Here is a 922746-nt window from a genome sequence, read left to right as displayed (position 1 = left end):
AGCTGGCTCGCGCGCCGTCCAGGTCGGACGCCCACACCCCATTGGCCACCTCCCGGGGCTCGATCCGCGGGCTGCGACTCGCCACGTGCCGGACCGTCGGACGGCCGTCTAGCGTCGCGGCCAGCGCGTGCAGGTCGGCGAGGTCCCACCGTTTGTCCGCGTAGCCGGGCACCCGGCCGTGGACGACGGACGTCCACCGCATCGGGATGCCGGCGATGCCGAACACCGCCCCGGCCAGCCCGCCAGCAACAGCGGCCACCGTGTCGGTGTCCCCGCCGAGGTCGATGACCCGGCGCAGCACCCCGGCGAAGTCGTCGGCGTAGCGCAGCGCCCACACCGCCTGCCCGAGCGTCGGCCACACCGCGCCGTTGCCCTCGGTCGCCTGCTCCGGCGTCCAGTTCGGCGCCAGGACGGTCGCCCAACGGTCCCGGTGCTCGGGCGCCACCAGATCCAACGTTGCCGGGATCGCCGCCAGTGGGTCGCCGCCGTCCAGCGCCACACGCACCAGCTCGTGGAAGACCGCGCAGCCCTCGCCGGCGGACGGGTCGCCGTGGGTCAGCGCGGAGATCCGCAGCGCGGCGTCCATCGTCGCCGCGGTGCCGGACGGGGCGAACCAGATCGCCGCCGGCGTCGTCCGCATCAGCGAGCCGTTGCCGGCCGCGTGACCGGACCAAGCGAAGTGCTCGGCCGCGGCGACGTCCCAAGGCCGGCCCGAGCTGAGGACGGCGCGGGTCTGGTTGCCGATGTCCGGTGGGTCGGCACGCGCCCAGGTGCGGAAGCGGTCGAACAGGTCGGCCTCGTCCAGCCCGCCGCGCTCTGCCAGTGACGCCGCCACCAGCAGCGCCATCTGGGTGTCGTCGGTGAACTCGCCCGGCTCCCAGCCCAGGGACCCGCCGCCGCACATCTCGGTCGACGTGCCGCGGGCGTGGGTGGGGAAGCGCGCGGAGAACTGCCCGGCCGGGCCGAACTCGAACGGCGCACCGAGCGCGTCGCCGACGGCGGAGCCGATCAGCGCGCCGGCGACGCGGTGGTCGCGGGGCATGGGCTGGGACATCAGGCCTCCTGCAGGGAGTGGGAGAGGTCGAACGCGGACAGGTGTGCGGTGCGGTCGTGCCAGCGGACGCCGTCCACCCGAATCCGGCCGCCGCCCTGCCACCGGGCGCCGACACCTGCGCTCCGAGTGCGGGTGAGTGGGGTCGACTCGACCCGCTCGGCGAAGGCGCGGGCCAAGGCTGCCGGCGTGCGGACCGCCGGCCGGCCCAACGCGTCGAGGGTCGCGGCGTCCAACAGGCCCGTCCAGTGCGCGGTGAGCGCGCGGGTCGACCCGAACAGCTCCAGCCAGGCCGGTTGACCGGCGATCCCGACCAGCAGGCCCCGCTGGCCGGACAGCGGCCGCAGGCCTGAGGTGAGCGTGGCGGTGGCGTCCAGCCGGTCCAGCAGCGACTCGGTCGCGGACGGGCCGGCCACCGCACCGAACCGGCTGACCCGCCGCCAGACCTCATGCTGGCCGTCGGCCCGCTCGAGATGGGGGAGGAGCGACAGCGGCGCCCGCCGGCCGCGGCGACGGTGCGCCTCGCCGCCGTGCCAGCGCCCCTGCTCGACGCAGACGACCCGCAGCACCGTCGGGGTGCCCGGCGCGAGCAGCGTCGTCGCGGTGAGTGCGCGGTGCTGCATGCCGCCCTCGAGCAGCTCGCCGGCGAGCAGCAGCACCGGCCGGTCGCCGCGGTTTGTGACGACGAGCTGGTCGACCGCGGGGGAGGCGGACCGCTCGGCGACGTCGACCGGCGCGTCGGAGCCGGTCAGGTGGGCCGAGCCCAGCGACGGTGCGTCGGTCCCGACCGGGAAGACCGTCAGCGGACCGCGGGTGGTGCCCTGGCCGACGTGCAGCCGGGTGGGTGAGAGCGTCATGTCGTCACTCCTACTTCGCAGCGTTTCTGCGACTAACTAGACAATGACGCAAACATGCAGCACTGTCAACCGGGTGACGACGCCGCATCGCGACAGGTCCGACCGCACCCTCGCGGACTACCCCCGCCCGTCGGTGGCGGTGGACACCGCCGTCCTGGTGGTCGACGTCCGCGGCGGGGCGCTCGGTGTGCTCCAGCACCAGCGTGAGGACGGCGGAGCGCAGGGCGGGCGGTGGGCCCTCCCGGGCACCTTTCTGCACGAAGGCGAGACGCTGGCGGACGCCGTCCTGCGCTCGCTCGCGGAAAAGGTCGGCCTCCGCGGGACGCGCCCCCAGCAGCTGCACGTCTTCGACGACCCCGGCCGTGACGACCGCGGCTGGGTGCTGTCGGTCGCCCACGTCGTCCTGCTGCTGGCCGACGACGTCGCGCCGGTCCTGTCCCGCCGCGCGGACCTGCGGGTCGTGCCGGCCGAGGAGGTCGCCGGGCTGCCCTTCGACCACGACGAGATCGTCCGCCGGGCCGTCGACCGGACCCGGCAGGACTACGCCCTGCAGCCGGACCCGGCCGGCCTGCTCGGCGAGACCTTCACCCTGCGCGGCCTGCAGGCGCTGCACGACGCGGTCGCGCCGCAGCCCGGGCCGGGGGAGACGAGGCCGTCCATGGACACCTTCCGGCGCTACATGGTCGGCAAGGCCCTCATCCACCCCACCGGTGAGCTCGCCCGCAAAGAGCCGGGCTCGAGCGTCATGGGCAAGCCCGCCGAGCTCTACCGCCGCTCCGCCGACAGCCGGGACCTCACCGAGGTCCTCGGCGTCCGCCCGGTGCGCCGGGACCGCAACCGGGCCGAACGCCCCGCGACCGACGCCGGCCCGGCGCGGTCGTTCGGAGAGCTGACCGGGTCCAAGGTCGACCCGCGCATCCAGGACCTGGTGGACGTCGTCGGCGGTCAGGTCCCGCTGACGCTAACGGTGATGCCGCACTACGTCGCCGTCCGCGCGGCGGGGGAGGAGCGGGTCGCCGCCTACGCCAAACCGCTGACCCTCGCCGTCCGCCTCGACCCGGACGACGCCGTGGCCCTCACCGCCGACCACCCGGACTACCGGCTGGAGCGCACGTCCGCGGCGACGCACCACGTGCACGTGCCCGCGTCCGCGCTGACCGGACCGGGCCGGCAGGTCGCCCGCGCCGCGTTGGAGCGGGCCCTCGCCCGGAACACCGTCGCGCCTTGAGCGTCCGCGGGGAGTGGGTCAGCGGTTCCTGGGGCACTGTTCTCGGAAGGCGCGGCCAGCACCGGCCGCCGGACACGAGGAGAACACCATGGCAGGCACGATCCGCAAGCTCCTGATCTCGACCGTCGCGACCAAGCTCATCCAGGAGGCTCGCAAGCCGCAGAACCAGGCGAAGGCCAAGAAGTTGTTCGCCGACTTCCAGGCCAAGCGCAGCGGCAAGCGCCCGGGTGGCACGAACCGCTACTGACCGCCGCTCGGCGGAGCGGGGGGACGTGGAGCAGGAGCATTCGGGACGAGCCTCGGTGCGCCGCATCGCCGAGGTGCTCGAGGTGCCGGACGACGACGTGCTCCGCGCGCTGGGCGGAGGGTGGCGGCCGGTCGAGCTGGGCTCAACCGAGCGCCCGCACTCCGGCGGTTGGTTCGTGACCGGGGAACCGGTGCAGGTGCTGCTGGGCATCGGTGGCTCCACGCTGACCCTGGCGCGGGTCGCCCTGCGCTGAGACGGCCCGGGCACGCTGACGACGTCCGCCACGGACGAGCGTGAGTTCGCCCGCGAGGACGTCCTCTACCAGCCGGAGCTGCTGGCCGAGACTGTCGAGGAGATGGCCCGCAAGAGCCGGAAGGCCTTCCGCTGGTGCCGCACGTGCCGGACGGTGAACCGGCCTGAGCTCATGGAACGGTTCGACTGCATGGCCTGCGCGTCCGAGTGCCGCGGCGCCGTCTACTGAGGCGCACCCACCGAAAGCGCGCTTTCGGTGGGTGTTCGGCGTGGCTCAGCCGCGGCGCCTCGAGCCTGCCGGGCTCTGCCGGCGGGGGAGCGGGGACATCCGGCGCTGCCGGCCGTAGACCTCCACGGCGGCCCGGTGGACGGCTTCGGCGTCGACCCGGTGGCAGAGGGCGAGGTAGGCGGTCACCAGTCCCAGGTCCCAGACGCCGTCCTGCTTGAAGCGTTCGAACACCGCCCGCGGGTCGGCCGGCACCGCCTCGAGGCGGGCCTCCCACCGGTCCCGCGCGTGCAGCGCGTGCCGGTCGAGGACCTGCGCCGCGGTGCGCGTTGACCAGCCCCAGGAACGACCATTGGTAGTAGGTCATGTCCACGCCGAGGGCGAGGATCTTCACGTCCCGGCGGCCGACCTGGATGCCGAGCTCCTCCTCGCAGCCGCGCACGGCAGCGGAGACGACGTCGAGCGCGTCGGCCGAGCTCCGGTCGTGCTCGGTGTGCATGCCCTCGACGACGCTGACGTCCCGCTCGCCGGGGCGGGCCCGCGCCGTCGTCCGGCGCCGGGCCAGGATGACCTTGTCGTCGTCGGTGAAGACCAGCAGGGCCACGCCGAGGCCGTTGGCCAACTCCGGGACGGGCCGGTCGATGGCCTCTGCGGTGACGGCCTCGTCGTACAGGTACTGCTGCCGCACGCTCGTCGTGGTCAGCGCTCCGTCGGGGCCGGTGACCTCGATGTCGTCGTCCAGGCCGGTGACGGTCGCCGTAAAGGTGGCGTAGTCGGTGGGGCAGGCGGAGAGCAGCAGCTGGGAGTCCTCGCGGGCGCCGGTGCGCGTGATCCGGTAGCCGAGCAGCGACACCAGCGTCTCGCTGTTCCAGGCCGCCTCGACGCCGGCGTCCGCGGTGGGCGCGGCCATCGCGTCGAGCACCCGAGCCCGGGCGTCCCGGACGAAGGCGGACAGCTCGACGGGCTGCTGTTCCAGCCGGATCTGCACGTTGGCGGGCTCGAGCAGCAGCCGCCCGTCGCCCTCGACGATGTGCACCCGGGTCTCCAGGCCGGCGACGGAGACGCCACGGCCGACCCCCGACTGCTGCTGCTGGGTGATGCGCTTGGCGTACCGCAGCCGTCGCCGACGCTCGGACGCCCGCTGCAGCGGCTCCTGGTAGCGAGCCCCGGCGAAGACGCCGACCGCGGCGCCGGCCACGAGGGAGAAGGCCTGACCACCCACGGTGGTGAGGACGTCAGGCAACGCCAGGGCGGTGAGGCTCACGCCCGGTGTCTACCTCGTGGGATGTGCGGTTCCAACGAGCCTGGCCGCAACTACCGGAACCAGAACGGCGTGATGCCGATGAGGTGGGTGGGGCAGCCGGAAATAGCCGTGGAGCGCGGTCGGCATCTGCGCCGCCCACTGAGCTCATAACTCCTGGCAGTGACCGATGGGGTGACGTCCGCGTTCGGTGAGTGCTCAACGGTCGGTGCTGAGTGCGATGCTGCGCGTCACAACGGGGGATCACGGGGAGTGGCATGTCCGGAGACATGAAGGTCGGAGAGCGGCGGTGACCGCGCGCCGGTTCCCGGAGACGCCGGTGTTCGCCTCGCCAGCCGAGCGGCTGTTCGTCGAGGCGCTGCAGGACCACCTGCCGGACGACGTCGTCCTCATCTGTGGTCAGCGCTTCAGCGACCGCAACGAGGACCGCGAGGCCGACGTCATCGTCGCCTGGCCCGGCGTCGGCGTCGCGGTCATCGAGGTCAAGGGCGGCAGCGTCCACCTGCGGGACGGCGAGTGGCGGCAGGTCGGCGGCGGCATCGACAAGGTCATCCACCCGGTCGACCAGGCCCGCACCTGCAAGTACCTGCTGCGCGGCTACCTGGACAAGCATCACCGTTGGTCCGCAGGCAACCCGCGGCTCGGCCACATGGTCGCCCTGCCGACGACCACGGTGCCCGACGACTTCCGAGCGTCGGACCTACCGCGGTGGATGCTCATCGACAAGGCCGACCTGCCCTACGCAGCCAGCCGCATCGGGACCGCCCTGCGCAAGCTCGTCGACGTCCCTGAGCCGCCCACCGCCGCCGACGTCGAGGCGCTGGTCGACTGCCTCACCGGAGCGACCATCCCGCAGCAGGACCTCGTCGCCGACCTCGCCGAGCGTGAAGCCGCCTGCGACCTGCTCACCCGCGACCAGGCCCGCGTGCTCGACTTCCTCGCCCTGCAGAACCGGGTCGAGATCCGCGGCGGCGCCGGGTCGGGCAAGACCTGGTTGGCCATCGAGAAGGCGCGACGGCTGGCGAACGAGGGCAAACGGGTGGCGCTCATGTGCTACTCGCGCGGGTTGGCCGAGTTCCTGACCCGCCGGGTCGGCACGCTGCGGCACCGGGAGCGGCCGGCCTACGTCGGCACCTTCCACAACCTCGGCATCGGCTGGGGTGTGCCGGCTGGCTCGGACGACGACAGCCGGTACTGGGAGGAGCTCCTGCCCGCCGAGATGGTGGCCCTCGCCGGGCAGCTGCCGGTGGACCAGCGGTTCGACGCCATCGTGATCGACGAGGCGCAGGACTTCGCCGAGAGCTGGTGGTCCGCCGTCCTCGCCGCGCTGAAGGACCCCGACGAGGGGCTGCTGTACGTCTTCGCCGACGAGGGGCAGCGCGTCTTCGCCCGGCAGGGCCGGCCGACGGTCGACCTGATCCCCATCCCGCTTACCGAGAACCTGCGCAACACCAAGCAGATCGCCGGCACGTTCTCCAGCCTCGCGCCGGCGCAGATGAAGATGCGCGGTGGCGCGGGCGTACCGGTCCGGTTCATCCAGTGCGCATCCCAGGACGCCGTCAACGCCGCCGACGACGCCGCCGAGGGGCTGCTGGAGGAGGGCTGGCCGACGGAGTCGCTGGCGCTGCTCACCACCTACAGCCGACACCCGGTGCAGGTGGAGCGCCAGGCTGAGGGCCAGGACGCCTACTGGGCGTCCTACTGGGAGAACGAGGACCTGTTCTACGGCCACGTGCTCGGCTTCAAGGGCCTCGAGCGGCCGGCGATCGTGCTGGCGGTCAACGGCTTCCGGCACGAGGAGCGGGCCCGGGAGATGTTGTACGTCGGTCTCTCTCGGGCCCGCGACCTGCTCGTCGTCTGCGGCGACCTCGAGCTCATCCGCCGCGTCGGCGGCGAAGCGGTGGCTCAGCGACTGGTGGGGAGACGGTGACGCGAGCCAGAAAGCATTCGCAGAAGGACGAAGCGACCCAGGCAGCATTGGAGCGAGGCCGCCAAATGCGGTCTCAGTTGGCGGCCGCCAGAGAGGCCGAGCGGCACCGGAGGGTGGAATCTGCACGAACGGCCGGTGATAGATGGCGGTCTAACTCCGGCCCAGCAGGCACAACTTCTCGAGCGACAGCACCAACGCGTCACCTCTGTGGCCGATGTGCAGTACGTGCGGTGCACGGTGACTTGCGGTACTGCCGTCCGTGCGCTGAGTCCCAGGGCTTCGTCCACTGTTCGAGGTGTCGAGTGCTTACCGAGCCTCGGGCAGCGCAGCGGCAGTCGGGCCGCTGCGCCAGATGCGTTGGAAAGCCGATGTGTGGCGACTGTGGGCGGAAACCACCCATCAAATATCCCGCCCCGGGTCTGATGGAGGCTCTCAATCCACGTGAGGATGAGAGTCATGGCGGCACCGAGGAAGTACCCCGACGAGCTGCGTGAGCGGGCGACCCGGCTGGCGGTCGAGGCGCGGCGTGACCCGGCGACCCGGACCGGGGCGTTGAAGCGGATCGGCGCGCAGTTGGGCATCAACGCCGAGACGCTGCGCAACTGGGTGATCCAGGCCGAGATCGACGAGGGCCACCGACCGGGCACCACGACCGATGACGCCACCCGGCTGGCCGAGCTCGAGCGTGAGGTCCGCGAGCTTCGTCGAGCGAATGCGATCTTGAAGAGCGCGTCGGCTTTCTTCGCGGCGGAGCTCGACCGCCCCTCCCGCTGATCGTCGCCTACATCGATCAGCACAAGCTCGAACACGGGGTCGAGCCGATCTGCGCGGTCCTCACCGAGGCCGGCGCGAAGATCGCCCCGAGCACCTACTACGCACACCGCACCCGCCCGCCGTCGGCGCGATCGGTCACCGACGCAGCAACCACCGAGGTCATCGAGCAGGTGCATGCCGACAACTACGGGGTCTATGGCGCCCGCAAGGTGCATGCCGAAGTGCGCCGGCAGGGCCACCCGGTGGCCCGCTGCACCGTCGAACGGCTGATGCGCGCCGCCGGCCTGCGCGGCATCACGCGGGCGAAAGGCCCGCGCACCACCGTGCCCGGCGCGGCCCCGGACACCCGCCCGGACCTGGTGGAACGGGCGTTCACCGCGACCGGCCCGGACCAGCTGTGGGTCGCCGACATCACCTACTGCCGGACCTTCTCCGGCTGGGTCTACGCCGCCTTCGTCATCGACGTGTTCTCCCGCCGGGTGGTCGGCTGGCAGCTGTCCCGCTCGCTGCGCACCGACCTCGCCCTGGACGCCCTGGAGATGGGCATCTGGACCCGCCGGCGCGCCGGCCACGACGTGACCGGGCTGGTCCACCACTCGGACAAGGGCGTCCAGTACGTCGCCGTGCGCTACACCCAGCGCCTCGCCGAGGCCGGCGCGGTCGCCTCCGTCGGCTCCACCGGCGACTCCTACGACAACGCCCTGGCCGAGGCGTTCAACTCCCTCTTCAAGGCCGAGCTGGTCCGCAACCGCGGGCCCTGGAAGGGCATCGACGACCTCGAGATCGCCGTCGCCGAGTACATCGACTGGTTCAACCACCGACGGCTGCACGGTGAGATCGGGCTGGTCCCGCCGGCCGAGCACGAAGACGACTTCTACCGGCACAACACCGCGGCGACTACCGTCGCCGCGTCAGTTCCGAGCCTCCACTGAACCCGGGGCGGGACAAAACGGTCACGCATGGTGCCATGCTTGCGCCCTGGCGCATGGCTGGAGAACCTGCACCGGTTGCAGTAAACCGTTCGCCCCGAGCGACGATCATCCCCGGCGACGACGGTGTGAAAAGTGCTTCGATAAGGCGCAATACGCAGGCAGGCGGGGGGAGGGTAATAGCGTGCGGACTGTTTCCGGCGGGCATCCCGGTTCGGGGAAGCGCCGCTAGCCCTGGTGCCGGGCAGCCTCTGTCGCCCCGCTTTGGCCCCCGGCACGGGGCCACCGTCGGTTCATTGGCGTCGCCTCAGGAGGTGAGCCGGCCCCGCTGACAGTCACTTATCCTTCACTCGAGCACTTCTCGTTCACGAGAGCTGTCGGTGCGTCTGCGCACCCGGGCTCAGACGGTCACGCCTGGTTCACCCTTTCTAGGTGTGACTGCTCCGTGAGTCGGGCGAATGGCTCGGAATTGGCCGACCCTTACGGCACAGTTCGGTTCGTGACGACGGACATCACCGAGGACGCCAGCGCGCTTTCCCCGCAGGCGTCCCCGCACAGGACACCCGGTACCTGGCACGACTCTGACCCGACGAGGAGGGTCGCGTGGGATGTCGCAGTAGCTGCTTGGGTGCAGGCCGCCGAAGCCATTCTCGAGGAGGTCGCCGCGACCTACGGCGGCTCGGTCACGTACGACGAGCTCGCACAGCAGCTCTTCGACAGGACCGGCTACCGGACCCGGATGATGTTGGGCCACTGGATCGGGCAGGTGCTCGGACCGTTGCAGGCGGCCACGCTCTCTGACGGCAAGCCGCCACTGTCAGCGCTGGTCGTGCGGGCGGGGACCGGCGGCGTGGGCGACGGATACGTCAACCACGAGCACCCCGGGGGCTTCGCCTCGTTCGCCGAGCGGCAGCATGCCGCCGCCGCCGACCGCCTCACGTGCTACCGCACCTACTGCCACGACGTCCCAGAGGACGCAGCACCGCGCATGACGTCGCTGTTCATCGCCAAGCGGACCTCGCTCGACAGCCTCGACCGGACGCCCCGGCAGAAGCCTGCCCCACCTGTTCCCAAGACCTGCCCCATCCACCACATGGTGCTTCCCGCCAGCGGACACTGCGACTACTGCGCCTGACCGCTTCAGGGCTGACGTTGCCCGACGCGGCATCACGCGCGGACATCGGGCGCTTGCTGGGAGCTGAGCGTCGCCGCAGCAAACCAGGCGTCAGACCGTCAGCGTCAACTGCGACACGATCGGGATGCCGTTGTGGGTCAACGCTTAGTTGAGCACGGCGCCGGACGTGAGGTCGACGGTGACCTGTGCTCCGGCTACTGGGGTGTCGGGCAGGTCGAGGTCAGCAGCGTTCCCCGTGAGGTGCGTCTACCTAGGTAGCAGAGGCGGGCTGGGGACGCTTGGTGGCGGGTGGGTCGCGTGGGACGGAGGCGGACGGTCCTGGCCCGGATCTGCGCTGACCTGGTCCGTAGCTGTGGCACCGTGCCGCTCGGTCACAGCGAGCGCTGGGCCCGGCAGCAGTGCTGACCGACCGTCCGGCACCGTCCCAGGGAGTCCCATGAGCATCGCCGTCGTCGACCTCGAGACCACCGGTGTGCTGCCCAGCGTCGATCGGGTCGTGGAGGTCGGGGTCGTCCTGCTGGACGACGCCGGGACGGTGGAGCACGAGTTCGCGACGCTGGTCGACCCAGGTCGCGACATCGGTCCGACCTCGGTCCACGGCATCCACGCATCGGACGTCATCGGCGCGCCGACCTTCGCCGAGGTCGCTCCCTACCTGGCCTCCCTGCTGTCCGGCCGGGTGGTGGTGGCCCACAACGCTCTGTTCGACCTGCGCTTCCTCGGACGTGAGTTCAGCCGGGCCGGCCTCTCCGTCGAGCTCACCCCGGCGCTGTGCACGATGCGACTCGCGGGCACGTTCGACCGATCGCTCCGGTCGCTGGCCTCCGTGTGCGAGACCTTGTCGATCGCCAACAACCAGGCGCACACCGCGCTGGCCGATGCCCGGGCGACCGCGGCGGCGCTGGTGCGGATGCGGGAGACGCTCGGCGAGCTCGCCCTGCTCGATGCCGCGCTGGCCGTGGACTTCGACCACGACGGCAGCTACCTCGGCTCTCGGTCCGTGGCTGCGCGTGACTGGCGAGCGCTCGTCACCGACGTCACGCTGAGCCGACGCCCGTTCATCGACCCGTGTCGCAGCGTCACTCGTTCTGCAGCCCAGGCGAACGTCCGGGAGCGCAACGGGTACCTGGCTGCTCTCGTGTCCGCGCTGCCTGAGATCACCGGAGCGCCGGCCACGATGGCCCCCTACCTGGCCGTGCTCGACCAGGTCCTCGAGGACCGCCTCGTCAGCGTCAGTGAAGCGGACCAGCTGATGACCCTCGCCGGCGAGCTCGGCTGCGGGCCGACGCACGTGTCGGCGGCCCACCGCCTCTACCTCGACGCGCTGGCCACGGTGGCCCTGGCTGACGATGTCGTCACCGATACGGAGCGCGCAGACCTGGATCGGGTCGCCGTCCTGCTGGGGTTGACCTCGGGGGACGTCGACATCGCGCTGACCATGGTCCGGTCCGGTGCCCGTGTGTCGGTTCCGCACCGCCCCAGCGGCCTGTCGAACGGCGACCGCATCGTGTTCACCGGCGAGATGTCGCGCTCGAGGTCCGACCTCGAGGAGGCCGCTCGGGCTGCCGGGCTGGAGCCGGTGGCCTCGGTGTCGAAGAAGACCAATGTGCTGGTCTGCGCCGACCCCGATTCCCAGTCAGGCAAGGCGCGGAAAGCGCGGGCCCTCGGTGTCCGGGTGATCAGCGAGCCCGTGTTCTGGGAGTCCCTGGCGCTGGTCGGCTGAGGGAGCGGGTTCATGGGACAGCTGAGCACACGGTCCGACATCCGTCGGGCCCTCGAACGCGTCGGTGCCACGGACATCGTGACCGCACCCGACTACGAGAACTCGATCCCGTCCGACGTCGTCCGGTGCGTGTGGCGCGGTCAGCGGACGGTGGCCGTCGGCGCTGATCCGGCACAACAACTCGCCGGCGTGATCGCCCTGGTCGACCTGCACGCTCGTCTCGGTGGGCAATCAGGTGACCGGTCGGTCTCGGCGGATGACGTGACGGTGTTGGTGGCCGAGATGCCACGACGCCCGGAGACGATCGACGCGGTGGCCACCCTGGCAGCCACCGCGACGGCTCACGGGGGACCGCGGGTGCACGTCGCCGGCCTGGACGGCGACGGACGTCCGACCGAGGTGCCGGCGGTCGCTGTTGACTTCGCCGACGCGGCCGCCTACGGGTACGCCCCGTGGGCGGAGATGCTGATGGCCACCCGCCGTGGCCCCTCACGATGGGTCGATGAGTTCCTCGCCGCTGTCGAGCGCGAGGACGTGCGGGCCTATCCGATGCTGTCGTCGCGAGGTGCCCGGTGGTCGCTGCGACTCGAGGGTCTCCAGTTCGCCGTCGCCGATGCAGCCGGCGCCGTGCTCGATGTGGGAGCGGACGGCAAGAACGACGCACGCAGCGAGCAGCGCAGGCAGTGGGTCGCAGCCGCGGGGACCGAGCAGATCACGATCGCGGCCGACGGGCCGTGGGACCGGGCGATCATGGCGGTCCGCCGCCTCGCCGACACCTGGCTTCCCTCGGTCGACGTCGACGCAGCAACCGCTCCGCAGAACGAGCACGTGCTCGAGTCCCGCATCCTGCGCGGTGCCTGTCCGGTCGTGGTCGACGGCCGCCCACTGGACCTGATCGACATCGCACCTGGGCGACCGGTGAGCTGGGGCAGCCAGTTCCCGACCCGGTGGGGGCGACGCCCGCCCGCCGGCAACGGACGCGCACCGAGCAGCGCCCGTTACCTGGACGCCTTGCTCCGGGACGGCACGACTCCCTGGGCGGTGGAGATGAAGGTGCAGGGCACCGGCGGTGTCGGGCAGTACTACCGGAACGCCGTGGCGCAGGCGGTGCTCTACCAGCGGTTCATCGCGACCGCCGAGTCGCTGGACGAGTGGTTCCGCGCTGCCGGGCTGGATCGCACCGCGGTCCGCAGCGCGGTCGTCGTCCCGCGACCGCCGGAGAAGCAGCAGAAGTGGATCGAGCGGCTCGAGCAGGTGTGCGGGTTGTTCGGCGTCGCCCCAGTTGTCGTCGACCCCTCGTTCGCCGAGAGGACGACGGGACGTCCGCTCGCCAGCTGACAGGCTGATCGACTGAGGAAGGCACCATGCGGATCGGCACCTGGAACGTCGAGGGCTACCCCCTTGCCACGTCGGAGAAGGGCCTGGAGATCGTCGACTTCTTCGACGGCGTCAAGGCGGACATCTGGCTGCTGACGGAGGTCAACGCAGGTTGGCAGTCGCGGCATGGGCGACTCGTCGTCTCGCCACCACGCTCCTACGGCCGCGAGCAGGACCGATGGGCCGGGATCCAGACCCACCTGCCCATCACGCGCCTGCCTGACCCCAACGGCGGACCCGCCAATGCCGAAGAGGCGCTGTGCCTGACCCGGGTCGAGCTGCCGCCGTCGGCGAGCGCTCCATCCGTCCTCGTGGCCTGTTCGGTGCTGCCGTGGAGAGGCGCGAGCCAGTACTGGCCAGGTCTTCCCGCGGAGTCCTTCGACGCTCAGGCCTCCTACGTCCTCGACCACCACATCCGCCGCATCCACGCCGAGCGCAGGGACGGCGAGCCGGTCATCTGGGGTGGCGACTTCAACCAGGAGCTGCGGCCCGTGACGGCGAGCCGGGCGGCGGATGGCTTTCGCATGGCGGGCACGAAGAACGGCATCGGACGCCTCCAGGACGCCTTTGGGAAGTTCGGGCTCCAGCCGCTGACCGAAGATGCCGGGCACCGGATCGAGGGGGCGTGGTCGATCGACCATCTGGCCGTGAGCGCTTCGATGGTGGAACAGCAGCAGGTGGACCTGCATCGGTTGACCCGACGGAACGGGAAGCGGCTGAGCGACCATGCCGTCTACGTGGCAGACGTGGCGCTGTGACCAGACGAACCCGCTCAGGACACGCTCGCGTCCGACACTGACCGCATCCGATGGCGGACGTTCCCGCGGGAACGTCGGGGGCACCTTCCCGCTTGTCCAGGGACGAGCCCGCGCCGGCCGCGATGAGGGGGCATCGCGACTCCAGATGAAGATGCGCGGCGGTGCGGGCGTACCGGTCCGGTTCATCCAGTGCGCATCCGAGGACGCCGTCGCTGCTGCCGACGACGCCGCCGAGGGGCTGCTGGAGGAGGGCTGGCCGACGGAGTCGCTGGCGCTGCTGACCACCTACAGCCGACACCCGGTGCAGGTGGAACGCCAGGCCGAGGGCCAGGACGCCTACTGGTCGTCCTACTGGGAGGACGAGGACCTCTTCTACGGCCACGTGCTCGGCTTCAAGGGCCTTGAGCGGCCGGCGATCGTGCTGGCGGTCAACGGCTTCCGGCACGAGGAGCGGGCCGAGAGATGTGTACGTCGTCTCTCCCGAGCCCGCGACCTGCTCGTCGTCTGCGGCGACCTCGACCTGATCCGTCGCGTCGGCGGCGAGGCGGTGGTCCATCGATTGAGCGCCGGGAGCAGTCGATGAGCCGCTCCGTCGGGCCGTGATAGCTCATCAACCGGCTCACTGACGCGTCGTCCTGGCGGTATCAAGTTGGTATCATCCCGCCCGTGGCCATGACCTTGCGCATCGACGACGAGTTGGAGAGGGCGCTCGCGGCCCTGGCGGAGGCAGAGGGGACGTCCCGGCAGGAGATCGTCCGGCGTGCCGTGCTCGAACGGCACGCGCGCAGTGGCCACCTCACCCGGGTGCAAGAGAGCTCCGCGCGTCTCCTTGAGCAATGGGGCGATGTCCTGCATCGCCTCGGCACGGCGTGACCGAGGTCGAGTACCTCGACCTCGAAGACCTGCTGGGGCTGACGCGCGCATTGGGGGCGGGCCCCGTCAGGGACATCGGCCTCCTCGACTCGGCTGCGGCTCGCCCTCGTGCGCAGGCGTTCGGCCAGGACGCCTACGGCACGCTCCCGCTGAAGGCTGCGGCGTTGCTGCACTCGGTGGTGGGAAATCACGCGTTGGTCGATGGCAACAAGCGGCTCGGCTGGCTGGCGACGGTCGTGTTCCTGGACCTGAACGGCTACGTCACTGATCTCGACGACGACTCGGCGTTCACCGTGGTGATGGACGTGGCTGCCGGCACCATGGAGGTCGAGGCGATCGCCTCCGGCCTCCGCGTCGTTGCCCGCTGACGACCTTCACGCTCCAGGTGCCGAGGATCGAGCCACGACGACCAGGATGGTCAGCATGCGAAGCGACGTGGCCGAGGTCCTCGAACGTCTCCGTGACGTCCGGGATCTCGACCTGCTCCGGGTGCTCGACCAGGCGCTGTCGTCCGGTGAGGCCGGGTCGTCTGATCCGGACGTCGTCGAGCCCTACCGCTGGTTCGTGGCGCGCCTCGGCGCCGGGGTCACGCTCACGGCCGCCGGCTACCTGCCACCCGCGCTGGTCAGCGAGACCATGCAGCGGTTCGGCTGGGACGCCGACTGGATCGGCGCCGGTAACCGGGAAGACCTGACCGGCCCGGTGCGTGACCTGCGCAGCTCAGCCCGGCAGCTGGGACTGGTCCGGGTGTACCGCGGTCGACTGCTTCCTACGGCAGCCGGGCGCCGGCTCACCGAGAACTCGGCCGGCCTTCTCGAGCACATCACCCGGCGGCTACCGCTGGGCACCAGCGAGGCCGAGCAGCAGGCCGGCGTCCTGTGGCTGCTCGCGGTCGCGGCCGGACGGTCGGACGCGCTCCAGGTCGTCGGCCGGGGCCTGGCGGCCCTCGGCTGGGTGGATCGCGTGACCCGGCGGTCCGTCGATTCCACGGACGTGACCCTCCTCGTGCACCCCACGCGGATGGTGTTCGAGCGGCTGGGACTGACGCGGCGCCGCCGGTCCGAGTCGTCGGAGCGAGCATCCGCGCTGGCCCGGGCCGCGCTGTTCGGTGACGAGCCGGCGGACTCCCCGGCTCCTCCGGTCCAGACCTCCGCCCGCGAGCTCACCGTCACGCTGATCGACGTGGATCCGCCGGTCTGGCGGCGCATCGTCGTCCCGGAGTCGTTGACGTTGCGGGCGTTGCACGGCGTGCTGCAGACCGCGATGGGCTGGCGGGACGCGCACCTGCACCTGTTCCGCGTCGGGCAGGTGGTCTACGGCGATGTCGAGGACTTCCCGGGTGAGCTGGGCGACGAGGAGGTGACCACGCTCGGCGACCTCGCTGCGCGGACCGGTGAGTTCACCTACGAGTACGACTTCGGCGACGGCTGGGAGCACCGGGTCCAGGTCGGCGGTCGGACGTCGGCCTCGGGCACGCCGCACTGCCTGGATGGCGCCCGCGCCTGCCCGCCTGAGGACTGTGGCGGTGCCCCCGGCTACGAGCGGCTGCTCGCGGCACTGGCCGACCCGGCCGACCCCGAGCACGCCGAGCTGACCGAGTGGATCGGCGGCGGGTTCGATCCCGAGGCGTTCGACGTCGGTGCTGTCAACGAGGTGTTGGCGACCCTCCACCGGCGCCCGCGACAGCGCCGGCGGCGATGACGCTGCTGCACCACGTCAGTCACCCCACCGGGGGCGCCTGCGACGGGCCGGCTGTCGAGACCGCGACGGCCACCGCCCTGGAGGGTGGCCTGTGGACCGGGTGAGACCGCTGGGACGGGTGAGGTGCTGAACGCACGCGCAGACCCCACCGTGGCCTGTCGCGGCGATCGGGGCAGGCGATCGAGCCGATGCTGAGCCGGTTCGCTGTTCGACCAACGGGGGTTCGGTCATGTCATCGCCACGTCCATCTGCCGTCGAGGAGCTGCTGGCCCGCTGGCTGCAGCGCAACCCGACGAGTCCCGTCGAGGCGGTGGTACGACGGGCCGTCGACCTCGGCTTCGCCGTCGTCCTTCCCGAGTCCAAGGGCACGCCGACCTACCTGCGGCTCGTCCTCGACCCACCGGCCGGCAAGCCGGTCACCCTCTACGTCAACGCGCTCCGGCTGACCGCAGGCGGCGCTGCCGTGCGCGAGGTCGCCGCCGCGCTGCCCGGCGCCGTCGCCGGCTCCCGTGACGTTCAGCTGCCCTTCGACGCGGTCGACCCGTTCGCCGCCCTCGACACCGTGCGCCGCGCGTTCGTCGGCGAGCCCCGGACCGCGCCACTGCCGGTCCAGCAGCACACCGCCCACATCCCCGTCCCGCCGCCGGTCGCACCGCAGCCCGCCTTGTCGTTCACTCCTCCGGTCGCGGTGCCGGCCAGCAAGCGCGGTCGCATCGCGCTGGGCGTCGTCGGCGCGGTCGTCCTGCTGCTCGTCGTCGCCAGTGCCGCGGCCGGCGGCTTCCCCGGCGCGCTGGTCGTGCTCGGCCTCTCCGCCCTCCTCATCGGGCTCGCCGCGGTGGTCGCCGGCCGCGCCCGGTGGGCGTTCATCGCCTCCCGCGGCGTCGGCGGGATGGTCGCGGCCGCCGGCGTCGCCGCGCTCACCCTCGGCGGCGCCACGCTGCCGCCGTCGGAGACCGTCGCCGCGGCGGTCGCCGCGCCGACGACGTCAGCGCAGCCGACCGTCGACCAGGCGGCCGCGGACGAGGCCGCGACCCAGGCCGCGGAGGCAGCGCTCCTCCAGGCCGAGACGAACGAGGCCACGGCGACCACGTCCTCCCTCGACCCGGCGACCGGGCTCCTCAGCGACGCGGCCACCGACTCGGCCGTCCAGTCGGCGGGGTCGACGACCGCGCTCGCCGCGCTGGCCGCCGTCCCGGTCCAGGGCCGCGCGCCGAAGACCGGCTACGACCGCGACCTGTTCGGCCAGGCGTGGAGCGACGTCGACCGCAACGGCTGCGACACCCGCAACGACGTCCTGGCCCGCGACATGACCGCCGAGACGTTCAAGCCCGGCACCCGCAACTGCGTCGTGCTGACCGGCTCGCTCGCCGACCCGTACTCCGGCCGCACGATCGCCTTCCAGCGCGGGCAGGGCACCAGCGAGGCCGTGCAGATCGACCACGTCGTCGCGCTGTCCAACAGCTGGCAGACCGGAGCGCAGGGCTGGGACGCCACCAAGCGCACCTCCTTCGCCAACGACCCGCTGAACCTGCTCGCCGTCGACGGCCCGCTCAACATGCAGAAGGGCGACGGTGACGCCGCCACCTGGCTGCCGCCGAACAAGGGCTACCGCTGCGCCTACGTCGCCCGCCAGGTCGCGGTGAAGGTGAGCTACGGACTCTGGATGACCCAGGCCGAGCGCAACGCCGTGGCCACCGTGCTCAGCACCTGCCCGAACGAGCCGCTGCCCGGCGGCATCGTCGCCAACGTCCCCGTCCGGACGACGGCCGCGGCGACCACCGCAGCGCCCGCTCCGCGGACCACGGCGACGCCCAAGCCTGCGCCGGTCGTCGTCCCGGCTCCGGTCCCGGTTCCCGTGCCCGTCCCGGCACCGGCCGGCTCCCGCGCCGGTCGTCCAGGCGCCGGCGCCCGCACCGGCTCCCGTGGAGGAGCCGGCCAGCGCCTACTACGCGAACTGCGACGCCGTCCGGGCTGCCGGTGCTGCGCCGATCTACGCCGGCCAGCCCGGCTACAGCGGCAAGCTCGACCGCGACGGTGACGGGGTCGCCTGCGAGAAGTGAAGGACGAGCCCGCGCCGGCCGCGATGAGGGGGGCATCGCGACCGGCGCGGAGCTGAGGGGTCAGGCGTCGACCGTCGACCGCCACGGGCGGGTGGCGAACCGGTCGGTGCCGGCCCGGGCGGCCAGCCCTCTGGCCGCCGCAATAGACCTCGCCCGGATGTCCTCCTCCGGCACCGTCACCAGCGAGCCGTCGGCGACGACGAGCTGGCCGTCGACGTACACCTGCCGCACCTCGTCCCCGCGCTGGCTGTAGACCAGCGACGACACAGCCGCGTGCACCGGCGTCACGCACAGGTTCGACAGGTCCAGCACCACCACGTCGGCGCGCTTGCCGACCTCCAGCGACCCGATCACGTCGGCCATCCCCAGCGCCCGCGCGCCGTCGATGGTCGCCATCTCCAGCGCCTTCTCCGCGGTCATGATCTCCGGGTCGCGGTGCACGCCCTTGTGCAGCAGCGCGGCGAACTTCATCGCCTGCAGCATCGAGTGGTTCGACGAGCTCGCCGGCCCGTCCGACGCCAGCCCGACGGTGATCCCGCGCCGCTGCATCTCCGGCACCGGCGCGAACCCCGACCCCAGGTACAGGTTCGAGCAGGGGTTGTGCGACACCTTGGTGTCGCTGGCGGCCAGCAGGTCCAGGTCGGTCGCGTCGACCTGCACGCAGTGCGCGGCCAGCAGGTCCGGACCGAGCAGCCCGGTCTGCGCGGCGAACGGCACGTCGCGCACCCCGAACCGGCGCACCGACTCGTCGACGTCGAACGGCGACTCCGACAGGTGCATCGTCACCAGCGCGCCGGTCGCATCGGCCAGCGCCCGCGTCTCGGTCAGCGTCGCGGCGTCCACCGACCAGCTCATGCACGGCGCCAGCCCGACCGTCACCCGCGATCGGGGCCGGTTCCAGGTCGAGATCAGCCTCGCGGCGTCCGACAGTGCGGCGTCCACCGGCTGCACCAGCTGCGGCGGCACCCCGACGTCCTCACCCGCCGTCATGTAGCCGCGGGCCAGCACCCCGCGGATGCCGACGTCGGCCATCGCCTCGACCACCGCGTCGCCCAGCCCCGGCCGGGGGTGGACGTACATGAAGTCAAGCAGCGTCGTCGTCCCGGTGGTGAGTGCCTCCGCGCAGCCGTGCAGCGCACCGGCGTACACGTCCTCCGGGGTCAGCTCCACCGCCGACGGGCCGGTCATCGACAGGAACCAGTCCGACAGCACCCGGTCGTCGCCCAGCCCCTTGAGCAGCGTCTGGAACAGGTGGGTGTGGGTGTTCACGAAGCCCGGCAGCACCAGCTGCCCGCCGCAGTCCACGACATCGGCGTCCGGGTAGGCCGCGCGCACCTCGGCCGTCGGGCCGACCGCGCGGATGCCGTCCTCGTCGAAGGCGACCGCCCCGTCGTCCAGCACCCGGCGCGCGGCGTCCATGGTCACCACGGTCGCGCCGGCCAGCACGGTGACGGTCACTCGGACTCCTCCGCGAAGGGCACGAGGGCGAGCACCTTGTCCGGCGTCCACGGACCGTCGGAGGTCAGGTTGACCCCGAACACCGCCAGCGCGTCCTGCAGCGCGTTCACCAGCGCACCCGGCGCCCCGGTCGCCCCGCCCTCCCCGGCGCCCTTCATGCCGTAGGGGTTCAGCGGCGTCGGGCTCTCCATGTGGTCGGTGCGGATCCACGGCATGTCGCCGACCGTCGGCATGATGTAGTCCTGCAGCGTCACCGGCAGCGGCTGGCCGTCGGCCGAGTAGGCCAGCTCCTCCATGAAGGTGCCGCCCAGCCCCTGCGCGACGCCGCCGTGCACCTGGCCGTCGACGATCGTCGGGTTGATCACCGTGCCGCAGTCGTGCACGACCACGTAGTCGAGCACCTCGACCTCGCCGGTCTCCACGTCGACGGCGACCTTGGCCGCGTGCGTGGCGTCGGAGAACGCGATCCCGCCGGCCTGGTGCTGGTAGGTCGCCTCCAGGTTGAACTCCATGCCGCCGGGCAGGGGCGCGTTCCACGCGGTCGCCGCCGAAGCGAGCTCACCCAGCGACATCGACTTCGCCGGCACGCCGCGCACGTAGGCGGCGCCGTTGCGCCACTCCAGGTCGGCCACGTCGATCTCCAGGACGTGCGCCGCCACCGCCAGCGCCTTGTCCTTCACCACGCCGGCCGCCTTGCGCGCCGCCGCGCCGCCGATCGCCGCCGACCGGGAGGCGAACGTGCCCACCCCGTCGGCGACCACGTCGGTGTCGCCGTAGAGGATCGTGATGTCCTCCAGGTCGACCTCCAGCTCGTCGGCCACCAGCTGGCTGAACGTGGTCACGTGCCCCTGCCCGTGCGGCGAGGAGCCGGTCAGCACGGTCACCTTGCCGGCGCCGTCCACCCGGACGACGGCCGACTCGTACGGCCCGATCGAGGTCTCCTCCACCAGCGAGGCGACGCCGATGCCGACGTACTTCCCGTCAGCTCGAAGAGCCGCCTGCTCCGCGGGCCAGTCCGGGGTCAGGCCGATCATCTCCGCGGCGCGGGTGAGGCAGGCGCCGTAGTCGCCGGTGTCGTAGACGACCTGGCCGGCCAGCACGATCGCCGTCCCGCGGTCCGAGGGCAGCTCCGCCGGGGTGATCATGTTCTGCAGCCGCAGCTCCACCCGGTCGCGGCCGAGGTCGGCGGCGATGGTGTCCATCATCCGTTCCATCACCAGCACCGCCTGCGGGTGCCCGGCGCCCCGGTACACCGCCAGCGGCGTCTTGTTGGTGACGACGCAGTGCGCCCGCGCCCGGTAGTGCGGGATCCGGTACGGCCCGCGGAGCATCGCGCTGGAGATCGACGCCGGGGTGGTCGCCAGCGTGCAGTAGGCCGCGCCGTTCGACGTCCACGACTGCGCGTCGACCGCCGTCACCGTGCCGTCGTCCTGCACCGCCACCCGCACTGTGTGCTTCTGCTCGCGGGCGTGCGAGGAGGCGACCATCGAGACCCGGCGGTCCTCGATCCACTTCACCGGCCGGCGCAGCTGCAGCGCGAACAGCGGCGCGAGCACCTCCTCGCAGTAGAACTCGCACTTGGCGCCGAACCCGCCGCCCACGTCGGGGGCGACCACCCGGATCCGGCTCTCCGGCATGCCCAGCACCCCGGACAGGAAGCCGCGGACCAGGTGCGGGAACTGGGTGGAGGTGGTCAGCGTCAGCCGCTCGGTGATCGGGTCGACCTCGGCCACCACACCGCGGGTCTCCATCGGCATCGGCACGTACCGGTGGATGGTGAACGTCTCCTCGTACACCCGGTCGGCGGCGGCGAACGCGGCCTCGACGTCCCCGACGTCCTGGCTGATCGTGGTCATCACGTTGGTGCCGTGCTCGGGGTAGAGCAGCGTCGCCCCGGCGGTCGCCTCGTCCAGGTCGACGACGGCGGGCAGCGGCTCGTACTCGACGTCGACCAGCGACAGCGCGTCCTCCGCGGCGTACTCGGTGGTGGCGACCAGCGCGACCACCGGCTCCCCGACGTACCGGACGACGGAGTCGGCCAGCGCGGTCTGCAGCACCGGCAGCGAGTCGGTGTACCGGTCGATGCACGGCAGCGGGCCGGCGGCGTCCTTGATGTCCTCCCAGGTGAGGACGGCGAGCACCCGCGGGTCGGCGAGCGCGCGGGAGGTGTCGACGGAGACGATCCGGGCGTGCGCGTGCGGCGAGCGGACGACGCCCATGAACACGGTGCCGGCCCGGTTGATGTCGGCGACGTAGCGGCCGCGGCCGAGCAGCAGCCGCGGGTCCTCCCGGCGCTTGACCGAGCCGCCGACGTACTTGGGCCGGGCGAGCTGCTCGGTCACTGGTCGCCCTCCACGGGTCGCCCGGCGGCCTGGCGGGCCGCCTTGAGGATGTTCTGTAGCCGGTGCACCGGCACAGGTGGCCGTTGAGGGTGTCGACGATCGTCTCCTCACTGGGGGCCGGGTCCTTGGCCAGCAGCCCGGTGAGCGAGCAGACGAAGCCGGGCGTGCAGTAGCCGCACTGCATGCCGTGGTTGTCCTGGAACGCCTGCTGCACCGGGGTCAGCTGCCCGTCGGGCGAGACGCCCTCGACGGTGGTGAGGACGCACCCGTCGACCTGGACGGCGAACTGCAGGCAGGAGCGCACCGCCTCGCCGTCGACCAGGATCGTGCACGAGCCGCAGGTGCCGTGCCCGCAGCCGACGTGGGTGCCGGTGAGGCCGAGCTGCTCGCGGAGGAAGTCGGCCAGCAGCAGCCGGCCCGGGACGGCGGCCTCCACGGGCAGCCCGTTCACGGTGAGGCTGATCGGGATCAGCGTGGGGCGGGCGGGTGCCTGGGTCACGGGGCGACCTCCAGGTCGGCGGCGGCGGACTTGAGGGCGCGGGCGACGACGACGGGCAGCACCCGGCGTCGGTACGCGGCGGGGGAGCGGGTGTTGACCTCGGCGAGCACCTCGCCGCCGGCCAGCCGGGCGGCGTCCCGGATCGCCTCGGCGGTGGGCGGGCTGCCGACCAGCGCGGACTCGACCGCTGCCATCCGGACCGGGCCGTGGGTCAGCCCGGTGACCGCGACCCGCGCGTCGGTGACCGCGCCGTCGGCGACGGTCAGCTGCGCGGCGGCGGCGATCAGCGCGAAGTCCTTGGCCTTGCGGGTGACCTCGTAGAAGCCGGCGCCGGTGCCTGGCGCGGCGACCGGGAACGCGACGCCGGTGACCAGGCCGCCGGCCGGGACGGCGACGGCGAAGGAGCCGAGGAAGAAGTCGGCGGCGGCGACGTCGCGGCGCTGCCGTCGGGGGCGACGACGGTGAACTCGGCGTCGAGTGCGACGGCCACCGCGGGCATCTCCGACGCCGGGTCGTGGTGGCACAGGTTGCCGACCACGGTGCCGCGGGCCCGCACCTGCGGGTGGGCGACCCGGGCCAGCGCCGCGGCGACCAGCGGCAGCCGGCTGCGGACCAGCTCGGAGGCGAGGACGGCGGACTGCCGGGCGGTCGCACCGATGTGCACCCGCCCCTCGCGCTCGACGACGGCGTCCAGGCCCTCGACCCGGTTGATGTCCACGACGACCGGCGGGGTGGCCAGCCGGAGGTTGAGCAGCGGCACCAGGCTCTGGCCGCCGGCCAGCACCCGGGCGCCCTCGGCGGCGGCGAGGTCGGCCAGGGCGCCGGCGACGGTGGCCGGGCGCCGGTACTCGAACGGTGCGGGCTTCATCGCGCTCCTGGGTCGAGCGGGTCCCGGGCGGGCTGCCGGGGCGAGGTCATCGTGCGCGCCGTCGGTGACCGGCCACCACGGACCATCTGGTGCGTTCTGGCTCGCCCGACTGGACGTTCTGTCCGCCGGCTGCTGTGCTGCCGGCCATGCCGCTGAGCCTCGCCGACGTGCTGGCCGTCGACGCGCTGGCCCGCGCCCGGCCGGAAGTCGTGGTGGGGGCCGACCTGCTGGACCGGCCGGTGCGCTGGGTGCACACCAGCGAGCTGGCCGAGGCGGCGTACCTGCTCCGCGGCGGTGAGCTGCTGCTGACCACCGGGCTCGGGCTGGGCGGGCGCGGCGCGGTGGGGGAGGCGGCCTACGTCGCGGCGCTCGCCGACCGCGGGGTGGCCGCGCTGGCGCTGGAGCTCGGCTGGACGTTCACCGAGCCGCCGGACGGGCTGGTGGAGGCCTGCCGGCAGCACGGGCTGCCGCTGGTCGTGCTGCGCGAGATCGTGCCGTTCGTCGAGATCACCGAGCAGGTGCAGACCGCGCTGCTCGAGGACGCCCAGGCCGGCACCCGGCGGGACCGCGACGTGCGCCAGCTGCTCAGCGACGCGCTGCTGGACGGCGCCGGGCCCGCCGAGCTGACCACGCTGATGGCCGAGCTCGCCGGGGCGCCGGTGACGGTGACCACGGCCGACGGTGCGCTGGTCGCCTCGGCCGGGCTGGACGGCGCGGGCTCGCGGCGCCGCGGCCGGCCGGTGGTCCGCCGGGACGTCGTCCTGCTGGAGCGGCACTGGGGGCAGGTCGCCGTGCTCTCCCCGGCCCGGGCCGACGACCCGACGGCCGGCAGCGTGTGCAGCTTCGGGGCCGAGGCACTCGGGTTGGCGCTGCTGCGCTCGGCGGCCGGCGGTGACCTGGTGCACCGGCGGCACCAGCTGCTCACCGACCTGACCGAGCGCCGGTGGCGGACCCCGGGGGAGCTGGTGTCCCGCGCGCGGGTGCTCGGCCTGCCGTTCACCGCCGAGGGTCGCTACGTCGTGCTGGTGGTCACCGAGCTCGGGCCGGTGGACACCGACGGCGTCGTCCGCGCGGTCACCGGCGCGCTGGCGCCGGGTTCGGCGCTGGCCGCGGACGTCGACGGCGAGGTGGTGGCCGTCGTCCGGACGTCGGCGGCGACGACCGCGGCGCGCGCGGTGCTGGCCGCGGTGGACCGGCTGGCGACGGGTGTTCCGGCATCGGCCCGGGTGGTGGCGGGGCCGGTCGTCGGCCGGCTGGACGAGGCCGACCGGTCGCTGGCGGCGGCCCGGCGGGCGCTGGAGCTCAGCCCCGAGCGGCTGGTCTCCGCCGGGACGATGACCGCGCAGCTCCTGCTCAGCGGGCTGCGCACCGAGCCGCTGGCCGAGCAGGTGGTGCGCGAGGAGATCGGCCGGCTGGTCGAGCACGACGCCGCGCACGGCAGCGACCTGGTGCGCACGCTCGCCGTCTACCTGGCCCACTCCTCGTCGAAGGTGCGGACGTCGGAGGCGCTGCGGCTGCGCCGGCAGACGGTGCACGGCCGGCTGCAGAAGATCGAGGAGCTGATCGGCGACGTGCACGCGGCCTCGCGGCACACCGCGCTGGTCGTCGCCCTCGCCCTGCGCGACCTGCCGGGCTGAGCAGCCAGCGACGGACGGGACCAGGTCAGGAGCAGAGCAGGTCGAGCGCTGCCTGTCCGTTCCGGCGAGCGGCCTCGGGCAGCACCAGCCACGCCGAGACCGTCGGATCCACCAGGTGTCGTTGGAGGTGCAGCAGCCGCGAACGGTCGCTGCCCGACGAGCTGCGTTCCTCGAAGGGGTCGACGCAGGCCAGCAGGACGGCTGCGTCGGCGAGGTGGCGATCGCGGTCGCGGGTGTCGGCCCGGTGCGCGGCGGCCTTGAGGACCAGCGCCCCGAAGGCGTCCGGCACGCTGAGCGTCGTCGGCACCGACCCGCTGATCTGCAGCTCGGCCAGGACGGTCCGCCGCAGCGCCTGGGTCCCTCCCTCGACCTGGACGAGGTCGTAGCCGCGGAACCGTTCCAAGGTGCGTGGTGGGGCGTGGTCGGCGGCGACCACGTCGACGACCGAGGGACCGGCCTCGGACGTCACCAGGTCCACGACGGCGCCCTCCCGGACGAACCGGTGTGCGGTCCCCGTACGGGCATCGAGACTCGGCCGCAGTTCGTAGTGCAGCTCTTCCAGGGCCCGAGCCACCTGCGCTGCGCGTCCCCGGCCGGTCTCGACGTGCAGCAGGACGTCGACGTCGTTCGTCGGGCGCACCACGGGCAGCCCCGCCAGGGCGCCGTGCAGCTGCACCATCAGCCCGCCGATCAGTGTCCAGGCGTCAGCCGGGACGACCGCGGCCAGCTCGGCGACGTCCGGCCACGGTCGTGCCCAGCCGCCGGGCGGCGTCGGCGGTCGGAGGACCTCAGCCACGCAGGCTCTCGACCGCGCGCTGCAGGAGGCGGTGACCGGCCGAACGCTCGCGCGCGTCGGTGGACCCGGCGAGGTCGAGCCCGGCGAGCACGAGGTTGCGGCCGCCCGCCAGGTCACTCACCACGGCGGTCGGCATGCCCGTCGCGCGCAACGTCGTGTTGCCCCCCGGGTCGGTCTCCAGTCGGTACCGGTCGACGAGGCGCTGCAGAGCACCGTCGTCGACGTAGCCGTCGAGCCGGTCTGCCGCCGCGGTGAGCCCGCCGATGCCCTCGGTCGAGCCGGATGCGACGACCACCCGGGCGAGACGGTCGAGCGCCCGGGGATGGGCGTGGAAACGGTGCACGGTGGCCCTGTTGCGGGTGCGAGCCGCCAGCTCGGTGCCACTCAGCTCGGCGAGGGCGGACCGGAGCCGCGACCGTGGTGACTGGCCGAGCCACGGGGCCGGCCGGCCCTCGAGCAGCGCGACCGCAGCCCAGGCGGTCGGCTGCTCCCACGCCCGCAGCCGGCTGCCCTGGCGTTGCGCCAGCCACTGGGCCACCGACTCGGCGTCGACCCGGTCCGGGCCGATCGCCACCAGATCGCCGCCGGACACCAGCCGTTGCACGTGCCGGACCGAGACCCCGATCCGTTCCGCCGCCTGCTGGGACGTCATCAGAGGCATGCGGACAGTGTCGTTGCAGCGACACTGTCGGTCAAGGCGCCGCGCGTGTTCGTCGGACGGGGTCGACCGGCGGTCGTCGCCCGATGGGGTGAAGCCGGGCTACTGACAGTCACCTCCCAGCCGGTCGGCGTCTCATGATCGACAGGACGTCCCGATCCGGGGCGTCCGGGGCGATCAGGAGGCGACCAGGCAGTGGTGACGTCCGCTGCGCCGTCGCACCAGCAGACCGCCCGCCGGCCGCGCCGGCTTCGCACGTTCCTGCGCCGGGTCCGGCGGGTGCTGGCTGCCGTCGTGCTCCTGTTCGCCGTCCTGCTCGGCATCGGCTGGGTCGTCACGCCGTCCGTCGACGACGCCCAGCAGCTCGTCTCCGCCGAGCTCGCCGCCATCGGCGGCACGCCGCTGCAGGGCGACGTCCCCGACAACCTCGCCCAGGCGCTCATCGCCACCGAGGACAGCCGTTTCGAGCACCACGTCGGCATCGACGCGATCGGCGCCGTCCGGGCGGGCTGGGGTGCGCTCACCGGCAACGACGAGGGTGGTTCGACCCTCGACCAGCAGCTGGCCAAGAACCTCTACGCCGGCGGTGGCCAGAGCTTTCCCGACCGGGTGCAGTCTGTCGTCCTCGCGCTGAAGCTGGACTCCACCTGGAGCAAGGACCAGCTGCTCCAGATGTACCTCGACGACGGCTACTACGGCCACGGGTTCTACGGCCTGACCGCCGCCACCGAGGGCTACTTCGGCGTCGAGCCGGCCGACCTGAGCTGGCCGCAGGCCACGCTACTCGCCGGGCTGTTCCAGGCGCCGTCGGCCTGCGACCCGTTCGTGCACCCCGATCTGGCCGCGGCCCGGCAGGCGCACGTGCTCGACCGGCTCGTCGCCGTCGGGGACCTGTCCCGCACCGAGGCCGACGACATCGCCGCCGCGAGCTGGGACCTGGTCCCCGCCACCTGACCCCTCCGGGCGACGAGGGGTCGTCCGCAGGCCCGCGCTCCGCTACCAAGAGAAGCGGAACGCAATCGGCCAGTCGGTGGGGGAGAACGTGCGACGCCAGTACGACCAGGAGCGCACGCTGCCCTCCTCGCCCACGGGCCGGGTCCCGCAGTGGGTGCTCGACGAGGCGACCGGGCGGGCTGCCCCGCCGGAGCCGTGGCGCAGCTGGGCTCCCACCGAGCCGCGGCGGGCCCGCAGGCGGCGGAACTGGACCGGCGTCGGTGGCGCCGTGCTCGTGGTGGCCATCGTCGTGCTCGGCGCCGCGGGGACCCGGTTCGGGCTGTTCGCCGACCCCGCTGCGATTGCCGGGGTCTCCGCCGCGCCGGACATGCCCACGCCCGGCGCGGACTCCTCCGACGACCCGCTCGGCACGCCGCTGTCTCCGCCTGCGGCGGGCGGCTCGTACGACTTCCTGCAGCAGCAGGACGACGGCGTCACGCCCGTCGGCTACGACCCGTGCCGGCCGGTGCACTACGTCGTCCGCCCGGACAACGCGCCGGTCGGCGGCGAGGCGCTGATCGAGAGCGCCGTCGCGCGGGTCTCCGAGGTGACCGGGCTGCAGTTCGTCTACGACGGCGCGACCGACGAGGACCTCGTCGACCAGCGCGCGCCCTTCCAGCCCGACCGGTACGGCGATCGCTGGGCGCCGGTGCTCATCACCTGGGAGACCGTCGCCGAGCAACCCGACTTCGCCGCGGACGTGGCCGGTCTGGGCGGGAGCCTGGGGACGTCGGCGGGCGACGGCCCCGCGGTCTTCGTGACCGGCACCGTGCAGTTGGACGCGGCCGAGTTCGCCGACCTCGCGACCTGGCCGAACGGGGCCGCGGTGGCACGGGCGATCGTGCTGCACGAGCTCGGCCACGTCGTCGGGCTGGACCACGTGGACGACCCGTCGCAGCTGATGTACCCGACGACGTCCGCCGTCCTCGACTTCGCCCCCGGCGACCTCACCGGGCTGGCGCAGCTCGGCGCGGGCGCCTGCGAGCCGCGGCTGTGACCGCTCGCCCGTACGCGCCCGCGCCGCAGGGGTGGGGCCGGGTCCGGATCGCCAACATCGGGCTGGTCGCCGTCCTGGCCCTGCTCCTCGCGTTGAGCGTCCTCGTCGAGCGATCGCTGGACGGTGAGGCGATGCCGGCCGACAGCTGGTCGCTCACCACGTCGACCGACGAGTTCGACGAGGGCCCGCTACCGGGCCTGGAGGAAGCTGCTGCGCCGCTGGGCACGCCACTCGCCGCGCCGCAGGGCGGAGGACCGCACGCGTTCCTCCGGGTCCAGGACGACGGCGTCACCCCGGTGACCTACGACCCCTGCCGGCCGATCCACTACGTCGTCCGGCCGGACCACGAGCCGGCCGGCGGCCGGGCGCTGCTGCACGCCAGCATCGCCCAGATCAGCGCGGTCACCGGGCTGCGGTTCGTCTACGACGGCGAGACCACCGAGGCGCCGTCCCACGACCGGTCGAGTTACCAACCCGACCGGTACGGCGATCGCTGGGCGCCGGTGCTGGTCAGCTGGGCCACCGGCGCCGAGGTGCCCGACTTCGCCGGCGACGTCGTCGGCCTGGCCAGCAGCCGTGACCTGTACACGGCGACGGGCACGGGCGTCTACGTGACCGGAGCCGTGGAGTTGGACGCGGACTGGTTCGCCACCGCCCTCGCCGACACCGATGCGCGCGGGGTGGCCCGCGGGATCGTCCTGCACGAGCTCGGGCACCTGGTCGGGCTGGACCACGTCGACGACCCGGCCGAGGTGATGGCCCCGGGCGGTGCGCAGACCGACCTCGCCGAGGGCGACCTCACCGGACTGGCGCAGCTGGGCGCCGGGGAGTGCGCCCCCGACCTCTGACCGCGCACCCGCCAGGGCGCTGACGCCTCTCCACCGGGAGCGCGCCTTCGGTGGAAGGGGACGCCGGGCGGGGGGCACAGGCGGTTGTGGCACCGTGGCGGACGGCCGGCGAGCTGCATGACGCCCCGGCCACCCCCGGACCCCGCACCCAGAAGAGGCATGCCCCGATGAGCACCGACGGCACCACCCCGACCGACCCGCAGACGCCGTCCGCCCAGCCCGCCGGCGCCACGACCTTCGAGCCGGGCGCCGCGGCGCCGTCGGTCAGCGAGGGCACGCTCGGCAACGTCCCGGAGACCGACACCGAGCCCGGCTGGGTCGCCCGGCACACCGCCACGCTGATCACGCTGATGGTCGCCGTGGTCGTCGCGGCCGTCGCGATCGCCGGCGTGATGCTCTACAAGGACCGGATCGACGACCGGAACTCCGATACCGAGGCAGCCGTCGCTAAGAACGTCGCGTCGCAGGGCGCCTCCGTGGAAACCGTGGAGTGCGACGGCGACACCTGTGCCGCGGTCATCAACGGGCAGGCGTACACCGTGCTCGTGCAGGAGGACGCGCAGGGCGAGCGGCACTTCGGCGTCTCGGCCTACGCCGGCAACTGAGCTCAAGTGGATAGGTCTATCCGGTAGGCGTACGGTCGCTGGAGACGAAGCGGACGACCCGATCCGCTTCGTCTCCAACGAGGAGAACCCGATGACCACCGTCCTGCTCGCCGGCGCCAGCGGCGACCTGGGTGCGCGCACCGCGCGCGCCCTCGTCGCCCGGGGCGCCGACGTCCGTGCCCTCACCCGTTCCGGCGCCGGTCCGGAGAAGCAGCAGAGGTTGCTCGACCTCGGCGCCACAGTGGCGGTGGCCGACTACGACGACGCGGCGGCGCTCCGGCAGGCCTCCGAGGGTGCCGACGTCGTCGTCTCGACCATCAGCGGGGTCTGGTCGGTGATCGTCGACGCGCAGACCCAACTGCTGGACGCCGCCGTCGCCGCCGGCGTCCCGCGGTTCATCCCCTCGGACTACGCCGCCGACTACCGCCGCGTCGCACCGGGCTCGAACCGGAACTTCGAGATGCGCCGCGACTTCGCCCGGGTGCTCGACCGCGCCCCGATCCGGGCGACGTCGGTGCTCAACGGCGCCTTCGCCGACATGCTCACCGGCCAGGCGCCGCTGGTGCTGTTCGACCGCGACCGGGTCCTCTACTGGCACGACGCCGACCAGCTGCTCGACTTCACCACCAAGGACGACACCGCGGCCTTCACCGCCGACGCCGCGCTCGACCCGGACGCGCCGCGCTACCTCGAGATCGCCGGCAGCGAGGTCTCCGCGCGCGACCTGGCGCGGACGATGACCGAGCTCACCGGGCGCACCTTCCGCCCGACCTACGCCGGCCCGCTGGGTCTGCTCGGCGGCGCGGCCAAGGTCGGTCGCGCGGTGTCCCGGGACGAGGAGGCGCCGTTCCCCGCCTGGCAGGGGATGCAGTACCTGCACAGCATGTTCAGCGGCATCGGGAAGCTCGGCCCGCTGGACAACGACCGCTACGGCCCGCGGGAGTGGACGCCGGTCCGCGAGGTTCTCGCCGCCCGCGGAGCGGCCCCGGAGGCAGTTCCGGAGGCGGCGTGACGAGCCCGGTGACGCCGGAGGGGGCGGGGCGGTTGCGGCGGGACGCCGAGCGCAACCGCGACCGCATCCTCGCCGCGGCCCGCCGGCTGTTCGCCGAGACCGGTCAGGCGGTGACCCAAAACGAGGTGGCCCGCGCCGCCGACGTGGGCGTCGGCACCGTGTACCGCCGCTTCCCCGAACGCGCCGACCTGATGCTGGCGCTGTTCGTGGACCAGCTGGAGCAGGTCGGCGCGCTCGCCGACGCAGCGCTGGCCGAGGCGGATCCGTGGTCGGCGCTGCGGGGCTTCTTCGAGCGGGTGGTCGACCTGCAGGCCGCCGACCGCGGGCTGCGCGAGTTCATGCTCGGGCCCGACGGCCGGGCCCGGGCGGGGGAGGCGACCGAGCGGATCGCACCGGTGGTCGGGGAGCTGCTGCGGCGCGCCCAGGAGCGGGGGCAGGTCCGCCCCGAGGTCACCACCACCGACCTCGCGCTGATCCCGGTGATGGTCGCCGCGGTGACCGAGCGGGCGCGGGACGTCGTGCCCGGGGTGTGGCGCCGGGTGCTCGGCCTGGCCCTGGACGGCCTCCGCCCGACCGGCGAGCCGCTGCCCGGCCGACCGCTCGCGCCGGCCGAGTTCGACCGGGTGATCAGCGCGCCACGCCGTCCCGGCTGACAGGCGGCGAAGCGGGCAAGGCGCACCTTTCTGGCAGGACGCGGCTCGTGTCTCGCGGAACGCGAGAGAGGTCGTCGGCCGCCGAATCACACGCCGGTCATCCGAGGGGGTGATGAGCGGGCGTCGCGCACACAGCGGAACCGAAACGCCCTTTACGTTGGTCGAGTTCTGCCCGCACGGTGCAGACTTACGGGGGGACGTCGATCGTGAACGGGCTGCTGGCCATTGCTGGTGCACACAAGGCTGCGACAGCAGTGTTGGCCGCGACGGTCATCGTTGGTGGTGGTGTCATCCACGCCGCAACGGACGACGCCACCACTGCCACGGTGACCAAGGTCGTCGACGGGGACACGATCGACGTCCAGTACGACGGTGAGACGCATCGAGTCCGTTTGCTCAACGTGAATGCCCCGGAATCGGTAGACCCCAACAAGCCGGTCGAGTGCATGGGTCCGGAGGCGTCGGAGTTCCTCGCCGGCCGACTTCCTGTGGGCACGGACGTACGACTCGAGTGGGACCAGGAGAAGTCGGACAAGTACGGACGCGAGCTCGCTGCGGTCTTCCTCGGTGACGAGTTCATCGACGCGGAGATCGCTCGAGCCGGTTACGGCGTCGCCATGTCCGTAGGGGCGAACACCAAGTACCTGAGCCCGGTGCAGACTGCGCAACGAGAAGCCGAGATCGCTGGCCGCGGTCTTCACTCGGGGTCCCTGGAGTGCACCGTCCCCGCTCAGGTGAGCGCGGTCGAGGACGCGGCCGCGACCGTCGTCAGCCAGGCCCCGACGAGCAGCGCCCCACTGTCTGAGTACGACACTCACGCCGGTGATGTCGCTGCGGTGATCGTGACCGCGAAGGCTCTCTCGGGCGTTCTGTCCGGTCCGACCGACGTCTTCCCGATGGCCGCGCACAGCGCGGGGGCGACCGCGATCCTCCGAGGCCGGGTGACAGCCGCCCTGTCGCGCCTCGCCCAGGCGCAGTCGGCCAACAGCAGTGCCCGCGCCGCGGAGCAGCAGCGGTTGGACGCCGCCGCGGCAAAGGCGGCCCGCGAAGCGGCGGAGAAGGCGGCCCGCGAGGCGGCGGAGGAGGCTGCCAGGCGGGCCGCCGCTGAGGCCGCTCAGAGGCAGGCGGACGAAGCGGCCGCCGAGGCGGCGAGGCATGCAGCCGACCAAGCCGCATCGCGCCAGACCGCCACTCCCGCGCGCCCGTCGTCCAGTGCGCCCCGGACAGCAGCCCCGACCTCGTCGAACGACGACTCCCGCTCGGGCTCGTCGGGTGGAGCCAGCGGCTACACCGGCTGCCGCAGTTACGCGCCGGGCGGCAAGACCTGGACACCGATCGACTGCTAGATCGAGCAGTCGCTGATCGGACGCCCGGTCCCAGGTCCACGGAAAACGGACGGAAGCGTGTCACCGTTTGGAAGCGGGCCACCTACCTCGGTCCTCCATCACGAACCAGGAGCACACGTGAGTCACCCCTCGCGCCCGATGAACCAGAAGCCGAGCGCGCCTCTCCAGGCATTCAATGCGCTCGTGGAGGCTGAGAGGAAGAGCCCGGGACTCTGGTACTTCTTCGTCACCGTCTTCACCGCGGGGTTCCTGGCCGCCGTCCCGTTCTGGCATGCCTACAGCCGACTGCGGCGACCCGCGTTGCGGACCATGGCGATCGCCTACACAGCCGTGGACCTCTTCCTCGTCCTGTTGCTGGCGATCACACCATCATCGGGCTCGCCAGAGGCCGAGGACTCCTCCCTCAGTGCGGTCGCTGGCTTCACCGTCGTCGCGGTCACCATCGCGGCCTGCGTCCAGCTGCGAGGCATTCGGCGCGACGTCTATGCGACCCCGCCCGCCGTTCCGGCGCACGCCGACCCAGCTGTCGCACGGGCGCTCGCTGGGCGTCAGCGACGCGATGAGGCACGGAAGATGTGGAACTCCGACCCGTCGCTGGCGCGCGAGCTGGGGGTGGGGCGACCCGACCTGCGTCGTGGGTTCGACGACGGCGGGCTGATCGACCTCAACAGCGCGCCGGCCGCGGTCATCGCTCAGGTCTGCGGCATCGAGGTTCAGCACGCCGAGTCCATCGTCGAAGCTCGGCAGGCGCGCGGAGGGACCTACTTCAACGTGGGCGAGTTGTTCGTCGACGTCTCGCTGCCCTCGTACGTCCAACAGCAGCTCGTCGACCGGGCGATCGTCTAGGGCTTGTCCTGGTGCTCGTGAGGGCCCAGGGAAGTCAGCGACTGGCGAGGTCACAGGGTTCGGCGACATGTCGGAAATGGCGATTAGGACGGACCCGTGCCGCTTAGCGTTCGCGGACGCCGTCGGACGAGCCGACGCCGATGAACGGGGAACCATGTCCACTCTCGACCAGCCGACCGGTCAGCCTGCCACTCCGCCGGTGCCGCCGATGCCGACCAACTACGCGCCCAGCCAGTACGCGCCGCAGCCCTTCGACCAGTACGGGCAGCAGCCGACCAGCGGATACCTGCAGCCGATGGCATGCAGGCGGCTCCGGGCCCCCTACGGCCGGCCGCTGGGCCCGATCGGCAAGGTGCGCAGCACCTGGGCGGTCATCGGCCTGAGCATCATCACCTTCGGGATCTACTCGCTGTACTACTACTACGCCACGCACGAGGAGATGAAGCAGCACTCCGGCGAGGGCTTCGGCGGTGTCGTCGGTCTGCTGTTCGGCATCTTCACCGGGGGCCTGGTCAACGCCTTCGCGCTGCCGAACGAGATCGGCAACCTGTACGCCCGGCAGGGCCGGCCCCGTCCGGTCAGCGCGACGACCGGCCTGTGGGCGATCCTCGGAGCGATCATCGTCATCGGCCCGCTGGTCTGGCTGATCAAGACGAACGGCGCACTCAACGCCTACTGGCGGGGCGTCGGCGCCCGCTGACCTCGCTCGGCCCGGTGCCCCGTCCTCCGAACGGAGGGCGGGGCATCGGCGTCTCTGCTCCGGGATCGATCCCAAGTTGTGACGAGGTCGCCGGTCAGATGTGACGAGGTCTGTCCACCGGCGTAACGAGTTCGTCGTCCGCGCCGTGGCACTGTGGAAGTCGTGTCTTCTGCCGTGCCCGGTGCCTCCGGCGCCACTCCACCGCCCGGTCCTCAGGACACCACCGCACCCCGCAGCGCCGAGCACGCGCGGCTGGCCGAGTCCGGCGACATGGGCGCGCCGTGGCGCACGTGGGGCCCGTACCTGGCCGGTCGGCAGTGGGGGACCGTCCGCGAGGACTACTCCGCCGACGGTGACGCCTGGGCGTCCTTCCCCTTCGACCACGCCGTCGCCCGCACCTACCGCTGGGGCGAGGACGGCCTGGGCGGCATCTGCGACCGCTACGGCTTCCTCAACATCGGCGTCGCGCTGTGGAACGGCAAGGACCCGGTCCTCAAGGAGCGGCTGTTCGGCCTGACCAACGGCGAGGGCAACCACGGCGAGGACGCCAAGGAGCACTGGTGGGCCATCGACGGCACCCCCACGCACTCCTGGATGCAGTGGCTCTACCGCTACCCGCAGGCCGAGTACCCCTACGCGCAGCTGCGCGAGGAGAACGCCAAGCGCAGCCGGCTCGAGCGCGAGTACGAGCTCAGCGACACCGGCGTGCTCGACGAGGACCGGTTCTTCGACGTCCAGCTGACCTACGCCAAGGCGTCGCCGGACGACGTCTGCATCACCGTCACCGCCACCAACCACGGGCCCGAGGCGGCGCCGCTGCACCTGCTGCCGCAGGTCTGGTTCCGCAACACCTGGTCCTGGGGCCTCGACGACCGCAAGCCCACGCTGACCTTCACCCCGGACGCCGACGTCCCCACCGTCGTCGCCGAGCACGGCTACCTCGGCCGCTGGGTGCTCGCCGCCGACGGCGAGCCGGAGGTCCTGGCTTGCGACAACGAGACCAACGCCGTCGCCCTGTTCGGCGCCGAGCGGAACAGCACCGAGTACCCCAAGGACGGCATCAACCGCCGCGTCGTCGGCGAGGACAAGTCCGCGGTCAACCCCGACGTCACCGGCACCAAGGCCGCGTTCTGGTACCAGTGGGACTCCGTCGAGCCCGGCCAGACCGTCACCGTCAAGCTGCGGCTGCGCCAGCAGGAGTCCGACGCCCGGATGTTCGGCGCGGAGTTCGACGAGGTCCTCGGCCAGCGGAAGACCGAGGCCGACGACTTTTACGCCAGCGTCATCCACCCCGGGCTCTCCGACGACGACCGGCACGTGGCCCGCCGCGCCTACGCCGGTCTGCTGTGGACCAAGCAGCTGTACCGCTTCGACGTCGCCCGCTGGCTGGACGGCGACCCCGACGCCCCGGCACCGGAGGGACGGCGCCAGCGCGGAAGGCGCAACACCGGCTGGCGGCACCTCGCGCTCGCCGACGTCATCTCGATGCCCGACGAGTGGGAGTACCCGTGGTTCGCCGCGTGGGACACCGCCTTCCACACCATCCCGCTGGCGCACGTCGACTCGGACTTCGCCAAGGAACAACTCGTGCTCATGTGCCGCGAGTGGGCGATGCACCCCAACGGTCAGCTGCCCGCCTACGAGTGGGCGTTCGGCGACGTCAACCCGCCGGTGCACGCCTGGGCCGCGTGGCACGTCTACCGGATCGACGGCTACCGCGACCAGCAGTTCCTCATCCGGGTGTTCACCAAGCTGCTGATGAACTTCTCCTGGTGGGTCAACCGCAAGGACGCCGACGGCTCGAACGTCTTCGAGGGCGGCTTCCTCGGGATGGACAACATCGCGCTGTTCGACCGGTCTGCGCCGCTGCCCCCGGGCTACCGGCTGGAGCAGTCCGACGCGACCAGCTGGATGGCGTTCTACTGCCAGCAGATGCTGAAGATCGCCCTCGAGCTGTCCCAGTTCGACAAGGCGTGGGACGGCACGGTCACCAAGTTCTTCGAGCACTTCCTGTCCATCGCCGAGGCGATGAACGCCTTCGGCTCGCACGAGGTGTCGCTCTGGGACGACGACGACGGCTTCTTCTACGACGTCCTGGTCGCCCCGGACGGCTCGCCGGAGCCGCTGCGGGTGCGCTCGATGGTCGGCCTGCTGCCCATCCTCGGTGCCACCGAGATCCCGGCGTGGGTGAGCGAGCGGCTGCCCGACGTCGCCGACCGGGTGCGCTGGCTGCAGAAGCGGCGTCCGGAGCTGATGGGCCCGCTGACCAGCCGTCGGGCGCCCGAGGGCCGCAAGATGCTGCTCTCGCTGGTGGACCGCACCCGGCTGGAGCGGATCGTGCAGCGGATGTTCGACGAGGCGGAGTTCCTGTCGCCGTTCGGCATCCGCTCGCTGTCGAAGTCGACCGGGCAGGTGTTCGCGAACGTCGGCGGGCGCGACGTGTCGATCGAGTACGAGCCGGGGGAGTCGCGCACCGGGCTGTTCGGCGGCAACTCCAATTGGCGTGGGCCGGTGTGGTTTCCGGTCAACGTGCTGCTGGCAGACAAGCTGCGCACGCTGGGCCGGCACTACGGCGACTCGTTCACCATCGAGCTGCCCACCGGGTCGGGGAACCGCTGCACGCTGGTCGACGCCGCAGACCTGATCGACAACTCGCTGACGGCGCTGTTCCGTTCGGTCGACGGCAAGCGGCCGGCCGACGGCGACCGGATCGAGGCCAGCGACTCACCGCTGTGGCGGGAGCACCCGACGTTCAGCGAGTTCTTCGACGGCGACACCGGCGAGGGCCTGGGCGCCACCCACCAGACCGGCTGGACGGCGCTCGTCGCCCACCTGCTCAACCCCCGGCTCCCACCCGACCCCCGCTGGATGTGAGCTCTTGTGGAGTGCCAGCGCATCGTTTTCCGCGCGCTGGCACTCCACTACAGCCATGCCTCGACGGCGTCGAGCTGCTCGTGGGTCAGGCCGGTGAACAGGTCGGGTGCGATGACGAGGACGTGCGGGTTCGCGGCGAGCCACTCGCCGGTCTCCGCGGCCTGCTCGGCCAGGTCGTCGTCGATCCAGACGATCCGCCGGCCGGGGTCCTCCTCGGCCACCTCCTGCGCGGCGGTGAGCTTCCACCAGCCGGACTGCCCGCCCAGCCGACCCACGAAGCCGGTGGGCTTGGCGCGTCCGCCGGAGCGCTCGCGCAGTCCGCGCGGCAGGCCCAGCGGCTCGGCGAGCAGCAGGTCGGCGTTCTCCGCCCAGGTGGTCAGCCACTGGATCTCCACCCGGCCGGACTCGTGCAGCGCGCGCAGCCGGGCGATGACCGTAGGGTCCCAGGACAGCACGTAGCCGTTGAAGGTGCCCTGCTGCCAACCCGGCGGCAGCTCCCAGCGCATCGCGTTGAGCACCCCGTCGACGTCCAGCAGGAGGAGCGGCGGGCGGATCGATGACATGTCGCTCCTCGGGACGGCGATCGCTCCACCTTGCCGCATGGGCGGTCCCGGCTGCGGACGGTGAGGGACATGCGTGCTCGCGGCTCGGCGACCGGCGACTCGTGGCCACGTCGCTTGTGAGCCGTAGCGGCCGGGCGAAGCGTGTTCGCACCCGATCGCTGGTGAGGTGAGATGGCGATGAAGTACCTCGTGACCTGGCGGGAGCGGCCGACCGGCTCGGCCGCCGAGTACGAAGCCGCGCAGAAGCGGATCCTGTCCGTCTTCGCGGTCTGGGACATGCCCGAGAGCCTGACGTTCCACCAGTTCCTCGTCCGCGTCGGCGAGTTCGGCGGCTACGCCGTCATCGAGACCGACAGCGCCGAGGACCTGCAGTTCCTCTGCACCGTGTTCGCGGCCTTCTCCTTCACCGTCGAACCGGTGATGGACGTGATGGACGCCGTCGCCGCGGAGAGCCGCGGGATCGAGTGGCGGGACGCGCTGCCGACGACCTGAGGAGTCCGCCGGGGCGCCCACTGCGACTCGTGTGGCGTTCGGGACGGGTGATGTCACGACTTCGCGACGTTGATCAGTCGGGCGCGTTTCCTCTGCCACGTTGCACCCACACGCCGGAACGGACCGGTCGCTCAGTGCCAGGAGAACGAGATGCGCGGAGTCGTCGTCATCGACCAGCCGGTCGAGGACCGGGTCGTGGGTTGGCACGTGAACGTCGGCGAGGGCCTGGAGTCGACGATGGCCGGCGCCTGGGTGCTGCCGTCCGACGACGACCGGATCGCCCGGCTGCTGGTGGGCCGGGTGCTCGTCACCACCGAGAAGGCCGCGCTCCGCTTCGGCCGCGGTGCCGACGTGGGCGCCCTGGCGATGGCCATCGTCGCTGAGACCAGCGCGCTGGACACCGCCTTCGCCGCGCACGTCGCGTCTCTGCCGTCGTCCAAGCGCAGCCTGGTGACCCCGCGCTGGCCGCGGATCCCCACCCGGCCTCGCGCCGAGGTCGCCGGCGACCCGCTGGCCAGCGACGCGCTGACCCTGGCGCGCTGGGTGTCGCAGCTGCTGGCCGTCTGGGACCGGATCGAGAAGGAGCGCCTCACCCGCCCGTTCCTCGCCGTCCGCGGCGGCGAGCTCGCCCGCGCACTGCCGCCCGGCTGGGCCACGACCGACGCCCTGCCCCTCGCCGCCTGAGCCTTTCGTCGGCCGTCCGCCAAGAGCGCGCCTTTGGCGGAGAACGACCGTCAGACGTCGGCGACGTCGTCCTTGATGTCGGCGATCAGCGGGACGTGGTCGCTGCGCCGTGATGCCACCCAGGTGCCGAAGTCGCCGACCTGGACGGTGAGGGCGTCGCTCCAGGCGGACGGCACCATCAGGTGGTCGATGTGGAAGGGCCGGTCCTGCCGCCAGTGGTGGAAGTAGGTCGGGTCAACGGGTGACTCGTCGGCATCCAGACTTCGGGTCGCGCGGTAGGCGTCCACTAGGCCGAGGTCCTCGAGCCGGCTGACGACCGTGCGGTACTGGCTCTGGCTCGAGCTGATCGGTGCGTTGAAGTCGCCGGCCAGCACGACCGGCTCGGACGTGTCCAGCTGCTCGATCCAGTCGGCCGCCCGGTCGAGCTGGTCGACGTAGCTCGGCTGACCGGGAGAGACCACCGTCCACACGCCGACGAGGACGAAGGGCACCGGTCCGTCGACCCGCACCGGCAGCGTCCACGCGGGCGCCGAGTCGGCCCGCTCGTGGCGGCTGACCGACCACGGTGCGCAGGCGAGGACGGCCAGCTCCTTCGGGCTCTCCGGCGTCACACGGTGGCTCAGGTGCGTCACTGCTCGATCGCCGGCGCCGGTCGGCCACTCGGGCAGCGACGAGGCCTCGCAGACGACGGCCACGTCGACACCCTCGCCGAGGAGGTGGGGGAGGTTCGTGCCGAACTTCCCGCAGCAGTTCCAGGTCGCCAGCTTCACCGGCTCATCAGAACAGCGGGCAGCCGCGCCGTGATCGGCTCGAGCGTCGACGTCACCCCGGCGGGTGGTCAGCCCGCGAGCGGCGTCCCCTGGAAGACCTGACGGCGGTGCCAGCTGACGTGGGAGGCGGCGGGAGGCTGGGTGCCCGGACGGGGGTCGAGTGGGCGGCCATGCAGTGCGTAGACCGCCCGCCCGGACGGCGTCCGCGCCGAGAACCGCTGCGACACGATGACCGTGAGCCCGTCGTCCAGTCCGAGGGCGCCGCGGTCGAACAGCTTGTGGTGGAGCGAGCAGAGAGCCAGCCCGTTGTCCAGATCGTCTGGACCGTCCAGCGCGAACCACCGCACGTGCGCCGCCTCGACGCCGATGGCCATCCCGCCGGATCGACCGTCGAACCCGCAGAAGGCGCACTGCTCGTCCCAGGCCTGCAGCACGGCAGTCCGCCAGGCCTGACTCCGCTTCCGCACCGTCGTGGAGGGCAGCTCGGTCGGCGGCACCTCTGCATCCAGGCCCACGGCCACCAGGACGTCGCCAGCCACGGTCGGTGGGAAGTGGGAGTCCACGAGTGTCCGCGCAACGGTCTCGAGCAGCGCCGGATCGTCCCAGAGCCGCCGCTCCAGGGACGCCTCGAACCGGCCGGTGACGCCCGCGCGCAGCGGCGACACCTTGTCGTCTCCGACGTCCGCATCCAACGTCCAGATGCCGTCCGCCCGGAGCCGGGTGAACGGATAGGCAGCGCTCTGCGCTCGCCCGGTGTTGGACGCCGGCCCGAACTCGGCGATGAGGTCGGCCAGCTCCTGCTCGGCCACCGACCACGGCACGTCGCTCGAGCCGGTGGCGGCCAGCCGTCCCAGGGCCAAGAGCGCGAGCAACGGCTTGTGCGGGGAGCGCTGGCCGTTGCGCTGGTGCTGTCGCAGCGAAGAGAAGGCCGCCAGTACGTCGTCCGTGACCGCGGTGCTCGTCATGCGGTCAGCCTCGCTGACGTCGCGAGGTCCTCGTCGGAGCCGCTCTGCGCGCGTCCCCTCGTGCTGACGCCGATGGTCCCGTCGGTGCACTCGGGAAGCAGCCGTCCCGTGGGACACCCGCACGAGGGACGCGCCGAGAGCCCAGCTGGCGGTCCACTGTTGCCATGGAGCGGGGGGACCTCGATCGCGGGACGCCAGGTGGGTCGTTGTTACGCGAGTACGAGCAACGGCGAACCAGGCGGGAGCGGGAGGTGCGGAGCCGTCACCCGCGCCTGGGTGGTCTGATCCTCGCCCTCGGTGATGAGCCGGCGACCACGGCGAACTTCCGACGCGGTGCGACCGCCGAGGTCCAGGTCGCCGAGCAGTTGATGCGGCGTTGCGGCGACGAGGTCGAGTTCCTCTTCAACCGGCGGCTGAGCCCGCGGGGGCGGGACGGCGACATCGACGTCCTGGCTGTTGCTCCGAACGGCGTGCACATCGTGGACGTCAAGCGCTACCGAGGAGCCGCGGTCCGCATCAAGCGGCGTGGTGGTCTGCTGTCCCGGCCGGAGCAGCAGCTGCTGATCCGTGGGCACGACCAGACGCGCCTCCTCGACTCGGTCCAGCGCCAACACCAGGTCGTTCGCCGCGTCCTCGACCAGCTACCTGACGGCACGTCGGTAACCGTCCACCTCGCACTCTGCTTCGTGGACGCTGACCTGCCACTCGTCGACAACCAGCTCGACGGCATCGCGCTGCTGGGTCCCAGAGGTGTGGTCCGCCGGCTGCTCAAGCAGGGGCCGTTGAGTCCCGCCACCCGCGGCGCGCTCGTGCGGCATCTCGCCGGTCACCTGCCCGCCGCCTGAGCCTTCCCGGCTTCCCGCCACCAAGAGCGCGCTCTTGGTGAGACGACGGCGGACGGGGTCAGGACATGGGGTGGGCGGCGAGGAAGTCGGCGACCAGAGGGACGAACTCCTCGGCGCGCTCCATGCCGAGCGCGTGGCTGGAGCCCGGGCCGGTGAACATCTCCAGCCGCGCGCCGGGGATCGCCTCGGCGACCTGCTTGCCGTGCCACGGCGGGGTCAGCAGGTCCTGCTCGCCGGCGACCACCAGCGTCGGCGCGGCGATCAGGCCCAGCCGGTCGAGCGTGTCGTGGCCCATGTCGGCGTCCCACTGCTCGGCGCAGGTCTGGACCTGCTCCGGCGTCGACGGGAACAGCGGCAGCAGCTCGGTGATCAGCTTCCCGAACTCCGGGCTGTCCAGCAGCTGCGGGGAGAACGCCACACCGAGCGCGCCCAGCCCTGCCTCGACGTCGCCGATCCGCCAGGGGTGCGCGAGTCCGGTCATCATCGCCCGCTGGAAGCCGTCCGACCGGGCCCACGTGCAGTACAGGACGAGTGAGGCGACCCGGTCCGGTGCGGCCAGCGCCACCTCCTGCGCGATCGCACTGCCCAGCGAATAGCCGAGCACGTGGGTGCGCTCGATCTCCAGCGCGTCGAGCAGGCCGAGCGCGTCATCGGCCAGCGACCGCACGCTGAACGGGTCCGCGCCGCGGGTCGAGCCGCCCATCCCGCGCAGGTCGTAGGTGACCACCCGGTGCCGGCCGGCCCACGCCTGCGCCAGCTCCACCCAGAAGCCCAGCGACTGGCTCGTGCCGTTGATGATCAGCAACGGCTCGCCCTCGCCGTACTCCTGGACGGCGACGGTGATGTCCCCGACGTCGACGGTGCGCGGCTCGTGGATGGTCGGTGTGCTCAACGGGACTCCCGTGCTCGGCCGAGGAACGTCGTCCCGGCCGAGTGTGGTCCACATCACATGATCAACGCCAATGGGGGTAGAACCACGGGGTGCACTGGCGCACGGACCGAGGGGGACGAGCATGACGATGACGCAGCCGGCCGGGACGACCACCGACCAGCGGGTCGAGCACGTCGACGTGCTGATCGTGGGCGCGGGCATCTCCGGGATCGGGGCCGCCTACCACCTCAAGGAACGGTTCCCCGGCAAGTCGCTCGTCGTCCTCGACGCCCTGGAGAGCCACGGGGGCACGTGGAAGACCCACCAGTACCCCGGCGTCCGGTCCGACAGCGACCTGTTCACCTTCGGCTACCGGTTCAAGCCCTGGCGCGGGCCGTCCATCGCGTCGTCCGAGGAGATCCTCCGCTACCTCGACGAGGTCATCCGGGAGAACGGCCTGGACGACCACATCCGCCACGAGCAGCGGGTCACCGCCGCCACCTGGTCGTCCGACGACCGCCGCTGGACCGTCGAGGTCACCCGCGGCGACACCGGTGAGGAGCTGGTGTTCACCACCGACTTCCTCTGGATGTGCCAGGGCTACTACAAGCACGACCAGGGCTACACGCCCGAGTGGCCGGGCACCGACCGGTTCCGCGGCACGGTCGTCCACCCGCAGCAGTGGCCCGCGGACCTGGACCTCACCGGCAAGCAGGTGGTCGTCATCGGCTCCGGCGCGACCGCCGCGACGCTCATCCCGGCCATCGCCGAGACCGCCGCGCACGTGACCATGCTGCAGCGCTCGCCCACCTTCTTCTTCGCCCGTCCCAAGACCCACGAGCTGGCGACGACGCTGCGCGCGCTCGACGTCCCGGAGGAGTGGACGCACGAGATCCTCCGCCGCGCCTACATCGCCGAGCTCAACGAGCTGACCCGGATCTCGGCCGAGTCCCCGGACCTGGCCCGGGAGTTCCTCATCGAGTCGATGCGCCCGCAGCTGCCGCCGGACGTCGACATCGACAAGCACTTCAACCCCTCCTACCGGCCGTGGCAGCAGCGCATCGCCGTCCTCCCCGACGGGGACCTGTTCACCGCGATCCGCGAGGGGAAGGCCTCCGTCGTCACCGATACGATCGAGACGTTCACCGAGACCGGCATCCGGACGTCGTCCGGGGAGGAGCTCGAGGCCGACGTCATCGTCACCGCCACCGGCTTCGACCTCAGCGTCTTCGGCGACATCGCCTTCACCGTCGACGGTCGGCCGGTGGACTTCGCCGAGACCGTCACCTACCGCGGGCTGATGTTCACCGGGCTGCCGAACCTCGCCTACGTGTTCGGCTACTTCCGGCACAGCTGGACCCTGCGCGCCGACCTGATCAGCGACTTCGTCTGCCGGCTGCTCGCGCACATGGACGAGAAGGGGGCGTCGATGGTCGTCCCGGAGCTGCGCCCCGAGGACGCCGACATGCCGCTCGGGCCGTGGGTCGACCCGGCCAACTTCAACCCCGGCTACCTCGCCCGCTCGCTGCACCTGATGCCCAAGCAGGGCGACCGGGAGCCGTGGACCCACCTGCACGAGTACGTCGAGGAGCGGGAGATCCTCCCCGCCGCCGACCTCGACGACGGGACCCTCGTCTACCGCTGACCCGAATCGCGCACTCGACCTCGGCACCGGCGGTCGGCACACTGCTCCCCGTGTTCGGAGAGCGCGCAGTGGAGGTCGGCCGATGAGGCTCGTCGTCGCCGGTGGGACCGGGGTGGTGGGTCGGCACGTCGTCGCGCAGGCGCGGGCGGCGGGGCACGACGTCGTCCCGCTGTCGCGGAGCACTGGTCAGGACGTCGTCAGCGGCGACGGCCTGGCCGCCGCGCTGGCCGGGGCGGACGCCGTCATCGACGTCACCAGCGTGGCCAGCACCTCCACCCGGACGGCGGTCGGCTTCTTCCGCCGGGCCACCACCCACCTGCTCGCCGCCGGGCAGGCGGCGTTGGTGCCGCACCACGTGGCGCTGTCGATCGTCGGCATCGACGACGAGACGAGCGGCTACTACGCGGGCAAGGTCGAGCAGGAGCGCCTGGTGGCGGCCGGTCCGCTGCCGTGGACGCTGCTGCGGGCGACCCAGTTCCACGAGTTCGTCCCGCAGCTGGTGCAGCGCACCTCGGTCGGGCCGTTCGTCGTCGTCCCGGCGATGCGCACCGCCACGGTGGCCGCCGCCGAGGTCGCCGGCGCCCTGGTCGCGCTGGCCGCCGGCCCCCCGCGCGGCCGGGCGACCGACCTGGGTGGCCCCGAGGAGGCCGAGCTCGCCGACCAGGTGCGCCGCTTCCTCACCGCCACCGGGGAGCGGCGACGCGCCCTGCGGGTGCCGCTCCCCGGCCCCTTAAGGCGGCGGCTGCGCGCGGGCGTCCTCGTGCCCGGCCCGGGCGCCGACCGGGGCCGGCAGACCTTCGCCGAGTGGCTGAGCCAGGCGCCGAAGCTCAGCTGAGCGCGACCGCCCGCCGGACGAAGCCGACGAACTCCTCGGGGCGCTCCCACGCGGCGAAGTGCCCGCCCGCGGCGCCGTCCTCGAACACCCGCAGGTCGAACAGCCGCTCCGCCACCGAGCGCGGCGACCGGATGATCTCGTGCGGGAACTGGCTGACCACGGTCGGCACGTCGATCCGCTCGACCGGCGGGCTCTGCTTCATGTACGGCGCGAACGACGTCCCGATCGCGCCGGTCACCCAGTAGGCGGTGACCCAGGTCAGCAGCTCCTCGCGCGGGAACACCCGCTCGACGTCCCCGCCGCAGTCGCTCCAGCTGCGCAGCTTCTCCACGATCCAGGCGGCGAGCCCGGCGGGGGAGTCGCCCAGCGCGACCGCCAGCGTGTGCGGCTTGGTCGACTGCTCGTGCATGTACGCGCCCTCGGCCGACCGCCAGGCGGTGATCCGCTCGCGCAGGTCGCGTGCGTCGTCGGTCTGCGCTGCCGGGTCACCGCTGAACGCGGCGGCGAGCGGGACGTCGGTGACGTGCAGCGCGGCCACCCGGTCGGCGTGGTTCTCGGCCAGCGCCGTCGCGACACCGCGGCCGATGTCGCCGCCGGATACGACGTAGCGGTCGTACCCCAGCTCGGCCATCGCCTCCGCGATCACCTCGGCCATGTCCGCCGACGAGAGGTCCCGGTCGGGCAGCGGAGCGGCGAACGGGTAGCCGGGCAGCGCCGGGACGACGACGTGCACGTCGGTCAGCAGCGGCAGCACCCGCTGGTAGCGCAGCACCGAGTCCGGCCAGCCGTGCAGCAGCACGACGGCGGTCGCGCCCGGGTCGGCGGCGCGCTGGTGCACCGCCCGCAGCCGGCTCGTCCGCGCCCACGGCAGCGACCGGATCCGCTGCTCGTGCACCCGCCAGTCGTAGTCGTCGGCCCAGCTCCGCAGCAGCTCGGCGAGGTAGCCGTGCTCGGTGCCGCGGTCCCAGCCGGGCGTGCCGGTGCCCTCGACGGGGCGGTAGGCGTGCAGCCGCCGGCGCAGGTCCGCGAGCACCGCCTCCTCGACCAGCGGCGGAGCGGCGTCGTCCAGGTCAGGTCCGTCGGCAGTCACCCCGCCACCCTGCCAGCCCGCGTCCTCCGCCAAAAGCACGCCTTCGGCGGAAGGAGAGGTCACCGAAAGCGCGCCTTTGGTGGAGGGAGCTCAGTGGGTGCGCTGGTAGTCGCGTGGGGTCATGCCGTAGGCGGCCGCGAACCGGCGGCTGAAGTGGCTGGCGTCGGTGAAGCCGTGCGCGTGCGCGACGGCCGCGATCGTCCGCCGCCGTCCGGCCGGTGAGGCCAGGTGGGCGTGTGCCGCCGCCAGCCGCCGCTCGATGAGCCACTGCTCCAGGCTGATCCCGGCCGCGGCGAACACCTTGTACAGCTGCCGCACGGACACGGCGTGCGCCGCGGCGATCGACTCCGGCGTCAGGCCCGGGTCGGTCAACCGCTGGTCCGCGTAGACCCGCACCCGGGTCAGCAGCGTCTGCTCGCGCACCTGCGCGCGGCCGGGCACGTCACCCGCGGCCGAGACCACCAGCGCACGCACCAGCTCGACGGTCGCCGCACCGACGGCCGCGGCACCGGGCTGCGCCGCGATGTCGTCGACCGTGGCGCACAGCCGCTGCAGGTGCGCGAGGACCAGGCCGTGCAGCGGGCTGGCCCGCAGCCGCGGCGTCGCGCGCCGGACGACGTCCGGTGCCAGCTCCAGCGACTCGTACGGCAGCTGGAACGACCGCGCCTCCCCGCCGACCGCGCAGCCGAAGGAGTACGGCGCGCTCATGTCCACCACCATCAGCTGGCTGCCGTGCACCAGCTGCTCGTGCCCGAGCTGGGCGTACTCGCCGCGGCCCTGCGCCTGGAACGACACGGCGAGCGCCCAGTGCCCGCCGAGCCGGACGTGCCGGGGTGTGCGCACCAGCCGGAACGGTGACGCCCGCGTCGTGAACACCGCCCCCGGCCCGAGCGACCACAGGTGCATCTCCGCGTGCAGCTCGTCCGGCGCGGTCCGCTGCTCCACGCGGCAGGGCACCGAGGCCTGGTGCATCGCCGCGTCGAAGGCCTCGACGCGGTCGGCCAGGGGGACGGCGGCGGTGTCGAGGATCAGCATGGTGCCCCTTGCCGGCAGGTGGTGGGCCGAGCCTGGCAGGGCGCGGGCGGGCGGGGAAGGCACCCAGGCACCACAGCCGTGCAGGCACAGCCGATCCGACGCCGGGGGCCGCTGCCAGGGTCGGCGGAAAGCCCCCCACGCAAGGAGATCGACATGGCCCCCGACACCATCGTGCTCGTCCACGGCTTCTGGGTGACCCCGCGCAGCTGGGAGAACTGGAAGGCGCACTACGAGGCCCGCGGCTTCCGCGTGCTCACCCCGACCTACCCCGGCTTCGAGGTCGAGGTCGAGGCGCTCAACGCCGACCCGACGCCGATCGCGGAGGTGACGCTGCCGCAGATCGTCGACTCCATGGCGCAGGTGGTCGGCGCGCTGGAGACCCCGCCGGTCCTGATCGGCCACTCCGCCGGCGGGACGATCACCCAGCTGCTGCTGGACCGCGGGTACGGGGCCGTCGGCGTCGTCCTCAACTCCGCGCCGACCGAGGGCGTGAAGGTGACGCCGCTGTCCCAGGTCCGCTCGACGTGGGAGGTGCTGAAGAACCCGGCGAACCGGCACCGGGCGGTCGGGTTCAGCTGGGAGCAGTGGCACTACGCGTTCACGAACACCTTCAGCGAGGAGGAGTCGCGGGCGTTGTACGAGCGGTACGCCATCCCCGCGTCCGGCGGCATCCTGTGGAACTCGGTGCTGGCCAACCTGATGCCCGGGCCGCAGGACGCGCACGTCGACTACCGCAACGCCGCCCGTCCGCCGCTGCTGTTCGTCTCCGGCAGCGAGGACCACATCATGCCGCCGGCGGTGCAGCGGTCGAACGCGAAGCACTACTCGGACGACACGGTCACCGAGGTGCGCGAGTACGCCGGCTACCCGCACCTGCTGCCGGCCGCGCCGGGCTGGGAGCAGATCGCCGACGACGTCCTGGACTGGGCGCTGGCGCACGCGACCGGCGCGGCGTCCCGGGTGCCGTGAGGCTGACCCACGTCGGCGGACCGACGCTGCTCGTCGAGGTCGCCGGCTGGCGCCTGCTCACCGACCCCACGTTCGACCGGCCGGGCCGGCGGTACGCCTTCGGCTGGGGGACCAGCTCGCGCAAGGTGACCGGGCCGGCGCTCGAACCCGCCGACCTGCCGCCGCTGGACGCCGTGCTGCTCACCCACGACCACCACGCCGACAACCTGGACGACGCCGGTCGTGCGCTGCTGCCGTCGGCCCCGGTGGTGGTGACGACGGCGTCCGGGGCGGCCCGGCTCGGCGGCACCGCCCGCGGGCTCCGGCCCTGGCAGACGACGGTGCTCGAGGCCCCCGGGCGCCCGAGCCTGGAGGTGACGGCGACCCCGGCCCGGCACGGTCCGCCGCTGAGCCGCCCGATCGCCGGGGACGTCGTGGGCTTCGCGCTGCGCTGGGAGGGGCAGCGGGACGGCGTGCTGTGGATCTCCGGTGACACGGTGCTGTTCGGCGGGCTGCGCGAGGTGGCCGAGCGGCTGCGGGTCGACACCGCGGTGCTGCACCTGGGCGGCGTCCGGTTCCCGGTCACCGGCCCGCTGCGGTACTCCATGACCGGCCGGCACTTGGTGGAGCTGTGCGAGCTCCTCGCCCCCCGCACCGTCGTCCCGGTGCACTACGAGGGGTGGAGCCACTTCGCCGAGGGCCGTGCCCAGGTGGAGCGGGAGCTGGCCCGCGCGCCCGAGGTGCAGCGCACGGTCCGGTGGCTGCCGCGGGGTGAGGCCGTCGAGCTGGCACCGGTCTGACCTGTGCCGGGCTCCGGCGTCCGGGGAGGACGTCGGGGCCCGGCGGCAGGACGTCAGGCCAGGCGGCGGGCGGTGTTGTAGCTCGGCATCGAGTTGATGTTCGTGATCTTGACGACCGACCCGGCGGTCGGCGCGTTGACCATCTGGCCGTTGCCGATGTAGATGCCCACGTGGCTGACCGGGCTGTAGAAGAAGACCAGGTCACCGGGCTTCAGGTCGGACTTGGCGACGTACGTGCCCATGGTCGACTGGGTCTTCGAGGAGTGCGGCAGCGAGATCCCGGCGGCCTTGTAGGCGTACTGGGTCAGGCCGGAGCAGTCGAAGGAGTTCGGGCCCGCTGCGGCCCAGACATAGGGGTCACCCAGCTGGGCGAGCGCCGTGTCGACGGCGATCTGGGCCTTGGCGGTCGAGGCGGCAGCCGGGGCGGCGGCCACGGCTGCGGTGTCGGGCGCTGCCGCCTGGGCGGCCAGCGGGGTGAGGACGAGGCCGGCACCGGTGAGCAGGGCGACGAGGGCGCCACGGGCGGTACGGCGTGCGGGGGCAGTGCGCATGGTCGTCACGGACGACGTTTCTCCTGGTTCTCCACGACCGCCTACCGAGTTAGCTGACGGGTTCGGGCGGGGAACTCGCCCGGCGCACCGGCTGGATGCCCGGTCGCGCTTCACCCCAGGACTGCACTGGGTCCTCGGCCCGGTTCGCTCAGCGACGCTGCTGAGGTCGCCCGGCTCGGCGGTGCCCGGCGGGTGTCACCCGGAAGGTGACGACTGGACCCGGCGGGCGCGACGAACGTAAGGGCGGGACGGGAGGGACGCTCGTGGACGCTGCGTGATCGACCAGTGACCAAGACAAGATGTTGACAAGGCGACGCGCGCCGACTCGCCGAGCGTGACCAGCACCGGGACCGCGGGGCCGCTCTTTGACGTCTCAACAGTTCCGCGGTCGTAGTTGGTCAAGCCATCTTGGTCGGCTGCGCGCGCCTGAACGTGCGGTGACCAAGTGGCCACGGAGACGTCGCAGATCGGGGCCCGCGACACGCCGTGATCGCCGCTCATCCGGGTGCCAGGCGGAAGACCGGCCAGCCGATCTCGGTCCGCCAGGCCGTCGGGTCGGGGTCGTCGCGCGGGCCGACCAGATAGGTCTCGCGCACCGGGCCGGCCACCGCGAGGGTGTGCTCGACCACCCAGCTGCCGAGCTCGCCGTAGGTGACGTCGATGGTGTCGTGGTCGCCGACGTGCGTGGTCACCGCCAGCTCGACCGCGGGGAGCGTCACCGGGTGCACGCGCCCGGTGCGCGGGGGAGCGGTGACCGGGCGGTGCACCAGCACGCGCCCCCGGCCGGTGGTGAACAGCTCGTTGTCGTACAGCCCGCCGGGCGGGCCGGGGGTCCCGACGAGCGCGTCCAGCTCGGCCATCGCGCCGGAGTACCAGGCCAGGACGTCGTCCAGCTCGACCGTCGCCTCGACCGCGGCGACGGTCGTGGCCGGGACCGCCCGCAGCTCGACGTCCAGGGTGGCCGGCTCCGGGCGGAGCAGTCGCTGCAGCGAGGTCACCGCCGCCCGGGTGCGCTCGAGCTGGTCCTCGAGCCGCTGCAGGTGGTCGGCGACGAGCCCGGCCCGCGTGCCCGGGTCGGGGGTCTGCAGGATCCGCTGGACGTCGGGGAGCGGGACGTCGAGCTCGCGCAGTCGGTGGATCACCTGGGCCGCCGGGATCTGCTCGGCGCTGTAGTAGCGGTAGCCGCTGGCCTGGTCGACGCGGGCCGGCTCCAGCAGGCCGGCGTCGTGGTAGCGCCGCAGGGTGCGCACGCTGAGGTGGGTGAGCTGGGCGAACTCGCCGATGGTCAGCACGCGGCGACTCTGCACCCTCTCCCCGCGGGAGGGTCCAGCGCTTGACCCGCCTGCTGCGGGAGGCAGCACGGTCGGTGCATGACCACATCGACCACCCCCACCGAGCTCCCCGCCGTGATCCGCGGCTACCTGACCGCCGAGGACCCCGACGCCGCCCTGCACACCTTCACCGACGACGCCGTGGTCGTCGACGAGGGCGCGACCCACCGCGGCACCGACGCCGTGCTCGGCTGGCTGCACCGCGCGGCGTCGGAGTACACGTACACGGCTGAGCTGACCGGGGCCGAGCGCATCGACCCCGACCACTGGCTCGCCGTCCAGCACTTGGTCGGGGACTTCCCGGGTGGCGTGGTCGACCTGCGCTACCACTTCACCCTGCGCGATGACCGCATCGCCGGGCTGACCATCGCCCCCTGAGCGCTCGGGGTCACCGACGCCACGAGCGCTCACTCCTGGCGTCGGTGACCCCTCCTGCCGGGCGACCGCCCGAAGCGTGCTCTTGGTGACCGCCGAGAGCGCGCTTTCGGTCACCGACCGAGGTGCGCTCCCGATGGCCGCCAAGGCGGGCTCTGGTGGCCGGCAGGGGCGCGCTTCTGGTGACCGCCGAAGGCGCGCCCTTGGTGCGCGTCGGAGGCACACGTGCGGCGTTTCGACCTCACCTCCGGCAAGCTGTCAAGAGCCTCTCCGAAGGTGTGGACAGGCGTCTGACCTGGGGATTCAGGTCGCCAGGGGGCATCTCCTCCGCTAGACTTCGTACAGGTGTTCGAAGACGTGGCGGGAGGTGTCCAGTGGGCGAGTTGCAGTCCGCGCTGGACGCGCTGGCCGCTGAGGACCTCTTCGTCTTCGCGCCGGGTGCGGTGCTGGACCGGGCGACGCTGCTGCTGCGGGTGATCAATTCCGCTACCGCGGAGCTGACCCGCACCATGCGGCATGTTGACGCCACCGGCGCGGCCGAGCACGACGGCAAGAAGACCGCGCAGTCCTGGCTGCGCGGGCACGGCCACCTCACCCCGGCTGAGGCCGGCCGCATGGTGCGTTCGGGCCGGGCGCTGGAGCATCTGCCAGCGACCGCCGCGGCCTTCGCCGACGGCACGCTGACTGCCGGGCAGGTGGCGGTGATCGCGCCGATCGCGGACGACGAGGCGCGGGCCGCCGCCGATGAGCAGGGCGTGGACCTGGGCGTGATCGACCAGGCGATCGTGACGGTTGCGCGCGGCGAGTCGCATGCGCGGTTGCCGCAGGTGGTGCACCACTACCGGGAGGCCCTCGACCCCGACGGGGAGGAGCCCGACCCCACCGAAGGACGGCGGTTCACCGTCACCCGGCACGCCGATGGCAGCGGCACCGGCCGCTTCGACCTGGACGCGGTCGGGATCGAGAAGGTGCTGGCCGCGATCGAGTCGATCGTGCAGGCCTCCCGCCCGAAGGGTGATGAGCGGACCCGGGCTCAGCAGCAGGCCGACGCGCTGGTGCAGCTGGTGGACAACCAGTTGGCCGCCGGGAACCTGCCCACGCTGCGCACGGTGAAGCCGCACGTCGTACTCGGCCTCGACATGGACGACTTCGTCGACCCCGCCACCGGGCCCGGCGCGGCTCGCACCGGCTTCGGGTCGCAGATCTCGGCCGCGCGGGCCCGCTGGCTGGCCTGCGATGCCAGCATCTCTCGCATCGTGATGGGCCCCGACGGCGTCCCGCTGGACCTGGGCCGGGACCACCGGGTGGTCACCCCCGGGCTCCGCAAGGCCGTGGAGCAGCGGGACGGGCACTGCGTGTTCGCCGGGTGCGATGCACCCACGCACTGGTGCGATGTCCATCATCTGATCCACTGGATCAACGGTGGGGAGACCAGCCTGGAGAACTCCGGGCTGCTGTGCGAGCGGCACCACACCAAGGTCCACCACGGGTTCCGGGTCGAGCGAGATCCCGGCGGGCGATGGCACACCTGGCGACCCGACGGCACCGAGATCCTCATCGGACCACCGCTCCTCGTGTGACCGTCAGGCCGGCAGCAGGCTGACCCCCGGGCCCGAGTGCGCCAGGGGGCGAGCAGCCACGTCGTCGAGCGACCAGGCCTTGCCGCCGACTGCGTGCAGCGATCAGGATCGCGCGGTGCCCACCGTCGAGGACGCGACCCCGCAGCGCTGGGACGACCTGCTCGCCGTCTTCGGCAACCGGGGCGACCCGGCGCACTGTTGGTGCCAGTGGTTCCGGCAGCAGCGTCCTGGCTACGCGGCACGGAGCAGCGAGCAGCGGCGCGCCGACCTCCAGTCGCAGGTCGCCGGGCCCCTCCCGCCCGGTGTGCTGGCCTACGACGACGCCGGGACGCCCTCCGGCTGGTGCGCGGTCGCCCCGCGCGCCGACTACCCACGGCTGGTCAGCTACCCGGCCGCTGCGGTCACCACGGACGAGGACGGGCTCTGGGCGGTCACCTGCTTCGTCGTCCGGGTCGGCAGCCGCCGGCAGGGGTTCGCCGAGGTGCTGCTCGAGGGCGCCGTCGACCTCGCCCGCCGGCACGGGGCCCGCACGGTCGAGGCGTACCCGCTGGACACCACGGTGCGCACGGCGTCGGCCGCCGAGCTCTTCCACGGGCCGCTGTCGGTCTTCCTCCGGCTCGGTTTCACCGAGGTCGGCTCCCGCACCAGCAAGGCCCGGCCGGTGGTCCGCCTCGCGCTGTAGCCCCACCGCCGGGGAGAGTGTCGTGGTGAGCCTGCAGATGACGCTCCTCGAGCCGTTCTTCCGACTGGCCTTCAAGCCGCGGATGGCCACCGTCGAGCGGGCGCGGCAGCGGATCGCCGCCCCCAAGGGCAGCACCCGACCACCGGCCCGGCTGCAGCGGCGGCACGACGTCCGCACCCGCCTGGTCGACGGCTTCCCGTGCACCACGGTCACGCCGCGCGGCCGGACCCCGGAGCGCGCCGTCGTCTACCTGCACGGCGGTGCCTACATCAGCGAGATCGCGCCCCAGCACTGGGCGCTCGTCTCGAAGATGGCCGACGCCGGCGTCCGGGTGGAGGTCCCGCACTACGGCGTCGCGCCGCAGCACACGTACCGCGAGGCGTATCCCTTCGTCACCGCCGTCCACCGTGAGCTGCTGCAGGAGTTCGACGCGTCGGCGGTCACCCTCGCCGGCGACTCCGCGGGTGGTGGCCTCGCGCTCGGCCTCGCGCAGACGCTGGCTGGTGCGGAACAGCCGCGCCGGCTGGTGCTGCTCTCCCCGTGGCTGGACCTCACCATCAGCAACCCGGACGTCCCCGCCGTCGAGGAGCGCGACCCCTGGCTGGCCAGCGTGGGCCTCCGCCTGGCGGGGGAGGCGTGGGCCGGCGGTGACGATCCCACCCAGCCGCGGCTCAGCCCGCTGAACGGCCCGCTGGCCGGGCTGCCGCCACTGCACGTGTTCGTCGGCACCCACGAGATCTGCCTGCCCGACGTCCTCGAGCTCGGCGAGAAGGCCCGCGCGGCCGGCGTCGACACCGACGTCGTCGTCTGCCCGGGCGCGGTGCACGTCTACCCGCTGGTGCCCGCACCCGAGGGGCGGGCCGCGGCGCGCCGCATCGTGCAGCTGGTCGCGTCGGCCTAGAGGTAGCCGCCGAGCTCCGGGAGGTGGTCGGTCGGGTCCTCGCGCTGCTCCCGGAACGCGTACAGCTCGGCCAGGGTGGCCGGCTCCGGCGGGGCGGCGACGCCGGGACCTAGCCAGGTCTGCGCCTCCGCCCTTGACAGCCGGCCGAACTCCACCCGGCTCAGGCAGCGGCCCGGGCGGGTGATCGCCGGGTGCAGGCTCCCGACGTCCTCGTTGGTGGTGAGCAGCACGAGCACCTGCAGCCCGTGGCCCAGGATCCCGTCGCACAGGTTGAGCAACCGGCCCAGCGAGGCACCGGCGCGCAGCTTCGCGTCGGTGCGCAGGTACTCGTCGCAGTCCTCGGCGATGACCAGCCGCCAGGGCCGCTTCTCCGCCGCGCCGTCGTCCTCCTCGGCGTCGACCCCGGCCACCTCCAGCAGGTACTGCGGATCGGCGAAGAGCCGCTCGGGGTCAGTGACGTAGTGCGGCTCGCACCAGGCCGACCACTCCCGGCTCAGCGCGCGCACCGCGGTCGTCTTGCCGGTGCCGGGCTCGCCGTGCCAGAGGACCAGCCGCCCGGCGCGGCCGGACATGTCGGTCGCCGCGACCAGCGGGGCCAGCGCCGCGGCGGTGCGCCCGGCGTAGTTGGCCTGGACCTCGGCCCAGGCCGGCGCCGCCACCGCGCGGCTGGACATCGACGCGTCGTCGTCCCGGCTGGACCAGAAGCGCATCCGGACGACGCCCTCGGCCACCGCGGCCGCCGACTCGGCGGCGCTGGTCATCGAGGCCAGGCAGGACTCGACCGCGGTCAGCACCGCGCCGATCACGACGAGCCGCGTGACGTTGTGCCGCGCCTCCAGCTCGACGACCAGCCCGGGCAGCTCGGCGGTGACGGTGCGGTGCCGCGGCCAGCGCTGGTCGAACCGCAGCCGTGCGCCCTCGGGCAGCAGCGCCGCCAGGTCCTCGACCGTGCCGGGGACGGAACCGGCGCGCAGGTAGGGCATGGCACCGGACCACTGGGCCTGCAGCATCAGCTTCGCGCTGACGTCCTCCAGGTAGTCCAGGCCGAGCTGCGGGGTGCTGCCTGCGGCAGGCGGGGTCACGGGGTCCCTCCGGGTCGAGTGGGTGAGCGGGCAGGACCGTACGGGCACCCACCGACAAGGACCACCGGATTCCAGGTGGCGGGAGGGGCGCACGGGGCGTCGCCGGTGCTGGGATGGCCCCCGGCAGCCGATGACGACCGATGACCGACCTCCGGTCACGCGGGCGCCCGTCGGGTGGTCGCTGCAGCACCGACGCAGGAGCACGCCCGTGGCACTCGCCCCTCCCCGCCGGACCCTCGGCGCCGCCCTGCTCGCCGGGCTGACGCTGAGCAGCCTGGTCGCCTGCGGTGGCGACGAGGAGACCCCGCAGGCCGCGACGACGCCGGCCACCACCTCGTCGACCCGGCGCCGCCGCCCCCGCCACCGCCGCCGGTGCTCTGGCCGCTCACCGGCCTGGAGAGCGGCGCCGTCCCGGCCCGCCCGGCGCTCGCGGTGAAGATCGAGAACTCGCTCGACGCGCGCCCGCAGACCGGGCTCAACGCCGCCGACATGGTGTGGGAGGAGGTCGTCGAGGGCGGCATCACCCGCTACGTCGCCGTCTACCACTCGGTGCTGCCGCCCGAGGTCGGGCCGGTCCGCTCGGTCCGGCCGATGGACCCGGCGATCGCCGCCCCGCTGCACGGCCTCTTCGGCTTCTCCGGCGGGCAGCCGGCCTACGTCGGCGCCGTCGCCGACGCCGGCCTGCAGGTGCTCAGCTTCGACAACGGCGACTCCGGCTTCTACCGGATCGGCAGCCGGTCGGCGCCGCACAACGTCTACGCCGACCCGACGGCCCTGGTCGCCCAGGCCGACCCGCAGCACCTGGCTGCGCCCGGCCCGCAGTTCGAGACGGCGGCCACCGCGGCCGAGGCGACCCCGCTGACCGCCGGCACGCCCGCCGGCGCCCTGGCGCTCACCCTGTCGCCGTCCAGCCACCCGAACTGGACCTGGAGCCCGCCGGACGGCAGGTGGGTCCGCGACGAGAACGGCACCCCGGCCGTCGAGGCCGACGGCACGCCGATGCGCGCCACGAACGTCGTCGTCCTCCGGGTCGACGTGGTGGTCACCGACGGCCGCGACCCGGCCGGCAACCCGGTGCCGGAGACGGTGCTGCAGGGCCGGGGCGAGGCGCTGCTCGCCACCGGCGGCCGCACCATGCCGGTCACCTGGGTCAAGAACGGCGTCGCCGACCGGCTGGTGCTGCTCGGCCCCGACGGCAACCCGGTGCGGCTCGCCCCGGGCAGCACCTGGGTCGAGCTGGTGCCGAACGGGAGCGGCGCCGTCACCGTGCGGTGACCGGCGCCGCGCCCGGCGTCAGGAGCGGGAGAGGACCGGCTGGCCCTTCGCCCACTGCAGGAAGCGTGCCGCCTGCTGCAGGTCCGGGACGTCGTTGCCGATGAGCGAGCGCAGCAGGTCGTTGCTCCACACCGCGAGCCGCCCGATGGTCCAGGCGCTCTTCTCCACCGGCGGCAGGTCGAGCTCGAACACGACCTTCGCCAGCTCCTTCTTGCCCGACGCCGCCGCGGTGTACCTGACCACCGGCAGGAAGCGCTCGGGCTCGACCACGCACAGCACCTTGGTGAGCAGCGACTCCTTGAACGAGGGGAAGCCCAGCCCCTTCTTGCTGCCGTCGACCAGGTGCGTCATCCGGTCCTCGAGCTTCAGGCTCTCCGGGCCGTAGAGCAGGTACTCGATGCTGTCCCGCACCATCGCGGCGGCCTTGTCCGGGCCGGCGGTCTTCCACGCCCGGTTGAAGCCGGACATGTTGCCAGGGTCGGCGACGGTGGTGGAGTTCGCGAAGTAGAGCAGCTGGTCCGGGGTGGCGGTGCGCAGGCCGTCGCGGGTGAACAGCTCGGCGTAGCGCACCCGGTAGGCCTCGACCGACGGGTCGGGCTCCGGGCGCTCCATCAGGAACTCCGAGGTCAGCAGCATCACCCGCTCGCGCACGTCCGGGCGGACGTCGGCGGGGGAGGGGAAGGTCGCCTGCAGGGACTCCGCGGTCTGCACCGCCGGCCGGGCCGGGTCGCGCCGGGCCTCGCCGCGCAGCCACTCGTGGCCGCAGGCGTTGCAGTGGATCAGCAGCCGGCTGTCCGGCTGCGGGGTGCCGTCGATGTCCTCGCTGCTGCAGGTGGGACAGGTGATCAGTGCCAAAGGGTGTCCCGTTCGTCGGCGACGAGTCGGCGAGCGCGTCGTCGTCGGTCAGTACCAGGGTCCCATGCCGGGCCAGGAAACCCCGCACGTCTCCGGACGGCGTCGTCCGGAGACGTGCGGCGTGGGCTCAGAACGAGGAGTGCGGCGCGCCCTGGCCCGGGTCGATCCGGGTCGGTCCGGCCGCGGACGGGATGACGTCGACGTCGAAGATCCCGGTCGGGATGTAGACGGTCGCGCACGAGTTGGGGATGTCGACGACCCCGGACAGCCGGCCCTCGATCGGCGCCGACCCGAGCAGCAGGTACGCCTGCTCCCGGCTCCAGCCGAACCTGCTCAAGTAGTCGATCGCGTGCAGGCAGGCCCGCTGGTAGGCCAGGTCGGAGTCCAGGTACCGCTGCTCGCCGTCCAGCGTCACCGACGTGCCGGAGAAGGCAAGCCACCGCTCGTACCGCGGTTCGACGTTGCCGGGCACGAAGACGGCGTTCTCCGCCACCCCGTAGGTCTCCATCCCGCCCTTGATCAGGTCGACGTGCAGGTCGAGGAAGCCGCCCATCTCGATGGCGCCGCAGAAGGTGATCTCGCCGTCGCCCTGGGAGAAGTGCAGATCGCCCATCGACAGGTTCGCCCCGGGCACGAACACCGGGTAGAAGACGCGGGTCCCGCGGCTGAAGTTCTTGATGTCCTGGTTGCCGCCGTTCTCCCGGGGCGGCGCGGTGCGGGCCGCCTCGGCCGCCACCCGGTCGAACTCCGCGCCGGACAGCGAGCCGAGGACGGCGTCCTGCGGCAGCGGCGGCAGCGCCAGCGGCGGCACCCGGTCCGGGTCGGTGGCGATCAGCGCGCCCTCGCGCCGGTTCCACCGGGCGAGCAGGTCCGCCGAGGGCGCGGTCCCCATCAGCCCGGGGTGCACGATCCCGGTGTAGGAGACGCCGGGGACGTGCCGCGAGGTCGCCGTCTGACCGCGGAAGTCCCAGATCGCCTTGTAGGCGTCGGGGAACTGGTCGGTCAGGAAGCCGCCGCCGTTCTGCTTCGGGAAGATGCCGGTGTAGCCCCAGCCCTGGCCGGCGAGCGGCCCGGAGTCCTCCTGCGGGATCGGCCCGACGTCGACGATGTCGACCAGCAGCAGGTCGCCGGGCTCGGCGCCCTCGACGGCGATCGGGCCGCTGAGCACGTGCACGGTGGACAGCGGTGCGTCCCGGACGTCGTCGGCCGAGTCGTCGTTGTGGATCGCGCCGTCGAACCACTCCCGGCAGTGCACCCGGAAGACGTCGCCTGGCCGGACGGTCACCGCCGCGGGGATGTCGGGGTGCCAGCGGTTGTGCCCCACGATGTCCTGCTCGGTGAACCGCTTGCTGGAGTCGAGCGGGAAGACGAGCTCGGGCATGGCGGCCTCCGGTCAGGGGCGGGGGAGTCGTGCCAGCGCGGGGTTGCGCGGCGCGGCCGGCGCGCGGCCCGGCGACGGCGGCCGGGTCACGACGTCGGGGGAGTCCGCGCTGCGCTCGGTGCGGTCCAGCAGCGCGCGGGCCGGGGCCGAGCCGAGGGACAGCCGCGGGGCGGTGAACACCCGGGTCGCGGTGCCGGCGCAGCGCGGGCAGGACGCCGTCGCCGGTGCGGTGCCGATCGGCGCGACCACGTCGAGCACGCCGTGCTCGGCGCACCGGTAGACGTACACCGCCATGGCGCCGCTCCTCTCCGGCTCGGTGAGGTCCCGCCGAGGATGGTGCTCCCGGTCCCCGGAGGAGCACCAGCCCTTCCGGTGCGCCCGGTCCGGGCGGCGGCTGGGATCATGACCGGCGATGGCACGCACCCCCGACGGCGCCGAGCAGCTGGCGCTGCCGTTCCCGCAGACCCGCGCCGCCCGCGCCCGCCGGGTGGCCTCCCGCGCCGGCGGCCTGCTCAGCCGGGTGCTGCAGGTCGCGTTGCGCTGGCTGTTCCGGCTGGCCCTGCCGCTGCTCTGCGCGGCCGCGCTGCTGCAGGCCTTCCCGTACCACGCGACCGTGCAGGGCGTGCCCTTCGAGGTGCAGGGCACGCTGTTCACCCGGCCCGGGCTCTCCGCCGACACCACCCTCGGCAGCTGGGAGTTCCCGCAGGTCAGCGGGGTGCCGTTCGGCGTGCACATCAGCCCCGAGGACGTCGACGTCCTGGAGCTCACCCGGCTGGCGGGCGGTGACCTGCCCGGCTTCGTCGAGCGGTTGCAGGCCGACGTCACCGCCCAGCTGCCCCGGATCGCCACCTGGCTGGTGGGTGAGCTGCTGCTCGGGCTGGCCATCGGGCTGGCGGTGGCCGCGGCGCTGGGCATGGCGGTCCGCTACCTGCGCGGCCGGCCGCGGGAGCCGCACGAGCTGCGCCGCCGGGCGCTCGGGGCCGGGGCGGCGGTGCTGGTCACCCTCGCCGTCGCCGGCTACGGGGTGCTGACCTACAACCCGGACTGGGTGCGGGACTCCCGGCTCACCGGCACCCTGGCCGCCGCGCAGCTGTTCCCCGACCAGCTGTCGCAGTACTACTCGCAGCAGTCCAAGGCGCTGGACGTGCTGGGCTCGGTGGTCGGCATCCAGGCCGCGCTGCAGGCCCAGATCGACGACCGGACGCCGGAGACCGCCCTGCAGCTCATGGTCATCTCCGACATGCACCTGGCCGCCAACTACCCGCTGGTCGCGCAGTACGCCGCGAACTACGACGTCGACCTGGTGCTCAACCTCGGCGACGAGAGCGAGTTCGGCACCCGCGAGGAGCTCACCCCGGCCTACCTCGACGGCATCCGGGCGGTCACCGCGACCACGCCGATGCTGTGGATCGCCGGCAACCACGACTCCCCGGCGACCGTGGAGATCATGCGGAGCGTCCCCGGCGTCACCGTGCTCGGCACCAAGACCGCCACCGACGACGGCTACGAGGTCACCGCGGGGGTGGTGCGCGCCTACGGGCTGCGGATCGCCGGGCTCAGCGACCCCCGGGTGTACGGCGCGTCCGGCGCGTACGGCTCCGACGACACCTCGGTCACCGACCCGCTGGAGGCCGACGCGGTCGCCGCCGCGGTCGGCGACGGGGAGGAGGCAGCCGACGGGACGACGACCTCCGCGGCGCCGGCCGACGGCGAGGCCACTGCGGCGGTCGAGCCGGTCGACGTCTTCGCCCTGCACGAGCCGGTCGCCGCCGAGGCGGTGCGCGACGAGCTGCCCGGGGTGGTCCGGCAGACGGTGTCCGGGCACGTGCACGCGCAGAACGACAGCGACGACGTGCAGGACGGCGACGGCGCGATCGACCTGGTCGAGGGGTCCACCGGCGCCGGCGGGCTGGACAACATCGTGCGCGGCACGGAGCGCCCGCCGACCGAGTTCAGCATCGAGTCGGTGGGGGCGGACTGCCAGTTCACCCGGGTCGTCCGCTTCTCGATCGCCCCCTCGGCCGACCCCGCGGTGGCCACCGGGGGCACCGCCACCGGGTCGACCCCGCAGGCCTTCGGCGACGACGTCACCGCCTCGACCATCTACTTCCGCCCGCAGTCGGTGGCCGACGACCGCAGCTGCAGCACCCAGCTCGGCATCTCCGCCGAGGAGCCCTGGCCCGGCTCGGACTGACCGGGCTCAGCCGCGGAAGCGCTGCTCCAGCTGCTGCACCTCGGGCAGCCCGACCAGGTCGGTGAACTCGTCGAAGGCGGGCAGCCCGGCCAGCGGCGGGACGCCGTCGGCCTTCAGCGTGGCCAGCAGCGCGCGCATCCCGGCGGTGGCCGCCAGCAGCGTGCCGATCGGGTAGATCACCAGCGAGAAGCCGAGCTCGGCGATCCGGCTCAGCGGCAGCGGCGGGGTGCGCCCGCCCTCGGCCCAGTTGAACACCAGCGGGGCGACCCCGGCCAGCTCGCCGGCGACCCGCGCGATGTCGTCCTCCGACGTCGGCGCCTCGACGAACAGCACGTCCGCCCCGGCCTCGGCGTAGGCGCGGCCGCGGGCGACGGCGTCCTCGATCCCGGACACCGCGACGGCGTCGGTGCGGGCGATGACCACCAGGTCCGGGTCACGCCGGGCGGCGACGGCGGCCTCCAGCTTGCCCACCATCTCGGCGGTGCTGATCACCGCCTTGCCGCTCATGTGCCCGCACTTCTTCGGCGCCACCTGGTCCTCGAGCTGGAGCCCGGCCACGCCGGCCTGCTCGAACAGCTGCACGGTGCGCAGCACGTTGATCGCGTTGCCGTAGCCGGTGTCGGCGTCGGCGATCACCGGGACGTCGACGGCGGAGACGATCCGCCGGGCGTTGTCGACCATCTCCGACCCGGTCAGCAGCCCCACGTCGGGGCGGCCGATGAGCGAGGCCGTCGTCCCGAAGCCGGTCATGTAGACGGCGTCGAAGCCGGCCTGCTCGACCAGCCGGGCGGAGAGGCCGTCGTAGGCCCCCGGCGCGAGCAGCGGTTCCGGCCCGGCCAGCAGGGCGCGCAGCGCAGCCCCCGGCGACGGACGGCGGTGTCCCAGCAGGTCTCCCACGAGTGCCCCCTCTTGTATGCAGTCACGCCGAATTTACGCACCAGGGCTTGTCCAGGGAAGCCGGCCAGCCCTATGTTGCATGCAATCCGCTAGGGAGTGTGAACTGTGACACGGTCGCTGACGTCCGCCGAACGGGCGCTGGACACGCTGCGCGAGGACATCCTGCGCGGCGCGCTCCCGGCCGGGGCGCGGCTCGGTGAGGTGGAGCTCGCCGAGCGGCTGGGGGTCAGCCGGACGCCGGTCCGCGAGGCCCTGAGCCGGCTCGCCGCCGAGGGCCTGGTCGAGCTCGTCCCCAACCGCGGCGCCCGGGTGGCCAGCTGGACCGTCGACGAGCTGGAGGGGGTCTTCGCGCTGCGCTCGCTGCTGGAGCCGCAGCTGACCGCCCTCGCCGTCCCGCACGCCACCGCGGCCGACCTCGACGCCCTCGACGACCTGGCCGCGCGGATGGTCGACCTCGGCGACCGGGACCCCGACGCGCTGGTGCCGCTCAACCGCGCCTTCCACGGCCGGCTGGTCGAGCTGGCCGCCGCCCCGGCGCTGGCCACCGCGCTGGCCGGGGCCGTGCACTCGCCGCTGGTCGCCCGGAACTTCCACGCCTACGACGCGGCCTCCCTGCAGCGCAGCCTGGCCCACCACACCGAGATCGTCGCCGCGCTGCGGGCCGGCGACCCGGAGTGGGCCCGGGCGGTGATGACCGCGCACATCCACAACGCGCGGGCCGTCATGGTCCGCGCCGCCGCCCGGCCCCGCTGAACCCCCGCACCACCGACCGCACCCGAGGAGAGGAGACCCCATGAGCTACCGGCTCGGAGTCGACGTCGGCGGCACCTTCACCGACGTCCTGCTGGTCGAGGAGGGCAGCGGCCGCACCTGGCGGGCCAAGACCGCCTCCACCCCGGCCGACCAGTCGGTCGGCGTGCTGACCGGCATCGGCAAGGCGTGCGCGGAGGCGGGCATCGAGCTGTCCGAGGTCGCCTCGGTGCTGCACGGCACCACCGTGGCCACCAACGCGATCCTCGAGGGCAAGGGCGCCACCGTCGGCCTGGTCACCACCCGGGGCTTCCGGCAGGTGCTGCAGATCGCCCGCTCCTTCGTGCCCGGCGGGCTGGCCGGCTGGATCATCTGGCCCAAGCCCGAGCCGCTCGCCGCGCTGGAGAACACCGTGGAGGTCGACGAGCGGATCGCCAGCGACGGCTCCGTCGTCCGCGAGCTCGACGAGGACGACGTCCGGGCGCAGCTGACCCGGCTGCAGGGCCGCGGCGTGCAGGCGCTCGCGGTCAGCCTGATCAACTCCTTCGCCGACCCCGCGCACGAGCGGCGGATCGGCGAGCTCGCCGCCGAGCTGCTGCCCGGCGTGCCGGTGTCGCTGTCGTCGGACGTGCTGCCCGAGCTGCGCGAGTACGAGCGCACGCTGACCACGGTCGCCAACGGCTACGTGCAGCCGCAGGTGAAGCGGTACGTGACCACGCTGGCCGAGCAGCTGCGCGCCGGCGGGGTGGCCGGCGAGCTGGCCATCCTGCGCAGCGACGGCGGCCTGCAGTCCGCCGACGCGGCGATCGGCGCCCCGGTCACCATGCTGCTGTCCGGCCCGGCCGGCGGGGTGACCGGCGCGGTCTGGGTCGCCGAGCAGGCCGGCCACCGCGACCTGATCACCTTCGACATGGGCGGCACCTCCACCGACGTCGGCCTGGTGCAGGACCTGCACCCGCGGATCGGCCGGGTGACCCAGGTCGGTGACCTGTCGGTGCGCGCCTCCAGCGTCGACGTGTGCACGGTGGGCGCCGGCGGCGGGTCGATCGCGCACGTGCCGGAGCTGACCCGGGCGCTGCGGGTCGGGCCGCAGTCCGCCGGCGCCGACCCGGGCCCGGCCGCCTACGGCAAGGGCGGGGTCGAGCCCACCGTCACCGACGCGAACGTCGTCCTTGGGTACCTGCCGACCACCCTGGCCGGCGGCGAGATCACCCTGGACGTCGAGGCCTCCCGGGCGGCGGTCTCCAAGGTCGCCGAGGCGATGGGGCTGGAGTCGGTGGAGGCGCCGCCGCCGGGATCATCGACATCGTCAACGAGAACATGCTCGGCGGGCTCCGGCTGGTCTCGGTGCAGCAGGGCTTCGACCCCCGCGACTTCGCGCTGGTCGCCTTCGGCGGCGCCGGCCCGCTGCACGCGAACGCGCTGGGCCGGCTCACCGGCGCCTGGCCGGTGATCGTGCCGCCCGGGCCGGGGCTGCTGTGCGCGCTCGGCGACGCCACCACCAACCGCCGCGACGAGTCGGCGCGCACCGTGCTGCGCCGGTTCGCCGACCTCACCGGGGGCGACCTCGCCGGCGTGCTGCAGGAGCTGGCCGAGGACGCCGGGCAGCGGCTCGCCGCCCAGGGCGTGCCGCGCGGGGAGCAGACCACCGGCTACCAGGTCGACGTCCGGTACCACGGGCAGGGCTTCGAGATCCCGGTCGACGTCGACCCCGCCTGGCTCGCCGACGCCGACGCCGCGCTGACCCGGCTGGGGGAGGCGTTCGACGCCGAGCACGACCGGCTCTTCTCCTTCCTGCTGGGCGTCGACCACGAGCTGGTCAACGCCCGGGCGACGGTCACCGGGCGGCACGACGTCGCGCCGGTCGCGCTGCCGGCCGGCGACGGGGACCCGGCCGCGGCGAGGGTCGCCGACCACACCGTCTACGTCGGCGGCGAGCACGTGCCGGCGGTGGTCTACGACCGCGCCCGGCTGCGCGCCGGCGACGTCGTCCGCGGTCCGGCGATCGTCACCGAGATGGACTCCACCACGCTGGTGCTGCCCGGGCACGTGGCCACCGTGCACGTCGCCGGCAGCTTGCTGATCACCCCGACGGAGGGCTGACCCATGGCACGGATCATCGAGACCGCGACCGGCAGCGTCGAGCGGGCCGAGGTCGACCCGGTGACCCTCGACCTCATCGAGAACGGGCTGCGCAACGCCCGGCACGAGATGGACGAGGTGCTGTTCCGCACCGCGCTGAGCCCGGGCATCCGCGAGCAGCACGACGAGGTCCCGCTCATCGCCGACCCCGACGGCAAGATGGTCGTGGGCCAGTTCGGGCTGTCCATCCCCGACTTCCTCGACGGCTTCGACGGCACGATCGAGGAGGGCGACGTGCTGCTGACCAGCGACCCGTACGCCTGCGGTGCCGCGATCAGCCACGCCAACGACTGGCTGGTCGTCGTCCCGGTCTTCCACGAGGGGCGGGTCGTGGGCTGGTCGGCGATGTTCGGGCACATGTCCGACGTCGGGGGCAAGACGCCGTCGTCGATGCCGACCGACGCCCGCACCATCTACGAGGAGGGCGTGGTCATCCCGCCCTTCAAGCTCTACGCCAAGGGCGTGCCCAACGAGGACGCGCTGCGGATCATCCTCAACCAGGTCCGGATGCCGGACTGGAACCGCGCCGACCTCAACGGCCTGGTGGCCGCCTGCCGCACCGCGTCCCGGCGGGTGGTGGAGATGTGCGAGCGGTTCGGGACGGCGACCTACCTCTCGGCGCTGGACTCCCTGCTGCAGCGCAACTTCGACGCCATGAAGGTGCTGCTGGCCATGGTGTTCGAGGAGGGCCGCACGCTCAGCTTCACCGACTACATCTGCGACGACGGCGTGGGCAACGGGCCCTACGAGCTGAAGCTGTCGCTGACCCGCACCGGGGAGAAGGTGCACCTGGACTTCACCGGCTCCTCGCCCCAGGCGGCCGGGCCGATCAACTACTACATCAACGAGAACCTGACCCGGATGTTCTTCGGGATCTACATGATCACCGTGGCCGACCCGCAGATCCTTTGGAACGACGGGTTCTACCCGCTGGTCGACGTCACCATCCCGGACGGCTCGTACTGGAAGCCGGCGCACCCGGCCTCGCTCAACGGCCGCAACCACGGCATCGGCCGGGTCTTCGACCTGTTCGGCGGGCTGCTCGGGCAGACCAACCCGGCGCTGCTCAACGCCGCGGGCTTCTCCTCCTCGCCGCACTTCATGTACTCCGGCCACTACTCCGGCGGGGAGCGGAAGGGCGAGTGGTTCCAGCTGTACTCGATCGGCTTCGGCGGGATCCCGGGCCGGCCGCTGGGCGACGGGCCGGACGGGCACTCGCTGTGGCCGAGCTTCACCAACATCCCGTGCGAGTACCTGGAGTCCTACTACCCGCTGCGGATCGAGAAGTGGGAGACGATCGCCGACACCGGCGGCCCCGGCCTGCACCGCGGCGGCAACGGCGTCGACGTCGCCTACGTCTTCGAGGAGCCGGGCACGATCGCCATCCACGACGACCGCTGGCTCACCTACCCGTGGGGCGTCAACGGCGGGCACCCCGGCACCCGGGGCACCAAGTGGATCGACCACCCCGACGGCACCCGCCGGGTGCTGCCCAGCAAGTGCCACGACGTGCCGGTCGCGCCCGGCGACGTGCTGCACTTCGTCACCTGGGGCGGCGGCGGCTGGGGCGACCCGCTGGAGCGCGACCCGGCGCTGGTCGCGCTCGAGGTCGACCGCGGTCTGGTCACCGCCGAGGGGGCGCGGCGCTACGGCGTGGTGCTGAGCGGCGACGGCGACCGGCCCACCGTGGACGCCGCGGCGACGGCGACCCTGCGCGACCGGATGCGGGCCGACCGGCCGGCCGAGCTGCCGGTGTTCGACATGGGGCCGCCGATCGAGGAGCTGCTGGCCCGCTGCGAGGAGGAGACCGGGTTGCCGGCGCCCAAGCGCCCGGTCTGGACCTGATGGCCGGGCCGCACGGGGAGGCGTTCTCCGGCCGGGTCGGCTGGGGCAGCCGGCCGGCGGTGCTCGTCGTCGACCTGGTGCGGGCCTACACCGCCGACGGCGGCCCGTTCGCGCTGCCGGACCCGGGACCGGCCCTCGCCGCGACCGCCGAGCTGGTCGCGGCGGCGCGCGCCGGCGGGCACCCGGTGGTGTGGACCGTCGTCCGGTACGCGGCCGGCCTGGCCGACGGTGGGTTGTTCGTCCGCAAGGTGCCCGCGCTGGCCGCGTTCGCCGAGGACGCGCCCGGCGGGTGGGGGGAGCTCACGCTGTCGCCGCAGCCGGGTGAGCCGGTGCTGGTCAAGCAGTACGCCTCGGCGTTCTTCGGCACCTCGCTCGCCGCGACGCTGCACACCGCCGGCGTCGACACCCTGGTGGTCACCGGGGTGTCGACGTCGGGGTGCGTGCGGGCGTCGGCGATGGACGCGCTCAACAGCGGCTTCCGCCCGCAGGTGGTGCGCCAGGCCTGCGCCGACCGGTCGGTCCCCCTGCACGAGGCGAACCTGGCCGACCTCGACGCCAAGTACGCCGACGTGGTCGACCTGCCCGAGGCCCTCGCCCACCTCTGAGCCCACCCCGGGGCCATGTTGGCCAACATGGCCCCGGGGTGTCACCGCGTCCGCGGCAGCGCCGCGGAGCTCCCCGAGGCCCTACCGTCGTCCGCACGGGGGCGAGCAGACGTCCGCGATCGGGAGGCGGCCATGGCCGACGACGAACCCACGACCCCGCCGGTCTCGCCGAGCGAGACCCAGGCGTACGGCACGCAGCCCCTGCCGGGCCCGCGGTCCGACGGCCCGGGTACGCCGGAGCGGAACCCGCGGGCGTCCAGCCCATGCCCCCGCCGCCGGTCTGGCACGCCGGTCCGCCGACGGGGCCGGTGGGCAAGGTCCGGGGCACCGGCACGGTCATCCTGCTGAGCGTCGTCACGCTCGGCATCTACGTGCTCGTCTACTACTACTCGACGCACGAGGAGCTCAAGCGGCACAGCGGTGACGGCCTCGGCGGGCCGCTCGCCCTGGTGCTCGCCCTCTTCGTCGGTGTCGTCTCGCCGTTCCTGCTGAGCAAGGAGGTGGGCGACGTCTACGAGCGGCAGGGCAGGCAGCCGCCGGTGACCGCCCTGACCGGGCTGTGGGTGATCCCCGGCTTCCTGATCCTGATCGGCCCCTTCGTGTGGCTGGTCAAGACCAACGGCGCGCTCAACGACTACTGGCGCGGCTTCGGCGTCCAGTGAGCCTCTGGGCCGCCGTCAGTCGCCCTTGACGTTGACGACCTGGCGCAGGGTGTGCCGGATCTCGACCAGGTCGGCCGCGTCCCGCATGACGACGTCGATCGCCTTGTAGGCGTCGGGGTGCTCGTCGAGGAACGCGTCCGAGTGCCCCCAGGCGATGCCGGTCATCCGCTGGTCGAGGTCCGCGCGGGTGAACAGCCGCCGGGCCGCGTTGCGGGAGTGGTTCCGCCCGGCGCCGTGCGGCGAGGAGGTCAGCGAGTCGGCGTTGCCCCGGCCGGCGACGACGTAGGACGCCGTCCCCATCGACCCGGGGATCAGCCCGAGCTGCCCCTCCCGTGCGGAGATCGCACCCTTCCGGGACAGCCACACGTCCCGGCCGAAGTGGTGCTCGCGCTCGGTGTAGTTGTGGTGGCACTGCACCTGCTCGAGCCGCTCGACGTCCGCCTTCAGGAACCGGCCGACCTGCTCGGCGACCCGGTCCATCATCTCCTCGCGGTTGAGCGCGGCGAACCGCTGCGCCCAGCGCAGGGCCTCGATGTAGGCGTCGAACTCCGGCGTCCCCTCCTCGAGGTAGGCCAGGTCCCGGTCGGCGAGCTCGATGCCCTGCGCCCGGCACCACTCCTGCGCCCGCCGGATGTGCACCGAGGCCAGCTTGTTGCCCACCCCGCGTGAGCCGGAGTGCAGGAACAGCCACACCCGGTCCTGCTCGTCGAGGGAGACCTCGATGAAGTGGTTGCCCGAGCCGAGGGAGCCCAGCTGCAGCGGCCAGTTGCCGGCGACGCCGTCCGCCTGGTCGACGCCGGGCATCGCCCGCAGCTCCGCGACCCGCGGCTCCGCGGTCGGGCGCACCTTCTTGTTGTACCGGCCGGCCGACAGCGGCACCGACCGGGAGATCTGGCCGTGCAGCACGTCCAGCGGACCGGTGAGGTCCGCGGCGGAGAACTGGGTGCGGACGGCCATCATCCCGCAGCCGATGTCGACCCCGACCGCAGCCGGGATGATCGCGCCGTCGGTGGGGATGACCGACCCGACCGTGGCGCCCTTGCCGAGGTGCGCGTCGGGCATCAGCGCCAGGTGCGGGTGGATGAACGGCATCGCTGCGGTGCGCTCGGCCTGCTCACGGGTGGTGGGCTCGAGGATGGACGCCCAGTTCAGCAGGCGTCCATTGATCTTCTCCATGGTCCTCCCGATTCGTCGAGGGGGTGTGGTGCCGCGCGGCCGGTGCAGTCAACGCGGCCGGCGCCGTCCGCGCACCCGCTTTACCCCGCGAGGGCCCGTGGGAAGCTGCGGGCGTGCCCGCCACCCGCAGCGCCGGTGTCCTGCTCCACCGCACCCGGGACGGCGTGGTCGAGGTGCTGATCGGGCACATGGGCGGCCCGTTCTGGGCGCGCAAGGACGCCGCCGGGTGGTCGATCCCCAAGGGCGAGGCGGGCCCGGGGGAGGAGCCGTTCGCCGTCGCGCTGCGCGAGTTCGCCGAGGAGCTGGGCTCGCCGGTGCCGGCCGAGGTGTTCCGCGACCTCGGCGAGCTGCGGGTCAGCAGCGGCAAGCTGCTCACCGTGTGGGCGGCGGAGGGCGACCTGGACGCCGGGACGTGCGTGAGCAACACCTTCACCATGGAGTGGCCGCCGCGGTCGGGCCGGCAGCAGGAGTTCCCGGAGATCGACCGGGCGGCCTGGTTCCCGGTCGACGTCGCCCGGGAGAAGCTGGTGAAGGGCCAGGTGCCGTTCCTCGACCGGCTGTTGGCGGCGCTCGCCGCCGGCGGCTGAGCCGTTTCCGCGCCGAGCCGCCCGGGCACGGCGGGGAGCACGAGCCCGGACGACGGAAGGCACTCCCCATGCAGGTCGGCTACAAGATCGCCACCGAGGCGCTGAGCCCCACCCAGGTCGTCGAGCAGACGGTCGCGGCCGAGGAGGCCGGTTTCGACTTCGTCGAGCTCAGCGACCACTACCACCCGTGGCTGGAGGAGCAGGGCCACTCCGGCTTCACCTGGTCGATGCTCGGCGCGATGGCGGCGAAGACCGAGCGCATCGGCCTGGCCACCGGCGTGACCTGCCCGATGATCCGGTACCACCCGGCGGTGATCGCCCAGGCGGCGGCGACCGTGCAGCTGCTGTCCGGCAACCGGTTCACCCTCGGCATCGGCGCCGGTGAGCGGCTCAACGAGCACGTCGTCGGCGGGGGCTGGCCGGCCGTCCGGATCCGGCACCACATGCTGCGCGAGGCGCTGGAGATCATCAACCTGCTGTGGCAGGGCGGCTACCAGTCCTACGAGGGGGAGTACCTGACCCTGGAGGACGCCCGGGTGTGGGACCTGCCCGAGCAGCTGCCGGTGATCGCGGTGGCCAGCGGCGGGCCGGGTGCCTCCAAGCTCGCCGCCGAGTACGGCAGCGGGCTGTTCGCGACCGAGCCCAAGAGCGAGCTGGTCCAGGCCTACGCCGAGCACGGCGGCAGCGGCCCGAAGTACGCCGAGGTGCCGATGTCCTGGGCGCCGACCGAGGACGCCGCGGTCGAGGCGGCGCTGCAGACCAGCCGCTGGGCGCTCACCGGCTGGCCGGTGATGAGCGAGCTGCCCAACCCGGTCAACTTCGACGCGGCCAGCAGCACGGTGGACGCCGACGACATCCGCGGCCAGTTCTCCGTCGGCCCGGACCTGGACGTGCACGTGCAGCAGGCGCAGCCCTACGTCGACGCCGGGTTCGACCACATCGTGCTGCAGAACACCGGCCCGGACCCCGACGGCTTCCTCGCCGTCTGCAAGGACGAGCTCATCGCGCGGGTGCGGTCGCTGACCCCGTCGTCCTGACGGTCCCCGGGGGTGGGAGCCGGCGCTCCCGCCCCCGGCTCAGGCGCTGAACTGCCGACCGATCACCGCGAGCAGCTGCAGCTTCTCCGCGCTCTCGCTGTCCGGCACGGGCGTGAGCACCATGAGCAGCTGGGCCTGGTTCTCGGTGAACAGCACCTGGCAGTCGACGTCGATGGCGCCCACCTCCGGGTGCAGCAGCGTCTTGGCCTCGGCGAACCGCTTGCCCACCTGGTGCTCCTGCCAGAGGGCGGCGAACTCCGCGCTGCGGTCCAGCAGCTGCCGGACGATGTCCTGGGCGCGGGCGTCGGTCCGGTCGGCGGTCAGCGCCGCCCGCAGACCGGCGGCGTACATCCGGCTCTGGTGGGCGTGGGAGGCCTCCGGGTAGGGACGCCGCTCGGCCGGGTCGGTGAACCAGCGGAAGTAGGCGCTGCGGGCCGGCCCGGTGTGCCCGGTCTGGTCGCCGAGCAGCGCGGTGGCGAGCGGGTTCTGCACCAGCGTGTCGGCCAGGTCGCTCAGGATCAGCGCCGGGGTGTCGCCGAGCCGGTCGAACACCCGCAGCAGCGCCGGGCTCACGTGCTCGGAGCGGTGCATCCGCAGCGGCGCGGAGTGCCCGGCCAGCCGGAACAGGTGGTCCCGCTCGTCCAGGCTCAGCCGCAGCGACCGGGCCAGCGCGGTCAGCAGCTGCTCCGAGGGCTGCGGCCCGCGCCGCTGCTCCAGCCGGCTGTAGTAGTCCGCCGACATGCCGGTGAGCGCCGCGACCTCCTCCCGGCGCAGCCCGGCGGTCCGCCGTCGCGCCCCCGGGGGCAGGCCGACGTCGGCCGGCTGCAGCGCCGCCCGCCGCCGCCGCAGGAAGTCCGCCAGTCCGCTCCGGTCCACGTGCCCATCCTCGGCCTCCGCGGCGGCCGCAACCAGGGACCGCCGGTCCCTGGACAGCTGCTCCTCTCCCGCTCGGCCGCCGCGGGCCGCACGGTCGGGTCGACCACCCCGATCGACAGGAGCACCACGTGAAGAGCACCGGCAACACCGTCCTCGTGTCCGGCGGCACGTCCGGCATCGGCCTCGGCCTGGCGCTGCGCTGGCACGCCGCGGGCAACACCGTGGTCGTCGCCGGACGGCGGCAGGACCTGCTGGAGCGGATCGCCGCCGAGCACCCGGGCATCGCCACGCTGCAGCTGGACGTCACCGACCCCGCGTCGATCGCCGCGGCCGCGGCGACGGTGGCCGAGCGCCACCCGCAGCTCGACGTGCTGGTCGCGATGTCCGGGATCATGCTGCCCGAGGACCTGCGCGACCCGGCGCACCTGGCGGTGGCCGAGGCGACCGTGCAGACCAACCTGCTGGGCACCATCCGGCTGACGTCGGCTTTCCTGCCGCAGCTGCTCCGGCAGCCGGCGGCCACCGTGATGACGGTGTCCTCGGGCCTGGCGTTCGTGCCGCTTCCGGTGACCCCGACCTACAACGCGACCAAGGCGGCGGTGCACTCCTGGACCGAGAGCCTGCGGGTACAGCTGGCCGACACCGGGGTCCAGGTCGTGGAGCTGGTGCCGCCCGCCGTCCGGACCGCGCTGATGGGGCAGCAGGAGTCGGCCGCGGCGATGCCGCTGGAGGAGTTCCTCGACGAGGTGACGGCGATCCTCGCGGCAGACCCCGACCCGCGGGAGGTGCTGGTCGAGCGGGTGCGACCGCTGCGGACGGCGGAGGCCGCGGGGCACTACGACGAGCTGCTCGGCGCGCTGTCCCGCTGGTCGGCCTGACCGATCGGGTCATCGACCGCTGCGTTCCTGCCAACGCGGGCGCGGGGCGGGACACCGGGCACGGGCGGCGGCCAGACTGCCGCCCGTGCCCCTCGACGACCTGGTGCCCCGCTCCGCCGCTGCCGCCCTCGCGCTGGAGGTGGCCGAGCGCTTCCACTCACCCGCGCTGCTCAACCACTGCCGCCGCTCGCACCTGTGGGCGGCGGAGTACGCCCGGGCGCGGGGGATCGCGGTGGACGCCGAGCTGCTCTACGTCGCCGCGATGCTGCACGACATCGGCCTGGTGCCCGCCTTCGACAGCGCGACGCTGCCGTTCGAGGAGGCCGGCGGCGCCGTCGCGTGGGTGTTCGCCGCCGGCGCCGGCTGGGACGCCGACCGCCGCCGCCGCGCCGGCGAGGTGATCGTCGCGCACATGGCCGAGGCGGTGGACGTCGCCGTCGACCCCGAGGGGCACCTGCTGGAGCTGGCGACCGGGCTGGACGTGTCCGGTCGCCGTCCCGACGACTGGCCGGCGGACTTCCGGGCCGAGGTGCTCGACCGCTTCCCGCGGCTGGACCTGGCCGAGGAGTTCCTCGGCTGCTTCACCGAGCAGGCCCGCCGCAAGCCGTCGTCCATCGCGGGACGGTTGGTCGCCGGCGGGTTCGCCGGCCGGGTGCGGGCCAACCCGCTGGACGCCGGCTGACCCCCCGGACGAGTCGAGCTCTGCCCCCAGGTGGGGGCAGAGCTCGACTCGTCGAGAGCCAGGTGGTCAGGCGGTGAGGCGGCCGTCGGGCTGGACGGTCAGCCGGCCGCGGGCCACGGTCGCGGCCAGCGCGGTCTGCAGCAGCGGCGCCACCGCGGGGGTGCGCCGGCGGTGGCCGAAGACCTCCGCCGTCCGCAGGACGAGCTCGTCCTCGGTCAGGCCACCGGCGGCGCGGGCCAGCGCGACCATCGCGTTGCCGATCTCCACCGGGGAGACGTGCTCCAGCGGCCGCTGGGCGCTGCTCGCCTGGCGGCGGAACCAGGTCCAGGTCTCCCGGTCGATCCCGGCCGGCCAGACGAACTCGCCGTCCACGACGGCCGTCCGCGGCAGCAGGCCGAGCAGCGCGTCCCGGCGGGCCTCGGCGACCCGGGTCAGCCCGAAGGCCCCCGCGGCGAGCCGGGTGAGCCGGTCGCGGTGCACCGGGCCCTCGGCCTTGAGCCCGGCGGCCAGCACCCGGCGGACCACCTTGGCGACGGCAGGGTCGGCCAGCTGGTCCAGCTGCTTCTTCTCCCCGGCCGGCCGCGGGTTCCAGGGGAGGAAGGGCTGCTCCTCGTCCAGCGGCCCGAGGACGGAGGGCACCGCCGCCCGCCGCACCGCCGGCGCCGCCGTCACCAGCGGCACGCTCCGCGTGCCGGACGACTCCACCGGAAGCGCGCTCTCGGTGGCTTCCGGCTCCACCACAGGCGCGCTCTCGGTGGGCAGCGGCTCCGCCGAAGGCGCGCTCGGGACGGCGGCGGTGGGGAGGGGGCGGAGGGGGATGACCTCGGCGAGCGGGCCGTCGTAGGCGGGCTCGGGCTCCGGCTCGGGTGCCGGCTCCTCGGCGACCGGGACCGGGACGGCGTCCACGGCGGCGACCAGCCGGTCGAGGACCTCGTCGCGGTCGGTCAGCCAGGCCGGCAGCCAGACCCGCTCGACCGCGGGCCAGCCCAGCCGCTCGCCGAGCACCTCGGTGGGCAGCCCGTCGCGGTCCCCGACGGTGCGCCGCCGCGCCCAGGCCGGGCCGTCGAGCAGCACCGCGAGCAGCGGGACGTCGGGTGCGTCGGCGCGGGCCACGGTGAGGTCGATCCGGGAGCCGGACAGCCCGACGTCGGTGCGCACCACCAGGCCGCGCTCCCGCAGCGCGGCGGCGACCTGGTCGCGGTGCCGGTCGGGGGCACCGGCGGACCGGGGGAGCGCGTCGGTGCCGTGCGCGGCGACCTCCAGGTAACCGCGGAGGTGGGCCAGGCCCGGCGCGGTGCCCTCATCGACCGGCAGCTGCGCCGCGCCGAACGAGCTGACGACGACGACCTGCTGCCGGGCCCGGGTGACCGCCACGTTCAGCCACCGCTCGCCCCCGTCGCGGGCCAGCGGGCCGAGGTCCGCGGTCCACGGCCCGGCGGTGGGGGCGGCCCCCAGGGAGAGCAGCACGACGTCGCGCTCGTCGCCCTGCACGTCGGCCAGCTGCTTGACGAGCAGGCCCTCGCCGTCGAGCCGGTCCAGCGCCTCGGTGACCCGCTCGTCGCCGGCCTCGCGCAGCAGCGTCTCGACCAGGTCGCGCTGGCCGGCGTGCAGGGTGACCACGCCGAGGGAGGCCGCGCCGGCCGAGGAGCGGCGCAGCACCTCGGCGACGACCGCCCGCGCCTCGACCGGGTTGGTGCCGTCCGCGCGCAGGAAGGCGCCGCCGACCTGCACCAGCGAGACCGGGGACGGCCGGTGCCCGGGCGCCGGGAAGGTGGCCAGCCCGCCGTCGTAGCACCGGGTGTTGCTGAAGGCGATGAGGCGCTCGTCCTGGCTGCGGTAGTGCCAGGACAGCGACCGGCGGGGCAGGCCGGCCCGCACGCAGGCGGCCAGCAGGCCCTCCTGGCCGTCGGCGGGCGGCAGCTGCCGGCTGTCGCCGACCACGACCGCGGCCCGCGCCCGGCCCAGCGCGCCGACGGCGTCGGCGACCCGGAGCCGGGAGGCCTCGTCGAACACCACCAGGTCGAACAGCCCGGCGGTGGCCGGCAGCAGCCGGGCCACCGAGTCCGGCGTGGCCAGCACGCAGGGGAGCACGGTGGTGAGCAGGTCGACGTCGGTGGCCAGCAGGTCGGCGACCCCGGGGCCGCGGCGGTGCGCGGCGAGCTCGCGCTGCAGGGCGGCGACCCGCTGCTCGCCCTCGGCGCCGACCGGGCGGGCGGCCAGGACGGCGGCCGGCACGGCGGAGGTCAGGTGCGAGCGGACGGCGCGGGAGGCGGTGGTGAAGCGGCTGAGCACGCTCTCGTGCAGCCCGGCGTCGAAGGCGTCCAGCCCGGTGGTGGCCAGCCGCTCGGCGACCGAGGCCTCGGCCAGCCCGCGGTCGAAGGCGCGCACCGCGTCGTCGGCGCGCACCACGCCGTGCCGCAGCTGGGCGCGCGCCTCGGTGAGGCCGGCCAGCCGCAGCGGCTCCAGGGTGTCCAGCAGGCTCACCCAGCGGCGCAGCGACATCGGGTGCACGTACTCGACGCCGCGCTCGGGGCGGGTCATCGTCCAGCGCAGCACGAGCCCGTCGGTGCCGCTCCACGCGGCCAGCTGCGCGGAGTTGCTGGAGCAGGCGGCGAGCAGGGTGACCACGGCGTCCCGGAGCCGGGCGACGGTGCGTGCCGACGCGGCGTCCGCGACCGGTCCGCCGGTGAGGAAGCGGCGCAGTGCCGCGGCCGGCACGGTGGAGCCGTCGACGGCGGCGGCGGCCCGGCGCAGCCAGCGCACCTCGGCGTCCAGCACGAAGCGACCGGCGTCCACGAACGGGTTCCACCCGGCCGGCACCTGCAGGCCGGGGATGGTGACGGCACGGGCCGCGAGGCCGTGCACCGCGGCCTGGAGCCGGCCGAGGGACTCCAGCAGCGCCGGCACGTCCTTGGTCCGCAGGGTCGCACCGGGCGCCAGGACCGGCGCCAGCTGCTCGCGGAGGTCGGCGAGCGTGCCGCGCCGGCCCCACCAGCCGGTGGCGGCGACGGCCCGCGCCCGGTCGACCAGGTCGGCCAGCGGCAGCGCGAGCGCGTCGGGGGTGACCGTCTCGAACGCGGGGTGCACGGCGCCGGTCAGCGCGGCGACCTCGCCGGTGACGTCGGCGGTGGCCGCGGCCCAGCGCGGCGAGCGCACCTCGTCGAGCACGTCCAGCGTCACCCGCGGGCCGGTGAGCAGGTGCAGCAGGGTGTCCAGGTCCTCGACCGACCGGACCGCGCGCACGGCACCGGCCAGCCCGCCCTCGCCGGGCAGCTCGCGGACGGCGGCGTCGACGGCGGCGGCGGCCTGCTGGACCGCGGTGATGTCCAGGTCGATGCTGTCGATGAAGCCCCAGGCGTGCCCGGCCGAGGGGCGGGCCAGGCCGGCGATGTCGGGCAGCAGGGCGAGCGCGCGGCGCACCGCGGTCACCACGTCGGCGTCGGCCCGGGCGGCGAAGGCCGGCGTCACCGGCAGCGCCGGGGTGCCGGCGTCGGTGGCCAGCAGCGCGTCGTGCGCCGAGGCGAACGACAGCCCGCCGGCGTTCTCGGCGTGCAGCCGCTCGGCGTACCGGGCCAGCGTGCGGGTGGCCGAGGCGAGGTCCTCGGCGTCGGTGGTCAGGCCCGGCTCGTCGACGTCGACCGCGTGGGCCAGGGCGGTGCGGACCTGCGCGCGGACGACGGCCGGCCGGCTGCCCCGGGCGTGCAGGTCGAGGGTGATGGGGCCCAGGCCCACCGCGTCGAGCCGGCGGGCGAGGACGTCGAGCGCGACCCGCTTGCCCGCGACGATGAGCACCCGCCGGCCCTCCGCGACGGCGTGGGTGACCAGGTTGGCGATGGTCTGGGTCTTGCCGGTGCCGGGCGGGCCCTCGAGCACGAAGGTGCGCCCGGCGGTGCCCTCGGCGACCGCCTGCAGCTGGTCGGCGTCGGCGGGCAGCGGGCAGCGGGCGGCGAGCTCGTCGAGGTCCACGTCGGCCGCCGGCGCCGGGTCGGTGGCGGCTGCGTCCGGGGCACCGGTCAGGGCGGCCACCAGGGGGTGCGCCTCGAGGTCGGCCGCGTGCCGGTCGAGGTCCTGCCACAGCCGGACGTCGGCGAGCGGGAGCACGGCCAGCTCCGCGGTCGGCTCCACCCGCCACGGCAACGAGCGCTCGGCCACGGCGGCGCGCACCGCCTGCAGCGCGGCGGTCAGGTCGGTGCCTGCGCCGTCGGCGGAGGGCGTGTCCAGCCCGGGCACGGTCAGCCCGCACTGTCGGCGCAGCAGCTCCCGCAGGCACTCGTTGGGGGTGGCGGCGCCGGACTCGTCGGCGGTCAGCCGGGCGCCCCGGCCGTCGACGGTGAAGACGACGGGCACCAGCACCAGCGGCGAGCGGACCGGGGCGCCGTCGAGCTCCCACACCAGGGTGCCCAGGGCGAGGTGCAGGTCGTTGGCGCCGGTCTCCTCGAGCACGGTGCGCGCGTCGTGCGCGAGGGCCCGCAGCCGCGGCAGGTGCTCGGCCTCCGGGAGGGCTCCGTGCACCGAGCGGTGCTCGGACAGCAACTGCTCCGCGGACGGCTCGCCGGCCGGGCGCGGCGCAGGCTCCGGGTGCGGACCGGCGGCCCGGTCGGTCGCCAGCAGGGTGAGCGTCGCGCCGGCGCCGACCAGGTCCTCCAGCACCGGGAGCGCGGTCGGCGGCACGGCCAGCGGCAGGCCGGCGCCCGTCGGGAGGTCGACCAGCGGGTTGCCCCGGCCCAGGTCGAGCAGGGTGTCCGCGCAGCGCTGCAGCGGGGTCCGGGGCTGCGTTGCCGGCTCGGCCGCCGGCGCCTCCGCGGCGTCGTCCGCCGGGTCGTCGTCCGGAGGGGCGTCGACGGTGCGGGGCGGCAGCGGCCGGATGCCCTCGGAGCGGGCGCGGTGCACGTCGGTGACCCCGAGGACGCCGGCGAGGTCCCCGGTCAGCCAGGCGGAGCGGGCCGGGCCGTCCAGGTCGGCGCTGGTGTTGCCGCGGTCGGTGAGCAGCCGGGTCTCGACCAGCCCGATCCGGCCCTGCTCGACGAGGTCGACCAGGGCGCTGACGTCGGTGGTCGCCGCGGCCCCGGCGCTCCGCTCCTCGCGCCAGTAGCCGAGGAAGGCGTGGCCCGGGACGAGCCACAGCAACGGGCGCAGGCCGGCCTGCTCGAACGCGGCGGCCAGGGTGAGCACGAGGTCCAGCGCCGTGCCGGTGCGGCCGTCGAGCAGCTCGCCGGGGGAGCGCAGCGGCCGGTCGGCCGGATCGCCGTCGACGGGGATCTCCTGCCAGCGGACCTCGCGGCGGCGGACGGCCCAGGTCAGCGCCTCGACCACCTCGTCGACCCGCTCGGCGTCGTCGGCCCAGCCGGCCATGCTGCCGCTGCCGGTGCCCGCCTCGAGGAGCTCGGCCGCCTCGGCGAGCAGCGCCCCGACGGCGGGGTCCTCGGGCCGGACGTGGGCGGCGAGCTGCGCCAGCGCCGCGGCCGGCGGCTCCGGGACGTCGGCCGAGACGGCCGGGGAGGCCGGTGCGACCGGCTCCTCGGGAGCCCACTGGAGGTCCGCGACGTTGGCCATGGGCCCGTGTCTACCGGAGCGGACGGACCGTTCCCGTCAGGCCGGGCGGCGCCGTGGGACTGCTGTGACTGCGGTGTCGAGTGGTTCGGGAGTGCCCTGGTCAGCGGCCCGGGCGGACGGCGGTCAGAGCCGGGCGAGCTCGCTGCAGTCGGAGCAGAGCGCGTCGCACACCTCGGGTCGGGGCGGCCAGGCGACGTCCTCGTCGCGGGCGACGTAGGCGCCGCAGAGGGCCTTGCGGCCGCGCGCGCCGGACAGCCCGAGGGTGGCGTGCGCGGGTCCGATCAGCCGGGGCTGCTGGCCGGCGGGGTCGCTGAGCGACCCGACCATCAGGACGGCACGAGCCGTGCGGTACGGGAACCCCATGGCCCCACCATGGGACCCGCCGCGCGGTCCCCGGGCCGACACGCCCGCCGCACCGGCCCCGGCGCCCCACCCGCCCCTCCTGTTGCGGCCGAGGGGGAGGCCCCGGACGCAGCTGTACCGCCGTCGACGGCCTTCCCCCAGGCAGACGACGGCGGTACAGGTCCTGCGGACGATCAGGCGGCGGCGAACCCGGCCCGGTCGACCTTGCGGTGGAAGCGCTCGCCGAGCTTGCCGCCCAGGACGGCGCCGATGAGGGTCACGACCAGGACCGCGACCAGGGCGATGATCCCGGCGGTCGTGGCGGTGCCCTCGTCGACCGGGATGCGCGGCAGGTTCAGCTGCGACAGCACGTTGTACTCGGCGCCGGCCACGGCGCCGACGACCGCGAGGACGACGACGACCAGCAGGCCGATCAGCCACACGGCGACGCCCTGCCGGGCACCGTCGAAGCGGGACATCCGCCCGGCGACGTAGCCGCCGGCCAGGTAGGCGAGGAAGAGCACGACCAGCAGGGCGATCCCGCCACCGAGGCCGATGCCGCCGGCGTTCGCGGTGGCCTCGTCGGCCGAGGGGACGCCCTGGGTCAGCCCGATGGCGACGCCCGCGGCGGAGACCAGGGCGATCAGCAGCACGGCCAGGCCGTTCGCCGACAACCAGCCGAAGAAGGCCGCGCCCCACTTGATGCCGCCGAAGCGCTGGTGCTGGGCGTCGACGGCGTCCCGGGCGGCGCCCTTGCTGGCGCGGGCACCGCTGGTGGTGTTGTTGCGGAACTCGGTCTCCCGCGCGCTGGTCGCGCTCGAGGACTCCGGGGTCGAACTGGTGGCCATGGGGTCTCCAGGTGGATGGCGTGCTGTGCGGGGTGGGCCGCCGCGGCCGGTGGGCGAGCAGCCGCTCACCGGCCGCGACGAGTTCAGGGCATGCGGGATCAGCCGGCCCCCGTCAGGACGGCGGCCGGCTGGTCCCGCGGCTGAGGGCCGGGTTGCCCGGCCCTCAGCGGAGATCAGCGGTTGAGGTCGCGGTCGCGGGTGACGTCCGTGACGCCGTCGCGGTTGCGGTTGATGTCCGTGACGCCGTCCGTGTCGGTGTCGATCTGCTCCTTGCGCACCGTGTCGGTGACCGTCTCCTGCTCGGTGACGGTGTCGACGTCCAGCCGGACGCGCTCGACCGGGACGGCCTCCTTGGCCACCACGGGGCGCTCGGCGTGCAGGACGACCTCGTGCTCCTCCTCGGAGATGGCCGGGCCGTCGAGGGCGTTGCCGACGTTGGCGTCGGTGATCGGCTCACGCTCGATCCGGACCTCCTCGTGGGAGACCGGGACCGTGGTCGTCACGTTCTCGGTGACGACGTACTTGCGCAGGCGGGCGCGGCCGGCCTCGACGTTCTGCGTGCCGACGCGGAGCTGCTCCTCGGAGCGGGTCATCGCGTTGTCGGTGGTCGGGCCGGAGGTGTCGTGGCCGACGGTGCCGTGGCGGTTCGTGTCCGTGTCGGTGTACCCGGCGGTGCGCGTGGTGTCCGTGTCGGTGTACCCGGCGGTGCGCGTGGTGTCGGTGTCGGTGTGGCCGGCGGTGCCGGTGCCCACGCCGTAGTAGCGGTAGAGCTCCTCCTCCTCGGCGGGGGAGAGATGGCCCTGGTCGGCGTCGACGCGGGGGGCGTCCTTGACCTTGGCCTTGTCGTAGGGCACGCGCAGCGTGCCGTTGGCGACGGAGGCGTCCGACAGCGGGACGAAGGTCTCCTTGGTGCCGAACAGGCCGGTGCTGACGGTGGCCCACTCGGGGCTGCCGGTCTGGTCGTCGAGGTAGACCTGGCCGACCTTGCCGAGCTTGTCCCCGTCGCTGTCCACGGCGTTGCTGCCGATGATGGCGGTGATGTCCTGCTGGGTGATCACGGGCGTTTCCTCCAGGGGGGTCTGGGTGGTCTCGGGGTCTCCGCCGTGCTGCGCGGTGACCGCCGGGGCCTCTTGTGCCCGTGCGTTTACTGCGTAAACAACCCTGGTCGTGAATTGCGGACGTCGCTCCGCCAAACCCCGTGCGCGTGGTTTTCTGCGCCGGGTCAGGCGAGGTCGGCGACCTCCCCGTCGGAGGTCTGCGCCTCGTGCAGCACCCGCTCCAGCCGGTCGAGCAGGTTCTCCAGCGCGTCCTCGAACTCCGCGGCCGACTTGTCCAGCGACAGCAGCTGCTCGGTCCGCAGCAGGTTCGGGAACACGCTCAGGTCGGTCTTCCGCTGCGCCTCGGGGTCGCCCTCGGGCTGGTCGAGCAGGCTCACCTGGGCGCCGAGCTGGGTGACCTCGAGCAGCAGGTGGCCGAGCAGGAAGCTGGAGTAGGCCCGGTAGGCGGCCACCGCCGCCTGGTCGGAGAAGCCGCCCTCGGTCAGCGTGCCCAGGAAGGACTCGACCAGGCGCAGGCTGCGCAGCGGCGGCCGCACCCACGGGGCGGCCGGCGGGCGGCTGGCGACCAGCGGGAAGACCGAGGGGTGCGCCAGGGCGATCCGGCGGATGCCGTGGCCCAGCCGCATCAGGTAGTCCTGCCAGCCGTGGTGCTCCTCGATGTAGAGGTCGTCGCCGTCGTCCTTCACGAACAGCGTCTCCACGACCATGTCGACGACGCCGTCCAGCAGGTCCTCGCGGCCCGGGACGTAGCGGTAGAGCGCCATCGCCTCCACGCCGAGGGAGGCGCCGAGCCGGCGCATGGTCAGCGCGGCGAGACCGTGCGCGTCGATGAAGTCGACCGCCCCGCGGAGGATCCGCTCGCGGTCCAGGCCGCCCGGTCGGGTCAGCTCGCCGGCGACGTCCACGCCCTCGTTCACCGCCACCAGGTCCGGGTCCCGGTCGTCGTCGCTCGTTGCCGTCGGCACAGTCGCTCTCCTCGCGTCGGCTCCACTGTCCTCGCTCCCGGGGACCGGAGGCCCAGCTGCCCTGTCCGGTACCCCGTCCGGGGCGGGCACGCACGGACCTGTGTGACGACCGACACTGCTAGCAATCTGCTTGCAAGAGTTAGCGCCTGCGTGTCGGGGGGCATGGGGGAACCGTCAGGTCACCACCGAACCTCGGGAGCCCCGCATGACCGACACCACCCCCCTCGTCAACCAGCTCCGCGCCCTGCTGCTGCTCACGCAGACCGAGGAGCAGGTCGCCCGCACCCGGGTCGCGCAGGCGCGCACCGACGCGGTCCGCCGCGAGCTGGAGCAGAACGCCGACCACGCCGCCGAGCGCGCCCGGGCCATCACCGAGCAGCTCCGCGCCCTCGGCGGCGTCCCGGACGTCGTGACCCCCGCCCTGGGCCGGCTCGGCGCCCTGCTGAAGGCGATGCTGGAGCAGGCCGGGCCGATCGAGGAGGCCCTGCTGACCGACCTCAGCCTCGAGCACCAGCTGCTCGACCGGGCCACCTACCTCAAGGTGCTGGCCCAGACGGCGGAGCAGCACGCGGTCCAGCGGCTGGCCGAGCGCCTCATCACCGCGCACGAGGCCACCGTCGAGTGGCTCACCGTCGTCCTCGCCGAGGAGGCCCTCGGCGGCCCGGCCGCGCTGCGGGCCACCCCGCTGCAGCGGGTCGCCGGCGGCGCCACCCGGCTGGTCAACCTGCCGGTGCGCTTCGCCGCCAACACCGTCAACCGCGCCGTCGACTCGGTGCAGCAGGTCGGCGACGAGGCCGAGGACCGGCTCACCGGGGTGGCCGGCAAGGCCGCGCAGTTCTCCGGCGCCGTCCGGGAGACCCTGGTCGTCGGCCGCAGCGCCTCGCTGCGCCGCGCCGAGCGGATCGCCCGCCGCGAGGGCAACCGCCTCGCGGCCGACACTGCCAAGGCCGCCCGGGAGGAGCTCGGCGACGTCTCCGCCGACGAGCTGCCGATCAAGGGCTACGACTCGCTGTCGACCGCCGACGCGGCGAAGGCCGTCAAGGGCCTGACCAGCGCTCACGACGTCCGCGTGATCATCCGGTACGAGGAGACGCGCAAGAAGCGGTCCAGCGTGATCAGCGCCGCGCAGACCACCGTGGCGGGTCTGGCGAAGGAAGCCGTCGGCATCGCCGACTGACGGTCCCGGCAGCCGAGGGGCCGGTGTCCGCAACGCGGGCGCCGGCCCCTTGCACGTCGTCCCGCACCGGCCACGCTGCGCTGTCGAGGACCGGCTCGGCGGCGAGAGAGATGTCACGATGCGTTACATCGGTGACACATCCGGAGATACTGGCCCTCATGAGCACTCTGCCCGAGGTGGCCACCACTCCCGAGGTGCTGGAGCGTGAGTTCTCCCTCCTCACGGCGGTGACCAGGCTGGACTTCCTCAGCCGACGCGACAACGTGGTGATCGACGAGCCGAACGACGCAGCCGACGACGACGACCACTGGATGCGGATCAAGGACGTCACCACCACGCTGGACGTGGAGGAGGCGCTGGAACTGCTGACTCTGGGTGAGGTCGTCGCCCGCAAGGCGCACGAGCACCGGCAGCTGGGCATCCGCGCCGCGCTCCGCGGTGGTGCCGACTGGGAGCAGATCGGTCGCGCGCTGGGCGTCTCGCCGCGGTCCGCCTGGGAGCGGCACGTCAGCTGGCTCGACGAGCAGGTGCGGGCCCGCGCCGCCGGCGACCCCGACGCGCTGGACGCCGAGTCGCTCACCGCAGCGCGCACTCTCGCCGGCCGCCGCCCGTAGGCCCCGTCCGGGCCGCTCAGGTGTGCAGGACCGCGAAGGTCGCGACGGCGTGCACCAGGGTGCGGCCCTCCTGCTCGACGTCGGCCTCGCACACCGTGAGGTGCTCGCCCTGCTTGCTGACCCGGCCGACTGCCGCGAGCCGGCCCGGCTTCCCCGCCCGCAGGTAGGTCACGGTGAGCTGGCTGGTCGCGGGGACGTCGTCCTCGCCGGTGAGGCTGCGCACGGCCTGGCCCATGGCGGTGTCGACCAGGGTGGCCAGCACCCCGCCGTGCACCGTGCCGGCCTCGTTGAGGTGCTGCTCGGTCGCGTCGAGCTGCAGGTGCGCCGTCCCGTCGTCCGCCGTCCGGCCGTGCACGCCGAGGGTGTCCACGAAGCTCTCCGTCATGCCCGGCGGCTACCCGGGCCGGTCGCTCGGCACGCCTGACCGGTCCCCGGGTGGTCTGATGGGGTCCTCGACGACGAGGGGGACACCGTGCAGCAGGTGGAGCTGGCCTACGGACGGACGGGCCTGACGATCGAGGTCCCCGACGGTGCCGCGGTGATCACGCCCGTGCAGCACGCCGCCGCCCCGGACGTGCCGGCCGAGCTGCGCCGGGCGCTGCGCGAGCCGGTCTCCGGTCCGCCGCTGCGGGAGCGGGTGCGCCCCGGTCAGACGGTGGCCATCTCGGCGTGCGACGGGACCCGGGCCCAGCCGCGGGAGCTGATGGTCCCGGCGGTGCTCGAGGAGCTCGACGGGATCGTGCGGCTCGAGGACGTCGTGGTGCTGGTGGCCACCGGCACCCACCGCGCGAACACCGAGGCCGAGCTGCGGGCCATGTTCGGCGACGAGCTCGTCGACTCGGTGCGGATCGTCAACCACGACTCCCGCACCGGCGACACCCACCGCTGGGTGGGCACCTTCGGCGACGGCGTGCCGGTCTGGCTGAACGAGCAGTGGGTGGACGCCGACGTCCGGATCACCACCGGCTTCGTCGAGCCGCACTTCTTCGCCGGCTTCTCCGGCGGCCCCAAGATGGTCGCCCCCGGGCTCGCCGCGCTGGACACCGTGCTGGTGCTGCACGACGCCCGGCGGATCGGCGACGAGCGCGCGACCTGGGGCGTCACCCAGGGCAACCCGGTGCACGACGACGTCCGGGCGATCGCCGCGGCCACCGACGTCACGTACTCCTTCGACGTCGTGCTGAACACCCGGCAGGAGGTCATCGCGGCGTTCGGCGGGGACGTGCTGGAGATGCACGCGACGGCGATCGAGCGGGCCCGGGAGGTGGCGATGGCACCGGTCGAGGCCCCCTTCGACGTCGTCGTCACCACCGGCTCGGGGTTCCCGCTGGACCAGAACCTCTACCAGTCGGTGAAGGGGATGTCCGCCGCCGCGCAGGTGACCCGGCCGGACGGGCTGATCGTCTGCGCCGCGGCGTGCGAGGACGGCTTCCCCGACCACGGCTCCTACCGCGAGGTGCTGACCTCCGCCGCCTCGCCGGAGGCGCTGCTGGAGCTGATCGGCGCCCGCGAGCAGACCGTGCCCGACCAGTGGCAGGTGCAGATCCAGGCCCGGATCCAGTCCGCGCACCGGGTGGTCATGCACACCGACCACCTCACCGACGCCCAGCTCGCCGAGGCCCACCTCGAGCAGACCGCGGACATCGCGGCCACCGTCGCCGAGGCCGTCGCGAAGGTCGGCCCCGACGCCCGCGTCTGCGTCCTCCCCGAGGGCCCCCAGACCATCCCCTATGTGCGCAGCTGACGGGCTTTCCGTACCGAAAGTCCGGGGCTTTCCGCACCGAAAGCCCGGTTTCGGCGCCGAAACCTCTGCGGGTTTCGGCGCCGAAAGCGGTCAGGGGGCGGGGAGGAGGAGGGCCTGGTCGGGGTGGCACCAGGCCCAGTGCTCGCCGGGCTCGGCGGAGGCGAGCACCGGGTGGCCGGTCGCCGCGGCGTGCGCGGTGGCGTGCCGGTGCGGCGAGGAGTCGCAGCAGCCGACGTGGTCGCAGGTCAGGCAGCGGCGCAGGTGCAGCCACTGCCCGCCGATCCGCAGGCAGTCCGGGCAGGCCTGCGCCGGGCCGGGGGACGGCGGGCGTCGGCGGCGTGCGGGCAGGTCGCGCCGTCCTGCACCTGCCAGGAGCTCACCCCCGCTGCCGGTGCAGCGGCAGCCGCACGCAGAAGGTCGTCCCCTCCGGCCCGGTCGAGTAGCTGAGCGAGCCGCCGTGCCGCCGCTCGACGATCCGCCGGGCGTTCTCCAGGCCCAACCCGCTGCCCTCGCCGGTCGCCTTGGTGGTGACGAACGCGTCGAACAGCGTCGCCCGCACCTCCTCGGGCACGCCCGGGCCGTCGTCGGTGATCTCGACGAACACCGCGTCGGCGTCGGCGCGGGTGCGCAGGGTCAGCACCCCGCTGCCGCCCATCGCGTCGGCGGCGTTGTCGATCAGGTTGGTCCACACCTGGTTCAGCTCCGCCGGGTAGCCGGGGACGGCGGGCAGCGCGGCGGCGTAGTCGCGGTGCACCTCGATGCCGGAGAGCTTGCGGGCCAGCATCACCAGCGTGCTCTCGATGCCGGGCTTGACGTCGAGGTCCTGGTGCTGGGCCTGGTCCATGTGCGAGTACTGCTTCACCGCGCCGACCAGCGAGGAGATGCGGGTGGCCGCCTCCTCGATCTCGGTCATCAGCGTCTCGGTCTCCAGCGTGTAGCGCAGCCAGCCGAAGGCGGCGCTCCACTCCAGGCCGGAGTCGACCTGCTCGACGACGTCGTCGACCCAGTGCGCGTCCATCCCGGCGGTGGCGAACACCGGGGCCAGGTCGTAGGCGTTCTCGACGCCGACCTCCTCCAGGCGCTCGGCGATCGCGTCCTCCAGGTCGCTCTCCTCCAGTGCGGTGAGGTCCGGCCGCGGCTTGGCCGCCCGCTCGACGGCGACCTCCTGGGTCTTCATCAGCCGGGAGACCAGGTCGGGGGACAGGCCGCCGTCGGCGAGCAGGCCCAGCTTGTGCCGCATCGCGCTCATCCGGCCGCGCAGCTGCTCGGTGGCCCGGACCGCGGCGGCCGCCGGGTTGTTCAGCTCGTGCGCGAGGTTGGCCGACAGGTGCCCGAGCTGCACCAGGTGCTCGCGCTGGCGCATTGCCGACTCGGTGGCCCGCACGCCCTCGTACAGCCCGTCGAGCAGGTGCACCGCCATCGGGCACTGCTGGGTGACCAGCTGGGCGAAGTGCTCGGCGGACAGCCGCAGGAACCGGCTGGGCCGGGTGGTGGCCAGCGTGGTCTGGTAGTCCTCGGGATGGCCGGAGGCGTAGGCCCGCACGGCGCCGGAGTACGCGCCGCGGTGGGTGGTCTCGTTGATCGCGACGTCCTCGCCGTCGGCGTGCTTGGTCAGCCGCAGCCCGCCGTCCAGCAGCACGTACAGCCCCTCGGCCGGCTCGCCCTGGGCGAAGACGACGGCGTCGCCGTCGAACACCCGGACCTCCGCGCGGTCGGCGATCCACTGCAGGTCCTCGTCGCGGAGCGACTCGAACAGGAAGAGGGTGCGCAGCTCGTCGAGGCCGATCTGCGGGGTGGTCGCGGTCATCCGATGGCCTCCAGGTAGCGGTGCACGAGCGTGACGGCCATGGCGCCCTCGCCGACGGCCGAGGCGACGCGCTTGACCGACTCGGCCCGCACGTCGCCGGCGACGAAGACCCCCGGCACCGAGCACTCCAGGTGGTACGGCGCCCGGGACAGCGGCCAGTCCGCCGGCGGCCGGCCGGCCTCGTCCAGCAGCGCCGGGCCGGTCTGCAGGAAGCCGCGCGAGTCGCGGGCGAAGGCGTCGCCCAGCCACTCGGTCGGGGGCTGGGCGCCGATGAAGACGAACAGCCGGGACGCCGGCACGGTCTGGGTCTGCCCGGTCGCGCCGTTGGCCAGCACCAGCCGCTCGACGTGGTCGGTGCCCTCGACGGCCACGACCTGCGTGCAGGTGAGCACGTCGATGGCGGAGTTGGCCTCGATCCGGGCGACCAGGTAGTCGGACATGCTGTTCCGGATGTCGGTGCCGCGGCACAGCATGACCACCCGGCTGGCGAACTTGGCGAAGTGCAGCGCGGCCTGGCCGGCGGAGTTGGCCGCACCGATGACGTAGACCTCCTGGCCCCGGCAGTCGGCCGCCTCGTGGGCGGCCGCGCCGTAGTAGACCCCGCGGCCGGCGAAGGTGTCCGCGCCCTCGGCGGGCAGCCGGGTCCAGGAGACACCGGTGGCCAGGACGACGGCGTGCGCGGTGACCTGGCTGCCGTCGGCGAAGCTGAGCGCCCGGCCGTCGCCGTTGGGCGTGATCGCGGTGACCTCGCTGGCGGTGAGCACCTCGACGCCGAAGCGCACCGCCTGGTCACGGGCCCGCTGCGCCAGCTCGGCGCCGGAGACGCCGTTGGGGAAGCCCAGGTAGTTCTCGATCCGGCTGCTCTGCCCGGCCTGCCCGCCGGTGGCGGTGCGCTCGACGAGCAGCGTGCGCAGCCCCTCGCTGGCCGCGTAGACCGCCGACCCGAGCCCGGCCGGCCCCGCGCCGACGACCACGACGTCGTAGAAGGGGCTGCCGGCGGTGGTGGCCAGCCCGCACTTCTGCGCGACCGCCTGCAGCGACGGCCGGCTGAGCACCGTGCCGTCGGGGAACACGGTGGCCGGCAGCAGGGCGTCATCGGTGAGCTCGGCGGCCGTGCGGATGGCGGCGCCGTCCTCGCCCTGCAGGTGCCGGTAGGGGACCTGGTTGCGGGCCAGGAACTCCTTGAGCTCCTGGGTCTCCGGCGACCACTGGTGCCCGAGCAGGGTGAGCCCGTCGAACGGGGCCCGGGCGGTCCGCGTCCAGGCCTCGAGCAGCTCGTCGAGCACCGGGTAGAGCAGCTCCTCCGGCGGGTCCCAGGGCTTGAGCAGGTAGTGGTCGAGGTCGACGTCGTTGATCGCGCGGATCGCGGCGTCGGTGTCGGCGTAGGCGGTGAGCAGCACCCGCTTGGCGGTGGGCGTGAGGTCCATCGCCTGCTCGAGGAACTCCACCCCGGTCATCCCGGGCATCCGGTGGTCGGCGAGCAGCAGGGCGGTGGTCTCGCCGCGGGCGGTCAGCTCGCGCAGCGCGGCGAGCGCGTCGGCGCCGCTCTCGGCACGCACCACCCGGTAGCGGTCGCCGTAGCGGCGGCGGAGGTCACGGGCGACCGCGCGGCTGACCGCGCGGTCGTCGTCGACGGTGAGCAGGACGGGTCGAGCGGGCACAGCACCTCCGGATCGGGGCCGTCGAGGTGTGCCGCCCCCGCGGGCGGCCCCCGTCGGCACCTCCCATCCAACCCGCTGCGGCGGGGCAGCGGTAGCCCCCGCCCTGTGCCCAGGGTGAACACCGCGTGCTCAGGCCAGCGGGTCGACCCGGCGCAGGAAGGAGCGGACCGCGAGGTGGTGCGCGAGCTGCTCGCGGTGCTCGTCGCACGCCGTCCAGACCTTCTCCCGGTCCGGGGTGTGCAGCTTCGGGTTGTTCCAGACCAGCGCCCAGCGCGCGGGTGCGCGGCAGCCCTTCGCCGAGCAGAGGACGGCGTCGGTCCCGCGGTCACCGCTCATGCGCCGAGTCTGGTCCCCGGCGCCCAGGGAACTGTCAGGGGGGAGTGCCACGCTCGGCGCTGCCCCACCCCCTGACCCCGGGTGCGGCATCCGACCGCCCGGGGGTCAGCGGTCGTCCCGCACGACCCGCCCCCGGGAGACGACGAGCGCCAGCGCCTGCTCCGGGTCGGCGAGCACCCGGACGTCCGCGCCGGGGTCCGCGCGGCCCAACACCAGGTCGGCGGCCGCCCCGGGGGCGAGCACGCCGAGCCGGCCGGCCTCGCCGAGCAGCTCGGCGCCGGTGAGCGTCGCGCTCTCCAGCACCTCCCAGCTGGTCTGCACCGCCGCGCGCAGCGCGAACTCCCGGTTCTGCTGGTCGGCCATCGGCCCGAGCAGGTCGGTGCCCAGCGCGATCCGGACGCCGGCCGCCTCGGCCGCGCGCACCGCGTCGGCACCGCGGTCCACGACCTCGGCCAGCTTGCCCAGCCGGTCGGCGGGCAGGCCGTACTCCTCGCCCCGCTCGGCGAGCACCGCGTAGGCGCTCAGCGTCGGCACCAGGAAGGCGCCCGCGGCGGCCATCCGCTCCGCGTCGGCCGGGCCGATCAGGTTGCCGTGCTCGATCGTGCGGACGCCGAGCGCGACCGCCCGGGACACCGCGGCGCCGGTGTAGGCGTGCCCGGCGCAGTAGACGCCGAGCCGGTCGGCCTCCTCCACCGCGGCGGTGACCTCCGCGTCGGAGAACTGCACGCCGTCGAGCCGGTCGGTCGGGCTGGTGATCCCGCCGGAGAGCATCAGTTTGACGAACGTCGCCCCCCGCCGGACCTGCTCGCGCACCGCCAGCCGGACGGCGTCGGGGCCGTCGACGACCCGGCCGATCCCGGGGACGTCGGGGTGCGGGTCCCACAGCTCGCGGCCGCGCGGGCGCAGGTCGGCGTGCCCGCTGGTCTGCGACAGCGCCTTGCCGCAGGTGTGCAGCCGCGGGCCGGTGAGCACCCCCTCGTCCAGCGCCCGGGTGAGCCCGGCGTCCGCGCCGCCGGCGTCCCGCACGGTGGTGAAGCCGCGGCGCACGGTCGCGCCGAGGGCGCGCACCGCGTGCGCGGCCACGTAGCTGGCCCGGTGCCCGGAGTCGGCCCACTCGTCGGCCGACAGGGAGGTCACGTGCACGTGGCAGTCGATCAGCCCGGGGAGGGCGAACAGCCCGCGGCCGTCGACGTCCCCGGCGGCCGGCGGGGTCCCGTCGTCCGGGCCGACGGAGGTGATCCGGTCGCCGTCCCACTCGACCACCTGGTCGCCGACGGTGGCGCGGCGGGCGACGTCGACGACCGACACCGAGCGGATGCGCACGGCGGTCAGCTCCGGGCCAGGCCGAGCAGCAGCCCGTCGGCGAGCACGGCGGGGCTGGTGGTGAGGAACAGCGGGCAGCCGTCGGTCGGTGCCGTCACCCGGTGCAGCTCGTCGCCCCACGGGCCGAGCACCACGCCCAGCTGGTCGCCGGTGCGCACCTGGTCGCCGACGCCCACCAAGGCCTGCCAGAAGCCCTGCACCGGGGTGCGCAGCCAGGCCCAGCCGTCGTGCTCGACCGGGGGAGCGGCCGGCACCGCGACGTCGGCGGGCAGCATGCCGAGGCAGGCGAGCACGTTGCGCACGCCCTGCAGGTGGCCGGCCACCGACGCCTCGTCGCAGATGCCGTTCGCGCCGATCTCGGCGGTGATCGCCGGCACCCCGATGTCGGCGGCGGCCGCGCTGGTGCTGCCGCCGACGGTGCGGGCCGCCCGGCTCTGCCGGACCACGTGGCCGGTGCCGTAGACCAGCGCCAGCTCCCGCGCGCGGTCCTCGACCGGCGACTCCTCGTAGAGGCAGAACGGCTCGAGGGCCTCCGGCAGGTCCCCGGCGTGCAGGTCCAGCAGCACGTCGGCGGGGCGGATGAACGCCTCGAACAGCTCGTGCGCGAGCACGTCGGTGTAGGAGCCGGCCGGGTCGCCGGGGAAGCAGCGGTTGAGGTTCTTGCCGTCGGCGGGCACCACGAACGCCGACCGGCTCCAGAAGGCCGGCTGGTTGAGCACCGGCACCACGGTCAGGCTGCCGCGCAGCCGGGCGGCGTCCGGCCCGTGGTCCAGGGCCTGCACCAGCCGGAGCAGCGCGGCCATGCCGGTGTACTCCCCGCCGTGCACGCCGGCGACGACGGTCACCCGCGGGCCCTCGCCGCCCCCGCCGGTGACGGTGGCGTAGGGGACCTCGACCGGGGCTCCGGGCAGCGTGTCCAGGGTCAGCGTCCTGTGCTCCATGGCCAGATCGTGACACGGAGATGTCTCGTTTCAAACGTAACAACGACGAAATCCTGGCCTGCCAATGTAATGAACGCTACGGTCGCCCCACCCGGACGGACGAAGGCCTCCGGGCCCCCGGTCCCGGCCGATCGGGCCGGCCAGATCACTCCCCACCCTCCCGCCGCGGCGGGCAGAACGATGAGGCAGTCGATGACACGTGCAACACGGATCAGGTCGGTCGGGGTCGCGGCGGTCGCCGCGCTCGCGCTCACCGCGTGCGGGGGCGGGAGCTCCAGCGACTCCGGCGCCGCCGGCGGCGGCGCACCGACCGAGGGCGGCGACCTGACCATCGCCCGCCAGGCCGACATCCTCTCCATGGACAAGACCACCACGTTCGACAACAGCTCGATCTACGTGATGGAACAGATCATGGAGCCGCTGTTCATGGTCAGCCAGGACGGCACCGAGGTGGAGCCGTGGCTCGCGTCGGACTACACGATGAGCGACGACGAGCTGACCTACACGATCAAGCTCCGCGAGGGCGTGACGTTCTCCAACGGCGACCCGATGACGGCCGCAGACGTCAAGTTCTCCATCGACGAGGACACCAAGACCGGCGCCGACGGCTGGGGCTTCATCAACGCCGCGATCGACACGGTCGAGGCCACCGACGACAGCACGGTCACCATCAAGCTGAAGTACGCCTGGGCGCCGCTGCTGGCCGACCTGTCGCTGTTCAGCAACGCGATCATCCCCGAGAACTACGGCGGCAAGACGGCCGAGGAGTTCTACACCGCGCCGGTCGGCACCGGCCCGTTCGTGTGGAACGAGTGGAAGCAGGGCCAGTACGTCAAGGTCGACAAGAACCCCGACTACTGGGGTGACGGCCCGTACCTGGACAGCGTCACCTGGACCGTCGTGCCGGACGCCAACACCCGCAAGCTGCAGCTGCAGGGCGGCCAGATCGACATCGACGAGTTCCCGGACTGGTCCGGCTTCGGCTCGCTGAAGGACGCCCCCGGCATCACCGCCACGGCGTTCCCGTCGACCCGGATCGACTACGTCGCCTTCAACCAGCTGCGCGGGCCGTTCGAGGACGTGCACGTGCGCCGGGCGATCGCCTACGCCCTGGACCGCGAGGCCATGGTCAAGACCGTGCTCTTCGGCAACGGCGAGGCCGCGGACTCGCTGCTCTCCCCGGGGACGCCGTACTACGCCAAGAACCCCGACGCCCCGTCGTTCGACCTGGACAAGGCCAAGGAGGAGCTCGCCCAGTCCTCGCAGCCCAACGGGTTCTCCACCAGCATCCTGATCAACGCCGGTGACCCGAACCAGGTGTCGGTCGCGCAGATCATGCAGTCCCAGCTCAAGGAGCTCGGGATCGACCTGAAGATCAACTCGCTGGACGCGACCGCGGTGCGCGCCGCTCGCAACGCCCAGGACTTCGACATGATCATCCTCGGCTGGACGATGGACATCCCGGACCCCGACGAGTGGACGTCGTTCGCGGTGGACCCCGAGGGCGGCTCGAACTCGGCCTACACGAACTACAACAACCCCGAGGTCATCGCGCTGAACAAGCAGGCGCAGGCGGAGACCGACGAGGCCAAGCGGGCCGACCTGTACGAGCAGCTGCAGGCCAAGGTCGCCGACGACGCGTTCGCGGCCTACCTCTACTACTCGCCCTACGCCTACGCGATGAGCGACAAGGTGTCCGGCTTCGAGGTCACGCCGCTCGGCAACTACCACCTGGAGGACGTCTCCAAGTCCGAGTGACCGACGGCCCGGTGGTGGGCGGCGCAGACCGCGGCGCCCACCACCCGGGTCCACCCGACGCTCCAACCGACGAGGAGATGGGCGCGTGCTCGACCGTTTCCGGTTCATCCCGATCCGGCTGCTGCAGTCGATCCCGGTGGTCATCGGGGTCACGATCGTGGTGTTCTTCATGGTCCACCTGCTGCCGGGCAACCCGGCGCTGACCATCCTGGGCCAGACCGCGACCCCCGAGCGGGTGGCGGCGCTGAACGCCCAGCTGGGGCTGGACAAGCCCCTGTGGGACCAGTACTTCATCTTCCTGGGCCGCCTGCTGCACGGTGACCTGGGGGACAGCCTCACCTACCAGCGGCCGGTGTTCGACCTGGTCGCCCAGGCGGTGCCGATCACGCTGTCGCTGCTGGCGTTCGCGCTGGTGCTCTCGCTCGTGATCAGCATCCCGCTCGCCGCGCTCGCCGCGACGGCGCCGGGCCGGGTGCGCGACGTGCTGGTGCGGGTGTTCACCCTCATCGGCCAGGGCATGCCGCAGTTCTGGGTCGGCATCATGCTCATCCTGCTGCTCGCGGTGAAGGCCGGCGCCTTCCCGGTCGGCGGCTACGGCCAGACCCCCGCCGAGCACCCCTACTACCTGTTCCTGCCCGCGCTGACCCTGGCCATCGCCATGTCGCCGACGACGATCCGCAGCCTGCGGGCCTCGACGATCAACGTGCTGGGTGCCGACTACGTCGGGACGGCACGGTCCAAGGGCGCCGCCGGCGTCTCGCTGTTCCGCGGGCACGTGCTGCGCAACGCCGCCATCCCGACGGTCTCGATCATCGGCGTCAACCTCGGCTACCTGGTCGGTGGCTCGCTGGTGATCGAGAAGGTGTTCGCCGTCCCCGGCCTGGGCTCGCTGATGATCAACGCGATCTTCTCCCGCGACTTCCCGACCATCCAGGCCGTGGCGCTGTTCGTGGCGCTGTTCGTGATCGTCGTCGGGATCCTCACCGACGTCGTCTACACCCTCATCGACCCGCGGGTCGACCTGTCCAGCAAGGAGCGCGCATGACCACGGCGGCGGTGGCGACGGCCACCCGCGCGATGCGCCGGCCGGCCCGGTCGCGCTCGCTGAAGGCCTGGTACCGCAACGGCACCCTGGTGGCCGGCCTGGTCATCGTCGGGCTGCTGGTGCTGGCCGCGGTGCTCGCACCGCTGCTGACCCCCTACGACCCGATCGAGCAGGACCTGCAGAACGCGCTGCTCTCACCCAGCGCCGACCACTGGCTGGGCACCGACAAGTACGGCCGCGACGTGCTCACCCGGCTGCTCTACGGCGCCCGGGTCGACCTGCGGATCGGCTTCCTCGCCGTGCTCATCCCGTTCGTGGTCGGCTCGGTGCTCGGCGCGCTGGCCGGCTACTTCGGCGGCTGGTTCGACGCGATCGTCATGCGCGTCGTCGACGTCTTCTTCGCCTTCCCGTTCTACGTGCTGGTCATCGTGCTGGTGTTCGTGTTCGGCAGCGGCGAGAAGAGCATCTACCTGGCGATCGCCGCGGTCTCCTGGGTCGCCTACGCCAAGATCATGCGCGGCGAGCTGCTGGTCGCGAAGAAGCAGGACTACGTCGTCGCCGCCCGTCTCGGCGGCATGTCGCACAGCCGGATCCTGGTCCGGCACATCGCGCCGAACGTGATGTCCCAGGCGCTGATCTACGCGATGAGCGACATCGTCATGGACATCCTGGCGATCGTCACCCTGGGCTACCTCGGGCTGGGCATCGCGCCGCCGACCGCCGAGTGGGGCTCGATGATCCTCGACGGCCAGGAGTTCATCACCACCCAGTGGCTGCAGGCCACCATCCCCGGGCTGGCCGTCGTGGTCACCAGCCTCGGGCTCTCCCTGCTGGGGGACGGCCTGTCCGACCAGCTCTCCCCGGAGCGGAGGAAGTGACCGTGTCAGGTGCCACCGCCCAGACCGTCGCCCGGCGGGGCGCGCACGCGCCGATCCAGCCGGGCGTCCCGCTGCTGCGCGTGGAGGACCTCAGCATCGGCGTCCGGCCCTCCCGCGACCGGACCGTGTCGATCGTCGAGGGCGTCTCCTTCGACGTCGACCCGGGCCAGCGGATGGGCATCGTCGGCGAGTCCGGGTCGGGCAAGTCGCTGACCCTGCGGGCGATCGCCGGGCTGCTGCCGAAGCCGGTCGAGGTGCTCAGCGGACGGGTCGAGTACAACGGCGTCGACCTGCTGGCCATGCCGGCCAAGAAGCGCCGGATGCTGATGGGCCCGGAGATCGCGATGATCTTCCAGGAGCCGATGACGGCGCTGAACCCGGTGGTGCGGGTCGGTGACCAGATCGCCGAGGGCCCGCGCCGGCACCTCGGGCTGTCGGCCAAGGAGGCCGGCGAGCTCGCCGTGCAGATGATGGCCCGCACCGGCATCCCCGACCCGGTCCGCCGGGCCCGGGCCTACCCGCACGAGCTCTCCGGTGGGCTGCGCCAGCGGATCATGATCGCGATGGCCGTCTCGTGCGGTCCGCGGCTGCTGCTGTGCGACGAGCCGACCACCGCCCTGGACGTCACCGTCCAGCTGCAGGTGCTCCGGCTGCTGGAGAAGTTGTGCGACGACACCGGCACGTCGCTGGTCTTCGTCACCCACGACCTGGCCGTGGTGAACCAGACCTGCTCGGAGCTGGCGGTCATGTACGCCGGGCACATCGTGGAGTCCGGCCGGGTGAAGGACACCTTCCGCCAGCCGCGGCACCCGTACACCCGGGGGCTGCTGGAGTCCGCGCCGGACTTCGACCGGCCCGACCGGCTGCTGATCCCGATCCCGGGCTTCCCGCCCAACGTCTCCGACCGGCCCGAGGGCTGCCCCTTCGCGCCGCGCTGCGGCTACGTGCGCCCGCACTGCACCGAGGCGATGCCCCCGCTGGCCGAGGTGGTCCCCGGCCGGATGGCCGCCTGCTTCGAGAGCGACCGGCTGGACGACGAGGTGCTGGCATGACCGGGACGACGACCGGCAACGTGGAAGCGTCGGTGCTCCGGGTCAGCGCGCTGACCAAGGCGTACGGGCCCGGGACGTCGTTGCTCTCCCGGTTCGCCACCGGCCGGGCCGGCACCCTCAAGGCCCTGGACGGCGTCGACCTGCACGTCCGGCCCGGCGAGATCCTGGCCCTGGTCGGCGAGTCCGGCTCGGGCAAGTCGACGCTGGCCAAGATCCTGGTCGGCAGCACCAGCCCCACCAGCGGCGACGTCTCCATCGCCGGGGAGCCGGCGCCGGCCTCCCGGACCAAGGAGTCCTCGCGCCGGGTGCAGATGGTGTTCCAGGACCCGTACTCCTCGCTCAACCCGCGGATCCCGGTCGGCCGGATGCTGTCCGAGCTGCTGCTGCTGCACCGGATCGTGCCCCGCGCGGAGGTGCGGGCCGAGAGCGTGCGGCTGCTGAACCTGGTGGGCCTGGAGGAGGACGTCCTCACCGCCTACCCCAGCCAGTTCTCGGGCGGGCAGCGGCAGCGGCTGGCGATCGCCCGGGCGCTGGCCGTCCGGCCCGAGGTGCTCATCGCCGACGAGCCGGTGTCCGCCCTGGACGTCTCGGTGCAGGCGACCATCCTCGAGCTGTTCGCCACGCTGCGCACCGAGCTCGGGCTGTCGATCCTGTTCATCGCGCACAACCTGGCGGTCGTGCAGCACCTGGCCGACCGGGTCGCGGTGATGTACCTGGGCCGGATCGTCGAGGTGGCACCGACCGCGCAGCTGTTCACCGAGCCCCGGCACCCCTACACCCGGGCGCTGATCGACTCCATCCCGCGGATGACCGAGACCAGCGTCAACGACGGGTTCGAGGTCGACGGCGAGCCGCCGAGCCCCTACGACGTCCCGGCCGGTTGCCGGTTCCACCCGCGCTGCCCGCTGGCCAGCGAGGTCTGCCGTGAGAACGACCCCCCGCTGCTCGCCGTCGGCCCCGCGCACGAGAGCGCGTGCCTCAAGGCCGACGAGCTGGCGCTGATCCCCGTCCCCAACGTCCCGCTGGAGCAGCGATGAAGATCTGGATCTCGTTCGACATGGAGGGCGTCGCCGGCATCGTCGACTGGGACCAGTGCCGGCCCAGCGGCGGCGCCCGGTACGACGTCGGCTGCCAGCTGATGCTCGCCGAGGTCAACGCGGCCATCGAGGGCGCGATCGCCGGCGGTGCGACCGAGGTCGTGCTCAACGACTCGCACGGCACCATGGCCAACCTCGACCCGCGCGCGGTGGCCGGCGGCGCCCGCTCCATCACCGGCCGGCACAAGCCGCTGTACATGATGCAGGGCCTCGACGAGTCCTTCGACGCCGTCTACCTCGTCGGCTACCACGGTTCGATCTCCGGCCGGCCCTCCACGCTGTCGCACACCTACAACCCGGAGGTCTTCGCCGGGGCGCGGGTCAACGGCACCGAGGTGGGGGAGAGCGGCATCAACGCCCTCGTCGCCGAGCACTTCGGCGTCCCGATCGCCTTCGTCTCCGGCGACGCGGTGACCTGGGCCGAGACCGAGCCGTTCGCGCCGGGCGCCGAGCACGTGGTCACCAAGGAGTCGATCACCCGGTTCAGCGCGGACAACCTGCACCCCACCGAGTCCTGCCGGCTGATCCGCGAGGGCGCCGAGCGGGCGGCCCGCGCGGTGGCGGCGGGGAGCGTCGGGACGCCGGGCATCAGCCGCCCGGCGACGCTGGAGCTGGACGTGCAGACCGGCGACATGGCCGAGGTGGCCACCTGGGCCCGCGGGGTCGAGCGCACCGGCGAGCGCACCCTGGCGATCACCGGGGACGACCTGCTGGCCGTCTTCCGGTCCTTCGTCGCGGTCACCTACATCACCCGTCAGGCCGGCGGCCGGTGACCCGGCCGGCCGACCTCCCCACCCGCCGCCACGAGCCAGGAGAACCGCGCCCGATGCACCTGTTCCACGTCCCCCCGTCGGCCAGCGGCTGGGCCCTGGTCCTGCACGGCGGGGCCGGCGGCCGCGTCGAGGAGCTCTCCTTGGAGGAGTCCGGCAGCTACGCCGAGGGCCTGACCGCGGCCTACCTGGCCGGCGCCGCGGTGCTCGCCGCCGGCGGGTCGGCGCTGGACGCGGTCTGCGCGACCGTGGAGCGGCTGGAGGACGACCCGCTGTTCAACGCCGGCCGCGGTGCCGCGCTCACCGCCGAGGGCACCGCGGAGCTGGACGCCTGCGTGATGACCGGTGACGGCCGGGCCGGGGCGATCGCGGCCTGCCGGCACGCCCGCAACCCGGTGCACGCCGCCCGCAAGGTCATGGAGGAGACCCCGGCGGTGCTGCTGATCGCCCCGTCCGAGGAGCGGCTCACCGGCTGGGACCTCGCCACCGTGAAGCCCGCCTACTTCCTCACCCCGGCCCGCCAGCAGCAGCTGCGCAACGTGCAGGACCGGGTGCTCGAGGGCTCCCGGCACGGCACCGTCGGCGCGGTCGCGATCGACGTGCAGGGCCGGCTCGCGGCGGCCACCTCCACCGGCGGGATGGTCAACCAGAGCGAGGGCCGGGTCGGCGACACCCCGATCGTCGGGGCCGGCACCTACGCCCGGGACGGCGTGGGCGCCATCTCCTGCACCGGCGAGGGCGAGGCGTTCCTGCAGGGCGTGGTCGCCGCCGACGTCGCCGCCCGGGTGCGCTACCTGGGCGTGCCGATGGACGCCGCCATCGAGGCGACCGTCGCCGCCGAGCTCGAGCCCCGGTCGGCCATGGGCGGGCTGATCGCGGTCGGTGCGGACTCCTCGATCGTGGTGGGCCACAACTCCCCGGCGATGTTCGCGGCCTACCACGACGGCGACCGCCTGGTCACCCACACCTGAGCCGGACCGACGACAGGGGGAGGGCAGGGATGACGCTGATCAGGGACGACGTGTTCGCCCGGATGGACGAGCTCTCACCGGCGGAGAAGAAGGTGGCCCGCTCGCTGCTGGCCAACTACCCGAGCGCGGGGCTGGCCAGCGCGGCCACCCTCGCCCGGGCTGCCGGGACGAGCACGCCGACGGTGCTGCGGCTGGTCGCCCGGCTGGGCATCGGCAGCTACCCGGAGTTCCAGCAGCTGCTGCACGAGGAGATCTCCCAGCAGCTGAACGCGCCGGTCCGCCGGGCCGCGGACCGGCTCACCGGCGAGGGCGACGGGACGCTGTTCCAGCGGTCGATCGCCCAGCGGCTGGGCCTGGTGGAACGGCTGACCGCCACCGTGCCGCCCAGCGAGTTCGACGCCGCGGTGGCGCTGCTGGCCGGCGGGGCCCGCAGCATCGTGGTCAGCGGCGGCTACTTCTCCCGCTACCTCGGCCAGATCCTGGTGCTGCAGCTGGACCAGCTCGTGCCCGGCGTGGTGCTGGCCACCGAGCCGCTGGGCCGGGACATCGGCAGCTACCTGTCGATGGGCCGGGACTCGGTCGCGGTGATCTTCGACCTGCGCCGGCACGAGCTGCCGGCCAAGCGGCTGGCGGCGCTGGCCAAGCGGCAGGGCGCCGCGGTCCTGGTCATCACCGACGAGGAGCTCTCCCCGGCCGCCGACGACGCCGACGTGGTGCTGCCGATCGCCGTCGACGGGGTGCCGTTCGACTCCTTCGCCGGCCTGGTGGTGCTGGTCGAGGCGCTGGTCGAGGGCGTCTTCCAGCGGGTCGGCACCGCCGGGCTGGACCGGATGCGGCAGTGGGAGGAGTCGGTGCTCATCCACCGCGCCTTCCGCGCCGGGCCGGTCCCGCCGGACGACGAGAGCGACGAACCCGACGACACCGAGACCGAGGACTGAGACGTGGGACAGCTGGACGGGATGACCGCCGTCGTCACCGGGACGGCGCAGGGCATCGGGCAGGAGATCGCCCGCACCCTGCACGACGCCGGGGCCACCGTGCACGAGGTCGACAAGGACACCGTCGACCTGTCGGTGTCGGCCGCGGTCGAGGAGTTCTTCGCCTCGGTCGGGGACGTCGACGTGCTGGTCAACAACGCCGGCGGGGTGACCGGGCAGACGCACGTGCCGATCGACGAGCTCACCGACGCCGCCTGGGACGCCGTCGTGGACGCCAACCTGCGGACGACGCTGAACTGCACCCGCGCGGCGGCCCGCGGCATGAAGCGCCGCCGGTACGGGCGGGTCGTCACCATCTCCTCGGGCGCCGGCCGCAGCGTGAGCCTCACCGGCATCCAGGCCTACGCCTCGGCGAAGGCGGCGCAGATCGGGTTCACCCGGCAGCTGGCGCACGAGCTGGGTCCGTTCGGCATCACCGTCAACTGCATCGCGCCGGGCTTCGTGCTGTCCAACCCGACGACCCAGGCGCAGTGGGACGGCTACGGCCCCGACGGGCAGCGGGCGCTGCTCGAGCGGATCCCGGTCCGGGCCACCGGCACGCCGGCCGACATCGCCCGCGGGGTGCTGTTCTTCGCCGTCCCGGCGGCCGGCTGGGTCAGCGGCCAGACGCTGTCCATCGACGGCGGCCACTCCCTCTTCTGACCTCTCCTGAGACAGGTACCGATGACCGACCCCGCAACGACGCTCGCCGAGCTCGGCGAGCGGTACTTCCGCACCCAGCACACCTACGACCCCTACAACGCCACGCTGCTCGGCATCACCGACTTCGACGGCCTGGCCGGCGACCCCAGCCGGGCGGCCAGCGAGGCCGCGGCAGCGGCGTTCGCCGCCCTCGACGCGGAGATCGCGGCGATCGACCCCGACGCGCTCGACGACGCCGGCCGCGTCGACCTCGGTGTGCTGACCGTGCTCTCCCGGGGCGCCGGCCGGGACGCGCACCACGCGCTGTGGGCGGCCAACGCCTCGGCCAAGGGCTACGTCAGCCGGCAGGGCCTGGTCTTCCAGGCGGTGCCGGCCATGACGATCACCGACGCCGGCTCCGCCGCCCGCTACGAGTCGCGGCTGGCCGGGCTGGGGGCCTTCTTCACCGCACTCGCGCAGCGGTACGCCGAGGAGGCCGCGGCCGGCCGGGTCTCCACCCAGCTGGGCATCCAGCACGCGATCGGCCAGCTCACCGGCCACCTCGAGCGCGACCTGGACGACGACGCGCTGCTCGCCCCGACGGCCGGTGCCGACCCGGCGCTGCGCGAGCGCGCCCGGGAGACCGTCCGTGCCGAGGTGCGGCCGGCGATGGCGGCGCTGGCCGACCAGCTGCGCGCGCTGCTGCCCGGTGCCCGCCCCGACGACCGGGTGGGCATCAGCAACGTCCCCGGCGGTGCGGAGGCCTACGTCGACGCGGTCGCCCGGCACACCACCACCGACCTGACCCCGGCGCAGGTGCACCAGATCGGCCTGGACACCCTGGCAGAGCTGCGCCCGCGCTGGCTCGAGATCGGCGCCCGGGCGCTGGGCGTGCACACCTTCCCCGAGATCGCCGAGCGGCTGCGCACCGACCCCGCGCTCCGGTTCGAGACCAGCGGGCAGATCGTCGAGGTCGCCGAGCAGGCGCTGCAGCGCGCCCAGGCCGCGCAGGACGACTGGTTCCCGCACGTCGACATCCCGGCGTGCGTGATCGAGCAGATCGACCCGGTCGACGCCGCGGGCGCGGCGATGGCCTACTACCGGCCGCCCGCCGTCGACGGCAGCCGGCCCGGCGCGCACGTGCTGCAGACCACGCACCCCACCGAGCGCTTCCGGTTCGAGTACGAGGCGCTGGCCTTCCACGAGTCGGTGCCCGGCCACCACCTGCAGCTGGCCACCGCCCAGGTCCTGGACCTGCCCCGCTACCGCCAGCACCTGGACGTCGAGGCGTGCAGCTTCAACGAGGGCTGGGGGCTGTACGCCGAGTCCCTGGCCGAGGAGATGGGGCTCTACAGCGACGACGTCGCGCTGCTGGGCATGCTGTCCTTCGCCTCGCTGCGCGCCTGCCGGCTGGTCATCGACACCGGCGTGCACGCGCTGGGCTGGTCCCGCCAGCAGGCGGTGGAGTTCATGTGGGACAACACCGCCACCACCCGCGAGAACGCCGCCAGCGAGGTCGACCGCTACATCTGCTGGCCCGGCCAGGCGCTGGCCTACCAGATCGGCAAGCGCGAGATCGTCCGGCTCCGCGAGCGGGCCACCGCCGCCCTGGGCGACCGGTTCGACCTCGTCGGCTTCCACGGCGCCGTGCTGGGCAGCGGTGCGCTGCCGCTGCCGGTGCTGGACCAGAACATCGCCCGCTGGACCGCCGGTCTGGCCACCGCAGAGGAGCGCTCATGGACCTGACCATCAACGGCTGCCGGCTCACCGTCGAGGTGCTCGGCCCCGAGGACGGGCCGGTGCTCATCGCCCACCACGGCGGCGGCGGCATCGGCTCGCTCGCCGAGCCGAAGGCGACCTTCGGCCCGCTGGCCGACCGGTTCCGCGTGGTCGTGTTCGACGCGCGCGGCTGCGGCACGAGCGAGGGCGTCCCGCCCTACTCCCACGAGCAGTGGGCCGCCGACGTCGAGGGCCTGCGCGAGTGGACGGGCGCGGAGCAGATCGTGGTGGCCGGCGGCTCCTACGGCGGCTTCATCGCCCTGGAGTACGCCGTCCGGTACCCCGGCCGGGTGCAGGCCATGGTGCTGCGGGACACCTCCGCCGACGGCAGCAACCTGGAGCTGGCGTTCGAGAACGCCCGCAACCAGGACCGGGTGGAGATCGACTGGGAGCGGTTCAACCGCTACTGGCACGGCGAGACCCGCGACGACGCCGACCTCAAGCAGCTGTGGAGCGAGCTCATCCCGCTCTACGACAAGCACTACGACGCCGAGCGGTCCGCCGCCGCGGTGGAGGCCGGGTACTACCGGCACGAGGCGCACAACTGGTGCTTCCAGCACAACTGGGGCAGCTACGACCTCACGGCCGACCTGCCCGCGGTGACCGCCCCGACGCTGGTCACCGTCGGCCGCTACGACTGGGTCACCCCGGTCAGCTCCTCGGAGACCATCGCCTCGCTGCTGCCGAACGCCGAGCTGGTGGTGTTCGAGGAGTCCGGGCACTCGCCGCAGAACGAGGAGCGCGAGCTCTTCCAGGCCACGATGCGCGGCTTCCTCGACCGGGTCGTGCCCGCGCCGGTGACCGCGTGAGCGCACCCCTGGTCGTCGTCGGCGCCGGCGCGATCGGCGGCACGCTGGGCGCGCACGTGGCCCGCGCCGGGCACGACGTGCTGCTGTGCGACGTCGACGCCGAGCACGTGGCGGCGATCAACGCCCGCGGGCTGTCCATCGAGGGCCCGGTGGAGGAGTTCACCGTCGGCGTCCCGGCGGTCACCCCCGACGGGCTGCCCGACCGGATCGAGCGGGCGATCGTGGCGGTGAAGAGCCACCACACCCCGGCCGCCGCCGAGCTGCTGCGCGACCGGCTCGCCCCTGACGGCTTCGTGCTCACCGTGCAGAACGGGCTCACCGCCGACGTGCTGGTCGAGGCCCTGGGCGCCGACCGGGTGGTCTCCAGCTTCATCAACGTCGGCGCCGACTACCTGGGGCCCGGCCGGATCATCCAGGGCAACGTCGCCGCCTTCCACGTCGGCGAGCTGGCCGGCGGCGAGATCACCCCGCGGGTGCGCGAGCTCGCCGAGCTGCTGCCCTACGCCCAGCCCACCGGCAACGTGCTGGGCTACCTGTGGGGCAAGGAGGCCTACGGCGCGATGCTCTGGGCCGGCGCGGTCTCCGACCTGACCATCGCCGAGAGCCTGGAGCGCCCGGAGTACCGGCCGCTGATGGTCGCCCTGGCCCGCGAGGTGCTGGCCCAGGCCCCGGTGCCGGTGGAGGGCTTCGACGGCTTCGACCCCGCCGACCTCGAGGGCTCGCTGGACCGGCTGGCGGCCTTCAACCGGCGCAGCGCCAAGCAGTACAGCGGCATCTACCGCGACCTCGTCGTCCGGAAGCGGAAGACCGAGATCGACAGCATGCTGCGCGACCTGGACGGACCGATCTTCGCCAAGATCGGCGAGCTCGTCCACGACATCGAGCAGGGCCGCCGCGTCAACGAGGTGGCCAACCTCGACGAGCTGGCCGCCTACGCCGCTTCCCTGTGACCCCCCACCGCTGAGAGGAACACCCATGCGCGCTGCCGTCCACCAGGCCGCCGGCACCATCACCGTCGAGGACGTGCCCGACGCCGCCCTCGTCGAGCCCACCGACGCCGTCGTCCGGGTCCTGCGCTCCTGCATCTGCGGGTCGGACCTGTGGTCCTACCGCGGGATCATCGACCGGGCCGCCGGCTCGCGGACCGGCCACGAGTTCATCGGCGTGGTCACCGACGTCGGCGCCGCGGTCGGCACGGTGCGCCCCGGCGACCTCGTCGTCGCCCCGTTCGCCTGGTCGGACAACACCTGCCCGGCCTGCCAGGACGGCGTGCACACCCGCTGCGACAACGGCGGCGGCTTCGGCGCCCCCGGGTCCGACGGCGGGCAGGGCGAGGCGGTCCGGGTGCCGCAGGCCGACGGCACGCTGGTCGCCGTCCCGGGCGGCCCGGACGGCGTCGACGACGCACTGCTGCCGGCGCTGCTGACGCTGTCGGACGTGATGGCCACCGGGCTGCACGGCGCGGTGCTCGCCGGGGTCGAGGAGGGGTCGACCGTCGCGGTGATCGGCGACGGCGCGGTCGGGCTGTGCGCGGTGCTCGGCGCCCGCGCGGTGCTGGGCGCCGAGCGGGTCGTGCTGATGAGCCGGCACGAGGACAGGGCGGCGCTGGGCCGGACCTTCGGCGCCACCGACGTCGTCGCCGAGCGCGGCGAGGAGGGGATCGCCGCCGTCCGCGAGCTGACCGGTGGCCGCGGTGTCCGGCACGTGGTCGAGGCGGTGGGCACCCCGCAGTCGTGGGAGATGGCGCTGGGCATGGCCCGCGTGGGCGGCCGGGTCGGCGCGGTCGGGGTGCCGCACACCTCGCCGGAGATCCCGCTGTTCCCGATCGTGCGCAACCACCTGACGGTCAGCGCCGGGATCGCCCCGGTGCGCAAGTACCTGCCCGACCTCATCGAGCGGGTCATGGACGGCCGGCTGGACCCGGGTGCGGTGTTCGACCTCACCCTGCCGCTGGCGCAGGTCGCCGACGGCTACGCCGCGATGGACGAGCGGCGCTCGATCAAGACGATGCTGGCCGGCTGAGGTGGCCCCGCCGCGGATCGCCGAGGTGCTCGCCGTCGGCGTCCGCGGCGGCTTCTTCACCGACGACCAGGCGGCGATCCGGGCCGGGGCGGTGCGCGACGGCTTCGGCTACGCCGGCCCGCCGGTGACCCCCGGGTTCACCGCGGTCCGGCAGCCGGCCGAGGCGCTGTCGGTGCTGCTGGTGCTCGACGACGGCTCGGTCGAGTTCGGCGACTGCGCCGCCGTGCAGTACGCCGGTGCCGGCGGGCGCGACCCGGTGTTCTCCGCCTCGCGCGCCCGGGAGGCCGTGCTCGACCACGTCGCCCCCCGGCTGGTCGGCCGGGAGGTCACTGGCTTCCGGGCGCTGGCCGAGGAGCTGGACCGGGTGGAGACCGACGGCGGCCGGCTGCACACCGCCGTCCGCTACGGCGTCAGCCAGGCCGTGCTGGCCGCCGCCGCCCGCGCGGCCCGGGTGACGATGGCCGAGGTCGTCCGCGACGAGTACCGCACCGGCGCCCCGCTGCGACCGGTGCCGCTGTACGCCCAGTCCGGCGACGACCGGTACGGCAACGCCGAGAAGATGGTGCTGCGCGGCGTCGACGTCCTGCCGCACGGGCTGTTCGCCTCCCCGGCGGACCTCGGCCCGGCGGGGGAGGGGCTGGCGGACTACCTGCGCTGGCTGGTCGCCCGGATCGGCCAGCTGCGCCCGGACGGCGGGTACCACCCGCGGCTGCACGTGGACACCTACGGCACGCCGGGGCTGGCGTTCGGCGGCGACGTCCGCGCCGTGGCCGGCTACCTGGCCTGGCTCGGCGAGCTGTGCGCCCCCTACGACCTGGCCGTCGAGCACCCGGTCGACGCCGGCAGCCGGGAGGGCCAGCTCGAGGCCTGCGCGCAGCTGCGCGCCGAGCTCGCCGCGCTGGGCAGCGGGGTGCGGGTCGTCGTCGACGAGTGGTGCAACACCCTGGACGACGTCCGGGCCTTCGTCGCCGCCGGGGCCGCCGACGTGGTGCACGTGAAGACCCCGGACCTCGGCTCGCTCACCGACAGCATCGAGGCGCTGCTGCTGGTCCGCGACGCCGGGCTGGAGGCCTTCTGCGGCGGCACCTGCACCGAGACCGACCGGTCGGCGCAGGTGACCGCGCACGTGGCCATGGCGTGCGAGGCCGGCCAGGTGTTGGCCAAGCCCGGCATGGGCGTGGACGAGGGCCTCATGGTCGTCGGCAACGAGATGGCCCGGACCGCGGCGCTCGCCGCGGCCCGCCGCACCCGGGAGGACACCTGATGACCGCTGCGACCGACTCCCTGCCACCGGGCTTCCTGGCCGACCTCGCCGAGTACGTGGCGATCCCCAGCGACAGCCGCAGCGCGCCGATGGCGACGATGCGGGCGGCCGCGGAGTGGCTGGCCGCCCGGCTCGACTGGGCCGGCGGCCGGGTCGAGGAGACCGACGGCTTCCCGGTGGTGCGCGCCGACTGGCTCGGTGCCCCCGGCGCCCCGACGGTCCTGGTCTACGGCCACTACGACGTGCAGCCCACCGGCGACCTCACCGAGTGGCACACCGCGCCGTTCGAGCTGGTCGTCGACGGGGACGTGCTGCGCGGCCGCGGGGTGACCGACGACAAGGGCCCGGTCCTGCTGGTGCTGGAGATGGCCCGCACGATGCTGGCCGAGCGCGGCGCGCTGCCGCTCAACGTCCGGTTCCTGCTGGAGGGGGAGGAGGAGATCGGCAGCCCGCACCTGCCGGCCTACGTGCGCGCGCACGCCGCCGAGCTCGCCGCCGACCTGGTCATCTCCGCCGACGGCGCGATGTGGCGGCCCACCGAGCCGTCGATCTCCATCGCGTCCAAGGGGCTGGTCGCCCTCGACGTCGTGGTCACCGGCGCCGCCGAGGACCTGCACTCGGGCCGGTACGGCGGCACCGTCGCCAACCCGGTGCACGCCCTGGCCACCGTCCTGGCCTCGCTGCACACCGCCGACGGCGCCGTGGCGGTGGCCGGTTTCACCGACGGGGTCGACAAGCTGCCCCCGCAGCGCCGGGCCGAGATCGACGCGGTCGACTTCGACGACGAGGAGTACCGGGCCGCCGTCGGCGCACCGGAGCTGTTCGGCGAGGCCGGCTACTCCACCCTGGCGCGGCTGTGGGAGCGGCCGACGCTGGAGGTCAACGGCATCACCGCCGGCGGGAAGTACACCGTCATCCCGCACCGCGCCGTCGGGCACGTGTCCTGCCGGCTGGTCGGCCGGCAGGACCCCGACCGGGTGGTCGAGGCGATCAGCGCGCACGTCGCCGCGCTGGACCTCCCCGGGGTGCGGGTCGAGGTGCGCGCTGACCCCGGCCGGGTGCCGGCCTACCGGATCGAGCCCGACCACCCGGCGGTGCGGGCCGCCCGGGAGGCGCTGGCGGAGGTCTACCCGGGCCAGGAGGTGCTGCTGGCGGTGATCGCCGGGACGCTGCCGGCGACCACCCTGTTCGAGTCGGCGCTGGGCGCCAAGACGCTGTTCTTCTCCTTCGCTACCGCCGACGAGAAGCACCACGCACCCAACGAGTTCTTGCGCATCGCCCGGATCGGCGAGGGCATGCGCGCCTGGGCCGCCCTCTGGGACCGGCTCGCCACAGGAGGCACCCGATGACCTACCAGTCCTACGACTACCTGCAGGGCGACCTGGCCCTGCCGGTGGTCCCGCTCGCGCCCGAGTCCGGCCGCGTCGCGCCCTACGACGGCGGGTTCACCCCCGAGGAGCGGGCCCGGGCGCAGCGGCTGCTCCACGAGAACGTGACGATCAGCCTGCACGACCACCCGGTGCTCTTCCCGGCCGACATGGCCGACACCCCGCGGTACAACCGCACCGGCCGGCAGCACACCGCCTTCGCCGGGCTGCGGGACTCCGGGCTCACCGTGGTCTTCGACAACATGATGGACGGCACGGCCTGCGTCACCGGCAACGCCCCGTGGCAGTGGGACGACGTCGTCCTCGACCTCGGCATGCGGCTGGCCGACCTGGCCCACCAGGACGGCGTGGGGGTCATCCGCACCGTCGCCGACATCGAGGCCACCCACGCGGCCGGCGGCGTCGGGCTGGTGTTCGGCCTGGAGGCGGCCACCCCGATCGGCAACGACCTGGACAAGCTCGACGTCCTCTTCGGCCTCGGCATCCGGCAGATCGGCATCGCCTACTCCGACTCCAACGCCCTCGGGTCGGGCCTGAACGAGGTGGTGGACGGCGGTCTCACCGCGCTGGGCCGGCGGGCGGTGCGGCGGATGAACCAGCTCGGGCTGGCCGTCGACGTCTCGCACTCCTCCGACCGGACCGGCATCGACACCTGCGCCGCGTCGGACCGGCCGGTGTTCATCACCCACGCCGGCGCCCGCGCCGTCTGGGACATCCCGCGGCTCAAGGGCGACGACGTGCTGCGGGCCGTCGCCGACACCGGCGGGGTGATCGGCATGTCGGCCGCGCCGCACACCACGGTCTCGCACGCCCACCCCCGGCACAGCATCGCCTCGGTGATGGACCACTTCCGGTACTGCCTGGACCTGGTCGGCATCGACGCCGTCGGCTTCGGCCCGGACACCCTCTACGGCGACCACGTCGGGCTGCACACCACGTTCGCCGGGCTGCTGGGCACCGAGCCGCGCCCCGGTGCCCCGGTGCCCGACCGGGTGCCCTACGTCGACGGCCTGGAGAACCCGACGGAGAACTTCGCCAACATCGCCGCCTGGCTGGTGCGCGACGGCTTCACCGACGCCGAGATCGGCAAGGTGCTGGGCGGGAACGTGCTGCGGGCGCTGCGGGCGATCTGGGTCTGAGGGTGTTCGGCCGGCCCACCAGCGGGTATCCGGCCGGCCATGACCCAGAACGTCACCGAGCCCCAGACCAGGCCCCTCGCACTCGTCACCGGTGCTTCCAGCGGCATCGGCCTCGAGCTGGCCAAGCAGTTCGCCCAGCACGGCTACGACCTGGTGGTCACCGCCGAGGACGCCGGCATCGATAAGGCCGCGATGCTCCTGCAGGCCGCCGGCGCGCACGTCGTGCCGGTGCAGGCCGACCTCCGCACCGAGCAGGGCGTGGCCCAGCTGTGGTCCCGCGTGCAGGAGCTCGGTCGGCCGCTGGAGGCCGCGGCGCTCAACGCCGGGGTCGGCGAGAGCGGCGCCTTCGTCGACACCGACTGGGCCGACGACCTGGCCATCATGCAGCTCAACGTGGTCTCCACCGCCGCGCTGCTCAAGCTCGCCCTCGTCGAGATGACCGCCCGCAACTCGGGCCGGGTGCTGGTGACCTCCTCGATCGCCTCCACGATGCCCGGCGCCTACCAGCCGGTGTACAACGCGTCGAAGTCCTTCGTGCAGTCGCTGACCGAGGCGGTGCAGGCCGAGCTGAAGGACAAGGACTCCGCGGTCACCGTCACCTCGCTGATGCCCGGCCCCGTCGACACGAACTTCTTCGACCGGGCGGGGCTGGAGGACACCGCGATGGGCCAGGGCCCCAAGGACCAGCCCGACGAGGTCGCCGCGCAGGGCTTCGAGGCGATGATGGCCGGCGAGCGGAAGGTCGTCGCGGCGTCGCTGGCGACCAAGGCCCAGGCGGCGGCGAACAAGGTGCTCCCCGACGCGGTGAAGGCGGCCGCGCACAAGGTGATGGCCAAGCCGCAGGACTGACCACGGCCGGTGAGCGTCCGTCCCCCGACGGGGGGACGTGACGCGCCGACCGTGCGCCGGCGGTGCGGCCGCTGGGCGGGGATGGGTGAGGATCTGCTGGTCAGACCGCCCGAGACCAGGAGATCGATGTGAGCACCCCCGGTGCCGGTGGCCCGCAGCCGCCGGAGCAGGACCCCAACCAGGCGGGTCGGTCCGCGGGCTGGGGGCAGCAGCCGCCCGCGGAGGTCCCGGCCGGCTGGGGCCAGCAGCCGCCGGCCGCCCCGCCCGTGCCCGGCCAGCAGCCGTGGGGCCCGCCACCGCAGCCCGGCCAGCAGCCCGGCCAGCAGTTCGGTGAGCCGCAGCAGCCGTGGGGCCCTCCGCCCGGTCAGCCGCAGCAGTTCGGTCAGCCGCAGCAGTTCGGCGGGCCCGGCGGCGCCCAGGCGTACGGCCAGCCGCCGAAGAAGTCCCGGCTGCTGCCGATCCTCGGCGGCGCCGCCGCGCTGGTCGTCGCCCTCGGCCTGCTGTTCAGCTTCCTGGGCGCCGGCGACCCGGAGATCGGCGACTGCGTCAAGCCGGACGGCACCAGCTTCGAGACGGTCGGCTGCGACGACGACGAGGCGCAGGCGAAGATCGTCGGCACCGACGACGACATGACCGGCGACGCCTTCGACGCCGCCGACGTCAACGACCTGTGCACCGAGGTGCCCAGCGCCACGGCCGTGCTCTGGTGGGGGACCTCGAACGACGAGGACGGCACGGTCTACTGCGCCGAGCCGCTCTGACCACGCTGCAGCACCGCTGAAGACGCCCCTCCCGGTCGACCGGGAGGGGCGTCGTCGTCCGTCCGGCCGGTCCTCCCGCCCAGCGGTGGGCGGGCTGCGCCGCCGACCGGGAGCGGTGGCAGAGTTGGGCCATGGACGACGTCGTCATCTGCTCACCGCTCCGCACCCCCGTCGGCCGCTTCGGCGGGGTGTTCGCCGGCCTGTCGGCCAACGAGCTCGCCGCCACCGCGCTGCGCGGGCTGGCCGAGCGCACCGGCCTGGGTGAGGGGGAGGTCGACGACGTCATCCTCGGCAACTGCAGCCCGAGCGGGGAGAACCCGGCGATCGGCCGGATCGCCGCGCTCGACGCCGGGCTGGGCGTGCAGGTGCCCGGGCTGCAGATCGACCGGCGCTGCGGGTCGGGGCTGCAGGCCGTCGTCTACGCCGCGATGCAGGTCGCCGCGGGCGCCGGCAAGGTCGTCGTCGCCGGGGGCGTGGAGTCGATGAGCAACGTCGAGCACTACGCGCTCGGCCTGCGCACCGGCGCGAAGGGCGACGGCGTCATGCTGCACGACCGGCTGGCCCGCGCCCGGGAGACCGCCGGGGGGCTGCACCACCCCGTCCCCGGCGGGATGCTGGAGACGGCGGAGAACGTCCGCCGCGAGTACGGCATCGACCGGCTGGAGCAGGACGCCTGGGCGCTCCGCTCGCAGCAGGCCGCCGGCGCCGCGATCCGCGAGGGCCGGTTCGCCGAGGAGATCATCGGCGTCGAGGTGCCGGCCACCCGGAAGACGCCGGCCCGGGTGGTCACCGAGGACGAGCACCCCCGCCCGGAGACCACGATGGAGGACCTCGCGAAGCTCCGCCCGGTGATGGGCCGGGTCGACCCCGAGGCCACGGTGACCGCCGGCAACGCCTCCGGGCAGAACGACGGTGCCGCCGTCTGCCTGGTGACCACCCGCGCCGAGGCCGAGCGGCGCGGCTGGGAGCCGATGGTGCGGCTGGTCGGCTGGTCGGTCGCCGGCGTGCCGCCGGAGACGATGGGCATCGGGCCGGTGCCGGCCACCGCCGCCGTCCTGGAGCGGACCGGCCTGAAGCTGTCCGACATGGACCTCATCGAGCTCAACGAGGCCTTCGCCAGCCAGGTGCTGGCCTGTCTGGGCGAGTGGGGGCTGGGCGCCGACGACCGCGAGCGGGTCAACGTCAACGGGTCCGGCATCTCCCTCGGCCACCCCGTCGGCGCGACCGGTGCCCGCATCCTGGCCACGCTGGCGCACGAGATGCGCCGCCGCGAGTCCCGCTACGGGCTGGAGACGATGTGCATCGGCGGCGGCCAGGGGCTGGCCGCGGTGTTCGAGCGCGTCGTCTGAGCCCGGGGTGAGCGCCGCCGCCCGCGCCGCCGCCGGGAGGGCGGCCGGGCTCGCGCTCGCCTCGGCCGCGGTCACCGCCTACTGGACGGCGGGCGGCACGGCGCTGCTGGCCACCGTCGGCGGCGCCTTCCAGACGCTGGCCGAGGACCGCTCGGCGCCGGCCGTGCTGCTCGGCGTCGCGGTCGTCGCGGCCAAGCTGGCGGCGGCCGGTCGCCGACGAGCGGGCGTTGCGCTGGCACGTGCTGTGCTGGGACGCCTGGTTCCTGGTCTGGGGCGTCGCCCTGCTGGTCGCCGTCCGGCTGACCTCCCGGCGGTCCGGTCAGCGCGGGGGTGCGGTGGTGCCGCGCTCTCGCAGCACCGGCTGAACCAGCTCGGACCGGCGCCCGGGGTGGTCGCCGCCCTCGCCGGTGAGCTGGGCCAGCAGCATCGCCGCCGCGCGCTGGGCCTGGAGCTCGGCGCGGTTGTCCACCGCGGTCAGCGGCGGGTTCCACCAGCTGTAGAAGGGCTCGTCCTCGGTGCAGACGACCGAGAGCTGGTCGGGCACGTGCCGGCTGCCGGTGCCCAGCACGGGCAGCGCCCCGAAGGCTGCCTCGTGGTTGCTGAGCAGCAGCGCGGTCGGCGGCTGGGGGAGGTCGAGCAGGCTCCTCGCGGCGGCGCGGCCGAACTCGGGGGTGAACGGACCGCGGTGCACCAGGTGGTCGACGACCGGCAGGCCGGCGTCGGCCATCGCCGCCCGGAAACCGGCGTGGTGCAGCCGGCCGGAGGTGACGTCCGGCGGGCCGCCGATCGTCGCGATGCAGGTGTGCCCCAGCCCGACCAGGTGCTCGGTGGCCAGCCGGGCCGCCTGCTCGTAGTCCGCCCGCACCGAGGGGGCCAGCGAGCCGGGCACCTCGCGGTTCATGGTGACCACGGCCCGGCCGTCCCGGACCAGGGCGTTCACCAGCTCGCCGTTCGCGCCCGACCCGGCGACGACCACGCCGTCGAAGTGGTGGGCCCGGGCGGTCTCCAGGAACGCGGCCTCCCGCTCGGGGCAGCCGTTCGTGGTGGACACCAGCACCTGGTAGCGGTGCCGGGCGGCCCAGTCCTGCAGCGTCTCGGCGATGGTGTGGAACGTCGCCGTCCGCAGGTTGGTGACGACCAGGCCGACCAGACCGGTGCGGCGGGTGCGCAGCGCGCTGGCCATCCGGTTGGGCTGGTAGCTGAGCGCGCTCGCCGCGGCCTCCACCCGGGCCCGGGTGGAGGGGAGCACGCTGGGATGGCCGGAGAGGGCGCGGCTGGCGGTGCTGGTGCTGACCCCGGCGGCCGCCGCAACCGAGTTGAGCGTCGCGGTCACAGCCTGATGTCTACCGGGGTGCACAGCCGCCGCTGAGCACGCCCCCGTCGTGCCGCCGGGGTCGTAGGTGTGCTGCCGGACACGGCGCACGCTGCGATGTGTCTTTCGGTGTAGTGGCCGATGTGCCTTCCGGCTCGGCCCGGTGCGTGCGGTGCCGGGCCTGCTGACGACGCACCCCGTCCGGTTGCCGCCGCCCCCGCTGTGGTTGTGTGATGGCGTTCACACGCCGTCGCCCGGCTGTGGGGACGCGACGCCCACTGTGTCGACACGAGGAGGCACTCATGTGCGAGACAGACCCCGATCGCCGTCCGGCCCGGCCCGTTCCTGAGGCCCGGGCATGAGCGCCGCTCCGCAGTCGCGCGAGCCCGCCGCGAAGGCCGTCCCCGCGCCGTCGTCGGCCACCGGCGGCAACCCGGACAGCGAGCCGGAGCGGGTCGCCGAGGCGGCCACCGGGCTGGACATGATCCTCACCGACGCCGCCCTCGGGCCGCTGCGCCGGCTGCTGCCGCCGCTGTCGACCAGCCTGCGGTTCACCGCCGCCCTGGCGCGGCATCCCCGCACGGTGGCGGGCCACACCGGTCACCTGGTCGGGGAGTGGGGCCGCATCGGGCTCGGTCGCTCCGAGGTGGCGCCCGGACCCAAGGACAAGCGCTACGCCGACCCCGCGTGGTCGGGCAACGGACTGCTGAAGCGGGCGATGCAGGCGCACCTCGTGGCGGCCGAGACGGCGACGAAGCTGGTGGACGACGCGCAGCTGCCGTGGGCCCACGACGAGCGGGTCCGCTTCTCGGTGACCAACATCGTCGAGGCGCTGGCCCCGAGCAACAACCCGGTGCTCAACCCCTCGGCGCTGAAGGCGGTCATCGACACCGGCGGGAAGAGCGCGGTCTCCGGCACCCGCCGGCTGGTGCGTGACCTCTCCTCGGCGCCCCGGATCCCCTCGATGGTCGAGCCGGACGCGTTCGAGGTGGGCAAGGACCTCGCCCGCACCCCGGGCGTGGTCGTGCTGCGCACCCCGGTGTTCGAGCTGATCCAGTACCAGCCGACCACCCCGACGGTGCACGCCGTCCCGCTGGTGATGGTGCCGCCGACGATCAACAAGTTCTACATCGCCGACCTCGCCGAGGGGCGCAGCATCGTCGAGCACGTGGTCGCCGGCGGTCAGCAGGTCTTCATGATGTCCTGGCGCAACCCCGACGCCCGGCACGCCGACTGGGGTCTGGACACCTACGGCCAGGCCGTCCTGGACGCGATGGCCGCCGCCGAGCGGATCACCGGCGCGGAGCAGATCAATCTGATGTCCTTCTGCTCCGGCGGGATCATCACGGCGATGGTGCTGGGCCACCTCGCCGCGATCGGCGAGGCGAACCGGGTCTCCTCCGTCTGCTACGCCGTGACCGTGCTCGACCAGGCCCGCGGCGGGACAGCCGGGGCCTTCCTGGACGAGAAGAGCGCCCAGGCCGCCACCCGGGCGTCGGCGAAGAAGGGCTACCTCGACGGCGCGACGCTGGCGGAGGTCTTCGCCTGGTTGCGCCCGAACGACCTGATCTGGAACTACTGGGTCAACAACTACCTGCAGGGGAAGCCGCCGCCTGCGTTCGACATCCTCTACTGGAACGCCGACACCACCCGGATGACCGCCGCGCTGCACCGCGGGTTCCTGGACATGTCGGTGAACAACTCCCTCACCAAGCCGGGCACGGCCACGATGCTCGGGACGCCGGTGGACCTGTCCGCGGTCACCCTCGACTCCTACGTCGTCGCCGGGATCGCCGACCACATCTGCCCGTGGCAGTCCTGCTACGCGACCACCCAGCTGCTCGGCGGGGACACCCGGTTCGTCCTGTCCACCAGCGGGCACATCGCCTCGCTGGTGAACCCGCCGACCAATCCGAAGTCGACGTGGCGGACGGCGCCGACCGACATCGCCGACGCCGACGAGTGGCTCGCCTCCGCGCACACCGAGAAGGGGTCGTGGTGGACCGACTACGCCCGCTGGGTGGGCGAGCGCTCCGGCGACGAGGTCGACGCCCCGACCGAGCTCGGTGGCGGTGAGCCGACCCTGGGTCCGGCCCCCGGCACGTACGTGTTCGACAAGTGAGGCCGCAACGTAGGTCGCGTCCGGCCCGCGACCCGCAGCTGCGGACGGTCACCGTCGGCGGCAGGACGCTGCGGGTCTCGGTCCGCCCCGGTGACGGCACGCTCACGCCGCTGCTGCTGATGAACGGCATCGGCGCGAGCCTGGAGGTGCTGCAGCCCTTCGTCGACGCGCTGGACCCGCGCCGCGAGGTCATCCGCTTCGACGTCCCCGGGGTGGGCGGCTCGCCGCGGCCGGTGCTGCCGTACACGATGGTGACCTTCGCGCCGGTGGTCGCCGGCCTGCTCAACCAGCTGGGCCACCGGGAGGCGGTGGACGTGCTCGGTTTCTCCTGGGGCGGGGGCCTGGCCCAGCAGTTCGCGGTGCAGCATCGGCGGCGCTGCCGGCGGCTGGTGCTGGCCGCGACCGGGACGGGCTCGCTGATGGTGCCGGCGCACCCCCGGGTGCTGTCGAGGATGATGACCCCGCGGCGGCACCGCGACCCCGGGTACGCCCGCGCGATCGCCGGGGAGATCTACGGCGGGACGATGCGCCAGCACCCCGAGCGCGCCGCGCAGGTGCTGCACGCCCACACCCGGCTCGGCCCGCGGCGCGGCTACTACTACCAGCTGGCGGCCGGCACCGGCTGGTCCAGCCTGCCGTTGCTGCGGATGATCCGGCAGCCGACGCTGGTCCTGGCCGGCGACGACGACCCGATCATCCCCGCGGTGAACCCGCGGATGATGGCCCGGATGATCCCCGGCGCGGAGCTGCACCTGTACCGCGGCGGGCACCTCGCCCTGGTGACCGAGGCCGACGAGCTGGCCCCGGTGGTCGACCGCTTCCTCAGCTGACGGCGGGCCGCGGGAACTGTCGGAGCCGGGTCGTACGGTCGGCGGACCGGACCACGAGGGCCCGGTGCGGGGGGAGTGGCCGTGTACGTGTCCGACACCGGGCTGGTCGTCAGCGCCGGCGACCTCACCGGGTTCCTGGAGTGCGAGCACCTGACCCGGCTGTCGCTGGAGGTGGCCCGCGGCGAGCGGCCGAGGCCCACCGCCACCGACCCGATGACCGAGCTGGTCGCCCGGCACGGCATCGACCACGAGGCGCGGCACGTGCAGCGGCTGCGCGACCGGGGGCTGTCGGTCGTGGAGATCGTCGGCCCGCGCGGCAAGGACGCCGCCGCGCTGCGCCAGGCCCAGGCCGACACGCTCGCCGCCATGCGCGCGGGGGTCGACGTCGTCTACCAGGCCACCTTCTTCGACGGCACCTGGCGCGGGCACGCCGACTTCCTGCTCCGCACCGAGCGCCCCAGCGACCTCGGGCCGTGGGCCTACGACGTCGCCGACACCAAGCTCGCCCGCCGGATCAAGGTCCCGGCCCTGCTGCAGATGGCGCTCTACGGCGACCTGCTCGCCGGGCTGCAGGGCGTGCCGCCGGAGCTGCTCACCGTGGTCACCGGCGACCAGCAGGAGCTGGTGTTCCGCTACGCCGACGCCGAGGCCTACACCCGCACCGCCCGGGCCCGGTTCCTCGAGCGGCTGGCCGACGGCGAGCTGGCCGCGCCCTACCCCAACGCGCACTGCGGCGTCTGCCCGTGGCGGGAGACCTGCACCGCCCGCTGGCGGGAGGAGGACTCGCTGTCGCTGGTGGCCTCGATGCGGCGGGACCACGCCACGGCGCTGGTCGAGGCCGGCATCCCGACGGTGGCCGCGCTGGGCACCCGGCGGCCCGAGGAGCTGCCCGACGCGATCGGCCGGAGCTCGCGCGAGCGCCTGACCCAGCAGGCCCGGCTGCAGCTGGCCGAGCGGGCCAGCGGGGTGCCGTCCTACGAGTTCCTGGCCCGCGAGCACGGCCGGGGGTTCGAGCTGCTGCCCCCGCCCAGCGCCGGCGACCTCTTCTTCGACATCGAGGGCGACCCGTTCGCCGGCGACGCGGGGCTCGAGTACCTGTGGGGCGTGCTGGACACCGCAGGGGAGTTCACCGCCTTCTGGGGCTGCGACCCGGCGGCGCAGGACCAGTCTGCCGCCGAGCGCGCCGCCTTCGAGCAGCTCGTCGACCACCTCTGCGCTGCCCACGCCGCCGACCCGACGATGCACGTCTTCCACTACGCGCCCTACGAGCCGACCCGGCTGAAGACCCTGTCCGCGCGGCTGCGCACCCGGGAGGCCGAGGTCGACCGGCTGCTCCGCGCCGACGTGCTCGTCGACCTGTACGCCGTGGTCCGCCAGGGCCTGCGGCTGAGCAAGGAGTCGTACTCGATCAAGCAGGTCGAGGACTACTACCGCGGGCACGTCCGGGCCCACGGCGCGGAGGTCTCCGACGCCGGGGAGAGCATCGTCGCCTTCGAGCGCTGGCTGGCCACCCGCGACCAGACGCTGCTGGACCAGATCGAGGCCTACAACCGCGACGACTGCGTCTCCACCCGCGAGCTGCGCGACTGGCTGGAGGCCCGCCGCACCGAGCTGCTGGCCTCCGGTGCGCTGCTGCGCCGCCCGGAGGACGGCGACCCGGAGGGGTCGGCGGAGAACGCCGCGGCCCAGCAGCTGCGCGAGGGGCTCGAGGAGCGGCTCACCGCCGACCTCCCCGACACCGGCCGCACCGCGGAGCAGCAGGCGACCTGGCTGCTGGCCCAGCAGCTGGGGTGGCACGCCCGCGAGGCCCGGTCGGCCTGGTGGGAGTACTTCCGGCTCCGCGACCTCCCGGCCGACGAGCTCGAGCGGGAGACCGCCGCCCTCGGCCCGCTGGAGGCGCCGGAGCTGGTCGGTGCGGACCGCGGCTCCCAGCACTGGCGCTACCGCTTCCCGCCGCAGGAGACCAAGGCGTCGGCCGGCAACCGGCTGGAGCACCTGCTGCCCACCGCCGACGGCCGCCGGCTCACCAGCTCCGTCGTCGACGTCGACCCCACCGCGGGCTGGGTGGTGCTGGCCCGCCGGAGCGCGGCGGGCCTCGAGCACCCGACCGGGCTGCTGCCCACGTCCCCGCCCAGCGACAAGGTCTTCCGCGCGGTGCTGCACGACCTCGGCGAGCAGGTGGCCGCCGGCGGCATCGACGGCCCGGGGCCGCTGCGGGCGGCCCGCGACCTGCTGCTCCGCCGCCCCCCGCGAAAGCCGGCCGGCGTGCCGGTGCGGGAGGCGGGGGAGGGTGCGGCGGACGCCGTCCGCCGGCTCGCCGGGCTGCTGGACGGCGGCGTGCTCGCGGTGCAGGGCCCGCCCGGCGCCGGCAAGACCCACACCGGGGCGCGCGCGGTCGTGGACCTGGTGCGCGCCGGGAAGCGGGTCGGGGTCACCGCCTCCAGCCACAAGGTGATCGGCAACCTGCTCGACGCGGTGATGGCGGCCGCCCGCGAGGCCGGCGTGCCGGTCCGCGCCCTGCAGAAGGCCGACGACCTGCAGCGCTGCAGCGACGCGGACGTGCAGTGCGTGGGCAGCAACGGCCAGGTCGTCGACGCGCTCGACGCCGGTGACGTCGACCTGGTCGCCGGCACCTCCTGGCTGTTCGCCCGGCCCGAGCTGGCCGGCCGGCTCGACGTGCTGGTCGTCGACGAGGCCGGCCAGCTCTCGCTGGCCAACGCCTTGGCGGTGAGCCGGGCCGCGACCAACCTGGTGCTCCTCGGTGACCCGCAGCAGCTGCGCCAGCCCGGCAAGGGCATCCACCCCGACGGCGCCGACGTCTCCGCGCTGCAGCACGTGCTAGGCGACGACGAGGTGCTCCCGGCCGACCGCGGCGTCTTCCTCGACCGCAGCTGGCGGATGGCACCGGCGCTCTGCCGGGTCGTCTCCGCGCTCTCCTACCGGGGCGAGCTGCAGCCTTCACCGGTCACGGCCGGCAACCGGCTGGACGCACCGGCGCGCTGGGCGGCGCCGGCGGGCATCGGCTGGGTGCCGGTGGAGCACGAGGGCAACGGCGCGGCCTCCGCCGAGGAGGCGGCCGTGGTCGCCGCGCTGGTGGGCGACCTGATGGGCTGCTCCTGGCACGGCGGCGGGGTCGACCGGGTCATGGGCCCGGCCGACGTGCTGGTGGTGACGCCGTACAACGCGCAGGTCAACCAGGTGCGCGGCGCGCTGGCCGCGGTCGGGCTCGGTGCGGTCGAGGTGGGCACGGTGGACAAGTTCCAGGGCCGGGAGGCTGCGGTCGCGGTCTTCTCGCTGGCCGCCTCCAGCGGTGCGCACGTGCCGCGCCGGCTGGACTTCCTGCTCGACCGGCACCGGCTCAACGTCGCGCTGTCCCGCGCCAAGACCGTCGCCTACCTGGTCGGCAGCCCCGCACTGCTCACCTCCCCGGTGCAGACGCCGGAGCAGCTCCGCCTGGTCAACGGCCTGTGCCGGCTGGTCGAGACGGCCACCGCGCCCGCGTTGGAGACCGTCGGCGGATGAGCGGGGAGGCCGCCGTCGACCTGCGGCTGGCCCCCGCCCCGTCATCCGCGACGGTGCGGGCCCGCTTCCGCCGGCAGGGGCGCCGCGACACCGTGCCGGAGCTGGCGGTCCGCCGGCGGCTGCACGCCCGCGGCGTCCGCTACCGCGTTGACGTCCGCCCCTGCCGGGAGACCCGCGCCCGCGGCGACATCGTCTGGAAGCGACGCAAGCTGGTCGTCTTCATCGACGGACGAAGGACCCCTCTGCCCCCCACCGCTCGCAGGCTCGCGGCGGGCCCCTGCAGAGGGGCCGAGGGCAGCCAAGCTGGCCGCCAACGTCGCGCGTGACCGGCGCACCGACGGCGTGCTCACCGGCCTCGGCTGGCGGGTGCTGCGGTTCTGGGAGCACGAGGACCCCGACGCGGTGGCCGACGCGATCTGCGCGGAGCTCGCCCGCTGAGCAGCCCGTCCGGGGGCGGCCATTCCCTTCGGCGTGCTGGTTAGGCTAGCCTCACCAACGTCCGGTCGCGCCCGTGCCGGTCACGCTGAACCCCGGGAGACCCGCGATGACGACGGCCACCACCGCACGGCCCGCGCCCCCGCTGGTCGAGCCCGCTGCGCCGTCGTACCGCTTCTTCTCCGCCCGGGTCACCCGGGTCCAGCGGCTGAGCCCCAGCTTCCTGCGGCTGACCGTCGCCGGTCCGGAGCTCACCGGCTTCGGCGTCGGGGGCGCCGACCAGCGGATCAAGCTGGTGCTCTCCCGCGACGGCGGGCCGGTCCGGCAGCTGCTCTCCGACGGCCCGGGCTGGTACCAGGAGTACTGCGCGCTGCCCGACTCCGTGCGCCCGTTCCTGCGCACCTACACCGTGCGCGCGGCCCGGCCGCAGCTCGGCGAGCTCGACGTCGACCTGGTGCTGCACGGCGTCGAGGACGGCCGCCCCGGCCCCGCCGCCAGCTGGGCGGCCGCCGCCGTCGCCGGCGACCCGGTCGTGCTCCTCGGGCCCGACCGGCCCGGCACCGGTCGCGCGTGGGGAGTCGAGTGGGCGCCGCCCGCCGAGGGCACCCTGTTCCTCGCCGGCGACGAGACCGCCGTCCCGGCGATCAGCGCCATCGTCGAGGCGCTGCCCGCGGGTCGCCGGGCGGTCGCCGTCCTCGAGGTCCCCGAGGCCGGGGACGTGCTCTCCCTCGCCGTCCCGCCCGGCGTCGAGGTCCGCTGGCTGATCCGCGGCTCCCGGGCCCGCGGCGAGGCCCTCGGTCCCGCGGTGCACGCCGCCCTGTGCGAGCTGGGCGTCGCGGCAGCGGCCGCCGGCGTCGAGCCGGAGGACGTCGACCTCACCGGCGGCATCCTGTGGGAGGTGCCGGAGACCGGTGCCGACGGCTGCTACGCCTGGCTGGCCGGCGAGGCCGGGATGGTCAAGGCGCTGCGCCGCCGGCTCGTCCGGGACCTCGGCGTCCCGCGCTCGTCCGTGGCGTTCATGGGCTACTGGCGGGCGGGCGCGGCCGAGGGCAGCTGAGCGGCGCCCGCAGGGCCTACGGTCGGCTCGTGCGTCCCTTCCTGCTCCTCGTCCTGGTGCTGTTCGCGGTCTGGATCGCGATGACCGTCATCGGCTTCGTCCTCAAGGGCCTGTTCTGGCTGGCCGTGGTGGGCCTGCTGTTCGCCGCGGGCGCGGCTGCGATCGGCACCTCCCGCCGCCGGTGACGGTCCTGCTCGTCGACGTCGCCAACACCGTCGGCGCGCGCCCCGACGGTTGGTGGCGCGACCGGGCCGGCGCCACCGCCCGGCTGCTCGACCGGCTCGCGGCGCTGCCCGGCACGGCGCCGCCCGGACCGGACGGCGCACCGGTGCCGGTGACCGCGCTCGTCGCGGTCGTCGAGGGCCGGGCCCGGGACGTCGCGGCGCCGGCCGGGGTGCGGGTGGTGCGGGCCGAGGGCAGCGGTGACGACGCGCTGGCCGCCGCCGCCGCCGAGCTGGCCGACGGGGACGACGACCTGCTGGTGGTCACCGCCGACCGCGGGCTGCGCGACCGGCTCCCCGGTGCCGCGCGGGTCACCGGCCCGGGCTGGCTGCTGGCCACCGCCGACGCAGCCGCGCAGCGCTGACCCGGCGCCTGTCGGGGAAGTACAAGACCCGGGACGGCGCCGGGTGCACGCTGGTGGCATGACCGAGACCCTGTCGCCGACCACCGCCGTGCGGGCCGCCTCCGATCTGGCCGCCGGGCCGCTCCGCGCGGTCACCGCCGACCAGCTCACCGCGGCCACCCCGTGCGGCGACTACGACGTGCGCGCCCTGGTCGACCACCTGGCCTGGGCCGCGGTGCTGTCCCAGCGGGCGGCCACCCGCATGCCGCTCGAGCACGACTGGAGCAGCCTCACCCCGGCGCCCTTCCTCGACGGCGTACCGGTGGAGCGGTGGGCGGCCGCGGTCCCGGCCGAGCTCGACACCGCCGCCGACGCCTGGGCCGACCCGGCGGCGTGGGAGGGCGAGACGCTGATGGGCACCACCCCGATGCCCGCCGAGGTGGTCGGCCCGCTGATGCTCGCCGAGTTCGTGCTGCACGGCTGGGACCTCGCCCGGGCGGTCGGTGCGCCCTATGAGGTCCCCGCCGAGCTGGGCGCGGCCACCCTCGCCGCGGTGCAGCCGGTCGCCCAGATGGGCCGGGACGGCGGCTGGTACGGACCCGAGGTGCCCGTGCCCACCGACGCCCCCGCCTTCGACCGGGCCCTCGGCCTCACCGGCCGGGACCCGGCCTGGCAGGGCTGAGCGGCTGAGCCTCAGGCCGGCGTCGACACCAGGGTCAGCCGGGTGGAGCGACGCCGGCCGGGCAGGCAGGCGGCCAGCGCGAGCAGCACCGCAGCGCCGTCCTCGACGAGCGCGGCCTGCAGCGCCGGCATCCGCTTCCCGGCCCACGTCCGCCAGGCCAGCCCGCCGAAGGACCCCGCGGCGGAGCCGGCGATCCCGGCCAGCACCGGCAGCGCGGCGTTGGCGCCCTGCCGCTTGGCGAGCAGCCCGGCGCCCGCCGCGCCGCTGGCCAGCCGGGCGGGCAGCACGCCCGCATCGGTGCGGGCCGGTGTGCCCGGCTGCTTGTCGGCGTACAGCTCGCCGGCGACCGCGGCGAGACCGGACAGCTTCTTCAGCGCGCCGTTGTCGGCCCCGGTCAGCGCCGGCGCGGCCAGGCCCAGCGAGCTGCGGCCGCCGGTGGCCACGCCCAGCAGCAGCGACCGGCCGACCAGCCCGGCCGACGCGGACCGGCGGGGGAGCACCTGCTCCTGCCGCGTCGGCAGCCCGGCCACCACCGCCTGCGCGACCGCGCCGTAGGCCAGGTGCGGCACGGCGTCGGCGATCCAGTCCTCGCGCGACCACGTCCGCGGGTCGCTGACGCCGAGGGCGGCGACCGGGACGTCGGTGGCGGCCAGCGCGGCGGCGCCCTTCACCACGGCGCCGACCGGGAACGGCATCCGCACCCCGGCCGAGCGGACCAGGCTGAACACCACCCCGAGCCCCACGCCGTTGGCGATGCCGGCCAGCTCGCCCAGCCCTCGGCGCCGGGCGTCCCGGGTGGCCCCGCGGCCGGGCACCTCGGTGCCGGCCGCGTCGGCGATCGCGTCCACCAGCTGCTGCGGGACGGTGCTGGCCGGGCGGCCGCGGACGGCCATGTCGAGGTACGTGGCGGCGTGCAGCGCGACGGTGCCGGCAGCGCCGGCGATCAGTCCGCGCGAGAAGGTCCCGGTCATCCCCTGACCCTCACGGCAGCGGCCGGTGGCGGCAACCGGAGGCGGGACTGTGACCAGCGGGACAGCGACGTGGGGACACTCACGCCTGCTGGACACGGCATTGACACACGCCGCTCACGTGTGCATGGCACCGTGGAGTCAGCGCCCGAGGTCGTGTGCTCTCCGACCCCCGCCCGTCGCACTGCGGTGCCGCGCGTACACCCCCTGAAGGTCTTCCATGCTCCGTGCTGTCCTCGTCCGTCCTTCCGTCCCCGACCCCTCGCCGTCCCGGCTGCGGGCGGCCGTCGCCGTCCTCTTCGCCCTCGACGGCTTCGTCTTCGGCAGCTGGGCCGCCCGCGTCCCCGACGTCAGCGCCGCCACCGGCGCCGGTCACACCGCGCTCGGCGTGGCCCTGCTCTGCCTGTCCCTGGGCGCCCTCGCCTGCATGCAGCTGACCGGCGCGCTGTGCGCCCGGTTCGGCACCGGCCTCACCGCCGCGGTGGCCGGCATCGCCGCCAGCGCCTGCGCCGTGCTGCCCGGCTTCGCCACCGGCGTCCCCTCGCTCTGCGCCGGGCTGCTGGTGTTCGGCGCCGCCACCGGCGCGGTGAACGTCGCCGCCAACAGCGTCGGCGTGCAGGTCGAGGCCCGCGCCGGCCGGCCGCTGCTGTCCGGGCTGCACGCCGCCTTCAGCGCCGGCGGGCTGCTCGGCGCGCTGCTCGGCGGCCTCGCGTCCGCGCTGGTCGGCGTGCTGCCGCACCTGCTCGCCGTCGCCGTCCTGGGCCTGGCCGTCATGGCCTGGGCCGGACCGGTGCTGGCCGGCGCCGACGCCGGCACCCGCGGCGCCGCGCAGGTCGCCCCCGGCGCCGGCGCAGACGCCGGCCCGCGGCCGACCGCCGTCCTGGTGGTGCTGGGCGCGGTCGCCGGCGCCACCGCCTACGGCGAGGGCGCGCTGTCGGACTGGGGCGCGCTGCACCTGCGCGAGCAGCTGCACGCCGCCCCCGCGCTCGCCGCGGCCGGGTACGCCGCCTTCTCCTCGGCGATGGCGGTCGGCCGGCTGGCCGGTGGCCGGCTGGTGGGGGCCCTCGGCGAGCGCCGGCTGCTGGTCGGCGGGGCGCTGGTCGCCGCCGCCGGCGCGCTGACCGCGGTGCTGACCCCGTCGCTGCCGGTGGCGCTCGGTGGCTTCGTGCTCGTCGGGCTGGGCCTGGCCAACGTCTTCCCGCTCGCCATCGCCCGCGCCGGCGCGCTCGGCGGGCCCTCCGGCGTCGCGCTGGCCACGACCGTCGGCTACACCGGCCTGCTCGGCGGCCCGCCGGTCATCGGGTTCCTCGCCGAGCACGCCGGGCTGCCCACCGCGCTCGGCACGGTCGCGCTGATGGCCGTGCTCGCCGCCGTGCTGGTGCTCGGCATCGAGGGCTCCGCGCTGCGCCGGCCCTCGCTGCCGCGGGCCGGCTGGGCGCAGCCGGTGCTCTTCGGTCGTCGTCCGGTGGCGGTGGTCCTGCGCCCCGTGGGCGACGCGCTGCAGCCGGCGGCGACAAAGGTGCGCCGCGGCACCGGCAGATACGTCCGCGACCTGCGGGTGCTCGAGGTCAGCTGACCGACCAGCGCGGCGAGGTCCGGGCCGGTCAGGTCGAAGCCGCTGCCGTCGCCGCCCGTCCCGCGGTCCAGGTAGGCCGTCCGCAGGCCCTCCCCGGCGGCGGCCCGGAGGTCCCAGGGGTGGGCGGCGACGAGCACGACCTGCTCGGCCGGCAGCCCCAGCACCTCCAGGGCCTGCCGGTACATCCGCGGGTCGGGCTTGTAGGCGGCCACCGACTCGGCCGAGACGACGGCGGTCCACTCCCACCCGACGTTGGCGAACATGGCGCCCGCCTGGCCCAGCCCGGCGTTGGTCAGCGCGACGACGGGCAGCTCGGCGCGGAGTGCGGCCAGCGCCTCCGTCGTCCCCGGGAACGGCTCGATGCGGTACCCGAAGCGGGCCAGCTCGGCCGTCTCCCGCCCGGGCAGCTGCAGCCCGTGGGCGTCGAGGACCTCGGTGAGGGCCGCCTGCTCCACGTCGTCGGCCATTTGGAACGGCAGCTCCCCGGCCGCGATGGCCGCCCGGACCCGGCCGCCGCGCTCGTCCCACTCGGCGGCGAGCCCGGCGGCGCCGTCGGCGAGCTGCGGGAGGGCCCGCCGCACCGCGTCGGCCCGCGCCCGGTCCTCGTCCAGCAACGTGCCGAGGACGTCGAAGACGACGGCGGTGACCGGCGCGTCCAGTGCCATGCCCGCAGTCTGGCCCACACCTCCGTGCGGCACACCCCTGCGGGTGGGGGAGGCTGGCCGGGTGACGACCGCTCCCGTGCGCCTGTCCCCGTGGCCGACCCCGCTGGACCCCGCGCCCCGGCTGGCGGCGGCCCTGGGCCTGCAGCCGGACGACCTGTGGGTCAAGCGGGACGACCTCACCTCCTTCGCCGGCGGCAACAAGGTCCGCAAGCTCGAGCACCTGGTCGGCGAGGCCGAGGCCGGCGGCGCCACCGTGCTGGTCACCAGCGGCGGGGTGCAGAGCAACCACGCCCGGATGACCGCGGCGGCCGCGGCGGTGCGGGGCCTGCGCGCCGTCCTCGTGCTCTTCGGCGAGGCGGACGCCGCCCGGGCCGGCAACCTCGCGCTGGAGGAGCTGTTCGGCGCCCGGGTGGTGGTCGTCGGACCGGGCGAGGACGTCGACGCGCGGGTCGCCGCGGTGGCCGAGGAGCTGCGCGGCGACGGCGAGGTGCCCGCGGTGCTGCCGCTGGGCGGCTCGACGCCGACCGGTGCGCGCGGCTACCTGGCCTGCGCCGCCGAGCTGGCCGAGCAGCTGCCCGGCCTGGACACCGTGGTCGTGGCGGTCGGCTCGGGCGGGACGATGGCCGGCCTGGTCGCCGGGCTCGGCGCCGAACGGGTGCTCGGGGTGGACACCGGCGCGGTCGACGACCCCGACGTCCGGGTCACCGCCCTGGCCACCGCGCTCGGCGCGACCGTCGGCGATCTCCGGCTGCGCCGGGACCAGGTGGGGGCGGGCTACGGGCAGCTCACCGACGCCGCGGCCGCCGCGATGACCACCGCCGCCCGCACCCAGGGCCTGGTGCTCGACCCGGTCTACACCGGCAAGGCGCTGGCCGGGCTGGCCGCCGCGGTCGCCGACGGCTCGGTGCGGCCCGGCCGGCGCACGGTCTTCCTGCACACCGGCGGCCTGCCGGGCCTGTTCGGCCACCCGTACGCCGCGCAGCTGGCCGGGGAGCTGCTCGGGCGGGCGTGAACAACGTGTTCCGATGCGCCGCACCCCGTTGACCGGGGGGAGCGGGCGGAACAGGCTGGCCCGGCCCGCTCCGAGAGGCCCCGAGCCGAAGGACACCCGATGACCGCCGAGCCCGCTGCCCGATCAGCCCACGCACCCGGGCGGGGGGTGGAGACCGAGGCGGTGGACGCCGGGTACCTGCAGAAGCGCGAACTGCGCTCGGGGACGGCCGGGTGGCTGCTGCTCGCCGGGCTGGGGGTCTCCGCCGTCATCTCCGGCGACTACGCCGGCTGGAACTTCGGGCTGGCCGAGGGCGGCTTCGGCGGGCTGCTCATCGCCGTCGTGCTGATGGCGGTCATGTACACGGCGATGGTCTTCGGGCTGGCCGAGCTGGGGTCGGCGCTGCCGACCGCCGGCGGCGGGTACACCTTCGCCCGCCGGGCGCTGGGGCCCTGGGGCGGCTACGCGACCGGCATCGCCGTGCTCATCGAGTACGCCATCGCGCCGGCCGCCATCGCCACCTTCATCGGTGCCTACGTCGAGTCCCTCGGCCTGTTCGGCATCACCGACGGCTGGTGGGTCTACCTGGCCGTCTACGCGCTCTTCATCGGCATCCACCTGCTGGGCGTCGGCGAGGCGCTCAAGGCGATGTTCGCCGTCACCGTCGTCGCCCTGCTCGGCCTGGTGGTCTTCCTCGTCGGCGCCGTGCCGCAGTTCGACTTGGCGAACCTGCTCGACATCGCCCCCACGGACGCGGCCGGCGCCTCGGACTTCCTGCCCTACGGCGTGCTCGGCATCTGGGCGGCCTTCCCCTTCGCGATCTGGTTCTTCCTCGCGGTGGAGAGCGTGCCGCTGGCCGCGGAGGAGGCCCGCGACCCCGCCCGGGCCATGCCCCGCGGGATCGTGGCGGCGATGGGCGTGCTCGTGGTGCTCGCCGTGCTCATGCTCGTGTTCACCCCCGGCGCCGGCGGCTCGGCCGCGATGGCGGAGTCCGGCAACCCGCCGGTCGACGCGCTCGCCGCGGCCGGGGCCTCGGACGGGCTGACCCGGGTGGTCAACTACGCGGGCCTGTTCGGCCTGGTCGCCAGCTTCTTCTCGATCATCTACGCCTACTCGCGGCAGACCTTCGCGCTGTCCCGGGCCGGCTACCTGCCCCGCGCGCTGTCGGTCACCAACGGGCGCAAGGCACCGGTGCTGGCGCTGCTGGTGCCCGGGGCGATCGGCTTCGTGCTGTCGCTGACCGGGCAGGGCGCGATGCTGCTCAACATGGCCGTCTTCGGCGCGACGGTCTCCTACGTGCTGATGATGGTCAGCCACATCGTGCTCCGGCGTCGCGAGCCGGACCTGCCGCGGCCCTACCGCACCCCGGGTGGGGTGGCGACGACCGGCGTGGCCCTCGTGCTGGCCGCGGCGGCCGTGGTCGCCACCTTCCTGGTCGACGTCACCGCCGCGCTCTGGACGCTCGCCGCGTACGCGCTGTTCCTGGCGTACTTCGCGCTCTACAGCCGGCACCACCTGGTGGCGTCCGCGCCCGAGGAGGAGTTCGCCGCGCTCGCCGCAGCCGACGAGGAGGTCCGGTGACGATCCGGAGGCAGACCCTCGGCGGGCACACCTTCGAGTTCGCCTCGCTGTCGGACCTGCTGGCCAAGGCCACCCCCGCCCGCTCCGGCGACGTGCTGGCTGGCGTGGCCGCGGAGTCCCAGGCGCAGCGGGTGGCCGCCCAGTACGCCCTCGCCGACGTCCCGCTGGCCACCTTCCTCACCGAGCAGGTGGTCGGCTACGACGAGGACGACGTCACCCGGCTGATCCTGGACACCCACGACCCGGCCGCCTTCGCGCCGGTGGCGTCGCTGACCGTGGGCGGGTTCCGCGAGTGGCTGCTGGCCCGGGCCGCGGAGCGGGACGAGGCGGCGATCTCCGGGCTGGCCCGCGGGCTGACCCCGGAGATGGTCGCGGCGGTCTCCAAGCTGATGCGCAACGCCGACCTGGTGGCCGTCGCCCGCCGGACCCGGGTGGTCACCGGGCTGCGCAGCACGATCGGGCTGCCCGGGCGGCTGGCCTCCCGGCTGCAGCCCAACCACCCGACCGACGACCCGGTGGGCGTGACCGCCTCCGTCCTCGACGGCCTGCTGCACGGCAGCGGGGACGCCGTCATCGGCATCAACCCGGCCACCGACTCCCCGGCGCAGACCGTCGCCCTGCTGGAGCTGCTCGACGCGGTCATCAGCCGCTACGAGATCCCCACCCAGTCCTGCGTCCTCGCGCACGTGACCACCACGCTGCGGGCGCTGGAGGCCGGCGCCCCGGTCGACCTGGTCTTCCAGTCCGTCTCCGGCACCCAGGCCGGCAACAAGGGCTTCGGCGTCACCCTGGACCTGCTGGCCGAGGCGCAGGCCGGCGCGCTGGAGCTGGGCCGCGGCACCGTCGGGCGCAACGTCACCTATTTCGAGACCGGGCAGGGCTCGGCGCTGTCGGCCGACGCCCACCACGGCGTCGACGGCCGGGCGGTGGACCAGCAGACGCTGGAGTGCCGCGCCTACGGGGTGGCCCGACACTTCGACCCGCTGCTGGTCAACACCGTCGTCGGCTTCATCGGCCCGGAGTACCTCTACGACGGCAAGCAGGTGGTCCGCGCCGGGCTGGAGGACCACTTCTGCGGCAAGCTGCTCGGCCTGCCGATGGGCGTGGACGTCTGCTACACCAACCACACCGACGTCGACGGCGACGACACCGACACCCTGACCCTGCTGCTCGGGGCGGCGGGCTGCTCGTTCGTCATCGCCGTCCCGGGGTCGGACGACGTGATGCTGCACTACCAGTCGCTGTCGTTCCAGGACGTGCTGGCCGCCCGCTCGGTGCTGGACCTGCGGCCGGCGCCGGAGTTCGAGGCGTGGCTGGCCCGGATGGACCTCCTCGGGGACGACGGCCGGGTGCGCGAGCTCGCCGCCGACGCCCCCGCGGTCCGCGCGCTCCTGGCGGCCGCCCGGTGAGCGCGGTCGACAACGACCCCTGGTCGCTGCTGCGCGGCGCCACCCGCGCCCGGGTGGCGCTCGGCCGGGCCGGGGACGGTCTGCCCACGGGGCGCGAGCTGGAGTTCCGGGCCGCGCACGCCGTCGCCCGGGACGCCGTGCACACCCCGCTGGACGCCGACCGGGTGCGCGCCGCGCTCGCCGACGCCGGCGTCGGCCTGCCGCTGCTCGAGGTGCGCAGCCAGGCGCCGGACCGCACGACCTACCTGCAGCGACCGGACCTCGGCCGCCGGCTCGCGGACGGCACGGAGCTGCCCGCCGGTGACCACGACCTGGCGCTGGTGCTCGCCGACGGGCTGAGCCCGCGCGCGGTGCACGAGCACGCCGCCGGCACGGTGGCGGCGGTGCTGGACCGGCTCCCCGGCTGGTCGGTGGCCCCGCTGGTGCTGGCGCACCAGGCGCGGGTGGCCCTTGGCGACCCGGTCGGGGAAGCGCTGGGCGCGCGGATCGTCGTCGTGCTGGTGGGGGAGCGGCCGGGCTTGAGTTCCGCGGACAGCCTGGGGCTCTACCTGACCCACGACCCGCGGCCGGGCCGGGCGGACTCCGAGCGCAACTGCATCTCCAACGTCCGCCCGCCACACGGGCTGTCCTACCCGCAGGCCGCGGACACTCTCGCCGCGCTGCTGCAGGCCGCCCGGCAGCTGGGCGCGTCCGGCGTCGTCCTCAAGGACGAGGGGGCGGCTCTGCCGCCCGGCGCCGGCTGAGCCTCAGCCGAGGACGGCGTCCAGGGCGTACTGGTCGCCGGCGGTCGCCCAGAACTCCGCGATCCGGCCGCCCCGCATCCGGCACACGTGCACGTCGGTGACCGCGCAGGACCGCTCCCCGCTGCGCGCCGTGACGTCGACCAGGGCGAGGACGTGCTCGTCGTCGGCGAGGACGGTGCGGACCTCGATCCGGAAGGACCCCTCGGTCGCCGCCATCAGCCGGCCGAACATCTCGTAGACCGCCGGCGGGCCCGCGTAGGTGCCGGAGAACTGGTTGCGGCCGGGCAGGTGCCACCGGACGTCCTCGGCGAGGACCTCGTCGAGGGCCGTGAGGTCGCCCTTGGCGAAGGCGTCGTAGGCCGTGCGGACGACCGTGACGTGGGGGTGCTCGGACATCGGCTCGAACACGGCGTGCCCCTCCCGGAGTTGTCCCCCCGCGCCAGGCAGTGTGCTCTCCCGGACCGGCCGGCAGAACAGTTCCGCGCACGCTCGTGCTCTGCTGCCCGGGAGGCAGCAGAGCACGAGCGCCGGCGGACCGGTGGTCAGGCGGCGGCGTACGAGCCGGAGCTGAGGTCCTCGAGCAGCGACGGGCCGGTTTGCTTCCAGCCGAGCTCGGCGCGGGCCCGGGCGCCGGTGGCCTGCTGGTCGAGGTCGAACGCGCCGGCCAGCGGGCCGAGCCGGTCCTCGGTCTCGGCGTCGGTGGACGGCACGGTGCGGAGCTCCTGCCCGGCGCCGCGCAGCGCGGCCTCCCCGATCTCGCGAACCGCCGGGTTCTGCCCGCTCACGCCCAGGTGGTAGGAACCGGGCGCGGCGCCGGTCAGCGCGGCGACGTAGAGCCGGGCCAGGTCGTCGGTGTGCACCGTCGTCCAGTGCTGCTCCCCGCTGCCGGGCAGCACCAGCGCGCCGTCGTCGGTGCGCGGACCGTCCTTGACCAGGTTCGGCAGGCCCAGGCCGCGGCCGTGCACGATGCCGGGGGCGATGAGGACCGAGCGGATGCCGTCGGCGGCCGCGGCGCGCACCCGGGCGTCCAGCGGCAGCCGCCACGCGGTCAGCTGCGGGCAGAGGCGGGGAGCATTCCCCTCAGAAGCGGCGCAGCGGCCCGATCCGCATCACCGCGCTGAGCAGCACCTCCATCGGGTGCCGCTGCGGGCGCTGCACCTCGGCCGGCCAGTCCGGCACCATGTCCGGGTCGGCCGGCGCGGTGGCGGCCTCGACGACCCGGCCCTGCAGCCGCGCCCGCACCTCCTCGGCGCTGTAGGCCCGGCGGTGGCGTTCATGGCGGACGAGGACCGCACCGGTCGCCGCTACGCCGACGATCCCGGCGACTCCGAACAGCTTGGACAGGCGCATGAGCCGTTATGTTAGTGATGTGGCTCACTCACGTGTCGTGTCGCGTACGTCCTCGGCCTCGTTGTCGCTCCCCGAGGCGGTCGAGCTGACCCGCACCGGGGACATCTGGGTCTTCCGCGGCGGGTCCGTCGCCGACCGTGCCATCCAGGCGGTCACCAACGCCCCGGTCAACCACGTCGGCGTCGCCGTCGTGCTCGACGACCTCCCGCCGCTGCTCTGGCACGCCGAGCTCGGGCACTCGCTGGCCGACGTGTGGTCCGGCCGGCACCAGCGCGGCGTCCAGCTGCACGACCTCTCCGACGCCGTCTGCGTGTGGAAGAAGCGGTACGGCCAGCAGGCCTGGCTGCGGCAGCTGGTCGGCCCGGCCGAGGACGGCGGCGTGACCCGGGAGATGGAGGACGCCGTCCTGCGCACCATCGCCCGGCTGGACGGCAAGCCGTTCCCCACCACCCGGCACCTCGCCCGCGGCTGGCTGACCGGCAAGGTGCGCCGGCACCTGACCAACGACACCATCTTCTGCGCGGAGCTGGCGGCGACCACCTACACCGCGATGGGCCTGCTGGCGGCGGACCGGCCGATGAACGCCTACGACCCGGGCAGCTTCTGGTCCGGCGACGACCTCCCGCTGGTCGACGCCGAGCTGGGCCGGGAGATCCGGGTCGACGTCCCGGCCGGCCCGGTGTGCGGGTAGCGCCGGCTCAGACCGCGACCCAGCGGTTGACCAGCGCGACGATCGCCTGCTGCTGAGCCGCGACCTCCGCCGGGTCGCCGAGGGTCAGCACGGCCCGGTCGGGCGCCACCCAGCGCAGCAGCCCGGCGTCGTCGCCGAACTCGAAGCCCTCGGTGTCCTGCGGCGTGACGCCGCGGTGGAACACCAGCTGCAGGTGGTCGGTGGGGAAGAGCCGGAAGGTGACCCGGTCGACGCCGCGGGAGCAGAAGCTCGGCGCCTTCCACTTCACGTGCTCGGTGAGCTCAGCGTTGCCGGCCATGATCGCGGCGCGGATCCGGCGGACGTCGTCGGCACGGGGGTGCTGCAGGTCGGCGAGGAACTCCTCGACCGTGGGCTGGGCCATGCCGCCCAGCGTGCCGCACACCGGCGACGGTTCAGCCCTCGCCGGGCCGGCCCAGCACGTCGGCGGGTCGCAGCCGGCCGCTGACCAGGTCCGCCGCGACGGAGTCCACCGACCGGCCGGCGGAGTAGGAGTAGCCGCGGAGCAGCGCGAGGGCCTCCGGGGGGTCGACCTCGAGGGCGCCGCTGGTCCGGTCCACCGCCGTCCACACCACCGCCCGGCGCCGGGCGGGCGGGCTGTGCAGCCACTCCGGGCCGCTCTCCGCCGTCCAGGAGGACCAGACGAGGGCGTCGGTGAGCGCCGAGGTGACCAGGTCGGCGACGGTCAGCGCCGCGAAGACGTCCAGCCGGGGCACCTCGGCGGCGTCGACGAAGAAGAGGTTCATCGCGCCGACCCGGGTCAGCGGCGAGCGCAGCGGCAGCGAGGCGATGCCGCGGAACGGCGTCTCGTCGACCAGCAGGTCGGCGTAGACCGGCCAGCGCCGGCGGAGGTCCTCCTCGACGACGAACACCGGCTGGCCGGTCTCGTGGGCGAACAGGCACGGGCCGGTGCCGACGGTGAACTCCAGCCGCTCGGCCCGGGCGGCCTCTGCCGAGCTCGCGCCCAGCGGCGACCGGCCGGTCTCGGTGGCCAGCAGGCTCAGCCCCGCGCCGTCGACGCCCAGCGCCTCGGCGGCGGCCCGGGCCAGCCGGCCGGGCAGCAGGTGCCCGTCGTCCCCGGCCCCCGCCTGGGCGGCGAGGGTCGCGGTGAAGCGAGCGACGAGGTCCACCCCTCCACGTTCCTCCACCGGCGGGGTCGCCGCACGCCGGGGGGGGGGCGGTTCAGCGGTGCGCCGGTGCCGGTGCGGAGGGTGCGAGTGCCAGCACGGTGTCCTGCTCGCCGGCGACCGCCGGGTCGTGGGTGGCGCAGACGACCAGCCGCCCGGCCAGCGCCCGGCGCAGGTCCGCGACGAGGGCCGCGGCGGTCGGCGGGTCCAGGTGCGCGGTGGGTTCGTCGAGCAGGACGACGTCGCGGTCGGCCAGCAGCGCGCGGGCGACGGCCAGCCGGCGCCGCTCGCCGCCGGACAGCGAGGTGCCGCCGGCGCCGACCGGGGTGTCCAGCCCCGCGGGCAGGTCGGCCAGCAGCGGGCCCAGCCCGGCGGCGGTGAGCGCGCTCCGCATGGCCTGCTCGCCGTCCGGGCCGGCCAGCTCGCCCCGCGGGCGGGCCAGCGCCAGGTTGGCGCGCACCGGTGCGTCGAAGACGTGCGCGTCCTGCGGGCACCAGGCGATGGCGGCCTGCACGTCGGCGCGGGTCAGCCGGTCGGTGGGCACGGGTCGGCGGCCGTCGCCGAGCACGTACTCGCCGGAGGTCGACCGGAGCGCGGCCATCAGCACCGACAGCAGCGTCGACTTGCCCGAGCCGGACGGCCCGGTGACGACCAGCCAGCCGGAGCCGGCGGTGGCCACCAGGTCCAGGTCGGTGAGGACGGCCGGGCGGCCGGGCCAGCCGGCGGTGAGCTGCTCGGTGGCGAGCTCGCGCACCGGCGCCGGGGCGGCGACCCGGTCCGCGGGTGCCGGGTCGGCCGCGACCGGCTCGGCGAGCACGGCTTCCACCCGGGACCGGGCGTCGCGCCAGGCCGTCCGGGAGCGCCGGGCCGCCCCGATCGCGGTGAGCGGCTCGAGCAGCGCCAGCGGGGCGAGGGCGAGGACGGCGGCGACCGGGGCGTCCAGCCGGCCGGCCTGCACCGCGGCGGAGCCGGCGGCCAGCGCGAGCACGGCGGCCGCCCCGGTGGCGAGCACCGCGACGGCGTCGCCGAGCGCGGCCGCCGCGGCACCGGCGCGGGCGGCCCGGCCCTGCCGGCGGCCCAGCGCGTCGAGTCGGTCGGCCGCACCCGCCGCCAGCCCGTGGGCGCGCAGGTCGCCGGCCGCCTCGAGGGTGGCGGTGGTCTCCCGCAGCGTCACCGTCTGCAGCTCGGCTGCGGACCGGGCGACGCCGCGGTCCGCCCAGCGGTGCACGCCGACCGTGGCCAGCACCGCGGCGGCGAGCACGGCGGCGACCAGCAGGCCGGCGCGCGGGTCGAGCACGGTGAGCACCGCGGTCGTCCCGGTGAGCACCACGCCCGCCACCCACTGCGGGGCGACCACCCGCACCGAGAGGTCCTGCAGCAGCCCGACGTCCCCGACCAGCCGGGCCAGCGCGCGACCGGGCGTCCGGTCGGCCGCCGGGCCCTGCGCGACCAGCGCGCGCCACAGCCGCAGCCGGGTGGTCGAGGCGAGCCGGAAGGCGGCGTCGTGGGTGGCCAGCCGCTCGAGCCAGCGCAGCACCGCCCGGCCGAGCCCGGAGGCCCGCACGGCGACGATCGCCACCATCAGGGTGAGGATCGGCGGCTGCTCGGCGGCGCGCACGATCAGCCAGCCGGAGACCGCGGTGAGCGCGATCCCGAATGCGCTGGAGGCAGCGCCCGCGGTGACCGCCCGCACCACCGCCGGCCGCGGCCACGACAGCCCGCCGTCCGCCGGACCCGCGTTCACGGCCCCGGTTTCGGCGCCGAACCCCGCGCCGGTTTCGGCGCCGAAACCGGCACCGGTCGGGATGGCAGCGGTCTCGGGGGCGGGGGTGGTGAGCGGGGCGGGGTGAGGCGGGGGGAGGGCCGGGCGGCCGGGGAGGGTGACGGTGCGGTCGGCCAGGGCGGCGAGCGCCGGCTCGTGGGTGACCAGCACGGTGCACAGCGACCCGCGCAGCCGGAGCAGCAGCTCGGCCACCGCGGCGGTGGAGTCCGCGTCCAGCGAGGCGGTCGGCTCGTCCAGCAGCAGCACCCGGGCGCCGCGCTGCACCCGGACCAGCGCCCGGGCCAGGGCGACCCGCTGCAGCTCGCCGGGGGAGAGGGTGCGGCAGGCCCGCTCGCGCAGGTGACTGCCCTGCACCCAGTCCAGCGCGGTGTCGGCCAGGTCGGTGGCCCGCGCGGGGTCGACGTCCCCGGCGTGCCGGCGGAGCTCGTCGACGACGGTGTCGGCGACCGTGGTCGGGGACTGCGGGACGACGGCGACGTCGGCCGGCCGCAGCACCGTGCCGCCGACCCGGGCCGCCGCCCCGTCGAGCAGCTGCCCGGCGAGGACGGCGAGGACGGTCGACTTGCCCGAACCGCTCGGCCCGCGCAGCGCGACCAGCTCCCCGGGGTCCACGGTGAACGAGGCGCCGGCCACCGCGGGGCCGCCGCGGCCGGGGAAGGTGACGGTCAGGTCCTCGACGGTGAGGCCGCGCGGCCGGCCGGCCGGGAGCTCGCCGACGACCGGTCGCGGCGCCGGGGTGGCGAGCGCCGCGCGGGCGGCGGCCGCGGCCTCGGCGGCGTCCTCGGAGGCGTGGTGCGCCGAGCCGAGCGCGCGCAGCGGGGCGAACGCCTCCGGGGCCAGCAGCAGCGCGAGCAGGGCGACGTCCAGCTCCATCGTGCCGTGGGTGAGCCGGACGCCGACGGTCACCGCGACCAGCGCGACCGACAGCGTGGCCAGCACCTCGAGCACCAGCGCGGAGAGGAACGCGATCCGCAGCGTGGCCAGGGTGCGTCGGCGGTGCGCCTCGCCGAGCTCGGCCAGCGCGGCGAGCTGGTCGGCGGCGCGGCCGAGCCCGACCAGCACCGGCAGCCCGCGGACGAGCTCGGCGACGTGCCCGGCGATCCGGTCCAGCGCGCGGGCGGCCGCGGCCGTCTCGTCCCGGGTGTGCAGCCCGACCAGGGCCATGAACAGCGGCACCAGCGGCAGGGTGACCGCGACCAGCAGCGCGGAGAGCCAGTCGGTGACGCCGAGGACCACCAGCAGCACCGGCGGGACGACGGCGGTCTGGGCCAGCGTGGGCAGGTAGGTGGCCAGCGCCGGGCCGAGGTCGTGCAGCCGGGTGGTGGCCAGCACGGCGGCCGGTCCGGTGCCGCCCGCCGCGGCCGCCGCCTCGCCCTCGCCGTCGAGCAGCCGGGTGAGCAGCCGGCGGCGCAGGGTGTCCTCGGCCCGCCGGGCGTCCCGGGCGGCCAGCACCTGGCCCAGCCCGGAGCCGGCCGCCCGGACCGCCGCCCCGCCGAGCGCGACCAGCAGCGCGGTGCCGGGCGTCGTCCCGGCGGCGACGTCGGCCACCGCCCGGGCCAGCCCGGCGGCCAGCAGCACCACGCCGGCGGTCTGGACCAGCGCCAGCACCGCGGCCCGCGCCAGCGCGCCGATCAGCCCCGGCACCCCGGCGAGCGCGCCCAGCGGCCCGCGCCCGGGAGAGCTCATGCCGGGACCTGCTCCGCGTGCGGCGTCTCCGGCTCGGCGGTCAGCCGCTTCCGGAACACCCAGTAGGTCCAGGCCTGGTAGCCGAGCACGACCGGCAGCCCGACGCCGGCCGCCCAGGTCATCACGGTCAGCGTGTAGTCGCTGACCGAGGCGGTGGCGATGGTGACGTCGAAGGCGGGGTCGATCGTCGAGGGGACGACGACCGGGTAGGCCGCACCGAACACGGTGGCCGCCGACCCGAGCAGCACCACCGCCCAGGCGGCGAAGGCCTGGCCCTCCCGATCGACCCGGATCCGCGCCCATGCGACCAGCACCGCGAGCGCGGCGACCAGCAGCAGCACCGCGGTGGCCACCGTGCCCGACCGCAGCTGCACCAGCAGCGCCCACAGCAGCAGCGGCAGCGCGGCCACCGGCGCCCAGCGCCGGGCGAAGGCGCGGGCGGCCAGCCGCACCGGGCCGTCGGTCTTCAGCGCCAGGAACACCGCGCCGTGGACCAGGGAGAACCCGAGGACGGCGACCGCGCCCAGCAGCGCCGACCAGCCGAGCCCGGCGAACGCGCCGCCGACCCGGGTGCCGTCGGCGTCGATCGGCAGCCCCAGCGTGGTGGCCCCGAGCGCGGCGCCGATGCCGAGCGAGGCGATCAGCGAGCCGGCGGTGATGACGTGGGTCCAGGTGGTGTCCCACTGCGCGGTGTGGTGGGAGTGCCGCCACTCGAAGGCGACCGCCCGGACGATCAGCCCGACCAGCACCAGCACGAACGGCAGGTACAGGGCGGGCAGCCAGGTGGCGTACCAGCCGGGGAAGGCGGCGAAGACCGCGCCGGCGGCGGTGATCAGCCACACCTCGTTGCCGTCCCACAGCGGGCCGATCGAGCGCAGCATCAGGTGCCGGTCGGCGGGGCGGCGGCCGAGCACCGGCAGCAGCGCGGCGACGCCGAAGTCGAAGCCCTCGAGCAGCAGGAAGCCGGTCCAGAGCACCGCGACGGCGACGAACCAGACGGTCTGCAGGTCCATGGTCAGCTCTCCCTAGTACGCGAAGGACAGGACGTCGTCGTCGGTCTGGTCCCGGCCGCCGGGCAGGTCGTCGTCCGGCGTCCCCTCGGGGGTGTGCCCCGGCGTCGGGGCGCCGTCGCCGGTGGTGATGCCGCGGCGGACGAACCGGACCAGCAGCCACGCCTCGACGACGGCGAGCGCGCCGTAGAGCACGGTCAGCGTGCTCAGCGAGGTCAGCACCTCCCCGGCGCTGACGCCGGGGGAGACGGCCTGGGCGGTGAAGAAGTACACCTGGTCGGCGCGCGGGACGTCGGGGTTCGGGTAGACGACGAAGGGCTGGCGGCCCATCTCGGTGAAGACCCAGCCGGCGGCGTTGGCCACGAACGGGGCGGCGACGGCGGCCAGCGAGCCGTAGACGGCGAGCGGGTTGGTCGGCACCCGGCCGCGGCGGGTGGCCCACAGCGCGTAGGCCCCGACGCCCGCCGACAGCATGCCCATGCCGATCATCAGCCGGAAGTTCCAGTAGGTGACGGCCAGCACCGGGGTGTAGTCGATGGGCTCGCCGGCCTTGTCGCCGAAGCTCGGGTCGTCGGGGTAGGTGGCGCCGTAGGCCGCGGCGTACTCCTGCTGCAGCTCGTTGACACCGGGGACGGCGGTGGAGAAGTCGCCGTGCGCCAGGTAGGAGAGCAGGTAGGGCACGGTCCAGGAGTGGACGTCGTCGCACTCGTTGGAGCCGAGCTTGCCGAAGGCGAAGATCGAGAACGGGGCGGGCGCCTCGGTGGTGCACAGCGCCTCGGCCGAGCTCATCTTCAGCGGCTGCTGCTCGTACATGAGCTTGCCCTGCACGTCGCCGGTGACCGCGGTCAGCATGAAGGCGGCGATGGAGACCCAGCCGCCCAGCCGCACCGAGCGGCGCCACACGCTGTGGTCGACGTCGGTGGTGGGGGCGCCGGCGAGCTTCCGCTTGCGAAGGTGCCACAGGCCCACGCCGACCAGCGCGGCGCCGGCGACCATCAGCGCGGCGACGATGGTGTGGCTGAACGCGGCGAGGGCGGTGTTGTTGGTCAGCACCGCGAGGAAGTCGACCTGCTGCGGCCGGCCGGTCGCGTCGTCGGTGACCACCCCGACCGGGTGCTGCATCCAGCTGTTGGCCGCGATGATGAAGTACGCGCTGACGATCGAGCCGATGACCGCGGCCCACAGCGTGGCCAGGTGGACCTTCTTCGGGATCCGGCCCCAGCCGAAGATCCACAGGCCCAGGAAGGTCGACTCGAGGAAGAAGGCGAGCAGCGCCTCCAGCGCCAGCAGGGAGCCGAAGACGTCGCCGACGAAGCGGCTGTACTCGCTCCAGGCCAGCCCGAACTGGAACTCCTGCACGAGGCCGGTGGCCACGCCGAGCACGAAGTTGATCAGGTAGATGCGGCCCCAGAAGCGGGTCATCCGCAGCCACTCGGGCTTGTCGGTGCGCACCCACATGGTGTGCATGACCGCCACGAGGATCCCCAGGCCGATGGTCAGCGGGACCATCAGGAAGTGGTAGACGGTGGTGATCCCGAACTGCCAGCGGGCGATGTCCAGCACGTCCACCGCTACCTCCTCGGTTGCTGTCGTACGATCGACACGTTCCTTTCTACGCCGAGTAGAAGAGCAGTTCTACGCTTTGTAGAAGACGCGCCGTGTGAGCTGGCCGACAGGAGATCGATGAACACCCTGGGGGACCTGGAGCGCTCCGTGCTGGAGCACCTGTGGGCCGTCGGCGGCCCGCGCACGGCGACCCAGCTCAAGGAGGACCTGGCCGACCGCGGCCTGGCGCTGACCACCGTGCACACGGTGCTGACCCGGCTGGAGCAGAAGGGCTTCGTCGCCCACGACGACGCCCGGCCGCGCCAGTTCCGCGCCGTGGGCACCCGCGAGGAGCACGTGGCCGAGCTGATGCACGAGGTGCTCGGCCAGGCCGGTGACCGGCAGGCTGCCCTGGCCCGCTTCGTCGGCAGCGTCGGCGCCGACGAGGTGCGGATGCTGCGCGCGCTGCTGGCCGGCGCCGGGGACGACGCCGCGGCGCGTTGACCGCCCGACCGGCGACCCGCTGACCGTGCTGCCCGCGACCGCGCTGGCGCTGGGCCTGCTGGCCGCGCTGCTGGCCTGGCCGGTGCCGGCCGCGCTCGCCCGCGCCGGCTGGCCGCAGCGCGACCCGCTGGCCGCGCTGGTCTGCTGGCAGGCGATCGGGCTGGCCGGCGGGCTGTCGATCATCGGCGCGCTGCTGACGCACGGCCTGGCCCCGTGGGGGCACTCGCTGCCCGAGGCGTGGTGGCACTGGGTCACCCACTGGTCCACCGGGGCGCCGCCCGAGGAGCCGGTGCGCGGCGACCACTGGGTCGCCCAGACCCTGGCCGCGGTCCTCGCCCTGGAGCTGCTCGGCGTGCTGCTGCTCTCGCTGCTGCGCACCGCCCGCACCCGGCGGCGGCACCGCGCGCTGCTGGAGCTGGTCGTCCAGCCCGCCGCAGCGGGGGAGGACACCCGGCTGCTGGACCACCCGGCGCCGGTGGCCTTCTGCATCCCCGGCGCCCGGCCGCTGCTGGTGCTCTCCTCCGGGATGGTCGCCGAGCTCGACGGCGCCCAGGTCGACGCGGTGGTCGCGCACGAGCGCGCGCACCTGGCCGAGCACCACCACCTGCTGCTCCTGCCGTTCGTCGCCTGGCGTGCGGCGCTGCCGGTGCTGCCGGCCGCCGACCGGGCGCACGACGCCGTCCGCGACCTGGTCGAGATGCGGGCCGACGACGTCGCCCTGGGCTCGCTGGCCGGCCCGGACCGGCGGCGGACGCTGGCCGCGGCGATCGTCGCGGTCGCCGCCGGCGCCGGTGGTCCGCTGCCGGACGGGGCGCTCGCGGTCAGCGGCGGCGCGGTCGCCGTCCGGGTGCGGCGGCTGCTGGCGCCGGCCGCCCCGCTGCCGGCCGCGGCCCGCACGGCCGCGCTGGCCTGCGCGCTGGCCCTGCTGCTGGTCCCGACCGTCCTGCTGGTGCTGCCCGCCCTCAGCTGAGGTCGTCCGCCGGAGGTGCACCCTCGGCGGACTGTTGCACCGCCAGAGGCGCGCTCTCGGTGGAGACGGCGGTCAGGCGCTGCGGGAGTCGTGGTCGCGGAGCTCCTGCCGGGCGGCGTCGGCGTCGGCGACCGCGTCGGCGAGGTCGTCCTGCAGCTGGACGATGACCTGCGCGGAGGAGAGCGGGTGGCCGTCGTCGAGCAGGACGCGCACCCGGGCGGCGATCCGCAGCTGGGCGCGGGAGTAGCGCCGGTGCCCACCGGGGGAGCGGTGCGGGGAGAGGACGCCGCCGGAGTCGAGGCTGCGGAGGAACGCCGCCTGGACGCCGAGCAGCTCGGCCGCCTGGCTCATGGTGAGCACCGGGTGGTCGGGGTCGTCCAGCGGGTGTAGCGGGTCGGTGCTCATCGCCCCTCCATGGAACGTGTCCCCTCCGGAGACGAGGAGGGGCGGGACCTCGCGGCCCCGCCCCTCCCTCGTGGTGTCGATCAGCCCTCGACGGCCTGGTGCTGCTCGCCCTCGATGGTGCGGCCCTCCACCTGGGCGGGGGTGTCCGCCCGGGACACGGTGATCTTGCGGGCCTTGGCCTTCTCGGCCACCGGGATGCTCACGGTCAGCACCCCGTCGTGGTAGCTGGCCTCGAGCCGCTCGGTGTCCAGGCTGCGGCCCAGCACCAGCTGGCGGGTGTAGCTGCCGAACGGGCGCTCGGCCACCTGCCACTGGGCGTTCTCGATCTGCGGGACCGAGCGCTCCGCGCTGATGGTCAGCGTGGTGCCCTCGACCTGCAGGTCGATCGAGCCGGGGTCGACGCCGGGCAGGTCGAAGTGGGCGACGAAGTTGTCGCCGACCCGGTAGGCGTCCATCGGCATGCCGGCGAGCGGGCGGGCGGTCGTGGTGCCGCCGCGGCCGGTGAGCTGGTCCAGCGCGCGGAGCGCGGCGGACGTGGCGGCGAACGGGTCGTTGGAAGTCAGCATCATGGCTGCGTACCTCCGGAGATGATGCGGTCGAACGGTCCAGGGATGCGCTGCCCGAGGAGAACCTCTAGCGGCAACTGAAGATTACCTCGGCCGCGCACCGGAGTAAACACCTCCGCTTGAGAGATCTTCCGGCCGCCACTGCAGATGTCTCCCGGTCGATCATCGGCGAGTGGCTGCCCGACCTGCCGGGCCGGGCAGCCACCTGCCGATGATCACGGGCCGGGCGCCGTCAGTGCCGCCAGCGGACCGCTGTCGCGACGTCCTCGGCGGAGACGCCGTCGAACAGGGCGATCTCGCCGCGGCGGACCTCGGCGATCGTCGTCGCCAGCTCGACGCCGAAGGCGCTGGTCAGCACCTCGTCGGTCTCGAACGCCCGCACCGCCTCCGCCAGGGACGCGGGCAGCGGGGTGATGCCGGCCTCCCGCTGCTCGTCCTCGCTGAGCGTGCCGGGGTCGATCCCGACCGGGTCGGGCAGCGTCGCGCCGGCCCGCAGCCCGGCCTGCCCGGCGGCCAGCAACCCGGCCATCAGCAGGTAGGGGTTGGCCGCGGCGTCGAAGCTCTTGACCTCGACGTTGGCCGCGGACGCCCGCGCGCCGCTGGGGCCGGTGACGAACCGGACGGCGGCCTCGCGGTTCTCCAGGCCCCAGGCGGCGAACGCCCCGGCCCAGTGCGAGGGGACCAGCCTCAGGTAGGAGGCGACGCTGGGCGCCCCGACGGCGAGCAGCCCGGGCAGGTGCTCGAGCAGCCCGGCGGTGAACGCCTCGCCGTCCCGGGTCAGGCCGAAGGTGCCCGGGCCGCCGCTCATCAGGTTCTCGTCGCCGCGCCACAGCGACAGGTGCACGTGCCCGCCGTTGCCCACGCCGTCTGCCGTGACCTTCGGCGAGAAGGAGACCCGCAGGCCGTGCTCCAGGCTCACCGCGCGGATGGTGCTGCGCACCAGCAGGGCGGTGTCGGCCGCGGCGACCGGGTCCTCGGCGCCGACCGAGACCTCCAGCTGCCCGGCGGCGTACTCGGGGTGGAACTGGTCGACGGCCACGCCCTCGTCGGCCAGCGCCTGCAGCAGGTCGCGCGCGTAGTCGGACACCTCGATGTGCCGGGTCATGCCGTACGCCGGGCCGGACAGCGCCGGCACGAAGGCGTCCGGGTCGGCGTCCCCGGGCAGCACCGCCTCGCCGACCACCCACTCGATCTCGTAGGCGGCCTTGAGGGTGAGCCCCTCGGCGGCGTAGCCGTCGACCAGCCGGCGCAGCAGCGACCGGGAGCACTGCACGTGCGGCACGCCGTCCTGGGTGTAGCGGTCCACCGGCGCCCACGCCCAGCCGGGCTGACCGGCGAGCACGGTGAGCCGGTCGAGGTCCGGGTGCAGCCGCAGGTCGCCGATCGCGCTGCCGGCGTAGCTGCCGGCGACGATGGAGTCGTCGACCAGGAAGCCGTCGAAGACCGGACTCATCCCGACGCCCCACTGCGCGGCGGCGGGCAGCCGGGCCAGCGGCACCGACTTCACCCGGGTGATGCCGCTGGTGTCGACCCAGGGCAGGACGACGCCGACCACCCCGGCCTCGGCGAGGTCACCGAGGCGGGCCTCCGCCGCAGCCCGTCGCTCGTCCCGCTCGTGCAGCTCCATGCGTGCCTCCGGATCCGTCGCCCCCGCTGACCTGCCGCATGCTGCACCACGGGGATGACGCGCAGGTCACGCGGGTGGTCGGTCGCGCAGGTAACGGTCTCGTCGATTCCGTGTGACGCCATTCCCAACGGCGCACCCCGTCGCGCACACTCTCGCCAGCACACCCGTTGCCGGGTGCAACTGCGATCCCGAGGAGTGCGCCCGATGGCTGTCTCGACCCCTCGTCCCGACGGGGCCACCACGCCCGACCGGCCCGGGACCGGCGGTCTCACCCGGTCGCTGTCGGTCTGGCAGGCCGTCGGGTTGTCGGTCGCGCTGATGGCGCCGTCGATGGCGGCGAACATCAACCCGCAGGGGACCGCCGGCACCGTCGGCCGGGCGGTGCCGCTGGCGTTCCTGCTGGCCGCCGTCGGCGTGCTGCTGGTCGCCTACGGCTTCGTCCGGCTCTGCCAGTACTTCCACCACGCCGGCTCCGTCTACGCCTTCGTCGGCGCCACGCTCGGCCCGCGCGCCGGGCTCGTCTCCGGCTTCGGCCTGCTGGGCACCTACTGCTTCTACGGCGTGGTCACCTCCAGCGCGACCGGGATCTTCGGCACCGCGTTCCTGGAGGCCGTCGGGATCTGGCCGAACCCGCCGTCCTGGGCGCCGTTCCTGCTGGTCGCGGTCGCCCTGCTGGGGGCGCTGGTGCTCACGATCGTGCCGGCCAGGCGCGGGACGTCGGTGCTGCTGACCGTCGAGGGCGTCACGGTGGCGCTGATCCTGGTGATCAGCGCGATCGTGCTGGTCCGGCTGGTGTCCGGGAACGTGCCGGCCGACGCACCCTCACCGGACGCCGGGTTCACCCTCGACGTGTTCACCGTCGCGCCCGGCACCGACCTGTCCGCGGTCTTCCTCGGGGTGGTGTTCGGCTTCCTGTCCTTCGCCGGGTTCGAGGCCGCGGCGACCCTGGGGGAGGAGGCGCGGAATCCGCGCAAGGACATCCCCCGGGCGATCCTGGGGACGGCCGTGTTCGGCGGCGTCTACTTCGTCGTGGTCACCGCGATCGAGATGATGGCCTTCGGCACCGACGAGGCGGGGGTGGCCGCCTTCGCCTCCTCGCCGTCGCTGCTCGGCGACCTGGGCAGCAGCTACATCGCCGGCTGGGTCGGTGACCTGATCACGCTGGGCGCGGCGATCAGCGCGTTCGGTTGCTGCCTGGCGTGCGTGGTCGGCGCCTCACGGCTCACCTACGCGTTCGCCCGCGACACCCGGCGCGACACCACCCGGGCCGGCGGGCTGGCCTCGACCACCGCGGCCGGCACCCCGGCGGTCGCGGCGATCGTCGTCACCGCCGTCATGGCCCTGGTGCAGCTGGTCTGCGCGGTGTTCTTCGACGCCGAGGCCTTCGACACCTTCCTGTGGTCGGGCACGATCGGCACGCTGATCCTGCTGGTCGCCTACCTGCTGACCACGGTCGGCGCGATCCGGCTGGTGTTCGTCCAGCGCCGGATGCCGGCGGTGCCGATGTGGCAGGTCGTCGTCCCGCTGGCGGCCCTGGTCGTGCTGGGCTACACCGTCTACCGCAACGTCGCCCCGTACCCGGCCTACGCCGACGGTCCGGCGTTCTGGTTCCCGATCGTGGCCGGGGCCTGGCTGCTGGTCGGGCTGGTGGCGGTGGTCGTCGCCCCGGCGATGGCGCAGCGGGCCGGCGCCGCCCTCACCGCGGCGGAGCTGGGTGCACGTCAGGAGGAGCAGGTGGCGGAGGGGCGCTGACGGCGTCCGGCGGCCCGTCGCCGGCCGGCGGGTCGAAGGTGACGTGCACCGTCTCGAACCCCTTCTGGCGCTGGGCCTTGGCCAGCCCGGTGTAGCTGCGCCGGTCGCCGGCGGTGAGGTCGACGTCGTCGGTGAACGGCGTGAGCAGCGCGCGGGGGTGCAGCTTGTCCACCCGCACGACGTTGATCTCCACGCACAGGACGCCCACCACGGAGGCCAGGTAGAGGAAGGCGAGCAGGCCCAGGACGAGGGCGAAGACGCCGTTGACGGCGCTCGCCCTGCTGACGACGTGGCTGACGTAGGTGACGCCGAAGGTCTGCAGCAGCTGCCACAGCACGGCGGCGATCACGGCGCCGGGCGCGACCTGGCGGATGGTCAGGTGCCGGGCGGTGGCCAGCCGGAAGGCGAAGACGAACACGATGCCGTTGACCGCGATCGAGGCGAGCATCGCGAGGAGCTGCCGGGCCGTGCCGAACGACCCGGCGTTGCCCGAGCCGAGGGTCGACAGCGCCGTCGTCCCGATGACCGCCAGGCCGGCGGTGCCCAGCAGGAGCAGGCTGCGGCCGCGGGCCAGGAAGGGGTTGGGCCGGCTGTTGCGCGGCACCGACCAGGCGGTGTTCATCATGTACTGCACGGCCTGGGCCACGCCGAGCCCGCCGTACAGCGAGCCGAGCACGCCGACCACGACGCCGACGACGCCGCCGCTGAGCTCCTGCGGGGTGCCGAGCTGCTCGCCCACGACAGGGAACTGGCTGAGCGCGGAGTCGATCAGCCGCTGCTGCAGCTCGGGGTCCCCCGCCAGCACGTGCGCCAGGATCGTGGAGAACAGCAGCAGCAGCGGGAAGAGCGAGACGAAGGCGTAGTAGGTGATCAGCGCGGCGAGGTACGGGCCGAGGTCGTCGACGTACTTGTAGATGACGGCGATCGGGAAACCGGCTGCCTTGTGCCGGCGCTGGAGGCGGTCGAGACGGTCGGCGACGGACACGGGACCCACTGCACCACGCTGATCGGTCGCGCACCACGGGAACGTGTCCCGGCCGTGATCTCAGCCGGTGCGGGTGGCGAGCCAGTCCGCGGCCAGCCGCCGGGCCCGGCCGATCGGGTCGTCGACGGGCAGGCCGGGTGTGGTCGCGGCCCGGGCGTACCCGCTCAGCGCGCCGTCGTAGCAGAGCAGCAGCGTGCTGGCGACGGCCTCGGGATCCGGCAGTCCGGCGGCGACCGCCAGGTCGTGCAGCCGCCCGGTGAGCAACCGGGAGTCGGCCGCCAGCCAGCGCTGGCCCGGGTGCCCCGACGGCAGCTCGGTCGCCGCGGCCAGGAAGGCGCAGCCGCGCCGGGTGCCCTGCTGCTGCCGGAAGCGGGCGACCGCGTCGAACACCGACAGCAGCCGGTCGACCGGGTCGCGGTGCTCGGCCAGCACGGCGTCCCACGTCTGCCGCCAGGTGGTGTGCCGCTCCTCCAGGTAGGCGGCGACCAGCCCGTCCTTCCCGGCGAAGTGGGCGTACATCGTGGCGGGGGAGACGCCGGCCCGGGCGAGGACCGCGTCGACCCCCGTCGCCGCGATGCCGGACTCGTAGAACAGCTCACCGGCAGCGGTGAGGAGCCGCTCGCGCGCCGGTCGGGTCGCGGAGGAGGCGGTCATGCCCCTATCGTAACGGTCGTTATGCTGAAACGATCGTTACGCACGCCGACCGGGATCGTGCCCGCAGGTCTGGCGGTCGTCGCCGTCACCTACGGACTGGCCCGCTATGGCTTCGGCCTCTACCTCCCGCAGCTGCGGGAGGAGTTCGGCATCACCTCCGGTACCGCCGGGAGCATCGCCGCCGGCAGCTACCTCGCGTACTGCCTGACCGCGCTGCTGGCCCGGCGCTGGGTCGGCCGGGACCGGGCCCGCGCGGCGCTGTGGCTGGCCGGGGGCACCGCCGCTGCCGGCTCCGCGGTGGTCGCGACCGCCTCCTCGGCCGCCGTCCTCGCGGCCGGGGTGCTCGTCGCCGGCAGCGGCGCGGGGGCCGCGACGCCGGCGCTGGTCACCGCGGTGACCGCGACCGTGCGACCCGCCGCCGAGTCCCGCGCCCAGGCGGTCGTCAACAGCGGCACCGGTGCCGGGGTGGTCGCCGGCGGCCTGCTGATGCTGTCGGTGCCCGGGCACTGGCGCTGGGCCTGGGCCGGGTTCGCCGTGCTGGCGCTGGCCGCGACCCGGGCGGCCGACCGCCGCAGCACCTGGCCGTCCGCCGTCCGGAGGGGGGACGCCGCCCGGGCCCCGCTGCGCAGCCTGACCCGGCCGCTGGTCGCCGCGGTCCTGGGCGGGGCGGGCTGCGCCGGTGTGTGGACGTTCGGCCGGGAGCTGCTCACCGGCGACGGCGGGCTGTCCGACGTCGTCACCGGCGTGCTGTGGTGCGTGCTCGGAGCGGCCGGGCTCGCCGGCGGGCTCAGCGGTGACCTCGTCGCGCGGGCCGGGCTGCGCCGGGCATGGGCCGGCGCCGCCACCGTCGCGGCCGCCGCCGTGCTGCTGCTGGCCGTCGCCCCCGGCAGCCCGGTTGGGGCGGGCCTCGCGCTGGCCGGCTTCGGCGGCGCCTTCGTGGTGCTCAGCGGGGTGCTGCTCGCCTGGGGAGCGCAGCGGGTCCCGGCGGCGGCACCGCAGGCCGCCGCCGTCCTCTTCGTCGGGCTCACCGTCGGTCAGGCGGCCGGCGCCCTCGTGCTGGGCGCGGTCGCCGACGCGGCCGGCACGCCCGCCTCGTTCTTCGGTTCGGCCGCGCTGCTCGTCGCCGCCGCCACGGCGGCCGAACCCCGTCGAGCGGTGCGGCCGGCTACCCCCGCAGCGACGCCGGGAGGTCGACGCCGGTGAGCGCGGCCGACGCCGTCCACAGCTGCCGGGCCAGCGCCGGGTCGGAGGCCGCCGGGCTGCGGCCGGCCAGCGTGGGCGTGCCGCGCATCAGCGGCCCGGAGGGTCCGGCGTAGCTGCCGCCGGGGACGTCGGCGACCGCGGCGAAGAGGGTCGGCAGCGCGCCCTGCTCGCTGCTGACCGCGGCCACCCGGTTGCCCAGCGCCATCGCGGCGTCCTTCAGCCGGCTGCCCGACCCGCTCTGCAGGTTCGTCGCCGCCCAGCCCGGGTGGGCCGCCATGGCCCGCACCGGCGAGCCGGCCGCGGTCAGCCGCCGCTGCAGTTCGAGGGTGGAGAGCAGGTTGGCCAGCTTGGACTGGGCGTAGGCGCCGGTCGCCGAGTACGTCCGGCGCTCCCAGTTCAGGTCGTCCAGCACGATCCGCCCCGACGCGTGCAACCCGGAGGAGACGGTGACCACCCGGTCGGTGACGTGCGGCAGCAGCAGGTTGGTCAGCGCGAAGTGGCCCAGGTGGTTGGTGCCGAACTGCAGCTCGAAGCCGTCGGCGGTGCGGGCCTCCGGGACGGCCATGATCCCGGCGTTGGCCACCAGCACGTCGAGGTCGCCGGTCCAGGCCTGGGCGAAGGCGCGCACCGAGGCGAGGTCGGCCAGGTCCAGCCGGCGCACCTCCACCTGCCCCGGCAGCCCGGCCGCCGCCTGCTCGCCGCGGGTGGGATCCCGCACCGCCAGGACGACGCGCGCCCCGGCCGCGGCCAGGGCGCGGGCCGTGGCCAGCCCCAGCCCGCTGTTGCCCCCGGTCACCACGACGGTGCGCCCGGTCTGCGGGGGGATGTCGGCCGTCGTCCACGAGGTCATGCGCCGAACGTACGTCCGCCGCCGCCGGGACGCCGCCGGTCGCGCCGGGGCAGGATGACCCGGTGAGCGAACTGGACCCCACCCTCGCCGACCTCCCGCTGGTCGACCACCACTGCCACGGCCTGGTGCGCCGCGACCTCGACCGCGCCGAGTTCGAGGCGATGCTGACCGAGGCGGAGGGGCCCGGCCCGCTGGGCGGCTCGCTGCTGGACTCCCAGATCGGCTTCGCCGTCCGGCGCTGGTGCGCGCCCGTCCTGGACCTCCCGGCGCACGCCCCGGCCGAGGAGTACCTCGCCCGCCGCGCCGAGCTCGGCGCGGACGAGGTCAACCGCCGGCTGCTGGCCGCGACCGGCACGCAGACGTTCCTGGTCGACACCGGCTACCTGCCCGAGCCGATCACCAGCCCCGCCGAGCTCGCCGCGCTCACCGGCGGCCGGGCCCGCGAGGTGGTCCGGCTCGAGGCCCTCGCCGAGGAGGTGCTCGCCGGCGGCGTCGCGGCCGGGGACTTCGCCGAGGCATTCCGCAGCCGGCTGGCCGACCGCAGCGCGGACGCCGCCGGGGTGAAGTCGGTCGCCGCCTACCGGGTGGGCCTGGCCCTCGAGGGCGCCCGCCCCACCGACGCCGAGGTGACCGCGGCAGCCGACCGGTTGCTGCGCCGGGGCGGGAAGCCGCGGATCGCCGACCCGGTGCTGCACCGGTTCCTGGTCTGGAGCGGCATCGACCGGCAGCTGCCGGTGCAGTTCCACGTCGGCTACGGCGACGCCGACGTCGACCTGCACCGCTGCGACCCGCTGCTGCTCACCGACCTGCTGCGGGCCACCGAGCCGGCCGGGGTGCCGGTGATGCTGCTGCACAACTACCCGTTCCACCGCAACGCCGGCTTCCTGGCCCAGGTGTTCGGGCACGTGTTCGTCGACGTCGGCCTGGCCACCCACAACCTCGGCCACCGCTCCGACGCGCTGCTCCGCGAGCTGCTCGAGCTGGCCCCCTTCGGCAAGGTCCTGTTCTCCTCCGACGCGTTCGGCCTGGCCGAGCTCTACCTGCTCGGCACCGTGCTGTTCCGCCGCGGCCTGGGCCGCTACCTGGCCGAGGGGGTCGCCGAGGACGCCTGGACGGCGGCCGACGCGGCCCGGGTCGCCGCGCTGATCGGCGCCGGCAACGCCGAGCGGGCCTACCGGCTGGGCAGCTGACATCCGCCCGCAACGCGGGTCCGGGAGGATCGCCGGGTGAGCGCACCCGACCCGACCGTCGTCCCGCCCGTCCCGGCCGGCGAGCCCGACCCCGCCCTGGCGGCCTGGTACGAGCGGCTGCAGGCCGCGGTGGCCGAGGAGCTGCCGGCCGCGGTCGAGTTGCGCCACCAGCTGCACGCCGACCCCCGGATCTCCGGGGAGGAGCAGGACACCGCGGACGCCGTGGTGGCCGCGCTCGGCCTGGGGGAGGGCCGCCGGGTCGCCGACACCGGGCGGCTGGTCCGGGTCGTCGACGGCCCCGGCCGGGCGGTCGCGCTGCGCGCCGAGCTCGACGGGCTCGGCGTCGAGGAGCGGACCGGCGTGCCGTGGACCTCCACCGCCGGGGTCATGCACGCCTGCGGCCACGACGCCCACCTCGCCGGGCTGGTAGCGCTCGGCCGCGCCGTCGCCCGGGTCGGCGGCCCGGCGCCGCTGGTCCTGCTGCTGCAGCCGCGCGAGGAGCGGGCACCCTCCGGCGCCGCCGACGTGGTGGCCGCCGGCGTCCTGGTCGAGGAGCGGGTCGACTCGGTCGTCGCCGCCCACGTGCAGCCGCAGCTGGCCGCCGGCGTCGTCAACGCCACCCCCGGGCCGGTCAACGCCGCCACCGACGAGTTCACCATCACCGTCACCGGGCACGGCGGCCACGGCGGGTACCCGCACACCACACTGGACCCGGTGCTCGCGCTCAGCGCCGTCGTGGTCAACCTGCAGCAGCTGGTCAGCCGCCGGGTCGACCCCACCGTCGGCGCCGTGCTGGCCGTCACCCAGCTCGACGCCGGGTCGTCGTTCAACGTCGTCCCGGACACCGCCCGCGCCCGGGGCGGGCTGCGGGTCATGCGCGAGGAGGACCGCGCGCTGCTGCGGCAGGCGCTCACCGACGTCGCCGAGCACACCGCCACCGCCTACGGCTGCACCGCCACGGTGGAGATCGAGGACAACGAGCCGGTGCTGGCCAACGACCCCGAGCTGGCCCGCGCGACCGTGCCGTGGCTGACCCGCAGCGGGGTCCCGGTCGACGACGCCTGGCGGTCCTTCGGCGCCGACGACTTCTCGCACTTCTGCGCCGGCCACCGCGGGCTGATGCTCTTCCTCGGCGTCGACGGCGGCCCGCCGTCCGACGACGGGCGGCGCCCCGGCCTGCACTCGCCGCGCTTCCTGCCCGGCGACGACGTGGTCGGCCAGGTCGCCGCCGCCCTGCTCGCCGGCTACCTGGCCGGCGCCGAGCTGCTCGGACCGGTGGCGCCGCCGGACTGAGGTGGGCGACACCACGCCCGGCGCTCCGGGGCCGGCCGGCCCGCCACCTAGCCTGACCGGGTGCCGGCCCACTCCCACACCTCCGCACCCGAGGGCGAGGCCCCGCCGCCGGACCCGGCGGTCGTCGCCGGGCGCCGCCGCGCCGTCCGGCTGATGCTCTACGTGCTGGTGCCCATCGGCCTGGCCACCCTGGCCGGGCTGGTGCTGCTCTGGCCCGACGGGGAGCAGACGGCCGCGCAGCAGGCGGCGGAGTCCTTCCTGCCGCCGGGCACCACCTACCCGGAGGCGACCATCGCCTCGCTGGAGCCCTACCAGTGCGCCGAGGCCACCGGCAGCGCGCCGGCGCAGACCTGCGCCACCGCGGTGATGGTCATCGGCGAGGGGGTCGGCGCCGGGGACTACGTGCAGGTCGACCTGCCCGCCGAGGTCGTCGCCGAGGGCGTGGAGGTCGGTGACGAGCTGGTGCTCAACCGCGACCCGGGCACCGACGGCGGGGACGCCGCCTACGGGTTCTACGACTTCCCGCGGGGCACGCCGATCGTCGTCCTGGCGCTGTTCTTCACCCTGGTCGTCGGCGCGGTGGCCCGGCTGCGCGGCCTGCTGGCGCTGGTGGGCCTCGGGTTCGCCTTCGTCGTGCTGCTGCAGTTCATGCTGCCGGCGCTGCTGGACGGGGGGTCGCCGATCTGGGTCAGCCTGGTCGGCTCCTCGGCGATCATGTTCGTCGTCCTGTACCTCGCGCACGGCTTCTCCGCCCGGACGACGACCGCGCTGCTGGGCACGCTGTTCGGCCTGGGGCTGAGCGCGGTGCTGGGCGCGGTGGCGGTCGCCGCGGCGCACCTCACCGGGTCCAACGACGAGAACACCATCCAGCTGCTGCAGTTCGACCCGACGCTCGACTTCTCCGGCCTGGTGCTGGCCGCCACCGTCGTCGCCGGGCTCGGCATCCTCAACGACGTCACCATCACCCAGGCCTCGGCGGTCTGGCAGCTGCACGAGGCCGCACCCACGGCCGGCTGGCGCGAGCTGTTCCGCCGCGGGATGTCGATCGGCCGGGACCACATCGCCTCGACGATCTACACCATCGTGTTCGCCTACGCCGGGGCGGCGCTGCCGCTGCTGCTGATCTTCGAGCTCTACCAGCGGCCGTTCTGGATCGTGCTCACCGGGACCGAGGTGGGCGAGCAGGTCGTCCGCACGCTGGTCGGCGGGATCGCGCTGGTGCTGGCCGTCCCGGTGACCACGCTCATCGGCGCCCTGGTCGCCACCGCCGCCACGATGCGCACCCAGCCCCCGGCGCCCGAGCCCACCGAGGAGGAGCGCGAGGCGCAGCGGCGCCGGGAGCGGCTGCGCGCGCTGCGCGAGCAGGCGGCCGCGGCCGGTCCGGGCGGCGAGCCGCCGCAGCGGCGGGACCCGCGGTGACCGCGCCGGGAGCCGACCGGGATGCTGCCCGGGTGACCGCCGACCTGCTCGCCGCCGCGGCTGCCGCGCCGGGCTTCATGCCACCGGACGAGGGCCGCGCGCTGTACGAGGCGGCGCGCGCGGTCGCCGTCCCCGGGCCGTTGCTGGAGATCGGCAGCTGGATGGGCAAGTCGGCGCTCTACCTGGCCGCCGCCGCCCGGGAGACCGGCCGGCAGGTGGTGACCGTCGACCACCACCGCGGTTCCGAGGAGCACCAGCCCGGCTGGGAGTACCACGACCCGGCGCTGGTCGACCCGCTCGTCGGCCGGGTCGACACCCTGCCGGCGTTCCGCCGGACCATCGCCGCGGCCGGCGCCGAGGACGTGGTCGTCGCCGTGGTCACCCGGTCGGAGCTGCTTGCGCCGCTGTGGTCGACGCCGCTGGCGCTGCTGTTCCTCGACGGCAGCCACACCGAGGAGTCCGCCCGCCGGGACCAGGACGCCTGGGTCGGCAAGCTCGCCGTCGGCGGCACCCTGGCCGTCCACGACGTGTTCCCCGACCCGGCCGACGGCGGCCAGGCGCCCTTCGGCGTCTACTCGCGGGTGCTGGCATCGGGGGAGTTCACCGAGCTGCCGGGCACCGGCTCGCTCCGGCTGCTGCGCCGCACCGGCTGACCGGCGTGGGGGACGATGGCGCCGTGCCCGTCCGCATCTGCCTGCTCGGCCCGGTCGCCGTGGTCGACGGCGACGGGCGGCCGGTCGACGTCGGCGGCCCGCGGGCCCGGGCGCTGCTGGCCCGGCTGGCCGTCGCGCCCGGCCGGGTCGTCGGCCTGGACACGCTGATCGAGGCGGTCTGGGACGCCGACCCGCCCGCCGCACCCGGCAACGCCGTGCAGGCGCTGGTCTCCCGGCTCCGGCGGACGCTGCCGGGAGCGCCGCTGCGGGCGCAGGCGCACGGCTACCTGCTGGACGTGCCGGCCGACGCCGTCGACGTGCACCGGTTCGAGGCGCTGGTCGCCCGGGCCCGCGGCGAGCGCGCCCCCGAGCGGGTGGGAGCGCTGCTCGGCGAGGCCGAGGCGCTCTGGCGCGGTCCGGCGCTGGCCGACCTGCGCACGCTGGCGTTCGGCGCGCCGCTGGCCACCCGCTGGGACGACCTGCGGCTCACCGCCGCCGAGCTCCGGCTGGCCGCCGGGCTCGAGCTAGGCCAGGCGGGGGCGGTGCTGGCCGAGCTCGAGGAGCTGGTCGCCGCGCACCCGCTGCGCGAGCCGTTCTGCCTGCTGCTGGTGCGGGCGCTGGCCCGGCTGGGCCGCACCGCGGAGGCGCTGGCCGCCTACGAGCGCTGCCGGGCCGAGCTGGCCGACTCCCTCGGCCTGGACCCGTCCCCGGCGCTGCAGGCCGAGCACCTCGCGGTGCTGCGCGGCGAGGGCGCCGCCCCGGCCGCGTCCCGCGACGGCAGCCCGCTGCGCACGCCGCTGACCAGCTTCCGCGGCCGGGAGGACGAGCTGACCGCGGTGGCCGCGCTGCTCGACGGCGGCCGGCTGGTCACCCTGCTCGGTCCGGGCGGGGCCGGGAAGACCCGGCTGGCCCTGGAGGCGGCGCACCGCCGGCGGGACGCGGTCGCCGACCACGTCTGGTGGGTCGAGCTGGCGCCGGTCGCCGACGCCGGGCTGCTGCCGGCGGCCGTGCTCGCCGCGGTCGGCCAGCGCGAGGGCACCTCGCTGGAGCGGGTCCCCACGCTGGTCGAGGCGAGCGCCCGGCTGCAGGAGACCTTCACCGGGCGGCGCGCGCTGCTCGTGCTGGACAACTGCGAGCACCTGGTCGGGGCGGTCGCCCAGCTCGCCGACGACCTGCTCGCGCACTGCCCCGGCCTCCAGGTGCTCGCCACCAGCCGGGAGCCGCTGGGTGTGCCGGGGGAGGCGGTGGTCCTGGTCGGGCCGCTGGCGGTGCCCGCGGACGACGACGAGGCGGCCGCCACGGCCCCGGTGGTCCGGCTGTTCGCCGACCGGGCCGCCGCGGTGCGGCCGGACTTCGCGGTCACCGCCGCCACGCTCCCCGCCGTCCTGGAGGTGTGCCGCCGGCTGGACGGCATGCCGCTGGCGCTGGAGCTGGCCGCGGCCCGGCTGCGCTCGCTGGGCATCGCCCAGATCGCCGCCCGGCTCGACGACCGGTTCTCGCTGCTCACCGGCGGCAGCCGGGTGGCCCTGCCCCGGCACCAGACGCTGCGCGCCGTCGTGGAGTGGAGCTGGGAGGCCCTCGACGACCGCGAGCAGGCCGTCGCCCGGCGGCTGTCGGTGTTCGCCGGCGGCGCCACCCTGGACGCGGTCGAGCAGGTCTGCGCCGACCGCGGCTGGGGCCCCGGCGAGGTGCTGGACGCGGTGACCGGGCTGGTCGAGAAGTCGATGCTGCTGGCGGTGGAGGACGCCGACGGCGTGCGGTACCGGATGCTGGAGACGATCCGGGCGTACGGCGCCGAGCAGCTCACCGCCGCGGGGGAGCGGGCCGAGGTCGAGGCCGCGCAGGCCGCCTGGTGCCTCGCCCTGGTCGACGAGCTGGACCCCCAGCTGCGCGGCGCGGGCCAGCTGGTCGCGCTGCGGCGCATGCACGCCGAGCACGACGGCCTGCTCGCCGTCCTGCAGCGGGCGATCGCGGCGGAGGACGGCGAGGTGGCCGTGCACCTCGGCGCCCGGCTGGCCTGGTACTGGCTGCTCACCGGCCGCCAGCTGGCCGCCGGGCGCTGGCTGCGGGAGGCGGTCGCCGTGCCCGGCGGCGCACCGGCGATGCGGGCGATGTGCTCGGCCTTCAGCGCCATGGGCCGGGCCGAGGGCGAGGACTGGCAGGCCACGCTGCCGGCGCTGCGGCGGGTCGGCGACCTCCCGCCCGAGGACACCTACCTCTCCGACGAGCCGCTCGGGGCGCTGGCCTGGGCGATCGCCATGGTCTTCGTGGGCGGCTTCCGCTCGGTGGCGGGGCTGGCGCTGCTGGAGGACCACCCGGACCCCTGGGTGGTGGCCGCCGCGCACGGCATCCGCGCGCAGGTGGCGGAGAACATCGGCGAGCTCGACGGGCTGGAGGTGGACCTGCGGCAGGCGCACGCCGAGTTCGAGCAGCTCGGCGACCGGTGGGGCCGGTCCTTCACCGCGGCCGCGCTGAGCCAGCTGAGCTCCGCCGACGGCGACGGCGAGGCCGCGATCGCCTGGCTGACCGAGGCGATCGAGCTCTCCGAGCAGCTGGGCACCACCGACGACACCCCGATGCTGCGGATCCGGCTGGCGCTGGCGCACGCGCTGGCCGGGGACCTCCCGCGCGCGGAGGCGGAGGCGTCCGCGGTGCTCGCCGAGCTGGGCCCCGAGGGCGGCGGCCTGCACGTGGCGATGGCCGAGGCCGCGGCCGGCGGTTTCGCCCTGCTCGCCGGCCGGCTGGACGACGCCGAGCGGTGGCACCGCCAGGCGCTGGACCACGTCCGGGCCGCCAGCGGTGGCCCGCCGCAGATCGCCGCGGTGGTCCGGGCCGGGGCCGCGGCGGTGCTGGCCGCCCGGGCCGAGGCCGAGCCGGACGCCGCGCCGGAGCTGCTCGACCGGGCCCGCCGGTGGCTGGACACGGCGCTGCAGCAGGCCGCGGAGGACGCCGGCGACATGCCGGTCACGGCCACCGTCGTCCAGGCGATGGCCGCGGTCGCCCTCGTGGAGGGCGACCCGCAGCGGGCCGCCGACCTGCTGGGCAGGTCGGCGGCGGTCCGCGGCCGGCGTGACCGGGGTGACCTGGGTGCCGCGGCCACCGAGTGGCGGCTGCGGGTCGAGCTGGGCGAGGCGGAGTACGAGCGGCTGCGGGCCGCCGGCGAGGCCGTCCCGCGCGCGGAGGTGCTCGGCCGGCTGGGGGTCGACGCCAGCCGGGGCTGGGCGGCGACCCCGATGCCGGCCGGCGGGGGTCAGACCCGGCGGCGGTAGGCCCGCATCGCCAGCGGCACGAAGACCACCAGCAGCAGCGCCGCCCAGCCCGCCGTCCAGGCCAGCGGCTCGGCCACCGGACCGCCGAGCAGCAGCCCGCGGACGGTGTCGATCAGGTGGGTGACCGGGTTGTTCCGGGTGAAGGCCTGCAGCCAGCCGGGCAGCGTGTCGGCCTGCACCAGGGCCGTGCTGCCGAAGGTCAGCGGGAAGGTCGCCAGGAACCCGACGCCCTGCACGGCCCCGGCCGAGCGGACCGTGAGCCCGATCCAGACGAACACCCAGGACAGGCACATGGCGAAGCCGATGCCCACGAGCACGGCCAGGGCGGCCTTCGGCAGCCCCTGCGTGGTCCGGAAGCCCAGCGCCGAGGCGAAGGCCAGCAGCACCACGATCGAGGTGAGGTACCGGACGACGTCGGCGAACACCGCGCCGACGAGCGGCGCGGACCGGGCGATCGGCAGGCTGCGGAACCGGTCGAAGACGCCCTTGGTGATGTCGTTGTTCAGCGCCACGCCGATGCCGCCGGTGGCGAACATCAGCGTCTGCACCAGGATGCCGGGCACCAGGTAGGTGAGGTAGTCGTGCCAGTCGCCGGCGATCGCGCCGCCGAAGACGAACACGAACAGCACCGTGAAGATGATCGGCTGCAGGCTGACGTCCATCAGCGCCTCGGGCTGGTGGCGGATCTTCACCACGTTGCGCCAGGCCAGCGTGAGCGACTGCTGCAGCGCCGAGGACCGGGCAGCCCGGTCGGCCGGGTGGGGGGCGGTGCTGGGGGGTGCGGCGGTGGCGGTGGTCATGCCAGGGCCTCCTGTCGGGTGTCGGTGGGGGTGGGGTCCTCGGTGCCGTGGCCGGTGAGGGCGAAGAAGACGTCGTCCAGGCTGGGCAGCCGGACGGCGAGCTCGGAGACGCCGATGCCCTGGCCGGTGAGCCGGTCGAGGACCGCGCTGAGCAGCGCCTCGCTGGGCACCGGCACCGAGGAGGTGCCGCGGGCGTCGGTGCTCGGGACCGCGCCGGTGACCTGCTCCAGCACGGCGAGGACGCGGGGCAGGTCGGCCCGGTCGCGGGGGCGGACGGTCAGCGTCTGCGCGCCGGTGCGCTGCTTGAGCTCGTCGCTGGTGCCGCGGGCGACGACGGTGCCCTCGTCGAAGACCACGATGTCGTCGGCCAGCTCGTCGGCCTCCTCCAGGTACTGGGTGGTCAGCAGCACGGTGGTGCCGTCGTCGACCAGGCCGCGGACGGTGTCCCAGACCTCGTTGCGGCTGCGCGGGTCCAGCCCGGTGGTCGGCTCGTCGAGGAAGAGCACCCGCGGCCGGTTGACCAGGCTCGCGGCCAGGTCCAGCCGGCGGCGCATGCCGCCGGAGTAGGTCTTCGCCGACCGGCCGCCGGCGTCGGTGAGGCTGAACCGGGCCAGCAGCTCGGTGGCCCGGGCGTGCGCCTCGGGGCGGGAGAGCCCCAGCAGCCGGCCGATCATGACCAGGTTCTGCCGGCCGGTGAGGTCCTCGTCGACCGAGGCGTACTGACCGGTCAGGCCGATCAGCTCGCGCACCCGGTCCGGTTCGGTGGCGACGTCGTGGCCGCAGATCCGGGCCGTGCCCGAGTCGGCGCGCAGCAGGGTGGCCAGCACCCGCACCGCGGTGGTCTTGCCGGCGCCGTTCGGGCCGAGGACGCCGAGCACCGTGCCGGCCGACGCGGACAGGTCGACCCCGGCCAGCGCCCGGGTCGCGCCGTAGCTGAGCTCGAGGCCGGTGGCCTCGATCGTGTTCTCCATCGGTCCTCCTGGACGTGGGGTGGTTGCCAGGAGAGAGGTTCGGCGGTCGCGCTGACATCGCGGCGACGGACGGCTGACACCGGCTGACGGCCGCTGACGGGCACGATGGGGGCGTGACCGCAGTCGACGACCTGGCCCGCACCCGGGCGGGCACCCTCGCCCAGATCGCGGCGCTCACCGCGGAGTTCGACGAGGTGGTGGCGGCGTCGGCGTCCTCCAACGCCGACGACGAGCACGACCCCGAGGGCGCGACGATCGCCTTCGAGCGGCAGCAGCTGGCCGCCCTGCTCGAGCAGGCCCGGCAGCGGCTGGCCGACGTCGACGCGGCGCTGGCCCGCGCCGCGGCCGGGGACTACGGCCGCTGCGCCGACTGCGGGCTGCCCATCGCCGCGGAGCGGCTCGCCGCCCGGCCGCACACGCGCACCTGCATCGACTGCGCCCGCTGATGTACCCGCCGATCGATCCGTACGAGACCGGTCGGCTCGACGTGGGCGACGGGCACTCCCTCTACTGGGAGGTGTGCGGCAACCCGGCGGGGAAACCCGCGGTGGTGCTGCACGGCGGCCCGGGGTCGGGCTGCACCCCGGACAGCCGTCGGTCCTTCGACCCGGCGCGCTACCGGATCGTGCTGTTCGACCAGCGGAACGCCGGCCGTAGCACGCCGTGGGCCGGGGAACCCGAGGTGGACCTGTCGGCCAACACCACGCCGCACCTGCTGCGCGACCTGGAGCGGCTGCGCGAGCACCTGGGCATCGACCGGTGGCTGGTCTCTGGCGGGTCGTGGGGGGTGACCCTCGGGCTGGCCTACGCCGAGGCGTTCCCGGCACGGGTCAGCGAACTGGTGCTGCTCGCCATCACCAGCCCTGACCGGTGGCTGCTGGACTGGATCACCCGGGACATGGGCCGGGTCTTCCCTCGGGAGTGGGACCGGTTCCGGGCCGGCGTCCCCGAGCAGGACCGGGACGGTGACCTCGCCGCGGCCTACAGCCGGCTGCTGCACGACCCCGATCCAGCGGTGCGGGCGAAGGCAGCCCAGGACTGGTGCGACTGGGAGGACACCCATGTCTCGCTGGCCCCGGGCGCCGCGCCGAGGATGTCGGTGATGCCGCCGGCCCGCCAGCTGGCGATCGCCCGGCTGGTGACGCACTACTGGGGCAACGGCTGCTTCCTCGACGACGGCCAGCTGCTCCGCGACGTCGACCGGCTGGCCGGCATCCCCGGCGTGATGGTGCACGGCCGGTACGACGTCAGCGGCCCGTTGGACGTGGCCTGGCGCCTGCACCAGGCGTGGCCGGGCAGCGAGCTGGTGGTGGTGGGCGATGCGGGGCACGGCGGCGGCAGCATGTCCGCCGCCGTGGTCGCGGCGACCGACCGGTTCGCTGATCAGCTGACGTAGCGGCGGGCGGTGGAGCTGCGCTGGGCGTGCTCGAGGGCGGCGAACCGGGCCTCGGCGTGCGGCGGGAGGACGGTGCGCTCGCGGAGGACCCAGGGCAGCCCGCCGACCGCGGCGAGCAGCCCGCGGGCGGTCACCCGGTCGCGCGGGACGGTGCGGAGCAGGTGCACGGTGCGGCGCAGGGCGGGCCGGAACGGGCGGCGCAGCCACGTCGTCCACAGCGTGTTGCGGATGCCGTCGGCCCGCCGCTTGTGCGGGTCCCGCGCGGTGCTGGCCTGGTGGTGCACGGTGAGAGCGGGCAGGTAGCACAGCTCCCAGCCGGCCGCGGCGAGGTCGCCGGCCATCAGCTCCTCCTCGCCACCCAGCCACAGCCGCTCGCTGAAGCCGCCGACCTCGTCGAAGGCCTCCCGGCGGAGCACGCTGGCGCCGGCGAGGAAGCTGCCCAGCGCCGGGCCGGGCAGCCAGTCGGCGCCGACGACGGGGGAGTCGCGCAGCTCGGCGACGATCGGGTCCTCGGTGCTCCCGGGCTCGACCAGGATCCGCGCGGTGAGCACGGCCAGCCGCGGGTGCGCGTCGAACGTGTCGGCCGCGGTGCGCAGCGACCCCGGCTCCCACCAGGTGTCGTCGTCGCAGAAGGCGACGTAGGGGGTGTCCAGCCGGGCGACGCCCAGGTTCCTGCCGACCGCGCCGAGGTTGGTGGGGCTGGCGATCAGCTCCACCCAGGGGTGCTCGGCGCGGACGGCGTCGGCGGTGCCGTCGGTGGAGCCGTTGTCCACGACGACGACGTGCGGCTGCTCGGGCAGCCCGCGCAGCCGGGTGAGGGCCAGCAGCAGCTCCTCGCGCCGCTGGTGGGTGATCACCACGACCGCGACCCGCGGGTCCACCCCTGTGCCGGTGGTGAGCGGGGCGGCGAGCTCGCTGGTCATCGGGCCAGCACCCGGACGCCGTCCATCACGTGCCGGGGCAGCACCCGGCGGCGGCGCAGCGCCGCGGGGACCCGGGGGAGCGCCCCGGCCAGCCCGCGCCAGCCGGGCACGCCGGCCCGCGCGGCCCGGACCAGCTGACCGGCCAGGTCGCGCAGCGGGTAGCGCATCAGGGCGGTGAGCACCCGGCTGCGCCAGATGCCCGCCTGCCGGGTGGTCGGTGCGTCGCGGGAGGTCGACGGGTGGTGGTGCACGGTGACCCGGTCGACGTAGGACAGCCCCCAGCCGGCCGCGGCGAGGTCCAGCGCGAGCCGCTCCTCCTCGCCGGGGAAGCGGACCACCGGGTCAAAGCCGCCGACGGCGGTGAACGCCTCGGTGCGCACCAGCGCGGCGCAGGCCACGAAGCCCAGCAGCGAGGGCCCGGGCAGGTCCGGCTCGGTGCCCAGCGGGCTGTCCGCCATCTCGGTGCAGACCGGGTCGAGCTGCTCCTCGCGGTCGACCAGGATCCGGGCCGACAGCAGGGCCAGCCGCGGGTGGGCCTCCATGATCTCCACGGCGCGGGCCAGGTCACCGGGCGCCCACCAGGAGTCGTCGTCGGTGAAGGCGACGTACGGGGTGCCGGCGCGGGCGGTGCCCAGCGTGCGGGCGACGGCACCGGCGTTGCGGTCCAGCGGGACGACCGTGACGGCGGGGTGGGCGGCGCGCACCGCCTCGACCGTGCCGTCGGTGGAGGCGTTGTCGACGAGGACCACGTGCGCCTCGTGCCGCGGGAGGCTGGCGAGCAGGTCGGCGCGGCGGTTGCGGCTGGCCACCACGCAGGTCACCGCGGACAGCGGTGGGTGGGGGCGTGTGATCACGTCAGGACCCTGCCCGGTCTGCCCGCGGGTCAACCCCGCACCACCGGTCCGCCGGGGGTGGCGTCGGGCACTCCGCGCAGCGCCGGCCAGGCCAGCGCGGCCGGTTCGGCGAACAGCGCGGCGGCCGGGCCGGTGCCGGCGATCGCGTCGGCGGCGAGCACCACGGCGGCGGCGGTCCAGGTGGTGCGCTCGACCGGCCAGCGGGCGTCGTCGGCGTAGACCAGGCCGGTCCAGTACGAGCCGTCGTCCGCGCGCAGGTGCTGCATCGCGGCGAGCTGCTCGGTGGCGTCGTCCACCCGGTCGGCGGCGGCCAGCGCGAGCGCCAGCTCGCAGGTCTCCGCGCCGGTCACCCACGGCCGGTCGGCGACGCAGCGGACGCCGAGCCCGGGGACGACGAAGGTGTCCCAGCCCGCGGCGAGCCGGGCCTCGGCCGGTGCGCCGGTGACCGCGCCGGCGAGCACCGGGTAGTACCAGTCCATCGAGTACCGCGACCGGTCGGCGAAGGCCTCGGGCCGCTCGCCCAGCGCCCGGCCGAGGTCGGCGGCGGCGAGGTCCCAGTCCGGCTGCTCCTCGCCGACCAGACCGGCCAGCGCGATGCCGGCGCGCAGCGCCTGGTGCAGGCTGGCGTTGCCGGTGAGCAGCGCGGTGCCGTCGGGGGTGCCGTCGGGTCGCAGCGCCCAGCTGACCGCGCCGGTGGGCAGCTGCATGGCGGTCACCAGGTCCAGGGCGCGGCGGACGGTGGGCCACAGCCGGTCGACCCGGGACTCGTCGCCGGTGCAGAGCCAGGAGTGCCACACGCCGACGGCCAGGTAGCCGGCGTGGTTGCTCTCGATCGCCGGGGCGGTGACGGCGCCGTCCCGGTACTCGGCGGCCCAGGAGCCGTCCGGGCGCTGCCGGCGGGCGAGCCAGTCGTAGGCGGCGGCGGCGCGGTCGTGCCGGCCACCGACGTCCAGCGCCATCGCCGACTCGACCGCGTCCCAGGCGTCGAGCTGGCCACCGCGGAACCAGGGCAGCGCGCCGTCTGAGGACTGCTCGGCGGCGATGGCGGTCACGGTCTGCCGGACCTGGTCGGCGGTGAGCACCCCGGGCACCTCGGGGAGCGCGTCCGGGGAGTCAGGCACGCGCGAGGTCCCCGGCCGGCTCGGTGGCGGCGTCGTCGACCCGGACCGCCGGTTTGTCGGCGTAGATCACGAAGCTCTTCCCCAGCACCGGGTCCAGCAGCCGCTCGGCGGTGCGGGTGAGCCACGGCCGGCGGACCAGGTCCCACACCAGCAGCCGGTGGTAGGCCCGCACGGCGGGGGTGTCCCGGTCCACGCCCACCGCGCACTTCAGCCACCAGAACGGCGCGTGCAGGGCGTGCGCGTGGTGGGTGTCGGTCGGCTGCAGCCCGGCGCCGACGAGCCGCTCCCACAGCTGGTCGCCCCGGTAGATGCGGATGTGGCCGCCCTCGTTGGCGTGGTAGTCGTCCGACAGCGCCCAGCAGATCCGCTCGGGCCCGTAGCGGGGGACGCTGATCGCCACCCGGCCGCCCGGCCGGAGCACCCGGGCGATCTCGGCCAGCGCCGTCCGGTCGTCGGGGATGTGCTCCAGCACCTCGGAGGCGATCACCCGGTCGACGCTGGCGTCGGGCACCGGGAGCGCCCGCAGGTCGCCGCGGGCCGTTCCCGCCGACGCGCCGGCCGGGGCCTCACCGGCGGCCGCGATGGCGCCCAGCCACTCGGCGGTGGTGGCCACCTCCTGCCGGCCCCAGTCGACGGCGAGCACCGAGGCCCCGCGCCGGTAGGCCTCGAACGCGTGCCGGCCCTCCCCGCAGCCCAGGTCCAGCAGCCGCATGCCCGGCCGGAGGTCGAGCAGGTCGTAGTCGACCGTCAGCACGCGGCGCTCCCTGTCGTCGTGGTGCCCGTGGTCGTGGCGCGGTCCAGCACCTCGGCGTACCAGTCCGCGGTGCGCTCCGCGGTGCGCCGCCAGGTGTAGGCGCCCAGCACGCGGGTGCGGCCGGCCCGGCCCAGCTGCTCCTGCAGCGACGGGTGGTCGAGCACCAGCTCCAGCGCCGCGGCGAGCCGGTCGACGTCGCCGGCCGGGACCTGCACCCCGGCGTGCGAGCCGACCACCTCCGGCAGCGCCCCGGCGTCGGTGGTGACCAGCGGGGTCCCGCAGGCCATCGCCTCGACCGCGGGCAGCGAGAACCCCTCGTACAGCGACGGGACGGCGGCGACCGTGGCCGTCTGCAGCAGCCGCACCAGCTCCTCGGTCGGCACCGGCCCGGTGAACCGGACCGCGTCGCCGAGGTCCAACCGGTCCAGCGCCGCGTGCGCGGGCCCACCGGGGCGGGCGGTGCCGACCACCGTCAGCCGGACGTCGCGCTCGGTGCGCAGCTTGGCGACCGCGTCGAGAAGGTGCACCAGCCCCTTGAGCGGCACGTCGGCGCTGGTCGTCACCACGATGCTGGCCGGCTCCCGGCGGCCCGGCTCGGCCGGCGGCCGGAAGACGTCGGGGTCGATCCCGACCGGGATCACCTCGACGTCGGCCGCGGGCACGCCCATGTGCCGGGTGATGTCGCGGCGGGAGCTCTCGGACACCGTGGTCACGCCGTCCAGCCGCTGCGCGACCCGGGCCTGCATCGCGGTGAAGGCGTACCAGCGCCGCAGCGTGAGCCGCCGGCGCAGGCCGACGGCCCCGGCCAGCTCGAGGTCCCGGTCGATGGCGATGGGGTGGTGGACCGTCGCCACGGTGGGCAGGCCGCGGCGGCGCAGCTGCAGCAGCCCGTAGCCGAGGGACTGGTTGTCGTGCACCAGGTCGAACTCGCCGGTGCGGCGGCCGAGCAGCCGGGCCGCCCGCAGGGTGAAGGTGAGCGGCTCGGGGAAGCCGGCGGTGCACATGGTGGCCCACTCGGCCACGTCGACGAGGCTGCGGAACTCGCCGGGCCGCGGCGTCCGGAACGGGTCCGGTTCCCGGTAGAGGTCCAGGCTGGGCACCCGGGTCAGCGGCACGCCGTCGTCGAGCTCCGGGTAGGGCTGACCGCTCAGCACCTCGACCCGGTGCCCCAGCTCGCGCAGCTCCCGGGACAGCGCGCGGACGTAGACGCCCTGGCCACCGCCGTGCGGCTTGCTGCGGTAGGACAGCAGTGCCACCCGCAGCGACCGTCCCATGCCCGGACTCTAACGAGCCGGTCCGCCCGCCCCCGGAGCCGGACCGGGCGCCGTGGCAGCTGCTCGGCCCGCCTGGCAGGGTGCGGGCATGCTGCGTCACGTCGTGCTCTTCACCTGGACCGAGGACACCGACCCCGCGACCCGGGCCGCCACGATCGCGGCCCTCCGCCGGTTGCCGGAGGAGGTGGGCGGGATGACGTCCTTCGCGATCGGCCCGGACCTCGGCCTGCGGGAGGGCAACGCGCACACCGCCCTGGTGGCCGACTTCCCCGATGAGGAGGCCTACCGCGGCTACGCCACCGACGAGCGGCACCTGGCCGTCATCGCCGAGCACGTGACGCCCCACCTGGCCGCGCGGTCCGCGGTGCAGTACGAGGTGCCGACGCCGTGAGCACGGCGCGTTCCCGCCGGGCGGGGTCGCTCACCGCCGGGCTGCTCGCCGCCGCCGCGCTGGCCGGCTGCGGCTCCGACGAGGTGGCGGGGCAGGGGCCGGCGGCTCCGGCCCCCACCTCCTCGGCCGGTGCCGCCACCTCGTCCGGCGGGAGCACCGGCGCGCCGGACGACGTCGCGGACCTCTCGGCCGGGCTGCTGCCCGCGGAGGCGTTCGGTGCCGGTGCCCAGGCGACGCCGGTCACCGCCGACCAGCTGCAGCAGCAGTCCTCGCTCGGCGGGCTGGGCGGGCTGCAGGACGTGACCGTCACCCCGGAGGCGTGCGCGCCGGCGGTGAAGTCGATGCAGCCCGGCCTCGACGACCTCACCGGCCTCGGCGCCCAGACCGTCACCGCCGGCTCCTCGGGCACCGCCGAGGTGCTCGCCGAGGGCCCCGGCGTCACCGACGGCCTGGACCAGCTCGCCTCGACCGCGCAGACCTGCCCGGAGGCGACGATCACCGCGCCGACGATCGGGACGGCGACCGCGACCTTCGCCGCGCTGGACGTGCCCGACCTCGGCGACGGGTCGGCCGGGATGACGATGACGATCTCGCTGACCGGCCCGGACGGGCAGCTGGTGACCGTGCCGCTGCTGCTGGGCATGGTCGCGGACGGCGACCGGCTGGTCAGCCTGACCACCACCGACCCGACCGGCGCGACCGATCCGGCTGCCTTCGGGGCCCTCCTGCAGCAGGCGTACGAGCACCAGGCAGACGCCCTGGACTGACGGGCGGGCCGGCACGGGGACGAGGTGCGCATGCCCGGACCGTGCACCCGGGAGCCGACGGCCCGCTGCCGGCCGTCCACAACCGCGGGCTCCGTCCACAACCGCGTCCGGCGGGTTCCACGGCGGGGCGGCCGGCAGCAGGGTCGCCGCCATGCCCGATGCCGACCCGCCGTTCACCGTCCACCTCTCCGACCCCGGCGAGGTGGCCGCCGCCCTGCCGCACCTCCTCGGCTACGCGCCGCGTGAGTCGCTCGTCGCGGTGAGCCTGCACGGCCCGGGCGGCCGCCGGTTCGGCCTCACCGCCCGGATCGACCTGCCGCCGGCCGCGCACGCCCGCCCGGTGCTGCGGGGGCTGGCCCGCTCGATGCTCACCGACCGGCCCGCGGCCGTGCTGCTCCTGATGGTCAGCGAGCAGGACGACGAGCACGGCGGTCCGGGACCGGGGGAGCTGCCGCACCGGTCGCTGCTCGGGGAGGCCGTGCTGGCCTTCACCGCGGCCGAGGTGCCCGTGCGCCAGGTCCTCCTGGTCCGCGGCGGCCGCTGGTGGTCCTACGACTGCGGCGGGGCCTGCTGCCTGCCCGGGGCGGGCACGCCGCTGCCCGGGGGCACCAGCCCGCTGGCTGTGGCCTCGGTCGTCAGCGGGCAGGTGGTCGAGGCGGACCGGGCCGAGCTGGCCCGGCGGGTCGCCCCGGTCGGCTTCCTGGCGGCGGCGGGGATGGCCCGGGCCTGCGACGAGGTGGGGGACCAGCTGGCCCGCCGGACGGCCGAGCTGGGCTGGGACGCCGTCGCCGAGGAGAGCTGGGCAGCAGTGCTGGCGGCCGTGGCCGGCGCCGCACCCGGGGTGGGCGCGGGGCTGTCGGACCGGGACGTGGCCCGGCTCGCCTGGGCTCTGCGGGACGTCGACGTGCGCGACCGCGCGTTGACCCTGGCGCTCGGGCGCTCGGCGGACGCCGCGGAGGCGGTGTGGGCCGACCTGACCCGGCGGGCACCGGGGTCGCTGGCCGCAGCACCGGCGACCCTCCTGGCGGTCACCGCCTGGGTGCGGGGCAACGGCTCGCTGGCCAACGTCGCGCTCGAGCGCGCGCTGGCCAGCGAGCCGACCTACACCTTCGCCGTGCTGCTGCGCGCGGCGCTGGACGCCTGCCTGCCGCCGGCCGAGGTGCGCCGGCTGATCCGCGACGCGTGCGGACCCAGCCGTGCCCGCCGGTGACCGGTCAGAGCAGCTCGGGCCGGCGCCACTCCTCGCCGAGCACGTGCTCGGCGAGGAACGCGAGCACCGTCTCGTACCAGACCGCGGCGTTGCCCGGGGTGAGCACCCAGTGGTTCTCGTCGGGGAAGTAGAGGAACCGCGAGGGCACCCCGCGCTTCTGCAGGTCGTACCAGAGCCGCAGGCCCTCACCGATCGGCACGCGGTAGTCCTTGTCGCCGTGGATGACCAGCATCGGCGTCCGGATCGCGTCCGCGTAGCGGTGCGGGGAGTTCTGGTCGTACCGCTTGGGCTCGGTCAGGGGGTCGCCGAACTCCCGCTCCCAGTAGTACGCCGAGTCGGTCGTGCCACCGAAGCTGTCCAGGTGCCAGAGGCTGGCGTGGGTGACGATCGCGGCGAACCGGTCGGTCTGGGTGGCGACCCAGTTGGCCATGTAGCCGCCGAACGAGCCGCCCATCGCCGCGGTCCGCGTCCCGTCGACCTCGGGCAGCGCCACGGCGGCGTCCACCGCGCTCATCAGGTCGGTGTAGGGCTCGGCCCCCCACGCGCCCCAGCCGCGGCGCACGAAGTCCTGCCCGAAGCCCTGCGAGAGGCCGGGGTTGGGCAGCAGCACCGCGTAGCCACGGGCGGCCAGCACCCACGGCGTCCAGCGCCAGGACCAGGAGTTCCAGCTCATCAGCGGGCCGCCGTGGATCCACAGCACCAGCGGGGCCGGGGAGCCGGCGTCGGCGCCCTCGGGCAGCACCAGCCAGGACTGCACCCGGCTGCCGTCGGCAGCGGTGGCGTCCAGCTCGCGGAGGGTGCCGGGAAAGCTGGTGATGGTGCCCGGGTTGGGCAGCGGGGCCGGGTCCTGCCCGGTCGCCTGCGGGTCCAGCCGGACGGGCACCGGCGGGGTGTCGTACCCCGACCGCAGGGCGTAGAGGGCGCTGCCGTCGCGGGCCACCTGCACGTCGCTGTAGGCGCCCTGGTCGGTGAGCCGCACCGGCGGGCCACCGGCCAGCCCCACCCGGAAGACGGCGTGCCGGCCGTCGTCGTCGGCGAGGAAGAACACGGACTCCCCGTCGGCGGAGAACTGCGGGGCGCTCGGCCAGCGGTCGAAGCCGGCGGTGAGCTCCCGGGACCCCGCCGTGGCCACGTCGACGACCAGCAGCGTGTAGTCCGGGGGCTCGGCGAAGGTCGACTGGGTCTCCGAGACGCAGACCACCTGCGTCGAGTCGGGGGAGAACGACGGCGCGTACACGTCGGCCAGCGGGTCGTCGCGGAGCACCCGGGTCTCCCCGGACGCCACCTCGGTGAGCACCAGCCGGGACCTCCGGCCCGCCGGCCCGTCCGGCACGTCCTCGCCGCGGGCCAGGAAGCGGCCGTCGGGGGAGAGGGCCACGTCGTCACCGGAGCCCAGCGGCGGGCCGGCGTCCGGGGTGAGGTCGCGCCAGGTCGGCGTCTCCGACTCACTGCCGGGGGCGGCCTCGGCCGGCAGCTGACCGAGCCAGAACACGTGCGGGACGGCCGGACCCAGGTCGTGGTCCCAGAACCGCACCGGGTAGCTCTCGTGCAGCACGGCGCTGACCCCGGCGTCCTTGCGGGCCGTCCGGCGCTGCTCGTCCGCCTCGGCGTCGGCCGCACCGGGCATCGTCGGCACGACGACCGCGACGTCGCCGGTGTCCCGGGCGACGACCACCCCCGAGATGCCGCTGGCGCGCCGCAGGACCAGCCGCGCCTCACCGCCGTCGGCCGGCAGGCTCCACAGCGAGCCCGTCGGCTCCCCGTCCGCCTTGGCCGCCGGGTCGGGACGGGCGGAGGTGAACAGCAGGTCGCCGGCCGGGGTGAACACCGGTGCGGACTCACCGGCGGCACCCCGGGTCAGCCGGCGGGCGTCCCGCTGCCCCGTGGGGTCGACCTCCCAGAGCGCGGACTGCCACTTCTTCCCCTCGGCGTCCAGGGTGGCCACCGAGGTGACCAGCCGGCTGCCATCCGGGGACAGCGCCAGGCCGCCCAGCCGGGGCAGCGCGACGAAGTCCGAGAGCCGGTGGAACGGGCTGGGCGGAGGGGTCTGCTCGGGGGTCGCGGGGTCGCTCACCGGTGCCTTCTCTCTGCGCGTCCGGGCGGGGTGGTCCCCGAGCCTAGTGACCAGGTCGTGAGCAGGGCGAACGACCCGGGGCGGGTCCCGGAGGGCGCAGCGGCCGCAGGTGGCTCCTCAGCCCACGCCGACGGCGGACTCGGCGGCCTCGGCCGGCGTGAGCTCCTCGTCGACGGCGCTGACGAAGACGTGCTGGGCCACACCGGGCTGCACGGCGACGCCGTCGACCAGCACGGTGCCGTTGACCAGCGTGGCGGTGACCGTCGAGCCGGGGCGGACACCCTGGTCGGACAGCGAGCGCAGCAGCGGCGCGTCCTCCTGCAGCTGCTCGCTGATCCGCCGGATGACGACCTGCCGGCCCTCCGGGGTCGCCGTCACCGACAGCAGGGTCAGCGCGTCCAGCACGGCCGAGGTGTCACCGCCGAGCGCGTCCAGCCCCGGGATCGGGTTGCCGAACGGGGAGACCGTCGGGTTGCCCAGCAGGCTGAGCAGCTTCCGCTCGACGGCCTCGCTCATCACGTGCTCCCAGCGGCAGGCCTCCTCGTGGACGTCGGCGTACTCCAGGCCGATGACGTCGACGAGCAGGCACTCGGCCAGCCGGTGCTTGCGCATGACCGCGGTGGCCAGCGCCCGGCCCTCGTCGGACAGCTGCAGGTGCCGGTCGCCCTGCACGGTCAGCAGTCCGTCGCGCTCCATCCGGGCGACGGTCTGGCTCACCGTCGGGCCGCTCTGGTGCAGGCGCTCGGCGATCCGCGCGCGCAGCGGGACGATGCCCTCTTCCTCGAGCTCGAAGATGGTCCGGAGGTACATCTCCGTGGTGTCGATGAGGTCGTTCACGTCCACTCCTCCGTCAGGTACCCCGATCCTACGAGGCGAGGTCCACCCTCCGGGGGGATCAGGACCGACGCGTTCCACCGGCGCGGGGCCGGTGCACCACCGGTAGCGTCGCGACGGTGACCCAGCTGGCCCGCTCGACGACGAGCACCGCAGCACCGGTGGCCCGCCCGGCCGACGCCGGGAGGTGCCCGTGAGCGACTCCGTGGCCGTCGTCTGGGACGACTCGCTCCTGGGCTACACCATGGGCGGTGACCACCCGATGCACCCGGTCCGGCTGGACCTCACCATCCGGTTGGCCGACTCGCTGGGGGTGCTGGCCCGGCCCCGGCTGGAGGTCGTGACACCCACCCCCGCCGGCCCGGAGCTCCTCACCCTGGTGCACGACCCGGGCTACCTGGAGGCGGTCCGCCGGGCACCGGAGGACCCGCACGGCGTCGGGCACGGCCTCGGGACGCCGGACAACCCGGTCTTCCCGGGCATGTACGACGCCGCCGCGCTGATCACCGGCGGCAGCGTGCGCGCCGCCGAGCTGGTGTCCACCGGCCGGGCCCAGCACGCGGTCAACATCGCCGGCGGTCTGCACCACGCCATGCGCAACGCGGCGTCGGGGTTCTGCGTGTTCAACGACGCGGCGGTCGCCATCGCCTGGCTGCTCGGCCAGGGCTGGGAGCGCATCGCCTACGTCGACCTGGACGTGCACCACGGCGACGGCGTCCAGGCTGCCTTCTACGACGACCCGCGGGTGCTGACCGTCAGCGTCCACCAGACCCCGCTGACGTTGTTCCCCGGCACCGGCTTCCCGGAGGAGACCGGTCACCCGGAGAAGGCGCTGGGCAGCGCGGTCAACCTGGCGCTGCCCAACGGCACCGACGACTCCGGCTGGCTGCGCGCGTTCACCGCGGTGGTGCCCAGCGTGGTGCGCGCCTTCCAGCCGGAGATCCTGGTCACCCAGTGCGGCTGCGACGCCCACCACGAGGACCCGCTGGCCGACCTCGGGCTCACCGTCGACGGCCAACGCGCGTCCTACCGGGCGGTGCACGACCTCGCGCACGAGGTCTGCGACGGCCGCTGGATCGCGCTGGGCGGTGGCGGGTACGGCCTGGTCCGCTGCGTGCCGCGGGCCTGGACCCACCTGATCGCCGAGGCCAGCGGCGACCGGCTGGCGCCGGCCACGGAGATCCCGCAGAGCTGGCAGGACGACGTCCGCAGCCGCGGGCTGCGGACACCACCACCGACCACCATGACCGAGGGCGGGTACGTCGGCTTCCACCGCTGGGACCCCTTCACCGAGAACCGGGTCGACCGCGCGATCACCCGGACCCGCACCGCCTCCTTCCCGTACTTCGGACTGGACCCGGACGACCCTCGTGACTGACGACGGACCCCGGACCGAGGACGCACCCGTTAGCCTCGCCGCACCGCCGCACTGGGAGGCCGACGTCGTCGCCGCCGACGGCGGGACGGTGCACCTGCGGCCGATCACCCCCGAGGACGCCGACGGCATCGTCGGGCTGATGGAGCGCAGCTCCGACCAGACCCGCTACTACCGCTTCTTCGGGCCGATGCGGCGGCTCTCGGACAAGGACCTGCACCGGTTCACCCACGTCGACCACGACGCCCGGGTCGCCTTCGTCGTCCTGCTCGGCGACCGGCTGATCGGGGTCGGCCGGTACGACCGCTACCCCGGCACCGACGACGCCGAGGTCGCCTTCCTCATCGAGGACGCCCACCAGCGGCGCGGGCTCGGGTCGGTGCTGCTCGAGCACCTGGCCGCCGCCGCCCGGGAGCGCGGGATCAGCCGGTTCGTCGCCGAGGTGCTCAGCCAGAACAGCCAGATGGTGCGGGTCTTCCTCGACGCCGGGTACTCGGCCAAGCGGTCCTACGAGGACGGCGTGGTCCACCTGACCTTCCCGATCGCGCCCACCGAGCAGTCGCTGGCCGTCGCGCACGAGCGGGAGCAGCGCAGCGAGTCCCGCTCCATCGGCCGGCTGCTCAACCCCGGGTCGGTGGCCGTGGTCGGTGCCAGCAACGACCCGGCGAAGGTCGGCCACGCGGTGCTCGGCAACCTGCTCGAGTACGGCTTCGACGGCCCGATCTACCCGGTCAACCCCACGGTGCGGCACGTCCGCGGCGTCCCGGCCTACGCCGACATCGAGTCGATCCCCGACGACGTCGACCTGGCGGTGCTGGCCGTGCCGGCCGACGAGGTGCCCGCCGTGGTGGAGGCCTGCCGGCGCAAGAACGTGCACGGCCTGGTGGTCATCTCCGGCGGGTTCGGCGAGACCGGGCCGGAGGGCCTCGCCGCCGAGCGGGCGCTGGTCGCCTCCGCGCGGGCGTCGGGCATGCGGGTGGTCGGCCCCAACTGCCTGGGCATCGTGAACACCGACCCGGCGGTGCGGCTGAACGCCAGCCTGGCGCCCGACGTCCCGGGCCGCGGGCGGGTGGGCTTCTTCGCCCAGTCCGGTGCGCTGGGGGTGGCGCTGCTCGAGCGGGCCCGCGGCCGGGGCATCGGGCTGTCGAGCTTCGTCTCCGCCGGCAACCGGGCCGACGTCAGCGGCAACGACCTGCTGCAGTACTGGGCCAGCGACCCGGGCACCGAGGTGGTGCTGCTGCACCTGGAGAGCTTCGGCAACCCGCGCAAGTTCGCCCGGCTGGCCCGCGGTGTCGGCCGCACCAAGCCGGTCGTGGCGGTCAAGAGCGGCCGGCACGTGAGCATGACCGCGGGGCTGGCCGGCACCAGCGTCGCCGTCCCCGAGCAGTCCGTGGCGGCGCTGTTCGCCTCGGCCGGGGTGATCCGGGTCGACACCCTGGCGCAGCTGTTCGACGTCGGCACCCTGCTGGCTCACCAGCCGCTGCCGGGCGGCGACCGGGTGGCCGTCGTCGGCAACTCGACCGCCATGGGGGTGCTGGTCGCCGACGCCGTGCTGGAGCAGGGGCTGCAGCTGGCCCACGAGCGGCCGGTCGACATCGGCACCCAGGCCCGCCCGGAGGACTTCCGGTTGGCGCTGCAGGCCGCCCTGGACGACGACGGCGTGGACTCGGTCGTCGCCGTCTTCCTGCCGCCGCTGCTGCGCGGTGAGCAGCCCTTCGGCCGGGTGCTGCGGGAGGTCTCCGCCGGGGCGTCCAAGCCGCTGGTCGCCAACTTCCTGTCCACCGACGGCATCCCCGACGAGCTGGTCGTGCGGGACGCCGACGGCATGCCGGGCCGCGGGTCGGTGCCCTCGTTCTCCACGCCGGAACGAGCGGTGATCGCGCTCGCGAAGATGAGCGAGTACGCCCGGTGGCGGCGGCGGCCGCTGGGCGTCGTCCCGGAGCTGGACGGCATCGCCGAGGACGACGCCCGGACGCTGGTCACCGGCACGCTCGCCGGGGCGCCGGAGGGCCGCCAGCTCACCGACGACGAGACGATGGCGCTGCTGGGCGCCTACGGGCTGCCGATGCTCGGCACCCGGCGGGTCGAGGACGTCGAGCAGGCCGTCGCGGCCGCCGAGGAGATCGGCTACCCGGTGGTGCTGAAGTCGACCGCCCCCTGGTTGCGGGACCGCCGGGACCTGGGCGGCATGCGGTTCGACCTCACCGACGCCGACGACGTCCGCGCCGCCTACGCCGCGATCCCGGCCGGTGACCCGGTCATCGTCCAGGAGCAGGCCGCACCCGGGGTGAGCACCGTCGTGGAGATCGTGGACGACCCGTCCTTCGGCGCGCTGGTCAGCTTCGGGGTGGGCGGGGTGGCCACCGACCTGCTCGGCGACCGCGCCTACCGCACCCTGCCGCTGACCGACCTGGACGCGCACGAGCTGGTGCGCGAGCCGCGGGCCTGGCCCCTGCTGGACGGGTACCGCGGCAGCGCGCCGGTGGACTCCGCCGCCCTGGAGGACCTGCTGCTGCGGGTCGCCCGGCTCGCCGACGACCTGCCGGAGGTCCTCTCGCTGAGCCTCGAGCCGGTCATCGTGGGGCCGGCGGACGCCTGGCACGGCGGCCGGTCCCTGGTCATCGCCGGCGCCGGGGTCCGCGTCGGCCCGCCCACGGCCCGCATCGACGCCGGCCCCCGCCGGATGTTCCGGCCCGGGACATGAGCAGGGCCCGCCACCTCGAGAGGTGGCGGGCCCTGTGCCCCGGGGGAGGCCGGGTGTCAGCCCAGGTAGTCCCGCAGCGCGTCGGCGCGCTGGGGGTCGCGCAGCTTGGTCATCGTCTCGCGCTCGATCTGCCGGACCCGCTCGCGGGAGAGGCCGAAGCGCTTGCCGATCTGCTCCAGGGTCCGCGGCTGCTCGCCGTCGAGACCGAAGCGCATGATCACCACGTCGCGCTCGCGGTCCTCCAGCGTCTCCAGGACGTTGCGGACGTCGCCCTTCATCATCTGGAAGGCGACGGCGTCCTCGGCGACCGCGGCGTCGGCGTCCTCGATGAAGTCACCGAGGCGGGACTCCTCGTCGGCGCCGACGGTCTGGTCGAGGGAGACCAGGTCGCGGGAGTACTCGAGCAGCTCGGTGATCCGCTCGGGCGTCAGGTCCAGCTCGAGCCCGAGCTCCTCGGCGGTGGGCTCCCGCTCCAGCTCCTGGTGGACCCGGCGCCGGGTGCGGACCACCTTGTTGACCTGCTCGGCCAGGTGGACGGGCAGCCGGATGGTGCGGCCGGAGTCCGCCATGGCGCGGGTGATGGCCTGCCGGATCCACCACGTCGCGTAGGTGGAGAACTTGAAGCCCTTGGTGTAGTCGAACTTCTCCACGGCGCGGATCAGGCCGACGTTGCCCTCCTGGATGAGGTCCAGGAACGTCATGCCGTGGCCGGTGTAGCGCTTGGCCACCGAGACGACCAGGCGCAGGTTGGCCTCGAGCAGGTGGGCCTTGGCCGCCTTGCCGTCCGCGGCGAGGAGCTTGTAGTCGCGCTGGAGCGCCGGGGTCAGCTGCTTCTCGTTGAGCAGCCGGTCGGCGTAGAGGCCGGCCTCGATCCGCTTCGCCAGCTCGACCTCCTGCTCGGCGGTCAGCAGCGCGGTCTTGCCGATGGTGTTGAGGTAGACGCGCACCAGGTCCGTCGACACCAGGCCACTGGTGTCCGGGGCGCGGCGCGGGGAGCGCACTCCGAGGGTGTCGGTGGGGGAGGACTGCAGCACGGTCACGGTGAGTCTTCGTCCTTGCTTCGGGTTCCGGATGCGTCGGCGCCGTCGTCGGCGGCCGGCCCGTCCGGATGGAGGCGGTCAGAGCGTCGTCCCGGGATCGATCCTGGGTGGCTCTCCAGCCGTTCTGTCCTGTGTGGTACGTCGTGTGCAACGGACCGCACGCGCGGCGTGTTCCAGGGCGGCGCAACTCACAGCCAACGTCCAGGCGTGGCGGTCAGTGGTCGAATGACAACGGTGTGGTACCCGCCCGGAACGGTGACTAGACCTCCAGCAGCAAGGTCATCGGACCCTCGTTGACCGAGGCGACCGACATCTTCGCGCCGAACCGTCCGGTCGCCACCTCGGTGCCCCGCCGGCGCAGCTCGGCGACGACCTCCTCGACCAGCGGCTCGGCCTGCTCGCCGGGAGCGGCGTCGGCCCACGACGGGCGGCGGCCCTTGCGGGTGTCGGCGTAGAGGGTGAACTGGCTGACGACCAGCACGGCCAGCCCCAGGTCACCGACCGAGCGGGCGCCCTCGTCGCTGGGGAACACCCGCAGCTCGTGCACCTTCCGCGCCAGCGTCCCGGCCCGGACGGCGTCGTCGTCCCGGCCGGCGCCGACCAGCGCGAGCAGGCCGGCGCCGATGGCCCCCACCACCTCGCCGTCGACCGTCACCGACGCCTGGCTCACCCGGGTCACCACTGCGCGCACGGACCAGATCCTGGCCGACCCCGGACGGCGGTCAGCCCGTGGGGCGGTGGTCCGGGGTCTGCTCGATGTCCGGCAGCCGCCACGTGTGGTCGTAGAGCGACGGGGTCGGCCCGTAGAAGCGGAAGAGGGCCTCGAAGTGGCCGCCGGGATCGGTGGGCACCCAGTTGGACCCGGGACCGGCCGGGGCGGTCGGGCCGAAGTGGACGTCGGTGGAGCCGTCGTCGTTGACGGTGAGGTCCTCGGCCTGGGACGAGCAGCCCGCTCGGTGGACGTCGCGGATCAGGGTGTGGGTGGCGCGGTCGTAGACGGTCACCGACCAGTACTGGGTGACCGGTGCGTCGGCGGGCACGGTGAGCCGGTAGGTGCTCGCGCCGTCGAGGGCCTTCCCGTCCGCGTCGGCGATGGTCATCAGGTAGAACTGCCCCTTGCCGAGGTGCTTGGAGCTGAAGAAGGCGAAGCTGTAGGCGACCCCGCGGGCGTCGACGGGGTAGGCGTCGGGCTCCTCGAAGCCGGCCTCGGTGGCGGTGATCAGCTCGGGCAGGGCCGGCAGCGCCCACCGGGCCGTGGGCGTGAAGGGTCGGAAGACCTCCTCGTACGCGGCGTCGATCCAGGTGTGCGCGTCCGCGGCGGCCGCGGTGAGGGTCTCCGCCAGCTCCGGCCCCGGCGCGAACGGGGTGCCCCGGCGGATCCCTATGCTGCGGAGCTGGTCGATCATCACCCGGTCGCGGTGCAGGAACGGTTCGGCCTGCACGGTCCGGTCCAGGGCCTGGAAGAACCGCAGGTCGTAGGGGATGGCCGCGTCGAACGCGGAACCGGATGCGTCGACCCAGGCCGTCTCCGGTGGGTCGTCGGCCTCGGCGAGGGGGTACAGCCTGATCTGCCTGGCGTAGGCGACGGCCTGGTCGATGTCCGCCGCGCTGCCGCTCCTCAGGACCGAGCGGATCAGCCCGTAGCCCTGGTAGGTGTCCGAGCGGAGCGGCATGTACCCCGCGGGCACCTCGCCGTCGAAGCCGGGCGGGAGTATCAGACACCGTCCGCCGCGGCCCCCGTCGACGCCGGCCGGCCCGACGTCCTCGAGGGCGACCTGCCAGTAGTCCATGATGCTGCCGTTGAGAGAGCCCTCGGCACCGGCCGGCGGCACCTCCAGCACGACCGGACCGACCTCCCGGGTGGTGAAGAACGGCATCACGTAGATGACGTCGGGGTTGGGCGTGAGGGTCTGGTTGTGCCAGTCCAGCAGGCCCGGCCAGAAGACGATCTGGTTGTCCCCGGGCCCGCCGGCCCGCGCGGACGCCTCGTACATCATCTGGTAGTTGACGGCCGGCATCCCCCACCGCACCGCCTCGACCGCCCGCCGGTGGACAGCGGCGCGTGCCGCTGGTCCCGGGTCTGCTGGCGACATGGCGTCTCCTCCTGGATGGTGGCCGACCACGAGCGTCACTGCTCCGCCCGCCGAGCGGCCTCACCCACCCTGGGTGAGCCCGCCGGCGGAGCGTGGTCACCCGCCGCGTCGTCCGGCTGACCCCGGAGCGCCGCGACCGCCGCGTCGACGTCGGGGTGGCTGTCGAGCGTGACGCCGGTGCTCGCCGCCGCCCGGCGGAGGACGTCGCGGGTCTGGCCGATCGGGTGCGCGATCGCCAGGGTGACGTGCCGGCGGGCGAGGTCCTGGGCGAGCTGGGTGAGCACGTCCGTGGCGGTCACGTCGATGAACGAGGCGGTCTGGGCGTCCAGCACGACGGCACGCGTCGACGGCGTGCACAGCCCCCGGACGGTGGCGCGGACGTGGTCGGCGTTGGCGAAGAACAGCCCGGACTCGACCCGGACGACCAGGACGGAGGGGTCGGGGGTGAGGTCGGGATGGCGGTCGGTGTCGAGCCAGGCGCCGGGGTCGGTGCCGCGTGCCAGCCGGGCGATGTGCGGCCGGGACGCCCGGTGGAGCAGCAGGACGAGGGAGACCGCGATGCCGATGAACAGCCCGGGCAGGGTGTCGAAGACGAGGACGCCGAGCAGCGCGGCGAGCGCGGCGAGGAAGTCCGCGCGTGCCGCCCAGCCGTAGATGCCGCCCAGCTGCGGCGTCCAGACCCGGTAGAGCCGACGCAGCGCCGGCACGTCGACCAGCTCGACGACCGCGGCGATCACGACGGCGGCGAGCGTGGCCTCGGGCAGCTGCTCGAACAACCCGGTCAGGAAGAGCAGCGTGACCACGGTCAGCGCGGCGACCGTCAGGCCCGAGAGCTGGCTCCTCGCACCGGCCCCGCCGTTGACCGCGGTCTTGGACAGGCTGCCGTTGACCACCATCCCCGAGGCCAGCCCGGAGCCGAGGTTGGCCGCACCGAGGCCGAGGAGCTCGCGGTTCGGGTCGACGTCGTAGCCGGCCCGCGCCGCGTACGTCTTGGCCGCGCCCAGGCCCTCGGCGTAGCCGATGAGCAGCACGCCCACCGAGGCGCCGACCAGGGTGAGGTGGTCGCCCGCATCGGCGTGCGGGAGGCCGAGCCGGGGGAGACCCGCGGCGATCGGGCCGACGATCGCCACGCCGTCGTCCTCCAGGTCGAGCAGGGCCACCGCGACGATGCCCAGCAGCACCGCCACCAGCGCCCCCGGGACCAGCGGGAGCCACCGGCGCAGCAGCAGGACCAGCAGCAGGCTGGCCGCACCCACGACCAGCGTCGGGACGACGGTGTCGTCGAGCCGGCCGATCAGCGAGCCGAGCTGCCGGAAGGCGTCGCCGTCGCCCTTCGGGACGCCGAAGAGCGCAGGCAGCTGCCCCACGATGATCGTCAGCGCGAGCCCGACGATGAAGCCCTTCAGGACGGGCTCGGAGATGAACGACGCGAGGAAGCCCATCCGGGCCAGCCCCGCAGCGATGCCGACGAGACCGACGACGACCGCCAGCGCGGTGGTCAGCGCGACGTAGCGGTCGCTGCCTCCCTCGGCCAGGTCACCGACGATCCCCGCCGACAGCGCCGCCGTGGCCGACATCGACGCCACGACCAGGTGCCGGGAGGACCCGAGCAGGGCGTACAGCAGCAGCGCCGGTACCGCGGCGTACAGCCCGACCACCGGCGGGACCCCGGCGATGGTCGCGTAGGCCAGCGACTCGGGCACCAGGACCGCCCAGACCGTCACCCCGGCCACCAGGTCGGCCCGCAACCAGCCGATCCGGTAGCCGCGCAGCGATCCGAGCAGCAATGGGCTGCCCGGACGCCTGCTCACAGCAGCCCGCCCAGCCCCTTGCCGATCAGGACGACGCCGATGACCAGCAGCAGGGTGGCCATGACCGCCCCGTTGTGCGCGGTCAGCCAGGTGTGCAGCGACTCCAGCGGTCCGGCCATGCGCTTGCGGCCGATGGCGTAGCCGACCACCGGGACCGCGACCGTGCTGGCCGCCAGCACGGTGAAGACGACGACCGAGCCGACGGTCTGCCCGGCGGGGAGGCTGCCGCCGGCGATCGTCGTCCCCGCGGCCACGCACATCAGCAGGTTCTTCGGGTTCACCGCCGCGAGCAGCACCCCCAGGCCGGCGGCCCGGCCGGCGGTGAACCGGTCGATCGCGGTCATCCACTTGGGCAGCGTCGGTTGCTCACCGGGCTGCGGCCGGGAGCGCCACTGGCCGGCGGCCAGCAGGAGGAGCAGCGCACCCAGGCCGAGCTTGATCCACGATGCGGTGGCGGACGGCGCCGCGCTGCTGTCCAGGTCCAGGAACCCGGCCAGCAGCAGGAACAGGGTCGTCGCACCTGCGATCCCCACCAGCCAGCCGACCAGGAACCCGGCGCTCGTGCCCCCTGCCCTCGGGGCGAGCAGCATCAGGATGACCGCGATGATCGGGATCGGGGAGATCGCCACCCCGACCGCCAGGGGCAGCAGGTCGCCGATGACGGCTCCCATGACCCCACCTCCGCTGCTCGGTCGTGGCTGCGTCCGCCTGGGACGTGACGGGACGGGCGGCCGTCCGGCCGGAGAGGGCGACGCTGCCCGACCACGCGGGGGAGTGGCTCACCCTGCCTGGGTGAGCGGCCGGAGGAGGCGGCTCCTGCGACGGGTGCCCCGGTCGCGAGCACCGTGCAGCGGGCACGCGGTGGCGTCCCGGCCGGCGGCCCGCGTGCAAGACTCGCTGATGGCGCCGAGAACGCGGTACGCCCGGACCGGGGACCTGGCCATCGCCTACCAGGTGGTCGGGGACGGCCCCGACGACCTGGTGATCGCACCCGGCTTCATCTCGCACCTGGACTGGAGCTGGCAGGAGCCCTCGCTGCGCCGGTTCCTGGAGCGCCTCGCCGGCTTCAGCCGGCTCATCCTCTTCGACAAGCGGGGCACAGGGCTGTCCGACCCGGTGCCCGGTCCGGCGAGCCTGGAGGAGCGGGTCGAGGACCTCGCCGCGGTCATGGACGCGGCCGGCTCGGATCGCGCGGCCGTCTTCGGGGTCTCCGAGGGCGGGGCGATGGCGATGCTCTTCGCCGCCCAGCACCCGGAGCGCACCCGGGCGCTCGTGCTCTACGGCGCGTACCCGCGGGTCACCCGTTCGGCGGACTTCCCCTGCGGGGTGGAGGAGCCGGTCATGACGGCGATGCTGTCCGGGCTGGTCGACCGCTGGGGCGAGGGAGCCGGACTCGGCGCGTGGGGCCCGACCCGCCGCGGCGACACCGCGCTGCGCGCCTGGTGGGGGACGCTCCAGCGGCTGGGCGCCAGCCCCGGCATGGCCCGCCGCATGTTCGAGCTCTACCCGCACATCGACCTGCGCGACGTGCTCCCGGCGATCCGCGTGCCGACGCTGGTCATGCACCGCCGCGGCGACCGGATGATCCCCTTCGGCATCGGGCAGTACCTGGCCGAGCACATCCCCGGCGCGCGGCTGGTCGAGCTCCAGGGCGAGGACCACCTGTTCTTCCTCGGGGACACCGAGACCCTGCTGGCCGAGACCGAGGAGTTCCTCACCGGCGCCCGGCCGGCGACGAGCCTCGGCACGACCGTGCTGGCGACCGTGCTGTTCGTCGACCTGGTCGGTTCCACGGAGCTGGCCGCGCGCGTCGGGGACGCCGCGTGGGCGTCCATCCGCGACCAGTTCCTCGCCCTGGCGCGCGACGAGCTGGCGCGCTACGGCGGCCACGAGGTCGACGTCGCCGGCGACGGGCTGTTCGCGACGTTCGAGGGACCCGCCCGGGCCATCCGGTGCGCCGTCGCCGTCCGCGGGGCCGCCGCGACGGCCGGGCTGGCGATCCGCGCCGGGGTGCACGCCGGAGAGGTGGAGCGGGCCGACGGTGGCGGGGTCAGCGGTCTGGCCGTGCACATCGGTGCCCGGGTGATGGCCGAGGCGGTGCCGGGGGAGGTGCTGGTCTCCGGCACGGTGAAGGACCTCGTCGTCGGCTCGGGGCTGGGGTTCCGCGACCGCGGGGTCCGCAGCCTGCGCGGCGTGCCCGGCAGCTGGCCGCTGTTCGCCGTCGCCGGTTGAACCGGGTCGTGTCGAGGAACCCGGTGCGGCTCCGTCCCGGGAGCACAGGACGACGACCGGGAGGAGCCGGAGATGCGCAAGGTGATCGCGGACGAGTGGATGTCCCTGGACGGCGTGGTGCAGTCCCCCAGCTACCCGGAGGAGGACACCTCCGGCGGTTTCCGCCACGGTGGCTGGCACGCCCGCTACCTCGACGAGGAGTCCCTGGCCTGGGTGGTGGAGAACGTGCGCAGCGCCGGCGGCTACCTGCTCGGGCGGGGGACCTACGAGGTGTTCGCCGCCCACTGGCCGGGCGCGCCGGCGGACCAGCAGGTGCTCGCCGAACCGCTGAACACGCGACCGAAGCACGTCGCGTCGCGCACGCTCGCCGAGCCGCTCGGCTGGGAGAACGCCCGGCTGCTGGGGAACGACACCGGTGCGGCCGTGCGCGCGTTGACCGCCGAGGACGGCGGGGACCTCCACCTGATCGGCAGCCCCGGTCTCTTCTGGTCGCTCCTGGTCCTGGGCCTGGTGGACGAGCTCCGGGTGATGATCGACCCGCTCGTGCTGGGCAGCGGCAAGCGGCTGTTCGGGGACGCGGCCACGCCTCGGCCGCTCCGGCTCGTCGAGAGCCGGACGACCGGCACCGGCGCCGTCCTGGCCACCTACGTGCCCGGTGGTGGCTGAACCCCGCGACGCACGGCCGTGCCGCGACCTCGTCCGGAGGAGCTGAGCCGTGCGGCGGGATCTCCGGCGCGCCGGTCAGGTCAAGGTCTCCAAGCCGTAGAGGGCGATGAAGCCCACGAAGAACATCGTCGTGAGCAGCGGGGTCTCCGTGCCCTCGTGCGCCTCCACCAGCAGCTCCTCGACGACCAGCCACAGGAGTGCGGCGGCCGCGAACGCCAGGACCAACGCCTGCGTCCGGTCGGACGCCCCGTCGAGCAGCACGGCGCCGGTCACCGCTCCTACCGCCACACCCAGCGAGAGGGCCGACGTGGTCGCTGCAGCCCGGACGGGACGCACGCCGGCCTGGATGAGCTGTGTCGTGACAGCCAGCCCGAGGAACAGGACCTCGAGAGTGAGGGCGACGGTGAGGACCAGTCCGGCCCCTTCGCCGAGGGTCACGCCGACGCCGACGAGCAGACCGTCCACGAGCAGGTCGACACCGACGACGAGGACCAGACCGACCGGGAATGCCCGGCGGTCGGATCGGTCGCCGGGCTGCGGCTCGGCCGCGGGCTCGAAGCGCTGCATGAGCAGGAGCAGGCCGACCCCCGCGGCGAAGCCGATGGCCGTGATGCCGTATCCGCCGCGCTCGCGCAGGTCGGGGAGCACCTCGCCGGCGACGGCAGCCAGCACCACGCCGGCGGCGAAGTGCTGGATGGCACTGGTCGCGCGCGGACCGGGCGGGCGCAGACCCGCCGCAGCGGCGCCGGCGACCGTGGCCACCACGGGGAAGAGCACCAGGAGGCCGGCTTCCTGCAGTGCACCACTGTTCACGCCCGGACCATGCCCCAACGCGGGCCGGGACGCTCGGCGGACGGAGGCGAGAGTCCGCCGCGGGACCCGCGGACGGACCGGCGAGGAAGTCCGCCTGGAGGCGGGGCGTTCCTGCGCGCGGCTCCCGCTGGAGCCGGAGGAGCACATCGAAGAGCCGGCGGGCTCCTGAGCCGTCACGTCGACGGCTCCGGCCGGTGGTCGTCGGCCGGACGACGACCCGTGGGCCCGCAGTCGAGCACCGTGCCGGCTCACCCTGCAGCGCGGGCCGTGGTGCTGCGTCGGGACCGGCCCGTCTCCACGTCGAGCGGCAGCAGGTCGGCCATCTCGCCGGGATGGCGGGCCCACGACGAACCGGATGGACGCCGCGGCTGGATCGGGGAGTCGTCCCCCGAGGCCGGGCGGCACGCTGCCTGGGAGCTGCAGTTCCACTCGCGCAGGACGCCGCCGACGATGACGTTCTCGGCCGGGACTCGCTCGGGCTGCTTCTGGGGACGGGGCTGGACCAGCACGTGCGTCGACGAATCAGTTCGACGGCTGTGGACGGGACGACCACCCCCTGGGGAGGCGGCCGGTCGGTGGCAGGGGCCGGCTACGCCCGGGACGAGCGGCCGGTACCGACGACACCGTGGAGGTGTGCGCTCATCGCCCGCACCGACCGGCGGCTGTCCTCCGCGGTAGGCGGCAGCCGGCTCGACGGGCGGACACGGACACTCAGGTGCGTCCTGTCGGAGACGTCCCGGTACCTGTCGGCCCGTCCCTGCGCGGAGCGGAGATCGGGGCGAAGTCGCGGGCGGCCAGGTGGCGCCACCGACGCTGGCGCCATCGGTACAGCATGTGCGCGAACGCCCAGGCGACCACGGTGAACCGGCCGGCTTCCACGTCGATCCGGTCGGTGTACCGGGTCCGGCCCGGCCGGCTGCCCGGCTCGATGGTGATCAGGTGATCCCAGCGACGCAGCAGCTGCCCCGAACCGTTGTCGCGGAGGAGCAATCGGTCCGGGGTAGTGGTCGGGAAGGAGATGGAGATCGTCTGCCTGCCGAGCGGCACGAGGCCCAGCAGCCGCATCGTCACCAGGTAGTCCTCCACCCGCCAGGTCACCGGTAGCTCCGGCGGGTCGACCGGCCTGAACACGAGCAACGGCCAGTACACGTGCACCAGCAAGCGGGAGGACCGCACCACGTCGCCTGCCAGCTCGACGGTGCACGGCAGCTCCGTGGTGACCGTCACGAGCATGTCGACCGTCCCTCTCCAGGCACCGCCCTCCACCGTCGTCGGGCCAGTCACTGAAGGGGTGGGCAGCCGCAGATCCTAATGGCCGGCCGGTGCGGCACCCAGCCTTCGGGCCCCGCCTCGACCGTCCGGCCCGGGCGGTGCGACCCGTTCATGGGACCCCTCATCCGGGACCGCCTCCGCTCGAGGCGATGCCGCCTCAGGGAGAGCGATGCCACCGAAGGACGATTGACCGAGGCTCACCCTGGGGCACTGTCTCCGATGTGCCGACCCTCCACCTCGCCCAGGACGACGCCGCCGACGAGCTGCTCGGCCGCGACCCGCTGGCCCTGCTGCTCGGCATGCTGCTGGACCAGCAGTTCCCGATGGAGCGGGCGTTCGCCGCCCCCCGCCTGCTCGCCGACCGGCTCGGTGTCGACACGCTGTCGGCCGCCGAGCTCGCCGGCTGCGATCCGGAGGTGCTGCAGCGGCACTTCCAGGGCCCGCCGGCGCTGCACCGCTACCCGGGGTCGATGGCCGCCCGCGCGCAGGACCTGGCCCGGCTGCTGGTGGAGCGCTACGACGGCCGCGCCGACGCGCTGTGGAGCGACGTCCCCGACGGCGCGACCCTGCTGCGCCGGCTGGGCGAGCTGCCCGGCTTCGGCGCGCAGAAGTCGAAGATCTTCCTGGCCCTGCTCGGCAAGCAGTACGGCGTCACGCCACCCGGCTGGCGCGCGGCGGCGGGGGACTACGGCGCCGAGGGCTCGCGCCGCTCGGTCGCCGACATCACCGGCCCGGCGTCGCTGGCCGAGGTGCGGGCCACGAAGCAGCAGCTCAAGCAGGCCGCCAAGGAGGCGAAGGCAGCCGCGCAGGGGTGAGCGCGGCACGTGTCGGCGGGCACGTCAGAACGGAGCGCCGAGCACCTGCATGGCGCACGATCGAGTGGCACGATGGGCCCAGGAGCCGGGGGCTCCGGGGCCGGTCGCACCACCCACCGCCGACCACCGCCGCCCATCCCCCGGCCAGTCCAGGGAAGGGCGACCGTGGCATCCAGCCAGTCCTCGAGCCGGCACGACCGACGCGAGCCCCTGCTCATCACCGAGGCGGAGCCGAGCCAGGCCGACCAGCACGCGGCCCGCAAGCGGCGCTACTCGATCACCATGGCGATCCGTGGCACGAGCCTGGTCATCGCCGCCCTGACCGCGCAGTACTCGCTGTGGCTGATGGCGGTCTTCGCCGTCCTCGGCACGGTGCTGCCGTGGATCGCGGTGGTCATGGCCAACGACCGGCCGCCGAAGAAGCACCTCGACCCCAACCGCTACCGGCCGCCGGCGCCCGACCGGATCCTGGAGTCGGGCAGCAGCAGCAAGGCCCGCGTCATCGACATGTGACGCTCAGCGGGCCCCCGCGCGTCCCACGACGGCGGCGGCCCGCTGCAGCCCGGCCTCCAGTGCCGCGACGGGGTCCGGCCGGCCCCCGGCGGCGGACCACAGCGAGAGCACGCCGGCGGTGAAGGCGTCGCCCGCCCCGGTCGTGTCCACCACGTCGGCGGGGTGCGCCGGCCGGTGCACCAGCACGTCCCCGGCGGCCCACAGCGCGCCGTCGGCCCCCAGGCTGACCACGACGACGGGGTGCCGGTCGGCCAGCGCCCGGGCCGCCTCGGCGGGGTCGGTGCAGCCGGTGAGCAGCCGTGCCTCGTCCGCGTTGGGCAGCAGCAGGGTGGCCGCAGCGGTGTCGGCGAGCCACCGGTCGACGCCGTAGCCGGCCAGCGGCCCGGTCGACGCCGGGTCGACCGACACCGTGCACCCCGCCGCCCGCGCCGCGGCCAGCGCCGCCAGACCGGCCGCCCGGGGGCCGTCGTCCAGCAGCGTGTACCCGGACAGGTGCAGGTGGCCGCCCGCCGGGGGCACGGGGACGTCGCCGGGCCGCAGCGCCAGGTTGGCGCCCCGGTCGGCGAGCATGCTCCGCTCTCCGCCGGGCTCGACCAGGCTGATGATCGTGCCGGTCGGGACGCCGGGCAGGGTGCGCACCGCCAGAGTCACCCCGGCCTCGGCCAGGTCCCGGCACAGCGCCTGACCGGGGAGGTCGTCGCCGACGCAGCCGGCCAGCGTCACCGGCGTCCCGAGCGCCGCCAGGTGCGCGGCCACGTTCGCGCCGGCCCCGCCGCCGCGGGTGGCGATCGCGGCGGGCCGGTCCGAGCCCGGCGCCGGCTCCCCGGCGAGCAGGGCGACCACGTCGGTGCAGACGTCGCCGACGACGACGACCCGCGGTGCGGTCACGGTCGGCCGGTCAGCGGGGGAGCGCCGCGAGCTCGGCCGCGATCTGCCCGGCGAGCTCGGCGTTGCGCAGCACCAGCCGCACGTTGACCTCCAGGCTGGCCCCGCCGCTGGCCTCGTGCAGGTGGCCCAGGATGAACGGGGTGACGTCCTTGCCGCGGGCCCCGGCGGCGTCCGCGGCGGCGAGCGCGTCGGCGATCACCCGGTCGTGCAGCTCGGCGTCCAGCTGCTGGTCCACCGGCAGCGGGTTGGCCACCACGACCGCGCCGGGGGCCAGCCCGCGGCGGGCGGCGAAGACCCGGGCCGCCTCGGCCGGCGTCTGGACCGACCAGTCGACCGAGGACCCGGAGTCGGCGACGTAGAAGCCGGGGAACTGCGTCGTCCGGTAGCCGACGACCGTCACCGACAGCGACTCCAGCCGCTCCAGGGTGGCCGGGACGTCGAGGATCGACTTCACGCCGGCGCACACCACGACCAGCGAGGTGCGGGACAGCGCGGTCAGGTCGGCGGACTCGTCGAAGGTGTCGCTGGCGTGCCGGTGCACGCCGCCCAGGCCGCCGGTGGCGAACACGCCGATCCCGGTCCGCTCGGCCAGCAGCGCGGTGCTGGACACGGTGGTGGCCCCGCTGCGGCCCAGCGCGGCGGCGATCGGCAGGTCCCGGATGCCCAGCTTGGCCAGCTCGGGGTCGGCGCAGACCCGGTCGACCTGCTCCGCGGTCAGGCCGACGTGCGGGACGCCGTCCAGGACGGCGATGGTCGCCGGCACCGCGCCGCCGGCCCGGACGGCGTCCTCGACCTGGTCCGCGGCCTTGCGGTTCTCCGGGCGGGGGAGGCCGTGGGCCAGCAGCGTGCTCTCCAGCGCCACGACCGGTCGGCCGGTGGCGAGCGCGTCGGCCACCTCGGGGGAGAGGACGGGGGCGGTCGGCACGGCCGGGGAGGTGGGAACCGTCGCGGGCTGGGAGGAGTTCTGCACCCTGTCATCATGGTGGGCGGTCCGCGGGCGACCGGTCACCGGTCCCGCACCCCGAGCCAGGGAGCAGACGTGAGCAGCAGCGACATCCTCGAGCGGCCGGACGTCCGCGACGCCGACACCGGCAGCGCCAACGAGGTCTTCCACTACGTGAAGAAGAACAAGATCGCCGAGAGCGCGGTCATGGGCACCATGGTCGAGGCGCTCTGCGGCGAGGTCTTCCCGGTCACCAAGACCCCCAAGCCCGGCAGCCCGGTCTGCCCGGCCTGCAAGGAGGTCTACAACCAGCTCCGCAAGGAGTAGCCGGTCAGTCCCGCAGGCCCAGCTTGTGGGCCTCGAGCTCGATCTTGGCGGCCCGGCGGGCCTGGCGGCGGGCGTCGTGCCGGCGGCGCTTCGCCGGCCACCGGGCCTCGATCGTGGCGTTCAGCTCCCCGCCGAGCAGCAGCGCCATGCCGAGCAGGAAGCAGAACAGCAGGGCCGCGATCGGGGCGGCGAGCGCGCCGTAGGGCAGTGCCGTGGTGAGGATGTCGGCGACGTAGCCCCGCAGCACGGTGGCAGCGACCACGAAGAAGACGACGGCGAAGATGGCCCCCGGCAGGTGCCGGTGCCAGGGGATCCGCCGGGGCAGCATCACGTGGTAGAAGCTGGTCAGCACCAGGACCAGGCCGACCACGACCAGCGGCCAGTACACCGCGTTGACCAGGATGCGCCCGGTGCCCTGCCAGTCGGTGGGCAGCAGGTCGATCAGCGTCTCCCGGCCCAGCACCAGCAGGGGCAGGGTCAGCACGGCGGCCACCAGACCGCAGATGAACAGCCACAGCGCCATCAGCCGGGTGGCGATGGGGCCGCGCACGTCCCGCTGCCCGTAGGCGATGACGCCGGTGTTGATGAAGGTCGCGGTCGCCGAGGACCCGGCCCACAGCGACACCAGGAAGCCCAGGCTGACCACGTCGAGCCGGCCTGAGTTGAGGATGTCGTCCAGCGTCGGCTGCACCAGGTCGGCGACCACGCCGGGGGTGAGCGCCTCGGCCGAGGCGGTGACCAGCTGGTTCTCGATCTCCGCGACCTTGTCCGCGCCGATCCAGTCACCCAGGTAGCCCAGCGAGCCCAGCAGCCCGATCAGCAGCGGCGGGACCGAGAGGACCTGCCAGAAGGCCGCCTCCGCGGACAGCCCCAGGATCCGGTCCGACCAGGCCTTCGCCAGGCTGGCCCCGAGGACCTCCAGCGGCACCCGGACCGGGGCCGGCAACCACCGCAGCCGACCGCGGCGGGCAGGCTGCGGACGCGGCTCCGCCGGTCCGTCCTCGGCGCGCGGCTCAGCGCCGGGGTCCCCGGTGTGCTCACCGGCGGACGCCGTGGAGCTGCGTGGGACGGCGGAGGCCACAGCTCCAGTGTGCACGGCGGCTCCGGCGGAGGGGCGCTGCTGACCTGCGGACACCCACCCGGAGGGGGGTGAGGGGCTCAGCGGCGTCGACGACGGGCGCGGGCGCGGACGTCGTCAGCAGGCCGGGCACCGGGACGGCGTCCGGCCGGGGTCGCCGGTGCCGGGGTGCCGGTGGTGGCCGGCTGTCCCGCCGCGGGGTCGGCCGGCGGGACGCAGCGGATCACCGCTTCCGCGGCGTAGTGGGTGTCGAAGTCCTCACGGCGCAGCTCGGTCCCGGTGGCCGGGTCCTTGAACACCCGGGTCACGGTGATGTCGAACCCGGTCGAGCCCGACTGCGGGGTGCAGTTGCCGTCGTCGACCTTGTCCTGGACGGCCGGCTCCCGCAGGTTGCGGCGCGGCCCGCTGACCGACTCGACCTCGTAGTGCTTGGTGCCCCAGAAGGTCACCGTCAGCGCCCCGGGGACCCACTCGGTCTGCACGTAGATGCCGGTGTCGGTGTCGTTGCGCCACTGCAGGTCGATCGCGCCCTCGTAGACCGTCGCCTCGCGGCCGGCCGGGTAGCGGCTGATGTAGAAGCTGTGCGGCTTGTGGTAGACGTCCTCGAGGCCGGCGAAGAAGACGGCGTTGAACATCGTCGTGGCGAACTGGCTGATCCCGCCGCCGACGGCCTGGGAGAGCTCGCCGCCGCTGATGACCGCGGCCGGCACGTACCCCTGGGCGGTGCCGCGCGGGCCGGTGTAGTCGTTGAGGCTGAAGGTCTCACCCGGCTTCACCACCGCGCCGTCCACCTCCTCGGCCACCACCCGGATGTTGGTGCCGCTGGCGGAGCTGGTGAAGTTGGTGGTGAAGGTGCTGACCTGCTCGGTGATGCCCAGCGCCTGCGCCTGCTCGGTGGTGAACGCGGCGGGCACCGGCCCGAGGGTCGGGGTCACCGAGCGGGGCGCCGGGTCGTCGAGCACCGGCAGCAGCTGCTCGGCCAGCTGGGCGGGGTCGATCCCCTGACCGTCGACCGAGGGCACGACGGAGATCGCGTCGCCGGACACCTCGAAGCGGGCGTCCTGCGCGGGGGAGCCGAAGGTGGCGAACTCCTCGCCCATCGCGGTCTGCAGCGCCGTCGGGTCGACAGCCACCGCAAGAGTGCCGTCGTCCTGGGGGGTGAAGGTCAGCGAGGCGGCGATCGCGCTCTCCGGGACGTCGACGGCGTCCGCGCCGTCTGCCCCCGCGACGGTGACCGGGGCGGCCAGTGCCGGCGTGACCGTCTCGTCCAGCACGCGCTGGGCCTCGGCCCGCTCGACCCGCACGGGCGCGACGTCGACGGGCAGGTCGACCGGCGAGGCCGGGTCGGCGGCGGAGGCGACCGCCGCGGTGATCGCGTCGGCGGCGCCGTCGCGGTCCAGGGTGCGGCCGTCGACGGGCTCGACGAGCGAGGGCGTGGTGCCGTCGAGGGTGATCGTGGCATCGACCGGGGCGCGGTCCACCGTGGTGGCGAGCTGCTCGACCTGGGCGTCCAGCGAGGTCCGGTCGACGGCCAGCACCGGGTCGACGGTGCGGTCGGCGAACAGCGAGGTGAGCCGGGTCCACGGGTTGAGCGGCTGGTCGTCGACGGTGTCGACGGTGCGCGGCACGTCCAGCGCGATGCCGGCGTCCGGGGGGTGCAGCAGCCCCTCCACGTCGTCGGCGGCCAGCGGCCGGTCGGCGACCACCCGGGGCGCGAGGTCGCTCTCCAGCCGGTCGGACGCCGCCGCGGGGGAGAGCCCGCCCAGCTCGACGCCGGCCACCACCGTGCCGCGTGGGACGTGGTCGCCGGCGGCGACCAGGTCGACGCCGTAGGCGACCCCGAGCGCGAGGACCGCGGCGGCGGGGACGAGCAGCGCGCGCCGGCGCCACCACGGACCACCGGCCTCCGCCTCGGCCGGCGGCTGTCCAGGGGGCCCCGCCGAGTCGCCGGGCGGGTCGGTGTCGTGCGCGGGACCGATCACCTGGGTGTCCGAGCCCTCGCGTGCGGCGGTGTCCGGCGCGGTGGCCACCGGCGGGTCCTCGTCCGGGACGGGCGGGATCAGCTGGGTGTCCGACGGCTCGGCCGCCGGCTCCTCGACCGCGGGCTGCTCGGCCGTCGGTGCGGGCCCGGGCGCGGCAGGACCGGACGGCTGGGGCACCGGCGGCGCGCTGCGGCTCCGGCCGATGGTGCCGTCCGGCTGCAGGCGCACCGTGTCGGCGGCGTCCCGGGGAGGGTCCTGCGGCATCGATCCGTCTCTGGCTGGGGGGAGACCGGTGGCCGGTCCCGGGGACGACGAAGCCGCCGACTCCCCGGTCCCGCGGTGCGGGTCCGGGAGGTCAGCGGCTTCGTCGGGTGAGGGCTTCATCGCTCGCGCGACGATAGTTGCCCCACTCAGCTGGAGACGCGCGCCTCGCCGTCTGTGTCGATGATGTCGACGGCGATGTCACGGAGCTTGCTGTCGTACTCACGGGCGTGGTGCCCGCAGAAGACGAGGTCGCTGCCACTGGGGAGGACCACTCGCACCTTGGCCAGAGCACCGCAGCGGTCGCAGTGGAAGGGAACGACGAGATCTTCGGTGGGCGGGGTCGTCGTCAGCGTCTGGGTCATCTGGCTCATCACTCGCTCTCTACCGCACGGACCCGCGACTGCGGCTCGGCCTCCTGCACAGCGCCAGGATGGCCCCTCGTGTTCCCGTTCCGGCTGCTGATGTGCCCCGACTCGCAGAAAGAGATGCGGTCGTGACACGGACAACGGCGGTGGAACGGTCCAGCAGGGGACGTCACTGGTTCGGAACTGGGTCCGGATGGTGCACGTGCTCTCTTGCGTGATCACCGGCCGGGCCGGCTGTGGGTCCGCTGCTGTTCTGACCTCGCCCACGCTACGCCGTCTACCCGGCACGTGCCGTCGTACACAGCCGGGTCACCCGATGGGACCGGATCGTCATCTGCCGTTCACACGCCGACGGCCGGCCACCCCGCAGGAGTGACCGGCCGCCGATCCATCGCAGGGCTCTGCCCGGCCCCCTCCAGAGGCTCGTCCCGAGCGTGCGAGGGATGAGGAGGAGGGGGTGTTTCGACTAGTCCAGGTAGTCGCGCAGGACCTGCGAGCGGCTGGGGTGGCGCAGCTTGGACATCGTCTTGGACTCGATCTGCCGGATCCGCTCCCGGGTGACCCCGTAGACCTGGCCGATCTCGTCCAGCGTGCGCGGCTGGCCGTCGGTGAGGCCGAAGCGCAGCCGGACCACGCCCGCCTCCCGCTCGGACAGCGTCTGCAGCACGCTGGTCAGCTGGTCCTGCATCAGGGTGAAGCTGACCGCGTCGACGGCGACGACGGCCTCGGAGTCCTCGATGAAGTCACCGAGCTGGCTGTCGCCCTCGTCGCCGATGGTCTGGTCGAGGCTGATCGGCTCCCGGGCGTACTGCTGGATCTCCAGCACCTTGTCCGGGGTGATGTCCATCTCCTTGGCCAGCTCCTCCGGGGTGGGCTCGCGGCCCAGGTCCTGGAGCAGCTCGCGCTGGATGCGGCCGAGCTTGTTGATGACCTCGACCATGTGCACCGGGATGCGGATGGTGCGGGCCTGGTCGGCCATGGCGCGGGTGATGGCCTGCCGGATCCACCAGGTGGCGTAGGTGGAGAACTTGTAGCCCTTGGTGTAGTCGAACTTCTCGACCGCGCGGATGAGCCCGAGGTTGCCCTCCTGGATCAGGTCCAGGAACGCCATGCCGCGGCCGGTGTAGCGCTTGGCCAGCGAGACCACCAGGCGGAGGTTGGCCTCCAGCAGGTGGTTCTTGGCGCGCTCGCCGTCACGGACGATCCAGTTCAGGTCGCGGCGCATCTGCGGGGAGAGCTTCTGGCCCTCCTCCTCGACCTGGCGCAGCCGCTCGGCGCCGTAGAGACCGGCCTCGATCCGCTTGGCGAGGTCGACCTCCTCCTCGGCGGTGAGCAGCGCGACCTTGCCGATCTGCTTGAGGTAGGCGCGGACGGAGTCGGCGGAGGCGGTGAGCTCGGCGTCCTTGCGCGCCTGGCGCAGCGCCTCGGACTCCTCCTCGTCGTCCCACTCGAAGTCGCCGCTCTTCTCGTCGCCCTCGTCGGTCTCGGCGACGGCGACGCCGTCCTTGCCGGTGACGACGGTCTCGTCGAGCTTGAGCCCCTCGGGGCCCTCGACGACGGCGACGGCGGTCCCGTCACCGGCGACGGCGGTCAGCACGGTGCCCTCGCCGGCGCCCGGGGAGGGGGCGATCGTCGGCTTGCGGGCGGCGGCCTTCTTCGCCGGGGCCTTCTTGGCCGGGGCCTTCTTGGCTGCGGCGGTCACCGAGGCGGTGGACTGCGTCGAAGCGCTGGCACGGGCGGCGACCGTCCGGCTGCGACTCGGACTGCTCACCGTGGTCTCCGGCTGGTCGGACGGCTGGTCGGCGGGCACTCAGGGTTCCTTCCCGTGCAACTGCGGTGCGTTCCTCGAGGGCCGTGTGGCCCGCGGGCAGCGGCCCCGGACCGCACCCAGCACCGTGGCCCACCGCCAGGCCCTGCGAGGTGACACACCGCGAGGTGTTTCACCGGGCTGGGAGAGGGGGATGACCTGCTGGCTGGGGGGTTGACGCGGTGGGGCTCCTCCATTGTAACGACGCGCACGCGGCGGTCCACCGGTTCTGCGCCAGGAGCGGCCGGAGGACCCGCGCGTCACCCCTACCGGGGGAGGACGCCGGGCGTCCCACGCCGGCGTGCGGGGGCCTCACTGGCCGATGTGCTGCTCCGCGGCGAGTGCGGCCCCGACGATGCCGGCGTCGTTGAGCAGCTCGGCGGGGACCACCCGGGTGCGGGTGGACAGCAGCGGCACCCACTTGTCGGCCTTCTTGCTGACCCCGCCCCCGACGATGATCAGGTCGGGCCAGATGCTGCGCTCGAGGGTGTCCAGGTAGCGGTCGACGTGCTTGGCCCACTGCGGGTAGCTGAGCCCCTCGCGCTCGCGGGCGGACGCCGAGGCGTGCTTCTCGCCGTCGTGACCGCCGACCTCGATGTGCCCGAACTCGGTGTTGGGCACGAGCGTGCCGTCGATGAACAGGGCGCTGCCGATGCCGGTGCCGAAGGTGAGCATGAGCACCAGGCCGCGCTCGCCCTTGCCGGCGCCGTAGGCCATCTCGGCGATCCCGGCCGCGTCGGCGTCGTTCAGCGTCTGCACCGTGCCCGGGATCACCGCCTCCAGCCCCTTGGCCATGTCGGTGCCGATCCAGGAGGAGTCCATGTTGGCGGCGGTGAACGTCACGCCGTGCTTCATCACCCCCGGGTAGGTGACGCCGATGCGCCCCTCCCAGCCGAACTGCCCGACGATGTCCGCCACCACCCCGTACACGGGGTCGGGCAGCGCCGGTTGCGGCGTCGGGATGCGCACCCGCTCACCGACCAGCTCGCCCTTGTCCAGGTCGACCACGCAACCCTTGATGCCGCTGCCACCGATGTCCACTCCGAAGCCCTGCACGGGAGGCAGGCTAGCGACAGTTCCGACCTCCGGCGCGCAGGTCGGGCAGGATCCCTCTCCGTGATGACCTCCGGCAGCACCGCACCCGACCTGCGCACCGAGCTGCTGGAGCTCGCCCGGGCCACCGCCGAGGAGGCCGCGGCGCTCGTCGGCGCAGGTCGCAGCACGGCCGCGGACCAGGTGGACACCAAGTCCAGCCCGGTCGACGTCGTCACCGCGGTGGACACCGCGAGCGAGGCGCTGATCGTGCGCCGGCTGACCGACGCCCGGCCTGACGACGGGGTGCTGGGCGAGGAGGGGGCCGCCCGGGAGGGCACCAGCGGCGTCCGCTGGGTGGTCGACCCGATCGACGGCACGGTCAACTTCCTCTACGGCTTCCCCGCCTACGCCGTGTCCATCGCCGCCGAGGTCGACGGGCGGACCGAGGTCGGCGTGGTGCTCAACGTGGCCACCGGGGAGCTGTTCACCGCGGCGCGCGGCCGGGGCGCCTGGCTGACCGCGCCCGGCGCCGCCACGATGCAGCTGCACGGCAGCGGGCCGGTGTCCCTGGAGCAGACGCTGGTGGCCACCGGGTTCGGGTACCGCGTCGAGCAGCGCCGGGCGCAGGGGGCGGTGGTGGCGCAGCTGGTGACCGAGGTGCGCGACATCCGCCGGAACGGCTGCGCCTCGCTGGACCTCTGCTCGGCCGCCGCCGGCCGGGTGGACGCCTACTACGAGCTGGACCTCAAGCCCTGGGACCACGCCGCCGGCGCGCTGGTGGCGGCCGAGGCCGGCCTGGTGGTCACCGGCACCGAGGGTCGGCCCTTCGCCGAGCCGATGGCGGTGGTCGCCGCCGCCACGATCGCCGAGCCGCTGGTGGCGCTGCTGGAGCGCCTTCACTGAGCCCGTCGCGATCCTGCGGATCGCGACAAGGGGAGCTCAGCAGGCGTTCTCGGCGCTGGCGATCGGGGCGAGGGCGGCGTCCACCTGCTCCTCGGTCGCCAGCCCGGCGAAGTCCGGGCCGATCACCAGGTCGACGACGGCGGTGGCGCGGGTGTCGGGGCGCAGCGTCGAGCCCGGCAGGTACAGCTGCAGGTACTCGGCGGTGCTCTTGCCGCGCGGGCCGAAGCGCAGCTCGCCGACCCCGGTCACCTCGTTGCCGCTGTTGTCGTTGGCGATCTCCTCGACCACGAACGCCCGGCTCTGCAGGGTGGTCGCCACCTCGCCGGCCTTGCCGGCCACCTCGCTGGCGTTCAGCACCCGCAGCGTGACGGTGGCCGGGTCGAGCGACTGGGGTGCCGCGCTGGCGCTGCTGCAGGCGGCGGCCTGCGCCTCGTTGCGGGTCTCCTCGTCGGTCAGCACGTTCCACCACACGACCAGGGCGGCCAGCGCCAGGACGAGCAGGAAGGCCAGGGCGGGGATCGGCCGACGACGCCGGGCGCCGGCGGGGCGCCGCTCGGTCGGCTCGCTCACAGTTCGTCCACGCCGGCGGGATCGCACACGCGGCAGACCCTAGCTGCGGCCGGGGCGGCTACAGCGCACCGTCGTCGAGCGCGGCGCGTCCCAGCTCGACGCAGGGGTCGATGCGGTCGGCGTAGCCGCTGGTGTCCTTCCCGGCCATCGCGCCGGCGGCCGACCGGGCGACGATCCCGGCGATGATCGCGGCGAACTTGAAGTAGGCGAAGCCCACGTACCAGTTCAGGTCCGACAGGTCCGCCCCGCTGCGGCCGGCGTACCGCTCGGCCAGCTCCAGCCGGGTCGGGAAGCCGGGCAGCGCCGACACCGAGTTCACCGACACCGCGCGGTCCTCACCGGGCTGCGGCCAGTAGACGAACAGCATGCCCAGGTCGGTGAGCGGGTCGCCGAGGGTGGACATCTCCCAGTCCAGCACCGCGCGGATCCGGCCGGGGGTCTCCGGGTCGAGCAGGCAGTTGTCCAGCCGGTAGTCCCCGTGGGTGATGCCGGACCGCCGTGAGGTGGGCACCGTCTGCGCCAGCCGGGCGGCGAGCGCGTCCAGCGCCGGCCGCTCGGTGTCGCGGGTCGCGTCCCACTGCTTGGTCCACCGGCGCACCTGGCGCTCCAGGAAGCCCTCCGGCCGGCCGAAGTCCGCCAGGCCCACGGCGGCGGGGTCGACGGCGTGCAGGTCGGCGAGGACGTCCATCAGCCCGTCGGCGACGGCGCGGCGCTCGGCCGGCTCGTCGGCGTAGCCGGGGGGCAGCTCGGACACGACGTGCACCCCGACCACCCGCTCCATCACGTAGAACGGGGCGCCCAGCACCGAGGTGTCGGTGGCCAGGTGCAGCGTGCGCGGGACCGGGACGGCGGTGTCGACGAGCGCCGAGATGACCCGGTGCTCCCGGACCATGTCGTGCGCGGTGGCCAGCACGGCGCCGGTCGGGGGGCGCCGGAGGATGACCGCGTCGTCCGGGGAGCCCCCCTGCGGGGTCACCACGTAGGTGAGGTTGGACATGCCCGCGGCGATCAGCTCGACGTCGACCGATCGCCACTTCTCGTCGCCGAGCGCCGTCGCGAGGTAGGGCCCGACGACCCCCGGATCAGCACCCACAGTGGTCGCCACGGCGGCAGGGTAGCCTCTGGCGCTCCGCCCCTCAGCCGCCGTCGCCGGGGACCCGGATGTGTCGCTCTCGGGGGGGTGGGCACAAACCGGGCTCCAGCGGCGTTGGGCGGCTGGCCGGAGCGTGCACGGAGCGCGCGCAGGGCTGTTCCGGAGGGACGACCGACGGAGCCGCGCTGGATGCGTCCGGGCACGACAGAAGGACACCGGCCGGTGGCTCAGCAACGGGGCAGCGGCCGGCGACAGACCACCGGCCGCTGCGGCGGCCGGGGCCACCGGCCGGGGCGCTGCGGCGCCCCGGCGAACGAGCGGGCCGCGTGCCCGCGCTGAAGAGAAGAGAAGGGGCACACCATGGCCACCGACTACGACGCCCCCCGACGCAACGAGTCCGACGAGCTGGGTGAGGACTCCCTCGAGGAGCTCAAGGCCCGCCGCGCCGAGGCTCAGTCCTCCTCGGTCGACGTCGACGAGACCGACTTCAACGAGGCCCTCGAGCTGCCCGGGGCGGACCTGTCCAATGAGGAGCTCACCGTCCGCGTGCTGCCCAAGCAGGAGGACGAGTTCACCTGCTCGCGCTGCTTCCTGGTGCACCACCGGAGCCGGCTGGCGACGACCCGCAACGGGCAGCCCGTCTGCCGCGACTGCGCAGCCTGAACAAGGACCCCCTCGCCCCCCACCGCTCGCAAGCTCGCGGCGGGACCCTGCGAGGGGGCCGTTCCAGCACGTCACCCGGCCGGCCGGCTGGCGGGTTGGCGGCGGGGGAGCAGGGGAACCGTCCACCGGACGGCGCCACGGACGGAAGGAAGTCGATGACCGAGCAGTCGCGCAGGTCCGCACAGCCCCGGGACGTGCCGCCGCCCCGCCCCGTGGAGCCGGTCGAGGGCGAGGTCGTCGGCGGTGAGACCGGGCTCGGTCCGGCTGCCCGCGCGCTGGCCGACGCCGTCGCCGGGCTGCTCGGCCGGGACCCCGCCGCCGACCAGCCGAGGGGTGCCTCCCGCACGTCCGCCGGTGCCCGGGCGGCGACGGGCGTGCTCAGCGACGTCATCTCCGCGGTGGCTGCGGCCGCCCGTTCCGCCGCCGACCCCGGCGGTGCCGAGCGGGACCGGACGTCCACCGGCACGAAGGGCTCGCGGGCGCCCAGCGGGGTGCTGACCGACCTGCTCGACGCCGCCGCGCCCCGGCTGCCGATCCGCGACCGCGACCGGCTGCGCCAGGCGTACCCGGGTGCCTCGGACGCCGAGATCGCCGACGCCCTGGTCGCCCGGGCCACCAAGCTGACCGCCGGCATCGGTGCGGCGGTCGGCGGGCTCACCGCCGCTCAGTGGTTCGCCCCGCCCTCGCTGATCGCCGTCCCGCTGGAGCTCGGCGCGCAGACGGTGCTGGTCGCGGCCGTGGAGGTCGTCCTGGTCGGGGAGCTGCACGAGCTGGCCGACCGGCGCGCCGCCGGCGACGCCGCGGGGCGGGCGCGGGCCTACCTGACCAGCTGGACGACCCAGCGCCCCGTGGGCCGGACCGGCTCAGGCGGGCTGTTCGGCGTGATCAGCACGGCCACCGCCTCGGCGATGCGCCGCCAGGTCACCCGACGGCTGGCCCGCAGCACGACGTCCATGGCGCCGCTGCTCGTGGGGGCCACGCTGGCCGCCCGGGCCAACCGGAAGGCGACCGGCGCCCTCGCCGACGAGCTGCGCGGCGAGCTCGGCCTGCCGCCGTCGTCCGCGCCGCGCTGACCGGGCTCCGGCCGCCCTCCACGGGCCCGGGTGGCGCGGCTAGCCTCGCCGCCGTGCCCGTTCCCTCCTCCGACCCCCCGGCCCCGGTCGCCGCGGTGGTCGACGTCCCGGTGCTGCTGAGCGGACCGGACACCGAGCCCCCCGCCTACGCGCTCCCAGGCGACGCCGGTGCCGACCTGTGCGTGGCCGAGGACGTCGAGCTCGCACCCCACCAGCGGGCGCTGGTCGGCACCGGGGTCGCGGTCGCCATCCCCGAGGGCTTCGCCGGGTTCGTGCACCCGCGCTCGGGCCTGGCGCACCGGCTGGGGCTCAGCCTGGTCAACGCGCCGGGCACCATCGACGCCGGCTACCGCGGCGAGATCAAGGTCAACCTGGTCAACCTGGACCCGGCGACCACCATCCGGCTGCGCCGCGGCGACCGGGTCGCGCAGCTCGTCGTCCAGCCGGTGGTCCGGGCCCGATTCGTGCCGGTCGGCGAGCTGCCGGGCAGCGAGCGCGGCAGCGGCGGGCACGGTTCCACGGGCGGTGCGGCGGTGCTCGCCGCCCCCTCTCCCTCAGCACTGGAAGGACGGGTCTGACATGCCGTTCGGACGCCGGCGCAACCGCATCGACCGGAGCCTGCGCGAGCGCGGGGTCCCGCCGGAGCCGCAGGTGCGGCAGCGTGAGGAGACCGAGACCACCGGCCCCTGGGACGCCGCGGACGCCCCGGAGGACGGGCTGGCCCGGATCGACCTCGGCGCGCTGCGGCTGCCCGCGCTGAGCGGGATGGAGCTGCGGGTCGACGTCAACCCGCAGCAGCAGGTGGTCGGGGCGAGCCTGCGGTCGGGGGAGTCGCTGCTGCAGCTGTCGGTCTTCGCCGCCCCCCGCGCCGGTGGCCTCTGGGACGACGTCCGCGCCGAGCTGGCGAAGAGCGCCAGCGGGCAGGGGGCTTCGCTCACCGAGGTCGAGGGCCCGTTCGGCACCGAGCTCGCCGGCACCGTGCTGCTGCCCGGCCCGGCCGAACCCGGTGCGACCACCCCGCCCCGGCCGGTGCGCCGGCCGGCCCGCTTCCTCGGCGTCGACGGCCCCCGCTGGTTCCTGCGCGGCATGCTCACCGGACCAGCGGCCGCCGACCCGGCGCAGGCGGCCGCCCTGGAGGAGGCGTTCCGGGCCGTCGTCGTCGTCCGCGGCACCGCGGCCATGCCGGTGCGCGACCAGCTGCCGCTGACCCTGCCGCCGCAGGCCGCCGCCCAGGTCGCCCGGCAGCAGGCCGCCGGCCGCCCCGGCGGCCCGGTGACCCCGCCGAGCGGCGGTGCCGGGTGACCGGCCCGGTCGTCACCGCCTACGGCCCCGGCCCGGACCAGTTCCTGGAGGTCTCGCTGCCGGCCGGTGAGGGCCCGGCGCCGGTCGTCGTCGTCCTGCACGGCGGGTTCTGGCGCGCCCGCTACGGCGTGGAGCTGGCCCGGCCGCTCGCCGCCGACCTGGCCGCCCGTTGCTGGGCGGCGGTCGCCGTGGAGTACCGCCGGGTCGGCGCCGGTGGCGGCTGGCCCACCACCCTCACCGACGTCGCCGCCGCCATCGACGCGCTCGCGGACCCCGCCGTGGTGGGAGAGGAGGTCGCCGCCCGGCTCGACCTCACCGACGTGACCGCGGTCGGCCACTCCGCGGGCGGGCACCTCGCGGCCTGGGCGGCCGGCCGCGGCCGGCTGCCCGCCGGTGCACCGGGGGCAGCGCCCCGGGTGCCGGTCACCGCCGCGGTGTGCCAGGCCGGCGTGCTGGACCTGGGGGCCGCGGCGGCCGACGACCTGGGCAGCGGGGCGACCGTGGAGTTCCTGGGCGGGACGCCGGAGGAGCTGCCCGACCGCTACGCGGCCGCCGACCCGGTGCGGCTGCTGCCCACCGGCGTGCCGGTGCTGTGCGTGCACGGGGAGGCGGACACGACCGTCCCGCTGGACCAGAGCGAGCGCTACGCGGCGGCCGCCGCGGCCGCCGGGGACCGGGTCGAGGTGACCGTCGTGCCCGGGGACCACATGGTGGTGATCGACGTCGCCGGGGAGGCCTGGCGACGCACCCGCGAGTGGCTGAGCGCACGCCGCCCGGTCGCGGCGGACGGCACTACCCTGGGGTCGTGACCACCACCAGGACCGACTCCGCAGCAGGGCACGGCGCGCAGCCCGGCGCCCGCGGCTGGCTGTCCCGCAAGCTGCAGAAGCTGACCGCCGACGACCAGACCGTCGACGCCGAGGAGCTGCAGTCCGACGTCGTCTCGGCCGGCTGCGCGCCGGTGAGCGCCTGTCGCAAGGGCGAGGTCGTCACCGTGACCGGCCGGCTGAAGTCGGTCGTCTACACCCCGCGCGAGACGGTGCCGACCCTGGAGGCCGAGCTCTTCGACGGCTCCGGCTCGGTCACCCTGGTCTGGCTCGGTCGCCGCCGGATCCCCGGCATCGAGCCCGGGCGCCGGCTCACCGCCCGCGGCCGGTTCGCGGCCTTCGACGGCCGTCGGGTCATCTACAACCCCTGGTACGAGCTGAGCGCCGGGTGACCTCGGGCGCACCGGGGCGGCACGGGGGGAGCCGGCGGTGAGCGGGACGTCACCGGGCGGGGGCGTGACGTTCGACCGCCACCTGGTGCTGGACCAGCTGGGCGGCTGGCGCGGGATGGTCGACGCCTCGCTGCCCACCATCGCCTTCATCGTCGCCAACGGCATCGGCGACCTCACCGTCGGCATCTGGGCGGCCGTCGTCGCCGCGGTGCTGGTCTTCCTGCTGCGACTGGTCCGCCGGGAGAGCATCCAGCAGGCGATCAGCGGCCTGTTCGCCGTCGCCGTGGCCGTGGTGATCGCCGCCCGCACCGGCGAGGCGCGGGACTTCTTCGTGCTCGGCATCATCCGCAACGCCGCCATCGGCGTCGTCCTGCTGGGCTCGCTGCTGGTGCGCCGGCCGCTGGTGGGCGTGGTCGCCGAGTGGCTCGCGCCCAGCCACCTCGGCGCCATGTCCGGCCACCGGCTGCCCTCGCTGCGCGGCCGACCGCGCAGCGGCGGTGCCCCGGTGCAGCCGGACGCCCCCGAGGCCGCCGTCGAGGGAGCCGAGCCGGGGCGCCCGCAGGACCCCGAGCCGGACGTGCACTGGCGCGACGACCCGCGGATGGTGCGCGCCTACGGCTGGCTGACCGTGCTGTGGGGCGGGGTCTTCCTGCTCCGGGCGGCCGTGCAGGGCGTCTTCTACTCCCTCGACGAGGTCGGCTGGCTGGGCACCTCGTCAGTGGTGCTGGGCCTGCCGGTGACCGCCGTCCAGCTCGTGATCACCCTGTGGGTGGTCGCCCGCCTGCACCGCCACCGCGCGGAGGAGCCGGCCGTGACGGGGAGCGACGAGGAGCGTCCCGCCGCTTAGCAGCTGCCGTCGGGGCACATGACCCGCTGCAGCTGCTCCTCGATGTCGCCGTGGGTGACGAACAGCAGCTCGTCCCCGGCCTCCAGCGGCTCGTCCGGGTCCGGGGCGATGACCCGCTCCCCGCGCAGGATCGTGGTGAGCACCGTCTCCCGCGGCAGCGGCACGTCGCGCACCGGCCGGCCCACCCAGGGGGTGTCCTCGGCCAGGGTGATCTCGACCAGGTTCGCCGCGCCCTTGCGGAAGCTCATCAGCCGGACGACGTCGCCGACGGTCACCGCCTCCTCCACCAGCGCGGCGAGCACCCGCGGGGTGGAGACGGCGACGTCGACGCCCCACGCCTCGGTGTAGAGCCACTCGTTGCGGGGGTCCTTGACCCGGGCGACCACCCGGTTGACCGCGAACTCGGTCTTGGCCAGCAGCGAGACGACCAGGTTGGACTTGTCGTCACCGGTGGCGGCGATGACGACGTCGCAGGTGGCCAGCTGGGCCTCCTCCAGGGAGGTCACCTCGCAGGCGTCGGCCTGCACCCACTCCGCGCCGGGCACCGCCTTGGGCTTGACCCGGGAGCCGTTCTTCTCGATGAGCATGACGGCGTGGCCGTTGCCCAGCAGTTCCGAGGCGATGGACCGGCCGACCGCACCGGCGCCCACGATGGCCACGCGCATCAGTGCTGCCCTCCCGAGGGTCCCTGCTCGACGGCCAGGTGCACCCGGTCGGTGTGCTCGTCGGTGGTGGCCACGACCAGGTGGTCGCCGGTCTGCAGCACGGTGCTGGTGGTGGGCAGCTGGGCCTCACCGAACCGGACCAGCCACGCCACGCGGGCGCCGGAGGCGGACTCCAGCTCGGTGAGCGGGCGGCCCACCCAGCCGTCGGTCACGGTGAGCCGCATGAGCAGGACCTTGCCGGTCGGCTCGCGCCAGATCTCGGACACCTTGACCGACAGCAGCTCGCGCAGCAGCCGGCTGACCGTCCACGGCACGGTGGCGACGCTGGGGATGCCCATCCGCTCGTAGACCTCGGCCCGCTTCGAGTCGTAGATGCGGGCGACGACGTGCTCGACGCCGAAGGTCTCCCGGGCGACCCGGGCGCTGATGATGTTGGAGTTGTCGCCGCTGCTGACCGCGGCGAAGGCGCCGGCGGAGTCGATCCCGGCGTCCAGCAGGGTCTGCCGGTCGAAGCCCAGGCCGGTCACCTGGCGGCCGCCGAACTCCGGGCCGAGCCGGCGGAAGGCCTCCGGGTCCTGGTCGATGACCGCGACGCTGTGGCCGATCGCCTCCAGCCGCCGGGCGATCTGCGAGCCGACGCGGCCGCAGCCCATCACGACCACGTGCACCTGTTCCACCCTGTCTGTCGCCGGTCCGAGGAGCGGGACCGCGCCGCTCCCGGCGGGGCCCACCGCGCGCGAACGTACACCTGGCAGGGGACCGGGAACCGGCTGCCGGGCGCACCGGGCACCCGTCCGGGTGCTGCTGTGAGGGAGGTCGCCCCGTGTCGGCACACCGGGGGCTCCGACGTCCGTACCATCGCCGCCGTGCCGACCCTGTCCGACCTCGGACAACTCCCGAAACGTCTCGTCCTCGGCCGCCCCGTCCGCAGTGACAAGGCGGGTGAGTCGCTGCTGCCCAAGCACCTCGCCCTGCCGATCTTCGCCAGCGACCCGCTGTCCTCCGTCGCCTACGCGACGCAGGAGATCCTGCTGATCCTCACGCTGGCCGGGACGACGTTCCTGTTCCTCGCCCCGTGGCTCGCCGCGGCCGTCGTCCTGCTGCTCACCGTGGTGGTGCTCTCCTACCGGCAGGTGGTGCACGCCTACCCCTCGGGCGGCGGCGACTACGAGGTCGCGATGAAGAACCACGGGCAGTTCGCCGGCCTGGTGGTGGCCAGCGCGCTGCTGACCGACTACGTGCTCACCGTGGCCGTGTCGGTCAGCTCCGGCACCGACAACATCATCTCGGCCTTCCCCGGGCTGGACGAGCACCGGCTGGCCATCGCCGTCACCCTGGTCGTGCTGCTGGTGGCCGCGAACCTCCGCGGGGTGCGGGAGTCGGGGAAGACCTTCGCCGTCCCGACGTACCTGTTCATCGGCGGCATCGTGGTCATGATCGTCACCGGGCTGGTCCGCGACTTCGTGCTGGACAACCGGGTGGTCGCCGAGAGCGCCGGCTACGGCATCGAGCCGGAGGCCGGGTACGCGCAGGTGACCGGGCTGGCGCTCATCTTCTTCGCGCTCCGCGCGTTCGCCTCCGGGTGCACGGCGCTGACCGGGGTGGAGGCGATCGCCAACGGCGTCCCGGCCTTCCGGCCGCCGAAGAGCAAGAACGCCGCCACCACGCTGGCGCTGATGGGTGGCATCGCCGCGCTGATGTTCGCCGGGGTGACCGCGCTGGCCCTGCTCTCCGACGTCAAGTACGTCGAGAACACCTGCGACCTGATCGGGTTCGCGAACTGCACCACCGAACCGCAGCGCACGGTCGTCGCCCAGGTCGCCGCGGCGACGTTCGGCGGCCCCGACTCGATCGGCTTCTACTACATCCAGGCAGCGACCGCGCTGGTCCTCATCCTGGCCGCCAACACCGCCTTCAACGGCTTCCCGCTGCTCGGCTCGGTGCTGGCGCAGGACCGGTTCATGCCCCGCCAGCTGCACACCCGCGGGGACAAGCTGGTCTACAGCAACGGCATCCTGCTGCTGGCCGGGTTCGCCGTCCTGCTGCTGGTGGTCTTCGACGCCGACTCCACGAAGTTGATCCAGATGTACATCGTGGGCGTCTTCACCAGCTTCTCGATCGGCCAGTGGGGCATGGTCCGGCACTGGAACCGGGAGCTGCGCGGCCTGGAGGACCCGGTGGTGCGGCGGCGGATGCAGCGCTCCCGGGTGATCAACACGATCGGCGGGTCGCTGACCACCGTCGTCCTGGTGATCGTGGTGGTGACCAAGTTCGCCGGCGGTGCGTGGATCGTCATCGCCGCGATGCCGCTGATCTTCCTGCTGATGCGGTCGATCAACCGGCACTACTCGCACGTCGCCAGCCAGCTGGTGCCCGACAGCGACGTGCGGATGAAGCCGAGCAAGGTGCACGCCGTCGTGCTGGTGTCCAAGGTGCACAAGCCGACGCTGCGGGCGCTGGCCTTCGCCCGGGCCACCCGGCCCGACGTGCTCACCGCGCTCACCGTCAACGTCGACGACGCCGACACCCGGGCGCTGCAGGCGGACTGGGAGCGCTACGACATCCCGGTGCCGCTGACCGTCATCGACTCCCCGTACCGGGAGATCACCCGGCCGGTGCTCGACTTCGTCCGGGACATCCGCCGGTCCAGCCCGCGCGAGCTGGTCGTCGTCTTCGTGCCGCAGTACGTGGTCGGGCACTGGTGGGAGAACCTGCTGCACAACCAGAGCGCGCTGCGGCTGCGCACCCGGCTGCAGTTCCAGCCCGGCGTGATGATCACCAGCGTGCCCTGGCAGCTGGAGAGCTCGCTGGACCGGGGCAACAAGCTCGACGGCAACGGCCCCGCGCCGGGCGACCTGCGCCGCGGCCTGACCGACGAGGTCGAGCAGACCCCCTATGGCTGACGAAGGACCACCCTTCCCCCCACGCCTCGCAAGCTCGCCGCGGGGCCCTGAGGGGCGGCCGGACAAGCCCTCGAAGGGCCTGGGTTGGGAAGGTCGCCGTTTTGAGGTGACCGTCGGGCCGGTGGCGCACGGCGGGCACTGCGTGGCCCGGCACGAGGGCCGGGTGGTCTTCGTGCGGCACACGCTGCCCGGCGAGCGGGTCGTCGTCGCGGTGACCGAGGACCGGCACGCCGGGTTCTGCCGGGCCGACGCCGTCGATGTGCTCGAGGCCGCGCCGGACCGGGTCGAGCGCCCCTGCCCGCACAGCGGACCCGGGAAGTGCGGCGGCTGCGACTGGCAGCACGTCAGCCACGAGGGCCAGCTGGGGCTCAAGGCCGCCGTCGTGCGGGAGCAGCTGTCCCGGCTGGCGGGGCTGGACCTGCCCGTCACCGTGGAGGCGCTGCCCGGCGGGCCGCTGCGCTGGCGGTCGCGGGCGCGGTTCGCCGTCGACCGGACCGGTGCGCCCGGCCTGCGCCGGCACCGCTCGCACGACGTCGTGCTGCTCGACGACTGCCCGATCACCGTCGAGCCCGCGGCGGCGGCCGTGCTCGGCCGGCGCTGGCCGGGGGCGGGCGCGGTGGACGTCGCCGTCGACTCGGCCGGGGTGGTGACGACGACCCGGCTGGACCGGCGCGGGCAGGCCACCTCCACCCGGGTGCTGCGGCCCGGCGCCGACGTCCCGGAGGAGCCGGCGGGGCGGGCGCAGCGCTCGGCGGGTGGCCGGGACTGGGAGGTCGAGGGCACCGGCTTCTGGCAGGTGCATCCCGGCGCGGCCGACGCCCTGGTCGGTGCGGTGTCGGCCTTCGCCGGCGTGCGGCCGGGGGAGACGGTGCTCGACCTGTACGCCGGCGCGGGCCTGTTCGGCGGTGCGCTGGCCCCCGGGGTCGGCGCCGGGGGACGCGTGGTCTGCGTGGAGTCCGACGCCGCGGCGTGCGCGGCGGCCGACGCGAACCTCGCCGACCTGCCGCAGGCCGAGGTGTGGCAGGGCGACGTCGACGCGCCGGGCCTCACCGAGCTGCTGGCCGAGCTGGGCCGCCCGGACGTCGTCGTCCTGGACCCGCCGCGGGCCGGCGCCGGCCGCGAGGTGAGCCGGGTCATCGCCGGTGCCGCTCCCCGGGCGGTGGTCTACGTGGCGTGCGACCCCGCGGCGCTGGCCCGGGACGTCGCCGTCCTCGCCGAGGGCGGCTACCGGCTGGCGGCCCTGCGCGCGTTCGACTGCTTCCCGATGACCGCCCACGTGGAGTGCGTCGCGCTGCTCGTCCCTGCCTGATCCCGGTCACGGGGCCGCGCGGACAGGGTCACGGATCGAACACGTGTGCGATCCGGTGTCGAGGAGCTGCCGGTGGGGGCCCACACTGGCCGGGTGGACGGATCGCTGCCGCCGGGCTGGCCCGACGAGGTCGCACCGCCCGGCGCCCCGGACTGGGAGCGCACGGCGGTCGCGTGGCTGTACGACCTCGTGCCGCATGACTACCGCGCGCACGAGGTGCTGCGGCGGTACCCGGTGCTGCTCGCCCGGTTCGCGGCCGACCACGTCGCCGCCGGGCTGGAGGCGGCCCGGGCCGGCTGGCGCACGGTGCGGGTCGAGCTGGCCGACCAGCTCCCGCCGGACGCGATGGAGGCGGCGATCCGCGCCTACGAGCGGGAGGGTGCCCGACTGAGCCAGGCGGCCCGCGGTGTGGAGGTGGTCGCGGGAGCGCTGCGCGGCGAACGGTGGGTGCCCCGGCTCTGAGCGCCTCCGCTCACCAGGGCAGGTCTCCGGTTCGCAGTTACAGTGGATGTCCCCACCGGTTGCGCCCTTCCCGTCGCCGCCGACGTCGAGAGGACCCTGCTCCGTCGTGTCGTTGCTCCGCTCGTTGACCGGGCCCGCAGACCTCCGCGCCCTGGCGCCCGACCAGCTCCCCGCGCTCGCCGCGGAGATCCGGGACGCCCTGGTCACCAGCGTCGCCAGGACCGGCGGCCACCTCGGCCCCAACCTCGGCACGGTCGAGCTGACCATCGCGCTGCACCGGGTCTTCGAGTCCCCGCGCGAGCCGATCGTGTTCGACACCGGCCACCAGGCCTACGTGCACAAGCTGCTCACCGGCCGGCTGGACGGCTTCGCCCAGCTCCGCCAGCGCGGCGGGCTGTCCGGGTACCCCAGCCGCACCGAGAGCGAGCACGACTGGGTCGAGAACAGCCACGCGTCCACCTCGCTGTCCTACGCCGACGGGCTGGCCAAGGCCTTCGCCGTCCGCCGTGACCCGCGCCCGGTGGTCGCGGTCATCGGCGACGGCGCGCTCACCGGCGGCATGGCCTGGGAGGCGCTGAACAACATCGCCGCTGGTGACCGGCCGGTCGTCATCGTCGTCAACGACAACGGCCGCTCGTACTCCCCGACCATCGGCGGTGTCGCCGACGCCCTGGCCACGCTGCGGCTGCGCCCCGGGTACGAGGACGCGCTGGCCGCCGTCCGGCAGGCGCTGCACAAGGCGCCGGTCGTGGGCACGACCCTCTACGACGCGCTGCACGCCATCAAGAAGGGCCTCAAGGACGTCCTCAGCCCGCAGGGCATGTTCGAGGACCTCGGCATGAAGTACGTCGGCCCGGTCGACGGCCACGACGTCGCGATGATGGAGTCGGCGCTGCGGCGGGCCCGGTCCTTCGGCGGGCCGGTCATCGTGCACGCCGTCACCACCAAGGGGTTCGGCTACCCGCCGGCGGAGACCGACACCGTCGACGCGTGGCACTCCACCGGGGTGTTCGAGCCCGACAGCGGGCTCTCCTCGGCGGCGGTCGGACCGGAGTGGACCGACGTCTTCTCCGACGAGCTGGTCCGGATCGGCAGCGAGCGCTCCGACATCGTGGCCATCACCGCCGCGATGCTGCACCCGACCGGCCTGGCGTCCTTCGCCGAGCGGTTCCCGGAGCGCACCTTCGACGTCGGGATCGCCGAGCAGCACGCGCTCACCTCGGCCGCCGGGCTGGGCATGGCGGGGCTGCACCCCGTCGTCGCCATCTACTCGACGTTCCTCAACCGCGCGTTCGACCAGCTGCTGATGGACGTCGCCCTGCACGGCCAGCCGGTCACCGTCGTGCTCGACCGCGCCGGTGTCACCGGCTCCGACGGCGCCTCGCACAACGGCATGTGGGACATGTCGATCTGCTCGATCGTGCCCGGGCTGCAGCTGGCCGCCCCGCGCGACGAGCCCACCCTGCGCGAGGCGCTGCGGGAGGCCGTGCAGGTCACCGACGGCCCGACGGTCATCCGGTTCCCCAAGGGCGCGCTGCCGGTGGAGGTGCCGGCGCTGGAGCGCCGCGGCCGGGTCGACGTGCTCCGCCGGGGGGCCACCCCCGAGGTGCTGCTGGTCGCGGTCGGCTCGCTGGTGCCGATCTGCCTGGCCGCCGCCGAGCGGGCCGCCGACCACGGCATCGAGGTCACCGTCGTCGACCCGCGCTGGGTGCTCCCGGTGTCCGACGACCTCGTGGAGCTCGCCGCCGCCCACCGGCTGGTGGTCACCGTCGAGGACGGCGGCCGCTCCGGCGGGGTGGGGTCGACGCTGTCCCAGGTCCTGCAGGACGCCGACCACGACGTGCCGGTGCGCACGCTGGGCCTGCCGCAGCAGTTCTTCGACCACGGCAGCCGCGGGCAGGTGCTGGCCGACGCCGGCCTCACCGAGCAGGACGTCGCCCGCCGGATCGTGGAGTGGGCCGCCCGGGTCGCCGACCGCGCGGCGGCGACGAACGAGTCGGCGCGGGTCGAGGGCCAGCAGCAGTAGCAGGACCCCCGTGCCCCCACCGCTCGCACGCTCGCGGTGGGCCCCTGCACGCGGGCCGGAAGAGCCACAGGAGGTCCTACGTCATGGTGATCGCCGAGATCCAGGTGGCGCCCTCACCGCCGGGAACCCCTGACGACCCGCACGCCTACGTCGAGGCCGCCATCGGGGTCATCCAGGGCTCCGGTCTCCGCTGCGAGGTCGGCGCGCTGGGCACGACCCTCGAGGGGGACGCGGACGCCGTCTGGGCGACCCTGCGCGCCGCGCACGAGGCGATGATGGCCGCGGGCGCGACCGGCGGCATCTCGCACCTGAAGGTCGCCACCGTTGCCCGCACGATGGACAGCCTCACCGCCAAGTTCCGCTGAGCGATCCCGTCGTCCTCCCGCACCAGAGGCCGTCCTCCCACACCGACGCCGGTGCGGGAGGACGGCCGTCGATCAGGTCACCTGATCCACGCCCGGGGGCTCACGCGGGGAGCGAGGCCACCCCGCGGGGGAGGAACCGCCGGCCGGTGACCGTCTCGGACACCCCGGTCCGGTCCAGGTAGGCGGAGATGCCGCCGAGCCAGAACGGCCAGCCGGCCCCCAGCAGCATGGCCAGGTCGATGTCCTGCACCGCCTGCACGACCCCCTCGTCGAGCATCAGCCCGATCTCCTCGGCCAGCGCCCGCTCGGCCCGGGCCCTCAGCTTCTCGGCGGTGAGCGGCGCGTCGCCGCTGTCGAGGCCGGCCAGGTCGGGGTCGATCACACCCGGCTCGGCGAACACCGAGACCTTGCCGAGCTCGACCATCCGCCGCAGGCCCTCACCGACGCCGAAGCGGTCGGGGAACGCCTCGTGCATCCGCTCGGCCACGTGCAGCGCGACCGGCGGGCCGACCAGCGACAGCAGCTCGAACGGCGTCATCGGCAGGCCGAGCGGGTCCAGCGCCGTCTCCGCGACGGCGACCGGGGTGCCCGCGTCGACCGCGGCGGTGACCTCGCCGAGGAAGCGGGTGAGCAGTCGGTTGACCACGAACGCCGGGGCGTCGGCCACCAGCACGCACGACTTGCCCAGCTGCCTGCCGACCGCGAAGGCCGTGGCCAGCGTCGCGTCGTCGGTCTGCCCGGCGCGCACCACCTCCAGCAGCGGCAGCACGGCCACCGGGTTGAAGAAGTGCAGCCCGACCACCCGCTCGGGGTGCTGCAGCTTCGAGGCCATCTCGGCCACCGACAGCGCCGAGGTGTTGGTGGCCAGCACGCACTCGGCGGAGACCACCGCCTCGACCTCGGCGAACACCTGCTGCTTGACCGACAGCTCCTCGAACACCGCCTCGATCACGAGGTCGGCGTCGGCGAAGGCGTCCTTGGACAGCGAGCCGCTGACCAGGCCGGTGAGCCGGTTGAGCGCGTCGGGGGAGAGCCGCCCGCGGCCGGCCAGCTTCTGCAGCTCGCCGTGCACGTAGCCGACGCCCTTGTCCACCCGCGCCTGGTCGACGTCGGTGAGCACGACGGGCACCTCGAGCCGGCGCACGAGCAGCAGGGCCAGCTGGGAGGCCATCAGCCCGGCGCCGACGACGCCGACCTTGGTGACCTTCCGGGCCAGGCTCTTGTCCGGGGCGCCGGCCGGGCGCTTGGCCCGTCGGTTCACCAGGTCGAAGGCGTAGAGCCCGGCCCGCAGCTCGTCGCTCATCAGCAGCTCGGTCAGCGCGTCGTCCTCGGCGGCGGTCCCCGCGGTGAACCCGGCGTCGCCGGCGCGGGCCAGGTCGAGCAGCTCGACCGCACGCAGCGCGCCGGGGGAGGCGTTGCGGGTGCGGGCGGCGACGATCCCGCGGGCCCGCGCGATCGCGTCGTCCCAGCCGGACCGGTCGAGCTCCGGACGGCGGACGGCGACCTCGCCGCTCAGCACGCCCACGGCCCACTCCAGCGACCGCTCCAGGAAGTCGGCCGGCTCGAACACCGCGTCGGCGATGCCGAGCTGCCCCGCCCTCGGCCCCGGGGTGACCTTGTTCTGGGCCAGCGCGTTCTCCACGATGACGCCGACCGCGGCGTCGATGCCGATCAGCTCCGGCAGCAGCTGGGTGCCGCCCCAGCCGGGCACCAGGCCGAGGAAGACCTCGGGGAACGCCACGACCGCGGTCGACGCGATCGTCCGGTACCGGCAGTGCAGCGCCAGCTCCAGGCCGCCGCCCATGGCCGCGCCGTTGACGAAGGCGAAGGTCGGGACGGGGGAGTCCTTGAGCCGGCGGAACACCCGGTGCCCGGTCTCGGCGATCTCGCGGGCGTCCTCGGCCGAGGTGATCGCCGGGACGCCGGACAGGTCCGCGCCGACGGCGAAGACGAACGGCTTGCCGGTCACCGCGATCGCCGCGGGCGCCGGGGTGCGGGCCTCGACCTCGTCCAGCGCGGCGTCCAGCGAGGCGAGCCCGGCGGGGCCGAACGTCGACGGCCGGGTGTGGTCGTGCCCGTTGTCGATGGTGACCAGCGCCAGCTCACCGGTCAGCCCGGGCACCCGCAGGTACCGGACCCTCGCGGTGGTGACGACCTCGTCGGCGAACACGGCGGTCATGCCGCAGCCCCTTCCCAGTTCGGGTTCTCCCAGATCACGGTGCCGCCCATGCCGATGCCGATGCACATGGCGGTCAGCCCGTAGCGGACGTCGGGCCGCTCGGCGAACTGCCGGGACAGCTGGGTCATCAGCCGGATGCCCGAGGAGGCCAGCGGGTGCCCGACGGCGATGGCGCCGCCCCACGGGTTGACCCGCTCGTCGTCGTCGGCGATGCCGTAGTGGTCCAGGAAGGCCAGCACCTGGACGGCGAAGGCCTCGTTGAGCTCGAACAGCCCGATGTCGTCGATGGACAGGCCGGTGCTGGCCAGCGCCTTCTCCGTCGAGGGGATCGGGCCGACGCCCATGACCTCGGGCTCGACGCCGGCGAAGCCGTAGCCGACCAGCCGCATGCCGACGTCCAGGCCGAGCTCGCGGGCCACGTCCTCGGCGGCCACCAGGCAGCCGGTCGCGCCGTCGTTGAGCCCCGCGGCGTTGCCGGCGGTGACGTGCCCGTGCGGGCGGAACGGCGTCTTGAGGGTGGCCAGGCCCTCCAGGGTGGTGCCCGGTCGCGGCGGCTCGTCGACGGTGGCCAGGCCCCAGCCGTGCTCGGCCGAGCGGGTGGCGACCGGGACGAGCTCCGGGCCGATCTGCCCGTTGGCGACCGCCTTCGCGTACCGCTGCTGGCTGGCGACGGCGAACGCGTCGGCCCGCTCCTTGGTCAGGTGCGGGAACCGGTCGTGCAGGTTCTCCGCGGTCGAGCCCATGACCAGCGCGGAGCCGTCGACGATCTTCTCGCTGACGAAGCGCGGGTTGGGGTCGACGCCCTCGCCCATCGGGTGGTGGCCCATGTGCTCCACGCCGCCGGCGATCGCCACGTCGTAGGCACCGAAGGCGATGCCGCTGGCGGTGGTGGTCACCGCGGTCATGGCGCCGGCGCACATCCGGTCGATGGCGTACCCCGGCACCGACTTCGGCAGCCCGGCCAGCAGCGCGGCGGTGCGGCCGATGGTCAGCCCCTGGTCGCCGATCTGGGTGGTGGCGGCGATGGCCACCTCGTCGACCCGCTCGGGCGGCAGCGCCGGGTTGCGGCGCATCAGCTCGCGGATGCAGCGGACGACGAGGTCGTCGGCGCGCGTCTCGGCGTAGATGCCCGTGGGGCCGGCCTTGCCGAAGGGGGTGCGGACGCCGTCGACGAAGACGACCTCGCGCAGCTGGCGTGGCCGCCGCTCTGCAGATGACACAGGACCTCCGCGATGGGTTTCGGACACCGGGGGACGACCGGCACCGGACAAGTTACCCGCTGGTAACCGCCAGGCCCACGGCACTCCCCGACAGGATGAGGTGGTCCGGGGCGACTGTCCCCGCTCCGAGGGGGAGACGTGACCCGGTACGCGGTGCTGCTGCGCGGCATCAACGTCGGCCGGGCCCACCGGGTCCCGATGGCCGAGCTGCGCGAGCTGCTGACCGCCGAGGGCCACACCGGGGTGGCCACCCTGCTGCAGAGCGGCAACGTGGTGCTCGACTCCGACCGGCCGGCCGGCGAGCTCGCGTCCTCGCTGGAGCAGGCGCTGGAGCAGCGGTTCGGGTTCGCCGTCCCGGTGGTGCTGCGGACCCGGGAGGAGCTGCTCGCGGTCCTCGCGGCCGACCCGCTGGGGGCGGTCGCCACCGACCCCAGCCGCTACGTCGTGTCCTTCTCCACCGTGCCGGTGCCGGCGGCGGTCCGGGAGCGGCTCGCGGCCGTCGACCCCGGCGACGACGTGTTCACCGTCGACGGCCGGGAGCTCTACCTCTGGTGCCCGCACGGGCAGATGCAGAGCCCGCTGTCCGCGGCGCTGGCGAAGCTGAAGGGACCGGTCGGCACCGCGCGGAACTGGGCCACCGTGCGCAAGCTCGGCGACCTGGTCGAGGCCTGAAGGTCAGCCGGCGGCGATCGCCTCGGTCAGCAGGTCGCGGGTGAGCCCGATCTGCCACTCGCGAGCCCCACCGGCGCGCAGCGCCGCGGCCAGCGCGTCGGCGTCGGCCGGCGTCGGCGGCGTCCACATCAGCCGGCGGACCAGGTCGGGGGAGAGCAGGTTCTCCACCGGCACCGACCACCGCTCGGACACCTCGGCCAGCGAGGCCCGGGCGGCCTTGAGCCGGGCGGCCGCCGCGGGGTCGCGGTCGGCCCAGCGGTTCACCGGGGGCGGGCCCTCACCGGGCTTGCTGTGCAGCGGCAGCTCGGCCTCCGCCAGCTCCCGACCGCGCACCAGGGCGCCGAACCAGGTGCCGACGAGCCGGCGGTTGGCCCGGCCGCGGAACACCGGCAGGTCCAGCAGCGCCGCCTCGGTCGTCGGGTCGGCCTGCACCGCCGAGACCATGGCGGTGTCCGGCAGCACCCGGCCGGGGGCGATGTCCCGGCGGCGGGCCAGCTCGTCGCGGGCCTGCCAGAGCGCCCGCAGCATGCCCAGCTGCCGCCGGCTGCGCAGCCCGTGCATGCCCGACGTCTTCCGCCACGGGTCGACCTTGGGCGCCGGGGGGCCCGCGGCCAGGATCGCCTCGAACTCCTGCCGCGCCCACTCGGTCTTGCCCTGCTCGTCGAGGATGGCCGCCAGCGCGTCCCGCAGCTCGACCAGCACCTCGACGTCCAGCGCCGCGTAGACCAGCCAGTCCTCCGGCAGCGGCCGAGTGCTCCAGTCCGCGGCCGAGTGGCCCTTCTGCAGCGACAGTCCCAGCAGGGACTCCACGACCGCGCCCAGCCCGACCCGCGGCAGCCCGGCCAGCCGGGCGGCCAGCTCGGTGTCGAACAGCCGGGTCGGGACCAGGCCCAGCTCGGCCAGGCAGGGCAGGTCCTGGTTCGCCGCGTGCAGCACCCACTCGGCGTCGCCGATCGCGGCCTGCACGACCGACAGGTCCGGCAGCGGCACCGGGTCGATCATCCCGGTGCCCGCGCCGGCGCGGCGGAGCTGCACCAGGTAGGCGCTCTGGCCGTACCGGTACCCGGAGGCGCGCTCGGCGTCGACGGCGACCGGGCCGCTGCCGGCGGCCAGCGCGTCGGCGTAGGCGACCAGCGCGGTGGAGGTCTCGATGACCGGGAGCAGCCCGTCCCGGGGCGCGAGCAGCGGGACGGCGGCCGGTGCCTCGTCGACCGGCGCCTGCTCGACCGACGGTTCCCCGACGACGGGGACCTCGGGGGCGGTGGTCGCGGGGACGGTGCGCTCGGGGACGGTGGGCTCGGTGAACTCCAGCTGCGGGACGGCCGGAGTCTGGTCGGCGCTCAGTGGATGACCCCCGAACGCATGCCCAGCGCCACCATGTGCGCCCGGTCGCCGGTGCCCAGCTTGCGCGCGATCCGCGCCAGGTGGCTCTTCACGGTCAGTGCCGACAGGTCGACCATCTCGCCTATCTCCTTGTTGGTGTGCCCGTCGGCGACGAGCCGCAGGATGTCCCGCTCGCGCGCGGACAGCTCGCCGACAGCTTCCTCCACCCCGGACCGGGTCAGCCCCTGGGCCAGGCTGCTGGCGATGCCCGGGTCGGCGAAGACCTCGCCGGACAGCGCCGCCCGCAGGCCCTCGGCGAGCGTGGCCAGCGGGCTGGTCTTGAGCACGTACCCCTGCACGCCGGCCAGGAAGGCGGACCGGACGACGGCGGGGTCGGTCACGGAGGTCAGGACGACGGTGACCGGCCAGCCCTCGGTGCGCAGCGTCGGCAGCAGCTCCAGGCCGCGGCCGAGGTCCCCGCCCCGGCTGCCGGCGTCCGGCCCCGCCTCGGGCAGGTCGGCCTCGAGCACGCACAGCGCGCGCGGCCCGGAGACGTGCGCCCGCACCCGGGCCTCCTCCAGCGAGGCGGCCTCCTCGACGTCCCGGGCACCCAGTCCGCGCAACCGGCCGGCGAGCGCCTCGCGGACCAGCGGGGAGGGGTCGACCACCAGTGCACCGGCGTGCGGGCCGAACAGGACGCCGTCGGACCACGGTCGTCCCAGGGTCACGCAGCCTCCCGTCGTCGGGCCGGTCGGGCGACGGTACGGCCAGCAGCTGACCACCCGGCACCCGCTCCGGCGTGTCCGCGCACTCGGCCCATCACTGGTTACGCCGAGTGGAGCACACCGACGAGTCTAGGCACCGCTGTCGGCGGTCTGCCCGTCCGAGGTCAGCAGGTGGATGCCCGGCGGCGGGAGGCCGGCGGCGTTGCCGAGCACGGCGAGGAAGGCGGTGAGGTGCTTGTCCAGGTCGGTGCCCTCCGCCGTCCAGGACGCTCGGATCTCCACGTCGACCGAGTGCTCGGGTGCGGCGATCGAGCCGAACCGGGTGGAGGCCGTGCGGGTCACCGTCCCGCCGATGGCGTGGTGGCCGGCGCCGTGCTCCGCGAGCGCGTCGGTCAGCCAACTCCAGGCGACCTCGGAGAACATGCTGTCGTCGACCATCTCGGAGTCGGTGCTGGCGGAGAGGTAGCCGACGCAGCGGGTGGTGCCCTCCCAGGCCTCGTGGCCCGCCGGGTCGAACAGCACGATGAAGCGGCCGGTGGCCAGCTCCTCCTCCTCGTCGGCCGGGTCGCCGACGTGCACGCCGATCGCGGCGGAGAACGGGGCCAGCCGCTGCGGCGCCGGGATGTGCTCCAGGACGATCCCCGGGCGCGGGTGTACGGTCGCCAGCGCTTCCAGGGCGGCCAGGAACTCCGCTGGCTTCTGCGCCGCGGGCGGCTCGGCGCCGTCGGCCGGACGCTTGCGCTGCTGGGCCACGGCCGCAGGGTAGGTCGATGTGGGACGGATGTGGCGTCCCGACGCGCCGCTGTGGCCGGGCTGTGACCCCGCTGCGGTGCCGCTCCCGCGCGGCAACCGACGGGCCGCGCCGCCGTCCGGTGCGTCTGGGAGGATCGGCGGTCGTGGGAACAGCAGCAGGTCCGGCCGCCGACTCCGCCCTGGTCCGGGCGGCCCGCGGCCTCCCGGTCGACCGCACGCCCGTCTGGTTCATGCGCCAGGCCGGCCGGTCGCTCCCGGAGTACCGGGCGCTCCGCGCGGGGACGGCGATGCTGCAGGCCTGCCAGGACCCCGACCTGGTCACCGAGATCACCCTGCAGCCGGTCCGCCGGCACGGCGTCGACGCGGCGATCCTCTTCTCCGACATCGTGCTGCCGCTGGTCGTGGCCGGGATGGACATCGAGATCAAGCCCGGTGTCGGTCCGGTCGTCGCCTCCCCGGTCCGGTCGGTCGCCGACGTCGACGCGCTGCCCCCGCTGGAGCCCGACCGGCTGGAGTTCCTGGCCACCTCGGTGCGCCGGCTGGTCGCCGAGCTGGGCAGCACGCCGCTGATCGGCTTCGCCGGGGCGCCGTTCACCCTGGCCACCTACCTGATCGAGGGCGGCCCGTCCAAGGAGCACGCCCGGACCAAGGCGTTCATGTACGCCGAGCCCGAGGCGTGGCGGCGGTTGCTGGAGCGGCTGGCGGTCAGCGCGGCGACCTTCCTGCAGGTGCAGGTCGACGCCGGGGCCAGCGCCGTGCAGCTGTTCGACTCCTGGGCCGGGGTGCTGTCCGCGACCGACTACGCCTCCCGGGTGCTGCCGCACTCCCGCGCCGTCTTCGACGCCCTGGGTGACCGGGACGTGCCGAAGGTCCACTTCGGCGTCGGCACCGGCGAGCTGCTGCCGCTGATCGGGGACGCCGGCGCCGACGTCGTCGGCGTCGACTGGCGGGTGCCGCTGGACGAGGCCGCCCGCCGGGTGGGGCCCGGCTACTCGCTGCAGGGCAACCTCGACCCCGCGGTGCTGCTGGCCGACCGGGAGACCGTCGACCGCGAGGTGCGCCGGGTGGTCGAGCAGGGCCGGGCCGCCCGCGGGCACGTGTTCAACCTCGGCCACGGCGTGCTGCCCGACACCGACCCCGGCGTCCTCACCCACGTCGTCGAGCTGGTGCACGAGCTCAGCGCGCGATGAGGCTGGTCGTCGTCGGCGCCGGGATCACCGGGCTGACCGCCGCCTGGGAGTGGCGCCGCAGCCACCCCGACGACGAGGTCGTGGTGCTCGAGGCCGGGCCGCGGATCGGCGGCAAGCTCGACCGGGTCGAGCTGGCCGGCCGCTGGTACGACACCGGGCCGGAGGCGGTGCTCGCCCGGGTGCCCGAGGCGGTCGAGCTGATCGAGGCCCTGGGCCTGGCCGACCAGCTGGTGCCGGCGCAGACCACGCAGGCCTCCATCGTCCTGCCCGACGGCCGCCACCGGCTGCCGGCCGGCACGCTGCAGGGCGTTCCGACCACCGCCGACGGCCTGGACGGCGTGCTCACCCCGGCGGGCGTCGCCCGGGTCCGCGCCGAGGCCGAGCTGCCCCCGCTGCGGCTGGACGGCGACGTCTCGGTGGGCCGGCTGCTCCGCGACCGGCTCGGAGACGAGGTGGTCGACCGGCTGGTCGAGCCGCTGCTCGGCGGGGTCTACGCCGGCCGCCCCGACGACCTCTCGCTCGCCGCCACCATGCCCGCCCTGGCCGCCCAGCTGCCCACGTCGACCTCCGTGCTGGGAGCGGCGATCGCCGCCCGGGACGCCGGCGCCCGCAGCCGCGGCGACGTCGACGGGCCGGTGTTCGTGACCGTGCGCGACGGCATCGGCTCGCTGCCCGCCGCGCTGGCCACCGCCGCCCGCGCCGACGTCCGGCTGGGCGCCGCGGTCAGCGCGCTGCGCCGGGTCGCCGGCGGCTTCGAGCTCGACGTCGACGGCGGGCCGACGCTGACCGCGGACGTCGTCGTGCTGGCCACCCCGGCCGCGCCGACCGCCCGGCTGCTCGCCGACGTGGCCCCGGACGCGGTCGAGCCGCTGCAGGGGATCCCGTACGCGTCGATGGCCGTGGTCGCGATGGCGTTCCCCGAGCAGCCGGTGCAGGCCGGGTCGGGGCTGCTGGTGCCCCCGGTGACCGGGCGGCTGGTCAAGGGAGTGACCGTCTCCTCGTCGAAGTGGCCGCACCTGGGCGGCGCGCTGCGGGTGCGCTCGTCGGTCGGCCGGTTCGGTGACGACGCCGCACTCGGCCGGGACGACGCCGACCTCACCGCGGCGGTGGTCGCCGACGTCGCCGGGCTGCTGGACCTCGAGCGCCCCGAGCCGCTGCAGACCCACCTCGTCCGGTGGGTCGACGGGCTGCCGCAGTACCTGGTCGGGCACCCCCAGCGGGTCGCCGCGGTCCGCGCGGCGGTCGGCGCCGTGCCCGGGCTGGCCGTCGCCGGCGCGGCGTACGGCGGCGTCGGCGTCCCGGCCTGCATCCGGGACGCCCGCCGGGCGGTCGTCGCGCTCCGGTGACCGCGCCGACCCGGGTGCGCAGCGCTGCCCTCTCCGCCGCACCGCTGGTGTTCGTGCTGCTGTGGAGCACCGGCTTCGTCGGGGCGAAGTACGGCCTGCCGTACGCCGAGCCGTTCACCTTCCTGGCGCTGCGGCTGGCGCTGGCCGGCGCGCTGCTGGCCGCGCTCGCCGGCGGCCTGCGGTCCGCCTGGCCCTCCGGCCGGGCGCAGGTCGGCCGGGCCGGCGTCGCGGGCCTGCTGCTGCACGCCGGCTACCTGGGCAGCGTCTTCTTCGCGATCCACTCCGGCTTGCCGGCCAGCGTCGCGGCCGTCGTGACCAGCCTGCAGCCGGTGCTCACCGCGGCGCTGGCCAGCCGGCTGCTCGGGGAGCGGCTCGTCGCCGTGCAGTGGCTGGGGCTGGCGCTGGGCGTCGGCGGCGTCGTGCTGGTGCTCGCGCCCGGGCTGGCGGCGGCCGCGGGGGAGGAGGGCGCGCTCCCGCCGGTCGGGGTGGCGGCCTGCCTGGTGGCGCTGCTGAGCGGGACGGCGGGCACGCTGTGGCAGAAGCAGCACGGGGACGACATCCCGCTGCTGTCGGGCACGGTGGTCCAGTACGCCGCCGCGGCCCTCGTGCTGGTCGCGGTCGCCGGCCTCACCGAGGACATGGCGATCGAGTGGACGGCCGAGTTCGTCCTCGCGCTGGTGTGGCTGGTCGTGCCGCTCTCGCTCGGCGCGGTGCTGCTGCTGCTCCTCCTGCTGCGCCGCGGCAGCGCCTCGGGCGTGTCCAGCCTGCTGTTCCTGGTGCCGCCGGCGACCGCGGTGGAGGCCCACCTGCTGTTCGGGGAGAGCCTGCCGCTGCTGTCGCTGGCGGGGGTCGTCGTCACCACGGTCGGCGTCGCCCTGGTGCTGCGCCCCCCGGGACGGCGCACAGCGCGGCGCGCGACAATGGGCGCATGAGCGAGCAGACCGGAGAGCGCAGCATCGGCAAGCGGGCGAACGAGCTGAACGCCCAGATCCGCTACACGATGTGGTCGGTCTTCAAGGCACGGCCGCTCGCCGACGACCAGCGCGGCCCCGCCGCCGACGAGGTCACCGCCCTCTTCGAGGAGCTGGCCGGCAAGGACGTCGTCGTCCGCGGGGTGTACGACGTGGCGGGCCTGCGCGCCGACGCCGACCTGATGATCTGGTGGCACGCCGAGACCCCCGAGGCGCTGCAGGAGGCCTACAGCCGCTTCCGCCGCACCGCACTGGGCCGGCACCTCGAGCCGGTGTGGTCGCAGATGGCGCTGCACCGCCCGGCGGAGTTCAACCGCAGCCACATCCCGGCCTTCCTCGCCGAGGAGGAGCCGCGCCGCTTCGTCTGCGTCTACCCGTTCGTGCGCTCCTACGAGTGGTACCTGCTGCCCGACGAGGAGCGGCGCGACATGCTCAAGGAGCACGGCATGCAGGCCCGCCCCTACCCCGACGTGCGGGCGAACACCGTGGCCAGCTTCGGCCTCGGCGACTACGAGTGGATGCTCGCCTTCGAGGCCGACGAGCTGCACCGCATCGTCGACCTGATGCGCGACCTGCGGGCCAGCCGCGCCCGCCGGCACGTCCGCGAGGAGGTGCCGTTCTACACCGGCACCCGCAAGGACGTCTCGGAGCTCGTCGCCGACCTGCCCTGAGGCAGTGAACGCCGACGGCCCGGAACTCGAGGAGTTCCGGGCCGTCGGCGTTCAGAGGTGCGTCAGCTCTCGCTGGGGTGCAGCGCGATGCTCACGGAGTTGATGCAGTAGCGGTCGCCGGTGGGCGTCTGGGGGGCGTCGGCGAAGACGTGGCCCAGGTGGCTGTGGCAGCTGCCGCAGAGCACCTCGGTCCGGACCATCCCGTGGGCGGTGTCCTCACGGAGGACGACGTTGTCCTGGGCCGAGGGCTCGTAGAACGAGGGCCAGCCGCAGTGCGAGTCGAACTTGGTCTCGGAGCGGAACAGCTCGGCGCCGCACGCCCGGCAGGAGTAGGTGCCGACGGTCTTCGTGTCGACGTACTCACCGGTCCACGGCCGCTCGGTGCCCGCCTGGCGCAGGACGGCGTACTCCTGCGGCGACAGCTGGGCGCGCCACTCCTCGTCGCTCTTGACGACCTGGGGCTGGGAGGCGGATGTGGTCATGCACCCACGGTACGGCGGCCCCACCACCCCGCGGCGGGCTCACCCGGCGTCGTCAGCCGGCGTCGCCCGTCCGCTCCGGCCACCACCGGAGCAGCCGGTCCAGCACGTCCGCCAGCAGCGGGCGCAGCGCGAAACCGGTGCTCGCCCGCTCCCCGGAGGTGCCGGTGAGCAGCACCTCCTGGTCCCCGTCGGTCAGGGTCGTCGGCACGTCCACCGGGATGGACACCCGGCCGTCCTCGTCGGCGACCGCGCTGCCGAGCTGGCCCTGGTTGCGCGAGGGCAGCGAGGCGGTGACCTTCTCGTCGGCGGAGAACCCGGTGCCGGTCACCGTCACCCGGTCACCGCGCGACGGCGCCGGGTCGCTGATCGCTGCGGTGGCGTCCCCGCGGACGGCGGCCGAGCGCCCGGCCGTCGCGCTGGGCGTGCCGGCGTCGCTCGACACCACCGCGGGAGGGGCGGCTGCTGCGGGGGCCGCCGTGGTCAGGGCGCCGGTCGTCAGCGCCCCGGCGGTCACGGCGAGGACGACGGGGCGGAGAGCGCGGGAGAGGGACACGGGACTCCTCGAGGCGCGGTGGGACCCCTCGATCCTCCCAGTGCGCTGAGCAACGAGCGGTCAACCTCCGGTAACGAAGTGGGCACGGCTGAGCGCAGGGCGGGAGCCGGTCCGGACGTCGCCGCACCGACCGCCGGTGCGGTGCTCGTACCGTGGGCGCGGCGCCGCACCCGGTGGCGCCGCCGTCCGCCGAGAGGACCCATGAGCACCCCGCAGCCCCTGGCCGACACCTGGTTCACCCGTGACCTCCCCGTGCTCCGCGCGATCGCGCGGCTGATCGACGAGCCGCCGCACGGCAGCGCGCCCTACCTCGGGGCGGTCGTCCCGGCCAGCGGCCTGCCGAAGCCGCAGGTGGTCTCCGCGGCCAACGCCCTGGTCACCGCCGGGTACGCGCAGGCGCTGACCAACCACGCCGGGGAGATCGTCCGGTTCACCGCCATCTCCGCCGAGGCCCGCCGGCTCGCCGGGCTGTGGCCGACACCGCAGGGGGAGTGGGAGCGGCTGCTCGAGCAGCTCGAGGCACGCGCCACCGGGGCGATGACCGAGGTCGAGCGCGGCCGCTGGCGCGCGATGGCCGACGCCGCGACCGCACTGGGCCCGGACGACGGGGCGCTGCTGATGTCCGCGCTGATCGGCGGGTACGTGCCCCGGCAGCGCTGACCGGGAGACCGAACGCGACAGTGCCCCCGTCCGGTCTCCCGGGCGGGGGCACTGTCGGTGGTTCGAGAGGGCTGCGTTCAGCTCCTCGGTCTGAGGGTCAGACCGGGTTGACGTTCGCCGCCTGCGGGCCCTTCTGGCCCTGCTCGATGTCGAACGAGATGCGCTGGCCCTCATCGAGCGAGCGGTACCCGCTGGTCTGGATGGCCGAGTAGTGGACGAAGACGTCCGGGCCGCCGCCGTCCGGGGTGGCGAAGCCAAACCCCTTCTCTGCGTTGAACCACTTCACTGTTCCTTCGGGCATTGCTCGCTCCTAGCTGAGGTCGTGCGTCGGGGTCCTGCCAGAGCGCAGGGCCTTCCCGACGAAGAGAACACTAGCGGCTCCGGGCCGTCCATGGGGACCCGGTGCAGGAAGTTCCTCACGCGAGCCGCGCGGGAGCCGGTCGGAGAGGCTCAGAGCAGCCGGCCGGAGGCGTCCGCGGCAGCCTGGTCCGGCCACGCCCGGCGGGAGTAGGCGTTCGGCGCGTAGGCCGTCCGGGCAGGGCCGGTCGGGGCGGGGGGAGGGGCAGCGGGCAGGGCCAGCGGCTCGGGGCGCCACGCCTGCACGGTGAGCGGCTCGGGGTCGGTCCACGCCTGCGCGGCCAGCCGGGCCCGCTCCGCCGCCAGCGCCCGGCGGTGCCGGCGCCAGCGGTGACCGAGCACGTCGGCCGCGACCAGGACGGCGACCAGCACGGCGACGGTCAGGAAGGCGTTGGTCACCGCGGTGGCGACGTCGAGGGCGGTGATCTCCGGCCAGCTGACCCGCTCCAGCTGGTACCCGACGACCTCGACGACGACGTACAGCAGGCCGTACACCGCGAACGCGACCTTCACCGCCCTGCCTCCCCGCTCGTCCGGACCGACCGGATGGGCCGCTCGGTCCCTCAACGGCAGCCGCTACCCGGTCCGCGAGCCTGCGCCCCGTCTGCGGGCGGCCGCGTCACCCGGAGGGGTGACGGACCGGCTCAGGCGCCGGGCCAGTTCCCGGTGCGGGCGGCGGCCTCGTGCGTGGAGGTCAGGAACTCCAGCAGGTGCGCGTCGGGGTCGGAGGCCTGCCGGACGTCGGCGTAGGGCAGCACGAACTCGCCGAGCGCCTCGTCGAAGGTCGCCGTCCCGGGGGAGACCGGGCTGGTCCGGTACCCGGCCGGTTCGGGGTAGGCGTAGGCGTAGAAGGCACCCTCCGCGGCGCCACCGGGCCAGTAGCCGCAGCTGGACACCTCGTCGCTGTAGGCCTCGACCATGACCCGGTCGGGGCAGTGCGGCACCCCGCCGGGGTGCCGCGGCGCCGGCCGGCCGGAGAAGCGGGTGACCGCGAGGTCGAAGGCGCCCCAGAAGAAGTGCACCGGGCTGGCCTTGCCGCGGAACTCGCCGCGGAACCGGCTCAGCACCCGCTGGGCGCTCACCAGCGACGTCCAGAAGCGGTGGACGGCGTCCGGGTCGTAGCTGGCGTGCTCGGTGTCCTCGTCGAACGGGATCGCCTCGGCGACCTCGACCGGCACCGGGTGGATCGGCACGTCGACGTCGAGCTCCCGCAGGTGGCTGCGGAACTCGGCGGTGAAGTCGGCGACGCTGCGGGGCTCCAGGCTCATCCGCCGCCGCTCGCCGAGGGTGGTGAGCAGCTGCAGCTCGTGCGAGGTCAGGTCGAACACGACCTCCAGGCCGCGGCCCCGGTAGGGCATCAGCGAGGTGGTCAGGCCGCGCGCGTCGACGTAGAGCGGGACGTGCCACCAGTGGTTGGCGGCGGGCGCGAGCGCCAGCCGGACCTTGCCGACCACCTGGGTCCACAGGTGCAGGGTGTCCCGGGTGTCCTGCCACTGGTCCAGCGGAAGGGCCGGCCACGGCTCGAACGGCGGTGCGGCGGGGGTCGTCATGCGGCGATGCTCGCAGGTCACCCCGGGTGTAGGACCTCGTTCCACGGGCGCACCGAGTGGCTGGCGACCACGCCGCCCAGCACGAAGGGGTCGCCGGCGATGAACTCCTCCGCCGCCTCGCGGGTGGTGAAGACGCCCATCGCGTCGCCGTTCATCGGCTCGTCGAAGGTGCCCACCATGAGCAGAAGGCCCCGGTCGCGGAACTCGTGCAGCCGGGCCACGTGCGCCGGGCCGTGCTGCAGGGCCAGCGGCATGAAGTCCTCGACCGCGCGGTAGCTCATCACGTACTTCATGCCCCGGCATCCTGGCCCGCGCGCTGCGCAGCCGGAACCCTCCTGCAGTCGGGGCACGCGGGGGACGACACGCCGAGCGCGCCGGGGAGAACGGGACCGCGCGGGTCCGACCGCCCCACGGGCCGCCCGCCGCCGCTAGCGTCGCCCGCCAACGGGGCTGCACCGAACGACCAGACCCGCTCGCGGCTGCCCAGGGAGCAAATTCGTGGAGTCCCTCGCCCGGTTCGTCCTGCGCCACCGCATGGTCGTCGTCCTCGGCTGGCTGGTGACCATGGTCGCCGGCGGCGCGGTCGCCGGCACCGTCACCGACCGGCTGTCCTTCGACTTCTCGCTGCCCGGCCAGCCCGGCTACGAGGCCGAGGAGCAGTTGATCGCGACGTTCGGCGCGAGCACGGCGGACACCCTCGTGCCGGTGCTGACCGTGCCCGAGGGCAGCACCGTGGCGGACCGGGAGGCCGACATCGCCGGGGTGTTCGACGCGGTGCGGGCCGCCGTCCCGACGGCCCGGGTCGTCGACCAGGCCAGCACCGGGGACGACCGCTTCGTCACCGACGACGGGCAGAGCGCCTTCGCGCTGGTCCAGGGGCCGATGCCCGAGGGCTTCGGGCCGGGCATCGAGGCCCAGGTGCAGCCCGCCTTCGAGCAGGCGGCCGCGGCGGCCGGGCTGGACACCGGGCTGACGTCGTACGTGCTGCTGTCGGCCGGCGGGGAGACCGAGGGCCCCAGCGTGCTGGTGGAGACCCTGTTCGGCGCCGTCGGTGCCCTCGCCGTCCTGCTGTTCGTCTTCGCGTCGTTCCTGGCGTTCGTCCCGCTGCTGATCGCCGCCGTGTCGATCCTGACGACGTTCCTGCTGGTCCTCGGCCTGACCTACCTGACCGACGTGAGCTTCGTCGTGCAGTTCCTCATCGCGCTGGTGGGGCTGGGCGTGGCCATCGACTACTCGCTGCTGCTGGTCTCCCGCTGGCGCGAGGAACGGGCGCACGGCCGCAGCAACGACGAGGCCGTGGTCGTCGCGGTGAAGACCGCAGGCCATGCGGTGCTGGCCTCCGGCGTGACGGTCGCGATCAGCCTGCTCGCCCTCATCCTCGTGCCGGTGCCCTTCCTGCGGAGCATGGGGCTGGGCGGCATGCTCATCCCGCTGGTCAGCGTGGCCGTGGTGCTCACCCTGCTGCCGGCCCTGCTGTCCAAGGTCGGGCCGCGGGTCGACTGGCCGCGGATCCGGCACGACGCGGTCGCCGCGCGCGGCTGGACCGCCTGGGCGCGGCTCATCGTGCGCCGGCGGTGGATCGCCACCGGGGTCGCCGTGCTGCTGCTCGCGCTGGTCATCGTGCCGGTGTTCGGGCTCAAGATCGGCCAGGCGAACAGCGAGTCGCTGGCCAGCAGCGGGCCGCCCTACGACGCGCTGCAGACGCTGGAGGACGGTGGTGTCGGGGACGGCGTCCTGACCCCCATCGAGGTGCTCGTGCCCGACGACCAGGCCGCTGCGGCGGTCGCCGCGGCCGGCGACGTCGACGACGTGCGGATGGCCGTCCTCGGCGGCAGCCAGGGCGGCACCACGGTGATCGACGTCGTCCCGGTGAGCGAGACGGTCGACGGCGACAGCATCGAGGTGGTCAACGACGTGCGCTCGGCCGTCGAGGGCGCCACCGACGGCAGCGTCGGCATCGCGGGCACCGGCGCGATCGTGCAGGACTACTTCTCCGCGGTGTACGAGAACTTCCCCTACGTGCTGGCCCTCATCGCGGTGATCACCTTCGTGCTGCTGGTGCGCACCTTCCGGTCGCTGCTGCTGCCGATCAAGGCGGTCGTGCTCAACCTGGTCTCGCTGGCCGCGGTGTTCGGTGCGGTGACCTGGTTCTGGCAGGAGGGCCACGGCTCCGAGGCGCTGTTCGGCATCCCGGCGACCGGTGCGATCACCTTCTGGCTGCCGGTGATCATCTTCGCGTTCCTGTTCGGCCTGTCGATGGACTACGAGGTGTTCATCCTGGCCCGGATGCGGGAGGAGTACGACGACACCGGCAACACCCCGGACGCGGTGGTCACCGGGATCGGGCGCACCGGCCGGCTGGTCACGTCCGCGGCGCTCATCCTGTTCTTCTCCTTCGCCGCGCTGGCGTCCTCGCCGGGCACCGACATCAAGGTCCTCGGGACGGCGCTGGGCGTGGGCATCCTGATCGACGCCACCCTGGTGCGGGCCCTGCTGGTGCCGGCGCTGGTGAGCCTGCTCGGCAAGTGGAACTGGTGGCTGCCCGCCGGCCTGGCGAAGGTGCTCCGCGTCGAGCCCTCCCCCTTGAAGGACGAGCGCCCGCTGCCACCGGCGGCCGAGCGCGAGCTGGTGCCCACCGCGTCGGCCGCGGAGGCGCACGTGACCCCGCCGGCCCCGCGCGGGCCGGCCGACGAGGAGCGCGACCCGCTCGGCGGCCGGCGGGGCTGACGGCCGGCCGCCCGGTGCTCAGCCCGGCGCCCCGCCGGTGGGGGCGTCCCAGTCGACGTGGTGGTCGCGGACCCAGGCGCGCGGGTCGCGGTGCCGGAGCACCACGGGCATGACCAGGTCGCGGACGACGCGCCCCACCGCCGGCGGCGACTTCGCGCTGCTGGTGCGGAAGCCCTGGGCGACGACCCGCTGGGTCCGGTCCCGCCGGGCGCGCTCGTAGGCCGCCAGCGCCTCGGGGAGCGGCAGGTCGCGCAGGCAGCGGGCGAGGACGACGGCGTCCTCCACGGCCAGCGAGGACCCCTGGCCCGCGGCCGGCGAGGTGGCGTGCGCGGCGTCCCCGACGAGCACCACGCGCTGCCCGTCGTGCCAGCGGCGCACGAACGGGACGTCGTGGGTCGTCCACCCCCGCAGCTCGTGCGGGGTCGCGTCGACGAGGGCGAGCGCCGGTGACCGGTCTGCTGCGTGCAGGTCGCGCAGCAGCGCGCGCCACTCACCGTCCGACCGCGTGGCGACCGCGCCGTCCGCAGGCTCCTGCCGCGCGGGCGGGTTGGCGAACCACCAGGTCCGGCCGTCCGGTGCCGGGAGCCAGCCGAAGAACGACCGCCGGCCCATGACCATCGTCAGCCGGCCGACCTCGGCGCCGGGGGGCGTGTGCGCCGAGTAGCCGGCGGTGTTGAGCACCGGGACGTAGCGCGGCGGCGCCGCCCCGGGGTCGAGCAGCGCGCGCACCGAGGAGCGGACGCCGTCGGCCCCGATCAGCAGGTCGGCCGAGGCGGTGCTGCCGTCGGCGAAGGTGGCGGTCACGCCGTCGGGGGTGCTCCGGACGTCGACCAGCCGGGAGCCGTAGCGCACCTCGATGCCCCGGCGCAGCGCCTCGGCGTGCAGCGCCCGGTACAGCTCGGAGCGCTGCACCGACACCCCGACGTCGCCCGCGCGTCCGGTCGGGAGCTCGCCCAGCCGTCTGCCGGTGCCGCTGCGGAACGCGATCACCGGCGTCGGGAAGCCGACCTCGCGGACCACCCGGTCGGCGCCGATCGCCCGCAGCGCGTCCAGGCCGTTGACCTGGACCCCCAGCCACGCCCCGACGTCGCCGGCGGGCGCCGGGTGCGCCTCGTGGACGGTGGCGCCGATGCCCGCCTGCTGCAGGGCCATGGCGGCGACCGGTCCGGCGACCCCACCACCGACGACGAGTGCTCTCACCGCGTCCCCCCGCGTCGCGTCCGCCTCCCGAGGGAGCCGGGTGCATCCACGCACACCCGGGCCCCTGCTGCCCACCCCCTGCTGCGCGCCGTGCGGGTGACACGCGGCCGGGGCTCTGCCAGCATCGCTGCACTCCGCGGCGCGAGCAGGCACAGGGAGGCGGGACCATGACCGATCCCCACGGTCCGCGGCTGGAGGACATCGAGCTGACCAGCGGGGCCGGCGGGACGCCGCGGCTGCGCGGCGTGCTCGGCGTCCCGGCCGGACCGGGACCCTGGCCGGGCGTGGTGCTGGTGCACGAGCTGTTCGGCATCGACGACGTCATGCGCCGGCAGGTGCAGCGGACGGCCGCCGCGGGCTACCTCTCCCTGATGCCGGACCTCTTCACCGCCGGCGGGGCGCGCCGCTGCCTGGTGCCGACGATGCGCGCCGTCGCCGCCGGGTCCGGGCGGCCGTTCGTCGACGTCGAGGCCGCCCGCACCCACCTGATGTCGCGGCCGGACTGCACCGGGCGGATCGGCGTCCTCGGGTTCTGCATGGGCGGCGGCTTCGCGCTGCTGACCGCACCGCGCTTCGACGTCTCCTCGGCCAACTACGCCCGGCTGCCCGAGGACCCGGACACCGCCCTGGCCGGCGCCTGCCCGGTCGTGGCGAGCTACGGCGCCCGCGACCCGGCGCTGCGCGGGACCGCGGCAGAGCTGGAGGGGGTGCTGACCCGGCTGGGCGTGCGGCACGACGTCAAGGAGTACCCGACGGCCGGGCACGGCTTCCTCGACGACGCCGACCCCGGGCCCCGGGTGCTGCGCCCGCTGCTGCGCCGGGTGCTCAAGTTCCAGCCCGACCCGGTGGCCGCGGCCGACGCCTGGGCGCGGATCGAGGCGTTCTTCGCCGAGCACCTCAGCGGCGACGCGACCCGGCGTCCCGAGGAGACCGCGCCGGGCACGTGAGCGCCGCGCAGCGGGCCCTGGTGGGGCCCGTCCGGCCGGAGGACCATCCCCGGTAGCCGGGAACCCAGGAGGTGGCGTGGTGCACGACGAGGAGGAGTCGCTGTACGTGGACGTGCCCGCGGCCGGACCCGAGGCCTCGCGCGGGCCCCGGGTGGTGGTGGCGGTCGACGGCTCGGCCGGCTCGAAGGCCGCGCTGCGGTTCGGGCTCGAGGACGCCGCCCGGCGCGGGGTGCCGGTGGTGGCGGTGATCGCCTACCGGCTGCCGGACTGGCAGGGGGAGTACGTCGGGCTCGGCCCGGTCGAGGGCAGGCGGTTCCAGGAGAGCCTGGGCAAGCAGTACCGGGACAAGGCCCAGGCGGTGGTCGACGAGGTCGTGCGCGAGCAGGCCGGCGCGCTGCCCGACGTGCAGGTCCGCGCGGAGGTCGGCGCGCCGGCGGACGTGCTGGTCCGCGAGTCGCACGGCGCGGACCTGCTGGTCGTGGGCAGCCGCGGGCACGGCGGCTTCCACACCATGCTGCTCGGCTCGACGAGCATCCAGTGCGCGACGCACGCCACCTGCCCGGTCACCGTCGTCCACTCGCCGGAGGCCCGCCGCCACCGGCTGCGGCTGCACCGGCAGCGCCAGGAGGCCACCCAGGTGGCCGCAGCGAGCCGCTGACGTCGGTCAGGTCGGCAGGCCCAGCAGCAGGTCGGCGACGGCCTGCGGCTGGGAGAGGAACGGGTGGTGCCCCGCGTCGAGCTCGACGACCGCGCCCGCGCGCCGGGCGAAGCCGCGCTGCGCCGCCGCCGGCGTCCCCCTGTCCTGCGCGCAGACCAGGTAGGTCGAGGGCACGTGCCGCCACGCCGCGGTCGCCACCGGCTGGCCGAGGACCGACAGGCTCTGCCGGGCCAGCCGGCTGCCGGCGTCGCCGGCCACGTCGGGGCAGTCCTGCAGGAAGGTGTCGGCGAGGAGCTCCGGACGGACGCCGAACGTCCCGGCCGGCAGGTCGACGTCGAGGAAGGGCGCCGGCTCCGCGGGCCCGAAGGAGGACAGGCTCTCGCCGACCTCGGGCAGGTAGCTGGAGACCAGCAGCAGGTGCCGCACCGCGTCGACCCCGGCCGCGGCCTCCGCGGTCACGATCCCGCCGTAGCTGTGCGCCACGACGACGGTCGGCTCGTCGCTGCCGCGCAGGACGGCAGCGACGGAGTCGACGTCCTCGCCGAGCCCTGGGCCGTCGTGACCCGGGGTCGAGCCGGTCTCCCCGCAGCTGGGCAGGCCGGGCGCCACGCTGGCGACCCCGCGCTGCGCCAGGAGCTCGGCGGTGCGGTGCCACCACCACGCGCCGTCGCGGACACACGCTCCGTGCACGAACACCACTCGCATCGGGACCTCCTCGGGACGGGCGACCGGTCCTCCCGAACGCTAGACGTACCGCGCGTTACGCGAAAAGATCCCGTAGTGGGACGCAACCGCCAGCCGGAGATCGCCGAGCGTCTGCTGGACGCGTGCACCGACCACGCGCTGGCCAGCGGCCTGCCCGACCGGCTCGAGTCGTTCGCCGTCGCCTCCGGCACCTCGACCCGGATGCTGCTGTACCACTTCGGCACCAAGGAGGCGCTGCTCCGCGAGGTGCTGCGGCGGGCGCGGGCCCGTCAGCGCGAGTACTTCGAGGAGCTGCTCCGGGTGCGGCAGGGCGAGGACTACCTGGCGACGCTGGGCCGCGCCTGGGCCGGCATGACCGGGCCGCAGGGGCGGGGGTACCTCGACCTGTTCGGGCGGTTGCGCGAGGACGCGGAGGAGCGGCTGTGGCCCGGGTTCCGGCGGGAGGCGACGACGGACTGGCTCGCGCCGCTCGAGGACGGGCTCCGCACGCTCGGGCGTCCGGAGCTCGCGACGCTCGTCCTCGCCGTCGTCCGCGGGCTGATCATGGACCTCGACGCCACCGGTGACACCGACCGCGTCGACCGGGCGTTCGCCCACCTGCTGGCGTCCCTGCGCGGGTCGGCGGCGGTGCCCGGAGGCGTTGCATGATCACCCGACACGCCGTCCGGACGCGCCGAGGAGGCTCGGCTCACAGGTTCCCGGGTCTGCGGGCGGACCAGCGGAAACGCCGTTGAAAGTTCAAATGTGACGCGCATCACGACGACAATCGACAAGTCGACTCATAACTTCTTGTCGCGCTCACCCAACACGTGAGCGTGGCGCCGGACCGCCGAGCTCTGCCCACCGGCTGCCTCATCAGAACCCAGGGCAGGGGTGGGGGACCCACGAACTCGGCGCACATGCCTCCGGCAGTGCGCCTCGGGGTGAAGCCGCGGACCGCGGCCGGGCACCGATCGCCCGAACCCGACAGCTGACCCCGCAGGCGGTGATCGGAGATCAGATCACCATGGCCAAGCACCGCGCACCCCGCTATGTCCGCACCAAGCACGCGCTCGCCGGCGTTCCCGTCGCCGCAGGGGCGACCGTCGTCGGACTCAGCGTCCTGAGCACCCCGGCGGCCTCGGCCGCCACCACCCACGACTGGACCGGCGTCGCCCAGTGCGAGTCCGGCGGCGACTGGGACATCAACACCGGCAACGGCTACTACGGCGGCCTGCAGTTCAGCCAGTCGACGTGGGCCGGGTACGGGGGCACCAGCCTCGCGCCCCGCGCCGACCTGGCCACCCCGGCCGAGCAGGTCCAGATCGCCGAGAAGGTCCTCGCCGGCCAGGGCATCGGCGCCTGGCCGACCTGCGGCAAGCGGCTGACCGACGGCACGACGGCCGCGGCCGCCACCGCGGCGCCGGCTCCCGCTGCCGCGCCCGTCCAGGCGGCTGCGCCGGTCGCGGCACCGGCCGCGGCGGGCAGCTACACCGTCGTCCGTGGCGACACCCTGGCGAAGATCGCCGCCGCCCACGGTGAGCCGTGGCGGGCGCTGTACGAGCGCAACGTCGGCGTCATCGGCGGCAACCCGAACGTGCTCGTCCCGGGTCAGGTGCTGGCGACCTCCGGATCCGCGCCGGCCGCCGCCGCGCCGGCTACCGCGGCGCCGGCTGCCGTGACGACGTACACGATCGCGTCCAGCACCACGCAGGCGAAGATCACCAACAGTGCCGGCCCTGTCAAGCCGCAGGCGCAGGCCGGCGCCGATGCGGTCGTCAGCAACGTGCCCGGCGCCGATGGCATCACCCTCGGCGGCACCCGTGCCAGCGCGGTGGACCCGGCTGGCCACCCGTCGGGGCTGGCGGTGGACTACATCGTGGCCAGCGACGCCGCCCTCGGCGATGCGATCGTCGCCTACAACCTCGCCAACTGGGACGAGCTGGGTCTGGAGTACATCATCTGGGAGCAGAAGATCCTCACCTCGCCGACCGGCTCCTGGAAGCAGATGGAGGACCGGGGCGGTAAGACGGCGAACCACATGGACAACGTGCACGTGAACTACCAGGGCTGAGCCTCTCAGCTCCGGCACCGACAGCGACCCCCACCCGTCCGCGGGTGGGGGTCGCTGTCGGTCGGAGCCCGGTCGCCGCCCGTGACCGTGCGTAACCGCCGGTGCGCGGGGCGATGCGGGGGTCTGTCACCCGATCGGCGCGACGTGACGCTCCGTGGTGGGAAAGCGGCCACACGAGCGGGTGGAACACCTGATCGGGGGGCGTCGAGCTGCCTACCGTCCGTCCCGCGACCGTCGCCGACGTGGGCGAGCGGCCAGGACGAAGGAGAAGCGTTGCGCGCATCGATCCGCCGTACGAGCGCCCGACTCAGCGCCGCCGCCCGGGCGCGGGCCGACGACCTCGAGCGCGGCGACGTCTCGGGCTGGGCTGCGCTCGGCGGCCTGGCCACCGTGAGCACCGTGGCGATGGTCGCGAAGTACCAGGAGCTCCTGGTCAACGCCATGGCCAGGGCGGTGGACGTCACCTTCGGCGGCCCGCCCGGCGTCTGACGCCCTGCCCGGAGCGGGCCGCTCAGGGAGGTGGCCGCCGGATCGTGTGGCGGCCCAGGTCACCGTCCTACGTCGTCGAGGTGCTCGTCCGGAGCAGCCGGCCGTAGCCGGTGACGTCCCACCCCGCGCTCGTCGCCGTCAGGACTGCCCACAGCAGCGCCTGGTTGGCCTCGATGACGAGCCGACCCGTGCGCAGCTCCAGTTCTCCCACCGCTCCCGCGGCGCGGAACCCGTTGCCAGCGAGGTAGATGGCCTCGCCCTGGATCTCGACGTGGTGCTCGACCCAGTCGATGACGTGCTGAGGTCTCACGCGGGCCGGGTCATCGGGAAGACCCACCGCTCTGGTCACCACGGCGTCGAAGCCCTGGCTGCGGAAGTACGCGTCGCCGAGCGCGTCGAACTCGTCGTCGAACCAGGGCGGGTGCACCAGCTGCACCCGCCCGATCCCGTGCGTCCGCAGCGCCGCCACGGCTGCCGCGCAGCTGGCAACGGCGGGGACCCCGAAGCGTCGCGAGAGGCGTGCGACAGCGGCGGCCTCGTCCCGGTGACCGAGGACGTAGCCGGAGGTCGTCGACGCGTGGACGACCGCGTCGAGCGTCCTGCCCCTCAGGGTGGCAGCGGCGCGGTCGATCGCGGCGACCTCGGTCGAGGCGCGCAACTCGGCGTGAGCGGCTGGCACGTCCCTCGACGGCGCCGGCGACGCCGCCGGTGGCGGGTTCGTCCGGGACACCACCGCGACGACACGACCGGCTGTCATGGCGGGCAGCTCGATCTCGGGTCCCGCTGCCGCGTGCGGCGTCACGACACCAACGGTGAGCCGGTCCGCGATCACGACGGCCGGAGTTGCTCGACCAGACCCATGTCGTCGCGACAGGCCCAGTGCTCGACGAGCATCCCGTCGACGACCCGCCAGATGTGGATGAACGTCCACACAGCCGGTCGACCGGAGACCGGCACGTCGGCGAGCAGCGGCATGGTGGACGCCCGGTGGGTGCCGTGCAGCGTCACGTGCTGGACGACGAGGTCACCCTCGCCGATGAGGTGGTGCTGCTCGAGTCCGGTCGGCCCGAGGTCCACCTCGATGGTGCGCAGGATCGTCCGCAGACCCTCGCGGCCCTGGGGGCCAGCGGCGTGGTTGATCATGTCGGGAGCCACGAGGTCGTCGAGGACCGTGTCGTCGCCTGCCTTCTGCCGTCGGAACAACTCCGCGACCACGTCCTTGGCGCTGCGCGGCTGGGACGTGGTCATCGGTCCTGCCCGGGATCCGCCAGGTCGGAGATGGTCATGCCGTCGGGGTGCCCGTCGGGGCCACTGGACGAACTCGATGCGGTGACCGTCCGGGTCGGTGACCCATGCCGTCCAGGAGTCCGCGGAACCGTCGGGTGATGCGGGCTCCTCCGTCGGGATCCCCCGTGCAGCCACACGCGCGACCGTCGCGTGCACGTCCTCGACGTGGATCACCAGATGGCTGAGGCCCCCGGGCCCGACCCGCCCGTTGTCCGGGTCGTGGACGAGTTCGAGGGACACGAACTCGTCGCCGGGGAGCTTCAGCATCGCCAAGGTGCCGAGCTCGGTGGCAGGGACCTGGCCGAGCACCTCGTAGCCGAGGGAGGTGTAGAACGCGATCGAGCTGTCCAGGTCGGCGACCCGCAGGCCCACGTGCAGGGTCCTCATGACGGGTCCCCTGGCTGGAGCACCTCGACGAACGCGGCCCGGGTCACCGGCCAGGTGACCTCGGCGTCGCTCAGCGTCCTCGAGGACACCACGTCGGGGACGTCGTTCATCGGCGCGGCGTGCTGATCCTGCGACTGCGGCCACTACGACGACATCGCCTGGTAGCTGACGCGACCCATGGGGTGCGCACCGGCTGAGCCGACCCGCTCCAGCTCCAGCTCCAACTCATCGCCCACGGGGATCGCGACCCCGCGCTCACGGTCGCTGCCGACGAGACCGTCCAAGGACATCGACAGGTGCAGGACGACGTTCCGCATGACCACCTCTTCCGTGTCGGCCTCAGGTCGGCAGAGACACCCGCCCCGGGCGCGGCCGAGGTAGGTGAGGACGCGCCACCCTGGTGGAAGTCATCGCCGCGGCGGAGCCGCACTCCAGGCCGGCTTCTTGGCGCGGCGGTCCGGTGTGACGAAACCAGATGTCCAGCACGGTGCCCTGGCGCGGGTGACTGCACGCTCTCACGACGGACCGCCATGGACTCCGTGGAAGGATCCGCGCCGGTGACGAAGGCCCCCCGTCCGGTGGAGTGGTCCATGTTCTCGGACTCCTCACTGCTGGTGATGCGGGCGGACGGCCGGGTCGTGTCCGCCCCCGTGCCGAACTCCGGTCGGCGCTGGACGCCCGACCTCCGGCGGTCAGCCGGCCGGGTCAGGCCCCCGGGAGTCGGCGCCGGGGACGGTCAGCACCCGCACGAGGTCGCCGGGTCGCCGGAGCCGGACCAGCGCATCAGGCGTCTCCTGCAGTCCGACGCGCTCGCTGATCAGATCCGCAACCGGTAGGCGCCCGCTGGTCACGTGGGCGACCGCCGCAGTGAAGTCGATCGGGCGGAACGCGCAGCTGCCGACGAGGCCCAGGCCCTCGCCGACGAGTGGGCCCAGCGGGACCTTCGCGGCCGCGCTGGTCAGCGCCACGACCACGCACGTGCCGCCGGGCGCCAGCACGTCCATCGACTCCTCGACCGCGCCCTCGGCCGCCGAGCACTCCAAGACTGCGTCGAACCGCCGGCCGGTGCGGGCGACGTGCTCGCGGACACTGACCGCGCGGGTGTCCAGGACGATGTCGGCACCGGCTGCCGCAGCGGCGTGGCGACGTCCGGGGGAGCGTCCCGCACCGACCACGGACTCGACCCCCGCCGCCCGCAAGGCGAAGATCGCGTTCAGGCCGATTGCGCCCACCCCGTACACCAGCACGCTGTCGGCAGGGCCCACAGCGGCCAGCGCGACGGCGCGCAACGCCACGGCGAGCGGCTCGGCGTGGGCGCCCCACTCCACGGGGGCTCCGTCGGGCATGGCGACGAGTTGGTCGGCGGGCACGGCCACGTACTCGGCGTATCCGCCGGGCGCGGTGATGCCGAGGTTGGGTGCGGCGGTGCAGCGGAAGGGCAACTCCTTGCGGCACGCGCGGCACCGGCCGCACGCTCCCAGGGGGTTGACGGCCACGGCTTGCCCCACTCGCCATCCGCGCGCTTCCGGACCCACCTCGACCACGTGGCCACCGAACTCGTGACCCAGGATCTGACCCTCGACCGTCCGGCCGTGTTCGATCGCGTGCACGTCGCTGCCGCACAGGCCGCAGGCGTTGACCTCGACCACCACCTCGCCGGGCTCCGGCGCGGGGTCGGGGACGTCGGTGACCGCGGTGCCCTCGGGGGCATCCGGGGCGCAGACGACCGCCTTCATCGACGGCTCGCGAGGCTTCGGTCCCGCATGGATCAGCTCCGCCCTCAGTGGCTGGCCGCACCGCCGGACACGGGCTCGAAGCTAGCCACGCCTGCTGCAGGGTGTCAACGATCCTTTCGGCAGCCGTCCGGCCCGAACGGTCCGGGCGCGCGGGGGCTTCCGTGGGCTGCGCATCCGACATGGACCACCGGATCCGGGCTCGTCTCGGGGCGCCTGAGGCCGCGCACTCCGGGCCTGAGGTGGGTTGCCGCACGCGGCCGCTCACCGGTCGCCCCGTCCCGGTGAGCACACGACGCAGTCGTGGCCGGGCAGGCAACCACCGATGTCACGGCGATCAGGCGTCCTCGCCGGCCGGCTTCTTGGCGCGGCTGGGCTGCACCCGCATCGGCTCGCCGGGCATCTTCGGGGAGCAGACCCGCTGAACGGTGTGCACAGCGGTGAACGTGCAGGTCATGCCGGAGCGGAACCGGGGGAGTTATCCGGCGAGCACGACCGCGGCCGGTTGGTCCTCCTTGCCGTGACGAAATCAAGGCGCCTGCACCGGGGTCGAGGGCAAGGAACTCAGCCTCGCCCTCGCCGGCGAACAGAAGTGGACAGACCCACGCGGCAGGGCGACGTTCGTCGCCGCGACCGGGTGGCGGCTCAACCGTCGATGGCTGATCGGCCCACCCAAGATCTTCGCCGCAAGAAGGGTGGGAGCACGACGCGACGCCGACACTCGTCCGAGTGAGGCTCGGATGCGCACCACGTTGGACGCCGTTGAGGCTGTCCCTGAGGGCGGCTTCAGAGACGGCGGAGCGTCCGGTTCGGCTACTGGCCCACCGCCCCTCGGCTGACCTGATCGCGCCCTCGACGCTGGCGACGACGGCCGATCACCCCGGCTGCAAGGAGCGTGAGCCAGCAGGCGAGGGCGGCAGCCCTCAGCACGATGTCGAGGGCGGATCGGTCGTTGGCGAGGAGTTCACGAACTAGCAGCCCGGCGGTGAGGACGACGAGCACGGCTAGAAGCAGTTGGTAGCCCACGTTGGTGGTCACGTCGTTGATCAAGCCCCGCCTTGGCATGTCGCAGAACCTAGATGTGATGGCGGGGAGTTGCTCGCCCGAGTCTTGCGTGGGTGTCCCTAGGTGGGCCGCTCAGGGCGACCCGCCGCGGCGTCCCACAGGGCGGCATCAGGGACACCGCGCGGCGAGCTCACCGATCTGTCAGCCGGCGACGCGCCGATCAGCCGCCATCGCGGTTCCCTCTGCGGTAGGCCCGCAAGGTAACTTGACGTGCTCGTCGTGCAAGGTAACTTGTACCGCATGGAGCCGGCGATCCTCGGCAGCGCCCGCAGGCACGGGGTCGCCGACGAGGACATGTTGCACGCGCTGCGCAACACCATGGACAGCTTCCCCAACCAGGGCGACTGGAATTTGACCGTCGCCGTCGGCCCCGCCCGCAACGGCGTCACGATGCTGGAGATCGGGTTCGACCTCGACGAGACCGGTCGCCAAATCGTCGTCCACGCCATGAACGCCCGACGCAAGTACCTCCGAGGAGGGGTGATCTGAGATGCCACGCAGCTACGACCAGATCGTTCGACTGTCCGAGGCGATGGCCGACCAACTCGAGAACGACACCACCGAACCGGCCATCTCTGCCGAGGAGAGCGCCTTGCGCGCCGCTGCCCTACGCCGCTCTATCGCTGAGAGCGAAGTCGGCCAGTCGGTCGTCGCAGCCCGCGCGGCCGGCATGTCCTGGGCCGCTGTGGGCTCGGCGGTCGGCACCAGTGGCGAGGCGGCGCGCCAGCGTTACGGCAAGCTGACCGGGGAGCCGGTGGCATCCGGTCGAAAGAAGTCCGCTGAGGTGAAAACTCACAAAGGGGGTGGCAAGTCGGTGATCAAGACCGGTGGCCGTTCTGCCTTGACTGGCCGCTTCGTGGCGAGCGCCGCGGCGAAGAAGGTTGTCGGCAAGGTGAAGGGGCCCCGCTGAAGGCCGTGTTCAGCGGAACCGGCTCACCGTTGGCCCGCGAGGGACTGCCCATCGCCCGGTTGACTCCTCGCCGGCGAAGCTGCGGCGTTGGTCTCGGCCTCTGTCAAAGGACCACGGCGCCGTCAACCACCTGAGTCCGCCCGGTGATTGACGGCGCCGTCGGCCAGGGGTCGAGCTGGGCGTCCATGGCCCGTTGGCGTACCAGCGAAAGGTCACCGATCTGCCGCCAGCGCCCCGGCGCAGCTCTCAGCGTGGATGGCGCCTTACGCCCCGGCAACCGCCGATGAGTGACGAAATGCGGTGATCGGCCGCCTCCGGCTGCTCGGCCGGGCCGGTGATGTCCGGTGAATGAGCGGTGTGCACCCGCCTTCGGCGCTCGCGGGTGCCGCCGACAAGCAAGCGATCAGGAATCTTCGCTGGTAGGACGCTTGGCGCGGCTCGGCTGGACCCGCATCGGTTCTCCCGGCATCTTCGGGGAGCAGACCCGCTGAACGATGTGCATGGCCGCGAACGCGCAGGTCACTCCGGAGCGAAACCGGGGGAGTTATCCGGCGAACGCGACCGAGCCCTGCAGGGTCCGCCGGGTGTGACGAAATTCAGGACTGGAAACGGGTCTCGCTTTGAACCGCCAGCGAGCCTCGAGCGCGCCGAGCCGCCGTGCAACTCCACCTGATGGGTCAACTGAACTCTGGGCAGCCTGGCGACGATGGGAGCGACCACCACGCGCAACATCGAACGCTTGGCTGGCAACTTGTTGCGGGTCGCCCGCGCCAAGGCCGGCGTCAGCCAGGCTCAGCTCGCCGAGCTCGCCGAGCTCGCCGAGCTCGCCGGCGCTCCCCGCTCCACCGTCGAGCGGATCGGAGCCTGTACCCGGCAGCCCTCCCTGCTGACCCCTAGTAAGCTCCTCGCAGAGGTGGGTGTGCGGGTCGACGAGTACGACCACCACGACGACGTCCTCGACGTCCTCGACGCCCGCTACGCCGCGATGACTCCCGCGGCGCGCGAGGCTACCGACCGTCCGCACAACGCCATGATTGCCCTCGTCGACGCCGGACGATCGCAGTCGGCATGATCCGGGCCTGCCGCCCGACCTTCGGTCGGAAATACACCCTTGTGCACATGGGCGAGTCCGCGCCGGCGGGTGACTCGATGCACCGAGACTGCGGACATGACCACCGCCCTGATGTGCCGCGCTGAGGATTGTGACCAGGAGTCGCGCACTGCCTGGATCAACACGATGAACTTGACCGCCCGAGGTCACGAACAGCTCCCGGTTTGCCGTGACCACCTGGAGGTGCTCGCCGACCGGGGGGAGGTCCGCTTCACCCCGGCCGTTCCCGCCACCGCGGAGGCTCCGCTCGTGGGAGCCGCCGTGCTGGCTGCCCTGAGTGCAGTGGTGCTGGCGGGCAGCCTCCTGGTGCTGCGTTGGTGACCTCTCTGACCGCAGGTGACGTCAGGAGGGCTCGGCGGGCAGGACAGCTGCGGCGATCTTCTCGGCGATGACCTCCACGCAGTCCCGGCTGGTCTCGAAGCCGGCTAGGTCGGGCAGGATGCCGCTGTACTCAGCGACCTCCTCGAAGGTCACGTTGTGCAGTACCGGGATCAGCGTGGCCTTGTGCAGAAGAGCGCCGAGCTCGCGTTCGGTCCAGAAGCGTCCGGTGAGATAGGCCTGCGTCAGCAGGGTGATCCCGCACCGGGCGGTTCGCAGGCCCCGGTCCATCTGCAGGGACTGGCTGCGCCCGGGAACGATGGCGATCTCGTCGAACCACACGGCGACACCAAGGGCCTCCAAGGCATCCCGTAGCGCGACGCCGACCTCGGAGCCGTCGCTGCGGGCGTAGCTCAGGAAAGCGTCCAGGTCCCGGTCGGGGTGCAGGACCACCTGCGCCTGGATGCGGTCGGCCAGCGTCTGCTCGGCCGGGGTGTAGCTGGGCCCAGACGATGAGACCGAGCGCAGCTGCCGGTTGAGGTTGGCGACAGCCGTCCGGTTCTGCTCGTTGGCTCGCTGGTTTCGCTGGTTGACCTGCCGGTTGTGCGCGTTGACCCGTTCGATCTCACGGTTATGGGCGTCCAGCTGTCGTTGCGCGGCTTGCCGGTTGCGCGCGTTGACACGGCTGGCTTCGCGGTTGTAGGCCTCGACGCGGCGCTTGTTCTCCCGGTTGACCCGGTCGATCTCAGCCTGCTGTTTGCGCGCGGCTGCCCTGATCGCTGCCTCGAACTGCGACTTGTTGAATCCCGTGGCCACAACGTCTCCGCTCGTCGAGCTGGGGGGCAGGTGATCCGATGCTGGGACCGGCTACCGACACAATCCGGTGCCGGAACGCCACTGTCCTTGGCTGAGGCGGAGCGGGTCCGTTCTGGGCTTCTGCCCGCGAGAACCGGGTCACTCGTCGGCGAGGGCTGCGGCGACGGCGTAGGTGGCGTTGCGGGAGAGGTTGCCGCGGGTGCGGTCATGGAGCCGGGTGGTCGGGGGTCGCGCTGGCGCATGAAGTCTTGGACGTCGCGGAGCGCGACGCCGGCGTTAAGCGCGGTTGTGGCGTAGGTGTGCCGGGCGGAGTGCGGGCTGATCCGGTCGGGGGAGGCGATGCCGGCGTTGGTGGCCAGCCGGCGGAGGAGTCGCCAGGCGGCGGTGCGGTCCAGGGGCTTGCCGCTGGTGGTGGTGAAGATCGGGCCGGTGGTGCGCTCGCCGATGAGCTGGTCGAGGACGTGCTGGACGTCGAGGGTGAGCGGTGTCTTAGCTCGGCGGCCACCCTTGCGGTGGATGCGCAGCACCCGGTGGCCACGGTCGTGGTCCACGTCCTCGACCCGGGCGGCGAGAGCTTCGCTGATCCGCAGCCCGTTGAGCACCAGCAGTCGGATGAGGCCGTCGGAGCGGGGGAGTGGGCGCGGGCGGCGGCGAATAGGGCGTGGACCTCGTCGCGGGTAAGTCCCGAGGTCATGGACTCATCGTCGGCGGCGGGGCGTTCGACTGCGGTGAACGGGGAGCCGGTGACCGCTTGGCGTCGGGGGCGTAGCGATAGAAGCCGTGCAGGGCAAAGGTTCGGCGGGCGATGGAGGCGGCGGCGAGAGTGCGGCCGGTGCGGGGGTCGCCGTGCTCGGCCAGGACGCGGAGGTAGGCGTCGGCGTGGGTGGATGCCGGCGGCCAGGACGTCGACTCCCAGTGGCGCACCAGGTGAGCGAGCCGGTGAGGTCGGCGGCGTATGCCTCCCGAGTACGGGGGGATCGCTTGGACAGCAGGGACCCGCGGACCAGGTCCTCCAGCGTGCTCACCTGCTCGGGCCAGACGGCGGGGGAGAGGTCCTAGACCGGCGCCATCGCCGGTACCAGAACGGCGGCGTGCGCCGCTGGCTCCGCATCGGAGAACGTCGCAACCAGCGCAGGCAGTCGCTCGGTTACCGCGTACTTCTCACCGGTCGTGCTCAAGCTTTTCAGCCGGCTGGCCAGTGCGTCACCAAGGTGCTTTTCAGACAGGCCACCGACAGAACGGCCCCGCCACGAGGCGTCCTTTCGAAGCCACCGGGAGCTGCGGTGCGGTCACGGGACGGCGTCGGTCGGGCCGTGACGCTCGGCGGAAAGGCGCGCGGTGGCTAGCTTGCCGCCATGAGCCAGGGGCGGGCGGCTGTGATCGGGATGGTCCTCGCTGTCCTGGCGGTGGTCGGGGTCATCGTCGGCCCGGCCATCGAGTGGCCCTGGGAATCGCCCCGCGACGACGGTGATCTCCCGTCCTGCGGCACGGTCGACCTCGGCCCTGGCACTGCTACCTCGGAGGTTCCCGCCGACCGCGCGGCGTGCCTGTTCGATGCAGCAGCCGAACGGGTCGGGGCTGAGCTGGAGGTCGTCAGCTACACCACCGAGGGCGACCCCATCCCCGTCTACTACCGGCACCACCCCGGCGTCAGCGGCCTCGAGGTGATGGAGGACCAGACCGCCGACTCCTACGGCTCCGGCGACTGGGTGGTAACGCAGTGCCCTGAGGCCACGAGCCCCCATGCACTCGGCGTCTGCACCCCGCGCGGTAGCTGATCGCCAAGGTGGCGAAGTGCTATTCGTCGAGCTCCATGCCGATAGCTTCGGCGATCTTGTGGGCGACCTCAGAGGCAAGCCCTCCCAAGGGCTCGCTGGCGTAGACAGCTCCCAGCTCGGCCAGTAGCTCCGCGGCTACGGAGAGCTCGGCTTCTGTGAGCGCCGCCGGCCGCGGGCGGGGGAGTGCGTTCACCACCTCTGGGCGCGCTCCCGCGGGGATGGAGAAGGTGCCGTCGGCGTCGGTGTGTACGACGGCCATGTAGGAGCCGTCGGGCTGGTCGAGGCGGTGTTCCCAGATGCCCTCAGCCAGGAAGTCGCCGCTGAGGCGATCGAAGACGCGGACGCGCTCCCCGTGTTGAGGATCGTTGTGGTGGAACTGCCAGCTCAGGATCCCGGCGAAGGCGTCCCTGGGCATGTGCGGGTTGTTCGGCATCTGCCGGGCAGTGACCCGGGAGGGGGCGGGTGTGTCCATCGGCCCAACCTAGAAGGACGGCCGTTGGCTGGACTCTTTCGCGGACCTTCGGGACTTAGGGCAGCCCCTGTGGTGACCGAGGCGACCTAAGAACGGGCGTTTCGGTTAACACTGCTGGCGCTGTTCAATCCGCGGTGGCGTCTTAAGAGTCGAATTGTCACACGCTTGGTGTGACACTCCTGTTGTGAGGCAGCTTCCGGAACACCGGCGATCCGAGACGTCGCTCCCGCCGGACTCGTTGTCGGACGGCGGCTCACTTTCAAGGCAATGAGACGGCCTTCGACATTTCCTTTGCGCCCATCAGTCCACCGCACCATCGACCGTCACTGTAAGCCACTCGAGATGAACGCGCTTATGCGGCTACGTCAAAGGGAGCGATAAGGCTCGTATCTGGCAAGTCGCCCCTGTCCTCGAGCTTCTAGGTCGGCAATGTCGCGCCACTCTAGTATCGATACCAGTGCTGATTGAAGCTGCGCGATATCGATATCCCTGTCCGTAGTTACCTCAAATACAAACTCCCCCTCTGCTCCTGCGTCGACGATGACGTAATCGTCCAATAAATCTAGGCGAAAGCGGCAGGCCTTATTGCCACCGCTGACGTCGATGTAGTCCGTAGTCTGGCCAACTACGCACTCGTACCGGGCAAGGAGGTTGAAAACCGTCCTTCGAAAATCGGTGGTGCGGCTCATGGCATCCCTTCAGAAACGATGCGTTCCAAACTTTGTGTTGGTTCTCGCCAGTTCAACACCCCGGTGCGATCCCTTGGTGCCAATCCGGAAATTGTAGAAGTGCTTCGTTCCCTTGCTCCATCCCATCCGCAGTGCACCTCCGCGATTGCTGTTCAGTATGCCTCCAGGACGGAAAAGCTTTGACTTCGCCCCGATCCCTGGAAGGCGTGCGCTGAGGGTGCCTAGTGAGCGGCTGAACTTGGTGGCACGAGCAAGTCGGCCGACCAGTTGCCCCCCGGGCAAGAGTCCTACTGCCGCACCAGCCGCCTTGCCCCACTGGCCAGTTGCAGCGTATGCACCTGCAGCGACACCTGCCGCCGCCATGCCCAAAGGACCAGGGATGAAGGAGGCGACGGATGCTGCGCCGCCGACTACGTTAGCTGCCTTCCTCAACCATCCAGGCATCCGACCGTCCAGATCAAACTGGTTAGTGGGATCACCATTTGCGTACTCGTAATCATTGGCGCTGCCACCTGCTACTGGATCGACTGTAAGAAAGCGGCCCAGCGGAGCTGAGTACAGGCGCACGCCCATCAATGTCAGGCCACCAGGCGTGCTGGCGTCGCGTTGGTGGCTGCCGAGCCAGCCGTAGCGAGCCATCGTTGTGTTAGCGGCGGGTGCAGTGCGGGGAACGCCGTACTCGGTGTTTTCAACAAGTGTCATGTCGGCTGGTGCCACTGAATCCTTTGGCACAGTGGCTGCGATGTCGCCGTGCAGGTTGGCCAGTTGCAGCATCACGGTGGCGCCGGCGGTTCCGCTGCGAGTAACGGTGGCGGCCAGGCCGCCGAAGGAGATGATGTTGCGGGTGTATTCGTTGCTTGCTTCTTTGACGACATCGGGATTGTCGTCATCGCCGGTGTAGTAGCTGACCTCGGTCCGCGAGACACCAGGCGTGGCGTTGTCGGTATCCGTGCGAACGCTCCGGCGGGCTGTCGCGTCGAGCGTGATGGTGGTGCTGCGGTCGGATTGGCTCATGCTTGCGACCAGGTCGTCGACGTAGTAGTCGAGCATGACGTCGCCGCCCTGACCGATGGTGTCCGTGGATGGCAAGGTCCGGGTCCGACCGAATGCGTCGTAGCGCAGGGAGGCTCGGGCCGCGGCCGGCTGGAGTCGGTCGGCGGTGTCGTAGGTGTAGGTGTCGGTGGCCGGGATGGTGGCTGGACAGGTGCCTTGCGGTGCCCCGGCATTCGCGGCCTGCGTGAGGGTAGTGCGGTTGGAATTGACGTCGAAGCCGTAGGAGCGGGTGCAGGACGGTCCCGTGGGCATGCCGTTGCTGGTCACGGCGGTGGTGTCGGTCGCGGTCGTCAACCGACCAAGACCGTCGTAGCCATAGCGGCTGGCCCGAGCGGTGCCGGTGGCTGACACAGTGCGGTAGGTGTCGACCTGATCGAAGCCGTTGAGAGTTGCGGTGGAGCGCAACCAGTCGCTAACCGTGCCGTCGGTTGCGGTCTTGCGGTAGGTGAGGCTGGTCGCGTCCCCGCCGGCGTCGCGGATGGTGGTGGCGGTGAGGCCGCCGGGCAGGTTCTCGCGAATGAGGGTGCCATCGGCGCCGTAGCGGGCGGTGAAAGTGCCGACGCCAGAGATGTCGATGCTGGTGGGGAGACTGCCTCGTTCGCCGTCGCCGTCATAGCTGACGATGCGGCTGCCGTGAGTGTTGGTCACGGTGGAGAGTCGCCCGACGCTGTCGTAGGTGTAGGTCGTTACTAGCCCGCTGCTGTCTGTGTAGCTGGTCAGGCGGCTGTAGGCGTCATAGACGCGAGCCACCGCGCCGGTGCCGGCGCCGGTGCTGCCAGTGGCGCTGCCGTCGGGGTTGATGGTGCGGCTCTGGGCGCTGAGACCTGCGGCGGTGTAGGTGGTCTCCGCGGTCGGGCGGAGCTGCCCAGGTTCGATGCCGTTGCCGGTGGTAGTCGTGCGCCGCACCCGGCTCGCGCTGTCGTAGCTGATGTCGGCTGTGCGGGTGACACCGGCGCCAGTCTCGACCGTGCGGGTGGGGTCGCCGTAGACGTCATAGCCGGTCACGTGGCTGGTCGGTACGGGAGCTCCGGCGGACGGGACGCCGCCGGGCAGGGTCTTGCACAGCCAGCCGGCCCACTCGGCTTTGGCGCACCCAGGATCGGCGTTGTTGACGGCTGAGTAGTAGGTCGTGGTGGTGGTGGCTGCGGTGGTGGTGCTGGTGCCGCCGGAGGGCAGGGTGGAGGTGGTCGTGCGGCCCTGGTTGTCGATGGTTTGGCGGGTAATGACCTCGGCTGCGCCCCCGCCAGGGCTGACCCGGGTGGCGGTGGGAATAGCGAAGGTCCAGGCGTTGAATGTGCCGTACTCGAGGGTGGTGATGCGGCGCAGTCCGTCCCCGTCGAGTGTTGGCAGGCCTGCTTCGGTACCAGTGGAGCCGGTGGGCAAGGCGCTGATGATCTCAACGGCATCAGTGATTGTCTGCACAGGGATGTGCAGGTACTGGCCGGGGAAGTCAGAGTGGTTGGCGGGGGTGTCGTAGGTGGTGGTGGTGCGGGTGCGGGCGTTGGCCATCCGGTCACCAGCGGCGACGGTCACCCAGCGGGCGGGGCCGTAGGCGCGCAGCAAATCCATGCCGTCGCCGGAGTAGACGTTGACCGAGTCAAGGAGTTTGGCCTGGGTGGCTTCGGCGTCAGGGTCGGCGCCTGCTGCCAGAGCGCGGTCGCGGTTGCCGGCAGTGAGGGAGCGGATGACGTTGCCCCGGCCGTCGGGGTCGTACTCGGTGGTGGTGATGCGCCACGCCGGGTCTTGGTTGGCGCCGGTGTCCTGGTCGGCGGTGCCGCCGTAGTTGGCGGTGTTGACGGTGCGGCCGTTGACGTCCAAGGCGTACAGGGTTGCCTCGCGCCACTGGACGGCGGTCGGGGTGGTGTCGGGGATGGTGGCTGGGTCGAAGACGGCGGTCAGGTCGGTCGGGACGACCGCCTGTCCCCAGCGGGCGACCTCGCCGGCGGCGAAGGAGGGCAGCCCGGTAGTGGAGCCGTCCAGGCCGAGGCCGTAGCGGACCGAGGTGGTCTGGTCGGGCAATCCGCTGCCGGTGGCGTCGGACAGGGTTGCCGAGGTCAGCCGGGGCTGCACCCGGTTGTCATAGCCCAGTGTCCAGGTGGCGGTGCCCCCAACCGGGGTGATGGTGTTGAGCCGGCCGCCGATGAGGTAGCTGTAGGTGACCTTCTGGCCGGTGCGCGGGTCGGTGACCTGGGTCAGCCGACCGTCGGCGTTGTAGGTGTAGCTGGCCAGGGTGATCTGCTGGGCTTGGACGGGGGTGTCGCCGGTGACCAGGCCGGTGCCGGTGGCCGCGGCGCCGGTCGCCCACAGTTTGATCGAGTCCAGCCGCTCGCCGGCGCCAGTGCCGGTGTAGACGAACTCCAGCGCCCGGCAGCCGGCCGCCAGGGTCGGGGCCGGGGCGGTGCACGGGGTGCCGGCGTCGGTGGGTGCGAGCAGCCACTTGGGGTTCCCAGGCGTGGTGTACTCAATTTTGGTCACCGCGGGGGGCTGGTCGGTGCCAGCCGCGGTCTTGCCCCGTAGGGCCTCGACCTTCTCCACCCGGAACGGTGTTGTGGGCGCGGCGGTGGACGTGGGGTGGCCGGGGCCGGCGTCGGCGCGGCGGAAGGTGACCTTGTCCCCGTCGATGTCCTTGAGCACGTAGCTGGCCGCGGTCGTGCCAGCGCCGGGGTCGAAGGTCAGCGTCCAGCCCTCGGTGCCGGCCTCGCCCTCGGCGACGTAGTCATTCGGCGTGGCCGAGGACTTCCGCAGGAAAGGCATCTGCGTGCCGTCGCCGCGGGTGATCAGCACCGAGTCGGTGCGGTCGATGAGGCTCTGGTAGTCCGCGCCGGCCTCATCCACCGCCAATGACAGCGACCAGCCAGAGCCAAAGGGCCCGGCGCGGTTGGGGGCGTTGCTGGCGAAGGAGCGGGTGGCGGCCAGCCCACCGGAGGGAGCGGTGACGTCGGCGTCGCGGCCGGTCACGGAGTAGGCGCCGGTCAGCAGACCAACGGTGCCGGGGCCGGCGTCGGCGGTGGCGTTGGCGCCGGTGAGCCCGGCTCGGTCGACGGTGATTTGGGTGACCCCGGTACAGCGTGTGCCGTCGGGGTCGGTCGCGGCCTTGCCCGCCACCCGCAGGCAGGCGCGCACCTGCTTGAGCCCGTCGTCGGGGATGGTGGAGGTGGCATTCCAGGTGTAGACGTCGACGGAGGCCTTGCCGCCGTCTTCGTCCTTGACCGGCAACCAGGTGGTGGTGCCGGTCAGGGGGGTGACGGTGCCGCCGGTGGACGTTTGCAGGTCCTGGGTGGGGTTGATGTCGGCCCAGCCACCGTCGAGGGTCAGGTCGTAGTTGCGCCACTGGAACTTGACTTGGTCGTAGCTGACCCCGCCGGGGCGGACCTTGGCGGTGGCCTTGAGCTGGGTGCGGGCCTGGGTGACCCGCTGGAACTGGGTCGGGTTCTTGAGCACGCCGGCGCCGATGGTGACGGTGCCGGTCCCGTCGTTGAGGACGAGGTTGCCGCCCTGGAATTCCTGCCGGGTGCCGCCGCCGATCCGGAGCGGGTCGCTTGTGGGGTACCCGAGCCAGCTCTTCTCGTAGTCCAGCGATGCCCACGTGTTGAAGATCGGGCCGGCGGCGATGTCATGGGCGCCGGTCCCACCGGTCCAATAGATCATCCCGTTGCTGAACTGGTTGTACTTGCCGTAGCCGTCCGGGGCGGTCAGCTCGTCGGTCTTGGGATACCCCAGGTAGCTGTTTTCCCATCCGATGGCCGCCCACCGGTCACGGATGGAGCCGCCGATCGCGTGCGCTCCGGTGCCGGGGGACCAGTAGATCGACCCGCCGGTGAAGTGGTTGTAGCGGCCGGATCCGTTGGGCACGCTCAGCTCGTCGGTGATCGGGTAGCCCAGCGTGCTGGTCTCCCAGCCCAGCGCGCCCCACTTGGTGCGGATCTCGCCGCCGATGATGTGCGGACCGGTGCCCGGGGACCAGTAGATCGATCCGCCCTGGAAGTGGGTGTAGTAGCCACTACCGTTGGGGACGCGGGTGTCTCCGGTGGTCGGCAGGCCGAGCAGCCCGTCGGGTCCATTCACGGAGTAGTTATCCCGCCCCGGGTCTGATGGAGGCTCTCAATCCACGTGAGGATGAGAGTCATGGCGGCACCGAGGAAGTACCCCGACGAGCTGCGTGAGCGGGCGACCCGGCTGGCGGTCGAGGCGCGGCGTGACCCGGCGACCCGGACCGGGGCGTTGAAGCGGATCGGCGCGCAGTTGGGCATCAACGCCGAGACGCTGCGCAACTGGGTGATCCAGGCCGAGATCGACGAGGGCCACCGACCGGGCACCACGACCGATGACGCCACCCGGCTGGCCGAGCTCGAGCGTGAGGTCCGCGAGCTTCGTCGAGCGAATGCGATCTTGAAGAGCGCGTCGGCTTTCTTCGCGGCGGAGCTCGACCGCCCCTCCCGCTGATCGTCGCCTACATCGATCAGCACAAGCTCGAACACGGGGTCGAGCCGATCTGCGCGGTCCTCACCGAGGCCGGCGCGAAGATCGCCCCGAGCACCTACTACGCACACCGCACCCGCCCGCCGTCGGCGCGATCGGTCACCGACGCAGCAACCACCGAGGTCATCGAGCAGGTGCATGCCGACAACTACGGGGTCTATGGCGCCCGCAAGGTGCATGCCGAAGTGCGCCGGCAGGGCCACCCGGTGGCCCGCTGCACCGTCGAACGGCTGATGCGCGCCGCCGGCCTGCGCGGCATCACGCGGGCGAAAGGCCCGCGCACCACCGTGCCCGGCGCGGCCCCGGACACCCGCCCGGACCTGGTGGAACGGGCGTTCACCGCGACCGGCCCGGACCAGCTGTGGGTCGCCGACATCACCTACTGCCGGACCTTCTCCGGCTGGGTCTACGCCGCCTTCGTCATCGACGTGTTCTCCCGCCGGGTGGTCGGCTGGCAGCTGTCCCGCTCGCTGCGCACCGACCTCGCCCTGGACGCCCTGGAGATGGGCATCTGGACCCGCCGGCGCGCCGGCCACGACGTGACCGGGCTGGTCCACCACTCGGACAAGGGCGTCCAGTACGTCGCCGTGCGCTACACCCAGCGCCTCGCCGAGGCCGGCGCGGTCGCCTCCGTCGGCTCCACCGGCGACTCCTACGACAACGCCCTGGCCGAGGCGTTCAACTCCCTCTTCAAGGCCGAGCTGGTCCGCAACCGCGGGCCCTGGAAGGGCATCGACGACCTCGAGATCGCCGTCGCCGAGTACATCGACTGGTTCAACCACCGACGGCTGCACGGTGAGATCGGGCTGGTCCCGCCGGCCGAGCACGAAGACGACTTCTACCGGCACAACACCGCGGCGACTACCGTCGCCGCGTCAGTTCCGAGCCTCCACTGAACCCGGGGCGGGACAGTACTTGGCCCGGATGTCGCCGCAGACGGCGAGACCGTTCCACTGGTCGCAGTTGCCGTCGTAGGAGAACGTCAGGGTGGGCACGTTGCCGCCGGCGTTGCCGGAGTTGAACTTCTTCCAGGCCAGGCTGTCGGTCTCGCTTCCGGCCATCACGGCGAGGGACATCTGCGGGCCGTAGTAGGCGGTGCGCTCATCGGCGTACTGGCCCAGCCAGTTGGTCATGTTGAAGTTGACCCAGTTCGCGGGGCAGCCGGCGCTGTAGCCGAGGGCGACGTTGGCGTTGGCGACGATGCCGCCGATCCCTGGCTGGTTGTTCCAGGTGACGGTGTTCGGGTCGAACCAGTCGGCGTCCCGGATGTCCACCCAGCGGGCGGTGCAGGAGTAGGAGTAGTTCTCAAACAGTGACAGCTGCGCTGACTGCACGAACTTGTTCATCGCAGGGGCCACGTCGAACAGCAGCAGTGAGCGGTCCACCTGGCCGCCGCCGTTGGGGGAGCCGACGCGGAGCTCCGTGCTGCCGCCCTGCGGGGTGTTGGCGATGTTGTTCTGCACGAATGTGTCCCCGAGCAGGCCAAGGGTCTGCGTCGGGTCGATGGTGACCGGGTAGACGGTGGCCGGGTCGGTCAGAAAGGCCTGCGGCGGGGTGAGCACCACTGTCGCCTCGGTGTCGGCGGCTGTGGGGGGCGCGAGGTCTAGGCCGACCGGTGCGGTGACCGCGGGGTCGCCGGTGTGCGGGTCGGTCCGCGCGTCCCACATCAAGGGTGCGTTGGCTGTCCCGACCACGTCGGTGCCTTCGCGGACCTCCAGGTGCCCTCCGGGGGCTTCGCTGACCGTGGCCCCGTCGCTGCTCAGCGGGAACTCCAGCGTGCTCAGCGCAGCCAGGGTGGCGGCGTCGGGCAGCTGGTTGACCACCAGGTGCTGGGTGAACCCTTGCCGGGTCGCGGTCAGCACCAGGTCGACGGCCGGCAGCACGTTGCGGTAGGTCGCGGTGTCTTCCTCGAGCACCGGCCGGGGCAGGTCGCCGTCCCAGCCCAGCTGGACCGAGATCTCCTCACCGTCTCCGAGCGCCGCCATCGGAGCGCCTGCATCACCGTCGGAGAAGGTGATGTCTCCGGTGATCGCCTTGGGCTGCACCCCGTCGGCGGTGAACTCCAGGGTGGTGTCGACCGGCACCCAGTCGCCGTCCACCTCGGTGCGCACCGGCCCCGCCGACGTCTCGACCGTGACCGTGCCATCGGGCTGGGCGTGGCTGATCGACGTCTCTGTCGTCGACGCGGTGATCTCCACCGCCTTGCCGGTCTCCTCCGCTTCGTCCAGGGCGGCTGACTTTGCTCGGTAGTCATCGAACGCCTGTTGCTGCTCGGGTGTCCGGGTGACCTCAACGTCCGACGGGATGACCGGGTCCGTCGACGGCGTCGTGTCCGGCACCGGACCTGACGGCACCGGGACCGGGTCATCGGAGACCCGCTCCACCGGCGACGACGGCAGCGAGGTGTCCGACGGGGCCGCCTGCGCCGGCGTCGCCTGCAGCACACCGCTGACCAGCACACCGGCCAGCAGGACACCCAACGGGCCTCGCGTCCGCCATGAACGAACCTGATCAGCACCGGACCAACGCTTCGACACAGACATCCCCCGCAGGCAGTCGAACACGACAGGCGGCCGAGAGGATCAAGTCCGGGCCGGATGAGCGCTCACACAGTGGCAGCGGTTGATGACTGAGAGCAATACACAGCCCGGCCACAAGTTGGTTACAGAGCGCAACATCAGTAACGCGACTCAGTCGCCGGACGCCTGGCCACTTGCAGCCGTCCGGGCCGCTGTTGGTCTACTCGGCATGGTTGTGCGCAGCCACTGCAGGTACGAGCCACGACTGATCCGCCGCGCCGCGGGGACGCCCGTCAGTTCGGCTACTTCCGCGGAAATCTGCCGTGCGATCCCGTGACGAAACTCAGGAGCTTGCGAGTTCCGATTGACCAGTTCCAAGGCGGAGTCGAGGGGGATGTGCGGTGTGCATCCCTCGCCCAGGCCCTAGCGCCGCCTGGTGTGCTGGCCCGGTCAGGCATCCTCGCTGGTCGAGCGCTTAGCGCGGCTCGGTTGCACCCGCATAGGTTCTCCCGGCATCTTCGGGGAGCAGACCCGCTGAACGGTGTGCATGGCCGTGAACGTGCAGGTCATGCCGGAGCGGAACCGGGGGAGTTATCCGGCGAGCGCGACTGCGGCCGGTTGGTCCTCCTTGCCGTGACGAAATCAAGGCTCCTGTACCGGGGTCGAGGGTAAGGAGCTCAGCCTCGCCCTCGTCGGCGAACAGGAGTGGACAGACCCACGCGGCAGGGCGACGTTCGTCGCCGCGACCGGGTGGCGGCTCAACCGTCGATGGCTGATCGGGCCACCCAAGATCTTCGCCGCAAGGAGGGTGGGAGCACGACGCGACGCCGACACTCGTCCGCGCGAGGCTCGGATGCGCACCACGTTGGACGCCGTTGAGGCTGTCCCTGAGGGCGGCTTCAGGGACACCTCTGGTTCCGCATCAAAACTCCTCGCGCTCGCTACCGTGCCCACGTGGAGGAGGAGTACGGGCCGGAGGAGTTCGAGCAGCGCTGGCTGCGCTTCGAGTTGTGGGGCGGCCTTGGCGTGCACAACGGGCTCTTCCACCACATCCACTCCGAGGCCCACAGGATCGAGCCGCTGTTCAACCGCGGCGCCGAGTGGCGGGCGTGGTGGTCGACCACGAGCAAGGCACCTGCGTTGGACCTGGGCCTGGCGATCGTCTGGCCGGACCGGACTCCGCCGGATGACTTCTTCCTCCCGCAACGGGTCGCGCGGGGCCGCAAGCAGCACTTCGTGCGGCTCCACATCGACGCAGGCCAGGTCGAAGCGGTCCCGAAGGAGAACCGGCGCAACCTGACGGTGCCCGCCGTCCTGGAGGCGCTGCGTTGGCTCACCAGCGAGCTGAAGCTCGACCCTCCGCCGGAGCGCCTGCCAGAGGGCGTACTACCGGACCAGTAAGCCCCAGGTAGCGCACGGACCGGTGTCCCATAGTGGGCGGCGCATTCAGGCGGTCGTCGCAACACCCCTGTGAGCGCGAGGTGTTGTGGTGGTTTCGGAATGGCGGCGGGTTCGGGATGAGCGGCAGCAGCGGTTCTGGGAGCTGGTGACTTCGGGGGCTGCCTTCTCGCAGGCCTGTGAGGCTGTCGGCGTGGATCGGCGGCAGGGATATCGGTGGCGGCGTGCCTCGGGCGGTCGACCGCCGGCGGCGCCACGGGTGGTGTCGGCGAGGTATCTGTCGCTGGAGGAGCGGCTGCAGATCGCCGACCTGGATCTGGCCGGGGCGTCGGTGCGCTCGATCGCCGCTCAGCTCGGTCGCGCGCCGTCGACGATCAGTCGCGAGCTGCGCCGCAACAGGCCCACGCCGGCGGCCGGGCGGGCAAAGCGGGCGAAGTACGCCCCGTACGCAGCGCACAGACGCGCCGGGCTGCGGGCGCGGCGGCCCAAGCCGTTCAAGCTGGAGGACGCACGGCTGGCGCTGGCGGTGCAGGACAAGCTGTGCCTGAAGTGGAGCCCGGCCCAGATCAGCGCGCACCTGGCCGGCGAGCATGGCGACGAGGCGGCGATGCGGGTGAGTCACGAGACCATCTATCAGGCGCTGTTCGTGCAGGGCCGCGGCCAGCTGCGCACCGAGTTGCACCGGCATCTGCGCACCGGTCGGGCCTGGCGCCGGCCGCAGGGGTTCTCCGGCCCGACCAGGGCGAAGATCTCCGGGATGGTCTCGATCAGCGAACGGCCGGCCGAAGCCGCCGACCGGGCGGTGCCCGGGCACTGGGAAGGCGACCTGATCATGGGCACCGGCTGCAGGTCGGCGATCGGCACCCTGGTCGAACGCCAGACCCGCTTCTGCCTGCTCATCCACCTGCCCGACGGGCACGGCGCCGAGACCGTCCGCGACCGGCTGGTCGCCGCGATCACGACCCTGCCCGAGCAGCTGCGCCGCTCGCTGACCTGGGACCAGGGCACGGAACTGGCCCAGCACCAGGCCATCACCCTCGCCACCGACATGGCGATCTACTTCTGCGATCCACATTCACCCTGGCAGCGCGGCAGCAACGAGAACACCAACGGCCTACTGCGCCAGTACTTCCCCAAGAGCACCGACCTCTCAGTACACAACGCTGAACACCTCGAGGCCGTCGCTGCTGAACTCAACGGCAGACCCCGCCAGACCCTCGGATTCATCACCCCCGCCCAAGCAATGCAGCGGCTACTGTCCGACCCCGAAAAGCCAGTCGTTGCGACGACCGCTTGAAACCGCCGGCCGCTCAAGGACGGGACTGCTGTCGGTTGGGTTGACACCGCTTCTGTGGGACGAGGTCCCGCGGGGAGGATGTCGCTGTGCCGAAGAAGTTCCCACCTGAGTTCGAGCGTGACATGGTCCGGGTCGCCCGCCGGGGCGGGGTGACCCACGCTGAGGTCGCCCACAACTCGGACATCTCGGTGGAGTCGGTGCGCCGCTGGGCTCGCCAGGTCGACGTCGATGACGGCGTCATCAAGGGGCAGACGAGCACCGAACAGTCCGAGCCGGTCCAGTTTGCGCCGCCAGATGCGCAGGTTGGAGATGGAGAACGCGATCCTGCGCCGCGCGGCGGCCTACTTCGCCCAGAGCTCACTCCCCAAATGAGCTACCCGCTGGTCCGTGACCTGGCCGCCGAGGGCATCCCGGTGCGGCTGACCTGCGGGGTGCTGGGCCACTCGCCCCCGGCCTACTACGCCTGGACTGCCGCCCCGATCACCCGGCGCGATCTCGCCGACGCCTACCTCGCCAACGCCCTCGGCGACGCCCACGGCGATGACCCGGAGTTCGGCTACCGGTTCCTCGCCGACGAGCTCAAGCATGCCGACCATCTGGCTGGTGAGCGGCGCATCTGGCGGCTGTGCTCGGAGTAGAAACTTTGGTCGACCACGGTCCGCAAGAGGCGGCGAGGCGCGGGCAAGAGCCCTGGACCGGCGGTCCACGACGACCACGGGCGGCGGAGGTTCACCGCGCTGGCCCCCCCGACCGGGTGTGGCTGACCGACATCACCGAGCACCCCACCAGTGAGGGCAGGCTCTACTGCTGCGCGATCAAGGACCTGTTGAGCAACCGCATCGTCGGCTATGCCATCGATGAACGGATGACCGCGCACCTGGCCGTCACAGCCCTGCGCACCGCCGTGGCCCGACGCCGGCCCGCTGGCGTGGTGGTGGTTCACAGCGACCGCGGGTCGCAATTCCGAGCACGATCATTTCGCGCCGTTCTGACCGCCGCCGGGTTGCAGGGCTCGATGGGATGGGTCGCCTCCCCAGGCGACAACGCCGCGATGGAGTCCTGGCATGCACTGTTGTATAAGGACGTCCTGGACCGCCGGCGCTGGCGCACCCGCGACAAACTGCACCAGGCGATCGTGTTCTGGACCGAGCACACCTACAACCGCCGCCGCCGGCAACGCGCCCTCGGCAAGCCCACCCCCGTCGAGTTCGAACTTGCCTTCACCGCTCAAGCCGGGATCGCTGCATGAGCAGTCCCAACCGCCGTCAACCGAAGCTGCAGCAGTCCCGGTGGGCAGTTCGGTGGATGGGTTGCCACGAGGACCCGGGCTAGGACCGGACGTCGACTACGGTGACGTTGACCTCGGTGGTCCGCAGACCGGTGTGCACCCGCAGGTGATCGGCGATCCGGTCGCGGACCTGCTGTGCCACCCGCGGGATCGACACGCCTAGGTCGACGGCGATCTGGACGTCGATGACGACGCGGTCGCCGGCCAGGCCGACGTCCGTGGCGTCCTCGGAGCCAGCGACCGCCGCCGGATCGCTCTCCTCACCGGAGCCGGTGGCGACGCGGCCACCGCCGAGGGCGAGGGTCACGTGCGGTACGGATTCCGCGGCCAGGCGGGCGACCGCGCCGACGACCCGGGCGGCGATCCGGGTCTGCCCTGCGTCGTCGCGCAGGACAGCCGACCACCCGGAACGGGCGAGCTCCCGGATCTCGGACATCACGGCCTGCAGCAGTCCGGCGGGGGCGCGCACGTCCTCGTGGGCCAGGTCGAGCACCGGTGCCCACAGCTCGCTGAGGTGGGTGAGTGTCGCTCGGCAGTGCGGGCAGGAGGCCTGGTGCACCGGGTCGCGGGGCGGGGTGCCGTCGATGACCTGCTGCAGGAGGTCATCGGCCCGCACCCCGCAGGGGAGGCGATCGCCGTGCCGGTCGTCGTGGTCGGTCATGCCGGTCACCTCCACTCCTGTAGGGTCGTGGCCAGGGCCCGCCGAGCCCGGTGGGCGCGGACCTTGGCCGCACTCTCACCGATGCCGAGGATGCGCCCTGTCTCGGCGAAGGTGTATCCCGCGAAGGTCGTGAGCACCAGCGGCGCGCGCTGGTCAAGCGGCAGAGCCAGCAGCGCACGGCGGACGGCGTCCCGGCTCTGGGCGGTGACGGCGAGGGTGTCCGCGGCGGGGGAGTGCGGCATGCCCGGAGCGGGCTGGTCCCCCTCCGGCAGCGGGCCGACCGGACGGCGGGCGCGGTGCAGGTTGCGGCACCGGTTGATCAGGATGCGGGTCACCCACGTGGAGAACCCCGACTCGCCGCGGAAGGCCGGCAGGTGCTCCCAGGCCTGCAGCAACGTCTCCTGGACCACGTCCTGGGCATCGGAGGGGCTGCCGGTCATGCGCAGCGCGACCCGGTAGAGCTGGTCCTGGTGGCTGCGGACGAGTGCGGCGAAGGCGTCCTCGTCACCACGTCTGGCCAGCTCCACCCGGTGGACCTCCAGCGGGTCGGGACCTCCTGCTGGAGGCGTCACGCTACGTGACCCCTGAGGGACCGAAAGTTCTTACGCACTTCCGGTAACTCCTCGTCTCCGGTGGTGTCCAACAAGAGTGAGCCGCGGGTGGGAGGGCACTCCTGTCCCCGGCCCGAGACGGTAACCGAACCCCGAACAGAAGAAGGTCCTCCCATGACCCAGTCCTCCGGCACCTCGTCCTCCAGCGCCGTCGCCACGGCCTCCCCCTCGACGCTGCAGAGCACCCAGGGCACCACCACGATCGCCCAGGACGTCGTCCAGAAGATCGCCGGCCTCGCCGCGCGCGAGGTGTCCGGTGTGTACGCCCTCGGTGGCGGCGCTGCCCGCACCCTGGGCGCCCTGCGCGAGCGCATCCCGGGTGCCCAGCAGTCCATCGGCCAGGGCGTCTCGGTCGAGGTCGGCGAGAAGCAGGCTGCCGTCGACCTGGACATCGTCACCGAGTACGGCGCGCCGATCGCCGACGTGGCCCGCTCGGTGCGGCGCAACGTGATCTCCTCGGTCGAGGGGATGACCGGCCTGCAGGTCACCGAGGTCAACATCTCGGTCAACGACATCCACCTGCCCACCGACGACGAGGGCCAGCAGGAGCCTGCGCGCGTCCGATGAGCACCCCCGCCGACCCGTCGACGGCGGAGGCCGCCGCGGCCGACGCGGTGGCCACCGCCGTGCTCGGCTGCCCGGCCGTGGCCGGCCTGCACCCCGGTGGGCTGGTCCACCGAACGGTGACGTACCTGCCCGGACGCCGGGTCGAGGGTGTGCACCTCGACGACGACCGGATCGCGGTGTCCGTCGTCGGCGCGCACGGGATCCCGATCACCCTGCTGGCCGACCAGGTGCGTACCGCGGTCGCACCACTGGCCGGCGGGCGGCGCGTCGACGTCCACGTCGCCGACCTGCAGCTGCTCACCGAGCAGCCGCCGGCCCTGCCGGCGGCGTCCCCGGCCTGAGCCGGCGGCGCACCCGATGTCCCCTGCCCCCGGACCGGAGGAACGCCGCCGGCGTCGCCGGCTGCTCAAGGCCCACCACCCCGACCTCGGTGGTGACCCCGATCAGTTCATCCAGGCGCTGACCTCCTTCGAGGAGGGGGGACGTCGCCCCGCGGCGGCGTCCACCCCCCTCGGGGAGGAGGTCCGGTTCGCCCGGCGGCCCCGCGGCCTCGCCCGGGTGACCGCCTGGTACCGGCGGCGGCGCCGTCCACCACGCGTGCAGTGACCCATCCCCGTCCCACCTCGGTCCTGGAGGACCTCATGCCCCCGTCCGTCATCGGCCTGCTCACCGGCCTACTGCTCGGCCTCGCCTGGGTCATCGGAGGCTTCGACGCCTTCCTCGGCACCGCCCTGCTGGGCGCCGTCGGCTTCATCGTCGGCAAGGTCGCCGCTGGCCAGCTCGACCTCACCCGCTACCTCGGCGGCGGCTCCCGGTGAGCACCGCACTGACCGAGCAGCCCGGGTCTGCTCCGGTGGGCTCGCAGACCCCGGCCGATGTCGGCAGTGCCTTCCCCGAGCTGGGTGACCCCGCCGACCGTGGCAGCCTGAGCGTCGCCGACAAGGTGGTCGAGCGTGTCGCCGGCTACGCGGTCACCCTGGTCGACGGCGCCAGCGCTGCGCCCCGCCGGGTGCTCGGCATCGCCGTCGGCGGCGCACGGGAGGACCGTGAGGCGTCGGTCGACGCCCGGGTGGACGGGCACACCGCCACGGTCGAGGCGTCGGTGGCCATCGGCTGGCCGGCATCGGTGCGCACGGTCGCTGCCCGGTTGCGCCAGCAGGTCCGCGAGGACGTCGAACGCATCACTGGGGTCCAGGTGGCGCACGTCGACATCGACGTGGTCAGCCTCACCGCCCCCGCGTCCACCCGGCGGCGCGTCCAGTGACCGCCCCCACCCTGTCCCCGGAGGAACCCACGTGCACGTGCTGAACCGGGTACTGGCCACCCTGCTGGCCCTGGGTCTGTTCCTGGGTGGGCTGCTCGCGGTCGTCGAGATCGTCCTGGCCGTCCTGGACCGCCCGTCCTGGTTGATCCCGCACCAGCAGTGGGCGCAGTCGCTGACCGGTGAGAGCTTCGGCGGCGGCGTCGTCCGCGCCGTCCTCATCGGCCTGGTGGTCCTCGGCCTGCTGCTGCTGCTCGTCGGTCTGGGCCGTGGCAAGCCCGGGTCCATCCCGCTGCCGGCCCGCACCGACGGTGTGCAGGTCACCGCCTCCCGCCGCGGCCTCGAGCGTTCCCTCGTCACCTCCGCTCGGCGCGCCGATGGCGTGCGCAGCGCGCGGGCGAAGGTCGGCCGGAGGAAGGTGACGGTGAAGGCGAGCACCGCCGTCCGGTCCGGGGACCTGCAGCAACCAGTCACCGCCGCGGTCACCGAGCGCCTGGCTGAACTGAGCCTCACCGGTGTCCTGCGTCCCCGCGTCACCGTCTCCCAGGAGAAGTCCCGATGAGCTCCCGCGTCAACGGCGTCAACCGCACTCTGCTCACCTCGCTCGGCGTGCTCCTGCTCGTCTCCGGCGGGCTGGGGCTGGCCTACAGCTTCGGCGCGTTCGGCGACGGGCAGCACCCGCTGGTGCCCCAGGGCATGCGCGACCTCGCCGCTGACCAGCCGTGGTTTTGGTGGGCCGTCGCTGCGGTGTGCCTGCTCATCGCCCTGCTCGCCCTCAGCTGGCTGCTGGCTCAGCTGCGCACCGACCGGGTCGGCGAGGTGGACCTGACCACCGACGACCGCGACGGGCTCACCACCCTGCACGGGGGTGCCCTCACCGAGGCGGTGGAGACCGAGACCGAGCAGCTCCGTGGAGTCGTCGGCGCATCAGCGCATCTGCGCGACCGGCGCGGACAGCGGCTTGCGCTGAGCGTCGACCTCGCCGAGTACGCCGACATAGCCGAGGTGCGCGCTGCTGTGGAGGACCGGGTGGTCGCCCACGCCCGCCGAGCAGTCGACGACCCGGACCTGCCTGTGGACGTGGAGCTGCGCCCCAGCGCCAGCCGATCAGCTGGACGTGGCCTTCGCTGATGCTGGAGCCGCTGCCCGGCCGGCGCTCCACCCGGGCCGCACCGCGGATGTCGCTGACAGCTCGTCGAACGCCGACCGAAGCGCCACCGGCCAACGGGTGAGCATCAGCGGCCATCCGGGTGGCCAAGATTCAGGCGGCGGTCGCAAGATCGACAAGCGGTAGTAACAGCAGCTCAAGGCTGAGCGCGAAGCGGCGGCGCAACGAAGGGCCGGTCCAGGTCTGGCGCATCGTCGACGCCCATGCTGCTCCATCGCGCGACCGGCCGCCGCTTCTTTCGCGCGTACGTGTCCGTGGTCGGCGATCATGATCACTGGAGACGGACGTCGGGATCTTCCTCGCGGGGGAGACCTCGAAGTGGCTCGGCCGGTGGACCGTGGCAACTGACTGGTGTTGGCCTTGACCAGCGCGGTGACCAGCAGTGCGGTCGGTCGCCGCGCGGCTTGATGTCCAAGTCGAAGGGTTGTCGACCAGGCTCGCGTTGAGCTGAGCGCTCCATTTCTTGGCCCGGCGAACAGTAGTGCTCCTACATCTCCGACGGCTTCACCGGGCGGCCAGAACTTGCTCGCGCAGGATGTCGGCGTGGCCGCAGTGGTGCACGAGGTCGTGCAGCAACCGGAGATAGACGCTCACCACCGACTGCTCGTCCCGACCGTGGACCGTGCCCCCGAAGGCCAGGTCGGCTGCGGCATCCCGGGAGTGCCGACAGGCAGTGGTGTGGGCCTGCCGGACCGAGGCGATGGTGTCCTCCTGCGTCAGCACGAATGACCGATCCGGCGTCGATGCCACCCCGAGCTCGCTGAGCGGCTGTCCGGTGACGCGATGCTGCAAGTAGAACGTCTCTACATAGGTGACGTGCTTGACCAGACCCAGCAAGGTGGTCCTCGATGGCACGAGCGACCTCCGCGCCTCCTCCTCGCTCAATCCGTCCAGACAGTCGTGGAGTATCGCTCGGTAGTGGTCCAGGGCCGCGTCCAGCTGAGCGCGGACGTCCACGACGACGGCGGTATCGGAGCGCACCGCGGGGTGGGTCATCCATTGCCTCCAGGGACTCGAAGAGAGTGAGCAGCTCATCGATGACGAGATCTGCGGGGACTGCCGGACCTCAGTTGAGCTGGTGCGGTAGAGGCGGTGAGGACGCGTGAGCGGCCTGGTTCAGTGTCTCGCACCTGACGGGCGTCATGCGGCTGAGCGCGTCTTGGCGCCGGGGCCAGTGGCGCGTCTTCTCGATGAGGATGACCGGGAGGCAGAGGTGTTCGCGAGTCATTCGGCGTCGGCGATCGAGAACGTTCATCCGCAGGAGGCTGGATGTGGACTCATCGCGGCCTTGGCGGCGCGGGCCTCACCTCGCCGCGTCGAGTTCCGTTGTTGCGCATCTCGGAGAGCCGAACGCAGGTGCGGGAGCGGCAGTCACTGCCGAGCGCGCAGTCGACACCTGAGAACCAACGCTGGCAGCTCCGGCCAGCGAGTCTCCTCTTCACTGCGAGTCGGGTCCTGTCAGCTGTGCTGGCGCTGGACTCAACATCGCTAGTGCTCGACCGACGCTGTCAACAGTGGTCGGGAACTTCAATTGCGTGAAGCGCGGCGGATCCTCGCCGTCACGCTCAGTTTGGAAGGCGGCGGAGGGCACGTCATGAGTTTCTCTTCGTCGGGCAACGCGGCGCAGGCCTTTGCCGAGTCCGTCACACCTCCGGTGTCGCCCGACGAGCGGCCGACCAGCCCCTGTGAGAGGAGGGAATCTGACCTGCTTCGTGCGATGACGGCGTCAAGCGCTTCCCACTCGTCTCCAGTCGAGAAGCCGGCCGGGGCTCAACGTCTACCAAGTCACGAGCGGCCCAGCTGGCGTCGGCCAGGGAGCACTACGTCGGCTTCCGCCAGCCGCCCAGACGATCCATCCCGACGAAGAGGCCGACCCCGGGACAGCTCGAAGGACGAGGCCATCAAGTCTGCCGTCATCCAGGTGCTCATCGACGACGGTTACGCAGGCGTGACCGTCGATGGCGTGGCGGCCACGGCGGGCGTCGGTAGGGCCACGATCTATCGCCGATGGAGCACCATGCCGGATCTGGTCGCTGAGGCTCTGCGGGATCTGGGCTCGTCGTCGATCGAGACTCCCGACACCGGATCACTCGAGGAAGATGCCCTTGTGCTGCTGCGCTGGCTCATCGGAGCGGTGAACGGGCCACTGGGCACGGTGACGTTGTCGCTTCCGCGTGACTTCGGCGCGCTGTCGGCGTTCTCCACGGGACCTCTCGAAGCGTGGAAGTCGGCGTTCGCCCGAACCTGGGATCGGTGGACACCCTGCAACGGAGACCGGGACACGTTCATCAGGGGCAGCGCGGTCGCGGACGCAGCCAGCGACCCCGTGGTCCACCAGTGGCTCTTCTCGGACCAGATTGTTCCGACGGCGTTGGCCGATGAGGTGCTGAAGTGCGTGATCTCACCGCTGACTTCTCCCACACCGCAATTGGCTACCTGGATCAATCGACGAGAACAGCTGCACCGAACCTGCTAGCTGTGATGCCCGGCAGCGTTGATGAGACTGGTGCTGTTGATCGGTGGATTGCCGGCAGAGTGCGGTGTGGCTGCGGTGATGGTTCTAGGCGTGCGACCAGCCGGGCAAGGCGGTGGCGCGGGTCGGCTGCCGGCCACAGCCGACCTCATGATGGCCCTACAGGCGGCGGTGGGCGTGTTGGCCTGTCATCTCAATCTGTGGAGTCGCGGAGGGAAGCGGCGAAGGACGCGGCAGGGACGGGGCGTCCGTAGAGCCAACCTTGACCTTCACCGGCGCCGCTGAGCGTCACAACATCAGCCTGGTCATGGTTCTCGATGCCTTCTGTAACCGTGCGCAGCCCCAGGCGATGGGCCAAGGCGAATAGGGCATCGAGCATGGCCTGCGCGCGCAGGTCGTGCCCAGCGTCGACGACGAACGCGCGGTCGATCTTCAAGACGTCCACCGGAAGCGCAGCCAGGCGTGTGAGGTTCGACCATCCCGTTCCGAAGTCATCGATCGCTACTTGGACGCCGGCTGCACGCAGCCGCCGCAAAGCCTCATGGGCGCCTGGGTCATCCCCGGCAAGGGTGCTCTCGGTGACTTCCAGTACCAGCTGGTGCGCGGGGAGGTGAGCCGCGCGCAGGTGTGCGAGCACGCGGTCTGGAAAGTCATCGCGGCGAAGCTGATCACCGGAGACGTTGACGCTGATCTTCAGGGTCTTGTGCTGGGGCCATGAGGCAGCATCACGACATGCCTGACGCAGGATCGTGTCGCCGAGGTCATCGATCAGCCCAGACTGTTCCGCAAGGCCGATGAAGTCCGAGGGCAGCAGCAGCCCGCGATCGGGATGTGCCCAGCGGGCGAGCGCTTCGGCGCCGCGGACACGTCCGGTCGCGACGTCGACGATCGGCTGGTAGTGAGGGAGGAGTTGCCCGGCAGCCAAGGCCGCGCGCAGTTCCGCAACCTGTGTGCCAACGAGCCCGGCTCGGGTGACCTGGTCACCACCAGCGCAGATGCTGTAGTCGCCAGCGGCGAGCGCTTGGGCTTGCAACTGCAGCGCGGTGGCGCCAGGTTGCCAGTCAACGACGCCAATGGCGGCGGGAAATTCGGGGCGAGCCAGATCGAGCACGGTGTGCAGGTACTCGTCCAAGCCAGTGGGCGCCGTCCACAGGAGGGTGAAGTCGGCGGCGCCGACGCGCCCCCACACGGCGCCGGTGGGTGCAGCCTCCTGCCATCGGCGGGCAAGAAGGCGTACGTGGCTCTCTACGTCAGTTCGACTGACCGGTCGTGGCCCGAGGCCGTCGCTCGCGGTGTCGAGATAGACGTTGGCCAGCGAGAAACCGAACCCTGTCCGGTCCGCATCTTCAGCCTGAGCCGCAACAGCACTGGCGAACGCCCTCCCTCGAAGCATTCCCGTACCCGGGTCCTGTTCGGCGGCGGCAGCTGCGCGCACGAGCCATCCGATGCCGACAGACACCACACAGCCGACCGACATTCCTGCGACCCACTGCGCGGGACTTGCCGCGCCTCCCGCAAAGACCGCAATGGCGCTGCAGACGGCCGTCCAACCCAACATGGGCAGGGCCCACCGCCACGCGAAGAACAGGAACGCGTCCACGGGTACGAAAGCGAACAGCCAGAGCAATGCCCCACTGCCGGTGCCTGGCCCTGCCAACACGGCGACGACTGAGATGATCGTGCTGCCACCGATGTTCATCAATCGCCGGCCTGCAGGCGACAGGTGCACGACCTCAGTGAGGACCAAGGCGCCGAGGGCAGCCACGACCGTGCCGAGGGCAGTGATGATCGGCCGGTGGGCGATCTCGCTCGCCCACGCGACGAGACCCGCGGCGATGATCGCGCCGGCCAGGTAGAACGCTCCGCCCATGCGTGCCAGTGCACGGTCGGTCGCCACCGGGGGAGTGGTGTCCAGCAGTCGACTCACCTGTGACTGCCGGGCCAGCGCTGCAACGGCCGCTCCCAGCATCGACCCGGGTCCCCGGTCAGCGGCTGTCGCTCGTGATCCGGATGGCGCATGCGCGGGGACGGCGACGAAGGCACCAGAGGCAGACACTCACGTCTCTTCGGCGTTGGAGGTACCGAGGTGTAAAGGAAGATCACTCACCTACCTCCGGTGAGTGAGCCACCGAGCACTACGGCGGTGGCTGCTGGGCCTCGACATGGTCTTGTACGGCGCCGACATCGCGCCGGTAGCAAACTCCAGGGAACAAGGTCGTGGTGGCCGGGCGGTGAGCTGAGAAGCGATTCGATGCTGCCGGTCGAGGTCGGCCGAGACGGTGTCGTAGGCGTCGTGTGACGCAGGTCATAGCTGCGTGAGAACCGGGAGAGACGTGCCGTCGTCTTGCTGGGGGTGAGACGGAGCCTGGACGCGGTTGACGAGGAAGGCCTCGTGCGCCTCACCGCTGCCGGTGACCGGCAGGCGTTCGATGAGCTGTACCGGCGCACGTCGCCGTGGCTGGTGGTGCGGCTGCGCCGCCGGTGCGCCGACGACGACGTGGTCGCCGACGTGCTGCAGGAGACGTACCTCGCGGTGTGGCGGGCGGCTGGCGGCTTCGCCGGGTCGGCCGCCTCCGGCAGCGCCGTGGGCTGGTTGTGGACCATCGCCGCCAACCGTCTCGTCGACGCGTTCCGGCGGCGCGCCCGGCAGGCGCAGGTGCCGCAGGTGTCGCTCGTCGACATCACCGCACCCGCGGCCGAGGACGAGGTGATGGCCCGGCACGTCGGTCAGGAGCTCGAGCAGGCGCTGCTCCAGCTGCCGCCGGAATTGCGGCAGGTGCTGCGGGCGATGGTCCTCGACGGGCTCACCGTCCGGGAGACCTCGCTGCTGCTCAGCGTGCCGGAAGGCACGGTCAAGACCCGCGCGCGGCGGGCCCGGATCGCTTTGCGGGAGGCACTGTCATGACCGTTCACCTCGACCCCGCCGTGATCGGCCGGTACGCCGGCGGTGGCAGCGGTCTCGACGACGCCACCGTCTGGTCGATCGAGATGCACCTCGAGACCTGCGCGAGCTGCCGGGGCCACTTGGTCGGCAGCACCCCCGAGCCCACTCGTGCCCTACTGGAGCGGGTCGCGGCTGCCCTGGACCGCGGCATCGCCACCGGCCCTGCCCCCCTTCCGCAGCAGCGCTCCTGGTCGGCTGTGCGACGCCGCTGGCTGGTCTGGACGCTGCTGCCGTGGCTCACCATGACGGTGGCGGTGCTGGGGTGCGCGGTCGTGCTCGAAGCACTGCGGCCGGACCTGCCGTCGTTGGTGCCCCTGCTCGCGCCGGTGGCACCGCTGCCCGGGGTGGCGGTCGCCTGGAGCCGGCGCGCCGACCCGGCTTGGGAGTTGATCGCCGGTACACCCGTCGCCGGCATGACGATGCTGCTGCGGCGGACCCTGGCGGTGCTGGCGGTCGTCGTCCCGGCTCTCGCCCTGGCCGGTGCCCGTACCGGGACGTCGCTGGCGTTGGCTCTGCTGCCGTGCCTGGCGTTCACCGCCGCCACGATCGCCGTAGGTGCCCTCGTCGGCGTGCGGCGCGCCGCGGTCGGGCTCGCCGTGATCTGGGCGCTTGTCGTGGTGCTGCCCAGCCTGGCCACCACTCGCCTGCCCGTGGTGCTGCAGCCGGGCAGCGCTGTGGTGTGGGCGCTGGTCACCGTGGCGCTGGCCGGCTTCGCCGCCACCCGCGCCGACAGCTTCCGGCGGCTGGCCAGCCGCAACTGACCCTGCCCGGACGACGCGGGCTCGACTGCTCCTGGCACGGGACCGTCTCCTGCCACCCACGACTCGGAGGACTGATCATGCGCACGGTGAGCGCGGCCGAGACGGCCCCCACCACCTATCCCTGGCCCATCCAGGCTGAGGGGCTGCGGGTACGCGCCGGACGGCATCTCGCCGTCGACGGGCTCGATCTGGCCCTCGGCACTGGCGTGCACGGCCTGCTCGGCCCGAACGGGGCCGGCAAGACCACGCTGATGCGGGCACTGGCCACCGTCGTGCGACCGGCCGGCGGGCGGCTGACCCTGCTCGGGCAGGACGCCGACAGTCACGCAGACCTGCGCCCGGTCCGCCGGCGCTTGGGCTACCTCCCCCAGCAGTTCGGGTTCTATCCGCGGTTCACGGTGCGCGAGTTCGTCGAGTACATGGCGTGGCTCAAGGAGATGCCCACGACCTCGGTGCCCGAAGCCGTGCAACGGGCGATCGACCGGGTCGGACTCACGGCCAAGGCCGACGCGCGGATGAAGACCCTTTCCGGCGGCATGCTCCGCCGCGCCGGGATCGCGCAGGCCATCGTGAACGACCCGGAGGTCCTGTTGCTCGACGAACCCACCGTCGGGCTGGACCCCGAACAGCGCCTCGACTTCCGCAACCTGCTGCGCACGCTCGGCGTGGACAGCTGCCTGCTGGTGTCCACCCATCTGGTGGAGGACGTGGTGGCCGCCTGTACCGACGTCGTCCTGGTCAACGAGGGGCGGTTGGTCTTCCAGGGCGTACCTGATGCCCTGATCGCCCAAGGCGGTCCGGGCGACGCTGGTGACAGCCCGGCCGAGCGGGGTTACTCGGCGGCGTTGCGACGCCACCGCGGCGAGGTGTCCCGATGAGTCGCGTCCTGCGTATCGAGTTCCGCCGATCCGCCGTCGGCGCGGCGCTGATCCTCCTGCTGGTCGGCGCCGTACTGCTCCATGCGGCGCCGAAACGGTGGGCGGTCGGCTGGTTGGACCTGGCCATGACGCAGCGGGAGTACCTCCTGCTCCTGTGGCCGTTGGCGCTGGCCGCCGGGGCCTGGCAGTCGCGCCGTGAGCACCGGGCCAACGTGGCGGAGCTGTTCGCGAGCACCGCTCGGCCGCTCGCCGAGCGGGCAGTGCCGAGACTTGGTGCTTTGGGCATCGCGGTGGTCTGCGCCTACGTGACCATGGCCGCGGTCGCTGCGCCGTCGATCATGGACACGGCAAGCTACTTGCCGCTGGCGAGTTTCGCAGTCGTGGCCGTCGGCGCGCTGGCGCTCGTCGCCGCGACCTGGCTCGGCCTGGGCATCGGACGCGTGATCCCGTCCCCGCTGACCGCTCCCGTGCTCGCGGTGGCGGGCATCGGACTGTTGTTGGTCCTGCCCTTCGCCGTCGGCAGCAGCGAGTGGCTGGCCATGCTGCTCTCGCCGGTGGACGGCATGAGTCAGTTCACTGACTTCCAGACGGTTCCCGGGCGGGTGAGCGCCGCCCAAGGCATCTGGCTCACCGCGCTCGCCGGAAGTGGTGTGGTGCTGCTCGCTGCCAGAAGCCGGCGCACGCAAGCGGCAGCGCTGCTGCCCGCCGTGCTCGGCGCGCTCCTGGGTGCCCTGGTCATCCCGCGTGGCGCTGACTTCGTCCCCATTCCGATCGACCCGGTGGCCCAGGAGATGGTGTGCGCCGACGGCACCCCGAGGGTGTGCATCAGCCGGACTCACGGCGGTCTGCTTGCCGAGGTGACTCCGATCGCCCGGCGGGCCCTGGCTGTGTTGGCGACCCTGCCTGAGGCGCCGACCACCGCACAGGAGGACACCTGGTTCAGCGCTGAGAAGGAGCCGCCGCCGCCGAGCGTCGACACGGTGCTGTTCCCCGTCCAGGTCGACGTCCACGGTCACCTCGCGCACCCGGGCAACGCATTGCCGCAGATGCTGGACGCCGCCGGCGTGGACATGTCCTCTTGCACCGACAGCTACGACATCCGGGCGGCGCGGGCAGCCGCGTACTGGCTGATGGGGCGCCAACCGGTCGCGGAACCCGGCGAACCGGCCGAGCTAAACGCCGAGGCCGTCACGCTGTGGAGAGGCCTGCAGGTACTCCCGGAAGCGGAGGCCAGGGCCCGGGTGGCAGCGGTCCGCGAGGCCGCCCTCGCGTGCGAAGACATCCAGGGCCTGCTGAGCCGGAGCTCGGAGTGAGGGGGCTGACGCTCTACCTGCGCTCACGACGTGTACCGATGGCCCTGGCCGCGGCCGGTGGTTCGCTGTCGGTGAGCTGGTCGCTGTGGACGGCGTTCTCCACCAGCCACGACGTGGCCCCACGGATCGCCGTGCTGACCATCCTGCTGCTGGTTGCGGCGGTCACCGTCACCCTCGGCGGCCCTGACGACGATCTGGACCGCACCGGCGCGCTGCCCTGGCCACCCCGACGGGCCGCGCACCTGTTGGCCGCGCTGATCATCATGGTCCTCCCGCTGCTGGCCACCCTGCTCACCGGTGCCCGCTTCGGTCCAGTCGGCTTGGTGGTCCGCGACGCCGCCGGCCTGCTCGGGTTGGCCGCCTTGAGCGCGGCGACGATCGGTCCAGCTCGATCATGGTTCCTGCCACTGGGCTGGACGCTGGCCGCGATCGTGTTCCCGCTGTCGGGGCAGGCCTGGCAAGAAGCCCTGACATGGCAGTCGCAGCCGCCCGGGAGCGCAGCAGCCACGGCCACAGCGTCGCTGCTCGCAGTCGGCGGCCTGGTGGGCTATGTGGTGGCGGGACCGCCTCGTTGCTCTCCCGCCGAGGCCGCCCTGTGATCGTCGGAATCCGATCGGACCTGAGGCCCGAGGCCGACGGTCTCGTGCCCGAGCCGTGCGCCCCCGGGCGACGGGTCATGCCCCGGAGTACGACGAGCTCACCTGCTGCTCCGGCGCGACGGAAGACTGTGGAATGGTCGCTGGGGGCTGGTTCGACAGCCCACGCCCGGTGGCTCACGTGCCCGCGTCTGCACTGACGGACATCGGTCCGCTCAGTCCCAGATCAGTGGCTGCCGCGGCCGTCGGGCTCACCTGCGCGACCGCCACGGTCGGTGCTCTCGGGACGTGGGCGTCCCCTGAGCGGATCACGACCGGGTGGCAGATCGCCGACGTCCCCCCGTCCCTGCTGGGTCTGACACTGGCCACGGCGGTGATCTGTCTGGCTCTGGCGGCCCTCATGGTGCGTCCCCGAGCGCTGCCGGGACGTGTCTTGCCGGCGATCTGGTGGGCCGCCGTCGTCACGGCTGCGGGGGCCCTGGTGTGGAACGACCTGTTCCTGGCGGCGCTCGGCACAACCGGAGACGCCGCCATCCCGGTCCTCGACTGGCTGTTCACCCTCCTGCCGGCCGCGGTTGTCGGGCTGGCGACCCGCGGTGCTGACGTCCGCACGCAGCTACGTGCTCTCCTCGGCACTGCCGTCGTCACGCTGCCCCTCTACGCCCTCGGCTGGGGCCTGTTCTCCTCCGCGGAGGACTGGCCGGCGGCGATCAACGCCGTTCGCGTCACCGCGTTGCTCGGTGGGATCCCGCTGCTGATCACCCTCGTCACGACCCGCAGATGGCGCTCGCTCCGCTGAGAGGACGGTGCGCAGCTGGCTCATCAGCGCCCGTGTCGTGAGGCCAACTGCCGCGCCGACACGTCACCTCGTCTCGGAGAGATCGTGCGGCGACAGGCGCTGCTGCATGCTGACCCCAGTCGATGCGGAGACATGATCGAGAAGAGCCCGCTCGTGGCGGTGGACTGGCCGGTGAGCTCGACCGGTTGCTCGCCACCCCCGACACGCTGCAGCTGATGTTCCAGCCGATCATCGACGTCGTCCGCGGCCAGACCGCCGGTTACGAGGCCCTGGCACGCTTCACCGCCGCCGACGGCTCCCCTACCTCAAGGGGTACCCGCCACAACGACGTCCAGGCAGGCGCCGGTCGTGACTCGCTGACGCCCTGCAGGACCAGCGTCCTCAGTACGGGTCAGTCAGGGGATCTCGGTTCCGCGCTCGATGAGTGCCACGCGGCGGAGCAGGTAATGACGCTCGGGCGTACTGAGGGTGCCACGTGCCGCGAGCCGGAACTCTTCGACGGCCTCGCTCGTCCGTCCCAGGGCCTGCAGCAGGTGGGCGCGGACGGCGTGAACGCGATGGTGACCCGCCAGGCGGGGATCGGCGGCGGCTTGCTCGAGCAGGTCCAGGCCGGCTCTGGGTCCCTCGACCTCGGCGAGCGCGACGGCGCGGTTCAAGGTCACGACCGGATCGGCGGAGAGCCGGTCGAGAACGCCGTACAGGGCCAGGATCTGCGGCCAGTCCGTGTCGTCGTAGGTCGCAGCCTCAGCGTGGACGGCGTTGATAGCCGCCTGCAGCTGGTAGGGCCCTGGGCGGTGTCGGCTCAGCGCGCCGGTGACCAGCGTGACGCCTTCGGCGATGGCAGCCTTGTCCCAGCGGGCACGGTCCTGCTCGGCCAACGGCACGAGCTCGTTGTCAGGTCCCGTGCGAGCGGCGCGCCGCGCATCCGTCAGCAGCATCTGCGCAAGCAGTCCGGCGACCTCAGGCTCATCGGGCAGCAGGCGCCGCAGCAACCTGCCGAGTCGTATCGCTTCGGTGCACAGCTCGCCGCGCACCAGCACGTCTCCGGCGCTGGCGGTGTGGCCCTCGGTGAACATGAGGTAGACGACGTGCAGGACGACGTCGAGCCGCCGGGTCCACTCTGCCGGGTCGGGCAGCGCGAACCGGCCGCCGGCGTCGACGACGCTCTGCTTGGCGCGGGTGATCCGCCGCGTCACCGTCGCCTCGGGCAGCAGCAGTGCACGGGCGATCTCCGCCGTCGTCAGCCCACCGACGGCTCTGAGGACGAGAGCCACCTGGGCCGGTGGCGTGAGCGCCGGGTGGCAGCAGAGGAGCAACAGCACCAGCGAGTCGTCCTCGTCACCCGACGGCCGGCTCACCTCGGGGCTCGACGACGCGAGCGGGAGGGCGCGGAGGGTCTCGGTCACTTCCCTCCGCCGCCTGGCCTGCTCGCTGCGCAGCAGGTCAGTCAGCCGACGGGTGGCGACCGTCCTCAGCCAGCCGGCCGGGTTCTCAGGGAGCCCACCGGCCGACCAGGCGCTTGCAGCTGCCAGCAGGGCCTCCTGCACCGCATCCTCGGCGAGGTCGAAGTGGCCGTACCGCCGGGTCAACGCGGCGAGGGTCTGCGGCGCGAGCTCGCGCAGCAGACCCTCGACGCGGGGCTCGAGTTCCATGCCGGTGCCCCCTTGTCGCCTAGAGGTCGTCACCGCCGCCGGTCATGACGGGCCGCATCTCCACGCGCGTCTGGACGATGGCGGCGAACCGGGCGGCCAGCTCCACCGCCCGGTCGCGCGAGGCGACGTCGATGATGCCGAATCCGGCGAGCACCTCCTTCGCCTCGGCGTACGGTCCGTCCGAGGTCACCGGACGACCGTCGCGCAGCTCGACGGTGACGGTCTGCGAGGGGTCGCCCAGCCCGAAGCCGGTGACCATCTCCCCGGACGCAGCCAGGTCGGCGTAGAACTCACCCATCGCCCGGAAGTGCTCGGCCACCTCCTCCGTCGACCAGGTCGATCCGCTGCTGCCCAGCCCGAGGTCGTCCCAGGCGGTCCGGTCGCCGAAGGTCATGATCATGTACTTCATTGCTTCGCCTCTCGCTCGATCCGGGTCATGTTGGACTCGTACCCGCCCCCGGGCCACTGCCAAGCTCCGATGACCCGGTCACCCGCGGCTTCGAAGGTGCCGACGTACTTGGCGGCAGAGTCGGTCCCGCCGAACCAGATGGTCAGCGTTTCGCCGGTGAGGTCGTAGGTGTACTCCAAGATCTCGCCCGAGCTGGCAAAGAAGTGGGAGCGGAGCGTCGCCGTCTCAGGGTTCCAGCCGATGTACTCCACCCCACGGGTGGTCTCACCCGAGCTGACCATGTCGATGGTCTGCACCAGGAACGCGTCACCCTCGTACCAGTCGTAGGAGATGCTCCCGCTCGATCCTGTGCCATCGAGGACCCATGTACCGACCAGCCGGTCGAGGCTGTGGATGGCCTCGCGGCGAGCCGCTGCCGCATCCGCATCCGCGGCGCTCATCGTGCAGTCCCCGTCCAGTTGCTCGCAGCCACGACGGCCGCCAGGAGGCCGAACACCAGGGGGAGGACCGGGTTGGTCCCCAGGATCGCGACGTTCGTGACGACGGCGCCGACCATAAGCACGACCAGGCCCGCTGCCGCCGGCCGCATCAGCCGTGGAATCAGCAGGCCGACCGCACCGGCCACCTCGCAGGCCCCGACGAACAGTCGCAGACCCGCGCCGCCCCCCAAGTCCTCGAACATCGTCACCATCGACGCCTCACCGGTCACCTTCAGCGCGCCACCGGTGAAGAACTGGGCAGACAACAGGATGCGGACGGCCCAGCTGCCGATGCGGGCTGCGCGGGACCGGGCGGTGCCCACCGGCGCAACGACAGGTGCAGTGGTCGTTGTGTTCATGCTTCCTCCTCTAGAGGCCTGTGTTGCTGACACCCCTGTGTCGGAGCCGTCCAGCCGAACCGGACACGCCGCGAAGGAGATCTCAAGGAGTGCACCCGCCGACGTCCCGCGAGGAGAAGGGCTCCCGCCGCACCGCGGGCCGCCTGGGTCGGCCAGCCCGGCCCTGTCGGCAGAGACGTCTTGCGGGCGTCGATGTTGTTCCCGCCGCGTGTGCAGCCTGAGCCGGGGATCCGAGCTCAACGCGGGTCATGCGACCAAGGCTGTCTCGACGCCGCCCGCGGTGGTAGGCCTCTGAACCCTTGGACAGGCGACGGCACCCGGAGGCCCTGAGCAGCACCAGACTGACCGAGGGGGGACATTGAGCCGGTTCTTATTGCAGCCACTCCTCTCCTCAGCAACAGAGTTCGGGGTTGGGGGGCTCTTGCCCATGACGATGGATCGGTGTCGGTCTGGCCAGTCGGCCCCGTCGGTCCGTCACCTGTGCGGCTGACTACCGCGCCTACCGGTCACTTCTTCTGGGTGATGTCGTCCACCGGCCAGGTCACCTGTCGGCAGGCCCGAGCCGATGCGGGGACATGACCATGATGAGGCCCCCCGTGGCGGTGGACTGGGCCGGTGAGCTGGACCGGTTGCTGTGCCGCCCGAACACGCTGAACCTGGTGTTCCAGCCGATCATCGACGTCGCTCGCGGCCGGACGGCCGGCTACGAAGCCCTGGCACGCTTCACCGCCGCCGACGGCACTCCCAGCCAGCACACGCCAGACCTCTGGTTCGCGGCCGCGGACACAGCTGGCATGGGCGCACGGGTGGAAGCGATGGTGCTCGAGCGCTGCCTGCAGCTGCGCACCGATCTGCCCCCGAACTGTTTCCTGACCGTCAACGTGAGCCCGCACCTGCTCACCGAGCCCGAGCTGGCTGACCCACTGCTCAACGCCGGCGATCTCGCGCCGCTTGTCCTGGAACTCACCGAGCACCAGGACGTCGCTGACCTGCGTCCGTTGCTGGACCTGCGGGACCGGCTGCGCGACAGGGGGGCCCTGGTGGCCCTCGACGATGCGGGGTCGGGTTACTCCGGGCTCCAACAGCCCACCGCTGTCAAGCCGCAGATCATCAAGTTGGACCGAGCGCTGGTCGCCGACGCCGACACCGACGACGTGAAGCTCGCCCTGGCCCAACTCCTCGGGGAGTTCGGCGGCCGCATCGACGCCTGGCTGCTGGCCGAGGGCGTGGAGACCTGGGGCGAGATGGATGCCTTCGTCAGGCTCGGTGTCCCGCTGGCGCAGGGCTACCTACTCGGCCGCCCCAGCCCGCCGTGGGCGACGCTCGACCCCGAGGTCGGCGCCCGGCTGCGACAGAGTGTGCATGCCGCGCAGCTGGTGGAGAACGTCGCCAGCCTCGTTGAGCCGGCCGAACTCGTCTCCGACGGTCAGCAGCCCACGAGCCGGGGCACTGCGGTGCGCGTCGACGAGTTCGGACATCCGATCGGCCTGCTCGTCGCCCTTCGCCGGGACGGCGACCTGGCCGGCCACCGTGCCGCACCCGTGAGCCTGCGTGTCCCGGCCTCGGCTGCGGTCGCTGAGGTCGCGCAGCGGGTGGTCACCCGGCCGGAGGCCTGCCGCTTCGATCCGATCGTCGTCGTCGACGACGTCGGCGCGGCCACTGGGGTGCTCCGCGTCGAGTCGTTGTTGACCCGGCTGGCCAGTACACGGTCGCACTCGGCCAACCGCTGAGCCCACAGACACCCGCGCGGAGACGCCGCGACGGGCCACTGGAAACACCCCACCACGGAGGTATCCCATGAAGGTCTTCGCCTGTGGCGACGTCGTTCCCGGTTGCGGCCGCACCTTCTCAGCCGCTGACGAGGACGGCATCCTCACCCAGGTCGCCGCCCACGCCGCCGCGGACCACGGCCTCGCCGATGTTCCGCCGGCACTGGTCGAGCAGGTGCGATCTCGCATCTTGGCTGGTTGAGCTCATCAGGCCTTGAGCGGTCGGCAGCCCTCTGTTCCAGTACAGAGGGCTGCCAACTCCCGTTGGGTTCACCTGACCTGCGCGACTGTGACTGGCGCTTCGCCGAGCGCCTACGGCATCAACCCGCTGCGATCCCGCCGATGTCTGAGGCATCGCGTGACAGTGACCAAGGACGGTCGGCGGTCGACCCTCAGGGCGCCGGCAGCACCACGAGGAAGTGGTGGCGACAGCGGGATGACTGTTGCTGATCGGCTGTGGCTCAGTCCTCGCCTGGTCCGAGCACGGCATGTGAAGGCACAACGTCGCAGCGCAGACCTGCCGATGGGGGAGCTCGGCGCATTGCCATCGGGCCAAGTCATCTTCTCAAGAGCCAGCCGTCGCGCAGGACTGCCGCCGAGCAGACTGCTCACCGTGAACTAGCTGCTGAGAATTCTGGGTGGAAGGCGTCCTCGCGACTCGGTTGTGCGCTACCTTTTTGGTGGTCGTGAGCCGGGCGGCTGTCGGGTCACCGCTCTGCTCCATCGCAGGGACGGTCGCAACGCTCGTGTCGCGGGGGTTCTCACGATTCAGGACAGTGGCATGGGTTCGCCCTACGGTGACTCACGATCTCGTGAGCCCGACGACGGACCGAAGGGCCGCCTCCTGAAGGACGCGGCTCGAGCGCCCGGAGTGAGCGCCACCCGACCCATTCTCCGGCCGCGTGCGACTCGGCTCCCACAGCCGCTTGTGCGCGTGCTGTTGTGCGAGGACCACGAGATCTTCCGCCTCGGTCTGCGCGTGGTGTTCGAGGCGCAGCCGGACATGGCGGTGGTCGCTGAGGCTCGCACTCTCGCTGGAACGCTCACGGCGGCCGGCGGGCCGGGGGCTCGGGTGGTCGTCGTCCGACAGGGGCTCGTTGGCCCAACGAACCTGCTTCTGCTCCGGGACGTGTGTGAGGGCGGAACCAGCGTGCTGATGCTCGCAGAGAGCATGGGGCAGCCCGACTCTGAGTTGATCGGCGTGTTGCAGGCGGGCGTTCGAGGTCTTCTGCCACGTCAGTCGGCTGCACAGCAATTGGTGGATGCCGTCCGAGCGCTCGCCCGGCGGGAGACTGCGTTCGACCCGCTCGTGGCCCGCCAGCTCGTGCACTACGTCACCGGTGTTCCAGCCCGGAAGGACGCTGAGCGGTGTGCCGCGGACCAGCTCACCGAGCGGCAACGTGACGTGGCGTTGCTGGTGGCCGAGGGCTTGAGCAACCGCGAGATCGCCAGTCGGTTGTTCCTGAGCCCAGCGACCGTCAAGAGTCACATCACCGCAGCCCTGCGCCGATTCGACATCCGCACCCGTACCCAGTTGGCCATCTTGCTCAACGGCGAGCGCTTGCCGGCCGCCTGAGACGATCGGGATGGGACGAGACCTGGACAGCAAGGACTCCTGGTCCGGCAACGGTCGTCCATGCCGCGTTGCAAGCAGCATCAAAGTGACGCTCCGAGCTCAGCGCGCTGCTGGACATCAGCCCCGATGAACGGCGGCGCGTCGTCAGGCGAGGGGTTTACGTCGTAAAGCCGCGGATAGGTGTGTGTGGATGGGGTTCTCGGAACGCGTTTGGACACAGTGTCGTGAGGTGGCCGTCGTGCCGTCGGACATCTTGCGAGGCCTCGATGCCATGGGCGCTGACTGGCCCGCGGATGACGTCTGGATCTGCGACTTCGACGCAGGCCATCCAGGGGAGCACTGGACCATAGCGGCCTACGGTGACGCAGGAGCTGGCAGCAATGACCTCTGGCTGCGTTGGTTGCGCGCTCATCCCGCAGAGCTCATCCCTCGGCCCAGTTGTGACGCCGTGGCGCCTTCCCGGGGAGCAAGTGGTCCAGTGTGTCTGTGGGTCGAGGGGCATCCCGGACGGCATTTCACCGACACTGAACGCTGGTGAGCCGACGTGGCCATCAAGCTCCGCATGCGCAGTGATCGAGCAGCTCTGCGAACCCGAGTGAGCTACAGGCCACGTCCAGCGGGCGACGAAGTGAGCTCGGCGTCGACTGGTCGCTAGCCCCAGTGAGCCGCTGAGCTCTTGTTCGCGTACATCGCCTTGTCGGCCTGGGCCATGATCGCGACAACAGCCACGTCAGGATCGTTCCCGGGCTCGCTGACGCCGACACCGACCGAGACTCGCACCATCAGCTCCGCATCTCCGACCAGCAGCGGTGCAGCCATGGCTCGTCGCAGTCGGCGCACGAGGACGGCTGCTTCTTGAGTCGTGGTGTCACCACACACGATGCCGAACTCGTCCCCGCCCAAGCGGACGACCTCGTCACTGTGCCTGGCGGTGCTCGTCAGTCTCTCTGCCACGGCGACCAGGACGAGATCGCCCACCTGATGCCCGTAGCGGTCATTGATCATCTTGAACGCATTCACGTCGACCACGACGAGGCAGGTGGGGGTCAGCTCCTGCTGGCCGTGACGTAGGGCATGCATGAGACGTTCGCTGAACTTGCGTCGGTTGCCCACGCCAGTGAGCGGGTCGTGCAGACTGCGCCGCCTCAACTCGGTCTCTCGTGCGCTCCGCTCGCTGATGTCTTCTACGAGCATGACCAGGTGCGGGTCGGCGGTGCCGCTGTCGACCCAGGAACTGGTCACCTGGACAGGGACTGCGTGTCCGTCCCGATGGACCAGCCGACATTCGTGCAACCACCGCCGGCTTCGGCTCCTCGCGAGACCCCGGCAGGCGTCCCGAGCGCCAGGCACGTCATCGGGATGCGTCATCGCGAGCAGTGGGCGGCCACGCATGTGCCCGGCCGCATGACCCAAGAGCTCCGTGAGAGCGGCGTTCACCTCGGTCAGCACGCCGTCCACAGTGGCCAAGGCGACCCCGATCGGGGCGTGGCGGAATGCCGACGTCAAGTCCGCCGTCATGGCTCCTCCAGCTGCACGAACGACACATCACGGAGGCCGCGCCTTCGGGTCACGGCGGGCTGTCCCACCTGTGCCCTGGCCCGAGCTGAGCCAACCGGTGTCACGACGAGGGACTCGCCCGAGACGGTCGGACGAGGAGTCCCGTACCACCATCCATCTGACAGAGGACGCCTCCACAGGTCCATCTGGAGCGCGAGCTGCCGATGAGGACGGAAAGTGCTCGCGGGCGTACTCCACTCGCGGGTGCATCCCGCGTCATGCCCTCCGACCCGAGAGTTGCCATGTTGAGCATCGTCGACCGCTGGTCCGTACCCGTCAGGCTCCTCGCCGGTTTCGGGCTCTGCGCCCTCGCACTGCTCGTGGTGGCCACGGTGAGCGTCGTTCGTTTGAGCGAGGTGAGCGACTCCGGCAGGCGCAGCGACGACACTCGAGCGCTGGCCGCGGTGGCTGCCGAGGCCAAGTACGCCGCGGCCGACTGGAACGGTTGGCAGACCGCGTACTCCCTCGATGCCAATCTGAATCCCGCCACCCTCGACGCCTCAGGTGGGTCGCGTGAGGCATTCCAGGCGTCGACCGAGGTGCTGTCAGACCTGCTCGACCGTCTCGCGGCCGCCGACGGGCTGGCAGGGTCCGAACGGGACGACGTGCTCGCCGCGCAGACCGCCTTTGCCGACTTCATGAACGTCGACTCGAACATCTACGACGCCTACCGCAGTGGCGATCCTGCGCGGGTCAGCCAGGCCAACGCCCTCGTCCTCGTCGACGAGATCGCGAACTACCAGCGGGTGGCCGGCGCGATGAGCGACGTGAGTGGCAGGCTTGCTGATCGCAGCGCCGAGGCCGCGGCCGGCACGGTCACTTCGGCCAACACAGGCAGGACGATCGCCGTCCTTGCTGCAGCCGTTGCCTTGGTGGGTCTCGTCGGCGCCGCAGTGATCATCTCGTGGAGCATCACCAAGCCCCTGGGCCGCGTCGTGCGTGCTCTCAAGGACCTGGCCGACGGCAACCTGACCGCCAGTGTCGACGAGCGATCGGGCGGCGAGCTGGGCGCCCTGGAGACGTCGCTCAACGGGTCGGTCGCCTCGCTGCGGACCGTCGTCTCCACCGTCGCGGCCAGCGCGGACGCTGTCGCCGCGGCCTCCGAGCAGCTGTCGGCCTCGTCGGCGCAGATCTCCGCCTCAGCGGAGGAGACCGCTGCCCAGGCCGGGGTGGTCGGCGCTGCCGCCCAGGAGGTGTCCCGGAGCGTGGCGACCGTGGCGGCGGGTGCGGACGAGATGTCCGGGGCGATCAGGGAGATCTCGGAGAGCGCCAACGAGGGCGCGCGGGTGGCTGCTGAGGCAGTCATGGAGGCGCAGTCGACGACGACGACGGTGATCCGGCTCGGGAACTCGTCGCAGGAGATCGGGGCGGTGGTCAAGACCATCACCTCGATCGCGGAGCAGACGAACCTGCTGGCGTTGAACGCGACGATCGAGGCGGCGCGGGCCGGTGAGGCGGGCAAGGGGTTCGCGGTGGTGGCGAACGAGGTGAAGGAGCTGGCGCAGGAGACGGCGCGGGCGACGGAGGACATCGCGCGGCGGGTGGAGGCGATCCAGGGTGACACCTCGGGTGCGGTGTCGGCGATCGGGCGGATCTCGGAGATCATCGGGTCGATCAACGACTACCAGTTGACCATCGCGAGTGCGGTGGAGGAGCAGACGGCGACGACGAACGAGATGTCGCGGTCGGTGCAGGAGGCCGCGGATGGCACGACGGAGATCGCGTCGAACATCACCGGGGTCTCGACGGCGGCAGATGCGACCACCGAGGCACTGTCGCAGACCCGCCTGGCGGTCGATGAGCTCTCCCGGATGGCCAGTGACCTGCGTGCCACCGTCGGCGAGTTCAGCTACTGAGCAAAACGGCCGAGCGAGCCGTGACTGCGCGGCGGGCCGACGCCCACGTTCTGCTGTGTTCGCGGACACGACGGCGACTGGCTCACTGTCAGCCGGACACGTTGATGACAACGTCCACGCAAGGTCCGAGGCAAGTCGACGCTGAAGGACTGCGGTCGTTCGTCGCGGTGGTCCGGGACTGACTTGGTCACTTCAGCGGGCGACTCATGTCCCGGTGAGTGCGACGCTCGCCGCTGAAGGGCAGGATCTGGTACCACCTTCGACTCTTCGGCAGCTGGTGAACCCGACCGGCGGTTGACGGGCCCCATGGAGCCGGCCTGGCGCCCGTCGTGTTCGGCGTCGACCTCCCGCGTTCGCACAAGATCCAGCGCAGTGCTGATCGCCGCTCATCTGCGCGTGGTGCGACTTGAAGTTGAGGCAGCCAGGCACCTGCCACGCCATCACGCGCTCGATTGGTGGCTCTGTCGCCGACCTCGGCAGGTGCACAGACCCACCGTCGCCGACGGCGGGCTGTCCGCCGACGTCTAGGTCGGCGCCGCGTCGACCGCCCAGAGTCACAGTCATCTCGACCACCGCGGTCACGTCGGTCAAGCACATGCCCAGCCCGGTCCATGACCACTGAGTTGCTCCGCCTCGTCATGGTCATTACCGACCTGGTCGGCCGGGAGCTGCTCGGACGGGACCTGGACCTGACGGCGTAGCAACCGGGCCCGGGCACGGCCCCGTCCTCAGCTCGAGGGCGACCAACGACTGGCTCGCGGGCGCGGCTGCGCGGGGATGTGATGAAGGCACCATGATGGCTGGTCATGACGGCGTGGGAGTACAAGATCCTCGAGCCCAACATGAAGATCCGTGACCGCATCGAGGTCATGGAGCGGGAATGCAACGACGTGGGTGGGGCGGGGTGGGAGCTTTGCAGCGATCATGCGGGTACCTACACCTTCAAGCGGGAGAAGAACGGCAATTCCGGTGAGATGACCACCGAGAGGTGAGCGTGGGGCCGTCCGCGACACTCGGTCGGATGTCTGTGCGCTCGAGGACTCGACGTTGCAGCGATGTCAACGGCGAGGGTCTGTCGCGAACGTCCTCGGCGGGCCGTGAACTGGGCGCGATCGGCGCAGGACTGGGAGGCCGCTCCTGGACGTGCGACGGCAGGCCGGCGGATGACCGAGGCAGTGTCGTGCGGATGGCGACGGTCCGTGACGAACTGGTGCAGAGGCTCCCGTCAACGGCCTCAGCCGGTCAAGGCGCGGTTCAGACGACGAGCGCCGCTTCGGGGGCGGTGAGGACGTCAGCAGTCGAGATGAAGCGCCGCGCCACGGCTCGGAGGTCCAACTCCGGCAGTAGTCGGCTGTCCTCGCCCACCCGCACCAGAGGCGCCGAGCGCAGCGTGCTGCCCCTGTCGTCGGCCGTGCCCCTCGAGGCCTGTTCGGCGTCGGTCCAGGTGAGCGGGGCGATGCTGCGCAGAGCGTCGACCGCAAAGGCGACCGGGCGGTCGTCGACCTCCGCCAGCAGCAAGCAGGTCGACGGCCCGACCTCCCGCTGCTCGCGGCCGAGCAGAGTCGACAGGCACAACACCGGGACGACGGCCCGACGATGCGTGACCAGACCCAGCAGGCCCGGCACTGACGTCCGGGTCAGCGCGTCCGGAAACGGCAGGATCTCGCTGATCTGCTCGAGGCGTGTCGCGAGGTCCACACCGATCGAGTAGGTCAGGTACGGCGGTGCGCCTCCGGCCGTGGCGGCCGCTGCGATCACTGCGGTGTCGTCACCGCTGCGCGCGCTCTCCACGGCCGTGTTCACAGCGGCAAAGCCGCTCAACTGCGGGTCGGTCATCAAGTTCGCACCGTCCAGCACCAGGCAGTCGCCGATGCCGCCGACCTCGACCATCCCGGCGAGCAGGTCCGCTCTGGGGAGGCCGAAGGAAGGAACAGGCAGGACGTCGTCCGGGTCGACGTACGCGAGTTCCAGCAGCTCGCTGAGCGCCAGCACGACGTACCCGGATTCGAGGTCCAGCACGAGGCCGGCGCCGGTGTCCGCGGCCGGTAGCTCACCGAGGCCGAGGAGCACCAGCGGATCGATGACCGGCACCTCTCGGTCGTCGTACACGACGGACCCCGGGCACAGTCGGCTGGTCAGGACCGACGGGCGCAGCTGCGGGGTCGGGACGGTGGTGTGCACGTGTGCGGCGTCGATCGCCAGCCGGTACGCGCCGCAGCGCAGCACGGTGAGTGTCCGCCGGCTGATCGCGCCGACTCCATCGCCGCGTGCGGTGTCCACGGTCCGGGATCGGTCGGTGACCGTGGGCACGCCCGGGAGGTCGAGCACCGCGCCGGCGTCCAGCACGCTGTGCGCCCGGCCGGTCTCCGGGTGGCGGAAGGTGTGGGAGAACAACAACCCACCGCCGGTGGCCTGCGCGGCGACGAGGACGTCGGCCGGCACCCGACAGATGCCCTGCACCTCGTCGGCGAGCAAGCCCAGCACCCGTCCCTCGTCGGCGAGCACGACGACGACCTGGTCGACGCGCCGGTCCTCGGGCCGGCCGAGGGCTGCGTGGAGGTCGAGCACCGGGAGGACGAGGCGGCGCAACTCGATCGCACCCAGGAGGCCCGGTACGGCCGCTGGCAGCCTGGTCAGCTCGGCCGGGCAGGGGACGACTTCCCGCAGTGCCGACAGCGGCAGGGCGACGTCCATGCCGGCCAGGCGCAGAAGGCCGTAGACGACGTCAGCGTCGGCGCTCCGAGCTTCCACACCCTCACGCGTGATGGCCATGGTCGTCAGTCCGCCGACGCCAGCTGGGCGATCAACTCGTCCACCTCGCGCGAAGCCGCCTGCTGCAACTGCGTGGACGCCGAGATGCTGTGGATCGTCTCGTTGGTGCGGGTGACGCTGGAGACGATCTGCTCGAAGGCGCTCTCCGCTCGCTTCGAGACGTGCGACCCCTGGGCCACCCGCTCGGCGGACTCCTCGATGAGCTTGCCGATCTGCTGGGACGCCTCGAACGAGCGCTCCGCCAACTTGCGGACCTCGCCGGCGACGATGGAGAACCCGACGCCGTGCTCGCCGGCGCGGGCGGCCTCGATCGAGGCGTTGAACGCCAGCAGGTTGGTCTGGTTCGCGATCTCGCCCATCACCCGGACGATCTCGGTGATCGAGTTGGACGACTTCTGGATCAGGGCGATCGCCTCCAGGGACGCGCGGAGCGCCTCGACACCCTGGCGCGCGTTGTCTTGTGTCTCGGTAGCCAGCCCAGTCGCCGTCTGCGAGCTCCGGGCGATGTCCTCGATGGACGCCGACAGGTTGCGCACCGACGTCGTCATCTCCTTGGTGCCGCTCGCGATCCGCATCTCCCGCTCCACCTCCGCCGTGACGTCGTAGGCGAACTTGACCACCTTGAACGGTCGGCCGCTCAAGTCGAGGATCGGGTTGTAGGTCGCCTGGATGTGCACGTCGCGGCCGTACTTTCCCTTGCGGTGGAACCGGCCGGCGAGCACCTCGCCCTTGCCCAGCCGCAGCCAGAAGTCGCGGTACTCCGGCGATCGGATGTAGTCGTCGGCGCAGAACTCGCTGTGGTGGTGCCCGAGGATCTCCCGCTGCGAGTAGCCCATCGTGCGCAGGAAGTTCTCGTTGGCCGAGAGGACGTTGCCGTCGAGGTCGAACTCGATGACCGCCTGGGCGCGGTCGACGGCGTTGACCCGCGCTTCGATCTCGGCGTTGCGGAGCTTCGTCTGGGTCACGTCGGACGCGAACTTGACCACCTTGAACGGCCGGCCGGTGTCATCGAGTATCGGGTTGTAGCTGGCCTGGATCCAGACGTCCTGGCCGTTCTTGTGGAGCCGCCGGTACTCCCCGGTGTGGAAGTCGCCGCTGCTCAGCTTCTCCCAGAAGTCGCGGTACTCCTCGGTCGTGGTGTAGGCCGGGTCGCAGAAGATCCGGTGGTGCTTGCCCTGGACCTCGGCGAGCGTGTAGCCGAGTGCGGCCAGGAAGTTCGCGTTCGCGGTGAGGACCGTGCCGTCGAGGTCGAACTCGATGACCGCCTGGGCGCGGTCCATCGCCGTGACCTTGCCGTTGTACTCGGCGGTCTGCCGCTTCGTGCGGGTGATGTCGGTGGCGAACTTGACGATCTTCACGACGCGGCCTGAGTCGTCGATGATGGGGTTGTAGGTGGCTTGCAGCCAGACGTCGTGCCCGTCCTTGTCACGGCGCTTGTACTCCCCGGCCTCGTAGTGGCCCTGTCCCAGCCGCTCCCAGAAGTCGGCGTACTCATCACTGGCGGTGTGGGTCGGGTCGCAGAAGATGCGGTGGTGCTTGCCGCGGATCTCCGCGAGCGGGTAGCCCATGGTGTCCGTGAACTTCTGGTTCGCCGTCAGCACCCGACCGGTCAGGTCGAACTCCACGACCGCCTGTGCGCGCTCGATTGCTGCCACCTTGCCGCGCGCCTCGGCCCCGGCGAACTTCACCTCGGTGATGTCGCTGGCGAACTTGACGATCTTCACGGGCTTGCCGAAGTCGTCCAGGATCGGGTTGTACGTGGCCTGCAACCACACCTCGCGCCCGTCCTTGGCCAGCCGTTTGAACTCGCCTGACTCATACCCGCCGCTGCCCAGCCGCGTCCAGAACTCCTCGTACTCCGGGCTGCTCGCGAGGGCGGGCTCGCAGAAGATGCTGTGGTGCTTGCCCTGCACCTCGGGCAGCGCATAGCCCATGGTCTGCAAGAAGTTAGTGTTCGCGCTCAGCACGGTCCCATCGAGGTCGAACTCGATCACCGCTTGTGCCCGGTCGATGGCCGCGACCTTGCCGCGGGACTCGGCGTCCGCCCGCCGAGCGACAGTGATGTCGCTGGCGAACTTCACGATCTTCATCGGCATGCCGTCCTCGTCGAGGACCGGGTTGTACGTGGCCTGCAGCCACACCTCGCGACCACCCTTGGCCAGCCGCTTGTACACCCCGCCCTCGAACTGGCCCGAGCCGAGTCGCTTCCAGAAGTCGGTGTACTCCCGACTCGTGGCCAGCGACGGCTCCACGAACATCCGGTGGTGCTTACCGCGCACCTCGGAGAGCGTGTAACCCATTGCGTCGAGGAAGTTGCTGTTCGCGCTCAGCACCACGCCGTCGACCGTGAACTCGATCATCGCCTGCGAACGGTCGATCGCCACTGCCTGGCTCTCTCGCTCCAGCGCAGCCACTTTCCCCTCGGTGATGTCGATGGCCACCACGATCACCTTGACCGGCCGGCCGTCCTCGTCCGGCACCGGGATGTACGACGAACGGAGCCACACCTCGCGACCGCCCTTTGCCAGCCGCTTGACCACCGTGCCTGATTCGAGTGCCCCGTCGACCAGCTGCCTCCAGAAGAGGGAGTACTGCTCCGAGGCCGCGTAGGCGGGGTCGACGAACATGCTGTGGGGCTTGCCCAGCACCTCATCGAGCCCGTATCCCATGGTGTCGAGGAAGTTCTGGTTGGCTGTCAGCACCGTGCCGTCGAGACCGAACTCGACGACGGCAGACGTACGACGGATCGCCTCGACAACGCCGCGCAACTCGAGCAGGTTCTCAACAGCGGTAGGGCGAGTGGGCATTCAGTGCACCTCGATCGACTGGCAGACAATCCGGCGGGGTCGTGCTCTTCTCGGCTGCTCAGACGGGAGGTTGACCGGAACGGCTGACGAAGGCATGACGTCCACCTCACCTGCCACAGGCGGCGCGCGCGTGCACCCGACTCCACCGCCGAGTTGGCCTCCGACCTCTGTACAGCGCCGACAGGTGGGACGCGTGCTCAGTGCCAGCTCGGGTCTCGGTAGGCCCGCGTCGTCCCGGGTCTCTCCGCTCGGATGGCATCTCGGCCCCAGGTGTCGCGTTCGGCTACGGGCCCATCGCCCGCCCGGGTGAGGCGGGCAATGCGAGCGGTCGAGGTCCGAAGCGCCGAGGACGATCTGCTGCACATGGCAGACGTCGGGGGCGCCGAGACCGCGGCCACCAGACACCCTGCTGACGCCGAGCTGGTCGAAGTCGAACGAGCGGGGGAGCAGAGGTGTGCCCTCGGCTGGACCGGAGGGGTTGGTCCTGCAGGTGCTTGAGGCCATCGACCGACCGCGCCGACTCCCTCACCGGTGGCGTCGAGCGCGCCCGAGGGTCTGAAGGTGCGCACGGCAATGAGACGAAGTGCACGGATGCGTGGCCGTACAAGCAGAACCACAAGGGGCAAAACTGCCTTGCGGACAACTCAACTCCCGAGCCGTCCTGCCGAACAAGCTGACATCGGCTGGTATCAGAGTGCAGCCGCCCGCTCAGGGGGGATGCATGTCCTGGTCTTGGTGGTCCAACCGCCCACTCGGCATAAAGTTGTCAGTACTGGTCGCCGCGGGAGCGTTGGCGCTCGGCGTCTCCGGCATCATCTCCGTGAGCGCGCTCGAGGTGGCCGGGGAACGAACCGACCGGCTGTTGCTCACCACGACCGCCACCGGGGCAGCCTCGGAGGCGGACATGATGCACGACGCCGTGCGGGCAGATGTGCTGCAAGCGCTGCTCAGTGGCAGCGGTGACCAGTACGAGACCGCAGTCCGCGACCTGAACGACCACGCGGCGGCGCTGCAGGCAGCGCTCGTTTCCGTACGCGACAGCGGTCTTGGCGGCGGCGTGGTCTCGGCAGTGGACTCTGTCGAGGCAGACGTGAACACCTACTTGTCCGCGGGACAGCAGATCGCCGCGCTCGCCGGTCGCGACCGCGAAGCCGCTCTGGCCGCATATCCGGGATTCGCAGCAGCCTTCGGCGGTCTCGAGGAAGCGCTTCCGGTCGTCGGTGATGCGGTCGCAGCAGAAGCTTCCGATGCGGCCGGTTCCAGCGCAGATCAACGTCGCACCGCGGTCATGGCGGCTGTCATGGTGGGGATCGGCGGCATCTTGCTGCTGGGAGTGCTCGGGTGGGCCGTCACCCGGTCGGTGGTGCGTCCACTGCGACGGGTCCGGGCCATCGTCCTCGGTCTGGCCGACGGCGACCTGCGAGGGACAACGGGATTGACGAGCACGGACGAAGTCGGGTCGATCGCGACGGCGCTAGAGACCTCGATGGCAACGATGAGGGATCTCCTGGAGAGGATCGGAGACAGCTCCGCCACGCTGGCGTCAGCCACGGAAGAGCTCTCCGCGACCGCGCAGGACATGACGCGGCTCGCGGGTGAGTCCGCAGCCGAGACCAGCACGGTCGCCCAGACCGCCGGTCAGGTCCTCGGCAACGTGCAGACGGTGGCGGCAGGCACTGACCAGATGGGCAGCTCGATCCGGGAGATCGCTCAGAACGCCACTGACGTCGCCCGCATCGCCGGCCGGGCGGTTGTTCGCGCGGAGGCCGCGACAGCCACTGTTGACAAGTTGGGGGAGTCCTCCACTCGGATCGCGGCCGTGATCAAGACGATCACGGCGATCGCGGAACAGACCAATCTGCTGGCCCTCAACGCCACCATCGAGGCCGCCCGTGCCGGTGAAGCAGGCAAGGGCTTCGCTGTGGTGGCAAACGAGGTCAAGGACTTGGCCCAGGAGACCGCCAGAGCCACTCAGGACATCACCGCACGGGTGGAGGCCATCCAAGCCGATACAACCGGCGCGTTTGGGGCGATCGGCGACATCACCGCGATCATCGCGCAGATCAGCGACGCTCAGACCACCATCGCTGCAGCGGTGGAGGAACAGACTGCCACAGCCGCGGAGATGAGCCGCAGCATCACCGGGGCCGCTGCTGGTGTCGAGCAGATCACCGAACGTGTCAACTCAGTGGCCGAAGCGACCGGCGCCACCACACAGGCCGTGACGGACGCCCGAGTGGCGATAGACGAGGCCGCGCGACTGGCTGCCGAGCTCAACAGCGCGGTCGGCGGCTTCCGCTTCTAGGTCACTGGCCGAGGTGGAGCCGTTGTGGCGCAGGGGACCGCCCGGGTTGGTCGACTTTTCGTTCCTGAGCCTACGGACTCGCGCCGGTGGCAAGACGGAGCCAGCGTTACCCGACTGCGTCGGCCCAAGGAAGCGACGCGGTTGGTCAGGACGGTCGAGCTGGTCTCCGCCTTGGGCGCACTCAGCTGTCAGTGGTCGGTAGGAAGACCGACCTCGCCATGGGTGTCGGACTTCTTGTCGTCTTCGTCGCTGTCGTCGCTGGCCTGAGAGGCTCGCCATCGCCTCAGACGGGCGGCGTCCTCGGCATCCCGGCGCCTGCCAGCCGCGGAGCGGCAAGTGCTGCCGCAGTACATCTTCGTGCGTCCGCGCGGCTTGGTGTCCAGCCATGTGTTGCATTCACGACAACGGCCCTCCGACGGCATGGGTCACCTAACGGCGACTGTGCGTGCCGGGCGAAGAGATTGGTGTCTTGTACCCGCATGCTGACCGCGCGGAGCTCATTGGCGTGGGAAGGCAGGGTTCACAGGCTGGGAGGGCTCGCGGCCCTGCCGCCGTGCTGGACTCTCATAGGGCTCCTGCCCAGGTGGCTGTCAAGCCGTGGCAGCCACGACGAAGCCCGCCGCCAACGCGGGACCCATGGGGAACCTCGTCCGACGGTTGCCGCCCACCGCGAAGGTCGTGACGACTTGGGCGGCGGTGATGAGGACGATCACCGTGAGGGCCATGACCAAGCTGCTGGCACTGGTGTGCCCGAGGCCGAGGCCGCCGAGCACGGCCAGCCGAGCATCGCCGTAGCCGGCATCGGCGAAGCGCCAACAGAGCAGTGCGACGCCGCCGGCCGCTGCGGCAGCCACCACGCTCACCAGCACTGATTCCCAGTCGCCGCTGAGGCTGAGTGCGCAGGTGAGCAGCACGCCGGTCACGACGATGGCCTGACGAACCAGGGCTGTGGGGATCCGTTGCGTGACGGCATCGCAGCAGCTGGCGGCGACGACAGAGACGCCCCAGGCGACGAGGGGCACGGCTAAGAGGAGGTTGCCGACGCGTAAGGCAGCGAGCGTTGTCGCTGCGCCGACCAGTACCCCGACGACTGCCCCGACGATCCGCAACACGTGCGTGCTCGATTCCGACTGCCCCAGCTGTCGCAAGCCTCGGTCGGTCAGTGAAGGAACAGTGAACCCGCTGCATGAGGCGCCGGCCAGGACTGCGACGGACCACTGCCAGCTCACGAGCCCACAAGGGCAACACGGCTGTTGGGCGAGGGGCATCGGTCGCCCTGTTGCCGAGAGCTGACCGTTCGCCCGGCACATCGAGTCTGTGGAAAACCGTGAAGTGGCACAGGAGTGCGATACACCAGACCGGGTGAGAAGCAAGGCGCTGCGGGTGCTTGTAGCCCGATCGGGTGACTCTCGGGCTGATCTGTTCACGTTACGTATCAAAACAGGCAGTCTCGCTATCCCACCAGGCACCCAGGGGAGGCGAACACACATGACGGCGGCGCGAGCAAGGACGGCAGCCTTGGCTGGCGTCCTCCTGTCGGGCGTCGCTGCCTGCTCGAGCTCCTCGAATGAGCCTGCCGCACCTTTCATCACTGCGCCGTCGAGCGCGCTGACGTCGACTGCTCCGTCGAGCAGCGCGGATCCGACTGATGCCGCAGAAGCGCAGGCGGTTGCGCTGGTGCCCACCTACTTGCAGGTGATCGACGACTTGTACCTAGACGCGTCTCGCTCGCTCGACGACCTCTACAGCGTGGCGGTGGCTGCGGAGGCGACCAGCGAAGCTACGGCCATCGGGACCTTCCGTGCGCAAGGCTATCGGCAGGTCGGACGGTCGGAGCTGGTCACGACGTCGGTCAGCAGCATCGACCTCACCAATGACCCGGCCGCGTCGCCGTCCCCGGTCCTGCCCACCGTCGTCGTGACGGCGTGCGTTGACGTGAGCCAGGTGCAGGCGATGGATGCGGCTGGCGTGTCCGTCGTGCCGGCTGACCGCCCGGACTATCTCGTCGCGCAGCTGACGGTCGTCAACATCGACTACCCGGACGCCTCCTCGTGGCGCGTGAGTGCAGCGCCCAACAGCCAGGCTCGTTCGTGCGACGAGTAGCCGTCACTCTCTCCGGCTTGGTGATCATCAGCTTCTCGCTCACGGTCACCCTGACGAGCGCCACCGCAGCCCCTGTTTCCTGTCAGCAGTAGGGACTGCCCAGGGTTCGGTTGACTCCTTGCCTGTGAGACCTCGGGTCTCGCTGGAAGGATCAGCATCGTGCCCAAGCCGTTCCCCAAGGAGTTCCGGCGGGACGTGATCGCGGTGGCCCGGCAGGGCGACCAGTCGATCGCGCAGGTCGCCAAGAGCTTTGGGATCTCTGAGTCCTGCCTGCAACGCTGGCTGAAGATCGCCGACCGCGACGACGGCCTCACCACCGGGACGTCCTCGATGTCCACCTCGAGCGCCGGCCTCGACCTGGAGGCCGAGAACCGCGAGCTGCGCAAGCGAGCCAAGCAGCTGGAGCAGGAGAACGAGATCCTGCGCCGGGCGACCGCGTACTTCGCCCGCGACGTGCTCCCAAAATGATGTACCCGCTGGTCCAAGACCTCGCCGCCGAGAAGATCCCTGTCGCGGTGACCTGCCGGGTGCTCGGCTTCTCCAAGCAGGCGTTCTACAAGTGGCAGGCCAATCCGGTGAGCCAGCGCGATTGGGACGACGCGCACCTGATCAATGCCGCGATCGACATCCACCACGACGACCCAGAGTTCGGCTACCGGTTCATCGCCGACGAGCTCGCCGGCCAGGGTCTGCGGGCCTCGCGCAACCGGGTCAACCGGCTCTGCTCGTCGCAGCGGCTGTGGTCGGTGCACTCGCGCAAGCGCGGGCTCAATCGCAAGCCTGGACCGCCGGTGCACGACGATCTCGTGCTGCGCGACTTCACCGCCGAAGCGCCCAACGAGCTGTGGCTCACCGACATCACCGAGCACCCCACCGCCGAGGGCAAGCTCTACCTCTGCGCGGTCAAAGACGCCTGCTCCAAGCGGATCGTCGGCTACTCCATCGACGCCCGGATGACATCCGAGCTGGCGGTCAACGCGCTGGCCAACGCCCTAGCGCTGCGCAGTGGCGTCGGCACGATCGTGCATTCCGACCGCGGCAGCCAATTCCGCTCCCACGCCTACGTCAGAGCCCTGCGCGACGCCCAGTTGCGCGGCTCGATGGGCCGGGTCGGTGCCTGCGCGGACAACGCCGCCATGGAGTCGTTCTTCAGCCTGCTGCAGAAGAACGTGCTGAACCGCCAGCGCTGGGCCACCCGCGAGGAGCTACGCCTGGCGATCGTCGTCTGGATCGAGAAGACCTACCACCGCCGCCGGCGCCAAGACACCCTCGGCCGCATGACCCCCATCGAGTTCGAGACACTGACCCAAGCCGCTCACGCGGCCTGATCGCCCCTACCAATCAGAGTCAACTGAAGTGTGGGCAGTCCCGTACGACTCGCATGGCCTCTGCGTGGTGCAGGTCGAGAGCGGGGGAGCGGTAGCTGCGCCGCATCCCTCAGCGGTGGACAGCTCGAACTCCAACACCTCGTACAGCCAGCCCAGGTGCACGTTCACCGCTTCGGGAGCTGAGGTGCCCTGCCAGGACGGCGACGCGTGGTGGGCGCAGAGCATGCAGTGCTACGTGGAGGCGCTTGCAGACCAACCGCCCATGGGCACAGCCGTCTGGGGTGGCCACACCGACGGCGCCATCTACCTGTGCACGTTCCTTTCGACCGGCGCGAGCGTCCCTGGCACGAACGGGTTCGCCTTCTGGTCGGCAACTGCTCCGGCAGGCCCGCCGGTCGTCGACCCGGTCGCCCTCGCGCGACAGGCGCTACGGAGCCTGACCATCCCCGCTCCGACGCCCGGCCGGTACCCGGCCGGCTCGCTGGACACCGGACAGCCGTACACGGTCGTCAACGCCTACACCTGGTTCTGGACCGACGCGGCGTCCTTCGAGGTGCTCACCGCCCGTGCCGACGCCGGCGGAGTGTCGGCCGAGGTGACGGTGACTCCGACCGCGCTGAGCTTCATGCCCGGCGACGGTGGCGCAACGGTCTCCTGCCCCGGACCGGGTGTGGCCTGGCAGCCGACAGACGGCGTCTGGGCGCCGTCACCCGCCGGATGCGACTACCGCTACCCGCACTCATCCATCCACGAGCCCGACCAGGAGGTCACAGCCGTGTACGGCATCCAGTGGTCTGTCGCGTGGCGGTCGTCGACGGGGGCCAGCGGCACCCTGCCGGCGCTCACGACCACAACCAGCGCGGCGTTCGCCGTCGCCGAGGTCCAGTCGTTGGTGACCGGGTGACGGCCTGGGTCGACGAGGCCGTGAACGGAGTTGAACGCACGGCTGCGCCCGCTGTCGGTACGGCTGGGCCGGCACCTGCCCCGCCCGTGAGGACCGCCGCGGCCAGACGGCGCGTCAGTCGGCGCTCGCTTGTCCTCAGCGTGCTCATCGTCCTGCTGGGTGGGCTCCTGGCCTTCACCGCCGGTCAGATGCTGACCGCCCACGACGAGGTGCTGGCTGTGGCCCGCGACGTCGCAGTGGGCTCGACCATCTCGGCGGATGACCTGACTACCGCCAGCGTTCCCGCCGACCCCAGCCTGCGGCCCATTGCGGCTGAACAGCTGTCCCAGATCGTCGGGCTGGTCGCGCAGGTCCCGTTGTCCCGGGGCGGACTGCTCACCCGGGCGCAGGTCGGCGCGGGGACCGGGCTCGGAACGGGGGAGCTGCTCGTCGCCCTGCCCTTGCAGGACGGTCAGTTCCCAGCTCGGGGGCTCGCGCCAGGACAGCCGATCCTGATCGTGCCGACGCCCGGCCAGACAGCCCTCACGACCGATAACGGATCAGAGGCGCCCACGGCGCGGTCGATCGATGCCATCGTCGCTGAGGTGGGGCAGACGAACCCGACCACCCAGGTGACCGTGGTCGACGTCCGCCTCCCTGCTGCTGACGGGCCGACGGTCGCGCGCCTGGCTTCCACCGGGAACCTGGCAGTCGTCCTGCTGCCGGAGGGGCGCTGACGCCATGCTCACCGTGCTCACCTCCGGCAAGGCTGCGCCTGGCGTGACCACATCGACCTGGGCCCTGGCGCTCAACTGGACCCGGCCTGTGCTGGTCGCCGACTGCGACCCGGCCGGCGGGGACATGGCGCCCGGGCTGCTGGCGGGCCGGGTCACCACCGACCGCGGGCTGCTGTCCTGGTCGACCGCCGCCCGCCGGGACCTGAAGGCCGATGCGGCCGCCGCGCTGCTTCTCGACCACGCCGTCCAACTCCCCGAGCAAGCCGACGTGTCGTTGGTCCCCGGCTTTGCCACCACTGCACAGGGCGCCTCGTTCACCACGGGCACGTGGGAGCGCCTTGCCCTGGCGCTGGCTTCGAGCGCAGCAACGATCGAGCGAGACGTGCTGGTGGATGCAGGACGTCTGGTGCACGACCGCGGCGGCTGGCCAGTCCTGCGAGCAGCCGACCGCGTCCTGCTGGTCGTACGTCCGAGCGTGCGGTCGGTGCACGCGGCACAAGACGCTGCCCAGCGGCTGCGTCAGCAGCTCGGTGACCTGTTCAGAGTGTCGACCCTCGTGGTCGGACGCGGCCCGTACTCCGCGAAGGAGGTCGCCGACGCACTGCATCTGCCTCTGGCCGGCGTGCTGCCCGACGACCCGACCACCGCATCGTTCCTGTCCGACGGGACCTCAGCAGGCGCGCGAACCCAGCGTCGGTCCGCACTGCTGCGAGAGGCGGCGACGCTCGCCGCACAGTTAGCCGCCACCGCGGAGTCCGCCGGCGAGCCTGCGGCGGTGGCCGGGTGACGATCGAACAGACGCGGCCCGTGATGCCGCGGCCATCGAGCTCGACACCGAGCGACCGGGAGGCGCTCACTGAGATCGAGTACCGCGTGGTCGCCGAACTGCGCGACCGGGTGTCGACCCGGCTGACCGTGGAGGACCGGAACTACGCAGCTGGTGCCCGCCGGGAGCTGACGAAGAGCCTGATCCGCGACGAGTACGACCAGTGGCTGCTGCACGAGGCCCACCGCGGGCGGACGGCGCCGGCCGTGAGCACCGAGGACCGCATCTTCGCCGCCGTCCTGGCCGAACTCGACGGACTCGGCCGGCTTGCACCCCTGCTCGCCCGCCCCGACGTGGAGGACATCCACTTCGAAGGCTGCGACCCGACCATGCTGCGCAGGGTCGACGGGCAACTGGTCGCTGGGCCACCCATCGCGTCCAGCGACGAGGAACTCGAGCAGTTGCTGCGGTCCATCGCCTCGAGGTCGGACGGCGGGCAGACCAGCCGGGAGTTCTCTTCCGCAAGCCCGATCCTGAACGTGCGGCTGCAAGGCGTCACCGAACTGGGCGCGCGCCTGCAGGCGGCCATGGACGTCCTGCCCCGGCCGGCCGGCGTCATCCGGGTGCACCGCTTCAGCGACCCGAGCCTCGACGACCTCCACCGACTCGGCATGGTCGACTCCCCGGTGCGAGCGTTCCTTCGGGCGGCCATCGAGGCGGGGGTCTCACCGCTTGTGACCGGGGCGCCCGGTGTCGGGAAGACGACCCTGCTGCGGGCCCTGGGCAACGCGATCCCCTGGAACAACGTCGTCGTCACCGTGGAAGACGAGCGCGAGCTCGGCCTGCACCTGCCACGGTGGGACGCCGACCGTCGGGAACTGGTCCGACGGCATGCCGTGTGCCGGCCGTTCGAGTCGCGCTTGCCCAACGCAGAAGGTCGCGGCGGCTTCGACATGGGCGACGCGCTCCACCTGGCTCTACGGGCCTCGCCGACCTGGGTGCTGGTCGGCGAGGTCCGCGGTGCCTACGTCACCTCGCTGCTGGAGGCCGCCACGAGCGGCATCGCCTCGGTGATGTGCACCATCCACTCGCCGTCGGCGGACGGCGTCTTCGACAAGGTGCTCATCAACGCGCTCAAGGCGCACCCCACACCATCCACCGAGTTGGTCCTGCGCTCCTTGGCTGCGCTCGGCCTGGTGGTGCACGTGCACCGCGACCGCAACTACTCCCGCTTCGTCTCCGGCATCTACGAGCTCGGTGCCGTCGGCGACTCCGGCCGACCGGACCTCAAGCCGGTCTTCGCCCCACGGCCTGGGGACGGTCGCGCGAGGGCCTGCGGCGCGGGAATGCTCAGCGATGCACTGGCCGAGCGGTTGATCGCGGTCGGTTTCGACATGAACTGGCTGCATCCTGAAGCTTCCGACTGGCCGACCGGCCCTCATGAAGACGGACGTGCCTCGTGACGGCGGGGACGCTCCTGCTGACACTGTCTGGGCTCGTCCTCAGCACAGGACTGGTGGGGATCGTGGTCGCCGCCCGCGGTGGCCACCTCCTCCCGTCGCCACGACCAACGGCACGGTGGCGGTACACCCGGCTGCACCTCGGTGCGTGCGCTGCTGGCGTGCTGGTCCTGCTGGTCAGTGGCTGGCCCGTCGCGGCGCTGGCCGCGGTCGGCGCCACGGTCTTCCTGCCCCAGCTGTTCGGCGGGGCGAAGGCGTCCCGGCGAGCAATTGCCACCGCCGACGCACTGTCGGACTGGACCCGACGGCTCGCCGACCTGATCAGCTCTGGTGCTGCTGGCTCGACGCGCGAAGCCATCCGCCGCTCGCTCGATTCGGCGCCCGCGGCGATCCATCCAGCCGTCACTGATCTGGTGACGCGGATGGTGCCCCAGGGCGTTGAGCCGGCGCTGCGTCAGTTCGCGCGCGACGTCGACGACCCGGCCGCCGACAAGATCGCCATGGTGCTCATCCTCCGCGAGCGCAACGGCGGCCCAGGCCTGGCGGAGGTGCTCACCGCGTTGGCCGTTGACCTGGATGAACGCTCTCGCATGCTGCGTGAGGTGGAGGCCGAGCGAGCCAAGCCGCGGTCGAACATGCGGACCATCGTGATCACCACCTTGATCCTCGTCGCCGGGATGGTGCTCTTCGCCCGGACCTTCCTGTCGGGCTATTCGACGGCCGTCGGGCAGGTGGCGCTGCTGGCTGACTTCGCCCTCTTCGGGACAGCCCTGCGGTGGATGCGTCGCCTGTCCGATCCGCCGACGGCACCGCGCGTCCTCATGGACGCTGCGCCGGCGGGCGGTGTTCGGTGACGGGGCTGCAGTTGGCCACCCTGAGCGGCATGCTCATGGCGCTCGGGCTGGTTCTCGGCGTCCGGGCTGCGCGACCGGCGCCCCCGGCGCTCGCTGCCGCACTCGAGCAGCTCTCGGGAGAACCGAGTGCACGGCCGGCGACCGTGGCACCCGGCACCGCAGCCAGTGCGTCGGGCGGATGGAATCGACTGCCGACGACGGTCGTGCGCTTCCTCGAGCAGCACGTCGGCGTCCCCGCTGCAGACCTCGCCATCATCGGCCGAACTCCGTCCGACCTCGCCGCGCGCAAGCTGACCCTGGCCCTCACCGGGCTCGTCGCCCCAGCGTCGATCGGACTGGGCCTGGCGGTGGTCGGCGTCCCGTTCCCCTTCGCCATCCCCAGCGTCGTGGGTGTTGCCCTCGCTGCTGTGGGATGGCTGCTTCCCTCGGCCGAGGCACGGGAGGCGGCTCGGGAGGCCCGGGTCGAGTTCCGCAGCAACCTCGAGTCCTTCCTGACACTGGTCGCGGGGGAGCGGCGTGCGCGAGGCTCGGTGGAGCAGGCCCTCGAGGAGGCGGCGGAGGTCTCCGGGAGCCCGCCCTTCGTGCGCATCCACCTGGCCGTCCGGCGCGCCTCACTGGCCGGCCGTAAGCCTTGGGTGGACCTCCGGGCGCTCGGTGACGAGTTGGACGTGGCAGAGCTCCGCAACCTGGCTGACATCGCGGCAGTCGCCGCCGACGGGGCGTCCGTCTACAACACCTTGCTGGCCAGCGCCCGAACGCTGCGGCATGCCGAGCTGTCCGACGCCCGGCGGCAAGCCAACGAGGTCAGCGAGCGCATGTCTCGCCCGCTGGCCTTGCTGGTCACCGGTCTGACCCTGTTCGTGCTCGTCCCCTTCCTGCTCCGCATGTTCGCCGTCACCCCCTGAGCCCACCGTTGATCGAGAGGTCCTCCATGTCCACGTCGTCCCTGCTCGACCGCGGCGCACGAGTCGTCGCGACGATGTCCGCTGCCGTCGCCGCGACGACGATCCTTCTGCTGAGCTGGCTGCGGGCTGAGCACGTCACCGATGACCGAGGCTCGGACTCGTCCGAGAAGGCGTTCATGGTCATCCTCGCCATCGCGCTCGGCGGCGCAGTGTCGGCAGCTGCTGTTGCCTTCGTGGCCAGCAAGACGGCCCTGTTCCAGTAAGACGTCGGCAACCAGGTGCCTGGCTCAGACATGTCCGATTCGCCGCGTGCGGCCGGTCTCAGCCGCGCGTTGCGGCTGAGACGAGTTCTGGCCGGCAGCACAGGAGAGCGCGGGTCGTCGAGCGTGGAGTGGGCGGTCCTCTTCCCCGTCATCGTGATGCTGCTCTTCGCCGGTCCGCAGCTGGCGTTGTGGTACTTCGCCCGGGAGGCTGCCGACGCCGCGGCGCACGCGGGCGCGCGTGCCGCGAGCACGCTGGCGGCTACTGACGGCGTCGGGCAGCGCACGGCCGAGGACTACCTGGCTCAACTGGGCACCGGGTCCATCACCAGCTACTCGGTCAACGAGGCGAGGACGGCCACCAGCGTGTCGGTGCAGGTGACGGCGGAGGTGCCCAACGTCATCCCGCTACCCGGCTTCGATCCGTCCGTGGACGTCACCGTGGAACGCGCTACGGAGCGCTTCACCACGGCGGACTCGCCGTGACCAACAGGGTGCTTCGGCGCTCGGAGCTCAGGCAGTGGTGGCGGAGCGACCGCGGCTCCGAGTCCGTGGAGCTGGCGATCCTGTTGCCGGTCGCCATCCTCGTCATCGCGATGCTGGTGATAGGCGCCCGCATCGCGCTGGCCGGCAGCAGCATCAGCGGCGTCGCGGGGATCGCAGCTCGCGACGCGTCGCTCGCCCGATCGAGCGCCTCGGCAAAGCAGGTGGCGACCGTGTCCGCGACCGACGCGCTGGCGAGTCGGCACTTGCATTGCGCCGACATCCAGGTCGCAGTGGACGTCTCGGGGTTCGTCAGTGCGCCGGGCGCCCCTGCGTCGGTCACCGTGGACGTGACGTGCACCGTCGACCTGTCGGACGTGGGCGTGCCCGGGTTGCCGGGCTCGCGGACGCTCCACGACAGCGCGGTCAGTCCCCTCGACCCGGCACGGGACGCGTCATGAAGGGACCCATGAGGACTCACGCGTTCTGCGACGACGAGCGCGGATCCGTGGCCGTGCTCTTCTGCTTCATCGTGCTCATCGCCGGCCTGTTGGTCACGGCGCTGGTGGACGCGGGAACGGCCATCCAGGCGGGCAACCGCGCCGACACGTTCTCGGCCGAAGCGGCGCGCGCCGCCAGCATCGCCGTCGGCCCGGTGCCCTCCGGGGGAGCCGGGGACGTGCAACTGGCGACTGCTGCAGCCCGGTCCTACCTGGCTGAGGCCGGAGCGGCGGGCGAGGTCAGCGTTTTGGGGCCCGGCGTCGTCCAGGTGCGCGTCACGGTCAGCGCCTCCACCCCGCTGCTGGGAGTTCCTGTCCGCCAGACGAGAACGCACACCGCCCAGCTGCAGGTCGGCGTCACGCACGGGGAAGGCGTCTCGTGATGCGGTCAGCGCAGCTGATCAAGGGCTTAGCGGCGCTGATGCTGCTCGTCCTGGTCATCGTCGGTGTACCGGTACTGCTGAGCCTCCTGCACCTGGTGCCACACGGCCTGCCAGCCCTCGACGAGGTCATCGACCTTCTCCGAAGCCGCGACGACGGTCAGCTGATCCAGGTCGTCCTGGCAGCAGGCGCCTGGGTGTGCTGGTTGCTCTTCACAGCCTCCACGGCAGCAGAGATCTACTCGCTCGCCCGCGCACGACCTGCGCTTGCCCTTCCAGGCCTGCGGCTGTTCCAGCAGCCCGCGGCGGCGCTGCTGGCAGCAGTGGCGGTCGGCTTGACAGTTTCCCCCATTGCCCCGGGGACATCGGAGGCTGGGCCCGCGTCCAGCCGGCCGCCGCTGCCGGTTGCGATCTCGTCCGGGCTCCTGCCGCCGCCGCCGGGCACGCAAGTGACGGCTGTGCTCCAAACGGCGTCTGCGCCTTCCACGCCGGACGAGCCAGCTCCGGCGCCGATCGTCTACGAGGTCGGGCGCCGGGACACCCTGTGGGCGCTTGCCCAGCGATTCCTCGGTGACCCGCTCCGCTATTCGGAGATCGTGAAGCTCAACCCGACCGCCGTCGGCCCGGACAACGAGATCGTCCCCGGCACCGCATTGGTCCTGCCGCCGGACGCAACCGGGTTGCCGTCTTACGGAGGCACCGGCTCACCAGGCCCGGCTGCGGTCGCGATGGTCACCGTTCAGCCGGGGGACACGCTCTGGAGCATTGCCGAGGAGACGAGCGGCGACGGAGAGAACTGGCAGGAGGTATGGGAAGCGAACAAGGGACGGGGCGAGCCGGATGGGGCGGTCTTCACGGACCCCGCGCTCATCCGGCCGGGCTGGGAGCTGAGCATCCCGGGGGCGAGTGGACCCGTGCCGCCTCCTGAGCAGGCAAGTGACCCCCTGCCGGACAAGCAGGCAGACGACCCGCCGGCGGGTCCGGCGCTTCCGCCACCGGACAGCGTGCCTTCGGAGACTTTGCCAGCTCCAGTCCCGACGTCGACGTCAACCGGGGGAGTCGGCGCCGAGCCGTCGACTGACGTGCACAGCGAGACGGAACAGGCGCCGGACTCCGCGCTCGGTTTCTACGTCGGTGGCACCCTGCTGGCCGGCGTGTCTCTGGCAGCCCTGACTCGCTATCGACGACGACAGTTCCGACACCGGCGCCCGGGTCGCTTGATCGCGAGCACTCCGCCTGAGCTGGTGCGGGCCGAGCGGGTCCTGCAGTCGGCCGGCAGCGCTGACGTCACCTGGCTGGACCAGGCCCTACGGAGCCTGGTGCACGCACTGTCCACGACAGGAGGCGCTCGGCTGCCCGACGTGATCGCGGTTTGCATGACCGACGACGTCTTGACGCTCGTGCTGACGAGCCCGATGTCGCCGGCGCCGGCACCGTGGACGGTCGACGAGGCGGGTAGCCGGTGGTCAGTGCGGCGGGGTGATCCGCTGCCGTACGACGACGTCGACCGGTCCCGCTTCTTCGCGCCATTCCCAGCGCTGACCTCGGTCGGCTCCACAGCCGCGGGGGAGCACTGGCTGCTGGACCTTGAACGCATCGGGGCGATGTCCATCGTCGGCTCCGCTCACCGTGGTCTTGACCTGGTCCGCTTCTTGGCCGCCGAGCTGGCGCACAACACCTGGTCCGAGATGCTCAACGTGACGATGATCGGTTTCGGCGCAGAGCTGGCGGGGCTGAATCCCGATCGGTTGATCTCCACCGAGGACGTCGGCACGGCCATCGCGGCACTGAGCAAGAAGCTCGAGGCAGTGACCCAGGCACTGGAGTTCGCCGACACCGACGTGCTCGATGGACGTCTTCGCGACGTCGATGCCGACTCATGGGCACCGCACGTCTTGCTCGTCGCGCCAGGTGGTGCCGAGGACGGCGACCAGCTCCAGCAGCTGCTCACCGCGCTCAAGAAGGAGTCGTCTCGCAGCGCAGCAGCGGTGATCACGGTCCGCGAACTCGACCCGCACACCGACGCCGAGGACGACGGCTGTTGGCAGCTGCCCATTGACGGTGGGGGAGTGCTTCTCATCCCGGCCCTAGGACTGAAGCTCCGCGCTCACCAATTGCCGGCTGCGGAAGCGGGGGACCTGGCCCAGATGCTGGCCCTGGCCGCCCGCACCGAAGACCGGCCGACTCCGCCCGCACACGGAGCGGAACGCTGGGACGAACATGCCGACGCCTGCGGCGCTCTGCGTACTGATCTTCCTGATCACTCGACCGATCGACTGACCGAGCGCGACGCCGTGGGAGACCAGCCGATGCCTCAGCTGGTCGAGGACTACCCCCGAGGCAGCGATTCGGTCCTGCCGCTACCCAACCAGTCGTACCTCGACCGCGCCGCAACGACGGAGATCGACCTCCGCACGCTCGCGCCCGGCACCGACGAAGCGGTCCGACGTCGGGTCGAGGACGCCGACCCCGACCTGGATCGCGACCTCGCTGACTGGGCGGACCCGTCTTCACCACGACCGAAGCTGACCGTGCTCGGGCCGGTCGAGGTCAGGGCGCAGGGCTCACTGCCAGAGCGCAATCCTCGTCGGCAGTTCTACACCGAGATCGTCGCGTACCTGGCGACTCAACCGGGCGGGGCGACCAGCGAGCGCTACGCCACGGCGATCTGGCCGGACGAACCAGATGTCGTCGGGAAGACGAAGGTGCGTCAGGCCATTTCCGTCGTCCGCGCGTGGCTCGGCACTGACCCGGTGACCGGGGTCGACTATCTGCCCTCCGGGCTGACCGCCGCGGCCGCGGGCCGCTACCGGATCAACGGGATCCTCATCGACGCGGAGCTGTTCAGGCGGCTGCGAGTGCGTGGCCAAGCCCGGGGGGCAGATGGCCTCGCTGATCTCAGCGCTGCGCTGGACCTGGTCAGCGGCCGTCCGTTCGACGTACCGCCGCCTCGCCGAGGGGCGGCTGGGGGCTATGCCTGGCTCGTGGACGCAGGATCCCGGCTCGACCACGAGTACGCCGCCATGATCGTCGACGTTGCGCACACCGTTGCCACCCAGCACCTGGGTGGCGGTCAGCCTGGGTTGGCCGCGGCGGCAGCTCACGTGGCATTGAAGTCGGGCAGCTATGAGGACGTGCCACTGCTCGACCTCGTCGCGGCATGCGATGCGCAGGGCAATGAGGCGGAGGCCGATGCCTACGTCAGTCGGATCTTGGCCAACCACGATGCCGACGTCGAGGAAGACCTTCCGCCCAGGACCGCGAAGATCCTGTTCCGGCGGCAGTGGCCACGCGGAGACGATTGATCAAGAGGCAGCCTCATGAGCGGTCTCTTGGAGCTCCGCGGTGTCCAACGAAGCCGAGGGAAGAGGAAGAGCCACAGCGGCAGTCTCGCTCATCGGCGCAACGGCGCTTGCATCGAAGGGGTGACCGAGTGTGTCGAACACAGGCTGGGCGGTTGCGTTGGAGGCCTAGGCGCTCTATCGGGTCAGCCGGGGGTCGCGGCGGGCTCTTCGGCGTCCCGGACCCTCTTCGCGTCGTAGTACAGGCACTCGCCGGTCTCGGGGAAGTGGATGCCCAGGCAGTAGATCGACTGAGGCATACCAAAGTTCATCCCTGGGTTGACGACGATCCCAACATCGTCGCGGTTGGGAACGCGCACCCGGCGAGGCTCAGGCGTTCCGCCGTAGGTCTTGGTGGTCACAGAGAAGTCCATGCGATCAGCCTGGCGATCGGGTCTGACATTTCGGAGTTGGTTGAGGTCGCCCGACCGCTCTGCATACGAGTAAGGAACGGGCCTGTGGCTCGGAAAACGACGATCGTGCTCGAAGATGACCTGTCCGGTGAGGTGCTGGAGGAAGGTCGCGGTAAAACCGTGTCCTTCGCACTGGATGGCCAGAGCTATGAGATCGACTTGTCCGGGGACAACGCCTCGCAGCTGCGGGCTGACCTGCGCCGCTACGTCGACGCGGGCCGGAAGACCAGTGCCCCGCGGGGTAGCGCATCGGGGCGCCGCACGGCTGCGAGTGACCCCTCGGCCTCCGGTCGCAAGGACACCGGTGAGATCCGCAGCTGGGCTCGGAAGAGCGGCCACGAGGTGTCTGATCGCGGCCGCATCCCTTCCTCGGTCGTCGAGGCGTACGACGCCGTGCACTGAGCCTCAGCGAGCCTGAGCAGCTGTCGGGTTGGGCCGAGTCTGGCCATGGGCAGGGATAGAGGCCCACACTCACATCGGGCGATGCGGCGGTCACCTGTCCGCTCGGGGTGTCGGAACCACTTCGGTACCGATCTAGCGCGTCTCTGTGATGAGGTGAGCCGGCATCGGCGTTCGACGGGGGGAGTCTCACCATGAGCGGCGGCTTCGACCCGTTCGAGAGTCCCGGAGGGAACGAGAACATTGCGGTGACCTCGGCCCAGGGCCGGATCGCCGACCGGACCTACGCAACAGCGTCGTTTTCTGTGAACCACCCTCAGTCCCGTGACTTCGGCGAACCGGCGCGCTTCGTCTACAAGGTCTTCGACACCGATGGAGCCTCAGAGCTCACGAGTGAAGGTGACCAGTGGACAGTTTCGGAAACGACGGGTGGCCGTGTTCAGATCAAGCTCTTAGTGGCCCGCGAGGCCGGTGCGGTCAAAGAGTTGTGGGTCCAGAAGGTTCCCGCCAACGGGTCAACGGCTGGGCTTAAGACTCTACTCAACCTCAAGCGCGAGGCAGCAGGAGTTCTCGTCGACTTGCTGAAGAACCTGGAGCTCATCCCGGTCGAAGGTGAAACGTCGGTTCGAGTCGACGATTCACTGGTTCGTGACCTCTTCGCCAACCCCGCCTCCCTGGTCGAGGTCTACAAGCGGGATCCCGACCGATTCCGGCAGTTGATCACTGACGACGAGACGGCTAGGGACGTCATTGCCATCTCCCACCGGCGGCAGCAGGTCGAACGCTTTCGAAAGCTGCTCAACGAGCCCGGCTACTTCCGGTCTGAGAAGGCTGCACTGCCGGGTCGAGGTACCGAGCACGTTTGGCAGAACTTCTTTGAGCAGAACCCGTGGATTCTTGGAGTGACCCTCGCCGGGCAGCTCTTCACGTCCTGGGACAGCGAGCGCCTGCGCCAGGCTGTTACGGGCCGATCCATCGGCGGCGTCGGTAAGGAAGCCGACGCGCTACTCCGCACTGCGGGACGAGTTCGTGCGATGGTCTTCGCTGAGTTCAAAAATCACGATGCATCGCTACTTGATAAAGAGTATCGAAGTGGATGCTGGTCTCCGTCGCAGGACCTGGCCGGTGGGGTGGCCCAGGCCCAAGGAACCGTTCATCGAGCGGTTCAAGAAATCGGTGACCGACTTGCCGATTCGGCCGAGGACGGGAGCGACGTGCCGGGGCGCTTCACTTACCTTGTTCGCCCGCGGTCCTACCTGATCATTGGACGGCTAGACGAGCTGCTCGGCGTGTCGGGCGGTGACCATCAAGACAAGATCCGTTCTTTCGAGCTGTATCGCCGGCACCTTCACGAGCCAGAAGTCATCACTTACGACGAGTTGCTGGCCCGAGCCGAGTGGTTTGTTGACAACACCGCAGTCGATGGCTCGGCTCAACCAGTGGACTTTTGATCCGCTGGGTGCAGGCTTGCGCGCTCAAGCTGACTGACCGTGACCGTACGACTTGACCGGGAGTAGCGCCGGAGCTGTGGTCAGTGCTCGGCCTGTCGACCCAGAGGAGACGTCCTTTGTCTAACGGTGCGTCGGTCGTGCGGTGTGGTGGCGACGGCCAACGGGCAGAGAGCTGGAACAGCCCCGGTAGCTTCGACGGTTGCACCGCGAGACGGTCAGCACCGAGATGGGGGACGAGTTGGGCCTGCAGCACGCCACAGGCGCCCATACCGTGACGGACGCCTCCCCCGGCTTCCGCCACGACGCCCTGCTGTACGACTCACCCGCCGACCTGGTCGCCGTGGCCGTACCGTTCCTCCTCGAGGGGCTGGCAGCCGGCGACGGCGCAGTCATCGCCGCGGGACCCGAGGCCACCGACGCCCTCCGTGACGCGGTAGGGGACCACCCACTGGTGCTGGTCCTGGAGCGGCATGCGTTGTACCGCGCACGGACGCCGACGGCGATCAAGACCTTCCGTGGACTCGGTGAGCAGGCCAGCCTCGGCCGGCGGGTGCGGGTCGTCGGCGAGGTCGACTTCGGGACGACTACCGCTGACCGGCACGAGTGGCAGCGCTATGAGGCCGTCATCAACTCCGCTTTCGCCTCGGCACCACTGTGGGGGCTGTGCGTGTTCAACACCTCCCAGCCGGAGCCCGTGCTGGCCACCGCCCGCGCGACCCACCCGCAGTTGGTCACCGCCGCCGGCCGCGCCACCAACGACGGCTACGTCGACCCCGCGGCCTACCTGGCCGGTCTGAGCACCCCTGTTGAGCCGCTGGAGCGCACACCGCCGACCTTCAGCGCCGACGACGTCACTCACTTCGCCGCGCTGCGGCGCATCGTCACCGGTCACCTCACCGAGGTGGCCGCTCCCGAGGACCTCGCGGAGGACTTCCTGCTGGCGGTGGACGAGATGACGTCCAACGCCGTCCGGCACGGCCAGCCGCCGGCCAGCCTGCGCCTGTGGGCCACGCCCGGGACCCTGATGTGCACGATCGCGGACTCCGGTCCCGGGCCAGTCGACCCGTTCGCCGGGTATGGCCCGGCGCACGGTGAGGACCTGTCCGCCGGCGGGATGGGCCTGTGGCTGGCCCATCAGCTGTGTGACCACGTCGCGCTCAGCCGCGACGAGCACGGCAGCAGCGTCCGGCTCACCACCCACTGGAGCTGACGGCGCGCAGCACGACCGTCGGGCGGTCAGTCGGCGGGGACGTCGGGCGGGACCCGGTTCGGACCGGGCGTGGCCGGCCGTGGCCGGTCTTGACGGTGCAGCCGGACGGCGATCAGCGCGACGTCGTCATCCGGCCGTGTCGGCAGCGTCCGCGCACGGGCCTCGTCGCCCAGCACATCGAGGTCTGTACCGGCGAGGTCGGACAGGGTGGCCTGCAGGGTCAGTCGGGTCTCGGGGGCATCCGGGATGGGTGCGTCGGCCCGCCAGGAGGCGAAAGCCTCGGCGTACTGCGCGGGTCCGGGTGAGCTCACTCATCAGGCGGCTTCCTCGATCAACCCTGGCAGCCGGACGTGCGCCGGGTCTGTCACTGGGCGGGATGGCGCGGTGCGGGGAGACCGGCAGGGATGTTCTGCGGCCCGGCTTCGGCTGGTCGTGGCCTGTCCTGGCGGTGGAGCCGGACTGCGACCAGTGCGACGTCATCGGTGGGGTGCCCGTCGACCAGGCGGGCGATGATGCCGTCGCACAACTCGTCGAGGGATACGCCGGTGAGCTCGGTGGCGGCGTCGGTGAGCCGGGCCAGACCGGCGTCGATGTCTACGTCGGAGCGTTCGATGAGTCCGTCGGTGTAGAGCAGCACGGTGGCGCCGCGGTCCAGCTCGGTGACCCCCTCGCTGCGGCGGGTGGTGGGGTCCACTCCGAGGAGGAGATCGCCCTTGCCGGATCCGAGCAGGGTGTGGCTGCCGTCGGAGTGCACGATCAGCGGTGGGGGATGCCCGGCGCTGGCCCACAGCATGCGGGTGACTCCGCGCTCGACCTCGTCGGGTGTCTGCTCGAACCGGGCGACGGCCGCGGTGGCCAGGGTGTGGATCTGCAGGAGCTGCATGGCGGCGTCCAGCCCGCGCAGTACCTCGGCCGGTCTGGCATCGCTGTAGGCCGCGATGCCGCGCAGCAGGCCGCGGATCTGGCCCATCGCCGCTGCGGCGGCCGTGTCGTGACCGACGACGTCGCCGATCACGATCGTGGTGCAGCCGCTGGGCTGGATGAAGGCGTCATACCAGTCCCCGCCCACCCGCGCGGCCTCGCTGGCCGGGAGGTAACGGACCACGATCTGGCCATGGTCGGGCTCGGGTGGCTCGGTGAGCAGGCTGCGCTGGACGTCTTCCGCCAGCTGGGTGCGCACCTGGCTCACCCGGCTGGACTCCAGCGCGGTGCCCAGCCGATCGGCGATCTCCTGGGCGGTCGTCTCCTCATCGGGGTCGATGGGTCGGGCCGGTGAGCTGAGCAGGGTGAGGGCCCCGATCACCTGGTCGCGGGCGCGCAGCGGGTGCACGGACCCGCGTGGCGGTCCCAACGCATCCAGGTGGACCCGGGCGGCGGAGTTGACCGGCACCTTCGCGATCGTCTCAGCGGTCAGCAGCTCGGTGACACCGGTGCGCAGGGCACGGGCGAAGGGCGCGTGCGGCGGCAGGTCGACCAGGCGGACGCGGGCGTAGTCGTCCAGTGCTGGCCGCAGCCGTTCCTCGACGTGCCAGGAGCTGATGTCCCGGGCCCGCCCGTCCGGGCCGACCTCGGTGACGATGCAGCTGTCGGCCAGCTCTGGTACGACCAGCCGGGGCAGGCGCTGCAGCACATGGTGCGTGTCACCGGCGGTCAGAGCCTGGGAGACCCGTGCCACCAGGGCCAGCCGAGCTGCCGTGCGTGCCTCGCGCCGGGCAGCCTCCACCCGTGCGGTGATGTCGGAGAAGTACAGCGACAACCCGTCAGGGCTGGGCCAGCACATGACTTCGAACCACTTGTCCAGCGGTGCCGGGTACCAGGCCTCCAGGGTCTGGGGGAGCCCCGTCTCCACGGCTCGCCGGTAGGTCTCTTCGAACTCGTTGCCAACGACGTCGGGGAACGCATCCCAGATGGTGCGCCCGAGCAGCTCCGCACGGAGGTGCCCCAGCAGCCGCTCGGCCGCGGCGTTGAGCACCGTGAACCGCCAGGTGGTGTCCATCGACAGGAACCCCGAGGGCATGGCCTCCAGGACCCGGGAAGTGCGCTGGTGAGCCTCACCGGCTGCCTGCAGCGCGACCGATCGGGCATAGAGCTGAGCCTGCAGCCCATCGAAGCTCGCCAGCGCAGCCTCCGACGCCGAGGAGGTTGCCCTGGCGAGCTCCTGGGCCTGCACGTAGTCGGTGACCTCGTCCACGCGCTGGATCAGCATCTCCACCTGCCCGGCGGGGTCCAGCACCGGGGTGACGGTGTGGGACCACCACCGCTCGCGGGACTCCCCGATAGAGGGATCGACCACGTCGTAGCGCTGCACGAACGCCGAGGTCGGCTGTGCCGTGATCAGCGTCTCGTGGAAGGCGAGACCGAGCAGTGGCCGCCCTGCCTCATCGAGGGCGTCGGGGGGGGGCGGGAAGACCTCGAAGACGTCCCGGCCCACCACCTCGTCGTGCTGGAGACCGGCCAGAGCCAGGTGGGCGGCATTCGCCGTCACGATCTTCAGGTCGCGGGTGACCACGAGGTGTGGAGTGGGCAGGGCATCGAACAACCGCTGGTAGTCGACACCGGACACGCCGCCATCCTCTCGTGCTGTCGGGATCAGCCCGACATCGGGCGTATCTGAGCCAGGCCGGGACTCAAGGTCAGTGCCGCCCACATGCGGTTACGGGGAGTCCTCAAGCGCTGACCCGCCGGCTCAAGACGCCGGAAGACCGTCCAGTAGCACGCTGACCTGCTCATCGGCGAGACAGCCACAGGGCTGGGAGAGGACGACGACCACCCGTTCGGGCTGGCCGCGGATGCGGGCGTACTGCTCCCCGATGCCGGTGGTCGGCAGCGTGCATGACGGGCAGGACGGTGAGTAGCCGGCCGGCCAGACCAGCTCCTCAAGTTTCTGCACCGCGGCGCGTTGACCTTCCCGGCAGCTGCATCCCCACATCCGGTACAGAGGTCGGGGGCGCCACCGGGGTCGGCTCGAGCTCCTGCGCCGGTGGGAGCACCTGTTCCGGCAGTGCAATGGCGGGCTGCTCAAGGGCGTTGGAGACGGTGACGCTGTCGGGCTCTGCGGAAGCCTGGGCCAGCCCGCGGACCAGGGAGCTGCGGCCGATACCGAGCGTGGCCGCGATCTGGATCAGCGTCATGCCCTGGGCGCGCATCGCCTGGGCGGCGATGAGCCGTTCGGGCGTCATCACAGTGGGGCGTCGGCCGGCGCGGCCTCGGGCGCGGGCGGCGGCCAGGCCGGCGCGGGTGCGTTCGCTGATGAGGCGTCGTTCCATCTGGGCGACGGCGGCGAAGATGTGGAAGACGAGCTCCCCGCCGACCGTGGTGGTGTCGATCGCCTCGGTGAGAGACGGGAACTGGATACCGCGGGCCCCGAGGTCGTTGACGATCGTGGTCAGGTCGGCGACCGAGCGGCCCAGCCGGTCGATCCGCCACACCGCGAGGGTGTCCCCGGGGCGAAGGAAGTCAAGGCAGGCGATGAGCTGCGGGCGGGCGGCGGTGGCCCCGGAGGCGTAGTCGGTGAACACCCGCACCGCGCCGGCAGCGGTCAGCGCGTCGTGTTGCAGAGCTGGGTCCTGCTCGAAGGTGGACACCCGGGCGTAGCCGACCATGTTCACGCGCGCAGGCTAGCGGGAGCGGCCCAGAAACGTCAGGTGCCGCAAAGTTCGGGCAGTTGATTTCGGGCACGGGTTCTGGGCCGGTTGACCCGACCGCCGACCTGCGCGAACGCCCGACGAGTCAAAGGGTGTGCGGAGAGGCCCAGAAGCGGGCAATTATGGGCTGCAGTTTCGGCACCCCTTTTCGATCACGCACAGCAACACGGCCGATTTCCGCGGGTCGCGTAGCCAACGGTGTGGCTAGAACATCGCCTGCCGGAGGAAGCCGTGCGGCTGGCCGTCCACCTCAACGAGCAAGACGCCTGGGCCCTCGCCATCGGGAAGGCCGGCGGCTGCGAATCGCAGCCCGAAGCGGGGATCCACCTTGCTCAACTCGAGCTCGATGCGTGTCCCACGGTCCGTTACGGCCACCAAGCGGCTGACTACAGGAGCGCTACGGGCCATCACGAAGTACGGAAGGTCGTCGGCGCGACCCCACCACTCGTTGACCTTCTCGTTCGAATAGAGAGCGGGTCCACCGAAGCCTGACGCGTCCACGAGCTGACCGCCGAGAAGAATTTTGAGCATGGTCATCAGGTCGGTGGCCGTGCCGCCAGCCCAGACCTGCCAGTGCAGGGCGCCGTACCGTCCCGCGAGCACTTCAACCTCGTCAGGTAATGACTCTGGCACCACGATCTCCTGTTCGGCGGGTCAGGCTGACGGGCGACGGCGGGAGTGAACGAAGTACAGCAGGGACGCGAGACCGATTAGGAGTAGGGCGCAGCCCACAACGGTCACGTCGGTGCGCAGGCTCAACGAGCCGGGACAGGGCCACTCCCGTGGCGAGCGAGAGTCGCTGACGTGACCCATACACCCGTCCGGCCTTCGTCTCTCGCACAGCAGGACCGTAGCCACCGGGGCAAGTCCGACTCGCTCCGCGAGCCAGGCGCCACGGCAAAGTGGTCATCGGCGGTATCCGTGCCCGCTGCACTCCGGCCCGAAAATGGTCAGGTATCGGTCCGTCCGTTAACGGGTGGTTGTGGGCTTCCCTTTCGGAACCACTTTCTGGTCACACAGAGCGACACGGCCGACTTCCGCTAGTCGCTCTTCGTTCACTCGGCCCTAAGACGGTCGGCTAGTTGTCGACCCCAAGCCTGAAGTCGTCGAAGGTCAACGCCAGAGTGCTGGTGTACGCGGGGAATCAATACCGGGGGACCATCGCCGTCGTGACGTCATCGGCAAGGTATCGCTGATTGTGTGACCGCCGCAGCCGCTTCGGCACTATCGATTTACGCGACGTTCAACGCTCGCCGTAGCAGTCAGAGGCTGGCGGTTAAAAGCAGCTGCCCGCGCAGGCCTGCGGTGGAGATCGCCGAACAGATGGGCGTAGCCCAACCCCAACCCCAACCCCAGCCCCATCACCAAGCGGCTGGCGCAGATCCGGCGGCAGGCGGCTGTCTTCTTCGACCTCGACGGTCAGTGGCTTCCGCAGCAAGCGGCAATCTGGGCTGGGAGGGCGTCTGCCGCACGCTAGCTTGTGCTCAGGTCGAGGCGGTTGGAGCTCACACGCCGCCGGTGATGAGGAGCTGCTCAAGAACATCTGGGACCGACACCAGCAGAAGGCCGACGAAAGCCGCGGGGACGGTGCAGCCAGCCACCAGTGCCAGCTGGCGCCACGAGCGGACTGTCACGGCGAGGACCGCAACGACGGCAAGGACCGCGAAGGTCACGACCACAGGCGCATCAGCCGGGTAGTTGGTCGACCGCCGGTAGGCGTCGGCGACGAGCAGACCGATCACCGCGGCCGTCCTGACCGCACCAACGCGACCGGAGCGTCCCGCGCAGGCGAAGCCCCACCCGAGGACCGCACCGGCGACGACCGCCAGGACCAGCCACTCCATCAGCTCGGAGACGTTGATGGCGTACGGCATCCCGGGGTAGTCGACGCCGTACATGGCCTTCTTGCCGACGAAGAAGGCGATCACCGCGGCAGTAAGGGCCAAGCAGGCCTGCACGATGGCTCGTCCAGGCCGCTGACCGGCGCTGAGCAGCGCCAGCATCGCAATCCACAGTCCGAAGGTGTGCGCGAGCGGACGGAGGTGGTCGTCGTAGTAGGCCCATGCCGCGAAGCCGCCCGTCAGCAGTCCTGCGGTGACCGCCACCACGGCACGGGACCTGCTCAAGAAGGCTTGACCGCTCGCCGCTGCTTCCGGGACTCGGGTCGCCAACACACTGCCCTTCGGTGGGACGAGGTCATCGCTACACGCGCGCAGCGTTGCAGATCGCGGCCGGCCAGAACAGCTGCCGGTGTCTGGGCCTGGACGGTTGCGTCTACCGGCGGGATTTTCCAGCCGGCGCTGGACCACCTCGGCCCAGAATCGTTTGGTAGTGGTCAGTCCGCTAACGGGCGTTTTCCGCAATTTCTTGCCAGGCCGCCGGCACATAGCACCCCCTTAATGCCAGGTGGCAAGCGTTGGGCATCCGGTCGCCGCTGGCTCACTTCAAGGGCGTCATGGCAGTCGGGCAGTCGGTGTCCCGGAAGGCGGCTTCAGGGACACCCGATGCGCCGGGATGGGCGGCTAGGTGCGCGGTGTTGGGGCGTCGGTGTGCTCGAAGGCGTCGGAGACGCCGTCGGCGTCGGTGTCAACCTCTTCGGCTTCGCGCACGAGCCGGTAGTGGCGGTTGCGGGCGCGCAAGATGAGGGCGGCGAGCAGCGCGGCCAGCAGGGTGCCGGCCAGCACGCCGACCTTGACGTCCTCGTCCTGCTCGGAGCCCACCCCGAAGGCGAGTTCACCGATGAGCAGCGAGACGGTGAACCCGATGCCGGCCAGCAGCGACAGCCCGATGACGTCGGGCCAGGCGACGTCCTCGGCCAACCGGGCACGGCTGAACTTGGTCATCAGCCAGGTGGCGCCGGTTATCCCGACGGCCTTGCCGACCACCAGGCCGGCGATGATGCCGACCGCGATGCTGTCGGTCAGTGAGGCGCCCAGCCCGGACAGGCCCCGACGGTGACCCCGGCGGACAGGAACGCGAACACCGGAACGGCGAACCCGGCCGAGATCGGCCGGAAGCGGTGCTCGAAGTGCTCGGCCAGCCCGGGGCCGGCGTCCGGTCCGCCGGCGGCCTGGCTGCGCACCACCGGCACGGTGAAGGCGAGCAGGACCCCGGCGCCGGTGGCGTGGATACCGGACTCGTGCACCAGCACCCAGGTCAAGGCCGCCAGTGGCAGCAACAGCCACCAGGAGCGGATCCGCTTCTGCACCAGGAACCCGAAGACGGCCAGCGGGATCAGCGCCAGCAGCAGCGGGACCAGTGCCAGGTCGCTGGTGAAGAAGAACGCGATGATCGCGATGGCGAGCAGGTCGTCGACCACGGCAAGGGTGAGCAGGAAGGTGCGCAGCGCACTGGGCAGGTGGGTGCTGATCACCGCCAGCACGGCGAGGGCGAAGGCGATGTCGGTGGCGGCCGGCACCGCCCAGCCGCGCAGGGCGCCGTCGTCGGCGTTGAGGTTGATCAGCACGTAGATGAGGACCGGGACGACCATGCCGCCGATGGCCGCGGCGACCGGCAGCGCGGCGCGGCGGGGATCGCGCAGGTCGCCGGCGACGAACTCGCGCTTGAGTTCCAGTCCGGCGACGAAAAAAAGATCGCCAGCAGGCCGTCGGCGGCCCAGGTGGCCAGGGTCAGGTCCAGGGGCAGCGCGGCCGGGCCGATCCGCACATCGCGTAGGGCGTCGTAGGAGTCCGCCCACGGGCTGTTGGCCCAAACCAGGGCGATGATGGTGGCGGCCAGTAGCAGTGCGCCGCCGACGGTCTCCTTGTGCAGGATCTCGGTGATCCGGCGGACCTCGGCCCAGGAGCCACGGGCGAACAGTCTCATCGGGCTGGTCATCGGGCCGCTCCGCGTCTCGTGCGCTCGGGTCGCTGCCGCCCACCTCGACTCGATGGACCGCCTCGGACGCTACGTCAGCCCGCCGCACCTCGCCCCCAGACCACCGTGCCGCCGGGTTGGGCCGGCGAGTCGGCGGGCATCCCACCGGAGGCACGCTGAGCAGCGGCGTGAGGTCACCCGCGGCAGGACGGAGACCGGTGTGGTCGAGATCAGCGGACTGACCTGGGCGCTCACCATCGCCTTCGTGCTGGCCCTACTGGCGGTGGACCTCGTGCTGGCCGCGGTCCGCCCGCACCGCGTCGGCTTCCGCGAGGCCACCGCGTGGTCGGTGTTCTACATCGCGGTGGCCGTCGGGTTCGGCGTGTGGTTCACCCTCGCCTACGGCGGCGGACCCGGCACCGAGTACTTCGCCGGCTACGTGGTGGAGAAGAGCCTGTCGGTCGACAACCTGTTCGTCTTCGTCATCATCATGACGACGTTCACGGTTCCCGAAGAGCACCAGCACAAGGTGCTCACCTTCGGCATCGTCCTCGCCCTGATCATGCGGGCGATCTTCATCGCACTCGGGGCGACGCTGCTGTCGCTGTTCTCCTTCATGTTCCTGCTCTTCGGCCTGCTGCTCATCTACACCGCCGTGCAGTTGTTCCGACACCGCGACGAGGACCCCGACATCGAGGACAACGCGATGGTCAAGGCCGCCCGCCGCCTGCTGCCGGTCACCCCCGACTACGTCGGCGGCCGGCTCACCACCCGCGTCGAGGGCCGGCGGATGGTGACGCCGCTGTTCATCGTGCTCATCGCCATCGGCAGCATCGACCTGCTGTTCGCCCTCGACTCCATCCCCGCCGTCTTCGGGGTGACCGAGGAGCCCTACATCGTCTTCACCGCCAACGCCTTCGCGCTGCTGGGCCTGCGGGCGCTGTTCTTCCTCGTCAAGGGCCTGCTCGACCGGCTCGTCTACCTGTCGGCCGGGCTGGCGTTCATCCTGGCGTTCATCGGCGTCAAGCTGATCCTGCACTGGGCCCACGTCGACATCGACCCACGCGTGCCGGAGATCCCCACCCCGCTCAGCCTGGGCGTCATCGTCGTCGTGCTCGTCGTCGTCACCGTCGCCAGCCTGGTCAAGACCCGGCACGACCCCACCGCGAAGGCCCACCCCGGATCGCTGCGCGCGACCGGTTCCCGGCATCACGAGAACGAGCCGCAGGCGTAGTCGCCGCCTCCGCGCCCAATCGCGCGTCCGGCTCATCGGCTGTCCCACAGTGGGCCGCTCAGGGATAGGGCGGGCGCGACGGAGCGCCCCCCGCGTGCCAGCGATGTGACCGTCGAAGCTGGCGTACATGGCTGCCGATAACGCCACGTTCTGTCAGTAACGTCGCCTCACGCCGGCCCCTGAGGCGAGGTCAGACGTCCAAGCAGTCGCTGTCGCTGGGGGCGCTGCCATCGGGGAGGTCCTTGGTGTCGAGGGTCTCCATGAGGTGGATCTCGGCGTACTCGGGTGAGGTGGGGCGACCGAGTTCGTCGAACAGCGGCACGATCCTCCGCAGCCGGCGTCCAGGGCGTGCCGCGTAGTCGAAGGTGATGTGCAAGGCGGTGTCCGGCCAAGCGCCGACCACGTCGACGCGGCTACCGCTGAGCCCGTCGGTGAGCGGGGTTACGCGGCCATCGGCGTGAATCCAGTAGTGGTCGAGGTTCGCGAACCGGCGCTTCCAGAACGCGGTGTAGTCGGCTGCGTCAACCGGCGGGGCGGGCAGCGACCAGCAGTGCTCGGACACGTCAACACTGTTGGCAGGCAACACGGCTTTCACGGCGCCGTCGTCGGCGCGTACGCGGATGAGCGCTATCGGGGCGGGAGTGCTGTAGGTGGCGTGAGGGCGTGGTTGCTCGAGGGCGAGCCACAGCCACCCGGGAGTGGCGGTCACGGCGCGGGCGGTTCCTCGACCAAGGTCGAGACGAAAGCGCTCGGTGCTTGTGTCGCTGTCGATGGCCACCACGGCCACGGTGCGGTTCCGCCCACGTCCGACCCAGCCGGCGTACCAGTTGATGCCTCCGTTGGGCTCCGGTTCGGTGGCCCAGGGGTCGGGGGGGTCTTGGCCGTGGCTGAGTTGGGGCAGCCACAGTGATCCGGTGCGCCGGCCGCTGCCGTCGTCCGGGCGGTGGTGGGCGGTTCGCGGGGGCTCGGATCGGTGGGTGGACAGGCTGAGGCGGTCGGGCAGTGGGTCCGCGGCCGGAAGGCGCAGCCAGGCGGTGTCTGGGATGAGGTCCCAGCTGTCCAGTGTGCCGAGGTTGCGGCGGGTCCACCGCCCGGTCTCGACCTGGAGGTACATGTCGCCGTCCTGGGAGCGGGCCGCGTGAACTGGGGCGTCGACGAGCACGGTGGCGGTGGTCCGCTGCGGGTGTACGACGAACAGCTGGTGCAGGCCGTCGCGGCCTCGAGGTGGCGCGTCCTCAGTGGCGGCGATGTCCTGTGCCGGGCGATCGGGCAGGCACCACGCGCCGTGCGCGGAGACGGCGCCGAGCGTCCGCCCGTTGCTGAGGTGACCGCTGTGTACCCCGGTTTCGTCGACCAGCAGTAGTGGCCCGCCAGAGCGATGGACCCACAGGCCTTCGATAGCGGGACGCACCTGCCAGCCGCTCGGCCAGCTCTCCTGCGCCGGTGGCGGGAGCTCCGGCCAGGCGACCGTCGTGAGCGCGACACCGGTCTCCACGTCAAGGACGACGGCGACCGGCTGCTCCTCGTCGACGACCCACAGCCGTTCATGGATCAGCGAGAACAGTCCTGGCCGGAGATAGCGGCGGGGACGCTCAGCCACGGGTCGCAGGCGTTGCCTTCTGTCGGATCCTCATGGCGTCACTGTCCCAGACCGATCACGTCTGTGGCAGGCCCCGCGCTCGGCCTCCGGTGAGCCGGCGGACGTCGCTCCCAGCAGACCAGGTGCCCAAGGCGGAATAACGGTCTGTCGCTGGTCCGACGGTGGTCTGACCGCGTCCGGCAGCCCGAGAACCAGCTCCTCGATCGGCCCAAAAACGGTCGGGTAGCGGGCCGCCCAGTAACGGGCGGTTCTGGGCCGCGATCGGTGGCCTGGTCGGGCAGCCTGACGTGCTAGGTGTACTGCTCGGTGACGTTGATGCACCGGCTGATGGGTGGGAGGTTGCCCAGGGCGGTGTGGGGCCGGTGATGGTTGTAGTGGTGCAGCCAGCCTGACAGGGCCGCCCGGCGGGCTCTCTCGGAGGTGAAGAGTCGGCGGTAGGCCCACTCCTCCATCAGGGTGCGGTTCAGCCGCTCGACTTTCCCGTTGGTCTGTGGGCGGCGGGGCCGGGTGCGGGAGTGCTTGATGCCCAGGGCGGTGTGTTCATCGCGCCAGGCGTGGCTGATGTAGGCAGCCCCGTTGTCGGTGAGCACGCGTTCGACGGTGATGCCGTGGCTGGCGAAGAACGCTCGCGCCCGCGCCCAGAAGGCCAGCGCGGTGGCAGCGGTCTCGTCATCGAGGGGCTCTGAGTAGGCCAGCCGGCTGTAGGCATCGACCGCGGAGTGCACGTAGCAGTAGCCCAGGTTCGGGCGGCCGTGCACTTTCCGCGGCCGGGTTGGGTCGCGGTGAGCCTGCCGGTTGCGGCCGCCCTGCTCGGGGCCGTGCGCTCGCCAGCCGCCCCCGTCGGGGATGTTGCCCAGCTTCTTGACGTCTACGTGCACCAGCTCGCCGGGGCGGGTCATCTCATAGCGGCGGACCGGCTCACCGGTGACCCGGTCGACGTGCCAGAGCCGGTTGATCCCGCAGCTGGTCAGCACCCCATGCACGGTCCAGGGCGCCACGCCAACCCGGCCGGCGATCGCGACCGGGCCCAGCCGCTGCTTCCACCGCAGGTGCACGATCTTGCGGACCACTGGCTGCGGCGTGCGCCGCGGTGACCGGGCCGGCCGGCTGGACCGGTCAGCCATCCCCGCCGGCCCCGCCTCGCGATAGCGCTGCGCCCACCGGGTCGCCGTCGGCCGAGACACCTGGAACCGCTCAGCTGCTCGCGCGATCGGCCAGCCGTCATCGACGATGCAGCGGGCCAGCCGAAGCCGACCCTTCTCGGTCAGGGGCGCATTACCGTGGACCACGAGGGACCTCTTGGGTCGGCGCGGGTGCTTGGCGGCTCCCACACCAAACCCGGAGGTCCCTCCTCACATCAAGATCAGCCGCTCACGCGGCGGTGCACCAACCTGTTCGGGCAGTACAGCTAGGTGCCCTCGTTCGACCTCGCTGCATGGCTTCATCTGGCGCGGCCTCTGTCTGTGCGGTCGGCTGCTCCGTCACTGTTGCGCGGACGTGGGCGGAGCGGCTCGCGGTCACCGGCTGGATCGGCGGGCCCCTGCTGTGAAGGCAGAATCTCCAGGCCGCCGTGGCGCCACATCCACACGTGGGCGTACCGGTCGATCAACGGTGTCCGGTGCCACGCTCGCACCCACAGCGGCACGCGGCCGAGGTCTGGTCGCACACCGTGATCTGGAGGGAGCCAGTTCCACCCCGGCAGGACTCCGGGCGGTGGCACCCAGCCACCCGGGCTGGACTGCGTCATTGGACATTCTCCTCGCCACGGTGCCATCAGCGGTGTCGATCGCTATGCGAACAAGAGCACCCAGGAGCCTCCCGGAACTTCAGGGCTGTTCACGACGCTCCAGCCTTCGTCGCCCCGGCCATTCACGCACCACCGCGTGCACCGCCACAAGCCCGAATCTTGCTGACCAGGCGCACGGCTCCGATCAACCCACGTAACGATCCGGCCTCGTCGCGGCTGATGTGAATCCGAACTGGGTCGACCGGACACTTCCTGGCATGACGAGCGTCCCGGTCACCGACGAGGCCTTGTGGTCGCGCAGCGTGGCCGGCGATGGAGAGGCCTTCGGATTGCTTGTTGACCGGCATCGTGACCGGGTCTATGGCCACGCCTGCCGGTTGCTGGAGCACCGGCACGACGCCGAGGACGTCACCGCCGCGGCGTTCCTGGAGCTGTGGCGCCGCCGGGACGCCGTCCGGCTGGTCGAGGGATCGGTGCTGCCCTGGCTGCTGGTCACCACCGCGAACCTGTCTCGCAACAGCCGACGGGGCGCCCGCCGATGGCGGGACTTCCGCAACCGGCTCCCGCGCGCCGACACCAGCCCCGATCCGGCTGACCAGGCCTTCGCCACCCAGCCACTGCACGACCTGGACCCTCGGGTGGCGGCCGAACTACGACGGCTCAAGCCGCAGGACCTTCGGCTGGTGAGCCTGGTCGTCTTTTACGACGTGCCGCTGGCTGAGGCCGCGGCCTTGCTCTCTCTGAGCGAGGCGGCGGCAAAGTCGCGGCTCCAGCGAGCCCGCCAACGCCTGCGGGACGCACTGGCCGACCACGGGCCCGCGCATCATCCCATCAAGCCGGCAGGAGCCAAGTCGTGACTATGAAGGCAGGGACCGGACGGGAGTTGGATCCGGCGTTCGCAACGGGCCTTCGTACTGCTCTGGTTCAGCACGTCACGGCGGCGGTACCGCAGCGGCTGCGACGACGCCGGCGGATGCTGGCCGGTGGGGCGGTGCTGTCGCTCGGCCCGGCTGGGGGAGGGGTCGCCGTGCCGCAGGAGTGGTTCGGGCTGCCCGGAGCCGACGTAGACACGGCGTTGGCGCCTCCCGCAGCGTCAGGGCGCCGGGCCGGCCCGGCGCCGTGGCCGCCTCACGTGCCGGGACGGAACACGGCACGCACGCACCCGTCCTCCTTCTCCTTGAACATCCGGTAGCCCTTGGGCCCGTCGTCGAGCGGCATGACGTGGGTGGCGAGGTGCTCGGTGCGCACCTCGTCCCGGCTCATCAGGTCGAGGATCTCCGGGATGTAGCGGTGCCCGTGCTGCTGGGCGCCGCGCAGGGTCAGCGCCTTGTTCATCACCGCCCCCATCGGGAACTTGTCGATCAGGCCGCCGAACACGCCGAGGGCGAACACCGTGCCGCCCTTGCGGCAGGCGTAGATGGCCTCCCGGAGGGCGGTCGGCCGGTCCGACTGCAGCCGCAGCTGCTGCTTGACCTGGTCGTAGAGGTACTGCGGGCCGGTGCTGTGCGCCTCCATTCCCACCGCCTCGATGCACACGTCCGGTCCGCGCCCGCCGGACATCTCCCGCAGCTCGGCGGGGACGTCGACGTCGGAGTAGTCCAGGGTCTCCGCCCCGATGTGCTGCCGTACCTGCTGCAGCCGGTTGTCGAGCCGGTCGATGACGACGACCCGCTCGGCGCCCATGAGCATCGCCTTGCGCGCGGCCATCTGCCCGACGCCGCCGGCGCCCCACACCGCGACGACGTCGCCCGGCTTCACCTCGGCCTGGTGCGCCCCGGTCCAGCCGGTCGGCGCCGCGTCGGAGGCGAACAGCGCCCGCTCGTCGGAGACGCCGTCGGGGATCGTGAAGGCACCCTGGTCGGCGTAGGGCACCCGCATGTAGGGGGCGTGGCTGCCCGCGTAGCCGCCCAGCGCGTGGGAGTACCCGTAGCAGCCGCCGATCCCCTGGCCCCACAGCGCCTCGGTGATCCCCGGGTTGGGGTTGCCGTTGTCGCACAGGGACCACAGGTCGTTCTTGCAGTACCAGCACTGCCCGCAGCTGGTGAACGAGACCACCACGACCCGGTCGCCGACCTTGTGCTTGGTGACGTTCCTGCCGACCTCGGCCACGGTGCCCATGAACTCGTGGCCGAGCACGTCACCGGCGCGCATCGCGGGGATGTAGCCGCCGAGCAGGTGCAGGTCCGAGCCGCAGGTCACCGACAGGCCGACCTCGAGGATGATGTCGTGGTCGTTGAGGATCTTCGGCTCCGGGACGTCCTCCACCCCGACCTCGTTGACGCCCCGCCAGGTCACCGCCTTCACAGCACTCCCCCCTCGGGCGCCCGCTTCGTGGCCCCCTCCAGCGCCGCGCCGGCCGGCGTGGCGTTCCGCTTGCCGTGCGGGGTGGGGTCGACCGCCAGCACCTCGCCCACCTCGATCAGCTGCTTGGCCTTGCGCAGCGCGGACCGCAGATCGGCCTGCGGATCGCCGCCGGTCAGCCGCGCCGGAGCGGAGGCGCTCCCCGAGGAGCGCTGGACCAACCGGGCGGCCAGCTCGGTGCCCTTGCCGCCCGGTGCCGGGCGGACCCGCGTCTCGATTCGGTCGCCGTACGCGGCCAGCGGCGCCGGCAGCGAGGTGGCGTCGATCTCCGTCGGCTCGCGGTAGACGCTCACCACCAGCCACCCGGACGCCGGGGCCTTCGCCGGGCCTGCGCCGTTGCCGTGCTCGAAGACCGAGCGGACCTGGCGGACGACGGTGCCGCCCGCCCGGGCGGCCAGCGACGCCACGCTCCCCAGTGCGCTGGTCACGAGGCACCGCCCACACCGGCGGTCTGCGGGGCGCGGGCGAACTCCTGCACGATCCGCGCGCAGAAGGCCGGCAGGTCGTCCGGCGACCGGCTGGTGGTGATGTTGCCGTCGGTGACGACCTCCTCGTCGACCACCTCCGCCCCGGCGTTGCGCAGGTCCGTCCTGATGCTCGGGAACGACGTCAGCCGCCGCCCTCGCGCGACGTCGGCCTCGACGAAGTTCCACGGGCCGTGGCAGATCGAGGCGACCGGCTTGCCCGACTGCACGAAGTCCCGCACGAACGCTACCGCGGTCGGTTCCATCCGCAGCTTGTCCGGGTTCACCGTCCCTCCCGGCAGCAGCAGTGCGTCGTATTCGCCGACCGAGGCGGCACCGACCAGCCTTTCCACCCCGAACGTGCCGGCGTCCTCGAGGTCGTTGTTCCGTGCCGCGATCTCGCCGTCGTGGATCGACAGCACGTCGGTGCGCGCACCCGCGTCTTCCAGCGCCTGGCGCGGCTGTTCCAGCTCCACCCGCTCCACGCCGTCGGCCGCGAGGATGGCGACCCGCCGTCCGTTGAGCTCCCCGGCCATGTCAGCTCCCCGCCATCGCCGGGTGCAGGACGACCTTGGTCCAGCCCTCGTCCCGCTTGTCGAAGTGCTCGTAGGCCTCCGGCGCCTGGTCCAGCGGCAGCTCGTGGCTCACGATGAACGACGGCTCGGCCTTGCCCGCCGCGATGAGGTCCCGCAGTTGGCGGTTGTACTTCTTGACCGGCGCCTGGCCGCTGCCGATGTGCTGGCCCTTGAACCAGAACATGCCGTAGTCGAACGCGAGCTTGCCCTGCTTCGCCAACTCGTCGGCGCCGCCGGGATCCTGGGGCACGAAGACCCCGACGTTGCCGATCTTCCCGGTGAAGCGCACCGAGGCGACCAGCCGGTTCATCGTCAGGTTGGCCTGCTCCTGCCCGTCGGGCTCGTGCGCCTGGTAGCCGACGCACTCACACCCGTTGTCCGCACCCAGCCCCATCGTCTGATCGAGGACAGCCTGCACCGGATCCACCTTCGAGTCGTCAATGGCGATCGCGCCGATCGACTCGGCCAGCCGCAGCCGGTCGGGGTGCCGGTCGACGACCATCACCTTGCCCGCCCCCCGGATGGTCGCCGACAGGGCGGCCATCAGCCCGACCGGGCCGGCGCCGTAGATGACCGTCTGGTCACCCGGCTTGACCCCGGCCATCTCGGTGGCGTGGTAGCCGGTCGGGAAGATGTCGGCGAGCATCACGTAGTCGGCCTGCTTCTCCTCGGCGTCCTCGCCCAGCCGCAGGCAGTTGAAATCACCCCAGGGCACGCGCAGCAGCTCGGCCTGCCCGCCGGCCCACGGGCCCATGTCGGCGAAGCCGTAGGCGGCACCGGCGAAGTTGGGTACCGGCTGGGCGGTGAGGCAGTAGTTGGTGAGCTGGCGCTCGCAGTTCTTACAGAAGCCGCAGGCGATGTTGAACGGCAGGACGACGTACTCTCCCACCTGCACCTTGTCCACGCCGTCGCCGACCTCGATGACCTGGCCCATGTTCTCGTGCCCGAACCAGCGGCCGGGCTCGAAGTCGGTGCGGCCCTCGTACATGTGCAGGTCCGAGCCGCAGATGTTGGTCGAGGTGATCCGCACCAGCACGTCGGTCGGTCGCTCGATCCGTGCGTCCGGCACGTCCTTGACGCTGATCTGTCGCGGTCCCTCGTACACGACTGCCTTCATGAGTGCCCCCTCGTTCGTCTCGGTCAACAAGGCGCGCCCTGGAAGGTCCGCAGTCGCGGTGCCAGGCGCTCGCTCATCCGAACCCGGTCGGACACGAAGCGATATCGGCAGACACACCGATATCGGCTCGGCGGTGCTGTGGATCGGTCGCATTGCCGATGTCGAACTCCGGCACGCGGCTCACCCTGGAGCTGCATGACGATGCGGACCGCGCGGAGCGTGCGGCCAGCTACGTACGGAGGAAGGTCGCCGCGATGAGCGCAAGGGAACTGGGGCTCTCGAGACTGCGGGTGGCGGCCGCGGGCACCACTGCGCCGGCTGCGCCCGTCCGGACTGGCGCCGCCACGATCCTTCTGCACCCCGGACGGATCATGGCGTCAATGCCGACTGCTTCGCCGTGCGCGACCTCGAGCGGCACAGTCGCCTTCCGCTGGCCGCCACGGGCGGGGTCGCGCCCCAGCTCAACTACATCGGCGGGCCGAATCCTGCCGAGGAGGTGGACCGGCCGCCTCTACTGGCCAGCCAGACCCCGGTTCACTTGTCCGGAGTCCGCGCGTGGGCCGACCATCTGCTGCAGGCGTGTTCCCGCCGGGGCGTCGCGGCCTCGCTGTACATGGCGGAAGGGCGGCCTATCGGCTCCCTCGGCATGCTTTGCGCATGTCCCTCACGGCCGCGCCCGGTTGACCGGAGGGTCATCGCAACGGTGATCGCCGACGACTCCTGCCGCACCAAAGACATCGCAGAAGCCGCCAGGATCGTCGGGCGGGCCGAGGTGGGCGTGCTGCTCACCCGGAGAGGAGCGGTTCTGCCGCTGTTGGGTGTGCCCGACGACCGCCTGTGTGCGCCAGGTTCTCTGATCCTCGCGGTCGCCCTGGACGAGTTGGCCCGTAGCGGGGCATACACCACGTTCCGCGCGCCCACGCCCGACGTCGGCGGCGAGCAGTTGATCCGGGTCACCGCGCTCGACGTCGCCCAAGCAGACTGCGACCAGCTCTCCGCCGCGGTGCTCCTGGCTCCACCGGGCAACCTGCACGGCCTCACCGTTCTCGACCTCCGCGTCCTGGGCCTCCTCGTCGAAGGGGTCGCCGACATTCAGAGCCTCGGGCAGGCACTCCACCTGGGCGCGGCGATCGTGGCGGACTCCCTCGGACGGAGTCTGGTCGCGCTGCAGACGAGCGACCTCACGGCCGCCGCGGTGCGTGCCCTGCGCAGCGGGATGCGCATCCCGCCGCGGCTGATGAAAGAGGGCTGAGTCGATCCGACGACGGCACGGCGGTGAATGACTCGGACGCCGGTCGCCCCGTCCGAAGCCTGCTCAGCGTTCGGTTCGACTCCTGGTTCCCGGGGATCCGGTCGTCCTGTCGTTGGAGTCCGCTTCGCTGCTGCAAGAGGGACGGGACGGCGATCGGCAGCCGGGGCGCCGCGCAACTCAAAGCGTCCTTCCTCGCCGCCGCGGAGCGGTGAGCTGCCGTGACTTCGTGGACCGGGCTGTTGTCCGTCCGCGCATGCGCGCCGTGGTCCGGGGGGGGGGGGGGGTAGACCACGGTGACTGCTCGGCCTCTGAGCCGGGACTACCCAGTCCGCTTCGGGTAGTTTCCGTTCTGAATGGGTCCAGCGCGGCGATGTCGAAAAGAGACATCGCGTCTTGCCGACGCTGCCATCGGGAGCAATCGATGAAGATTACGGCGAGCGTTGCACTAGCCGAGGTCGCCAACTCGACTGATCCCCTTTCCGAACGCGCGCAGGAAATGCTGGAGGGACTCCGCCTCCTCGCCCCCTTCGACGCCGCGTGGCTGGCCCTCGCCGATCCCATGAGCAGCGGCTACACCTCGCTGGCCAGCGTCGACCTCGACGAGGACATCGTGCGCTACCTCAGTGGCCCCGTGAATGCCCGCGACATCGAGGTGACCCAGACCAACCGTTCCCGCCCTCCGCTGAGCCCCTCCGACCTGCCCTATCCGGTCGCGGACCTGCCGACCTGGGCCGAGTGCCTCATCCCCGCCGGCTTCCACGAGGCCTTGGCGGTCGCCCTGTTCGATCGCGGGACTCGCCACGTCGGCTTCCTCGCGCTGCTATCGCGCAGCGCGGAGCCACCGCCGTTGGTGGTGCGGCGCCGGCTGTATCGAGTCACACCGGTTCTCGCACGCGGGATCGACCCGTTGCGCTCGCTGGCCGCCGCAGCCCGGATGGTGCGGGAGGCGACCGCGGGCAAGGTGCTGCGCGGCGATGGGACCACGCAACCTCTGCCCGGGCTCAATGGCGACGCGTTGCTCGCCGATGGATCGGCCCTGGTGGATCTGGCTTGCTCCCGTCTTCGCGACAATCAGGTCTTCACGTCGTTTGTGTGGCCGCGCGGAGGACCTCACGCCCCGGACGGGCACGTCCGCGTGACGGTCCTGGCCAGCGCCGAGGAACCGTCCATAGATTTGCTGGGCACGGTCGTCCTCTCCCCCGCGACCGACCTCCGGGGGCTGACCCCGCGCGAGCTGGAGGTGCTCGGGTTGTTGGTGGATGGGTGGTCCAATCAGCAGATCGCCCACGAGCTGTTCGTGTCACCGCGCACCGTCGCAACGCACGTGGAGCACATCCTGATCAAGCTCGGTGCGCCAACGAGGACGCTGGCCGCGGTGCGGGCCGAGCGGCAACGTCTCTACATGCCTCACTTTCTCTGTCCTGCGGGGCGAGCCTAGGTCGTTCGGCGGATGGGCATGCCCTGCCGGCATTGTGTTCGCGGAATGATCGGACGCTCGGAGCGGGTCGCCGCGTCGGGTCCCATCGCGCGGCACATCAGGCGCCTACGGACGGATGTCTGGTCGGGCACGAGTCGCTCGTCGAGACGGCGGAGCCCCGGGGCTCCAGCCCGTCGCCCCGTGCCACGCCCCGCTGCCTTCCGATCTGGAGGCGCGGCGCAGCGGGTCGTTGTGGCGGGCGGTCAGCGCGGCGGTGATGATCGCACGCCCGATCGGCGTGGCAACGGTGTCACCGGGTGGCGCGCACAGCAGCTCGACGACGTCAGCGTCCAGGTTCCCGGTGTCCGGAACGGCGACGGATGTCTCGGCGAAACGGACCCGTGCGTCGCGGAGCAGGTCGTCGCGGTCGGGCCACTCCGGTACACGGTGGCCGGCAGACATCTGAGGGCTTTGCCATAGCGTCGAACAAGGCGGCGGCGACTCCGCCGCGCACGATCACCTCAACGGCGGCATCAAGAAGCTGTGCGGTGACTTGTGCTGTGCGGCCGCCGAGGCGGCTTCGACGAGCGTTCCTTGGCTACGTTGTCATCGCACGAAGTGGTCGCGCACTACGCCGGCAACGCCGGCCTTGCCGAGCAGGCCGTGCCGGGCCGGCGGGTAGCCGGCGTCCTTGAGAAGCCGGGCCAGCTACCGCGGGCCGCTGCTACCGGCGGGCCGGTGGCTGTCGACGCGTTCTATCCCGACTGGCTCAACATCTGGGTCGAGGTCCGCGCTGTTCCCAGCCAGGGCGGTGTTGCCGGGGTCCAGGCGCCGGGGGAGCGGCGCGTGGGCGAGGATCGGCTGGTGAGCGCTCTGCCGGTCCGGTGGGATCATCCGCCGGTCATCGTCATGTCCCCCCAAGGCCGGAGGCTCTTGACCAGTCTTCCGCGGGGCAATCACGACGGACACCCGCTGGTCTGCGGCTCGTGCAGCGTCGTGTTGGCCCGAGACCGCTGCCCGATGGACCCGCCGGCGCCGGTACTGCGCTGCACCTCGTGTCAGGCGCTCAACGACCCGACGCGCCCGGCTCCGCGACGTGGTCGAGTTCGGTGAGCTGCGCGAGGCGACGGCTCTGTACCACCGCGATGCCGATCCTTCTCCCCAAGGATCGACCGGCTCTCCGGGCGCGTACCTAGAGGACAACGACATAGCCGTCCTCGATGACCGGGGGCGCGCGCTGACCTCTGGCAGCGTCCCTGCCGACGCGAACTCGGCCCTGCTCAACGCCGATGATGCCCGCCGGTTGTGGGAGGTGAGTGAAGCGCTGCTGTCCAAGGGCAAGCCGTCCGCGGCCGTCGACAACGGCTGGTTCCTATGCCGTTCCTTTCACGGGTAGGGAGATGCGGGTGCCGACCCCGCCGTAGGAGCAGATGCGCTCAGCCCACGCCGAAGGCGACGTAGCTCATCACGGCGTACGGCTGGACGTCCCACTCGCCGGTGTCCTCGAGGAAGGACAGCTCGATCGACAGCACGGTGCCGGTGCCGGGATCAAGGACCACGGTTCGCCGTGTTGCGATCGAGTTCTCGTCCAGGCGGGAGTCGAGCGTGTAGGCAACACCGGGCCGCCCGAGGCGGTCATCGACGGCGCCGAGGACGGCCCACCCAGGTTGCTGCGCGAGCCAGCCGGCGATTGCTGCGTTCTCGGCGGGCCCCGGCGACCAGCGCAGCAGCACCCGTTCCAGGGCGTCCACCAGGTGGGCGGGGTCCGCCGGGGCGGGAGCCGCGACGGCGGCCAGGTGGTCGGCCAACGCGGTCGGGTCCGCGGGGGGAGGTAGCTGGTCTTCGGGGTAGGACGCCAGTTCGGCGGCGCTGACGGTCCTCACCTCGGCGTCGGTCGGCGCCGGCCCGTCGGGGCTGAGCCGGACTTCGGCGGGCCGGTCGGGGTCGGCCGCCACGCGGGTGACCGTCATACCCCCGTCGGCACGGGCTTCGGAGAGCCGCTCCTCCGGCAGGACGACCGCTGGAAAGCCCTCGCCTTCGGCTCCAAAGCCTAGGTACCACGCGCGAACGTGGCTACCCCGGCCCGCCGACGGCGGACTGTTGGCGCCCCGGGCGGCTGCGGTCGCGGCAAGCTCAGCGAGCGAAGGCACCGGCGTGTCCTGGGTGACGGCGAGCGGTGCGGGTGCCGCGACAGGCTGCACAGTCGTGGGCGACGTCGGCCCGGGGGCGCTGGATCCGCCGGGGAAGACGCCGATCAGCACAGCAGCGACACCAGCGGCGGTGGCACTCCACAACGCACGATGGAGCACGGCACGGGCAGGCGGGCGCACGCCGGCGGTGAGGTTCTGCAGGCGACGCTCAGCATCCTCGTCGAGCGGGCCATCGGGCCACCTGGTGGCGGGCGCGGGGTCCGCGGCGGTGAGCAGTCGCAGGTCATCGGTCATGGGACGCTCTCCGGAGTGGGTGCGTGGTGGCGGGCCAGGGAGTCTGGCGGCGGGTCAAAGTCAGCCATGGCTTCGCGCAGCCGCACACGGGCCCGGTGCAAGCGCATGGACGCCGCCGACCGGGAGCAGCGGAGCACCACGGCGATGTCCGCGGGTCCCAGTTCTTCCCATGCCGCCAGGGCGAGCACCTCCTGGTCGGAGGGAGAGAGTTGGTCGAGCGCCTCGAGCACGGCTGGTCTGTCGATGACCACACCGGGGGTTGCTTGCTCGGGTGCGTCGGCGAGCAGTCGGTCGGCCAGCCGTTGGCGCCGCTGCGCCCCGCGCCGCTCATTGGCCAAGACTCGGCGGGCCACCCCATAGAGCCATGGCAGCGGTTCCGGCGGGACGACGGTGCGGCGACGCCAGGCGGTGGTGAACACCTCGGCGGCCACATCGCGCACCTCATGCTCCTGTGCCGGGTTCAGCCGCCGTGCGACGTACCGGCAGACGGCCGCGTGGTGCGCTCGATACATGGCGGCGAACTCGTCGTCGGTGCTCATCAACCTGTCTGTGTCCAGCAACCCCGCGGCTGCCACACCCGTCGTGCACCAGGCTGGACTCTTCGGCCTCGGGGCGGGCGAGATCGAGCATCTCGTGTTCGCCTCAGGTGAGCCGTCTCACACATCGGATGTGAGGAAAGAAGACGGGTGGTACTGGCCGACCCATGGACCTCAACTGGTCGGGTGTCATTTCGTTGCCCCGTGCCACCGTATTGTTCCGGCGCGGGGCGCGCATCCGGATGACGGGATGGGCAGTGAGGTGACTGAGCTGTCGCCTGCTCAGCGTGCAAGCCGTGGTCACCAGTTGGCATGTGCCTTTCTGTTGGCTTACACCCGCGGGGATCAGGACACGCTCATTCCCGTGCTCGAGGATGCGCAGAGTGAGATCGTCGACTTCTGCGTGAGTCTGGCGCACGCCGGCACAAGGCTCGCCCGGGAGGCCATCGGTGAAGAGGCGCCCAGGGACTGCAGCCCGAGGACCCCGGTGCTCGTGGCCACGACACCTCCGATGGTCACCACGCTCAAGACCTTGGTCTTCACCGACCTGTTCCCCCACCACGTGAGAACCGGCCGGTGGGCCGCCGGGGCGGCCGTCGAGGCGATGGAGGAGGTCATCGGGTTCTCCAAGAACTCATGTCATGCCGTATCGGCGCTCTCCGGCCGCAAGAGGAAAAGTACGTAGAACAGGATCTGCAATCTTGTTGGGGGCGCCCGTGTCGCACGGGAAGCAGAGAACCTTCGGTGACCGCCTCGAATGAGTCGACATGGCGTTGAATTTCGCCCTAGCTCAGCCATATCGTGAATTCGGTTCGCCGGCGGCACGACTTGGCGGTCCCGGTATGCGCCTTAAGGCGCTGCGCTCTGCGTAGGCGCTGGCCGTCCCGCCCGCCGCGCCCCCGCCTGTATCGGCGCCGCGGCCACCTTCGACGCCGTCCCGACCTTCACCCCGCGCGCCCTGTTGGCGCGGTGTCGTCAGCTGCCGGCGGTGAGCTGCAGCTGGGTGTCGGGCTGCCTGAAGCGCTCGAGAGCAGTGGTCAGCGGTCCGGGTCGGCCGAAGAGGTAGCCCTGCACGGCCGGGCAGCCCATGGCGCGGAGGACGTCAGCCTGGCTGGGCCTCTCCACACCCTCGGCGACGACCCGCAGTCCCAGTGTCTCGGCCAGACGCAGCACGCCGCCGGTGAGCCGGACCGCGTCGGGGTCGGTGTCCAGACCGGCGATGAAGGACATGTCCAGTTTCAGGGTCTGGATCGGGAAACGCTGGAGGTAGGCCAGGGAGGAGTAGCCGGTGCCGAAGTCGTCGATGGCCAGGCCCACGCCCAGCCCGACCAGCGCACGCAGCCGCTGCAGACTGGCTTCGGGATCGGTCATCGCGGTGGTCTCGGTGATCTCCAAGGTCAGCTGCCCGGCGGGCAGTCCACTGATCCGCAGCGCCTCCTGGACGTGGTCGACCAGCTCTTCGTGCTGCAGCTGCCGGGCGGAGATGTTGACGTTGAGCATCAGCGGCAGAGCATCGGGATGGGCTCGCAGCCAGCTGGCCATCTCGGTGCAGGCACGGATGAGGACCTGCTGGCCCAGGGCGACGATGAGGTCGGACTCCTCGGCCAGCGGGATGAACTCATCGGGTGGCACCACGCCTCGACGGGGATGGAACCAGCGGACCAGGGCCTCAACCCCGACGGTGCGGCCGGTGATCAGGTCGATGACCGGCTGGTAGACCGGGCGGAGCTCGCCGTGGCTTAGCGCCTGGCGCAGTTCCACCTCCAGTTCCAGCCGTGCCAGCGCCCGGCGGTGCAGATCGGGGGAGAACAGGCGGGAACGCCCGCCCCCGGCGCGTTTGCCGGCGTACATGGCCAGATCCGCGTCACGCAGCAGCTCTTCCGGGTCACCGCCGGCGGCGCCGAGGTCAGCGACCACGCCGATGCTGGCGCTCAGCACGACGTCGCGGCCGGCCACCCTCACCGGCCTCTCGATCAGCTGCTGGCACTGCTCGGCGCCAGCGACCGCGCCATCCGGGCCGTCGGCGTGGGCCACCAGCACCGCGAACTCGTCCCCGCCGAGGCGCGCGACCAGCCCGGGCTCCGGTACTGCCTGCTGCAGGCGGTGCGCGATGACGGTCAGGATCTGGTCACCGGCCGAGTGACCCAGCGAGTCGTTGGCGTCCTTGAACTTGTCCAGGTCGATCAACAGCAGCGCCCAGACATCCTGTGACGCCAGGCCGGATGCAGGTCCGGATGCCGGGCTCGCCTGCCGGAGGCGTTCGTGCAGCATCCTGCGGTTGGGCAGCCCGGTCAACAGGTCATGGGTGGCGCTGTGCGCGAGCTGGTCTTGGCTGATCTGCAGCCGCTGCGCCATGCCGTCGAACGCGCGGGCCACGTCCCCGAGCTCATCGGCTCGCCCGGACGCTATCCGGTGTGCCAGGTTCCCGCGGCCCAGCTGGTCAGCGGCCTGCTTGATCGCCAGCAACGGACCCAGTACCGAGTGCGCCAGCCGGCGCCCGACAAGGGCGGCCAGCACGACACCGCCCAGGCACACGCCGAAGACCGCCAGCAGCGCTTCGTGGCGGACCGCGGACACGGCAGCCAGCTCCTCCAGCCATGTCGCCGGAGCCTCACCGGCCAGCTGTTGCGCACTGTCGGCCATCTGGCTGACCGAGAACCAGGCCGCGGCCGCGAGATTGACCAGCGGCAGCAGCATCAGCCCAACACTGAGCAGAAACCGACGGCGCAGCGACGAGCCGATCCACATCCGGCGGAGCCGCTGCGTCTCTGCTTTCCCCATGAGCCGACCGGCGGCCGCTTTTTCGGTGCGCACTTGTTCGTGGTCGGCCACCGCGAGTGAGCACTGAAGATTGCTATGAGAATCTCCCTCGCGAGGAGGGCTCAGGTAGCCGGAGAACTCGGCTGCGGGAGCTCACCCAGCTGACCGGTGATGGCGTTGACCGGCTCCGAGTCGAGTGCTCGGATCAGCCGGTCGCCGCCCGGCTCGATGGCCGGGCGCAGACCGTGTCGACCGGGGCCGCCTTGGGCAGTCCCCAGGTTCCCAGTCGAGTCTGCAACGACCACCCGATCGTGGTCGGTCCCGTCGCTCACAGCTGGCCGATGCGCACATAGACGCGCCAGATGATCCGCACCGCCGTCAGCGTCGGCTCACTGGACAGCTGCGCATCGCTCAACCTGGACAGCATGGCCATGGCCTCGCGGACGGCCGCCCGTGGGTTGGCGGCGTGCACGGCGGCGGCCACCGGTAGGGCTGCCGCCTGCCGGAGCAGGTCTGCCGCCCGACGGCAGTCCTCCGCGACGGAGGCAGGTACCCGGTCCCGATCGGAGCCGACCGCTTCCAGCAGCGCGGCAGCCTGCCCGAGAAGTCGACCGGTCTCGCATACGTCGTCACCGGTCATGGGAACGCCCCCGTGTCGAGTGGATGACCCCGCGGCCGGAAGCAGGGACCGGATGCACGGATACGTTGTAAACTCCGTCATGACCACGAATGTTCCAGGATGTAGCGCGCGGGGCAGAGCAAAAATTCGCTCGGGCCGGGACGGGTGCGCTGTCCGATCAGACGAAGTGGAAGCACATTTCGAGGTGGCGCGGCGGTCTGGCTGAGCGATCACTTTCGGCAATAGATGTACATCCGCGAGTATGTGCTCTAGGGGTCCCGTCGGGTGCGGGCGGAACTGGCGATCGGCATGGACGTCGGAGTCAGCGAGTGGCCCGTCGCAGTCCTGATGGGCGGCGCCGGCCTCCACGGGTTTCCTGGCCCGGCACGGAGGGAAGCGTGCGCGGCCGTTCCTGCAGACCGATCGCAGCATTGGCGCCGTCCCCACCGCCTGCCTCACCATGGTGACGGCGGCGTCGCGGTTTCGTTCCCCCCCGGGCAGACCGCGACGCCGCGCACGGATTCCGCTCTGGTCGTTGTTGGAGGGACTTCTGCGGGCCGGTGATCAGCTCAAACCTTCGCAGCGACTTCGCTGAAGTGGCGTGGTGAGGAGGATGCCGTCCCTCGTTCTCGAGCGCGCCCCAGCTCGCCCGAGTTCCGGTCTGCAGCTGCCTGGCCCCGGTGTACAGCCATTCCGCACGCCGGCTGAGGGCCTCGGAGGAGGCGCGGGACGATGTACAGGGAGCCGTGCCGGGTGGTGGGTTGTGCGGCCGGAGCTGCGGCGTTGTGGACCGACACCCGCTTTGAGCCGAACCTGCTGCTTCCGGTCTGCTCAGCCCATCGCCTGGAGCTCGTTGCGGGGGTCAGGTACCAGCTGACGGAGGAGCATCGGCTTGACCGTCCTGCCCCCGAATAGGGCGCCGAGGTCCATCCGGGTGGCCCGGTCGTGACCCACCGGCGACCCCGACCCCCGGGCGCCTGCTGCGAGGCTCGTGTGGCCGACCTGGCTGCCGGTCAGCCGGCGGCGTCGATGGCCGCCGCCATGCTGGCCTGTTCCTCCAGCACCTGGTTCATTCGGGCCTGGACGGCGTCGAGCTGGCCGATGATCTCCCCGGTGGTGTGGATGCCGGAGGCCACCGCCTTGCTGCTGGCCTGGATGCCGGCGATCTGGTCCGACACCCGCTGGGTGGCCTTGGCCGTCTCCCGGGCCAGGTCCTTGACCTCGCTGGCGACCACCGCGAAGCCCTTGCCCAGCTCGCCGGCGCGGGCGGCCTCGATGGTGGCGTTGAGGGCCAGCAGGTTGGTCTGGTCGGCGATGCCGGAGATGATCCGGATGACCTCCCCGACCGCCGCCGACGCCTCGTCCAGTGCCTCGACCTCGCCGGTCATCGTGGAGGCCTGCACGACCGCGGACTCCGCGACCCGGCCGGCGTCCCCGGCGGCCTCCCGCAGCCGGGACACGGTGTCCAGCAGCTCCCGGGCGTTGGCCGCGGACTCCTCGGTGCGGCGCAGCACGTCCAGCCGCTGGGACACCAGCTGCTGCACGTTGCGCAGCGCCGAGGCCCGGGACTCCGACAGCTCGATGGTCTCGGTGACGAAGAAGTCCATCGTGCCGATCACCCTGCCGCCGACGACGAGCGGGAAGCAGACGCCGGACTTGACTCCGGCGCGCTGGGCGGCGGGGGCGCGCACGCAGTCGGTCATCTCGCCGATGTCCGAGACGAAGAACAGGTCGCGGGCCCGCCACGCCCGCCCGGACAGGCCCACGCCCTCGGCGAAGCTGGCGGCCAGGGTGACCGTGCGGAACTCCTCACCGGCCGAGCCGGACTCCTGCTGGAAGCGGAGCACGTTGGCCTGCGGGTCCAGCGCCCAGTAGGAGCCGTACGCCCAGCCGAACGCCTCCCGCACCGTGTCCAGGGCGATCCGCAGCGCCTGCTGCTGATCTGAGGCCGCGCCGATCTCGGCCACCACGGTGGTCACCGCCACCCGGTCGTCCAGCGTCTCCTGCAGCTGGGTGCGCTGCACCGCGGCTCGGCGCGCGTTGTTCAGCAGCCGTTCCAGCGAGTGCCACTTCTCCCGCCGCTGCCCGAAGAAGGGCAGCACACCAGTGGTGTAGAACTCCTTGACCGCCACCACCACGCCCGCGTCGATGACCGGCAGGAACGCGCCGGCCCGCGCGCCGCCCCCGGCGGCCGCCGCCCAGCGCGCACACTGCCGATGGTCGGTCGACCCGTCGATGACCACCGGCTCCCGGGTACGCAACGCCTCATCGCCCGCACCGGCTCCCAGGGTCAGACGGCCGGCACCCGCGGCACCCATGACCGGGACCAGAGCGCCCCACTCTCCGGCGAGCTGAAACGAACCGTCCCCGGCCGGCAACCACACCGCCCCGTACTCCAGCCCAAGCTCCAACACCAGCGTGCCAGTCATCACCCGGTGCGCCTCGACGTCGCCGGCAACCCCGCGGTCGAGCGCAACGATCACCGCCTCAACGGCCTCGACATCCCGCGGCATCTCCACAGGCGGCAGGACGGAGGAAGCGCGGTCACGACGACGAGGCAAGGTCTTCTCCACAGGACGAGCAGCGGTTGATGCGGCCACAACCCTCTTCGGCAGACAGGCCGGTGAGTTGAGGCGAATCAAGCGGCGGCTTGCGGGTGGCATCGACGTTGAAAACCGGTAAGTCCGGATTCGTGTTAAAAGTCCACGAGGTCCTCTTGCGTCGACCTGTCGCGGAACAACATGCTCGTCCACAGACAACCGGATGGTCGGGTCAGCGCAAGTGCACGAGGTCCGGTGTTGGGTGCGAGTAGACCGTTGCTCTGGGACGGTGGCCGAAGGTCCAGAAGGGTGGGCAACTCGGGGGAGTAGCCGGCCGGCCGAAAGCCGATCGTTGCTCCGACATTGAGGGTGGTGTTGACGCGGCCAGTCGAACCCGGTGATTCGGCACGTGCATGACCGTCTGTTCCGGAGCTGCTCCGACATACGTAGGGCTGTCAGCACTCTGGCGAGCTCAGCCGGCGCGCGCCTCGTAAGCGCGGCGCGGCGCGACGGTGGCGGTGGCGGCGCTTCAGAGGAGATGCGGGCGCTGGTGGGTGTGCTGCGCGAGGGGACCGACGCTGATCTCGCCCCCCGCCGGGGCCTGGCGGACATCGAGCGGCTCGCTCGCCCTGGAGGCGAGGTGCTGGGCGTCCGCGTGCAGGTCTCCGGTGACGTCGATGCCGTTGACCCAGCAGTCAGCACCGCCCTCTACCTGGTCGCCGCCGAGGCGGTCACCAACGCGACGCGGCATGCCTCAGGCGCCACGCACATCACTGTCGACGTCACCGCATTCCGCCGTCAGGTGCGCTTGCGAGTGCGCGATGACGGCGAGGCGAGTACGGCCAGCCCTGCGCCCGCCGGCTACGGGCTGCGCGGCATGGCCGAGCGGGTGAGCCTGCTCGGCGGCACTCTGCGGGCGGGACCCGACCCGGACAGGGCTGGAGCGTCGACGCCTCGCTGCCTCTGGCGGTGCGCGCGTCATGACCGTCCGCGTCCTCGTCGCCGACGACCAGGACATCGTCAGGGCTGGGCTGTGCATGATCCTCAACGCGCAACCGGGGATCACCGTCGTCGGCGAGGCCGCCGACGGCCGTCGGGCCATCTCGCTGGCACGTTCGCTGCGCCCCGATGTGTGCCTGCTGGACATCCGCATGCCCGAGGTCGACGGGATGGAAGCCACCCGGCAGCTCGCCGGGGCCGACATCGCCGATCCGCTGGCTGTCGTCGTCATCAACACCTTCGACCTCGACGAGTACGTTTACGGCACGCTGAAGGCAGGCGCCCGCGGGTTCCTGCTCGACGCCGGCGCTGAACTGCTCACCCAGGCTGTGCATGCCGCCGCCCGCGGCGACGCCCTGATCGCACCGAACATCACCGCGAGGCTTCTGTGCTCCTTCGCTGACAGCCGCTCGCGCCCAGTGCCACCCGAGCCCGTTGAGCCGCTGACCGCTCGCGAAATCAGGTCCTGCTCGCAGCCGCTCGAGGGAGGACCAACGGCGAGATCGGCGATGAGCTGTCGATCAACCTCAGCGCCGTCAATACACACATCGCCGCCCTGATCCGCAAGATCAGTGCCCGAAACCGCGTTGAGATCGTCCTGTGGGCCTACGAGACGCGCCGCGTCGACATTTGATCGGCTCACAAGTCCCGAGGCCACAGCGGTGACGCCTCAGCCGAAGATGCGAGGCGCCGGTCGTCCCCGCGTCCAGGGCAGCACGCGCCCACAAAGCGATCCGGTCGTCACGAGGCCCGCCGTCGTGAGGCCATGCTGATCCGGTCGATCAGCGTTGGTGACGGCGGCCAACCGCTCCACACGAGCCCTGGTGCCGTCTACCTGCTCGTCGTGGTCATTGTGGTCGTTGTGGTCGTCCAGGTCGGCGTGCACTCATACATCAACGTCCCCGGAACTGCGAACCTCAGCCCTCAGGCTTCAGCATCGGCTCGACGCCGTAGCTGTCACCCGCGACGCCGACGTGTTGATGGCGTGTCCCTCCTGCTCGTCGGAGTCACGCTGTACCTGCTGTTCCACCTCAGCGAGCGGGGGTGGAGCTGCTCCGCCGTCGCTGGGCGGTGCGCATTCCGTGGGATTGTGTACGACGTGAACCGTGGTACGCAATGCTCTGTCAGCGGAGCCATACGCAGTCAGGGTCCCTGACTGCGGCAGGCCGGTAGTGAACGCCCGGTCGTTTGGTCATGTAGGTCGAAGTCGCCCGTGCAGCTCGCGTGCGGAGGTCGCAAGGTAGCCGGCGGCAGGGAGCGGTGGCATCCGGGACGGCTCGGACATGGAGGGAGGCGGCAACCCGGCAGGACGCACGACCTCCGCCGTCAGTACGACTGCACGTCTTGATCGTTGCTGATGCGGCAGGTCGATCGATCACAGCTACTGGTCACGTGGCCGGAGCCGGTCGCCGTTGATCCATCCCAGTTGCCCTTGACCGAAGTGCGAGGACCACGAGCAGTACGCGCGCCAGCCTGTGGGCCATCGTTGCCATGCGAGGAGCAGTCCAGGCACCCACACCTGATCGTGCAGGACCTCGATCGGGAATGGCTCGTCCGGCAGGATGCGTTCAGGTTCTTGCGGGTTCGTGGTCACGGCATTCCTTTGACAAGACGGTGTATGGACGACGTCTGGCAAGGAAGCAGTGTCGCTTCGTCGAGGTCGTGGGCAGCCCGTGAGTGTCGTCGGCGCCCATGAGGCAGAGGCCGAAGCGGCGCTGTGTTGCCCGGGAGCCACCAGCGCATGACGTTGCTTGGTCACTAGACGGTCATCCGGTCAGTCGGCGGAGAGGCGGGTCAGCCAGCTGGTGAGGTCCTCTGCCGGAAGGCCGGGTGACCAGTGGTAACCCTGAGCTAGGTCGCAGCCCAGCTTGAGCAGTGCGGTGCGCTGGGTTGAGGTCTCGACTCCTTCGGCGACGGCATGCAGGCCGATGGCGTGGGCGAGGTTGATGCAGCTCGCTACGATTGCTGAGTCGCTGGTGTCTGTGCCCAGGCCGGCGACGAAGGAACGGTCGATCTTGAGTTCGTCGACCGGGAAGCGCTTGAGGTAGGTGAAACTGGAGTAGCCGGTGCCGAAGTCGTCGACGGCCAGGCTGACACCCAGTGCCTTCAGAGCGCGCAGCGTGTCGAGGACGGTGTCGGGGTCGTGCATCAGTGCGGTCTCGGTGATCTCCAGAACCAGCAGTTGCGGGGGAAGGCCGTGGCGGCCCAGGACGGCGGCTACTCGATCGATCAGGCGGGGGTCGCCGAGTTGGCGGGCTGAGAGGTTGACGGCCATTGTCACCGGGGCCCCGGTGTGGCCGGCGGTGAGCCACTGCACGGCTTGAGCGATGGCCTCGTTCAGCACCCAGTCGCCGAGTTCGCGGACCAGCCCGGAGTCCTCGGCGACGTCGATGAAGGCCGCCGGTGGCAGCAGTCCGGCGGTGGGATGCTGCCAGCGTACGAGTGCCTCGACACCTTCGATCTGGTTGCTGCTCAGGTTGATGCGGGGCTGGTAGTGCAGGCGCAGTTGACCGGCTTCGATGCCGTGGCGTAGTTCGCCGAGCAGCCGCAACCGCCCGGCCGACGGATCTCCGGTGGTCGGGTCGTGGACCGCCCAGCCGTTGCGGCCGGCGGCCTTGGCCCGGTACATGGCGATGTCGGCGTGGCGGACCAGCCGTTCGGGAGTGTCCTGGTCGCTGCAGGCGACAGCGGCGCCGATGCTGGCTGACACCACGACCTCCAGCCCCTCCAAGACCAGGGGCGCGTTGAGGGCCTCCAGCAATCGTTCCGCCAGGGCGGCGGCCTGAGCAGCGTTGGCCAGGGCGTCGATGACGACGAACTCATCTCCGGACAGCCGGGCCACGGTCGCCTCGGCGCGGACACCGGCCTGCAGCCGGGCGGCCACCACGGTGAGCAGTTGGTCACCGGCGGCGTGTCCGAGGCTGTCGTTGACGGCCTTGAAGTGGTCTAGGTCAATGAACAGCACGCCCAGCGGCCCGTTGGCCGTCGGATGGGCGGCGGTGCCGGGCGATGGAACGGGCGGACAGGCATCAGCAACTCCGCGGACGGCGGCCGGGCGGTGCTCGCCCAGGCTGTCCAGATGTGCGGTCAGGCCCGCGCGGTTGAGCAGTCCGGTGAGGGTGTCGTGCCAGGCCAGGTGATGGAGGTCGGCTTCGGCGCTGGCACGCCGGGCCTCAGATTCCTCGGCCCGGCGGCGGGCGGCGATCAACTCGCGTTCGTAGCGGCGTCGTTCATGGGCGCTGAATATGATGACCCGGACCTGGGCGGGGTGCCCGTCGGTGGCTGGGGTGCGGGCGGCAGACAGCAAGGCAGCACGGCGCTGCCCGTCGGCGACGATCACCTCGATGGCGATCTCGGCCACCGCCCCGCCGATGGACAGGGCCGGCATGCAGTGGGTGGTGTAGAGGATCCGGTCACCGATCGGCATCAGCGCATGCAGCTGGGTGCCCAGCAAGTGATGCCGCTGGTGCCCGGTCCACGCCAAGAATGTGTCGTTGACCGAGGTGATCGTGCCGTCGTCGTCGGTCAACAGGTAGCCGCACGGAGCCTGCTGGAACAGTTGAGAGAAGTCCGGCGTCGGGGCGGAGGCGTCTGGGTCGCCGCAGAGCGGGTCGGCGAGGGCAAGACCTGAGCGGACCGCGGTGATACCGCTGCCGGTGTCAGCGCGCGGCGGAGAGGTAGTCACGGATCGCTGCTGACGTTTCAGCCGGTGCGCTGACCTGGGGGCAATGACCGGTCGCGGCCAGCTGGACCAGGGTGCTGCCGGCCAGGTTGCGGTGCACGTAGTCCCCGACCTGAGTGGAGGCGAGCATGTCCTGCGAGCACTGCAGCACCAACGCCGGAGTGGTGACTTGAGGCAGCAGGTGCCGTGTGTCGGACAGGAAGGTGACGCGGGCGAACTCCCCGGCGATGTCGGGGTCGGTCGCGCAGAACCGGCCCGCGAGCTCGTCCCCGAGCTCGGGGGCGTCGGGGTTACCCATCACCATCGGAGCCATGGCCGCAGCCCAGGCGAAGTAGTTGGTCTCCAGCGACTCCAGCAGACCTTCTATGTCTTCGGCGCTGAAGCCGCCGATGTAACCGTCAGCGGGATCATCGATGTATCGCGGGGAGGGGGCCACCAGAACCAGTCGGGAGAACCGGGCAGGCTCGGCGACGGCGGCCACTACGGCCATCATCGCGCTGACACTGTGGGCGATGAGAATGACATCGCGCAGGTCCAGCTCATCGCAGATCTGCAGGAGGTCGGCGGCGTAGCCATCCAACGTGGAGTACTTGGTCCGGTCGTAGGCGCTCAGATCGGACCGGCCGGCCCCGACGTGGTCGAACAGCACGATTCGATGGTCCTCGGCGAAAACCGGGACCACCCGCTGCCACATGTCCTGGTCGCATCCGAACCCGTGTGCAAAGAGCAGCACCGGTCCGTCGGGCCGCCCGGTGACAGTCACGTTGTTGCGGGTGGCTGCGCCGGCGTTGTGACCGGTGGCGTCGATGGTCAGCATGGGAACTCCTCTGTACAGCAGCGACTCAGTGTTGTCGGTTTGTCTGCTCCCACTACACATCGGCAGGGCCGCAGCGACCTTGAAGCACGCCCGCTGTCGCGCCACGGCACCGCCCCAAACGGGGGAGACGGTGTCTGGCGCGCCACTCGCTGATCAGTGAGCAGGCCACCGGGGCGGTAATGGCTGACCGCCTGAGAGTTCTGTGAGCGGGTGATCAGCTCACGTTTCAGAAACGACCCGCTTAGGTGGCGTGCTGAGACGCTACCGTCTCTCACCATTGCACGCGCTCGAGCTCGCCCCGAGTTCCAGCCTGCAGCCGTCTGGCCCCAGTGTGCAGCCATCCCGCGCGCGGCCCGTGGATGCGAGGGGTGCGGGACCATGAACGGAGAGCCGTGCCGGGTGGTCGGCTGTTTGGCGGTAGTTGCGGCGTTGTGGACAGATGACCGTCTCAAGCCGCAGATTCATCTTCCGGTCTGTGCCGCCCATCACACGGAACTCGTGGCCGGGGTCAGGCACTAGTTGACGGAGGAACATCGACTTTACCGTTCCTACACTGAGCAAGGCGCCGACGACCGTCCGGGCTCTACGGCCTTGACCCACCCGCAACCCCAACGTTCGCGCCCCTAATCCCTGGCAGGGACAACAGTCGCGACGTTGACGCTCGGTGAGGGGTCCGGCGGCTGAGAGCAGCAGGTCGCGGGGAGTTGCGGAGCGGAGCGCTTTCGGCGAGTGGCTGGCCAACAGCAGGCGCATGGCGCCGGTGGTCGCCAGCCGTCCCGATGTTGGGCGGGGACACTGGCCGGGGTGACGGAGGAACTGACATGCACGTAGGACTGCAGCTGCAGGAAGCCGGCCGCTTACGGAGTGAGCGTGGGTGGTGCTCGGTGCGTGCCGGCATGCTTCGAGCACGCCATGTTCAGCGCCGTTCCGCTGGCCGCGGTGCAGACCGTCGAGCTGGCCCCGACCGATTGGGCGTTCGGCGATGACGCCTCTCCCGGCTGAGTCCTGGCCCGTCCGTGCAGACCATTCCCGGCCCTCTCCCGGAAAGAAGACGTCAGCGGGCGGATGAGTTCGTAGAGGTCGAGGTGAAGCGCCCGGAGGCAGCGAGGACGTACGACCTCGACCGGAGCGGACAGGCCCGCAGACTCGCCCTGTCGGGAAGGATCGAAAGTCTCCTCAGCGCAGGCGTGGCCGGCTCAACCGTGCCTAGCGCGCCGGTGCTCACCGGAGGTCAGTGCTCCCGAGGCAGACTCGAGGTCAGGCTGCGTCCCGCTGTCCGGTGCTGGTCGCGGCGACATCGCCGGCGTCGGTGCCGGTGCTTGCGCGCACCGCGCAGGCGGCCAGACAGCCTCCGCTCCGGGGCGTCGATCCTGATCTAGCGGTGTGACTCGGTTGCCACCCCCAGGGCCTGTGCCGGGAGGGATGAGGGTCCGCGGAGGCCTTGTGCTCACAGTGGTCGCGGTTCCACGGTCGTCAGTGCTGGTGCGCCGTCACGTTCCCGGATGGGCGTCGGTCTGGTCGATGCCGGGTCGGGGCGGTTCAGCTGTGTCCGGGGCGCCGCAGTGGTGGGGGGATCTTGTTGGGCCCTGCGACGGCGGGGCGCGGTTCGTCTTGGCGGTAGAGCCGGGCGGCTACCAGGGCGACGTCGTCATCGGGGTGTCCGTCGACCATTCGGGCCACCAGTTCGTCGCACAGCTCTTCCAGTGGGAGGTCGATGAGTTCGGCGACCGCGTCCTGCAGGCGCTGCTGGCCTTGGTCGAGGTCGGAGCTGCGTCGTTCCACCAGGCCGTCGGTGTAGAGCAGCACGGTGGCACCTCGGTCGAGTTCGATTGTCTGCTCGGTCCGGACCGCGGTGGGGTTGACGCCCAGCAGCAGCTCGGCACGTCCGCCACGGAGGAAGTCCAGGTGTCCGTCGGCGTGGATGACGAGGAGGGCGGGGTGCCCGGCGTTGGCCCACACCAGCCGGGTGACGCCGCGGTCGAATTCCTCGGCTGTCTGCTCCAGTCGGGCGATGACGGCGGTGGCCATCGGCTGGACCTGTAGCAGTTCCATCGCCTGGTCCAGTCCGGTGAGCACCTGTGCAGGGCCGGCGTCGGTGGCCGTGGCGATGCCGCGCAGCAGTCCGTGCAGTTGCCCCATCGCGGCTGCGGCTTGCACGTCGTGGCCGGCTACGTCACCGATGACGAGCATGGTCGCCCCGCTGGGCTGCATGAAGGCGTCGTACCAGTCTCCACCGACCCGCGCGGACTCCGTCGCCGGGATGTAGCGGACCACGATGTGGGCATGGTCGGGTTCGGGAGGCGCGGTGAGCAGGCTGCGCTGTAGTTCCTCGGCGAGCTGGGCGTATTGCCGGCTGACCCGGTCGGCGTCAAGGGCGAGTCCGGCGCGGGCGGCCATGTCCCGGGCGGTGGTGATGTCATCAGGGTCCAGTGGGCGGCCGGCGGCGGTGAACAGCGAGAGCGCGCCCAGTACGCGGTCCTTGCCGCGGATGGGCAGGATGATGGCGTGGGAGGCGTCCAGTTCCTGCAGCACGGTGCGGGTGGTGCCGGCGGGCAGCAGGGCGCTGACCTCGGTGGTGGTGCTGAGCACCTCGCCGGCGCCGGCGAGGACCCGGGCCACGGGTGACCCCAGCGGCATGGTGCGCAGCCGCTTTTTGACGTAGCGGTTGAGGGCGTCGCGCTGCTGAGGGTCGGCGTGCCAATGGCCCACGTCCTCTGGTCGTCCGTCGGGCTGCAGCAGGGTGATCATGCAGCCGTCGGCGAGGACCGGCACCAACACACGGGCCAGCCCGGCCACTGCGGCGGGGACGTCGGGTGCGCTGAGGAGGTCGTTGTTGGCACCAGAGAGCAGCCGCAGTCGGGCCGTGGCCCGTGCTGCCTGCTCGGCGGCCAGCTTGCGGTCGGTGACGTCGGAGAAGTACAGCGACAGGCCCTCCGCGGTGGGCCAGCACAGCACCTCGTACCAGCTGTTGAGCGGTTCGGGGTAGTAGGCCTCCAACGTCTGGGGTTCACCGGTGTCCACGGCCCGCCGATAGCCGGCCTCGAAGTCGTTGCCGACGACGTCAGGGAAGGCTGTCCAGATCGTGCGGCCGATCAACTGCTTCCGGGAGTGCCCCAGCAGCCGCTCGGCGGCGGCGTTGAGGTAGCTGAACCGCCAGTCGCGGTCCATCGACACGAACCCCGCGGGCATCGCCCCCACCACGGAGGTCACCAGCGACGAGATGGCGGGAGAGGACAAAACGTCGCCCGCGCCCTCCAGCGACACAGCGTCGGCGTCGTCCGCCATCGAGTCGTCCATGACCGTGAGCATGACTCATCACGAACACCAGCCCTATGACTCGCGGGGAGACCGCGGTCACCGGCTAATCGGTATGTCCTGCAGGCGCCATCGCGGCATGGGACTGCTGTTCGCCGAAGCCACCGACACTGGCTGCCCGAAGGCGCGCGGGTGAGGTCAGCTGGGCTTTGTCAGGCGGACCCAGCCGCTCTTACGGTCGTGGTCGCGGTGGACCCCGTGGGTAGCGGTGAGGTCGGCGACGTAGTGGCCGTATCCGCCTCCTCCGGCGGGCCGTCCCGCGCTGTGGGGGAGGCGGTGCAGCCGGTGGGAGGCGCTGTCGGTGACGGTGACGATCCAGCGCTCCTCCTCATCCCCGCTGTGCAGGCTGGCGGGTGGCGCGCCGTGCCGCACGGGGTGAGCAAGCTCGTCGATGATGAGGAGCGCCCGCGCCACGGCGTCCTCGACGGCGGGGGACACGTCCTAGTCCCGGCCGGCGCTCAGTGAGGAGAGCAGAAGTCCCACACCTGCCAGCGCGCCCCGCTCGTGCTCCGTAGCGCCGCCGGCTGGGGCGCCAGCCGGGTGTCGGCGGCCGAAGGTGGGCGGGGGGCGGTGTGCCAGGAGGTCAAAGCGTCGTCGTCGACCGGTGTGTCAGTAGGATCGCTCACTGGGGTGAACCCTCCGCCCTTCGTGGGCCTCGTCATGCGCCGTATGGCGTGGCTACGAGATCACCTGTGCACCGGAGCAGGTGAGCAGCCTTGGGACCAAGGCTGGCTCGGCACGGGCACCGCGGGCCAGGTCGGGGTGAGGACGCTTGCGTGAGCGTGATAAAGCCGATGTGGCAGTGTCGTGGCCGGTGGGTCAGGCGACCGGAGCCAGGCTCACGTGACCCCAGACGTGCTTGCGGCCCGAGCTGGTCGACCAGCCGTAGGCCCTGCAGAGGCGGGCGATGAGGTGCAGGCCCAGGCCGCCGAGGGCAGGGTCCCGGTCGACGGCGGGTGTGGGCGCACGGTCCACCGACGCGTCGGTGACGTCGATCAGCCAGCCGTCACCGCCTGCAGTCACCATTGCCCGGACCGGCGGCTGGCCGTGCCGGAAGGCATTGGAGGCCAGTTCCTCGTAGGCAAGCAACAGGCGCTCGACGTCGTCGGCGATGTCACCGGGTGGCGTCCCCGCACCCAGGACCCTGGCTCGCAGATCGTTGCGCGACCTGGTCAGGTCAGCGACCTGCTGCAGGGGCCAATCCCAGGTGGGCAATTGGTCGTGCGATGGCGGCGGTAACGGGCGTTCCCGCCACAGCGGTGCATCCATGCGCTCGCTACCCGTCTCACTTTGCTCAGGAACACCTTGTCGGGGCGCTCGACCCACAGCCATGTCGCATCAGCCAATGAGCGCATCCTTGGACCGAAGCTGAGTGGTCGCTCACCGTCGCTGGCCGTAACCGTACGTGCGCTCCGGCGATCCGGCATGGTGGACGCGCTCAGCCATCAACTAAGCGTGGGGCTCGCCGGTAGTCCGTAAGAACAGTCCCGGGAAATCGGCGCAGTGGTTCGGTAGGACGCGACGCAGCTCATCGTGCGCGTCGCTGGCAGGAGGCGAGTAACCTCCATTGCGCTTTTGGTTTCGCGGGCTTGGTTGTGCCGTTCCTGTGTCAGCTATTCGAGCAACTGATGAGAGGGTGTAAACCATGAACCCAGACCTACACCTCACCGTTCCTGCCGGGTTTGATGACGCCGATGCCGATGCGCAGGTCCATCCGATCGCCAGGTTGCTGTTCACTGCGCGGACTAATGCAGAAGCGTTCGGCAAGGCCCAGAAGTGGGTGAGTGTTCACGACGTATTTCTGGTAGATGTGTCATGGGATTTCGTGAATGATGAATCCGAGCCGTTTACACTGAGCATCTACTTTGTATTCGAGGAAGAGCCCTAAGCATGACATGTCGTAGGACACCGTGGTTGCTGTCGAAGATCCGCGTGCAGGCCGACGCGGTGCCGAGGGTGCGAGTAAACGCGTTCGGCCCTTAATTGGGCTGAGGGCGGCAGGAGTCGGTGAACCGTCGCTGCGTAGCGATTTCGGCGATCGCCTGGCGACAATGATTGCGCTCTTGTAAGGCCATCGAGTTGTCGGTCAAGACCCGGTTGGTCAGTCGACGCCGACGGTGGCGAACCAGGCTGCGGCCGCGGGAGTAAGTCCGCCAGGTGGCGGCGGTCTCGGCGGGATAAGTTTCGACGTACGTTAGCCAGGTTTGGTCAAGGACCGCGCAGAGATAGAATTTGCCCTCGGCGGCGGGGTGTTCGGTGATGTCGGTCAGCCAGACCTTGTTGGGCGCGGTGGCGGTGAACTGGCGGTCGACGAGGTCGTCGTGCACCGGCGGGCCGGCCTTGCGGTTGAGACCGCGCTTTCGGGCGTTGACCGACAGATCCGCTGCTGGGAGCAGTGGCGCCCCTTAAGCCAATCGAGCGGAACCCGTAGCTTCCCCCAGGTGAGGTCTCCAGGTCATCCGGTGAGACGGTCGGTTGCTGCCCTGGCCTTGGGTGCCTTACTCGCTGGTTGTACAGCCGGTCGACCCGACGAGGAGGGGACGACGTCGGCCAGCAGCATCGTCGGCGAGCTGGCCGCAGACCTTCAACATTGCCCTGAGCAAGCCGACGAGGCGGCCGCTGATCGTGGCCTACCGACGTCTTCGACTGCTTCGGCGGCGGGACGCTCGATCTGAGCCGTGCCCCGGGCTTGCCCACCGTCATCAACCTGTGGGCGAGTTGGTGTGGCCCTTGCCGGGACGGGTTGCCGCATGTACAGCAGCTCGCCGACGCTGGCGGGGACCGGCTGCGAGTGCTCGGGGTGGTGAGCCTGGACACCTTGGAGCGCGGCGCCTCCTACGCGGAGGACGCCGGGGTGACCTTCCCCAGCGCTTTCGACGGCGATGGTGAGGTGCTGTCGTCCTTGGGTTTGAACAACCTTCCCTACTCCCTGTTGATTGGCTGCTGATGGCTCACTTGCCTACGTGCAGAGGCAGCCGGTCACCTCCTTGCAGGAGTTCGAACAGCTGGTCCGCGACCACCTCGGCGTCGCGCTCTGACGCTCCCGATACTGCGTCGGCGAGAGCGACGCCGGGCTGTTCGCAATAACTACGCCAAGGATGAGGTCGACGGCATCCGTGCGGAGCTAGCCGGGGAAGCCGCCGTTAGAGGCGGGGAGTACGCCTGGCGAACGCCTCCGATATACCTCAGTTGGACTGTGGCCGTGGTCGTAGCTGTCGATGTCTCCGGTGCTGCTGATCGTCGCGAAGACGGCCGGTGGTGCGCGCGTGGCTGCTGCTGGGTGAGGCAGGAGCAGTCGCCGGCAGCAATCGTCCATCGGAGGACGAGCGCGTGGCCGCTCACTGCTCCCTCGGACTTGAGGGTGGTGTCGGCTCGGAAGCCATACCGGTCGAGTCGGTGAGGTGCGTCGCTCATCCGGGCTCCCGTGGCTCTGCAGAGCTACGGGAGGTGTCCACCGTGAGGTGACGACTCAAGGCGTCGGCGTTTCTAGCGTTCCTCCCATGCCCGGGGCGATCGCCCCGGGCCTGTCAGAGGAGATTCTCGTGACCGCGGACAGCGCAGGTGCACGGTCGCTCGCGACCACGGAGACGTCGATGGGGTCCTGGCCGGTGGCCGACCCGCCGCGTGGGTCGGGTCGACCTGAGTTCACCTGCTCGTCTTGCTGTCCCTGTTCTCCGGGGTGTCCACCTGGGTTGGCGCGGCGGTCGTTGCGGTCAGCGGCTCTCCGGTCGGTGCGCTGGCGGTCGGCATCGCTGGCGGCGCCGCGGCGCTGGGGCTGTATGTCGCCGCGGTGCGGCTACTGGAGCGGCGCCAGGTCACCGAGCTGGCGCGGGAGGATGCGCTGAGGAACCTGAGCAAGGGCGTCTGCGGTGGGCTGGTGTTGTTCACGCTGACCATCGGTCTCATCGCCGTTCTGGGCGGCTATCGGATCACCGGCTGGGGATCGGGCGGGGCCGCCATCGCGGCCTTCGGCGTGATGTTCGGCGTCGCTGTTTCCGAGGAGCTGCTCTTTCGCGGTGTCCTGTTCCGCATCGTCGAAGAGCGGGCTGGCACTTGGGGGTCGTTGGTCGTCTCCGCGCTGTTGTTCGGGGGCCTGCATCTGGCCAACCCCAATGCCACTGTGTGGGGCGCGGTGGCCATCGCGGTCGAGGCCGGTGCCCTGCTCGCCGCCGCCTACGTGGCCACCCGCACCCTGTGGCTACCGATCGGACTCCACTTGGGCTGGAACTGGGCGGAGGCAGGCCTCTTCGGCACAGCAGTCTCCGGGTCTGGCAAGACCGGCCCGGGCCTCCTCGACAGCGTGCTCAGCGGTCCCACTGCCCTGACCGGCGGTGCCTTCGGGCCGGAGGGCAGCGTCCTCGCCGTCCTGATCTGCGGGCTTGCCGCCGCCGGGTTCATGGTCCTCGCCCGCCGCCGCGGACTGGTCCGGCCCCGCCGCACCGCCCGGTCATGACCCCCCGGTTCGCGCTGCCCCCGGGCCTCCCACCACTGGCTGGCCTGGGCGTGTGTCGTGCGCGGGTGGCGCAGTTCGCCCAGTCCCGGCTCTACCCTCGGGCGGTGCCGAGGACGGGATGGGCGGGCTGCCATGCCCAGGACGGCGCCCTGGCCGCGCTGCTCGTTGCCCTTGCCTTCGTGCCCGGGTCTGACGCCATCGGGGTCCAGCTCGGTGAGCTTTCCGCGCGCGGGCTGGACGCCGTCGGCGTGCTGCTGGTCCTCGCTCAGTGCCTGCCGCTCGTGGTTCGCCGTAGCTCCCCGGCCAGTTGCCTGGCAGTGGTCGTCGCAGCCTTCTCTCTCCATCAGCTGGCCGGCTACCCCGCGACGCCCGCCGGGCTGGGCCTGTACGTGGCCCTCTACAGCGCCGGGGCACACCTGCGCTCCCACCGGTGGACGGCGGCTGCGGCGGCGACCGCGGCCTACGCGCTGCTCGCCTGCGCGCTGCAGATCAGCGGTTCGCCGGAGAGCCTGCTGAGCCTCACCACCTTCTACCCGGTCCTGGTCGTGGCATGGGGTGCCGGGGCGTGGATGCGATCCCGCGTGCAGCAGGAGGCCGCCCGCCGACGGTCGGAAGCGCAGCAGGCCGTGATCGCGGAGCGGGTCCGGATCGCCCACGAGCTGCACGACGTCGTCACCCACCACGTCACCGCCATGGTCGTCCAAGCCGACGCAGCGCAGTACCTGCTCGACGTCGAGCCGACCCGGACCGCGACGTCGCTCGCCACCATCAGCGAGACCGGGCGCGCGGCGATGACCGACCTCCGGCACCTGCTCGGCGTCCTGAACTCATCCCCGGACACCGGAGCACCGGTTCCCGACGCGGACCGCTCACCTGCCGTGCACACCGTGTCCGAGCTCGTGGACCGAGCCCGGGCAGCGGGCCAGCAGGTCGAGCTGGTCGAGAACGGCGCGCCGCAACAGCTGGCCGCCGGGGTCCGGCTCGCCACCTACCGCGTGGTGCAGGAAGGCCTCACCAACGCGCTCAAGCACGCCGCCGGCGCTCCCGTCCTCGTCCGGGTCGACCATCGGCCCGACGCTGTCGACGTGCAGGTCAGCACCGGGACTCCGGACGCCGCAGAACGAGACGTCCCGCTCCAGGAAGACCTGTGGCCCAGCTCCGGGCGGGGGCTGACCGGGCTGCGGGAGCGCGTCGGCGTCCTCGGCGGTCAGCTGGCGGCCGGCCCAGGACCCGGTGGCGGCTTCACCGTCCGCGCGCACATCCCCGCGGGCGAGGCCCGGTGACCTCCCACGACGGACCGGTGCGGGTGCTGGTCTGCGATGACCAGGCCCTGGTGCGCGGTGGCTACGTCACCATCCTGGGCGCCGACCCCTGCCTCGAGGTGGTCGGCGAGGCCGCCGACGGCGGCGCGGCGGTCACTCTGGCCCAGGAGCTGCGCCCCGACGTCGTGGTGATGGACATCCGCATGCCGGTCCTCGACGGCATCGAGGCGACCCGCCGGCTCGCCGGGCCCGGCGTCGCCGAGCCGGTGAAGGTCCTGGTGGTGACCACATTCCACCTCGACGAATACGTCTACGAGGCGCTTCGGGCCGGCGCCAGCGGTTTCCTGCTCAAAGACGCCCGCCCGGCCGAACTGGTCGCGGCCGTGCGCACGGTCGCGGCCGGGGAAGCGCTGCTGGCCCCGGCGGTCACCCGCGGCCTGGTCGGCCACTTTGGCGACCGGGTGCGTGCTCCAGCGCCGGCGGAGGAAGTCCTGCCGGCAGCTATCGCCGCGCTGACCCCGCGAGAGGTGGAGGTGCTGCGGCTGGTGGCCGCCGGGCTGTCCAACGCGGAGATCGCCACCGAACTGGTGCTGAGCCCGGAGACGGTCAAGACCTTCGTGTCGCGCATCCTGACCAAGCTGTCCCTGCGGGACCGCGTGCAGGCCGTCGTCCTTGCGCACCGGATTGGCCTGGTCCCCGTCGAAGGCTGACACCCGTACCGCAGTCCACGCTGGTTCAATCGCGGCGGCGGACAGGTGAGACGTCCCACTTGATGTCGCGTTGCGGCTTGTTCTCGGATGTGACTTGAGCCGGATGGCGCCAGTGGGTGACTCCGCGCAGGAACCAGCTACTGATGGACCGCCGTGCGGCCGATGACGTTGTCATGGTGCCTGACGTCTGGCCGGCAGCCCCCTGCGGTTGCGCCGAATACTACCGGAATCGCTTCCCGGATCTCGCAGAAGCTGAGGCCACGACTTCACACCGTGTCGACTGCCCGCTTCAGCCGGCCGGCCCGCGTCCTTCAGTGCGAGGTCGTCTGCCGGGGACCAGCCCGTTCCTGTCGCTCAACGAGCCTCTACCGCAATACTGCGCGAGCCAATCCGGCGAACCCGGAAGTGTTGCTCTGTTGCTGACCACCGAGCCAGCGCGACATGCACCTGCGTAACGGCGGGCTCGCTCTGTCCCCTTGTGGCCGAGGCGGCGGGGAGGTGACCGAGGACAAGATCCCGGTCGCGGTGCGCTGACCGGTCACGGTTGAGGGCGGAAACGCGGGGTCCCGGGTCGCCGCGTTGGCCGATGCGCTCAGCCAAGAAACCTTGGTCGATCATCTGCGCAGGCGCGGGACGATCTTGAGGTCAGTGGAGACCGACGTTGAGGTCCGGGCCGGGGGGCAGGTCGGTATCGACCGTGATCTGCTCCTTGCGCAGCGAATCGCTGACCGTCTGTGCTTCGGTGACCGTCACGGTGTTCAGCCGCACGCGCTCCACCGGAACGATCTCGGTCGTCACCACGGGTCGCTGGGCGTACAAGACGAACTCGCGCTGCTCGCTGTGCGGGGCGGACGGACCTGATGTCTCCATAGGAGATTCCCCGGTGACCGGTTCGCGTTCGACGCGGATCTCCTCATGCGAGACCGGCACGGTCACGGTCACGTCTTCGGTGACGATCACCTTCCGCACGCGAACGCGCTCGGTCTGAACCCACTGAGTGCTGACCTGCAGTTGTTCCTCTGACCGGGTCATCGTCGCGTGACCAGCGGGGTGGCCGGTGCCGTCCGGACCGATGGAATCGGCCGTGGTGCTGGGACCGGTCCCGGTCCCACGGCTGCTCTCAGCGGCCAGTCCGTCACGGATCCCGTAGTAGGCGTGCAAGCCGGTTTCGTCCTCGGGCGTCAGTTGGCCGTGGTCCATGTCGACTCGCGGAGCGTCATCGATGGTGGCCTTGTCGTAGGGGACGCGGAGGCTGCTGCCCATCAACTCGGCTTGAGTCAGCGGAACGATGGCGGCCTGAGTACCGAACGGTCCGGCGAGGACCGCCGCCCACTCGGGACGGCCAGTCCGGTCGTCGAGGTACACCTGCGCCACCTGCCCCAGACGCCGGCCGTCAGGATCAACAGCGTCGATGCCGAGAATTCGGCCAGCGGCAGCAGGATCGATCATGTCGGGTTCCTCCAGGGGTGCCTCAGGGCTCTTCGACCGTCGAGTGGAACAGTCGACGCGACGATGGACAGTCCGGAAGATGCCCTGGTGTTTACGGCGTAAACGACGGCGGGTGGCGAGACGGCGTGACGCTACTGGACGGCAGATCGACCCTGACGCGGCCAACAGTTCGCGCCCCTCGCTGAGTTGCTCACCAGAAGGTCCTCACTCAATGGTGGGCGACCTTCTGTCAGACGTCGGCATGTGTCAAGGTTCCTGACGTGGAGCTGCAGCTGGAGGGTTGGCTGCTCCTGGCCGCGCTGGCCCGATCGCCAAGGCCGAGGAGCTCGCAAAGCCTCTTGGACGAGGTGTGTCCAAGGCCGAACGCCAAGCGGCCACACCGGCGATGGGTGATACGGCGTGTGCACCTGGCCGCAGAGTTCCGCAGCCTGCAGTCCCTGTTGCTCATTGAGTCGGCGGTGCGTGTGCGTCGAAGGCGCGGTGAGGTTTTCGAGGTCACCGACGCCGGCCGGCAGGTCCTGGCTGACGCCGCCGACATGCGTCCACGTCCCTGATGTCAGGGGGACGGTCGTATCAGCCTCGCCAGGCGTTGAGTCTCCTCACGGACAGGTCACGCCGTGACCGACGTCCACGGGCGACGGAGGCGGCTGTCGCACTCCGCATCGACGAGCCCTTGAGTCACCTGTTGGAGGCGCGACCGCCTTGCACCTCCGCGGGGTCGTTGACTGTGTTGCACCTGTTGCACTGCAGGAGCGGTGCCGGCGGTTCCATGGGGCACTGATCCCACACCAGAATCGAGGAGCATCGACCACAGATCAGGTGGTGACCGGGGTGCGCACCTCTCGGGAGGGCAGTGAGCAGCCGTCTATCTCCAAGGGGCACGCCACACTGCAGCACATGCTCGAAGGGCTGGCTGCCGAACGACGCCATACCTGAGGCTTTCCATAGCTGATGCGTTCCTGCCGATGTCAGGTCATCACCCACATGGGACTGCCCACACTTCAGTTGACTCTGATTGGTAGGGGCGATCAGGCCGCGTGAGCGGCTTGGGTCAGTGTCTCGAACTCGATGGGGGTCATGCGGCCGAGGGTGTCTTGGCGCCGGCGGCGGTGGTAGGTCTTCTCGATCCAGACGACGACGATCGCCAGGCGTAGCTCCTCGCGGGTGGCCCAGCGCTGGCGGTTCAGCACGTTCTTCTGCAGCAGGCTGAAGAACGACTCCATGGCGGCGTTGTCCGCGCAGGCACCGACCCGGCCCATCGAGCCGCGCAACTGGGCGTCGCGCAGGGCTCTGACGTAGGCGTGGGAGCGGAATTGGCTGCCGCGGTCGGAATGCACGATCGTGCCGACGCCACTGCGCAGCGCGTAGGGCGTTGGCCAGCGCGTTGACCGCCAGCTCGGATGTCATCCGGGCGTCGATGGAGTAGCCGACGATCCGCTTGGAGCAGGCGTCTTTGACCGCGCAGAGGTAGAGCTTGCCCTCGGCGGTGGGGTGCTCGGTGATGTCGGTGAGCCACAGCTCGTTGGGCGCTTCGGCGGTGAAGTCGCGCAGCACGAGATCGTCGTGCACCGGCGGTCCAGGCTTGCGATTGAGCCCGCGCTTGCGCGAGTGCACCGACCACAGCCGCTGCGACGAGCAGAGCCGGTTGACCCGGTTGCGCGAGGCCCGCAGACCCTGGCCGGCGAGCTCGTCGGCGATGAACCGGTAGCCGAACTCTGGGTCGTCGTGGTGGATGTCGATCGCGGCATTGATCAGGTGCGCGTCGTCCCAATCGCGCTGGCTCACCGGATTGGCCTGCCACTTGTAGAACGCCTGCTTGGAGAAGCCGAGCACCCGGCAGGTCACCGCGACAGGGATCTTCTCGGCGGCGAGGTCTTGGACCAGCGGGTACATCATTTTGGGAGCACGTCGCGGGCGAAGTACGCGGTCGCCCGGCGCAGGATCTCGTTCTCCTGCTCCAGCTGCTTGGCTCGCTTGCGCAGCTCGCGGTTCTCGGCCTCCAGGTCGAGGCCGGCGCTCGAGGTGGACATCGAGGACGTCCCGGTGGTGAGGCCGTCGTCGCGGTCGGCGATCTTCAGCCAGCGTTGCAGGCAGGACTCAGAGATCCCAAAGCTCTTGGCGACCTGCGCGATCGACTGGTCGCCCTGCCGGGCCACCGCGATCACGTCCCGCCGGAACTCCTTGGGGAACGGCTTGGGCACGATGCTGATCCTTCCAGCGAGACCCGAGGTCTCACAGGCAAGGAGTCAACCGAACCCTGGGCAGTCCCCATGGACCGCCAGGGACGCTCAGGCGAGACGGTGAGCAACGTGGACAGGCTAGGACGAACTGGTAGGTGAGGGCGTCGATGGCGGGGTCTTGAAGAGGACGTAGACGACGTAGCCGTCTTGCAGACCTACACGGTCCCTGCCGTAGGCCATCGATGGTGGGGCGGCGTAGAGCGCCACGGCCTTCGGCGCCAGCCAGATGGAGCGCAGCGGCCGGGCACGTACGGCCAGTATCGTCACGATGACGGTGCGCAGGACCCACCAGACGGTGCCGTAGACGGTCTTCCTTGGGTCCACTCTGTCGGCCGCGGAACCAGCGACCTGGTCGATCGTGACGCTCGCCACAGCCTCACCGCCGCGAGTGCGTTGCGACCGGTCGATGTAGCGGGTCGGCATGGCTGACGTTGACCGGAGAAGCGTCATGGGTCCTTGAGTCGGTGGGGCCGATGGCCAGGATGCCGGCGATGCCGTTGACGCCCGCCATGTCCTGCAGCACGAGGCTGCCGGGGCGTCGTTGAGGACGTCCACGAGGCTCGGTTTCGTTGGGACAGTGGGTGTTGACGAGTGGGTCGTCGGCGCGCGCGGGGGCTGGCGCTGACGGCGGGCTGCACTCGGGTAGCCCCGCCTGCTGCGAACCCAGCGGCTGCAGTGGCTGGACAAGTCGGCCGTGGACTTCGAAAACGCTCTGCAGACAGTGACTGGACCAGCTGGGCGGCTGTTGAGTCGCCGACCTCGGCCGGGGCTGTCGATGACCTCGCCCGAGGGACTATCGCCCGGTGGCGAAGCGGAATCGCACAGGCTGTCAGCTCTCGAACAACCTCCGTTTACGTCGTAAACAAGCGGGCACAAGCAATCCGGCGGTCAACGCGCAGCACGGCGAGACCTTCAGCCACCTAACGCAGATCATCAACACGCAGGAGGAGACGCCCATGATCACCCAGCAGGACATCAGCGCCATCATCGGCAGCAACGCCGTGGACAGCGACGGCGACAAGCTCGGCAAGGTCGGCCAGGTCTACCTGGACGACCAGACCGGCAGCCCCGAGTGGGCCACCGTCAGCACCGGCCTGTTCGGCAACAAGGAGACCTTCGTCCCGCTGGCCGACGCCACCGTCGCCGACGGCACGCTACGCGTCCCCTACGACAAGGCCAAGGTCAAGGACGCCCCCCGCATCGACGCCGACTCCGGCCACCTCTCCCCCGCCGAGGAGGAGGAGCTCTACCGCTACTACGGCGTGGGCACCGGCACCGCCGGCTACACCGACACCGACACCACGCGCACCGCCGGGTACACCGACACGGACACCACGCGGACCGACACCGACACCAACCGCCACGGCACCGTCGGCCACGACACCTCCGGCCCGACCACCGACAACGCGATGACCCGCTCCGAGGAGCAGCTCCGCGTCGGCACGCAGACCGTCGAGGCCGGCCGCGCCCGCCTGCGCAAGTACGTCGTCACCGAGAACGTGACGACCACGGTCCCGGTCTCCCACGAGGAGGTCCGGATCGAGCGCGAGCCGATCACCGACGCCAACGTCGGCAACGCCCTCGACGGCCCGGCCATCTCCGAGGAGGAGCACGAGGTGATCCTGCACGCCGAGCGCCCCGTGGTGGCCAAGGAGGCCGTCCCGGTCGAGCGCGTCCGGCTGGACGTCGACACCGTCACCGAGCAGGAGACGGTCACCGACACGGTCCGCAAGGAGCAGATCGAGGCCGACACGGACGGCGTCACGGACATCAACCGCAAGCGCTGAATCAGACGGAGGGGCCGGGCGACCGGCCCCTCCGTCCCGTCCATCCAGCTGATCGCGATCACCGGCGACCGGCTGGGCAAGCACGCCCCGCGATCGGCAGACCGTCCGGTTAGCTCGCCACCGGCGCTGCCCCAGTTCCCCTCTTTGGAGGCACCATGGCCACCAGGCCACCGGATTCTGCGAGTACGACCGGCGCTCAGAGGGCAACGTCGCACGCCATGACCGGCAAGGGTGCCCGCGCCAGCAAGGGCGCCGCCCGGGACGCCGTCGCCGCGCAGCACGAGCGCTTCGGTGGCATCAAGTGGGGCGCGGCCTTCTTCGGCTGGCTGTCGGCGAACGGCCTGGCCGTGCTGCTGATCGCGCTGGTCTCCGCCGCGGGCGTCGCCATCGGGCTGACCCAGGGTGTCCCCTCGGCCGATGAGGCCACCGCCAACGCCGGCGGCATCGGCCTGGGTGGCGGGATCGCCCTGCTGGTCGTGCTGTTCCTCGCCTACCTGGCCGGTGGCTACGTCGCCGGGCGGATGTCCCGCTTCGACGGTGCCCGGCAGGGTCTGGCCGTGTGGCTGATCGGCCTGCTGGTCGTCGTCGTCCTCGCGGTCGTCGGCGCCGTGGCCGGTTCGAAGTACAACGTGCTTTCCCAGCTGAACCTGCCGCGCATCCCGGTCGACGAGGGCACCGCCACGACCGCCGGGATCATCGCCCTGGCCGCGGTCCTGGTCGTCACCCTGATCGGCGCCGTCCTGGGCGGCAAGCTCGGCGAGCGCTTCCACCGCAAGGTCGACCGGGCCGGGTTCACTGCCGCCTGATCGACCGCAGGACCTGTACCGCCGTCGTCGGCCTGGGGGTAGGCAGTCGACGGCGGTGCAGCTGCGTCCGGACGCGGCGTATGCCCTGAGAGCAATCCGTCAACATGCTGGTGGCTGTGGGTCAGTGGTGCATCAAGCAGTGGACTCGTTGCTCCGGGCGCAGCTGCGTCGACTTGGGGACACCTTCAACAGGGCTACGACGGGCCACGTCAGTCAACGAGGCCTGGCCGAGTACTAGACGTCCGAGGCCAGCGTGCGCAGCGCGGTCAGGGTGTCGGTGACGATGTCGGCGAGGGCACGGTCGTCGTTCCGGGCGAGCCAGCGGGTCAGTGAGGTGTGCATGACGGTGACAGCGAGCTCGGCGGTGAGGGTCGAGGTCAGCGGGTCGACGCCGCGGGCCTGGAACGCGGCGCGGATCTGGTCGGACAGCGCCGCGCGCTTGTGCAGGTCGCGCTCGCGGAGGCCGTCGTCCTGCGCAACGACCCTGTGCCGGTTCTGCAACTGGTCACGCCGGCCGTCGAAGAGCCTCGTCGCCATCACCGGTAGGCCGCGGGCGATGAGCTGCATCGGTGTCTCGTCCGCGGGGGCCTGCGCCAGGTAGCCCGCGACCAGCTGCGGGACGTCGTCCTCGCCGGCGAAGAGGACCTCGCGCTTGTCGGCGAAGTGCCGGAAGAAGGTGCGGGTGGTGAGCCCGGCGCGCGCGGCGATCTGCGGGACCGTCGTGTCGGCGAACCCCTGCTCGCCGAACAGCTCCAGCGCCGCCTGCTCCAGCCGCTCCCGCGCGCCCGGTTCCCATCGCGCCATGCGGCTCAGCCTACGGCGATGACATGCCGTGTCATCATTCGCTAGGGTGATGACACGGCATGTCGTCACTGGGACGGCGGCCGGAGGGGAGCTGTCATGGTGAGCGACATCTGGGTCCTGGGCGCGACCGGCCGCACCGGCCGGGCGGTGGTCGCCCGCCTGGCGGCCGCCGGGGCGCCGGTGGTGCCGGTGGGCCGCGACCACACGCGACTGACCGCTCTCGGGCACGCCCGGGTGGTCGCCGGCTCGCTGGACGAGGTGCTGGCCCGGCTGGCTCAGGAGGCCCCGGCGGTGGTGGTCAACACGGTCGGCCCGTTCGACGAGACCGCGGTGCGGGTGGCCCGCGCCTGCCCACCGGGCACGCACTACGTCGACGTGGCCAACGAGCTGGCCGCGGTGCAGGCGGTGCTCGACCTGGACGCCGAGGCGGCGGCGACCGGCCGGGTGTTCGTCACGGCGGCCGGCTTCGGCGCGCTGGCCACCGAGAGCGCGCTGCTGCACGTCTGCGCCGGGCAGCCGGTGCCGGCGCTGGTGCGGGTCGACGCGGTGCCCTCGGTCGCGATGGAGGCGGGCACGGTGGGGACGGCGCTGGCCGGGAGCATCCTCGGCGGGTTGCCCGCCGGCGGGTTCCGGGTCGCGCGCGGGCGGCTGACGCGGGACCGGGTGGGGTCGGCGGCCGACCGGTTCAGCACGCCGGACGGCGACGAGGTGACCACCGGCAGCCTGCCCAGCGGCGAGTTGCTGACGGCGTGGCGGGGGAGCGGCGCGACGTCGGTGGTGGCGGCCTCGGCGATGGCGCCGACCGGCCCGGTCACCCGGCTGATCCCGGCGCTGGGGCTGGTGCTCCGGGTGCCCGGGCTGACCCGGCTGACGGTCCGCGGGCTCGCCCGTGTACCGGTCCGGGCGGCGGTCCGCCCGCGGGTGCACTCGTGGGCGCGAGCCCGGGTGTCGTGGCGGGACGGGGCGGAGCGGGTCGGCTGGCTGCGGGCGGAGGACGCGCTGGACTTCACCGCTGCAGCGACTGCCGAGGTGGCGCTGCGGCTGGCGCGCGGAGAGGGGCGCCCGGGGGCGCACTCGCCAGGCGAACTCTTCGGGCCAGACGTGGCGGTGGCGGCGGGCGGGGAGTTCGTCGCGCTGTCGGCATGACTGAGGTACAGGCGCCCGGACAGCCACCCACGTGTTGACCGGGTGGCAACCAGGCTCGTCTTCATCGTCGCGGTCCCAGCCATACCGGCGGCCCGTCAGCGTCGGCCGCACACGAGGTCGTCATCGCGAATCGCAGCTCCGCGACCCCGACATGGCAGCTGCGCGAGCCTGACATGGCGGCGAGGCGTACCAGTCAGGCCGATGGCAGCCCCTGACATCGCTGCGTACGTCTGGCGCCTGCGGTAGCGCTGATTGACATGGCGCGAGCGAGCGCCGTCGACGTCGGCAGCCATGGGCCGGCGCATCGACATCGCCTGCAAAGGTGGTGGCGAAGGGGCGCCGCCAGAGTTGGCCCTGGTTCCTCCAACGGTCATCGCAGCAGGTGATCCGCGTCCGGCACCTGGCGGACCGCGTCAGACGCTCCGCGCTCCAGCACCGCAGAAATACTGGTCAGCGTGCCCACGGGTCCCAGCGTGGTGTTCCTCGTCAGGTAACTGCGGGCCCCCAGGTAGCTGAAGGTCGTGTCATCGAAGATGTACTCGTACCGCCGGCCAATCGCCGTGTCCTCGTAGCCAACGGCGACGCCGTGCCGTCCAGCAGCGTCAACGGCGTCCGGCACGACGACGACCCCAGGGATGAGTGCCGCCGCCCGGTAGCGCGCGGCCACCACGGTCGGTGGGGCGATCGACTCGCCGACAAGATCACCGCCGATGCGTTGGAAGACCTCCCGATCGGATCCATCGCCCCCGTGTGCAACGACATCGGAGCGGACCTGCTCCAACAGCTCTGCGGGGTCGGTCGGCATGGCAGCGAGAGCGGCGTAGGTGTTGGGTGGCAGGCTCCCCGAATAGTCGATCGGCACGGCGTCGGGATCACCTTCGGCGCCGAGTTCATCGATCCAGCCGTCTACGCCGGTCCTCTGGGGCAACGACGGCTCCCATGAGCACTCGGCGCCCCGGACGCCGACGCAGTGACGTGGCTGACTCACAGGTCGCCCGCACGGGCGGCTCATCGGTCACGAGCTCGGCGCGAGCCGCCAGCGCGTCGGCCAGTCGTTCTTCGATGTGGTTCACCGGTCGTCCCTCCTCTGCTCCAGTGCCTTCTCCACCGCTCTCAGCGCTCGGCTGGTGGTGGACTTCACCGTGCCCCGCGAGATGCCGAGCACCTCGGCGGTCTCGGCTTCGCCGAGGTGCGACCAGTAGCGCAGGACGACCACCTCCCGTTGCCTGGGAGGCAGCGCCTGCCCGGCGGCCAGTACCTCCCGGCGTTGCTCTCCGAGCAGCGCCTCTTCCTCGGCCGAGGCCGTCGGCACGGCGTGTGGTGCGCGCCAAGACCTGGCGGTACGTCGTCGACGCAACGCCGAGCGACAGCCGTTGACCACGGCCGTCGGAGGTAGGCGCCCGCTCGCTCGGGCCCTGCGAGGCTGTCCCAGTGCCGGTACAGACCGGTGAAGGCGTCCTGAACGACGTCTTCCGCGGTGGCCCGGTCGTCCACGAGGAGCGCGGCGAGCGCAGCCTGCCGAGCCACTCTGCCGCGAACACACCGTCGATGGACGCTGGCCTCCCGGCGCCTGTGGGCACCGCTGTCCTCATACCGATCCCTCCGCCGACAACCAGCCCCACAGACGTGTCCGGGCTCATGAGGTTGCCCGCCTGCGGTCTCGATCTGTCGGACGGCGTGACGCTGGTCGCCTCGCTCCGTGGCCCCTGCACGATGCGGCGGCCAGACCTGCGGTGACTGCATGACGCGCAGACGTGTGCGGCACGCATTCCGTCTCCCGGGCGGGCAGTGCGACGTCAGATGGTTGCGCTCTTGGCTCACGACTGTTCGCACGAGCGCCGCCGGTCGACGTGGGGAGCCCTGCTGCGAACACGAGAGACAGGGCTGCCCCGATCGAGAGACAAATGCGCCTCGATCGACCAGCCGCACCATCCCCGGGGCTGACTGTCACCCCGACAGACCGGTGCCTTGGGTGACGCCCACCGGAACGTCTCTGGACTGAGGGAGTGACAACACCGTGAACGTCTCTCCGGAGTGTCGACGGCATCGCACTGACGCCGGAGGACCTGAAGATGTTCAACGACCCCACCATCGCCGGAAGCTGGCCGGCGCTCGTCGCACGCCTGGACGGCGACGTCCTGACCCGCTGGGCGGAGACCGAGCCATCCCTCGCAGGGGTGGCCACTGCGGACGACGTCCTGGTCGCTTGCTCCGAGCGGGCAGGGCACGAGCGCAGTGACGCAGTACTCGCTGCGCTCGTGCGGCTGGCCGCTGTCGACGGCGGCTACGACGACGACGCACTCGCGCTCCTGCTGCACCTGCTCAGCAGCCTGGTCTGGTCGATGGCCGGCCAGCTCCGTGACCTGAGCCCGGACATCGTCGCCGTCGTCGTCGGTGAGCTCGCCTGCCAGATCCGGCGCTACCCCTGGCGTCGTCGGACACGAGCAGTGGCCGCGAACCTGCGCGCCGAGACGCGACGCGCGGTGCTCGCTGAGCTGCGCCCGAGGAGCCGCTACCACCCGGAACGAGGCGAGTTCCTCACCGCCGACGGAGACGTCACCCGCCTCGCCGCGGCCAGCGCAGGCGAAGCAGCGGAGGACCTCGACCTCATCGACCTGCTGCAGTGGGCGGTGCGATCCGGGGTGAGCCCCGCTGACGTCGCACTGCTCGTGGAGACCGAGCACATGCGCGACGGCGGTCGGCGCGGCGGCGACTCGATCGTCGCCACCAAGCACGGCATCTCGACGCGCACGCTCTACCGCCGGCGCACCCGCACGCTGGCCGCCCTGCGCGGGATCGCCGCCGAGTACCTGGCAGCCGTGGCGTGAGCGCTCCGACGTCCGGGCAGACGGACGCACCAAAAGCCGACCTCAGGCACGCAGGTCCCGGGACCAGTCCCCGCCTGCTCTCTGTCGCCGAGGTGCAGCAGGCGCTCCGCGACCTCCGAGCGCAGCCACAACCGCCGACCCCACCGGAGCCGAACCCGCGGTCGACCTCGACCGTCCCGTCCACCACTCCACGGCATCGCGCCGCCCCGTCGCCGAAGCGGCGCCCGGAGAGAGCGCGCCGGGCACGGTCGCGCAGTGGGGGAGACACCGCGTCTGCAGTGGCCACAGCTCGGGGTGACGGCACCCGAGAATCGGAGCGCGCCCGGGGTGACAAGAGCCGGACGCTGACCGGCTGGGTCACTGTCGCAGCCGCGCACGCCGGGGCGGGCGCCTCCACCGTGGCCCTGGCGATCGCGGATGCGGCAGCCGACACGGGTCGCGGTGTGCACCTGATCGAGGCAGCGCCGCCCTACTGCTCCGGCATGGTCGCCGCCGCCTCGGCAGAGCTGGGCTGCAACGCCGATGACTCATGGCGGCGCGGGCAGCGGGGTGACGTCGTCATCGACCGCCGGGCGACCGACGCGGACATCGAGCGATGGCCGGCGCCCCCTCGTTCTTGTCACGGGGCCACCGTCGTCGACCTCGGGCTCCTCGACGGGCGCTGGAACGAGCTCCCCGACGACCTCCGCTGCACCGTCGTCGTCTGTCGGCCGACCGTGCCAGGAATCCGGCTGACCGAGCACCTGCTCGGACTGCTGGCCGAGCAACCCCTGGCGGTCGCCGCAATCGGTTCTTCCCGCTGGCCGGGTGAGGTGACCGCCGGACTCGGACCTCGGCTCCGTGCCCTGCGGGACGCCGGCCGCGTCGTCGCCGTCCCTCTGGACCGGCACCTCGGCCTCACCGGCCTCACCGCCGACCCGCTGCCCAAGGCGGTCCGCGCGGCCGGTGGCGTGCTCGTCGAGTTGACCGCCACCGGCACGACACAGCCCACCGCCGCCATGCCCTCACGAGGAGCTCACCGATGACCGCACGCTTCGCGGACACCCTGGCGGCGGCCGCTGTCTGCCCCGCTGCTCCACCAGGGGTCCAGGTCTACGCCGACCAGATCCAGTCCTGGGTCAAGTGGGGCGTGCTCGCCATCCTGGGCATCTGCTTCTTCGCCAGCGTCGGGATGCTCATCTGGGGCCGGGTCACCCACCATCCCCGCGGCGCCCGCCTGGGCATGGACGGGATCCTGATCTGCCTGGTCGGCGCGATCCTCTACGTCGTCGGGTACGTCATCGTGCTGTCGATCGTCGGGACCGGCTGCTGATGCGCCGCCGTCGAGCAAACCGCATCCCCGCTGACGCACGGTGGTCGTTGCCCAGGTTGGTGGCGCTCCTCGTCGCGGCGGCCGGCACGGTCCTCCTGCTGATCGCTGGTCTGGTCATTGCCGTCACCCATGCGTTGCACCCCTCCGAAGGCCGCGCGGCCAGCAGGCCGACAACCGATCCGGCGGTGACCACGGCCGCGCCTGACCCGGTGGGCACGACCTCCGCCCGCGAGGCAGAGGAATTGCTGGCCGCCCGACCGATGCCGGCGGTGCCCCTGTCGGCGTCCCGGCCGGGGCACGTCTCGGAGCGCGACCCCGGTCCGCCCATCGTCCTGCCGCCGGCCACCGAGGTCGGTCCCGCTGGGGTGCCCACCGGGTTCCCGCACACGCCGGAAGGGGCCATGGCTCAGTTGGCCGCCATCGACCAGACCGCCATGCAGTCCGGATCGATGAACGGCGCCCGTGCCGTGATCAGCGCCTGGGCAGTGCCCGGTGGACCGTCGACCACCAGCTGGTCCGGGGTCCAGGCGATGCGCACGGTGCTGAGTGCCGCCGGGCTGTCCGGCGGGGGCTCACCGGAGCTGGCGATCGTCTTCACCCCCCTCATGGGACAGATCAAGGGAGTGGTCGGACCCGACTTCGTCGTCCCCTGCGTCGACTTCGAGCTCGACCTGACGCTCAACCAGACCGCTCGGGGAGGGATCGCCGACTGCCAGCGCATGGTCTGGCGGACCGACCGTTGGCTCATCGGGGCCGGCGCTGAACCTGCCGTGCCGCCGTCCGTGTGGCCGGGCACCGACTTGGCCATCGAGGTCGGCTACCGGGACCTCCGTCATGGGTGAGGACGTCGTGGCCGTCGACCTCAACCCGATGAACTGGCTCGGCGACGCCGCGTCGGCGGCGGCCGCCGACGTCTGGAAGTCGGCGATGATCAGCATCTGGTCGGCAGGGCTCTGGCTGCTGACGCTGTCCTTCAAGGTGATCGACGCCTTCACCACACCGGACGTCTCCGCAGAAGGCCCGATGGGGGCGGTACTGCCGACGACGCTGTGGTTCGGTGCGTCGGTCGCCGGGACGATGATGTTCGTCCAGCTGACCGCGGCGCTGATCCGTCGCGATGGGCGGTCACTGGGCCGCGTGGTCATCGGGGTCGCCCAGTTCGGGCTGGTCTGGGTGGGCTACCTCGGTGTGGCCGGCGGCCTGGTGGCTGCCGCGGCGGGGCTCTCCCGCGGCGTCCTGAACGCGATGCTGAACGTGGACAGCCTGTCGGACGTCGACTTGAGCAGCACCTGGCCCCGTGAGGTCGTCGACACCACGGCAGCCACCGTCCTCGGCTTCTCGTCGCTGCTCCTCGTCGTGCCCGCCGCCTTCCTCTACGTCATCGTCATGCTGGTCCGCGAGGCGGCGCTGATCGTCCTCATCGCCACCGCGCCGATCGCCGCCGCCGGGCTGGTCAGCGACAGCACCAAGTCGTGGTTCTGGAAGAGCCTGCGGTGGTTCTTCTCCTGCCTGCTCATCGCCCCCATGGCGGCACTCGTGCTCGGCATCGGGGTGCAGCTGTCGGCCGGGGTGGTCGCCGGCAACGGCGACTCCACCGCCCAGGCGGCGGGCACGGCCGTCATCGGCGCGGTCCTGGTCGCCATCGGTGCGGTGTGCCCGCTGGTGGTCTTCCGGCTCCTCGCCTTCGTGGACCCGGGTAGCTCCTCGGGAGCTGCGTTGCGCCACTCCTGGGGACAGGCGGGTGGCTTGTCCGGCGTCCTGGCCGGCGGTCGGCACCCAGTCGGCAGCGGGGCCGCGTCGCAGAGCAGCGGGGACGGCCGCTCGCACGGGGAGGCCACCGCCGAGAGCCAGTCCGCGGGCCGGCTCGCCTCCGTCCTCGGGACGGTCGGCTCAGTGGCCGCTGCCGGGGTCGGCGCCACGGCTGCCACGGCCCATCGGGCGGTCGACGTCGCCTCGGACGTGCTGGCATCCACCGGGGTCGGGCATCCCGGCTACCGGACGCCGCCGGCCAGCCAGGGCGGACGTCGACCGAGCGGCGGTGGGAACGCCGTCCGCGCAGGCATCGCCGGCACCATGCCACCGCGCGGTGGCGGGCCGGCGTTAGACGGGGGAACCGGGACACCGGCCCTGCCGGTCCCGCCGCTGCCCCCGGGCGGGGGGCTGACGGCCTGGGCGCGGGACGGCGCGGCGTCCGCCGGCCCCGAGGCCGCCGCTGCGGCGGTGGCACTGTGACCCAGCAGGCGGGACCGATCCGCTACGGATCATGGTCGACGGACAGGCCCGCTTGGTTCGGCGGCCTCAGTGGCACGACGTGGGTCGCGATCGGCCTGACCGGGCTGCCACTGCTGCTGGCCGCGGGATCCCACCGCTGGATGACCGCGCTGGGGTGGACCCCGGTCTGGGCGGTGCTCGTCGTCCTGGTGGCCGTGCCCGTCCGCGGCCGCTCTGCCCTCCGCTGGTGCCTCGACTGGGCGCACCACGCGTTCGGGTCCGCCTTGGGGTGGACCGACTGGCAGGCGCACGCGGCAGCGGGCACGGCGGCGGAACTCGAGGAGGCCGACCTGCCGGGAGTGCTGTCCGGGATACGCACCCACGACGGGCCGCCGTTCGGACCGCTCATGGTCCGTCCGGTCGTCGTCTCCGACACCAGGGAGCAGACCTGGGCCGTGGTCGCGCAGATCGCCCATCCCGGCATCGGGCTGTCCGAGGCGCCCGCCCGGGCGAGGATGGGCGCTGGGCTGGCGGAGCTGCTCGAGGCCGCGGCGACCACGGATCTCGTGTCGGTCCTCGCTCTGCAGGTCCGCACGCTGCCCGATGACGGCGCGGAACTCATTGCCTGGCAGCGGGCGCACCTGCGGCCCGACGCCCCGCCGCTGGCCATGGCCGTCACTGCCGAGCTCGCCCAGACGATGAGCCAGGCAGGCGTCCGCCACGAGGCGTTCGTGACGGTCGTCGTCCGGGAGCGTCGGATCAGCCGTCAGGCCAAGGAAGCCGGTGGCGGTGTCGACGGCCGGGCTCGCGTCCTGCACGGGGTGATGGGCGAGATCGAAGCGCGCCTGACCGGACCTGTCGGGTGCACGAGCGTCACCTGGCTCGACGCCGCAGGCCTGGCGGCCGCGATCCGCACCGGCTTCGCCCCGGGCGACCGGGCCGGGCTCACGGCCGCGGAACTGGCCGGGAGCGTCGATCCGCGGGTCGCGGCCGCACTACCGATGGCGGCTGCCGGCCCCAGCGCCGCACCGCCACCCGAGCGCCGTCACTACGTGCACGACGCGTGGCACTCGGCCACGTGCACCGTCCTGCTGCCGGACAAGGGGGCTGTCATGGGCGCACTGGCGCCAGCGCTCGCGCCGACGAACGCGGGGGAGCGGCGGTGCGCCACGGTGTTCTTCGAACCGATCAGCGCGACCAAGGCCGACCGCTTGATCGGCAACGAGTCGATGAGCTCCGAGCTGGCGACGGAGATGCGGCTCCGGGGCGGGTTCCGGGTGCGGGCGGCGCACCGTCGCGACTCGGCGCGGGTCGAAGGACAGGACGCCCGGCTGTCCGAGGGGAGCGCCCTCGTCCGCGTCGCCCTCGCCGTCTCGGTCACGGTCCCGGGCACATGGTCGATCACCGACTACGGGCGTCGTCTGGAGGCGAGCATCACCGGGAGCGGGTTCACGCCGCTCCGACTGGACCTGGCACAGGACTCAGCGTTCGCTGCCGCCTGCATCCCGCTCGGCATCGGGTTGCCTCGTCGTCGGGGTGCACGGTGAGCGGACGGCGCAGCGCCGCGGGCAGGGGAGTGGCCCAGCTGGTGCACGACTTCGGGCACCAGCTGCCTGCGGCGCCCGTGACAGCGCTCCGCTCGATGCAAGTCCTGCCCTTCAGCTCGTCGGTCGGCCGGCGGGGCCGGACCGGGCGGGCAGCGGGCTGGGCGGCCGTTCCCGCACCGCTCGCAGTCTACCGGATGACGTCCGAGCAGGTCGGTGGCGTGTGGCCGCTGATCGCCGGCGGCGGATTGCCGCCCGCCGGCGCGCTCCTGGGCATCGACCACCTCTCCGGCGGCGCCTTTTCGGCTGATCCGATCGGCTGGACGCTGAACGGCGTCGCCGGTGTCACCAACCCGAACATGATCTTCTTTGGCGCACCCGGTCGCGGGAAGTCCGGCACGGTCAAGATGTTCGCGCTGCGGCAGATGGCCTACGGCTACCGGACGTTGGTCCTCGGCGACGTCAAGGACGAGTACGAGCCGCTGTGCCAGGCGCTGCAGGTCGAGCCGCACGCGGTGGGTCACGGCCTCCCCGCTCGCATCAACCCGTTGGACTTCGGCCCACTCGGCAACGACTGGACGCGGTTGCCCGGCGCAGAGGCGCGTCGGCGGGCGGCGATGGTGTTCGCGCGGTGGCTGCTGCTCATCCGCGGTCTGGTCGGGTCGCAGCACGTGCCGTTCGGTCCGACCGCCGAGACGGCGGTCGGGCAGGTGATCCGTGACCTGACCGGCTACGCCGACGGCGCCGACCGGATGCGTGAGATCACCATCCCGCTGCTGTGGCAGGCGCTGCGGGTACCGAGCGACGAACTCGTCGACGCCTGCCGATACGCCAGCACACAGCAGTTCCTCGACGAGACTCGCCCGCTGCGGGACGCCCTGGGGGCACTGGTCACCGGGCACCTGGCTGGGCTGTTCGATGCGCCGACCACCATCGCGGTCGACTGGCAGGCGCCGATCCAGTCGTTGTCCCTGTCACGTCTGGACCCGCTCGGCGACGAGGCCGTGGGAGTGGCGCTGACGTGCCTCAACTCCTGGGGCCGGGCGATGACCCAGCTGGCCGAGCCCGGCGACCTGCGCATCATCATCCGCGACGAGTGCTGGAAGCAGATGCGGCTCGGCGCGGAGGCGGTCAAGTCACTGGACGCCGACCTGCGCCTGTCCCGCAACGACGGGTGCATCCAGGTCGTCGTCGCACACAAGCCCTCAGACATGCTCACCATCGGGGACGCCGGCAGCCAGGCAGTCGCGATCGCCAAGGACCTGCTGCACCTCTGCGCCACCAAGGTGCTGCTCGGCCAGGACGACCAGGTCGGAGACGAGCTCTCCCAACTGCTCGGCCTGAGCCCGATGGCCGAGCGGATCGTCACCGACTGGGCCGCCGCAGCCAGGGGCCGGGCCCTCTGGTTGGTCGGCAACCACGTCGCGAAGGTGCAGACCGTCCGCACGTCGATCGACCTCTCGCTGACCGACACCAACGAAGCGATCACCACGCCGACCAGCGCCGCCCCCGGCGGCAACCAGCGGGGGCAGTGGTGAAGGTCCTGATCGCCGCGATCGCGGTGCCCATGGTGGTCCTGTCCACGGTCCTCCTCCTGCTCGCAGCCGGGACGGCTGACCAGCCACCCGCCATGGATGGCTGCGGGGGAGGAGGCACCGCGCAGACCGTCGGCTCCGTCCGCCTTGACGCCGACCAGATGGGCCATGCCCGGACCATCGTGTCCGTCGTGGCCGGCCGTCAGCTGCCGGTACGAGCGGCGGTCATCGCCGTGGCCACCGCCTACACCGAGTCGAAGCTGCGCAACTCCGCCGTCCAGACCGACCATGACTCCGAAGGACTGTTTCAGCAGCGCATCTCCATCTACACCGAACCGGTGGCCATCGACCCGATTCGGTCCACCAACGCCTTCCTCGACCGGCTGGTCGCGGTACCCGGTTGGTCGGAGCTCCCGCTCGGCGACGCCTCGCACGCCGTCCAGCGCTCGCGCTACCCAGAGCGCGTACAACGCAACGTCAGGCTGGCCCAACAGCTCGTCGGCCAGTTCTGGCCGGCAGCGGCAGCTCCGGCGGTGCTCGCCGCCGCCGACTCGATCTCCGCCCTGGATGCCGGGCCGGCCATCTGTCCCGGCGCCGGGGGCGAGGTTCCCGCTGGCGCCATCGTCGGACCCCGCGGCAACAACGTCGCCGGGACCACCACCATCCCCGCTGGCCTGGTCATCAGCGGGTCGGCCCAGGGCGCGGCCGCCGTCCAGCACGCCCTCGCCCAGCTGGGCAAGCCGTACGTCTGGGCGGCCGCCGGGCCAGATGCCTACGACTGCTCCGGTCTCACCATGGCCGCCTGGGCGGCGGCCGGTGTGGCCTTGCCGCACCAGGCTGCGGCGCAGACCCGTGTCGGCGTACCGGGTCCGCTCGACCTGTCGCAGGCAGTGGCCGGAGACCTGGTGATGATCCCCGGGGCGGACGGCACAGCGGCAGCACCCGGTCACGTCGGCATGGTCGCCGGCTACGTCGACGAGCCCGACGGCCGCCACCTGTACCTCGTTCAGGCCCCGATGACCGGCGTGCCCGTCGAGCTCACCGAGGCCATCCGGTGGAGCGGCCAGGTCGTCGCCGTCCGGCACATCGCGTGAAGGCCGGCGACCGCCATCGACCCGCGCGGAAGAGAGGCATGACTCGTGACCGGACCTGCGCTGCGCCGCCGGGAACCGCAGCCGCTCGGCCGGGGCTGGGAGCTCGGCGTCGTGGTGATCGGCGGGCTCGTCATCGCCATCGCAGCGGCGGCACTCGCCGGACGCGGACTCGCGTCGGCGGTTTGGGGCGGGGGATGGCTGTGGCCGGCCAGCGTCCAGGAGAGCCTGCAGGTGCTGGGCGGACTCCTGCACGGTGCCCCCGGCAGCGGCCTGTCCCCAGAACTCGCCCGCCGAACGGCCGCACCGGGGGTCACCTACGTCTGCATGGCCCTGGCCGAGTCGGCCCTGCTCACGGTCGTCGTCGCGACAGGTGCCCTCATCAGCCGCTACCGGCGACCGGGTGATGCCCGGAGCGGGATGGCCAGCCGCCACGAGGCCGAGCGAGCGCTGGGTCTACGTCAGCTCCGGGACGCCCGAGCCGTCATCCGCCCCGACCGCTACGGGCCGGAAGGCACTCGCCGCCGTGCCGGCGGATGAGCGGGCTGTCAACCGCCCGTCCCCGTCACACCGCGGTCGTCCACAGAAGAGGTCGGCGACCCGGAGCGCCACTCCGGGCCCTAGGAGCGTCGGCGTAGTTCGACCAGGCATCGCATCACGTCATCCCAAGGAGACCCGTCATGTCAGCTGACAACCCCGCCAGCCACGGCCACGAGGCCACCGACGCGCGTGCCGAGGCTGCAGCACTGTTCGCCGCCGTCGCCCGCCACGAGCAGGCACCGACGACCATGCAGCTGCACTGCCTCGCCGCTGCAACGGCCCTCCGCGCACCCACCCGACCCGTGGCGCCGACCATCCGCGGCAGTGAGCCCGACCGCCTCGTCACCCAGGCGCTCCGCATTCTCGGGCAGCTGGACGTGGACGACTTCGCGCGCCCGGACGTACTGGCCGCGGCCCGGCACGGGCGCCGAGCACTGCGTGAGGCGCACTGATGGCCGTGTCGCTGGGGCGACTGCTCGACGACCTCGCTGAGGCAGCGAGCCGCACGCACTCCACCGCGGCCGTCCGTGCCGACGCCGGTACCGCCATCGGACAGCTGGGCCGGGCCCTGGCCGAGCTGGGCCGTGATGGGATCTCCTCGGTTGCCGGCGACCGCCGCGAACAGCAGGTGGCCGGGCTGTCCGCCGCGTGCACCCAGCTCGCCGTCCGTGCGCCGGCCACCGAGTCGGGGCTGGCTCGCGTGGCTGCCGCGGCCGCGGACACCGTCGGGGTCCTCGCCCCGCTCAGCACGGTCGGGGGGCGTTGGGCCACGTCCGTCGCCGTGGCCGAGACCCTCACCCCGCTCACCGCGGTCGTCGAACCGAGCCTGCCGGCCGGCCCGGCGGCGCAGTGGCTCGAGGCGGTGCAGCGCCACTCGGTGCTGGTCCAGCAGACCGCGGCCCTGCAGCCACCCACCAGCACCGACGCCGCGCTGCTCGACCGCCCGGTGGCCGGGCTGCCCGTGAGCTCGTCGTCCGATCCGGCCCTCGTGGTGCCGGACGCTGTCGCCGTCCTGCTGCACAGCACCGCACGCGCGACGCAGCCGCCGTCCGTCGCCGAGGTCCTCGCGTACACGATCTCCGCGGAGACCCTCAGCGACGCGGCGCAACGACTCAGCGATCAGAGGCAGTCACTGGGCGATGAGGCGACCGCTGCGACTGCCTGGCGTGCCGTCCGGACCGCACTCCGTCCGTACGACGACGGAACCCGCCGTCAGCAGGACCACGTCCCCTCAGGAGTGGCCGCCGCAGGTCGCCTCCACAGCGCCCTCAGGAACGTCGACCTGCACGCCGGGCCAGACGGAGAGCGGCTGCGTTCGGCGGTTGCGGCCGGCGCGCAGCACCTACCTACCCTGGCCAGCCAGTTGCTCTACCGCTCCGTGCGGGCATGGGCGGATTCCGGCGCGCTGATCGCCTACGCGCGTGACCTGCCGCCGAGGGACGAGCGGGTGGCCGCCTACCTCCGGGGCTACCGACCCGGCGGCCTCATCCGAGCGGACGCCGTCGACCTGCAGCCGGTCGCCGGGGCCCTGCACAACGCCCGCCTACTGTCCGTCGCCGTCGCAGCGCAGGTCGCTGATGGCTCGCGCCCGACCATCGACTTCCCGCGCCGGGCCTGGGCAGCCAACCGCGAGTTGCTCGAGCGGCCGGAGACCGCCGCTGCACTCGGCGCGGCCACACGGGAGGTCCAGCGTCATCATCAGCTGTCGCGCGATCAGCCGCCGGGACGCGGGCGGGCGCGGTGATCCGACCAGGCAGCGCCCGGCGCTTCGAGCCCACGGATGTCGGCTGGCGGCTCGGCCGCTCGACGACCCCGCGCGGTGTCGAGCTGTGGTGCCGCTACGACCGCACCACCGGCGTCTACGGCGAACAGGGGTCCGGCAAGACGCTCGACCTGCTGGCCCCGGCCCTGCTCGCCCATCGAGGCGCGGCACTGGCGACGCTCACCAAGGTCGATGACCTGCTGCTCACGGCCGGACGGCGTCAGCTGCCCGACCACCCGGGCGGTGCCTCCCGCCCGATCGCGGTGCTGGATCCGTTCGGAGCTGCGCCCGGTATGCCGGAGCTGCGGTGGGATCCGATCGCCGGCTGCGTCGACCCGCAGATCGCCGAGCGGCGGGCCAAGGCGTTCTCGGCCGGCACGGTGAGCGGCGCGGTGACCGGTGGCCGGCAGGACAACGCGGCTCGGTTCTACGCCGCGGAGACGGCGAAGGTGCTGCAGGGCTTCCTGCACGCAGCGGCGCTGACCGGCCGCACCCTTGACCACGTGCTCGAGTGGGTCGCCAACCCGGTGGCAGCTGAGCAGCCGGCCGAGATCCTCCAGCAACACCCGCATGCGGCCCGCTTCTGGGACGGGCTGCTGGCCGGTGCCCTGCACGGCAGCGCGGACACGGTCGGCAACACCGTCACGACGGTGCAGCAGGCGATGGCGCTGTTCTTCCAGCCGGACATTCGTGCCCGCTGCGTGCCGTCGCCCCAACGGCCTGCGACCGACCTGGTCGACCTGATCAACCGACAGGGAACCGTCTACCTGCTCGGCCGCGACGATCCCTACGCCTCGGCGGCGCCGCTGATGACCGCCGTCGCCGAGCACGTCCTCGATACGGCGCTCAGCGTCGCAACGACGTCGGCGCACGGCCGGATGACGCCGTGCTTTCTTGCCTGCCTGGACGAGCTGCCGTCGACGACGCCGCTGCCCACCCTGCGAGTGCGCATGGCCAACGAGCGGGCTCTCGGTCTGTCGTTCATCTACGCCACGCAGACCTGGAAGCAGATGGTCGTCTCGTACGGAGAGGACGAGGCCCGCTCGCTGTTCGGGCTCACCAACACGCTGGTCGTCTTCGGCGGGGGCAAGGACGTCCACTTCTACCGGGAGCTGTCCGAGCTCCTGGACGACGTGCGGATCAGCCGGCAGACCGTCACCGACGGCCCTGGCGGCGTCGGCACGTCACGGTCCGGGGAGGACGTGCGGGTGCTGCGTCCCGGGGACATCCGTCGGGTGCCCGAGCGGCACGCCCTGGTGGTGGCCGGCACCGCGCCACCCATCGTCGCCCGGCTGCGACGCTGCCTGGACGGCAAGGACGGCGCGCGGCTCAAAGCAGAGATGGATGCCGCCCGGGCCGACGTCGCGGCCGCCCGCATCGAACAGGTCGACCTGTCCGTGCGAACAGCGGCAGCGGTGGCCTACGCGCGTGACCACCGGCTGGACCCCGGACGGGACGACCCGGCGGCATGGGGGTCCTGGTGATCCTGCTGCCCTTTCCCACCCCACCGCTGATCGTGCTCGGAGCGCTCGAACTGCTGGCAGAGGACCGCCGCCGGGAGCCGGGGCGCTCAGCGAGGTCAGGAGTTGCGGCAGACATCGAGCGGCCGTGGGAACCGGCCGGGTGCAGCAGCGAGCTGGGCGCTGCGATGTGGGACTGGTGCGGTGACGTCGCTGCTTGGATCAACCACGAGTACGCCTGGCGACCCGCGGCCATGGTCCCGGCCTGCTGGCGCAGCCACCCGCACATCGCCCGCGAGCTGCCCGTGCTGACGGTGCTGCGTTGGCAGGCGGAGCTCGCGACTGGACCTGAGCTGGTCGAGGAGTGGAACCGCTACGCCTTCCCGATGTTCTGCGACCGCATGGTCGGGCGTCTCGGGGAGAGCACCTGCCGGACCGGCCGGCACCAAGCCTGGCCTGCGGAGAGCCGGTACGTTGCCTTCCTCGGCACCGCTGGCTCCTGACCCCTTCCCGAAGGTCCTTCCGGGCTGAGGCTGACGGGACCCCGCCGTCGCCCGACACCGCTGAGCTACCGCTGCAGTGGTGCTCCCATGGGAGCCAGGATCCGTGGGCCAGCCGCGGCAAGTGCCTCGCGGTCGCTGACCGCCAGCGCCCTGTTCGCAGTCGACCTCGGCAGCCAACCCGCAGGTGCGGTGGCGGCGCCGGTGCTGGCCGTTCCGTCGTCCGGGCTGGCGAGGTCATTACGCGAGGCCGCGTCCATGACCTCGGCGGCGGCGATGTCGGGGGCGATGCCTGTGCGCACGATGACGTCCACCAGGTGAGCTGGCCAGCTGGACGGCGGCAGTGCGGCGATGACCGCGGCCGCCTGGCGGGTGGCCAAGACCTGCCCCTCGACTGTGTCCAAGCGATCCGCGAAGTCGTCGACGCGTGCTCGGACGATGGACGCAGCGAGTGATGCCGATGAGTCAAGTGCGCGACGCAACGCCTCGGGCCCGGCCATCTCCAGGACCTCAGCGGGGTCCTTGCCGGCGGGGCTGACCAGCTGACCGGGATCGTCACCGCGAGCGGTGAGTCGCCAGAAGGCTCCTTCAGCAGCTAGCCGACCAGCGCGGTCCGCGTCGGTGGCGACGATGACGCCGCGTCGTCCCGGCTGGATGTGAGGACGTAGGAGGTCGGCCTGCGCGTCGGTGAATGACGTGCCCAACGGCGCGATGCCGACGTAGGCGCCTCGGCCTGCCAGTGTCACGGCGAGCACGTCGAGTGGGCCCTCGACCAGAACCGGCGTGGCGCCGGCGGCCAAGGCTGGCATCGCCTCGGTGAGGCCGTACATCTCGTTGCCCTTGGTGAAGAGCTCCGTCTGCGCGGTGTTGAGGTATTTGGGAGATCCGTGTCCTCGGTCGTCGTCGCGGGCGGGGTTGCGGCGGCCGATCCAGCCGCGGATCCCGTCGCCGCCGCGGATCGCGAAGACGAGGCGGTCCCGGAACCGGTCGATCACCCGACCGGTCGACGCGTAGCTGCCCAGCCCGGCCGCGACGATCTCGGCGTCAGTGGCACCTAGCTGTCGCAGATGGTCGGTCAACGCCGTCCAGTTGGCCGGCGCATAGCCGATGGTGAACCCCTCGAGAGCGTCCACGTTTCCGGTCTTATCCATGCCGAGACGTCGAGCCAGATAGCCCGGGGCCCAGGCGTCGCGGAAGTGGGAGGTGAAGAAGACGGCGGCCTGCTCATTGAGTTCGAGCAATCGAACGCGGCCAGGCTGTGCTTCGCCGTCGTCGTCGGCAAGGCTCCGCAGGGGATCGAGCGTCGGCTCAGGCGCTGGCTCGGTCTCGTCTGGTTCGGTCAGGCCGATCGACCAGTCCGGGACGTCGTCCGTCGTCGACTGCTCCTTACTGATGCGGCGGTCTGACTCGAGGAGCTGGCCGATGCGCCACGCGATGGCAATGGCCAGCTCTTCAGGGCGCAGCTCCTCGTCGTCGGGTTGACCGCTCCGCAACAGGTCGAATGCTGTGGACAACAGGTCGGCTGGCTGCCAGCCGGCGTCGCGGCCTCGTTCGACGGCGGCGATGAGGCCGGGCCACGCAGGATCGGCGGCCACCCGGTTGGCGGCTGTTGCCCCGAGGACGTCGATCAGGTCCGAAGTCCAGCTCGGTCGCAGCGACCGCGCGGATGGCTGCGTGGCGGTCGCAGCAGCGGGGGAGAGGTGGGCGGACACGCGCCACCAAAGCGCGGCTGCCGGCTGCTCGTCGGGTAGCCGTTGGCCGCCGGCGGCGCGGAGGACTGCGGCGACGTCGACACCGGCGCGTTCGGCGATGCTCAACCGGTCGGCGAGCAACGGCCAGTACGGGTCGGATGCAACCCGCGGGTCAAGGCCGTCGACCAGAGGTCGCCACCGTGCGGTGGCCGAACCCGCCTCACCGACCAATTGCGCGGCGCGGGCATCGAGCGTGCGCTGCACCCGGGCGTCGACCGCTGCACGTTGCGCCGGGCCGGTGGGCCGCAGATCCCCGTGGTCGACACCGTGGGCGGCCCGCCAGACAGCGAGGTCCGCGACCAGTGCAACGTCCCGATCGAGGAACGGCCGGGCCCAGGTCGGTGCACTCACCGGCGTCCAGGAGCGCGCCTGCTCCGACACCTCGTCGGCCAGCGCCGCGACCTCGCGCTGGCGCTCGTCGAGGTAGGGACCCCATTCACTGTTGGCCGCCAGCGTCTGTGGCACACCGGGCAGCCACGGCAGCGGTGCAACCTCGGTCGAGCTGAGGCTCCCAGGGTCGATGCGCCAGTCCAGGACCGCGGCGACGTCCCGCGCGTCCTCCAGCCCTCGCGGCGACCTCAGTGCCCCATGAAGTAGTGCGGCGGGGTCGTGGCCGGCGAGGGCGCACAGCGCCAGACGCCCGCGCAGCGCGGGGTAGGCGTCGTGCAGGGTCAGGCCGCTGACCGCCGCCTCGCTGGCCGAGTCGATGGCTTCGACCGCGGCTCGACCGAGTTGCTGCTCCGCCGCGGTGGTGAGGGCGTGGTGGTAGCAGTCGCTGCTCTTGCCGAGTCGGGCGGCTGGGTCGGCGAGCGTCCGAGCCCAGCTTCCTGCGGAGATCGACGCGTCGTCACGGTCGAGGACACGGCCGAGCAGCTCGACGGCGGTGGGCGGGAGCAGCGCATCGCGGGTGATGGCGCTGTGCGGGTCGCCGTCCCCTGCCACGGCCAGGAAGACGTGGTTCTCGTGTCGACCGCGGGTCATTGCTACGTACAGCTGCTGGCGCGACTCCACGCCGGTGGCGAGGACGTAGGACCTGTCCGCGGTAACGCCTTGCGCGGCGTGCACGGTCGTCGCGTAGCCGAGGGCGACGTGTCTGTGCACGTAGTCGGCCGGCAGGGTGACCTGCCTCCCGGTGCGCTCGTCGACGACGTCGATGGCGCCGGATGGATCGACGGCGGCGACGGTCCAGCGGTCGCCGTTCTTCACCCAGTCGGTCGCGGACGTCTGCAGCCTGCGCCTGTTCCGGCGCGTGAAGATCACGTCGCCGACCGAGGCGCGCGAGCCGTCGACCAGCGTGACCTCTGGTCCGCTGGGTTGTCCCTCCCTGGCCAGACGGTCGTGGCGCGCGCGGGTGTTCAGCTCAGCGGCCAGGCCGCGAGTGGGCGCGAGCAGGATGGCATCGCGGCCGGCTGCCCGGTCGGCCGCCCAGACGGAGTAGGCGTCCTCGGTGACCGTGCTGACGTCGCCGACGTGGATGCGGCCGTGGTCGACGTAGTAGGCGAGTGCGGCGGGATCGCCTTCCCTCAGCGCCAGGGAGGCTGCTCCTTCGGCGGGGTTGGCCTCGCCGGTATCCGGATGAGTGAACCGGACGACCTGGGTGAGGGTGACGGCGCCATATCGGGTGGCCAGGTCGCGCAGGAGGCCGCCGGCGCCGATGGCGGCAAGTTGGCGGTCGTCGCCGATGAGCCGCACGGAGCCGCCGGCACCGGTGACGAACTCGACCACGCTGGCGAGGTCGGCAGTGCCGGCCATACCGGCCTCGTCGATGACGACGAGCGTCTCAGGACCCATGGTGTCCATCCAGGGAAGGACGTCATGCCCGGTGCTCAGCGCGTGAACGAGCTTGGCGAGGGTGTCGGTGGTCGTGCCCAGCTGGTCGCGGAGCACTGAGCTCGCCGCGGCGGACGGAGCTAGTCCGATGATGTCTCCGCCGCCCGCCCGCCAGGCCGCTGCCAGGACGCTCAGCGCCGTCGTCTTCCCTGTGCCGGCGGGTGCCAGCGCGAGCTGGACTCGCGCACCCGACGTGGCCAGCTCTCGGACCAGCTGCTCCTGCCCGGCATTCAACGTCACCCCGTTGGCGACAGACTCCAAGAGTGCGAGATCGACGGATGACGGCGGGGTGACACGTCCATCCCGCCGGTCGGCGGCCGCAATCACGGATTGCTCGGCGGCGAGGACGGTGCTGGAGGTGTAGATCGCCGAGCCGGCCACGGTGTAGACCGACGAGCCGTCCGGCCGACGGAGGGCGCTCGGTTCGGTGGCCCTGCTGGGCTTGTCGAGCCGAGTCGACAGCGGGGGTGACAACGCTGCCCCGACGAGTGCATCGACGGTGCGGTTTAGATCTTCCAACCGAATTCCGACGGTGCGGACGTGGCGCTCGGCTTCTGCTCGGACGTTGCTCTCCAGCCATGTCGCTCGAGTGGAGGAGACCGTCGAGATCACCTGCGTGGCCGTCTGGAGCACCCAGGCGTTTGAGGGTCGGAAGGCCGGCGCGCCCGCGGTGGCCTGGTCCAGCACTCGGGCCAGGTAGCTACGCAGTTGTCTTTCCCCGCCCAGCACGGCGAGTGCCTCCGCGCGCCAGGTGGACCGCTGCTCGGCTCGGGACCGAGCCTCGTGCTTGGCCCGCCGCGTCTCCAGGTTGGCCTGCTGTGCCAGCGCGATTGCCTCGACGGCCGTCGGTGGTCGCCCGTGGTCGGTCTGGAAGCGAGTCGAGAGCACCGCCCGCCGAGCGTCGATCGCTGCGCGCCGCGACGACCAGAGGCGGGGGAGTGGCCCGTCAACGCCGACGATCTCGCGGACCGGCCGCTTACCGGCATCAGTGCCGGGGCGCTCGCCAAAGCGCACTCCCAGACGCTCCACCAGGAACGCTTCAAGTCGGGTGTTGTAGCGCTCGGAGGCAGCGACGTTGTTCTTGTAGAGCGGCCGCCCGTCGAGAGCGAGCCAGCGACCGTCGAGGGTCTGCACCTTGTTGCTGATTGCGACGTGCGTGTGCAGGTCCGGGTCGCCGGCGCGGGAGTCGCGGTGCGTGAAGGCTGCAGCGATCAGCCCTCGCACGTTGACCTGGGCGACCCCGTGGCGGCCGGTGCGGGTGTAGGTCGCGTGGTCTTCCAACCAGCTCAGGGTGTCGGCGACGGCATCGTCGTGTGCCTTCTCGATGACCCTGGCGATGCCGCGTGGCGCGATTGCCCAGAGCGTCGAGACGCTCTTCACCGGGCTGAAGGTCAGGTCGTATCCGGCAACGGCTGTTGTCGACTGGCGGGAGATGCGGGCGAGATGGCCGGACAGCTCACGTGCGTCGGCAGGAGCACGGCCGTACAGCTCGGCGAACATGGCGCGGGCAGCCTCGGTGCGGACGGCGGCCCGCTCCTTCTCCGGGACTGAAGCGGCGGCGTCCAGCCCACGAGAGGCGTTGTACTCGCGAAATTTGCTCGCGCAGCGCCGCCGAAACTCATTGCCTTGCTCGAAGACCAGGTACGGCCGGCCGAGTCTGCTGGCCTGATCGACGCGCTCCGCGTCCATGCCCGCAGCGCGTGCGGCCTGCTCTATTTGGACGGCGTTGGGGTGACGTCCCCGGCCGAACAGCGCGACCATCTGCGCCTCGGTGACCTGCTTCCCGACGGGGAAGTCCGGCACACCGGCAAGCCCGCGACACATCCACGTTCCCGGAGACTCGCCCTTCTCGTTGTAGTAGTCCCCGAGGCCTCGGCCGCTGCTCCCGGCGGCGTCCTGCGCAGCCACCTGGCGCGTCAGATACGTGTACCCGTTCCCTGCCGTGAGCTTGTGCAGCGTCATCACGCTCTGACGCTAGGAAGCCCTGTCCCACATCAAGATCATCCGAAGTGCATGAGGTGTGATGCCGCTCGATCTTGGAGTCTCCAGTGCTGCTCGGCCAGGTTGGGTCTTCCGCATAGACGGTTCGCGGGCGATGCCTCGCGGGAGAGCCGGCTCAGGCCTCGACCTTCCCGGTGTCCCAAAGGCGGTTCTTGAGCTTCGTCCGTCTGGATTAGCGACAGGTGCGGAGTTCGTTAGGAGGCGTCGCCGGACCCGCCGGGCGCTGCTCCGCGGTCGTCGTGGGGACTGGTAGTCCGCTCGCGCCGCAACGGGGTGGCTCGCGCGTTCCACGCCCGGTTCATCAGCGCTTCGATTGCTCGGTTGGCCTGGTCGTCGTTGATACGGATGACCTTGCGGTACGCCTCGCCTAGTTCGGTGCTGAACTGGTCCACCCACGCCGAGCACTCCACTGAGACCATGAAGATGAGCGCGGAAAGGGCGTGGCTTCGACCGGTGAACCGCGCGAGCTCGTCCTGCGGATCGGATTGCAGCGCGACGAGCGCGTCGCGGGCGAGAGACCAGTCCGCGCTGGTCGAACCGTGCGCGAACTCCCCGAGGGCTCTGTTCATCAGGCCGAGGCGCCGCCAGCCGGAGCCTTCGATCCAGTCTCGTGGAGTGGCGTTCTGGGTGGCTTCAATCCTGGTCGCCCGTTCCGGCTTCACCCGCCAGGTCCGAGCGCGCGCGAGCTGTTCAATCACGCACCGCAGGCATCCCATCGCTCGGTCGTCGTCCTCAAGCCACAGCCAGTGCGCTGACCGTAGTGCCGAGGCGCAGACCGCAAATGCGTCTGCAGCCAGCGGCGCGGTGTTGCGCTCGCGCAGCCAGACCGCAAGCATCGCGGCCATTTCACCGGAAAGGACCGCCTCGGTTCCCAACTCTTCGATGCCGTGCTCGCCAAAGCGCTCACCAAGAAGCTCCCGCTCATGCTCGAACGCCCTCCTCGCGGTGATGAGCGCGCGGAAGCGTTGCTGACCGAACGCGAACAGCGGCCACGTCTCGGATGGGTACTCGGGATCTTGACCGTGGCGCAGCGCGTGCATGCTCTTGGCGTGGCCGGTGGCTAGCGCCCCGAGCTGTCCTTCCAGACCAGCGAAGTGGCTCGGGATGAGGGGGACGACGGTTGCGGCGACGTCGGGGGTCCAGCTGTGGGCGGGCTCGATGAGCCGGATGGCCGCGGCGGTCTCAGCGAGCACCGGCCAGTCCTTCTCTTCGGCCGCGGTGGCAAGGCAGTTGCGCAGCTGGGTCAAGCTGACGAGCTGAGCGTCAGTGAGGGTATCCATCAACCGAAGTTGGTCGCCGGTTGGGAGTGCGGTGACGTCGGCGACGTCGAGCCAGACCAGGGGCATGAGCGGTCCACGGCCGTGCAACACCTCGCTGAGGTCGGCGAACAGTGCACCCACGCTCGAGGAGCGCGGGATCAGGGATACGCCTGGCGAAGTCCACAGGCGCGTCAGCCACGCGGCAGTGTCTTCGCCCTGGATCTGGGCGAGAGCGCTGTTGAACCGCAGGTTCGACGACCATCGCTCCAGTTGCGTGCGGGAAAGGACCGCCGCGCCAACCGGCTGAATCGCTAGCATGAGCCGGACCGCGGCCGCGACGCTGTCCAACCCCCACGCCAGATGATCGGGCCACGTGCCGCCGCTGTGGGACGGCCACCGCCCCGGATGGGCGCCGAGCTCTTGGGCCACGAGCTGCATCGGCAAGTAGCCCGACAGCGCCGGAAAGGCGCACTGTTGCAGGACTTCGGCGGCCTCATGTAGGCGCTGCATGCGCTGGTTGTGTCGCGAGATGAGCGCCTCTGCCACGCCGTCGTACCCGCGGTCAGCCAGCGCGGCGCTGAACCCATCAACGGTCGGCGGGACTTGACGGCCACGTCGCTCGGCACGGTCGGCGCCCTTGCGCGCGGCCCGTGCGGCGGCCCTGCGGGCGGTCCGCGGCCTGGTGCTTCGCCGCGTGGCACGTCCTGTCGACATTCGCCTGTCCCGTCGTACGTCGGTCTGTCCGTTTGGACTTTCCATTCCCCGGCTCACCCGTCGACCGCCAGGGTCACCAACTGCCTCGGCTGATGCCCCCAGCCCTGACCCGGCCGAAGGGCTTACTCCCCCATAGTGGGCCGCTTAAGGCCAGTCGACGACCTATCTTGCGGCCGGTACCGCGACAGGTCACAACGAGTCCCGGCACCTGAGATCAGGACATCGATGTACTCCTGGAGGTTTCCAAGGCCTTGAGCTATCGGCGCTCGCACCCGTCAAGTCGGCTTCTCGGCTGAGCCGGTCAGCAACTTCATGTCGATCTACGCCGGTCCAGCGCCGCTTCCATCCAAAGGGCCTGTCCACTCACTATTGTCCTCAGTCTCGGTTCGTAATGGTTCGGATTGATAGCCGGCGGTGACGTCGAGGGACGCAATCTGGCTCATGGTGCACCAGATACTCCTAGCTCGGTGGCTCACATCCCTAATTGACTGCTTCTCGCCAAGCGTTCCGATGACGAGACTTAGGCCCAAAGCTTCCAAACGAGCCAGTAGCCACGTCTCATCACATAGCAAAGCCGAGTGCTCGCCAGCGAACAGTTCTGATCTGGACCGTATCGCGCAGGCTATAACCTCTCCTCGGAAAGTCCACACGGCCCTAGTTCCATCCCACTCGGCACCTACCATCAGTAGGTCTATGAGTTTGTGTACGTCAACACTTTCATCTATGGAGCAGTCGAGGACGTTTCCCTCCCAGAGATACTGTTCCACGGCCGGCAACACATTGATGGCATCACCGGGTCCCCGGTCTATGGGCTCCCAGGTCGCTGTAGCGAGGGGGTCAAGATTGATCGGCGACCACGAAGCCTCGCCGAAGTATCGAGACGTTGTGGCACGGCGTTCAGGCATCCACCTGCCTCGCAACGAACGCAACCTCAGCGTCTCCAGCGCGTCATGCATCTCGTCGCTCTTGACCAGCCACGAGGTGGTGATGAGCCACTGTCGGCGATCCCAGGCAGTTCCGTCACCAGCAGCCGGCCTGCCCCACGAGCTATACCGATACAGGGCTATCTGCTTTCGTCCGCCTGGTCCATCCATTCGCACGGGGCCTTGGGGCCAGTCTTCCTCGGCACTCACCCACGAGCGTTCGTCGATTTCCACGTCGAGCTGAGGATCGCACCCTAACCATGTGGGCTCATGCACTACGTCTAGCTCAACTTTGCGGCCATCGGGTGCCGACTTCGAGGGAGGCAGTCCAGGGTCGATGTCTCGGCCCATCCACTCCCAAGGGCCTTGAAACGACCCCGGATCGGTTGACCACCGAGACCCGAAGTGATAGTTGTCAGCTAGCCGGGCAAGTAGCTCGTGCAATGCGATCCACTGGTACTTCTTACCGAATCTTTCAGACTTATGACCCTCGCGGCCCCGGTGCGCATGGGCATGGCCTTCGAATGCTTCGAAAGCCTCAGCTGTCCAGCCCAGCGAGACGGCCCGCTGAGCTATCCACCTTCCAGCCCAATCGGCACTCACGACATCCTCTCGCGACGTGGGCCGCGGGCCAGTCAGAGGGGCCCAGCTAAAGGTACCGACGTCTGAGCGCACCACATACTTGTTAAAATCGCCCCACTCGCTAAGGCAAGAACGCATAATCGCTGCGGCTTCCCGTGGGTTACCCTGTTCCGCGCGCTGATGTCGCTCCATGAGCGCTTCGGCCGTGTCTGGTTCCGACGGCGGGTCAGCTTGATACGGCGGGTCAAATCCTCGCGCGCGCTCCTGGTCTATGGCGCCCCGGTGTGCGAGCGCATACGCTGACCCCCTTAGGCTGTCTCGGGCCAAAACATCGACCGGTAGGCCGATGGCACGCCAAGAAATCAACGACTCGATGATGGCCGCATCGCTGGTGGACGGGCATCCCCTAAGTAGACATCCGAACACTAGGGCCCCCAGGCGCTGGACAACGTAGGCATCGTTGTTCGAACGGAAGGCGTCAATCAGGTCGGAGAGCATTTCCGGGTGAACGGTTCCCAGGTTCACGAGAGCTCGCAAACTAACGTCGCGCAAGCTTCTGTTCGGTGACGACTCCAGCCACAGCAGCATCTTCGCGGACAGGCGAATGTGTTCGGAATCTCTATCCGCGGCGGTCGCCGATGCCCAATCCAAGAGGCGACCGAAGGCGTCAGATTCTTCGAGAACGAAGTAGGTCATGACACCAAAGCTTGCGTCACGGTCGGCCATCGTCAGTTTCGCGAGAGCTTCATGCAGCCAGTCTGCATTCGCCGCGTGCCCCGGCCTGACACTCAAAGCTACGAACACGTCGCCCGCGATATTACTAAGTTCGTCAGGCGCCGCAGGGGCGTGTAGGTACGCCTCCAGCAGGGAAAGTGCTCGCTGGGAAAAGGCCGCCCGGGATCGCTCCGCAAAACTTCGGAGCGTGTACTCCCGCAACTCTGACGCACGGTTTCGACTTGACGCCTCCGGCAGAACGTCCTGGAGTTCTCTTGCGTACAGCTCGGGGAGAAGGGTTGCTGCGGGTCTCCAAAGGTCATGCCGTGATCCAAGGACGTCAGCTAGCTGCTCCGTAGTCGGCGTATCCGTTTCCAATCGCTCGAGGAGGCGTCGACAAAGGACGAACTCAGAGAAGGCCTGGAACGGCAGGCTGACGGCCTCTGCTCCGTCATACCGTGGTCGGATTTCGAGTAAGCCCATGCTCACGAGGCTTGCAAAAAGAGTCTTCGGCCAAAGAGTCCGCTCTGGAAGTAGAGCGTCGACTAGAGGTTCTATGCGGGTGCGGTCGACGAAGCGCGCCCTGTCCGATAGGAGCAAATCACACACGACGTTCAGACCCTCCCGCACGACCTGCAGGCGGGCAGGGCTGAGCTCCAGCTTGTCGCCGATGTCCTCTAGACGCATTTCAACGAAGGCGCCAAATATCTCGGAGCGTGAAGCGCCCGTGCGCTGCAAGCGGGGATTACGCGCCTGAACCTCGCAATAGAGCTTCAGGAGCAAGGGATTGTCGAAGGCTGTGTCCACAGAGAAGTGTTCAGGCGCCGCGATCTTATAGTGCCTGGCATAGTTATGTATGGCCTCGCGCTCGTTCCCGCGAAAGCCGCGATGGCGAAGGAGCGGAAAGTCGCGTGGAGGGGCGATCAACTTCCTGTAGTCAGTGCGCCAGGTCACGAGCAGTGACAAATTTTCGTGCGTGGACATCGCCGCGCGGAGTGACGGCAGGTCCGTGCGCCAGCGCCTGGCGTCCTGGCTTTCATTTAAGCCATCGATGACGATCAGGCCTTGTGTTCCGGAAGCTTCCGCGCGAGCACTTAGAGCGGACAGGAAAACATCCAGGGATACGTCAGAACGAAGTTGCTCCTTGATGGCAGCCCACCAACCGCTTGCGGTGACCGCCTCGCCCATGATCGTAATGACGGGCTGCCCTTGCTGTAGCAGTTGCTCAGCAAAGTGTAGGACGGCGTGAGTCTTACCTTGTCCGGCCTCGCCATGGAGTCCCAACTCTCGCGACTCGGCGGCCAGAGATGCGGCGTTGGCTAGGTGGTCCTCGGCAGCATTCAGTGATTGCTCGAGTCGCTTTTGCGCAAGGTCGGCTGAGTACCTGAGGGGAGAATGGTTCTTAGTTGGCAGTGGTTCAAGTGCGTTACGGATATGGCTGAGTGACTGCCGAAGATGCGGAGCCCACGCATGCACTGGACGACTGTCCGATACTAGGCTCCTGATGCTGCCGTCGAGGTCGGCTATCAAATCTGAACGAGATGACCAGCTAGCTGTCTTCATCGCCGCAGACAGGCGCACTAAGCGAGCCTGCGTCTCCGCGATGTAGCTGTTCGAGACCGCTAGACCCTGCAGAGTGTTCTCGACGTCTGTGTCCGTGTGAGCCTCGGGCGTGTACCGCTCGCCAGCGACTTGCCTGGCGACGGCCACGAGACTGGTCATCCAAGCGCTCGAAATTTCAGCATCTCCGAACCAGAATGCCCGGCGCCCTGCATGCTCGGCCTTTGACAACTCTGCGAGGACGTCGCCCCCGCGGATGATACGAAAGTCGAGCCTGTCTGCTCCTTCAATGGTGGACTTCCAGCGTGCCACGGCGTCCGTCCATCGATCCTGGTCCGACTTCGTCTTGCCCGCAGTGTCTGTGAAGTCGAAGGGGACAACAAAGGTGAGAACGGTCATGTCGGGGCGATCCGTGGCTACCGTCCGGACGCTCCGCCCCATGTCGCCGATCGCTCTCGAAAGGTTCTCGTAGAATTTGCCTTGAAAGCCCTCGTGGTGGCCGTCGCTGTACAGTTCGTACCACTCAACGCCCCCGTCCGGCGCCTTAGTCTTGCGAGTCTCGGTGACGCCTACATTGCGTGGTCGGACCTGATAAGACAGTTCCTCCCACGACTTGGCGCTGGAGCCCTCGTAAGGAAGGATCTCTAAGAGACTAATCATGATGACTCTGTACCAATGTTCGCGCGGGTCAGGTCGTGGATTGGCGTGGGGCCGGGATCGCAGCCAGGGTCTAACAGCGTGGACCAGATCGACTCGATCGACCTGGCGGCGGCCATCTGAGTGACCGCGACCTGCAGGATCCGGTCACTGGCAGCGCAGACCGGAGGCTCACCGTCCACGACCGCATAGCCGTACCGATAGCGGTGTGCGATCTCGGCGGGCAGGACCGCTGAGGAGAGGACCTCGGTCATGACCCGGAAGGTAGTTCCGGTCAGTGATCGTTCCGTGTTCCTGTCTAGCGTGTCGTGATGCCTAAGAACGGAGTGCACCCACCGGTCGGCGAGGGGCATCGGCAGGTGGCAGGGGCAGCCCTCCGCTTCAAGGAGAGGGTTGGGCGCAACAGGCGAGCGCCGGCGCCAACGGTCCAGGTACGGTCTGGCATCACCTGTCACCTGCCCTGCGGCGGCGGTCGCCCGACCACCCCGATGAGTAGGCGACGTAACCCATCCGTGGTCACGGCGGACCCCGTCGGGGGCCGATCAGGGGCCGGGACCAGCCCGGATTCAGGCTGGCGCCGTGACCAATTGTGACCTGTTCATCGGTATGCAGGGGTCATGAAGGGGTTCAAACGACCGCTTCATAGGCTCCTCCACAGCTTCTCCGCAACGCCTGAGGGGCGGGTCACCTGCGGAATCGCGTGAAGCGGGTGACCGGGATTGAACCGGCATGGCCAGCATGGAACCCGGTGCGAGGCCTCAGGAGCTCCGGGGCGTCGGGGCGGTGCAGATATGTCGAGGCGGTGCAGATCTTCGGCGCTCAGGCGGCTATCGGGTGAAGGTGGCAGCGACTGCCGGTGCTCGCCCGGGCCCCGCACGGCGCACCGGCCTTCGTCAGGCCGCCGCTGTCCCTTCACTTGGCCGGCGACTCTGGCAGCTGGTGCGCCTGTCCAGCGACGGGACGGGACGGGACGGGTGAGGGGCAGCACGACGGCGTCGTAGTCAGCGCCCGGCGCCATCGCGGCGAGGGTTGTAATGGTCCCGCCCGGCTCCACGGGCAGACGGTGCACGGCGTGCCGACGCAGGGTCGCCGCGACGGTGAGGCCTGTGGTGAAGGCTGCGAGCGCGGTGGCGGCGTGGCTGGTCGCATCGCTGTCTCATCGGCAGTCCAGCGGTCGGCTGGGACTGTCTAGGCCGTCCAGGGCCGGCAGCTGTAGACCCGGCGCAAGAGCGCGGGCTCGGGCGCGGGCAGATGTCTTCAGCGGTGCCATCGAGGCTCGTTATCCACCCGGACTTTTGGTTGCACTTGTGGTTGCAGTTCGACCCTATTTCGGGCTCGTTCGCCGTTGTTCGCCGAATCGGTAAACCCCCTGCTCACCAGCCCTTTCCGGACTCCGGCGGACATCGGGGAACGTCGTCAGCTCGGCCTGGCAGTGCGGGGGATGGTCGACGGTGAGGTTGGACCGGAGACGCTGTCTTCGCGGTCGGCGATCTTCAGCCACCGGCCCAGGCAGGATTCAGAGACCCCGAAGCTCCCCGCGACCTGCGCGATCGACTGGTCGCCTTGCCGGGCAACGGTAACCACGTCAGCCCGGAACTTCTCGGGCAACGGCTTGGGCACGGTGCTGATCCTTGTAGCGAGGCCGCAGCTTCATCGGCAAGGAGTCAACTGGACCCTGGGCAGTCCCGATCGGTGGCCCGCTGAAGCTGCGCGGTGGGATGGCGTCACGAGCTGGCTCGTCGGGGAGCTCGATGATGACGGGCAGCTACCGTCAGTGTTCGCGCGGGCGCGGTGGAAGTGGGGTTCGATGGCGAGTGCCGTCGGTGGCTCGGACTAGGGGAGAAGCCATGTCGGGCGTGCAGACAGCTGTTATCGCGGCGGCGAGCGGCTCGGCAGTCACCGCGGTGGTCGGGTTGCTGCTCAAGTGGGGGGCACGGCTCCCGGTGTTTGTGCGCAGTCACGTCCTCCCCGACCATCGGCCCATCGCCGACGGGGCGGGGTGGCTCGCTGCTCGCGCGGACTCGTCGATCGACCAGGTGCGAGTCCTGGTGTGCTGCGCACCCGACCGATCGCTGCGCAGACCAGGAGGGAACCCCGACCTTGCAGTGCAGCTAGTGCGCACCGCCTTCGGTCGCTGGGTCGGCGACCAGCCTGCTCACTCCTCGAAACAGCACGGTGTCCGCTTCGACGCCCCGAACGGGCCAGCTCACGGCTACGCGTGGGCGCACGCAGCGGGGCGGGTTGACCTCTGCTGTGCCATCCCGACGACCATCACCAAAGCGGGGCAGGTCGGCATCTCGGTCATGAGCATCCTTGAGGTGCTCGGTGCGGTGCACGCCGCTGTGGGAAGTCCGGAGTACGCCGCCGCCTTCGGACATCGGCGGTTCCATCTGCCTCGCCGCTTTGACTGGACCTTCACCGTCAGTCCCACCATCAGCACTGCGGACAAGGGGGCGGTCTCCTGGCAGCGGTTGACCTTCCCGGGCGCGGTGCCCTCCCGGGCGGCGGGGGACCAGCAGGCCTTCGTGCCGCCGGAAGGGTACGCGGCGAAGGCGCTGCGGAGCTGGAGCATGCGTCGACCGCTGGCCGAGCTGTGCGACTTGGCTCTACGAGACTTCCTTCACGCGAACGGTTACCACAACGTTGAAGGACCCATCCGAGACTCGATCGCCGCGCTCACCGCAAGCTAGACCCTTGGCACGCAGTTAGCGGCGTCACTCCCCATTTTAGGATTCTGGACGTGTCCAGACCCCCGCTTCCCTTATCCAAGTGGTTGCGTGCTGGGAGCGGATCGACGCCTGGCGGTGCAATTAATCCTGTCGTCCAGGCATCGCTTACTCATCGAAAACGTGCTGTGACGACCGAATGCCGTCAACGTCGGCCAACGCGTCTTGGCTGGTCAGCTTGCCTATTCATCAACTGTCGTCGTTGATCAACTAGGTCAAGATCAATTCGCAGGGTCGCTGATACCTGGAAGCTTTGCGGGTCGAGCCGTCTTGGCTCGGCTCCGATTTTGAAGCCGTACAGGCGCGCGTCATTTGGGACTCGCGCCGACAGCCCCTTGCACGACCGTCGCCGCGAAGACGTACCCCCGCCAGACACGGGGTGACCTAGCGGAGGTACGCCGCCGGCTGTAGTCGTTACACCAAAGTGGGCTTCGACTCCCGGCAGGTCGGGCGTGGCCTCAGGAGGCGGTGGTCCATGGCGAGGGTGTGCCGCGCCAATTCCCGACGACAGGGGTGACCTGGTATTTGGGGACGCCCCCGGTGAGCAGGGACGCGTCAGTGCAGCTCTGGCTAGCTGTGGTGCTGGCAGGGATGACAGGCGGGAACCCGAGGCCCAAGAGATTGACTGGGGAGCAGGAGCCGCCGGCCAGCACCGAGCCGCCACCGGTGCTGGAGGTCCGGGCGATGACGTAGCCGGTGACGGGGTGGCCGTTGAGCATCGGAGTGCTGGGCCAGGTGATCGTGTAAGACCAGCCGAGGACGCCGAGATTCGTGCCCTTGACGGTAGGGGCCTGGCCGGTCGGCATCATCGTGGCGGCGGCCTTGGCCGGTGCGGCCGTGGTAGTGAGCATCCAGCCGGCTTGGGCAGCGGACGTGCCGCCGAGTGCCAGCGCGCCGGTGAGGAGCAGGGCGAGGCTGAGGACGGCGCTGAAGGCCTTGTACAGCATGACGGGCTCCTCTCGTGGCTGGCTGGCTGGTGGGTCGGGGCCCGGGCCAAGTGGCCCGGACCCCGCGGTGTTGCTGGGTCAGAGGGCGGTGACGGTGACCGGCACGCTGAAGGTGGCGCCCTGGCAGCCGTCCTCGGCTGCGGCGATCATCTCGACGGCGCCGGGCACGGTGAGGGCGGTGGGCCCGGAGTTCGCGGCGAGGGTGATCGGCGAGGCCAGGGTCATCGGACCGGCGACCGAGGCGAGGACGCTGCCAGCGGCGCAGGTCTTGCCCGCCATCGGGGAGATCGTGACCGTGCCGACGGTCACCGAGGTGACCTGCACCGGATAGTCGTTGGGGTTGGCGACGGTGGCGTAGATCGAGCCGACCGCCGAGCTCGGGTAGCCGCCGGCGGGCTTGGGGTAGAGCAGCCCGACCGGGGACCCCGGGGTGACGGTGATCGGGGTGGCGGTGGTCGCCTGGGCCCTGGCGGTGCCGGTCCCGCTGTGGGTCCAGGCGGCCATGGCGACGCCGCCGCCCAGCATCAGGGTGCCGACGGAGAACACGACTGCGGCGCGCTTGCGCTTGGAGAGGCCCTTCCGGGCGGCAGGAGCGGCGGCGGGGGCGTGGGTCTCGGTGCAGGTGCACATGGGGTGGTCTCCGTTCCGGTTGGCGTCACCCGGTCCTTGGGTGATCGTGTCTGCGGAACAACTTCGTCCCGTTGTGTACTAGGAACGGGTGCACCAGTCGCTTGCCTGAGAGTCACTTGCGCACACTCACCCCAAGGGGTGAGGCGATGCCGGGATGACGACTAGGGGGTCGGGTGAGTGGGAAGTGATAGCAGTTGCCCGCTCACTGGTGCGCAACGGAATTAGGTCCTAGCGTCGCTGGAGTGACTACACCTGCGCCCAGCGTCCTGCTCGATGACCAGATCTGCTTCGCGCTCTACAGCGCTTCCAAGGCGGTCACTGCGCGGTACCGGCCCATGCTGGACGACATGGGTCTGACCTACCCGCAGCTGCTCTCGCTCATGGTGCTGTGGGAGACCGACGACCTCAGCGTCCGGGAGCTGTGCGACCGGCTGGACCTGGACTCTGGGACGGTGTCGCCGATGCTCAAGCGGCTCGCCGCTCTCGGTGTCATCACCCGCGAGCGCGACCCGGAGGACGAGCGGTCGGTCCGGATCCGGCTCACCGACGCCGGGCGTGCGTTGGAGCTACCTGCGTGCGGGCTGTCGCAGATGATGATCGACGTCCTCGGTATGACGTCGGAGCAGTTCGCCGACCTCAAGCAGACGCTCGAACTCATCACCGAACGAACGAGCTTCAGCCCCCCGACGCGCTAGCGAAGGCATCGGGCTCGGAACTTGATGTCCGGCATGTCATCTGGCGGCGGGGCGACCCGCCCGCCGGCCAGATCAGGCGGCTACTAGGATTCCAGCGCCCCGCGGCAGCTCAGGCCGTAAGGGGAGGTCGCGGAAGATCGCCATCCTATGGCCTTCCGCCTCCATGCGATCGTGTGAATGAGCGCACTGCGTACCCAACGAGAGCTGGTGCGACGCGACGATGACCTGACATCCTGGGGAACGCTCTCGCCGGTTGCCCCCGTGGCCGGCGAGAGCCAAAGCCAGTAAGGACAGTCGCCTTGCCCGACGGCGTCGCAGAAGGCTGCCCGACGCCGCGCTCCGCGCAATGGACGACGCAACCGATGGTGGCCGCCAGCCACAACGCGGCCACGGTGATCAACCTCGTCCGTCGGCCATGCTCGTCAAACCCATGCCAACCGTTGAGACGACAGCAACGGACGGACTCGTCGGCCTTCAGCTGAACAACAGCTAGTTCGGATTGCGGCCGGTGACTCCGTCGATCAGTCACGACCGACGACCCCGGGCAGCGTTCTTCATGACTGCTGTGCCGCGCGACTCATACCGTTGGGAAGACGGCCGCACGATGGTCGGGGTCGCTGATGCTGGCTGGAGCCGATGCCCTTCCGGTGACCTTGCGGTGCCGCGAGATGGTGCGCTTGGTGGTGGAGAGCTGAGCGGCGATGTCGCGGATTGATCGGCCACGTGCCGTGAGGTCGTCAACGACCCGGTCTCGTTCTGCGCCCGTGAGATCGTCGAACCCAACGCCATCACCTGCAACGGCACGCTCGATGGCGATCTCATCGAGGTAGTGAAACGGGGGAGCGGAGTGGACCTCGGCCGGCATGGGGTCGGCGTCGATGTCGTCCCAGGCCAGCGGAGGCTGCCACCCCTGAGCTGCGGCGGCAGCTCGAGTCATGAGTACCAGGGCACATTCCTCAGCGGTGCCATGCGGCGGCGGTATGGCGGACAACTGCTCATACAGCGCCTCGACGTCCTGGGCCGTGCGTGCGGTGACCGTCGGGCTCGTCATGGTGCGCCGCAGGCTGCTCGGCCGGCGCCGGAGGCGGGCGGCGAGCAGTTCCACGGACCAGCCGGTCGCGACGAGCGCCTGTAGCCGGCGCCGGGTCCCGGGCGCATCGATCCGGCTGCCCGGGGCATGGTCCGCATCTCGGACGTCGATCGAGAGCAGTCTCGCCGCTGTGGCTGGACGGATCCGCTGAGCCGGTGAGCCGTCGATCCTGGGGCGGGCCAGGTCGCGGACGTGACTGACCGAGACGTCCGCAAGTAAGGCGATGCGCTCGACCCCAAGGCCAGCACGTCGGAGCGCGGTCAGGTGCTCGCGGACCGGACCGACCTCGATGAAGGGCTGCCACCTGCCATAGGCGCGCTGCCGACTGACATGGCGAGAGGCGGCCGTGTTCGCGGCGGTGCAGGCCGGGCAGCGGCACCGGTCCTTGACGTACGCGGCCCTCGTGCCGTGCTCGTGTCGACCGGCATGCGTGCAGCTGCGGGTGACTCGCAAGACCACGGAATTCGCACGGCGCGCGGCCTGCTCTTGGGCCAGCGGCTGTTCCGCAGGCAGGTGCGCCGACGGGACGGCGTCACGCCGCCAGGCTCCGTCCTGGTCGACGGGCCGACCGAAGCTCGAACAGGTGCGACTCATGCCCATCGCCGGCCGGCGCCGGCGGACGAGCCCAGCGAGCGGCCGTCATCCGACGCGCCTTCGATGCCGGCCAGCAGCAGGATGCCGTCGATCCAATCGGTGCGCAGGCTCCCCGCATCACCAACGTGCTCGTCGAAGCTCATCGCGGTGAAGCAAGCGGCCACCGCTGTCCACTCGGTCGTCGAGAGCGGTCGCTCCAGGTGCGCCTCGACGGTGAGGCGATCGACGTAGGCCACGCTGGCCTGCAGCAGGTCGGCCACATCGGTCAGCAGTTCATGGGTCTCACCGCCATGTGCCGCGACCAGTGCGGCACAAGCGCATTGCCTGCTGGCCGCGCGGCCTGAGCTCTGGTGCTCGGTCGAGCGCGATACCTGCTGCGGCTGCGCCGCTGACCCGACCAAGCAGGCCTCGTCACGAGCGATCCTCTGCTCGCCGCTTGACATCAACGATCCTCCCGACCCCCGGTTCTGGAGTCGGTTCAGGCGTCACAAGACGGCGGATGCTGACACTGCATCTGGGCAACACGACGAGTGCCGCTGCGTTGCTACGGGGCTCGTCGACGCGGGGCCTGTGTGCCGGACCATCCACGTCCGCGGGCTGTGCAGCGATGCCGTGCCCGGTCAGGCCCTCGAGGAGGGCGAGGGTGACCATGAGGCTGGACGGCGTTGCCGCCTCGCCCCGAAGGAGCAGTCCGGTCGCCGGGTCGACGGCGAGATCGGCGCGCGGCGGCTCGGGGATGTCGTCGAAGGTGACGGGTCGCCGGGCGACAGTTGCCCTTCGGCCGGTAGGTGTCCGCGACGCGGATGGTCAGCTCCCGCCTTGTCGAGGCATCGGCACTGGACGCCGACAGGGATCGCGACTGGTCGTGGCCCAGCGTCCCGAACAGGGCGACTTGTCGCTGCGACTCGAGGCGCGGCTGAGCTACGCCTGCGAGGTTCGCATGACCTGTTCCCTCACAAGCGACAGCGTGGCGGGGCTGACCACGAGAGCTGCCAGAGTCGTCTTTGCACTTGTGTCCGCGTATTCCTCTGCCGTGCGCTTCTTGATGCTGAATGGCGAGAGCGAATCGGGATCGTGCGCATTCTTGCTGCGATACCGTTTTTGAACCCCCTCGTTCAGGCACAGTGCGGCCGTGGCGGCGAGTTCAGCGTCGCACGGGTTGAAATCACCCAACTGGATGCCGGCGTTGATCAAGGCCTGCACGTGCTCGTGCAACTTCTGATAATCACGCCAGAAATCTACGAAATCGGCTGGTTGGGCTTCGGCCAGGCGTTCGATCTCGTTGAAGTCGAATGGTGAGATGCAGAGCTGGAGCGTGTCGTATCGCAACAGTTCGTAGAGTCTGACCGCAGCTGATTCCGGTCGCTCAGCGAGGTCGTCAGCGAAGGCCAGCGCCTGCCGATTCAACGCAAGGGTCGCGTGGAGGATCTCTTCCTTGCTGCGGAAGTAGTAGTAGAAGGATGATTGTTGCAGTCCGGCTGCGCTCGCGATCTCTGTGATCGTCGTCGATGCGTAGCCACGCTCCGCGAACAGCGCAGTGGCGACACGGATGATGGTGTCCCTGGCGGACCCCTGGGCGACCGACCCGTCGTGGCGGGGACGGCCGGGCCGTCGCTTGCCGCGCCCCGTGTCTCGCGGTGTCCCTTGCACATGCACCTCCTGACGGTCCAACGCGACTGTATCGGCTGGCACTGCAGGCGAAGCCGCGGTCAGCCCTTGGCGGTGCAGACCTCGCTGGCCGACGTGTGGGCGCCGGACCTCTGTCGGGAGGGTGGGACCACGTCGCAACATGCTTGAAAAGATCTTGTTTCGGTCTCTGGTTTTTCGATGACCTATGGATATATGGTCCGTGACGCCCATCACGCCGGCGGCGTCGCCGTCCGACCACATCCCTCAGAGAGGCTGGTCAGTCCGAATGAGAGAGCGCGCGGTGCAGACGGTGAACGACCTGGTGCAGCGGATCGCCCGCCAGGCAGAGCTTCCGCTGCCAGAGGCGATCCCACTCCCGGCCCAGGCTTACTGGGATCCCGGTTTGTACGAGCTGGAACTGGAGCGCATCTTCCGAGGTGACTGGGTCTGCATCGCACGGGTCGAGCAAGTGCCAGCAGCAGGTGACTACCTCGCTGTCGACCTCGCCGCCGAGCCGATGATGGTCGTCCGCGGAGAGGACGAAGAGATCCGTGTCTTCTCTCGGGTCTGTCGTCACCGGTACGTGGATCTGCTCGGCGGCAAGACGGAAGACAGCCAGAAGGAGCGTGGCTGCGCGGAGTGGTTCGAGTGCCCTTACCACTCGTGGACCTACCGGCTCGACGGTTCGCTCATGAACGCTCCCGAGATGCTCGACCGCCCCGGCTTCGATCAGGCTGCCTATGGTCTGCGGCCCATCCACCAGCAGATCTGGCAGGGTTTCATCTTCGTCAACCTCGACGGGCTGGCGGAGCCCCTGGAGATGTCCGGACTCGAGCGAGTGCTCGACAAGTACGACCTCGCCAACTGGCGGATCGCGACCGTCGTCGACTGGGGGGAGACCAAGGTCAACTGGAAGATCATGGTCGAGAACTACGCCGAGTGCTATCACCACATCGGGATCCACAAGGAGACACTGCAGCCACTGTGGCCCATCGGGACCGTCGAGCTCGGCGACGAGCAGGGCGACGACTGGTTCTTCTCCCGCATGAAGGCTGGAGCCGAGACCGCGGCAGGAGAAGAAGACGGGCACCTGCTGCAGCCGAGCTGGCTTCCGCCGCAGCGCGACCTGTCCCCGTACCAGCGCTCGCAGTCTCTGCTGATGGTCAAGTTCCCCATGTTCATGATCGTTCCTTCCCCAGACATCACCTTCTGGTTCAAGGCGATCCCCACGGGTCCAGAGACCCACCGGCTCGAGGTCGCCTTGTTGGTCCCGCAGGAGCACTTCGACCTCGAGGGTCGTGAGGACGGCGTCCAAGAGGCAGCCGACTTCTTCCGCACCTTCCAGGGCGAAGACGCCAGCATCAACGAGTTCGTGCAGTCGACCACGCGATCGGCGAATGCATCAGGTGGTGTCCTGCACCGTCACGAGCAGGCCATCTGGCAGTTGCAGAAGTACCTGGCCTCCCGCCTCTCCGAGGCGGGTTCGACGACGAGCCGCTGAGGACTGCCCTCGCCGCCCGATCCAGCCGGCGAGGTCCAAGGCGCTCATCTCGGTCCCTGATCCAGGGTCCGACCACCCCGCGGCTTCCGCTCATCGCGTGTAGTCGCTCTCCCGCGTGCGCCCGACAGCACACCGATACGTCCGCAAGACGACTCGCCACACACAGACGAAAGGCATGCCATGACAGACCACGAGGTCACGATGACGTCCGGCGGTATCGCCCAGTGGGGCCGCGCGCTGCCCTTGCGCGGAGAGATGACAACGGTCACCTTCGAGGCGGACCTCATGACCAAGCTCGTCCTGTCCGGGAACGCGGGACCCACCTTCTTCAGGTCCGTGTTCATCGGCATGGACGAGGTGGACGTGGACGGCTCGACACCCCGTGGCCACGGCGTCGTGCGGCTCGAGGACCCTCGTTCAGGTGACCTGCTGCTGGGTCACGTCGACTGGTTCATGGTCGACGGCAAGGACAAGGGCCAGTTCACCTTCGATGACGGCACCGGCCGTTGGAAGGGTGTCGCCGGCGAGATCGCCGTTGACCTGGAGTTCTGTGCGCAGGACCCGGAGATCCCCCTCAACTCGGGAGTTCCCGTCAAGGGGCTGGCCTTCATCGAGGGCACCGGCCGCTTCACCGTTCGGGACTGACCCGTGACCGCGGCATCTGCCTCGGTCCCGGCCCGGGCGGCTCTCGACGAAGTCGGACGTGTCGAGACTCGAGGGGTGGACTACATCCCTCCAGGGGAACGCAACTCGACGCCCAAGGAGACCGGCATCGTCTTCTTCGGCGCGCAGATGTGCTTCGGCATCATCGTCCTCGGGAGCCTTCCGATCGTGTTCGGCCTGGGCTGGTGGGCCGCATTCTCGGCGATCTCCATCGGGACGGCCGTCGGCACGCTGTTGTTCGGCCCGGTAGCTGCCGTCGGCCCGCGTACCGGCACCAACAGTGCGGTCAGCAGCGGGGCTTTCTTCGGCGTCGTCGGTCGAGTCGTCGGATCGGTGGTGGTCCTGTTCATCGCCATCGGCTTCTACGCCCTGGCGGTGTGGACCGGCGGCCAGGCCGTCGTGGCCGGAGGGCACCGACTGTTCGGCATGCCGGAGGGCAACTTCGAGCTCGCGATCGCCTTCGCCGTGATCGGTGCCATCACGGTCATGGTCGCGCTCGTCGGGCACGCAACCGTCGTTGTCGCACAGAAGGTCCTCGCACCACTGCTCGGCGTGCTGCTCCTCATCGGCGTGCTGATCAAACTCCCTGACTTCGACGCCGGCTTCGCGGGAGGGGACTATCTGCTAGGCGGCTTCTGGCCGACGTGGATCCTCTCTGCCGTCACGGCTGCGGGGCTGCCGCTCTCCTACGGCCCCTTCGCCAATGACTACGCCCGGTATCTGCCGGTGGGGGCCGCGCGCCGCGGCGCCTGGACCGCGAGTGCCGGGGTGTTCGCCGGATGCTGGTTCGGCATGATGGCCGCCGCCTACTTCACGACGATGTTCGCCGACCCGACAGGGGACTTCGTCTTCGGCATGGTCGCTGGCCTACCGACCTGGTTCGCGATCCCGCTGATCATCGTCGGGCTCCTCGGCGGCTGTGGCCAGGGAGCGATCGCGCTGTACGGCTCAGGCCTGGACACGTCGTCGCTGATCATCAAGCTGAAACGGGTCAACGCGACTCTGTTCATCAGCATCGTCAGCCTCGCGCTCGTCTACCTGGGGGCGCTGGTGTGGAACGCAATTGACCTGGTGTCCGCCTTCATCACCCTGTTGAACGTGGTGACCGCGCCCTGGCTGGTCATCATCATCATGGGACACCTGGCCGTCCGAGGTCGCTACACACCCGAGGATCTCCAGGTCTTCAACGCCCGTCGAACCGGCGGGGCGTACTGGTACAACGGCGGCTGGAACTTCTACGCGCTGACTGCCTGGCTGCCCCCGGTGCTCGTCGGCATGTTGCTGGCCAACACGCCGCCGGTCTTGGAAGGCCCACTTCGCAACATCGCAGGCGGTGTCGACCTCAGCTTCATCGTTTCTTCTGCGTTGTCCTTCCTCATCTACGGCGCCTTCCTGCTCCTCATGCCCGACCGCGTACTCCCGGCCCGCTCAGCGGAACGGGTGGGATCCGCCGTGATCCCCGGGCCGGCGGCCCCTCCTCCCCTCGAGGCGACGGCCCCTGTGCGATCGGAGGCGGAGGTCAAGTGACATCGCCAACCGTCTCGCCGTCCCTTCTCATCCCGGACAACGTCAGGGCATGGGGATCCGCCGACGGGCTTCTCGGCTCCTCGCCGGCGGAGCCGCAGTCCTTGCAGGATTACGTGGAGACCGGTGGTTACCAACGGACCCTGACCGACGACCACGGCCCCCACGTGCTGGCCGCACTGGAGAACGCCACCGGCGTGAGCACCCTCCGCGGACGAGGGGGTGCCGCGTTTCCCACAATGACCAAATTGCGAGCTGTCGCGTCGGCGGCAGCGGGTGGATCAGTCACCCGAGTCGTGGCCAACGGGGCCGAGGGTGAGCCGCTCAGCTACAAGGACCGGTACCTGATGCGCTTCCGGCCCCATGCGGTGCTAGACGGGCTGCTGCTCGCCGCCGCCGCCGTCGACGCAGACGTGGCGTTCGTCTACGTCGCCGACCCGCTCGCCCGGGCGAGCATGACGGCAGCAGTCGAGGAACTGGACGCCCATCGTGAGGGAGGCCCGCAGCTGCGGATCTTCGCGGCTCAGGACACCTATGTGGCTGGTGAGGAGTCCGCAGTGGTCCGATCGATCCAGACCGGAGTCGCCCGACCCACCGACAAGCCTCCGCGCCCGTATCAAATCGGTGTCGACGGCGTCCCGACGCTGGTCATCAACGTGGAGACGGTGGCCCGGCTTGCCCGTTCCGTCCGGGCTGGCGCCACGCCGGTGCAGCACGATCTCCTCGTCACCGTCTCAGGCATGGGCATCGCTCCTCGGCTGCTCGAGGTCCCGGACGGCCTGCCGCTCGGCGACCTCGTCCGCGAGATGACCGGAGAGCGATCCTCGCGACCGAATGTGATCATGGGCGGCTTCTTCGGCGGCATCGTGCCGGCCTGGCCCAGCCTCCGGCTCAACTTCGATGCCGTACACAGCCGCGGGAGTTCGCTGGGCTGTGGGGCACTGCACCTGCTGGCTCCTGACGAGTGTCCCGTCAAGGCCGCGGCGGACATTGCCTCGTTCTACTCCGCGTCGAACGCCAAGCAGTGCAGAACGTGCATGTCATCCACCGACACGATTGCCAGCGTCTTGGCATCACTGGGGACATCGGCACGAGAGAAGGGGTACGAGCGTCACCTCGCGCGATGGAGCACCCAGCTCCGCGGACGTGGCGCTTGTGCGGTCCCGGACGGAGTTGCCCTGCTGCTACGGACCCTGCTGCGGTACTACCCCCGGGAGGTCTCTCGGCACATCGCCGTCGGCTGCCCCCAGTGCGCCCATGCCGTCGACGGACGTCGCTGGGAGCGGTTCACCGTGACGATGCCTGGCACTCCTGCTCCCGACCGCAGCGTCGCCATGTCCCTGCACAGCCTGGAGGGCGCGAGATGAGAGCTCGCGTGGACCCGACCCGATGCCAGGGGTACGCCTTGTGTGTGGAGGTGGCTCCCAAGCACTTCACGTTCGACGACTGGGGTTTCGTCCAAGCCGTGCAGATCGATGCCGACGGCGAACATCTGGCGACTGTCACCAAGGCGATCGACCGCTGCCCGATCAAGGCCATTCGCTGGATCGGGAGCCCACCGACCGCAGCGGTCGTAGATCCCGAGACGGACGAACCGGTCCGGCCGGTCTGATGGTGATCACGCATTTCCTGCCAGGGAGCACCATCGCCGTCGCCCGCGTCGCCGTCCCGAGTGTGGACTGCTGATGGGGCAGGCCATTCAGATCATCGGCTCGTTGTGCGTCCTGATTCCTTTCATCCTCGTCCAGATGGAGCGACTCCGGCCGGACAACGTCGTATACGTCACCTTCAACGCACTGGGTTCGAGCACACTCGCCGTCCTGGCCGCTGTTGACCATCAGTGGGGCTTCCTCCTCCTCGAGGGCGTCTGGGCACTTGTCTCCCTCCATTCGTTGCTTCGGCTGGGCCGCACCATGCGTGCATCGTCCGAGGCTCAGGCCTAGTCGGCGACACCTTAGGACTTCGATGTCCACACCTGAAATTCGAGGTCGATCAACGGCGCATTCGGTGACCGAGCGGCCACGAACCATCATCGAGAAGAGGAAATCGTGAAGGCCGCACGCGTCCACTCATATGGTCGGCCGCCGTCGATCGACGAGGTGGAAGAGCCTCGTGTCGTCGGACCCTTCGATGTGCTCGTGGAGGTCGGAGCAGCAGGCCTGTGTCGCACCGATCTGCACGTCATCGAGGGTCAATGGGCGGCGATCCAGAACCCAACACTTCCCTACACGCTCGGCCACGAGAATGCCGGCTGGGTACGTGAGGTGGGCAGCGCCGTTCACACCGTGACGCCTGGCGACGCAGTCATCCTGCATCCACTGGTCACTTGTGGGCTGTGCGCGGCCTGTCGAACAGGCGACGACTCACACTGCTCGAACGCGGCCTTTCCTGGGCTCAACGCCGACGGGGGGATGGCCGACCTGCTCCTGACCAACGCTCGATCCGTCGTGAAGCTGAGCCCCAACCTGCAACCGGTGGAGGTCGCGGCGCTGGCTGATGCGGGGCTCACGGCCTACCACGCCGTACGAAAGGCTCAACCACTGTTGACGCCGGGCACGCATGCGGTCGTCATCGGTGCCGGTGGCCTGGGCCACATCGGCGTGCAGGTCCTCGCCGCCATCACGTCCGCGACGATCACCGTGGTGGATCGATCAGCACAGGCGTTGGAACTCGCTGCCAAGATCGGCGCCCATCACACCATCGACCCAACCGACGGGGCGGGATCAATGGTCGACCAGGTCCGGGAGATCACCGAGTCGGGCGCGCACGTCGTGTTGGACTTCGTGGGTGAGCACGGCACCCCGGCTGAGGGGATCGCCATGCTGCGCAATCGCGGCAGCTACTACGCCATCGGCTACGGCGGGGAGGTGCAGGTGCCGACCATCGAGCTCATCTCGCGGGAGATCAGCCTGGTGGGCAACTTGGTCGGCACCTACAACGACCTGGTCGAGCTCATGACCCTCACGTCGGCGGGTCGGGTCGCGCTGCACACCACCAGCTATCCGCTTGATGCTGTACTCGACGCCATTCATGACCTCGAGTCCGGACGGCTGGTCGGGCGCGGAATCCTCGTTCCTTCCCCCTGACGACCGCCGATCACGACGCCGTACCGTCTTCGCTCCGCGCAGCCTGGGCGCTGGGTTGGCGAAGACGGTACGGCGCAGCACCAGCGACCATCCATCATCCGGTCTGCACTCGCCGTTGTCGGCATTCGCATTCCCGGGATCGCTGCCCACGGTGGTCCTGTGGTTCTGTGCGGACGCGCCACCATGGACCGTACGGACGCCCGAGACATCGCCGACTCCGTTGCAGGAACCGACGGCCACACCGGTACGCACGTAGGTGTTTCCACGCTGCGGGCGGCTGACCCAAGGCGATTGAACGTATTCGGCCTCAAAGGAGGAGCAACATGATCCTGATCGTCGTCAAATTCCCCATCCAGCCCGACCGTATAGATGAATGGATGAGGGTCGCCGGGAACTACGCTGGTGCGGTACAGGTAGAGGAAGGAAGTCTGTTCTTCGAATGGTCCCGGAGCCTGCAGGAACCTGGCACGTTCGTCTGCGTCGAGGGCTTCCGGGATGCTGCAGCTGGCGCATCTCACGTGGGCACGGCTCACTTCCAGGAATTCGTCGACCGGGCATCCGAGCTCGTCGAGAAGCAGCCGCAGATCATCTACACGGATTCCCCGGACATCAACGGGTGGGGCCCGATGGGTGAGATCCAGCCACGGTGACGCGGCCGCCGCCGACTCCACGTGGCCAGGTCACCACAGGGTCTACATCTCGTTCATGGCCGACGGCGCGGCGGCGGAGCTGACCGATGGCCGCCGCAACGTGTGACCGTCCCGGATCGACGGCAGCGGTCACGGAGCGGACCGCCGACGAAGTCGCTTCACGCGCGGCTTGGCCGGCGACGGCAGCTGGCGCACCGAGGTTGCCATCGTCCTGTCGGAACGCATGCCGACTGGTTGACCGAGCAGGCACTCTGGCTCGAAGCAGCGAGGCACATGTTCAGGTGACGAAAGAGCGGGACCCCTGGTTGATGCCCCCGGCGGAGCCGGGCCATCCGGCGTCGTATCCGCGAAGGCAGGGGCTGTCCACGCCGCGCCAACGGCTGCTTCACATCGATGGGGCGCGGAACGCGGAGAAGAGCGACCAGTCGTCACCAGGAGGACATCGATGGCTGTGATGACTCGACGAGGTCGGTCCGGCATCGGGACGCGCACGGTGTGCCAGACGTCCCGGGATCGCCCGGGAAGCGCACTCTGCTCACGTTCTCGAGGGCAGCGTGATCCTTGCCCGGTAGAGAGGCGACGGTGGGGTGTAGAGGCCCTCCCGCTCGGCCCGCACCGCGGCAAGCGTCCGCGTGGGAGCTTCGAGCTTGGCGAGGATGTGCTCGAGGTGCGTTGCCACGGTTCGTGGCGCCACGACCAGCGCTTGGGCGATCTGCTGGTTGGAACACCCGTCGACCAGCAACCCGAGGACCTCCAGCTCCCGTGACGTCAACCCGCGGAGATGGGTCGCAGGGGAGATGACGACCGTCCCGAGCAGGCCTGCCGACGGCTGCTCCCCGTTGGCCAGGATGGTCACGCGCACGTGCCCGTCCGGGGCGTAGCGGCCTCCGCGGGGCCACAAGAACGACGCGAAGATCTGGCCGTCGTCGATGCACGAGCAGGCGATCGCCACGACCGGCGATCCATCGGCGAAAAGGGTGTCGCTGTGGAGGCCGGGCAGGGGCCGGGTGCCACGATCGGAACAGAGGACCGCCCCGGCGGTCGCGCCCTTCACCACTCGCGCTGTCGTGGCCAGCGAGCGCATCGGGTCGGCTCCGCGCGCCAGGACGGAGGTGACTCTGTGCAAGCGACGCCGCATGCCTAAGGGCGGTGGCTCCGCGCTGTCGGACAGGAGCGCGAGGAACCCGACATGGTGCTGCTCCCTGGTGAACAGGGCGACAGCCAGTGCCTCGTGGAAGCCGGCGGGGATGAGGCATTCCGCCCACGTCCGCAGTTCACTGGCTGGGTAGGGCAGATCGGAGGGGCTCAGCGGAGGGCGGGCACGGTTGGTATGAGTCAGTTCGATGTCATGCGCCATCTTCGGCCCACTGAAGTACCGCAGTACGCCCTCGTCGAGGTCGCGACTGGCCAGGGAGCTGTAGCTGCTGCTCATCGGATCAGCGAGGGCCAGCCACGCGGCGTCGAAGGGCACGAGGTGCCGAAGCGCCTCCAGCATCTCCTGCGCGCGCTCGGCGAGGGAGCTGGTCGAGGAGGCGGCGTTGGCCAGCTGCAGGCTCGGCGTTTCCGCCATCGGAACTCCCGGGCCGTGCCGTCGGCACAGGCACCGTGTCTCTTCTTGACGGTGCCGACGTCCGACCCGTCCGCATGGTCCCCTACCGAGACGCTCACGTCCTAATCTGGATTGCCTCACGTTCGGTTGACCCCGTGCATCTGGCTGGGGTCCTCGCAGGAAGACCAGCACCGTGCCCGGGGAAAGGCGGCCCTGACGTGATCGCGATGGCCCCCAAGACGAAGGCGACGGAAGGAGCATCCTGAACCGCTGGTCATCCCGGCCGACGCTCGCATGTTCGGGATGGCGAGCTCAGACGGACTGTCGGCTCAGCTGTCGCGCAGCTGTTCGCGGGCAGCGGCTACGTCGACACTTACGACCGTCATGGGCTGCTCGGCCGGAGCAGCGTGCTGGCCCACAACGTGCACCCGACGGACGACGAGCTGGCCCTGCTGCGCAGCCGGGGCACCAGCATCGCGCACTGCCCGACCAGCAACGCCGCGCTGGGCAGCGGGATCTACTCCCTCGCCCGGCACGTGACCGCCGGGGTGTGGGTGGCGCTGGGCTCCGACGTCGGGGCCGGCACCGGGTTCTCGCTGCTCAAGGAGGGACTGCAGGCCTACTTCCTTCAGCAGCTGCTGGGGGAGGCTGGGTACTGCCTCACCCCAGCCCATCTGCTGCACCTCGCGACCACTGCCGGTGCCGACGCCCTCGGACTCGGCCACGAGGTGGGTGACCTGGGCGTCGGCAAGCCATTCGACGCGGTCTGGCTCCGGCCGCGGCCGGGCACCACCCTGGACATCGCGCTGCGTACAGCCGCCGGGCCTGAAGACGCCGTGGCGCGGGCCTTTGCACTGGGGACTCCCGCCGACATCGACACGGTGTGGGTGGACGGAGAGCCGTTGTCGATGGACGTGCAGAGAGTTCTGGCAGGCCACGGCGGTCATCGGCGAGGAACGATGTGACCTCGTGCCGGGACCGGCGACGTGGGTGCCGTCGAGCACCTCGCACTGCCGCCTCGACCGTGGCTAGACCGAGATGACGATGTCCTGGATCTGGCCGGGGCGACGGAACACACACGGTCACCGCGAACGGTGACGGACGACCAGAGTGACTGGGAACTCCATGGCCCGCGCTTGGTCGCTTCGTCGAGTTGTTCGCAGTGGGTCGAGCTGTCAGGTTCCCTGCCCGCCAGCTGCCTCGCGGAGAGCGCCTGTCAGCCGGTCGTCGGCGGCAGCAGTCCTGTAGTGGTGAGCTCCTCCGCGATGTCGCGCACTTTGCGGTTGGTGACCGACGAGGTGTGTACGAGGACACCGAAGGCCTGGTCGGCGGTCAGCCTGTGCCGCTCCATCAGGATGCCCTTGGCCTGCCCGATCAGATCGCGGTGGGTCATTCCGCCGCGGAGGTCGGCCTCGTGTTCGGCACCGGCCAGGGCCACGGCGGCGTGGCCGGCGAACATCAGGCCGACGTCCATCGACTCGTCGTCGAAAGCGCTCGGTCCCCGGCTGTAGAGGTTGAGCGCGCCCAGGACGTCGGCCTGCACGAACAGCTGGAAGCACAGCATGCTGCCGACACCAAGCGCCCCAGCCTCGCGGGTGAACCGCGGCCAGCGGGTCTCGGTCTCGAGGTCGTCGACGCGCACGACCGCGTTCTCCCACACCGCGTCGAGGCACGGGCCCTCTCGCAGCCTGTCCTGCAACGCGTCGGCCATCTGAGGCAGCTCGCTGGTCCACGCGCGGGGTTCGAGCTGCTGGCGGCCGACGACGTAGGTGATGCCGCACTCGTCCACGCCGGGGACGGTCGCCGCAGCCACTGCGGTGATGATCTGCAGGGTCGCCTCGACGTCGCCGTGTTCCTCCTGCAGCTGCCGGGCCACGCTGCTCATGACGTCGCCGAGGGGCGTTGGGCGACCCTCGTCCGGCTGCTCGTGCGGTTCAGCCGCCATGGGTGATGGCAATCCCGGCCGGTGCCACCTCGCATACCCGAAGGCCGTCGAGCGCCGGACGAGGCTCGACGTGTGCGGACGTCGCGAAAGCTGGTGACCGAGAGGCGGCCTGTCGCACGTCGGCTGTGAGCACCCTGGTGCGCACCAGCTGGTCGGCGATCTTCCACAACTTGACGTTGGTCCGGTTGCTGGCGTCCCGCAGTAGGTCGAAGGCTTGATCTTCTGTCACTTTGTGGCGTTCAATGAGGATGCCCATGGCCATGCCTATCGTGCGGCAGTGCTGAAGCGCCATCTGCAGGTTCTCGGCGCGGAGCAGGGCCGCAGCGAGTGTGCTGACCTGCTCCGACATGGCCTGAGCTTACGGCGTAAACCCTCCCGTCCAAGTCCTCTGGTTCATGGATGGGCTCCAGTTGCCGCGGCTCGTCGCTGAGGCGCTGGTCGGCCGTTGCTCCCGTCCACACCCACGATCGGCGGGTCGCAACGATGAAGGACGGCTGACCAGCTGTTAGGCGCGGTGAGCTCACTGGCTGCACGGACACTGGGCGCGTCGCAGTCGAAGGGTGAACGCGGCATGCCCCTCGTAGGCCGTCAGGCTCCCTGTCATGTCGTGCACAGTTGGACCGCGAACCATGTTGCTTGTCGACAATTCGGTTTACGATGTAAATACTTGGGCTAGCCCATGATTCATGGACTTGCCGGAACTCGCGCGTCTCACCTCCGAATTCGTTGATGCCGTCGATTCGCTGTACGACGCGGCCGACCGTACTGGTCAAGACTCGCCCGGTGAGGCTCGGCAGCTGAGCAGGGAAGCCGGCTCGCTGGAGTCCCGGCTGCGTCAGGTCCTTGCTGTTCAGTCCGAGATCGTTGCCCTGGTGGACCCAGAAGCTGACTCCCCGCCGAGCTCATCTACACCGATACGAGCGCTGCTTCGCGAAGTGCACCTGCTGGCGCCAGACCAGTTGGCGGCCGTGGTGTCCGCGCGGGCTCGAGAACTCGGGGCCCGAGAAGCCGTCATCTACCTGGCTGACTATGAGCAGCTCCTGCTACAGCCGTTGCGCGGTGCAGGTGTGCCAGCCCGTCAGGAACTGAGCATCGACGGATCGCTGGGTGGACGTGCGTTCCGGCGAGTAGAAGTGGTCACCGTCGCGACGAATGCCCGTGGCCAGCGCATGTGGCTGCCGCTACTTGATGGTGTCGACCGGCTGGGCGTGATGGAGCTGGTCGTCGGCGAGGCGACGCCTGCTTTTCAGAACGCGGCGCGGGCGTTGGTCGCTCTGGCGGCGGAGCTGCTCGTGGTCACCGACAACTACACCGACATCTTCTCCCGGCTGCGTCGTCGCAAGACCTTGAGCTTGGCTGCGGAGATCCAGTGGGAGCTGCTGCCGCCGTTGACCTTTGCTTCTGACCGGGTGGTCATCGCGGGAGCTCTGGAGCCGGCATACGACATCGGAGGGGACTCCTTCGACTATGCCGTCAACGGGCCGGTGGTCGACTGGATGGTCCTGGATGCCGTGGGTCACGGGTTGCCGGCCGCCTTGCTGGCTTCTGCCGCCGTGGGCACTTATCGGCATGCTCGACGCAACATGGTGGATCTGCCGGACGTCGCCTGGGCGGTGAACGAGGTCATCGCTTCTCAGTTCACCGACAGCCGGTTCGCCACCGCTGCCATCGCACGCCTGCACCTGGACACCGGCCAGCTGCGATGGGTCAACGCAGGCCATCCCGACCCGCTCATCATCCGCAACGGTGCGATGGTGTCCCCGGGCACCTGCCGACCCCATCCGCCGCTGGGCTTGCAGACGCGAAAGGCCGAGGTCTGCGAGACGCAGCTGCACGTCGGTGACCGGGTGGTGCTCTACACCGACGGCATCGTGGAGGCTCGTTCACCGGAAGGCGAGTTCTTCGGTGAAGAGCGACTCGTTGATTTCATCCACCGAGCCAACGCGTTGGGGGACGCGGCACCTGAGACGCTGCGGCGGTTGATGCGCCGCATCATGGAGCACCAGGCGGATCACCTGCAGGACGACGCCAGCGTCGTGATGCTCGAGTGGCGCACCGGTGACGAACGGCAGTTGCAGGTCTGACCCCGCCACCAGGATCCTGTCGACGCCGACCATTGAAGGTGGCGGCGACCGGATCAATCGTCGGGAGGCGCCTCGTCCGGGATGGGTCGAGGTAGCACCCGAGGCCCGGCCTCGATGGGGCGCGGCCGGTCCTGTCGGTGCAGGCGGATGGCGACGAGGGCGACGTCGTCATCCGGCCGGCCGTCCACGAGTCGCTCGATCAACTGGTCGCACAGGTCCTGCAGGGGTTCGTGCGCCAATTCGGCCAACGCCGTCTTCAGCCGGTCGAGCCCCTTGTCGAGGTCAGCATCGCGGCGCTCGATGAGGCCATCGGTGTACAGCAACACGGTGGCTCCGCGGTCCAGCGTGACCACCGACTCGGAGCGGTCGGCACCCGGAAGCACCCCGAGGAGCGGGTCGGCTCGTAGCGTCGACAATTCGAGGACGCTGGCATCCGGTTGCAGCACCAGCGGCGGCGGGTGTCCCGCGTTGGACCAGCGCAGTTGGGTGACACCCCGGAGCCGCTGATCGTGATCCTGCTCGAGGCGGGCGACCGCTGCGGTGACGAGGGTGTTGACCCGGAGCAGGTCCATGGAGCTGTCCAGACGGGTGAGCATCTCGGCAGGGCCGATGTCGTTGCTGGTGGCGATGCCCCGCAGCAGTCCGCGGACCTGGCCCATGGTCGCGGCCGCGGCGATGTCATGGCCGGCGACATCGCCGATCACCAGGACGGTCGAGCCATCGACCTGCATGAAGGCGTCGTACCAGTCGCCGCCCACGGCGGCTGCCTCGGCTGCGGGGAGGTAGCGGACGACGATCTCAGCATGGTCGGGTTCCGGGGGAGCGGTGAGAAGACTGCGCTGCAGTGCTTCGGCCACCTGTCGTTGCTGCCGGTAGAGACGAGCGTTGTCCAGCGCCAGACCGGCCCGCCCGGCGACCTCGGCGGCCGTCGTCAGATCGGCGGAGGAGATGGCTCCTCGCTCAGCCGAGTTGAACAGGGTCAGCAGACCAACAGTGCGGTCCCGGCCGCGCAGCGGCAGGACGGCGAAGGACTCAGGAGCAAGCCGGCCGATCAGAGCCTGGGCCTCGCCGGGGTGGAGTACAGCCTGGATCGCAGCGGTCGCGCCGTCGGCCCTCATGGTCCGTTGGCCGGAGGCGAACGACTGGAACAGGAAGGCGTCATCGCGCAGCGCTGGAATGCGGACGTCGACATAGGACTCGACGAGTGGGCGCAGTGCAGGGTCGTGATGCCATGAACTCACATCGCGGATGGCGGCGCGTGAGCCGGGAGGTGCTTGATCGTCGACCAAGGTGACCACGCACCAGTCGGCGAGGATCGGTATGACGAGCTGGGCCAGCCGGGCGACCGCTGGCTCGGCCTGGATCGTGCCGGTGAGCTCATCGGCGACGGCGGCGAGTAGTTCCAACCGGGCCGCGGTACGGGCTGCCCGCTCCTCTTCTCGGCGGCGAGTGGTGACGTCGAGGAAGTAGACCGACAGGCCCTCTGCGCTCGGCCAGGCCAACACCTCGTACCAGGCGTTGAGCGGCTCGGGGTAGTGCGCCTCGAAGGAGACGTTCTTCTCCGAGGTCATGGCATGCCGGTAGTAGGACTCGAAGGGGCTGTCGACCGCGGACGGAAACGCATCCCAGATCACCCGGCCGAGAAGGTCGTACCGGTTGGCTTGGAGCAGGCGTTCGGCATGGGCGTTCAGATACGTGAACTCGAAGCGGCGATTGAGGGAGAAGAAGGCGGCCGGCATGGCCTCCAGCACGCGGGCGACGCTCAGGTCGGTCTCGTGCTGGCTCGTGACGTCGAAGGCCGCGCCCAGCAAACGGCTGGCGTTGCCGTGCGGGTCACACAGAGCTCGCCCACGGGCAGAGATCCAGCGCGTCCCTCCGTTGGGCAGGCAGACCCGGTACAGGGACTCGAAGTCACCGCAGTTGTCGATCGCCAACTGCAGTGCCCTGGTCACCCGGTCGAGGTCATCAGGATGCAGTCGGGCGTTGAAGCCGTCGATGCTGCGGTCGAACGAGGACGGCTCGTAACCGAACATCTCCATCAGCCGGTCGTCCCAGACCAGCTCGCCGCTCCTGAGATCCCAGTCGAAGGCGCCGATGCCGGCGGCCTCGATGGCCAGTTCACCTCGTAGATGCTCGGCTTCATGGTCCTCGGTGAGCGCCAAGTCGACAGGCTCGTCCACTGCATCCCCTACGTGACATCTTGAGGCCTGGCCGGATCCTGGGCAGGGCGCTTGAGGGAGTGTGAAGGGTTCGGTGGGTCGTGCGCAATGCATTGTTGTGATCATCTCACCGTCAGGCTCCCTGACGTCCTGGGGGCCGTGACTAGCCTGAAGAGGTGTCGGATGGGACGTTCGGTCCGGAGCCGCCCCTGGCTCGCCTGCTGCTGCTGGCGAGCCGATGGTTCGACGCCCAGCTGCTCCAGGAGCTCGAGCACCAGGGCTGGCCGCGACTCAGTCCCGCCCAGTCGTTGGTGTTCGCATACCTGGAGGAGGACGGCGTGTCGCCGTCGGAGCTGGCCCGACGGCTCGGCAACTCGCGCCAGGCGACACACGAGTTGGTCAACGGGCTGTGCCGCGTGGGCCTCCTCGAAGTGGGAGACGATCCTGCGCGGCGTAACGGACGGCTGGTCACCCTCACGAAGCAGGGCCGTGAGTTCGCGATCGCTGGCTATCGGACGTTGATGGCGTTGGAGAAGTCGCTCGGTGCGCGGCGGGTCTCGATCTTGCGGCGACTGCTCGCGGAGTTCGACGTAGGCCCGTCAGCGCACGCGTGAGGACCCGTCGACAGCTGACCGATCGGCCGTAGTCGCGAGAGCCTGCAGGCTAAGCTTCTGAGGGCGTTGCTCGCAGACGAGCCCAGACGTGTTTTCGCGAGCCGACCACCGCCCAACCGACTTCCTCGGACAAGCGGGAGATCAACGGCAGTCCGAGGCCCCCGAGGGCGGGGTCACGATCGACTGCGGGAAGCGGCGCGTGATCGACACGATCGTCGTCGACGTCGATGAGCCACCCGTTCTCACCATCGGCCACGGTCACACGCACCGGCGGCCCACCGTGCCGAAGCCCGTTCGAAGCCAACTCCTCGAATGCGAGCAGCAGCCGGTCGATGTCGTCCTGGTCAGCGCTCGCGGGGATCGCGACGACGCCCAGCGCCTCGCGAAGCTGATTGCGCGCCGCTGTCAGCTGAGCGGGCTTGCTGATCTGCCAACGCCACGTCTGAGCCGCTCCGCTCGTGTCCGGCGGTGGCTGCAGGGGCCAGGCTTCAGGCAGGTCGCTGGTCATTGCTCCCAAAGCACACGTCAGCTGGATCGTCGAGGATGTGCAGACATCTGGTGATGGCAGGCCAGCTGATGCGCACTTGAGGCCTTTGATGGTGCGCCGGCGTGGACATGATCGCCACCGGAACTCGCGCATGGCACTAGACCTCGTCCTCAATCTCAGTCAGCACATCTCCCTTTCGACATCAGTCGTCCGCACCTCTTGCCGCATGAGGCCGTCGGCCACCGAGCCGTGCCGTCACCGCCGCCCCCGCATTGAGGCGCTGAACGAGCAGTATCCGCACTGCAGCGGGGTCATCTGTCCCCGCTGGCCACGCTCTCGTGCGTCAGTCGGGGCTCAGGCAGCACGCAGTCGCGGAGGTCGGCATGACGTCGATCGGCGTCTTACCGGAGTGAGCAGTGCATCGCCTTTGACTGCGCGCGCAAGGTCGTCGCCTCGGCCAGCATGAGACGGAAGGCATAGAGACCGGGCCACTGCACTTCGAGTGCGTCATCGATGTGTACAGCGCTGAGGAAGGGGCCTGGGGAACCGGCTCCCTGTCGACCACGGCGAGCTGGCGACGTGACGGCCGAGTGCGGCGTGTTTCGTTACCTGTTCGTGACTCAGTCCGTGTCGGGTTTTCAGCGCGCTCACCGCGTCTCCTGGGTGTGGGCACACAGAGACGGGAGCGGGATGAGCGCGCGGGACGATGAGTTCACCGCCTTCGTGGTGGCGCACGAACGGCAACTGCTACGCACCGCATATCTCTTGACCGGTGACCACGGCCACGCCGAGGACCTGGTGCAGACGGCGCTGGTGAAGGCGCACCGACACTGGTCCCGGGTGGCCAAGGCCGAGTCGCCGCTGGCGTACGTGCGCCGGGTGGTGGTCACCTCGCACATCAGCTGGCGGCGTCGGCTGATGACAGGGGAGCAGGTCATCGACACCATCCCGGATCGAGCAGGTGCCGACCCTCAACAGGCTCACGCGGTCAGCGACGAGCTGCGCGCGGCTCTACGACTTCTTCCGCCGCGGATGCGTGCCGTCCTAGTCCTGCGCTTCTACGAAGACCTCACCGAGGCCGAGACCGCGCGCGTGCTGAGCTGCTCGACCAGCACGGTCAGCACCCAGGCTGCTCGCGGGCTCGCCGCCTTGCGGACACAGCTCCGGCCCGCAGCTGCACGACCCCAGACACCGCTCTCGTCCCGGAGGCCGACATGAACGACCTTGACAGCGACATCCGCGCCGCCTTCGCTCGCCTCGCCGATCAGGTGGGTCACGGGCGAGGAACCGCGACGGCCGAGCAGGCAATTGCCGAGGTGCGCCGAGAACGTCGGGCTCGTGCCAGTTGGGCGGCGGTTGTCGTAGCCGTCGCCCTGATCGGGGTGGGAGTCGCCTCACTGGTCCCCGGTGACCGGACCGATGGATCTGTAGCGGCCCCGACAACGCGAGCCAACGGTCTCTACGACGTACCGGTCCGGGGCTCCCTCGCCGACGACGCACAGTTCGTGGCCGGTGTCCGGGACCTGCAGTGGAGTGGCCCGCTCGGCGCCGGCGGTGCCGAGCTCTCGTCTCCCGTTGCATCAAGGCACGTCGTGTTCGCCGGCGAGGTGCCCGGAGAGCGGTGGGCTGTGGTCATGGCAGAGGTGGACGGCCGACAGGCGTGGGCCTGGTTCATCGGTGAGGCCGACGCCGCACCCGACGAACTCGCCCTTGCTGCAGATCCGGCGCCCGGGGGTGCCAGCCAACCGATCACGTTGATCGACTCACGCCAACTCGCCGGTACCTTGCTCGTCCTGAGCCTGCCGGGTGACCGAGCCGAGTACTCGCCGAGCCTCGACCGCGACGTCACCGGCGCCCTCGTCCGCACCTTCACCGCACTTCCGGCCGTGGACGGCGTACTGATGGGCACCGTGCAGACCCCCCTCACCGCGGATGCCGGCGAGCTGCACGTCCTACGTGGTGGAAAGACGGTTGCCAAGCCGACCCCGACCACACCCGGTCGACTGCTGGCCGACCGGGCCGCACCCCGAACTCCTACGGGGGACCCGGCTCAGTTCGGCGAGCGCATGAAGACCTGTTTGGAGCCACTCGGCTTCACCGTTCAGCTGTTCGGTCCCGATGCCTACGAGGTGGTCGACGGCCCCTTCGGACCCGAGCCGCTCAGCAGCGCCGAGCAGGCGCAGGTGCAAGCCTTTGAGCAGCAGTGCATGCAACAGCTCGGCTACTGATGCCTGACGCTTCTCCGAAGCTGCCCGAACCGGCGTCTGTCATCGCGGCCCGCCAGCTCGCGGAGGAGGCACGGGCGAGACTCACCCCGCCCCGGGGTGGACGACGCCGTCCCGAACAGCATTGCCGCGAGGCCGGCTCAACGTCGACGACAAATCCAGCTTCTTCCGAGAAGCGGCTGAGCGGGGGTGTCCTGATCGCGGTCGTGCCGAACGAGGAGGACGTACTTGCTCAGGAAGCGGGACCGGCATGTCGTCAGGCGTTGCAGAGGTCCCGTTGGGAAGGCGAGGGAGCGCCAGCTGCACTGACGACGGACACTGGTGACGCTGGCAGGTGACAGGAGGAAGACCTCCGAGTGAGACATGGAGCTGTTCAGGAAACGGCTACTCATCCTGGAGGCCTCGTGTCCCACGCTCAGGCCACCTTGATCCCTCCTGGTCGACTTCTGCTTGCCCGCTGCGTCGTCGAGGCAGTCTGGGCTCGGCGCCGACGGCCGAGCGGTTGCAGATCTCGGCATCAACGCCGGGGGCTGGGCCGATGGCTACCTTGAACAGGGCGAGGCTGGAATGCACGACCGCCCGAGCCGGCCCCGCTCACCGCGCCGCACGTGGGACTGCCTGGACCGGCGGATCACCGAGGGCATTTCTCCCGAGTTCGGCGGCTGCCGACGAGTGGGCCTACGCCGCCGCCTACGACGGCGACGCCGAGCGCGCCGGGGCCTACGGTCCCTGACTGCACCGTCACAACCATCACCGCGGCCACACCGGACTTGGCGGTCGGCCGCCTGCCAGTGGCGTCATAACCGCTCAGGTGAGCACAGCTAGCGGAGCTGAGACAACAGCGGGTCCGGCGCATGCGCCCGATCGAGGGCAGTGGAGAACAGCGGAACATTCGACAGATCGAAGGTGTGGACTCGGTTCTTCCCCTTGCCCTTGGCTTCGTACATCGCGAGATCCGCCCGATGAACCAGATCCTGGTCGGTGATGCCAGGCGTCGAACAAGCGACGCCGATGCTGACACCGATGTGGACGCCCCGTCCGCAGAGCGTGACGGGCGTGGAGACCTGTGCGATGAGGCGCTCCGCGATTGCGCGAGCGAAAGCCGCATTGCTCTCGGTCAGCAGCACGGCGAACTCGTCACCGCCCAAGCGGGCACACACGTCAGTCGGGCGCGTTGCCGCGCGCAGGCGATCGGCCACATGACGCAGAAGCTCGTCACCCACGGCATGCCCGAACTTGTCGTTCACCGCCTTGAAGTCATCCAGGTCGAGGAGCAACAGCGTCGCTGCGCTCGTGCCCCGATCCAGATGGGATGCCAGGGCGGACGAGAACGCCGCACGGTTGGCCAGGCCGGTGAGACTGTCGGTGCGTGCCTGCGTCCACAGCGCCTCATGCGCGTCGCTCGCCTGCAATGCCAGAGCCAGCTGGTTCAGCAACGACTGCACGGCGACCACTCCGTCGGTCGGGACCCGTCCCGGACAACCGAGGAGCACGAAATCCCCCGCTTGTCTCGGCATGCCGATCGCCACCCAGTGCCCGGCGAGGCCGACCGCCTGGCTCAGCGGCCCGACATCGTTCAACGGCTGGACGGCCCCGGGCGCGACGGCCGTGGGCAGCAGTCCGCTCGGCAAGGCGGTCGGCGGGTGGCGCAGATCGCCGGCAGAGCCGAGCACCATCACGTCCTGAGTCGACTGCCGAACGACGATCGCGCGCAGGCCTGGAGTTGACCGGCAGATCTGCTCGATGGCGACCCACGCGTGCTTGATGATGTCGCTGCGCTCGGTGACGTCCATCAGTCGGTTGCCGAACCGCAGCAAGGCCGCGTCGCGCTCCTGTGACTGCTCATGGCTGAAGAGGATCACGGCCAGGTAGCGGGCAACGGTGATGGTCAGGAACAGCACTGGCAGTGCACCCAGCGCACCTGCCCTGACGAAGGTCCCGGCATGCCCCGGGAAGTGTTCCCACAGGGGCACGGCCGCGCCGATGGCGAGCACAATCCCCAGGCCGTACACCACAGCCTGCCGCGAGGAGCCGAAGAGCATCCGCAGCCAGGACGCCGAGAAGGCGAAACCGAAGGCAATAGCGGGATCGGGGCAGGCGACGGCGAACGCTGCTGTCGCGAGCATCTCGACAGCGTCCAAGGCAAGCGGCGCAGCCTCCGTTCGGTAGCGCCACAGCCAGGAGGCCGCCAAGACGACGGTCGCCGTCAACACGAGGGTCAGTGATGAACCGCGAGCTCCGGACACCGCCTGCCCGACCGCAGTCAACGCCAGAGCGAGAAGGGCGCACCCGAGGAGGACCTGACGGGCCTGGGCGACGAGACCCGGGGGACGACGCACCCATTGAGGTACGCCGGGGCATCGCCTCGCCATGCCTGTCTCCTCAACGCTCGATGAACGGGCGGGGCTGGCGCCCCATCCACTCAGCTGTCGGCCCAACGGCAGCGCGGCTGGAGCGCGGCGTGCCCATCTGTTCCTGCCACTACCCACTTGGGGGCACGCGGGCCTTAAGATCGATGAGCCGTTCCCAGAACGAACGTCGCTCAGTCTGGCCATGCCGGAGCTGGATGAGACCGCCGTCCTCGGTCGACGGGATCGTTCAGGCCTCGAGCCTCCGCCCGGCCTCCTGCCGGCACATGCGGTCGGAGGCGTCATCCCCCGGAGCTCAGGTGTCTTTGGAGGGCTCGGCGCTCCCGTTCGGACAGTCCACCCCAGACTCCGTATCGCTCGTCGTCCGCGAGGGCCTGGTCAAGACATCGGCCCATGACCGGGCACGCGGCGCACACGTCCTTCGCCGTGCGAGTCGACTCACCTCTGGCCGGGAAGAACACCTCCGGGTCGATCTGCGCGCACAGTGCTCGGTCTTGCCACAAGAGGACTGAGGTGCGCTGACGTGCGCTCTCATCGGTGTGTCGGCGTGGGCGAGTCACGATCTCCCCTGCAGGTCGCCACTGCGGACAACGGTCGGTGGCAGCCGACCGAGCCAGCGGACGCCCATGTCGTCCGCCGGCCCGTTACGTCAGCCGGAGTGCCGGCGAGCTTCGCTGCGGACAGCCGCGACCGGGTCGGTGCCCGACGCGACCTGCTTCGCCCGCGGCGCCTCGCTCTCGACCTTGGCCAACGTGGTCTCCCAACGCTGGCGCATGGGGGCGATCCCGCCGCCACCGACGGCCACGATGACGACCCCGACCAATGCGGCGAGCGAGGCGTACAGCACTGCGTTGACCACGTTCTGCGCGATCTGCAGCTGGTTCAGCGCAGCGATGATGCCGAGCGCGATGATGACGATGGAGGCGCCGTTGGCCAGCACCTTGCCGTAAGAGAGCCCGCCAAGCGTGCCCTCGAGCAACAGCTTGACACCAGCAGCTATCGCAGAGGCGATCACGAGGATCAGAATGGCCACGAAGACCTTCGGGAGGTAGCCGATGACCGCGGTCAGGTAGGTACTGATCGGGTTGGGGCCGAACACACCGAAGGCAGTCGACAAGACGAAGAGCATGACCGCGTAGAAGACCAGTTTCGCCAGGATGTCCGAAGCGTCGTACTGGCTCCTCTCCAGTGCCTTCTTGACTCCGCCGCGCTCTACAGCGTGATCAAAACCCACTCGCTCGAGGACCTTGTTGACGACCTTCTGCAGGACCTTGGCGATGAGATAGCCGACGATCAGGATGACCAGAAAGGCGACCAGCTTCGGCAAGAACTGGATGACTGTGTCGAGTACGTCTCGAAATGACTGGCTGATGCTCTTCAGGGGAGCTCCTCGAACGGGCCGCGCGATATGCGGCGTGCGGTTGTGCGCCAAATGCCGGCGCATGCAGCCCAAGCGCAGGCGCTCCAGAACCGCGGCGGTCGGAGAGCCCGTGCAGTGCTCGGCCTCCCTACCTCGTCCGTTTACGATGTAAACGCAGGTGGACGGCCGAGCGTCCGGGCGTTGCGAGCTGTCACCGACCGTGGCGTCTTGATCACCCGAAAGCCACCCAGCGCTGCACCGATGGGCGCGACCTCTCATCAGAGGTGATCGCCGCCGATGAGTTGTCGACTCGTCAACGGCACTCCTGATGCTCGCTCCGGTGCGTACGTGTCTGGACGGCCCAGTCGTTCCGCAGTTCTGCGATCACCGACCTTCCTTGCTCTAGTACGACGACGCCGAGCCGGACATCGGCGTCCATATCCGCATTGGCGCCGTCAGGCTGAGCCGGAAGCCTCCGCGCGCCGCAAGAGCCGGACCCTGTCCACGTCGTTGAGATCCCGTGCGGTCAATCACGGCAGGCACTTCGAATGGCAGAGCTGACCGATCAGCCGACGAGTCCGCTGTCGTCCAGTCCGGTCGCCTCATCGTCGACCGCGCACAGACGCTGTCCTGTCAGTGCGGGTGGGTCCCTGACGCCTGTCGGGCTGACACAGCCGCCATCCTGGTGGCCACCTGAGCGGCGGAGGACGTATGTCCCGAAAGACTCGAGGTTCCTCACGGATCAGGACGTGCAGCGACCGCGCGGTGATCGCACGCATAGCCTCCGCGGAGCGCTGGGCACGGACCGGCGACCGGAGTGCGGCCACCCGACCGGCGCGGCAGGGGCTCCGGGCGAGGTTCGAGCGGGAGGCCGATCCGGACGGCGTCCTGGACGAGGCAGAGCGGGCCCGGCGTGCTGACGCACTGATGACCGCTCACATGCTGAGGTTGGCCAGAGCATCGGCGAGGGCGCGCCGTGGTGGGGCGGCCTGATCGCTGCCTACAGGCGGTCGCCGAGACTCAGACGACGATGCGCCTCGTGCGCCCGTTCGACCGCGGTCGAGGCGGCATATCGGGAGAGCATGTCGTCGCTGCGCCAACCGGCCAGCATCATGAGGTCGCGCTCCTGGCCGCCGCCGGCGAGCCAGCGGTGGGCGAAGGTGTGCCTGAACCGGTGCGGGTGCACGCCCTCGATGCCAGCTTGAGCGCTGCGGACGTTGAGCACCTCGCGGGCGCCGTCGGGGGTCATGGGGCCGCGCAGGCCCAGCAATAGCCGCGGTGAGCTGGCATAGGGGTGCAGGGCTCGGACCCGCAGGTAGCGGTCGATGGCCTGGCCGGTCTTGGCGCCGAACGGCACGACGCGAGGTCGCGACCCCTTCCCGGTGACGTAGGCGAGCTCCCGTTCGAGATCGACGTCGTCCAGTGTCAGTCCGCAGAGTTCGGACACGCGGATGCCCGTGTCCAGCAGGAGCCGCAGGATGGCTTCGTCGCGGCGCCCGAAGAAGATCGGTCGTGAGAAGACGCCGGGGCGGCCGCGGCCGACCGTGCAGGTCTTGAGCAGTGCGGCGATCTCCACGTCCGTCAGGACGGGCACCGGCTTGTCCGGTGCCGTGGCGATCTCGATGCCGTCGGTCGGCGCCTTGTCCACTTCTCCCTCGGACACCAGCCAGCGGCAGAACCGGCGCATCCCGCGCATCCGCGTGGCCACGGTGGACGCTTCACATGTGTCGGCCAGCTCGGCCAGCCAGGCGCTGATCGCATGCCGGCTCAACTCGTCCAAGGTCGCCGGCCGGTCATGGGCAACCAGCCACTGACTGAAGTAGCGGACGCTCTGGCTGTACAGCTCGATCGTCCGAGGTGCCTTGCTGGCCGCTCGCAGGTGCCGACGAAATGACGCAAGGAGGTCGTCCAGCCGGATCGCCATGGAGGCAGGTTATCCGGCGAGTGAGCGATGTGCTAGACCTGCCGCATTGGCCAACTCAGTCATCCGTGCTGGTAGGACGCTTGGCGCGGCTGGGCTGCACCCGCATTGGTTCGCCGGGCATCTTCGGGTAGTCCGGGGGATAGGGCATCTCGCCCAGCCCCAGGTCGCGCTCCTGCTTGTCGGCCAGCTCGATGAGCGGCTCGATGCCGAACGCGTGGTCGGCCAGCCCGGCGTGCTTGTCACCGACGGCGGCGAACCGGGCCGGCATGGTGAGGACGTCGAAGTCGAACGGCGAGACGTCACCCAGCTCGTCCCAGTCCAGCGGGGCGCTCACCGGCGCGTGCGACTTCGCCCGGATCGAGTAGGCCGACGCGATCGTCCGGTCTCTGGCCATCTGGTTGTAGTCGATGAAGATCTTCTCGCCGCGCTCCTCCTTCCACCAGTTCATCGTCACGCGGTCGGGGATGCGCCGCTCCAGCTCGCGGCCGAAGGCGATCACCGCCCGGCGCACCTCGGGGAAGGTCCACCGCGGCTGGATCGGCACGTACACGTGCACCCCGCGGCCGCCGGAGGTCTTCGGCCAGCCCTCCATGCCGAACTCGTGCAGCAGCTCGCGCACGTGCGGGGCCACCCACACGGCGTCGGAGAAGTCGGTGCCCGGCTGCGGGTCGAGGTCGATGCGGATCTGGTCGGGGGACTCCACGTCGGTCTTCGACACCGGCCACGGGTGGAAGGTCAGCGTGCCCAGGTTGGCGCACCAGGCGACGACGGCGACCGAGTCCGGCGCGATCTCGTCGGCGGTCCGCCCGCTGGGGAAGGTGATGTGCGCGGTCGGCACCCACTCGGGCGCGTTCTTGGGCACCCGCTTCTGGTAGAACGCGTCGCCGGTGTTGTCCATCCGGGTGGAGAGCCGCGCGCCCTCGAACACGCCCCCGGGCCAGCGCTCCAGCGTCGTCGGCCGGTCGCGCAGCGCGAACAGGATGCCCTCGCCGACCGAGACGAAGTAGTTGACGACGTCGATCTTCCGGATGCCCTTGTCACCGAAGTACGGCTTCTCCGGGCTGCTGACCCGCACCTCGTGCCCGGCGACGTCCAGGACGACGGCGTCCTTGCTGCTGGCCATGCCGCTCCGATCTCCGGGGACCGCCCACGACGACCGTGTCGATCACGTCGGCAGTCTGCCCGCTGCCCGGCCGGCTGGGCAGCACCTCCACCCTCAGGGGGTGAGCAGCTCCTGCAGCAGGCGGGCCACCGGCCAGGCGCCGTCCGTGGTGTTGGCCAGCACGGTGTGGGTCACGCCCGCGGCCCGGTCGTGGACGGTCCGGAACGACACCCCGGCGTCGGCTCCGATCAGGACGACGGCGTCGCTCGTCGGGTGCAGCCAGAAGCCCAGCCCGTACCGCAACGACTCGGCGGGGACGTCGCTGCGCGGCCGGAGCATGTCCGCCACCCGCTCCGCCGGCACGATCCGCCCCGCGTCCAGGGCCGACCACAGCGCGTGGACGTCGGCCGCCGTCGTGTAGACCCCGCCGTCCCCGCTGCCGCGGACCGGCAGGTGCAGGACGTTGGTCCGCAGCCCCTCGGCGTCGAGGTAGCCCAGCGCGGTGCGTGCCGCCGGCTCGTCGGAGCGCAGGAACTCGGTGTCGCCCATGCCGGCGGGTTCGCAGACCCGTGACCGCACCAGCTCGGCGAACGGCGCACCGCCCACCCGCTCGGCGATCAGCGCGAGGACGACGAACCCGCTGTTGTTGTACGCGAAGCGCTCACCCGGCGGGAACGCCTGCGGGTGCCCGTCCAGGACGGCGAGGTAGTCCTCGGTCGCCGCCAGCCGGTGCACGGGAACGGGCAGCAGGTAGGCGGTCGCCGAGTCGATGGTCTCCTCGTCGACGTAGTCGCCGATCCCGGAGCGGTGGGCGAGCAGCTGCTCGACGGTCACCCGGTCGTCGACCAGGGGGAGGTCGGCACCGAGGACCGAGCGGGCCGTGGTGGCGAGGTCGAGGCGTCCCTCCTCGAGGAGGGACGCGACGGTCAGCGCGGTGAGCCCCTTCGTGCCGCTGGCGACGGCGAACCGGGTGTCGACCGTGTTGGGCAGCTCCAGGCCGCGGTGGGCCAGGCCGTACGACCGGGCGAGCTCGACCCGCCCGCCGCGGTCGACCCGGACCACCCCGCTGAACCCGGTCGCCGCCGCGAGCCGGTCGAGAGAGTCCTCGAGGTCCGCCATCAGCCGACCCTAGGGCGCGATCAGGCCGGGCAGGTGAGTCCGTCCTGCGGGACGACGAGGTCGATCAGGTAGGCGTCGACGGCCGCCGTCACGCACTCGGTCTTCGGGTAGGCGGTGTGCCCGGCGCCCTGCCAGGTGAGCAGCACCCCGCTGGTCAGGTCCGCGGCCATGTCCGCGGCGCCGACCACGGGGGTCACCGGGTCGCCCTGGGTGCCGATCACCAGGATCGGCGCGCTGCCCGCGGCGTCCCGGTCCGGCAGCGGGGTGCGCGGGGCGTCCCAGGCCGAGCAGGTGTACAGGCCCAGCGCCGCGTCCGCCCCGAACAGCGGGTACCGGGTGCCCCAGTCGGTGACCAGCGCGCTGACCTGCTGCTGGGTGAACTCCTCGTCGGTGTCCGCGCAGGTGATCGCCACGTTGGCGTCGACGACGTTGGTGTAGCTGCCGTCGTCGTTCCGGCCGGTGTAGGAGTCGGCGAGGGTGAGCAGGCCGGCGGCGTCGCCGTTGCGGGCGGCGGCCAGCGACTGGGTCAGCTGGGGCCACGCGCTGGGCTGGTACAGCGCCGACCGGACGGCCTCCAGGACCAGGCCGGGGGTGGCCTGCCGGATCTCACCGGGGCGGCTGCTGGGGACCGGGGCGGCCGCGGTCTGGGTGAGCAGGTCGGTGACGAACAGCCGCGGGTCGAAGCCGAGCGGGCAGCCGCTGACCAGGGTGAGGCAGTTGGCGGCGAAGGCGTCGAACGCGGCCTCGAACGCCTGCGCCTGCGCCTCGGCGGACTGCTGCAGCCCCGCGTCGGGGTCGACGGCGCCGTCGAGCACCATCGCCCGCACCCGGTCGGGGAACAGCTCGGCGTAGGTCGAGCCGAGCGTCGTCCCGTACGAGTAGCCCAGGAAGGTCAGCTGCTCGTCGCCGAGGGACTGGCGGACCAGGTCCATGTCCCGGGCGGTGTCCACGGTGTCGAAGGCGCCCAGCGCGTCCTTGTACTTGGTGGCGCAGGCGTCGGCGACGGCGTCCACCCGGCCGAACGCGGTGGCCAGCGACGCGGCGTCGGTCGCGCGGGGGTCGGCGGCGAACAGCTCGTCCTTCTGCTGGTCGCTGATGCACTCGACCGCCGGGTCGGAGAGCCCCACGCCGCGGGGGTCGACACCGACGACGTCGAACCGGCCGAGGACGTCGGTCGGCAGCGTCAGCGCCGACTGGATCGCCGCGTCCGTCGCCGACTGGCCGGGGCCGCCGGGGTTGACGACCAGCGAGCCGATCCGGTTCGCCTGGCCGGCCAGCGTGGCCTTGACCAGGAACAGCTGCAGGGTGCCGCCGGTGGGGTCGGCGTAGCTCACCGGGACCGTCGTCGTGCCGCACTGGAACGCCAGGTCGCGGTCGGCTCCGGGACGCCCGGCGATGATCGGGTCGATCTGGCTGCTGCAGTCCTGCCACTCGATCGGCTTGGCCGCAGCGGCCTCCGCGGAGCTCTTGGCGGCCGCGGACGAGCTGGCGGCGGCCGTCGCCGCGTCGTCGTCGGACGACGTGCAGCCCGCCGTCGCGAGGGCGAGGGCGAGGAGGGCTCCTCCGGTGGCGGCCAGTCGGCGGTGCACGTTCATGATCAACCAGAGTAGGAGCCCGGGCGGGATGCGGCAGCGCGCGGGCCCGTGAGGAACCGCTCAGCGGGTGCCGGGAACTCCGCTGCCACCCGGACCGTCAGCCGCCCAGCACCTCGGCGAGGTCGTACTTCACCGGCACCTCGAGCTGGTCGTAGGTGCACGACCGGGCCTCCCGGTCGGGCCGCCAGCGCTGGAACTGCCCGGTGTGCCGCAACCGGCTGCCCTCGAGCTGGTCGTACCGGATCTCCACGACGAGCTCGGGGCGCAGCGGCACCCAGGACAGGTCCTTGCCGGCGTTCCAGCGGCTGGTGGCGCCGGGCATCCGGTGCTCGCCGTCGGCGTCGGTCTGCGCGTTGGCCCAGTCCTGCCACGGGTGCCCGTCGAGCGCCTCGGCCCGGTAGGGGGTGAGCTCGTCGACCAGCTCGGCCCGGCGCTTCATCGGGAAGGAGGCGGCGACGCCGATGTGCTGCAGGCTCCCGGCGTCGTCGTAGAGCCCGAGCAGCAGCGAGCCGACGACCGGTCCGCTCTTGTGCCAGCGGAACCCGGCGACGACGCAGTCCGCCGTCCGCACGTGCTTGACCTTGGTCATCAGCCGCTGGTCGGGGGCGTAGACCTGGTCGCCGCGCTTGGCGATGACGCCGTCGAGCCCGGCGCCCTCGAACTCGGCGAACCAGCGCTGCCCGACCTCGGCGTCCTGGGTGACGGTGCTGACGTACACCGGGGCCTTCGCGCCGGCCAGCGCCTCGCGCAGCCGGGCCTGCCGCTCGGCGTAGGGGGTCTCCAGCAGCGACTCGTCGCCGATGGCCAGCAGGTCGAAGGCGACGAAGGACGCCGGGGTCTCGGTGGCCAGCTTGGTCACCCGCGAGGCGGCCGGGTGGATGCGCTGCAGCAGCGACTCGAAGTCCAGCCGGTCACCCCGGGGGACGACAATTTCCCCGTCGACGACGCACCGCTCCGGCAGCTGGGCCTTGACCGCCTCGGCGACGTCGGGGAAGTAGCGGGTCAGCGGGCGCTCGTTGCGGCTGCCCAGCTCGACCTCGTCGCCGTCCCGGAAGACGATGCAGCGGAAGCCGTCCCACTTCGGCTCGTAGAACCAGCCCTCCCCGGTGGGCAGCGCCGCCGCGGGCTTGGCGAGCATCGGCTTGACCGGGGGCATCACGGGCAGGTCCATGCCGGTCAGTCAAGCAGTCCGGCCCGGTGGTGTGCGGGAACGCCGCAGCGGGTCACAGCGCCATCAGCCCAGCTCGGGTGGGGAGGAAGCCGCAGGCGTCGAGGTAGAAGGGCGCCAGCTCGTCGGCGAAGTCCACGTGCAGCCACTCGCACCCGGCGGCGCGGGCGCCGTCGCGGGCCGCCTCGACCAGCCGGCGCCCGACGCCCGCGTGCCGGCTGGCGGCGGCGACCATCAGGTCCTGCAACCAGGCGTGCACCTCGCCGTCCCACACCACGTTGACGAAGCCGGCGAGGACGTCGGCGTCCCGGGCGGTGACCCAGCCGAGACTGTGCGCGGCCACCTGGTCGCGCCAGTTCCACTCGTCGTCGCTGAACACGCGGGTGCCGAAGGCCTCCGCGTGCAGCTGGTTGGCCTCGCTGCTGGTGAACGGCCCACGCCACCGGATCTCCACGCCGCGCAGGGTAGGGAGACCGGGACGTGGGCGGCCAACGAGTTCCGCCGGACTAGAAGGGTGGCGGGTCGTCGTCCGGCGGCGGCTCGGGTTCTGGCGCTGGTGGTGGTCGCATGCCCGGTGGCCGGGTCGTCCGGGTGACGCCGGAGGGTGTGGTGACCTGCAGGACCCCGTCAGGGGTCATGGTGAACCGCCAGCCGGGGGCGAAGGTCTTGAGGCGGTGGTGGGAGCGGCACAGGCAGCAGAGGTTGGCGCAGTCCGTGGCGCCGCCGCACGCGGCGGGGACGACGTGGTCGAGGTCGGCCCAGCCGACGCGTTGCCCGCAGTTGGGGAACCGGCAGCGCCGGTCGCGGGTGGTGCTGAAGGCCCGCTGGCGGTCTGTGGGTTCGTAGGCTGCTGTCTCGGGCGGCGGGCCGGCGATCGGGCAGCTGCACTCCCTGTCGGGATGGGCGAGGCAGCCGCGGCGGGCCAGCCGGTCGAGGTCGGTCGGCGTCAGCGTGGCCAGCAGCTGGCCGTCCGGGCCGGTGATCGCGAAGGTCAGCGTCCCGCCCTCAGGCGGCGTGAGGCCGAGTGCGCTGACCCGGGCGAGCAGCTCGCGGACGTGGGCGGCGGTGATCGGCAGCCCGTTCACCTCACCCGGCCGGCTGCTGATGCCGGCCAGCCCGTCGAGGTCGGCGGTGACGGTCAGGTTCGCCGTCACCGGCGGGAGCCCGTGGTCTCCCGGGCGGCGGATCAGCAGGGACAGCACGTGTGCGCGCAGCGCTCCGATTCGCCGCGGGTCACCGTCGGCTTTGAGCATCTTCGCCAGCTGGTCGACGATGTCGTAGCACTCGACCGCCTCGTCGGTGGGCAGGTCCGCGGCCAGCGTCGACCGGCCGTCGGTGGCGTTGGGGTAGACGTGGACGTCGGCGGCCTTCTCGGCCTCCTCGCGGCGCACGTCGGCCGCTTCGGCGTCCAGTTGGACCATCAGCTCGGTGGCCCGGTCCTTCAGCCGGTAGACCGACAGATCCGAGGCCTCGGAGAGCAGCGCGTCTTCGACCTGCCCGGCCACGGCGGCGGTGGTGTGGATGAGCACCTCGGCCAGGGTCTGCGCGCGGCGCTCGTCCAGATCCCCGGCCCGCAGCGCGGCGAAGGTGCCGGGCAGCTTCTTCTGCCAGGTCAGGGCGTGGTCGAGCTTCTTCGCTGCGGTGGTGCGGCCGAGGTTGAGCACGGTGGCCAGCTCGGCGGTGAAGAACTCGCTGATCCCGTCCCCACGGCTGTTGCCGGACCAGTCGCCCTTCCGGGCGCCCGGGGTGCCCGGCTGCGGGTCCGCGTCGGCGGGGCGGGCACCGGCCATGGTCAGGATCAGCTCCGCCTCTTCGGCGGTGTCCTGGGCCCGCTGACGGTGGATGGCCTGCAACCGGGCGGCCGCCTGCTCCGGTGACGACGACCTCGCCATGGCGACCGGGTCGGGCTGGGCATGCCCGTCACCGATCCAGACCACGTCGATCCGCGACCGCCACGACCCGGGCATCTGCGGCCCCGGTGCCGTCGCCGTCGTCTCCACGCGTCGAACATACGTACGGGGTACGACAGTTTCGGCCCGTCCTGGCACCGATCCTGCGATGAGTTCCGGCGGCACTGCGGGTCCTCCCTGCACCAGCGCACCGCCGTCCCAGCCAGGAGGACCCATGACCGCCACCGCCCCCACCGCCGTGACCACCGGGACGCTCGGCGTGCCGGGTGCGCGGCTGCACTACGAGGTCCGGGGCACCGGGCCCCTGGTGGTGCTGGTCGGCGCCCCGATGGGGGCCGATGCGTTCGCCCCGCTGGCCGGGCTGCTGGCCAATGACCACACGGTGCTCACCACCGATCCCCGCGGCGTCGGACGCAGCCCGGTCGACGACCCGGAGCAGGACTCGACCCCGGAGCTGCGGGCCGACGACCTCTCCCGGCTGATCGCCCACCTCGGTGCCGGACCGGCCGTGGCCCTGGGCTCCAGCGGCGGTGCCGTCAGCGTGCTGGCACTGGCGCAGGCGCACCCCGAGCAGGTCACGACCGTCGTCGCCCACGAGCCGCCGCTGTCGGAGCTGGTCGACGACCGCGACCGGCTGCGGGCGGGCACCGAGCGGATCATCGCCACCTACCTGGTCGAGGGCTCCGCCGCCGCGTGGCGCGAGTTCATGGCCGTCGGTGACATCGTCGTCCCCGAGGACGACGCGCACACGGCCCCGCCGGCGGGGGAGCCCGACCCGCAGGCGGTCGCCGACGAGCGGCACTTCTTCCTGCACGAGCTGCGCGGCACGACCACCTGGCAGCCGGACCTCGCGGCGCTGCGTGCGGTGCCGACCCGGGTCGTGGTCGGGATCGGTGGGTCCTCCGGCGGGGAGCTCTGCGACCGCACCTCGCGGGCGCTGGCGGCCGCCCTCGGCGTCAACCCGACGATGTTCCCCGGCTCGCACATCGGCTTCCTCGAGGACCCGGTCGCCTTCGCCGCCCGGTTCCGCGAGGTCCTCGGCTGACCGGTCAGCCGGACGTCAGGCGCTTGACGTCGGTGGCGATCTGCAGGAGCAGCTCCCGGTCGGGCACGCCCACGCCGTTCACGGCGAAGCGGGTCACGACACCGGCTCCCCGCTCGGCCAGCCGAGCCGCCACGGTCCCCGGCTCGCCGACGACGGCGAAGGTCTGCAGGACCTCGTCGTCGACGAGCTCGCCCATGGTGGTCCACCGGTCGTCCGCCCGGGTCCGGGACAGCCGGTTCAGCTCGTCGCCGAGGTCGCCCCAGCCGTGCAGGTCGAGGACCGGGCGGTAGGCCGGCGTCGAGCCGTAGAAGGCCAGCTGCTGGCGGACCGCCCGGGTCGAGGCGGCGAGCTCCTCCTCGGTGCGGCCGGTGACGAGGAAGGTGGAGTCGACGACCTGCGAAGCGGGCGAGCCGGTGCGCCCGGCCGCACCGCGCGCCAGCGCGGGGAGGCTCACCTCGCGCAGGTAGCGCTCGGTGGTGAACGGGTGCACGAGCAGCCCGTCGGCGACCGCGCCCGCCGTCTCGGTCATCCGCGGGCCGACCCCGGCGAGGAGCACCTCCGGGTCGGGGGAGAGGGTCGGCGGGGTGAACATCGGCGTCATCAGGGTGTGCCGGTAGAACATGCCCCGGAAGTCGAGCTGCTCGCCGGTCGCCCAGGCCGCCCAGATGGTGCGCAGCGCCGTGACGAACTCCGCCATCCGCGCGGCCGGGGAGCTCCACGGCATCGAGAAGCGCCGCTCGATGTGCGGCCTGATCTGGCTGCCCAGCCCGAGCACCAGCCGCCCCTGGCTGTAGTCCTGCAGCGCGCGGGCCTGCACCGCCAGCGTCATGGGGGAGCGCGCAAACGCGACCAGGATGTTGGTGCCGAGGCCGATCCGCGATGTCGCACCGGCGGCGACCGTGAGCTGCAGCATCGGGTCCGAGGTGAGCTCGGCGGAGGTGACGCCGTCGAGACCCGCGTCCTCCACGGACCGCGCGGCCTCGGCCACCCCCGACAGCGCGCCCCCCGGGACGTCGAGCGGCAGGACCACCGTGGCGGGCGTCATGGCCGGACCGTAGCGCCCGCCGCGCTCACCGCCAGGCGAAGACGGGCTGCTCCAGGTGCGCCACCCGGGTGGGGATCCCGTGGCACGCCACCTGGCAGAACTGGTGGACGATCGCGGCCGTGGGCGCGTGCACCAGGCCGCCGAGCAGCGGCAGCGCGACGACCGGTGCCGTCGACTCGGGGATGCGGGTGAAGCGGGGCGGGACGTCGAGGTCGGCCAGCGGCACCTGGTGGACGGCGGCGACCTCCGCCTCGGCCGGGGTCAGCTCCCCGGGTGGCCCCGCCCAGCAGACCACCGGGGTGATCACGTAGCCCGAGCGGGTCACGTAGTCGTCGAGCAGCCCGAGGACGGCGTCCGGGCCGAGGACCAGACCGACCTCCTCGTGCAGCTCCCGCAGTGCGCCGTCCACCGCGGTCTCCCCGGCCTCGATGCGGCCGCCGGGCAGCGCCCACTGGCCGGCGTGGGCCCGCAGCCCGGCCGCGCGGCGGGTGACCAGCAGGCACTCCCGCCCGTCGTCCTCGGTGACGCAGACCGCCACCCCGGCGTGCCGGAGGTCGGGCCGGTCCACCGCCCGCCGGGCGAAGCCGGCGACCCGCGCCGCTGCCACGTCGCGACCCACTCCGACGGGCCCGCTCACCGGCTCACGGCGTGACGGGTGACGAGGACCGGCGGGAGCTCCGCTCGTGCGGCGACGGGCAGGTCGCCGGGCAGCGACCCCGGCCCGCCGCCGACCAGCAGCGGGGCGGACGCCGAGCGGCGCCGCCGTGCCGTCCACGCGGACCGGCCAGGTGCTTGGCTGCGGGGATGACCGGAGAGCGGACGGTCCCGCTGCTGCCCTGCGCCTCGATCGACGAGATGGCCGACTTCTCCGGCTGTCTCGGCTTCGAGACGACGTACCGGCAACTGAAGCCGAACCTCTACCTGGCACTGCGCCGGGAGGACCTGCACCTGCACTACTTCGGCCTGCCCGACTTCCGGGCCGTGGACTCCTACGGCAGCTGCCTGGTCCTGGTGCCCGACCCCGGCGCGCTGTTCGACGCCTTCGCCGCGGGCCTGCGCAGCCGCTACGGGTCCGTGCCGTTCCGCGGGTTCCCCCGGATCACCCGGCCGCGGCGGCGGAAGAACGCCGACGGCCACACCGGCTTCTCCCTCGTCGACCCCAGCGGCAACTGGATCCGGGTGCTCGCGGACCGGGCCGGCGAGCTGCCGGACGGCGCAGGGGAGGAGAGCCGGCTCGGCCGCAGCCTCGCCGACGCGGTGGTGCTCGCCGACTCCAAGGGAGACCTCGCCCAAGCGGTCAAGGTCCTCTCCGGAGCACTGCGCAGGGCGGCGGGGGAGCCGGCGTCGACCGAGCGTGCCGAGGCGCTGGCCTACCTGGCGGAGGTGGCCCTCGGCGTCGACGACCCGGCCACGGCGACCGCGGCGCTCGACGAGCTCGACGGGTTGGTGCTGCCGGACGACCGCGACAGCACGACGGCGCGCCGGCAGGCAGCGGAGCTCCGAGCCGTGCTTCAGCGGGGGGCTCGCAGCCCGTAGCGGGTGAACAGGACGTCGTCCTCGCCGAGCACCTGCAGCAGCTCCGCCCGGGCAGGGTCGGGCAGTGCGCGAGTCAGCAGCCCGGGCCCGCCGCCGACCAGCAGCGGGGCGATCGTGAGGTCGAGCTCGTCGACGACGCCGGCGGCCAGCGCCGCCTGGAACAGCGACGGTCCGCCCTCGCAGAGCACCTGCCCGAGGCCGAGGTCGGCGAGCGCGGCCAGAGCTGCGGGCAGGTCGACGTCGTCCTCGCCGTGCACGTGCACCCGGACCCCGGCCGCGGTCAGCGCAGCGCGGCGTTCCCCGTCGGCGGCCGCGCAGGTCACCAGGTGCGTCGGCGTGACGGCGCCGGTGACCAGCTGGTCGGCCGGGTCCAGCGACGCCCGGCGGGACACGATGACGACCGGGGCGACCGCCGGCCGGCCGAGCTCGGCCCGCAGCCGCCCGACCGCCGAGTCCGCGGTGATCGGCCGGTACCCCTCCGCCGCCGCCGTGCCGGCCCCCACCAGGACGGCGTCGGCCAGGGCGCGCAGCACCCGGAACACCCGGCGGTCACCGGCCGAGCCGAGCCCGCCGCTGCGCCCCTCGACGCTGATCGCGCCGTCGAGCGCCGCGACGAAGTTGACCCGCAGGTGCCGGCCGGCCGGCACCCGGTAGGCGTCGGCCAGCCCGGCGTCGTCGAGGTCCGCGCCGTCAGCGGCGGGGAGCAGTCGCCGCACGTCAGCGGGTGGAGAGGACCACGGCCGTCTCGGCCGGCACCGTGACCTGCGCGCCGTCGAGCTCGGGCAGCTCCCCGCTGGTGAACAGCACGTCCCGGGCCGGCACGTCCAGGTCGACCTCGCGGGCGGAGTCGGACAGGTTGGCCACCACCCGCAGCGACCCGCGGTGGACGACGAGCCAGCGGTCGGCGTCGTCCCAGCTGCAGGCCATCGCGGTCAGGTCGGGGTCGACCAGGTCGGGGTGCGCGTGCCGCAGCGCGATGAGCGCCCGGTGCACCGCGAGCAGGTGGGCGTGCGGCTCCTCGGTCAGCTCCGACCAGTCCAGCTTGGAGCGGGTGAACGTCTCCGGGTCCTGCGGGTCCGGGACGACGGCGGCGTCCCAGCCGTGCTCGGCGAACTCACCGATCCGGCCCTCGGCGGTCGCCCGGCCCAACTCCGGCTCCGGGTGGCTGGTGAAGAACTGCCACGGCGTGGAGGCGCCCCACTCCTCGCCCATGAAGAGCATCGGCGTGAACGGGCTGGTGAGCACCAGCGTCGCGCCGACGCCCAGCAGGCCGGGGGAGAGGGTGGCCGAGATCCGGTCGCCGACCGCGCGGTTGCCGATCTGGTCGTGGTCCTGCAGGTAGCCCAGGAACTTCCAGCCGGGCAGCGAGGTCGTGTCGACCGGCCGGCCGTGGTGCCGCCGGCGGAAGCTGGACCAGTCCCCGGCGTGGAAGTAGGCGCCGGTGAGCACCTTGGCCAGGCCGCCGAGGCCGCCGGCGGCGAAGTCGGCGTAGTAGCCCTGGGCCTCGCCGGTGAGCTGGGTGTGCAGCGAGTGGTGGAAGTCGTCGCTCCACTGCGCGTCCAGGCCCTTCCCGCCGGCCACCCGCGGGGTCACCATGCTCGGGTCGTTGAGGTCGCTCTCGGCGATCAACGTCAGCGGGCGGCCCTCGGCCACCGAGAGCTTCTCCACCTCCGCGGCCATCTCCTCGAGCACGTGGGTGGCCCGCTCGTCGACCAGCGCGTGCACCGCGTCCAGCCGCAGCCCGTCGACGTGCATGTCCCGCAGCCACATCAGCGCGTTGTCGATGATGTAGCGGCGCACCTCGTCGGAGTCCGGCCCGGACAGGTTGATCGAGTTGCCCCAGCTGTTCGCCCCGCCCTCGGCGAAGATGGGGAAGAACTCCGGCAGGTAGTTCCCGGACGGGCCGAGGTGGTTGTAGACGACGTCCTGGATGACCCCGAGGCCGCGCTGGTGGCAGGCGTCCACGAAGCGCTGGTAGGCGGCCGGGCCGCCGTAGCTCTCCTGGACGGCGTACCAGGCGACGCCGTCGTAGCCCCAGTTGTGGGTGCCGTTGAACGCGTTGACCGGCAGCAGCTCGACGAAGTCGATGCCGAGGTCGACCAGGTGGTCGAGGTTGCGGGCGGCGGCGTCGAGCGTGCCCTCGGTGGTGAAGGTGCCCAGGTGCAGCTCGTAGACGACGCCGCCGGCCAGCGGCCGGCCGGTCCAGGCGCCGTCGCCCCAGCGGTGGGCCCGCGGGTCGAAGCGGCGGGACAGGCCGTGCACGCCGTCGGGCTGCCGGCGCGAGCGCGGGTCGGGGCGGGCGGGCTCGGTGTCGTCGAGCAGGAAGCCGTAGTCGGCCTCCGGGGAGGCGTCGACGGTGGCGCGCCACCACCCCGCGTCGTCCCGCTGCATGTCGTGCACCGTGCCGTCGACGGTCACGCGTACCCGCTCTGGCAGCGGCGCCCAGACGGAGAACTCGACGGGCTCGGACATGCAGGGGCCTCCTGGGCGGTGCGGGTGCTGGGCCGGCCGGCGACCCCGGCGGCAGCGGGATCATGCCCCGAGCCGCTGCGGTCAACCGTCGGCCGGTGAACCCCGCGCCGCCCGTGCTCACCGGAGCGGATCGAGCCCGGCGGCCCCCAACACGTACGCCGGCGCCAGGTCGCCGGTCGCGGTGGTCAGCAGCGAGACGACGGCGGCACCGGTGCCCTCCGGCGTCAGCACGCCCCCCAGCCGGCGCAGGTACTCATCCTCGGGCAGGCCGGTGCGCGCCACGTACGCCGCGACGGCCGCGGCGCCGAGCTCGGTGGCCGGGGTCAGCCGGGGGAGCACGGCGGTGAACGCGAGACCCAGGCCCGCGCGGTCGGACTCCTCCTGCGCGTAGCCGGTGATCAGCCGCTGGGTGGCCTTCGCCCCGGCGTACCCGCCGCTCAGCGGCGAGCCGGCCAGCGCGGCCCCGCTGCTGAGGACCACCACGCGGCCGCCGCGGGGCATCGGCCGGAGGAGGGCCGCGCGCAGCCAGGTGAAGGCGATCCGGACGTCGGCGTGCCAGTTCACCGAGAACGTCTCCCACGTCTGCTCCTGCAGCGGGCGGAGCACCGGGCCGGCTCCGGCGACGAGCACGAGGACGTCCGGCTGGTGCTGGTCGAGCAGCCGGTCGGCGCCCGCGGGGTCGGCGGCGTCCGCCTGCTCGTGGTGGACGCCGGGGGTCGGCCGGGCGGGAGGGCGCCGGCTGATGCCGGTCACCGCGCTCCCGGCCCCGGCCAGCGCCGCGGCGATGCCGTGGCCGAGGCCCCGGCCGGCCCCGACGACGAGGGCGGTCGTGCCCGCCAGGTCGCCGGTCACCGCCGGGCCCCCAGCATCGCGGCGTTCGCCCGCTCGAGCTGCTTGACCGGGCCGTCCGCCCAGCCCGGGGCCAGCGACCGGGAGAACGGGTCGGGGAACACTTCCTCCTCCCCGGCGGCGACCCCGTCGAGCAGCGCCCGCGCCACCGACGCGGCCGTGGCCTTGGGGACGTCGAGGTCGCGGGTCATGTCGGTGTCCACCGGACCGGCGAGGACGGCGTGCACCGTGATCCCGCGCAGCGCGAGGAGCGTCCGCTGCGACTGGGTGAGGGAGAAGGCGGCCGCCTTGGAGATCGAGTAGGCGGGGAGGACCGGCACGGACGCCAGCGCCGCCACGGACAGGACGTTGACGACCCGCCCGCGGGACCGGGTGAGCTGCGGCAGGAACGCCTCGGTGACCGCGAGCGGCCCGAGGAGGTTGACCGCCAGGTGTCGGGCGAGGAGCTCCTCGTCCCCGAGCTCGCCGGGCAGCGACACCCCGGCGTTGTTGACCAGCACGTCGAGGGTGTCCAGCGCCCGGGCCGCCGCCCGGACCTCGGCGTGGTCGGTCACGTCGAGGCGCAGGGCCGAGACGCGGGGGTCGGGGTGGACCAGCCGGCCCCGGGTGCCGGCGTGGACGCGGCGCGCGCCCCGCCGCAGCAGCTCCTCGACCAGGGCGGCTCCGATGCCCCGGCCGGCGCCGGTGACCAGGACGGTGCGGTCGCGGACGGGGTCCTCGTGCGTCGACATGGTGTCGTCTCCGTTCTGCGCGGACCGGGTGCCCGCGCTACCAGGACTGACACCGGGCGCAGCGGGATCTGGGCTCGCCGGCACCGACCAGTTCCGGCGTCCCGCGGGGTCGGTACGGGCAGGACGAGAGCGAGGGGGTGCGCGGTGCCGGTCGACCTGTTCGAGCAGGCCCGGGCGGGCGACCACGAGGCGTTCGCCGCGGTCGTGGCGCCGTACCTGCGCGAGCTGCAGGTGCACTGCTACCGGATGCTCGGCTCCCGGCAGGACGCCGAGGACGCGCTCCAGGAGGCGTTGCTGTCGGCGTGGACGGGCCTGGGCTCGTTCGAGGGGAGGTCCTCGGTGCGCACCTGGCTGTACCGCGTGGTCACGAACCGGTGCCTGAACCAGCTGCGCTCGGCGGCGCGGCGCCCGGTCGCCGCGGAGCAGCTGCCGGTGGCGCCGCCCGAGCCCTCCCGGTGGGGGGAGGTGCCGTGGCTGCAGCCCTACCCGGACGTGCTGCTGGACGGTCTGGCGGACGCGGCGCCGGGGCCCGAGGCGCGCTACGAGTCCCGGGAGACGGTGACGCTGGCGTTCGTGACCGCCGTCCAGCTGCTCCCGCCGAACCAGCGCGCCGTCCTGCTGCTCCGCGACGTGCTGGGCTACCGCGCGGCGGAGACCGCGGAGCTGCTCGGTCTCACCACGGACGCCGTCACGAGCGCGCTGAAGCGGGCCCGGGCCACGATGGCGACCGCCTCCTCGGCGGGGCGGCCGGCGCCGCCGGCCGGGGGACCCGTGGAGCGCGCCCTGGTCGACCGCTTCGTCACGGCCTTCACCGGGGAGGACGTCGACGCGCTGGTGGCGCTGATGACCGACGACGTGTGGGTGCGCATGCCGCCGTTGCCGTTCGAGTACCGAGGGACCGAGGCGGTGCACCGGTTCTTCTCCGCGATCGACGGTCACCGCCGCGCCATCGCGCGGATGGTGCCGGTGCGGGCGAACGGGCAGCCGGCGCTGGGGGAGTACGTGCGGGACCCGGTGACCGGCGTGCTGCACGTCGTGGGCGTCCTCGTGCTGGCGCTCGACGGGGACCGGATCGGGGAGCTCGTGCACTTCGAGTCGGCGCTCGCCGCCTCGCTGGGGCTGCCGCGCACGCTCGGCTGAGCGGCGCCGCCCCGGGCAGCCGGAGGGGGTGTCCCCCCGGCTGCCCGGTGGTGCTCAGACGGCCAGCACCTGTCCGACGGAGATGCGGTTCGGGTCGCTCACGGTCGACGCGTTCAGCGCGGCGAGCGCCTGCCAGGTCGTGCCGTGGGCGGCCGCGATCTCCGCCAGGGTGTCGCCGGCCTGGACGGTGTACGAACCGCCCGCGGCCGGAGCCGGCGCGGGGGCCGGAGCCGGCGCCGGGGCGGGGCCCGGGGGCGCCCCCCGACGGGGTGGTGCCCGCGGCGAGGTACTTGCCGCAGGTCGGCCACGCGCCGACGCCCTGACCGACGAGGACCTTCTCGGCGATCTCGATCTGCTGCGCCGGCGTGGCCAGGTCGGCCCGCGCCGCGAACGCCGTGCCGCCGTAGCCCGCCCAGGTGCTCTGGGAGAACTGCAGGCCGCCGTAGTAGCCGTTGCCGGTGTTGATGCTCCAGTTGCCGCCGGACTCGCACTCGGCGACACCGGTCCAGTCGTGCGTCGCCGCCGCGGAGGCCGGGGTGGCGAGCAGGCCGATGCCGACGGCGGCAGCGCCGAGGGCGACGGCCCCGCCCGCGACGGTGCGGCGGACGCGGACGTGCAGGGACTCGAACATGGGTGATCCTCCCGATCACCGCCTACGAGGTGAGCTGTCGGGTTCGGGCGAATCGGTGCCCGGCCGGTCAGCGCCCTGAGGGCACGGCACGGCTTCACCCCGAGACGCGCAGGCGCGTCGGAAGTGGGTCCCCCGCCCCCGTCCTGGGTGGGTCGGTGTCAGGCTGCCGGCGGACGGGGTTCGGCGGTCCGGCGCCTCGTGCCCGGCCAGTGCGGCCCGGGACGTCGAGAACGGTAAGCGAGACCTGCGGGTCTCGCTTCCCGAGTCAGCCGCGCTCCGACACCCGGACCACGACGACCCCCGACAGGCCGGGCCGGGGACAGCTGCGGGTCCCCGGCCCCTGACACTCTGTTGATGTGGGATCCCCCACAGCCACCACCGCGCGCTCCGTGACGTGCTGGAGCGGCCCCCTTCCAGGGGCCCACCCTGAACCTGCGAAGGGTGGGGAGGAAGGGGGCCCTTCTCAGCCGCGGACGAGCAGGGCGACCGGGAGCTGGGCGAGCACCTCGCTCAGCGCGACCCCGTTGGCGGCGGAGACCACCCGCGCGCCGGTGAGCAGGTCCCGCCAGGCGCCGGTCGGCAGCTGCAGCGCGGTGTCGCCCCACCCGGTGGCCGCGAGGTGCACCGGCAGCCGGGTCGCCACCGCGACGACCCCGCCGCGGTCGAAGGCGACGACGGAGTCCGCGGCCGCCCCGGTGGCCTCGAGCGGGGTGTACCCGTCGAAGGCCTCCGGGTGGTCCCGCCGGTGCCGCAGCACCCGGGAGACCACCAGCAGCTTGGCCGCGCCGGTCTCGTCGACCGGCGGCACCCAGCCCTCGTCCAGCCGGGCGAGCAGGCTGCGGCGCAGGTCGTAGTCGACCGGACGGCGGTTGTCCGGGTCGACCAGCGAGAAGTCCCACAGCTCGGTGCCCTGGTAGACGTCCGGGACGCCGGGCATCGTCAGCTGCAGCAGCTTCTGCGACAGCGAGTTGGCGTACCCCGACGGCGCGATGCGCGCGACGAACGCCTCGATCGCGGCGTGCGTCGTCGGGTCGTCGAAGGCGGCGTCGACCAGCGCGTGCAGCTGGTCCTCGAACTCCTGCACCGGGTTGGTCCAGGTGGTCGAGGTGCCGGCCTCACGGGCGGCCTTCTCGACGTAGGCGTGCGCCCGCTCGCGGGTCAGCGGCCACGCACCGACCAGGTTCTGCCACACCAGGTGCGCCAGCGACCGGTCGGCCAGCGGGTGCCGGGCCAGCAGCTCGCGGACCAGCTCCGCCCACTCGGTCGGCTGCTCGGCCAGCACGGCGAGCCGCGCCCGCACGTCCTCGCTGCGCTTGGTGTCGTGGGTGGACAGCGTCGTCATCGACGCCGGCTTCACCGCGGCCCGGTGCTGCTGCGCCGCGTGGAACCCCGCGACCGTCGTCCCGAACCGGGCCGGGTCGCCGCCGACCTCGTTCAGCGCGACGAACCGCGCCCACCGGTAGTAGGCGCTGTCCTCCACGCCCTTGGCCATGACCGGCCCGGAGGTCTGCTCGAACCGGGTGGCCAGCTCCGTGCCGGCGGTGCCCAGCAGCGGGTGCAGGGCGTCGACGGCCGCGGTCAGGTCGGGGCGGCGCTGCTTGACCGCGGCGACCGTCTCGTCCAGGTGCTCCCGGCCGTCGGGCAGGTAGCTCCGGTAGACCGGGAAGCTGGCCAGCAGCTCCGCGAGCCCCTCGGTGACCTGCTCGGCGGGCACTGCCGCACTCCCCGCCCCCCCGAGGTCGCCGACGATGCGCTGCAGCCGGGCCACCTCCGAGCCGAGCATGCCGTCGGTGACCTCACGCTTGCAGTCGTGCACCAGCTTCGCGTAGTCGACCGGCGCGCCGGCGAGCTCGGTGTCCAGCGCGGTGAACGCCGCCTCGCCGGCGGGGTCGACCAGGACGCCGTCCACCTCGGTGAGCGCGTCGTACCCCGTCGTCCCGGCCGTCCGCCAGCCCTCCGGCAGCTCCTCGCCGGGCTCGAGGATCTTCTCGACGACGGTCCACCGGCCGCCGGTGGCCTCGGCCAGGCGGTCCAGGTAGCCCTTGGGGTCGGCCAGCCCGTCGGGGTGGTCGATCCGCAGCGCGTCGACCGAGCCGTTCTCGACCAGCTCGACGACCAGCGCGTGGGTGGCCCGGAAGACCTCCGGGTCCTCCACCCGCAGCCCGGCGAGGGTGTTGATCGCGAAGAACCGGCGGTAGTTCAGCTGGTCGTCGGCGCGCCGCCAGTCGACCAGCTCGTAGTGCTGCCGGTCGTGCACCTCCTGCGGCGTGCCCTCCCCGGTGCCGGGGGCGATCGGGAAGCGGTTGTCGTAGTAGTGCAGCTCGGGGCCGTCGGGGGAGTCGACGACCTCCAGCTTCGAGACGTCGTCCGCGCTGCCCAGCACCGGGATGCGGATCCGGCCGCCGCCGAAGTCCCAGTCGACGTCGAAGGCGTCGGCGTGGGCGCTCTCCCGCCCGTGCTGCAGCAGGTCCCACCACCAGCCGGACTCGGCCGGGTCGCTGACGCCCATGTGGTTGGGCACCAGGTCGAGCACCAGGCCCAGACCCCGCTCGTGCAGCGCGGCGACGAACCGGTCGAGGCCGGCCCGCCCGCCGCGCGGCTCGTCGACGTGCGCGTGGTCGACGGTGTCGTAGCCGTGCGTGCTCCCGGCCGCGGACCGCAGCAGCGGCGAGGAGTAGGCGTGCGTCACGCCGAGGTCGGCCAGGTAGCCGGCCACCGACGCGGCGTCGTCCAGGGTGAAGTCGGCGGTCACCTGCAGCCGGTAGGTGCCCGCGGGCACCTCCCGGCGGCGGCCGTCGGACAGCTCGGTCACGCCGCCGCCTGCAGCACGACCGTGGCGCGGGCTGCGATGGTCAGCGTCTCGCCGGCCTTGACCTGCACCGGCTCGACGTCCGCCAGCTCGGCGGTGTTGACCACGACGGTCCAGCCCTCGGCGTAGTCGGTGCTGGGCAGGGTGAAGTCGATCGGCTCGTGGGAGGCGTTGAACGCGAGGTAGAAGCAGTCGTCGACCACGTCCTCGCCGCGCTCGTCGGTCTCCCGGATGCCGTGGCCGTTGAGGTACATGGCCAGCGACTTGGCGAAGCCGACGTCCCAGTCGTCGTCGTCCATGACCTCGCCCGCCGGGGTCAGCCAGGCGATGTCCTGCACCGGGTCGCCCTCCTCGCGGCGCACCGGGCGGCCGTGGAAGAACCGCCGGCGCCGGAAGGTCGGGTGGTCGGTGCGCAGCTTGGTGACCAGCTTGGTGAACTCCAGCAGGCCCTCGTCGACGTTCTCCCAGTCGATCCAGGTGATCTCGTCGTCCTGGCAGTAGCCGTTGTTGTTGCCGCCCTGGGTGCGCCCGAGCTCGTCGCCGTGCAGCAGCATCGGCACGCCCTGGCTGAGCATCAGCGAGGCGATGAAGTTGCGCCGCTGCTGCGCCCGCAGCGCCAGGATCTCCGGGTCGTCGGTCGGCCCCTCGACGCCGCAGTTCCAGCTGCGGTTGTGGCTCTCGCCGTCGTTGTTGTCCTCGCCGTTGGCCTCGTTGTGCTTCTCGTTGTAGGAGACCAGGTCGTTGAGGGTGAAGCCGTCGTGCGCGGTGACGAAGTTGATGCTCGCCACCGGGCGCCGGCCGGAGTGCTGGTACAGGTCGGCGGAGCCGGAGATGCGGCTGGCGAACTCGCCGATGGTGGCGTCCTCGCCCCGCCAGAAGTCCCGGACCGTGTCCCGGTACTTGCCGTTCCACTCCGTCCACAGCGCCGGGAAGTTGCCGACCTGGTAGCCGCCGTCACCGATGTCCCAGGGCTCGGCGATCAGCTTGACCTGGCTGACGATCGGGTCCTGGTGGCACAGGTCGAAGAACGCCGACAGCCGGTCGACCTCGTGGAACTGGCGGGCCAGCGACGAGGCGAGGTCGAAGCGGAAGCCGTCGACGTGCATCTCGGTCACCCAGTAACGCAGCGAGTCCATGATCAGCTGCAGCGACTGCGGGGTCGCCACGTTCAGCGAGTTCCCGGTGCCGGTGGTGTCCATGTAGTACTGCTTGTCGTCCTCGACCAGGCGGTAGTAGGCCTGGTTGTCGATGCCGCGGAACGACAGCGTCGGGCCCATGTGGTTGCCCTCGGCGGTGTGGTTGTAGACCACGTCGAGGATGACCTCGATGCCCGCCTCGTGCAGGGCGCGGACCATGCCCTTGAACTCCTGGACCTGCTGGCCGTCGGTGTCCTGCGCGTACTCGTTGTGCGGAGCGAAGAAGCCGATCGTGTTGTAGCCCCAGTAGTTGCGCAGGCCCTTCTGCTGCAGGGTGTCGTCCTGCACGAACTGGTGCACCGGCATCAGCTCGATGGCGGTGATCCCCAGGCTCTGCAGGTGCTCGATGACCGCGGGGTGCGCGACGCCGGCGTAGGTGCCGCGCAGCGCCTCCGGCACCCGCGGGTGGGTCATCGTCAGCCCCTTGACGTGGGCCTCGTAGATGACCGTCTTGTTGTACGGCGTCTTCGGCGGGCGGTCCACGCCCCAGTCGAAGTACGGGTTGATGACGACGGACTTCGGCATGTGCGCCGCGGAGTCGTCGTCGTTCTTCTCGCCGTTCTCGAAGCGGTAGCCGAAGACCGACTCGTCCCAGTCGATCTGGCCGTCGATGGCCTTGGCGTACGGGTCGAGGAGCAGCTTGGCCGGGTTGCACCGCAGGCCCTGCGCGGGGTCGTGCGGGCCGTGCACCCGGAAGCCGTAGCGCTGCCCGGGCTGGATGCCGGGGAGGAAGGCGTGCCAGACGTAGGCGTCCATCTCCGGGAGGCGGATGCGCGTCTCGTTGCCGGCCTCGTCGAAGAGGCACAGCTCGACCTTCTCGGCCACCTCGCTGAAGATCGCGAAGTTGGTGCCGGTGCCGTCGTAGGTCGCGCCGAGGGGGTAAGCGGAACCGGGCCACACCTGGGTGGTCATGGGGAAGGTCGTCCTCCTGCTGAGCGCCCCGGCGCAGGCGCGGGGCATGGGTCGTGGCAGCTGAACCGGGGGGTTCGCTGTCGGATGCCCGCAGTCGGGCCTCCGCACACCTGGCATGACCCAGGACACGTGTGCGGGGCCGCTCGTGCGGGCAGCACGTGCCCGGAGTGTGCCAGCCCCGGTCGAACGGCCCGCTGACCTGCACTCCGTCGTCCGCCAGCACCGCGGGACGACGGGAGCTCCCGTTCTGTCGCACCCCCGTCGTACCGTCGACGGCGTGTCCACCTCCACCGACATCCGGCCCACCCGCGGGCGGTTCCAGGTCGTCAGCGAGTTCGAGCCCTCCGGTGACCAGCCGACGGCGATCAAGGCCCTCGCCGAGCGGGTCAACGCGGGGGAGACGGACACCGTGCTGCTGGGTGCCACCGGCACCGGCAAGTCGGCGACCACCGCCTGGCTGATCGAGCAGGTGCAGCGCCCGACGCTGGTCATGGCCCCGAACAAGACCCTCGCCGCCCAGCTGGCCAACGAGTTCAAGGAGCTGATGCCCGACGCCGCCGTCGAGTACTTCGTCTCCTACTACGACTACTACCAGCCCGAGGCCTACGTCCCGCAGACGGACACCTACATCGAGAAGGACTCCTCGATCAACGAGGAGGTCGAGCGGCTCCGGCACTCGGCGACCAACAGCCTGCTCACCCGGCGCGACGTGATCGTCGTCTCGACCGTCTCCTGCATCTACGGCCTGGGCACGCCGCAGGAGTACGTGGAGCGCGCGCTCAAGGTGAAGGTCGGCGAGCAGCGCGAGCGCGACGAGCTGCTGCGCACCCTGGTCACCGAGCAGTACACCCGCAACGACCTGTCGTTCACCCGCGGCACGTTCCGGGTCCGCGGCGACACGATCGAGGTGTTCCCGGTCTACGAGGAGCTCGCCTGCCGGATCGAGATGTTCGGCGACGAGATCGAGCGGCTGTACTACCTGCACCCCCTCACCGGCGAGGTCGTGCGCGAGGTCGACGAGCTGTTCGTCTTCCCGGCCACCCACTACGTCGCCGGCCCGGAGCGGATGGAGCGGGCGATCCAGACCATCGAGGCCGAGCTGGAGCAGCGGCTCGCCGAGCTGGACAAGCAGGGCAAGCTGCTGGAGTCCCAGCGGCTGCGCATGCGCACCACCTACGACATCGAGATGATGCGCCAGGTCGGGTTCTGCTCCGGGATCGAGAACTACTCCCGGCACATCGACGGCCGCGCGCCCGGGTCGGCCGGTGCCTGCCTCATCGACTACTTCCCCGACGACTTCCTGCTCGTCATCGACGAGTCGCACGTGACGGTGCCGCAGATCGGCGGCATGTACGAGGGCGACATGAGCCGCAAGCGCACCCTCGTCGAGCACGGCTTCCGGCTGCCCTCGGCGATGGACAACCGGCCGCTGAAGTGGGAGGAGTTCACCGACCGGATCCACCAGACGGTCTACCTGTCGGCCACGCCGGGGCACTACGAGCTCGGTCGGGTCCAGGGTGACGTGGTGGAGCAGGTCATCCGCCCCACCGGGCTGATCGACCCCGAGGTGGTGGTCAAGCCGACCAAGGGCCAGATCGACGACCTGGTGCACGAGATCCGGCTGCGCACCGAGAAGGACGAGCGGGTCCTGGTCACCACGCTGACCAAGAAGATGTCCGAGGACCTCACCGACTACCTGCTCGAGCTCGGCATCAAGGTCCGCTACCTGCACTCCGAGGTCGACACGCTGCGCCGGGTGGAGCTGCTGCGCGAGCTGCGCCAGGGCGAGTACGACGTGCTCGTCGGCATCAACCTGCTGCGCGAGGGGCTCGACCTGCCCGAGGTGTCGCTGGTGGCGATCCTCGACGCGGACAAGGAGGGCTTCCTCCGCTCCGGGACGTCGCTGATCCAGACGATCGGCCGCGCCGCGCGCAACGTGTCCGGGCAGGTGCACATGTACGCCGACAAGATCACCCCGTCGATGGCGCAGGCGATCGACGAGACCAGCCGCCGGCGCGAGAAGCAGATGGCCTACAACACCGAGCACGGCATCGACCCGACGCCGCTGCGGAAGAAGATCGTCGACATCCTCGACGGCATCTACAAGGCCGCGGAGGACGCCGAGGCCTCGACCGAGCTGCTGGGCGGGTCGGGCCGGCAGCAGTCGCGGGGCAAGTCGCCGGTGCCGGGGCTGTCGTCGAAGAGCAAGGCCAAGGCCGGCTCGATCGACGTGCAGGGCCTGCCGCGCAACGAGCTCGCCGACATGATCACCAACATGAACGAGCAGATGCTGGCGGCCGCCCGCGAGCTGCAGTTCGAGGTCGCCGCCCGCCTGCGCGACGAGCTGAACGAGCTCAAGCGCGAGCTGCGCCAGTTCGACGCCGCCCACGCCTGAGCCGGCGGCCGCCGTGAGCTGACGGTGCGCGCCCAGGCCGGGTCCCGACCCCGGGAACCCGGCCTGCGCGCACACCGCTGCGGGCTGCCGGACCGGTCAGGCGAAATGTGCGTCCGCTGGGAACCCGCACCACCGGTTGAGCGTTCACCCTCATGACGAACCGCGTCAGGTCCGGCGATGACGCCTGGGCAGGAGCGGTTCGACGTGGAGGGGAGTATCCCGCCGCGGCACCGTCGTCAACACGAGGTCCCATGACCTCCGGCGCTGCCGGCCGACCTGACCAGGTCGGTGGGAGAGACCTCCGGGCACTGACGCACCCGCCAGTAGCACCGGAGGAACACACGCATGGACGTCCCCTTCTGGATCTGGGCGATCACGATCGCCGCGATCGTCGGGATGCTGGTCTTCGACTTCGTCGGCCACGTCCGGACCCCGCACGCACCCTCGCTGCGCGAGGCGGCCACCTGGTCGGCGGTCTACATCGGCATCGCCGTCGTCTTCGGGCTGCTGGTGCTGTGGTTCGGCGGCGCAACCCCGGGCGGTGAGTACTTCGCCGGCTACATCACCGAGAAGAGCCTCTCGGTGGACAACCTCTTCGTCTTCGTCCTCATCATGGCCAGCTTCGGCGTGCCGAGGATCGCCCAGCAGAAGGTGCTGCTCTTCGGCATCACCTTCGCCCTGGTGCTGCGCACGATCTTCATCCTGGTCGGCGCCGCGGCCATCGAGAACTTCAGCTGGGTCTTCTACCTCTTCGGCGCCATCCTCATCTACACCGCCTGGGTGCAGGCCCGCAGCGGTGGCCACGGCGGCGAGGAGGAGTACCAGGAGAACGCCGTCCTGCGGCTGGTGCGCAAGGTCGTCCCGACGACCGAGGAGCACCACGACGACAAGATGACGGTGAAGCTGCAGGGCAAGCGGTACATCACCCCGCTGGCCATCGCGCTGATCGCCATCGGCACCGCCGACATCATCTTCGCCGTCGACTCGATCCCGGCGATCTTCGGCCTCACCCAGGACACCTACCTGGTCTTCGCCGCCAACGCGTTCTCCCTGCTGGGTCTCCGGCAGCTGTTCTTCCTCATCGACGGGCTGCTCGACCGGCTGGTCTACCTCGCCTACGGCCTCGCGGTGATCCTCGCCTTCATCGGCGCCAAGCTCGTCATCCACGCGCTGCACACCAACGAGCTGTCCTGGGTCAACGGCGGCGAGCACATCACCGTCATCCCGGAGATCCCGACCTGGCTGTCGCTGGCGGTCATCCTGGTGACCCTGGTGGTGACGACGCTGACCAGCCTCCGGCACGACCGGAAGGTGCGCGAGCGCCGTCAGGCCCGGGACGCCGCCCGCCCGGTGGAGGCCGGCACGGCTGCCGGCACGGGCACGAACTCGGACACCTACACCGGCACGGACGACGACGCCGACCCGGTCGACGAGCAGGTCCGCCCGGCGGCCGGCAGGTGACCGGCGTGGCGTTGCTCGCGGCCCGCGCCGAGGTCGCCGAGCGGTCCCCGGTCCACCCGGTCGACGGGCTGACCGACGTGCTCGGCCTGCTCGACGACCTCACCGTGCTCGGCCGGGTGGTCGACGGGCTGGCCCGCCGGCTGGACGACGTCTCCGGCGTCCGGCCCGGCGAGCTGCAGGCGCTGGCCGCGGTCGCGGAGGGTGCCGAGCACCCCCGCGCCGTCGCCCGGCGGACCGGTCAGGTCGACGAGGCCGGGCCGGCGACCGTGGACCAGCTGGTGCGCCGCGGCCTCCTCGGCCGGCACCGGCACCCGGCGTCCCCGGCCGGTGCGGGGGAGGCCTCCCTGGTGCACCTGACCGAGGCCGGCCGGGTGGTGCTGGACCAGGCCGAAGGGCTGCAGATCCGCGTGCTGGGCGCCCTCCTGCAGCAGGTGGGGGACGCCGAGGCGCAGCGGCTGCGCGGCACGGTCCGCACCCTCGGGAGGGCGCTCGCGGCGCCGACCCCCGAGTCGGTGGAGCAGCCCGCAGGCGGCTGAGCAGCCGCTCAGCAGGGGTTGGACCAGCGCACAGCCGGAGCTCTGCCGGGCCGTGCCGGGGGCGCGAGATCGTTGGCCGGTACACCCGGGAGGTGACCCGTAGAGTCGGGTCCCGTGGAGCTCCCCGTCTGGTTCGAGGTCGCGACGTTCGTGGGGCTCACGGTCCTCCTGCTCGCCGATCTCGCCCTCGTCGTCCGTCGTCCGCACGAGCCGTCGGTGAAGGAGGCGACCGCCTGGGTCGTCTTCTACGTCGCCCTGGCGCTCGCCTTCGGGGTGGTCGTGCTGGCGGTGACCAACGGCCAGTTCGCGACCGAGTTCTACGCCGGCTGGCTGACCGAGTACTCGCTGTCGGTCGACAACCTCTTCGTGTTCGTGATCATCATGGCCCGCTTCCAGGTGCCCCGGAAGCTGCAGCAAGAGGTCCTGATGGTCGGGATCATCATCGCGCTGGTGCTGCGCGGGGTCTTCATCCTGCTGGGCGCCGCGGTGATCGAGCGCTTCACCTGGGTCTTCTACATCTTCGGCGCCTTCCTCGTGTACACCGCGATCAACCTGGTCCGGAACCGCGACGAGGACGAGGACTACGAGGAGAACGCGCTCATCCGGCGGATGCGCAAGGTCCTGCCGATCACCAAGGACTTCCACGAGAGCAAGATCCGGGTCACCGAGGGCGGCAAGAAGTACTGGACGCCGATGATCGTGGTGTTCCTCGCGCTCGGCACCACCGACCTGCTCTTCGCGCTGGACAGCATCCCGGCGATCTTCGGCCTCACCAAGGAGCCGTTCATCGTCTTCACCGCGAACATCTTCGCGCTGATGGGCCTGCGCCAGCTCTACTTCCTGCTCGGTGGGCTGCTCAAGCGGCTGGTCTACCTCTCGATCGGCCTCGCGGTGATCCTGGCCTTCATCGGCGTGAAGCTGATCATGGAGGCGCTGCACACCAACGAGCTGCCGTTCATCAACGGCGGCGAGCCGATCGAGGCGGTGCCGGAGATCCCGATCTGGCTCTCGCTCAGCGTCATCCTCGGCGTCCTGGTCGTCGCCACGGTCGCCAGCCTGCTCAAGACCCGCGGGCAGACGCCGGACGACGACGAGCGGCCGCAGGTGGCGGGCGGTGAGCAGCAGGTGCAGACCGACGACAGCGGGCGCACGGCCGCGGCCACCGAGGCCGACGAACCCCGCCGTACCTGACGCGGGCGTCCTCCGCTCGGCCAGCGGGCTCACCGCAGGTCGCTGAGACTGGTGGGGGCTGCTCAGCACCGGCGGCCGTTCGACGGGGAGAAGAGAACCACTCGATGTCCGGCCTCTACGGCAGCAGCACCACCCAGAACGTCCCGCGCGTCGCCGTCGCCGAGCTGATCGGCACCTACCTGCTCGTCCTCGCCGGCACCTCGGTCGCCGTCGCGGCACTGCTCGACCAGCCGATCGCGGGCGGGACAGCCGACTCGCTGGCCATCGCGCTCGCCTTCGGCCTGGCCCTGGTGGCGCTGGTCAACGCGCTCGGCCACGTGTCCGGCGCGCACCTCAACCCCGCGGTCACCGTGGCGCTGGCGGCCACCGGCGCCTTCCCGTGGCGGTACGTGCCGGCCTACCTGCTGGCCCAGCTCGGCGGCGCCGTGCTGGCCAGCCTCACCGTGTGGCTCACCTACGGGGACGCCGCGCGGGACCAGGCCTCGCTGGCCGCGACCCTGCCCGGTGGCGGGGTCAGCACGCTGACCGTGTTCGTCATCGAGGCGGTGGTGACCTTCTTCCTGGTGCTGGTCATCGTCTCGGTGGCGACCGACAGCCGGGTGGCGAAGGGCGCTGCCGGTCTGGCCGTCGGGTTCACCCTGGCCGTCTGCGTGCTGGTGGCCGGTCCGCTGTCCGGCGGCGCGGTGAACCCGGCCCGCGCCCTCGGCCCGATGATCGTCGCCGGGGAGTTCGACGGCGCGTGGGCCTACGTCCTGGGTCCGGTGCTCGGTGCGGTGCTGGCCGCCGTCCTGTACGCGCGGTTCCTCAGCCGGGGCCAGGACCCGGCCCAGGCCGAGGACCCCGCCACCTCGGCCGCCTGACCGGTCGGCTCAGCGCGGCGGGACGGTGCCCGCCTCGACCGTCGCGCCGCCGGTGGCCACCAGCTCGCCGTCCCGCCACACCTCGCGGACCCGGCCGGACAGGCCGGTGAGGTCGGTGGCGTCGCCCTCGAGGACGACGACGTCGGCCCGCTTGCCGGGCTCGAGGCTGCCCAGCTGATCGGCCACCCCGAGCAGCTCCGCCGCCGACAGGGTGGTGGCGTGCCAGGCCTGCTCCGGGCGCATCCCGCAGTCGGCCATCAGGCCCAGCTCGACGAGGTTGTCCCCGTGCGGCCCGACACCGCTGTCGGTGCCCATGGCGACCTTCACGCCCGCCGCGATCGCCCGGCCGACCGACTCGTCGTGGGCCGCCTGCACGTTGCGCGCCTTGTCGATCACCGACTGCGGCAGCGAGGCGCCGGCGGCCACCGCGGCCAGCACCGCGCGGGGTGCGGCCAGGGTCGGCACGAGCCAGGTGCCGCGCTGCAGCATCAGCTCGATCGCCTCGTCGTCGAGGAAGATGCCGTGCTCGATCGACCGGATCCCGGCGCGCACCGCGGCCTTGATCCCGCCGGCACCCTGGGCGTGGGACATGACGTGCACGCCGGCCGCCTCGGCCTCCTCGACCAGGACGTCGAGCTCGGCGGCGCGGAAGTGCGGGTGCCGCGGGTCGTCCCGGGCGGAGAGGACGCCGCCGCTGGTGGCCACCTTGATCACGTCGGCGCCGGCCCGGAGCAGCTGGCGGACGGTGCGCCGCATCTCGTCGGGGCCGTCGACGACGGTCGCCGGCCGACCGGGGTGCGGGGCGAAGATCGGCAGGTCGGCGCCGCAGACGTGCCAGCCGTCGCCGTGGCCGCCGGTCTGGGACAGCATGCTGATCGCGATCTGCATCCGCGGGCCGGCGATCAACCCGCTGCGCACCGCCTCGGCGACGCCCAGGTCGGCACCGCCGGCGTCGCGGACCGAGGTGATGCCCTGCGCCAGGGTGCGCCGCAGGTTGTGCAGCGCCTCGTAGTAGCCGTAGCCGAACGGCGTCTGCAGCTGCCGCAGGGTGTCGACGCCGCTCATCATCACGTGCACGTGGCAGTCGAAGAGGCCGGGCAGCACGGTCGCACCGGTGCAGTCGACGACCTCGTCGCCGTCCAGCCCGGGGCCGACGTCGACGATCCGGCCGTCCTCGACCAGCACGTCGGCCGGTGCGGCCGGGGCGCCCGTGCCGTCGAGGACCCTGCCGCCGGAGAACACGCGTCGCGTCATGTGCGGCACCCTAGGGCCTCACCGTTAGCGGTGCTCATCATCTCTGGGCTAGCGTGCCGGTCATGCGGCCGACCGACCTCTCCCTGCTGCGCGTCCCGGGTGTGCCGACGGTGTCCCCCGACGGCGCGACCGCCGTCGTCGCCGTCACCCGGCTGGACCTGGACGCCGACGAGTACCGCAGCCAGCTGTGGACCGTGCCCACGGACGGGTCGGAGCCGGCCCGCCCGCTGACCCACGGGCACCGCGACACCGAGCCGGTGTACTCGCCGGACGGACGCTGGCTGGCCTACCTCTCGGCCGAGCCGAAGGGCAAGCCGCAGCTGCACGTGCTGGCGACGGCCGGGGGAGTGGCGCGTGCGCTCACCGACCACCACCTGGGCGCCGGGACGCCGGTCTGGTCGCCGGACTCCCGCCGGCTGGCCTACACCGCGCGGGTCCCCGAGGCCGGGCGCTACGGCACCGACGAGGACGTGCCGCCCGCGGCCGAGGCGCCGCGGCTGATCACCACGCTGACGTACCGCGCCGACGGGGTCGGCTTCACCAACGACCGGCGCAGCCACGTCTTCGTGGTGGACCTGCCGGCCGAGACCGAGGACGACGGCGTCGCGCCGCCGACACCGTTCCAGGTCACCGGCGGGGACGTCGACGACACCGACGTCACCTGGAGCCCGAGCGGCGCCGAGCTGGCCTTCGTCTCCGCCCGGCACGAGGGCGCGGACACCGACCGGGTCAGCGACGTCTACACCGTGCGCCCGGACGGCACCGGGCTGCGGAAGGTGACCGCGTCCCGGTCGGCGGTCGCCCACCCGGCCTACGACCCCGACGACCCCGACGGCAGCACCATCTACCTCACCGCGCAGCCCGACCTCGGCCCGCTGGGTCGGGACTTCGTCGGCCGGAACACCACGCTGTGCCGGGTGCCCGCCGCCGGCGGGGAGGTCGAGCCGCTGCTGGACCCCGAGGAGCACGACCGCGGCGACGAGACCCCGGCGACGGTGGTCGCGGGCGGGGCGGCGTTCTTCGGCGTCCAGCGCCGCGGCGCGGTCGAGCTGCTGCGGGTCCCGTTGTCCGGCGGTGCGCCCGAGGCGCTGGTCGACGGGCACTACACCGTGCGCGGGATCGCGGTGGGCGGCGGCGTCGTCGTCGCCACCGTGGCGCACGACCGGTCCGCCGGCGAGCTGATCGCCGTCACCCCGGGCCGGCGCCGGCTGATCACCGGGTTCGGCGCCCCGCTGCAGGCCACCGGCCGGCTGCACCGGATGCGCGAGACGACGGCGACCGCACCCGACGGCTACCCGGTGCACGGCTGGGTCACCACCCCGCCGGGCCCGGGGCCGCACCCGGTGCTGCTCACCGTGCACGGCGGCCCGTTCGCCCAGTACGGCTGGACGCTGTTCGACGAGACCCAGGCCTACGTCGAGGCCGGGTACGCGGTGCTGCAGTGCAACCCGCGCGGCTCCTCCGGCTACGGCGAGGCGCACGGGCGGGTCATCAAGGAGCACATGGGCGAGCTCGACGCGGACGACGTCGTCGCGTTCCTGGACGCCGCGCTCGAGGACCCGACCCTGGACTCCTCCCGGGTCGGCATCATGGGCGGCTCCTACGGCGGGTTCATGACGACGCTGCTGGTCGGCCGCACCGACCGGTTCGTCGCCGCGATCAGCGAGCGGGCCTTCAACGACCCGGTGAGCTTCGTCGGCTCCTCCGACATCGGGTTCTTCTTCCCCGACGAGTACGTGGGCACCGACCCGGAGCGGGTCGCCGCCCAGTCGCCGATGGCCTCGGCGCACCGGATCACCACGCCGACGATGGTGATCCACTCGGAGGAGGACTGGCGCTGCCCGCTGGAGCAGGGCACCCGGCTGTTCGTCGAGCTCAAGCGCCGCGGCGTCCCGACCGAGCTGCTGCTGTTCCCGGGGGAGGGCCACGAGCTGTCCCGCTCCGGCCGGCCGAAGCACCGGCAGGCCCGGCTGGAGCACGTGCTGCGCTGGTGGGGGCGGTGGTTGCCGACCCCGCAGAACAGCTCCGCGGTCGCCGCGCTGCCGGCCGGTCAGGCGTCGTCCAACGGGCGCGCCCCGCACGCCGAGCCGCTGACCGTGCAGGCCACCCGGCTGCCGTGACCCCGGAACTGCTCGCCGCCGCGCCGGAGCTCGCCGCCACCGCGCTGCGGACGGTGCGCGAGGAGTTCCCCAACGGGTTGTACGTGCACTACACCGGGCCGGGGGACGCCCCGGTGCGGCCGCGGGACCGGCACCCGGCGTTCTACGGCAGCTACGACTGGCACTCCGCGGTGGAGATGCACTGGGTGCTGCTCCGGCTGCTGCGAGTGGCCCCCGCCGCGGTGCCCGCCGCGGCGGTCCGGGCGGTGCTGGACGAGCACTGGACCCCCGAGGCGATCGCGGCGGAGGTGGCCTTCGCCGTCGCGCAGCCGGGCTGGGAGCGGCCCTACGGCTGGGCGTGGGCGCTGACCCTGGTCGAGGAGGCGGCCTCCTGGGCCGCGGCGCCGGACGCCCCGGACGACGTCCGCCGGTGGGCCGCCGTGCTCCAGCCGCTGGCCGACCACTTCCTCGGCGCGTTCGCCCGCTGGCTGCCCGCGGCCACCTACCCGGTGCGCTCCGGGCTGCACCCCAACAGCGCCTTCGGCCTGCTGATGGCCCTACCGGCTGCCCGCCGGGCGGGCAGCGCCGACGTGCTCACCGACGCCGCGCTGCGCTGGTTCGGCGGGGACGTCGACGCGCCGGTGCGCTGGGAGCCGTCGGGCTCGGACTTCCTCTCCCCGTCGCTGGTCGAGGCGGTGCTGATGACGGCGGTGCTGCCCGACCCCGGACCCTGGCTGACCCGGTTCCTGCCGGACCCGCGGTTCACCCCGGCGGTGGTCGCCGACGTCAGCGACGGGCAGACCGCCCACCTGCACGGGCTGAACCTGTCGCGGGCCTGGTGCCTGCGCCGGCTGGCCCGGGCGCTGCCGGCCTCCGCCGACCGGCTGCTGGCCGCCGCCGGCGAGCACGCCGCGGCGGCGCTGCCCCATGTCAGCGGCAGCGACTACATGGTCGAGCACTGGCTGGCCGCCTACGCGCTGCTCTACCTGGACGAGCAGTACTGACTGGGGCAGGGTCGGGGCGTGGTCGAGCGCCGGGTCCCTCGCTGGTCGGAGTTCTCCGAGCTGGTCCGGCCCCGCCGGGTGCCGGGCGACGCCACCGACCGCCGGCTGGCGCGGGCGGCGACGATCGGTGACCTGCGCGAGCTGGCCCGCCGGACGGTGCCGCGCGCCGTCTTCGACTACACCGACGGCGGCGCCGGCGCGGAGATCTCGCTGCGGCGCTCGCGCGAGGCCTTCGAGCGGGTCGAGTTCTGCCCGCGGGTGCTGCGCGACGTGAGCGTGGTGGACCCCTCGACGACGCTGCTCGGCGCCCCGTCGGCCCTGCCGCTGGCCCTCGCGCCGACCGGCTTCACCCGGCTGATGCACAGCGAGGGCGAGTCCGCCGTGGGCCGGGTGGCCGAGCGGGTCGGCGTCCCCTACGCGCTGTCGACGATGGGGACGACGTCGGTCGAGGCGCTGGCCGCCGCCGCGCCGGGGGCCCGGAAGTGGTTCCAGCTGTACCTGTGGCGCGACCGGGACGCCAGCGCCGCCCTGGTCGAGCGGGCCCGGGCGGCCGGGTACGAGGCACTCGTGCTCACCGTCGACACCCCGGTCGCCGGACCGCGGCTGCGCGACGTGCGCAACGGCTTCTCGATCCCGCCGGCGCTGACCGTGCGGACCGTGGCGAACGCCGCCGTCCACCCGCGCTGGTGGGTGGACCTGCTCACCACCCCGCCGCTGGAGTTCGCCTCGCTGCGCTCCTGGGGCGGCACGATCGCCGACCTGGTCGACCGCGTCTTCGAGCCGGCGGCGACGATCGCGGACGTCGAGCGGCTGCGCGCGTCCTGGCCGGGCCCGCTGGTCGTCAAGGGCGTGCAGGGGGTGGACGACGCGCGGGCGGTCGTCGACGCCGGAGCCGACGCCGTGGTCGTCAGCAACCACGGCGGCCGGCAGCTGGACCGCTCGCCGACGCCGCTGGAGCAGCTTCCCGCCGTCGCGCGGGCCGTCGGGGACCGGGCGGAGGTGTACGTGGACGGCGGCGTCCTCGACGGCGCCGACGTGGTCGCCGCGGTCGCCCTCGGGGCGCGGGCCTGCCTGGTCGGCCGGGCCTACCTGTACGGCCTGATGGCCGGCGGGGAGCGCGGGGTGCAGCGCGCGGCGGACATCCTGACCAGGGAGGTGACCCGCACGATGCAGCTGCTGGGGGTCGCCGGCGTCGCCGAGCTGACCCCGGAGCGGGCCCGGTTGCGCCCCTGACCTGCGCTTGCCCGTCGTCCTAAGGTGCGTCATGGACGTCGTCGAGGTCACCCCGTCCCCTGAGCAGTACGCCTACACCTTCGGCGGCGTCGCGCCGCTGATGCGGGTGCGGCCCGGGACGGCGATGCGGCTGTGGTCCGACGACGCGTTCGGCGGCGCGCTGCGCTCGGTGGCGGACCTCTCCAGCGAGAAGGTCGACCTGCGCTTCGTGAACCCGCAGACCGGCCCGTTCTACGTCGAGGGCGCCGAACCCGGCGACATCCTGGCGGTGCACCTCGTGGCGCTCGAGCCGGCCCGGGACTGGGGTGCGTCGGCCGCCATCCCGTTCTTCGGCGGGCTCACCAGCACCGACCGGGTGGCCACCCTGCAGGACCCGCTGCCGGACACGACCTGGATCTACGAGCTGGACCGCGTCCGCAACACGGTCACCTTCGTGGCCGGCTCCAGCGACTTCTCGGTGGACCTGCCGGTCGAGCCGATGCTCGGCACGGTGGGCGTCGCGCCGCCGGGGGGAGAGGCGCGCAGCTCGCTGGTGCCCGAGCGCTTCGGCGGCAACATGGACACCCCGCAGATGCGGGCGGGCACCACCTGCTTCCTGCCGGTCTTCGTCGAGGGGGCGCTGTTCTCCCTCGGGGACGGGCACTACCGCCAGGGCGAGGGGGAGGCCTGCGGCACCGCCGTCGAGGGCGCCATGACGACGACGCTGATCGTGGACCTGGTCAAGGGCGGCGCACCCGCCTGGCCCCGGCTCGAGGACGACACCCACTGGATGACCGTCGGCTCCAGCCGCCCGCTCGAGGACGCCTGGCGGATCGGCCAGGTCGAGCTCGTCCGCTGGTTCGGGGAGCTGTACGGCCTGGCCCCGATGGACGCCTACCAGCTGCTGTCGCAGATCACCGAGGTCCCGATCGCCAACGTCGTCGACGCGAACTACAGCGCCGTCGTCAAGGCGCGCAAGTCCCTGCTGCCCCGGGCCTCGGCCTACGGCGGCCTGCACGACGACCTGCGCGCCCGCGCAGCGACCCTCCGCTAGATCGGACCCACCATGGACCTGCAGCTGACCGGCTCCCGCGTGCTCGTCACCGGTGGGACCCGCGGCATCGGCCGCGCGATCGTCGAGGCGTTCGCCGACGAGGGCGCCGCCGTCGAGTTCTGCGCCCGCGACGCCGGCGAGATCGAGGCGACCGAGGAGGCGCTGGCCGGCCGGGGCGGCGGGGTGCGCGGCGGGCAGCTCGACGTCCGCGACGGCGCGGCGCTGACCGCCTGGGTGGCGGCGGCGGCCGGTCGGCTCGGCGGCGTCGACGCCGTGGTGGCGAACATCAGCGCGCTCGCCATCCCGGACACCGAGGAGAACTGGTACACCTCGTTCGAGGTCGACCTCATGCACACCGTGCGGCTGGTGACGGCCGCCCTGCCGCACCTGGAGGCCAGCGGGAACGGGTCGGTCGTGGCGATCTCCAGCGTCTCCGGGCGGGAGGCCGACTTCGCCTCCGGCCCGTACGGGACGATGAAGACGGCCATCGTCGGGTACGTCTCCGGGCTGGCGCTCCAGCTGGCCGGCCGGGTGCGGGCCAACGTCGTCTCCCCGGGCAACACCTACTTCGCCGGTGGTGTCTGGCAGCAGATCGAGCAGGGCGACGCCGACCTGTTCAGCACGGCGCTCGGCCTCAACCCGACCGGGCAGATGGGCACGCCGGAGGAGACGGCCCGGGCGGTCGTCTTCCTGAGCAGCCCGGTCGCGAGCCGCATCTCGGGCACGAACCTGGTGGTCGACGGTGCGCTGACCCGCGGCATCCAGCTCTGACCCGATCACCGGCGGGAAGGCGGGAGCGCCGCCGTTCCCGCAGCCCGGCGGTGGGCCTAGCGTGCACGGATGGCGCTCATCTACCCCGTCCAGGCCGACTCTCCCGAGCCCGACGAGGAGAGCGAGCCCGACTTCGCCGAGCTCGCCGCCGACCTGTCCGACACCTGGCTGGTCGAGATCGCGGTCAGCGAGGACGGCGACGACGCGTGCTTCGGCCCGCTCACCGCACGCGCCGCCTGGGACCTGGCCGTCGACCTCGACGACCGCCGTCCCGACTGGTCGGTGTCGGTCGTGCCGCTGCACGTGGCCGGGACGGCGGACGAGCTGGTCGAGCTGTTCGAGGACGAGTCCTAGCGACCGGCCCGGCGGCGGAGCACGGCGAGGCCGACGAGCAGCAGCGCGCCGGCCGCCGTCGCCTCGACGGCGCGCGCCCGGACGCTGGCCCGCACGATGCCGAGCGCGTCGGGCCGGGCCAGCCGGGTGCCCAGCAGCAGACCGCCGAGGGCGGAGTCGACGCCCGCGCCGACGGTGACGACGTCCTGGGCCGGGGAGCGCAGCCGGGCGGTGAGCCCGGCGCCGGCCAGGGCGTCGGCCAGGTCGCCGACGTCGGCCCGGCCCGGCGCGACGCCGGCCCGCGCGGTGGCCGCCGCCCGGAGGGCGAGCACGAAGCCGCGGACGTCGTCGGCGACCACGTCCAGCTCACCGCCCTGGGCGGTGACCCGCACGGGCGCGCCGTCGACCTCCAGGGACAGGTCGGCGGTCACGTCGAGGCGGGTCACCTCCGCGGTCATCCGTTGCTGGCGTTCTCGGCGGTGGTGATCCGCAGCGTGCCGTTCAGCTTCCAGGTCGCGCGGGGGGCGTCCGAGCCGGTCTCCCGCGGCACCTCGACCACCATGTCGACGAACTGGTAGTTGATCGCCGCGCCCTTGCCGGTGAGGTAGGACCACATCTCCTTGCCGAGGTCGGCGAAGCTGGTGGTCTCGTGGGCCTTGATGTCCCGGCCGCCGGTGGCGGCGTCGTTGCTCGTCATGGACACGGGTGTCTCCTGGGGTCGGTCGGGCCGCGGCCGTCGGGCCGCGACGGACGCCGGACGGCATCGATCGACATCTACCCGGTCGTGCGCGATCGAACCGGCGACCGCAGACCCGCGACCGGCTACCAGCCGCGCTCGCGCCACTCCGCCAGGTGCGGCCGCTCGGCGCCGAGCGTCGTGTCCTTCCCGTGCCCGGGGTACACCCAGGTGTCGTCCGGGAGCTCGCCGAACAGCCGGGCCTCCACGTCGTCGATCAGGCTGGCGAACCGGGCGGCGTCCTGCTGGGTGTTTCCGACCCCGCCGGGGAACGGGCGCGGTGCTCACCAGGCAACAGGCCCCCACGCGCTCTCGGTCGGGCACGGCTGGGTTGCCCTGCTGCACCCGCTGCCCCCGGGGGAGCACTTCATCCGCATCGAGGGCACGGGCACCGTCGTCGGGGACATCGACGTCACGACCACCATCGTCGTGGAGCTGTGCCGATCGTCCCTGGCCGCCTGCACGGGGTCACCAGCCGCGCTTGCTCCACTCCCGAGGTGGGGGGCGCTGGGCGCCCAGCGTCGTGTCCCTGCCGGGCCGGGATGGACCCGGGTGTCGTCGGGCAGCGTGCCGAACAGCCGCTGCTCGACGTCGCTGATCAGGCTGGTGGAGTCGTTCGGCGACCGGGTCTTGCCCAGGCCGCCGGGAAAGAGGGTCGACGCAGTCAACTGAGATCGTCCGCGCCGCTCCCGGAGCCGTCGTGAACCGCCCGTCGCGTCTCGTACCAGGTTGCGCCGACCGGCTCGCCGGCCATGTTCCAGCTCCAGGAGACATGCGGGGTGATGCGCAGATACAGACCTGGACCCACCATCCCGACCCGCTCCACGGGACCGTCGGCCACGCCGTAGACCCTGATCCCGCGCGCGACGAACGGGTCGAAGGACGGCAGGTCATCCACCACCAGCGCGACCTTGCGACGTCCGGCTCGCACGTTGCTGACCTTGCGGGTCCTCAGGACGCTCTCACCAGAGCCGCCGACCCAGAAGTACGCACCGTCGAACTCGCAGGCGACCGGTACGACGTCGGGCTGATCGTCCTCCCCCAACGTCGCCAGCCGAGCGATCCCATGGGAGCGCAGGAACTCCATCTCGTCGGCCCCGAAGGTCACGTGATCACCAACCGCGAGCGCGCCACTCACCGAGGTGAGGGCGCTCGGTCCCGAGCGTGCTGTCCTTGCCATGGCCGGGATAGATCCACGTCGAGTCGTCGAACCGTTCGAAGATCCGCTCCTCCAGGTCGTCCATCAGCGATGTGAAGTCGGTCGGGCTCGTTGTCCTCCCAGGGCCCCCCGGGAAGAGGCTGTCCCCGGTCCAGACGTGGGTGCCGGCGCCCTCGGGCCCCCGCCAGACCAGCGTGATGCTGCCGGGCGTGTGCCCGCGCAGGTGCACCACCTCCAGCACCTGGTCCCCGACGGCGACCGTGTCGCCGTGCTCGACCGGGTGGGTCACCGGGACGGGCAGGTCGGCCGCGTCGGCGGGGTGCGCGACGGTCTCCGCCCCGGTCGCCTCGACCACCTGGGGGAGCGCGCGGTGGTGGTCCCAGTGCCCGTGCGTGGTCACCACGGTGCGCACGTCGGCACCGGCGACCAGCTCCAGCAGCGCCGCCGGTTCGGCCGCGGCGTCGACCAGCAGCGACTCCCCGGTGGCGGGGGAGGTGAGCAGGTAGGCGTTGTTCGCCATCTCGCTGACGGCCAGCTTGGTGATGGTCAGCCCGGGGAGCTCCCGGACGTCGGCCGGCCCGCCGACCTGCACGTCCCCGGTGTACGGCTGCCCGCTCATCGCGCTCCGATCTGAGACTGTCGGTGACCCCGGTTAGGTTCGACCGCATGGACGCTAGTGCAGGCCGGGCGCCGGACCCCGAGGTCGCCGACCGGTCCCTCGTCGGGCTGCCGGCCACCGAGATCGCCGCCCGGGTCCGGTCGGGTGAGCTGTCCGCCGTCGAGGTGGTCCGCGCCCACCTCGCCCACCTCGCCGACGTCGAGCCGCGGATCGGCGCCTTCCGGGTGGTGCGCACCGCCGCCGCGCTCGCCGAGGCGGCCGCCGTCGACGCCTCCCCGCAGGCGGGGGGAGCTGCCGCTCGCCGGCGTGCCGGTCGCGGTCAAGGACAACGTCGCGGTCACCGGCGAGGTCGCCACCGACGGCTCCCGGGCCCACACGCCCGACCCGGCCACCGCCGACCACCCCGTCGTCGCCCGGCTCCGGGCCGCCGGCGCGGTCGTCGTCGGCATCACCCGGGTCCCCGAGCTGTGCCTCTACGGCGCCACCGACGGTCCCGGCACGGTCACCCGCAACCCCTGGGACACGGCGCGCTCCGCCGGGGGGTCCTCCGGCGGCAGCGCGGCCGCGGTCGCCGCCGGAGTGGTGCCGCTCGCCCACGGCAACGACGGGATGGGCTCGCTGCGGCTGCCCGCGGCGGCCTGCGGGCTGGTCACGCTGAAACCGGGTCGCGGTGTGGTGCCCGGCCCGGTGGGCGCCGACGCGTGGTCCGGGATGGCGGAGAACGGCGTCCTGGCGACCACCGCCGCCGACCTCGCGGTCGGCCTGGCCGTCGTCGCCGGCCGGCCGACAGCCGAGCCGGAGGCACCCGCCGCCCCGCTGCGGATCGCCGTCTCGACCCGGTCGCCGGTGCCCGGGGTCCGGCTGGACGCCGCCGGCCGGGCCGCCGTCGACGCGGTGGTCGCCGAGCTGCGGGCGGCCGGGCACACGGTGCTGCGCAAGGACCCGGTGGTCACCCCGGCCGCCGCGTTCGGCACCGTCGCCCGGTGGCTGGCCGGGGCCGATTCCGATGCCGAGGCGCTGGGCCTGGACCCGGCGGCGATGGAGCCGCGCAGCCGCACCCACGCCCGGCTCGGCCGCTGGGTGCGCCGCGCCGGGCTGGTGCGGCCGGGCACCGCGGCGGCGTTCCGGGCGCGGATGGCCGACTTCTTCACCGACGTCGACGTGCTGCTCACGCCGGTCGTCACCGGGCCGCCGCTGCCCGCCCGGCCCTGGCACGAGCGCGGCTTCGCGGCCAACATCGCGGCCAACGCGCGCTGGGCGCCGTGGGCATCGGCCTGGAACCTGGCCGGGCTGCCGGCCCTCGTGCTGCCGGCCGGCCCGGGCCGGGAGGGCCTGCCCAGCTCGGTCCAGCTCGTCGGCGCGGCCGGGTCCGAGACGCGGCTACTCTGGCTGGCCGGGGAGGTGGAGCGCCGGCTGCCCTGGCGCCGGCACGCACCCGTCTTCGTGCCCGACCAGCCGGCCGGGAGCCGCACCGGCTGACCCTGCCCACCCGGGCAGCGCCGCCCGCCGGGGAGACCCGCGCGACACGCCACCCCGGGAAGCCTCCCTCCCGGCACACCGTTCGACTGGTCGATGAACACGCGGCCACCGCTCCGCCCCTCAGCACCCCGCCCCGCACCACTGGCCCTCGCCCCGCCGCGAACGGGCCAGCACCAGCACCAGCACACTGCGACCGACAGGGATCACATGGACCGGCTCGTCGTCCGCGGCGCCCGAGAGCACAACCTCAAGGACGTCCACATCGACCTGCCCCGTGACGCGATGATCGTGTTCACGGGGCTCTCCGGCTCGGGCAAGTCCAGCCTGGCCTTCGACACGATCTTCGCCGAGGGTCAGCGCCGCTACGTCGAGTCGCTGTCGGCCTACGCCCGCCAGTTCCTGGGGCAGATGGACAAGCCGGACGTCGACTTCATCGAGGGCCTGTCCCCGGCGGTGTCGATCGACCAGAAGTCGACCAACCGGAACCCGCGGTCGACCGTCGGCACGATCACCGAGGTCTACGACTACCTCCGGCTGCTCTACGCCCGCGCCGGCCAGCCGCACTGCCCCAACTGCGGCAAGCCGATCTCCCGGCAGACCCCGCAGCAGATCGTCGACCAGGTGCTGGGGATGGAGGAGGGCACCCGCTTCCAGGTGCTGGCCCCCGTCGTCCGGGCCCGCAAGGGCGAGTACGTCGACCTGTTCAGCTCGCTGCAGACCCAGGGCTTCTCCCGGGTCCGGGTCGACGGCACCGTGCACCCGCTGACCGAGCCGCCGAAGCTCAAGAAGCAGGAGAAGCACACGATCGAGGTGATCGTCGACCGGCTCACCGTCAAGGAGAGCGCCAAGCGCCGGCTCACCGACTCGGTCGAGACCGCGCTCGGCCTGGCCGGCGGCCTCGTCGTGCTCGACTTCGTCGACCTCGCCGAGGACGACCCGCAGCGCGAGCGCACCTTCTCCGAGCACCTCGCCTGCATCGACGACGGGCTGTCCTTCGAGGCGCTCGAGCCCCGCTCGTTCTCCTTCAACTCCCCGTTCGGCGCCTGCCCGGAGTGCACCGGCATCGGCACCCGCAAGGAGGTCGACCCCGACCTCGTCGTGCCGGACCCGCAGAAGAGCCTCGGCGAGGGCGCGATCGCGCCGTGGGCCGGGTCGATGAGCAACGAGTACTTCCAGCGGCTGCTCGGCGGCCTCGCCGACATGATCGGCTTCTCCATGAACACCCCGTGGGAGCAGCTCCCGGCCAAGGTCCAGAAGGCCGTGCTGCACGGGTCGCCGGACCAGGTGCACGTCCGCTACAAGAACCGCTACGGCCGCGAGCGCAGCTACTACGCCGCCTTCGAGGGCGTGCTGCCCTTCCTCGAGCGCCGCCACGAGGACACCGACAGCGAGTTCATGAAGGACAAGTACGAGGGCTACATGCGGGACGTGCCCTGCCCGGTCTGCCACGGCACCCGGCTCAAGCCGGAGATCCTCGCCGTCAAGCTCAACGGCCGCTCCATCGCCGAGGTCACCGGCCTGTCGATCGGCGACGCGTCGGAGTGGCTGGGCGCCCTGGAGCTCGGTGGCCGCGAGAAGGCGATCGCCGACCGCGTGCTGCGCGAGATCCAGGCCCGGCTGTCCTTCCTCGTCGACGTCGGCCTGGACTACCTCTCCCTCGACCGGCCGGCCGCCACCCTGGCCGGCGGCGAGGCGCAGCGGATCCGGCTGGCCACCCAGATCGGGTCCGGCCTGGTCGGCGTCCTCTACGTGCTCGACGAGCCCTCGATCGGGCTGCACCAGCGCGACAACGTCCGGCTGATCGAGACGCTCGTGCGGCTGCGCGACATGGGCAACACGCTCATCGTCGTCGAGCACGACGAGGACACCATCAAGCAGGCGGACTGGATCGTCGACATCGGCCCCGGCGCCGGCGAGCACGGCGGCGAGGTCGTCGTCAGCGGCACCTACGACGACCTGCTGGCCAGCGAGCGGTCGATCACCGGCCAGTACCTCTCCGGCCGCCGGGAGATCACCATCCCGGCGATCCGTCGCGAGCCCGTCCCGGGCCGGGAGCTGGTGGTCAAGGGCGCCCGGGAGAACACCCTCCGCGGGATCGACGTGGCCTTCCCGCTCGGGGTGCTGGTCGCGGTCACCGGTGTGTCGGGCTCGGGCAAGTCCAGCCTGGTCAACGACATCCTCTACACGACGCTGGCCAATGAGCTGAACCGCGCCCGCATGGTGCCCGGCCGGCACCGCACCATCACCGGCCTGGACCAGCTGGACAAGGTCGTCGGTGTCGACCAGTCGCCGATCGGCCGCACCCCGCGGTCCAACCCGGCGACCTACACCGGCGTCTGGGACCACGTCCGCAAGCTGTTCGCCAGCACGACCGAGGCCAAGGTCCGCGGCTACCAGCCGGGCCGGTTCTCCTTCAACGTCAAGGGCGGCCGGTGCGAGGCCTGCTCCGGCGACGGCACGCTGAAGATCGAGATGAACTTCCTGCCCGACGTCTACGTCCCCTGCGAGGTGTGCAAGGGCGCCCGGTTCAACCGGGAGACCCTCGAGGTGCACTACAAGGGCAAGACGGTCGCCGAGGTCCTGGACATGCCGATCGAGGAGGCCGCGGACTTCTTCGAGGCGATCCCGGCCATCTCCCGGTACCTGCGCACGCTCACCGAGGTCGGGCTCGGCTACGTCCGGCTCGGTCAGCCCGCGACCACGCTGTCCGGTGGTGAGGCCCAGCGCGTCAAGCTCGCCAGCGAGCTGCAGAAGCGGTCCAACGGCCGGACCATCTACGTGCTCGACGAGCCCACCACCGGGCTGCACTTCGAGGACATCAACAAGCTGCTCAAGGTCGTCCAGGGCCTGGTCGACAAGGGCAACTCGGTCATCGTCATCGAGCACAACCTCGACGTGATCAAGAGCGCCGACTGGCTGATCGACATGGGTCCCGAGGGTGGCTTCCGCGGCGGCATGGTCGTCGCCGAGGGGTCGCCGGAGTTCGTGGCGTCGGTGCCGGAGAGCCACACCGGCCGGTTCCTCGCCCAGATCCTGGACCCGGACGCCGTGGCGGCCGCCGCCGCGCCGGCGGCGGCGGCGAAGAAGCGGCCGCGCAAGAAGGCCCAGCTGGTCGCCTCCGCGGCGGGCGAGAAGGCCAGCTGACGGCCGGCCGGCCTCCGGCGGCAGGTCGCGCTCCGGTGTCGATCCCCGTCCGGCGGTATCGGTGGAGCGCCCGCTGTGTTCGACTGACCGGGTGCCCAGCGCAGCTCCGGTAGGAGCCCCCCGGTGTCGTTGAGTCGCAGGTCCTTCCTCGCCGGCGCCGTCGCCGCCCCGGCCCTCGCGGCGCTGGCCGGGTGCGCCGGCACCGTGGTGCAGCCCGGTGACCTGTCCCGGCTGCGGATGATGGTCCCGGCCAGCCCCGGCGGCGGCTGGGACACCACGGCCCGCACCCTGCAGCGGGTGATCCAGCAGGCGGGCGTGGCCCGGAACGTGCAGGTGTTCAACGTCGAGGGCGCCGGCGGCACGATCGGCCTGGGCCAGCTGGCCCGCGAGGACGACGACGCCCTGCTGATGATGATGGGCCTGGTCATGGTGGGCGCGGTCGACACCAACGACTCCTCGACCCGGCTCTCCGACGTCACCCCGATCGCCCAGCTGATCGGCGAGACCGAGCTGATCGTCGTCCCCGCCGAGTCGCCGTACGACGACCTGGCCGCCTTCGTCGAGGCCTGGGCCGCCGACCCCCGCGGCACCCCGATCGCCGGCGGCTCGGCCGGCGGCACCGACCAGATCCTGGCCGGCCTGCTCGCCCAGGCGGCCGGCATCGACCCCGTCCAGGTCAACTACATCCCGTACTCCGGCGGCGGTGAGTCGCTGGCCGCGCTGCTGGGCAACCAGGTCGCCGCCGGCATCTCCGGCACCGCCGACTACGGCGAGCAGGTCACCTCCGGAACGCTCAAGGGCCTCGCCGTCTCCACGGCCGAGCGGTCCGGCCAGGTCCCCGATGTCCCGACGATCGTCGAGTCCGGCTTCGACGTCGAGGTGACCAACTGGCGCGGCCTGATGGCCCGCCCCGGGATGAGCGACGACGCCCGGGACGACCTGATCGCGCTGGTCCAGGACGCGCACGACAGCGACGAGTGGGCCGAGGCGCTGGAGAACAACGGCTGGCTGGACACCTTCCAGACCGGGGACGAGTACGGCGACTTCCTCGCCGAGGAGGAGACCCGCGTGCGGCAGATCCTGACCGAGATCGGGCTCATCCCGTGAGCACGGCAGCCGAGCACCCGCCCGGTCCCGTGACCGGCCACCCGGCCGCGCGGCCCGAGCGCAACACCGGCGAGATGGTCCTGGCGCTGCTGCTCGCGGCGCTCGGCGTCTACCTGCTCGTCGACGCCGGGGCCATCGCGGTGCCGGGCTCGTCGAACACCGTGGGCCCGCGCTTCTTCCCCTACGCGGTGGGCGGGCTGACCGTGGCCACCGGCGCCGCGCTGGCCATCCGGACGCTGCGCGGCGACCGCGGCCCCTCCGACGACAGCGAGGACGTCGACCTCGACGCCCCGACCGACTGGCGCGCCGTCGCCGTCATCGCCGTGGCGTTCCTGGCACATGCGCTGCTGATCAACGTGATCGGCTGGCCGCTGGCGGCGGCGCTGATGTTCGCCGCCGTCGCCTGGGCGCTCGGCGCGGTCGGCGGCGTCCGGCCGTTCCTCATCGGGCTGACCGCGAGCTGCATCGTCTGGATCGTCTTCGTCAAGGCGCTGGGCGTGGCCCTGCCCGGCGGCGTCGTCCTCGAGTACCTGACGAGCTGGTTCTGATGGGCGCGCTCGGGGACCTGGCCAACGGCTTCGCCGACGCACTGACCCCGATCAACCTGCTCTGGGCGCTGGTCGGGGTGCTGCTCGGCACCGCCGTCGGCGTGCTGCCCGGGATCGGCCCGGCGATGACCGTCGCGCTGCTCCTGCCGGTCACCTACGTCCTGGAGCCGACCAGCGCGTTCATCATGTTCGCCGGCATCTACTACGGCGGCATGTACGGCGGGTCGACGACGTCGATCCTGCTCAACACCCCCGGCGAGTCCAGCTCGATCATGACCGCGCTCGAGGGCAACAAGATGGCCAAGGCCGGCCGCGGCTCCGCCGCGCTGGCCACCGCCGCGATCGGCTCGTTCGTCGCCGGCACCATCGCCACCCTGCTGCTCGCCCTGGTGGCGCCCACCGTGGTCGACCTGGCCATCGGGATCACCGCCGCGGACTACTTCGCGCTGGCCGTGCTCGCCTTCGTCGCCGTGGCCACCGTGCTCGGCTCCTCGCCGCTGCGCGGGCTGGCCTCGCTGTGCCTCGGCCTCTACCTGGGCCTGGTCGGCACCGACGTGCTGACCGGGCAGGAGCGGTTCACCCTCGGCGTCCCGCAGCTGTCCGACGGGGTCGACGTCGTCGTCGTGGCGGTGGCGCTGTTCGCCGTCGGGGAGTGCCTGTACGTCGCCTCCCGGCTGCGCCGCGGGTCGGTGCAGGTGCTCGACGCCAGCGCCGGCTGGCTGACCCGGCAGGACCTGCGGCGCTCCTGGAAGCCCTGGCTGCGCGGCACCGCGCTGGGCTTCCCGCTCGGCGCGCTGCCCGCCGGTGGGGCGGAGATCCCGACGTTCCTGTCCTACGCGGCGGAGCGGAAGCTCACCAAGCACCCGGAGGAGTTCGGCAAGGGCGCGATCGAGGGGGTCGCCGGCCCGGAGGCCGCCAACAACGCCTCCGCCGCCGGCGTGCTGGTCCCGCTGCTGACGCTGGGGCTGCCCACCTCGGCGACGGCGGCGATCCTGCTGGCCGCCTTCCAGGGCTACGGCATCCAGCCCGGGCCGACGCTGCTCACCACCGAGGGCCCGCTGGTGTGGACGCTGATCGCCTCGCTGCTGATCGGCAACGCCATGCTGCTGGTGATCAACCTGCCGCTGGTCGGGGTGTGGGTGAAGCTGCTGCGCATCCCGCGGCCCTACCTGTACGCGGGCATCCTGATGTTCGCCTCGCTCGGCTCGTTCGCGGTCAACGCCGACCCGCTGGACCTGGTGATCCTGCTGGTGATCGGCCTGCTCGGGTTCCTGATGCGCCGGTACGGCTGGCCGGTGGCCCCGGCGGTCATCGGGCTCATCCTCGGGCCGATCGCGGAGACCAACCTGCGCCGCGCGCTGGCGATCAGCGACGGCGACCTGAGCGTGCTGGTCGACACCTGGTTCAGCCGGATCGTGCTCGCCCTGGCGGTCATCGCGCTCCTCGGCCCGATCGTGCTCCGCCTGGTCAAGGGCCCGCGGTCGACGCCGGAGCAGCTGCAGGCCGACGGTCACCTCGAGCACCGTGACCGCGACGAGGCCGTGCCCACGGGTGCCGATCGGGAGGACAGGTCGTGACAGCGGTCGTGGTGGTCGGGTACGTGCCCAACCCGCGGGGGGAGGCGGCCCTCGAGCACGCCCTGGCCGAGTGCCGGCGCCGGGACGCCCGCCTGGTGGTGCTGAACAGCTCCCGCGGCGACGCGCTGGTCGACGAGGACGTGGTGCGGGGCGCGGAGCTGGAGCGGCTGGAGCAGCGGCTCGGCGAGTCCGGCGTGCCCTTCGAGGTGCGCCAGCCGGTGCGCGGCCGGGACGTCGCCGAGGAGCTGGCCGCGGCGGCCGACGACACGTCGGCGGAGCTGGTGGTCATCGGGCTGCGCCGGCGCTCGGCGGTCGGCAAGCTGCTCATGGGCAGCGCGGCCCAGCGGATCCTGCTGGACGTCGACTGCCCGGTGCTGGCGGTAAAGGGCCCGCCGGGCGGCGGGTCCTGAGAGAGGCGACGCAGTGACGGCGACGGCAGGCGAGCGGCACGTCCTCGAGAGCGTCGGCGGGGTGCACGTGACCTACCGGCGCTGGCTCCCTCCCGGCGACCCGCGGGCGACGGTCCAGGTCGTGCACGGCGCCAGCGAGCACTCCGGCCGGTACGAGCGGCTGGCCGGCGCGCTCACCGCCCAGGGGCTGGCCGTGTATGCGATGGACCTGCGCGGCCACGGCCGGACGGCGGAGGGGACCGGCACCGGCCGGTTCGGCGCACCCGGCGTCGAGGGCGTGCTGGCCGACGTCCGCGCGGTGCACCTGGTCGCCGCCGAGCAGCACCCCGGCCTGCCGCGGCTGCTGCTCGGGCACTCGATGGGCTCGATCATCGCACTGGCCGCCGCCGAGGCCGACGGCGGCGACCTCGCCGGTCTCGTGCTCTCCGGCCCGCTGGGCGTCGACCCGGCGCTGACCGACACCGTCACCCAGCTGGAGGCCGCGGTGGCCGGCGGGCTCGGCGAGCAGCCGTTGGACCTCGGCACCTTCAACGCGCCCTTCGAGCCGGCGCGGACCCGCTACGACTGGCTGCCCCGCGACGACGCCGAGGTCGACGCCTACGTCGCCGACCCGCTGGCCGGCGACGAGGTGCCGCTGACCCACGACTACGCCGCCGGCGTCTTCGGGATGAACGTCCGCGCGAACACCCCGGAGGGCGTCGCCGAGCTGCCCGACGGGCTCCCGGTGCTGCTGCTGTCCGGGCAGCGGGACCCCGTCGGCGGGGTCGACGCCGCGCACGTCACCGCCCTGGCCGGACTGCTCCGCGACCGCGGGCTGCCGGTCGAGCAGCACGTCTACCCCGACGCCCGGCACGAGGTGTTCAACGAGACGAACCGGGACGAGGTCGTCGGCGACCTGCTCGGCTGGATCGACGCCCGGCTCGCCCGCTGACCCCCGCGCGACGCGTCACCGCAGGTCAGGGACACCTCGCCCGGAGTGTCGGCGGGCGGACCTAATCTGGGTACATGGCCGATCCGTCCACGTACCGCCCAGCGGTCGGCAGCATCCCCGAGGACCCCGGCGTCTACAAGTTCCGCGACCCCGCCGGCCGGGTCATCTACGTCGGCAAGGCCAAGAGCCTCCGGCAGCGGCTGAACAGCTACTTCGCCGACGTCTGGGGCCTGCACCCGCGCACCCGGCAGATGGTCACCACCGCGGCCAGCGTCGAGTGGACCGTGGTCGGCACCGAGGTCGAGGCCCTCCAGCTCGAGTACAACTGGATCAAGGAGTTCGACCCCCGGTTCAACGTCCGGTACCGCGACGACAAGAGCTACCCCTCGCTCGCGGTCACGCTGAACGAGGAGTTCCCGCGGCTGCAGGTGATGCGCGGGCCCAAGCGCAAGGGCGTCCGGTACTTCGGGCCCTACGCGCACGCCTGGGCGATCCGGGAGACGCTGGACACCCTCACCCGGGTCTTCCCCGCCCGCACCTGCTCCAACGGCGTCTTCAAGCGGGCCGGCCAGATCGGCCGGCCGTGCCTGCTCGGCTACATCGGCAAGTGCGCGGCGCCCTGCGTCGGCCGGGTCAGCGCCGAGGAGCACCGGGAGATCGTCGACGACTTCTGCGACTTCATGGGCGGCCGCACCGAGCAGATGACCCGCCGGCTCGAGCGCCAGATGGCCGAGGCCGCGGAGGAGATGAACTACGAGAAGGCCGCCCGGCTGCGCGACGACCTCGGGGCGCTGCGCCGGGCGCTGGAGAAGCAGGCCGTCGTCCTCGGTGACGGCACGGACGCCGACGTCGTCGCCTTCGCGCAGGACGAGCTGGAGGCCGCCGTCCAGGTCTTCCACGTCCGGGGCGGCCGGGTCCGCGGCCAGCGCGGCTGGATCATCGACAAGGTCGAGGAGGTCACCACCGGCCAGCTCGTCGAGCAGTTCCTGCTGCAGGTCTACGGCGGGGTCGACGAGGAGACCGGCACCGGCGAGGTGGGCGAGGCCGTCCCGCGCGAGGTGCTCGTCCCCGAGCTGCCCGACGACGCCGAGGTCTACGCCGAGCTGCTGTCGGAGCTGCGCGGCTCCCGGGTGTCGCTGCGGGTCCCGCAGCGCGGGGACAAGCGCAGCCTGATGGAGACCGTCGAGCGCAACGCCAAGGAGGCCTTCGCCCGGCACCGGGTGAAGCGGGCCAGCGACCTCACCGCCCGCTCGATGGCGCTGTCGGAGATCCAGGAGGCGCTGGACCTGCCCGAGGCCCCGCTGCGGATCGAGTGCATCGACATCTCGCACGTCCAGGGCACCAACGTGGTGGCCAGCATGGTCGTGTTCGAGGACGGCATGGCCAAGAAGTCGGACTACCGGCGGTTCTCCGTCGCCCAGGGCACCGACGACACCGCCGCGATGGCCGAGGTCGTCCGCCGCCGCTTCGCCCGGCACCTCAAGGAGGAGGCCGACCGCCGCGACGAGCAGGGCGTCGCCGCCGAGGAGGGCCGGCCGCGCCGGTTCGCCTACCCGCCCAACCTGCTCGTCGTCGACGGTGGCCAGCCCCAGGTCGCCGCCGCCAGCCGGTCGCTGGCCGAGCTGGGCGTCATCGACGTCGCGGTCTGCGGGCTGGCCAAGCGGATGGAGGAGGTGTGGCTGCCCGACGACCCCGACCCGGTCATCCTGCCGCGCACCTCCGAGGCGCTCTACCTGCTGCAGCGGGTCCGCGACGAGGCACACCGGTTCGCGATCACCTACCACCGGCAGAAGCGATCCAGCACGATGCTCGTGTCGCTCCTGGACGACGTCCCGGGGCTCGGCGACACCCGGCGAAAGGCGCTGATGAAGCAGTTCGGATCCCTCAAGCGGCTGCGTGCGGCCACGGTCGAGGAGCTCACCGCGGTACCCGGCATCGGTCGGCGCACCGCGGAGGCGGTGCTCGCGGCTGTCGCCGAGCCCGTCGCGGCCGGAGCCGACCCCGACCGGGTGGCCGAGGACGCGGTCGAGCTCGAGGAGGCCCCGGTGGGGTCGGCCGCCCCCGTCCGCCCGGTGCACGGCGCGGCCGCCGGCGACACCGCCGAGGTCGGCCGGGTCCACCAGGCGGAGGTGGGCGGGCGATGACCGTCGAGGAGCGCGCCGACGGGGAGCCCGCGGCGCCGGGCGACCTCCCCGCCGCGGAGGCGCACGGCACTGACCCGGCCCCGCTGGACGTCGTGGTCGTCACCGGGTTGTCCGGGGCGGGCAAGAACACCGCCGGGCGGGTGCTGGAGGACCTCGGCTTCTTCGTCGTCGACAACCTGCCGCCGGCCCTGCTGCAGCCGATGGTCGAGCTGGGCGCCCGCGGCGACGTCCACCGGTTCGCCGCCGTCGTCGACGTCCGCAGCCGGGCGTTCTCCAGCGACCTGCAGGAGTCCATCCGGCTGCTCGCCGAGGCCGGCCACCGGCCCCGCGTGGTCTACGTGCACGCCCGCAACGAGGTGCTGATCCGGCGCTACGAGTCCAACCGGCGGGAGCACCCGCTGCAGGGCAGCGGCCGGCTGGCCGACGGCATCGAGGCCGAGCGGGAGCTGCTCACCGGGATCGCCGGCGAGGCCGACCTCTGGGTCGACACCAGCGACCTCAACGTGCACCAGCTGCGGGCCACCCTCGAGTCGGCGTTCGTCGACCACGACGCGCCGCCCCAGGTGGTCGCCACCGTGCTCAGCTTCGGCTTCAAGTACGGCCTGCCGCTGGACGCCGACCTGGTGGTCGACGCCCGGTTCCTGCCCAACCCGCACTGGGTGCCCGAGCTGCGGCCGATGACCGGCCGGGACGCCGAGGTCCGGGACTACGTGCTCGGCCAGGACCACGCGGGTGAGTTCCTCGACGAGTACATGAAGGTGCTGGGGCTGCTGCTGCCCGGCTACCGGCGGGAGGGCAAGCGCTACCTGACCCTCGCCGTCGGCTGCACCGGCGGCAAGCACCGCAGCGTCGCGATCGCCGAGGAGTTCGCCCGGCGGCTGACCGCCGAGGGCGTCGCCGCCAACGCCCGGCACCGCGACCTGGGGCGGGAGTAGTGCAGCCCGCGCCCGACGCCGGCCCGGTGCGGATGGCCGCACCGCCGCCGGTGCCGGCGCCCACCGGGGGCGAGCGCCGGACGGCCGGGCGCGAGCGGTTGCGCGTGGTCGCGCTCGGCGGTGGCCACGGCCTCGCCGCGGCGCTGACCGCCTGGCGCCGGCTGGCCGGCGAGCTGACCGCGGTGGTCACCGTCGCCGACGACGGCGGCTCGTCGGGCCGGATCCGGCGGGAGATGCCGGTGCTGCCCCCCGGTGACCTGCGGATGGCGCTGGCCGCGCTGGCCGGCGAGGAGCCGCGCACCCAGGAGATGGCCCGGCTGCTGCAGCACCGCTTCGGCGGCAGCGGCGTCCTCGCCGGCCACCCGGTCGGCAACCTGATGCTCACCGGCCTCACCGAGATGCACGGCGGCGACAGCGTGCGGGCCCTGGGCGTGCTGGAGCACCTGCTGGGCGCCCAGGGCCGGGTGCTGCCGATGGCCGAGGTGCCGCTGGACCTGGTGGCGACGGTGGACAGCACCGACCCCGATGACCCGCAGGACACCCGGCGGATCCGCGGCCAGGTCGCGATCGCCTCCACCCCGGGGCGGGTCCGGGAGATCCGCGTCTCGCCGGCCGACCCGCCGGTGCCCGCCTCGGTGCTGCAGGCGATCGCCGCGGCGGACGTGATCAGCCTGGGTCCCGGGTCCTGGTACACCTCCGTGCTGCCGCACCTGCTGGTGCCGCGGCTGCGCCGGGCGCTCGCCGAGTCCGGCGCCCGGGTGGTCGTCGTGCTCAACCTGGAGCCGCAGGCGGGGGAGACCGACGGCTTCTCACCCGAGGAGCACCTGCGGGTCCTGCTGGCGCACTGCGAGGGCGTGTCGCTGCACACCGTCATCGCCGATGCGGCTGCGGTTGTTGACCGGCGTGGTCTGCTGTCTGCTGTGCAGGGTTGTGGTGCAGAACTGGTGCTCGCGCCGGTCGCTGCACCCGACGGGGCACCACGACACGATCCTTCGCGGCTCGCCGCCGCACTGGCCTCCGTGGTCGGTGCGCGGTGACCGGACGGACCCGGGCAGGTCTCCGGGACGACCGGGGCACCTGTCGGCACACAGGGGGAAAGGAACAGCACGCATGGCCATGACAGCGATGGTGAAGGACGAGCTCTCCCGCGTGGAGTGCACCAAGACCTCCGAGCGCAAGGCCGAGGTGACCGCGCTCCTGCGCTTCTCCGGGGGCCTGCACATCGTGGGCGGCCGCGTGGTCATCGAGGCCGAGCTCGACACCGGCTCGGTGGCCAGACGGCTGCGGCGCGACATCAGCGAGGTGTACGGCTACACCAGCGGGGTGAGCGTCCTCGCCGGTGGCAACATCCGCCGCGGGGTGCGCTACCTCGTGCGGATCGCCAAGCACGGCGAGGGTCTGGCCCGGCAGACCGGGCTGGTCGACCAGCGCGGCCGGCCGGTGCGCGGGCTGCCGCCGTCGGTGGTCTCCGGCGGCATCGGCGACGCCGAGGCCGCCTGGCGCGGCGCGTTCCTGGCGCACGGGTCGCTCACCGAGCCGGGGCGCTCGTCGTCGCTCGAGGTCACCTGCCCCGGGCCGGAGGCGGCGATGGCGCTCGTCGGCGCCGCCCGCCGCCTCGGGATCGCGGCCAAGGCCCGGGAGGTCCGCGGCACCGACCGGGTCGTCGTCCGGGACGGCGACGCGATCAGCGCGCTGCTCACCCGGATGGGCGCCCACGACGCGGTGCTCGCCTGGGAGGAGCGGCGGATGCGCCGCGAGGTCCGGGCGACGGCCAACCGGCTGGCCAACTTCGACGACGCCAACCTGCGCCGGTCCGCCCGCGCCGCCGTCGCGGCCAGCGCCCGGGTCGAGCGGGCGCTGGAGATCCTCGCCGACGAGGCCCCCGAGCACCTGCTGGTGGCCGGCCGGCTGCGGCTGGAGTTCGGCCAGGCGTCGCTGGAGGAGCTCGGCCAGCGCGCCGACCCGCCGATGACCAAGGACGCCGTTGCCGGGCGCATACGGCGCCTCCTGGCGATGGCCGACAAGCGCGCCAAGGACCTCGGCATCCCGGACACGGAGTCCGTCGTCACCGACGACATGCTCACCTGAGCGAACCCCGAGACGTCCGCGACGTCTCCTCCGCAGGCCGGGGGAGACGTCGCGGACGTCTCCCGGGCCGCTCCGGGCGCCCCGGGTGCGCGGTCCGGGGCGGGCCCGCGGGCCGATAGGCTGTCCGCGGAATGTGGCCGCGCGCACGCGCGGCCCACGGTGCCGCTGGGCCGACCGGTCCGGCTGGGCAACACGGTCTGGGAGGTCCGCAGTGACGGTACGGGTCGGGATCAACGGGTTCGGTCGGATCGGCCGCAACTTCTACAGGGCGGCCGCCGCCAGCGGTGCGGACATCGAGATCGTGGCGGTCAACGACCTCACCACCCCCGAGACGCTCGCGCACCTGCTCAAGTACGACAGCATCCTGGGCAAGCTGCCCGAGGACGTCTCGGTCGTCGGTGACGGCATCAAGGTCGGCGGGGCGACGGTCAAGGTGCTGGCCGAGCGCGACCCGGCCAACCTGCCCTGGGGCGACCTGGGTGTCGACGTCGTCGTCGAGTCGACCGGCTTCTTCACCAAGGCCGACGACGCCCGCAAGCACGTCGACGCCGGTGGCGCCAAGAAGGTCATCATCTCCGCGCCGGCCACCGGTGACGACCTGACGATCGTCATGGGCGTCAACCACGAGCAGTACGACGGCTCGCAGACGATCATCAGCAACGCGTCCTGCACCACCAACTGCCTGGCCCCGCTGGCCAAGGTGCTCAACGACGCCTTCGGCATCGAGCGCGGTCTGATGACCACGATCCACGCCTACACCGCCGACCAGAACCTGCAGGACGGCCCGCACAAGGACCTGCGCCGCGCCCGCGCCGCCGCGCTGAACATCGTCCCGACCTCCACCGGTGCGGCCAAGGCCATCGGCCTGGTGCTGCCCGAGCTCAAGGGCAAGCTCGACGGCTACGCGCTGCGCGTGCCGGTCCCGACCGGCTCGGCCACCGACCTCACCGTCACCGTCGGCCGCGACGTCACCGTCGAGGAGGTCAACGAGGCCTACCGGACCGCCGCTGCCGGCCCGCTGGCCCCCTACCTGACCTACACCGACGCGCCGATCGTCTCCTCCGACATCGTCACCGACCCGGCCTCGTGCATCTTCGACTCGGGCCTGACCAAGGTCTTCGGCAACCAGGTCAAGGTCGTCGGCTGGTACGACAACGAGTGGGGCTACTCCAACCGGCTGGTCGACTCCGTCGTCCTGGTGGGCTCGAAGCTCTCGTGAGATCGGTCGACCAGCTCCTCGCCGACGGGGTGACGGGTCGGCGCGTGCTGCTGCGCGCCGACCTGAACGTCCCGCTGGACAAGGTCACGAACGAGATCACCGACGACGGCCGGATCCGGGCCAGCCTGCCGACGATCGCCGCGCTGCGGGACGCCGGGGCCCGGGTCGTCGTCGCCGCCCACCTCGGGCGGCCGAAGGGCGAGCCGGACCCGCAGTACTCGCTGGCGCCGGTCGCCGCCCGGCTCGGTGAGCTGCTCGGCACCGACGTGCCGCTGGCCGCCGACGTCGCCGGTCCGGACGCCCGGGCGAAGGCCGAGGCGCTGACCGACGGCCAGGTCCTGCTGCTGGAGAACGTCCGCTTCGAGGCGGCCGAGACCAGCAAGGACGACGCGGTGCGCGGCGAGCTCGCCGACCGGCTCGCCGGGCTGGCCGAGCTCTACGTCGACGACGCCTTCGGTGCGGTGCACCGCAAGCACGCCTCGGTCTACGACGTCGCCACCCGGCTGCCGCACGCGGCCGGCCGGCTGGTGGCGCGTGAGCTGGACGTGCTCGCCCAGCTCACCAGCACGCCGGTGCGGCCCTACGTCGTCGTCCTCGGCGGCTCCAAGGTCAGCGACAAGCTGGGCGTGATCGAGGCGCTGCTGCCCAAGGTCGACCGGCTGCTCATCGGGGGCGGGATGACCTACACCTTCCTGGCCGCCCGCGGCCTGGAGGTGGGCACCTCGCTGCTCGAGGCCGACCAGGTCGACACCTGCCGCCGGCTGCTCGAGGAGGCCGGTGACCGGATCGTGCTGCCGGTCGACGTCGTGGTCACCCCCGAGTTCAGCGCCGACGCGCCGACCCGGGTGCTCCCGGCCGGGGAGATCCCGGCCGACGAGATGAGCCTGGACATCGGCCCGCGCAGCGTCGAGCTGTTCGCCGAGGCGCTGGCCGGTGCGCACACGGTGTTCTGGAACGGGCCGATGGGCGTGTTCGAGCTGGCGCCGTTCCAGGCCGGCACCCGTGGCGTGGCGCAGGCCGTGGCCGGCGTCGACGGGCTGTCGGTCGTCGGCGGCGGCGACTCGGCGGCCAGCGTCCGGCAGCTGGGACTGGACGAGGCGGCGTACGGCCACATCAGCACCGGTGGCGGCGCGTCGCTGGAGTACCTCGAGGGGCGCGAGCTCCCGGGCCTCGCGGTGCTGGCCGGCTGATGGCACGCACCAGGCCCAAGCCGCCCCGCGAGGGACGCCGCCCGCTCATCGCCGGCAACTGGAAGATGCACCTCACGCACCTGGAGGCCATCGGCCTGGTGCAGAAGCTGGCGTTCTCGCTGACCGAGGCCCAGCTGGACGCGGCCGAGGTGGTCGTCGTCCCGCCGTTCACGGCGCTGCGCAGCGTGCAGACGCTGGTCGCCGGCGACAAGCTGGAGATCGGCTACGGCGCCCAGGACCTCTCCGCCCACGACTCCGGCGCCTACACCGGCGAGGTGAGCGGGGCGATGCTCGCCGCGCTGGCCTGCCGGTACGTGCTGGTCGGCCATTCCGAGCGGCGCACGCTGCACGGCGAGGACGACGCGGTGGTCGCGGCCAAGGTGCAGGCCGCGCTGCGGCACGGCCTGGTGCCGCTGCTGTGCGTGGGGGAGGGGCTCGACGTCCGCCGGGCCGGCAGCCACGTGGCGCACTGCACCGACCAGCTCGACCTCGCGCTGGCCGGGCTGACCGCCGAGCAGGTGGCCGACCTCGTGGTGGCCTACGAGCCGGTGTGGGCGATCGGCACCGGCGAGGTGGCCACCCCCGACGATGCGCAGGAGGTCTGCGGGGCACTCCGGGCGCGGCTCGCCGAGCGCTACGGCCCGGAGACGGGGGCGGCGATCCGTATCCTCTACGGCGGGTCGGTGAAGGCCGGCAACACCGCCGGCATCCTCGCCGGGCCGGACGTCGACGGAGCGCTCGTCGGCGGTGCCAGCCTGGACGCCGACGAGTTCGCACAGATCTGTCGTACCGCTGCCGGTGGGAGCTGACCGCCGCCGGCACTGACCGGGCGGAGCAGCACCCTGTTCACCACTGACACGACCCACCGACCCCGCCACGTCCTCCGGCGGGGGCGGTGGGTCGTCGTCGTGGTGGCCCTCGTCGCGCTGCTCGCCGGCTGCGGGAGCGGCAACAGCGGCGCGGCCGGGGTCCCGACCCAGGCCGGGGAGCCCGACAGCGGGGTCGACGGCGTCCGGGCGCCGTCCGACGCGACCGGCGGCACGCTGCGCCTGGTCGCGGGGGACATCGACAGCCTCGACCCGCAGCGGTCGTACAGCCCGGGCGTGTGGAACCTGATGCGGCTCTACACCCGCACCCTGGTCACCTACTCCTCGGAGCCCGGGCGGACCGACGAGCTGGTCCCCGACCTGGCGACGGACACCGGGACGACGCCCGACGGCGGCCGGACCTGGACGTTCACCCTCAAGGACGGCGTCCGCTTCGAGACCGGCCGGGCGATCACCTCGCGCGACGTCAAGTACGGCATCGAGCGCTCGTTCGCCTCCGACGTCATCATCGGCGGGCCGACCTACGTGCTCGACCTGCTCGATGACCCGCAGGACCCCTACGCCGGGCCGTACCAGGACGAGTCGCCCGGCAAGCTGGGGCTGGCCTCGATCGCCACCCCGGACGACCGGACCATCTCCTTCACGCTCAGCACGCCGGCACCGGACTTCCCGTTCGTGATGGCGCTGCCCTCCAGCAGCCCGGTCCCGGCGGAGAACGACACCGGCGACGGGTACCGGTTCAAGCCGGTCAGCTCCGGCCCCTACCTGATCACCTCCGTCGACCAGGTGACCGGCCTCGTGCTGGACCGCAACCCGCAGTGGGACCCGGCCACCGACGAGGTCCGGACCGCGCTGCCCGACCAGGTCGTCGTGCGCAGCGGGTTGTCTGGGGTCACCCGGGACCAGGCGCTGCTGGCCGGGTCCGCCGACGCGGACCTCTCCGGTACCGGTGTGCAGGTGGCCACCACCAGCCGGATGGACGACGCGCTGGCCGGCCGGGTCGACGACGTGACGACCGGGTCGCTGCGGCTGCTCGCCCTGCCGACCACCGTCGCCCCGATGGACAACGCCGACTGCCGGGCCGCGGTCGCCGCCGCCGTCGACCGGGGGGCGGTCCAGGAGGCGCTCGGTGGGCCGGGCAACGCCGTCCGCTCCTCGCTGCTGTGGCCGCGGGCGCTGGCCGGCGGCCCCGAGGACCCGGACCCCGGCCAGGACCTGGCGGCGGCCCGGGCGTCCCTCACGGCGTGCGGCAAGCCCGACGGCTTCAGCACCGTCCTCGCCGTCCCGGACGCCCCGAACACGGTCAAGCTGGCCAACGCGATCGCCGACGACCTGGCCGAGGTCGGCATCCAGGCCGAGGTGCGGCCGCTGGACCCCACCAGCTACTACGCCTCCGACGTCGGGAAGCCGACCAACGTGGTCGCCCAGGGCTACGGGATCGTGCTGGCCACCTGGACCGCGGACTTCCCGACCGCCGCGTCCTTCCTGACCCCGCTGGTCGACGGCCGCTCCGTCCGCGACGTCGGCAACACCAACTACGCCCAGCTCGCCGACCCCGGGGTCAACGGCCTGGTGGACGCCGCCCGGGCGGCGACCGATCCCGCGGCCGCGGCGGACGCCTGGCGCCAGGTGGTGACGGCGGTGGGCGCGACCGGGGTCTACGTCCCGCTGGCGGAGAACCGGGTCCAGCTGCTGGCCGGCCAGCAGCTCCGCAACGGGGTGGTCATGCAGCCCTACGGCGGCTACGACGTCGTGACCGCCGGGGTCCGCTGATGCCCCGTCGGCTAGGCTGGGCCGTCGTGCCCCCGGCCCACCGGGTGCGAGTCCACACCCCGTGGGCATGAGGACAGGAGACTGACGATGATCGAGCTGGTCCTCAACGTGCTGCTGGTCCTCACCAGCGTGCTGCTGATCGTGCTCATCCTGCTGCACCGCGGCAAGGGCGGCGGTCTGTCGTCGATGTTCGGTGGCGCGGTCTCCTCGCAGCTGTCCGGCAGCTCGGTGGTGGAGAAGAACCTCAACCGGCTGACCGTCTTCGCCGGCCTGGTCTGGGCGGTCTGCATCGTCGGTCTGGGCATCCTGCTCAAGGTCTGACGAAGGACCCCCTCTCCCCCCACCCTTCGCAAGCTCAGGGCGGGCCCCTGAGAGGGGGCCGTTCCAGCACCTCACCGCGCTGACCAGGCACTCAGTGCCATGCCGGGTTTCTGCCGGACGATCGCGTGCCGGTACTGACGGTGTCCGCATCGTGACCTGAGACGGGCCTGAGAGGCCCTAGACTGCCCGAGCGGTGATCAACTGGGACCGCGGTGGTGGCGACGATCAGGGGGCCGCTCGTGGCTGGTGGGAACGCGATCCGGGGGAGCCGGGTCGGTGCGGGACCGATGGGAGAAGCGGAGCGCGGCGAGACGGCGCCACGGAACCGGATCGGGTTCTGGTGCGCCAACGGACACGAGTCGCGGATCGCCTTCGCGGCCGACATCGAGGTCCCGGAGACCTGGGACTGCCCGCGCTGCGGACTCCCGGCCGGGACCGACCAGCAGAACCCGCCACCGGCCCCGCGCACGGAGCCGTACAAGACGCACCTCGCCTACGTGCGCGAGCGGCGCAGCGACGAGGACGGCGACGCCCTCCTCGAGGAGGCGCTCAGCCGCCTCCGCGCCCGCCGAGGCGCCTGACCGACGGCCCCCTCCCCGGTCCGGGGAGGGGGCCGTCGTCGGTCAGTCCCGCGGGAGTCGGCTCGCAGCTGCCGCGTCGAGGAGCCAGCGGGTGGCCCGGCGTCCCCGGGCACCGGCGGCCGGCAGGTCGGAGCGGGTGGCACCGCCGAGCGCGCGGGCGACGGCCTCGGCCTTGCCCTCGCCGCTGACCAGCAGCCAGACCTCCTCGGCGGAGGTGATCGCGGAGAAGCCCAGGCTGATCCGGGTCGGGGGCGGCTTCGGGCAGTCCCGCACCGCGACGACCGGCCGCTCGTCGGAGACGGCCGGGGAGTCCGGGAAGATCGACGCGACGTGGCCCTCCGGCCCCATCCCGAGCATCAGCACGTCGATGCGGGGCACGGCCCGGTCGTCGCCGGCCACCGCGGCGAGCTGCTCGGCGTACCAGGCGGCCGCCTCCTCGGGCTCGTCGAAGCCGGCGTCGGAGGAGGGCATCGGGTGGATGCGCTCCGGGTCCAGCCCGACCCGGCCGAGGAAGGCCGCCCGGGCGCCGAGCTCGTTGCGGTCGTCGGAGTCGGCCGGGACGAACCGTTCGTCGCCCCACCACACGTCGACCTGCTGCCAGTCGACGACGGCGTGCTCGGGCTCGGCGGCCAGGTCGGCGACCCGCTGCAGCACGGCGGTGCCGATGCCACCTCCGGTGAGCACCACCGACGCCGTCCCGTGCACGGCCTGGGCGGCGGCCAGCCGGGCCACCAGCGCGGAGGAGACCGCCCGGGCCAGCCGGTCGGCGTCCGGCTCGACGACCACGTCCGGCGTCGGCAGGCCCTCCTCGCTGAGCGCCTCCTCGATCCGCTCGCCGGGGGAGAACTGGCTCATCGGGCACCGCCCTCCGCGGCCTGCACCGCGTGCTGCTCCTCAGAGTCGTCGGCGGGGGAGTCGTGCTCGCCGTTCAGCGCGACGTCGTCGGTGTCCGCCGAGGTCGGCGGCACGGTCGGCGCCGCGGTGGCGGCGGTGCCGCCGTCGGAGGTCGCGTCCGAGGTCAGCTCGGCCTCGGCGTCGGCCGCGGACTGCTGCGGCTTCATCGGGTCGAACCAGGTGTGCTCGCGGATCGGCGGCCGCTCGGCCAGCCCGGTCTCGCCGGTGACGACCTCCAGCGCCTCGCTGAACGGCTCGTCCTGGTCGAGCCGGCGCAGCTCCTCGCCGAGCAGCTCACCCAGCGAGCGCTCCGGCAGCGCGACCACGGACTCGGGCCGGAACGGCTGCTGGATGACCGCGCCGCCCTTGCGGTCGTCCTGCAGGCGCACCTCCTCGTCCTGGTCCAGCCGCAGGGTGATCGAGTCGATGCCGGACGACCCCGGGACGCGCGGTCCGGGCACGACCTCGATCGGGCACCCGCACCGGGAGGTCAGCCAGCCGGCGACCAGCCGGGCGGTGGCGTTCTCCGGGTCGCCGGTGACCTCGCCGCCGAGCACCTCGACGGGCTCGCCGCGACGGCCGGAGACCGAGTCCAGCGTCGAGGCCAGGGTGGCCCGCCACGGGGTGCTGCGGGTCCAGGTCAGGTCGGTGTCACCCGGCGCGTAGTCCCGGGCCCGGACCCGCAGCGCCGAGATGGGGTCCTCGGACATGGAGCAGTCGCTGATCCGCCGGTCGGCGATGACGCCGAGCGCGTCGGTGGACACCCGCTCCGGCGGGGGCGTGTGCCACCAGGTGACGACGGGTGCGTCCGCAGCGAGCAGCGGCAGCACCACGGACTCGGCGTGCAGCCCGAGCCGGCCGTACATCCGCATCACCACGGCCTCGCCGGGGCCCAGCCGGCCGCCGATCTGCACCTCGGCGTCCAGCCGCGGCACCGGTGCCTCGATCTGCCGGCGCACGACGACGAGCAGCCGGCACGGGTGCAGCTCGGCCGCAGCCGTGGCGGCCTGCTCGGCCTCGTTGACCCGGCTCTCGTCGGCGACGACCACCAGGGTCAGCGCGACGCCGCTCATGACCGCGCCGCCGGTGCGCCGCTGGTTGGCCAGTTCCTTGACCACCGCGGATCCGGTGGTGTCCCACAACGTCGTCATGAGGTGCTCCAGGGGGTGCGGGGAGACGGGTGGGCGGTCACGGCCGGCGCCACTGGCGCCCCTCGGCGGCGAGCATGTCCTCGGCCGCGCGCGGGCCCCACTCGCCGGCCCGGTAGGAGTACGGCGTCGTGCCGGCCCAGAAGTCCTCCAGCGGGTCGATGACCGCCCAGGAGGCCTCCACCTCGGCGTTGCGCGGGAAGAGGGTCGCGTCGCCGAGCAGCACGTCGAGCAGCAGCCGCTCGTAGGCCTCGGGGCTGGCCTCGGTGAACTGCTCGCCGTAGAGGAAGTCCATCGCGACGTCCCGGACCTCCATCACGCTGCCCGGGACCTTGGAGCCGAACTTCAGCGTCATGCCCTCGTCGGGCTGCACCCGGATCACCAGCTGGTTGTGGCCCAGCTCCTCGGTGTCCGTCGGCGCGAAGGGCAGGTGCGGGGCGCGCTTGAAGACCAGCGCGATCTCGGTGACCCGGCGGGGCAGCCGCTTGCCGGTGCGCAGGTAGAACGGGACGCCGGCCCAGCGGCGGGTCTCCACGCCGAGCCGGACGGCGGCGTAGGTCTCGGTGGTGGAGTCCGGGCTGACGCCCTCCTCTTGCCGGTAGCCGGTGGCCCGCTGACCGGCCAGCCAGCCCTGCTCGTACTGGCCGCGGACGGCGAAGCGGGCCTTGTCCTCGGGCACGGACACCGCGCGCAGCACCTTGAGCTTCTCGGTGCGGATCTCCTCGGCGGAGAACTCGACCGGCTCCTCCATGGCGGTGAGCGCCAGCAGCTGCAGCAGGTGGTTCTGCAGCACGTCCCGGGCGGCGCCGGTCTTCTCGTAGAACCCGGCCCGGCCGCCGATGCCGACGTCCTCGGCCATGGTGATCTGCACGGAGTCGACGTGGTGGCCGTTCCAGACCGGCTCGAACAGCTCGTTGGCGAAGCGGAGGGCCAGCAGGTTCTGGACCGTCTCCTTGCCCAGGTAGTGGTCGATGCGGAACACGTCGTCGGCGGTGAACACCGAGTCGACCAGGGCGTTCAGCTCGCGGCTGGACTGCAGGTCGTTGCCGAAGGGCTTCTCCACGACCACCCGCCGCCACCGGTCCGGGGTGCTCTCGGCCATCCCGGTGCGCGCCATCTGCTTGAGCACCGTGGGGAACATGGCCGGCGGGATGGACAGGTAGAACGCCGCGTTGCCGCCGATGCCGTGGGTGCCCTCCAGCTCGGCCAGGTTGCTGGCCAGCTCGTCGAAGGCGTTGTCGTCGTCGAAGGAGCCCTGGACGAAGCGCACGCTGTTGGCCAACCGCTCCCAGACCTCCTCGCGCCACGGGGTGCGGGCGTGCTCGCGGGCGGCGGAGCGGGCGAGCTCGGAGAACTCCACGTCGCCCCAGTCGCGGCGGGCGAAGCCCAGCAGCGCGAAGTTGGTCGGCAGCAGGCCGCGGTTGGCCAGGTCGTAGACCGCCGGCAGCAGCTTCTTGCGGGCCAGGTCCCCGGTGATGCCGAACACGACCAGGGCGCAGGGCTCCGGTACGCGGGGCAGCCGTCGGTCCCGCGGATCCCGCAGCGGGTTGGTGGGCATCTCTTCCGTCCTCGGGTTCTCGCAGGACCACCCGCCGTCCGGTGCTGCTCCGGACCGGACGGCGGGTGGGTGGAGCGGGTGGTGGGGTGGGTCGTGCTAGGCCGTCAGGCCTTGTCCTGCAGCTGCTCCTGGACCGAGCCGGTCAGCTCGTCCCAGGCGTCGACGAACTTCTGCACGGCCTCCTCCTCGAGCACGCGGAAGACGTCGTCCAGGTCGACCCCGGCCGCGGCGACGTCCGCCATGACCTTCTCGGCGTCGGCGTAGGAGGACTGCACCGAGGTGCCGGCCTGGCCGTGGTCGGCGTAGGCCTGCATCGTCTTCTCCGGCATGGTGTTGACCGTGTCCGGGGCGATGAGCTCGGAGAGGTAGAGCGTGTCCGAGTACTCCGGGTTCTTCACGCCGGTCGAGGCCCACAGCGGGCGCTGCTTGCTCGCGCCCTTGGCCTCCAGGGCCTTCCAGCGGTCGGAGGAGAAGACCTCCTCGTAGGCCTGGTAGGCCAGCTGGGCGTTGGCCACGCCGGCCTTGCCCTTGAGCGAGGCGTCGGCACCGGAGGCGTCCAGCCGCTTGTCGATCTCGGTGTCCACGCGGGACACGAAGAACGAGGCGACCGACTCGATGCCGTCGAAGGAGGCCTCCGGGTCCTCGGCCAGCCGCTGCTCCAGGCCGGAGATGTAGGCGTCCATGACCGCCTTGTACCGCTCGATGCTGAAGATCAGCGTGACGTTGACGCTGATCCCCTTGGCGATCGAGGTGGTGATCGCCGGGAGGCTCGCCAGGGTCGCCGGGATCTTGATGAACAGGTTCGGCCGGTCGACCAGCCACCACAGGTGGGCGGCCTCCGCGGCGGTGGCGTCCTCGTCGTGCGCCAGGCCCGGGGCGACCTCGAGCGACACGCGGCCGTCCCGGCCGGTGGCCGCGGCGACCGGTGCGAGCAGGTCGCAGGCGTCGCGGACGTCGGCGGCGGTGATGGTGCGCAGCGCCTCCTCGACGCTCACCTTGCGCACCGCGAGGGCGTGCAGCTGGTCGTCGTAGGACTTCGACCCGCTGATCGCCGCGGCGAAGATGCTCGGGTTGGTGGTGACGCCGACGACGCTGTGCTCGTCGACCAGCTGCTGCAGGTTCCCGCTGCGGATGCGGTCACGGGAGAGGTCGTCGAGCCAGACGGCGACCCCCGCCTTGGACAGCTGTGCCAGGTTCTCGTTCTGGGCCATCTCATGCCCTCCTGTCGGATCGGTTGGGGGAGTCGGTCACTTGTCGCCGGTGGGGGAGTCCAGGCCACCGACCGAGACGCTCGCGCCGGTCGGCGGGACGTCGGGGCCCTCGGCGGCCTTCAGGCTGTCCCGGGCCGCGGCGACGACGGCCTCGGCGGTGAGCCCGAACTCCTCGTAGAGCTTGGAGTAGCTGGCGCTCGCGCCGTAGTGGTTCAGGCCGACGATCCGGCCGGCGTCGCCGACGAAGTCGCGCCAGCCCATCGGCACCCCGGCCTCGACGCTGACCCGGGCGCGGACCGAGGAGGGCAGCACCTCGAGGCGGTAGGCCTCGTCCTGCTCGGCGAACCACTCCCAGCACGGCAGCGACACGACGCGGGTCGGGACGCCGTCGGCCTCCAGCACCTCGCGGGCGGCGACGGCGATCTGCACCTCGGAGCCGGTGCCCATGAGGATCACCTCAGGGGTGCCGGTGGACGCCTCGGCCAGCACGTAACCGCCCTTGGCCGTGCCCTCGGCCGAGTTCATGACCGACCGGTCGAAGGTGGGCAGGTTCTGCCGGGAGAGCGCCAGGCCGGCCGGCCGGTCGTTGTTCTCCAGGATCGCGCGCCAGGCGACGGCCGTCTCGTTGGCGTCGGCGGGGCGGACGAAGTCCAGCCCCGGGATGGCGCGCAGCGCGGCGTAGTGCTCGATCGGCTGGTGCGTCGGGCCGTCCTCGCCCAGGCCGATCGAGTCGTGGGTCCACACGTAGGTCACCGGCAGCTGCATGAGCGCCGCGAGCCGCACGGCGCCGCGCATGTAGTCGGAGAAGGTGAGGAACGTGCCGCCGTAGACGCGGGTGCCGCCGTGCAGCGCGATGCCGTTCATGATCGCGCCCATGGCGTGCTCCCGGACGCCGAAGTGCAGGGTGCGGCCGTAGGGGCCACCGCTCCACATCTTCGTCTGCCGGTCGGCGGGCAGGAACGACGGCTCGCCCTTGACCGCGGTGTTGTTGCTCTCCGCCAGGTCGGCCGACCCGCCCCACAGCTCGGGCAGCTCCGGGTAGATCGCGGCGAGCACCTCACCGGAGGCCTTGCGGGTGGCGACGCCCTTGGGGTCGGCGTCCCAGCTCGGCAGCTTCTCCGCCCAGCCCTCGGGCAGCGTGCGGGTCTTCATCCGGGCCAGCAGCGCCGCGCCCTCGGGGTTGGCCTGCTCCCAGGCTGCGAAGCCCTTCGACCACTCGGCGTGCGCCTGCTGGCCGCGCTCGACGACCTTGCGGGTGTGCTCGATGACCTCGGGGGCGACCTCGAAGGTCTGCTCCGGGTCGAAGCCGAGGATCTCCTTGGTCGCCTTGACCTCGTCGTCGCCCAGCGCCGAGCCGTGCGCGGCCCCGGTGTTCTGCTTGTTCGGCGCCGGCCAGCCGATGACCGTGCGCAGCACGATGATCGACGGGCGGTTGGTCTCGGCCTTGGCCGCGGCGAAGGCGGCGTCGAGGGCGGCGAGGTCCTCACCGTCGTCCACGTGCTGGACGTGCCAGCCGTAGGCCTCGTAGCGCTTGCCGACGTCCTCGGTGAAGGCGATCTCGGTGTTGTCCTCGATCGAGATCTTGTTGTCGTCGTAGACCAGGACGAGGTTGCCCAGGCGCTGGGTGCCGGCGATCGAGGAGGCCTCGCCGCTGACGCCCTCCTCCAGGTCGCCGTCGGAGGCGAACGCCCAGATGGTGTGGTCGAAGAGGCTCTCGCCCTCGGCGGACTCCGGGTCGAACAGGCCGCGCTCGCGGCGGGCGGCCATGGCCATGCCGACGGCGTTGCCGACGCCCTGGCCCAGCGGGCCGGTGGTGGTCTCGACGCCGGGGGTGTGGTTGACCTCGGGGTGGCCGGGCGTCAGCGAGCCCCAGGTGCGCAGCGCCTGCAGGTCGGACAGCTCCAGGCCGTAGCCGGACAGGTAGAGCTGGACGTACAGCGTGAGGCTGGAGTGGCCCATGGACAGGACGAACCGGTCGCGGCCGGTCCACTGCGGGTCGCTCGGGTCGTGCTTCAGCCACTTCTGGAACAGCAGGTAGGCGGTGGGCGCCATGCTCATCGCGGTGCCGGGGTGGCCGTTGCCGACCTTCTGCACCGCGTCCATCGCCAGCACGCGGGCGGTGTCGATGGCGCGCCGGTCGAGCTCGGTGAAGCCGTCGGGCAGCGTGGGGTCGGGCTGGCGCGGCGACCCGGTGGGGGTGTCGCTGGCGGCCTCGGCCGGGGCCTCGGCCCCGGTGCTCTCGGTGTTGCTGGTGCTGTCGCTGGTCATGTGGCGCTCGGTGCTCCCTCGGGGATCGGTCGGAGTCGGACCCGCCCGGGGGCACGGGGGGCCTCCCCGGGCGGACGACGGTGCACACCACGGCCGCCCCGGTCGGTGCGGTCGAGGGTCGGAAGCGTGGGCGCGACGTCGTCCTCGACGTCGGCCCTACCCGCTTCTCAGGCAGAGTCAACGTGATCAAACCCTAGTGGTGCCCGCCCATTCCCGGAGAGGGGCCGGGCTAGAGTGGCGGGGCAACCCCATCCCCGGCGGAGAAGGACCTCGTGGTGCCCTGCTGCCCGCGCGACGCCGCGCTCCCGGGCACGCGGTGACGGCCATCGCCGGCCCTCGCGTCGACCGCGTCCGGACCCGTTCGGGCCGTGCCACGGTGGCCGCCTACGTCTCGCTGACGAAGCCGAAGCTCGTCGAGCTGCTGCTGGTCACCACGCTGCCGGCGATGATGCTGGCCGCCGGGGGCTGGCCGGGCACGGGGCTGGTGCTGGCCACCCTGGTCGGCGGGATGCTCGCCGCCGGTGCCGCCAACACGATCAACTGCTGGTACGACCGGGACATCGACCGGCTGATGTCCCGCACCCGGGACAGGCCGATCCCCAGCGGGGTGATCCGGCCCCGCAACGCACTGGTCTTCGGCGTGCTGCTGGCGTGGGTCTCGCTGGTCCTGCTCGGGCTGTTCACCACGCCGCTGGCCACCGCGCTCGCGGCCGCCGCGGTGCTGGCCTACTCGGTGCTCTACACGATGGTGCTCAAGCGCCGGACCCACCACAACACCGTCTTCGGCGGGCTGCCCGGCGCCGCCCCGGTGCTCATCGGCTGGGCCGCGGTCACCGGGTCGCTGGACTGGCCGGCGCTGGTCTTCTTCGGCATCGTCTTCTGCTGGCAGATGCCGCACTTCTGGGCGCTGGCCAGCCGGTTCCGCTACGACTACTTCCGGGCCGGTGTCCCGATGCTCTCGGTGGTGGCCGGTCCGGTCAGCGTCGGGCGGCAGTCCGTGGCCTGGGCCTGGGGCACCCTGGTCGTCTCGCTGCTGATGGTCCCGGTGACCCCCCAGCTGGGCTGGACCACCGGGATCGCCACCCTCGGCCTGGGCGCCTGGTACGTCGCGGAGTCGCACGCCTGGCTCAACCGGATCAAGGCGGGCGTGCCCGACCGGCCGATGCGGCTGTTCTCGGTGTCGATCACCTACATGACCCTGCTGTCGATCGCCCTGGTCGCCGACGTCCTCGTCTGACGGGACTGCGGGTGGCCCGTTCCACGGCTGCGGGAGCGCGTCCCGACGAGGGGGGCCGGAGGCTCTCCGAGGAGGGACCTCAGCGGCTCATCGCGCCCCGGGAACGGCTCCTGGCAGCGGTGCCGTCCGGAGGACGGCAGTGTCACTGCCGACGGGCAGCTCGGAGGCGGGGCCGCGGACCGACCAGAGCAGCCGGGCCGTGTAGACGGTGATCAGCACCGCGCCGGCCATGTGCAGCAGCACCAGCAGCGCGGGCAGGTGCGTGAAGTACTGCACGTAGCCGATCACGCCCTGCAGCAGCTCGACGACGAGCAGGTCGCGGGCCGCGCGGCGGACCCGGCCGGGGGAGTCGGTGGCGGCCAGCGCCACCAGCAGCGCGACGGTCAGCCCGATGAGCAGGAAGACGACGTCGGCGTGCAGCTGGCTGACCAGCTCCGGGTCGAAGCCGGTGCGCCCGGCCTCCGGGTCGCCGCTGTGCGGACCGCTGCCGGTGACCACGGTGCCGACCACGAGGACGGCGGCCACCGCGGCGGCGATCCCCGTGGCGAGCAGCGCGAACGGACGGCGGACCACCAGCTGGCCGACGCCCGGTTCGCGGGAGCGCAGCCACAGCACGGTCGCGATGGCCACCAGCACCATGGACAGCAGGAAGTGCGCGGCGACCGTCCAGGGGTTGAGCCCGGTGAGCACGGTGACCCCGCCGAGCAGCGCCTGCGCGGGGATGCCGAGCAGGCTCAGCACCGCCAGCCGGCGCAGGTCCCGGCGCGCCGAGGCGAACACCGCGACGACGGTGGCGACCGCGACGACCACGAGGGCGAAGGTCAGCAACCGGTTGCCGAACTCGATCAGCCCGTGACCGGCCAGCTCGGGGGTCGGCCGGATGCTGCCGTCGGTGCACTCGGGCCAGGTGGGGCAGCCCAGACCGGAGCCGGTGAGCCGGACGGCGCCGCCGGTCACCACGATGACGCCGTTGGCCACGACGTTGGCCAGCGCGAGCCGGGAGACGACGGACGGGTTCATCCGAGAGCGGAACGACGCGGGAAGAACCGACACGTCACCGATGCTACTTACCCCGGTGCCCCTCGCCGCCCGGCCCGATCAGCCGCCCGGCGCCCCACCCCCGACGCGCGGGGACCAGCAGGAGCCGAGCACAGGCCCTGCGGTGCGCAGCGTCGGCCGTGGGTAGGTGAGCACCGCCCCCACGACACGAGAGGCGGCCATCTCCAGATGACCAATGGTTTCCCGGGCGCGCCGTTCGGCGGCGGTCCCTTCGACGACTTCTTCCAGGCCTTCCTGGGCGGTCCCGGCGCACGCCGGGGCATGCAGCGGGTGGACATCACCCAGCTGCTCAGCTCGCACTCCCGCGAGGTGGTGTCCGCCGCAGCGCGGCAGGCCGCCGAGTGGGGGAGCCCGGACCTGGACACCGAGCACCTGCTCTGGGCCATGGCCGGTCACGAGCCCACCCGCACGCTGCTGTCCCGCAGCGGGGCGGACCCCGACCGGCTGCAGGCCGACCTCGCCGGCCAGCTGACCCGGGGTGAGCCGACCGGGCAGGCCCCGGCGCTGACCCCCGCGGCCAAGCGGGCGCTGCTCGACGCCCACCAGGTGTCCCGGGCCAGCGGCTCGACCTACATCGGGCCCGAGCACCTGCTCTTCGCGCTCGCGCTCAACCCCGACTCCGGTGCCGGCCGGCTCCTCGGCGGCGCACGGGTGACCCCCGAGGGGCTGCAGCGGGCGGCCGCCGGTGGTCCGGTCCCGGCCGGGGCGGGCGGCGGCGGGAACGAGCAGCCGCCGTCGAGCACCCCGACCCTCGACGAGTACGGCCGCGACCTCACCGCGATGGCCCGCGACGGGAAGATCGACCCGGTCATCGGCCGCGCGCAGGAGATCGAGCAGACCATCGAGGTGCTGTCCCGGCGGAACAAGAACAACCCGGTGCTCATCGGTGAGGCCGGCGTCGGCAAGACCGCGATCGTCGAGGGCATCGCCCTGCAGATCGTCGACGGCGACGTCCCCGAGTCGCTGCGCGGCCGCCGGCTGGTCGAGCTGGACCTGACCGGCCTGGTCGCGGGCACCCGCTACCGCGGTGACTTCGAGGAGCGGCTCAAGAAGGTGATGGACGAGATCCGCGAGCACAGCGACGAGGTGATCGTCTTCATCGACGAGCTGCACACCGTCGTCGCCGCGGGTGGCTCCGAGGGGTCGGCCGGTGCGGGCAACATGCTCAAGCCGGCGCTGGCCCGCGGTGAGCTGCACATCATCGGCGCCACGACGCTGGAGGAGTACCGGCGCAACATCGAGAAGGACGCCGCCCTCGAGCGCCGCTTCCAGCCGGTCCTGGTCCCCGAGCCCAGCACGCTGGACACCATCGAGATCCTCCGCGGGCTCCGCGACCGGTACGAGGCGCACCACCAGGTGCGGTTCACCGACGAGGCCCTGGTGGCCGCGGCGGAGCTCTCCGAGCGGTACGTCACCGACCGGCACCTGCCGGACAAGGCGATCGACCTGATCGACCAGGCCGGCGCCCGCACCCGGCTGCGGGTCAAGCGGCCGACCACCGACCTGCGCGAGCTGGAGCAGCGGGTGCTGGAGCTGCAGCGGGAGAAGGACCAGGCGGTCGCGGCCGAGCACTACGAGCGCGCCTCCACGCTGCGGGACCAGATCGGCACCGCCCAGGCCGACCTCGAGCAGGCCCGGTCCGGCGGCGAGGGCGGCATCCCCGAGGTGGGCGTGCCCGAGATCGCCGAGGTGGTCTCCCGGGCCACCGGCATCCCGGTGGCGCAGCTGACCCAGGAGGAGCGCGACCGGCTGCTGCGGCTGGAGGACGTCCTGCACGAGCGGGTCGTCGGCCAGGACGAGGCGGTCGAGGTGGTCGCCGAGGCGATCCGCCGCTCGCGCGCCGGGCTCGGTGACCCGGACCGGCCGATCGGCAGCTTCCTGTTCCTCGGCCCGACCGGCGTCGGCAAGACCGAGCTGGCCCGGGCGCTGGCGGAGGCGCTGTTCGGCGACTCCGACCGGATGGTCCGGCTGGACATGAGCGAGTTCCAGGAGCGGCACACGGTCAGCCGGCTGGTCGGCTCGCCCCCCGGCTACGTCGGGTACGAGGACGCCGGTCAGCTGACCGAGGCGGTGCGTCGCCGTCCCTACTCGGTGGTGTTGCTCGACGAGATCGAGAAGGCCCACCCGGACGTGTTCAACACGCTGCTGCAGCTGCTGGACGCCGGCCGGCTCACCGACTCCCAGGGCCGCACGGTCGACTTCAGCAACACCGTGGTGATCATGACCAGCAACCTGGGGTCGGAGGCGATCGTCAACGCCGGCCGCGGCCCGCTGGGGTTCACCGCCAACGGCAACAGCGGCGACGACCTGCGCGACCAGGTGATGCGGCGGCTGCGGGACGCGTTCCGGCCGGAGTTCCTCAACCGGATCGACGAGATCGTGGTCTTCCGGCAGCTCGAGGCCGAGCAGCTGGCGCGGATCACCGACCTGCTGCTGGACGAGACCCGGCGCCGGCTGTCCGCCCAGGACATCGCCGTCGAGGTCACCCCGGCGGCGGTGGCCTGGCTGGCCGAGCGCGGGCACGAGCCGCAGTTCGGTGCGCGGCCGCTGCGCCGGGCGATCCAGCGCGAGGTCGACAACCGGCTGTCCCGGCTGGTGCTCGGTGGTGAGCTCTCGCCCGGCCAGCAGGTGACGGTCGACGTCGCCGACGGCGACCTGGACCTGCAGGTGTCCGACCGCCGGCCGAACAGCGTGGCGGAGGCCGAGGCCCCCGCCGCCGTCTGAGCCGAACCGGCGCCCTCACCGCCCAGCGGTGAGGGCGCCGGCGTCAGCGCGACTGCCGGGACTCGTTGCCGTGGACCGTGATGGCGTAGATCACGAACACGTCCAGGGCGATGATCAGCGCCCCCGCGAACGGGGACGCGGTGAGGAAGAGCAGGTTCACGAGGGCGCTGAGCCCCGCCAGCGCGACGCCGACCACCCGGGCGGCCGCGTTGCCGAGCGCCAGCCCCCCGCCCGTGACCACCATGACCAGGCCCAGGACCAGGTGCACCCAGCCCCAGGTGCTGTAGCTGGCGTCGACCACGAGGTCGCGGGTGGGGATCGTGTAGTAGTCCGCGCTCGCCAGTGCGGTGATCCCGGCCATGACCTGGAACAGGCCCACCAGGACCATGAGGCCGCCGGCGAACCAGGCCCACCCGGAGAACCCCTCCTCGGTCCAGGTCGAGTAGCCGGAGCCGGTCGCCTGCCGGCCGGTCCGCGTCGCGGTGCCGACACCCGATGCCGGTGGCCGGCCGGGCGTGCGGTCAGGGGTGTCGCGGGGCGGGGGCTCGACCATCGCGGTCCTCCTCGTGCTGCCCCGGTCCGGCCGGCCGGGGCGACGGTGGGTGTCGGGACGACACTGCGCGCCCGCCGCGGCGGTGTCCTCCTCCTGTCCGGGTGAGCGGCGACCCCCGCTCCGGAGCGGCAGGTAAGGCACGCCTTGCTTGCGGGCTCCCCGATTAAGCACACAATCGTGTTGTGGAAACCGCTGCGGTGCGCGCCGCCGTCCCCTCGCCGGCCGTGCCGGCCGAGGACGGGCGCACCCGTGACCGGGTGAGCGGGCTGCTGCTCGAGCACGGTCCGCAGAGCGCCGCCGAGCTGGCCGCCCGGCTCGGCATCTCCCCGGCCGCCGTCCGCCGGCACCTCGACGGCCTGCTCGCCGCCGGCCGGGTGGACGAGCGGGTGGCCCCCGGCGGTCAGCGGGGCCGGGGCCGGCCGGCCCGCCGGTTCGCCCTCACCGACGCCGGCCGCTCCTCCTTCCCGCACGCCTACGACGACCTCGCGCTCACCGCGTTGCGCTTCGTGGCCGAGCACGGCGGCCCCGACGCCGTCCGGGCGGTCGCGGAGAAGCAGCTCGCCGGGCTGGCCGAGCGCTGCTCCACGGCGGTCGCGTCCGCCGAGGAGGCCGCCGGGGTCACCGTCGACCGGGCGCAGGTGCTCGCGGCCGCGCTGACCACGGAGGGCTACGCGGCGACCGCCTCGGCGATCTCCAGCGGTGGCCAGCTGTGCCAGCACCACTGCCCGGTGGCCCACGTCGCGGCCGAGTTCCCGCAGCTGTGCGAGGCTGAGACGGCGGTGATCAGCAAGCTCGTCGGCACCCACGTGCAGCGGCTGGCCACGATCGCCCACGGCGACGGGATCTGCACCACCCACATCCCGGCCCAGATCACCCCGACGGCTCGGAACAAAGCAGCTCCTGCACGCCCTGTACCTGCTGGTAGCGCCGCGGCGCACGACGCCGGCGCCAGCACGAAGACCCCCTCGATCGACCGGGAGAGGACCCCCGCATGACCAGCACCCAGCAGCCGGTGAGCACCCCGCTCACGCAGGACGAGGCGATCGACTCCCTCGGCCGCTACAAGTACGGCTGGGCGGACGCCGACGTCGCCGGTGCCTCGGCGACCCGCGGCATCAACGAGGACGTCGTCCGCGACATCTCCCGGCGCAAGAACGAGCCCGAGTGGATGCTCGAGCGGCGCCTCAAGGCGCTCAAGATCTTCGGCAAGAAGCCGATGCCCGACTGGGGCTCGGACCTGTCCGGGATCGACTTCCAGAACATCAAGTACTTCGTGCGGTCGACCGAGGCGCAGGCCGCCTCGTGGGACGACCTGCCCGACGACATCAAGAACACCTACGACAAGCTGGGCATCCCGGAGGCCGAGAAGCAGCGGCTGGTCTCCGGCGTCGCGGCCCAGTACGAGTCCGAGGTCGTCTACCACAAGATCCGCGAGGACCTCGAGGAGCAGGGCGTCCTGTTCCTGGACACCGACACGGCCCTGCGCGAGCAGCCGGAGCTCTTCCGGGAGTACTTCGGCTCGGTCATCCCGGCCGGGGACAACAAGTTCGCCGCGCTGAACACCGCGGTGTGGTCCGGCGGCTCGTTCATCTACGTGCCCAAGGGCGTCCACGTCGAGATCCCGCTGCAGGCCTACTTCCGGATCAACACCGAGAACATGGGCCAGTTCGAGCGGACCCTCATGATCATCGACGAGGGTGCCTACGTGCACTACGTCGAGGGCTGCACCGCGCCGATCTACAAGACCGACTCGCTGCACTCCGCGGTCGTGGAGATCATCGTCAAGAAGAACGCGCGCTGCCGGTACACGACCATCCAGAACTGGTCGAACAACGTCTACAACCTGGTCACCAAGCGGGCCGTGGCCCACGAGGGCGCGACCATGGAGTGGGTCGACGGCAACATCGGCTCCAAGGTGACGATGAAGTACCCCGCCGTCTGGATGACCGGTGAGCACGCCAAGGGCGAGGTCATGTCCATCGCCTTCGCCGGCGAGGGCCAGCACCAGGACGCCGGCGCCAAGATGGTGCACGCCGCGCCGCACACCTCCTCGACGATCGTGTCGAAGTCGGTCGCCCGGGGCGGTGGCCGCACCTCCTACCGCGGCCTGGTGCAGATCGACGAGGGCGCCTACGGCTCCCGGTCGACGGTGAAGTGCGACGCGCTGCTGGTCGACACGATCAGCCGCTCGGACACCTACCCCTACGTCGACGTCCGTGAGGACGACGTGTCCATGGGCCACGAGGCGACCGTCTCCCGGGTCAGCGACGACCAGCTCTTCTACCTGATGAGCCGCGGGCTGTCCGAGGACGAGGCGATGGCGATGGTCGTGCGCGGCTTCGTCGAGCCGATCGCCCGGGAGCTCCCGATGGAGTACGCCCTCGAGCTGAACCGCCTGATCGAACTGCAGATGGAAGGTGCCGTCGGCTGATGTCCGACCAGAACTCCCCGGCCACCGTCGCCGGCCCCGCCGAGTCGGCCGCCCTCGCCTCGGAGCTGTTCGCTCCGGGCGTGGGCGCGCAGGCCGGCCCCCCGACCACCCCCGCTCCGGGCACCGGGTCCGCCGGCGACACGCCCCCCGGGGCGCACTCGCACGGTGGTCCGGCGCCGACCGGCTCGCCGGCCGAGCGCTTCACGTCCAACGACCCGGACGCCTTCCCCCGGCCCACCGGCCGGGAGGAGGAGTGGCGGTTCACCCCGCTCCGCCGCGTCCGCGCGCTGCTGGACGGCGCGCCGTCCACGACTCGGCTGCAGTGGGAGACCGACCTGCCCGAGGGCGTCGAGCTGACCTCGGTGCCGGCCGGCGACCCGCTGCTGGACGGGCTGCCCGAGCCGGTCGACCGGCTGGCCGCCCTCACCCGGGTGAACAGCGACGGCGCCGACGTGCTGCGGATCGCCAAGGAGGCCGTCCTCGACCGCCCGGTCAGCCTGCGGCTGTCCGGCACCGGCAGCGAGGACGTCGTCTGGGGCCAGCTGGTCGTCGAGGTCGGCCAGTTCGCGCAGGCCACCGTCGTGCTCGACCACGCCGGCCTGGCCCGCTACTCCGGTGGCGTGGCCTTCCTGCTCGGCGACGGCGCGCAGCTCACCGTCGTCTCGGTGCAGGAGTGGGCCCCCGGCACCGTGCACGGCGGTCAGTACGACGCCGTCGTCGGCCGGGACGCCTCCCTCAAGCAGGTCGTGGTCACCCTCGGCGGCGACCTCGTCCGGCTGGTGAGCAACGTCCAGTACGCCGGCCCCGGCGGCTCGGTGGACCTCTTCGGGCTGTACTTCGCCGACGAGACCCAGCACCAGGAGCACCGGCTCTGGGTCGACCACGGCACGCCGAACTGCCGCAGCAACGTCGTCTACAAGGGTGCGCTGCAGGGCGAGAACGCGCGCACCGTCTGGATCGGCGACGTCCGGATCCGGCCCGCGGCCACCGGCACCGACACCTACGAGCTCAACCGCAACCTGGTGCTCACCGACGGCGCCCGCGCCGACTCGGTGCCCAACCTGGAGATCGAGACCGGCGAGATCGTCGGCGCCGGCCACGCCAGCGCCACCGGCCGGTTCGACGACGAGCAGCTGTTCTACCTCTGCTCCCGCGGCATCGACGCCGAGACCGCGCGTCGCCTGGTCGTGCGCGGCTTCTTCGCCGACGTCGTCCAGCACATCGGCATCCCCGCCCTCCAGGACCGGCTCATGACGACCATCGAGGCCCGCCTCGGTGCGCTGCCGGACCTCGAGGAGCAGCCGGTCGAGGTGGCCTGACCGATGGCCTTCGAGCGGGTGTGCGCCCGGTCCGACGTGCCCGAGGACGGGTCGCTGCGGATCGAGCTGCCGGACGTCGACGTCGCGGTCGTGGACTTCGACGGCGAGCTCTACGCCCTCGAGGACCGCTGCTCGCACGCCGACATCCCCCTGACCGACGGCGAGGTCGAGGAGTTCGACGGCGCGCCCACCATCGAGTGCGCGCTGCACGGCTCCTGCTTCGACCTGCGCACCGGTCAGCCCACCAACCTCCCGGCCACCGAGCCGGTCCCCGTCTACCCGGTCCGGGTGGAGGGCGACGACGTCTACATCGATCTGGATGCCGACGTCGACGCCCCCCTCGCCGCGGCCACCCACTGAGGAGCAAGGACCCCGTGACCAGCCCCACCACCGCACCGACCGCCGCCGCCACCGGCACCGGTTCCGTGCTCGAGATCCGCGACCTGCACGTCACCGTCGGCGAGGGTGACGACGTCAAGGAGATCCTCCGCGGCGTCGACCTGACCGTCCGCGGCGGCGAGACCCACGCGATCATGGGCCCCAACGGGTCGGGCAAGTCGACCCTGGCCTACTCGATCGCCGGGCACCCCAAGTACACGATCACCGGCGGCACCGTGACCCTCGACGGCGAGGACGTCCTCGCGATGACCGTCGACGAGCGCGCCCGGGCCGGCCTGTTCCTGGCCATGCAGTACCCGGTCGAGGTCCCCGGCGTCTCGGTGTCGAACTTCCTGCGCACCGCGGCCACCGCCGTCACCGGCGAGGCGCCGAAGCTGCGCACCTGGGTCAAGGACGTGCGCACCGAGATGGAGGCGCTGGAGATGGACTCCGCCTTCGCCGAGCGCAACGTCAACGAGGGCTTCTCCGGCGGTGAGAAGAAGCGGCACGAGATCCTGCAGATGCGGCTGCTCAAGCCCAAGGTCGCGATCCTCGACGAGACCGACTCCGGCCTGGACGTCGACGCGCTGCGGATCGTCTCCGAGGGCGTGAACCGGGCCAAGGCCGACAGCCCGGTCGGCGTCCTGCTGATCACGCACTACACGCGGATCCTGCGCTACATCAAGCCCGACTTCGTGCACGTCTTCGTGGCCGGCCGGGTCGTCGAGGAGGGTGGCCCCGAGCTCGCCGAGAAGCTGGAGAACGAGGGCTACGCGGCCTACGTCAAGGACTCGAACGAGCAGGCCAAGCTGGAGGCGTCGCAGGGATGACCCAGACCGTCTCGCGTCCCGCCGGGGCGCACCAGGTGCCGCTCCCGCTGGACGTCGAGGCGATCCGGGCGGACTTCCCGATCCTGACCCGCACCGTCCGCGACGGGAAGCGGCTGGTCTACCTCGACTCGGGGGCGACCTCGCAGAAGCCGCGCAGCGTGCTGGACGCCGAGCGGTGGTTCTACGAGAACATCAACGCCGCCCCGCACCGCGGCGCCCACCAGCTCGCCGAGGAGGCGACCGGCGCCTACGAGGCGGCCCGGGCCACCATCGCCGGGTTCATCGGTGGCGGGGTCGACGAGGTCGTCTTCACCCGGAACAGCACCGAGGCGATCAACCTGGTCGCCTACGCGCTGTCCAACGCCGCGACGGCCAAGGAGCCGGAGTTCCGCCGGTACGCCGTCGGCCAGGGCGACGAGATCGTGGTGACCGAGATGGAGCACCACGCCAACCTCATCCCGTGGCAGCAGCTGTGCGAGCGGACCGGGGCGACGCTGCGCTGGCTCGGGCTGACCGACGACGGCCGGCTGGACCTGTCCGACCTCGCCACGGTGGTCAACGAGCGCACCAAGCTCGTCGCGGTCACCCAGCAGTCGAACATCCTGGGCACGATCAACCCGCTGGGCGACATCGTCGCCCGCGCCCACGAGGTCGGCGCCCTGGTGCTGGTCGACGGCGCCCAGTCGGTGCCGCACCAGCCGGTCGACGTCGCGGCCCTGGGGGCGGACTTCCTGGTCTTCTCCGGGCACAAGATGCTCGGCCCCACCGGGGTCGGCGTGCTGTGGGGCCGGTACGAGGTCCTCGACGCGCTGCCGCCCTTCCTCACCGGCGGCTCGATGATCGAGGTCGTCCGGATGGAGGGCAGCACCTTCGCCGCACCGCCGCAGCGCTTCGAGGCCGGCGTCCCGATGACCGCCCAGGTGATCGGGCTCGGCGCCGCCGTGGAGTACCTGCAGGCGCTCGGCATGGACAAGGTGCTGGCGCACGAGGAGGCGCTGACCGGCTACGCGCTGGAGCAGCTCCAGGCCATCCCCGGCGTCACGGTCATCGGCCCGCCGGACACGGTGGCCCGCGGCGGGGCGATCAGCTTCACCGTCGAGGGCATCCACCCGCACGACGTCGGCCAGGTGCTGGACGACCTGGGCATCGCCGTCCGGGTCGGGCACCACTGCGCCTGGCCGGTCGTCCGCCGCTACGGCGTGCCGGCCACCACCCGCGCCACGTTCTACGTGCACACCGGCTACGACGACATCGACGCACTCGTCGACGGGGTCCGGGAAGCCCAGCGCTTCTTCGGCGTTGTACCTGCCGTGACCGAGGGCGGGGCGAGCTGATGCAGCTGCAGTCGATGTACCAGGACATCATCCTGGACCACTACCGGAACCCCCACGGGCGCGGACTCCGCGACCCGTACGAGGCCGAGGTGCACCACGTGAACCCGACGTGCGGTGACGAGGTGACCCTGCGGGTGCACCTGGAGGGCGACACGATCGCCGACGTCTCCTACGAGGGCATGGGCTGCTCGATCAGCCAGGCGTCGGTGTCGGCGATGTACGACCTGGTCATCGGCAAGGACGTGACCACGGCGCTCGGCACCGGCGAGCAGTTCATGCGGCTGATGCAGAGCAAGGGCGACACCGCGGTGGCCGAGGAGCTCGAGGACGACCTGGAGGACGCCGTCGCGTTCGCCGGCGTCTCGAAGTACCCGGCCCGGGTCAAGTGCGCCCTGATGAGCTGGATGGCGCTCAAGGACGCGAGCGCCCGTGCTCTGTCGACCTCGGAAGAAAAGAGCTGACATGACCGAGCCCACCACCCCGGACGCCGGCATCTACGGCGGCAAGTCCGCGCTGCTCGAGGACGTCGAGGAGGCCATGCGCGACGTCGTCGACCCCGAGCTCGGCGTCAACGTCGTCGACCTGGGCCTGGTCTACGGCCTGGACATCGACACCGAGGCCAACGTCGCGATCATCGACATGACGCTGACCTCGGCCGCCTGCCCGCTGACCGACGTCATCGAGGACCAGGCCCGCCAGGCGCTCACCGGCGGCCCCGGCCCCGGCCTCGTCGACGACATCCGGATCAACTGGGTCTGGATGCCGCCGTGGGGCCCCGACAAGATCACCGACGACGGCCGCGAGCAGCTGCGCGCCCTCGGGTTCCGGGTCTGACGAAGGACCCCTCCGCCCCCCACCCCTCGCAGGCTCGGGGCGGGCCCCTGCGGAGGGGCCACCAACTGCTCGACGTGCTCGAGCGGCTGGCCGCGGGGGAGACCCCTCCGGCCGATGCGACCGTCACGACCGTGCCGGCGCCCTCGCTCCTCGACGGGCGGCGGGCGCCGGCTCTCGTCGTCGGTGGCAGCGCCTGGCACGTGGTCGCGGCCGACGTCGACCCGGCGTGGGTGGCCGCGCAGGTCGCGCACGACCCGGTCGCCGCGCCGCTGGGCGCCCGGTTCCTGGCGGCGCTCGCCGACCGGGTCGGCGCGGAGCCCGGGGTCCTCGACGCCGTCCTGGTCGCGCCGACCGCCCCGGTCGAGCGCGGCCTGGAGCTGGTCGAGGCCGACGTCCGGCAGCACCCCCGGGTGCAGCGGGCCCTCCGGCACCGCACCGACGTCCGGGTCTGGAGGACGCCGGACGGCGTCGCGCTGGTCACCCTCGGCCGGGGCGTGTGCGGCCGCTGGGAGGTCAGCCTGGAGGTCGACCCGGCCGCCCAGGGCCGCGGCCTGGGGACGGCGCTCGCCCTCGCCGCGCCCGCGCTGGTGCCCGGCGGAGCCCCGCTGTGGGCGCAGGTCGCACCCGCCAACGTGGCCTCGCTGCGCTCCTTCCTGGCCGCCGGCTACCGCCCGGTCGGCGCCGAGGTCCTCTTCGACTCCTGACCCGCAGGACCACCAAGAACGCGCTCTCGGTGGTCCTGCGTCAGCGCATGTCGGCGAGGGAGGCGACCGCCTCGCGGGCCTGGCGGCGCCGGCTCTCGTAGCCCGCCCCGACGCCGAGCAGCAGCACGCCGGCGACGGCCACCGCGACCGACCCGGCCGCCGGCAGCACCGCGGCCAGCCGTCCGAGGGCGACGACGACGAGGCTGGCCGCGCCGACCAGGAACGGTGCCCGGACCCCACCGCGGGTGGCCGCGAGCGTGGTGAGCGTGGCGGCGACGACGACGAGCAGCACCCGCAGCAGGTGCGGCTGCACCAGGCTCAGCACCACCGAGGGGCCGAACGCCGCGGCGAGCGCCGGACCCCACGCCGACCAGGAGTCGCCGGTCCTCAGCCGGCGGCCGGCGAACAGCAGCAGCACCGCCGCCAGGGGCAGCGTGTAGGCCTCCGGGACGCGCACCCCGGCGTCCCCGACGGTGAGCCAGGCCGCGACGACGAGCGCCGCGCAGCCGCCGGCCCGGGCCGGGACCCGTCCGGTGCGGTCGGCGTAGCCGACCAGCGCGGCACCCAGCACGGCCAGCGCGACCGAGGCGGCCGTCGCGTCGCCGGTGCGCGCGACGTGGACCGCGGCGACCACGCCCACCACCACGGCGGAGGCCGCCAGCGGCACCTCCGCCCGCTGGTGGCGCTCCAGGGTGGCCGCGGCCAGCGCGACCACCGCCAGCGCCATCAGCAGCGGTCCGGTCCAGCCGGGCGCCAGCGACCCGTCGGCCTCGGCCAGCAGCGCGGACCCGGCCAGGCAGCCGACCGAGACCGGCAGCGCCCCGGGCCGGTCGACGGGCTGCCGGGCGGCGACCAGCACCGCCGGTGCCGCCGCGGTGAGCAGCAGCAGCGCCAGCGCCGTCAGATGGCCGTCGACCAGCAGCCGGACGACGGAGGCCCCGGTGACCGTGCCGGCGAGAGCGAGACCGGCCGGGCGCACCAGCGAGTGCGGGCGCGGTGAGGCGAACTGCCCGACCAGCGCTGCGGTGGCCAACCCGACGTACCCCGCCGCGGGCACACCCGCCGGGCCGACCGCCTGCAGCACCCCGGCGACCGCGGCGCCGGTGACCATCCCCGCGAGCACAGGCACCGCCGGGCGCGGGCCGAGCAGCGGCCGGAGTGACGGCCGCCGGCGCAGCGCGAGCAGGGCGCCGGCTGCGGCGACGAGCAGCAGCCCGGCGACGAGGGCGGACCCGGCGGTCGTCGTCCACACCAGGTGGGCACCGGTGACGATCCCGGTGACCCACCACGGTGCCGCGGTGACCAGCGCGATCTCCGAGACCGGCCGCCGGGCGCGCAGCGCGACCAGCAGGCCGGCGACCGCCGTGCCGAGCACCGCGGCGACCTCGGTCAGCGCCGCCGGCTCCCCGCCGGTGAGCGCGGTCAGCACCGCGAACTGGGCGGCGAGCCACGCCGCGACCGGCCAGGTGACGGTGCTCCGCGCGACCCGGCCCAGCAGGCAGTAGAGCCCGGCGAGCAGGCCGAGCACCAGCACGCCCCGGCCCGTCGAGGTGGCCCGGTCGCCGAGCACCGACAACGCCACCGCCGCGATCGCCAGCGTCTCCTCCGAGGCGCGCAGACCGCGCCGGGCACCGCGCACCGACGCCGCGGCGGCGGCCAGCGCGAGCACGGTGGACACCAGCCGGCCGGCCAGGCTCAGCGACGCCGCACCCGCGACCACGACGGCGACCGCGCCGGCGGCCAGCAGCACCTGCTGGGGCGTCACCCGGCGGAGCCCCTCGTCCGCCGGCGGCGCGGACGGTGGGGGCACGGGGCGGCCGAGCGGGGGCGGGTAGAGCACCTCGGGCTCCTGCGGCACCCCGATCACCTCCCCAGCGACGTCGCCGTCCCACGCTACGGGCGACCGGTCCGGCCCGCTCAGCTCATCTGCGCCACCCAGGCCACCGCCTCCCGGGCCTGGGCCAACCGGCGCTCGTACGTCGCGCCGAGCACCAGCAGCACCAGCCCGGCGGCGGCCAGGGTCACCCACGGCGGCAGCAGCGGCGCGTAGGCCCCCAACCGGGTGGCGGCCACGAACGCCAGCGCGCACGCGCCCAGCACGAACGGCGCCTGCCGGTGCGCCAGGGTGCCGAGCGCCACCATCGCGACCGCGCCGGCCACCACCAGCACCAGCCGCAGCGCGCTGGGGTCGGCGGCGACCGCCAGCGTCGAGGGCACCAGCGCCACACCGACCGCGGCCCCCTCGGCCGCCCAGGACGGGCCCCCGGTCCGCAGCCGGGGGAGGACGCCCACCAGCAGCGCGACCGCCGCCGGCAGGGTGTAGGCCTCCGGGGTCTCGACCCCTGCGCCACCCACGGCGATCCAGGAGGCCAGCACCAGGTCGGCGAGGGCGAGCGCGGCGACCGGGGGCCGTCGGGCGACCAGGGCGTAGCAGCCGGCGGCGACGCCGACCACGGCCAGCTGCACGGCCACCTGCCCCCACGCCGCGACCGAGGCGGTGGTCACGCCGGCGGTCACGCCGGCCAGCGTCCCGGCCGCGGCGGCGACCCGCTCCTCCGGCGCACCGGCCCGCCAGGTAGCCACCGCGAAGGCCCCGGCACCGACCAGCGCCACCAGCAGCCCGCTCGCCGGGCTGGTCAGCGCCCCGCCCTCCCGGGCCAGCAGCGCCGCGGCCGCGGGGGCCGCCAGCGCGGCGAAGGTGCCGGCGTCGCGCACGGCCGGCACCCGGACGGCGGCCAGGGTCGCCGGCACCGCGGCCGTGAGGACGAGCAGCGCCAGCGCGGTGAACCGCTCGGCGTCGACCAGCTGCTCGCCCCCGACGACGGCGAGCGCGGCCGCGGCGGCCAGCAGCGCGGTGCGGACCTCGGGCAGCGCCGCCCGGGGGAGGGGGCCGGACAGCGGCCGACGCCCGGCCAGCAGCGCGGCCGCGGTGGCCAGCAGCAGCGCCAGCCCGACGGCCAGCACTGGCCCCGCCGGGCCGCTCAGCCCCAGGGACAGGCCGAGCGAGACCCCGACCACGCCGCCGGCCGCGGCCGCCACGGGCCCGGCGGGCAGTGCGCGGCCGGCCACCCGGGGCACCCGCAGCACCAGCACCGCGGCGACCGCGGCGGCCGCGAGCAGCGCGGTCGCCGTCCAGGCGTCCCGAGCGTCGCGGGCGTCGCCGGCCGCGCCGATCAGCAGGCCGCCCGCCACCCCGAGGCCCCCGCACAGGACGGCGAGCAGCCGGGCGACCGGCACGAGGGCCGGCCGCAGGGCGAGCACCAGGGCGAGGTCCGCGGCGGCGAGGGCCAGGGCGGCGGCCACCCCGGCGGGCCCGGCCAGCGCGTCGGGCCCGAGCAGCAGCGCGGGCACCGGCTGGACCGCCAGCAGGGCGGCCAGCGGCCAGGTGACGGTGCTGCGGGTCAGCCGGCCCAGGGCCAGGGCGACGACGGCCACCACCAGGCAGGACACCGCCGTCCAGGGCCGCAGGGCGACCTGGTCCAGCCCGAGCAGCCCCCGGGCGTGCGCGGCACCCAGGTCGACGGCGAGCAGGGCGGTGCCCGCGGCCGCCAGCGCCTCCTCGGTCGCGCGCAGCCCGCGGCGGGCGGCCCAGCCCGACACCGCGCAGGCCGCCGCCGTCCCGGTGAGCATCACGGTCGCCTGGAAGACGAGCCCGAACCGGGTCCAGCCCAGCGCGACGAAGGCCAGCGCCCCGGCGACCAGCAGCACGGCGCCCAGGCCGAGCAGCACCTGCTGCGGGCTCAGCCGCCGCCGCGGGCGCGGCGGCTCGGCCGAGACCGGAGGGCGGAGCGGTGGGGGAGGAGCGGGCGCCGGGGACGGTGCGGCCCACGGCTCGGGCGGCCGGACGGCGGCGGGGGACGGCGCCGGCCGCGCCCCGGGCGCGGCGGCGCGCAGCGTGGTCAGCAGCTCGTCGCGCTCGCGGGTGAGCTGGTCGAGCGTCGCGCCGATCCGGCCGAGCACCCAGCCGGCCTGCCCCGCGGCGGGCAGACCGCACACCGCGCAGGGGGCAGCGGGCGGGCCGGTGACCTCGGCCCCACAGACAGGACACGCAGGTCCGCGCGGGTACATGAGCGCATCCTGGCCTGTCGCGGGCCGAACCAGGCCGTGTTCCACAGGCGGGTGACGTGCACGTCACCCGGTAAAGGGGTCGGACGGAGGCATCCGAGGGCCTACCCTGGGATCAGTGATAACGACGACCGGTCTGGAGCTGCGCGCCGGCGCCCGCATCCTCATCAGCGACGCCGACCTACGCGTGCAACCCGGGGACCGGATCGGCCTGGTCGGGCGCAACGGCGCCGGCAAGACCACCACCCTCACCACGCTGGCCGGTGAGCGCGTGCCGCACGCCGGCAAGGTCGACGTCACCGGCGAGATCGGCTACCTGCCGCAGGACCCGCGCAGCGGCGACCTGGACATCACCGCCAGCGACCGGGTGCTCTCCGGCCGCGGGCTCGACGTGCTCCGGGCGAGGCTGACCAAGGCGCAGATCGCGATGGCCGAGCCCGCCGACGACGCGGAGATGGAGCGCGCCGTCCGGCTGTACGGGCGGCTCGAGGACCAGTTCGCCGCGCTCGGGGGCTACGCCGCGGAGAGCGATGCCGCCCGCATCTGCACGAACCTGGGGCTGCCCGACCGGGTGCTCGGCCAGCCGCTGCGCACCCTCTCCGGTGGCCAGCGCCGCCGGGTCGAGCTCGCGCGGATCCTGTTCTCCGACGCCGACACGCTGCTGCTCGACGAGCCGACCAACCACCTCGACGCCGACTCCATCGTCTGGCTCAAGGGGTTCCTGGCCAGCCACCGCGCCGGCCTCATCGTGATCAGCCACGACGTCGACCTGCTCGCCGCCGTGGTCAACAAGGTCTGGCACCTGGACGCCAACCGGGCCACCGTCGACGTCTACAACCTCGGCTGGAAGCGCTACCTGGACGCCCGGGAGACCGACGAGCGCCGCCGCCGGGCGGAGCGGGCCAACGCCGAGAAGAAGATCGACGCGCTGTCGGCCCAGGCGGACAAGATGCGGGCCAAGGCCACCAAGGCCAAGGCCGCGCAGAGCATGGACAAGCGCGCCCAGCGGCTGGCTGCGGGCCTCGAGCAGGTGCGGGTCCAGGACAAGGTCGCCAAGCTGCGCTTCCCGACGCCGGCCCCGTGCGGGCGGACGCCGCTCACCGCCGAGCACCTGAGCAAGAGCTACGGCTCGCTGGAGATCTTCACCGGCGTCGACCTGGCCATCGACAAGGGCACCCGGGTCGTCGTCCTCGGGTTCAACGGCGCGGGCAAGACCACCCTGCTGCGCATGCTCGCCGGCACCGAGACCCCGGACACCGGCGAGGTGAAGCCCGGGCACGGCCTGCGGATCGGGTACTACGCGCAGGAGCACGAGACGATCGACATGGACCGGTCGCTGCTGGAGAACATGCGCTCCGCGGCCCCGGACAGCACCGACACCGAGCTTCGGAAGATCCTCGGCGCGTTCCTCTTCTCCGGCGACGCGGTCGACCAGCGCACCGGCACCCTCTCCGGTGGTGAGCGCACCCGGCTGGCGATGGCCACGCTGGTGGTCTCCGGCGCGAACGTGCTGCTGCTCGACGAGCCGACCAACAACCTGGACCCGGCCAGCCGCGAGCAGGTGCTCGAGGCGCTGCGCACCTACCAGGGCGCGATCGTGCTGGTCACCCACGACGAGGGCGCGGTCCACGCGCTGAACCCGGACAAGGTGATCATCCTGCCCGACGGCACGGAGGACACCTGGAGCGCCGACTTCGCCGACCTGGTCTCGCTGGCCTGACGAGGGACCCGCTGCAGCGGGGCCCGGCAGGCGGGGCGGTCGGCCATCCCGTGTTCGGTAGTGCACTTCCCATCTCCGGTGGCCGTGATCGGGCAAGCGGGTGATCATGGCTCGTGGGACGCCGATGTCACCGGGACAGCGGCGCCGGGGGATCAGCGGGCAAGCGCCGGCGGACGTCGGTGCGACCCCTGACACACGGAGGGGAGTCATGGCCGACTCGAGCACTGCAGACCTGAGCAAGGGCAAGCGGATCACCGGGGACGACCGAACCTCGCTCGCGGACGAACTGCGCGAGCGGTACGACGGCGGGGAGAGCATCCGCTCCCTGGCCACCTCGACCAACCGCTCCTACGGCTTCGTCCACCGGCTGCTCTCGGAGTCGGGCGCGAGCCTGCGGGGCCGGGGTGGGGCGAACCGGAACGCCAAGAAGAGTGCGTGACCTCGGCTGAGGCGAACGGGTGGGTGAGGACGGCGCGCGAGGGCGCCGTCCTCACCGTCACCCTCGACCGCGCCGACCAGCTCAACGCGCAGACGCCGGACACCTGGGCGGCGCTGCGCGCGGTCGGTGAGGGTCTGGACGACGACGTCCGGGTGGTCGTCGTCCGCGGCGCCGGCCGGTCGTTCTCCGCCGGGCTGGACCGCACGCTGTTCAGCGCCGAGCCCGGGGTCGCCGGCGGGCTCGGTGAGCTCGGTGCGCTGCCCGCGGAGCTGACCCAGGAGCGCATCCGCGGGTACCAGGCCGGGTTCCGCTGGCTGCGATCGCCGGGCGTGGTGTCGATCGCAGCGGTGCAGGGGCACGCCATCGGCGCCGGGGCCCAGCTCGCGCTCGCCTGCGACCTGCGGGTCCTCGCCGAGGACGCCCAGCTGCGGCTGCCCGAGGCCTCGCTCGGGCTGGTGCCCGACCTGACCGGCACCAGCACCCTGGTCGAGCTGGTCGGCTACAGCCGGGCGGTGGAGATCTGCCTGACCGGCCGGCCCGTCGGCGCGACCGAGGCGCTGGCGATGGGCCTGGCCAACGCCGTCGTCCCGGCGGACCAGCTGGAGTCCGCCGTGGCCGGGCTGACCACCGCCCTGCTGCGACCCGACACCGGCGCCAGCCGGGAGACCCTGGCCCTCGTCCGGTCCGCGGTGCGCAACGACCCGGCGCAGCAGGACGCCGCCGAGCGGGCGGCGCAGGCCCGGCGGCTGGCCGTGCTCGCCGGGGGAGACTGAGGGTCGCGGAACAGGGCGGCCCCGGCTGCTGTTCCGGTGACTGATTACCCGGTTACAGCAGCAAGAGGACGTGCCATGAGCTCACCGATGACCTCGATGGCCGCGATGCGGTCGTTCAGCCGCGACTCGTCGGTGACCTCCCGGCAGATCCCCAAGGGCACGGTCCGCCGCATCCTCGGCATCGCGCAGCCCTACCGCCGTGAGCTGATCGGCTTCCTGTCGCTGGTGGTGTTCTCCTCGCTGATCGGGGTGATCACCCCGCTGCTGGCCGGTGACATCGTCAACCGGATCGCCCGGCTCTCCGGGACGGCGGGGGACGTCGTGAAGATCGCGCTGGTCATCGCCGGCCTGGCGGTGCTGGACGCCGCCAGCTCGCTGGTGCAGCGCTGGTACTCCGCGCGGATCGGCGAGGGCGTCATCTTCGACCTGCGCACCCGGGTGTTCGAGCACGTGCAGCGGATGCCGGTCGCCTTCTTCACCCGCACGCAGACAGGTGCGCTGGTGAGCCGGCTCAACAACGACGTCGTCGGGGCGCAGCGGGCGTTCACCTCGACGCTGTCCGGCGTGGTGTCCAACGTGATCGCCCTGGTGCTGACCGCCGGCGTCATGTTCAGCCTGTCCTGGCAGATCACCCTGCTGTCGATCGTGATGGTGCCGCTGTTCGTCCTCCCGGCGCAGCGGATCGGCAAGCGGCTGCAGGAGATCACCCGGGAGTCCTACGGGCTCAACGCGTCGATGAACGCCACGATGACCGAGCGGTTCAACGTGGCCGGGGCGCTGCTGGTCAAGCTCTTCGGCCGGCCTGAGGCGGAGGCCGACTCCTTCCGCGGCCGCGCCGCCCGGGTCCGCGACATCGGCGTGCTGTCGGCGATGTACGGCCGGGTCTTCTTCACCTCGCTGACGCTGGTCGCCGCGCTCGCCACCGCGCTGGTCTACGGCCTGGGCGGCTGGCTGTCGTTCACCGGCTCGCTGTCGGCCGGGGACGTCGTCGCGCTGGCGCTGCTGCTGTCCCGGCTCTACGGCCCGCTGACCGCGCTGGCCAACGTGCGGGTCGACGTGATGAGCGCGCTGGTCAGCTTCGACCGGGTGTTCGAGGTGCTGGACCTGACGCCGATGATCGCCGAGGCCCCTGACGCCGTCCCGGTGCCGGCCGACGACCGGTCGATCGAGTTCGACGCGGTCTCCTTCCGCTACCCCTCGCCGGCCGAGGTGTCGCTCGCGTCCCTGGAGGACGTCGCCGTCCCGGAGCAGCACGCGGGCACCGACGTGCTGCACGAGGTGTCCTTCCGCGCCGAACCCGGCCAGCTGGTCGCCCTCGTCGGCACCTCGGGCGCCGGCAAGTCCACGATCGCGGCCCTGGTCTCCCGGCTGTACGACGTCACCGGTGGCGCCGTCCGGGTCGGCGGCGTCGACGTCCGGCAGGCCACCACCGCGTCGCTGCGGGACGCGATCGGCGTGGTGAGCCAGGACTCGCACCTGTTCCACGACACGATCGGCGCCAACCTGCGGTACGCCCGGCCCGAGGCGACCGAGGAGGAGCTGTGGGCCGCGCTGACCGGCGCGCGGATCGCCGCCCTGGTCCACTCGCTGCCCGACGGGCTGGACACCGTGGTCGGCGACCGCGGGTACCGGATGTCGGGTGGGGAGAAGCAGCGGCTGGCGATCGCCCGGGTGCTGCTCAAGGCACCGGGCGTGGTGATCCTGGACGAGGCCACCGCCCACCTGGACAGCGAGTCCGAGGTCGCGGTGCAGCACGCGCTGGACACCGCGCTGGCCGGCCGGACGTCGCTGGTGATCGCGCACCGGCTGTCCACCATCCGCAACGCCGACCAGATCCTGGTGGTGGACGCCGGCCGGATCGTCGAGCGCGGCACCCACGAGCAGCTGCTCGCCCTCGGCGGCCACTACGCCGAGCTCTACCGCACCCAGTTCGCCCCCACCGACGCCGCGGCCGCCTCGATCGCCGGGGTGTGAGCTCCCGCCGTCCGGGTGCTGCCGCGCGAACAATCTGTTACGACTGGCCCGTACCGGCGCGCGGGACAGCGGACGCCCAGGCAGGCATGGCACCTTGAGGACCGGCGACCCGATGGCGCCGATCTTCCCGAGGACAGGGGCACACATGACCACCCAGCACAGGAACTCCATCGCCTCCGGCAAGCCCTACCTCGTCACGGCTCCCGCGGCCGGCGAGGACGCGTCGCTGGACGCGTTCCTCGGCGACGCCGAGTTCACGATCGACATCGGCGGGGAGCCGCTGGTGATCAGCGGCCACGGGGTGACCCACGGCGACCTGGTCCGGTTCCACGAGAAGACCACCGTCGGCGGCAAGGACGTCCGGGTCTGGCACATCACCCAGCGCTCCGGGGGTTACGTCGCCGAGAGCCAGGCGGCCTTCTGACCAGCACGGGCTGACGGCGGGGCGGACCGGGCGCACCACGGTCGTCCGGCGCCCGCCCTCTCGCATGAACGCCGCACCACCGGAGGCGCGCCTTCGGTGTGGTCGGGGCCGTGCTCTGGTGACCGCGGGGTCAGTCGTCGTCACGCTCCGCTGCCGCCGACGTCGATGAACGGACCAGTCCGCCCGGCTACGGCGCGGGGGCGGCCGTCGTCCGGGCCCGCGCACTAGCGTTGCCCCCAGACCCAGCCGTCCCACCCGCACCACCCGCAGGAGCAGTCGTTGAGCGCAGGCCATCCGCAGGACACCCAGATCAGGGCGCTGTACGCGCGCTACCTCGCCGGCTGGAACCAGCGCAGCGGGGTCTCCGTGTCCTCCGTCTTCGCCGACGACGGCGAGATGATCGACCTCGACGGCACGCTGCGCAGCGGCCGGCTGACCATCGCCGCCGACATGCGCCGGATCTTCGCGGAGCGGTCGATCCCCACCTTCGTCGGGGTCGTGCGATCGGTGCGCCGGCTCACCGAGAACGTGGCCGTGCTGCACGCGGTCGCCGGCATGGTCCCGCCCGGTGCCGACGCCCTGGACCCGTCGTTGCACACCGTGCACGCGATCACCGCGGTCGAGGACGGCGGGCGCTGGCGGATCGCCGTCCTGCAGAGCACTCCGGCCCGCTACGGCGGCCGCGCCGACGCCCTCGCGGCGCTGACCGCGGAGCTCGAGGCCGCCCGTTGAGGGTCCTGACGACCGCCGAGGAGCTGCTGGCCGACTCCGAGGGCGTCGTCCTGCTCGACGTCCGGTGGCAGCTGGGCCGCACCGACGGGCGCGAACAGCACCTGGCCGGGCACCTGCCCGGGGCGGTCTTCGTCGACCTGGAGACCGAGCTGGCCGGCCCGCCGTCGGCCGCCGAGGGGCGCCACCCGCTGCCGTCGTTACCGGCACTGCAGTCAGCGGCGCGGCGCTGGGGCGTGCGGAACGGCTCCCGGGTCGTGGTGCACGACGCGACCGGCGGGCTCGCCGCCGCCCGGGGCTGGTGGCTGCTCCGATGGGGCGGCCTCGCCGACGTCACCATCCTGGACGGCGGGCTGGCCGCGTGGACCGCTGCGGGTGGGCGGCTGGACACCGGTGAGGTCGTGCCCGAGCCGGGGGACGTCACGCTCCCCGGCGGGGGCATGCCGGTGCTGACCGCCGACGAGGCCGCCGCCCTGCCGGCGGGCGGCGGCGTGCTGCTCGACGCCCGGGCGGCAGAGCGGTACCGCGGCGAGGTCGAGCCGGTGGACCCGCGGGCGGGGCACGTGCCCGGTGCGGTGAGCGCCCCGACCACGGGCAACCTCGACGAGAGCGGCCACTTCCGTACAGCGGCTGTACTGACCGAGCGCTTCACCGCGCTGGGGGTGCAGCCCGGGACGACGGTCGGGGTCTACTGCGGCTCCGGCGTCACCGCCGCGCACGAGGTGGCCGCGCTGGCCGAGGCCGGCGTCGAGGCGGCGCTGTGGCCGGGCTCCTGGTCGCAGTGGTCGAACGACCCGACGCGCCCGGTCGCGACGGGCCCCTAGGCCCCGGCGATCGGTACCGCCGGGGTATCGGTCCGGTGCCGCATCGGTCTTGGTCGCCCGCCGGCCGGGGACCACGATCGCTCCCATGAGCGGATGGGCTCCCGAGGAGCTGGCAGTGGTCGACGCCGCCGGCGAGCTGTCGATCGCCGTCCGGCGCCCCGACACGAGCCTGCGCCGTGAGACGCCGATCTGGGTGGTCCGGCTCAACGACCAGGTCTTCGTGCGCACGTGGTACCGGCGGGAGTCCGGGTGGTTCGGCGCGGCACTCGTCTCGGGTCGCGCACGGGTCCGCGTGCCCGGGCTGACCGCTGACGTCACGGTGGAGGACGTGGGGTCGGCCGCTGCGGACCTGCGCGCGGGCCTGGACGACGCCTACCGCCGCAAGTACGGCTCCCGGGGCGCGGGGTCGATGGTCACGGACGAGGCCGCAGCCACCACCCTGCGGCTCGCCCCGGAGCGCCCGCCCGGCCTCTGAGTCTCCCGTGGGGGGCCGTGTCGGCCGACACGGCCCCCGTGGGGCGTCAGGAGGTGGCCAGCACGTCGCGGACGAACTGGGTGGACCGCTCGCGCAGCCCGGCGATCCGCTCGGCGACGACCTGGTCGGCGATGGCCTCGATGCCGGTGCCCGACTCCGCGCTCGTCGGTGGCCGCCGGGTGTTCCGCGAGCAGGAGAAGTCCTCGCAGACGAGGGTGCCGATCGTGTTGCCCGCCCGGCCGGACGCGCCCCCGCGCCGGGCCACGTAGAGCATGGCGCCGACGGAGGCGAGGTCGCGGCACCAGGCGCACAGGGCCTTGCGCCGCCTCCCGCTGGCGGGGGCCGCGCTGGCCCGCAGCAGGACGCCGGTCGGGGCGCCGTCGAGCTCGAGGACGACGTAGGCCGACAACGGGGCCCTGCGGTCCTGCCAGCCCAGGTAGTCCAGCCGGTCCCAGGCCGGCTCGGCCAGGTCGGGCAGGGTCGCCTGGGTGGCCTCGCGGCGGGTGGCGTTCACGAAGGACGCGCGGATCTGCTTCTCGGTCAGGGGGTTCATCAGGGGTCCAGCTCTCAGGTCAGCGGGGACCGCCAGCCGGGCGCGCGAGGGCGCCGCCGGAGCCGGCGGGAGGGACGGGCTGCAGCCGCGTCCGCCCACAACCCCGCTGCACGTCGCCGCCGGGGGCGGGACGTGGGACAGCTCGGGAGGTCAGGGGAGCCGGACGCGGGTCCGGCCCGCGGTGGAGCAGGCCGGGACGGCCACCTCGCGACCCGCGGCGCATGTGCGCACCTGCTGCTCCTCGCTCACCCGGAGTCGGCCCGCTGACCGACCCCGTCAGGTTACGACGTGGCGTCCACCGGTCTCCGGAGGGCCGCGTCGTAGCGGTCGAGCAGGACGGCGGCGATCCGCTCGTCCGGGAGCAGGGGGTCGGTCACCACGTCGGCGCCGGCGCCCTGCAGCTTGTCGTGGAAGTGCCCGGGCGCCAGCAGGTAGGCGGCGACCACGACCCGCCCGGCGCCTGCCCCGCGGGCGGCGGTGACCGCATCGGGGACCGTCGGCCGGGCGGCCGAGCCGTAGCCGGTGGTCACCGGACCCGCCCAGTCGCGCTGCAGCAGGGCCGCGGTGCCCTCGACGTCGGCCACCGCGCGCGGGTCGCTGGACCCCGCGGCGGCGAGGACGACCGCCGTGCCCGGGTCGGAGCGGTCGGCCCCGGCGGTCACCAGCCGGTCGGTGAGGACGGCGGCCAGCCGCGCGTCCGGCCCCAGCGGGCGGGCGGCGACCGCGGTGGGGTGGTCGGCGACCGCCCCGGCGATGTCGACGTGCACGTGGTACCCGCCGGACAGCAGCAGCGGGACGACGACGGCGGGCGTGCCGTCCGCGGCCAGGCCGGCCACGACGTCGACGACGGTGGGTGGCTGCACGTCGACGAACGCGGCGGTGGTCCGCAGCCCGGGCCGCAGCGCCCGGGCGGCCAGCGCGAGCTCGCCGATCAGCCGCCGGCCGGTGGGGTTGCGGGTGCCGTGCGCGCAGGCGACGAGCACGTGGCCCCCTCGCAGGGGCCCGCCGCGAGCTTGCGAGTGGTGGGGGGCGAGGGGGTCCTTCATCACAGCGCTCGGGTCATGCCGCCGTCGACGGTGAGCATCGTGCCGGTCAGGTAGGAGGCGGCAGGGGAGAGCGCGAACGCCGCCACCCGGCCGAACTCCTCCGGCCGGCCGACCCGGCGCAGCGGGATGCCCGCCTCGGTACGGGCGCGCATCGCCGCCGGGTCGCCGGAGGCCGCCTCGACCTCGGTCACCCGGTCGGTGGCGATGGTGCCGGGCAGCAGCCCGAACACCCGGATACCGCGGGGGCCCAGCTCGTCGGCGAGCGCCTTGGCGGTCATCGCCAGCCCCGGCCGCAGCCCGTTGGAGATGGCCAGCGACCCGATCGGCTGGCGCACCGAGGTGGACAGGACCAGGCCGATCGCCGCCCCGTCGGACAGGTGCGGGACCAGCGCCCTGAGCACCCGCAGCGGGCCGAGCAGCACGCTGTCCACCCCGGCCCGCCAGGCCTCCTCGGGGACGTCCAGGACACCGCCCGGGGTCGGGCCGCCCACCGACAGCAGCGCGCCGTCGACCCGGCCGAGCCGGTCGACGGCGGCCCCGACCAGCTCCTCGGCCGCCCGGGCGTCGGAGAGGTCCGCGGCGAGCCCGGTCGCCGCCGGCGCGCCGCCCAGCGAGGCGGCGGCCGCGTCGACGGCGTCGGCGGACCGGGCGCTGAGCAGCACCCGGGCCCCGTCGTCGACGAGGGCCCGGGCGGTCGCGAACCCCAGCCCCCGGCTCGCGCCGGTGAGCAGGAATCCGCGGCCACCCAGGCCCAGGTCCATCAGCTGTTCAGTTCTCGGGTGGTGCTCAGGCCGAGACGGTGCCGCGGAGGGAGCGCAGCACGTACTGCATGATCCCGCCGTTGCGGTAGTAGTTCGCCTCACCGGGGGTGTCGATCCGGACGCGGGCGTCGAACTCGACGTCCCCGGCCTTCACGTGCACCGTGCGCGGGATCGTGCCGTCGTTCAGCGCGGTCACCCCGGTGATCTCGAACTCCTCGTCACCGGTCAGGCCGAGCGACTCCCGGTCCTGGCCCTCGGGGTACTGCAGCGGCAGCACGCCCATGCCGATCAGGTTCGACCGGTGGATGCGCTCGTAGCTCTCGGCGATGACCGCCTTGACCCCGAGCAGCGCCGTCCCCTTGGCCGCCCAGTCGCGGGAGGACCCGGAGCCGTACTCCTTGCCGGCGAGCACGACCAGCGGGATGCCGGCGTCGATGTAGGCGCGCGAGGCGTCGTAGATCGACGTCGTCTCACCGGTCAGGTGGTTCTTGGTGACGCCACCCTCGGTGCCGGGCACCAGCTGGTTGCGCAGCCGGATGTTGGCGAAGGTGCCGCGGATCATGACCTCGTGGTTCCCGCGGCGCGAGCCGTAGGAGTTGAAGTCGCGGCGCTCGATGCCGTGCTCCTGCAGGTACCGGCCGGCGGGGGAGTCGGCCTTGATCGAGCCGGCCGGGGAGATGTGGTCGGTGGTGACCGAGTCGCCCAGGACGGCGAGGGTGCGGGCCCCGGTGATGTCCTGCACCGGCGTCGGCTCGGCCGGCATGCCCTCGAAGTACGGGGGCTTGCGCACGTAGGTGCTCTGCGCGTCCCACTCGAAGGTGTCGCCGGTCGGGGTGGGCAGGTTCTGCCACTGCTCGGTGCCGGCGAAGACGTCCTCGTAGCTGCGGCCGAACTGCTCGGCCGAGACCGCCTGGTCGATGGTCCGCTGGACCTCCTGCGGGGAGGGCCAGATGTCGCGCAGGAAGACGTCGTTGCCGTCGGTGTCCTGACCCAGCGGGTCGTTGTTCAGGTCGACGTCCATCGACCCGGCCAGCGCGTAGGCGATGACCAGCGGCGGCGAGGCCAGGTAGTTCATCTTGACGTCGGGGTTGATCCGGCCCTCGAAGTTCCGGTTGCCCGAGAGCACCGAGACGACGGCGAGGTCGGCCTCGTTGACCGCCTTGCTGACCGGCTCGGGCAGCGGCCCGGAGTTGCCGATGCAGGTGGTGCAGCCGTAGCCGACCAGGTAGAAGCCGAGCTTCTCCAGGTACGGGGTGAGCTGGGCCTTCTCGTAGTAGTCCATGACGACCTTGGACCCGGGGGCCAGCGTCGTCTTCACCCACGGCTTGGTGGTCAGCCCGCGCTCGACGGCGTTCTTGGCCAGCAGCGCGGCACCGATCATCACCTGCGGGTTGGAGGTGTTGGTGCAGGAGGTGATCGCGGCGATCACGACGTGGCCGTGGTCGACGGAGGTCTCGGTGCCGTCCTCCATCACCACGCGGGTGGGCTTGGAGGCGCGGCCGGAGTCCGAGCCGTTCACCGCGGTGTGCGGCTTGCCGGCGTCACCGTTGCCGTGCGCGAAGGGGCTGGCCGGGTCGGAGGCCGGGAAGGTCTCCTCGACCGACTCGTCGACGCTCGAGCCGGCGTCGCGCGGTGCGTCGTCGTCGTCCTTCTGCATCTCGTCGATCGGGGCGTAGGTCGGCAGTGCCTCGCGGAAGGCCTCCTTGGCCTCGGTGATGGCGACCCGGTCCTGCGGGCGCTTCGGGCCGGCGATCGACGGGACGACGGTGCCGAGGTCGAGCTCGAGGTACTCGGAGAACGCCGGCTCGCGGGAGGCGTCGTGCCAGAGGCCCTGCTCCTTGGCGTAGGTCTCGACCAGGGCGACCTGCTCCGCGCTGCGGCCGGTGAGCTGCAGGTAGGTGATGGTCTCCTCGTCGATGGGGAACATCGCCGCGGTGGAGCCGAACTCCGGGCTCATGTTGCCGATCGTGGCCCGGTTGGCCAGCGGGACGGCGGAGACGCCGGCGCCGTAGAACTCGACGAACTTCCCGACCACGCCGTGCTGGCGCAGCATCTCGGTGATGGTGAGCACCAGGTCGGTGGCGGTGGCGCCGTCGGGCAGCTGGCCGGTGAGCTTGAAGCCGACGACCCGGGGGATGAGCATCGACACCGGCTGGCCGAGCATGGCGGCCTCGGCCTCGATGCCGCCGACGCCCCAGCCCAGCACGCCCAGGCCGTTGACCATGGTGGTGTGGCTGTCGGTGCCCACGCAGGTGTCGGGGTAGGCCAGCGTGCGGTCACCCTCGGCGCGCGGGAACACCACGCGGGCCAGGTGCTCGATGTTGACCTGGTGGACGATGCCGGTGCCCGGGGGGACGACCTTGAAGTCGTCGAAGGCGCCCTGGCCCCAGCGGAGGAACTGGTAGCGCTCGCCGTTGCGCTCGTACTCGATCTCGACGTTGCGCTCGAAGGACTCCGGGGTGCCGAAGACGTCGGCGATGACGGAGTGGTCGATGACCAGCTCGGCCGGGGCGAGCGGGTTGATCTTCTGCGGGTCGCCGCCGAGGTCGGCCATCGCCTCGCGCATGGTGGCGAGGTCGACGATGCACGGGACGCCGGTGAAGTCCTGCATCACCACGCGGGCCGGGGTGAACTGGATCTCCTGGTCCGGCTCCGCGGACGGGTCCCAGTTCGCCAGCGCGCGGATGTGGTCCGCGGTGATGTTGGCGCCGTCCTCGGTGCGGAGGAGGTTCTCCAGCAGGACCTTCAGGCTGAAGGGCAGCTTCTCGCTGCCCTCCACCGCGTCGAGCCGGAAGATGTCGTACTCGGTCCCGTCGACGTCGAGCGTCGTGCGGGCTCCGAAGCTGTCCTTGCTGGCTGCCACTGCTTGCGCCTCACCCTCGCTGGTCCTGCGCGCGTCCTGCGCCTCGATGTGCACCCCCGATCATCCCAGCCCCGCGCCCGGTCTGCGGACCAAGGCTGCCCTTCCCTCCCTCCCGGGTGACCGAGGTCACCGGTGGCAGGGGGTCGGAGCGGGTGCCGGGCACCACCCGTCACCGCAGCCCCGGACGCCGCGAGGAGGCGGCGTGCCGTGCGGGGACGGTCCCCATCCGGCAGCGCGGTCGCCTAGCGTCCGGCCCATGACGACCGCGGCCGGCCCGGCGACGCCCCCGGTCGTGGCCGCGCCCGCCCGCGCGGCCGACCGGCACCGCGGGGTGCGCCGGCTGCTCACCGCGGGGCTGGTCGTGGCGTTCGTCGTCACCTGCCTCTCCTCCGGGCTGCCCACCGACCGGGTGGTGCTGCTGAGCTGGGTGCTCGCCGTGCTGGCGGTGCAGTCCGTCGGCCGCGGCTGGGCGGCGCTCGTGCGGCTGCTGGTCGACTGGGTGCCGCTGATGGCGCTGCTGCTGCTCTACGACCTCAGCCGCGGCCTGGCCGACGGCCTCGGGATGCCGGTGCACGTCACCGAGCCGGCCGCCGCCGACCGCTGGCTGGGCGACGGCGTGCTGCCCACCCTGTGGCTGCAGCAGCACTGGGGCGCCGCGTGGTGGGCGGCCCTGGCCTCGCTGGTCTACGCCAGCCACTTCGTGGTGACCCCGGTCGTGCTGGCGGTGCTGTGGCTGCGCGACCGGGCCCGCTGGACCGGCTACGTCCGGCTGGTGCTGGCGCTGTCGGCGGCCGGGCTGGTCACCTACGTCCTCTACCCGGCCGCACCGCCGTGGCTCGCGGCGAAGGACGGCGTCATCGAGCACGTCGACCGGATCAGCGGGTCGGGCTGGGCGGTGCTCGGGCTGCCGAAGGCCGGGGCGGTGCTGCACTCCAGCCAGGCACAGGTGAACGCGGTGGCCGCGGTGCCCTCGCTGCACACCGCCTTCGCCGTCCTCACCTGCCTGGTGCTGCTGCCGCTGGCCCGGCACGTCTGGCAGCGGGTCGCGCTGGTGACCTACGCCGTGCTCATGCCGGTGGTGCTGGTCTGGTCCGGCGAGCACTACGTCGTCGACACGCTGCTCGGTGCCCTCTACGCCGGGGCGGTGTGGGCGCTGGTGCCCCGGTTGCGGCTGCCGCGCCGGTCGCGGGCAGCGGTCCCCGCCTCCTAGCCTGGGGCCGTGGAGCCCCCCGGCTGGCTGCATGACGCGCGGCGGATCTGCGTGCTCACCGGCGCCGGGTTTTCCACCGACAGCGGCATCCCGGACTACCGCGGGCCGCAGGGCGTGTGGACCCGGGACCCCGAGGCCGAGAAGCTGGTCACCCTGTCGTTCTACCTCCGCGACCCGGAGATCCGCCGTCGCTCCTGGCTGCTGCGCCGCGAGCTGGCCACCGCCGACGTGCGACCGAACGCCGGGCACGCGGCGCTGGTCGACCTGCAGCGCCAGGGTCGGGTGCGGGCGCTGCTCACCCAGAACATCGACGGGCTGCACCAGGCGGCCGGCTCGACCGGGGTGCTGGAGCTGCACGGCACCGTCCACCAGGTGGTGTGCACCCGGTGCGGGCACCGGCTGCCGATCGGGGACGTGCTGGCCCGGGTGGACGCCGGCGAGCCGGATCCTGACTGCCCGGTGTGCGGCGGCGTGCTGAAGACGGCGACCGTCTACTTCGGCGAGGCGCTGGACGCCGAGGTGATCGACGCCGCCGCGGACGCAGCCGCCGACTGCGACGTGTTCCTGGCCGTGGGCACCTCGCTGGGCGTCCACCCCGCCGCCGGCCTGGTCGACGTCGCGGCCGCCGCCGGTGCCCGGGTGGTGGTCGTCAACGCCGAGCCGACCCCCTACGACGGGCTCGCCGACCTCGTCGTCCGCGAGCCGATCGGGGAGGCCCTCCCGGTGCTGCTGGCAGGCGGATAACGTGATCGCGACCACGTTCCGAGCACCGAGGAGCCGGCATGCGCGTGCCCTTGACCACCCGTGACTTCCTCGACCGGGCGGAGCTCGTCTACGGCGACCGGATCGGCATCGTCGACGAACCCACCCAGCCGGCCGCTCCGCTGGGCGAGCTGACCTACCGCGAGGTGGCCCGCCGCGGCCGGGCGATCGCCGCTGGGCTGGACGCGCTCGGCGTGGGGGAGGGGGAGCGGGTGGCCGTGGTCAGCCACAACTCCGCCCGGCTGCTCGAGCTGCTCTACGCCGTCCCCTCGTTCGGCCGGGTGCTGGTTCCGATCAACTTCCGGCTGTCGCCGGCGGAGTTCGCCTACATCGCCGAGCACAGCGGGGCCAGCGTGCTGCTGGCCGACCCCGAGGTCGAGCAGCAGCTGGCCGGCATCGAGGTCAAGCACCGCTTCCTGCTCGGCGAGGAGTACGAGTCCGGGCTGCTCCGGTTCGACGCCGAACCGCGACCGTGGACCGAGCCGGACGAGGACGCCACCGCGACGATCAACTACACCAGCGGGACGACAGCGCGGCCCAAGGGCGTGCAGATGACCCACCGCAACATCTGGGTCAACGCCACCACGTTCGGCATGCACATGCAGGTCAGCGACCGCGACGTCTACCTGCACACCCTGCCGATGTTCCACTGCAACGGCTGGGGTCTGCCCTACACCAGCGCGGGGCTCGGCGTCCGGCAGGTGCCGATCCGCAAGATCGACGGTGCGGAGATCCTCCGCCGGGTCGAGCAGCACGGCGTGACGCTGATGGCCGGTGCCCCGGCGGTGTGGAACGCGGTGCTCGACGCCGCCGCGGACTGGGACGGGCCGGTGCCCGGACGCGACCAGGTGCGGATCGTCGTCGCCGGTGCGCCGCCGCCCTCGCGCACCATCGCCCGGGTCGAGGAGGAGCTCGGCTGGGAGTTCAACCAGATCTACGGGCTCACCGAGACCGCGCCGCTGCTGACCATCAACCGGCCCCGGGCCGAGTACGACCAGCTCAGCCCGGAGGACCGCGCGAAGGCGCTCTCCCGGGCCGGGGTGCCGGCGCTGGGCACCCGGATGACGGTCAGCGAGAGCGGCGAGGTGCTCGCCCAGGGCAACACCGTGCTGGCCGGCTACTGGGAGAACCCGGGTGCCTCGGCCGAGGCGCTCGACGGCGGCTGGTTCCACACCGGCGACGGCGGGACGATCGACGAGGGCGGCTACCTCACCATCTCCGACCGCAAGAAGGACGTGATCATCACCGGCGGGGAGAACGTCTCCTCGATCGAGGTGGAGGACGCCGTCTTCAGCCACCCCGCCGTCGCCGAGGTCGCCGTGATCGGCGTCCCGGACGAGAAGTGGGGCGAGATGGTCACCGCGCTCGTCGTCCTCTCCGAGGGGCAGTCGGTGACCGAGGCCGAGCTGATCGCCCACACCCGGGAGCGCATCGCCGGCTACAAGGCGCCCAAGCGGGTCGAGTTCCGCGAGGCCATCCCGCGGACCGCCACCGGCAAGATCCAGAAGTTCAAGCTCCGCCAGGCCTTCTGGACCGACCAGGGCCGCCAGGTGAACTGAGTAAGGACCCCCGACATGTCGGCCTCCCCCGGAGGGGGGAGGTCCGCCTGACGGCACTGTGCCGTCCCCCCGAAGCGGTCGATGTCCCCGGCGAGAGAGCACACCCCCACGGGTGTGCCGGGACTGGTCGAGACCGGCGTCGCTGAGCACCTGGGCGCCGGCAGCGGAGGAGTCGGGGAACAGTGGACACGCAGGCTGGCACCACCACGAGCACCACCGGTCGAGGGCCGGGGGTGCGCTGGACGACCCGTCTGGTCGGCGTCGGCGCGGCCGTCGCCATCGGGCTGGGCATGGCGCCCGGCACCGCCACGGCGGCGCCGGTCAACCCCAGCGACGCGGACCTGAGCGCCGCCGAGCAGGCGCGGCAGGCCGCTGCCGCCGAGGTCGGGCAGATCACCGCCGCCCTCGCCGCCGCGCAGGACGCCGCCGCGGACGCCTCCGCCGCGGCGAACATCGCGCTGGATGACTACGAGGAGAAGCTGGCCGCCTACGACGAGGCGCGGGCCGCGGCGGACGCCGCCGCAGCCGCCGCCGCGCAGGCCGACATCGACCTACAGGGCGGCCGCGACGAGGTGGCGAGCTTCGCCCGGGACAGCTACAAGCAGGGCAGCACGTCCTCCGACGCCGTCGCGCTGATGGCCTCGGGCGGGCCGGCGGAGCTGCTCGAGCGGGCCGCGCTGCTCGACGCCGTCGGTGAGCAGCGGGTCGACGTCCTCCAGCAGCTCACCGTGCTGGAGCAGCAGGCCACCGCCGCCGACGAGGCCGCGAAGCAGAGCGTCGGCCAGGCCGACACGCTCAAGGCCGAGGCCGCCACCCTGCTGGCCACCGCGCAGGACCAGGAGGTCGCCGCGCGCAGCCAGGAGGCGGCGCTTGCCGACCAGCAGGACGCCGTCGAGGACCAGTTGGCCACCGCCCAGCAGACCCTGGACAGCCTCGAGGGCCAGCGCAGCGCAGCCGAGACCTACGCCCAGCAGCAGGCCGCCGCTGCCGCCGCCGCAGCGGCCGCCGCGAGCCGCCCGAGCGCCTCGGCGAGTTCCTCGGCGCCGGCGTCCCGCCCGTCCAGCTCGTCGGCGGGTGCCTCGACCGGTTCGTCGTCCTCGTCCGGTTCGTCGTCCTCGTCGTCCTCGTCGGGCTCCTCGGCGAGCGCCGGCTCCGGCAGCTCGGCGAAGCCCGCGCCGGTGCAGGACACCACGGCCGGTGCACCCTCGGGCTCGGCGGTGCAGACCGCGATCGCGGCGGCCAAGACCCAGCTGGGGCTGCCCTACTCGTGGGGTGGCGGCGGCAGCAGCGGGCCCAGCTACGGCATCCCGCCGGACACCGGGATCTGGGGCTTCGACTGCTCCGGCCTGACCCAGTACGCCTACGCGCGGGCCGGCATCCAGATCGGCGGCACCAGCCGCGACCAGTGGTACCGGTTCCGCGGCAACACGGTCGCCAAGGCCGACCTGCAGGCCGGTGACCTGGTGTTCTGGGCGAGCGGCAGCTCGTACACCTCGATCTACCACGTGGCGCTCTACATCGGTGGCGGCAAGGTGGTCCAGGCCCCGCAGAGCGGCGACGTCGTCAAGATCAGCAACATGTGGTACGGCAGCGACTACTTCGGCGCCCTGCGGCCGACCGGCTGAGGCAGGACCCGGGGCACGTCACCGGGGGAGAAGTAGGCGTCGGGCAGCCACGGGGGGAGCTGCCCGACGCGGGATGAGGCTAGCAGCCCCGTGATGCCGTGGGCAGGTTCCCACGCACCGCGGGGGACGGCGGCCGACATTTCTGCCCCGTCGCGCGTCCGCGGCGGGCACAGCCGGGTGTAGGACACTGGCCGGTGTGACCGCTGCCAGCAGCCCGCCCGTGCCCGACCAGCCCACCCCGCCGTCGGTCGACGCCGCCCGCCTGGAGCGTGCGTTGTTCGAGATCAAGCGGGTCATCGTCGGTCAGGACCGGCTCGTGGAGCGGATGCTGGTCGGCCTGCTCGCTCGCGGGCACGTGCTCCTGGAGGGCGTGCCCGGCGTCGCGAAGACCCTCGCGGTCGGGACGCTGGCGAAGGTCGTGGGCGGCGAGTTCGCCCGGCTGCAGTTCACCCCGGACCTGGTGCCCGCCGACATCATCGGCACCCGGATCTACAAGGCCGGCCAGGACGCCTTCGACACCGAGCTCGGGCCGGTGTTCGCCAACTTCGTGCTCGCCGACGAGATCAACCGGGCGCCGGCGAAGGTGCAGTCCGCGCTGCTGGAGGTCATGGCCGAGCGGCAGGTCTCCATCGGCGGGGTCACCCACAAGCTGCCCGACCCGTTCCTGGTGCTGGCAACCCAGAACCCGATCGAGAACGAGGGCGTCTACCCGCTCCCCGAGGCGCAGCGAGACCGCTTCCTGCTCAAGATCCTGGTCGACTACCCGTCGCCGGAGGAGGAGCGGGAGATCATCTACCGGATGGGCTCCACGCCGCCGGAGGCGCAGACCGTGCTCGGCCCGGACGACGTCCGGCGGCTGCAGCGCACCGCCTCGGAGGTGTTCGTCCACCACGCCCTGGTCGACTACGTCGTCCGGCTGGTGGTGGCCACCCGCGCCCCGCGCGAGCACGGCATGGCCGACGTCGCCGGCTGGGTCGCCTACGGCGCGAGCCCGCGTGCCTCGCTCGGCCTGATCGCCGCCGGCCGGGCGCTGGCCCTCATCCGCGGCCGCGACTACGTGCTGCCGCAGGACGTCCTGGACGTCACCGCCGACGTGCTGCGGCACCGCCTGGTGCTCAGCTACGACGCCCTGGCCGACGGCGTGCCGGCCGACCACATCGTGCGCCGGGTCGTGGAGAGCGTCCCGCTGCCGCAGGTCACCCCGCGCCAGCGGTCCGGCGGCTTCGGCCCTGGCAGCCCCGGCGGCCCGGTGGTGCCCGGGTTCGGCGGCGGTCCCTTCGGCGCGCCCACGGGTCAGCCGCAGGGTCAGCCCGGGTCCTATGGTCCGCAGCCCGGCCAGCCGCCGTTCGGTCAGCAGCCGTTCGGCCAGCAGGGCCGGCCGCCGTTCGGCCAGCCGCAGGGCCAGCCGAACCCCTACGGCCCGCCCGCCGGGCAGCCCGGCACCGGGTCGACCGCGGCGTCGCAGCCGGAGCGCCCGGACGGCGGCTCCGGGCCGCACCCGGTGTGACCGGACCCGAGGAGCAGCCGGACGGGTGGACCCCTGACCGCCCGGCGGACGACGGCGCGCCCCCGCACTTCGGCGCCGGCAGCTCGGCGGAGGTGCTGCTGCGCCGGCTGGAGCTGACCGTGCGACGCCGGCTGGACGGGCTGCTGCAGGGCGACCACCTGGGCCTGGTGCCGGGCTCCGGCAGCGAGGCCGGCGACGCCCGCACCTACCACCCGGGTGACGACGTCCGGCGGATGGACTGGCCGGTGACCGCCCGCACCCAGGTGCCGCACGTGCGGGAGACCATCGCCGACCGCGAGCTGGAGGCCTGGGCGGTGCTGGACCTGTCGGCGAGCCTGGACTTCGGCACCGCGAACTGCGAGAAGCGCGACCTGGCGATCGCCGGGCTGGCCGCCGTCAGCCACCTCACCGTGCGGGGCGGCAACCGGCTGGGCGCCGTCGTCACCACCGGCGAGCGGGTGGACCGCTACCCGGCGACGGCGGGTCGGCTGGCCGCCGACCGGCTGCTGCGCTCCGTCGTCGCCACGCCGCGGGCCGCGGGCGGCCGCCGGGGTGACCTGGCCGCGGCGCTGGAGTCGCTGCGCCGGCCGCCGCGGCGCCGCGGGCTGGTCGTGGTGATCTCGGACTTCCTCGGCGACGCGGACTGGGAGCGCCCGCTGCGCGGCCTGTCCGCCCGGCAGGACCTGCTGGCGATCGAGGTGGTCGACCCGCGGGAGCTGGAACTGGCCGACGTCGGGCTGCTCACCGTGGTCGACCCGGAGTCCGGCCAGACGCTGGAGGTGCCCACCGGCAACGCCGAGGTCCGCCGCCGGTTCGCCGAGGGCGCGGCCGCGCAGCGCCGGGAGATCGCCGCCGGGCTGCGCCGGGCCGGCGCGGGTCACCTGCGGCTGCAGACCGACCGCGACTGGCTGGCCGACGTCGTCCGTTTCGTCGCCGACCGCCGGCGTGCCGGCAGCGGGGGAGCTTCCCGATGACCTTCCAGTCGCCCTGGTGGCTGCTGGCCTTGATCGCCGTCGTCGCGCTGGCCGGCTTCTACGTCCTGCTGCAGCTGCGCCGGGCCCGGTACGCGGCGCGGTTCACCAACGTCGCGCTGCTCGGCTCGCTGGTGCCCAAGCGCGCCGGGTGGCGGCGGCACGTGGCGTTCGGCCTGGTCTGCCTCGGGCTCGGCGTGCTGGTGGTGTCGCTGGCCGCTCCGAGCACCGAGATCCGGGTGCCGAGGGAGCGGGCGACCGTGATCATGGCCGTCGACGTCTCGCTGTCCATGCAGGCCACCGACATCGAGCCGGACCGCTTCTCGGCGATGCAGGTCGCGGCCAAGGAGTTCGTCAAGGTGCTGCCCGCGCGGATCAACCTGGGGCTGGTGTCCTTCGCCGGGACGGCCAGCACGCTGGTCACCCCGACCACGGACCGGGACGAGGTGCGCACCGCCATCGACAACCTGCAGCTGGCCGAGGCGACCGCCATCGGGGACGCCGTCTTCACCTCGCTGACGGCGATCACGAACTTCCAGGCGACGCTGGACTCGGCCGCGGAAGACCTGCCGCCGGCGCGGATCGTGCTGCTGTCCGACGGGTACAGCACCGTCGGCCGGGAGGCGACCCAGGCCGTGGACGCCGCCAACGCCGCGCAGGTGCCGGTGTCGACCATCGCGTTCGGCACCGACTACGGCACCCTCGACCTCAACGGCGAGACGGTGCCGGTGCCGGTCGACCGCTCCACGCTGGAGCAGATCGCCGACGACACCGGCGGCAGCTACAGCGAGGCGGCGACCGCGCAGGAGCTGGAGGAGGTGTACGAGGACCTGGGCAGCCAGATCGGGTACACCAGCGAGCCGCACGACATCAGCCCGTGGTTCGTCCGCGGCGGGCTGCTGTTCGCCTTCCTCGGCATCGTCGCCTCCCTGCTCTGGACCAACCGCCTGCTCTGAGCAGTCCCCCTCAGGCATAGGAGCCTTTGCACCCGGTTCGAGGCCGCAGACCGGGTGCAGAGCCTCCTATGCCTGCTCGGTTCAGCGGGAGGGGTCGAGGGTGAGCTTGCCGCTGGTGCGGCGGGCCCGGAGGTCCTGGTGCGCCTCGCGGACGGCGGTCAGCGGGTAGCGGCCACCGGACACCGGCTTCAGGGCGCCGTCGGCGACCAGCGGCAGCAGCTCGCCCATCGCCTGGTCGAGCATCTCCGGGCGGCTGAAGCAGTGCGCCAGCCAGAACCCGATCACCGCGCGGCTGGTGCCCATCAGCGAGGGGACGTTGACCGGCTTGGGCGCCTCGCGCCCGGCCATGCCGTAGGCGACGAGCCGGCCGAAGGGCGCCAGCGCGGACAGCGACCCGTCGAGCACGTGCCCGCCGGTCATCTCCAGGACGACGTCGACCCGCTTGCCGCCGTTGGCCTCGCGCAGCGCGGCCGTGAAGGTCTTCGGGTCGTCGTCGGCCAGCGCCGGGTCGACGGTGGCGTCGGCGCCGAGGGACTCGGCGAGCTCGCGCTTCTCCGGGCTGGACGCGGTGGCGATGACCCGGCCGGCGCCCCAGCGCTTGGCCAGCTGGACGGCGAGCGAGCCGACCCCGCCGGCGCCGGCGATGACCACCACGGACTCGCCCTCGGCCAGGTGGGCGGAGGTGCGCAGCAGGTGCCAGGCGGTGGTGCCCTGCAGGACGACGGCCAGGGCCTGCTCGTCGGTGACCGCCTCGGGCACCGGCCAGGTCAGCCGCGGGTCGGTCGCGACCTTCTGCGCGTAGCCGCCGCCGGCGAGCAGCCCGACCACCCGCGGGCCACCCTCGGCGGCGGTGCCGACGAACTCCGCACCCGGGATGAGCGGGAGCGTCTGCGGGGCGAGGTAGCTGTCCTCGGTCTGGTGGGTGTCAGCGAAGTTGACTCCTGAGGAGCTGATGTCGAAGAGCTGCTCGCCGTCCCCCGGAGTTGGGTCGGGCAGGTCGACGACGTCCATGACCTCGGGGCCGCCGAAGCGGGTGATCTGCACAGCACGCATGACAGGCAGGCTAGGGGCTCGTCGGGGTCGGCTGGGCGGGAGAGTCGGCCCGCCCCGGCCGACGAGCCGCCGGGATGGCGGCGCCGGAGCCGGTCGACCACTCAACGTTCACGTCGGTGGTCTACCGCCAGGTGGATGCCGCGGCGCTCGCGGCCAGCCAGGCGCTGCCGTCGAGGACGAAGCGCATCCGGACGCTGAGCGGCCAGGTCCCGCTGGCTCCCCAGATGGTGGCGTCGGTGCGGGTGCGCGCGGCCAGCACCGGTGAGCCATGGAGCCGACGGTGACGGGCCGCTTGACGCAGCTGATTTGCCCTGACTTCCGCGGTGATGGGGCGCGCCCGTCGTGGACAGGCTCACGCCGGCGCTTGCCCGTTGGCTCGCGCCAACAACGGGCGGCCGAGCCGTTGCCTGCGCGGTGCCCCCTCAACAGCCACACCGGCAACGTAGCTGCCACCAGTCCTCAGGTTACGGGCCAGTTGCGTCCCGATGTGGTCAACTGCCGCACAAGCACAGTCGAGCGAGGAGCCCCATGACCGAGGACCTGCGACCGGATATCGCAGCCGCTGCTGCACTTCTCCCCAGCACCCTGGGAAGCAAGCGGGAGATTCGCAAGCTGATCGAACACCTGTGGGAAGACGAGCGCGTCGAGCAGTTGAGCACCGGGATGTACGGCAAGGGGAATGGGATCCTCGTCCGCACGGACCGTCGCCTTCTTTTCCTGGTCGACGGTTGGACCGGTGCGACCTCTGAGGACTTCCCTTTCACCCGTATCAGTTCTGTCCAGTGGTCCTCCGGGATGCTAATGGGCACGGTCACCATCTTCGCCAGCGGCAACAAGGCGGAGATCAAGAACGTGCACAAGGAGATCGGCAAGAACATGGTGGACGCCGTCCGGGCGACCATCTCGCGGCCTGCCCCTCCTATCTACACTGCGCCGCCCGTCTCCCTTTCGTCTGCTCCCTCCGGCGGCGCAGATGTGTTCGAGCAGCTACGCAAGCTCGGTGAGTTGCGGGACGCCGGCGTCGTCACCGTCGCGGAGTTCGACGCCAAGAAGGCGGAGTTGCTTGCCCGACTTTGACTGTGTGGAGCAGTCAAGCGGACTGCCACGCATGATCGTCCGAGATCAAGAAGTGAGACAATAATGAGTGGCGGTTCCCGCTTCGTCGATGCACTCGTCGAACTGGTCAGAGCACGGCATCCACTCCTCCTCGTGGAGACTCACGAGGAGGAGCGGGTACTCACGGCAGTGCAGGCGATCGTGTCGGACGAAGCCGCTCTCAAGAGGCGCCGTTCCCTGGCCGTCTACACGCTGTCTAAGGGCCTGCATTCGCCGGGCACGCAGGGGCGCAAACAGGAGCCAGTAGAGGCGCTGGCCGCCATCGCGAAGGTCGAGGAACCCACGGTCTTCGTCTTCTTCGACCTCCACCACTCGCTGGGCGCTGGCGGTCGCCCCGCCGAACCAGCCGTGGTGCGGGCGCTGCTCGACGCCGCGCTGGCCTTCAAGTCCGGGGCGGTTCCCCACACGCTGGTTCTGGTCGCCCCGGCGCTCACCCTGCCGATCGACCTTGAGAAGGTCGTCACTGTGGTGGACCTCCCACTGCCCGACGCCACCGAAATCGCTGCCGTGCTGGACGAGATTGTGGCTGCCAATGCGCAGTACATCTCCGTCAACCTCAGCCAAGAGGAGCGGCAGCGGCTCGTCCAGGCGGCATTGGGGCTCACCCGGTGGGAGGCCGAGAATGCTTTCGCGCGCGCGATCGCCGCCGACGGCGTTCTGGACGCCTCGGACATTTCGCTAGTGCAGGACGAAAAGCGGCAGACAATCCGTAAGTCAGGCTTGCTCGAGTACATACCCTCCACCAGCAGTATTGATGACGTCGGAGGACTGGAGAATCTCAAGCGCTGGCTCGGAAAGCGCAACAACGCGTGGCTGGCAGACGCCGTGGACTGGTCGGTGCCGCCACCCAAAGGCATTCTCATCACCGGCATCCCCGGCTGCGGCAAGAGCCTTACCGCCAAATGCGTTTCCACGCTCTGGGGGCTGCCGCTCCTTCGAATGGACATTGGCAAGGTGTTCTCTGGGCTGGTCGGGTCCAGCGAACAGAACATGCGGGGGGCGCTGAAGCTCGCCGAGGCCGTCTCGCCGTCCATCCTCTGGATCGACGAGATTGAGAAGGGATTCGGTTCGTCGGGCGGCGGGGATTCCGGCACCAGTAGTCGGGTCTTCGGGACGTTCCTCACCTGGATGCAGGAGAAGTCCAGCGCGGTGTTCGTCATCGCCACGGCTAACAAGATCGATGCTCTACCTCCCGAGTTCCTCCGAAAAAGGCGTTTCGACGAAATCTTCTTTGTTGACCTGCCCACGGCGGCGGAACGGCGTCCCATCTGGGAGTTGCACCTCTCTCGGCGGCTGAAGCCCGGGAGCAGGTCTGCCGGGGCTGTCAGGGTCGACGACTCGCTCCTCGACGACCTGGTGGGGATCAGCGAGGGTTTCTCCGGTGCGGAGATCGAGCAGGCGGTGATCAGTGCCTGCTTTGATGCCTTCGCAGAGCAGCGGGCCCTGCTGGCCGAAGACCTTCGTCGGGCGGTCGACAACACCGTGCCGCTGTCGATCACCCAGGCGGAGCAGATCACCCAGATCCGGCGCTGGGCGGACACGCGAGCGGTCGCGGCAACGGCCACGGACGACCGGGACGACTACGCGGCGACCCCGTCTGCGGCCGGAGATTCTGACCCCGACGTCGCGTCCTGGCGCGGCGGTCGAACCATCGACTTCTAGGAGGGGTGATGAGTCTCGAACTGCTTCTGATTCCGCTGGGGATGGCCGCGTACACCGCGTGGAAGGAAGGCTCCAGTACGGCACTGTGCGAGAAGTGCCGGACGACCCGAATCACGGACACGGAACTGCTGCTGGCTGCGCTGGCGCGGATGGGGGTCAGCGGGGTCCAAGGGAACGACGACCGGCTCTGCGCGACGTCCGCGTACGGGACTCTCACCTTTCAGCGCATCGGCGAGGTATTTCTCGGCCGGGTGGACGGGGCGGCTGACGAGGAAACCCTCGCCATGCTCACCGATCTAGAGAAGGTTGCTGGGTTGATCGTGCAGGAGCGCGCCGTCGCACAACTGCGCCAGCGAGCCGGGGAGTTGGGCCTCACGTTGCTGACGGAGAAGGCCGAGGACGGCACCGTACAGCTCGTGTTCGAGGCCTCGTGATGGCGGTCCGACTCGTGGTCACGGTGGCCGCGGACGGCACCATCACGGCCGCTACGGAAAACGTCGACGGCCCGAAGTGCATGGACCAGATGGAGCTGTTGGAAGGGCTCTGCGCCCCAGCCCGGACCGTTGGCAGCAGGCTGACGGCCGACTATCGCGCCGTCGTGCAACAGGACGCTGAAGCGACCACGCATGTCATCGAGACGGAGACCAGATGACCACCCCCGAAGAGCGGCTGTGTTCTCGCAGCTGGCGAGTTCGCAACAGTGCTTGGCTCTTGTGGCCAGCCCTCAGCGCCGGCACGCTGACATCGATTGGACTCCTGATGAAGGGGGCCAAGACCAGACAACGCAGGTGGTTCATCTTCGCTGCGGTGTACGGGGCGTGGACTATCTGCTTCTTCGTCGCTAGCAGCTTCGTCGAGACCGGCACGAAGGAGAACCCCTCCGACAGTGTCGGCAGCAACGTTCTGTATTCAGCCATGTTGATCCTCTGGCTGGTGGGGATGGTGCATTGCTTCTACCTCAACCGCAGCTGGCTCCGCTGGCGAGCAGCCAACCCCAAGGGGCTGACAGCGTGGTATTCCAGTGGTGCTGGGGTGGCAAATCAGTCGGCCGGCCCGACGCGTGGGCTCGCCCAGGACCCAGCCGAGAAGCTGTCGGCGCTGTACCGGGGTGAAGCGCTCGCCCCCACGCGAGCCACCACGTCTGGACAGCACCAAACCGAGCCGGTGGACCTCAACACCGCATCTCCGTCCGACCTCGTCGCATTGGACCTCGACCAGTTGTGGGCCGATCGAATCATTGCGGCGCGGGCGCGGCTCGGCGGGTTCTCCGGAACGGACCAGGTGATGACGGAGGCCGGCGTGCCTCCGCACGTGTACGCGACCGTCCGCGGCCGCCTCCAGGTCTCTTCGGTCTCCACCGCGCCGACGCAGACCACCCCACCTAATGGCGGCGGCAGGCGGCTCGACTTCTGATGACCGGGCTGAGGCTTGCCCGAGTTCTGTTCGGCACGACGGCCGAGGGGCCGGGACTCCGCTGTGCTGTCTGGGTCCAAGGTTGCAGCATTCGGTGTAGCGGATGCATCAATCCGCATCTGTTCACGTCGCGGGGCGGCGAGGTGCACGATCCGGTGGAGCTTGTAAACCTTGCCGTCACGCGCGGCTGCGAGGGTCTGACAATTCTCGGTGGAGAACCGTTCGATCAGGCGGAGGGGTGCGCGGAGCTCGCCGAAGCTGGCCAGCGCGCTGGCCTCGGTGTCATCACCTTCAGCGGATACGAGCTGAAAGAGCTCAAGGCCCGGGGCGCGGGGAGCCACCGGCTCATCGAAGCCACCGATCTCCTGGTGGACGGGCCATACCGCGCGCATCAACCGGAGGAGAAACGGGGTTTGGTGGGGTCGTCCAACCAGCGGTTTCTCCACCTGACGGACAGGTACGCTCAGTTTGACCCGTACCGGCATGTCAACCGGGTCGACGTAAGGATCTCGGCGACCGGCCAAGCTGAGGTGGCGGGCTTTCTCGACGGCCAAGAGGTGCGGCAGCTAATGCAGCTGCTCGACGCGCGACGGACTACTCGCAGCGCGACTAATTTCCCTATCTCGGCTGGAAGTGACAGCCAAACTGAGGGTGTCGCCTGCCAGGAGTGACTGTGGCTGACATACCCCTCACGACTCCCGGTGATGGGTGTCGGCGAAGTTGACTCCTGAGGAGCTGATGTCGAAGAGCTGCTCGCCGTCCCCCGGAGTTGGGTCGGGCAGGTCGACGACGTCCATGACCTCGGGGCCGCCGAAGCGGGTGATCTGCACAGCACGCATGACGTGGAGGCTAGGGCCGGTCGGTCGGGGGTGCCGTGCAGAGGTGGGACACCGGCGTCCCGCGGTCCGACGACGCACCCGATCGAGAGGCTCGCCGGACGACCAGGCACGTCCGGGCGTGGTGGATCCTGGCCGCCCCGCTCCTCAGCACGACCACGAGGCCCGACCGCGGCTGGTCTCCACGTGCACGGCTTCGTGCTGGGCCTGCACGGACCGGCTCGGGCGGCCCCGGACGCAGCTCTCGACAGCGGAGGGTCGACCGGGGCGCCGAGCGACGACGAGCTGCCGGGAGCCGGGAGCCGAGAGACGAGGAACAGATGACCGACGTCCCACCCGTGCCGGAACCGGGCGCCCCGGCGTCGGCAGACGCGACCGCCCAGCCCCCGTTCCTGTTCGAGCTGCCCGTCAGGGCGGGCCGCCGCACCGTCGACCCGGTGCAGGACGGCGACGTCGAGGCGGCCGATCGCTGATGCTGGTCACGGCAGTCTCGCCGGTCATCGGGTACGACGAGGCGCCGGTGATCGCCGACCGGGTGGTCGACCCCCGCGTGAGGGTGGGCTCCCTGTGACGGCCTCGACCCCGCCGACCCCGGACCCGTGGGCGCCGCTGCGCCGACCGACGTTCCGGTTCGTCTGGATCGCCGCGTTCGTGGCCAACCTGGGCACCTGGATGCAGACCGTCGGCGGGCAGTGGCTGCTGGTCGAGCGACACAGCTCCAGCCTGCTGATCTCGCTGGTGCAGAGCGCCTCGAGCCTGCCGGTGCTGTTGCTGGTCATCCCGGCCGGCGTGGTGGCCGACTTCTTCGACCGGCGGCGGCTGTTGCTGGTCGCGCAGTGCGTGCAGGCCGTCGTCGCCGGGGCGCTCGCCCTGCTGACCGCGGCCGGCCGCACCTCCCCGGAGGTGCTGCTGCTGTTCACCTTCCTGCTCGGCTGCGGCGCGGCGGCGCAGCTCCCGGCCTACCAGTCCTTCATCTCCGACCTGCTGCCGCGCACCGAGCTCGGTGCCGGCGCCTCGCTCAGCTCCCTGGGCGTCAACCTGGCCCGGGCGGTGGGACCGGCCGTCGCCGGCCTGCTCGTCGCACCCCTCGGCGTCGCCTGGCTGTTCACCCTCAACGCGCTGAGCTTCCTGCTGTTCGCCGGGGCGCTGCTGGCCACCCGCAGCACCCAGCCGGCCACCGCCCCGGCGGCCCGGGCGGTCTCCTGGTCCAGCCTGGAGGCCGGTGGCCGCTACGTCCGGCACTCCCCGGCTGTCCGCCGCATCCTGCTCCGGCTGGTCCTGTTCGCGGTGCCGGCCAACGTGCTGTGGGCGCTGCTGGCCCCGCTCGCCGAGAGCCGGCTGGGCCTGTCGGCGACGGGCTACGGCGTGCTGCTCGGCGCGGCGGGGGTCGGCGCGGTGGCCGGCGCGGTGCTGATGCCCCGGCTGCGCACCCGCCTCAGCGCCTCGCAGCTGCTGACCGCGTCGGGGGCGGTCTACGGCGCCGGCCTGATCGGGTTGGCCTTCGTCCGCACCACGGCGGAGGCCGTCGTCGTCCTGCTGCCGGTCGGCGTCGCGTGGATCGCGGTGATCGCCGGGCTGAACGCGTCCACCCAGGCGTTCCTGCCCGACTGGGTACGGGCACGGGCGTTGGCGATCTACCAGATGGTGCTCTTCGCGTCGTTCGCCGGCAGCGCGGCCGCCTGGGGGGCGGTCGCCAACGGCATCGGGCTCACCCGCTCGTTCGGCCTCGCCGGGGTGCTGCTGCTGGCCACCACCGTGGCGGGCCTCTGGCTGCCGCTGCGGCGCACCGACATCGGTGACCGGACCGCGGTGACGACCGGGTTCCTCCCCGAGGTGACCGCGCTCGGTGCGGTCATCCCGAACGACCCGCTGGAGGTCGTCGTCCGCTACCGGGTGCCACCCGAGCGGCAGGCGGCCTTCCTCGAGGCCGTCGGCGAGCTGCGCACCAGCCGCCTGCGCAGCGGGAGCACCCAGTGGGCGCTGCTGCGCGACGCCGTGGCGGACGACGTCCTGGTCGAGCGCTACCGGGTCGCCTCCTGGGCCGACCACCGCGACCAGCACGACCGTCGGACCACCCCGTTCGACCAGGAGGTGCTGCAGCGGGTGGGCGCCCTTGCCGACAGCGTCAGCCCGGCCGAGCACCTGCTGTTCGTCGTCGTGCCGCATGCTCCACGGCACGTGCGCACCCGGACCCGGACTGGAGCGTGACAGTGAGCGCCTCACCCCCCTTCGCGTCGGTCACCGACGTCTTCTGCTTCGTCCCCGACCTCGCCGCCGCCACCGCCTGGTACACCGACCGTCTGGGCTCACCGCCGGTGCTGGTGGCCCGTCAGCTGGCCCGCTTCGACCTCGGCGGATCCCGGTTGACCGTCCACTCGATCGACGAGTTCAACGGCGGTGGCCCCGCCGGGTGCGTCGCCTGCTGGGACGTCGAGGACGTCGACGCGCTGGTCGCCGAGTGGGTGCGACACGGCGCGGTCGCCCACCGCGGCCCCAAGACGATCATGACGGGGGAGCGGCTGTGCCAGCTGCGCGACCCGTTCGGGAACCTCCTCGGCGTCCGGCAAGCCCCCGCTCCGGCTGCCCCGCTTCCCAGCGGAGGCACCGACGTCGCCGCGGGGTGACGATCTCCGGACGGACGCCCATCCGCTCTCGCCGGGCGGCTGAGCGCCGGTTGCTGCCCCCTAGACTCGGTCGGAGGCTGGACCGGGGGGACGACCGTGACCGTGCTGCTGGACACCGACCTGCTGCCCAGTGCGGAGCGTGCCGACGCACTGCACGCCGCGTACGAGGGGCAGGCTCCGCGGCGCACCGTCCTGGTCGATCACCGCCAGCCGGTGCGCCACCGGGTCGAGCGCCTGGGGCTCGGGCCTGACGTGCAGCTGCTGCGCTCCGGCGGCAACCCGCTGCGCATCGTGCGGACCGCCGGCCACGTCCGGGCTGACGCCCCCGAGCACCTGGCCATCGGGCTGCGCCGCCGCGGGGACGGCCGGGTGTCGACCGGCGGCTTCGAGTCCGCGATGCCGATCGGTCAGCTCAACTGCGTCGACATGACCCGTCCGTACGACCTGGCGCACCGGACGGCCCACAGCCACGACGTCCTCATCCTCAGCAACCGGGCGGCGGGGGTGTCGGTCGACCTCGTCCGTGCGGCGGCGCCCGTGCTGCAGCGCAGCCCGGTCTACGACCTGGTCCGTGGCCACCTCTCGGGCCTGCACCGCGCGCTCACCGCGCTCGACGCCGGTCACCGGTCCCTCACCGGCCAGGCCACCGCGGTCCTGGTGCGCGCTCTGCTCACCACGGCAGTGCAGGGGCGCGACGGTGGCGACGCGATGGACGACGCCCTCGGGATGAGGATCATGCTGTACCTCGACGCACATCTGACGGACCGCGAGCTCACCGTCGCCCGGCTGGCCGAAGCCCACGCCATCTCGCTGCGGCACCTCTACAACGTGTGGGAGAGGGCGGGCCACGAGCTCCCCCCGGCGCAGTGGATCGTCGACCGGCGTCTGCGACGGGCGCGGCAGCGGCTCGCCGACCCCAGCCGGCCCGACGCCGGCGTCGCGGACGTCGCTCGGGCATGCGGGTTCACCGACCCCAGCCACTTCAGCCGACGGTTCCGGCAGGCGTTCGGCGTCTCGCCCACGGAGTGGCGGGCCAGCCAGCGGCGTCGTCCGCGCTGACCGCTCCGAGACCGGAGTGCGCCCCGGGAGGAACGGGGCCCGACGAGCTGGAGTCGGACAGCTGCTCGCCGACCCCGCGGACCGGGTCGGGCAGGTCGACGACGTCCATGACCTCGGGGCCGCCGAAGCGAGTGATATGCACAGCACGCATGCGAGTGAGGCTGTGACCTGCTCACGGCCGAGCGTCATCCCGCCAGTTCCCCTGGTCGCCGGCGACGTCGGCCGCCGGTGGCGGCCGAGCCTCCGGTCAGGCGCCGGTGAGCCGCTGCAGCCGGGTGGTCAGCGCCGTCCGCCGGTCGGCGTTGCCGTGCAGGTCCACGTACCGCTGCCCGAAGCCGGCCAGCAGCGTGTCGTCCAGCCGGCGCACGGCACCCGGGGGATAGCGGTAGTCCATCCGGGCGGGGATGACGCTGTCGTCGGCACCGCGCAGCACCTCGCCCAGCTCCACCAGGCTGGTCACGCCCAGCTCGAGCAGCAGGCCGGAGATCCAGGTGTAGTGGTCCGGGCGCGACCAGCCGGCGTCGGCGTACTGCCCGGCCAGGAACGCAGCCAGTTCCCGGGGCGCGATCCGGGGGTCGTCGGGGTCGATGTCGTCGGCCTCGTCGCCGGGAACCGGTGCCCGGAGGCGCGCACGGATCGCGGTGAACTCCTGGTCGGCCAGCTCCAGCAACCCGGCGGCCAGGGTGAACCGGCGGTCGAACTCGGAGGCGTGCTCCTCCGGCACCGTGCCCTTGTAGCGGATGTCGTGCTCGAACTCAGCCCATGCGTGCTGCAGCACCGTGCGCACCTGTACCTGCACCACGCGCCCGACCAACTCCGGCAGCTCGGCCGCCCGGCCCGGGTCCAGGCCGATCAGCAGGTGCCGGCTGGAGTAACCGAACCGGCCCTGCTGCGCGGTCCGCCGACCCATGTCGCGGTCGTCGAGCACCCGCACCTGCGCGGCCAGCAACTTCGCGACCGCCTCCACGTCGCTCTGCACGTAGGTGATCACCCGCACGCCGATCTGGTCGGTGATCTCCCGCGCCGGGTCCGGGTAGGCCGGCACGCCGTCGACCGTGCGGGCCGCCTTCTCCGCGAACGAGGCGATGGTCTTGGTCCGCCCGGTCACCGACAGGTAGTTGATCCCGGCGTCGTCGAGCAGCCCGGTGACGAGAGCGAGCGCCTGCGCCCCGGCGACCAGGGTCTCGGGCCGCCCGTCGGCGTACGCCTGGATGGCCTGCTGCACCGGGTCGGGCGGGGGTGCGGCGACCCGGGGGCCGGGCTGCAGGTCCGGTGGCAGGGTCGGGGTCACGATGGCGCCACCGGCCGCGTCGCCGTAGGTGGTCACCTCGTCCGGGCGCCGGACGGCGATCCATCCCACGTAGGCGCACACCACGGCGTCGACCTGGTCCTCTGCCACCCGCAGCTCGCTCTTGCGGGTGGCGGCCTGCACCTGCTGGCGCAGCGCGGCGAACGGTGCACCGAGGTCGAGCTCGACCACCGCGCCCAGCAGGTCGATGAGCAGCAGCAGCTCCGCGCGCATCTGCTCGAGCACCCGGCCGGGCTTGTTCTTGTACTTCAGCGTGCGGCCCAGCCGGAACAGCGCCACCGTCGCCGCGTGCGGGTAGACCTCGATCGCCCGGCGGTCGCGGCCCGAGCGGGGGTCGAGGTCCAGCCCCAGGCGCCGGCCGATCCGCCCGCCACGGGTGTCCCCATCGGTGAACTCGGGTTTGCCGGTGTTCGTCGGGTGCGCCCCGGCCTGGAACCTCGCGAAGTCGGCGTTGAGCGCCCGCTCGGCGGCCCGGTTCCCGGTCGCGTTGGTGACCACCAGCGGGGCGTCGATCGCCACGATGCACGGGCCGGCGGTGAAGGGGGCCAACGCGGTCTCGATCTGCTCATCGGTGCGCACCGCGCTGACGTGCACAAGCCGGCCGGCGTCGTCCAGCACGGCGAGGCCGGTGGGTTGCTTGAGCCCCCAGGCGAGGTCGATCCCGATGTGCTGCACGGGGTCAGCTTGCCGTGCCCCACACCTCGCTGGAGCTCGTCCCGCGGGATCTGCCCGCCGCGTGCGGGTGATGGTCCGCCCGAGGTCGCTCGGATGAGCACCGTTCCACTGGCCGGCCTGTTCCTCGGGTGGACAGACGCGAGAACAACGGATCAGGTGTGCGAAACCGTCACGACACCGACCCGCCGCAGGCGTTGCTCCCGCCGGACGTCCGTCCGCGGGCCATCACCTGCTTCGTAGGACAGGTGCGGGTGTCGCCCGGGGGACGCCGGGTAGTAGTCGATGCCAGCGGCGGCAGGACGGGTCCTGCCGCCGGACGACAGGGACCCGGTGCTCCCGCCCGGTCCCCGGAGCCTTCGAGGAGATCGCGTGCCCCGTCGTGGGGACCGGTACGGCCGCGAGGGCGTCACGGGCCTGCCGCCCCGGGCGCGGTCCGAGGTCGAGGTCGTGGCGCACCGCGGCGTCTCGGCGGAGGCACCTGAGCACACCCTCGCCGCCTACCAGCAGGCGCTGGCCCTCGGGGCGGACGCCGTGGAGTGCGACGTCCGGATGACCCGCGACGGGGTGCTGGTGTGCGTGCACGACCGCCGGATCAACCGGACGTCCACGGGGCGCGGTGTGGTGTCGGCGCTGGACCTTGCCGAGCTGGAACAACACCGGGTCGTCCACCGGCGAAGCCGGGCTGCCGGGATCCGGGGTCGCCCGCGGCGTCCTGCGGTCGAGGAGGAGGGCGACGAGGTCGACGAGGACGCCGGACGGGTGCTCACCCTGGACCGGTTGCTGGACTACGTGACGGCCTCACCCGGGCGAGTGGGCCTGGCGATCGAGACCAAGCACCCGACCCGCCGCGCCGGCCAGGTCGAGACCGCCTTGCTCGCCAGCCTCCGGAGGTTCGGACTGCTGTCCGGCGGCCGGCCGCTCGAGGAGTCGGGACGGCCGGCGGTCCGGGTCATGAGCTTCTCGCCCACGGCACTGCGGCGGGTCCGTGTCCTGGCGCCCGACCTCCCCACCGTGCACCTGGTCCGCCAGGTGCTGCCGCGGTCGCGGAAGCGCTCCGTCCCCCCGGTCGGCACCGCCGTCGGCCCGTCGCTCGCGCTGCTCCGTCAGGCGCCGGGGCTCGTCGGACGACTGCACCGAGCCGGTCTGCAGGTCCACGTGTGGGTGGTCAACCGCCCCCGCGACATGGAGTTCGCGTTGTCCCTGGGGGTCGACGCGATCATCACCGACGAGGCCGCGTCGCTGATGCACCTCCTGGGACGGGACGGACCCAGTCCGTCGACGAGCAGGGGCTGACCCCGGCCGGGTCGTCCGCGAGGGTCTCTACGCTCCGCGCATGGATGTGAGCAGAGCGCTGGAGCAGCACATCGCGGTGTTCGGCGAGGGCGGCAGCGGCAAGACCGTCCTGGTGTCCTCGTTCTACGGAGCCACGCAGGAAGCCCAGTTCCTTCAGCAGAGTCACTTCCACGTCCTCGCGGACGACATCGGCCAGGGCAATCGGCTGCACAAGAACTACCTCGGCATGAAGAACTCGGCGCGGCTGCCCGAGCCCACCCGCTTCTCGGGGACGTCCTACTCGTTCTCGATCAAGCTGAAGGACGGGTCCGCCGCCAAGGCCATGAAGACCAGGCCGTTCGACGCCCTGCGTCTCGTCTGGCACGACTACCCGGGGGAGTGGTTCGAGCAGGACGTGAGCGGGCCGGAGGAGGCCCAGCGCAGGGTCGACACCTTCAGGTCCCTGCTCGGCTCCGATGTCGCGCTGCTGTTGGTGGACGCCCAGCGATTGATCGACAACTCGGGGGAGGAGGAGCGGTACCTGAAGTCGCTGCTGACCAACGTCCGCAACGGGCTCCTGTCGCTGAAGGACGATCTGCTGGAGGACGGGGAGCCCCTCGTCGAGTTCCCGCGCATCTGGATGATCGCGCTGTCGAAGGCCGACCTGCTCCCGGGCATGGACGTGTTCGCGTTCCGGGACCTCCTCATCGAGAAGGCCTGGGAGGACCTTGATCAACTCCGCCAGGTAGTGGCTGGGCTGGTGCAGGCCAAGGATGCGCTGGCCGTCGGTGAGGACTTCGTGCTGCTCTCGTCCGCGCAGTTCGAGGCAGGTCGAATCGAGGTCACCAAGCGCGTCGGTCTGGACATGGTCCTGCCGATGGCCGCCATGCTGCCCTTCGAGCGCCACGTGCGGTGGGCACAACGGCAGCAGATCCCCGGGAAGGTGGCCGAGAGCCTGTTGAGGGGACTCGGGCCGCTGGCGGATGTGCTCGGACGGCGCGTCAAACTGCCCGGCCGACTGGGCAAGATCGTGCGAGTCGCCGGCCCTGGTCTGAAGGACTTGACCGACATGGCGGGGGAGAAGCTCAGGGAACTGAACGCCGAAGCGCTCGCCAAGCACGACTACCTGAGAGCCACGCTGACCGGATTCGGGATGGACCTGGAAAAGGGAGAGAAGGAGCGGATTCTGTTCAGGAGCCTCAGGTGAGCCTCATCTGGGCTACGCGTGGGCGGGCCTGGGGCTTCAGATTCCTTCGTAGCGGGGGATTCGAGGATCCACTTCCCGTGTACGACACCGCCTTCGCGGGTCTAGAGGACACATCGGAGGCTTGTCGCCGGATCTTCGCGACCGGGGGGCATCCCGACATGGTGGTCCTCCGCTTCTGGGACCCCGTAGGGCGGCGGGACCGGGCTGGCAGGGTGATCCCCCACGACTTCGTGGTCTTCGGTCCCCTGTCAGATGACATCGACTCGGTCGAGGCCGGACGTCAGCGGATCTGGCCTCTGGTCGCCGAGGACTTCGCCGAGGTCTGGGAGCAGACCCAGCCACCTCCAGTCAACGGCTGACCGAGCGGCCGTGGGGCGCCGCGCCGCCAGTCGGCTCTTGACATACCTCTCAAGACAGGAGGTGGTGGGTGCCGGCGACGTCCACGCCCGACGAGCTGATGTCGAACAGCTGCTCGCCGTCCCCGGGGACCGGGTCGGGCAGGTCGACGACGTCCATGACCTCGGGACCGCCGACCCGGGTGATCTGCACAGCACGCATGCACCTCGACCCAGGCGCGACTCCACCTGGGCGGGCGCCCGTGCCACGACCGTGTGGCGGTGCTGGGGGCCAGCCAGCACCGGCGACGACGCCGACCTCTCCGGTGAGATCGGTGTCGGTCGTCACGGGCCTTCAGCTCAGGCGCCGGCCCCGCCGTCGACGGGCACGATGGCGCCCGTCACGGCTGACGCGCGGTTGCTGAGGAGGAAGCCGGCGACCTCTGCGACCTCGAGCGCGGTCGCCATCCTGCCGATGGGGCTGGCGGCGTTGTTGGCAGCGATGATGCCTGGTGTCTTCGCTTCCCACTCCTCCATCATCTCGGTGGCGGTACCGCCTGGAGTGATGCCGTTGACGCGGATGCCCTGCGGGGCCCACGTGACGGCGGCGGTCTCGGTGAGGCTGTTCAGGGCGCGCTTCATCGCGCCGTAGGCAGGCAGCGGAGGAACGGCCCGGCGGCTGCCGATGCTGGACGTGTTGACGATCGCCCCGCCGCCGGTGCGACGCATGAGAGCGGCTTCGGAGACCATCGCGACCCAGTGGGAGCGGAAGTTGACGGCGAACTGCTCGTCGATGTCGTCGTCGGAGGTGGTGTCGAGCGGGCCGACGTCCTGCTGGTTCACCCCGCCGTTGTTGAACGCTCCGTCGAGGCGGCCGTGGAGGTGCTCCACCCGGTCGACGGCGGCGCGGATGCTGGTCCGGTCGGAGAGGTCCATCGCAACGGCGTCGGCGGTGCCGCCCTCGTCGCGGATCTGGGCGACGAGCGTGTCGAGCGCTGCGGTGTTGCGGGCGGCGAGCACGACGGAGGCGCCTTGGGAGGCGAAGAGCTGAGCGGCGGCGGCGCCGATCCCGCGGCTGGCTCCGGTGATGAAGAGGACCTTGCCGGTCAGCATGCCGACCGGGATGGACTCGTTGGTGTGTGTCACACCGACACCGTCGCCGGGCGCCTGATCCTGATACAGGCACAGTCGGTACCACGCTCCGCTGACCCCCGGCGCGCACACTCGGCCCGTGGACAAGGGCGAACTGGGCGCATTCCTCCGCACTCGCCGCGAGCGGCTCCGCCCCGAGGACGTCGGCCTCCCCTCAGGCGCACGCCGGAGGACGCCGGGCCTCCGGCGTGAGGAGATCGCCGTCCTGGCGCACATCTCGACCGAGTACTACGTCCGCCTCGAACAGGGCCGCGCACCCCGCCCGTCGGCCGAGGTGCTGGCCGGCATCGCCGGCGCCCTCCGGCTCACCGACGCGGAGTCCGACCACCTGCACCTCCTCGCCGGCACCGCGCCCACCCCTTCGGGATCGCACCGCCGTGACGTCCGCCCGAGCATCCTCGGGCTCCTCGAGAGGCTGCCGCAGACGGCAGGGATCGTGCTGTCCGCCGCGTTCGAGGTGCTCGCGTGGAACGACCTCGCAGCAGCGCTGATGGAGGACTTCGCGCTCGTCGATCCGCACGACCGCAACCTCGCGCGCAAGGCCTTCCTGTCCGACGAGCAGCCGCCCGTCCCGATCTACGGGATCTCCGACGACGTCGAGTTCCGGCAGGGCGTCGTCACGCGACTCCGGAGCACCCAGGCGCGCTACCCGTCGGATCGTCTCGTCGCCGACCTGGTCCAGGAGCTGCGAGGCGAGAGCGCCGAGTTCGCACGGCTCTGGGAGCGTCACGACGTCCAGGTCCCACCGCCCCTGAGGAAGACGTTCCGGGGCACCCCCGTCGGCGACATCACCGTCGACTGCGACTCGCTCGCCCTCACCGAGCGTGACCAGCACCTCGTGCTCTACACCGCGCCCTCGGGATCCCGCGACGCCGAGAACCTGGCCCTCCTCGGCGTCATCGGGGCACAGCCCCTGTCGACCCGGCCTGGCGTCTGACGACAACGGCGACCGCGTGAGGTGACCGTGCCGGGATCCGACCGACAGGGCGGCGACGACCTCGCGGTTCGCCGAGGCCACCGGCACACCGGCTCTGTCCCGGCGCCATCGCGGCGGCGGGGTCCTCCCGATCGGTGTCAGAACATCCCGTTGCCGTTGGCCGAGTGATCGGGGACGACCTGCAGGACGTCCCAGTGCTCGACGACCCTGCCGGCGGCGTCGAGCCGGAAGATGTCGATGCCGGCGTAGTCGTGATCGCCGGGCCAGGTCTGGTGGCAGTGCAGGACGACGTGGTCGCGTTCGGCGACCACGCGGATGAACCGCACCTGCTTGCCGGGGAAGTCGCGAGCCATCCGCTCGAAGTAGTCGACGAAGGCGGCCTTGCCGTCCCCGACGTGCGGGTTGTGCTGGGTGTAGCTGTCCCCCGCGAAGCGTTCCAGGGCCTCGGCCGGGCGGCACTGGTTGAACATGAGGTCGTAGAAGGACTGCACCGTGTCCTTGTTGCGCTCCAGCTGGTCCGGGGTCGTCACGCCTGCATCTCCTTGCTCGGGCGGCCAGCGGTGCTGCCGCTGCTCGGTCGGAACTCCCTGGGGCCGTGGACGTGCCGACCTGGGCGGGAGGGGCTCACAGCCAGTCGTGCTCCCGCGCGTACCGAGCCGCTTCGTGCCGGGTGCGGGTCTGGGTCTTCTGCATGGCGCTGGACAGGTAGTTCCGCACCGTGCCGTGGGCCAGGTGCATCCGGTCGGCGATCTCGGCGACGGAGTAGCCCTCGCGCGTCACCCGGAGGACCTCGAGCTCCCGGTCGGTCAGCGGGCAGTCGTCGACGATCGCCGCGGCCGAGACGTCCTGGTCGATCCACCTCCGGCCACCGTGGAGCACCGAGATGACCGAGGCGATGTGCTCCGGGTCGGCGGACTTGCTGGCGAAGCCCTGTACCCCCAGCTTCAGGGCGCTGCGCAGCACCCCCGGCCGGGCGTGGCGGGTGAGCATGAGGACGACCTGGCCGGGCAGCGTCCGACGGATCTCGGTGACGGCGTCGAGGCCGTCCATCCCAGGCATCTCGAGGTCGATGACCAGCACGTCAGGCCGGTGGGTGAGGGTGGCTGCCACGGCCGACGAGCCGTCGGCCGCCTCCGCCAGCACCGTGATGTCGCCCTCCAGGGGGAGGAGCGAGGCGAGTGCGCTGCGCAGCAGCACCTCGTCGTCGGCCAGCACGACGGTGGTCATCGGCCTGCCTGACCGGCGGTCGCCGCCCGATCACCCGGGGTCGGGGGTGCGGGGACGGCCGCCGCCGTCAGGAACCGCCCGTCCGCGCGCTCGACGGTGAGCTCACCGCCGTCGTCCGCCACCCGGCGCGCGAGGTCGGCGAGCCCGCGCAGTTCCGGCAGACCCTCGTCGTCGACACCGTCGTTCACGACGGTGAGGCCGTCCTCGGACAGCGCGATCCGCACGAGGGTGGCTCGCGAGTGGCGCAGGATGTTGGTCGTCGTCTCCCGGAGCACCTGGGCGAGGAGCTCGTCGGCGTGGGAGGCCCCGGCGCGACAGTCGACGTCGACGTGGATGCCCGCGGCCTCCAGCAGGTTCTTCGCGTTCTCGAGTTCCGCGGCGATGTTGAGCTTCCGGCGTCCGTAGGCCAGCTCCCTGGTCTGCTCGATCGTGTCGCCGACCAGGGCGTAGATCTCGCGCAGTTCCTGCTCCAAGCGCGCGGTGTCGCTGTGCAGCAGCTTCCGGGCCAGCGCGATCTTGAGCTTCACCACGTGCAGCGTGTGGCCCTGGATGTCGTGCAGGTCACCGGCGAAGCGCATCCTCTCGCGGACCACCGCCAGCTCCGCGTCGCGCTCCCGCTCGTCCTCCAGTTCGGCCACGACGTCGTAGAACCGCTTGTTGGGGAACATCAGCCCGGTGAGGACTGCCGTGGAACCAGTCGGGACGATGACCTCGGCGATGAGGTCGCCCACGTCGGGTCGGGCCATGGTCGCCAGGCCCAGCACACCGACCGCCGCCACGTACGCGACCAGCCCGAGGGCGGCCGTCCCGCGGTGGCTGGGGGCCTGGGACACCACGAGGGAGCCCACGATGGCCAGCGAGTAGTACGCGCCCTGGACGCTGCTGTCGATCACCAGCACCCCGTAGGGCCAGACCGCAGCGGCGACGGCCAGGCAGGGGATCGCCACGCGGGCCAGGTCGCCCGCCGTCCACCGCTCGAAGGCGACCAGCGCGGCTGCGATGCCGAGCCCGAGGACACCCGCCTGCTGCCAGGTCTGTGCCTGCCGGGCCACCAGGAGCACCCCCACGGCGGACAGCAGGGGGAGGAAGACAGCGAGGTTGAGCGCCCGGAACCGACGTCGCGACGACCGGGCCGCTCCGGCCGACCGCCGTGCTGTCGATGGTCGCGGTGGCGCCCGGCGAGGGCTGCGAGCTTCCATGGGCGGCTTCCTGGACGAGGGGCAGGGATCCGCTCCCATCCTGGGGCCCGGCGGGTCCGGCCGGTAGTGACGCCGTGTCATGTGGATCGCCCTGGCGCGGTCATGCCGTCGAGGTGACGCGGCGGCACTGGGCAGTCCCGACGGCGGCCTGTCCCATGGACCCATGTCCGCCAACCCCGTCATCGACGTCGACGAGCTGAACGTCCGCTACGGCGACTTCCACGCAGTCAAGGACCTGTCGTTCCAGGTCGAGCCCGGGGAGCTCTATGCACTCCTCGGCACGAACGGAGCCGGCAAGACCTCCGCCCTGGAGGTGGTGGAAGGGCACCGGACCGCGTCGTCAGGCACCGTGCGCGTCTTCGGCCAGAGCCCGACCGACCGGCGTGCGGTACGGCCGCGGACGGGGATCATGCTCCAGGAGAGCGGCTTCTCCGGCGACCTCACCGTCTCCGAGTCGGTGCGGCTCATCGGCCGGCTCACCGGGCGCTCGGACGTCGTCGACGACGTCCTGAAGACCGTCGACCTCACGCACAAGGCCGACACCTTGGTGTCCCAGCTGTCCGGGGCGAGAAGCGACGACTCGACTTCGCCACGGCCGTCTACGGACGCCCCGAGCTGGTCTTCCTGGACGAACCCACCACGGGGCTGGACATCGAGTCCCGGGACAGGCTCTGGGACGCCGTGCAGCAGCTGCGCGAGGACGGGTCCACGGTCGTGCTGACCACGCACTACCTGGAAGAGGCGCAGCAGCGGGCCGACCGCATCGGGCTGATGCGCGACGGCACCCTGCGCCAGCAGGGCACGGTGTCGGAGCTGACCCGGGCCCTGCCGTCGTCCATCCGGTTCTCGTTGCCCCCCGACGCCGCGACGCCGCCGATGCACTCCGCACCGGTCTCCGGGAGCGCCTACGTGATCGAGACCTTCGACATGCAGACCGACCTCAAGCAGCTGCTCGACTGGGCCGACGCCCACGCCGTCGAGCTGCGCGGGCTGTCTGCGGCACCCACCCGGTTGGACGACGTCTTCCGCGCCGTCGGCTCCGGGTCGACCTCCTGACCCATCCCCTCCACGAGGAACCCCATGCTCCCCATCGCGCGCAGCGAGCTCGTCCAGATCCTCCGCAACCGGTCCGTGCTGATCACCAACCTCCTCTTTCCGGCGGCGGCCGCGGCCTTCTTCATCTACTCCCGCGACACGTTCGAAGGGGACGGCGGTCTCGGCTACATCGGCGCGGTGCTGGTGTTCACCGTCGGCGCCTTCAGCCTCTACGCCACCATCGTGACCACGCTGGCCGCCCGCCGGCAGACCCTCTTCCTCAAGCGGCTGCGGTCCACCGCGGTCGGCGACCCGGCCATCCTGATCGGCTCGGTCTTCCCCGTCGTCGTCATCTCGGTGCTCCAGGTGGCGGTGATCCTCGGGGTGTTCGCCGTGGTCAGCGGGCGCCCGGCCGATGTCGCCCTCCTGGTGACGGCGGTCCTCGCCGCGTTCGTCATGCTGCTCGCCCTGGGGGTGGCCACTGCCGGCGTGACCGGGTCACCGGAGCAGGCGCAGGTCACCACCCTGCCGATCAGCCTCGGCACCATCGCCGTGGCCTGGGCCTTCGCTCGTGCACGTGCTGCCTCGCTGTCGGCGCAGCACGTGCCGGTGTCCTCCCACACGGTAGGCTGCGCACGTGACCGGCGTTCTCCTGCTTCCCCCGCCGTGCTGACCTGACAACTCAGACCAGCACGGCGACCCCTCCTGAGTGAGGGGTTTTTTTCTGCCCGCCGCACCGGACACCAGCACCTGGGAGCACCCGACCATGAGCCAGACGGCCAGCCCGAGCACCGACCCGTCGACCGGCGGGGTGCCGCCGCACCGGTACACCCCGGCGCTGGCGCAGCAGATCGAGCTCGCGTGGCAGGACCGCTGGGACGCCGAGGGGACCTTCCACACGCCCAACCCGGTCGGCCCGCTGAGCGAGGGCTTCGACCGGGTGGCCGACCGGCCCAAGGCCTTCGTGATGGACATGTTCCCCTACCCCTCCGGGGACGGGCTGCACGTCGGGCACCCGCTGGGCTACCTGGGCACCGACGTGACCAGCCGGTTCCTGCGGATGGACGGGCGCAACGTGCTGCACCCGATGGGCTACGACGCCTTCGGGCTGCCCGCCGAGCAGTACGCCGTGCAGACCGGTCAGCACCCGCGGGTCACCACCGAGGCCAACATCGCCGCGATCAGCCGCCAGCTGCGCCGGCTGGGCGTCGACCACGACACCCGCCGCACCTTCGCCACGATCGACCCGGGCTACTACAAGTGGACCCAGTGGATCTTCCGGCAGGTCTTCGAGGCCTGGTTCGACGAGGCCGCCGGCAAGGCGCGCCCGATCGCGGAGCTGGTCGCCGAGCTGGACGCCGGCACCCGGGAGCCCGCGCCGGGCACCCTGCCCGAGGGCCGCAGCTGGGCCGACCTCGACGCGGTCGAGCGGCGGCGGGTCGTCGACGCGCACCGGCTGGCGTACCTGAACCAGGCGCCGGTCAACTGGGCGCCGGGCCTGGGCACGGTGCTGTCCAACGAGGAGGTCACCGCCGACGGGCGGTCCGAGCGCGGCAACTTCCCGGTGTTCCGGCGCCCGCTGACCCAGTGGAAGATGCGGATCACCGCCTACGCCGAGCGGCTGCTGACCGACCTGGACCGGCTGGACTGGCCGGACTCGCTGAAGCAGATGCAGCGCAACTGGATCGGCCGCTCGACCGGTGCCCGCATCCGGTTCGGGGTCGGCGGTGAGCAGGTCGAGGTGTTCACCACCCGCCCGGACACCCTGTTCGGCGCCACCTACCTGGTGCTGGCCCCGGAGCACCCGCTGGTCGAGACGCTGACCGCTGCGCAGTGGCCGGCCGACGCCGACCCGCGCTGGACCGCCGGCGCGGCCACCCCGGCCGAGGCGGTGGCCGCCTACCAGCTGCAGGCCTCCCGCCGGTCGGAGCTGGAGCGGCAGACCGAGGGCCGGGACAAGACCGGCGTCTGGCTGGGCGTCTCCGCGGTCAACCCGCTGACCGGCCGGGACCTGCCGGTGTTCATCGCCGACTACGTGCTGACCGGCTACGGCACCGGCGCGATCATGGCGGTGCCCGGCGAGGACACCCGGGACTGGGAGTTCGCGCAGGTCTTCGGGCTGCCCGTCGTCCGCACCGTGCAGCCGCCGGCCGACTTCGACGGCGGGGCCTGGACCGGCGGCGGACCGATGATCAACAGCTCGAACGAGCAGCTGTCGCTGGACGGGCTGGACAAGGCCGCCGCGATCGCCACCGTCACCGAGTGGCTGGTGGCGCACGGCCACGGCGAGGCGACGACAACCTACAAGCTGCGCGACTGGCTGTTCAGCCGGCAGCGCTACTGGGGTGAGCCGTTCCCGATCGTGTACGCCGTCGACGGGCCGGACGCCGACCTGCCGGTCGCCGTCCCGGAGTCGCTGCTGCCGGTGCTGCTGCCCGACGTCGACGACTACTCCCCGAAGACGTTCGCCGACGACGACGCGGACTCCAAGCCCGAGCCGCCGCTGTCGCGCGCCACCGACTGGACGACGGTCACCCTGGACCTGGGGGACGGCCCGCGGACCTACCGCCGGGAGACCAACACGATGCCCAACTGGGCCGGGTCGTGCTGGTACTACCTGCGCTACGCGGACCCGACCAACGACCAGGTGCTGGTCGACCCGGAGCTGGAGCGGTACTGGCTGGGGCCCCAGGAGCCCGGTGACGTCGGGGGCGTGGACCTGTACGTCGGTGGTGTGGAGCACGCGGTGCTGCACCTGCTGTACGCCCGGTTCTGGCACAAGATCCTGTTCGACCTGGGGCACGTCTCCAGCGAGGAGCCGTTCCGCCGGCTGGTCAACCAGGGCTACATCTCGGCGTTCGCCTACACCGACGCCCGGGGCTTCTACGTGCCGGCCGCCGAGGTGGTCGAGTCCGACGGGCAGTTCCTGTACCAGGGGCAGCCGGTCGACCGTGAGTACGGGAAGATCGGCAAGAGCCTGAAGAACGTGATCACGCCGGACGAGATGGTCGACGCCTTCGGGGCCGACACCTTCCGGGTCTACGAGATGTCGACCGGTCCGCTGGACCAGTCGCGCCCGTGGGAGACCAAGGCGGTCGTCGGGTCGCAGCGGCTGCTGCAGCGGATCTGGCGGGTGGTGGTCGACGAGGAGACCGGCGCGGTGCGGGCCGGGGACGTCGAGCCCGACGCCGACACCTCGCGGGCGCTCAACCGGGCCGTCGAGGCGGTCCGGGACGGCATGACGACGCTGCGGTTCAACATCGCCATCGCCCGGATCACCGAGCTGACCAACCACCTGACCTCGGCCTACCAGCCGGGTGCCGCAGTGCCCCGGCCGGTTGCGGAGACGCTGGTGCTGCTGGTGGCGCCGCTGGCCCCGCACCTGGCCGAGGAGCTGTGGGCCCGGCTCGGGCACCCGGACTCGGTGGCCTGGGCGTCGTTCCCGGTGGCCGACCCGCAGTGGCTGGTGGACGACACGGTCGAGGTCGCGGTGCAGGTCAACGGCAAGGTGCGGGCGCAGGTGAAGGTGCCCGCCGACGCGGACGCCGCCGTGCTGGAGGCCGCAGCGCGGGCCGACGAGCGGATCGCCGGCCACCTGGACGGCGCCACCGTCCGCCGCGTGGTCGCGGTGCCGGGCCGGCTGGTCAACTTCGTCCTCGGCTGAGGAAGTCGAAGGACCCCCTTCTCCCCACCCTTCGCACGCTCAGGGCGGGCCCCTGAAGGGGGCCGGGCCGTCCCCGCTCAGGCGGGGACGGCCTGCGCTGCGGTCAGGACCTCGCGCATGGCGGCCTCGACGGCGTCGATGACCTCGGCGACCGGGACGTCGCGGCCGATCTCGGCGGTCAGCGAGGTGGCGCCGGCGTCGGGGATGCCGCACGGGACCATGTTGGAGAAGGCCGCCATGTCGGGGTCGCAGTTGAGGGCGAAGCCGTGCATGGTCACCCCGCGGGCCACCCGGACACCGATGGCGGCCACCTTGCGGTCCGGCCCCCGCTCGTCGGCGAGCACCCACACGCCGCTGCGGCCCTCGACCAGCGCGGTGGCGACACCGACGCCGGAGCACACCGCCATGAGCGCCTGCTCCATCCGGCGGACGTGCGCGACGACGTCGACCGGGTCGGGCAGGGCCACGATCGGGTAGCCGACCAGCTGGCCCGGGCCGTGCCAGGTGATCTTCCCGCCGCGGTCGACGTCGATCACCGGGGTGCCGTCGAAGGGCCGCTCGTGCGGCAGGGTCCGCTTGCCGGCGGTGTAGACGGGTGGGTGCTCCAGCAGCAGCAGCGTGTCCGGGCCGGTGCCCGCGACCCGCTCCTGGTGCAGCTGCTTCTGCCACGCCCATGCGTCCTCGTAGGGGACCGTGCCCGCCCGGACCACTCGCAGTTCGCTCACGTCCCTGAGCCTATGCCCGTCGCGCGACGCGGTCCGGGCGCCGGCGACCCGGCGGGCATCAGCGCAGCCGCCGAGGTTCGATGCGGGTCTCCACCGCCGTGCCGTCGGCGCTGCGCTCGACGCGGTAGGCGGCCTTGCCCGGCCGGTCGGCGACGGCCTCCACCAGCTCGGTCCCGCGGTAGACCAGGCCCACGCCGTCGTCGGTGGCGTACCCGGCCGGGAGCGTGCCGTCGGCGACCAGCCGGTGGTAGACCGGCCGTCGCCGGGGCTCGGAGTCGTGGTGCACGCCGTTGGAGTGCGGGAGCAGGCCCAGCCCGTCGGTCACCGGCCGCAGCCCGGGACCGAAGGAGTCGGTGGTCCCGCCGGCGTGCCAGCACAACGAGCCCGCCGACACCCCGGCCAGCACCACACCGGCCTGCCAGGCCTCGCGGAACACCTCGTCGAGGCCGTGCACCCGCCAGACGGCGAGCAGGTTGGCCACGCTGCCGCCGCCGACCCACACGACGTCCTGGGCCAGCAGGTGGGCGCGGACGTCGGCGACGGTCGGCATCGGGAACAGGCTCAGGTGGGAGGCGGCCACCTCGGGCCGCCGGGCGAAGGCCCCGTAGAAGCCGGAGACCGTGGTCGGGTCGTCCCCGGCGGCGGTGCCCAGGAAGCAGATCCGCGGGCGGTCACGGGCGCCGGCCAGCTGGAAGGCCAGGTCGAACACCGGCCCCGGGGACCAGTCGAGGGGCCCGCGGCCGCGGGAGTCGAAGCCGATGCTGGTGGCCAGCACGGTCGGCGCGGTGGCGGTCACCGGCCCTCACCGGCCACGGGCGCGGACCCACCCAGCCGGCGGAGCACCGCCCGGGCGGTGCGGGCGCCGCTGGCCATGGCGCCCTGGATCGACGGGGTGTCCCGGTGGTCACCGCAGACGAAGAGGCCACCGCCCAGGTCGACCGGACGGCGGTGCTGCAGCGGGGGAGTGGCAGCCGGCTGGGCTCCGGTCACCGTGACGCTGGTGAGGTGCTCCAGGTCAGCCTCGGCCACGTCGTGGGCCCGCGCGATCTCGGAGCGGACGTCCGCCTCCCGGGTCGGGGCCAGGGTCGAGCTGGCGACCAGCGCCCGGCCGTCGGGGCTGTAGGCGGGCTGGGCGTCGGAGACGACCACGGTGTTGACCAGCTGGCCGCCCGGCTGCCCGAGCACGATCAGCGGGCTGGGCCACGGCGAGGCCGGCAGGACGTGCAGGTGGGTGGTCACCTGGCGGGGCGCGGCGGCGTCCAGGCCCGGCACGAGGGCGGCCGCGGTGCCCGGGTCGGTGGCCACCACCACCGCGTCGGCGTCGGTCGTCCCGGCCTCCGTGCGCACCGAACCGCCGTCGACCGCCGTCACCCTGACGCCCAGGTGCAGCTGCCCGGCCGGGAGCCGGACCGCCAGCTGGCTGCCGATCGACTGCATGCCGGCGGCGGGCAGGCCGACCCGGCCGCGGACGAAGCTGCGCCAGACCAGGTCGAGGTACCTGCTGGAGGTCTCCAGGGCGTCCTCCAGCAGCACGCCGGCCAGGAAGGGCCGCAGGAAGGCCTCGAGGGCCTGCTCACCGACGCCGGCCCGGCGCAGCGACTCCTCGGCCGACCGCTCCGGGGCCGACAGCAGCCGGGGGACCGGCAGGTAGCCGGCGCGGGCGGAGAACGCGCCGAGTGCGGCCTCCCGGAGCGGGCCGCCCAGCGGCGCCCGGAGCGTGTCGACGACGGTGGTGGGGTGCCGGCGGGGGTCGACGACCCGGTGCGCGCGCCCGTCGACCCGCAGCACGGCGCCGGTCCAGAAGAAGCCCAGGTCCAGCGCCGGCAGGTCGAGGTCGGCGACCCGCGGGTAGCCGGTGTTGAGCACCTGGAACCCGCGGTCGACCAGGAAGCCGTCGATCCGGGTGGTGGACAACCGGCCGCCCGGCGCCGCGGCGGCGTCGACCACGTGGACGTCCCGGCCGGCGGCCACCAGCCGGGTGGCGACGGACAGCCCGGCGAGACCGGCGCCGACCACGACGACCTCGGCGCGGGAGGGGAGTGACATGGCCCGAACCTAGGCGGTGCGCCGGGTGCCGTCGTCCCCGGCACGAGGGGCTGTGGACGGCCCCTGCGCCTGTGGACGACGCCAGCGGGGGTGCGGCCGGTCGTCCTACCGTCCCCGGCATGCCCGCTGACCCCGGCCCTCCCGCGGCCCCCGTCGTGCCCGGCTACGTGCTCGAGGAGCTGCTCGGACGCGGCGGCTCCGGCCAGGTCTGGCGGGCCCGACCCCGCGCCGGTGGGCCACCGGTCGCGGTCAAGGTCCTCGTGCGGGGCGACGCGGCCCGGCAGGAGCGCGAGGCTGCCCTCCTCGGCGAGCTCGACCACCCCCACCTGGTCCGCCTGCACGAGGTCGTGCGGCGGGAGGTCCGGGGTGGGCCGGCGGAGGTCACGCTCGTCCTCGACCTGCTGGCCGGCGGCAGCCTGGCGGCGTTGCTGGCCCGGCGGGGGCGGCTGCGCCCCGGGGAGGTGGTCACCGCCCTGGCGCCGGTCGCGGCCGCGCTGGCGCACGCCCACGACCGGGGCGTGGTGCACGGCGACCTGTCCCCGGGGAACGTGATCTTCACGGCGGAGGGCCGCCCCGTGGTCACCGACCTCGGCACGGCGCGGCTGGTCGGCGACCGGGTGCGGGCCGAGGTCACCCCCGCCTACGTCGACCCGGTGGTGGCTCGGGGCGGCGCCCCGGGACCGGCCTCGGACGTCTTCGGGGTGGCCGCCGCGGCCTTCCACGCGCTCACCGGGATCGCACCGTGGAACGCCGCCGACCCGCGGGGCACCCTCGGGGTGGCCGCCGACGGGGAGCTCCCGGACCTGGCGCTGCTGGCACCGGAGGCCCCAGAGGAGCTCGTCCGGGTGGTCCGTCGGGGGCTGTCCCCGGAGCCGCACCGGCGCGGCTCCGCGGCGGCCTTCGCCCTGGACCTGCGGCACGCCTGCGCACCCGAGCCGGTCCGGCTGCCGGTGACCGGCGTGCCGGACACCGAGCTCGGGGCGACCGGCGCCGGGCGGCGCACGGAGCTGACCCACCAGGTCCCGGGCCGGGTCCGGGCCGCGCACGCCGCACCCGTCCCCGACGGACGGCTGGCCCGGGTCCGCGCCGGCCTGGCCGGACGGCTGGGGTCGGCGGCGGAGCTCGACGTCCGCCACCTCGCCGGTCGGCTGCTGCACCGGGCGGTCGTGGTGGCCGGTGTCCTGGTGGCCGTCGCCGCCTGCCTCGCCGGTGCGGCGTGGGCGGGCGTGAGCTGGGGCGGCGCCGGCGAGCCGGTACCGGCGGCGGAGAGCTCCGAGCGAGTCGCTGCGGGCGCGGGGTCCGCCGCGCCACCCTCCGCGCCATCCGACCAACCGCCACCGCCGGCACCCGCGGGCACCAGCGCGCCGCGGCCTGCCCCGGCGCCGGCCGACGTGCCCGTCGCCGACCGGACCGTGCGGCCGGCCGACGACGCGGGGTGGGCTGCGGTCCTCGACGAGCTGTACGCCCGGCGTGCGACGGCCTTCACCACCGGCGACGCGACGCTCCTCGCCGCGGTGTACGTGCCGGGCAGCGCACTGCTGGACCGGGACACCGCGGCCCTGCTGGCGCTGCGGGACCAGGACCGGGCGCTGCGCGGCTTCGCCCCCCGGGTCCTGCGACTGGACCAGGTCAGCGCCGGCACCGGCGGCGCCGACGGCGGGGTCGAGCTCCGGCTGGTCGACGAGCTGCCGGGCTACCGCGTGGAGCCCACCGGCACCGGCGGACCGGCCGCCACCGAGGTGCCCGCGCGCGGGGCGACCGAGGTGCGGCTGGTCGTACAGACGACGTCCGCCGGCTGGCGGATCAGCGATGCCCGGGTGGAACCGTGAGCCCTCACGGGCGCACTGCGGCCTCCAGCGCCGACACCAGGTCCGGGTGGGTGTGTGAGAACCCGGCCGTCTCCAGCACGGCCGGCACCGCGCGCTGCCCGGCGAGCACGCCCACCCGGCCCAGCTCGCCCAGCGCCAGGCGCAGCGCCGGTCCGGGGACGGTCAGCACCGCCGGTCGGTGCACCACCCCGGCGAGCGCGGCGGTGAACTCCGCGTTGGTGACCGGTGCGGGCCCGGTCAGGTTCACCGGGCCGGCGACCGGTGCGGTGAGCAGGAAGCGGATCGCGTCCACCTCGTCCCGCAGGCTGATCCAGGGCATGTACTGCCGGCCGTTGCCCAGCTTGCCGCCCAGCCCGGCCCGGAACAGCGGCAGCATCTTGCCCAGCAGCCCACCGCGGCCGAGCACGAGGCCGGTGCGCAGCGTCGCGACCCGCACGCCGGCCGCCACGGCCGGGCCGGTGGCCGCCTCCCACTCGACGCACACCCGGGCCAGGAAGTCGTCGCCGGCCGGCGCCGTCTCGTCGACGACCCGGTCACCGGTGTCGCCGTACCAGCCGACCGCCGAGGCGGACAGCAGGACGCGCTCGCGGCCGGGGTGGTCGGCCGCGGCCTGGGCCAGGGCACGGCTGACCGTCGTGGTGCTGTCCACCCGGCTGGCCAGGACGAGCTGCTTGCGCTTGGTCGTCCACGGGCGGTCGGCGACCCCGACGCCGGCCAGGTTGACCACCGCGTCGACGTCGTCGAGCAGGCCCGGCGGGATGCGGTGCAGGGCCGGTTCCCAGCGGTGCTCGTCGGCCGTCCGCGGCGTCCGGCGGACCAGCCGCAGCACGTCGTGGCCGTCGGCCTGCAGGGTGCGCACGAGCTCCGGTCCGATCAGGCCGGACGACCCGGTGACGGCGACCTTCAACGTGGGCTCCCAGGGTCGAGGTGCGGGCGCCGGAGGCGCACCGTCGGGCGGTGCAGACCACGAAGGGCCCCGGCGGACGCCGGGGCCCTTCGTCGGACGATCAGGACAGGCCGAGCTCTCCGTGGAACTGACCGGCCTCCAGCCGCTCCCGCACCGTGGTGAGGAAGCGGGCGGCGTCGGCGCCGTCGACGATCCGGTGGTCGTAGGTCAGCGCCAGGTAGACCATCGACCGGACGGCGATGACCTCACCCAGCTCCGGGTCCTGCACGACGACCGGCCGCTTCACGACCGAGCCGACGCCCAGGATCGCGACCTGCGGCTGGTTGATGATCGGGGTGTCGAACAGCGCGCCCCGGCTGCCGGTGTTGGTCAGCGTGAACGTCCCGCCGCCCAGCTCGTCGGGGGTGACCTTGTTGGCGCGGGTCCGCTCCGCGAGGTCGCCGATCTTCCGGGCGATGCCGGCCAGGCTGAGGTCCCCGGCACCCCTGATCACCGGGACGAGCAGACCGCGCTCGGTGTCGACGGCGATGCCCAGGTTCTCGCTGTCGTGGTAGGTGACCGTGCCCGCGGCCATGTCCACCGAGGAGTTCACCGCGGGGTGGGCCTTGAGCGCCTCGACGGCCGCCTTGGCGAAGAACGGCAGGAACGAGAGCTTGACGCCCTCGCGGGCGGCGAAGTCGTTCTTCACCTGGTTGCGCAGGTTGGCGATCCGGGTGACGTCGGCCTCGACCACGGTCGTCAGCTGGGCGCTGATCTCCAGGGACTCGACCATCCGCTTCGCGATGACCGTGCGCAGCCGCGACATCTTCTCGGTGCGGCCGCGCAGCGAGCTGTCCGGCGTGGCGGCCGGCGACGGCGTGGGCTGACCCGACGTCGCGGCAGCAGCCGGGGCGGCGGCCGCAGCGGGGGCGGGCTGGGCGGCCTTCTCGGCGGCGGCCAGCACGTCCTGCTTGCGGATGCGTCCGCCCACCCCGGTGCCCTCGACCGTCGCCAGGTCCACCCCGTTGTCGGCGGCGAGCCGGCGCACGAGCGGGGTCACGTAAGCGGCAGCGCCTGCGGGCGCGGTCGCCGGCGGGCTCGCCGGCGCCACGGCCTCGGCCGGCGAGGGCTGGTCGGTGGGGGACTGGGTCGGCATGGCACCGCTGGAGCCGTAGTCCGCACCGGGCTGGCCGGTGTCGGTGGTGGCCTTCACCGGGGTCGGCTGGGCCTCCTGCGCGACGGGCGCGGGCGCCTCGGTCTCCGGGGCCGACTGCTGCGGCTCGTCGGCCGGCGGCGCAGGGGTGGACGGTGCGGGGGCCGAGGCGGGCGCGGCCCCGGCGGCACCGATGACCGCGAGCTCCGCACCGACGTCGACGGTCTCGTCCTCGTTGACGGTGATCGACAGCAGCGTGCCCGACACCGGGGAGGGGATCTCGGTGTCGACCTTGTCCGTCGAGACCTCGAGCAGCGGCTCGTCGGCCGCGACCTCGTCACCGACGGCCTTCAGCCAGCGGGTGACCGTGCCCTCGGTGACGCTCTCGCCCAGCGCCGGCATGGTGACCTTGGTGCCCTCACCGCCACCCGGCGAGCCGCCGGACGGCGCGGCCGGTGCGGGCTCCTCCTGGGCAGGTGTCTCCTGCGCCGGCTCCTCCTGGGCAGGTGCGTGCTGAGTCGGCTCCTCCTGGGCGGGTGCCTCCTGCGCGGGCTCCTCCTGGGCAGGGGCCTCCTGAGCCGGGGCGCCACCGTCGCCACCGGCGTCGCCGCCGATCACGGCCAGCTCCGCACCGACCTCCACGGTCTCGTCCTCGGCGACGACGATCTTCGACAGGACGCCGGCGGCCGGGGACGGGATCTCGGTGTCCACCTTGTCCGTGGACACCTCGAGGAGTGGCTCGTCGACCTCGACCTGGTCACCCTCCTGCTTCAGCCAGCGGGTGACCGTGCCCTCGGTGACGCTCTCGCCCAGGGCGGGCATGGTGACGGACGTCGGCATCGAAGGCAGGTCTCCTCAGGTCGTGGTGGTGCTGCAGGGGGTCGTGCGGGTGGTGCGTGGGGATCAGGTGTGGGCGTGCAGCGGCTTGCCGGCCAGGACCAGCGCAGCCTCGCCGAGGGCCTCGCTGAGCGTCGGGTGCGGGTGGATGAGCTGCGCGACCTCCTCGGGCAGCGCCTCCCAGTTGTAGACGAGCTGCGCCTCGGCGATGAGGTCGCCGACCCGGCTGCCCACCATGTGCACGCCGACCACGGCACCGTCCTTGGCCCGGATGAGCTTCACGGCGCCGGCGGTCTTCAGGATGGCGGCCCGGCCGTTGCCGGCCAGGTCGTAGGTGGCGATCTCGACCTCGCCGTACCGCTCCTTGGCCTGGGCCTCGGTCAGACCCACCGAGGCGACCTCGGGCTCGGAGTAGGTGACCCGCGGGACGCCGGCGTAGTCGATCGGCACGACCGGCAGCCCGGCGAGCCGCTCGGCGACCAGGATGCCCTCGCCGAAGCCCACGTGGGCCAGCTGCAGGGTCGGCACCAGGTCGCCGACGGCGGAAATGGTCGGCACGTTGGTCTGCATGTACTCGTCGACGAGGACGAACCCGCGCTCCATGGCGACCCCGGCCTCCTCGTAGCCCAGGCCCTGGCTGACCGGACCGCGGCCGACGGCCACCAGCACCAGCTCGGCCTCGAACTCCTTGCCGTTCTGCAGGCTGACCTTCACCCCGTCGGCGGTGGTCTGGACGCTGGAGACCAGGCTGCCCAGCGAGAAGTCGATCTTGCGGCGGCGGAAGGCGCGCTCCAGCAGCTTCGAGGACGACTCGTCCTCCAGCGGCACCAGGTGCGGCAGGCCCTCGACGATGGTCACGTCGACGCCGAAGGACTTCCAGGCGCTGGCGAACTCGCAGCCGATGACCCCGCCGCCGAGGATGATCGCCGAACTGGGCACGCGGTCCAGCTGCAGCGCGTGGTCGCTGGTGATGACCCGGGTGCCGTCGATCTCGATGCCCGGCAGCGAGCGGGCGTAGGAGCCGGTGGCCAGCAGGACGTGCCGGCCCTCGTAGGTCTGGTCGCCGACCTGCACGGCGGTCGGGGAGACCAGCCGGCCCTCGCCCTCGACGATGGTGATGCCGCGGCTCTTGATCAGCCCGGTCAGGCCCTTGAAGTTCTTCGAGACGACGCCGTCCTTGTAGGCGTTCACCCCGTCCATGTCGATGCCCGACAGGGTCGACTTGACGCCGAACTGCTCGCCCTCGCGGGCGTTGTCGGCGACCTCCGCGGTGTGCAGCAGCGCCTTGGTCGGGATGCAGCCCCGGTGCAGGCAGGTGCCGCCGACCTTGTCCTTCTCGATGAGGACGACGGACATGCCGAGCTCAGCGGCGCGCAGCGCAGCGGCGTAGCCACCGGAGCCACCACCGAGGATGACCAGGTCAGCGGGGGTGGTCGGTGCGCTCACGAGTGCTCCTCAAGTGCTGGGTGGCCCGGAGGTGCCCGGGCGCGGCGATCCTGCGCCTGCCCATCCTGCCACTCCCGGGAACGGCGCGTTCGCATGCACCGTTGCTGTCGCTGGAGCGTCGCGCAGCAGGTCGCGACCCCGGGGACGGGAGCGGGACATGGGCTTGTTCGACCGGCTGCGCGGCCGAGGCGCCGGAGCGGGCCGGGGCCGCGACCGCCGGGGCACGCTCGACCGCGCCTCGGGGTCCGCCGACCTCGCCCACCTGGAGCAGTTCGTGGCCACCCGGCGCGGGGTCGAGGGGTTCGTCGAGCCGCGGACCGCGGTCACCGAGACGACGATCCTGCTGGTCGCGGCGGACGGGGAGTGGACCCGCCGGCGCATCGACGGCCCTGAGGTCGCGCGACGGCTGTCCCGGGACCTCGCGGTGCCGGTCTACGACGCGCAGGTCACCGGGTACCCGCAGCGCATGCGGGACTGGACCGCGCGGCAGAAGCAGGACGGCCGGCGTCCGCCCACCACCTCCTGACGGCCCGGACGGCGGCCGTCCCGCAGGTCACTGCGCGGCGATGAGGTCCTCGATCGTCGCCAGCAGGGTGCGCACCGGCACGCCGGTGCCGCCCTTGGGGGTGTAGCCCCACGGAGCCCCGGTGTTGTAGGCCGGCCCGGCGACGTCGATGTGCGCCCACTGCTGGCCGGCGGGGATGAACTCGGCGAGGAAGTGCCCGGCGACGAGCATGCCGCCGGAGCGGTCCGAGCCGGAGTTGGTGAAGTCCGCGGTGCTGGAGTCCAGGCTGCGGCGGAGCTCCGGCGGCAGCGGCATGGCCCACATCGGCTCGCCGCTGCGGCGGCTGGCCGTCACGACCGTGTCCCGCAGCTCCTCGCTGCCCATCACCCCCGAGGTCCGGGTGCCGAGCGCCACCAGCTGCGCGCCGGTGAGCGTGGAGGTCTCCAGCAGGTGCGCGGGGGAGTCCTCCAGCGCGCGGGTGATCGCGTCGGCGAGCACCACGCGGCCCTCCGCGTCGGTGTTGGTGATCTCGGACTTCTTGCCGTTGCGGAAGGTCACCACGTCGGCCGGGCGGTACGCGGTCCCGCTGGGCAGGTTCTCCGCGATCGGCACCGTGGCGGTGACGTCGACCGGGAGGCCGAGCTCGGCGACCAGGCAGACGGTCGCGATGACCGCCGCGGCCCCGGCCATGTCGCTCTTCATGTCCGCCATGCCGGCGGCCGGCTTGATCGAGATGCCGCCGCTGTCGAAGGTGATGCCCTTCCCGACCAGCGCGACGCTCGTCCGGGCCTTCTTGCCCCGGTACTCCAGGCGCAGCAGCCGCGGCGGGCGGGCCGAGCCGGCACCGACGGCCAGGATGCCGCCGTAGCCGCCCGCGGCCAGCGCCTTCTCGTCGAGCACCTCGACCGACAGGCCCGCCTTCTTGCCGGCGGCCGCACCGCGCGCGGCGAGCTCGGCCGGGTACAGGTCGTTCGGCGGCGTGTTGACCAGGTCGCGCACCAGGGTGACGGCGTCCGCGACGGCCCGGATCCGGGCCAGCGGCGCCTTCGCGGCGCCGGTGTCGGGAACGACGAGCTGATAGGACGCCGGCGGGGTGGGCCGCCCCGCGGGGAGGTCGGACTTGTAGGCGGTGAACTCGTAGGCGCCCAGCAGCGCGCCCTCGCCGACCGCGTGCAGCCGCTCGGCGTCCGGCGCCCCGCCGACCGCCGCGAGCAGGGTGACGACCGCGCTGCGCCCGGTGAGCGCCCGGCTGGCGGCCCCCGCGGCGCGGCGCACCGCCTCCGGCGCGTACCCGCCGTCGGGCAGCGGAGCGCCGAGGCCGGCGACCGCGACCACCGGGAAGGGCCCCTGGCCGAAGGTGGGCAGCCGGGTGACCTCGTCCTCGCCGCCCTTGGCGCCGAGGTCGGCCAGCGCCGCCAGCAGCCGCCCGCCGAGCAGCCGGTCGACCGCGTCGGCACCCGGGGTGCTGAGCAGCCCGTCGGGTCCCTTGCCCACGCCGACGACGACGGCGTCGGCGGAGAGCTTCTCGAGCGGGCGGTCGGTGGCGGAGATCGTCGGCGGCACGCGGTGATCCTAGACAAAGGGCCCCCTTGCCCCCCGGACCTCGTAAGCTCGGCCCGGGACCCTGCAAGGGGGCCGATAGCGTGTCCTCCCGTGAGCCCGCTGATCTCCCCGCTGCACGACCGCCACGAGGCCGCCGGGGCCAAGTTCGCCGACTTCGGCGGGTGGTCCATGCCGATCGAGTACGCCGGCGGGGGAGTGCTCGCCGAGCACACCGCGGTCCGCGAGGGGGTCGGCCTGTTCGACGTCTCCCACCTCGGGACGGCGACGGTCCGGGGCCCCGGGGCGGCGGAGTACGTGAACGCCTGCCTGACCAACGACCTGGCCCGGATCGGCCCGGGGCAGGCGCAGTACACGCTGTGCTGCGTCCCCGACGGCGAGCCCGGGGCCGGCGGCGTGGTGGACGACCTGATCGTCTACCTGCACGGCCCGGACGACGTCCTGCTCGTGCCCAACGCCGCCAACGCCGCCGCCGTCCTGGCCCGGCTCACCGCCGGCGCACCGGCCGGGGTATCGGTCACCGACCGGCACACCGAGGTCGCCGTCCTGGCGCTGCAGGGTCCCCGGTCGGCGGAGGTGCTCGCCGCCGTCGGGCTGCCCGGGGAGCTGGACTACATGGCCTTCGCCGAGACGCCCGGCTCGGCCGGCGACGAGGTCACCGTCTGCCGCACCGGCTACACCGGCGAGCACGGCTACGAGCTGCTGGTCGCCGCCGACCGGGCGGGCCGGCTCTGGGACGCGCTGCTCGCGGCCGGTGGACCCGAGCAGATCCGGCCGTGCGGCCTCGGCGCCCGGGACACGCTGCGCACCGAGATGGGCTACCCGCTGCACGGCCACGAGCTGTCCCTCGACATCACCCCCAACCAGGCCCGCTCCGGCTGGGCGGTGGGCTGGCAGAAGAGCGGCTTCTGGGGCCGCGAGGCGCTGGTGGCGGAGAAGGTGGCCGGCCCGGCGAGGCAGCTGTGGGGCCTGCAGGCACCCGGCCGGGGCATCCCGCGCCCCGGCATGAGCGTGCTGGCCGCCGACGGTGCGGTGGTCGGCGAGGTCACCAGCGGGACGTTCTCGCCGACGCTGCGCACCGGCATCGCGCTGGCGCTGCTGGACACCGCGGCCGGCCTCGGCGAGGGGGCCGAGGTCGCCGTCGACGTCCGCGGGCGGCCGCAGCCGGTCGTCGTCCGCCGGCCGCCGTTCGTGCCCTCGCACACGAAGGACCCCCTGCCCCCCGCCACTCGCTAGCTCGGCGGGACCCTGCAGGGGGCCGGCAAGGCCTCAAGCCTTCTGCTTGGACTCCTTGGTCGGGGTCGGCGGGTCGGGGAGCTCGTCGGCCATGGTGGCGTCGCGCTTGCCCATCGGCTGCGGCTCGCCCTCGGTGGTGTCCGCCGCCGTCTGGTGCTCGGCCTCGGAGTTGATCTCCGCGCCCAGCAGGACGAGGAACACGGTCAGCTGCAACCACAGCATCAGCACGATGACCCCGGCGATCGCCCCGTACGTCTTGTCGTAGGACCCGAAGTTGTTGACGTAGAGGCTGAACAGCAGGCTGACCAGGGCCCACAGGAGGGTCACGACGATCGAGCCGAGGCTGACCCAGCGGAACTTCGGCGCGTCCCGGTCGGGGGCCACCCGGTAGAGGATCGACAGCGCGCCGGCCATCACCCCGAGCAGCAGCCCCCAACGCACGACCTGGGCCAGGATCGTCCCGACGACCCCCAGCGGCAGCGCCTCCAGCAGCGCCGGGACGACGGCGATCAGGGTGATGGTGAGCAGCACGAAGACGATCGCGCCGAAGGTCAGCCCCAGGGCCAGGGCCTTGCGCTTGATGAAGCTGCGGGTCTCCACCTCGTCGTAGGCGAGGTTGACCGCGGTGATCAGGTTGCCCGTGCCGCCTGCCGCGCTCCACAGCGCCGCGAGGATCGAGATGATGAAGCTGACCGTGAGCGCGCCGCCGCTGTTCTCGGTGATGGCGGTCAGCTGGTCGGCGATCAGCGTCTGCGCCTCCGCCGGCAGCTGGTCCGACAGCGACTGGATCTGCCGGGCGACGGTCTCCGGTGAGGCCACCAGGCCGTACAGCGAGATCGTGGCGATCAGCGCGGGGAAGAGCGCCAGGAAGGCGAAGAACGCCACGCCGGCCCCGATGATGGGCATGTTGTCGGCGCTGTTCTCCGCCCACGCCCGCTTGACGATCTGCTTCCAGCCGCTCGCCGGGATCTGCGTGGGCTTCTCCGCGTGCACGCCCGGGAGCTCGGCCTCGCTGGGCACCTCCGGCGCCGGCCGCGCGGCCTCCCGCTCTTCGGTCGCCAGCACGGTCGACGAGGTGGCGCCGTCGCGGGGGAGCGGGTCGTCCGACCGGTCCTCGACCGCGCGGGCGGCCGCACGTCGCGCGGCCTTCTCCTGGACCCGCTGCTGGATTCGCTCCACGGCACTCTGCGGTCGCTGGGTGTCGGCCATCGTGCTGGTCCTCGTCTCGCGGTGGTGAGCGGGGTGGGTGGGGGTCAGTCGCCCGGCCAGGCGCCGGTCAGCTTGGTGAAACCGCGAGCGCCCCCCCGGCTGACGAGCGCCTTGACGACGGCGACGATCGCGCCGCGGAGCGCCGAGGCCAGCAGGATCTCGCGCAGCCGGTACTCGCTCTGCATCGCGGTCGGGGCGTCGTCGGCCCTCGCGACCTTCTTCCAGACCAGCTGGAACAGGGTCGCGGCGATCGAGCTGGCCACGAGGCTCCCGATCAGCCCGATCGGGCGGTAGGCGATCTTCGCGCCCTTGCTCATCGCTTCTTCCTCCAGACGACGATGCCCACGGCGACCGCGACCAGGGCCGCGAGGGCCCCGAGCACGACCGGCGGGTTCTCCCGGTAGGTCTCCACCGCGGTGTCCCGGGTCCGCAGCGCGCGCTCCCTGGCGCGGGTGGGCACGTCCAGCCGGTGGGCGAGCTCGTCGACCGTGCGACCGAGCTGCTCACGGGTGGCCTCGATGTCGGCGCGGATCGCCTCTGCGTCGGGCGGCCCGTCGGCGGGACCGGTCACCGGGACACCAGCTGGCTCATGGGTCCTCCGCGTGCTCGGGGGAACGGGTGCGACGCGAGCGCGCCGACCCTCCCATGCCCCGTTCTCCGCACCGGGTAAACCAAGATCGCCGCGCCTGGGACTGCTCGGCGGTCCGATGATCGCTAGCCTCGCCCCATGGGCTGGACCTGGCAGCTGGAAGACCCCACCGGGGCGACGGTCGATCCCGCCTCGCTCGGCGTGGAGGTGCCCGAGTGCGACAACCAGGGCGACGCGGAGTCCTGGCTGGGGGAGGCCTGGCGCGACCTGCTCGAACGCGGGATCGCCACGGTCACCCTCCAGCAGGACGGCGAGCGGGTGTACGGCCCGATGGGCCTGGCGGCGACGTAGCGCCACCGGGCCCACCGGCCCTGCGTCAGCCGCGGGAGGTCTTGGCCGGGTCGCGCTCCACGACGTCGCCGAGCGCCTCGTCGATGCGGGTCATCACCTCGGCCGGCAGCTCGACGCCGGCCGCCTTGACGTTGTCGTGCACCTGCTCGGGACGGCTGGCTCCGATGATCGCGGCGGCGACGTTCCGGTTCTGCAGCACCCAGGCCACCGCCAGCTGCGCCATCGACAGCCCGAGCTCGTCGGCGATCGGCCGCAGCTGCTGCACCCGGGTGAGGACGTCGTCGGTCAGGTAGCCCTTCATCGAGCCGCCGACGGTGGCGTGCCCGCCGCGGCTGTCGGCCGGCGGCTGCTGCCCGGGCAGGTACTTGCCGGTCAGCACGCCCTGGGCCAGCGGCGACCAGACGATCTGCGACAGGCCCTCCTTCTCGGAGGTCGGCACCACCTCGGACTCGATGACCCGCCAGAGCATCGAGTACTGCGGCTGGTTGCTGATCAGCTGGACCTTCAGCTCCCGGGCCAGCTCCGCGGCGGCCGCGATCTCCTCCGCGCGCCACTCGGAGACGCCCAGGTAGAGCACCTTGCCCTGCCGGACCAGGTCGGCGAAGGCGGTCATCGTCTCCTCCAGCGGCACCGAGGAGTCGTAGCGGTGCGCCTGGTAGAGGTCGACGTAGTCGGTCTGCAGCCGCTTCAGCGAGGCGTTGCAGCTCTCGGTGATGTGCTTGCGGGACAGGCCGCGGTCGTTCGCGCCCGGCCCGGTCGGCCAGTAGACCTTGGTGAAGACCTCCAGGCCCTCCCGGCGCTCACCGGCGAGCGCCCGCCCGAGCACCGACTCGGCCTTGGTGCCGGCGTAGACGTCGGCGGTGTCGAAGGTGGTGATCCCCACGTCGAGGGCGGCCCGCACGCAGGCGTGCGCGGCGTCCTCCTCGACCTGGCTGCCGTGGGTCAGCCAGTTGCCGTAGGCGATCTCGGAGATGGTGAGGCCGGAGCGGCCGAGGCGTCGTGTCTGCACGCTCGAGACGCTAGTCGTCAGCCTGGCTAAGCACCGGACGGCCCGGCCCGGGGGAGGGGTCCTACACCTCCGCGCCGAGCGCGACCTGGGGCTTGGGGAAGCGCCAGCGGCGGATCATCGTCGCCCGGCTCACCCCGTACCAGATCAGCGAGCGCATCGACTCCTTGTGGTTCGGGAACCGCTCGAGGACGACCCGCTTGATCCGCCGGCCGAGCACGAAGGAGTCGGCGATGATCACCAGGAAGAAGGCGAACCACACGAACACCGTGTAGCCCTGCACCGCCGGGTTGGGGATGAAGTAGCCGATCAGCACCAGGGCCGCGACGACCAAGAAGAAGCTGCCGGCGTTGCGCCGGGCGTCGACGAGGTCGCGGACCAGGCGGCGCACCGGGCCGCGGTCGCGGGCGGGCAGTGCGCTGTCGTCACCGCGGGCGGCGGCCTCCCGGGCGCTGCCGCGGCCGCTGGCCTGCTGCTCGCGTTGCCGCTTGAAGGCCTCCTTGCGCGTGGTGGGCGGCGGCGGGACCGGCCCGGAGCGGCGGCCCTGCGCCTCGGCGCGCTTGGGGGTTGGCCGGCCCTTGCCCGTCGTGCCGACCGCCGTCGCCCCGTGGGCGGTCACGACGGTGGCGGTGTCCGGCGTCGGGTCGGCGGGACGGCGGCCGGGCAGGCGGAGCTTCACGGACGTGGAGTCTACGTGCCCACCGGCCCCCTCCGGCGCTGGTCGCGGGGCCCGCGTCCTCCCCAGGAGTGGGCTGCGTGCTCCCCTTCCCCCGGACCCGCGCCGTACAGTGGGAAGCAGCTCCGCCACGGCGGTGTTGAGCGCCAGTGATGGCCGGCCAGAGGAGTGCGCTCCCGCGGGCGGCCGAGCAGGACACCCTCGAGTGTGGGAGGACCACAACATGACCGTGCAGGACACGCAGGCCCCCGGCGCCACGGGCGTCATCCTCAGCGACCCCGCCGCGTCGAAGGTGAAGACGCTGCTGGAGCAGGAGGGTCGCGACGACCTGCGCCTGCGGATCGCGGTGCAGCCCGGCGGTTGCTCGGGCCTCCGCTACCAGCTCTTCTTCGACGAGCGCTTCCTCGACGGCGACCAGACCTACGAGTTCGGTGGCGTCGAGGTCATCGTCGACCGGATGAGCGGCCCCTACCTCGGCGGCGCGACGATCGACTTCGTCGACACCATCGAGAAGCAGGGCTTCACCATCGACAACCCGAACGCCGGCGGCTCCTGCGCCTGCGGGGACTCGTTCCACTGAGGAAACACCCCCTGCCCCCCACCACTCGCCAGCTCGCGGCGGGGCCCTGCAGGGGGCCGGCCTTCGGCCTGTGACGTAGAGCGCCCGGTACCTCGACGAGGTACCGGGCGCTGTCGCGTTCAGCGGTCGGGCTGCGGGTCCGACGGGATGGGGACGGGCACGCCGCCGGGCGGCGACAGGGTGCTCTCGGGGGAGGAGCTGACCGTCGTCCGGGGTGAGATCGGCGGCGGGGTCCGTGCGGACGACGGCGCGGCGGACGGCGCCGTGGTGGGCGCCGGGCTCGGTTCGTCGCCGCCCGAGCAGCCGGCGAGCAGCACCACGGCCAGCAGGCCGGCGACCGCGCCGCCGGCCCGCCGTCGGGTCACAGCCGGACCGGGTAGACCGGCTCCGGGACCTCGGGGTGGATCCGCTCCTCGACGAAGATGCCGTGCCAGATCATGAAGACGAGCACCTCCCATACCTGCCGGGCGATCCGCTTGCTGGGCACCTCGGCCTGGGCCAGCCGCTCCAGCAGGCCGAGCACGTGGTCGCGGTCGAGCCACTCGTCGGTCTGGCTGTCCTTGACGATCGTCTGCGCCCAGTCGTGCAACGGGCCGGCCAGGAACTCCGCCGTCGGCACCGGGAAGCCGAGCTTGCGGCGGTTCATGATCTTCGGCGGCACGATCTGGCGCATGGCCTGCCGGAGCGCGAACTTGGTCGCGTCGCCGCGGCGGGGGACCCGCATCTCCAGCGGCAGGCTGCTGGCGAGGGCGAACACCTCGGGGTCGAGGAACGGCACCCGCAGCTCCAGCGAGTTGGCCATCGTCATCTTGTCGGCCTTGACCAGGATGTCGCCGCGCAACCAGGTGAACAGGTCGACGTACTGCATCGCCGTCACGTCGTCGTAGCCGGCCTCCCGGGTCTGCCGGTACAGCGCCTCGGTGACCGTCACGTGCGACAGGTCCGGGTCGCGGCCGGGCAGCAGCTGGGCGAGCTCGTCGGCGTTGAGGTTGCGGGCGTTGCCGTAGTACCGCTCCTCCAGCGGGATCGACGCGCGGCGCAGCAGGTCCTGGCCGCGGACGCCCTCGGGAACCAGCCGGGACAGCCGGCCCAGCGCCTGCCTGCCCACCGCGGGCAGCTTCGACGCCCACGCCAGGCTCAGCGGCTCGCGGTAGATCGTGTAGCCGCCGAAGAGCTCATCGGCCCCCTCGCCGGAGAGCACGACCTTGACGTGCTTGCGCGCCTCGCGGGCCACGAAGTACAGCGGCACCAGCGCCGGGTCGGCGACCGGGTCGTCCAGGTACCAGACCACCGTCGGGATCGCTTCGGCGAACTCCTCGGCGGTCACCTCGACCGGCACGTGCCGGACGCCCAGGATGGCGGCGGACTCCGCGGCGATCTCGACCTCGGAGGTGGCCTCGCGCTGGAACCCGACGGTGAAGGTCACCAGGTCCCGGTTGTACTTGTGCGCCAGCGCCGCGATCGCCGTCGAGTCGATGCCGCTGGACAGGAACGACCCGACGGTCACGTCCGCGCGCATGTGCTTGGCGACCGAGTCGTCGAGGACCTCGGCGATCCGGTCGTAGAGCGCCTGCTCCTGCCCCGGGGCCACCGGCCGGCTGTCGAACCGGGGGTGGAACCAGCGGGCGGTGTGCAGCTCGCCGTCGACGACGGTGAAGCTGGTGCCGCTCTCGATCCGCCGGATGCCCCGGTGCAGGGTCGCCGGCTCCGGCACGTACTGCAGGGTCAGGTAGTGCTGCAGCGAGGCCGCGTCGACCCCGCCGGCCGCGTCGCTGCCGCCCAGCAGCTCCAGCAGCGCCTTCTTCTCCGAGCTGAAGACCAGCCCGCCGTCGGCCAGCCGCGCGGTGAACAGCGGCTTGATGCCGAAGGCGTCCCGGGCGCCGAACGCCGTCCCGGTCTGGCTGTCCCAGATCACGAAGGCGAACATGCCGCGCAGCCGCGGGACCACCGCCTCGCCCCACAGGTGGTACCCGGCGACGATCGCCTCGGTGTCGCCCTCGGTCGCGAAGGTCGCGCCAGCGGCCTTGAGCTCCTCGCGGAGCTCCAGGTAGTTGTAGATCTCGCCGTTGAAGACGATCCGGTAGCGGTCACCGGCGTAGGGCATCGGCTGCGGGCTGCCCTCGATGTCGATGAACGCCAGCCGGTTGAACCCGAGGACGGCGTGCGGGTCGGACCACACCTCCCGGTCGTCCGGGCCGCGGTGGCGCAGGCAGCGCAGCGCGTGCTGCACCCCCGCGACCGTCTGCTCGTCGACCCGTTCGGCGTCGGTGGACAGGTAGGCCAGCAGACCGCACATGCGGGAGGGCTCCAGGAGGTCGGTTGCGGGGGAGGGATCAGAGCGGCTGGCCGGCGCGCACCCGGAGGGAGACCCGGCGCTCGGCCCAGAAGGAGACGAAGGGGACCACGCCGGCGAGCAGCACCAGGACGGTGCCCTTGGCCGTGAAGCGGGCCTTCAGCGCCAGGTCGAAGGCGGCCACCAGGTAGACGATGTAGAGGAACCCGTGCAGCGGCGAGACGACCGCGGACACCTCCGGCACGCCGGCGGCGTAGCGCAGCGGCACCGCGACGAACACGAGCACCAGCAGCATGACGCCGACGACGTAGGCCATCACGCGGTAGCGGGTCAGCGCGCCGGCCACCCTCGGCGGGAGGGAGACCGTGTCCGGCTCAGCGGCCACCGTTCACCTGCTGCCCCAGGGCCTTGGCGTTCAGCTCGGCCAGGTAGGCGTTGTAGGCGGCCAGCTCCGGGTCGCCCGTGGTGTCGATCCGCGGGCGCTGGTAGAGCACCACGGCGGCGCCGGGCTCGCCCTCGTTCGGGTCCCGGCGGAGCTCGTCCCGGACCATCCGCAGGTAGAAGCCCAGGCCCATGAAGCCGTACAGCGGCCACTGCAGTGCGTAGCTCCAGTTGACCGCGCCGCCGCCGTCCTCGGCCTTGCCCAGCTGCCAGTGACCGAGGAAGAAGGTCGCGACGAACAGTGCCAGGACCAGCAGGTGCAGCAGCACCCAGCGCCAGGTCAGGAGGCGTCGGTACACGCCCACGACTGTAGCCGCCGGCCCGTGGCGGGTGCCGTCGTCCGACCCCGGGGCGGCCGGTGCGGCGTCCGCCACACGCCCCGTCACCTGGGCGGACGGCCACCTGTCGGCACGCCGACCCGCCGGGCCGGGGGCGACCCGCCGGGCTGCTCCTCCCGCCCCCGGGACGACAGGCGCGGTCGGCTAGTCTCGGCGAGACTGTGGTCGGGGTCGGTAGAACCTGTCGGGCGACCGACGAGGCCCCACCGGTGAGACCGCGTGGTGCCGCCATGCGGGGGATGAGGAGGCAGCGGGCAGTGGCTCGACGCAGCAAGCCGGCGCAGGTCGCCGGGCTCGGTCTCCTGGGGGCGCTGACGCTCAGCGGGTGTGACGTCCGAGGCAGTTGGCTCAGCTGGGGGTGGCCCGAGGGCATCACCGACGAGGCCCGGCGGATGCACGACCTGTGGATCGGCTCCACCATCGCCGCCCTCGTGGTCGGCATCGCGGTGTGGCTCCTCATCGCCTACGCGGCGATCAGGTACCGCAAGCGCAAGGGCAGCGACGAGGAGCTGCCCCGGCAGACGGCCTACAACCTGCCGCTCGAGGTCGTCTACACGATCATCCCGTTCGTCATCATCGCGGTGCTGTTCTTCTTCACCGTGAGCACGCAGAACCGGGTGATGCAGCGCAGCGACGACCCGGACGTGACCGTCGCGGTCAACGCGTTCAAGTGGAACTGGCAGTTCGTCTACCCCGACACCACCGACGACAACGGCGGCGAGCCGGTGTCCACCGTGGGTGACACGGACGAGGTGCCGATCCTGGTCGTCCCGACCGGCGAGACGATCCGCTTCGAGGTCGCCTCGGCCGACGTCATCCACTCCTTCTGGGTGCCGGAGTTCCTCTTCAAGCTCGACGTCATCCCCGGCAACGAGAACGGTCGGGACAACGTCTTCGAGGTGACCGTCCGCGAGGAGGGCGCCTTCGTGGGCCGCTGCGCCGAGCTGTGCGGCACCTACCACGCGTTCATGAACTTCGAGGTCCGGTCGGTGAGCCCGGCGGACTTCGAGTCCTACTTGAGCGCCCGCGAGTCGGGTCTGTCGACCTACGACGCCCTGGAGAGCATCGGCCAGCCCGGTTCCTCGGTGTCCACCGAGCCGTTCAAGGGCGACCGCGAGCAGGCCTCGGCGGCCTCGAGTGACTGACCCGATCACCCCGCAGCACCTGGAGGACCGGCCGTGAAGGTCGAAGCACTCATCTTCAACTTGATCGCGGTGTTCTGCATCGCCGCGGCCGTGGTCTACGGCTTCTGGGCCCAGGAGCCGATCGGCACCACGGCGCTGGCGCTGTCCGCCGGCCTGACCGCGCTGATCGGCGGGTTCTTCTGGTTCGTCAGCCGACTCATCGACGCCCGCCCCGAGGACTCCAAGGACGCCGAGATCGCCGACGGCGCCGGCGAGCTGGGCTTCTTCAGCCCGGGCAGCTACTGGCCCTTCGGTCTGGCGCTCTCGGCCGGCCTGATGGGTCTGGCGCTGGCGTTCTACTACCCGTGGCTGATCGCCATCGCGGGCGCCGCCCTGCTGCTCACCATCGGCGGGCTGCTCTTCGAGTACTACGTCGGGCAGAACGCCCACTGACACCGGTTCCACCCCACACGCACGTCGGGGCCCCTCCCACCTTGGGAGGAGCCCCGACGTGCGTCTGGGGGCCGGTGCCGGGGTGGGTCAGGCCCGGGGGTCGGTGTGGTCGCGCAGCAGGTCGAGGACCGGGCGGTACATCCGGTCCTTGATCGTGGCCAGGGTGGTGCCCGCCGTGCCGGCCTGGGCGGCGGCCAGCTCCAGTGCGGTGGCGCGGACGGCGTCCGCCGGGACGGCGTGGTCGACGATGCCGGCGGCGAGCGCGTCGTCGCCGCCATAGCGGCGCGCCGTGGTCATCGCCACGTGGGCGGTCTGCGGCGCCAGCCGGGCCTGGATGAGCGCGGACATGCCGGGGGTGAACGGCATGCCGATGTCGGCCTCGGGCAGGCACCAGAACCCGCGGTCGGCGCGCATCACCCGGAGGTCGTGGGCGAGGGAGAGCATCGCCGCGGCGGCGAAGGTGTGACCCTGCAGCGCGGCGACCGTGACCACCGGCAGGGACAGCACCCGGGCCAGCAGCGCATGGACGTCGGCCAGGTAGCCCTCGTGCTGGTCGGGGTGCGCGCCCAGCCAGTCGAGGTCCAGGCCGTTGGAGAAGAACTTGCCGGTCGCGGTGGTCACCAGCGCGCGGGGCCCGTCGGCGCCCTCGACCTCGTCCAGGGCGGCGCCGACCGCGCTCAGCCAGTCGGGGTGGAAGCGGTTCTCGGTGTCGCCGAGGTCGAGGACGAACACGTCGCCGGAGCGCTCGAGGGTGGGCATGCGGGCTCCTGGGCGGTGAGGTGGTGGGGACGGACCCCCGGGACGGTGGGCCGTCCCATGAACGCAGCAGGGCCCCGGCGGACTGCGCCGCCGGGGCCCCTGCTGGATGGTGCGGTGTGCTGGTCAGTCGCGCGGGTCCTGCGGTCGACCACCCTCGGACGGACGGCCGCCCTCGGACGGGCGACCACCCTCGGACGGACGACCCGAGCCGGTCAGCTCGCGCCGGTCGGCCTGCTCGGCCTCGAGGCCGCGGGCCTCGATCTCGGCCTGCCGCTGCACCTCGGCCGGCTCCTCGATCGGCTTGAAGAAGCCCCGGATCGCGCGGCGGGCGCCACCGACCTGGTTCATCTTCTTGGGCACCGACGCGCCACCGTAGGCGAGCTGGCCGTGGCCGTGCTCGTCCACCGGCCCCAGCGGCTGGTGCACCTCGATGAACTCACCGCTGGGCAGCCGCCGGATGACACCGGTCTCGATGCCGTGCTCGAGCACCTCGCGGTCGTGCCGCTCGAGGCCCAGGCAGATCCGGTAGGTGGCCCAGTAGGCGATGGGGGGCAGGACCAGGAAGCCGATCCGGCCGAACCAGGTCATCGCGTTCAGGCTCAGGTCGAACTTGTCGGCGATGAGGTCGTTGCCACCGGAGATCCAGAGCACCACGTAGGCGGTGATGGCCATCGCGCCGAGCGAGGTCCGCACCGGGACGTCGCGCGGGCGCTGGAGGAGGTGGTGGCTGGCGGTGTCCTTGGTCAGCACCCGTTCGAGGACCGGGTACAGCGCCATGGCACCGAACATCAGGCCGGGGAGGCCCAGGGCGCCCCAGAGGACCGGCGGGATGTGGTAGCCCCACAGCACGATCTCCCACGGCGGGAAGATGCGGGCGCCGCCGTCGACGAACCCGATGTACCAGTCGGGCTGGGACCCCGCGGTCACCTGCGCCGGGTTGTACGGGCCGAGCAGCCAGATCGGGTTGATCTGCACCAGGCCGCCGAGCGCCGCGCACAGCCCGACCACGATGAACAGCAGGCCGGTCGCCTTGGCTGCGAAGGTCGGGAACAGCCGGTTGCCGACCACGTTGTGCTCGGTCCGCCCGGCGCCGGGGAACTGGGTGTGCTTCTGCTTGACCAGGATCAGCAGGTGCAGCGCGATCAGGCCCAGCAGGACCGCCGGGATGACCAGCACGTGCAGGATGTAGAGCCGCCCGATGATCACCTCACCGGGGAAGTCGCCGCCGAAGACGGTGAAGTAGATCCAGGTCCCGATCACCGGGATCGACAGGAAGACCGCGGAGAAGATGCGGAGCCCGCCGCCGGAGAGCAGGTCGTCGGGGAGGGTGTAGCCGGCGAAGCCCTCGAGCAGCGCCAGGGTCAGCAGCGCGATGCCGATGAACCAGTTGGTCTCCCGCGGCCGGCGGAAGGCGCCGGTGAAGAAGATGCGCAGCAGGTGGACGACGATCGAGGCCACGAACAGCAGGGCCGCCCAGTGGTGCATCTGCCGGATCAGCAGGCCACCGCGGACGTCGAAGGAGATGTTCAGGGTCGACTCGTACGCCGCGGACATCTCGATGCCCCGCAGCGGGGCGTAGGAGCCGTCGTAGACGACCTCCTTCATGGAGGCGTCGTAGAAGAACGTCAGCCAGGTGCCAGACAGCAGCAGGACGATGAACGAGTAGAGCGCGATCTCCCCGAGCAGGAAGGACCAGTGGTCCGGGAAGACCTTGTTCAGCGTCCGCCGGACGGGACCGGCCACGATCAGCCGGTCGTCGACCTCGAAGGCCGCCTTGCCCGCCAGCGAGGTCGGCTGACCGACCCGCGGACCGGGCACGGTGTTGGTCGCCATCAGCCGAGCCTCCCCATGTTCCAGAACGACGGTCCGACGGGCTCCGGGAAGTCCCCGCGCGCGACGAAGTAACCCTCATCATCCACGGTAATCGGGAGTTGGGGGAGCGCCCGGGTGGCAGGCCCGAAGATGGGCTTGGCGCCGTCCGTCACGTCGAACTGCGACTGGTGGCAGGGGCACAGGATGCGGCTGGTCTCCTGCTCGTACAGCGACACCGGGCAGCCGGCGTGCGTGCAGATCTTGGAGTAGGCGACGTAGTCGCCGTAGCCGAAGTCCTCCTGGCCGGGCGGGATGGTCAGCTCGCTGAGCTGTTCCGGGCGGAGCCGGATCAGCATGACCGCGGCGTCGTAGGCCTTGTTGCCGCCCTCGACGGCCGGGAAGACGGTGGCCAGCGAACCGGCGACCTGGTCGCCCGGGCGGACCGGCGTGCCGTCGTCCCGGAGCAGCCGCAGGCCGTCGGCCCAGGGCGTCGTCCCGAGCGGGTTGCCCTTGTTCGGGTTCTTGATGAACCCGCCCAGCAGGGAGACCAGCATGGCGCCGAAGGCCAGGCCCAGCAGACCGAGGGTCCCGGCCAGCAGCTTGCGGCGGGGGAGGCCGGAGCTGTCCAGGCCGCCCATCAGCGTGGCGCCGGTGGTCACCCGGTCGAAGTGCGACCCGTCGTGCTTGTCCTGCACGGCCGTCTCGTGCGGCAGCAGCTTCTTGACGTAGAGGACCAGGCCGATGCCGATGCAGACCATGGACAGACCGAACAGCGCGCCGAGCAGCGGGGTGTACAGCGCGCTCCAGGTGCTGGAGCCGACCCGCCACTCCCAGCTCGGCAGGAACCAGCCCGACCCGGCGTAGACGACGACGAACGCCACCGCGAACAACGCCGCGAGGGCGAACCAGAGTGTCACCTGGCGGGTGTTCTTCTTGTCAAGCGGCGAGCCGAGCGGGGCGGCGGGCTCGACGTGCAGGATCTCGACGCCGTCGTAGCGGGCACCCAGCCGGTCGAGCTCGGTGCGGTTCATCGCCGCGAGCTGCTCGGGGGTGTGCTCGTCGTCCGGACCGCCGTGCAGCTGACCCGGCTCGTCCGCGCCGCCGGCAGACCCGGGGCGGGAGTGGTCGATGGTGCTCACGCCTTCGTCCCCATCCAGAAGATCCCGAAGAGCAGGGCGCCGACGCCGACGACCCAGATGACCAGGCCCTCGGCGACCGGGCCGACCCGGCCGATGCCGGCGCCGCCGGGGTCGGCCTGGGCCTTGAGGGTCTGCACGTAGTTGATGATCGAGCGCTTCTCTTCCGGGGTGAGCTGGTTGTCCCCGAACACCGGCATGTTCTCCGGGCCGGACAGCATCGCCGTGTAGATGACCATGTCGTTGGCCTCCTCCAGCGACGGTGCCCGCTTCCCGGAGGAGAGCGCACCGCCCTGGCCGGCGAAGTTGTGGCACTGGGCGCAGTTGAGCCGGAACAGCTCTCCGCCCTCGGCCAGGTCGCCGGCACGCAGGTCACCCGAGGGCAGGGTCGGGCCGCCGCCGTTCTCCTGGATGTAGGCCATCAACTGGTCGATCTCCTCCTCGGAGAAGATCGGCGGGCGCTCGGGGGCCTGGGCCTCCTGGCGGACCAGCGGCATGCGGCCGGTGTGCACCTGGAAGTAGACGGCGGCCTCGCCGACCCCGATGAGCGAGGGCCCGCGGCCCTCGATGCCCTGCAGGTTGGACCCGTGGCAGGTGATGCAGCTGCGCGTGTACAGCTCCCGGCCGGCCTCGACGGCGTTCGACGGGTTGCCCGTCGGGTCGTCGGCGGCGCTGGCGCCCGGGGCGAGGGCGGAGTAGCCCACCCCGGTCAGCACGAGCGCGGCCATCAGGCCGGCCACGTTGGCCAGTCGGCGGCGCTGCTTGGAGCGGCGCCGGTCTCGCGCCGCGGCGGCCGGGGTGCCGGCGGCCGGACGACGGCGGAACAGCCCGCGGCGGCCGTCCTCGGCAGGAGCGACGGAGGAGGCGTTCGGAGTGGACACCCGGTTCCCTACTTGATCAGGTAGATCGTGATGAAGAGACCGACCCACACGACGTCGACGAAGTGCCAGTAGTAGGACACCACGATCGCCGAGGTCGCCTGGGCAGGCGTGAAACGGCCCATGGTGGACCGGATGAGCACGAAGACGAAGGCGACGAGGCCACCGATGACGTGCAGCGCGTGGAAGCCGGTGGTCAGGTAGAAGACCGAGCCGTACGTCGACGACGCGATCGTCGTGTCGTGGTTCACGATCAGGTTGCGGTACTCGTTCGCCTGCCCGATCACGAAGATCAGGCCCATCACGAAGGTGATGGTGAACCAGCGCCGCAGCCCGTAGACGTTGCCGATCTCCGCGGCGAAGACGCCGTACTGGCAGGTGACCGAGGACAGCACCAGGATCAGCGTGAAGACCAGGGCGTACGGGACGTCGAGCTCGGTGGGCTCCGGCGGCCAACCACCGGTGGCCCGCGCGCGCGAGGTGAAGTACATGGCGAACAGTCCGGCGAAGAACATCAGCTCGCTGGCGAGCCAGACGATCGTGCCGACGCTGACCATGTTCGGTCGAGTCAGGGAGTGCACCCGCGAGGTGTCGAAGGTGCTGCTCGCCACGGGGGCCGTTGTCACGGGCTCATCATGGCATCGGAACAGGTTGCCCACGACGCGGGGTGGCCGTGGACGGCGCGTCCCCGGAGCGGGGCTGGCACCGGGTGCTGTGCGGCGCGGCGAGCCGGGGCCCTCGTGCGACCGGCGGCTGCCACTAGGCTCCCCCGGGTGAGCCCCGACGCCGCACCGGCCACCGTGCTGGTCTTCAGCCAGCGGGCCGAGGTCCGCGCCGCCGTCCGCACCGCTCTGGGCCGCTCGCCGGCGCCGGACGTGGGACCTCTCACGTACGTGGAGTGTGCCACCGGTGACGAGGTCGTCGCCGCCGTCGACCGCGGCGGGATCGACCTGTGCCTGCTCGACGGCGAGGCCCAGCCCACCGGCGGCATGGGCATCGCCCGCCAGCTGAAGTACGAGATCGCCGACTGCCCGGCGCTGGTCGTGCTGATCGCCCGCCAGGCCGACCGCTGGCTGGCGCACTGGTCGCTGGCCGACGGCACGCTGGCCTACCCCGTCGACCCGCTCGTCGCGGCCGACGTGGTGGCGGGGCTGCTGCGCGAGCGTCTCGCGCAGCGCCCCGCCGTCCGCCGCTGACCGGGGTGGCCGCCGCCAGCCCGACCTGGCCGGGCCTGCTCACCCGGCTCCTCCGGGGCGAGGACCTGACGGCCGACGACACCCGCTGGGCGATGCGCCAGGTGATGACGGGTGAGGCCAGCCCCACCCAGGTGGCCGGCTTCCTCGTCGCGCTGCGCGCCAAGGGCGAGTCGCCGGCGGAGGTGGCCGGGCTGGCCGCCACGATGGTCGACCTCGCGACCCCGGTGAGCCTGCCGGTCGACTGCGTCGACATCGTGGGCACCGGCGGCGACGGCGCCCAGACGGTGAACATCTCGACGATGGCGGCGGTCGTCACGGCCGCGGCCGGTGCGCCGGTGGCCAAGCACGGCAACCGCGCCGCCTCGTCGAAGTCGGGCACCGCGGACGTGCTCGAGGCGCTCGGCGTGGTCATCGACCTGCCGGCGCCCGCGGTGGCCCGGTGCGTGCGGGAGGCGGGCATCGGCTTCTTCTTCGCGCCGGTCTTCCACCCCGGCTTCCGGCACGCCGCCGTGCCCCGCCGGGAGCTCGGCATCGGCACGGTCTTCAACTTCCTGGGGCCGCTGACCAACCCGGCTCGCCCGGTGGCGGCGGCGATCGGCTGCGCCGACGCCCGGATGGCACCGGTGCTCGCCGAGGTGCTGGCGCGGCGGGGCACCCGGGCCCTGGTCTTCCGCGGCGACGACGGCCTCGACGAGCTGACCACCACCACGACGTCGGCGGTGTGGGTCGTCCGCGACGGCGAGGTGGTCGCCGAGCGGCTGGACCCGACGGCGCTGGGGCTGCCGGTCTCCGCGCCGGGAGCGCTGCGCGGCGGCGGTCCGGAGGTCAACGCCGAGGTCGTGCGCCGGCTGGTGGCCGGGGACCGCGGACCGGTGCGCGACGCGGTCCTGCTCAACGCCGCGGCCGCGCTGGCCGCGTTCGACCCGCGGGGTGCCCGGCTGCACGACGCCCTGGCCGCCGGGCTGGAGCGGGCCGCCGCGGCGGTCGACGACGGCCGGGCCGCAGCCAAGCTCGAGGAGTGGGTGCGCGTCAGCCGCGCAGCCAAGGCGGACCCCGGAACCTGACGGCCCCGCTGGAGGGGCCCGCCCCGAGCGTGCGAGGGGTGGGGGCAGCGGGGTCCTTATTCGGTGGACTCGAAGCCGATCGAGAAGGCCGCCTCCAGGTCGTGCCGGGAGTACGCCCGGAACGCGACGTGGGTGGCGGTGTCCAGGACACCGGGCACCTTGTTGATCTGCCCGGCGACGACGGTGGCGATGTCGTCGAACTCGTGCACCCGGACGAGGGCGACCAGGTCGACGTCGCCGGCGACCGAGTAGACCTCGCTCACCCCGGACAGGGCCGCGACGGCCTCGGCCACCTCGCCGATCGAGTCGGTGGCGGCATCGATCATCACGATGGCGGTGATCACGCCGGGGATGCTAGCCCGGGCCCCACCCGGCCGCGGCGCGCCGCAGCCCGCCCGGTCCCGCGCCCCCGCGCGGGCCGCGGGGCCGGCTGCCCAGGAGCGACCCGGTCCGGCTGGGCCCGGGTGCCCAGCGACCGGTTGTCGGCGAAGGGGTCGCGTTCGGCCCGGCCGGCCTCGACCCGGGTCAGGAAGCCGTTGTAGGGCCCGGTGCCCGGGGTGCGGCTGGCCAGGGTGCCGGTGACGTCGACCAGCCGGGTGCCCGGCTTCTCCATCCACCGCAGCACCAGCTCGGTCTCGTCGACCGAGGCGGCCAGCTCGTCGTCCGGGCCGACCGGCGTCTCGGCGGTGGCCCGCAGGTCGGCCAGGTACCCGCGGACCGAGCGACCGCGCTCGGCGACCCCGGCGGCGACCAGCCGGCCCCGGCGCACCACGGACAGCTGCCAGCCGCCGGCACCGTCGGGCCGGGCGATCACGAACTCGGGGACGGTCGCCAGCGACTCCAGCCGCTGCCGCCGGCGCACCGCCCGCACCAGGACGGCGACCCGGTCGCGGAGCACCGCGGCGTCCTCGTACCGGCCCTCGGCGGCCAGCCGCTCGACCCGGTCCAGCAGGGGCGCGACCAGGTCGCGGGGGTCGGAGTCGACGGCCGCGGCGAAGACCGCGGCGATCGAGGCGTAGTCCTCCCGGCTCTGCGCCCCGGTGCACGGTGCCCCGCAGCGGCCCATCCCCGCCAGCGCGCAGGCGGTGCCCAGCACGGTCAGCGACAGCCGCGAGGTGCACTGCCGCAGCGGCAGGGACTCGTGGACGGCGGCGACCGCGGCGTCGGCGGCCCGCCGGTCGGGGAACGGGCCGAGGAACACCCCGGCCCCGGGCCGGACCCGGCGGACGACCGACAGCCGGGGGAAGACCTCGTCGGTCAGCCGGACCCACAGCGCGCGCTCCGGGAACCGCGACCGGCGGTTGTAGCGGGGCTTGTGCTCGGCGATGAGCCGCAGCTCGCGGACGGCGGCCTCCAGGTCGTGCGCGCAGGGCAGCGCCTCGATCCGCTCGGCCAGCGCGATCATCTCGGTCATCCGGCTGCGCTGCTCCCCGGCGGAGAAGTAGCTGCGGACCCGGGTGCGCAGGTCGTTGGAGGTGCCGACGTAGAGCGGTTGGTCGCGCGGCCCGCGGAAGAGGTAGACGCCAGGTCCGGAGGGCACGTGCTCGGCCAGGTGCCGCTTGCGCCGCCGCTGCGGGTCGACCTGGCGGGTGAGCCCGGTCAGCTCCTCCAGCGAGCTGACGCCCAGCGGGCCGAGCCGCTCGAAGAGGCCGTGCAGCACGTCGACGGTGGCCCGGGCGTCGTCCAGGGCGCGGTGGCAGGGCTGGGTCTCGGCGGAGAAGAACGGGGCCAGGGTGCCGAGCTTGCAGTTGGGCACCTCGTCGCGGGTGAGCAGCCGGCGGGCCAGCACGGCGGTGTCGACCGAGGCGAACGGAGGCCACGGCGTGCCCGTCTCCTCGCACGCGGCGCGCAGGAAGCCGAGGTCGAAGGGGGCGTTGTGGGCGACCAGCACGGTGCCCCGGGCGAACTCAAGGAAGGCCGGCAGGACCGAGTCGATGCGGGGGGCGGCGGCCACCATCATCGAGGTGATGCCGGTCAGCACGCTGATGTAGGGCGGGATCTCCCGGCCCGGGTCGACCAGGGTCTGGAACTCGCCGAGCACCTGCCCGCCGCGGACCTTCACCGCGCCGATCTCGGTGATGGCGCTGTCCTTGGGTGAACCGCCGGTGGTCTCCAGGTCGACCACGACGAAGGTGACCTCGGCCAGCGGTGTCCCGATGTCGTCGATCGTCGCCTGCAGGTAGCGCGGCCGTTCCGGAGGGGCCGTGGGGAGCGCCACCTGCCGCCAGGCCGGCGGGACCCCCTCGCCGGCGACCGACGGGAACGGCGGTGGAACGGGGTGGGACGACACGCAGCGGACGCTAGGTCGGGGGTCCGACAGTCCCGGGGAGGCCACGCCGGACCGCGGCCGCCCCGGCGTGGCGGGCGTCGCCGCCCGGGACGCCGCCGCAGGTCGGTCGGCCGGAACTGTCGGGGGGTGCTCCTAACGTCCGCGGTGTCGGACGTGGACACAGAGAAGGAGAGCCGCCGTGCTCATCGACTGCGACACCTGCACCGTCCGGGGCGAGGGCTGCGACGACTGCGTCGTGACGGTCCTGCTGGGGGCACCACCCGGCTGGCGGGGGAGCGACCCCACCGTCGTGCCGCTGACCCGCCGGCCCGCCCTGGGCCCCGACCCCGCCGAGCGCCGCCCGGCCACCACGGACGTGGCGCACCGTGCCGCCGGCGCCACTACCGGTGACGCGCCCGGTCGTGCGACGGCCGGACGTGACGTCGGTCGCATTGACACCGCGGCCCCGGACCCGTGGAGCGTCGTCGACCTCGACGAGGTGGAGCGCCGAGCGGTCCAGGCTTTGGCAGACTTCGGCCTGGTTCCGCCGTTGCGTCATCAGGATGCGTCGTCGCCGGGCGACCGGCACGTGAGCTGACAAATCCCACGCGTGCGATTTGTCAGCTCTGGCCCCCACTCCGGGGTTTGACAGGGCTTCATCTCGATCCGGTCACGGCCTTAGGTTCGTCGTGTCGGAGAGGGACGTAGTCGCCACTGAGGGTGACCCCGCTCGGACACCGCCGAACCACCGGACCGCTCTGCGGCGAGGTGGACCGGGGACCCACCGCAGTCCTGGGGTGAGTTCTCACGTGCGCCGGGAACGGGGCACACGCGCCGACGACGGCGCGCCGAGACAGGGCGTTCCTTCGCCCGAACCCGTCAGCTGACTCGGTAGGCGGTCGAGTGGAAGAAACGGAGTCCGCCGCCCGTGGCGCGTCCTCAGTCCGGTGCCCTGTCCGCCCTGCGCCCGTCCGGGTCCGCTGCCGCTCCGGCCCGCACCGGTCGTGCCCGGGGCCTCGGACGGGTCAGTACCGGGCTGCTGCTGGCGCTCGCCGTGGGCGGGACGCTGACCGCGCTGCCGGGCAGCGCGTCGGCCGCGCCGGCGGTCACCCACGCCGCCACGGCGGACGAGGCCACCGCGCTCCTCGCCGACGCCAACCGTGACCTCGAGGCCGTCACCGAGCAGATCAACGAGGCGCAGGACACCCTGCGCGAGCAGCAGGCCGCCGCCGACGCCGCAGCGCAGGCGGTCACCGACGCCCGGGCCCAGCTGGCCGCGCTGGACGCCCAGATGCGCCAGGTCGCCCGCAGCGCCTTCACCGGCGAGAACCTGTCCCGCTTCAACGCGCTGATGACCAGCGGCTCGGCGGAGGAGTTCCTCTCCCAGGTCACCACGCTGGACGCGATCGCCGGCCACACCGACGACGTGCTCGCCCAGGTCGGCGCCGCCGCCCAGGCCGCGCAGCAGGCCAAGGCCGACGCCGACGCGGCCACCGCCGCGGCGGAGCAGACCCTCGAGGACGTCACCGCCAAGAAGGCCGACCTGACCTCCGCGGCCGCCGACTACCAGGCGCAGTACGACGCGCTCAGCGTGGTGCAGCAGCGGGCGGTCGTCGCCGAGTCCGCCGGCCCGGTGCTGGAGCCGCCGGCCGAGGTGGTCGCCTCCAGCGACGCGGCCCAGGTCGCCGTCGACACCGCGATGGCCCAGCTGGGTGACCCCTACGTCTGGGCCGCGTCCGGCCCCGACGCCTTCGACTGCTCCGGCCTGACCCAGTACGCCTACGCGGCGGCCGGGGTCACCCTGCCGCACTCCAGCGCCCGCCAGTCGACGATGGGCACCGCGGTGTCCCGGGCCGACCTCCAGCCCGGTGACCTGGCCTTCTTCTACAGCCCGGTTAGCCACGTGGGCATGTACATCGGCAACGGCCAGATGGTGCACGCCTCCACCTCCGGCCAGCCGGTGATCGTCTCCACCGTGGACATGAAGGGCTACGTGGGCGCCCGCCGTCTCGTCGGCTGAGCCGGGCGGTCTTCCCGAGCGGCTCAGGCAGCCTGCCTAAGCTCGCCGTCGTGCCCGCGCAGACCCCCTCGGACCGGCCCGCGTGAGCACCGCGCAGGTGTCAGCCCCCGCCGCCCCCGGCACGCGCCGGGCGGCGCTCGCGGTGGCCGTCCTGCTCGGCCTGGCGCTCGCGGTGGTCATCGCCGTGGTCACCCCGTGGGACCTGCTGCCCACCCCCGCGGGTGGCCGCACGCCCGTCGACCCGTCGGCGGCGTTCACCCCGGCCCAGATCGCCCGCGCCGAGGACTTCGCCGGCGCGCTGCGCCCCGCGTCGCTGGCCTCCCTGCTGCTGGGCCTGGCTGTCTCCGCCGTCTTCGGCCTGACCCGCGCCGGGGCGGCCACCGCCCGCGCGGTCGCCCGGCCGCTGGGTGGCGGCTGGGTGTGGCAGGTGCTGCTGGGCACCGTCGCCATCCTGGCCGTGGGCCGGCTGGTCACCCTGCCGCTGGCCGCCTATGCGGAGGTGGTCCGGCACCGCTACGGACTGTCCACCCGCGGGTGGGGGCTGTGGGCCCGGGACGTCGCCACCTCCACCGGCATCGACGCCGGCCTGACCGCGCTGGGCCTGCTGGCGCTGGTCGCGCTGGCCCGCCGTGCGCCCCGGACCTGGTGGGCCTGGGCCGGCGGGGCCGCCGCCGCGCTGGTCGTGGTCGGCTCGTTCCTCTACCCGCTGCTCATCGAGCCGGCGTTCAACCGCTTCGACCCGATGCCGGCCTCGCCGCTGCGCACCGAGCTGCTCGCCCTCGCCGACCGCAGCGGCACCCCGGTGCAGGACGTGCTGGTCGCCGATGCGAGCCGGCGGACCACGGCGCTCAACGCCTACGTCTCCGGGTTCGGCTCCACCCGGCGGATCGTCGTCTACGACACGGTCCTCGACCAGCTCTCCGACGCCGAGATCGAGTCGATCGCCGCCCACGAGCTGGGCCACGTGGCCACCGACGACGTCCTCACCGGCACGCTGATCGGCGCGCTGGGTGCCGGCGCGGGCGTCGCGCTGCTGGGCTGGCTGCTCGGCGCCCCGCCGCTGCTGCGGCGAGCAGGCGCCACCGGACCGGGCGACGGGCAGGTGGTGGGTCTCCTCCTCCTGCTGCTGGCGGTGGGCACCCTGGTGTCCACGCCGGTGCAGAACCTGGTGTCCCGGCACATCGAGGCGCGGGCCGACCTGCACGCCCTCGACCTCACCGACGACCCGGCGTCCTTCGTCGCGGTGCAGGAGGCGCTCGGCGTGGCCAACCTGAACGACCCCGACCCGCCCGCGGTCTGGCAGTGGGTGTTCGGCTCGCACCCCACCGCGGCCCAGCGGGTCGCCTTCGCCGGCGACTGGGTGAAGGACCACGGCGGGTGAGCCGCACGCTGGTCGTCACCAACGACTTCCCGCCCCGGCAGGGGGGCATCCAGACCTTCGTCGCGGCGCTGCTGGCGACCCGGCCGGCCGGGTCGCTGGTGGTGCTCGCCTCGGACCACCCGGGCGCCCGCGAGCACGACGCCGCGCTGCCCTACGAGGTGGTCCGCGCCCCCACCGGGATGCTGCTGCCGACCCGCGCGACCGCCCGCACCGCCGCCCGGCTGGCCCGCGAGCACGGCTGCCGGACCGCCTTCTTCGGCGCCGCGGCGCCGCTCGGGGCACTCGCGCCCGGCCTGCGCCGGGCCGGCGTGGCACGGCTCGTGGGCGCCACCCACGGGCACGAGACCGGCTGGGTCGCCCTCCCCGGCGCGCGGCAGGCGATGCAGCGCATCGCCGGGGGGCTCGACGTGCTGACCTACATCAGCCGGTACACGCACAGCCGGCTCGCGCCGGCCCTCGCCGGCCGGACCGAGCTGGTGCAGCTGTCCCCGGGCGTGGACGTCGACCGGTTCAGCCCCGCCGCCGACGGCGGCCCGGTGCGCGAGCGCTACGGCCTCGGGGACGCGCCGGTCGTCGTCTGCGTCTCCCGGCTGGTGCCGCGCAAGGGGCAGGACACCCTGGTCCGCGGCTGGTCGCAGGTCCTCGCCCGGCACCCGCGGGCCCGGCTGCTGCTGGTCGGCGGCGGCCCGTCGGAGGCCGCCCTGCGGAAGGAGGTCCGGGCCCGGGGGCTCGGGCACTCCGTCGTCCTCACCGGGGGAGTGGCGCCCGAGCGGCTGCCCGAGCACTACGCGGCCGGGGACGTGTTCGCCATGCCCTGCCGCACCCGCCGGGCGGGGCTGGACGTCGAGGGCCTCGGCATGGTGTTCCTCGAGGCGGCCGCCTGCGGGCTGCCGGTCGTCGCCGGCACCTCCGGCGGCGCCCCGGAGACGGTCCTGGAGGGGGTCACCGGGCACGTGGTCGACCCGCGGTCACCCTCCGCCGTCGCCTCGGTGCTGGCCGACCTGCTCGACGACCCGGCCCGGGCCCGGGCGATGGGCGCCGCGGGCCGCGGGTGGGTCGAGCAGCGCTGGTCCTGGACGACGATCGGTCAGACCTTCGCCGCCCTGCTCGAGCCCTAGCGGAGTCCCAGCGCTCGGAAGTGATGCGCTGGGACTCCACTCAGCGGGCGTAGAGGGCCTCGACCTCGTCGCCGAACTCCTTCATGACCACACCGCGCTTGAGCTTGAGGCTCGGCGTCAGGGTGCCGTTCTCCTCGGTGAAGTCGACGCTCAGCACGCGGTACTTCTTGATCGCCTCGGCGTGCGAGACCGCCTTGTTCGCCTCGGCGACGGCGGCGTCGAGCTCGGCGCGCAGCTCCGGGTCGTCGCGGAGCTGCTCGGGGGTGAGCGACTCGTCCTTGCCGGTGCTCTTCAGCCAGGCCGGCAGCGCCTCGACGTCGAGGGTCACCAGCGCGGCGATGAACGGCCGCTGGTCGCCGACGACGATGCACTGGCTGACCAGCCGGTGGGCGCGCAGCCGGTCCTCCAGCACCGCGGGGGCGACGTTCTTGCCGCCGGCGGTCACCAGGATCTCCTTCTTGCGGCCGGTGATCCGCAGGAAGCCCTGGGCGTCGAGCTCACCGATGTCGCCGGTGTGGAACCAGCGCTCGGCGTCGATCGCCTCGCGGGTGGCCTCCTCGTTCCGCCAGTAGCCGCGCATCACCACCCCGCCGCGGAGCAGCACCTCGCCGTCGTCGGCGATCGCGGCGTCCACGCCGGGCAGCGGCCGGCCGACCGTGCCGATCCGGATGGCCGCGTCGTGGTTGACCGCGGCGGCGGCGGTGGTCTCGGTCAGCCCGTAGCCCTCGAACACGGTGACCCCGATGCCGCGGAAGAAGTGGCCCAGCCGCTCGCCCAGCGGCGCGCCCCCGGAGATGGCGCCCTCGCAGCGGCCACCGATCGCGGCCCGCAGCTTGCCGTAGACGAGCCGGTCGAACAGGGCGTGCTGGGCGCGCAGCAGCAGACCCGGACCACCGGTGTCCTGCGCGCGGGACCAGTCGACGGCGACCTGAGCCGCCCGGTCGAAGATGCGCCCCCGGCCGCTCTCGTCGGCGGAGGCCTTCGCGCTGTTGTAGACCTTCTCGAACACCCGGGGGACCGCGAGCAGGAAGGTGGGCTGGAAGCGGCCGAGGTCGCCGAGCAGGTCCTTGACGTCGGGGGTGTGCCCGAGCACGACCCGGTTCTGCATCGCGCCGATCTCCAGCACGCGCGCGAGCACGTGCGCCAGCGGGATGAACAGCAGCAGCGAGGCGTCGGCGTTCAGGTGGTCGCGCAGCAGGCTGATGCCGTTGCGGATCTCGAACAAGAAGTTGGCGTGGGTGAGCTCGCAGCCCTTGGGCCGGCCCGTCGTCCCGCTGGTGTAGATCAGCGTCGCCAGGCTCGCCGAGGTCAGCGTCGCCCGCCGGGCGGTCAGCTCGCCGTCGGGCACGTCGGCGCCCGCGGCGGTGAGGGTGTCCAGCGCGCCGTCCTCGATGACCCACACCGACCCCAGCTCCGGTGCCTCGGCGCGCACCGAGTCGACGGCGGCGGCGTGCTCGGCGGTCTCGACGACCAGCGCCCGGGCGCCGGAGTCGGACAGGATCCAGGCGATCTGGTCGGCGCTGGAGGTCTCGTACACCGGGACGACAACGGCGCCGGCGGTCCAGATGGCGAAGTCCAGGACGGTCCACTCGTACCGCGTCTTGGCCAGCAGGCCGACCCGGTCGCCGGGCTGCACGCCGGCGGCGACGAGCCCCTTGGCGACGCCGGCCACCTGCCGGGCGAACGCGGCGTAGGTGACGTCCTCCCAGTGCCCGCCGCGCTGGACGCGCAGGCCGACCGCGTCGGGGTGCTCGGCCGCGTTGGCCGCGACCATGTCCGTCAGGGCGTCGTCGGGCCCCACGGTGGCGGTGGGGGGAACGCTCAGCTCGCGCACGCCGGTCCTCTCTGCGCGCCCTGCCCGAGGCGCCGTCGCCTCCGGCCCGGACGGGGGTCGGTCCGCCAATCTAGCGCGCCCGGGCTCCTGCGCAGCAGGCCAGCGCCCACCCGAGGGGGACAGCCGGCCCCACGGTCGGCCCGGGGCGGGCGGGGGCAGCGACTACCCTCCCGCCCATGGCCGACCAGTCCACCCAGTCGATCGTCGTCGACGCGCCCGCGGCCGCGGTCATGGCCGTCATCGCCGACTTCCCCGCCTACCCCACCTGGGTCTCGGCGGCCAAGCAGGTCGAGGTGCTCGAGACCGGACCCGACGGGCGGGCCCGCCGGGTGCACTTCGTGCTCGACGCCGGCGCGGTCAAGGACGACTACGAGCTGGACTACACCTGGGACGGCGACCGCCGCGTCGACTGGACGCTGGTCCGCGGCCAGATGCAGAAGAAGCAGGACGGCTCCTACGTGCTCACCGAGTCCGCCGGCGCCACCACGGTCACCTACACGATCGCCATCGACCTGACGATCCCCATGCTCGGGCTCATCAAGCGCAAGGCGGAGAAGGTCATCCTCGACACCGCGCTCAAGGAGCTCAAGAAGCGCGTCGAGGCCTGAGCCGCGTGCAGATCCTCCTCGTCACCGGGCCCGGCGGCGCCGGCAGCTCGACGGTGGCCGCCGCCACGGCGCTGCGGCTCGCCGCCGACGGCGCCCGCTGCGTGCTGCTCACCCCGCACCCGCCGCGCGTCGACCTCGGCGACGCCGTGCGGGTGGACGTCGTCGGTGCCCAGCCGGCGCTCGAGCAGCTCTGGGCCCGGCACGCAGCCGACCTGGCCGGGGTGGTGCCGGTGCTGACCGTGCCGCCGGCGACCTCCGTCGTCCCGGTTCCCGGGGTGGCGGAGTTCGCACTGCTGGCCGCGCTGGCCGGGCACGCCCGCAGCGGGGACGTCGACGTCGTGGTGCTGGACGCCGGCCCCGCGCCGGCCGCCACCGCCCTGCTCGCGCTGCCCGGTGCGCTGCGCTGGTGGCTCGCGCAGGCCGCGCCCACCCGGCTGCGGGTGCTCGCGACGCTGCGCGCCGCCGCCACGCCGGGCCGCCCGGGGGTGGCCGCCGGGCTGCTCGCCGGTGCCGCCGGCGTGGAGGAGCTGCTGGACGCCGCGCCGCTCACCGACCCGGCCGCGACCGCCGTCCACCTCGTCGTCCCGCCCGCCGCGGACGCCGCGGCGACCGTGCAGGAGACCGCCACCGTGCTGGGCGTCCTCGGCCAGCGGATCGCCTCGGTCACCGTCTCCCGGGTGCTCCCGGCCGGGACGGGGGAGTGGTGGGCGCAGCGCGCGGCCGTGCAGGAGGAGTCGGTGCGCCGGGTCCGGGAGCTCACCGGCCCGGTGCGCGAGGTGGCCGAGCGGGCCCTGGCGCCGACGTCGGTGCCCGACCTGCGCCAGCTGGACGCCGCCGTCCCCGACGTCGTCGTCCCGCCGGTGACCCCGCCGGCCCCGCGGCGGACCGGCGCCGGGTGGGCGCTCGACGTCCCGCTGCCCTTCGTCCGCCGCGGCCAGGTCGAGCTCACCCGCTGGGACGACGACCTGGTGGTCACCGCCGCCGGGGTGCGCCGCTCGCTGCCGCTGGACGCGCTGCTCCGCCGCTGCACCGTCGCCGGGGGCGCGCTGACCGACCCCGGCACGGCCGCCGCGACGCTCGAGGTGCAGTTCACCCCCGACCCGGCCCAGTGGCCGGCCGGCCTGCTCGACGCCCAGGAGAGCCGACGATGACGACACCCGGCCCGGACTGGGTCGAGCAGGCCCGCCGGTTCGCCGCCGGTCTGGCCGCCGAGCACGCAGGAGGGGCCGGCTTCTCCGACCTCCTCGGCGGGTCCACCGGCGCGGCCGAGCGTGCCGCCGAGTGCCGGTCCTGCCCGCTGTGCGCCGGGCTGGCCGCGCTCCGCGGGCACCGGCCGGACCTGCTGGAGGCGCTGGCCGACGTGCTGACCAGCGCCGCGACGGCGCTGCGCAGCACCGCCCGCCCGACCACCGACGGCGGGGCCGCCGCCCCCGCTCCCGACCCCACCGCTCCTCCGGAGGAGACCGTGCCGCACCCGGCCCCCGCGCCCACCGTCCAGCGGATCGACGTCGCGTGACCGCCACCCCGCCCGCCCCGGACGTCGCCCAGCTGCCCGCCATCGGCATCGACATCGGCGGCACCAAGGTCGCCGGCGGCGTCGTCGCCCCGGACGGCACCATCACCGACACCGCCCGCCGGGCCACCCCCGGGAAGTCGGTCAGCGCCACCGAGGACGCCATCGCCGCGGTCGTCGACGAGCTGGCCGAGCGGCACGACGGGCCGCTGGTCGGCGTCGGCGTCGGCGCGGCCGGCTGGTTCGACCGCACCGGCGACACCGTGCTGTTCAGCCCGCACCTGGCCTGGCGGAACCAGTCGCTGCGCAAGGACCTCGCCGACCGGCTGCAGCGCCCGCTCTGGGTGGGCAACGACGCCGACGCCGCCGCCTGGGCGGAGTACCGCTACGGCGCCGCCCGGGGCAGCAGCCTGATGCTGATGATCACGCTGGGCACCGGGATCGGTGGCGGCATCGTCATCGACGGCCGGCTGCAGCGCGGTGCGCACGGCGTCGCGGGCGAGTGGGGCCACATGCGCGTGGTCCCCGACGGCCGGCTCTGCGCCTGCGGGAACCGCGGCTGCTGGGAGCAGTACGCCAGCGGCAACGCCCTCGGGCACACCGCCCGCGAGGTCGCCCAGAGCTCGCCGGCGGCCGCGGCCGACCTGCTGGACCGGGTGGGCGGGGACGCCGCCCGGATCACCGGCGAGGTGGTCGCCCAGGCGGCGGCCGACGGCGACCCGCTGGCCGTCGAGCTGCTCTGCGAGGTCGGCACCTGGCTGGGTCAGGGCATCGCGGACATGGCGGCGATCCTGGACCCCGACGTCGTGGTCATCGGTGGCGGCGTGAGCGTGCTGGGCGAGACGATCCTGGCGCCGGCGCGCGACCGGCTCGAGCGGGCGCTGCCCGGCCGCGGGTTCCGCCCCGGCCCGCGGGTGGTCGTCGCCGAGCTGGGCGCCCAGGCCGGGCTGGTCGGCGCGGCCGACCTCGCCCGCCAGGCCGTCTGCGACGGCGTGGGCTAGGGAGCCAGCTCGCGGGCGAGCTGCTCGAGGAACAGCCCGATGTCGGTGACGATGCCCATCGCCTGGGCGCTGCCGCGGTCGGCGAGCTTGGTGACCGTGGCCGGGTTGATGTCCACGCAGACCAGCGGGATCGACGCCGGCAGCAGGTTCCCGGTGGCGATGGAGTGCAGCATCGTGGCGACCATGATCGCGAAGCCGACGTCGTGCAGCTCGGCGCGCATCGCCCGCTGGCCGTCGATGACGTCGGTGATCACGTCGGGCAGCGGGCCGTCGTCGCGCACCGAGCCGACCAGCACGAACGGCTTGCCCGCCCGCACCAGCGCGTGCATCACCCCGCCGGTGAGGACGCCGGAGTCCACCGCCGCGGCGATCGACCCGGCCGCCCGGACGGTGTTGATCGCCCGGATGTGGTGCTCGTGGCCGTGCGGCACCCCGGAGCCCTTGGCCAGGTCCACGCCCAGCGACGTGCCGAACAGGGCGGACTCGATGTCGTGGGTGGCCAGCGCGTTCCCGGCGAACAGGACGTCGACGTAGCCGGCCTCCACCAGCCGGACCATCGCCGGCGCCGCGCCGGTGTGCACCACCGCCGGGCCGCCGACCCACAGCACCCGCCGGCCCGCGGCCTTGACCTCGCGCATCCGCTCGGCGATCTGCCGGACCAGCAGCGCCTGCGGCTTCTCGCTGCTCACGGTCGAGGACATGAAGCCGAAGTCGTCCTCCTCGCCGCGCGGTGCCTGCGGCGGCAGCTCCACCCGGACTCCGTGGGCGCCGCAGACCACCGCGTCGCCGGCCCGCACGTCGCTGACCGGGACAGTGCGGACGACCGACCCGTCGGACACCACCAGACCGCAGTCCATCTCCGGGTGCTCGACCCGCAGCCAGTCCCGGTCCAGCCGGACCAGGGTCTCCAGGTTGGTGGTCGAGTAGAAGTCCTCGGGGAACACGCCGTCGGCGGGCGCGGGCCGGGTGGTCGCCGTCCCGGGATCGACGGCGTTCGCGCCGTGCACCTGGACGCGCATCAGGATCCGGTCCAGCAGCTCGGTGTCCCCGGCGCTGACCTCGACCAGCGCCCGCGACTCGTCCCCGTGCTGGCGGCCGAGCTCCAGGCTGTCGATCCGGTAGTCCCCGCCGTACTCCAGGACGTCGTCCAGCACCCGGGCCAGGATGCCGGTGTCCATCAGGTGACCGGTCAGCGTGACGACGGCGGAGTGTGGCGCAGAGCTCATCCTGCGGAGGCTAGCGGCCCTCCGCTAGACGACGGCGCCGTCGTCGCCGTCGTCGGAGCGGTCGCGCATCCGGGAGACCAGGACCGCCACCCCGCCGGCGACCGCGGCGACGCCCAGCACCAGGCCGACGTCCAGCGACAGCCCCACCCTGCCGGGCGCGACGATCAGGACGACGCCGACGACGATGAGCACCAGCGCGTACAGCGAGGCGGGGGCGAGGACCGGCAGCGGCGGGGGCGGCGGCGGCTCGTAGTGCTCCTCCGGCGCGTCCAGCACGGCCGGCTCCGCGGGGGGCGGCGGCGGGTCGTCGCGCGGCTCGTCGGAGACCGCGGTGCGGCCGTGCTCGGCCTCGAAGGCGGCCACGATCCGGGCGAACTCCGCGTCGGCGTCGAGGTCCGGGCGCTCCTCGCGGGCCGGCGGGCCGGCCGGCCGCGGCTCGGCGTGCCGGTCGACCAGCGAGCTGGCCTCCACCCGGCGGGCGCGGTCGACGAACAGCCGGTCCGAGGGCGGGCTGGGCAGCGACACGGTGCGGGTGTACGGCTCGACGTCGGTGGCCGGCTCCAGGTAGGCGGCGATCCCCGCGTCCAGCAGGACGTCGAGCAGGTGCTCACCGACCCGGGGGTCGACGTCCCGGACGGGTGACCAGAGGGCGGCGTCCAGGCCGTTGTCCCGGCGCCCCCGGCCGCGGCGGGGGAGCGTCACGCGGGCCCCGCTGCGGTCGCCGTCGCCCGGAGCCCCGGGACCGACCCGACGGCCGGGACCGGCAGCGGCGTGACCTGCGTCATGACGGGTCCTCCGGGGCGTCATCAGGGGGAGCGGGAGGTGCGGGGAGGGCTGCGATTGTCGAGGTGTCCTGCGCCTCTCTAGTCTGACAGTCCCTGAGGGAGGCGCGTTGTTCTACTGGTTCCTCAAGTACGTGGCCGTCGGTCCGGTCGCCAAGCTCGTGTTCCGGCCCCGTGTGGAGGGGATGGGCCACGTGCCGGCGAGGGGCGCGGCCATCATCGCCAGCAACCACCTGTCCGCGGCCGACTGGGTGTTCATGCCGCTGTCGCTGCGCCGCCGGGTCACCTTCCTGGCCAAGGCCGAGTACTTCACCGGCACCGGGCCCAAGGGCGTCGCGCAGCGGGTGTTCTTCGGGGGCAGCGGCCAGGTGCCGATCGACCGGACCAACGCCTCGGCCGCCGAGGACGCCATCCGCACCGGCATCCGCATCCTCACCCAGGGCAAGCTGCTGGGCATCTACCCCGAGGGCACCCGCTCCCCGGACGGCCGCCTGTTCCGCGGCAAGACCGGGATCGCCCGGATGACCCTGGAGACCGGCGCCCCCGTCGTCCCGGTCGCGATGCTGTACGAGCCCCGCCGGGTCCCGCTGCCGGGGGCGCTGGGGCGGCGGTTGGGCAAGCACCTGGTCCGGGTCGTGGTGCGCTTCGGCGAGCCGCTGGACTTCTCCCGCTACGCCGGGCTGTCCGGCGACCGGTTCGTCGAGCGCTCGATCACCGACGAGGTGATGTACGAGATCATGGAGCTCTCCGGCCAGGAGTACGTCGACGTCTACGGCGCCAAGGTCAAGAAGTCGATGGACACCACCGGGGTGAGCGCCACGGAGGCGGTCAGCCGGCTGCAGCCGCCCGCGCACGAGGTGGACCGGCTGCCGGACTCCCTGGCCGGCTGACCCCCTCCGCGCCGGGCGGTCTCGCCAGATCACCCGCGTCCCGGCATCCTCGCGAGGTGTCCCGCCGACGCCGGGGAGTCCTCCGTGGGTGCTGAGTGGCAGGCGTTCCTGCAGGCGCTGACCGTCGTGGCGGTCGTCGCCTCCGCCGTGCTGCTCGCGGTCCTGCAGCTGACCGCCCGCCGGTGGCGCGGCGCGAGCCTGAAGGAGGCCGCCGCCGCGTCCGCCGTCGGGGAGCTGCTCGTCCCGCTGCTGGGCGGCCTGGTCGCGCTCATGCCCGGCGCGTCCTGGCGGATCGGGTTCCTGGTCGCCGGCGGGCTGGTGGTGTGCGGTCTGGTCGCGCACGTGGCCACCTACCTGCGGCACGACGACACCGCGGACACCTTCGACGACCGCCAGGTGCAGTGGGGCCTGCCGCTGTCGGCGGCGGTCTGCCTGTCGCTCCTCGCGTTCGCCTGCAGCACGGCGGACTGGGCGGCCCACGTGGTCGCCGGGCTCAGCGTGGCGCTGGTGTTCTCCGGCACCGCCCGGGCGTGGCTGCTGCTCGCGCACCTGGACCGGGCTGCCGGCGCCTCGGCGCCGCTGCCTACGGTGTCCCGGTGAGTGTGCGGCGCTACTTCTACGACACCGAGTTCATCGAGGACGGCACGACGATCGACCTGGTCTCGATCGGCGTCGTCGACGAGACCGGCCGGGAGTTCTACGCCGTCAGCACCGAGTTCGACCCCGACCGGGCCATCCCCTGGGTGCGCCGCAACGTGCTGGACCAGCTGCCGCCGCCCGCGGACAAGGCGTGGCGCAGCCGGCAGCGGATCAGGGAGGACCTGCTGTCGTTCCTCACCGCGCCCGGGGAGGAGATCGAGCTGTGGGCCTGGTTCGCCGCGTACGACCACGTCGCGCTGGCCCAGCTGTGGGGCCCGATGCCGACGCTGCCGCGGTCGATCCCGCGGTTCACCCGGGAGCTGCGGCAGCGGTGGGAGGACGTCGGCCGGCCGGACTTCCCGCCCAAGCCGCCCGGCACCCACGACGCGCTGGTCGACGCCCGCTACAACCTGGCCCGCTGGAAGCTGATGGAGGCCGCCCGCGGCTGAGCGGAGTGCCAGGGCGCGGAGAACGCGCCCGTGGCACTCCACTCAGACGGTGAAGACGGCGATCAGGCGGGTGAGCTCACCCGACAGGCGGTCCAGCTCCCGGGCGGCGGCGCGTGCGGCGTCGACGTCGGCGGCGGTCCGGTCGGCGTCGGTCGTGACGTCGTCCATCGTCGCGGTGACCGCGGTCGCGCCGTCGGCCACCGAGCTCACGCTGCGGGAGAGCTCGGCCGTCACCGCCGTCTGCTCCTCGACCGCGCTGGCGATGGTGGTCTGGTGGTCGTTCATCTCCCGGATGACCCCCACGATCTGGCTGATCGAGCCGACCGCGGCGCCGGTGTCGGCCTGGATCGACTGCACCCGCTGGTGGATCTCCTCGCTGGCCCGCGACGCCTCCTGGGCGAGCTCCTTGACCTCGGTGGCGACGACCGCGAATCCCTTGCCGGCCTCCCCGGCCCGGGCCGCCTCGATCGTGGCGTTGAGCGCGAGCAGGTTGGTCTGCTCGGCCACCGCGGAGATGACCGCGACCACGTCGCTGATCCGGGCGGAGCTGGTGCCCAGCGCGGCGATCGCGGACTCGGTGCGCCCGGCCAGGTCCACCGCACCCTGACCGACGTGGCTGGCGTCGCCGGCGCTGCGCGCGATCTCCCGGATCGCCGCGCCCATCTCCTCGGCGCCGGCGGCCGCGGAGGTGACCCCGGAGCTGATGTCCGCGGCCGCCTGGTGGGCGTGCCGGGCCTGGTCGCGGCTGCGTGCGGCCCGCTCGCTGAGCCCGTCGGCCACCCGGGCCACGCCGGCGGCCGAGACCGCCAGCGACCCGGCGCTGGCGCCGATGTCGCGGATGGTGCCGGCCACCTTGTCCACGAACCGGTTGAACGCCGTGGCGAGCTCGCCGACCTCGTCGCGCGCGGAGTCGTCCACGCGCTGGGTCAGGTCGCCGCCGCCGTCGGCGATCTCGGCCATCCGGGAGCGCAGCTGCTCCAGCGGTGCGGTGAGCCGGCGGCCGAGCGCCCAGGCGAGCCCGAAGCCGGCGACCGCGACCAGCAGCGCGGCGACGACCAGCGCGGTGGCCATCGCCGAGCGGCCCTCGTCGATCCGGGTGACCGGGCCGGCGAAGTCGCTGTCCCGGGCGTCGACGGCGATGACCCAGTCCCACGGCCGGTAGTAGGCGACCTGGACGGTGTGCGGGCCGGTCGCGGCGTCGCGGTAGCGGATCGTGGCCTGGGCGCCGTCCTCCAGTCCCCGGGCGGCGGCCACGATCTGCTGGACGTAGGCGGTCCCGTCGGCGTCCGTCGCGTCCAGCAGGCTGGTGCCGTCGGTCGAGCCGTCCCGGCTGATGAGCACGGTGCCGGCGCGGTCGCCGGTGGCGCCGAGCACGGAGACGCTGCCGTGCTCGCCGACCGAGGTCTCCTGCACGCTCTGCCGCAGCGTCGGCAGCGACTCCTGCTCGACGCCGACGTAGAGCATGCCGATGACCCGGCCGCCGGCGTCGAACAGCGGCTCGTAGGCGGTCACGTACCAGGAGTCGACGACGAACGCCGTCCCCCGGTAGGTCTGGCCGGCGAGCACGGCGGCGAGGACGGGGTTGGCCGTGCCGTCCGCGGCGACGGCCGGGATGTAGGTGCCGATGGCCCGGCTGCCGGTCGCGCTGACCACGTTGGTGGCGACCCGCAGCATGTCGCCGGCGTCGTCCATCCGCTGGAAGACCGTCGCGGTGCCGCCGACCAGGGACTGCACCTGGTCGACCACGGGGGTGGGCGTCGCGACGTCGGCGTTCTGGCCCAGCCAGGTGTCCCCGACCTGCACGCGGGGGAGCGCGACCGTGGTGACCTCGCCGGTCACCTGGTTCTTCGCGTCCCAGGTCACGGTGTCCCGGGTGGCCGGGCCCAGGCCGAGCCCACCGGACTGCTCGAGCACGTAGCCGGCGACCTGCAGGTCGCTGTCGACCACCGCGGCGGTGGAGTCGCCCTGGGTCGAGACGACGTCGTACACCCCGTCGGCGGTCTGCCGGATGCTGCCGTCGACCATCTCCTCGACCGAGGCCCGGGCGTCGTCGGCGAACCGCCCGCTCTGCCAGGCGCTCACCCCGACCATGGCCGCGCCGGTGACGGCGACGCTGGCCACCGCCAGCGCCACCACCTTGGTCCTGATCCCGCGACGCACCGGTGCTCCTCCGTCTGGCCCCGGCGGGAGGTGTCCCGCCGGGCTGGGCATCGGCAGCCCCGGCGGTCTCCGGTACCGGACCGGCCGGAATGGGACGGGGGTCTCCTCCGCGGCACGGCTGCGTGCCTCCGCGCGCGGGGTCGCGCCCACTGCCGCGCGGGCCGCCGGTGCGGCAACATGTGCCCCCTCACCAGGCACCACGGGCCCTCGGAGGCGCACGTGCGCATCGGCATCCTGACCGGCGGCGGCGACTGCCCCGGCCTGAACGCGGTGATCCGCGCCGTCGTCCGGGCCGGCATCACCGAGTACGGCGACGAGGTGGTCGGCTTCCGGGACGGCTGGCGCGGCGTCCTCGACGGGGACGTCGTGGCGCTGGACGTCGCCGCGACCCGGGGGCTGCTGCCGCGCGGCGGCACGGTGCTCGGCACCTCGCGGACCAACCCCTACGCGGTCGAGGGCGGCCCGGAGCGGCTGCTGGCGACCCTGGAGCGGCTGGACATCGACGCGCTCGTCCCGGTGGGCGGGGAGGACACCCTGGGCGTGGCCAACCGGCTCGCCGCCGCGGGGGTCCGCTGCGTCGGGGTGCCCAAGACCATCGACAACGACCTGGACGCCACCGACTACACGTTCGGCTTCGACACCGCCGTCGGCGTCGCATCGGAGGCGATCGACCGGCTGCACACCACCGGCGACAGCCACCACCGGGCGCTGGTCGTGGAGGTCATGGGCCGGCACGCCGGGTGGATCGCGCTGCACGCCGGCATGTCCGGTGGGGCGACGGTCGTGCTCGTCCCCGAGCGGCCTTTCGACGTCGACGCCGTCGTCAAGCACTGCCAGCACCGGTTCGACTCCGGCTTCAGCCCGATCGTCGTCGTCTCCGAGGGCGCCGTCCCCGCCGACGGGCACCTCACCACGACGAGCGGGCAGCGGGACGCCTTCGGCCACGAGCGGCTGGGCGGCATCGGGGAGGCGCTGGCGCGGGTGATCGAGGAGCGCACCGGCCGGGAGTCGCGGGCGGTGGTGCTCGGGCACGTCCAGCGGGGCGGGACGCCCACGCCCTTCGACCGGGTGCTGGCCACCCGGTTCGGGCTGGCCGCGGTCCGGGCCGTGCACGAGGGCGCGTCGGGGGTGATGGTGGCGCTGCGCGGTACCGACATCGTCCAGGTGCCGCTGGCCGAGGCCATCGCCCAGCTCAAGCTGGTGCCGCTGGAGCGCTACGCCGAGGCGGAGGTCTTCTTCGGCTGATGAAGGACCCCGTCCTCCTCAGCCCTCGCAGGCTCGGGCCGAGCCTCGGGACGGGGCCTGAGCGCCGTAGTCTGGACTCGTGAGCATCACCGAACCTGCTGAGCTGGTCCCGGGCCTGGACCGGTGGCGTGAGCTGCACGCCGCCCAGCAGCCGGAGTGGCCCGACCGGGCCGCGCTGGACGCCGTGCTGTCCACCCTGCAGACCGTGCCGCCGATCGTCGCGCCGGCCGAGGTGGACACGCTGCGCCGACAGCTGGCCGACGTGGCGCAGGGCAAGGCGTTCCTGCTGCAGGGCGGTGACTGCGCGGAGACCTTCGACCTGAACACCGAGCCGCACCTGCAGGCGACCACCCGGACGCTGCTGCAGATGGCCGTCGTCCTCACCTACGGCGCCAGCGTGCCGGTGGTCAAGGTCGGCCGGGTCGCCGGGCAGTACGCCAAGCCGCGCAGCTCGAACACCGACGCGCTGGGCCTGCCCTCCTACCGCGGCGACATGGTCAACTCGCTGGACCCGGTGCTGGCCGACCGCATCCCGGACCCGAACCGGCTGGTGCGGGCCTACGCGAACTCCGCGGCCGCGATGAACATGATCCGGGCCTACGCCCGGGGCGGGCTGGCCGACCTGCACGCCGTGCACGACTGGAACAAGGACTTCGTCTCCACCTCGCCGGCCGGGGTGCGCTACGACGTGATCGCCCGGGAGATCGACCGGGCGCTGGCCTTCATGAAGGCGTGCGGCGTCGACGACTCGGCGCTGCGCGGCGTGGAGCTCTACAGCAGCCACGAGGCGCTGATCCTGGACTACGAGCGGGCGCTGCTGCGGGTGCACGAGGGCCGCGCCTACGCGCTGAGCGCGCACTTCGTCTGGGTCGGCGAGCGCACCCGGCAGATGGACGGCGCGCACATCGAGTTCGCCTCCAAGCTGGCCAACCCGATCGGGGTCAAGATCGGCCCGACCACGACGCCGGAGCAGGCCACCGAGCTGGTCGAGCGGCTCGACCCGGACGGCGTCCCCGGCCGGCTGACGCTGATCAGCCGGATGGGCAACGGGAAGATCCGCGACGTGCTGCCCGGCATCGTGGAGAAGGTCACCGCCAGCGGACACCAGGTCGTGTGGCAGTGCGACCCGATGCACGGCAACACCCACGAGTCGCCGACCGGCTACAAGACCCGGCACTTCGACCGGGTGGTCGACGAGGTGCTCGGCTTCTTCGACGTCCACCGCAGGCTGGGCACCTGGCCCGGCGGCATCCACGTGGAGCTCACCGGCGAGGACGTCACCGAGTGCCTGGGCGGCGCGATGGAGATCAGCGACGCCGACCTCAACAGCCGGTACGAGACCGCCTGCGACCCCCGCCTGAACACCGGCCAGTCCCTCGAGCTGGCCTTCCTCGTCACGGAGATGCTGCGCGGCTGATGTACGGGATCAACACCGACGGCCCTGCTGCCAGCAGCGGCGCCGTCGACCTCCGCTCGGACACCCTCACCCGGCCGACCCCCGCGATGCGGCGGGCCATGGCCGAGGCCGAGGTCGGTGACGACGTCTACCGCGAGGACCCGACGGTCAACGCGCTCGAGGAGCGGGTCGCCGAGCTGTTCGGGCACGAGGCCGCGCTGTTCGTCCCGTCCGGGACCATGGGCAACCAGATCGGCCTGCGGCTGGTCTGCGAGCCCGGCCAGGAGGTGCTCGGGGACGCCGACGCGCACATCCTCACCTACGAGATGGGCGCCGCGGCCGCGCTGTTCGGGTTGTCCTCCCGCACCGTGGTGTCCGCGGGCGGGCGGCTGTCGGCCGACCAGCTCATCGCCCAGGTGCGCCCGCACGGCGACTGGCACCTGACCGCGACGGCCGCGGTCGCCGTGGAGAACTCGCACAACCGCGGCGGTGGGCTGGTGCAGCCCCTCGCCGAGCTGCAGCGGCTGTTCGACTGGTCCCGCGGGGCCGGGGTCAACGTGCACCTGGACGGCGCGCGGGTGTTCAACGCGTCCGTGGCCAGCGGCGTCCCGCTGTCGACGTACGGGCAGCTGGCCGACACCGCGTCGGTCTGCCTGTCCAAGGGGCTGGGCGCACCGATCGGCTCGGTGCTGGTGGCCAGTGCCGAGCGGATCGCCGCCGGCCGGCTGTGGCGCAAGCGCCTCGGCGGCGGGATGCGCCAGGTCGGCGTGCTGGCCGCCGCTGGGCTGCACGCGCTCGACCACCACGTCGAGCGGCTGGCCGAGGACCACGAGCACGCCCGGCTGCTGGCCGAGCGGCTCGGCGTCGACCCGGCCACCGTGGAGACCAACATGGTCGTCGTCCAGGGCGTGCCCGCCCCCGCCGTCGCCGAGGCGGCCAAGGCGCAGGGCGTGCTGGTCGGCCAGGTCAGCGCCGACCGGATCCGGCTGGTCACCCACCTCGACGTCGACCGCGCCGGCATCGAGCACGCCGCCAAGGTCGTCAGCCAGGTCATCGCCGAGCTGTGACATGGCGACCCTCCGGGCCGCACCGCGGCCAGGAGCCGTCCCCGGAGTGAGCTGAGCCGCTGGGCCGGTCCCGGACGGGGAGTCTCCGACCCCCGCGACCGACCCCGGCAGCGCCGGGGAGCTCAGGCGGGGAGCAGGGCGGCGTCGCGCAGGGCGCACAGCAGCGCGATGTCCTTGGCGTGGCCGTCGTCCTGGCTGGGGGTCTCCACCACGACCGGCACCCCGGCGACCTCCGGGTGGGCGAGCAGCTCGGCGAACGGGGCAGTCCCGATCGAGCCGGCGCCGATCGTGGTGTGCCGGTCGCGGGTGGAGCCGCAGGCGTCGAGCGAGTCGTTGGCGTGCACCAGGCCGAGGCGGCCGGCACCCACGGTGGCCACCAGGGCGTCCAGCGTCGCCGTCATCCCGCCCGGCTCGGAGAAGTCGTGCCCGGCGGCCCAGGCGTGGCAGGTGTCGAAGCAGACGCCGACCGCCGGGTGGTCCTCCAGCGCCGCCAGGTACGGGCCGAGGTCCTCGACGGTGGCCGCCAGCGACCGCCCGCCGCCGGCGGTGGGCTCGATGAGCAGCCGGGGTGCGCCCTCGGGGAGCTCGTCGAGCACCGGCAGCAGCTGCTCGTGCAGCTGGGCCAGCGCGGCCTCGTAGCGGTCGGCACCGACGGCCGAGCCGGCGTGCACCACGACACCCCGGACCCCCAGCTGGGTGCCGCGGGCCAGGGTGTGCCGGATGGTGGCGATCGACTGCTCGACGGTCGCCGCGCTCGGCGAGCCGACGTTGACCAGGAACGGCGCGTGGACGAAGGACGGCACGCCGCGCTCGGCGCAGCCGGCGGTGAAGGCGGCGTCCTGGGCCGGGTCCCCGGCGCTGGCCCGCCAGCCCCGCGGGTTGCCGACGAACACCTGGACGGCGCGGGCGCCGACCGCGTCGGTGTAGGCCAGCCCGCCCTTCGCCAGGCCGCCCTTGATCTGGATGTGCGCGCCGACGGGCGTCGCGGTGGTACCGGAGGTCACGAGGAGAGGGTCACCCGAAGCTGATCAGGATGCGGACGGTGCTGCCCTGGTCGACGGTCTCGCCGGCCTTGGGGCTCTGCTGGAAGACGCGGTCACCGGCGATGAAGGACGTCGAGGAGGCCTTGAGCCCGACCGCCTTCAGCGCGGCGGTGGCGTCCTTCTCGGACTTGCCGACGACGTCGGGGACGGTGACCTGCGGGACGCCCTCGGACACGGTGATGGTGACGGTGCTGCCGTAGGGCTGGGCGTCGCCAGGGCCGGGGCTGACGGTCATGACCTGGCCGGTGCCGACCTCCGCGCTGCGCCCGGTGTCCCGCTGCACCACGAAGCCGAGCTGCTCGAGGGTGTCCTGCGCGGCGTCCGGGGCCTGGCCCACCACGTTGGGCACCTTGACCGGCGCCCGGCCGGAGGAGACCACGAGCGTGACCGAGGCGCCGGCCTGCAGCTGCGTGCCGGCCGGCGGGTCGAAGCGGATCACGTTGCCCGCGCCGACGTCCTCGCTGGTCTCCTGGGTCTGCTGGAAGGTCAGCTGGGGGAACTGCTGCTGCAGCTGCGCCTGGACGTCGTCGGCGGGCTGGCCGGTGAACTCGGCGGAGACGGTGAACCGCTCCGGGCCCCTGGAGACGACGATCTCCACGTCGGTGCCGCGGATCGCCTCGCCGCCGCCGGCCGGGTCGGCGGAGATGACCTCGCCCTCGGCCACGGTCTCGCTGAACTGCTCCTCGCCGAAGGCCGGGTCGAGCCCGGCCTCCTGCAGCATGCCGATCGCGGTGTCCTTGTCCTGGCCGACCAGGTCCGGGACGTCGGTCCAGCGGCCCGAGCCCAGCCACCAGCCGATGGCGCCGATGGTGATCGCCAGCAGCAGCACGAGGGCGAGCGCGAAGCGGGCCCGGCGGCGGCGGATGTGCGGGGGCACGCCCGGTCGCGCGGCCGGCCCGCGGGGCGGCAGGCCGGGGCGGGCACTGCCGACGGCGGTGGTCGGGCCGGCACCGGTGCCGGGCAGCACGGTGGTGCCGCGGGCCCGGTCGACCCGGCCGCCGAGCACCTCGGTGCGCGGGGCGCCGCCAGGGGCGCTGGGGTGCCGCGGGCGCGGGGCCGTCGGCCGGTTGGTCGGCCGCAGCGTCTGGGTCGGGTTGTCGGCCGGGCGGCCGGTGGGCACCGGCACCCGGGCCAGGCCCAGGTCGGCGCGCAGGTCGGTGAGCTCGGCGAGGAAGGCCCCGGCGTCCAGCGGCCGGGCCGCCGGGTCGCGCCGGGTCGTGCGGGCGACCAGCTCGTCGACCTGCCACGGCACCCCGGGCGCCTCGGACGACGGGGCCGGGACGTCGTGGTGCACGTGCTGGTAGGCCACGGCCAGCGCGCTGTCCCCGGCGTAGGGCGGGTGGCCGGTGAGCAGCTCGTAGAACATGATCCCGGCGGCGTAGACGTCGCTGCGGGCGTCGCTGCGGCCGCGCTCGAGCTGCTCGGGGGAGAGGTAGGCGACGGTGCCGATCAGCACCCCGCCGGTGTGGCTGGTCTGCCCGGTGCCGGCCACGGCGCGGGCCAGCCCGAAGTCGGCGACCTTGACCTGGCCGTCGGTGGAGATCAGCACGTTCTCCGGCTTGACGTCGCGGTGCGCGATGCCGGCCCGGTGGGCGGCGGTCAGCCCGGCGAGCACCGGCTCCAGGACGGCGAACGCCTCCCCGACGGTGAGCCGGCCGCGGGCCTGCAGCAGGTCGCGCAGCGTGCGGCCGCGGACCAGCTCCATCACCAGGAAGACCAGGCCCTGGTCCGAGCCCTGGTCGCTGACCGACACCACGTTGACGTGGCTGAGCATCGCGGTGGCCCGGGCCTCGCGGGTGAACCGGTCGACGAACGCCGGGTCGTGGGCCAGGTGCTCGGCCATCACCTTCACCGCGACCGTGCGGTCCAGCCGCAGGTCGGTGGCGGCGTAGACGGTCGACATCCCGCCGCGCGCCAGCCGCTCCTCGAGGCGGTAGCGCCCCTCGAGGAGGAGGCCGACCACGGGGTCGGTCACGACGGTGTCCACGAGGGCGAGTCTAGGAGCGGAGAGCAGGCGCCGACCCCTGCAACACGGGCGGCGCGGTCACGGTCTGGACACCTGAGTGCTGGAGTGGCCAGGAGTGCCGGGTGGGACAGCCGAGGTGGACGCGCACCGGGCCCGGCGGCCACGGCGCGCCCGCGGACCGGACCCCGGCCGCGCGCCGCGTTCAGCGGGCTGCCCACGGCGCCCGGACGACGGTGTCCCGGGGCACCGCGCGCACGTCGTCCAGACCACACAGGGCCATGGTGTGCGCCAGCTCCTCGGTCAGCCCGCCGAGGACGCGCGCCACGCCGTCGGCGCCGCCGGTGGCCAGCCCCCACGCCGTCGGCCGGCCGACGAACACCGCCCGGGCGCCCAGCGCCAGCGCGGTCAGCACGTCGGAGCCGGTCCGGATGCCGCCGTCGGCGTAGACCTCGGCGTCGTCGCCGACCGCCGCCACCACCTCGGGCAGCGCCTCGGCGCTGGCGACCGCGGGGTCGGCCTGCCGCCCGCCGTGGGTGGACACCCACACCGCCGACGCGCCGGCGGCCACGCAGCGCGCGGCGTCGTCCCCGCGGAGCACGCCCTTGACCACCACCGGCAGGCCCGAGACCGCGGCGAACCGCTCGACGTCGGCGTAGGTCCAGCTCGGGGTCGCGGCCGCCCGCAACGGCGGCTGGGCTCCCTGCACCGGCGGGTGGTTGGCAAGCAGCAGGCCGGCGGGCAGCGCGAAGCCCGAGCGCAGGTCGCGCAGCCGCCGGCCCAGCACCGGCAGGTCGACGGTCAGGACCAGGGCGGTGTACCCGGCCCGGCCGGCCCGGCGGGTCAGGTCGTCGGTGTACGCGGGGGAGTGCAGCCGGTAGAGCTGGAACCAGCGCGGGCCGGCCGGGCTGACCGCGGCGACGTCCTCCAGCGAGGTGGTCGCGCTGGTGGACACGGTCATCAGCGACCCGGTCGCCGCGGCGCCGCGGGCGGTGGCGCGTTCGCCGTCCGGGTGGGCCATGCCCTGGTAGGCCCAGGGCGCGACGCCGACCGGCGTGGTGACGGCGGTGTCCAGCAGCGTCGTGCCCAGCTGCGGGGGCGCCCCGCCGCGCAGCACCCGGGGGCGCAGCCGCCAGGCCCGCCAGGAGCCGGGCGCCTCGGTCAGCGTGGTCTCGGCGCCGGCCCCGCCGGCGTAGTAGTCGTACACGTCGGGGGGCAGCTGCCCGCGCGCCTGCTGCTCCAGCGCCGCGAGGTCCAGGAACGGCGGCTCGCGGTCCGGGTCGTCGGGCAGCGCCGGCTCGTCCGCGGCGCGCTGCCGCTGGGTCAGCCGGGGACCGATCGCCGCGTCGTCTGCGCTCGCCATAGGCTGGGAGCCTATGGACACGCTCACTCCTGCGGAGGTCGCCGAGCAGCTCGGCGTCTCGGCCAACAAGGTGCGCCAGCTCATCGCCGAGCGGAAGCTCATGGCGGTGCCCGGCAGCGGCAACAGCAAGATCCCGGCGGACTTCCTGCAGGACGGCGCGGTCCTCAAGCACCTGCCCGGGCTGCTCACGGTGCTCTACGACGGCCGGTTCACCGACCAGGAGGCCTTCGAGTGGCTCTTCCGCGCCGACGACTCGCTGCCCGGCACGCCGATCGAGGCCCTGCGCGGCGACCGGCACACCGAGGTCACCCGCCGGGCCCAGGCGCTGGCGCTGTAGCCGCCGGCTCATGGGGCACCTGACCTACCTGTCGCTGCTGGTCGGCTGCCTCGTGGTGACCGCGCCGCTGGAGCTGCTGCTGGGCGTGCGGGTCTACGCGCGCTGGCGGCGGCTGCTGCTGGCGGTCGTCCCGGAGTTCGTCGTGTTCGTGGTGTGGGTGCTGTACGCGATCGCCGCCGGGCACTGGGACTACAGCGCCACCCGCACCCTCGACGTCCGGCTGCCCGGCGGCATCCCGGTGGAGGAGGTGCTGTTCTTCCTCGTCGTCCCGGTGTGCGCGGTGCTGGCGCTGGAGGCGGTGCGGAAGGTGACCGGCTGGGACGCCGGCTACCCGGCGGAGGAGGCGGACGCATGACCTACTCGCAGATCGCCGTGGCCGTGCTGGTCGCCGTCCTGGTCGTCGACCTGGCCGTGCTGCGCACCCGGATGGTCACCCGGCCGGTGTTCTGGGTCGCCCACGCGATCGTGATCGTCTTCCAGCTGCTGATGAACGGCGTGCTCACCGGCCTGGACGTGGTCACCTACGACCCGGACGCGATCTGGGGGCCGCGGATCGCCTACGCCCCGGTCGAGGACCTGCTGTTCGGCTTCGCCCTGGTGCTGCTGACCCTGGCCAGCTGGGCGGCGGTCAACCGGCGGGCGAACACCGCCAGGCGGCGCGGCCTGGACACCCGCACCCGGCGCTCGAGCACCCGGTAGTCGGCCTTCTCGATCTCGGTCAGGATGCCGCCGTAGAGCGCGGTGGCGGCCCGCACGCAGTCCCGGGACTCCCGCGCCAGCATCGGCGTGCCCGGGGCGGCGTCGTCGTAGCGGCGGCGGGTGACCGCCACCATCTCCCGCATCAGCTCGCGGAAGCCCGGTGTGAACTGCCGGGCGGCCAGCTGCTCGCGGGTCACGCCGTGCGCGCTCATCAGGTCCTCGGGCAGGTACACCCGACCGCGGTCGACGTCCTCGGCGACGTCGCGCAGGAAGTTGGTCAGCTGGAAGGCCTCGCCCAGGGCGATCGCGTGCGGGGCGGCCTCCTCCCGCGCGACGCCGGGGGCGGTGCCCAGCACGGGCAGGACCTGCAGCCCGATCACCGACGCCGAGCCCCACATGTACCGGTCCAGGGCGTCCAGGTCGGCGTAGCCGGTGACGTCGAGGTCGCTGGTCATCGCGGCGAGGAAGTCGACCAGGTGCTCCAGCGGGATGTCGTACCGCCGGTAGGTGTGCACCAGGGCCAGCCGCACCGGGTCGTCGGACCAGCCGTCGGACAGCTCGTCCAGCAGCGCCTTCGACCAGGTCGCCAGGTCACCGGAGGGGTCGGCGCCGGGCACGTCGACGAAGTCGTCGGCGGTCCGGGCGGCGGCGTAGAGCGCGTGCACCGCGGGCCGGCGGTCGGGGGTGAGCAGCCGGGTGGCCAGGTGGTAGCTCTTGCCGTGCCGGGCGGCGATCGCCGCGCAGTGCGCGTAGGCCGCGTCCAGCGCCGCCTGCTGCTGCGCCCGGGTCGGGGGGATCACGAGACCCGCCCGGTGATCCGCTCGGCGGCCAGCCGGCCGCTGATCACGACCATCGGCACCCCGACCCCGGGCTGGACCGACGACCCGGCCAGCACCACGTTCTCCGGCCCGCGGCGGGGCAGCGTCGAGGGCCGGAACGGCCCGGTCTGGCCGAAGGTGTGCGCGAGCGCGAACGGGGTGCCGGCGGCCATGCCCTGCGCCGCCCAGTCCACCGGGGTCAGCAGCTCCTCGACCTCCACGGCGTCCCCGATGCCGGTCCAGCCGCGGGCCTCCAGCGTCCGCACCAGCTCCTCGCGGTAGCGCGGCGCCAGGGCCGGCCAGTCCAGGTCGGGGTTCCCGCCGCTGCGCGGGTCGAGGTTCGGCGTCGGCGCGACCACGCTGAGCACCTGGCAGTGCCGTCCGTCCGCGGAGTCGGGGGCCAGCGACCGGTCGGTCACCGAGGGCATGCTGATCAGCAGGCTGGGGTCGCTCATCGGCCGGCCGTCGCGGGTGAGCTCGTCGAAGACCTGCTCCCAGGCCGCGCCGAAGCTGATCGTGTGGTGCGCCTGCCCGGGCAGCTCGGCCCGCACCCCGAGGTGCAGCGCCACGCAGGACGGCGAGTACACCGGCCGGCGGGGCCCGCGGAGCTGGGGCACCAGTCGGTGCGGGGCGTCGCTGGTGACCACGACGGCGTCCGGGACCAGCCGCTCGCCGTCGGCCAGCCGCACCCCGGTCACCCGGCCGCCGGACATCTCCAGGTCGGTGACGTCGGTGTCCCAGCGGAACTGCACGCCGGCGTCGGCGGCGGCCGCGGCCATCGCCCGGGGGACGGCGCCGATGCCGCCGACCGGGTGCCAGACCCCCGCGCCGATGTCGAGCTGGGCGATCACCGCGTAGGCGGCGATCGCCCGGAACGGCGAGACCCCGGCGTAGAGCGCCTGGAAGCTGAACAGCCGGCGCAGCCGCTCGTCGGCGAAGAAGCCGGCGACGTGGGCCGACAGCCGGCGGAAGCCGCCCCGCCGCACCAGGGTGAGCAGCTCGGGGCCGAGCAGGTCCAGCGGGGAGTCCAGGTTGCGGTCGATGAAGGTGCGCAGCTGCAGCCGGTACAGCTCGGCCAGGTCGTCGAGGTAGCGGTGCAGGGCGGCGGCCTCGGCCGGGCCGCACAGCCGCTCCACCTCGGCGGCGAAGGCGGTCCGGTCGGCGTGCACGTCGAGGTGCTCGCCGTCGGCGAACTGGGCCCGGTAGGTGGTGTCGAGGGGGAGCAGGGTGAGCCGGTCCTCCATCCGCTCGCCGACCGCGGCGAAGGCGTCGGCCAGCAGCTCGGGGGCGGTGAAGACCGACGGGCCGGTGTCCAGCGTGTAGCCCGAGCGGGTCAGCACGCCGGCCCGGCCGCCCGGCCCGCTGCCGCGCTCGACGACGGTGACCTCGCGGCCGGCGCCGCGCAGCCGCAGCGCCGCCGACAGCCCGGCCAGGCCGGCACCGACGACGACGACGCGGTCGGTGCGGCCGGGGACGGTGCGCAGGGTGCGGTTGCTGCGGCCCCGCCGTGACCTCGCGAGCTCGGTCACGCGGCGCGGGAGGTGGCGGCGACGGCCAGGGCGTCCAGCGCCCGGCCGGCGTCGGCGGCCAGCGGGGCGGCGGAGATCGCCACCCGGGCGCGGCGGGTCTGCTCGGCGATCCGCTCCTCGACCCGGCGCAGCGCGCCGCTGCGGGTCATCAGCGACCGGACGCCGTCCAGCTCCTCGGCGCCGGCCGCCGAGTTGCCCAGCGCGCCGGCCAGCAGCGCCCGGCCGGCGTCGTCGGTGCCCTCCTCGGTGAGCGCGACCAGCAGCGTGCGCTTGCCCTCGCGCAGGTCGTCGTCGGCGGACTTGCCGGTGACCGCGGGGTCGCCGAACACGCCCAGGACGTCGTCGCGGAGCTGGAACGCCTCGCCCAGCGGCAGGCCGATCGCGGTGCACACCTCCAGCGCGTCGGGCCCGGCGCCGGCCAGCGCGGCGCCCAGCTGCAGCGGGCGCTGCACGGTGTAGCCGGCGCTCTTGTACCGCGCGACCGCCAGCGCCCCGGCCGGGCCGGGCAGGCCGCCGGCGGCGCGCAGCAGGTCGAGGTACTGGCCGGCGGTGACCTCGGTGCGCATGGTGTCCCAGACCGGGCGGGCCCGGGCCAGCGCCTCGGGGGAGATGCCCGAGCAGCGCAGCAGCTCGTCGGACCAGACCAGCGCCAGGTCGCCGACCAGGATGGCCGCGCCCACGCCGAAGGCGTCCGCGTCGCCGTCGAGCTGGGCGCCGCCGTGCCGCCCGGCGAACCCGACGTGCGTGGCCGGCCGGCCCCGCCGGGTGTCGGCGGCGTCCATCACGTCGTCGTGCACCAGCGCGCTGCTGTGCACCAGCTCCAGCGCGGCGACCGCCCGGAGCACCGCCTCGTCGGACTCGGCGGCCGGGTCGCCGGCGTCGACGAAGCCCCGCCAGCCCCAGTAGGCGAAGGCGGGCCGCAGCCGCTTCCCGGCGCCGGCCACGGCGACGACCTCGTCGGCCACCGGTACCAGCTCCTCGGCCATGCCGGCCAGCGTCGCCCGCTGCTCGGTGAGGAAGGAGCCCAGCGCGGCCTCCACCGAGGCCCGCAGCCGATCGAGGTCGGCGGCGGCCAGGGCCGGGACGGCGAGCTCCCCGGGGGTGCCGTCGACGGTGGTCCCACGCTGCTGCGTCCCGACTGTCACAGGGCGAGTATTGCCCAACTCGGTGGGGTGCTGCCGCCGGTGACCCCAGGTGCCGCGCCCCGGACGCCCCGACGCCCGTACGCTCGCCTGTCATGACCGGCACCGTGCGCGAGCTGCTGCAGACCGAGCAGCCCACCTGGTCCTTCGAGTTCTTCCCGCCCAAGGACGACGCCGGCGAGGCCCAGCTGTGGACCGCGCTGCGCCAGCTCGAGCAGCTGCGGCCCTCGTTCGTGTCCGTCACCTACGGCGCCGGCGGCTCGACCCGCGAGGGCACCGTGTCGATGACCGAGCGGATCGCCACCGACACCACCATGCTGCCGCTGGCCCACCTCACCGCGGTCGACCACAGCACCGCCGAGCTGCGGCACGTGGTCAGCCGGCTGGCCGCGGTGGGGGTGCGCAACCTGCTGGCGCTGCGCGGCGACCCGCCCGGCGCCGACCCGCAGGCCGAGTGGGTCGCCCACCCCGAGGGCGTGCGGCACGCCGCCGAGCTGGTCGAGCTGATCAAGGGGATCGGCGACTTCTGCGTCGGGGTGGCGGCCTTCCCGGAGCGGCACCCCCGCTCGCCGGACCTGGAGTTCGACACCGACATGTTCGTCGCCAAGTGCCGCGCCGGCGCGGACTTCGCGATCACCCAGATGTTCTTCCGGGTCGAGGACTACCTCCGGCTGCGCGACCGGGTCGCCGCCCGGGGCTGCGACGTCCCGCTCATCGCCGGGGTGATGCCGGTGACCAACGCCCGGCAGATCACCCGGATCGTCGAGCTGTCCGGGCAGGCGTTCCCGACCGAGCTCGCCGACCGGTTCGCCGAGCTGGACGGCGACACCCCCGAGCACAAGCGGGCGGTGCGCGCCTACGGCGTGGAGGTGGCGACCGACATGTGCCGCCGGCTGGTCGCCGAGGGCGTGCCCGGCATCCACTTCATCACCATGAACCGGTCGACGGCGACGCGCGAGGTGTTCCAGGCCCTGGCCCGGGCCGACGCCCTCAGCGGGGCAGCGCGACCGCCGCGCTGAGCAGGTCCTCGGCCCGGCGGGCGGCCCGGCGCAGCGCCTCCCGCTCGGCGGCGTAGCCGCCCACCACGCCGACCACCGGCAGCTGGGACAGCGCCCGGTGCCGCAGCTTGCCCTTGGGCCGGGCGTCCAGCGCGTCGTCGATCCGGCCGAGCAGCCGGGCGGCCCGCCACAGGCTGCGGGCCGCGCCGTCCATGCCGGACCGGTCGTCGCCCAGCGCCTCGTCGACGTACACGCCACGGCTGCGGGCCAGCAGCGGCTCGACCCGCTCGGCCGGCAGCTCGCGGTCCAGCAGCACCCGGGCCAGCAGCGAGACCCGGTCGGCCTGCTCGGTCAACCCGTGCTCGCGGGCCACGCCGAGGACGACCAGCGCCTGCACCGCCGAGCCGACGGTGTTCTGCAGCGGGAGCAAGCCGGCGAGCCGGCCGGCGAACCGCGGCGTCGCGGAGACCCCGGCGGCGACCCGGCCGACCTGGTGCGCCCACCAGGCGGCCCGCTGGGCGGGGGGCAGGTGCGGTGGGCGGCCGAGCCGCTGCACCAGCGGGCCGAGCCCGCGGTCCACGCGGCGCAGCACGTCGACGACGACGGCGTCGCTGATCGGGGCGGCCATGGGAGCAGACCGTAGGCGGTGGGCGGGCGTCCCGCAGGTCAGCCGGGGGGCTCGGGCGGCAGGGCCAGCGGGGCGCGGGTGCGGGTCATCAGGTCGACCAGGTCGGTCATCGCGTGCCGCACGGAGGCGATGTCCTCGGCGACGTCGCCCAGCCCGGCGTCCCGCCGTCCCGGCCCGGCGGCCGTCTCGACGGTGAGCACGTCGACCTCGGCGGCGCTGCGCTCCAGCCGCTCCAGGTCGGCGAGGTGCTGCAGCTCGGTGGACAGGGCGGCGGCCTGGTCGCGGTGCCGGATGAGCGCGTCGGCGCGCCGGCCCAGCCGGCGGGCGGCGTCGTCGAGGGCGGCCTGCTGGCGGTCCCAGAACTCGGCGGCGGGGCCGGCGGGCCGGGGCCCCAGCCCGGCGCGGGCCTGGCGGATCCGGTCGGCGAGCGCGACCACCTGGCCGACCTCGGCCTCGCCGTCGAACGCCGCGCGGGTGGCGGCCAGGAACGGGGAGTGCCAGGACGGCTCGCGCAGGGTCTCGGCCCAGGCGCGGCTGGCGGCGCCGGCGACCCGCGCCTCGATGGTGTCCCAGGCGGCCAGGGTCACCTCCGGCGGGGTGACCGGCCGGCGCAGCTCGGTGCGCACCTGCTCCTCGCGGTACCGGACCACCGCGACGCCGGCCAGCGGCACCAGCAGCGCCAGGCCACCGGTCAGCCCGACCGCCAGCACGCAGGCCAGGGTCCGCTCGGTGCGGTCGGCCCGGCGCCACGCGCGCCCGCACCGGGCCAGCCAGTCCAGCCGGGCCACCACGGCCGTCGCCCGGTCCAGCGCGGTCTCCCGCGGTGGGACCGGGCGCGGGCCGGGACCGATCACCAGCCGACCGCCGGTGAGGTAGCGCTCGGGCCACAACGGCCGGGCTCCCTCGGACACGCCTGCACCCTGCCGCACCGGCGGGCTCCCACCGCGACGGCGCACCGCAGCGGGAGCCCCTGACGACCAGCATGAAGGTTCAAGCACCGGTCGGGCGGAGCGCGACGTACCGTGGCCGGGTGGCTGGGCGACGGAGCGGGGCGGCCGGCCGCTGGGCCGTGGTGGGGGTGGCCGTCGCCGTGCTCTGCGCGCTGCCGTCGCTGGTCGCCGCGCTGCCCGCCTCCGACGCCGCCACCTCCGCCGCCGACCTGCGGGAGCGCGCGCTGGGCTCCGCCGACGTCGCGTTCTCCGGCTACGCGCAGGCCGCCGGCGGCCTCGCGCTGCCCGTGGGCGAGCAGCTGACCGACGTCGCCGACCTGCTCAGCGACCGGACGACGATGCGCGCCTGGTACCGGGCCGCCGACGACTGGCGGGTCGACGTGGTCACGCCCACCGGCGAGACCGACGTGCACGCCGACGCCGGCGGCAGCTGGACCTGGGACTACGCGCACGCCACCGCGACCCGGACGGCGCCGACCCCGCTGGCCCTGCCCACCGCCCCCGACCTGCTGCCCAGCGCGCTGGGCCGCCGGCTGCTGGCCGAGGCCCGCGACGACGAGCTCAGCCGGCTGGGCGCCGAGCGGGTCGCCGGCCGGGACGCCCTCGGCCTGCGCGTCGTGCCGGCCGAGGTGGCGTCGTCGGTCGCGCAGGTCGACGTCTGGGTGGACGCCGACAGCGGCGTGCCGCTGCGGGTGCAGGTGGTCGCCGAGGGGGCCGCGGAGCCCGCCCTGGACACCGGTTTCCTCTCCCTCGAGCTGGGCACCCCCGCCGCCGACGTCACCGCCTTCGACGTGCCCCCGGGCGCCGACGTGCGCGAGGGGCAGGACGCCCAGCTGCTGCAGGCCGCCTCCCGCGCCGGCCGGGACGACCGGCTCGCGCTCCCCGCCGCGCTGGCCGGGCTCGAGCGGCGCACCATCGACGGCGCACCCCGGTCGGTGGGCGTCTACGGCCGCGGCATCACCCTGCTGGCGGTCAGCCCGCTGCCCGGGCGGGTCGCCGGGCCGCTGCTCGACGCCCTCGTCGTCGCGCCCGGGGCGGTGGTCGACGCCCTCGGCGTCCGGATCGCCGCCGGGCCGCTGGGCCTGATGCTGGTCGACGGCCCGGAGGGACCGGTGCTGCTCGCCGGCACCGTCGACCTGGACGCCCTGGCCACGGCCGCCACCGAGTTGACCGGAGGGGACAGCTGAGCACCGTCATCGGCACCGAGGGACTGACCAAGAGGTACGGCCAGCTGCGCGCCGTCGACGGGATCGACCTGGACGTCCGGGCCGGCGACGTCTACGGCTTCCTGGGCGCCAACGGGTCGGGCAAGACGACCACGGTGCGGATGCTGCTCGGGCTGGTGCTGCCGACCTCCGGGACGGTGCAGCTGCTGGGCGAGCCGATGCCGAAGGGCGCCCGCCGGGTGCTGCCGCGGGTCGGCGCGCTGATCGAGGGCCCGGCCCACTACGGCCACCTGTCCGGGCGGGCGAACCTGGCGCTGATGGACGCCGCCGGGCCCGGGGGCTCCCGGCGCACCCGCACCGCCCGCATCGACACGGTGCTCGAGCAGGTCGGCCTGGCCGGGGTGGGCCGCAAGCCGGTGAAGGCCTACTCGCTGGGCATGCGGCAGCGCCTCGGGCTGGGTGCCGCGCTGCTCCGCCGTCCGGAGCTGCTGGTGCTCGACGAGCCCACCAACGGGCTGGACCCGCAGGGCATCCACGAGATCCGCGACCTGCTGCTCGACCTGCACCGCGGCGGGACGACGGTCTTCCTGTCCAGCCACCTGCTGGCCGAGGTCGAGCAGCTGTGCACCCGGGTGGGCGTGCTGGACCGCGGCCGGCTGGTGCTGCAGGACCAGCTGGCCACCCTCACCGCGCCCACCGGGGCGACGGTCGTGGAGACCCCCGACCCGCAGCGGGTCCGCGCGGCGCTGGACGGCCGGGTGCTCGCCCTCGACGCCACCCGCGCGGTGGTGCGCGGGGCCGACCCGGCGGAGGTGAACGCCGCGCTGGTCGCCGCCGGGGTGCCGGTCACCGGGCTGCAGCTGCAGCGCCCGTCGCTGGAGGAGGTGGTGCTGGCCGCGGCGAGCACCAGCGCCGACCGGGTGGACGCGCCGGGGGAGAGGTCGCGCCGGTGATCGCCGTCGAGCTGCGGAAGCTGTTCCGCCGCCCTCGCACCTGGGTGACCATCGCGCTGCTCAACGCGCTGCCGGTGCTGGTGGCGGTGCTGCTGGCGGTCACCGACCTCGCGCCCCGGCCGGGGGAGGGGCCGGTGTTCCTGTCCGCCGTGCTCACCAACGGCACGCTGTACCCGCTGGCCGCGCTGGCCATCGTCCTGCCGCTGTTCCTGCCGATCGCGGTCGCGCTCATCGCCGGTGACTCGGTGGCCGGCGAGGCGCAGGCCGGCACGCTGCGCTACCTGCTGGCCCGCCCCGCCGGGCGCACCCGGCTGCTGGTGGCCAAGCTCGTCTCGATCCTGGTGTTCGTCTTCGTCACGGTGGTCGTCGTCGCCGTGGTCGGTTACCTGGTGGGCCGGCTGCTGTTCGACGTGCAGCCGCTGGGCGGGACGTCGGTGTCCGGCACGGACCTGACCTCCACCGAGATCGCCTGGCGCACGGTGCTGGCGATCGGCTACGTGGCCGTCTCGATGCTCGGGGTCGCGGCGTTCGCGCTGTTCTTCTCCACGCTCACCGACTCACCGCTGGCGGCGATGCTCGGCGCGCTGGGCATCCTGGTGGCGTCCTCGCTGCTGTTCACCCTGGACGCCGCGTCGTCCTTCGCGCCCTACCTGCCGACCCGGTACTGGCTGGCCTTCGTCGACCTGTTCCGGGAGCCGATCCTGTGGCGCGACGTCGTCCGCGGGCTGGCCCTGCAGGGCGTCTACGTGGTGGTGCTGCTCGGCGCGGCCTGGGCCAACTTCACCACCAAGGACATCAGCTCCTGACGGAACCACCAGAGGTGGTCCGCTCAGCCGGCGGAGAGCCGGGCGCAGTCGGCGGTGGTGAGCTGGACGGGCGGACCGGCGGCCAGCTCGGCCAGCACGATGCCCTGCACGAGCGCGTCGGAGGGCAGCTGGCCGTGGCCGACCCGGGAGTCCGGGCAGACGTCCTGGACCGGCAGCTCCACCGCGCCGGCCAGCCGGGCGGAGTCCGGCGGGGTGACGGTCTCGTCGGACGTCGTCCACACCGAGACCCAGGTGGGGCCGGCCGGGGTCTCGTCGCCGGCGTTCAGCTGGGCCAGCAGGTCGCTGCTGGTGGTCAGCTGCTGGCAGCCGGCGGGGCACTCCGCCGGGAGGATGCCGGCGGCCAGGTCGGCGATGGTCGTGCCGTGGTGCGGCGAGCCGAGGGTGAGCACCCGCCGGGCCTGCTCGGCACCGCCGTCGGCGGCCCAGATCCGGGCGATGACACCCCCGGCGGAGTAGCCGACGACGTCGACGCTGTCCGCGCCGGTGCGCGCCAGCGCGTCGTCGACCGCGGTGCCCAGCGCCTCGGCGGAGGCGGTGAGGTCGCCGGTGCCGTCGCCGGGCACCGGCACCACGGTGGCGTCCCGGCCTTCCGCGGTCAGCCGGTCGGCGAGCGGCCGCAGCGAGGCGGTCGACCCGCCGTAGCCCGGGACGAGGAGCACCGGCCCGGGGGTGTCGTCCTGCGCCGCCTCGGCGCTGCTGCCGGCACCGCCGGACAGCCGGGGGACGACGACGGCGGTGGTGACCACGGCAGCGACGACCACGACGAGGGCGAGCAGCACCAGCACGAGGCGGCGGCGGGCGGGGGACAGACCGGCGAGCACGCACCCACTGTCCCCGCTCGCGCTGTGCGCGCCACGTCCGGCGGGGCGACGTGGTGGACTGCACCGGTGCTGAGCCGCGACGAGTACCTGGCGGCCTGGTCCCGCTGGCACGGCGGCACCGACCCCGCCGACAGCCGGCTGGTGCACGGCTGGCTGACCCTCGCCTACACCCTCGCCGTGCCGCTGGCCCGGCTCTCGCCGCTCGTCGCCACCGCGCTCGGCCTGGCCGTCGCCGGCGCGGCGGTCGGGCCGGCGGCGGCGGGCGGGGCCTGGCTGGTGCTCGCCGGCGTGCTCGTCGGGCTCTCCGGCCTGCTGGACTCCCTCGACGGGGCGCTGGCGATCGCCGGCGGCCGGGCGTCCCGGCGCGGTTTCGTGCTGGACTCGGCGGTCGACCGGCTCACCGAGGTCGCCTACGCGCTGGCGCTCTGGGTGGCCGGTGCCCCCGGCTGGCTGGCGGTGGCCTTCGGCGCGCTCTGCTGGCTGCCGGACTACCTGCGCGCCCGGGCCGGTCAGGCCGGGGTCAGCGAGACCGGCGCCATCTCGGTGTGGGAGCGCCCCACCCGGGTGGCGATGGCCGGGTTCACCCTCGGCGGGGCCGGCGTGGTCGCCGGTCTGGACCTCGCCGAGGAGGTGGTCATCGCCGGCGCGGCGGTCGGCTGCCTGCTCGGGGTGGTCGGGACGGCGCAGCTCGGCGTGCAGCTGCGGCGGGCGTTGGGTGACGACGCGCGACAGTGACCGGCCGATCGGGGTGGCCCGCCCCGACGAGGGGCTCAGGGCTGCTCCTACGCTGTGTCAGCCCCGGTGCCGGTCCCCGGCCGGGGTCAGCCGGCCATGGTGGCCACCGTTCCCGGGAGAGCCCCCCATGTCCGTCGTCGTGACCGGGTCCATCGCCACCGACCACCTGATGACCTTCCCCGGCAGGTTCACCGACCAGTTCGTCGAGGGGAAGATGGAGAACGTCTCCCTCTCCTTCCTCGTCGACGACCTGGTGCAGCACCGCGGGGGCGCCGGGGCGAACATGGCCTACGGGCTCGGCCTGCTCGGGCTGCGGCCGGTGCTGGTCGGCGCCGTCGGCAGCGACTTCGACGACTACGACTCGTGGCTGAGCCGGCACGGTGTGGACACCGGCAGCGTGCACTGGTCGGAGCTGAAGCACACCGCCCGCTTCACCTGCACGACCGACGCGGCGAACAACCAGATCGCCTCCTTCTACTCCGGGGCGATGTCCGAGGCCTCGCTGATCGAGCTCGCGCCGGTGGAGAAGCGGGTCGGCGGTGTCGACCTGGTGATCGTCGGCCCGAACGACCCCACCGCGATGGCGCAGCACACCCGGGAGTGCCGGGAGCGCGGCTACCCGTTCCTCGCCGACCCCTCCCAGCAGCTGGCGTGGGCCGACGGCGAGCTGATCCGCGAGCTGGTCGAGGGCGCGGACCTGCTGTTCACCAACGAGTACGAGCACGCGCTGCTGCTGCAGAAGACCGGCTGGACCGACGCCGAGGTGCTCGCCCGGGTCGGCACCTGGGTCACCACCCGGGCCGCCAACGGGGTGCGCGTCGAGCAGGCCGGCGCGGAGACGATCGAGGTCATCGCCGTCCCGGAGACCAAGCCGGTGGAGCCCACCGGCGGCGGCGACGCGCTGCGCGCCGGCTTCGTCGCCGCCCGGCAGTGGGGCCTGGGCGTCGAGCGGGCCACCCAGGTCGGCTCGGCCGTGGCGACGGCGGCGGTCGAGGTGATCGGCACCCAGGAGTACTCGCTGCCGCGCGAGCCGTTCCTGGAGCGGTTCGCCGAGGCCTTCGGTCCCGACGCCGCCGACGAGGTCGCCCCGCACCTCCCCGCCTGACGGGCCAGGCACAGGAACCTATGCACCCGGTTTTCCGTGTGAAACCGGGTGCATAGGTTCCTATGCCTGGTCCCCGCGGAGGCGCTCGCCGATCTCCGGGTCGGCCTCCCAGCTGCGGAAGGGGATCCGGCGGATCTCCTTGACCTCGCCGATCGTCGACCACTCGTTGCCGCCGAGCCGGGCCAGCGGCTTGAGCTCCTCGATCCGCGGCCGGCCGTCGCGCACGGCCGTCCCGTGGACGGCGATGTGCACCACCCGGCCGAAGACCACGGTGCTGTCACCGAAGGACACGGTGCCGTGCAGCACACACTCGAGCGACACGGGCGACGCGGCCACCCGGGGCACCCCCACGACCTCGCTGGGCTCCAGCCGGACCCCGGTGTGCTCGGCCTCGTCGTGCTCCGGCGGGAAGTCGGTGCCGGTGGCGTTGACCTGCTCGAAGAGCGCCTCGGGGGTGAGGCTGATGGTGAACTCGCGGGTCTGCTCGGCGTTGGTGAGGGAGTCCTTGCGACCCACCGAGGTGAACTGGACGACCGGCGGGTCGACGCAGGCGACCGTGTAGAAGGAGTGCGGGGCCAGGTTCAGCACGCCCTCGGCCGAGCGGCTGCACACCCAGGCGATCGGCCGCGGCACGACCACCGAGTTCAGCACCCGGTAGAAGGCGCTGGGCTCCATCTGGGCGGGGTCGAAGTGCACGCGCGGCGCAGGGGTCTGTTCGGTCACCGGCCCATCGTCGCCGAGGGGCCCGCGCCCGGCTCGGCCGAGGTCAGCGGGCGGCCCCGCCAGTGCAGCGCACCGCGCCGGTGGCCGGCGACCGAGCGGGCGACCAGCACGTCCAGCAGCGCGATCGACACCGGGTGGGCCAGCGCGTCCGGCCACACCCGGCCGCCGGTCCGCGCCGCGACCACCGCCCGGCCGGCGACCCCCGCGGCGTACCCGGCCAGCCCGGCCCGGGAGCCCGCCAGCGCGGCCAGCGGCGGCAGCAGCCAGACGGCGCTGAGACCCGCGGCCGCGGCGACGGCCGCCGCGGGCCGGCCGCCGAGCGCGGACCACAGCGACTTGGCGTAGCCGTCGCGCACGCCCGCCCAGCCGTCGTACATCCGGCAGCTGGCCAGGGTGGAGCCGTCGACCACCACGCCGCGGCCGCCCGACGCCTTGACCGCGCGCAGCAGGGCGACGTCCTCGATCACCTCGCCGCGCACCGCGGCGTGCCCGCCGGCCCGGTCGTAGGCCGCGCGGCGGACCACCAGGAACTGCCCGTTGGCGGCGGCCAGCGACGGGCGGGAGGAGCGCTCGGCGAGGCGCAGCGGCAGCAGCGTGCCCCACAGCCACTGCTGCAGCGGCTGGACCAGCCGCTCGGCCGCGCTGCCGGCCAGCTGCCGGGGCCAGGGGGAGACCAGGTCGAGGCCGGCGTCGTCCAGCACGGCCACGGCCCGGGCGAGCGCGTCGGGGGCCAGCCGGACGTCGGCGTCGAGGAACACCAGCACGTCGACGTCGCCGGCCGCCGCCGCACCCTCCGCGCAGGCGTTCGGCTTGCCCAGCCAGCCCGGCCCCGGCGGGGTGCCCGGCCGCAGGGTGACCCGGTCGTCGGCGACCGCGCGCACCTCGGCGGCGGTGCCGTCGGTGGAGCCGTCGTCGACCACGACCACCCGCAGGTCGGGGACGCCGCGCTGGGCGAGGACCGCGGCCAGGCAGCCGCCCACCTGCCCGGCCTCGTCGCGCACCGGCAGCACCACGGCCACCCGCAGCCCGACCGGGCCGGGCGCGGCGGGGGGACGGCGCAGCAGCGCGGTGTTGACCGCGGCGTGCAGCGCCCCCAGCACCGACAGCCCGGCGCAGACCCGCACCAGCCGGCGCACCGGCCTGCTCGCCGGCCTGCTCACCGGCGCAGCCGGACGACCACGGCGGCCAGCACCGGCAGGGCCAGCACCGCCGCCCACGCCGCCGACCCGGGCAGCCCGAGCCAGCCGGCGTGCGCGAGCGCGCCGCCGAGGGTCATCCAGCCGAGCACCAGCAGCGGCGCGGCGTCGGAGGTGCGGGACCGGGTGCGCCCGACCAGCAGGTCCAGCAGGGTCATCAGCACCACCCCGGCCAGCAGCCAGCCGGCCAGGTTGGTCAACGGCACCGTGTCGATGCCGGGCAGGCCGGGGGAGGGGTGCGCCCAGCGCCAGTACCCGGCCTGCACCATCTGCGGGTCCAGCACGACGTCCCAGCCGGCGAAGACGTAGGCGGCGACCAGCACCCGCACCGGCCGCGAGCGGGGCGCCAGCCAGGCGGCGAGCACCCAGCTCGGCCAGGCCATCATCAGCCAGGCCAGCGGGACCAGGAACGGCACGCCCAGCAGGGTGGGGCCGAGCTCGTCGCTGTAGGTGTACCCGCCGTAGGGGAACCCGGTGGCCAGGCCGAGCGCCTCGAACAGCACCGCCACCACGGCGACCAGCCCGAGGACCGCCAGCCCGGTGCGCAGCCCCCGGCTCACCGCGGCGTGGGCCACCGAGACGGTGGCGCCCAGCAGCACGATCGCCCAGCTGACCGCGTCCCGGGCGGCGCCGTCGGTGAGCGGGTAGGCGATCGCCGTGCCGACGAGCAGGAGCGCCGGCACCACCGGGACCCAGCCGCGGCCGGCCGGGCGCCGCACCGCGAGCGCCGCGGTCACCGGCGCCGTGCCCGGAGGCGGCGGCCGACCTCCGCCCGCACCCGGGCGGCGGGACGCCGGTCGGCGAGCACCACCCGGGCGGCGGTGCGCCCGGAGTTGCCCGAGACGCCGCCGCCGGGGTGCGTGGAGGCGCCGGTGAGGTAGAGCCCGGCGAGCCCGGGCACCCGGTGACCGGACAGCGCCGGCGTCGGCCGGAAGCCGAACATGCTGGCCAGGCTCATCTCCACGTGCATGACGTTGCCGCGCAGCAGCGAGAGCTCCTGCTCCAGCCGCAGCGGCGTCTGGACGTACAGCCGCTGCACCGAGTCGGCGAAGCCGGGGGCGTACCGGTCGACGGCGGCGATCAGCTGGCGGGCGGCCGGCTCGGCGAGGGCGTCCCAGTCGGCGCCGTCGGCGAGGGCGTAGGGGTACCACTGGCCCCAGATGGTGACGACGTGCTGGCCGGCCGGGGCGAGGGTCGGGTCGCTCGCGGAGAACGACATGGCCAGCGGCACCGGCTCGCGCGGCACCTCCCCGGCGAGGAAGTCGCCGTGGGCGCGGGCCAGCTGCGCGCGGTCGGTGCACAGCAGCTGCAGCCCCTGCAGCGCCTCGTCGCCGGCGCCGGGGTAGGCGGGCAGGGCGTCGGTCTGGCAGCGCAGCACCAGGCCGAAGCCGTTGCCCAGCGGCGGGTCGGCGTCGGCGAGCGCCGGGGGCGCGTCGTCGCCGGCCAGGTCGCGGGTGGCCAGCACGTGGCAGGCGGCGACCACCACGGGCGCGGTGACCCGCCGGCCCGACGTCGTCTGCACGCCGGTGACCCGGCGCTCGCCGTCCGGGCCCTCGACCAGCAGCCGGGCCGCGCCGTCGCCGAGGGTCACCCGGCCGCCGTCGGCGGCCAGCCGGGCGGCCAGGGCCTGGGTGAGCCCGCCGGAGCCGCCGACCGGGTGGCCGGGCGGGACGTCGTGCAGCAGCGCCACCCAGCCGACCATCGCGGCGGTGCCGGGCTCGGACATCGGCGGGCCGGACTGGGCGCCGAACCAGGCCAGCGCCGCCTTCAGCCGCTCGCTGCCGAACCAGCGGTCCAGCAGGGCGTCGCCGGAGCCGAGGAAGTCGACGGCGATCTCCCCGCCCGGCGTCCGGGGCCGCCGGGAGCCGATCGGCCACAGGTGCCGCACCAGCCGCGCCGGGCTGGGCCGGTCACCGAAGGCCTGCACGACCGCGGCGCTGCGCGGCCCCCAGACCTCGACGAACCGGCGGTAGGCCGCGGCGTCGGCGTCACCGCAGGCGGCGGCGATCGAGGCGCAGGTGGCGTCGAGGTCGACGGAGAACACCAGCGGCCGGCCGTCGGGCCCGGCGTCCCCGGGGACCGGTGCCGGCGCGAACCCCCACGGGTCGCAGTCGACGTAGCGGAGCCCGAAGCGGTCGAGCTCGAGCTCCTCGACGATCCCGCTGTGCCGGATGATCACGTGCGCGCTGGAGCCGCGGTCGACGCGGACCCCGGGCCACCGCTCGACGGTGGAGACGGCGCCGCCGAGGACCGGGTCGGACTCCACCACCTCGACCGACAGGCCGGCGCGGGCCAGGTGGCAGGCGGCGACGAGCCCGTTGTGGCCGGAGCCGATGACGACGGCGTCGACCGAGGTGTCGCGGGGGTCGGGAACCGGGATCAGTCCCTCGGCGCCGGCGGGGCCAGCGGCAGCCGGGCGCCCAGGATGGCGAAGGGCCGGGCGTCACCGGGGAAGTGGTAGCCGCGGGCCAGGTCGACGAAGCCGTCGGCGTGGTAGAGCCGGAAGGCCTTGGTGTCGGTGTCCGGGGTGCTCAGCAGCGCGGCGGGGTGCGGCAGGTCGGCCAGCAGGGCGTGCAGCAGCTGGCGGCCCAGGCCGCGGCTCTGGTGGTCGGGGTGGACGTGCAGCTCGCAGACCTCGAAGGCGCCAGGGAGCCACTGCTTCGCCGTCCGCCGGTCCAGCGCGTTGCGGACCTGGTCGTGCCACCACTGGCCCGGTGCGACCAGGTAGCCGTAGCCGAAGCCGACCAGCTGCTCGCCCTGCGGGGTCTCGGCGAAGCCGCCGACGGACCGGAAGCCCGGGCGCTCGGTGTGCTGGACGGCGTAGCCGTAGCGGCCGGCGACCACCGACTCGCCGTAGCCCATCGCCGCGCCGTAGATGGCCAGCGCCTCGTGCAGGTGGTCGCGCATCCACCGGGTGGGCAGCTCGGTGACGCGGGTGGCGGGGGTGGTGTCGGTCATCGGGCTCCCGCCTCGGCGGTGGGCTGGGCGCGCTCGACCGGGCCGGGGCCCACCTCGGCGGGCGTGCCCTCGGTCAGTCGCAGCAGCTCGTCGTAGCTGGTCGGGAAGACGGTGTGCGGGTGCCCGGCGGCGGCCCACACCTGCCGGTGGCGGGCGAGCTCGACGTCGACGAGCGTGCCGATCGGTGCGGGGTGGCCGATCGGGGCGACCCCGCCGATCGCCTGCCCGGTGTGCCGGCGGACGAACTCCGGGGTGGCCCGGGTGATCGCCGGGACGCCGAGCAGGTCGGCGACCAGGGCCTCGTCGACCCGGTGCGCGCCGCTGGTGAGGACCAGCAGGGGCTCACCGCCGACGTCGAACACCAGGCTGTTGGCGATCGCGCCGACCTCGACACCCAGCCCGGCGGCGGCTGCCGCGGCGGTCCGGGCGCTGTCGGGCAGCACGCGCACCTCGCCGGCGGCGCCGGCCGCGCGCAGCAGCTGCGCGACCTCGGCGACCCGGGGGTGCTGCGGGGTCTCCGCTGCGGTCATGCGGCGATCCTCCCACCGTCCTCCGCCGGGCGTGCCACCCGGGACGGCGGGCGGTGCGCGGGCTCACCGCAGGTCGGCGTCCAGCGGCCGGGCGTCGTCCGCCGCCGTGCCGTCGTCGCTGGTGCCGTCGTCGGTGGTGTCGCCGGCGGTGTCGAGCGGGTGGGCGATCTCGTCGGCGCCCAGCCGGGCGGCGGCGATCGCCAGCACGGCCAGCACCGGTGGCACCGCGCCGGCGAGGGCGAAGGTCGCGGCCACGCCGATCTGCTCGCTCACCGGGCCGGCCAGCGCCATCGACAGCGGCATGAACGCCAGCGAGACGAAGAAGTCCAGGCTGGAGACCCGGCCGAGCAGGGCCGGCGGGACCCGGCGCTGCAGCAGCGTGCCCCAGATGACGGTGGCGCCCTGGAAGGTGGCGCCGACGACGGCCGAGGCCACCACCATCACCCACAGCTGGGTGGCCACCCCGAACAGCGCCAGCGGCAGGCAGCCGGCGCCCCACAGCATGATCATCACGGTCAGGTAGCGGCGCGGCAGCCGCCGGGAGGCGACGACGAGCGAGCCCGCCGCACCGGCGAGGCCGAAGGCGGCCAGCACCAGGGAGTGCTCGGCCGGGCCGCCGCCGGTCTGCTCGCGGACGGCGAAGGGGGTGAGCACCTCCAGCGGACCGATCACCACCAGCACGAGCACCGAGGCGAACAGCAGCGTCGAGAGCAACCACGGGGTCGCGACCATGTAGGCGAAGCCGGCCCGGACGTCGACCAGCACCGCGACGACGGGGTGCCGGGCCCGCCCGCCGTCCGCCGTGGCCTCGGCGGTGAGGTCGCGCCGCAGCGGGGTGCGCGGCAGGCCGAGGAGGGCCAGCACGGCGCCCAGGGCGGCCACGGCGGTGACGAGCAGGGCCACCCCGGGCGAGCTGGCCGCGACGATCGCACCGGCCGCCGCCGGGCCGCCGGCCTGGGTCAGCAGCGGCCGGAGGAAACCCTCCAGGCCGTTGGCCGCGAGCAGGTCGTCGGCCGGCAGCAGGGCCGGGACCAGCGCCGAGTACGCCGGGTAGTACAGCCCCTGGGCCAGCCCGACGAGCAGCGACGCGACCGCCAGGTGCCACAGCTGGAGCAGCCCGGACAGCGACAGCCCGGCGACCGCCGACGTCGCGGTCAGCTCGATCAGCGCGACGACGATCAGGATCGGCCGCTGGGGCACCCGGTCGGCCAGCGCGCCGCCGAGCAGCGTGGTGAGCAGCATGCCGACGGCCGTGCCGGTGGTGACCAGGGACAGCGCGGCCGGTCCGCCACCGAGCTCGATCACCTGCCACACCACGGCCAGCAGGTAGAGCCCGGTGGAGGTGAGGGACAGGACGAGGGCGGCGGCCAGCCACCGGTACCCGGGGTGCCGGAGGGGGCTCAGCGCCCGCGGCAGGGCCGGCACGTGTTCCTCCTGCTGGTGGGCGGGCCCGACGGTCGGCGGGCCGGACCAGTCGACCGCGCGGCAGGACCCCGGGGCAACCGGGTTTCCGGTCGGTGCAGTGACTGCACCGACACGTCCACAGCACGGCCGTGTCGGCTTGACGCCCCCGGTGCGGTCCGGTCTACTTCTCGGGGTTCGAACACCTGTTCGAACACCGGTGGAGCTGTCCACCGGCCCGGGTCAGCCGCGCACCTCGGTGCGCGGGTGCTTCCCCGCCGGGTCGGTGGTGGTGCCGCAGGTGGGGGCTGAGAGTGCGGGAGTCTGTCATGAGCCGGGTGCTCGTCGGGGCCGGAGGCCGCGTCGGTGAAGAGGTGCAGGTCGAGCAGGGGCCGTCGGGGCCGGCCCAGTTCTGGCGGGGTCAGACGCGCTACGTCGTGGGTGAGCTGCTCGACTCCTGGGTGGAGACCGCGCCGTGGTGGCAGGGCGACCCCGCCGGCGGCGCCTCGGCGGAGCTCGTCGCCACCCGGCAGGTCTGGCGGGTCGAGGCGGTCCGGGCCGGGCGGTCCCGGATGAGCTTCGCCGGGGTGTTCGACCTGTCCTGGGAGCCGACGGCCAACCAGTGGCTGCTCGTCCGGGCGCACGACTGATGGGCGCCGCACGCGTCATGTCCTACGACGACCGGCCCGTCGAGGGCCAGCTCCCGCTGCCCCCGCCGCTGCCGGCCGTCGCCGCCCAGCTGCTCGGTCAGGCCCACCGCGGGCTGGCCGAGGCCGCCACCTGCCCCGACGCCGGCTGGCGCTACGCCACCGCCCACCTGGCCGCGCTCCGCGGCGCGGCCGCGGTGCTGGCTGCCCGCACCCAGCCCGAGCCGGGGCGCCGCCGACCGCGCAGCGCCTGGGTGCTCATCGGCCAGGTCGCGCCCGAGCTGGGCGAGTGGGCGGCGTTCTTCGCCGCCGGTGCGGCCAAGCGCGCCGCGGCCGAGGCCGGGCTCTCCTCCGCGGTGACCGAGCGGGAGGCCGACGACCTGGTCCGCGACGTCGCCACCTTCCTCGGCGTCGTCGAGACGTCGATCAGCCGGGCGGTGCCCCCGCAGTCCCCGGCCCGCCTCCGGTCGATGGGCTCGGGCTCCCGCCGTCCGGCCGGGCGCTCGGGTTCGTGAGCGACCCCTTCGTCCACCTGCACGTCGCGTCCGGGTACTCGATGCGGCACGGCGCCAACCACCCGGCCGACCTCGTCGCCCGGGCCGCCGAGCACGGCATGGGCGCCCTGGCGCTGACCGACCGGGACGGCCTGTACGGGGCGGTGAAGTTCGCCGTCGCCTGCCGGGCGGCGGGGATCCGCCCGCTGTTCGGGGTCGACCTCGCCGTCGACCCCGTGGCCGGTGGCGAACCGGGTCGGGTCCGGGCCGCCGACCTGCACCGGGCGCGGCACCCGGTCGGGCGCCGGGCACCGGCCCGCGGTGGCGCCAGCGTCGACCCGCGCCTGCCCCGGGTCACCTTCCTCGCCAAGGACGGCGCCGGCTGGGCGTCGCTGTGCCGGCTGACCAGCGCCACCCACCTGGGCGGCACCCGCGGGGAGCCGGTCAGCTCGCTGCCGCTGGCCGCCGCGCACGCCACCGGGCTGCTGGCCCTGCTGGGGCCGGGGTCCTCGGTGGGCCGGGCGCTCGCGGAGGGCCACGCCGACCTGGCCCGCGCCCGGTTGGCGGCCTGGCAGGCGGTGTTCGGTCCCGGCCAGCTCGCCCTGGAGGTGGTGCACCACCGCGGCCAGGGCGACCGGTCCCGCGCCCAGGCGCTGCTGCGGTTCGCCGCCGAGACCGGGGTGCCGGCGGTGCTCACCAACGCGGTCCGCTACGTCGACGCCCTCGACGCGCCCACCGCCGACGTGCTGGACGCCAGCCGCCGGCTGGTGCCGCTGGGGCAGCGGCACGTCGACCGGCGCACGGCCGAGGGGTACCTGAAGTCGGGCAAGGAGATGGCCGACCTCGCCGAGGAGCTGGCCGGCCCCGACCGGGACGCCGCCCGGCGGCTGCTGGCCACCACCGCCGGCATCGCCGAGCAGTGCGCGGTCGACGTCCGCGCCGACCTGGGCATCGGCACCGTCCGCTACCCCGAGCTCGACGTGGTCACCACGGCGGCCGAGCGCGGGATGGGCCCCTCCGGGGTGCTCCGGGCGCGCTGCGAGGCGGGCTTCGGCCGGCGGGCGATGACCCCGTCGGCCGCGGTGCGCGAGCGGCTGGAGGACGAGCTGGCGGTCATCGACCAGCTCGGCTACCCCTCCTACTTCCTCACCGTCGCCGACGTGGTCGCGCTGATCAAGGAGCTGCGGGTGCGGGCGGCGGCCCGCGGGTCGGGGGCCGGCAGCCTGGTCACCTACCTGCTGGGCATCTCCGACGTCGACCCGATCCGCTACGGCCTGCTGATGGAGCGCTTCCTCTCCCCGCTGCGCCACCAGCTGCCCGACATCGACATCGACGTCGAGTCCGCCCGGCGGATGGAGGTCTACGACGCGGTGATCGCGCGGTTCGGCGCGCACCGGGTCAGCTGCATCTCGATGATGGACACCTACCGGGTGCGGCACGCGATCCGCGACGTCGGGGCGGCCCTCGGGCTCCCGCCGGCGGAGGTCGACGCGGTGGCCAAGGCGTTCCCGCACATCCGGGCCGACCAGGTGCACGCCGCGCTGCGCGACCTGCCGGAGCTGCGGGCCAGCCGGATGGGCTCCCGGCGCAGCGGCGGCAGCGGTGACCTGGACCTGCTGTTCGACCTGGTCGCCCGGCTCGACGGGCTGCCCCGGCACATCGCCCTGCACCCGTGCGGGGTGCTGCTGTCGGACGCGACGCTGCTGGACCGCACCCCGGTGGAGAGCAGCTACCTGGGCTACCCGATGAGCCAGTTCGACAAGGACGACGTCGAGGAGCTCGGGCTGCTCAAGCTGGACCTGCTCGGCATCCGGATGCAGTCGGCGATCGCGCACGCGATGGACGAGGTGGCCCGGGTCGACGGGGAGCAGGTCGACATCGACGCCGTGCCCCGGGACGACCCGGCGACCTTCGAGCTGATCCGCAGCACCCGGACGCTGGGCATGTTCCAGATCGAGTCCCCGGGGCAGCGCGAGCTGGTCGGCAAGTTCGGTCCGCAGACCTTCGAGGACCTCATCGTCGACATCTCGCTGTTCCGGCCCGGCCCGGTCAAGAGCGACATGGTCACCCCGTTCCTGATGGCCCGGAACGGCTGGCGCGACCCGGTGTACCTGCACCCGGCGCTGCAGCCGGCGCTGGAGCAGACCGCCGGGGTGGTGGTCTTCCACGAGCAGGTGCTGATGATCGTGGCCGCGATGACCGGCTGCTCGCTGGCCGAGGCCGACGAGGTGCGCCGGGCGCTGGGGGAGAAGGACGCGCACCCCGAGGTGAAGGCCTGGTTCGCCCCCCGGGCGCTGGAGGAGGGCTTCGCCGTCGAGGTGGTGGAGAAGGTGTGGGAGGTGCTGGTCGCCTTCGGCTCCTTCGGCTTCTGCAAGGCCCACGCCGCGGCGTTCGCGCTGCCCACCTACCAGTCGGCCTGGCTGAAGACCCACCACACCGCGGCCTTCCTCGCCGGGGTGCTCACCCACGACCCGGGCATGTACCCCAAGCGGCTGATCCTCGACGACGCCCGCAACTTCGGGGTGCGGGTGCTGGGGCTGGACGTGAACGCCTCGGTCGGCAGCTACCGGGTCGAGCAGGTGGCCGAGGCCCCCGAGGAGGAGGACGACGGCACCCGGCCGCGGCCGGGCTGGATGCCGGCGTCGATGCCCGACCCGGGGCGGTACGGCATCCGGCTGTCGCTGGCCGACGTCAAGGGCATCACCGACGACGAGGTCGCCCGGGTCGTCGCCGGTCAGCCCTACCGCTCGCTCGCCGACTTCTGGAACCGGGCGAAGGTGTCCCGGCCGGTGGTGGAGCGGCTGGTGCTCGCCGGCGGCTTCGACTCCGTCTACGGCTTCGGGGTGCGCGACAGCGAGGGCGGCCGGCCGACCCGCCGGCGGGAGCAGCTGACCCGCCGCGACCTGCTGCTGCAGATCGGCGAGCTGGACCGCTGGAGCCGCAGCGGCGCCCGGGCGAGCAGCACCGGGCAGCTCGGGCTGGAGCTGTTCGGCGCCGGCACCGGCCCGGACGAGGAGCCGGGGCTGTTCGACGACCCCGGGGCCGGGGGCGTGATGCCGGAGTTCGTCAGCTCCGGGCTGCCGGAGTTCACCGACGCCGAGCGGGTGCGGGCCGAGCTGGAGGTGCTCGGGCTGGACGCCAGCCGGCACGTCGTGGAGTTCTACCGGCCGTTCCTCGCCGCGCTCGGTGCGGTGCCCGCCGGTGAGCTGCTGGGCTGCCGCAGCGGGGCCGAGGTGCTGGTCGGCGGGGTGAAGGTGGCCACCCAGACCCCGCCGATCCGGTCCGGCCGGCGGGTGGTGTTCGTGACCCTCGACGACGGCACCGGGTGCGCGGACTCGACCTTCTTCGAGGACGTGCAGGGCCCGTACGCCGCGACGGTCTTCCACTCCTGGCTGCTGGTGGTCCGCGGGGTGATGCGCCGGACGGGGCCGCGCGGGGTGTCGATGCGGGCCACCGGGGCGTGGGAGCTGCCGGCGCTGCACGAGGCGTGGGAGACCGGCGGGCTGGCCGCGGTCGCCGAGCTGATGGCGGCCCCGGGCGGCTACACCGAGCAGGCGATCGCCGGGGCGGCCGCCTCGCACGGTCCGCGCCCGGTGGTGGTGCGGCCGGTGCTGGTGCACCCGACCGGGTTCCGGATGTCGCCCTACGCCGACATCAAGCCGGCCGGCGAGGACGCCGCGACGGCCGCCCGCCGCGCGGCAGCCGGCCCGCCGAGGAAGCTGTGGCACTCCAGCCCCGGAAGCTCCGGCCACTGAAGAAGGACCCCGCCGCCCCCCGCCACTCGCAGGCTCGCGGCGGGGCCCTGCGGCGGGGCCGGGCCGTCGGGTGCCGCCCTCCCCGTGGACGGCGGTGCCCGGGGCGCGCCACTAGGCTCCGCTCGTGCCGCCCACCCCGCCCGCAGCCGTCGCCCAGGCACCTGCCCGCACGGCCGCGATCTGGGCCGCGCTCGACCCCGTGGTCACCACCGGTGCCCCGCTGCAGGTGCTCGACGTCGGTGGCGGCAGCGGGATGTTCGCCGTGCCGCTGGCCGAGCTGGGCCACCACGTCACCGTGGTCGACCCCAGCGCCGACGCGCTGGCCACCCTGCACCGGCGGGCCGCGACCGCCGGGGTCGGCGAGCGGGTCCGCGGCGTGCAGGGCGACGGCGACCGGATGCTCACCGCGCTGCCCTCGGCCGACCTGTTCGACCTGGTGCTCTGCCACTTCGTCCTCGAGGTCGTCGACGACCCGGCCAGCACGCTGCAGCAGGTCGCCGGTGTCCTGCGCCCCGGCGGCCTGCTCTCCACCGCCTCGGCGAACCGGGCCGGCGCCGTGCTCGCCCGCGCCGTCGGCGGCCACCCGGTGGAGGCCCGCGCCCTGCTCACCGGGCAGGACCCGGCCCCGGCCCGCGGCGGCCCGGCCCGCCGCCGGTTCGGCCCCGAGGAGCTGATCGGCCTGCTCGCCGGCGCCGGCCTGGAGCCGGGGGAGTGGCGCGGGGTCTCCGTCGTCACCGACCTGCTCGGCGCCTCCACCGGTGCCGACGCCGACGCGCTGCGCGCCCTGGAGCTCTCGCTGGCGACCACGTCGCCCTACCGCGACGTCGCGACCGGGCTGCACGTGCTGGCCACCCGGCCGTGACGGTCCCACCCGACGACCTCGCGGTCCCCGCCTACGGCGCCCGCACCCTCGCCGACGTGCTGCCCAGCGTCGCCACCGCGCTCGGGGTGCCGGTCCGCCGCGGCGACCTGCCGGCCGACCCGCTGGACCTGACCCCGGCCCTGGGCGGCGCCCGGCGGGTCGCCGTCCTGCTGGTCGACGGGCTGGGCGCCGAGCTGCTCGCCGCGCACCCCGACGAGGCCCCGGTGCTCAACGCGCTCGGCACCCCGGCCGGCGTGCTGTCCGCGCCGTGCCCGAGCACCACCCCGGTCAGCCTCACCACGCTGGGCACCGGGCTCCCGCCGGGCGGGCACGGCGTGCTCGGCTTCGTCACCGAGGTGCCCGGCGAGGGCCGCACCCTCAACCACGTCCACTGGCGGGACGACCCCGACCCGCTGCAGTGGCAGGCCCAGCCGACGGTCTTCGAGCAGGCCACCGCGCACGGCGTCACCTGCACCGCGGTCGGGCCGCACTCCTTCGCCCGCTCCGGGCTCACCCGGGCCGCCTACCGCGGCGCCGACTACGCCAACGCCTACAGCCCCGGCGACCTGGTGGGCGTCGTGCACGCCGCGCTGGCCGCCGGCGACCGCAGCCTGGTCTACGGCTACACCGCCGAGCTCGACCTCACCGGGCACGTCCGCGGGGTCGACTCCGCCAGCTGGCGGCACCAGCTCGGCGTCGTCGACCGGATGGTCGAGCAGCTCGCCGCCGGGCTGCCCGACGACGCCGTCCTGCTGGTCACCGCCGACCACGGCATGGTCGACGTGCCGGCCTCCACCCGGCTGGACGTGGGGGAGGAGCCCGGCCTGACCGACGGCGTGCGGCTGGTCACCGGCGAGCCCCGCGCCCGGTACCTGCACACCGAGCCCGGCGCCGCGGACGACGTCCTCGCCACCTGGCGGTCGGTGCTCGGGCACCGCGCCTGGGTGGTCAGCCGGGCGGAGGCGATCGCCAGCGGCGTATTCGGCGACGTCCAGGAGCAGCTGGCCGACCGGATCGGCGACGTGGTCGCGCTGGCCCGCAGCAGCTGGGCGTTCACCGACCTGGCGAGCGAGCCGCACACCTCGCTGCTCGCGGCCTTCCACGGCTCGCTCACCTCGGCCGAGCTGGCCGTCCCGCTGCTCGCCGCCCGCGGCCGCGCGCTGGCCTGAGGCCCGGACCAGGGTCCGGGCCGGGGCTCAGACCGGGGCGATGACCCGCAGCGCCGGCGCGTGCCAGCTGCGCCAGTGGCCCGGCGACGCCGCGGAGCAGGTCAGCCGCTCCGCGGTGCCGGACAGCCGGCTCTCGACGGTGACGACCACGTCCCCGTCCGGGCCGGTGAGCACGACGTCGAAGCGGTCCACGCCGGGCGCCGGTGCCGGCAGCGCCTGGACCCGCCGCACCGGCAGGTCGCGGACGCCGAGCAGGCCGAGCTCCCGGCGGGCAGCGTGCTGCGCCGCCTGGGCCGCCGGGACGAGCCCGGCCCGCCCGCGCAGCAGCGGCAGCACCACCTGGCCGGCAGCGGAGGCCGCGACCAGCCCGCCGCCGTCCTCGGGCACCTGCCCGTAGTAGAGCCCGGAGGGCAGCACGACGACGTTGGCCGCGAACCGGCACCCGCCGAGGTGGCTGGTCTCCCACACGTCGGCGGCCTCCCCGGTGGCCTCCAGCGTGCGGGTGAGCGGGCGGCCGCGGACGGCGCAGCAGACGTCGTGCGCGCCGTGCGTGCACACCAGGTACGTCGGTGCCTGCGACGGCGTGCCGGCCGACCCGTCCCACGGCAGCTGCAGCAGGTCGGCGTCGGACTCCCGGGTGGACCACCAGATGGTTTCCACCCCGGGGGTGGTGTCCGCGACCGCCCAGCGCCGGCCGGACTCCGCCAGCCGGCCCCCCGCCCGCCGCACCATCTGGATCCGCAGCCCCAGCTCCCGGGCCCGGGCGGCCAGCCGGGACGCCACCCGCCGGTCGAACCGGGACTCCAGCAGCGCGTCCCGCCCCCACGGCCCCGGCTGCTCGACCAGCAGCCAGCGCCGTGCCGGGGGAGCGGTGGCGAGACCGGAGTCGCCGCGCACCAGGGCCTGGACCGAGCAACGCGCCGGGTCCAGCCGGCCGACGGGGGTCGAGCGGGGCGCGGGCGTCTCGGCGTCGCGGCAGAACTCGGGTCCGGTCGAGCCGTCCCGGCCCGCCGGGTCACCGTCCGGGATGGCCGCCACGGTCTCCATCGTGCCCGCCGCCCGCGGGGCGGGCGTCCGGGACGACCGCGATCGCCTCGGTCACCAGCCGGCGGGCCAGCGTGAGCCGCTCGTCGGCGTCCAGCCCGGGCAGGTCGCCGACCTTCAGCTCGCCCGCGGCCAGCAGCGCGGCCAGCGCCGGGTGGGTGGCGGCCGGGAGGTCGTGCGTGCGGCGGCCGGCGACCAGCGCCACCCGGCCCCCGACCGGGTCGTGCAGCTTGACCCGGAGCAGCGGGCGCACCTGCAGCACGGAGTCGGCGTCCAGGGCGGTGAGGGCGCTGGACTGGGCCAGCGGCGACACCGGGGCCGGGCGCACCTGGGCCCAGGTCCGGGCCCGCAGCGAGTCGGCGACGGCGGCCGGGTCGACCTGGTCCAGCCAGCGGTGCAGACCGGTGAGCACGGCCGCGACGTCATCGGCGGTGGCCGCGGGATCGGCGAGGTCGACGCCGAGCGGCAGCGAACCGCGCAGCGCGGGGTCGTCGGCGGCGAGGGTGCGGACCAGGTCCAGCGCGGACTCGACCGCGCCCCACCGGGTCACCGAGTGGACCCCGACGGTGAGGTGGGCGCTGATCTCGCCGAGCGCGACCGCCGAGTGGATGTAGCCGCGCGGCAGGTAGAGGGCGTCGCCGGGGCGCAGCACGGTGTCGATCACCGGCGCGCGCTCGGCGGCGGCGGCGACCTCCGCGGCCCGGTCGGCCCACGGGTGGGTGCGCAGCGGGTCGGCGAGCAACGGCTCGTGGATCGTCCAGTGCTTCTCGCCGGCGACCTGCAGCACGAAGACGTCGTGCACGTCGTAGTGCGGGGAGAACCCGCGCGAGGACGGCGGGGTGATGTAGGCGTTGACCTGGGTGGGGTGCCCGAGGTCGGCGGCGAGCTGGCCGGCGAACGCGATCAGCGGCGGCCACAGCCGGTGCAGCCCCTGCAGCACGACGGTGCTGCCGTCGGCGAAGAGCCGGAGCACCGCGTCGGAGGACACCTGGTCGGCGACCTCGGCGCCCGCGCCCTGGGGGCTGGTGAAGCGCTTGGTGTCGACGACGGCGCCGTCCTTGGCGATGCGGAGGAACGGCGTGCGCAGCCCGCGGGTGCTCAGCAGCTCGTCGACCGCGTCCAGGGTCAGCAGGTCGGTGAAGGTGCTCCCGAGCTGCTCGGCGGTGGACAGCAGCGGGCGCCGGGCCCAGTGCTCGGCGGCGAAGACCTCGGGGTCGACGCGGATGCAGCGGCTCAGCGCGGGACGGGCGCCGCCCTCCGAGGTGGAGGACGACGCCCGGTCCTGCCGTTCCGGGTCAGGCACGCTCAGGCCGAGCCGTCCGCGCCGCCGTCGTGCTGACCGGGCGTACCGCCACCGGCCCCGGAGTCGGCCGGGCCCTCGGCGCCACCGTCGGCACCGCCGTCCGCGCCACCGTCAGCGCCACCGTCGGCACCGCCGTCGGCGCCACCATCGGCACCGCCGTCCGCGCCACCATCGGCACCGCCGTCCGCGCCACCATCGGCACCGCCGTCGGCGCCGCCGTCTGCTCCACCGTCGTGCTGGCCGGGCGTGCCCTCGCCCGCACCCGAGTCCGCGGGGCCCTCGGTGCTGGTCATGTCGTCGTCGTCGAGCGCCATGGCTCCTCCGATCGTCGTCGTCGTGGCCACCGGACGGAGACCACCTGGGGCAGTTCTACCGCGATGATCGACTCCCCACACCTCAGGGGGGCGCACATCTCGGTGGCCCACAACCGGATGTGGCATGGTCCGCGGTGATGAGCGCACTCGAGGCCGGCGGACCGCAGGTCGGACCGGTCGACGAGGCGGTGACGGCGACGGCCGCGGCCTTCCGCGACCTGGTCACCGCGGGCTGGTCGGTGCCGCTCCCCGGGGCGGGCGCGACGCTGGCCCGGTGGCGGGCGCTGGCCGCGGTCGGCGAGCAGGACCTGGCGCTCGCCCGGCTGGTCGAGGGCCACGCCGACGCGGTCGCCGTGCTGGCCGAGCTCGACGGGCCGCCCGTGGCGGCCGGCCAGCGGCTGGGGGTGTGGGCCGCCGAACCACCGGGCGGGGAGGTCACCGCGGTGCGGACCGCGCGCGGCTGGCGGCTCTCCGGACGCAAGCAGTGGTGCTCGGGAGCCCGCGCGCTCACCGCCGCGCTGGTCACCGCCACCGCGGACGACGGGCGGCGGCTCTTCCTGGTCGACCTGGCCCACCCCGGGGTGCGGGTGGACCCGGGCGCCTGGGTGGGCGCGGGCATGGCCGGCAGCGACACCGCCGACGTCCTGCTGGTCGACGTCCCCGCCCGGCCGGTCGGCGGTCCGCGGGCCTACCTGGACCGGCCGGGCTTCTGGCACGGCGGGATCGGCGTGGCCGCCGTGTGGGTCGGGGGCGCCCGCGGCGTGGCGGCGACGCTCACCGACGTCGCCGTGCAGCGCGGGGCCGACCCGCTGCGCGACGCCGCCCTGGGTGCCGCCGACCTGGCCCTCGCCGGGGTCGAGGCAGCACTGCAGGTCGCCGCGGCCGAGGTCGACGCCGACCCCCGGGACGACGCCGGGGACGCGCAGCTCCGGGCCCACCGGGTGCGCGGGCTCGCCGCCCGGGCCGGGGAGGAGGTGCTGGGCGTCGTCGGGCGCGCGCTCGGCGCCGGCCCGCTGGCCCACGACGCCGGGCACGCCACCCGGGTCGCCGACCTCACCGTCTACCTGCGCCAGCACCACGGCAGCCGGGACGACGCCGCCCTCGGTGCGCTGCTCCGGCAGCGGGCGCCCCGGTGACCGCCGCCGAGGACCGGATCGCCGCGCCGGGCACCGCGGAGGAGCGCTGGGCCGCGTGGCTGCCCGGCGTCGACTGGCCGGTCTGGACGCCGGACCCGGCGTGGACCCGGGTCGCGGTCTGCGCCGCCCACCCCGACGACGAGGTCCTCGGCGTCGGCGGGGTGCTCGCGCTGCTCGCCACGGCCGGGGTGCAGGTCGACCTGGTCGCGGTCACCGACGGCGAGGGCAGCCACCCCGGCAGCACGGTCCTGACGCCGACCCAGCTGGCCGGGGTGCGGACGGCCGAGACCGCCGCGGCGCTGGCCGCCCTGGGGGTCCCCGCGCGGGTCGTCCGGCTCGGCCTGCCGGACTCGGGCCTGGCCGGCCGGGAACCGGAGCTGACCGCGCTCCTGGCCGACGCGGTGCGCGGCTGCGACGCCGTCCTGGCGCCGTGGACGGGGGACGCGCACCCCGACCACGAGGCGGTCGGCCGGGCCGCCGTGGCCGCCGGCTCGGCGTCGGGCACCCCGGTCTGGCAGTACCTCGTGTGGGCCTGGCACTGGGCGACCCCCGGGGACGCGCGGGTGCCCTGGGCCACCGCACGCACGGTCGCGCTGCCGGCGCCGGTGCAGGCGGCCAAGCGTGCCGCGGTGGCCTGCTTCGGCAGCCAGGTCCGGCCGCTGGGGCCGGCGCCCGCCGACCGGGCGGTGCTGCCCCCGGACGTGCTCGCCCACTTCGACCGCGACCGGGAGGTCCTGTTCCGGTGACCCTGCCGACCTCCTACTTCGACGCCGTGTACGCCGCCGCCGACGATCCCTGGTCGATGCGCTCCCGGTGGTACGAGCGGCGCAAGTACGCCCTCACGACCGCGGTGCTCCCGCGCGAGCGCTACGCCGACGGGCTCGAGGTCGGCTGCTCGGTCGGCGAGCTCACCGCCCGGCTGGCGGAGCGGTGCGACCGGCTCGCCGGCTGGGACGCGAGCGCGGCGGCGGTCGCCCGGGCCGCCGACCGGGTCGCGGCTGCGGCGCACGTGCGGATCGAGCAGGCCGTCGTCCCGGACCGGGCGCTGCCGGAGGTGGACCTGCTGGTGCTCTCCGAGGTCCTGTACTACCTGGACGAGCCGGACCTGGCGCGGTTCCTGGCCCAGGCCCGCGCCGCGGTCCGGCCCGGCGGGACGCTGCTCGCCGTCCACTGGCGGCACCCGGTCGCGGACTACCCGCAGACCGGCGACGCCGTCCACCGCGCGCTGCGGGCGGCGCTGCCCTGGCCGCGCGTCGCCGCGCACGAGGAGCCGGACCTGCTGCTGGACTGCTGGGTGGCCGCGGAGCCGGGCGACGTCCGGGCGGCGTCCGTGGCCGCCGCCGAGCAGCTGTGGTGAGCGGCGTCGACCTGCTGGGCGTGGTGGTGCCGGCCCGGCACCGGGGTGCGCTGGCCCTGCTGGCCCGGGCCGCCCGGGCCTGGGTCCCGGCCGACCGGGTGTGGCTGGCCAGCACCGACGCCGACAGCCGGGTGCCGGTCGACTGGCTGGCGGTGCAGCGCACCGCGGCCGAGTCCGGCGTCGACGCGCTGGCCGGCACGGTGGTGGTCGACGACTGGACCGGGTTCACCCCCGAGGCCGTCGCCGCCTTCACCGCCGGCTACGACGCCTGGCGCGCCGGGGGGCCGGGTGCGGTCCACCCGCACGTGCACGGCGCCAACCTGGGCGTCCGGGGCAGCGCCTACCTGCGTGCCGGGGGGTTCCCGCCGCTGGTGGTGAGCGAGGACCACGGCCTGGTCGGTGCCGTCCTGCTCGGCGGCGGGACCGTGCTGCGCACCCCGGCGAGCCCGGTCCGCACCTCCTCCCGCCGGGTCGCCCGGGCACGAGGTGGGCTCGGGACCGACCTGCAGCGCCTGTCGGCGCGTGTCGACGGCGGTTGATCGGCTACCCTCTCGAACACGTGTTCGACCACAAGTTGTAGGGGTGCCAGGTGTCCGATCGCGCTACCGGTTGCACGGTGCTGCACGTCGACATGGACGCCTTCTTCGCCAGCGTGGAGGTGCGCCGGCACCCCGAGCTGGCCGGCACCCCGGTGATCGTCGGCGGTGCGGGCAACCGCGGGGTCGTCACCTCAGCCACCTACGAGGCCCGCCGGTACGGGGTGCACAGCGCCATGCCGACCTCCCGGGCCCTGCGGCTGTGCCCGACGGCCACCGTGCTCCCGGGCGACATGGCCCTCTACGCCGAGGTCTCGCGCTCGGTCATGGCGCTGTTCCGCTCGATCACCCCGCTGGTCGAGCCGCTCAGCCTGGACGAGGCGTTCCTCGACGTCTCCGGTGCGGGCCGACGGCTGGGCGACCCGGTCGCGATCGGCGAGTACATCCGCGGCCGGGTCTTCGACGAGCAGGGCATCACCTGCTCGGTGGGGGTGGCCGGCAGCAAGTTCGTCGCCAAGCTGGCCTCCACCCGGTCCAAGCCCGACGGGCTGCTGGTCGTCCGCCCGGCCGAGGTCATGGACTTCCTGCACCCGCTGCCGGTCGGTGCGCTGTGGGGCGTCGGCGCCAAGACCGAGGAGGTGCTGCTGCGGCTGGGGCTGCGCACCGTGGGCGACCTGGCGCACGTGCCGGCGCGGACCCTGCAGCGCGCGGTGGGTCAGGCCGCCGGGGCGCACCTGCACGAGCTGGCGTGGGGCCGCGACCCGCGCCGGGTGGTGCCCGACGAGCCCGACCGCTCGACCGGCGCGGAGGAGACGTTCGGCACCGACGTCGACGACCCGGCGGTCATCCACCGGGAGCTGCTGCACCTGGCCGAGCGGACGGCGGGGCGGCTGCGCTCGACCGGCCACCTCACCCGCACGGTCAGCATCAAGGTGCGCTTCGCCGACTTCACCACGATCACCCGCTCGCGCACCCTCAAGGTCCCCACCGACGTCGGCCAGGAGCTCTACGACACCGCCCGGGCGCTGTTCGACGCCCTGGGGCTGGACCGGGCGCGGATCCGGCTGGTCGGCGTCCGGGCCGAGGGGCTGGTGGAGGCCGCCGCGACCGCCCGGCAGCTCGAGCTGGGTGCGCGGGAGCACGGCCGGCGGGACGCCGAGCTGGCCGCCGACCGGGCGGCCCGCCGGTTCGGCGCGGGCGCGGTCCGGCCGGCCACGCTGATCACCCGGACGCACGTCCCCGGAGCGGGTCCCAGCCGCCGCCGACCCCCGCCGGGCACCGGTCGCTGAGCCCCGTCCGCACCCCGGCGGGCGGCGCTGTGGGGTGGGCGACAGCTCCGACGGGTGTGTCGGCGACGACTCGCCTTTCGCCGCCTGCAATCGGCTCGTATCCTCGGTGTCACCGCGGGCGGACTGCCGCCGGTGGCTGTGAAGCACTGCGCACCTGGAGGTCGACGTGCCGCTCTCCGAGCACGAGCAGCGTCTGCTGGAGCAGATCGAGCGTGCCCTCGTCGACGACGACCCGAAGTTCGCTTCGACGGTACGTACCGGCGACCGCCGTCAGAAGGCCCGGCGGAAGCTCCAGATCGGCATCGGCCTGGTCCTCGTGGGCCTGATAGTCCTGGTCATCGGGGCGTTGGAGTTCTGGCCGCTGGGCGTGCTGGGCTTCCTGGTCATGTTCGGCGGGGCCGTCCTGGGCATCCTCAACTACAAGAACGCGACCGGCGCCGTCCAGCCCGGTGCGGCGCCCGGCCCGACCGGGGGCAGCACCGCCGCGGGCAAGGGCCCCAAGGCCCGCCGCCAGCCGCTGAAGAACCGCCTCGAGGAGCGCTTCCGCCGCCGCTACGACCAGTAGCCCCCACCTCCTCCAGCAGCCGCCGTCCCCAGGACGGCGGCTGCTGTCGTCCCAGGCGACGTACGGCCCCAGTGCAGGCCCCCAGCGTCAACCCGTGCAGGGCCCGCCCCCGGCCCCCTTGCAGGGCCCCGCCCTGAGCTCGCGAAGGGTGGGGGCAAGGGGGTCCTTCCACCTTGTTCAGGCGGCGCGGAGCCGCCGGGGGGTGTGGGCCGACAGCCAGCCGGTCACGTCGGCCAGCGTCGAGGCCGGCCACCCGGCCGCCCGCAGCCGCTGGGCGCGGGTCGCCCGGCGCAGCAGCGCCCGCCGGACGGTGCGCAGCGCGGTCGCCGACTCGGGGTCCGGGCCGGTGCCCGTCGGCCGGCCGTAGACGGCGCGCTCCTGGGCGAGGGCGAGCGAGCGCACCGCCGGGACCGCCGCCGGCTCGCTGCCGGCCAGCCGCTCGGCCAGGTCGCGGGCGACCTGGCGGGTGGTGCCGGTGACCGGCACGTCGACGCGGAGGTCGGCCGCGGTGGCCAGCAGCTCCTCCCACAGCGCGCCGGCGCTCCCGTCGGCCAGCCGCCGGCGCCGGGTGCGCCGGCGCAGCAGGCCCGGCGCGGCCAGCAGCGCGAGCAGGACGACGGCCCCGCCGGCCCCGGCGAACCACGGGGTCAGCGAGCGGTCGCCCTGCAGCGCCTCGACGTCGATGGGCACGTACTGGTCGTCCCGGTCGATGGTCGCGGTCGGGCCGGCCGGCACCGGCACCCCGGCGTCCGGCGCGGTCGGCTCGGCGGTGGTGTCCGCGGGGATCACCGTGCGCGGTGCCCACGGCAGCGTGACCGCCCGGTCGGCGGCGATCGGGGTGGGGTCGAAGGGGATCCAGCCCAGCCCGGCGAACCACGCCTCCACCCAGGCGTGCGCGTCGTCGGTGGTCACCAGCCGGCTGCCGTCCTCCTGCACCTGGCCGGGGGTGTAGCCCAGCACGACCCGGGCCGGGACGCCGGCGGCCCGCACCAGCACCGCCATCGCGCCGGCGTACTGCTCGCAGTAGCCGCGCTTGAGGCGGAGGAAGTCGACCAGGTCGTCCCCGGTGGTGCCCGGCGCGGTGGACAGGCTGTAGACGAACCGGTTGGCCGGGTCGGTGAAGTGCGACAGCACGGCGCGCACCCGGTCGTAGGGCGTGCCGGCGTCCGCGGTCAGGTTCGCGGCCAGGTCGGTGACGCTGGTGGCGATGACCGGCAGCTCGGTGTACCGCAGCATCGGGTCGTCGGCGGCCAGCTCGGGCGCGGCCTCCAGGTCCTGGACCGACGGGTCGGGCTGCTCTGCGGAGAACTGGTAGGTGATCCCACCGGTGGTGACGTCGCGGCCGTAGATCGTCGTGCCGGCCTGGTCGATTCGCCAGGCCCGGTCGTCGTCGCCGGCCACGTCGACCTGCTGCGGGGCGTAGCCCACCGGCAGGAACTGGTCGTCGTGCCCCAGGACGGTGACTCGGGCCCGGACCTCCCGGCTGACCACGTCCGCGGGCAGCGGGGCCAGGGTCGTGTCGTCGGCGATCGACTCCTCGCCGTCCAGGTTGGACATGTGCCAGCCGTTGTCGCCGTACTCGTCCAGGGCGACCGCGCGCAGGAAGCCCGGGTCGTCGACGGAGGCCTGCAGCCGCAGCAGGTCCATCGGCTCGGGCCGGTTGAGCTGGCCGGCCATCTCGGCGACCGGGTCCAGCGAGGAGCCCAGGCCGTTGCCGGTGCCGGCCCCGCCGAACCCGCTGGCCAGCGAGCCCTCGGCGAGGGTCGGCACGAACACCGGCAGCACCAGGCCGGCCACCAGGGCGACCGCCCCGGCGCGCAGCGCGGGCAGCGTCGCGGTGCCCAGCAGGGAGCCGCTGCCGCCGCGCGCGCTGTCCACCAGCCGGCCGCGCTGGTCGGCCCACAGCAGGACGGCGAACCCGCAGGCGGGGCCGGCGAAGGAGAGGAAGGCGACGCTGCCGGTGACCGTGCTGACCGGGACGCAGTAGAGGACGAGCAGGCCCAGGCCGCCCAGGGCGGGCTGCCGGGCGGGGACGGCGAGCAGGTCGGCGGCGAGCGCGACCAGCGCGACGAACAGCGTGGTCAGCGCGACCAGGCCGTCGAGCGGCAGGGCCGGGGTCGCCTGCTCGGCGATCTCGTCCACGCCGTCGGCGAGCACGCCGGCCAGGTCGGTGATGCTGCCGGGGGTCGGCAGCAGCCCCCACAGCAGGTGCTCGGGGGCGAACACCCGGCCGAGCACGACCAGCACCAGCAGCAGCTGGCCCAGCGGGACGGCGACCCGGCCGAGCGTCCCGAGCAGCGCCGACCCGGGACCGCGCTGGTCCAGCAGCCGGGAGAACCCGGCGCGCAGCGCGATCCCGCCGAGGGTGACCGCCGCGACGGCCAGCACCACCGGCGGGACCCAGTTGCGGGCGGCGAACACCGGGTCGAGGGCGAGCGAGCCGAGCAGCACGCCGACGCCGGCCGCGAGGGCGGTGCCGGCGTGGTCGCGGGGAGCGCGGGGCAGCTCGTCGGGGGTGGAGCTCATGCCGGCACCTGCCCGACCGGTGCTGCGCCGGGGCTGCCGACGGCGCCGAAGTCGCCGCCCGACCCACCCAGCCGGCCCCACACCTCCGCGATGCCCTGGTCCGGCCGGACCGCTGCCACCTGCCAGCCGGCCGACCGCAGCAGCGCGATCGCCTGCTGCTGGCGGGTGACCAGCTCCGCGCGGGCGGCGGGGGCCAGCGGCCGGCGGCTCCGGGACGCCCCGGCGTCCAGCCACGCCGCGGCGTCGACCAGCACGGCGACGTCGCTGCCCGGGCCGGAGCGGATGCGGGCCAGGGCGTGCACGTCCTCCGGACCGACCAGGCCGAGCAGGCAGATGGCAGGGCCCTCGACGTCGGCCCGGCGGAGGGAGTCCAGCCCGGCCTGCAGGCCGGTGGCCCGGGAGCCGCTGAGCTCGGCGAGCCGCTCGAGCAGCTCCTCCGGCCCCAGCGGGCCCCGCCCGAGGGAGGGGGTGAGCTCGCCGGTGTCGGTGAGCACCCGGAGCCCGGCGCCGCCGCGGAGCAGGTGCACCCCGATGCTGGCCGCGGCCTCGACGACCCACTCCAGGGTGTCGGTGGGGGCGGCCGGGTCGGCGGCCGGGCCGCGGACGGCGCCGCCGGTGAGGTGGGCGGAGAGCCGGGTGTCGACGAGCAGGCTGGCCGCGGCGCGCCACGGCCGCTCCTCCAGCCGGACCATCAGCTCACCGGTGCGCGCGGTGGCCCGCCAGTGCACCATCCGCAGGTCGTCGCCGTAGCGGTACTCGCGGGTGCTGACGTCGTCCTCACCGTGCACCGCGATCGACCGGCGGGAGCCCTCGCCCCCGCTGCCCCCGGCGCCGGTCAGGGCACCGCTGCCCTGCAGCGGCTGCACCCGCGGGGTGACCAGCAGCGTGGAGGTGTCGCTGCCCGCGGCCGTGCGCAGCACCAGCCCGAAGGGGTCGACCAGCCGCAGCCGGACCGGGCCGAGCGGGAAGCGGCCGCGGCGGCTGCCGTGCAGCCGGTAGCGCAGGGGTGCGGTCGCCCCGCTGGCCAGCCGCTCGACCACGAAGTGCGGCCGGCTGCCCAGCTCGGCGGGCAGCTGCTCGGTGAGCAACCAGAGGCCGCCGGCCCGCCGGTCGGTGTTGGCCACCTCCAGCAGCACGTCGGCGTCCTCGCCGCGGGGCAGCCGGGGGACCGACAGGGTGCGCCGGGTGGCGATCCGGAACCGCTGGCGCGCCACCCCCACCGCGGACACCACCGGTAGGGCGAGCACGAAGACGGCGAGCTGGACCAGCGCCCGCTCGCCCAGCAGGGCGCCGAGCAGGCCGAGGGTCAGCCCGGCGGCGACCAGGCAGCGCCCGCGCAGGGTGAGGCTGGAGGCGGCGTCGCCGAGACGGGTGCGTGCCATCGCAGGCTCCGGTGCCGGGCTCAGCGGCCGCGGTGGACCGGGACGGTGGCGAGCAGGTCGGTGACCACCCGCTGGGTGTCCCGCCGGGCGAGAGCGGCGTCGGGGGTCAGCAGCAGCCGGTGGGCGAGCACCGGCACGGCCATCGCCTGCACGTCGTCGGGCAGGACGTGGTCGCGGCCGGCCAGCGCCGCGGTGGCGCGGGCGGCGCGGAGCAGCTGCAGCCCGGCCCGCGGTGAGGCGCCCAGCCGCAGGTCGGGGGAGCGGCGGGTGGCCTCGACCAGCGAGACGACGTAGCGGCGCAGCGGCTCGGCGACGTGCAGCCGGCCCACCGCCGCCACCAGCCGGCGGATGGCCGCGGCGTCGGTGACCGGCGTCAGCTCGGTGAGCGGGTCGGTGGTGGCGCGCTCGTCGAGCATGGCCAGCTCGGCGTCCCGGTCGGGGTAGCCCATCGACACCCGGGCGGTGAACCGGTCCCGCTGGGCCTCCGGGAGGGGGTAGGTGCCCTCCATCTCCAGCGGGTTCTGGGTGGCCACGACCATGAACGGCCGGGCCAGCTCGTAGGTGACGCCGTCGACGGTGACCTGCCGCTCCTCCATGCACTCCAGCAGGGCCGACTGGGTCTTCGGCGAGGCCCGGTTGATCTCGTCGGCGACCACGATGTTGGCGAAGACGGCGCCGGGCTTGAACTCGAAGGCCCGGGACTCCTGGTCGTAGACGGCCACGCCGGTGACGTCGCTGGGCAGCAGGTCCGGGGTGAACTGGATGCGCCGCACGCTGCCGTCGATCGACTTGGCCAGTGCCTTGGCCAGGGTGGTCTTGCCGACGCCGGGCACGTCCTCGATCAGCAGGTGGCCCTCGGCCAGCAGGACGGCCAGCGCGAGCCGGACGACGTCGGGCTTGCCCTCCACCACGCGGCTGATGGCGGCAGCGAGCCGGGCGCCCTCCGCGGCGACGTCGATCTCCGTGCCGTCGACCGGGCCGGGCACCCCGGCGCCGGAGGTCGGGGGGGCGGTGGTCCCTGCGGCGTCCAGCGCGGCCGTGCTCTCCGTCACCGGTCCCACGGTACGTGGGTTCCGGACGGAGGTGACTGGTCAGCGCAGCGCGGGCCCCCGCCGGACGGCAGTCGCAGGCCCGCCCGGTCGTCGTCCGGTGGGGGCTGGTGGGGGGACGGGGACGACACGGTGAGAAGTGGTGTCCAGTGGGGGCCAGTGGGTTACTGTGTCGCGCAATGGGGAGGCAGGGACCACGGATGGTGCCCCGCACGACCACAGGAGGACAGATGTTGGGGGTGATCCGGTGTTCGTCGGCAGCTACCCCCTGCGGCTCGACGAGAAGGGCCGGCTCGCCCTCCCTGTCCGCTACCGCGAGCTCGTGGCCGGCGGCATGGTGATCAAGAAGGGCCAGGAGCGCTGCATCTACGGCCTCACCATGGCCCGGGTCGCCGAGCAGAGCGCCGCGCTCAAGCAGATGGCGCCCGCGGACACCACCGCCGGCCGGATGCACGCCCGGATGAGCTTCGGCTCGATGGTCGAGGTCGAGGCCGACAAGACCGGCCGGATCACCATCCCGGCCACCCTGCGGGAGTACGCCGGCCTGGACCGCGACGTCGTGGTCGTCGGTGTCGACACCCGCTTCGAGATCTGGGACGCCGCCACCTGGGCCGCCTACGAGGCCGAGCAGGAGGCCGTCTTCGCGGCGATGGAGAGCGAGGGGATGCCGACCTTGTCCTGACCCGCGGACAGCTCCCCACCCGACCCCACCACCGAGACCAGCACCACCCAGCCCCACCCCGCGCCACCCCGGTCGAGCCGACTTCCCCGCGGCTCGACCGACCCGGGCAGCGAGCCGACTTCCCCCCGGCTCGACGCCCGCCGCACCACCGGTCCACCCGCCCGGCCCGCCCCACCGCCCGATCGCAGGGCTCCACCTGGCACCGCTTCCCCGGCGCCAGGCGGGCCCTGCGGGGCGGCGGGCCAGGGCAGGCGCCCCACCCGGGCGCCGCCCCGCACCACGATCCCCACCCCGCCCCACCCGCCCCGGCCCGCCCCACCCGCCCGCCCGTCCGGACCCCCCGCGGAGAGCGCACCGCCACCCAGAGCCCCCGAGGAGCAGTCGATGAGCAGCCCCGAGCCCGATGGGCCCGCGCTGCACGTCCCCGTCCTCCTCGACCGGGTGGTCGAGCTGCTCGCTCCCGCCCTCGCCGCCGACGGCGCCGTCCTGGTCGACTGCACGCTCGGCCTGGCCGGGCACTCCCTGGCCCTGCTCGCCGCCCACCCCGGCCTCCGGCTGATCGGCCTGGACCGCGACCCCGACGCGCGCGCCGAGGCCGGCGCCCGGATCGCCGCCGCCGGGTTCGGCGACCGGGCCACCCTCGTGCCCGCGGTGTTCGACGAGCTGCCCGACGTGCTGGCCGACCAGGGCGTCGGCGAGGTCCAGGGCGTGCTGTTCGACCTCGGGGTCTCCTCGCTGCAGCTGGACCGGCCCACCCGCGGCTTCAGCTACTCCACCGACGCCCCGCTGGACATGCGGATGGACCCCGCCGGCCCGCTCACCGCGGCCGACGTGGTCAACACCTACTCCCGCGGCGAGCTGACCCGGGTCCTGCGGGTCTACGGCGAGGAGCGCTTCGCCGGCCGGATCGCCTCCGCCATCGAGCGCGAGCGGGCCCGCGAGCCCTTCACCGGCACCGCCCGGCTCGCCGAGCTGGTCCGCGAGTCGATCCCGGCCGCGACCCGGCGCACCGGGGGCCACCCGGCCAAGCGCGCCTTCCAGGCGCTGCGCATCGAGGTCAACGACGAGCTCGGTGTGCTGACCCGGGCGCTGCCCGCGGCCATCGACGCGCTGGCCGTCGGCGGCCGGGTCGTCGTCATCAGCTTCCACTCCCTCGAGGACCGCATCGTGAAGCAGACCCTCGCCGCCGAGGCGGTCGACCGGACCCCGCCGGGGATGCCGGTGCCGATGCCCGAGCACGCCCCGGTGCTGAAGCTGGTGACCCGCGGGGGAGAGGCCCCCGGCGACGACGAGCTCGCGGTCAACCCGCGGGCCGCCTCGGCGCGGGTCCGGGCCGCCGAGCGCGTCCGGCGGGCGTCGTGACCCAGCCCGCCCGCACGTCGTCGGCCCGCGCCGCCCGCGGCGCCGCCCGCACCACCGCCCGGACGACGCCGCGGCCCACCTCCCGGGCCACCACCGGTCCGGTGCACCTGCCACGCACCGGCGCGACCCGGCGCAGCGGGCCGGTCGCGTCCGGGCCGCACCTGCGCCTGGTGCCACCGGCCCGCACCACGCCCACCCGGGTGCCCGCCCGGGCCCGGGCCACCGGCCGCCGCCGGGCGCCGTTCGTGGTGCTGCTCGTCGGTCTGCTGGTGACCACCGTGCTCGGCCTGCTGCTGCTCAACACGGCCGTCGCGGTGGACTCCCTGGACGCCACCCAGCAGCGCCAGGCCAACGCCGAGCAGGCCGAGGTGGTCGACCGGCTGGAGCAGCAGGTGATCGCCGCCGACACCGCGGCGCAGCTGGCCCGGGTCGCCGCCGCCGCCGGCCTGGTCCCGCCCGGGGCGGCGGCCCACCTGGTGCTGCAGCCCGACGGCAGCTCGGTGCTGCTGGGCACCGCCACGCCGGCGCCGCCCGCCGTCCCCGCCGTCCCTGACCCCGCCGCACCGACCCCGGGGAACTGAGCCGTGCCGCCAGCAGGTCCACCGCCGCCCTCCCGGTCCAGCGGGGTGCGGCGCACCCCCGGTCGCGGCACCGGCCCGGCCGGCCGGGGCGACCTGCGGCCGCGCCGGGAGGCGGGCAGCCGGCGCCGGCAGCCGCTGGGCATGCTGCAGCGGGACGCCCGCAACCGCTGGGGGCTGGTCTTCCTGATCGCCCTGCTGGTGATCGTCGTCGGCCGGCTGGTCGTCCTGCAGGGCGTCGACGGCGCCTCCTACGCGCAGGCGGCCACCAACGACCGGATGCGCACCTACCCGATCGAGGCCGTCCGCGGGGAGATCACCGACCGGACCGGCAACGTGCTCGCCTACTCCGTGGACGCTGAGCGGGTCACCGCCGACCCCTCCGTCGTCACCGACCCGACCCGCACCGCGCTGGCGCTCACCACGCTGCTGGACGTGCCGGTCGCCGACCTGGTCGAGAAGCTCTCCCGTGACACCCGGTACGTCGTGCTGGCCGACCAGGTGGCCACCGACGTCACCGACCAGGTCCGGGCGCTGCCGCTGGCCACCCGGACCGGGCTCGCGTTCGAGGACGACCCGGTCCGGCTCTACCCCGCCGGCGCCGTCGGCGGGCAGGTCGTCGGGTTCGTCGGCAAGGACGGCGACGGGCTGGCCGGCATCGAGCAGACCTACCAGGACGTGCTGGCCGGCACCGACGGCGAGAAGCGGGTCGAGGTCGACGGCAGCGGCAACCAGATCCCCTCGGGCATCGACGAGTCCACCCCGGCCACCGACGGCGGCACCGTGCAGCTCACCCTGGACGAGGACCTGCAGTTCGTGGTGCAGCAGCGGCTGGACGCGGCCTGCGCCGACGGCGACACCACCTCGGCGTCGGCGGTCGTGCTGGACGTGCAGACCGGTGAGGTCGCCGCGATGGCCGGCTGCCCCGGGTACGACCCCGGCCGCTACAACGAGACCGACCCGGACCTGCTGGGCAACCCGGTGGTCTCCGACGTCTACGAGCCCGGCTCGGTGATGAAGGCGGTGACCGCCGCCGCCGCCATCGAGGAGGGCAAGGCCACCAAGGACACCGTGCTCGACGTCCCCGGCCACATCCAGGCCGGCGACGTCGTGGTCACCGACGCCACCGACCACCCCGTGAAGAAGTTCACCGTCACCGGCGTGCTCGCCAAGTCCAGCAACGTCGGCGCGATCATGCTGGCCCGCGAGATCGGCAACAGCACCCTGGAGCGGTACCTGCAGGCCTTCGGCATCGGCTCGGAGACCGGCATCGAGCTGCCCGGGGAGAGCGCCGGCATCCTGGAGCCCTCGGCCGACTGGACGGAGAGCCGCGCGGCCAACGTGCCGATCGGGCAGGGCGTGTCGGTGACCACGCTGCAGATGGCGTCGGTGTACCAGACCCTGGCCAACGGGGGCGTGCGCATCCCGCCGCGGGTCGTCTCCTCGGTCACCGCCGCCGACGGCACGGTCACCGAGGCGCCCCGGCCGGCCGCCACCCGGGTGGTCAGCGCGGACACCGCCGGCCAGCTGACCTACATGCTGGAGGCGGTGGTCGGCAAGGGCGGCACCGCGCCGCTGGGCGAGGTCGACGGCTTCCGGGTGGTCGGCAAGACCGGCACCGCGCAGCGCGCCAACCCCGACTGCGGCTGCTACGCCGGCGGCGGCTACTTCACCACCTTCGTCGGCTACGCACCGGCCGACGACCCGCAGTACGTCGTCGCCGTGGACCTCGAGCGCCCGACCAGCGCGGCCGAGGGCGGCCAGGTCGCCGCACCGGTGTTCTCCGACGTCATGCGCTACGCGCTCACCGCCGGGGGCGTCGTCCCCTCCGGGACGCCCCGCCCCGCCTTCACCCTCCAGGTCGACTGAACCCCCGACCGGGCCCGGACCCGGCACGCCGGCCCGGGCAGGACGCAGGCGACCGACACGAGGACGAACCGGTGGTCATCGGGCCTGCGGGTCCGCCGCCGGTAGATTGGAGCCCCGTGAGTCCGACCGTGCCCGGGTCGGTGCCCCGGCCTGCGGGGAACCGCCCGCTCCCCCTCGCCGAACTGGCCGACCTGATCGGTCCGCCGGTCCAGGGCGACCCCGCCACCCCGGTCGGCGGGGTGACCCTCGCGTCGACCACGGTCGGGCCGGGCGACCTCTACGCCGCGCTGCCCGGTGCCCGCACCCACGGCGCCCGCTACGCCGCCGACGCCGCCGCGCGCGGCGCGGTCGCCGTGCTCACCGACCCGGCCGGGGAGGCCGAGGCCCGGGCCACCGGCCTGCCCACCTGCGTCGTCGACGACCCGCGGGGGGTGCTGGGCGCGGTGGCCTCCCGGGTGCACGGCCGCCCCAGCGAGCAGCTGACCGTGCTGGGCATCACCGGTACCAACGGCAAGACGACGACGAGCTACCTGGTCGAGGCCGGGCTGGCCGCCGCCGGCTGGACCAGCGGGCTGATCGGCACCGTGCAGACCCGCACCCGCGGGCGCGACGCGGCCGGCGCCCCGGTGACCACCGCGCTGCCCAGCACCCGGACCACCCCGGAGGCGACGGACCTGCACGCGCTGCTGGCCTCGATGGTGGCCTCGGGCGTGCGCGCCGTGGTCATGGAGGTCTCCAGCCACGCGCTGGTCATGGGCCGGGTCAACGGCGTCCGCTTCGCCGCGGCCGGGTTCACCAACCTCTCCCGCGACCACCTGGACTTCCACGGTGACCCGGAGAGCTACTTCCAGGCCAAGGCGCTGCTGTTCGACGGGCGGGCCGCGGTCGAGGTCGTCGACGTCGACGACCCGGCCGGCCGGCGGCTGGTCGAGCCCGGAACGGTCACCGTCAGCACCGCCGGGGCGCCCGCCGACTGGTCGGCGAGCGACGTCGCGGCGGTGGGCACCGGCGGCTCGACGTTCACCCTGCACGGGCCCGGCGGCCGCAGCTGGCCCGGCCGGCTCCGGCTCCCCGGCGGCTTCAACGTCGCCAACGCCGTCCTCGCCGTCGCCCTGCTCGACGCCGTCGGCATCCCGCCCGAGGTCGCGCTGGCCGGGCTCGCGGACACCGTGGTGCCGGGGCGGATGGAGCCGGTGGACGCCGGGCAGCCCTTCGTCGCCGTCGTCGACTACGCGCACACCCCGGACGCGGTGCAGACCGCGCTGGCCTCGCTGCGCGCCGCGACGGGCGGGCGGCTGCTCACCGTGCTGGGCTGTGGGGGTGACCGCGACCCGGGCAAGCGAGCGGCGATGGGCGCCGCTGCGGCGGCCGGCAGCGACGTCCTCGTGATCACCGACGACAACCCGCGCTCGGAGGACCCCGCCGCGATCCGGGCCGCGATGCGCGCGGGCACCGAGGAGGTGCCCGCCGGGCAGCGCGCGCAGGTGCTGGAGATCGGCGACCGGCGGGCCGCCCTCGCGGCCGCCGTCGCGGCGGCGCGGCCGGGTGACACCCTGCTGGTGGCCGGCAAGGGCCACGAGACGGGCCAGGAGGTGGGGGGTCGGGTGCTGCCCTTCGACGACCGAGACGTGCTCCGCGAGGTGCTCGAGCAGGGCCGCGGGGCCCGGACGGTGGACGCATGATCGAACTGACCCTCGCCGAGGTGGCTGCGGCCGTCGGCGGCGAGCTGGCCGGGGACCCCTCCGCCGTCGTCACCGGCGCGGTGCGGACGGACTCCCGGGCGCTGACGCCGGGCGACCTGTTCGTGGCGCTGCCGGGCGAGCGGGTGGACGGCGCGGACTTCCTGCCCGCCGCCGTCGCGGCCGGTGCGGCCGGTGCGCTGGCCACCCGGCCCGAGCCCGGGCTGCCGGTCGTCGTCGTCCCCGACCCGGTCGAGGCGCTGGGCCGGCTGGCCGGCGCGGTGCACCGCCGGCTGGTCGAGGGCGGCCTGGTGACCGTCGGGATCACCGGCTCCTCGGGCAAGACCTCGACCAAGGACCTGCTCGGCCAGGTGCTGGCCGCGGCCGGCCCGACGGTGAGCCCGGAGGGCTCCTTCAACAACGACATCGGCCTGCCGCTGACCGTGCTCAGCGCCGACCCCGCCACCCGGTCGCTGGTGCTGGAGATGGGCGCGCGCGGCCCCGGGCACATCGCCCGGCTGTGCCGCGTCGCCCGCCCGGACATCGGCGTGGTGCTCAACGTCGGCTCCGCGCACCTCGGCGAGTTCGGCAGCGCCGAGGTCATCGCCCAGAGCAAGGGCGAGCTGGTCGAGGCGCTGCCCGCCGAGGGCACCGCCGTGCTCAACGCCGACGACCCGCGGGTGCTCGGCATGGCCCCGCGCACCACGGCCCGGGTGGTCACCACCGGGCTGGGCGCCGACGCCGACGTCCGGGCCGCCGACGTCGACCTCGACGACGCCGCCCGGGCCCGGTTCACCCTGGTCGCCGGCGGTGAGGAGCACCCGGTCGCGCTGCAGGTCGTCGGCGCCCACCAGGTGGCCAACGCGCTGTCGGCCGCCGCCGCCGCGCTGGCCGCCGGCATGAGCCCCGGTGCGGTGGCCGCCGCGCTGTCGGCCGCCGGGCCGCGCAGCCGGTGGCGGATGGAGGTCACCCGGCGCGCCGATGGCGTGACCGTGGTCAACGACGCCTACAACGCCAACCCCGAGTCGATGCGGGCGGCGCTCGCCGCGCTGACCCGGCTGCCCGGACGGCGCCGGGTCGCGGTGCTGGGCGCCATGGGCGAGCTGGGGGCGGAGGCGGACGCCGAGCACGACCGGCTGGGCCGGGACGTGGTGCGCGCCGGGGTGGACCTGCTGGTCTCCGTCGGCCCGGACGCGGTCGGTGTGCACACCGGGGCCCTCGCCGAGCGTTCGGCGCGGGACGGGGGAGGACACGGACAGGAGGACGGAGCGCTGGACAGCGTGCAGCACGTGCCGGACAGGGAGGCGGCCCTGCGGCTGCTGACCGCGGAGCTCGGCGCCGACGACGTCGTCCTGGTGAAGGCCTCGCGGTCCTACGGGCTGGAGCGGCTGGCCGCCGACCTGCTGGCCGACGGGGCCGCCTCGTGAAGTCGGTCCTGATCGCGGCGGCCGTCGGGCTGATCGTGTCGATCCTGGTGACCCCGCTGGCGATCAAGGCGTTCCGCCAGCACGGCTTCGGCCAGGAGATCCGGGACGACGGCCCGGAGAGCCACCTGTCGAAGAAGGGCACGCCCACCATGGGCGGCACCGTCATGGTGCTGGCCACGGTGCTGGGCTACCTGGTGGCCCACCTCTTCCTCATCGACCAGGACGGGCGCGGGGTCAGCTCGACGGGTCTGCTGCTGCTGTTCCTGATGGTCGGGCTGGGCACCGTCGGCTTCCTCGACGACTACCTGAAGATCCGCTACCGGCGCAGCCTGGGGCTGAACAAGACCGCCAAGCTCGTCGGCCAGCTGGTCATCGGGGTGACCTTCGCGGTGCTCGCGCTGGTCGAGGACGACGGCGGGACGGCGGTGGCCACCACCGCGATCTCCTTCGTCCGCGACATCGAGCCGCTGGTGCTGCCGACGTTCCTGTTCATCGCGGTCGCCTACCTGTTCATCGCCGGGTTCTCCAACGCGGTGAACCTCACCGACGGCCTGGACGGCCTGGCCGCCGGCTGCTCGGCGATGGTCTTCTCCTCCTACGTGATCATCTCGTTCTGGCAGTTCGGGCACGACTGCAGCTCGGTGCTGGCCACCGACGGCTGCTACACCGTGCGCGACCCGCTGGACGTCACCCTGGTCGCCGCGGCGGCGATGGGCGCCTGCCTGGGCTTCCTGTGGTGGAACACCTCCCCGGCCCGGATCTTCATGGGCGACACCGGCTCGCTGGCGCTCGGCGGGCTGATGTCGGGGCTCGCCATCGTCACCCGCACCGAGCTGCTGCTGGTCGTGCTCGGCGGGCTGTTCGTGGCCGTCACGCTGTCGGTGGTCATCCAGGTGGCGTTCTTCCGGGCCACCCGGCGGCGGGTGTTCCGGATGGCGCCGCTGCACCACCACTTCGAGCTGGCCGGCTGGACGGAGAACACGGTGATCGTGCGCTTCTGGCTGGTGACCGGGATGGCCGTTGCGTTCGGGATCGGGCTGTTCTACGCCGACTGGCTCTCCTTCGCGGGGCTGTGACGTGACCGTGCTGGTGGCGGGCCTCGGCATCTCCGGTGCCGCGGCGGCCCGGGTGCTGCTCGGCCGGGGCGACGACGTCGTCCTCACCGACGCCGCGGAGCCCGCCGTGCTGGCCGAACTGGTCGCCGCCGGTGCGCGCTGGCTGGGTCCGCTGACCGCCCCGCCCGAGGACGTCGACCTGGTCGTCACCTCCCCGGGCTGGCGGCCGGACCACCCGCTGCTGCGGGCGGCGGCCGACCGCGGGCTGGAGGTCATCGGCGAGCCCGAGCTCGCCTGGCGGCTGCGCGTCCCCGGACCGGACGGCGGGGCACCCGCGCCCTGGTACGCCGTCACCGGCACCAACGGCAAGACCACCACCGTCACCATGCTGGAGTCCGTGCTGCAGGCCGGGGGTCTGCGGGCGGTCGCGGCGGGCAACGTCGGCCGGCCGCTGGTCGAGGTCGTCACCGCCCGGGACGCCGACGGCCGGGCCGCCTACGACGCCATCGCCGTCGAGCTGTCCAGCTTCCAGCTGCACTGGTCCTCCTCGATCGCCCCGGCGGGGGCCTGCGTGCTCAACGTCGCCGACGACCACGTCGACTGGCACGGCTCGTTCGACGCCTACCGGGACGCCAAGGCCCAGCTGCTGCGGCTGGCCGGGGTGGCCGTCGCCGACGCGGGCAACCCGGTGGCGGCCTCGCTGGTCGCCCGGCACCGGCACCCGGTCACCGTCACCCTCGGGGAACCGGAGCCCGGCCAGCTCGGGGTGCGGGCCGGCGCACTCGTCGACCGGGCGTTCAGCGCCAGCCCGGCCGGGGAGGTGCTGGTGGAGACCGACGCGCTGCAGGTGCGCGGCCCGCACAACACCGTCAACGCGCTCGCCGCGGCGGCGCTGGCCCGGGTCGCCGGGGTCGACGCCGCGGCCATCGGTGCTGGCCTGTCCCGGTTCCGCGGCGGGGCGCACCGCAACGTCCTGGTCGGCACCGTCAACGGCGTGGACTTCGTCGACGACAGCAAGGCGACCAACCCGCACGCCGCCGGCGCCTCGCTGGCCGCCTACCCGCGGGTGGTGTGGATCGCCGGCGGTCTGCTCAAGGGCGCCGACGTCGACCCGCTGGTCGCCGCGGTCGCCCCGCGGCTGGCCGGGGTGGTGCTGCTGGGCCGCGACCGGGAGCAGCTGGCCAGGTCGCTGGCGCGACACGCCCCGTCGGTCCCGCGCACCGTGGTCCCCAGCGGCGACGATGGGGGCGTGGCGGATGTGACGGACGGGGACCGGGTGATGCGTGAGGTCGTGGCGGCCGCCGTCCGGCTGGCCCGCCCCGGCGACACCGTGCTGCTGGCCCCCGCCGCCGCCTCGATGGACGTCTTCACCGACTACGCGCACCGCGGCCGGGCCTTCGCCGACGCGGTCCGCGCGCTGGGCTGACCCGGTGACCGCCAGCACGCGCGAGCGCCGGGCGGCCCGCCCGTCGCCGGGCGGCGCGCGCACCGGCGGCGGCGTGCGCTGGCGCGGACCGGCCTGGCTGGACGGCCCGATGACCAGCTCGCACCTGGTGCTCGGCTCGGCCGGCCTGCTGCTGGTCGTCGGCCTGGTGATGGTCTTCTCCGCGTCCTCGATCGAGGCCGCCAAGGCCGGCCAGCCGGCCTGGCTGCCCGGCGTGCGCCAGATCGGGTTCGCCCTGGTCGGGCTGCTCGGCATGCTGGTGGCGCTGCGGTTGCCGATCGGCCGGCTCCGCCGGTGGTCGGGCCCGGGGATGCTGGTGGTCTTCGGGCTGCTGGCGCTGGTGCTGGTGCCCATCCCCGGGGTCAGCCTGGAGCTCAACGGTGCCCGCGCCTGGTTCAACCTGGGGTTCACCAACTTCCAGCCCTCCGAGCTGGCCAAGCTGGTCTTCGCGCTGTGGGGCGCGCACGTCATCGCCGTCCGGGAGAAGTACCTGACGACGAGGTCGCTGCTGGTGCCGGTGCTGCCGGTCTTCCTGCTGATGAGCCTGCTGCTCCTCGCCGAGCCGGACATGGGCGCGGTGGTCAGCCTGCTGCTGGTCGTCGCCGGGCTGATGTGGGCCGGTGGGCTGTCCCGCCGCTGGGTCGGGGTCGCCGTGCTGGCGGTCGGGGTCGTGGTCGCGCTGATGGTCGTCCTCGCGCCGTACCGGATGGCCCGGGTCACCGGCTTCATCGACCCCTGCGCCGACGTCAGCGACAGCGGCTACCAGGCCTGCCACGGGCTGTACGCGCTGGCCACCGGCGGCTTCTGGGGCGTCGGGCTGGGCAACAGCGCGATGAAGTGGAACCTGCTGCCGCACGCCGAGTCCGACTACATCTTCGCGATCATCGGCGAGGAGCTCGGCTTCCTCGGCTGCCTGGTCGTCGTCTGCCTGTACGCCATCCTCGGCTGGGCCGGCTTCCGGATCGCCCGCCGCTCGACCGACCGGTTCATCCAGCTCGCCAGCATCGCCATCACCGTCTGGCTGATCGGCCAGGCCACCATGAACATGGGCTACGTCGTGGGGCTGCTGCCGGTCACCGGGGTCACCCTGCCGCTGATCTCGGCCGGCGGGACGTCGCTGGTGCTCACCCTGTTCGTGATCGGGCTGCTCGCCCGGTTCGCCCGGGCCGAGCCCGCGGCGATCGCCTTCCAGCGCAGCCAGCCGCGCGGCCGGCTCGCCCGGCTGCTGCTCCCGGTCCCGCCGACCGCCGTCGACCCGGTGCCGCCGCCCCGCCGCCGGCGCGGCCGCCGGGGTGCCGACCCCGGGCGCGACCTGGGGCCGGTCCGCCGTCCCGAGCGGCACGACGGGCGGACGGTGACCCGGGTGCCCGACCCCGGTGCCGGTCGCGGCCGGGCCGGGGCGCCCCCGCCCCGCCGGTGGCCCGACCCGCGGCGGGGCACCCCGGACGAGCGGCGGCGGGCTCCGGAGCGGCAGACTGTCCCCGGCCGGCCGAACGCCGGTGACCGCCCCTCCGTCCGCAACCGGCCCGTGCCCCCCGCGGTGCCCGTCCTCCGGGACGTGCCCCGCGAACGCCCGCGGTCCGGTGAGCCGCCCGCTGCGCGGGTCCGGCCGGCGACGCGGCCCCACCCCCCGAGAACGGAACGGCCAGGACGTCTGCAGTGACCCACCCCCAGCCCGCCCCAGGCACGCCCGGAGCGGCTGAGCCCTCGGCCGCCGCTGCCCTGCCCGTGCCCCGGCCCGTGCACGTCGTGCTCGCCGGCGGCGGCACCGCCGGGCACATCGAGCCGATGCTCGCCCTCGCCGACGCGCTCACCCGCCGCACCGCCCCCGGCGGCGGCCCCGCCGTGCAGGTCACCTGCCTGGGCACCGCCCGCGGGCTGGAGACCCGGCTGGTGCCGGCCCGCGGCTACGACCTGCGGCTGATCCCGCCGGTCCCGCTGCCGCGCAGGCCCACGCCGGACCTGCTCCGGGTGCCCGCCCGGGTCTGGCGCGCGGTCGCCGAGACCCGCGCGCTGCTCACCGGGCTCGGCGCCGACGTGCTGGTCGGGTTCGGCGGCTACGTCGCGCTGCCCGCCTACCTCGCCGCCCGCCGCGCCGGGGTGCCGGTCGTCGTGCACGAGGGCAACCCGCTCCCCGGCCTGGCCAACCGGGTCGGCGCGCGGCTGGCCGCCCGGGTGGCGGTGAGCACGCCCGGCACCCCGCTGCACGCCGGTGAGCACGTCGGCATGCCGCTGCGCCCCTCGATCAGCCACCTCGACCGGGCCGGCCTGCGCGCCGAGGCCCGGGCCGCCTTCGGCCTGGACGCCGACCGCCCGACGCTGCTGGTCTTCGGCGGGTCGCAGGGCGCCGCCTCGCTGAACCGGGCCGCGGTCGCCGCCGCTGACGCGCTCACCGCCGCCGGGGTGCAGGTGCTGCACGCCCGCGGGCCGAGGAACACCGACGTCACCGTCCCGCCCCGGCCGGCCGGCGCCGCGCCCTACGTGGTCGTGGACTACCTGGAGCGGATGGACCTCGCCTACGCCGCCGCGGACCTGGCGCTGTGCCGGTCGGGGGCGGTCACCGTCGCCGAGCTCTCCGCGGTCGGGCTGCCCGGGGCGTTCGTCCCGCTGCCGATCGGCAACGGCGAGCAGCGGCTCAACGCGCTGCCGGTGGTCGAGGCCGGGGGAGGGCTGCTGGTCGACGACGCCGAGCTCACCCCGGCGTGGGTGACGGAGAACCTGGTGCCGCTGCTCACCGACCCGGCGGCGCTGGCCGCGCTGGCCGCCAACGCCGCGGCGGCCGGCACCCCCGACGCCGACGAGCGACTCGCGGACATGGTGCTCGAGGTGGTGTCGCGATGAGCGCCGCGGACGTGGCGGCGTGGAAGGACCCGATCCCCGCCCTCGAGGACCTCGGCGCGGTGCACTTCATCGGCATCGGCGGCGCCGGGATGAGCGGCATCGCGCGGATCATGCTCGCCCGCGGCCTGCGGGTGTCGGGCACCGACCGCCGGGACTCCCCGGCGATGCGCGGGCTCGCCGCGCTCGGCGCCCGGGTGGAGGTCGGCCACGACGCCGAGCACCTCGGCGACGCGGCGACCGTCGTGGTCTCCACCGCGATCCGCGCGGAGAACCCCGAGCTGGTCGCGGCCCGCGAGCGGGGGCTGCGGGTGGTGCCCCGGGCGGTCGCGCTGGCCGCGGTGATGGCCGGACGGCGCAGCGTCGCGGTGGCCGGCACCCACGGCAAGACCTCGACGACGTCGATGCTCACCGTCGCCGTGCAGGCCTGCGGCGTCGACCCGTCGTTCGCCATCGGCGGCACCCTCAACGAGTCCGGCTCCAACGCCCACGCCGGCCAGGGCGACGTCTTCCTGGCCGAGGCCGACGAGAGCGACCGGTCGTTCCTGCTGCTGGCCCCGCACGGGGCGATCGTCACCAACGTCGAGGCCGACCACCTGGACAACTACGGCGACCTGGCCGCGGTCGAGGCGGCCTTCGACGCCTTCGTGCGCACCGTCGCCGACGACGGGTTCCTGGTGCTCTGCGCCGACGACCCGGGTGCGGCCCGGCTGGCCGGCGTGGCGGCGGGCACCCCGGTGCGGCTGCGGACCTACGGCCTGCAGCCGGGGGCGGACCTGCAGCTGCTGGACCTGCGGGTGGCACCGGACGGGACGCGGTACACCGCCGTCCTCGACGGGCAGTCCCTCGGCGAGGTGCACATCCGGCTGCCCGGGGCGCACATGGCGCTCAACAGCGCCGCGGCGCTGCTGGCCGGGCTCGAGCTCGGGCTCCCCGCGGCCGGCCTGATCGGCGGGCTGGGCCGGTTCGGCGGCGTGCACCGGCGGTTCGAGCTCAAGGGCGTCGCCGCCGGCGTCCGGGTCTACGACGACTACGCCCACCACCCCACCGAGGTCGCCGCGCAGCTGCGGGCGGCCCGCGCGGTCACCGGGTCGGGGCGGCTGCTGGTGCTCTTCCAGCCGCACCTCTACAGCCGGACCGCGCAGTTCGCCACCGGCTTCGGCGAGGCGCTGGGCCTGGCCGACCAGGTCGTGGTGATGGAGGTCTACGGTGCCCGCGAGGACCCGGTGCCCGGCGTGACCGGCGCGCTGGTCGCCGACGCGGTGCCGCTGCCGGCCGACGCGGTCGCCTACGAACCGTCCTGGTCGGCCGCCGCACCGGCGATGGCCGCCCGCGCCCGCCCCGGCGACCTGGTGGTCACCATGGGCGCCGGCGACGTGTCGATGGTCGGCCCCGAGGTCCTGGCCGCGCTCAGCGAGCCCGACGAGGGGGTCGAGCCGCCGCACGGGGACGGGTCGGGGCCGGCGCGGTGAGCCGCGCCGCGACGACCCGCGACCGCGCCCGGGGCGGACGGCGGGGCGGCGGCACGGGCGGGGACACCCCGTCCCCGGTCACCCCGCTGCGCCCCCGCCGGCGCCGGTCGCGGCGCCCGGCCCACCCGGGCCGGCGGGCGCTCGTCGCGCTGGGCGCGGCCGTGCTGGTCGTCGGCGTCCTCGCCTGGGTGGTGCTGGGCAGCCCGGTCTTCGCGGTCCGCACGGTCCAGGTCGACGGCGAGGCGCGGCTCTCCGCGGAGCAGGTGGTCCAGGTGGCCGGCATCGCCGCGGGCACGCCGCTGGCGCGGGTCGACACCGCGGCCGCGGCCGCCCGGGTCGCCGCGCTCCCGCAGGTCGCCTCGGTCGAGGTCACCCGGGGCTGGCCCCGCACGGTGGTCGTGACGCTGGCCGAGCGGGTGCCGGTGGCGGTGGTCACCGACGGGGGCACGCGCCGGCTGGTGGACGCCGAGGGCGTGGTGTTCGAGACGATCACCGGCACCCCGCCGGACGGCGTCGTCCCGCTCGACGTGCCGGACCCCGGTCCGGACGACGCGGCGACCACCGCTGCGCTCGGGGCGCTGACCGCGCTGCCGCCGGACGTGCGCGACCAGGTGACCGGCGTGGCCGCCACCAGCCCGGACGCCGTCACCCTGACCCTCACCGACGGCCGGTCGGTGCTGTGGGGGAGCGCGGCCCAGACCGACCGGAAGGCCGAGGTGCTCGGCGCGCTGCTCGACCAGATCGACGCCGGGACGCTCGACCCCGCCGGCACCCTCGACGTCAGCACCCCGGACTCCGTCGTCCTGCGGTGAGGAAGGACCCCGCTGCCCCCCACCGCTCGCGAGCTCGCGGCGGGCCCCTGCAGCGGGGCCGACAAGCCACGCGAGGTGCGGCAGAGTGACCGGGTGACCGAGCCCCCGATCAGCCGATTCCCCGTCGTCCCGCTGGCCGAGCTGCCCCCGGACCTGCAGGCGCGCTTCACCGAGGTCGCCGACAAGAGCGGCTTCCTGCCCAACGTCTTCGCCGCGCTCGCCTGGCGCCCCGACGAGGCGCGGGCCTTCTTCGCGCTGCACGACGCCCTGATGGACAAGGACACCCCGGGGCTCACCCAGGCCGACCGCGAGGTGCTGGTGGTGGCCACCAGCGCGGCCAACAGCTGCCTCTACTGCGTGGTGGCCCACGGCGCCCTGGTCCGGATCCGCGCGCGGGACCGGTACCTGGCCGACCAGGTGGCCGTCGACTGGCGGAAGGCGCCGCTGTCGCCGCGGCTGCGGGCGGTGGTGGAGGTCGGCGTCCGGCTCGCCGTCGACCCGGTGTCGGTGACCGCGCAGGAGCAGGACGCGCTGCGCGGGCACGGCCTCACCCAGGACGACGTGTGGGACGTCGGCGCGATCGTCGCGCTGTTCGCGCTGTCCAACCGCCTCGTCCACTGGGCCGCCGTGCCGCCGAACGAGGAGTTCCACCTGCTCGGGCGGGTGCCCCGGAGCTGAGCGGGAGCAGCTCACCGGCGTCCCCGGTGGGCGGCGCGCCGACACGCCCGGGCAGAAAAGAGTCTCGACGTGCGCTGCGTCGCACCGACGGACGTGCCTGCGGACGTCTCCACCCGGGCATGAGACCGTGGCCTGGCATGTCGTCACGGCTCGTGAGCCGGATGTGACAGACGGGTCGACGGGTTCTGGTGCGACTCCGCCCGATGGACACGCCGACCCGGAGAGGGTGCTTGCTGCCCGATGAGGGCGCACCTAACTTCGTCCTCACACGGACGTAGTTGACATAACTATAAGGCTTAACCTGAGGATGAGGGTCCAGTTGGGGAGCGCAGCATGACACCTCCGCACAACTACCTCGCGGTCATCAAGGTCGTCGGCATCGGCGGCGGCGGGGTGAACGCGGTCAATCGCATGATCGAGGTCGGCCTCAAGGGGGTCGAGTTCATCGCGATCAACACCGACGCACAGGCACTGCTGATGAGCGACGCGGACGTCAAGCTCGACGTCGGCCGTGAGCTCACCCGCGGCCTGGGCGCGGGCGCGCAGCCCGATGTCGGCCGGCAGGCCGCAGAGGACCACCGCGAGGAGATCGAGGAGGTGCTCAAGGGCGCCGACATGGTCTTCGTGACGGCGGGCGAGGGCGGTGGCACCGGCACCGGTGGCGCACCCGTCGTCGCCTCCATCGCGCGGAAGCTCGGCGCCCTGACCATCGGCGTGGTCACCCGTCCGTTCTCCTTCGAGGGGAAGCGGCGGGCGGTCCAGGCCGAGTCGGGCATCGAGGAGCTGCGCAACGAGTGCGACACGCTGATCGTGATCCCGAACGACCGGCTGCTGCAGCTGGGCGACCGGAACGTCAGCGTGATGGACGCCTTCCGGACCGCCGACCAGGTGCTCCTCTCCGGCGTCCAGGGCATCACCGACCTGATCACCACCCCCGGCCTGATCAACCTGGACTTCGCCGACGTCAAGTCGGTCATGTCCGGTGCGGGCTCGGCGCTGATGGGCATCGGCAGCGCGCGCGGTGACAACCGCGCCCTGCTCGCCGCCGAGCAGGCGATCGCCAGCCCGCTGCTGGAGGCCTCGATGGAGGGCGCCCACGGCGTCCTGCTGTCGATCTCCGGCGGCTCGGACCTGGGCCTGTTCGAGATCAACGAGGCCGCCTCGCTGGTCTCCGACGCCGCGCACCCCGACGCCAACATCATCTTCGGGGCCGTCATCGACGACGCCCTCGGCGACGAGGTGCGGGTGACGGTCATCGCGGCCGGCTTCGACCAGGGCAAGCCCGGTCAGCGCAAGGACGCCGCGGTCACGTCGGTCGCCCCGGCTGCTCCGCCGGCCCCGGCACCGGTCGCCGCTGCCCCGGTCGCGCCGGCCGCCCCGCGGCCGTCCGTCCCGGCGCAGACCGGCGAGCGGCTCGTCTCGCCGGCCCCCACGGCGGCCGCGCCCACCACCCAGGCGTCCCCGGCGGCACCCCGCCCGGGCCAGCCCGGCGTCGCGCCGCAGGGCGGCGGCATCACCGTGCCGCCGCTGCCGCCCATCGCCGGGCCGGGCAACGGCACCCGCCGTCCGCTGGCCTCGGAGGACTTCGAGGAGGAGCTCGACATCCCCGAGTTCCTCCGCTCCCAGTGAAAGGACCCCTCTGCCCCCCGGGACTCGCAAGCTCGCCCCGGGTCCCTGCAGAGGGGCCGTTCCAGCACGTCGCGTCCAGTGAGTGACGGTCCGGCCGCTCCGCCGGCGGTGCGACCCCGGCGGGTCGTCACCGACCGGCGGGGCGGCCGTTCCTCGTCCCCGTACGACTCGTTCAACCTCGGCGGGCACGTCGGCGACGACCCGGCGGACGTCGCCGCGAACCGCGACCGGCTCGCCGCTGAGCTCGGCGTCGCCGGGGACCAGGTGGTCTGGATGACCCAGGTGCACGGCACCGGGGTCGCGATCGTGGAGGACGCCGAGGAGAACCCGGTGGCCGACGTCGACGCGCTCGTCACGGCCACCCCCGGCCTGGTGCTGTGCGTGCTGGTCGCCGACTGCGTCCCGGTGCTGCTGGACCCCCCGGGTCGCCGGTCTCGTTGCCGACCGGGCATCGCGGGCGGAAGGGCGTCCGGCGCGGCGTCGTGCCCGCCGCCCTGGCGGCCATGACCCGGCTCGGCGCGCGGCCTGCGGACGTCGAGGCGCTGCTCGGCCCCGCGGTCTGCGGCCTGGACTACGAGGTGCCCGTCCAGATGCAGGCCGAGGTCGCCCGGGTCGCCCCGGCGAGCGCGGTCCGCACCCGGACGGGGACGCCGGGGCTGGACCTGCGGGCCGGCATCGCCGAGGTGCTGCGCGGGGCCGGCGTCCGGCAGGTCGTGCACGACCCGCGCTGCACGGTGGAGGACCCCCGGCTGTTCAGCCACCGCCGCGACAGGGTCACCGGCCGCCAGGCCGGCATCGTCTGGCTCGGCTGAACCCGGACCCCTGCACGGAGGTCGCGCGTCACCGGCAGGGGAGGATCGGCCCATGAGCTCGTTGGGCGAGAACCTGCGTGCGGTGCGGGCGCGGATCGACGCCGCGGCGAGGGCGGCCGGGCGCGACCCGGCCGAGGTCCGGCTGCTCGCGGTGAGCAAGACCTGGCCGGCCGCGGACGTCCGCGCGCTCGCCGCGCTGGGGCAGCGGCACTTCGCGGAGAACCGGGTGCAGGAGCTCAGCAGCAAGGCGGCCGAGCTCGCCGACCTGCCGGACCTGCGCTGGCACCTGGTCGGCCAGCTGCAGCGCAACAAGGCAGCCGCCGTCGTCCGGCTGGGTGCGACCGTGCACTCCGTCGACCGGCCGCCGCTGGTGGAGGCGCTGGACCGGGCCGCCGAGCGGGCCGACCGGGTCGTGGACGTCTATGTCCAGGTCGACCTCGGTGGCCCCGAGGGCGAGCTCGGCGGGCGCGGCGGGGCCGCACCCGGCGACGTCCCGGGGCTGGCCGACGCCGTGGCCGCGGCCGGGGGGCTCCGGCTGCGCGGCCTCATGGCCGTCGCGCCGCGCGGGGAGGACCCCGCGCCGGCGTTCGCCCGGCTGGCCGAGATCGGTGCCCGGGTCCGCGCCGCCCACCCCACCGCATCGGAGACATCGGCAGGCATGAGCGGCGACCTGGAGGCTGCTGTGGCAGCTGGGGCCACCGTGGTGCGTGTCGGTACCGCGTTGTTCGGCGCGCGCCCCCTAGCCTCCGAGGGACCGACCGCCGCAGGACCCGTGCGCCCGCGGTAGTCACACCAGCACCACCCGCACCACCGGTCGGCCCCGCCGACCGGCCGTCCGCACCACGAGTCGTCCTGCGACGAGACCAGAGGGAGACGTCCGATGGCCGGAGCCATGAGGAGGATGGGGGTCTACCTGGGCCTCGTCGAGGACGACGACGCCCGGGGCGGTTACGACCGCTACGCCGCGCGGCAGAGCGACCACGAGTACGCCGACCGCGGCTACGACGACCACGGCTACGACCGGGGCTACGACCGCTACGCCGCGACCGACTACGTCGACGACCCGGCGACGCCGGCCGGCGGCGACCGCTACGGCTACGGCAGCGGCTACGGGGCCTCCGGCTACGACACCGACTACCCGGCCGGCGAGCGCGCCGAGGAGCGGGTCGAGGACCGGGTGCCCGAGCCCGAGGTCTCCCTCGGTCGCCGCCCGGCGACCCCGCGCACCCTCGGCCTCGCCGGCAGCCCCGCGGGCAGCACGGCCGCCTCCCGTCTGGGCGGTGGGCTCAGCGCCGCCGGCGGCTCCGGGATCAGCGCCTCCGCCGGCCGCGGTCGGGCCCCGATCGGCCTGTCCGGGGGGACGTCGGGTGCCGCCGGCCTGGCGATGAGCGAGCCCGTCGCCGCCGAGCCCGAGCCGGCCCCCGCTCCCACGCCGGCGCCCGAGCCGAAGCCCAAGGGCTACCGGATCACCACGGTGCACCCCGCCTCCTACAACGAGGCGCGCACCATCGGCGAGCGGTTCCGCGACGGCATGCCGGTGATCATGAACCTGACCGACATGGAGCACGCCGACGCGAAGCGACTCGTCGACTTCGCCATCGGCCTCACGTTCGGCCTGCACGGTAGTATCGAGCGGGTCACGGCCAAGGTGTTCCTGCTCAGCCCGCAGGACGTGGACGTGACGGCTGAGGACAAGGCCCGGATCCGCGAGGGCGGCTTCTTCAGTCAGTCCTGACCCGCCGCACCTGCGCGCCCCGCGCACGGGTGCCCGAACGATCGAGGACCGTGGCTCTCCTTCTGCAGATCATCTCCTCGGTCCTGCTCGTGTTCCTGATCCTGCTGTTCGCCCGGTTCGTCGTGGACTGGGTGATGGTGCTGGCCCGGAGCTGGCGCCCGCAGGGTCTGGTCGCGGCCGGCCTGGAGGTCGTCTACGCGACGACAGACCCGCCGCTGAAGGCCGTGCGCAAGGTCATCCCACCGCTGAACCTCGGGACGATCCGCCTGGACCTGGGGTTTATGGTGCTCCTGATCGCCGTGATCCTGCTGCGGAGCCTGCTGACCAACCTGGCCTACTCCCTGTGACCTCGCGTTCCCAGCCGGAGCGGGGCGTGGCGCCCCAGCGGCTCGCCGCCGGTCCGCGCCTGTCTCTGTTCCTCCCGTCCGACCTGAGGTGAGCCGCATGCCACTGACTCCCGCCGACGTGCACAACGTCGTCTTCAAGAAGCCGCCGATCGGCAAGCGCGGCTACGACGAGGACGAGGTCGACGCCTTCCTCGACGTCGTCGAGGCCGAGCTGGCCCGCCTGATCGAGGAGAACAACGACCTGCGGGCCTCCGGTGGCGGGCAGGCTGCCGCCCCGCGCGAGGAGCGCCCCGAGTCCGCGCCGATGACGGTCGCGGCCCCGCCGCCCCCGCCGGCGCAGACGCAGATGACGCCGTCGGCCGTCCGCGAGGACGAGGCCATCCGCGCCTCCCGCATGCTGGCCCTGGCCACCGAGACGGCCGAGCGGCACGTCGGTGAGGCCAAGGCCCAGGCCGACCAGATGGTCGGCAGCGCCAAGAGCACCAGCGACCGGATGCTGTCCGAGGCGCGGGCCAAGAGCGAGCAGATGGTCACCGAGGCCAAGAACCGCGCCGACTCGATGCTGGGCGACGCCCGCACCCGGGCCGACACGATGGAGCGCGAGGCGCGCGCCAAGGCGACCGCGCTGGCCCAGGACGCCGAGCGCAAGCACGTCGAGGCGATGGGCTCGCTGGAGGAGAAGCGGGCGAGCCTGGACCGCAAGGTCGAGGAGCTGCGCACCTTCGAGCGCGAGTACCGCACCCGGCTGCGGTCCTACCTCGAGTCGCACCTGCGCGACCTCGACAGCCGCGGCTCGGCCGAGCCGGCCACGAACAGCCGGCAGAACCAGCACGTCAGCGCATAAGTCAGCACGTCACCACGCCCCTCCGGACCACGGGTCCGGAGGGGCGTCGGCTTCTCCGTCCCGGACTGGCTGCCACGGCGGACGCGGTGATAGCGCGCGCCGCTAGCATCCGGCTGTGATCCTGGCCGCGGCGCTGCTGCTCCTGGTCGCCGTGGGGCTGCTCGTCGCCGGGCTGGTCCAGGGGTCGCCGGGCCTGCAGTGGGGGTCCTTCGCGGCGAGCGCGCTGGCCGCCGTGCTGCTCGTGGTGGGCGAGCTCCGGCAGCGGCGGGCCGAGCGGCAGGGCGGCCGGGCCGACGGCGGGGGCGCCCACCGCGAGGTGCCGGCGCCCGGGCGGCCGCCGGTGCCGCCGCGGTACGACCCGGCAGCCGGGACCGACGACGGGGAGCCGCTGCGGCGGGTGTCGCCGCCGCCGGTGCCGCCGAGCTCGCCGAGCATCCCGCGGGTCGCCGGCCCGCCCAGCGGCTCGGGTCTCGGGGACCTCGCCAGACCGGTCGGCGGCCCGCCGTCGGACGGCGCGGGACTCCGGGCGCCGCTGGGTCCGCGCAGCGCCGAGGGGCCCGCCGTCCCCGCGCCCGGCGAGCCGGCGGTCGAGGACGTCGCGTTCACCGACCAGCTGATGGTCATCGACCTGACCGACGAGGTGCTGGTGGTCGACGAGCACCCCCGCTACCACCTGCCGCGGTGCCCGCACGTGTCCGGCCTGGAGACGGTCCCGCTGCCGCTGACCGAGGCCCGCGCCGACGGGTTCACCCCGTGCGCCACCTGCGCCCCCGACCACCACCTGGCGCAGCGGGAGCGCGCCCGCCGCGCCTGACAAGGCCCGGGCGATCAGGCCTTGGCGATCCAGACGCGGGCGCCGGCCGGACCCTCGACGCCGTCCCCGGTGCCTGCCGCGTCGGCGTGCACCGTGGTCGCCAGCACCTCACCGGCCAGCGCCTCGGCGTGCTCGGTGAGCGCCTGGGCGACGGCGCCGTCCCCGGTCCACCACAGCTCGATCCGGTCGCTGACCGCCAGCCCGGTGGACTTGCGGGCGTCCTGCACCAGCCGGACGACCTCCCGGACCAGCCCGGCCCGCTCCAGCTCCGGGGTCAGGGTCAGGTCCAGCGCCACGGTCAGCCCGGCGGCCGAGGCCACCGTCCAGCCCTCCCGCGGCGTCTCGGTGACCACCAGGTCGCCGTCCTGCAGGGGGACCTGCTCGCCGTCGACCGGCACCGTCGCGGTTCCCGCCCGGTAGGCGGCGACCAGCTCGACCGGGTCCGCCGCGGCGACCGCCGCGGCCACCGCCTGCACCTGCTTGCCCAGCCGCCGGCCGACCGCGCGGAAGTCGACCTTCACCGACACGTCGACCAGCGAGCCCTCGACCGCGGACAGCTCGGTGAGCTCGGCGACGTTGAGCTCGTCGGCCACCTCGGCGACCAGGTCACGGGGGAGCTGCGCCCAGCCGTTGGCCGCGACCAGCGCGCGGGCCAGCGGCTGGCGGGTGCGGGCCTTGGCGGCGGTGCGGGCCGAGCGGCCCAGCTCCACCAGCCGGCGGACCAGCGCCACCTGCTCGACGAGGGCGTCGTCGCGGGCCTCGGTGTCGACCACCGGCCAGTCGGCCAGGTGCACCGAGTCGACCGCGCCGGCCGACCCGGGCACGACCGCGGTCCGCCAGACCCGCTCGGTGACGAACGGGGTGAACGGGGCCATCAGCCGGGTGAGCCCGTCGAGGACCTCGTGCAGCGTGCCCAGCGCGGCCGGGTCGCCGTCCCAGAAGCGCCGCCGGCTGCGCCGCACGTACCAGTTGGACAGGTCGTCGACGAAGCCGGCGATCAGCCGGCCGGCCGTCTGGGTGTCGAAGTCCTCCAGCGCGTCGGTGACCCCGGCGGTGACCGAGGCCAGCTCGGCCAGCGCCCAGCGGTCCAGCAGCGGCCGCTCGGCCCGCGGCGGGGCGGGGCTGGTCGCCGGGTCCCAGCCGTTGGTCTCGGCGTAGAGGGTGAAGAAGCTCGCGGTGTTCCAGTAGGTCAGCAGCACCTTGCGGACGACCTCGGACAGCGTCTCGTGGCCGACCCGGCGGGCCGACCACGGCGAGCCGCCGGCCAGCATGAACCAGCGGACGGCGTCGGCGCCGTGCCGGTCCATCATCGGCATCGGCTCGAGGATGTTGCCCAGGTGCTTGCTCATCTTCCGGCCGTCCTCGGCCAGGATGTGGCCCAGGCACAGCACGTTCTCGTAGGAGCTCTTGCCGAACACCAGCGTGCCGACCGCCATGAGCGTGTAGAACCAGCCGCGGGTCTGGTCGATCGCCTCGGCGATGAACTGCGCCGGGTAGGCCGCCTCGAACTCCGCCTGGTTCCGGTGCGGGGCGCCCCACTGGGCGAACGGCATCGAGCCGGAGTCGTACCAGGCGTCGATGACCTGGCGGACCCGCCGGTAGGTGCCCTCCTCGCCGTCCACGGTGAAGGTGACCTCGTCGATGAACGGCCGGTGCGGGTCCAGGTCGGCGAGGTCGCGGCCGGTCAGCTCGGACAGCTCGGCGAGCGAGCCGACGACGACCATCCGCGACGGGTCGGCGTCGTTGCGCCAGATCGGCAGCGGCGTGCCCCAGTACCGGTCGCGGGACAGCGCCCAGTCGACGTTGTTGTGCAGCCAGTCGCCGAAGCGGCCCTCTTTGATGTTCTCCGGGTACCAGTTCGTGCGCTCGTTCTGCGCCAGCAGCTGGTCCTTGACCTGGCTGGTGCGGATGTACCAGGAGGGCTGCGCGTAGTACATCAGCGGCGTGTGGCACCGCCAGCAGTGCGGGTAGCTGTGCTCGTAGCGCAGCTCGCGGTAGAGCACGCCGCGGTCCTGCAGGTCTTGCAGCAGGGCTGGGTCGGCGGCCTTGAAGAAGTGCCCGCCGACCAGCGGCACGTCGGCGAGGAAGTGCCCGGACGGGTCGATCGGGTTGACCACCGGCAGGCCGTAGGCCCGCCCGACGGCGAAGTCGTCGGCGCCGAACGCGGGGGACTGGTGCACCAGCCCGGTGCCGTCCTCGGTGGTGACGTACTCGGCGAGGACGACGTAGTGCGTGTCGACGTCGTCGGGGAAGGCGACCAGCTCGAACGGCCGCTGGTAGTGCACGTGCTCCCAGTCGCGGCCCTGCGTCCGGGCCAGCACCTCGGCGCCCTCGCCGAGCGCGGCGGTGAGCAGCGGCTCGGCGACGACGAAGGTGCCCTCGTCGTTGCGCGCCACGACGTAGCTGACGTCGGGGTGCACGGCGACGGCGGTGTTGCTCGGCAGCGTCCACGGCGTCGTCGTCCAGATGAGCAGGTCGGCCTTGCCGGCCCACTCCCCGCTGGTGACCGGCAGCCGGACGTAGACCGACGGGTCGGTCAGCGTCTCGTAGCCCTGGGCGACCTCGTGGTCGGACAGCCCGGTGCCGCAGCGCGGGCAGTACGGGGCCACCCGGTGGTCCTCGACCAGCAGGCCCTTGTCGAAGACCTGCTTGAGCGACCACCAGACGCTCTCGACGTAGGACGGGTCCATCGTCCAGTAGGCGGTCGACATGTCGACCCAGTAGCCCATCCGGTGGGTGAGCTCGGTGAACGAGTCGACGTGCCGCTCGACCGACTCCCGGCAGCGGGCGTTGAACTCGGCGATGCCGTAGCGCTCGATGTCGGGCTTGCCGGCGAAGCCGAGCTCCTGCTCGACGGCGATCTCCACCGGCAGGCCGTGGCAGTCCCAGCCGGCGCGGCGGGGCACGTGCCAGCCCTGCATCGTCTTGAACCGGGGGAAGACGTCCTTGAACGCCCGGGCCTCGATGTGGTGCGTGCCGGGCCGGCCGTTGGCGGTCGGCGGGCCCTCGTAGAAGACCCACTGCGGCTTGCCGGCGGAGCCCTCCAGCGACCGGGCGAAGACCTTGTCGGCCTCCCACTGCTCGAGGACCTCGTGCTCGAGGGCGGGCAGGTCGACCTGCGGGGGGAGGGCCGAGAAGGGCCCGGAAGGTGCACTCACGCCCCCATCATCCCCGACCCCGCCACCGGCCCCGCGCAACCGCTGTCACGACGGCGACATGCCGGTACGGGAGACTGCGCCCATGGGTCCCCGCCGATGAACACGACGGTCACCGTCGCGCTCGCCGTCGGCGCCCTCGTCGTGCTCGTCGCCGCGGTGGCGCTCCGGCTCGCCGACCGGATCGGCCTGCCCTCGCTGCTGCTCTACCTGGCGCTCGGGGTGCTGCTGGGGGAGAGCGGGCTGGGCCGGGTCGAGTTCGAGGACGTCGGGCTCACCCAGACCCTCGGCGTGGCGGCGCTGGTGGTCATCCTGGCCGAGGGCGGGCTCACCACCCGGTGGTCCGACGTGCGCCGGGCGGTCGGGCCGGGGGTCACGCTGTCCACTCTGGGCGTGGTCGTCAGCGTGGTCGTCGTCGCGGCGGTCGGGGTGTGGCTGCTGGACTTCTCCTGGGCCTTCGCGCTGCTGGTCGGTGCCGTGGTCACCTCCACCGACGCCGCCGCGGTGTTCTCCTCGCTGCGCCGGCTGCCGCTGCCGCGGCGGATGGTGGCGTCGCTGGAGCTGGAGTCCGGGCTCAACGACGCCCCGGTCATCCTGCTGGTGCTGGCGCTGTCCGAGCGGCTGACCGGCCACGAGACGCTCCCCTGGTACCTGGTGCTCGCCGAGGTGGTGGGCGAGCTGGCCGGTGGCTCGGTGATCGGCATCGGGATCGGGTTCGGCGGGGCGTGGCTGCTGCGCCGGCTCGCGCTGCCGCTGGTCGGCTTCTACCCGCTGGTGACCCTCGCGCTGTGCGTGCTCGCCTTCGCCTCCGCCGACCTCGCGCACACCTCCGGCTTCGTCGCCGTCTACCTGTGCGGGCTGGTGCTCGGCAACGCCGCGCTGCCGCACCGGGCCGGCACCATCGGCTTCGCCGAGGGGCTGGCCAGCCTCGCCCAGATCGGGCTGTTCGTGCTGCTCGGGCTGCTGGTCTCGCCGGACCGGCTGGCCGCCGCGGTCGGGCCGGCACTGGTCATCGGAGGGGCGCTGCTGCTGCTGGCCCGCCCGCTGTCGGTGCTGGCCAGCCTCGCCTGGTTCCGCGTGCCGTTCTCCCAGCAGGCGTTCATCGCCTGGGCCGGGCTGCGCGGCGCGGTGCCGATCGTGCTGGCGACGTTCCCGATCGCGGCCGACGTGCCCGGCGCCACCCAGGTCTTCGACACGGTGTTCGTGCTGGTCGTCGTCTTCACCGTGGTGCAGGGCTGGTCGCTGGCCGCGGTGGCCCGGCTGTTGCGGATCGCCACCCCGGTGACCCCGCGGGACATCGACGTGGAGTCTGCGCCGCTGGACGAGCTGGGCGCGGAGCTGATGCAGCTGCGGGTGCCCGACTCGTCCCGGCTGCACGGCGTGTACCTGCCCGAGCTGCGGTTGCCCGAGGACGCCGCGGTGGTGCTGGTGGTCCGCGACGGGCGGCCCTTCGTGCCCGACCGGGAGACCCGGCTGATGCGCGGTGACCAGGCGCTGCTGGTGTCCGCCCGAGGCTCCCGGCAGGAGGCCGAGCGCCGGCTGCGCGCGGTCAGCCGGGCCGGCCGGCTCGCCACCTGGCGCGGCGAGGCCGGCCAGCCCTCCGAGACGGACTGACGGCCCCGCTGCAGGGGCCCGCGCCGAGCTTGCGAGGCGTGGGGGCAGCGGGGTCCTTCGTCAGCTGTGCAGCTCCAGGGTGCGGGTGGTGTCGGCGACGACCCGGGCGAGCAGCTCGGGCTCGTCGGACAGCGTGTGCCCGTAGGAGGGGATGGCCTCCTGCAGCAGCGGGCGCCAGCCGTCGATCCGGTCGGGGAAGCAGCGCTCGAGCAGCGTGAGCATCGCCGCGGTGGCGGTGGAGGCGCCCGGGGAGGCGCCGAGCAGCCCGGCGACCGTCCCGTCGGCCCCGACGATGAGCTCGGTGCCGAACTGCAGCACGCCGCGCCCGGCGGTGTCCTGCTTGATCACCTGCACCCGCTGGCCGGCGGTGATGAGCTCCCAGTCGTCCTGCTCGGCGGTCGGGACGAACTCCTCCAGCGCCCGGAAGCGGGACTTCTCCGACTGGAGCACCTGGCCGATGAGGTAGCGGGTGAGCGGGATGTTCGCCCAGCCCGCGCCGAGCATGGAGCCGAGGTTGCCCGTCCGCACCGACCGCGGGAGGTCCCACATCGACCCGGCCTTGAGGAACTTGGGGGAGAAGCCGGCGTAGGGGCCGAACAGCAGCGCCTGCTCGCCGTCGATCAGCCGCAGGTCCAGGTGCGGCACCGACATCGGCGGGGCACCCACCTTCGCCTGGCCGTAGACCTTCGCCTGGTGCTGGGCGACCAGCTGCGGGTTGCGGGTGCGCAGGAACTGGCCGCTGACCGGGAAGCCGCCGAAGCCCGCGATCTCCGGGATGCCGGCGCCCTGCAGCAGCGGCAGCGCCCCACCGCCGGCCCCGACGAACAGGAACCGGCTGCGCACGGTGCGACGCTTGCCGGTGGCCAGGTCGCGGACCGTGGTGGCCCAGCGCCCGTCGCGCTCGCGCCGCACCTTGAGCACCCGGTGCTGCAGGTGCAGCTGCACCCCGCGGCGGACGGCGTCGTCGAGCAGCAGCCGGGTCAGCGCGCCGAAGTTGACGTCGGTGCCGGCCAGCGACCGGGTCGCCGCGACCGGCTCCTTCGGCGACCGGTCCTGCATCATCAGCGGCACCCAGTCGGTCAGGACGGCGGGGTCGTCGGAGTACTCCAGGCCGGCGAAGAGCGGCTGCGGGGCCAGCGCCTCGTACCGGTTGCGCATGTACCGGCGGCCCTCCTCGCCGGAGACGAAGCTGATGTGCGGCACCGAGGTGATGAACGTCTTCGGGGAGTCGGTGAGGCCGGCCCGCACCAGGTGAGACCAGAACTGCCGGGAGACCTGGAACTGCTCGTTGATGCCCACGGCCTTGGCCGGGTCGACGGTGCCGTCGGGCCGCGCCGGGGTGTAGTTCAGCTCGCACAGCGCGGAGTGCCCGGTCCCGGCGTTGTTCCACGGGCCGGAGCTCTCCTCGGCCACGGCGGCGCCGGACTCGAACACCTCGACGGTCCAGTCCGGCGCGACGATGCCCAGCAGCGCGGCCAGCGTCGCGCTCATGATGCCGCCGCCGACGAGGACCACGTCGGGGTTGGAAGGACCAGCCGTGCTCAAGATCTGCCTCCGTGCAGTCGGGACGTCTGCGCACCATCGTCGTCCCGTCTCCGGGTCGGCACGCGCCGAACGGCGCTCGACCTCCGTTCTGGGGTGATGAGATGGGTCACAGGTCGAGGGTGCCCGCCGCGCGCCCGCCGCGCAGGGCGGGCCGTCGCGCCGTGGTCGGCCGGGTCCCCACGGCTATCGTCGTCCCCGAGGTGGCCGACCGGCCGCACGAGCGGGAGGGCGGCGCGGTGACCGAGCAGGCCGATCAGCCGGTGCGCCCCCGACGGTCGAAGGCCCGGCTGCTGCTGGGCCTTGCGGCCGCGGTGCTCGCCCTCGACGTCGGCACCAAGCTGCTCGTCGTCGCCACCCTGTCCGACCGCGAGCCGCTGCGGCTGCTCGGCGGCGCGGTGTACCTCACCGAGGCGCGCAACACCGGCGCCGCGTTCTCCTTCGCCGAGGGTGCGACCGTGGTCTTCACGCTGATCGCCGTGGTGGTCGTGGTGGTCATCGTGCGCAGCGCCCGGCGGCTGTTCTCCACCGGCTGGGCGGTGGCGTTGGCGCTGGTGCTCGGCGGGGCGCTGGGCAACCTGGTCGACCGCGTGTTCCGCGACCCGGGCTTCCTGCGCGGCGGCGTCGTCGACTCCATCTCGCTGTTCGACCCCTACGGCCAGGTCTGGCCGATCTTCAACGTCGCGGACTCGGCGATCGTCTGCGGTGGCGTGCTCGGCGCGGTGCTGGCCTTCCGCGGGGTCGAGTTCGACGGCGGGCGCCCCGGCAGCGGCCGCGAGGCCGGCGCCACCGACAACGCCGGCGTGGGCGAGTAGGCCGACCCGGCCCGGCGCCGCCGGTCCCGTCGGCCCCACCGGTCACAATGGTGAGGTGACCAGCAGTCCCGGCCCGACCACCTCCGCCGGCCGCCCCGGCGAGCTCCGCTCGCTGCCGGTGCCCGACGGGCTCGAGGGGCAGCGCGTCGACCAGGCCCTCACCCGGCTCTTCGGGGTCTCCCGGGCGGTGGCCGCCGACCTCGCCGACGCCGGCAACGTGCTCGTCGACGGCCGGGCCCGGGGCAAGGGCGACCGGCTGACCGCCGGCAGCTGGCTGGAGGTCGAGCTGCCGCCCCCGCCGGGCGAGCCCGCCGCCCCGCAGCCGGTCGCCGGGCTGCGCGTGGTGCACGACGACGACGACATCGTGGTCGTGGACAAACCGGTCGGCGTCGCCGCGCACGGCAGCCCCGGCTGGGACGGCCCGACCGTCACCGGCGGCCTCGCCGCGGCCGGCTACCGCATCTCCACCAGCGGCGCGGCCGAGCGGCAGGGCATCGTCCACCGGCTCGACGCCGCGACCACCGGCCTGATGGTGGTCGCCAAGAGCGAGCGGGCGTACACGCTGCTCAAGGCCGCGTTCAAGGAGCGCACGGTCGACAAGGGCTACCACGCCCTCGTGCAGGGGCACCCGGACCCGTCGAAGGGCACCATCGACGCGCCCATCGACCGGCACCCCAAGCACGACTGGCGATTCGCCGTCGTCTCCGGCGGGCGCCCGTCGGTCACCCACTACGAGGTGGTCGAGGCCTTCCCGGCGGCCAGCCTGGTCGACGTCCACCTGGAGACCGGCCGCACCCACCAGATCCGGGTGCACTTCTCCGCGCTCCGGCACCCCTGCGTCGGCGACATGGCCTACGGCGCCGACCCGACGCTGGCCGCCCGGCTCGGCGTGACCCGGCAGTGGCTGCACGCCGTCCGGCTCGGCTTCGCCCACCCCGCCGACGGGCGCTGGGTGGAGTTCACCAGCGAGTACCCGGCCGACCTGGCCGGCGCGCTCGCTGTGCTGCGCGCCGAGAGCTGAGCGGCGGCGGTGACCGACCTGCCCGCGTTCGCCGACTTCGGTCCGGCGCAGCTGTCGGCGGCGGTCATCGCCACCTACCTGGTGGTGGGGGAGCCGTTCGTCGGCTACGTGCTGCACCGCCGGTTCGAGGGCCGGCTGCGCACCGACCCGGCGGCCCGGCGGTCCTTCTACCGCCGGCTGCTGGTGCTCGAGTGGGGGCTGGCCGCCGTCGGCCTGGTCGTCTGGGTGTCCGCGTCCGACGTCGGGGCCGCGCAGGTCGGGCTGGTGCTGCCGCAGCGCTGGCCGGGCCCGCTGAGCTGGCTGGCGATCGCGGCGCTGCTGGCGCTGGTGCTGGCCTCCACCCGGGCGCTGCGCTCGGGGGCGCTGGCCGGCCCGCCGCCGGAGGTGCTCCGCCGGACCCGGCCGGGGGAGGCGCGGCACGCCGAGCCGCCGGGGCAGGCGACCCTCGCGCTGCTGCCCCGCAGCCGGTCGGAGCGGCACCTCTTCGCCCTGGTCGGGGTGACGGCGGGGGTGTGCGAGGAGTGGCTCTACCGCGGGTTCTTCCTCGCCGTCGTCGGCGCGCTCGTGCCGGGGCTGCCCACCGCGGGCCTGGTGCTGGTGGCCGCTGCCGGGTTCGGCCTGGCGCACGCCTACCAGGGCCTGTCCGGGGTCCTGACCACCGGCGTGCTCGGTGGGGTGCTCGCCGGGCTGTACCTCGCCACCGGGTCGTTGCTGCTGCCGGTGCTGCTGCACGCCGCCATCGACCTGCGCTTCCTGCTCGTCCCGACGTCCGCGCTGCCGAGGGCGGCCGGGTGACCGGGCCCGCGCGGCCGACCGCGACCACCGCCACCGCCGCCGACTGGCCGGAGGTCGCCGCACTGCGGCACCGGGTGTTCGTTCTGGAGCAGGGCGTGCCCGCCGAGCTGGAGCGGGACGACGCCGACGCCACCGCCGTGCACGCCCTCAGCCGGGACGACGCCGGGCGGGTGTGCGCCACCGGCCGGCTGCTGCCCGACGCCGCCGGCCCGGGGCGCGCGCTGATCGGCCGGATGGCCGCCGACCCGGCGGTGCGGGGGCGCGGACACGGCGGCGCGGTCCTCGCGGCGCTGCACCGCGAGGCGGCGGCGCGGGGCCAGACGGAGGTCGAGCTGCACGCCCAGGTCACCGCCCGGCGGTTCTACGAGCGGGCCGGCTACCGGGTCCTGGGCGAGGAGTACGAGGAGGCCGGCATCGTCCACGTGACGATGCGCCGGTCGCTGGCGGAGGGGCACCCCGGGGTGGTGTGACGGAGTGGTCCGGATCGCGGGACACGTTCCGTCAGACCCTTCGGGTAGACCTCCGGAGGTGCGAGGATCGGGACACCGCGGACGGCCTCCACCCCGGGCGACACCGCCTGTGGTGAGTGCAGTGCCCCGGCAGTGCCACCCGTAGTGCCAGCCCGACCTCGAACGGCCTTTCCCGCCGGTCACCAGAACCACCTGCCGCCCCTGCGCACCTGCCGGTGCCAGCCGGCCGCACGACCCGTGAGGAGCACCCCGCACCGTGAGCAGCCCCGCCAGATCAGAGAACTTCGTGCACCTGCACGTGCACACCGAGTACTCGATGCTCGACGGGGCGGCGAAGCTCGGCGAGGTCACCAAGGCCGCCGCGGCCGAGGGGATGCCGGCGCTGGCGATGACCGACCACGGCAACGTGTTCGGCGCCTACGACTTCTACAAGCAGGCCAACGCCGCCGGGGTCAAGCCGATCATCGGCATGGAGGGCTACTACACCCCCGGCTCCCGGTTCGACCGCGCCCCCTTCGACTTCGGTGACAAGCTGATCGACGAGGAGGGCGACGGCGGCAACAACCGCGGCAAGGCCGCCTACACCCACATGACGCTGCTGGCCCGCACCACCGAGGGGATGCACAACCTCTTCCGCATCTCCTCGCTGGCCAGCCTCGAGGGCCAGTACCGCAAGCCGCGCTTCGACCGGGACCTGCTGGAGCGGTACGGGAAGGGCCTGATCGCCACGACCGGCTGCCCGTCGGGCGAGGTCAACATGTGGCTGCGGGCCGGCAAGGTCGACCGCGCCCGGCAGGCCGCCGCGGACTTCCAGGACATCTTCGGGCGTGAGAACTTCTACGCCGAGATCATGGACCACGGGCTGTCCATCGAGAAGAAGACCAAGCCGGCGCTGCTGGAGATCGCGAAGGACCTCGGCATCCCGCTGCTGGGCACCAACGACCTGCACTACACCCACCGCGAGGACGCCCAGGCGCACGACGCCCTGCTGTGCATCCAGACCGGGTCGCGGCTCAACGAGACCAACCGCTTCAAGTTCAACGGCGACGGCTACTACCTCAAGTCCGCCGCCGAGATGCGGGCGCTGTTCCGCGAGCACCCCGAGGCCTGCGACAACACCCTGCTGATCGCCGAGCAGTGCGAGGTGCAGTTCACCGAGGGCGCCGACCTCATGCCCCGCTTCCCGCTGCCCGAGGGCGAGGACGAGACCTCCTGGTTCATCAAGGAGGTCGAGCGTGGGCTGCACAAGCGCTACCCCGGCGGCATCCCCGACCACGTGCGCAAGCAGGCCGACTACGAGACCGGGATCATCTGCCAGATGGGCTTCCCGGGGTACTTCCTCGTGGTCGCCGACTTCATCAACTGGGCGAAGGACAACGGCATCCGGGTCGGCCCGGGCCGTGGCTCGGCCGCCGGTTCGCTGGCCGCCTACGCGATGGGCATCACCGACCTCGACCCGCTGGCGCACGGGCTGATCTTCGAGCGGTTCCTCAACCCCGAGCGCGTCTCCATGCCCGACGTCGACATCGACTTCGACGACCGCCGCCGCGGCGAGGTCATCCAGTACGTGTCGCAGAAGTACGGCGAGGAGCGGGTCAGCCAGATCGTCACCTACGGGACCATCAAGGCCAAGGCCGCCATCAAGGACGCCGCCCGGGTGCTGGACCGGCCCTACTCGGTGGGCGACGAGCTGACCAAGCTCATGCCGCCGGGCGTCATGGGCAAGGACATCCCGCTGTCGGGGATCTTCGACCCCAAGCACGACCGCTACAAGGAGGCCGCGGAGTTCCGGGCCCGGTACGAGTCGGACCCGGGCGCGGCCGAGGTCGTCGACCAGGCCCGCAAGCTCGAGGGCCTGAAGCGGCAGTGGGGCGTGCACGCGGCCGGCGTGATCATCGGCCGCTACCCGCTGATCGACAGCATCCCGATCATGCGGCGCGAGGCCGACGGCGCGATCATCACGCAGTTCGACTACCCGACCTGCGAGACGCTCGGCCTGCTCAAGATGGACTTCCTGGGCCTGCGCAACCTCACCGTCATCGACGACGCGCTGCGCAACATCGTGATCAACGGCAAGGAGCCGGTCGACCTCGACGAGATCAGCAAGGACCTCACCGACCCGGCCACCTACGCCCTGCTGGCCCGCGGTGAGACCCTCGGCGTCTTCCAGTTCGACGGCGGCCCGATGCGGTCCCTGCTGCGGCTGATGCGCCCGGACAACTTCGAGGACATCTCTGCCGTCGGCGCGCTGTACCGCCCGGGCCCGATGGGCGCGAACTCGCACACGAACTACGCGCTGCGCAAGAACGGCCAGCAGGAGATCACCCCGATCCACCCCGAGCTGGCCGAGCCGCTCGCGGAGATCCTGGGCCAGACCTACGGCCTGATCGTGTACCAGGAGCAGGTCATGGCGATCGCCCAGAAGGTCGCCGGGTACTCGCTGGGCAAGGCCGACCTGCTGCGCCGGGCGATGGGCAAGAAGAAGAAGTCGGTCCTGGACGCCGAGTACGTCGGCTTCGAGGCCGGGATGAAGGCCAACGGCTTCTCCGCCGCGGCGGTCAAGACGCTGTGGGACATCCTGGTGCCCTTCGCCGACTACGCCTTCAACAAGGCGCACTCGGCCGCGTACGGGCTGGTGTCGTACTGGACGGCCTACCTCAAGGCCAACTACCCGGCCGAGTACATGGCCGGGCTGCTCACCAGCGTCGGCGACGACAAGGACCGGCGGCCGGTCTACCTGGCCGAGTGCCGGCGGATGGGCATCAAGGTGCTGCCGCCGGACGTCAACGAGTCCTCCTGGGACTTCACCGCCGTCGGCGGCGACATCCGGTTCGGCATGGCCTCGGTGCGCAACGTCGGGCACAACGTCGTCGACTCGATCGTGCGGGCGCGCGAGGAGAAGGGCGCGTTCAAGGACTTCGCCGACTTCATGCGCAAGATCGACACGGTGGCCTGCAACAAGAAGGTCATCGAGTCCCTGGCCAAGGCCGGCGGCTTCGACTCGCTGGGCCACTCGCGGCAGGGCATCGCCGCGATCCACGCCCAGGCGGTCGACTCGGCGATGAGCCTCAAGCGCAAGGAGGCCGAGGGGCAGTTCGACCTGTTCGGCGGCTTCGGTGACGACGACGGCGACAGCGGGCTGGGCGACCCGCTCAGCGCCGCGCTGGACATCCCCATCCCGACCGCGGACTGGTCGAAGTCCGAGCGGCTGGTCTTCGAGCGCGACATGCTCGGCCTCTACGTCTCCGACCACCCGCTGCACGGCGTCGAGCACGTGCTCACCTCGCACGCCGACACCGCGCTGGCCGAGATCCTCGCCGGCGGTGTCGAGGACGGCGCGAACGTCACCATCGCCGGCATCCTCACCGCCGTCGGGCCGCGGACGAACAAGCAGGGCGCCCCCTGGGCGATCGCCACCCTCGAGGACCTCGAGGCGGGCATCGAGGTGCTGTTCTTCCCCAAGACCTGGGCCGAGGTGTCGGAGAAGGTCGTCCGCGACCAGATCATCGTGGTCAAGGGCCGGATCAGCCGCCGGGACGACACCCCGTCGCTGTTCGCCTCCGAGGTCACCATCCCCGAGCTGACCGAGGGCCCGCGCGGGCCGGTGCTGGTCTCGCTGCCCGCCGCCCGCTGCACCCCGCCGGTCGTGGAGCGGCTCCGCGAGGTGCTGGGCAGCCACCCGGGCACGACCGAGGTGCAGCTCAAGCTGCTCAACGGCGGCCGGGAGACCGTGCTCCGGCTGGACCAGGGGCTGCGGGTCCGGCCGAGCACCGCGCTGATGGGCGACATCAAGGCGCTGCTGGGCCCGACCAGCGTCGCCCTCCTGTGACGAAGGACCCCGCTGCCCCCCACCACTCGCGAGCTCGTGGCGGGCCCCTGCAGCGGGGCCGGGCGGCCGGCGCGCCGCAGGTGCGCCGGGTGGTTGCCGGTTGCACAGCCGGGCCAGCGACACTGGGGCCGTGACCGACGCTCGTCCGCCCGGCCCGGCGGCCCCGTTCCCGACCGCGCCGGCGGTGTCCGACGGTCCGGTGGCGCACTGGCAGCCGGCCCGGCCGGCGGGCGTGCCGGGCCTGCGCGGCACCCGTGCGGACCTGCGCAGCGCGCTGCTCACCGTGCTCGCGCTGGCGCTGGCCGGGCTGCTGGCCGGTGGGGTGTGGATCTGGCTCGCCCCCCGGGCGGACTACCGGGTCACCGCCACCAGCGTCGAGCCGATCGGCCGGGCACCGTCCGCGGAGCTGTTCATGGCCGACGACGGGGTGTTCGTCTGCGTCCTGGCGGCCCTCGGGCTGGTGGCGGGGCTGGTCGTCTGGCTGCGCCGGCAGCGCCGCGGGCCGCTCACCCTGGTCGCCCTGGCCACCGGGATGCTCGCCGCGGGGGTCGTGGCCTGGCAGCTGGGCCAGTGGGCCGGACCGGGCCCGACCCACGCCGAGCTGGAGGACGTCGGCCGGACGGTGACCACCGCGCTGTCGCTCGGGGCCACGGCCGCCCTGGCGGTCGGGCCGTTCATCGCCGTCCTCGTCTACCTGGCGGCCACCGCGCTCACGTCCCGCGACGACCTGGGCCGGACCGGACCCGACCCGGTGGACGAACCGATCCGGCCGCCGCTGCCGCCCGTCCCCCCGCCCGCACCCCGGCCCTGACGGCCCCGGCCCCCTCGCAGGGGCCCGCCCCGAGCCTGCGAGGGGTGGGGGGCGAGGGGGTCCTTGTTCAGTTCGCGGTCATCGGTGTGGCGAACTGCCGGAGGGGGACCGGCACCGCCCCCAGCGCGCGGAGCAGGGTCAGCTCACGGCGGAGCAGTCGGGACTCCAGCGCCAGCCGCCGCCGGGTGGCGGACTCGGCCAGCAGCGCCTGCCGGTCCTCGGTGGTGAGCAGCGCCGAGGAGGCGACCAGGTAGGACAGCCCGCGGGCGTCGTCGCTCACCTCGCGCAGCAGCGCCGCCGTCGCCGCGACCTCACCGGCGGCGTCGTCGTCGGGCAGGTCGTCGGGGGAGAGCGCGTCGAGCACCTCGTCGGGCAGCCCGTCCGGGGCGCCGCTCTGCCGCACGGCCACGTCGGCGACGTACCGGGCGAACAGGTCGCGCACGTTGTCGGCGAGCAGGCCGAGGGAGGCCCGGGCCACGTCGCTCGCCACGTCGTCGGGGACCACCCCGGCCGTGGTCCCGGCGCCGGCCAGGCCGTCGACGTCCCCGGCCGCCTCCTCGGCGGCCTCCTCCTCGGCGAGCCACTCGACCAGCGCCCGCAGGTAGGGCGGTTCGCCCGCCTCGTCGTCCCCGGCGCCCGGGGTCGGCACCAGCACGTCGAGCAGCCGGAACCGGTCCGCGCCGACCGCGGCCACCCGGTAGCCGCCGTCCCGCTGCGGGGCGACCATCCGCAGCGCCGCGGTGCAGCCGACGTCGTAGAGCGCCTCGGCGGGCGCGACGTGCTCGACCTCCCAGCCCTGCCGGATCGCCACCACGCCGAACCGCCGCTGGGCGCCGTCGGGCAGGGCGGTGAGGTCGGCGACCAGCCGGCGGTAGCGCGGCTCGAAGACGTGCAGCGGCAGCACCACCCCGGGGAACAGCGGGGTCTCCAGCGGGAACAGCGGGATGACCTCCCGACCACCCGTCCCGCCCGCCTCGGTCACGCCGGGAGCCTACGGGCAGCGGGGGCGGACCACCCGGGCGTCTACCGTGGGGTGTTCTCCCGCTCGTACCCGGAGGTGCTCCGTGCTGTCCCGCATCGACCTGCGAGGGTCCGCGCTGCCCGGGCCGCGTGAGCTCGCGTCCCTGCTGCCCCGCGCCGCCACCGACATCGACTCGGTGCTCGCCGTCGTCCGCCCCATCTGCGAGGACGTCCGGATCCGCGGCGCGCAGGCGGTCCGCGAGATCACCGCCCGGCTCGACGGCGTCGACGTCCCGGACATCGCCGTGCCCGCGGCCGCGCTGGAGGAGGCGCTGGCCACCATCGACCCGGCGGTGCGCGCCGCCCTCGAGGAGTCGATCGCCCGGGTGCGCCGGGTGCACGCCGACCAGCGCCGCACCGACGTGACCACCGACGTGGTCCGCGGTGGCCGGGTCACCGAGCGCTGGGTGCCGGTCCGCCGGGTCGGGCTCTACGTGCCCGGTGGCCTCGCGCCGCTGCTGAGCTCCGTGGTGATGAACGTCGTCCCCGCGCAGCTGGCCGGGGTCGAGTCGATCGCCGTGGCCAGCCCGCCGCAGCGGGACAACGGCGGGCTGCCCGACCCGGGTGTGCTGGCCGCCTGCGCGCTGCTGGGGGTCACCGAGGTGTACGCCGTCGGCGGCGCGCAGGCGATCGCCGTCTTCGGCTACGGCGCCGGGCCCTGCCTGCCGGTCGACCTGGTCACCGGCCCGGGCAACGTCTATACGACCGCGGCCAAGCGGCTGCTCCGCGGCCTGATCGGGATCGACTCGGAGGCCGGGCCGACCGAGGTCGCCGTGCTGGCCGACGACACCGCCGACCCGGTGCACGTGGCCGCCGACCTGATCAGCCAGGCCGAGCACGACCCGCTGGCCGGGGCGGTGCTGGTGACCACCAGCGAGCAGCTCGCCGACGCCGTGCTGGAGGCGGTGCCCGGGCAGGTCGCCGCCACCAAGCACAGCGACCGCATCCTCACCGCGCTGGGCGGCAGCCAGTCCGGTGTCGTCCTGGTCGACGACGTGGACGCCGGCCTCGCCGTCGTCGACGCCTACGCCGCGGAGCACCTGGAGATCCAGACCCGCGACGCCCGCGAGGTGGCGATGCGGGTGCGCAACGCCGGCGCGGTCTTCGTCGGCCCGTGGGCGCCGGTCTCCCTCGGTGACTACATCGCCGGGTCCAACCACGTGCTCCCCACCGGCGGGTGCGCGCGGCACTCCAGCGGGCTGAGCGTGCAGTCCTTCCTGCGCGGCATCCACGTCGTGGAGTACGACGAGCAGGCGCTCGCCGAGGTCGCCGACCACGTCGACGCCCTGGCGAACGCCGAGGACCTGCCGGCGCACGCCGCCGCCGTCCGGGCCCGTCAGCGCCGGTGACCGCGATGGAGGAGCTCCCGCTGCGGCCGGAGCTGCGTGGCCGCACGCCCTACGGCGCCCCGCAGCTCGCGGTCCGGTACGCGCTCAACACCAACGAGAACCCGCACCCGCTGCCGCCGGCGCTGCTCGCCGACCTGCAGGTGGCGCTCGCCGACGCCGCGGCCGGGCTGAACCGCTACCCCGACCGCGACGCCACGGCGCTGCGCACGGACCTGGCCGCCTATCTGTCCCGGAGCAGCGGTGAGCCGGTGGCACCGGGTCAGGTCTGGGCCGCCAACGGGTCCAACGAGGTGCTGCAGCAGGTGCTGCAGACCTTCGGCGGCGCCGGGCGGACGGCGCTGGGCTTCACCCCGTCGTACTCGATGCACCCGATCATCAGCGCAGGCACCGGCACCTCCTGGGTCGACGGCCACCGCCGCGACGACTTCACCATCGACCGCGCGCAGGCCACCGCCCAGGTGCGCGAGGTGCAGCCGGACGTCGTCTTCGTGACCAGCCCGAACAACCCGACCGGCACCGCGGTCGAGCTCGACACGATCGCCGCGCTGTACGAGGCGAGCTCCGGTGTGCTGGTCGTCGACGAGGCCTACGCCGAGTTCGCCCGGCCGGGCACGCCGTCGGCGCTGACCCTGCTGCCCGGGCGGCCGCGGCTGGTCGTCAGCCGGACGATGAGCAAGGCGTTCGGCATGGCCGGGCTGCGGCTGGGCTACCTGGCCGCGGACCCCGCGGTGGTCGACGCGCTGCAGCTGGTGCGGCTGCCCTACCACCTGAGCTCGCTGACCCAGGCGGCCGCGCGCACCGCCCTGGCGCACACCGAGCAGCTGCTGGCGACAGTCGACGCGGTCAAGACGGAACGCGACCGGATCGTCACCGCGCTCCCCGGGCTCGGGCTGACCAGCGTCCCCAGCGACGCGAACTTCGTGCTGTTCGGGCACTTCGCCGACTCCGCCGCCACCTGGCAGGCCCTGCTGGACCGCGGGGTGCTGGTGCGCGACGTCGGGCTGCCCGGCTGGCTGCGGGTCACCGCCGGGACGACCGAGGAGACCGACGCCTTCCTCACCGCGCTGGGTGAGGTGGCTGGGACACCGGCACCACGACTGGGAGGATCACCGGCATGACCGCTCCGTCCAGGCACCGCACCGCACGCATCGAGCGGGCGACCAACGAGACCAAGCTGGTCGTCGAGGTCGACCTCGACGGCACCGGCAAGGCCGACGTCGCCACCGGGGTCGGGTTCTACGACCACATGCTCACCGCGCTGTCCAAGCACAGCGGCATCGACCTGACCGTGCACGCCGACGGCGACCTGCACATCGACGCGCACCACACCGTCGAGGACGTCGCCATCGCGCTCGGGCACGCCTTCGCCGAGGCGCTCGGCGACAAGCGCGGCATCACCCGCTACGGCGACGCCACCATCCCGATGGACGAGGTGCTGGTGCAGGCCGCCGTCGACCTGTCCGGCCGGCCGTACTTCGTGCACGCCGAGCCCGAGGGCATGACGCCGATGATCGGCCCGGACTACCCGACGTCGCTGACCAAGCACGTGCTGGAGTCCTTCGCGTTCAACGCGCGGATCAGCCTGCACGTGCGGGTGCTCTACGCCGGTCGCGACGCCCACCACATCGTCGAGGGGCAGTTCAAGGCGCTGGCCCGGGCGCTGCGCACCGCCGTCGCCCTGGACCCGCGGGTCACCGACGTGCCCTCCACCAAGGGAGCTCTGTGACCTTCGGGGTCGGCCTGCTCGTCATCGGCGGCTTCCTGCTCGGCGGCTCGTACAGCATCTTCAAGGCCGACTCCGACACCGGGGGGCGCACCGGCCCGCAGGTGGCCTTCGCCGTCGTCCTGCTGCTGGCGGCGCTGCTGTCCTCGGTGGCCGGCGTCCTCTACCTGGTCTAGTCAGCCGAGGCGGGCGGCGAACTCCTCGGCCGTGCGCAGCTGGCGGCGCAGCGTCGCCACCCGGTCGGCGGCCTGGTCCCGAAACGCGGCCAGCCGGGCCGGGTCGGCGGCGTCGCCGGCGTCGAGCAGCTCCAGCAGCTCGCGCATCTCCTCGAGGCTGAAGCCCAGCGGCTTCATCTGCATGATCACCCGCAGCCGCTCGACGTCGTCGGCGACGTAGAGCCGGAAGCCGCCCTCGGACCGCGCCGAGGGCACCGCCAGGCCGACCTCCTCGTAGTACCGGATGGTGCGCAGCGACAGGCCGATCTGCTCGGCGACCTCGCCGATCTGCATCCGGCCCGCGGTGCTCACTCGCCGCCGCCGAGCTGCCCGGCCAGCCGCCGGTGGTAGTGGCCGGTGACGTCGGTGAGCCCGGTGATCGCCACCGTCTTCCCGCGGGTGGCGTACTTGTGCTCGACGGCGTCCAGGACGGCGACGGACGAGGCGTCCCAGACGTGCGCCGCGGACAGGTCGATCGTCACCCGCTCGGGGTCACCGGCGTAGTCGAACCGGCCGACCATCTCGTTGGTGGAGGCGAAGAACAGCGCACCCCGGACGACGTAGCGGCGGCTGCCGTCCGGTTCGTCCGCGGGCGTGACGGTGACCAGGTGGGCGACCCGCCGGGCGAACAGCACGCAGGCGACCAGGACACCGACGGCCACGCCGATCGCCAGGTTGGACGTCGCCAGCACGACGGCGACGGTCACCAGCATCACCGCGGTCTCGCTGCGGGGCATCCGCCGCAGGGTGCGCAGGCTGTGCCAGTCGAAGGTCACGATCGAGACGAACACCATGACGGCGACCAGCGCGGCCATCGGGATCACCGCGACCACCGGGCTGAGCACGAGCACCAGGACCAGCAGGAAGGCGCCGGCCAGGAAGGTCGACAGCCGGGTGCGGGCGCCGGACCGGACGTTGATCATCGTCTGGCCGATCATGGCGCAGCCGCCCATGCCGCCGAAGAAGCCGGTGACCAGGTTCGCGACGCCCTGACCGACCGACTCGCGGGTCTTGTTCGAGGGCGTGTCGGTGAGCTCGTCGACCAGCTTGGCCGTCATCAGCGACTCCATCAGCCCGACCAGGGCGATGGCCAGCGCGTAGGGGGCGATGACCCGCAGGGTGTCGGTGGTGAACGGGACGTCGGGCAGGCTGAGGCCGGGCAGGCTGTCGGGCAGGGCGCCCTCGTCCCCGACGGTGGGCACGGGGATCCCCGCGGTCATGGTGAACGCGGTCAGCACGACGATGGCCACCAGCGGGGCGGGGACGGCGGTGGTCAGGCGCGGCAGCCCGAAGATGATCGCCAGGCCGGCGGCGGCCAGCGGGTAGACCGCCCAGGGGACGTCGACCAGCTGCGGCAGCTGGGCGGTGAAGATCAGGATCGCCAGGGCGTTGACGAACCCGACCATCACGCTGCGCGGCACGAACCGCATGACCCGCGCGACGCCGAGCAGGCCCAGGAGCACCTGGAGGAGCCCACCGAGCAGCACCGCGGCGATCAGGTGCTGCAGACCGTGGCTGGCCACCAGCGGTGCGACGACCAGGGCGACCGCGCCGGTGGCTGCGGAGATCATCGCCGGCCGGCCGCCGGTGAACGCGATGGTCACCGCCATCGTGAACGAGGCGAAGAGACCGACCCGGGGGTCGACGCCGGCGATGATCGAGAACGAGATGGCCTCGGGGATGAGCGCCAGGGCGACGACGAGGCCGGCCAGCACCTCGGTGCGGGCGACGCGCGGGCTGAGCCAGGCAGGGCGGGGCAGGGAGAGCGGGGAGGCCATGGCGCCGATCGGGGTCGTGGAGGTCGACCGCGACGCTGCGGGCTCGGGCGGACCCTACTCTCACGTGAGAGGAGGGTCGGGGACTGTCGGACCCGTCGGGCACCGTGCCGGCATGGAGCTGCGCCTGGCACCCGTCACCCCCGACAACGTCGCCGCCGCCTGCCGGTTGCGGATCCGGCCGGAGCAGGAGGGCGTGGTGGCGCCCGTCGCGGTCTCGCTCGCCGAGGCCTACGCCAGCCCGGACGTCGCCTGGCCCCGGCTGGTGCTCGGTGCCGAGGACGAGGTGCTCGGCTTCGTCATGGCGTCCTTCGACCCGGGCAACGAGATCGAGGCGTTCCGCTGCGGCATCTGGCGGCTCAACGTGGCCGCCGACGCGCAGGGGCTGGGCGTCGGCCGGTTCGCCGTCCGGGCGGTGGCCGAGGAGGCACGGCGCCGCGGGAACGACCGGATCACGGTGCTGTGGGAGCGGCACCCGCACGGCCCGGAGGGCTTCTACCTGCGGCTGGGCTTCCGGCCGACGGGGGAGGAGCTGTTCGGGGAGGTGGTCGGGGAGCTGGTGCTGCCACCCGGGAATCCCGCGGGGCCTCCGGCCGCTGATGGGTAGCGTGGCAGCTGTGAAGAAGGTCGTCGTGCTGGACTACGGGTCGGGCAACCTGCGCTCGGCCGAGCGGGCGCTGGCGCGGGTCGGCGCCGACGTCACGGTGACCGACGACCCGCACGCCGCGCTGGAGGCCGACGGTCTGGTCGTGCCCGGCGTGGGCGCCTACGCCGCCTGCATGGACGGCCTGCGCGCCGTCGACGGGCCGAAGGTGATCGGCCGCCGGCTGGCCGGCGGGCGTCCGGTGCTCGGCATCTGCGTGGGCATGCAGGTGCTCTTCGAGCGCGGGGTGGAGCACGGCCAGGACTCCGAGGGCTGCGGGGAGTGGCCCGGTGTCGTCGAGCAGCTGCAGGCCCCCGTGCTGCCGCACATGGGCTGGAACACCGTGCAGGCGCCGGAGGGTTCCACGCTCTTCGCCGGGCTGGAAGATCAGCGCTTCTACTTCGTGCACTCCTACGGGGTCCGCGAGTTCCCGCTCGCCGAGCCCGGCGTCACCGGCCGGCTGACGCCGCCGTCGGTCACCTGGGCCGAGCACGGCGACCGGTTCGTCGCCGGGGTCGAGAACGGGCCGCTGTCGGCGACCCAGTTCCACCCCGAGAAGAGCGGCGACGCCGGCGCCCAGCTGCTCACCAACTGGCTGGGCACGCTGGACTGACCCTCTCCGGACGTCGGCCGGCCGCCCCCTAGGGTGATCCGGCTCTCGTCTCCCGGAGGTCTGCGGTGCGTGCTGGTCGTCTGCTCGGGCTGGTCGCCCTGCTCCTGCTCGGGGCGCTCGCGGCGCTGAGCATCGCGGCGCTGCAGCCACCGGCACCCGCCCCGGTCGACGCCCCGGCCGACGAGTTCAGCGCCGGCCGGGCGTTCGAGCACGTCCAGCAGCTGGCCGCGGAGACGCACGTGACCGGCAGCCCGGCCAACGACCGGGTGCGCCGGTATGTCGTCGACACCCTGCAGGGGCTCGGTCTGCAGACCCGGGTGCAGGACGCCGTCGGGGCCGACCCCGGCGACCCGGGCGAGGTCGAGATGGCCCGGGTCCGCAACGTCGTGGCCGTGCTGCCGGGCACCGACCCCACCGGCCGGCTGTTCCTGGTCGCCCACCACGACTCGGTCGAGACCGGGCCCGGTGGCAACGACGACGCCGCGGGGGTCTCCTCGGTGCTGGAGACCGTGCGCGCGCTCAGCCAGGGGCCGCGGCTGCGCAACGACGTCGTCGTCGTGCTCACCGACGCCGAGGAGGCCTGCCTGTGCGGGGCGGAGGCCTTCGCCGACGCCGACCCGCTGGCCGCCGACGGCGGCGTGGTGCTCAACCTGGAGGCCCGCGGTACCGGCGGGCCGCCGATCATGTTCGAGACGGCGCTGGGCAACGCCGACCTGGCCGGCGTCTACGCTGGCGCCGCCCCGCACCCGGTGGCCACCAGCTTCGCCGTCGAGGTCTACCGCGCGCTGCCCAACGACACCGACTTCAGCCCGCTGCTGGCTGCGGGCTTCACCGGCCTGAACACCGCCTACATCGACGGGTCGGCGGCGTACCACACGCCCGAGGACACCCCGGAGCGGATGGACCGCGGCAGCCTGCAGGCGATGGGCGACAACACCCTGGCGCTGACCCGGGCGCTGGGCGACGACGACCTCGGGGCGCTCGCCGAGCCGGCCGCCGGCGACGCCGTGTACTTCCCGGTGCTCGGCGGGCTGGTCCGGTACCCCGGTGCGCTGGTCTGGCCGGTGGCCGGGCTGGCGGTGGTCGCCGTGGGCGCGCTGGCCGTCGTCGCGCGGCGACGGACCGGGACGTCGCTGCGCCGGTCGCTGGCGGGCTTCGGGCTGGCGGCGGTGCCGGTGGTGCTGGCGCCGCTGGCCGCCCAGGGGGCGTGGGCGCTGCTGGTCGCCGTCCGGCCCGGGTACGCCGGTCTGATCGACCCGTGGCGGCCGGGCTGGTACCGCCTCGGGGTGGTCGCGCTCGTGCTCGCCGTGCTGCTGGTCTGGTACGCCCTGCTCCGCCGCCGGGTCGGTGCGGACGCCCTGGCGGTCGGCGGCCTCGGCTGGCTGGCCGTGCTCGGCGTCGTGCTGGCGGCCGCCGCTCCGGGCGGCTCCTACCTGACCGCGGTGCCGGCGCTGGTGGCCGCGCTCGTCGGCGTCGTCGGCCTGCTGGAGACCCCGGCGTGGGTGCGGCCGCTGGCCGGGCTGGTGGCCGGCGCGGTGGCGGTGCTGGTCCTGGCGCCCACCATCGCGCTGTTCTTCCCGGCGCTGGGGCTGGCCACCGGCGCGGCGCCCGCGCTGTTCGCCGTCCTGCTCGGGCTGGTGCTGCTGCCGGTGCTCGAGCCGCTGTTCGGCTCCACCGGCGCGGGGCGGGCCGCGCGCGCCCTGGTGCCGGGGGTGGCCGTGCTGCTCACGCTGGCGCTGTTCGGCACCGGCCTGGCCGTCGACCGGTTCGACGCCGCCCACCCGGTCCCGACGCAGCTGATGTACGCCCTGGACGCCGACCGCGGTGAGGCCTGGTGGATCAGCACCGAGGACGACCCGGTCGGCTGGACCGCGGCGTACCTGGACGGCTCCGAGGACCTGTCCGGCACCTTCCCGCTGCTCGCGGGCGGCCTCGCCACCGGCGCGGCTGAGCCGGCCGACCTGCCCGCGCCCACGCTGACCGCGTCGGCCACGGACCTCGGCGACGGACGCCGGGAGGTGAGCGTGCAGGTCGGTTCCCGGCGCGCGGCCCGGCTGCTGGTGCTCGACGTCGCCGGCGCCCGGGTCACCGGCGCGACCGTCGCCGGCCGGGCGGTGCCCGGCGGCGTGCTGGGCGAGGACCGGCTGTCGGTGACCTTCCACGCGCCCCCGGACGGCGGCGTGGCCGCTACCTTCGTCGTCGAGGGGGACGGGCCGGTGACCGTGCGGGCGATCGACGGCAGCGACGGGCTCGCCGACCTGCCCGGCTTCACGCCCCGGCCGGAGGGGGTCGGCGTCGCCGGGACGCACACCTCCGACCTGCTGCTGGTGGTGACGTCCCGGACGCTGTGACCCCGGCCGTCAGCTGCGCAGGTAGCTGGCCCCGTTGACGTCGATGATCGTGCCGGTGGAGAAGCGGGCACCCGGCGAGGCCAGCCACAGCACCGCCGAGGCGACCTCCTCGGGGCGGGCCACCCGGCCGTAGGGCGACTGGGCCCGGACGGCGTCCCCGCGGGGGCCGTCGAGCACCTCGCGGGCCATCTCGGTCTGCACGAAGCCCGGGGCCACGGTGCCCACCGCGATGCCGTGCGGGGCCAGGGCGAGCGCCATCGACTGGCCGAAGGCGTTGAGCCCGGCCTTGGAGGCGCCGTAGGCCGGGTTCTCCGGCTCCCCGCGGAACGCGCCGCGGCTGGACACGTTGACGACCACCCCGCCGCCGGCGGCGACCAGGTGGGGGAGCGCGCGGAACGTCGCGTTGGCCGGGCCGAGCAGGTTGACCGCCAGCGTCGTCGACCAGGCCTGCTGCCAGTCCTCGTAGCTGGTCTCCATCGGCGGGTGCGCGGTGAACACGCCTGCGTTGTTGACCAGCACGTCCAGCCCGCCGAGCTGCGCTGCCGCCTCGTCGACCATCCGGCCCACGGCCTCGGGGTCGGCGAGGTCGGCCTGCACCAGCACGTGCCCATCGCCGGGCAGCTCCGCGAGGACCTGCTCGGCCCGCTCGCGGGACCCGCCCCAGTGCACCGCCACCCGGTCGCCCTGCTCGGCGAAGGCCAGCGCGATGGCGCGGCCGATGCCGCGGGAGGCACCGGTGACCAGGACTGCTCGGGACGTCGACTCGTTCGGCACGGGGCGAGTCAACCAGTCACCACCGACCGCGGTGCACGACCTCGTCGGTCCCGCGCCGGCCGCGCCGCAGCGACGGCGACCGCTTGTCCTCGGTGCCCGGGTAGCCGACCGAGACGCAGCCGACCGGCCGGTAGGGCCCGGGCACGCCGAACGCCTCGCGGAAAGCCGGCACCCGCTCGGGCGGGATGCCGAAGAAGCAGGCGCCCAGGCCCTCGTCGACCGCGGTCAGCAGCACCAGCAGCGACGCCATGCCGGTGTCGACGTCCCAGTACGGGACCGGCCAGCGCCCCTCGTCCCGGTCGGTCCAGCCCTTGTCCGGCTCCGCGTAGCGGTCCAGGTAGGCGTCCTTGTGCGACAGCGGCACGATCAGCAGCGGCGCCCGCCGCATCCGGGTCAGCCAGCCGTCGGGCGCGCCCGGGCCGGTCGTCGCCGTCCAGAACCGGTCGCGCTCCTCCGGCGTCTCGAGCACCAGGAAGGCCCAGCCCTGGCTGAACCCGGCGGAGGGCGCCCGGATGGCGTGCTCGAGCAGCCGCTCGCGCACCTCGGGCGGCACCGGGCGGTCGGGGTCGTAGTCACGCACCATCCGCCGGCGCCGGACGACGTCCCTGAACTCCATGGCGAGCACCCTGCCGCACCGGTCCGACAGGACCGTCGGGAGGCTTCCCTAGGCTTGCCCCGTGCCGAAGCTGCAGCTGCTCCCCGCCGTCGACGTCGCCGACGGTCTCGCCGTCCGCCTGGTGCAGGGCGAGGCCGGCAGCGAGACCTCCTACGGCGACCCGCTCGAGGCCGCGCTGGCCTGGCAGCACGACGGCGCCGAGTGGGTGCACCTGGTCGACCTCGACGCCGCCTTCGGCCGCGGCTCCAACCGCGAGCTGCTCGCCTCCGTGGTCGGCGCCCTGGACGTCGACGTCGAGCTGTCCGGCGGCATCCGCGACGACGAGTCGCTGGCCGCGGCGCTGGCCACCGGCTGCCGCCGGGTCAACCTGGGCACCGCCGCGCTGGAGTCGCCGGAGTGGTGCGCGCGGGCGATCGCCGAGCACGGCGACCGGATCGCCGTCGGCCTCGACGTCCGCGGCACCCGGCTGGCCGCGCGGGGCTGGACCAAGGAGGGCGGGGAGCTCTACGAGACGCTGGCCCGCCTGGACGCCGAGGGCTGCGCCCGCTACGTCGTCACCGACATCACCAAGGACGGCACGCTGCGCGGGCCGAACCTGGACCTGCTGCGCGAGGTCTGCGCCGCCACCCCGCGGCCGGTGATCGCCTCCGGCGGGGTCAGCTCGCTCGACGACATCCGTGCCCTGGCCGGGCTGGCCGGGATCGGCGTCGAAGGCGCGATCGTCGGCAAGGCGCTCTACGCGGGGCAGTTCACCCTGCCCGAGGCGCTGGCGGTCACCCGGGAGCTGGCGTGACGGCGCTGCGGCTGGGCTCCGGCGGCCCGTGGGAGGACGTCGTCGGGTACAGCCGCGTGGTCGCGGTCGGTGACCAGGCGTGGGTCAGCGGCTGCACCGCGACGGTGGACGGCGAGGTCGTGCACGTCGGCGACATGGCGGCGCAGGCACGGGTGGCGCTGTCGGTGCTCGTAACGGCGCTGGAGAGCGCCGGGTTCACCGCCGCCGACGTCGTCCGCACCCGGTTGTACGTCACCGACACCAGCCGGTGGGAGGAGGCCGGGCGGGCGCACGGTGAGGTGTTCGGCGCCGTCCGGCCGGCCACCGCGATGATCGGGGTCGCGGCGCTGCTGCACCCGGACATGCTGGTCGAGGTCGAGGCGGACGCCGTCCGGGGGGCCGGGTCGTGAGCCTCGCGGTGCGCGTCATCCCGTGCCTGGACGTCGACGCCGGCCGGGTGGTCAAGGGCGTGAACTTCGTCGACCTGGTCGACGCCGGCGACCCCGTCGAGATGGCGCGGGTCTACGACGCCGAGGGCGCCGACGAGCTCACCTTCCTCGACATCACCGCGAGCTCCGGGTCCCGCGAGACGACCTACGACGTCGTCCGGCGGACCGCGGAGAGCGTCTTCATCCCGCTGACCGTCGGCGGCGGCGTGCGCACCGTCGAGGACGTCGACCGGCTGCTCCGCGCCGGTGCGGACAAGGTCGCGGTGAACACCGCCGCGGTCGCCCGGCCGGAGCTGATCGCCGAGATCGCGCACCGCTACGGCAACCAGGTGCTGGTGCTGTCGCTGGACGCGCGGCGGGTGCGCGACGGCGCGGTCACCGACTCGGGCTTCGAGATCACCACGCACGGCGGGCGGCGCGGCACCGGCCGGGACGCCGTGGAGTGGGTCGTGCAGGCGGCCGAGCTGGGCGTCGGTGAGGTGCTGCTCAACTCGATGGACGCGGACGGCACCCGGGCCGGCTTCGACACCGAGCTGATCCGGGCGGTGCGCCGCGAGGTCAGCGTGCCGCTCATCGCCAGCGGGGGAGCGGGCGCGGTCGAGCACTTCCCGCCCGCGGTCGAGGCGGGTGCCGACGCGGTGCTGGCGGCCAGCGTCTTCCACTTCGGGCAGCTGCGGGTCGGCGACGTCAAGGCCGGTCTCGCCGCCGCCGGCGTGCCCGTCCGGCAGGAGACCGACCACCCGCTCGACTGACCGTCCACAGGCCGCCTCGTGGCTGGTCAGCGTGCCGTCGGGTCGGTATGATCGAACACGTGTTCGAACACCTGGCGGCGCTGACCCCGGAGCGCGACTCGGATCTCGAGTCGCGGCTCCGGGCAGTGCTGGACGCCGCGCGGGTCGAGCTGGCGGTGCACTTCATCGCACACGGTTCCGCGCCGGCGCCGGCTGCCGAGCCGGACGCGGTTGCCGAGCCGGAGGCGGAGGTCGGGTCGGGTCCAGAGGTCGGGCAGCTCCCCGGTGCACCCCGGCTGCAGCGGCTGCTCGAGGAGGGTGGCGGGCACCTCGACCGGGCGGTGGCGGCCCACCGGGAAGCGGCGCGGGCCGCAGCCGAGCAGGCCGAGGCGCTGGCGGCCTTCGCCCGCTGCCGGCCCTCCTCGCTCGACCGGCCCGACTCCGAGATCGGCGCCGCGGCGGCCCGCACGCGGGCGGCCCGGCCGTCGGCGCTGACCGAGGTCAGCGAGTGGGCGGTCGACGAGGTCGCCGTGGCGCTGCGGCTGACCGCTGACGCCGCGTCGGCGCTGCTGGTGGAGTCTGTCCTGCTGGTCGACCGGCTCCCCGAGACGCTGGCGGCGCTGCACGAGGGTCGGATCAGCTGGCGGCACGCGCAGGTCATGACCGACCTGGTGTCCCGGCTGTCCGACGAGCTGCGGCCGATCGCCGAGGCCCGGCTGCTGAGCCGGGTCGGGGGCAAGACGCACAGCCAGTTGCGGGTCGCCGCCCGCCGGCTCGTGATGCGGCTGGACGCCGAGGCGCTGGCCGAGCGGGTCCGGGAGGCCGTCCGAGGTCGCCGGGTCGTGGTGCACCCCGGGGACGACGGCATGGCGACGCTCTCGGCGGTGCTGCCCCTCCCGGTCGCCCGGGCGGTGCTCGATGCGCTGCGGCAGTACGCCGAGGCCGTCGGCGGCGACGGCGACGGCGACGAGCGGACGGTGGCCCAGCGGATGGTCGACTGCCTGGTCGACCTGGTGCTGCGGCCGGGTGAGCACGGCATGTCGCCGGTGCAGGCGCGGATCACCCTGGTGGCTGCGGTGGAGACCCTGCTCGGCTCCGACGAGCCGGGTGAGGTCGACGGCGACCTGGTGCCCGCCGAGATGGTGCGCCAGCTGGCCGAGGCGCTGGGTCTGTTGCCCCGTACCGAGGCCGGGGACCAGCCGGCCGGGGACCAGCCGGTCGGGGCCCCGCTGCCAGGCGAGCAGCTGGCCGGTGAGCCTCCGGTCGACGAGCCGGTCGCGGGGGAGCGGGTGCCCGGTGGGTCGAGCCGGGCGGCGGAGGGGACAGTCCAGGCCCTCGCCCGGCTGCTCCGCTCTCGGTCACTGCGCGGCTCGGCGCTCACCTCCCGCCCGCTCGTCGGGCTGGTCGACGAGCTCAGCGGGCAGCTGGTCGCGCTGACCGACGCGATCGGTCTGCGGCGCGGGCAGGGGCTGGGTCCGCCGCCCGAGTCACCCGGCTACCGGCCGGAGCGCCGACTCGACGAGTTCGTCCGGTTGCGCGACCGGCGGTGCCGGTTCCCCGGCTGCCGGGCGCGGCCGATCCGCTGCGACCTCGACCACGAGGTCCCGTGGCCGTGGGGGCCGACCAGCCACGACAACCTCTGCTGCCTGTGCCGGCACCACCACCGGCTGAGCCACCAGGCCCCGGGCTGGCGGCTGCGCGGGCTGGCCGGCGGTGGTCTGGAGTGGACGACCCCGGGCGGGATCGTCGCCACCACCCACCCGCCGCGCTTCGGAGCCGACGACGACCTGCCCCGGGTCCACGACGGTGCACCGCCGCCCGCGAGGGCGCCCGCGCCGGCCGGTGCGGCGTCACCGGCGGACGGCCGGGAGGACGACCCGCCGCCCTTCTGACCGAGCGAGGCGGGGGCGCCAGCGACCCGGCGGCGACCGTGGGAGCGGAGATGCCCAGGCGGTGCCCGGAGACCGGCGCCGGGGAGCACCCGCGTTGGAGCGGGCCGGCGGCCTGCCCGGTCAGCGCACGCAGCCGCAGGTCGGGCACGGGCCGGGACGCTCTGCCCGCTCTGCGCCGGTGGACCCGCCCGCCGACCCCCCGGCGCCGGCGGGCCGGCCCGTCGGCAGCTGCCGGGAGCCCGGCCGGACGCAGGTCAGCGGCGCCCGGCGACGTCGGCGCACCGCCCGGTCCACAGGAGACACCGCCCGCCCGGTCAGAACCGCCAGCGGGTGGCCCCGCCGGGGTCGACGGTGAGCAGCGCCGTCGCCGCCCGGGCCTCGATCCGGTAGACGTGCCAGGGCGGCGGCCCGGCCGAGGGGGCGCTGAACTCCGCCGTCAGGGCCGTGCCGGTCGCGTCGACCCGTGCCGGCCAGCCGTCGGCGGCCCACAGCGCGGCCAGCTCGGCGACCAGGGTCGGGTCCTCCACCAGCGTGGCCGCGCCGTCGACCACCAGGTCGAACTCGTCGGTCGCCACGCTCAGCGAGCACCGCGGGTCCCGCGCCAGGTTCCTGCCCTTGCGGGTCGTCGTGCCGGTCTCGAACCAGAAGGCGCCCGCGTGCCACAGCGCGCCGATGCCGGTCACGTGCGGTGACCCGTCGGCGTTGACCGTCGCCAGCCAGCAGGTGTGCCGCCCCGGCCCGCCCGCCCCCGGTGCCTGCGGCAGCCCGCGGGCCAGTCGCCCCTCGACCTGCGCCCAGTCGACCAGCGGCGAGCCGTACAGCTCGGCGAGGTTCGTCGCGTCCATGCGCAGGAGGACCGGCCGGCGGCCGTGAACTCATCGCCGCCCGGCGGGCTACTCGGCGGTGAGGTCCACGCAGGCGACCGTCGCCCGGCCGCTCACCCACAGCAGCACCTCGAGCGGGGCGCCGATGACCGTCGTCGTCGGCTGGCCGTCCCGCAGCCGCCGCTCGCTCCCCGGTGCCCCGTCCGGCACGTCGCTGCGCCGGACGAACAGCCCGCCGGCCGTGCTGGTCGCCGCCGGGCCGCGGGCCATCAGCGGCACCGACCGCCACAGCTGGTCCTGCACCGACCGGGGCAGGTCGCGCGGAGCCCAGCCGGGCTGGGCCCGCCGGACGTCCTCGTGGTGGATCACCATCTCGGCGGTGTTGAGCAGGCGGTCGACCACCGGCCAGGCCGTGGGCAGCCACGCCGGTGGGCCGGACCGCACCTCGGCGACCAGCACGCCGAACGGGCGCGCCGTCCGGGCGTGCTCCTGCACCCGGGCGGTCCACGCGCGGAACGGCCCGCCGAGCACCAACCCCGGGCCGGCGTCGGGCCGCCGGTCGCGGACCACCAGGTGCGTGGCCAGGTCCCGGGTCGTCCAGCCCTCGCAGCACGTCGGCTGGTCCGGTCCGAGCTGCTCCAGCAGGTCGGCGAGCGCCGCCCGCTCCGACTGCGAGACGGGCACGGCGGAGGTCGGCACGTCCCGAGGCTAACCCGGTCCGGCCGCCGCGCCGCCGGGTCGGGCGGGCCTCCGGCAGCCGGTCCGGGAATCCGTTAGACGGGGTAAGGAGCGCGGGTAGGGTTGTGCGCATCACCTGCACCAGCTGAGGAGGACACCTGTGCCGCGCCGCAGAGACGCCGTGGTCCGGCGCGGACTCCGCCACATCGGCCGCGCCGTCTCCGAGCAGCGCGCCATGTTCACCCTCGCCCTGCTCGGCAGCAGCCTCTACGCCGGGATGACCGTGGCCAGCGCCTACGTCATCGGTGGCATCACCGACCGCGTGCTGCTGCCCTCCTTCGCCGACGGCGCGACCACCGGCGCCGCGCTCAGCCTCGCCGCCCTGGCGATCCTCGTCGTCGCCGTCCTCAAGATCGTCGGGATCATCGGCCGGCGGCTGTTCGCCGGCATCATGAGCTACCGGCTGATGGCCGACTACCGCCGCCGGGTCACCGGGCAGTACCTCCGGCTGCCGCTGTCCTGGCACCAGCGGCACCCCACCGGGCAGCTGCTGTCCAACGCGAACTCCGACGTCGAGTCCAGCTGGTTCTTCGTCTCCCCGCTGCCCTTCGCCTGCGGCGCGCTGGTCATGGTGGCGATCACCGTGGTCGCGCTGGTCCTCACCGACCCGCTGCTGGCGATCGTCGGGCTCGTGGTCTTCCCCCTGGTGTTCGCCATCAATGCCGTCTACAGCCAGGTGATGTCGCCGCGGATGCAGCGCGCCCAGCAGCTGCGCGCCGAGGTCAGCGAGATCGCGCACGAGAGCTTCGACGCCGCCCTCGTGGTCAAGACCCTGGGCCGGGAGGACGACGAGGCGCGGCGCTTCGCGGTCAAGGCCGACGAGCTGCGCGACGGCCTGGTCGCCGTCGGCCGGGTCCGCGGCCTGTTCGACCCGATGATGGAGGCGCTGCCGAATCTGGGCACCCTGGCCGTCCTGCTGGTCGGCGCGGAGCGGGTCGCCGACGGCGCCACCCAGGCCGGCGACCTGGTCTCCATCGCCTACCTGTTCACCCTGCTCGCGCTGCCCATCCGGGCCATCGGCTGGGTGCTCGCCGACCTGCCGCGGGCGATGGCCGGCTTCGACCGGGTCACCCCGGTGCTGGAGGCCACCGGCGAGATCCCGCACGGCCCGGACGCCGCCCCGACCGGCAGCGCCGGCGCCGCGGTCGCCCTCCGCGACGTCGAGTTCCGCTACGAGGGCGCGCCCCGGCCGACGCTGCAGGGCATCACCTTCGACGTCGCCGCCGGCCGCACGCTCGCGGTCGTGGGCCCCACCGGCTCGGGCAAGTCGACCCTGGCCGGGCTGCTCGTCCGGCTCGTCGACCCCGACCGGGGCACCGTCGAGCTCGACGGCGTCGACCTGCGCACCCTGCGCGAGGGTGAGGTCAGCAGCCAGGTCGCGTTCGTCGCCCAGTCGACGTTCCTGTTCGACGACACCGTCCGCGACAACGTCACCCTCGGCGGCGACTTCACCGACGAGCAGGTGCACCAGGCGCTGCGCACGGCCGCCGCCGACGAGTTCGTCGCGCGGCTGCCCGAGGGGCTCGACACCCACGTCGGGGAGCGGGGTGCCAGCCTCTCCGGCGGCCAGCGCCAGCGGCTCGCGCTGGCCCGGGCGGTGATCCGCACACCCCGGCTGCTCGTCCTCGACGACGCCACCAGCGCCGTCGACCCGTCCGTGGAGGCCCGCATCCTCGACGCGCTGCGGGCCACCGACGCCCCGGCCACCGTCGTGGTCGTGGCCTACCGGCAGGCCACCATCGCGCTGGCCGACGAGGTCGTCTGGATCGAGAACGGCCGCCTGGTCGCCCGCGGCACGCACGACGAGCTGCTCGCCCAGGTCCCCGGCTACGCCCGCCTGGTCCGCGCCTACCAGCCGCCCGAGGCCGAACCGGCCGCACCGGCGACCGCCGGGGCCTCGGCATGACCGCGCCCGAGGAGCAGCCGCTGCTGCCGATGGACCGCGGCGCCGAGAGCGCCACCGCCACGCTGCGCCGCGGCCTGCGGATGATGCCGGAGTTCCGCCGGGGCCTCCCGCTCACCCTCCTGCTGGCCCTGGTCGCCACCGCCGGCCGGGTGGTCGTCCCGATCGCCGTCCAGCAGACCCTCGACCGCGGGCTCGGTGCCCCCGGCGGGCCGGACATCGGTCTGGTCCGCGAGCTGGTGGCGATCTGCGCCGTCGTCGTGCTGGTCACCGCCGTCGCGGTGTACCGGATGAACGTCCGGCTGTTCCGCACCACCGAGACCGCCCTGGCCGGGCTCCGGGTGCGCGCGTTCCGGCACGTCCACGACCTGTCGGTGCTGCACCAGCAGGGCCAGCGGCGCGGCTCGCTGGTCTCCCGGGTCACCAGCGACGTCGACCAGCTGTCGGTCTTCATGCAGTGGGGCGGCGTGCTCGGCCTGGTCAGCCTCGGCCAGCTCGTCGTCGCCACCGTCGTCATGGCGGTCTACTCCTGGCAGCTGACCCTGCTGGTGCTCGTCTGCTTCATCCCGCTCGCGTTCGCGGTGAAGTTCTTCGCCCGCCGGCTCGCCACCGTCTACGGGGTGGTGCGCGAGCGGATCGGTGAGGTCCTCGCCGCGGTGGGCGAGTCGGTCGTGGGCGCCCCGACGGTGCGGGCCTACGGCATCCGCGCCCGGACGGCGGCCCGGCTCGACCGCGCCATCGACCGGCACTACCGCGCCTCGGTCGACGCGCAGAAGACGACGGCGGCGGTGTACGTCAGCGGTGAGTTCGTCGCCGCCGTGGCCAACGCCGCGGTCGTCGTGGTCGGCGTCTGGCTCGGCATCGGCGGGCAGATCTCGGCCGGCACCCTGGTCGCCTTCCTCTTCCTGGTCACGCTCTTCGTCGCTCCGGTGCAGACCGCCAGCGAGGTGCTCAACGAGGCGCAGAACGCCGTCGCCGGGTTCCGCCGGGTGCTCGACGTCCTGGACACCGAGCCCGACGTGCAGGACCCCGCCGTCGCCGACCCCGAGCACGCGCGGGAGCTGCCCCCGGGTCCGCTGGACGTCCGGTTCGACCACGTCGGCTTCGGCTACGCGCCCGGCGCCCGCAAAGCGCTGGACGACGTCGACCTGACCATCGCGCCGCGCACCCGGGTGGCGATCGTGGGGGAGACCGGCTCGGGCAAGACGACCTTCGCCAAGCTGGTCACGCGGCTGATGGACCCCACCGAGGGCCGGGTGCTCGTCGGCGGCGTCCCGCTGACCGAGGTCGCCTTCGCCTCGCTGCGCGAGCGGGTGGTCATGGTGCCGCAGGACGGCTTCCTGTTCGACGCCTCGATCGCCGACAACGTCCGCTACGGCCGGCCGGGCCTGACCGACGACGAGATCACCGCGGCCTTCGACGGGCTCGGTCTCGGCGACTGGCTCGGTGGCCTGTCCGACGGCGTCCGCACCCCGGTCGGCCAGCGCGGGGAGTCGCTGTCGGCGGGGGAGCGGCAGCTGGTCGCGGTGGCCCGCGCCTACGTCGCCGACCCCGACCTGCTGGTGCTCGACGAGGCCACCAGCGCGGTCGACCCGGCCACCGAGATGCGGCTGACCCGGGCGCTGGACGCGCTCACCGACGGGCGTACCACGCTGACCATCGCGCACCGGCTGTCCACCGCCGAGCGGGCCGACGAGGTCCTCGTCGTCGACGCCGGCCGGGTGGTCCAGCGCGGTACGCACGCCGAGCTCGTCGACGCGCCGGGCCCCTACGCCGGGCTGCACGCGTCCTGGCGGCGCAGCTCCGGCCGCCAGCCCGAACCGGTGGTCTGAGCGCGCCGTGCCCGGACCACGTCCTGGGTTGCCCGGCATGTCCGCACCCGTCCGCCGCCGGCCACCGGCCGCAGCGTTCGTCGCCGCCCTGCTCGCGCTGCTCACCGTGCTGGGCGTGGGGCTGTTCGAGCTGGTCGCGCTTGCGTTCTCCAACGGGGAGTTCGGCGACGGCGGGTGGGTGGTGGTCACCGTCCCGCTGCTGCTCGTCCTCGCCCTCGTCGCCGGCGTCGTCCTGCTGCTGACCGGCCGGTCGTGGCTGGCGCTGCTGCTGCCCGCGGCCGCCATCGCCGTCTTCCTGCTGGTGGTGGGCGCCAGCGGCGGCGCGACGGTCGAGCTCGCGCTGGTCGCGGTCGTGCCGGCCGTCGCGGCCGCGCTGTGCGCGCTGCCCGGCGTCCGGCGGTGGGTCGCCGAGCGGCGGGGCCGCGCACCCAGCGGACTCCCAGCCGGGAGCCAGCGGGGTCCGAGGCGCCGTTCCTAGCCTGCGCCCATGACGTCGTCCGTCCAGCGTCGCAGCCCCCGCGCGGCCCCCGCCGCGTCCCGCCGCGGGGCCAGCCGAGCGCCGGCCGCCCTGTCCCGGCCCCTGCAGGCGCCGTTCGCGGCCGTGTTCGGGTTCCTCGTCGCCGTCGAGGACGGCTACCTCGGCTGGCTGCTGTGGGACGCAGACCCCGGCTGGGGCTGGTACCTGCTCGCGCCGGTCGTGCTGGCCGTGGGTGCGCTGACCGGCGCGGTGCTGGTGCTCACCGGCCGGGCGGCGACCCGGTGGACCAGCGGGTCGGCGGTGCTCGCCGTCTTCTCCGTGCTGCCGCTGCTCGGGCTGCTGGGGCTGGCCGGCTTCTTCGCCCTCCTCGGCGGCGGGGAGGCGGTGGGGTGGGCGCTGCTGCTGCTCGTCGGCCCGATCGGTGCCCTGTCGCTGGCGACCCGGCGCCCGGTCCGGGCGTGGACGCGACCGGGTCGGCGTCGGCAGGTCGCCACCGGGGCCCGCCGCGCCCGCTAGCGTCCCCGGCGTGAGCACCGACGCCGACGTCATCGTGGTGGGAGCGGGGCTGGCCGGGCTGGTCGCCACCGCGGAGCTGGCCGACGCCGGGAAGCGGGTGCTGCTGCTGGAGCAGGAACCGGCGGCCTCCCTCGGCGGGCAGGCCCACTGGTCCTTCGGCGGGCTGTTCCTCGTCGACACCCCCGAGCAGCGCCGGCTGCGGGTCCACGACTCCCTCGAGCTCGCCCGCCAGGACTGGTTCGGCACCGCGGGCTTCGACCGCGAGGAGGACCACTGGCCGCGCCGGTGGGCGGAGGCCTACCTGCAGTTCGCGGCGGGGGAGAAGCGGGCCTGGCTGCACGGCCAGGGCGTCCGGTTCTTCCCGGTGGTCGGCTGGGCCGAGCGGGGTGGCTACACGGCCACCGGGCACGGCAACTCGGTGCCCCGCTTCCACGTCACCTGGGGCACCGGGCCCGGCGTCGTCGCGCCGTTCGCCCGCCGGGTCGCCGACGCCGCCGCGCGCGGGCTGGTCGACGTCCGCCACCGGCACCGGGTCGACGGCCTCGTCGTCACCGACGGGGTCGTCACCGGTGTCCGCGGGGCGGTGCTGGAGCCCAGCGAGGCCGCCCGCGGGACGGCGAGCAGCCGGGTCGAGGTCGGCGAGTTCGAGCTGACCGCGCAGGCCGTCGTGGTCACCTCCGGGGGGATCGGCGGCAACCACGAGCTGGTCCGGCGGAACTGGCCGGCCCGGCTGGGGCCGGTGCCGAAGCGGCTGCTGTCTGGCGTCCCGGCGCACGTCGACGGCCGGATGCTGCAGATCACCGAGGAGGCAGGCGGCCGGGTGATCAACCCCGACCGGATGTGGCACTACACCGAGGGCATCGCCAACCACTCGCCGATCTGGGCCCGGCACGGCATCCGGATCCTGCCCGGGCCGAGCTCGCTGTGGCTGGACGCGACCGGCACCCGGCTGCCGGTGCCGCTGTTCCCGGGCTTCGACACCCTCGGCACGCTCGCGCACATCGGCACGACCGGCCACGAGCACACCTGGTTCCTGCTCACCCAGAAGATCATCGAGAAGGAGTTCACCCTCTCCGGCTCCGAGCAGAACCCCGACCTGACGAACAAGGACCTGAAGCTGCTGCTCAGCCGGGTGCGCAGCGGCGCGGCTGCCCCGGTGCAGGCGTTCCTGGACGAGGGCGAGGACTTCGTCGTCGCGCGCACGCTGCCCGAGCTGGTCGCCGGGATGAACCGGGTCACCGGCGACACCCCGCACCTGGACCTGGCCACCGTCGAGCGCGAGGTCGTCGCCCGGGACCGCGAGATGGCCCACCCGTTCACCAAGGACCTGCAGGTCACCGCCATCCGGCAGGCCCGCACCTTCCTCGGCGACAAGCTGATCCGGGTCGCCCAGCCGCACCGGCTGCTGGACCCGGACGCCGGCCCGCTGATCGCCGTCCGGCTCAACCTGCTCACCCGCAAGACCCTCGGCGGGCTGGAGACCGACCTCTCCGGCCGGGTGCTGCGCGCCGGCGGCGCGCCGTTCCCCGGGCTGTACGCCGCCGGCGAGGTCGCAGGCTTCGGCGGTGGCGGCATGCACGGCTACCGCTCCCTGGAGGGCACCTTCCTCGGCGGCTGCCTGTTCTCCGGCCGGGTCGCCGGCCGGGCGCTCGCGGCCGCGCTGTGACCACCCCCGAGTGGGACGCCACGCCGCCCCCCACGGACCCGCCGTACGGCGGCCCGCCGTACGCCGGTCCGCCGCAGTACCCGGCGCCGCAGTACCCGGCGCCGCAGGACCGGGCCCCCCAGTACCCGGCACCGCCGTCCTGGGGTGCGCCGTCCTGGGGTGCGCCGTCGTGGGGGCCGCCGCCGTACGCACCGCCCGGGTACCCGCCGCCGGGCTGGGGCTGGGCGCCTTCCGCGCCGCAGCGCCCGGGGCCGGTCATCGGCGCCGCCGTGCTCGCCTTCGCGTCCACGCTGCTGGTGCTGCTGGGCACTGTCTACGCGATGGCGTTCAGCGCGTTGCTCAGCCTGTCCCGCGGCCCGGACTCCGGGGTCGGCACCTGGGTGGCGGTGGTGCAGCTCGCGCTCGCCGCGCTGCTCGTCGTCGGCGGCGTGCGGACGCTCGGCGGGGACCGGCGGTGGCAGCTCGGCGCCGCCGCCGTCCAGCTGGCGATGAGCGTCTACTGGGTCGTCGTGCTGACCGACATCGCGCCGTCGACGGTCAGCGGCAGCGTCGTCGTGCTGCCGCTGCTCTACGGCGCCCTGGCCCTGGTGGCCGGCGGGCTGCTGTTCCTGCCCGACGCCCGCGCGTGGACGGCGCGGCGGGCGGCACCGGCGGACGCGGGCGGCTGACCGGGGCGGACCGGCGGGGTGGGACGATCGGGGCATGTCCGCCCCCGCCCCCGACACCGAGCTGGACCCGGCGGTCGCCGCGCTGCTGCGCCGTGACCCGGCCGGGCTGGTCGCCGCCGTCGTCCAGCAGCACGACACCGGCGAGGTGCTCATGGTCGCCTGGATGGACGACGAGGCGCTGCGCCGCACGCTGACCACCGGCCGGGCCACGTACTGGTCCCGCAGCCGGGAGGAGTACTGGGTCAAGGGGGAGACCTCCGGGCACCGGCAGTGGGTGCGCGACGTCCGGCTGGACTGCGACGGCGACGCCCTGCTGCTCCGGGTCGACCAGGAGGGCCCGGCCTGCCACACCGGCGAGCGCAGCTGCTTCCACCGCCCGCTGCCCGCCGTCGCCGGGGCGCCGGCGTGAGCCTCGAGCTGGGCGCCACCACGCCCACCCGCGAGCAGTTCGCCGCCCTGGACGCGACCGTCGTCCCGGTCACCCGCCGGCTGCTGGCCGACAGCGAGACCGCGGTCGGCATCTACCGCAAGCTGGCCGGCAACCGGCCGGGCACGGTGCTGCTGGAGTCGGCCGAGCAGGGCAAGCAGTGGTCGCGGTACAGCTTCGTCGGCGTGCGCAGCGCCGGGGTGCTCACCGAGCGCGACGGGACGGCGGTGTGGCTCGGCGACGCCCTGCCCGGGCTCACCGACGACCTCCCCGAGGACCCGCTGGCCGCCGTCCGCACGCTGGCCCGCCGGCTGCGCTCACCGCGCACCGCCGGGCTGCCCCCGCTGACCGGTGGGCTGGTCGGCTACCTCGGCTACGACGTCGTGCGCCGGCTCGAGCGGCTGCCGCAGACCGCGACCGACGACCTCGGCATGCCCGAGCTGGCGCTGATGCTCGTCACCGACCTGGCCGTGCTCGACCACACCGACGGCACCGTGCTGCTCATCGCCAACGTGGTGGGCCGGGGAGCCGGCGGGTACGACGACGCGGTCACCCGGCTGGACGCGATGGCCGCCGACCTGACCAAGGCCGTGCCGCCCGGCGTGGCCACCGTGTCGGCCGCCGAGGTCCCGCCGGTCACCAGCAACATGGCGCCCGGGGTGTTCGAGGACGGCGTCGAGCGGGTGCGCGAGCACGTCCGCGCCGGCGACGTCTTCCAGACCGTGCTCAGCCAGCGCTTCGAGCTGGAGACCGCGGTCGAGGCGCTCGACCTCTACCGGGTGCTCCGCGCCACCAACCCCTCGCCGTACATGTACCTGCTGCGCTTCGCCGGCCGGGAGTCGCCGTTCGACGTCGTCGGCTCCTCCCCGGAGGCGCTGGTGACGGTCACCGGTGACCGGGCCGTCGTGCACCCGCCGGCCGGCACCCGTCCCCGCGGTGCGACCCCCGAGGACGACGTCCGGCTCACCGAGGAGCTGCTCGCCGACCCCAAGGAGCGGGCCGAGCACGTGATGCTGGTCGACCTGGCCCGCAACGACCTGGGCCGGGTCAGCGTGCCGGGCACCGTGGAGGTCGCCGACTTCATGCGGGTCGAGCGGTACAGCCACGTCATGCACCTGGTCTCCACCGTCGGCGGCCAGCTCGAGGCCGGCCGCGACGCGCTCGACGTCTTCGACGCCACCTTCCCGGCCGGCACCGTCTCCGGGGCCCCCAAGCCGCGGGCGATGGAGGTCATCGAGTCCCTCGAGCCGACCCGTCGCGCGCTGTACGCCGGCACCGTCGGCTACGTCGACGCCAGCGGCGACATGGACATGGCGATCGCCATCCGCACCGCGGTGCTGCACGACGGCCGCGCGTACGTGCAGGCCGGCGCCGGGGTCGTCGCCGACAGCGACGCCGCGACCGAGGAGGCCGAGACCCGGCACAAGGCCCGGGCGGTGCTGACCGCGATCGCGACGGCGGAGGGGCTGCGGGAGCTCCGGTGAGCGATGCCCAGCCGCGTGCCCGGCGGGAGCTCACCGTCGCGGTGCTGCTGAGCGCGCTCGCCGGGGCGCTGGCGCTGTCGTCGTCCTCGCAGCCGTGGGCCGACGTGACGGTCACCCGCGAGGCGCCGCTGCCCCCGACGTCGGAGGTGCTCACCGGCGGCCAGGCCGCCCCGCTGGTCGGAGCCTGCGGGCTGCTGCTGCTCGCCGCCGCGGTCGCCGTGATCGCCGTCCGCGGGGCCGGCCGGCTCGTCGTCGGGCTGGTCGTCGCGGTCGCCGGCGGGGTCCTGGCGTGGTCGGGCCTGCGCGGCGTCACCGGCGGGCTGGACCTGGACGCCGGCGACGTCAGCTCCGCGGTCGGGCTGGGCCGCGCGCAGGTGACCAGCGACCCGGTCGTCGGCTGGGCCGCGCTCGCCCTCGTCGCCGGGGTGCTCGCCGTCCTCGCCGGGCTGCTGGTCGTGCTGCGCGGGCGCTCCTGGCCGGGGATGGCCCGCCGGTACGAGCGCGCCGGTGCGCCGACCCCGGGCGCGGCCGCGCCGGCGCCGGCCCGGCCGCGCCGGCCGGAGTCGCCGGAGGACCGGCACCAGGCGGCGTGGAAGGCCCTGGACCGCGGCGACGACCCGACCCTGTGAGAAAGGACCCAGCAGGTTGCTGCGGGGGTTGTACAGCAGGGCCGGTCGGGGGGCTCCCCGGCCCCCGATCCGGAGGCCCCCGGCACGTCTCTAGAGTGATCTCACCGATCCGACTGGTGAGGGGACGCGGTCATGACACATGCTGAGCGGTTCGAGGAGGGCTCATGAGCGTCCTCGACGACATCCTGGACGGCGTCCGTGACGACGTCGCCGCCCGGCAGGCCGCCGTCCCGCTGGCCGACGTGCAGGCCGCCGCGCGCGACGCCCGCCCCGCGCTGGACGCCCTCGCGGCGCTGCGCGCGCCCGGTGTGGGGGTCATCGCCGAGGTGAAGCGGCGCAGCCCGAGCAAAGGCTCGCTCGCCGAGATCTCCGACCCCGCCGCACTCGCCGCGCAGTACTCCGCCGGCGGCGCCCGGGTGATCAGCGTGCTCACCGAGGGGCGCCGGTTTGGCGGCTCGCACGCCGACCTGGCCGCCGTCCGCGCCGCGGTCGACGTACCGGTGCTCTGCAAGGACTTCGTGGTCAGCAGCTACCAGGTGCACGAGGCGCGGGCGCACGGCGCCGACGTGGTGCTGCTGATCGTGGCCGCGCTGGACCAGAACACGCTGACCGGGCTGCTGGAGCGGGTCGAGTCCCTCGGGATGACCGCGCTGGTCGAGGTGCACGACGAGGCCGAGGCCGACCGGGCGCTGTCGGCCGGGGCCTCGGTGATCGGGGTCAACGCCCGCGACCTCACCACGTTGACCGTCGACCGCAGCACGTTCGAGCGGATCGCCCCCGGGCTGCCCAGCGGCGTGGTCAAGGTCGCCGAGTCCGGCGTCCGCGGCCCGCACGACCTGATCAGCTACGCCGGGGCCGGGGCGGACGCCGTCCTGGTCGGCGAGGGCCTGGTCACCGCCGGCGACCCGCGGCAGGCGGTGGCCGACCTGGTCACGGCCGGCTCGCACCCCGCCACCCCGCGCGCCGCCCGCTGACCGACTTCCCCGCAGGGGCCCTTCTCCGAGAGAGGGCGGCGAGGTCCCTACGCTGGGGGCATGACCCTCTCCGCGCACGCCCCGGCCCCTGACGTCCCCGACGCCACGGCGCGCCCGGAGTGGCCGGACGCGACCGGGCACTTCGGCGTCTACGGCGGCCGGTTCGTCCCCGAGGCGCTGGTCGCCGCCCTCGACGAGCTCACCGAGGCCTACGAGGCCATGCGGGTCGACCCCGCCTTCATCGCCGAGTTCGCCCGGCTGCAGCGCGACTACACCGGCCGGCCCAGCCCGGTCACCGAGGTCGCCCGGTTCGCCGAGCACTGCGGCGGCGCCCGGGTGCTGCTCAAGCGCGAGGACCTCAACCACACCGGCTCGCACAAGATCAACAACGTGCTGGGCCAGGCGCTGCTCACCAAGCGCATCGGCAAGACCCGGGTGATCGCCGAGACCGGTGCCGGGCAGCACGGGGTGGCAACCGCGACCGCCGCCGCGCTGATGGGGCTGTCCTGCACCGTGTACATGGGCGAGGAGGACACCCGGCGGCAGGCGCTCAACGTCGCCCGGATGCGGCTGCTGGGCGCCGAGGTCATCCCGGTCACCACCGGGTCGCGCACCCTCAAGGACGCGATCAACGAGGCGTTCCGCGACTGGGTGACCAACGTGGAGACCACGAACTACGTCTTCGGCACCGTCGCCGGCCCGCACCCGTTCCCGGCGATGGTCCGCGACTTCCAGCGGGTGATCGGCGACGAGGCCCGCGAGCAGGTCCTCGAGCGGGAGGGCCGGCTGCCCGACGTCGTCCTGGCCTGCGTCGGCGGCGGGTCGAACGCGATCGGCATCTTCACCGCGTTCGTGCCCGACGACGGCGTCCGGCTGGTCGGCCTGGAGGCCGGCGGGGACGGCGTGGACACCGGCCGGCACGCCGCCACGATCACCGGCGGCGACCCCGGGGTGCTGCACGGCGCCCGCTCCTACCTGCTGCAGGACGACAACGGGCAGACGATCGAGTCGCACTCGATCTCGGCGGGCCTGGACTACCCGGGGGTCGGCCCCGAGCACGCCTTCCTGCACGACATCGGACGCGCGGAGTACCGCCCGGTCACCGACGCCGAGGCGATGGAGGCGTTCGCGCTGCTCTGCCGCACCGAGGGCATCATCCCGGCGATCGAGTCCGCGCACGCCCTCGCCGGCGCGATGGTGGTCGGCCGGGAGCTGGGTCCGGACGCGCTGCTGCTGGTCAACCTCTCCGGCCGCGGGGACAAGGACGTCGAGACGGCGAGCGCCTGGTTCGGCCTCGGGGAGCACACCGCCCCGACCGACGAGGACGAGCGGGCCGTCGAGGCCGGCCGGGGCGCCGAGCCCGGCCCCGGGCTGGACGACGACCAGCAGCCCACCGAGGGCGCGGTCAGCAACGACGAGGCCGTCGCCGGTCAGGATGCGGGGGAGCAGGCGTGAGCGCGCCCGAGGACGACGGCGGAGTGAGCATCGCAGCGAGCGCCAGCGAGCGAGGAGCGGAGCGGAGCCGGAGTCGAGGCAGTCTGCTGGCTGATGCGATCGGGGCGGCCAAGGCCGAGGGGCGGGCGGCGCTGATCGCCTACCTGCCGGTCGGCTACCCCGACGTCGACACCTCCATCGCCGCCATGGTGGCCGCCGTCGAGGGCGGGGCGGACGTCGTCGAGGTCGGCGTCCCGTACTCCGACCCCGGCATGGACGGCCCGGTGATCCAGGAGGCGGTGGACGTCGCCGTCCGGGCCGGGGTGGGCATGCGCGACGTGCTGCGGGCCGTGACCGCGGTGGCCGAGGCCGGCGCGGTGCCGGTGGTGATGAGCTACTGGAACCCGATCGAGCGCTACGGCGTCGACCGGTTCGCCGACGACCTGGCCGCCGCCGGGGGAGCGGGGGCGATCACCCCCGACCTCATCCCCGACGAGGCCTCGGCCTGGCTGGCCGCGACCGAGCGCACCGGCCTGGACCGGGTGTTCCTGGTCGCGCCGAGCTCGACCGACACCCGGCTGGCCGCCACCGCCGAGGCCTCGCGCGGCTTCGTCTACGCCGCCTCCACCATGGGGGTCACCGGCACCCGGGCCACCGTCGGCGACGCCGCCGAGCGGCTGGTCGCCCGCACCCGCTCGGTCACCGGCACCGCGGTCTGCGTGGGCCTCGGCGTCTCCAGCGGGGACCAGGCCGCGGAGGTCGCGGCCTTCGCCGACGGCGTCATCGTCGGCTCCGCCTACGTCCGGGCCCTGCTGGCCGGCGAGGGCGCCGACGGCGTGCGTGTCCTGTCGCAGGAGCTCGCCGCGGGCGTCCGGCGTGCGAAGGTGCGCGCATGACCGTGCTCGCCGCGATCCCGAGCCCCACCCAGGGGGTCTGGGAGCTCGGGCCCTTCCCGCTGCGCGGCTACGCGCTGTGCATCATCGCCGGCATCGTGCTGGCCTGCTGGCTGGGTGACCGCCGCTGGGTCGCCCGCGGCGGTGCGCCCGGTGACGTGCTGGACATCGCGGTGTGGATGGTGCCCTTCGGCATCATCGGCGGCCGGCTCTACCACGTGGTCACCACCCCGGAGCCCTACTTCGGTGAAGGCGGGGACCCGATCCGGGCGCTGGCCATCTGGGAGGGCGGCCTGGGCATCTGGGGCGCGATCGCGCTGGGCGGCGTCGGCGCGTGGATCGGCTGCCGGCGCCGGCGGATCCCGCTGCCGGCCTTCGCCGACGCGCTCGCCCCGGGGATCGTGCTCGCCCAGGCCGTCGGCCGGCTGGGCAACTGGTTCAACAACGAGCTGTACGGCCGGGCCACCGACCTCCCGTGGGCGCTGACCATCCACCGGTGGGACTCCTCGGCCGGCCGGGCCCTCATCGGTGCCGACGGCCGGGCCGAGGTGCTGGGCACCTTCCACCCGACCTTCCTGTACGAGCTGCTGTGGGACGTCGGGGTCGCGCTGCTGGTCATCTGGGCCGACCGCCGCTTCAAGCTCTCGCACGGCCGGGCGTTCGCGCTCTACGTCGCCGCCTACTGCCTGGGCCGGCTGTGGATCGAGTCGCTGCGGATCGACACCGCCGAGCACTTCTTCGGCGTCCGGCTCAACGTCTTCACCTCCCTGGTCGTGGGCCTGCTGGCCGTGGCCTACCTGGTCGCCCAGCGCGGGCGCCCCCGCGAGGTCATCACCCGCGGCGCGGACCGGGCCGGTGCCCGCACGCAGGCCGCGGCGCCCGCCGCCGACCCGTCCACCGGGCAGTCCGGCGAGCCGGCCACCGGGCACCCGGTGGAGACGCCGGCCGACGGCGCGGGGGCCGGCGGACGCCGCCCGACGAGGGCGCCGACCCGCCCCGGGGCTGACCCTCGGCGAGCCCTCGGCGGCGTGCCGGGAGGAGACATGTACGACACCTGGTCGACATGTCGCGTACCTGCTGTGTCTGTGTACGCTCGCAGCGGCCGACCAGCGATCCTGGGCCGGCCGGCGACGTCGGACCGGGCCAGTGCTGCCCCGCGCACGACCACCCCGCGGCCACCCGTCCCCGCGGGTGCGCGGTCCCTGGGCCGGCTCCGGAGCAACCGGGTCCCGCTGGCCGATGTCCCACCCGTCGGACCGTCCCGGTCCCGAGACCGCCCCCAGCCCGAGCACCGCCCCCACAGCACTGACCACCCGGCGGGGTCGCGCGACCCCCCGCACCAGCGCCTCCCTCCCGGCTCCGTTCGCGGGCACCGGTGGAGGACCGCCGCGGCCAGCCGACGACGGGAGTGACATGACCGACCTCGCCGCCCCCTCCGCGCCCGCCAGCGATGGGGCCCGACCGTTCTCCACGGCACCGGGCACCGCTGTGCCGTTCTCCGCACTCCCTGCTGCCGCCGGCCTGTACGACCCGGCCCGGGAGCACGACGCCTGCGGTGTGGCCTTCGTCGCCGACGCCCGCGGCCGCCGCTCGCGGTCGATCGTCACGGCCGGGCTCACCGCCCTGCACAACCTCGACCACCGCGGCGCGGCCGGCTCCGAGCCCAACTCCGGGGACGGCGCGGGGATCCTGACCCAGGTCCCCGACGCCCTGCTGCGCGCCGTCGTCGACTTCGACCTGCCGCCGGTGGGGGAGTACGCCGTCGGCATCGCCTTCCTGCCGGCCGACGAGGCCGAGCGGGCGCAGGTGGTCGACGCGGTCGCCGGCCTCGCCGCCGAGGAGGGGCTGGCCGTCCTCGGCTGGCGCGAGCTGCCGGTCGACCCCGACGGCGCCGACCTCGGCCCGACCGCCCGCCGGGTGATGCCGCACTTCGCCCAGCTGTTCGTCGCCGAGACCACCGGCGCCCGCGCCGACTCGGCCTTCGGCGGCACGGTCGCCCCGCACGGGGTCACCCGGCTGGAGCGCCGCTCGTTCGTGCTGCGCAAGCGGGTGGAGCGCGCCGCGCGGGACGCCGGCACCAGCTGCTACATCGCCTCGCTGTCCTCCCGCACGATCACCTACAAGGGCATGCTGACCACCGACCAGCTGCCCGCGTTCTTCCCCGACCTGCGCGACGAGCGCTACGAGTCGGCGATCGCACTGGTCCACAGCCGGTTCTCGACCAACACCTTCCCGAGCTGGCCGCTGGCCCACCCGTTCCGGTTCATCGCGCACAACGGCGAGATCAACACCATCAAGGGCAACCGGAACCGGATGCGCGCCCGCGAGGCGAAGCTGGAGACGGCGCTGTTCGACGGCCCGGCCGGCCCGGCGAGCGAGCTCGGGCTGGAGCGGATCTTCCCGGTCACCGCCAGCGACTTCAGCGACTCGGCCACCTTCGACGAGGTGCTCGAGCTGCTGCACCTGTCCGGCCGCTCGCTGCCGCACGCCGTGCTGATGATGATCCCGGAGGCCTGGGAGAACCACGACGAGATGGACCCGGCCCGCCGGGCCTTCTACCGGTTCCACTCCTCGATCATCGAGGCCTGGGACGGACCGGCCTGCGTGGCGTTCACCGACGGCAGCCTGATCGGCGCGGTGCTCGACCGCAACGGCCTGCGCCCCGGCCGCTGGTGGAAGACCAAGGACGACCTGGTCGTGCTGGCCAGCGAGGCCGGCGTGCTGGACATCCCGGCCGGCGACGTCGTCGCCAAGGGCCGGCTGCAGCCGGGCCGGATGTTCCTGGTCGACACCGAGGCCGGCCGGATCGTCGAGGACGAGGAGGTCAAGGGGGCTCTCGCCGCCGCCCAGCCCTACGACGACTGGCTGCACGCCGGCCTGGTGCACCTGCCCTCGCTGCCCGAGCGGCGGCGCTCGCGGCCCAGCCACGAGTCCGTCGTCCGGCGTCAGCAGCTCTTCGGCTACACCGAGGAGGAGCTGCGCGTCCTGGTGCAGCCGATGGCGGCCAGCGGCACCGAGCCGATCGGCTCGATGGGCACCGACACCCCGATCGCCTCGCTGTCGGACCGCTCGCGGCAGCTCTACGACTACTTCAGCCAGCTGTTCGCCCAGGTGACCAACCCGCCGCTGGACGCCATCCGCGAGGAGCTGGTGACCAGCCTGGGCCGCACCTTCGGGCCCGAGCAGAACCTGCTCGAGGCCACCCCGGCGTCCTGCCGGCAGGTGTTCCTGCCCTACCCGGTCATCGACAACGACGAGCTGGCCAAGATCCTGCACATCGACGACGACGGCGACCTGCCCGGCTTCGCCGCCGTCCGGGTCACCGGTCACTTCGACGTCACCGGCGGGGGGCCGGCGCTGGCCCAGGCGATCACCGACCTGCGCACCAAGGTGAGCAAGGCGATCGCGGCCGGCGCGCGGGTCATCGTGCTCTCCGACCGGGACTGCGACGAGAAGCGCGCACCGATCCCGTCGCTGCTGATGACCGCCGCCGTCCACCACCACCTGGTGCGCGAGCGCACCCGGATGCAGGTCGGCCTGGTCGTGGAGTCCGGCGACTGCCGCGAGGTGCACCACGTCGCGCTGCTGCTCGGCTACGGGGCGGCCGCGGTCAACCCCTACCTGGCCTTCGAGAGCGTCGAGGACCTGATCCGCACCGGCACGCTCACCGGCGTCCAGCCCGCCCAGGCCGTCCGCAACGTGGTCAAGGCCATGGGCAAGGGCGTGCTGAAGGTGATGAGCAAGATGGGCATCAGCACCGTCGGCTCGTACACGATGGCGCAGATCTTCGAGACCGTCGGGCTGAGCAAGGCCGTCGTCGACGAGTACTTCACCGGCACCTCGGCCACCCTCGACGGCGTCGGCCTCGACGTGCTCGCCGAGGAGGTGGCCATGCGCCACCGCCGGGCCTACCCGGCCAACGCCACCGAGACGGCGCACCGCCGGCTGGAGACCGGCGGGGAGTACCAGTGGCGCCGCGAGGGCGAGGTGCACCTGTTCAACCCCGAGACGGTGTTCCTGCTCCAGCACGCCACCCGGTCCCGGCAGTACGACGTCTTCCAGCGCTACACCGACACCGTCGACGGGCTGTCCGCCGAGGCGGCGACCCTGCGCGGGCTGTTCGGCCTCACGCCCGACCGGCCGCCGGTGCCGATCGAGGAGGTCGAGCCGGCCAGCGAGATCGTCAAGCGCTTCCAGACCGGCGCGATGAGCTACGGCTCCATCTCCGCCGAGGCGCACGAGACCCTGGCGATCGCGATGAACCGGCTCGGTGGGCGGTCCAACACCGGCGAGGGCGGCGAGGACCCCGACCGGTTCAGCCCCGACCCGAACGGCGACCTGCGCCGGTCGTCGATCAAGCAGGTGGCCAGCGGCCGGTTCGGCGTCACCAGCGAGTACCTGGTCAACGCCGACGACATCCAGATCAAGATGGCCCAGGGCGCCAAGCCCGGTGAGGGCGGTCAGCTGCCGGGCAGCAAGGTCTACCCGTGGGTGGCCCGCACCCGGCACTCCACGCCGGGCGTCGGCCTGATCAGCCCGCCGCCGCACCACGACATCTACTCGATCGAGGACCTCAAGCAGCTCATCCACGACCTGAAGAACGCCAACGACCAGGCGCGGGTGCACGTCAAGCTGGTGTCGGAGTCCGGCATCGGCACGGTCGCGGCCGGGGTGAGCAAGGCCAAGGCCGACGTCGTCCTGGTGTCCGGCTTCGACGGCGGCACCGGCGCGGCGCCGCTGACCTCGCTCAAGCACGCCGGCACGCCGTGGGAGATCGGCCTGGCCGAGACCCAGCAGACGCTGCTGGCCAACGGGCTGCGCGACCGGATCGTCGTCCAGGTCGACGGGCAGATGAAGACCGGCCGGGACGTCGTCGTGGCCGCGCTGCTGGGTGCCGAGGAGTTCGGCTTCGCCACCGCGCCGCTGGTCGTCGAGGGCTGCGTGATGATGCGCGTCTGCCACCTGGACACCTGCCCGGTCGGCGTCGCGACGCAGAACCCGGAGCTGCGCAAGCGGTTCACCGGCAAGCCGGAGTTCGTCGTCACCTTCTTCGAGTTCATCGCCCAGCAGGTGCGCGAGATCCTGGCGCAGCTCGGCTTCCGGTCGATCGACGAGGCAGTCGGGCGCGCCGAGGTCCTCGACGTCCAGCCCGCGGTCGACCACTGGAAGGCCGCCGGGCTCGACCTGACCCCGGTGCTCGCCGTGCCGGAGCTGCCCGAGGGCACCCCGCGACGGCGGGTCCAGGACCAGGACCACGGCCTGGACGTGGCGCTGGACCAGACGCTGATCCAGCTCTGCGAGGGCGCGCTGCTCGACGCGCGGCCGGTGCGCCTGGAGCTGCCGGTGCGCAACGTCAACCGCACCGTCGGCACGATGCTGGGCTCGATGGTGACCCGCCGCTTCGGCGGCGAGGGGCTGCCCGACGGCACGATCGAGCTGACCTTCACCGGGTCGGCCGGGCAGTCCTTCGGCGCCTTCCTGCCCCGCGGGATCAGCATGACCCTGGTCGGGGACGCCAACGACTACGTGGGCAAGGGCCTGTCCGGCGGGCGCGTCGTCGTCCGGCCGGCGGCCGAGGCCACGTTCGCCGCCGAGGACAACGTCATCGCCGGCAACGTCATCGGCTACGGCGCGACCAGCGGCGAGCTCTTCCTGCGCGGCCGGGTCGGCGAGCGCTTCTGCGTGCGCAACTCCGGTGCGCTGGCCGTCGTCGAGGGCGTGGGCGACCACGCGCTGGAGTACATGACCGGCGGGACGGCGGTCATCCTGGGCGCCACCGGTCGCAACATCGCCGCGGGCATGTCCGGCGGGGTCGGCTACGTGCTCGACCTGGCCCGGCACCGGGTCAACGGCGAGATGGTCGACATCGAGGAGCTCGACGGTGAGAGCTCCCAGTGGCTCCGGGACGTCCTGGAGCGCTACCGGGAGGCCACCGACTCGGCCGTGGCGACCAGCCTGCTGGCCGACTGGGGCCGCTGGTCGGGGCGGTTCAGCGTGATCATGCCGCGGGACTACCGGCGGGCGACGGAGGCCCGGCGGGCCGCCGAGGCCGCGGGGTACGACGTGGACCGAGCTGTCATGGAGGCGGCACGTGGTTGACAGCACCGGGTTCCTGAAGTTCGACCGGCAGATGCCCCCGCGGCGGCCGGTGGAACTGCGCCTGCTGGACTGGAAGGAGGTGTACCTGACCCGCGAGACGGGTGAGGACGCCGTCTTCCCGGTGCAGGCCGTCCGCGAGCAGGCGGCACGCTGCATGGACTGCGGCATCCCGTTCTGCCACCACGGCTGCCCGCTGGGCAACCTCATCCCGGAGTGGAACGACCTCGCCCGCCGGGACGACTGGCAGGAGGCGATCGAGCGGCTGCACGCGACCAACAACTTCCCGGAGTTCACCGGGAAGCTGTGCCCGGCGCCGTGCGAGTCCGCCTGCGTGCTCAACCTGGAGAACGCGCCGGTCACGATCAAGCAGATCGAGTGGGAGATCATCGACCAGGCGTTCGTGAACGGCTGGGTGACCCCGCAGCCGCCGGCGGAGCTCACCGGGCGGAAGGTCGCCGTCGTCGGCTCCGGCCCGGCCGGGCTGGCCGCGGCCCAGCAGCTCACCCGCGCCGGGCACGAGGTGACCGTCTACGAGCGGGACGACCGGATCGGCGGCCTGCTCCGCTACGGCATCCCCGAGTTCAAGATGGAGAAGCGCCACCTGGACCGGCGGCTGGACCAGATGCGCGCCGAGGGCACCCGCTTCGTCACCGACGCCGACGTCGGCGGCACCGGCGAGGGCGCGCTGACGACCGAGGCGCTGCGCGCCGAGCACGACGCCGTGGTGCTGGCGATCGGCACGCCGGTCGCCCGTGACCTGCCGCTGCCGGGCCGGGACCTCGACGGCGTCCACTTCGCGATGGAGTACCTGCCGTTCGGCAACCGGGAGGCCATCGGCGAGCTGGACGACCCGCCGCTGTCGGCCGAGGGCAAGCACGTGGTGATCATCGGCGGCGGCGACACCGGCGCGGACTGCCTGGGCACCGCCCACCGGCAGGGCGCGGCGTCGGTGGCCCAGCTGGACTACAAGCCGGCACCCACCGGCACCCGCCCGCAGGACAACCCGTGGCCCACCTACGAGATGATCCTGCGGGTCTCGCCGGCCCACGAGGAGGGCGGCGAGCGGCTGTTCGCGGTCAACACCGAGGCGTTCCTCGGCGACGACGAGGGCCGGGTGCGGGCGATCGAGGTCGTGGAGATCGAGGTCGTCGACGGGAAGCGGCAGCCCAAGCCGGACAGCACCCGCGAGCTGCCCGCGGACCTGGTGCTGCTGGCGCTGGGCTACACCGGTCCGCAGACCGCCGGCCTGGTCGAGGAGCTCGGCTGCGTGGTCGACGAGCGCGGCCGGGTCGCCCGGGACGCCGAGTACATGTCCACCGTCCCCGGCGTGTTCGTGGCCGGGGACATGGGCCGCGGTCAGTCGCTCATCGTCTGGGCGATCGCCGAGGGCCGCGCCGCGGCCGGGGCGGTCGACGACTGGCTGACCGGCAACTCGATGCTGCCCCGCCCGGTCACCCCGGACGCCGTCCCGCTGCGGTAGCCACACGCTGATCACCAGGACAGATACGTCCTGGACGACTGCCGCCCCTCGGGGGGACACAGCGGACCCGGTCCGCTGCAGCCACCCGAGGGGCGGCTAGTTTTGGCCCATGTCTCGTCGCGCGAAGATCGTCTGCACACTGGGTCCGGCCACGGGGTCCCTGGAGCAGATCACCGCCCTCGTCGAGGCCGGCATGGACGTCGCCCGCCTCAACTTCAGCCACGGCAAGCACGCCGACCACGAGACGGCCTACCGGAACGTGCGGGCCGCGTCGGACACCGTCGGCCGGGCCGTGGCCGTGCTCGCCGACCTGCAGGGCCCCAAGATCCGCCTCGGCACGTTCGCCGACGGCCCGGTCGTCTGGGAGACCGGCAGCCGGGTCTGCATCACCGTCGAGGACGTCCCCGGCACCGCCGACCGGGTCTCCACCACCTACAAGGACCTCGCCAACGACGCGCGCGTCGGTGACCGGCTGCTGGTCGACGACGGCAAGCTGGCGCTGACCGTCGTCGACGTCACCGGCCCGGACGTCTTCTGCCTGGTGCTCGAGGGCGGTCCGGTCTCGAACAACAAGGGCCTGTCGCTGCCCGGCGTCGCGGTGAGCGTCCCGGCGATGTCGGAGAAGGACGCCGAGGACCTGCGCTTCGCCCTCTCCCTCGGGGTCGACTTCGTCGCGCTGTCGTTCGTGCGGCACGCCCGCGACGTCGAGCTGGTGCGCGAGATCATGCGCCAGGAGGACGTCGAGGTGCCGGTGATCGCGAAGCTGGAGAAGCCCGAGGCGGTCGAGAACCTCGACGCGATCGTCAAGGCGTTCGACGGCATCATGGTCGCCCGCGGCGACCTGGGCGTGGAGCTGCCGCTGGAGCAGGTCCCGCTGGTGCAGAAGCGCGCCGTCCAGGCCGCCCGCGAGCGCAACAAGCCGGTCATCGTGGCCACCCAGATGCTGGAGTCCATGATCGAGAACTCCCGGCCGACCCGCGCCGAGGCCTCCGACGTGGCCAACGCCGTGCTCGACGGTGCGGACGCGGTGATGCTGTCCGGGGAGACCTCGGTCGGCAAGTACCCGATCGTCGCGGTGAAGACGATGGAGCGGATCATCGACGCCGTCGAGACCGACGAGGTCCGGGTGCCCGAGCTCAGCCGGCCGCGCAACAACCGGTCCGGCGCGATCGTCCGGGCCGCCAAGGACATCGGTGAGGCGCTGGACGTCTCCGCGCTGGCCGCCTTCACCTTGACCGGCAAGACCGCGCAGCTGCTCGCCGCGCTGCACACCCGGCTGCCGATCCTCGCCTTCACCACCGACCCCGCGGTCCGCAGCCGGCTGGCGCTGTCCTGGGGCGTGGAGACCTTCCTGGTGCCCGAGGTCACCCACACCGACGACATGGTCGGTCAGGTCGACTTCTCGCTGATGTCCATCGGCCGGCTGCGGGAGGGCGACAAGGTCGTGGTGGTGGCCGGCAGCCCGCCGAACACCGCCGGGTCGACCAACCTCGTCCGGGTGCACGAGGTGGGTACGGAGGCGTGAGCTCGTCCTCGGGGTCGGGGGCGTCCGCGGCCGCCTCGCCGGCCGCGGAGCTGATGGAGGTCCTCGACCTCGAGGAGCGCGGCCCCGACCTCTACGTCGGCACCACGCCGTCGTCGCCGCTGCAGCGGATCTTCGGCGGGCAGGTCGCCGCCCAGGCGCTGACGGCGGCGCAGGCGACCGTGGCCGCAGGCCGCCCGGTGCACTCGCTGCACTCGTACTTCCTGCGGCCGGGCGACCCGCACGAGGAGATCCGCTACGAGGTCGACCGCATCCGCGAGGGGCGGACGTTCAGCACCCGGCGGGTGGTGGCTCGGCAGACCCGCAAGGGCGAGGACGTCGCCATCTTCGCGCTGACGGCGGACTTCACGGCAGGGGAGCGGGCGCTGGTCGAGCACTCGCTGCCGATGCCCGACGTCCCCGGTCCCGAGGGGCTGCCCGGGCTGGCCGAGGTCGCCGCCGCGCACCCCGGCCGGGCCGACGCCTCCAACGCGATCTCCCGCGCCGTCGAGCAGCGCTACCTGTCCGACCCCTACGACCCGGAGCCGCGGCTGCCGCCGGACACCGCGTTCCGGGTCTGGTTCCGGGTCTCCGGGCGGCTGCCCGACGACGAGGCGGTGCACGCGGCCGCCCTGACCTTCGTCAGCGACCTGACGTTGTTGTCGGCCGGGCTGGCCCGCATCGGCGGCGGCTGGGGCGGGTCCACGGTGGGCGCCAGCCTCGACCACGCCGTCTGGTTCCACCGGCCGGTGCGCGCCGACGAGTGGTTCCTGTACGAGACCGACAGCCCGGCGGCCGCCAGCGGGCGTGCGCTCTGCTTCGGGCAGATCTGGGCGGCGGACGGCACGCACGTGGCCACCGTCGTCCAGGAGGGGCTGCTCCGCTCGCTCGGCTGACCGCCCCCGCGGGTCAGCCCTGGCCGTCGGCCGGCTGCGGAGCCGGGTCGGCGTGCAGGTCGGTCTGGGCGGCCACCTGGGTGGCCGACTCGTCCCAGGCCGCCGGGGTCTCGACGGCGGGGACCTCCACCGGCGGGACGACGAGCTGCTCGGGCTCCTCGGCCGCCGGCTCCACCGGCGCCTCGGTGGCGGCCGCTGCCGCGGCCTCGGCCTCCCGGCGGGCGCGGAGCTGCTCCTCGGCGGCCTCCCGCTCGCGGAGCTCGGCCGCCCGGCGCTCGGCGGCCTGCTCCTCGAAGTCCCGCGCCAGCCAGTCGTGCGCCTCGCCCAGCAGCGCCCAGACCCGCTCGACGTGCTCCCGGGTGGTCGCCGGTGCGCCGATGGCCACCCGCAGCACCGCGGCGCCGTCGACGGTGGTGTGGGTCAGGAAGACCTCGCCGCCGTCGTTGAGCCGGTCGAGCAGGGTCATGGTGGCGACGTCGGCGTCGATCCCCGGTGCCCACCGCGGCCGCAGGCAGACCAGCGAGAACGGGTGCGGGGCGGCGACGTCGAAGCGCTCGTCGGCGTCCGCCCAGCCGGCCAGCTCCTGGGCCAGGGCGACGTGGCTGCGGACGTGCTCGCGGAGGCCCTCGGCGCCGTACCAGCGGACGACGAACCACAGCTTGAGGGCGCGGAACCGGCGGCCCAGCTCGATCTGCCAGTCGCGGTAGTCGACGACCGCGCCGGTGTCGGTGGCGGCGTTGCGCAGGTACTCCGGGAGGATCGACAGGGCCCCGGTGAGGGCGGCCCGGTCGGCGACCCAGAACAGCGTCGCGTCGAAGCCGGTGAGCAGCCACTTGTGCGCGTCGGTGGTGTAGCTGTCGGCCCACTCGACACCGGCCTGCAGCGCGCGCAGCTCCGGGGCGACGGCGCTGACCCCGGCGTAGGCGGCGTCGACGTGCAGCCACACCCCGTGCTGCTGGCAGATCGGGCCGAGCTCGGCGAGCGGGTCGATCGCGGTGGTCGACGTCGTCCCGACCGTGGCGCAGACCAGGACCGGGGTGTAGCCCCGGGCGACGTCCCGTTCGAGCCGCTGGGCCAGCGCCCGCGGGTTCATCGCCAGGTCGGGGCCGACCTCGACGATCCGGATGGCGTCGGTGCCCAGCCCGGCGATCCGGGCCGCCTTCTCCATCGAGCTGTGCGTCTCGGCGGAGACGTAGACGGTGTGGTCCTCGGGCCGGACGCCGTGCCGCAGGGTCGCGCCCTTGCTGGCCCGGTGCAGGGCCGCCAGCAGGGCGACCAGGTTGGCGCCGGAGCTGGAGTCCTGCACGACGCCGCCGCCGCTGCCGGTGGAGCGGAAGGACTCCGGCAGGCCCAGCAGGTCGGCGAACCAGTCCATGACGTGCTGCTCGAGCTCCGTGGCGGCCGGGCTGGTCACCCAGGACATGCCCTGCACGCCGAGGCCGGCGGACACCAGGTCGCCGAGCACCGAGGGCCCGGAGGTGTTGGCCGGGAAGTAGCCGAAGAACCCGGGGTGCTGCCAGTGGGTGACGCCGGGCAGCACGACCCGGTCCAGGTCGGCCAGGACGGCGGAGAACGGCTCGCCCTGCTCCGGCGCGGTCGGCGGCAGCGAGGCGCGGACGTCACCGGGGGAGACCTGCGAGCGGACCGGGAAGGAGCCGATGCGCTCCCAGTAGTCGGCGATCCAGTCCACGACCTCGTGGCCGTGCTGGCGGAACTGCTCAGGGGTCATGTGGCCGGTCACGGAGCCAACTTAGGCGGCCCGCCAGGACCGCGTGCCGCAGGGCGGGGGAGGACCGGTGACCGGGGTCCGCCCTGTCGTGAGGAGTGGGGCCCGGAGGGTCCCGCGATCGAACGACGAAGCGGCTCAACGGCGGCGGGGGACGGCTCCTGGAGGCGGGGCTCGTCGTCCTGTCGTGAGGAGTGGGGCCCGGAGGGTCCCGCGATCGAGCGACGAAGCGGCTCAACGGCCGTCGGGGACGGCTCCTGGAGGCGGTGCTCGTCGTCCTGTCGTGAGGAGTGGGGCCCGGAGGGTCCCGCGATCGAGCGACGAAGCGGCTCAACGGCCGTCGGGGACGGCTCCTGGAGGCGGTGCTCGTCGTCCTGTCGTGAGGAGTGGGGCCCGGAGGGTCCCGCGATCGAGCGACGAAGCGGCTCAACGGCGCTCGGGAACGGCTCTTGGCTGCGGTGCGGTCCGTCAGGATCGCAATTTGCAGAGTGCCCCCGGTGCGACTCGAACGCACACTGCGCGGGTTTTGAATCCGCTCCCTCTGCCGATTGGGGTACGGGGGCCAGCACAACCGGGTGATCAGCAGCCTATCCGGCAGCCGGTCGCTGGCTGCGGTCGCTAGGCTCACCCCCGTGAGCAGCCAGCCGACCCGTGTCCTCATCGCCGAGGACGAGGCACTCATCCGCCTCGACCTCAAGGAGATGCTGGAGGAGGAGGGGTACGTCGTCGTCGCCGAGGTCGGTGACGGTCAGGCGGCCGTCGACCAGGCCCAGCAGCTCCGCCCCGACCTCGTGATCGTCGACGTGCAGATGCCCGTCCTGGACGGGATCGCCGCGGCGGAGCAGATCGCCTCGGCCCGGATCGCCCCGGTCATCGTGCTGACCGCGTTCAGCCAGCGGGAGCTGGTCGAGCGGGCGCGCGACGCCGGTGCGATGGCCTACCTGGTCAAGCCGTTCTCCAAGAACGACCTGGTCCCGGCGATCGAGGTCGCCGTGGGCCGGTTCCAGGAGATGCACGCCCTGGACGCCGAGGTCACCGACCTCAAGGAGCGCCTCGAGGCCCGCAAGGTGGTCGAGCAGGCCAAGGGCCGGCTGATGGCCGACCGCGGCATGACCGAGGCCGAGGCGTTCCGCTGGATCCAGCGGACGGCGATGAACGAGCGCACCTCGATGAAGGCGCTCGCCCAGGCGATCCTGGCCACCGAGACGGCCGACGAGGCGACTCCGGCGGGTGGCCCCACCGGGTCCTGATCCAGCGCCGACCACTCCGCGGCGCGTCACACGGTCGGTTGCGACCGTGTGACGCGCCGTTCGCGCATGTGGCGGGCGTGCATCGGTGAGGTCACAACCCCATCACGGTGCGTTCGAGGGTGCCTCAGGGCGCTCGGACGGCGGTTAGGTTCTCCGCACTGATCGGGCGCCCGACAGGCGATGCAGCCTGCCGAGCAGCACCGATGGAGATCGACACGGATCGACACACCTCTGGGAGTTCCTTGATGCGCACAGGCACCATCGCCCGCGCGACCGCCCTCTCCGGTGCCGCCCTGCTCGCACTGACCGCCTGCGGCGGCAGTGACGACAGCGGTGACAGCGGCAGCAGCGACAGCGGCAGCGGCGGCTCGAGCAGCGAGAAGCAGGTCAACGTCTACGGCACCGACGGCAACATGGGCAACGCCCTCGGCGAGGACTTCACCGAGACCGGCGCCCTGGCGGGGATGAAGGGCACCCTGCCGCTGACGGAGCTGTCCGGTGACTTCAAGGACCGCCTGCTCCAGCTCAACCCCCAGCTCGTCGACTACAACTACGCCGGTGAGTCGTACGACGCGACCATGCTGATCGCGCTGGCGGCGCAGTCCGCCGGTGACACGAAGGCGACCGTCTTCGGCCCGTACGTCAACGCCCTGACCGTGACCGGCGAGAAGTGCTCCGACTTCGCGGCGTGCCTGGCGATCATCCAGGCCGGCGGGGACGTCGACTACGACGGCTTCTCCGGGCCGCTCAGCTTCACCGACGCCGGCGAGCCCGCGCAGGCCAGCTTCGGTCTGCAGCAGTTCGGCGACGACAACAAGATCGATGACTCGAAGACGCAGTTCGTCATCGCCGGCGACGAGGCCAACGCCACCACCAACGCCGGCCCCGCCCCGGTCGCCAACCCGCCGGCCAGCGCCACTCCGCTGACCATCGGCACCCTGCTGCCCGAGACCGGCAACCTCGCCTTCCTCGGCCCGCCGGAGGTCGCCGGCGTCCAGCTGGCGATCAACGACATCAACGCCGCTGGTGGTGTGCTCGGCTCACCGATCACCCTGGTCACCGGTGACTCGGGCGACGCGTCGACCGACACCGCCACCCAGACCGTCGACCGCCTGCTGCAGTCCGGCGTCAACGCGATCATCGGTGCGGCGTCCTCGGGCGTGAGCCTGACCGTGATCGACACGATCACCCAGGCCGGCGTCATGCAGATCTCGCCCGCCAACACGTCGGACCAGTTCACGACGTACAACGACCAGAACCTGTACTTCCGCACCGCGCCGCCGGACCTGCTGCAGGCCCGCGCGCTGGCCGACCTGATCGGCGCCGACGGCAACAACACCGTCGGCATCCTCGCCACCAACGACCCCTACGGCACCGGGCTGGCGGAGAACACCAAGAACAACCTGGTCGCCGACGGCCTGCCGGAGGACTCGATCCAGAGCGTCATCTACGACCCGCAGGCGGCGAACTACGACGCCGAGGTGCAGCAGATGACCGAGTTCAGCCCCGACGCGATCGTCGTCATCGGGTTCGAGGAGTCCTCGCGGATCATCCAGGGCCTGAACACGAACGGTGTCGGCCCCCAGCGCTGATCAGCTGATCAGCGTGTGACACCTGCTCCAGGCTGCGGCCCGGCACCCACCAGGGTGCCGGGCCGCAGTGCTGTCCGGGCACGGGGAGCGGGGTCGGCGCGGGCACCTCAGACTGCCCGGGTGGCCGACCGTGCGCGACTGCTGTCCCGCTACCGCGAGCTGGTGCTCGACGAGCTGCCCCGCCAGGCCCGCGCCGAGGGGTGGGTGGTCACCGCCGACCACTGCTTCGGCCGGATCGTCCTCGACCACGCCGTCCAGGCCCGCTGGTACGACGTCCTGGACCGCCGGAGGTCACCGGCCTTCGCCCAGCTGGACGACGACCGGCTGGCCGCCGCGGTGGCTCTCGCCGAGCGGATCGCCGCCGAGGGCGACCCGTTGCTGCGGGAGCTGGACGCGCAGAGCCTCGCCTGGCGGGGGAAGCGTGCCGGCGGGCGGGCGCGGCCCGCGTGAGCGCGGTGGCGGTCGCGCACCTGCTCCTGGTGGGCGGCTACGCGGGCTTCCAGTGGACCGTGCGGGCGCTGGTCTACCCGCAGTTCGCCGCGGTGCCGCCCGGCTCGTTCGCCGCCTACGAGGGCAGCCACTCGCGCCGGATCGCCCGGGTGGTGGGGCCGTTGTTCGTCGGCCAGCTGGTCACCACCGGCTGGCTGCTGGTCCAGCGGCCGGCGGGCGTGCTGGTGCCGGCGCTGCTGGTCAGCGCCGGGTGCCTCGCGGTGGTGCTGGGGGTGACCGCGCTGGTCGCCGTGCCGCAGCACCGGGCACTGGGCGCGGGCTTCGACCGGGCGGCGTACGCGCGGCTGCTGCGCGCCGACGACGTCCGGGTGGTGGCGGCCAGCGTGAACGTGGTGGCCAGCGCCTGGGCGGTGCTGGGCTGACCCCGGACGACGGACGGCGCCGCCCCCCGTGAAGGGAACGGCGCCGTCCGGGCGGTGCTCGTCCTGGTTACTGGGCCTTGGCCAGCGTGCCCAGGTACAGCTCGATCACCTTGGGGTCGTGCATCAGCGACTCGCCGGTGTCGGTGTAGGCGTTGCGCCCCTGGTCCAGGACGTAGCCGCGGTCGCAGATCTGCAGGCACCGGCGGGCGTTCTGCTCGACCATGATGATCGAGACCCCGGTGGCGTTGATCCGGCGGCAGCGGATGAACACCTCGTCCTGCAGGGCGGGGGAGAGGCCCGCGGAGGGCTCGTCGAGCAGCAGCACCGACGGGTCCATCATCAGCGCCCGGCCCATCGCCACCATCTGGCGCTCACCACCGGAGAGCGCGCCGGCCTTGCCCTTGCGCCGCTCGCCGAGCAGCGGGAAGAGGTCGATGACGTAGTCGAAGCGCTCCTTGAAGGTCTTCGGCCGGAGGTACACGCCCATCTGCATGTTCTCCTCGATGGTGAGCGAGGGGAACACGTTGTTGTTCTGCGGCACGTAGCCGACCCCGAGCTGCACGAGCTTGTGCGCCGGTGCCGACGTGATCGACTCCCCGCGGAGGGTGACCCCGCCCGACCGCACCGGGATCAGCCCGAACAGCGCCTTCAGCAGCGTCGACTTCCCGGCGCCGTTGGGGCCGATGATGCCGACCAGCTCGCCGTCCTGCAGGTAGAAGTCGCAGCCCCGGAGGATGTTGACGCCGGGGACGTACCCGGCGACCAGGTCGTCGGCGCGGACCAGCGCCCCCTCGGCGAGCTTGACGTGCTCCTCCCGGGTGGCGGCCTTCTCTGCGGGGGAGAGCTCGGCGCCGGTCGCCGTCGCCGCCCGGGTGAGGTCCTCCCCGGTCTCGTCGACCTCGAACAACGGCTCGCTCATCGGGTGCTCCCGTCACTGCTGATCTCGTCGGTGCCGTGCCGGCCCGTGGACCGCCCGTCCTCGCGGCCGAGCGCGGCGTCGGCCTCGGCGAGGACGCGGTCCTCCTCCTCGACCGTCAGCGGTGCGTCGTGGTGGGCGCCGAGGTAGGCGTCGACGACGGCCTTGTTCTGGCTGATCGACTCCGGCGGGCCCTCGGCGATGATCTTGCCGGCGGCCATGACGACGACCCAGTCGCTGATGTCGCGGACGACGTCCATGTCGTGCTCGACGAAGATGACCGTCATCCCCTCCTCGCGGAGGTCCTTGACGTGCCCCAGCAGGCTCTGGGTGAGCGCCGGGTTCACCCCGGCCATCGGCTCGTCGAGCATGACGACCTTCGGGTCGCTCATCAGCGCGCGGGCCATCTCCAGCAGCTTGCGCTGACCACCGGAGAGGATCCCGGCGAAGTCGTCCTTCTTGGCGTCGAGCTTGAACCGCCGGAGCAGGTCCATCGCCCGCTCGGTGTTCTCCTTCTCCTGCGCGCGCCACCCGCCGGGCACCAGGGCCCGCAGGAAGCTCTCCCCCTTCTGGCCCTGCGCGCCGAGCAGCATGTTCTGCAGCACGGTGAGCCGGGACAGCGCCTTGGTGAGCTGGAAGGTGCGCACGACGCCCAGCCGAGCGACCTGGTGGGGCGAGAGCTTGCCCAGGTCCCGGCCGTCGAAGGACCAGGTGCCCGTGTTGGGCTGGTCGAACCCGGTGAGCAGGTTGAACAGCGTGGTCTTGCCGGCGCCGTTGGGGCCGATCAGCCCGGTGATGCCACCACGCTGCACCTCGAGGTGGTCGACCGAGACGGCGGTCAGGCCACCGAAGGTCCGGGTGACCTTGTCGACGACGATGGCCGGGTCGGGCTTGGCCACGCCGACCTCCCAGGGGAGGTCCTTGAGGGCCGCCTGGGCCAGGCGCTGCGGGATCCGGCCGGCGGCCGACTCGCGTGTCGGTGCGGCCGCAGGGACCTCATCAGGACCTGCGGCATGGGCGCCGTGGGCCGTGGGCTCAGCGGGCATCGAGCATCACCTCTCGTCGGTCACCGAAGATGCCCTGGGGACGGAACACCAGCAACAGCATGAGCCCGATCCCGACCAGGACGAAGCGGATCTGCGCCACGTCGGTGGAGGAGAGCAACGTGTCGGGGATGGCGCCGTTGGAGATCAGCGCCCGCAGCCCGGTGTCGGCGAACTGCAGGATGAACAGCAGGATCATGGAACCGATGACCGGGCCGAGCACCCGGGCTGCACCGCCGAGGATCAGCGCGCCGTAGGCCAGGAACGTGTTGGCGTTCTGGTACTGGTCCGGGATCGCCGACCCGGTGCCCACGGCGTAGACCATGCCGCCGAAGGCGCCGATCACACCGCCGAGCACCAGCGCCTGCATCTTGTAGCTGTAGACGTTCTTGCCCAGTGCCCGGACGGCGTCCTCGTCCTCGCGGATGGCCTTGACCACCCGGCCCCACGGGCTGCGCATGAGCTGCCAGACCAGCAGCGTGAACACCGTGACGATGAGCCAGCCGACCAGGGCCACCCAGAGCTCGCCGCCGCTCCACGAGGTGCCCAGGATGTTGTAGCGCTCCTGGGTGTCCCAGGGGGCGAGGGCGATGAAGGAGCTGTTGAAGGCCGAGAGGCCGCGGGTGCCACCGGTGACCGGGGTGGCCGACACCGACCGGAACAGCAGGCGTAGTCCCTCGGCGACGGCGATCGTGACGATCGCCAGGTAGTCGGCCCGCAGCCGCAGGGTCGGCAGGCCCAGCAGCAGCGCGAGCACGACGGCGGAGGCGATCGCGATGAGCACGCCGACCCAGAAGGGCAGACCCCACTGGCTCACCGAGATGGCGATGCCGAAGCCGCCGAGCATGGCGAAGGCGATCTGCCCGAAGTTGAGCAGCCCGGTGTACCCGAAGTGCACGTTGATGCCGATGGCCAGCAGCGCGAAGAAGATCGCCTGGAAACCGAAGAAGGCCTTGCCGGCGACCTGGAAGGCGTCGATGAGGTCGGACATCGGGTCAGCCGATCCGAGCCCGGGACCCCAGGATGCCCTGGGGCCGGACGACGAGGATGACGATCAACAAGAGCAGGCCTCCGACGTACTTCACGTCACTCGGGATGATCAGGGTGGACATCTGCACGAACACACCGACGATGAGCGAGCCGACGAGGGCGCCGTAGGCCGTCCCGAGGCCGCCCAGGGTGACCCCGGCGAACATCAGCAGCAGCAGCCGGAAGCCCATGTCCCACTGGACCTGGTCGGACAGGCCGAGCAGCACGCCGCCGAGGGTGGCCAGCGCCCCGCCCATCATCCAGACCACGAGGATCACGCGGTCGACGTCGATGCCGGACGAGGCGGCCAGGTCGCGGTTGTCCGAGACGGCCCGCATCGCCTTGCCGATCTTGGTGCGCTGCAGCATCAGCGCGACGAGGACCAGCACGACCACCGAGACGGCGATCGAGGCGAGGGAACGGTTGGTCATGGTGAAGACCCCGTAGTCGACCGCCCGCTGGCTCTGGTAGTCGGCGTAGGGGTTGGAGAACCCGCCGTAGATGATCTGGATCAGGTAGCGCAGCACCAGCGACAGGCCGATGGAGACGACGAGCGCGGCGACCAGGCCGGTGCCCCGACGGCGCAGCGGACGCCACAGGCCCCGTTCGTTGAGGATGCCGACGCCGGCCCCGGCGATCATCGCGATGATCGTGGCCGGGATCAGCGGGACACCACCGCGGACGTTGATGTACCAGGCGATGACCGCACCGATCGTGACCAGCTCGCCGTGGGCGAAGTTGGTCAGCCCGGTGGTGCCGAAGATGAGCGAGAGACCGACGGCGCAGACGGCGATGAGCAGGCCGAAGCGGATGCCGTCGACCAGCAGCTGGACGGCTTCGATCGACCCGCCACCGGCGTTCGAGGTGCCGTCGACGAGGCCGAAGTTCACCGGCTGGGTACGGCCCGGGCCGACCGTCACCGTGACGCTGTCGCCGTTGGTGCCCAGGTCCACACCGGCGGGGAGATCGCCCTCGGCCAGGGTGACCACGTACTGGCCCGGTCCGGGCACCGGCACGGTGAACCGGCCGTCCTCGTCGGTGTCGACGGACTGGATCTCCGTGCCGTCGGCGGTCTCGACCTTCACCTCGACACCCTGGATGGGTCCGCTGCGGCTGGTCTGGAGCGTGCCGGTGACCGACTCGCCGACCGCCGAGGCGATCCCCGGTGCGAGCAGGGCGAAGGCCATCCCGAAGGCGGCGACGAGCAGGGTGAGCACCAGGGGGCGCGATGCGGCCCGTGAGCGCGACCTCGGCCGTCCGCTCACGAGGGGGGCAGCGGCCACCTCTGGTGTGCTGCTGATCCCACCCTGCCCGTGCGCGCGGTGCGGCGCGTGCGTCACTCGACCTCCCAGCCGTTGGTTGAGCCGGGACAGTAACCCACCCCTGTTACACACATCGACCTGCTGGGACGCACTGTGACCCTTCTGCGACACGCCGCTGTGCTACCGCCTCTGGAGGCTGCTCGGCAGGCGTTCTGAGCACTCCTTGTGCACGTCCGGGCACCCTCGGTACCCGCGTCGCGAGCCGGCCGGCGGCCCGCCGGTCAGGGCTGCTGCGGCGTGCGGGCCGGCCGGATCAGGCAGGTCAGCCGGGCGCTCGCGGTGGGCCGCCCGGCCTCGTCGCTGACCTGGATGAGGAACGTGGCCAGGGTGCGCCCGCGGCGCACCGGGGTGCAGACCGCCGTGACGACGCCGGACGTGGCGCCCCGCAGGTAGCTGGCGTTCAGCTCGATCCCGACGACGTCACCGCCGGGGCCGGCGTGCAGGATCGCCGCCCACGAGCCGATGCTCTCGGCCAGGGCGCAGGTCGCACCGCCGTGCAGCAGCCCGAACGGCTGCTCGTTCCCGGCGACCGGCATGGTGGCGACCAGCCGGTCGGGGTCGAAGTCGACGATCCGGATGCCGAGCTTGTCGTCGAGGGGACCCTGGGTGGCCGACGCCAGCCAGTCGGGACGCGGGGTGCTCACACGGTCACGTTAGCCATGGGCGCGCACGACCCTGGCGCCGCTGTGGGGCCCCGCGCTGAGCTTGCGGAGCGTGGGGGGCAGCGGGGTCCTTCTAGGATCCGTGGTGATGTCCGCTCCGGTCTCCGCACCCGCCGCCACCCCGTCCGCCAGCACCGCCGCACCTGCTGCCGGGCCGCGTCCGCGGTTGCTGCTGCTCGACGGCCACTCGCTGGCCTACCGCGCCTTCTTCGCGCTGCCCGTGGAGAACTTCTCCACCACCACGGGCCAGCCGACCAACGCCGTCTACGGCTTCACGTCGATGCTGATCAACGTGCTGCGCGACGAGCAGCCCACCCACCTCGCCGTCGCCTTCGACGTGAGCCGGAAGACCTTCCGCAGCGAGATCTACGCCGAGTACAAGGCGAACCGCTCGGAGAGCCCGACGGACTTCCGCGGCCAGGTGAGCCTGGTCCAGGAGGTGCTCGGCGCGCTGCACGTCCCGGTGATCACCGCGGAGGGCTACGAGGCCGACGACGTCATCGCCACGCTCACCGTCCAGGCGGTCGAGCAGGGCATGGACGTGCTGATCTGCACCGGCGACCGGGACGCGCTGCAGCTGGTCAACGAGCACGTGACCGTGCTGTACCCCCGCAAGGGCGTCTCCGACCTGACCCGGTTCACCCCCGAGGAGGTCGAGACCAAGTACGGGCTGACCCCGACCCAGTACCCCGACTTCGCCGCGCTGCGCGGCGACCCGAGCGACAACCTGCCCAGCATCCCGAGCGTGGGGGAGAAGACCGCTGCCAAGTGGGTGCGGGAGTACGGCTCGCTCGACGCGCTGGTCGACCAGGTCGACACGGTGAAGGGCAAGGTCGGGGAGAAGCTGCGCGAGCACCTCTCCTCGGTGCTGCAGAACCGCCGGCTGACCGAGCTGGACCGCGCCGTGCCGCTGGAGCTCGGCCCGCAGGACCTCGCCGTCCAGTCGTGGGACCGCAACGAGGTGCACACGCTGTTCGACAACCTGCAGTTCCGGGTGCTCCGGGACCGGCTGTTCGCCACCCTCTCTGCACCTGAACCTGAGGTCGAGGGTGGCTTCGACGTGGCCGAGGACGTCGTCCCCGCCGGCGGGCTGGGCGACTGGCTGGCCGCGCACGCCCGCACCGGGCGCACCGGCCTGGTCTTCCGCGGTACGTGGGGACGGGGGACCGGTGAGCTCACCGGGATCGCGCTGGCCGCGGCCGACGACCACGCCACCTTCGTCGACCTCGGCCCGGACCTGGACGCCGTCGACGAGCAGGCGCTCGCCGCGTGGCTCGCCGACCCGGCGACGCCCAAGGTCGTGCACGACGTCAAGGGCCCGCTGCTGGCCATCTGGGCGCGCGGCTGGGAGCTCGCCGGGGAGGTCAGCGACACCGGCCTCGCCGCCTACCTGGCCACGCCCGGGCAGCGGTCCTTCGACCTCGGCGACCTGGCGGTGCGCTACCTGCGGCGTGAGTTGAAGGACGCGTCGGCGCCGGAGGGCCAGCTGACCCTCGACGGGCTGGGGCCCTCCGAGGCCGACGTCGCCGCCGAGGCCGCGCACGCCGACGTCCTCAAGGCGGTGGCGGTCAACGACCTCTCCGACGCCCTCGAGCAGGTGCTGGGCTCCAAGGGCGGCGACCAGCTGCTCGGCGAGATCGAGCTGCCGCTCACCCGCGTGCTCGCCGCGATGGAGTACCGGGGCATCGCCGCGGACCTGGACTTCCTGCACGAGCTGCAGAAGGAGTTCGCCGCGGAGGTGGCCGACGCCGCGCAGGAGGCGTACGCGGTGATCGGCAAGGAGATCAACCTCGGGTCGCCCAAGCAGCTGCAGGCGGTGCTCTTCGACGAGCTGGGGTTGCCCAAGACCAAGAAGAACAAGACCGGGTACACCACCGACGCCGACGCGCTGACCTCGCTGCTGGCCTCGACCGGGCACCCGTTCCTCGAGCACCTGCTGCGGCACCGCGACGTCACCCGGCTGCGCACCGTCATCGACGGCCTCATCCCGATGGTCGACGACGGCGGGCGGGTGCACACCACCTACCAGCAGACCATCGCCGCGACCGGGCGGCTGAGCTCGACCGACCCGAACCTGCAGAACATCCCGATCCGCAGCGCCGAGGGCCGGCGGATCCGGCAGGCGTTCATCGTCGGGGCCGGCTACGAGTCGCTGATGACGGCCGACTACAGCCAGATCGAGATGCGCATCATGGCGCACCTGTCCGAGGACGCCGGGCTGATCGAGGCCTTCACCTCGGGGGAGGACCTGCACTCCTTCGTCGCCTCGCGGGCCTTCGGCATCCCGATCGAGCAGGTCGACCCGGAGATGCGGCGCCGGATCAAGGCGATGAGCTACGGCCTGGCGTACGGGCTGAGCGCCTACGGGCTCTCCCAGCAGCTGCACATCACGCCGGAGGAGGCGCGCGGGCAGATGCACGCCTACTTCGAGCGCTTCGGCGGCATCCGCGACTACCTCGACGGCGTGGTCGACGACGCCCGGCAGACCGGGTACACCGAGACGACGCTGGGCCGCCGTCGCTACCTGCCCGACCTGACCAGCGACAACCGGCAGCGCCGGGAGATGGCCGAGCGGATGGCCCTCAACGCGCCGATCCAGGGCTCCGCCGCCGACGTCATCAAGGTCGCGATGCTCAACGTCGAGAAGGCCATCGCGGCCGAGGGCCTGCGCTCCCGGATGCTGCTGCAGGTGCACGACGAACTGGTGCTCGAGGTCGCCGCCGGCGAGCACGAGGCCCTGGAGGCGCTGGTCCGCCGCGAGATGGCCGGCGCCGCGCAGCTGTCCGTGCCGCTCGAGGTCTCCGTCGGCTTCGGCCGCACCTGGAACGACGCCGCGCACTAGGCACATCGCGATCCTGGCGGATCGCACCGCGGCCAGGTGCCGTCCCGGCTGGCGTGGAGCCGCTGAGTCGTCCCTGCGCGGGACCCTCCGGGCCCCACTCGAGCCGAACTCGAGTCCTCCCGTTGGGGACGCAGCGGTGTCAGGCGGTGTCAGGCGGAGGCGGTGCCGGCGTCTGCCTTGCGGGGGACCTCGACGTGCGGTCTCGACTGCCAGAGGGCCCACTCGGCGCTGACGTCGCCGGCGGTGCGCAGCAGCTGGGGCAGGTGCTCGCCGAGCAGGCGCTCGGTCGAGGTCTCCGCGGCGTGCACCGTCACGTTCATCGCCGCCCGGACCCGGCCCTCGGCGTCGCGCACCGGGACGGCGACCGAGCGCACGCCCGGCGCCAGCTCCTCGTCGGCCAGCGCCCAGCCCCGGGCCCGCACCTCGGTCAGCTCGGCGGCCAGCTGCTCGGCGGTGCGGCCGATGTAGGTGGGCAGCCCGGCGCGGCTGGGCTGGGCCAGGGTGTCCGCCAGCTCCGCGGGGGACAGCGCGGCCAGCAGCACCTTGCCCTGGGAGGTCTGCACCGCCGGGAACCGGGTGCCGACCTCCACCCGCAGGGTGATCAGCTTCGGGACCGCCACCCGGGCGACGTAGACGATGTCCGAGCCGTCGAGCTGCGCCATCGACGAGGACTCGCCGGTCCGGGCGACCAGGGCCTCCAGGTGCGGCCGGGCGATGTCCCACAACCCGAGGGCGCCGACGTAGGCCATGCCGAGGGTGAGCACCTTCGGGGTCAGCTGGAAGGCCCCGCCGGAGCTGCGCACGAACCCCAGCTCCTCCAGGGTGAGCAGCAGGCGGCGGGCGGTCGGCCGGGCCAACCCGGCGGCGGCGGCCACCTCCGACAGGGTCATCGCCGGGCGGCCGGCGTCGAAGCAGGCCAGCACGTCGAGGCCGCGCGCCAGCGCCTCGACGAAGTCCGGTCCCGTCCCGCGTCCTGCCATCTCCCGCCGCTCCTGTCGTCGTCCGCCGATCGAGGATGACACGCACGCCCCGGCCGTCCGCCCCCTCCACCGCCTGTCCTGCCCCGCCCGGGGTGACCCACCGGGCGGGGCAGGGGTCTGTCCCGCGGCCCGGTCAGCCGGGGAGGTCCTCGGTGTCGAAGACGGTGCCCCGGGCGCCGTGCGTGGTCGCGGACTTGTACTCGGTGTACGTGTACGGGTTGTCCAGCACGTCCTCGCCGGGGAGCTCCGGGTTCATCCCCTGCGCCCAGGTCTCCTCGCCCATCGTCGAGCGCAGGTGCTCCACGGTGGCCTCCACCGACCGGCGCACCGCGCCGAGGTCCGCGCCGACCAGCCGGTGCGCGGACTTCACGACCCGGCCGTCGACGAGCACGGTGTGCACGTCGCCGCGCTGCGCCTGGAAGGCGATGTGGCCGTAGGGGTTGAGCAGCGGGAAGGACACCGGGGAGTCGTCGTTCTTGACCAGCACGACGTCGGCCCGCTTGCCCGGCTCGAGGCTGCCCAGGTCGTCCCGGCCGAGCGCCCGGGCACCGCCGCGGGTCGCCCAGTCGACGACCTGCTCGGCCCGCAGGTGCACCTGGGTGACCGTCTCGCCGCGGGCGTGCGCCTCGAGGTGCTCGCGGGAGCGGTCGGCGCCCAGCGTCGTGCGCATCGCGGAGAACAGGTCGCTGCTCCACCACACGCTGGTGTCCATCGACAGCGACACCGGGATGCCGTGCCGGCGGACCTGCCAGGTGGGCGGGTAACCCTGGCCGGCGCTCTGCTCGGACTCGGTGGACACCGAGACCGAGCCGCCGGTGGCCGCGATCCGGTGGTAGGAGTCCGTGCTCAGCGTGGCGGCGTGCACGTACACCGTCTCAGGGGCCATGAAGCCGTGCTCGTGCATGAGCCGGATGCCCTCGTCGTTCGTCGCCCCCCAGACGCCGGCGTGGGTGGTCACCGCCAGGCCGAGCTCCCGGGCCACCTCGAAGGCGGCCTTCTCCGGGAACGCCGGGTCCCCGGTCACGTCGAAGGCCAGCTGCAGGCCCAGCCGGCCCTCGTCCTGCCGGCGGCGCAGGAACGACTGCACGGCCGGGTCGGCGGTCCACTCCCACGGCCCCGCCTGGATGTTGCCGTAGGCGAGCACGAACCGGCCGGGGACGGCGAGCAGGGCGTCGGCGGCGGCCTCGGCGTGGTCGACGCTCTGCAGCCCGTGCGACCAGTCGACCGTGGTGGTGACCCCGGCCTCGAGGGCGTCCCAGGCGGAGAGCAGGTTGCCCGCGTGCACGTCCTCCGGGCGGAAGGCCCGGCCGTGCTCGAGGTAGTACCAGACGAAGTACTGGGTCAGCGTCCAGTCGGCCCCGTAGCCGCGCATCGCCGTCTGCCACATGTGCCGGTGGGTGTCGATCATCCCCGGCATCACGATGCCGCCCGACGCATCGATCTCGGCGGTGCCCTCGGGGACCTCCAGCTGTGGTCCGATGGCGGCGATGCGGCCGTCGACCACCAGCACGTCGGCGTGGGGGAGGACCGTGCGGGCGTCGTCCATGGTCAGGACCGTGCCGCCGCGGAGGACCACGGGCTGGCCGGCCGCCGGGACCGCGACGTCGGCGTCGGGGTGGGACATGGACTCCTCCTCAGGACCCCAGCCGTGCGGACGAGTGTCCGTAGAACGGTCAGCCGGGTGACCGGCCCACCCTGGCCGTGACCCGTCGCACATGTCAAGAGACGGCGGCGTCGGCTTGACAGCCGCCGCTGACGCATCGAAGACTCCGCGGCACCGACGGACGCTCGTCCGCTGGGTGGCGCGTCGAGAGGTGTTCCCGAGATGACCGGTCCTGCGGCTGTCCCGGGCGCCACGCCCGGCAGCGGCCCGCTCGCCGGCCTGCTGGTCGCCGACTTCTCCCGGGTCCTGGCCGGCCCGTACGCGACGATGCTGCTCGCCGACCTGGGCGCCGAGGTGGTCAAGGTCGAGGGCCCCGCCGGGGACGACACGCGGAGCTGGCAGCCGCCGGTCCGGGACGGCGTCTCGACCTACTACCTGGGCGTCAACCGCAACAAGCGGTCGGTCGCGCTGGACCTCAAGGACCCGGCCGACCGCGCGGTCGCCCAGGAGCTGGCCCGCCGCGCGGACGTGGTCATCGAGAACTTCAAGAGCGGCGGCCTGGCTCGCTTCGGCCTCGACTTCGACTCTGTCGCGGCCACCAACCCCCGGGCGGTCTACGCCTCGATCACCGGCTTCGGGCCGCAGCCCGGCGGCGCCGAGCTGCCCGGCTACGACCTCATCGTGCAGGCCATCTCCGGGCTGATGAGCCTCACCGGCGACCCCGCCGGGGAGCCCTTCCGGGCCGGCATCTCGGTGTTCGACGTGATGGCCGGGCTGCACGTCACGATCGGCGTGCTCTCCGCGCTCAACCTGCGGCACGAGACCGGCCGCGGCCAGCACGTCGAGGTCAACCTGCTCTCCTCGGCCCTGTCCGGGCTGGTCAACCACGCCAGCGCGGTGGTCGCCGGCGGCGTCGTCCCGTTCCGGATGGGCAACAGCCACCCGAGCCTGTTCCCCTACGAGCCGCTGCCCTGCGCCGACGGCGACCTGATCATCACCGCCGGCAACAACGGCCAGTTCCGCAAGCTCGTCGAGGTCCTCGGCGTGCCCGAGCTGGCCGACGACCCCCGGTTCGCCCGCAACGAGGACCGGACGGCGAACCGCGACGAGCTGCGCCCGCTGCTGGTCGAGCGGCTGCGGACCCGCTCCAAGCAGGACTGGTTCGCCGACATCATCGCCGCCGGGGTGCCGTGCGGGCCGATCAACACCGTCGACCAGGGCGTCGCCTTCGCCGAGCGGATCGGCCTGGACCCGGTGGTCACCGTGGGGGACGGCGCGGCCGGGATCCCCTCGGTGCGCAACCCGATCACGTTCTCCGAGACGCCGGCCGACTACCGGCTGCCGCCACCGGGCCTGGACGAGCACGGCGCGGAGATCCGGGCCTGGCTGTCGACCCCCGAGGAGCAGCCGTGAGCACCCCCGAGTACCCGACCGCGCTCGGCGCCTCCAGCCGGGACAGCATCACCCTGCTCGGCACCGACCTGGCCCGGGACGTGATGGGCACCGTCGGCTTCGGCGAGCTGGCGTTCTGGCTGGCCACCCAGCGCCGTCCGAGCCCGGGGGAGACCCGGGTGTTCGAGGCGGTGCTGGCCGCGCTCGCCGACCACGGCTTCACCCCGACCGCGATCGTCACCCGGCTGACCTACCTCTCCGCGCCGGACTCGGTGCAGGGGGCGCTGGCCGCCGGGCTGCTCGGCGGCGGCTCGCGGTTCCTCGGGGTCACCGAGGACTGCGGCCGGTTCCTGCACGACGTGCTCACCGGGGTGGACGGCGACCTGCCCACCGACGACGCAGGCTGGGACGCCCTGGCCCTGGAGACGGTCACCGCCCAGCGCGCGGCGCGGCGGTTCGTGCCCGGGCTGGGCCACCACGTGCACAAGGACGGCGATCCGCGCACCCCCCGGCTGCTGGAGATCGCCACCGAGGAGGGCCAGTTCGGCCCGCACCTGGCGCTGTTCGCCGCGATCGGCCGGGTGCACCCCCAGGTGCTGGGCCGGACGCTGCCGCTCAACGGGGCCGGCGTCTGCGGCGCCGCGCTGGCCGACCTGGGCCTGCCGCTGGAGCTGCTGCGCGGGTTCGCGCTGCTCGCCCGGACCGCGGGGCTGATCGGGCAGCTGGCCGAGGAGCTGCGGCACCCGGTCGCCAACGACGTCTTCCTGTCGGTGGACCTGGCCAACCGGTCCGTCCCGCCCGACCCCTACGTGCCCGCAGCCCCTGCACCCCGACGACGCCGACGGAGGCCGACATGGCTGAGCTGGTCGCGGTCATCGCGTCCACCCACCACCCCTTCTACTACCGGGCCAGCACCTCCACCGGCGCGGACCGCCCGCCGTTCGCCGACGAGTGGGTGGCCAAGATCGAGCGGTTCCGGGAGACGCTGACCGCGGCACGGCCCGACGTCCTGGTCATGGTCGGCAGCGACCACTTCCACCAGCTGTGGCTGGACAACATGCCGCAGTTCCTGGTGGGCAAGGCCCCGTTCTTCGACGCCAACTTCTACAACGAGGAGCGCGAGTTCGGCCTGCCGAAGATGACGCTGCGCGGCGAGGAGGACCTGGCCGCGCACCTCCTCCGCGACGGGCTGGACCGGGACTTCGACCTGGCGTTCAGCAACGAGCTGCGGATCGACCACAGCATCACCTGCCCGATCATCACGCTGCGGCCCGAGGCCGACCTGCCGATCGTGCCGGTCTACACCAACATCTTCGCCCCGCCGATGCCCCAGCCGAGGCGCTTCGTGGCGCTGGGCCGGGCGCTGCGCGAGATGGTCGAGTCCTGGGACAGCGACAAGCGGGTGGCGGTCATCGGCACCGGCCACCTGAGCCTCGAGCTCGGCGGCCCGCGGCAGTTCGGCGAGCACGGCCCGGACCCGGAGTTCGACCGGAAGGCCGTGGAGTGGATCGCCTCCGGTGACATCGAGGGCTGCCTGGCCGAGGTGACGCTGGACAGCCTGCACACCCCGGGCAACGCCACCCACGGGTTCATGGACTTCATGCTGATGATGGGCGTCGCCGGCGAGGGGGCGAAGGCCGACCACGTCGACACCCTCGACCTCTTCCACACCATGGAGGCCTACTTCACGTGGTACCCGGGAGGGGATCCCCGATGAGCAAGTACCTGCTGGACAAGTTCCTCTACACCGTCGACCGGGACCCCGAGCTGGTCGAGCGCTACCGCACCGACCCGGCCGGAACGGTCGCCTGGTGGGAGGCGGAGATGGCCGGCACGCTGCTCAACTGCACCGCCGACGAGCGGACGACGTGGCTGTCGTTCACCGACGACGAGCGGGCCGCGCTGGCCGGGCACGACCACGTGACGCTGTTCCAGATGGGCGCGCACCCGTTCCTCACGCTCACCCTGTTCATCGCCATGTTCGAGCGCGACCACGGGCCGCTGGAGTACCAGAAGGCCTACGGCAAGGCGATGGAGCACATCGACATGCCCTACCCCGACATCGCGACGTGACATCGGGACTCTGATCAGGTCACCTGATCAGAGCGCGTCCGCCCGCGGCAACGCTGGTGCGGGAGGACGGTCCTTCCTGCAGGGGGACGTCGACGCGGTGCGCAGCGGGTCAGCGCTCCGCGACGATGATCAACGTGCCCGGCATGAGCTCGCCGCGGGCGGGGGACCACTGGCCCCAGGTCTCCGTGCGTCCGGGCGTCCACTCCGGCTCGACGAGGTCGGTGAGCACCAGTCCGGCGCCGACGACCGCGCGCACCCAGTCGCCGACGGTGCGGTGGTGCTCGACGTAGACCGTGCGCCCGGAGTCGTCGGTCTCCACGTAGGGCCGGCGGTCGAAGTAGGAGGACACCACCCGCAGGTCCTCGGGGTCGGGGGAGTCGGGCATCGGCCAGCGCATCGGGTGGTTCACCGAGGCCACGAACCGGCCGCCGGGGCGCAGCACCCGGGCCACCTCCGCCAGCACCGCGCGGGCGTCGGCGACGAACGGCAGCCCGCCGAAGGCCGAGCACGCCAGGTCCACGCTCGCGTCGGCCAGCGGCAGGGCGCCGGCGTCGGCCTGCAGCAGCGGGACGGCGAGCCCGGTCGCCCGGTTCAGCTCGGCGGCCCGGGCCAGCATGCCACCGGAGACGTCGAGGGCCAGCGGCTCGGCCCCGGCACCGCGGAGCCAGCGCGAGCAGGGGGCCGAGCCGCAGCCGATCTCCAGCACCCGGCCGGCCGGCCACGTCGCCGAGCAGGTGCGCGTCGGCCTCCCGCAGGCCCTCGGGGCACCAGAGGAAGTCGGCGTCGCCCAGGTCGCCCCCGTGCTCGGCGAGGTAGGCCGGCGCGGCGGCGTCCCACCAGCCGCGGTTGGCCCGCGCCGACTCGGCCGGCCCGGCCGCGCGGCGGGTGACCCCGCCGGCCGCCGGGTAGCCGTCGGCGGCCAGGGGGAGGGGGGTGAGCGGGGGTCCTGCCGGGGCGCGGTCCATGACGCGCCGATCGTGACACGCCGACCCGTCCGGCCGCCCGGCCCCCGCCCCGGACCCGTGGTGGACCGGCCCTCGCGGCGTCCGTACCATGGGGAATCACGCCAGAGGTCTGTGGTGTTGCCTCCCCTGTACGGGTGGCTCTCCACGCGTCTCCCGTGTACCTCCCCGCGGCCTGACCGGGCTGCGGGTGATCCTGTCCCTACGCATCCCCCGTCCGGAGCACTCGACCACATGACCTCCACCCAGGTCCGTCCTGACAGCACCCCGCAGATCGCGGTGAACGACATCGGCACCGCCGAGGACTTCCTCGCCGCCATCGACCAGACGATCAAGTACTTCAACGACGGCGACATCGTCGAAGGCGTCATCGTCAAGGTCGACCGCGACGAGGTGCTGCTGGACATCGGCTACAAGACCGAGGGCGTCATCCCCTCGCGTGAGCTGTCCATCAAGCACGACGTCGACCCCACCGAGGTGGTCAAGGTCGGCGACGAGGTGGAAGCCCTCGTCCTCCAGAAGGAGGACAAGGAAGGCCGCCTGATCCTGTCCAAGAAGCGCGCCCAGTACGAGCGCGCCTGGGGCACGATCGAGGCCAAGAAGGAGGCCGACGAGGTCGTCGTCGGCACCGTCATCGAGGTCGTCAAGGGCGGCCTGATCCTCGACATCGGCCTCCGTGGGTTCCTCCCCGCCTCCCTGGTGGAGATGCGCCGCGTCCGCGACCTGCAGCCCTACGTGGGCCGCGAGCTCGAGGCGAAGATCATCGAGCTGGACAAGAACCGCAACAACGTCGTCCTCTCCCGCCGTCAGTGGCTGGAGCAGACCCAGTCCGAGGTCCGCAGCGAGTTCCTCAACAAGCTCGCCAAGGGCCAGGTCCGCACGGGCGTCGTCTCCTCGATCGTCAACTTCGGCGCGTTCGTCGACCTCGGCGGCGTCGACGGTCTGGTGCACGTCTCCGAGCTGTCCTGGAAGCACATCGACCACCCGTCCGAGGTCGTCGAGGTGGGCCAGGAGGTCACCGTCGAGGTCCTCGACGTCGACCTGGACCGTGAGCGGGTCTCCCTGTCGCTGAAGGCGACCCAGGAGGACCCGTGGCGTCAGTTCGCCCGGACCCACCAGATCGGGCAGGTCGTGCCCGGCAAGGTCACCAAGCTCGTCCCGTTCGGTGCGTTCGTGCGCGTCGACGAGGGCATCGAGGGCCTGGTGCACATCTCCGAGCTGGCCGAGCGCCACGTGGAGATCCCGGAGCAGGTCGTGCAGGTCGGCGACGAGATCCTGGTCAAGGTCATCGACATCGACCTGGACCGCCGCCGCATCTCGCTGTCCCTGAAGCAGGCCAACGAGGGCGTCGTCGGCGACGAGGAGCAGTTCGACCCGGCCGCCTACGGCATGGCCGCCTCCTACGACGAGCAGGGCAACTACCTCTACCCCGAGGGCTTCGACGCCGACACCGGCGAGTGGCTCGAGGGCTACGAGGAGGCCCGTGAGACGTGGGAGCGGCAGTACGCCGAGGCCCAGGCCCGCTTCGAGGCGCACCGCAAGCAGATCGCGGCCGCCAAGGAGGCCGACGCCGAGGCCGCTGCCGGTGGCAGCTACTCCAGCGCCGCCGAGCCCGAGGGCGACGTGTCGTCCACGGGTGGCGGGACGCTCGCCTCGGACGAGGCGCTGGCCGCGCTGCGCGCCAAGCTCGCCGGCGGCGAGTGACCCCGCAGCTCGCCTGAGCAGCACCTGACCGTGCGCCGTCCACCCCTCGGGGTGGGCGGCGCACAGTCGTCTCCGGGGCAGTCCCAGGGACGACGACGACCCCGCCGGCCACCGAGGCCAGCGGGGTCATCCGTTCAGACGGCCCTCCTGCAGGGGCCTCATGGCCCCGTCCAGGGCACCGCCCCGAGCGTGCGAGGGGTGGGGAGGACGGGGTCCTTGTTCAGAGGCTGAGGATGATGGCGAAGGCCGAACGCGGGCGCCCGCCGGCGTTGGCCAGGAAGTCCCAGGTGTGCCGGCCGGAGGGGACGCTGGGCAGCAGCGCCCGGAGGAACGAGGTCCCGCGGCGGGCCTGGGGCAGCCGCTCGCGCACGCCGGGCAGCTCCGAGCACCGCACACCGGCCGGGTTGTCGAGCCGGTGCCGGCCGCGACGGGGGGTGCCGGCAGCCGACTGAGCGCCATCGGACGTGGAACGGGACATGGTCGGTTCTGCCTCTCTGCTGTGGCGGGGGAGGTCCACCGGGACGAAAGCTAATTCGTGTGACTGGTGGGACGGGTGCGACGCGCCGGGCACCCGCAAGCCGTGACCTCCCCGAGACCTGCGGGGCGGCCTCGCCTAGGGTCCGCGGGGTGCTGAGGATCGGGTTGACCGGTGGGATCGGGTCGGGCAAGAGCACCGTGGCGGCGCTGCTGGCGCAGCGGGGCGCCCGGGTGGTGGACGCCGACCGGATCGCCCGCGAGGTCGTCGAGCCCGGCACGCCGGGGCTGGCCGCCGTGGTGGCGGAGTTCGGCGACGGCGTGCGGACCGCCGACGGGGCGCTGGACCGGCCGGCGCTGGCCGCCGTCGTGTTCGGCGACCCGGCGGCACGCGCCCGCCTGGACGCGATCGTCCACCCGCTGGTGCGGGCGCGGGCCGCCGAGCTGGTCGAGGCCGCGCCCCCGGACGCCGTGGTGGTGCAGGACGTGCCGCTGCTGGTGGAGACCGGGCAGGCGGGGTCCTACGACCTGGTCCTGGTGGTCGAGACCGACCTGGAGACCCGCGTCGCTCGACTGGGGGAGCGTGGGCTGGCGGCGGAGGACGCCCGGGCCCGGATCGCCAGCCAGGCGACCGACGAGCAGCGCCGGGCGGTCGCCGACGTGGTGCTGCGCAACGACGGGGACCGGGCGGCGCTGGAGGCGCAGGTGGAGCGGTTCTGGGCCGAGCACGTGCAGCCTGCCCTGGGCTGACGCCCGGCGATGAGTTCGGCGCCCGGCGGGCGTCCTCACCGGTACGACCGCCAGGTCGCCGCACACCGGGAGGAACCGCCATGGCCGAGCAGCAGATCGTCCCCAACCTCTGGTTCGACACCCAGGCGGAGGAGGCGGCGCAGTACTACATCGACGTGTTCGGCTCCGGCCGGGTGATCAGCGTGATGCGGTACCCCGAGGGGTCGCCCGGCCAGGCGGGCTCGGTGATGGCCGTGGAGTTCGAGGCCGGCGGGATGCGCTTCGTCGGCATCAACGGCGGCCCCCAGTTCACCTTCTCCGAGGCGGTGTCCTTCCAGATCGACTGCGCCGACCAGGCGGAAGTCGACCGGTTCTGGGACCGGTTCATCGCCGACGGGGGCGAGGAGAGCCAGTGCGGGTGGCTCAAGGACAGGTACGGGCTCTCCTGGCAGGTCGAGCCGGTCGGCATGGTGGAGCTGTTCACCGACCCGGACCCGGCCCGGGCCCAGCGGGCCGTGCAGGCGATGCTCGGCATGCGCAAGCTCGACCTCGCCGCGCTGCGGGCGGCCGCGGACGGCGTGCCGGTCAGCTGACCCCGACCGGGCGCTCGAAGGTGACCAGGATGCCCTCCACGCCACCGGGGCCCATCCGGCCCTTGACCTCCACGGAGGTGATCGCCTTCAGCTGCCAGCCCTCGTGGGCGCGCTGGTTGAGCACCTTCTCCAGCTTGTCGCCGGACATCTTGCCGCCGATCATGCCCTCGCGGATCTCGTCCACCGCGTACTCGTACCGTGCCGCCATCGGCTGCTCCTCCCGCAGGGGGTCAGCCTGGCGGAGCCGGCACCCGCTGTCGATCCCCGACGCGGGCCCTGCGCCAGCAGACGACGAAGGCCCCGGATCGACCGATCCGGGGCCTTGCTGTGGGCGATACTGGGATCGAACCAGTGACCTCTTCCGTGTCAGGGAAGCGCGCTACCGCTGCGCCAATCGCCCCTCCCGGCCTCGCGACCGGACCCACCTCCGCGCTCGTGCTCCGAGGAGGACGAGGTGGAGACGGGATTTGAACCCGTGTAGACGGCTTTGCAGGCCGTTGCCTCGCCTCTCGGCCACTCCACCGCACGCCGGGCGCCGGTCTCGCGACCAGCGCCCGGTAGTTCCGAGCGGACGACGGGATTCGAACCCGCGACCCTCACCTTGGCAAGGTGATGCTCTACCACTGAGCCACGTCCGCGCTGCGGATCAAGTCCGCGTTACGTGGAGAACTCTAACCGACCCGGTCCAGGGGGTTGAACAGGGGGGTCCCCCCGGGTGTCCCGGAGGGTGTCCCCGCAGGTCAGCGCCCCGTCGGGTTGTCCGTGCCGCCGCGCAGCAGCGCAGACAGCTCCTCGTCGACCCGGAGCAGGTCGCTCTCGCCACCGGCCGGCACGAGCAGCTCTGTCTCGCGCAGGAAGTCACCGACCACGGCACCGGACAGCTCGAACATCGCCTCGCCCGACGGTGCGCGCAGCTGCAGGAACAGCACGTCCAGCCCGCCGCGGGCCGGCCACAGCCGGACGTCGCCCTCGCCCACCGGGCCGGTCAGCCCGGCGCGCAGCAGGTCGCGGCTCAGCAGCCACTCGACGCCGCCGTCGTCGTCCGGGTCGTCGTAGAGCGCCGGCTCGACGTCGTCGGTCGCGCCGTCGCCGAAGCGCACCCGCACCGCGAACGGGTCGCTGCTGTCGTAGACCAGGGCAGCCGGGACCGCCGTCCACGACTGGGGACCGACCAGGTGGAAGGTGGTACGTGCGGTGCAGCCAGACCTCGAAGAACGCGCCATGCCCTGGTAACGACCCAAAAAGCCTCAAGGTCACGCATGGTCTCGGCGTGTCGCGCCCCACGAGTCCCACGAGTCCCACGAGGCGGCGCCCGTCCCACCGGTCGGGGGGTACCTGTGGACGCGCTGAACCGGAGGGCCCCCACAGCGCGAACACCGCATGTGACCATGGGCCTCGTGAGCCGACCACCCCGCAGCCAGGAGGACGGCGCAGCCGACCTCGAACTGGTCCGGCGGGTCGCCGCCGGTGACCGGGGTGCCGTCGACGACCTCTACCAGCGGTTCCGCCGGCCCGCCTTCGCCCTCGCCCGCCGGGTGCTGGGCGACGACGTGCTCGCCGAGGACGTGCTGCAGGAGGTGTTCCTCACCATCTGGCGGGACCCGGGCTCCTTCGACGGGACCCGCGGCAGCGTGGCCTCGTGGCTGCTGGCGATGGTCCACCACAAGGCGGTCGACGCCGTGCGCCGCGAGGAGTCGCACCGGCGGCGCCGCTCCCGGGCCGAGGACGACCTGGTCCTCGCCGCGCCCACCCAGACCACCGACGTCGAGGACGCCGCCTGGCAGCGCATCGTCGCCGACCGGGTGCGGACGGCGCTGCACGAGCTCCCGGCGCCGCAGCGGGAGGCGCTCACGCTCGCCTACTACGGCGGCTACACCCAGCGCGAGGTGGCGGCGCTCACCGACACGCCCCTGGGCACCGTCAAGACGCGCATGCTGGCGGGCATGCGGCGGCTCAAGGACACCCTGGGCACCGGTCTGCCCGGGCAGGCGCCGGTCGACGGGAGCTCCCGGTGAGCGACGTGGGCAGGCACGGGGACGACCACCAGCGATGGGACGAGCTCGCCGTCGGCTGGGCGCTGCACGCGCTGGAGCCGGAGGACGAGTCCGTCTTCGCCGCACACCTCACCGGCTGCGACCGCTGCGCCCGGACGGTCGCCGAGACCGCCGAGGTGATGGCCGCGATGGCCGGTGACCTGCCGCAGGCCGAGCCGTCGGAGGGCCTGCGGGAGCGGCTGCGGGCCGCCGTGGAGGAGACCGAGCAGCTCCCGCAGACGCGCCCGCACGCCGAGCGGCCGGGCCCGCCGGCTGCCGTGCCGCCGATCCCGGCTGACCCCCCGCGGTCGGCGCCCTCGCACCCGGCGGCCGCCCGCTCGGTGCAAGGGCTGGAGCCCAGCCGCTTCGGCAACCTCCGCGCGCCGCTGCCGGTGCGCCCCGTCGACCCGCGCCCGGCCTGGCGGCGGGTGCTCCCCACCGCCCTGGTGGCGGCCGCCGTCGCCGCCGTCCTGTCGCTGGGTGCGTGGAACGTCGCGCTGACCAGCGACCGGGACGCCGCGCAGGCGACGGCGGCGGAGCAGTCGGCGGTGCTCGACGACCTGCTGACCGCGGGTCGGGCGACGATCGCGCCGGTCCTCGCCGACGGCGCCCCGGTGGCCACCGTGGTCGCCCGGGAGGACCAGGTGCAGGTCGTCTCCCGGACGCTGTCGGTCAACGACAGCCACGACAGCACCTACGTCGTCTGGGGTCTGCAGGACGGCGTCCCTGAGGCGTTGGGCACGTTCGACGTGGTCACTCCCCAGACTGACCTGCGGACCGTAGGCTCGACGGCGACCGGGCTGGACGACTACTCGGAGTACGCGATCAGCATCGAGCCCGGTCGGGAGGCTCCGTCGTCGCCGACGGACATCGTCGGTCGAGGGCAGGTGGCCAGCTGAACGGACAACACACCGTCTCGGCGCCCGGTGGGGAGGTCCCCGTCGCGGGCGCCGAGGAGTCGCGCAGCCTCCGCGAGCGGGTCGCCGACTACGGGTGGCGCCGGCGCATCGCAGGCCGGCGCAGCCTGGACGCCCCCTACCGCGTGCTCGTGGGTGTGGTCGGCGCGGTGGTCGTCGCCTTCGGGATCGTCACCATCCCGCTGCCCGGGCCCGGCTGGCTGACCGTCATCGCCGGCCTGTTCGTGCTGGCCACCGAGTTCGCCTGGGCCGAGCGGCTGCTGGAGTACACCCGCCGGAAGGTGGCCGGCTGGACCGAGTGGCTGGGCCGGCAGTCGGTGCTGGTGCGCCTCGGCGTCGCGGTGCTGACCGCGGCGTTCGTCTACGCGGTCCTGCTGGTGACGCTGCACGTCACGGGCGTGCCGCACTGGGTGCCGGGGTGGGTGCCGCTGTGGCACTGAGCATCTGGCAGACTCATCACCACTCCGGGCGATTGGCTCAGCGGTAGAGCGCTTCGTTCACACCGAAGAGGTCACTGGTTCGATCCCAGTATCGCCCACCGGAGGGGAAGGCCCCAGGTCCTGGACCTGGGGCCTTCGTCGTCCCCGGGCGCGGGCGCCCGCCCGGGCGCACCATGGACGGCGATGGCACTGGACCGGGCCGCTCGCCTGCTGGCCGCCGTGGAGCGGGACGGCCCCACCTGCATCTGGTGCGGCCGGACGTTCTCCGACCAGGTGGCCCCCAGCACCGAGCACGTCGTCCCGCGGGTCAAGGGCGGACCGTCCTGGCTGGAGAACGAGGTCGCCGCCTGCCGGCGCTGCAACTCCGAGCGCGGGCACACCGCGCCGGTCGAGTGGCTGGAGGAGTGCGACCGCCGCGGCTGGCACCCCGACGAGGCCCGGCTGACCGCGGTGCTGACCACGCTGGCCACCGCGATCGCCGAGCGGGGCGGGCAGCGCCGGGCGCGCCCCTACCTGGACGCGCAGCTGCGCCGGTTGCGCCGCCGGGGCGGCGGCCCCGATCCGCGCGCGGTCGGCTGACCGCGGCCCCGCGTAGCGTCGCGGGGGTGAGCGAGCGCGGAGATGTGGTCGTGGGGCAGGTGGCCTCGATCTCGGTCTACCCGGTGAAGTCCCTCGCCGGCCGGACGGTGCCCGCGGCCGAGGTGGACACCGCCGGGCTGCGCGGCGACCGGGCCTGGTCGGTGGTCGACGCCGGCACCGGGGAGCGGGTCACGGTGAAGACCACGCCCCAGCTGGCCCAGGTGGTCGCCACCGGCGACGACGAGGCGGACACCCTCACCCTCACCGAGGTGCTCGGCCGCCCGGTGCGGCTGGTGCGCTCCGCCGACGGCCCGCAGACCGGCGCGGCGGCGGTGCACCTGGTCTCCCGCGGCGCGGTCGACCGGGCCGCCGCCGGCGAGGTGCCCGAGGGCTGCTCGGCCGACGACCCGCGGGCAAACCTGCTGCTGCAGCTGACCCCCGGCCAGGACGAGCGGGCGTGGGTCGGCCGCCGGCTGAAGGTGGGGGAGGCCGTGCTCGACGTCGTCCGCACGCCCAAGCACTGCCTCGGCGTGTACGCGGAGGTCCGCACCCCCGGGCGGGTCGCCGACGGCGACGCCGTCGCCCTGCTGGACTGACCGCCGCCCTCCCGCCACGCCGCGGGAGGAACGGGCCGGAGACCGACCCGGTCGAGAAGTCGCTCCAGGCGGACCCGGCCCGCGCACTAGTCTCGGTGTCCCGGCCGCCCGGCCGGTCGCTGCCCGATCGCCCGACCCATCCCCAGGAGCCCACCGTGTCGACCCCGCCCTCGCCCTCCGTCGCCGCCCCCGTCCGGGTGCCGGCCGGGACGACGGCCGTGCAGGCGCTCAAGGACGCCGGGGTGCCGCTCAAGGGCCCCGACGGCGCGGTCGTCGTCCGCGAGGTGGCCTCCGGGGAGCTCAAGGACCTCGCCTGGACCCCGGACGCCGACGCCGAGGTGGAGCCGGTCCCCGCGGTCAGCGCCGACGGGCGCGCGGTCATCCGGCACTCCGCCGCGCACGTGCTCGCCCAGGCGGTGCAGGACCTCTTCCCGGGCACCCGGCTGGGCATCGGCCCGCCGGTGGAGAACGGCTTCTACTACGACTTCGACCCCGAGCGGCCGTTCACCCCCGAGGACCTCGTCGCCCTCGAGAAGAAGATGACCGAGATCGTCCGGGCCGGCCAGCACTTCCGCCGCCGGGAGATCAGCGACGACGAGGCGCGCACCGAGCTGGCCCACGAGCCGTTCAAGCTCGAGCTGATCGGGCTCAAGGGCGGCGCGGGCGAGGCCGCCGAGGGCGCCGACGTCGAGGTGGGCGGCGCGCAGCTGACCATGTACGACAACGTCGACGCCCGGTCCGGCGACGTGGTCTGGACCGACCTGTGCCGGGGCCCGCACCTGCCGCGCACCTCGGGCATCCCGGCGTTCGCGCTCACCCGCAGCGCCGCCGCCTACTGGCGGGGCAGCGAGAAGAACCCCCAGCTGCAGCGGGTCTACGGCACCGCGTGGGAGAGCAAGGACGCGCTCAAGGCGTACCAGGAGCAGCAGGCCGAGGCCGAGCGGCGCGACCACCGGCGGCTCGGCGCGGAGCTGGACCTGTTCAGCTTCCCGGACGAGATCGGCTCCGGCCTGGCGGTCTTCCACCCCAAGGGCGGGGTGGTCAAGCGCGAGATGGAGGACTACGTCCGCCGCCGGCACATCGAGGAGGGCTTCGACTACGTCGGCACCCCGCACATCAGCAAGGCGCAGCTGTTCGAGACCTCGGGCCACCTGCCGTACTACGCCGACACCATGTTCCCGCCGATGGAGCTGGAGAACGCGGAGTACTACCTCAAGGCCATGAACTGCCCGATGCACAACCTGGTCTTCCGGTCACGCGGGCGGTCCTACCGGGAGCTGCCGCTGCGCTTCTTCGAGTTCGGCTCGGTCTACCGGTACGAGAAGTCCGGCGTGGTGCACGGCCTGACCCGGGTGCGCGGTCTCACCCAGGACGACTCGCACAGCTACGTCACCCCCGAGCAGGCGCCCGGGGAGATCCGCCACCTGCTGGCCTTCGTGCTCGGCCTGCTCAGCGACTTCGGCCTGGACGACTACTACCTGGAGCTGTCCACCCGCGGGGAGTCCGACAAGTTCATCGGCTCCGAGGAGGAGTGGGCGCTGGCCACCTCGGTGCTCGAGGACGCGGCGCGGGAGACCGGGCTCGAGCTCGTGCCCGACCCTGGTGGTGCGGCGTTCTACGGCCCGAAGATCTCCGTGCAGGCCCGGGACGCCATCGGCCGCACCTGGCAGATGTCGACCATCCAGTACGACTTCAACCAGCCGGCCCGCTTCGCGCTGGAGTTCAGCGCCGCCGACGGCACCCGGCAGCAGCCGGTGATGATCCACTCGGCCAAGTTCGGGTCGATCGAGCGGTTCTTCGGGGTGCTCACCGAGCACTACGCCGGCGCCTTCCCGGCCTGGCTCGCCCCGGTCCAGGTGGTCGGCATCCCGATCACCGACGAGCAGGTGCCGTACCTGACCGACGTCGCGCTGCTGCTGCGGGAGAAGGGCATCCGGGTGGAGATCGACGACTCCGACGACCGGATGCAGAAGAAGATCCGCACCGCCAGCAAGCAGAAGGTGCCCTTCGTGCTCATCGCCGGGGCGACCGACGCCGAGGCCGGTGCGGTGTCCTTCCGCTACCGCGACGGCTCGCAGCGCAACGGCGTCCCGATCGCCGAGGCGGTGGCGCAGGTCGCCGACTGGGTCGCCGCCCGGCACAACGCCGACCCGACCGCCGGCACCCCGGCCGCGGGGGCCACCGTCGGATGAGCTCGATCCCCGGCACCGACCCCGCCGACCGCCCGGCCGCCGTGGACAACGACCACGGCGGTCCGACGGCGGTCTTCGAGCACCTGTGGACGCCGTACCGGATGGCCTACATCCGCGGCGAGGGCAAGCCCACCGGTGACCACGACTGCCCGTTCTGCCTCATCCCGCGGATGAGCGACGAGGAGGGGTTGATTGTGGCCCGCGGCGAGACGGTCTTCGCCGTGCTCAACCTCTACCCCTACAACGCCGGCCACCTCATGGTGGTCCCGTACCGGCACGTGCCCGACTACACCGACCTGACGATCGCCGAGGTCGCCGAGCTCGGCGCCTTCACCCAGACGGCGATGCGCGTCGTCCGCGAGGTCAGCGGGGCGCACGGGTTCAACATCGGGATGAACCAGGGCTCGGTCGCCGGGGCCGGCATCGCCGACCACCTGCACCAGCACGCCGTGCCGCGCTGGGGCGGGGACACCAACTTCATGCCGGTCGTCGGGCTCACCCGGGTGCTGCCGCAGGTGCTCTCGGAGACCCGGTCGCTGCTGGCCGCCCGGTGGCCGGCCCCCGCCGCCGCCGAGCAGGGCCCCGGGGCGGGTGTGGCGTAGGTGCTCGGCGTCAACCTCCGCCCCGCCGTCGCCCGCTTCTGGGCCCCGGTGGTGCGCGGGCTGGTCCGGGTCGGGGTCACCGCCGACGCGGTGACCCTCACCGGCACCCTGGGCGCGGTGGCCGCGGCGGTCTTCCTCATCGGCAACGGCGCGCTGTTCTGGGGTGCGTTCGCGGTGACCGTCTTCGTCCTGCTCGACATGCTCGACGGCGCGCTGGCCCGGGCCCGCGGCGGCGGCTCGGTGTTCGGCGCCGTGCTGGACTCCACCGGCGACCGGGCGGCGGACGCGGCCATCTTCGCCGGGCTGGTCTGGTGGTACAGCGGGGACGGCGACAACCGGCTCATCGTCGGGCTGTCGCTGGTCTGCCTGGTGCTGGGCGTGCTCACCTCCTACGTCAAGGCGCGCGCCGAGGGCATGGGGCTGCGGGTCGAGGTCGGCATCGTCGAGCGCACCGAGCGGCTGATCCTGGTGCTGGTCGGCACCGGGTTCACCGGGCTCGGCATCCCCTACGCGCTGCACGTCTGCCTGTGGCTGCTGCTGGCGGGCAGCGCCGTCACCGTCGGGCAGCGCTTCGCCGCCGTCCGGAGCCAGTCTCGGGGTATGCGCCTGCCGGGCTCCGGGAGCCGGCCGGACCACGCCGACGAGCCCGCCGGCCCGCCACCGACGTGACCCGCCCCGGCCTGATCCGCCCCGGCCTGATCCGCCCCGGCGTGGCCCGCGCAGCCGAGCTGCGCGACCGGCTCACCGACGCCGGCTACGCGGCCGGGTGGCGCGCGGTCCGGCTGCTGCCCGGGCCGGTCGCCCGCGGGCTGTTCGCCGGCGGGGGAGCGCTCGCCGCCCGCCGGGGCGGCCGGGGCGTCCGCCAGCTGCGCGCGAACCTCGACGTGGTCACCGGCGGCACGCTGGACGACGCCGCGCTGGACGCGCTGACCCGGCGGGCCGTGCAGTCCTACGCCCGGTACTGGCAGGAGGCCTTCCGGCTGCCGGTGCTCGACCGGGAGGGGATCGTCGCCGCCTCCACGATGCTCGGCCAGGAGCACCTGGAGCGGGTCCGGGCCGAGGGCCGCGGCGTCGTCTTCGCGCTGCCGCACAGCGGCAACTGGGACGCCGCCGGGGTCTGGCTGGTCGACTTCCTCGGCGGCCCGTTCCTCACCGTCGTCGAGCGGTTGCGGCCGGAGTCGCTGTACCGCCGGTTCGTCGAGTTCCGCGAGGGCCTGGGCATGCGGGTGGTGCCGCTCACCGGCGGCGAGCGCCCCAGCTCGACCGTGCTCCGGGAGTGGCTGGCCGCCGGCGGGACGACGTGCCTGCTGGTCGACCGCGACCTGTCCGGCTCCGGCGTCCCGGTGACCTTCTTCGGCCGGCCGTCGGCGATGCCCGGCGGCCCGGCGCTGCTGGCCGCGCAGACCGGTGCCGCGCTGCTGCCGGCCGTCTGCCAGTTCGACGGCGACGGCTGGCGCTTCGTCGTCCACCCCGAGGTGCCGGTCACCGGCCCGGGCCGGCTGCGGGAGCGGGTGGGCGCGGCGATGCAGCAGGTCGCGGACGCGTTCGCCGCCACGATCGCCGAGCGGCCCGAGGACTGGCACGTGCTCGGCCGGATCTGGCCCGACGTCGGGCCCGGGGGCCGGCCCGCCCCGCTCGGCGCCCCCGCGCCGGGAGCGGTGGCCCAGGGGTCGCGGGAGCCGGCCTGATGCGCATCGGCCTGGTCTGCCCCTACCAGTGGGACGTCCCCGGCGGCGTCCAGTACCACGTGCGCGACCTCGCCGAGACCCTCCGCGCGCGGGGCCACCACGTCGAGGTGCTCACCCCGGCCGAGCACGAGGAGAACCTCCCCGCCGAGCACGTCACCTGGGCCGGCCGGGCGGTCCCGGTCCCGTACAACGGCTCGATGGCCAGCTTCCAGTTCGGCCTGGTCTCGGCCGCGCGGGTGCGCCGCTGGCTGCGGGACGGTGCCTTCGACGTCGTCCACGTGCACGAGCCGGCCCCGCCCTCGGTGTCGCTGCTGGTCTGCATCATCGCCAAGGGGCCGATCGTGGCGACCTTCCACGCGGCGACCACCCGGTCGAAGTTCCTCGCGATCTGGGGGCCCTGGATCCGGCCGTGGCTGGAGAAGATCGGGGGCCGCATCGCCGTCTCCGACTTCGCCCGCCGGGTGCAGGTCGAGCACCTCGGTGGCGACGCGGTGGTGATCCCCAACGGCGTGCACGTCGCCGGCTTCGCGGAGGGGCCCTCCCTGCCCGGGCACGAGCGCGGCCGGGGCGGCCCGACGATCGGCTTCCTGGGGCGCTACGACGAGCCCCGCAAGGGCCTGCCGGTGCTGCTCGAGGCGATGCGCAGCGTCGTCGGCGAGCACCCGGGCGCCCGGCTGCTGGTCGCCGGCCGGGGCGACCCGGCGGAGTTCGCCGAGCTGGTCGGCGAGCAGCTCGCGTCGCACGTGACGCTGCTCGGCGAGCTGACCGAGCCGGAGAAGGCCGCGTTCCTGCGCTCCGTCGACGTCTACTGCGCGCCCAACCTGCTGGGCGAGTCCTTCGGCGTGGTCCTGCTGGAGGCGATGGCCGCCGGCGCGCCGGTGGTCGCCAGCGACCTGGACGCCTTCGCCCGGGTCCTCGAGGACGGCGCCGCCGGGGTCCTCGTGCCCCGGGGGGACACCGCCGCGCTGGCCGGGGCGCTGTCCGGCCTGCTGGCCGACCCCGGACGGCGGGCGCAGCTGACCGACGCCGGCCGGCAGGCCGTGGCCGGCTACGACTGGTCGGTCGTCGCCGACCGGATCCTCGCCGTCTACGAGACCGTCGCCCCCACCGGTGGCCTCGGGGTGACCGCCTCGCACGAGGACGACGCCACCCTGCTCGGCGCGCCGCCGCACGACTCGGACCGCGGTGCCACGACCGCGGGGCCGTTCCGCCGGCGGGTCCGGCGCTAGCCTGGTCCGCTGTGGAACCCGGGACCTGGCTGCTGAGCGCCGCCGCCGTCCTGCTCGTCCTGCTGCTGGCGTGGACCACCTTCACCCTCACCCGGCTGCGCCGGCTCGCCGGCCGGGTGCGGCGGGCGCGGGAGGTGCTCGACGCGGCGCTGCTCCGCCGTGCCGAGCTCACCGCGGCGCTGGCCCGGGAGCGCACCGACGACCTCGGGGCGGACCTCGCCGGCGACCTCGCCGACGCCGCCGCCGGCGCCCGGGCCCCGAGCGCCGGGGACCGGGAGGCCGCGGAGAACCACCTCGGCCGGCTGCTGCGCCGGGTGCCTGATCCGGTGCTCAGCCCCGAGCTCGGCGACGCAGGGATGCGGGTGGCCCTGGCCCGGCGGTTCTACAACGACGCCGTCCGGGACACCCACGCGCTGCGCCGCGGCCGGCTGTCCCGGGTGCTCCGGCTGCACGCCGGCCGGCCGCTGCCCCGCTACTTCGACATCGACGACGGGCTGGACGCCGTCCTCGCCGGGTCACCGCACGCCGGCGGCCCGCGGCCGCGCGGCTGAGCCGCCGTAGGCTGGGACGTCCGCTCCCGCCCGACCCGAAGGCAGCACCTCGTGACCCAGAACGCCAGCACGCCCGACCTCCCCAGCGGCACCGGGACCGACCGGGTCAAGCGCGGCATGGCCGAGCAGCTCAAGGGCGGCGTGATCATGGACGTCGTCACCGCCGAGCAGGCCAGGATCGCCGAGGACGCCGGCGCGGTCGCCGTCATGGCGCTCGAGCGGGTCCCCGCCGACATCCGCGCCCAGGGCGGCATCGCCCGGATGAGCGACCCGGACATGATCGAGTCGATCATCGCCGCGGTGTCGATCCCGGTGATGGCCAAGGCCCGGATCGGCCACTTCGTCGAGGCCCAGGTGCTGCAGGCCCTCGGCGTCGACTACATCGACGAGTCCGAGGTGCTCACCCCGGCCGACGAGGCGCACCACATCGCCAAGAGCGAGTTCACCGTGCCGTTCGTCTGCGGCGCGACCGACCTGGGTGAGGCGCTGCGCCGGATCTCCGAGGGCGCGGCGATGATCCGCTCCAAGGGCGAGGCCGGCACCGGCAACGTCGTGGAGGCCACCCGGCACATGCGCGCGATCCGGGCCGGCATCAAGCGGCTGTCCACCCTGGACGAGACCGAGCTGTTCGTCGCCGCCAAGGAGCTGCGCGCACCGCACGACCTCGTCGTCGAGGTGGCCCGGCTCGGCGCGCTGCCCGTCGTGCTGTTCACCGCGGGCGGCATCGCCACCCCGGCGGACGCGGCGATGATGATGCAGCTGGGCGCCCAGGGCGTCTTCGTCGGCTCGGGCATCTTCAAGTCCGGCGACCCGGCCCAGCGCGCCGCGGCGATCGTGCAGGCCACGACGTTCGCCGACGACCCCGCCGTGATCGCCAAGGTCTCCCGCGGTCTGGGCGAGCCGATGGTCGGCATCAACGTGAGCACCCTGCCGGAGTCCGAGCGCTACGCCACCCGCGGCTGGTGAGCGCGCCGCTCATCGGCGTGCTCGCGCTGCAGGGCGACGTCCGCGAGCACCTGGCCGCGCTGCGCGCGGCGGGCGCGGAGCCGGTGACCGTCCGGCGTCCCGCGGAGCTCGCGGCCGTCGACGGGCTGGTCGTCCCCGGCGGCGAGTCGACGACGATGGCCACGCTCGCCGACCGGTTCGGCCTGCTGGAGCCGCTCCGGACGGCGGTGCGCGGCGGGCTGCCCGCCTACGGCTCCTGCGCCGGGATGATCCTGCTGGCCGACCGGGTGCTCGACGCCCCCGCCGGCCAGCGGACCGTCGGCGGGCTGGACGTCGTCGTCCGGCGCAACGCCTTCGGCCGGCAGGTCGACTCCTTCGAGACCGAGGTCGAGGTCGAGGGGGTCGCGGGCGGCCCGGTGCACGCGGTGTTCATCCGGGCGCCGTGGGTCGAGGAGGTCGGCCCGGACGTCGAGGTGCTCGGCCGGGTCGTCGGCGGACCGGCCGACGGTAAGATCGTCGCAGTCCGCCAGGGTCGCCTGGTGGCCACCAGCTTCCACCCCGAGCTCACCGGCGACAGCCGGGTGCACGCGATGTTCGTGGAGCTGGTGCGGGCAGCCCGTGCCCGGGACCTGGGTGAGGACGGCGTCGGCGTCGGCGCCGGCAGTGAGGGGAGAGTGTCGTGAGCGGCCATTCCAAGTGGGCGACGACGAAGCACAAGAAGGCCGGCATCGACGCCAAGCGGGGCAAGCTCTTCGCCAAGCTGATCAAGAACATCGAGGTCGCGGCCCGCACCGGCGGCGCCGACCTGTCGGGCAACCCGACGCTCTACGACGCCGTCCAGAAGGCGAAGAAGAGCTCGGTGCCCAACGACAACATCGACCGCGCGGTCAAGCGCGGCGGTGGCCTCGAGGCCGGTGGCGTCGACTACCAGAGCATCACCTACGAGGGCTACGGCCCCGGTGGTGTGGCCGTGCTCATCGAGTGCCTCACCGACAACAAGAACCGGTCGGCGATGGAGGTCCGCACCGCCATGAGCCGCAACGGCGGCAACATGGCCGACCCCGGCTCGGTGTCCTACCTGTTCTCCCGCAAGGGCGTGGTGGTCGTGCCGTCGGCCGGCACCACCGAGGACGACGTCCTGATGGCCGTCCTGGACGCCGGCGCCGAGGAGGTCCGCGACCTCGGGGACACCCTCGAGGTGGTCTGCGAGCCCGGCGACATGATCGCGGTGCGCACCGCGCTGCAGGACGCCGGCATCGACTACGACTCCGCCGACATGGGCTTCGTGCCCAGCGTGCAGGTCGAGCTCGACGAGGACGGCGCGGGCAAGGTGTTCCGGCTCATCGACGCCCTCGAGGACCTCGACGACGTGCAGAACGTCTTCGCCAACTACGACGTCTCCGACGAGGTCATGGAGAAGATCGACGCTTGAGCTGTGCAGGCGGCCGGGCGCGTGTCGTGCCCGAGCCGCGCGGCCGTCTCCGGTTAGCGTTCTCCTCGAACACGTGTTCGTGCGAGACTGGGGAGGTGGGCGTCGCGATGGTCGGCCTGCGTGTGCTCGGCATCGACCCGGGCCTGACCCGGTGCGGGTGGGGCGTGGTCGAGGGGCGGCCGGGTGCCCGGCCCACGGCCCTGGGGGTCGGCGTCGTCCGCACCTCGCCCGACCTCGACCTGGAGCTCCGGCTGCTGGAGGTGCACACCGCGGTGACCGCCCTGCTGCGTGAGCACCGCCCCGCCGCGGTCGCCATCGAGCGGGTGTTCCACCAGAACAACAAGGGGACGGCGACCGGCACCGCGCAGGCCGCCGGGGTCGCCGCCCTCGCGGCCGCCCAGGCCGACGTGCCGGTCGCCTGGCACACCCCCAGCGAGGTCAAGGCCGCGATCTCCGGCAGCGGCCGGGCCGACAAGGAGCAGGTGACGTTGATGGTGACCCGGGTGCTGGGGCTGACGACGCCGCCCAAGCCGGCCGACGCCGCCGACGCGCTGGCGCTGGCGATCTGCCACGTCTGGCGGGCGCCGGCCCAGCAGCGGCTGCGGGTCGCCGCGCTCGCCGGCGGCATCGGGGCGCCGGTGCCGGCCGCCCGCACGCTGCCGCGCTGGACGGGGATCTCCCGGTGATCGCCTCGGTCTCCGGCCGGGTCGCGGCCGTGTCCCCCGACGGCGCCGTCGTCGAGGTCGGCGGGGTGGGCCTGTCGGTGCAGTGCACCCCCGGCACCATCGCCCGGCTCACGGTGGGGGAGCAGGCCCGGCTGGCCACCAGCCTCGTCGTCCGCGAGGACTCGCTCACCCTCTACGGCTTCGCCGACGACGACGAGCGCCAGCTGTTCGAGCTGCTGCAGACCGCCAACGGCGTCGGGCCGCGGCTGGCGCAGGCGGTGCTGGCCATCCACCCGCCCCGCGAGGTGCGCCGCGCGGTGTCGATGGGCGACCTGAAGGCGCTCATGCAGGTGCCGGGGATCGGCAAGAAGGGCGCCGAGCGGCTGGTCCTGGAGCTGCGCGACCGGCTCGGCAGCACGACCAGCGACACCTCGCTGGACGGGCCCGCCCCGGCCGGCCTCGGGTCGGTCACCCCGGTCGCGCCCTGGCGTGACCAGCTGACCGCCGCCCTGGTCAGCCTGGGCTGGACCGGCAAGGAGGCCGAGGGCGCGGTCGGCCAGCTGGCGCCGGTCGCCGACGAGCAGGTGGCCGCCACCGGGGCCGTCGAGATCGCCGTGCTGCTGCGGCAGGCGCTGCGGCTGCTGGGCCGGGCATGAGCGCGCCGTTCGACCGCGGGCTGTCCGCGGCCGACGCCGGCCTCGGTCGGGTCCCGGACGACGCGGTCGACCCGCGCGCCGGTGACGAGGAGCGCGTCGTCGAGTCGGCGCTGCGCCCGCACTCGCTCGCCGACTTCATCGGCCAGCCCAAGGTCGCCCGCCAGCTCGACCTCGTGCTGGAGGGCGCCAAGCGGCGCGGCCGGCCACCGGACCACGTGCTGCTGTCCGGCCCGCCCGGCCTGGGCAAGACCAGCCTCGCGCTGATCATCGGCTCGGAGCTCGGCACCTCGGTGAAGATCACCAGCGGGCCGGCGATCGAGCGCTCCGGCGACCTCGCCGCCATGCTGTCCAACCTCGCCCCCGGCGACGTGCTGTTCATCGACGAGATCCACCGCATCGCCCGGCCGGCCGAGGAACTGCTGTACATGGCGATGGAGGACTTCCGGGTCGACGTCGTGGTCGGCAAGGGCCCCGGCGCCACCGCCATCCCGCTGGAGATCAACCCGTTCACGCTGGTCGGGGCCACCACCCGGGCCGGGCTGCTCACCGGCCCGCTCCGCGACCGGTTCGGCTTCGTCGGCCAGATGGAGTTCTACGACACCGCCGACCTGGAGCGGGTGCTGACCCGCAGCGCCGACCTGCTGGGCGTCGAGCTCACCCCGGCCGGGTCGGCCGAGATCGCCGGCCGGTCCCGGGGCACCCCCCGGATCGCGAACCGGCTGCTGCGCCGGGTCCGGGACTACGCCGAGGTGCGCGCCGACGGGCGGATCACCTTCGAGGTCGCCCAGGCGGCGCTGGCCCTCTACGACGTCGACGACCTCGGGCTGGACCGGCTGGACCGGTCGGTGCTCGAGGCCCTGGTCAGCCGGTTCGGCGGTGGACCGGTCGGCGTGGCCACCCTGGCCGTGGCCGTGGGGGAGGAGCCGCACACCGTCGAGGAGGTGTGCGAGCCGTTCCTGGTCCGCGCCGGGCTGCTGGCCCGCACGCCCCGCGGCCGGGTGGCGACCGAGGCGGCCTTCCGGCACCTGGGGCACCCGGTTCCCCGCGGCGGCGTCGCGCTCAGCGGGGGCACAGGCGACCCGCCGTCGGACGGTCCTTCGTCACAGACGCTGTTCGACGCCTAGACTCCACCGCGCTGGCGCGCAACCCGGGTCGTCCGGGGAGCGGCGCCCCCGGACGCCCCGCGTGCAGGGGAGCGAGCCGGCGCCGATGTACCCGAGCGGCCCGCCCCGGGCCGCACCCACCGCGCGCTGACGCTGCGGTAGAGAGGCTCACCAGTCGTGGAATCCTTGCCGTTGCTCATCCTGGTCGTCCTGGCGTTCGTGGTCCTCTTCGTGCTGCCCTCGCGGCAGCGGAAGAAGATCGCGGCCAACGCCCAGGCGATGCAGGACTCGCTCACCACGGGGACGCCGGTGATGCTCACCAGCGGCATCCACGGCACGGTCGCCGGCCTCGGTGAGGGCACCGTCGACCTGGAGATCTCGCCCGGCGTGGTCATCACCGTCGCCCGCCCCGCGATCCTCGAGATCCGCAAGCCCGCTGCCGGCACCGTCGACCCGGGGCCCTCCACGGGGGCCACGGGCTTCGCCGACGGCGACGGCGACCCCACCGACCCCACGCGCTGAGCCGGGTCCCCCGCATGGCCGCCCGCCAGCTCCCCGCCCGGCGCTACTTCGCCGCCCTCGCCCTGATCATCGCCGGGATGTACGCGCTGATCTTCTTCACCGGCGACTCCCGCACCCCGCAGCTCGGCCTCGACCTGCAGGGCGGGACGACGGTGACCCTGACCGCCCGCACGCCCGACGGCCAGGCGCCCGACCCGGCCGACCTCGAGCTCGCCCGGCAGATCATCGAGCAGCGCGTCAACGGCCTCGGTGTCGCCGAGGCCGAGGTCGTCACCGAGGGCAGCAGCAACATCGTCATCTCGGTGCCCGGTGACAACGGCGAGAAGGCGCGCGAGCTCGGTGCCACCGCCCAACTGCGGTTCCGCCCGGTCGTGACCGGGCCGGAGGCGGCCAGCCCCGCCGCCACCGACAGCGCTGCGCCGACCGACTCCGCGGCGCCCACCGACCCCGCCGCTCCTACGGACAGCGCCGCGCCCACCGACTCCGCCGCGGCGCCCACCGACGCCGCGGGCACGACCACCGGTGCGGCCACCGAGACCTCCGCGCCCGACGCGGACGCGCCCACGGTCACCCAGGAGCAGGCGACCGCCGAGTACGCGACGCTGGTCTGCGACACGACCACCACGTCGGTCGACCGCGCCCAGGACTACATCGCCGCCTGCTCCGATGACGGCACCGCCAAGTACCTGCTCGGCCCGGCCGTCATCGAGGGCACCGACATCACCGACGCGTCCGCCGGCACCGAGACGGCGACCGGCGCGTGGGTGGTCAACGTCGACTTCAACTCGACCGGGTCCGCGACCTGGGCCACCTACACCGCGGCCAACGTCGGCAACGCCGTGGGCATCACCCTCGACGGCCGGGTCGTCTCGGCGCCGACCATCAACGGTGCGATCAACGGCGGCACCACCCAGATCACCGGCAACTTCAGCCAGACCGAGGCGGAAGACCTCGCGAACCAGCTGAAGTACGGGGCGCTGCCGCTGACCTTCTCGCAGGCCACGGCCCAGTCGATCTCCACCGAGCTGGGCAGCGAGCAGCTCCGGGCCGGGCTCATCGCCGGAGCCATCGGGGTCGCCCTGGTGTTCCTCTACGCGCTGCTCTACTACCGGCTGCTCGGCCTGGTGATGATCGCCAGCCTGGTGCTGTCCGCGGTGGTGGTCTACGCCAGCCTGGTGCTGCTGGGCCGGCAGATCGGCTTCGCGCTCAGCCTGGCCGGCATCGCCGGGTTCATCGTGTCCATCGGCATCACCGCGGACTCGTTCGTCGTCTACTTCGAACGGCTCAAGGACGAGGTGCGGGAGGGGCGCAGCCTGCGCAGCGCCACCCCCCGGGCCTGGGTCCGCGCCCGGCGCACGATCCTGTCGGCCGACGCGGTCAGCTTCCTCGCCGCGGCCATCCTGTACTGGCTGGCCATCGGTGACGTGAAGGGCTTCGCGTTCACGCTGGGCCTGTCCACGGTGCTCGACCTGGTCGTCGTCTTCCTCTTCACCCATCCGCTGATGGCGGTGCTGAGCCGGGTCAAGGGCTTCGGCACCAACCGCTTCTCCGGCCTCGGCCAGGTCGACCACAGCCGCCGCCCGGCTCCGCCGGCCCGGCCCGACCGCGAACTGGTCGGCAGCAGCACGAACGGGAGCAACCGATGACCCCCCGCGAGCCGCACGACGCGGCAGACGTCCCGCTGGGCACCGACGCCGACGAGACGGTCGACGACGGCGCCGTCCTGACCGAGGCCGCCGACGACAGCACCGGCGACCAGGCGCTCGCCGATGCCGGCCTGCCCGCCGAGGGGGAGCCCACGGCCACGACCGCCCGCCGTGCGCCGGGCCGGAGCTCGCTGGCGCACCGGCTCTACAACGGCGAGGCCGGCCTCGACGTCGTCAACCGGCGCCGCTTCTGGTTCAAGGTGACCGGCGTCGTCGTGCTGCTCTGCGTCCTGCTGATGGTGTTCCGCGGGTTCAACTTCGGCATCGAGTTCGCCGGCGGCAACAGCCTGCGGGTGCCGGCGAGCAGCGAGCAGCTGTCCGACATCCGGCAGGCCGCCGAGGACGCCGGTGCCGAGGTCTCCAGCGCGCAGGTGGTCGGCGGCAACTCCGTGCTGCTGCGCACCGAGTCGCTGGACAACGCCACCGAGGACGCTGTCGTCGCCGCCGTCGCGCAGGCCGCCGGGGTCACCGTCGAGGAGGTCAGCCCGCAGTCGGTGAGCGCCGACTGGGGCGGGGACGTGACGAACAAGGCGCTGCTCGCGCTGGGCGTCTTCCTGGTCGCGGTGGTCGCGTTCCTCGCGGTCCGCTTCCAGCCGAAGATGGCGATCGCCGCGATCGTCGCGCTGCTGCACGACATCATCGTCACCGCGGGCGTCTACGCGCTGATCGGCTTCGAGGTGACGCCGTCGACGGTCATCGGCCTGCTGACCATCCTCGGCTTCTCGCTGTACGACACCGTCGTGGTGTTCGACAAGGTCGACGAGAACACCAAGGACCTCGCCAAGAGCGCCCGCTCGACCTACGGGGAGGCCGCGAACCTGGCGGTCAACCAGACGCTGATGCGCTCGATCAACACCTCGGTGATCGCGCTGCTGCCGGTCGCCGGGCTGCTGTTCGTCGGCGCCGGGCTGCTGGGGGCCGGCACGCTCAAGGACCTCGCCCTGGTCCTGTTCGTCGGTCTGGCCGTGGGCACCTACAGCTCGATCTTCCTGGCGACCCCGGTGCTGGCCGAGCTCAAGGAGCGCGAGCCCGAGCAGCAGCAGCTGCGCAAGCGGGTGCTCGCCCGGCGTGCCGCCGAGGCGCGCGCGGCCGCCAGCGGCACGGCGCTGGGCCCGGTGGCCAGCGCCCGCCGCAGCCGGGGCGCGGCCGGTGCCGCCCGTGGCTCGTCGGTCGCCGTCGCCGAGCGCCCGACGGCGCTGCCGGACCGCCCCGACGCCGACGTCCCGGTGGAGTCGCCGGACTCGGTGCAGCCCAGCAGCAGCGGCGCGACGGCGGCGCCCCGGCCCGGGCAGCGGCCGCAGCGGCCCGGTCCCCGGCCGGGTCAGCGGCCGGCCGGCAAGAAGCGCCGGTGACCGCAGCCGCCGAGCGGCCGGTCGACGAGCTGATCGCCTCGATCGCCGTCGACGTCCCGGACTTCCCCGAGCCCGGGGTGCTCTTCCGGGACCTCACGCCGGTGTTCGCCGACGCCGGGGCGTTCCGCCGGGTCGTCGACGCGCTCACCGAGCCCGCCGACGTCGACCCGCGCGCCGCGGCGCTGTCCGGGGGCGGCGTGGGGTTCGACGTCGTCGCCGGCGTGGAGGCCCGCGGGTTCCTGCTGGCCGCCGCCGTCGCGCTGGACGCCGGCACCGGGGTCGTGCCGATCCGCAAGGCCGGCAAGCTGCCCCGCGAGCGGGTCTCGGCCGACTACGAGCTGGAGTACGGCACCGCCACGCTGGAGCTGCACACCGACTCGATCCGGCCCGGGCAGCGGGTGCTCCTGGTCGACGACGTGCTGGCGACCGGCGGCACCCTGCTGGCGGCGATCGCGCTGGTCGAGCAGCTGGGCGGGGTGGTGACGGCGGTGTCGGTGGTGATCGAGCTCGCCGCGCTCGGCGGCCGGCAGCGGATCGCCCCGCACCCCGTGCACGCGCTCTGGACGACCTGACCATCCCGGGTGAGCGCGGGCGGCGGCCCGGGGCCCACCGCGGCTACCATCGGGAGGGTCCACCTCCTCAACAGGGCAGGAGCACCCGTGGCCTCTGACGTCGTCGTACCGCAGACGTCCGACGCGCCTCCCGCGGAGGAGGCGACGCCGCGGGCCGCGCTGCCCGAGCGGCCGGTCGTCCGACGTCCCGACGACGTGGCCGCCGAACCGGGTGGCGGCGAGACCGCCCCGCGCCGGCGGGTCCGCGACCGGCTCGCCCGGCGGATCGTGGCCGGCCAGCGCTCCACCGGCATCCGCCCGGTCCTCGAGCCGCTGGCCGCCCTGCACCGGCAGAGCCACCCCAAGGCCGACCTCGCGCTGCTGCAGCGGGCCTACGACGTGGCCGAGGAGGCGCACGCCGAGCAGAAGCGCAAGAGCGGCGACCCCTACATCACGCACCCGCTGGCGGTCGCGACGGTCCTCGCCGGGCTGGGCATGGACACCACGACGCTGGTCGCCGCGCTGTTGCACGACACGGTCGAGGACACCGGGGTCGACCTGGAGTCCATCCGCGCGGACTTCGGCCCCGAGGTCGCCCACCTGGTCGACGGCGTCACCAAGATCGACAAGGTCAAGTTCGGCGACGCCGCCCAGGCCGAGACCATCCGCAAGATGATCGTGGCGATGTCCCGCGACCCGCGGGTGCTGGTCATCAAGCTGGCCGACCGGCTGCACAACATGCGCACGCTGCGCTTCCTCCCGCCCGAGAAGCAGGAGAAGAAGGCGCGCGAGACGCTGGAGATCCTCGCCCCGCTGGCCCACCGGCTGGGCATGAACACCATCAAGTGGGAGCTCGAGGACCTCGCGTTCGCCACGCTCTACCCCAAGCGGTACGACGAGATCGTGCGCCTGGTCGCCGAGCGCGCGCCCTCCCGGGACACCTACCTGGCCGAGGTCACCTCCGCGGTGACCGAGCAGCTCAAGGCCGCGAACATCGAGGCCAGCGTCACCGGCCGGCCCAAGCACTACTACTCGATCTACCAGAAGATGATCGTCCGCGGCCGGGACTTCACCGACATCTGGGACCTGGTCGGCATCCGGATCCTGGTCGACTCGGTGCGCGACGTGTACGCGGCGCTGGGCATCATGCACGCGCACTGGCAGCCGGTGCCCGGCCGGTTCAAGGACTTCGTGGCGATGCCGAAGTTCAACATGTACCAGTCGCTGCACACGACCGTGATCGGCCCGCAGGGCAAGCCGGTCGAGCTGCAGATCCGCACCTTCGACATGCACCGCACCGCCGAGTACGGCATCGCGGCGCACTGGAAGTACAAGGAGAAGGCGCGGGCCGGCGGCCGGACCACCGAGGCCGGGCCGACGCCCGGCTCGGCCGGCGACGACATGCTGTGGCTGCGCCAGCTGCTGGACTGGCAGCGCGAGGCGCAGGAGCCCGGTGAGTTCCTGGAGACGCTGCGCTACGACCTCGGTCCGCAGGAGGTCTTCGTCTTCACGCCCAAGGGCGACGTGATCAGCCTGCCCGGGGAGGCGACGCCGGTCGACTTCGCCTACGCCGTGCACACCGAGGTCGGGCACCGCTGCATCGGCGCCCGGGTCAACGGCAACCTGGTCTCCCTGGACAGCAAGCTGTCCAACGGCGACGTCGTGGAGGTCTTCACCTCCCGCTCGCCCACGGCCGCCCCGTCGAAGGACTGGCTGTCCTTCGTGGGCAGCTCCCGGGCCCGGACCAAGATCCGGCAGTGGTTCACCAAGGAGCGCCGCGAGGACGCCGTCGAGGCGGGCAAGGACGCGCTGACCAAGGCGATGCGCAAGGCCGGGCTCCCGCTGCAGCGGCTGCTGGGCGGCGAGTCGCTGGCCACCCTGGCGGCCGACCTGCACTACCCCGACATCAGCGCGCTGTACGCCGCGGTGGGGGAGAACCAGGTCTCGGCGCACTCGATCGTCGAGAAGCTGCTCATCGCGCTCGGCGGCACCGAGGGCGCGACCGAGGACATCGCCGAGACCGCCATCCCCACCAAGCGGTCGGTGGCGCGCACCGCCGGCGGCGACCCAGGCGTCGTCGTCCACGGGATGACCGACGTGTGGGCCAAGCTCGCCAAGTGCTGCACCCCGGTCCCCGGGGACGACATCCTCGGCTTCGTCACCCGTGGCGGCGGGGTGAGCGTGCACCGCACCGACTGCACGAACGCCGAGGACCTGCAGCGCAAGCCCGAGCGGCTGGTCGAGGTCGACTGGGCCAGCCAGCCCGGGTCGGTGTTCCTGGTCGCCATCCAGGTGGAGGCGCTCGACCGGCACCGGCTGCTGTCCGACGTCACCCGGGCGCTCGCCGACGAGCGGGTCAACATCCTGTCCGCCTCGGTGCAGACCAGCCGCGACCGGGTGGCGGTCAGCCGGTTCACCTTCGAGCTGGCCGACCCGGCCCACCTGGGCTCGGTGCTGCAGACGGTGCGCAACGTCGACGGCGTCTTCGACGTCGAGCGCGTCACCGCGTGACGACAGCCGCGGGAGCATCGCAGGGAGCGCCAGCGACCGAGGAGCGGACCGCGGCGCGGAGTCGCGCCGAGTACACCGCTTAAGCGGTGCGGGTGGCCACGACGGCGTAGAGCGGGTCGCCGGCGCCCGGCCGGGTCCGCAGCGTGACGGTCGGCTCGGTGAACCACCCGGTGCGGCGCACCAGCTCGGCGACCACGGCCCCGTGCTGCGCGTCGTCGGTCGCCAGCCAGCCACGGACGGCCTTGGTCGGGAAGCAGCGGTTGGAGAAGGTGATCGCCAGCTGCCCGCCGGGGCGCAGCACCTGCCCCACGTCGGCGAGCACCTCGATCGGCCGGGTGAGGTAGTCGATCGACACGCAGCACACGGCGGCGTCCACGTCCTCGTCGGGCAGCGGGACGCGGGGGTCGGTGTTGAGGTCGTGCACCAGCCGCTCGGTGGCCGCCGGGTTGGCCGCCAGCTCGTCGGCGTTCATGCCGAGCACCACCAGCTCGGCCGGGGGCCGGCGGAAGTGCGACACCCACGAGGACATCAGGTCCAGGGCCCGCGTCGGCCGCGGTGCGTCCCCGTCGATGCCCAGCTCGGCGTAGAGCTCCCCGACGGCGGCGACGGCCCGGTCGTCGATGTGCGTGACGAGCCGGGGCCGGTCGTAGAACCCGGCGTCCGGCCCGTCGTCGCTGCGGTCGAAGAAGCCCGGTGGGAAGCCCGCGTACAGGTCGGTGTCCATCGCGCCCAGTCTGCGGGCGGGAACCCGCGGCCGCGCGCCGCTCAGGCGACGGGCGTCATCGCGGTGATGGTGACCGGCTGGGTGGGTGCGCCGTCGCCGGTGCCGTTGGCGCCGTCGTTGCCGTTCGCGGCGATGGTGTCCAGCACCGCGAGCCCCGGGTCGTCGATCCGGCCCACGACCGTGTAGTTCGGCGGCAGGGTGCTGTCACCGAAGACCAGGAAGAACTGGCTGCCGTCGGTGCCCGAGCCGCTGTTGGCCATCGCCACCGTGCCCCGCGGGTAGGTCTCCGAGCCGGTCACCTGGGTCGGGAAGGTGTAGCCGGGGCCGCCCGTGCCGGTGCCGCCCGGGTCGCCGCACTGCAGCACCTTGAGGCTGTCGGAGTCGGTCTCCCGATGGCAGGGCGTGTTGTCGAAGTAGCCCTGCTGGCTCAGCGCGGCGAAGCTGGCCGCGGCGCACGGAGCCGCGGCCTGGTCCAGGGAGAGCCCGATGTCGCCGAAGTTGGTCGCCATCGTCAGGGCCAGCGTGCCGGTGGTCGGGATGTCCCCGGTGGGGGGAGTGACCTGCGCGCCGGCGCTGGCGGTGCCGTCGGTCGTGTAGGTGCACGGGCCGGCGACGGTCGTCTGGCCGGCGGGCGCGGCGGACGCCGAGCTCGCGGCGCTGCTGCTGCTCGGCGCGGCGGTGGTGTCGGCGTCGTCGTCGGCCAGCCCGGTGATGATGAAGAAGGCACCGACCACGGCGAGGACGGCGAGGACCGTCACGCCGATGAGCAGGTTGCGGCGGCGCTTGCGGGCGAGCTGCTCGCGGCGCTCCAGCTGGCGCTGCAACCGTCGCTGGGCCTGCTCGCGGCGCTGCTTGTTCGTCGGCACTCTTCTCGGGCTCCTCGTGCTGTGCTCGGGCGCGGGGGTGGCCCGCTCCTGGAGCTGACGCCGTCCACCCCGCGGTGTCGAGTGCGCAGTGTAGGGCGGCCACCTGTCCGCTCCCTGGCAGCGCGGCTGGGCGGTGATCTCCCCGCGTAATCTGCACGGGTGCTCATCCGCTCCTTCCCCGCCGGCGCGTTCGGCACCAACTGCTACGCGGTCGCCACCGGGGCGGGCGCCGAGTGCGTGGTCGTGGACCCTGGCATGGACGCCGTGCAGCCCCTGGCCGAGATGCTCGCCGCCGACGGGCTGAAGCCCGTCGCCGTCGTCCTCACCCACGGGCACCTGGACCACACCTTCTCCGTGCTGCCGGTGTGCGACGGGTACGGCATCCCGGCCTACCTGCACCCCGCCGACAGCGGGATGCTGTCGGACCCGGCCCGCTGGCACGGGCCGCAGCTCGCACCGCTGATCACCGGGGTCCGGCTGCCCGACCCGGCCGACGTGCGGCCGCTGGACGACGGGGCGGTGCTCGACCTCGCCGGCGTGCGGCTCACCGTCCGGCACGCGCCCGGCCACACCCAGGGCTCGGTCGTGTTCTCCCTCGACCTGGACGACGCCCCGGGGCTGCTGGCCGGCGACGTGCTGTTCGCCGGCTCGGTGGGCCGGGTCGACCTGCCCGGCGGGTCCTGGGACGCGATGCTCGGCTCGCTGCGCGACGTCGTCCTGCCGTTGGACGACGACACCGTCGTCCTGCCCGGGCACGGCCCGGCCACCACGATCGGCCGCGAGCGCGCCACCAACCCGTACCTCGCCGAGGCCGCGTCGGCACCCGGGGGACGTTCGCTGTGAGCGGGCTGACCGCCCCCAAGGGGACGTTCGACACGCTGCCGCCGGAGTCGGCGGGGTTCCTCGCCGTCCGGGACACCCTCACCGCGCCGCTGCGGCGGGCCGGGTACGGCTACATCGAGACGCCCACGTTCGAGGACACCGCGGTGTTCGCCCGCGGGGTGGGGGAGTCGACCGACGTCGTCTCCAAGGAGATGTACACCTTCACCGACCGGGGCGGCCGGTCGCTGACGCTGCGCCCGGAGCTCACCGCCGGGCTGATGCGTTCCTTCATCGAGCACCGGCTGTACTCCGGCGCGCTGCCGGTGAAGCTGTGGGCCGTCGGGTCGGCGTTCCGGTACGAGCGCCCCCAGGCCGGCCGGTACCGGCACTTCACCCAGGTCGACTGCGAGGCGCTCGGCGTCGACGACCCGGCGCTGGACGCCGAGGTGGTGGCGCTGGCGGTGCAGGGGTTCCGCGACCTGGGGCTGCGGAACTTCGAGCTGCTGCTCACCTCGCTGGGTGACGCGACCTGCCGGCCGCAGTACCGCGAGCTGCTCGTGGCGTTCCTCGCCGACCTGGACCTCGACGAGGACACCCGGCGCCGGGCGGAGATCAACCCGCTGCGGGTGCTGGACGACAAGCGCCCCGAGGTGCAGGCCCAGCTGGCCGACGCCCCGCTGATGGTCGACCACCTGTCGGACTCCACCAAGGCGCACTACGACGCCGTCCGCCAGCACCTCACCGACCTCGGCGTGACCTGGACGGAGGCGCCGCGGCTGGTCCGCGGCCTGGACTACTACACGAAGACGACGTTCGAGTTCGTGCACTCCGGCCTGGGCGCGCAGTCCGCGATCGGGGGCGGGGGCCGGTACGACGGGCTCTCCGCGGCGCTGGGCGGCCCGGACCTGTCCGGCATCGGGTACGCCGTCGGGGTCGACCGGACGCTGCTCGCGGTGCAGGCCGAGGGGCTGGACATCGCGGCGTCGACCGGGGTGCAGGCCTTCGTCGTCCCGCTGGGCGCCGAGGCCAAGCGCTTCGCCGTCCGGCTGGTCGGGCAGCTGCGGGAGGCCGGCGTGCCGGCCGACACCGTCTACGGCGACCGGGGCCTCAAGGGCGCGATGAAGGCCGCCGACCGCTCGGGTGCCTCGCACGCGGTGGTGGTCGGCGACCGCGACCTGGCCGAGGGCGTGGCGCAGCTGCGGGACCTGCGGACCCACGAGCAGGTCGCCGTCCCCCTGGGTGAGCTGTTCGACCGGGTGCGTGCGACGGTGGGTCGATGAACACCTCCAGCACTCCCCTCGAGACCCGGCCGCTGGGCCGGACCGGCGCCGACGTCTCGGTCGTCGGCCTGGGCACCTGGCAGCTGGGCGGCGACTGGGGCGACGTGACCGAGGACGACGCCGCCGCGGTCCTCGACGCCGCGCTGGACGCCGGGGTCACCCTGCTCGACACCGCCGACGTCTACGGCGACGGCCGGTCCGAGGAGCGGATCCGCAAGGCCCTGGCCGCCCGCGGTGAGCGCCCGTTCGTGGCCACCAAGGCCGGCCGGCGCGCCGACCCGTTCGCCGCGGAGACCTACACCCCGGAGAACCTGCGCGCCTGGATCGACCGGTCCCGCCGCAACCTCGGCGTCGACACCCTCGACCTCGTGCAGCTGCACTGCCCCCCGCCGGCCGTCTACTCCGACGAGCGCGTCTACGAGACCCTCGACGCGCTGGTGGAGGAGCAGGCGATCGCCGCCTACGGCGTCTCGGTGGAGACCGTCGCCGAGGGGCTGACCGCGCTGCAGCACCCCGGCGTGCAGTCCATCCAGGTGATCCTCAACATCTTCCGGCGCAAGCCGCTGGAGCAGCTGCTGCCGGCCGCCCAGCGGGCCGAGGTCGGCATCCTGGCCCGGGTGCCGCTGGCCAGCGGGCTGCTGTCGGGCAAGTACTCGACCGACACCACCTTCGCCGCCGACGACCACCGGAACTTCAACCGCAACGGCGAGGCCTTCGACGTCGGCGAGACCTTCTCCGGCGTGCCGTTCGAGGTCGGCGTCGCCGCCGCCCGCGAGGTGGCCGAGATCGCCGGGCCGGACGTGTCGACCGCGGCCTTCGCGCTGCGCTGGGTGATCGACCAGCCCGGCGTCACCACGGTGATCCCAGGGGCGCGCAACGTGCAGCAGGCGCTGGGCAACGTCGCCGCCGCCAACCTGCCCCCGCTGACCGACAGCCAGCTCGCCGACCTCGAGCGCGTGTACGACGAGCGCATCCGCGCCGCCGTGCACGACCGCTGGTGACCGTCGTCCCGGCCCGCCCCACCGCCCTCTGAGAAAGGCACTACCTTGCTCCGCACCCACGACGCCGGCGCGCTCCGCGCGACCGACGCCGGTTCCACGGTCACCCTCGCCGGCTGGATCGCCCGCCGGCGCGACCACGGCGGGGTCGTCTTCCTCGACCTGCGCGACGCCTCGGGCTACGCCCAGGTCGTCGTCCGCGAGGAGGAGGCGCACGCGCTGCGCAACGAGTACTGCGTGCTGGTGACCGGGCAGGTGCAGCAGCGCCCGGCCGGCAACGAGAACCCGGAGCTGCCGACCGGTGAGGTCGAGGTCGTCGCCTCGACCCTGCAGGTGCTGTCGGCGTCCGCGCCGCTGCCGTTCCCCATCGAGACCGCGCAGGCGGCCGGTGACGACGTCCGCTACAAGTACCGCTACCTCGACCTGCGCCGGCAGGGCCCGGCGGCGGTGCTCCGGCTGCGGTCGGAGATCAACCGGATCGCCCGCGGGGTGATGGCCGGCCACGGGTTCACCGAGGTCGAGACGCCGAACCTGACCCGGTCGACGCCCGAGGGGGCGCGGGACTTCGTCGTCCCGGTCCGGCTGCAGCCGGGCTCCTGGTACGCGCTGCCCCAGTCGCCGCAGCTGTTCAAGCAGCTGCTGATGATCGGCGGCCTGGAGCGGTACTACCAGATCGCCCGCTGCTTCCGGGACGAGGACTTCCGCGCCGACCGGCAGCCGGAGTTCACCCAGCTGGACTTCGAGATGAGCTTCGTCGACCGGGACGACGTGCTGGCCGTGGCCGAGGACGTCATCCGCTCGCTGTGGCAGGAGCTGGCCTCCTACGCCGTCCCGGAGATCCCGCGGATGACCTACCGCGAGGCGATGGACCGGTTCGGGTCGGACAAGCCCGACCTGCGGTTCGGCATCGAGCTGACCGAACTGACCTCCTACTTCGCCGAGACGCCGTTCCGGGTGTTCCAGTCGCCCTACGTCGGGGCGATCGTGATGCCCGGCGGTGGCTCGCAGCCGCGGCGCGCGTTCGACGCCTGGCAGGACTGGGCCCGCTCCCGCGGCGCCAAGGGCCTGGCGTACGTCACCATCGCCGAGGACGGCACCCTCGGCGGCCCGGTGGCCAAGAACATCTCCGAGTCCGAGCGGGCCGGGCTGGTCGAGGCCGTGGGCGCGAAGCCGGGCGACTGCGTGTTCTTCGCCGCCGGGCCCCGGAGGTCGTCGCAGGAGCTGCTCGGCGCCGCGCGCAACGAGGTCGCCAAGCGGCTGGAGCTGATCGAGCCGGGCTCCTGGTCGTTCCTGTTCGTCGTGGACTTCCCGATGTTCGAGGAGACCGAGGACGGCGACTGGACCTTCATGCACCATCCCTTCACCTCGCCCACCCCGGAGTGGCGGGAGCGGTTCGCCGAGGACAAGGGCGCGGCGCTGTCGGACGCCTACGACCTGGTGTGCAACGGCAACGAGCTGATGAGCGGGTCGGTCCGGATCGCCGACGCCGCGCTGCAGGAGCGGGTCTTCGAGGTCATCGGGATGTCGCAGGAGGAGGCCCGGGAGCGGTTCGGCTTCTTCCTGGAGGCCTTCGCCTACGGTCCGCCGCCGCACGCCGGTGCCGCGATCGGCTGGGACCGGCTCACCGCGCTGCTGGCCGGCGTCGACTCGATCCGCGAGGTCATCGCCTTCCCGAAGACCGGCGCCGGCTACGACCCGCTGACCGGCGCGCCGACGCCGATCTCCGACGCCCAGCGGGTGGAGGCCGGCATCGACTTCGTCCCCGAGGAGCCCAGCCTGCCGGCCGAGCCCGGCGCCCCCGGCCCGACCGACCCCACGAAGTAACCCCACCCTCCCGCGGGGCAGTTGATCATCGGCGTGTGGCTGCCGCTGCCGGCGTGGCGAGCAGCCACTCGCCGATGATCAACTGGTGCCGGGTCGCCAGCCTCGGCTGAGGAGGGCGCCTCGGGTGCGGGTGACCACGGTCTCTGGGCCGTGCAGGTGCGGGCTTGCGAAGCGCAGCACCAGGTGCCCGTCGGCGGCCATGAGCGAGTAGCGGTCGATGTCGCGGCCGAACTGGTCCCGTTCGGCGTGCTGGGCGCCCTCGTACTCGGTGAGGACCTTCCAGCGGCTGTACCCCAGGTCGCCGTGGGCCACGATCCGGCCGTACCGGTCGTGCACCGGCACCTGGGGCTCGGGGTCGGGCAGGTCGCTCCACACCAGCCAGCAGCGGATCAGGCTCTCCGGCCGGGACGCCGACCGGGCGTCGAGCAGCGGTGCGCAGGCGCGCGCCCGCACCACACCGCGGACCCGGCCCGCCCGGGACAGCCGCTCGGTGAGCCGGGCGTCGTCCAGGTGCCCGGCCCGGGTGAGCGCGTCCCCGACGGCCACCAGCTCGGCCGGGGGGAGGAGGGCCGCCAGGTCGAGGAACGTCTGCGCCCCCGAGGTCACCCGCAGCCCCCGCCGCAGCACGACGTCCCGGGGCTGCAGCCGGCGGGCGTGCACGAGGACCCCGGCGTGCTGCGGGAGGACCCGGCGTGGGGTCACGGCCACGTGCGCCCGCGGCGGGAAGTCGACGTGCGCGTCGAGGAGCGCTGCCGCCGTGTGGTGGCTGAAGGCGCTGTCGTCGGGCAGGACCGTGGCCAGCATGGCCAGTCGCTCAGGGACGTCGATCGCATCGTCGAGCCGCACGTACAGGCCGTGGGCGAGCCGCACGAACGAGGACCCGCGCAGCATCGACCGGCTGAGCCCCGCCGAACGTGCAGTGGCTGTAGTGAACAGGTCGGGCATGCCGACAGGTTCAGCGGCAGGCCGGTGGCCCGCCAGGCCCCACCGCCACCTGTGGAAGCAGCCAGCGGTTGTGGACGCCAGCGCCCCACCCACGCCCGACTGTGCCTCCAGCCCGCCTAGGTGTTGATCATCGGCAGGTGGCTGCCCGACACGCGGCCACCGACGACCACTTGCCGATGATCAACTGGTGCGAGCTCAGGCGGCGTTCAGGCGGGCGAGGTGCTCGGGGGGCAGGACGAGGTCGGCGGCGGCGGCGGAGTCGACGATCGACGCCGGTCGGGAGGCGCCCGGGATCGGGACGACGACGTCGGCCTGGGCGAGGTGCCAGGCCAGCGTCACCTGGTAGACCGACACCCCCAGCTCGTCGGCGACGGCGGCGAACTCGTCGGCCGCCGATCCCAGCTGCTTCGCCGCCGAGACCCCGCCGAACGGGCTCCACGGCAGGAAGGCCAGCCCGTGCGCGGCGCAGTGCGCGAGCTCGCCCGCCGAGGACCGCCAGCCGGGGGAGAACTGGTTCTGCACGCTGAACAGCGCGTCGCCGACGATCGCCCGGGCGGCGTCGATCTGGTCGACGTCGGCGTTGGAGATGCCGGCCATCCGGATCAGCCCGTCCTCGTGCAGCGACCGCAGCGCGCCCATCGACTCCTCCCACGGCGTCGCGGGGTCGGGCCGGTGGAACTGGTACAGCCCGATCGCCTCGACGCCGAGCCGGCGCAGCGACCCCTCGCAGGCGCGGCGGAGGTAGGACGACGTCCCGTCCAGCCACCAGTCCCGGCCCTCGCGGGTGTGCCCGCCCTTGGTCGCGACGAGCACCGAGGAGGTGTCGCCGCCGTAGGAGGCCAGCGCGCGGGCGACCACCTCCTCGTTGTGGCCGAACTCGGCCTCGTCGGCGGCGTAGGCGTCGGCGGTGTCGACGAGCGTCACCCCGGCGTCCAGGGCGGCGTGCACGACGGCCACCGCGTCCTCCGGCGAGGGCCGGTCCTCCTTGGTCGACAGGGGCATCGCCCCGAGGCCGATGGCGCTGACGGTGGTCGACCCGATGGTCCGCTGCTGCATGGGGACTGTCGTGCCCCCCGGGTAGCGTCGCAACCGTGACGATGGGCGACACCGGGCTGTTCGGCGAGGGGCTGTTCGCCGACGACGAGGCGGCGCGCCCCGCGGTCGACCCGGGCGCCCCGCTCGCCGTCCGGATGCGTCCCCGGTCGCTGGACGAGGTCGTCGGCCAGCAGCACCTGCTCGGCCCCCGGGCGCCGCTGCGCCGGCTGGTCGAGGCCGACGAGCCGATGTCGCTGGTGCTCTACGGCCCGCCCGGCACCGGCAAGACCACGCTGGCGCACGTCATCTCGCTGGCCACCAAGCGCTCCTTCGTGCAGCTCTCCGCCCTGGACGCCGGGGTCAAGGAGGTCCGCGCGGTCATCGCCAGCGCCAAGCGGGAGCTCACCCACGCCGGCCGCCGCACGGTGCTGTTCATCGACGAGGTGCACCGGTTCTCCAAGACCCAGCAGGACTCGCTGCTGTCCGCGGTCGAGGACCGGATCGTCAGCCTGATCGCCGCCACCACCGAGAACCCGTTCTTCTCCGTGGTCAGCCCGCTGCTCTCCCGCAGCCTGGTGCTCGCCCTGCAGCCGCTGTCCGACGACGACGTCCGCACCCTGCTGCACCGCGCGCTGACCAGCGACCGCGGCCTCGACGGCGCGGTGACTCTCAGCGCGGAGGCCGAGGAGCACCTCGTGCGGGTGGCCGGCGGCGACGGGCGCAAGGCGCTCACCGCGCTGGAGTCCGGCGCGGGAGCCGCGCTGGCGGTGGGCGCGGCGGAGATCGACCTGCAGACCCTGGAGACGGCGGTCGCCCAGGCCGCGGTGCGCTACGACCGGTCCGGCGACCAGCACTACGACATCGCCAGCGCGCTGATCAAGAGCATCCGCGGCAGCGACGTCGACGCGGCGCTGCACTACCTGGCCCGGATGGTCGAGGCGGGGGAGGACCCGCGCTTCATCGCCCGCCGGCTGGTCATCTCCGCCAGCGAGGACATCGGCATGGCCGACCCGACCGCGCTGCTCACCGCGGTGGCCGCCGCCGACGCGGTGGCCTTCATCGGGATGCCCGAGGGGCACTTCCCGCTGGCGCACGCCGTCGTGCACCTGGCCACGGCGCCCAAGTCGAACGCGGTGACCAAGGCGATGGGCGAGTCCGTCGCCGACGTGCGGGCCGGCCTGGCCGGTCCGGTGCCCGCGGGGCTGCGCGACGCGCACTACGCCGGGGCCAAGGCGCTCGGCCACGGCAAGACCTACATCTACCCGCACGACCACCCCGACGGCGTCGTCCCCCAGCAGTACCCGCCCGACGCCCTGGTCGGCCGCGACTACTACCGGCCGACCAACCGCGGTGTCGAGGCCGCGATCTCGGCCCGGCTGGCCAAGCTCCGGGCGATCGTCCGCCGCCGCGGCTGAGGCCCCTCGGCGGTGAACGCGACGACGACCGTCGGCCCCCGCGGCTAGTGTTGCCCCACCGGCGAGCGAGACGGCCGGCAACTGGACCATCCGAGACGTCGACGAGAGTCGAGACCCGAGGGAGAGCACGCGTGTCCGCAGGAGAGTGGGCGGGGTTGATCGCAGCCCTTGCCGTGGTGGTGCTGGTCCTCCTGTTGGCGGTGCCGTTGCTGAAGCTCGGGCGCACCCTGGACGAGACGACGCTGACCATCCGCCAGGTCCGGGAGCAGAGCCAGCCGATCCTCAGCCAGGCGTCGACGACGGTCACCCACGTCAACGCCAACCTCGAGCGCGTCGACGACATCACCGGCAACGCGGCCAACGTGTCCAGCAACGTCGCCGCGCTGACCAGCGTCTTCGCCGCCACCCTGGGCAGCCCGCTGATCAAGGTCGCGGCGTTCAGCTACGGCGTGCGCAGCGCCGCCCGCAAGAAGCGCGAGGGCCAGGCGCTGGCCGACGCGCAGCGGTCGGCCAAGGACGAGCGGCGGGCGCGGCGCTCGTCCCGGCGGGCCGACTGATGCGCCGGCTGTTCTGGCTGGCCATGGGCGTCACGATCGGCGCCCTCGTCGTCCGCCGGCTGTCCCGGGCCGCGGAGAAGCTGACCCCGCAGGGCATCGCCGGCCAGCTGGCCGACGGGCTGCGCGAGCTGGCCGAGGCGATCGGTGACTTCGGGGCCGACGTCCGGGCCGCCGCGGCGGCCCGCGAGGACGAGCTGCGGGCCGGCACCGGGCTGGACGCGCCGCTGCCCGACCGCAGCCAGGTCGAGCTGCCGCGGCGCGGCGCACACGCAGCGGACAACTGACCCGACCCCCGGCCGCGAGGCCACCCGTTCGCCGAAGGACCGAGACCCCCGCATGCAGACCGCCGAGATCCGCCGCCGCTTCCTGGAGCACTTCGAGAAGCGCGGGCACACCGTGGTGCCCAGCGCCTCGCTGGTGTCGCCCGACCCCTCGCTGCTGTTCACCGTCGCCGGCATGGTGCCGTTCATCCCGTACCTGACCGGCCGGGAGCCGGCGCCGTACCCGCGGGCCACCAGCGTGCAGAAGTGCGTGCGCACCCTCGACATCGAGGAGGTGGGCAAGACCACCCGGCACGGCACGTTCTTCCAGATGAACGGCAACTTCTCCTTCGGCGACTACTTCAAGGCCGAGGCGATCGCCTTCGCCTGGGAGCTGGTGACCGGGAAGGTGGCCGACGGCGGGCTCGGCCTGGACCCCGAGCGGATCTGGCCGACGGTCTACCTGGACGACGACGAGGCGTTCGACGCCTGGCGGGCCTACGTCCCGGCCGAGCGGATCCAGCGCCGCGGCAAGGACGACAACTACTGGTCGACCGGCGCGGCCGGGCCGGCGGGCCCCTGCTCGGAGATCCACTACGACCGCGGGCCGGAGTACGGCCCCGGCGGCGGGCCGGAGGCCGATCCCACCGGCGACCGGTACCTGGAGATCTGGAACCTGGTCTTCATGCAGTACGAGCGCGGGCCGGGGGAGGGCAAGGAGTTCCCGATCCTCGGCGAGCTGCCGAAGAAGAACATCGACACCGGCATGGGCCTGGAGCGGGTGGCCTTCCTGCTGCAGGGCGTCGACAACATGTACGAGATCGACGAGGTCGCCCCGGTGCTGCACCGGGCCGCCGACCTGGCCGGCCTGCGCTACGGCGCCGACCACGAGGCCGACGTGCGGCTGCGGGTGGTCGCCGACCACGTGCGCAGCGGCCTGATGCTCATCGCCGACGGCGTCACCCCCGGCAACGAGGGGCGCGGCTACATCCTGCGCCGGCTGCTGCGCCGCGCCGTCCGGTCGATGAAGCTGCTCGGCGTCGACGCGGCCACGCTGCCCGAGCTGCTGCCGGTCTCCCGCGACGCGATGAGCGCCAGCTACCCCGAGGTGGCGTCGGACTTCGCCCGCATCTCCGGCATCGCCTACGCCGAGGAGGAGGCGTTCCGGCGCACCCTCGTCGCCGGGACGGCGCTGTTCGACACCGCGGTGAGCCAGGCCCGGGCGGCGGGCACCCCGGCGCTGTCGGGCACCCAGGCGTTCAGCCTGCACGACACCTACGGCTTCCCGATCGACGTCACCCTCGAGATGGCCGCCGAGCAGGGCGTCACCGTCGACGAGGAGGGCTTCCGGGCCCTGATGAAGGAGCAGCGCGAGCGCGCCCGCGCCGACGCCCGGGCCAAGCGCACCGGCTCGGTCGACGTGCTGGCCTACCGGCGGCTGCTGGCCGAGTTCGGTCCGACCGACTGGCGCGCCTACGACACCCTGCACACCGACTCCCGGGTGCTCGGCGTCATCGACGAGGCCGACGACGCGACCAGCGACGACGCCGAGCCGGTCGTCCGGGCCGGCGGGATCACCCGGGTCGTGCTGGACCGGACCCCGTTCTACGCCGAGTCCGGTGGGCAGGTCGCCGACGCCGGCGAGCTGACCTGGGACGGCGGCCGGGCCGAGGTCATCGACGTCCAGCGCCCGGTCAAGGGCCTGGTCGCCCACCAGGTGCGTGTGCTGGAGGGCGAACTGCGGGCCGGCACCGAGCTGACCGCGCAGGTCGACCGCGAGTGGCGGCTGTCGGCCTGCCAGGCGCACTCGGGCACGCACGTCCTGCACGCCGCGCTGCGCCAGGTGCTCGGCCCGCAGGCGCTGCAGTCGGGCTCCTACAACCGCCCCGGCTACCTGCGGCTGGACTTCGCCTGGCAGGGCGCGCTGTCGGCGCAGCAGCGGATCGACGTCGAGGACGTCGCCAACGCCGCCGTCCGCGCCGACCACGGTGTCCGCGCGCTGTACATGACGCTGCCCGAGGCCCGCGAGTTCGGCGCGATCGCGCTGTTCGGCGAGACCTACGGCGAGCAGGTCCGGGTCGTCGAGATCGGCGGGGAGTGGTCCCGCGAGCTGTGCGGTGGCACCCACGTGCGGGGCAGCGCCCAGATCGGCACGCTGGCGCTCACCGGCGAGAGCTCGGTCGGCTCCGGCGCGCGCCGGGTCGAGGCGGCCGTCGGGCTGGAGGGCTTCCGCTACCTGGCCCGCGAGCGCGACCTGGTCCGCCAGCTCGCCGACCTGCTGAAGACCCCGCAGGACGGCATCGTGGACCGGGTGAACGGCATGCTCGACCGGCTCCGCGACACCGACCGCGAGCTGGCGGCGCTCCGCGGCCAGCAGGCGCTCGCCGCGGCCGGTGACCTGGCCTCCTCCGCCGCGGACCGCGGCGGCGTCGCCGTCGTCACCGGGGCGCCGGCCGGGATGTCCGGTGGCGACCTGCGCAGCCTGGCGCTGGACGTCCGCAACCGGCTGGGCGAGGCGCCCGCCGCCGTGGTCCTAGCGTCGGCGGCCGACGGCAAGGTGGCCGTCGTGGCGGCGCTCAACCCGGGTGCGGTGCAGCGCGGCCTGAAGGCCGGGGAGCTGGTCACCCTCGCCGCCGGTCACGTGGGTGGGCGCGGGGGCGGCAAGCCCGACGTCGCCCAGGGCGGCGGCACCGACCCGACCGGCATCCCGGCGGCCCTGGCGGCCGTCGAGCAGACGATCGGGGCGGCCACTTCGTGAGAGCGCCCGACGGCCCGGACGGGGACCCGGTGGTCGAGCCGGTCGCGCAGACCGGCCGACCTCCCGTGCCCCCGCGTCCGGCGCCGTCGGACAGCTCCGCGGAGGAGGCGGCCGCCGGGCGGCACGCCACCGAGCGGGTGCCCTTCCCGCTGCCCCCGCTGGACCCCGACGGCGCACCGCCAGCGGACCCCGAGACCGGGCAGCTGGACCTCGGCGGTTACCCGCCGCGGGTGCCCGGCCGCCCCCGGCCGGGCCGGGACGACCGCGGCACGGAGGGCGGTGGCCGGCATGGCCGGTGACGACGACGGGCCGGTCCGGACGCCGGGGAGGAGACTGGGCGTCGACGTGGGCACGGTTCGCGTCGGGGTGGCCCTCTCCGACGCGACCGGCACCCTCGCCAGCCCGCTGGAGACCCTCCGGCGGGCCAAGGACCAGAGCGATCTGGACCACCTCGCTGGGCTGGTTGTGACACACGAGGTGGTCGAGGTGGTCGTGGGTCTGCCGAGACACCTGTCCGGTGCGTCGGGCGCGTCGGCACAAGATGCCAGTGCATACGCTGCATCCCTGGCCAGTCGCATCGGGGACGTCCCGGTGCACCTCGTCGACGAAAGGCTCTCCACCGTGACCGCTGCGAGTCATCTGCGCGCCGGAGGCATCTCCGCCCGCCGGCAGCGCCCGGTGATCGACCAGGCGGCTGCCGTGGTCATCCTGCAGAGCCATCTCGACGGGCGACCTCGCACTGGCCCCGAGACCAGGGGGCGCCACTCGTGACGGACCCGACCGAGCCGCGTCCGCGCGGCCGCCACTCCCAGCCCGACGGCGACGCCGGCCGACCCGCCAGCGAGCTGCTGGCCGCGTGGACCAGCGCCGGTGCGAGCACGCTCCAGCTGTCCGCCGACGACACGATGCGACCGCGCCGCGGACGTCGGTCCGCCCCGGACACCGACGCCACGGGCGTCCAGCTGCTCCCGCCGCGCAGCCCCGCCGACATCGCCGACGTCGAGATCACCGGGCTCGCTGCCGGCGGCATCGCCGACGTCGGCCTCGCCGCCGCCGGCCTGGACCTCAGCGCCTTCGGCATCGACCCGACCGACGGTCCGCGCCGCCCCGCCGGCGCCGCCGGGCTCAAGCCCTGGTCGTGGGACGACATGACCTCCGCGAGCACCGCCGCCGAGACGGCGCCGCGCACCACGGAGATGCTGGCCGTCACCCCGGCCGTGCCGCGGGCCGACAGCGACCACCGGCCCGGCCGTTCCCCGGCCTCCGACCCGCGGTCGGCGCCCGCACCCCGCCCGGCCACCGGGCCGACCACCGCCGACCGGGTCGCCGCCGACCGGTTCGCCGACGCCGAGACCGACCCGGGCTGGCTCTCCGCGGACAGCCGGCCGGTGCCGGGTGCCCCGGCACCCGCCGCCCGCGGCTCGCTGGCCTCGCTCGTCACCGCCGACCCCCGGACCGCCGAGCCGCGCACCGCGGCCCCGGCCGACGAGCCCGCCACCGAGGTGCGCGACGCCGACTGGGACGACGACACCGGCACCTGGCTCGCGCCGGCGTCCCGGCACCGCGGCGCCGGACGCGATGAGGCCGACGACGCCGGGGCGCACCCCGACGAGCACCCGTACGAGCCGGCCGGCCCGGCCACGGTCTTCGACGAGACCGGCGGGCTGGAGGTCGTCACCGACGACGAGCACGACGACCTCGACGACGACCTCGACGACCACCTCGACGACCACCACGACGCCGACCTCGACGACCACCTGCTGGGCGGGGGCGGCGGCGGTCGCGGTCGCCGCGGGGGCCGGGGCGGTGGCTCGGACCGGCCGCGCAAGCGCCGGCGGCCGATCGTCGTCGTGCTGTCGCTGATCGTCCTGGCCGCGCTGGTCGTCGGCATCGGCATCGGCGGCAAGCTGCTCTGGACCACGATCAACCCGGTCGCCGAGGACTACACCGGCAGCGGCACGGGCACCGTCGACGTCCGCGTCAACGACGGCGACTCGCTGCGCACCATCGCCGGCACCCTGGTCAGCGCCGGCGTCATCGCCTCCGCCGACCCGTTCGCGGACGCCGCGGACGCCAACCCGGCGGCCACCGGCATCCAGCCCGGGGTCTACACGCTGCGCTCGCAGATGTCGGGCAAGGCGGCGCTGGACCTGCTGCTGGACCCGGCGTCCCGGCAGGTCACCCGGGTCACGCTGCCCGAGGGCCTCACCGCGGTTCAGGTGCTGCAGCGGGTCGCCGACCAGACCGGCATCCCGCTCACCGACCTGCAGGCCGCGGCCGCCGACCCGGTCGCGCTCGGGCTGCCCCCGTACGCCAACGGGATGATCGAGGGCTTCCTCTTCCCCGCCACCTACGACATCGAGCCGGGCGACACCGCGGTCGGGATCCTGTCGGAGATGGTCGCCGGCACCGTGGCGGTGCTCGACGAGCTGCAGGTGCCCGACGACCAGCGGCTGGGCCTGGTCACCGAGGCCAGCATCGTGCAGGCCGAGGCCGGCAGCAGCGAGGACATGGGCAAGGTGGCCCGGGTGCTGGACAACCGGCTCGCCGACGGCATGCCGCTGCAGCTGGACACCACGGTGAACTACGCCAACGGCAAGAGCGGCATCACCACCACCAGCGAGGACCGGCAGAACCCCTCGCTGTACAACACCTACGTGCACCCCGGCCTGCCGCCGGGCGCCATCAGCAACCCGGGTGAGGAGGCGCTGCGGGCGGTGCTCGACCCCACCCCCGGTGACTGGCGCTTCTTCGTCGTGGTGGACCCCGACACCGGGGAGACCCGGTTCGCGGTCACCGCCGAGGAGCACCAGCAGAACGTGCTGCTGTTCCAGCAGTGGCTGCAGGACAACCCGGGGAATTGAGCCCCGGACACGCGTACGGGCCGGTGCGGAGGGCAGCTGTCCTCGGCCGGCCCGTCGGCCACTCGCTGTCCCCGCTGCTGCACCGGGCGGCGTACACCGCACTCGGGCTGACCGGCTGGAGCTACGACGCGCTGGACGTCGGCGCCGAGGAGCTGCCGGTGCTGCTGGCCGGGCTCGGCCCCGAGTGGCGCGGCTTCTCCGTGACGATGCCCTGCAAGCGGGCGGCGGTCGAGGTCGCCGACGAGGTCGACGCCCTGCCGCGGCTGCTGCGCGCGGCGAACACCCTGGTCCGCACCGAGGCCGGCGGGTGGCGGGCGGAGAACACCGACGTCCTCGGCGTCGGCACCGCGTTGCAGGGCGGCGGGGTGGAGCAGGTGGAGCACGCGGCCGTCCTGGGCGCCGGGGGGACGGCGGCGGCCGCAGCCGTCGCGCTGGCGTCGCTGGGCGCCCGCCAGGTCGACGTCGTCGTGCGCGAGCCGGCCCGCGCCGCCGACCTGCTGCGGGTGCTGGAGGCGCTGGACGTGACCGCCGAGGTGCAGCGGCTGGACTCCACCACCCGGGTCGCCGCCCCGGTGGTGGTGAGCACGGTGCCGGTCGACGGGCAGGCCGCCGTCGCCGACCTCGACTGGCGGCCCCGGCAGACCGTGCTCGACGTGCTGTACGCCGGCTGGCCGACCCTGCTCGCGCAGCGCGTCGACCTGGCCGGCGGCCACGCCATCAGCGGCATCGAGGTGCTGTTCTGGCAGGCGACCGCCCAGGTGGAGCTGATGACCGGACACCCCGCCCCGATCGCGGCGATGCGCGCCGCGCTGGGCGCCTGACCGGCCGGTGCCCAGCGCGCTGACGTTCGCCGCTGCGGTCGCCGGCCTGCTGCTCGGCCCGTGGCTGGCCGCCGTGACCGTGCGGCTCGCCCAGCGGAACCTGGCGGCCCGGCCCACGCCGGTCCGGGTCGCCGTCACCTCGCTGCTGGCGGCGGGCCTCGTCGCCGCCGGCCCGGCGCTGACCGGTGACCGCCCGGCCGCGGTGGCGCTGGCCTGGTTCGGTGCCGCCGCCGTCGTCCTCGCCGGCGTCGACCTGCGCGCGCACCGGCTACCCGACCGGGTCACCTACCCGGCCCTGGCCGGCTGCGGGGTGGCGCTGCTGACCGACGCCGTGGTCACCGGTGACGCGGGGGCCGTGCTCCGCGCCGCGGTGGCGGCCGTCGCCGCCGCCGGTGCCGGGGTCGCGGCGCGGGTGGCGTCCCCGGCAGCGCTGGGCCGCGGGGACGTGAAGCTGCTCGGCCTCCTCGGGGTGGTCCTCGGCTGGGCGGGGTGGGGCGTGCTCCTGGGCGGGGTGCTCGTCGGGCTGCTCGTCGGCGCGCTGGGCTCGGTGCTGCTGATCGCCGCCGGCCGGGCCGGCTGGCGCACCCGGGTGCCCTTCGGCCCGCCGCTGCTGGTGGGCGCCTGGGTCGCGATGTGGCTGGCTGCGCCACTGCCCCTGGCCTGACCTCCCGTGCCGGGGGACGGGCGCAGAGGGGGCCCTTCTAGGATCGGGCCCATGTTGCGCTGGCTGACCGCAGGTGAGTCGCACGGTCAGCAGCTCACCGCCGTGCTGGACGGGCTGCCGGCCGGGGTGCGGGTGCAGACCTCCGACCTCGACCTGCAGCTGGCCCGGCGCCGGCTCGGCCACGGCCGCGGCGCCCGGATGAGCTTCGAGCAGGACGAGGTCACGATCACCGGCGGGGTGCGCCACGGCGTCACCCAGGGCGGGCCGATCGCCGTCCAGGTCGGCAACACCGAGTGGCCCAAGTGGTCGACGGTCATGTCCGCCGACCCCGTCGAGGCCGAGGTGCTCGCCGGGCAGGCCCGCAACGCCCCGCTCACCCGGCCCCGGCCCGGCCACGCCGACCTGCCGGGCATGCAGAAGTACGGCTTCGACGACGCCCGCCCGGTGCTCGAGCGGGCCAGCGCCCGGGAGACCGCGGCGCGGGTCGCGCTCGGCACGGTGGCCCAGGCGTTCCTGCACCAGGTCCTCGGCGTCCGGGTGGTCAGCCACGTGGTCGGGATCGGCCCGGTCGTCGTCCCGGACGGGGTGCTCCCCGGCCCGGAGGACAACGCCCTGCTCGACGAGGACCCGGTGCGCTGCGCCGACCCGGCGACCAGCGAGCGGATGACCGCCGAGATCGACGACGCCCGCAGGTCCGGGGACACCCTCGGCGGGGTCGTCGAGGTCGTCGTCCACGGGCTGCCGCCGGGCCTGGGCAGCCACGTGCACTGGGACCGGCGGCTGGACTCCCGGCTCGCCGGGGCGCTGATGGGCGTGCAGTCGGTGAAGGCGGTCGAGGTCGGGGACGGCCTGGAGACCGCCCGCCGCCGCGGCTCGGTGGCCCACGACGAGATCGACCTGGCGGACGGCCAGCTGTCCCGCCGCACCGACCGAGCCGGCGGCATCGAGGGCGGCATGACCAACGGCGAGGTGCTGCGGGTCCGCGCCGCGATGAAGCCGATCAGCACCGTGCCCCGCGCGCTGGCCACCGTCGACACCGCCACCGGGGAGGCGGCGGTCGCGATCAACCAGCGCAGCGACGCCTGCGCCGTCCCGCGCGGCAGCGTCGTCATGGAGGCGATGGTCGCCCTCGTGCTCGCCGACGCGGTGCTGGAGAAGTTCGGCGGCGACTCGGTCACCGAGACCCGGCGCAACGTGCAGGGCTACCTCGACGCGCTCACCTACCGGTGACCGGGCCCGCGATCGTCGTCGTCGGCCCGCCCGCCTCGGGCAAGACGACGGTCGGGACGGCGGTCGCGGCTGCGCTCGGGCTGGTGTTCCGGGACACCGACGCCGACGTCGAGGCGGCGACCGGGACGTCGATCGCCGACCTGTTCGTCACCTCCGGCGAGCCGCACTTCCGCGCCCTGGAGCAGCAGGCGGTCGTCCGGGCGCTTGCCGAGCACGACGGCGTGCTGGCCCTCGGCGGCGGCGCGGTCACCAGCGCGGCGACCCGGCAGCTGCTGGTCGACCACGCCCGTACCGGCGCGCAGGTCCTCTGGCTCGACGTCGACGTGGCCTCGGCGGCCAAGCGCGCCGGGCTCTCCCGGGACCGCCCGCTGCTCGCGGTCAACCCACGCGCCATGCTGCGCACCATGCTCGAGGCCCGCGCTCCGCTGTACGCCGAGGTCGCCACGGTGACCGTGTCCACGTCCGGCCGCCCGGTCGAGGAGGTGGTGGCCGAGGTGCTGGCCGCCGTCGGGTCGGTGCAGCGGTGACCGCGCGGCGGATCACGGTCGCCGGCGACCGGCCCTACGACGTCCTCATCGGTCCCGGCGTCCAGGCCCAGCTCGGGCTGGTGCTCGACGGCACCGCCCGGGCCGCCGTGGTGCACAGCCGCGCGCTGGCGGCCGCCGCCGGCGCGGCGGTGGAGACCCTGCAGCAGTCCGGGGTCGCCGCCGAGGCCGTCGTCGTCCCCGACGGCGAGGCCGCCAAGACCGCCGAGGTGGCCGCCGGTGCGTGGGAGGAGTTCGGCCGGCTCGGGTTGACCCGCTCCGACGCGGTCGTCGGCATCGGCGGGGGAGCGGTGACCGACCTCGCGGGCTTCCTCGCCGCCACCTGGCTGCGCGGCGTGCGGGTGGTGCAGGTGCCGACCAGCCTGCTCGGCATGGTCGACGCGGCCGTGGGCGGCAAGACCGGCATCAACACCGCCGCCGGCAAGAACCTGGTGGGCGCCTTCCACCCGCCCGCCGCCGTCCTCGCCGACACCGACGCGCTGGCCGGGCTGCCGGAGGCGGAGTTCCGGTCCGGGCTCGCGGAGGTCGTCAAGTGCGGCTTCATCGCCGACGGGCGGGTGCTGGAGCTGCTCGAGGCCGACCCGACCGGGCGCGCCGACACCGCCGAGCTGATCGCCCGCGCCGTTCAGGTCAAGGCCGACGCGGTCGGCGAGGACCTCTACGACACCGGCCGCCGCGAGTTCCTCAACTACGGCCACACCCTCGCGCACGCCATCGAGCGGGTCGAGGACTTCGGCTGGCGGCACGGCGAGGCCGTCGCGGTCGGCCTGGTCTTCGCTGCCGAGCTGGCCGCGGCTGCCGGTCGGCTGAGCCGGGCCGACGCCGACCGGCACCGCACGCTCGTCGCCGCGATGGGCCTGCCCACGAGCTACCGCGGCGACTGGGCCGCCCTGCAGCAGGTGATGCGGATCGACAAGAAGGCCCGCGGCGCGTCGCTGCGCTTCGTCGTCCTCGACGGGCTGGGCCACCCCGCGATCCTGACCGACCCCGACCAGGCCTGGCTCGACGCCGCCTGGGCAGCAGTCAACGGAGAGGCCGCATGACCATCCAGGTGCTCAACGGCGCCAACCTCGGCCGGCTCGGCACCCGCGAGCCCGAGGTCTACGGGACGACGACGTACGCCGAGCTCGTGGAGCTGCTGCAGGCCGCCGCCCGGGAGCTGGACGTGGCGGTGCAGGTGCGCCAGACCGACGACGAGGGGCAGCTGCTCCGCTGGGTGCACGAGGCCACCGACGCCGGCGACCCGGTCGTGGTCAACCCCGGCGGCTGGTCGCACACCTCGGTGGTGCTGCACGACGCCCTGGCCGCGGTCACGGCGCCGGTGGTCGAGGTGCACATCAGCAACATCGCCGCCCGCGAGCCGTTCCGGCACCACTCCTACGTCTCGCCCGCGGCCACCGGCGTGATCACCGGCCTGGGCGTGCACGGGTACGTCCTGGCGCTGCAGTGGCTCGTGCTGAAGGGCGTGCGATGACCCGGGAGGCGGGGCGCCGGGACCGGCTCCGGGCGGTCGCGGCGGAGGCCGGGCTGGACGCCGTCCTGGTCACCAACCTGCTCAACGTCCGGTACCTGACCGGGTTCACCGGCTCCAACGGCGCGCTGCTGCTGCGCACCGACGGCGCCGACCTGTTCGGCACCGACGGCCGCTACACCACCCAGGCCGGCACCCAGGTGCCCGACGTCGAGCTGCTGGTCGACCGGGCCACCACGGCGGCGCTGGCCGCCGAGGCGGTGCGCCGCGGGTCCGGGCGGATCGGCTACGAGTCCCACGACGTGACCGTCGACGGGCTGCGCGGGCTCGAGCGGGTGCTCACCGACGCGGCCGGCGGGAGCCGGGTGGCCGAGCTGGTCAGCGTCCGGCGGGCGGTCGAGGCGCTGCGGGCGGTCAAGGACGACGCCGAGGTCGAGGCGCTGCGCCGGGCGTGCGCGGTCGCCGACCGGGCGCTGGCCGAGCTCGCCGCCGAGGGCGCGCTCCGGCCGGGCCGCAGCGAGCTGGAGGTCGGCCGGGAGCTCGACGCCCGGATGCTCACCCTGGGCGCGGAGGCGCCCAGCTTCGAGACCATCGTGGCGGCCGGGGCCAACTCGGCGATCCCGCACCACCGGCCCGACGCCACGGTGCTGCGCGACGGCGACTTCCTGAAGCTCGACTTCGGGGCCACCGTCGACGGCTACCACTCCGACATGACCCGCACCCTGGTCCTCGGGCACGCCGCCGACTGGCAGCGCGAGGTGTACGAGCTGGTCGCGGCGTCGCAGGCGGCCGGCCGGGCGGCGCTGGCGGTGGGCGCGGACGTCACCGCGGTCGACGCCGCGTCCCGCGACGTGATCGTCGCGGCCGGGCACGGCGACCACTTCACCCACGGTCTCGGGCACGGGGTGGGGCTGGAGATCCACGAGGCTCCGGGCATCTCGGCGGCGGGCGCAGGTACCCTGAGCGCTGGCATGGCCGTCACCGTGGAGCCAGGCGTGTACCTGCCCGGCCACGGCGGTGTCCGGATCGAGGACACCTTGGTCGTCACGGACGACGAGCCCGAGTTGTTGACCCTCACGAGCAAGGAACTGCTGGTCCTCTAGATGGCTACCACCAACGACCTCAAGAACGGCACCGTCCTCAACCTGGACGGGCAGCTGTGGACCGTGACCGACTTCCAGCACGTGAAGCCGGGCAAGGGCGGCGCCTTCGTGCGCACCACCCTCAAGAACGTGCTCTCGGGCAAGGTCGTCGACCGCACCTTCAACGCCGGCACCAAGGTCGAGACGGCGAACGTCGACAAGCGCTCGATGACCTACCTGTACGCCGACGGTACGGACTACGTGTTCATGGACGGCGACACCTACGACCAGATCTACGTCCCCGCCACCACCCTCGGCGACGGCGCGAACTACCTGCTGGAGAACACCGAGGTCACCGTGGCGGTGCACGACGGCACCCCGCTGTACGTCGAGCTGCCGGTGACCATGGAGCTCGTGGTCCAGCACACCGACCCGGGCCTGCAGGGCGACCGCTCCACGGGCGGCACCAAGCCCGCCACCCTGGAGACCGGCGCGGAGATCCAGGTCCCGCTGTTCGTCACCACCGGCGAGAAGCTGAAGGTGGACACCCGCGACGGCCGTTACCTCGGCCGGGTCAGCTGACCTCGTGAGCGCTCGCTCCAAGGCGCGCAAGCGCGCGGTCGACGTCCTCTACGAGGCCGACCTGCGCCGCAGCGACCCGCTCGCCGTGCTGCGCGACCGCATCGCCGACGGCAACCCGCCGGTGCCCGACCACGCCGTCCGGCTGGTCGAGGGCGCGGTCGAGCAGGGCGCCCGGATCGACGAGCTGATCGAGCAGCACGCGTCCGGCTGGTCGCTGGACCGGCTGCCGGACGTCGACCGCGCGATCCTGCGGATGGCGACCTACGAGCTGCTGTGGGTCGACGACGTCCCGGACGCGGTGGTCATCGACGAGGCGGTGGAGCTGGCCAAGGCGCTGTCCACCGACGACTCGCCGGCCTACGTCAACGGCGTCCTCGGCGGCATCGTCAAGGCCGAGATCCCGACGTAGACACCGCTGGACGCGAACGGCCCACTCTGCTGAGCAGAGTGGGCCGTTCGCGTTCAGCGCCTGTTCACCGCGGGGAGCGGCGGCGGTCGCCCCAGGCGGGCTCGTCGTCGTCGACGTCGGCGTAGATGCTGCCGTCGGCGCCGGGGGAGAGCACGCCCCACTCGATGAGCCGGGTGGTCAGCTCGTCGGGGCTCATGTCGTAGATGATCGCCAGGGACTTGAGGTCCTCGGCGCGGATCGACAGCACCTTGCCGTTGTAGTCGTGCCGCTGCGCCTGGATGGTCGAGGCGTACCGCGCGAGCGGGCCGGCCTCGTCGGCGGGCAGCGAGCCCAGCGACTCCAGGTTCAGCACGATCTTGGTGCTCTTGGTGACCGCGGAGCTGGGCCGCGGGTCGGGCAGGAGCTCGGAGACCGGCACGCCGTAGAACACGGCGAGCTCGGAGAGCCGCTGCACGGTGACAGCACGGTCGCCGCGCTCGTACGAGCCGACGACGACGGCCTTCCACCGGCCGTGGGACTTGTCCTCCACGCCCTGCAACGACAGTCCTTGCTGGTTGCGGATCGCCCGCAGGCGGGCGCCAAGCGCCCTGGAGTAGTCGGTGCTCATGACCCTCTGCTCACTGACTGTCGTCGTATCGGGACGGTACTGGTCACGCAGAGTACTGGTCCGGGGATCGCCGCAACAGTCAGGTGGCCCTGATGGGTCAGATCTCTCACCTGAGCCGGGTGAACGGGCGTGGTCGGGGTCACCACGGAGCGTGCAGTACCGTCGTCCGCGGTCCACACCGCCGCCGGCGCAGCCGCGTCGACGACGGCCCACTCCTTTAACGACCCGTCCCGTGAGGCGGGGAAGGAGGCTGCGATGACCGGGTCATCGACGCTGTCCACCGACCCCCCGACCGCCCCGCTGCTGTCCGCCGAGGACGTCGCCCGGGTGGTCGACCGGATCGCCCACCAGCTCATCGAGAAGGCCGGGCCCGACCTGGCCGCGCTCGTGCTGGTCGGCATCCCCACCCGCGGCGCCCCGCTGGCCCGCCGGCTGGCCGCCCGGATCGAGGCCTTCAGCGGCAGCCGCGTCGACGTCGGCACCGTCGACATCACCCTCTACCGCGACGACCTGCGGCTGCGCGGGGTCCGCGCGCTGGAGGACACCCGGCTGCCGGAGGCCGGCATCGACGGCCGGCTGGTCGTGCTCGTCGACGACGTGCTCTTCTCCGGCCGGTCGGTGCGCGCCGCGCTCGACGCCCTCCGCGACCTGGGCCGGCCCCGCGCGGTGCAGCTGGCGGTGCTGGTCGACCGCGGCCACCGGGAGCTGCCGATCCGCGCCGACTACGTCGGCAAGAACGTCCCGACGTCCCGCGCCCAGTCGGTGAAGGTGCGGCTGGCCGAGGTCGACGGGCGCGACGAGGTCACGGTGGAGCAGGCATGAAGCGGCACCTGCTGGAGGCCGCCGACCTGGACCGGGACGACGCCACGCTGGTGCTCGACACGGCGGCGCAGATCGAGTCGGCGCTGGCCGGCCGCGAGGTCAAGAAGCTGCCCACGCTGCGCGGCCGCACCGTGGTCAACCTCTTCTACGAGGACTCCACCCGCACCCGGATCTCCTTCGAGCTGGCCGCCAAGCGGTTGAGCGCCGACGTCATCAACTTCTCCGCCAAGGGCAGCAGCGTCTCCAAGGGCGAGAGCCTCAAGGACACCGCGCTGACCCTGGAGGCGATGGGCAGCGACGCGATCGTCGTCCGGCACAGCGCCTCCGGCGCCCCGCACCGGCTGGCGCAGTGGGTGGCCGGCAGTGTGGTCAACGCTGGCGACGGCACCCACGAGCACCCGACGCAGGCCCTGCTGGACGCCTACACGATCCGGCAGCGACTGGGCCGGCTCGACGGCGTCCGGGTGGTCATCGTGGGCGACGTGCTGCACAGCCGGGTCGCCCGCTCCAACGTCTGGCTGCTCGCCACGCTCGGCGCCGAGGTCACCCTGGTCGCCCCGCCCACCCTGCTGCCGGTCGGCGTCGGGAGCTGGCCGGTGCAGGTGAGCTACGACCTGGACGCCGTCCTGCCCAAGGCCGACGTGGTGATGATGCTGCGGGTGCAGGGGGAGCGGATGAACGCCTCGTTCTTCCCCAGCGCCCGGGAGTACAGCCGCCGGTACGGCCTGGACGGCCGGCGGATGGCCGCGCTGGCCGACGACGCCATCGTCATGCACCCCGGCCCGATGAACCGCGGCATGGAGATCGCCGCCGAGGTCGCCGACTCCGCCCGCTCCACGATCGTCGACCAGGTCGGCAACGGCGTCTCGGTCCGGATGGCGGTCCTCTACCTGCTCCTGGGAGGGGCATCCGCAAGTGAGTGAGCATCGAGTGAGCGCCAGCGAACGAGGCGCGGAGCGAACGACGAGCGCCAGCGAGGCGGGGGTTGCAGCATGACGATCCTGATCAAGGGCGCGAAGCCGTACGGCGAGGACGCCGTCGACCTGCTCGTGACGGACGGCCGGATCGCTGCCATCGGTGACCAGCTCACCGTCCCCGGTGCCGACGTCGTCGACGCCGCCGGGCTGGTCGCGCTGCCCGGGCTGGTCGACCTGCACACCCACCTGCGTGAACCGGGCCGGGAGGACGCCGAGACCGTCGAGACCGGCAGCCGCGCCGCCGCCCTCGGCGGGTACACCGCGGTGCACGCGATGGCCAACACCGACCCGGTCGCCGACACCGCCGGCGTCGTCGAGCAGGTGTGGCGGCTGGGCCAGCAGGCCGGGCTGGTCGACGTCGTCCCGGTCGGGGCGGTGACCGTGGGCCTGCGCGGCGAGCGGCTGGCCGAGCTCGGCGCGATGGCCGACTCCGCGGCGCGGGTCCGGGTCTTCTCCGACGACGGGCACTGCGTCGCCGACCCGGCGCTGATGCGCCGCGCGCTGGAGTACGTCAAGGCGCTGGACGGCGTGGTCGCGCAGCACGCCGAGGAGCCGCGGCTGACCGTCGGCGCGCAGATGAACGAGGGCGACCGCTCCGCCCGGCTCGGGCTCACCGGCTGGCCGGCGGCCGCCGAGGAGGCGGTGATCGCCCGCGACGTGCTGCTCGCCGGGCACGTCGGCGCCCGGCTGCACGTCTGCCACGTGTCGACGGCGGGCTCGGTGGAGATCCTGCGCTGGGCGAAGAGCCGCGGCGTGCAGGTCACCGCCGAGGTCACCCCGCACCACCTGCTGCTCACCGACGAGTGCGCCGAGGGCTACGACCCGGTGTTCAAGGTCAACCCGCCGCTGCGCACCGAGGCCGACGTCCAGGCGCTGCGGGCCGGGCTGGCCGACGGCACGATCGACGCCGTCGCCACCGACCACGCGCCGCACGCGGTGGAGGACAAGGAGAGCGAGTGGGCCTCGGCCCGCCCGGGGATGCTCGGCCTGGAGCAGGCGCTCTCCGTCGTCGTGCAGACCATGGTCGAGCCCGGCCTGCTCGACTGGCGCGGCGTCGCCGACCGGATGTCGGTGCGCCCTGCGGCGATCGGCCGGCTCGAGTCCCACGGCCGCCCGCTCGCCGTCGGCGAGCCGGCCACCCTGCTGCTGCTCAACCCCGCGCACCGGGCCACCGTCGACCCGGCCGCGCTGGCCAGCCGCAGCCGCAACAGCCCCTATGCCGGCCGGGAGCTCCCCGGCCGGGTGGTCGCCACGTTCCTCCGGGGCGTCGCGACCGTGCTCGACGGAAAGGCGCAGAAGTGAGTGACGCGATCCTCGTGCTCGAGGACGGCAGGACGTTCCGCGGCGAGGCGTACGGCGCGACCGGCACGACGGTGGGCGAGGCGGTGTTCTCCACCGGGATGACCGGCTACCAGGAGACGCTCACCGACCCCAGCTACGCCGGCCAGATCGTCGCGATGACCGCACCGCACATCGGCAACACCGGCGTGAACGGCGAGGACGACGAGAGCCGCCGGATGTGGGTCGCCGGCTTCGTCGTCCGCGACCCCGCCCGCCGTCCGGCCAACTGGCGGGCCACCGGCAGCCTGGACGACGAGCTGGTCGCCCAGGGCGTGGTCGGCATCAGCGGCATCGACACCCGGGCGCTCACCCGGCACCTGCGCGACCGCGGCGCCATGCGGGCGGGCATCAGCACCGAGCTGGGCGCCGAGGAGCTGCTCGCGCGGGTGACCGACAGCCCCAGCATGAGCGGCGCGGACCTCGCGCCGGGCGTCAGCGCCGCCGAGCCCTACGTCGTCCCCGCGGTGGGGGAGAAGCGGTTCACCATCGCCGCGCTGGACCTCGGCATCAAGACCGCCACCCCGCGCGCGCTGGCCGAGCTGGGCGTGGAGACCCACGTGCTCCCGGCCACCGCGACCGCCGAGCAGCTGCTCGAGGCGGGCATCGACGGCGTCTTCGTCTCCAACGGCCCCGGCGACCCGGCCGCCGCCGACTACGCGGTCGAGGCGGTCCGCGGCGTGCTGGCCGCCCGCCGGCCGCTGTTCGGCATCTGCTTCGGCAACCAGATCCTCGGCCGCGCGCTCGGGCTGGGCACCTACAAGCTGCGCTTCGGCCACCGCGGCCTCAACCAGCCGGTGCTCGACCGGGTCAGCGGCACCGTCCGGGTCACCAGCCACAACCACGGCTTCGCCGTCGACGCCCCGCTCGACGCCGCCGTCGACACCCCGTTCGGCCCGGTCGAGGTGAGCCACGTGGGCCTCAACGACCAGGTCGTCGAGGGCCTGCGGCTGACCGAGGCCCCAGCGTTCAGCGTGCAGTTCCACCCCGAGGCCGCCGCCGGCCCGCACGACGCGAACCCGCTCTTCGGCCGGTTCGTCGACCTGATGGCCGCCGAGCGCGGCGACGCGGTGTCCCCACCGCTGACGGTCCAGCACACCACCGGTGAGAAGGAGGCCTGAGATGCCCAAGCGGACCGACCTGCAGCACGTCCTGGTCATCGGCTCCGGGCCGATCGTCATCGGCCAGGCCAGCGAGTTCGACTACTCCGGCACCCAGGCCTGCCGGGTGCTCAAGGCCGAGGGCCTGCGGGTGAGCCTGGTCAACAGCAACCCGGCCACGATCATGACCGACCCCGAGGTCGCCGACGCCACCTACGTCGAGCCGCTGACCCCGGAGTTCGTCGAGCGGGTGATTGCCGCCGAGCGCCCCGACGCGGTGCTGGCCACCCTGGGCGGGCAGACCGCGCTGAACATCGCGATCGGCCTGTTCGAGAACGGCGTGCTGGACAAGTACGGCGTCCAGCTGATCGGGGCCGACGTCGAGGCGATCAACCGCGGCGAGGACCGGCAGCGGTTCAAGGACATCGTCCGGTCGATCGGCGCCGACGCCCCCCGCTCGACGGTGTGCGGCACCGTCGAGGAGGCCATCGCCACCGCCGAGGAGGTGGGTTACCCGGTCGTCATCCGGCCCAGCTTCACCATGGGCGGGCTGGGCTCGGGCATCGCCACCGACGAGCCGATGCTCCGCCGGATGGCCGGCCACGGGCTGGCCGACTCCCCGGTGCACACCGTGCTCATCGAGGAGTCGGTGCTGGGCTGGAAGGAGTTCGAGCTCGAGCTGATGCGCGACCGCAGCGACAACGTGGTGGTCATCTGCTCGATCGAGAACATCGACGCGATGGGCGTGCACACCGGTGACTCGGTGACCGTCGCCCCGGCGATGACCCTCACCGACCGCGAGTACCAGCAGATGCGCGACGTCGGCATCGCGGTGCTGCGCGAGGTCGGCGTGGACACCGGCGGCTGCAACATCCAGTTCGCCGTCCACCCCGAGACCGGCCGGCTGGTCGTGATCGAGATGAACCCGCGGGTCTCCCGCTCGAGCGCGCTGGCGTCCAAGGCCACCGGCTTCCCGATCGCCAAGATCGCCGCGAAGCTGGCCATCGGCTACACCCTCGACGAGATCACCAACGACATCACCGGGGTCACCCCGGCGTCGTTCGAGCCGTCGCTGGACTACGTCGTGGTGAAGATCCCGCGCTTCGCCTTCGAGAAGTTCCCCGGCGCGGACCCGCGGCTGACCACGACGATGAAGAGCGTCGGCGAGGTCATGGCGATGGGCCGCAACTTCACCGAGGCGCTGGGCAAGGCCATGCGGTCCACCGAGACGACGGCCGCCGGCTTCTGGACCACGCCGGAGGACGGCGCCAGCGCCGAGGAGCTGCTCGAGCAGCTGCGCACCCCGGTCGACGGCCGGCTCTACACCGCGCAGCGCGCGCTGGCCGCCGGCGCCACCGTCGCGCAGGTGTCGGCCGCCTCGGGCTTCGACGCCTGGTTCGTCGACCAGATCGCGCTGGTCACCGAGATCGGCGAGCAGGTCCGCGAGGCGCCGTCGCTCACCCCGGAGCTGCTCGCCCGGGCCAAGCGGCACGGGCTCTCCGACCGGCAGGTCGCCGAGCTGCGCCCGGAGCTGGCCGGTGAGGACGGCGTCCGGCGGCTGCGCTGGCGGCTGGGCATCCGGCCGGTCTACAAGACCGTGGACACCTGCGCCGCGGAGTTCGCCGCCCGGACGCCGTACCACTACTCCTCCTACGACGAGGAGAACGAGGTCGAGCCGCGCGAGCGCCCGGCGGTGCTGATCCTCGGCTCGGGCCCGAACCGGATCGGCCAGGGCGTGGAGTTCGACTACTCCTGCGTGCACGCGGTCATGGCGCTGCAGGACGCCGGCTACGAGGCGGTGATGGTCAACTGCAACCCGGAGACCGTCTCCACCGACTACGACACCGCCGACCGGCTCTACTTCGAGCCGCTGACCTTCGAGGACGTGCTGGAGGTCGTCGAGGCCGAGCGGGCCGCCGGGCCGGTCGCCGGGGTCATCTGCACCCTCGGCGGGCAGACCCCGCTGGCGCTGGCGCAGCGGCTCAAGGACGCCGGCGTCCCGGTGCTGGGCACCTCGCCGGAGGCCATCGACGCCGCCGAGGACCGCGGCGCCTTCTCCCGGGTGCTGCGCGACACCGGGCTGCTGGCCCCCAAGCACGGCATGGCCACCACGTTCACCGAGGCGCGGGACATCGCCGCCACCATCGGCTACCCGGTGCTGGTGCGCCCCTCCTACGTGCTCGGCGGCCGCGGCATGGAGATCGTCTACGACGACGCCACGCTGGAGTCCTACATCCGCAAGGCCACCGACGTCAGCACCGACCACCCGGTGCTGGTCGACCGGTTCCTCGAGGACGCGATCGAGATCGACGTCGACGCGCTCTTCGACGGCACCGACCTGTACCTCGGCGGGGTCATGGAGCACATCGAGGAGGCCGGCATCCACTCCGGCGACTCGGCGTGCGCGCTGCCGCCGATCACGCTGGGCGGCGCGGACCTGCTGAACATCCGGGCGGCCACCGAGGCGCTCGCCGCCCGGATCGGGGTGCGCGGGCTGATGAACGTGCAGTACGCGCTCAAGGACGACGTCCTCTACGTGCTGGAGGCCAACCCGCGGGCCAGCCGCACCGTGCCGTTCGTCTCCAAGGCGACGGCGGTGCAGCTGGCCAAGGCCGCCGCCCGGATCGCGGTGGGGGAGACCATCGCCTCGCTGCGGCAGGCCGGCGTCCTACCGGCCACCGGCGACGGCACCGACCTCCCGGTCGACGGGCCGATCGCGGTCAAGGAGGCGGTGCTGCCCTTCCACCGGTTCCGCACCGTCGAGGGCCAGGGCGTGGACACCGTCCTCGGGCCGGAGATGAAGTCCACCGGTGAGGTGATGGGCATCGACGCGGAGTTCGGCACCGCGTTCGCGAAGTCGCAGGCCGCGGCCTACGGCAACCTGCCCACCTCGGGCACGGTGTTCGTCTCGCTGGCCAACCGGGACAAGCGCGCGGCGATCTTCCCGATCAAGCGGCTCGCCGACCTCGGGTTCACCGTGCTGGCCACGGTCGGCACTGCCCAGGTGCTGCGCCGCAACGGCGTCGCCTGCCAGGTCGTCGGCAAGTTCTCCGAGGGCCCGGGCAACGTGGTGGAGCGGATCCTCGCCGGGGACGTCGACCTCGTCGTCAACACCCCGTTCGGGACGCCGGGCAACAGCGGCCCCCGGCTCGACGGCTACGAGATCCGCGCCGCCGCGGTGGGCATGGGCATCCCGTGCATCACCACGGTGCAGGGCATGGCCGCCACCGTGCAGGGCGTCGAGGCGCTGCGCCGCGGTGACCTGGGCGTGCGCAGCCTGCAGGACCTGCACCGCGCGCTGGCCGCCGCCCAGGCCGCCGAGCGCGCCGGGACGACGGCGTGACCGACCTGCTCACCCAGCCCGCGGCACCGGCGCCGGAGCCGCCGGTGCAGCGGGTGGTCGAGGTGGTCGGCCGCCGTCCGGTGGGGGCCTACGTCGAGCTGGCGTTCGCCGCGCCGGAGGTCGCCGGTCGCGCGGTGCCCGGGCAGTTCGTCGCCTTCGCCGTCGGCGGCCGGGAGTCGGCGATGCTGCTGCGCCGCTCGATCGCGATCGCCGGCACCGGCGACGGCCGGCTGACCGTCGTCGTCGCCCCGCACGGCCCCGGGTCGACCTGGCTGGCCGGGTTGCGTCCCGGCGACACCGTGGACGTCGTCGGCCCGCTGGGCCGCCCGTTCCCGCTCCCCGAGCCCGGTACGGCCGCGCTGCTGGTCGGCGGCGGCTACGGAGCGGCCGCGCTGGTCGGCCTCGCCGGCGCGCTGCGCGAGCGGGGCTCGGACGTCGCCGCCGTCGCCGGGGCCGCCACGGCCGACCGGCTGTGCTCGGTCGACGAGCTGACCGCGCTGGCCGACGTCACCGTGCTCACCGACGACGGCAGCGCGGGCCGCCGGGGCTGGGTCACCGACGCCGTCGCCGAGCTGGTCGGGCAGGTGGGTGTCGTCTACGCCTGCGGGCCGATGGGGATGCTGCGCGCGGTCGCGGAGCTGGCCACCGCGGCCGGGGTGCCCTCCTACGTCGCGGTGGAGGAGTCGATGGCCTGCGGGATCGGGGTCTGCATGACGTGCGTGCTGCCGGTGGTCGGCGCCGACGGGCGCACCCGGTTCAGCCGGTCCTGCACCGAGGGGCCGGTGTTCGGCGGGGACCGGGTCCGGTTCGCCGACGTCGGCACGCTGACCGCCGACGTCGTCGGCGCCGCCGCGATGGGGGTGCTGCCGGCATGACCACCACCGACGTACCCGGTTTCGGCGCCGAAACCGGCGCGGGTTTCGGCGCCGAAACCGTGGACATGGGGACGGCGCTGGCCTGGGCGCCGGTGCCGAGCCCGGTGCTGACCGCCTCGGGGTGCTCGGCGTTCGGGCAGGAGCTCGAGCCGTTCGTCGACCTGGGTGCCCTCGGCGCGGTGGTGACCAAGTCGGTCCAGCTGCAGCCGCGCTCGGGCCGCCCCACGCCGCGGATGGCCGAGACGCCCAGCGGGATGCTCAACTCCATCGGCCTGCAGGGGCCGGGCATCGACGGCCTGCTCGCCGACGACCTGCCCTGGCTGGCCCGGCGCGGCGCCCGGGCGTTCGTGTCCATCGCCGGCACCCGGGTCGAGCACTTCGCCCAGCTGGCGAGCCGGCTGCGCGGCGTGCCGGGCGTGCTCGGGCTGGAGGTCAACATCTCCTGCCCGAACGTCGAGAGCCGCGGCGAGGTCTTCGCCTGCGACCCGGTCGCCGCCGCCGACGTGGTCGCCGCGGTGCGGGAGGCCGCCGACCCGGCCCAGCCGGTCTACGCCAAGCTGAGCCCGGACGTGACCGACATCGTCGCGATCGCGCGGTCGGTCAGCGAGGCCGGCGCCGACGGGCTGTCGATGATCAACACCCTGCTCGGGTTGGTCATCGACCCGGACACGATGCGCCCGGTGCTGGGCGGGGTCACCGGCGGGCTGTCCGGCCCGGCGATCCGCCCGGTCGCGCTGCGCTGCGTCTGGCAGGTGCACCAGGCGCTGCCGGAGGTGCCGGTGCTCGGCATGGGCGGCATCCGCAGCGGCCTGGACGCCCTGCAGTTCGTGCTCGCCGGCGCCAGCGCGGTCTCGGTCGGGACGGCGGTCTTCAACGACCCCTCGGCGCCTGCCCGGGTCCACGCCGAGCTCGCCGAGGCCCTCGCGCAGCGCGGGTTCGCCCGGCTCGCCGACGCCGTCGGGTACGCGCACCGGTGAGCGCGCCCTTCGGCGAGCGGCTCGCCGGCGCCGTCGCCGCCCGCGGGCCGCTGTGCGTGGGCATCGACCCGCACGTGCCGCTGCTGGCCGACTGGGGGCTGCCGGACACCCCTGAGGGCCTGGCCCGGTTCACCGACGCCGTCGTCGACGCCCTCGCCGGGCACGTCGCCGTGCTGAAGCCGCAGCTGGCGTTCTACGAGCGGCACGGCTCGCGGGGGCTGGCCGTGCTGGAGGAGGCCGTCGTGCGCGCCCGCGCTGCCGGGGCGCTGGTGCTGCTGGACGCCAAGCGCGGTGACATCGGCTCGACGATGGACGCGTACGCCGACTACCTGCGCCCGGAGCACCCGCTGGCCGTCGACGCGCTGACGGTCAGCCCCTACCTCGGCCCGGGCTCGCTGCAGCCGGCCGTGGACACCGCCCGGCTGACCGGCGGCGGGCTGTTCGTCCTCGCCCGGACGTCGAACCCGGACGCCGGCACCTTCCAGCACGCCCGCGTGGGGGAGCGGACGGTCGCCCAGGCCGTCGTCGACACCGTGCGCGGCTGGAACACCCCGGCCTGGGTCGTGGGCGACCCCCTCCCGGACATCGGCGCCGTCCGGGACGTCGCCGGGCGGTGGGGCCCGGGCACCGGGTCCTTCGGGGTCGTCGTCGGCGCCACCCTCGCCGAGCTGGACGTCGACCTCGACGGGCTCGGCGGGCCGGTGCTGGCCCCGGGGCTGGGCGCGCAGGGCGGGTCGGTGGCCGACCTGCGCCGACTGTTCGGGGCGGGGCGCGCCGTCGTCCCCACGGTCTCCCGGGACGTGCTGCGGGCGGGGCCCGACCCGACCGCGCTGCGCGCCGCAGCGGACCGCTGGACGGCCGAGCTCGCCGGGTGAGACCGGGGCCCTGGCTGGTCGGGGTCGCCGGCGCCGGCCTGGCCGCCGCCGGCGTCGCGCTCTTCTGGCGCACGAACACGGCACCGGGCCACGGCACCCCGTTCGCCGGCTACGCGCCGCTGGGCGCCTCCAGCGCCTACGAGAGCCGGCTGGACCTGCAGTTCGACGACCGCTGGGCGGTGGTGTGGACGACGGGCCACCTGGCCGGTCTCGGGCTGCTCGGCGCCGGCCTGGTGGTGCTGACCGGGCTGGCCGGCTGGAGCCGGGGCCGAGCCCGGCCCGCCGCGTGGGTGGTGCCGGCGCTCGGCGCGGCCGGTGCCGCGCTCGTGGTGGGTGGCTGCACCGCTGTCCTCGCCGGCGGTGCCGGACCGGTGGTCACGTACTCGGGCAGCTACCAGCCCCTCGTCTGCCCGGACGGCGCGGACTGCTGGGGCGGGCTCTCCGTCGCGCTGGGGGCGCTCCAGGTCGCGGGCCTCGGCATGACGCTCACGGGGACGCTGGTGGTCGCTGCGGTGGCCGGCAGGTTGCTGCGCGGTGACGCGGGCCCTGCGGACGGTGACGAGGCCCCTGACCTGCAGTGACGGGCTGCTTACGGCACCGCACGGTCCGCCGTCCGGAGGTGCCAGCACACGCGAGTACGGCTGGGACAACCGGGTACCGGGTGACCAGCGAGTTCGAGGTGACTAGGTTGGCGCCAGGCTCATGACCGAGCCGTTCGGCAGCAGTGCCCCAGACCAAGAACACCGCCGGGTACGACCACCGGCACGATCACGATTGGGTTGCTCCGTGCCCCTTCCCGAGTTGTCACCCGAACAGCGCGCCGCCGCCCTGGAGAAGGCCGCTGCGGCCCGCAAGGCCCGTGCCGAGCTCCGCGAGAAGCTCAAGAGCAAGGGCACCACGGTCGGCGACGTCCTCAAGCAGGGCGAGACCGACGAGGTCATCGGCAAGATGCGCGTCTCCGCCGTCCTGGAGTCGCTCCCGGGCGTCGGCAAGGCCCGCGCCGCCAAGATCATGGAGCGGCTCGAGATCTCGCCGACCCGCCGCGTCCGGGGCCTGGGCGCCAACCAGCGCCGGGCGCTCGAGGCCGAGTTCGCCGGCGAGCAGGTGCAGCCCGAGCAGGTCCCATCCGAGGGCCTCGTCTGAGCACGTCGCTGTCCCGACCGACGCCCGTCCCGAGGACGCCCGGAGTGGCCCGTCCGCACGCCCGCCTGACGGTCCTGTCGGGCCCCTCCGGCGTCGGCAAGGGCACGGTCGTCGCCGAGGTCCGGCGCCGGCACCCCGAGGTGTGGGTGTCGGTGTCGGCCACCACCCGCAAGCCGCGGCCCGGTGAGGTGGACGGCGAGCACTACTGGTTCGTCGACGACGCCTTCTTCGACGACCTGATCGCCAAGGGCGGCCTCCTGGAGTGGGCGGAGTACGCGGGCAACCGCTACGGGACCCCCAAGGACCCGGTCGACGAGCAGCTGCGGGCCGGCTCGCCGGCGCTGCTGGAGATCGAGCTGCAGGGCGCCCGCCAGGTGCGCGAGCGCGCGCCGGAGGCACAGCTCGTCTTCCTGGCCCCGCCCTCGTGGGCGGCGCTGGTCAGCCGGCTGGCCGGCCGGGGCACCGAGCACCCGGAGGTCCAGGAGCGCCGGCTGGCCCTCGCGCAGGCCGAGCTGGACGCCGCCGGGGAGTTCGACGTGGTGGTCGTCAACGACGACGTGGCCCGGGCCGCGGACGAGTTGGTACGATTGCTGACTGCGCCACCGCCCGCCGGTCCCTGACCGGCGCGGAAGCGCACCCGAGGCGACCGAGCGGAGCACCTCCGCCGCCCGCCCGCACACCGAGTTGAGGAGCACGCCCGCCCGTGTCCGGAGTCGCACCCGCCCCTGAGGGCATCACCAACCCGCCCATCGACGAGCTGCTCGAGCGCACCAGCAGCAAGTACGGGCTGGTCATCTACGCCGCCAAGCGCGCGCGCCAGATCAACGCCTACTACAGCCAGCTCTCCGAGGGCCTGCTGGAGTACGTCGGCCCGCTGGTCGACACCGCACCCCAGGAGAAGCCGCTCTCGATCGCGCTGCGCGAGATCAACGAGGGCCTGCTGACCCACACCGCCGGCGAGAACTAGGCCGACACCCCCGAACTGATGACGAAGCCCCTGGCAGCCGCCGGGGGCTTCGTCGTGCCTGGGGGAGGATGGGCGGCATGAGCCGGATCGTGCTGGGCGTCGGCGGCGGCGTGGCCGCCTACAAGTCGGCGCTGCTGCTGCGCGCGCTCACCGAGCGCGGGCACGACGTGCGGGTGGTGCCCACCGCGTCCGCGCTGCGCTTCGTCGGCGCGGCCACCTTCGAGGCGCTGAGCGGCAACCCCGTCTCCACCGAGGTGTGGGACGACGTCCCCGAGGTCGCCCACGTGCGGATCGGGCAGACCGCCGACCTCGTCCTGGTCAACCCCGCCACCGCCGACCTGCTCGCCCGCGCCGCGTCCGGCCGGGCCGACGACCTGCTCACCGCCACGCTGCTCACCGCGCACTGCCCGGTCGTGTTCGTGCCCGCCATGCACACCGAGATGTGGCTGCACCCGGCCACTCAGGACAACGTGGCCACCCTGCGCCGCCGCGGCGCGGTCGTGCTGCCGCCCGCCGTCGGCCGGCTGACCGGCCCGGACTCCGGTCCCGGCCGGCTGCCCGAGCCCGCCGACGTCGCCGCGCTGGCCGAGGTGGTCCTCACTGCCGGTGCCGCGGCGCTGCGGCCGGACCTCGCCGGCCGCCGGGTGCTGATCAGCGCCGGGGGCACCCGCGAGCCGCTGGACCCGGTGCGGTTCCTCGGCAACCGCTCCTCCGGCATGCAGGGCTGGGCGCTGGCCCGGGTCGCCGCCGCCCGCGGCGCCGAGGTCGTGCTGGTCGCGGCCAACGTGGAGGTGCCGGCACCGTTCGGCGTCCGCGTCGTCCCGGTCGGTTCGGCCGAGGAGCTGCGCACGGCGATGACCGCCGAGGCGCCGTCCGCGGACGTCGTGGTCATGGCCGCCGCGGTCGCCGACTTCCGCCCCGGCACGGTCGCCGCCAGCAAGCTCAAGAAGGGCAGCACCGGCGAGCCGACGTCGGTGGACCTGGTCCGCAACCCCGACGTCCTGGTCGAGCTGGTGGCCGCCCGGCCGCCCGGGCAGCAGGTGGTCGGCTTCGCGGCCGAGACCGGTGACGCCGAGGGCGACGTGCTCAGCCACGCCCGCGCCAAGCTGGCCCGCAAGGGCGTCGACCTGCTGGTGGTCAACGACGTCTCGGCCGGGCAGGTCTTCGGCCGCGCGGACAACGAGGTCACCGTGCTCGCCGCCGACGGCACCGTCACGCCCCTCCCGGCCGGCCGCAAGGACGTCGTCGCCGCGGGCGTCTGGGACGCGGTCGCCGCCGCGGCCACCGGGTCGGGCTGACGGCTCCTCCGCACCGCACGTCCACAGCCCGCGGGCACGCCGGACAGCTGTCGGTCCGCGCCGGTAACCTCAGCCGTCGGGGCCACCCACCAACCGGACGCGACCACCGCGTGCGGCCACCGATCGCAGGGAGAACCGAGTGCCACGCCGTCTCTTCACCTCCGAGTCGGTGACCGAGGGCCACCCCGACAAGATCGCCGACCAGATCAGCGACTCGATCCTGGACGCGATGCTCGAGCAGGACCCGCGCAGCCGGGTGGCCGTCGAGACCCTCATCACCACCGGTCAGGTGCACATCGCCGGGGAGGTCACCACCTCCGGCTACGTCGACATCGCCGACATCGTGCGCAGGACCGTGCTCGGCATCGGCTACGACTCCTCGCGCAAGGGGTTCGACGGTGCCTCCTGCGGCGTCAGCGTCTCCCTCGGTGCGCAGTCCCCGGACATCGCGCAGGGCGTCGACTCCGCCTACGAGGCCCGCACGGCCGGCCTCAGCGACGCCGAGCACCGCGCCGCGGTCGCCGACGACCTGATCGAGCGCCAGGGCGCCGGGGACCAGGGCCTCATGTTCGGCTACGCCTCCGACGAGACGCCCGAGCTGATGCCGCTGCCGATCGCGCTGGCGCACCGGCTGTCCAAGCGGCTGTCCACCGTCCGCAAGGACGGGTCGGTGCCCTACCTGCGGCCCGACGGCAAGACCCAGGTCACCGTTGTCTACGAGGACGACCGGCCGGTCGCCGTCGACACCGTCGTCGTCTCCTCGCAGCACGCCGAGGACATCTCGATCGACACCCTGCTCGCCCCCGACGTGCAGGAGCTCGTCGTGGAGCCCGAGCTCGCCGCGCTGGGCCTGCCCACCACCGGCTACCGGCTGCTGGTCAACCCGACCGGCAAGTTCGTCATCGGCGGCCCCATGGGCGACGCCGGGCTCACCGGCCGCAAGATCATCGTCGACACCTACGGCGGCATGGCCCGGCACGGTGGCGGTGCCTTCTCCGGCAAGGACCCCTCGAAGGTCGACCGGTCCGGCGCCTACGCGATGCGCTGGGTGGCCAAGAACGTGGTCGCGGCCGGCCTGGCCCGCCGCTGCGAGGTGCAGGTCGCCTACGCGATCGGCGCGGCCCACCCGGTCGGGCTGTTCGTGGAGACCTTCGGCACCAACACGGTGCCCGAGGAGGCGCTGGAGAAGGCGATCAGCGCGGTGTTCGACCTGCGCCCCGGCGCGATCGTCCGCGACCTGGACCTGCTCCGGCCCATCTACGCGCCGACCGCGGCCTACGGCCACTTCGGCCGCACCGACGTCGAGCTGCCCTGGGAGCGGCTGGACCGGGTCGACGCGCTGAAGTCCACGCTGGCGGTCTAGCTGACCAGCACGCTCCTCGACGCCCCGGACGCCCGCACCGCCCGGGTGGCCCGGGTCGTCGTCGACGTGCCGCTGGCGCACCTGGACCGGCCCTTCGACTACGCCGTCCCCGACGAGCTGGCCGAGCAGGTGGTGGCCGGCTGCCGGGTGCGGGTGCGGTTCGCCGGCAAGCTGGTCGACGGCGTCGTCCTCGAGCTGGCCGGCAGCACCGACCACACCGGCAAGCTCGCCCCGCTGGCCAAGGTGGTCTCCGCTGAGCCGGTGCTCACCCCCGAGGTCGCCGAGCTGGCCCGGTCGGTCGCCGACCGCTACGCCGGCTCGATGACCGACGTGCTGCGGCTCGCCCTGCCGCCGCGCCGGGGCGCCCCGGAGAAGAAGCCGCGGCTCGACCCGCCCCCGCCGCCGGCGGCCCCCGACCCGGCCGGGTTCGCCCGCTACCCGACCGGCCCGGAGCTGCTCGGCGCCGTCGCCGCCGGCCACCCCGCCCGGGCCGTGTGGACCGCGCTGCCGGGGGAGGACTGGCCCACCCGGCTGGCCGAGCTGGCCCAGGCGGCGCTGTCCGGGGGGCGGGGGGCGCTGGTCGTCGTCCCCGACGGCAAGGACCTGGACCGGCTCGCCGCCGCCGCCGAGCGGCTGCTGCCCGCGGGGTCGGTCGCGGTGCTGCGCGCCGACGCCGCCCCCGACACCCGCTACGGACGCTTCCTGTCCGCCTCGCGTGGCACCGCCCAGGTCGTGCTGGGGACCCGCGGGGCGGTGTTCGCCCCGGTGCGCGACCTCGGCGTGGTCGTCATCTGGGACGACGGTGACGACCTGCACGCCGAGCCCCGCGCCCCCTACCCGCACGCCCGCGACGTGCTCGTGCACCGGGCACATCTCGCCTCCTGCGCCGCGGTGGTCGCCGGCACCGCCCGCACGGCCGAGGCCGCGCTGCTGGTGGAGTCCGGCTGGGCGCACGAGCTGGTCGCCGACCGCGCCGCGCTGCGGGCCGCCGCGCCGCGGGTGGAGGCGCTGGGCAGCGACTTCGAGCTCGCCCGCGACCCCGGTGCGCGGTCGGCCCGGCTGCCCACGCTCGGCTTCGCCGCCGCCCGCCGGGCGCTGGCCGACGGGACGCCGGTGCTCATCCAGGTGCCCCGCTCCGGCTACGTCCCCTCCTTGGTCTGCGACCGCTGCCGTGCCCCGGCCCGCTGCGCGCACTGCGCCGGACCGCTCGGCATCGCGCCGTCGCCCGGTGCCGGCGGGGTCCGGATCGCCGCGTGCCGCTGGTGCGCGCGGCCGGCGGCGACCTTCGACTGCCCGCACTGCCACGGCGCCAAGCTGCGGGCCGCGGTCATCGGCGCCTCCCGCACCGCGGAGGAGCTGGGCCGGGCCTTCCCGGGTGCCGCGGTGCGGGTGTCCGGCCGGACCTCCGGGGTGCTGGCCACCGTCCCCGGCGACCCGGCGATCGTCGTCGCCACCCCGGGGGCCGAGCCGGTCGCCGAGGGCGGGTACGGCGCCGCGCTGCTGCTGGACTCCTGGGCGCTGCTGGGCCGCGCCGACCTGCGGGCGGGGGAGGAGACGATGCGCCGCTGGATGAACGCGGCCGCGCTGGTCCGCCCCGGCGGGCACGTGGTGGTCGCCGCCGACGCCGCGCACCCGGTGGTGCAGGCCCTGGTGCGCTGGGACCCGGCCGGGCTGGCCACCCGGGAGCTGGCCGACCGGCGGGAGCTGGGGTTCCCGCCGATCACCCGGATGGCCTCGCTGTCGGCGTCGTCGGCGTCGCTCGCCGAGTTCCTGGCGGCCCTGCGGCTGCCCGAGGGGGCCGACGTCCTCGGGCCGGTGCCCGAGCCGCCCCGCCCCGGGCAGGAGGGCGAGCGCGAGCGGTACCTGGTCCGGGTGCGGCGCAGCGACGGCGTGGCGCTGGCCCGCGCGCTGCACGAGGTGCAGGGGGTGCGCAGCGCGAAGAAGGCGCCCGAGCACGTGCGCGTCCAGTTGGACCCCCTCGAGCTCGCCTGATGAGACACCCCGTCCTCCTCACCCCTCGCAAGCTCGGGGCGAGCCTCGGGACGGGGGCCGGCGGGCCCCTGCACGGGGGCCGACATCAACTGGTGGGGGAGTCCAGCAGCGCCGCGAGCTCGTCGTCCAGGGTCGCCGTCCCCTGGTCGGTGAGGGCGCGCATGGTGGCCTGCCGCCACCGGGCCGGCAGGGTCGAGGCGGCGGTGGCCAGGCCCACGGCCACCCCGAGCAGCAGGTGCGGACGCCGGGCGCCGCGCCGCCGCAGCAGCCGGCCAGCGGTGCGTCGGCCACGGTCACCGCCAGCCCCCAGGCACCGGTGACCAGCCCGTGGTCCAGCCAGTTCGCCAGCTCGCCGGGGCTCACCGGCTCCGGTTCCACCCCGCGGACGGCGAGCCGCAGCGCGGGCAGCTCCTGGACCGCGGCGTCGAAGGTCGCGGCGGTGCCGGCGGCCAGGTAGAGCCGCCGGCGGGCGGGGGAGCGGGCCGGGTGGTCGAGGGCCGCCTCGGCCAGCCCGACCGACAGTCCGTCGACGGTGCTGCTCACCAGGGCGCGGGCGTGATGGGCCGTGATCGGGGTCACGAGGGCACCGTAGCGACGTCGCCCTGCGGCGGCGCGCGGCGCGGCACCTACGATCGTCCGGTGAGCGTCACCCCCATCCGGATCATGGGCGACCCGGTGCTGCGCACCCCGGCCGCCCCCGTCGTCGACTTCGACGCGGAGCTGCGCCAGCTCGTCGCCGACCTGACCGACACCATGCACGCCGCCGGCGGTGCGGGCATAGCCGCGCCGCAGATCGGCGTCGGCCTGCGGGTCTTCACCTGGTACGTCGACGGCGAGGTCGGTCACCTGGTCAACCCCGACGTCACGCCGGTGGGCGAGGAGACCGAGGAGGACGCCGAGGGCTGCCTGTCGATCCCCGGCTTCCGCTTTGACTGCCGCCGGCACCTCTACGTGGCCGCCACCGGCTGGAACATGCACGGCGAGCCGATCCGGGTCGAGGGCTCGCACAAGCTGGCCCGCGCCATCCAGCACGAGACCGACCACCTCGACGGCGTGCTGTTCGTCGACCGGCTGGACGCCGAGGCCCGCGAGGCGGCGCTGTCGGTGCTCCAGGACGCTGCCTGGCAGGGCGAGCAGGCCTACCTGCCCGACGGCTCGCCCCTCCCGGCGCCGGTCGTGAAGGTGAGCCCCCACTGAGGCTCCTGTTCGCCGGCACCCCCGCCCCGGCCGTGGTGGCGCTGGACGCGCTGCTCGGCTCGGACCACGAGGTGGTCGCCGTCCTCACCCGGCCGGACGCCCCGTCCGGTCGTGGCCGGCGGACCAGCCGCTCGAGGGTGGCCGAGCGTGCCGACGTCGCCGGCATCCCCGTGCTCCAGCCGCGGAGCCCCCGCGAGCCGGAGTTCCTGACGACCCTGGGCGAGCTCGCCGTCGACTGCGCCCCGGTGGTGGCCTACGGCGCGCTGGTCCCGCCGGCGGCACTGGACCTGCCCCGGCACGGCTGGGTCAACCTGCACTTCTCGCTGCTGCCGGCCTGGCGCGGTGCCGCCCCGGTGCAGCACGCGGTCATGGCCGGTGACGAGGTCACCGGTGCGGCGACGTTCCAGCTGGAGGCGGGCCTGGACACCGGCCCGGTCTTCGGCGTCGTCACCGAGCCGATCGGCCCCCGCGACACCGCCGGTGACCTGCTCGACCGGCTGGCGGTCAGCGGTGCCGGGCTGCTGGTCGCCACCCTCGACGGCATCGCCGACGGCTCGCTGCGCGCCGAGCCGCAGCCGGCCGAGGGGGTCAGCCTCGCGCCGCGGATCGAGACGGCGGACGCGCGGGTCGACTGGACCCTGCCGGCCCACGTCGTCGACCGCCGGGTCCGCGGGGTCACCCCGGCCCCCGGCGCCTGGACCACCTGGCGCGGCAACCGGCTGCGGCTCGCGCCGGTCGAGCCGCTGTCCTCCTCGCTGTCGCTCGAGCCGGGGGAGCTGTCGGTCGGCGTGACCGGTGTGCTCGTCGGCACCGGGCGGGGTGCGGTGCGGCTCACCGAGGTGCAGCCGGCCGGCAAGCGGATGCTGCCGGCAGCCGACTGGGCGCGCGGTGCCCGGCCGGAGCCCGGCGAGCGGCTGGGCGAGCAGGTGGGCGCATGACCGGCCCGGCCCGGCGCGCCGGCCACAAGCGGCGCAACGACCCCGGCACCGGCAACCAGCGGCCGCAGTCCCGGCGGCACCGGCCGGTCCTGGACGGCGCCCGGCTCACCGCCTACGACGTCCTCGACGGCGTCTCCAGCCGGGACGCCTACGCCAACCTGCTGCTGCCCCAGCTGCTGCGCGAGCGCCAGCTCGAGCCGCGCGACGCCGCCTTCGCCACGCAGCTCGCCTACGGCACGCTGCGGGCCACCGGCACCCTGGACGCGGTGCTCACCACCCTGGTCTCCCGCCCGCTGGCCGAGCTGGACCGCAAGGTGCTGGACCTGCTGCGGCTGGGCGCCTACCAGCTCGTCGACCTGCGGGTCCCGGCGCACGCGGCGGTCGACACCACGGTGGCGCTGACCCGGGCGATCGTCGGCACCGGCGCCTCGGGCCTGGTCAACGCGGTGCTGCGCAAGGTCGCCGCGGGCGGTGACCGCGCGGCCTGGCTGGAGCGGCTGGCCCCGGCCGACGAGGACGCCCGGCTCTCGCTGCGCACCGACCACCCGCGCTGGATCGTCGAGGCGTTCCGCGACGCGCTCGACGACCCGGCCGAGATCGAGGCGGCGCTGCTCGCCGACGACGCCGCACCCGAGGTGCACCTGGTCGCCCGGCACGTGGACCGGGACGAGCTGGCCACGGCGTCCGGCGGGGAGCCGGTCCTGGTCGCCGTACGCGGTGCGGCTGCCCGGCGGCGACCCCGGCAAGCTCGCCGCCGTCCGGTCCGGGGCGGCCGCGGTGCAGGACGAGGGCAGCCAGCTCGCCGCGCTGGCGCTGGTCCGCGCGCCGCTGGAGGGCCCGGACGCCGCCTGGCTGGACATGTGCGCCGGCCCCGGCGGCAAGGCGGGGCTGCTGGCCGCCGTCCGCCCCGCCGGTGTGCGGCTCACCGCCGCCGACCGCAGCGAGCGCCGCAGCGAGCTCGTGCGCGGCGCGCTGGCCGGGGAGGACGACGTCGAGGTGCTCGTCGCCGACGGCACGGAACCGGGCTGGCCGGCCGGGTCCTTCGACCGGGTGCTGCTCGACGCGCCCTGCACCGGGCTGGGGGCGCTCCGCCGCCGGCCCGAGGTGCGCTGGCGGCGCACCGCGGACGACGTCGCGCCGCTGGTCGAGCTGCAGCGCCGGCTGCTGGACAGCGCGCTGGCCTCGGTGCGGCCCGGGGGAGTGGTGGCGTACGTGACCTGCTCGCCGCACGCGGCCGAGACCGTGGGCGTCGTGTCCGCGGTCGCGGACCGGGACGACGTCGAGGTGCTGCCCGTCGCGCCGCTGTTCCCCGAGGTGCCCGGGCTGGCCCGCGGGGACGCCGCGCAGCTGTGGCCGCACCGGCACGGCACCGACGCGATGTTCATGGCCCTGCTGCGCCGGACGGTCTGAGGCACCGCCCCGGGCGGCTCAGTACTCGACCCGGAAGTCGCCGATCAGGGTGACCACGTTGCCGTCGGGGTCGGTGACCGAGGCCAGCTGGACGCCCTTGGTCACCGTCTGCGGGTCGTCGGCCACCAGGTCCCGGGCGCGCAGCTCCGCCAGGTGCGTGGGCAGGTCGTCGACGGCCAGGTTGAGCAGGGACCGGCCGGCCCGGTCGGCGTCCACGTGCACCTGGACCCAGCCGTTGCCGGTGACCCGCCACTCGGCGAGCGTCGGCATCGGCCGGTTGTCCGGTGCCCGCCCGAACAGCCGCTCGTACCAGGGGACGGCGGCGTCCAGGTCCGACACCGGGACGACGGCGAGCAGGCGGTCGACGGCCATGACGGGTCCTCTCCTCGGTTGCTGCCAGGAGGACCGGCGCCGGGCCGTGGACTCATCGACCCGGCGGCGTTCCCGCGGGAACGCCGCCGGCCCTGCCGGGGGACGCAGCGCAGCCGGCCCGGTGCGCCGTGTGACGCCTGCCCCTCGGGTCCCGGCCGGCAGGTTTGCCGGGACCCCGACCCGTCGATGCAACGAGCCCGCCCAGCAGTCGGCGGAGGCCGGCGGCCGGGGGTGGCGATGGCGGACGGGTTCACCGTGGAGGTGCGCCACCGCGACGGCATCGTGCTGGTCGTCGCCCGGGGTGACCTGCGCGGGGACGCCGAGGCGCTCGGCAACCTGGTCGGCCTCACGCTGCGCGCGCTGGACGACCAGCCGGCGGTGATCTCGATCTGCGACGTCTACGTGCACCACGCCGACGGCCTGGCCGCGCTGCGCTGGCTGCTGCGCCAGCGGCCGGCGGGGGCACCGACCGTCGTCATCGCCCGGTCCGCGCAGCGGCGCCGGCTGCCCGGGCTCTTCGGCGGTCAGGTGGCCTGGTACCCGGCCGAGCTGCACACCCCGTGGATCGGCGTGGCCGCGTCGCTGTCCCACCGGCGGCGGCACCTGACCGGGGACCAGCTCACCGACCCCGGGGAGGAGCAGATCAGCCGGCTGCTGTGGGCCGCCGCCCGCGAGCGCGCCGTCGCCGGCCCCGGCTGACGGCGCTCGACGGGGGGCGGGGAGGGGGCCACCTACGATCTCCTCCGTGTCCCGGGAACCCATGATCGCGCCCAGCCTGCTGTCCGCGGACTTCGCCCGGCTCGCCGACGAGGTGCAGCGCATCGCCGACGCCGACTGGGTGCACGTCGACGTCATGGACGCCCACTTCGTGCCCAACCTGACCCTGGGCCTGCCGGTCGTCCAGGCCATCCAGCGGGTCAGCCCGGTGCCGCTGGACTGCCACCTGATGATCGAGGACCCGGAGCGCTGGGCGCCGGGCTACGCCGAGGCCGGCGCCCGCAACGTCACGGTGCACGCCGAGGCGTGCAGCGACCCCCGCGCCGTGGCGCGCGACCTCCGGGCCGCCGGTGCGCTCGCCGGGCTGGCGCTGAAGCCGGGCACCCCGCTGGAGGCCTACCTCGACGTGCTCCCGGAGTTCGACACCCTGCTGGTGATGACCGTCGAGCCCGGCTTCGGCGGCCAGTCCTTCATGCCCGAGGTGCTCCCCAAGGTCCGGGAGGCCCGCCGGCTGGTGCAGACCGGTCACCTGCAGCTGTTCCTCGAGGTCGACGGCGGCATCAACGCCGACACGATCGGTGCGGCCGCCGAGGCCGGTGCCGACGTGTTCGTGGCGGGCTCGGCGGTCTACGGCGCCGAGGACCCGGCCGCGGCGATCGCCGGACTGCGGGCACTGGCCGCCCGGTGACCCCCGCCGAGCAGGCGGCCATGGCACGCGCCCGGGAGCTCGGGCTCCGGGTCCTGGGCACCACGAGCCCCAACCCGCCGGTGGGCGCGGTGCTGCTCGACGCCGCCGGCACGGTCGTGGGGGAGGGCGCCACCTCGCCGCCGGGCGGACCGCACGCCGAGGTGCAGGCGCTGGCGCAGGCCGGCGAGCGCGCCCGCGGTGGCACCGCCGTGGTGACCCTCGAGCCGTGCGCGCACACCGGCCGCACCGGCCCGTGCGCCGACGCGCTGGTGGCCGCCGGGGTCGCCCGGGTCGTCGTCGCCGTCCCCGAGCCGACCCGGCTCGCCGGGGGCGGGGCCGCGCGGCTGCGTGCGGCCGGCATCGACGTCGAGCTCGGCGCCGAGCAGGCCGAGGCGGAGCTCGGCGCGCTCGCCGCCTGGCTGACCGGCGTCACCGAGCACCGGCCGCACGTGGTGTGGAAGGTGGCCAGCACGCTCGACGGCCGGGTCGCCGCCGCCGACGGCACCAGCCGGTGGATCACCGGACCCGAGGCCCGGGCGGAGGTGCACCGGCTGCGGGCCGGCTGCGACGCCGTGCTGGTCGGCTCCGGGACGGCGCTGGCCGACGACCCCCAGCTCACCGTCCGCGACGCCGAGGGCCGCAACGTCGAGCGCCAGCCGCTGCGCGTGGTCCTCGACCGCCGCGGCCGGGTGCCGGCCACCGCCCGCGTGCACGACGACGCCGCCCCGACCCACGTCAGCCGCGCCGCGGACCCGGCTGCCCTGCTCGCCGAGCTCCACGACCGCGACGTCCGCCGGGTGCTGCTCGAGGGCGGCCCCACGCTGGCCGCGGCGTTCCTCGCCGCGGGCCTGGTCGACGAGGCCGTGGTGCACGTCGCACCCCAGCTGCTGGGCGCCGGGACCCCGCTGGTGGGGGACCTGGGAATCAGCACGATCACCTCGGCGCTGCACCTGCACGTCACCGACGTCACCCGCCTGGGCGGGGACGTGCAGATCCGGTTGCGGTCCACCCGGCACACTGGGGGGCCAGGACCGACCGGCGGAGGGAGCTGAGGTGTTCACCGGCATCGTGGAAGAGCTCGGCACCCTGGTCGTGCGCGAGGACGGCGCGGACAGCGCGGTGCTGCGCATCCGGGCGCGCAGGGCGCTGGAGGGGGTCGCGCTGGGCGACTCGATCGCGGTCAACGGCGTCTGCCTGACCGTCACCGGCGTCCAGCCCGACGACGACGGCAGCGCCGTGTGGAGCACCGACGTGATGGCCGAGACCCTGCGCCGCAGCAGCCTGCGCGACGTCGCGGCCGGCGACCCGGTGAACCTCGAGCGCGCCGTCACCCCGCAGACACGGCTCGGCGGCCACATCGTCCAGGGCCACGTCGACGGCGTGGGCACCGTGGTGTCCCGCACGCCCGGCGACGACTGGGAGGTCGTGCGGGTCGCCGTCCCGGCCGACCTGGCCCGCTACGTCGTCGAGAAGGGCTCGATCACCGTCGACGGCGTGTCGCTGACGGTGAGCGCGCTGGCCGACGAGCCGGAGCCCTGGTTCGAGGTCAGCCTCATCCCGACCACCCTGCGTGAGACCACCCTGGGCGAGCGCGCTCCCGGTGACACCGTCAACCTGGAGGTGGACGTGATCGCGAAGTACGTCGAGCGACTGTTGGGAGCACGCCGGTGACCGAGGTGCAGAGCGGGTTCCCGCTGGACTCCGTGGAGAGCGCCATCGCGGCGATCAAGAGCGGCCGCCCCGTCGTCGTCATCGACGACGAGGACCGCGAGAACGAGGGCGACCTGATCTTCGCCTCCGAGCTCGCCGCCCCCGAGCTGGTGGCCTTCATGGTCCGCTACACCTCCGGCTACATCTGCGTCGCGGTCACCGAGGAGGACGCCGACCGGCTGGACCTGCCGCCGATGTTCCGGGTGAACCAGGACCGCCGCGGCACCGCCTACACCGTGACCGTGGACGCCCGCGAGGGCGTGACCACCGGCATCTCCGCCTCGGACCGGGCGCACACCATCCGCACCCTGGCCTCGGCCGAGTCCGACGCCGCCGACCTGGCCCGCCCCGGCCACATCGTGCCGCTGCGCGCCAAGGACGGCGGGGTGCTCCGCCGGCCCGGTCACACCGAGGCCGCCGTCGACCTCGCCGTCCTGGCCGGCCTGCGCCCCTCCGGGACGCTGTGCGAGATCGTCAGCGAGAAGGACCCGATCGGCATGGCGCGCGGCGAGGAGCTCCGCGTCTTCGCCGACGAGCACGACCTGGTGATGGTCTCCATCGCCGACCTGATCGCCTACCGCAAGCGCTTCGACAAGCTGGTCGAGCGGGTCGCCGAGGCGCGGGTGCCGCTGCGCGCGGGGGAGTTCACCGCCGTGGGCTACCGCAGCTCCTACGACGAGCGCGAGCACGTCGCCTTCGTCTACGGCGACCTCGCCGACGGCGAGGACGTCCTGGTCCGGGTGCACTCCGAGTGCCTCACCGGGGACGTCTTCGGCTCGCTGCGCTGCGACTGCGGCCCCCAGCTGGACGCCGCGCTGGCCGCCGTCGCGCACGAGGGCCGCGGCGTCGTGCTGTACATCCGCGGGCACGAGGGCCGGGGGATCGGCCTGCTGCACAAGCTGCAGGCCTACCAGCTGCAGGACACCGGCGTGGACACCGTCGACGCCAACCTCGACCTCGGCCTGCCCGCCGACGCCCGCGACTACGGCACCGGCGCGCAGATCCTGGTCGACCTCGGCGTGCACACCATGCGGCTGCTGACCAACAACCCGGCCAAGCGCGCCGGGCTGGAGGGCTACGGTCTCAAGATCACCGGTCGGGTCTCGCTGCCCACGCACGTGACCGCGGACAACGTCGGTTACCTGCGCACCAAGCGGGACCGGATGGGACACCTGTTGGAGATCATCGAACCGGACGGCCCCGCGGCCGCCGAGGGGAGCGACGTCCCGATGCGCCAGAACGAGCAGCCGGTATGAGCGGGTCCGGAGCGCCCACGCAGCAGCCGGTCGACGCGGCCGGCCTGACCCTGGGCATCGTGGCCACCACCTGGCACGCGGAGATCACCGAGTCGCTGCTCCGCCGGGCCGTCGCCTGCGCCGAGGCCTCGGGTGTGCCCGAGCCGACCGTCGTCCGGGTGCCCGGCGCCATCGAGCTGCCGGTCGTGGCCCAGGCGCTGGCCGCCACCCACGACGCCGTGGTCGCCCTCGGTGTCGTGGTGCGCGGCGGGACCCCGCACTTCGAGTACGTCTGCGACTCCTTCACCGCCGGCCTGACCCGCGTCGCGCTGGACTCCGGCAAGCCGGTGGGCAACGGCGTGCTCACCACCGAGGGCGAGCAGCAGGCCCGCGACCGGGCCGGCATGGACGACTCGGCCGAGGACAAGGGCTGGGAGGCCACCGCCGCCGCCCTGCAGACCGCGCTCGTCCTGCGCGACCTGCGCACCCCGCGGCAGAGCACCGGCTTCGGCGTGGCGCAGGCGTGAAGTCCTTCGACGAGCTCTTCGCCGAGCTGAGCGGGAAGGTCGCGGCCGGCGACCCTGGATCGGGCACCGTCACCGCCGTCCGGGACGGCGTGCACGCGGCCGGCAAGAAGGTCGTCGAGGAGGCCGCCGAGTCCTGGATGGCCGCCGAGTTCGAGGACGCCGGCCGGACGGCGGAGGAGATCAGCCAGCTCCTCTACCGGGTGCAGGTGCTCATGCTCACGCGTGGGCTCTCCCTCGACGACGTCTACGCTCACCTCTGAAGAAGGACCCCCTCGCCCCCGACGCGGGGCCTTCCATCACCTCACCTAGGAGCTCTCCCGTGCTGCGCGTCGCCGTGCCCAACAAGGGCGTCCTGAGCGAACCCGCGGCGGCGATGCTCGCCGAGAGCGGGTACCGGCAGCGCCGCACCACCAGCGAGCTGGCGGTCTACGACCCGGAGAACGACACCGAGTTCTTCTACCTCCGGCCGCGGGACATCGCCGTCTACGTCGCCGCCGGGACCCTGGACGTCGGGATCACCGGGCGCGACATGCTGCTGGAGACCACCCCGACGGACGGCGAGGGTGCCGTCGCCGCCGAGGTCATGACGCTGGGCTTCGGCCGCTCGTCCTTCCGCTTCGCCAGCCCCGCCGACTCCCCGGTCGACGAGGTGGCCAAGCTGGAGGGAAAGCGGATCGCCACCGCCTACCCCGGGCTGCTGCAGCGGTTCCTGGACGAGTCGGGCATCAAAGCCTCGGTCGTCAAGCTGGACGGCGCGGTCGAGACCGCCTGCCGGCTCGGGGTCGCCGACGCGGTGTGCGACGTCGTCGAGACCGGGACGACGCTGCGCGCGGCCGGCCTGCGGATCATCGGCGACCCGGTGCTGGCCAGCGAGGCGGTGCTCGTCCGCCGGACCGGCGCCGAGGAGATCCCGCAGGTCGCCCAGCTGATGCGCCGGCTCAAGGGCGTATTGGTGGCCCGGCAGTACGTGATGCTCGACTACGACTGCCCCAACGACCTGCTGGCCCGGGCGACCGCGGTCACCCCGGGCCTGGAGGGCCCGACGGTCAGCCCGCTGCAGACCGAGGGCTGGTCGGCGGTGCGGGCGATGATCCGCAGCACCGACACCAACCGGGTGATGGACGAGCTGTGGGAGCTCGGCGCGCGCGCGATCCTCGTCACCAGCATCGCCGCCTCCCGCATCTGATGAAGGACCACCCTTCCCCCCACGCCTCGCACGCTCGGCGCGGGGCCCTGAAGGGTGGCCGTTCCAGCACGTCACCTCGGCTCGCGGCGGGACCCTGCACCGGGGTCATGGGAGCCGTGGTGCTGGGCGTGCTGCTCGCCGGCTGCGGTAGCGGCTCCGAGAGCGCGTCGCCGTCGTCCTCGTCGCCGGCTCCCTCGTCCGCGGCACCGGTCACCGGGGAGCTGGTCGTCGTCCTGGACCGCGGCGAGGGCGGGGAGCCCGAGCGCTACACGCTGAGCTGCGGCGACCCGGTCAGCGGCGACCTGCCGGACCCCGCGGCGGTGTGCGCCCACCTGCAGGGGCTCACCGACCCCTTCGCGCCCCTACCGGGTGACCAGGTGTGCAGCCAGCAGTACGGCGGGCCGGAGACCGCGCAGGTCACCGGCCGGTGGGCCGGTGCCGACGTGGACCTCGCCCTCGCCCGCACCAACGGCTGCCAGCTCGCCCAGTGGAGCTCGCTGGGTCCGCTGCTGCCCGCCCCGGGCGGCTGACCCGGGGCGTCGCGGTCAGCGCGGCCGCGTGGTGCGGTCCACCAGGTCGATCGCGGTGCAGAGCCCGAGGCCCAGGGCCCGGCCGCTGGTCGAGCCGGTCGCCAGCAGCGCCCGGATCGCCGGGGCGAGCGCCCCGTCGCCGACCAGCCCGCGGAGCACCGCGGCGAACTCGCCGCTGACCCGGCCGGCCGCGGCGTGCCGCAGCAGTGCCCGGGAGAGCTCGGTGGTCCGGCCCGCGGCCAGCGCGGTGACCCCGGCGCCGAAGCGCTCGGCCGCCGGGTGCCCGAGGAGCACCAGCCCGGCGGTGGTGCCGGCCAGCACGTCGTCGCCGGCCGGGGTGAGCCCGGGGCCGAGCCCGACGAGCCGGGTGGCGGTGCGCAGCGCGGCGTCGAGGTCGGCGCGCCGGACGGCGCCGCGCAGCGCGGCGAGCGGGCCGCTGGGACCGCTGGGCAGGCCGGGCAGCACGAACGCGCTGTGCGGCACGCCCTCGCCGTAGAGCGCCGCGCGCAGCTGGCGCACCCCCTCCGGCAGCAGGGCCGGCTGTGCGGTGGGCAGCTTGGGCCGGGGGTCCCACCAGGAGGCGGCGCTGACCGTCAGGTCGCCGACGACGAGCCGGCCACCGCCCACCTGCGCGGGGGCACCGCTGGGCACCGACACCAGCGGACGCCCGTTCGACGGCCGGAACAGCACGCAGCCCAGCGGCAGCCGGGCCGCGTCGGAGGTCAGCACGCCGACGACGTCGGGACCTGCCGGCGTCTGCACGGTGAGGTACACCGCGGCCGGCACGCTGAGCAGCACCCGGGCCGACCGGACGGGGCCGCGGAGCAGCTCGGCCACGCCGGTGCTCGCCTGGGCCGGGACGGAGGCGCGGGCGTGCCCGGATCCGTGCCTGTCCGAGGTGTGCGGCAGGTGGATCGTGGGTACGCCCGCCCGTGCCGCCCGCCCGGAGTGCGGAGTGCGGTGGGTCGTGGTCGACTGGGTACCGGCGGCAGTCTGTCCGCCGGTGCTCTCGTAGGTGCGCATGTGCCCTCCACCCGTGCGGCTGACGGAGCCCGCTGGTGGGCCGGCCCCGTCCCGGTTCGTCCGTCCGGTCGGAGGTCGACGGACCCGCAGGATCACAGGCGGCCTACCATCCGAGCCGGCACAGGTCCCGGGAGATGAACCTAGGTGGCGCGTCCCCGGTACCTGTATGGCGATTCTCGCCAAGCTCGGCTATTGCCGTCCAGAGACGTCTGACAGAATCTCGCGCAGATGTCTCGTGCGCGGCGTTTTGGGGGTACGTACAGTGACTGAACGTGAGGCATCCGTGATCTACGCCGCTCACAGCGATCGGGCGGCTACTTTCAGTACCGGGCCGGCGTCTGCCGAACCGGTCCTGTCCCAGGTCGCCCCGGCCGACCGGAGCACCCTGCAGGACAGCATGGGGCTCACCGTCGACCAGTTGCTGCAGCTGCCCGGGCTCGAGGGCACGGTCGTCGTCGGCGGGGCCACCGGCACCCGGCGGATCGTCCGGCACGTCGCCGTCGACGACCCCGCGGAGCCGCTCGCCGGCGCCGGTCCGGATGTGCTGGTCGTGCTCGGCGGCCGGTTGCCGCAGGCGGACCCGGCGCAGAGCCGGGGGCTCATCGAGCAGCTGCACCGCGGCGGCAGCGGCGCGCTCGCCTACCGCTCGGAGGTCGCGGCGGGCAGCGTCGCGGGGGAGATGCCGGCGGAGGTCCTCGCCGAGGCCGACCGCCGCGGCTTCCCGGTGCTCGCGCTGCCCAGCAGCACCCGGCTGGACGAGGTCGTCGCCGAGGTGCTCGGCGCGATCATCGACAAGCAGACCCAGGCGCTCTCGCTCGCCAACCGGATGCACAACCAGTTCATCGACGTCGCGCTGTCCGGCGGTGGGCTGGCCGAGGTGACCGCCCAGGCGTCGACCATCCTCGCCGGCGCCGCGGTGCTGGGGCTGGGCCCCGACCGCGAGGTCGCCTTCAGCGCGGGTCCGCAGGAGGAGGTCGCGGAGATCCGTGACTGGCTGTGGCTGCTGGACGCAGCGGCGGACGACGCGTTCGCCGACCTGACGCCCTCCCGGCGGCTGTCGGGGAACCGGGCCGACCAGAGCGTGGTCACCCCGGCCGACGTGCTCGCCGACGCCGACCTGTCACCCGCCGACGGGATCCTGCTCGTCCCCGGCCACCACGAGCTGCCCGGCGGGACGGGCGAGTACGCCGTCGCGCCGATCATGGCCGGCGAGCAGCGGCACGGCTGGCTGGTCGCGGTCAACCGGCACGGCCCGATGCTGCTCGGCGCCGGTGCCGTCCTCGAGCAGGCCGCCGTCATCGCGGCGCTGTCGGAGATCCGCTCCCAGGCCGTGCACTCCGTGGAGCTGCGCTTCCAGGGCGACCTGGTGCGCCGACTGGTCGGCGGCGTCGTCGGCCACACCGAGCGGACGCTGGCCTACACGCGCTCCTTCGGCTGGCGGCTCGACGGGCCGGTCGTCGTCCTGGTCAGCGGCACCGAGACCGTCGCCGACGCCAGCGCCGACCCGACCCGGGCGCTGGACGTGCTGGACCGCCTCGCCGACGGCTGGCGGGCCGCGGTGGACGCCGAGGTGGCCGGTGCCGCGGTCGCGGGGCTGGCCACCGAGATCGTCACCGTGCTGCCGCTGGACGGGCGCACCCCCGAGGAGCTCTCCGCCCTGGTCGCCGCGGTCACCGCCCGGGTCAACGCGCGGCTGCGCCGGGTCGGCCGGCTGCTGGGCACCGGCATCGGGCGCCCGGCGGAGTCGCTGTCGGCACTGGCCGAGGCCTACCAGCAGGCGCAGCGCGCGCTGGTCGTGGGCCAGGAGATCCACGGCGGGCACGCAGTCACCCACTTCGACCAGCTCGGGGTGTTCCGGCTGCTGTCGCTGATCCCGGACAGCAACGAGCTGCGGTCCTACGTCGACGAGGTGCTCGGGCCGCTGGCCGACTCCGGCGACCCGGACTCCACCGACCTGCGCGACACGCTGCGGGTGCTGCTGGAGACCAACCTCAACGTTGCCGAGTCCGCGCGCCGGCTGCACTTCCACTACAACACGATGCGGTACCGGATCGGCAAGCTCGAGCGGCTGCTCGGGCCCTTCACCACCGACCCGACGCTGCGGCTGAACCTGCTGCTGGCCCTGCACGCCGCGCGGATGCGCGGGCTGGACCAGCCGCACCGGCCGCCGGTGGAGAGCATCGCGGCCCTGGTCCTGGACGACGGCCTGGAGTCGCTCGTCTGAGTCGGGCGCGTTCCGGCACGGTTACCGCTCGTTGCCGTGACGGGAACGTGTCCGACAACCTCTGGTGTCGGCGCGTCCGGTCTGCCACTGTGCGATTCCTCAGCGCTGAGCTACTTCGGCTCAGCGGCCGCTCGAGGAGGACCTGATGGCGTTCGGCTGGAAGCTCTACGGGGACGGCAAGACCCCGCCGCTGGGTGAGGCGGTGGCCCCCGACGAACGGCTCTCGTGGCCGTTGACGGTCGGGATCGGGGCGCAGCACGTCGTCGCGATGTTCGGGGCGACGTTCGTCTTCCCGCTCATCATGGGGCTGGACGCGAACCTCGCGATCCTGATGAGCGGCATCGCGACGATCATCTTCCTGCTCATCGTGCAGGGGAAGGTGCCCTCCTACCTGGGCACCAGCGCCTCGTTCGTCGGTGGCGTGGCCGCGGTGCGGGCGCAGGGCGGTGACAGCGGCGACGTCGTCGGCGCGATCCTGGTCTCCGGCATCGTGCTGGCGTTGGTCGGCCTGCTGATCCAGGCCGCCGGTCCGGCCGTGGTCAACCGGGTGCTGCCGCCGGCCGTCACCGGCGCCGTGGTGCTGCTGATCGGCTTCAACCTGGCACCGGTCGCCGCCGCCACGTACTGGCCGCAGGACCAGTGGGTCGCGCTGGCGACGATGGCCTTCGTCATCGTCGTGTCGCTGGCGCTGCGCGGCTTCTGGGCCCGCATCTCGATCCTGCTCGGCCTGGTCTTTGGCTACCTGCTCTCGCTGCTGCTCGACGCCACCGCCGGCCCGATCAACTCCGTCCTGGGCGGCGCGACCGAGCCGACGCTGCACGACCGCGTGAACCTCGACGGTGTCGGCCAGGCCGACTGGTTCGGGTTCCCGGACCTCACCGCGCCGTCCTTCGGCCTCAACTTCTCGCTGCTGGTGCTGCCCGCCGTCATCGCCCTGGTCGCCGAGAACGCCGGCCACGTCAAGGCGGTCGGTGAGATGACCAAGCGGAACCTGGACCCGGTCCTCGGCCGCGCGGTGTTCGCCGACGGCATCGGCACCGTCGTCGCCACCTCGGTCGGTGGCTCGCCGACGACTACCTACGCGGAGAACATCGGCGTCATGGCCGCCACCCGCGTCTACTCGACGGCGGCTTACTACGTGGCCGCGATCGTGGCCATCCTGCTCGGCCTGGTGCCCAAGTTCGGCGCGATCGTCAACGCGACCCCCGGCGGCGTGCTCGGCGGGATCACCGTCGTCCTGTACGGGATGATCGGCCTGCTGGGCGCCAAGATCTGGAAGGAGAACCGGGTCGACTTCGCCAACCCGATCAACCTGGTGCCGCTGGCCGCCGGGATCATCATCGGGATCGGCAACGTCAACCTGCAGTTCACCGACAACTTCTCCCTCGGCGGCATCTCGCTCGGCACGATCGTCGCAGTGGTGGGCTGGCACCTGGCCCGGGCGCTGGCGCCCGCGGAGATGAAGGCCGCCCTGCACGAGGAGCGCGGCTTCGAGGGTGGCACCGGGCCCGCCCTGGGTTCCACCGGCCGGCACACGGTCGACGCCGGCGGGGCGGACCCTTCCGACGTCGACGAGAACGACCGCTCGCGCTACGACCGGAACGACCGCTCGCACTAGTCACAGGCTCCGGCCGGCCCGGCTCCCCGTCCCCGGGGGCCGGGCAGGTCTGCGTCCGGGGGCGCAGGCGGGAGCGGTCAGTCCGCCTCGAGCACCCGCTTGAGGGTGGCGAGGTCGGCGGTGATCGCCTCGGCGTCGGCGGCGAACGCCTCGTCGGTCGTGCCGGGCTGGCGGCGCAGGGTGAAGACCACCTCGCTGTCCGCGCCGTCGGCGAGCACCCGGACCGGGTTGGTGGTCGTGGTCCCGTCGGGCAGGACGACGTCGTGGTCCAGGACGCCGTACTCGTTGACCGGTACGAACCGCACCAGGACCCGTCCCATCGGGGAGTCGGCCACCCACTCGCCCCGCTCCCGCCGGATGCCCGCGGCCAGCCCGGCCGCCCACTCGGGCAGGTGGGCCGGGTCCCGGACGTAGGCGTACACGCGGTCCGCCGGTCGCTCGATGGACACGGTCAGGTGGCGGGACTCCGTCGGCATGCCGGCATGGTGCCCCATCCCACCGACCCGACGGGACGACCGCAACGATCCGGCCGATGTGCGGGGCAGGACGGCCAGCCGCAGTGCCGCGACCGGAAACCGCCGGACCCTGTCGGAGGGGATCCCTAGGGTCCTCCCTGTGCCCACCGCGACCCGCGCCCCGCTGACCCTGCTCGCCGTCGCGGTCACCGTGCTGGCCTGGGCGTCGGCGTTCATCGGCATCCGGGCGGTGGGGGAGGACCTCTCGCCCGGCGCGCTGGCGCTGGGCAGGCTCGCCGTCGGCACAGTGGTGCTCGGCGCGCTGCTCGCCCCGCGCGGCTGGACCCGGCCCACCGCCGCGGAGTGGCGGCTGCTGGTCGTCTGCGGGGTCGGCTGGTTCGGCATCTACAACCTGGCGCTCAACGCCGCCGAGCAGCACCTGGACGCCGGCACCACCGCGATGCTGGTGAACATCGGGCCGGTGCTCATCGCCGTCTTCGCCGGGCTGCTGCTCGGCGAGGGCTTCCCGCGCTGGCTGGTCGTCGGGCTGGGCGTCGCGTTCTGCGGGGTCCTGCTCATCGGGTTCGCCACCCGGGACGCCGGGGCCGACCTGGTCGGCGTCGTGCTCTGCGTGGTCGCGGCGGTCACCTACGCCGCCGGGGTGGTGGCGCAGAAACCGCTGCTGCGCCGGCTGCCGCCGCTGCAGGTGACGTTCACCGCGTGCGCGATGGGCACGGTCTGCTGCCTGCCGTGGGCCGGCGCCCTCGTCGCCGACCTGGGGTCGGCGCCCGGGTCCTCGATCGCGGGCATGGTCTACCTCGGCGCCGTCCCCACGGCCCTGGCCTTCAGCACCTGGGCGTACGCGCTGTCCCGGATGGACGCCGGCCGGCTGGGTGCCACCACCTACCTGGTGCCGCCGATCGTCGTGCTCCTTGGCTGGTGGCTGCTCGACGAGGTCCCGCCGGCGCTGGCCGCGGTCGGCGGGGCGGTCTGCCTGGCCGGTGTCGCGATCTCCCGTCGGCGGGGGCGGGTGCGGCCGCCGGTCGCCGTGCCGCAGGAGGCCGGCTCCACGGTCTGAGGTCACCGGCACGACATCTGCGGCTGCTACGACTGCCGGGTGACCACCTCTGAGAGCCCCGGGTCCCTGGTCGTGACCGCCGCGCGGCTGCGGGACGGTTCCGTCGTCGACATGGCCTGCGCCGACGGGGTGGTGACCGCCGTCGTCCCGGCCGGGGAGCTGCCCCGGCCGGCCGGGGTCCCGGTGGTCGACGCCGCCGGCGGGCTGGTCACCGAGCCGTTCGTCGACGCCCACCTGCACCTGGACAAGGTCCGCACGCTGCCCTGGGTCGGTGACGCGGCGCTGCAGGCCTACACCGGCGACGGGATGGCCGACTCCGCCCGCGGCATCGACCTGGCCCGGGCGGTGAAGGAGCAGTACAGCGTCGAGCGGCTGCTCCCCGCCGTCCGGCAGGCGCTCGCCGACGGCGAACGGCACGGCGTCCTGCACGTCCAGGCGTTCGCCGACGTCGACACCGCCGCCGGGCTGGTGGGCGTGCAGGCGGTGCTGGCCGCCCGCGAGGAGTTCCGCGGCCGGGTGGACGTCGCGGTCGTCGCCTTCCCGCAGGACGGCCTGCTCCGCGACCCGGGTGCCGGCGACCTGGTGGAGGAGGCGCTGGCCCTCGGCGCGGACGTCGTGGGCGGGATCCCGTGGCTCGAGGAGACGACGGCCGACCAGGAGGCGCACGTCGAGTGGGCCTGCGCGCTCGCCGCCCGGCTGGGCCGCCGGGTCGCGATGCTCACCGACGACGCCCCCGACCCGTCCTGCGACACGACCCGGATGCTGGCCGAGGCCCTGCGGCGGCACGGTCTGCAGGGCCGCGGCGTGGCCTGCCACGCCCGGGCGCTGGGTCACTACGACGCGCAGCGGCAGACCGCCGTCCTCGAGCTGGCCCGCGAGGTCGGCCTGGGGCTGGTCAGCGACCCGCACACCGGCTCGGTGGCGCTGCCGGTGGAGCGCGCGGTCGCGCTGGGCGTCGACGTGGCGCTGGGCCAGGACGACATCGAGGACGCCTACTACCCCTTCGGCCGGCACAACCTGCTCGAGGTCGCCTTCCTCGCCGCGCACCTGCTGGACATGCGCACGGCGCCGCAGCAGGAGGTGCTCGTCGACCTGGTGACGACGTCGGCCGCCCGGGTGCTCGGGCTGACCGGGTACGGGCTGCGCGTCGGCGGCCCCGCCGACCTGCTCGTGCACGACGCGGCCCGCACCGTCGACCTGCTGGCGCACCACGCCGCACCGCGGGTGGTCGTGCGCGGCGGGGTGGTGCTGTGTCAGCCGCCGGCGGTCAGCACGCCGGCCACCGCGTCGAGCGCACCGGGCACGAGCGCGTAGCAGGCCCACACACCGCGGTCGCCGCGATGGCCGAGGTCGGCATCGACATCTCCGACCAGCGGCCGAAGGTGCTCACCACCGACGCCGTCCAGGTCTCCGACGTCGTGATCACCATGGGCTGCGGTGACGCCTGCCCGGTCTTCCCGGGCAAGCGCTACCTCGACTGGGAGCTGGCGGACCCGGCCGGCAAGGGCGTGGACTCCGTGCGCCCCATCCGCGACGAGATCGAGGGCCGCATCCGCGGACTGCTCGCCGAGCTGCAGCGCTGACGCCGGCGGGGCCCCGTCAGCGGCGGCGGGGCGCCCAGGGGTCGTCGGGGTCGAAGTCGTCGTCGTCCTCGGTGGGGGTGGGGCGGGCCGGTGCCGCGGGTCGCTCGGCGGCGCGGCGCGCGGCCGCCTCCAGCGCGGCGTCCCGCTCGGCCGCCCGCTGGGCGCGCTCGAGCCGGGCGTCCTCCCGCAGCTGCCGGCGGCTGGGGCTGCCGTCGGGGTTGGTCAGCGCGAGCCAGTCGTCCTTCTGCCGCCACAGGGCGGCCCCGGCCACCGCCAGCCCGATCGGGATGACGTAGGCGGCGATCCGCTCCATGCCGCCCTCACCCAGCCCGAGGAACACCGCCGAGCCGAAGAAGATGGTGGCGATGACCCCGACGAGGCCCAGGACGGCGAGAGTGGTGCCGATGCCCTCCGACCGCGGCCGCACCGCGTAGGCCACCGCGATCAGCCCGATCGACCCCGCCACCAGGTGCACGCCGGCGGCGACCTGGTGCACCGCGGTCACGCCGTCGGAGGGGAACAGCCCCACGAGCAGCACGCCGAGGCCGGCGAGCACGAGCAGCACCCGGGCCAGCCGTCCGCCGTTGCCGGCGAGCCCGGGCCCCAGCAGCAGGACGCCGACGGCGATCAGCAGGCCCTGCACCACGAACGAGCCGTTCATCAGCAGGCGTGCCGCGGAGTCCGCCGTCCCGAGGTCGCTGATCACGTCCGCCGAGTACGAGTAGCCGCCGTACCGCGCGGCCGCGATCGCCTCGACGACGAAGAACTGCAGGGTCAGGACCCAGGCGAGGCCGCCCCACCGGTACCGGCTGTCTGTCACGGGGAGCCATCGTCCCAGCCGCGGCTGTGCAGGCGGCGGGGTGTCCGCCTCACGGACGCGTCGCGCGGCTCCCGGGCGGGCCGACCAGGTCGAGGACGGCGGCGTACTGCGCGGCCGACAGCCACGAGGGGTTGCTGCCGGCCGGCATCCGCAGCACCTCCGCGTCCCGGGCCGCGGGGTGGGCGAGCAGCTCGGCGCGGGCCACCGGTTCCGCGAGCCGGGTCAGCCGGACGCCGACCACCGGCCCGCCCGCACCGTCGGCCGCGGCGGCGGTCACCTCGCCCAGCGCGTGCACGCCCGGCTGGTGCGCGCCGCTGACCCACAGCAGGCAGGGCCGGCCCGGCGTCATCAGCGCCAGCCGGTACGAGCGGCGGACGCAGCGGTCGAGCGCGGAGTCGGCGCCCGGTGCCCAGCCGGGGTCGATGTCCGCCGGCGCCGTCCGGCTCTTGAGCACCCAGCAGGCGACGTCCCCGGGCTCCAGTCGTGGCACCGGCCCAGCCAACCAGCCCGGTCGGGCGACGGCTGCGTCACCCATCCGGTTGTGCCCGGCCGGATCCCGCGCTGCCGACCAGCGCGTTCCCGCATACCGTTCCTCCCGTGGCGTTCCCCCAGGTGCCCTGGCAGGCGGTCGAGCAGCGCGCACGGGCGGTCGCCGCCGGGCCGGTCACGTCCTCGGGGGCGCCTCCCGACCTGGTGCTGCAGGGGCTGGTCACCGACTCGCGGGCGGTCACGCCGGGCTGCCTGTTCGCCTGCGTGCGCGGGCAGGGCAGCGACGGGCACCGCTTCGCCGAGCAGGCGCTGGCCGCCGGTGCCGCCGCCCTGCTCGTCGACCGGCCGGTGGCCGGGGGAGCGCCGCAGCTGCAGGTGCCCTCGGTACGGGCCGCGCTCGGTCCGCTCGGCGCCCAGCTCGCCGGTGACCCGGCCGACCGGCTGCGGCTGGTCGGGGTCACCGGCAGCAACGGCAAGACGACGACGAGCACGCTGGTCCGCGGGGTGCTGGCGGCCGCAGGGGAGTGCGCGGGGGTGGTCACCACGCTCGGCGCGCGGGTCGGCGGCCTGGAGCGCAGCACCCGGCTGACCACGCCGGAGGCGCCCGAGCTGCACGGCCTGCTGCGCTGGATGCTGGACGAGGGTGCCACCAGCGCCGTGGTCGAGGCGTCGTCGATCGCGCTGGACGTCGGCCGGGTGGACGCCGTGCACGTGCAGGTCGCGGTGTTCACCGGCTTCGAGGAGGACCACCTCGACCACCACGGCACCATCGAGCAGTACTGGGCCAGCAAGGCGCGGCTGTTCAGCCCCGAGCGCGCCGACAGCGCCGTCGTGGTCGTCGACGAGCCCTGGGGCCGGCGCCTCGCCGACCAGGCCCGCATCCCGGTGACCCGGGTCGCCACCGACCCCGCCGCGGACGCCGACGTCCGGGTGGTCAGCTGGCGCACCGGCGCGGAGGGCACCTCCCTGGTCGTCGAGGACGCCGACGGCCGGCACCGGGTCAGCTCGCCGCTGGTCGGCCGGGTGCACGTGGGCAACCTCGCCGCCGCCTGGGCCACCGGCCGCTCGCTGGGCCTGGACCCGGGCACCGTCGCCGCCGGGCTGGCCGCCACCGCGCCGCCCGCCGGCCGGAACACCCTGCTGCGCAGCCCGGGCGGCCCGCTGGTCGTGGTCGACTACGCGCACACGCCCGGCGCGCTGGCAGCCGCCCTGCAGACGGCGCGGGAGCTGGCCGGCCCGGCCGGCCGGGTGCGCCTCGTGCTCGGCGCGCGGGGCCGGCGGGACCGGTACAAGCGCCAGGGGCTCGGCGTCGCGGCCCGCGCCGCCGACGAGGTGTGGCTGACCAACGAGGGCAGCCACGGGGAGCGACCGGAGGCCATCGTCGAGGAGCTGCGGGTGGGGCTGGCCGGCGGCGACGCGACCGTGCGGACCGAGCTGGACCGGCGGGCTGCCATCACCGGCGCCGTGCTCGCCGCCGGCCCGCGGGACGTCGTGCTGGTCGTCGGCCGCGGGCACGAGACGACGATGACCGACGACGGCGCCCCGCTGCCCTTCGACGACGTCGCGGTGGCCCGGGAGGCGCTGGAGCAGACCACCCGCGACCTGGTCACCGAGCAGGCCTCCTGACCGCTGCGCGGTGTGCCCGCTCACAGGAGCACGCTGCAGGGCGTGACCGAGGAGTGGGCGGGCCACCGGGTCGGTGAACCCGGGTTCCGGCGGGCGGCGGTCGCCGTCTTCCTGGCCGGCGTCGCGGTCTTCGCCACGCTGTACGCGCCCCAGGCGCTGCTGCCCGAGCTGACCCGCGCGTTCGGCGTCTCCCCGGCGTCCTCGACGCTGGCCATCTCGATCGGCACCGCGGCGCTGGCCGTCGGGCTGCTGGTGCTCGGACCCGTCTCCGACCGCCGGGGCCGGACCGGCATCCTGCAGGCCAGCCTCGCCTCCGCCGCGGTGCTGGCCGTGCTGATCGCGCTGGCCCCGTCCTGGTGGGTGCTGCTGGTGTTGCGCGGCCTGCAGGGCTTCGCGCTGGCCGGCCTGCCGGCGGTCGCGGTCGCCTACCTCCGGGAGGAGCTGCACCCGGGGGTCAGCTCGCGGGCGATCGGGCTGTACGTGAGCGGGACGGCGCTCGGCGGGCTGACCGGCCGGCTGCTCAGCGGCTTCCTCACCGAGCTGGGCGGCTGGCGGACGGCCCTCGGCGGTGCCGCGGTCCTCGCGGTCGGCTGCGCGGTCGCCGTCCGGCTGCTGCTGCCGCCCTCCCGCCGGTTCGTCCCGGTGACCCGGCAGGGGCCGCTGCTGCGGCAGCTGGGCGCGGCGTTCACCGACCCGGCGCTGCTGGCGCTGTACGGCGTCGCCGCGCTGCTGATGGGCGGGTTCGTCGCGGTCTACAACGCGGGCACCTTCCGCCTGGAGGCGGCGCCGTACGCGCTCTCCCCGGCGCTGGCCGGGCTGGTGTTCCTGGCCTACCTGCTGGGGTCGGCGAGCTCACCGACCGCCGGCGCGCTGGCGGAGCGCTTCGGCCGCCGGCTGGTCGTGCCCCTGGCGATCGGGCTGATGGCGGCCGGCATCGCGCTGACGCTGCCCGCACCGCTGTGGTGCGTGGTGCTCGGGCTGTGCGTGCTCACCACCGGCTTCTTCGCCGCGCACGGCGTGGCCAGCGGCTGGGTGGCGGCGCGCGCCCAGCTCGGCGGCCGGGCCGTCGGGCAGGCCTCGTCGCTGTACTCGTTCTGGTATTACGTCGGCTCGTCGGTCGGCGGCACGCTGGCCGGCCGCGCGTGGTCCGACGCCGGGTGGTCCGGGGTGGTCGTGCTCGCCGGGGGCTCGACCCTGGCCGCGCTGCTGCTCAGCCTGGTGCTGGGCCGGACGCGCTCCCTGGAGCGCCGCTGAGCAGCGGCGCCCCAGGGCCGACGCTCAGGCCTCGGTCGCGTCGTGCTCGTAGGCGCCGGCCGGGTCGGCGTCGTCGGACTGCACGGCCTGCCGCTCGAGCTCGGTGCGGTGCTCGAGCACCTCGTCGGAGGGGTGCGGGTCCTTGCCGTGCTGGGTGCGGTCCCGGGTCACCGGCTCCTCCGGCAGGATCACGTCGTCGAGCGTCGGTTCGTCGTGCGGGCTGGTCATCCTCGTCCTCCGCTCTGCCGGCCCGGCTGGTCCGGGCGTCCTGCCCTCCCGGGTATCCCGCGGGGGTGCCTGCGCAAACCGCGCTCCCCGGTCAGCCCTGCTTGAGCTGCTCGGCCGGGAGCCACGCCTCCACCAGCACCGGGCCGTGGTCCCCGACGACGGTGTAGGCCACCCGGCCGTGCCAGCCGTCCTCCCGCTGCCGCCACTCGACCAGCAGCCCCGGCCAGGTGCCCGGCGCGTCCGGCGGGTCGTGTACCCAGCAGTGCCGGCCGTGGCCCTCGCCGGCCGGCCGGCGGACCGGGGGTGGCGTCCCGGGCGGAGGGGCAGCCGCGGGGACGCCGGAGCGGGCGGCGCGGTCGGCCAGCGACCCGCCGTGCTGCCCCCGGTTCATCCCACCCGCCACCGCACGATGCTCTCACGGTCGTCGAACACCTGTTCGACCCGTGCGGCCGGTCAGCCGCCAGCGGGCGGAGAGGGCCGGGTGAGGTCGACCTCGGTGCGCGGCCGGGGGAGCACCGGCGCGCCGGCCCCGACCTGCCGCCACTCGCTGGGGGTGAGCCCGAAGGTCGCCCGGAACCGGCGGCTGAAGTAGGACGGGTCGGTGAACCCCCAGCGGCGGGCGACCACCGCGATCGAGCGGTCCCGGCTGCGCGGGGCGGCCAGCTCGGCCCGCGCGCACTCCAGCCGCTGGGCGATGATCCACTGCTCCAGGCTCAGCTGCGCCGCGGCGCACACCCGGTAGAGCTGGCGCACCGACACGGCGTGCGCCGCAGCGACCTGCTCGGCGTCCAGGCCCGGGTCGGTGAGGTGCTGGCGGACGTAGCTGCGCACCCGGGTCAGCAGCGTCTCGGCGGCCACGTCCGCCACCGAGGGCGCCGGCCCGGCGACCGAGGCGAGCAGCGCCCGGGCGAGGTGGACGGTGGGGGAGGCCAGCGCGTGCACCAGGGGCTCCCCGGCCAGCTGCCCGGCGTCCCGGGTGACCTCGGTGAGGTGGGCGCGGACCAGCCCGTAGAGCGGGCTGCGGTGCGCCAGCGGCAGGGCCCGGCGGACGTCGTCGACGGGCAGGCCGAGCCGGCTCACCGGCAGCTGCAGGGCGCGGCACACCCCGTGACCGACCCAGCGGTGGGCGTAGGGCGCGGCGACCTCGGTGAGCACCAGGCCGCCGCGCGGCACCGTCCGCTGCGCGCCGAACTGCTCGTGCATGCCGACGCCGACCTCCTGGACGGCGAAGGAGACCGCCGGCGCGACGTCCTCGCGGGCCGACCGCCCCGACCGGGCGAGCACCGGGTCCCCGGTCAGGTCGGCCCGGAGCACCGCGACCCCGCCGACGTCCCAGGCGTCCAGCCGCGCGCGTGCGGCGGCCGCGGGGTCGGCGAACCGGACCCGGGACACCATGGCCTCCTCGAGCCGGGCGACGACCTGGGCGGGCCGGCGCTCGGCCGGGGGGAGCTGGTCGGTGTCGACGAGGGTGACCACGGGCGCTCCCTGGCTGGGTGCTCGGCGACGCTGCCCTGACAGGCCGATCCTGGGCGCTCGGCTGACCGGTGTAAAGGCTCCCACCGGTCCCGCGCCGGCCCCGGGTGAGTCGGCAGCCAGGGTCCGGAGCCCGTCACGCAGGGTCCACCCGGCGTTCAGCGGCCGCACCTAGCGTCCGGGACAGCGGCACCGCCGCTGTGCCCCCACCCGCAGAGGAGAACCCACCGTGCCCTTCGTCACCACCCCCGACGGCGTCGAGATCTTCTACAAGGACTGGGGGACCGGCCAGCCGATCGTCTTCAGCCACGGCTGGCCGCTGTCCTCCGACGACTGGGACGCCCAGCTGATGTTCTTCCTGCAGCACGGCTACCGGGTGATCGCCCACGACCGGCGGGGTCACGGCCGCTCCACCCAGGTCTCCGACGGCCACGACATGGACCACTACGCCGACGACCTGGCCGCGCTCACCGCCCACCTCGACCTGCGCGACGCCGTGCACGTCGGCCACTCGACCGGCGGCGGCGAGGTCGTGCACTACATCGCCCGGCACGGCCAGGACCGCGTCGCCAAGGCCGCGCTGCTCAGCGCGGTGCCGCCGATCATGGTGCAGACCGACACCAACCCGGGCGGGCTGCCCAAGAGCGTCTTCGACGGCATCCAGGAGCAGGTGGCCACCAACCGCTCGGCCTTCTACCGCGACCTGCCCTCCACCGCGTTCTACGGGTTCAACCGGCCCGGGCGGGAGCCGGTCGAGGCGATCATCGCGAACTGGTGGCGGCAGGGGATGATGGGCGGCGCCAAGGCCCACTACGACGGCGTGGTCGCCTTCTCCCAGACCGACTTCACCGACGACCTGAAGAAGATCACGGTGCCGGTGCTGGTCATGCACGGCGACGACGACCAGGTCGTGCCCTACGCCGACTCCGGGCCGCTGTCGGCCGAGCTGCTGCCCAACGGCACCCTGAAGACCTACGCCGGCTTCCCGCACGGCATGCCGACGACGGAGGCCGCCACCATCAACGCCGACCTGCTGGCGTTCCTCCAGGGCTGACCGCCCGGCGGGTCAGGACCTCCCCTTGGTCTTGGCGGTCCGCTTCTTCCCCGGCTGCAGTCCGTTCGCCAGCACCTGCGCGACGGACTGCACGCCGGGGTGGGTGGCCAGCTCCTCGGTCGGCACCGGCAGCGGGAGGCACCAGTTGGGCCGGTCGGCCGCGCCGGGCATGTTCGGCCGGCGCTCCTCGGCGAGCGCGTCGTCCAGGGTGGCCGACAGCAGCGTGCACGGGGCGCCGGCCAGCCGCTTGTAGGCCGCCGTCACGGCCTTGGCCGGCGTCGCCTTCTTCGGCACCTTCCCCAGGTGCTCGAGCAGCGAGGCGCGCCCGCGCTCGAGCTCCTCGTCGGTGCCCAGCCCGTGGTGGCGCTGCTCGGCGAGGTCGGACCCGGTCCACAGCCCCGGGATGGTCGGCAGGTCGTGGGTGGTCACCGCGGCCATCGCCTCGGCGGGCCAGTGCGCCGGCTCGTCGTCCTCGAACCAGAGCAGCTTGTAGGACAGGATCCCGTGCTCGGCCATCGCCTCGCGGACGCCGGCCTCGACGGTGCCGAGGTCCTCGCCGACGACGATCGCCTGCGCCCGGTGGCTCTCCAGCGCGACGATGTCGAGCAGGTCCTCGTAGGGGTAGCGGACGTAGGCGCCGTCGGCCGCGCTGCCCTCCGAGGGCACCCACCAGAGCCGGAACAGTCCCATCACGTGGTCCACCCGCAGCCCGCCGGCGCCGGCCATGGTCGCCCGGATCGACTGGACGAACGGCTCGTAGTCCGCCGCCTGCAGCTGCCAGGGGACCAGCGGCGGGGAGCCCCAGTCCTGGCCCTGGCTGTTGAAGGCGTCCGGCGGGGCGCCGACGCTCACCCCCGGGGCGAGCACGTCCTGCCAGGCCCAGGCGTCGGCCCCGCCGCCGGCGACGCCGATCGGCAGGTCCTGGATGACGGTGATGCCCTCGGTGGCCGCCCGCAGCTGGAGGTCGAGCTGCCACTGCAGCCACGCGTGGAAGGCCACCTCCCGCTCCCGGGCCGCCGCGAAGTCGCGGACGGCGGCACCGCGCGGGTCCTGCAGCTCCCGGGGCCAGGTGTGCCAGTCCGGGCCGTGCTGGTCGGCCAGCGCGCACCAGGTGGCCCAGTCCATCAGCGGCTGGCCCTGGTGCCACCACCAGTCGCGGAAGGCCTGCTCGTCCTCGCCGCTGCCCGGCCGGGCGTCGAAGACGCGCTGCAGCACCCGCCGCTTGAGCGCCCAGACGGCGTCCCGGTCGATCAGCTCGCCGTCGTTGAGCGCCCGCCCGGCGTCGTCCTCGACGTCGACCGCGTCGGCGCCGGGCACGTCGGCGATCCGCAGGTACAGCGGGTTGCGGAACCGCCGGGTGGCCGGCAGGTAGGGGCTGGCCTCCTGGCCGGGCGTCGGGGCCACCGCGTGCAGCGGGTTGACCAGCACGAAGCCGGCGCCCTGCTCCTGGGCGAGCTCGCGGACGGCGCGCAGGTCGCCCAGGTCGCCGATGCCCCAGCTGCCCCGGCCGCGGGTGGCGTACAGCTGCACCGCCCAGCCCCAGCCCCGCCAGCCCTCGGGCAGCCAGCACCGGCCGGGGGAGACGATGAGCCGGCGCTCGCGGCCGTCGGGGGTGCGCAGCCGGTGGTAGCCCAGCGGGAAGTCCTCGGGCAGCTCGCCGTCGACGTGCCGGGTCTGCCCGTCCTCGCACTCGACGTCGGCCTCGTCGACCTCGAGGGCGTCGCCGGGGCGGGCGACGATCGGGGCGCGGTCGACGAGGTCCTCAGGCGGCGTGCCGATGACCTGCCGCAGCCGGGCGATCGTCGCCTCGGCGACGGTGTGCTCCTCGTCGAGGGCGTCGAGCCAGCTGGCGTCGATGCCCCAGGCGTCGGTCGTGGGCTGCTGCGGCGCGGTGCTCGTCACGGGTCGATCCTCACCGGTCCCGGTCCGGTTCGCCGGGTGGGGCGGCTGCGGAGCGCCTCACACCCCCTGCTCGGTGAACCCCGGCGGGGGGCGCAGCGCGCCGGCGATGGCGGTCGCGACGGCCATCAGCACGGCGACCACGGTCAGCGCCTGCAGCACGCCCACGGACTGCCCCAGGAGCCCGATCAGCGGCGGGCCGCCGAGGAAGGCGCAGTAGCCGATCGAGGCGACGACGCTGACCCGGCCGGCCGAGCGGGCCGGGTCGTCGGCCGCCGCGCTCATCCCGACCGGGAAGCCCAGCGAGGCGCCGGCCCCCCACAGCAGCGCGCCGGCGAAGGCGACCGCGGGGTGCCCGCCGAAGACGAACAGCAGCAGCCCGACGACGCTCAGCACCGCGAGCACCCGGACCATCGGCACCCGGCCCCAGCGCGCCAGCAGCGGCGGGCCGGCCCAGCGGACCGCCGTCATCGCCACCAGGAAGACCGCGTAGCCCAGCGTGCCGACCACGGCCGAGGTGCCGTGCCCGTCGATGAGCGCGACGCTGATCCAGTCGTTGGCCGCGCCCTCGGCGAAGGCGAAGGCCAGCACGAACACGCCGATCAGCAGGGTCCGGGGCTCCCGCCAGGCCCGCAGCGCGCTGTCCCGGGGAGCCGGCGCGGCGTCGGCGCCGTCGTCGTGCACGTCCGGCACGAAGCGGCGCACCGCCAGCGGCACCGTGACGCCGACCAGCACGGCGACGGCGAGCAGGTGGACCAGCACCGACACGTCCAGGGCGACCATCGCCGCGCCCACCCCGGCGCCGACCACCGTGCCGAGGCTGAACCCGGCGTGGAAGCGGGACATCACGGCCCGGCCCAGCAGCCGCTCGACCACCGCGGCCTGCACGTTCATCGCGACGTCCCAGGCGCCGTTGGCCATGCCCATGAGGAACAGCCCGACGACCAGCAGCAGCACGCCGACCTGGGAACCGGCCGCGACCAGCGCCACCGCGACGGCCAGCAGCACGGCCATCGAGGTGACCGTGCGGCGCGAGCCGAAGCGGGCGATGAGCGGCCCGGACGCCGGCAGCGCGACCACCGACCCGGCGGCGATGGCCAGCAGCACCAGCCCGAGCTCGGAGGGGCCGAGGTCGAGGTGGGTGCGCACCTGCGGGATCCGCGAGGCCCAGCTGGCGAAGGTGAAGCCCGCGCCGATGAACGCGGCGTAGGTGGCCCGGATGGCCGCCTGCACCTGGCTCCCGCTGGGTGCCGGGCGTGCGTCGGTGGCCGTCATGCGGTGTCCTCGTCCTCGCTGCTGTCGGGGTGGGTGGGGCGGACGGCCCGGGCGATGATCTCCCGGGTCTGCTCCCGGGAGACCGGTCCGGTGGAGAGCACCTTGTGCATCACCAGGCCCTCGATGAGCGCGTCGACGCCGCGGGCGGTGACCGGGTCGACGAAGCGCTCCAGGACGCTGCGGCTGCGGCGCATCCACGACTCGGTGACCGTGCGCAGCGTCGGGTCGCGCATCGCCGCGAGGTAGAGCTCGTAGGCCACCGCCCAGTCGCGGTCGTCGGCGTCCGCGTCGGCGTGCACCAGCGCGGTGACCGCGTCGACGACGTCCTCGGTGGTGCGCACCGCGGCGAAGTGCGCCTCGTACCGCACCACCATCCGCTCGGCGTGCCGCGCGAAGGCCTGCGCGCGCAGGTCGCCCAGGCCGGTGAAGTGGTAGGTGAGCGAGCCCAGCGGCACGTCCGCGGCGGCGGCGATCAGCCGGTGCGTCGTCCCGGCGACCCCGTGCTCGGCGATGACGCCGAGAGCCGCCTCGACGATCCGGTCGTGCCGGTCGGGGTCGTGCCGGCGGGCCGGTCGACCGCCGTCCGCACACATGTGTACGAGCGTACACATCGACGCTGCCGGTCAGGTCCCGCGGGGTTTCGCCCGGCGGGTCGCCGCCGCGCTCGCCGGGTCCTCGGGCCAGGGGTGCCGCGGGTACCGGCCGCGGAGCTCGCTGCGGACGGCGGGCCAGCCGGTCGACCAGAAGCCGGCCAGGTCGGCGGTGGTGGCGACCACCCGGCCGGCGGGGGACAGCAGCTGCAGCCGCAGCGGCCGGCCGGCGACCACCGGCGCGGCGGCCCAGCCGAACACCTCCTGCACCCGCACCGACAGCGTGGGCACCGCGGGGTCGGCGTAGTCGACCCGGACCCGCGACCCGGTCGGCACCTCGACCCGCTCGGGCACCAGCTCCTCGAGCCGGCCGGCCAGCTGCCACGGCAGCAGCGCGCGCAGCGCGGCGACGACGTCGACCCGGGCCAGGTCCCGGCGGCTGCGCGCCGCGGTGACCGCCGGGCTCTCGGCGAACGCGGCCCGCAGCGCCTCGTTGTCCACCGGTGGCCACGGGGGCCCGAGCCCGGCGTGCGCGGCGGCCAGCCGCTGCCGGAGGCCGGTCGCGGCCGACGTCCAGCGGAGCAGGTCCAGCCCCTCGGCGCGCAGGCCCGCGGCGACCGCGGCGGCCACCGCCGCCGGGTCCGGGTCGGTCAGCGGCCGTTCGCGGAGCACGATCGCGCCCAGCCGCTCCACCCGCGCGGCGGCCACGTCGCCGTCCCGCCACACGACCTCCGCGGCGTCGGTGTGCGCGGCCGCGCCGGCCTCCAGCGCGGTCGCCCGGTCGACGGCCACCGCCGTCCGCACTCGGGCGTCGCGCCGCCCGGGGGAGCGGTCCGCGGCGGCGACGGCCAGCCACTCCGCACCGTTCAGCGCGGTGCCCGGCGCCAGCTCCGCGCCGGTGCCGGCGGCCAGCAGGTAGGTCCGCTCCGCTCCCGGCCGGCGGCGGGCCAGCCACTCCGGGTGGGCCAGGCCGACCACCAGCCCGGCGGCGACGTCGTCGGTCAGGTCGGTGTCGGGCGCGGGAGGTGCGGCGCGGCCGAGCCGGTCGACCTCGTCGCGCCAGCGGGGTTCCCGGTTGCGGCGCAGCTCCCGCCAGCCGGCCACCAGGTCGTCGGAGCGGGCCGGGACGTCGGCCGACAGCAGCGCCACCACCTCCGCCGCCCGTCGCCGGCCGACCAGCGGGGCGCCGTCGAGCAGCGCGCGGGCCAGCCGTGGGTGCGCGCCGACCGCGGTCAGCGACCGGCCGCGCGCGGTCACCCGGCCGGCGGCGTCGACCGCGCCGAGCTCGCGCAGGGTCGCCCGGGCCACGTCGAACGCCGCGGCGGGGGGTGGGTCGGGCAGCGCCAGGCCGGCGCCGTCGGGCGCGCCCCAGCAGGCCAGCTCCAGCGCCAGGCCGGTGAGGTCGGCGGCGGCGATCTCGGGCTCCGCCGCGGCCGGCAGCCGGTCGTGCTCGGCGGCCGACCAGAGCCGGTACACCCGGCCCGGCGCCTCCCGGCCGGCGCGGCCGGCGCGCTGCACGGCCGCGGCCCGGGACACCCGCACGGTGGCCAGCGCGCCCATGCCCCGGGCGACGTCGAACCGCGGCACCCGGGCCAGGCCCGCGTCGACCACCGTGCGCACGCCGGGGACGGTCAGGCTGGTCTCGGCGACGTCGGTCGACAGGACGACACGGCGGCGCGGCCCCGGGGTGAGCGCGGCGTCCTGGTCCGCCGCGGGCAGCCGGCCGTGCAGCGGCCGGACGTCGGCGTCCACCCCGGCCAGCAGCCCGGCGACCCGGCCGATCTCCGCCGCGCCCGGCAGGAAGACCAGCACGTCGCCGGCGGTCTCCGCCAGCGCCCGGCGGACCGTGCCGGCCACCGCCGTCAGCAGCCGCGGGTCGACCCGGGTGCCCAGCGGCGGGGCGACCGGCGGGCTGGGCGGGCACCACACCGGCTCGACGTCGTGCAGCGCGCCGGTCGCCTCCAGCACGGGCGCGTCCCCCATCAGCGCGGCGAGCCGGCCGGCCTGCGCCGTCGCCGACATGGCCAGCAGCGCCAGCTCGGGGCGCAGCGCCGCCCGCACGTCGAGGGTGAAGGCCAGCGCGAGGTCGGTGTCCAGCTGCCGCTCGTGGCACTCGTCGAGCACGACGGCCCCGACGCCGGGCAGCTCGGGGTCGGCCTGCAGCCGGCGGACCAGCAACCCGGTGGTGACCACCTCCACCCGGGTCGCCGCGCTGCGCCGGCTGTCGCCGCGGACGCTGTAGCCCACCGACGCCCCGACCGGCTCGCCGAGCAGCGCGGCCATCCGCCGGGCCGCGGCCCGGGCCGCCACCCGGCGCGGCTCGGCGACGAGCACGGTGCCGGGCACCCGGCCGGCCAGTGCGAGCGGCACCAGCGTGGTCTTGCCGGTGCCCGGTGGGGCGACGAGCACCGCGGCACCCGCGGCGGTCAGGGCGGCGTCGAGGGCGGGCAGCACCGAGCGGACCGGGAGGTCGGTCCCCGGGGTCCCGGTCGGCGGCAGCACGAGCTCAGTCTGGTCAGCCCTTGTCCGCGGAGCGGAGCGGGGCCAGGCTGGACCCACGGGGACAACGACGTCTCACCGGAGGTCCGCGTGGCGGCACACGGCAACAAGGACAGCAGCAAGGAGGCCTCCGGGGCGCCCGCGCCCCGGGCGCCGGAACGGGTGCGCAACGTCGTGCTCGTCGGCCGCCCGGGGGCCGGCAAGACCACCCTGGCGGAGGCCCTCGTGGTGGCGACGGGGGCGCTGACCCGGGCCGGCCGGGTCGAGGACGGCACCACCTGCCTGGACACCGACGAGGTCGAGGTCCGGCTGCAGCACTCGGTCACCCTGCACGCGGCGACCGTCGAGCACGCCGACCACCGGATCACCCTGCTCGACACCCCCGGTGCGCCGGACTTCGTGGGGGAGCTGCGCGCTGCCCTGCGCGCAGCCGACGCCGCGCTCTTCGTCGTCTCCGCGGTCAGCGGCGTCGACGCCGCGACCGTGCAGCTGTGGGACGAGTGCGCCGCGGTGGGGCTGCCCCGCGCGGTCGTGGTCACCCAGCTCGACCGGGCCCGGGCCGACGTCCCGGCCGTCGTCCGCGCCTGCCAGGAGCAGCTCGGCCTCGGCGTGCACCCGCTGCACGTCCTCGACCCGGCGGGTGGCCGGCTCACGTCGCTGCTCGAACCGGACCAGGGCGACGCCGAGGCCGCCCGGCTGCGCGCCGAGCTGGTCGAGGCGGTGATCGCCGAGAGCGAGGACGAGTCGCTGATGGACCGCTACCTCGCCGGGGAACCGCTCGCCGTCGCCGACCTGGTGCCCGACCTGGAGACGGCGGTCGCCCGCGGCGCCTTCCACCCGGTGCTGTGCACCGCCCCGCTGTCCGGCGTGGGCGTGCGCGAGCTGCTCGACCTGCTGGTCAGCGCCTTCCCGTCACCGCTGGAGCGGCCCTGCCCCGCCGTCTCCCGCCCCGACGGCGCCCCGGCCGGCGTGGTCGGCTGCGACCCCGCCGGTCCGCTGGTGGCCGAGGTGGTCAAGACGACGACCGACCCCTACCTGGGCCGGATCTCGCTGGTGCGGGTCTTCTCCGGCACGCTGCGCCCGGACGCCGCGGTGCACGTCTGCGGCCACGGCACCCTCCACGGGTGGGGGGAGAACCACCCCGACCACGACGCCGACGAACGGGTGGGCACGATCTCCTGCGTGCTGGGCAGCACGCTGCGGCCGGTGGCCGAGTGCCCGGCCGGCGACGTCTGCGCGGTCGCCCGGCTCGGCAGCGCCGAGACCGGGGACACGCTGTCCGACCCGGTCCGGCCGCTGCTGGTCACGCCGTGGCCGCTGCCGGACCCGCAGCAGCCGGTCGCGGTCGCGGCGGCGTCCCGCAGCGACGAGGACCGGCTGGCCGGCGCGCTGACCCGGCTCGCCACCGAGGACCCGTCGGTCCGGGTGGAGCGGCGGGCCGACACCGGGCAGCTGCTGCTGTGGACCGTCGGCGACGCGCACGCCGAGGTGCTGCTGGACCGGCTGCGCACCCGGTACGGGGTGAGCCTGCAGACCCCGCCGGTGCTGGTCCCGATGGTGGAGACGCTGGCCGGCCCGGCCACGGTGACCGCGCGGCACGTGAAGCAGTCCGGCGGGCACGGGCAGTACGCCGTCGTCGTGCTGGAGGCCGAACCCGGGCCCCCGGGATCGGGCATCACCTTCGCCCAGCGGGTGGTCGGGGGAGCGGTGCCGACGGCGTACCACGGCAGCGTGGAGAAGGGCGTGCGCGCGCAGGCGGCCCGGGGCGTGAGCGGCAACCGGCCGCTGGTCGACGTCGCCGTGACCCTGGTCGACGGCAAGGCGCACTCGGTCGACTCCTCCGACGCCGCGTTCCAGGCGGCCGGGGCGCTCGGGCTCCGGGAGCTCGCCCAGGCGGCCGGGACGACGGTGCTGGAACCGTGGTGCGCGGTGGAGGTGACCGTGCCGGCCGAGCACGTCGGGCCGGTGCTCAGCGACCTCGCCGGCCGGCGGGCCCGGGTCACCGGCAGCGTCGCCCAGCCCGACCGCGACGCCACGACCGTGCTGGCCGAGGTGCCGGAACGGGAGCTGCTGAGCTACGCCGGTGCGCTGCGGTCGGTGTCCCACGGCACCGGCCGGTTCACCCGCCGTCCGCTGGGCCACGAGCCCGCCCCGGCCGCCGTCGTCGCGGAGCTGCAACCCGTCTGACCCGGTGGCACGGCCGGTTGTCGGGGGCTCGACCGGCCCGGGCGGTCGAGGTCATGATGCTGGCCGTGGTCACCGGAGCGCCCGCCGCCGTCCCGTCCGACGTCCTCGACGACCTGCGGGACCGGGTGCGCCGGCACCGCGCCGTCCCCACGGCGTCGACGCTGGGCCCCGCGCACGGGGTCGACCCGGCGCTGCTGGCCGACCTGCTCGCGTAGGGCCGACGGCTACGACTGGCGGGTGCACGAGGACCGGGTGCGGGCGCTCCCGTGGGAGGTCGTGGACACCGCGCGCGGCCCGCTGCGGCTGGTGCACCAGCGGTCGGCGGACCCGCGGGCCACGACGGTCGTGCTGCTGCACGGCTGGCCGGACTCGGTGCTGCGCTTCGAGCGGCTGCTGCCGCTGCTGGGTGCGCACCACGTCGTCGTCCCGGCGCTGCCCGGCTTCCCGTTCGCCGCCCCGGTGCCGACAGGCGGGCTGGCCTCGGCGCAGATCGCCGAGGTGGTCGCCGACGGCATGGCCGCGCTCGGCGTCGACCGGTACGTCCTCTCCGCCGGGGACGTCGGGTGCGACGTCGCCGAGGCGCTGGCCGCCGCGCACCCGGAGGCGGTGTCCGCGCTGCACCTCACCGACGTCTCGCAGTACCACTTCCTCGACGCGCTCCCCGACGACCTGTCGGCGACCGAGACGGCGTACGTCGCGCACGGCCGGCACTGGCAGGCGACCGAGGGCGGGTACATGCACGAGCAGTCGACGAAGCCGCGCACCCTCGCCGTCGGCCTGGGCGACTCCCCGGCCGGCCTCGCCGCCTGGCTGCTGGAGAAGTACACCTCGTGGACCGACAACGGCGGCGACGTGACCAGGGTGTTCTCCCGCGACGAGCTGCTCACCTGGATCACCGCCTACTGGGTGACCGGCACGATCGGCACGTCGTTCACCCCCTACGCGCAGAGCTCGGTCCCGGCCGGGCGGCCGGTCGCCCCCGCGGTGTTCACCGTGGGCCCGCGCGACCTGGTCAACGCGCCCCGCGAGTTCGCCGAGCGGGTGTTCGCCGTGCACGCCTGGCACGACCTCCCCTCCGGCGGGCACTTCGCGGCCTGGGAGCAGCCGGCCGCGTACGCCGCCGGGGTCGCCGAGGCGGTCGCCCTCGCCCGGGCGGGCGATCGGCCCGGGTGATCACCAGTCGCCGTCCGGCGGGGTGAACTGGCTGACCGTGAACTCGGCACCCTGCGGGTCGCGCAGCAGCGCGTTGCGGGTCCACAGCTCGTCGGCCGACCGCAGCACGGTCGCGCCGAGCCGCTCGGCGGTCGTGACGCTGTCGTCCCGGTCGGCGACGGTGAACGTGACGTGCCAGTGCGCCGGCTCGTCGGGGGCCACCACCAGGCTGCCGATCACGTCCGCGAAGCCGGGCGGCGCCGCGGCCTGCCGCTCGTGGATCCCGGGGTCCACCGTGGCGGCCAGGTGGTCGCCGTACCCCGGCACCTGCAGCATCGTCCCGGCGCCCTGCGCCATGTCGACGGCCAGCCAGCCGAACAGCGGTGCGTAGAAGGCCATCGCCGCGTCGCGGTCCGGGGTGTGCAGGTCGGAGAAGTTCCAGGTGCCCGGGGCGTTGGTCAGCTGCGCACCGAGCCGCCGGCGGGCCTGCCACAGCGCGAACTCCGCGCCCTGCGGGTCGGCGCACGCGGCCGCCCGGCCGCCGGGTCCGGCGTCGGCCGGCGGCGTCAGGACCGACCCGCCGGCCGCCGCGACGGCGGCGGCCGTGGTGTCGGCGTCGTCCACCGCGACGTAGGTGTTCCAGGTGGCGGTGCTGCCGGTCGCCGGCCCGAGCGCGGCGACGTCCTGCCCGTCGAGGGTCGCGATCAGGTAGGAGCCGGGGGCGTCCGGCGGTACGACGTCGGTGAGCGTCCAGCCGAAGAGCCCGCGGTAGAAGCCCGCCGCCGCCTCGAGGTCGGGCTGCTCGCTGTCGATCCAGCAGGTCACGCCGTGGGGGTAGCTGCGTCGTCCGGCCATGTCGCCTCCGCTGACGGGCGTCCCAGGCTAGGCCAGCCGCAGGCCGGGCGGTCCCACCTCGCGCCGCGGCCAGGCCAGCAGCGCGACGCCGAAGAGCAGCAGGCCCACGTGCGCTGCGGCGATCGCGGCGTCCGGCAGCGGCTCGGCGGCCAGCAGGGTGACCAGGTCGGCGACGGCGTGGACGACGACCAGGACGGGGATCCACCGGAAGCGCCACTGCCAGGCCGCCCAGGCGAAGCCGGCGACCGCGGAGAGGCCGACGTTGCCCAGCACGTCACCCAGCTGCCGGTCGGTCAGCGCCAGCGCGGACAGGTGCTGCAGGCCGAACAGCGCTGCGGTCAGCGCCACCGCGACGGTCGGCCGGTAGCGGGTCAGCAGCCCGGAGAGGACGACGCCGCGGCTGGTCAGCTCCTCGTTCACGCCGACCAGCAGCAGGGTGAGCGCCCACAGCCCGACGCCGGGCGCGCGGTCCCGCAGACCCGCCGGCAGCGCCCAGGAGAGCGCCTCGGCCAGCAGCGGCACGGCCGTCAGCGCGGCGGCCCAGGACCGCCAGGCCGTGGTCGCCCCGATCGCCCGCCACAGCCGGCGGCGGGTGACGAGCACGACCGCGTAGCCGGTGACCGCCACGTTGGCGGTCAGCCCGAGGTACCACCCCCGGACGCCGAGGGCGCCGGCCACCTCCAGCACCACGACCATGACCAGGAACCGGCCCAGGTGGACGGCGACCGCGTCCGCCAGCGCCGGCAGCCGCCCGGGGCGCGGGCCCGGGGCCGCTCGATCGGTGCGGGAACGGGTGCCCTGCCCGGCCATGCCACCTCCGCTGACGGTCCGGGCCACGGTAGCGGCGGCCGGTCGCGTGATCACCTCGGGTGCAGCGGTGCCTCGCGCGACGGGAGACGACGCCCGACCCGAGGTGATCTCGGTCGACGTCAGTCGCGGGGTGCGGGCACGCCGTAGTGCAGCAGCAGGATGCCGGTCGGGGTCCGGGCGACGTCGCGCAGGTCGAGCCGGCGCAGGTCGCCGGCCTCGAACAGCCGCCGCCCCGACCCGGCGATCGTCGGGGCCACCACCAGCTGCAGCTCGTCGACCAGGCCGGCGGCCAGCAGCGCGCGGGCGAGGGTGGTGCTGCCGTGGACGCCGATGTCCCCGCCCGGTCGCTGCTTGAGCGCGGTCACGTACCCGACGGCCGGGTCGTGCACGGCGGTGCTGTTCGACCACGGCTGGGTCAGCGGGGTGGAGGTCAGCACGTGCTTGGGGGTGCCGTTGATGAAGGCGGCGAACGGCTCGACGTCCGAGGTGGGCCAGTACCCGGCCCAGTAGTCGTAGGTCCCGCGCCCGAGCAGGACGTCGTCCTGCCGCGCGATGACCCGGCCCAGGTGGGCGAACACCTCCTCGTCGACGTCGAGGACCCAGTCGCCGGGCTCCTCCGCGACCCCGTCCACCGACAACAGCTGGTACAGCACGACCGGGCGTACGGCGTTCCTCTCGCAAGGGGTGACGAGGACAGGACCCTGCGACGACGCCAGGATCATCGGTCGCAGGTGGGGACCACGGGCCGGGCCGGCCTCCAGACGCGGAGACGGCGCCCGGCCCGTGGTCGGGACGGGTCAGGCGGTTGGCACCCGGTCGAGGAAGCCGAGCACGCTGCGCAGCCGGCCGTCGGCGTCGCGGACGGCGACGTCGAACCCGACGATCGGTGCCTCGGGGGCCCCGGCCGGCCCGAGCTCCCAGCTGAACCGGGCCTGGTCGTGGTGGGCGTCGACCGGTCCGGCCAGCCGGAAGACGAAGCCGGGGAACTGCTGCTGCACGGCGCCGATGGTCGCCGCGATCGCCTCACGGCCCTCCGCGTCGACCATCGGGTCGGTGTAGCGGGCGTCCTCGGCGTACAGGGCGGCCACCGCCGCGCTGCGGGCGTCGGCGTCGGTCTCGTTCCAGGCCGCGATGTAGCGGTGGGCCAGGGTGTCGAAGTCGGTCACGGTGCGTCCTCTCCTCGGTGGTGCGACCCGCTCCCCGGGCCGTCGGGGACCAGCGTGGGCAGCCGAGGTCGTCGCGTCGATTACCTGCCAGGTAGTCGTGCCGGGCACCTCGGCTGCCCTACCGTCGCGCCGTGACCAGCAGCCGGACGACGTCCCGCGGGGCCGGTGACCTGCTGCGGCACTGGCGCCAGCAGCGCCGGCGCAGCCAGCTGGACCTGGCCCTGGACGCCGGGGTCTCGGCCCGGCACCTGAGCTTCGTGGAGACCGGCCGCGCCCGGCCCAGCAGCGGGCTGCTGCTCGCGCTCGCCGAGCAGCTCGAGGTCCCGCTGCGCGAGCGCAACGCGCTGCTGCTGGCCGCCGGCTACGCCCCGGCCTACTCCGAGACCGCGCTGGAGGGCGAGCAGGCCGCCGCGGTGCGGGAGTCCCTGGCCCACCTGCTGGCCGGGCACGAGCCCTACCCGGCGGTCGTGTTCGACCGGTACGGCGACGTGGTGCTCACCAACCGGGCCGTCGGCCCGCTGCTCGAGGGCGCCGACCCGGCGTTGCTGGGGCCGCCGGTGAACGTCTACCGGCTCGGGCTGCACCCCGGCGGGCTGGCGCCGCGGATCCGGGACCGGGCCGGCTGGACCGCCCACCTGGTGCACCGGCTGACCCGGCTCGAGCGGCTGACCGGCGACCGCCGGCTCACCCGGCTGCTGGCCGAGGTGCGCGGCTACCCGGGGGTCGTCGAGGCGCTGGCCGCCCGCCCGCCGGGCAACGAGCTGCTGATGACCGTCCAGCTGGCCTCGCCGGACGGCGAGCTGGCCCTGCACACCACGGTGACCAGCTTCGGCGACCCGCACGACGTCACGCTGTCCGAGCTGGCGGTCGAGTCGTTCTTCCCGGCCGACGAGCGCACCCGGGAGCTGCTGCGGAGCCGGGCGACGTGATCGTTGCGCGGGTCATCCGTCCTGCAGCTGATCGTGATCCTCGGTAGGCATGCGCCATGACGGTGATCGGCTTCCACAACTCCCACGAGCAGGTGCACCCCGCCGACCTGCTCCGCGCGGTGCAGCACGCAGAGCAGGTCGGGTTCACCGCAGCGATGTGCTCGGACCACCTCGAGCCCTGGAACGAGCGGCAGGGCCACTCCGGTTTCGCCTGGTCCTGGCTGGGCGCGGCGCTGGCCACCACTGACCTGCCCTTCGGTGCGGTCAACGCCCCCGGCCAGCGGTACCACCCGGTGATCATCGCCCAGGCGATCGCCACGCTGGGGTCGATGTTCCCGGGCCGCTTCTGGGTCGCGCTGGGGTCGGGCGAGGCGATGAACGAGCACGTCACCGGGCACGTCTGGCCGAACAAGGAGCTGCGCGACGCCCGGCTGCGCGAGTGCGTCGACGTCATCCGGGCGCTGCTGGCCGGTGAGGAGGTCAGCCACGAGGGCCTGGTGACCGTCGACCGGGCCCGGATCTGGACGCTGCCCGAGCAGCAGCCCGCGCTCATCGCCCCGGCGGTCAGCGCGAGGACCGCCGCCCGGCACGCCGAGTGGGCCGACGGCCTGGTCACCATCAACCAGCCGTACGACACCCTGCGCGAGGTGATCGCCGCCTACCGGGACGCCGGCGGCCAGGGCTCGCTGACCATCCAGGTGCACGTCTCCTGGGACCCCGACCCCGACCGGGCGCTGGCCCTGGCGCACGACCAGTGGCGCAGCAACGTCTTCCCGCCGCCGCTGTGCTGGGACCTGGACACCACCCGGGCCTTCGACCAGGCCAGCACGCACGTCCGCCCCGAGGACATGCACGACGCGGTGCGCATCTCCAGCGACCTGGGCCAGCACGCCGCGTGGATCCAGGAGTACGTCGAGCTCGGCTTCGACCAGGTCTACCTGCACCACGTGCCCAAGGAGCAGACCGCGTTCCTGGACGCCTTCGGCGAGCACGTGCTGCCCCAGCTCGACGTCACCGCGCCCGCGCCCGCGGTCGCCATCGACCCGCCCGGCCCGCCGGAGCCCCGCCGTCCCGAGCAGACGCCGCAGCCCGCCGTCCTGCCCTGATCCCGACCGTTCCGAGAAGAGGAGCACCATGCGGATCACCGACACCGCCGACCTGTGGTGGAAGAACGCCGTCGTCTACTGCCTGGACGTCGAGACCTACATGGACTGGAACGGCGACGGCATCGGCGACTTCGCCGGCCTCGCCCAGCGCATCGAGCACCTGGCCGACCTGGGCGTCACCTGCCTGTGGCTGATGCCCTTCTACCCGACCACCGAGCGGGACGACGGCTACGACATCACCGACTTCTACGGCGTCGACCCGCGGCTGGGCACGCACGGTGACCTGGTCGAGGTCATCCGGACGGCGAAGGACCGCGGCATGCGGGTCATCGTCGACCTGGTGGTCAACCACACCAGCGACAAGCACCCGTGGTTCCAGGCGGCCCGGCGGTCGAAGGACGACCCGTTCCGCGACTTCTACGTGTGGCGGTCCGACCCGCCGCCGGACACCTCGGCCCAGGTGGTCTTCCCGGACAAGGAGGACAGCATCTGGGAGCTGGAGGAGAAGACGGGGGAGTGGTACCTGCACAAGTTCTACAAGACCCAGCCCGACCTGAACGTGGCGAACCCGCGGGTCCGCGACGAGATCGCCAAGGTCATCGGCTTCTGGCTGCAGCTGGGCCTGGACGGCTTCCGGGTGGACGCCGTCCCCTTCCTGCTGGAGACCGAGGGCATCGACCCGGCCGAGGCGGAGCGGTTCCCCGACCCGCACGAGTACCTGCGGGCGCTGCGCTCGCTGGTCGACCGCCGCTCCGGCGACGGCGTGCTGCTCGGTGAGGTGAACCTGCCGCACGACCAGCAGGCGGAGTTCTTCGGCGGCACCGACGGCGACGAGCTGACCATGCAGTTCGACTTCATCGCCATGCAGGCGATGTACCTGTCGCTGGCACGGGCCGACGTCGCCCCGCTGGTCGACGCGCTGACCGCCCGGCCGGCGACCTCCCCGGACAACCAGTGGGGGACGTTCGTGCGCAACCACGACGAGCTCACCCTGGACAAGCTCTCCGACGACGAGCGCGCCGAGGTGTTCGGCGCCTTCGGCCCGGACCCGGACATGCAGGTCTACGACCGCGGCCTCACCCGCCGGCTGCCGCCGATGCTGGCCGGCGACCCGCGCCGCATCCGGATGGTCTACAGCCTGATGTTCTCCCTGCCCGGCACGCCGGTGCTGTTCTACGGCGAGGAGATCGGGATGGGGGAGAACCTCGCCGCCGAGGGCCGGCTCGCCGTCCGGACGCCGATGCAGTGGACCGCCGGCCGCAACGGCGGCTTCTCCTCGGCCGCGCCCGGCAAGCTGCCCGGGCCGGTGGTCGAGGGCGGCTTCGCCCCGGAGTTCGTCAACGTCGCCGACCAGCGGCGCGACCCGGACTCGCTGCTGTCGTTCATGAAGCTGCTCATCCGGCGCTACCGGGAGTGCCCGGAGCTGGGCTGGGGTGAGTACGAGGTGCTCGGCCAGCCGCACCCGGAGGTGCTCGCCTCGCTGAGCTCCTGGGACGACGGGGCGCTGGTCGCGCTGCACAACCTCGGGCCCGAGCCGCGCACCGTGCCGCTGGTGCTGGCCGGCTGCGGCAGCACCCACCGGCTGGAGGACCTGCTGACCGTGGGCAGCGCGGCGCTGGCCGACGACGGGTCGGTCGAGCTCGCGCTGGAGGGGTACGGCCACCGCTGGCTGCGGGTGGTCGCCGAGGGCAGCCGCCGGCTGCTCTGACGCTGCGGTCCCGGCACGGCACGGACGGTGAGGCCCGCGCCGGGGCGCGGGCCGCACCGTCCGCCACACCCGGCCGCCTCCCCGGGATCGTCGGAGCTCCCGCCTAGCTTCTCCGGCGAGGTGATCGGACAGATGAGCGACGAGCAGGACGTGCTGACCCCCGGCTGGGTCGACCCGCGGGGTGCCCGTGCGACGGAGACCGGAGCGGCGCCGGCGGGCGCCACCGCCGTCGTGCCCGGGCAGCGGACGGAGGCCCCGCCGGCCACCCCGGCACCGGCGGCGGCTGGGGCACCAGGCCCGAACCCGGACCCGGAGCCCCAGCCGGTCGGTGAGCCGACGGCCGCCGCGACGCCGGAGGCGGCCCCGGCACCCGGGCCCGACGCCGAGCCCGGTGCGGCGCCGCACCCGACGGCCCCGGTCGGCGGGCGTCCCCAGCCGCGGCTCCCGCGGCTGCCGCGGCGGGACCCGATGATCCGGATGGGCCCGTGGGCACCGGTCGCCGGCGCGGCGGTCGGGCTGCTGCTCGGGATCGTGGTGGTGCTGCTGCTCGCCCCGGCCGTGGAGAGCTTCGACCAGCGGCTGGCCCTGGTCTTCGTCGTGCTCGGCCTGTCGCTGCTCGGTGCTGGGGGCACGCTGCTGGCCGACGAGGTGCGGATCATGCGGCGCGGGGCCCAGGCGGCCGAGGCCCGCGCCGCGGGTGCCGGGGTGATCGCCGGGCTGCTCAACGGCCTCACCCCGGCCCGGCTGCTCATCGCGGCCAGCGCGTTCGTGCTGCTGCTCAGCGCCTACGTGACCCAGGGCAGCTGAGCCCGGCGGTCCCGGCCCGAGCGGCCGGGGCCGCCGGCCCGGGCCGTCAGCCGGCGAGCAGGGCGTCGAGGCGCTCGTAGCCCTCGCGGACGCCCGAGTCCATGCCGCTGGCCAGGAAGGCGTCCCGCCCCTCGAAGGAGTCGACCAGCGAGGTGGCGGTGAGCCGGCTGCGGCCGCCGGGCAGGTCCTCCAGCTCCAGCCGCTCCAGGGCGACGCCGTCCGGGAAGCCCTCGAAGGTGAACGTCTGGACGATCAGCTCGGCCGGGCGCACCTCGTGGAAGCTGCCGTGGAAGCCGTACTCCTGGCCCTCGTGGACGTGCACGTAGCGGTAGGAGCCCCCGGTGCGGCAGTCGTAGTGGTCGATCCGGGCCTCGGTCCCGCGCGGGCCCTGCCACTGCACCACCAGCTCCGGGTCGGTGTGCGCGCGGAAGACCTTCTCCTTGGGGGCGTCGAACTCGCGGGTGATCCGGACGAGCGGGACCCGCGGGTCGGCGACGATCTCGGTCTCGTGGGTGCTGGTGGTGCTCATGACGGGGTGCCTTCCTTCCGAGCAGGGGTGGGGTCGACGTCGTCCGGCATCGCGGCCAGCACGTCGTCCAGGCGGCGGTAGCGCTCCTCGGCCTCGCGCCGGTAGCGCTCGATCCACTTCGTCATCAGGTCGAAGACCTGCGCTTCCAGGTGCACCGGACGGCGCTGGGCCTCCCGGCTGCGGCTGACCAGGCCGGCGTCCTCGAGCACCTTGAGGTGCTTGGACACCGCCTGCAGGCTCACCTCGTAGGGGGCGGCGAGCTCGTTCACGGTGGCGTCGCCGACGGCGAGCCTGGCCACCATGTCGCGCCGGGTGGGGTCGGCCAGGGCCGAGAACACCCGGGACAGCGCGTCTGCCGCCACGCGGACCTCCTCTCTCGTCAACCAATCGGTTGAGGAAGAGGGTAGTGACGTCCTGCGCCGGTTGTCAACCAGTTGGTTGAGAAGGAGTCAGCTCTCCGACGGGCTGAGCTCGGACAGCGAGATGCGGCCGGCGAGCACGTCGTCGGCGACGTCGTCGACCACCCGGTCGCTGGCGAAGGCGTAGGCCTTCAGCGCGGCCAGGGCGTCCTCGGTGTCCAGCCCCAGGGCGACGTTGACCATCCCGGTGGCCTGCCACACCCGGGCCCGCTGCAGCGCGTCCGGGCCGTCCCACCAGCCGGGGCGGCCCTCCTCCTTCGGCGCGCCCAGGGCCGCGGCGACCATCGCCCGGGTCAGCGCGATGGTCACCTCCTCGACGTCGTCCCGGTCGGTGGCCGGCAGCTGCTCGGGGTCGCGGACGTAGAGGTCGAGCACCACCAGCGGCCCGAGCGGGGGGAGCAGGGGCACCGACAGCACCGCGTGGAAGGGCGTGTCGCCGACCAGGGCGGTGTACAGGTCCGGCCAGTTGCGGGCGATCGCGGCGTCGTCGAAGGCGATCGCCACGCCGTCGTCGTGCGCCCGCAGGCAGGGGCCCTCGCCGTGGGTGAACTGCAGCCGCTCGGCCTGGGAGGCGACCGGGTCGCTGGCCCCGATCGGCGTCCGCAGGCCCTTCATGTCGTGGATGCTCATCCCGGCGCCGTCGACCGGCAGCGCCGCGACGCACGCCCGGGACAACCGGACGGCGAGCATCTCCGGCCCGCGCAGCTCCGGCGGGGGCAGCTGCTCGAGCGCCCGTGCGAACCGCTGTGCCGCCTGCCCTGCCGCGGACATGTGTCTCCTGTCGTCCGTGCGCCGTCGGCGCACCGGTCAGCCTGCCGTCCTGGGGCCCGGGCACCACCGTAGATGATCAGCCGAAGGCGTCCAGCCCGAGGTGGACGGCGAGCCCGAGCCCGGCGACGGCGATCAGCCGGCGCAGCAGGGTCTGCGGCACCCGGCGCACCACGCCGGGGCCGAGCGAGCCGCCGACCAGGAAGCCGAGCGCCAGCGGCAGGGCCGCCAGCCAGTCGACGTCGGCGAAGAACGCGTAGCCCAGCGCCGCGACCGAGTTGGCCACGCCCAGCACCACGTTCTTCACGGCGTTGCTGCGCGGCACCCCCTCGCCGGTGACCAGCAGCAGCATCGCCAGCATCAGGACGCCGGCGGCCGCGCCGAAGTACCCGCCGTAGACGGAGACGCCGAACGCCCCGACGACCAGCCACCGCGAGTCGCGCTGCGGGTGCCGGGCCCCCTCCGCCGCCAGCTCACGGGGTGGGCGCTGCACCAGGATCGCCGCCGACGCCCCGGCGATGAGGAACGGGACGAGCTTCTCGAAGGCGGCCGACGGGGTGAGCAGCAGCAGCACCGCGCCGGTGACCCCGCCCAGCAGCGCGACCGCGCACAGCGGCACCAGCCGCCGCCGCTGCCCGGCCAGCTCGGGGCGGGAGGCGCTCACCGACCCGATGCTGGAGAACGCCAGGGCGACGGTGTTGGTGACGTTGGCCGTCAGCGGCGGGATGCCGGTGGCCAGCAGCGCGGGGTAGCTGAACAGCGAGGCGAGACCGGCGACGCTGCCCACCAGCCCCGCGGCGACCCCGGCGAGCACCAGCAGCGCGAACTCCAGGGCGCTCACCGGGTCAGCAGCACGGCGATGGCGACCAGGCCCAGCAGCACGATCGCCGTCCGCAGCACCGGTGCCGGCAGCCGCCGGCCGAGGGTGGACCCGACGTACCCGCCGACCAGCGACCCGCCGGCCACCAGCCCGGCGGCGCGCCAGTCGACCCGGTCGGTGGCCACGACGACGTAGGTCAGCGCGGCCACGGCGTTGACGCCGAGGGTCAGCACGTTCTTGATGGCGTTGAGCCGCTGCAGCGGCTCGCGCAGCAGCAGGCCGAAGATGCCGATCTGCAGCACGCCCTGGCTGGCGGCGAAGTACCCGCCGTAGGTGCCGGTCGCGTACGCGCCGGCGACCAGCGCGGCCAGCCGGCCGCCGCCGACGTGCGGGTCGGGGTCGGTCCCGGCGCGGGCCCGGCGGGCCGCCAGCCGGCGCTGCAGCACCGGCTGGACCGCGACCAGGACGACGGCGAGCGCGACCAGTCCCGGGACGATCGTCTCGAACGCCGAGGCGGGCAGGTGCAGCAGCAGGAACGCGCCGGTCAGCGCCCCGAGCACCGAGGCGGGGAAGAGCCGCAGCAGCAGCCGGCGCTGCCCGGTGAGCTCGCGGCGGTAGCCGATGGCGCCGGTGAGGTTGCCCGGCACCAGGCCCAGCGAGTTGGAGACCGTGGCGGTGACCGGGGGCAGGCCCACCGCCAGCAGCACCGGGAAGGTGACCAGGGTGCCCGAGCCGACGACGGCGTTGATCGAGCCGGCCGCCAGCCCGGCCAGCGCGACCGCGACCATCTCCACCGCCGTCATGCCCGCATCGCCGCGAGGGTGCCACAGCGGGTCCCTGTGAGCGCGCACACCGCGGGGGTCCAGCGGGTAGGGGAGCACCCATGTCAGCACGCAGCGCGGCGGTGGCGGCCGCGGACCGGTGGGTGGACCCCGACGACGGCATCGGCTACCCCGCCGGTGAGGTGCACGCCTGGGTGCCCGGGCACAACGAGACGGTCTGCGGGCTGTCGCTGAGCCGGTCGCAGTTGTCCCGGTTCCCGCACGTGACCTGGGCCGACGTGCAGCCCGAGTCGGGGCGGCACGCGGAGGAGGTCGCGGAGGTGTGCCGGCGGTGCCGGGCGGCCCAGGGCGCCCGCCGGGACGAGCGCGGCTGGACGCGGACGAACCCGCGCCTCAGGCCGGGGTGAGCTCGCCGTCGGACGCCGGCCGCCGGTTGCCCGCCAGCCAGCGGCCGAACTCCGCGACCGGGGCGGGTCGCAGGTACCGGAACCCCTGCAGGGCGGTGATCCCGGCCATCCGGAGGAAGGCCTCCTGCTCGGCGGACTCCACGCCCTCGGCGACCGTGGCCAGCCCCAGCCGGCCGGCCATCTGCACGATCGCCTCGACCACGGCGGCGTCCGCGGTCCGGGTGAGCGCACCGGCCACGAAGGACTTGTCGATCTTCACGATGCCGATCGGCAGGCTGCGCAGGGTGGTCAGCGCCGAGTAGCCGGTGCCGAAGTCGTCCAGCGCGACCCCGACCCCGAGTCCGACCAGCTCGTCCAGCGTCGCCGACACCGCGGGGGAGTCCAGCACCGTGGTCTCGGTGACCTCGACGACCAGCCGGTCCGCGGCCAGGCCGGTGCCGGCCAGCGCGGCCCGGACCAGGTCGACGAACTGCGGATGGGCCAGCTGCACGGGTGAGGCGTTGACGTGCAGGGCGACCGGCGTCGACCCGTCGTCCCAGCCGGCCGCGTCGGCGCAGGCCGACCGGAGCACCCACTCCCCGAGCTCGAGCACGGCGCCGGTCTCCTCGGCCAGGCCCAGGAACTCGTCGGGACCGAGCAGGCCGCGGACCGGGTGGTGCCAGCGCACCAGCGCCTCCACGGCGGTGCAGCGGCCGTCGACCGCCGACACCACCGGCTGGTAGGCGAGCACCAGCTGACCGTCGGCCACGGCCGCCCGCAGCTCGGCCTCGGCGGCCGCCCGGTCGTCGAGCTGCAGCAGGGCGGGGGAGAAGAACTGCACCCGGTTCTTGCCGGCTGCCTTCGCGGCGTACATGGCGACGTCGGCCTGGTGGACGACGAGGCTCTCCGCGTGGCCGGCCGGCACCGGGGTGACCCCGATGCTGGCGCCGATCCGGGCCAGCCCCTCCGCCAGCTGCACCGGCGTGGAGATCAGCTGCACCAGCCGACGGCCGATCGCCCGGGCGTCGGCCTCGCCGGCGTCGCGCAGCAGCACCGCGAACTCGTCGCCACCCAGCCGGGCGCACAGGTCACCGCTCCGCAGCACCGAGCGGAGCTGGCCGCCGAGGTGGGCCAGCAGCCGGTCGCCGGCGAGGTGCCCCAGCTGGTCGTTGACGACCTTGAAGTCGTCCAGGTCGAGGAACAGCAGCCACGACTCGGTGTCCGGCGTGGCCAGCGCCTGCACCAGCGCAGCGGTGAAGGCGGGCCGGTTGGCCAGGCCGGTGAGCCCGTCGGTGCGGGCCTGGGTGCGGAGCTCGGCGTGCGCGTCGCAGGTGCGCAGGGCCAGCGCGACCTGGGCGAGCATCGACCGGGTCGCGACAATGCCCTCGCGCGGCACCCGCGGCGTGGCACCCAGCAGCAGGTGGCCGCCGGCGGTGTCCGGGAGGGGCAGGCACACCCACTGGCCGGCCACGCCGGAGGCCAGCACGAGCTCCGGCGGCGCCGTGATGACCGCCGCCTCCTGGCCGGTCGATGCCGGCGGCAGCAGCGTGCGCGGCAGCGTGCTCGGCTGCCGGCGCCACCCGCCGGCGGTCCCGGAGACGCGCAGGGTGTCACCGCCCTCGTCGTAGACGACGGCCAGGCGCAGGCCGGGGGTCGACCGGCAGATCGCCTCTGCGGTGACCCACGACGCCGCCATCACCGCGAGCCGGTCGGTCACCCCGATCAGCCGGCTCGCGAAGGCCGCCAGGGCGCGGTCGCGCTCGTGGTCCACGTCGCGCTGGAAGAGCCCCAGCGCGAGGTATCGGGCGACGAGCGCGTTGATCGCGATGACCGGCAGCGAGCCGAGCACCGGAGCCGGCGACGTCCAGGGCGCCTGCCCGGGGACGACGCCCCACAGCGGTACGGCCAGCGAGATCGCCAGGCACGCGCCCGCCGCGTAGCCGGCGACCCGCCCGTTGCTGCCGTAGGCGCCGCGGAACCACAGGGCGGGGACCACCACGCCGAACGCGATGGCCGGCTGGGTGCAGGACAGGGCGAACAGCAACAGGCACGTCGTGTCGGTGAGGTCGAGGACGAGCGGCACCTCGCGGGTGCGGTAGCGGTGCACCCACGAGGCGGCGAGCCCGCTGCAGGAGACGGCGACCAGGGCGATCGTCCAGCGGTCCCCGGCGAGCAGCATGCCGACCGGGGTCAGGAACAGCGCGGACAACGCCGAGAGGGCGAACAGCCACCGGACGCGTTCCACCGGCTCGGCGGGCCGGCGCAGCAGTTCGGCCGGTCGGGGGAGCAGCACGGCCCAGGGCCATCGCGCAGCCGGCCCGCCACCCGGCCGCGCCGTGCGGAAGTCGCCCATCCACCCTGCCCGTCTCGTGCGGGGTGCGTGCCCCCGTCGGGCGGCTCCCTCGTCGAGGACAGTTTCGGCACGAGCCGTTCCGCTCTGCATCCCCCGTCCGGGGGTGCTCTTCAGTCCTTGCGGCCGGCGTCCACCAGCCGCAGCACCACGACGCCCTCCTCGTCGGAGGCCGCCAGGTCGACCTCGACGTCGAAGCCCCAGTCGTGGTCGCCGGCCGGGTCGTCCAGGATCTGCCGCACCCGCCAGAGCCCCGGCTCGCTCTTGTCGACGACGAGCAGCGCCGGGCCGCGGGCGTCGGCACCGGTGCCGAGCTCACCGTGCTCGGCGAAGTAGGCCTGCACGACCTCCCCCCACCGGTCGGCGTCCCAGCCCGAGGCGGCGTCGAGCTGGCCCAGGTCGTACCAGCGGCGCAGCGCGATGAGCTCCACCCGGCGGAACAGCGCGTTGCGCACCATCGCGGTGAACGCGCGCTCGTTGCCGGTGAGCGGGCGCGGCCGGGCAGGCACGGCCACCGGGGCGTCCAGCGGCTGGTCGGGGCTGGTCAGCTGCTCCCACTCGTCCAGCAGCGAGGAGTCGACCTGGCGGACCAGCTCGCCGAGCCACTCGACGAGGTCGGTGACCTCCTCGGTGCGGGCGTCGGCCGGCACCCCGGAGCGCAGCGCCTTGAACGCGTCGGACAGGTACCGCAGCACCGCGCCCTCGGAGCGGGTCAGCTGGTAGGTGTTGACCAGCTCGCGGAAGGTCATCGCCTGCTCCCACATGTCCCGCACCACCGACTTCGGGGAGAGCTGGGCGTCGGCCACCCACGGGTTGGACGAGCGGTAGGTCTCGAAGGCGTACTCGAGCAGTTCCTCGAGCGGCTTGGGGTAGGTGATCTCCTCCAGCAGCTCCATCCGCTCGTCGTACTCGATGCCCTCGGCCTTCATCTGCGCCACCGCGGCGCCCTTGGCCTTGTTCAGCTGCGCGGCCAGGACCTGCCGGGGGTCGTCCAGGGTCGCCTCGATGACGCTGACCACGTCGAGCGCATAGGTGTCGGACTCCTGGTCCAGCAGGCCGATGGCGGCCAGCGCGAAGGTGGACAGCGGCTGGTTGAGCTGGAAGTCCGGCGGGAGGTCGACGGTCAGCCGGTAGCGGCGGCCGTCGGGCTCGGGGGTGGCGAGCCGCTCGATGACGCCGGCCTGCAGCAGACCGCGGGCGATGCCGATGGCCTCCCGGATGTGCCGCAGCTGCCGCTTGCGCGGCTCGTGGTTGTCGGTGAGCAGGTGCCGCATCGCCGCGACCGGGTCGCCGGGCCGGGCGAGCACGTTGAGGACCATCCCGGTGGAGACCCGGAAGTGGCTGCTCAGCGGCTCGGGCTCGGCGGCGATCAGCCGCTGCTGGGTCGCCTCGCTCCACGGCACCATGCCCTCGGGTGCCTTGCGCCGGACCAGCTTGCGGCGCTTCTTCGGGTCGTCGGCGACCTTGGCGAACTGCTTGAGGTTCTCCACCTCGTGCTCGGGCGCCTGGACGACGACGGTGCCGGCGGTGTCGTAGCCCGCGCGACCGGCCCGCCCGGCGATCTGGTGGAACTCCCGGGCGTTGAGCAGCCGGGTGCGGGTGCCGTCGTACTTGCTCAGCGCGGAGAACACGACGGTGCGGATCGGCACGTTGATGCCCACCCCGAGGGTGTCGGTGCCGCAGATGACCTTGAGCAACCCGGCCTGGGCCAGCTGCTCCACCAGCCGCCGGTACTTGGGCAGCATCCCGGCGTGGTGCACGCCGATGCCGTGCCGGACCAGCCGGGACAGCGTCGTCCCGAAGGCGGAGGAGAAGCGGAAGCCGCCGATCTGGTCGGCGATCGCCTGCTTCTCCTCCTTGGTGGAGACGTTGACGCTCATCAGCGCCTGTGCCCGCTCCAGCGCCGAGGCCTGGGTGAAGTGGACGACGTAGACCGGTGCCTGCCGGGTGGAGAGCAGCTCGTCGATCGTCTCGTGCATCGGGGTGGTCGCGTAGTAGTGGTGCAGCGGCACCGGGCGCTCGGCGTGGGCGACGAGCGCGGTGGGCCGCCCGGTGCGCCGGGTGAGGTCCTCCCGCAGCGTGCTGACGTCGCCGAGGGTCGCGCTCATCAGCAGGAACTGCGCCTTCGGCAGCTCGATCAGCGGCACCTGCCACGCCCAGCCGCGGTCGGGGTCGCCGTAGAAGTGGAACTCGTCCATGACCACGAGGCCGATGTCGGCGTCCGGTCCCTCGCGCAGCGCGATGTTGGCCAGCACCTCGGCGGTGCAGGCGATGATCGGCGCGTCGGCGTTGACGCTGGCGTCGCCGGTCAGCATCCCGACGTTCGCCGCACCGAAGACCCCGCAGAGGGCGAAGAACTTCTCGCTGACCAGCGCCTTGATCGGCGCGGTGTAGAAGCTGACCCGGTCGCTCGCCAGCGCGGCGTACTGCGCGCCGGTGGCCACCAGCGACTTGCCCGAGCCGGTCGGGGTGGCCAGCACGACGTTGGCGCCGCTGACCAGCTCGATGAGCGCCTCCTCCTGCGCCGGGTACAGCGGGGTGCCGGCCGCCTCGGCCCACTCGGCGAAGCGGGCGAAGACCGCGTCCGGGTCGTCGCCGAGGGCGAACAGCTCCGACAGGTCGTCGGGGTCGGCGATCAGCGCCGACACGTCCGGCGAGGGCAGCGCGGTGGCGGGGGAGTCGGCCGGGGTCGTGTCGGTGCCGGCGGGGGAGAGCGTCATCGTGCCCACCAGGGTGCCCGATGGCCGGCGTCCCCCGGCGGCGACTCCTCCGGGGGACACGCGGTCTCGATGAGGTCACGATCCACGCACAGGTGCGTAAGGTGGCGAATTCCTGGACACAAAGTGAACAGCAGGTGAACGAGAGATGGAGGAGTGATGAGCGTGCAGAACTGCCCGCAGTGCAGCTGGGTGCCCGTGGTCGACGAGGCCGGGCACCGCCGGCTGGAGATGCGGTGGACGCGGCCCGGCACCGTGACGCCGCTCGCCGTCCGCAGCCCTGCGGCTGCCGGGACACGCGCGGCCTGAGGAAGGACCCCCGGCGACCCGGGAGGTGTCGAGGCGCGCAGTGCCGCGCTCCCTCGACACCTCCCGGGTCGCTGGCCGTCCGGGCCCGGACCGGCCGCAGCTCGACGCAGGTGTCCCGGCTCCCGGAGCGGGTAGGCGCTGGGCGAGGCAGCACCGGGCCGGGGCCCTCGACGCACCGGCCGCGTGAGCAGAGCGCAGGAGTGCCGCCGGCCCGACGTGCAGGAGGAACCACCGTGTCGTCACCGCGTCCCGAGTCCCAGCCCGAGCAGCAGCAGACCCCGCCGGGCGTCCTCGGTGAGATGACCCCCAAGCCCGACCACGGCGAGGAGAGCTACCGCGGCTCCGGGAAGCTCACCGGCAAGCGGGCGGTGATCACCGGCGGCGACAGCGGCATCGGCCGCGCCGTCGCGATCGCCTTCGCCCGGGAGGGCGCCGACGTCCTCATCTCCTACCTCGACGAGCACGACGACGCCCGGGACACCGCCAAGTACGTCGAGGAGGCCGGCCGGAAGTGCGTGCTCGTCGCCGGTGACCTGTCGGACCGGGCGCACGCGAAGACGATCGTGCCCAGGGCGCTCGAGGAGCTCGGCGGCATCGACGTCCTGGTCAACAACGCCGCGTTCCAGATGAGCCACGACACCCTGGAGGAGATCCCGGACGAGGAGTTCGACCTCACCGTCGGGCTGAACCTCGGCGCGATGTTCACCCTGTGCAAGGACGCGGTGCCGCACATGCAGCCGGGCTCGTCGATCATCAACTCCTCGTCGGTGAACTCCGACATGCCGAGCCCCACGCTGGCCGTCTACGCGATGACCAAGGCCGGGATCGCGAACTTCACCGCCAGCCTCGCCCAGCTCTACGCCGAGAAGGGGATCCGCGCCAACAGCGTGGCCCCCGGCCCGGTCTGGACGCCGCTGATCCCCGCCACGATGCCCCCGGAGAAGGTGGCCAGCTTCGGTCAGCAGGTGCCGATGGGCCGAGCTGCCCAGCCGGCCGAGCTCGCTCCCGTGTACGTGCTCCTCGCCAGCGACGAGGCCAGCTACGTATCCGGGGCCCGGGTCGCCGTCACCGGCGGCAACCCGATCCTCTAGCGGTGGTCTTCGTCTGGGGCTCGGGCGGTGGCGGCCCGCGGCGGCGGCGGGGCTGGGGCGGCCCCGGCTACCGGCGCGGCTACGGGCCGCCCCCGGGCTACGGCTACGGCGGGTACGGGCCCGGCTACCGGCGGAACGACTCGTGCCTGCGCGACCTGCTGTTCCTCAACACCGGCTGCTGCCTGGCCCAGGCGCTCGGCTGCGGGATGGAGATGCTGCTGGTCGCGCCGTCGACGGTGCGCCGGGTCCGGGCGGAGAGCACCGGCGGACGGGTCGCCGACCGCCTGGTCGCGGCGGTCCGGCTCTACCAGCGGGAGGTGAGCCCGCGGCGCCCACCGTGCTGCCACTTCACCCCGACCTGCTCCGCGTACGCGGTCGAGGCGTTGCAGCAGCACGGCGCGCTGCGCGGCAGCTGGCTCACGGCCCGCCGGCTGGTGCGCTGCCGGCCGGGCGGTCGGCGGGGTGCGGACCCCGTGCCCTCCTGAGGGAGGACCGCTACCGGACGGCGTCCGCGATCGCGCGGACGTCGTCCGGCCGGACCCGGCAGCACCCACCGACCAGCCGGGCGCCGGCGGCCAGCCACCCCGAGACGTCACCCACCCCGGGCTGCCCTGTCCAGCGGCGCGCGGTCGCGTCCCACCGCTCGCCGCTGTTCGGGTAGGCCACCCCCGGCTTCCCGCTGGCGGTCGTGGCGACGGCGACGGCGGCCGGCACCGCACCCGGGTCGGTGCAGTTGACGCCGACGGCGATCACCGCGTCGACGTCGCGGGCCATCGCCGCGACGTCCGCGAGGCGCTCGCCGCGCCGGGTCCGCGGGACCCCGGCGTCGTCGACCACGGCGGTCAGTGACAGCCACGCCGGGACGTCGAGGCCGGCCAGCTCGCCCAGCAGCGCCTCCACCTCGGCGGCGGCGGGCAGCGTCTCGCAGGCCAGCACGTCGGCGCCGGCCTCGGCCAGCACCTGCAGGCGGGGGCGGTGGAACGCCCGCAGGTCGGCGACGCCCAGGTCGCTGACGTAGCCGCCGGTGTACTCCGACCCGTCGGCGAGGTACGCACCGTACGGGCCGACCGAGGCGGCGACCCAGCCGTCGGGCGCGCCCTCCCGGGCCAGCTGCACCGAGCGGGTCATCAGCGTGGCGGCCTCGGTCTCGTCGATGCCGACGGCGGCGAACCCCGGGAAGGTGGCCTGGTAGCTCGCCGTCGTGGCCACCCGGGCGCCGGCCGCGGCGAAGGCGGCGTGCGCGGCGACCACGGCGCCCGGGTCGTCCCGGAGCAGCCGGGCCGACCACAGCGCCGAGGTGACGTCGTGCCCGGCGGCCTCCAGCTCGGTCGACAGCCCGCCGTCGAGGACGACGGGTCCGGCGGCGAGCGCGGTCGCGAGGGTGGCCATGCGCCCATCCTCCGCCGACCGGCTGCCCTCCTGCCCGGGGGCGCCGGGCGGCGGCCTAGCCTCCCGGGAGGCAGCCGCCGCGGGCGGACGACGAGGCCGGGAGGGTCAGCGCCGATGAGCACGGTCACCGAGGGGACGGTCCTGCGAGGTGGCGCACCGAGCGTCCAGGAGGTCGGCGACGGGCTGTTCGCCTACGTGCAGCCCGACGGCAGCTGGATGGTGAACAACACCGGCTTCCTGGTGGGCCCGGACGGCGTGACCAGCATCGACACCTGCTCGACCGAGCGGCGCACCCGCACCTACCTCGACGCGCTCGCCCGGGTCACCCCGCTGCCGGTGCGCACCCTGCTCAACACCCACCACCACCCCGACCACACGGCCGGCAACGGGCTGCTTCCCAAGGCGACGATCGTGGCCCAGGACAACGCCCGCGCCGAGATGATCGCGCTGGGTGCGGCCCACCCGCCGGGCATCTGGTCGGAGTTCGACGCCGGCGTCCTCCCCTTCACGCCGCCGTTCCTGACCTTCCCGGACCGGCTGACCCTCTGGCTCGGGGACCGGCCCTGCGAGGTGCGGCACGTCGGCGGGCCGGCGCACACCACCAACGACGTCGTCGTCTGGGTGCCGGACGCCGAGGTGCTCTACGCCGGCGACCTGCTGTTCAACGGCGGCACGCCGTTCCTGCTGTCCGGGTCGGTGGCCGGTGCGATCACGGTGCTGGAGGAGGTGGTGCGCCCCCTCGGGGCCCGCACGATCGTCCCGGGGCACGGGCCGGTCTGCGGACCGGAGGTGATCGAGGACGTGCTCGGCTACCTGCGCTTCGTCCTGGACGTCGCCCAGCGGGCCGCCGCGGCGGGCGTCGGGCCGCTCGAGGCGGCCCGGGAGACCGACCTGGGGCGGTTCGCCGGCTGGACCGACCCCGAGCGGATCGTCGGCAACCTGCACCGGGCCATGGCCGAGCTGGCCGGGACGCCGGCCGGGGGGCCCATCGACGCGATGTCCGCGCTGCGCGACATGGTCACCTACAACGGCGGCGCGCCGCTGACCTGCCTGGCGTGAGCTACGGCCCACCGCGGCCCTCGGGCCCTCGTGGCACGGCCTCACCGTCGACCGGCTGCACGACCGGGTGCTGGGCCGCCCGGCAGCCGACGAGCACCGGCTGGTGACGCCGGCCGGTGAGGTGGTCGACCTGCCGCCGCTGCGCTGACCAGCGGGACCGGTCAGCGGCGGCGGCGGTCGGCGGCGACGAAGGCCACCGCCAGCAGCAGCGGGGCGACGGCGGCCAGCGCGGTCATGCCGAGCACGTCGACGAGCCCGGCGGTCGAGCGTCCGTCCGAGGACAGCAGCGCCCACCCCAGCCCGCCCAGCGGCACGGTGACCAGGCCGGTGCCGAGCGCCGCGCGCACCCGGGCGGCGCGGCCGGCGTCGGCGGCCAGGACGCCGGCGAGCACGGCCGGCACCAGCGGGACGGCGCAGCGCACCACCAGGTCGGCGGGCCGGTCGCCGGTCCCGGCGTAGGACGCCAGCGACAGGGCCGCGGCGACCGAGACCAGGGCCGCGCCGGACACCAGCCCCCACCACAGCCGGGCAGTGCCGGCCGACGGGAGGGTCTCCGCCGGCCGCACCGCCCGGCCGGCGGCCCAGACGCACGCGGCGGCGGCCAGCAGCAGGAAGGTGAGCAGCGACTGCGGGACGTCGGCCACGCCGCCCGGGCCCCGCGAGGGGAGCTGCCACGACTGGCGGGCGAGCGCCGCGAGCACCAGGGTCAGCGCCGCGCCGACCAGCAGCGGACCGGCCAGGCGGGGAGAGTGCTCGGCGGCTGCGCGGGCGTCCAGGGCCTCGGCGCGGCGGAGCAGGTCGGCCAGCGCCGCCCCGTCGTCCCGGGCCTCGTCCCGGCTCGCGTCCGGGAGCCGGTCGACGTGGTTGCCGGTCACCAGGTGGAGTCGGCCGGGAGCGTCCTGCGTCACCGGCCGAGCGTCACACACGGTGATGCCACCGGCGAGGTGAGGACGCCCCGTTCACCTGACCGGGCGACCCTCCGTCCGCCGGTCGAGGGCGTCGTCCGCCGGCCGGCCGCGAGCGGTGACGAGGACGCCCCGTTCGGGCGCGGTCCTCGCTAGGTTGGCCGTCCCGCACCCGACCTCCGGAGGACGGCCGTGACCTCTCGACTCAACCCCTACCTGAGCTTCTCCGACACCGCCCGGCAGGCCATGGAGTTCTACCGCGGTGTGTTCGGCGGGGAGCTCGCGCTCAGCACGTTCGGCGAGGCCGGTGGCGCCGAGGGCCCGGACGCCGACAAGATCATGCACGCCCAGCTCGAGACGCCCGCCGGCTACACGCTGATGGCGTCGGACACCCCGGCGGGCATGGACCGCAGCGTCGGCAGCAGCGTGTCGATCAGCCTCAGCGGCGACGACGGCGACGAGCTGCGCGGCTACTTCGCCGGGCTGTCCGAGGGCGGCGCGGTGACCATGCCGCTGGAGAAGCAGGTGTGGGGCGACGAGTTCGGCATGTGCGTCGACCCGTTCGGCGTGGCCTGGATGGTCAACATCTCGCAGCCCGCCGCCTGACCGGTCAGCTGCCCGGGACGGCGAACGCCACCAGCCGGGCGGTGCCGGGCGCGAGCTCGGCGAACGGCCGGTCGAGGTCGAACACGACCACCCCGCCGGTCGGGAACCCGGCCGCAGCGTCCCGTCGGGCCGCCGGGTCGCCGGCCCCGTCGTCCAGGGCGGCGGTGAGCTCGCCGATCGAGGGGTTGTGGCCGACGACGGCGAGCACCGCAACGTCCGCCGGGGTCTCCCGGACGGCCTCGAGCAGTGCCTCGGCGGTGTTGTCGTACACCCGCTCGTCGACGACGGGCCGCTGCCCGGCGCCGGCGCCCTCCCAGGTCTCCCGCGCCCGGGTGGCGGGGGAGACGAGCACCCGGTCGGGGACGAGGCCGCTCGCGGCGAGCCAGCTCCCGAGGGCGGCGGCGCGCTCGCGCCCGTGCGGGGTCAGCGGCCGGTCGACGTCGACGGGTGCAGCGGCGGCCTGGGCGTGGCGGACGAAGACGAGCCGGCGCTGCTGCACCGGCCGAGTGTGGCACTGCGGCTCGGCCGGTCGGCCTCCGCTCAGTCGGACCGGGTCGCCTGCAGCCGCTCGATCCGCGCCTTGAGGTTCTCGGGCACCGGCTCGAAGGCGGGTGCCCGATTGCGGTTGAGGGACCGGGTCAGCACCGGCAGCAGCAGGCCGCGGAACCGGATCTCCAGCCAGAGCCGCACCCCTGCGTCCCGCTCGACGATGGTCATGGTGTGGTCGGTGTCCAGCAGGCCCGGCGTGCCCAGCCGGGCCAGCCGCAGACCGAACCGCAGCCGTCGGTACGGGATCACCTCGACGACCCGGGCGCGCACCCTCGTCCGGAGCAGCGGGTTGGACGGCGGGAAGCTGAGGAAGACCTGGCCCCCGTCGGCGAAGGTCCCCTCCGCGCCGGTGAGCACCGGGGCCCACTGCGGGTAGGCGGGCACGTCGGTGAGCACCTCCCAGACGAGCTCGGGGCCGGCGTCGACGTCGACGGAGGTCCTCAGTTCACCGGCCATCGGGACCACCTCCTGGTGGTGAGCGCCTCGGCATGCTCACCGTAGGACGACCGGACCGGCGTCAGGGGGTGTTCCCACCTGCGGTCGTCCCCGCGGCGACGGTCCGGGACACTGACCCGCGTGCCCGGGGACGACGCCTACGCCGACCTGCCGGTGAGCGACCGCCTCGTCGTCCCGGCCGGTGCGCTGACGTGGCGGTTCTCCCGCTCCTCGGGCCCCGGCGGGCAGGGCGTCAACACCGCCGACTCGCGGGTGGAGCTCTCGGTGTCGCCGCTGGAGCTGGCCGGGCTGACCGACGTGCAGCGCCGGCGGCTGACGGAACGGCTGGGTCCGCGGCTGGTCGACGGGGTGCTGACCATCGCGGCGAGCGAGCACCGCCAGCAGCTCCGGAACCGGGAGGCGGCCCGGGCGCGGATGGCCGCCGTCCTGCGCGCCGCGGTCGCGGCCCCGCCGGCGGCCCGGCGGAAGACCAAGCCGTCCCGGGGGTCGCAGGAGCGGCGGATCAAGGCCAAGAAGGAGCGTGGCGAGACCAAGCGCCTGCGCCGCAGCACGGACTGAGGTCAGCCGTGGAGCACGCCTCGCCGGTCCGCTGGGCCGGTGCCCCGGCCGACGTCCGGGCGCTGGTGGGCGGGGCCGTGCTCGTCCTCGCGTACGGGACCGGAGTGCACGTCGTCCAGCTGGTCGGCTCCGGGTTCGACCCGTACCCGGAGCTGCCCGGGTGGCTGCGGGGGTACTTCGTCGCCCTGACCGTGCTCGACCCGCTCGCCGCGGTCCTGCTGGCCGGTCGGCGACGGTCCGGGGTCGTGCTGCTGGTGGCGGTGCTCGTCACCGACGCCCTCGCGAACGGCTGGGCGAACTACGGGCTGGACCCCGCGGCCGGGGTCACCCCAGGGCGGGTCGGCCAGGCGGTGATCAGCGTGCTGGCCCTCGTCGCCGTGCTGACCAGCCACCGGCTGTGGCGGTACGCGGAGGGCACGGGCCCGCGCCGGCGGACCGCGGTCAGCGAGCGCCGGGCAGATCGGTGAGCCGATCCAGGGTGTAGGACGGACGGGTGCGCATCGACCGGATCGACCACCTGGTGCTGACCGTCGCCGACCTCGACCGGACCGTCGCGTTCTACACGCAGGTCCTCGGCATGACCGCCGAGACCTTCGGCGAGGGGCGGACGGCGCTGCGCTTCAGCCGGCAGAAGATCAACCTGCACGTCCGCGGCGCCGAGTTCGAGCCGCGGGCAGCCCACGCCGGCACCGGCACCGGCGACTTCTGCCTGGTCACCGAGACCCCGCTGGCGGAGGTCCAGCAGCACCTGGCCGCCGTCGGCGTGCCGATCGAGGTCGGGCCGGTGACCAAGCAGGGCGCGCTCGGGCCGATGCGCAGCGTCTACCTCCGCGACCCCGACCAGAACCTCGTGGAGATCTCGGTCTACTGAGCCGGCACCGGCCGGTCAGCTCCGGTGCGCGATCCGGGTGCCCACCAGCACCCCCATCAGCGCCCAGAACGCTCCCACCCCGACGCCGGCCAGGACGACCCAGAAGGGCACCCGCAACTCGTCGGTCGCCACCTGGACCAGCCGTCGCTCCGTCTCCTGCTCCATGGGCGACAGCCTGGCCGACCCGCGCCACCGGCGACAGCTCTCACGAGCTGCTCGGCCGGGGGAGGCTCGTCCTGGACCTGCGGCTGAGCCGGGCCGTACGGTCCGCCACATGACGTCGAACCGGTCGTCCCACGGCCGCGGGCCGGTCGCCGCCCGTCGAGGACGGACCGGTCGGGCCGCCGCGGCGTCCCGGCACTGACGTGGACGCCGCCCAGGCCGCCGCGCTCGCGCTCGCGCTGCCCGGGGTGACCGAGGCCGACCACCACGGCCGGCGGTCCTTCCGGGTCGGCGCGGGCAAGGTGCTGGCCACCGTGCCGGAGGACGGCGTCCTCAACGTGATGGTCGGCGAGGACCTGGCGCGCGCCGTCTCGGCCCAGCCCGGGATCGAGCTGCTGTGGTGGGGTCAGCGGCTGTCCGGCGTCCGGGTCCAGCTGGCCGTCGTCGAGCCCGGCCAGCTCGAGGAACTGCTGCTCGACGCCTGGTCGCACAAGGCCCCCGCAGCGCTGCGCCGCCAGCGCGGGGACTGAGCCAGGACCCCGCGGAGGCTCGTGCTCTGCTGCCCACCAGGCAGCAGAGCACGAGCGTCGTGGACCTCCCTCTGGGCGGCCGCACCGTGCGGGGCGCCCGGGTGTGAGGGCGACGGAACGCGAGCTTGACGTGACCGCCGCCGCCGGGAAACCGGGCCCCCGGAACCTCGGGATGTGTCCGCCGCTGTGTCGTTGCCCCACCCCGGCACCGGCACGCGCACCACCGAGACGCACTGCCCCTACTGCTCGCTGCAGTGCGGCGTGACCATGACCGCCGGCGACCGCCCGGCCACCCTCGTGCCGGCCGACTTCCCGACCAACCGCGGGGGCCTGTGCTCCAAGGGCTGGTCCGCCCCCGAGCTGCTCGACCACCCCGAGCGGCTGACCCGGCCGCTGGTCCGCGCCGACCCCGCCGACCGCACCAGCCCGCTGGTCGAGTCCACCTGGGACGTCGCCCTGGACCGGGTGGTCGCCGCGATCACCCGCACCCAGCGCGAGCACGGGCGGGACGCGGTCGGCTGCTTCGGCGGCGGCGGGCTGACCAACGAGCAGGCCTACCAGTTCGGCAAGTTCGCCCGGGTCGCGCTGCGCACCAGCGCCATCGACTACAACGGCCGGTTCTGCATGTCCTCGGCCGCCGGCGCGGCCATCCGGGCCTTCGGCCTCGACCGCGGGATGCCCTTCCCGCTCGCCGACATCGCCGAGGCCGACGTCGTCGTCCTGGTGGGCAGCAACCCCGCGGACACCATGCCGCCGGCGATGCAGTACTTCGACGCCGGCCGGGAGCGCGGTGCCGAGCACGTCGTCATCGACCCGCGGCGCACGAGCACCGCGCGGAACGCGAGCCTGCACGTGCAGCCGCTGCCGGGCACCGACCTGGCGCTGGCCAACGGGCTGCTGCACATCGCGCTGGCCGAGGGCCTGGTCGACGAGGCCTACGTCGCCGAGCGCACCACCGGGTTCGCCGACGTCCGGGCCGGGGTCGCCGGGTACTGGCCGGACCGGGTGGAGCGGCTCACCGGGGTCCCGGTCGAGCAGCAGCGCCGGATCGTCCTCGCGCTGGCCCGTGCCCGGCGCGCCATCGTCCTCACCGCCCGCGGCGCCGAGCAGCACCGCAGCGGCACCGACACCGCCCAGGCCTGGATCAACCTGGCGCTCGCCCTGGGCCTGCCCGGCCGCGCGGGGAGCGGCTGGGCGACCGTCACCGGGCAGGGCAACGGGCAGGGCGGCCGGGAGCACGGGCAGAAGGCCGACCAGCTGCCCGGCTACCGGAAGATCACCGACCCCGCCGCCCGCGCGCACGTCGCCGGCGTCTGGGGCGTCGACCCCGACGACCTGCCCGGCCCCGGGCGCAGCGCCTTCGAGCTGCTCGACGCCCTGGGCACCGAGGGCGGCGTCCGCACGCTGCTGGTGCTGGCCAGCAACGTCGCCGTCTCCGCCCCCGACGCCCGCCGGGTGGTCAGCCGCCTCCGCGACCTCGACTTCCTCGCCGTCAGCGACTTCTTCCTCTCCGAGACCGCCGAGCTCGCCGACGTGGTCCTGCCCAGCGCCATGTGGGCGGAGGAGGAGGGCACGATGACCAACCTCGAGGGCCGGGTGATCCGCCGGCGCAAGGCGATGGACCCGCCCACCGGGGTCCGCGACGACCTGCAGCTGCTCGCCGAGCTGGCCGGCCGGCTCGGGGTCACCGGCTTCAGCGGGGACGCCGAGACGGTGTTCACCGAGCTCGGCCGGGCCAGCGCCGGGGGCACCGCCGACTACTCGGGCATCACCTACCGGCGGCTGGACGACGAGCAGGGCCTGTTCTGGCCGGTCCCCTCGGCGGACCACCCGGGCACGCCGCGGCTGTTCACCGAGCGGTTCGCCACCCCCGACGGCCGGGCGCGCTTCTGGCGGGTGGAGCACGTCGACGCGCACGAGCAGCCCGACGCCGAGTACCCCTACGTGCTCACCACCGGGCGGGTGCTGGCGCAGTACCAGTCCGGCACCCAGACCCGGCGCTCCCGCAGCCTGCAGCTCATCGCCCCGACCCCGCGCGCCGAGCTGCACCCCGACCTGGCCCGGAGCCTGGGCGTCGGCCCGGACGACGTCGTCGAGCTGGCCACCCGGCGCGGCCGGGCCCGGTTCCACGCCCTGGTCACCGACGCGGTCCGGCCGGACGTCGTCTTCGCCCCGTTCCACTGGGGCGGCGGGTCCAGCGCCAACGCGCTCACCGACCCCGCGCTGGACCCGACGAGCCGGATGCCGGCCTTCAAGGTCTGCGCGGTCGCCGTCTCCCGCGTCGGCGGGCCCGAGGAGCGCATCGCGGCTCCCGTGCCCGCCACCCAACCGCAGCCGCGCGCCCACGAACGACCGTCCGCCCCTGCACCGCACCCCCCGACACGGAGGAGGACCACCCGCGTGAAGAGCACCCCGCGCTTCCTGCACGGCGTCTACCCGATCACCGGCGAGGGGCTCGGCAAGCCCGGGCCGCTGGACCCGGCGCTGCGCTACCAGGTCCCCGAGGGACGGACGGCGCAGGCGCTGTACTTCCGCGGCGGCAACTCCACCGACGAGCTGGTCTACCTGCTGCTGGTCCGGGACGGCGAGCCGATGCGCTGGTTCCCGATCGGCGCCAAGGGCGACTGCCACGTGCCGCTGCGGGTGGTCGAGGACCTCGACGGCGGCACGGTCGTCGAGCTGCACGCCGCCGCCCCGGTGGGCGTCACCGGTGAGCTCGTCGTCGACCTCGGGCTGGTGGAGGTCTGATGACGGCGGTCCTGGGCGGGCGCCCCGAGGGCGTGAGCACGCTGCACTTCGCGATGGACGACGCGGACGGCGTCGACACCCGCCAGCGGCTGGTCGTGGTGGGCAACGGGATGGCCGGCGCCCGGGTGGTCGAGGAGGTGCTCGAGCGCGGCGGCGGCGAGCAGTTCGCGATCACCGTCTTCGGCGAGGAGCCGCACGGCAACTACAACCGGATCATGCTCAGCCACGTGCTGGCCGGCGAGGAGCACGAGGACGACATCGTCCTCAACAGCCACGACTGGTACGCCGACAACGGCGTGCAGCTGCGCGCCGGGGTGCGGGTCCAGCGGATCGACACCCACGCCAAGGTGGTGCACGCCTCGGACGGGACGAGCACCCCCTACGACCAGCTGGTGCTGGCCACCGGCAGCCGCTCGTTCATCCCGCCGATGACCGGGCTGTACCGGGCCGAGGAGGAGCTCCTCCCGGGCGTGTTCGGGTTCCGGACCATCGACGACACCCGGGCGATGCTCGCGGCGGCCGCCGAGCACGAGAAGGCCGTCGTCGTCGGCGGCGGGCTGCTCGGCCTGGAGGCGGCCCGCGCGCTGCAGGGCCACGGGCTGCAGGTCGAGGTGGTCCACGCCGGCACCCACCTGATGAACCAGCAGCTGGACCCCGACGGCGGCGCCATCCTCCGGCAGTCGGTCGAGGCGCTGGGCATCGTCGTCCACCTGGCCACCCGCACCACCGAGGTGATCGGGCCCGACCGGGTGCGCGGCGTCGTCCTCGCCGACGGCCGGGCCGTCGACGCCGACATGCTGGTCGTCGCCGCCGGCATCCGGCCGGTCACCGAGGTCGCGCTGATGAGCGGCATCGAGGTCGAGCGCGGCGTCGTCGTCGACGACCAGCTGCGCACCGACGACCCCGACGTCTACGCGGTGGGGGAGTGCGCGCAGCACCGGGGCGAGGTCTACGGGCTGGTCGCGCCGGTGTGGGAGCAGGCGCGGGTGCTCGCCGACCTGCTCACCGGCACCGACCCGGACGCCGAGTACCACGGCTCCCGGACGGCGACCAAGCTCAAGGTCGCCGGGGTCGACGTGGCCACCATGGGCGTCAACCGGCCCGAGCGGGACACCGACGAGTTCCTGGTCATCAGCGAGCCCCGGCGCGGGGTGCACCTGAGCGTCGTCGTCCGCGACGACCGGCTGATCGGCGCGACCCTGCTCGGGGACACCCGCAAGGTCGCCTTCCTCACCCAGGCCTTCGACCGGGGCACGCCGCTGCCGCAGGAACGGATCAAGCTGCTCGTCGACCTGTCCGACGGCGCGGCGGAGGTCGGTGTCGCCGAGCTGCCCGGCGACTCGCAGGTGTGCAACTGCAACGGCGTGTCCAAGCAGGCCATCTGCGACACCGTGGCCGGCGGGTGCACCACCGTCGGCGGGGTCATGGACCGCACCCGGGCCGGCAAGGGCTGCGGGTCGTGCAAGGGCCTGGTCAAGCAGATCGTCGAGTGGGCCGCGGACGGCGACGTCGTCGAGGACCCCACCGAGTCCTGGTACGTGCCCGGCATCCCGCTGGCCAAGCCGGCGCTGATGGCCGCCATCCGCGAACAGGGCCTGCTCAGCGTCTCCGCCGTCTTCGCCGCGCTCGCCCCCGGTGGCGCCGAGGACGCGAAGTCGAAGATGGGCCTCACCTCGCTGCTGCGGATGATCTGGGGCGCCGACTACGTGCAGGAGAACGACGCCAAGTTCATCAACGACCGGGTGCACGGCAACATCCAGCGCGACGGCACCTTCTCCGTCGTCCCGCAGATCAAGGGCGGGGTGACCACGCCCGCGCAGCTGCGCCGGATCGCCGACGTCGCGGAGAAGTACGAGGTGCCGATGGTCAAGATCACCGGCGGCCAGCGGATCGACCTGCTCGGCGTCCGCAAGGAGGACCTGCCGGCGATGTGGGACGACCTGGGCATGCCCTCCGGGTACGCCTACGGCAAGAGCTTCCGCACCGTGAAGACCTGCGTCGGCACGGACTTCTGCCGGTTCGGCCTGGGCGACTCCACCCAGCTGGGCATCGACCTGGAGACCCGGTTCCAGGGCATCGAGAGCCCGGCGAAGATGAAGCTCGCCGTCGTGGGGTGCCCGCGCAACTGCGCGGAGGCCTACGTCAAGGACGTCGGCGTCGTCGCGGTCGGCAACGGCAAGTGGGAGGTCTACGTCGGCGGCGCTGCCGGGGCCACCATCCGCAAGGGCGACCTGCTGGCCACGGTCGACTCCCCGGCCGCGGTGATCGAGCTGACCGGCCGTTTCCTGCAGTACTACCGGGAGAACGCCAACTGGCTCGAGCGCACCTACGACTTCGTGCCTCGAGTCGGCCTGGAGAAGATCAAGCAGGTGCTGCTGGAGGACAGCGAGGGCATCCTCGCCGAGCTCGACGAGGGCATGCAGCGCTCGATCGACGCCTACACCGACCCGTGGGGTCAGGACGGACGGCAGCCGGCCACCCCCGGCCAGTTCCGCACCGCGCTGCCGCTGGTCGACCTGCCGAAGGTGCCGGTCCGATGAGCGTGGTGCAGCAGACGACCACCCGGGCCTTCGTCGTCGGCCGGGTCGAGGAGGTGCCGCCCGGCGAGGGCCGCGCGTTCGTCGCCGGCGACGTCCCGGTGGCGGTGTTCCGGCTGCGCGACGGGTCGCTGCACGCCACCCAGGCCAGCTGCCCGCACGCCGGCGGCCCGCTGGCCGACGGGCAGACCGACGCGAACGTGCTGGTCTGCCCGATGCACCTGTTCGCCTACCGCTGGACCGACGGCGCCTCCACCAGCGGCGCCGCCCCGGTCCGTCTCTTCGCCGTCCGCGATGAGGACGGCGACCTCGTCGTCGAGCTCTGACCCCGGTTTCGGCACCGAACCCCGACCAGGTTTCGGCGCCGAACCCTGACGAGGTTTCGGCGCCGAAACCTGTCAGGGGTGCATGCGGGCGCCCTTGACCACCTTGTCGACGGCGTTCTTCGGGCCGTGGACGGCGAGCCCGACCAGGTCCAGGTCGGTGCCGGCCACCGCCCGCACCGCCGCCCGGTTCTGCACGTCGCCGGGGGTGCCGAACAGCTCCGCGGTGAACACGGCGGGGGTCAGGCCGCGGTCCAGGGCGCGGGTGCGGGCCGTCGTCAGCAGCTCCGCGGACCCGGCCAGCACCAGCACCGGCTGGCGGAGCATCGGCAGGTACCCGGTGCCGTCGGCGTCCTGGTACGGCTCGCCGACCAGCTCGGGGCCGGTCGCGGTGATGCCGCTGACCAGGAACGAGGTGACGTTGAGCGCCTGCCAGGGAGCGAGGTCCTCGCGCAGCAGCACGGCGATCTTGGTGGCCCAGCGGGGCGTCTCGGCGGGGGTGTCCATGCTCCCAGCCTGGGGTCCCGGGCACTGCGGGTCTTGTACGTTCCTGGCGTGAGCGAGGTGGTCGCCTGGCGGCCGGACGTGCCCGGGCTGACCGAGGTCTTCCACGCGCACTTCACCGACCACGTCTACCCCGCGCACACCCACGAGGCCTGGACGCTGCTGCTCGTCGACGACGGCGCCGTCCGCTACGACCTGGACCGGCACGCGCACGGTGCCACCCGCGCCCTGGTCACCCTGCTGCCGCCCGGGGTGCCGCACGACGGGCGGTCCTCCTCGCCGGCCGGCTTCCGCAAGCGGGTGCTGTACCTGGAGCCGGCCACGCTGGGCATCGACCGGGTCGACCGGTCGGTCGACCAGCCGGCCTTCGACGACGCCGCGCTGCGCGACCGGTTGTCCGCGCTGCACCGCACGCTCGCGCCCGGCGGCGACCTGCTCGAGGCGGAGAGCCGGCTCGCCTTCGTGCTGGAGCGGCTGCGGCAGCACCTGGACCGCGCCGCCGTCGGGGCCCCGGACGTGCAGGACGACGTGCTGGCCGACCGGGTGCGCGACCTGCTGGACGCCCGGCTGGCCGAGGGGCTGTCGCTGGAGGGGGCCGCCGCGCTCTTCGACGTGCACCCCACCTCCGTGGTCCGCGCCTTCACCCGCCGGCACGGGCTGCCGCCGCACCGCTACCTGACCGGCCGGCGGGTCGACCTCGCGCGCCGGCTGCTGCTGGCCGGGATGCCCGCCGCGGAGGTGGCCGCCGCGGCCGGTTTCGTCGACCAGCCGCACCTGACCCGGCACTTCCGCCGGATGCTCGGCACGACGCCGGCCGCCTACGCCCGGTCCGCCGGCCGGCGCGGTGGAGCCGGCTGAGCGGTCAGCCGGACAGGTCGGCCTCCGCCAGCACGGCCGCCCCGGTGACCGCGTCCCCGGGACCGTGCACCAGGACGCGGGCGACGTCGCCGGGGGAGCCGACGACGGCGACCCCGTCGGTCAGCGGGTGCTCGCCCAGCACGGTCCCGGCGGCGTCGAACAGCTGCACCGAGGCCGCGTCGCGCGCGGCGAGCACGACCAGGGACCGGGCGCTCGCGGGGTCGGCGAGACCGGCCCGGACGTCGCACCGCAGCGCGACGACCTGCTCCTCGAGGGGCGCGCCGGCCGGCAGCACCCCGGTGACGCACACCGAGCTGCCCGCCGCGCCGGTCGGGCCGGTGGCCAGGCCGTAGGGCGCGGTGACGACCGCGGCTCCGGACTGCTGCCCGACGGCGAGGACGGTCACCCGTGCGGGCAGCTCGTGCGGGCCGGGCACGTCGCCGGCCCAGAGGACGGTGACCACGGCGTCGTGCGCGGGCTGGCCCAGCCGGTCCAGCACGGACGCCAGCTGAGGACCGACCGCGGCGTCCCCGCGGGCCGGCGGGGGAGCCGGGCGGACCCGGTCGAGCTGGGGCGTCCCCGGTGCGGCCTCCGTCGTGACGACGGCGGGGGTGAGCGGCTGCGGTGACCGGCCGGCCCGTCGCCAGAGCAGCTGGACGGAGCTACCCGTGGCGCCCGGCACCGGTCGGAGGTGCACCTCGGCCAGGCCGGCCGCGGTGCCGACCAGACCGTAGGCGCGCTGCACGCCGCCGTCCGCGGTGACCTCCGGCCGCCCGGACACCGCGACCTGGTCGTCCGGGGCGGCCAGCACCACCAGGCTGCCGGTGGCCGGGTCGGTCAGCGCGACCGGCCGGCCGGGGTCGGGCGTGCTCCAGCCCGACACCAGCCGCAGGCCGTCCGGTCCGGCGCCCGCGGGGCCGGTGAACCACGCCGCTGCCGCCGGCCGGTCCGCCGTGCCGCCGGACGTGAGCAGCGCCCACCGCCCGCCGGGCACGTCGCCGGCGTAGACCACCCGCCGGGGGTCCGCGGCGCGGGCCGGGGGCCAGTCGAGCGCGACCAGGCCCGCCAGGAACGCCTCGTCCCCGGCGAGCGACCCGCGGGGAGCCCCGGTGAAGACGGAGGGCCCGGTGGGCACCGGGACGGCGGACGGGGCGGGCGGTGGCGCCGGGGCCGGTGCGCCGCGCGGCAGCACCGGGACGACGACCGCCAGCGCGAGCACGACGAGAGCGCCGGCCCCCAGCAGCAGCCGTCGGCGGCGGCGGGCCGCCCGGGCGGCGGTCACCATGCCGGCGACCGTGTCCGCCGCGCTGGGCGGGAGACGCCGGCCGGCGGCCAGCCGGGCGAGCCGCTCGGGCAGCGGGGCGGCCGGGACCTCGGGCCCCGGTGCCGTGCCGGGCACGGCGAACAGCGAGCGCTGCCGGGCGCGCGCGGCCCGGGCCTGCTCGTCCCGTCCGGCCAGCTCCGCGCGCAGCGCAGCGACCGCGGCGCCTCCGTGCGGCCCGGCGTCCAGCAGCTCGAGGACGGCCGCCGCCCGGTCGGTGGCGGGGAGCGCGCGCAGCGCCTCGGCCAGCGCGGGGTCCTGCTCGGACGGGGACAGGTCCAGCGACCCGATCAGCTGCTGCTGGCCGGTCCGGTGCGCCGCAGCCAGCGCGCGGCGCGCGGCCCCGCCGGAGTCCAGTGCGCCGGGGCGGCCCAGCGCGGCGCCCAGCAGCCGGACGGCCTCCTCCGGGGTGTCGGTGAGCAGGACGGCGGCCGGCGTCAGCTCCGGGAGCACGCGGGAGACAGCGGCGTCGACGTCCTCGTCGCCGCCCTTCATCAGGCGGGCGGCAGGTCCAGGTCGGCCAGCGCCGCCTGCACGTCGTCCTCGCGGACGAAGTCCAGCGCCAGCAACCGGTGCAGGAGCACACCGCGGCGGGTCAGCCGCAGGTCGGCCGGGCGCAGCCGCGGCCGGGAGCCCGGGCGGACGACGGTGGGCGGCGGGTCGAGCAGCCCGGCGCGCTGCAGGTCGGCGACGTCCTCCCGGGCGCCCCAGGCCCGCCAGGCCCGCGGGTCGTCCTCCAGCGGGGCCATCGGCAGCGGTGCGCGGTCCCGGCGGCCCACCGCGGCCAGCAGCACCAGCTGCCGCCAGCTGCAGGACTCGGCCAGCTGCAGCGCCCGGGCGGCCAGCGCCACGTCGATGTCGGGGGAGACGACGACCTCGGCCACCAGGTAGCCCAGGTGCCGCACCCGCCGCTCCTCGGTGGTCCGCCGGGCCGCCTGGACGACGTCCTCGACCAGCCGCTCGGCGGCCGAGCGCGCGGCGGTGGTCACGCTGAAGAAGCCGTCGGTGCGCACCGCGCGGCCCTGGTGGGCGCGGGTGACCGACAGCTCGGCGACGAAGGCGAGGACCGCGCCGGCGCGGGCGCGCTCCCAGGTCAGCGGCAGCGCGGCGGCCGAGGTGGCGGCGTCGCGCAGGCAGCCGGCCAGCCGGTCGTCCAGCCGCAGCGGGCTCGACGCGGGGTCGAACAGCAGCCCGGCGACGGCGCGGCTCATCGAGCCGGCGACCAGCTCCCCGGTCTCCACCAGGTCCCGGCCGGGCGCGCGCTCCTCGGAGTCCCTCACGGGCTGATCATGGCGCGCACGGCGGCGGGACGCACCCGCCACCCGGAGCGCCTCACCACAGCGGGGCAGCCGCGGTGCGGACAACGGAACACGAGCTCACCGTCCCGGCAACGGCCGGGGAACGCCGGACCGCCACCGTCAGGGCATGGCCACCGCCACCGAACCCACCAGCACCGCGACCCAGCGGGTCCCCGGCCGCCTCGGCGGTCGGTGGATCGACGACTGGCGGCCCGAGGACGTGGACTTCTGGGATTCGACCGGCAAGCCCGTCGCCCGGCGGAACCTGTTCTTCTCCGTCTTCTCCGAGCACATCGGGTTCTCCATCTGGAGCCTGTGGTCGGTGATGGTGCTCTTCCTGCCCGAGCCGGTGTTCGGCATCGACCCGGCCGGCAAGTTCCTGCTCACCACGCTGCCCACCGCGCTGGGCGCGTTCGTCCGGCTGCCCTACACCTTCGCGGTGGCGAAGTTCGGCGGCCGCAACTGGACGATCATCAGCGCCTCGCTGCTGCTGGTGCCGACCATCGCGACGGCGGTCGTGCTCGAGCCCGGCGTCTCGTACACCACCCTGCTGGTCGTCTCCTGCCTCGCCGGCGTGGGCGGCGGCAACTTCGCCAGCTCGATGACCAACATCAACGCCTTCTACCCGACCCGGCTCAAGGGCTGGGCGCTCGGCCTCAACGCCGGCGGCGGCAACCTGGGCGTGCCGGTCATCCAGCTCGTCGGGCTGCTGGTGCTGGCCACCGCGGGCGTCGAGCACCCGCGCATCGTCCTGTACGTCTACATCCCGTTCATCGTGCTCGCCGCGGTCGGCGCGGCGCTGCTGATGGACAACCTGACGACGGCGCGCAACCAGCCCCGGGCGATGCGCGAGGCCGCCCGCGAGGGCCACACCTGGATCCTGTCGTTCCTCTACATCGGCACCTTCGGCTCGTTCATCGGCTTCGGGTTCGCCTTCGGCCAGGTGCTGCAGAACCAGTTCGCCGACGACTTCGCCACCCCGCTCGCCGCCGCGCAGCTCACCTGGCTCGGGCCGCTGCTCGGCTCGCTGATCCGGCCGCTGGGCGGGTCGCTCGCCGACCGGTTCGGCGGCGCGCGGATCACCTTCTGGAACTTCATCGCGATGGCGGCCGGTGCGGCGGTCGTGCTGGTCGCCAGCCAGGCCGAGTCGCTGCCGCTGTTCCTGCTCGGCTTCGTGCTGCTGTTCGTGCTCAGCGGGATCGGCAACGGCTCGACCTACAAGATGATCCCGGCGGTCTTCCGCACCCGGGCGATGGACGCCGTCGCCGCCGGCACCGACCCGGTGGCCGCCGACCGGCACGCGCTGCGGACGTCCGGTGCGGTGATCGGCATCGCCGGGGCCGTGGGCGCCTTCGGCGGGGTGCTGGTGAACCTCGCCTTCCGCCAGTCGTTCCTGTCCACCGGCAGCGGGGACGGCGCCTACCTCGCCTTCATCGCGTTCTACGCCGTCTGCGTCGTCGTCACCTGGGTCGTCTACCTCCGCCCGGGGAGCCAGGTCGCCGGCGTGTGAGGGCTCCGTCGTCGTCCGCAGCCGTCAAGGGCGCCAGGCCTGCTCGAAGTCGGGGTGGTCGGCGTAGGGGGTGGCGAGCAGGGCGAGGGTGACCGCGGCGAGCTGGTGCAGGTCCCGGGGCGGCAGCGGGAAGTCGGCCAGACCCGGCGGCCGGGTGCCCAGGAAGCGCAGGTCCGGCGCGGCGGCCTGGCAGGCGAGCACGACCTTGCGCTTGGCCGCGCAGTCCGCGCGGACCCGCGCGGCCGTGGCCTCGGCCCCGGCGTCCTCGGCGGTGGTGGCGACGGCGTGGGTGTCCTCGGCGATGCGGGCCAGCAGGAAGCCCACGAGGTCCATGACAGGCGGTTCCATCCCCGGATCATCCCGCACCCGGGCCGCCCGGCGGCGCCGGCCGGCGGGCCGCGAGCATGATCGGCGGTTCCCGTCCGTCCGAGGAGAGCGAGCCCGTCCCATGCCGCCCCAGCCCACCGCCGACCTGTGCGACGAGCGTCCCGACGCGCAGGTGTGCGACCCGGTGCTCTCCGCCTTCGGGGGCACCGCCGCGTTCAGCGGCCGCATCGCGACCGTCACGGTCACCGAGGACAACGCGCTGGTCCGGGCGGTGCTGGAGCGGCCGGGGGAGGGGCGGGTGCTGGTCGTCGACGGCGGCGGCAACGAGCGCTGCGCGTTCTTCGGCGGCGGCCTGGCCGCGGTCGCCGCGGGGTCGGGCTGGGCCGGGGTGGTGGTCAACGGCGCGGTGCGGGACGTCGCGGAGATGGCGGACCAGCCGGTCGGGGTGCGCGCGCTGGCGGTGTACCCGCGCCGGGGCGCGGGCGGCGACCGCGGCCGGGAGGGCGGGACCTGCCGGTTCGCCGGGGTCACCTTCCGCGAGGGCGAGTGGCTGGTCGCCGACGCGGACGGCGTGGTCGTGCTGCCCGTGTCGCCCTAGGCGCGGACCGCGAGCCGGTAGCCCCGCTTGACCACGGTCTCCACGACCGGCGCGCCGAGGGCCGCCCGCAGCCGGGTCACCGCCATCTCCACCGCGTGCGCGTCGCCGCCGCCGGAGAGCTCGGCGAGCAGGTCGGGCCGGGACACCACGACGCCGGGCCGGCGGGCCAGCGCCCGCAGCACCGCCATCGGGCCGGGCGGCAGCTCCACCAGCCGGCCGTCGAGGACGGCGGCGTGCCCGCGGACCTGCAGGGTGTGCGCGCCGGCGGCCAGCACCGGGTGCCGGGCGGGCAGCTCGGCGACGACCGAGCGGGCCAGCGCGCCCAGCCGGGCCCGTTCCGGCTGGACCGTGCGGATGCCGGCCGCCTCGAGCGGGGCGGCGGTCACCGGGCCGACCGCCAGCGGAAGGACGGCCTCGGCGAAGGCGGTGAGCACGCCGGCGCGCACGCCCTCCTCGGCGGCCACCTGGAGCAGGCTGGCGGCCGCCGGCGCGCTGGTGAAGGTCACCGCGTCCACCCCGCGTCCGGCGATCGTGACCACCAGGCGGCGCAGCGGGGCGGTGTCCTCCGGCAGCACCCACCGGTAGACGGGGACCCGCACCACCTCCGCACCGGCCCGGACCAGCCCGGCGACGAGCTCGGGCAGCGGGTCGCCGTGCAGCTGGACGGCGATCCGCCGGCCGGGCAGCGGGCCCTCGGCACCGGACAGCAGGTGCTCGAGCACCTCCGCGGAGCTCTCCGAGTCCGGGGACCAGGCGTCGACGAGACCCGCGCCGCGGATCGCCCCGCGGGCCTTGGGTCCGCGGGCCAGCACCCGGGCGGACTGCAGGTGCTCGCGCAGCGGCAGGTCCCACGCCTCGGCCGCCTCCAGCCAGCCGCGGAACCCGACCCCGGTCGTCGCCACCACCAGGTCCACCGGCGCGGCGAGGACCTCGCGGGTGGCGGCGACCAGGTCGGCGTCGTCGGGCAGCGGCACGATCCGGATGGCCGGCGCGTAGACCACCCGGGCGCCGCGCCGGTCCAGCAGCGCGCCCAGTTCCTCGCTGCGCCGGGCAGCGGTCACGGCCACGGTGTAGCCGCGCAGCGGCAGCAGCTCCTCGGCCGGGGGAGCGGCGGTGCCGGCAGCGGGCGCTGCACCGGCCGGGCCGCCCGCGGGACGGTCGAGCGCGGGGTCGGTCACCCCTCCATGGTGCGGCCTCGGTGTTCCATCCGTGTGACGCGGTCGGTCAGTCCGTGCCGGGCAGGACGACGTACCCGTGCTCGCCCCACCCCGCGGTGCCGTCGACCAGCAGGTCGGCCCGGGCGCGGGTGTCCTGGCGGGCGAACTCCGCGGCCTCCTGCTGCTGCCACCGGACCCACTCGCCCCGCAGCGCCTCGCCGTCCCGGGCGATCCCGCGCGCCATCCGCACCGGGGCCGGCGCCTCCACCCACACCCGCAGGACGGCGTAGGGGTCGACGTCCCGGGGCGCGCTGCCGCAGCCCTCGACCACCAGCGCCGGCCCCGCCGGCACGGGCACCACCTCGGCGAACCGCCCGGCGTCCCAGTCGAAGCGGTGGACGGCGCCGGCCCGGCCCTCGCGCAGCGGCCGCAGCACCCCGGCCGCCAGCCGGGCGAACCCGCCGGTGAGGGTCCAGCCGGCGTAGACGTCGTCCATGTGCAGCACCGGGGCGCCGAGCGCGGCGGCGAGCCGGCCCGCGAAGGTGGTCTTGCCCGACCCGGCCGGCCCGTCGACGCACACCAGCCGGGTGCCGCCCAGCCGAGGTGCCGCCGCCCGTACCTGGTCGGCGAGGGCCGCGACGGTGCCGCGCGCCGGTGTCGCCGTCCCGCTCTCCACCTGCACGCCCGCACTCTGCCAGCGCGGGCGGTGCACGATGGGGGCGTGGCCACCGACAACACGCCCCGCCCGGTCTCCGCCGTCCCCCGGCGGCTGCGGCTGATCACCGCACTGGCCGCCGCCGGGCTGGTCGCGGCGATGACCGTGGTCGCCGTCCTGCTGAAGTCCTCGACCACCGGCGTCGTCTCGTTCCAGACCGCCGACCAGGTGGCGATGGTGGGGCTGGGCCTGGCGATGGGCGCCGGCGTGCTGCTCATCGGCAGGTCCCGGGTGGACGCCGACGCCGACGGGCTGCGGGTGCGCAACGTGCTGATGAACCACGAGGTGCCCTGGTCGGCGGTGAAGGCGGTGCGGTTCAACGAGCACTCGCCGTGGGCGACCCTGCTGCTCACCAACGACGACGAGCTCGCCGTCTCCGCGGTCCAGGCGGCCGACGGGGAGCGCGCGCTGGTCGCCGTCCGCGGGCTGCGGGCGCTGCTCGCCGACCACCAGGCCCGGCACGCCGTCCCCCGTGAGGACCTGCTGTACCCCCGGGAATGACGGGGGCCGGTGCGGCGCTGTAGGGTAGGCGCGCCTCCCCCCGCTACATCGAGGCGCGAGAACCACGGTGGCCGAGATCCTTCCAGTCCCGGCCATCCACCAAAGAGGAGCCCGCTCCCACCTGGCGCCGCTCAGGCACCCAGGTCCCGGTTCGCGACGAACGGCACGTCCGGTCGTCGCGTCCGCAGAGACCCGTCCGCGGGCCGCTGCGGCACCCGGCGAGTGGGCCCTGTGAGCACCAGCTCACGGGGCCTTTGTCGTCGGTGGTCCGGGTGGGTGCGGATCCTCACCGCAGCAGCAGAGGAGAGGCCATCACCGAGCCCCGTATCAACGACCGCATCCGCGTCCCCGAGGTCCGCCTGGTCGGACCTGAGGGCGAGCAGGTCGGCGTCGTCTCGATCGGCGAGGCACTGCGCCTGGCCCAGGACTCCGAACTCGACCTGGTCGAGGTCGCGCCCATGGCCCGGCCGCCCGTCGTCAAGCTCATGGACTACGGGAAGTTCAAGTACGAAGCCGCGCAGAAGGCCCGTGAGGCGCGGCGCAACCAGGCGCTCACCGTCATCAAGGAGATGCGGCTGCGCCTGAAGATCGACCCGCACGACTACGAGACCAAGAAGGGCCACGTCGAGCGCTTCCTCAAGGGCGGCGACAAGGTCAAGATCACCGTGATGTTCCGCGGTCGCGAGCAGTCCCGGCCCGAGATGGGCTACAAGCTGCTGCAGCGGCTGGCCGGCGACGTCGCCGACCTCGGGGTGGTGGAGTCCAACCCCAAGCAGGACGGCCGGAACATGGTCATGGTGATCGCTCCGCACCGGAACCAGGCGGCGACCGATGCCGCCCGGCGCACCGCGAAGCAGGAGAAGCACGCCGCCCACGACGAGCCGGCTCAGGCTGAGCAGGCGCCCCCGGCCTGACGGTCGGCGGCACCACCCGACGCACCCGCGTCGCGCAGCACTGCTGCGCGACGCCGGGCAGACACGAACAGGACGCCAGAGATGCCGAAGAACAAGACCCACAAGGGCGCCGCGAAGCGGATCAAGGTCACGGGCACCGGCAAGTTGGTCGCCGAGCACCAGAACAACCAGCACAAGTTCGAGTACAAGTCCGGCTCGCGGAAGCGTCGGATCAGCGGCACCGGTGAGCTCTCCAAGGCCGACACCGGCCGGATGAAGAAGCTCCTCGGTCTCTGACCGCCCCCACCTCTACGAGCAGAACGGAGCTCACGTGGCACGCGTGAAGCGGGCGGTCAACGCCCAGAAGAAGCGTCGCACCACCCTCGAGGCGGCCAGCGGTTACCGCGGCCAGCGCTCGCGGCTGTACCGCAAGGCCAAGGAGCAGATCCTCCACTCCGCGACCTACAACTACCGCGACCGCAAGGTCCGCAAGGGTGACTTCCGCAAGCTGTGGATCACCCGGATCAACGCCGCGGCGCGGCAGAACGACATGACGTACAACCGGTTCATGCAGGGCCTCAAGCTGGCCGGCATCGAGCTGGACCGCAAGGTCCTGGCCGAGCTCGCCGTCAACGAGCCCGCTGCGTTCGCCACGCTGGTGGAGTCCGCCCGGGCCGCGCTCGCCGCGAACCCCGAGGCGACCGGCGCCGCAGCCGCCTGATCAGCAGCACCCACGACGCCGTCGTGGGCGGGTCCCCGACCCGCTCACGACGGCGTCGTCGTCTGCCCACCCCTGACGGACCCGGAGGTCACAGGTGCCCGATCTGCTCACCGAGCGCTCGGCGCGGGTCGCCGCGGCCCGCAAGCTGACCCGCCGCACCGGCCGGGACGACGCCGGGGCCTTCCTCGCCGAGGGGCGGCAGGCGGTCACCGAGGCGCTCGCCGAGGCCGAGACCGACCCGGACGCCGTCCTCGAGCTGTTCGCCACCGAGGCGGCCGCGGTCGCCCACGGCGAGCTGCTGGCCAGCACCCGGGTGCCGGTGCACCTGGTCACCGAGCGCGCCGCGGCGTCGCTGTCGGAGACGGTCACCCCGCAGGGCCTGGTCGCCGTCTGCGCGCTGCGCGACGTGGACGCCGGCACGCTGGTCACCGACCCGCCCCGGCTCGCGGTCGCGCTCGCCGAGCTCGCCGACCCGGGCAACGCGGGCACCGTGCTGCGCACCGCCGACGCCTGCGGTGCCGGCACGGTCGTGTTCGGGTCCGGTTCGGCCGACCCGTACAACGGCAAGGTGGTGCGCAGCAGCGCCGGCAGCCTCTTCCACGTCGACGTCGTCCGCGGTGCGTCGCTGGCCGAGCTGGTGCCGCAGGTCCAGGCCGCCGGGACGATGGTGCTGGCCGCCGACGGCGGGGGGGAGGTGGCGCTGGACGAGGCCGCCGACGACGGCCTGCTGGCCGCCCCGGTGCTCTGGCTGTTCGGCAACGAGGCCCGGGGCCTGGACCCCGAGCTGGCGGCCACCGCCGACGCCCGGGTGCGGATCCCGATGCGCGGCCGGGCGGAGAGCCTCAACCTCTCCGTCGCGGCGTCCATCTGCCTCTACGCCACCCAGCTCGCCCAAGGCTGAGCGCGCTCAGCCGGGCAGGGTGATCAGGACGACGGCCGCCACGGCCGTCACCAGCCCGGCCACCTGCGCGCCCCCGAGCCGCTCGCGCAGCACGAGCTGGGCCAGCACGACGGTGCTGACCGGGTAGAGCGAGGCCAGCACACCGGTGATGGCCAGGGCGCCGCCCTGCTGGGTGGCGAGCAGGAACAGCGCGTTCGCGGACATGTCGCCCACCCCGGACGCCGCCACCAGCGGCAGCGCCGGCCTCGGCACCCGCAGCGACTGCCGGCCGACGAGCGCCAGGCCGGCGACGAAGGCCGCCGACACCACCCGCGCCGCCACCAGCGGGGTCAGCCCGGCGTCGGCGGAGATGCGGTCCAGGAGCACGAAGAAGACGCCGAAGGCCGCACCCGCGACGAGCGCGGGGAGCAGGCTGGCCGGCCGGGCCGTCCGCAGCGCGGAGAGGCCGCCGTCGGCCGAGACGAGCACCACGGCGACCAGCGCGAGGGCGATGCCGACGGCGGCCCACGCGGTGACGCTGTCGCCGCTGGCCAGGCCGACGAGGACCGGGACCGCGGCTGCGGTCACCGCGGTGACCGGCGCGACGACGCTCATCACGCCGGAGGCCAGCGCCCGGAAGAAGACCACCAGCCCGGCCGCGCCGGCCAGCCCGGCGGCCGCACCCCAGGCGAGGTCGGCCGGCTGCACGGGCCCGCCGAGCCAGGGGAGCAGGACCAGCAGCGCGAGCAGGCCCACGGCCTGGGACAGCACGACGACGCCGAACACCGACGCGCGCCGGCTGGACAGCCCGCCGAGGAAGTCCGAGGCGCCGTAGACCACGGCTGACGCCAGCGCCAGCACGACCGCCACGCGACCTCCCCGGACCCGTCCCGCGCCGGGCGCGGGCACCGATGGTCCCGCACGCGCAGCCGGCCCCTCCCGCGAGGTCGCGGGAGGGGCCGGCAGCAGCGGGCTGGGTCAGCCCGCGGCGGGGTGCTTGCTGGCGTACATCCGGGCGTCGGCGCGGTGCAGCAGCGGTCCGAACTCGGCGCCGTCGTCGGGGTGCACGCTCACCCCGACGCTGGCCCGGACGCGCACCCGCTCCGTGCCCAGCAGCACCGGCTCGGTCAGCACGGCCTGCAGCTGGTCGGCGACCCGGGCGGCCTCCGCGGGGGCGGTCGCCGGGTCCAGCCCGACCAGGCCGGCCAGGAACTCGTCGCCGCCGAGCCGGGCCAGCAGGTCACCGCGGCGCAGCCGGCCGCGGAGCCGGTCGGCGACCACCTGCAGCAGCTCGTCGCCGGCGGCGTGGCCGAGTGCGTCGTTGACCGCCTTGAAGCCGTCCAGGTCGAGGAACAGCAGGGCGACGGCGGTCCCGTCGAGCCGGGCCTGCCACAGCGCGGACTCCATCCGCTCCTCGAACCGGCGCCGGTTGGGCAGCGCGGTCAGCGGGTCGGTGTAGGCCAGCTCCTCGATCTGGGCCAGGTGCCGGCGGGTGCGGTCGCGCTCCTGCAGCAGCTCGCGCTCGGCGGTCACCCGCGCGGTCACGTCGGTCTGCACGCCGATGTACTGCACCAGCTGGCCGGAGCTGTCCAGCACCGGCGCCAGGTGGATCTCGTTCCACCACGGCTCCCGCTCGGGGCCGCGGTGGTTGAGCAGCGTCGCGCGGAACTCCGCGCCCTCCCGGATGGCCTGGCGCATCCGGGCCACCACGCCCGGGTCGGTGTCCGGACCCTGCAGGAAGCGGCAGTTGCGACCCAGCGCCCGGCCGGCGGGCAGGCCGGCGAGCTGCTCGAACGCGGCGTTGACGTAGACCAGCGGCTGGTCCGGGGCGGTCATGTCGGCGATCGCGACCCCGCTGGTCGTGGCGGCGAGCGCCCGCTGCAGCACCATCTCCTGCAGCGTCGCGCCGTCGGCGCTCCCGCTGCGGCGGACGACCGCCGGAGACTCCTCGGCGACCTCCTCGACCGGCTCGGGGACGACGGGCTGCGCGGCCACCCGGGCGACCAGCGAGACGCCGGCCTGCTCGACGGTGCGCCGCTCGTAGGTCAGCGCGTACTCGTAGCGGCGCTGCAGGTCCGGGCCGCCGTCGCCGAGGTCCCGGGCGAGAAGCGCGGCGCTGAAGTGCGGGCTGAGCACGACGACGTCCCACTCACCGCGGACCGGGTCGTCCGGGGCCAGGGCGGCGCCGCGGACGCCGGGCAGCGGCTCGACCGGCAGGTCCTCGCCGAGGGCGCAGACGAAGCCGGTGCGCGCCACCAGGTCGCGGTAGCGCAGCGCGGTCGCCGGGGTGAAGTGCCGGGCCTCCTGGAAGGTCGCGGCGACGACGCAGGTCTCGCCGAGCCGCATCGCCTGGCGCTCCAGGTGCTTGCTGAGCTCGATGAGCAGCGCCTTGGGGGCGGTCCGCAGCTGGGTGCCCGCGGGCAGGCAGCGGAACGGCGACTCGTCCGGGTCGACGGCGGGGACGCCGGTCGACGGCAGCACCAGCCGGCCGACCGGGCGCCCGTGGTCCACGGTGGCGGCCGGCCGGCCGAAGTGCCAGCCCTGGCCGAGGCTGGCGCCCAGCGCGGAGGCCATGGCCAGGTGGGCCTCGTCCTCGATCCCCTCGGCGAGGATGACCGCACCGGTGCGCTCGGCGTAGCCGTTGACCGCGTTCATGATCTCGGCGACGGCCGGGCCGGGCCGCTCCTGGACCAGGCGGAGGTCGAGCTTGATGACGTCCGGGCGGAGCAGCGGCATGAAGGCCAGCGACATCGAGTCGGCGCCGACGTCGTCCAGGGCGATGCCCCAGCCGACCTCGCGGACCCGCTCGACGGCGCGCAGCAGGTCGGCCGGCCGGGTGGCCAGCGCCCGCTCGGTGATCTCCACGACGACCCGCAGACCGGCCGGGGCCGTGGTCGCGATCGCGAGCAGCTCCTCCAGCGGGGCGGACTCCAGCACCTCGGGCTCGACGTTGACGAACACGGTCAGCGGCGGGCCGAGCTCCGCGGCCACCGCTCCGCGGAGTGCGGCCGCGCGGCAGAGCGCGTCCAGCTCGCCGAGGCGTCCGGCGGACCGGGCGGCGCTGAAGAGCGCGTCGGGGGTGTGCAGGGGTCCCTGCGGCCCGCGGGCGAGCGCCTCGTAGGCGACGACACGGCCGGAGTCCAGCTCCACGATGGGCTGGTAGACGCTGTGCACGCCGCCGGTGCGGAGCACCTGGTCGATGGTCGAGGCCGGTGCCTCAGTCGTGGTCACCCTGGGTACATCGACCCGTGCCGCACGCCCCGCACCCCGGCGGCCCGTCCGAGCACACCAAAGGGTGAACCGGTCGCCGCCGGAACCCGGGCGCGGGCACCGCGCCCCGCCGGGCAGAATGGCCTCCCGTGTCTGGCGCCAACGACCCCTACGACCCCAAGCAGGTCGCCGCGCTGTCCGCGGAGACCCTCGACGCGGCGGTGCAGGCCGCGACCGGGGCCTTCGCCGCCGCCGGTGACCTGGAGGCGCTGGCCGCCGTCCGGCCGGCGCACCTGGGCGATCGTGCCCCGGTCCTGCTGGCCCGCCGCGAGCTCGGCGCGCTGCCCCCGGCGGCCCGGTCGGACGCCGGCAAGCGGGTCAACGCCGCCCGGGTCGCCGTCACCGACGCCTACGCCGCCCGGCTCGCCGTGCTGGAGGCCGAGCGGGACGAGCGCGTGCTGGCCGAGGAGCGGGTCGACGTCACCCTGCCCTGGGACCGCGCGCCCCGCGGTGCCCGGCACCCGCTCACCACGCTGACCGACCGGATCGCCGACGTCTTCGTCGGCATGGGCTACGAGGTCGCCGAGGGCCCGGAGCTCGAGGCGGAGTGGCTGAACTTCGACGCCCTCAACATCAGCACCGACCACCCGGCGCGTTCGATGATGGACACCTTCTTCGTCGCCCCGGAGGACTCCGGGCTGGTGCTGCGCACCCACACCAGCCCGGTGCAGGCCCGCACCATGCTGGAGCGCCGGCCGCCGATCTACGTCATCGCGCCCGGCCGGGTGTACCGGACCGACGAGCTGGACGCGACGCACACCCCGGTCTTCCACCAGGTCGAGGGCCTGGCCGTCGACCGAGGGCTGACCATGGCGCACCTGCGCGGCACGTTGGACCACCTGGCCCGTCAGCTGTTCGGCGCGGACGCGGTCACCCGCTGGCGGCCGTCCTACTTCCCGTTCACCGAGCCCTCGGCGGAGTTCGACGTCTGGTTCCCCGAGCACCGCGACGGCCCGCGCTGGGTGGAGTGGGGTGGCTGCGGCATGGTCAACCCGCGGGTGCTCACCGCCTGCGGCATCGACCCCGAGGAGTTCACCGGGTTCGCCTTCGGCTGCGGCATCGAGCGAGCCCTGCAGTTCCGCCACGAGGTGGGCGACATGCGCGACATCGTCGAGGGCGACGTCCGGTTCACCCGAGCCTTTGGAGTTGAGCAGTAGTGCGCGTCCCGATCGGCTGGCTGGCCGAACACGTCGACCTGCCCGCGGGCACGACGGTCGAGGAGCTCGACACCGCCTTCGTCCGGCTGGGCCTGGAGGTGGAGGAGGTCCACCGCGCCCCGGTGACCACCGGCCCCCTGGTGGTCGGCCGGGTGCTGGAGATCGAGGAGCTGACCGGCTTCAAGAAGCCGATCCGGTACACCCAGGTGGACGTCGGGGAGGAGGAACCGCGCGGCATCGTCTGCGGCGCCCGCAACTTCGCCGTCGGCGACCTGGTCGTCGCGGCGCTGCCGGGGGCCGTGCTGCCCGGCGACTTCGCGATCGCCGCCCGGAAGACCTACGACCACGTCTCCGACGGGATGATCTGCTCGGTCCGCGAGCTCGGCATCGGCGAGGACCACGCCGGCATCCTGGTGCTCGGCCAGGACGGCTTCGAGCCGGGGACGCCGGCCGCCGGGCTGCTCGGCCTGGACGACGTCGTGATCGAGCTCAACGTGACGCCCGACCGCGGCTACTGCCTGGCCATGCGCGGCATCGCCCGGGAGATCGGCACCGGGCTGGCCGTCGACTGGCGCGACCCCGGCGCGGTCACCCCGCCGGCCTGGTCCGGCGAGCCGGCCTGGCAGGTGCAGGTCGCCGACCCGGCCCGCTGCGACCGGTTCTCCATGATCGCGATGGAGGGCCTGGACCCGACCGCGCCCAGCCCGTGGTGGATGCGCCGCCGGCTGGCGCAGTCCGGCATCCGCAGCATCTCGCTCGCCGTCGACGTCACCAACTACGTGATGCTCGAGCTCGGCCAGCCGATGCACGCCTTCGACCGGGACACCGTGCGCGGCCCGATCGCGGTGCGGCGGGCGACGGCGGGGGAGCGGCTGACCACGCTGGACGGCGTCGACCGCGCGCTGGACCCCGACGACCTGCTGATCACCGACGACTCCGGCCCCATCGGCCTGGCCGGCGTCATGGGCGGGGCGTCCACCGAGATCGGCGACGGCACCACGAGCGTGCTGCTGGAGGCGGCGCACTGGGAGCCGACCGGCATCGCCCGCACCGTCCGCCGGCACAAGCTGCCCAGCGAGGCGGCCAAGCGCTTCGAGCGCGGCACCGACCCGGAGGTCACCGTGGTGGCGCTGGCCCGGGCGGCCGCCCTGCTGGCCGAGCACGGCGGCGCCCGCGTCGTCGGCGCACCGGTCGACCCGGACACCCGCGGACCGCGCCCGGCGATCCCGCTGGACGCCGGCCGGCCCGCACGCATCGCCGGCGTCGCCTACCCGACCTCCCAGGTGGTCGAGGCGCTGACCGCGGTCGGCGCCACCGTCGACGCCGACGGGGACCAGCTGCAGGTCACCCCGCCGTCCTGGCGGCCCGACCTCACCGACCCCGCCGACCTGGTCGAGGAGGTCGTCCGGCTCGCCGGGTACGACGACATCCCCTCCGTGCTGCCCAACGTGCCGCCCGGGCGCGGGCTGACCGAGCGGCAGCGCCGCCGGCGCAGCATCGGCCGCGCGCTGGCCGAGGCCGGCTACGTCGAGGCCCCGGCCTACCCCTTCGTCGGGACGGCGGCGCTGGACGCGCTCGGCATGCCCGAGGACGACGTCCGGCGGTCGGTGGTCGTGGTGCGCAACCCGCTGTCGGAGGAGGAGCCGGCGCTGCGGACGACGCTGCTGCCCGGCCTGCTCGCGACGCTGGCCCGGAACCTGTCCCGCGGCCAGCGCGACGTGGCTGTCTTCGAGCACGGGTCGGTGTTCCCCGGGGACCACCGCACCCCAGCACCCGTCCCCGGCGTCGAGCGGCGCCCCGACGACGAGACGCTCGCCGCGCTGCTGGGCGCCGTGCCGGCCCAGCCCTGGCACGTCGCCGTGGCGCTCACCGGCCACCGCGAGCCCCGCGGCTGGTGGGGCCCGGGCCGGCCGGTCGACTGGGCCGACGCGGTCCAGGCCGCCCGGGTCGTGGCGGCCACCGCCGGGGTCGAGCTGACCGTCCGCGCCGGTGAGCTGGCGCCCTGGCACCCGGGCCGCTGCGCCGAGCTGGTGGTGGGGGAGCAGGTCGTCGGGCACGCCGGTGAGCTGCACCCGCGGGTGTGCGCGGCGCTGGACCTCCCGGCGCGTACCTGTGCGATGGAGCTCGACGTCGACGCGCTCCCGGCCGCCGCGGTGCCGGTCGGCCCGCACGTGTCGACGTTCCCGCCGGTCCTGGTCGACCTGGCGCTGGTGGTGCCCGACGAGGTCCCGGCCGCGGACGTCGAGGCTGCCCTGCGGGCGGGCGCCGGTGAGCTGCTGGAGCAGCTGCGGCTCTTCGACGTCTACACCGGCTCGCCGGTGCCGGCCGGCTCCCGGTCGCTGGCCTATGCGCTGACCCTGCGGGCGCCGGAGCGCACGCTGACCGGCGAGGAGGCGAACGCGGCGCGCGACGCGGCGATCGCGGTGGCGGCCGAGCGCACCGGGGCGGTGCTCCGTGGCTGACCTGAGCGGCACCGTGGCCCTGGTGACCGGTGCCTCGGCCGGCATCGGCCGGCACCTGGCGCAGGGGCTCGCCGAGCGCGGGGCGGCCGTCGCCGGGCTGGCCCGCTCGGCGGACCGGCTCAGCACGGCGATGGACGAGGTCGCCGCGGCGACCGGTGCGCGCACGCTCGCGGTGGCCGCCGACGTCACCGACGCCGCCGCGGTGCAGGCGGCGGTCGACCGGGTGACCGCCGAGCTCGGTCCGGTGACGCTGCTGGTGAACAACGCCGGGTCGATCGACGCCGCGGAGGTGCCGCTCTGGGAGGCCGACCCCGACCAGTGGTGGCAGGTCGTGGAGAGCCAGGTGCACGGGCCCTTCCTCGTCTCCCGCGCCGTGGTCCCCGGGATGATCGCCGCTGGCGGCGGTCGGGTGATCGGGCTGGCCAGCGGCCTGGGCACCCGGGGCAGCGCCGAGTGCAGCGCATACTCGGCGGGCAAGAGCGGGCAGATGCGGATCACCGAGGGCCTCCACCTGGCCGGTGCCGAGCACGGGGTGCGGGCGTTCGACCTGGCCCCCGGCGTGATCGACACGCAGATGACCCGGGCCATGCCGATGCACGCCGGGCGCACCGAGTGGACCCGGCCGGAGGACGTTGTCGCGTTCGCGGTGGCCCTCGCCGCCGGCGAGCTCGACCAGTGGTCGGGCCGGTTCTTCCGGGCCGGCGTCGACGACCTCGACCTGCTGCGCGCCACGGCCCCGGAGGGCGAGGCCCGCCAGCTGCGGCTGCTGCCCTACGGTCCCGACGACCCGCTGGGCTGAGCCGCGGGCGGCGAGCTCAGGCCACGGTCGCGAACAGCGCGGCCGCACCGGTCATCTCGACCACCCGCCGCACGGCGCGGGACGGGTGTCGCAGCTCCGGCACCCGGCCCGAGCGCCGGGTCGGCTCGGTCTCCCGGACCAGCAGCCGCAGCCCGCGGCAGTCGAGGAAGGTGGTCGCCGAGACGTCCACCGCCACCGCGGCGGAGGACCCGGTCGGGGCGGTGGCGTGCCAGTCGTCGACCACCAGGGAGTCGACCTCGCCGCTGAGCCGGAGCACCAGCTCGCCGTCCTCCTCGACCAGGTGGATGGCGCCGGGCAGCTCGAGCTGGTGCGGTCCGGGGCTGGTCTCCATGGCAGTGCTCCTCCCGACCGGGCCCGTCGTCCCGGTCGAGCAGGACTGTGCACGCGGGTGCTGACAGAACCGCCGGAGCGACCTCCCAGTCGGCTGCGCAGCCCCACGCGCCCCAGCAGCACCAGCCCCGCGGCCGGGTCAGCCGACGGTCGCCAGCGCCCCCGCGGCGATGTCGACGGTCACCTGCGTGCCGGCCTCCAGCTCCACCAGCTCGCCGTCCAGCTGCAGCGGCATCGGCGCCAGCGCGGTGAACGCGTAGTGCGTGGTGCTCGGCTGCGGACCCAGACCGCGGGTCGCGGCGCGCAGCGCGGTGGCCAGCACCCGCAGCCTGCCGGTCCGCTGCTGGGTCACCACCTCGAAGACGCCGTCGTCGGGCCGGCCGCCGTCGCTGAGCCGGGCGTACTTGGCCATCTCGGGGATGTTGGCGAACAGCAGGCTGTCGATGCTGCGCCGCCGACCGTCCTCGAGCTGCACGGGGAAGGGCCGGAAGCGGGCGAACCCGCGGACCACCGACACGATCTCCCGCCAGGAGCCCTTGCCGCCCTCCTCCAGGTCCACGGCGACGACCGGGGTCAGCCCGACGCCGATGTAGGAGTGCGCGTAGCGGGTCACCGCGTCGGGCCCGCTGCCCAGGGTGAGCCGGAGCGCGTCGATCCGCCGGACGTCGCCGGCGACGATCGCGTCGGCCAGCGGACGCCGCCGCGTCGTCCGGCGGTGGTCGTTGGCGTTGCCGGCGGCGCGCACGGCGCAGACCGCCCGGTCGTTGCCGGCCTGCAGGACGCCGTCGACCACCTCGTTGTAGCCGCCGTCGCCGCTCACCGAGACCAGCAGCGGTGCGCCGGTGGCCGCCACCTCGCGGGCGATCTCCCGGGCATGGCCGGCGTACCGGGTGGGGCGGAGCTCCAGCGGCACGGTGGGGAGCCGCTGCGCCAGCTCGGCCCGCAGCTGCTCGGCGGACGCCGGAGCGTCCCCGGTGCTGTGCGGGTTGAAGACGATGACGATGCGGTCGAACGGGGACACGGCGGCGGGCTCCTCGGGGTGCGCGGGTGGTCGGGCAGGCGCGGAGGGCCCGGCAGGGAGCACTGTGCCCGCCGCGGGCCGGTCGCGGCGAACGCGACACCGGTGCCCGGCAGTGCACGTCCATGCACGGCTGTGTATGATCATGCATCGTGGACGAGGGACGGACGTGGACGGTCGGGGTCACCGGCGCCACCGGGTACGCGGGCGGTGAGGTGTGCCGGCTGCTGGCCGGGCACCCGCAGCTGCGGCTGACCGGGGTGCACGCCAACGCGAGTGCCGGTCGACGCCTGGGTGAGCTGCAGCCGCACCTGACGCCGTACGCCGACCTCGAGGTCCGCGGCAGCAGTGCCGCCGAGCTGGCCGGCTACGACGTGGTCGTGCTGGCCCTGCCGCACGGGGAGTCCGCGGCGATCGCCGCGGAGCTGCCTGCGGACACCCTGGTCATCGACTGCGGGGCCGACCACCGGCTCAACGACCCGGCCGCGTGGGCCCGCTGGTACGGCGGCGAGCACGCCGGGCACTGGCCGTACGGGCTGCCCGAGCTGCCCGGGCAGCGGGCGCAACTGGCCGGGGCGCGGCGGATCGCCGTCCCCGGCTGCTACCCCACCTCGGTGACCCTCGCGCTGGCCCCGGCGCTGGCCGCCGGGCTGGTCACCCCGGACGTGGTCGTGGTCGCCGCCAGCGGCACCAGCGGCGCCGGCAAGTCCGCCAAGACCCACCTGCTGGGCAGCGAGGTGATGGGCTCGGCCAGCGCGTACGGCGTCGGCGGGGTCCACCGGCACACCCCGGAGATGGTGCAGAACCTGTCCCAGGCGGCCGGTGCACCGGTCAGCGTGAGCTTCACGCCCACCCTGGTGCCCATGAGCCGGGGCATCCTGGCCACCTGCTCCGCGCCGCTCGCGCCGGGCGTCGACGCCGACCGGGCGCGGGCCGCCTACGAGAAGGCCTACGCCGACGAGCCGTTCGTGCACCTGCTGCCCGAGGGGCAGTGGCCGACCACGGCTGCCGTGCTCGGCGCCAACACCGTGCAGCTGCAGCTCGCCGTCGACCCGGACGCCGGCCGCCTGGTCGTCGTCGCCGCGGTCGACAACCTCACCAAGGGCACCGCCGGCGCCGCGCTGCAGTGCGCCAACCTGGCCCTCGGCCTGCCCGAGACCACCGGCCTCCCGCTGGTGGGGGTGGCGCCGTGACCGTCACCGCGCCCCAGGGCTTCCGGGCCGCTGGCGTCGCGGCCGGGTTGAAGAGCTCCGGCGACCCGGACGTCGCGCTGGTGGTCAACGACGGCCCGGACGACGTCGCGGCCGCGGTCTTCACCACCAACCGCTTCCCGGCCGCCCCGGTGCTGTGGAGCCGCCAGGTGCTGGCCGGCAACCGGCTGCGGGCCGTGGTGCTGAACTCCGGCGGCGCCAACGCCTGCACCGGGCCCGAGGGCTTCGCCGACACCCACGCGACCGCCGAGCACGTCGCCGGTGAGCTGGGCATCGGCGCGATCGACGTCGCCGTCGCCTCCACCGGCCTGATCGGGGTCCGGCTGCCGATGGAGAAGCTGCTCGCCGGCGTCAGCGGCGCGGCGGGGGCGCTGTCGGCCGACGGCGGTCCGGACGCCGCCCGGGCGATCATGACCACCGACTCGGTGCCGAAGACGACCGTGCAGGCCGGCGACGGCTGGACGATCGGCGGGATGGCCAAGGGCGCCGGCATGCTCGCGCCCTCGTTGGCCACCATGCTCGTCGTGCTCACCACCGACGCCGTCGTCGACGCCGCCGTGCTGGAGCCGGCACTGCGCGCGGCGACCGCCGCCAGCTTCGAGCGGGTCGACTCCGACGGCTGCCTGTCCACCAACGACACGGTGGTCGTGCTGGCCAACGGCGCCAGCGGGGTCACCCCGAGCGCCGAGGAGCTCACCGCGGCGCTCACCGCGGCCGCCACCGACCTGGCGATGCAGCTGCTCGCCGACGCCGAGGGCTCGACCAAGGACATCGCGATCACCGTCCGCGGCGCGGCCAGCGTCGCCGACGCGCTCACCGCCGGCCGGGCCTGCGCCCGGAACAACCTGCTCAAGACGGCGCTGTTCGGCAACGACCCGAACTGGGGCCGGGTGCTCGCCGCGATCGGCACCACCGACGCCGCCTTCGAGGCCGACCGGGTCGACGTGACGATCAACGGCGTCACCGTCTGCCGCGGCGGGTCCATCGGCGACCCGCGCGAGGGCGTCGACCTCACCGGGCGCGCCGTCACCATCGACGTCGACCTCGGGGCCGGCGCCGAGCAGGCCACCATCTGGACCAACGACCTGTCCATCGCCTACGTGCACGAGAACTCGGCCTACTCCACATGAGCGCTGCCCAGGACCCGACCCCACCCGACGTCGCGGTCGACGAGACCCCGCCCAAGCCGCTCATCGGCACCCGGCGGGTGATGCGGACCAACGACCCCGAGGGCGACGCGCGCAAGGTCGCCGTCCTCACCGGTGCGCTGCCGTGGCTGCGCGAGTTCCACGGCAACGTGGTGGTCGTGAAGTACGGCGGCCACGCGATGGTCGACGAGGAGTGCCGCCGCGCCTTCGCCGAGGACATGGTGTTCCTGCGGACGTGCGGCATCTTCCCGGTCGTCGTGCACGGCGGCGGCCCGCAGATCAGCGCGATGCTGAACCGGCTGGGCATCCCCAGCGAGTTCCGCGGCGGGCTGCGGGTCACCACCGAGGAGACCATCGACGTCGTCCGGATGGTGCTCACCGGTCAGGTGGGCCCGGAGGTCGTCGGCCTGATCAACTCGCACGGCCCGCTGGCCGTCGGGCTGTCCGGTGAGGACGGCGGGCTGTTCACCGCGGCCCGCACCGCCGCCGTCGTCGACGGCGAGCAGGTCGACGTCGGCCTGGTCGGTGACGTCGTCGCGGTCGACCCGACCCCGGTCACCGCGCTGATCGAGTCCGGCCACATCCCCGTCGTCGCCACCGTCGCCCCCGACGCGGCCGGCCAGGTGCACAACGTGAACGCCGACACCGCCGCCGCGGCGCTGGCGGTCGCGCTGGGCGCGGTGAAGCTCGTCGTCCTCACCGACGTGGAGGGGCTCTACGCCAACTGGCCCGACCGGGACTCGCTGGTCGAGCAGATCGACGCGACCGAGCTCGCCGAGATCCTGCCGACCCTGGACGCCGGGATGATCCCGAAGATGGCCGCCTGCCTGCGCGCGGTCGAGGGCGGGGTGAAGCGGGCGACCGTCGTCGACGGCCGGCTCCCGCACGCCCTGCTGCTGGAGATGTTCACCACCGAGGGCACCGGGACGATGGTCGTCCCTGCCGCACCAGGAGAGGAGTCAGCACCGTGACGCACACCGAGGAGCTGGCCCGCCGCTGGTCGGCCGTGATGATGGGCAACTACAAGACGCCGCCGGTGGCGCTGGCCCGCGGGGCGGGGGCGACCGTCTGGGACGTCGACGGCGCGGAGTACACCGACCTGCTCGGCGGGATCGCCACCACGATCCTGGGGCACGCGCACCCGAGGGTCGTCGAGGCCATCTCCACCCAGGCCGCGACCCTCGGCCACGTGTCCAACCTGGCCATGCACGAGCCCGGCGTCCGGCTGGCCGAACGGCTGCTGGAGCTCGCCGGCCGGCCCGGCCGGGTCTTCTTCTGCAACTCCGGCGCCGAGGCCAACGAGGCGGCGTTCAAGATCAGCCGGTTGACCGGGCGGCCCGAGGTGGTCGCCGCCCTGGGGTCCTTCCACGGCCGCACCATGGGGTCGCTGGCGCTCACCGGCCAGCCCGGCAAGGCCGCGGCCTTCGCCCCGCTGCCCGGCGGCGTGCGGCACGTGCCCTACGGGGACGCCGACGCCCTGCAGCTGACGGAGCAGACCGCGATGGTGCTGCTCGAGCCGATGCTGGGGGAGGGCGGCGTGCTGCCGGCCCCGCCCGGCTACCTGGCCGCCGCCGCGGCCCAGGCCCGGGAGGCCGGCGCGCTGTTCGCCGTCGACGAGGTGCAGACCGGCACCGGCCGGACCGGGCACTGGTTCGCACACCAGGCCGACGGGCTGCAGCCCGACGTCGTCACCCTCGCCAAGGCCCTCGGCGGCGGGCTGCCGCTGGGCGCCACGCTGGCCTTCGGCGACGCCGCGGAGCTGATGACCGCCGGCCAGCACGGGTCGACCTTCGGCGGTAACCCGATCGCGGCCGCCGCCGCGCTCGCCGTGCTGGACACCATCCGCGACGAGGGGCTGCTCGAGCGGGCCAAGGAGATCGAGCACCGCGTCACCGCCGGCGTCGAGGCGCTCGGGCACCCCGGCATCAGCGGCGTCCGCGGGCAGGGGGCGCTGCTCGGCGTCGTCCTCACCGCCCCGGTCGCCGCCGCCCTGGAGGCGCAGCTGCGTGCGGCCGGCTTCCTCACCAACGGGGTGGCGGCGGACGTCCTCCGGATCGCCCCGCCGCTGGTCGTCACCGACGCCCAGCTCGACGCGTTCGTCGCCGCCCTCCCGGCCGCGCTGGACGCCGCTCTCCAGGAGACCGCGCAGTGATCCGGCACTTCACCAAGGACGACGACCTCACCCCGGCCGAGCAGGCCGAGGTGCTGGCACTGGCCGCGCAGCTCAAGGCGTCCCGGCACACCGCCGCGGCGCCGACGCCGCTGCGCGCGCCCAACGGGACCGCCCGGACCGTCGCGGTGCTGTTCGACAAGCCCTCGACCCGGACCCGCATCTCCTTCTCGGTCGGGATCGCCGACCTCGGCGGCGCGCCGCTGGTCATCGACTCCGGCACCAGCCAGCTGGGCCGGGGCGAGTCGGTCGAGGACACCGCCCGGGTGCTGGACCGGCAGGTCGCCGCGATCGTGTGGCGCACGTTCGGGCAGGACCGGCTGGAGGCGATGGCGGCGGTGAGCCGCGTACCGGTGGTCAACGCGCTCACCGACGCCTACCACCCCTGCCAGATCCTGGCCGACCTGCAGACCGTCGCCGAGCGGAAGGGCGCCCTCGCCGGGCTCACCTTCAGCTACCTCGGCGACGGCGCGAACAACATGGCGCACTCCTACCTGCTCGGCGGGGCGCTGGCCGGCATGCACGTGCGGATCGGCTCGCCGGACGCCTTCCAGCCCGACCCGGCGGTCGTCAAGCGGGCCGCCGAGATCGCCTCGGAGACCGGCGGCTCGGTGCAGTGGACGGCCGATGCGGCCGCGGCCGCCGACGGGGCCGACGTCCTGGTCACCGACACCTGGGTCTCGATGGGCCAGGAGGACGAGTACGCCGCCCGCACCGCCCCGTTCCTGCCCTACGCCGTCGACGAGCCGGCGCTGGGGCGGGCCGCCGACGACGCCGTCGTCCTGCACTGCCTGCCCGCCTACCGTGGCAAGGAGATCGCCGCCGCGGTGATCGACGGCCCGCAGAGCGCGGTCTGGGACGAGGCCGAGAACCGGCTGCACGCGCAGAAGGCGCTGCTGCTCTGGCTGCTGGAGCAGAGCGCGTGAGGCGACGCCGATGACCGCCGGGAGTCGGCGGTGACCAGCGCGTTGACCCGGTCGGCCCGGCACGCCCGGATCGTGGAGCTGATCAGCGCCGGGCCGGTCACCTCGCAGACCCAGCTGGCCCGGCTGCTGGCCGACTCCGGCGTCGACGTCACCCAGGCGACGCTGTCCCGGGACCTCGAGGAGCTCGGCGCGGTGAAGATGCGCGGCTCCGACGGCGCGCCGGCGTCCTACGTGCTGCCGCCGGAGAACGCCCCGCTGCGCCCGGCCCAGGCCGCGCCGGCGCGGCTGACCCGGCTGCTGGCCGACCTGCTCACCAGCGCCGAGGGCAGCGCGAACCTGGCCGTGCTCCGCACCCCACCGGGCGCCGCCCAGTTCCTCGCCTCCGGGCTGGACAAGGTCGGTCTGCCCGGTGTGCTGGGCACGATCGCCGGGGATGACACCCTCCTGGTGGTGTCCCGCGAGCCGGACGGCGGGGCGGCGCTGGCCGAGCAGCTGCTCGCGCTGGCCCGCCGCACGCCGGCCGGCTCCGCGGAGCCGAGGACCGACCCCGACAGCAGCGACGACGTGGAAGAGAGTGCACCGTGACGGCGACGAACGAGGGCAGCCAGACCCGCTTGTGGGGTGGCCGGTTCGGAGGCGGTCCCTCCCCGGCGATGGCGGCGCTGTCCAAGTCCACCGACGTCGACTGGCGGCTGGCGCCCTACGACCTGGCCGGCTCCCGGGCGCACGCCCGGGTGCTGGAGCGCGCCGGGCTGCTGACCGTCGACGAGCTGGCCCGCATGATCGGCGCGCTCACCGAGCTGTCCGCCGAGGTCGCCGACGGCACCTTCGCGCCGATCGAGGCCGACGAGGACGTGCACGAGGCGCTCGAGCGCGGGCTGCTGGACAAGCTGGGCACGCTCGGCGGCAAGCTCCGCGCCGGGCGCAGCCGCAACGACCAGGTCGCCACCGACCTGCGGCTGTACCTGCGGCACAACGTGCGCGCCCTGGCCGGCGAGCTGGCCTCGCTGGAGTACGCCCTGATCGGGCTGGCGCTGCGCTACCGGGACGTCGCCGCGCCGGGCATGACCCACCTGCAGCACGCCCAGCCGATCCTCATCGCCCACCAGCTGCTCGCCCACGCGCACTCGATCGCCCGGGACGTCGACCGGCTGGTCGACTGGGACAAGCGCGCCGCGGTCAGCCCGCTGGGCTCCGGCGCGCTGGCCGGCTCGTCGCTGCCGCTGGACCCCGACGCCGTCGCCGCCGAGCTCGGCTTCGACCGGGCCTCGGACAACAGCATCGACGCGGTCAGCGACCGCGACTTCGCCGCCGAGTTCTGCTTCGCCGCGGCGCTGATCGGCGTCCACCTGTCCCGGCTGGGGGAGGAGGTCGTGCTGTGGACGTCGACCGAGTTCGGCTGGGCGCGGCTGGACGACGCCTGGGCGACCGGGTCGTCGATCATGCCGCAGAAGAAGAACCCGGACATCGCCGAGCTGGCTCGCGGCAAGGCCGGCCGGTTCGTCGGCAACCTGACCGGTCTGCTCACCACGCTCAAGGGCCTGCCGCTGGCCTACGACCGCGACCTGCAGGAGGACAAGGAGCCAGTCTTCGACTCCGTCGAGCAGCTGCTCCTGCTGCTGCCCGCGGTCACCGGGATGGTCGCCACCCTCACGCTGCGCCCGGAGGTCATGGAGGCCGCCGCGCCGCAGGGGTTCGCGCTTGCCACCGACGTCGCCGAGTGGCTGGTGTCCAACGGCGTCCCGTTCCGGTCGGCGCACGAGATCAGCGGCGCGATGGTCTCCTTCTGCGAGCAGGCCGGCCTGGAGCTCGACCAGCTGGACGACGAGCAGCTGGCCGGGATCGACGAGCGGCTCACCCCCGAGGTGCGCTCGGTGCTGCACGTCGAGGGCGCGCTGTCGGCCCGCCGGGCCCGGGGTGGGACGGCCCCCGAGCGGGTGGCCGAGCAGCTGACCACGCTGGCCGAGCTGGCCCGGCAGCACAGCGACTGGGCCCTGCACTCACCGGTGGCGGCGGCCCTCTGACCTCCCCGGCCGCCCCGACGCCCGAGCCGGGTCCGCTGCTGGAGGCCGCGGACCTGCTCGGGCCGGTCGACGTGGTCGCGCCGTCGCTGCTCGGCTGCTGGGTCGTCGCCGACCGGCCCGAGGGGCAGGTCGCGCTCCGGCTGACCGAGGTGGAGGCGTACTCGGGTGCGGGGGAGGACCCCGCCTCGCACGCGCACCGCGGCCCGACGCCCCGGGCGGAGATCATGTTCGGCCCGCCCGGCCGGCTCTACGTGTACTTCAGCTACGGCGTGCACTGGTGCGCCAACGTCGTCGTCGGGCCGGTCGGCCGAGGGGCGGCCGTGCTGCTGCGCGCGGGGGAGGTCGTGGCGGGGGAGCCGCTGGCGCGGTCCCGACGCCCGGCCGCGCGGGCCGCGCGGGACCTGGCCCGCGGCCCGGCCCGGCTCACCCAGGCGCTGGCGATCGGCCCCGACGACCGGGGCGCGGCCCTGCTCGACCCGGCGTCCGGTGTCCGGCTGCACCGGGGTTCACCACCCGCCGACGTCTCGGCCGGCCCCCGGGTGGGGATCAGCGTGGCCACCGACCTGCCGTGGCGGTTCTGGGAGACCGGAGCCCCGTCGGTGAGCCCGTTCCGGGCGGGCGGCAAGCCCCGCCGGGCCGCCAGGCAGGATCAGGCCCGTGACTGACGTGATCGACGAGCTGCACCGCCGTGGGCTGATCGCCCAGAGCACCGACGAGGAGGCGCTGCGCGCGCACCTGGCCGAGGGCCCGGTCACCTACTACTGCGGCTTCGACCCGACCGCGGCGAGCCTGCACGTCGGGCACCTGATCCAGTTCATGGTGCTGCGGGCACTCCAGCGCGCCGGCCACCAGCCGATCGTGTTGGTCGGCGGGGCCACGGGGCTGATCGGTGACCCGCGACCGTCCGCGGAGCGGCAGCTCAACGACCCGGGCCAGGTGGCCGCGTGGGTGGACCGGATCCGGCAGCGGGTCGCGCCGTTCCTGGACCTGCCGGCGGCCGAGCAGGGGCTGGCCGCGCCGATCTACGTGGACAACCTGGAGTGGACCGCGCCGCTGTCGGCCATCGACTTCCTGCGCGACCTCGGCAAGCACTTCCGGGTCAACCGGATGCTGGCCAAGGAGGCGGTGTCCGCCCGGCTGAACAGCGACGCGGGGATCAGCTACACCGAGTTCAGCTACCAGATCCTGCAGGCCAACGACTTCCGCGAGCTGTTCCTCCGGCACGGTTGCACGCTGCAGTCCGGTGGCTCCGACCAGTGGGGCAACATCACCGCCGGCGTGGACCTCGTCCGGCGGACCGACGGCGCCTCGGCGCACGCGCTGGCGACGCCGCTGATCACCACCGCCGACGGCAAGAAGATCGGCAAGACCGAGGGCGCCACCGTCTGGCTCGACCCCGAGCTCACCAGCCCGTACGCGTTCTTCCAGTACTGGCTGAACATCGAGGACGTCGACGCGCGCGCCTGGCTGCCGCTGTTCTCCGAACGACCGGCGGACGACGTCGCGGCGCTGGTCGCGGAGTCGGTGGAGCGCCCGGCGTCCCGGGCTCCGCAGCGGGCCCTGGCCGAGGAGCTGACCCGCCTCGTGCACGGACCGGAGCAGCTGGCCCAGGCCGAGGCGGCGGGGCGTGCGCTGTTCGGGCGGGCGGAGCTCAGCGAGCTCGACCCGGCCACGCTGGCGGCCGCGCTCACCGAGGCGGGTGCGGTGGAGGTCGAGGACCCGGCGGCACCGGTGTCCACGCTCCTTCAGCGCGCCGGGCTGGCGTCCTCGCTGTCCGACGCGCGCCGGACGGTCAAGGAGGGCGGGGCGTACGTGAACAACGTGCGGGTCGCCGACGCCGACGCGGTGCCGGAGCCGGGGGACTGGCTGCCCGGGGGGTGGCTGGTGCTCCGCAAGGGCAAGCGGTCGGTGGCCGGCGTGCACCGGGCGGGGGCAGGACGCTCCGTCTGACGGGGCTCCCGGGCCGTGTGAACAGCGGATGACGGCCGGGTTCCGGGCAGGTGGCGCGCGTCACGACCCCCGGGTTTGACACCCCCGCCGGATCCACGTAACTTTCTCTCTGCGCCGGGAACGACCGCGAGGCCGGGCCCGGGCGCCGAGCAGGACAACACAAGCCGGAGACGACGACCTTCCAAGGTCTGGTTCTCCGCGCGTCCGCTCCTTGAGAACTCAACAGCGTGCCGAAAGTCAGTGCCAAGTATCAATACCCCCTGGCCTGACTGCCTTTATGGGTGGTCATGGTCTTGGGTTCCTTTGGTTGATTGAACGAGAGTGCCAACTCTCGGTCTCAGCTGCGATCAAATCATCTACGGAGAGTTTGATCCTGGCTCAGGACGAACGCTGGCGGCGTGCTTAACACATGCAAGTCGAGCGAGGCCCTCCTTCGGGGGGTGCCCTAGCGGCGAACGGGTGAGTAACACGTGGGCAACCTGCCCTCAGCTCTGGGATAACTCCAAGAAATTGGTGCTAATACCGGACGTGACCGCTGACCGCATGGTCTGGTGGTGGAAAGATTCATCGGCTGAGGATGGGCCCGCGGCCTATCAGCTTGTTGGTGGGGTAATGGCCTACCAAGGCGACGACGGGTAGCCGGCCTGAGAGGGTGACCGGCCACACTGGGACTGAGACACGGCCCAGACTCCTACGGGAGGCAGCAGTGGGGAATATTGCGCAATGGGCGAAAGCCTGACGCAGCGACGCCGCGTGAGGGATGACGGCCTTCGGGTTGTAAACCTCTTTCAGTAGGGACGAAGCGCAAGTGACGGTACCTACAGAAGAAGCACCGGCCAACTACGTGCCAGCAGCCGCGGTAATACGTAGGGTGCAAGCGTTGTCCGGAATTATTGGGCGTAAAGAGCTCGTAGGCGGTCTGTCACGTCGGCTGTGAAAACCCGAGGCTCAACCTCGGGCCCGCAGTCGATACGGGCAAACTAGAGTACTGCAGGGGAGACTGGAATTCCTGGTGTAGCGGTGAAATGCGCAGATATCAGGAGGAACACCGGTGGCGAAGGCGGGTCTCTGGGCAGTAACTGACGCTGAGGAGCGAAAGCGTGGGGAGCGAACAGGATTAGATACCCTGGTAGTCCACGCCGTAAACGTTGGGCGCTAGGTGTGGGGGCCATTCCACGGTCTCCGTGCCGCAGCTAACGCATTAAGCGCCCCGCCTGGGGAGTACGGCCGCAAGGCTAAAACTCAAAGGAATTGACGGGGGCCCGCACAAGCGGCGGAGCATGTTGCTTAATTCGATGCAACGCGAAGAACCTTACCTAGGCTTGACATGCACGGAAATCTCGTAGAGATACGGGGTGCCTTTGGCGTCGTGCACAGGTGGTGCATGGTTGTCGTCAGCTCGTGTCGTGAGATGTTGGGTTAAGTCCCGCAACGAGCGCAACCCTCGTTCTATGTTGCCAGCACGTGATGGTGGGGACTCATAGGAGACTGCCGGGGTCAACTCGGAGGAAGGTGGGGATGACGTCAAATCATCATGCCCCTTATGTCTAGGGCTGCAAACATGCTACAATGGCCGGTACAAAGGGCTGCGATACCGCGAGGTGGAGCGAATCCCAAAAAGCCGGTCTCAGTTCGGATTGGGGTCTGCAACTCGACCCCATGAAGTTGGAGTCGCTAGTAATCGCAGATCAGCAACGCTGCGGTGAATACGTTCCCGGGCCTTGTACACACCGCCCGTCACGTCACGAAAGTCGGTAACGCCCGAAGCCGGTGGCCCAACCCTTGTGGAGGGAGCCGTCGAAGGCGGGATCGGCGATTGGGACGAAGTCGTAACAAGGTAGCCGTACCGGAAGGTGCGGCTGGATCACCTCCTTTCTAAGGAGCACTGGCCGCCACACTCGTTGTGGTGGTCCAGAGCCGCGCGCCGACCGTGAAGCCTGCCCAATCTCGGGTGGGCTCGGGTGTTGGTGGCGGAGCTCGAGGGTGGAACACTGACCAGTTCGGTCGCCGGCTCAGCCTGGTGCCTAGTACGGCTCTTCCTTCGGGGAGGGCGTGGAACGGGATCGGGCAGGGATCGGGGATCGTAGGCACGCTGTTGGGTCCTGAGGGAACGGGCCGGCCCTGCGGGGTTGGGTTGTGAACTCTTGAAGGGCCTCATGCTCGTCGTACCGCCCGGGTTGCCGGGGTCTGGCGGTGGGGGTTGTGGGGTGACTTCCCGTACGTTGAGAACTGCACAGTGGACGCGAGCATCTAGCAAGTTTGTAGGTATGTATCTGGATACCTGCGCTGGTCCAGGACGGAGTTGCCTGTTCTCCTTGTGGGGGCGGGTGTTTTGTTGTGGGTGGGCGTGGGTGTTTGTGTGGCCAAGTTGTTAAGGGCACACGGTGGATGCCTGGGCACCAGGAGCCGATGAAGGACGTAGGAGGCTGCGATAAGCCTCGGGGAGCTGTCAACCGAGCGTTGATCCGAGGATTTCCGAATGGGGGAACCCCGCACCAGTCATGTGGTGTGACCCGCGCCTGAACACATAGGGCGTGTGGAGGGAACGTGGGGAAGTGAAACATCTCAGTACCCACAGGAAGAGAAAACAACCGTGATTCCGTGAGTAGTGGCGAGCGAAAGCGGATGAGGCTAAACCGATCGCATGTCAAGCCGGCAGGCGTTGTGTGGTCGGGGTCGTGGGACGATCCAGATGGTTCTGCCGAACTGTCAGGGAGTCAGAAAAGACTGTGTTAGTGGAAGGCCTCTGGAAGGGGTCGCCGTAGAGGGTGAGAGCCCCGTACACGAAAACTCAGTCTCTCCCGGATCTGCTCCCAAGTAGCACCGAGCCCGTGAAATTCGGTGTGAATCTGGCGGGACCACCCGCTAAGCCTAAATACTCCCTGGTGACCGATAGCGGACAAGTACCGTGAGGGAAAGGTGAAAAGTACCCCGGGAGGGGAGTGAAATAGTACCTGAAACCGTGTGCCTACAAGCCGTGAGAGCCTTATGCGCGTTTACGCGTGGGGGTGATTGCGTGCCTTTTGAAGAATGAGCCTGCGAGTTAGCGGTACGTGGCGAGGTTAACCCGTGTGGGGTAGCCGTAGCGAAAGCGAGTCCGAACAGGGCGATCCAGTCGCGTGCTCTAGACCCGAAGCCGAGTGATCTACCCATGGCCAGGTTGAAGCGCGGGTAAGACCGCGTGGAGGACCGAACCCACTTCAGTTGAAAATGGAGGGGATGAGCTGTGGGTAGGGGTGAAAGGCCAATCAAACTCGGTGATAGCTGGTTCTCCCCGAAATGCATTTAGGTGCAGCGTCACGTGTTTCTTGCCGGAGGTAGAGCACTGGATGGTCTAGGGGCCCCACAAGGTTACTGAAATCAACCAAACTCCGAATGCCGGTAAGTGAGAGCGTGGCAGTGAGACTGCGGGCGATAAGGTTCGTAGTCGAGAGGGAAACAGCCCAGATCATCAGCTAAGGCCCCTAAGCGTGTGCTAAGTGGAAAAGGATGTGGGATCGCAGTGACAACCAGGAGGTTGGCTTAGAAGCAGCCACCCTTGAAAGAGTGCGTAATAGCTCACTGGTCAAGTGGTTCCGCGCCGACAATGTAGCGGGGCTCAAGCACACCGCCGAAGCTGTGGCATTCACACGAACCCGTCTCTGACCTTGAGTCAGTGGCCAGGTGTGTGGATGGGTAGGGGAGCGTCGTGTGGCGGTGGAAGCGGCGGAGTGATCCAGCCGTGGACGCCACACGAGTGAGAATGCAGGCATGAGTAGCGAAAGGGGAGTGAGAAACTCCCCCGCCGGATGACCAAGGGTTCCTGGGCCAGGCTAATCCGCCCAGGGTGAGTCGGGACCTAAGGCGAGGCCGACAGGCGTAGTCGATGGACAACGGGTTGATATTCCCGTACCCGCGAAAGAACGCCCATGCTGAACCCAGCGATGCTGACCGCCTGAAGCCGGTGACTGACCTTCGGGTCTGATCTGGTGGAACGCGGGACCCGGACTGGTAGTAGGCAAGCGATGGGGTGACGCAGGAAGGTAGTCCTACCGGTGAGTGGTAGTACCGGTGCAAGGGTGTGGCCCGTCGTGTAGGTAAATCCGCACGGCACCAGGGTGAGGCCTGACGCATAGCCGAATGAGGCGAATTGGATGATCCTATGCTGCCGAGAAAAGCCTCTAGCGAGTTCTTAGCGGCCCGTACCCCAAACCAACTCAGGTGGTCAGGTAGAGAATACCAAGGCGATCGAGCGAACTGTGGTTAAGGAACTCGGCAAAATGCCCCCGTAACTTCGGGAGAAGGGGGGCCATTCACCGTCAACGCACGTGCTGCGGGTAGCGGTGGGTGGTCGCAGAGACCAGTGAGAAGCGACTGTTTACTAAAAACACAGGTCCGTGCGAAGTCGAAAGACGATGTATACGGACTGACGCCTGCCCGGTGCTGGAACGTTAAGGGGACGGGTTAGTGCACCTCGGTGCGCGAAGCTCAGAACTCAAGCGCCAGTAAACGGCGGTGGTAACTATAACCATCCTAAGGTAGCGAAATTCCTTGTCGGGTAAGTTCCGACCTGCACGAATGGCGTAACGACTTCTCAGCTGTCTCAACCACAGGCTCGGCGAAATTGCACTACGAGTAAAGATGCTCGTTACGCGCGGCAGGACGGAAAGACCCCGGGACCTTCACTATAGCTTGATATTGGTGTTCGGTTCGGCTTGTGTAGGATAGGTGGGAGACTGTGAAGCGGGCACGCCAGTGTTCGTGGAGTCGCCGTTGAAATACCACTCTGGTCGAATTGGATGTCTAACCTCGGTCCGTGATCCGGATCAGGAACAGTGTCAGGTGGGTAGTTTAACTGGGGCGGTTGCCTCCCAAAATGTAACGGAGGCGCCCAAAGGTTCCCTCAGCCTGGTTGGCAATCAGGTGTCGAGTGCAAGTGCACAAGGGAGCTTGACTGCGAGACCGACGGGTCGAGCAGGAGCGAAAGCTGGGACTAGTGACCCGGCACCGGCATGTGGAAGCGGTGTCGCTCAACGGATAAAAGGTACCCCGGGGATAACAGGCTGATCTTCCCCAAGAGTCCATATCGACGGGATGGTTTGGCACCTCGATGTCGGCTCGTCGCATCCTGGGGCTGGAGTAGGTCCCAAGGGTTGGGCTGTTCGCCCATTAAAGCGGTACGCGAGCTGGGTTTAGAACGTCGTGAGACAGTTCGGTCCCTATCCGCCGTGCGCGTAAGAGACTTGAGAAGAGCTGTCCCTAGTACGAGAGGACCGGGACGGACGAACCTCTGGTGTGCCAGTTGTTCCGCCAGGAGCACTGCTGGTTGGCTACGTTCGGCAGGGATAACCGCTGAAAGCATCTAAGCGGGAAGCTCGCTTCAAGATGAGGTCTCTCACCGGGTCAACCGGGTAAGGCCCCCGCCCAGACCAGCGGGTTGATAGGCCGGAGGTGGAAGCGCAGTAATGCGTGGAGCTGACCGGTACTAATAGGCCGAGGGCTTGACCACACATACATCCAGCAACATTGCTCCAACGTGCTTGATCGTCTCGCGTCCACTGTGCAGCTCTGAAGGTACGGAACCCCCGATCATTCGACCGGGCGCGGTTCCCCCACCTCCAGCCGCCACACCATCCCTCACGGGATCGGGGTGGTGGTGGGTGGGTACATCTTCACAGTGTTACGGCGGTCATGGCGAAAGGGAAACGCCCGGTCTCATTCCGAACCCGGAAGCTAAGCCTTTCAGCGCCGATGGTACTGCTCGGGGGACCGGGTGGGAGAGTAGGACGCCGCCGGACATAACTCAACGAAACGGGGGTCGGAGCATCTGCTCCGGCCCCCGTTTTGTGCGTGTGTCCCACTTTCGTCGACCGACCGGGTGCTGCTCAGCGAGCGGTGCCGGGTGGATGCGATGCCGTAGAGGTGCCCCCGTCGGGCGTGCGCCGTTCACCAGTGAGGTACGTACAGCATCATGACTTCTCCGCGACGCGGGCCGGCCGGCTCAGACCGAGGTCGGGGCACCGGCGGTTCCCGAGGTAGCAGCGGCGGGCCCCGGCAGGGCGGTACCGGAGGTCGGCCGCAGCGTCCTGCCGGTCACCGCGGCTCCCGCCCCAGCGACGGCAGCCGCGGCGCGGCTCCGCGCGAGGGATCGTCACGTGACGATCGCTACCGCGCCCAGGGCGGTGCGGCCGGCGGTGAGTGGGGCCGTCCCACAGGTGACCGTCCGCAGCGCGACCGGCCGCAGAGCGGCGGACGTCCGCAGCGGGACCAGCGCTCGTTCGGTGACCGCCCCCAGGGTGGTGGCCGCCCCTCCGGTGACCGCCCCAACTGGCAGGACCGTCGTCCGGCGGGTGACCGCCCGCAGGGGAGTGGCCGCCCCTCCGGTGACCGCCCCAGCTGGCAGGACCGTCGTCCGGCGGGTGACCGCCCGCAGTCCTCGGGTGGACCCCGCCGCGAGTGGCAGGACCGCAGCCCGGGCGGTGGCCGTCCGCAGGGTGGTGGCCGGCCCTCCGGTGACCGCCCCAGCTGGCAGGACCGTCGTCCGGCGGGAGACCGCCCGCAGGGTGGTGGCCGACCGTCTGGTGACCGCCCGAGCTGGCAGGACCGTCGTCCGGCGGGTGACCGCCCGCAGTCCTCGGGTGGACCCCGCCGGGAGTGGCAGGACCGCAGCCCGGGCGGCGGGCGCCCCCAGGGCGGTGGCCGTCCGCAGGGCGGGGGCCGGCCCTCGGGTGACCGTCCGAGCTGGCAGGACCGCCGTCCCGCCGGTGACCGCCCGCAGGGTGGTGGCCGACCCTCGGGTGACCGCCCCAGCTGGCAGGACCGTCGTCCCTCCGGGGACCGTCCGCAGTCCTCGGGTGGACCGCGCCGCGAGTGGCAGGACCGCAGCCCGGGCGGCGAGCGCCCCCGTCAGGACCGCCCGACCGGCGAGCGTGAGGCAGCACCCGAGCGCCGTCCGCGCACCGACCGGCCGGCGAACCCGGAGGTGGCCCAGCGTGCCTGGCAGGACCGGCACGGCGGTGGCGACCGCCCGTACCGCGACCGGTCCGCCGGTGGGCGTCCGGAGGGTCAGGACAGGCGTCCGGGCGGCGACCGCCCCGCCTCCGACCGTCCCGCCTGGCAGGACCGTCGGCCGCAGCGCGCCGGGGGCCCCACCGGTGAGGCCGGTGACGGCGGGAACTGGCGTGAGCGCCGTCCCGAGCGGGGTGGCTCCGCCGCCGGCCGCCCGTCGTCGTCGGATCGCCGACCGCCTGCTCGGGACGACGCGGCTCCCCGCCGCGCCCCCGGTCCTGCGCTGCCCGACTGGGCGGACGCCCGGGAGCTGGACCCGTCGGTGCGGACCGCGCTCCGCGGCCTCGATACCCGCAACGCCGACACGGTCGGCCGGCACCTCGTGGCCGCCGGTGGCCTGCTGGAGGAGGACCCGGAGCTCGCGCTCGAGCACGCCCGCGCCGCCCGGGACCGCGCCTCCCGGCTCGCCCCCGTGCGGGAGGCCGTCGGCGTCGCCGCGTACCACGCCGGCGACTTCGCCGAGGCGGCCCGCGAGCTCCGCGCCTACGCCCGGATGAGCGGCGACCAGAGCTACCGTGCCGTCCTCGCCGACTGCGAGCGGGCGCTCGGTCGCCCGGAGAACGCCCTCCGGCTGGTGCAGGAGGCCCTCGAGGCCCAGCCCGACGCCGAGGAGCTCGTCGAGCTCCGGCTGGTCGAGGCCGGCGCCCGGCAGGACCTCGGTGAGCTGCCGGCAGCTGCGCTGGTGCTCGAGGCGGCCCTCGGCGGTCGGCCCACCCCGGCCGGCCTGGGCCACCCCGACCTGGGGCAGCTCCGGCTGGCCACCGCCTACGGGGACCTGCTTGCCGCCCGGGGGGACGCCGAGCTGGCCCGGGAGTGGTACTCGGCCATCGCCGCGGCCGACCCGGACGACCTGACGGGCGTGTCCGAGCACTTCGCCGAAGACCCCGACGACGACCTCGACGACTCGGACGACGTCGACGACGAGCTCACCGAGCTGGACGACGAGGACGACGACGCGGACGACGAGGACGACGACGCGGACGACGAGGACGACGACGCGGACGACGAGGACGACGACGCGGACGACGAGGACGACGACGCGGACGACGACGTGACCGGGGAGGACTCCGACGACGCGACCGCCGGGTCCGCCGGTGACGAGGAGCTCGGCCGGGCGCTGGCCGACGAGGTCGGCGGCGAGGTGACCCAGGACGACATCGAGGCCGAGGTCGCCGAGCTGCTCGGGGAGGTCCCGCCGCCCGTCGAGCGCGACCACACCCGGCTGTTCCAGGAGGCCACCCCCGACGAGGAGCAGCGCCCACCGACGGACTGACCGCCGCCGTCCACACCCGCCAGGGCCGTCCACAGATCCGTGGCGGCCCTGGCCGGGGTGGGGGACCGGACGCGACGCTGGCTGCATGAGCCTCGCCGTCATCGACCGGAACGACGTCGTCCTGCGCGGACGGTTGTCGGCCCCTCCCGAGCTCCGTCCGCTGCCCAGCGGCGACACGCTGCTCGTCGTCAAGCTCGTCGTGCGCCGGGAGAAGCCGCGCCCCGGTGGCCCGAAGTCCGATGTCTTCACCTGCGTCAGCACGCTGCGGTCACTGCACCGGCACGCGAGCGCCTGGGCGCCCGATGACGTGCTCGAGGTCGAGGGCTCGCTGCAGCGACGCTTCTGGCGCACCCCGACCGGCACCGCCGTCGCCTACGAGGTCAGCTGCCGTCGCGCCCGGCGGATCGCCAAGGCCGGCCAGCGCACCGCGCCGCGGTCGGCGTGACCCGGCCCGCGGTCTCAGTCGCCGTGCGGCCGCAGCACCAGCCCGGTCCTGGGCTTCGGCACGAACAGCGTCGACTTCCGCGGCATCCGGGCCCCGGCCCGGGCCACCGCCGCCACGTCCGACGGCGACGGCGACCGCAGCAGCACGGCCACCCCCGCCCGCTCGTCGGCCAGCCGCAGCGCCTCGTCGACGTCGTGGGCGACCAGCACCGACGACGGGTCGTCCGAGCGGCCCCAGAGTCCGGTGAGCAGCGCCGCGTGGGCCAGCACCACGTCCAGCCCCCGCCACGCGGCCGGCGCCTCCGCGGGCACGGCAGCGGTCATCTCCGGGGAAGGGCCGGACAGCTCCGCCAGCCGGGCGCCGTCGGTGACCAGGAACGCCGGTCCGCCTGCCTGCTCGGTCCACTCCTGCGCGGTGGCCCGGAGGTCCTCGCCTGCCGGTGCCACCTCTCGCACCCGGAACCCGTGCCCCGCGGCGGCCAGGGCGTCGGTCAGCGAGAGGTCCGGCACCACCCGGTGGATGGCGTGCAGCCGCAGGCCGCCCGGGCCCATCGGGGTGAGCAGGGCGAGCACCCGGCCGTGGCCGCTGTCCGCCTCGTCCGCACCCCGCGCGGTGGCGAGGTGCTCGCGCGCGGCCGCGAACCGGTGGTGGCCGTCGGCGATCACCGACCGGGTGCCGGCCAGCGCCCGGGTCAGCCGGTCCACCGTCGCCGGGTCGGCGACCCGCCACAGCCGGTGCACCACCCCGTCGGGGTCGGCGACCTGCAGGGACGGCGTCCCGGTGCCGGTCAGCCGGGTCAGCTCGGCCACCTCCGGGTCGGGGTCGTGCGCCAGCACGATCGGCTCCAGGTCGGTGTGGGTGGCCGCCAGCAGCGCGGTCCGGCCGGCCACGGCCGGGGCGAAGGTGTCCTCGTGCGGGAGCACGGCCGCCGAGCCGGGCGGCGGGAGCGTCACGGCACCCAGCCAGCCGGTGGTCACCGCGCCGTCCGGCCCGGCCATCTCGTAGCGCCACAGCGCGGGGCCGTCGTCCTGCTGCAGCACCCCGTCGGCGAGCCAGCGGTGCAGCGTCCGCGCGGCGGCGTCGGCCGAGCGGCCGTCCCGCGCCGGCCGGCTGGTGTCCTGGCCGGGCACCGGGTCGACGTGCGGCAGGATCAGGCGGACGATGTTGTGCGGATCAGCCGCGGCCAGCCGGTCGCGGCCTGCTGCGGTCACGAGGTCGTAGGCCGGCGAGCTGACCCGGGCCAGGTGCTCCGGGTCGTGCTCCCGGTAGGTCAGAGCACGAAACGGTCGGACGTCGAGGCCCGTTGCGTCAGGGGGCGGGGCGTCCGCCGACGTCGAGGGCACGAGTCGATCGTAGGAGCGCACCGGCTGGGATCCGGCGGCGGCGTCTGCCGGCGCTGCCCTGCCGGGACAGCCGCCCGGCTGGGGCGCGCCAGGAGGGGAGCGGCGGTGACCGGGCCAGGGCAGCCGGACGGCGGGGTCTACGAGTGGTACCAGCGCGGGCTCGAGCTGCTCGGGAACGGCCACCCGGACGCCGCGGCGACCCTGCTGGAGCGCGCACTGACCGCCGAGCCCGGGTCGCGCAGCGTGCTCGAGGCCCTGGCCCGGGCGCAGTACGGTGCCCACCGGTACCGGGCCGCGATGGACAGCTTCACCCGGTTGATCAGCGTCAACCCCACCGACGACTACGCCCAGTTCGGGCTCGGTCTGGCCGCCAGCCGGGCCGGTGACCTGGAGACCGCCGCCGAGCACCTCGCGCTGGCGGTGGCCATGCGCCCCGACCTGGGTCACTACGCACGAGCGCTGCGCGGCGTCCGAGCCCGCCGCGGTCTCGCAGAGGAGCTGCCGTGAACACCGTCCCCGCACCCCGGGTCCGACCCGCCCACCCGTCCGGCGGTGCCGCGTGAGCCCGGCGCCGCTCCCGCTCGCCGCGGGTGCGGCCGAGCCCCCGGCGGAGACCTACGACGTCGCCCTGCTCGACCTCGACGGCGTGGTCTACGTCGGCCCGGACGCCGTGCCCGGCGTGCCCGCGGCGCTGGCCTCGGCCGTGGCGGCCGGCATGCGGTTGGGCTACGTCACCAACAACGCCGCGCGGACGCCCGAGCAGGTGGCCGAGCACCTCACCGCGCTCGGTGTCCCGGCCGGCTCCGCCGACGTCATCACCAGCTCGCAGGCGGCCGCCTCGGTGGTGGCCGAGCGCTTCGGGGCCGGTGCCGCGGTGCTGCCCGTCGGCGGTCCCGGCGTCGCGGCGGCGCTGACCGCGGCCGGGCTCACCGTCGTCGACCGCGCCGAGGAGTCCCCGGTCGCGGTCGTGCAGGGCTACGGGCCGGGCGTGGGCTGGGCGCAGCTGGCCGAGGCGGTCGTGGCCGTCCGCAACGGGGCGCGCCACGTCGCCACCAACACCGACGCGACCATCCCCTCGCCGCGCGGCGTGCTCCCCGGCAACGGAGCCCTGGTCGGCGTGGTCAGCGCCGTCACCGGCCAGCAGCCCCTGGTCACCGGCAAGCCGGACCCGGCGATGCACGCCGAGTGCGTCCGCCGGACCGGGGCCCGCCGCCCGCTCGTCGTCGGCGACCGGCTCGACACCGACATCGAGGGCGCCCGCCGCGCCGGGGCGGCCAGCCTGCTCGTGCTCACCGGGGTGGCCCGGCCGGCCGACCTGCTGGCCGCCGTCCCCGAGCACCGACCGGACCTGCTCGCCCCCGACGTCGCCGGGGTGCTCACTGCGCACCCCGCCGTCACCGCGGTAGAGGGCGCCTGGCGGTGCGGCGGCTGGCAGGCCGACGCGACGGGGGAGGCCCTGGTGCTCCGCTCGACCGGCCCGGAGCGGGAGGGCGGTGACGGCCTCGACGGCCTGCGCGCCCTGGCCCTCGCGCAGTGGGCGCGGCACCCCGACGGCGGCAGCCCGCCGGTCGTCCGGGCCGGCGACGACCAGGCGGCCACCGTGCTGGCCGGGTGGGACCTCCCCGTCGGCTGAGCCGCGGCGGGGTCAGAGCAGCGAGCGGAGCCGCAGCATGTCGCGCAGACCGGCCTCCAGCTTCACCCGGCCGCTCGCCCAGGCCGGGGTGAAGGACAGCTGCCCCGACGTCAGCGCCAGCAGGTCGTCGCTGCTCATGGTCAGCCGGATGTCGGCCTTGGGCACCGCCGGCCCGTCGGGCTGGGCGGTCATGTCGTGCACCGCGCCGCGGGCCAGCCGCCCGGCGACGACCTGGCCGAGGTCGGTCAGCCGGCACGAGACGCTGCGGTCGAGGTCGCGGGCCCCGTCGGCGGAGGCCAGTTTGCCGACGAAACCGTCCAAGGCGGTCATGCACTGCTCGAGCGTCGCCACGGGCGGGTCGCCTCCATCAGCCAGGGGGCCGGGCTCGTCCCGGCCGTGCGGTCCGCAGCGGGACGCTACCGCCGCCCTCGGACAGCCCGCAGCGCCGGACCGGCACCGGCGGTCGCTGCGTCCACCGCTCCTGCCAGCGCACCGTCGTCCGTCGGCACCGGCCGGTAACCTCCGAGAGGGACGCGGGGACGAGCCCGTGACCCGAGGCCGTGGAGGAGGAGACCGTGACCGCACCCGACCAGCCGCGACCGGTCCCGGCCCGCCGCGCCCCGTCCCCGGCCCGCCGCGCCCCGTCCCCGGCCCGCCGCGTCCGGCCGCCGACCCGGCCGCCGGCCCCGCCCCGGCGGACGCGACCGGGACCGTGCCGCAGCCCCCGGCGGAGCGCTTCGCCGGGCTCGCCGAGCGGCCGGTGGCCGAGCACGTCGCGGTCTTCGAGGCCGAGCACGACCGGCTGCAGCGCGAACTGTCCACCGTCGACCAGCTCTGATGGCCCGACGCAGCCGGCTCGACGCCGAGCTCGTGCGCCGCGGACTGGCCCGCTCGCGCGAGCACGCGGTCAGCCTCATCGCCGAGGGGCGGGTCACCATCAGCGGCCAGGCGGCCAGCAAGCCGGCCACCGGGGTCGAGGCCGGCACCCCGGTCGTCGTCCGCACCGACCCCGACGAGCCCAGCTGGGTCTCCCGCGGCGCGCACAAGCTGCTCGGCGCGCTGACCGCCTTCCCGGTCGAGGTGGCGGGCCGCCGGGCCCTCGACGCCGGCGCGTCCACCGGCGGGTTCACCGAGGTCCTGCTCAGCCGGGGCGCCCGCCAGGTGGTCGCCGTCGACGTGGGGTACGGCGAGCTGGCCTGGTCGCTGCGCACCGACGAGCGGGTCGTGGTGCACGAGCGGACCAACGTGCGCGAGCTGACCCCCGAGGCCATCGACGGCCCGGTCGAGCTGGTCGTCGCCGACCTGTCCTTCATCTCCCTGCGGCTGGTGCTGCCGGCGCTCACCGCCTGCGCCGCACCCGGCGCCGACCTGCTGCCGATGGTCAAGCCGCAGTTCGAGGTCGGCCGCGACCGGCTGGGCGCCGGGGGCGTCGTCCGCGACCTCACCCACCGGGCCGACGCCGTCGCCACCGTCGCCCAGGCCGCCGCCGACCTCGGCTGGGGCACCGCCGGGGTGGTGGCCAGCCCGCTGCCCGGCCCCGCCGGCAACGTGGAGTTCTTCCTCTGGCTGCGCCGGGACGCGCCGCCGGCGGACCGCACCGCCATCGACCGAGCAGTTCAGGAAGGACCCACGTGAGCGAGCCCGCGAGCGCACCCGGGAGCACCGCACCCGGGTGCACCGGTCCGACGAGTGCCAGCGAGGAGGAGCAGTGACCGACGGCACCGCCGCCTGCGGGTCCGGCCCGGGCACCCGGCGCGTCCTGCTGGCCGTGCACACCGGGCGGTCCGACATCGTCCAGCTCGCCCGGTCCGCGGCCGCGCGGCTGACCGCGGCCGGGATCGTCGTCCGGCTGCTGGACGACGAGGCCGAGGCGATGGCCGTGCCCGGCGCCGAGGTGTGCGCCTTCGGGCCGGCGGCGTCCGACGGGGTGGAGATCGTGCTGGTCTTCGGCGGCGACGGCACCTTCCTGCGGGCCGCCGAGCTCGCCCGCAACACCGATGCCGCCATCACCGGGGTGAACCTCGGCCGGGTCGGCTTCCTCGCCGAGACCGAGCCCGAGGCGGTGGAGGAGATGCTGACCGCCGTCGAGAACTGCGAGTACGAGGTCGAGGAGCGGCTCACCCTGGACGCCGTGGTGCTCGACGCCGACGGGGTGCCGACCGGCGCGGAGACCTGGGCGCTCAACGAGGTGTCGGTGGAGAAGGTCGAGCGCAGCCGGGTCCTCGACGTCGTCCTCGAGGTCGACGGCCACCCGCTGACCTCCTTCGGCTGCGACGGCATCCTCTGCGCCACCCCGACCGGCTCGACCGCCTACGCGTTCTCCGCCGGCGGCCCGGTGGTCTGGCCCGACGTGGAGGCGCTGCTGCTGGTGCCCACCAACGCGCACGCGCTGTTCGCCCGGCCGCTGGTCACCTCGCCGACCTCGGTGCTCACCGTGGCCGTGCCGCCGGACGGCACCCGCGCGCGGGTCTCCGCCGACGGCCGCCGGATCATCGAGGTGCCCGACGGCGGCCGGGTCGAGGTGCGCCGCTCCGACCGCCCGGTGCGGATCGCCCGGGTCAACCCGACCTCCTTCGGTGACCGGCTGGTCGCCAAGTTCGGGCTGCCGGTGCGCGGGTTCCGCGACGCCCGGTCGCACGGCCCCGGGCACGAGGCGCCGACCACGCGGGTCAACGTGCTCACCGGTGACGTGAACACCAGCGACGGCGTGCTGCGGACCCCGGAGGAGGTGAGACGTGGCCACGAGGACGGCGCGGCCTGAGCCCCGCTCCCGGTCGCGGGCACCGTCCCGCCCCCGGGAGGCCGGGACGGCGGTCAACGGCGCGCTGACCGAGCTGCGGATCCGCGGGCTCGGCGCGATCGACGACGTCACCCTGGACCTCGGCCCGGGTCTCACCGTGGTCACCGGCGAGACCGGTGCGGGCAAGACGATGGTCGTCACCGGCCTGACGCTGCTCTTCGGCGGCCGCGCCGACCCCGGGCGGGTGCGCGCCGGCGGCCGGGCCGGCGTCGAGGGCCGGCTGGTGCTGCCCGCGGAGTCCCCGGTGTGGGCGCGGGCCGCGGACGCCGGCGCGGAGCCGGACGACGACGGCAGCCTCATCCTGGCCCGCACGGTCAGCGCCGAGGGCCGGTCGCGGGCGCACCTCGGCGGCCGCAGCGTGCCGGTCGGCGTCGTCGCCGAGCTGGCGGAGGACCTGCTCGCGGTGCACGGCCAGACCGACCAGCTGCGGCTCACCCGCCCCGCGGAGCAGCGCCGCGCGCTGGACCGCTACGCCGGCCCGGAGCACCTGGCGCTGGTGGAGGAGCACCGGGCGGCCCACGCCACCTGGCGGCAGCTGGCCGACGACCTGGACCGGCGCCGCAGCCAGGTCCGCGAGCTGACCCAGGCCGCCGACGTGCTGCGGCACGGCCTGGAGGAGATCTCCGCGCTCGGACCCGAGCCGGGGGAGGACGAGGAGCTGGACACCCAGGCCCGGCGGCTCGGCGACGCCGATGCGCTGCGCACCGTCGCCGACACCGCCCGGCTCGCCCTCGTCGGGGACGTCACCGGCGACCTCGGGGGCGGGGAGCTCCCGCAGGACGCATCGACCGCGCTGTCCACCGCCGAGCGGGCGCTGGCCGGCTCCGACGACCCGACCCTGGTGCTGCTGGCCCAGGACCTGGCCGACGCGGTCGCCGTGGTCTCCGACGTCGCCGTGCAGCTGGCCAGCTACGTCGCCGACCTCGACGCCGACCCGGCCCGGCTGGCCGAGGTGCTCGACCGACGGGCGGCGATCACCGCTCTGGTGCGCAAGTACGCCGAGCCGGGTGAGGGCCTGGCCGGGGTGCTGGCGTGGGCGGCGGACGCCCAGGCCCGGCTCTCCCAGCTGGACGTCTCCGACGAGGCGCTCGAGGCGCTCGAGGCGCAGCGGGACGCGGCGCGGGAGCAGCTGGCCGCGCTGTCCGCCCGGGTGACGGCGGGGCGCCGGGCCGCGGCCGAAGGGTTCGCCGCCGAGGTGGGCGCCGAGCTGGCCGGGCTGGCGATGAAGAACGCCCAGGTGTCCTTCCACATCGACAGCGACCCCGACCAGCCCGGGCCCGAGGGTGCCGACGAGGTGGCGCTGCTGCTCTCCCCGCACCCCGGCGCGCCGGCGCGACCGGTGCACAAGGGCGCCTCCGGCGGTGAGCTCTCCCGCGTCATGCTGGCCATCGAGGTCGTCTTCGCCGGCGCCGACCCGGTGCCGGTGATGGTCTTCGACGAGGTCGACGCCGGCGTGGGCGGTCAGGCGGCGGGGGAGATCGGCCGGCGGCTGGCCCGGCTCGCCCGGGAGCACCAGGTCGTCGTGGTCACCCACCTCGCCCAGGTCGCTGCCTTCGCCGACACCCACCTCGTCGTCGACAAGTCCCCGGACAGCGCGCAGGGGGTCACCGCCACCGACATCCGCGCCGTCCGCGACGAGGACCGGGTGCGCGAGCTGGCCCGGATGCTCTCCGGTCTGGCCGACAGCGACACCGGCCAGGCGCACGCCCGCGAGCTGATCGCCGTCGCCGCCGAGGGCCGCGGCTGACGGCGGACCGGGGGGCCGGGCGGGTCAGCCCGGCGTCGCGCCCAGGGCGAGAGTCAGCTCGAGCACCCGCTGCGGGTCGTCGAGCCGGTTGCCGAACAGCTCGCGCAGCTGCCCCATCCGGTAGCGCACGGTCTGCGGGTGCACGAAGAGCTCCGCGGCCACCTGCTCACGCCGGCCGTGGTGCAGCAGCCAGGAGCGCAGCGTGGCGACCAGCTTCTCCCGGGCGGCTCCGCTGAGCCCGTCCAGCGGCGCCAGCGCGGCGGCGCGCAGGTCGGCCAGCGCCTCGTCGTCGGCCCGCAGCACCAGGTCGGGCAGCCGCTGCTCGGTGTCCAGCGCGGCCGGCCCCTCGGCGACCAGCCCGAGCCGCAGCGCCCGCAGCGCCCGGCCGTAGGAGGCCGCCACCGACGCCCACGGCTTCGCCGGCCCGACCGTCGCGGACCGGCCCTGCAGGGCGCGCAGCAGCGCCGGCCGGGCACCCTCGCCGGCGTCGGGCACGAGCAGGACGGTCAGCTCGGTCGAGGGGTCCAGCCCCGGCGGGTCGTCGCTGACCTGCAGCGTGCGGGCGTCGAGCAGCCCCAGGGCACCGCGCGCCCGCACCTCCGGCAGCAGCACGGCGGTGAGCGTGCGCGGGGTCGGCCAGTCGGCGCGCTCGGCCGCGGCGGTCAGCTCGTGCACCGGCCGGCCGGCCAGCAGCACCGCACCGAGCCGCTCCCGGTGGTGCCGGCGCACCCGGCCGGTCGTCTCCAGCTCGTCGGTGTGGCCGGCGACGCTGGAGGCCGACAGCTGGTCGATGTAGGCGAACACCAGCTCGGCGAAGCGGGCCAGCGACCCGACGGTCAGCCCGGCGGCCACGGCGGTGTCGCTCATGTGCCGCCAGGCCACCCGGGCGCCCACCCGGTAGGCGGCCAGCAGCGAGTCCATCGACCGGCCGCTGCGCGCCTCGCCCCGGCCCAGCTTGTAGGCGCCCTCCAGCGCCGGCCCGATCGGCCGGCTCGGGTCGACGCCGCCGGTCGCCGTCGCGAGGTCCAGGAAGCCACCGAGGGCCAGCTCCACGGCGCTGGAGATGGCCCGGCCCATCTCCCCGGCGAACGCGTCGGCGTAGCTGGGCACCTCCACCACGATGGTGGCGACGGTGTGCTGGGCCACCGCGGGCAGCTCGGCCTGCATCGCCGCCACCACGGCGGGTGGGAACGTGATGAGCTCGCTCGTCGCCGCCACCTCCTTTGTTCGTGGAGAACAGAACTTACCGCTCGATTCACGTCGAGAGAGCAGGTGATTGGTCGGGGAACTGGGAAAGCTCTCTGTATGACCGCAACCGTCCCGCGCCCTTCCTCGGCCCGGCCGGTGCTGGGGAAGCTCCGCGACCGGGTGGTCAGGGTCGCCGAGCTGGTCACCACGCCGCTGCTGCCCTCGGACTACCTCGACCTCGTCGACCCGCTCCGCTCCGGCGCCGCGCTGCGCGGCCGGATCGAGGAGGTCCGCCCGGAGACCCGGGACGCCGCGACGGTGGTCATCCGCCCCGGCCGGGACTGGCTCCCGCACACGCCCGGTCAGTACGTCCGGATCGGCATCGACGTCGACGGCGTCCGGCAGTGGCGGGCGTACTCGATCACCTCGGTGCTCGGGCGGGCCGACGGCTGCTTCACCATCACCGTCAAGGCCATCCCGGGCGGCAAGGTGAGCAACCACCTGGTCCACCGGGCGCGGCCGGGCACGATCGTGCAGCTGGACCAGGCCACCGGTGACTTCGTGCTGCCGGCCCGGCGTCCGGAGAAGTGCCTGTTCGTCACCGCCGGGTCCGGCGTGACCCCGGTGATGGGCATCCTGCGCAACCACGTGCACGAGCACGACGACGTCGTGGTCGTGCACTCCGCGCCCACCGCCGACGACGTCATCTTCGGCGCCGAGCTGCGCGAGCTGGCCCGCACCGGGCAGATCCGGCTGGTCGAGCGGCACACCGAGAGCGCCGGCCTGCTGGACGCCGCCGCGCTCGCCGAGCTGGTGCCCGACCTGGCGGAGCGCTCCACCTGGGCCTGCGGTCCGGTCGGGCTGCTGGAGGCCCTCGAGGAGCACTGGGCCGCCGCCGGAATCGCCGACCAGCTCTACACCGAGCGGTTCCGCCCCCGGGTGCTGGTCACCGGGGAGGGCGGCACGGTGAGCTTCGGGAGGTCCGGCCGTTCGCTCGAGGTCGACGGCGCCACGCCGATCCTCGACGCCGCCGAGGAGGCCGGGCTGCTCATGCCCAGTGGCTGCCGGATGGGCATCTGCTACGGCTGCGTGCTCCCGCTCCGCGAGGGCGCCGTCCGCGACCTGCGCACCGGCGAGGTCACCACCGCCGCCCCCGGCGACGGCGTGCTCGTCCAGACCTGCATCAGCGCCGCCGCCGGCGCCTGCGACATCGACCACTGACCGATCCCGCACCACGCGCCGCCCCCCAGGAGGAGCTGCACATGACCGTCCTGCAGAAGAAGTCCGACAACCCGATCGCCCACCTGAGCGCCGAGGACATCGAGGCCATTGGCGTCGAGCTCGACGCCCTCCGGCAGGGCGTGATGGACAGCCGCGGCGAGTCCGACGCGGCCTACATCCGCCGGGTGATCGACGTGCAGCGCAAGCTCGAGCTGGGCAGCCGCGCCGTCCTGCTGTTCTCCAAGTTCCCGCCCGCCTGGGTGCTGGGCACCGTCGGGCTCTCGGTCGCCAAGATCCTGGAGAACATGGAGATCGGGCACAACATCCTGCACGGCCAGTGGGACTGGATGCGCGACCCGAAGATCCACTCCACGACCTGGGAGTGGGACATGGCCAGCCCGGCCGAGCAGTGGAAGCACTCGCACAACGAGCTGCACCACACGTACACGAACGTGATCGGCAAGGACAACGACCTCGGTTACGGCATCATGCGCGTCGACGAGGACCAGAAGTGGGTGCCGCTGTACCTGCTGCAGCCGGTGTGGAACTTCGTCAACGCCTGCTTCTTCGAGTACGGCATCGCCGCCTACGACCTGGAGCTGGGCAAGAACCTGGCCACGCCCGAGCGCCGCAAGGACCCGGAGTTCAAGGCCCGCGGCAAGGCCGTGCTGCGCAAGATCCGCAAGCAGATGACCAAGGACTACGTCGTCCACCCGCTGCTGTCCGGCCCGTCGTTCCTGCCGACCCTGGCGGCGAACTTCACCGCCAACGTGGTGCGCAACCTGTGGTCGCACTCGGTGATCATGTGCGGGCACTTCCCCGAGGGCGTCGAGACCTTCGAGAAGAAGTCGATCGACGGCGAGACCCGCGGCGAGTGGTACCTGCGCCAGATGCTCGGCTCGGCCAACATCTCCGGCAGCAAGGCCATGCACCTCATGACCGGCAACCTGTCGCACCAGGTGGAGCACCACCTGTTCCCCGACCTGCCGAGCAACCGGTACGCCGAGATCGCCCCGAAGGTCGAGGACCTCTTCCGCCGGTACGGGCTTCGGTACCACTCGGCGTCGCTGCCCCGCCAGGTCGGCTCGGCCTGGCACAAGGTCATCCGGCTCTCGCTGCCCAACGGCTGGCTGGCCCAGACCACCCCGGCGAACGTGCCGGCGCAGGTCGCCAAGCTCTACAAGATGACGACCGGCGGTCCGAAGGTCCGCCGCCAGCTGCAGAACGCCGCCTGACAGCGCACGAAGGCCCCTCTCCCGACGGGAGAGGGGCCTCTCGCTGTTCGGGGGTCCTCCGTCAGCGGCGCTTGGCGTAGCCGGCGAGGCCGAACTGCAGCAGGGCGAGGCCGCGCTGCCCGCGGGTGCGCAGCATCGCCACCAATTCGGGCCCGGACGCGCCGGCGAGCACCCGGTCGCGGGCCAGCTCCAGCAGCGACGAGTACAGCCCCATGACGGCGTTGGCGGCCAGCCACGGCTCCAGCTCGCCGGCCGCCGCCCGCGTCTCCAGGGTGATCTGCTCGGCCAGCGTGTCGGTCAGCGTGCCGAGGATCTCCCGCTCGCGGGCCTGCAGCGTCCGGCTGCCGCGGATAACCCGGGCCATCTCGGTCATGCCCTCCGCGGCGGCGGGGGAGCCCAGCTGGCTGACCGCGGCCACCACGAACCCACCCGCCGCGGCGGCCACCGACTCCCCGGCCGGCCGGCGGCGGACGGCGTCCAGCAGGGCGGCCCGGATCGGCGGGTCGGCCTCGAAGACCAGCCCCTCCTTGACCGGGAAGTGGTTGAACACCGTCTTCTCGACCACGCCGGCGCGCTGCGCGATCTCCATCACGCTCACGTGGTCGAACCCGCGCTCGACGAACAGCTCGGCAGCCGCGTCGACGATCGCCTCCCGGGTCCGCAGCCGCCGCTGCTCGCGCAGGGTGGGACCGCGCCGCTCCCGGCGGCGGGGGCGCCGGCCCGGACCGGGCACGTCGGCAAAAAACGCGGCCGGGGCGTCCGCCCGGTCGGCGACCGGGTCGGGCTCCTCCACCAGCGGCTCCGGTTCCTCGGCCGCGGACCGCGCCGCCAGCGGGACGACGTGCGCCTCGACCTCGGCACCGGACGGCGTCGCGTCGGCCACTGCAGCGGCTGCAGCCGCCTCGGGATCGCGGCGACCGGCGAGCTCCTCCACCAGGTCGTCGGCGAGAACTGTCGCTGTACTCCGGCTCGCGGAGGCCCCTGCAGTCACACCAGTCACGCTAGTGACGGGACGGTCCGGTCCCCGGACAGCGACACCCGACCCGACACGACTGATTTGCCTGCTCTTGTGGTGTCGTTCACTGACCGTGATCGACCGGTCGCTGGTGCGCGTCGGGTCCGCCGACCCCGGGGCCCGTGGGAACATCGCGGCCATGCGCATCGGCACCCTGCGGCGCGGACGAGCGACCGAGACCGCCCCCGGCGTCGCCGGTACCGCGCGTCTCGACCGGCGGACGAAGAACCTGACCAAGCGGCTGCGGCCGGGTGACATCGCGGTCATCGACCACGTCGACGTCGACCGGGTGAGCGCCGACTCGCTGGTGGCCTGCAAGGTCGCCGCGGTGGTCAACGCCGCGCCCAGCACCTCGGGCCGCTACCCCAACCTGGGTCCCGGGATCCTCGTCGAGGCCGGCATCCCGCTCGTCGACGGCGTCGGGAAGGAGGTCTTCACCCGGGTCAAGGAGGGGGTGGAGCTCCGCATCGAGGGCAACCAGGTGTTCGCCGGCGACCAGGTCGTGGCCGAGGGCGTCGAGCAGACGCCGGACACCGTCGCGGAGGCGATGGCCGAGGCGCGGGCCGGGCTGTCGGTGCAGCTGGAGGCGTTCGCCGCCAACACCATGGAGTACATGAAGCGCGAGCGCGCGCTGCTGCTCGACGGCGTGGGCGTGCCCGACGTGACCACCCAGATCGAGGGCCGGCACGTGCTGGTCGTCGTCCGGGGCTACGACTACAAGGAGGACCTGCAGGCGCTGCGGCCCTACATCCGCGACTACCGGCCGGTCCTCATCGGCGTCGACGGCGGCGCCGACGCGCTGATCGAGGCCGGCTACCAGCCGGACATGATCATCGGTGACATGGACTCGGTGAGCGACTCGGTGCTGCGCTGCGGCGCCGAGGTCGTGGTGCACGCCTACGCCGACGGTCGCGCGCCCGGCCTGCAGCGCGTGCTGGACCTCGGGGTCGACGCGATCACCTTCCCGGCGTCGGCCACCAGCGAGGACATCGCGATGCTGCTCGCCGACGAGAAGGGCGCCTCGCTCATCGTCGCCGTCGGCACGCACGCCACGCTGATCGAGTTCCTGGACAAGGGCCGCGGCGGGATGGCCTCGACCTTCCTCACCCGGCTCCGGCTGGGCGGCAAGCTGGTCGACGCCAAGGGCGTCAGCCGGCTGTACCGCAGCCGCATCTCCACCCTCGCGCTCGTCCTGCTCGTGCTCGCCGCGCTGGCGTCGATCGTCGCCGCGCTGGCGGTGTCCACCGCCAGCCACATCTACTTCGACCTGCTCGTCGACCAATGGGACAGCTTCGTGTTCTGGCTGGAGAACCTCTTCACGTGATCGACTTCCGCTACCACCTCGTCTCGCTGATCGCGGTGTTCCTCGCGGTGGCGCTGGGGATCGTCATCGGCACGACCCAGCTCAACGGCCCGCTGACGGACAACCTGCAGGGCCAGGTCACCGCGCTGCAGGACGACAAGCGGTCGCTGGAGGACCAGACGCAGGGGCTGCAGACCCAGCTGGACGACGTCGGCGCCTTCGACGAGGCCGTCGGCCCGACGCTGGTGGAGAACACCCTCACCGGCGAGAGCGTGCTGCTGGTCGTGGCCAGCCCCGACCTGGACGCCGAGGTGGTGGAGGGCGTGACCGCGCTGCTGGGCAGCGCCGGGGCCACCGTCACCGGCACGATCCGGCTCACCGACAGCTACGCCGACCCCGCCTCCGACGGCACGGTGGAGAGCTACCTGACCGGCGCGGGGGTGCCCGCCACGGTGACCCGGCCGGCGACCGAGGACGTCGGCGAGCTGACCGCGTCCGTGCTCGCCCAGGTGCTGATGGTCCCCGGCGACGGCAGCCCCGACGCCGGCATCCCGCCGAGCACGACCGACACCTCCACCGTGCTCGCCGGCCTGACCGAGCTGGACGTGCTCAGCCAGGACACCTCGTCGGTCAGCCCCGCCGACCTCGCCGTCGTGCTCACCGCCGGCACGGTCGCCGGCGGCGAGGACGCCGCCCGGACGGCGGACCTGGTGCAGCTGGCCACCGCGCTGGACGCCGAGGGCTCGGGCGCCGTCGTCGCCGGCGACCTCGCCTCCGCCGGCGAGGGCGGCCTGGTGGAGGCCGTGCGCAGCGACCGGTCGGCCGCGGCTGCGGTGTCGACGGTGGACAACGTGGACACCGCGGCCGGCCGGATCAGCACCGTGCTCGCGCTGGCGGCCGAGCGCCGCGGCACCTCGGGCGAGTACGGCGTGGGCGAGGACACCCAGCCGGTCCCGCCGCCGGCCTCGTGAACCCCGCAGGACGACGCGCGGCACTGGCCGCCGCCGGTGCGCTGGCCGCCCGGCTGGGCCTCGCCGGCGCGGGCCGGCTGGCCGCGCAGGAGGCCGGCGCGCCGTGGCAGCGCACCAACTACGCCCGCCGCCCGGTCAGCCTGCTCGGCGGACCGGTGCTGGCCGCCGCCGCGACCGTCACCGCGGTGGCCGGTGCGCCCGACGGCCAGCGGGCCGCCGCGGCGGTCGTCGGCACCGTGACCGGGATCGTCGGCGGCTACGACGACCTGGCCGGCGCCCGCCCGGAGCAGGCGGGGGACAAGGGGCTGGCCGGGCACCTGGCCGCGCTGCGGGCGGGCCGGATCTCGGCCGGCGCGGTGAAGGTCGCCGGCATCGGCGCCGCCGGGGTCGTGGCGGCCCTCCTCACCCGCCGGGGCAGCGGCCTGCCGGCGGTGGTCGACGGCGTGCTCACCACCGGTCTGGTCGCCGGCACCGCCAACCTGCTCAACCTGCTCGACCTGCGCCCCGGCCGGGCCGGCAAGGCCGCCGTGCTGCTGGCCGCGTCGACGGTCGGCGGTCCCGCCGGCGGCCTGGTCGCCGGCCCGCTGGGCGCGACCCTCGGCGTGCTCCCCGACGACCTGGGCGAGCGGGTGATGCTCGGCGACTGCGGCGCGAACGCCGTCGGCGCGCTCCTCGGGCTCCGGCTCGCCGCCCTGCCCGGCCGGAGCCGCCGCGCCGGGCTGCTCGGCGTGGTCACCGCGCTGACCCTGGCCAGCGAGAAGGTCAGCTTCACCCGGGTCATCGAGTCGACCGCCGGGCTGCGGGAGCTCGACCGGCTCGGCCGCCGCCCGGCGTGAGCGCGGCCAGCTGCGGCGGTCCCCGGTGACCGGCCGGCGGCTCGCCCACGGGGCGGCCGGCGCCGCCCTCCTCATCTCGGTGCTCACCCTGCTGTCCCGGCTGGCCGGGTTCGGCCGCACCGTCGTGTTCACCAACGCGGTGGGCGCCGACAGCACCGGTGACACCTACCAGGCCGCCAACAACGTGCCCAACATCGTCTTCGAGGTGGTCGCCGGCGGCGCGCTGGCCAGTCTCGTCGTGCCGATGCTGGCGGGCGGGATCGCCGCCGGCGACCGGGAGCAGGTCCGCCGCACCGCCTCGGCGCTGCTCGGGTGGGCGCTGCTGGTGCTGGTGCCGCTGGCCGCCCTGCTGGCAGCCTTCGCCCGGCCGATCGCGGCTGCCCTCCTCGGCGGGGACGGCGGCGACCCGGCCAAGGTCGACCTGGCCGCCCGCTTCCTGCTCGTCTTCGCCCCGCAGGTGGTGCTCTACGGGATCGCCGTGGTGCTCACCGGCGTGCTGCAGGCGCACCGGCGCTTCGCCGGCCCGGCGCTGGCGCCGTTGCTGTCCTCGCTGGTCGTCGCGGCGGCCTACCTGCTGTTCGCCGGCATCGGCGGCGACCGGGACGTCGACGGGCTGGCTCCGTCGGCCGAGCTGGTGCTCGGCGTCGGGACGACGCTGGGGGTGCTCGCGCTGACCCTCGCGCTGCTCCCTCCGCTGCACGGCCTGCGGCTGCGGCTGCGGCCGGCGCTGCGGTTCCCGGTCGGCGCCGCTCCGCGGGTGCGCCGGCTGGCGCTGGCCGGGGTGCTGACGCTGGCCGGTCAGCAGCTGGTCGCGATCGTGGCGATCCGGCTGGCCAACGCCGGGGCCCCCGACGGCACCCAGGTCGTCTACCTCGCCGGGATGACGGTGTTCCTGCTGCCCTGGGCGGCGCTGGCGGTGCCCATCGCCACCTCGGTGTACCCGGAGCTGAGCGAGCGCGCCGACCGCGGTGACGCGGTGGGCTACGCGGCGACGCTGGCGCCGGCCGCCGTCCTGACCGTCGTGGCCGGTGCGGTCGCCGCCGCCGGGCTGGCCGCGGTCTCCGGGCCGATGGCCCGGGTCTTCCTGGCGTCGGCGGCCGATGCCGACGCGGCCCGGGCCCTGCAGCCGACCATCGTCGCCTTCGCCCCGGGGCTGGTCGGCTACGGGCTGGTCGCGCTGCTGTCCCGGGCCCTCTACGCCCGGGGGCTGTGGCGCGCCCCCACGGTCTGCGTCGCCGGCGGCTGGCTGGTCGCCGTCGTCGCCGACGTCGTGCTGTCCCAGGTCCTGCCCGACGCCGACCGGGCGGTCGCCCTCGGCGCGGGGCACAGCACCGGGGTCACCGTCGCCGGGCTCGCCCTGCTGGTCGTCGTCGCCCGCAAGGCCGGCGCCGACGTGCTCGCCGGGGTGGTCCGCACCGGGCTGCCGGCGCTGCTCGCCGCGGTCCTGGCCGGGGCCGCCGGCTGCTGACCGCCCGGGCGCTCGGCGCGGACCCGGTGCCCGGCGGCGGGGTGCTCGTCGCGATCGGCACCGGCGCGGTGGCCGGAGGGGTGGTGCTGGTGGTCGCGGCGGCGGTCATGATGGGGACCTCCCGGCGGCCGCTGCTCGCGGCCGTGACCGGGCTGCGGCGCGCGGGGAGGACGGAGGTGGCTGGTGTCTGAGCCGGACCGGCGCCTGCTCGCCGACCGCCGGGTCGCCGAGGTGCTCGCCACCAGCACCGGCGGGGTGGGCACCCACCTGCGCTCGCTGCTGGTGCCGCTGGGCCGAGCCGGCGCCTCGGTGCGGGTGTGCGGGCCGCGGTCCACCGAGGAGCTGTTCGCCTTCACCGCCACCGGTGCGGACTTCCGCGAGGTCGGCATCTCCGCCGGGCTGGCGCCGGTGGCCGACGTGCGCGCGGTGCTGGCGCTGCGCCGGGCCACCGCCGGCGCGGACCTGGTGCACGCCCACGGGCTGCGCGCCGGCCTGGTCGCCACCGCCGCGCGGCGGCTGGCCGGGGAGCGGGACCGCCCGCTGGTGCTCACCCTGCACAACGCGCTCCCCGGCGGGGGCGGGGCCCGGCGGCAGGTGCTGCAGGCGGCCGAGGCGGCCACGATCCGCGGCGCCGACGTCGTCCTGGCCGCGTCCGGCGACCTGGCGGAGAACGCCCGGCGGCTCGGCGCCCGCGACGTGCGGGTCGCGCCGGTGGCCGCCCCGCGGCTGCCGCCGGCCCAGCGGTCCCGGCCCGACGTCCGCCGCGCCCTCGGGCTCGACGACGACCGCCGGGCGCTGGTCGTCGCGGTCGGCCGGCTGCACCCGCAGAAGGGCTACGACGTGCTGCTCGACGCGGTCGCCGCCTGGACGGCCGAGGGGCGGCTGCGGCCGGCCCCGCTGGTCGTCATCGCCGGGGACGGCCCGCTGCACGACGAGCTGTCCGCGCGGATCAGCGCCGAGGGGCTGCCGGTCAGCCTGCTCGGCCGGCGCAGCGACGTCGCCGACCTGCTCGGCGCGGCCGACGTCTGCGTGCTGCCCTCGGTGTGGGAGGCCCGTTCGCTCACCGCCCAGGAGGCGCTGCGCGCCGGGACGCCGCTGGTCGCCACCGCCGTCGGGGGCATCCCGGAGCTCGTCGGGGACGCCGCCGAGCTGGTGCCGGCCGGTGACGCGGGCGCTCTCGCCGCGGCGGTGACCGCCGTTCTCAGCGACCCCGGGCTCACCGGGCGGCTGTGCGCCGCCGGTCCGCGGCAGGCGGCGACCTGGCCGGACGAGGCGGCCACCGCCGGCCAGCTGGTCGAGCTCTACGCCGAGCTGCTCGGGCCGGCCGGGCCTCCCCGATGACCCGGGTGCACCGGCGCCCGCTGGCCGCGGTGCTGATCGCCGTCCTGCTGGCGCTGCTCGCCGGGTCGACCGGACCGGCCGCCGCGGCCGGCGTCGACCCGTGGCACGCCGACCGGGTGCTGACCGTCGGCGTCCCCGGGCTGGTCTGGGCCGACCTGGACCCCGAGCGCACCCCGGAGCTGTGGTCGCTGGCCGAGGACTCCGCGATCGGTGCGCTCTCGGTGCGCGCCGGGCGCTCCACCACCTGCCTGCTCGACGGCTGGGCCAGCCTCGGCGCGGGCAACCGCGCCCGCTACCCGGGCCCGGTCGAGCCGATCCCCGCGGTGCCCGCACCCGACGTGCCGACCACCAGCGGCGGCGCGACGCCCGCCCCGGCGGCCGACCCGCAGGCGTCGGTGGACACCCGGCTGTCCTACTGCGGCCTCGAGGAGCAGGTCGCCGCGGTGGGCCTCACCGAGCCCGAGCGCACGGTGGCCCGGGTCGCCGCCGACGAGGCCACCACCAGGTTCGGCGCCGAACCCGGACTGCTCGGGCAGGTCGTCCCCTGCAGCACGGTGGTCGGCCGGGCGGCCGCGCTGGCGGTGGCGGGGGAGGGCGCCCGGTTCACCGTGCGCGACGCGCTCCCCACCGACGACGCCGAGCTCGGCGCGCTGTTGGCGGACTGCCCGCTGACCCTGGTCTCGCTCGGCCAGCTCAGCGACGCCGCCGCGCCGGGTGCCGACGCCAGCGACGACGGCACGCTGCCCACCGCCCGGCAGGCCGCGGTGCAGGCCGTCGACGCCGCCGTCGGCCGGCTGCGGGCCGCGGCCGCCGAGCTGCCGGGCGAGACGCTGCTGCTGCTGCAGGGCGTCTCGGAGGTCAACGGCGGCCGGCCGCAGCTGCACGTGTCCATGGCCGAGGGCCCGGGCATGAGCCCGGGCTGGCTCACCTCGGCCAGCACCGGCCGCCCGCCCTTCGTCCAGCTCATCGACGTCGCGCCCACCGTGCTGCGCGCGCTCGGCCTCGACACCCCGGACTCGATGAACGGTCAGCCGTTCGTGGTGACAGCTGACCGGCCGCCGCTGGCGGACGCGCTGACCGACCTGGACGCGGCCAACACCCGGGCGGTGGTGCACTACCGCAGCACCGTCCTGACCTTCTGGCTGCTGGTGCTGGTCAACGGCGCGGTGGTGGTGCTGGGCGCGCTGCTGCTCGGTGGCTGGGACCACGGCCGGCTGCCCGGCCGGGCCGGACGCCGCAGCCGGGTGCGCGACTGGCTGCGCCGGCGCACCCCGGGTCGCCGCGGTCCGCCGCTGGTGCGGCTGCTGGCCCTCGGCGTCGCCGCACTCCCGGTGTCGACCTACCTGGCCAACCTCGTCCCGTGGGAGCTCAGCGGCGCCCCGCGCTGGGCGCTGGCCGGCTCGGTGCTGGCCGCCGCCCTCGCCGTGACCGCGGTCGCGGCGTTGGGGCCCTGGCGCCGCCGGCGGCTGGGCCCGCCGGTCGCGCTCCTCGTCGTCACGCTGGCCACCCTGGTCGGTGACGTGCTCACCGGCTCGCACCTGGAGCTGGACGGCCTGCTCGGCTACGACGCGATCGTGGCCGGCCGGTTCACCGGCTACGGCAACCTCACCTCGGGGCTGCTGTCGGTCAGCGCGCTGCTGCTCACCGCGGCCGGCGCCGCCGCGGTGGTGCGCCGGTCGGCGG

Annotated in this window: 864 protein-coding genes, 5 tRNA genes, 3 rRNA genes, 13 pseudogenes, 4 riboswitches and 2 other annotated features (2 of these 891 running past the window's edge); of the genes and pseudogenes, 552 read left to right on the top strand and 333 right to left on the bottom strand. The window is 73.5% G+C overall.

Annotated elements, in window-relative coordinates:
- Window positions 1–1054, bottom strand: the 5' portion of a protein-coding gene (locus MODMU_RS19485) for an ADP-ribosylglycohydrolase family protein (RefSeq protein ID WP_014742090.1). The gene continues 341 nt to the left of window position 1, outside the view; the window shows 1054 of its 1395 coding nt (coding positions 1–1054); the start codon lies at window positions 1052–1054; the stop codon falls past the left edge of the window.
- Complete coding sequence (locus MODMU_RS19480; protein ID WP_014742089.1) at window positions 1054–1908, bottom strand: ARPP-1 family domain-containing protein; 855 nt, start codon at window positions 1906–1908, stop codon at window positions 1054–1056. The genes MODMU_RS19485 and MODMU_RS19480 overlap by 1 nt, the downstream gene beginning before the upstream one ends.
- A 73-nt stretch (window positions 1909–1981) precedes the next feature.
- Between MODMU_RS19480 and MODMU_RS29760 the strand changes: the two genes are divergently transcribed.
- The 3 genes from MODMU_RS29760 to MODMU_RS19470 all read left to right on the top strand — a co-directional run bounded on the left by MODMU_RS29760 (window position 1982) and on the right by MODMU_RS19470 (window position 3636).
- Window positions 1982–3136, top strand: coding sequence for an NUDIX domain-containing protein (locus tag MODMU_RS29760; RefSeq protein ID WP_231851688.1), 1155 nt, complete (start codon window positions 1982–1984; stop codon window positions 3134–3136).
- Window positions 3137–3224: 88 nt separating this feature from the next.
- A complete protein-coding gene (locus tag MODMU_RS28690) occupies window positions 3225–3383 on the top strand; it encodes a hypothetical protein (RefSeq protein WP_014742087.1) in 159 nt (52 codons plus the stop codon).
- Between the two features lie 55 nt (window positions 3384–3438).
- Window positions 3439–3636 (top strand): hypothetical protein, encoded by a 198-nt coding sequence (locus MODMU_RS19470; protein ID WP_041795454.1) that lies wholly within the window; start codon window positions 3439–3441, stop codon window positions 3634–3636.
- Window positions 3637–3805: 169 nt separating this feature from the next.
- Here MODMU_RS19470 and MODMU_RS19465 read toward each other — a convergent pair whose 3' ends face one another.
- Window positions 3806–5125, bottom strand: a complete 1320-nt coding sequence (locus tag MODMU_RS19465; protein WP_014742086.1) for a hypothetical protein — start codon at window positions 5123–5125, stop codon at window positions 3806–3808.
- 286 nt (window positions 5126–5411) lie between these two features.
- Here MODMU_RS19465 and MODMU_RS19460 point away from each other — a divergent pair, with 286 nt between their 5' ends.
- From MODMU_RS19460 to MODMU_RS29750, 12 genes and pseudogenes are all read left to right on the top strand, one after another.
- Window positions 5412–7052, top strand: coding sequence for an NERD domain-containing protein (locus MODMU_RS19460; protein ID WP_014742085.1), 1641 nt, complete (start codon window positions 5412–5414; stop codon window positions 7050–7052).
- Window positions 7053–7508: 456 nt separating this feature from the next.
- Window positions 7509–8758 (top strand): IS3 family transposase gene (locus MODMU_RS19450; protein ID WP_231851682.1). Its coding sequence is split into 2 segments (ribosomal slippage): window positions 7509–7788 and window positions 7788–8758, totalling 1251 coding nucleotides; the frame shifts between segments, so codons are not numbered across the junction.
- Window positions 7787–7915: a sequence feature (AL1L pseudoknot), on the top strand. (Overlaps the previous gene by 129 nt.)
- A gap of 496 nt (window positions 8759–9254) precedes the next feature.
- On the top strand, window positions 9255–9890 hold the full coding sequence (locus tag MODMU_RS19445; protein WP_166503547.1) for a hypothetical protein: 636 nt from the start codon (window positions 9255–9257) through the stop codon (window positions 9888–9890).
- A 436-nt stretch (window positions 9891–10326) separates the two neighbouring features.
- Entirely contained in the window at window positions 10327–11613 is a 1287-nt protein-coding gene (locus MODMU_RS19440) for an exonuclease domain-containing protein (protein ID WP_014742083.1), read from the top strand.
- Window positions 11614–11691: 78 nt separating this feature from the next.
- Window positions 11692–12951: a hypothetical protein gene (locus MODMU_RS19435; RefSeq protein WP_166503546.1), complete on the top strand. Its 1260-nt coding sequence runs from the start codon at window positions 11692–11694 to the stop codon at window positions 12949–12951.
- A gap of 26 nt (window positions 12952–12977) precedes the next feature.
- On the top strand, window positions 12978–13748 hold the full coding sequence (locus tag MODMU_RS19430) for an endonuclease/exonuclease/phosphatase family protein (protein ID WP_014742081.1): 771 nt from the start codon (window positions 12978–12980) through the stop codon (window positions 13746–13748).
- A gap of 145 nt (window positions 13749–13893) precedes the next feature.
- Complete coding sequence (locus MODMU_RS19425) at window positions 13894–14331, top strand: P-loop NTPase family protein (RefSeq protein WP_014742080.1); 438 nt, start codon at window positions 13894–13896, stop codon at window positions 14329–14331.
- Window positions 14332–14420: 89 nt separating this feature from the next.
- The gene (locus MODMU_RS19420; RefSeq protein ID WP_231851901.1) at window positions 14421–14621 is read left to right on the top strand and encodes a ribbon-helix-helix protein, CopG family; all 201 of its coding nucleotides are present in this window, start codon (window positions 14421–14423) and stop codon (window positions 14619–14621) included.
- A complete protein-coding gene (locus MODMU_RS19415) occupies window positions 14618–14989 on the top strand; it encodes a type II toxin-antitoxin system death-on-curing family toxin (RefSeq protein WP_014742078.1) in 372 nt (123 codons plus the stop codon). The genes MODMU_RS19420 and MODMU_RS19415 overlap by 4 nt, the downstream gene beginning before the upstream one ends.
- A gap of 55 nt (window positions 14990–15044) precedes the next feature.
- Window positions 15045–16322, top strand: a complete 1278-nt coding sequence (locus MODMU_RS29165; protein WP_014742077.1) for a plasmid pRiA4b ORF-3 family protein — start codon at window positions 15045–15047, stop codon at window positions 16320–16322.
- Window positions 16323–16551: 229 nt separating this feature from the next.
- Window positions 16552–17955 (top strand): annotated as a pseudogene (locus MODMU_RS30210) (HNH endonuclease family protein); the annotation flags it as partial.
- 289 nt (window positions 17956–18244) lie between these two features.
- Window positions 18245–18382, top strand: a complete 138-nt coding sequence (locus MODMU_RS29750) for an excalibur calcium-binding domain-containing protein (RefSeq protein ID WP_231851687.1) — start codon at window positions 18245–18247, stop codon at window positions 18380–18382.
- A 60-nt stretch (window positions 18383–18442) separates the two neighbouring features.
- Here MODMU_RS29750 and MODMU_RS19400 read toward each other — a convergent pair whose 3' ends face one another.
- From MODMU_RS19400 to MODMU_RS19390, 5 genes and pseudogenes are all read right to left on the bottom strand, one after another.
- The gene (locus MODMU_RS19400; protein WP_014742076.1) at window positions 18443–19840 is read right to left on the bottom strand and encodes an amidohydrolase family protein; all 1398 of its coding nucleotides are present in this window, start codon (window positions 19838–19840) and stop codon (window positions 18443–18445) included.
- A complete protein-coding gene (locus MODMU_RS19395; RefSeq protein ID WP_014742075.1) occupies window positions 19837–22182 on the bottom strand; it encodes a xanthine dehydrogenase family protein molybdopterin-binding subunit in 2346 nt (781 codons plus the stop codon). Before MODMU_RS19395 ends, MODMU_RS19400 begins: the two co-directional genes overlap by 4 nt.
- Before the next feature lie 109 nt (window positions 22183–22291).
- A pseudogene (locus MODMU_RS27895) lies at window positions 22292–22618 on the bottom strand ((2Fe-2S)-binding protein); the annotation flags it as partial.
- A 59-nt stretch (window positions 22619–22677) separates the two neighbouring features.
- Window positions 22678–22947 (bottom strand): FAD binding domain-containing protein, encoded by a 270-nt coding sequence (locus MODMU_RS28685; RefSeq protein ID WP_231851900.1) that lies wholly within the window; start codon window positions 22945–22947, stop codon window positions 22678–22680.
- 17 nt (window positions 22948–22964) lie between these two features.
- A complete protein-coding gene (locus MODMU_RS19390) occupies window positions 22965–23549 on the bottom strand; it encodes an FAD binding domain-containing protein (protein ID WP_014742073.1) in 585 nt (194 codons plus the stop codon).
- A gap of 146 nt (window positions 23550–23695) precedes the next feature.
- On the opposite strand from MODMU_RS19390, the gene MODMU_RS19385 reads away from it, so the two are divergent.
- Window positions 23696–25186 (top strand): PucR family transcriptional regulator, encoded by a 1491-nt coding sequence (locus MODMU_RS19385; protein ID WP_166503545.1) that lies wholly within the window; start codon window positions 23696–23698, stop codon window positions 25184–25186.
- Window positions 25187–25211: 25 nt separating this feature from the next.
- On the opposite strand, the gene MODMU_RS19380 is transcribed toward MODMU_RS19385, so the two are convergent.
- Entirely contained in the window at window positions 25212–25982 is a 771-nt protein-coding gene (locus MODMU_RS19380) for a hypothetical protein (RefSeq protein WP_014742071.1), read from the bottom strand.
- Window positions 25975–26643, bottom strand: coding sequence for a helix-turn-helix domain-containing protein (locus MODMU_RS19375; RefSeq protein ID WP_014742070.1), 669 nt, complete (start codon window positions 26641–26643; stop codon window positions 25975–25977). Before MODMU_RS19375 ends, MODMU_RS19380 begins: the two co-directional genes overlap by 8 nt.
- 192 nt (window positions 26644–26835) lie before the next feature.
- Between MODMU_RS19375 and MODMU_RS19365 the strand changes: the two genes are divergently transcribed.
- The 10 genes from MODMU_RS19365 to MODMU_RS19320 all read left to right on the top strand — a co-directional run bounded on the left by MODMU_RS19365 (window position 26836) and on the right by MODMU_RS19320 (window position 37514).
- Window positions 26836–27594: a biosynthetic peptidoglycan transglycosylase gene (locus tag MODMU_RS19365; protein WP_014742069.1), complete on the top strand. Its 759-nt coding sequence runs from the start codon at window positions 26836–26838 to the stop codon at window positions 27592–27594.
- Window positions 27595–27670: 76 nt separating this feature from the next.
- A complete protein-coding gene (locus MODMU_RS19360; RefSeq protein ID WP_014742068.1) occupies window positions 27671–28630 on the top strand; it encodes a matrixin family metalloprotease in 960 nt (319 codons plus the stop codon).
- Window positions 28627–29478: a matrixin family metalloprotease gene (locus tag MODMU_RS19355; protein ID WP_014742067.1), complete on the top strand. Its 852-nt coding sequence runs from the start codon at window positions 28627–28629 to the stop codon at window positions 29476–29478. The genes MODMU_RS19360 and MODMU_RS19355 overlap by 4 nt, the downstream gene beginning before the upstream one ends.
- Before the next feature lie 167 nt (window positions 29479–29645).
- Window positions 29646–30083, top strand: a complete 438-nt coding sequence (locus tag MODMU_RS19350) for a hypothetical protein (protein WP_014742066.1) — start codon at window positions 29646–29648, stop codon at window positions 30081–30083.
- 91 nt (window positions 30084–30174) lie between these two features.
- Window positions 30175–31095, top strand: a complete 921-nt coding sequence (locus MODMU_RS19345; RefSeq protein WP_014742065.1) for an NmrA family NAD(P)-binding protein — start codon at window positions 30175–30177, stop codon at window positions 31093–31095.
- Complete coding sequence (locus tag MODMU_RS19340; RefSeq protein WP_014742064.1) at window positions 31092–31748, top strand: TetR/AcrR family transcriptional regulator; 657 nt, start codon at window positions 31092–31094, stop codon at window positions 31746–31748. Before MODMU_RS19345 ends, MODMU_RS19340 begins: the two co-directional genes overlap by 4 nt.
- 206 nt (window positions 31749–31954) lie before the next feature.
- Complete coding sequence (locus tag MODMU_RS27240; RefSeq protein ID WP_166503544.1) at window positions 31955–33094, top strand: thermonuclease family protein; 1140 nt, start codon at window positions 31955–31957, stop codon at window positions 33092–33094.
- A gap of 117 nt (window positions 33095–33211) precedes the next feature.
- Entirely contained in the window at window positions 33212–33940 is a 729-nt protein-coding gene (locus tag MODMU_RS19330) for a hypothetical protein (protein ID WP_014742062.1), read from the top strand.
- 208 nt (window positions 33941–34148) lie between these two features.
- Window positions 34149–34640, top strand: a complete 492-nt coding sequence (locus tag MODMU_RS19325) for a DUF4234 domain-containing protein (protein ID WP_231851686.1) — start codon at window positions 34149–34151, stop codon at window positions 34638–34640.
- Window positions 34641–34802: 162 nt separating this feature from the next.
- Window positions 34803–37514 carry an MGH1-like glycoside hydrolase domain-containing protein gene (locus tag MODMU_RS19320; protein ID WP_197537354.1) on the top strand — a complete coding sequence of 904 codons (2712 nt, stop codon included), beginning with the start codon at window positions 34803–34805 and terminating at the stop codon, window positions 37512–37514.
- A gap of 47 nt (window positions 37515–37561) precedes the next feature.
- Here MODMU_RS19320 and MODMU_RS19315 read toward each other — a convergent pair whose 3' ends face one another.
- Entirely contained in the window at window positions 37562–38077 is a 516-nt protein-coding gene (locus MODMU_RS19315; protein ID WP_014742059.1) for an HAD domain-containing protein, read from the bottom strand.
- A gap of 177 nt (window positions 38078–38254) precedes the next feature.
- Between MODMU_RS19315 and MODMU_RS19310 the strand changes: the two genes are divergently transcribed.
- Window positions 38255–38569: a DUF3303 domain-containing protein gene (locus MODMU_RS19310; protein WP_041797223.1), complete on the top strand. Its 315-nt coding sequence runs from the start codon at window positions 38255–38257 to the stop codon at window positions 38567–38569.
- Between the two features lie 150 nt (window positions 38570–38719).
- Window positions 38720–39253 carry a hypothetical protein gene (locus MODMU_RS19305; protein WP_014742057.1) on the top strand — a complete coding sequence of 178 codons (534 nt, stop codon included), beginning with the start codon at window positions 38720–38722 and terminating at the stop codon, window positions 39251–39253.
- 50 nt (window positions 39254–39303) lie between these two features.
- Here MODMU_RS19305 and MODMU_RS19300 read toward each other — a convergent pair whose 3' ends face one another.
- Window positions 39304–40023 (bottom strand): endonuclease/exonuclease/phosphatase family protein, encoded by a 720-nt coding sequence (locus MODMU_RS19300; protein WP_014742056.1) that lies wholly within the window; start codon window positions 40021–40023, stop codon window positions 39304–39306.
- Between the two features lie 68 nt (window positions 40024–40091).
- Entirely contained in the window at window positions 40092–40988 is an 897-nt protein-coding gene (locus MODMU_RS19295; protein WP_014742055.1) for a phosphorothioated DNA-binding restriction endonuclease, read from the bottom strand.
- Window positions 40989–41152: 164 nt separating this feature from the next.
- On the opposite strand from MODMU_RS19295, the gene MODMU_RS19290 reads away from it, so the two are divergent.
- On the top strand, window positions 41153–41833 hold the full coding sequence (locus MODMU_RS19290) for a nuclease-related domain-containing protein (RefSeq protein WP_014742054.1): 681 nt from the start codon (window positions 41153–41155) through the stop codon (window positions 41831–41833).
- A gap of 58 nt (window positions 41834–41891) precedes the next feature.
- Here MODMU_RS19290 and MODMU_RS19285 read toward each other — a convergent pair whose 3' ends face one another.
- Window positions 41892–42725: an alpha/beta fold hydrolase gene (locus MODMU_RS19285; RefSeq protein WP_051144028.1), complete on the bottom strand. Its 834-nt coding sequence runs from the start codon at window positions 42723–42725 to the stop codon at window positions 41892–41894.
- Between the two features lie 121 nt (window positions 42726–42846).
- Here MODMU_RS19285 and MODMU_RS19280 point away from each other — a divergent pair, with 121 nt between their 5' ends.
- Together MODMU_RS19280 and MODMU_RS19275 are read left to right on the top strand one after the other, a co-directional pair.
- Window positions 42847–44349 (top strand): flavin-containing monooxygenase, encoded by a 1503-nt coding sequence (locus MODMU_RS19280; protein WP_014742052.1) that lies wholly within the window; start codon window positions 42847–42849, stop codon window positions 44347–44349.
- Window positions 44350–44431: 82 nt separating this feature from the next.
- Window positions 44432–45184 (top strand): SDR family oxidoreductase, encoded by a 753-nt coding sequence (locus MODMU_RS19275; RefSeq protein WP_014742051.1) that lies wholly within the window; start codon window positions 44432–44434, stop codon window positions 45182–45184.
- Here MODMU_RS19275 and MODMU_RS19270 read toward each other — a convergent pair.
- On the bottom strand, window positions 45177–46274 hold the full coding sequence (locus MODMU_RS19270) for an epoxide hydrolase family protein (RefSeq protein WP_197537353.1): 1098 nt from the start codon (window positions 46272–46274) through the stop codon (window positions 45177–45179). The two genes, MODMU_RS19275 and MODMU_RS19270, sit on opposite strands and share 8 nt — an antisense overlap.
- A gap of 90 nt (window positions 46275–46364) precedes the next feature.
- The gene (locus tag MODMU_RS19265; RefSeq protein WP_014742049.1) at window positions 46365–47309 is read right to left on the bottom strand and encodes a helix-turn-helix domain-containing protein; all 945 of its coding nucleotides are present in this window, start codon (window positions 47307–47309) and stop codon (window positions 46365–46367) included.
- Between the two features lie 153 nt (window positions 47310–47462).
- On the opposite strand from MODMU_RS19265, the gene MODMU_RS19260 reads away from it, so the two are divergent.
- A complete protein-coding gene (locus MODMU_RS19260; protein WP_014742048.1) occupies window positions 47463–48278 on the top strand; it encodes an alpha/beta hydrolase in 816 nt (271 codons plus the stop codon).
- The gene (locus MODMU_RS19255; protein ID WP_014742047.1) at window positions 48275–49057 is read left to right on the top strand and encodes an MBL fold metallo-hydrolase; all 783 of its coding nucleotides are present in this window, start codon (window positions 48275–48277) and stop codon (window positions 49055–49057) included. Before MODMU_RS19260 ends, MODMU_RS19255 begins: the two co-directional genes overlap by 4 nt.
- Window positions 49058–49110: 53 nt before the next feature.
- On the opposite strand, the gene MODMU_RS19250 is transcribed toward MODMU_RS19255, so the two are convergent.
- A complete protein-coding gene (locus MODMU_RS19250; protein ID WP_014742046.1) occupies window positions 49111–49608 on the bottom strand; it encodes a C40 family peptidase in 498 nt (165 codons plus the stop codon).
- Window positions 49609–49632: 24 nt separating this feature from the next.
- Window positions 49633–49772: riboswitch (cyclic di-AMP (ydaO/yuaA leader) on the bottom strand.
- A 333-nt stretch (window positions 49773–50105) separates the two neighbouring features.
- A complete protein-coding gene (locus MODMU_RS19245) occupies window positions 50106–50900 on the bottom strand; it encodes a MerR family transcriptional regulator (protein WP_014742044.1) in 795 nt (264 codons plus the stop codon).
- A 78-nt stretch (window positions 50901–50978) separates the two neighbouring features.
- Between MODMU_RS19245 and MODMU_RS19240 the strand changes: the two genes are divergently transcribed.
- The 4 genes from MODMU_RS19240 (at window position 50979) to MODMU_RS19225 (ending at window position 54477) form a co-directional block, all read left to right on the top strand.
- Window positions 50979–51317, top strand: coding sequence for a nuclear transport factor 2 family protein (locus tag MODMU_RS19240; protein WP_014742043.1), 339 nt, complete (start codon window positions 50979–50981; stop codon window positions 51315–51317).
- 371 nt (window positions 51318–51688) lie between these two features.
- A complete protein-coding gene (locus MODMU_RS19235; protein WP_014742042.1) occupies window positions 51689–52894 on the top strand; it encodes an HNH endonuclease signature motif containing protein in 1206 nt (401 codons plus the stop codon).
- A 115-nt stretch (window positions 52895–53009) separates the two neighbouring features.
- The gene (locus MODMU_RS19230; RefSeq protein WP_014742041.1) at window positions 53010–53576 is read left to right on the top strand and encodes a GNAT family N-acetyltransferase; all 567 of its coding nucleotides are present in this window, start codon (window positions 53010–53012) and stop codon (window positions 53574–53576) included.
- 22 nt (window positions 53577–53598) lie between these two features.
- On the top strand, window positions 53599–54477 hold the full coding sequence (locus MODMU_RS19225) for an alpha/beta hydrolase fold domain-containing protein (RefSeq protein ID WP_014742040.1): 879 nt from the start codon (window positions 53599–53601) through the stop codon (window positions 54475–54477).
- Here the strand turns inward: MODMU_RS19225 and MODMU_RS19220 are convergent.
- Window positions 54474–55559 carry an ATP-binding protein gene (locus tag MODMU_RS19220; RefSeq protein ID WP_014742039.1) on the bottom strand — a complete coding sequence of 362 codons (1086 nt, stop codon included), beginning with the start codon at window positions 55557–55559 and terminating at the stop codon, window positions 54474–54476. The genes MODMU_RS19225 and MODMU_RS19220 overlap by 4 nt on opposite strands.
- Window positions 55560–55767: 208 nt before the next feature.
- On the opposite strand from MODMU_RS19220, the gene MODMU_RS29745 reads away from it, so the two are divergent.
- Window positions 55768–55995 carry a hypothetical protein gene (locus MODMU_RS29745; protein WP_231851685.1) on the top strand — a complete coding sequence of 76 codons (228 nt, stop codon included), beginning with the start codon at window positions 55768–55770 and terminating at the stop codon, window positions 55993–55995.
- On the top strand, window positions 55932–56834 hold the full coding sequence (locus MODMU_RS19215; protein WP_014742037.1) for a DUF3048 domain-containing protein: 903 nt from the start codon (window positions 55932–55934) through the stop codon (window positions 56832–56834). Before MODMU_RS29745 ends, MODMU_RS19215 begins: the two co-directional genes overlap by 64 nt.
- 18 nt (window positions 56835–56852) lie before the next feature.
- Here the strand turns inward: MODMU_RS19215 and MODMU_RS30120 are convergent, their stop codons facing one another.
- The 3 genes from MODMU_RS30120 to MODMU_RS19200 all read right to left on the bottom strand — a co-directional run bounded on the left by MODMU_RS30120 (window position 56853) and on the right by MODMU_RS19200 (window position 59364).
- Window positions 56853–57689 carry a hypothetical protein gene (locus MODMU_RS30120; RefSeq protein ID WP_014742036.1) on the bottom strand — a complete coding sequence of 279 codons (837 nt, stop codon included), beginning with the start codon at window positions 57687–57689 and terminating at the stop codon, window positions 56853–56855.
- A 127-nt stretch (window positions 57690–57816) separates the two neighbouring features.
- Window positions 57817–59070 (bottom strand): formamidase, encoded by a 1254-nt coding sequence (gene fmdA / locus MODMU_RS19205; protein WP_014742035.1) that lies wholly within the window; start codon window positions 59068–59070, stop codon window positions 57817–57819.
- Between the two features lie 12 nt (window positions 59071–59082).
- Complete coding sequence (locus MODMU_RS19200) at window positions 59083–59364, bottom strand: zinc ribbon domain-containing protein (RefSeq protein ID WP_014742034.1); 282 nt, start codon at window positions 59362–59364, stop codon at window positions 59083–59085.
- Between the two features lie 118 nt (window positions 59365–59482).
- Between MODMU_RS19200 and MODMU_RS19195 the strand changes: the two genes are divergently transcribed.
- Window positions 59483–61264 carry a metallophosphoesterase family protein gene (locus MODMU_RS19195; protein WP_014742033.1) on the top strand — a complete coding sequence of 594 codons (1782 nt, stop codon included), beginning with the start codon at window positions 59483–59485 and terminating at the stop codon, window positions 61262–61264.
- A gap of 6 nt (window positions 61265–61270) precedes the next feature.
- Here the strand turns inward: MODMU_RS19195 and MODMU_RS19190 are convergent, their stop codons facing one another.
- The gene (locus MODMU_RS19190; protein WP_014742032.1) at window positions 61271–62161 is read right to left on the bottom strand and encodes an isocitrate lyase/PEP mutase family protein; all 891 of its coding nucleotides are present in this window, start codon (window positions 62159–62161) and stop codon (window positions 61271–61273) included.
- Window positions 62162–62266: 105 nt separating this feature from the next.
- Between MODMU_RS19190 and MODMU_RS19185 the strand changes: the two genes are divergently transcribed.
- The 6 genes from MODMU_RS19185 to MODMU_RS19165 all read left to right on the top strand — a co-directional run bounded on the left by MODMU_RS19185 (window position 62267) and on the right by MODMU_RS19165 (window position 68165).
- Window positions 62267–62914, top strand: a complete 648-nt coding sequence (locus MODMU_RS19185) for a GntR family transcriptional regulator (RefSeq protein WP_014742031.1) — start codon at window positions 62267–62269, stop codon at window positions 62912–62914.
- A 40-nt stretch (window positions 62915–62954) separates the two neighbouring features.
- Complete coding sequence (locus MODMU_RS19180) at window positions 62955–64364, top strand: hydantoinase/oxoprolinase family protein (RefSeq protein WP_197537351.1); 1410 nt, start codon at window positions 62955–62957, stop codon at window positions 64362–64364.
- Window positions 64250–65014 carry a hydantoinase/oxoprolinase family protein gene (locus MODMU_RS29730; protein WP_269454079.1) on the top strand — a complete coding sequence of 255 codons (765 nt, stop codon included), beginning with the start codon at window positions 64250–64252 and terminating at the stop codon, window positions 65012–65014. Before MODMU_RS19180 ends, MODMU_RS29730 begins: the two co-directional genes overlap by 115 nt.
- 3 nt (window positions 65015–65017) lie before the next feature.
- On the top strand, window positions 65018–66898 hold the full coding sequence (locus tag MODMU_RS19175) for a hydantoinase B/oxoprolinase family protein (RefSeq protein WP_014742030.1): 1881 nt from the start codon (window positions 65018–65020) through the stop codon (window positions 66896–66898).
- The gene (locus MODMU_RS19170) at window positions 66898–67503 is read left to right on the top strand and encodes an isochorismatase family protein (protein ID WP_014742029.1); all 606 of its coding nucleotides are present in this window, start codon (window positions 66898–66900) and stop codon (window positions 67501–67503) included. The genes MODMU_RS19175 and MODMU_RS19170 overlap by 1 nt, the downstream gene beginning before the upstream one ends.
- A gap of 263 nt (window positions 67504–67766) precedes the next feature.
- Window positions 67767–68165, top strand: a complete 399-nt coding sequence (locus tag MODMU_RS19165) for a DUF4234 domain-containing protein (protein WP_014742028.1) — start codon at window positions 67767–67769, stop codon at window positions 68163–68165.
- Between the two features lie 15 nt (window positions 68166–68180).
- Here MODMU_RS19165 and MODMU_RS19160 read toward each other — a convergent pair whose 3' ends face one another.
- Complete coding sequence (locus MODMU_RS19160; protein ID WP_014742027.1) at window positions 68181–69341, bottom strand: RtcB family protein; 1161 nt, start codon at window positions 69339–69341, stop codon at window positions 68181–68183.
- Between the two features lie 113 nt (window positions 69342–69454).
- Here MODMU_RS19160 and MODMU_RS19155 point away from each other — a divergent pair, with 113 nt between their 5' ends.
- On the top strand, window positions 69455–69928 hold the full coding sequence (locus MODMU_RS19155) for an NUDIX hydrolase (protein WP_014742026.1): 474 nt from the start codon (window positions 69455–69457) through the stop codon (window positions 69926–69928).
- Window positions 69929–69996: 68 nt separating this feature from the next.
- Window positions 69997–70965 (top strand): TIGR03557 family F420-dependent LLM class oxidoreductase, encoded by a 969-nt coding sequence (locus tag MODMU_RS19150; protein WP_014742025.1) that lies wholly within the window; start codon window positions 69997–69999, stop codon window positions 70963–70965.
- A gap of 39 nt (window positions 70966–71004) precedes the next feature.
- Here MODMU_RS19150 and MODMU_RS19145 read toward each other — a convergent pair whose 3' ends face one another.
- On the bottom strand, window positions 71005–71841 hold the full coding sequence (locus MODMU_RS19145) for a helix-turn-helix transcriptional regulator (protein WP_014742024.1): 837 nt from the start codon (window positions 71839–71841) through the stop codon (window positions 71005–71007).
- Window positions 71842–71969: 128 nt separating this feature from the next.
- On the opposite strand from MODMU_RS19145, the gene MODMU_RS19140 reads away from it, so the two are divergent.
- Entirely contained in the window at window positions 71970–72719 is a 750-nt protein-coding gene (locus tag MODMU_RS19140; RefSeq protein ID WP_014742023.1) for an SDR family oxidoreductase, read from the top strand.
- Between the two features lie 85 nt (window positions 72720–72804).
- Window positions 72805–73401 (top strand): HD domain-containing protein, encoded by a 597-nt coding sequence (locus MODMU_RS19135; protein ID WP_014742022.1) that lies wholly within the window; start codon window positions 72805–72807, stop codon window positions 73399–73401.
- 66 nt (window positions 73402–73467) lie between these two features.
- Here the strand turns inward: MODMU_RS19135 and MODMU_RS19130 are convergent, their stop codons facing one another.
- The 5 genes from MODMU_RS19130 to MODMU_RS19110 all read right to left on the bottom strand — a co-directional run bounded on the left by MODMU_RS19130 (window position 73468) and on the right by MODMU_RS19110 (window position 82167).
- Window positions 73468–78954, bottom strand: coding sequence for a DUF4011 domain-containing protein (locus MODMU_RS19130; protein ID WP_014742021.1), 5487 nt, complete (start codon window positions 78952–78954; stop codon window positions 73468–73470).
- 123 nt (window positions 78955–79077) lie between these two features.
- Window positions 79078–79317, bottom strand: coding sequence for a hypothetical protein (locus MODMU_RS19125; protein ID WP_014742020.1), 240 nt, complete (start codon window positions 79315–79317; stop codon window positions 79078–79080).
- Between the two features lie 173 nt (window positions 79318–79490).
- On the bottom strand, window positions 79491–80144 hold the full coding sequence (locus tag MODMU_RS19120) for a hypothetical protein (RefSeq protein WP_014742019.1): 654 nt from the start codon (window positions 80142–80144) through the stop codon (window positions 79491–79493).
- A gap of 173 nt (window positions 80145–80317) precedes the next feature.
- The gene (locus MODMU_RS19115) at window positions 80318–81202 is read right to left on the bottom strand and encodes a DUF2382 domain-containing protein (RefSeq protein WP_014742018.1); all 885 of its coding nucleotides are present in this window, start codon (window positions 81200–81202) and stop codon (window positions 80318–80320) included.
- A 164-nt stretch (window positions 81203–81366) separates the two neighbouring features.
- Window positions 81367–82167 (bottom strand): TetR/AcrR family transcriptional regulator C-terminal domain-containing protein, encoded by an 801-nt coding sequence (locus MODMU_RS19110; protein WP_014742017.1) that lies wholly within the window; start codon window positions 82165–82167, stop codon window positions 81367–81369.
- A 205-nt stretch (window positions 82168–82372) separates the two neighbouring features.
- Between MODMU_RS19110 and MODMU_RS19105 the strand changes: the two genes are divergently transcribed.
- Window positions 82373–83344, top strand: coding sequence for a hypothetical protein (locus MODMU_RS19105; RefSeq protein WP_014742016.1), 972 nt, complete (start codon window positions 82373–82375; stop codon window positions 83342–83344).
- A 158-nt stretch (window positions 83345–83502) separates the two neighbouring features.
- The gene (locus tag MODMU_RS19100; protein WP_014742015.1) at window positions 83503–83958 is read left to right on the top strand and encodes a hypothetical protein; all 456 of its coding nucleotides are present in this window, start codon (window positions 83503–83505) and stop codon (window positions 83956–83958) included.
- A 16-nt stretch (window positions 83959–83974) separates the two neighbouring features.
- Here MODMU_RS19100 and MODMU_RS19095 read toward each other — a convergent pair whose 3' ends face one another.
- A complete protein-coding gene (locus MODMU_RS19095; protein ID WP_014742014.1) occupies window positions 83975–84343 on the bottom strand; it encodes a PaaI family thioesterase in 369 nt (122 codons plus the stop codon).
- Between the two features lie 87 nt (window positions 84344–84430).
- On the opposite strand from MODMU_RS19095, the gene larA reads away from it, so the two are divergent.
- The gene (larA, locus tag MODMU_RS19090; protein ID WP_014742013.1) at window positions 84431–85702 is read left to right on the top strand and encodes a nickel-dependent lactate racemase; all 1272 of its coding nucleotides are present in this window, start codon (window positions 84431–84433) and stop codon (window positions 85700–85702) included.
- 90 nt (window positions 85703–85792) lie between these two features.
- Here the strand turns inward: larA and MODMU_RS29725 are convergent, their stop codons facing one another.
- The 6 genes from MODMU_RS29725 to MODMU_RS19065 all read right to left on the bottom strand — a co-directional run bounded on the left by MODMU_RS29725 (window position 85793) and on the right by MODMU_RS19065 (window position 91770).
- The gene (locus tag MODMU_RS29725; RefSeq protein WP_085984787.1) at window positions 85793–85990 is read right to left on the bottom strand and encodes a UBP-type zinc finger domain-containing protein; all 198 of its coding nucleotides are present in this window, start codon (window positions 85988–85990) and stop codon (window positions 85793–85795) included.
- A gap of 88 nt (window positions 85991–86078) precedes the next feature.
- The gene (locus MODMU_RS19085; RefSeq protein ID WP_014742012.1) at window positions 86079–87509 is read right to left on the bottom strand and encodes a sensor histidine kinase; all 1431 of its coding nucleotides are present in this window, start codon (window positions 87507–87509) and stop codon (window positions 86079–86081) included.
- Window positions 87506–89170, bottom strand: coding sequence for an NAD(P)/FAD-dependent oxidoreductase (locus tag MODMU_RS19080; protein WP_014742011.1), 1665 nt, complete (start codon window positions 89168–89170; stop codon window positions 87506–87508). Before MODMU_RS19080 ends, MODMU_RS19085 begins: the two co-directional genes overlap by 4 nt.
- A 129-nt stretch (window positions 89171–89299) precedes the next feature.
- Complete coding sequence (locus tag MODMU_RS19075) at window positions 89300–89506, bottom strand: hypothetical protein (RefSeq protein ID WP_014742010.1); 207 nt, start codon at window positions 89504–89506, stop codon at window positions 89300–89302.
- 105 nt (window positions 89507–89611) lie between these two features.
- Window positions 89612–90829 carry a metal-dependent hydrolase family protein gene (locus MODMU_RS19070; protein WP_014742009.1) on the bottom strand — a complete coding sequence of 406 codons (1218 nt, stop codon included), beginning with the start codon at window positions 90827–90829 and terminating at the stop codon, window positions 89612–89614.
- A gap of 5 nt (window positions 90830–90834) precedes the next feature.
- Entirely contained in the window at window positions 90835–91770 is a 936-nt protein-coding gene (locus tag MODMU_RS19065) for a succinylglutamate desuccinylase/aspartoacylase family protein (protein WP_051144025.1), read from the bottom strand.
- A gap of 192 nt (window positions 91771–91962) precedes the next feature.
- Here MODMU_RS19065 and MODMU_RS19060 point away from each other — a divergent pair, with 192 nt between their 5' ends.
- The 20 genes from MODMU_RS19060 (at window position 91963) to MODMU_RS28680 (ending at window position 112685) form a co-directional block, all read left to right on the top strand.
- Window positions 91963–93528, top strand: coding sequence for an ABC transporter substrate-binding protein (locus MODMU_RS19060; RefSeq protein ID WP_014742006.1), 1566 nt, complete (start codon window positions 91963–91965; stop codon window positions 93526–93528).
- 85 nt (window positions 93529–93613) lie between these two features.
- Window positions 93614–94573, top strand: coding sequence for an ABC transporter permease (locus MODMU_RS19055; protein ID WP_014742005.1), 960 nt, complete (start codon window positions 93614–93616; stop codon window positions 94571–94573).
- Window positions 94570–95451 (top strand): ABC transporter permease, encoded by an 882-nt coding sequence (locus MODMU_RS19050; RefSeq protein WP_014742004.1) that lies wholly within the window; start codon window positions 94570–94572, stop codon window positions 95449–95451. Before MODMU_RS19055 ends, MODMU_RS19050 begins: the two co-directional genes overlap by 4 nt.
- A 2-nt stretch (window positions 95452–95453) precedes the next feature.
- Window positions 95454–96503, top strand: a complete 1050-nt coding sequence (locus MODMU_RS19045) for an ABC transporter ATP-binding protein (protein ID WP_197537350.1) — start codon at window positions 95454–95456, stop codon at window positions 96501–96503.
- A complete protein-coding gene (locus MODMU_RS19040) occupies window positions 96500–97540 on the top strand; it encodes an ABC transporter ATP-binding protein (RefSeq protein ID WP_014742002.1) in 1041 nt (346 codons plus the stop codon). Before MODMU_RS19045 ends, MODMU_RS19040 begins: the two co-directional genes overlap by 4 nt.
- Window positions 97537–98373 (top strand): M55 family metallopeptidase, encoded by an 837-nt coding sequence (locus tag MODMU_RS19035; RefSeq protein ID WP_014742001.1) that lies wholly within the window; start codon window positions 97537–97539, stop codon window positions 98371–98373. The genes MODMU_RS19040 and MODMU_RS19035 overlap by 4 nt, the downstream gene beginning before the upstream one ends.
- 53 nt (window positions 98374–98426) lie before the next feature.
- Window positions 98427–99341: an isoaspartyl peptidase/L-asparaginase family protein gene (locus MODMU_RS19030; protein WP_014742000.1), complete on the top strand. Its 915-nt coding sequence runs from the start codon at window positions 98427–98429 to the stop codon at window positions 99339–99341.
- A gap of 29 nt (window positions 99342–99370) precedes the next feature.
- Window positions 99371–100279 (top strand): MurR/RpiR family transcriptional regulator, encoded by a 909-nt coding sequence (locus MODMU_RS19025; protein WP_014741999.1) that lies wholly within the window; start codon window positions 99371–99373, stop codon window positions 100277–100279.
- Between the two features lie 3 nt (window positions 100280–100282).
- Window positions 100283–100981: an SDR family NAD(P)-dependent oxidoreductase gene (locus MODMU_RS19020; RefSeq protein ID WP_197537349.1), complete on the top strand. Its 699-nt coding sequence runs from the start codon at window positions 100283–100285 to the stop codon at window positions 100979–100981.
- 21 nt (window positions 100982–101002) lie between these two features.
- A complete protein-coding gene (locus tag MODMU_RS19015) occupies window positions 101003–102706 on the top strand; it encodes a DUF885 domain-containing protein (RefSeq protein ID WP_014741997.1) in 1704 nt (567 codons plus the stop codon).
- Window positions 102697–103548 (top strand): alpha/beta fold hydrolase, encoded by an 852-nt coding sequence (locus MODMU_RS19010; protein WP_014741996.1) that lies wholly within the window; start codon window positions 102697–102699, stop codon window positions 103546–103548. The genes MODMU_RS19015 and MODMU_RS19010 overlap by 10 nt, the downstream gene beginning before the upstream one ends.
- Window positions 103545–104498 carry a ketopantoate reductase family protein gene (locus MODMU_RS19005; RefSeq protein ID WP_014741995.1) on the top strand — a complete coding sequence of 318 codons (954 nt, stop codon included), beginning with the start codon at window positions 103545–103547 and terminating at the stop codon, window positions 104496–104498. The genes MODMU_RS19010 and MODMU_RS19005 overlap by 4 nt, the downstream gene beginning before the upstream one ends.
- A gap of 25 nt (window positions 104499–104523) precedes the next feature.
- Window positions 104524–105570 carry a zinc-binding dehydrogenase gene (locus MODMU_RS19000; protein ID WP_014741994.1) on the top strand — a complete coding sequence of 349 codons (1047 nt, stop codon included), beginning with the start codon at window positions 104524–104526 and terminating at the stop codon, window positions 105568–105570.
- A gap of 1 nt (window position 105571) precedes the next feature.
- Window positions 105572–106834, top strand: a complete 1263-nt coding sequence (locus MODMU_RS18995) for a methylaspartate ammonia-lyase (protein WP_014741993.1) — start codon at window positions 105572–105574, stop codon at window positions 106832–106834.
- The gene (locus MODMU_RS18990; RefSeq protein ID WP_014741992.1) at window positions 106834–108183 is read left to right on the top strand and encodes a M20/M25/M40 family metallo-hydrolase; all 1350 of its coding nucleotides are present in this window, start codon (window positions 106834–106836) and stop codon (window positions 108181–108183) included. The genes MODMU_RS18995 and MODMU_RS18990 overlap by 1 nt, the downstream gene beginning before the upstream one ends.
- The gene (locus MODMU_RS18985) at window positions 108180–109361 is read left to right on the top strand and encodes a dipeptidase (RefSeq protein WP_014741991.1); all 1182 of its coding nucleotides are present in this window, start codon (window positions 108180–108182) and stop codon (window positions 109359–109361) included. The genes MODMU_RS18990 and MODMU_RS18985 overlap by 4 nt, the downstream gene beginning before the upstream one ends.
- A 39-nt stretch (window positions 109362–109400) precedes the next feature.
- Window positions 109401–110210: an SDR family NAD(P)-dependent oxidoreductase gene (locus tag MODMU_RS18980; protein WP_014741990.1), complete on the top strand. Its 810-nt coding sequence runs from the start codon at window positions 109401–109403 to the stop codon at window positions 110208–110210.
- Window positions 110211–110338: 128 nt separating this feature from the next.
- Entirely contained in the window at window positions 110339–110971 is a 633-nt protein-coding gene (locus tag MODMU_RS27235; RefSeq protein WP_014741989.1) for a hypothetical protein, read from the top strand.
- Between the two features lie 131 nt (window positions 110972–111102).
- Entirely contained in the window at window positions 111103–112320 is a 1218-nt protein-coding gene (locus MODMU_RS18970) for an acetyl-CoA C-acetyltransferase (protein ID WP_014741988.1), read from the top strand.
- Between the two features lie 227 nt (window positions 112321–112547).
- Window positions 112548–112685: a hypothetical protein gene (locus tag MODMU_RS28680; protein ID WP_014741987.1), complete on the top strand. Its 138-nt coding sequence runs from the start codon at window positions 112548–112550 to the stop codon at window positions 112683–112685.
- Here MODMU_RS28680 and MODMU_RS18965 read toward each other — a convergent pair.
- Window positions 112640–113653, bottom strand: coding sequence for a LacI family DNA-binding transcriptional regulator (locus MODMU_RS18965; protein WP_014741986.1), 1014 nt, complete (start codon window positions 113651–113653; stop codon window positions 112640–112642). The genes MODMU_RS28680 and MODMU_RS18965 overlap by 46 nt on opposite strands.
- 337 nt (window positions 113654–113990) lie before the next feature.
- On the opposite strand from MODMU_RS18965, the gene MODMU_RS18960 reads away from it, so the two are divergent.
- The 8 genes from MODMU_RS18960 (at window position 113991) to MODMU_RS18925 (ending at window position 122845) form a co-directional block, all read left to right on the top strand.
- Window positions 113991–115754 (top strand): PHA/PHB synthase family protein, encoded by a 1764-nt coding sequence (locus MODMU_RS18960; protein ID WP_014741985.1) that lies wholly within the window; start codon window positions 113991–113993, stop codon window positions 115752–115754.
- Window positions 115751–116584, top strand: a complete 834-nt coding sequence (phaZ, locus tag MODMU_RS18955; protein WP_014741984.1) for a poly(3-hydroxyalkanoate) depolymerase — start codon at window positions 115751–115753, stop codon at window positions 116582–116584. The genes MODMU_RS18960 and phaZ overlap by 4 nt, the downstream gene beginning before the upstream one ends.
- An 81-nt stretch (window positions 116585–116665) precedes the next feature.
- A complete protein-coding gene (locus MODMU_RS18950; protein ID WP_014741983.1) occupies window positions 116666–120106 on the top strand; it encodes a TM0106 family RecB-like putative nuclease in 3441 nt (1146 codons plus the stop codon).
- Complete coding sequence (locus MODMU_RS18945) at window positions 120103–120432, top strand: PDDEXK family nuclease (protein WP_014741982.1); 330 nt, start codon at window positions 120103–120105, stop codon at window positions 120430–120432. The genes MODMU_RS18950 and MODMU_RS18945 overlap by 4 nt, the downstream gene beginning before the upstream one ends.
- 218 nt (window positions 120433–120650) lie before the next feature.
- Window positions 120651–121598 carry a siderophore-interacting protein gene (locus MODMU_RS18940; protein ID WP_014741980.1) on the top strand — a complete coding sequence of 316 codons (948 nt, stop codon included), beginning with the start codon at window positions 120651–120653 and terminating at the stop codon, window positions 121596–121598.
- A 29-nt stretch (window positions 121599–121627) separates the two neighbouring features.
- Window positions 121628–121783 carry a hypothetical protein gene (locus MODMU_RS28675; protein ID WP_166503344.1) on the top strand — a complete coding sequence of 52 codons (156 nt, stop codon included), beginning with the start codon at window positions 121628–121630 and terminating at the stop codon, window positions 121781–121783.
- Window positions 121780–122184: a hypothetical protein gene (locus tag MODMU_RS18930; RefSeq protein ID WP_041795449.1), complete on the top strand. Its 405-nt coding sequence runs from the start codon at window positions 121780–121782 to the stop codon at window positions 122182–122184. The genes MODMU_RS28675 and MODMU_RS18930 overlap by 4 nt, the downstream gene beginning before the upstream one ends.
- Before the next feature lie 58 nt (window positions 122185–122242).
- Entirely contained in the window at window positions 122243–122845 is a 603-nt protein-coding gene (locus MODMU_RS18925) for a TIGR03086 family metal-binding protein (protein ID WP_014741979.1), read from the top strand.
- An 11-nt stretch (window positions 122846–122856) separates the two neighbouring features.
- Here the strand turns inward: MODMU_RS18925 and MODMU_RS18920 are convergent, their stop codons facing one another.
- Complete coding sequence (locus MODMU_RS18920; protein WP_014741978.1) at window positions 122857–123816, bottom strand: hypothetical protein; 960 nt, start codon at window positions 123814–123816, stop codon at window positions 122857–122859.
- A gap of 217 nt (window positions 123817–124033) precedes the next feature.
- Between MODMU_RS18920 and MODMU_RS18915 the strand changes: the two genes are divergently transcribed.
- Window positions 124034–125389 carry an MFS transporter gene (locus MODMU_RS18915; RefSeq protein WP_014741977.1) on the top strand — a complete coding sequence of 452 codons (1356 nt, stop codon included), beginning with the start codon at window positions 124034–124036 and terminating at the stop codon, window positions 125387–125389.
- Between the two features lie 86 nt (window positions 125390–125475).
- Here MODMU_RS18915 and MODMU_RS29715 read toward each other — a convergent pair.
- Window positions 125476–126054: pseudogene (locus tag MODMU_RS29715) on the bottom strand (HAD-IA family hydrolase); the annotation flags it as partial.
- 61 nt (window positions 126055–126115) lie between these two features.
- Here MODMU_RS29715 and MODMU_RS18905 point away from each other — a divergent pair.
- The 4 genes from MODMU_RS18905 (at window position 126116) to eutC (ending at window position 130778) form a co-directional block, all read left to right on the top strand.
- Window positions 126116–127066 carry a pyridoxal-phosphate dependent enzyme gene (locus MODMU_RS18905; RefSeq protein ID WP_041795447.1) on the top strand — a complete coding sequence of 317 codons (951 nt, stop codon included), beginning with the start codon at window positions 126116–126118 and terminating at the stop codon, window positions 127064–127066.
- Window positions 127067–127165: 99 nt separating this feature from the next.
- Window positions 127166–128626 (top strand): ethanolamine permease, encoded by a 1461-nt coding sequence (gene eat / locus MODMU_RS18900; RefSeq protein ID WP_014741974.1) that lies wholly within the window; start codon window positions 127166–127168, stop codon window positions 128624–128626.
- Window positions 128623–130035: an ethanolamine ammonia-lyase subunit EutB gene (locus MODMU_RS18895; RefSeq protein WP_014741973.1), complete on the top strand. Its 1413-nt coding sequence runs from the start codon at window positions 128623–128625 to the stop codon at window positions 130033–130035. The genes eat and MODMU_RS18895 overlap by 4 nt, the downstream gene beginning before the upstream one ends.
- Complete coding sequence (gene eutC / locus MODMU_RS18890) at window positions 130032–130778, top strand: ethanolamine ammonia-lyase subunit EutC (RefSeq protein ID WP_014741972.1); 747 nt, start codon at window positions 130032–130034, stop codon at window positions 130776–130778. Before MODMU_RS18895 ends, eutC begins: the two co-directional genes overlap by 4 nt.
- A 3-nt stretch (window positions 130779–130781) precedes the next feature.
- On the opposite strand, the gene MODMU_RS27230 is transcribed toward eutC, so the two are convergent.
- The 3 genes from MODMU_RS27230 to MODMU_RS18875 all read right to left on the bottom strand — a co-directional run bounded on the left by MODMU_RS27230 (window position 130782) and on the right by MODMU_RS18875 (window position 132128).
- Entirely contained in the window at window positions 130782–131186 is a 405-nt protein-coding gene (locus MODMU_RS27230; RefSeq protein WP_014741971.1) for a nuclear transport factor 2 family protein, read from the bottom strand.
- Between the two features lie 134 nt (window positions 131187–131320).
- Window positions 131321–131797 (bottom strand): Rossmann-fold NAD(P)-binding domain-containing protein, encoded by a 477-nt coding sequence (locus tag MODMU_RS18880; protein WP_014741970.1) that lies wholly within the window; start codon window positions 131795–131797, stop codon window positions 131321–131323.
- 61 nt (window positions 131798–131858) lie between these two features.
- Complete coding sequence (locus MODMU_RS18875; protein ID WP_014741969.1) at window positions 131859–132128, bottom strand: hypothetical protein; 270 nt, start codon at window positions 132126–132128, stop codon at window positions 131859–131861.
- Window positions 132129–132165: 37 nt separating this feature from the next.
- Between MODMU_RS18875 and MODMU_RS18870 the strand changes: the two genes are divergently transcribed.
- On the top strand, window positions 132166–132819 hold the full coding sequence (locus MODMU_RS18870; protein ID WP_231851684.1) for a hypothetical protein: 654 nt from the start codon (window positions 132166–132168) through the stop codon (window positions 132817–132819).
- Between the two features lie 7 nt (window positions 132820–132826).
- Here the strand turns inward: MODMU_RS18870 and MODMU_RS18865 are convergent, their stop codons facing one another.
- From MODMU_RS18865 to MODMU_RS18845, 5 genes are read right to left on the bottom strand one after another with little or no spacing between them, the layout of a single operon-like run.
- Window positions 132827–133201: a DUF1801 domain-containing protein gene (locus tag MODMU_RS18865; protein ID WP_014741967.1), complete on the bottom strand. Its 375-nt coding sequence runs from the start codon at window positions 133199–133201 to the stop codon at window positions 132827–132829.
- 31 nt (window positions 133202–133232) lie between these two features.
- A complete protein-coding gene (locus tag MODMU_RS18860) occupies window positions 133233–133967 on the bottom strand; it encodes a GAF domain-containing protein (protein WP_014741966.1) in 735 nt (244 codons plus the stop codon).
- Between the two features lie 52 nt (window positions 133968–134019).
- Window positions 134020–137433, bottom strand: a complete 3414-nt coding sequence (gene cydC, locus MODMU_RS18855) for a thiol reductant ABC exporter subunit CydC (protein ID WP_014741965.1) — start codon at window positions 137431–137433, stop codon at window positions 134020–134022.
- Window positions 137430–138446, bottom strand: coding sequence for a cytochrome d ubiquinol oxidase subunit II (cydB, locus tag MODMU_RS18850; RefSeq protein WP_014741964.1), 1017 nt, complete (start codon window positions 138444–138446; stop codon window positions 137430–137432). The genes cydC and cydB overlap by 4 nt, the downstream gene beginning before the upstream one ends.
- 12 nt (window positions 138447–138458) lie before the next feature.
- Complete coding sequence (locus MODMU_RS18845; RefSeq protein ID WP_014741963.1) at window positions 138459–140012, bottom strand: cytochrome ubiquinol oxidase subunit I; 1554 nt, start codon at window positions 140010–140012, stop codon at window positions 138459–138461.
- Between the two features lie 114 nt (window positions 140013–140126).
- Here MODMU_RS18845 and MODMU_RS18840 point away from each other — a divergent pair, with 114 nt between their 5' ends.
- Window positions 140127–140492: a BlaI/MecI/CopY family transcriptional regulator gene (locus MODMU_RS18840; protein ID WP_014741962.1), complete on the top strand. Its 366-nt coding sequence runs from the start codon at window positions 140127–140129 to the stop codon at window positions 140490–140492.
- Window positions 140493–140517: 25 nt separating this feature from the next.
- Entirely contained in the window at window positions 140518–141462 is a 945-nt protein-coding gene (locus MODMU_RS18835; protein ID WP_014741961.1) for a M56 family metallopeptidase, read from the top strand.
- Between the two features lie 72 nt (window positions 141463–141534).
- Here the strand turns inward: MODMU_RS18835 and MODMU_RS18830 are convergent, their stop codons facing one another.
- The 3 genes from MODMU_RS18830 to MODMU_RS18820 all read right to left on the bottom strand — a co-directional run bounded on the left by MODMU_RS18830 (window position 141535) and on the right by MODMU_RS18820 (window position 144060).
- Window positions 141535–141867 carry a helix-turn-helix domain-containing protein gene (locus tag MODMU_RS18830; protein WP_014741960.1) on the bottom strand — a complete coding sequence of 111 codons (333 nt, stop codon included), beginning with the start codon at window positions 141865–141867 and terminating at the stop codon, window positions 141535–141537.
- Between the two features lie 80 nt (window positions 141868–141947).
- Window positions 141948–142436: an Hsp20/alpha crystallin family protein gene (locus MODMU_RS18825; RefSeq protein ID WP_166503541.1), complete on the bottom strand. Its 489-nt coding sequence runs from the start codon at window positions 142434–142436 to the stop codon at window positions 141948–141950.
- A 229-nt stretch (window positions 142437–142665) separates the two neighbouring features.
- Window positions 142666–144060 (bottom strand): glutamine synthetase family protein, encoded by a 1395-nt coding sequence (locus tag MODMU_RS18820; protein WP_014741958.1) that lies wholly within the window; start codon window positions 144058–144060, stop codon window positions 142666–142668.
- Window positions 144061–144264: 204 nt separating this feature from the next.
- Between MODMU_RS18820 and MODMU_RS18815 the strand changes: the two genes are divergently transcribed.
- Window positions 144265–145812: an APC family permease gene (locus MODMU_RS18815; RefSeq protein WP_014741957.1), complete on the top strand. Its 1548-nt coding sequence runs from the start codon at window positions 144265–144267 to the stop codon at window positions 145810–145812.
- On the opposite strand, the gene MODMU_RS18810 is transcribed toward MODMU_RS18815, so the two are convergent.
- Together MODMU_RS18810 and MODMU_RS18805 are read right to left on the bottom strand one after the other, a co-directional pair.
- Entirely contained in the window at window positions 145757–146797 is a 1041-nt protein-coding gene (locus tag MODMU_RS18810; RefSeq protein WP_083869866.1) for a YihY/virulence factor BrkB family protein, read from the bottom strand. The genes MODMU_RS18815 and MODMU_RS18810 overlap by 56 nt on opposite strands.
- A gap of 60 nt (window positions 146798–146857) precedes the next feature.
- Window positions 146858–147451 carry a TetR/AcrR family transcriptional regulator gene (locus MODMU_RS18805; protein WP_014741955.1) on the bottom strand — a complete coding sequence of 198 codons (594 nt, stop codon included), beginning with the start codon at window positions 147449–147451 and terminating at the stop codon, window positions 146858–146860.
- A gap of 57 nt (window positions 147452–147508) precedes the next feature.
- Here MODMU_RS18805 and MODMU_RS18800 point away from each other — a divergent pair, with 57 nt between their 5' ends.
- Window positions 147509–148654 carry an MFS transporter gene (locus MODMU_RS18800; protein WP_041795444.1) on the top strand — a complete coding sequence of 382 codons (1146 nt, stop codon included), beginning with the start codon at window positions 147509–147511 and terminating at the stop codon, window positions 148652–148654.
- Here the strand turns inward: MODMU_RS18800 and MODMU_RS18795 are convergent.
- Window positions 148617–149504, bottom strand: coding sequence for an oxidoreductase (locus MODMU_RS18795; protein ID WP_014741953.1), 888 nt, complete (start codon window positions 149502–149504; stop codon window positions 148617–148619). The two genes, MODMU_RS18800 and MODMU_RS18795, sit on opposite strands and share 38 nt — an antisense overlap.
- Before the next feature lie 62 nt (window positions 149505–149566).
- On the opposite strand from MODMU_RS18795, the gene MODMU_RS18790 reads away from it, so the two are divergent.
- Genes MODMU_RS18790 through MODMU_RS30115 form a run of 5 tightly spaced genes read left to right on the top strand, consistent with a single transcriptional unit; the run spans window position 149567 to window position 157328 of the window.
- Window positions 149567–150694 (top strand): amidohydrolase, encoded by a 1128-nt coding sequence (locus MODMU_RS18790; RefSeq protein WP_014741952.1) that lies wholly within the window; start codon window positions 149567–149569, stop codon window positions 150692–150694.
- A 36-nt stretch (window positions 150695–150730) separates the two neighbouring features.
- Window positions 150731–151987 (top strand): M20 metallopeptidase family protein, encoded by a 1257-nt coding sequence (locus tag MODMU_RS18785; protein ID WP_014741951.1) that lies wholly within the window; start codon window positions 150731–150733, stop codon window positions 151985–151987.
- Window positions 151988–152047: 60 nt separating this feature from the next.
- Window positions 152048–153406 (top strand): YibE/F family protein, encoded by a 1359-nt coding sequence (locus MODMU_RS18780; protein WP_014741950.1) that lies wholly within the window; start codon window positions 152048–152050, stop codon window positions 153404–153406.
- Between the two features lie 32 nt (window positions 153407–153438).
- Entirely contained in the window at window positions 153439–154059 is a 621-nt protein-coding gene (locus MODMU_RS18775) for a class I SAM-dependent methyltransferase (RefSeq protein WP_014741949.1), read from the top strand.
- Between the two features lie 23 nt (window positions 154060–154082).
- Entirely contained in the window at window positions 154083–157328 is a 3246-nt protein-coding gene (locus MODMU_RS30115; protein WP_014741948.1) for an AfsR/SARP family transcriptional regulator, read from the top strand.
- Here the strand turns inward: MODMU_RS30115 and MODMU_RS18765 are convergent.
- Both MODMU_RS18765 and MODMU_RS18760 read right to left on the bottom strand, forming a co-directional pair.
- A complete protein-coding gene (locus MODMU_RS18765; protein WP_014741947.1) occupies window positions 157310–158128 on the bottom strand; it encodes an ABC transporter permease in 819 nt (272 codons plus the stop codon). The two genes, MODMU_RS30115 and MODMU_RS18765, sit on opposite strands and share 19 nt — an antisense overlap.
- Window positions 158125–159099 (bottom strand): daunorubicin resistance protein DrrA family ABC transporter ATP-binding protein, encoded by a 975-nt coding sequence (locus MODMU_RS18760; RefSeq protein WP_014741946.1) that lies wholly within the window; start codon window positions 159097–159099, stop codon window positions 158125–158127. The genes MODMU_RS18765 and MODMU_RS18760 overlap by 4 nt, the downstream gene beginning before the upstream one ends.
- Before the next feature lie 113 nt (window positions 159100–159212).
- Here MODMU_RS18760 and MODMU_RS18755 point away from each other — a divergent pair, with 113 nt between their 5' ends.
- The gene (locus MODMU_RS18755) at window positions 159213–159545 is read left to right on the top strand and encodes a TraR/DksA family transcriptional regulator (RefSeq protein WP_014741945.1); all 333 of its coding nucleotides are present in this window, start codon (window positions 159213–159215) and stop codon (window positions 159543–159545) included.
- On the top strand, window positions 159545–160495 hold the full coding sequence (gene pip, locus MODMU_RS18750; protein WP_014741944.1) for a prolyl aminopeptidase: 951 nt from the start codon (window positions 159545–159547) through the stop codon (window positions 160493–160495). Before MODMU_RS18755 ends, pip begins: the two co-directional genes overlap by 1 nt.
- Here the strand turns inward: pip and MODMU_RS18745 are convergent.
- From MODMU_RS18745 to MODMU_RS18725, 5 genes are read right to left on the bottom strand one after another with little or no spacing between them, the layout of a single operon-like run.
- Window positions 160483–161418, bottom strand: a complete 936-nt coding sequence (locus tag MODMU_RS18745) for a glycosyltransferase family 2 protein (protein ID WP_014741943.1) — start codon at window positions 161416–161418, stop codon at window positions 160483–160485. The genes pip and MODMU_RS18745 overlap by 13 nt on opposite strands.
- Window positions 161415–162272: a glycosyltransferase family 2 protein gene (locus MODMU_RS18740; protein WP_041795442.1), complete on the bottom strand. Its 858-nt coding sequence runs from the start codon at window positions 162270–162272 to the stop codon at window positions 161415–161417. The genes MODMU_RS18745 and MODMU_RS18740 overlap by 4 nt, the downstream gene beginning before the upstream one ends.
- 29 nt (window positions 162273–162301) lie before the next feature.
- A complete protein-coding gene (locus MODMU_RS18735; protein WP_014741941.1) occupies window positions 162302–163393 on the bottom strand; it encodes a prenyltransferase/squalene oxidase repeat-containing protein in 1092 nt (363 codons plus the stop codon).
- A complete protein-coding gene (locus tag MODMU_RS18730; protein WP_014741940.1) occupies window positions 163386–164147 on the bottom strand; it encodes a class I SAM-dependent methyltransferase in 762 nt (253 codons plus the stop codon). The genes MODMU_RS18735 and MODMU_RS18730 overlap by 8 nt, the downstream gene beginning before the upstream one ends.
- The gene (locus MODMU_RS18725; protein ID WP_014741939.1) at window positions 164141–165421 is read right to left on the bottom strand and encodes a glycosyltransferase family 4 protein; all 1281 of its coding nucleotides are present in this window, start codon (window positions 165419–165421) and stop codon (window positions 164141–164143) included. The genes MODMU_RS18730 and MODMU_RS18725 overlap by 7 nt, the downstream gene beginning before the upstream one ends.
- Window positions 165422–165509: 88 nt before the next feature.
- On the opposite strand from MODMU_RS18725, the gene MODMU_RS18720 reads away from it, so the two are divergent.
- From MODMU_RS18720 to MODMU_RS18710, 3 genes are all read left to right on the top strand, one after another.
- A complete protein-coding gene (locus MODMU_RS18720; protein WP_014741938.1) occupies window positions 165510–165812 on the top strand; it encodes a Dabb family protein in 303 nt (100 codons plus the stop codon).
- The gene (locus MODMU_RS18715) at window positions 165809–166579 is read left to right on the top strand and encodes a hypothetical protein (RefSeq protein ID WP_014741937.1); all 771 of its coding nucleotides are present in this window, start codon (window positions 165809–165811) and stop codon (window positions 166577–166579) included. The genes MODMU_RS18720 and MODMU_RS18715 overlap by 4 nt, the downstream gene beginning before the upstream one ends.
- A gap of 151 nt (window positions 166580–166730) precedes the next feature.
- Window positions 166731–167789, top strand: coding sequence for a DUF4192 domain-containing protein (locus MODMU_RS18710; RefSeq protein WP_014741936.1), 1059 nt, complete (start codon window positions 166731–166733; stop codon window positions 167787–167789).
- A 4-nt stretch (window positions 167790–167793) separates the two neighbouring features.
- Here the strand turns inward: MODMU_RS18710 and MODMU_RS18705 are convergent, their stop codons facing one another.
- Window positions 167794–169863, bottom strand: a complete 2070-nt coding sequence (locus MODMU_RS18705) for a S9 family peptidase (RefSeq protein WP_014741935.1) — start codon at window positions 169861–169863, stop codon at window positions 167794–167796.
- Window positions 169864–169980: 117 nt separating this feature from the next.
- A complete protein-coding gene (locus MODMU_RS18700; RefSeq protein ID WP_041795440.1) occupies window positions 169981–170700 on the bottom strand; it encodes an iron-dependent transcriptional repressor DtxR in 720 nt (239 codons plus the stop codon).
- 190 nt (window positions 170701–170890) lie between these two features.
- Between MODMU_RS18700 and MODMU_RS18695 the strand changes: the two genes are divergently transcribed.
- Together MODMU_RS18695 and MODMU_RS18690 are read left to right on the top strand one after the other, a co-directional pair.
- Window positions 170891–172075, top strand: a complete 1185-nt coding sequence (locus tag MODMU_RS18695; RefSeq protein ID WP_014741933.1) for an acetoin utilization protein AcuC — start codon at window positions 170891–170893, stop codon at window positions 172073–172075.
- Complete coding sequence (locus MODMU_RS18690; RefSeq protein ID WP_014741932.1) at window positions 172068–174776, top strand: bifunctional acetate--CoA ligase family protein/GNAT family N-acetyltransferase; 2709 nt, start codon at window positions 172068–172070, stop codon at window positions 174774–174776. Before MODMU_RS18695 ends, MODMU_RS18690 begins: the two co-directional genes overlap by 8 nt.
- A 56-nt stretch (window positions 174777–174832) precedes the next feature.
- Here MODMU_RS18690 and sigB read toward each other — a convergent pair whose 3' ends face one another.
- From sigB to MODMU_RS18665, 5 genes are all read right to left on the bottom strand, one after another.
- On the bottom strand, window positions 174833–175816 hold the full coding sequence (gene sigB / locus MODMU_RS18685; RefSeq protein ID WP_014741931.1) for an RNA polymerase sigma factor SigB: 984 nt from the start codon (window positions 175814–175816) through the stop codon (window positions 174833–174835).
- A 259-nt stretch (window positions 175817–176075) separates the two neighbouring features.
- Entirely contained in the window at window positions 176076–176507 is a 432-nt protein-coding gene (gene dtd, locus MODMU_RS18680) for a D-aminoacyl-tRNA deacylase (protein WP_041795438.1), read from the bottom strand.
- Between the two features lie 31 nt (window positions 176508–176538).
- Window positions 176539–177909 (bottom strand): DUF1214 domain-containing protein, encoded by a 1371-nt coding sequence (locus MODMU_RS18675; protein ID WP_014741929.1) that lies wholly within the window; start codon window positions 177907–177909, stop codon window positions 176539–176541.
- 35 nt (window positions 177910–177944) lie between these two features.
- Window positions 177945–179720 carry a SulP family inorganic anion transporter gene (locus MODMU_RS18670; RefSeq protein WP_051144023.1) on the bottom strand — a complete coding sequence of 592 codons (1776 nt, stop codon included), beginning with the start codon at window positions 179718–179720 and terminating at the stop codon, window positions 177945–177947.
- Window positions 179717–180391 (bottom strand): GAP family protein, encoded by a 675-nt coding sequence (locus MODMU_RS18665; RefSeq protein WP_014741927.1) that lies wholly within the window; start codon window positions 180389–180391, stop codon window positions 179717–179719. Before MODMU_RS18665 ends, MODMU_RS18670 begins: the two co-directional genes overlap by 4 nt.
- Before the next feature lie 229 nt (window positions 180392–180620).
- Between MODMU_RS18665 and MODMU_RS18660 the strand changes: the two genes are divergently transcribed.
- Together MODMU_RS18660 and MODMU_RS18655 are read left to right on the top strand one after the other, a co-directional pair.
- Window positions 180621–181952, top strand: coding sequence for an adenylate/guanylate cyclase domain-containing protein (locus MODMU_RS18660; protein ID WP_041797164.1), 1332 nt, complete (start codon window positions 180621–180623; stop codon window positions 181950–181952).
- Window positions 181953–182024: 72 nt separating this feature from the next.
- On the top strand, window positions 182025–182618 hold the full coding sequence (locus tag MODMU_RS18655; RefSeq protein WP_014741925.1) for a dihydrofolate reductase family protein: 594 nt from the start codon (window positions 182025–182027) through the stop codon (window positions 182616–182618).
- A 75-nt stretch (window positions 182619–182693) separates the two neighbouring features.
- On the opposite strand, the gene MODMU_RS18650 is transcribed toward MODMU_RS18655, so the two are convergent.
- Window positions 182694–183431 carry a ZIP family metal transporter gene (locus MODMU_RS18650; protein WP_014741924.1) on the bottom strand — a complete coding sequence of 246 codons (738 nt, stop codon included), beginning with the start codon at window positions 183429–183431 and terminating at the stop codon, window positions 182694–182696.
- Between the two features lie 711 nt (window positions 183432–184142).
- Window positions 184143–184658: a hypothetical protein gene (locus MODMU_RS27225; RefSeq protein ID WP_166503540.1), complete on the bottom strand. Its 516-nt coding sequence runs from the start codon at window positions 184656–184658 to the stop codon at window positions 184143–184145.
- A 266-nt stretch (window positions 184659–184924) separates the two neighbouring features.
- Between MODMU_RS27225 and MODMU_RS18635 the strand changes: the two genes are divergently transcribed.
- Window positions 184925–185518, top strand: a complete 594-nt coding sequence (locus MODMU_RS18635) for an HhH-GPD-type base excision DNA repair protein (protein WP_014741922.1) — start codon at window positions 184925–184927, stop codon at window positions 185516–185518.
- 165 nt (window positions 185519–185683) lie between these two features.
- Window positions 185684–186031, top strand: coding sequence for a DUF3099 domain-containing protein (locus MODMU_RS18630; protein WP_014741921.1), 348 nt, complete (start codon window positions 185684–185686; stop codon window positions 186029–186031).
- A gap of 3 nt (window positions 186032–186034) precedes the next feature.
- On the opposite strand, the gene MODMU_RS18625 is transcribed toward MODMU_RS18630, so the two are convergent.
- Window positions 186035–186919: a carbohydrate kinase family protein gene (locus MODMU_RS18625; RefSeq protein WP_014741920.1), complete on the bottom strand. Its 885-nt coding sequence runs from the start codon at window positions 186917–186919 to the stop codon at window positions 186035–186037.
- A gap of 10 nt (window positions 186920–186929) precedes the next feature.
- On the bottom strand, window positions 186930–187889 hold the full coding sequence (locus tag MODMU_RS18620) for a pseudouridine-5'-phosphate glycosidase (protein ID WP_014741919.1): 960 nt from the start codon (window positions 187887–187889) through the stop codon (window positions 186930–186932).
- Window positions 187890–187958: 69 nt separating this feature from the next.
- On the opposite strand from MODMU_RS18620, the gene MODMU_RS18615 reads away from it, so the two are divergent.
- Window positions 187959–188189 (top strand): DUF3039 domain-containing protein, encoded by a 231-nt coding sequence (locus tag MODMU_RS18615; RefSeq protein WP_014741918.1) that lies wholly within the window; start codon window positions 187959–187961, stop codon window positions 188187–188189.
- 4 nt (window positions 188190–188193) lie between these two features.
- Here MODMU_RS18615 and MODMU_RS18610 read toward each other — a convergent pair whose 3' ends face one another.
- The 5 genes from MODMU_RS18610 to ppgK form a co-directional block, all read right to left on the bottom strand.
- On the bottom strand, window positions 188194–189135 hold the full coding sequence (locus tag MODMU_RS18610; RefSeq protein ID WP_231851683.1) for a YihY/virulence factor BrkB family protein: 942 nt from the start codon (window positions 189133–189135) through the stop codon (window positions 188194–188196).
- Between the two features lie 212 nt (window positions 189136–189347).
- Window positions 189348–191513, bottom strand: coding sequence for a VanW family protein (locus MODMU_RS18605; RefSeq protein ID WP_014741916.1), 2166 nt, complete (start codon window positions 191511–191513; stop codon window positions 189348–189350).
- A 146-nt stretch (window positions 191514–191659) separates the two neighbouring features.
- On the bottom strand, window positions 191660–191884 hold the full coding sequence (locus MODMU_RS18600; protein WP_014741915.1) for a DUF7455 domain-containing protein: 225 nt from the start codon (window positions 191882–191884) through the stop codon (window positions 191660–191662).
- A 460-nt stretch (window positions 191885–192344) separates the two neighbouring features.
- Complete coding sequence (locus MODMU_RS18595) at window positions 192345–193649, bottom strand: RNA polymerase sigma factor (protein ID WP_041797152.1); 1305 nt, start codon at window positions 193647–193649, stop codon at window positions 192345–192347.
- 348 nt (window positions 193650–193997) lie between these two features.
- On the bottom strand, window positions 193998–194741 hold the full coding sequence (gene ppgK, locus MODMU_RS18590; protein ID WP_014741912.1) for a polyphosphate--glucose phosphotransferase: 744 nt from the start codon (window positions 194739–194741) through the stop codon (window positions 193998–194000).
- Window positions 194742–194804: 63 nt separating this feature from the next.
- Here ppgK and MODMU_RS18585 point away from each other — a divergent pair, with 63 nt between their 5' ends.
- Window positions 194805–195623 (top strand): inositol monophosphatase family protein, encoded by an 819-nt coding sequence (locus MODMU_RS18585; protein ID WP_041797147.1) that lies wholly within the window; start codon window positions 194805–194807, stop codon window positions 195621–195623.
- A 36-nt stretch (window positions 195624–195659) separates the two neighbouring features.
- Here the strand turns inward: MODMU_RS18585 and MODMU_RS18580 are convergent, their stop codons facing one another.
- Together MODMU_RS18580 and MODMU_RS18575 are read right to left on the bottom strand one after the other, a co-directional pair.
- Window positions 195660–196193 (bottom strand): LytR C-terminal domain-containing protein, encoded by a 534-nt coding sequence (locus MODMU_RS18580; protein WP_014741910.1) that lies wholly within the window; start codon window positions 196191–196193, stop codon window positions 195660–195662.
- 58 nt (window positions 196194–196251) lie between these two features.
- Entirely contained in the window at window positions 196252–197298 is a 1047-nt protein-coding gene (locus MODMU_RS18575; RefSeq protein WP_014741909.1) for a phosphotransferase family protein, read from the bottom strand.
- A gap of 348 nt (window positions 197299–197646) precedes the next feature.
- Between MODMU_RS18575 and MODMU_RS18570 the strand changes: the two genes are divergently transcribed.
- The 7 genes from MODMU_RS18570 to MODMU_RS18535 all read left to right on the top strand — a co-directional run bounded on the left by MODMU_RS18570 (window position 197647) and on the right by MODMU_RS18535 (window position 202390).
- Window positions 197647–197949, top strand: coding sequence for a DUF4193 domain-containing protein (locus MODMU_RS18570; protein WP_014741908.1), 303 nt, complete (start codon window positions 197647–197649; stop codon window positions 197947–197949).
- Between the two features lie 155 nt (window positions 197950–198104).
- Entirely contained in the window at window positions 198105–199022 is a 918-nt protein-coding gene (locus MODMU_RS18565; protein ID WP_014741907.1) for a hypothetical protein, read from the top strand.
- Between the two features lie 53 nt (window positions 199023–199075).
- Window positions 199076–199600 (top strand): dUTP diphosphatase, encoded by a 525-nt coding sequence (gene dut, locus MODMU_RS18560; protein WP_014741906.1) that lies wholly within the window; start codon window positions 199076–199078, stop codon window positions 199598–199600.
- 1 nt (window position 199601) lies between these two features.
- On the top strand, window positions 199602–200324 hold the full coding sequence (locus MODMU_RS18555) for a DUF3710 domain-containing protein (protein ID WP_014741905.1): 723 nt from the start codon (window positions 199602–199604) through the stop codon (window positions 200322–200324).
- The gene (locus MODMU_RS18550; protein ID WP_014741904.1) at window positions 200321–201133 is read left to right on the top strand and encodes an alpha/beta hydrolase family protein; all 813 of its coding nucleotides are present in this window, start codon (window positions 200321–200323) and stop codon (window positions 201131–201133) included. The genes MODMU_RS18555 and MODMU_RS18550 overlap by 4 nt, the downstream gene beginning before the upstream one ends.
- Window positions 201130–201543, top strand: coding sequence for an OB-fold nucleic acid binding domain-containing protein (locus MODMU_RS18540; RefSeq protein ID WP_014741903.1), 414 nt, complete (start codon window positions 201130–201132; stop codon window positions 201541–201543). Before MODMU_RS18550 ends, MODMU_RS18540 begins: the two co-directional genes overlap by 4 nt.
- 64 nt (window positions 201544–201607) lie before the next feature.
- Window positions 201608–202390 (top strand): DUF3159 domain-containing protein, encoded by a 783-nt coding sequence (locus MODMU_RS18535; protein ID WP_014741902.1) that lies wholly within the window; start codon window positions 201608–201610, stop codon window positions 202388–202390.
- Here the strand turns inward: MODMU_RS18535 and MODMU_RS18530 are convergent.
- A complete protein-coding gene (locus MODMU_RS18530) occupies window positions 202387–203055 on the bottom strand; it encodes a potassium channel family protein (RefSeq protein ID WP_014741901.1) in 669 nt (222 codons plus the stop codon). The two genes, MODMU_RS18535 and MODMU_RS18530, sit on opposite strands and share 4 nt — an antisense overlap.
- Window positions 203055–203723, bottom strand: coding sequence for a potassium channel family protein (locus tag MODMU_RS18525; protein ID WP_014741900.1), 669 nt, complete (start codon window positions 203721–203723; stop codon window positions 203055–203057). Before MODMU_RS18525 ends, MODMU_RS18530 begins: the two co-directional genes overlap by 1 nt.
- Window positions 203724–203921: 198 nt before the next feature.
- Between MODMU_RS18525 and MODMU_RS18520 the strand changes: the two genes are divergently transcribed.
- From MODMU_RS18520 to MODMU_RS18500, 5 genes are all read left to right on the top strand, one after another.
- Window positions 203922–205958, top strand: coding sequence for an APC family permease (locus MODMU_RS18520; protein WP_014741899.1), 2037 nt, complete (start codon window positions 203922–203924; stop codon window positions 205956–205958).
- A gap of 79 nt (window positions 205959–206037) precedes the next feature.
- On the top strand, window positions 206038–207267 hold the full coding sequence (locus MODMU_RS18515; protein WP_041797140.1) for a class I SAM-dependent RNA methyltransferase: 1230 nt from the start codon (window positions 206038–206040) through the stop codon (window positions 207265–207267).
- A gap of 93 nt (window positions 207268–207360) precedes the next feature.
- Entirely contained in the window at window positions 207361–207729 is a 369-nt protein-coding gene (locus MODMU_RS18510) for a hypothetical protein (protein ID WP_014741897.1), read from the top strand.
- A gap of 106 nt (window positions 207730–207835) precedes the next feature.
- Window positions 207836–209755 carry a 1-deoxy-D-xylulose-5-phosphate synthase gene (gene dxs / locus MODMU_RS18505; protein ID WP_014741896.1) on the top strand — a complete coding sequence of 640 codons (1920 nt, stop codon included), beginning with the start codon at window positions 207836–207838 and terminating at the stop codon, window positions 209753–209755.
- Between the two features lie 83 nt (window positions 209756–209838).
- Window positions 209839–210120 (top strand): thiamine-binding protein, encoded by a 282-nt coding sequence (locus MODMU_RS18500; RefSeq protein WP_014741895.1) that lies wholly within the window; start codon window positions 209839–209841, stop codon window positions 210118–210120.
- 100 nt (window positions 210121–210220) lie between these two features.
- Here MODMU_RS18500 and MODMU_RS18495 read toward each other — a convergent pair whose 3' ends face one another.
- The gene (locus MODMU_RS18495) at window positions 210221–212299 is read right to left on the bottom strand and encodes a 3-hydroxyacyl-CoA dehydrogenase NAD-binding domain-containing protein (RefSeq protein ID WP_014741894.1); all 2079 of its coding nucleotides are present in this window, start codon (window positions 212297–212299) and stop codon (window positions 210221–210223) included.
- Entirely contained in the window at window positions 212296–213519 is a 1224-nt protein-coding gene (locus tag MODMU_RS18490) for a thiolase family protein (protein ID WP_014741893.1), read from the bottom strand. The genes MODMU_RS18495 and MODMU_RS18490 overlap by 4 nt, the downstream gene beginning before the upstream one ends.
- Before the next feature lie 138 nt (window positions 213520–213657).
- Between MODMU_RS18490 and MODMU_RS18485 the strand changes: the two genes are divergently transcribed.
- Window positions 213658–214191, top strand: a complete 534-nt coding sequence (locus MODMU_RS18485) for a DUF1697 domain-containing protein (protein ID WP_014741892.1) — start codon at window positions 213658–213660, stop codon at window positions 214189–214191.
- A 3-nt stretch (window positions 214192–214194) separates the two neighbouring features.
- On the opposite strand, the gene MODMU_RS18480 is transcribed toward MODMU_RS18485, so the two are convergent.
- The 3 genes from MODMU_RS18480 to MODMU_RS18470 form a co-directional block, all read right to left on the bottom strand.
- A complete protein-coding gene (locus MODMU_RS18480; protein WP_231851894.1) occupies window positions 214195–215304 on the bottom strand; it encodes an HRDC domain-containing protein in 1110 nt (369 codons plus the stop codon).
- Between the two features lie 227 nt (window positions 215305–215531).
- Entirely contained in the window at window positions 215532–216242 is a 711-nt protein-coding gene (locus MODMU_RS18475) for a response regulator transcription factor (protein WP_014741890.1), read from the bottom strand.
- A 126-nt stretch (window positions 216243–216368) separates the two neighbouring features.
- A complete protein-coding gene (locus MODMU_RS18470; protein WP_014741889.1) occupies window positions 216369–216992 on the bottom strand; it encodes a DUF3000 domain-containing protein in 624 nt (207 codons plus the stop codon).
- Window positions 216993–217135: 143 nt separating this feature from the next.
- Between MODMU_RS18470 and hemE the strand changes: the two genes are divergently transcribed.
- From hemE to hemQ, 4 genes are read left to right on the top strand one after another with little or no spacing between them, the layout of a single operon-like run.
- The gene (hemE, locus tag MODMU_RS18465) at window positions 217136–218182 is read left to right on the top strand and encodes a uroporphyrinogen decarboxylase (protein ID WP_014741888.1); all 1047 of its coding nucleotides are present in this window, start codon (window positions 217136–217138) and stop codon (window positions 218180–218182) included.
- The gene (gene hemG / locus MODMU_RS18460; protein ID WP_014741887.1) at window positions 218179–219528 is read left to right on the top strand and encodes a protoporphyrinogen oxidase; all 1350 of its coding nucleotides are present in this window, start codon (window positions 218179–218181) and stop codon (window positions 219526–219528) included. Before hemE ends, hemG begins: the two co-directional genes overlap by 4 nt.
- Window positions 219525–220460: a DMT family transporter gene (locus MODMU_RS18455; protein WP_014741886.1), complete on the top strand. Its 936-nt coding sequence runs from the start codon at window positions 219525–219527 to the stop codon at window positions 220458–220460. The genes hemG and MODMU_RS18455 overlap by 4 nt, the downstream gene beginning before the upstream one ends.
- Window positions 220457–221170: a hydrogen peroxide-dependent heme synthase gene (hemQ, locus tag MODMU_RS18450; RefSeq protein WP_014741885.1), complete on the top strand. Its 714-nt coding sequence runs from the start codon at window positions 220457–220459 to the stop codon at window positions 221168–221170. The genes MODMU_RS18455 and hemQ overlap by 4 nt, the downstream gene beginning before the upstream one ends.
- A 62-nt stretch (window positions 221171–221232) precedes the next feature.
- On the opposite strand, the gene msrB is transcribed toward hemQ, so the two are convergent.
- Window positions 221233–221652 carry a peptide-methionine (R)-S-oxide reductase MsrB gene (gene msrB, locus MODMU_RS18445; protein ID WP_014741884.1) on the bottom strand — a complete coding sequence of 140 codons (420 nt, stop codon included), beginning with the start codon at window positions 221650–221652 and terminating at the stop codon, window positions 221233–221235.
- 52 nt (window positions 221653–221704) lie between these two features.
- A complete protein-coding gene (locus MODMU_RS18440; protein ID WP_014741883.1) occupies window positions 221705–222205 on the bottom strand; it encodes a hypothetical protein in 501 nt (166 codons plus the stop codon).
- A gap of 201 nt (window positions 222206–222406) precedes the next feature.
- Here MODMU_RS18440 and MODMU_RS18435 point away from each other — a divergent pair, with 201 nt between their 5' ends.
- Complete coding sequence (locus MODMU_RS18435; RefSeq protein WP_014741882.1) at window positions 222407–222865, top strand: hypothetical protein; 459 nt, start codon at window positions 222407–222409, stop codon at window positions 222863–222865.
- 97 nt (window positions 222866–222962) lie between these two features.
- On the opposite strand, the gene MODMU_RS18430 is transcribed toward MODMU_RS18435, so the two are convergent.
- The 4 genes from MODMU_RS18430 to MODMU_RS18415 all read right to left on the bottom strand — a co-directional run bounded on the left by MODMU_RS18430 (window position 222963) and on the right by MODMU_RS18415 (window position 225065).
- Window positions 222963–223166 (bottom strand): cold-shock protein, encoded by a 204-nt coding sequence (locus MODMU_RS18430; protein ID WP_014741881.1) that lies wholly within the window; start codon window positions 223164–223166, stop codon window positions 222963–222965.
- Window positions 223167–223315: 149 nt separating this feature from the next.
- Window positions 223316–223735 carry a hypothetical protein gene (locus MODMU_RS18425; protein ID WP_014741880.1) on the bottom strand — a complete coding sequence of 140 codons (420 nt, stop codon included), beginning with the start codon at window positions 223733–223735 and terminating at the stop codon, window positions 223316–223318.
- Window positions 223736–223866: 131 nt separating this feature from the next.
- Window positions 223867–224772 (bottom strand): DUF5996 family protein, encoded by a 906-nt coding sequence (locus MODMU_RS18420; RefSeq protein ID WP_014741879.1) that lies wholly within the window; start codon window positions 224770–224772, stop codon window positions 223867–223869.
- Between the two features lie 17 nt (window positions 224773–224789).
- On the bottom strand, window positions 224790–225065 hold the full coding sequence (locus MODMU_RS18415) for a YciI family protein (RefSeq protein WP_041795433.1): 276 nt from the start codon (window positions 225063–225065) through the stop codon (window positions 224790–224792).
- A 205-nt stretch (window positions 225066–225270) separates the two neighbouring features.
- On the opposite strand from MODMU_RS18415, the gene MODMU_RS18410 reads away from it, so the two are divergent.
- Window positions 225271–227499: an MMPL family transporter gene (locus MODMU_RS18410; protein WP_014741877.1), complete on the top strand. Its 2229-nt coding sequence runs from the start codon at window positions 225271–225273 to the stop codon at window positions 227497–227499.
- A gap of 18 nt (window positions 227500–227517) precedes the next feature.
- On the opposite strand, the gene MODMU_RS18405 is transcribed toward MODMU_RS18410, so the two are convergent.
- Entirely contained in the window at window positions 227518–228699 is a 1182-nt protein-coding gene (locus MODMU_RS18405) for an FAD-dependent oxidoreductase (protein WP_014741876.1), read from the bottom strand.
- A 167-nt stretch (window positions 228700–228866) separates the two neighbouring features.
- Here MODMU_RS18405 and MODMU_RS18400 point away from each other — a divergent pair, with 167 nt between their 5' ends.
- Together MODMU_RS18400 and MODMU_RS18395 are read left to right on the top strand one after the other, a co-directional pair.
- On the top strand, window positions 228867–229646 hold the full coding sequence (locus MODMU_RS18400) for a dienelactone hydrolase family protein (protein ID WP_014741875.1): 780 nt from the start codon (window positions 228867–228869) through the stop codon (window positions 229644–229646).
- 76 nt (window positions 229647–229722) lie between these two features.
- A complete protein-coding gene (locus MODMU_RS18395; RefSeq protein ID WP_014741874.1) occupies window positions 229723–230304 on the top strand; it encodes a universal stress protein in 582 nt (193 codons plus the stop codon).
- A gap of 6 nt (window positions 230305–230310) precedes the next feature.
- Here the strand turns inward: MODMU_RS18395 and MODMU_RS18390 are convergent, their stop codons facing one another.
- Window positions 230311–231009: an alpha/beta hydrolase gene (locus MODMU_RS18390; protein WP_014741873.1), complete on the bottom strand. Its 699-nt coding sequence runs from the start codon at window positions 231007–231009 to the stop codon at window positions 230311–230313.
- 75 nt (window positions 231010–231084) lie between these two features.
- Between MODMU_RS18390 and MODMU_RS18385 the strand changes: the two genes are divergently transcribed.
- The 3 genes from MODMU_RS18385 to MODMU_RS18375 all read left to right on the top strand — a co-directional run bounded on the left by MODMU_RS18385 (window position 231085) and on the right by MODMU_RS18375 (window position 233551).
- Entirely contained in the window at window positions 231085–231657 is a 573-nt protein-coding gene (locus tag MODMU_RS18385) for a TetR/AcrR family transcriptional regulator (protein WP_014741872.1), read from the top strand.
- Window positions 231658–231857: 200 nt separating this feature from the next.
- Window positions 231858–232006, top strand: a riboswitch (cyclic di-AMP (ydaO/yuaA leader).
- 9 nt (window positions 232007–232015) lie between these two features.
- A complete protein-coding gene (locus tag MODMU_RS29160; RefSeq protein WP_014741871.1) occupies window positions 232016–233062 on the top strand; it encodes a LysM peptidoglycan-binding domain-containing protein in 1047 nt (348 codons plus the stop codon).
- A 273-nt stretch (window positions 233063–233335) separates the two neighbouring features.
- Window positions 233336–233551, top strand: a complete 216-nt coding sequence (locus MODMU_RS18375; RefSeq protein ID WP_014741870.1) for a hypothetical protein — start codon at window positions 233336–233338, stop codon at window positions 233549–233551.
- Window positions 233552–233618: 67 nt separating this feature from the next.
- Here the strand turns inward: MODMU_RS18375 and MODMU_RS18370 are convergent, their stop codons facing one another.
- The 5 genes from MODMU_RS18370 to MODMU_RS18345 form a co-directional block, all read right to left on the bottom strand.
- Entirely contained in the window at window positions 233619–234230 is a 612-nt protein-coding gene (locus MODMU_RS18370; protein ID WP_166503539.1) for an aspartate racemase/maleate isomerase family protein, read from the bottom strand.
- A 149-nt stretch (window positions 234231–234379) separates the two neighbouring features.
- Entirely contained in the window at window positions 234380–235225 is an 846-nt protein-coding gene (locus MODMU_RS27870) for a VOC family protein (RefSeq protein WP_014741868.1), read from the bottom strand.
- 143 nt (window positions 235226–235368) lie between these two features.
- Window positions 235369–235542 (bottom strand): hypothetical protein, encoded by a 174-nt coding sequence (locus MODMU_RS28665; protein WP_014741867.1) that lies wholly within the window; start codon window positions 235540–235542, stop codon window positions 235369–235371.
- 375 nt (window positions 235543–235917) lie between these two features.
- Entirely contained in the window at window positions 235918–236961 is a 1044-nt protein-coding gene (locus tag MODMU_RS18350; RefSeq protein WP_014741866.1) for a zinc-dependent alcohol dehydrogenase, read from the bottom strand.
- An 810-nt stretch (window positions 236962–237771) separates the two neighbouring features.
- Window positions 237772–237996 (bottom strand): hypothetical protein, encoded by a 225-nt coding sequence (locus tag MODMU_RS18345; RefSeq protein WP_166503538.1) that lies wholly within the window; start codon window positions 237994–237996, stop codon window positions 237772–237774.
- 267 nt (window positions 237997–238263) lie between these two features.
- On the opposite strand from MODMU_RS18345, the gene MODMU_RS18340 reads away from it, so the two are divergent.
- From MODMU_RS18340 to MODMU_RS18325, 4 genes are all read left to right on the top strand, one after another.
- A complete protein-coding gene (locus MODMU_RS18340; protein WP_014741864.1) occupies window positions 238264–238512 on the top strand; it encodes a hypothetical protein in 249 nt (82 codons plus the stop codon).
- A gap of 1 nt (window position 238513) precedes the next feature.
- Window positions 238514–238933, top strand: coding sequence for a hypothetical protein (locus MODMU_RS28925; protein WP_014741863.1), 420 nt, complete (start codon window positions 238514–238516; stop codon window positions 238931–238933).
- Window positions 238934–239639: 706 nt separating this feature from the next.
- A complete protein-coding gene (locus MODMU_RS18330; RefSeq protein ID WP_014741862.1) occupies window positions 239640–240005 on the top strand; it encodes a hypothetical protein in 366 nt (121 codons plus the stop codon).
- Window positions 240006–240101: 96 nt separating this feature from the next.
- On the top strand, window positions 240102–240365 hold the full coding sequence (locus MODMU_RS18325; RefSeq protein ID WP_014741861.1) for a hypothetical protein: 264 nt from the start codon (window positions 240102–240104) through the stop codon (window positions 240363–240365).
- A gap of 21 nt (window positions 240366–240386) precedes the next feature.
- On the opposite strand, the gene MODMU_RS29700 is transcribed toward MODMU_RS18325, so the two are convergent.
- From MODMU_RS29700 to MODMU_RS28655, 3 genes and pseudogenes are all read right to left on the bottom strand, one after another.
- Window positions 240387–241178 carry a toll/interleukin-1 receptor domain-containing protein gene (locus MODMU_RS29700; RefSeq protein WP_014741860.1) on the bottom strand — a complete coding sequence of 264 codons (792 nt, stop codon included), beginning with the start codon at window positions 241176–241178 and terminating at the stop codon, window positions 240387–240389.
- A 251-nt stretch (window positions 241179–241429) separates the two neighbouring features.
- Window positions 241430–241792 (bottom strand): annotated as a pseudogene (locus MODMU_RS30375) (tyrosine-type recombinase/integrase); the annotation flags it as partial.
- A gap of 76 nt (window positions 241793–241868) precedes the next feature.
- On the bottom strand, window positions 241869–242102 hold the full coding sequence (locus MODMU_RS28655) for a hypothetical protein (RefSeq protein WP_014741858.1): 234 nt from the start codon (window positions 242100–242102) through the stop codon (window positions 241869–241871).
- 431 nt (window positions 242103–242533) lie between these two features.
- Here MODMU_RS28655 and MODMU_RS18315 point away from each other — a divergent pair, with 431 nt between their 5' ends.
- Window positions 242534–242956 (top strand): hypothetical protein, encoded by a 423-nt coding sequence (locus MODMU_RS18315; protein ID WP_014741856.1) that lies wholly within the window; start codon window positions 242534–242536, stop codon window positions 242954–242956.
- Between the two features lie 19 nt (window positions 242957–242975).
- On the opposite strand, the gene MODMU_RS18310 is transcribed toward MODMU_RS18315, so the two are convergent.
- The 3 genes from MODMU_RS18310 to MODMU_RS30110 all read right to left on the bottom strand — a co-directional run bounded on the left by MODMU_RS18310 (window position 242976) and on the right by MODMU_RS30110 (window position 249235).
- Window positions 242976–243428, bottom strand: coding sequence for a hypothetical protein (locus MODMU_RS18310; protein ID WP_014741855.1), 453 nt, complete (start codon window positions 243426–243428; stop codon window positions 242976–242978).
- A 365-nt stretch (window positions 243429–243793) separates the two neighbouring features.
- Window positions 243794–244117 (bottom strand): hypothetical protein, encoded by a 324-nt coding sequence (locus MODMU_RS28650; RefSeq protein WP_014741854.1) that lies wholly within the window; start codon window positions 244115–244117, stop codon window positions 243794–243796.
- 9 nt (window positions 244118–244126) lie between these two features.
- Complete coding sequence (locus MODMU_RS30110; RefSeq protein ID WP_014741853.1) at window positions 244127–249235, bottom strand: RHS repeat-associated core domain-containing protein; 5109 nt, start codon at window positions 249233–249235, stop codon at window positions 244127–244129.
- A gap of 60 nt (window positions 249236–249295) precedes the next feature.
- Here MODMU_RS30110 and MODMU_RS18295 point away from each other — a divergent pair.
- Window positions 249296–250545, top strand: a protein-coding gene (locus MODMU_RS18295; RefSeq protein ID WP_231851682.1) for an IS3 family transposase whose coding sequence is annotated in 2 segments (ribosomal slippage) — window positions 249296–249575 and window positions 249575–250545 — 1251 coding nt in all. Because the reading frame shifts where the segments join, the coding sequence is not laid out codon by codon here.
- Window positions 249574–249702 (top strand) — a sequence feature (AL1L pseudoknot). Its footprint overlaps the gene before it by 129 nt.
- Here MODMU_RS18295 and MODMU_RS18290 read toward each other — a convergent pair.
- Entirely contained in the window at window positions 250525–252129 is a 1605-nt protein-coding gene (locus MODMU_RS18290) for a DNRLRE domain-containing protein (RefSeq protein WP_014741852.1), read from the bottom strand. The genes MODMU_RS18295 and MODMU_RS18290 overlap by 21 nt on opposite strands.
- 993 nt (window positions 252130–253122) lie before the next feature.
- Between MODMU_RS18290 and MODMU_RS18285 the strand changes: the two genes are divergently transcribed.
- From MODMU_RS18285 to MODMU_RS29670, 4 genes are all read left to right on the top strand, one after another.
- Entirely contained in the window at window positions 253123–253569 is a 447-nt protein-coding gene (locus MODMU_RS18285; RefSeq protein WP_014741850.1) for a hypothetical protein, read from the top strand.
- An 88-nt stretch (window positions 253570–253657) separates the two neighbouring features.
- Window positions 253658–254863, top strand: a complete 1206-nt coding sequence (locus tag MODMU_RS18280; protein WP_051144019.1) for an IS30 family transposase — start codon at window positions 253658–253660, stop codon at window positions 254861–254863.
- An 86-nt stretch (window positions 254864–254949) separates the two neighbouring features.
- On the top strand, window positions 254950–255501 hold the full coding sequence (locus tag MODMU_RS29675) for a transposase (RefSeq protein WP_014741848.1): 552 nt from the start codon (window positions 254950–254952) through the stop codon (window positions 255499–255501).
- Window positions 255489–256112 carry an IS3 family transposase gene (locus tag MODMU_RS29670; protein ID WP_231851681.1) on the top strand — a complete coding sequence of 208 codons (624 nt, stop codon included), beginning with the start codon at window positions 255489–255491 and terminating at the stop codon, window positions 256110–256112. Before MODMU_RS29675 ends, MODMU_RS29670 begins: the two co-directional genes overlap by 13 nt.
- 79 nt (window positions 256113–256191) lie before the next feature.
- Here MODMU_RS29670 and MODMU_RS27210 read toward each other — a convergent pair whose 3' ends face one another.
- Both MODMU_RS27210 and MODMU_RS18265 read right to left on the bottom strand, forming a co-directional pair.
- On the bottom strand, window positions 256192–256812 hold the full coding sequence (locus MODMU_RS27210; protein ID WP_166503536.1) for an Asp23/Gls24 family envelope stress response protein: 621 nt from the start codon (window positions 256810–256812) through the stop codon (window positions 256192–256194).
- A gap of 5 nt (window positions 256813–256817) precedes the next feature.
- Entirely contained in the window at window positions 256818–257384 is a 567-nt protein-coding gene (locus MODMU_RS18265) for an RNA polymerase sigma factor (protein ID WP_083869856.1), read from the bottom strand.
- A 153-nt stretch (window positions 257385–257537) separates the two neighbouring features.
- On the opposite strand from MODMU_RS18265, the gene MODMU_RS18260 reads away from it, so the two are divergent.
- The 7 genes from MODMU_RS18260 to MODMU_RS18235 are packed head-to-tail and all read left to right on the top strand — an operon-like array spanning window position 257538 to window position 260382.
- Complete coding sequence (locus MODMU_RS18260; RefSeq protein ID WP_014741844.1) at window positions 257538–257990, top strand: Asp23/Gls24 family envelope stress response protein; 453 nt, start codon at window positions 257538–257540, stop codon at window positions 257988–257990.
- Window positions 257987–258331, top strand: coding sequence for a hypothetical protein (locus MODMU_RS18255; RefSeq protein ID WP_014741843.1), 345 nt, complete (start codon window positions 257987–257989; stop codon window positions 258329–258331). Before MODMU_RS18260 ends, MODMU_RS18255 begins: the two co-directional genes overlap by 4 nt.
- Before the next feature lie 16 nt (window positions 258332–258347).
- Window positions 258348–258596 (top strand): hypothetical protein, encoded by a 249-nt coding sequence (locus MODMU_RS27855; RefSeq protein WP_014741842.1) that lies wholly within the window; start codon window positions 258348–258350, stop codon window positions 258594–258596.
- A 35-nt stretch (window positions 258597–258631) separates the two neighbouring features.
- Complete coding sequence (locus MODMU_RS28645) at window positions 258632–258808, top strand: hypothetical protein (protein WP_041795427.1); 177 nt, start codon at window positions 258632–258634, stop codon at window positions 258806–258808.
- Entirely contained in the window at window positions 258805–259254 is a 450-nt protein-coding gene (locus tag MODMU_RS18245) for an Asp23/Gls24 family envelope stress response protein (RefSeq protein WP_014741840.1), read from the top strand. Before MODMU_RS28645 ends, MODMU_RS18245 begins: the two co-directional genes overlap by 4 nt.
- A 31-nt stretch (window positions 259255–259285) precedes the next feature.
- The gene (locus MODMU_RS18240) at window positions 259286–259813 is read left to right on the top strand and encodes a DUF6286 domain-containing protein (protein WP_014741839.1); all 528 of its coding nucleotides are present in this window, start codon (window positions 259286–259288) and stop codon (window positions 259811–259813) included.
- Window positions 259810–260382, top strand: a complete 573-nt coding sequence (locus MODMU_RS18235) for an alkaline shock response membrane anchor protein AmaP (RefSeq protein ID WP_014741838.1) — start codon at window positions 259810–259812, stop codon at window positions 260380–260382. The genes MODMU_RS18240 and MODMU_RS18235 overlap by 4 nt, the downstream gene beginning before the upstream one ends.
- 541 nt (window positions 260383–260923) lie before the next feature.
- Here MODMU_RS18235 and MODMU_RS18230 read toward each other — a convergent pair.
- Window positions 260924–261415 (bottom strand): mycothiol transferase, encoded by a 492-nt coding sequence (locus MODMU_RS18230; protein WP_014741837.1) that lies wholly within the window; start codon window positions 261413–261415, stop codon window positions 260924–260926.
- Window positions 261416–262340: 925 nt separating this feature from the next.
- On the opposite strand from MODMU_RS18230, the gene MODMU_RS18225 reads away from it, so the two are divergent.
- Window positions 262341–262895 carry a TetR/AcrR family transcriptional regulator gene (locus MODMU_RS18225; protein ID WP_014741835.1) on the top strand — a complete coding sequence of 185 codons (555 nt, stop codon included), beginning with the start codon at window positions 262341–262343 and terminating at the stop codon, window positions 262893–262895.
- Window positions 262896–263085: 190 nt separating this feature from the next.
- Here MODMU_RS18225 and MODMU_RS27205 read toward each other — a convergent pair whose 3' ends face one another.
- The gene (locus MODMU_RS27205) at window positions 263086–264789 is read right to left on the bottom strand and encodes an EAL domain-containing protein (RefSeq protein ID WP_051144017.1); all 1704 of its coding nucleotides are present in this window, start codon (window positions 264787–264789) and stop codon (window positions 263086–263088) included.
- A gap of 495 nt (window positions 264790–265284) precedes the next feature.
- Between MODMU_RS27205 and MODMU_RS18215 the strand changes: the two genes are divergently transcribed.
- The 6 genes from MODMU_RS18215 (at window position 265285) to MODMU_RS18190 (ending at window position 270183) form a co-directional block, all read left to right on the top strand.
- On the top strand, window positions 265285–265797 hold the full coding sequence (locus MODMU_RS18215) for an RNA polymerase sigma factor (protein ID WP_014741833.1): 513 nt from the start codon (window positions 265285–265287) through the stop codon (window positions 265795–265797).
- Window positions 265794–266597, top strand: coding sequence for a hypothetical protein (locus MODMU_RS18210; RefSeq protein WP_014741832.1), 804 nt, complete (start codon window positions 265794–265796; stop codon window positions 266595–266597). The genes MODMU_RS18215 and MODMU_RS18210 overlap by 4 nt, the downstream gene beginning before the upstream one ends.
- A 77-nt stretch (window positions 266598–266674) precedes the next feature.
- Window positions 266675–267475, top strand: coding sequence for an ABC transporter ATP-binding protein (locus MODMU_RS18205; protein WP_014741831.1), 801 nt, complete (start codon window positions 266675–266677; stop codon window positions 267473–267475).
- Window positions 267472–268788, top strand: coding sequence for a hypothetical protein (locus MODMU_RS18200; protein WP_041795426.1), 1317 nt, complete (start codon window positions 267472–267474; stop codon window positions 268786–268788). Before MODMU_RS18205 ends, MODMU_RS18200 begins: the two co-directional genes overlap by 4 nt.
- 38 nt (window positions 268789–268826) lie before the next feature.
- Window positions 268827–269387: a hypothetical protein gene (locus MODMU_RS18195; protein WP_014741829.1), complete on the top strand. Its 561-nt coding sequence runs from the start codon at window positions 268827–268829 to the stop codon at window positions 269385–269387.
- Between the two features lie 169 nt (window positions 269388–269556).
- The gene (locus MODMU_RS18190; RefSeq protein ID WP_166503535.1) at window positions 269557–270183 is read left to right on the top strand and encodes a hypothetical protein; all 627 of its coding nucleotides are present in this window, start codon (window positions 269557–269559) and stop codon (window positions 270181–270183) included.
- A gap of 395 nt (window positions 270184–270578) precedes the next feature.
- Here MODMU_RS18190 and MODMU_RS18185 read toward each other — a convergent pair whose 3' ends face one another.
- The 4 genes from MODMU_RS18185 to MODMU_RS18170 are packed head-to-tail and all read right to left on the bottom strand — an operon-like array spanning window position 270579 to window position 273082.
- The gene (locus MODMU_RS18185) at window positions 270579–271835 is read right to left on the bottom strand and encodes an RNA polymerase sigma factor (RefSeq protein ID WP_014741827.1); all 1257 of its coding nucleotides are present in this window, start codon (window positions 271833–271835) and stop codon (window positions 270579–270581) included.
- Between the two features lie 19 nt (window positions 271836–271854).
- Window positions 271855–272244, bottom strand: coding sequence for a YciI family protein (locus MODMU_RS18180; protein ID WP_014741826.1), 390 nt, complete (start codon window positions 272242–272244; stop codon window positions 271855–271857).
- Window positions 272241–272684 carry a hypothetical protein gene (locus tag MODMU_RS18175; protein ID WP_014741825.1) on the bottom strand — a complete coding sequence of 148 codons (444 nt, stop codon included), beginning with the start codon at window positions 272682–272684 and terminating at the stop codon, window positions 272241–272243. Before MODMU_RS18175 ends, MODMU_RS18180 begins: the two co-directional genes overlap by 4 nt.
- Window positions 272681–273082, bottom strand: coding sequence for a DoxX family protein (locus tag MODMU_RS18170; protein ID WP_014741824.1), 402 nt, complete (start codon window positions 273080–273082; stop codon window positions 272681–272683). Before MODMU_RS18170 ends, MODMU_RS18175 begins: the two co-directional genes overlap by 4 nt.
- 596 nt (window positions 273083–273678) lie before the next feature.
- Here MODMU_RS18170 and MODMU_RS18165 point away from each other — a divergent pair.
- The 3 genes from MODMU_RS18165 to MODMU_RS18160 all read left to right on the top strand — a co-directional run bounded on the left by MODMU_RS18165 (window position 273679) and on the right by MODMU_RS18160 (window position 276427).
- Window positions 273679–274812, top strand: a complete 1134-nt coding sequence (locus MODMU_RS18165) for an EAL domain-containing protein (RefSeq protein WP_014741822.1) — start codon at window positions 273679–273681, stop codon at window positions 274810–274812.
- A gap of 67 nt (window positions 274813–274879) precedes the next feature.
- Window positions 274880–275053, top strand: a complete 174-nt coding sequence (locus MODMU_RS27845; protein ID WP_014741821.1) for a DUF1059 domain-containing protein — start codon at window positions 274880–274882, stop codon at window positions 275051–275053.
- A gap of 732 nt (window positions 275054–275785) precedes the next feature.
- A complete protein-coding gene (locus MODMU_RS18160; protein WP_231851680.1) occupies window positions 275786–276427 on the top strand; it encodes a response regulator transcription factor in 642 nt (213 codons plus the stop codon).
- A gap of 651 nt (window positions 276428–277078) precedes the next feature.
- Here the strand turns inward: MODMU_RS18160 and MODMU_RS18155 are convergent.
- Complete coding sequence (locus tag MODMU_RS18155) at window positions 277079–277945, bottom strand: GGDEF domain-containing protein (RefSeq protein ID WP_014741817.1); 867 nt, start codon at window positions 277943–277945, stop codon at window positions 277079–277081.
- Between the two features lie 284 nt (window positions 277946–278229).
- Here MODMU_RS18155 and MODMU_RS18150 point away from each other — a divergent pair, with 284 nt between their 5' ends.
- On the top strand, window positions 278230–279840 hold the full coding sequence (locus MODMU_RS18150; RefSeq protein ID WP_231851679.1) for a methyl-accepting chemotaxis protein: 1611 nt from the start codon (window positions 278230–278232) through the stop codon (window positions 279838–279840).
- An 806-nt stretch (window positions 279841–280646) separates the two neighbouring features.
- Window positions 280647–280832: a hypothetical protein gene (locus MODMU_RS18145; RefSeq protein WP_014741815.1), complete on the top strand. Its 186-nt coding sequence runs from the start codon at window positions 280647–280649 to the stop codon at window positions 280830–280832.
- A 262-nt stretch (window positions 280833–281094) separates the two neighbouring features.
- Here the strand turns inward: MODMU_RS18145 and MODMU_RS18140 are convergent, their stop codons facing one another.
- Both MODMU_RS18140 and MODMU_RS18135 read right to left on the bottom strand, forming a co-directional pair.
- Entirely contained in the window at window positions 281095–282612 is a 1518-nt protein-coding gene (locus MODMU_RS18140; RefSeq protein ID WP_014741814.1) for a chemotaxis protein CheW, read from the bottom strand.
- A gap of 5 nt (window positions 282613–282617) precedes the next feature.
- Entirely contained in the window at window positions 282618–285419 is a 2802-nt protein-coding gene (locus tag MODMU_RS18135) for a methyl-accepting chemotaxis protein (protein ID WP_014741813.1), read from the bottom strand.
- Window positions 285420–286239: 820 nt separating this feature from the next.
- Here MODMU_RS18135 and MODMU_RS18130 point away from each other — a divergent pair.
- Entirely contained in the window at window positions 286240–287724 is a 1485-nt protein-coding gene (locus MODMU_RS18130; RefSeq protein ID WP_231851678.1) for a methyl-accepting chemotaxis protein, read from the top strand.
- A 590-nt stretch (window positions 287725–288314) separates the two neighbouring features.
- Here MODMU_RS18130 and MODMU_RS18125 read toward each other — a convergent pair.
- Window positions 288315–288836: a peptidase gene (locus tag MODMU_RS18125; protein ID WP_085984755.1), complete on the bottom strand. Its 522-nt coding sequence runs from the start codon at window positions 288834–288836 to the stop codon at window positions 288315–288317.
- A gap of 406 nt (window positions 288837–289242) precedes the next feature.
- Here MODMU_RS18125 and MODMU_RS18120 point away from each other — a divergent pair, with 406 nt between their 5' ends.
- From MODMU_RS18120 to MODMU_RS18055, 13 genes are all read left to right on the top strand, one after another.
- A complete protein-coding gene (locus tag MODMU_RS18120; RefSeq protein ID WP_231851677.1) occupies window positions 289243–289827 on the top strand; it encodes a hypothetical protein in 585 nt (194 codons plus the stop codon).
- Window positions 289828–289986: 159 nt separating this feature from the next.
- A protein-coding gene (locus tag MODMU_RS18110; protein WP_085984754.1) for an IS3 family transposase occupies window positions 289987–291155 on the top strand; the annotation gives its coding sequence in 2 pieces (ribosomal slippage) (window positions 289987–290284 and window positions 290284–291155; 1170 coding nt in all).
- 262 nt (window positions 291156–291417) lie between these two features.
- A complete protein-coding gene (locus MODMU_RS18105) occupies window positions 291418–292059 on the top strand; it encodes a hypothetical protein (RefSeq protein WP_193375750.1) in 642 nt (213 codons plus the stop codon).
- 140 nt (window positions 292060–292199) lie between these two features.
- Complete coding sequence (locus MODMU_RS18100; protein WP_231851676.1) at window positions 292200–292775, top strand: SAF domain-containing protein; 576 nt, start codon at window positions 292200–292202, stop codon at window positions 292773–292775.
- A 4-nt stretch (window positions 292776–292779) separates the two neighbouring features.
- Window positions 292780–293562 (top strand): P-loop NTPase family protein, encoded by a 783-nt coding sequence (locus MODMU_RS18095; protein ID WP_014741804.1) that lies wholly within the window; start codon window positions 292780–292782, stop codon window positions 293560–293562.
- 245 nt (window positions 293563–293807) lie between these two features.
- Window positions 293808–295004, top strand: a complete 1197-nt coding sequence (locus MODMU_RS18090) for a TadA family conjugal transfer-associated ATPase (protein ID WP_231851675.1) — start codon at window positions 293808–293810, stop codon at window positions 295002–295004.
- 158 nt (window positions 295005–295162) lie between these two features.
- Window positions 295163–295855, top strand: a complete 693-nt coding sequence (locus MODMU_RS18085) for a type II secretion system F family protein (protein WP_231851674.1) — start codon at window positions 295163–295165, stop codon at window positions 295853–295855.
- Window positions 295852–296760: a type II secretion system F family protein gene (locus MODMU_RS18080; protein ID WP_014741801.1), complete on the top strand. Its 909-nt coding sequence runs from the start codon at window positions 295852–295854 to the stop codon at window positions 296758–296760. Before MODMU_RS18085 ends, MODMU_RS18080 begins: the two co-directional genes overlap by 4 nt.
- 26 nt (window positions 296761–296786) lie before the next feature.
- Complete coding sequence (locus tag MODMU_RS18075; RefSeq protein WP_014741800.1) at window positions 296787–297023, top strand: hypothetical protein; 237 nt, start codon at window positions 296787–296789, stop codon at window positions 297021–297023.
- 123 nt (window positions 297024–297146) lie between these two features.
- Window positions 297147–297506, top strand: a complete 360-nt coding sequence (locus MODMU_RS18070; protein ID WP_014741799.1) for a TadE/TadG family type IV pilus assembly protein — start codon at window positions 297147–297149, stop codon at window positions 297504–297506.
- Window positions 297507–297571: 65 nt separating this feature from the next.
- Window positions 297572–297964, top strand: coding sequence for a pilus assembly protein TadE (locus MODMU_RS18065; protein WP_231851673.1), 393 nt, complete (start codon window positions 297572–297574; stop codon window positions 297962–297964).
- Between the two features lie 47 nt (window positions 297965–298011).
- Complete coding sequence (locus MODMU_RS18060) at window positions 298012–298386, top strand: hypothetical protein (RefSeq protein ID WP_231851672.1); 375 nt, start codon at window positions 298012–298014, stop codon at window positions 298384–298386.
- Window positions 298386–301688, top strand: a complete 3303-nt coding sequence (locus tag MODMU_RS18055; protein WP_014741796.1) for an AfsR/SARP family transcriptional regulator — start codon at window positions 298386–298388, stop codon at window positions 301686–301688. Before MODMU_RS18060 ends, MODMU_RS18055 begins: the two co-directional genes overlap by 1 nt.
- 182 nt (window positions 301689–301870) lie before the next feature.
- Here MODMU_RS18055 and MODMU_RS18050 read toward each other — a convergent pair whose 3' ends face one another.
- Entirely contained in the window at window positions 301871–302098 is a 228-nt protein-coding gene (locus MODMU_RS18050; RefSeq protein ID WP_014741795.1) for a hypothetical protein, read from the bottom strand.
- Window positions 302099–302182: 84 nt separating this feature from the next.
- Here MODMU_RS18050 and MODMU_RS18045 point away from each other — a divergent pair, with 84 nt between their 5' ends.
- From MODMU_RS18045 to MODMU_RS18035, 3 genes are all read left to right on the top strand, one after another.
- Window positions 302183–302539, top strand: a complete 357-nt coding sequence (locus tag MODMU_RS18045) for a histone-like nucleoid-structuring protein Lsr2 (RefSeq protein WP_014741794.1) — start codon at window positions 302183–302185, stop codon at window positions 302537–302539.
- A gap of 191 nt (window positions 302540–302730) precedes the next feature.
- On the top strand, window positions 302731–303987 hold the full coding sequence (locus MODMU_RS18040) for a Shedu immune nuclease family protein (RefSeq protein ID WP_014741793.1): 1257 nt from the start codon (window positions 302731–302733) through the stop codon (window positions 303985–303987).
- Between the two features lie 271 nt (window positions 303988–304258).
- Entirely contained in the window at window positions 304259–305197 is a 939-nt protein-coding gene (locus MODMU_RS18035; protein WP_041795417.1) for a sensor histidine kinase, read from the top strand.
- Between the two features lie 26 nt (window positions 305198–305223).
- On the opposite strand, the gene MODMU_RS18030 is transcribed toward MODMU_RS18035, so the two are convergent.
- The 7 genes and pseudogenes from MODMU_RS18030 to MODMU_RS18000 all read right to left on the bottom strand — a co-directional run bounded on the left by MODMU_RS18030 (window position 305224) and on the right by MODMU_RS18000 (window position 312666).
- Window positions 305224–305508, bottom strand: a complete 285-nt coding sequence (locus MODMU_RS18030; RefSeq protein ID WP_014741790.1) for a hypothetical protein — start codon at window positions 305506–305508, stop codon at window positions 305224–305226.
- Window positions 305509–305561: 53 nt separating this feature from the next.
- Window positions 305562–307760 carry a SpoIIE family protein phosphatase gene (locus tag MODMU_RS18025; protein ID WP_014741789.1) on the bottom strand — a complete coding sequence of 733 codons (2199 nt, stop codon included), beginning with the start codon at window positions 307758–307760 and terminating at the stop codon, window positions 305562–305564.
- 313 nt (window positions 307761–308073) lie between these two features.
- Complete coding sequence (locus MODMU_RS18015; RefSeq protein WP_197537491.1) at window positions 308074–308799, bottom strand: recombinase family protein; 726 nt, start codon at window positions 308797–308799, stop codon at window positions 308074–308076.
- 246 nt (window positions 308800–309045) lie between these two features.
- Window positions 309046–309474 (bottom strand): hypothetical protein, encoded by a 429-nt coding sequence (locus MODMU_RS18010; protein WP_166503533.1) that lies wholly within the window; start codon window positions 309472–309474, stop codon window positions 309046–309048.
- Window positions 309475–310346: 872 nt separating this feature from the next.
- On the bottom strand, window positions 310347–310949 hold the full coding sequence (locus tag MODMU_RS18005; protein ID WP_041795415.1) for a DUF6518 family protein: 603 nt from the start codon (window positions 310947–310949) through the stop codon (window positions 310347–310349).
- 414 nt (window positions 310950–311363) lie between these two features.
- A complete protein-coding gene (locus tag MODMU_RS30105) occupies window positions 311364–311726 on the bottom strand; it encodes a Na+/H+ antiporter NhaA (RefSeq protein WP_269454035.1) in 363 nt (120 codons plus the stop codon).
- Window positions 311727–311761: 35 nt separating this feature from the next.
- Window positions 311762–312666: pseudogene (locus MODMU_RS18000) on the bottom strand (Na+/H+ antiporter NhaA).
- Between the two features lie 211 nt (window positions 312667–312877).
- Between MODMU_RS18000 and MODMU_RS17995 the strand changes: the two are divergent.
- A complete protein-coding gene (locus tag MODMU_RS17995) occupies window positions 312878–313891 on the top strand; it encodes a TerC/Alx family metal homeostasis membrane protein (protein ID WP_014741783.1) in 1014 nt (337 codons plus the stop codon).
- A gap of 190 nt (window positions 313892–314081) precedes the next feature.
- On the opposite strand, the gene MODMU_RS17990 is transcribed toward MODMU_RS17995, so the two are convergent.
- Together MODMU_RS17990 and MODMU_RS17985 are read right to left on the bottom strand one after the other, a co-directional pair.
- Window positions 314082–315491, bottom strand: coding sequence for a hypothetical protein (locus MODMU_RS17990; RefSeq protein WP_014741782.1), 1410 nt, complete (start codon window positions 315489–315491; stop codon window positions 314082–314084).
- Between the two features lie 290 nt (window positions 315492–315781).
- Window positions 315782–316780, bottom strand: a complete 999-nt coding sequence (locus MODMU_RS17985) for an IS481 family transposase (protein ID WP_041795413.1) — start codon at window positions 316778–316780, stop codon at window positions 315782–315784.
- 715 nt (window positions 316781–317495) lie between these two features.
- On the opposite strand from MODMU_RS17985, the gene MODMU_RS17980 reads away from it, so the two are divergent.
- Window positions 317496–318095: an RNA polymerase sigma factor gene (locus tag MODMU_RS17980; protein WP_014741779.1), complete on the top strand. Its 600-nt coding sequence runs from the start codon at window positions 317496–317498 to the stop codon at window positions 318093–318095.
- Between the two features lie 271 nt (window positions 318096–318366).
- On the opposite strand, the gene MODMU_RS17975 is transcribed toward MODMU_RS17980, so the two are convergent.
- From MODMU_RS17975 to MODMU_RS17960, 4 genes are read right to left on the bottom strand one after another with little or no spacing between them, the layout of a single operon-like run.
- Window positions 318367–319542: a zinc-dependent alcohol dehydrogenase gene (locus tag MODMU_RS17975; protein ID WP_014741778.1), complete on the bottom strand. Its 1176-nt coding sequence runs from the start codon at window positions 319540–319542 to the stop codon at window positions 318367–318369.
- Complete coding sequence (locus MODMU_RS17970; RefSeq protein WP_014741777.1) at window positions 319539–320027, bottom strand: hypothetical protein; 489 nt, start codon at window positions 320025–320027, stop codon at window positions 319539–319541. The genes MODMU_RS17975 and MODMU_RS17970 overlap by 4 nt, the downstream gene beginning before the upstream one ends.
- Window positions 320024–320599: a type 1 glutamine amidotransferase domain-containing protein gene (locus MODMU_RS17965; RefSeq protein ID WP_014741776.1), complete on the bottom strand. Its 576-nt coding sequence runs from the start codon at window positions 320597–320599 to the stop codon at window positions 320024–320026. Before MODMU_RS17965 ends, MODMU_RS17970 begins: the two co-directional genes overlap by 4 nt.
- A gap of 1 nt (window position 320600) precedes the next feature.
- Window positions 320601–321755: a glutathione-independent formaldehyde dehydrogenase gene (locus MODMU_RS17960; protein ID WP_041795412.1), complete on the bottom strand. Its 1155-nt coding sequence runs from the start codon at window positions 321753–321755 to the stop codon at window positions 320601–320603.
- A gap of 397 nt (window positions 321756–322152) precedes the next feature.
- On the opposite strand from MODMU_RS17960, the gene MODMU_RS17955 reads away from it, so the two are divergent.
- The 3 genes from MODMU_RS17955 to MODMU_RS28920 all read left to right on the top strand — a co-directional run bounded on the left by MODMU_RS17955 (window position 322153) and on the right by MODMU_RS28920 (window position 325820).
- Window positions 322153–323007: a hypothetical protein gene (locus MODMU_RS17955; RefSeq protein WP_014741774.1), complete on the top strand. Its 855-nt coding sequence runs from the start codon at window positions 322153–322155 to the stop codon at window positions 323005–323007.
- Window positions 323008–323428: 421 nt separating this feature from the next.
- Window positions 323429–324445, top strand: coding sequence for a helix-turn-helix transcriptional regulator (locus tag MODMU_RS17950; RefSeq protein WP_014741772.1), 1017 nt, complete (start codon window positions 323429–323431; stop codon window positions 324443–324445).
- A 1075-nt stretch (window positions 324446–325520) separates the two neighbouring features.
- On the top strand, window positions 325521–325820 hold the full coding sequence (locus MODMU_RS28920; RefSeq protein WP_014741770.1) for a hypothetical protein: 300 nt from the start codon (window positions 325521–325523) through the stop codon (window positions 325818–325820).
- Window positions 325821–325860: 40 nt separating this feature from the next.
- On the opposite strand, the gene MODMU_RS28635 is transcribed toward MODMU_RS28920, so the two are convergent.
- Both MODMU_RS28635 and MODMU_RS17930 read right to left on the bottom strand, forming a co-directional pair.
- On the bottom strand, window positions 325861–326868 hold the full coding sequence (locus tag MODMU_RS28635; RefSeq protein WP_166503532.1) for a CU044_5270 family protein: 1008 nt from the start codon (window positions 326866–326868) through the stop codon (window positions 325861–325863).
- Window positions 326865–327407, bottom strand: coding sequence for an RNA polymerase sigma factor (locus MODMU_RS17930; protein ID WP_014741768.1), 543 nt, complete (start codon window positions 327405–327407; stop codon window positions 326865–326867). The genes MODMU_RS28635 and MODMU_RS17930 overlap by 4 nt, the downstream gene beginning before the upstream one ends.
- On the opposite strand from MODMU_RS17930, the gene MODMU_RS28630 reads away from it, so the two are divergent.
- Window positions 327379–328089 (top strand): hypothetical protein, encoded by a 711-nt coding sequence (locus tag MODMU_RS28630; protein WP_166503531.1) that lies wholly within the window; start codon window positions 327379–327381, stop codon window positions 328087–328089. The genes MODMU_RS17930 and MODMU_RS28630 overlap by 29 nt on opposite strands.
- A gap of 290 nt (window positions 328090–328379) precedes the next feature.
- Here the strand turns inward: MODMU_RS28630 and MODMU_RS17920 are convergent, their stop codons facing one another.
- The 3 genes from MODMU_RS17920 to MODMU_RS17910 form a co-directional block, all read right to left on the bottom strand.
- On the bottom strand, window positions 328380–330236 hold the full coding sequence (locus MODMU_RS17920) for a putative bifunctional diguanylate cyclase/phosphodiesterase (RefSeq protein WP_014741766.1): 1857 nt from the start codon (window positions 330234–330236) through the stop codon (window positions 328380–328382).
- Window positions 330237–330492: 256 nt separating this feature from the next.
- Window positions 330493–330804 (bottom strand): hypothetical protein, encoded by a 312-nt coding sequence (locus MODMU_RS17915; RefSeq protein ID WP_041795403.1) that lies wholly within the window; start codon window positions 330802–330804, stop codon window positions 330493–330495.
- A 992-nt stretch (window positions 330805–331796) separates the two neighbouring features.
- Window positions 331797–333212, bottom strand: coding sequence for a methyl-accepting chemotaxis protein (locus MODMU_RS17910; protein WP_231851890.1), 1416 nt, complete (start codon window positions 333210–333212; stop codon window positions 331797–331799).
- Window positions 333213–333861: 649 nt separating this feature from the next.
- Between MODMU_RS17910 and MODMU_RS30370 the strand changes: the two are divergent.
- The 3 genes and pseudogenes from MODMU_RS30370 to MODMU_RS30365 form a co-directional block, all read left to right on the top strand.
- A pseudogene (locus tag MODMU_RS30370) lies at window positions 333862–334194 on the top strand (sensor histidine kinase); the annotation flags it as partial.
- Window positions 334195–334303: 109 nt separating this feature from the next.
- The gene (locus MODMU_RS17900) at window positions 334304–334882 is read left to right on the top strand and encodes a response regulator (RefSeq protein ID WP_014741762.1); all 579 of its coding nucleotides are present in this window, start codon (window positions 334304–334306) and stop codon (window positions 334880–334882) included.
- Complete coding sequence (locus tag MODMU_RS30365; RefSeq protein ID WP_430699195.1) at window positions 334825–334956, top strand: LuxR C-terminal-related transcriptional regulator; 132 nt, start codon at window positions 334825–334827, stop codon at window positions 334954–334956. Before MODMU_RS17900 ends, MODMU_RS30365 begins: the two co-directional genes overlap by 58 nt.
- A 1140-nt stretch (window positions 334957–336096) precedes the next feature.
- On the opposite strand, the gene MODMU_RS17895 is transcribed toward MODMU_RS30365, so the two are convergent.
- The 5 genes from MODMU_RS17895 to MODMU_RS17875 all read right to left on the bottom strand — a co-directional run bounded on the left by MODMU_RS17895 (window position 336097) and on the right by MODMU_RS17875 (window position 343405).
- Window positions 336097–338007, bottom strand: coding sequence for a sensor domain-containing protein (locus MODMU_RS17895; RefSeq protein ID WP_014741759.1), 1911 nt, complete (start codon window positions 338005–338007; stop codon window positions 336097–336099).
- Window positions 337982–338821, bottom strand: a complete 840-nt coding sequence (locus MODMU_RS17890) for an alpha/beta fold hydrolase (protein ID WP_014741758.1) — start codon at window positions 338819–338821, stop codon at window positions 337982–337984. Before MODMU_RS17890 ends, MODMU_RS17895 begins: the two co-directional genes overlap by 26 nt.
- A gap of 1539 nt (window positions 338822–340360) precedes the next feature.
- Window positions 340361–342118, bottom strand: a complete 1758-nt coding sequence (locus MODMU_RS17885) for a SpoIIE family protein phosphatase (protein WP_231851670.1) — start codon at window positions 342116–342118, stop codon at window positions 340361–340363.
- 156 nt (window positions 342119–342274) lie between these two features.
- Window positions 342275–342574 (bottom strand): hypothetical protein, encoded by a 300-nt coding sequence (locus tag MODMU_RS17880; RefSeq protein WP_014741753.1) that lies wholly within the window; start codon window positions 342572–342574, stop codon window positions 342275–342277.
- A gap of 381 nt (window positions 342575–342955) precedes the next feature.
- Window positions 342956–343405 carry an ATP-binding protein gene (locus tag MODMU_RS17875; RefSeq protein ID WP_041795400.1) on the bottom strand — a complete coding sequence of 150 codons (450 nt, stop codon included), beginning with the start codon at window positions 343403–343405 and terminating at the stop codon, window positions 342956–342958.
- A gap of 376 nt (window positions 343406–343781) precedes the next feature.
- Between MODMU_RS17875 and MODMU_RS17870 the strand changes: the two genes are divergently transcribed.
- Window positions 343782–344024, top strand: coding sequence for a hypothetical protein (locus tag MODMU_RS17870; protein WP_014741749.1), 243 nt, complete (start codon window positions 343782–343784; stop codon window positions 344022–344024).
- Between the two features lie 319 nt (window positions 344025–344343).
- On the opposite strand, the pseudogene MODMU_RS28625 reads toward MODMU_RS17870, so the two are convergent.
- A pseudogene (locus MODMU_RS28625) lies at window positions 344344–344511 on the bottom strand (IS3 family transposase); the annotation flags it as partial.
- A gap of 314 nt (window positions 344512–344825) precedes the next feature.
- On the opposite strand from MODMU_RS28625, the gene MODMU_RS29665 reads away from it, so the two are divergent.
- The 4 genes from MODMU_RS29665 (at window position 344826) to MODMU_RS28135 (ending at window position 348561) form a co-directional block, all read left to right on the top strand.
- Window positions 344826–345083: a TlpA disulfide reductase family protein gene (locus MODMU_RS29665; RefSeq protein ID WP_231851669.1), complete on the top strand. Its 258-nt coding sequence runs from the start codon at window positions 344826–344828 to the stop codon at window positions 345081–345083.
- A gap of 711 nt (window positions 345084–345794) precedes the next feature.
- Window positions 345795–346589 carry a CPBP family intramembrane glutamic endopeptidase gene (locus MODMU_RS17855; protein ID WP_014741743.1) on the top strand — a complete coding sequence of 265 codons (795 nt, stop codon included), beginning with the start codon at window positions 345795–345797 and terminating at the stop codon, window positions 346587–346589.
- On the top strand, window positions 346586–347872 hold the full coding sequence (locus MODMU_RS28140; protein ID WP_014741742.1) for a sensor histidine kinase: 1287 nt from the start codon (window positions 346586–346588) through the stop codon (window positions 347870–347872). Before MODMU_RS17855 ends, MODMU_RS28140 begins: the two co-directional genes overlap by 4 nt.
- Before the next feature lie 17 nt (window positions 347873–347889).
- Window positions 347890–348561 (top strand): response regulator, encoded by a 672-nt coding sequence (locus tag MODMU_RS28135; protein WP_197537347.1) that lies wholly within the window; start codon window positions 347890–347892, stop codon window positions 348559–348561.
- Between the two features lie 645 nt (window positions 348562–349206).
- Here MODMU_RS28135 and MODMU_RS17840 read toward each other — a convergent pair.
- From MODMU_RS17840 to MODMU_RS17825, 3 genes and pseudogenes are all read right to left on the bottom strand, one after another.
- Window positions 349207–350010 carry a YsnF/AvaK domain-containing protein gene (locus MODMU_RS17840; protein WP_014741740.1) on the bottom strand — a complete coding sequence of 268 codons (804 nt, stop codon included), beginning with the start codon at window positions 350008–350010 and terminating at the stop codon, window positions 349207–349209.
- 1028 nt (window positions 350011–351038) lie between these two features.
- Window positions 351039–352211: pseudogene (locus MODMU_RS17835) on the bottom strand (IS3 family transposase).
- A 117-nt stretch (window positions 352212–352328) separates the two neighbouring features.
- On the bottom strand, window positions 352329–352673 hold the full coding sequence (locus tag MODMU_RS17825) for a hypothetical protein (RefSeq protein ID WP_014741734.1): 345 nt from the start codon (window positions 352671–352673) through the stop codon (window positions 352329–352331).
- A 533-nt stretch (window positions 352674–353206) separates the two neighbouring features.
- Here MODMU_RS17825 and MODMU_RS17820 point away from each other — a divergent pair.
- Window positions 353207–354037 (top strand): DUF2382 domain-containing protein, encoded by an 831-nt coding sequence (locus MODMU_RS17820; protein WP_014741731.1) that lies wholly within the window; start codon window positions 353207–353209, stop codon window positions 354035–354037.
- 218 nt (window positions 354038–354255) lie between these two features.
- On the top strand, window positions 354256–354843 hold the full coding sequence (locus MODMU_RS17815) for a hypothetical protein (RefSeq protein WP_231851668.1): 588 nt from the start codon (window positions 354256–354258) through the stop codon (window positions 354841–354843).
- Between the two features lie 234 nt (window positions 354844–355077).
- Here MODMU_RS17815 and MODMU_RS17810 read toward each other — a convergent pair whose 3' ends face one another.
- Window positions 355078–355647, bottom strand: coding sequence for a TetR/AcrR family transcriptional regulator (locus MODMU_RS17810; RefSeq protein ID WP_014741728.1), 570 nt, complete (start codon window positions 355645–355647; stop codon window positions 355078–355080).
- Between the two features lie 96 nt (window positions 355648–355743).
- On the opposite strand from MODMU_RS17810, the gene MODMU_RS17805 reads away from it, so the two are divergent.
- Entirely contained in the window at window positions 355744–356793 is a 1050-nt protein-coding gene (locus MODMU_RS17805) for a saccharopine dehydrogenase family protein (protein ID WP_014741727.1), read from the top strand.
- A 370-nt stretch (window positions 356794–357163) separates the two neighbouring features.
- On the opposite strand, the gene MODMU_RS17800 is transcribed toward MODMU_RS17805, so the two are convergent.
- The 3 genes and pseudogenes from MODMU_RS17800 to MODMU_RS30360 all read right to left on the bottom strand — a co-directional run.
- Entirely contained in the window at window positions 357164–357805 is a 642-nt protein-coding gene (locus MODMU_RS17800) for a CU044_5270 family protein (RefSeq protein WP_269454034.1), read from the bottom strand.
- 57 nt (window positions 357806–357862) lie between these two features.
- A complete protein-coding gene (locus MODMU_RS29660; RefSeq protein WP_014741725.1) occupies window positions 357863–358105 on the bottom strand; it encodes a sigma-70 family RNA polymerase sigma factor in 243 nt (80 codons plus the stop codon).
- A gap of 83 nt (window positions 358106–358188) precedes the next feature.
- Window positions 358189–358536, bottom strand: a pseudogene (locus tag MODMU_RS30360) (sigma factor); the annotation flags it as partial.
- Between the two features lie 329 nt (window positions 358537–358865).
- Between MODMU_RS30360 and MODMU_RS17790 the strand changes: the two are divergent.
- The 13 genes from MODMU_RS17790 (at window position 358866) to MODMU_RS17730 (ending at window position 371579) form a co-directional block, all read left to right on the top strand.
- The gene (locus tag MODMU_RS17790; RefSeq protein ID WP_014741722.1) at window positions 358866–359621 is read left to right on the top strand and encodes a hypothetical protein; all 756 of its coding nucleotides are present in this window, start codon (window positions 358866–358868) and stop codon (window positions 359619–359621) included.
- 278 nt (window positions 359622–359899) lie between these two features.
- A complete protein-coding gene (locus tag MODMU_RS17785; RefSeq protein ID WP_014741721.1) occupies window positions 359900–360646 on the top strand; it encodes a hypothetical protein in 747 nt (248 codons plus the stop codon).
- Window positions 360643–360933, top strand: coding sequence for a hypothetical protein (locus MODMU_RS17780; protein ID WP_014741720.1), 291 nt, complete (start codon window positions 360643–360645; stop codon window positions 360931–360933). The genes MODMU_RS17785 and MODMU_RS17780 overlap by 4 nt, the downstream gene beginning before the upstream one ends.
- A 59-nt stretch (window positions 360934–360992) precedes the next feature.
- Window positions 360993–361775, top strand: a complete 783-nt coding sequence (locus MODMU_RS17775) for a hypothetical protein (RefSeq protein ID WP_231851667.1) — start codon at window positions 360993–360995, stop codon at window positions 361773–361775.
- Complete coding sequence (locus MODMU_RS17770) at window positions 361768–363165, top strand: type IV secretion system protein (protein WP_014741718.1); 1398 nt, start codon at window positions 361768–361770, stop codon at window positions 363163–363165. Before MODMU_RS17775 ends, MODMU_RS17770 begins: the two co-directional genes overlap by 8 nt.
- Window positions 363162–364691: an SCO6880 family protein gene (locus MODMU_RS17765; RefSeq protein WP_014741717.1), complete on the top strand. Its 1530-nt coding sequence runs from the start codon at window positions 363162–363164 to the stop codon at window positions 364689–364691. Before MODMU_RS17770 ends, MODMU_RS17765 begins: the two co-directional genes overlap by 4 nt.
- A gap of 41 nt (window positions 364692–364732) precedes the next feature.
- Window positions 364733–366226 carry an ATP-binding protein gene (locus tag MODMU_RS17760; protein WP_231851665.1) on the top strand — a complete coding sequence of 498 codons (1494 nt, stop codon included), beginning with the start codon at window positions 364733–364735 and terminating at the stop codon, window positions 366224–366226.
- A 188-nt stretch (window positions 366227–366414) separates the two neighbouring features.
- Window positions 366415–367317 carry a C40 family peptidase gene (locus MODMU_RS17755; protein WP_231851664.1) on the top strand — a complete coding sequence of 301 codons (903 nt, stop codon included), beginning with the start codon at window positions 366415–366417 and terminating at the stop codon, window positions 367315–367317.
- Between the two features lie 45 nt (window positions 367318–367362).
- Complete coding sequence (locus MODMU_RS17750) at window positions 367363–367854, top strand: hypothetical protein (RefSeq protein WP_014741714.1); 492 nt, start codon at window positions 367363–367365, stop codon at window positions 367852–367854.
- A 140-nt stretch (window positions 367855–367994) separates the two neighbouring features.
- The gene (locus MODMU_RS17745) at window positions 367995–368306 is read left to right on the top strand and encodes a hypothetical protein (RefSeq protein WP_014741713.1); all 312 of its coding nucleotides are present in this window, start codon (window positions 367995–367997) and stop codon (window positions 368304–368306) included.
- A complete protein-coding gene (locus MODMU_RS17740) occupies window positions 368306–369598 on the top strand; it encodes a hypothetical protein (protein ID WP_014741712.1) in 1293 nt (430 codons plus the stop codon). Before MODMU_RS17745 ends, MODMU_RS17740 begins: the two co-directional genes overlap by 1 nt.
- Entirely contained in the window at window positions 369595–371100 is a 1506-nt protein-coding gene (locus MODMU_RS17735; RefSeq protein WP_014741711.1) for a type IV secretory system conjugative DNA transfer family protein, read from the top strand. Before MODMU_RS17740 ends, MODMU_RS17735 begins: the two co-directional genes overlap by 4 nt.
- A complete protein-coding gene (locus MODMU_RS17730) occupies window positions 371085–371579 on the top strand; it encodes a hypothetical protein (RefSeq protein WP_014741710.1) in 495 nt (164 codons plus the stop codon). Before MODMU_RS17735 ends, MODMU_RS17730 begins: the two co-directional genes overlap by 16 nt.
- A gap of 65 nt (window positions 371580–371644) precedes the next feature.
- Here MODMU_RS17730 and mobF read toward each other — a convergent pair whose 3' ends face one another.
- The 5 genes from mobF to MODMU_RS17710 all read right to left on the bottom strand — a co-directional run bounded on the left by mobF (window position 371645) and on the right by MODMU_RS17710 (window position 385187).
- Window positions 371645–377119, bottom strand: a complete 5475-nt coding sequence (mobF, locus tag MODMU_RS17725; RefSeq protein WP_014741709.1) for a MobF family relaxase — start codon at window positions 377117–377119, stop codon at window positions 371645–371647.
- Between the two features lie 233 nt (window positions 377120–377352).
- Entirely contained in the window at window positions 377353–378963 is a 1611-nt protein-coding gene (locus MODMU_RS17720) for a hypothetical protein (protein ID WP_041795396.1), read from the bottom strand.
- Window positions 378964–379451: 488 nt separating this feature from the next.
- A complete protein-coding gene (locus MODMU_RS28620) occupies window positions 379452–383570 on the bottom strand; it encodes an NACHT domain-containing protein (RefSeq protein ID WP_014741707.1) in 4119 nt (1372 codons plus the stop codon).
- Window positions 383567–383821, bottom strand: a complete 255-nt coding sequence (locus MODMU_RS17715; protein WP_014741706.1) for a hypothetical protein — start codon at window positions 383819–383821, stop codon at window positions 383567–383569. The genes MODMU_RS28620 and MODMU_RS17715 overlap by 4 nt, the downstream gene beginning before the upstream one ends.
- A gap of 1162 nt (window positions 383822–384983) precedes the next feature.
- On the bottom strand, window positions 384984–385187 hold the full coding sequence (locus tag MODMU_RS17710; RefSeq protein ID WP_014741704.1) for an IS3 family transposase: 204 nt from the start codon (window positions 385185–385187) through the stop codon (window positions 384984–384986).
- A gap of 227 nt (window positions 385188–385414) precedes the next feature.
- Between MODMU_RS17710 and MODMU_RS17705 the strand changes: the two genes are divergently transcribed.
- Window positions 385415–386257 carry a hypothetical protein gene (locus MODMU_RS17705; RefSeq protein ID WP_014741703.1) on the top strand — a complete coding sequence of 281 codons (843 nt, stop codon included), beginning with the start codon at window positions 385415–385417 and terminating at the stop codon, window positions 386255–386257.
- 494 nt (window positions 386258–386751) lie between these two features.
- Here MODMU_RS17705 and MODMU_RS17700 read toward each other — a convergent pair whose 3' ends face one another.
- Complete coding sequence (locus tag MODMU_RS17700; protein WP_014741702.1) at window positions 386752–387240, bottom strand: hypothetical protein; 489 nt, start codon at window positions 387238–387240, stop codon at window positions 386752–386754.
- A 78-nt stretch (window positions 387241–387318) separates the two neighbouring features.
- The gene (locus tag MODMU_RS17695) at window positions 387319–387870 is read right to left on the bottom strand and encodes a hypothetical protein (RefSeq protein WP_014741701.1); all 552 of its coding nucleotides are present in this window, start codon (window positions 387868–387870) and stop codon (window positions 387319–387321) included.
- A gap of 242 nt (window positions 387871–388112) precedes the next feature.
- On the opposite strand from MODMU_RS17695, the gene MODMU_RS17690 reads away from it, so the two are divergent.
- Window positions 388113–388565, top strand: coding sequence for a MarR family winged helix-turn-helix transcriptional regulator (locus MODMU_RS17690; RefSeq protein WP_041795392.1), 453 nt, complete (start codon window positions 388113–388115; stop codon window positions 388563–388565).
- A gap of 577 nt (window positions 388566–389142) precedes the next feature.
- On the opposite strand, the gene MODMU_RS17685 is transcribed toward MODMU_RS17690, so the two are convergent.
- The 3 genes from MODMU_RS17685 to MODMU_RS27190 form a co-directional block, all read right to left on the bottom strand.
- Complete coding sequence (locus tag MODMU_RS17685) at window positions 389143–390249, bottom strand: helix-turn-helix domain-containing protein (RefSeq protein WP_014741698.1); 1107 nt, start codon at window positions 390247–390249, stop codon at window positions 389143–389145.
- Window positions 390246–390692 (bottom strand): hypothetical protein, encoded by a 447-nt coding sequence (locus MODMU_RS17680; protein WP_014741697.1) that lies wholly within the window; start codon window positions 390690–390692, stop codon window positions 390246–390248. The genes MODMU_RS17685 and MODMU_RS17680 overlap by 4 nt, the downstream gene beginning before the upstream one ends.
- 478 nt (window positions 390693–391170) lie before the next feature.
- A complete protein-coding gene (locus MODMU_RS27190; RefSeq protein ID WP_166503529.1) occupies window positions 391171–391920 on the bottom strand; it encodes a TetR/AcrR family transcriptional regulator in 750 nt (249 codons plus the stop codon).
- Between the two features lie 268 nt (window positions 391921–392188).
- Here MODMU_RS27190 and MODMU_RS17670 point away from each other — a divergent pair, with 268 nt between their 5' ends.
- The 8 genes from MODMU_RS17670 (at window position 392189) to MODMU_RS17635 (ending at window position 399302) form a co-directional block, all read left to right on the top strand.
- On the top strand, window positions 392189–393379 hold the full coding sequence (locus tag MODMU_RS17670) for an aromatic ring-hydroxylating oxygenase subunit alpha (RefSeq protein ID WP_197537344.1): 1191 nt from the start codon (window positions 392189–392191) through the stop codon (window positions 393377–393379).
- Between the two features lie 180 nt (window positions 393380–393559).
- Entirely contained in the window at window positions 393560–394024 is a 465-nt protein-coding gene (locus MODMU_RS17665) for a hypothetical protein (protein ID WP_014741693.1), read from the top strand.
- Between the two features lie 75 nt (window positions 394025–394099).
- Complete coding sequence (locus MODMU_RS17660; protein ID WP_197537343.1) at window positions 394100–395569, top strand: purine-cytosine permease family protein; 1470 nt, start codon at window positions 394100–394102, stop codon at window positions 395567–395569.
- Window positions 395566–396933 carry an NADH-ubiquinone oxidoreductase-F iron-sulfur binding region domain-containing protein gene (locus MODMU_RS17655; protein WP_014741691.1) on the top strand — a complete coding sequence of 456 codons (1368 nt, stop codon included), beginning with the start codon at window positions 395566–395568 and terminating at the stop codon, window positions 396931–396933. Before MODMU_RS17660 ends, MODMU_RS17655 begins: the two co-directional genes overlap by 4 nt.
- Window positions 396930–397178 carry a ferredoxin gene (locus MODMU_RS28615; RefSeq protein WP_014741690.1) on the top strand — a complete coding sequence of 83 codons (249 nt, stop codon included), beginning with the start codon at window positions 396930–396932 and terminating at the stop codon, window positions 397176–397178. The genes MODMU_RS17655 and MODMU_RS28615 overlap by 4 nt, the downstream gene beginning before the upstream one ends.
- Window positions 397179–397251: 73 nt before the next feature.
- Window positions 397252–397509: a CBU_0592 family membrane protein gene (locus tag MODMU_RS17645; RefSeq protein WP_014741689.1), complete on the top strand. Its 258-nt coding sequence runs from the start codon at window positions 397252–397254 to the stop codon at window positions 397507–397509.
- A 105-nt stretch (window positions 397510–397614) separates the two neighbouring features.
- Window positions 397615–398652, top strand: coding sequence for an NAD(P)-dependent alcohol dehydrogenase (locus MODMU_RS17640; RefSeq protein ID WP_014741688.1), 1038 nt, complete (start codon window positions 397615–397617; stop codon window positions 398650–398652).
- Window positions 398653–398975: 323 nt separating this feature from the next.
- On the top strand, window positions 398976–399302 hold the full coding sequence (locus tag MODMU_RS17635; protein WP_014741687.1) for a putative quinol monooxygenase: 327 nt from the start codon (window positions 398976–398978) through the stop codon (window positions 399300–399302).
- A 535-nt stretch (window positions 399303–399837) separates the two neighbouring features.
- On the opposite strand, the gene MODMU_RS17630 is transcribed toward MODMU_RS17635, so the two are convergent.
- Window positions 399838–400872, bottom strand: a complete 1035-nt coding sequence (locus MODMU_RS17630) for a response regulator transcription factor (RefSeq protein ID WP_014741686.1) — start codon at window positions 400870–400872, stop codon at window positions 399838–399840.
- Window positions 400873–401195: 323 nt separating this feature from the next.
- On the opposite strand from MODMU_RS17630, the gene MODMU_RS17625 reads away from it, so the two are divergent.
- Complete coding sequence (locus MODMU_RS17625) at window positions 401196–401816, top strand: amidohydrolase family protein (RefSeq protein WP_083869838.1); 621 nt, start codon at window positions 401196–401198, stop codon at window positions 401814–401816.
- Between the two features lie 251 nt (window positions 401817–402067).
- Here the strand turns inward: MODMU_RS17625 and MODMU_RS17620 are convergent, their stop codons facing one another.
- Complete coding sequence (locus MODMU_RS17620) at window positions 402068–402736, bottom strand: GAF and ANTAR domain-containing protein (RefSeq protein ID WP_231851663.1); 669 nt, start codon at window positions 402734–402736, stop codon at window positions 402068–402070.
- 49 nt (window positions 402737–402785) lie between these two features.
- Window positions 402786–403145: an ANTAR domain-containing protein gene (locus MODMU_RS27185; protein ID WP_014741683.1), complete on the bottom strand. Its 360-nt coding sequence runs from the start codon at window positions 403143–403145 to the stop codon at window positions 402786–402788.
- A 337-nt stretch (window positions 403146–403482) separates the two neighbouring features.
- On the opposite strand from MODMU_RS27185, the gene MODMU_RS17610 reads away from it, so the two are divergent.
- A complete protein-coding gene (locus tag MODMU_RS17610; protein WP_083869836.1) occupies window positions 403483–404880 on the top strand; it encodes a PP2C family protein-serine/threonine phosphatase in 1398 nt (465 codons plus the stop codon).
- 53 nt (window positions 404881–404933) lie between these two features.
- Here MODMU_RS17610 and MODMU_RS17605 read toward each other — a convergent pair whose 3' ends face one another.
- Window positions 404934–407042 carry a SpoIIE family protein phosphatase gene (locus MODMU_RS17605; protein ID WP_231851662.1) on the bottom strand — a complete coding sequence of 703 codons (2109 nt, stop codon included), beginning with the start codon at window positions 407040–407042 and terminating at the stop codon, window positions 404934–404936.
- Between the two features lie 173 nt (window positions 407043–407215).
- On the opposite strand from MODMU_RS17605, the gene MODMU_RS17600 reads away from it, so the two are divergent.
- Window positions 407216–407653: a MarR family winged helix-turn-helix transcriptional regulator gene (locus MODMU_RS17600; protein ID WP_014741680.1), complete on the top strand. Its 438-nt coding sequence runs from the start codon at window positions 407216–407218 to the stop codon at window positions 407651–407653.
- Window positions 407654–407702: 49 nt separating this feature from the next.
- Here MODMU_RS17600 and MODMU_RS17595 read toward each other — a convergent pair whose 3' ends face one another.
- A complete protein-coding gene (locus MODMU_RS17595; RefSeq protein ID WP_014741679.1) occupies window positions 407703–408161 on the bottom strand; it encodes an ATP-binding protein in 459 nt (152 codons plus the stop codon).
- Window positions 408162–408830: 669 nt separating this feature from the next.
- On the opposite strand from MODMU_RS17595, the gene MODMU_RS17590 reads away from it, so the two are divergent.
- From MODMU_RS17590 to MODMU_RS29655, 3 genes and pseudogenes are all read left to right on the top strand, one after another.
- Window positions 408831–409358, top strand: a complete 528-nt coding sequence (locus MODMU_RS17590) for a SigE family RNA polymerase sigma factor (RefSeq protein WP_041797062.1) — start codon at window positions 408831–408833, stop codon at window positions 409356–409358.
- Complete coding sequence (locus tag MODMU_RS17585; RefSeq protein ID WP_014741676.1) at window positions 409355–410368, top strand: hypothetical protein; 1014 nt, start codon at window positions 409355–409357, stop codon at window positions 410366–410368. Before MODMU_RS17590 ends, MODMU_RS17585 begins: the two co-directional genes overlap by 4 nt.
- 401 nt (window positions 410369–410769) lie before the next feature.
- Window positions 410770–410998: pseudogene (locus MODMU_RS29655) on the top strand (leucine zipper domain-containing protein); the annotation flags it as partial.
- A 188-nt stretch (window positions 410999–411186) separates the two neighbouring features.
- On the opposite strand, the gene MODMU_RS27180 reads toward MODMU_RS29655, so the two are convergent.
- The 10 genes from MODMU_RS27180 to MODMU_RS17535 form a co-directional block, all read right to left on the bottom strand.
- The gene (locus MODMU_RS27180; protein ID WP_051144011.1) at window positions 411187–412578 is read right to left on the bottom strand and encodes a GGDEF domain-containing protein; all 1392 of its coding nucleotides are present in this window, start codon (window positions 412576–412578) and stop codon (window positions 411187–411189) included.
- Window positions 412579–413015: 437 nt separating this feature from the next.
- Complete coding sequence (locus MODMU_RS27810) at window positions 413016–413294, bottom strand: WhiB family transcriptional regulator (protein WP_166503527.1); 279 nt, start codon at window positions 413292–413294, stop codon at window positions 413016–413018.
- Window positions 413295–413383: 89 nt separating this feature from the next.
- Window positions 413384–414178, bottom strand: a complete 795-nt coding sequence (locus MODMU_RS17575; RefSeq protein WP_014741672.1) for a mechanosensitive ion channel family protein — start codon at window positions 414176–414178, stop codon at window positions 413384–413386.
- Window positions 414179–415094: 916 nt separating this feature from the next.
- Window positions 415095–416018: a tyrosine-type recombinase/integrase gene (locus tag MODMU_RS17565; protein ID WP_014741669.1), complete on the bottom strand. Its 924-nt coding sequence runs from the start codon at window positions 416016–416018 to the stop codon at window positions 415095–415097.
- Window positions 416019–416073: 55 nt separating this feature from the next.
- Window positions 416074–417141, bottom strand: a complete 1068-nt coding sequence (locus MODMU_RS17560; RefSeq protein ID WP_014741668.1) for a DNA polymerase domain-containing protein — start codon at window positions 417139–417141, stop codon at window positions 416074–416076.
- Between the two features lie 93 nt (window positions 417142–417234).
- Complete coding sequence (locus MODMU_RS17555; protein WP_014741667.1) at window positions 417235–418239, bottom strand: serine hydrolase domain-containing protein; 1005 nt, start codon at window positions 418237–418239, stop codon at window positions 417235–417237.
- Window positions 418240–418259: 20 nt separating this feature from the next.
- Window positions 418260–419834, bottom strand: coding sequence for an alpha/beta hydrolase (locus tag MODMU_RS17550; RefSeq protein WP_014741666.1), 1575 nt, complete (start codon window positions 419832–419834; stop codon window positions 418260–418262).
- A gap of 97 nt (window positions 419835–419931) precedes the next feature.
- Window positions 419932–421005, bottom strand: coding sequence for an ATP-dependent DNA ligase (locus MODMU_RS17545; protein WP_014741665.1), 1074 nt, complete (start codon window positions 421003–421005; stop codon window positions 419932–419934).
- 52 nt (window positions 421006–421057) lie between these two features.
- Window positions 421058–421456 carry a GNAT family N-acetyltransferase gene (locus MODMU_RS17540; protein WP_014741664.1) on the bottom strand — a complete coding sequence of 133 codons (399 nt, stop codon included), beginning with the start codon at window positions 421454–421456 and terminating at the stop codon, window positions 421058–421060.
- Window positions 421457–421508: 52 nt separating this feature from the next.
- On the bottom strand, window positions 421509–423002 hold the full coding sequence (locus MODMU_RS17535) for an HNH endonuclease signature motif containing protein (protein WP_014741663.1): 1494 nt from the start codon (window positions 423000–423002) through the stop codon (window positions 421509–421511).
- Window positions 423003–423126: 124 nt separating this feature from the next.
- Here MODMU_RS17535 and MODMU_RS17530 point away from each other — a divergent pair, with 124 nt between their 5' ends.
- Window positions 423127–423957: an alpha/beta fold hydrolase gene (locus MODMU_RS17530; RefSeq protein WP_014741662.1), complete on the top strand. Its 831-nt coding sequence runs from the start codon at window positions 423127–423129 to the stop codon at window positions 423955–423957.
- A 4-nt stretch (window positions 423958–423961) separates the two neighbouring features.
- Here the strand turns inward: MODMU_RS17530 and MODMU_RS17525 are convergent, their stop codons facing one another.
- Both MODMU_RS17525 and MODMU_RS17520 read right to left on the bottom strand, forming a co-directional pair.
- Window positions 423962–425002, bottom strand: a complete 1041-nt coding sequence (locus tag MODMU_RS17525) for a TIGR03617 family F420-dependent LLM class oxidoreductase (protein ID WP_014741661.1) — start codon at window positions 425000–425002, stop codon at window positions 423962–423964.
- Window positions 425003–425027: 25 nt separating this feature from the next.
- Window positions 425028–425639: an NUDIX hydrolase gene (locus tag MODMU_RS17520; RefSeq protein WP_166503526.1), complete on the bottom strand. Its 612-nt coding sequence runs from the start codon at window positions 425637–425639 to the stop codon at window positions 425028–425030.
- 167 nt (window positions 425640–425806) lie between these two features.
- Here MODMU_RS17520 and MODMU_RS17515 point away from each other — a divergent pair, with 167 nt between their 5' ends.
- Complete coding sequence (locus tag MODMU_RS17515; RefSeq protein WP_014741659.1) at window positions 425807–426538, top strand: VOC family protein; 732 nt, start codon at window positions 425807–425809, stop codon at window positions 426536–426538.
- On the opposite strand, the gene MODMU_RS17510 is transcribed toward MODMU_RS17515, so the two are convergent.
- From MODMU_RS17510 to MODMU_RS17495, 4 genes are all read right to left on the bottom strand, one after another.
- Window positions 426514–427254, bottom strand: a complete 741-nt coding sequence (locus tag MODMU_RS17510; RefSeq protein ID WP_014741658.1) for a dihydrofolate reductase family protein — start codon at window positions 427252–427254, stop codon at window positions 426514–426516. The two genes, MODMU_RS17515 and MODMU_RS17510, sit on opposite strands and share 25 nt — an antisense overlap.
- A 1-nt stretch (window position 427255) precedes the next feature.
- Complete coding sequence (gene treZ, locus MODMU_RS17505; protein WP_014741657.1) at window positions 427256–429010, bottom strand: malto-oligosyltrehalose trehalohydrolase; 1755 nt, start codon at window positions 429008–429010, stop codon at window positions 427256–427258.
- 117 nt (window positions 429011–429127) lie between these two features.
- A complete protein-coding gene (locus MODMU_RS17500; protein ID WP_014741656.1) occupies window positions 429128–429862 on the bottom strand; it encodes an SDR family NAD(P)-dependent oxidoreductase in 735 nt (244 codons plus the stop codon).
- A complete protein-coding gene (locus tag MODMU_RS17495) occupies window positions 429859–430590 on the bottom strand; it encodes an SDR family NAD(P)-dependent oxidoreductase (protein WP_014741655.1) in 732 nt (243 codons plus the stop codon). Before MODMU_RS17495 ends, MODMU_RS17500 begins: the two co-directional genes overlap by 4 nt.
- Before the next feature lie 144 nt (window positions 430591–430734).
- Between MODMU_RS17495 and MODMU_RS17490 the strand changes: the two genes are divergently transcribed.
- Entirely contained in the window at window positions 430735–431730 is a 996-nt protein-coding gene (locus tag MODMU_RS17490) for an RNA polymerase subunit sigma-70 (protein WP_014741654.1), read from the top strand.
- A gap of 355 nt (window positions 431731–432085) precedes the next feature.
- Here MODMU_RS17490 and MODMU_RS30100 read toward each other — a convergent pair.
- The 3 genes and pseudogenes from MODMU_RS30100 to glgX form a co-directional block, all read right to left on the bottom strand.
- Window positions 432086–432361, bottom strand: a pseudogene (locus MODMU_RS30100) (transglycosylase family protein); the annotation flags it as partial.
- Between the two features lie 3 nt (window positions 432362–432364).
- A riboswitch (cyclic di-AMP (ydaO/yuaA leader) is annotated at window positions 432365–432526 on the bottom strand.
- 298 nt (window positions 432527–432824) lie between these two features.
- Window positions 432825–435173 carry a malto-oligosyltrehalose synthase gene (treY, locus tag MODMU_RS17485; protein WP_014741652.1) on the bottom strand — a complete coding sequence of 783 codons (2349 nt, stop codon included), beginning with the start codon at window positions 435171–435173 and terminating at the stop codon, window positions 432825–432827.
- Window positions 435170–437278 (bottom strand): glycogen debranching protein GlgX, encoded by a 2109-nt coding sequence (gene glgX / locus MODMU_RS17480; RefSeq protein ID WP_014741651.1) that lies wholly within the window; start codon window positions 437276–437278, stop codon window positions 435170–435172. The genes treY and glgX overlap by 4 nt, the downstream gene beginning before the upstream one ends.
- A gap of 277 nt (window positions 437279–437555) precedes the next feature.
- Here glgX and uvrB point away from each other — a divergent pair, with 277 nt between their 5' ends.
- From uvrB to MODMU_RS17455, 5 genes are all read left to right on the top strand, one after another.
- Window positions 437556–439673 carry an excinuclease ABC subunit UvrB gene (gene uvrB / locus MODMU_RS17475; protein WP_014741650.1) on the top strand — a complete coding sequence of 706 codons (2118 nt, stop codon included), beginning with the start codon at window positions 437556–437558 and terminating at the stop codon, window positions 439671–439673.
- A 345-nt stretch (window positions 439674–440018) separates the two neighbouring features.
- Window positions 440019–441134: a TerC family protein gene (locus tag MODMU_RS17470; RefSeq protein ID WP_014741649.1), complete on the top strand. Its 1116-nt coding sequence runs from the start codon at window positions 440019–440021 to the stop codon at window positions 441132–441134.
- Window positions 441135–441139: 5 nt separating this feature from the next.
- Complete coding sequence (locus MODMU_RS17465; RefSeq protein ID WP_166503525.1) at window positions 441140–441670, top strand: hypothetical protein; 531 nt, start codon at window positions 441140–441142, stop codon at window positions 441668–441670.
- A 114-nt stretch (window positions 441671–441784) separates the two neighbouring features.
- A complete protein-coding gene (locus tag MODMU_RS17460; RefSeq protein WP_014741647.1) occupies window positions 441785–442861 on the top strand; it encodes a TerC family protein in 1077 nt (358 codons plus the stop codon).
- Window positions 442862–442965: 104 nt separating this feature from the next.
- Window positions 442966–443721, top strand: a complete 756-nt coding sequence (locus tag MODMU_RS17455) for an MIP/aquaporin family protein (protein WP_014741646.1) — start codon at window positions 442966–442968, stop codon at window positions 443719–443721.
- Between the two features lie 9 nt (window positions 443722–443730).
- On the opposite strand, the gene MODMU_RS17450 is transcribed toward MODMU_RS17455, so the two are convergent.
- Complete coding sequence (locus MODMU_RS17450; protein ID WP_014741645.1) at window positions 443731–444975, bottom strand: metal-dependent hydrolase family protein; 1245 nt, start codon at window positions 444973–444975, stop codon at window positions 443731–443733.
- A 62-nt stretch (window positions 444976–445037) separates the two neighbouring features.
- On the opposite strand from MODMU_RS17450, the gene MODMU_RS17445 reads away from it, so the two are divergent.
- The 6 genes from MODMU_RS17445 (at window position 445038) to MODMU_RS17420 (ending at window position 451469) form a co-directional block, all read left to right on the top strand.
- Window positions 445038–447095 (top strand): S9 family peptidase, encoded by a 2058-nt coding sequence (locus MODMU_RS17445; protein WP_014741644.1) that lies wholly within the window; start codon window positions 445038–445040, stop codon window positions 447093–447095.
- Window positions 447092–448078, top strand: a complete 987-nt coding sequence (locus MODMU_RS17440; RefSeq protein ID WP_014741643.1) for a DUF2891 domain-containing protein — start codon at window positions 447092–447094, stop codon at window positions 448076–448078. The genes MODMU_RS17445 and MODMU_RS17440 overlap by 4 nt, the downstream gene beginning before the upstream one ends.
- Window positions 448079–448096: 18 nt before the next feature.
- The gene (locus tag MODMU_RS17435) at window positions 448097–449311 is read left to right on the top strand and encodes an alpha-hydroxy acid oxidase (protein ID WP_014741642.1); all 1215 of its coding nucleotides are present in this window, start codon (window positions 448097–448099) and stop codon (window positions 449309–449311) included.
- A 31-nt stretch (window positions 449312–449342) separates the two neighbouring features.
- Window positions 449343–450344, top strand: coding sequence for an acetamidase/formamidase family protein (locus MODMU_RS17430; RefSeq protein ID WP_014741641.1), 1002 nt, complete (start codon window positions 449343–449345; stop codon window positions 450342–450344).
- 12 nt (window positions 450345–450356) lie between these two features.
- Window positions 450357–451115, top strand: a complete 759-nt coding sequence (locus MODMU_RS17425) for an SDR family NAD(P)-dependent oxidoreductase (protein WP_014741640.1) — start codon at window positions 450357–450359, stop codon at window positions 451113–451115.
- 69 nt (window positions 451116–451184) lie between these two features.
- Window positions 451185–451469 carry a hypothetical protein gene (locus MODMU_RS17420; RefSeq protein ID WP_014741639.1) on the top strand — a complete coding sequence of 95 codons (285 nt, stop codon included), beginning with the start codon at window positions 451185–451187 and terminating at the stop codon, window positions 451467–451469.
- Here the strand turns inward: MODMU_RS17420 and MODMU_RS17415 are convergent.
- The 5 genes from MODMU_RS17415 to MODMU_RS17390 form a co-directional block, all read right to left on the bottom strand.
- Window positions 451466–451906, bottom strand: coding sequence for a hypothetical protein (locus tag MODMU_RS17415; protein ID WP_014741638.1), 441 nt, complete (start codon window positions 451904–451906; stop codon window positions 451466–451468). The two genes, MODMU_RS17420 and MODMU_RS17415, sit on opposite strands and share 4 nt — an antisense overlap.
- Window positions 451903–452145 carry a hypothetical protein gene (locus MODMU_RS17410; RefSeq protein ID WP_041797047.1) on the bottom strand — a complete coding sequence of 81 codons (243 nt, stop codon included), beginning with the start codon at window positions 452143–452145 and terminating at the stop codon, window positions 451903–451905. The genes MODMU_RS17415 and MODMU_RS17410 overlap by 4 nt, the downstream gene beginning before the upstream one ends.
- Window positions 452146–452270: 125 nt before the next feature.
- Window positions 452271–452393: a hypothetical protein gene (locus MODMU_RS30095; RefSeq protein ID WP_269454031.1), complete on the bottom strand. Its 123-nt coding sequence runs from the start codon at window positions 452391–452393 to the stop codon at window positions 452271–452273.
- 455 nt (window positions 452394–452848) lie between these two features.
- A complete protein-coding gene (locus MODMU_RS17395) occupies window positions 452849–453292 on the bottom strand; it encodes a PPOX class F420-dependent oxidoreductase (protein WP_014741635.1) in 444 nt (147 codons plus the stop codon).
- A gap of 4 nt (window positions 453293–453296) precedes the next feature.
- The gene (locus MODMU_RS17390; RefSeq protein WP_041795386.1) at window positions 453297–453962 is read right to left on the bottom strand and encodes an MBL fold metallo-hydrolase; all 666 of its coding nucleotides are present in this window, start codon (window positions 453960–453962) and stop codon (window positions 453297–453299) included.
- 306 nt (window positions 453963–454268) lie between these two features.
- Here MODMU_RS17390 and MODMU_RS17380 point away from each other — a divergent pair, with 306 nt between their 5' ends.
- The 17 genes from MODMU_RS17380 to MODMU_RS17300 all read left to right on the top strand — a co-directional run bounded on the left by MODMU_RS17380 (window position 454269) and on the right by MODMU_RS17300 (window position 474236).
- On the top strand, window positions 454269–455441 hold the full coding sequence (locus tag MODMU_RS17380) for an amidase (protein WP_014741634.1): 1173 nt from the start codon (window positions 454269–454271) through the stop codon (window positions 455439–455441).
- Between the two features lie 207 nt (window positions 455442–455648).
- Window positions 455649–458585 (top strand): excinuclease ABC subunit UvrA, encoded by a 2937-nt coding sequence (gene uvrA, locus MODMU_RS17375; protein ID WP_014741633.1) that lies wholly within the window; start codon window positions 455649–455651, stop codon window positions 458583–458585.
- A 123-nt stretch (window positions 458586–458708) separates the two neighbouring features.
- On the top strand, window positions 458709–459692 hold the full coding sequence (locus MODMU_RS17370; protein WP_014741632.1) for a Bug family tripartite tricarboxylate transporter substrate binding protein: 984 nt from the start codon (window positions 458709–458711) through the stop codon (window positions 459690–459692).
- The gene (locus MODMU_RS17365; RefSeq protein ID WP_014741631.1) at window positions 459689–460240 is read left to right on the top strand and encodes a tripartite tricarboxylate transporter TctB family protein; all 552 of its coding nucleotides are present in this window, start codon (window positions 459689–459691) and stop codon (window positions 460238–460240) included. The genes MODMU_RS17370 and MODMU_RS17365 overlap by 4 nt, the downstream gene beginning before the upstream one ends.
- Entirely contained in the window at window positions 460240–461817 is a 1578-nt protein-coding gene (locus MODMU_RS17360; protein WP_014741630.1) for a tripartite tricarboxylate transporter permease, read from the top strand. The genes MODMU_RS17365 and MODMU_RS17360 overlap by 1 nt, the downstream gene beginning before the upstream one ends.
- Complete coding sequence (locus MODMU_RS17355) at window positions 461814–462227, top strand: universal stress protein (RefSeq protein WP_014741629.1); 414 nt, start codon at window positions 461814–461816, stop codon at window positions 462225–462227. Before MODMU_RS17360 ends, MODMU_RS17355 begins: the two co-directional genes overlap by 4 nt.
- 13 nt (window positions 462228–462240) lie before the next feature.
- Window positions 462241–463158, top strand: a complete 918-nt coding sequence (locus MODMU_RS17350; protein ID WP_014741628.1) for an alpha/beta fold hydrolase — start codon at window positions 462241–462243, stop codon at window positions 463156–463158.
- A gap of 74 nt (window positions 463159–463232) precedes the next feature.
- On the top strand, window positions 463233–465302 hold the full coding sequence (uvrC, locus tag MODMU_RS17345) for an excinuclease ABC subunit UvrC (RefSeq protein WP_014741627.1): 2070 nt from the start codon (window positions 463233–463235) through the stop codon (window positions 465300–465302).
- Complete coding sequence (rapZ, locus tag MODMU_RS17340) at window positions 465299–466237, top strand: RNase adapter RapZ (protein WP_014741626.1); 939 nt, start codon at window positions 465299–465301, stop codon at window positions 466235–466237. Before uvrC ends, rapZ begins: the two co-directional genes overlap by 4 nt.
- Complete coding sequence (locus MODMU_RS17335; RefSeq protein ID WP_014741625.1) at window positions 466237–467274, top strand: gluconeogenesis factor YvcK family protein; 1038 nt, start codon at window positions 466237–466239, stop codon at window positions 467272–467274. The genes rapZ and MODMU_RS17335 overlap by 1 nt, the downstream gene beginning before the upstream one ends.
- Window positions 467275–467347: 73 nt before the next feature.
- A complete protein-coding gene (gene whiA / locus MODMU_RS17330) occupies window positions 467348–468325 on the top strand; it encodes a DNA-binding protein WhiA (protein ID WP_014741624.1) in 978 nt (325 codons plus the stop codon).
- A gap of 211 nt (window positions 468326–468536) precedes the next feature.
- Complete coding sequence (gene gap / locus MODMU_RS17325; protein ID WP_014741623.1) at window positions 468537–469544, top strand: type I glyceraldehyde-3-phosphate dehydrogenase; 1008 nt, start codon at window positions 468537–468539, stop codon at window positions 469542–469544.
- A complete protein-coding gene (locus tag MODMU_RS17320; RefSeq protein ID WP_014741622.1) occupies window positions 469541–470734 on the top strand; it encodes a phosphoglycerate kinase in 1194 nt (397 codons plus the stop codon). The genes gap and MODMU_RS17320 overlap by 4 nt, the downstream gene beginning before the upstream one ends.
- Entirely contained in the window at window positions 470734–471543 is an 810-nt protein-coding gene (gene tpiA, locus MODMU_RS17315) for a triose-phosphate isomerase (RefSeq protein WP_014741621.1), read from the top strand. The genes MODMU_RS17320 and tpiA overlap by 1 nt, the downstream gene beginning before the upstream one ends.
- A gap of 99 nt (window positions 471544–471642) precedes the next feature.
- Window positions 471643–473334 carry an ABC transporter substrate-binding protein gene (locus MODMU_RS17310; RefSeq protein WP_014741620.1) on the top strand — a complete coding sequence of 564 codons (1692 nt, stop codon included), beginning with the start codon at window positions 471643–471645 and terminating at the stop codon, window positions 473332–473334.
- Between the two features lie 87 nt (window positions 473335–473421).
- Window positions 473422–473655 (top strand): preprotein translocase subunit SecG, encoded by a 234-nt coding sequence (secG, locus tag MODMU_RS17305; protein ID WP_014741619.1) that lies wholly within the window; start codon window positions 473422–473424, stop codon window positions 473653–473655.
- 212 nt (window positions 473656–473867) lie between these two features.
- A complete protein-coding gene (locus MODMU_RS17300; protein ID WP_430699158.1) occupies window positions 473868–474236 on the top strand; it encodes an RNA polymerase-binding protein RbpA in 369 nt (122 codons plus the stop codon).
- A 42-nt stretch (window positions 474237–474278) separates the two neighbouring features.
- On the opposite strand, the gene pgl is transcribed toward MODMU_RS17300, so the two are convergent.
- From pgl to tkt, 5 genes are all read right to left on the bottom strand, one after another.
- Window positions 474279–475091, bottom strand: a complete 813-nt coding sequence (gene pgl, locus MODMU_RS17295) for a 6-phosphogluconolactonase (RefSeq protein WP_014741617.1) — start codon at window positions 475089–475091, stop codon at window positions 474279–474281.
- Window positions 475088–476281, bottom strand: coding sequence for a glucose-6-phosphate dehydrogenase assembly protein OpcA (locus MODMU_RS17290; protein ID WP_014741616.1), 1194 nt, complete (start codon window positions 476279–476281; stop codon window positions 475088–475090). The genes pgl and MODMU_RS17290 overlap by 4 nt, the downstream gene beginning before the upstream one ends.
- A gap of 37 nt (window positions 476282–476318) precedes the next feature.
- Entirely contained in the window at window positions 476319–477836 is a 1518-nt protein-coding gene (zwf, locus tag MODMU_RS17285) for a glucose-6-phosphate dehydrogenase (RefSeq protein WP_014741615.1), read from the bottom strand.
- A gap of 104 nt (window positions 477837–477940) precedes the next feature.
- The gene (tal, locus tag MODMU_RS17280) at window positions 477941–479047 is read right to left on the bottom strand and encodes a transaldolase (RefSeq protein ID WP_014741614.1); all 1107 of its coding nucleotides are present in this window, start codon (window positions 479045–479047) and stop codon (window positions 477941–477943) included.
- A gap of 36 nt (window positions 479048–479083) precedes the next feature.
- A complete protein-coding gene (gene tkt, locus MODMU_RS17275) occupies window positions 479084–481315 on the bottom strand; it encodes a transketolase (RefSeq protein WP_014741613.1) in 2232 nt (743 codons plus the stop codon).
- A 316-nt stretch (window positions 481316–481631) separates the two neighbouring features.
- Here tkt and MODMU_RS17270 point away from each other — a divergent pair, with 316 nt between their 5' ends.
- The gene (locus MODMU_RS17270; RefSeq protein WP_014741611.1) at window positions 481632–482552 is read left to right on the top strand and encodes a heme o synthase; all 921 of its coding nucleotides are present in this window, start codon (window positions 481632–481634) and stop codon (window positions 482550–482552) included.
- 87 nt (window positions 482553–482639) lie between these two features.
- Here the strand turns inward: MODMU_RS17270 and MODMU_RS17265 are convergent, their stop codons facing one another.
- Window positions 482640–483605, bottom strand: coding sequence for a COX15/CtaA family protein (locus MODMU_RS17265; protein ID WP_231851660.1), 966 nt, complete (start codon window positions 483603–483605; stop codon window positions 482640–482642).
- Between the two features lie 174 nt (window positions 483606–483779).
- Between MODMU_RS17265 and MODMU_RS30090 the strand changes: the two genes are divergently transcribed.
- Window positions 483780–486335: an ATP-dependent Clp protease ATP-binding subunit gene (locus MODMU_RS30090; protein WP_014741609.1), complete on the top strand. Its 2556-nt coding sequence runs from the start codon at window positions 483780–483782 to the stop codon at window positions 486333–486335.
- A 43-nt stretch (window positions 486336–486378) separates the two neighbouring features.
- Here the strand turns inward: MODMU_RS30090 and MODMU_RS17255 are convergent, their stop codons facing one another.
- On the bottom strand, window positions 486379–486888 hold the full coding sequence (locus MODMU_RS17255) for a DUF7144 family membrane protein (protein WP_014741608.1): 510 nt from the start codon (window positions 486886–486888) through the stop codon (window positions 486379–486381).
- A 182-nt stretch (window positions 486889–487070) separates the two neighbouring features.
- Here MODMU_RS17255 and MODMU_RS17250 point away from each other — a divergent pair, with 182 nt between their 5' ends.
- The 9 genes from MODMU_RS17250 (at window position 487071) to MODMU_RS17210 (ending at window position 494718) form a co-directional block, all read left to right on the top strand.
- Window positions 487071–487883, top strand: a complete 813-nt coding sequence (locus tag MODMU_RS17250) for a helix-turn-helix transcriptional regulator (protein WP_197537342.1) — start codon at window positions 487071–487073, stop codon at window positions 487881–487883.
- A complete protein-coding gene (sufB, locus tag MODMU_RS17245) occupies window positions 487880–489319 on the top strand; it encodes a Fe-S cluster assembly protein SufB (protein WP_014741606.1) in 1440 nt (479 codons plus the stop codon). Before MODMU_RS17250 ends, sufB begins: the two co-directional genes overlap by 4 nt.
- Window positions 489319–490638, top strand: coding sequence for a Fe-S cluster assembly protein SufD (gene sufD, locus MODMU_RS17240; RefSeq protein ID WP_014741605.1), 1320 nt, complete (start codon window positions 489319–489321; stop codon window positions 490636–490638). The genes sufB and sufD overlap by 1 nt, the downstream gene beginning before the upstream one ends.
- Before the next feature lie 3 nt (window positions 490639–490641).
- Complete coding sequence (locus MODMU_RS17235) at window positions 490642–490998, top strand: non-heme iron oxygenase ferredoxin subunit (RefSeq protein ID WP_014741604.1); 357 nt, start codon at window positions 490642–490644, stop codon at window positions 490996–490998.
- A 14-nt stretch (window positions 490999–491012) separates the two neighbouring features.
- Window positions 491013–491846, top strand: coding sequence for a Fe-S cluster assembly ATPase SufC (sufC, locus tag MODMU_RS17230; RefSeq protein ID WP_014741603.1), 834 nt, complete (start codon window positions 491013–491015; stop codon window positions 491844–491846).
- A complete protein-coding gene (locus tag MODMU_RS17225; RefSeq protein WP_014741602.1) occupies window positions 491843–493180 on the top strand; it encodes a cysteine desulfurase in 1338 nt (445 codons plus the stop codon). Before sufC ends, MODMU_RS17225 begins: the two co-directional genes overlap by 4 nt.
- Window positions 493180–493641 carry a Fe-S cluster assembly sulfur transfer protein SufU gene (gene sufU, locus MODMU_RS17220; RefSeq protein ID WP_014741601.1) on the top strand — a complete coding sequence of 154 codons (462 nt, stop codon included), beginning with the start codon at window positions 493180–493182 and terminating at the stop codon, window positions 493639–493641. Before MODMU_RS17225 ends, sufU begins: the two co-directional genes overlap by 1 nt.
- Window position 493642: 1 nt before the next feature.
- On the top strand, window positions 493643–494014 hold the full coding sequence (locus tag MODMU_RS17215; RefSeq protein WP_014741600.1) for a metal-sulfur cluster assembly factor: 372 nt from the start codon (window positions 493643–493645) through the stop codon (window positions 494012–494014).
- 131 nt (window positions 494015–494145) lie between these two features.
- Window positions 494146–494718 (top strand): hypothetical protein, encoded by a 573-nt coding sequence (locus tag MODMU_RS17210; RefSeq protein WP_197537341.1) that lies wholly within the window; start codon window positions 494146–494148, stop codon window positions 494716–494718.
- A gap of 40 nt (window positions 494719–494758) precedes the next feature.
- Here the strand turns inward: MODMU_RS17210 and MODMU_RS28915 are convergent, their stop codons facing one another.
- Both MODMU_RS28915 and MODMU_RS17200 read right to left on the bottom strand, forming a co-directional pair.
- Window positions 494759–496576, bottom strand: coding sequence for an SCO7613 C-terminal domain-containing membrane protein (locus MODMU_RS28915; protein WP_014741598.1), 1818 nt, complete (start codon window positions 496574–496576; stop codon window positions 494759–494761).
- Between the two features lie 59 nt (window positions 496577–496635).
- Window positions 496636–498714, bottom strand: a complete 2079-nt coding sequence (locus tag MODMU_RS17200; RefSeq protein WP_231851659.1) for an SCO7613 C-terminal domain-containing membrane protein — start codon at window positions 498712–498714, stop codon at window positions 496636–496638.
- Window positions 498715–498901: 187 nt separating this feature from the next.
- Between MODMU_RS17200 and MODMU_RS17195 the strand changes: the two genes are divergently transcribed.
- The 8 genes from MODMU_RS17195 to MODMU_RS17160 all read left to right on the top strand — a co-directional run bounded on the left by MODMU_RS17195 (window position 498902) and on the right by MODMU_RS17160 (window position 506141).
- Window positions 498902–500503, top strand: a complete 1602-nt coding sequence (locus tag MODMU_RS17195; protein WP_014741596.1) for an ABC-F family ATP-binding cassette domain-containing protein — start codon at window positions 498902–498904, stop codon at window positions 500501–500503.
- 208 nt (window positions 500504–500711) lie between these two features.
- Complete coding sequence (locus MODMU_RS17190) at window positions 500712–500942, top strand: helix-turn-helix domain-containing protein (protein ID WP_014741595.1); 231 nt, start codon at window positions 500712–500714, stop codon at window positions 500940–500942.
- A complete protein-coding gene (locus MODMU_RS17185; protein WP_014741594.1) occupies window positions 500939–501715 on the top strand; it encodes an enoyl-CoA hydratase/isomerase family protein in 777 nt (258 codons plus the stop codon). The genes MODMU_RS17190 and MODMU_RS17185 overlap by 4 nt, the downstream gene beginning before the upstream one ends.
- 75 nt (window positions 501716–501790) lie before the next feature.
- Complete coding sequence (locus tag MODMU_RS17180) at window positions 501791–503689, top strand: ABC transporter ATP-binding protein (RefSeq protein WP_014741593.1); 1899 nt, start codon at window positions 501791–501793, stop codon at window positions 503687–503689.
- A gap of 145 nt (window positions 503690–503834) precedes the next feature.
- Window positions 503835–504113: a hypothetical protein gene (locus tag MODMU_RS17175; RefSeq protein WP_014741592.1), complete on the top strand. Its 279-nt coding sequence runs from the start codon at window positions 503835–503837 to the stop codon at window positions 504111–504113.
- A 279-nt stretch (window positions 504114–504392) separates the two neighbouring features.
- Window positions 504393–504845: an SgcJ/EcaC family oxidoreductase gene (locus MODMU_RS17170; RefSeq protein WP_014741591.1), complete on the top strand. Its 453-nt coding sequence runs from the start codon at window positions 504393–504395 to the stop codon at window positions 504843–504845.
- On the top strand, window positions 504842–505666 hold the full coding sequence (locus MODMU_RS17165) for a sulfurtransferase (protein ID WP_014741590.1): 825 nt from the start codon (window positions 504842–504844) through the stop codon (window positions 505664–505666). Before MODMU_RS17170 ends, MODMU_RS17165 begins: the two co-directional genes overlap by 4 nt.
- Window positions 505667–505751: 85 nt before the next feature.
- Entirely contained in the window at window positions 505752–506141 is a 390-nt protein-coding gene (locus MODMU_RS17160; protein WP_041795377.1) for a DUF2255 family protein, read from the top strand.
- A 46-nt stretch (window positions 506142–506187) separates the two neighbouring features.
- Here MODMU_RS17160 and MODMU_RS17155 read toward each other — a convergent pair whose 3' ends face one another.
- From MODMU_RS17155 to MODMU_RS17140, 4 genes are all read right to left on the bottom strand, one after another.
- Window positions 506188–506694 (bottom strand): FBP domain-containing protein, encoded by a 507-nt coding sequence (locus tag MODMU_RS17155; protein ID WP_014741588.1) that lies wholly within the window; start codon window positions 506692–506694, stop codon window positions 506188–506190.
- 281 nt (window positions 506695–506975) lie between these two features.
- Window positions 506976–507677, bottom strand: coding sequence for a sirohydrochlorin chelatase (locus MODMU_RS17150; RefSeq protein WP_014741587.1), 702 nt, complete (start codon window positions 507675–507677; stop codon window positions 506976–506978).
- A gap of 62 nt (window positions 507678–507739) precedes the next feature.
- A complete protein-coding gene (locus MODMU_RS17145; RefSeq protein WP_014741586.1) occupies window positions 507740–508501 on the bottom strand; it encodes an SDR family oxidoreductase in 762 nt (253 codons plus the stop codon).
- A gap of 25 nt (window positions 508502–508526) precedes the next feature.
- Window positions 508527–511364, bottom strand: a complete 2838-nt coding sequence (locus tag MODMU_RS17140) for an aconitate hydratase (RefSeq protein WP_041795374.1) — start codon at window positions 511362–511364, stop codon at window positions 508527–508529.
- Between the two features lie 256 nt (window positions 511365–511620).
- On the opposite strand from MODMU_RS17140, the gene MODMU_RS17135 reads away from it, so the two are divergent.
- From MODMU_RS17135 to MODMU_RS17105, 7 genes are all read left to right on the top strand, one after another.
- Complete coding sequence (locus MODMU_RS17135) at window positions 511621–512574, top strand: phosphatase PAP2 family protein (RefSeq protein ID WP_014741584.1); 954 nt, start codon at window positions 511621–511623, stop codon at window positions 512572–512574.
- Window positions 512575–512583: 9 nt separating this feature from the next.
- Window positions 512584–513318 carry an SIR2 family NAD-dependent protein deacylase gene (locus MODMU_RS17130; protein ID WP_014741583.1) on the top strand — a complete coding sequence of 245 codons (735 nt, stop codon included), beginning with the start codon at window positions 512584–512586 and terminating at the stop codon, window positions 513316–513318.
- 38 nt (window positions 513319–513356) lie between these two features.
- A complete protein-coding gene (locus MODMU_RS17125; RefSeq protein WP_014741582.1) occupies window positions 513357–514895 on the top strand; it encodes an AMP-binding protein in 1539 nt (512 codons plus the stop codon).
- Window positions 514896–515077: 182 nt separating this feature from the next.
- Entirely contained in the window at window positions 515078–516520 is a 1443-nt protein-coding gene (locus MODMU_RS17120; protein WP_231851658.1) for a C40 family peptidase, read from the top strand.
- 196 nt (window positions 516521–516716) lie between these two features.
- Window positions 516717–518027, top strand: a complete 1311-nt coding sequence (locus MODMU_RS17115; RefSeq protein WP_041795372.1) for an AAA family ATPase — start codon at window positions 516717–516719, stop codon at window positions 518025–518027.
- Window positions 518024–519001 carry a DUF58 domain-containing protein gene (locus tag MODMU_RS17110; RefSeq protein ID WP_014741578.1) on the top strand — a complete coding sequence of 326 codons (978 nt, stop codon included), beginning with the start codon at window positions 518024–518026 and terminating at the stop codon, window positions 518999–519001. The genes MODMU_RS17115 and MODMU_RS17110 overlap by 4 nt, the downstream gene beginning before the upstream one ends.
- Window positions 518998–519954: a VWA domain-containing protein gene (locus MODMU_RS17105; protein ID WP_014741577.1), complete on the top strand. Its 957-nt coding sequence runs from the start codon at window positions 518998–519000 to the stop codon at window positions 519952–519954. Before MODMU_RS17110 ends, MODMU_RS17105 begins: the two co-directional genes overlap by 4 nt.
- An 81-nt stretch (window positions 519955–520035) precedes the next feature.
- On the opposite strand, the gene MODMU_RS17100 is transcribed toward MODMU_RS17105, so the two are convergent.
- Together MODMU_RS17100 and MODMU_RS28595 are read right to left on the bottom strand one after the other, a co-directional pair.
- Complete coding sequence (locus MODMU_RS17100; protein ID WP_014741576.1) at window positions 520036–521007, bottom strand: quinone oxidoreductase family protein; 972 nt, start codon at window positions 521005–521007, stop codon at window positions 520036–520038.
- Window positions 521008–521128: 121 nt separating this feature from the next.
- Window positions 521129–521266, bottom strand: coding sequence for a hypothetical protein (locus tag MODMU_RS28595; RefSeq protein ID WP_166503521.1), 138 nt, complete (start codon window positions 521264–521266; stop codon window positions 521129–521131).
- A 269-nt stretch (window positions 521267–521535) separates the two neighbouring features.
- Between MODMU_RS28595 and MODMU_RS17090 the strand changes: the two genes are divergently transcribed.
- The 6 genes from MODMU_RS17090 (at window position 521536) to MODMU_RS17065 (ending at window position 525869) form a co-directional block, all read left to right on the top strand.
- A complete protein-coding gene (locus MODMU_RS17090) occupies window positions 521536–522084 on the top strand; it encodes a PH domain-containing protein (protein WP_014741574.1) in 549 nt (182 codons plus the stop codon).
- Window positions 522085–522147: 63 nt separating this feature from the next.
- Window positions 522148–523785: an AAA family ATPase gene (locus tag MODMU_RS17085; RefSeq protein WP_014741573.1), complete on the top strand. Its 1638-nt coding sequence runs from the start codon at window positions 522148–522150 to the stop codon at window positions 523783–523785.
- Window positions 523786–523793: 8 nt separating this feature from the next.
- Entirely contained in the window at window positions 523794–524219 is a 426-nt protein-coding gene (locus tag MODMU_RS17080) for a hypothetical protein (RefSeq protein WP_014741572.1), read from the top strand.
- Between the two features lie 14 nt (window positions 524220–524233).
- Window positions 524234–524437, top strand: a complete 204-nt coding sequence (locus tag MODMU_RS17075; protein WP_197537339.1) for a DUF2997 domain-containing protein — start codon at window positions 524234–524236, stop codon at window positions 524435–524437.
- Window positions 524434–525198: a ComEA family DNA-binding protein gene (locus MODMU_RS17070; protein WP_014741571.1), complete on the top strand. Its 765-nt coding sequence runs from the start codon at window positions 524434–524436 to the stop codon at window positions 525196–525198. Before MODMU_RS17075 ends, MODMU_RS17070 begins: the two co-directional genes overlap by 4 nt.
- Window positions 525198–525869, top strand: a complete 672-nt coding sequence (locus tag MODMU_RS17065; RefSeq protein WP_083869828.1) for a 4Fe-4S single cluster domain-containing protein — start codon at window positions 525198–525200, stop codon at window positions 525867–525869. Before MODMU_RS17070 ends, MODMU_RS17065 begins: the two co-directional genes overlap by 1 nt.
- A gap of 18 nt (window positions 525870–525887) precedes the next feature.
- Here MODMU_RS17065 and MODMU_RS27795 read toward each other — a convergent pair whose 3' ends face one another.
- Window positions 525888–526037 (bottom strand): Zn-dependent oxidoreductase, encoded by a 150-nt coding sequence (locus MODMU_RS27795; protein WP_014741569.1) that lies wholly within the window; start codon window positions 526035–526037, stop codon window positions 525888–525890.
- Between the two features lie 317 nt (window positions 526038–526354).
- Between MODMU_RS27795 and MODMU_RS28590 the strand changes: the two genes are divergently transcribed.
- From MODMU_RS28590 to MODMU_RS30085, 4 genes are all read left to right on the top strand, one after another.
- Complete coding sequence (locus MODMU_RS28590; RefSeq protein WP_166503520.1) at window positions 526355–526507, top strand: hypothetical protein; 153 nt, start codon at window positions 526355–526357, stop codon at window positions 526505–526507.
- Window positions 526508–526601: 94 nt separating this feature from the next.
- Entirely contained in the window at window positions 526602–528242 is a 1641-nt protein-coding gene (locus MODMU_RS17060) for an MFS transporter (RefSeq protein WP_014741568.1), read from the top strand.
- 2 nt (window positions 528243–528244) lie between these two features.
- On the top strand, window positions 528245–528658 hold the full coding sequence (locus MODMU_RS17055) for a VOC family protein (protein WP_014741567.1): 414 nt from the start codon (window positions 528245–528247) through the stop codon (window positions 528656–528658).
- A gap of 96 nt (window positions 528659–528754) precedes the next feature.
- Complete coding sequence (locus tag MODMU_RS30085; protein WP_014741566.1) at window positions 528755–529717, top strand: helix-turn-helix domain-containing protein; 963 nt, start codon at window positions 528755–528757, stop codon at window positions 529715–529717.
- A 247-nt stretch (window positions 529718–529964) separates the two neighbouring features.
- Here the strand turns inward: MODMU_RS30085 and MODMU_RS17045 are convergent, their stop codons facing one another.
- Entirely contained in the window at window positions 529965–531701 is a 1737-nt protein-coding gene (locus MODMU_RS17045; protein ID WP_014741565.1) for a DUF429 domain-containing protein, read from the bottom strand.
- Window positions 531702–532070: 369 nt separating this feature from the next.
- Between MODMU_RS17045 and MODMU_RS17040 the strand changes: the two genes are divergently transcribed.
- The 3 genes from MODMU_RS17040 (at window position 532071) to MODMU_RS17030 (ending at window position 534539) form a co-directional block, all read left to right on the top strand.
- Entirely contained in the window at window positions 532071–532994 is a 924-nt protein-coding gene (locus MODMU_RS17040; protein WP_014741564.1) for a glycerophosphodiester phosphodiesterase, read from the top strand.
- 40 nt (window positions 532995–533034) lie between these two features.
- Complete coding sequence (locus tag MODMU_RS17035; protein ID WP_014741563.1) at window positions 533035–534180, top strand: hypothetical protein; 1146 nt, start codon at window positions 533035–533037, stop codon at window positions 534178–534180.
- A 77-nt stretch (window positions 534181–534257) separates the two neighbouring features.
- On the top strand, window positions 534258–534539 hold the full coding sequence (locus MODMU_RS17030; protein WP_231851657.1) for a hypothetical protein: 282 nt from the start codon (window positions 534258–534260) through the stop codon (window positions 534537–534539).
- 49 nt (window positions 534540–534588) lie between these two features.
- Here MODMU_RS17030 and MODMU_RS27785 read toward each other — a convergent pair whose 3' ends face one another.
- Together MODMU_RS27785 and MODMU_RS17025 are read right to left on the bottom strand one after the other, a co-directional pair.
- On the bottom strand, window positions 534589–534738 hold the full coding sequence (locus MODMU_RS27785; RefSeq protein ID WP_083869821.1) for a Zn-dependent oxidoreductase: 150 nt from the start codon (window positions 534736–534738) through the stop codon (window positions 534589–534591).
- A gap of 137 nt (window positions 534739–534875) precedes the next feature.
- Complete coding sequence (locus MODMU_RS17025; RefSeq protein ID WP_014741560.1) at window positions 534876–535661, bottom strand: SDR family NAD(P)-dependent oxidoreductase; 786 nt, start codon at window positions 535659–535661, stop codon at window positions 534876–534878.
- Between the two features lie 85 nt (window positions 535662–535746).
- On the opposite strand from MODMU_RS17025, the gene MODMU_RS17020 reads away from it, so the two are divergent.
- Window positions 535747–536604 (top strand): helix-turn-helix transcriptional regulator, encoded by an 858-nt coding sequence (locus MODMU_RS17020; protein WP_014741559.1) that lies wholly within the window; start codon window positions 535747–535749, stop codon window positions 536602–536604.
- 137 nt (window positions 536605–536741) lie between these two features.
- Here the strand turns inward: MODMU_RS17020 and MODMU_RS17015 are convergent, their stop codons facing one another.
- From MODMU_RS17015 to MODMU_RS17005, 3 genes are all read right to left on the bottom strand, one after another.
- Window positions 536742–537134: a nuclear transport factor 2 family protein gene (locus MODMU_RS17015; protein ID WP_014741558.1), complete on the bottom strand. Its 393-nt coding sequence runs from the start codon at window positions 537132–537134 to the stop codon at window positions 536742–536744.
- Window positions 537135–537228: 94 nt separating this feature from the next.
- On the bottom strand, window positions 537229–537831 hold the full coding sequence (locus MODMU_RS17010) for a response regulator transcription factor (RefSeq protein ID WP_014741557.1): 603 nt from the start codon (window positions 537829–537831) through the stop codon (window positions 537229–537231).
- Entirely contained in the window at window positions 537828–538883 is a 1056-nt protein-coding gene (locus MODMU_RS17005) for a sensor histidine kinase (protein ID WP_014741556.1), read from the bottom strand. The genes MODMU_RS17010 and MODMU_RS17005 overlap by 4 nt, the downstream gene beginning before the upstream one ends.
- Before the next feature lie 310 nt (window positions 538884–539193).
- Between MODMU_RS17005 and MODMU_RS29155 the strand changes: the two genes are divergently transcribed.
- The 4 genes from MODMU_RS29155 (at window position 539194) to leuS (ending at window position 543729) form a co-directional block, all read left to right on the top strand.
- Window positions 539194–539751 carry an ATP-binding cassette domain-containing protein gene (locus MODMU_RS29155; RefSeq protein ID WP_014741555.1) on the top strand — a complete coding sequence of 186 codons (558 nt, stop codon included), beginning with the start codon at window positions 539194–539196 and terminating at the stop codon, window positions 539749–539751.
- The gene (locus MODMU_RS29150) at window positions 539646–540086 is read left to right on the top strand and encodes a hypothetical protein (RefSeq protein ID WP_430699194.1); all 441 of its coding nucleotides are present in this window, start codon (window positions 539646–539648) and stop codon (window positions 540084–540086) included. The genes MODMU_RS29155 and MODMU_RS29150 overlap by 106 nt, the downstream gene beginning before the upstream one ends.
- 24 nt (window positions 540087–540110) lie before the next feature.
- A complete protein-coding gene (locus MODMU_RS16995) occupies window positions 540111–540743 on the top strand; it encodes an ABC transporter permease (protein ID WP_014741553.1) in 633 nt (210 codons plus the stop codon).
- Window positions 540744–540831: 88 nt separating this feature from the next.
- Entirely contained in the window at window positions 540832–543729 is a 2898-nt protein-coding gene (gene leuS / locus MODMU_RS16990) for a leucine--tRNA ligase (RefSeq protein WP_014741552.1), read from the top strand.
- Between the two features lie 77 nt (window positions 543730–543806).
- On the opposite strand, the gene lipB is transcribed toward leuS, so the two are convergent.
- From lipB to MODMU_RS16975, 3 genes are read right to left on the bottom strand one after another with little or no spacing between them, the layout of a single operon-like run.
- Window positions 543807–544454 carry a lipoyl(octanoyl) transferase LipB gene (gene lipB / locus MODMU_RS16985; RefSeq protein ID WP_014741551.1) on the bottom strand — a complete coding sequence of 216 codons (648 nt, stop codon included), beginning with the start codon at window positions 544452–544454 and terminating at the stop codon, window positions 543807–543809.
- A 58-nt stretch (window positions 544455–544512) separates the two neighbouring features.
- Window positions 544513–545250: a Type 1 glutamine amidotransferase-like domain-containing protein gene (locus tag MODMU_RS16980; RefSeq protein WP_014741550.1), complete on the bottom strand. Its 738-nt coding sequence runs from the start codon at window positions 545248–545250 to the stop codon at window positions 544513–544515.
- A complete protein-coding gene (locus MODMU_RS16975) occupies window positions 545247–546500 on the bottom strand; it encodes a protoporphyrinogen/coproporphyrinogen oxidase (protein WP_014741549.1) in 1254 nt (417 codons plus the stop codon). The genes MODMU_RS16980 and MODMU_RS16975 overlap by 4 nt, the downstream gene beginning before the upstream one ends.
- A gap of 119 nt (window positions 546501–546619) precedes the next feature.
- On the opposite strand from MODMU_RS16975, the gene MODMU_RS16970 reads away from it, so the two are divergent.
- The gene (locus tag MODMU_RS16970) at window positions 546620–548329 is read left to right on the top strand and encodes a serine/threonine-protein kinase (RefSeq protein WP_014741548.1); all 1710 of its coding nucleotides are present in this window, start codon (window positions 546620–546622) and stop codon (window positions 548327–548329) included.
- A 4-nt stretch (window positions 548330–548333) separates the two neighbouring features.
- Here the strand turns inward: MODMU_RS16970 and MODMU_RS16965 are convergent, their stop codons facing one another.
- From MODMU_RS16965 to lpdA, 3 genes are all read right to left on the bottom strand, one after another.
- Window positions 548334–549236 carry a TIGR01777 family oxidoreductase gene (locus MODMU_RS16965; RefSeq protein ID WP_014741547.1) on the bottom strand — a complete coding sequence of 301 codons (903 nt, stop codon included), beginning with the start codon at window positions 549234–549236 and terminating at the stop codon, window positions 548334–548336.
- Between the two features lie 100 nt (window positions 549237–549336).
- Window positions 549337–551208, bottom strand: a complete 1872-nt coding sequence (gene sucB, locus MODMU_RS16960) for a 2-oxoglutarate dehydrogenase, E2 component, dihydrolipoamide succinyltransferase (RefSeq protein ID WP_014741546.1) — start codon at window positions 551206–551208, stop codon at window positions 549337–549339.
- 63 nt (window positions 551209–551271) lie between these two features.
- The gene (gene lpdA / locus MODMU_RS16955; RefSeq protein ID WP_014741545.1) at window positions 551272–552651 is read right to left on the bottom strand and encodes a dihydrolipoyl dehydrogenase; all 1380 of its coding nucleotides are present in this window, start codon (window positions 552649–552651) and stop codon (window positions 551272–551274) included.
- Between the two features lie 157 nt (window positions 552652–552808).
- On the opposite strand from lpdA, the gene MODMU_RS16950 reads away from it, so the two are divergent.
- Entirely contained in the window at window positions 552809–553177 is a 369-nt protein-coding gene (locus tag MODMU_RS16950; RefSeq protein ID WP_014741544.1) for a hypothetical protein, read from the top strand.
- A 27-nt stretch (window positions 553178–553204) separates the two neighbouring features.
- Here MODMU_RS16950 and MODMU_RS16945 read toward each other — a convergent pair whose 3' ends face one another.
- Window positions 553205–554719 carry a leucyl aminopeptidase gene (locus MODMU_RS16945; RefSeq protein ID WP_014741543.1) on the bottom strand — a complete coding sequence of 505 codons (1515 nt, stop codon included), beginning with the start codon at window positions 554717–554719 and terminating at the stop codon, window positions 553205–553207.
- Between the two features lie 90 nt (window positions 554720–554809).
- On the opposite strand from MODMU_RS16945, the gene gcvT reads away from it, so the two are divergent.
- On the top strand, window positions 554810–555952 hold the full coding sequence (gcvT, locus tag MODMU_RS16940; RefSeq protein WP_014741542.1) for a glycine cleavage system aminomethyltransferase GcvT: 1143 nt from the start codon (window positions 554810–554812) through the stop codon (window positions 555950–555952).
- Window positions 555953–555985: 33 nt separating this feature from the next.
- On the opposite strand, the gene MODMU_RS16935 is transcribed toward gcvT, so the two are convergent.
- From MODMU_RS16935 to MODMU_RS16925, 3 genes are read right to left on the bottom strand one after another with little or no spacing between them, the layout of a single operon-like run.
- On the bottom strand, window positions 555986–557161 hold the full coding sequence (locus MODMU_RS16935; RefSeq protein WP_014741541.1) for a YihY/virulence factor BrkB family protein: 1176 nt from the start codon (window positions 557159–557161) through the stop codon (window positions 555986–555988).
- Between the two features lie 44 nt (window positions 557162–557205).
- On the bottom strand, window positions 557206–557478 hold the full coding sequence (locus MODMU_RS16930) for a DUF4235 domain-containing protein (protein WP_014741540.1): 273 nt from the start codon (window positions 557476–557478) through the stop codon (window positions 557206–557208).
- A complete protein-coding gene (locus tag MODMU_RS16925) occupies window positions 557475–557732 on the bottom strand; it encodes a DUF3618 domain-containing protein (protein WP_014741539.1) in 258 nt (85 codons plus the stop codon). The genes MODMU_RS16930 and MODMU_RS16925 overlap by 4 nt, the downstream gene beginning before the upstream one ends.
- Window positions 557733–557888: 156 nt before the next feature.
- Between MODMU_RS16925 and MODMU_RS16920 the strand changes: the two genes are divergently transcribed.
- Entirely contained in the window at window positions 557889–558101 is a 213-nt protein-coding gene (locus MODMU_RS16920; RefSeq protein WP_014741538.1) for a hypothetical protein, read from the top strand.
- Between the two features lie 25 nt (window positions 558102–558126).
- Here the strand turns inward: MODMU_RS16920 and MODMU_RS16915 are convergent, their stop codons facing one another.
- Both MODMU_RS16915 and MODMU_RS16910 read right to left on the bottom strand, forming a co-directional pair.
- Window positions 558127–559110, bottom strand: coding sequence for an aldo/keto reductase family protein (locus tag MODMU_RS16915; protein ID WP_014741537.1), 984 nt, complete (start codon window positions 559108–559110; stop codon window positions 558127–558129).
- 61 nt (window positions 559111–559171) lie between these two features.
- On the bottom strand, window positions 559172–559786 hold the full coding sequence (locus tag MODMU_RS16910) for a DUF3043 domain-containing protein (RefSeq protein WP_014741536.1): 615 nt from the start codon (window positions 559784–559786) through the stop codon (window positions 559172–559174).
- 220 nt (window positions 559787–560006) lie between these two features.
- Between MODMU_RS16910 and MODMU_RS16905 the strand changes: the two genes are divergently transcribed.
- Window positions 560007–560363, top strand: a complete 357-nt coding sequence (locus MODMU_RS16905) for a HesB/IscA family protein (RefSeq protein ID WP_014741535.1) — start codon at window positions 560007–560009, stop codon at window positions 560361–560363.
- A gap of 119 nt (window positions 560364–560482) precedes the next feature.
- Here MODMU_RS16905 and MODMU_RS16900 read toward each other — a convergent pair whose 3' ends face one another.
- From MODMU_RS16900 to MODMU_RS16885, 4 genes are read right to left on the bottom strand one after another with little or no spacing between them, the layout of a single operon-like run.
- Entirely contained in the window at window positions 560483–560728 is a 246-nt protein-coding gene (locus MODMU_RS16900; RefSeq protein WP_041795367.1) for a hypothetical protein, read from the bottom strand.
- Window positions 560725–562659 carry an asparagine synthase (glutamine-hydrolyzing) gene (asnB, locus tag MODMU_RS16895; RefSeq protein WP_014741534.1) on the bottom strand — a complete coding sequence of 645 codons (1935 nt, stop codon included), beginning with the start codon at window positions 562657–562659 and terminating at the stop codon, window positions 560725–560727. The genes MODMU_RS16900 and asnB overlap by 4 nt, the downstream gene beginning before the upstream one ends.
- A gap of 37 nt (window positions 562660–562696) precedes the next feature.
- The gene (locus MODMU_RS16890; RefSeq protein ID WP_041795365.1) at window positions 562697–563041 is read right to left on the bottom strand and encodes a DUF3817 domain-containing protein; all 345 of its coding nucleotides are present in this window, start codon (window positions 563039–563041) and stop codon (window positions 562697–562699) included.
- The gene (locus tag MODMU_RS16885; protein WP_014741532.1) at window positions 563031–563396 is read right to left on the bottom strand and encodes a metalloprotease; all 366 of its coding nucleotides are present in this window, start codon (window positions 563394–563396) and stop codon (window positions 563031–563033) included. The genes MODMU_RS16890 and MODMU_RS16885 overlap by 11 nt, the downstream gene beginning before the upstream one ends.
- Window positions 563397–563692: 296 nt before the next feature.
- On the opposite strand from MODMU_RS16885, the gene ctaC reads away from it, so the two are divergent.
- Window positions 563693–564580 (top strand): aa3-type cytochrome oxidase subunit II, encoded by an 888-nt coding sequence (gene ctaC / locus MODMU_RS16880; protein ID WP_014741531.1) that lies wholly within the window; start codon window positions 563693–563695, stop codon window positions 564578–564580.
- 33 nt (window positions 564581–564613) lie between these two features.
- Window positions 564614–565012: a cytochrome c oxidase subunit 4 gene (locus tag MODMU_RS16875; RefSeq protein WP_014741530.1), complete on the top strand. Its 399-nt coding sequence runs from the start codon at window positions 564614–564616 to the stop codon at window positions 565010–565012.
- Between the two features lie 87 nt (window positions 565013–565099).
- Here the strand turns inward: MODMU_RS16875 and MODMU_RS16870 are convergent, their stop codons facing one another.
- From MODMU_RS16870 to ctaE, 5 genes are all read right to left on the bottom strand, one after another.
- Entirely contained in the window at window positions 565100–565771 is a 672-nt protein-coding gene (locus MODMU_RS16870; protein WP_014741529.1) for an enoyl-CoA hydratase-related protein, read from the bottom strand.
- A 123-nt stretch (window positions 565772–565894) separates the two neighbouring features.
- Window positions 565895–567604 carry a cytochrome bc1 complex cytochrome b subunit gene (gene qcrB, locus MODMU_RS16865; protein ID WP_014741528.1) on the bottom strand — a complete coding sequence of 570 codons (1710 nt, stop codon included), beginning with the start codon at window positions 567602–567604 and terminating at the stop codon, window positions 565895–565897.
- Entirely contained in the window at window positions 567604–568722 is a 1119-nt protein-coding gene (gene qcrA, locus MODMU_RS16860) for a cytochrome bc1 complex Rieske iron-sulfur subunit (RefSeq protein ID WP_014741527.1), read from the bottom strand. The genes qcrB and qcrA overlap by 1 nt, the downstream gene beginning before the upstream one ends.
- On the bottom strand, window positions 568719–569600 hold the full coding sequence (gene qcrC / locus MODMU_RS16855) for a cytochrome bc1 complex diheme cytochrome c subunit (protein ID WP_014741526.1): 882 nt from the start codon (window positions 569598–569600) through the stop codon (window positions 568719–568721). Before qcrC ends, qcrA begins: the two co-directional genes overlap by 4 nt.
- Before the next feature lie 8 nt (window positions 569601–569608).
- Complete coding sequence (gene ctaE, locus MODMU_RS16850) at window positions 569609–570223, bottom strand: aa3-type cytochrome oxidase subunit III (RefSeq protein WP_014741525.1); 615 nt, start codon at window positions 570221–570223, stop codon at window positions 569609–569611.
- A 147-nt stretch (window positions 570224–570370) separates the two neighbouring features.
- Here ctaE and MODMU_RS16845 point away from each other — a divergent pair, with 147 nt between their 5' ends.
- Window positions 570371–570793 carry an ANTAR domain-containing protein gene (locus MODMU_RS16845; protein WP_014741524.1) on the top strand — a complete coding sequence of 141 codons (423 nt, stop codon included), beginning with the start codon at window positions 570371–570373 and terminating at the stop codon, window positions 570791–570793.
- Window positions 570794–570798: 5 nt separating this feature from the next.
- On the top strand, window positions 570799–571857 hold the full coding sequence (gene trpD / locus MODMU_RS16840) for an anthranilate phosphoribosyltransferase (protein ID WP_014741523.1): 1059 nt from the start codon (window positions 570799–570801) through the stop codon (window positions 571855–571857).
- Window positions 571858–571913: 56 nt separating this feature from the next.
- Here the strand turns inward: trpD and MODMU_RS16835 are convergent, their stop codons facing one another.
- Together MODMU_RS16835 and MODMU_RS16830 are read right to left on the bottom strand one after the other, a co-directional pair.
- On the bottom strand, window positions 571914–572201 hold the full coding sequence (locus MODMU_RS16835) for an Lrp/AsnC family transcriptional regulator (RefSeq protein ID WP_014741522.1): 288 nt from the start codon (window positions 572199–572201) through the stop codon (window positions 571914–571916).
- Window positions 572198–574147, bottom strand: coding sequence for a DEDD exonuclease domain-containing protein (locus tag MODMU_RS16830; RefSeq protein ID WP_014741521.1), 1950 nt, complete (start codon window positions 574145–574147; stop codon window positions 572198–572200). The genes MODMU_RS16835 and MODMU_RS16830 overlap by 4 nt, the downstream gene beginning before the upstream one ends.
- A gap of 235 nt (window positions 574148–574382) precedes the next feature.
- On the opposite strand from MODMU_RS16830, the gene MODMU_RS16825 reads away from it, so the two are divergent.
- The 4 genes from MODMU_RS16825 to MODMU_RS16810 all read left to right on the top strand — a co-directional run bounded on the left by MODMU_RS16825 (window position 574383) and on the right by MODMU_RS16810 (window position 578645).
- Entirely contained in the window at window positions 574383–574724 is a 342-nt protein-coding gene (locus MODMU_RS16825) for a hypothetical protein (protein ID WP_231851886.1), read from the top strand.
- Between the two features lie 130 nt (window positions 574725–574854).
- A riboswitch (cyclic di-AMP (ydaO/yuaA leader) is annotated at window positions 574855–575039 on the top strand.
- A 15-nt stretch (window positions 575040–575054) separates the two neighbouring features.
- On the top strand, window positions 575055–576146 hold the full coding sequence (locus MODMU_RS16820; RefSeq protein WP_014741519.1) for a C40 family peptidase: 1092 nt from the start codon (window positions 575055–575057) through the stop codon (window positions 576144–576146).
- An 82-nt stretch (window positions 576147–576228) separates the two neighbouring features.
- Complete coding sequence (locus tag MODMU_RS16815; protein ID WP_014741518.1) at window positions 576229–577527, top strand: M48 family metalloprotease; 1299 nt, start codon at window positions 576229–576231, stop codon at window positions 577525–577527.
- The gene (locus MODMU_RS16810) at window positions 577524–578645 is read left to right on the top strand and encodes a glycosyltransferase family 4 protein (protein WP_014741517.1); all 1122 of its coding nucleotides are present in this window, start codon (window positions 577524–577526) and stop codon (window positions 578643–578645) included. Before MODMU_RS16815 ends, MODMU_RS16810 begins: the two co-directional genes overlap by 4 nt.
- Before the next feature lie 40 nt (window positions 578646–578685).
- Here the strand turns inward: MODMU_RS16810 and MODMU_RS16805 are convergent, their stop codons facing one another.
- Window positions 578686–580479 (bottom strand): AMP-dependent synthetase/ligase, encoded by a 1794-nt coding sequence (locus tag MODMU_RS16805; RefSeq protein ID WP_014741516.1) that lies wholly within the window; start codon window positions 580477–580479, stop codon window positions 578686–578688.
- Window positions 580480–580655: 176 nt separating this feature from the next.
- Here MODMU_RS16805 and MODMU_RS16800 point away from each other — a divergent pair, with 176 nt between their 5' ends.
- Genes MODMU_RS16800 through MODMU_RS16785 form a run of 4 tightly spaced genes read left to right on the top strand, consistent with a single transcriptional unit; the run spans window position 580656 to window position 583601 of the window.
- Window positions 580656–581087 (top strand): SRPBCC family protein, encoded by a 432-nt coding sequence (locus MODMU_RS16800; protein WP_014741515.1) that lies wholly within the window; start codon window positions 580656–580658, stop codon window positions 581085–581087.
- 5 nt (window positions 581088–581092) lie between these two features.
- On the top strand, window positions 581093–582238 hold the full coding sequence (locus MODMU_RS16795) for an ArsA family ATPase (protein ID WP_014741514.1): 1146 nt from the start codon (window positions 581093–581095) through the stop codon (window positions 582236–582238).
- Window positions 582235–582603: a hypothetical protein gene (locus MODMU_RS16790; RefSeq protein WP_014741513.1), complete on the top strand. Its 369-nt coding sequence runs from the start codon at window positions 582235–582237 to the stop codon at window positions 582601–582603. The genes MODMU_RS16795 and MODMU_RS16790 overlap by 4 nt, the downstream gene beginning before the upstream one ends.
- Window positions 582600–583601: an ROK family protein gene (locus MODMU_RS16785; RefSeq protein WP_014741512.1), complete on the top strand. Its 1002-nt coding sequence runs from the start codon at window positions 582600–582602 to the stop codon at window positions 583599–583601. The genes MODMU_RS16790 and MODMU_RS16785 overlap by 4 nt, the downstream gene beginning before the upstream one ends.
- On the opposite strand, the gene MODMU_RS16780 is transcribed toward MODMU_RS16785, so the two are convergent.
- Window positions 583598–584827: an ornithine cyclodeaminase, nickel-pincer nucleotide-dependent gene (locus tag MODMU_RS16780; RefSeq protein ID WP_014741511.1), complete on the bottom strand. Its 1230-nt coding sequence runs from the start codon at window positions 584825–584827 to the stop codon at window positions 583598–583600. The genes MODMU_RS16785 and MODMU_RS16780 overlap by 4 nt on opposite strands.
- A 24-nt stretch (window positions 584828–584851) precedes the next feature.
- The gene (locus MODMU_RS16775; RefSeq protein ID WP_014741510.1) at window positions 584852–585529 is read right to left on the bottom strand and encodes a hypothetical protein; all 678 of its coding nucleotides are present in this window, start codon (window positions 585527–585529) and stop codon (window positions 584852–584854) included.
- Between the two features lie 190 nt (window positions 585530–585719).
- On the opposite strand from MODMU_RS16775, the gene MODMU_RS16770 reads away from it, so the two are divergent.
- From MODMU_RS16770 to MODMU_RS16760, 3 genes are all read left to right on the top strand, one after another.
- The gene (locus MODMU_RS16770) at window positions 585720–586499 is read left to right on the top strand and encodes a lysophospholipid acyltransferase family protein (RefSeq protein WP_014741509.1); all 780 of its coding nucleotides are present in this window, start codon (window positions 585720–585722) and stop codon (window positions 586497–586499) included.
- Between the two features lie 84 nt (window positions 586500–586583).
- On the top strand, window positions 586584–587099 hold the full coding sequence (locus tag MODMU_RS16765; protein ID WP_014741508.1) for a hypothetical protein: 516 nt from the start codon (window positions 586584–586586) through the stop codon (window positions 587097–587099).
- Entirely contained in the window at window positions 587096–587587 is a 492-nt protein-coding gene (locus tag MODMU_RS16760) for a polyadenylate-specific 3'-exoribonuclease AS (RefSeq protein WP_085984752.1), read from the top strand. The genes MODMU_RS16765 and MODMU_RS16760 overlap by 4 nt, the downstream gene beginning before the upstream one ends.
- Window positions 587588–587629: 42 nt before the next feature.
- On the opposite strand, the gene MODMU_RS16755 is transcribed toward MODMU_RS16760, so the two are convergent.
- Window positions 587630–589747 (bottom strand): methyl-accepting chemotaxis protein, encoded by a 2118-nt coding sequence (locus tag MODMU_RS16755; protein WP_014741506.1) that lies wholly within the window; start codon window positions 589745–589747, stop codon window positions 587630–587632.
- Between the two features lie 219 nt (window positions 589748–589966).
- On the opposite strand from MODMU_RS16755, the gene MODMU_RS16750 reads away from it, so the two are divergent.
- The 3 genes from MODMU_RS16750 (at window position 589967) to MODMU_RS16740 (ending at window position 593455) form a co-directional block, all read left to right on the top strand.
- The gene (locus MODMU_RS16750; RefSeq protein ID WP_014741505.1) at window positions 589967–590992 is read left to right on the top strand and encodes a 6-phosphofructokinase; all 1026 of its coding nucleotides are present in this window, start codon (window positions 589967–589969) and stop codon (window positions 590990–590992) included.
- Between the two features lie 79 nt (window positions 590993–591071).
- On the top strand, window positions 591072–592409 hold the full coding sequence (locus tag MODMU_RS16745; protein ID WP_014741504.1) for a class II 3-deoxy-7-phosphoheptulonate synthase: 1338 nt from the start codon (window positions 591072–591074) through the stop codon (window positions 592407–592409).
- Window positions 592409–593455, top strand: a complete 1047-nt coding sequence (locus MODMU_RS16740; protein ID WP_014741503.1) for a threonine aldolase family protein — start codon at window positions 592409–592411, stop codon at window positions 593453–593455. Before MODMU_RS16745 ends, MODMU_RS16740 begins: the two co-directional genes overlap by 1 nt.
- Window positions 593456–593577: 122 nt before the next feature.
- Here MODMU_RS16740 and MODMU_RS16735 read toward each other — a convergent pair whose 3' ends face one another.
- From MODMU_RS16735 to MODMU_RS16720, 3 genes are all read right to left on the bottom strand, one after another.
- Window positions 593578–594459 (bottom strand): deoxyribonuclease IV, encoded by an 882-nt coding sequence (locus MODMU_RS16735; RefSeq protein WP_014741502.1) that lies wholly within the window; start codon window positions 594457–594459, stop codon window positions 593578–593580.
- A gap of 10 nt (window positions 594460–594469) precedes the next feature.
- Window positions 594470–596485, bottom strand: a complete 2016-nt coding sequence (pknB, locus tag MODMU_RS27170) for a Stk1 family PASTA domain-containing Ser/Thr kinase (RefSeq protein WP_014741501.1) — start codon at window positions 596483–596485, stop codon at window positions 594470–594472.
- A 181-nt stretch (window positions 596486–596666) separates the two neighbouring features.
- Window positions 596667–597824 carry an alpha-hydroxy acid oxidase gene (locus MODMU_RS16720; protein WP_014741500.1) on the bottom strand — a complete coding sequence of 386 codons (1158 nt, stop codon included), beginning with the start codon at window positions 597822–597824 and terminating at the stop codon, window positions 596667–596669.
- 13 nt (window positions 597825–597837) lie between these two features.
- Between MODMU_RS16720 and MODMU_RS16715 the strand changes: the two genes are divergently transcribed.
- From MODMU_RS16715 to MODMU_RS29625, 3 genes and pseudogenes are all read left to right on the top strand, one after another.
- The gene (locus MODMU_RS16715; protein WP_014741499.1) at window positions 597838–598161 is read left to right on the top strand and encodes an Rv2175c family DNA-binding protein; all 324 of its coding nucleotides are present in this window, start codon (window positions 597838–597840) and stop codon (window positions 598159–598161) included.
- Window positions 598162–598171: 10 nt separating this feature from the next.
- Complete coding sequence (locus tag MODMU_RS16710; RefSeq protein ID WP_014741498.1) at window positions 598172–598516, top strand: lycopene cyclase domain-containing protein; 345 nt, start codon at window positions 598172–598174, stop codon at window positions 598514–598516.
- A pseudogene (locus MODMU_RS29625) lies at window positions 598513–598722 on the top strand (lycopene cyclase domain-containing protein); the annotation flags it as partial. The gene MODMU_RS16710 and the pseudogene MODMU_RS29625, both read left to right, overlap by 4 nt.
- On the opposite strand, the gene MODMU_RS16705 reads toward MODMU_RS29625, so the two are convergent.
- From MODMU_RS16705 to MODMU_RS16695, 3 genes are read right to left on the bottom strand one after another with little or no spacing between them, the layout of a single operon-like run.
- Window positions 598719–599660: a phytoene/squalene synthase family protein gene (locus MODMU_RS16705; RefSeq protein WP_014741496.1), complete on the bottom strand. Its 942-nt coding sequence runs from the start codon at window positions 599658–599660 to the stop codon at window positions 598719–598721. The pseudogene MODMU_RS29625 and the gene MODMU_RS16705 sit on opposite strands and share 4 nt — an antisense overlap.
- Entirely contained in the window at window positions 599657–601207 is a 1551-nt protein-coding gene (gene crtI, locus MODMU_RS16700) for a phytoene desaturase family protein (protein ID WP_014741495.1), read from the bottom strand. The genes MODMU_RS16705 and crtI overlap by 4 nt, the downstream gene beginning before the upstream one ends.
- Window positions 601204–602352, bottom strand: a complete 1149-nt coding sequence (locus MODMU_RS16695; RefSeq protein WP_014741494.1) for a polyprenyl synthetase family protein — start codon at window positions 602350–602352, stop codon at window positions 601204–601206. Before MODMU_RS16695 ends, crtI begins: the two co-directional genes overlap by 4 nt.
- A 92-nt stretch (window positions 602353–602444) precedes the next feature.
- Between MODMU_RS16695 and metF the strand changes: the two genes are divergently transcribed.
- Complete coding sequence (gene metF / locus MODMU_RS16690) at window positions 602445–603368, top strand: methylenetetrahydrofolate reductase [NAD(P)H] (protein ID WP_014741493.1); 924 nt, start codon at window positions 602445–602447, stop codon at window positions 603366–603368.
- On the opposite strand, the gene MODMU_RS16685 is transcribed toward metF, so the two are convergent.
- Together MODMU_RS16685 and MODMU_RS16680 are read right to left on the bottom strand one after the other, a co-directional pair.
- Window positions 603340–603975, bottom strand: a complete 636-nt coding sequence (locus tag MODMU_RS16685) for a hypothetical protein (protein WP_014741492.1) — start codon at window positions 603973–603975, stop codon at window positions 603340–603342. The genes metF and MODMU_RS16685 overlap by 29 nt on opposite strands.
- Before the next feature lie 38 nt (window positions 603976–604013).
- Window positions 604014–604886, bottom strand: a complete 873-nt coding sequence (locus MODMU_RS16680) for a hypothetical protein (RefSeq protein ID WP_014741491.1) — start codon at window positions 604884–604886, stop codon at window positions 604014–604016.
- Between the two features lie 119 nt (window positions 604887–605005).
- Here MODMU_RS16680 and MODMU_RS27165 point away from each other — a divergent pair, with 119 nt between their 5' ends.
- The 3 genes from MODMU_RS27165 to MODMU_RS16665 are packed head-to-tail and all read left to right on the top strand — an operon-like array spanning window position 605006 to window position 607850.
- Complete coding sequence (locus MODMU_RS27165) at window positions 605006–606112, top strand: LolA-like protein (protein WP_231851656.1); 1107 nt, start codon at window positions 605006–605008, stop codon at window positions 606110–606112.
- Window positions 606109–607044 carry an ABC transporter ATP-binding protein gene (locus tag MODMU_RS16670; RefSeq protein ID WP_041795360.1) on the top strand — a complete coding sequence of 312 codons (936 nt, stop codon included), beginning with the start codon at window positions 606109–606111 and terminating at the stop codon, window positions 607042–607044. The genes MODMU_RS27165 and MODMU_RS16670 overlap by 4 nt, the downstream gene beginning before the upstream one ends.
- Window positions 607041–607850, top strand: coding sequence for an ABC transporter permease (locus MODMU_RS16665; protein ID WP_014741488.1), 810 nt, complete (start codon window positions 607041–607043; stop codon window positions 607848–607850). The genes MODMU_RS16670 and MODMU_RS16665 overlap by 4 nt, the downstream gene beginning before the upstream one ends.
- A gap of 23 nt (window positions 607851–607873) precedes the next feature.
- Here the strand turns inward: MODMU_RS16665 and MODMU_RS16660 are convergent, their stop codons facing one another.
- The gene (locus MODMU_RS16660; protein ID WP_014741487.1) at window positions 607874–608692 is read right to left on the bottom strand and encodes a lipase family alpha/beta hydrolase; all 819 of its coding nucleotides are present in this window, start codon (window positions 608690–608692) and stop codon (window positions 607874–607876) included.
- Between the two features lie 66 nt (window positions 608693–608758).
- Here MODMU_RS16660 and MODMU_RS16655 point away from each other — a divergent pair, with 66 nt between their 5' ends.
- Both MODMU_RS16655 and MODMU_RS16650 read left to right on the top strand, forming a co-directional pair.
- Window positions 608759–609427 (top strand): CDP-alcohol phosphatidyltransferase family protein, encoded by a 669-nt coding sequence (locus tag MODMU_RS16655; protein WP_014741486.1) that lies wholly within the window; start codon window positions 608759–608761, stop codon window positions 609425–609427.
- A 127-nt stretch (window positions 609428–609554) separates the two neighbouring features.
- Complete coding sequence (locus MODMU_RS16650) at window positions 609555–610532, top strand: carbohydrate kinase family protein (RefSeq protein ID WP_014741485.1); 978 nt, start codon at window positions 609555–609557, stop codon at window positions 610530–610532.
- Window positions 610533–610592: 60 nt separating this feature from the next.
- Here MODMU_RS16650 and MODMU_RS16645 read toward each other — a convergent pair whose 3' ends face one another.
- From MODMU_RS16645 to MODMU_RS16615, 7 genes are all read right to left on the bottom strand, one after another.
- Complete coding sequence (locus MODMU_RS16645) at window positions 610593–611255, bottom strand: flavin reductase family protein (RefSeq protein WP_231851655.1); 663 nt, start codon at window positions 611253–611255, stop codon at window positions 610593–610595.
- Entirely contained in the window at window positions 611252–612415 is a 1164-nt protein-coding gene (locus MODMU_RS16640) for a glycosyltransferase family 2 protein (RefSeq protein WP_231851654.1), read from the bottom strand. Before MODMU_RS16640 ends, MODMU_RS16645 begins: the two co-directional genes overlap by 4 nt.
- Window positions 612412–613188, bottom strand: a complete 777-nt coding sequence (locus MODMU_RS16635) for a carotenoid biosynthesis protein (RefSeq protein ID WP_166503517.1) — start codon at window positions 613186–613188, stop codon at window positions 612412–612414. Before MODMU_RS16635 ends, MODMU_RS16640 begins: the two co-directional genes overlap by 4 nt.
- Window positions 613185–614786, bottom strand: a complete 1602-nt coding sequence (locus MODMU_RS16630; protein WP_041795359.1) for a phytoene desaturase family protein — start codon at window positions 614784–614786, stop codon at window positions 613185–613187. Before MODMU_RS16630 ends, MODMU_RS16635 begins: the two co-directional genes overlap by 4 nt.
- A 44-nt stretch (window positions 614787–614830) precedes the next feature.
- Entirely contained in the window at window positions 614831–615409 is a 579-nt protein-coding gene (locus tag MODMU_RS16625; RefSeq protein ID WP_014741480.1) for a GNAT family N-acetyltransferase, read from the bottom strand.
- Entirely contained in the window at window positions 615406–615939 is a 534-nt protein-coding gene (locus tag MODMU_RS16620) for a YbaK/EbsC family protein (protein ID WP_014741479.1), read from the bottom strand. Before MODMU_RS16620 ends, MODMU_RS16625 begins: the two co-directional genes overlap by 4 nt.
- A 63-nt stretch (window positions 615940–616002) precedes the next feature.
- On the bottom strand, window positions 616003–617364 hold the full coding sequence (locus MODMU_RS16615) for an MFS transporter (protein WP_014741478.1): 1362 nt from the start codon (window positions 617362–617364) through the stop codon (window positions 616003–616005).
- A gap of 305 nt (window positions 617365–617669) precedes the next feature.
- Here MODMU_RS16615 and MODMU_RS16610 point away from each other — a divergent pair, with 305 nt between their 5' ends.
- From MODMU_RS16610 to MODMU_RS16590, 5 genes are all read left to right on the top strand, one after another.
- Window positions 617670–617990 carry a DUF6504 family protein gene (locus tag MODMU_RS16610; RefSeq protein ID WP_014741477.1) on the top strand — a complete coding sequence of 107 codons (321 nt, stop codon included), beginning with the start codon at window positions 617670–617672 and terminating at the stop codon, window positions 617988–617990.
- Window positions 617990–618502 (top strand): SAV_6107 family HEPN domain-containing protein, encoded by a 513-nt coding sequence (locus tag MODMU_RS16605; protein WP_014741476.1) that lies wholly within the window; start codon window positions 617990–617992, stop codon window positions 618500–618502. Before MODMU_RS16610 ends, MODMU_RS16605 begins: the two co-directional genes overlap by 1 nt.
- Window positions 618499–622236: a DNA polymerase III subunit alpha gene (locus MODMU_RS16600; protein WP_014741475.1), complete on the top strand. Its 3738-nt coding sequence runs from the start codon at window positions 618499–618501 to the stop codon at window positions 622234–622236. Before MODMU_RS16605 ends, MODMU_RS16600 begins: the two co-directional genes overlap by 4 nt.
- 124 nt (window positions 622237–622360) lie before the next feature.
- Window positions 622361–623098, top strand: a complete 738-nt coding sequence (locus MODMU_RS16595) for a methyltransferase domain-containing protein (RefSeq protein WP_014741474.1) — start codon at window positions 622361–622363, stop codon at window positions 623096–623098.
- A complete protein-coding gene (locus tag MODMU_RS16590) occupies window positions 623095–624267 on the top strand; it encodes an alkaline phosphatase family protein (RefSeq protein ID WP_014741473.1) in 1173 nt (390 codons plus the stop codon). The genes MODMU_RS16595 and MODMU_RS16590 overlap by 4 nt, the downstream gene beginning before the upstream one ends.
- 27 nt (window positions 624268–624294) lie before the next feature.
- On the opposite strand, the gene MODMU_RS16585 is transcribed toward MODMU_RS16590, so the two are convergent.
- Window positions 624295–625314 (bottom strand): sucrase ferredoxin, encoded by a 1020-nt coding sequence (locus MODMU_RS16585; RefSeq protein ID WP_014741472.1) that lies wholly within the window; start codon window positions 625312–625314, stop codon window positions 624295–624297.
- Window positions 625283–626614: a cupin domain-containing protein gene (locus MODMU_RS16580; protein ID WP_014741471.1), complete on the bottom strand. Its 1332-nt coding sequence runs from the start codon at window positions 626612–626614 to the stop codon at window positions 625283–625285. The genes MODMU_RS16585 and MODMU_RS16580 overlap by 32 nt, the downstream gene beginning before the upstream one ends.
- Window positions 626615–626643: 29 nt before the next feature.
- On the opposite strand from MODMU_RS16580, the gene MODMU_RS28905 reads away from it, so the two are divergent.
- The 7 genes from MODMU_RS28905 (at window position 626644) to MODMU_RS16545 (ending at window position 631811) form a co-directional block, all read left to right on the top strand.
- The gene (locus MODMU_RS28905) at window positions 626644–627066 is read left to right on the top strand and encodes a hypothetical protein (protein ID WP_014741470.1); all 423 of its coding nucleotides are present in this window, start codon (window positions 626644–626646) and stop codon (window positions 627064–627066) included.
- Window positions 627066–628064 (top strand): acyl-CoA dehydrogenase family protein, encoded by a 999-nt coding sequence (locus tag MODMU_RS29620; protein ID WP_014741469.1) that lies wholly within the window; start codon window positions 627066–627068, stop codon window positions 628062–628064. The genes MODMU_RS28905 and MODMU_RS29620 overlap by 1 nt, the downstream gene beginning before the upstream one ends.
- Window positions 628061–628810 (top strand): PIG-L deacetylase family protein, encoded by a 750-nt coding sequence (locus MODMU_RS29615; RefSeq protein ID WP_014741468.1) that lies wholly within the window; start codon window positions 628061–628063, stop codon window positions 628808–628810. Before MODMU_RS29620 ends, MODMU_RS29615 begins: the two co-directional genes overlap by 4 nt.
- Window positions 628807–629421: an SAM-dependent methyltransferase gene (locus MODMU_RS16560; protein WP_014741467.1), complete on the top strand. Its 615-nt coding sequence runs from the start codon at window positions 628807–628809 to the stop codon at window positions 629419–629421. Before MODMU_RS29615 ends, MODMU_RS16560 begins: the two co-directional genes overlap by 4 nt.
- The gene (locus MODMU_RS16555) at window positions 629418–629960 is read left to right on the top strand and encodes a glycosyltransferase family protein (RefSeq protein ID WP_014741466.1); all 543 of its coding nucleotides are present in this window, start codon (window positions 629418–629420) and stop codon (window positions 629958–629960) included. The genes MODMU_RS16560 and MODMU_RS16555 overlap by 4 nt, the downstream gene beginning before the upstream one ends.
- Window positions 629961–630037: 77 nt before the next feature.
- Complete coding sequence (gene dinB / locus MODMU_RS16550; protein WP_231851652.1) at window positions 630038–631246, top strand: DNA polymerase IV; 1209 nt, start codon at window positions 630038–630040, stop codon at window positions 631244–631246.
- A 166-nt stretch (window positions 631247–631412) separates the two neighbouring features.
- Window positions 631413–631811 carry a DUF3040 domain-containing protein gene (locus MODMU_RS16545; protein WP_014741464.1) on the top strand — a complete coding sequence of 133 codons (399 nt, stop codon included), beginning with the start codon at window positions 631413–631415 and terminating at the stop codon, window positions 631809–631811.
- Window positions 631812–631988: 177 nt separating this feature from the next.
- On the opposite strand, the gene MODMU_RS16540 is transcribed toward MODMU_RS16545, so the two are convergent.
- The 3 genes from MODMU_RS16540 to MODMU_RS16530 are packed head-to-tail and all read right to left on the bottom strand — an operon-like array spanning window position 631989 to window position 636771.
- Complete coding sequence (locus MODMU_RS16540; protein WP_014741463.1) at window positions 631989–634337, bottom strand: transglutaminase TgpA family protein; 2349 nt, start codon at window positions 634335–634337, stop codon at window positions 631989–631991.
- Window positions 634334–635719, bottom strand: coding sequence for a DUF58 domain-containing protein (locus MODMU_RS16535; protein WP_014741462.1), 1386 nt, complete (start codon window positions 635717–635719; stop codon window positions 634334–634336). The genes MODMU_RS16540 and MODMU_RS16535 overlap by 4 nt, the downstream gene beginning before the upstream one ends.
- Window positions 635720–635739: 20 nt before the next feature.
- Window positions 635740–636771: an AAA family ATPase gene (locus tag MODMU_RS16530; protein ID WP_014741461.1), complete on the bottom strand. Its 1032-nt coding sequence runs from the start codon at window positions 636769–636771 to the stop codon at window positions 635740–635742.
- Window positions 636772–637015: 244 nt separating this feature from the next.
- Here MODMU_RS16530 and mraZ point away from each other — a divergent pair, with 244 nt between their 5' ends.
- The 21 genes from mraZ (at window position 637016) to MODMU_RS27155 (ending at window position 658845) form a co-directional block, all read left to right on the top strand.
- Window positions 637016–637450 carry a division/cell wall cluster transcriptional repressor MraZ gene (mraZ, locus tag MODMU_RS16525; RefSeq protein ID WP_014741460.1) on the top strand — a complete coding sequence of 145 codons (435 nt, stop codon included), beginning with the start codon at window positions 637016–637018 and terminating at the stop codon, window positions 637448–637450.
- Window positions 637451–637834: 384 nt separating this feature from the next.
- Window positions 637835–638812 (top strand): 16S rRNA (cytosine(1402)-N(4))-methyltransferase RsmH, encoded by a 978-nt coding sequence (rsmH, locus tag MODMU_RS16520; protein ID WP_014741459.1) that lies wholly within the window; start codon window positions 637835–637837, stop codon window positions 638810–638812.
- Window positions 638809–639393, top strand: coding sequence for a cell division protein FtsL (gene ftsL, locus MODMU_RS27160; protein ID WP_014741458.1), 585 nt, complete (start codon window positions 638809–638811; stop codon window positions 639391–639393). Before rsmH ends, ftsL begins: the two co-directional genes overlap by 4 nt.
- Before the next feature lie 45 nt (window positions 639394–639438).
- Window positions 639439–641259 carry a peptidoglycan D,D-transpeptidase FtsI family protein gene (locus MODMU_RS16510; protein ID WP_014741457.1) on the top strand — a complete coding sequence of 607 codons (1821 nt, stop codon included), beginning with the start codon at window positions 639439–639441 and terminating at the stop codon, window positions 641257–641259.
- Window positions 641260–641375: 116 nt separating this feature from the next.
- On the top strand, window positions 641376–642941 hold the full coding sequence (locus MODMU_RS16505) for a UDP-N-acetylmuramoyl-L-alanyl-D-glutamate--2,6-diaminopimelate ligase (protein ID WP_014741456.1): 1566 nt from the start codon (window positions 641376–641378) through the stop codon (window positions 642939–642941).
- Window positions 642938–644365: a UDP-N-acetylmuramoyl-tripeptide--D-alanyl-D-alanine ligase gene (locus tag MODMU_RS16500; protein WP_014741455.1), complete on the top strand. Its 1428-nt coding sequence runs from the start codon at window positions 642938–642940 to the stop codon at window positions 644363–644365. Before MODMU_RS16505 ends, MODMU_RS16500 begins: the two co-directional genes overlap by 4 nt.
- Window positions 644362–645441, top strand: a complete 1080-nt coding sequence (gene mraY, locus MODMU_RS16495; RefSeq protein ID WP_014741454.1) for a phospho-N-acetylmuramoyl-pentapeptide-transferase — start codon at window positions 644362–644364, stop codon at window positions 645439–645441. Before MODMU_RS16500 ends, mraY begins: the two co-directional genes overlap by 4 nt.
- Before the next feature lies 1 nt (window position 645442).
- Window positions 645443–646846, top strand: a complete 1404-nt coding sequence (gene murD / locus MODMU_RS16490; protein WP_014741453.1) for a UDP-N-acetylmuramoyl-L-alanine--D-glutamate ligase — start codon at window positions 645443–645445, stop codon at window positions 646844–646846.
- A 4-nt stretch (window positions 646847–646850) separates the two neighbouring features.
- Window positions 646851–648527 carry a putative lipid II flippase FtsW gene (gene ftsW / locus MODMU_RS16485; protein WP_014741452.1) on the top strand — a complete coding sequence of 559 codons (1677 nt, stop codon included), beginning with the start codon at window positions 646851–646853 and terminating at the stop codon, window positions 648525–648527.
- A 65-nt stretch (window positions 648528–648592) separates the two neighbouring features.
- The gene (gene murG / locus MODMU_RS16480) at window positions 648593–649705 is read left to right on the top strand and encodes an undecaprenyldiphospho-muramoylpentapeptide beta-N-acetylglucosaminyltransferase (protein WP_231851651.1); all 1113 of its coding nucleotides are present in this window, start codon (window positions 648593–648595) and stop codon (window positions 649703–649705) included.
- Window positions 649702–651174 carry a UDP-N-acetylmuramate--L-alanine ligase gene (gene murC / locus MODMU_RS16475; RefSeq protein ID WP_014741450.1) on the top strand — a complete coding sequence of 491 codons (1473 nt, stop codon included), beginning with the start codon at window positions 649702–649704 and terminating at the stop codon, window positions 651172–651174. The genes murG and murC overlap by 4 nt, the downstream gene beginning before the upstream one ends.
- Window positions 651171–651986 (top strand): cell division protein FtsQ/DivIB, encoded by an 816-nt coding sequence (locus MODMU_RS16470; protein ID WP_014741449.1) that lies wholly within the window; start codon window positions 651171–651173, stop codon window positions 651984–651986. Before murC ends, MODMU_RS16470 begins: the two co-directional genes overlap by 4 nt.
- Window positions 651987–652079: 93 nt before the next feature.
- Entirely contained in the window at window positions 652080–652664 is a 585-nt protein-coding gene (locus tag MODMU_RS16465; protein WP_014741448.1) for a peroxidase-related enzyme, read from the top strand.
- Between the two features lie 333 nt (window positions 652665–652997).
- Window positions 652998–654293, top strand: a complete 1296-nt coding sequence (gene ftsZ / locus MODMU_RS16460; RefSeq protein ID WP_014741447.1) for a cell division protein FtsZ — start codon at window positions 652998–653000, stop codon at window positions 654291–654293.
- A gap of 78 nt (window positions 654294–654371) precedes the next feature.
- Window positions 654372–654800: a purine nucleoside phosphorylase YfiH/LACC1 family protein gene (locus MODMU_RS30080; protein ID WP_269454028.1), complete on the top strand. Its 429-nt coding sequence runs from the start codon at window positions 654372–654374 to the stop codon at window positions 654798–654800.
- A complete protein-coding gene (locus MODMU_RS30075) occupies window positions 654797–655105 on the top strand; it encodes a laccase domain-containing protein (RefSeq protein WP_014741445.1) in 309 nt (102 codons plus the stop codon). Before MODMU_RS30080 ends, MODMU_RS30075 begins: the two co-directional genes overlap by 4 nt.
- 52 nt (window positions 655106–655157) lie before the next feature.
- On the top strand, window positions 655158–655892 hold the full coding sequence (locus MODMU_RS16450) for a YggS family pyridoxal phosphate-dependent enzyme (protein WP_014741444.1): 735 nt from the start codon (window positions 655158–655160) through the stop codon (window positions 655890–655892).
- Between the two features lie 93 nt (window positions 655893–655985).
- Complete coding sequence (locus tag MODMU_RS30070; RefSeq protein ID WP_041795357.1) at window positions 655986–656840, top strand: cell division protein SepF; 855 nt, start codon at window positions 655986–655988, stop codon at window positions 656838–656840.
- Between the two features lie 50 nt (window positions 656841–656890).
- A complete protein-coding gene (locus MODMU_RS16440) occupies window positions 656891–657187 on the top strand; it encodes a YggT family protein (RefSeq protein WP_014741442.1) in 297 nt (98 codons plus the stop codon).
- A 97-nt stretch (window positions 657188–657284) separates the two neighbouring features.
- The gene (wag31, locus tag MODMU_RS16435; RefSeq protein WP_014741441.1) at window positions 657285–658031 is read left to right on the top strand and encodes a DivIVA-like cell division protein Wag31; all 747 of its coding nucleotides are present in this window, start codon (window positions 657285–657287) and stop codon (window positions 658029–658031) included.
- 115 nt (window positions 658032–658146) lie between these two features.
- The gene (locus MODMU_RS27155; protein WP_014741440.1) at window positions 658147–658845 is read left to right on the top strand and encodes a hypothetical protein; all 699 of its coding nucleotides are present in this window, start codon (window positions 658147–658149) and stop codon (window positions 658843–658845) included.
- A 14-nt stretch (window positions 658846–658859) separates the two neighbouring features.
- Here the strand turns inward: MODMU_RS27155 and ileS are convergent, their stop codons facing one another.
- Window positions 658860–662003 carry an isoleucine--tRNA ligase gene (ileS, locus tag MODMU_RS16425; protein WP_014741439.1) on the bottom strand — a complete coding sequence of 1048 codons (3144 nt, stop codon included), beginning with the start codon at window positions 662001–662003 and terminating at the stop codon, window positions 658860–658862.
- Window positions 662004–662099: 96 nt separating this feature from the next.
- On the opposite strand from ileS, the gene MODMU_RS16420 reads away from it, so the two are divergent.
- Entirely contained in the window at window positions 662100–663614 is a 1515-nt protein-coding gene (locus MODMU_RS16420; RefSeq protein ID WP_014741438.1) for a potassium/proton antiporter, read from the top strand.
- A gap of 60 nt (window positions 663615–663674) precedes the next feature.
- On the opposite strand, the gene mqo is transcribed toward MODMU_RS16420, so the two are convergent.
- Entirely contained in the window at window positions 663675–665159 is a 1485-nt protein-coding gene (mqo, locus tag MODMU_RS16415; RefSeq protein ID WP_041795355.1) for a malate dehydrogenase (quinone), read from the bottom strand.
- 200 nt (window positions 665160–665359) lie between these two features.
- On the opposite strand from mqo, the gene lspA reads away from it, so the two are divergent.
- From lspA to MODMU_RS16385, 6 genes are all read left to right on the top strand, one after another.
- Complete coding sequence (gene lspA, locus MODMU_RS16410; protein WP_231851650.1) at window positions 665360–665971, top strand: signal peptidase II; 612 nt, start codon at window positions 665360–665362, stop codon at window positions 665969–665971.
- A gap of 55 nt (window positions 665972–666026) precedes the next feature.
- The gene (locus tag MODMU_RS16405; RefSeq protein ID WP_014741435.1) at window positions 666027–666992 is read left to right on the top strand and encodes an RluA family pseudouridine synthase; all 966 of its coding nucleotides are present in this window, start codon (window positions 666027–666029) and stop codon (window positions 666990–666992) included.
- Window positions 666993–667001: 9 nt separating this feature from the next.
- A complete protein-coding gene (locus MODMU_RS16400) occupies window positions 667002–667787 on the top strand; it encodes a CPBP family intramembrane glutamic endopeptidase (protein WP_014741434.1) in 786 nt (261 codons plus the stop codon).
- Window positions 667784–668257, top strand: coding sequence for a GNAT family N-acetyltransferase (locus MODMU_RS16395; protein WP_014741433.1), 474 nt, complete (start codon window positions 667784–667786; stop codon window positions 668255–668257). The genes MODMU_RS16400 and MODMU_RS16395 overlap by 4 nt, the downstream gene beginning before the upstream one ends.
- Window positions 668258–668513: 256 nt before the next feature.
- On the top strand, window positions 668514–672086 hold the full coding sequence (dnaE, locus tag MODMU_RS16390) for a DNA polymerase III subunit alpha (protein ID WP_166503516.1): 3573 nt from the start codon (window positions 668514–668516) through the stop codon (window positions 672084–672086).
- Between the two features lie 130 nt (window positions 672087–672216).
- On the top strand, window positions 672217–672897 hold the full coding sequence (locus tag MODMU_RS16385; RefSeq protein WP_014741431.1) for a DUF2567 domain-containing protein: 681 nt from the start codon (window positions 672217–672219) through the stop codon (window positions 672895–672897).
- 67 nt (window positions 672898–672964) lie between these two features.
- Here the strand turns inward: MODMU_RS16385 and MODMU_RS16380 are convergent, their stop codons facing one another.
- The gene (locus MODMU_RS16380; RefSeq protein ID WP_014741430.1) at window positions 672965–673879 is read right to left on the bottom strand and encodes an LON peptidase substrate-binding domain-containing protein; all 915 of its coding nucleotides are present in this window, start codon (window positions 673877–673879) and stop codon (window positions 672965–672967) included.
- Window positions 673880–673961: 82 nt separating this feature from the next.
- On the opposite strand from MODMU_RS16380, the gene hisD reads away from it, so the two are divergent.
- From hisD to MODMU_RS28585, 4 genes are read left to right on the top strand one after another with little or no spacing between them, the layout of a single operon-like run.
- A complete protein-coding gene (hisD, locus tag MODMU_RS16375; RefSeq protein WP_014741429.1) occupies window positions 673962–675266 on the top strand; it encodes a histidinol dehydrogenase in 1305 nt (434 codons plus the stop codon).
- A 5-nt stretch (window positions 675267–675271) separates the two neighbouring features.
- The gene (locus MODMU_RS16370) at window positions 675272–676384 is read left to right on the top strand and encodes a histidinol-phosphate transaminase (protein WP_166503515.1); all 1113 of its coding nucleotides are present in this window, start codon (window positions 675272–675274) and stop codon (window positions 676382–676384) included.
- Window positions 676381–676992, top strand: coding sequence for an imidazoleglycerol-phosphate dehydratase HisB (gene hisB / locus MODMU_RS16365; protein WP_014741427.1), 612 nt, complete (start codon window positions 676381–676383; stop codon window positions 676990–676992). The genes MODMU_RS16370 and hisB overlap by 4 nt, the downstream gene beginning before the upstream one ends.
- The gene (locus tag MODMU_RS28585) at window positions 676989–677165 is read left to right on the top strand and encodes a hypothetical protein (protein WP_014741426.1); all 177 of its coding nucleotides are present in this window, start codon (window positions 676989–676991) and stop codon (window positions 677163–677165) included. Before hisB ends, MODMU_RS28585 begins: the two co-directional genes overlap by 4 nt.
- Here MODMU_RS28585 and MODMU_RS16360 read toward each other — a convergent pair whose 3' ends face one another.
- Both MODMU_RS16360 and MODMU_RS16355 read right to left on the bottom strand, forming a co-directional pair.
- Complete coding sequence (locus MODMU_RS16360; RefSeq protein ID WP_041796939.1) at window positions 677166–677498, bottom strand: MerR family transcriptional regulator; 333 nt, start codon at window positions 677496–677498, stop codon at window positions 677166–677168.
- 14 nt (window positions 677499–677512) lie between these two features.
- On the bottom strand, window positions 677513–678982 hold the full coding sequence (locus MODMU_RS16355; RefSeq protein WP_014741424.1) for a SulP family inorganic anion transporter: 1470 nt from the start codon (window positions 678980–678982) through the stop codon (window positions 677513–677515).
- Window positions 678983–679094: 112 nt separating this feature from the next.
- Between MODMU_RS16355 and MODMU_RS16350 the strand changes: the two genes are divergently transcribed.
- From MODMU_RS16350 to MODMU_RS16340, 3 genes are all read left to right on the top strand, one after another.
- Complete coding sequence (locus tag MODMU_RS16350) at window positions 679095–679586, top strand: GNAT family N-acetyltransferase (RefSeq protein ID WP_014741423.1); 492 nt, start codon at window positions 679095–679097, stop codon at window positions 679584–679586.
- Between the two features lie 10 nt (window positions 679587–679596).
- Entirely contained in the window at window positions 679597–680235 is a 639-nt protein-coding gene (gene hisH / locus MODMU_RS16345) for an imidazole glycerol phosphate synthase subunit HisH (protein ID WP_014741422.1), read from the top strand.
- Between the two features lie 65 nt (window positions 680236–680300).
- Window positions 680301–682586: a M28 family peptidase gene (locus MODMU_RS16340; protein WP_014741421.1), complete on the top strand. Its 2286-nt coding sequence runs from the start codon at window positions 680301–680303 to the stop codon at window positions 682584–682586.
- 9 nt (window positions 682587–682595) lie between these two features.
- Here the strand turns inward: MODMU_RS16340 and MODMU_RS16335 are convergent, their stop codons facing one another.
- Both MODMU_RS16335 and MODMU_RS16330 read right to left on the bottom strand, forming a co-directional pair.
- Window positions 682596–683360 (bottom strand): SDR family NAD(P)-dependent oxidoreductase, encoded by a 765-nt coding sequence (locus tag MODMU_RS16335; protein WP_014741420.1) that lies wholly within the window; start codon window positions 683358–683360, stop codon window positions 682596–682598.
- Window positions 683361–683376: 16 nt separating this feature from the next.
- Window positions 683377–683976, bottom strand: a complete 600-nt coding sequence (locus tag MODMU_RS16330) for a nitroreductase family protein (RefSeq protein WP_014741419.1) — start codon at window positions 683974–683976, stop codon at window positions 683377–683379.
- 61 nt (window positions 683977–684037) lie between these two features.
- On the opposite strand from MODMU_RS16330, the gene priA reads away from it, so the two are divergent.
- The 4 genes from priA to MODMU_RS16310 are packed head-to-tail and all read left to right on the top strand — an operon-like array spanning window position 684038 to window position 687820.
- Entirely contained in the window at window positions 684038–684769 is a 732-nt protein-coding gene (gene priA / locus MODMU_RS16325) for a bifunctional 1-(5-phosphoribosyl)-5-((5-phosphoribosylamino)methylideneamino)imidazole-4-carboxamide isomerase/phosphoribosylanthranilate isomerase PriA (protein ID WP_014741418.1), read from the top strand.
- Entirely contained in the window at window positions 684766–685158 is a 393-nt protein-coding gene (locus tag MODMU_RS16320) for a RidA family protein (RefSeq protein ID WP_014741417.1), read from the top strand. Before priA ends, MODMU_RS16320 begins: the two co-directional genes overlap by 4 nt.
- Window positions 685155–685949 (top strand): imidazole glycerol phosphate synthase subunit HisF, encoded by a 795-nt coding sequence (gene hisF, locus MODMU_RS16315; RefSeq protein WP_014741416.1) that lies wholly within the window; start codon window positions 685155–685157, stop codon window positions 685947–685949. The genes MODMU_RS16320 and hisF overlap by 4 nt, the downstream gene beginning before the upstream one ends.
- Window positions 685950–686008: 59 nt before the next feature.
- Window positions 686009–687820 (top strand): HNH endonuclease signature motif containing protein, encoded by a 1812-nt coding sequence (locus MODMU_RS16310; protein ID WP_014741415.1) that lies wholly within the window; start codon window positions 686009–686011, stop codon window positions 687818–687820.
- Between the two features lie 314 nt (window positions 687821–688134).
- Here the strand turns inward: MODMU_RS16310 and MODMU_RS16305 are convergent, their stop codons facing one another.
- Together MODMU_RS16305 and MODMU_RS16300 are read right to left on the bottom strand one after the other, a co-directional pair.
- A complete protein-coding gene (locus MODMU_RS16305) occupies window positions 688135–688665 on the bottom strand; it encodes a pyridoxamine 5'-phosphate oxidase family protein (RefSeq protein ID WP_014741414.1) in 531 nt (176 codons plus the stop codon).
- A 48-nt stretch (window positions 688666–688713) separates the two neighbouring features.
- Window positions 688714–689343 carry a TIGR03085 family metal-binding protein gene (locus MODMU_RS16300; RefSeq protein WP_014741413.1) on the bottom strand — a complete coding sequence of 210 codons (630 nt, stop codon included), beginning with the start codon at window positions 689341–689343 and terminating at the stop codon, window positions 688714–688716.
- A 139-nt stretch (window positions 689344–689482) separates the two neighbouring features.
- Between MODMU_RS16300 and MODMU_RS16295 the strand changes: the two genes are divergently transcribed.
- The 17 genes from MODMU_RS16295 to MODMU_RS16215 all read left to right on the top strand — a co-directional run bounded on the left by MODMU_RS16295 (window position 689483) and on the right by MODMU_RS16215 (window position 712283).
- Entirely contained in the window at window positions 689483–691288 is a 1806-nt protein-coding gene (locus MODMU_RS16295; protein WP_041795353.1) for an ABC transporter ATP-binding protein, read from the top strand.
- Window positions 691285–693117, top strand: a complete 1833-nt coding sequence (locus MODMU_RS16290; protein WP_014741411.1) for an ABC transporter ATP-binding protein — start codon at window positions 691285–691287, stop codon at window positions 693115–693117. The genes MODMU_RS16295 and MODMU_RS16290 overlap by 4 nt, the downstream gene beginning before the upstream one ends.
- 37 nt (window positions 693118–693154) lie before the next feature.
- Complete coding sequence (locus MODMU_RS16285) at window positions 693155–693595, top strand: hypothetical protein (protein WP_014741410.1); 441 nt, start codon at window positions 693155–693157, stop codon at window positions 693593–693595.
- A 9-nt stretch (window positions 693596–693604) separates the two neighbouring features.
- The gene (locus MODMU_RS16280) at window positions 693605–694111 is read left to right on the top strand and encodes a hypothetical protein (protein ID WP_014741409.1); all 507 of its coding nucleotides are present in this window, start codon (window positions 693605–693607) and stop codon (window positions 694109–694111) included.
- Window positions 694112–694121: 10 nt separating this feature from the next.
- Window positions 694122–695777, top strand: coding sequence for an FAD-binding dehydrogenase (locus MODMU_RS16275; RefSeq protein WP_014741408.1), 1656 nt, complete (start codon window positions 694122–694124; stop codon window positions 695775–695777).
- A complete protein-coding gene (locus MODMU_RS16270; RefSeq protein WP_014741407.1) occupies window positions 695774–696445 on the top strand; it encodes a hypothetical protein in 672 nt (223 codons plus the stop codon). Before MODMU_RS16275 ends, MODMU_RS16270 begins: the two co-directional genes overlap by 4 nt.
- 34 nt (window positions 696446–696479) lie before the next feature.
- Window positions 696480–696854 (top strand): phosphoribosyl-AMP cyclohydrolase, encoded by a 375-nt coding sequence (gene hisI, locus MODMU_RS16265; RefSeq protein ID WP_014741406.1) that lies wholly within the window; start codon window positions 696480–696482, stop codon window positions 696852–696854.
- Window positions 696851–698356 carry an anthranilate synthase component I gene (locus MODMU_RS16260; RefSeq protein ID WP_014741405.1) on the top strand — a complete coding sequence of 502 codons (1506 nt, stop codon included), beginning with the start codon at window positions 696851–696853 and terminating at the stop codon, window positions 698354–698356. The genes hisI and MODMU_RS16260 overlap by 4 nt, the downstream gene beginning before the upstream one ends.
- On the top strand, window positions 698353–698985 hold the full coding sequence (locus tag MODMU_RS16255; RefSeq protein WP_014741404.1) for a TIGR02234 family membrane protein: 633 nt from the start codon (window positions 698353–698355) through the stop codon (window positions 698983–698985). Before MODMU_RS16260 ends, MODMU_RS16255 begins: the two co-directional genes overlap by 4 nt.
- 164 nt (window positions 698986–699149) lie before the next feature.
- Entirely contained in the window at window positions 699150–699959 is an 810-nt protein-coding gene (gene trpC / locus MODMU_RS16250; protein WP_014741403.1) for an indole-3-glycerol phosphate synthase TrpC, read from the top strand.
- Window positions 699960–700019: 60 nt separating this feature from the next.
- Window positions 700020–701414: a tryptophan synthase subunit beta gene (trpB, locus tag MODMU_RS16245; protein ID WP_014741402.1), complete on the top strand. Its 1395-nt coding sequence runs from the start codon at window positions 700020–700022 to the stop codon at window positions 701412–701414.
- Entirely contained in the window at window positions 701411–702289 is an 879-nt protein-coding gene (gene trpA, locus MODMU_RS16240) for a tryptophan synthase subunit alpha (protein ID WP_014741401.1), read from the top strand. The genes trpB and trpA overlap by 4 nt, the downstream gene beginning before the upstream one ends.
- Window positions 702286–703698, top strand: coding sequence for a prolipoprotein diacylglyceryl transferase (lgt, locus tag MODMU_RS16235; RefSeq protein ID WP_014741400.1), 1413 nt, complete (start codon window positions 702286–702288; stop codon window positions 703696–703698). Before trpA ends, lgt begins: the two co-directional genes overlap by 4 nt.
- Before the next feature lies 1 nt (window position 703699).
- Window positions 703700–708385: a glutamate synthase large subunit gene (gltB, locus tag MODMU_RS16230; protein ID WP_014741399.1), complete on the top strand. Its 4686-nt coding sequence runs from the start codon at window positions 703700–703702 to the stop codon at window positions 708383–708385.
- Window positions 708378–709865 carry a glutamate synthase subunit beta gene (locus MODMU_RS16225; RefSeq protein ID WP_014741398.1) on the top strand — a complete coding sequence of 496 codons (1488 nt, stop codon included), beginning with the start codon at window positions 708378–708380 and terminating at the stop codon, window positions 709863–709865. Before gltB ends, MODMU_RS16225 begins: the two co-directional genes overlap by 8 nt.
- A 109-nt stretch (window positions 709866–709974) precedes the next feature.
- Window positions 709975–711390 carry a pyruvate kinase gene (pyk, locus tag MODMU_RS16220; protein ID WP_014741397.1) on the top strand — a complete coding sequence of 472 codons (1416 nt, stop codon included), beginning with the start codon at window positions 709975–709977 and terminating at the stop codon, window positions 711388–711390.
- A complete protein-coding gene (locus MODMU_RS16215) occupies window positions 711387–712283 on the top strand; it encodes an acyl-CoA thioesterase (protein ID WP_014741396.1) in 897 nt (298 codons plus the stop codon). Before pyk ends, MODMU_RS16215 begins: the two co-directional genes overlap by 4 nt.
- Before the next feature lie 13 nt (window positions 712284–712296).
- Here the strand turns inward: MODMU_RS16215 and MODMU_RS16210 are convergent, their stop codons facing one another.
- Together MODMU_RS16210 and MODMU_RS16205 are read right to left on the bottom strand one after the other, a co-directional pair.
- The gene (locus MODMU_RS16210; RefSeq protein ID WP_014741395.1) at window positions 712297–714024 is read right to left on the bottom strand and encodes an aminotransferase class V-fold PLP-dependent enzyme; all 1728 of its coding nucleotides are present in this window, start codon (window positions 714022–714024) and stop codon (window positions 712297–712299) included.
- 474 nt (window positions 714025–714498) lie between these two features.
- Window positions 714499–714572: transfer RNA gene (locus tag MODMU_RS16205), tRNA-Leu, on the bottom strand.
- A gap of 69 nt (window positions 714573–714641) precedes the next feature.
- On the opposite strand from MODMU_RS16205, the gene MODMU_RS16200 reads away from it, so the two are divergent.
- From MODMU_RS16200 to MODMU_RS16185, 4 genes are all read left to right on the top strand, one after another.
- Window positions 714642–715259, top strand: a complete 618-nt coding sequence (locus MODMU_RS16200; RefSeq protein WP_014741394.1) for an ANTAR domain-containing response regulator — start codon at window positions 714642–714644, stop codon at window positions 715257–715259.
- A 245-nt stretch (window positions 715260–715504) separates the two neighbouring features.
- A complete protein-coding gene (locus tag MODMU_RS16195; RefSeq protein ID WP_051144006.1) occupies window positions 715505–716851 on the top strand; it encodes an ABC transporter substrate-binding protein in 1347 nt (448 codons plus the stop codon).
- A 120-nt stretch (window positions 716852–716971) separates the two neighbouring features.
- On the top strand, window positions 716972–717301 hold the full coding sequence (locus MODMU_RS16190; RefSeq protein ID WP_014741392.1) for a hypothetical protein: 330 nt from the start codon (window positions 716972–716974) through the stop codon (window positions 717299–717301).
- Complete coding sequence (locus MODMU_RS16185) at window positions 717298–717723, top strand: hypothetical protein (protein ID WP_014741391.1); 426 nt, start codon at window positions 717298–717300, stop codon at window positions 717721–717723. The genes MODMU_RS16190 and MODMU_RS16185 overlap by 4 nt, the downstream gene beginning before the upstream one ends.
- Window positions 717724–717790: 67 nt before the next feature.
- Here MODMU_RS16185 and MODMU_RS16180 read toward each other — a convergent pair whose 3' ends face one another.
- The 5 genes from MODMU_RS16180 to MODMU_RS16160 form a co-directional block, all read right to left on the bottom strand.
- Window positions 717791–718642 carry an ABC transporter ATP-binding protein gene (locus tag MODMU_RS16180; protein WP_014741390.1) on the bottom strand — a complete coding sequence of 284 codons (852 nt, stop codon included), beginning with the start codon at window positions 718640–718642 and terminating at the stop codon, window positions 717791–717793.
- Window positions 718639–719685 (bottom strand): ABC transporter ATP-binding protein, encoded by a 1047-nt coding sequence (locus MODMU_RS16175; protein WP_014741389.1) that lies wholly within the window; start codon window positions 719683–719685, stop codon window positions 718639–718641. The genes MODMU_RS16180 and MODMU_RS16175 overlap by 4 nt, the downstream gene beginning before the upstream one ends.
- Window positions 719675–720673: a branched-chain amino acid ABC transporter permease gene (locus tag MODMU_RS16170; protein ID WP_014741388.1), complete on the bottom strand. Its 999-nt coding sequence runs from the start codon at window positions 720671–720673 to the stop codon at window positions 719675–719677. The genes MODMU_RS16175 and MODMU_RS16170 overlap by 11 nt, the downstream gene beginning before the upstream one ends.
- Window positions 720674–720677: 4 nt before the next feature.
- The gene (locus MODMU_RS16165; RefSeq protein WP_014741387.1) at window positions 720678–721928 is read right to left on the bottom strand and encodes a branched-chain amino acid ABC transporter permease; all 1251 of its coding nucleotides are present in this window, start codon (window positions 721926–721928) and stop codon (window positions 720678–720680) included.
- 326 nt (window positions 721929–722254) lie between these two features.
- Window positions 722255–722677, bottom strand: a complete 423-nt coding sequence (locus tag MODMU_RS16160; protein WP_014741386.1) for a PaaI family thioesterase — start codon at window positions 722675–722677, stop codon at window positions 722255–722257.
- A gap of 106 nt (window positions 722678–722783) precedes the next feature.
- Here MODMU_RS16160 and polA point away from each other — a divergent pair, with 106 nt between their 5' ends.
- Window positions 722784–725537 (top strand): DNA polymerase I, encoded by a 2754-nt coding sequence (polA, locus tag MODMU_RS16155; RefSeq protein ID WP_041796923.1) that lies wholly within the window; start codon window positions 722784–722786, stop codon window positions 725535–725537.
- A gap of 149 nt (window positions 725538–725686) precedes the next feature.
- On the opposite strand, the gene MODMU_RS16150 is transcribed toward polA, so the two are convergent.
- Entirely contained in the window at window positions 725687–726517 is an 831-nt protein-coding gene (locus MODMU_RS16150) for an IclR family transcriptional regulator domain-containing protein (protein WP_014741384.1), read from the bottom strand.
- Between the two features lie 133 nt (window positions 726518–726650).
- A complete protein-coding gene (locus MODMU_RS16145; RefSeq protein ID WP_014741383.1) occupies window positions 726651–728141 on the bottom strand; it encodes an amidohydrolase family protein in 1491 nt (496 codons plus the stop codon).
- Between the two features lie 201 nt (window positions 728142–728342).
- Between MODMU_RS16145 and MODMU_RS16140 the strand changes: the two genes are divergently transcribed.
- From MODMU_RS16140 to MODMU_RS16125, 4 genes are read left to right on the top strand one after another with little or no spacing between them, the layout of a single operon-like run.
- Window positions 728343–729533: a CaiB/BaiF CoA transferase family protein gene (locus tag MODMU_RS16140; RefSeq protein ID WP_014741382.1), complete on the top strand. Its 1191-nt coding sequence runs from the start codon at window positions 728343–728345 to the stop codon at window positions 729531–729533.
- Window positions 729530–730501, top strand: a complete 972-nt coding sequence (locus MODMU_RS16135) for a citryl-CoA lyase (RefSeq protein WP_014741381.1) — start codon at window positions 729530–729532, stop codon at window positions 730499–730501. The genes MODMU_RS16140 and MODMU_RS16135 overlap by 4 nt, the downstream gene beginning before the upstream one ends.
- Window positions 730387–731229, top strand: a complete 843-nt coding sequence (locus MODMU_RS16130) for a DODA-type extradiol aromatic ring-opening family dioxygenase (protein ID WP_231851885.1) — start codon at window positions 730387–730389, stop codon at window positions 731227–731229. Before MODMU_RS16135 ends, MODMU_RS16130 begins: the two co-directional genes overlap by 115 nt.
- Window positions 731226–731585, top strand: a complete 360-nt coding sequence (locus MODMU_RS16125; RefSeq protein WP_014741379.1) for a hypothetical protein — start codon at window positions 731226–731228, stop codon at window positions 731583–731585. Before MODMU_RS16130 ends, MODMU_RS16125 begins: the two co-directional genes overlap by 4 nt.
- Window positions 731586–731694: 109 nt before the next feature.
- On the opposite strand, the gene MODMU_RS16120 is transcribed toward MODMU_RS16125, so the two are convergent.
- The gene (locus tag MODMU_RS16120) at window positions 731695–732291 is read right to left on the bottom strand and encodes a class I SAM-dependent methyltransferase (RefSeq protein ID WP_014741378.1); all 597 of its coding nucleotides are present in this window, start codon (window positions 732289–732291) and stop codon (window positions 731695–731697) included.
- 490 nt (window positions 732292–732781) lie between these two features.
- On the opposite strand from MODMU_RS16120, the gene rpsA reads away from it, so the two are divergent.
- Window positions 732782–734251 carry a 30S ribosomal protein S1 gene (gene rpsA / locus MODMU_RS16115; RefSeq protein ID WP_014741376.1) on the top strand — a complete coding sequence of 490 codons (1470 nt, stop codon included), beginning with the start codon at window positions 732782–732784 and terminating at the stop codon, window positions 734249–734251.
- 220 nt (window positions 734252–734471) lie between these two features.
- Here the strand turns inward: rpsA and MODMU_RS16110 are convergent, their stop codons facing one another.
- Window positions 734472–734729: a hypothetical protein gene (locus MODMU_RS16110; RefSeq protein WP_014741375.1), complete on the bottom strand. Its 258-nt coding sequence runs from the start codon at window positions 734727–734729 to the stop codon at window positions 734472–734474.
- Between the two features lie 149 nt (window positions 734730–734878).
- Here MODMU_RS16110 and coaE point away from each other — a divergent pair, with 149 nt between their 5' ends.
- Both coaE and MODMU_RS16100 read left to right on the top strand, forming a co-directional pair.
- A complete protein-coding gene (gene coaE / locus MODMU_RS16105; protein WP_014741374.1) occupies window positions 734879–735475 on the top strand; it encodes a dephospho-CoA kinase in 597 nt (198 codons plus the stop codon).
- An 80-nt stretch (window positions 735476–735555) separates the two neighbouring features.
- Complete coding sequence (locus tag MODMU_RS16100) at window positions 735556–736047, top strand: VOC family protein (RefSeq protein ID WP_014741373.1); 492 nt, start codon at window positions 735556–735558, stop codon at window positions 736045–736047.
- Here the strand turns inward: MODMU_RS16100 and MODMU_RS16095 are convergent.
- From MODMU_RS16095 to MODMU_RS16075, 5 genes are all read right to left on the bottom strand, one after another.
- Window positions 736040–736255 carry a DUF4177 domain-containing protein gene (locus MODMU_RS16095; RefSeq protein ID WP_014741372.1) on the bottom strand — a complete coding sequence of 72 codons (216 nt, stop codon included), beginning with the start codon at window positions 736253–736255 and terminating at the stop codon, window positions 736040–736042. The two genes, MODMU_RS16100 and MODMU_RS16095, sit on opposite strands and share 8 nt — an antisense overlap.
- Window positions 736256–736375: 120 nt before the next feature.
- Window positions 736376–736447, bottom strand: a tRNA-Val gene (locus MODMU_RS16090).
- Window positions 736448–736499: 52 nt separating this feature from the next.
- Window positions 736500–736570, bottom strand: a tRNA-Cys gene (locus MODMU_RS16085).
- 43 nt (window positions 736571–736613) lie between these two features.
- Window positions 736614–736685: transfer RNA gene (locus MODMU_RS16080), tRNA-Gly, on the bottom strand.
- 102 nt (window positions 736686–736787) lie between these two features.
- A complete protein-coding gene (locus MODMU_RS16075; RefSeq protein WP_014741371.1) occupies window positions 736788–737270 on the bottom strand; it encodes an SsgA family sporulation/cell division regulator in 483 nt (160 codons plus the stop codon).
- Window positions 737271–737444: 174 nt separating this feature from the next.
- Here MODMU_RS16075 and MODMU_RS16070 point away from each other — a divergent pair, with 174 nt between their 5' ends.
- The 23 genes from MODMU_RS16070 (at window position 737445) to MODMU_RS15960 (ending at window position 758317) form a co-directional block, all read left to right on the top strand.
- Entirely contained in the window at window positions 737445–738062 is a 618-nt protein-coding gene (locus MODMU_RS16070) for a sigma-70 family RNA polymerase sigma factor (protein WP_166503514.1), read from the top strand.
- The gene (locus MODMU_RS16065; RefSeq protein WP_014741369.1) at window positions 738059–738979 is read left to right on the top strand and encodes an anti-sigma factor domain-containing protein; all 921 of its coding nucleotides are present in this window, start codon (window positions 738059–738061) and stop codon (window positions 738977–738979) included. The genes MODMU_RS16070 and MODMU_RS16065 overlap by 4 nt, the downstream gene beginning before the upstream one ends.
- 107 nt (window positions 738980–739086) lie before the next feature.
- Window positions 739087–739437: a TIGR02611 family protein gene (locus MODMU_RS16060; protein WP_269454077.1), complete on the top strand. Its 351-nt coding sequence runs from the start codon at window positions 739087–739089 to the stop codon at window positions 739435–739437.
- A gap of 26 nt (window positions 739438–739463) precedes the next feature.
- Window positions 739464–739535 (top strand) — tRNA-Val (locus MODMU_RS16055).
- Window positions 739536–739620: 85 nt separating this feature from the next.
- Window positions 739621–740016 carry an HNH endonuclease gene (locus tag MODMU_RS16050; protein WP_014741367.1) on the top strand — a complete coding sequence of 132 codons (396 nt, stop codon included), beginning with the start codon at window positions 739621–739623 and terminating at the stop codon, window positions 740014–740016.
- A gap of 26 nt (window positions 740017–740042) precedes the next feature.
- Window positions 740043–740612: an MOSC N-terminal beta barrel domain-containing protein gene (locus MODMU_RS16045; RefSeq protein WP_231851648.1), complete on the top strand. Its 570-nt coding sequence runs from the start codon at window positions 740043–740045 to the stop codon at window positions 740610–740612.
- A gap of 155 nt (window positions 740613–740767) precedes the next feature.
- Window positions 740768–742804: a threonine--tRNA ligase gene (gene thrS, locus MODMU_RS16040; protein WP_014741365.1), complete on the top strand. Its 2037-nt coding sequence runs from the start codon at window positions 740768–740770 to the stop codon at window positions 742802–742804.
- The gene (locus MODMU_RS16035) at window positions 742801–743406 is read left to right on the top strand and encodes an HIT family protein (protein ID WP_014741364.1); all 606 of its coding nucleotides are present in this window, start codon (window positions 742801–742803) and stop codon (window positions 743404–743406) included. Before thrS ends, MODMU_RS16035 begins: the two co-directional genes overlap by 4 nt.
- Window positions 743407–744075 carry a phosphatidylinositol phosphate synthase gene (gene pgsA / locus MODMU_RS16030; protein WP_014741363.1) on the top strand — a complete coding sequence of 223 codons (669 nt, stop codon included), beginning with the start codon at window positions 743407–743409 and terminating at the stop codon, window positions 744073–744075. It abuts the gene before it with no gap.
- Window positions 744072–745094 carry a phosphatidylinositol mannoside acyltransferase gene (locus MODMU_RS16025; RefSeq protein WP_014741362.1) on the top strand — a complete coding sequence of 341 codons (1023 nt, stop codon included), beginning with the start codon at window positions 744072–744074 and terminating at the stop codon, window positions 745092–745094. Before pgsA ends, MODMU_RS16025 begins: the two co-directional genes overlap by 4 nt.
- Window positions 745094–746323, top strand: coding sequence for a glycosyltransferase family 4 protein (locus tag MODMU_RS16020; protein WP_014741361.1), 1230 nt, complete (start codon window positions 745094–745096; stop codon window positions 746321–746323). The genes MODMU_RS16025 and MODMU_RS16020 overlap by 1 nt, the downstream gene beginning before the upstream one ends.
- A gap of 11 nt (window positions 746324–746334) precedes the next feature.
- A complete protein-coding gene (locus MODMU_RS16015) occupies window positions 746335–746874 on the top strand; it encodes a LemA family protein (protein WP_014741360.1) in 540 nt (179 codons plus the stop codon).
- Window positions 746875–746925: 51 nt separating this feature from the next.
- Entirely contained in the window at window positions 746926–747840 is a 915-nt protein-coding gene (gene pdxS, locus MODMU_RS16010; RefSeq protein WP_014741359.1) for a pyridoxal 5'-phosphate synthase lyase subunit PdxS, read from the top strand.
- Complete coding sequence (pdxT, locus tag MODMU_RS16005; protein WP_014741358.1) at window positions 747837–748502, top strand: pyridoxal 5'-phosphate synthase glutaminase subunit PdxT; 666 nt, start codon at window positions 747837–747839, stop codon at window positions 748500–748502. The genes pdxS and pdxT overlap by 4 nt, the downstream gene beginning before the upstream one ends.
- Window positions 748499–749251, top strand: coding sequence for a YebC/PmpR family DNA-binding transcriptional regulator (locus MODMU_RS16000; RefSeq protein ID WP_014741357.1), 753 nt, complete (start codon window positions 748499–748501; stop codon window positions 749249–749251). The genes pdxT and MODMU_RS16000 overlap by 4 nt, the downstream gene beginning before the upstream one ends.
- A gap of 107 nt (window positions 749252–749358) precedes the next feature.
- Window positions 749359–749937 carry a crossover junction endodeoxyribonuclease RuvC gene (gene ruvC, locus MODMU_RS15995; RefSeq protein WP_231851647.1) on the top strand — a complete coding sequence of 193 codons (579 nt, stop codon included), beginning with the start codon at window positions 749359–749361 and terminating at the stop codon, window positions 749935–749937.
- The gene (ruvA, locus tag MODMU_RS15990; RefSeq protein ID WP_014741355.1) at window positions 749934–750572 is read left to right on the top strand and encodes a Holliday junction branch migration protein RuvA; all 639 of its coding nucleotides are present in this window, start codon (window positions 749934–749936) and stop codon (window positions 750570–750572) included. The genes ruvC and ruvA overlap by 4 nt, the downstream gene beginning before the upstream one ends.
- Window positions 750569–751696, top strand: a complete 1128-nt coding sequence (gene ruvB / locus MODMU_RS15985; RefSeq protein ID WP_014741354.1) for a Holliday junction branch migration DNA helicase RuvB — start codon at window positions 750569–750571, stop codon at window positions 751694–751696. Before ruvA ends, ruvB begins: the two co-directional genes overlap by 4 nt.
- Before the next feature lie 156 nt (window positions 751697–751852).
- The gene (yajC, locus tag MODMU_RS15980; protein WP_014741353.1) at window positions 751853–752197 is read left to right on the top strand and encodes a preprotein translocase subunit YajC; all 345 of its coding nucleotides are present in this window, start codon (window positions 751853–751855) and stop codon (window positions 752195–752197) included.
- Between the two features lie 14 nt (window positions 752198–752211).
- Window positions 752212–753843: a protein translocase subunit SecD gene (gene secD, locus MODMU_RS15975; protein WP_014741352.1), complete on the top strand. Its 1632-nt coding sequence runs from the start codon at window positions 752212–752214 to the stop codon at window positions 753841–753843.
- On the top strand, window positions 753840–755255 hold the full coding sequence (gene secF / locus MODMU_RS15970; protein WP_014741351.1) for a protein translocase subunit SecF: 1416 nt from the start codon (window positions 753840–753842) through the stop codon (window positions 755253–755255). The genes secD and secF overlap by 4 nt, the downstream gene beginning before the upstream one ends.
- Window positions 755252–755827, top strand: coding sequence for an adenine phosphoribosyltransferase (locus tag MODMU_RS15965; RefSeq protein ID WP_014741350.1), 576 nt, complete (start codon window positions 755252–755254; stop codon window positions 755825–755827). Before secF ends, MODMU_RS15965 begins: the two co-directional genes overlap by 4 nt.
- A gap of 87 nt (window positions 755828–755914) precedes the next feature.
- Window positions 755915–758317: a RelA/SpoT family protein gene (locus MODMU_RS15960; RefSeq protein WP_014741349.1), complete on the top strand. Its 2403-nt coding sequence runs from the start codon at window positions 755915–755917 to the stop codon at window positions 758315–758317.
- A gap of 79 nt (window positions 758318–758396) precedes the next feature.
- Here the strand turns inward: MODMU_RS15960 and MODMU_RS15955 are convergent, their stop codons facing one another.
- Together MODMU_RS15955 and MODMU_RS15950 are read right to left on the bottom strand one after the other, a co-directional pair.
- Window positions 758397–759041 carry a methyltransferase domain-containing protein gene (locus MODMU_RS15955; protein ID WP_014741348.1) on the bottom strand — a complete coding sequence of 215 codons (645 nt, stop codon included), beginning with the start codon at window positions 759039–759041 and terminating at the stop codon, window positions 758397–758399.
- Between the two features lie 41 nt (window positions 759042–759082).
- Complete coding sequence (locus MODMU_RS15950) at window positions 759083–759907, bottom strand: peptidylprolyl isomerase (protein WP_014741347.1); 825 nt, start codon at window positions 759905–759907, stop codon at window positions 759083–759085.
- Between the two features lie 159 nt (window positions 759908–760066).
- Between MODMU_RS15950 and MODMU_RS15945 the strand changes: the two genes are divergently transcribed.
- From MODMU_RS15945 to aspS, 4 genes are read left to right on the top strand one after another with little or no spacing between them, the layout of a single operon-like run.
- Window positions 760067–760750, top strand: coding sequence for an MBL fold metallo-hydrolase (locus MODMU_RS15945; protein WP_014741346.1), 684 nt, complete (start codon window positions 760067–760069; stop codon window positions 760748–760750).
- The gene (gene hisS / locus MODMU_RS15940; RefSeq protein ID WP_014741345.1) at window positions 760747–762009 is read left to right on the top strand and encodes a histidine--tRNA ligase; all 1263 of its coding nucleotides are present in this window, start codon (window positions 760747–760749) and stop codon (window positions 762007–762009) included. The genes MODMU_RS15945 and hisS overlap by 4 nt, the downstream gene beginning before the upstream one ends.
- Entirely contained in the window at window positions 762006–763010 is a 1005-nt protein-coding gene (locus MODMU_RS15935; protein WP_014741344.1) for an aldo/keto reductase, read from the top strand. The genes hisS and MODMU_RS15935 overlap by 4 nt, the downstream gene beginning before the upstream one ends.
- Window positions 763011–763055: 45 nt before the next feature.
- Window positions 763056–764831: an aspartate--tRNA ligase gene (gene aspS, locus MODMU_RS15930; protein ID WP_014741343.1), complete on the top strand. Its 1776-nt coding sequence runs from the start codon at window positions 763056–763058 to the stop codon at window positions 764829–764831.
- A gap of 78 nt (window positions 764832–764909) precedes the next feature.
- On the opposite strand, the gene MODMU_RS15925 is transcribed toward aspS, so the two are convergent.
- Both MODMU_RS15925 and MODMU_RS15920 read right to left on the bottom strand, forming a co-directional pair.
- Entirely contained in the window at window positions 764910–765776 is an 867-nt protein-coding gene (locus MODMU_RS15925) for a hypothetical protein (RefSeq protein ID WP_014741342.1), read from the bottom strand.
- Between the two features lie 195 nt (window positions 765777–765971).
- Complete coding sequence (locus tag MODMU_RS15920) at window positions 765972–766832, bottom strand: aldo/keto reductase (protein ID WP_014741341.1); 861 nt, start codon at window positions 766830–766832, stop codon at window positions 765972–765974.
- A gap of 41 nt (window positions 766833–766873) precedes the next feature.
- Here MODMU_RS15920 and MODMU_RS15915 point away from each other — a divergent pair, with 41 nt between their 5' ends.
- From MODMU_RS15915 to nusB, 16 genes are all read left to right on the top strand, one after another.
- The gene (locus tag MODMU_RS15915; protein WP_041796905.1) at window positions 766874–768226 is read left to right on the top strand and encodes a replication-associated recombination protein A; all 1353 of its coding nucleotides are present in this window, start codon (window positions 766874–766876) and stop codon (window positions 768224–768226) included.
- A 131-nt stretch (window positions 768227–768357) separates the two neighbouring features.
- Window positions 768358–768783 carry a DUF948 domain-containing protein gene (locus tag MODMU_RS15910; protein WP_014741339.1) on the top strand — a complete coding sequence of 142 codons (426 nt, stop codon included), beginning with the start codon at window positions 768358–768360 and terminating at the stop codon, window positions 768781–768783.
- Complete coding sequence (locus MODMU_RS15905; protein ID WP_014741338.1) at window positions 768783–769067, top strand: hypothetical protein; 285 nt, start codon at window positions 768783–768785, stop codon at window positions 769065–769067. The genes MODMU_RS15910 and MODMU_RS15905 overlap by 1 nt, the downstream gene beginning before the upstream one ends.
- Window positions 769068–769119: 52 nt before the next feature.
- Window positions 769120–771801 carry an alanine--tRNA ligase gene (gene alaS / locus MODMU_RS15900; RefSeq protein WP_014741337.1) on the top strand — a complete coding sequence of 894 codons (2682 nt, stop codon included), beginning with the start codon at window positions 769120–769122 and terminating at the stop codon, window positions 771799–771801.
- Window positions 771798–772100, top strand: a complete 303-nt coding sequence (locus MODMU_RS15895) for a hypothetical protein (protein ID WP_014741336.1) — start codon at window positions 771798–771800, stop codon at window positions 772098–772100. The genes alaS and MODMU_RS15895 overlap by 4 nt, the downstream gene beginning before the upstream one ends.
- The gene (gene ruvX, locus MODMU_RS15890) at window positions 772090–772572 is read left to right on the top strand and encodes a Holliday junction resolvase RuvX (RefSeq protein ID WP_014741335.1); all 483 of its coding nucleotides are present in this window, start codon (window positions 772090–772092) and stop codon (window positions 772570–772572) included. Before MODMU_RS15895 ends, ruvX begins: the two co-directional genes overlap by 11 nt.
- On the top strand, window positions 772569–774665 hold the full coding sequence (gene mltG, locus MODMU_RS29605) for an endolytic transglycosylase MltG (protein ID WP_014741334.1): 2097 nt from the start codon (window positions 772569–772571) through the stop codon (window positions 774663–774665). Before ruvX ends, mltG begins: the two co-directional genes overlap by 4 nt.
- On the top strand, window positions 774662–775486 hold the full coding sequence (locus MODMU_RS15880) for a shikimate dehydrogenase (RefSeq protein WP_014741333.1): 825 nt from the start codon (window positions 774662–774664) through the stop codon (window positions 775484–775486). The genes mltG and MODMU_RS15880 overlap by 4 nt, the downstream gene beginning before the upstream one ends.
- 7 nt (window positions 775487–775493) lie before the next feature.
- Window positions 775494–776150: a prepilin peptidase gene (locus tag MODMU_RS15875; RefSeq protein WP_014741332.1), complete on the top strand. Its 657-nt coding sequence runs from the start codon at window positions 775494–775496 to the stop codon at window positions 776148–776150.
- A 51-nt stretch (window positions 776151–776201) separates the two neighbouring features.
- Window positions 776202–777380: a chorismate synthase gene (gene aroC / locus MODMU_RS15870; protein ID WP_014741331.1), complete on the top strand. Its 1179-nt coding sequence runs from the start codon at window positions 776202–776204 to the stop codon at window positions 777378–777380.
- The gene (locus MODMU_RS15865; protein ID WP_014741330.1) at window positions 777377–777907 is read left to right on the top strand and encodes a shikimate kinase; all 531 of its coding nucleotides are present in this window, start codon (window positions 777377–777379) and stop codon (window positions 777905–777907) included. The genes aroC and MODMU_RS15865 overlap by 4 nt, the downstream gene beginning before the upstream one ends.
- Entirely contained in the window at window positions 777904–778968 is a 1065-nt protein-coding gene (aroB, locus tag MODMU_RS15860; protein ID WP_014741329.1) for a 3-dehydroquinate synthase, read from the top strand. The genes MODMU_RS15865 and aroB overlap by 4 nt, the downstream gene beginning before the upstream one ends.
- Window positions 778965–779399 carry a type II 3-dehydroquinate dehydratase gene (gene aroQ, locus MODMU_RS15855; protein WP_014741328.1) on the top strand — a complete coding sequence of 145 codons (435 nt, stop codon included), beginning with the start codon at window positions 778965–778967 and terminating at the stop codon, window positions 779397–779399. The genes aroB and aroQ overlap by 4 nt, the downstream gene beginning before the upstream one ends.
- Window positions 779396–780499 (top strand): M24 family metallopeptidase, encoded by a 1104-nt coding sequence (locus MODMU_RS15850; RefSeq protein ID WP_014741327.1) that lies wholly within the window; start codon window positions 779396–779398, stop codon window positions 780497–780499. The genes aroQ and MODMU_RS15850 overlap by 4 nt, the downstream gene beginning before the upstream one ends.
- Complete coding sequence (gene efp / locus MODMU_RS15845; protein ID WP_014741326.1) at window positions 780500–781060, top strand: elongation factor P; 561 nt, start codon at window positions 780500–780502, stop codon at window positions 781058–781060.
- A 4-nt stretch (window positions 781061–781064) separates the two neighbouring features.
- Entirely contained in the window at window positions 781065–781469 is a 405-nt protein-coding gene (gene nusB / locus MODMU_RS15840) for a transcription antitermination factor NusB (protein WP_014741325.1), read from the top strand.
- 64 nt (window positions 781470–781533) lie between these two features.
- Here the strand turns inward: nusB and bldD are convergent, their stop codons facing one another.
- A complete protein-coding gene (bldD, locus tag MODMU_RS15835) occupies window positions 781534–782076 on the bottom strand; it encodes a transcriptional regulator BldD (RefSeq protein WP_014741324.1) in 543 nt (180 codons plus the stop codon).
- 255 nt (window positions 782077–782331) lie between these two features.
- Here bldD and pyrR point away from each other — a divergent pair, with 255 nt between their 5' ends.
- The 15 genes from pyrR (at window position 782332) to MODMU_RS15760 (ending at window position 799146) form a co-directional block, all read left to right on the top strand.
- On the top strand, window positions 782332–782898 hold the full coding sequence (gene pyrR / locus MODMU_RS15830) for a bifunctional pyr operon transcriptional regulator/uracil phosphoribosyltransferase PyrR (RefSeq protein ID WP_014741322.1): 567 nt from the start codon (window positions 782332–782334) through the stop codon (window positions 782896–782898).
- Window positions 782895–783821 carry an aspartate carbamoyltransferase catalytic subunit gene (locus MODMU_RS15825; protein ID WP_014741321.1) on the top strand — a complete coding sequence of 309 codons (927 nt, stop codon included), beginning with the start codon at window positions 782895–782897 and terminating at the stop codon, window positions 783819–783821. Before pyrR ends, MODMU_RS15825 begins: the two co-directional genes overlap by 4 nt.
- Window positions 783822–783890: 69 nt before the next feature.
- A complete protein-coding gene (locus MODMU_RS15820; RefSeq protein ID WP_014741320.1) occupies window positions 783891–785177 on the top strand; it encodes a dihydroorotase in 1287 nt (428 codons plus the stop codon).
- On the top strand, window positions 785174–786334 hold the full coding sequence (carA, locus tag MODMU_RS15815) for a glutamine-hydrolyzing carbamoyl-phosphate synthase small subunit (RefSeq protein WP_014741319.1): 1161 nt from the start codon (window positions 785174–785176) through the stop codon (window positions 786332–786334). Before MODMU_RS15820 ends, carA begins: the two co-directional genes overlap by 4 nt.
- 1 nt (window position 786335) lies before the next feature.
- Window positions 786336–789656 (top strand): carbamoyl-phosphate synthase large subunit, encoded by a 3321-nt coding sequence (gene carB, locus MODMU_RS15810; RefSeq protein WP_014741318.1) that lies wholly within the window; start codon window positions 786336–786338, stop codon window positions 789654–789656.
- Window positions 789653–790531 (top strand): iron-sulfur cluster-binding protein, encoded by an 879-nt coding sequence (locus MODMU_RS15805; RefSeq protein ID WP_014741317.1) that lies wholly within the window; start codon window positions 789653–789655, stop codon window positions 790529–790531. The genes carB and MODMU_RS15805 overlap by 4 nt, the downstream gene beginning before the upstream one ends.
- Window positions 790528–791508 (top strand): dihydroorotate dehydrogenase, encoded by a 981-nt coding sequence (locus tag MODMU_RS15800; protein ID WP_014741316.1) that lies wholly within the window; start codon window positions 790528–790530, stop codon window positions 791506–791508. Before MODMU_RS15805 ends, MODMU_RS15800 begins: the two co-directional genes overlap by 4 nt.
- The gene (gene pyrF, locus MODMU_RS15795) at window positions 791505–792383 is read left to right on the top strand and encodes an orotidine-5'-phosphate decarboxylase (protein ID WP_014741315.1); all 879 of its coding nucleotides are present in this window, start codon (window positions 791505–791507) and stop codon (window positions 792381–792383) included. Before MODMU_RS15800 ends, pyrF begins: the two co-directional genes overlap by 4 nt.
- The gene (locus tag MODMU_RS15790; RefSeq protein WP_014741314.1) at window positions 792380–792964 is read left to right on the top strand and encodes a hypothetical protein; all 585 of its coding nucleotides are present in this window, start codon (window positions 792380–792382) and stop codon (window positions 792962–792964) included. The genes pyrF and MODMU_RS15790 overlap by 4 nt, the downstream gene beginning before the upstream one ends.
- A 205-nt stretch (window positions 792965–793169) precedes the next feature.
- Complete coding sequence (gene mihF, locus MODMU_RS15785) at window positions 793170–793526, top strand: integration host factor, actinobacterial type (RefSeq protein WP_014741312.1); 357 nt, start codon at window positions 793170–793172, stop codon at window positions 793524–793526.
- A gap of 44 nt (window positions 793527–793570) precedes the next feature.
- Window positions 793571–794146 carry a guanylate kinase gene (gene gmk, locus MODMU_RS15780; protein WP_014741311.1) on the top strand — a complete coding sequence of 192 codons (576 nt, stop codon included), beginning with the start codon at window positions 793571–793573 and terminating at the stop codon, window positions 794144–794146.
- A gap of 83 nt (window positions 794147–794229) precedes the next feature.
- Complete coding sequence (gene rpoZ / locus MODMU_RS15775) at window positions 794230–794493, top strand: DNA-directed RNA polymerase subunit omega (RefSeq protein WP_014741310.1); 264 nt, start codon at window positions 794230–794232, stop codon at window positions 794491–794493.
- Between the two features lie 77 nt (window positions 794494–794570).
- Window positions 794571–795791 carry a bifunctional phosphopantothenoylcysteine decarboxylase/phosphopantothenate--cysteine ligase CoaBC gene (coaBC, locus tag MODMU_RS15770; protein WP_014741309.1) on the top strand — a complete coding sequence of 407 codons (1221 nt, stop codon included), beginning with the start codon at window positions 794571–794573 and terminating at the stop codon, window positions 795789–795791.
- Between the two features lie 139 nt (window positions 795792–795930).
- A complete protein-coding gene (metK, locus tag MODMU_RS15765; protein WP_014741308.1) occupies window positions 795931–797154 on the top strand; it encodes a methionine adenosyltransferase in 1224 nt (407 codons plus the stop codon).
- Between the two features lie 45 nt (window positions 797155–797199).
- Window positions 797200–799146 carry a primosomal protein N' gene (locus MODMU_RS15760; RefSeq protein WP_014741307.1) on the top strand — a complete coding sequence of 649 codons (1947 nt, stop codon included), beginning with the start codon at window positions 797200–797202 and terminating at the stop codon, window positions 799144–799146.
- Between the two features lie 85 nt (window positions 799147–799231).
- Here the strand turns inward: MODMU_RS15760 and MODMU_RS28580 are convergent, their stop codons facing one another.
- On the bottom strand, window positions 799232–799369 hold the full coding sequence (locus MODMU_RS28580) for a hypothetical protein (RefSeq protein ID WP_014741306.1): 138 nt from the start codon (window positions 799367–799369) through the stop codon (window positions 799232–799234).
- A gap of 12 nt (window positions 799370–799381) precedes the next feature.
- On the opposite strand from MODMU_RS28580, the gene MODMU_RS15755 reads away from it, so the two are divergent.
- The 5 genes and pseudogenes from MODMU_RS15755 (at window position 799382) to MODMU_RS29595 (ending at window position 802691) form a co-directional block, all read left to right on the top strand.
- Window positions 799382–799603, top strand: a complete 222-nt coding sequence (locus MODMU_RS15755) for a hypothetical protein (RefSeq protein WP_041795345.1) — start codon at window positions 799382–799384, stop codon at window positions 799601–799603.
- A 182-nt stretch (window positions 799604–799785) separates the two neighbouring features.
- Entirely contained in the window at window positions 799786–800343 is a 558-nt protein-coding gene (def, locus tag MODMU_RS15750) for a peptide deformylase (RefSeq protein ID WP_014741304.1), read from the top strand.
- A complete protein-coding gene (gene fmt / locus MODMU_RS15745) occupies window positions 800340–801281 on the top strand; it encodes a methionyl-tRNA formyltransferase (RefSeq protein WP_041795343.1) in 942 nt (313 codons plus the stop codon). Before def ends, fmt begins: the two co-directional genes overlap by 4 nt.
- A pseudogene (locus MODMU_RS29600) lies at window positions 801278–801685 on the top strand (transcription antitermination protein NusB); the annotation flags it as partial. The gene fmt and the pseudogene MODMU_RS29600, both read left to right, overlap by 4 nt.
- Before the next feature lie 313 nt (window positions 801686–801998).
- Window positions 801999–802691 carry an RsmB/NOP family class I SAM-dependent RNA methyltransferase gene (locus MODMU_RS29595; protein WP_014741302.1) on the top strand — a complete coding sequence of 231 codons (693 nt, stop codon included), beginning with the start codon at window positions 801999–802001 and terminating at the stop codon, window positions 802689–802691.
- Window positions 802692–802709: 18 nt separating this feature from the next.
- On the opposite strand, the gene MODMU_RS15735 is transcribed toward MODMU_RS29595, so the two are convergent.
- Complete coding sequence (locus tag MODMU_RS15735; protein WP_014741300.1) at window positions 802710–803063, bottom strand: VOC family protein; 354 nt, start codon at window positions 803061–803063, stop codon at window positions 802710–802712.
- Between the two features lie 237 nt (window positions 803064–803300).
- Here MODMU_RS15735 and MODMU_RS15730 point away from each other — a divergent pair, with 237 nt between their 5' ends.
- The 9 genes from MODMU_RS15730 to MODMU_RS15690 all read left to right on the top strand — a co-directional run bounded on the left by MODMU_RS15730 (window position 803301) and on the right by MODMU_RS15690 (window position 809656).
- Window positions 803301–803762, top strand: a complete 462-nt coding sequence (locus MODMU_RS15730) for a hypothetical protein (RefSeq protein WP_014741299.1) — start codon at window positions 803301–803303, stop codon at window positions 803760–803762.
- Window positions 803763–803808: 46 nt separating this feature from the next.
- Window positions 803809–804468, top strand: coding sequence for a ribulose-phosphate 3-epimerase (rpe, locus tag MODMU_RS15725; RefSeq protein WP_014741298.1), 660 nt, complete (start codon window positions 803809–803811; stop codon window positions 804466–804468).
- 20 nt (window positions 804469–804488) lie between these two features.
- Entirely contained in the window at window positions 804489–805520 is a 1032-nt protein-coding gene (ribD, locus tag MODMU_RS15720) for a bifunctional diaminohydroxyphosphoribosylaminopyrimidine deaminase/5-amino-6-(5-phosphoribosylamino)uracil reductase RibD (RefSeq protein ID WP_041796892.1), read from the top strand.
- A gap of 1 nt (window position 805521) precedes the next feature.
- The gene (locus MODMU_RS15715; protein WP_014741296.1) at window positions 805522–806139 is read left to right on the top strand and encodes a riboflavin synthase; all 618 of its coding nucleotides are present in this window, start codon (window positions 805522–805524) and stop codon (window positions 806137–806139) included.
- On the top strand, window positions 806136–807434 hold the full coding sequence (locus tag MODMU_RS15710) for a bifunctional 3,4-dihydroxy-2-butanone-4-phosphate synthase/GTP cyclohydrolase II (RefSeq protein WP_014741295.1): 1299 nt from the start codon (window positions 806136–806138) through the stop codon (window positions 807432–807434). Before MODMU_RS15715 ends, MODMU_RS15710 begins: the two co-directional genes overlap by 4 nt.
- A complete protein-coding gene (ribH, locus tag MODMU_RS15705; protein ID WP_014741294.1) occupies window positions 807431–807940 on the top strand; it encodes a 6,7-dimethyl-8-ribityllumazine synthase in 510 nt (169 codons plus the stop codon). Before MODMU_RS15710 ends, ribH begins: the two co-directional genes overlap by 4 nt.
- The gene (locus MODMU_RS15700; RefSeq protein WP_014741293.1) at window positions 807937–808200 is read left to right on the top strand and encodes a phosphoribosyl-ATP diphosphatase; all 264 of its coding nucleotides are present in this window, start codon (window positions 807937–807939) and stop codon (window positions 808198–808200) included. Before ribH ends, MODMU_RS15700 begins: the two co-directional genes overlap by 4 nt.
- Before the next feature lie 59 nt (window positions 808201–808259).
- Window positions 808260–809126, top strand: coding sequence for an ATP phosphoribosyltransferase (gene hisG, locus MODMU_RS15695; protein WP_014741292.1), 867 nt, complete (start codon window positions 808260–808262; stop codon window positions 809124–809126).
- Between the two features lie 107 nt (window positions 809127–809233).
- The gene (locus MODMU_RS15690; RefSeq protein WP_041795340.1) at window positions 809234–809656 is read left to right on the top strand and encodes an SSI family serine proteinase inhibitor; all 423 of its coding nucleotides are present in this window, start codon (window positions 809234–809236) and stop codon (window positions 809654–809656) included.
- A gap of 15 nt (window positions 809657–809671) precedes the next feature.
- Here MODMU_RS15690 and MODMU_RS15685 read toward each other — a convergent pair whose 3' ends face one another.
- On the bottom strand, window positions 809672–810679 hold the full coding sequence (locus tag MODMU_RS15685) for an oxamate carbamoyltransferase subunit AllH family protein (RefSeq protein ID WP_014741290.1): 1008 nt from the start codon (window positions 810677–810679) through the stop codon (window positions 809672–809674).
- A gap of 397 nt (window positions 810680–811076) precedes the next feature.
- Here MODMU_RS15685 and MODMU_RS15680 point away from each other — a divergent pair, with 397 nt between their 5' ends.
- Both MODMU_RS15680 and MODMU_RS15675 read left to right on the top strand, forming a co-directional pair.
- Entirely contained in the window at window positions 811077–812903 is a 1827-nt protein-coding gene (locus MODMU_RS15680) for a PucR family transcriptional regulator (RefSeq protein WP_166503513.1), read from the top strand.
- A gap of 145 nt (window positions 812904–813048) precedes the next feature.
- A complete protein-coding gene (locus MODMU_RS15675; RefSeq protein WP_014741287.1) occupies window positions 813049–814521 on the top strand; it encodes a uracil-xanthine permease family protein in 1473 nt (490 codons plus the stop codon).
- A gap of 77 nt (window positions 814522–814598) precedes the next feature.
- On the opposite strand, the gene MODMU_RS15670 is transcribed toward MODMU_RS15675, so the two are convergent.
- Window positions 814599–814997, bottom strand: coding sequence for an SRPBCC family protein (locus MODMU_RS15670; protein WP_014741286.1), 399 nt, complete (start codon window positions 814995–814997; stop codon window positions 814599–814601).
- Between the two features lie 139 nt (window positions 814998–815136).
- Between MODMU_RS15670 and MODMU_RS15665 the strand changes: the two genes are divergently transcribed.
- Genes MODMU_RS15665 through MODMU_RS15655 form a run of 3 tightly spaced genes read left to right on the top strand, consistent with a single transcriptional unit; the run spans window position 815137 to window position 817637 of the window.
- The gene (locus MODMU_RS15665) at window positions 815137–816054 is read left to right on the top strand and encodes a DMT family transporter (protein WP_014741285.1); all 918 of its coding nucleotides are present in this window, start codon (window positions 815137–815139) and stop codon (window positions 816052–816054) included.
- Between the two features lie 39 nt (window positions 816055–816093).
- Window positions 816094–817368 carry an amidohydrolase family protein gene (locus MODMU_RS15660; RefSeq protein WP_166503512.1) on the top strand — a complete coding sequence of 425 codons (1275 nt, stop codon included), beginning with the start codon at window positions 816094–816096 and terminating at the stop codon, window positions 817366–817368.
- A gap of 26 nt (window positions 817369–817394) precedes the next feature.
- Window positions 817395–817637, top strand: a complete 243-nt coding sequence (locus MODMU_RS15655; RefSeq protein ID WP_430699154.1) for a low molecular weight phosphatase family protein — start codon at window positions 817395–817397, stop codon at window positions 817635–817637.
- A 16-nt stretch (window positions 817638–817653) separates the two neighbouring features.
- On the opposite strand, the gene MODMU_RS15650 is transcribed toward MODMU_RS15655, so the two are convergent.
- Window positions 817654–818457 carry a DUF998 domain-containing protein gene (locus tag MODMU_RS15650; RefSeq protein WP_014741281.1) on the bottom strand — a complete coding sequence of 268 codons (804 nt, stop codon included), beginning with the start codon at window positions 818455–818457 and terminating at the stop codon, window positions 817654–817656.
- A gap of 49 nt (window positions 818458–818506) precedes the next feature.
- Entirely contained in the window at window positions 818507–818947 is a 441-nt protein-coding gene (locus MODMU_RS15645; protein WP_014741280.1) for a hypothetical protein, read from the bottom strand.
- A 107-nt stretch (window positions 818948–819054) separates the two neighbouring features.
- Between MODMU_RS15645 and MODMU_RS15640 the strand changes: the two genes are divergently transcribed.
- Window positions 819055–820572, top strand: a complete 1518-nt coding sequence (locus MODMU_RS15640; RefSeq protein ID WP_014741279.1) for a Mur ligase family protein — start codon at window positions 819055–819057, stop codon at window positions 820570–820572.
- A gap of 42 nt (window positions 820573–820614) precedes the next feature.
- A complete protein-coding gene (locus MODMU_RS15635) occupies window positions 820615–821826 on the top strand; it encodes an MFS transporter (protein ID WP_014741278.1) in 1212 nt (403 codons plus the stop codon).
- 24 nt (window positions 821827–821850) lie between these two features.
- On the opposite strand, the gene MODMU_RS15630 is transcribed toward MODMU_RS15635, so the two are convergent.
- The 3 genes from MODMU_RS15630 to MODMU_RS15620 form a co-directional block, all read right to left on the bottom strand.
- Window positions 821851–822054, bottom strand: a complete 204-nt coding sequence (locus MODMU_RS15630) for a hypothetical protein (protein WP_014741277.1) — start codon at window positions 822052–822054, stop codon at window positions 821851–821853.
- A gap of 91 nt (window positions 822055–822145) precedes the next feature.
- On the bottom strand, window positions 822146–822457 hold the full coding sequence (locus tag MODMU_RS15625; RefSeq protein ID WP_231851646.1) for a hypothetical protein: 312 nt from the start codon (window positions 822455–822457) through the stop codon (window positions 822146–822148).
- 50 nt (window positions 822458–822507) lie between these two features.
- A complete protein-coding gene (locus tag MODMU_RS15620; RefSeq protein ID WP_014741275.1) occupies window positions 822508–823530 on the bottom strand; it encodes a helix-turn-helix domain-containing protein in 1023 nt (340 codons plus the stop codon).
- Between the two features lie 226 nt (window positions 823531–823756).
- On the opposite strand from MODMU_RS15620, the gene MODMU_RS15615 reads away from it, so the two are divergent.
- Entirely contained in the window at window positions 823757–824581 is an 825-nt protein-coding gene (locus tag MODMU_RS15615) for an alpha/beta fold hydrolase (protein ID WP_014741274.1), read from the top strand.
- 12 nt (window positions 824582–824593) lie between these two features.
- On the opposite strand, the gene malQ is transcribed toward MODMU_RS15615, so the two are convergent.
- From malQ to hrpB, 4 genes are read right to left on the bottom strand one after another with little or no spacing between them, the layout of a single operon-like run.
- A complete protein-coding gene (malQ, locus tag MODMU_RS15610; protein WP_014741273.1) occupies window positions 824594–826483 on the bottom strand; it encodes a 4-alpha-glucanotransferase in 1890 nt (629 codons plus the stop codon).
- Window positions 826484–826540: 57 nt separating this feature from the next.
- Window positions 826541–827755: an MFS transporter gene (locus MODMU_RS15605; RefSeq protein WP_014741272.1), complete on the bottom strand. Its 1215-nt coding sequence runs from the start codon at window positions 827753–827755 to the stop codon at window positions 826541–826543.
- Window positions 827752–828348 (bottom strand): TetR/AcrR family transcriptional regulator, encoded by a 597-nt coding sequence (locus MODMU_RS15600; protein ID WP_083869794.1) that lies wholly within the window; start codon window positions 828346–828348, stop codon window positions 827752–827754. Before MODMU_RS15600 ends, MODMU_RS15605 begins: the two co-directional genes overlap by 4 nt.
- A gap of 30 nt (window positions 828349–828378) precedes the next feature.
- On the bottom strand, window positions 828379–830847 hold the full coding sequence (gene hrpB / locus MODMU_RS15595; RefSeq protein WP_014741271.1) for an ATP-dependent helicase HrpB: 2469 nt from the start codon (window positions 830845–830847) through the stop codon (window positions 828379–828381).
- Between the two features lie 87 nt (window positions 830848–830934).
- Here hrpB and MODMU_RS15590 point away from each other — a divergent pair, with 87 nt between their 5' ends.
- The 3 genes from MODMU_RS15590 to MODMU_RS15585 are packed head-to-tail and all read left to right on the top strand — an operon-like array spanning window position 830935 to window position 834204.
- A complete protein-coding gene (locus MODMU_RS15590) occupies window positions 830935–833031 on the top strand; it encodes an elongation factor G-like protein EF-G2 (protein ID WP_014741270.1) in 2097 nt (698 codons plus the stop codon).
- A 53-nt stretch (window positions 833032–833084) separates the two neighbouring features.
- The gene (locus tag MODMU_RS29140) at window positions 833085–833246 is read left to right on the top strand and encodes a hypothetical protein (protein WP_014741269.1); all 162 of its coding nucleotides are present in this window, start codon (window positions 833085–833087) and stop codon (window positions 833244–833246) included.
- A 22-nt stretch (window positions 833247–833268) separates the two neighbouring features.
- A complete protein-coding gene (locus MODMU_RS15585) occupies window positions 833269–834204 on the top strand; it encodes an alpha/beta fold hydrolase (RefSeq protein ID WP_014741268.1) in 936 nt (311 codons plus the stop codon).
- Here MODMU_RS15585 and MODMU_RS15580 read toward each other — a convergent pair whose 3' ends face one another.
- The 4 genes from MODMU_RS15580 to MODMU_RS15565 all read right to left on the bottom strand — a co-directional run bounded on the left by MODMU_RS15580 (window position 834205) and on the right by MODMU_RS15565 (window position 837014).
- On the bottom strand, window positions 834205–835038 hold the full coding sequence (locus MODMU_RS15580; protein WP_014741267.1) for a VOC family protein: 834 nt from the start codon (window positions 835036–835038) through the stop codon (window positions 834205–834207).
- A 27-nt stretch (window positions 835039–835065) separates the two neighbouring features.
- On the bottom strand, window positions 835066–835848 hold the full coding sequence (locus MODMU_RS15575; RefSeq protein ID WP_041795339.1) for a CPBP family intramembrane glutamic endopeptidase: 783 nt from the start codon (window positions 835846–835848) through the stop codon (window positions 835066–835068).
- 119 nt (window positions 835849–835967) lie between these two features.
- The gene (locus tag MODMU_RS15570) at window positions 835968–836501 is read right to left on the bottom strand and encodes a dihydrofolate reductase family protein (protein WP_041795338.1); all 534 of its coding nucleotides are present in this window, start codon (window positions 836499–836501) and stop codon (window positions 835968–835970) included.
- Window positions 836502–836645: 144 nt separating this feature from the next.
- Window positions 836646–837014 carry a nuclear transport factor 2 family protein gene (locus MODMU_RS15565; protein ID WP_014741264.1) on the bottom strand — a complete coding sequence of 123 codons (369 nt, stop codon included), beginning with the start codon at window positions 837012–837014 and terminating at the stop codon, window positions 836646–836648.
- A gap of 131 nt (window positions 837015–837145) precedes the next feature.
- On the opposite strand from MODMU_RS15565, the gene MODMU_RS15560 reads away from it, so the two are divergent.
- The 4 genes from MODMU_RS15560 (at window position 837146) to MODMU_RS27150 (ending at window position 841564) form a co-directional block, all read left to right on the top strand.
- Window positions 837146–837943 carry a helix-turn-helix domain-containing protein gene (locus tag MODMU_RS15560; protein WP_014741263.1) on the top strand — a complete coding sequence of 266 codons (798 nt, stop codon included), beginning with the start codon at window positions 837146–837148 and terminating at the stop codon, window positions 837941–837943.
- A gap of 56 nt (window positions 837944–837999) precedes the next feature.
- Complete coding sequence (locus MODMU_RS15555) at window positions 838000–839049, top strand: TIGR03885 family FMN-dependent LLM class oxidoreductase (RefSeq protein WP_014741262.1); 1050 nt, start codon at window positions 838000–838002, stop codon at window positions 839047–839049.
- A gap of 28 nt (window positions 839050–839077) precedes the next feature.
- Complete coding sequence (locus MODMU_RS15550) at window positions 839078–840757, top strand: alpha-amylase family protein (RefSeq protein WP_014741261.1); 1680 nt, start codon at window positions 839078–839080, stop codon at window positions 840755–840757.
- 132 nt (window positions 840758–840889) lie between these two features.
- Window positions 840890–841564, top strand: a complete 675-nt coding sequence (locus tag MODMU_RS27150) for a hypothetical protein (protein WP_014741260.1) — start codon at window positions 840890–840892, stop codon at window positions 841562–841564.
- Between the two features lie 46 nt (window positions 841565–841610).
- Here MODMU_RS27150 and MODMU_RS15540 read toward each other — a convergent pair whose 3' ends face one another.
- The 5 genes from MODMU_RS15540 to MODMU_RS15520 form a co-directional block, all read right to left on the bottom strand.
- Entirely contained in the window at window positions 841611–842093 is a 483-nt protein-coding gene (locus MODMU_RS15540; RefSeq protein ID WP_014741259.1) for an SRPBCC family protein, read from the bottom strand.
- Window positions 842090–842455: an ArsR/SmtB family transcription factor gene (locus MODMU_RS15535; protein WP_014741258.1), complete on the bottom strand. Its 366-nt coding sequence runs from the start codon at window positions 842453–842455 to the stop codon at window positions 842090–842092. Before MODMU_RS15535 ends, MODMU_RS15540 begins: the two co-directional genes overlap by 4 nt.
- An 87-nt stretch (window positions 842456–842542) precedes the next feature.
- Window positions 842543–843283, bottom strand: coding sequence for a hypothetical protein (locus MODMU_RS15530; protein WP_014741257.1), 741 nt, complete (start codon window positions 843281–843283; stop codon window positions 842543–842545).
- A gap of 76 nt (window positions 843284–843359) precedes the next feature.
- A complete protein-coding gene (locus tag MODMU_RS15525) occupies window positions 843360–844121 on the bottom strand; it encodes a sulfite exporter TauE/SafE family protein (RefSeq protein ID WP_014741256.1) in 762 nt (253 codons plus the stop codon).
- Window positions 844118–844903: a sulfite exporter TauE/SafE family protein gene (locus tag MODMU_RS15520; protein ID WP_014741255.1), complete on the bottom strand. Its 786-nt coding sequence runs from the start codon at window positions 844901–844903 to the stop codon at window positions 844118–844120. The genes MODMU_RS15525 and MODMU_RS15520 overlap by 4 nt, the downstream gene beginning before the upstream one ends.
- Before the next feature lie 80 nt (window positions 844904–844983).
- Here MODMU_RS15520 and MODMU_RS15515 point away from each other — a divergent pair, with 80 nt between their 5' ends.
- Complete coding sequence (locus tag MODMU_RS15515) at window positions 844984–845289, top strand: hypothetical protein (RefSeq protein WP_014741254.1); 306 nt, start codon at window positions 844984–844986, stop codon at window positions 845287–845289.
- Here the strand turns inward: MODMU_RS15515 and MODMU_RS27145 are convergent.
- Both MODMU_RS27145 and MODMU_RS15505 read right to left on the bottom strand, forming a co-directional pair.
- Complete coding sequence (locus MODMU_RS27145; protein ID WP_014741253.1) at window positions 845276–847621, bottom strand: putative bifunctional diguanylate cyclase/phosphodiesterase; 2346 nt, start codon at window positions 847619–847621, stop codon at window positions 845276–845278. The genes MODMU_RS15515 and MODMU_RS27145 overlap by 14 nt on opposite strands.
- Before the next feature lie 110 nt (window positions 847622–847731).
- Window positions 847732–850338 (bottom strand): DEAD/DEAH box helicase, encoded by a 2607-nt coding sequence (locus MODMU_RS15505; protein WP_014741252.1) that lies wholly within the window; start codon window positions 850336–850338, stop codon window positions 847732–847734.
- A gap of 156 nt (window positions 850339–850494) precedes the next feature.
- On the opposite strand from MODMU_RS15505, the gene MODMU_RS28575 reads away from it, so the two are divergent.
- The 3 genes from MODMU_RS28575 (at window position 850495) to yidD (ending at window position 852220) form a co-directional block, all read left to right on the top strand.
- Complete coding sequence (locus tag MODMU_RS28575) at window positions 850495–850644, top strand: hypothetical protein (RefSeq protein WP_166503511.1); 150 nt, start codon at window positions 850495–850497, stop codon at window positions 850642–850644.
- Window positions 850645–850877: 233 nt separating this feature from the next.
- Complete coding sequence (locus tag MODMU_RS15500; RefSeq protein WP_014741251.1) at window positions 850878–851735, top strand: SDR family oxidoreductase; 858 nt, start codon at window positions 850878–850880, stop codon at window positions 851733–851735.
- A 2-nt stretch (window positions 851736–851737) separates the two neighbouring features.
- A complete protein-coding gene (gene yidD / locus MODMU_RS29590; RefSeq protein WP_014741250.1) occupies window positions 851738–852220 on the top strand; it encodes a membrane protein insertion efficiency factor YidD in 483 nt (160 codons plus the stop codon).
- Window positions 852221–852230: 10 nt separating this feature from the next.
- Here the strand turns inward: yidD and mmuM are convergent, their stop codons facing one another.
- Complete coding sequence (mmuM, locus tag MODMU_RS15490; protein ID WP_014741249.1) at window positions 852231–853124, bottom strand: homocysteine S-methyltransferase; 894 nt, start codon at window positions 853122–853124, stop codon at window positions 852231–852233.
- Window positions 853125–853238: 114 nt separating this feature from the next.
- Here mmuM and MODMU_RS15485 point away from each other — a divergent pair, with 114 nt between their 5' ends.
- Entirely contained in the window at window positions 853239–854183 is a 945-nt protein-coding gene (locus tag MODMU_RS15485; RefSeq protein ID WP_014741248.1) for an MBL fold metallo-hydrolase, read from the top strand.
- A 161-nt stretch (window positions 854184–854344) separates the two neighbouring features.
- On the opposite strand, the gene MODMU_RS15480 is transcribed toward MODMU_RS15485, so the two are convergent.
- Window positions 854345–855091: a hypothetical protein gene (locus MODMU_RS15480; RefSeq protein WP_014741247.1), complete on the bottom strand. Its 747-nt coding sequence runs from the start codon at window positions 855089–855091 to the stop codon at window positions 854345–854347.
- A gap of 189 nt (window positions 855092–855280) precedes the next feature.
- Here MODMU_RS15480 and MODMU_RS15475 point away from each other — a divergent pair, with 189 nt between their 5' ends.
- Complete coding sequence (locus MODMU_RS15475; RefSeq protein ID WP_014741246.1) at window positions 855281–855694, top strand: VOC family protein; 414 nt, start codon at window positions 855281–855283, stop codon at window positions 855692–855694.
- 4 nt (window positions 855695–855698) lie between these two features.
- Here the strand turns inward: MODMU_RS15475 and MODMU_RS15470 are convergent, their stop codons facing one another.
- Both MODMU_RS15470 and MODMU_RS27140 read right to left on the bottom strand, forming a co-directional pair.
- Window positions 855699–856193 (bottom strand): SixA phosphatase family protein, encoded by a 495-nt coding sequence (locus MODMU_RS15470; protein WP_014741245.1) that lies wholly within the window; start codon window positions 856191–856193, stop codon window positions 855699–855701.
- Between the two features lie 41 nt (window positions 856194–856234).
- Window positions 856235–856699 (bottom strand): SRPBCC domain-containing protein, encoded by a 465-nt coding sequence (locus MODMU_RS27140; protein WP_014741244.1) that lies wholly within the window; start codon window positions 856697–856699, stop codon window positions 856235–856237.
- 120 nt (window positions 856700–856819) lie between these two features.
- Here MODMU_RS27140 and arfB point away from each other — a divergent pair, with 120 nt between their 5' ends.
- From arfB to MODMU_RS15450, 3 genes are read left to right on the top strand one after another with little or no spacing between them, the layout of a single operon-like run.
- The gene (arfB, locus tag MODMU_RS15460; RefSeq protein ID WP_014741243.1) at window positions 856820–857257 is read left to right on the top strand and encodes an alternative ribosome rescue aminoacyl-tRNA hydrolase ArfB; all 438 of its coding nucleotides are present in this window, start codon (window positions 856820–856822) and stop codon (window positions 857255–857257) included.
- An 8-nt stretch (window positions 857258–857265) separates the two neighbouring features.
- A complete protein-coding gene (locus tag MODMU_RS27135; RefSeq protein ID WP_014741242.1) occupies window positions 857266–857724 on the top strand; it encodes a hypothetical protein in 459 nt (152 codons plus the stop codon).
- A gap of 26 nt (window positions 857725–857750) precedes the next feature.
- Window positions 857751–858128, top strand: coding sequence for a VOC family protein (locus MODMU_RS15450; RefSeq protein ID WP_014741241.1), 378 nt, complete (start codon window positions 857751–857753; stop codon window positions 858126–858128).
- Between the two features lie 15 nt (window positions 858129–858143).
- On the opposite strand, the gene MODMU_RS28570 is transcribed toward MODMU_RS15450, so the two are convergent.
- Window positions 858144–858293: a hypothetical protein gene (locus tag MODMU_RS28570; RefSeq protein ID WP_014741240.1), complete on the bottom strand. Its 150-nt coding sequence runs from the start codon at window positions 858291–858293 to the stop codon at window positions 858144–858146.
- Window positions 858294–858493: 200 nt separating this feature from the next.
- On the opposite strand from MODMU_RS28570, the gene MODMU_RS15445 reads away from it, so the two are divergent.
- From MODMU_RS15445 to MODMU_RS15430, 4 genes are all read left to right on the top strand, one after another.
- On the top strand, window positions 858494–858820 hold the full coding sequence (locus tag MODMU_RS15445) for an MmcQ/YjbR family DNA-binding protein (protein WP_014741239.1): 327 nt from the start codon (window positions 858494–858496) through the stop codon (window positions 858818–858820).
- A 174-nt stretch (window positions 858821–858994) separates the two neighbouring features.
- Complete coding sequence (locus MODMU_RS15440) at window positions 858995–861568, top strand: molybdopterin oxidoreductase family protein (RefSeq protein WP_166503510.1); 2574 nt, start codon at window positions 858995–858997, stop codon at window positions 861566–861568.
- On the top strand, window positions 861568–864108 hold the full coding sequence (gene nirB, locus MODMU_RS15435; protein WP_014741237.1) for a nitrite reductase large subunit NirB: 2541 nt from the start codon (window positions 861568–861570) through the stop codon (window positions 864106–864108). The genes MODMU_RS15440 and nirB overlap by 1 nt, the downstream gene beginning before the upstream one ends.
- A complete protein-coding gene (locus tag MODMU_RS15430) occupies window positions 864105–864431 on the top strand; it encodes a Rieske (2Fe-2S) protein (protein ID WP_051144003.1) in 327 nt (108 codons plus the stop codon). Before nirB ends, MODMU_RS15430 begins: the two co-directional genes overlap by 4 nt.
- 72 nt (window positions 864432–864503) lie before the next feature.
- On the opposite strand, the gene MODMU_RS15425 is transcribed toward MODMU_RS15430, so the two are convergent.
- On the bottom strand, window positions 864504–864935 hold the full coding sequence (locus MODMU_RS15425; RefSeq protein ID WP_014741236.1) for a DUF2000 domain-containing protein: 432 nt from the start codon (window positions 864933–864935) through the stop codon (window positions 864504–864506).
- A 48-nt stretch (window positions 864936–864983) separates the two neighbouring features.
- Between MODMU_RS15425 and MODMU_RS15420 the strand changes: the two genes are divergently transcribed.
- Entirely contained in the window at window positions 864984–865790 is an 807-nt protein-coding gene (locus MODMU_RS15420) for an AraC family transcriptional regulator (protein ID WP_014741235.1), read from the top strand.
- Window positions 865791–865794: 4 nt separating this feature from the next.
- Here MODMU_RS15420 and MODMU_RS15415 read toward each other — a convergent pair whose 3' ends face one another.
- Window positions 865795–867606 (bottom strand): thioesterase domain-containing protein, encoded by a 1812-nt coding sequence (locus tag MODMU_RS15415; protein WP_014741234.1) that lies wholly within the window; start codon window positions 867604–867606, stop codon window positions 865795–865797.
- On the bottom strand, window positions 867606–868391 hold the full coding sequence (locus tag MODMU_RS15410) for a hypothetical protein (protein WP_014741233.1): 786 nt from the start codon (window positions 868389–868391) through the stop codon (window positions 867606–867608). The genes MODMU_RS15415 and MODMU_RS15410 overlap by 1 nt, the downstream gene beginning before the upstream one ends.
- A 145-nt stretch (window positions 868392–868536) precedes the next feature.
- Between MODMU_RS15410 and MODMU_RS15405 the strand changes: the two genes are divergently transcribed.
- Complete coding sequence (locus MODMU_RS15405) at window positions 868537–869919, top strand: nitrate/nitrite transporter (RefSeq protein WP_014741232.1); 1383 nt, start codon at window positions 868537–868539, stop codon at window positions 869917–869919.
- Window positions 869920–869943: 24 nt separating this feature from the next.
- Here the strand turns inward: MODMU_RS15405 and MODMU_RS15400 are convergent, their stop codons facing one another.
- Window positions 869944–870267, bottom strand: coding sequence for a DUF6221 family protein (locus MODMU_RS15400; protein ID WP_014741231.1), 324 nt, complete (start codon window positions 870265–870267; stop codon window positions 869944–869946).
- 100 nt (window positions 870268–870367) lie between these two features.
- On the opposite strand from MODMU_RS15400, the gene rraA reads away from it, so the two are divergent.
- Window positions 870368–870844: a ribonuclease E activity regulator RraA gene (rraA, locus tag MODMU_RS15395; RefSeq protein ID WP_014741230.1), complete on the top strand. Its 477-nt coding sequence runs from the start codon at window positions 870368–870370 to the stop codon at window positions 870842–870844.
- Here rraA and MODMU_RS15390 read toward each other — a convergent pair.
- Window positions 870841–872022 (bottom strand): uroporphyrinogen-III synthase, encoded by a 1182-nt coding sequence (locus MODMU_RS15390; RefSeq protein WP_014741229.1) that lies wholly within the window; start codon window positions 872020–872022, stop codon window positions 870841–870843. The two genes, rraA and MODMU_RS15390, sit on opposite strands and share 4 nt — an antisense overlap.
- Before the next feature lie 46 nt (window positions 872023–872068).
- Entirely contained in the window at window positions 872069–872683 is a 615-nt protein-coding gene (locus tag MODMU_RS15385) for a uridine kinase family protein (RefSeq protein WP_014741228.1), read from the bottom strand.
- A 39-nt stretch (window positions 872684–872722) separates the two neighbouring features.
- Between MODMU_RS15385 and MODMU_RS15380 the strand changes: the two genes are divergently transcribed.
- The 5 genes from MODMU_RS15380 (at window position 872723) to MODMU_RS15360 (ending at window position 875732) form a co-directional block, all read left to right on the top strand.
- Complete coding sequence (locus MODMU_RS15380; protein ID WP_014741227.1) at window positions 872723–873217, top strand: PH domain-containing protein; 495 nt, start codon at window positions 872723–872725, stop codon at window positions 873215–873217.
- A gap of 272 nt (window positions 873218–873489) precedes the next feature.
- Window positions 873490–874131: a translation initiation factor IF-3 gene (gene infC, locus MODMU_RS15375; protein WP_014741226.1), complete on the top strand. Its 642-nt coding sequence runs from the start codon at window positions 873490–873492 to the stop codon at window positions 874129–874131.
- An 81-nt stretch (window positions 874132–874212) separates the two neighbouring features.
- Entirely contained in the window at window positions 874213–874407 is a 195-nt protein-coding gene (gene rpmI / locus MODMU_RS15370) for a 50S ribosomal protein L35 (RefSeq protein ID WP_014741225.1), read from the top strand.
- Window positions 874408–874441: 34 nt separating this feature from the next.
- A complete protein-coding gene (rplT, locus tag MODMU_RS15365; RefSeq protein ID WP_041795335.1) occupies window positions 874442–874831 on the top strand; it encodes a 50S ribosomal protein L20 in 390 nt (129 codons plus the stop codon).
- Between the two features lie 94 nt (window positions 874832–874925).
- Window positions 874926–875732 (top strand): TrmH family RNA methyltransferase, encoded by an 807-nt coding sequence (locus tag MODMU_RS15360; RefSeq protein ID WP_014741223.1) that lies wholly within the window; start codon window positions 874926–874928, stop codon window positions 875730–875732.
- A 6-nt stretch (window positions 875733–875738) separates the two neighbouring features.
- On the opposite strand, the gene MODMU_RS15355 is transcribed toward MODMU_RS15360, so the two are convergent.
- Both MODMU_RS15355 and MODMU_RS15350 read right to left on the bottom strand, forming a co-directional pair.
- Entirely contained in the window at window positions 875739–876581 is an 843-nt protein-coding gene (locus tag MODMU_RS15355) for a DMT family transporter (RefSeq protein ID WP_014741222.1), read from the bottom strand.
- A 108-nt stretch (window positions 876582–876689) separates the two neighbouring features.
- Window positions 876690–878942, bottom strand: coding sequence for a diguanylate cyclase domain-containing protein (locus tag MODMU_RS15350; RefSeq protein ID WP_014741221.1), 2253 nt, complete (start codon window positions 878940–878942; stop codon window positions 876690–876692).
- A 128-nt stretch (window positions 878943–879070) separates the two neighbouring features.
- On the opposite strand from MODMU_RS15350, the gene pheS reads away from it, so the two are divergent.
- Genes pheS through MODMU_RS15335 form a run of 3 tightly spaced genes read left to right on the top strand, consistent with a single transcriptional unit; the run spans window position 879071 to window position 883399 of the window.
- Window positions 879071–880138: a phenylalanine--tRNA ligase subunit alpha gene (gene pheS / locus MODMU_RS15345; protein ID WP_014741220.1), complete on the top strand. Its 1068-nt coding sequence runs from the start codon at window positions 879071–879073 to the stop codon at window positions 880136–880138.
- Window positions 880138–882600 carry a phenylalanine--tRNA ligase subunit beta gene (pheT, locus tag MODMU_RS15340; RefSeq protein WP_014741219.1) on the top strand — a complete coding sequence of 821 codons (2463 nt, stop codon included), beginning with the start codon at window positions 880138–880140 and terminating at the stop codon, window positions 882598–882600. Before pheS ends, pheT begins: the two co-directional genes overlap by 1 nt.
- Window positions 882593–883399, top strand: coding sequence for an SDR family NAD(P)-dependent oxidoreductase (locus MODMU_RS15335; RefSeq protein WP_014741218.1), 807 nt, complete (start codon window positions 882593–882595; stop codon window positions 883397–883399). Before pheT ends, MODMU_RS15335 begins: the two co-directional genes overlap by 8 nt.
- A 16-nt stretch (window positions 883400–883415) precedes the next feature.
- Here MODMU_RS15335 and MODMU_RS15330 read toward each other — a convergent pair whose 3' ends face one another.
- Window positions 883416–883751, bottom strand: a complete 336-nt coding sequence (locus MODMU_RS15330; RefSeq protein ID WP_014741217.1) for an STAS domain-containing protein — start codon at window positions 883749–883751, stop codon at window positions 883416–883418.
- A gap of 138 nt (window positions 883752–883889) precedes the next feature.
- Entirely contained in the window at window positions 883890–884771 is an 882-nt protein-coding gene (locus tag MODMU_RS15325) for a diacylglycerol/lipid kinase family protein (RefSeq protein ID WP_041795332.1), read from the bottom strand.
- 149 nt (window positions 884772–884920) lie between these two features.
- Here MODMU_RS15325 and argC point away from each other — a divergent pair, with 149 nt between their 5' ends.
- From argC to MODMU_RS15250, 14 genes are all read left to right on the top strand, one after another.
- Window positions 884921–885961, top strand: a complete 1041-nt coding sequence (gene argC / locus MODMU_RS15320; RefSeq protein ID WP_014741215.1) for an N-acetyl-gamma-glutamyl-phosphate reductase — start codon at window positions 884921–884923, stop codon at window positions 885959–885961.
- Window positions 885958–887109, top strand: a complete 1152-nt coding sequence (argJ, locus tag MODMU_RS15315) for a bifunctional glutamate N-acetyltransferase/amino-acid acetyltransferase ArgJ (protein ID WP_014741214.1) — start codon at window positions 885958–885960, stop codon at window positions 887107–887109. The genes argC and argJ overlap by 4 nt, the downstream gene beginning before the upstream one ends.
- A complete protein-coding gene (gene argB / locus MODMU_RS15310) occupies window positions 887106–888098 on the top strand; it encodes an acetylglutamate kinase (protein ID WP_014741213.1) in 993 nt (330 codons plus the stop codon). Before argJ ends, argB begins: the two co-directional genes overlap by 4 nt.
- Window positions 888095–889279, top strand: coding sequence for an acetylornithine transaminase (locus tag MODMU_RS15305; protein WP_014741212.1), 1185 nt, complete (start codon window positions 888095–888097; stop codon window positions 889277–889279). The genes argB and MODMU_RS15305 overlap by 4 nt, the downstream gene beginning before the upstream one ends.
- On the top strand, window positions 889276–890223 hold the full coding sequence (gene argF / locus MODMU_RS15300; protein WP_014741211.1) for an ornithine carbamoyltransferase: 948 nt from the start codon (window positions 889276–889278) through the stop codon (window positions 890221–890223). The genes MODMU_RS15305 and argF overlap by 4 nt, the downstream gene beginning before the upstream one ends.
- Window positions 890224–890253: 30 nt before the next feature.
- The gene (locus MODMU_RS15295; RefSeq protein ID WP_014741210.1) at window positions 890254–890808 is read left to right on the top strand and encodes an arginine repressor; all 555 of its coding nucleotides are present in this window, start codon (window positions 890254–890256) and stop codon (window positions 890806–890808) included.
- Window positions 890805–892247, top strand: a complete 1443-nt coding sequence (gene argH, locus MODMU_RS15290) for an argininosuccinate lyase (RefSeq protein WP_014741209.1) — start codon at window positions 890805–890807, stop codon at window positions 892245–892247. Before MODMU_RS15295 ends, argH begins: the two co-directional genes overlap by 4 nt.
- Complete coding sequence (locus MODMU_RS15285; protein WP_331437112.1) at window positions 892211–892912, top strand: DNA-3-methyladenine glycosylase; 702 nt, start codon at window positions 892211–892213, stop codon at window positions 892910–892912. The genes argH and MODMU_RS15285 overlap by 37 nt, the downstream gene beginning before the upstream one ends.
- Window positions 892905–894197 (top strand): tyrosine--tRNA ligase, encoded by a 1293-nt coding sequence (gene tyrS, locus MODMU_RS15280; protein ID WP_014741207.1) that lies wholly within the window; start codon window positions 892905–892907, stop codon window positions 894195–894197. Before MODMU_RS15285 ends, tyrS begins: the two co-directional genes overlap by 8 nt.
- 355 nt (window positions 894198–894552) lie before the next feature.
- A 16S ribosomal RNA gene (locus MODMU_RS15275) occupies window positions 894553–896072 on the top strand.
- Between the two features lie 486 nt (window positions 896073–896558).
- Window positions 896559–899685: ribosomal RNA gene (locus MODMU_RS15270) — 23S ribosomal RNA — on the top strand.
- A gap of 172 nt (window positions 899686–899857) precedes the next feature.
- Window positions 899858–899974: ribosomal RNA gene (rrf, locus tag MODMU_RS15265) — 5S ribosomal RNA — on the top strand.
- The 16S, 23S and 5S rRNA genes sit together here, the layout of an rRNA operon.
- Before the next feature lie 1532 nt (window positions 899975–901506).
- The gene (locus MODMU_RS15255) at window positions 901507–902517 is read left to right on the top strand and encodes a tetratricopeptide repeat protein (protein WP_014741205.1); all 1011 of its coding nucleotides are present in this window, start codon (window positions 901507–901509) and stop codon (window positions 902515–902517) included.
- A gap of 85 nt (window positions 902518–902602) precedes the next feature.
- Entirely contained in the window at window positions 902603–902962 is a 360-nt protein-coding gene (locus tag MODMU_RS15250) for a single-stranded DNA-binding protein (RefSeq protein WP_014741204.1), read from the top strand.
- Window positions 902963–902976: 14 nt separating this feature from the next.
- On the opposite strand, the gene MODMU_RS15245 is transcribed toward MODMU_RS15250, so the two are convergent.
- Entirely contained in the window at window positions 902977–904305 is a 1329-nt protein-coding gene (locus MODMU_RS15245; protein ID WP_041795328.1) for a DUF1015 domain-containing protein, read from the bottom strand.
- Window positions 904306–904410: 105 nt separating this feature from the next.
- Here MODMU_RS15245 and MODMU_RS15240 point away from each other — a divergent pair, with 105 nt between their 5' ends.
- Both MODMU_RS15240 and MODMU_RS15235 read left to right on the top strand, forming a co-directional pair.
- Complete coding sequence (locus MODMU_RS15240; RefSeq protein WP_014741202.1) at window positions 904411–904812, top strand: tetratricopeptide repeat protein; 402 nt, start codon at window positions 904411–904413, stop codon at window positions 904810–904812.
- Between the two features lie 52 nt (window positions 904813–904864).
- On the top strand, window positions 904865–905938 hold the full coding sequence (locus MODMU_RS15235) for an HAD-IIA family hydrolase (protein WP_014741201.1): 1074 nt from the start codon (window positions 904865–904867) through the stop codon (window positions 905936–905938).
- Window positions 905939–905950: 12 nt separating this feature from the next.
- Here the strand turns inward: MODMU_RS15235 and MODMU_RS15230 are convergent, their stop codons facing one another.
- The gene (locus tag MODMU_RS15230) at window positions 905951–906268 is read right to left on the bottom strand and encodes an alkyl sulfatase C-terminal domain-containing protein (protein ID WP_231851645.1); all 318 of its coding nucleotides are present in this window, start codon (window positions 906266–906268) and stop codon (window positions 905951–905953) included.
- A 382-nt stretch (window positions 906269–906650) separates the two neighbouring features.
- On the opposite strand from MODMU_RS15230, the gene MODMU_RS30065 reads away from it, so the two are divergent.
- From MODMU_RS30065 to recN, 4 genes are all read left to right on the top strand, one after another.
- Window positions 906651–906776 (top strand): hypothetical protein, encoded by a 126-nt coding sequence (locus tag MODMU_RS30065; protein ID WP_014741199.1) that lies wholly within the window; start codon window positions 906651–906653, stop codon window positions 906774–906776.
- Window positions 906776–907573 carry a TlyA family RNA methyltransferase gene (locus MODMU_RS15225; RefSeq protein ID WP_014741198.1) on the top strand — a complete coding sequence of 266 codons (798 nt, stop codon included), beginning with the start codon at window positions 906776–906778 and terminating at the stop codon, window positions 907571–907573. Before MODMU_RS30065 ends, MODMU_RS15225 begins: the two co-directional genes overlap by 1 nt.
- A gap of 73 nt (window positions 907574–907646) precedes the next feature.
- On the top strand, window positions 907647–908699 hold the full coding sequence (locus MODMU_RS15220; protein WP_014741197.1) for an NAD kinase: 1053 nt from the start codon (window positions 907647–907649) through the stop codon (window positions 908697–908699).
- The gene (gene recN, locus MODMU_RS15215; protein ID WP_014741196.1) at window positions 908674–910485 is read left to right on the top strand and encodes a DNA repair protein RecN; all 1812 of its coding nucleotides are present in this window, start codon (window positions 908674–908676) and stop codon (window positions 910483–910485) included. Before MODMU_RS15220 ends, recN begins: the two co-directional genes overlap by 26 nt.
- 24 nt (window positions 910486–910509) lie before the next feature.
- Here the strand turns inward: recN and MODMU_RS15210 are convergent, their stop codons facing one another.
- Complete coding sequence (locus MODMU_RS15210; RefSeq protein ID WP_014741195.1) at window positions 910510–911703, bottom strand: PucR family transcriptional regulator; 1194 nt, start codon at window positions 911701–911703, stop codon at window positions 910510–910512.
- 87 nt (window positions 911704–911790) lie between these two features.
- Between MODMU_RS15210 and MODMU_RS15205 the strand changes: the two genes are divergently transcribed.
- Window positions 911791–912894 (top strand): ferredoxin reductase, encoded by a 1104-nt coding sequence (locus MODMU_RS15205; RefSeq protein ID WP_041795326.1) that lies wholly within the window; start codon window positions 911791–911793, stop codon window positions 912892–912894.
- Window positions 912895–912935: 41 nt separating this feature from the next.
- Entirely contained in the window at window positions 912936–914129 is a 1194-nt protein-coding gene (locus tag MODMU_RS15200) for a fatty acid desaturase family protein (protein ID WP_014741192.1), read from the top strand.
- Between the two features lie 61 nt (window positions 914130–914190).
- On the opposite strand, the gene MODMU_RS15195 is transcribed toward MODMU_RS15200, so the two are convergent.
- A complete protein-coding gene (locus MODMU_RS15195) occupies window positions 914191–915120 on the bottom strand; it encodes a TetR/AcrR family transcriptional regulator (RefSeq protein WP_014741191.1) in 930 nt (309 codons plus the stop codon).
- A gap of 163 nt (window positions 915121–915283) precedes the next feature.
- Here MODMU_RS15195 and steA point away from each other — a divergent pair, with 163 nt between their 5' ends.
- The 7 genes in view from steA to MODMU_RS15165 are tightly spaced (at most 26 nt apart) and all read left to right on the top strand, a layout consistent with a single transcriptional unit that may run on beyond the window.
- The gene (gene steA, locus MODMU_RS15190) at window positions 915284–916468 is read left to right on the top strand and encodes a putative cytokinetic ring protein SteA (protein WP_014741190.1); all 1185 of its coding nucleotides are present in this window, start codon (window positions 915284–915286) and stop codon (window positions 916466–916468) included.
- The gene (locus MODMU_RS15185) at window positions 916465–917418 is read left to right on the top strand and encodes a copper transporter (RefSeq protein ID WP_014741189.1); all 954 of its coding nucleotides are present in this window, start codon (window positions 916465–916467) and stop codon (window positions 917416–917418) included. The genes steA and MODMU_RS15185 overlap by 4 nt, the downstream gene beginning before the upstream one ends.
- The gene (locus MODMU_RS15180) at window positions 917415–918254 is read left to right on the top strand and encodes a hypothetical protein (protein ID WP_014741188.1); all 840 of its coding nucleotides are present in this window, start codon (window positions 917415–917417) and stop codon (window positions 918252–918254) included. The genes MODMU_RS15185 and MODMU_RS15180 overlap by 4 nt, the downstream gene beginning before the upstream one ends.
- 25 nt (window positions 918255–918279) lie before the next feature.
- Entirely contained in the window at window positions 918280–919722 is a 1443-nt protein-coding gene (gene murJ, locus MODMU_RS15175) for a murein biosynthesis integral membrane protein MurJ (protein ID WP_051144002.1), read from the top strand.
- A gap of 26 nt (window positions 919723–919748) precedes the next feature.
- On the top strand, window positions 919749–919913 hold the full coding sequence (locus MODMU_RS29585; protein ID WP_231851644.1) for a hypothetical protein: 165 nt from the start codon (window positions 919749–919751) through the stop codon (window positions 919911–919913).
- A complete protein-coding gene (locus MODMU_RS15170; RefSeq protein ID WP_014741187.1) occupies window positions 919906–921063 on the top strand; it encodes a glycosyltransferase family 4 protein in 1158 nt (385 codons plus the stop codon). The genes MODMU_RS29585 and MODMU_RS15170 overlap by 8 nt, the downstream gene beginning before the upstream one ends.
- Window positions 921060–922746, top strand: partial view of a hypothetical protein gene (locus MODMU_RS15165; RefSeq protein ID WP_014741186.1) — the 5' portion only. 710 nt of this gene lie beyond the right edge of the window; only the first 1687 of its 2397 coding nucleotides appear in the window; the start codon lies at window positions 921060–921062; the stop codon falls past the right edge of the window. Before MODMU_RS15170 ends, MODMU_RS15165 begins: the two co-directional genes overlap by 4 nt.

The sequence above is a fragment of the Modestobacter italicus genome (assembly GCF_000306785.1).
Classification (GTDB): Bacteria; Actinomycetota; Actinomycetes; order Mycobacteriales; family Geodermatophilaceae; genus Modestobacter; species Modestobacter italicus.
The sequence above is the reverse complement of the archived record's forward strand: the minus strand, read 5'-3'. Positions and strand labels throughout refer to the sequence as shown.

Excerpts from the sequence above, each read along its gene's own strand:
- hemG (WP_014741887.1), top strand. The coding sequence starts at position 218,179 with ATGAGGCTGGTCGTCGTCGGCGCCGGGATCACCGGGCTGACCGCCGCC.
- MODMU_RS16170 (WP_014741388.1), bottom strand. The coding sequence starts at position 720,673 with ATGTCCGACCTCATCGACGCCTTCCAGGTCGCCGGCAAGGCCTTCTTC.
- mmuM (WP_014741249.1), bottom strand. The coding sequence starts at position 853,124 with ATGGCCACCCTCGCGACCGCGCTCGCCGCCGGACCCGTCGTCCTCGAC.
- metF (WP_014741493.1), top strand. The coding sequence starts at position 602,445 with ATGACCGGCACCGTGCGCGAGCTGCTGCAGACCGAGCAGCCCACCTGG.
- MODMU_RS18495 (WP_014741894.1), bottom strand. The coding sequence starts at position 212,299 with ATGACCGCCGTGTTCGCCGACGAGGTCGTCACCACCGCGAGGGTCCGG.
- MODMU_RS27210 (WP_166503536.1), bottom strand. The coding sequence starts at position 256,812 with ATGACCGACCACGACGACCGGCACGGCGATCGCCTCCCCTGCGGGGTG.
- MODMU_RS17705 (WP_014741703.1), top strand. The coding sequence starts at position 385,415 with ATGTCGGGCGTGCAGACAGCTGTTATCGCGGCGGCGAGCGGCTCGGCA.
- MODMU_RS19275 (WP_014742051.1), top strand. The coding sequence starts at position 44,432 with ATGAGGCTCGTCGTCGCCGGTGGGACCGGGGTGGTGGGTCGGCACGTC.
- MODMU_RS19200 (WP_014742034.1), bottom strand. The coding sequence starts at position 59,364 with ATGGCGGTGTACGTCTACCGGTGCGCCGAGCACGGCGTGCTCGACGTG.
- MODMU_RS18155 (WP_014741817.1), bottom strand. The coding sequence starts at position 277,945 with ATGACGGCGGACTTGACGTCGGCATTCCGCCACGCCCCGATCGGGGTC.
- MODMU_RS19085 (WP_014742012.1), bottom strand. The coding sequence starts at position 87,509 with ATGACCGCGACCACCCCGCAGATCGGCCTCGACGAGCTGCGCACCCTC.
- MODMU_RS18830 (WP_014741960.1), bottom strand. The coding sequence starts at position 141,867 with ATGAGCACCGACCCGCTACACCCGCTGGACGACCCCGACCACCCGGTG.
- MODMU_RS15230 (WP_231851645.1), bottom strand. The coding sequence starts at position 906,268 with ATGACCGCCTTGGACGGTTTCGTCGGCAAACTGGCCTCCGCCGACGGG.
- MODMU_RS17180 (WP_014741593.1), top strand. The coding sequence starts at position 501,791 with ATGAGCTCACCGATGACCTCGATGGCCGCGATGCGGTCGTTCAGCCGC.
- MODMU_RS17125 (WP_014741582.1), top strand. The coding sequence starts at position 513,357 with ATGCGCGTGCCCTTGACCACCCGTGACTTCCTCGACCGGGCGGAGCTC.
- MODMU_RS18230 (WP_014741837.1), bottom strand. The coding sequence starts at position 261,415 with ATGACCCACCCCGCGGTGCGCTCCGATACCGCCGTCGTCGTGGACGTC.
- MODMU_RS27795 (WP_014741569.1), bottom strand. The coding sequence starts at position 526,037 with ATGCGTGCTGTGCAGATCACCCGCTTCGGCGGCCCCGAGGTCATGGAC.
- MODMU_RS17680 (WP_014741697.1), bottom strand. The coding sequence starts at position 390,692 with ATGTCAAGCGGCGAGCAGAGGATCGCTCGTGACGAGGCCTGCTTGGTC.
- MODMU_RS18255 (WP_014741843.1), top strand. The coding sequence starts at position 257,987 with ATGAGCACCCCCGCCGACCCGTCGACGGCGGAGGCCGCCGCGGCCGAC.
- MODMU_RS16740 (WP_014741503.1), top strand. The coding sequence starts at position 592,409 with ATGTACGGGATCAACACCGACGGCCCTGCTGCCAGCAGCGGCGCCGTC.
- MODMU_RS28925 (WP_014741863.1), top strand. The coding sequence starts at position 238,514 with ATGCCACGCAGCTACGACCAGATCGTTCGACTGTCCGAGGCGATGGCC.
- MODMU_RS18675 (WP_014741929.1), bottom strand. The coding sequence starts at position 177,909 with ATGTCGCCAGCAGACCCGGGACCAGCGGCACGCGCCGCTGTCCACCGG.
- MODMU_RS17875 (WP_041795400.1), bottom strand. The coding sequence starts at position 343,405 with ATGGATGCACCGCTGTGGCGGGAACGCCCGTTACCGCCGCCATCGCAC.
- efp (WP_014741326.1), top strand. The coding sequence starts at position 780,500 with ATGGCTACCACCAACGACCTCAAGAACGGCACCGTCCTCAACCTGGAC.
- MODMU_RS17745 (WP_014741713.1), top strand. The coding sequence starts at position 367,995 with ATGTCAGCTGACAACCCCGCCAGCCACGGCCACGAGGCCACCGACGCG.
- MODMU_RS15555 (WP_014741262.1), top strand. The coding sequence starts at position 838,000 with ATGACGGTGATCGGCTTCCACAACTCCCACGAGCAGGTGCACCCCGCC.
- MODMU_RS17840 (WP_014741740.1), bottom strand. The coding sequence starts at position 350,010 with ATGATCGATCCTGCTGCCGCTGGCCGAATTCTCGGCATCGACGCTGTT.
- MODMU_RS15915 (WP_041796905.1), top strand. The coding sequence starts at position 766,874 with ATGGGCGACACCGGGCTGTTCGGCGAGGGGCTGTTCGCCGACGACGAG.
- MODMU_RS15925 (WP_014741342.1), bottom strand. The coding sequence starts at position 765,776 with ATGCCCGACCTGTTCACTACAGCCACTGCACGTTCGGCGGGGCTCAGC.
- MODMU_RS15415 (WP_014741234.1), bottom strand. The coding sequence starts at position 867,606 with ATGAAGGGCGGCGACGAGGACGTCGACGCCGCTGTCTCCCGCGTGCTC.
- MODMU_RS17080 (WP_014741572.1), top strand. The coding sequence starts at position 523,794 with ATGAGTCTCGAACTGCTTCTGATTCCGCTGGGGATGGCCGCGTACACC.
- tkt (WP_014741613.1), bottom strand. The coding sequence starts at position 481,315 with ATGACCAGCGACAGCACCAGCAACACCGAGAGCACCGGGGCCGAGGCC.
- msrB (WP_014741884.1), bottom strand. The coding sequence starts at position 221,652 with ATGACCACATCCGCCTCCCAGCCCCAGGTCGTCAAGAGCGACGAGGAG.
- wag31 (WP_014741441.1), top strand. The coding sequence starts at position 657,285 with ATGCCACTGACTCCCGCCGACGTGCACAACGTCGTCTTCAAGAAGCCG.
- MODMU_RS15800 (WP_014741316.1), top strand. The coding sequence starts at position 790,528 with ATGACCACCACCGACGTACCCGGTTTCGGCGCCGAAACCGGCGCGGGT.
- steA (WP_014741190.1), top strand. The coding sequence starts at position 915,284 with ATGCGCATCGGCACCCTGCGGCGCGGACGAGCGACCGAGACCGCCCCC.
- MODMU_RS17100 (WP_014741576.1), bottom strand. The coding sequence starts at position 521,007 with ATGCGTGCTGTGCAGATCACCCGCTTCGGCGGCCCCGAGGTCATGGAC.
- MODMU_RS15905 (WP_014741338.1), top strand. The coding sequence starts at position 768,783 with ATGCGCCGGCTGTTCTGGCTGGCCATGGGCGTCACGATCGGCGCCCTC.
- MODMU_RS17915 (WP_041795403.1), bottom strand. The coding sequence starts at position 330,804 with ATGACCGGTGACGACGTATGCGAGACCGGTCGACTTCTCGGGCAGGCT.
- MODMU_RS29140 (WP_014741269.1), top strand. The coding sequence starts at position 833,085 with ATGATGCTGGCCGTGGTCACCGGAGCGCCCGCCGCCGTCCCGTCCGAC.
- MODMU_RS28665 (WP_014741867.1), bottom strand. The coding sequence starts at position 235,542 with ATGCGGAACGTCGTCCTGCACCTGTCGATGTCCTTGGACGGTCTCGTC.
- MODMU_RS18145 (WP_014741815.1), top strand. The coding sequence starts at position 280,647 with ATGACGGCGTGGGAGTACAAGATCCTCGAGCCCAACATGAAGATCCGT.
- MODMU_RS18925 (WP_014741979.1), top strand. The coding sequence starts at position 122,243 with ATGACCGAGACCCTGTCGCCGACCACCGCCGTGCGGGCCGCCTCCGAT.
- MODMU_RS18990 (WP_014741992.1), top strand. The coding sequence starts at position 106,834 with ATGACCGCTGCGACCGACTCCCTGCCACCGGGCTTCCTGGCCGACCTC.
- MODMU_RS28615 (WP_014741690.1), top strand. The coding sequence starts at position 396,930 with ATGAGAGCTCGCGTGGACCCGACCCGATGCCAGGGGTACGCCTTGTGT.
- MODMU_RS15730 (WP_014741299.1), top strand. The coding sequence starts at position 803,301 with ATGGCGGACGGGTTCACCGTGGAGGTGCGCCACCGCGACGGCATCGTG.
- pgl (WP_014741617.1), bottom strand. The coding sequence starts at position 475,091 with ATGAGCCAGTTCTCCCCCGGCGAGCGGATCGAGGAGGCGCTCAGCGAG.
- MODMU_RS17885 (WP_231851670.1), bottom strand. The coding sequence starts at position 342,118 with ATGGACGACTCGATGGCGGACGACGCCGACGCTGTGTCGCTGGAGGGC.
- MODMU_RS17235 (WP_014741604.1), top strand. The coding sequence starts at position 490,642 with ATGGCCTTCGAGCGGGTGTGCGCCCGGTCCGACGTGCCCGAGGACGGG.
- MODMU_RS19345 (WP_014742065.1), top strand. The coding sequence starts at position 30,175 with ATGACCACCGTCCTGCTCGCCGGCGCCAGCGGCGACCTGGGTGCGCGC.
- MODMU_RS19170 (WP_014742029.1), top strand. The coding sequence starts at position 66,898 with ATGGCCGGGCCGCACGGGGAGGCGTTCTCCGGCCGGGTCGGCTGGGGC.
- MODMU_RS30075 (WP_014741445.1), top strand. The coding sequence starts at position 654,797 with ATGACCCGGCTCGGCGCGCGGCCTGCGGACGTCGAGGCGCTGCTCGGC.
- MODMU_RS16585 (WP_014741472.1), bottom strand. The coding sequence starts at position 625,314 with ATGGAGACCGTGGCGGCCATCCCGGACGGTGACCCGGCGGGCCGGGAC.
- MODMU_RS17685 (WP_014741698.1), bottom strand. The coding sequence starts at position 390,249 with ATGAGTCGCACCTGTTCGAGCTTCGGTCGGCCCGTCGACCAGGACGGA.
- MODMU_RS18795 (WP_014741953.1), bottom strand. The coding sequence starts at position 149,504 with ATGACCTCGTGGACGACGGCCGACATCCCCCCGCAGACCGGGCGCACC.
- MODMU_RS16650 (WP_014741485.1), top strand. The coding sequence starts at position 609,555 with ATGTCCGTCGTCGTGACCGGGTCCATCGCCACCGACCACCTGATGACC.
- MODMU_RS18185 (WP_014741827.1), bottom strand. The coding sequence starts at position 271,835 with ATGGAACTCGAGCCCCGCGTCGAGGGTCTGCTGCGCGAGCTCGCGCCG.
- MODMU_RS17960 (WP_041795412.1), bottom strand. The coding sequence starts at position 321,755 with ATGAAGGCAGTCGTGTACGAGGGACCGCGACAGATCAGCGTCAAGGAC.
- MODMU_RS30090 (WP_014741609.1), top strand. The coding sequence starts at position 483,780 with ATGACCAATGGTTTCCCGGGCGCGCCGTTCGGCGGCGGTCCCTTCGAC.
- MODMU_RS17105 (WP_014741577.1), top strand. The coding sequence starts at position 518,998 with ATGACCTTCCAGTCGCCCTGGTGGCTGCTGGCCTTGATCGCCGTCGTC.
- cydB (WP_014741964.1), bottom strand. The coding sequence starts at position 138,446 with ATGGACCTGCAGACCGTCTGGTTCGTCGCCGTCGCGGTGCTCTGGACC.
- MODMU_RS15675 (WP_014741287.1), top strand. The coding sequence starts at position 813,049 with ATGGCGTTCGGCTGGAAGCTCTACGGGGACGGCAAGACCCCGCCGCTG.
- MODMU_RS17630 (WP_014741686.1), bottom strand. The coding sequence starts at position 400,872 with ATGGCGGAAACGCCGAGCCTGCAGCTGGCCAACGCCGCCTCCTCGACC.
- MODMU_RS19025 (WP_014741999.1), top strand. The coding sequence starts at position 99,371 with ATGACGCTGATCAGGGACGACGTGTTCGCCCGGATGGACGAGCTCTCA.
- MODMU_RS17645 (WP_014741689.1), top strand. The coding sequence starts at position 397,252 with ATGGGGCAGGCCATTCAGATCATCGGCTCGTTGTGCGTCCTGATTCCT.
- MODMU_RS16140 (WP_014741382.1), top strand. The coding sequence starts at position 728,343 with ATGACCGGTCCTGCGGCTGTCCCGGGCGCCACGCCCGGCAGCGGCCCG.
- MODMU_RS18825 (WP_166503541.1), bottom strand. The coding sequence starts at position 142,436 with ATGATGCTGACTTCCAACGACCCGTTCGCCGCCACGTCCGCCGCGCTC.
- MODMU_RS18050 (WP_014741795.1), bottom strand. The coding sequence starts at position 302,098 with ATGGACTTCTCTGTGACCACCAAGACCTACGGCGGAACGCCTGAGCCT.
- MODMU_RS18330 (WP_014741862.1), top strand. The coding sequence starts at position 239,640 with ATGGGAGCGACCACCACGCGCAACATCGAACGCTTGGCTGGCAACTTG.
- MODMU_RS18765 (WP_014741947.1), bottom strand. The coding sequence starts at position 158,128 with ATGACCACCGCCACCGCCGCACCCCCCAGCACCGCCCCCCACCCGGCC.
- MODMU_RS15430 (WP_051144003.1), top strand. The coding sequence starts at position 864,105 with ATGAGCGTGGTGCAGCAGACGACCACCCGGGCCTTCGTCGTCGGCCGG.
- MODMU_RS29155 (WP_014741555.1), top strand. The coding sequence starts at position 539,194 with ATGTCCGCCAACCCCGTCATCGACGTCGACGAGCTGAACGTCCGCTAC.
- MODMU_RS17700 (WP_014741702.1), bottom strand. The coding sequence starts at position 387,240 with ATGCTGTACAAGGCCTTCAGCGCCGTCCTCAGCCTCGCCCTGCTCCTC.
- MODMU_RS19240 (WP_014742043.1), top strand. The coding sequence starts at position 50,979 with ATGACCACATCGACCACCCCCACCGAGCTCCCCGCCGTGATCCGCGGC.
- MODMU_RS18140 (WP_014741814.1), bottom strand. The coding sequence starts at position 282,612 with ATGGCCATCACGCGTGAGGGTGTGGAAGCTCGGAGCGCCGACGCTGAC.
- MODMU_RS18865 (WP_014741967.1), bottom strand. The coding sequence starts at position 133,201 with ATGGCCCAGCCCACGGTCGAGGAGTTCCTCGCCGACCTGCAGCACCCC.
- MODMU_RS15205 (WP_041795326.1), top strand. The coding sequence starts at position 911,791 with ATGACCGCAACCGTCCCGCGCCCTTCCTCGGCCCGGCCGGTGCTGGGG.
- MODMU_RS29620 (WP_014741469.1), top strand. The coding sequence starts at position 627,066 with ATGAGCGCACTCGAGGCCGGCGGACCGCAGGTCGGACCGGTCGACGAG.
- MODMU_RS18200 (WP_041795426.1), top strand. The coding sequence starts at position 267,472 with ATGAGTCGCGTCCTGCGTATCGAGTTCCGCCGATCCGCCGTCGGCGCG.
- MODMU_RS18605 (WP_014741916.1), bottom strand. The coding sequence starts at position 191,513 with ATGCCGCAGGACCCTCCCCGGGACGCCGCCGACACGGTGCGCCTGCAG.
- MODMU_RS19125 (WP_014742020.1), bottom strand. The coding sequence starts at position 79,317 with ATGGGGTTCCCGTACCGCACGGCTCGTGCCGTCCTGATGGTCGGGTCG.
- MODMU_RS29160 (WP_014741871.1), top strand. The coding sequence starts at position 232,016 with ATGGCCAAGCACCGCGCACCCCGCTATGTCCGCACCAAGCACGCGCTC.
- MODMU_RS17555 (WP_014741667.1), bottom strand. The coding sequence starts at position 418,239 with ATGGCGGACCTCGAGGACTCTCTCGACCGGCTCGCGGCGGCGACCGGG.
- MODMU_RS18530 (WP_014741901.1), bottom strand. The coding sequence starts at position 203,055 with ATGCGCGTGGCCATCGTGGGCGCCGGTGCGGTCGGCCGGTCCATCGCC.
- MODMU_RS17770 (WP_014741718.1), top strand. The coding sequence starts at position 361,768 with ATGGGTGAGGACGTCGTGGCCGTCGACCTCAACCCGATGAACTGGCTC.
- MODMU_RS15685 (WP_014741290.1), bottom strand. The coding sequence starts at position 810,679 with ATGCGCACCTACGAGAGCACCGGCGGACAGACTGCCGCCGGTACCCAG.
- asnB (WP_014741534.1), bottom strand. The coding sequence starts at position 562,659 with ATGTGCGGTCTGCTGGCCTACCTGTCCACCGACGCCGAACGGGTCGAC.
- MODMU_RS16610 (WP_014741477.1), top strand. The coding sequence starts at position 617,670 with ATGAGCCGGGTGCTCGTCGGGGCCGGAGGCCGCGTCGGTGAAGAGGTG.
- MODMU_RS17455 (WP_014741646.1), top strand. The coding sequence starts at position 442,966 with ATGTCCGGCCTCTACGGCAGCAGCACCACCCAGAACGTCCCGCGCGTC.
- MODMU_RS16685 (WP_014741492.1), bottom strand. The coding sequence starts at position 603,975 with ATGGCCGCCCCGATCAGCGACGCCGTCGTCGTCGACGTGCTGCGCCGC.
- MODMU_RS16715 (WP_014741499.1), top strand. The coding sequence starts at position 597,838 with ATGGACACGCTCACTCCTGCGGAGGTCGCCGAGCAGCTCGGCGTCTCG.
- MODMU_RS15600 (WP_083869794.1), bottom strand. The coding sequence starts at position 828,348 with ATGTGTGCGGACGGCGGTCGACCGGCCCGCCGGCACGACCCCGACCGG.
- MODMU_RS16710 (WP_014741498.1), top strand. The coding sequence starts at position 598,172 with ATGGGGCACCTGACCTACCTGTCGCTGCTGGTCGGCTGCCTCGTGGTG.
- MODMU_RS17610 (WP_083869836.1), top strand. The coding sequence starts at position 403,483 with ATGGACTTGCCGGAACTCGCGCGTCTCACCTCCGAATTCGTTGATGCC.
- MODMU_RS28635 (WP_166503532.1), bottom strand. The coding sequence starts at position 326,868 with ATGACCGATGACCTGCGACTGCTCACCGCCGCGGACCCCGCGCCCGCC.
- MODMU_RS19430 (WP_014742081.1), top strand. The coding sequence starts at position 12,978 with ATGCGGATCGGCACCTGGAACGTCGAGGGCTACCCCCTTGCCACGTCG.
- zwf (WP_014741615.1), bottom strand. The coding sequence starts at position 477,836 with ATGCCCACCAACCCGCTGCGGGATCCGCGGGACCGACGGCTGCCCCGC.
- MODMU_RS17090 (WP_014741574.1), top strand. The coding sequence starts at position 521,536 with ATGACCGAGGACCTGCGACCGGATATCGCAGCCGCTGCTGCACTTCTC.
- pyk (WP_014741397.1), top strand. The coding sequence starts at position 709,975 with ATGTCTCGTCGCGCGAAGATCGTCTGCACACTGGGTCCGGCCACGGGG.
- MODMU_RS19065 (WP_051144025.1), bottom strand. The coding sequence starts at position 91,770 with ATGGAGCACAGGACGCTGACCCTGGACACGCTGCCCGGAGCCCCGGTC.
- MODMU_RS19265 (WP_014742049.1), bottom strand. The coding sequence starts at position 47,309 with ATGCTGATCCTCGACACCGCCGCCGTCCCCCTGGCCGACCGCGTCGAG.
- MODMU_RS18805 (WP_014741955.1), bottom strand. The coding sequence starts at position 147,451 with ATGACCGCCTCCTCCGCGACCCGACCGGCGCGCGAGCGGCTCCTCACC.
- MODMU_RS16360 (WP_041796939.1), bottom strand. The coding sequence starts at position 677,498 with ATGCAGATCGGCGAGGTCGCCGAGCAGATCGGCCTGTCGCTGCGCACC.
- secD (WP_014741352.1), top strand. The coding sequence starts at position 752,212 with ATGGCCGCCCGCCAGCTCCCCGCCCGGCGCTACTTCGCCGCCCTCGCC.
- MODMU_RS18945 (WP_014741982.1), top strand. The coding sequence starts at position 120,103 with ATGAGCGGGGAGGCCGCCGTCGACCTGCGGCTGGCCCCCGCCCCGTCA.
- MODMU_RS15405 (WP_014741232.1), top strand. The coding sequence starts at position 868,537 with ATGGCCACCGCCACCGAACCCACCAGCACCGCGACCCAGCGGGTCCCC.
- MODMU_RS19150 (WP_014742025.1), top strand. The coding sequence starts at position 69,997 with ATGCAGGTCGGCTACAAGATCGCCACCGAGGCGCTGAGCCCCACCCAG.
- MODMU_RS19010 (WP_014741996.1), top strand. The coding sequence starts at position 102,697 with ATGGACCTGACCATCAACGGCTGCCGGCTCACCGTCGAGGTGCTCGGC.
- MODMU_RS19160 (WP_014742027.1), bottom strand. The coding sequence starts at position 69,341 with ATGGAGAAGATCAATGGACGCCTGCTGAACTGGGCGTCCATCCTCGAG.
- MODMU_RS18720 (WP_014741938.1), top strand. The coding sequence starts at position 165,510 with ATGCTGCGTCACGTCGTGCTCTTCACCTGGACCGAGGACACCGACCCC.
- MODMU_RS18745 (WP_014741943.1), bottom strand. The coding sequence starts at position 161,418 with ATGACCAGCGAGCTCGCCGCCCCGCTCACCACCGGCACAGGGGTGGAC.
- rsmH (WP_014741459.1), top strand. The coding sequence starts at position 637,835 with ATGAGCAGCCCCGAGCCCGATGGGCCCGCGCTGCACGTCCCCGTCCTC.
- hisI (WP_014741406.1), top strand. The coding sequence starts at position 696,480 with ATGTCCGCCCCCGCCCCCGACACCGAGCTGGACCCGGCGGTCGCCGCG.
- alaS (WP_014741337.1), top strand. The coding sequence starts at position 769,120 with ATGCAGACCGCCGAGATCCGCCGCCGCTTCCTGGAGCACTTCGAGAAG.
- MODMU_RS18135 (WP_014741813.1), bottom strand. The coding sequence starts at position 285,419 with ATGCCCACTCGCCCTACCGCTGTTGAGAACCTGCTCGAGTTGCGCGGC.
- MODMU_RS16780 (WP_014741511.1), bottom strand. The coding sequence starts at position 584,827 with ATGAGCTCTGCGCCACACTCCGCCGTCGTCACGCTGACCGGTCACCTG.
- eat (WP_014741974.1), top strand. The coding sequence starts at position 127,166 with ATGACCGCCGAGCCCGCTGCCCGATCAGCCCACGCACCCGGGCGGGGG.
- nirB (WP_014741237.1), top strand. The coding sequence starts at position 861,568 with ATGACGGCGGTCCTGGGCGGGCGCCCCGAGGGCGTGAGCACGCTGCAC.
- MODMU_RS19295 (WP_014742055.1), bottom strand. The coding sequence starts at position 40,988 with ATGACGAGCACCGCGGTCACGGACGACGTACTGGCGGCCTTCTCTTCG.
- MODMU_RS18725 (WP_014741939.1), bottom strand. The coding sequence starts at position 165,421 with ATGGGACGGTCGCTGCGGGTGGCACTGCTGTCCTACCGCAGCAAGCCG.
- MODMU_RS16350 (WP_014741423.1), top strand. The coding sequence starts at position 679,095 with ATGGAGCTGCGCCTGGCACCCGTCACCCCCGACAACGTCGCCGCCGCC.
- MODMU_RS18570 (WP_014741908.1), top strand. The coding sequence starts at position 197,647 with ATGGCCACCGACTACGACGCCCCCCGACGCAACGAGTCCGACGAGCTG.
- MODMU_RS15485 (WP_014741248.1), top strand. The coding sequence starts at position 853,239 with ATGAGCACGGTCACCGAGGGGACGGTCCTGCGAGGTGGCGCACCGAGC.
- MODMU_RS16095 (WP_014741372.1), bottom strand. The coding sequence starts at position 736,255 with ATGGCGGCACGGTACGAGTACGCGGTGGACGAGATCCGCGAGGGCATG.
- MODMU_RS17565 (WP_014741669.1), bottom strand. The coding sequence starts at position 416,018 with ATGGCGATCCGGCTGGACGACCTCCTTGCGTCATTTCGTCGGCACCTG.
- MODMU_RS18415 (WP_041795433.1), bottom strand. The coding sequence starts at position 225,065 with ATGAAGTACGTGATGAGCTACCGCGCGGTCGAGGACTTCATGCCGCTG.
- MODMU_RS17450 (WP_014741645.1), bottom strand. The coding sequence starts at position 444,975 with ATGACGCGACGCGTGTTCTCCGGCGGCAGGGTCCTCGACGGCACGGGC.
- MODMU_RS16450 (WP_014741444.1), top strand. The coding sequence starts at position 655,158 with ATGAGCTCGTTGGGCGAGAACCTGCGTGCGGTGCGGGCGCGGATCGAC.
- MODMU_RS15935 (WP_014741344.1), top strand. The coding sequence starts at position 762,006 with ATGAACACCTCCAGCACTCCCCTCGAGACCCGGCCGCTGGGCCGGACC.
- MODMU_RS16280 (WP_014741409.1), top strand. The coding sequence starts at position 693,605 with ATGACGTCGTCCGTCCAGCGTCGCAGCCCCCGCGCGGCCCCCGCCGCG.
- MODMU_RS17595 (WP_014741679.1), bottom strand. The coding sequence starts at position 408,161 with ATGACCAGCGACCTGCCTGAAGCCTGGCCCCTGCAGCCACCGCCGGAC.
- aroQ (WP_014741328.1), top strand. The coding sequence starts at position 778,965 with ATGACCATCCAGGTGCTCAACGGCGCCAACCTCGGCCGGCTCGGCACC.
- MODMU_RS17390 (WP_041795386.1), bottom strand. The coding sequence starts at position 453,962 with ATGAGCGGGCAGCCGTACACCGGGGACGTGCAGGTCGGCGGGCCGGCC.
- MODMU_RS15575 (WP_041795339.1), bottom strand. The coding sequence starts at position 835,848 with ATGGCCGGGCAGGGCACCCGTTCCCGCACCGATCGAGCGGCCCCGGGC.
- MODMU_RS18820 (WP_014741958.1), bottom strand. The coding sequence starts at position 144,060 with ATGGAGCTGCACGAGCGGGACGAGCGACGGGCTGCGGCGGAGGCCCGC.
- MODMU_RS16790 (WP_014741513.1), top strand. The coding sequence starts at position 582,235 with ATGACGACACCCGGCCCGGACTGGGTCGAGCAGGCCCGCCGGTTCGCC.
- MODMU_RS15550 (WP_014741261.1), top strand. The coding sequence starts at position 839,078 with ATGCGGATCACCGACACCGCCGACCTGTGGTGGAAGAACGCCGTCGTC.
- polA (WP_041796923.1), top strand. The coding sequence starts at position 722,784 with ATGTCCGCTCCGGTCTCCGCACCCGCCGCCACCCCGTCCGCCAGCACC.
- MODMU_RS28620 (WP_014741707.1), bottom strand. The coding sequence starts at position 383,570 with ATGATTAGTCTCTTAGAGATCCTTCCTTACGAGGGCTCCAGCGCCAAG.
- MODMU_RS17730 (WP_014741710.1), top strand. The coding sequence starts at position 371,085 with ATGGGGGTCCTGGTGATCCTGCTGCCCTTTCCCACCCCACCGCTGATC.
- MODMU_RS16905 (WP_014741535.1), top strand. The coding sequence starts at position 560,007 with ATGACCGTGCAGGACACGCAGGCCCCCGGCGCCACGGGCGTCATCCTC.
- MODMU_RS16535 (WP_014741462.1), bottom strand. The coding sequence starts at position 635,719 with ATGGCACGCACCCGTCTCGGCGACGCCGCCTCCAGCCTCACCCTGCGC.
- MODMU_RS15820 (WP_014741320.1), top strand. The coding sequence starts at position 783,891 with ATGACGATCCTGATCAAGGGCGCGAAGCCGTACGGCGAGGACGCCGTC.
- bldD (WP_014741324.1), bottom strand. The coding sequence starts at position 782,076 with ATGAGCACCGACTACTCCAGGGCGCTTGGCGCCCGCCTGCGGGCGATC.
- MODMU_RS16100 (WP_014741373.1), top strand. The coding sequence starts at position 735,556 with ATGGCCGAGCAGCAGATCGTCCCCAACCTCTGGTTCGACACCCAGGCG.
- MODMU_RS17545 (WP_014741665.1), bottom strand. The coding sequence starts at position 421,005 with ATGGACCTGCCCGTGATGCCCCCGGTCAAGCCGATGCTCGCCAAGCCC.
- MODMU_RS27185 (WP_014741683.1), bottom strand. The coding sequence starts at position 403,145 with ATGTCGGAGCAGGTCAGCACACTCGCTGCGGCCCTGCTCCGCGCCGAG.
- tal (WP_014741614.1), bottom strand. The coding sequence starts at position 479,047 with ATGGCCCAGAACGAGAACCTGGCACAGCTGTCCAAGGCGGGGGTCGCC.
- MODMU_RS19075 (WP_014742010.1), bottom strand. The coding sequence starts at position 89,506 with ATGAGCGGTGACCGCGGGACCGACGCCGTCCTCTGCTCGGCGAAGGGC.
- MODMU_RS17410 (WP_041797047.1), bottom strand. The coding sequence starts at position 452,145 with ATGACGAGCAACGACGCCGCCACCGGCGGCCGGGACATCAAGGCCCAC.
- MODMU_RS18420 (WP_014741879.1), bottom strand. The coding sequence starts at position 224,772 with ATGACGACCCCCGCCGCACCGCCGTTCGAGCCGTGGCCGGCCCTTCCG.
- MODMU_RS28645 (WP_041795427.1), top strand. The coding sequence starts at position 258,632 with ATGCCCCCGTCCGTCATCGGCCTGCTCACCGGCCTACTGCTCGGCCTC.
- ruvB (WP_014741354.1), top strand. The coding sequence starts at position 750,569 with ATGAGCGCGCCGTTCGACCGCGGGCTGTCCGCGGCCGACGCCGGCCTC.
- MODMU_RS27845 (WP_014741821.1), top strand. The coding sequence starts at position 274,880 with ATGAAGGTCTTCGCCTGTGGCGACGTCGTTCCCGGTTGCGGCCGCACC.
- MODMU_RS16605 (WP_014741476.1), top strand. The coding sequence starts at position 617,990 with ATGGGCGCCGCACGCGTCATGTCCTACGACGACCGGCCCGTCGAGGGC.
- MODMU_RS17155 (WP_014741588.1), bottom strand. The coding sequence starts at position 506,694 with ATGAACCCCCTGACCGAGAAGCAGATCCGCGCGTCCTTCGTGAACGCC.
- whiA (WP_014741624.1), top strand. The coding sequence starts at position 467,348 with ATGGCCATGACAGCGATGGTGAAGGACGAGCTCTCCCGCGTGGAGTGC.
- MODMU_RS15955 (WP_014741348.1), bottom strand. The coding sequence starts at position 759,041 with ATGGACACCGACCTGTACGCGGGCTTCCCACCGGGCTTCTTCGACCGC.
- MODMU_RS19480 (WP_014742089.1), bottom strand. The coding sequence starts at position 1,908 with ATGACGCTCTCACCCACCCGGCTGCACGTCGGCCAGGGCACCACCCGC.
- MODMU_RS19000 (WP_014741994.1), top strand. The coding sequence starts at position 104,524 with ATGCGCGCTGCCGTCCACCAGGCCGCCGGCACCATCACCGTCGAGGAC.
- MODMU_RS18875 (WP_014741969.1), bottom strand. The coding sequence starts at position 132,128 with ATGCGCCTGTCCAAGCTGTTCGGAGTCGCCGGGATCGTCGGCGTAGCG.
- MODMU_RS16195 (WP_051144006.1), top strand. The coding sequence starts at position 715,505 with ATGCGCACAGGCACCATCGCCCGCGCGACCGCCCTCTCCGGTGCCGCC.
- MODMU_RS18985 (WP_014741991.1), top strand. The coding sequence starts at position 108,180 with ATGACCTACCAGTCCTACGACTACCTGCAGGGCGACCTGGCCCTGCCG.
- MODMU_RS17135 (WP_014741584.1), top strand. The coding sequence starts at position 511,621 with ATGACGACCGCGGCCGGCCCGGCGACGCCCCCGGTCGTGGCCGCGCCC.
- MODMU_RS18960 (WP_014741985.1), top strand. The coding sequence starts at position 113,991 with ATGAGCGCCGCTCCGCAGTCGCGCGAGCCCGCCGCGAAGGCCGTCCCC.
- MODMU_RS17255 (WP_014741608.1), bottom strand. The coding sequence starts at position 486,888 with ATGGTCGAGCCCCCGCCCCGCGACACCCCTGACCGCACGCCCGGCCGG.
- MODMU_RS17225 (WP_014741602.1), top strand. The coding sequence starts at position 491,843 with ATGACCCAGACCGTCTCGCGTCCCGCCGGGGCGCACCAGGTGCCGCTC.
- MODMU_RS17810 (WP_014741728.1), bottom strand. The coding sequence starts at position 355,647 with ATGGCGCGATGGGAACCGGGCGCGCGGGAGCGGCTGGAGCAGGCGGCG.
- MODMU_RS17740 (WP_014741712.1), top strand. The coding sequence starts at position 368,306 with ATGGCCGTGTCGCTGGGGCGACTGCTCGACGACCTCGCTGAGGCAGCG.
- MODMU_RS15580 (WP_014741267.1), bottom strand. The coding sequence starts at position 835,038 with ATGGCCGGACGACGCAGCTACCCCCACGGCGTGACCTGCTGGATCGAC.
- MODMU_RS17820 (WP_014741731.1), top strand. The coding sequence starts at position 353,207 with ATGATCACCCAGCAGGACATCAGCGCCATCATCGGCAGCAACGCCGTG.
- MODMU_RS17530 (WP_014741662.1), top strand. The coding sequence starts at position 423,127 with ATGACCGCCACCGCCCCCACCGCCGTGACCACCGGGACGCTCGGCGTG.
- MODMU_RS17930 (WP_014741768.1), bottom strand. The coding sequence starts at position 327,407 with ATGAGCACCGACGACGAGTTCGCCGCCATGTATCGAGCGCACCACGCG.
- MODMU_RS17470 (WP_014741649.1), top strand. The coding sequence starts at position 440,019 with ATGGACGTCCCCTTCTGGATCTGGGCGATCACGATCGCCGCGATCGTC.
- carB (WP_014741318.1), top strand. The coding sequence starts at position 786,336 with ATGCCCAAGCGGACCGACCTGCAGCACGTCCTGGTCATCGGCTCCGGG.
- MODMU_RS16625 (WP_014741480.1), bottom strand. The coding sequence starts at position 615,409 with ATGACCGACACCACCCCCGCCACCCGCGTCACCGAGCTGCCCACCCGG.
- ruvX (WP_014741335.1), top strand. The coding sequence starts at position 772,090 with ATGGCCGGTGACGACGACGGGCCGGTCCGGACGCCGGGGAGGAGACTG.
- MODMU_RS16370 (WP_166503515.1), top strand. The coding sequence starts at position 675,272 with ATGGAGGAGCTCCCGCTGCGGCCGGAGCTGCGTGGCCGCACGCCCTAC.
- MODMU_RS28590 (WP_166503520.1), top strand. The coding sequence starts at position 526,355 with ATGACCGACGTCCCACCCGTGCCGGAACCGGGCGCCCCGGCGTCGGCA.
- MODMU_RS17010 (WP_014741557.1), bottom strand. The coding sequence starts at position 537,831 with ATGACCACCGTCGTGCTGGCCGACGACGAGGTGCTGCTGCGCAGCGCA.
- murC (WP_014741450.1), top strand. The coding sequence starts at position 649,702 with ATGAGCGCCGCGGACGTGGCGGCGTGGAAGGACCCGATCCCCGCCCTC.
- trpC (WP_014741403.1), top strand. The coding sequence starts at position 699,150 with ATGAGCGTCCTCGACGACATCCTGGACGGCGTCCGTGACGACGTCGCC.
- MODMU_RS19385 (WP_166503545.1), top strand. The coding sequence starts at position 23,696 with ATGCCGCTGAGCCTCGCCGACGTGCTGGCCGTCGACGCGCTGGCCCGC.
- MODMU_RS17145 (WP_014741586.1), bottom strand. The coding sequence starts at position 508,501 with ATGGACCTGGGCCTGGGTGGCCGCGGATTCCTGCTCACCGGCGCGAGC.
- MODMU_RS19305 (WP_014742057.1), top strand. The coding sequence starts at position 38,720 with ATGCGCGGAGTCGTCGTCATCGACCAGCCGGTCGAGGACCGGGTCGTG.
- MODMU_RS18435 (WP_014741882.1), top strand. The coding sequence starts at position 222,407 with ATGAGCACCCCGCAGCCCCTGGCCGACACCTGGTTCACCCGTGACCTC.
- ruvC (WP_231851647.1), top strand. The coding sequence starts at position 749,359 with ATGGTCGGCCTGCGTGTGCTCGGCATCGACCCGGGCCTGACCCGGTGC.
- MODMU_RS18260 (WP_014741844.1), top strand. The coding sequence starts at position 257,538 with ATGACCCAGTCCTCCGGCACCTCGTCCTCCAGCGCCGTCGCCACGGCC.
- MODMU_RS15515 (WP_014741254.1), top strand. The coding sequence starts at position 844,984 with ATGTCAGCACGCAGCGCGGCGGTGGCGGCCGCGGACCGGTGGGTGGAC.
- MODMU_RS17980 (WP_014741779.1), top strand. The coding sequence starts at position 317,496 with ATGACGAGCGTCCCGGTCACCGACGAGGCCTTGTGGTCGCGCAGCGTG.
- MODMU_RS17800 (WP_269454034.1), bottom strand. The coding sequence starts at position 357,805 with ATGAGCCGCCCGTGCGGGCGACCTGTGAGTCAGCCACGTCACTGCGTC.
- MODMU_RS17825 (WP_014741734.1), bottom strand. The coding sequence starts at position 352,673 with ATGCCGACCCGCTACATCGACCGGTCGCAACGCACTCGCGGCGGTGAG.
- sucB (WP_014741546.1), bottom strand. The coding sequence starts at position 551,208 with ATGCCGACGTCCGTCACCATGCCCGCCCTGGGCGAGAGCGTCACCGAG.
- MODMU_RS18205 (WP_014741831.1), top strand. The coding sequence starts at position 266,675 with ATGCGCACGGTGAGCGCGGCCGAGACGGCCCCCACCACCTATCCCTGG.
- MODMU_RS18710 (WP_014741936.1), top strand. The coding sequence starts at position 166,731 with ATGCCCGATGCCGACCCGCCGTTCACCGTCCACCTCTCCGACCCCGGC.
- MODMU_RS15825 (WP_014741321.1), top strand. The coding sequence starts at position 782,895 with ATGAAGCGGCACCTGCTGGAGGCCGCCGACCTGGACCGGGACGACGCC.
- MODMU_RS19030 (WP_014742000.1), top strand. The coding sequence starts at position 98,427 with ATGCACCTGTTCCACGTCCCCCCGTCGGCCAGCGGCTGGGCCCTGGTC.
- MODMU_RS16500 (WP_014741455.1), top strand. The coding sequence starts at position 642,938 with ATGATCGAACTGACCCTCGCCGAGGTGGCTGCGGCCGTCGGCGGCGAG.
- MODMU_RS17635 (WP_014741687.1), top strand. The coding sequence starts at position 398,976 with ATGATCCTGATCGTCGTCAAATTCCCCATCCAGCCCGACCGTATAGAT.
- MODMU_RS28140 (WP_014741742.1), top strand. The coding sequence starts at position 346,586 with ATGACCCCCCGGTTCGCGCTGCCCCCGGGCCTCCCACCACTGGCTGGC.
- MODMU_RS16020 (WP_014741361.1), top strand. The coding sequence starts at position 745,094 with ATGCGCATCGGCCTGGTCTGCCCCTACCAGTGGGACGTCCCCGGCGGC.
- MODMU_RS19180 (WP_197537351.1), top strand. The coding sequence starts at position 62,955 with ATGAGCTACCGGCTCGGAGTCGACGTCGGCGGCACCTTCACCGACGTC.
- MODMU_RS15605 (WP_014741272.1), bottom strand. The coding sequence starts at position 827,755 with ATGACGGCCACCGACGCACGCCCGGCACCCAGCGGGAGCCAGGTGCAG.
- MODMU_RS28650 (WP_014741854.1), bottom strand. The coding sequence starts at position 244,117 with ATGAGCCGCACCACCGATTTTCGAAGGACGGTTTTCAACCTCCTTGCC.
- MODMU_RS19420 (WP_231851901.1), top strand. The coding sequence starts at position 14,421 with ATGACCTTGCGCATCGACGACGAGTTGGAGAGGGCGCTCGCGGCCCTG.
- MODMU_RS18175 (WP_014741825.1), bottom strand. The coding sequence starts at position 272,684 with ATGAGCGCCGCGGATGCGGATGCGGCAGCGGCTCGCCGCGAGGCCATC.
- MODMU_RS18840 (WP_014741962.1), top strand. The coding sequence starts at position 140,127 with ATGAACACCCTGGGGGACCTGGAGCGCTCCGTGCTGGAGCACCTGTGG.
- MODMU_RS17965 (WP_014741776.1), bottom strand. The coding sequence starts at position 320,599 with ATGGCCGGGGAGCTCAACGGACGGCGGGTCGCCATCCTCGCGGCCGAC.
- aroC (WP_014741331.1), top strand. The coding sequence starts at position 776,202 with ATGTTGCGCTGGCTGACCGCAGGTGAGTCGCACGGTCAGCAGCTCACC.
- MODMU_RS17290 (WP_014741616.1), bottom strand. The coding sequence starts at position 476,281 with ATGACGACGTTGTGGGACACCACCGGATCCGCGGTGGTCAAGGAACTG.
- MODMU_RS18325 (WP_014741861.1), top strand. The coding sequence starts at position 240,102 with ATGACCACCGCCCTGATGTGCCGCGCTGAGGATTGTGACCAGGAGTCG.
- MODMU_RS18970 (WP_014741988.1), top strand. The coding sequence starts at position 111,103 with ATGGACGACGTCGTCATCTGCTCACCGCTCCGCACCCCCGTCGGCCGC.
- gltB (WP_014741399.1), top strand. The coding sequence starts at position 703,700 with ATGACCGACCTCGCCGCCCCCTCCGCGCCCGCCAGCGATGGGGCCCGA.
- MODMU_RS17780 (WP_014741720.1), top strand. The coding sequence starts at position 360,643 with ATGACCGCACGCTTCGCGGACACCCTGGCGGCGGCCGCTGTCTGCCCC.
- MODMU_RS18940 (WP_014741980.1), top strand. The coding sequence starts at position 120,651 with ATGACGACGGCCACCACCGCACGGCCCGCGCCCCCGCTGGTCGAGCCC.
- coaBC (WP_014741309.1), top strand. The coding sequence starts at position 794,571 with ATGAGCCGGATCGTGCTGGGCGTCGGCGGCGGCGTGGCCGCCTACAAG.
- MODMU_RS18095 (WP_014741804.1), top strand. The coding sequence starts at position 292,780 with ATGCTCACCGTGCTCACCTCCGGCAAGGCTGCGCCTGGCGTGACCACA.
- MODMU_RS16870 (WP_014741529.1), bottom strand. The coding sequence starts at position 565,771 with ATGCCCACCCTCGAGCGCTCCGGCGACGTGTTCGTCCTCGACCTCGGC.
- MODMU_RS17415 (WP_014741638.1), bottom strand. The coding sequence starts at position 451,906 with ATGACCGCGGAGGTGACCCGCCTCGACGTGACCGCCGACCTGTCCCTG.
- cydC (WP_014741965.1), bottom strand. The coding sequence starts at position 137,433 with ATGAGCTCTCCCGGGCGCGGGCCGCTGGGCGCGCTCGCCGGGGTGCCG.
- MODMU_RS18195 (WP_014741829.1), top strand. The coding sequence starts at position 268,827 with ATGGCCCTGGCCGCGGCCGGTGGTTCGCTGTCGGTGAGCTGGTCGCTG.
- MODMU_RS17160 (WP_041795377.1), top strand. The coding sequence starts at position 505,752 with ATGAGCGGATGGGCTCCCGAGGAGCTGGCAGTGGTCGACGCCGCCGGC.
- MODMU_RS17175 (WP_014741592.1), top strand. The coding sequence starts at position 503,835 with ATGACCACCCAGCACAGGAACTCCATCGCCTCCGGCAAGCCCTACCTC.
- MODMU_RS17190 (WP_014741595.1), top strand. The coding sequence starts at position 500,712 with ATGGCCGACTCGAGCACTGCAGACCTGAGCAAGGGCAAGCGGATCACC.
- uvrC (WP_014741627.1), top strand. The coding sequence starts at position 463,233 with ATGGCCGATCCGTCCACGTACCGCCCAGCGGTCGGCAGCATCCCCGAG.
- MODMU_RS15655 (WP_430699154.1), top strand. The coding sequence starts at position 817,395 with ATGGCCGAGGTCGGCATCGACATCTCCGACCAGCGGCCGAAGGTGCTC.
- MODMU_RS17890 (WP_014741758.1), bottom strand. The coding sequence starts at position 338,821 with ATGCTGACCATCGACGCCACCGGTCACAACGCCGGCGCAGCCACCCGC.
- sufB (WP_014741606.1), top strand. The coding sequence starts at position 487,880 with ATGACCAGCACCCAGCAGCCGGTGAGCACCCCGCTCACGCAGGACGAG.
- MODMU_RS18210 (WP_014741832.1), top strand. The coding sequence starts at position 265,794 with ATGACCGTTCACCTCGACCCCGCCGTGATCGGCCGGTACGCCGGCGGT.
- MODMU_RS17420 (WP_014741639.1), top strand. The coding sequence starts at position 451,185 with ATGGCGCTCATCTACCCCGTCCAGGCCGACTCTCCCGAGCCCGACGAG.
- uvrA (WP_014741633.1), top strand. The coding sequence starts at position 455,649 with ATGGACCGGCTCGTCGTCCGCGGCGCCCGAGAGCACAACCTCAAGGAC.
- MODMU_RS18430 (WP_014741881.1), bottom strand. The coding sequence starts at position 223,166 with ATGCCCGAAGGAACAGTGAAGTGGTTCAACGCAGAGAAGGGGTTTGGC.
- MODMU_RS18390 (WP_014741873.1), bottom strand. The coding sequence starts at position 231,009 with ATGCGAGTGGTGTTCGTGCACGGAGCGTGTGTCCGCGACGGCGCGTGG.
- MODMU_RS18555 (WP_014741905.1), top strand. The coding sequence starts at position 199,602 with ATGCCGTTCGGACGCCGGCGCAACCGCATCGACCGGAGCCTGCGCGAG.
- MODMU_RS16330 (WP_014741419.1), bottom strand. The coding sequence starts at position 683,976 with ATGGAGTTCAGGGACGTCGTCCGGCGCCGGCGGATGGTGCGTGACTAC.
- MODMU_RS19095 (WP_014742014.1), bottom strand. The coding sequence starts at position 84,343 with ATGACGGAGAGCTTCGTGGACACCCTCGGCGTGCACGGCCGGACGGCG.
- MODMU_RS16800 (WP_014741515.1), top strand. The coding sequence starts at position 580,656 with ATGGCCGACCAGTCCACCCAGTCGATCGTCGTCGACGCGCCCGCGGCC.
- MODMU_RS16720 (WP_014741500.1), bottom strand. The coding sequence starts at position 597,824 with ATGGCGAGCGCAGACGACGCGGCGATCGGTCCCCGGCTGACCCAGCGG.
- MODMU_RS28630 (WP_166503531.1), top strand. The coding sequence starts at position 327,379 with ATGGCGGCGAACTCGTCGTCGGTGCTCATCAACCTGTCTGTGTCCAGC.
- ribD (WP_041796892.1), top strand. The coding sequence starts at position 804,489 with ATGGCACGCGCCCGGGAGCTCGGGCTCCGGGTCCTGGGCACCACGAGC.
- MODMU_RS17515 (WP_014741659.1), top strand. The coding sequence starts at position 425,807 with ATGACCGGAGAGCGGACGGTCCCGCTGCTGCCCTGCGCCTCGATCGAC.
- MODMU_RS17215 (WP_014741600.1), top strand. The coding sequence starts at position 493,643 with ATGACCGAGCCCACCACCCCGGACGCCGGCATCTACGGCGGCAAGTCC.
- argB (WP_014741213.1), top strand. The coding sequence starts at position 887,106 with ATGAGCGCTGCCCAGGACCCGACCCCACCCGACGTCGCGGTCGACGAG.
- MODMU_RS17560 (WP_014741668.1), bottom strand. The coding sequence starts at position 417,141 with ATGGCCAGCAGCAAGGACGCCGTCGTCCTGGACGTCGCCGGGCACGAG.
- MODMU_RS16975 (WP_014741549.1), bottom strand. The coding sequence starts at position 546,500 with ATGTCACTCCCCTCCCGCGCCGAGGTCGTCGTGGTCGGCGCCGGTCTC.
- MODMU_RS18655 (WP_014741925.1), top strand. The coding sequence starts at position 182,025 with ATGCGCAAGGTGATCGCGGACGAGTGGATGTCCCTGGACGGCGTGGTG.
- MODMU_RS18920 (WP_014741978.1), bottom strand. The coding sequence starts at position 123,816 with ATGACCGGGACCTTCTCGCGCGGACTGATCGCCGGCGCTGCCGGCACC.
- MODMU_RS19310 (WP_041797223.1), top strand. The coding sequence starts at position 38,255 with ATGAAGTACCTCGTGACCTGGCGGGAGCGGCCGACCGGCTCGGCCGCC.
- MODMU_RS18170 (WP_014741824.1), bottom strand. The coding sequence starts at position 273,082 with ATGAACACAACGACCACTGCACCTGTCGTTGCGCCGGTGGGCACCGCC.
- MODMU_RS18040 (WP_014741793.1), top strand. The coding sequence starts at position 302,731 with ATGAGCGGCGGCTTCGACCCGTTCGAGAGTCCCGGAGGGAACGAGAAC.
- MODMU_RS17805 (WP_014741727.1), top strand. The coding sequence starts at position 355,744 with ATGGTGAGCGACATCTGGGTCCTGGGCGCGACCGGCCGCACCGGCCGG.
- MODMU_RS19280 (WP_014742052.1), top strand. The coding sequence starts at position 42,847 with ATGACGATGACGCAGCCGGCCGGGACGACCACCGACCAGCGGGTCGAG.
- treZ (WP_014741657.1), bottom strand. The coding sequence starts at position 429,010 with ATGTCCGAGCCCGTCGAGTTCTCCGTCTGGGCGCCGCTGCCAGAGCGG.
- MODMU_RS19165 (WP_014742028.1), top strand. The coding sequence starts at position 67,767 with ATGCCCCCGCCGCCGGTCTGGCACGCCGGTCCGCCGACGGGGCCGGTG.
- hisB (WP_014741427.1), top strand. The coding sequence starts at position 676,381 with ATGACCGCTCCGTCCAGGCACCGCACCGCACGCATCGAGCGGGCGACC.
- MODMU_RS17665 (WP_014741693.1), top strand. The coding sequence starts at position 393,560 with ATGACAGACCACGAGGTCACGATGACGTCCGGCGGTATCGCCCAGTGG.
- MODMU_RS27145 (WP_014741253.1), bottom strand. The coding sequence starts at position 847,621 with ATGGGCGACTTCCGCACGGCGCGGCCGGGTGGCGGGCCGGCTGCGCGA.
- mobF (WP_014741709.1), bottom strand. The coding sequence starts at position 377,119 with ATGACGCTGCACAAGCTCACGGCAGGGAACGGGTACACGTATCTGACG.
- MODMU_RS19425 (WP_014742080.1), top strand. The coding sequence starts at position 13,894 with ATGAAGATGCGCGGCGGTGCGGGCGTACCGGTCCGGTTCATCCAGTGC.
- MODMU_RS27140 (WP_014741244.1), bottom strand. The coding sequence starts at position 856,699 with ATGGCCGGTGAACTGAGGACCTCCGTCGACGTCGACGCCGGCCCCGAG.
- MODMU_RS28690 (WP_014742087.1), top strand. The coding sequence starts at position 3,225 with ATGGCAGGCACGATCCGCAAGCTCCTGATCTCGACCGTCGCGACCAAG.
- fmdA (WP_014742035.1), bottom strand. The coding sequence starts at position 59,070 with ATGCCCGAGCTCGTCTTCCCGCTCGACTCCAGCAAGCGGTTCACCGAG.
- secG (WP_014741619.1), top strand. The coding sequence starts at position 473,422 with ATGATCGAGCTGGTCCTCAACGTGCTGCTGGTCCTCACCAGCGTGCTG.
- MODMU_RS16995 (WP_014741553.1), top strand. The coding sequence starts at position 540,111 with ATGCTCCCCATCGCGCGCAGCGAGCTCGTCCAGATCCTCCGCAACCGG.
- MODMU_RS18815 (WP_014741957.1), top strand. The coding sequence starts at position 144,265 with ATGGCTGTCTCGACCCCTCGTCCCGACGGGGCCACCACGCCCGACCGG.
- MODMU_RS17445 (WP_014741644.1), top strand. The coding sequence starts at position 445,038 with ATGCGGCCGACCGACCTCTCCCTGCTGCGCGTCCCGGGTGTGCCGACG.
- MODMU_RS17790 (WP_014741722.1), top strand. The coding sequence starts at position 358,866 with ATGTTCAACGACCCCACCATCGCCGGAAGCTGGCCGGCGCTCGTCGCA.
- MODMU_RS15225 (WP_014741198.1), top strand. The coding sequence starts at position 906,776 with ATGGCCCGACGCAGCCGGCTCGACGCCGAGCTCGTGCGCCGCGGACTG.
- MODMU_RS18565 (WP_014741907.1), top strand. The coding sequence starts at position 198,105 with ATGACCGAGCAGTCGCGCAGGTCCGCACAGCCCCGGGACGTGCCGCCG.
- MODMU_RS18180 (WP_014741826.1), bottom strand. The coding sequence starts at position 272,244 with ATGAAGTACATGATCATGACCTTCGGCGACCGGACCGCCTGGGACGAC.
- MODMU_RS18660 (WP_041797164.1), top strand. The coding sequence starts at position 180,621 with ATGGCGCCGAGAACGCGGTACGCCCGGACCGGGGACCTGGCCATCGCC.
- MODMU_RS16305 (WP_014741414.1), bottom strand. The coding sequence starts at position 688,665 with ATGGACGCGACGAACCTCGCCGAGCTGTACGGCTCGCCGCTGGTCGAC.
- MODMU_RS17035 (WP_014741563.1), top strand. The coding sequence starts at position 533,035 with ATGGATGTGAGCAGAGCGCTGGAGCAGCACATCGCGGTGTTCGGCGAG.
- MODMU_RS19290 (WP_014742054.1), top strand. The coding sequence starts at position 41,153 with ATGGAGCGGGGGGACCTCGATCGCGGGACGCCAGGTGGGTCGTTGTTA.
- MODMU_RS18980 (WP_014741990.1), top strand. The coding sequence starts at position 109,401 with ATGACCCAGAACGTCACCGAGCCCCAGACCAGGCCCCTCGCACTCGTC.
- MODMU_RS15690 (WP_041795340.1), top strand. The coding sequence starts at position 809,234 with ATGGGAGCCGTGGTGCTGGGCGTGCTGCTCGCCGGCTGCGGTAGCGGC.
- hemQ (WP_014741885.1), top strand. The coding sequence starts at position 220,457 with ATGAGCGAGCAGACCGGAGAGCGCAGCATCGGCAAGCGGGCGAACGAG.
- MODMU_RS18600 (WP_014741915.1), bottom strand. The coding sequence starts at position 191,884 with ATGAGCCAGATGACCCAGACGCTGACGACGACCCCGCCCACCGAAGAT.
- MODMU_RS19050 (WP_014742004.1), top strand. The coding sequence starts at position 94,570 with ATGACCACGGCGGCGGTGGCGACGGCCACCCGCGCGATGCGCCGGCCG.
- MODMU_RS18665 (WP_014741927.1), bottom strand. The coding sequence starts at position 180,391 with ATGGGAGCCGTCATCGGCGACCTGCTGCCCCTGGCGGTCGGGGTGGCG.
- trpB (WP_014741402.1), top strand. The coding sequence starts at position 700,020 with ATGACCCTCTCCGCGCACGCCCCGGCCCCTGACGTCCCCGACGCCACG.
- MODMU_RS15670 (WP_014741286.1), bottom strand. The coding sequence starts at position 814,997 with ATGCCGACGGAGTCCCGCCACCTGACCGTGTCCATCGAGCGACCGGCG.
- MODMU_RS15850 (WP_014741327.1), top strand. The coding sequence starts at position 779,396 with ATGACCCGGGAGGCGGGGCGCCGGGACCGGCTCCGGGCGGTCGCGGCG.
- glgX (WP_014741651.1), bottom strand. The coding sequence starts at position 437,278 with ATGACCACCCAGGTGTGGCCCGGTTCCGCTTACCCCCTCGGCGCGACC.
- MODMU_RS17425 (WP_014741640.1), top strand. The coding sequence starts at position 450,357 with ATGGACCTGCAGCTGACCGGCTCCCGCGTGCTCGTCACCGGTGGGACC.
- qcrB (WP_014741528.1), bottom strand. The coding sequence starts at position 567,604 with ATGGCGACCAACACCGTGCCCGGTCCGCGGGTCGGTCAGCCGACCTCG.
- MODMU_RS18315 (WP_014741856.1), top strand. The coding sequence starts at position 242,534 with ATGAGCCAGGGGCGGGCGGCTGTGATCGGGATGGTCCTCGCTGTCCTG.
- MODMU_RS15250 (WP_014741204.1), top strand. The coding sequence starts at position 902,603 with ATGAGCCTCGCCGTCATCGACCGGAACGACGTCGTCCTGCGCGGACGG.
- MODMU_RS16125 (WP_014741379.1), top strand. The coding sequence starts at position 731,226 with ATGAGCAAGTACCTGCTGGACAAGTTCCTCTACACCGTCGACCGGGAC.
- lgt (WP_014741400.1), top strand. The coding sequence starts at position 702,286 with ATGACCGTGCTCGCCGCGATCCCGAGCCCCACCCAGGGGGTCTGGGAG.
- MODMU_RS27855 (WP_014741842.1), top strand. The coding sequence starts at position 258,348 with ATGTCCCCTGCCCCCGGACCGGAGGAACGCCGCCGGCGTCGCCGGCTG.
- pip (WP_014741944.1), top strand. The coding sequence starts at position 159,545 with ATGTACCCGCCGATCGATCCGTACGAGACCGGTCGGCTCGACGTGGGC.
- MODMU_RS16150 (WP_014741384.1), bottom strand. The coding sequence starts at position 726,517 with ATGGCAGGACGCGGGACGGGACCGGACTTCGTCGAGGCGCTGGCGCGC.
- MODMU_RS18015 (WP_197537491.1), bottom strand. The coding sequence starts at position 308,799 with ATGGTCGGCTACGCCCGGGTGTCCACCTTCGAGCAGGACCCAGCTCTG.
- MODMU_RS15400 (WP_014741231.1), bottom strand. The coding sequence starts at position 870,267 with ATGGAACCGCCTGTCATGGACCTCGTGGGCTTCCTGCTGGCCCGCATC.
- MODMU_RS17585 (WP_014741676.1), top strand. The coding sequence starts at position 409,355 with ATGAACGACCTTGACAGCGACATCCGCGCCGCCTTCGCTCGCCTCGCC.
- MODMU_RS19315 (WP_014742059.1), bottom strand. The coding sequence starts at position 38,077 with ATGTCATCGATCCGCCCGCCGCTCCTCCTGCTGGACGTCGACGGGGTG.
- ftsZ (WP_014741447.1), top strand. The coding sequence starts at position 652,998 with ATGACACCTCCGCACAACTACCTCGCGGTCATCAAGGTCGTCGGCATC.
- MODMU_RS19250 (WP_014742046.1), bottom strand. The coding sequence starts at position 49,608 with ATGCGCACTGCCCCCGCACGCCGTACCGCCCGTGGCGCCCTCGTCGCC.
- MODMU_RS18760 (WP_014741946.1), bottom strand. The coding sequence starts at position 159,099 with ATGGAGAACACGATCGAGGCCACCGGCCTCGAGCTCAGCTACGGCGCG.
- MODMU_RS15520 (WP_014741255.1), bottom strand. The coding sequence starts at position 844,903 with ATGACGGCGGTGGAGATGGTCGCGGTCGCGCTGGCCGGGCTGGCGGCC.
- MODMU_RS15735 (WP_014741300.1), bottom strand. The coding sequence starts at position 803,063 with ATGGCCGTCGACCGCCTGCTCGCCGTCGTCCCGGTGTCGGACCTGGAC.
- leuS (WP_014741552.1), top strand. The coding sequence starts at position 540,832 with ATGAGCCAGACGGCCAGCCCGAGCACCGACCCGTCGACCGGCGGGGTG.
- MODMU_RS19440 (WP_014742083.1), top strand. The coding sequence starts at position 10,327 with ATGAGCATCGCCGTCGTCGACCTCGAGACCACCGGTGTGCTGCCCAGC.
- rraA (WP_014741230.1), top strand. The coding sequence starts at position 870,368 with ATGCCGCCCCAGCCCACCGCCGACCTGTGCGACGAGCGTCCCGACGCG.
- MODMU_RS19060 (WP_014742006.1), top strand. The coding sequence starts at position 91,963 with ATGACACGTGCAACACGGATCAGGTCGGTCGGGGTCGCGGCGGTCGCC.
- MODMU_RS18350 (WP_014741866.1), bottom strand. The coding sequence starts at position 236,961 with ATGAAGGCGGTCGTCTGCGCCCCGGATGCCCCCGAGGGCACCGCGGTC.
- rapZ (WP_014741626.1), top strand. The coding sequence starts at position 465,299 with ATGACCGTCGAGGAGCGCGCCGACGGGGAGCCCGCGGCGCCGGGCGAC.
- MODMU_RS18340 (WP_014741864.1), top strand. The coding sequence starts at position 238,264 with ATGGAGCCGGCGATCCTCGGCAGCGCCCGCAGGCACGGGGTCGCCGAC.
- MODMU_RS16420 (WP_014741438.1), top strand. The coding sequence starts at position 662,100 with ATGAACACGACGGTCACCGTCGCGCTCGCCGTCGGCGCCCTCGTCGTG.
- MODMU_RS18235 (WP_014741838.1), top strand. The coding sequence starts at position 259,810 with ATGAGCTCCCGCGTCAACGGCGTCAACCGCACTCTGCTCACCTCGCTC.
- MODMU_RS15540 (WP_014741259.1), bottom strand. The coding sequence starts at position 842,093 with ATGAGCACCACCAGCACCCACGAGACCGAGATCGTCGCCGACCCGCGG.
- MODMU_RS17070 (WP_014741571.1), top strand. The coding sequence starts at position 524,434 with ATGACCACCCCCGAAGAGCGGCTGTGTTCTCGCAGCTGGCGAGTTCGC.
- ribH (WP_014741294.1), top strand. The coding sequence starts at position 807,431 with ATGAGCGGGTCCGGAGCGCCCACGCAGCAGCCGGTCGACGCGGCCGGC.
- MODMU_RS19175 (WP_014742030.1), top strand. The coding sequence starts at position 65,018 with ATGGCACGGATCATCGAGACCGCGACCGGCAGCGTCGAGCGGGCCGAG.
- MODMU_RS16355 (WP_014741424.1), bottom strand. The coding sequence starts at position 678,982 with ATGGCCTCCCCGCTCTCCCTGCCCCGCCCTGCCTGGCTCAGCCCGCGC.
- MODMU_RS19130 (WP_014742021.1), bottom strand. The coding sequence starts at position 78,954 with ATGGCCAACGTCGCGGACCTCCAGTGGGCTCCCGAGGAGCCGGTCGCA.
- MODMU_RS15680 (WP_166503513.1), top strand. The coding sequence starts at position 811,077 with ATGGGGCTCACCGTCGACCAGTTGCTGCAGCTGCCCGGGCTCGAGGGC.
- MODMU_RS16050 (WP_014741367.1), top strand. The coding sequence starts at position 739,621 with ATGGCACTGGACCGGGCCGCTCGCCTGCTGGCCGCCGTGGAGCGGGAC.
- MODMU_RS28570 (WP_014741240.1), bottom strand. The coding sequence starts at position 858,293 with ATGGAGCAGGAGACGGAGCGACGGCTGGTCCAGGTGGCGACCGACGAG.
- MODMU_RS17620 (WP_231851663.1), bottom strand. The coding sequence starts at position 402,736 with ATGAGCAGCGTGGCCCGGCAGCTGCAGGAGGAACACGGCGACGTCGAG.
- MODMU_RS17815 (WP_231851668.1), top strand. The coding sequence starts at position 354,256 with ATGACCGGCAAGGGTGCCCGCGCCAGCAAGGGCGCCGCCCGGGACGCC.
- MODMU_RS29165 (WP_014742077.1), top strand. The coding sequence starts at position 15,045 with ATGCGAAGCGACGTGGCCGAGGTCCTCGAACGTCTCCGTGACGTCCGG.
- tpiA (WP_014741621.1), top strand. The coding sequence starts at position 470,734 with ATGGCACGCACCAGGCCCAAGCCGCCCCGCGAGGGACGCCGCCCGCTC.
- MODMU_RS27785 (WP_083869821.1), bottom strand. The coding sequence starts at position 534,738 with ATGCGTGCTGTGCAGATCACCCGGGTCGGCGGTCCCGAGGTCATGGAC.
- MODMU_RS17085 (WP_014741573.1), top strand. The coding sequence starts at position 522,148 with ATGAGTGGCGGTTCCCGCTTCGTCGATGCACTCGTCGAACTGGTCAGA.
- MODMU_RS15530 (WP_014741257.1), bottom strand. The coding sequence starts at position 843,283 with ATGTCCGCGGCAGGGCAGGCGGCACAGCGGTTCGCACGGGCGCTCGAG.
- MODMU_RS17695 (WP_014741701.1), bottom strand. The coding sequence starts at position 387,870 with ATGTGCACCTGCACCGAGACCCACGCCCCCGCCGCCGCTCCTGCCGCC.
- MODMU_RS16950 (WP_014741544.1), top strand. The coding sequence starts at position 552,809 with ATGGGCTTGTTCGACCGGCTGCGCGGCCGAGGCGCCGGAGCGGGCCGG.
- MODMU_RS17575 (WP_014741672.1), bottom strand. The coding sequence starts at position 414,178 with ATGCGCCGGCATTTGGCGCACAACCGCACGCCGCATATCGCGCGGCCC.
- MODMU_RS15200 (WP_014741192.1), top strand. The coding sequence starts at position 912,936 with ATGACCGTCCTGCAGAAGAAGTCCGACAACCCGATCGCCCACCTGAGC.
- MODMU_RS17525 (WP_014741661.1), bottom strand. The coding sequence starts at position 425,002 with ATGACGCCCGCCACGGTGGTCCTGCCGCTCGACGTCCCGGGGGGCGCG.
- MODMU_RS16110 (WP_014741375.1), bottom strand. The coding sequence starts at position 734,729 with ATGTCCCGTTCCACGTCCGATGGCGCTCAGTCGGCTGCCGGCACCCCC.
- MODMU_RS27150 (WP_014741260.1), top strand. The coding sequence starts at position 840,890 with ATGAGCGACGAGCAGGACGTGCTGACCCCCGGCTGGGTCGACCCGCGG.
- pyrR (WP_014741322.1), top strand. The coding sequence starts at position 782,332 with ATGACCGGGTCATCGACGCTGTCCACCGACCCCCCGACCGCCCCGCTG.
- MODMU_RS15425 (WP_014741236.1), bottom strand. The coding sequence starts at position 864,935 with ATGGACACCCCCGCCGAGACGCCCCGCTGGGCCACCAAGATCGCCGTG.
- MODMU_RS27870 (WP_014741868.1), bottom strand. The coding sequence starts at position 235,225 with ATGAGGACCCTGCACGTGGGCCTGCGGGTCGCCGACCTGGACAGCTCG.
- MODMU_RS18310 (WP_014741855.1), bottom strand. The coding sequence starts at position 243,428 with ATGGACACACCCGCCCCCTCCCGGGTCACTGCCCGGCAGATGCCGAAC.
- MODMU_RS17910 (WP_231851890.1), bottom strand. The coding sequence starts at position 333,212 with ATGACTGGCACGCTGGTGTTGGAGCTTGGGCTGGAGTACGGGGCGGTG.
- MODMU_RS18500 (WP_014741895.1), top strand. The coding sequence starts at position 209,839 with ATGGTGATCGCCGAGATCCAGGTGGCGCCCTCACCGCCGGGAACCCCT.
- MODMU_RS16290 (WP_014741411.1), top strand. The coding sequence starts at position 691,285 with ATGACCGCGCCCGAGGAGCAGCCGCTGCTGCCGATGGACCGCGGCGCC.
- MODMU_RS16540 (WP_014741463.1), bottom strand. The coding sequence starts at position 634,337 with ATGAGCTCCACCCCCGACGAGCTGCCCCGCGCTCCCCGCGACCACGCC.
- MODMU_RS17950 (WP_014741772.1), top strand. The coding sequence starts at position 323,429 with ATGAAGATTACGGCGAGCGTTGCACTAGCCGAGGTCGCCAACTCGACT.
- MODMU_RS17900 (WP_014741762.1), top strand. The coding sequence starts at position 334,304 with ATGACCGTCCGCGTCCTCGTCGCCGACGACCAGGACATCGTCAGGGCT.
- MODMU_RS19350 (WP_014742066.1), top strand. The coding sequence starts at position 29,646 with ATGAGCACCGACGGCACCACCCCGACCGACCCGCAGACGCCGTCCGCC.
- MODMU_RS16285 (WP_014741410.1), top strand. The coding sequence starts at position 693,155 with ATGTCCGCACCCGTCCGCCGCCGGCCACCGGCCGCAGCGTTCGTCGCC.
- MODMU_RS19375 (WP_014742070.1), bottom strand. The coding sequence starts at position 26,643 with ATGCCTCTGATGACGTCCCAGCAGGCGGCGGAACGGATCGGGGTCTCG.
- MODMU_RS18075 (WP_014741800.1), top strand. The coding sequence starts at position 296,787 with ATGTCCACGTCGTCCCTGCTCGACCGCGGCGCACGAGTCGTCGCGACG.
- MODMU_RS19195 (WP_014742033.1), top strand. The coding sequence starts at position 59,483 with ATGGCACGCACCCCCGACGGCGCCGAGCAGCTGGCGCTGCCGTTCCCG.
- MODMU_RS19105 (WP_014742016.1), top strand. The coding sequence starts at position 82,373 with ATGACCGACACCACCCCCCTCGTCAACCAGCTCCGCGCCCTGCTGCTG.
- sufD (WP_014741605.1), top strand. The coding sequence starts at position 489,319 with ATGTCCGACCAGAACTCCCCGGCCACCGTCGCCGGCCCCGCCGAGTCG.
- MODMU_RS19040 (WP_014742002.1), top strand. The coding sequence starts at position 96,500 with ATGACCGGGACGACGACCGGCAACGTGGAAGCGTCGGTGCTCCGGGTC.
- MODMU_RS18585 (WP_041797147.1), top strand. The coding sequence starts at position 194,805 with ATGACCTCCGGCAGCACCGCACCCGACCTGCGCACCGAGCTGCTGGAG.
- MODMU_RS16930 (WP_014741540.1), bottom strand. The coding sequence starts at position 557,478 with ATGAGCAAGGGCGCGAAGATCGCCTACCGCCCGATCGGGCTGATCGGG.
- MODMU_RS19120 (WP_014742019.1), bottom strand. The coding sequence starts at position 80,144 with ATGGCCACCAGTTCGACCCCGGAGTCCTCGAGCGCGACCAGCGCGCGG.
- MODMU_RS17360 (WP_014741630.1), top strand. The coding sequence starts at position 460,240 with ATGGGCGCGCTCGGGGACCTGGCCAACGGCTTCGCCGACGCACTGACC.
- MODMU_RS16935 (WP_014741541.1), bottom strand. The coding sequence starts at position 557,161 with ATGGCCGACACCCAGCGACCGCAGAGTGCCGTGGAGCGAATCCAGCAG.
- sufU (WP_014741601.1), top strand. The coding sequence starts at position 493,180 with ATGCAGCTGCAGTCGATGTACCAGGACATCATCCTGGACCACTACCGG.
- MODMU_RS15505 (WP_014741252.1), bottom strand. The coding sequence starts at position 850,338 with ATGACGCTCTCCCCCGCCGGCACCGACACGACCCCGGCCGACTCCCCC.
- MODMU_RS16970 (WP_014741548.1), top strand. The coding sequence starts at position 546,620 with ATGCCCGCTGACCCCGGCCCTCCCGCGGCCCCCGTCGTGCCCGGCTAC.
- MODMU_RS28575 (WP_166503511.1), top strand. The coding sequence starts at position 850,495 with ATGAGCGTGCAGAACTGCCCGCAGTGCAGCTGGGTGCCCGTGGTCGAC.
- MODMU_RS16175 (WP_014741389.1), bottom strand. The coding sequence starts at position 719,685 with ATGCCCGCTGAGCCCACGGCCCACGGCGCCCATGCCGCAGGTCCTGAT.
- MODMU_RS16180 (WP_014741390.1), bottom strand. The coding sequence starts at position 718,642 with ATGAGCGAGCCGTTGTTCGAGGTCGACGAGACCGGGGAGGACCTCACC.
- MODMU_RS17550 (WP_014741666.1), bottom strand. The coding sequence starts at position 419,834 with ATGAACGTGCACCGCCGACTGGCCGCCACCGGAGGAGCCCTCCTCGCC.
- MODMU_RS18915 (WP_014741977.1), top strand. The coding sequence starts at position 124,034 with ATGCTCCGTGCTGTCCTCGTCCGTCCTTCCGTCCCCGACCCCTCGCCG.
- secF (WP_014741351.1), top strand. The coding sequence starts at position 753,840 with ATGACCCCCCGCGAGCCGCACGACGCGGCAGACGTCCCGCTGGGCACC.
- MODMU_RS19015 (WP_014741997.1), top strand. The coding sequence starts at position 101,003 with ATGACCGACCCCGCAACGACGCTCGCCGAGCTCGGCGAGCGGTACTTC.
- MODMU_RS17590 (WP_041797062.1), top strand. The coding sequence starts at position 408,831 with ATGAGCGCGCGGGACGATGAGTTCACCGCCTTCGTGGTGGCGCACGAA.
- MODMU_RS16035 (WP_014741364.1), top strand. The coding sequence starts at position 742,801 with ATGAGCTCGATCCCCGGCACCGACCCCGCCGACCGCCCGGCCGCCGTG.
- MODMU_RS17495 (WP_014741655.1), bottom strand. The coding sequence starts at position 430,590 with ATGTCGACGCACGAGGACCCCGTCCGCGACCGCACCGTCCTGGTCACC.
- MODMU_RS15920 (WP_014741341.1), bottom strand. The coding sequence starts at position 766,832 with ATGCAGCAGCGGACCATCGGGTCGACCACCGTCAGCGCCATCGGCCTC.
- MODMU_RS17430 (WP_014741641.1), top strand. The coding sequence starts at position 449,343 with ATGGACGTCGTCGAGGTCACCCCGTCCCCTGAGCAGTACGCCTACACC.
- MODMU_RS18055 (WP_014741796.1), top strand. The coding sequence starts at position 298,386 with ATGCGGTCAGCGCAGCTGATCAAGGGCTTAGCGGCGCTGATGCTGCTC.
- rpmI (WP_014741225.1), top strand. The coding sequence starts at position 874,213 with ATGCCGAAGAACAAGACCCACAAGGGCGCCGCGAAGCGGATCAAGGTC.
- MODMU_RS17715 (WP_014741706.1), bottom strand. The coding sequence starts at position 383,821 with ATGACCGAGGTCCTCTCCTCAGCGGTCCTGCCCGCCGAGATCGCACAC.
- MODMU_RS19260 (WP_014742048.1), top strand. The coding sequence starts at position 47,463 with ATGGCCCCCGACACCATCGTGCTCGTCCACGGCTTCTGGGTGACCCCG.
- MODMU_RS15630 (WP_014741277.1), bottom strand. The coding sequence starts at position 822,054 with ATGACCAGCCCGCACGACGAACCGACGCTCGACGACGTGATCCTGCCG.
- MODMU_RS19390 (WP_014742073.1), bottom strand. The coding sequence starts at position 23,549 with ATGAAGCCCGCACCGTTCGAGTACCGGCGCCCGGCCACCGTCGCCGGC.
- MODMU_RS16145 (WP_014741383.1), bottom strand. The coding sequence starts at position 728,141 with ATGTCCCACCCCGACGCCGACGTCGCGGTCCCGGCGGCCGGCCAGCCC.
- MODMU_RS17065 (WP_083869828.1), top strand. The coding sequence starts at position 525,198 with ATGACCGGGCTGAGGCTTGCCCGAGTTCTGTTCGGCACGACGGCCGAG.
- MODMU_RS19325 (WP_231851686.1), top strand. The coding sequence starts at position 34,149 with ATGCCGACCAACTACGCGCCCAGCCAGTACGCGCCGCAGCCCTTCGAC.
- MODMU_RS16920 (WP_014741538.1), top strand. The coding sequence starts at position 557,889 with ATGGGCTGGACCTGGCAGCTGGAAGACCCCACCGGGGCGACGGTCGAT.
- MODMU_RS17870 (WP_014741749.1), top strand. The coding sequence starts at position 343,782 with ATGAACCCAGACCTACACCTCACCGTTCCTGCCGGGTTTGATGACGCC.
- rpsA (WP_014741376.1), top strand. The coding sequence starts at position 732,782 with ATGACCTCCACCCAGGTCCGTCCTGACAGCACCCCGCAGATCGCGGTG.
- MODMU_RS19100 (WP_014742015.1), top strand. The coding sequence starts at position 83,503 with ATGAGCACTCTGCCCGAGGTGGCCACCACTCCCGAGGTGCTGGAGCGT.
- MODMU_RS19035 (WP_014742001.1), top strand. The coding sequence starts at position 97,537 with ATGAAGATCTGGATCTCGTTCGACATGGAGGGCGTCGCCGGCATCGTC.
- MODMU_RS16620 (WP_014741479.1), bottom strand. The coding sequence starts at position 615,939 with ATGACCGCAGCGGAGACCCCGCAGCACCCCCGGGTCGCCGAGGTCGCG.
- MODMU_RS18105 (WP_193375750.1), top strand. The coding sequence starts at position 291,418 with ATGGGCACAGCCGTCTGGGGTGGCCACACCGACGGCGCCATCTACCTG.
- MODMU_RS18400 (WP_014741875.1), top strand. The coding sequence starts at position 228,867 with ATGACCGATCCCCACGGTCCGCGGCTGGAGGACATCGAGCTGACCAGC.
- MODMU_RS15330 (WP_014741217.1), bottom strand. The coding sequence starts at position 883,751 with ATGGAGACCAGCCCCGGACCGCACCAGCTCGAGCTGCCCGGCGCCATC.
- MODMU_RS16075 (WP_014741371.1), bottom strand. The coding sequence starts at position 737,270 with ATGGCGCGTTCTTCGAGGTCTGGCTGCACCGCACGTACCACCTTCCAC.
- MODMU_RS30070 (WP_041795357.1), top strand. The coding sequence starts at position 655,986 with ATGGCCGGAGCCATGAGGAGGATGGGGGTCTACCTGGGCCTCGTCGAG.